Source organism: Cellulomonas sp. FA1 (genome assembly GCF_000986825.1).
Classification (GTDB): Bacteria; Actinomycetota; Actinomycetes; order Actinomycetales; family Cellulomonadaceae; genus Cellulomonas; species Cellulomonas iranensis.
Genome location: NZ_LBMY01000001.1, coordinates 1,611,093 through 2,533,838 on the forward strand (window position 1 = coordinate 1,611,093; position 922,746 = coordinate 2,533,838).

At 75.3% G+C, this 922,746-nt stretch carries 836 protein-coding genes, 12 tRNA genes, 1 other RNA gene, 9 pseudogenes and 5 riboswitches (1 of these 863 cut by a window edge); of the genes and pseudogenes, 331 read left to right on the plus strand and 527 right to left on the minus strand.

Features of this window, described 5'->3' with window-relative positions; genetic code table 11:
- Positions 1 to 67 precede the first annotated feature (67 nt).
- Both GY42_RS07185 and GY42_RS07190 read right to left on the minus strand, forming a co-directional pair.
- The gene (locus GY42_RS07185; protein WP_046530668.1) at positions 68 to 478 is read right to left on the minus strand and encodes a VOC family protein; all 411 of its coding nucleotides are present in this window, start codon (positions 476 to 478) and stop codon (positions 68 to 70) included.
- Positions 479 to 488: 10 nt separating this feature from the next.
- A complete protein-coding gene (locus tag GY42_RS07190; protein ID WP_046530669.1) occupies positions 489 to 938 on the minus strand; it encodes a helix-turn-helix transcriptional regulator in 450 nt (149 codons plus the stop codon).
- A gap of 118 nt (positions 939 to 1,056) precedes the next feature.
- Between GY42_RS07190 and GY42_RS07195 the strand changes: the two genes are divergently transcribed.
- The 3 genes from GY42_RS07195 to GY42_RS07205 all read left to right on the plus strand — a co-directional run bounded on the left by GY42_RS07195 (position 1,057) and on the right by GY42_RS07205 (position 5,283).
- Positions 1,057 to 2,634, plus strand: coding sequence for a bifunctional phosphatase PAP2/diacylglycerol kinase family protein (locus GY42_RS07195; RefSeq protein WP_152667236.1), 1,578 nt, complete (start codon positions 1,057 to 1,059; stop codon positions 2,632 to 2,634).
- A 211-nt stretch (positions 2,635 to 2,845) separates the two neighbouring features.
- A complete protein-coding gene (locus GY42_RS07200) occupies positions 2,846 to 4,264 on the plus strand; it encodes a hemolysin family protein (protein WP_046528815.1) in 1,419 nt (472 codons plus the stop codon).
- Entirely contained in the window at positions 4,261 to 5,283 is a 1,023-nt protein-coding gene (locus GY42_RS07205) for a hemolysin family protein (protein WP_046528816.1), read from the plus strand. The genes GY42_RS07200 and GY42_RS07205 overlap by 4 nt, the downstream gene beginning before the upstream one ends.
- Before the next feature lie 70 nt (positions 5,284 to 5,353).
- Here the strand turns inward: GY42_RS07205 and GY42_RS07210 are convergent, their stop codons facing one another.
- A complete protein-coding gene (locus GY42_RS07210) occupies positions 5,354 to 6,061 on the minus strand; it encodes a FadR/GntR family transcriptional regulator (RefSeq protein ID WP_052748254.1) in 708 nt (235 codons plus the stop codon).
- Positions 6,062 to 6,312: 251 nt separating this feature from the next.
- On the opposite strand from GY42_RS07210, the gene GY42_RS07215 reads away from it, so the two are divergent.
- From GY42_RS07215 to GY42_RS07230, 4 genes are read left to right on the plus strand one after another with little or no spacing between them, the layout of a single operon-like run.
- Positions 6,313 to 7,227 carry an ABC transporter substrate-binding protein gene (locus GY42_RS07215; RefSeq protein ID WP_046528817.1) on the plus strand — a complete coding sequence of 305 codons (915 nt, stop codon included), beginning with the start codon at positions 6,313 to 6,315 and terminating at the stop codon, positions 7,225 to 7,227.
- 17 nt (positions 7,228 to 7,244) lie between these two features.
- Positions 7,245 to 8,819, plus strand: a complete 1,575-nt coding sequence (locus tag GY42_RS07220; RefSeq protein WP_046528818.1) for an amino acid ABC transporter permease/ATP-binding protein — start codon at positions 7,245 to 7,247, stop codon at positions 8,817 to 8,819.
- Positions 8,820 to 8,821: 2 nt separating this feature from the next.
- Complete coding sequence (locus GY42_RS07225) at positions 8,822 to 9,304, plus strand: RidA family protein (RefSeq protein WP_046528819.1); 483 nt, start codon at positions 8,822 to 8,824, stop codon at positions 9,302 to 9,304.
- Complete coding sequence (locus GY42_RS07230) at positions 9,301 to 10,440, plus strand: acetamidase/formamidase family protein (RefSeq protein ID WP_046528820.1); 1,140 nt, start codon at positions 9,301 to 9,303, stop codon at positions 10,438 to 10,440. Before GY42_RS07225 ends, GY42_RS07230 begins: the two co-directional genes overlap by 4 nt.
- 69 nt (positions 10,441 to 10,509) lie before the next feature.
- On the opposite strand, the gene GY42_RS07235 is transcribed toward GY42_RS07230, so the two are convergent.
- Positions 10,510 to 12,003, minus strand: a complete 1,494-nt coding sequence (locus GY42_RS07235; RefSeq protein ID WP_046528821.1) for a glutamate synthase subunit beta — start codon at positions 12,001 to 12,003, stop codon at positions 10,510 to 10,512.
- Positions 12,004 to 12,323: 320 nt separating this feature from the next.
- Between GY42_RS07235 and GY42_RS07240 the strand changes: the two genes are divergently transcribed.
- From GY42_RS07240 to recD, 5 genes are all read left to right on the plus strand, one after another.
- On the plus strand, positions 12,324 to 13,070 hold the full coding sequence (locus tag GY42_RS07240; protein ID WP_046528822.1) for an SAM-dependent methyltransferase: 747 nt from the start codon (positions 12,324 to 12,326) through the stop codon (positions 13,068 to 13,070).
- Between the two features lie 196 nt (positions 13,071 to 13,266).
- Complete coding sequence (locus GY42_RS07245; RefSeq protein ID WP_046528823.1) at positions 13,267 to 14,082, plus strand: glycerophosphodiester phosphodiesterase family protein; 816 nt, start codon at positions 13,267 to 13,269, stop codon at positions 14,080 to 14,082.
- 86 nt (positions 14,083 to 14,168) lie between these two features.
- Positions 14,169 to 17,603, plus strand: a complete 3,435-nt coding sequence (recC, locus tag GY42_RS07250) for an exodeoxyribonuclease V subunit gamma (protein ID WP_046530672.1) — start codon at positions 14,169 to 14,171, stop codon at positions 17,601 to 17,603.
- A complete protein-coding gene (locus GY42_RS07255; RefSeq protein ID WP_330217831.1) occupies positions 17,600 to 20,977 on the plus strand; it encodes a UvrD-helicase domain-containing protein in 3,378 nt (1,125 codons plus the stop codon). Before recC ends, GY42_RS07255 begins: the two co-directional genes overlap by 4 nt.
- An 86-nt stretch (positions 20,978 to 21,063) precedes the next feature.
- The gene (gene recD / locus GY42_RS07260) at positions 21,064 to 23,118 is read left to right on the plus strand and encodes an exodeoxyribonuclease V subunit alpha (RefSeq protein ID WP_442856787.1); all 2,055 of its coding nucleotides are present in this window, start codon (positions 21,064 to 21,066) and stop codon (positions 23,116 to 23,118) included.
- A 60-nt stretch (positions 23,119 to 23,178) separates the two neighbouring features.
- Here the strand turns inward: recD and GY42_RS07265 are convergent, their stop codons facing one another.
- Together GY42_RS07265 and GY42_RS07270 are read right to left on the minus strand one after the other, a co-directional pair.
- On the minus strand, positions 23,179 to 24,732 hold the full coding sequence (locus GY42_RS07265) for a GAF domain-containing protein (protein WP_046528825.1): 1,554 nt from the start codon (positions 24,730 to 24,732) through the stop codon (positions 23,179 to 23,181).
- Between the two features lie 278 nt (positions 24,733 to 25,010).
- Positions 25,011 to 25,520 (minus strand): hypothetical protein, encoded by a 510-nt coding sequence (locus tag GY42_RS07270; RefSeq protein ID WP_160309401.1) that lies wholly within the window; start codon positions 25,518 to 25,520, stop codon positions 25,011 to 25,013.
- 290 nt (positions 25,521 to 25,810) lie between these two features.
- Here GY42_RS07270 and GY42_RS07275 point away from each other — a divergent pair, with 290 nt between their 5' ends.
- On the plus strand, positions 25,811 to 26,206 hold the full coding sequence (locus GY42_RS07275) for a Fur family transcriptional regulator (protein WP_046528827.1): 396 nt from the start codon (positions 25,811 to 25,813) through the stop codon (positions 26,204 to 26,206).
- Positions 26,207 to 26,415: 209 nt separating this feature from the next.
- Here the strand turns inward: GY42_RS07275 and GY42_RS07280 are convergent, their stop codons facing one another.
- Both GY42_RS07280 and GY42_RS07285 read right to left on the minus strand, forming a co-directional pair.
- Positions 26,416 to 28,152, minus strand: a complete 1,737-nt coding sequence (locus GY42_RS07280; RefSeq protein WP_160309402.1) for an AIPR family protein — start codon at positions 28,150 to 28,152, stop codon at positions 26,416 to 26,418.
- 338 nt (positions 28,153 to 28,490) lie between these two features.
- The gene (locus GY42_RS07285) at positions 28,491 to 29,384 is read right to left on the minus strand and encodes a LysR family transcriptional regulator (protein WP_046528829.1); all 894 of its coding nucleotides are present in this window, start codon (positions 29,382 to 29,384) and stop codon (positions 28,491 to 28,493) included.
- Between the two features lie 169 nt (positions 29,385 to 29,553).
- Between GY42_RS07285 and GY42_RS07290 the strand changes: the two genes are divergently transcribed.
- A complete protein-coding gene (locus GY42_RS07290) occupies positions 29,554 to 33,015 on the plus strand; it encodes a bifunctional proline dehydrogenase/L-glutamate gamma-semialdehyde dehydrogenase (RefSeq protein WP_046528830.1) in 3,462 nt (1,153 codons plus the stop codon).
- 30 nt (positions 33,016 to 33,045) lie between these two features.
- Here the strand turns inward: GY42_RS07290 and GY42_RS07295 are convergent, their stop codons facing one another.
- On the minus strand, positions 33,046 to 33,744 hold the full coding sequence (locus tag GY42_RS07295) for an NUDIX hydrolase (protein ID WP_046528831.1): 699 nt from the start codon (positions 33,742 to 33,744) through the stop codon (positions 33,046 to 33,048).
- Positions 33,745 to 33,824: 80 nt separating this feature from the next.
- Between GY42_RS07295 and GY42_RS07300 the strand changes: the two genes are divergently transcribed.
- The gene (locus GY42_RS07300; RefSeq protein WP_046528832.1) at positions 33,825 to 34,829 is read left to right on the plus strand and encodes an SPFH domain-containing protein; all 1,005 of its coding nucleotides are present in this window, start codon (positions 33,825 to 33,827) and stop codon (positions 34,827 to 34,829) included.
- A gap of 1 nt (position 34,830) precedes the next feature.
- Positions 34,831 to 35,724 carry an inorganic polyphosphate kinase gene (locus tag GY42_RS07305; RefSeq protein ID WP_046528833.1) on the plus strand — a complete coding sequence of 298 codons (894 nt, stop codon included), beginning with the start codon at positions 34,831 to 34,833 and terminating at the stop codon, positions 35,722 to 35,724.
- Positions 35,725 to 35,777: 53 nt separating this feature from the next.
- Here GY42_RS07305 and GY42_RS07310 read toward each other — a convergent pair whose 3' ends face one another.
- Positions 35,778 to 35,990 carry a hypothetical protein gene (locus GY42_RS07310; protein WP_046528834.1) on the minus strand — a complete coding sequence of 71 codons (213 nt, stop codon included), beginning with the start codon at positions 35,988 to 35,990 and terminating at the stop codon, positions 35,778 to 35,780.
- Between the two features lie 63 nt (positions 35,991 to 36,053).
- Here GY42_RS07310 and GY42_RS07315 point away from each other — a divergent pair, with 63 nt between their 5' ends.
- The 5 genes from GY42_RS07315 to yidC all read left to right on the plus strand — a co-directional run bounded on the left by GY42_RS07315 (position 36,054) and on the right by yidC (position 39,396).
- Complete coding sequence (locus tag GY42_RS07315) at positions 36,054 to 36,506, plus strand: MarR family winged helix-turn-helix transcriptional regulator (protein ID WP_236686741.1); 453 nt, start codon at positions 36,054 to 36,056, stop codon at positions 36,504 to 36,506.
- A gap of 42 nt (positions 36,507 to 36,548) precedes the next feature.
- The gene (locus GY42_RS07320; protein WP_046528836.1) at positions 36,549 to 37,196 is read left to right on the plus strand and encodes a sulfite oxidase-like oxidoreductase; all 648 of its coding nucleotides are present in this window, start codon (positions 36,549 to 36,551) and stop codon (positions 37,194 to 37,196) included.
- Positions 37,197 to 37,205: 9 nt separating this feature from the next.
- Entirely contained in the window at positions 37,206 to 37,988 is a 783-nt protein-coding gene (locus tag GY42_RS07325) for an FAD-binding oxidoreductase (protein WP_046528837.1), read from the plus strand.
- 79 nt (positions 37,989 to 38,067) lie between these two features.
- Positions 38,068 to 38,463, plus strand: coding sequence for a hypothetical protein (locus tag GY42_RS07330; RefSeq protein WP_152667237.1), 396 nt, complete (start codon positions 38,068 to 38,070; stop codon positions 38,461 to 38,463).
- A gap of 78 nt (positions 38,464 to 38,541) precedes the next feature.
- On the plus strand, positions 38,542 to 39,396 hold the full coding sequence (gene yidC / locus GY42_RS07335) for a membrane protein insertase YidC (protein ID WP_052748255.1): 855 nt from the start codon (positions 38,542 to 38,544) through the stop codon (positions 39,394 to 39,396).
- Positions 39,397 to 39,429: 33 nt separating this feature from the next.
- Here the strand turns inward: yidC and GY42_RS07340 are convergent, their stop codons facing one another.
- On the minus strand, positions 39,430 to 40,374 hold the full coding sequence (locus tag GY42_RS07340; protein WP_046528839.1) for a DUF808 domain-containing protein: 945 nt from the start codon (positions 40,372 to 40,374) through the stop codon (positions 39,430 to 39,432).
- 159 nt (positions 40,375 to 40,533) lie between these two features.
- Between GY42_RS07340 and GY42_RS07345 the strand changes: the two genes are divergently transcribed.
- Positions 40,534 to 41,103, plus strand: a complete 570-nt coding sequence (locus tag GY42_RS07345) for an MOSC domain-containing protein (protein WP_046528840.1) — start codon at positions 40,534 to 40,536, stop codon at positions 41,101 to 41,103.
- Between the two features lie 58 nt (positions 41,104 to 41,161).
- Here GY42_RS07345 and GY42_RS07350 read toward each other — a convergent pair whose 3' ends face one another.
- Positions 41,162 to 42,001: a hypothetical protein gene (locus tag GY42_RS07350; RefSeq protein WP_152667238.1), complete on the minus strand. Its 840-nt coding sequence runs from the start codon at positions 41,999 to 42,001 to the stop codon at positions 41,162 to 41,164.
- A 163-nt stretch (positions 42,002 to 42,164) separates the two neighbouring features.
- Between GY42_RS07350 and GY42_RS07355 the strand changes: the two genes are divergently transcribed.
- Positions 42,165 to 42,707, plus strand: a complete 543-nt coding sequence (locus GY42_RS07355) for a hypothetical protein (RefSeq protein WP_052748256.1) — start codon at positions 42,165 to 42,167, stop codon at positions 42,705 to 42,707.
- 57 nt (positions 42,708 to 42,764) lie between these two features.
- On the opposite strand, the gene GY42_RS07360 is transcribed toward GY42_RS07355, so the two are convergent.
- From GY42_RS07360 to GY42_RS07375, 4 genes are all read right to left on the minus strand, one after another.
- Entirely contained in the window at positions 42,765 to 43,307 is a 543-nt protein-coding gene (locus tag GY42_RS07360; RefSeq protein ID WP_046528842.1) for a hypothetical protein, read from the minus strand.
- 153 nt (positions 43,308 to 43,460) lie between these two features.
- Positions 43,461 to 44,156, minus strand: coding sequence for a PAQR family membrane homeostasis protein TrhA (trhA, locus tag GY42_RS07365; RefSeq protein ID WP_052748531.1), 696 nt, complete (start codon positions 44,154 to 44,156; stop codon positions 43,461 to 43,463).
- Positions 44,157 to 44,331: 175 nt separating this feature from the next.
- Positions 44,332 to 44,405: transfer RNA gene (locus tag GY42_RS07370), tRNA-Met, on the minus strand.
- 72 nt (positions 44,406 to 44,477) lie between these two features.
- Positions 44,478 to 45,422 carry a DMT family transporter gene (locus tag GY42_RS07375; protein WP_046528843.1) on the minus strand — a complete coding sequence of 315 codons (945 nt, stop codon included), beginning with the start codon at positions 45,420 to 45,422 and terminating at the stop codon, positions 44,478 to 44,480.
- A 70-nt stretch (positions 45,423 to 45,492) separates the two neighbouring features.
- On the opposite strand from GY42_RS07375, the gene GY42_RS07380 reads away from it, so the two are divergent.
- The gene (locus tag GY42_RS07380) at positions 45,493 to 46,368 is read left to right on the plus strand and encodes a LysR family transcriptional regulator (RefSeq protein WP_046528844.1); all 876 of its coding nucleotides are present in this window, start codon (positions 45,493 to 45,495) and stop codon (positions 46,366 to 46,368) included.
- Between the two features lie 130 nt (positions 46,369 to 46,498).
- Here the strand turns inward: GY42_RS07380 and GY42_RS07385 are convergent, their stop codons facing one another.
- Entirely contained in the window at positions 46,499 to 49,528 is a 3,030-nt protein-coding gene (locus GY42_RS07385) for a UPF0182 family membrane protein (protein ID WP_046528845.1), read from the minus strand.
- A 119-nt stretch (positions 49,529 to 49,647) separates the two neighbouring features.
- Between GY42_RS07385 and GY42_RS07390 the strand changes: the two genes are divergently transcribed.
- A complete protein-coding gene (locus GY42_RS07390; protein WP_046528846.1) occupies positions 49,648 to 50,226 on the plus strand; it encodes a PPA1309 family protein in 579 nt (192 codons plus the stop codon).
- Between the two features lie 35 nt (positions 50,227 to 50,261).
- Here the strand turns inward: GY42_RS07390 and GY42_RS07395 are convergent, their stop codons facing one another.
- Complete coding sequence (locus GY42_RS07395) at positions 50,262 to 51,431, minus strand: YlbL family protein (protein ID WP_236686742.1); 1,170 nt, start codon at positions 51,429 to 51,431, stop codon at positions 50,262 to 50,264.
- A gap of 149 nt (positions 51,432 to 51,580) precedes the next feature.
- On the opposite strand from GY42_RS07395, the gene GY42_RS07400 reads away from it, so the two are divergent.
- Positions 51,581 to 53,014, plus strand: coding sequence for a zinc-dependent metalloprotease (locus tag GY42_RS07400; protein ID WP_046528848.1), 1,434 nt, complete (start codon positions 51,581 to 51,583; stop codon positions 53,012 to 53,014).
- A 67-nt stretch (positions 53,015 to 53,081) separates the two neighbouring features.
- Here the strand turns inward: GY42_RS07400 and GY42_RS07405 are convergent, their stop codons facing one another.
- Complete coding sequence (locus tag GY42_RS07405; RefSeq protein ID WP_046528849.1) at positions 53,082 to 53,744, minus strand: M48 metallopeptidase family protein; 663 nt, start codon at positions 53,742 to 53,744, stop codon at positions 53,082 to 53,084.
- A gap of 194 nt (positions 53,745 to 53,938) precedes the next feature.
- Here GY42_RS07405 and GY42_RS19600 point away from each other — a divergent pair, with 194 nt between their 5' ends.
- Positions 53,939 to 54,097 carry a DUF5679 domain-containing protein gene (locus GY42_RS19600; protein ID WP_087509199.1) on the plus strand — a complete coding sequence of 53 codons (159 nt, stop codon included), beginning with the start codon at positions 53,939 to 53,941 and terminating at the stop codon, positions 54,095 to 54,097.
- 142 nt (positions 54,098 to 54,239) lie between these two features.
- On the plus strand, positions 54,240 to 55,286 hold the full coding sequence (locus GY42_RS07410) for a ThiF family adenylyltransferase (protein WP_046530677.1): 1,047 nt from the start codon (positions 54,240 to 54,242) through the stop codon (positions 55,284 to 55,286).
- A 72-nt stretch (positions 55,287 to 55,358) separates the two neighbouring features.
- Here the strand turns inward: GY42_RS07410 and GY42_RS07415 are convergent, their stop codons facing one another.
- The gene (locus GY42_RS07415; RefSeq protein WP_046528850.1) at positions 55,359 to 55,700 is read right to left on the minus strand and encodes a WhiB family transcriptional regulator; all 342 of its coding nucleotides are present in this window, start codon (positions 55,698 to 55,700) and stop codon (positions 55,359 to 55,361) included.
- 412 nt (positions 55,701 to 56,112) lie between these two features.
- Entirely contained in the window at positions 56,113 to 58,122 is a 2,010-nt protein-coding gene (locus GY42_RS07420; RefSeq protein WP_046528851.1) for an ATP-dependent helicase, read from the minus strand.
- A 121-nt stretch (positions 58,123 to 58,243) separates the two neighbouring features.
- Between GY42_RS07420 and GY42_RS07425 the strand changes: the two genes are divergently transcribed.
- Positions 58,244 to 58,504 (plus strand): mycoredoxin, encoded by a 261-nt coding sequence (locus GY42_RS07425; RefSeq protein WP_046528852.1) that lies wholly within the window; start codon positions 58,244 to 58,246, stop codon positions 58,502 to 58,504.
- A gap of 27 nt (positions 58,505 to 58,531) precedes the next feature.
- Here GY42_RS07425 and nudC read toward each other — a convergent pair whose 3' ends face one another.
- Positions 58,532 to 59,566, minus strand: a complete 1,035-nt coding sequence (nudC, locus tag GY42_RS07430) for an NAD(+) diphosphatase (RefSeq protein WP_082131709.1) — start codon at positions 59,564 to 59,566, stop codon at positions 58,532 to 58,534.
- Positions 59,567 to 59,904: 338 nt separating this feature from the next.
- On the opposite strand from nudC, the gene GY42_RS07435 reads away from it, so the two are divergent.
- Positions 59,905 to 60,840, plus strand: a complete 936-nt coding sequence (locus GY42_RS07435) for a phosphotransferase (RefSeq protein WP_046528853.1) — start codon at positions 59,905 to 59,907, stop codon at positions 60,838 to 60,840.
- Between the two features lie 148 nt (positions 60,841 to 60,988).
- On the opposite strand, the gene GY42_RS07440 is transcribed toward GY42_RS07435, so the two are convergent.
- Together GY42_RS07440 and GY42_RS07445 are read right to left on the minus strand one after the other, a co-directional pair.
- The gene (locus GY42_RS07440) at positions 60,989 to 64,399 is read right to left on the minus strand and encodes an ATP-dependent helicase (RefSeq protein ID WP_046530679.1); all 3,411 of its coding nucleotides are present in this window, start codon (positions 64,397 to 64,399) and stop codon (positions 60,989 to 60,991) included.
- The gene (locus GY42_RS07445; protein ID WP_046530680.1) at positions 64,396 to 67,626 is read right to left on the minus strand and encodes an ATP-dependent helicase; all 3,231 of its coding nucleotides are present in this window, start codon (positions 67,624 to 67,626) and stop codon (positions 64,396 to 64,398) included. Before GY42_RS07445 ends, GY42_RS07440 begins: the two co-directional genes overlap by 4 nt.
- An 85-nt stretch (positions 67,627 to 67,711) precedes the next feature.
- Between GY42_RS07445 and GY42_RS07450 the strand changes: the two genes are divergently transcribed.
- A complete protein-coding gene (locus tag GY42_RS07450; RefSeq protein ID WP_046528854.1) occupies positions 67,712 to 68,380 on the plus strand; it encodes a TetR/AcrR family transcriptional regulator in 669 nt (222 codons plus the stop codon).
- A gap of 62 nt (positions 68,381 to 68,442) precedes the next feature.
- Positions 68,443 to 68,670, plus strand: coding sequence for a DUF3107 domain-containing protein (locus GY42_RS07455; RefSeq protein WP_046530681.1), 228 nt, complete (start codon positions 68,443 to 68,445; stop codon positions 68,668 to 68,670).
- A 47-nt stretch (positions 68,671 to 68,717) separates the two neighbouring features.
- On the opposite strand, the gene GY42_RS07460 is transcribed toward GY42_RS07455, so the two are convergent.
- On the minus strand, positions 68,718 to 69,476 hold the full coding sequence (locus tag GY42_RS07460) for a ferritin-like fold-containing protein (protein ID WP_046528855.1): 759 nt from the start codon (positions 69,474 to 69,476) through the stop codon (positions 68,718 to 68,720).
- Positions 69,477 to 69,813: 337 nt separating this feature from the next.
- Between GY42_RS07460 and GY42_RS07465 the strand changes: the two genes are divergently transcribed.
- Entirely contained in the window at positions 69,814 to 71,601 is a 1,788-nt protein-coding gene (locus tag GY42_RS07465) for a DEAD/DEAH box helicase (RefSeq protein ID WP_046528856.1), read from the plus strand.
- Between the two features lie 78 nt (positions 71,602 to 71,679).
- Here the strand turns inward: GY42_RS07465 and GY42_RS07470 are convergent, their stop codons facing one another.
- The gene (locus GY42_RS07470) at positions 71,680 to 72,300 is read right to left on the minus strand and encodes a MarC family protein (RefSeq protein ID WP_046528857.1); all 621 of its coding nucleotides are present in this window, start codon (positions 72,298 to 72,300) and stop codon (positions 71,680 to 71,682) included.
- Positions 72,297 to 73,139, minus strand: a complete 843-nt coding sequence (locus tag GY42_RS07475; RefSeq protein WP_046530682.1) for a PHP domain-containing protein — start codon at positions 73,137 to 73,139, stop codon at positions 72,297 to 72,299. Before GY42_RS07475 ends, GY42_RS07470 begins: the two co-directional genes overlap by 4 nt.
- A 72-nt stretch (positions 73,140 to 73,211) precedes the next feature.
- On the opposite strand from GY42_RS07475, the gene GY42_RS07480 reads away from it, so the two are divergent.
- Positions 73,212 to 74,762 carry an aminopeptidase P N-terminal domain-containing protein gene (locus tag GY42_RS07480; RefSeq protein ID WP_046528858.1) on the plus strand — a complete coding sequence of 517 codons (1,551 nt, stop codon included), beginning with the start codon at positions 73,212 to 73,214 and terminating at the stop codon, positions 74,760 to 74,762.
- On the opposite strand, the gene GY42_RS19790 is transcribed toward GY42_RS07480, so the two are convergent.
- Positions 74,689 to 75,576: a general stress protein gene (locus GY42_RS19790; RefSeq protein ID WP_236686743.1), complete on the minus strand. Its 888-nt coding sequence runs from the start codon at positions 75,574 to 75,576 to the stop codon at positions 74,689 to 74,691. The two genes, GY42_RS07480 and GY42_RS19790, sit on opposite strands and share 74 nt — an antisense overlap.
- 147 nt (positions 75,577 to 75,723) lie before the next feature.
- On the opposite strand from GY42_RS19790, the gene GY42_RS07490 reads away from it, so the two are divergent.
- From GY42_RS07490 to GY42_RS07560, 15 genes are all read left to right on the plus strand, one after another.
- The gene (locus tag GY42_RS07490) at positions 75,724 to 76,539 is read left to right on the plus strand and encodes a siderophore-interacting protein (protein ID WP_046528859.1); all 816 of its coding nucleotides are present in this window, start codon (positions 75,724 to 75,726) and stop codon (positions 76,537 to 76,539) included.
- Between the two features lie 99 nt (positions 76,540 to 76,638).
- Complete coding sequence (locus tag GY42_RS07495) at positions 76,639 to 77,952, plus strand: magnesium transporter MgtE N-terminal domain-containing protein (protein ID WP_046528860.1); 1,314 nt, start codon at positions 76,639 to 76,641, stop codon at positions 77,950 to 77,952.
- On the plus strand, positions 77,945 to 78,493 hold the full coding sequence (locus tag GY42_RS07500) for a DUF1003 domain-containing protein (protein WP_046528861.1): 549 nt from the start codon (positions 77,945 to 77,947) through the stop codon (positions 78,491 to 78,493). Before GY42_RS07495 ends, GY42_RS07500 begins: the two co-directional genes overlap by 8 nt.
- A 51-nt stretch (positions 78,494 to 78,544) precedes the next feature.
- Positions 78,545 to 79,711, plus strand: coding sequence for an Mrp/NBP35 family ATP-binding protein (locus GY42_RS07505; RefSeq protein ID WP_046528862.1), 1,167 nt, complete (start codon positions 78,545 to 78,547; stop codon positions 79,709 to 79,711).
- A gap of 180 nt (positions 79,712 to 79,891) precedes the next feature.
- Positions 79,892 to 80,695 carry a DeoR/GlpR family DNA-binding transcription regulator gene (locus GY42_RS07510; protein ID WP_046528863.1) on the plus strand — a complete coding sequence of 268 codons (804 nt, stop codon included), beginning with the start codon at positions 79,892 to 79,894 and terminating at the stop codon, positions 80,693 to 80,695.
- Positions 80,692 to 81,915: a galactose-1-phosphate uridylyltransferase gene (galT, locus tag GY42_RS07515; RefSeq protein WP_046528864.1), complete on the plus strand. Its 1,224-nt coding sequence runs from the start codon at positions 80,692 to 80,694 to the stop codon at positions 81,913 to 81,915. Before GY42_RS07510 ends, galT begins: the two co-directional genes overlap by 4 nt.
- A 74-nt stretch (positions 81,916 to 81,989) precedes the next feature.
- Positions 81,990 to 83,231, plus strand: a complete 1,242-nt coding sequence (gene galK, locus GY42_RS07520) for a galactokinase (protein WP_046530684.1) — start codon at positions 81,990 to 81,992, stop codon at positions 83,229 to 83,231.
- Between the two features lie 267 nt (positions 83,232 to 83,498).
- On the plus strand, positions 83,499 to 84,179 hold the full coding sequence (locus GY42_RS07525) for a hypothetical protein (protein ID WP_152667239.1): 681 nt from the start codon (positions 83,499 to 83,501) through the stop codon (positions 84,177 to 84,179).
- A 168-nt stretch (positions 84,180 to 84,347) separates the two neighbouring features.
- On the plus strand, positions 84,348 to 85,376 hold the full coding sequence (locus tag GY42_RS07530; RefSeq protein ID WP_046528866.1) for a secretion protein HlyD: 1,029 nt from the start codon (positions 84,348 to 84,350) through the stop codon (positions 85,374 to 85,376).
- A complete protein-coding gene (locus GY42_RS07535; RefSeq protein ID WP_046530685.1) occupies positions 85,373 to 86,173 on the plus strand; it encodes an ABC transporter ATP-binding protein in 801 nt (266 codons plus the stop codon). The genes GY42_RS07530 and GY42_RS07535 overlap by 4 nt, the downstream gene beginning before the upstream one ends.
- A complete protein-coding gene (locus tag GY42_RS07540) occupies positions 86,170 to 87,378 on the plus strand; it encodes an ABC transporter permease (RefSeq protein ID WP_046528867.1) in 1,209 nt (402 codons plus the stop codon). Before GY42_RS07535 ends, GY42_RS07540 begins: the two co-directional genes overlap by 4 nt.
- Positions 87,379 to 87,550: 172 nt before the next feature.
- Positions 87,551 to 88,555, plus strand: a complete 1,005-nt coding sequence (locus tag GY42_RS07545; RefSeq protein ID WP_046528868.1) for a hypothetical protein — start codon at positions 87,551 to 87,553, stop codon at positions 88,553 to 88,555.
- 28 nt (positions 88,556 to 88,583) lie between these two features.
- Positions 88,584 to 90,230, plus strand: a complete 1,647-nt coding sequence (locus tag GY42_RS07550; protein WP_236686745.1) for a hypothetical protein — start codon at positions 88,584 to 88,586, stop codon at positions 90,228 to 90,230.
- Positions 90,227 to 90,952, plus strand: a complete 726-nt coding sequence (locus GY42_RS07555) for an ABC transporter ATP-binding protein (RefSeq protein ID WP_082131404.1) — start codon at positions 90,227 to 90,229, stop codon at positions 90,950 to 90,952. The genes GY42_RS07550 and GY42_RS07555 overlap by 4 nt, the downstream gene beginning before the upstream one ends.
- Entirely contained in the window at positions 90,949 to 92,196 is a 1,248-nt protein-coding gene (locus GY42_RS07560) for an ABC transporter permease (RefSeq protein WP_046528870.1), read from the plus strand. The genes GY42_RS07555 and GY42_RS07560 overlap by 4 nt, the downstream gene beginning before the upstream one ends.
- Before the next feature lie 66 nt (positions 92,197 to 92,262).
- Here the strand turns inward: GY42_RS07560 and GY42_RS07565 are convergent, their stop codons facing one another.
- The 6 genes from GY42_RS07565 to GY42_RS07590 all read right to left on the minus strand — a co-directional run bounded on the left by GY42_RS07565 (position 92,263) and on the right by GY42_RS07590 (position 97,408).
- A complete protein-coding gene (locus tag GY42_RS07565) occupies positions 92,263 to 93,075 on the minus strand; it encodes an exodeoxyribonuclease III (protein WP_046528871.1) in 813 nt (270 codons plus the stop codon).
- Between the two features lie 62 nt (positions 93,076 to 93,137).
- Entirely contained in the window at positions 93,138 to 93,617 is a 480-nt protein-coding gene (locus tag GY42_RS07570) for a VOC family protein (RefSeq protein WP_046528872.1), read from the minus strand.
- Between the two features lie 193 nt (positions 93,618 to 93,810).
- On the minus strand, positions 93,811 to 94,692 hold the full coding sequence (locus GY42_RS07575; protein WP_046528873.1) for a bifunctional methylenetetrahydrofolate dehydrogenase/methenyltetrahydrofolate cyclohydrolase: 882 nt from the start codon (positions 94,690 to 94,692) through the stop codon (positions 93,811 to 93,813).
- 12 nt (positions 94,693 to 94,704) lie between these two features.
- The gene (gene glyA, locus GY42_RS07580; RefSeq protein WP_046528874.1) at positions 94,705 to 95,988 is read right to left on the minus strand and encodes a serine hydroxymethyltransferase; all 1,284 of its coding nucleotides are present in this window, start codon (positions 95,986 to 95,988) and stop codon (positions 94,705 to 94,707) included.
- A gap of 75 nt (positions 95,989 to 96,063) precedes the next feature.
- Positions 96,064 to 96,154: riboswitch (ZMP/ZTP riboswitch) on the minus strand.
- A 56-nt stretch (positions 96,155 to 96,210) separates the two neighbouring features.
- Complete coding sequence (locus GY42_RS07585; protein ID WP_152667240.1) at positions 96,211 to 96,759, minus strand: hypothetical protein; 549 nt, start codon at positions 96,757 to 96,759, stop codon at positions 96,211 to 96,213.
- Between the two features lie 121 nt (positions 96,760 to 96,880).
- Complete coding sequence (locus tag GY42_RS07590) at positions 96,881 to 97,408, minus strand: MarR family winged helix-turn-helix transcriptional regulator (protein ID WP_046528876.1); 528 nt, start codon at positions 97,406 to 97,408, stop codon at positions 96,881 to 96,883.
- Positions 97,409 to 97,447: 39 nt separating this feature from the next.
- On the opposite strand from GY42_RS07590, the gene GY42_RS07595 reads away from it, so the two are divergent.
- Positions 97,448 to 98,395: a DMT family transporter gene (locus GY42_RS07595; RefSeq protein ID WP_046528877.1), complete on the plus strand. Its 948-nt coding sequence runs from the start codon at positions 97,448 to 97,450 to the stop codon at positions 98,393 to 98,395.
- Between the two features lie 148 nt (positions 98,396 to 98,543).
- On the opposite strand, the gene GY42_RS07600 is transcribed toward GY42_RS07595, so the two are convergent.
- Positions 98,544 to 99,035, minus strand: coding sequence for a GNAT family N-acetyltransferase (locus GY42_RS07600; protein ID WP_046528878.1), 492 nt, complete (start codon positions 99,033 to 99,035; stop codon positions 98,544 to 98,546).
- Between the two features lie 48 nt (positions 99,036 to 99,083).
- On the opposite strand from GY42_RS07600, the gene purU reads away from it, so the two are divergent.
- From purU to GY42_RS07615, 4 genes are all read left to right on the plus strand, one after another.
- Positions 99,084 to 99,950, plus strand: a complete 867-nt coding sequence (gene purU / locus GY42_RS07605; protein ID WP_046528879.1) for a formyltetrahydrofolate deformylase — start codon at positions 99,084 to 99,086, stop codon at positions 99,948 to 99,950.
- Positions 99,951 to 100,110: 160 nt separating this feature from the next.
- The gene (locus GY42_RS20015; protein WP_269082303.1) at positions 100,111 to 101,229 is read left to right on the plus strand and encodes an extracellular catalytic domain type 1 short-chain-length polyhydroxyalkanoate depolymerase; all 1,119 of its coding nucleotides are present in this window, start codon (positions 100,111 to 100,113) and stop codon (positions 101,227 to 101,229) included.
- The gene (locus tag GY42_RS19800; protein ID WP_236686746.1) at positions 101,226 to 101,531 is read left to right on the plus strand and encodes a cellulose binding domain-containing protein; all 306 of its coding nucleotides are present in this window, start codon (positions 101,226 to 101,228) and stop codon (positions 101,529 to 101,531) included. The genes GY42_RS20015 and GY42_RS19800 overlap by 4 nt, the downstream gene beginning before the upstream one ends.
- A 179-nt stretch (positions 101,532 to 101,710) precedes the next feature.
- Complete coding sequence (locus GY42_RS07615) at positions 101,711 to 102,175, plus strand: hypothetical protein (protein WP_046528880.1); 465 nt, start codon at positions 101,711 to 101,713, stop codon at positions 102,173 to 102,175.
- A 19-nt stretch (positions 102,176 to 102,194) separates the two neighbouring features.
- On the opposite strand, the gene GY42_RS07620 is transcribed toward GY42_RS07615, so the two are convergent.
- From GY42_RS07620 to GY42_RS07680, 13 genes are all read right to left on the minus strand, one after another.
- Positions 102,195 to 102,983 carry an ATP-binding cassette domain-containing protein gene (locus GY42_RS07620; protein ID WP_046528881.1) on the minus strand — a complete coding sequence of 263 codons (789 nt, stop codon included), beginning with the start codon at positions 102,981 to 102,983 and terminating at the stop codon, positions 102,195 to 102,197.
- A 61-nt stretch (positions 102,984 to 103,044) separates the two neighbouring features.
- Entirely contained in the window at positions 103,045 to 104,262 is a 1,218-nt protein-coding gene (locus GY42_RS07625) for an ROK family transcriptional regulator (protein ID WP_046528882.1), read from the minus strand.
- 124 nt (positions 104,263 to 104,386) lie between these two features.
- Entirely contained in the window at positions 104,387 to 105,565 is a 1,179-nt protein-coding gene (gene mmsB / locus GY42_RS07630; protein ID WP_046528883.1) for a multiple monosaccharide ABC transporter permease, read from the minus strand.
- Positions 105,562 to 107,118, minus strand: coding sequence for a multiple monosaccharide ABC transporter ATP-binding protein (mmsA, locus tag GY42_RS07635; protein WP_046528884.1), 1,557 nt, complete (start codon positions 107,116 to 107,118; stop codon positions 105,562 to 105,564). Before mmsA (GY42_RS07635) ends, mmsB (GY42_RS07630) begins: the two co-directional genes overlap by 4 nt.
- Before the next feature lie 85 nt (positions 107,119 to 107,203).
- Positions 107,204 to 108,361, minus strand: a complete 1,158-nt coding sequence (gene chvE / locus GY42_RS07640) for a multiple monosaccharide ABC transporter substrate-binding protein (RefSeq protein ID WP_046528885.1) — start codon at positions 108,359 to 108,361, stop codon at positions 107,204 to 107,206.
- A 409-nt stretch (positions 108,362 to 108,770) separates the two neighbouring features.
- Positions 108,771 to 109,550: an ATP-binding cassette domain-containing protein gene (locus GY42_RS07645; protein ID WP_046528886.1), complete on the minus strand. Its 780-nt coding sequence runs from the start codon at positions 109,548 to 109,550 to the stop codon at positions 108,771 to 108,773.
- 93 nt (positions 109,551 to 109,643) lie between these two features.
- Positions 109,644 to 110,918, minus strand: a complete 1,275-nt coding sequence (locus GY42_RS07650) for an ROK family transcriptional regulator (RefSeq protein ID WP_046528887.1) — start codon at positions 110,916 to 110,918, stop codon at positions 109,644 to 109,646.
- Between the two features lie 48 nt (positions 110,919 to 110,966).
- Positions 110,967 to 112,205, minus strand: coding sequence for a multiple monosaccharide ABC transporter permease (gene mmsB / locus GY42_RS07655; protein ID WP_046528888.1), 1,239 nt, complete (start codon positions 112,203 to 112,205; stop codon positions 110,967 to 110,969).
- Positions 112,202 to 113,749 (minus strand): multiple monosaccharide ABC transporter ATP-binding protein, encoded by a 1,548-nt coding sequence (mmsA, locus tag GY42_RS07660; protein WP_046528889.1) that lies wholly within the window; start codon positions 113,747 to 113,749, stop codon positions 112,202 to 112,204. Before mmsA (GY42_RS07660) ends, mmsB (GY42_RS07655) begins: the two co-directional genes overlap by 4 nt.
- Before the next feature lie 68 nt (positions 113,750 to 113,817).
- Positions 113,818 to 114,957: a multiple monosaccharide ABC transporter substrate-binding protein gene (gene chvE, locus GY42_RS07665; RefSeq protein WP_082131406.1), complete on the minus strand. Its 1,140-nt coding sequence runs from the start codon at positions 114,955 to 114,957 to the stop codon at positions 113,818 to 113,820.
- Between the two features lie 280 nt (positions 114,958 to 115,237).
- Complete coding sequence (gene pulA, locus GY42_RS07670) at positions 115,238 to 121,060, minus strand: pullulanase-type alpha-1,6-glucosidase (protein ID WP_046528890.1); 5,823 nt, start codon at positions 121,058 to 121,060, stop codon at positions 115,238 to 115,240.
- 223 nt (positions 121,061 to 121,283) lie between these two features.
- Positions 121,284 to 121,556: a DUF167 domain-containing protein gene (locus GY42_RS07675; protein WP_046528891.1), complete on the minus strand. Its 273-nt coding sequence runs from the start codon at positions 121,554 to 121,556 to the stop codon at positions 121,284 to 121,286.
- A 14-nt stretch (positions 121,557 to 121,570) separates the two neighbouring features.
- Entirely contained in the window at positions 121,571 to 122,563 is a 993-nt protein-coding gene (locus GY42_RS07680; RefSeq protein ID WP_046528892.1) for a malate dehydrogenase, read from the minus strand.
- A gap of 167 nt (positions 122,564 to 122,730) precedes the next feature.
- On the opposite strand from GY42_RS07680, the gene GY42_RS07685 reads away from it, so the two are divergent.
- Entirely contained in the window at positions 122,731 to 123,291 is a 561-nt protein-coding gene (locus GY42_RS07685; RefSeq protein ID WP_046530688.1) for a sigma-70 family RNA polymerase sigma factor, read from the plus strand.
- Positions 123,281 to 124,642 carry a hypothetical protein gene (locus tag GY42_RS07690; RefSeq protein ID WP_046528893.1) on the plus strand — a complete coding sequence of 454 codons (1,362 nt, stop codon included), beginning with the start codon at positions 123,281 to 123,283 and terminating at the stop codon, positions 124,640 to 124,642. The genes GY42_RS07685 and GY42_RS07690 overlap by 11 nt, the downstream gene beginning before the upstream one ends.
- A 96-nt stretch (positions 124,643 to 124,738) precedes the next feature.
- Here GY42_RS07690 and GY42_RS07695 read toward each other — a convergent pair whose 3' ends face one another.
- Entirely contained in the window at positions 124,739 to 125,956 is a 1,218-nt protein-coding gene (locus tag GY42_RS07695) for an NADP-dependent isocitrate dehydrogenase (RefSeq protein WP_046528894.1), read from the minus strand.
- Positions 125,957 to 126,164: 208 nt separating this feature from the next.
- On the opposite strand from GY42_RS07695, the gene GY42_RS07700 reads away from it, so the two are divergent.
- The gene (locus tag GY42_RS07700) at positions 126,165 to 127,196 is read left to right on the plus strand and encodes an aquaporin (protein ID WP_046528895.1); all 1,032 of its coding nucleotides are present in this window, start codon (positions 126,165 to 126,167) and stop codon (positions 127,194 to 127,196) included.
- Positions 127,197 to 127,304: 108 nt separating this feature from the next.
- On the opposite strand, the gene GY42_RS07705 is transcribed toward GY42_RS07700, so the two are convergent.
- On the minus strand, positions 127,305 to 127,703 hold the full coding sequence (locus GY42_RS07705; protein ID WP_236686747.1) for a DUF3017 domain-containing protein: 399 nt from the start codon (positions 127,701 to 127,703) through the stop codon (positions 127,305 to 127,307).
- Positions 127,704 to 127,957: 254 nt separating this feature from the next.
- Between GY42_RS07705 and GY42_RS07710 the strand changes: the two genes are divergently transcribed.
- Positions 127,958 to 129,226: an NAD(P)/FAD-dependent oxidoreductase gene (locus tag GY42_RS07710; protein WP_052748259.1), complete on the plus strand. Its 1,269-nt coding sequence runs from the start codon at positions 127,958 to 127,960 to the stop codon at positions 129,224 to 129,226.
- Between the two features lie 90 nt (positions 129,227 to 129,316).
- Here GY42_RS07710 and purH read toward each other — a convergent pair whose 3' ends face one another.
- Together purH and purN are read right to left on the minus strand one after the other, a co-directional pair.
- Positions 129,317 to 130,951, minus strand: coding sequence for a bifunctional phosphoribosylaminoimidazolecarboxamide formyltransferase/IMP cyclohydrolase (gene purH, locus GY42_RS07715; protein WP_046528896.1), 1,635 nt, complete (start codon positions 130,949 to 130,951; stop codon positions 129,317 to 129,319).
- 50 nt (positions 130,952 to 131,001) lie between these two features.
- Positions 131,002 to 131,091, minus strand: a riboswitch (ZMP/ZTP riboswitch).
- A gap of 29 nt (positions 131,092 to 131,120) precedes the next feature.
- Positions 131,121 to 131,789 (minus strand): phosphoribosylglycinamide formyltransferase, encoded by a 669-nt coding sequence (purN, locus tag GY42_RS07720; protein ID WP_046528897.1) that lies wholly within the window; start codon positions 131,787 to 131,789, stop codon positions 131,121 to 131,123.
- 381 nt (positions 131,790 to 132,170) lie between these two features.
- Between purN and GY42_RS18140 the strand changes: the two genes are divergently transcribed.
- A complete protein-coding gene (locus GY42_RS18140; protein ID WP_052748260.1) occupies positions 132,171 to 132,527 on the plus strand; it encodes a hypothetical protein in 357 nt (118 codons plus the stop codon).
- A gap of 58 nt (positions 132,528 to 132,585) precedes the next feature.
- Here GY42_RS18140 and GY42_RS07730 read toward each other — a convergent pair whose 3' ends face one another.
- The 8 genes from GY42_RS07730 to GY42_RS07765 all read right to left on the minus strand — a co-directional run bounded on the left by GY42_RS07730 (position 132,586) and on the right by GY42_RS07765 (position 141,686).
- A complete protein-coding gene (locus GY42_RS07730; RefSeq protein ID WP_046528898.1) occupies positions 132,586 to 133,908 on the minus strand; it encodes a cell division protein PerM in 1,323 nt (440 codons plus the stop codon).
- Positions 133,909 to 134,041: 133 nt separating this feature from the next.
- Entirely contained in the window at positions 134,042 to 134,932 is an 891-nt protein-coding gene (gene sucD / locus GY42_RS07735; protein ID WP_046528899.1) for a succinate--CoA ligase subunit alpha, read from the minus strand.
- A gap of 30 nt (positions 134,933 to 134,962) precedes the next feature.
- Positions 134,963 to 136,141: an ADP-forming succinate--CoA ligase subunit beta gene (gene sucC, locus GY42_RS07740; RefSeq protein ID WP_046528900.1), complete on the minus strand. Its 1,179-nt coding sequence runs from the start codon at positions 136,139 to 136,141 to the stop codon at positions 134,963 to 134,965.
- A gap of 90 nt (positions 136,142 to 136,231) precedes the next feature.
- Positions 136,232 to 136,639: a putative quinol monooxygenase gene (locus GY42_RS07745; RefSeq protein ID WP_082131409.1), complete on the minus strand. Its 408-nt coding sequence runs from the start codon at positions 136,637 to 136,639 to the stop codon at positions 136,232 to 136,234.
- Positions 136,640 to 136,688: 49 nt separating this feature from the next.
- Positions 136,689 to 139,226, minus strand: coding sequence for a DNA helicase PcrA (gene pcrA / locus GY42_RS07750; RefSeq protein ID WP_046528901.1), 2,538 nt, complete (start codon positions 139,224 to 139,226; stop codon positions 136,689 to 136,691).
- A 79-nt stretch (positions 139,227 to 139,305) separates the two neighbouring features.
- Complete coding sequence (locus tag GY42_RS07755; RefSeq protein ID WP_046528902.1) at positions 139,306 to 139,653, minus strand: hypothetical protein; 348 nt, start codon at positions 139,651 to 139,653, stop codon at positions 139,306 to 139,308.
- A 99-nt stretch (positions 139,654 to 139,752) separates the two neighbouring features.
- Entirely contained in the window at positions 139,753 to 140,406 is a 654-nt protein-coding gene (locus GY42_RS07760) for a LuxR C-terminal-related transcriptional regulator (RefSeq protein ID WP_046528903.1), read from the minus strand.
- On the minus strand, positions 140,403 to 141,686 hold the full coding sequence (locus GY42_RS07765; protein ID WP_052748261.1) for an ATP-binding protein: 1,284 nt from the start codon (positions 141,684 to 141,686) through the stop codon (positions 140,403 to 140,405). Before GY42_RS07765 ends, GY42_RS07760 begins: the two co-directional genes overlap by 4 nt.
- Positions 141,687 to 141,882: 196 nt before the next feature.
- Here GY42_RS07765 and GY42_RS07770 point away from each other — a divergent pair, with 196 nt between their 5' ends.
- Both GY42_RS07770 and GY42_RS07775 read left to right on the plus strand, forming a co-directional pair.
- Positions 141,883 to 143,355, plus strand: a complete 1,473-nt coding sequence (locus GY42_RS07770; protein ID WP_046528905.1) for a PspC domain-containing protein — start codon at positions 141,883 to 141,885, stop codon at positions 143,353 to 143,355.
- Entirely contained in the window at positions 143,352 to 143,660 is a 309-nt protein-coding gene (locus tag GY42_RS07775) for a hypothetical protein (RefSeq protein ID WP_046528906.1), read from the plus strand. The genes GY42_RS07770 and GY42_RS07775 overlap by 4 nt, the downstream gene beginning before the upstream one ends.
- A 149-nt stretch (positions 143,661 to 143,809) precedes the next feature.
- On the opposite strand, the gene GY42_RS07780 is transcribed toward GY42_RS07775, so the two are convergent.
- From GY42_RS07780 to GY42_RS07870, 19 genes are all read right to left on the minus strand, one after another.
- Positions 143,810 to 144,274 carry a hypothetical protein gene (locus tag GY42_RS07780; protein ID WP_046528907.1) on the minus strand — a complete coding sequence of 155 codons (465 nt, stop codon included), beginning with the start codon at positions 144,272 to 144,274 and terminating at the stop codon, positions 143,810 to 143,812.
- A gap of 350 nt (positions 144,275 to 144,624) precedes the next feature.
- Positions 144,625 to 145,755 carry a glycosyltransferase family 4 protein gene (locus GY42_RS07785; protein ID WP_046528908.1) on the minus strand — a complete coding sequence of 377 codons (1,131 nt, stop codon included), beginning with the start codon at positions 145,753 to 145,755 and terminating at the stop codon, positions 144,625 to 144,627.
- A gap of 5 nt (positions 145,756 to 145,760) precedes the next feature.
- Positions 145,761 to 146,132, minus strand: coding sequence for a DUF3817 domain-containing protein (locus GY42_RS07790; RefSeq protein ID WP_046528909.1), 372 nt, complete (start codon positions 146,130 to 146,132; stop codon positions 145,761 to 145,763).
- A 79-nt stretch (positions 146,133 to 146,211) separates the two neighbouring features.
- Positions 146,212 to 147,813 carry a glutamine-hydrolyzing GMP synthase gene (gene guaA / locus GY42_RS07795; RefSeq protein ID WP_046528910.1) on the minus strand — a complete coding sequence of 534 codons (1,602 nt, stop codon included), beginning with the start codon at positions 147,811 to 147,813 and terminating at the stop codon, positions 146,212 to 146,214.
- An 87-nt stretch (positions 147,814 to 147,900) separates the two neighbouring features.
- Complete coding sequence (locus GY42_RS07800; RefSeq protein WP_046528911.1) at positions 147,901 to 148,368, minus strand: DUF3592 domain-containing protein; 468 nt, start codon at positions 148,366 to 148,368, stop codon at positions 147,901 to 147,903.
- Positions 148,369 to 148,372: 4 nt separating this feature from the next.
- A complete protein-coding gene (locus GY42_RS07805) occupies positions 148,373 to 148,978 on the minus strand; it encodes a hypothetical protein (RefSeq protein WP_143320215.1) in 606 nt (201 codons plus the stop codon).
- Complete coding sequence (locus GY42_RS07810; protein WP_046528913.1) at positions 148,975 to 150,375, minus strand: hypothetical protein; 1,401 nt, start codon at positions 150,373 to 150,375, stop codon at positions 148,975 to 148,977. The genes GY42_RS07805 and GY42_RS07810 overlap by 4 nt, the downstream gene beginning before the upstream one ends.
- Before the next feature lie 118 nt (positions 150,376 to 150,493).
- Positions 150,494 to 151,624, minus strand: coding sequence for a hypothetical protein (locus GY42_RS07815; protein ID WP_046528914.1), 1,131 nt, complete (start codon positions 151,622 to 151,624; stop codon positions 150,494 to 150,496).
- 50 nt (positions 151,625 to 151,674) lie between these two features.
- Positions 151,675 to 153,189: an OmpA family protein gene (locus tag GY42_RS07820; RefSeq protein WP_046528915.1), complete on the minus strand. Its 1,515-nt coding sequence runs from the start codon at positions 153,187 to 153,189 to the stop codon at positions 151,675 to 151,677.
- 88 nt (positions 153,190 to 153,277) lie between these two features.
- Positions 153,278 to 153,496: a hypothetical protein gene (locus tag GY42_RS07825; RefSeq protein ID WP_046528916.1), complete on the minus strand. Its 219-nt coding sequence runs from the start codon at positions 153,494 to 153,496 to the stop codon at positions 153,278 to 153,280.
- 60 nt (positions 153,497 to 153,556) lie between these two features.
- On the minus strand, positions 153,557 to 154,249 hold the full coding sequence (locus tag GY42_RS07830) for a response regulator transcription factor (protein WP_046528917.1): 693 nt from the start codon (positions 154,247 to 154,249) through the stop codon (positions 153,557 to 153,559).
- Entirely contained in the window at positions 154,246 to 155,445 is a 1,200-nt protein-coding gene (locus GY42_RS07835; protein WP_152667242.1) for a sensor histidine kinase, read from the minus strand. The genes GY42_RS07830 and GY42_RS07835 overlap by 4 nt, the downstream gene beginning before the upstream one ends.
- A complete protein-coding gene (locus GY42_RS07840; RefSeq protein ID WP_052748262.1) occupies positions 155,432 to 156,313 on the minus strand; it encodes a type II secretion system F family protein in 882 nt (293 codons plus the stop codon). The genes GY42_RS07835 and GY42_RS07840 overlap by 14 nt, the downstream gene beginning before the upstream one ends.
- Positions 156,313 to 157,236: a type II secretion system F family protein gene (locus GY42_RS07845; RefSeq protein WP_046528919.1), complete on the minus strand. Its 924-nt coding sequence runs from the start codon at positions 157,234 to 157,236 to the stop codon at positions 156,313 to 156,315. The genes GY42_RS07840 and GY42_RS07845 overlap by 1 nt, the downstream gene beginning before the upstream one ends.
- Positions 157,233 to 158,525: a CpaF family protein gene (locus GY42_RS07850; protein ID WP_046528920.1), complete on the minus strand. Its 1,293-nt coding sequence runs from the start codon at positions 158,523 to 158,525 to the stop codon at positions 157,233 to 157,235. The genes GY42_RS07845 and GY42_RS07850 overlap by 4 nt, the downstream gene beginning before the upstream one ends.
- 2 nt (positions 158,526 to 158,527) lie before the next feature.
- Complete coding sequence (locus GY42_RS07855; RefSeq protein WP_046530694.1) at positions 158,528 to 158,896, minus strand: TadE/TadG family type IV pilus assembly protein; 369 nt, start codon at positions 158,894 to 158,896, stop codon at positions 158,528 to 158,530.
- Positions 158,896 to 160,452: an AAA family ATPase gene (locus GY42_RS07860; RefSeq protein WP_134850606.1), complete on the minus strand. Its 1,557-nt coding sequence runs from the start codon at positions 160,450 to 160,452 to the stop codon at positions 158,896 to 158,898. Before GY42_RS07860 ends, GY42_RS07855 begins: the two co-directional genes overlap by 1 nt.
- Positions 160,453 to 160,457: 5 nt before the next feature.
- Entirely contained in the window at positions 160,458 to 161,153 is a 696-nt protein-coding gene (cpaB, locus tag GY42_RS07865) for a Flp pilus assembly protein CpaB (protein WP_046528922.1), read from the minus strand.
- Positions 161,150 to 161,923 (minus strand): hypothetical protein, encoded by a 774-nt coding sequence (locus GY42_RS07870; RefSeq protein WP_046528923.1) that lies wholly within the window; start codon positions 161,921 to 161,923, stop codon positions 161,150 to 161,152. Before GY42_RS07870 ends, cpaB begins: the two co-directional genes overlap by 4 nt.
- Before the next feature lie 245 nt (positions 161,924 to 162,168).
- On the opposite strand from GY42_RS07870, the gene GY42_RS07875 reads away from it, so the two are divergent.
- The 3 genes from GY42_RS07875 to GY42_RS07885 all read left to right on the plus strand — a co-directional run bounded on the left by GY42_RS07875 (position 162,169) and on the right by GY42_RS07885 (position 166,331).
- The gene (locus GY42_RS07875) at positions 162,169 to 162,513 is read left to right on the plus strand and encodes a DUF192 domain-containing protein (RefSeq protein ID WP_046528924.1); all 345 of its coding nucleotides are present in this window, start codon (positions 162,169 to 162,171) and stop codon (positions 162,511 to 162,513) included.
- Positions 162,514 to 162,765: 252 nt separating this feature from the next.
- Positions 162,766 to 164,595, plus strand: a complete 1,830-nt coding sequence (locus GY42_RS07880) for an ABC transporter transmembrane domain-containing protein (RefSeq protein ID WP_046528925.1) — start codon at positions 162,766 to 162,768, stop codon at positions 164,593 to 164,595.
- Positions 164,592 to 166,331, plus strand: coding sequence for an ABC transporter ATP-binding protein (locus tag GY42_RS07885; protein ID WP_046528926.1), 1,740 nt, complete (start codon positions 164,592 to 164,594; stop codon positions 166,329 to 166,331). The genes GY42_RS07880 and GY42_RS07885 overlap by 4 nt, the downstream gene beginning before the upstream one ends.
- Before the next feature lie 152 nt (positions 166,332 to 166,483).
- Here GY42_RS07885 and GY42_RS07890 read toward each other — a convergent pair whose 3' ends face one another.
- The gene (locus tag GY42_RS07890; RefSeq protein ID WP_082131711.1) at positions 166,484 to 167,386 is read right to left on the minus strand and encodes an SURF1 family protein; all 903 of its coding nucleotides are present in this window, start codon (positions 167,384 to 167,386) and stop codon (positions 166,484 to 166,486) included.
- A gap of 257 nt (positions 167,387 to 167,643) precedes the next feature.
- Here GY42_RS07890 and GY42_RS07895 point away from each other — a divergent pair, with 257 nt between their 5' ends.
- The 6 genes from GY42_RS07895 (at position 167,644) to GY42_RS07920 (ending at position 177,810) form a co-directional block, all read left to right on the plus strand.
- Positions 167,644 to 170,178 (plus strand): phosphoketolase family protein, encoded by a 2,535-nt coding sequence (locus GY42_RS07895; RefSeq protein WP_226239010.1) that lies wholly within the window; start codon positions 167,644 to 167,646, stop codon positions 170,176 to 170,178.
- 100 nt (positions 170,179 to 170,278) lie between these two features.
- On the plus strand, positions 170,279 to 172,375 hold the full coding sequence (gene pta, locus GY42_RS07900; RefSeq protein WP_082131411.1) for a phosphate acetyltransferase: 2,097 nt from the start codon (positions 170,279 to 170,281) through the stop codon (positions 172,373 to 172,375).
- Positions 172,372 to 173,586, plus strand: coding sequence for an acetate kinase (locus GY42_RS07905; RefSeq protein ID WP_046528927.1), 1,215 nt, complete (start codon positions 172,372 to 172,374; stop codon positions 173,584 to 173,586). The genes pta and GY42_RS07905 overlap by 4 nt, the downstream gene beginning before the upstream one ends.
- Positions 173,587 to 173,752: 166 nt before the next feature.
- Positions 173,753 to 174,580, plus strand: a complete 828-nt coding sequence (locus GY42_RS07910) for an ABC transporter ATP-binding protein (RefSeq protein ID WP_046528928.1) — start codon at positions 173,753 to 173,755, stop codon at positions 174,578 to 174,580.
- A gap of 70 nt (positions 174,581 to 174,650) precedes the next feature.
- Positions 174,651 to 175,661: an ABC transporter substrate-binding protein gene (locus tag GY42_RS07915; RefSeq protein WP_046528929.1), complete on the plus strand. Its 1,011-nt coding sequence runs from the start codon at positions 174,651 to 174,653 to the stop codon at positions 175,659 to 175,661.
- Between the two features lie 4 nt (positions 175,662 to 175,665).
- Complete coding sequence (locus tag GY42_RS07920) at positions 175,666 to 177,810, plus strand: iron ABC transporter permease (RefSeq protein ID WP_236686748.1); 2,145 nt, start codon at positions 175,666 to 175,668, stop codon at positions 177,808 to 177,810.
- 45 nt (positions 177,811 to 177,855) lie between these two features.
- Here GY42_RS07920 and GY42_RS07925 read toward each other — a convergent pair whose 3' ends face one another.
- The 10 genes from GY42_RS07925 to GY42_RS07970 all read right to left on the minus strand — a co-directional run bounded on the left by GY42_RS07925 (position 177,856) and on the right by GY42_RS07970 (position 188,993).
- Complete coding sequence (locus GY42_RS07925; protein WP_046528930.1) at positions 177,856 to 179,469, minus strand: succinic semialdehyde dehydrogenase; 1,614 nt, start codon at positions 179,467 to 179,469, stop codon at positions 177,856 to 177,858.
- Between the two features lie 282 nt (positions 179,470 to 179,751).
- Positions 179,752 to 181,473 carry a phosphoenolpyruvate--protein phosphotransferase gene (gene ptsP / locus GY42_RS07930; protein ID WP_082131412.1) on the minus strand — a complete coding sequence of 574 codons (1,722 nt, stop codon included), beginning with the start codon at positions 181,471 to 181,473 and terminating at the stop codon, positions 179,752 to 179,754.
- Entirely contained in the window at positions 181,470 to 181,766 is a 297-nt protein-coding gene (locus GY42_RS07935; protein ID WP_046528931.1) for an HPr family phosphocarrier protein, read from the minus strand. Before GY42_RS07935 ends, ptsP begins: the two co-directional genes overlap by 4 nt.
- A gap of 56 nt (positions 181,767 to 181,822) precedes the next feature.
- The gene (locus GY42_RS07940) at positions 181,823 to 183,349 is read right to left on the minus strand and encodes a PTS fructose transporter subunit IIC (protein WP_046528932.1); all 1,527 of its coding nucleotides are present in this window, start codon (positions 183,347 to 183,349) and stop codon (positions 181,823 to 181,825) included.
- Positions 183,346 to 183,807, minus strand: coding sequence for a PTS sugar transporter subunit IIA (locus tag GY42_RS07945; RefSeq protein WP_082131413.1), 462 nt, complete (start codon positions 183,805 to 183,807; stop codon positions 183,346 to 183,348). The genes GY42_RS07940 and GY42_RS07945 overlap by 4 nt, the downstream gene beginning before the upstream one ends.
- Positions 183,808 to 183,812: 5 nt before the next feature.
- On the minus strand, positions 183,813 to 184,760 hold the full coding sequence (gene pfkB / locus GY42_RS07950; RefSeq protein WP_046528933.1) for a 1-phosphofructokinase: 948 nt from the start codon (positions 184,758 to 184,760) through the stop codon (positions 183,813 to 183,815).
- Positions 184,757 to 185,518, minus strand: a complete 762-nt coding sequence (locus GY42_RS07955) for a DeoR/GlpR family DNA-binding transcription regulator (protein WP_046528934.1) — start codon at positions 185,516 to 185,518, stop codon at positions 184,757 to 184,759. Before GY42_RS07955 ends, pfkB begins: the two co-directional genes overlap by 4 nt.
- Positions 185,519 to 185,766: 248 nt before the next feature.
- The gene (locus GY42_RS07960) at positions 185,767 to 186,216 is read right to left on the minus strand and encodes a PTS sugar transporter subunit IIA (RefSeq protein ID WP_082131414.1); all 450 of its coding nucleotides are present in this window, start codon (positions 186,214 to 186,216) and stop codon (positions 185,767 to 185,769) included.
- Positions 186,213 to 187,814, minus strand: coding sequence for a PTS mannitol transporter subunit IICB (locus GY42_RS07965; RefSeq protein ID WP_046528935.1), 1,602 nt, complete (start codon positions 187,812 to 187,814; stop codon positions 186,213 to 186,215). The genes GY42_RS07960 and GY42_RS07965 overlap by 4 nt, the downstream gene beginning before the upstream one ends.
- 138 nt (positions 187,815 to 187,952) lie before the next feature.
- The gene (locus GY42_RS07970; RefSeq protein WP_046528936.1) at positions 187,953 to 188,993 is read right to left on the minus strand and encodes a zinc-dependent dehydrogenase; all 1,041 of its coding nucleotides are present in this window, start codon (positions 188,991 to 188,993) and stop codon (positions 187,953 to 187,955) included.
- A 380-nt stretch (positions 188,994 to 189,373) separates the two neighbouring features.
- On the opposite strand from GY42_RS07970, the gene GY42_RS07975 reads away from it, so the two are divergent.
- From GY42_RS07975 to GY42_RS07990, 4 genes are read left to right on the plus strand one after another with little or no spacing between them, the layout of a single operon-like run.
- Positions 189,374 to 190,432: an iron-siderophore ABC transporter substrate-binding protein gene (locus tag GY42_RS07975; protein ID WP_046528937.1), complete on the plus strand. Its 1,059-nt coding sequence runs from the start codon at positions 189,374 to 189,376 to the stop codon at positions 190,430 to 190,432.
- Complete coding sequence (locus tag GY42_RS07980) at positions 190,429 to 191,484, plus strand: FecCD family ABC transporter permease (RefSeq protein ID WP_046528938.1); 1,056 nt, start codon at positions 190,429 to 190,431, stop codon at positions 191,482 to 191,484. Before GY42_RS07975 ends, GY42_RS07980 begins: the two co-directional genes overlap by 4 nt.
- 5 nt (positions 191,485 to 191,489) lie before the next feature.
- Positions 191,490 to 192,554, plus strand: a complete 1,065-nt coding sequence (locus GY42_RS07985) for a FecCD family ABC transporter permease (RefSeq protein WP_236686864.1) — start codon at positions 191,490 to 191,492, stop codon at positions 192,552 to 192,554.
- On the plus strand, positions 192,551 to 193,435 hold the full coding sequence (locus GY42_RS07990; RefSeq protein ID WP_046528939.1) for an ABC transporter ATP-binding protein: 885 nt from the start codon (positions 192,551 to 192,553) through the stop codon (positions 193,433 to 193,435). Before GY42_RS07985 ends, GY42_RS07990 begins: the two co-directional genes overlap by 4 nt.
- 193 nt (positions 193,436 to 193,628) lie before the next feature.
- Here the strand turns inward: GY42_RS07990 and GY42_RS07995 are convergent, their stop codons facing one another.
- The 4 genes from GY42_RS07995 to GY42_RS08010 all read right to left on the minus strand — a co-directional run bounded on the left by GY42_RS07995 (position 193,629) and on the right by GY42_RS08010 (position 198,296).
- Positions 193,629 to 194,753 carry a GuaB3 family IMP dehydrogenase-related protein gene (locus GY42_RS07995; RefSeq protein ID WP_046528940.1) on the minus strand — a complete coding sequence of 375 codons (1,125 nt, stop codon included), beginning with the start codon at positions 194,751 to 194,753 and terminating at the stop codon, positions 193,629 to 193,631.
- A 46-nt stretch (positions 194,754 to 194,799) separates the two neighbouring features.
- On the minus strand, positions 194,800 to 196,323 hold the full coding sequence (gene guaB, locus GY42_RS08000; RefSeq protein ID WP_046528941.1) for an IMP dehydrogenase: 1,524 nt from the start codon (positions 196,321 to 196,323) through the stop codon (positions 194,800 to 194,802).
- A gap of 84 nt (positions 196,324 to 196,407) precedes the next feature.
- On the minus strand, positions 196,408 to 197,079 hold the full coding sequence (locus GY42_RS08005; protein WP_046528942.1) for a response regulator transcription factor: 672 nt from the start codon (positions 197,077 to 197,079) through the stop codon (positions 196,408 to 196,410).
- Between the two features lie 197 nt (positions 197,080 to 197,276).
- The gene (locus GY42_RS08010) at positions 197,277 to 198,296 is read right to left on the minus strand and encodes a MerR family transcriptional regulator (RefSeq protein WP_046528943.1); all 1,020 of its coding nucleotides are present in this window, start codon (positions 198,294 to 198,296) and stop codon (positions 197,277 to 197,279) included.
- A gap of 289 nt (positions 198,297 to 198,585) precedes the next feature.
- On the opposite strand from GY42_RS08010, the gene GY42_RS08015 reads away from it, so the two are divergent.
- Entirely contained in the window at positions 198,586 to 198,882 is a 297-nt protein-coding gene (locus GY42_RS08015) for a WhiB family transcriptional regulator (RefSeq protein WP_046528944.1), read from the plus strand.
- Between the two features lie 232 nt (positions 198,883 to 199,114).
- Here the strand turns inward: GY42_RS08015 and groES are convergent, their stop codons facing one another.
- On the minus strand, positions 199,115 to 199,408 hold the full coding sequence (gene groES / locus GY42_RS08020) for a co-chaperone GroES (protein ID WP_046528945.1): 294 nt from the start codon (positions 199,406 to 199,408) through the stop codon (positions 199,115 to 199,117).
- Positions 199,409 to 199,681: 273 nt separating this feature from the next.
- Here groES and GY42_RS08025 point away from each other — a divergent pair, with 273 nt between their 5' ends.
- Together GY42_RS08025 and GY42_RS08030 are read left to right on the plus strand one after the other, a co-directional pair.
- Complete coding sequence (locus GY42_RS08025; RefSeq protein ID WP_046528946.1) at positions 199,682 to 200,884, plus strand: class I SAM-dependent methyltransferase; 1,203 nt, start codon at positions 199,682 to 199,684, stop codon at positions 200,882 to 200,884.
- The gene (locus tag GY42_RS08030) at positions 200,884 to 202,032 is read left to right on the plus strand and encodes a glutamate--cysteine ligase (RefSeq protein ID WP_046528947.1); all 1,149 of its coding nucleotides are present in this window, start codon (positions 200,884 to 200,886) and stop codon (positions 202,030 to 202,032) included. The genes GY42_RS08025 and GY42_RS08030 overlap by 1 nt, the downstream gene beginning before the upstream one ends.
- Before the next feature lie 36 nt (positions 202,033 to 202,068).
- Here GY42_RS08030 and GY42_RS08035 read toward each other — a convergent pair whose 3' ends face one another.
- Positions 202,069 to 203,301: a hypothetical protein gene (locus tag GY42_RS08035; protein WP_152667243.1), complete on the minus strand. Its 1,233-nt coding sequence runs from the start codon at positions 203,299 to 203,301 to the stop codon at positions 202,069 to 202,071.
- 117 nt (positions 203,302 to 203,418) lie between these two features.
- Here GY42_RS08035 and GY42_RS08040 point away from each other — a divergent pair, with 117 nt between their 5' ends.
- Complete coding sequence (locus GY42_RS08040) at positions 203,419 to 203,826, plus strand: PadR family transcriptional regulator (protein ID WP_152667244.1); 408 nt, start codon at positions 203,419 to 203,421, stop codon at positions 203,824 to 203,826.
- A complete protein-coding gene (locus tag GY42_RS18145) occupies positions 203,823 to 204,383 on the plus strand; it encodes a hypothetical protein (RefSeq protein ID WP_052748265.1) in 561 nt (186 codons plus the stop codon). Before GY42_RS08040 ends, GY42_RS18145 begins: the two co-directional genes overlap by 4 nt.
- Positions 204,384 to 204,385: 2 nt before the next feature.
- Here GY42_RS18145 and GY42_RS08050 read toward each other — a convergent pair whose 3' ends face one another.
- From GY42_RS08050 to tsaD, 4 genes are all read right to left on the minus strand, one after another.
- Complete coding sequence (locus GY42_RS08050; protein WP_046528949.1) at positions 204,386 to 205,009, minus strand: response regulator transcription factor; 624 nt, start codon at positions 205,007 to 205,009, stop codon at positions 204,386 to 204,388.
- A complete protein-coding gene (locus tag GY42_RS08055) occupies positions 205,006 to 206,235 on the minus strand; it encodes a sensor histidine kinase (RefSeq protein WP_046530705.1) in 1,230 nt (409 codons plus the stop codon). Before GY42_RS08055 ends, GY42_RS08050 begins: the two co-directional genes overlap by 4 nt.
- A 65-nt stretch (positions 206,236 to 206,300) precedes the next feature.
- Complete coding sequence (locus GY42_RS19360) at positions 206,301 to 206,789, minus strand: hypothetical protein (protein WP_046528950.1); 489 nt, start codon at positions 206,787 to 206,789, stop codon at positions 206,301 to 206,303.
- A gap of 170 nt (positions 206,790 to 206,959) precedes the next feature.
- A complete protein-coding gene (gene tsaD, locus GY42_RS08065) occupies positions 206,960 to 208,000 on the minus strand; it encodes a tRNA (adenosine(37)-N6)-threonylcarbamoyltransferase complex transferase subunit TsaD (RefSeq protein ID WP_046528951.1) in 1,041 nt (346 codons plus the stop codon).
- A gap of 87 nt (positions 208,001 to 208,087) precedes the next feature.
- On the opposite strand from tsaD, the gene GY42_RS08070 reads away from it, so the two are divergent.
- A complete protein-coding gene (locus GY42_RS08070; RefSeq protein ID WP_226238993.1) occupies positions 208,088 to 208,726 on the plus strand; it encodes a malonic semialdehyde reductase in 639 nt (212 codons plus the stop codon).
- A 120-nt stretch (positions 208,727 to 208,846) separates the two neighbouring features.
- On the opposite strand, the gene GY42_RS08075 is transcribed toward GY42_RS08070, so the two are convergent.
- The 7 genes from GY42_RS08075 to GY42_RS08105 form a co-directional block, all read right to left on the minus strand.
- Positions 208,847 to 209,707 carry a sulfurtransferase gene (locus GY42_RS08075; protein WP_082131417.1) on the minus strand — a complete coding sequence of 287 codons (861 nt, stop codon included), beginning with the start codon at positions 209,705 to 209,707 and terminating at the stop codon, positions 208,847 to 208,849.
- A gap of 37 nt (positions 209,708 to 209,744) precedes the next feature.
- A complete protein-coding gene (gene rimI / locus GY42_RS08080; RefSeq protein ID WP_046528952.1) occupies positions 209,745 to 210,236 on the minus strand; it encodes a ribosomal protein S18-alanine N-acetyltransferase in 492 nt (163 codons plus the stop codon).
- Positions 210,233 to 210,922, minus strand: a complete 690-nt coding sequence (gene tsaB / locus GY42_RS08085; RefSeq protein ID WP_046528953.1) for a tRNA (adenosine(37)-N6)-threonylcarbamoyltransferase complex dimerization subunit type 1 TsaB — start codon at positions 210,920 to 210,922, stop codon at positions 210,233 to 210,235. Before tsaB ends, rimI begins: the two co-directional genes overlap by 4 nt.
- Positions 210,922 to 211,503: a tRNA (adenosine(37)-N6)-threonylcarbamoyltransferase complex ATPase subunit type 1 TsaE gene (gene tsaE / locus GY42_RS08090; RefSeq protein WP_046528954.1), complete on the minus strand. Its 582-nt coding sequence runs from the start codon at positions 211,501 to 211,503 to the stop codon at positions 210,922 to 210,924. Before tsaE ends, tsaB begins: the two co-directional genes overlap by 1 nt.
- A complete protein-coding gene (gene alr, locus GY42_RS08095; protein ID WP_082131418.1) occupies positions 211,500 to 212,711 on the minus strand; it encodes an alanine racemase in 1,212 nt (403 codons plus the stop codon). The genes tsaE and alr (GY42_RS08095) overlap by 4 nt, the downstream gene beginning before the upstream one ends.
- A gap of 58 nt (positions 212,712 to 212,769) precedes the next feature.
- On the minus strand, positions 212,770 to 213,381 hold the full coding sequence (locus tag GY42_RS08100) for a nucleoside/nucleotide kinase family protein (RefSeq protein ID WP_046530709.1): 612 nt from the start codon (positions 213,379 to 213,381) through the stop codon (positions 212,770 to 212,772).
- 110 nt (positions 213,382 to 213,491) lie between these two features.
- Positions 213,492 to 214,982, minus strand: a complete 1,491-nt coding sequence (locus GY42_RS08105; RefSeq protein WP_046528955.1) for an NAD(P)H-hydrate epimerase — start codon at positions 214,980 to 214,982, stop codon at positions 213,492 to 213,494.
- 119 nt (positions 214,983 to 215,101) lie between these two features.
- Here GY42_RS08105 and GY42_RS08110 point away from each other — a divergent pair, with 119 nt between their 5' ends.
- Positions 215,102 to 216,088: an LLM class F420-dependent oxidoreductase gene (locus GY42_RS08110; protein ID WP_046528956.1), complete on the plus strand. Its 987-nt coding sequence runs from the start codon at positions 215,102 to 215,104 to the stop codon at positions 216,086 to 216,088.
- A gap of 23 nt (positions 216,089 to 216,111) precedes the next feature.
- Here GY42_RS08110 and GY42_RS08115 read toward each other — a convergent pair whose 3' ends face one another.
- Positions 216,112 to 216,468 carry a holo-ACP synthase gene (locus tag GY42_RS08115; RefSeq protein WP_046528957.1) on the minus strand — a complete coding sequence of 119 codons (357 nt, stop codon included), beginning with the start codon at positions 216,466 to 216,468 and terminating at the stop codon, positions 216,112 to 216,114.
- Between the two features lie 31 nt (positions 216,469 to 216,499).
- Entirely contained in the window at positions 216,500 to 218,356 is a 1,857-nt protein-coding gene (gene glmS, locus GY42_RS08120; protein WP_046528958.1) for a glutamine--fructose-6-phosphate transaminase (isomerizing), read from the minus strand.
- Between the two features lie 108 nt (positions 218,357 to 218,464).
- On the opposite strand from glmS, the gene coaA reads away from it, so the two are divergent.
- The gene (gene coaA / locus GY42_RS08125) at positions 218,465 to 219,424 is read left to right on the plus strand and encodes a type I pantothenate kinase (protein ID WP_046530710.1); all 960 of its coding nucleotides are present in this window, start codon (positions 218,465 to 218,467) and stop codon (positions 219,422 to 219,424) included.
- Between the two features lie 24 nt (positions 219,425 to 219,448).
- On the opposite strand, the gene GY42_RS08130 is transcribed toward coaA, so the two are convergent.
- The 7 genes from GY42_RS08130 to GY42_RS08160 form a co-directional block, all read right to left on the minus strand.
- The gene (locus GY42_RS08130) at positions 219,449 to 220,018 is read right to left on the minus strand and encodes a hypothetical protein (RefSeq protein WP_134850580.1); all 570 of its coding nucleotides are present in this window, start codon (positions 220,016 to 220,018) and stop codon (positions 219,449 to 219,451) included.
- A 220-nt stretch (positions 220,019 to 220,238) separates the two neighbouring features.
- The gene (locus GY42_RS08135) at positions 220,239 to 220,934 is read right to left on the minus strand and encodes a DedA family protein (protein WP_046528960.1); all 696 of its coding nucleotides are present in this window, start codon (positions 220,932 to 220,934) and stop codon (positions 220,239 to 220,241) included.
- Positions 220,935 to 221,128: 194 nt separating this feature from the next.
- Positions 221,129 to 221,821 (minus strand): peptide deformylase, encoded by a 693-nt coding sequence (locus GY42_RS08140; RefSeq protein ID WP_046528961.1) that lies wholly within the window; start codon positions 221,819 to 221,821, stop codon positions 221,129 to 221,131.
- Positions 221,822 to 221,850: 29 nt separating this feature from the next.
- Entirely contained in the window at positions 221,851 to 223,197 is a 1,347-nt protein-coding gene (glmM, locus tag GY42_RS08145; protein WP_046528962.1) for a phosphoglucosamine mutase, read from the minus strand.
- 154 nt (positions 223,198 to 223,351) lie between these two features.
- A complete protein-coding gene (gene rpsI, locus GY42_RS08150) occupies positions 223,352 to 223,840 on the minus strand; it encodes a 30S ribosomal protein S9 (RefSeq protein WP_046528963.1) in 489 nt (162 codons plus the stop codon).
- A 43-nt stretch (positions 223,841 to 223,883) separates the two neighbouring features.
- Positions 223,884 to 224,327: a 50S ribosomal protein L13 gene (gene rplM, locus GY42_RS08155; RefSeq protein ID WP_046528964.1), complete on the minus strand. Its 444-nt coding sequence runs from the start codon at positions 224,325 to 224,327 to the stop codon at positions 223,884 to 223,886.
- 249 nt (positions 224,328 to 224,576) lie between these two features.
- Positions 224,577 to 226,253, minus strand: coding sequence for an ABC-F family ATP-binding cassette domain-containing protein (locus GY42_RS08160; RefSeq protein WP_046528965.1), 1,677 nt, complete (start codon positions 226,251 to 226,253; stop codon positions 224,577 to 224,579).
- A gap of 112 nt (positions 226,254 to 226,365) precedes the next feature.
- On the opposite strand from GY42_RS08160, the gene GY42_RS08165 reads away from it, so the two are divergent.
- The 3 genes from GY42_RS08165 (at position 226,366) to GY42_RS08175 (ending at position 229,239) form a co-directional block, all read left to right on the plus strand.
- Positions 226,366 to 228,300, plus strand: a complete 1,935-nt coding sequence (locus tag GY42_RS08165; RefSeq protein ID WP_046528966.1) for a glycosyltransferase family 2 protein — start codon at positions 226,366 to 226,368, stop codon at positions 228,298 to 228,300.
- Complete coding sequence (locus GY42_RS08170) at positions 228,300 to 228,641, plus strand: STAS domain-containing protein (protein ID WP_046528967.1); 342 nt, start codon at positions 228,300 to 228,302, stop codon at positions 228,639 to 228,641. Before GY42_RS08165 ends, GY42_RS08170 begins: the two co-directional genes overlap by 1 nt.
- A gap of 115 nt (positions 228,642 to 228,756) precedes the next feature.
- Positions 228,757 to 229,239 carry a DUF5709 domain-containing protein gene (locus GY42_RS08175; RefSeq protein WP_046528968.1) on the plus strand — a complete coding sequence of 161 codons (483 nt, stop codon included), beginning with the start codon at positions 228,757 to 228,759 and terminating at the stop codon, positions 229,237 to 229,239.
- Positions 229,240 to 229,269: 30 nt separating this feature from the next.
- On the opposite strand, the gene truA is transcribed toward GY42_RS08175, so the two are convergent.
- Complete coding sequence (gene truA, locus GY42_RS08180) at positions 229,270 to 230,214, minus strand: tRNA pseudouridine(38-40) synthase TruA (protein ID WP_046528969.1); 945 nt, start codon at positions 230,212 to 230,214, stop codon at positions 229,270 to 229,272.
- Between the two features lie 34 nt (positions 230,215 to 230,248).
- On the opposite strand from truA, the gene GY42_RS08185 reads away from it, so the two are divergent.
- Complete coding sequence (locus tag GY42_RS08185) at positions 230,249 to 231,016, plus strand: ROK family protein (RefSeq protein ID WP_046528970.1); 768 nt, start codon at positions 230,249 to 230,251, stop codon at positions 231,014 to 231,016.
- On the opposite strand, the gene GY42_RS08190 is transcribed toward GY42_RS08185, so the two are convergent.
- From GY42_RS08190 to rpoB, 39 genes are all read right to left on the minus strand, one after another.
- Positions 230,897 to 231,742, minus strand: a complete 846-nt coding sequence (locus GY42_RS08190) for an alpha/beta fold hydrolase (RefSeq protein ID WP_082131420.1) — start codon at positions 231,740 to 231,742, stop codon at positions 230,897 to 230,899. The genes GY42_RS08185 and GY42_RS08190 overlap by 120 nt on opposite strands.
- Positions 231,743 to 231,894: 152 nt before the next feature.
- Positions 231,895 to 232,419 (minus strand): 50S ribosomal protein L17, encoded by a 525-nt coding sequence (gene rplQ, locus GY42_RS08195; protein ID WP_046528971.1) that lies wholly within the window; start codon positions 232,417 to 232,419, stop codon positions 231,895 to 231,897.
- An 80-nt stretch (positions 232,420 to 232,499) separates the two neighbouring features.
- Positions 232,500 to 233,513, minus strand: a complete 1,014-nt coding sequence (locus GY42_RS08200) for a DNA-directed RNA polymerase subunit alpha (protein WP_046528972.1) — start codon at positions 233,511 to 233,513, stop codon at positions 232,500 to 232,502.
- A 204-nt stretch (positions 233,514 to 233,717) separates the two neighbouring features.
- Entirely contained in the window at positions 233,718 to 234,119 is a 402-nt protein-coding gene (rpsK, locus tag GY42_RS08205; protein ID WP_046528973.1) for a 30S ribosomal protein S11, read from the minus strand.
- A 77-nt stretch (positions 234,120 to 234,196) separates the two neighbouring features.
- On the minus strand, positions 234,197 to 234,577 hold the full coding sequence (gene rpsM / locus GY42_RS08210; protein ID WP_046528974.1) for a 30S ribosomal protein S13: 381 nt from the start codon (positions 234,575 to 234,577) through the stop codon (positions 234,197 to 234,199).
- 174 nt (positions 234,578 to 234,751) lie between these two features.
- Positions 234,752 to 234,865, minus strand: coding sequence for a 50S ribosomal protein L36 (gene rpmJ, locus GY42_RS08215; protein WP_013117849.1), 114 nt, complete (start codon positions 234,863 to 234,865; stop codon positions 234,752 to 234,754).
- Between the two features lie 65 nt (positions 234,866 to 234,930).
- Entirely contained in the window at positions 234,931 to 235,152 is a 222-nt protein-coding gene (infA, locus tag GY42_RS08220; protein WP_012867920.1) for a translation initiation factor IF-1, read from the minus strand.
- Between the two features lie 269 nt (positions 235,153 to 235,421).
- Positions 235,422 to 236,243: a type I methionyl aminopeptidase gene (gene map / locus GY42_RS08225; protein WP_046528975.1), complete on the minus strand. Its 822-nt coding sequence runs from the start codon at positions 236,241 to 236,243 to the stop codon at positions 235,422 to 235,424.
- 10 nt (positions 236,244 to 236,253) lie between these two features.
- On the minus strand, positions 236,254 to 236,832 hold the full coding sequence (locus tag GY42_RS08230) for an adenylate kinase (protein ID WP_046528976.1): 579 nt from the start codon (positions 236,830 to 236,832) through the stop codon (positions 236,254 to 236,256).
- On the minus strand, positions 236,829 to 238,124 hold the full coding sequence (gene secY, locus GY42_RS08235) for a preprotein translocase subunit SecY (RefSeq protein ID WP_046528977.1): 1,296 nt from the start codon (positions 238,122 to 238,124) through the stop codon (positions 236,829 to 236,831). The genes GY42_RS08230 and secY overlap by 4 nt, the downstream gene beginning before the upstream one ends.
- Before the next feature lie 259 nt (positions 238,125 to 238,383).
- A complete protein-coding gene (gene rplO, locus GY42_RS18600; RefSeq protein WP_082131421.1) occupies positions 238,384 to 239,046 on the minus strand; it encodes a 50S ribosomal protein L15 in 663 nt (220 codons plus the stop codon).
- A gap of 2 nt (positions 239,047 to 239,048) precedes the next feature.
- Positions 239,049 to 239,231 carry a 50S ribosomal protein L30 gene (gene rpmD / locus GY42_RS08245; RefSeq protein WP_013117860.1) on the minus strand — a complete coding sequence of 61 codons (183 nt, stop codon included), beginning with the start codon at positions 239,229 to 239,231 and terminating at the stop codon, positions 239,049 to 239,051.
- Positions 239,231 to 239,875, minus strand: coding sequence for a 30S ribosomal protein S5 (gene rpsE, locus GY42_RS08250; RefSeq protein ID WP_046528978.1), 645 nt, complete (start codon positions 239,873 to 239,875; stop codon positions 239,231 to 239,233). The genes rpmD and rpsE overlap by 1 nt, the downstream gene beginning before the upstream one ends.
- A 34-nt stretch (positions 239,876 to 239,909) precedes the next feature.
- Positions 239,910 to 240,281, minus strand: coding sequence for a 50S ribosomal protein L18 (rplR, locus tag GY42_RS08255; protein ID WP_046528979.1), 372 nt, complete (start codon positions 240,279 to 240,281; stop codon positions 239,910 to 239,912).
- Positions 240,282 to 240,284: 3 nt separating this feature from the next.
- The gene (rplF, locus tag GY42_RS08260) at positions 240,285 to 240,824 is read right to left on the minus strand and encodes a 50S ribosomal protein L6 (protein ID WP_046528980.1); all 540 of its coding nucleotides are present in this window, start codon (positions 240,822 to 240,824) and stop codon (positions 240,285 to 240,287) included.
- A 25-nt stretch (positions 240,825 to 240,849) separates the two neighbouring features.
- Positions 240,850 to 241,248, minus strand: coding sequence for a 30S ribosomal protein S8 (gene rpsH, locus GY42_RS08265; protein ID WP_046528981.1), 399 nt, complete (start codon positions 241,246 to 241,248; stop codon positions 240,850 to 240,852).
- Between the two features lie 76 nt (positions 241,249 to 241,324).
- Positions 241,325 to 241,510, minus strand: a complete 186-nt coding sequence (locus tag GY42_RS08270; RefSeq protein WP_046528982.1) for a type Z 30S ribosomal protein S14 — start codon at positions 241,508 to 241,510, stop codon at positions 241,325 to 241,327.
- 2 nt (positions 241,511 to 241,512) lie between these two features.
- Positions 241,513 to 242,085 (minus strand): 50S ribosomal protein L5, encoded by a 573-nt coding sequence (gene rplE, locus GY42_RS08275; protein WP_046528983.1) that lies wholly within the window; start codon positions 242,083 to 242,085, stop codon positions 241,513 to 241,515.
- The gene (gene rplX, locus GY42_RS08280) at positions 242,085 to 242,426 is read right to left on the minus strand and encodes a 50S ribosomal protein L24 (RefSeq protein ID WP_046528984.1); all 342 of its coding nucleotides are present in this window, start codon (positions 242,424 to 242,426) and stop codon (positions 242,085 to 242,087) included. Before rplX ends, rplE begins: the two co-directional genes overlap by 1 nt.
- Positions 242,427 to 242,428: 2 nt before the next feature.
- Complete coding sequence (rplN, locus tag GY42_RS08285; RefSeq protein ID WP_013770175.1) at positions 242,429 to 242,797, minus strand: 50S ribosomal protein L14; 369 nt, start codon at positions 242,795 to 242,797, stop codon at positions 242,429 to 242,431.
- 175 nt (positions 242,798 to 242,972) lie between these two features.
- Positions 242,973 to 243,263 (minus strand): 30S ribosomal protein S17, encoded by a 291-nt coding sequence (gene rpsQ, locus GY42_RS08290; RefSeq protein ID WP_046528985.1) that lies wholly within the window; start codon positions 243,261 to 243,263, stop codon positions 242,973 to 242,975.
- Positions 243,264 to 243,270: 7 nt separating this feature from the next.
- Complete coding sequence (gene rpmC, locus GY42_RS08295) at positions 243,271 to 243,507, minus strand: 50S ribosomal protein L29 (protein ID WP_046528986.1); 237 nt, start codon at positions 243,505 to 243,507, stop codon at positions 243,271 to 243,273.
- Entirely contained in the window at positions 243,507 to 243,923 is a 417-nt protein-coding gene (gene rplP, locus GY42_RS08300) for a 50S ribosomal protein L16 (protein ID WP_046528987.1), read from the minus strand. The genes rpmC and rplP overlap by 1 nt, the downstream gene beginning before the upstream one ends.
- Positions 243,924 to 243,926: 3 nt before the next feature.
- Positions 243,927 to 244,748, minus strand: a complete 822-nt coding sequence (gene rpsC / locus GY42_RS08305) for a 30S ribosomal protein S3 (RefSeq protein ID WP_046528988.1) — start codon at positions 244,746 to 244,748, stop codon at positions 243,927 to 243,929.
- Complete coding sequence (gene rplV, locus GY42_RS08310) at positions 244,748 to 245,128, minus strand: 50S ribosomal protein L22 (RefSeq protein WP_046528989.1); 381 nt, start codon at positions 245,126 to 245,128, stop codon at positions 244,748 to 244,750. Before rplV ends, rpsC begins: the two co-directional genes overlap by 1 nt.
- A gap of 53 nt (positions 245,129 to 245,181) precedes the next feature.
- Positions 245,182 to 245,463, minus strand: a complete 282-nt coding sequence (gene rpsS, locus GY42_RS08315; RefSeq protein WP_013117874.1) for a 30S ribosomal protein S19 — start codon at positions 245,461 to 245,463, stop codon at positions 245,182 to 245,184.
- A 15-nt stretch (positions 245,464 to 245,478) separates the two neighbouring features.
- The gene (rplB, locus tag GY42_RS08320) at positions 245,479 to 246,315 is read right to left on the minus strand and encodes a 50S ribosomal protein L2 (protein WP_046528990.1); all 837 of its coding nucleotides are present in this window, start codon (positions 246,313 to 246,315) and stop codon (positions 245,479 to 245,481) included.
- A gap of 25 nt (positions 246,316 to 246,340) precedes the next feature.
- Entirely contained in the window at positions 246,341 to 246,643 is a 303-nt protein-coding gene (gene rplW / locus GY42_RS08325) for a 50S ribosomal protein L23 (protein ID WP_046528991.1), read from the minus strand.
- Positions 246,640 to 247,326 carry a 50S ribosomal protein L4 gene (gene rplD, locus GY42_RS08330; RefSeq protein ID WP_046530713.1) on the minus strand — a complete coding sequence of 229 codons (687 nt, stop codon included), beginning with the start codon at positions 247,324 to 247,326 and terminating at the stop codon, positions 246,640 to 246,642. Before rplD ends, rplW begins: the two co-directional genes overlap by 4 nt.
- Positions 247,327 to 247,331: 5 nt before the next feature.
- A complete protein-coding gene (rplC, locus tag GY42_RS08335; RefSeq protein WP_046528992.1) occupies positions 247,332 to 247,991 on the minus strand; it encodes a 50S ribosomal protein L3 in 660 nt (219 codons plus the stop codon).
- 24 nt (positions 247,992 to 248,015) lie between these two features.
- Positions 248,016 to 248,324 carry a 30S ribosomal protein S10 gene (gene rpsJ / locus GY42_RS08340; RefSeq protein ID WP_013117879.1) on the minus strand — a complete coding sequence of 103 codons (309 nt, stop codon included), beginning with the start codon at positions 248,322 to 248,324 and terminating at the stop codon, positions 248,016 to 248,018.
- Between the two features lie 354 nt (positions 248,325 to 248,678).
- A complete protein-coding gene (gene tuf, locus GY42_RS08345; protein WP_046528993.1) occupies positions 248,679 to 249,872 on the minus strand; it encodes an elongation factor Tu in 1,194 nt (397 codons plus the stop codon).
- 121 nt (positions 249,873 to 249,993) lie between these two features.
- Positions 249,994 to 252,096 (minus strand): elongation factor G, encoded by a 2,103-nt coding sequence (gene fusA, locus GY42_RS08350; protein ID WP_046528994.1) that lies wholly within the window; start codon positions 252,094 to 252,096, stop codon positions 249,994 to 249,996.
- Between the two features lie 93 nt (positions 252,097 to 252,189).
- Positions 252,190 to 252,660 (minus strand): 30S ribosomal protein S7, encoded by a 471-nt coding sequence (rpsG, locus tag GY42_RS08355; protein ID WP_046528995.1) that lies wholly within the window; start codon positions 252,658 to 252,660, stop codon positions 252,190 to 252,192.
- Positions 252,661 to 252,665: 5 nt separating this feature from the next.
- A complete protein-coding gene (gene rpsL, locus GY42_RS08360; RefSeq protein ID WP_013117883.1) occupies positions 252,666 to 253,034 on the minus strand; it encodes a 30S ribosomal protein S12 in 369 nt (122 codons plus the stop codon).
- Between the two features lie 421 nt (positions 253,035 to 253,455).
- On the minus strand, positions 253,456 to 253,806 hold the full coding sequence (locus GY42_RS08365) for a hypothetical protein (protein WP_046528996.1): 351 nt from the start codon (positions 253,804 to 253,806) through the stop codon (positions 253,456 to 253,458).
- Positions 253,806 to 255,260 (minus strand): C2 family cysteine protease, encoded by a 1,455-nt coding sequence (locus tag GY42_RS08370; RefSeq protein ID WP_046528997.1) that lies wholly within the window; start codon positions 255,258 to 255,260, stop codon positions 253,806 to 253,808. Before GY42_RS08370 ends, GY42_RS08365 begins: the two co-directional genes overlap by 1 nt.
- 157 nt (positions 255,261 to 255,417) lie before the next feature.
- Entirely contained in the window at positions 255,418 to 259,287 is a 3,870-nt protein-coding gene (locus GY42_RS08375) for a DNA-directed RNA polymerase subunit beta' (protein ID WP_046528998.1), read from the minus strand.
- Between the two features lie 127 nt (positions 259,288 to 259,414).
- Positions 259,415 to 262,921: a DNA-directed RNA polymerase subunit beta gene (gene rpoB, locus GY42_RS08380; RefSeq protein WP_046528999.1), complete on the minus strand. Its 3,507-nt coding sequence runs from the start codon at positions 262,919 to 262,921 to the stop codon at positions 259,415 to 259,417.
- A 375-nt stretch (positions 262,922 to 263,296) separates the two neighbouring features.
- Between rpoB and GY42_RS08385 the strand changes: the two genes are divergently transcribed.
- Together GY42_RS08385 and GY42_RS08390 are read left to right on the plus strand one after the other, a co-directional pair.
- A complete protein-coding gene (locus GY42_RS08385) occupies positions 263,297 to 263,704 on the plus strand; it encodes a DUF4383 domain-containing protein (protein ID WP_046529000.1) in 408 nt (135 codons plus the stop codon).
- The gene (locus GY42_RS08390) at positions 263,701 to 264,306 is read left to right on the plus strand and encodes a hypothetical protein (RefSeq protein ID WP_046529001.1); all 606 of its coding nucleotides are present in this window, start codon (positions 263,701 to 263,703) and stop codon (positions 264,304 to 264,306) included. The genes GY42_RS08385 and GY42_RS08390 overlap by 4 nt, the downstream gene beginning before the upstream one ends.
- A 141-nt stretch (positions 264,307 to 264,447) precedes the next feature.
- Here the strand turns inward: GY42_RS08390 and rplL are convergent, their stop codons facing one another.
- The 3 genes from rplL to GY42_RS08405 all read right to left on the minus strand — a co-directional run bounded on the left by rplL (position 264,448) and on the right by GY42_RS08405 (position 268,529).
- Positions 264,448 to 264,840, minus strand: a complete 393-nt coding sequence (rplL, locus tag GY42_RS08395; RefSeq protein WP_046529002.1) for a 50S ribosomal protein L7/L12 — start codon at positions 264,838 to 264,840, stop codon at positions 264,448 to 264,450.
- A gap of 94 nt (positions 264,841 to 264,934) precedes the next feature.
- Positions 264,935 to 265,462, minus strand: a complete 528-nt coding sequence (gene rplJ / locus GY42_RS08400) for a 50S ribosomal protein L10 (RefSeq protein WP_046529003.1) — start codon at positions 265,460 to 265,462, stop codon at positions 264,935 to 264,937.
- Positions 265,463 to 265,829: 367 nt separating this feature from the next.
- The gene (locus GY42_RS08405; RefSeq protein WP_052748267.1) at positions 265,830 to 268,529 is read right to left on the minus strand and encodes a CHAT domain-containing protein; all 2,700 of its coding nucleotides are present in this window, start codon (positions 268,527 to 268,529) and stop codon (positions 265,830 to 265,832) included.
- A gap of 45 nt (positions 268,530 to 268,574) precedes the next feature.
- On the opposite strand from GY42_RS08405, the gene GY42_RS18150 reads away from it, so the two are divergent.
- The 3 genes from GY42_RS18150 to GY42_RS08420 all read left to right on the plus strand — a co-directional run bounded on the left by GY42_RS18150 (position 268,575) and on the right by GY42_RS08420 (position 271,358).
- Positions 268,575 to 269,909, plus strand: coding sequence for a S8 family peptidase (locus tag GY42_RS18150; protein ID WP_052748268.1), 1,335 nt, complete (start codon positions 268,575 to 268,577; stop codon positions 269,907 to 269,909).
- A 305-nt stretch (positions 269,910 to 270,214) separates the two neighbouring features.
- Positions 270,215 to 270,856 carry an RNA polymerase sigma factor gene (locus GY42_RS08415; RefSeq protein WP_046529004.1) on the plus strand — a complete coding sequence of 214 codons (642 nt, stop codon included), beginning with the start codon at positions 270,215 to 270,217 and terminating at the stop codon, positions 270,854 to 270,856.
- Positions 270,837 to 271,358 carry a hypothetical protein gene (locus tag GY42_RS08420; protein WP_046529005.1) on the plus strand — a complete coding sequence of 174 codons (522 nt, stop codon included), beginning with the start codon at positions 270,837 to 270,839 and terminating at the stop codon, positions 271,356 to 271,358. Before GY42_RS08415 ends, GY42_RS08420 begins: the two co-directional genes overlap by 20 nt.
- A 142-nt stretch (positions 271,359 to 271,500) precedes the next feature.
- Here GY42_RS08420 and rplA read toward each other — a convergent pair whose 3' ends face one another.
- From rplA to GY42_RS08445, 5 genes are all read right to left on the minus strand, one after another.
- Positions 271,501 to 272,217 carry a 50S ribosomal protein L1 gene (gene rplA / locus GY42_RS08425; RefSeq protein WP_046529006.1) on the minus strand — a complete coding sequence of 239 codons (717 nt, stop codon included), beginning with the start codon at positions 272,215 to 272,217 and terminating at the stop codon, positions 271,501 to 271,503.
- A gap of 103 nt (positions 272,218 to 272,320) precedes the next feature.
- Positions 272,321 to 272,752, minus strand: a complete 432-nt coding sequence (gene rplK / locus GY42_RS08430) for a 50S ribosomal protein L11 (protein ID WP_046529007.1) — start codon at positions 272,750 to 272,752, stop codon at positions 272,321 to 272,323.
- 83 nt (positions 272,753 to 272,835) lie between these two features.
- Positions 272,836 to 273,648, minus strand: a complete 813-nt coding sequence (nusG, locus tag GY42_RS08435) for a transcription termination/antitermination protein NusG (protein WP_046529008.1) — start codon at positions 273,646 to 273,648, stop codon at positions 272,836 to 272,838.
- 97 nt (positions 273,649 to 273,745) lie between these two features.
- Positions 273,746 to 274,027 carry a preprotein translocase subunit SecE gene (secE, locus tag GY42_RS08440; protein ID WP_046529009.1) on the minus strand — a complete coding sequence of 94 codons (282 nt, stop codon included), beginning with the start codon at positions 274,025 to 274,027 and terminating at the stop codon, positions 273,746 to 273,748.
- A gap of 179 nt (positions 274,028 to 274,206) precedes the next feature.
- A tRNA-Trp gene (locus tag GY42_RS08445) sits at positions 274,207 to 274,279 on the minus strand.
- 196 nt (positions 274,280 to 274,475) lie between these two features.
- Between GY42_RS08445 and GY42_RS08450 the strand changes: the two genes are divergently transcribed.
- The 8 genes and pseudogenes from GY42_RS08450 to GY42_RS08485 all read left to right on the plus strand — a co-directional run bounded on the left by GY42_RS08450 (position 274,476) and on the right by GY42_RS08485 (position 282,912).
- Entirely contained in the window at positions 274,476 to 275,720 is a 1,245-nt protein-coding gene (locus GY42_RS08450; protein WP_046529010.1) for a pyridoxal phosphate-dependent aminotransferase, read from the plus strand.
- Between the two features lie 106 nt (positions 275,721 to 275,826).
- Positions 275,827 to 276,725: pseudogene (locus GY42_RS08455) on the plus strand (ABC transporter ATP-binding protein).
- Positions 276,722 to 277,594: an ABC transporter permease gene (locus GY42_RS08460; protein WP_046529011.1), complete on the plus strand. Its 873-nt coding sequence runs from the start codon at positions 276,722 to 276,724 to the stop codon at positions 277,592 to 277,594. Before GY42_RS08455 ends, GY42_RS08460 begins: the two are co-directional and overlap by 4 nt.
- Positions 277,595 to 277,621: 27 nt before the next feature.
- Positions 277,622 to 278,875, plus strand: a complete 1,254-nt coding sequence (locus tag GY42_RS08465) for a sensor histidine kinase (RefSeq protein ID WP_046529012.1) — start codon at positions 277,622 to 277,624, stop codon at positions 278,873 to 278,875.
- A complete protein-coding gene (locus GY42_RS08470) occupies positions 278,872 to 279,501 on the plus strand; it encodes a response regulator (protein ID WP_046529013.1) in 630 nt (209 codons plus the stop codon). The genes GY42_RS08465 and GY42_RS08470 overlap by 4 nt, the downstream gene beginning before the upstream one ends.
- 106 nt (positions 279,502 to 279,607) lie before the next feature.
- Positions 279,608 to 281,176 carry a sensor histidine kinase gene (locus tag GY42_RS08475; protein ID WP_046529014.1) on the plus strand — a complete coding sequence of 523 codons (1,569 nt, stop codon included), beginning with the start codon at positions 279,608 to 279,610 and terminating at the stop codon, positions 281,174 to 281,176.
- Positions 281,173 to 281,847 carry a response regulator transcription factor gene (locus tag GY42_RS08480; RefSeq protein ID WP_046529015.1) on the plus strand — a complete coding sequence of 225 codons (675 nt, stop codon included), beginning with the start codon at positions 281,173 to 281,175 and terminating at the stop codon, positions 281,845 to 281,847. Before GY42_RS08475 ends, GY42_RS08480 begins: the two co-directional genes overlap by 4 nt.
- A 30-nt stretch (positions 281,848 to 281,877) precedes the next feature.
- Positions 281,878 to 282,912, plus strand: coding sequence for an adenosine deaminase (locus tag GY42_RS08485; RefSeq protein WP_046529016.1), 1,035 nt, complete (start codon positions 281,878 to 281,880; stop codon positions 282,910 to 282,912).
- Between the two features lie 119 nt (positions 282,913 to 283,031).
- Here the strand turns inward: GY42_RS08485 and GY42_RS08490 are convergent, their stop codons facing one another.
- From GY42_RS08490 to GY42_RS08505, 4 genes are all read right to left on the minus strand, one after another.
- Positions 283,032 to 284,846 (minus strand): alpha/beta fold hydrolase, encoded by a 1,815-nt coding sequence (locus tag GY42_RS08490; protein WP_046529017.1) that lies wholly within the window; start codon positions 284,844 to 284,846, stop codon positions 283,032 to 283,034.
- A gap of 173 nt (positions 284,847 to 285,019) precedes the next feature.
- Positions 285,020 to 286,063 carry a UDP-N-acetylmuramate dehydrogenase gene (locus GY42_RS08495; protein WP_046530716.1) on the minus strand — a complete coding sequence of 348 codons (1,044 nt, stop codon included), beginning with the start codon at positions 286,061 to 286,063 and terminating at the stop codon, positions 285,020 to 285,022.
- A 110-nt stretch (positions 286,064 to 286,173) separates the two neighbouring features.
- Entirely contained in the window at positions 286,174 to 287,451 is a 1,278-nt protein-coding gene (locus GY42_RS08500; protein WP_046529018.1) for an MFS transporter, read from the minus strand.
- On the minus strand, positions 287,448 to 288,842 hold the full coding sequence (locus GY42_RS08505) for an MFS transporter (RefSeq protein WP_082131423.1): 1,395 nt from the start codon (positions 288,840 to 288,842) through the stop codon (positions 287,448 to 287,450). The genes GY42_RS08500 and GY42_RS08505 overlap by 4 nt, the downstream gene beginning before the upstream one ends.
- A gap of 182 nt (positions 288,843 to 289,024) precedes the next feature.
- On the opposite strand from GY42_RS08505, the gene GY42_RS08510 reads away from it, so the two are divergent.
- Positions 289,025 to 290,086, plus strand: coding sequence for a LacI family DNA-binding transcriptional regulator (locus GY42_RS08510; protein ID WP_046530718.1), 1,062 nt, complete (start codon positions 289,025 to 289,027; stop codon positions 290,084 to 290,086).
- Between the two features lie 121 nt (positions 290,087 to 290,207).
- On the opposite strand, the gene GY42_RS08515 is transcribed toward GY42_RS08510, so the two are convergent.
- From GY42_RS08515 to GY42_RS08535, 5 genes are all read right to left on the minus strand, one after another.
- Positions 290,208 to 290,633 carry a MaoC/PaaZ C-terminal domain-containing protein gene (locus GY42_RS08515; protein ID WP_046529019.1) on the minus strand — a complete coding sequence of 142 codons (426 nt, stop codon included), beginning with the start codon at positions 290,631 to 290,633 and terminating at the stop codon, positions 290,208 to 290,210.
- Positions 290,630 to 291,082, minus strand: coding sequence for a MaoC family dehydratase N-terminal domain-containing protein (locus GY42_RS08520; RefSeq protein WP_046529020.1), 453 nt, complete (start codon positions 291,080 to 291,082; stop codon positions 290,630 to 290,632). The genes GY42_RS08515 and GY42_RS08520 overlap by 4 nt, the downstream gene beginning before the upstream one ends.
- Before the next feature lie 29 nt (positions 291,083 to 291,111).
- A complete protein-coding gene (rpmG, locus tag GY42_RS08525; RefSeq protein ID WP_046529021.1) occupies positions 291,112 to 291,282 on the minus strand; it encodes a 50S ribosomal protein L33 in 171 nt (56 codons plus the stop codon).
- A 93-nt stretch (positions 291,283 to 291,375) separates the two neighbouring features.
- Positions 291,376 to 291,452 (minus strand) — tRNA-Met (locus tag GY42_RS08530).
- A 58-nt stretch (positions 291,453 to 291,510) separates the two neighbouring features.
- Positions 291,511 to 291,583 (minus strand) — tRNA-Thr (locus GY42_RS08535).
- A 210-nt stretch (positions 291,584 to 291,793) separates the two neighbouring features.
- Between GY42_RS08535 and GY42_RS08540 the strand changes: the two genes are divergently transcribed.
- On the plus strand, positions 291,794 to 292,282 hold the full coding sequence (locus GY42_RS08540; protein WP_160309403.1) for a hypothetical protein: 489 nt from the start codon (positions 291,794 to 291,796) through the stop codon (positions 292,280 to 292,282).
- Positions 292,283 to 292,362: 80 nt separating this feature from the next.
- Here the strand turns inward: GY42_RS08540 and GY42_RS08545 are convergent.
- Positions 292,363 to 292,444: transfer RNA gene (locus tag GY42_RS08545), tRNA-Tyr, on the minus strand.
- Positions 292,445 to 292,653: 209 nt separating this feature from the next.
- Here GY42_RS08545 and GY42_RS08550 point away from each other — a divergent pair.
- Positions 292,654 to 293,151, plus strand: coding sequence for a YajQ family cyclic di-GMP-binding protein (locus GY42_RS08550; RefSeq protein WP_046529023.1), 498 nt, complete (start codon positions 292,654 to 292,656; stop codon positions 293,149 to 293,151).
- Between the two features lie 68 nt (positions 293,152 to 293,219).
- On the opposite strand, the gene htpX is transcribed toward GY42_RS08550, so the two are convergent.
- Entirely contained in the window at positions 293,220 to 294,092 is an 873-nt protein-coding gene (gene htpX / locus GY42_RS08555) for a zinc metalloprotease HtpX (RefSeq protein WP_046529024.1), read from the minus strand.
- A 152-nt stretch (positions 294,093 to 294,244) separates the two neighbouring features.
- A complete protein-coding gene (locus GY42_RS08560; RefSeq protein WP_046529025.1) occupies positions 294,245 to 295,630 on the minus strand; it encodes an FAD-dependent oxidoreductase in 1,386 nt (461 codons plus the stop codon).
- A gap of 175 nt (positions 295,631 to 295,805) precedes the next feature.
- Between GY42_RS08560 and rarD the strand changes: the two are divergent.
- Positions 295,806 to 296,618 (plus strand): annotated as a pseudogene (gene rarD / locus GY42_RS20185) (EamA family transporter RarD); the annotation flags it as partial.
- 211 nt (positions 296,619 to 296,829) lie between these two features.
- On the opposite strand, the gene GY42_RS20190 reads toward rarD, so the two are convergent.
- From GY42_RS20190 to GY42_RS08670, 20 genes are all read right to left on the minus strand, one after another.
- A complete protein-coding gene (locus GY42_RS20190; RefSeq protein WP_442856793.1) occupies positions 296,830 to 297,069 on the minus strand; it encodes an FHA domain-containing protein in 240 nt (79 codons plus the stop codon).
- Positions 296,973 to 298,457, minus strand: coding sequence for an RDD family protein (locus GY42_RS20195; RefSeq protein ID WP_052748270.1), 1,485 nt, complete (start codon positions 298,455 to 298,457; stop codon positions 296,973 to 296,975). Before GY42_RS20195 ends, GY42_RS20190 begins: the two co-directional genes overlap by 97 nt.
- A gap of 70 nt (positions 298,458 to 298,527) precedes the next feature.
- Positions 298,528 to 299,295 carry a PP2C family protein-serine/threonine phosphatase gene (locus GY42_RS08585; protein WP_046530719.1) on the minus strand — a complete coding sequence of 256 codons (768 nt, stop codon included), beginning with the start codon at positions 299,293 to 299,295 and terminating at the stop codon, positions 298,528 to 298,530.
- A 13-nt stretch (positions 299,296 to 299,308) separates the two neighbouring features.
- The gene (locus GY42_RS08590) at positions 299,309 to 300,316 is read right to left on the minus strand and encodes a polyprenyl synthetase family protein (protein WP_046529030.1); all 1,008 of its coding nucleotides are present in this window, start codon (positions 300,314 to 300,316) and stop codon (positions 299,309 to 299,311) included.
- A 91-nt stretch (positions 300,317 to 300,407) separates the two neighbouring features.
- Complete coding sequence (nuoN, locus tag GY42_RS08595; RefSeq protein ID WP_442856794.1) at positions 300,408 to 302,072, minus strand: NADH-quinone oxidoreductase subunit NuoN; 1,665 nt, start codon at positions 302,070 to 302,072, stop codon at positions 300,408 to 300,410.
- A 35-nt stretch (positions 302,073 to 302,107) separates the two neighbouring features.
- Complete coding sequence (locus tag GY42_RS08600) at positions 302,108 to 303,661, minus strand: NADH-quinone oxidoreductase subunit M (protein ID WP_046529032.1); 1,554 nt, start codon at positions 303,659 to 303,661, stop codon at positions 302,108 to 302,110.
- 25 nt (positions 303,662 to 303,686) lie between these two features.
- Positions 303,687 to 305,663, minus strand: a complete 1,977-nt coding sequence (gene nuoL / locus GY42_RS08605) for an NADH-quinone oxidoreductase subunit L (RefSeq protein ID WP_082131425.1) — start codon at positions 305,661 to 305,663, stop codon at positions 303,687 to 303,689.
- An 11-nt stretch (positions 305,664 to 305,674) separates the two neighbouring features.
- Positions 305,675 to 305,974, minus strand: coding sequence for an NADH-quinone oxidoreductase subunit NuoK (nuoK, locus tag GY42_RS08610; protein ID WP_046529033.1), 300 nt, complete (start codon positions 305,972 to 305,974; stop codon positions 305,675 to 305,677).
- The gene (locus GY42_RS08615) at positions 305,971 to 306,903 is read right to left on the minus strand and encodes an NADH-quinone oxidoreductase subunit J (RefSeq protein ID WP_052748271.1); all 933 of its coding nucleotides are present in this window, start codon (positions 306,901 to 306,903) and stop codon (positions 305,971 to 305,973) included. Before GY42_RS08615 ends, nuoK begins: the two co-directional genes overlap by 4 nt.
- Complete coding sequence (nuoI, locus tag GY42_RS08620; protein ID WP_226239410.1) at positions 306,900 to 307,583, minus strand: NADH-quinone oxidoreductase subunit NuoI; 684 nt, start codon at positions 307,581 to 307,583, stop codon at positions 306,900 to 306,902. Before nuoI ends, GY42_RS08615 begins: the two co-directional genes overlap by 4 nt.
- 121 nt (positions 307,584 to 307,704) lie before the next feature.
- Positions 307,705 to 309,087, minus strand: coding sequence for an NADH-quinone oxidoreductase subunit NuoH (gene nuoH / locus GY42_RS08625; RefSeq protein ID WP_046529034.1), 1,383 nt, complete (start codon positions 309,085 to 309,087; stop codon positions 307,705 to 307,707).
- Positions 309,084 to 311,750, minus strand: coding sequence for an NADH-quinone oxidoreductase subunit G (locus GY42_RS08630; RefSeq protein ID WP_046529035.1), 2,667 nt, complete (start codon positions 311,748 to 311,750; stop codon positions 309,084 to 309,086). Before GY42_RS08630 ends, nuoH begins: the two co-directional genes overlap by 4 nt.
- On the minus strand, positions 311,747 to 313,081 hold the full coding sequence (nuoF, locus tag GY42_RS08635; protein WP_175578558.1) for an NADH-quinone oxidoreductase subunit NuoF: 1,335 nt from the start codon (positions 313,079 to 313,081) through the stop codon (positions 311,747 to 311,749). Before nuoF ends, GY42_RS08630 begins: the two co-directional genes overlap by 4 nt.
- Positions 313,081 to 313,968, minus strand: a complete 888-nt coding sequence (nuoE, locus tag GY42_RS08640; RefSeq protein WP_046529037.1) for an NADH-quinone oxidoreductase subunit NuoE — start codon at positions 313,966 to 313,968, stop codon at positions 313,081 to 313,083. Before nuoE ends, nuoF begins: the two co-directional genes overlap by 1 nt.
- Complete coding sequence (locus GY42_RS08645) at positions 313,968 to 315,320, minus strand: NADH-quinone oxidoreductase subunit D (RefSeq protein WP_046529038.1); 1,353 nt, start codon at positions 315,318 to 315,320, stop codon at positions 313,968 to 313,970. The genes nuoE and GY42_RS08645 overlap by 1 nt, the downstream gene beginning before the upstream one ends.
- Positions 315,320 to 316,141, minus strand: a complete 822-nt coding sequence (locus GY42_RS08650) for an NADH-quinone oxidoreductase subunit C (RefSeq protein WP_046529039.1) — start codon at positions 316,139 to 316,141, stop codon at positions 315,320 to 315,322. Before GY42_RS08650 ends, GY42_RS08645 begins: the two co-directional genes overlap by 1 nt.
- Positions 316,138 to 316,689, minus strand: coding sequence for a NuoB/complex I 20 kDa subunit family protein (locus tag GY42_RS08655; RefSeq protein ID WP_046529040.1), 552 nt, complete (start codon positions 316,687 to 316,689; stop codon positions 316,138 to 316,140). The genes GY42_RS08650 and GY42_RS08655 overlap by 4 nt, the downstream gene beginning before the upstream one ends.
- A gap of 30 nt (positions 316,690 to 316,719) precedes the next feature.
- Positions 316,720 to 317,082, minus strand: a complete 363-nt coding sequence (locus GY42_RS08660; protein ID WP_046529041.1) for an NADH-quinone oxidoreductase subunit A — start codon at positions 317,080 to 317,082, stop codon at positions 316,720 to 316,722.
- Positions 317,083 to 317,163: 81 nt separating this feature from the next.
- Positions 317,164 to 318,468: a geranylgeranyl reductase family protein gene (locus tag GY42_RS08665; protein ID WP_442856788.1), complete on the minus strand. Its 1,305-nt coding sequence runs from the start codon at positions 318,466 to 318,468 to the stop codon at positions 317,164 to 317,166.
- A 387-nt stretch (positions 318,469 to 318,855) separates the two neighbouring features.
- Positions 318,856 to 319,548, minus strand: coding sequence for a demethylmenaquinone methyltransferase (locus GY42_RS08670; RefSeq protein ID WP_046529042.1), 693 nt, complete (start codon positions 319,546 to 319,548; stop codon positions 318,856 to 318,858).
- 104 nt (positions 319,549 to 319,652) lie between these two features.
- Between GY42_RS08670 and GY42_RS08675 the strand changes: the two genes are divergently transcribed.
- Positions 319,653 to 320,984, plus strand: coding sequence for an isochorismate synthase (locus GY42_RS08675; protein ID WP_046529043.1), 1,332 nt, complete (start codon positions 319,653 to 319,655; stop codon positions 320,982 to 320,984).
- 198 nt (positions 320,985 to 321,182) lie between these two features.
- On the opposite strand, the gene GY42_RS08680 is transcribed toward GY42_RS08675, so the two are convergent.
- From GY42_RS08680 to GY42_RS08690, 3 genes are all read right to left on the minus strand, one after another.
- A complete protein-coding gene (locus tag GY42_RS08680) occupies positions 321,183 to 322,811 on the minus strand; it encodes a S1C family serine protease (protein ID WP_236686749.1) in 1,629 nt (542 codons plus the stop codon).
- 124 nt (positions 322,812 to 322,935) lie between these two features.
- Positions 322,936 to 324,600 carry a 2-succinyl-5-enolpyruvyl-6-hydroxy-3-cyclohexene-1-carboxylic-acid synthase gene (gene menD, locus GY42_RS08685; RefSeq protein WP_330217838.1) on the minus strand — a complete coding sequence of 555 codons (1,665 nt, stop codon included), beginning with the start codon at positions 324,598 to 324,600 and terminating at the stop codon, positions 322,936 to 322,938.
- Between the two features lie 208 nt (positions 324,601 to 324,808).
- Positions 324,809 to 325,756: an o-succinylbenzoate synthase gene (locus tag GY42_RS08690; RefSeq protein ID WP_046529045.1), complete on the minus strand. Its 948-nt coding sequence runs from the start codon at positions 325,754 to 325,756 to the stop codon at positions 324,809 to 324,811.
- Positions 325,757 to 325,861: 105 nt separating this feature from the next.
- Here GY42_RS08690 and GY42_RS08695 point away from each other — a divergent pair, with 105 nt between their 5' ends.
- On the plus strand, positions 325,862 to 326,845 hold the full coding sequence (locus tag GY42_RS08695) for a 1,4-dihydroxy-2-naphthoyl-CoA synthase (RefSeq protein WP_046529046.1): 984 nt from the start codon (positions 325,862 to 325,864) through the stop codon (positions 326,843 to 326,845).
- Between the two features lie 7 nt (positions 326,846 to 326,852).
- On the opposite strand, the gene GY42_RS08700 is transcribed toward GY42_RS08695, so the two are convergent.
- Together GY42_RS08700 and GY42_RS08705 are read right to left on the minus strand one after the other, a co-directional pair.
- Positions 326,853 to 327,041 carry a hypothetical protein gene (locus tag GY42_RS08700; protein WP_046529047.1) on the minus strand — a complete coding sequence of 63 codons (189 nt, stop codon included), beginning with the start codon at positions 327,039 to 327,041 and terminating at the stop codon, positions 326,853 to 326,855.
- Between the two features lie 170 nt (positions 327,042 to 327,211).
- A complete protein-coding gene (locus GY42_RS08705) occupies positions 327,212 to 328,285 on the minus strand; it encodes a DUF3048 domain-containing protein (RefSeq protein WP_046529048.1) in 1,074 nt (357 codons plus the stop codon).
- A gap of 161 nt (positions 328,286 to 328,446) precedes the next feature.
- Between GY42_RS08705 and menE the strand changes: the two genes are divergently transcribed.
- Together menE and GY42_RS08715 are read left to right on the plus strand one after the other, a co-directional pair.
- A complete protein-coding gene (menE, locus tag GY42_RS08710) occupies positions 328,447 to 329,604 on the plus strand; it encodes an o-succinylbenzoate--CoA ligase (protein WP_046529049.1) in 1,158 nt (385 codons plus the stop codon).
- Between the two features lie 75 nt (positions 329,605 to 329,679).
- A complete protein-coding gene (locus GY42_RS08715) occupies positions 329,680 to 330,549 on the plus strand; it encodes a 1,4-dihydroxy-2-naphthoate polyprenyltransferase (protein ID WP_046529050.1) in 870 nt (289 codons plus the stop codon).
- 53 nt (positions 330,550 to 330,602) lie between these two features.
- Here the strand turns inward: GY42_RS08715 and GY42_RS08720 are convergent, their stop codons facing one another.
- On the minus strand, positions 330,603 to 330,920 hold the full coding sequence (locus tag GY42_RS08720; RefSeq protein WP_046530724.1) for a DUF4229 domain-containing protein: 318 nt from the start codon (positions 330,918 to 330,920) through the stop codon (positions 330,603 to 330,605).
- 80 nt (positions 330,921 to 331,000) lie between these two features.
- Here GY42_RS08720 and GY42_RS08725 point away from each other — a divergent pair, with 80 nt between their 5' ends.
- Positions 331,001 to 331,318 (plus strand): PLDc N-terminal domain-containing protein, encoded by a 318-nt coding sequence (locus GY42_RS08725; RefSeq protein ID WP_046529051.1) that lies wholly within the window; start codon positions 331,001 to 331,003, stop codon positions 331,316 to 331,318.
- 15 nt (positions 331,319 to 331,333) lie between these two features.
- On the opposite strand, the gene ccsB is transcribed toward GY42_RS08725, so the two are convergent.
- Genes ccsB through GY42_RS08755 form a run of 6 tightly spaced genes read right to left on the minus strand, consistent with a single transcriptional unit; the run spans position 331,334 to position 337,075 of the window.
- The gene (gene ccsB, locus GY42_RS08730; protein ID WP_046529052.1) at positions 331,334 to 332,359 is read right to left on the minus strand and encodes a c-type cytochrome biogenesis protein CcsB; all 1,026 of its coding nucleotides are present in this window, start codon (positions 332,357 to 332,359) and stop codon (positions 331,334 to 331,336) included.
- Positions 332,356 to 334,116, minus strand: coding sequence for a cytochrome c biogenesis protein ResB (gene resB, locus GY42_RS08735; protein ID WP_046529053.1), 1,761 nt, complete (start codon positions 334,114 to 334,116; stop codon positions 332,356 to 332,358). Before resB ends, ccsB begins: the two co-directional genes overlap by 4 nt.
- A 58-nt stretch (positions 334,117 to 334,174) precedes the next feature.
- A complete protein-coding gene (locus tag GY42_RS08740; protein ID WP_046529054.1) occupies positions 334,175 to 335,107 on the minus strand; it encodes a cytochrome c biogenesis CcdA family protein in 933 nt (310 codons plus the stop codon).
- Positions 335,104 to 335,817 (minus strand): TlpA family protein disulfide reductase, encoded by a 714-nt coding sequence (locus GY42_RS08745; RefSeq protein ID WP_082131426.1) that lies wholly within the window; start codon positions 335,815 to 335,817, stop codon positions 335,104 to 335,106. Before GY42_RS08745 ends, GY42_RS08740 begins: the two co-directional genes overlap by 4 nt.
- 1 nt (position 335,818) lies before the next feature.
- Complete coding sequence (locus tag GY42_RS08750) at positions 335,819 to 336,475, minus strand: histidine phosphatase family protein (protein ID WP_046529055.1); 657 nt, start codon at positions 336,473 to 336,475, stop codon at positions 335,819 to 335,821.
- Between the two features lie 51 nt (positions 336,476 to 336,526).
- Entirely contained in the window at positions 336,527 to 337,075 is a 549-nt protein-coding gene (locus tag GY42_RS08755) for a MarR family winged helix-turn-helix transcriptional regulator (protein ID WP_052748272.1), read from the minus strand.
- Positions 337,076 to 337,186: 111 nt separating this feature from the next.
- Here GY42_RS08755 and GY42_RS08760 point away from each other — a divergent pair, with 111 nt between their 5' ends.
- Positions 337,187 to 337,732, plus strand: coding sequence for a YceI family protein (locus GY42_RS08760; RefSeq protein WP_046529057.1), 546 nt, complete (start codon positions 337,187 to 337,189; stop codon positions 337,730 to 337,732).
- Between the two features lie 74 nt (positions 337,733 to 337,806).
- Here GY42_RS08760 and GY42_RS08765 read toward each other — a convergent pair whose 3' ends face one another.
- Complete coding sequence (locus GY42_RS08765; RefSeq protein ID WP_052748273.1) at positions 337,807 to 338,538, minus strand: redox-sensing transcriptional repressor Rex; 732 nt, start codon at positions 338,536 to 338,538, stop codon at positions 337,807 to 337,809.
- A 49-nt stretch (positions 338,539 to 338,587) separates the two neighbouring features.
- Positions 338,588 to 338,908: a glutaredoxin family protein gene (locus tag GY42_RS08770; RefSeq protein ID WP_046529058.1), complete on the minus strand. Its 321-nt coding sequence runs from the start codon at positions 338,906 to 338,908 to the stop codon at positions 338,588 to 338,590.
- 64 nt (positions 338,909 to 338,972) lie between these two features.
- On the opposite strand from GY42_RS08770, the gene GY42_RS08775 reads away from it, so the two are divergent.
- Positions 338,973 to 339,839: an HAD family hydrolase gene (locus GY42_RS08775; RefSeq protein ID WP_082131427.1), complete on the plus strand. Its 867-nt coding sequence runs from the start codon at positions 338,973 to 338,975 to the stop codon at positions 339,837 to 339,839.
- A gap of 31 nt (positions 339,840 to 339,870) precedes the next feature.
- Here GY42_RS08775 and GY42_RS08780 read toward each other — a convergent pair whose 3' ends face one another.
- Together GY42_RS08780 and GY42_RS08785 are read right to left on the minus strand one after the other, a co-directional pair.
- On the minus strand, positions 339,871 to 340,992 hold the full coding sequence (locus GY42_RS08780) for an arabinan endo-1,5-alpha-L-arabinosidase (protein WP_236686750.1): 1,122 nt from the start codon (positions 340,990 to 340,992) through the stop codon (positions 339,871 to 339,873).
- Positions 340,989 to 342,329, minus strand: a complete 1,341-nt coding sequence (locus tag GY42_RS08785) for a TIM-barrel domain-containing protein (RefSeq protein WP_046529059.1) — start codon at positions 342,327 to 342,329, stop codon at positions 340,989 to 340,991. Before GY42_RS08785 ends, GY42_RS08780 begins: the two co-directional genes overlap by 4 nt.
- Positions 342,330 to 342,674: 345 nt before the next feature.
- Here GY42_RS08785 and GY42_RS08790 point away from each other — a divergent pair, with 345 nt between their 5' ends.
- The 5 genes from GY42_RS08790 (at position 342,675) to GY42_RS08810 (ending at position 348,003) form a co-directional block, all read left to right on the plus strand.
- Complete coding sequence (locus GY42_RS08790; protein ID WP_046529060.1) at positions 342,675 to 344,030, plus strand: ABC transporter substrate-binding protein; 1,356 nt, start codon at positions 342,675 to 342,677, stop codon at positions 344,028 to 344,030.
- A gap of 76 nt (positions 344,031 to 344,106) precedes the next feature.
- On the plus strand, positions 344,107 to 345,069 hold the full coding sequence (locus GY42_RS08795; RefSeq protein ID WP_082131428.1) for a carbohydrate ABC transporter permease: 963 nt from the start codon (positions 344,107 to 344,109) through the stop codon (positions 345,067 to 345,069).
- Positions 345,070 to 345,080: 11 nt separating this feature from the next.
- Positions 345,081 to 345,983 carry a carbohydrate ABC transporter permease gene (locus tag GY42_RS08800; RefSeq protein WP_082131429.1) on the plus strand — a complete coding sequence of 301 codons (903 nt, stop codon included), beginning with the start codon at positions 345,081 to 345,083 and terminating at the stop codon, positions 345,981 to 345,983.
- A gap of 4 nt (positions 345,984 to 345,987) precedes the next feature.
- Positions 345,988 to 347,337 carry an arabinan endo-1,5-alpha-L-arabinosidase gene (locus tag GY42_RS08805; protein ID WP_046529061.1) on the plus strand — a complete coding sequence of 450 codons (1,350 nt, stop codon included), beginning with the start codon at positions 345,988 to 345,990 and terminating at the stop codon, positions 347,335 to 347,337.
- 36 nt (positions 347,338 to 347,373) lie between these two features.
- Positions 347,374 to 348,003, plus strand: coding sequence for a YesL family protein (locus tag GY42_RS08810; protein WP_046529062.1), 630 nt, complete (start codon positions 347,374 to 347,376; stop codon positions 348,001 to 348,003).
- Between the two features lie 66 nt (positions 348,004 to 348,069).
- On the opposite strand, the gene GY42_RS08815 is transcribed toward GY42_RS08810, so the two are convergent.
- The 4 genes from GY42_RS08815 to GY42_RS08825 form a co-directional block, all read right to left on the minus strand.
- On the minus strand, positions 348,070 to 349,086 hold the full coding sequence (locus tag GY42_RS08815; protein WP_046530731.1) for a LacI family DNA-binding transcriptional regulator: 1,017 nt from the start codon (positions 349,084 to 349,086) through the stop codon (positions 348,070 to 348,072).
- A gap of 218 nt (positions 349,087 to 349,304) precedes the next feature.
- Positions 349,305 to 349,403: a 30S ribosomal protein bS22 gene (locus tag GY42_RS18610; RefSeq protein WP_003792170.1), complete on the minus strand. Its 99-nt coding sequence runs from the start codon at positions 349,401 to 349,403 to the stop codon at positions 349,305 to 349,307.
- Between the two features lie 201 nt (positions 349,404 to 349,604).
- The gene (locus GY42_RS08820; RefSeq protein ID WP_046529063.1) at positions 349,605 to 349,841 is read right to left on the minus strand and encodes a helix-turn-helix domain-containing protein; all 237 of its coding nucleotides are present in this window, start codon (positions 349,839 to 349,841) and stop codon (positions 349,605 to 349,607) included.
- A 231-nt stretch (positions 349,842 to 350,072) separates the two neighbouring features.
- Entirely contained in the window at positions 350,073 to 351,281 is a 1,209-nt protein-coding gene (locus GY42_RS08825; protein WP_046529064.1) for an acetoin utilization protein AcuC, read from the minus strand.
- Between the two features lie 192 nt (positions 351,282 to 351,473).
- Between GY42_RS08825 and GY42_RS08830 the strand changes: the two genes are divergently transcribed.
- The 3 genes from GY42_RS08830 to GY42_RS08840 are packed head-to-tail and all read left to right on the plus strand — an operon-like array spanning position 351,474 to position 354,647.
- Positions 351,474 to 352,847, plus strand: a complete 1,374-nt coding sequence (locus GY42_RS08830; RefSeq protein ID WP_046529065.1) for a TrkH family potassium uptake protein — start codon at positions 351,474 to 351,476, stop codon at positions 352,845 to 352,847.
- Complete coding sequence (locus GY42_RS08835) at positions 352,840 to 353,547, plus strand: potassium channel family protein (RefSeq protein ID WP_046529066.1); 708 nt, start codon at positions 352,840 to 352,842, stop codon at positions 353,545 to 353,547. The genes GY42_RS08830 and GY42_RS08835 overlap by 8 nt, the downstream gene beginning before the upstream one ends.
- A gap of 47 nt (positions 353,548 to 353,594) precedes the next feature.
- Positions 353,595 to 354,647 (plus strand): PPK2 family polyphosphate kinase, encoded by a 1,053-nt coding sequence (locus tag GY42_RS08840; protein WP_236686751.1) that lies wholly within the window; start codon positions 353,595 to 353,597, stop codon positions 354,645 to 354,647.
- Positions 354,648 to 354,737: 90 nt separating this feature from the next.
- Here GY42_RS08840 and GY42_RS19365 read toward each other — a convergent pair whose 3' ends face one another.
- Positions 354,738 to 356,318 carry a hypothetical protein gene (locus GY42_RS19365; RefSeq protein WP_052748274.1) on the minus strand — a complete coding sequence of 527 codons (1,581 nt, stop codon included), beginning with the start codon at positions 356,316 to 356,318 and terminating at the stop codon, positions 354,738 to 354,740.
- Between the two features lie 85 nt (positions 356,319 to 356,403).
- Positions 356,404 to 357,747 carry a hypothetical protein gene (locus GY42_RS19370; RefSeq protein WP_052748275.1) on the minus strand — a complete coding sequence of 448 codons (1,344 nt, stop codon included), beginning with the start codon at positions 357,745 to 357,747 and terminating at the stop codon, positions 356,404 to 356,406.
- A 298-nt stretch (positions 357,748 to 358,045) separates the two neighbouring features.
- Here GY42_RS19370 and GY42_RS08855 point away from each other — a divergent pair, with 298 nt between their 5' ends.
- Complete coding sequence (locus tag GY42_RS08855) at positions 358,046 to 358,936, plus strand: alpha/beta fold hydrolase (protein WP_046530735.1); 891 nt, start codon at positions 358,046 to 358,048, stop codon at positions 358,934 to 358,936.
- 89 nt (positions 358,937 to 359,025) lie between these two features.
- Here the strand turns inward: GY42_RS08855 and GY42_RS08860 are convergent, their stop codons facing one another.
- From GY42_RS08860 to GY42_RS08905, 10 genes are all read right to left on the minus strand, one after another.
- The gene (locus GY42_RS08860) at positions 359,026 to 359,757 is read right to left on the minus strand and encodes an ABC transporter permease (RefSeq protein WP_046529067.1); all 732 of its coding nucleotides are present in this window, start codon (positions 359,755 to 359,757) and stop codon (positions 359,026 to 359,028) included.
- Entirely contained in the window at positions 359,754 to 360,497 is a 744-nt protein-coding gene (locus tag GY42_RS08865) for an ABC transporter ATP-binding protein (protein ID WP_046529068.1), read from the minus strand. Before GY42_RS08865 ends, GY42_RS08860 begins: the two co-directional genes overlap by 4 nt.
- A 448-nt stretch (positions 360,498 to 360,945) precedes the next feature.
- Positions 360,946 to 361,539: a TetR/AcrR family transcriptional regulator gene (locus GY42_RS08870; protein WP_046529069.1), complete on the minus strand. Its 594-nt coding sequence runs from the start codon at positions 361,537 to 361,539 to the stop codon at positions 360,946 to 360,948.
- A gap of 136 nt (positions 361,540 to 361,675) precedes the next feature.
- Positions 361,676 to 363,184: an L-arabinose isomerase gene (gene araA, locus GY42_RS08875; RefSeq protein ID WP_046529070.1), complete on the minus strand. Its 1,509-nt coding sequence runs from the start codon at positions 363,182 to 363,184 to the stop codon at positions 361,676 to 361,678.
- Between the two features lie 25 nt (positions 363,185 to 363,209).
- A complete protein-coding gene (locus GY42_RS08880) occupies positions 363,210 to 363,920 on the minus strand; it encodes an L-ribulose-5-phosphate 4-epimerase (RefSeq protein WP_046530736.1) in 711 nt (236 codons plus the stop codon).
- 102 nt (positions 363,921 to 364,022) lie between these two features.
- A complete protein-coding gene (locus GY42_RS08885) occupies positions 364,023 to 365,618 on the minus strand; it encodes a xylulokinase (RefSeq protein ID WP_046529071.1) in 1,596 nt (531 codons plus the stop codon).
- Between the two features lie 114 nt (positions 365,619 to 365,732).
- Positions 365,733 to 366,725, minus strand: coding sequence for a LacI family DNA-binding transcriptional regulator (locus GY42_RS08890; RefSeq protein WP_046529072.1), 993 nt, complete (start codon positions 366,723 to 366,725; stop codon positions 365,733 to 365,735).
- A 169-nt stretch (positions 366,726 to 366,894) separates the two neighbouring features.
- Entirely contained in the window at positions 366,895 to 367,728 is an 834-nt protein-coding gene (gene proC / locus GY42_RS08895) for a pyrroline-5-carboxylate reductase (protein WP_046529073.1), read from the minus strand.
- A gap of 522 nt (positions 367,729 to 368,250) precedes the next feature.
- Positions 368,251 to 369,816: a DUF7059 domain-containing protein gene (locus GY42_RS08900; protein WP_046530737.1), complete on the minus strand. Its 1,566-nt coding sequence runs from the start codon at positions 369,814 to 369,816 to the stop codon at positions 368,251 to 368,253.
- Between the two features lie 156 nt (positions 369,817 to 369,972).
- Positions 369,973 to 370,734, minus strand: coding sequence for an endonuclease/exonuclease/phosphatase family protein (locus GY42_RS08905; RefSeq protein WP_082131430.1), 762 nt, complete (start codon positions 370,732 to 370,734; stop codon positions 369,973 to 369,975).
- Between the two features lie 123 nt (positions 370,735 to 370,857).
- Between GY42_RS08905 and GY42_RS08910 the strand changes: the two genes are divergently transcribed.
- Positions 370,858 to 371,553, plus strand: a complete 696-nt coding sequence (locus tag GY42_RS08910) for a lipocalin family protein (protein ID WP_152667248.1) — start codon at positions 370,858 to 370,860, stop codon at positions 371,551 to 371,553.
- A gap of 79 nt (positions 371,554 to 371,632) precedes the next feature.
- On the opposite strand, the gene GY42_RS08915 is transcribed toward GY42_RS08910, so the two are convergent.
- A complete protein-coding gene (locus GY42_RS08915) occupies positions 371,633 to 373,924 on the minus strand; it encodes a sodium-translocating pyrophosphatase (RefSeq protein WP_046529075.1) in 2,292 nt (763 codons plus the stop codon).
- A 218-nt stretch (positions 373,925 to 374,142) separates the two neighbouring features.
- Between GY42_RS08915 and GY42_RS08920 the strand changes: the two genes are divergently transcribed.
- Both GY42_RS08920 and GY42_RS19375 read left to right on the plus strand, forming a co-directional pair.
- On the plus strand, positions 374,143 to 374,685 hold the full coding sequence (locus GY42_RS08920) for an RNA polymerase sigma factor (protein WP_046530739.1): 543 nt from the start codon (positions 374,143 to 374,145) through the stop codon (positions 374,683 to 374,685).
- Positions 374,682 to 376,124, plus strand: a complete 1,443-nt coding sequence (locus tag GY42_RS19375; RefSeq protein ID WP_052748276.1) for a hypothetical protein — start codon at positions 374,682 to 374,684, stop codon at positions 376,122 to 376,124. The genes GY42_RS08920 and GY42_RS19375 overlap by 4 nt, the downstream gene beginning before the upstream one ends.
- Positions 376,125 to 376,179: 55 nt before the next feature.
- Here the strand turns inward: GY42_RS19375 and GY42_RS08930 are convergent, their stop codons facing one another.
- Entirely contained in the window at positions 376,180 to 376,503 is a 324-nt protein-coding gene (locus GY42_RS08930) for an STAS domain-containing protein (RefSeq protein WP_442856789.1), read from the minus strand.
- Between the two features lie 158 nt (positions 376,504 to 376,661).
- Between GY42_RS08930 and GY42_RS08935 the strand changes: the two genes are divergently transcribed.
- From GY42_RS08935 to GY42_RS08960, 6 genes are all read left to right on the plus strand, one after another.
- Positions 376,662 to 377,222 (plus strand): sigma-70 family RNA polymerase sigma factor, encoded by a 561-nt coding sequence (locus GY42_RS08935; RefSeq protein ID WP_046529077.1) that lies wholly within the window; start codon positions 376,662 to 376,664, stop codon positions 377,220 to 377,222.
- Positions 377,219 to 378,484: a hypothetical protein gene (locus tag GY42_RS08940; RefSeq protein WP_046529078.1), complete on the plus strand. Its 1,266-nt coding sequence runs from the start codon at positions 377,219 to 377,221 to the stop codon at positions 378,482 to 378,484. Before GY42_RS08935 ends, GY42_RS08940 begins: the two co-directional genes overlap by 4 nt.
- 114 nt (positions 378,485 to 378,598) lie before the next feature.
- On the plus strand, positions 378,599 to 379,171 hold the full coding sequence (locus tag GY42_RS08945; RefSeq protein ID WP_046529079.1) for a SigE family RNA polymerase sigma factor: 573 nt from the start codon (positions 378,599 to 378,601) through the stop codon (positions 379,169 to 379,171).
- Positions 379,168 to 380,241: a hypothetical protein gene (locus GY42_RS08950; RefSeq protein WP_046529080.1), complete on the plus strand. Its 1,074-nt coding sequence runs from the start codon at positions 379,168 to 379,170 to the stop codon at positions 380,239 to 380,241. The genes GY42_RS08945 and GY42_RS08950 overlap by 4 nt, the downstream gene beginning before the upstream one ends.
- Before the next feature lie 103 nt (positions 380,242 to 380,344).
- Complete coding sequence (locus tag GY42_RS08955; RefSeq protein WP_236686752.1) at positions 380,345 to 380,929, plus strand: sigma-70 family RNA polymerase sigma factor; 585 nt, start codon at positions 380,345 to 380,347, stop codon at positions 380,927 to 380,929.
- On the plus strand, positions 380,926 to 382,131 hold the full coding sequence (locus GY42_RS08960; protein ID WP_046529081.1) for a hypothetical protein: 1,206 nt from the start codon (positions 380,926 to 380,928) through the stop codon (positions 382,129 to 382,131). The genes GY42_RS08955 and GY42_RS08960 overlap by 4 nt, the downstream gene beginning before the upstream one ends.
- Positions 382,132 to 382,156: 25 nt before the next feature.
- Here GY42_RS08960 and GY42_RS08965 read toward each other — a convergent pair whose 3' ends face one another.
- The 3 genes from GY42_RS08965 to GY42_RS08975 form a co-directional block, all read right to left on the minus strand.
- Positions 382,157 to 382,849, minus strand: coding sequence for an anaerobic ribonucleoside-triphosphate reductase activating protein (locus GY42_RS08965; RefSeq protein ID WP_052748277.1), 693 nt, complete (start codon positions 382,847 to 382,849; stop codon positions 382,157 to 382,159).
- 262 nt (positions 382,850 to 383,111) lie between these two features.
- Positions 383,112 to 384,836 (minus strand): urea amidolyase family protein, encoded by a 1,725-nt coding sequence (locus GY42_RS08970; protein WP_046529083.1) that lies wholly within the window; start codon positions 384,834 to 384,836, stop codon positions 383,112 to 383,114.
- Positions 384,833 to 385,705 carry a LamB/YcsF family protein gene (locus GY42_RS08975; RefSeq protein WP_082131431.1) on the minus strand — a complete coding sequence of 291 codons (873 nt, stop codon included), beginning with the start codon at positions 385,703 to 385,705 and terminating at the stop codon, positions 384,833 to 384,835. The genes GY42_RS08970 and GY42_RS08975 overlap by 4 nt, the downstream gene beginning before the upstream one ends.
- A 90-nt stretch (positions 385,706 to 385,795) precedes the next feature.
- Between GY42_RS08975 and GY42_RS08980 the strand changes: the two genes are divergently transcribed.
- Complete coding sequence (locus tag GY42_RS08980) at positions 385,796 to 388,420, plus strand: DEAD/DEAH box helicase (RefSeq protein ID WP_046529084.1); 2,625 nt, start codon at positions 385,796 to 385,798, stop codon at positions 388,418 to 388,420.
- A gap of 55 nt (positions 388,421 to 388,475) precedes the next feature.
- On the plus strand, positions 388,476 to 389,303 hold the full coding sequence (locus tag GY42_RS08985; protein ID WP_152667249.1) for a hypothetical protein: 828 nt from the start codon (positions 388,476 to 388,478) through the stop codon (positions 389,301 to 389,303).
- Positions 389,304 to 389,501: 198 nt separating this feature from the next.
- Here GY42_RS08985 and GY42_RS20020 read toward each other — a convergent pair.
- From GY42_RS20020 to GY42_RS09015, 7 genes and pseudogenes are all read right to left on the minus strand, one after another.
- A pseudogene (locus GY42_RS20020) lies at positions 389,502 to 389,942 on the minus strand (Rv3654c family TadE-like protein); the annotation flags it as partial.
- The gene (locus GY42_RS08990; RefSeq protein WP_236686753.1) at positions 389,852 to 390,292 is read right to left on the minus strand and encodes a TadE family type IV pilus minor pilin; all 441 of its coding nucleotides are present in this window, start codon (positions 390,290 to 390,292) and stop codon (positions 389,852 to 389,854) included. The gene GY42_RS08990 and the pseudogene GY42_RS20020, both read right to left, overlap by 91 nt.
- Positions 390,289 to 390,468: a DUF4244 domain-containing protein gene (locus GY42_RS19815; protein ID WP_226238931.1), complete on the minus strand. Its 180-nt coding sequence runs from the start codon at positions 390,466 to 390,468 to the stop codon at positions 390,289 to 390,291. Before GY42_RS19815 ends, GY42_RS08990 begins: the two co-directional genes overlap by 4 nt.
- Before the next feature lie 434 nt (positions 390,469 to 390,902).
- Positions 390,903 to 391,571 (minus strand): type II secretion system F family protein, encoded by a 669-nt coding sequence (locus tag GY42_RS18180; RefSeq protein WP_160309404.1) that lies wholly within the window; start codon positions 391,569 to 391,571, stop codon positions 390,903 to 390,905.
- The gene (locus GY42_RS18625; RefSeq protein WP_236686754.1) at positions 391,568 to 392,098 is read right to left on the minus strand and encodes a type II secretion system F family protein; all 531 of its coding nucleotides are present in this window, start codon (positions 392,096 to 392,098) and stop codon (positions 391,568 to 391,570) included. The genes GY42_RS18180 and GY42_RS18625 overlap by 4 nt, the downstream gene beginning before the upstream one ends.
- A 251-nt stretch (positions 392,099 to 392,349) precedes the next feature.
- Complete coding sequence (locus GY42_RS09010; protein ID WP_046530746.1) at positions 392,350 to 393,579, minus strand: TadA family conjugal transfer-associated ATPase; 1,230 nt, start codon at positions 393,577 to 393,579, stop codon at positions 392,350 to 392,352.
- Between the two features lie 101 nt (positions 393,580 to 393,680).
- Complete coding sequence (locus GY42_RS09015) at positions 393,681 to 394,400, minus strand: pilus assembly protein FlpE (RefSeq protein ID WP_046529087.1); 720 nt, start codon at positions 394,398 to 394,400, stop codon at positions 393,681 to 393,683.
- Positions 394,401 to 394,684: 284 nt separating this feature from the next.
- On the opposite strand from GY42_RS09015, the gene GY42_RS09020 reads away from it, so the two are divergent.
- Entirely contained in the window at positions 394,685 to 395,551 is an 867-nt protein-coding gene (locus GY42_RS09020) for an HAD family hydrolase (RefSeq protein ID WP_082131435.1), read from the plus strand.
- Positions 395,552 to 395,837: 286 nt separating this feature from the next.
- Here the strand turns inward: GY42_RS09020 and GY42_RS09025 are convergent, their stop codons facing one another.
- Positions 395,838 to 396,701, minus strand: a complete 864-nt coding sequence (locus tag GY42_RS09025; protein WP_046529088.1) for a Fic family protein — start codon at positions 396,699 to 396,701, stop codon at positions 395,838 to 395,840.
- On the minus strand, positions 396,698 to 397,177 hold the full coding sequence (locus GY42_RS09030; protein WP_046529089.1) for an NUDIX hydrolase: 480 nt from the start codon (positions 397,175 to 397,177) through the stop codon (positions 396,698 to 396,700). The genes GY42_RS09025 and GY42_RS09030 overlap by 4 nt, the downstream gene beginning before the upstream one ends.
- A 107-nt stretch (positions 397,178 to 397,284) precedes the next feature.
- On the opposite strand from GY42_RS09030, the gene GY42_RS09035 reads away from it, so the two are divergent.
- From GY42_RS09035 to GY42_RS18190, 7 genes are all read left to right on the plus strand, one after another.
- The gene (locus GY42_RS09035) at positions 397,285 to 398,739 is read left to right on the plus strand and encodes an NAD-dependent malic enzyme (protein WP_046530748.1); all 1,455 of its coding nucleotides are present in this window, start codon (positions 397,285 to 397,287) and stop codon (positions 398,737 to 398,739) included.
- 74 nt (positions 398,740 to 398,813) lie between these two features.
- On the plus strand, positions 398,814 to 399,665 hold the full coding sequence (locus tag GY42_RS09040; protein ID WP_082131436.1) for a formate/nitrite transporter family protein: 852 nt from the start codon (positions 398,814 to 398,816) through the stop codon (positions 399,663 to 399,665).
- A gap of 215 nt (positions 399,666 to 399,880) precedes the next feature.
- Positions 399,881 to 400,747 (plus strand): hypothetical protein, encoded by an 867-nt coding sequence (locus GY42_RS09045; protein ID WP_046529090.1) that lies wholly within the window; start codon positions 399,881 to 399,883, stop codon positions 400,745 to 400,747.
- A 203-nt stretch (positions 400,748 to 400,950) separates the two neighbouring features.
- Positions 400,951 to 402,915, plus strand: coding sequence for an acetate--CoA ligase (gene acs, locus GY42_RS09050; RefSeq protein ID WP_046530750.1), 1,965 nt, complete (start codon positions 400,951 to 400,953; stop codon positions 402,913 to 402,915).
- A gap of 198 nt (positions 402,916 to 403,113) precedes the next feature.
- The gene (locus GY42_RS09055; RefSeq protein ID WP_152667250.1) at positions 403,114 to 404,280 is read left to right on the plus strand and encodes an alpha/beta hydrolase; all 1,167 of its coding nucleotides are present in this window, start codon (positions 403,114 to 403,116) and stop codon (positions 404,278 to 404,280) included.
- Between the two features lie 186 nt (positions 404,281 to 404,466).
- Positions 404,467 to 405,864 (plus strand): cellulase family glycosylhydrolase, encoded by a 1,398-nt coding sequence (locus tag GY42_RS09060; RefSeq protein WP_046529091.1) that lies wholly within the window; start codon positions 404,467 to 404,469, stop codon positions 405,862 to 405,864.
- A 207-nt stretch (positions 405,865 to 406,071) separates the two neighbouring features.
- The gene (locus tag GY42_RS18190) at positions 406,072 to 407,058 is read left to right on the plus strand and encodes a hypothetical protein (protein WP_052748281.1); all 987 of its coding nucleotides are present in this window, start codon (positions 406,072 to 406,074) and stop codon (positions 407,056 to 407,058) included.
- Positions 407,059 to 407,404: 346 nt separating this feature from the next.
- Here the strand turns inward: GY42_RS18190 and GY42_RS20200 are convergent.
- A pseudogene (locus tag GY42_RS20200) lies at positions 407,405 to 407,629 on the minus strand (NAD(P)-binding domain-containing protein); the annotation flags it as partial.
- Positions 407,630 to 408,190: 561 nt separating this feature from the next.
- Positions 408,191 to 408,973 (minus strand): annotated as a pseudogene (locus GY42_RS20205) (NAD(P)-binding domain-containing protein); the annotation flags it as partial.
- Between the two features lie 126 nt (positions 408,974 to 409,099).
- Here GY42_RS20205 and mshD point away from each other — a divergent pair.
- The 3 genes from mshD to GY42_RS09085 are packed head-to-tail and all read left to right on the plus strand — an operon-like array spanning position 409,100 to position 413,410.
- On the plus strand, positions 409,100 to 410,152 hold the full coding sequence (gene mshD / locus GY42_RS09075) for a mycothiol synthase (RefSeq protein WP_046529092.1): 1,053 nt from the start codon (positions 409,100 to 409,102) through the stop codon (positions 410,150 to 410,152).
- Between the two features lie 46 nt (positions 410,153 to 410,198).
- Positions 410,199 to 412,433: an RNA degradosome polyphosphate kinase gene (locus tag GY42_RS09080; protein WP_046529093.1), complete on the plus strand. Its 2,235-nt coding sequence runs from the start codon at positions 410,199 to 410,201 to the stop codon at positions 412,431 to 412,433.
- A complete protein-coding gene (locus tag GY42_RS09085) occupies positions 412,430 to 413,410 on the plus strand; it encodes an NUDIX hydrolase (protein WP_046529094.1) in 981 nt (326 codons plus the stop codon). Before GY42_RS09080 ends, GY42_RS09085 begins: the two co-directional genes overlap by 4 nt.
- Before the next feature lie 76 nt (positions 413,411 to 413,486).
- Here GY42_RS09085 and GY42_RS09090 read toward each other — a convergent pair whose 3' ends face one another.
- The 3 genes from GY42_RS09090 to GY42_RS09100 form a co-directional block, all read right to left on the minus strand.
- Positions 413,487 to 414,491, minus strand: coding sequence for an inorganic phosphate transporter (locus GY42_RS09090; RefSeq protein ID WP_046529095.1), 1,005 nt, complete (start codon positions 414,489 to 414,491; stop codon positions 413,487 to 413,489).
- Positions 414,492 to 414,497: 6 nt separating this feature from the next.
- A complete protein-coding gene (locus GY42_RS09095) occupies positions 414,498 to 415,118 on the minus strand; it encodes a DUF47 domain-containing protein (protein ID WP_046529096.1) in 621 nt (206 codons plus the stop codon).
- 277 nt (positions 415,119 to 415,395) lie between these two features.
- A complete protein-coding gene (locus GY42_RS09100; RefSeq protein ID WP_046530754.1) occupies positions 415,396 to 415,995 on the minus strand; it encodes a hypothetical protein in 600 nt (199 codons plus the stop codon).
- A 252-nt stretch (positions 415,996 to 416,247) separates the two neighbouring features.
- Between GY42_RS09100 and GY42_RS09105 the strand changes: the two genes are divergently transcribed.
- Together GY42_RS09105 and GY42_RS09110 are read left to right on the plus strand one after the other, a co-directional pair.
- Positions 416,248 to 417,720, plus strand: coding sequence for a sugar porter family MFS transporter (locus GY42_RS09105; RefSeq protein ID WP_046530755.1), 1,473 nt, complete (start codon positions 416,248 to 416,250; stop codon positions 417,718 to 417,720).
- A 221-nt stretch (positions 417,721 to 417,941) separates the two neighbouring features.
- Entirely contained in the window at positions 417,942 to 419,549 is a 1,608-nt protein-coding gene (locus GY42_RS09110; RefSeq protein WP_046529097.1) for an MFS transporter, read from the plus strand.
- Between the two features lie 48 nt (positions 419,550 to 419,597).
- On the opposite strand, the gene GY42_RS09115 is transcribed toward GY42_RS09110, so the two are convergent.
- The 3 genes from GY42_RS09115 to msrB form a co-directional block, all read right to left on the minus strand.
- Positions 419,598 to 420,068: a MarR family winged helix-turn-helix transcriptional regulator gene (locus GY42_RS09115; RefSeq protein WP_046529098.1), complete on the minus strand. Its 471-nt coding sequence runs from the start codon at positions 420,066 to 420,068 to the stop codon at positions 419,598 to 419,600.
- Positions 420,069 to 420,110: 42 nt separating this feature from the next.
- Entirely contained in the window at positions 420,111 to 420,887 is a 777-nt protein-coding gene (locus tag GY42_RS09120; RefSeq protein WP_046529099.1) for a hypothetical protein, read from the minus strand.
- A gap of 103 nt (positions 420,888 to 420,990) precedes the next feature.
- Positions 420,991 to 421,422 carry a peptide-methionine (R)-S-oxide reductase MsrB gene (msrB, locus tag GY42_RS09125; protein ID WP_046530756.1) on the minus strand — a complete coding sequence of 144 codons (432 nt, stop codon included), beginning with the start codon at positions 421,420 to 421,422 and terminating at the stop codon, positions 420,991 to 420,993.
- A gap of 203 nt (positions 421,423 to 421,625) precedes the next feature.
- On the opposite strand from msrB, the gene GY42_RS09130 reads away from it, so the two are divergent.
- From GY42_RS09130 to GY42_RS09155, 6 genes are all read left to right on the plus strand, one after another.
- Positions 421,626 to 423,764: a putative bifunctional diguanylate cyclase/phosphodiesterase gene (locus GY42_RS09130; RefSeq protein ID WP_236686756.1), complete on the plus strand. Its 2,139-nt coding sequence runs from the start codon at positions 421,626 to 421,628 to the stop codon at positions 423,762 to 423,764.
- A 104-nt stretch (positions 423,765 to 423,868) separates the two neighbouring features.
- Positions 423,869 to 424,576, plus strand: a complete 708-nt coding sequence (locus GY42_RS09135) for a hypothetical protein (RefSeq protein ID WP_046529100.1) — start codon at positions 423,869 to 423,871, stop codon at positions 424,574 to 424,576.
- Between the two features lie 11 nt (positions 424,577 to 424,587).
- The gene (locus GY42_RS09140; RefSeq protein ID WP_226238913.1) at positions 424,588 to 425,316 is read left to right on the plus strand and encodes a signal peptidase I; all 729 of its coding nucleotides are present in this window, start codon (positions 424,588 to 424,590) and stop codon (positions 425,314 to 425,316) included.
- Positions 425,317 to 425,341: 25 nt separating this feature from the next.
- Positions 425,342 to 425,563: a hypothetical protein gene (locus tag GY42_RS09145; RefSeq protein WP_152667251.1), complete on the plus strand. Its 222-nt coding sequence runs from the start codon at positions 425,342 to 425,344 to the stop codon at positions 425,561 to 425,563.
- A gap of 105 nt (positions 425,564 to 425,668) precedes the next feature.
- Positions 425,669 to 426,847: an LLM class flavin-dependent oxidoreductase gene (locus GY42_RS09150; RefSeq protein WP_046529102.1), complete on the plus strand. Its 1,179-nt coding sequence runs from the start codon at positions 425,669 to 425,671 to the stop codon at positions 426,845 to 426,847.
- A 175-nt stretch (positions 426,848 to 427,022) separates the two neighbouring features.
- Positions 427,023 to 427,643: an FMN reductase gene (locus GY42_RS09155; protein ID WP_046529103.1), complete on the plus strand. Its 621-nt coding sequence runs from the start codon at positions 427,023 to 427,025 to the stop codon at positions 427,641 to 427,643.
- A gap of 94 nt (positions 427,644 to 427,737) precedes the next feature.
- Here the strand turns inward: GY42_RS09155 and GY42_RS09160 are convergent, their stop codons facing one another.
- On the minus strand, positions 427,738 to 428,010 hold the full coding sequence (locus GY42_RS09160; protein WP_046529104.1) for an adhesin: 273 nt from the start codon (positions 428,008 to 428,010) through the stop codon (positions 427,738 to 427,740).
- A gap of 271 nt (positions 428,011 to 428,281) precedes the next feature.
- Positions 428,282 to 429,043, minus strand: a complete 762-nt coding sequence (locus GY42_RS09165; RefSeq protein ID WP_046529105.1) for an endonuclease/exonuclease/phosphatase family protein — start codon at positions 429,041 to 429,043, stop codon at positions 428,282 to 428,284.
- A 174-nt stretch (positions 429,044 to 429,217) separates the two neighbouring features.
- On the opposite strand from GY42_RS09165, the gene GY42_RS09170 reads away from it, so the two are divergent.
- Positions 429,218 to 429,898, plus strand: coding sequence for a nucleotidyltransferase family protein (locus GY42_RS09170; RefSeq protein ID WP_082131437.1), 681 nt, complete (start codon positions 429,218 to 429,220; stop codon positions 429,896 to 429,898).
- A 63-nt stretch (positions 429,899 to 429,961) separates the two neighbouring features.
- Here GY42_RS09170 and GY42_RS09175 read toward each other — a convergent pair whose 3' ends face one another.
- Positions 429,962 to 431,878 carry an ABC transporter ATP-binding protein gene (locus tag GY42_RS09175; protein WP_082131438.1) on the minus strand — a complete coding sequence of 639 codons (1,917 nt, stop codon included), beginning with the start codon at positions 431,876 to 431,878 and terminating at the stop codon, positions 429,962 to 429,964.
- A gap of 132 nt (positions 431,879 to 432,010) precedes the next feature.
- Between GY42_RS09175 and GY42_RS09180 the strand changes: the two genes are divergently transcribed.
- Positions 432,011 to 432,790, plus strand: coding sequence for an aldo/keto reductase (locus GY42_RS09180; protein WP_046529106.1), 780 nt, complete (start codon positions 432,011 to 432,013; stop codon positions 432,788 to 432,790).
- Between the two features lie 433 nt (positions 432,791 to 433,223).
- Here the strand turns inward: GY42_RS09180 and GY42_RS09185 are convergent, their stop codons facing one another.
- From GY42_RS09185 to GY42_RS09200, 4 genes are all read right to left on the minus strand, one after another.
- Positions 433,224 to 434,813: a glycosyl hydrolase family 18 protein gene (locus GY42_RS09185; RefSeq protein ID WP_046529107.1), complete on the minus strand. Its 1,590-nt coding sequence runs from the start codon at positions 434,811 to 434,813 to the stop codon at positions 433,224 to 433,226.
- A 343-nt stretch (positions 434,814 to 435,156) separates the two neighbouring features.
- Entirely contained in the window at positions 435,157 to 435,621 is a 465-nt protein-coding gene (locus GY42_RS09190) for a VOC family protein (protein ID WP_046529108.1), read from the minus strand.
- Positions 435,560 to 435,997 carry a MerR family transcriptional regulator gene (locus GY42_RS09195; RefSeq protein WP_052748282.1) on the minus strand — a complete coding sequence of 146 codons (438 nt, stop codon included), beginning with the start codon at positions 435,995 to 435,997 and terminating at the stop codon, positions 435,560 to 435,562. Before GY42_RS09195 ends, GY42_RS09190 begins: the two co-directional genes overlap by 62 nt.
- A 300-nt stretch (positions 435,998 to 436,297) precedes the next feature.
- Entirely contained in the window at positions 436,298 to 436,747 is a 450-nt protein-coding gene (locus GY42_RS09200) for a MarR family winged helix-turn-helix transcriptional regulator (RefSeq protein ID WP_046529109.1), read from the minus strand.
- A gap of 75 nt (positions 436,748 to 436,822) precedes the next feature.
- Here GY42_RS09200 and GY42_RS09205 point away from each other — a divergent pair, with 75 nt between their 5' ends.
- The 3 genes from GY42_RS09205 (at position 436,823) to GY42_RS09215 (ending at position 438,005) form a co-directional block, all read left to right on the plus strand.
- Positions 436,823 to 437,203, plus strand: a complete 381-nt coding sequence (locus tag GY42_RS09205) for a VOC family protein (protein WP_330217841.1) — start codon at positions 436,823 to 436,825, stop codon at positions 437,201 to 437,203.
- A 296-nt stretch (positions 437,204 to 437,499) separates the two neighbouring features.
- Complete coding sequence (locus GY42_RS09210) at positions 437,500 to 437,730, plus strand: hypothetical protein (protein ID WP_046529111.1); 231 nt, start codon at positions 437,500 to 437,502, stop codon at positions 437,728 to 437,730.
- A gap of 5 nt (positions 437,731 to 437,735) precedes the next feature.
- Positions 437,736 to 438,005, plus strand: coding sequence for a hypothetical protein (locus tag GY42_RS09215; RefSeq protein ID WP_082131718.1), 270 nt, complete (start codon positions 437,736 to 437,738; stop codon positions 438,003 to 438,005).
- Between the two features lie 169 nt (positions 438,006 to 438,174).
- On the opposite strand, the gene GY42_RS09220 is transcribed toward GY42_RS09215, so the two are convergent.
- The 6 genes from GY42_RS09220 to GY42_RS09245 all read right to left on the minus strand — a co-directional run bounded on the left by GY42_RS09220 (position 438,175) and on the right by GY42_RS09245 (position 443,857).
- A complete protein-coding gene (locus GY42_RS09220) occupies positions 438,175 to 439,218 on the minus strand; it encodes an alcohol dehydrogenase catalytic domain-containing protein (protein ID WP_046529113.1) in 1,044 nt (347 codons plus the stop codon).
- A gap of 90 nt (positions 439,219 to 439,308) precedes the next feature.
- Positions 439,309 to 440,139, minus strand: a complete 831-nt coding sequence (locus tag GY42_RS09225; RefSeq protein WP_046529114.1) for an alpha/beta fold hydrolase — start codon at positions 440,137 to 440,139, stop codon at positions 439,309 to 439,311.
- Between the two features lie 150 nt (positions 440,140 to 440,289).
- Complete coding sequence (locus GY42_RS09230) at positions 440,290 to 441,756, minus strand: DUF4232 domain-containing protein (RefSeq protein ID WP_046529115.1); 1,467 nt, start codon at positions 441,754 to 441,756, stop codon at positions 440,290 to 440,292.
- Positions 441,757 to 441,938: 182 nt separating this feature from the next.
- Complete coding sequence (locus tag GY42_RS09235) at positions 441,939 to 442,571, minus strand: class I SAM-dependent methyltransferase (RefSeq protein ID WP_046529116.1); 633 nt, start codon at positions 442,569 to 442,571, stop codon at positions 441,939 to 441,941.
- 111 nt (positions 442,572 to 442,682) lie between these two features.
- Positions 442,683 to 443,612 (minus strand): hypothetical protein, encoded by a 930-nt coding sequence (locus GY42_RS09240; RefSeq protein WP_046529117.1) that lies wholly within the window; start codon positions 443,610 to 443,612, stop codon positions 442,683 to 442,685.
- Positions 443,609 to 443,857 carry a hypothetical protein gene (locus tag GY42_RS09245; RefSeq protein ID WP_046529118.1) on the minus strand — a complete coding sequence of 83 codons (249 nt, stop codon included), beginning with the start codon at positions 443,855 to 443,857 and terminating at the stop codon, positions 443,609 to 443,611. The genes GY42_RS09240 and GY42_RS09245 overlap by 4 nt, the downstream gene beginning before the upstream one ends.
- Positions 443,858 to 443,944: 87 nt before the next feature.
- On the opposite strand from GY42_RS09245, the gene GY42_RS09250 reads away from it, so the two are divergent.
- The 3 genes from GY42_RS09250 (at position 443,945) to GY42_RS09260 (ending at position 446,420) form a co-directional block, all read left to right on the plus strand.
- Positions 443,945 to 444,532 (plus strand): TetR/AcrR family transcriptional regulator, encoded by a 588-nt coding sequence (locus GY42_RS09250; RefSeq protein ID WP_046529119.1) that lies wholly within the window; start codon positions 443,945 to 443,947, stop codon positions 444,530 to 444,532.
- A gap of 167 nt (positions 444,533 to 444,699) precedes the next feature.
- On the plus strand, positions 444,700 to 445,935 hold the full coding sequence (locus tag GY42_RS18195; protein WP_152667252.1) for a hypothetical protein: 1,236 nt from the start codon (positions 444,700 to 444,702) through the stop codon (positions 445,933 to 445,935).
- Between the two features lie 74 nt (positions 445,936 to 446,009).
- Entirely contained in the window at positions 446,010 to 446,420 is a 411-nt protein-coding gene (locus tag GY42_RS09260) for a TIGR03618 family F420-dependent PPOX class oxidoreductase (protein ID WP_046529120.1), read from the plus strand.
- Positions 446,421 to 446,507: 87 nt separating this feature from the next.
- Here the strand turns inward: GY42_RS09260 and GY42_RS09265 are convergent, their stop codons facing one another.
- Both GY42_RS09265 and GY42_RS09270 read right to left on the minus strand, forming a co-directional pair.
- On the minus strand, positions 446,508 to 447,137 hold the full coding sequence (locus tag GY42_RS09265; protein ID WP_082131442.1) for a hypothetical protein: 630 nt from the start codon (positions 447,135 to 447,137) through the stop codon (positions 446,508 to 446,510).
- Positions 447,134 to 448,441: an MFS transporter gene (locus GY42_RS09270; protein ID WP_082131443.1), complete on the minus strand. Its 1,308-nt coding sequence runs from the start codon at positions 448,439 to 448,441 to the stop codon at positions 447,134 to 447,136. The genes GY42_RS09265 and GY42_RS09270 overlap by 4 nt, the downstream gene beginning before the upstream one ends.
- Before the next feature lie 24 nt (positions 448,442 to 448,465).
- On the opposite strand from GY42_RS09270, the gene GY42_RS09275 reads away from it, so the two are divergent.
- Positions 448,466 to 449,302 (plus strand): TetR/AcrR family transcriptional regulator, encoded by an 837-nt coding sequence (locus GY42_RS09275; protein WP_082131444.1) that lies wholly within the window; start codon positions 448,466 to 448,468, stop codon positions 449,300 to 449,302.
- Here GY42_RS09275 and GY42_RS09280 read toward each other — a convergent pair.
- Positions 449,275 to 449,820, minus strand: coding sequence for a DUF488 domain-containing protein (locus GY42_RS09280; RefSeq protein WP_046530766.1), 546 nt, complete (start codon positions 449,818 to 449,820; stop codon positions 449,275 to 449,277). The two genes, GY42_RS09275 and GY42_RS09280, sit on opposite strands and share 28 nt — an antisense overlap.
- A gap of 298 nt (positions 449,821 to 450,118) precedes the next feature.
- Between GY42_RS09280 and GY42_RS09285 the strand changes: the two genes are divergently transcribed.
- Together GY42_RS09285 and GY42_RS09290 are read left to right on the plus strand one after the other, a co-directional pair.
- Positions 450,119 to 451,660: a non-reducing end alpha-L-arabinofuranosidase family hydrolase gene (locus GY42_RS09285; protein WP_046529121.1), complete on the plus strand. Its 1,542-nt coding sequence runs from the start codon at positions 450,119 to 450,121 to the stop codon at positions 451,658 to 451,660.
- 202 nt (positions 451,661 to 451,862) lie between these two features.
- Positions 451,863 to 452,075, plus strand: coding sequence for a DUF7455 domain-containing protein (locus tag GY42_RS09290; protein WP_046529122.1), 213 nt, complete (start codon positions 451,863 to 451,865; stop codon positions 452,073 to 452,075).
- Between the two features lie 211 nt (positions 452,076 to 452,286).
- On the opposite strand, the gene GY42_RS09295 is transcribed toward GY42_RS09290, so the two are convergent.
- On the minus strand, positions 452,287 to 452,967 hold the full coding sequence (locus GY42_RS09295) for a TetR/AcrR family transcriptional regulator (RefSeq protein WP_046530767.1): 681 nt from the start codon (positions 452,965 to 452,967) through the stop codon (positions 452,287 to 452,289).
- Between the two features lie 81 nt (positions 452,968 to 453,048).
- Here GY42_RS09295 and GY42_RS09300 point away from each other — a divergent pair, with 81 nt between their 5' ends.
- The 4 genes from GY42_RS09300 to GY42_RS09320 all read left to right on the plus strand — a co-directional run bounded on the left by GY42_RS09300 (position 453,049) and on the right by GY42_RS09320 (position 456,123).
- Positions 453,049 to 453,885: an SDR family oxidoreductase gene (locus GY42_RS09300; RefSeq protein WP_046529123.1), complete on the plus strand. Its 837-nt coding sequence runs from the start codon at positions 453,049 to 453,051 to the stop codon at positions 453,883 to 453,885.
- 109 nt (positions 453,886 to 453,994) lie between these two features.
- On the plus strand, positions 453,995 to 454,264 hold the full coding sequence (locus tag GY42_RS09305; protein WP_046529124.1) for a hypothetical protein: 270 nt from the start codon (positions 453,995 to 453,997) through the stop codon (positions 454,262 to 454,264).
- Positions 454,265 to 454,628: 364 nt separating this feature from the next.
- Positions 454,629 to 454,701 (plus strand) — tRNA-Lys (locus GY42_RS09310).
- 223 nt (positions 454,702 to 454,924) lie between these two features.
- Positions 454,925 to 456,123 (plus strand): IS3 family transposase gene (locus GY42_RS09320; RefSeq protein WP_152667253.1). Its coding sequence is split into 2 segments (ribosomal slippage): positions 454,925 to 455,203 and positions 455,206 to 456,123, totalling 1,197 coding nucleotides; the frame shifts between segments, so codons are not numbered across the junction.
- A 227-nt stretch (positions 456,124 to 456,350) separates the two neighbouring features.
- On the opposite strand, the gene GY42_RS09325 is transcribed toward GY42_RS09320, so the two are convergent.
- The 9 genes from GY42_RS09325 to GY42_RS09360 form a co-directional block, all read right to left on the minus strand.
- Complete coding sequence (locus tag GY42_RS09325; RefSeq protein WP_152667254.1) at positions 456,351 to 457,175, minus strand: DUF5677 domain-containing protein; 825 nt, start codon at positions 457,173 to 457,175, stop codon at positions 456,351 to 456,353.
- A gap of 369 nt (positions 457,176 to 457,544) precedes the next feature.
- Entirely contained in the window at positions 457,545 to 458,141 is a 597-nt protein-coding gene (locus tag GY42_RS18980; protein ID WP_152667255.1) for a hypothetical protein, read from the minus strand.
- Between the two features lie 76 nt (positions 458,142 to 458,217).
- A complete protein-coding gene (locus GY42_RS09330) occupies positions 458,218 to 458,679 on the minus strand; it encodes a hypothetical protein (protein ID WP_152667256.1) in 462 nt (153 codons plus the stop codon).
- Between the two features lie 323 nt (positions 458,680 to 459,002).
- Complete coding sequence (locus tag GY42_RS18985; protein ID WP_152667257.1) at positions 459,003 to 459,311, minus strand: hypothetical protein; 309 nt, start codon at positions 459,309 to 459,311, stop codon at positions 459,003 to 459,005.
- A 272-nt stretch (positions 459,312 to 459,583) separates the two neighbouring features.
- Entirely contained in the window at positions 459,584 to 460,495 is a 912-nt protein-coding gene (locus GY42_RS09340) for a hypothetical protein (RefSeq protein WP_152667258.1), read from the minus strand.
- A gap of 9 nt (positions 460,496 to 460,504) precedes the next feature.
- On the minus strand, positions 460,505 to 461,416 hold the full coding sequence (locus GY42_RS09345; protein ID WP_052748284.1) for a hypothetical protein: 912 nt from the start codon (positions 461,414 to 461,416) through the stop codon (positions 460,505 to 460,507).
- Positions 461,417 to 461,547: 131 nt separating this feature from the next.
- On the minus strand, positions 461,548 to 462,522 hold the full coding sequence (locus GY42_RS09350; RefSeq protein WP_046529132.1) for a phospholipase D-like domain-containing protein: 975 nt from the start codon (positions 462,520 to 462,522) through the stop codon (positions 461,548 to 461,550).
- A 171-nt stretch (positions 462,523 to 462,693) separates the two neighbouring features.
- Positions 462,694 to 463,764, minus strand: coding sequence for a hypothetical protein (locus tag GY42_RS09355; RefSeq protein ID WP_152667259.1), 1,071 nt, complete (start codon positions 463,762 to 463,764; stop codon positions 462,694 to 462,696).
- 725 nt (positions 463,765 to 464,489) lie between these two features.
- On the minus strand, positions 464,490 to 465,296 hold the full coding sequence (locus GY42_RS09360) for a hypothetical protein (protein ID WP_046529134.1): 807 nt from the start codon (positions 465,294 to 465,296) through the stop codon (positions 464,490 to 464,492).
- Positions 465,297 to 465,502: 206 nt separating this feature from the next.
- Between GY42_RS09360 and GY42_RS09365 the strand changes: the two genes are divergently transcribed.
- The 3 genes from GY42_RS09365 (at position 465,503) to GY42_RS09375 (ending at position 468,270) form a co-directional block, all read left to right on the plus strand.
- Entirely contained in the window at positions 465,503 to 466,594 is a 1,092-nt protein-coding gene (locus GY42_RS09365) for an NADH:flavin oxidoreductase/NADH oxidase (protein ID WP_046529135.1), read from the plus strand.
- Between the two features lie 78 nt (positions 466,595 to 466,672).
- Positions 466,673 to 467,218, plus strand: coding sequence for an MOSC domain-containing protein (locus tag GY42_RS09370; RefSeq protein WP_046529136.1), 546 nt, complete (start codon positions 466,673 to 466,675; stop codon positions 467,216 to 467,218).
- A 362-nt stretch (positions 467,219 to 467,580) separates the two neighbouring features.
- Positions 467,581 to 468,270: a YceI family protein gene (locus GY42_RS09375; RefSeq protein ID WP_046529137.1), complete on the plus strand. Its 690-nt coding sequence runs from the start codon at positions 467,581 to 467,583 to the stop codon at positions 468,268 to 468,270.
- A gap of 44 nt (positions 468,271 to 468,314) precedes the next feature.
- Here GY42_RS09375 and GY42_RS09380 read toward each other — a convergent pair whose 3' ends face one another.
- Positions 468,315 to 468,950, minus strand: a complete 636-nt coding sequence (locus tag GY42_RS09380; RefSeq protein ID WP_046529138.1) for a M15 family metallopeptidase — start codon at positions 468,948 to 468,950, stop codon at positions 468,315 to 468,317.
- Positions 468,951 to 469,098: 148 nt separating this feature from the next.
- Here GY42_RS09380 and GY42_RS09385 point away from each other — a divergent pair, with 148 nt between their 5' ends.
- A complete protein-coding gene (locus tag GY42_RS09385) occupies positions 469,099 to 469,767 on the plus strand; it encodes a response regulator transcription factor (RefSeq protein WP_046529139.1) in 669 nt (222 codons plus the stop codon).
- Entirely contained in the window at positions 469,764 to 470,873 is a 1,110-nt protein-coding gene (locus GY42_RS09390) for a sensor histidine kinase (RefSeq protein ID WP_046529140.1), read from the plus strand. Before GY42_RS09385 ends, GY42_RS09390 begins: the two co-directional genes overlap by 4 nt.
- 65 nt (positions 470,874 to 470,938) lie before the next feature.
- Here the strand turns inward: GY42_RS09390 and GY42_RS09395 are convergent, their stop codons facing one another.
- The 7 genes from GY42_RS09395 to GY42_RS09425 form a co-directional block, all read right to left on the minus strand.
- Entirely contained in the window at positions 470,939 to 472,048 is a 1,110-nt protein-coding gene (locus tag GY42_RS09395) for a VanZ family protein (protein ID WP_046529141.1), read from the minus strand.
- Positions 472,049 to 472,072: 24 nt separating this feature from the next.
- A complete protein-coding gene (locus GY42_RS09400) occupies positions 472,073 to 472,945 on the minus strand; it encodes a prenyltransferase (protein ID WP_046529142.1) in 873 nt (290 codons plus the stop codon).
- Positions 472,945 to 473,328 (minus strand): lycopene cyclase domain-containing protein, encoded by a 384-nt coding sequence (locus tag GY42_RS09405; protein ID WP_152667260.1) that lies wholly within the window; start codon positions 473,326 to 473,328, stop codon positions 472,945 to 472,947. The genes GY42_RS09400 and GY42_RS09405 overlap by 1 nt, the downstream gene beginning before the upstream one ends.
- A complete protein-coding gene (locus tag GY42_RS09410) occupies positions 473,325 to 473,720 on the minus strand; it encodes a lycopene cyclase domain-containing protein (protein ID WP_052748285.1) in 396 nt (131 codons plus the stop codon). Before GY42_RS09410 ends, GY42_RS09405 begins: the two co-directional genes overlap by 4 nt.
- On the minus strand, positions 473,717 to 475,402 hold the full coding sequence (crtI, locus tag GY42_RS09415; RefSeq protein WP_082131445.1) for a phytoene desaturase family protein: 1,686 nt from the start codon (positions 475,400 to 475,402) through the stop codon (positions 473,717 to 473,719). Before crtI ends, GY42_RS09410 begins: the two co-directional genes overlap by 4 nt.
- Entirely contained in the window at positions 475,399 to 476,331 is a 933-nt protein-coding gene (locus GY42_RS09420) for a phytoene/squalene synthase family protein (protein WP_046529143.1), read from the minus strand. Before GY42_RS09420 ends, crtI begins: the two co-directional genes overlap by 4 nt.
- A gap of 80 nt (positions 476,332 to 476,411) precedes the next feature.
- Complete coding sequence (locus GY42_RS09425) at positions 476,412 to 477,557, minus strand: polyprenyl synthetase family protein (protein ID WP_052748286.1); 1,146 nt, start codon at positions 477,555 to 477,557, stop codon at positions 476,412 to 476,414.
- 159 nt (positions 477,558 to 477,716) lie between these two features.
- Here GY42_RS09425 and galE point away from each other — a divergent pair, with 159 nt between their 5' ends.
- A complete protein-coding gene (gene galE / locus GY42_RS09430) occupies positions 477,717 to 478,703 on the plus strand; it encodes a UDP-glucose 4-epimerase GalE (protein ID WP_046529144.1) in 987 nt (328 codons plus the stop codon).
- Between the two features lie 18 nt (positions 478,704 to 478,721).
- Here the strand turns inward: galE and GY42_RS09435 are convergent, their stop codons facing one another.
- Positions 478,722 to 479,627: an LLM class flavin-dependent oxidoreductase gene (locus tag GY42_RS09435; RefSeq protein WP_046529145.1), complete on the minus strand. Its 906-nt coding sequence runs from the start codon at positions 479,625 to 479,627 to the stop codon at positions 478,722 to 478,724.
- Between the two features lie 108 nt (positions 479,628 to 479,735).
- Here GY42_RS09435 and GY42_RS09440 point away from each other — a divergent pair, with 108 nt between their 5' ends.
- Positions 479,736 to 480,689: a LysR family transcriptional regulator gene (locus GY42_RS09440; protein ID WP_052748287.1), complete on the plus strand. Its 954-nt coding sequence runs from the start codon at positions 479,736 to 479,738 to the stop codon at positions 480,687 to 480,689.
- A gap of 80 nt (positions 480,690 to 480,769) precedes the next feature.
- Positions 480,770 to 481,906, plus strand: coding sequence for a S1 family peptidase (locus GY42_RS09445; RefSeq protein WP_046529146.1), 1,137 nt, complete (start codon positions 480,770 to 480,772; stop codon positions 481,904 to 481,906).
- 66 nt (positions 481,907 to 481,972) lie between these two features.
- On the opposite strand, the gene GY42_RS09450 is transcribed toward GY42_RS09445, so the two are convergent.
- Positions 481,973 to 482,317: a metallopeptidase family protein gene (locus tag GY42_RS09450; protein WP_046530773.1), complete on the minus strand. Its 345-nt coding sequence runs from the start codon at positions 482,315 to 482,317 to the stop codon at positions 481,973 to 481,975.
- Between the two features lie 155 nt (positions 482,318 to 482,472).
- Here GY42_RS09450 and GY42_RS09455 point away from each other — a divergent pair.
- The 6 genes from GY42_RS09455 (at position 482,473) to GY42_RS09480 (ending at position 484,362) form a co-directional block, all read left to right on the plus strand.
- A tRNA-Glu gene (locus GY42_RS09455) sits at positions 482,473 to 482,545 on the plus strand.
- A 54-nt stretch (positions 482,546 to 482,599) separates the two neighbouring features.
- Positions 482,600 to 482,673, plus strand: a tRNA-Asp gene (locus tag GY42_RS09460).
- A 39-nt stretch (positions 482,674 to 482,712) separates the two neighbouring features.
- Positions 482,713 to 482,785: transfer RNA gene (locus GY42_RS09465), tRNA-Phe, on the plus strand.
- Between the two features lie 283 nt (positions 482,786 to 483,068).
- Positions 483,069 to 483,500, plus strand: coding sequence for a phage holin family protein (locus GY42_RS09470; RefSeq protein ID WP_046529147.1), 432 nt, complete (start codon positions 483,069 to 483,071; stop codon positions 483,498 to 483,500).
- Between the two features lie 143 nt (positions 483,501 to 483,643).
- Positions 483,644 to 484,078: a phage holin family protein gene (locus GY42_RS09475; protein ID WP_046529148.1), complete on the plus strand. Its 435-nt coding sequence runs from the start codon at positions 483,644 to 483,646 to the stop codon at positions 484,076 to 484,078.
- Positions 484,075 to 484,362, plus strand: a complete 288-nt coding sequence (locus GY42_RS09480) for a DUF3618 domain-containing protein (protein ID WP_046529149.1) — start codon at positions 484,075 to 484,077, stop codon at positions 484,360 to 484,362. The genes GY42_RS09475 and GY42_RS09480 overlap by 4 nt, the downstream gene beginning before the upstream one ends.
- A gap of 198 nt (positions 484,363 to 484,560) precedes the next feature.
- Here the strand turns inward: GY42_RS09480 and GY42_RS09485 are convergent, their stop codons facing one another.
- Complete coding sequence (locus GY42_RS09485; RefSeq protein WP_370297485.1) at positions 484,561 to 484,842, minus strand: BldC family transcriptional regulator; 282 nt, start codon at positions 484,840 to 484,842, stop codon at positions 484,561 to 484,563.
- A 645-nt stretch (positions 484,843 to 485,487) separates the two neighbouring features.
- Between GY42_RS09485 and GY42_RS09490 the strand changes: the two genes are divergently transcribed.
- Entirely contained in the window at positions 485,488 to 485,700 is a 213-nt protein-coding gene (locus GY42_RS09490; protein ID WP_046529151.1) for a DUF3073 domain-containing protein, read from the plus strand.
- 440 nt (positions 485,701 to 486,140) lie between these two features.
- Here the strand turns inward: GY42_RS09490 and purM are convergent, their stop codons facing one another.
- The 10 genes from purM to GY42_RS09545 form a co-directional block, all read right to left on the minus strand.
- Positions 486,141 to 487,262, minus strand: a complete 1,122-nt coding sequence (gene purM, locus GY42_RS09500) for a phosphoribosylformylglycinamidine cyclo-ligase (RefSeq protein ID WP_046529153.1) — start codon at positions 487,260 to 487,262, stop codon at positions 486,141 to 486,143.
- Positions 487,259 to 488,806: an amidophosphoribosyltransferase gene (gene purF / locus GY42_RS09505; RefSeq protein ID WP_046529154.1), complete on the minus strand. Its 1,548-nt coding sequence runs from the start codon at positions 488,804 to 488,806 to the stop codon at positions 487,259 to 487,261. Before purF ends, purM begins: the two co-directional genes overlap by 4 nt.
- Before the next feature lie 88 nt (positions 488,807 to 488,894).
- A complete protein-coding gene (locus GY42_RS09510) occupies positions 488,895 to 489,299 on the minus strand; it encodes a histidine kinase (protein ID WP_236686757.1) in 405 nt (134 codons plus the stop codon).
- A gap of 188 nt (positions 489,300 to 489,487) precedes the next feature.
- Complete coding sequence (locus GY42_RS09515; RefSeq protein ID WP_046529155.1) at positions 489,488 to 489,865, minus strand: sterol carrier family protein; 378 nt, start codon at positions 489,863 to 489,865, stop codon at positions 489,488 to 489,490.
- Positions 489,866 to 490,127: 262 nt separating this feature from the next.
- Complete coding sequence (gene gdhA / locus GY42_RS09520) at positions 490,128 to 491,465, minus strand: NADP-specific glutamate dehydrogenase (protein ID WP_046529156.1); 1,338 nt, start codon at positions 491,463 to 491,465, stop codon at positions 490,128 to 490,130.
- Between the two features lie 264 nt (positions 491,466 to 491,729).
- Positions 491,730 to 493,094, minus strand: coding sequence for a glycoside hydrolase family 6 protein (locus GY42_RS09525; RefSeq protein ID WP_046529157.1), 1,365 nt, complete (start codon positions 493,092 to 493,094; stop codon positions 491,730 to 491,732).
- Between the two features lie 258 nt (positions 493,095 to 493,352).
- The gene (gene rsgA / locus GY42_RS09530) at positions 493,353 to 494,459 is read right to left on the minus strand and encodes a ribosome small subunit-dependent GTPase A (RefSeq protein WP_082131447.1); all 1,107 of its coding nucleotides are present in this window, start codon (positions 494,457 to 494,459) and stop codon (positions 493,353 to 493,355) included.
- Between the two features lie 73 nt (positions 494,460 to 494,532).
- Complete coding sequence (locus GY42_RS09535) at positions 494,533 to 495,360, minus strand: M15 family metallopeptidase (RefSeq protein WP_046529158.1); 828 nt, start codon at positions 495,358 to 495,360, stop codon at positions 494,533 to 494,535.
- On the minus strand, positions 495,357 to 496,841 hold the full coding sequence (locus tag GY42_RS09540) for an RNB domain-containing ribonuclease (RefSeq protein ID WP_052748288.1): 1,485 nt from the start codon (positions 496,839 to 496,841) through the stop codon (positions 495,357 to 495,359). The genes GY42_RS09535 and GY42_RS09540 overlap by 4 nt, the downstream gene beginning before the upstream one ends.
- 85 nt (positions 496,842 to 496,926) lie before the next feature.
- Complete coding sequence (locus GY42_RS09545) at positions 496,927 to 497,667, minus strand: alpha/beta fold hydrolase (protein WP_046529159.1); 741 nt, start codon at positions 497,665 to 497,667, stop codon at positions 496,927 to 496,929.
- Positions 497,668 to 497,737: 70 nt separating this feature from the next.
- On the opposite strand from GY42_RS09545, the gene GY42_RS09550 reads away from it, so the two are divergent.
- The gene (locus GY42_RS09550; protein ID WP_046529160.1) at positions 497,738 to 498,466 is read left to right on the plus strand and encodes a helix-turn-helix transcriptional regulator; all 729 of its coding nucleotides are present in this window, start codon (positions 497,738 to 497,740) and stop codon (positions 498,464 to 498,466) included.
- A 71-nt stretch (positions 498,467 to 498,537) separates the two neighbouring features.
- Here the strand turns inward: GY42_RS09550 and cobA are convergent, their stop codons facing one another.
- The 6 genes from cobA to GY42_RS09580 form a co-directional block, all read right to left on the minus strand.
- A complete protein-coding gene (gene cobA / locus GY42_RS09555) occupies positions 498,538 to 499,764 on the minus strand; it encodes a uroporphyrinogen-III C-methyltransferase (RefSeq protein ID WP_046529161.1) in 1,227 nt (408 codons plus the stop codon).
- A complete protein-coding gene (nirD, locus tag GY42_RS09560; protein WP_046529162.1) occupies positions 499,761 to 500,102 on the minus strand; it encodes a nitrite reductase small subunit NirD in 342 nt (113 codons plus the stop codon). Before nirD ends, cobA begins: the two co-directional genes overlap by 4 nt.
- Positions 500,099 to 502,681, minus strand: coding sequence for a nitrite reductase large subunit NirB (gene nirB / locus GY42_RS09565; RefSeq protein WP_046529163.1), 2,583 nt, complete (start codon positions 502,679 to 502,681; stop codon positions 500,099 to 500,101). The genes nirD and nirB overlap by 4 nt, the downstream gene beginning before the upstream one ends.
- 121 nt (positions 502,682 to 502,802) lie before the next feature.
- Complete coding sequence (locus GY42_RS09570) at positions 502,803 to 504,140, minus strand: ABC transporter substrate-binding protein (protein ID WP_046529164.1); 1,338 nt, start codon at positions 504,138 to 504,140, stop codon at positions 502,803 to 502,805.
- A gap of 47 nt (positions 504,141 to 504,187) precedes the next feature.
- Positions 504,188 to 505,099: a carbohydrate ABC transporter permease gene (locus GY42_RS09575; protein WP_082131448.1), complete on the minus strand. Its 912-nt coding sequence runs from the start codon at positions 505,097 to 505,099 to the stop codon at positions 504,188 to 504,190.
- On the minus strand, positions 505,096 to 506,043 hold the full coding sequence (locus GY42_RS09580) for a carbohydrate ABC transporter permease (RefSeq protein WP_201775258.1): 948 nt from the start codon (positions 506,041 to 506,043) through the stop codon (positions 505,096 to 505,098). The genes GY42_RS09575 and GY42_RS09580 overlap by 4 nt, the downstream gene beginning before the upstream one ends.
- 272 nt (positions 506,044 to 506,315) lie before the next feature.
- Between GY42_RS09580 and GY42_RS09585 the strand changes: the two genes are divergently transcribed.
- The 4 genes from GY42_RS09585 (at position 506,316) to GY42_RS09600 (ending at position 509,780) form a co-directional block, all read left to right on the plus strand.
- Positions 506,316 to 507,383, plus strand: a complete 1,068-nt coding sequence (locus GY42_RS09585) for a LacI family DNA-binding transcriptional regulator (RefSeq protein ID WP_046530779.1) — start codon at positions 506,316 to 506,318, stop codon at positions 507,381 to 507,383.
- 234 nt (positions 507,384 to 507,617) lie between these two features.
- Positions 507,618 to 508,445, plus strand: a complete 828-nt coding sequence (locus GY42_RS09590; RefSeq protein WP_175578559.1) for an alpha/beta hydrolase — start codon at positions 507,618 to 507,620, stop codon at positions 508,443 to 508,445.
- 187 nt (positions 508,446 to 508,632) lie between these two features.
- Positions 508,633 to 509,244 carry an NADPH-dependent FMN reductase gene (locus GY42_RS09595; protein ID WP_082131450.1) on the plus strand — a complete coding sequence of 204 codons (612 nt, stop codon included), beginning with the start codon at positions 508,633 to 508,635 and terminating at the stop codon, positions 509,242 to 509,244.
- Positions 509,241 to 509,780, plus strand: a complete 540-nt coding sequence (locus GY42_RS09600; RefSeq protein WP_046529165.1) for a flavin reductase family protein — start codon at positions 509,241 to 509,243, stop codon at positions 509,778 to 509,780. The genes GY42_RS09595 and GY42_RS09600 overlap by 4 nt, the downstream gene beginning before the upstream one ends.
- 237 nt (positions 509,781 to 510,017) lie before the next feature.
- On the opposite strand, the gene GY42_RS09605 is transcribed toward GY42_RS09600, so the two are convergent.
- From GY42_RS09605 to purL, 16 genes are all read right to left on the minus strand, one after another.
- Positions 510,018 to 511,193: an LLM class flavin-dependent oxidoreductase gene (locus GY42_RS09605; protein ID WP_046529166.1), complete on the minus strand. Its 1,176-nt coding sequence runs from the start codon at positions 511,191 to 511,193 to the stop codon at positions 510,018 to 510,020.
- A gap of 99 nt (positions 511,194 to 511,292) precedes the next feature.
- On the minus strand, positions 511,293 to 512,405 hold the full coding sequence (locus GY42_RS09610; RefSeq protein WP_046529167.1) for an LLM class flavin-dependent oxidoreductase: 1,113 nt from the start codon (positions 512,403 to 512,405) through the stop codon (positions 511,293 to 511,295).
- A 139-nt stretch (positions 512,406 to 512,544) separates the two neighbouring features.
- Entirely contained in the window at positions 512,545 to 513,756 is a 1,212-nt protein-coding gene (locus GY42_RS09615) for an LLM class flavin-dependent oxidoreductase (protein ID WP_046529168.1), read from the minus strand.
- A 7-nt stretch (positions 513,757 to 513,763) separates the two neighbouring features.
- The gene (locus GY42_RS09620; RefSeq protein WP_046529169.1) at positions 513,764 to 514,996 is read right to left on the minus strand and encodes an FAD-dependent oxidoreductase; all 1,233 of its coding nucleotides are present in this window, start codon (positions 514,994 to 514,996) and stop codon (positions 513,764 to 513,766) included.
- A gap of 72 nt (positions 514,997 to 515,068) precedes the next feature.
- Positions 515,069 to 516,079, minus strand: coding sequence for an ABC transporter substrate-binding protein (locus GY42_RS09625; RefSeq protein WP_046529170.1), 1,011 nt, complete (start codon positions 516,077 to 516,079; stop codon positions 515,069 to 515,071).
- Positions 516,080 to 516,170: 91 nt separating this feature from the next.
- The gene (locus GY42_RS09630; RefSeq protein WP_046529171.1) at positions 516,171 to 516,974 is read right to left on the minus strand and encodes an amino acid ABC transporter ATP-binding protein; all 804 of its coding nucleotides are present in this window, start codon (positions 516,972 to 516,974) and stop codon (positions 516,171 to 516,173) included.
- Positions 516,971 to 518,104, minus strand: coding sequence for an amino acid ABC transporter permease (locus GY42_RS09635; RefSeq protein ID WP_052748289.1), 1,134 nt, complete (start codon positions 518,102 to 518,104; stop codon positions 516,971 to 516,973). Before GY42_RS09635 ends, GY42_RS09630 begins: the two co-directional genes overlap by 4 nt.
- Positions 518,101 to 518,697 carry a GNAT family N-acetyltransferase gene (locus GY42_RS09640; protein WP_201775259.1) on the minus strand — a complete coding sequence of 199 codons (597 nt, stop codon included), beginning with the start codon at positions 518,695 to 518,697 and terminating at the stop codon, positions 518,101 to 518,103. Before GY42_RS09640 ends, GY42_RS09635 begins: the two co-directional genes overlap by 4 nt.
- A complete protein-coding gene (locus GY42_RS09645; protein WP_082131452.1) occupies positions 518,694 to 519,539 on the minus strand; it encodes a DUF1684 domain-containing protein in 846 nt (281 codons plus the stop codon). Before GY42_RS09645 ends, GY42_RS09640 begins: the two co-directional genes overlap by 4 nt.
- A complete protein-coding gene (locus GY42_RS09650; RefSeq protein ID WP_046529172.1) occupies positions 519,536 to 521,311 on the minus strand; it encodes a dipeptide ABC transporter ATP-binding protein in 1,776 nt (591 codons plus the stop codon). The genes GY42_RS09645 and GY42_RS09650 overlap by 4 nt, the downstream gene beginning before the upstream one ends.
- Positions 521,308 to 522,231 (minus strand): ABC transporter permease, encoded by a 924-nt coding sequence (locus tag GY42_RS09655; RefSeq protein ID WP_046529173.1) that lies wholly within the window; start codon positions 522,229 to 522,231, stop codon positions 521,308 to 521,310. Before GY42_RS09655 ends, GY42_RS09650 begins: the two co-directional genes overlap by 4 nt.
- Entirely contained in the window at positions 522,228 to 523,175 is a 948-nt protein-coding gene (locus GY42_RS09660) for an ABC transporter permease (protein WP_046529174.1), read from the minus strand. The genes GY42_RS09655 and GY42_RS09660 overlap by 4 nt, the downstream gene beginning before the upstream one ends.
- Positions 523,172 to 524,833, minus strand: coding sequence for an ABC transporter substrate-binding protein (locus tag GY42_RS09665; RefSeq protein ID WP_046529175.1), 1,662 nt, complete (start codon positions 524,831 to 524,833; stop codon positions 523,172 to 523,174). The genes GY42_RS09660 and GY42_RS09665 overlap by 4 nt, the downstream gene beginning before the upstream one ends.
- A gap of 32 nt (positions 524,834 to 524,865) precedes the next feature.
- Positions 524,866 to 526,272 (minus strand): NtaA/DmoA family FMN-dependent monooxygenase, encoded by a 1,407-nt coding sequence (locus GY42_RS09670; protein WP_046529176.1) that lies wholly within the window; start codon positions 526,270 to 526,272, stop codon positions 524,866 to 524,868.
- Between the two features lie 12 nt (positions 526,273 to 526,284).
- Positions 526,285 to 527,427, minus strand: coding sequence for an LLM class flavin-dependent oxidoreductase (locus GY42_RS09675; RefSeq protein WP_046529177.1), 1,143 nt, complete (start codon positions 527,425 to 527,427; stop codon positions 526,285 to 526,287).
- Positions 527,428 to 527,866: 439 nt separating this feature from the next.
- Positions 527,867 to 527,972, minus strand: a riboswitch (SAM riboswitch).
- Between the two features lie 186 nt (positions 527,973 to 528,158).
- The gene (gene purL / locus GY42_RS09680) at positions 528,159 to 530,552 is read right to left on the minus strand and encodes a phosphoribosylformylglycinamidine synthase subunit PurL (protein ID WP_046529178.1); all 2,394 of its coding nucleotides are present in this window, start codon (positions 530,550 to 530,552) and stop codon (positions 528,159 to 528,161) included.
- A gap of 308 nt (positions 530,553 to 530,860) precedes the next feature.
- Between purL and GY42_RS19380 the strand changes: the two genes are divergently transcribed.
- Complete coding sequence (locus GY42_RS19380; RefSeq protein WP_046529179.1) at positions 530,861 to 531,670, plus strand: LPXTG cell wall anchor domain-containing protein; 810 nt, start codon at positions 530,861 to 530,863, stop codon at positions 531,668 to 531,670.
- Between the two features lie 188 nt (positions 531,671 to 531,858).
- On the opposite strand, the gene GY42_RS09690 is transcribed toward GY42_RS19380, so the two are convergent.
- From GY42_RS09690 to GY42_RS09715, 6 genes are all read right to left on the minus strand, one after another.
- Positions 531,859 to 533,265, minus strand: coding sequence for a glutamate decarboxylase (locus GY42_RS09690; RefSeq protein ID WP_152667264.1), 1,407 nt, complete (start codon positions 533,263 to 533,265; stop codon positions 531,859 to 531,861).
- A gap of 98 nt (positions 533,266 to 533,363) precedes the next feature.
- Positions 533,364 to 534,251 (minus strand): DUF2599 domain-containing protein, encoded by an 888-nt coding sequence (locus tag GY42_RS19655; RefSeq protein WP_201775260.1) that lies wholly within the window; start codon positions 534,249 to 534,251, stop codon positions 533,364 to 533,366.
- A gap of 127 nt (positions 534,252 to 534,378) precedes the next feature.
- A complete protein-coding gene (gene thiD, locus GY42_RS09700) occupies positions 534,379 to 535,170 on the minus strand; it encodes a bifunctional hydroxymethylpyrimidine kinase/phosphomethylpyrimidine kinase (protein WP_046529180.1) in 792 nt (263 codons plus the stop codon).
- 115 nt (positions 535,171 to 535,285) lie between these two features.
- Positions 535,286 to 535,747 (minus strand): hypothetical protein, encoded by a 462-nt coding sequence (locus GY42_RS09705; RefSeq protein ID WP_046529181.1) that lies wholly within the window; start codon positions 535,745 to 535,747, stop codon positions 535,286 to 535,288.
- Between the two features lie 34 nt (positions 535,748 to 535,781).
- Complete coding sequence (locus GY42_RS09710) at positions 535,782 to 537,851, minus strand: acyl-CoA dehydrogenase family protein (protein WP_046529182.1); 2,070 nt, start codon at positions 537,849 to 537,851, stop codon at positions 535,782 to 535,784.
- Positions 537,848 to 538,780 carry a TetR/AcrR family transcriptional regulator gene (locus GY42_RS09715; RefSeq protein WP_046529183.1) on the minus strand — a complete coding sequence of 311 codons (933 nt, stop codon included), beginning with the start codon at positions 538,778 to 538,780 and terminating at the stop codon, positions 537,848 to 537,850. Before GY42_RS09715 ends, GY42_RS09710 begins: the two co-directional genes overlap by 4 nt.
- A gap of 120 nt (positions 538,781 to 538,900) precedes the next feature.
- Here GY42_RS09715 and GY42_RS09720 point away from each other — a divergent pair, with 120 nt between their 5' ends.
- The 4 genes from GY42_RS09720 (at position 538,901) to GY42_RS09735 (ending at position 543,261) form a co-directional block, all read left to right on the plus strand.
- Entirely contained in the window at positions 538,901 to 540,247 is a 1,347-nt protein-coding gene (locus GY42_RS09720; RefSeq protein WP_046529184.1) for an acetyl-CoA C-acetyltransferase, read from the plus strand.
- A gap of 62 nt (positions 540,248 to 540,309) precedes the next feature.
- Positions 540,310 to 541,701, plus strand: coding sequence for a 3-oxoacyl-ACP reductase (locus tag GY42_RS09725; protein ID WP_046529185.1), 1,392 nt, complete (start codon positions 540,310 to 540,312; stop codon positions 541,699 to 541,701).
- Entirely contained in the window at positions 541,698 to 542,603 is a 906-nt protein-coding gene (locus GY42_RS09730) for a MaoC/PaaZ C-terminal domain-containing protein (protein ID WP_046529186.1), read from the plus strand. Before GY42_RS09725 ends, GY42_RS09730 begins: the two co-directional genes overlap by 4 nt.
- Positions 542,604 to 542,655: 52 nt before the next feature.
- A complete protein-coding gene (locus GY42_RS09735) occupies positions 542,656 to 543,261 on the plus strand; it encodes a pentapeptide repeat-containing protein (RefSeq protein ID WP_046529187.1) in 606 nt (201 codons plus the stop codon).
- Between the two features lie 143 nt (positions 543,262 to 543,404).
- Here the strand turns inward: GY42_RS09735 and GY42_RS20130 are convergent, their stop codons facing one another.
- From GY42_RS20130 to GY42_RS09755, 3 genes are all read right to left on the minus strand, one after another.
- Complete coding sequence (locus GY42_RS20130; RefSeq protein ID WP_082131725.1) at positions 543,405 to 544,490, minus strand: GNAT family N-acetyltransferase; 1,086 nt, start codon at positions 544,488 to 544,490, stop codon at positions 543,405 to 543,407.
- A gap of 223 nt (positions 544,491 to 544,713) precedes the next feature.
- Complete coding sequence (locus tag GY42_RS09750) at positions 544,714 to 546,156, minus strand: aminotransferase class V-fold PLP-dependent enzyme (protein WP_046529188.1); 1,443 nt, start codon at positions 546,154 to 546,156, stop codon at positions 544,714 to 544,716.
- Positions 546,157 to 546,192: 36 nt separating this feature from the next.
- Positions 546,193 to 546,307, minus strand: a riboswitch (SAM riboswitch).
- 138 nt (positions 546,308 to 546,445) lie between these two features.
- Entirely contained in the window at positions 546,446 to 546,970 is a 525-nt protein-coding gene (locus GY42_RS09755; RefSeq protein WP_046529189.1) for a GNAT family N-acetyltransferase, read from the minus strand.
- A 113-nt stretch (positions 546,971 to 547,083) separates the two neighbouring features.
- A riboswitch (SAM riboswitch) is annotated at positions 547,084 to 547,181 on the plus strand.
- Positions 547,182 to 547,185: 4 nt separating this feature from the next.
- On the opposite strand from GY42_RS09755, the gene GY42_RS09760 reads away from it, so the two are divergent.
- Positions 547,186 to 547,629, plus strand: a complete 444-nt coding sequence (locus GY42_RS09760; RefSeq protein WP_046529190.1) for a rhodanese-like domain-containing protein — start codon at positions 547,186 to 547,188, stop codon at positions 547,627 to 547,629.
- A 17-nt stretch (positions 547,630 to 547,646) separates the two neighbouring features.
- Positions 547,647 to 548,894 (plus strand): O-succinylhomoserine sulfhydrylase, encoded by a 1,248-nt coding sequence (locus GY42_RS09765; protein WP_046530789.1) that lies wholly within the window; start codon positions 547,647 to 547,649, stop codon positions 548,892 to 548,894.
- A gap of 57 nt (positions 548,895 to 548,951) precedes the next feature.
- Here GY42_RS09765 and GY42_RS09770 read toward each other — a convergent pair whose 3' ends face one another.
- Positions 548,952 to 549,449, minus strand: coding sequence for a hypothetical protein (locus GY42_RS09770; protein WP_152667266.1), 498 nt, complete (start codon positions 549,447 to 549,449; stop codon positions 548,952 to 548,954).
- A 114-nt stretch (positions 549,450 to 549,563) separates the two neighbouring features.
- Between GY42_RS09770 and GY42_RS09775 the strand changes: the two genes are divergently transcribed.
- Positions 549,564 to 550,574: an aldo/keto reductase family protein gene (locus tag GY42_RS09775; RefSeq protein WP_046529192.1), complete on the plus strand. Its 1,011-nt coding sequence runs from the start codon at positions 549,564 to 549,566 to the stop codon at positions 550,572 to 550,574.
- A 102-nt stretch (positions 550,575 to 550,676) separates the two neighbouring features.
- On the opposite strand, the gene GY42_RS09780 is transcribed toward GY42_RS09775, so the two are convergent.
- The 3 genes from GY42_RS09780 to GY42_RS18205 all read right to left on the minus strand — a co-directional run bounded on the left by GY42_RS09780 (position 550,677) and on the right by GY42_RS18205 (position 552,730).
- Entirely contained in the window at positions 550,677 to 551,195 is a 519-nt protein-coding gene (locus tag GY42_RS09780; protein WP_046530790.1) for a pyridoxamine 5'-phosphate oxidase family protein, read from the minus strand.
- A gap of 155 nt (positions 551,196 to 551,350) precedes the next feature.
- Positions 551,351 to 551,881: an LLM class flavin-dependent oxidoreductase gene (locus GY42_RS09785; protein WP_046529193.1), complete on the minus strand. Its 531-nt coding sequence runs from the start codon at positions 551,879 to 551,881 to the stop codon at positions 551,351 to 551,353.
- Between the two features lie 168 nt (positions 551,882 to 552,049).
- Positions 552,050 to 552,730, minus strand: a complete 681-nt coding sequence (locus GY42_RS18205) for a hypothetical protein (protein ID WP_052748291.1) — start codon at positions 552,728 to 552,730, stop codon at positions 552,050 to 552,052.
- Between the two features lie 199 nt (positions 552,731 to 552,929).
- Between GY42_RS18205 and GY42_RS09795 the strand changes: the two genes are divergently transcribed.
- On the plus strand, positions 552,930 to 553,577 hold the full coding sequence (locus GY42_RS09795; RefSeq protein ID WP_046529194.1) for a DUF1345 domain-containing protein: 648 nt from the start codon (positions 552,930 to 552,932) through the stop codon (positions 553,575 to 553,577).
- Positions 553,578 to 553,595: 18 nt separating this feature from the next.
- Here the strand turns inward: GY42_RS09795 and GY42_RS19825 are convergent, their stop codons facing one another.
- From GY42_RS19825 to GY42_RS09820, 5 genes are all read right to left on the minus strand, one after another.
- The gene (locus tag GY42_RS19825; protein WP_160309405.1) at positions 553,596 to 553,883 is read right to left on the minus strand and encodes a GNAT family N-acetyltransferase; all 288 of its coding nucleotides are present in this window, start codon (positions 553,881 to 553,883) and stop codon (positions 553,596 to 553,598) included.
- 32 nt (positions 553,884 to 553,915) lie between these two features.
- The gene (locus GY42_RS19660; protein WP_236686758.1) at positions 553,916 to 554,650 is read right to left on the minus strand and encodes a GNAT family N-acetyltransferase; all 735 of its coding nucleotides are present in this window, start codon (positions 554,648 to 554,650) and stop codon (positions 553,916 to 553,918) included.
- A gap of 19 nt (positions 554,651 to 554,669) precedes the next feature.
- Positions 554,670 to 555,365 carry a phosphoribosylformylglycinamidine synthase subunit PurQ gene (gene purQ / locus GY42_RS09810; protein WP_046529195.1) on the minus strand — a complete coding sequence of 232 codons (696 nt, stop codon included), beginning with the start codon at positions 555,363 to 555,365 and terminating at the stop codon, positions 554,670 to 554,672.
- Positions 555,365 to 555,652 carry a phosphoribosylformylglycinamidine synthase subunit PurS gene (gene purS, locus GY42_RS09815; protein ID WP_046529196.1) on the minus strand — a complete coding sequence of 96 codons (288 nt, stop codon included), beginning with the start codon at positions 555,650 to 555,652 and terminating at the stop codon, positions 555,365 to 555,367. The genes purQ and purS overlap by 1 nt, the downstream gene beginning before the upstream one ends.
- A 421-nt stretch (positions 555,653 to 556,073) precedes the next feature.
- Positions 556,074 to 557,576: an amidohydrolase gene (locus GY42_RS09820; protein ID WP_052748293.1), complete on the minus strand. Its 1,503-nt coding sequence runs from the start codon at positions 557,574 to 557,576 to the stop codon at positions 556,074 to 556,076.
- Between the two features lie 381 nt (positions 557,577 to 557,957).
- On the opposite strand from GY42_RS09820, the gene GY42_RS09825 reads away from it, so the two are divergent.
- On the plus strand, positions 557,958 to 558,776 hold the full coding sequence (locus tag GY42_RS09825) for a DNA/RNA non-specific endonuclease (RefSeq protein WP_046529197.1): 819 nt from the start codon (positions 557,958 to 557,960) through the stop codon (positions 558,774 to 558,776).
- Positions 558,777 to 558,778: 2 nt separating this feature from the next.
- Here GY42_RS09825 and GY42_RS09830 read toward each other — a convergent pair whose 3' ends face one another.
- The 4 genes from GY42_RS09830 to GY42_RS09845 all read right to left on the minus strand — a co-directional run bounded on the left by GY42_RS09830 (position 558,779) and on the right by GY42_RS09845 (position 564,223).
- Complete coding sequence (locus GY42_RS09830) at positions 558,779 to 559,720, minus strand: phosphoribosylaminoimidazolesuccinocarboxamide synthase (protein ID WP_046529198.1); 942 nt, start codon at positions 559,718 to 559,720, stop codon at positions 558,779 to 558,781.
- Between the two features lie 107 nt (positions 559,721 to 559,827).
- Positions 559,828 to 562,005, minus strand: coding sequence for a fibronectin type III domain-containing protein (locus tag GY42_RS09835; protein ID WP_046529199.1), 2,178 nt, complete (start codon positions 562,003 to 562,005; stop codon positions 559,828 to 559,830).
- Positions 562,006 to 562,254: 249 nt separating this feature from the next.
- Positions 562,255 to 563,547 (minus strand): phosphoribosylamine--glycine ligase, encoded by a 1,293-nt coding sequence (gene purD / locus GY42_RS09840; protein ID WP_046529200.1) that lies wholly within the window; start codon positions 563,545 to 563,547, stop codon positions 562,255 to 562,257.
- 82 nt (positions 563,548 to 563,629) lie between these two features.
- Positions 563,630 to 564,223: a winged helix-turn-helix domain-containing protein gene (locus GY42_RS09845; protein ID WP_046529201.1), complete on the minus strand. Its 594-nt coding sequence runs from the start codon at positions 564,221 to 564,223 to the stop codon at positions 563,630 to 563,632.
- Between the two features lie 80 nt (positions 564,224 to 564,303).
- On the opposite strand from GY42_RS09845, the gene GY42_RS09850 reads away from it, so the two are divergent.
- Positions 564,304 to 565,698: an MFS transporter gene (locus GY42_RS09850; RefSeq protein WP_052748294.1), complete on the plus strand. Its 1,395-nt coding sequence runs from the start codon at positions 564,304 to 564,306 to the stop codon at positions 565,696 to 565,698.
- A gap of 83 nt (positions 565,699 to 565,781) precedes the next feature.
- On the opposite strand, the gene GY42_RS09855 is transcribed toward GY42_RS09850, so the two are convergent.
- Together GY42_RS09855 and GY42_RS09860 are read right to left on the minus strand one after the other, a co-directional pair.
- The gene (locus GY42_RS09855) at positions 565,782 to 567,068 is read right to left on the minus strand and encodes an adenylosuccinate synthase (RefSeq protein WP_046529202.1); all 1,287 of its coding nucleotides are present in this window, start codon (positions 567,066 to 567,068) and stop codon (positions 565,782 to 565,784) included.
- 224 nt (positions 567,069 to 567,292) lie between these two features.
- The gene (locus GY42_RS09860; RefSeq protein WP_046529203.1) at positions 567,293 to 567,709 is read right to left on the minus strand and encodes a DUF3151 family protein; all 417 of its coding nucleotides are present in this window, start codon (positions 567,707 to 567,709) and stop codon (positions 567,293 to 567,295) included.
- Between the two features lie 120 nt (positions 567,710 to 567,829).
- Here GY42_RS09860 and GY42_RS09865 point away from each other — a divergent pair, with 120 nt between their 5' ends.
- Positions 567,830 to 568,198, plus strand: coding sequence for an STAS domain-containing protein (locus GY42_RS09865; RefSeq protein ID WP_046529204.1), 369 nt, complete (start codon positions 567,830 to 567,832; stop codon positions 568,196 to 568,198).
- A gap of 57 nt (positions 568,199 to 568,255) precedes the next feature.
- On the opposite strand, the gene GY42_RS09870 is transcribed toward GY42_RS09865, so the two are convergent.
- The gene (locus GY42_RS09870) at positions 568,256 to 570,412 is read right to left on the minus strand and encodes an ATP-binding SpoIIE family protein phosphatase (protein ID WP_046530796.1); all 2,157 of its coding nucleotides are present in this window, start codon (positions 570,410 to 570,412) and stop codon (positions 568,256 to 568,258) included.
- An 83-nt stretch (positions 570,413 to 570,495) separates the two neighbouring features.
- On the opposite strand from GY42_RS09870, the gene GY42_RS09875 reads away from it, so the two are divergent.
- Entirely contained in the window at positions 570,496 to 570,924 is a 429-nt protein-coding gene (locus tag GY42_RS09875; protein ID WP_046529205.1) for an STAS domain-containing protein, read from the plus strand.
- Between the two features lie 99 nt (positions 570,925 to 571,023).
- Here GY42_RS09875 and fbaA read toward each other — a convergent pair whose 3' ends face one another.
- From fbaA to GY42_RS09890, 3 genes are all read right to left on the minus strand, one after another.
- Positions 571,024 to 572,094: a class II fructose-bisphosphate aldolase gene (fbaA, locus tag GY42_RS09880; RefSeq protein ID WP_255430545.1), complete on the minus strand. Its 1,071-nt coding sequence runs from the start codon at positions 572,092 to 572,094 to the stop codon at positions 571,024 to 571,026.
- 94 nt (positions 572,095 to 572,188) lie between these two features.
- A complete protein-coding gene (locus GY42_RS09885) occupies positions 572,189 to 572,854 on the minus strand; it encodes a TrmH family RNA methyltransferase (protein WP_046530797.1) in 666 nt (221 codons plus the stop codon).
- A complete protein-coding gene (locus GY42_RS09890) occupies positions 572,851 to 573,840 on the minus strand; it encodes a DUF368 domain-containing protein (RefSeq protein WP_052748295.1) in 990 nt (329 codons plus the stop codon). Before GY42_RS09890 ends, GY42_RS09885 begins: the two co-directional genes overlap by 4 nt.
- Positions 573,841 to 573,906: 66 nt before the next feature.
- On the opposite strand from GY42_RS09890, the gene GY42_RS09895 reads away from it, so the two are divergent.
- From GY42_RS09895 to GY42_RS09905, 3 genes are all read left to right on the plus strand, one after another.
- Positions 573,907 to 574,764, plus strand: coding sequence for a VTT domain-containing protein (locus tag GY42_RS09895; protein WP_046529207.1), 858 nt, complete (start codon positions 573,907 to 573,909; stop codon positions 574,762 to 574,764).
- Positions 574,761 to 575,534 carry an HAD-IIA family hydrolase gene (locus GY42_RS09900; protein WP_046529208.1) on the plus strand — a complete coding sequence of 258 codons (774 nt, stop codon included), beginning with the start codon at positions 574,761 to 574,763 and terminating at the stop codon, positions 575,532 to 575,534. Before GY42_RS09895 ends, GY42_RS09900 begins: the two co-directional genes overlap by 4 nt.
- 75 nt (positions 575,535 to 575,609) lie before the next feature.
- Positions 575,610 to 576,635, plus strand: coding sequence for an AAA family ATPase (locus GY42_RS09905; protein WP_046529209.1), 1,026 nt, complete (start codon positions 575,610 to 575,612; stop codon positions 576,633 to 576,635).
- Positions 576,636 to 576,738: 103 nt separating this feature from the next.
- Here GY42_RS09905 and GY42_RS09910 read toward each other — a convergent pair whose 3' ends face one another.
- On the minus strand, positions 576,739 to 578,010 hold the full coding sequence (locus GY42_RS09910) for an MFS transporter (protein ID WP_052748296.1): 1,272 nt from the start codon (positions 578,008 to 578,010) through the stop codon (positions 576,739 to 576,741).
- Between the two features lie 62 nt (positions 578,011 to 578,072).
- Positions 578,073 to 580,229, minus strand: a complete 2,157-nt coding sequence (locus tag GY42_RS09915; protein ID WP_236686759.1) for a beta-glucosidase — start codon at positions 580,227 to 580,229, stop codon at positions 578,073 to 578,075.
- A 122-nt stretch (positions 580,230 to 580,351) separates the two neighbouring features.
- Here GY42_RS09915 and GY42_RS09920 point away from each other — a divergent pair, with 122 nt between their 5' ends.
- A complete protein-coding gene (locus GY42_RS09920) occupies positions 580,352 to 580,984 on the plus strand; it encodes a TetR/AcrR family transcriptional regulator (protein WP_201775261.1) in 633 nt (210 codons plus the stop codon).
- 40 nt (positions 580,985 to 581,024) lie between these two features.
- On the opposite strand, the gene GY42_RS09925 is transcribed toward GY42_RS09920, so the two are convergent.
- On the minus strand, positions 581,025 to 582,164 hold the full coding sequence (locus GY42_RS09925) for an AI-2E family transporter (RefSeq protein WP_052748297.1): 1,140 nt from the start codon (positions 582,162 to 582,164) through the stop codon (positions 581,025 to 581,027).
- A gap of 132 nt (positions 582,165 to 582,296) precedes the next feature.
- Here GY42_RS09925 and glsA point away from each other — a divergent pair, with 132 nt between their 5' ends.
- Both glsA and GY42_RS09935 read left to right on the plus strand, forming a co-directional pair.
- A complete protein-coding gene (glsA, locus tag GY42_RS09930) occupies positions 582,297 to 583,319 on the plus strand; it encodes a glutaminase A (RefSeq protein WP_442856795.1) in 1,023 nt (340 codons plus the stop codon).
- Entirely contained in the window at positions 583,316 to 584,968 is a 1,653-nt protein-coding gene (locus GY42_RS09935) for an MFS transporter (RefSeq protein ID WP_236686760.1), read from the plus strand. Before glsA ends, GY42_RS09935 begins: the two co-directional genes overlap by 4 nt.
- Positions 584,969 to 585,036: 68 nt before the next feature.
- Here GY42_RS09935 and GY42_RS09940 read toward each other — a convergent pair whose 3' ends face one another.
- The 4 genes from GY42_RS09940 to GY42_RS09955 form a co-directional block, all read right to left on the minus strand.
- Positions 585,037 to 585,606, minus strand: coding sequence for a LemA family protein (locus GY42_RS09940; RefSeq protein WP_046529212.1), 570 nt, complete (start codon positions 585,604 to 585,606; stop codon positions 585,037 to 585,039).
- A gap of 89 nt (positions 585,607 to 585,695) precedes the next feature.
- Complete coding sequence (locus tag GY42_RS18215; RefSeq protein ID WP_052748298.1) at positions 585,696 to 586,520, minus strand: hypothetical protein; 825 nt, start codon at positions 586,518 to 586,520, stop codon at positions 585,696 to 585,698.
- 12 nt (positions 586,521 to 586,532) lie between these two features.
- Complete coding sequence (gene pyrE / locus GY42_RS09950; protein WP_046529213.1) at positions 586,533 to 587,108, minus strand: orotate phosphoribosyltransferase; 576 nt, start codon at positions 587,106 to 587,108, stop codon at positions 586,533 to 586,535.
- Between the two features lie 49 nt (positions 587,109 to 587,157).
- Entirely contained in the window at positions 587,158 to 587,952 is a 795-nt protein-coding gene (locus GY42_RS09955) for an SDR family NAD(P)-dependent oxidoreductase (protein ID WP_046529214.1), read from the minus strand.
- 281 nt (positions 587,953 to 588,233) lie between these two features.
- Between GY42_RS09955 and recQ the strand changes: the two genes are divergently transcribed.
- Positions 588,234 to 590,177: a DNA helicase RecQ gene (gene recQ / locus GY42_RS09960; protein ID WP_082131459.1), complete on the plus strand. Its 1,944-nt coding sequence runs from the start codon at positions 588,234 to 588,236 to the stop codon at positions 590,175 to 590,177.
- Positions 590,178 to 590,316: 139 nt separating this feature from the next.
- On the plus strand, positions 590,317 to 591,342 hold the full coding sequence (locus GY42_RS09965) for a LacI family DNA-binding transcriptional regulator (protein WP_052748299.1): 1,026 nt from the start codon (positions 590,317 to 590,319) through the stop codon (positions 591,340 to 591,342).
- A gap of 32 nt (positions 591,343 to 591,374) precedes the next feature.
- On the opposite strand, the gene GY42_RS09970 is transcribed toward GY42_RS09965, so the two are convergent.
- The 6 genes from GY42_RS09970 to GY42_RS09995 all read right to left on the minus strand — a co-directional run bounded on the left by GY42_RS09970 (position 591,375) and on the right by GY42_RS09995 (position 599,011).
- The gene (locus tag GY42_RS09970) at positions 591,375 to 592,418 is read right to left on the minus strand and encodes an ABC transporter permease (protein WP_052748300.1); all 1,044 of its coding nucleotides are present in this window, start codon (positions 592,416 to 592,418) and stop codon (positions 591,375 to 591,377) included.
- Positions 592,419 to 592,428: 10 nt separating this feature from the next.
- Entirely contained in the window at positions 592,429 to 593,439 is a 1,011-nt protein-coding gene (locus GY42_RS09975; RefSeq protein WP_046529215.1) for an ABC transporter permease, read from the minus strand.
- The gene (locus tag GY42_RS09980; protein WP_046529216.1) at positions 593,439 to 594,986 is read right to left on the minus strand and encodes a sugar ABC transporter ATP-binding protein; all 1,548 of its coding nucleotides are present in this window, start codon (positions 594,984 to 594,986) and stop codon (positions 593,439 to 593,441) included. Before GY42_RS09980 ends, GY42_RS09975 begins: the two co-directional genes overlap by 1 nt.
- Before the next feature lie 77 nt (positions 594,987 to 595,063).
- On the minus strand, positions 595,064 to 596,062 hold the full coding sequence (locus tag GY42_RS09985) for an ABC transporter substrate-binding protein (RefSeq protein ID WP_046529217.1): 999 nt from the start codon (positions 596,060 to 596,062) through the stop codon (positions 595,064 to 595,066).
- Between the two features lie 46 nt (positions 596,063 to 596,108).
- On the minus strand, positions 596,109 to 597,617 hold the full coding sequence (locus GY42_RS09990; protein ID WP_046529218.1) for an alpha-N-arabinofuranosidase: 1,509 nt from the start codon (positions 597,615 to 597,617) through the stop codon (positions 596,109 to 596,111).
- A gap of 347 nt (positions 597,618 to 597,964) precedes the next feature.
- Positions 597,965 to 599,011 carry a LacI family DNA-binding transcriptional regulator gene (locus GY42_RS09995; protein WP_046529219.1) on the minus strand — a complete coding sequence of 349 codons (1,047 nt, stop codon included), beginning with the start codon at positions 599,009 to 599,011 and terminating at the stop codon, positions 597,965 to 597,967.
- Positions 599,012 to 599,156: 145 nt separating this feature from the next.
- Between GY42_RS09995 and manD the strand changes: the two genes are divergently transcribed.
- Both manD and GY42_RS10005 read left to right on the plus strand, forming a co-directional pair.
- Positions 599,157 to 600,392, plus strand: coding sequence for a D-mannonate dehydratase ManD (gene manD / locus GY42_RS10000; RefSeq protein WP_046529220.1), 1,236 nt, complete (start codon positions 599,157 to 599,159; stop codon positions 600,390 to 600,392).
- Positions 600,393 to 600,397: 5 nt separating this feature from the next.
- Positions 600,398 to 602,455, plus strand: a complete 2,058-nt coding sequence (locus GY42_RS10005; RefSeq protein ID WP_046530807.1) for an alpha-glucuronidase — start codon at positions 600,398 to 600,400, stop codon at positions 602,453 to 602,455.
- A 50-nt stretch (positions 602,456 to 602,505) separates the two neighbouring features.
- Here the strand turns inward: GY42_RS10005 and GY42_RS10010 are convergent, their stop codons facing one another.
- From GY42_RS10010 to GY42_RS10030, 5 genes are all read right to left on the minus strand, one after another.
- The gene (locus GY42_RS10010) at positions 602,506 to 603,807 is read right to left on the minus strand and encodes an MFS transporter (RefSeq protein ID WP_046529221.1); all 1,302 of its coding nucleotides are present in this window, start codon (positions 603,805 to 603,807) and stop codon (positions 602,506 to 602,508) included.
- Positions 603,808 to 603,896: 89 nt separating this feature from the next.
- Positions 603,897 to 604,538: a cysteine hydrolase family protein gene (locus GY42_RS10015; RefSeq protein WP_046529222.1), complete on the minus strand. Its 642-nt coding sequence runs from the start codon at positions 604,536 to 604,538 to the stop codon at positions 603,897 to 603,899.
- Positions 604,539 to 604,566: 28 nt separating this feature from the next.
- Complete coding sequence (locus tag GY42_RS10020) at positions 604,567 to 605,589, minus strand: ABC transporter substrate-binding protein (protein ID WP_046529223.1); 1,023 nt, start codon at positions 605,587 to 605,589, stop codon at positions 604,567 to 604,569.
- Between the two features lie 130 nt (positions 605,590 to 605,719).
- Entirely contained in the window at positions 605,720 to 606,628 is a 909-nt protein-coding gene (locus GY42_RS10025) for an ABC transporter permease (RefSeq protein WP_082131460.1), read from the minus strand.
- Positions 606,625 to 607,467, minus strand: coding sequence for an ABC transporter ATP-binding protein (locus GY42_RS10030; RefSeq protein WP_201775262.1), 843 nt, complete (start codon positions 607,465 to 607,467; stop codon positions 606,625 to 606,627). The genes GY42_RS10025 and GY42_RS10030 overlap by 4 nt, the downstream gene beginning before the upstream one ends.
- Positions 607,468 to 607,642: 175 nt before the next feature.
- Here GY42_RS10030 and GY42_RS10035 point away from each other — a divergent pair, with 175 nt between their 5' ends.
- Entirely contained in the window at positions 607,643 to 608,308 is a 666-nt protein-coding gene (locus GY42_RS10035; RefSeq protein ID WP_160309406.1) for a GntR family transcriptional regulator, read from the plus strand.
- Between the two features lie 52 nt (positions 608,309 to 608,360).
- On the opposite strand, the gene GY42_RS10040 is transcribed toward GY42_RS10035, so the two are convergent.
- From GY42_RS10040 to GY42_RS10115, 16 genes are all read right to left on the minus strand, one after another.
- Positions 608,361 to 609,401 carry an aldo/keto reductase gene (locus GY42_RS10040; RefSeq protein WP_046529224.1) on the minus strand — a complete coding sequence of 347 codons (1,041 nt, stop codon included), beginning with the start codon at positions 609,399 to 609,401 and terminating at the stop codon, positions 608,361 to 608,363.
- A gap of 106 nt (positions 609,402 to 609,507) precedes the next feature.
- The gene (locus GY42_RS20135; RefSeq protein WP_046530811.1) at positions 609,508 to 610,389 is read right to left on the minus strand and encodes a methyl-accepting chemotaxis protein; all 882 of its coding nucleotides are present in this window, start codon (positions 610,387 to 610,389) and stop codon (positions 609,508 to 609,510) included.
- Between the two features lie 35 nt (positions 610,390 to 610,424).
- Entirely contained in the window at positions 610,425 to 610,985 is a 561-nt protein-coding gene (locus GY42_RS10050; protein WP_046529225.1) for a PAS domain-containing protein, read from the minus strand.
- Between the two features lie 222 nt (positions 610,986 to 611,207).
- Positions 611,208 to 611,768: a hypothetical protein gene (locus GY42_RS10055; RefSeq protein WP_152667267.1), complete on the minus strand. Its 561-nt coding sequence runs from the start codon at positions 611,766 to 611,768 to the stop codon at positions 611,208 to 611,210.
- A gap of 362 nt (positions 611,769 to 612,130) precedes the next feature.
- Positions 612,131 to 612,706: a DUF6318 family protein gene (locus tag GY42_RS10060; protein ID WP_046529227.1), complete on the minus strand. Its 576-nt coding sequence runs from the start codon at positions 612,704 to 612,706 to the stop codon at positions 612,131 to 612,133.
- A 273-nt stretch (positions 612,707 to 612,979) separates the two neighbouring features.
- Complete coding sequence (locus GY42_RS10065; RefSeq protein ID WP_046529228.1) at positions 612,980 to 614,941, minus strand: hypothetical protein; 1,962 nt, start codon at positions 614,939 to 614,941, stop codon at positions 612,980 to 612,982.
- Positions 614,938 to 616,818, minus strand: coding sequence for an HSP90 family protein (locus tag GY42_RS10070; protein WP_046529229.1), 1,881 nt, complete (start codon positions 616,816 to 616,818; stop codon positions 614,938 to 614,940). The genes GY42_RS10065 and GY42_RS10070 overlap by 4 nt, the downstream gene beginning before the upstream one ends.
- A gap of 2 nt (positions 616,819 to 616,820) precedes the next feature.
- Entirely contained in the window at positions 616,821 to 617,309 is a 489-nt protein-coding gene (locus GY42_RS10075) for a YbjN domain-containing protein (RefSeq protein ID WP_046529230.1), read from the minus strand.
- Positions 617,310 to 617,476: 167 nt separating this feature from the next.
- The gene (locus GY42_RS10080) at positions 617,477 to 617,779 is read right to left on the minus strand and encodes a type II toxin-antitoxin system PemK/MazF family toxin (protein ID WP_046529231.1); all 303 of its coding nucleotides are present in this window, start codon (positions 617,777 to 617,779) and stop codon (positions 617,477 to 617,479) included.
- Positions 617,779 to 618,018 carry a ribbon-helix-helix domain-containing protein gene (locus tag GY42_RS10085; protein ID WP_052748303.1) on the minus strand — a complete coding sequence of 80 codons (240 nt, stop codon included), beginning with the start codon at positions 618,016 to 618,018 and terminating at the stop codon, positions 617,779 to 617,781. Before GY42_RS10085 ends, GY42_RS10080 begins: the two co-directional genes overlap by 1 nt.
- 55 nt (positions 618,019 to 618,073) lie before the next feature.
- Positions 618,074 to 620,110 (minus strand): beta-galactosidase, encoded by a 2,037-nt coding sequence (locus GY42_RS10090; RefSeq protein ID WP_046529233.1) that lies wholly within the window; start codon positions 620,108 to 620,110, stop codon positions 618,074 to 618,076.
- Between the two features lie 76 nt (positions 620,111 to 620,186).
- Positions 620,187 to 620,873 (minus strand): hypothetical protein, encoded by a 687-nt coding sequence (locus tag GY42_RS10095; RefSeq protein ID WP_046530812.1) that lies wholly within the window; start codon positions 620,871 to 620,873, stop codon positions 620,187 to 620,189.
- Positions 620,874 to 620,878: 5 nt separating this feature from the next.
- Positions 620,879 to 622,426: a GH39 family glycosyl hydrolase gene (locus GY42_RS10100; RefSeq protein ID WP_046529234.1), complete on the minus strand. Its 1,548-nt coding sequence runs from the start codon at positions 622,424 to 622,426 to the stop codon at positions 620,879 to 620,881.
- A gap of 120 nt (positions 622,427 to 622,546) precedes the next feature.
- Positions 622,547 to 624,208 (minus strand): ABC transporter substrate-binding protein, encoded by a 1,662-nt coding sequence (locus GY42_RS10105; RefSeq protein ID WP_046529235.1) that lies wholly within the window; start codon positions 624,206 to 624,208, stop codon positions 622,547 to 622,549.
- A gap of 84 nt (positions 624,209 to 624,292) precedes the next feature.
- Positions 624,293 to 625,222 carry a carbohydrate ABC transporter permease gene (locus GY42_RS10110; protein ID WP_201775263.1) on the minus strand — a complete coding sequence of 310 codons (930 nt, stop codon included), beginning with the start codon at positions 625,220 to 625,222 and terminating at the stop codon, positions 624,293 to 624,295.
- Positions 625,216 to 626,265: an ABC transporter permease gene (locus tag GY42_RS10115; RefSeq protein WP_236686761.1), complete on the minus strand. Its 1,050-nt coding sequence runs from the start codon at positions 626,263 to 626,265 to the stop codon at positions 625,216 to 625,218. Before GY42_RS10115 ends, GY42_RS10110 begins: the two co-directional genes overlap by 7 nt.
- 441 nt (positions 626,266 to 626,706) lie before the next feature.
- Between GY42_RS10115 and GY42_RS10120 the strand changes: the two genes are divergently transcribed.
- On the plus strand, positions 626,707 to 627,732 hold the full coding sequence (locus tag GY42_RS10120) for a LacI family DNA-binding transcriptional regulator (protein ID WP_046529236.1): 1,026 nt from the start codon (positions 626,707 to 626,709) through the stop codon (positions 627,730 to 627,732).
- A 27-nt stretch (positions 627,733 to 627,759) separates the two neighbouring features.
- On the opposite strand, the gene GY42_RS19010 is transcribed toward GY42_RS10120, so the two are convergent.
- Positions 627,760 to 629,628: a glycosyl hydrolase family 95 catalytic domain-containing protein gene (locus GY42_RS19010; protein ID WP_152667268.1), complete on the minus strand. Its 1,869-nt coding sequence runs from the start codon at positions 629,626 to 629,628 to the stop codon at positions 627,760 to 627,762.
- A complete protein-coding gene (locus GY42_RS18665) occupies positions 629,559 to 630,332 on the minus strand; it encodes a glycoside hydrolase N-terminal domain-containing protein (RefSeq protein WP_160309407.1) in 774 nt (257 codons plus the stop codon). Before GY42_RS18665 ends, GY42_RS19010 begins: the two co-directional genes overlap by 70 nt.
- A 63-nt stretch (positions 630,333 to 630,395) precedes the next feature.
- Between GY42_RS18665 and GY42_RS10135 the strand changes: the two genes are divergently transcribed.
- The 3 genes from GY42_RS10135 to GY42_RS10145 all read left to right on the plus strand — a co-directional run bounded on the left by GY42_RS10135 (position 630,396) and on the right by GY42_RS10145 (position 633,811).
- The gene (locus GY42_RS10135; RefSeq protein WP_046529237.1) at positions 630,396 to 630,857 is read left to right on the plus strand and encodes a tRNA (cytidine(34)-2'-O)-methyltransferase; all 462 of its coding nucleotides are present in this window, start codon (positions 630,396 to 630,398) and stop codon (positions 630,855 to 630,857) included.
- 74 nt (positions 630,858 to 630,931) lie between these two features.
- A complete protein-coding gene (locus GY42_RS10140; protein ID WP_082131729.1) occupies positions 630,932 to 632,728 on the plus strand; it encodes a gamma-glutamyltransferase family protein in 1,797 nt (598 codons plus the stop codon).
- 204 nt (positions 632,729 to 632,932) lie between these two features.
- Complete coding sequence (locus GY42_RS10145; RefSeq protein WP_046529239.1) at positions 632,933 to 633,811, plus strand: amidohydrolase family protein; 879 nt, start codon at positions 632,933 to 632,935, stop codon at positions 633,809 to 633,811.
- Between the two features lie 6 nt (positions 633,812 to 633,817).
- Here the strand turns inward: GY42_RS10145 and GY42_RS10150 are convergent, their stop codons facing one another.
- The 4 genes from GY42_RS10150 to uxaC form a co-directional block, all read right to left on the minus strand.
- On the minus strand, positions 633,818 to 634,846 hold the full coding sequence (locus GY42_RS10150; protein WP_046529240.1) for a LacI family DNA-binding transcriptional regulator: 1,029 nt from the start codon (positions 634,844 to 634,846) through the stop codon (positions 633,818 to 633,820).
- 104 nt (positions 634,847 to 634,950) lie between these two features.
- Positions 634,951 to 636,054 (minus strand): sugar kinase, encoded by a 1,104-nt coding sequence (locus GY42_RS10155; RefSeq protein WP_046529241.1) that lies wholly within the window; start codon positions 636,052 to 636,054, stop codon positions 634,951 to 634,953.
- Between the two features lie 179 nt (positions 636,055 to 636,233).
- A complete protein-coding gene (gene eda / locus GY42_RS10160) occupies positions 636,234 to 636,911 on the minus strand; it encodes a bifunctional 4-hydroxy-2-oxoglutarate aldolase/2-dehydro-3-deoxy-phosphogluconate aldolase (RefSeq protein WP_082131462.1) in 678 nt (225 codons plus the stop codon).
- Entirely contained in the window at positions 636,908 to 638,386 is a 1,479-nt protein-coding gene (gene uxaC / locus GY42_RS10165; protein WP_046529242.1) for a glucuronate isomerase, read from the minus strand. The genes eda and uxaC overlap by 4 nt, the downstream gene beginning before the upstream one ends.
- Before the next feature lie 239 nt (positions 638,387 to 638,625).
- On the opposite strand from uxaC, the gene GY42_RS10170 reads away from it, so the two are divergent.
- The 3 genes from GY42_RS10170 to GY42_RS10180 all read left to right on the plus strand — a co-directional run bounded on the left by GY42_RS10170 (position 638,626) and on the right by GY42_RS10180 (position 641,999).
- The gene (locus GY42_RS10170; protein ID WP_046529243.1) at positions 638,626 to 639,624 is read left to right on the plus strand and encodes a LacI family DNA-binding transcriptional regulator; all 999 of its coding nucleotides are present in this window, start codon (positions 638,626 to 638,628) and stop codon (positions 639,622 to 639,624) included.
- Positions 639,621 to 641,126 (plus strand): mannitol dehydrogenase family protein, encoded by a 1,506-nt coding sequence (locus GY42_RS10175; RefSeq protein ID WP_046529244.1) that lies wholly within the window; start codon positions 639,621 to 639,623, stop codon positions 641,124 to 641,126. The genes GY42_RS10170 and GY42_RS10175 overlap by 4 nt, the downstream gene beginning before the upstream one ends.
- A gap of 357 nt (positions 641,127 to 641,483) precedes the next feature.
- Positions 641,484 to 641,999 (plus strand): septum formation family protein, encoded by a 516-nt coding sequence (locus GY42_RS10180; protein ID WP_046529245.1) that lies wholly within the window; start codon positions 641,484 to 641,486, stop codon positions 641,997 to 641,999.
- A 100-nt stretch (positions 642,000 to 642,099) separates the two neighbouring features.
- Here GY42_RS10180 and GY42_RS10185 read toward each other — a convergent pair whose 3' ends face one another.
- Together GY42_RS10185 and GY42_RS19015 are read right to left on the minus strand one after the other, a co-directional pair.
- On the minus strand, positions 642,100 to 643,938 hold the full coding sequence (locus GY42_RS10185) for an amidase family protein (protein WP_236686762.1): 1,839 nt from the start codon (positions 643,936 to 643,938) through the stop codon (positions 642,100 to 642,102).
- Positions 643,939 to 644,015: 77 nt separating this feature from the next.
- Positions 644,016 to 644,777, minus strand: a complete 762-nt coding sequence (locus GY42_RS19015) for a cohesin domain-containing protein (protein WP_046529246.1) — start codon at positions 644,775 to 644,777, stop codon at positions 644,016 to 644,018.
- A gap of 331 nt (positions 644,778 to 645,108) precedes the next feature.
- Between GY42_RS19015 and GY42_RS20210 the strand changes: the two are divergent.
- Positions 645,109 to 645,810, plus strand: a pseudogene (locus GY42_RS20210) (AEC family transporter); the annotation flags it as partial.
- Entirely contained in the window at positions 645,717 to 646,097 is a 381-nt protein-coding gene (locus GY42_RS20025; protein WP_269082304.1) for an AEC family transporter, read from the plus strand. The pseudogene GY42_RS20210 and the gene GY42_RS20025, both read left to right, overlap by 94 nt.
- 148 nt (positions 646,098 to 646,245) lie before the next feature.
- Here the strand turns inward: GY42_RS20025 and GY42_RS10200 are convergent, their stop codons facing one another.
- Complete coding sequence (locus tag GY42_RS10200; RefSeq protein ID WP_046529247.1) at positions 646,246 to 646,848, minus strand: helix-turn-helix domain-containing protein; 603 nt, start codon at positions 646,846 to 646,848, stop codon at positions 646,246 to 646,248.
- A 50-nt stretch (positions 646,849 to 646,898) separates the two neighbouring features.
- Between GY42_RS10200 and GY42_RS10205 the strand changes: the two genes are divergently transcribed.
- Together GY42_RS10205 and GY42_RS10210 are read left to right on the plus strand one after the other, a co-directional pair.
- On the plus strand, positions 646,899 to 647,954 hold the full coding sequence (locus tag GY42_RS10205; protein WP_046529248.1) for an NAD(P)/FAD-dependent oxidoreductase: 1,056 nt from the start codon (positions 646,899 to 646,901) through the stop codon (positions 647,952 to 647,954).
- A 135-nt stretch (positions 647,955 to 648,089) separates the two neighbouring features.
- Positions 648,090 to 648,728, plus strand: coding sequence for a class I SAM-dependent methyltransferase (locus tag GY42_RS10210; RefSeq protein WP_046529249.1), 639 nt, complete (start codon positions 648,090 to 648,092; stop codon positions 648,726 to 648,728).
- A gap of 285 nt (positions 648,729 to 649,013) precedes the next feature.
- Here GY42_RS10210 and GY42_RS10215 read toward each other — a convergent pair whose 3' ends face one another.
- The 5 genes from GY42_RS10215 to GY42_RS10235 form a co-directional block, all read right to left on the minus strand.
- Entirely contained in the window at positions 649,014 to 650,771 is a 1,758-nt protein-coding gene (locus tag GY42_RS10215) for a glycoside hydrolase family 35 protein (RefSeq protein ID WP_046529250.1), read from the minus strand.
- Complete coding sequence (locus GY42_RS10220; protein WP_046529251.1) at positions 650,768 to 652,732, minus strand: beta-galactosidase; 1,965 nt, start codon at positions 652,730 to 652,732, stop codon at positions 650,768 to 650,770. The genes GY42_RS10215 and GY42_RS10220 overlap by 4 nt, the downstream gene beginning before the upstream one ends.
- A 117-nt stretch (positions 652,733 to 652,849) precedes the next feature.
- Complete coding sequence (locus tag GY42_RS10225) at positions 652,850 to 654,214, minus strand: ABC transporter substrate-binding protein (RefSeq protein ID WP_046529252.1); 1,365 nt, start codon at positions 654,212 to 654,214, stop codon at positions 652,850 to 652,852.
- A gap of 84 nt (positions 654,215 to 654,298) precedes the next feature.
- Positions 654,299 to 655,210 carry a carbohydrate ABC transporter permease gene (locus GY42_RS10230; RefSeq protein WP_046529253.1) on the minus strand — a complete coding sequence of 304 codons (912 nt, stop codon included), beginning with the start codon at positions 655,208 to 655,210 and terminating at the stop codon, positions 654,299 to 654,301.
- Entirely contained in the window at positions 655,207 to 656,130 is a 924-nt protein-coding gene (locus tag GY42_RS10235; protein ID WP_046529254.1) for a carbohydrate ABC transporter permease, read from the minus strand. The genes GY42_RS10230 and GY42_RS10235 overlap by 4 nt, the downstream gene beginning before the upstream one ends.
- 216 nt (positions 656,131 to 656,346) lie before the next feature.
- Here GY42_RS10235 and GY42_RS10240 point away from each other — a divergent pair, with 216 nt between their 5' ends.
- A complete protein-coding gene (locus GY42_RS10240) occupies positions 656,347 to 657,381 on the plus strand; it encodes a LacI family DNA-binding transcriptional regulator (protein WP_046529255.1) in 1,035 nt (344 codons plus the stop codon).
- 127 nt (positions 657,382 to 657,508) lie between these two features.
- Positions 657,509 to 658,288, plus strand: coding sequence for an ATP-binding cassette domain-containing protein (locus tag GY42_RS10245; RefSeq protein ID WP_046529256.1), 780 nt, complete (start codon positions 657,509 to 657,511; stop codon positions 658,286 to 658,288).
- A gap of 311 nt (positions 658,289 to 658,599) precedes the next feature.
- Here GY42_RS10245 and GY42_RS18235 read toward each other — a convergent pair whose 3' ends face one another.
- From GY42_RS18235 to GY42_RS10265, 4 genes are all read right to left on the minus strand, one after another.
- Positions 658,600 to 659,571: a GGDEF domain-containing protein gene (locus GY42_RS18235; RefSeq protein WP_052748308.1), complete on the minus strand. Its 972-nt coding sequence runs from the start codon at positions 659,569 to 659,571 to the stop codon at positions 658,600 to 658,602.
- Between the two features lie 474 nt (positions 659,572 to 660,045).
- Positions 660,046 to 660,369, minus strand: coding sequence for a transcriptional regulator (locus GY42_RS10255; RefSeq protein ID WP_046529257.1), 324 nt, complete (start codon positions 660,367 to 660,369; stop codon positions 660,046 to 660,048).
- Positions 660,359 to 660,814 carry a hypothetical protein gene (locus GY42_RS10260; RefSeq protein WP_046529258.1) on the minus strand — a complete coding sequence of 152 codons (456 nt, stop codon included), beginning with the start codon at positions 660,812 to 660,814 and terminating at the stop codon, positions 660,359 to 660,361. The genes GY42_RS10255 and GY42_RS10260 overlap by 11 nt, the downstream gene beginning before the upstream one ends.
- 105 nt (positions 660,815 to 660,919) lie before the next feature.
- Positions 660,920 to 663,217, minus strand: a complete 2,298-nt coding sequence (locus GY42_RS10265; protein ID WP_046529259.1) for a glycoside hydrolase family 3 N-terminal domain-containing protein — start codon at positions 663,215 to 663,217, stop codon at positions 660,920 to 660,922.
- 291 nt (positions 663,218 to 663,508) lie between these two features.
- Here GY42_RS10265 and GY42_RS19395 point away from each other — a divergent pair, with 291 nt between their 5' ends.
- From GY42_RS19395 to GY42_RS10280, 3 genes are all read left to right on the plus strand, one after another.
- Positions 663,509 to 663,835 carry a hypothetical protein gene (locus tag GY42_RS19395; protein WP_046529260.1) on the plus strand — a complete coding sequence of 109 codons (327 nt, stop codon included), beginning with the start codon at positions 663,509 to 663,511 and terminating at the stop codon, positions 663,833 to 663,835.
- A 52-nt stretch (positions 663,836 to 663,887) separates the two neighbouring features.
- Positions 663,888 to 665,642 carry a bifunctional 3'-5' exonuclease/DNA polymerase gene (locus GY42_RS10275; protein ID WP_046529261.1) on the plus strand — a complete coding sequence of 585 codons (1,755 nt, stop codon included), beginning with the start codon at positions 663,888 to 663,890 and terminating at the stop codon, positions 665,640 to 665,642.
- A gap of 117 nt (positions 665,643 to 665,759) precedes the next feature.
- Positions 665,760 to 667,205, plus strand: coding sequence for a P-loop ATPase, Sll1717 family (locus GY42_RS10280; protein ID WP_152667271.1), 1,446 nt, complete (start codon positions 665,760 to 665,762; stop codon positions 667,203 to 667,205).
- Positions 667,206 to 667,334: 129 nt separating this feature from the next.
- Here GY42_RS10280 and bsh read toward each other — a convergent pair whose 3' ends face one another.
- From bsh to GY42_RS10295, 3 genes are all read right to left on the minus strand, one after another.
- Positions 667,335 to 668,282: a choloylglycine hydrolase gene (gene bsh / locus GY42_RS10285; RefSeq protein ID WP_046529262.1), complete on the minus strand. Its 948-nt coding sequence runs from the start codon at positions 668,280 to 668,282 to the stop codon at positions 667,335 to 667,337.
- Positions 668,283 to 668,418: 136 nt separating this feature from the next.
- Positions 668,419 to 669,444, minus strand: a complete 1,026-nt coding sequence (locus GY42_RS10290) for an alpha/beta hydrolase (RefSeq protein ID WP_052748310.1) — start codon at positions 669,442 to 669,444, stop codon at positions 668,419 to 668,421.
- Positions 669,445 to 669,511: 67 nt separating this feature from the next.
- Complete coding sequence (locus GY42_RS10295) at positions 669,512 to 670,510, minus strand: LacI family DNA-binding transcriptional regulator (protein ID WP_046529263.1); 999 nt, start codon at positions 670,508 to 670,510, stop codon at positions 669,512 to 669,514.
- 491 nt (positions 670,511 to 671,001) lie between these two features.
- On the opposite strand from GY42_RS10295, the gene GY42_RS10300 reads away from it, so the two are divergent.
- Both GY42_RS10300 and GY42_RS10305 read left to right on the plus strand, forming a co-directional pair.
- Positions 671,002 to 674,409 (plus strand): glycoside hydrolase family 9 protein, encoded by a 3,408-nt coding sequence (locus GY42_RS10300; protein ID WP_046529264.1) that lies wholly within the window; start codon positions 671,002 to 671,004, stop codon positions 674,407 to 674,409.
- A gap of 184 nt (positions 674,410 to 674,593) precedes the next feature.
- A complete protein-coding gene (locus tag GY42_RS10305; protein ID WP_046529265.1) occupies positions 674,594 to 675,895 on the plus strand; it encodes a YihY/virulence factor BrkB family protein in 1,302 nt (433 codons plus the stop codon).
- On the opposite strand, the gene GY42_RS10310 is transcribed toward GY42_RS10305, so the two are convergent.
- On the minus strand, positions 675,868 to 676,491 hold the full coding sequence (locus GY42_RS10310) for a sugar O-acetyltransferase (RefSeq protein ID WP_046529266.1): 624 nt from the start codon (positions 676,489 to 676,491) through the stop codon (positions 675,868 to 675,870). The genes GY42_RS10305 and GY42_RS10310 overlap by 28 nt on opposite strands.
- A 127-nt stretch (positions 676,492 to 676,618) precedes the next feature.
- A complete protein-coding gene (locus tag GY42_RS10315; protein WP_046529267.1) occupies positions 676,619 to 677,941 on the minus strand; it encodes an aminotransferase class I/II-fold pyridoxal phosphate-dependent enzyme in 1,323 nt (440 codons plus the stop codon).
- 45 nt (positions 677,942 to 677,986) lie between these two features.
- On the opposite strand from GY42_RS10315, the gene GY42_RS10320 reads away from it, so the two are divergent.
- From GY42_RS10320 to GY42_RS10340, 5 genes are all read left to right on the plus strand, one after another.
- Complete coding sequence (locus GY42_RS10320) at positions 677,987 to 678,778, plus strand: YggS family pyridoxal phosphate-dependent enzyme (protein ID WP_046529268.1); 792 nt, start codon at positions 677,987 to 677,989, stop codon at positions 678,776 to 678,778.
- A complete protein-coding gene (gene alr / locus GY42_RS10325) occupies positions 678,765 to 679,985 on the plus strand; it encodes an alanine racemase (protein WP_082131467.1) in 1,221 nt (406 codons plus the stop codon). The genes GY42_RS10320 and alr (GY42_RS10325) overlap by 14 nt, the downstream gene beginning before the upstream one ends.
- Positions 679,986 to 680,068: 83 nt before the next feature.
- On the plus strand, positions 680,069 to 681,238 hold the full coding sequence (locus tag GY42_RS10330; protein WP_046530823.1) for a PrsW family intramembrane metalloprotease: 1,170 nt from the start codon (positions 680,069 to 680,071) through the stop codon (positions 681,236 to 681,238).
- A gap of 240 nt (positions 681,239 to 681,478) precedes the next feature.
- Positions 681,479 to 683,017: an arabinosylfuranosidase ArfA gene (gene arfA / locus GY42_RS10335; RefSeq protein WP_046529269.1), complete on the plus strand. Its 1,539-nt coding sequence runs from the start codon at positions 681,479 to 681,481 to the stop codon at positions 683,015 to 683,017.
- A 105-nt stretch (positions 683,018 to 683,122) separates the two neighbouring features.
- Positions 683,123 to 684,082: a glycoside hydrolase family 43 protein gene (locus GY42_RS10340; protein WP_046529270.1), complete on the plus strand. Its 960-nt coding sequence runs from the start codon at positions 683,123 to 683,125 to the stop codon at positions 684,080 to 684,082.
- A 70-nt stretch (positions 684,083 to 684,152) separates the two neighbouring features.
- On the opposite strand, the gene GY42_RS10345 is transcribed toward GY42_RS10340, so the two are convergent.
- Positions 684,153 to 684,821 (minus strand): TetR/AcrR family transcriptional regulator, encoded by a 669-nt coding sequence (locus GY42_RS10345; protein ID WP_052748311.1) that lies wholly within the window; start codon positions 684,819 to 684,821, stop codon positions 684,153 to 684,155.
- Between the two features lie 193 nt (positions 684,822 to 685,014).
- Between GY42_RS10345 and GY42_RS10350 the strand changes: the two genes are divergently transcribed.
- Positions 685,015 to 687,816, plus strand: a complete 2,802-nt coding sequence (locus GY42_RS10350) for an MMPL family transporter (protein ID WP_046529271.1) — start codon at positions 685,015 to 685,017, stop codon at positions 687,814 to 687,816.
- Between the two features lie 20 nt (positions 687,817 to 687,836).
- Positions 687,837 to 690,215 carry a YhgE/Pip domain-containing protein gene (locus GY42_RS10355; protein WP_046529272.1) on the plus strand — a complete coding sequence of 793 codons (2,379 nt, stop codon included), beginning with the start codon at positions 687,837 to 687,839 and terminating at the stop codon, positions 690,213 to 690,215.
- Positions 690,216 to 690,291: 76 nt separating this feature from the next.
- Here GY42_RS10355 and GY42_RS10360 read toward each other — a convergent pair whose 3' ends face one another.
- From GY42_RS10360 to GY42_RS10380, 5 genes are all read right to left on the minus strand, one after another.
- Positions 690,292 to 691,341 (minus strand): ABC transporter permease subunit, encoded by a 1,050-nt coding sequence (locus tag GY42_RS10360; RefSeq protein WP_175578560.1) that lies wholly within the window; start codon positions 691,339 to 691,341, stop codon positions 690,292 to 690,294.
- Positions 691,338 to 692,465, minus strand: coding sequence for an ABC transporter permease (locus GY42_RS10365; RefSeq protein WP_082131469.1), 1,128 nt, complete (start codon positions 692,463 to 692,465; stop codon positions 691,338 to 691,340). The genes GY42_RS10360 and GY42_RS10365 overlap by 4 nt, the downstream gene beginning before the upstream one ends.
- A complete protein-coding gene (locus GY42_RS10370; protein WP_046529273.1) occupies positions 692,462 to 694,000 on the minus strand; it encodes a sugar ABC transporter ATP-binding protein in 1,539 nt (512 codons plus the stop codon). Before GY42_RS10370 ends, GY42_RS10365 begins: the two co-directional genes overlap by 4 nt.
- Before the next feature lie 78 nt (positions 694,001 to 694,078).
- Entirely contained in the window at positions 694,079 to 695,071 is a 993-nt protein-coding gene (locus tag GY42_RS10375; RefSeq protein ID WP_082131470.1) for an ABC transporter substrate-binding protein, read from the minus strand.
- A gap of 220 nt (positions 695,072 to 695,291) precedes the next feature.
- Positions 695,292 to 696,401: a LacI family DNA-binding transcriptional regulator gene (locus GY42_RS10380; RefSeq protein ID WP_233421175.1), complete on the minus strand. Its 1,110-nt coding sequence runs from the start codon at positions 696,399 to 696,401 to the stop codon at positions 695,292 to 695,294.
- Positions 696,402 to 696,783: 382 nt separating this feature from the next.
- Here GY42_RS10380 and GY42_RS10385 point away from each other — a divergent pair, with 382 nt between their 5' ends.
- On the plus strand, positions 696,784 to 698,031 hold the full coding sequence (locus GY42_RS10385; protein ID WP_046529274.1) for a hypothetical protein: 1,248 nt from the start codon (positions 696,784 to 696,786) through the stop codon (positions 698,029 to 698,031).
- A 167-nt stretch (positions 698,032 to 698,198) separates the two neighbouring features.
- On the opposite strand, the gene idi is transcribed toward GY42_RS10385, so the two are convergent.
- From idi to lanKC, 10 genes are all read right to left on the minus strand, one after another.
- Positions 698,199 to 698,717 carry an isopentenyl-diphosphate Delta-isomerase gene (gene idi / locus GY42_RS10390; RefSeq protein ID WP_052748540.1) on the minus strand — a complete coding sequence of 173 codons (519 nt, stop codon included), beginning with the start codon at positions 698,715 to 698,717 and terminating at the stop codon, positions 698,199 to 698,201.
- A 100-nt stretch (positions 698,718 to 698,817) separates the two neighbouring features.
- Positions 698,818 to 699,537: a hypothetical protein gene (locus GY42_RS10395; protein ID WP_046529275.1), complete on the minus strand. Its 720-nt coding sequence runs from the start codon at positions 699,535 to 699,537 to the stop codon at positions 698,818 to 698,820.
- A complete protein-coding gene (locus GY42_RS10400) occupies positions 699,534 to 699,896 on the minus strand; it encodes an ArsR/SmtB family transcription factor (protein WP_046529276.1) in 363 nt (120 codons plus the stop codon). Before GY42_RS10400 ends, GY42_RS10395 begins: the two co-directional genes overlap by 4 nt.
- A gap of 14 nt (positions 699,897 to 699,910) precedes the next feature.
- Complete coding sequence (locus tag GY42_RS10405; protein WP_046529277.1) at positions 699,911 to 700,789, minus strand: hypothetical protein; 879 nt, start codon at positions 700,787 to 700,789, stop codon at positions 699,911 to 699,913.
- Positions 700,783 to 701,532, minus strand: a complete 750-nt coding sequence (locus GY42_RS10410) for an ABC transporter ATP-binding protein (RefSeq protein ID WP_236686764.1) — start codon at positions 701,530 to 701,532, stop codon at positions 700,783 to 700,785. Before GY42_RS10410 ends, GY42_RS10405 begins: the two co-directional genes overlap by 7 nt.
- Entirely contained in the window at positions 701,529 to 703,301 is a 1,773-nt protein-coding gene (locus GY42_RS10415) for an ABC transporter ATP-binding protein (protein WP_052748312.1), read from the minus strand. The genes GY42_RS10410 and GY42_RS10415 overlap by 4 nt, the downstream gene beginning before the upstream one ends.
- 85 nt (positions 703,302 to 703,386) lie before the next feature.
- Positions 703,387 to 703,521: a hypothetical protein gene (locus GY42_RS20030; protein ID WP_264158699.1), complete on the minus strand. Its 135-nt coding sequence runs from the start codon at positions 703,519 to 703,521 to the stop codon at positions 703,387 to 703,389.
- A 29-nt stretch (positions 703,522 to 703,550) separates the two neighbouring features.
- Positions 703,551 to 703,670 (minus strand): class III lanthipeptide, encoded by a 120-nt coding sequence (locus GY42_RS19665; protein WP_201775265.1) that lies wholly within the window; start codon positions 703,668 to 703,670, stop codon positions 703,551 to 703,553.
- A 306-nt stretch (positions 703,671 to 703,976) separates the two neighbouring features.
- Positions 703,977 to 704,087, minus strand: a complete 111-nt coding sequence (locus GY42_RS19670; protein ID WP_201775266.1) for a class III lanthipeptide — start codon at positions 704,085 to 704,087, stop codon at positions 703,977 to 703,979.
- 207 nt (positions 704,088 to 704,294) lie between these two features.
- On the minus strand, positions 704,295 to 706,931 hold the full coding sequence (gene lanKC / locus GY42_RS10420) for a class III lanthionine synthetase LanKC (RefSeq protein WP_052748313.1): 2,637 nt from the start codon (positions 706,929 to 706,931) through the stop codon (positions 704,295 to 704,297).
- Positions 706,932 to 707,252: 321 nt separating this feature from the next.
- Between lanKC and GY42_RS10425 the strand changes: the two genes are divergently transcribed.
- The 3 genes from GY42_RS10425 to GY42_RS10435 are packed head-to-tail and all read left to right on the plus strand — an operon-like array spanning position 707,253 to position 711,255.
- Positions 707,253 to 708,491 (plus strand): sensor histidine kinase, encoded by a 1,239-nt coding sequence (locus GY42_RS10425; protein WP_046529278.1) that lies wholly within the window; start codon positions 707,253 to 707,255, stop codon positions 708,489 to 708,491.
- Positions 708,488 to 709,165 carry a response regulator transcription factor gene (locus GY42_RS10430; protein ID WP_046529279.1) on the plus strand — a complete coding sequence of 226 codons (678 nt, stop codon included), beginning with the start codon at positions 708,488 to 708,490 and terminating at the stop codon, positions 709,163 to 709,165. The genes GY42_RS10425 and GY42_RS10430 overlap by 4 nt, the downstream gene beginning before the upstream one ends.
- A gap of 14 nt (positions 709,166 to 709,179) precedes the next feature.
- Positions 709,180 to 711,255 (plus strand): prolyl oligopeptidase family serine peptidase, encoded by a 2,076-nt coding sequence (locus GY42_RS10435; protein WP_269082313.1) that lies wholly within the window; start codon positions 709,180 to 709,182, stop codon positions 711,253 to 711,255.
- A gap of 91 nt (positions 711,256 to 711,346) precedes the next feature.
- On the opposite strand, the gene GY42_RS10440 is transcribed toward GY42_RS10435, so the two are convergent.
- Positions 711,347 to 713,926, minus strand: coding sequence for an ATP-dependent Clp protease ATP-binding subunit (locus GY42_RS10440; protein ID WP_046529281.1), 2,580 nt, complete (start codon positions 713,924 to 713,926; stop codon positions 711,347 to 711,349).
- Positions 713,927 to 714,227: 301 nt separating this feature from the next.
- Here GY42_RS10440 and GY42_RS10445 point away from each other — a divergent pair, with 301 nt between their 5' ends.
- The 12 genes from GY42_RS10445 (at position 714,228) to GY42_RS10500 (ending at position 728,664) form a co-directional block, all read left to right on the plus strand.
- Complete coding sequence (locus GY42_RS10445; protein WP_046529282.1) at positions 714,228 to 715,445, plus strand: toxic anion resistance protein; 1,218 nt, start codon at positions 714,228 to 714,230, stop codon at positions 715,443 to 715,445.
- Positions 715,446 to 715,545: 100 nt separating this feature from the next.
- Complete coding sequence (locus tag GY42_RS10450; RefSeq protein WP_046529283.1) at positions 715,546 to 716,058, plus strand: hypothetical protein; 513 nt, start codon at positions 715,546 to 715,548, stop codon at positions 716,056 to 716,058.
- Positions 716,055 to 717,683 carry an AAA family ATPase gene (locus GY42_RS10455; protein WP_236686765.1) on the plus strand — a complete coding sequence of 543 codons (1,629 nt, stop codon included), beginning with the start codon at positions 716,055 to 716,057 and terminating at the stop codon, positions 717,681 to 717,683. Before GY42_RS10450 ends, GY42_RS10455 begins: the two co-directional genes overlap by 4 nt.
- Positions 717,680 to 718,960 carry a hypothetical protein gene (locus tag GY42_RS10460; protein WP_046529284.1) on the plus strand — a complete coding sequence of 427 codons (1,281 nt, stop codon included), beginning with the start codon at positions 717,680 to 717,682 and terminating at the stop codon, positions 718,958 to 718,960. Before GY42_RS10455 ends, GY42_RS10460 begins: the two co-directional genes overlap by 4 nt.
- Positions 718,957 to 719,937, plus strand: coding sequence for a glutamate ABC transporter substrate-binding protein (locus tag GY42_RS10465; RefSeq protein WP_046529285.1), 981 nt, complete (start codon positions 718,957 to 718,959; stop codon positions 719,935 to 719,937). Before GY42_RS10460 ends, GY42_RS10465 begins: the two co-directional genes overlap by 4 nt.
- Before the next feature lie 5 nt (positions 719,938 to 719,942).
- Positions 719,943 to 721,055, plus strand: a complete 1,113-nt coding sequence (locus GY42_RS10470; RefSeq protein ID WP_046529286.1) for a hypothetical protein — start codon at positions 719,943 to 719,945, stop codon at positions 721,053 to 721,055.
- Positions 721,052 to 723,418, plus strand: a complete 2,367-nt coding sequence (locus GY42_RS10475) for a serine/threonine-protein kinase (protein WP_046529287.1) — start codon at positions 721,052 to 721,054, stop codon at positions 723,416 to 723,418. The genes GY42_RS10470 and GY42_RS10475 overlap by 4 nt, the downstream gene beginning before the upstream one ends.
- Positions 723,403 to 724,737: a PP2C family protein-serine/threonine phosphatase gene (locus tag GY42_RS10480; RefSeq protein ID WP_052748314.1), complete on the plus strand. Its 1,335-nt coding sequence runs from the start codon at positions 723,403 to 723,405 to the stop codon at positions 724,735 to 724,737. The genes GY42_RS10475 and GY42_RS10480 overlap by 16 nt, the downstream gene beginning before the upstream one ends.
- A gap of 52 nt (positions 724,738 to 724,789) precedes the next feature.
- Positions 724,790 to 726,067 carry a VWA domain-containing protein gene (locus GY42_RS10485; protein WP_046529288.1) on the plus strand — a complete coding sequence of 426 codons (1,278 nt, stop codon included), beginning with the start codon at positions 724,790 to 724,792 and terminating at the stop codon, positions 726,065 to 726,067.
- The gene (locus GY42_RS10490; RefSeq protein WP_046529289.1) at positions 726,064 to 726,969 is read left to right on the plus strand and encodes an FHA domain-containing protein; all 906 of its coding nucleotides are present in this window, start codon (positions 726,064 to 726,066) and stop codon (positions 726,967 to 726,969) included. The genes GY42_RS10485 and GY42_RS10490 overlap by 4 nt, the downstream gene beginning before the upstream one ends.
- A 163-nt stretch (positions 726,970 to 727,132) precedes the next feature.
- Positions 727,133 to 728,128 carry a hypothetical protein gene (locus GY42_RS10495; RefSeq protein ID WP_236686766.1) on the plus strand — a complete coding sequence of 332 codons (996 nt, stop codon included), beginning with the start codon at positions 727,133 to 727,135 and terminating at the stop codon, positions 728,126 to 728,128.
- Positions 728,129 to 728,181: 53 nt separating this feature from the next.
- Entirely contained in the window at positions 728,182 to 728,664 is a 483-nt protein-coding gene (locus tag GY42_RS10500) for a PPOX class F420-dependent oxidoreductase (RefSeq protein WP_046529290.1), read from the plus strand.
- Positions 728,665 to 728,730: 66 nt separating this feature from the next.
- Here GY42_RS10500 and GY42_RS10505 read toward each other — a convergent pair whose 3' ends face one another.
- Positions 728,731 to 729,387, minus strand: a complete 657-nt coding sequence (locus GY42_RS10505; RefSeq protein WP_046529291.1) for a hypothetical protein — start codon at positions 729,385 to 729,387, stop codon at positions 728,731 to 728,733.
- Positions 729,388 to 729,534: 147 nt separating this feature from the next.
- Between GY42_RS10505 and GY42_RS10510 the strand changes: the two genes are divergently transcribed.
- The gene (locus tag GY42_RS10510) at positions 729,535 to 731,967 is read left to right on the plus strand and encodes a tetratricopeptide repeat protein (protein ID WP_046529292.1); all 2,433 of its coding nucleotides are present in this window, start codon (positions 729,535 to 729,537) and stop codon (positions 731,965 to 731,967) included.
- A gap of 15 nt (positions 731,968 to 731,982) precedes the next feature.
- Here the strand turns inward: GY42_RS10510 and GY42_RS10515 are convergent, their stop codons facing one another.
- Together GY42_RS10515 and GY42_RS10520 are read right to left on the minus strand one after the other, a co-directional pair.
- Positions 731,983 to 733,929, minus strand: coding sequence for a S16 family serine protease (locus GY42_RS10515; RefSeq protein WP_052748315.1), 1,947 nt, complete (start codon positions 733,927 to 733,929; stop codon positions 731,983 to 731,985).
- Between the two features lie 196 nt (positions 733,930 to 734,125).
- Entirely contained in the window at positions 734,126 to 734,599 is a 474-nt protein-coding gene (locus GY42_RS10520; RefSeq protein WP_226238636.1) for an acyl-CoA thioesterase, read from the minus strand.
- Positions 734,600 to 734,767: 168 nt separating this feature from the next.
- On the opposite strand from GY42_RS10520, the gene GY42_RS10525 reads away from it, so the two are divergent.
- From GY42_RS10525 to GY42_RS10575, 12 genes are all read left to right on the plus strand, one after another.
- Entirely contained in the window at positions 734,768 to 735,847 is a 1,080-nt protein-coding gene (locus GY42_RS10525) for an aminotransferase class V-fold PLP-dependent enzyme (protein WP_052748316.1), read from the plus strand.
- A gap of 53 nt (positions 735,848 to 735,900) precedes the next feature.
- Positions 735,901 to 736,641: an SIR2 family NAD-dependent protein deacylase gene (locus GY42_RS10530; RefSeq protein ID WP_046529293.1), complete on the plus strand. Its 741-nt coding sequence runs from the start codon at positions 735,901 to 735,903 to the stop codon at positions 736,639 to 736,641.
- Between the two features lie 217 nt (positions 736,642 to 736,858).
- Complete coding sequence (locus tag GY42_RS10535; RefSeq protein WP_046529294.1) at positions 736,859 to 737,422, plus strand: alpha/beta hydrolase family protein; 564 nt, start codon at positions 736,859 to 736,861, stop codon at positions 737,420 to 737,422.
- 186 nt (positions 737,423 to 737,608) lie between these two features.
- The gene (locus GY42_RS10540; RefSeq protein ID WP_046529295.1) at positions 737,609 to 738,601 is read left to right on the plus strand and encodes an AAA family ATPase; all 993 of its coding nucleotides are present in this window, start codon (positions 737,609 to 737,611) and stop codon (positions 738,599 to 738,601) included.
- A gap of 5 nt (positions 738,602 to 738,606) precedes the next feature.
- On the plus strand, positions 738,607 to 739,572 hold the full coding sequence (locus GY42_RS10545) for a DUF58 domain-containing protein (protein WP_052748317.1): 966 nt from the start codon (positions 738,607 to 738,609) through the stop codon (positions 739,570 to 739,572).
- Positions 739,559 to 740,053, plus strand: a complete 495-nt coding sequence (locus tag GY42_RS10550; protein ID WP_046529296.1) for a hypothetical protein — start codon at positions 739,559 to 739,561, stop codon at positions 740,051 to 740,053. Before GY42_RS10545 ends, GY42_RS10550 begins: the two co-directional genes overlap by 14 nt.
- The gene (locus GY42_RS10555) at positions 740,047 to 741,039 is read left to right on the plus strand and encodes a VWA domain-containing protein (RefSeq protein ID WP_052748318.1); all 993 of its coding nucleotides are present in this window, start codon (positions 740,047 to 740,049) and stop codon (positions 741,037 to 741,039) included. Before GY42_RS10550 ends, GY42_RS10555 begins: the two co-directional genes overlap by 7 nt.
- Complete coding sequence (locus GY42_RS18240; protein WP_052748319.1) at positions 741,036 to 741,506, plus strand: hypothetical protein; 471 nt, start codon at positions 741,036 to 741,038, stop codon at positions 741,504 to 741,506. Before GY42_RS10555 ends, GY42_RS18240 begins: the two co-directional genes overlap by 4 nt.
- Complete coding sequence (locus GY42_RS18245) at positions 741,410 to 742,114, plus strand: vWA domain-containing protein (RefSeq protein ID WP_152667273.1); 705 nt, start codon at positions 741,410 to 741,412, stop codon at positions 742,112 to 742,114. Before GY42_RS18240 ends, GY42_RS18245 begins: the two co-directional genes overlap by 97 nt.
- Positions 742,111 to 743,328, plus strand: a complete 1,218-nt coding sequence (locus GY42_RS10565) for a hypothetical protein (protein ID WP_152667274.1) — start codon at positions 742,111 to 742,113, stop codon at positions 743,326 to 743,328. The genes GY42_RS18245 and GY42_RS10565 overlap by 4 nt, the downstream gene beginning before the upstream one ends.
- 34 nt (positions 743,329 to 743,362) lie before the next feature.
- Positions 743,363 to 744,190, plus strand: a complete 828-nt coding sequence (locus GY42_RS10570; protein ID WP_269082305.1) for a Cof-type HAD-IIB family hydrolase — start codon at positions 743,363 to 743,365, stop codon at positions 744,188 to 744,190.
- Between the two features lie 50 nt (positions 744,191 to 744,240).
- The gene (locus GY42_RS10575) at positions 744,241 to 745,107 is read left to right on the plus strand and encodes an aldo/keto reductase (protein ID WP_046529298.1); all 867 of its coding nucleotides are present in this window, start codon (positions 744,241 to 744,243) and stop codon (positions 745,105 to 745,107) included.
- 633 nt (positions 745,108 to 745,740) lie between these two features.
- On the opposite strand, the gene dtd is transcribed toward GY42_RS10575, so the two are convergent.
- The 9 genes and pseudogenes from dtd to GY42_RS10620 form a co-directional block, all read right to left on the minus strand.
- Positions 745,741 to 746,175 carry a D-aminoacyl-tRNA deacylase gene (gene dtd / locus GY42_RS10580; RefSeq protein ID WP_046529299.1) on the minus strand — a complete coding sequence of 145 codons (435 nt, stop codon included), beginning with the start codon at positions 746,173 to 746,175 and terminating at the stop codon, positions 745,741 to 745,743.
- The gene (locus GY42_RS10585) at positions 746,172 to 747,149 is read right to left on the minus strand and encodes an asparaginase (protein ID WP_046530842.1); all 978 of its coding nucleotides are present in this window, start codon (positions 747,147 to 747,149) and stop codon (positions 746,172 to 746,174) included. The genes dtd and GY42_RS10585 overlap by 4 nt, the downstream gene beginning before the upstream one ends.
- The gene (locus GY42_RS10590; protein WP_087508565.1) at positions 747,146 to 747,481 is read right to left on the minus strand and encodes a DUF2516 family protein; all 336 of its coding nucleotides are present in this window, start codon (positions 747,479 to 747,481) and stop codon (positions 747,146 to 747,148) included. The genes GY42_RS10585 and GY42_RS10590 overlap by 4 nt, the downstream gene beginning before the upstream one ends.
- 28 nt (positions 747,482 to 747,509) lie before the next feature.
- On the minus strand, positions 747,510 to 747,935 hold the full coding sequence (locus tag GY42_RS10595) for a type II toxin-antitoxin system VapC family toxin (RefSeq protein WP_046529300.1): 426 nt from the start codon (positions 747,933 to 747,935) through the stop codon (positions 747,510 to 747,512).
- Positions 747,936 to 747,937: 2 nt separating this feature from the next.
- Positions 747,938 to 748,198 (minus strand): type II toxin-antitoxin system Phd/YefM family antitoxin, encoded by a 261-nt coding sequence (locus GY42_RS10600; RefSeq protein WP_046529301.1) that lies wholly within the window; start codon positions 748,196 to 748,198, stop codon positions 747,938 to 747,940.
- Positions 748,199 to 748,259: 61 nt separating this feature from the next.
- On the minus strand, positions 748,260 to 749,366 hold the full coding sequence (locus GY42_RS10605; RefSeq protein WP_046529302.1) for an FUSC family protein: 1,107 nt from the start codon (positions 749,364 to 749,366) through the stop codon (positions 748,260 to 748,262).
- A 19-nt stretch (positions 749,367 to 749,385) separates the two neighbouring features.
- Positions 749,386 to 750,614, minus strand: a pseudogene (gene ygfZ, locus GY42_RS10610) (CAF17-like 4Fe-4S cluster assembly/insertion protein YgfZ).
- Position 750,615: 1 nt separating this feature from the next.
- A complete protein-coding gene (locus GY42_RS10615; RefSeq protein ID WP_046529303.1) occupies positions 750,616 to 751,227 on the minus strand; it encodes an FABP family protein in 612 nt (203 codons plus the stop codon).
- Positions 751,228 to 751,507: 280 nt separating this feature from the next.
- Positions 751,508 to 752,242, minus strand: a complete 735-nt coding sequence (locus GY42_RS10620; RefSeq protein ID WP_046529304.1) for a hypothetical protein — start codon at positions 752,240 to 752,242, stop codon at positions 751,508 to 751,510.
- 225 nt (positions 752,243 to 752,467) lie between these two features.
- Between GY42_RS10620 and GY42_RS10625 the strand changes: the two genes are divergently transcribed.
- The 3 genes and pseudogenes from GY42_RS10625 to GY42_RS10635 all read left to right on the plus strand — a co-directional run bounded on the left by GY42_RS10625 (position 752,468) and on the right by GY42_RS10635 (position 755,577).
- Entirely contained in the window at positions 752,468 to 753,193 is a 726-nt protein-coding gene (locus GY42_RS10625) for a winged helix-turn-helix transcriptional regulator (RefSeq protein ID WP_046529305.1), read from the plus strand.
- Between the two features lie 118 nt (positions 753,194 to 753,311).
- Positions 753,312 to 754,639: pseudogene (gene nhaA / locus GY42_RS10630) on the plus strand (Na+/H+ antiporter NhaA).
- Positions 754,640 to 754,650: 11 nt separating this feature from the next.
- On the plus strand, positions 754,651 to 755,577 hold the full coding sequence (locus GY42_RS10635) for an alpha/beta fold hydrolase (protein ID WP_046529306.1): 927 nt from the start codon (positions 754,651 to 754,653) through the stop codon (positions 755,575 to 755,577).
- 18 nt (positions 755,578 to 755,595) lie between these two features.
- On the opposite strand, the gene nth is transcribed toward GY42_RS10635, so the two are convergent.
- Positions 755,596 to 756,294, minus strand: a complete 699-nt coding sequence (gene nth, locus GY42_RS10640; RefSeq protein WP_046529307.1) for an endonuclease III — start codon at positions 756,292 to 756,294, stop codon at positions 755,596 to 755,598.
- 117 nt (positions 756,295 to 756,411) lie between these two features.
- On the opposite strand from nth, the gene GY42_RS10645 reads away from it, so the two are divergent.
- Together GY42_RS10645 and GY42_RS10650 are read left to right on the plus strand one after the other, a co-directional pair.
- On the plus strand, positions 756,412 to 756,828 hold the full coding sequence (locus GY42_RS10645; RefSeq protein ID WP_046529308.1) for a hypothetical protein: 417 nt from the start codon (positions 756,412 to 756,414) through the stop codon (positions 756,826 to 756,828).
- A 130-nt stretch (positions 756,829 to 756,958) separates the two neighbouring features.
- On the plus strand, positions 756,959 to 757,636 hold the full coding sequence (locus GY42_RS10650; protein ID WP_046529309.1) for a Crp/Fnr family transcriptional regulator: 678 nt from the start codon (positions 756,959 to 756,961) through the stop codon (positions 757,634 to 757,636).
- Between the two features lie 81 nt (positions 757,637 to 757,717).
- Here the strand turns inward: GY42_RS10650 and GY42_RS10655 are convergent, their stop codons facing one another.
- The 3 genes from GY42_RS10655 to GY42_RS10660 form a co-directional block, all read right to left on the minus strand.
- Entirely contained in the window at positions 757,718 to 758,212 is a 495-nt protein-coding gene (locus GY42_RS10655; RefSeq protein WP_046529310.1) for a RidA family protein, read from the minus strand.
- A complete protein-coding gene (locus tag GY42_RS19610; protein WP_163275479.1) occupies positions 758,212 to 758,370 on the minus strand; it encodes a hypothetical protein in 159 nt (52 codons plus the stop codon). Before GY42_RS19610 ends, GY42_RS10655 begins: the two co-directional genes overlap by 1 nt.
- A gap of 86 nt (positions 758,371 to 758,456) precedes the next feature.
- Positions 758,457 to 758,774 (minus strand): WhiB family transcriptional regulator, encoded by a 318-nt coding sequence (locus tag GY42_RS10660; RefSeq protein WP_276209593.1) that lies wholly within the window; start codon positions 758,772 to 758,774, stop codon positions 758,457 to 758,459.
- Positions 758,775 to 758,958: 184 nt separating this feature from the next.
- Between GY42_RS10660 and GY42_RS10665 the strand changes: the two genes are divergently transcribed.
- The 3 genes from GY42_RS10665 to GY42_RS10675 all read left to right on the plus strand — a co-directional run bounded on the left by GY42_RS10665 (position 758,959) and on the right by GY42_RS10675 (position 762,586).
- Entirely contained in the window at positions 758,959 to 761,496 is a 2,538-nt protein-coding gene (locus GY42_RS10665; RefSeq protein WP_046529311.1) for a transglycosylase domain-containing protein, read from the plus strand.
- Positions 761,493 to 762,464 (plus strand): metallophosphoesterase, encoded by a 972-nt coding sequence (locus tag GY42_RS10670; RefSeq protein WP_046529312.1) that lies wholly within the window; start codon positions 761,493 to 761,495, stop codon positions 762,462 to 762,464. The genes GY42_RS10665 and GY42_RS10670 overlap by 4 nt, the downstream gene beginning before the upstream one ends.
- A gap of 48 nt (positions 762,465 to 762,512) precedes the next feature.
- A tRNA-Pro gene (locus GY42_RS10675) sits at positions 762,513 to 762,586 on the plus strand.
- A gap of 78 nt (positions 762,587 to 762,664) precedes the next feature.
- On the opposite strand, the gene GY42_RS10680 is transcribed toward GY42_RS10675, so the two are convergent.
- The 13 genes from GY42_RS10680 to GY42_RS10740 all read right to left on the minus strand — a co-directional run bounded on the left by GY42_RS10680 (position 762,665) and on the right by GY42_RS10740 (position 776,616).
- Positions 762,665 to 763,672 (minus strand): hypothetical protein, encoded by a 1,008-nt coding sequence (locus tag GY42_RS10680; protein ID WP_046529313.1) that lies wholly within the window; start codon positions 763,670 to 763,672, stop codon positions 762,665 to 762,667.
- Between the two features lie 157 nt (positions 763,673 to 763,829).
- Positions 763,830 to 764,810: a DUF4097 family beta strand repeat-containing protein gene (locus GY42_RS10685; RefSeq protein ID WP_046529314.1), complete on the minus strand. Its 981-nt coding sequence runs from the start codon at positions 764,808 to 764,810 to the stop codon at positions 763,830 to 763,832.
- The gene (locus GY42_RS10690) at positions 764,807 to 765,478 is read right to left on the minus strand and encodes a response regulator transcription factor (RefSeq protein WP_046529315.1); all 672 of its coding nucleotides are present in this window, start codon (positions 765,476 to 765,478) and stop codon (positions 764,807 to 764,809) included. The genes GY42_RS10685 and GY42_RS10690 overlap by 4 nt, the downstream gene beginning before the upstream one ends.
- Positions 765,466 to 766,866, minus strand: a complete 1,401-nt coding sequence (locus GY42_RS10695) for a sensor histidine kinase (RefSeq protein WP_082131472.1) — start codon at positions 766,864 to 766,866, stop codon at positions 765,466 to 765,468. The genes GY42_RS10690 and GY42_RS10695 overlap by 13 nt, the downstream gene beginning before the upstream one ends.
- A 211-nt stretch (positions 766,867 to 767,077) precedes the next feature.
- Positions 767,078 to 769,594: a glycoside hydrolase family 48 protein gene (locus GY42_RS10700; RefSeq protein WP_046529316.1), complete on the minus strand. Its 2,517-nt coding sequence runs from the start codon at positions 769,592 to 769,594 to the stop codon at positions 767,078 to 767,080.
- A gap of 304 nt (positions 769,595 to 769,898) precedes the next feature.
- On the minus strand, positions 769,899 to 770,774 hold the full coding sequence (locus GY42_RS10705; RefSeq protein WP_082131473.1) for an ABC transporter permease: 876 nt from the start codon (positions 770,772 to 770,774) through the stop codon (positions 769,899 to 769,901).
- A gap of 1 nt (position 770,775) precedes the next feature.
- A complete protein-coding gene (locus GY42_RS10710) occupies positions 770,776 to 771,756 on the minus strand; it encodes an ABC transporter ATP-binding protein (RefSeq protein WP_046529317.1) in 981 nt (326 codons plus the stop codon).
- A gap of 115 nt (positions 771,757 to 771,871) precedes the next feature.
- Positions 771,872 to 772,609, minus strand: coding sequence for a hypothetical protein (locus tag GY42_RS10715; protein WP_046529318.1), 738 nt, complete (start codon positions 772,607 to 772,609; stop codon positions 771,872 to 771,874).
- Between the two features lie 25 nt (positions 772,610 to 772,634).
- Positions 772,635 to 773,393, minus strand: coding sequence for a hypothetical protein (locus GY42_RS10720; protein ID WP_046529319.1), 759 nt, complete (start codon positions 773,391 to 773,393; stop codon positions 772,635 to 772,637).
- Complete coding sequence (locus tag GY42_RS10725) at positions 773,390 to 774,301, minus strand: ABC transporter ATP-binding protein (RefSeq protein WP_046529320.1); 912 nt, start codon at positions 774,299 to 774,301, stop codon at positions 773,390 to 773,392. Before GY42_RS10725 ends, GY42_RS10720 begins: the two co-directional genes overlap by 4 nt.
- Positions 774,298 to 774,720: a GntR family transcriptional regulator gene (locus GY42_RS10730; protein WP_046529321.1), complete on the minus strand. Its 423-nt coding sequence runs from the start codon at positions 774,718 to 774,720 to the stop codon at positions 774,298 to 774,300. Before GY42_RS10730 ends, GY42_RS10725 begins: the two co-directional genes overlap by 4 nt.
- A 95-nt stretch (positions 774,721 to 774,815) precedes the next feature.
- Positions 774,816 to 775,580, minus strand: coding sequence for an SDR family NAD(P)-dependent oxidoreductase (locus GY42_RS10735; protein ID WP_046529322.1), 765 nt, complete (start codon positions 775,578 to 775,580; stop codon positions 774,816 to 774,818).
- Positions 775,581 to 776,139: 559 nt separating this feature from the next.
- On the minus strand, positions 776,140 to 776,616 hold the full coding sequence (locus GY42_RS10740) for a MarR family winged helix-turn-helix transcriptional regulator (protein WP_046529323.1): 477 nt from the start codon (positions 776,614 to 776,616) through the stop codon (positions 776,140 to 776,142).
- A gap of 81 nt (positions 776,617 to 776,697) precedes the next feature.
- On the opposite strand from GY42_RS10740, the gene GY42_RS10745 reads away from it, so the two are divergent.
- The 5 genes from GY42_RS10745 (at position 776,698) to GY42_RS10765 (ending at position 784,678) form a co-directional block, all read left to right on the plus strand.
- Positions 776,698 to 778,962, plus strand: a complete 2,265-nt coding sequence (locus GY42_RS10745) for an LLM class flavin-dependent oxidoreductase (protein WP_046529324.1) — start codon at positions 776,698 to 776,700, stop codon at positions 778,960 to 778,962.
- Between the two features lie 109 nt (positions 778,963 to 779,071).
- Positions 779,072 to 780,190 (plus strand): hypothetical protein, encoded by a 1,119-nt coding sequence (locus tag GY42_RS10750; protein ID WP_152667275.1) that lies wholly within the window; start codon positions 779,072 to 779,074, stop codon positions 780,188 to 780,190.
- 219 nt (positions 780,191 to 780,409) lie between these two features.
- A complete protein-coding gene (locus tag GY42_RS10755; protein WP_046529326.1) occupies positions 780,410 to 782,572 on the plus strand; it encodes a serine hydrolase domain-containing protein in 2,163 nt (720 codons plus the stop codon).
- 40 nt (positions 782,573 to 782,612) lie between these two features.
- Positions 782,613 to 784,022 carry a sensor histidine kinase gene (locus GY42_RS10760; protein WP_152667276.1) on the plus strand — a complete coding sequence of 470 codons (1,410 nt, stop codon included), beginning with the start codon at positions 782,613 to 782,615 and terminating at the stop codon, positions 784,020 to 784,022.
- Positions 784,019 to 784,678, plus strand: a complete 660-nt coding sequence (locus GY42_RS10765) for a response regulator transcription factor (protein ID WP_046529327.1) — start codon at positions 784,019 to 784,021, stop codon at positions 784,676 to 784,678. The genes GY42_RS10760 and GY42_RS10765 overlap by 4 nt, the downstream gene beginning before the upstream one ends.
- 332 nt (positions 784,679 to 785,010) lie before the next feature.
- Here the strand turns inward: GY42_RS10765 and GY42_RS10770 are convergent, their stop codons facing one another.
- From GY42_RS10770 to GY42_RS10785, 4 genes are all read right to left on the minus strand, one after another.
- Complete coding sequence (locus GY42_RS10770) at positions 785,011 to 786,072, minus strand: aspartate-semialdehyde dehydrogenase (RefSeq protein ID WP_046529328.1); 1,062 nt, start codon at positions 786,070 to 786,072, stop codon at positions 785,011 to 785,013.
- Position 786,073: 1 nt separating this feature from the next.
- Positions 786,074 to 787,339 (minus strand): aspartate kinase, encoded by a 1,266-nt coding sequence (locus GY42_RS10775; protein ID WP_046529329.1) that lies wholly within the window; start codon positions 787,337 to 787,339, stop codon positions 786,074 to 786,076.
- 128 nt (positions 787,340 to 787,467) lie between these two features.
- Positions 787,468 to 787,947 carry a DUF4395 domain-containing protein gene (locus GY42_RS10780; protein ID WP_046529330.1) on the minus strand — a complete coding sequence of 160 codons (480 nt, stop codon included), beginning with the start codon at positions 787,945 to 787,947 and terminating at the stop codon, positions 787,468 to 787,470.
- Between the two features lie 73 nt (positions 787,948 to 788,020).
- Positions 788,021 to 788,482, minus strand: a complete 462-nt coding sequence (locus GY42_RS10785) for a thioredoxin family protein (protein ID WP_046529331.1) — start codon at positions 788,480 to 788,482, stop codon at positions 788,021 to 788,023.
- A 175-nt stretch (positions 788,483 to 788,657) separates the two neighbouring features.
- Here GY42_RS10785 and GY42_RS10790 point away from each other — a divergent pair, with 175 nt between their 5' ends.
- Positions 788,658 to 789,635, plus strand: a complete 978-nt coding sequence (locus GY42_RS10790) for an ABC transporter ATP-binding protein (protein WP_046529332.1) — start codon at positions 788,658 to 788,660, stop codon at positions 789,633 to 789,635.
- Entirely contained in the window at positions 789,632 to 790,780 is a 1,149-nt protein-coding gene (locus GY42_RS10795) for an ABC transporter permease (RefSeq protein WP_046529333.1), read from the plus strand. The genes GY42_RS10790 and GY42_RS10795 overlap by 4 nt, the downstream gene beginning before the upstream one ends.
- Before the next feature lie 58 nt (positions 790,781 to 790,838).
- On the opposite strand, the gene GY42_RS10800 is transcribed toward GY42_RS10795, so the two are convergent.
- The 9 genes from GY42_RS10800 to GY42_RS10835 form a co-directional block, all read right to left on the minus strand.
- The gene (locus GY42_RS10800) at positions 790,839 to 791,417 is read right to left on the minus strand and encodes a DUF5063 domain-containing protein (protein ID WP_046529334.1); all 579 of its coding nucleotides are present in this window, start codon (positions 791,415 to 791,417) and stop codon (positions 790,839 to 790,841) included.
- 25 nt (positions 791,418 to 791,442) lie between these two features.
- Positions 791,443 to 792,042, minus strand: a complete 600-nt coding sequence (gene recR / locus GY42_RS10805; RefSeq protein ID WP_046529335.1) for a recombination mediator RecR — start codon at positions 792,040 to 792,042, stop codon at positions 791,443 to 791,445.
- Positions 792,043 to 792,449: 407 nt separating this feature from the next.
- Positions 792,450 to 793,193, minus strand: a complete 744-nt coding sequence (locus GY42_RS10810; RefSeq protein WP_052748322.1) for a sensor histidine kinase — start codon at positions 793,191 to 793,193, stop codon at positions 792,450 to 792,452.
- Complete coding sequence (locus GY42_RS19400; RefSeq protein ID WP_052748323.1) at positions 793,097 to 793,402, minus strand: hypothetical protein; 306 nt, start codon at positions 793,400 to 793,402, stop codon at positions 793,097 to 793,099. The genes GY42_RS10810 and GY42_RS19400 overlap by 97 nt, the downstream gene beginning before the upstream one ends.
- Positions 793,399 to 794,121, minus strand: coding sequence for a response regulator transcription factor (locus tag GY42_RS10815; RefSeq protein WP_082131476.1), 723 nt, complete (start codon positions 794,119 to 794,121; stop codon positions 793,399 to 793,401). Before GY42_RS10815 ends, GY42_RS19400 begins: the two co-directional genes overlap by 4 nt.
- On the minus strand, positions 794,121 to 794,483 hold the full coding sequence (locus GY42_RS10820; RefSeq protein ID WP_052748324.1) for a DUF4190 domain-containing protein: 363 nt from the start codon (positions 794,481 to 794,483) through the stop codon (positions 794,121 to 794,123). The genes GY42_RS10815 and GY42_RS10820 overlap by 1 nt, the downstream gene beginning before the upstream one ends.
- A gap of 62 nt (positions 794,484 to 794,545) precedes the next feature.
- A complete protein-coding gene (locus GY42_RS10825) occupies positions 794,546 to 795,169 on the minus strand; it encodes a hypothetical protein (protein WP_046529337.1) in 624 nt (207 codons plus the stop codon).
- Positions 795,166 to 796,362, minus strand: coding sequence for an OmpA family protein (locus tag GY42_RS10830; RefSeq protein ID WP_046529338.1), 1,197 nt, complete (start codon positions 796,360 to 796,362; stop codon positions 795,166 to 795,168). Before GY42_RS10830 ends, GY42_RS10825 begins: the two co-directional genes overlap by 4 nt.
- 201 nt (positions 796,363 to 796,563) lie before the next feature.
- Entirely contained in the window at positions 796,564 to 799,674 is a 3,111-nt protein-coding gene (locus GY42_RS10835; RefSeq protein ID WP_052748325.1) for a DNA polymerase III subunit gamma and tau, read from the minus strand.
- Between the two features lie 336 nt (positions 799,675 to 800,010).
- Between GY42_RS10835 and GY42_RS10840 the strand changes: the two genes are divergently transcribed.
- Positions 800,011 to 800,532 (plus strand): CDP-alcohol phosphatidyltransferase family protein, encoded by a 522-nt coding sequence (locus tag GY42_RS10840; protein ID WP_046529339.1) that lies wholly within the window; start codon positions 800,011 to 800,013, stop codon positions 800,530 to 800,532.
- Positions 800,533 to 800,613: 81 nt separating this feature from the next.
- Here the strand turns inward: GY42_RS10840 and GY42_RS10845 are convergent, their stop codons facing one another.
- The 4 genes from GY42_RS10845 to GY42_RS19405 form a co-directional block, all read right to left on the minus strand.
- Complete coding sequence (locus GY42_RS10845; RefSeq protein ID WP_236686768.1) at positions 800,614 to 801,978, minus strand: FtsX-like permease family protein; 1,365 nt, start codon at positions 801,976 to 801,978, stop codon at positions 800,614 to 800,616.
- Positions 801,975 to 802,850, minus strand: a complete 876-nt coding sequence (locus tag GY42_RS10850; protein ID WP_052748326.1) for an ABC transporter ATP-binding protein — start codon at positions 802,848 to 802,850, stop codon at positions 801,975 to 801,977. The genes GY42_RS10845 and GY42_RS10850 overlap by 4 nt, the downstream gene beginning before the upstream one ends.
- Positions 802,851 to 803,075: 225 nt before the next feature.
- Positions 803,076 to 803,172, minus strand: an RNA gene (ffs, locus tag GY42_RS18680) — signal recognition particle sRNA small type.
- Between the two features lie 58 nt (positions 803,173 to 803,230).
- On the minus strand, positions 803,231 to 804,196 hold the full coding sequence (locus tag GY42_RS19405) for a hypothetical protein (protein ID WP_160309410.1): 966 nt from the start codon (positions 804,194 to 804,196) through the stop codon (positions 803,231 to 803,233).
- A gap of 156 nt (positions 804,197 to 804,352) precedes the next feature.
- Between GY42_RS19405 and GY42_RS10860 the strand changes: the two are divergent.
- A pseudogene (locus tag GY42_RS10860) lies at positions 804,353 to 805,668 on the plus strand (amidohydrolase).
- Positions 805,669 to 805,675: 7 nt separating this feature from the next.
- Here the strand turns inward: GY42_RS10860 and GY42_RS10865 are convergent.
- Both GY42_RS10865 and GY42_RS10870 read right to left on the minus strand, forming a co-directional pair.
- The gene (locus tag GY42_RS10865) at positions 805,676 to 806,872 is read right to left on the minus strand and encodes a cytochrome P450 (RefSeq protein WP_082131478.1); all 1,197 of its coding nucleotides are present in this window, start codon (positions 806,870 to 806,872) and stop codon (positions 805,676 to 805,678) included.
- Between the two features lie 145 nt (positions 806,873 to 807,017).
- Positions 807,018 to 807,761, minus strand: a complete 744-nt coding sequence (locus tag GY42_RS10870) for an AAA family ATPase (RefSeq protein ID WP_046529341.1) — start codon at positions 807,759 to 807,761, stop codon at positions 807,018 to 807,020.
- 135 nt (positions 807,762 to 807,896) lie between these two features.
- On the opposite strand from GY42_RS10870, the gene GY42_RS10875 reads away from it, so the two are divergent.
- Positions 807,897 to 807,984: transfer RNA gene (locus GY42_RS10875), tRNA-Ser, on the plus strand.
- A 113-nt stretch (positions 807,985 to 808,097) separates the two neighbouring features.
- On the opposite strand, the gene GY42_RS10880 is transcribed toward GY42_RS10875, so the two are convergent.
- The 3 genes from GY42_RS10880 to GY42_RS10885 form a co-directional block, all read right to left on the minus strand.
- Positions 808,098 to 809,804 carry a hypothetical protein gene (locus tag GY42_RS10880; protein WP_152667277.1) on the minus strand — a complete coding sequence of 569 codons (1,707 nt, stop codon included), beginning with the start codon at positions 809,802 to 809,804 and terminating at the stop codon, positions 808,098 to 808,100.
- 261 nt (positions 809,805 to 810,065) lie between these two features.
- On the minus strand, positions 810,066 to 810,197 hold the full coding sequence (locus GY42_RS20140; protein WP_330217844.1) for a hypothetical protein: 132 nt from the start codon (positions 810,195 to 810,197) through the stop codon (positions 810,066 to 810,068).
- A 614-nt stretch (positions 810,198 to 810,811) separates the two neighbouring features.
- Entirely contained in the window at positions 810,812 to 812,803 is a 1,992-nt protein-coding gene (locus GY42_RS10885; RefSeq protein WP_046529343.1) for a hypothetical protein, read from the minus strand.
- A 232-nt stretch (positions 812,804 to 813,035) separates the two neighbouring features.
- Here GY42_RS10885 and GY42_RS10890 point away from each other — a divergent pair, with 232 nt between their 5' ends.
- The 6 genes from GY42_RS10890 to GY42_RS10915 all read left to right on the plus strand — a co-directional run bounded on the left by GY42_RS10890 (position 813,036) and on the right by GY42_RS10915 (position 818,772).
- Entirely contained in the window at positions 813,036 to 814,781 is a 1,746-nt protein-coding gene (locus GY42_RS10890; RefSeq protein WP_052748327.1) for a CotH kinase family protein, read from the plus strand.
- A gap of 79 nt (positions 814,782 to 814,860) precedes the next feature.
- Positions 814,861 to 815,148, plus strand: a complete 288-nt coding sequence (locus tag GY42_RS10895) for a DUF4287 domain-containing protein (RefSeq protein ID WP_046529344.1) — start codon at positions 814,861 to 814,863, stop codon at positions 815,146 to 815,148.
- 25 nt (positions 815,149 to 815,173) lie between these two features.
- Positions 815,174 to 816,487 carry an MFS transporter gene (locus tag GY42_RS10900; RefSeq protein WP_236686770.1) on the plus strand — a complete coding sequence of 438 codons (1,314 nt, stop codon included), beginning with the start codon at positions 815,174 to 815,176 and terminating at the stop codon, positions 816,485 to 816,487.
- Positions 816,488 to 816,574: 87 nt separating this feature from the next.
- Positions 816,575 to 817,555, plus strand: coding sequence for a S41 family peptidase (locus tag GY42_RS10905; protein WP_052748329.1), 981 nt, complete (start codon positions 816,575 to 816,577; stop codon positions 817,553 to 817,555).
- A 107-nt stretch (positions 817,556 to 817,662) separates the two neighbouring features.
- The gene (locus GY42_RS10910) at positions 817,663 to 818,421 is read left to right on the plus strand and encodes a phosphotransferase (protein WP_052748330.1); all 759 of its coding nucleotides are present in this window, start codon (positions 817,663 to 817,665) and stop codon (positions 818,419 to 818,421) included.
- Positions 818,422 to 818,481: 60 nt separating this feature from the next.
- Positions 818,482 to 818,772 carry a DUF1905 domain-containing protein gene (locus GY42_RS10915; RefSeq protein ID WP_046530857.1) on the plus strand — a complete coding sequence of 97 codons (291 nt, stop codon included), beginning with the start codon at positions 818,482 to 818,484 and terminating at the stop codon, positions 818,770 to 818,772.
- A 42-nt stretch (positions 818,773 to 818,814) separates the two neighbouring features.
- On the opposite strand, the gene GY42_RS10920 is transcribed toward GY42_RS10915, so the two are convergent.
- A complete protein-coding gene (locus GY42_RS10920) occupies positions 818,815 to 819,066 on the minus strand; it encodes a PLD nuclease N-terminal domain-containing protein (protein WP_223305110.1) in 252 nt (83 codons plus the stop codon).
- Positions 819,067 to 819,221: 155 nt separating this feature from the next.
- On the opposite strand from GY42_RS10920, the gene GY42_RS10925 reads away from it, so the two are divergent.
- The 3 genes from GY42_RS10925 (at position 819,222) to GY42_RS10935 (ending at position 821,241) form a co-directional block, all read left to right on the plus strand.
- A complete protein-coding gene (locus tag GY42_RS10925; RefSeq protein WP_046529345.1) occupies positions 819,222 to 819,707 on the plus strand; it encodes a hypothetical protein in 486 nt (161 codons plus the stop codon).
- A 121-nt stretch (positions 819,708 to 819,828) separates the two neighbouring features.
- The gene (locus GY42_RS10930) at positions 819,829 to 820,344 is read left to right on the plus strand and encodes a mycothiol transferase (RefSeq protein ID WP_046529346.1); all 516 of its coding nucleotides are present in this window, start codon (positions 819,829 to 819,831) and stop codon (positions 820,342 to 820,344) included.
- A gap of 45 nt (positions 820,345 to 820,389) precedes the next feature.
- Positions 820,390 to 821,241 (plus strand): SDR family NAD(P)-dependent oxidoreductase, encoded by an 852-nt coding sequence (locus GY42_RS10935; protein ID WP_046529347.1) that lies wholly within the window; start codon positions 820,390 to 820,392, stop codon positions 821,239 to 821,241.
- A gap of 78 nt (positions 821,242 to 821,319) precedes the next feature.
- Here the strand turns inward: GY42_RS10935 and GY42_RS10940 are convergent, their stop codons facing one another.
- Positions 821,320 to 822,351: a P1 family peptidase gene (locus tag GY42_RS10940; RefSeq protein ID WP_046529348.1), complete on the minus strand. Its 1,032-nt coding sequence runs from the start codon at positions 822,349 to 822,351 to the stop codon at positions 821,320 to 821,322.
- An 87-nt stretch (positions 822,352 to 822,438) separates the two neighbouring features.
- On the opposite strand from GY42_RS10940, the gene GY42_RS10945 reads away from it, so the two are divergent.
- The 4 genes from GY42_RS10945 to GY42_RS19410 all read left to right on the plus strand — a co-directional run bounded on the left by GY42_RS10945 (position 822,439) and on the right by GY42_RS19410 (position 824,796).
- Positions 822,439 to 823,116: an SRPBCC family protein gene (locus GY42_RS10945; RefSeq protein WP_236686772.1), complete on the plus strand. Its 678-nt coding sequence runs from the start codon at positions 822,439 to 822,441 to the stop codon at positions 823,114 to 823,116.
- Between the two features lie 184 nt (positions 823,117 to 823,300).
- Positions 823,301 to 823,504, plus strand: coding sequence for a cold-shock protein (locus GY42_RS10950; protein ID WP_046529349.1), 204 nt, complete (start codon positions 823,301 to 823,303; stop codon positions 823,502 to 823,504).
- A gap of 168 nt (positions 823,505 to 823,672) precedes the next feature.
- Complete coding sequence (locus GY42_RS10955; protein ID WP_046529350.1) at positions 823,673 to 824,056, plus strand: PadR family transcriptional regulator; 384 nt, start codon at positions 823,673 to 823,675, stop codon at positions 824,054 to 824,056.
- Positions 824,053 to 824,796: a hypothetical protein gene (locus GY42_RS19410; protein WP_052748331.1), complete on the plus strand. Its 744-nt coding sequence runs from the start codon at positions 824,053 to 824,055 to the stop codon at positions 824,794 to 824,796. Before GY42_RS10955 ends, GY42_RS19410 begins: the two co-directional genes overlap by 4 nt.
- Before the next feature lie 33 nt (positions 824,797 to 824,829).
- Here GY42_RS19410 and GY42_RS10965 read toward each other — a convergent pair whose 3' ends face one another.
- Genes GY42_RS10965 through GY42_RS10975 form a run of 3 tightly spaced genes read right to left on the minus strand, consistent with a single transcriptional unit; the run spans position 824,830 to position 827,743 of the window.
- Positions 824,830 to 826,182, minus strand: coding sequence for a lysophospholipid acyltransferase family protein (locus GY42_RS10965; protein ID WP_236686773.1), 1,353 nt, complete (start codon positions 826,180 to 826,182; stop codon positions 824,830 to 824,832).
- On the minus strand, positions 826,179 to 827,114 hold the full coding sequence (locus GY42_RS10970; protein WP_052748332.1) for a phosphatidate cytidylyltransferase: 936 nt from the start codon (positions 827,112 to 827,114) through the stop codon (positions 826,179 to 826,181). The genes GY42_RS10965 and GY42_RS10970 overlap by 4 nt, the downstream gene beginning before the upstream one ends.
- The gene (locus tag GY42_RS10975) at positions 827,111 to 827,743 is read right to left on the minus strand and encodes a CDP-alcohol phosphatidyltransferase family protein (protein ID WP_046529351.1); all 633 of its coding nucleotides are present in this window, start codon (positions 827,741 to 827,743) and stop codon (positions 827,111 to 827,113) included. Before GY42_RS10975 ends, GY42_RS10970 begins: the two co-directional genes overlap by 4 nt.
- A gap of 163 nt (positions 827,744 to 827,906) precedes the next feature.
- Here GY42_RS10975 and GY42_RS10980 point away from each other — a divergent pair, with 163 nt between their 5' ends.
- Complete coding sequence (locus GY42_RS10980; protein ID WP_046529352.1) at positions 827,907 to 828,203, plus strand: type II toxin-antitoxin system VapB family antitoxin; 297 nt, start codon at positions 827,907 to 827,909, stop codon at positions 828,201 to 828,203.
- Between the two features lie 40 nt (positions 828,204 to 828,243).
- A complete protein-coding gene (locus GY42_RS10985) occupies positions 828,244 to 828,954 on the plus strand; it encodes a LytR C-terminal domain-containing protein (RefSeq protein WP_046529353.1) in 711 nt (236 codons plus the stop codon).
- Between the two features lie 70 nt (positions 828,955 to 829,024).
- Here the strand turns inward: GY42_RS10985 and GY42_RS10990 are convergent, their stop codons facing one another.
- Positions 829,025 to 830,362, minus strand: a complete 1,338-nt coding sequence (locus tag GY42_RS10990) for a uracil-xanthine permease family protein (protein WP_046529354.1) — start codon at positions 830,360 to 830,362, stop codon at positions 829,025 to 829,027.
- A 161-nt stretch (positions 830,363 to 830,523) separates the two neighbouring features.
- Between GY42_RS10990 and GY42_RS10995 the strand changes: the two genes are divergently transcribed.
- Positions 830,524 to 830,742, plus strand: a complete 219-nt coding sequence (locus GY42_RS10995) for a hypothetical protein (protein WP_046529355.1) — start codon at positions 830,524 to 830,526, stop codon at positions 830,740 to 830,742.
- Between the two features lie 172 nt (positions 830,743 to 830,914).
- Positions 830,915 to 832,192: a glycosyltransferase 87 family protein gene (locus GY42_RS11000; RefSeq protein ID WP_052748333.1), complete on the plus strand. Its 1,278-nt coding sequence runs from the start codon at positions 830,915 to 830,917 to the stop codon at positions 832,190 to 832,192.
- Between the two features lie 15 nt (positions 832,193 to 832,207).
- Here the strand turns inward: GY42_RS11000 and GY42_RS11005 are convergent, their stop codons facing one another.
- Entirely contained in the window at positions 832,208 to 833,158 is a 951-nt protein-coding gene (locus GY42_RS11005) for an LLM class F420-dependent oxidoreductase (RefSeq protein ID WP_046529357.1), read from the minus strand.
- Between the two features lie 115 nt (positions 833,159 to 833,273).
- Here GY42_RS11005 and GY42_RS11010 point away from each other — a divergent pair, with 115 nt between their 5' ends.
- Positions 833,274 to 833,978 carry a DUF1684 domain-containing protein gene (locus GY42_RS11010; protein WP_236686774.1) on the plus strand — a complete coding sequence of 235 codons (705 nt, stop codon included), beginning with the start codon at positions 833,274 to 833,276 and terminating at the stop codon, positions 833,976 to 833,978.
- Positions 833,979 to 833,989: 11 nt separating this feature from the next.
- Here GY42_RS11010 and GY42_RS11015 read toward each other — a convergent pair whose 3' ends face one another.
- Positions 833,990 to 834,946 carry an Fpg/Nei family DNA glycosylase gene (locus tag GY42_RS11015; RefSeq protein ID WP_046530864.1) on the minus strand — a complete coding sequence of 319 codons (957 nt, stop codon included), beginning with the start codon at positions 834,944 to 834,946 and terminating at the stop codon, positions 833,990 to 833,992.
- Positions 834,947 to 835,085: 139 nt separating this feature from the next.
- Here GY42_RS11015 and GY42_RS18260 point away from each other — a divergent pair, with 139 nt between their 5' ends.
- From GY42_RS18260 to GY42_RS11045, 6 genes are all read left to right on the plus strand, one after another.
- Complete coding sequence (locus GY42_RS18260) at positions 835,086 to 835,751, plus strand: YqeB family protein (protein ID WP_152667279.1); 666 nt, start codon at positions 835,086 to 835,088, stop codon at positions 835,749 to 835,751.
- A 132-nt stretch (positions 835,752 to 835,883) separates the two neighbouring features.
- On the plus strand, positions 835,884 to 836,756 hold the full coding sequence (locus tag GY42_RS11025; protein WP_236686775.1) for a tyrosine-protein phosphatase: 873 nt from the start codon (positions 835,884 to 835,886) through the stop codon (positions 836,754 to 836,756).
- A 119-nt stretch (positions 836,757 to 836,875) separates the two neighbouring features.
- Complete coding sequence (locus GY42_RS11030) at positions 836,876 to 837,838, plus strand: NAD(P)-dependent oxidoreductase (RefSeq protein WP_236686776.1); 963 nt, start codon at positions 836,876 to 836,878, stop codon at positions 837,836 to 837,838.
- Positions 837,839 to 838,155: 317 nt separating this feature from the next.
- Complete coding sequence (locus GY42_RS11035) at positions 838,156 to 839,163, plus strand: methionine ABC transporter ATP-binding protein (RefSeq protein ID WP_046529358.1); 1,008 nt, start codon at positions 838,156 to 838,158, stop codon at positions 839,161 to 839,163.
- Positions 839,163 to 839,843, plus strand: a complete 681-nt coding sequence (locus GY42_RS11040) for a methionine ABC transporter permease (protein ID WP_046529359.1) — start codon at positions 839,163 to 839,165, stop codon at positions 839,841 to 839,843. Before GY42_RS11035 ends, GY42_RS11040 begins: the two co-directional genes overlap by 1 nt.
- A 74-nt stretch (positions 839,844 to 839,917) precedes the next feature.
- Positions 839,918 to 840,763 carry a MetQ/NlpA family ABC transporter substrate-binding protein gene (locus GY42_RS11045; protein WP_046529360.1) on the plus strand — a complete coding sequence of 282 codons (846 nt, stop codon included), beginning with the start codon at positions 839,918 to 839,920 and terminating at the stop codon, positions 840,761 to 840,763.
- A gap of 206 nt (positions 840,764 to 840,969) precedes the next feature.
- Here GY42_RS11045 and GY42_RS11050 read toward each other — a convergent pair whose 3' ends face one another.
- A complete protein-coding gene (locus GY42_RS11050) occupies positions 840,970 to 842,145 on the minus strand; it encodes a benzoate/H(+) symporter BenE family transporter (protein WP_052748335.1) in 1,176 nt (391 codons plus the stop codon).
- A gap of 56 nt (positions 842,146 to 842,201) precedes the next feature.
- Here GY42_RS11050 and GY42_RS11055 point away from each other — a divergent pair, with 56 nt between their 5' ends.
- A complete protein-coding gene (locus GY42_RS11055; RefSeq protein ID WP_152667280.1) occupies positions 842,202 to 842,756 on the plus strand; it encodes a helix-turn-helix domain-containing protein in 555 nt (184 codons plus the stop codon).
- Between the two features lie 7 nt (positions 842,757 to 842,763).
- Here GY42_RS11055 and GY42_RS11060 read toward each other — a convergent pair whose 3' ends face one another.
- The 12 genes from GY42_RS11060 to GY42_RS11115 all read right to left on the minus strand — a co-directional run bounded on the left by GY42_RS11060 (position 842,764) and on the right by GY42_RS11115 (position 856,288).
- Positions 842,764 to 843,753, minus strand: a complete 990-nt coding sequence (locus GY42_RS11060) for an alpha/beta fold hydrolase (RefSeq protein ID WP_052748336.1) — start codon at positions 843,751 to 843,753, stop codon at positions 842,764 to 842,766.
- A complete protein-coding gene (locus GY42_RS11065) occupies positions 843,750 to 845,153 on the minus strand; it encodes an MFS transporter (RefSeq protein WP_046529362.1) in 1,404 nt (467 codons plus the stop codon). Before GY42_RS11065 ends, GY42_RS11060 begins: the two co-directional genes overlap by 4 nt.
- 118 nt (positions 845,154 to 845,271) lie before the next feature.
- Positions 845,272 to 846,885, minus strand: coding sequence for a KAP family P-loop NTPase fold protein (locus tag GY42_RS11070; RefSeq protein WP_082131486.1), 1,614 nt, complete (start codon positions 846,883 to 846,885; stop codon positions 845,272 to 845,274).
- A 165-nt stretch (positions 846,886 to 847,050) separates the two neighbouring features.
- Positions 847,051 to 847,989 carry an alpha/beta hydrolase fold domain-containing protein gene (locus GY42_RS11075; protein ID WP_052748337.1) on the minus strand — a complete coding sequence of 313 codons (939 nt, stop codon included), beginning with the start codon at positions 847,987 to 847,989 and terminating at the stop codon, positions 847,051 to 847,053.
- Positions 847,990 to 848,070: 81 nt separating this feature from the next.
- Positions 848,071 to 848,163 (minus strand) — tRNA-Ser (locus tag GY42_RS11080).
- A 103-nt stretch (positions 848,164 to 848,266) separates the two neighbouring features.
- Positions 848,267 to 849,565, minus strand: a complete 1,299-nt coding sequence (locus GY42_RS11085) for a glycoside hydrolase family 32 protein (RefSeq protein WP_046530871.1) — start codon at positions 849,563 to 849,565, stop codon at positions 848,267 to 848,269.
- A 77-nt stretch (positions 849,566 to 849,642) separates the two neighbouring features.
- Positions 849,643 to 850,107 (minus strand): hypothetical protein, encoded by a 465-nt coding sequence (locus GY42_RS19040; protein ID WP_052748339.1) that lies wholly within the window; start codon positions 850,105 to 850,107, stop codon positions 849,643 to 849,645.
- A 71-nt stretch (positions 850,108 to 850,178) separates the two neighbouring features.
- Positions 850,179 to 850,790, minus strand: coding sequence for a GTP-binding protein (locus tag GY42_RS11095; RefSeq protein ID WP_046529364.1), 612 nt, complete (start codon positions 850,788 to 850,790; stop codon positions 850,179 to 850,181).
- Positions 850,771 to 851,148: a DUF742 domain-containing protein gene (locus tag GY42_RS11100; RefSeq protein WP_046529365.1), complete on the minus strand. Its 378-nt coding sequence runs from the start codon at positions 851,146 to 851,148 to the stop codon at positions 850,771 to 850,773. The genes GY42_RS11095 and GY42_RS11100 overlap by 20 nt, the downstream gene beginning before the upstream one ends.
- Positions 851,149 to 851,158: 10 nt before the next feature.
- Complete coding sequence (locus GY42_RS11105; protein ID WP_046529366.1) at positions 851,159 to 851,608, minus strand: roadblock/LC7 domain-containing protein; 450 nt, start codon at positions 851,606 to 851,608, stop codon at positions 851,159 to 851,161.
- A gap of 88 nt (positions 851,609 to 851,696) precedes the next feature.
- On the minus strand, positions 851,697 to 851,966 hold the full coding sequence (locus GY42_RS11110) for a hypothetical protein (RefSeq protein ID WP_160309411.1): 270 nt from the start codon (positions 851,964 to 851,966) through the stop codon (positions 851,697 to 851,699).
- Positions 851,918 to 856,288, minus strand: a complete 4,371-nt coding sequence (locus GY42_RS11115) for a sensor histidine kinase (RefSeq protein ID WP_046529368.1) — start codon at positions 856,286 to 856,288, stop codon at positions 851,918 to 851,920. Before GY42_RS11115 ends, GY42_RS11110 begins: the two co-directional genes overlap by 49 nt.
- Before the next feature lie 253 nt (positions 856,289 to 856,541).
- Between GY42_RS11115 and GY42_RS11120 the strand changes: the two genes are divergently transcribed.
- A complete protein-coding gene (locus GY42_RS11120) occupies positions 856,542 to 857,546 on the plus strand; it encodes an NAD(P)H-quinone oxidoreductase (protein WP_046529369.1) in 1,005 nt (334 codons plus the stop codon).
- Between the two features lie 21 nt (positions 857,547 to 857,567).
- On the opposite strand, the gene GY42_RS11125 is transcribed toward GY42_RS11120, so the two are convergent.
- Positions 857,568 to 858,797 carry an AGE family epimerase/isomerase gene (locus GY42_RS11125; RefSeq protein WP_046529370.1) on the minus strand — a complete coding sequence of 410 codons (1,230 nt, stop codon included), beginning with the start codon at positions 858,795 to 858,797 and terminating at the stop codon, positions 857,568 to 857,570.
- A 63-nt stretch (positions 858,798 to 858,860) separates the two neighbouring features.
- Between GY42_RS11125 and GY42_RS11130 the strand changes: the two genes are divergently transcribed.
- Entirely contained in the window at positions 858,861 to 859,478 is a 618-nt protein-coding gene (locus GY42_RS11130) for a bacterial proteasome activator family protein (RefSeq protein ID WP_046529371.1), read from the plus strand.
- Positions 859,479 to 859,507: 29 nt separating this feature from the next.
- Here GY42_RS11130 and GY42_RS11135 read toward each other — a convergent pair whose 3' ends face one another.
- The 6 genes from GY42_RS11135 to serS form a co-directional block, all read right to left on the minus strand.
- A complete protein-coding gene (locus GY42_RS11135; protein WP_046529372.1) occupies positions 859,508 to 860,392 on the minus strand; it encodes an EamA family transporter in 885 nt (294 codons plus the stop codon).
- A 44-nt stretch (positions 860,393 to 860,436) separates the two neighbouring features.
- Positions 860,437 to 861,375, minus strand: a complete 939-nt coding sequence (locus GY42_RS11140; RefSeq protein WP_082131488.1) for a carbohydrate ABC transporter permease — start codon at positions 861,373 to 861,375, stop codon at positions 860,437 to 860,439.
- A complete protein-coding gene (locus GY42_RS11145) occupies positions 861,372 to 862,349 on the minus strand; it encodes a carbohydrate ABC transporter permease (RefSeq protein ID WP_046529373.1) in 978 nt (325 codons plus the stop codon). The genes GY42_RS11140 and GY42_RS11145 overlap by 4 nt, the downstream gene beginning before the upstream one ends.
- Positions 862,350 to 862,499: 150 nt before the next feature.
- Entirely contained in the window at positions 862,500 to 863,870 is a 1,371-nt protein-coding gene (locus GY42_RS11150; RefSeq protein WP_330217847.1) for an ABC transporter substrate-binding protein, read from the minus strand.
- 228 nt (positions 863,871 to 864,098) lie between these two features.
- Positions 864,099 to 864,896 carry an HAD family hydrolase gene (locus GY42_RS11155; protein ID WP_046529375.1) on the minus strand — a complete coding sequence of 266 codons (798 nt, stop codon included), beginning with the start codon at positions 864,894 to 864,896 and terminating at the stop codon, positions 864,099 to 864,101.
- Entirely contained in the window at positions 864,893 to 866,173 is a 1,281-nt protein-coding gene (serS, locus tag GY42_RS11160; protein ID WP_046529376.1) for a serine--tRNA ligase, read from the minus strand. Before serS ends, GY42_RS11155 begins: the two co-directional genes overlap by 4 nt.
- A gap of 141 nt (positions 866,174 to 866,314) precedes the next feature.
- Here serS and GY42_RS11165 point away from each other — a divergent pair, with 141 nt between their 5' ends.
- Positions 866,315 to 867,454, plus strand: a complete 1,140-nt coding sequence (locus GY42_RS11165; protein WP_046529377.1) for a diacylglycerol/lipid kinase family protein — start codon at positions 866,315 to 866,317, stop codon at positions 867,452 to 867,454.
- A 28-nt stretch (positions 867,455 to 867,482) separates the two neighbouring features.
- On the opposite strand, the gene pheA is transcribed toward GY42_RS11165, so the two are convergent.
- Entirely contained in the window at positions 867,483 to 868,448 is a 966-nt protein-coding gene (gene pheA, locus GY42_RS11170; RefSeq protein WP_046530874.1) for a prephenate dehydratase, read from the minus strand.
- A gap of 141 nt (positions 868,449 to 868,589) precedes the next feature.
- On the opposite strand from pheA, the gene GY42_RS11175 reads away from it, so the two are divergent.
- On the plus strand, positions 868,590 to 870,929 hold the full coding sequence (locus GY42_RS11175) for a hypothetical protein (RefSeq protein ID WP_052748340.1): 2,340 nt from the start codon (positions 868,590 to 868,592) through the stop codon (positions 870,927 to 870,929).
- On the opposite strand, the gene GY42_RS11180 is transcribed toward GY42_RS11175, so the two are convergent.
- Together GY42_RS11180 and GY42_RS11185 are read right to left on the minus strand one after the other, a co-directional pair.
- Positions 870,886 to 871,620 (minus strand): glycosyltransferase family 2 protein, encoded by a 735-nt coding sequence (locus GY42_RS11180; protein WP_046529378.1) that lies wholly within the window; start codon positions 871,618 to 871,620, stop codon positions 870,886 to 870,888. The genes GY42_RS11175 and GY42_RS11180 overlap by 44 nt on opposite strands.
- A gap of 227 nt (positions 871,621 to 871,847) precedes the next feature.
- Entirely contained in the window at positions 871,848 to 872,672 is an 825-nt protein-coding gene (locus GY42_RS11185; protein WP_046529379.1) for a DUF5926 family protein, read from the minus strand.
- A gap of 211 nt (positions 872,673 to 872,883) precedes the next feature.
- On the opposite strand from GY42_RS11185, the gene pgm reads away from it, so the two are divergent.
- The gene (gene pgm, locus GY42_RS11190; RefSeq protein ID WP_046529380.1) at positions 872,884 to 874,569 is read left to right on the plus strand and encodes a phosphoglucomutase (alpha-D-glucose-1,6-bisphosphate-dependent); all 1,686 of its coding nucleotides are present in this window, start codon (positions 872,884 to 872,886) and stop codon (positions 874,567 to 874,569) included.
- A 145-nt stretch (positions 874,570 to 874,714) separates the two neighbouring features.
- Here the strand turns inward: pgm and GY42_RS11195 are convergent, their stop codons facing one another.
- Positions 874,715 to 875,005: a GNAT family N-acetyltransferase gene (locus tag GY42_RS11195; protein ID WP_046530876.1), complete on the minus strand. Its 291-nt coding sequence runs from the start codon at positions 875,003 to 875,005 to the stop codon at positions 874,715 to 874,717.
- Positions 875,006 to 875,082: 77 nt separating this feature from the next.
- Between GY42_RS11195 and GY42_RS11200 the strand changes: the two genes are divergently transcribed.
- The 3 genes from GY42_RS11200 to GY42_RS19415 all read left to right on the plus strand — a co-directional run bounded on the left by GY42_RS11200 (position 875,083) and on the right by GY42_RS19415 (position 878,616).
- Positions 875,083 to 876,474, plus strand: a complete 1,392-nt coding sequence (locus tag GY42_RS11200; RefSeq protein WP_046530877.1) for an MFS transporter — start codon at positions 875,083 to 875,085, stop codon at positions 876,472 to 876,474.
- A gap of 149 nt (positions 876,475 to 876,623) precedes the next feature.
- Positions 876,624 to 877,661: a phosphotransferase family protein gene (locus GY42_RS11205; protein WP_046530878.1), complete on the plus strand. Its 1,038-nt coding sequence runs from the start codon at positions 876,624 to 876,626 to the stop codon at positions 877,659 to 877,661.
- 85 nt (positions 877,662 to 877,746) lie between these two features.
- A complete protein-coding gene (locus tag GY42_RS19415; RefSeq protein ID WP_046529381.1) occupies positions 877,747 to 878,616 on the plus strand; it encodes a TetR/AcrR family transcriptional regulator in 870 nt (289 codons plus the stop codon).
- A 47-nt stretch (positions 878,617 to 878,663) separates the two neighbouring features.
- Here GY42_RS19415 and GY42_RS11215 read toward each other — a convergent pair whose 3' ends face one another.
- From GY42_RS11215 to GY42_RS11235, 5 genes are read right to left on the minus strand one after another with little or no spacing between them, the layout of a single operon-like run.
- On the minus strand, positions 878,664 to 878,954 hold the full coding sequence (locus tag GY42_RS11215; RefSeq protein ID WP_201775267.1) for a ferredoxin family protein: 291 nt from the start codon (positions 878,952 to 878,954) through the stop codon (positions 878,664 to 878,666).
- On the minus strand, positions 878,951 to 880,264 hold the full coding sequence (locus tag GY42_RS11220; RefSeq protein WP_046529383.1) for an FAD-dependent oxidoreductase: 1,314 nt from the start codon (positions 880,262 to 880,264) through the stop codon (positions 878,951 to 878,953). The genes GY42_RS11215 and GY42_RS11220 overlap by 4 nt, the downstream gene beginning before the upstream one ends.
- The gene (locus tag GY42_RS11225) at positions 880,261 to 881,181 is read right to left on the minus strand and encodes an electron transfer flavoprotein subunit alpha/FixB family protein (RefSeq protein ID WP_046529384.1); all 921 of its coding nucleotides are present in this window, start codon (positions 881,179 to 881,181) and stop codon (positions 880,261 to 880,263) included. The genes GY42_RS11220 and GY42_RS11225 overlap by 4 nt, the downstream gene beginning before the upstream one ends.
- A 23-nt stretch (positions 881,182 to 881,204) precedes the next feature.
- The gene (locus GY42_RS11230; RefSeq protein ID WP_046529385.1) at positions 881,205 to 881,972 is read right to left on the minus strand and encodes an electron transfer flavoprotein subunit beta/FixA family protein; all 768 of its coding nucleotides are present in this window, start codon (positions 881,970 to 881,972) and stop codon (positions 881,205 to 881,207) included.
- 32 nt (positions 881,973 to 882,004) lie between these two features.
- Positions 882,005 to 883,147, minus strand: coding sequence for an acyl-CoA dehydrogenase family protein (locus GY42_RS11235; protein WP_046529386.1), 1,143 nt, complete (start codon positions 883,145 to 883,147; stop codon positions 882,005 to 882,007).
- A gap of 215 nt (positions 883,148 to 883,362) precedes the next feature.
- Here GY42_RS11235 and GY42_RS11240 point away from each other — a divergent pair, with 215 nt between their 5' ends.
- The 4 genes from GY42_RS11240 (at position 883,363) to GY42_RS11255 (ending at position 889,729) form a co-directional block, all read left to right on the plus strand.
- A complete protein-coding gene (locus GY42_RS11240; protein WP_046530879.1) occupies positions 883,363 to 884,952 on the plus strand; it encodes an acyl CoA:acetate/3-ketoacid CoA transferase in 1,590 nt (529 codons plus the stop codon).
- A gap of 13 nt (positions 884,953 to 884,965) precedes the next feature.
- The gene (locus GY42_RS11245) at positions 884,966 to 886,204 is read left to right on the plus strand and encodes an L-lactate MFS transporter (protein WP_046529387.1); all 1,239 of its coding nucleotides are present in this window, start codon (positions 884,966 to 884,968) and stop codon (positions 886,202 to 886,204) included.
- A gap of 93 nt (positions 886,205 to 886,297) precedes the next feature.
- The gene (locus GY42_RS11250) at positions 886,298 to 887,830 is read left to right on the plus strand and encodes a class I adenylate-forming enzyme family protein (RefSeq protein WP_046529388.1); all 1,533 of its coding nucleotides are present in this window, start codon (positions 886,298 to 886,300) and stop codon (positions 887,828 to 887,830) included.
- 93 nt (positions 887,831 to 887,923) lie between these two features.
- Complete coding sequence (locus tag GY42_RS11255) at positions 887,924 to 889,729, plus strand: pyruvate dehydrogenase (RefSeq protein ID WP_201775268.1); 1,806 nt, start codon at positions 887,924 to 887,926, stop codon at positions 889,727 to 889,729.
- Between the two features lie 30 nt (positions 889,730 to 889,759).
- Here the strand turns inward: GY42_RS11255 and GY42_RS11260 are convergent, their stop codons facing one another.
- The 4 genes from GY42_RS11260 to GY42_RS11275 form a co-directional block, all read right to left on the minus strand.
- Positions 889,760 to 890,158 (minus strand): VOC family protein, encoded by a 399-nt coding sequence (locus GY42_RS11260; protein ID WP_046529390.1) that lies wholly within the window; start codon positions 890,156 to 890,158, stop codon positions 889,760 to 889,762.
- 57 nt (positions 890,159 to 890,215) lie between these two features.
- Complete coding sequence (locus GY42_RS11265; protein WP_046529391.1) at positions 890,216 to 891,499, minus strand: MFS transporter; 1,284 nt, start codon at positions 891,497 to 891,499, stop codon at positions 890,216 to 890,218.
- A gap of 81 nt (positions 891,500 to 891,580) precedes the next feature.
- Positions 891,581 to 892,096, minus strand: coding sequence for a gluconokinase (locus GY42_RS11270; protein ID WP_082131489.1), 516 nt, complete (start codon positions 892,094 to 892,096; stop codon positions 891,581 to 891,583).
- Positions 892,097 to 892,139: 43 nt separating this feature from the next.
- The gene (locus GY42_RS11275; RefSeq protein WP_046529392.1) at positions 892,140 to 892,475 is read right to left on the minus strand and encodes a YtxH domain-containing protein; all 336 of its coding nucleotides are present in this window, start codon (positions 892,473 to 892,475) and stop codon (positions 892,140 to 892,142) included.
- Between the two features lie 309 nt (positions 892,476 to 892,784).
- On the opposite strand from GY42_RS11275, the gene GY42_RS11280 reads away from it, so the two are divergent.
- A complete protein-coding gene (locus tag GY42_RS11280) occupies positions 892,785 to 894,119 on the plus strand; it encodes an APC family permease (RefSeq protein ID WP_046530881.1) in 1,335 nt (444 codons plus the stop codon).
- Positions 894,120 to 894,369: 250 nt separating this feature from the next.
- Entirely contained in the window at positions 894,370 to 896,148 is a 1,779-nt protein-coding gene (locus GY42_RS11285) for a cation:proton antiporter (protein WP_046529393.1), read from the plus strand.
- A 68-nt stretch (positions 896,149 to 896,216) separates the two neighbouring features.
- Here the strand turns inward: GY42_RS11285 and GY42_RS11290 are convergent, their stop codons facing one another.
- From GY42_RS11290 to GY42_RS11315, 6 genes are all read right to left on the minus strand, one after another.
- Entirely contained in the window at positions 896,217 to 897,071 is an 855-nt protein-coding gene (locus GY42_RS11290; RefSeq protein ID WP_046529394.1) for an ABC transporter ATP-binding protein, read from the minus strand.
- Positions 897,068 to 898,117 carry an iron chelate uptake ABC transporter family permease subunit gene (locus GY42_RS11295; protein WP_046530882.1) on the minus strand — a complete coding sequence of 350 codons (1,050 nt, stop codon included), beginning with the start codon at positions 898,115 to 898,117 and terminating at the stop codon, positions 897,068 to 897,070. The genes GY42_RS11290 and GY42_RS11295 overlap by 4 nt, the downstream gene beginning before the upstream one ends.
- 74 nt (positions 898,118 to 898,191) lie before the next feature.
- Positions 898,192 to 899,286 (minus strand): iron chelate uptake ABC transporter family permease subunit, encoded by a 1,095-nt coding sequence (locus GY42_RS11300; protein ID WP_082131490.1) that lies wholly within the window; start codon positions 899,284 to 899,286, stop codon positions 898,192 to 898,194.
- On the minus strand, positions 899,283 to 900,179 hold the full coding sequence (locus tag GY42_RS11305) for a siderophore-interacting protein (protein ID WP_046529395.1): 897 nt from the start codon (positions 900,177 to 900,179) through the stop codon (positions 899,283 to 899,285). The genes GY42_RS11300 and GY42_RS11305 overlap by 4 nt, the downstream gene beginning before the upstream one ends.
- 26 nt (positions 900,180 to 900,205) lie before the next feature.
- Complete coding sequence (locus tag GY42_RS11310; RefSeq protein ID WP_046529396.1) at positions 900,206 to 901,165, minus strand: ABC transporter substrate-binding protein; 960 nt, start codon at positions 901,163 to 901,165, stop codon at positions 900,206 to 900,208.
- A 102-nt stretch (positions 901,166 to 901,267) separates the two neighbouring features.
- The gene (locus GY42_RS11315; protein WP_052748341.1) at positions 901,268 to 902,149 is read right to left on the minus strand and encodes a helix-turn-helix domain-containing protein; all 882 of its coding nucleotides are present in this window, start codon (positions 902,147 to 902,149) and stop codon (positions 901,268 to 901,270) included.
- Between the two features lie 55 nt (positions 902,150 to 902,204).
- On the opposite strand from GY42_RS11315, the gene GY42_RS11320 reads away from it, so the two are divergent.
- The 3 genes from GY42_RS11320 (at position 902,205) to GY42_RS11330 (ending at position 907,002) form a co-directional block, all read left to right on the plus strand.
- The gene (locus tag GY42_RS11320; protein WP_046529397.1) at positions 902,205 to 903,980 is read left to right on the plus strand and encodes an ABC transporter transmembrane domain-containing protein; all 1,776 of its coding nucleotides are present in this window, start codon (positions 902,205 to 902,207) and stop codon (positions 903,978 to 903,980) included.
- Positions 903,977 to 905,809, plus strand: a complete 1,833-nt coding sequence (locus GY42_RS11325; protein WP_046529398.1) for an ABC transporter ATP-binding protein — start codon at positions 903,977 to 903,979, stop codon at positions 905,807 to 905,809. The genes GY42_RS11320 and GY42_RS11325 overlap by 4 nt, the downstream gene beginning before the upstream one ends.
- A gap of 269 nt (positions 905,810 to 906,078) precedes the next feature.
- Complete coding sequence (locus GY42_RS11330) at positions 906,079 to 907,002, plus strand: EamA family transporter (RefSeq protein ID WP_046529399.1); 924 nt, start codon at positions 906,079 to 906,081, stop codon at positions 907,000 to 907,002.
- 10 nt (positions 907,003 to 907,012) lie between these two features.
- Here GY42_RS11330 and GY42_RS11335 read toward each other — a convergent pair whose 3' ends face one another.
- Entirely contained in the window at positions 907,013 to 907,606 is a 594-nt protein-coding gene (locus tag GY42_RS11335; protein WP_046529400.1) for a TetR/AcrR family transcriptional regulator, read from the minus strand.
- 115 nt (positions 907,607 to 907,721) lie between these two features.
- Between GY42_RS11335 and GY42_RS11340 the strand changes: the two genes are divergently transcribed.
- Entirely contained in the window at positions 907,722 to 908,144 is a 423-nt protein-coding gene (locus GY42_RS11340) for an organic hydroperoxide resistance protein (RefSeq protein ID WP_046529401.1), read from the plus strand.
- Between the two features lie 214 nt (positions 908,145 to 908,358).
- Positions 908,359 to 908,775, plus strand: a complete 417-nt coding sequence (locus tag GY42_RS11345; protein WP_046530885.1) for an arsenate reductase ArsC — start codon at positions 908,359 to 908,361, stop codon at positions 908,773 to 908,775.
- Positions 908,776 to 908,815: 40 nt separating this feature from the next.
- Here the strand turns inward: GY42_RS11345 and arsM are convergent, their stop codons facing one another.
- Positions 908,816 to 909,577 carry an arsenite methyltransferase gene (arsM, locus tag GY42_RS11350; RefSeq protein WP_046530886.1) on the minus strand — a complete coding sequence of 254 codons (762 nt, stop codon included), beginning with the start codon at positions 909,575 to 909,577 and terminating at the stop codon, positions 908,816 to 908,818.
- Positions 909,578 to 909,683: 106 nt separating this feature from the next.
- On the opposite strand from arsM, the gene GY42_RS11355 reads away from it, so the two are divergent.
- Entirely contained in the window at positions 909,684 to 910,058 is a 375-nt protein-coding gene (locus GY42_RS11355; protein WP_046529402.1) for an ArsR/SmtB family transcription factor, read from the plus strand.
- Entirely contained in the window at positions 910,055 to 910,573 is a 519-nt protein-coding gene (locus tag GY42_RS11360) for a GNAT family N-acetyltransferase (RefSeq protein WP_046529403.1), read from the plus strand. The genes GY42_RS11355 and GY42_RS11360 overlap by 4 nt, the downstream gene beginning before the upstream one ends.
- Positions 910,574 to 910,579: 6 nt before the next feature.
- Here GY42_RS11360 and GY42_RS11365 read toward each other — a convergent pair whose 3' ends face one another.
- Positions 910,580 to 912,997 carry an ATP-binding cassette domain-containing protein gene (locus GY42_RS11365; RefSeq protein WP_082131493.1) on the minus strand — a complete coding sequence of 806 codons (2,418 nt, stop codon included), beginning with the start codon at positions 912,995 to 912,997 and terminating at the stop codon, positions 910,580 to 910,582.
- 193 nt (positions 912,998 to 913,190) lie between these two features.
- Between GY42_RS11365 and GY42_RS11370 the strand changes: the two genes are divergently transcribed.
- Complete coding sequence (locus GY42_RS11370) at positions 913,191 to 915,296, plus strand: SpoIIE family protein phosphatase (RefSeq protein WP_160309412.1); 2,106 nt, start codon at positions 913,191 to 913,193, stop codon at positions 915,294 to 915,296.
- Positions 915,297 to 915,337: 41 nt separating this feature from the next.
- Entirely contained in the window at positions 915,338 to 915,688 is a 351-nt protein-coding gene (locus GY42_RS11375; RefSeq protein WP_046529404.1) for an STAS domain-containing protein, read from the plus strand.
- Positions 915,689 to 915,719: 31 nt separating this feature from the next.
- Here GY42_RS11375 and GY42_RS11380 read toward each other — a convergent pair whose 3' ends face one another.
- The 4 genes from GY42_RS11380 to GY42_RS11395 form a co-directional block, all read right to left on the minus strand.
- The gene (locus GY42_RS11380) at positions 915,720 to 916,094 is read right to left on the minus strand and encodes an ATP-binding protein (protein ID WP_046529405.1); all 375 of its coding nucleotides are present in this window, start codon (positions 916,092 to 916,094) and stop codon (positions 915,720 to 915,722) included.
- A gap of 76 nt (positions 916,095 to 916,170) precedes the next feature.
- The gene (locus GY42_RS11385) at positions 916,171 to 916,734 is read right to left on the minus strand and encodes a TetR/AcrR family transcriptional regulator (RefSeq protein WP_046529406.1); all 564 of its coding nucleotides are present in this window, start codon (positions 916,732 to 916,734) and stop codon (positions 916,171 to 916,173) included.
- A gap of 32 nt (positions 916,735 to 916,766) precedes the next feature.
- Positions 916,767 to 919,085 (minus strand): YhgE/Pip domain-containing protein, encoded by a 2,319-nt coding sequence (locus GY42_RS11390; protein ID WP_046529407.1) that lies wholly within the window; start codon positions 919,083 to 919,085, stop codon positions 916,767 to 916,769.
- Positions 919,086 to 919,112: 27 nt separating this feature from the next.
- A complete protein-coding gene (locus tag GY42_RS11395; RefSeq protein ID WP_052748343.1) occupies positions 919,113 to 919,949 on the minus strand; it encodes an ATP-binding cassette domain-containing protein in 837 nt (278 codons plus the stop codon).
- Between the two features lie 151 nt (positions 919,950 to 920,100).
- On the opposite strand from GY42_RS11395, the gene GY42_RS11400 reads away from it, so the two are divergent.
- Both GY42_RS11400 and GY42_RS11405 read left to right on the plus strand, forming a co-directional pair.
- On the plus strand, positions 920,101 to 921,030 hold the full coding sequence (locus tag GY42_RS11400) for a VOC family protein (protein ID WP_046529408.1): 930 nt from the start codon (positions 920,101 to 920,103) through the stop codon (positions 921,028 to 921,030).
- The gene (locus GY42_RS11405; protein WP_046529409.1) at positions 921,027 to 921,653 is read left to right on the plus strand and encodes an alpha/beta hydrolase; all 627 of its coding nucleotides are present in this window, start codon (positions 921,027 to 921,029) and stop codon (positions 921,651 to 921,653) included. Before GY42_RS11400 ends, GY42_RS11405 begins: the two co-directional genes overlap by 4 nt.
- Positions 921,654 to 921,668: 15 nt before the next feature.
- Here the strand turns inward: GY42_RS11405 and GY42_RS11410 are convergent, their stop codons facing one another.
- Entirely contained in the window at positions 921,669 to 922,205 is a 537-nt protein-coding gene (locus tag GY42_RS11410; protein ID WP_046529410.1) for a GNAT family N-acetyltransferase, read from the minus strand.
- A gap of 139 nt (positions 922,206 to 922,344) precedes the next feature.
- On the opposite strand from GY42_RS11410, the gene GY42_RS11415 reads away from it, so the two are divergent.
- On the plus strand, positions 922,345 to 922,746 hold the 5' portion of the coding sequence (locus GY42_RS11415) for a CatA-like O-acetyltransferase (RefSeq protein WP_046529411.1). The gene runs 252 nt beyond the window's last position; only the first 402 of its 654 coding nucleotides appear in the window; the start codon lies at positions 922,345 to 922,347; its stop codon lies beyond the right edge, outside the window.

Consider the following 922,746-nt stretch of genomic DNA (forward strand, 5'->3'; position numbering starts at 1 on the left):
GTTCGACCGCATCCCGCTGGTGCGATCTTTCACCCGGACCGGACGGCGCGGCGCCCCGGGGGCGCCGTCACGCGACCTGGTGGATCCGCACCATGTTCCCGGCGGGGTCGCGGAACGCGCAGTCCCGCACGCCGTACGGCTGGTCGGCGGGCTCCTGCACGACCTCGGCGCCACCGGCCTGCACCTGCGCGAACACCGCGTCCACGTCGGACGTGCCGAGCACGACCGCGCCGTACGAGCCCTTCGCCATGAGCTCGGCGACCACGCGTCGCTCGTCGTCGGTGACGCCCGGGTCGGCCGCCGGCGGGTGCAGCACGACCGACGTGAGCGGCTGCGCGGGCGGGCCCACGGTGATCCAGCGCATCGCGCCGTGGCCGACGTCGTTGCGCACCTCGAACCCGAGCACGTCGCGGTAGAACACGAGCGACGCCTCGGGGTCGTCGGCCGGCAGGAACGCGAGATGGAGGAACAGGTCCATGCGGGCCACGCTAGGCCGACGCGCCCGCCGCGGACTTCTCGGATCCTGACGGGTCCCGACGCGGCCGCATGACCTGCTTGACGACGCACCCGGGGAGCCCCGCGCCCTGCCCGGCCGCGAGGCGCCGGTAACGCCCCGGCGAGACGCCGACGAGCTCGGTGAACCGCGTCGTGAACGTGCCGAGCGACCCGCACCCGACCGCGAAGCAGACCTCGGTGGCCGACAGGTCGCCGCGCCGCAGCAGGGCCATCGCGCGCTCGACGCGACGCGTCATGAGGTACGCGTACGGCGGCTCGCCGAACGCGGCGCGGAACCGCCGGCTGAGGTGCCCGGCGGACATGTGCACGCCCCGCGCGAGCGCCTCGACGTCGAGCGGCTGCGCGTAGTCCCGGTCGATGCGGTCACGCACCGTGCGCAGCAGCCGCAGCTCGCGCAGCCGCGCGTCCGCATCGGTCGTCATGGCACCAGCGTGCCCCTCCCGCGTGCGTGTGACCAGCGCCACGACGCACGACCGGCGCCCCCGGGAGCCGCGTGCGACGCTGGGCCGGACGTGCGCGCCGCGCACCAGGAGGGGTGCCATGCCGAGGGTTTACGAGGGCCGCGCGCGCGGTGTGCTCCAGCCCCACGTGCGGTCGACGCTCGTGCGGCGCCTGGACCGCGCGGCGCACGACCGCACCGCCGCGCGCCGCCTCGGCCCGCGCGCCGACGCCGCGCTGGTGCGGCTCTCGACCGCCGCGGACCGCTCGCGCCTGTGGTGGGCGGTCGGCGCGGGCCTGGCGCTGACGGGCGCGCGCGGGCGGCGTGCCGCGCTGCGCGGCCTGGGGTCGGTCGCGGTCGCGAGCGCCCTGGCGAACCTGCTCGGCAAGGTCGTGTTCGGCGGGGCACGCCCCGACGCGACGACGCTGCCGTGGGTGCGCCGGCTCGCGCGGCAGCCGACGTCGGGCTCGTTCCCGTCGGGGCACAGCGCGTCGGCCGCCGCGTTCGCGACCGGCGTCGCGCTCGAGTGGCCCGCCGCGGGCGCGGCCGTCGCACCCGTGGCCGGGGCCGTCGCGTACTCGCGCCTGCACGTCGCCGCGCACTGGACGTCCGACGTCGTCGCCGGCGCCGCGCTGGGGGCCGGGGTCGCGCTCGTCGGGCGACGGCTCGTGCCGTCCGGCGACCTGCCCGGCCCGGACGTCCCCGCGGGCCCGCCGGCCGTCGTGCCCGCGCTGCCGGAGGGCGAGGGCCTCACGGTCGTGGTCAACCCGCGCTCGGGCGCGTCGAGCGTGCGCCTGCGGCCCGTGACCGAGCAGGTGCGCGCGGCGCTCCCCCGCGCGCGCGTCGTCGAGCTCGCCGACGGCACGTCGGCCACCGACCTCGTGGCGCGGGCCGTCGCCACCGGCGCGCGTGCGGTCGGCGTCGCGGGCGGCGACGGCACGGTCGGCGCGGTCGCGCACGCGGCGCGCGCGCACGGCCTGCCGCTCGCGGTCTTCCCCACCGGCACGCTCAACCACTTCGCGCGCGCCGCCGACCTCACGTCGGTCGCCGCGACGGCCCGCGCGGTCGAGGCCGGCACCGCGGTGACGGTCGACGTCGGCGAGCTCACGGTCGGCGACGACGCCCCGGTGACGGTCCTCAACACGTTCTCGGTGGGCGTGTACCCCGAGCTCGTGACGACCCGCGACCGGCTCGCGCCGCGGCTGGGCAAGCCCGTCGCCGCGCTCGTGGCCGCCGCGCGGACGCTGCGCGCGGCCGAGCCCGTCGCGCTCGTCGTCGACGACGAGGACGGCCGCTGGTGGTCGGTCTTCGCGGGTGTCGACCGCTACCACCCCACGAGCCTGGCCCCCGTCGCGCGCCGTCGCCTCGACGACGGGCTGCTCGACGTCCGCGACGCGCGCGACGCGACGGCGCACAGCCGGCTGCGCACGTTCCTCGAGGCCGCGGGCGGCGACCTGGGTGCGCGCCTCGCGCACGCCGTGCCGCCCGTGCGGCGGCGGCTGGTCGTGCGGCAGCGCACCACGACCGCGCTGCACGTGCGGGCACGTGACGACGGGCAGCCGGTGGTGCTCGCGCACGACGGCGAGACGACCGACCTGCCCGCGGGTGCGACCGCGCACCTGCGGCTGCTGCCCGCGGCGCTCGTCGTCTACGCGCCGCACGACCCGCGCGACGGCTGACACCGCGACACCTGGGCGCGCAGGGCATGCACGGGCACGCACGGGCGCGTCCTCTACGATCGTCGACGCCGCGGGAACACGGCGATCCCCCGCCACGTTCCCCACGCGTCCCCCTTCACCGACCCGGAGATCCGATGGACCCCGACAGTCCCGGGCACAGTCCCGTGCCCCGCCCCTGCCACGCGACGACGCGACGGGGGGTGGGGCACCGATGTGGGTGATGACCCTGCTGCTCGGCGTGCTCGTCATCCTGGCGATCACCGCCGCGACCGCGTACTTCGTGGCGCAGGAGTTCGGCTACATGTCGGTCGACCGGTCGCGGCTCGCGGCCCGGGCCGAGGCCGGTGACGCCGGCGCGCGCAAGGCGCTCGACGTCACGCGCCGCACGTCCTTCATGCTGTCGGGCGCCCAGCTCGGCATCACCGTCACGGGCCTGCTCGTCGGGTACGTGGCCGAGCCGCTGGTCGGCGAGTCGATCGGCGAGGCCCTCGGCCTGGTGGACGTGCCGACGGGCGTCGGCATCGCGGTCGGCACCGTGCTCGCGCTGCTGTTCTCGACGTTCGTGCAGATGCTGTTCGGCGAGCTGTTCCCCAAGAACCTCGCGATCGCACGCCCCGAGCCGACGGCCGTGCGGCTCGCGACGTCGACCATCTGGTACCTGCGCGGGTTCGGCTGGCTCATCCGCGTGTTCGACGCGGCGTCCAACGCGCTGCTCAAGGTGCTGGGCATCGAGCCCGTGCACGACGTCGAGCACTCGGCGACCGCGCGCGACCTCGAGCACATCGTCGCGGACTCGACCGACCTGCCGCGCGAGCTGTCGGTGCTGCTGGACCGCATCATCGACTTCCCGCAGCGCGACGTCGAGCACGCCATGGTGCCGCGCTCGCGCGTCGACACGGTGACCCCCGACACGGGCGTCGCGCGCCTGCGCGAGCTCATGTCCGACGGGCACTCGCGCTACCCGGTGCTCGACGACGAGACCGTCACGGGCGTCGTGCACCTGCCCGACGTGCTGCGCTGCACCGACGCGTCGGCGACCGCGGCACGCCTGCAGCGCCCGGCCGCGCTCGTGCCCGAGTCCATGGCGCTGACCGACGCGGTGCGCCTGCTGGTCGGCTCGGACAACCAGCTCGCGGTCGTGATCGACGAGTACGGCGGCTTCGCGGGTGCGCTGTCGCTGGAGGACGTCGCCGAGGAGCTCGTGGGCGAGATCCACGACGAGCACGACCCGCTCGACGCGGCCGACGCGACCGAGCAGGACGACGGCTCGTGGCTCGTCGCGGGCGACGTGCACGTCGACGAGGTCGAGCGCGCGCTCGGCCGCGACCTGCCGCGCGACGACTACGAGACGATCGCGGGCCTCGCGATCGACGCGCACGGCGCGCTGCCCCCCGAGGGCACGGTCCTGGAGGTGCCGCTGCCGCCCGACCCGGCGCTGCTCGCCGAGGCGGGCGACCCGCCCGCCGAGGTGCTGCGCATCGAGGTCCTCGACGTCGACCGGCACGTGCCCTCGCGCGTGCGCCTGAGCGTCGAGCAGGCCGAGCCGGACGGGCAGGACGAGCGGGCCGAGCGGGCCGAGCAGCACGAGGACGAGCCCGCGGACGCCGCGGACCAGGAGGTCGAGCGATGAGCACGTGGGTCGTCGTCGTCGTGACGGTCGCGATCATCGCGCTGTCCGCGTTCTTCGTCGCCGTCGAGTTCGCGATGCTGGCGGCACGCCGCCACCGCCTCGAGGACGCCGCCGGCTCCAGCCGGTCGGCGCGCGCCGCGCTGCGCAGCTCGCACGAGCTGACGGTCCTGCTCGCGGGCGCGCAGCTCGGCATCACCGCGTGCACGCTCGCGCTCGGCGCGATCACCAAGCCCGCGGTGCACCACTGGCTCACGCCGCTGTTCGCGTCGTGGGGCCTGCCGGCCGTGCCGGCCGACGTGCTGGGGTTCGTCCTCGCGCTCGTCGTCGTGACGTTCCTGCACCTCGTGGTCGGCGAGATGGCGCCCAAGTCCTGGGCCATCGCGCACCCCGAGTCGTCGGCGCAGCTGCTCGCGCTGCCGATGCGCGCGTTCATGTGGGCCGTGCGGCCCGTGCTGCGCGCGCTCAACGAGACGGCGAACCGGATGCTGCGCCGCGTGGGCGTCGAGCCGGTGGACGAGATGGCCGCGGGCACCGACCCGGCCTCGCTGCGCCACCTGGTCGAGCACTCCGCGAACGTCGGCGCGCTCGACGCGGCGTTCTCGCGGCAGCTCTCGCAGGCGCTCGACCTGCAGCGCATGACGGTCGGGGACCTCGCCGACCCGAGCGCGGTGCCGGTCACGGTGCCGACGGGCGGGACGGTCGAGGACGTGCAGCGCGTGTCGCTCGAGAGCGGGCACCTGCGCATCCTCGTCGGCGACGGGGACGCGGTGTCGGGGGTCGTGCACGTGCGCGACACGCTCACGAGCGCACCCGACGCACCGCTCGCGCCGTTCGTGCGGCCGGTGTACGAGCTGCCGGCGGACACGCTGGTCGCGACCGCGTTCGCGGGCATGCGCGAGGGGCGCCACCACCTGGCGGTCGTCACGGGCGGCGAGCGCGCGCTCGTCGTGACGCTCGCCGACGTCGTGGAGCGGCTGCTGCCGCGCACGACCGCCGCACCGGCCCCCGCGGGGGTCTGACGCACGAGGTCCACGGGCCCGTCCCCTCGCCGGGGGCGGGCCCGTCGTCGTGCGCGGCCGGCGGGCGGCGTCAGTGCGTGCGGCGTGCGATGAGCCCGCGCACGGAGCCGAGGTGCTCGGCCATCGCGCGGCGCGCGGCCTCGGCGTCGTGCCGCTCGATCGCGTCGTAGACGGCGCGGTGCCCGTCGAGGGACGTGCGACGCCCCTCCTTGGTGGTGTGCGAGTGCCGGCGCACGCCCATGGTCCAGTCGGTCATGAGCGTGTGCAGCGTGCTGACCAGCGGGTTCCCGGCCGCACGTGCGACGAGCAGGTGGAACTCGATGTCGCACTCGAGCGACCCCTCGGCGCGGGTCTCGTCCGCCGTGCGGTCGAGCACCTCGCGGAGCTGGAGCAGGTTGGCGGCGGTCGCGCGCAGCGCCGCGAGCCCGGCCACGGCGGGCTCGACGATCTCGCGGAGCTCGGCCGCGTCGCGCTCCTCGCGCGACGGCGCGTCCGGGGCCGACAGGTCGAGCAGCTCGCGCTCGGCGCCGGTGCGCTCGACGACGACCGTGCCGCGCCCGGGACGGCGCTCGATGAGGTGCTTGTTCTCGAGCTCGTGCATGGCCTCGCGCAGCGTCGCGCGGGACACCTGGAGGGTCGCGGCGAGGTCGCGCTCGGCGGGCAGCCGGTCGCCCGGCGTGAGGCTGCCGGTCGCGATGAGGCGCTCGAGGTGGGCGGCGAGCACGACCGAGATGTTCTCGGTCCTGCGGGACAGGGGCGGGATCTCGACCGGGCTCACCTGGGTGCTCCTTCGCCACGGCGTCGGCGGACGGCCGGACGCTACCACGGTCGCGGCCTGTTGGTCTGACCATCCGACCGCCTGTTTCGGCGCTGTGAACTTGCCGTAACAGTCTCTCGACGTCGAGCGATCAGGCCTGGACGGGCGTCTAGCGTCAGCCGCACTTGGTCAGACCATCTGGCCGAGAGCCTCCCCCGGCGCCCGGCTCGCAGTCCCCCGGCGAGCCCCGCCGCACGACCGAGAGGACCCCCATGACCCCCTCCCGCCGCGCTGCCGCACCCGCCGCAGCCGCCACGCTCCTGCTGGCCCTCGCCGCGTGCACCAGCACGAGCGACGCCGCCGAGGCGCCCGCCTCGCAGTGGTCCGACCTCGCCGACTCCGCCGCCTGCGCCGACCTCCGCGAGGCGCACCCCGACCTCGTGGGCACCACCCAGACCAACGCGATCAACCCGCACACCCCCGGCTACGAGGTCATCGACCCCGAGAACCCCGACCGGTTCATGGGCTTCGACATCGACCTCGGCGAGGCCATCGGCGCGTGCCTCGGGTTCGACGTCGACTACGTCGCCGTCGGGTTCTCCGAGCTCATCCCCACGGTCGCGTCCGGCCAGGCCGACTGGATCGTCTCCAACCTGTACGCGACGCAGGAGCGCGCCGCGGGCGGCGTCGACTTCATCTCCTACTCCAAGGTCTTCGACGGCGTCCTGGTGGCCAAGGGCAACCCCGAGGGCATCACCGGCATCGACACGTCCCTGTGCGGCCTGACCGTCGCGCTCAACAAGGGCTACGTCGAGGTCCCGCTCGTCGAGGCCGTCGCCCCCGACTGCACCGCCGCGGGCCTGGCCGCGCCCGAGGTCGCGCTGTTCGACTCGAGCGCCGACTGCGTGCAGGCCATCCTCGCGGGCCGCGCCGACGCCTACATGAACGACATCAACACCGTGAACCGGTTCATCGCCGAGCACCCCGACGACCTCGACTCCGCCGAGACCGTCATGCTCGACTACGAGATCGGCATCGGCGTGCTGCAGGGCGAGCACGAGTTCCGCGACGCCGTGCAGGCCGCGCTCACGGTCGTGCAGGACACGGGCCTGCAGACCGAGCTCGCCGAGAAGTGGGAGCTCGACGCCAACGCCGTCGCCGAGCCGACCGTCCTGTCGGTCGGCTGACGGCGGGGGCCCACGACATGACGGACTTCCTGCACTACCTCACGCTGCCCTACCTGCTGCAGGGCATGGGGTTCACGCTCCGCCTGCTGGCCATGGGGTTCGTCGGCGGGCTCGCGCTCGGCCTGGTGCTCGCGTCGATGCTGCTGTCGCGGCACCGCGCGGTCGCCGCCGTCGCCCGCGCCTACACGACGCTCTACCGCGGCACGCCGCTGATCCTGCAGCTCGTGTTCGTGTTCACCGTGCTGCCGCACGCGGGGGTCACGCTCACCCCCGTGGTCGCGGGCGGTGTCGCGCTCGCGATGAACGAGGCGACGTTCTTCGCCGAGATCATCCGGTCGGCGGTGCGCGAGGTGCCCGCCGGCCAGCGGGCGGCGGGCCGGGCGCTCGGGCTCGGACCCGCCGGGCTGCTGCGTCACGTCGTGGGCCCCCAGGCCTTCCGCTCGATGGTCCCCGCGCTCGGCAACGAGGCGGTCGCGACCATGAAGAACTCGGCGCTCGCGTCGATCATCGCGGTCCCCGAGCTCACGCTGCGCACGCAGCAGCTCGCGTCGGCGACGTTCGACTACTTCGAGATCTACTTCGCCACCGCGGTCATGTACCTGCTGCTCACGGCCGCCATCACGGGCCTGCAGCTGCTGGTCGAGGCGCTGGTCGACCCCGACGGCGTGCGCCGCCGCGGCTGGCTCGCGCTGTGGCGCCGGCGGCCCGCGGCGGCCGCCCCCGCCACCCTGCCCCCGGTGCACGCGCCGGCGGCACCGGCGGACGCCCCCGTCCCCGACGAGCGGCGCACGCACGCCGACCCGCCGCCGCGCTCGTTCGGCGAGGCGATGGTCGAGGCACGCGGGCTGCGCCGCTCCTACGGCGACACCGAGGTGCTCGCGGGCATCGACCTCATGGTCCGCGAGGGCGAGGTCGTCGCGCTGCTCGGCCCGTCGGGCTCGGGCAAGAGCACGCTGCTGCGCACGCTCAACCACCTCGACGGCCTCGACGGCGGCTCGGTCCTCGTCAACGGCACGGCCATCGGCTACGACTGGCAGGGCCGCGAGCTGCCCGAGCGGCGCACCGCGCGGCAGCGCGTCACCGCGGGCGTCGGCATGGTGTTCCAGAGCTTCGACCTCTTCGAGCACCTCACGGTCCGCGAGAACGTCGCGGCGCCGCTGCGGTGGGTCCACGGCCTGGGCCGCGACGAGGCGTCGGCCCGCGCCGACGAGCTCCTCGCGTCGGTGGGCATGAGCCACCGCGCCGACGCGCTCCCCCGCCACCTGTCGGGCGGTCAGCAGCAGCGGGTCGGGATCGCGCGGGCGCTCGCGCCCCGCCCCAGCGTGCTCCTGCTCGACGAGCCGACCAGCGCGCTCGACCCCGAGAAGGTCGCCGAGGTGCTGCAGGTCATCCGCGACCTGGCCCGCACGTCGGGGCTGACGATGGTCATCGCCACGCACCAGCTCCGCTTCGCGCGCGAGGTCGCCGACCGGGTCGTCTTCATGGCCGGCGGCGTGGTCGTCGAGGAGGGCCCCGCGGACGACGTCCTGCTGCGCCCGCAGCACGCGCTCACGCGCTCCTTCGTGGGCGCGATGGACTCGGCGGAGGTGTGAGCGTGCACCAGGCAGCCACCCCCGCCCCACCCGAGCGCGAGGCGCTCGTCCTCACCGGTCACCCCGGCGTCCCGACGCAGGTCGGCCCGTTCGCGCACGCCGTGCGCTGGGGCGACACGCTGTGGGTCACCGGGCAGATGCCCACCGACCCGCGCACGGGCGACGTCGTCGGCGACGACGTCGTGACCCAGACCCGGCAGGTCATGCGCAACCTCGAGGCCGTGCTGCACGCCGCGGGCGCGCGGCTCGCGGACACCCTCATGGTCCGCGCGTACCTCACGGACTTCGACGAGTACGCGGCCTTCAACGCCGAGTACGCCACGTGGTTCCCCGCCGGGCTGCCGGCCCGCACGTGCGTCGGCGTCACCGGGCTCGCCGTCGGCGCCCGCGTCGAGGTCGATCTCGTCGTGGGCCTGCGGCCGTCCCGCAGCACCACCGAGTCCACCGAGCAGGACCCGTCCGCACCCGAGGGAGCCGCACGATGACCGCCACCACGACCGCCCCCGCCACGCCCCTCGTCCTGCAGCCCGGCGAGGGCCCCGTGCTCGGCGAGCACTACCTGCCCAGCCGCGCGCACGAGGTGCGGTGGGGCTGGCTGCCCGACCGCACGAGCACGCCCGTGCTCGCGGTGCCCGACGGCGCGACCGTCACGATCGACACCCTCAGCCACGAGGGTCTGCTGGCCGACCAGGGCCGCGACCCGCGGCGGTACCTCGCGCAGTTCGGGGTCGCCGACGTGCTCGCCGACGCGGTCGACGTGGCCGCGTCGCCGCTGGTCAACGGGCGCGACGACGGCCCCCACGTCGTCACCGGGCCGATCGAGGTGACCGGTGCGCGCGCGGGCGACGTGCTGCGCGTCGACGTCCTCGACCTCGCGCGGCGCGTGCCGTACGGGTTCGTGTCCAACCGCCACGGGTACGGCGCGCTGGCCGGCGAGTACCCCGAGGACCTCGACTCGACGCCCACGCGGCACGTCGACGCGATGGTCGGCGACGGCACCGTGAGCCACTTCGCGTGGGTCGGCGAGCACGAGGGGCGCGACGTCGGGTACATGGACGCCGGCGGCGGGCGCACCGTGCGCTTCGGGCTCGCGCCGTTCCTCGGGCTCATGGGCGTCGCGCCCGACACCGACGAGCCCGTGCCGTCGGTGCCGCCCGGCCCGCACGGCGGCAACATCGATGTCAAGCACACGACGGTCGGCTCGACGCTCTACCTGCCGGTCGCGGTCGACGGTGCGCTGTTCTGCGCGGGCGACCCGCACTTCGCGCAGGGCAACGGCGAGGTCGCGCTCACCGCGCTCGAGGCGTCGCTGCGCGCGACGCTGCGGCTGAGCGTGCTGCGGCCCGCCGACCGCACGGCCGTGCTCGGCGCGGCCGCCGGACCGGTCGTCGAGACCCCGACGCACTGGGTGCCGACGGGTCTGCACCCCGACCTCGACGAGGCGATGCGCGCGGCCGTGCGCAACGCGGTCGCGTTCCTGCACGGCCGGTTCGGCGTGCCGCGCGCGGTCGCGCTGGCCTACCTGTCGGCCGCGGGCGACTTCGAGGTCAGCCAGGTGGTCGACGCCGTCAAGGGCGTGCACTGCATGATCGCGAAGGCGGACTGGACCGCCTGGACGTGACGCGCAGGCCTCCCGGCGCCGGCTGGCGCGGCCGGGGCGGGGCGGTCGGGGCGGGGCGGGTGCGCGCGGTCAGCGCGTGCCCGCCCCGTCGCGCACGCCCATCGCGACCGTGCTCGCGCGCACGGGCGCGGGCAGCGCCGTGCTGCCGGACAGGAACCGGTCGACGGCCGCGGCGGCGGCCCGGCCCTCGGCGATCGCCCACACGACGAGCGACTGCCCGCGTCCGGCGTCGCCCGCGACGAACACGCCGGGCGTCGTCGTCGCGTAGTCGTCGTCACGCTCGATCGCGCCGCGAGGACCGCGCGCGACGCCCAGCTCGTCGAGCAGCGCGCCCGGCTCGGCGCCCGTGAAGCCCAGCGCGAGCAGCACGAGGTCCGCCGGCAGCTCGCGGCGCGTGCCCGCGACCGGCACGAACCGGCCGGCGACCTGCTCGACGTCCTCGACCTCGACGGCACGCACGGCGCCCGCGCCGTCGTCGAGGAAGCGCACCGTGCTCGTGGCCCACACGCGCTCGCCGCCCTCCTCGTGCGCGCTGGCCGTGCGCAGCACACGCGGGTACGTCGGCCACGGCTGGTCGGCGGGGCGCTCCGTCGGCGGCGTCGGCAGGATCTCGACCTGGGTCACCGACCGCGCGCCCTGGCGCAGCGCCGTGCCCAGGCAGTCGGCGCCGGTGTCGCCGCCGCCCACGACGACGACGTCGAGGCCGGTCGCGACGAGCTGGTCCGGGACCGTGCCGCCGACCGCCGCGCGGTTCGCCTGCGGCAGGTACGTCATGGCCTGCTCGACGCCGCGCAGGTCGCGCCCGTCGACCGGCAGGTCCCGCGGGACCGTCGAACCCGTGGCCAGCACGACCGCGTCGTACCGGGCGCGCAGCTGCGCGCCCGTGACGTCGACGCCGACGTCGACGCCCGTGCGGAACCGCGTGCCCTCGGCGGCCATCTGCGCCAGCCGCCGGTCGAGCACGCGCTTCTCGAGCTTGAACTCGGGGATGCCGTACCGCAGCAGGCCACCCGCGCGGTCCGCGCGCTCGTGGACCACCACGGTGTGACCGGCGCGCGTGAGCTGCTGCGCGCACGCGAGCCCCGCGGGCCCGGACCCGACCACGGCGACCGTGTGGCCCGAGAGCCGCTCGGGCACCTGCGGCGCCAGCAGCCCGCGGTCGAACGCCTCCTCGGCGACCGCCACCTCGACGTTCCGGATCGTCAGCGGCTCACCGTTGATCCCCAGCACGCACGCGGCCTCGCACGGCGCCGGGCAGATGCGGCCCGTGACCTCGGGGAAGTTGTTGGTCGCGTGCAGCCGGTCGCACGCGTCGGCCCACTGCCCGCGCCACGCGAGGTCGTTCCACGCGGGCATCTCGTTGCCCAGCGGGCACCCGGAGTGGCAGAACGGGATGCCGCAGTCCATGCAGCGCCCCGCCTGGCGGCGCACGAGCGCGACGTCGTCGGGGTGACCCGCGCGGTGCGCGTGCACCTCGCGCCAGTCGAGCAGGCGCACGGCCACGGGACGGTCGGCGGGCAGCTCGCGCCGCCGCGTCGTGAGGAAGCCGCGGGGGTCTGCCATGGTCGCTCCCGGGGTGGCACGGCGGTGGACGCACGCACGGGCGGCGGCGCGGCCGCACGCAGGCGCAGCGTGCACGCTAGGCCGCGCGCGGGCGGTCGCCGGGGGTCGGAGGTCCCGACCGGGCGGGACCTCCGCAAAGGCGTGGCCCGCAGGGCCGTGCCGTCCTAGCGTGCGACCGGGCTCGCACGGAGCCCCGCCGCGCGCGACGCGACGGCGCTCCCCCGGAGAGGCGTGACGACGGATGACGGTCCCGATGCGGGTGGACGGCCACGTCCACCACCGAGCAGCCCACCACTCCCACCGGAACCAGGAGCACCGTCGTGTTCGACCACCGTCTCTTCTCGATCCGTGAGTCCCGCCACCGCATCCACAACCCGCTGACCGCGCCGCAGCTCGCGACGCTCGGGGCCGCGCTCGACCTGCGCCCCGGCGCGACCGTGCTCGACCTCGCGTGCGGCTCGGGCGAGCTGCTCGCCACGTGGGCCCGCGACCACGGCGTCACCGGCCTCGGCGTCGACCTCAACCCCGACTTCCTCGCGCACGCCCGCGCGCGTGCCGACGCGCTCGGGGTCGGCGACCGCGTGCGGTTCGTCGAGGCCGACGCGAGCGGCTGGGTCGCCGACGCACCCGTCGACGTCGCGGCGTGCGTGGGCGCGACGTGGATCGGCGGCAGCGTGCCCGGCACGCTCGAGCTGCTGCGGCGCAGCCTGCGGCCCGGCGGGCTGCTGCTGGTCGGCGAGCCGTACTGGCGCGCCGTGCCGACGACGCCCGGCGAGCTCGCCGCGTGCGGCGTCCCGTCCGCCGACGCGTACCGCACGCTGCCCGGGCTCCTGGCCGGGTACGGGGACCTCGGGTACGACGTGGTCGAGATGGTGTGCGCGACCGAGGAGTCCTGGGACAGGTACCAGGCGTCCCAGTGGCTCACGATGCGCCGCTGGGCCGACGCCCACCCGCAGCACGACCTGCACGACGAGGTGCGCCGGCTGCTCGCGGAGGAACCCGCCCGGTACGCCGCGGGCACCCGTGCGTTCTTCGGCTGGGCCGTCGTCGCGCTGCTCGCGCGCTGACCGCGCGTCGGGGCGGCGGGTGCGCCCACCGCCCCGACGCGCAGCGTCTCGACTCGCCGCGCCTCGACTCGCAGGGCCCCGACGCGCCGGCACCCCGACGACGCGCACGTGACGGGCCGGCGACGCGGACGGGCGGCCGGGTGAACAGCCCGTGCCGCGGCCCGGTGCGGGGCCCGCGGCGCGCGAGGATAGGCGCGTGGACGAGCACCGGGAGGTCGAGGACGGTCCCGGGCGCGCCCGGGCGCGGCACGCGTACTTCGACGACCCCTCGGGCGTCGTCGCGCTCGCGCACCGCGGGTTCGCGCTCGACGGGCGCGAGAACTCGCTCACCGCGTTCGGCAACGCCGTCGACCTCGGCTTCCGGTACGTCGAGACCGACGCGCACGCGACGTCCGACGGCGTCGTGGTCGCGCTGCACGACGACACGCTGGACCGCACGACCGACGCCGAGGGCGTGGTGTCCGAGCTGCCGTGGTCGGTCGTGCGGCGCGCCCGCATCGGGGGCGTCGACCCCGTGCCGCGGCTCGACGACGTGCTCGGCACGTGGCCTCACCTGCGCGTCAACGTCGACGTCAAGAGCGAGCGCGCGGTGCTCCCGGTCGTCGCGGCGATCGAGCGCACGCGCGCGCACGACCGCGTGTGCGTCGCGTCGTTCTCGGCGGCGCGACGGCGCGCGACGGTCGAGCGGCTGAGCCGACCCGTCGCGACGTCGGCGGCGACGGGCGAGGTCGCGCGCTTCCTCGCCGCGCACCGCGCGCACCTGCCCCGCCTCGCGGCACGCGCCCTGCGCGAGGTGGACGCGCTGCAGGTGCCGGCCGCGCAGGGCCGGCTGCGGGTCGTCGACGCGGGCACGGTCGCCGCCGCGCACGCCGCGGGCCGCGGCGTGCACGTGTGGACCGTGAACGACCCCGCCGAGATGCACCGCCTGCTCGACCTGGGCGTCGACGGGATCGTCACCGACCGCGCGGACCTGCTGCGCGACGTGCTGCGCGCGCGGGGCACCTGGGTCTGAGCGGACGGTCCCGCGCGGCGAGCCCCGCCGACCCGGACCTGTGGACGGGCGGGTCGGCGTCGGCGGCGTGGGCTAGCGTGCAGCGCGTGACGGCGGGGTTCGACGGGGCGGGCGGGCGGGGCCGGCTGCGCGTGCACACCTCGCCGCGTGCCGACGTGCTGGTCGACGCGCTCGCCGACGTCCTGGCCGACGTGCCGCCCGGCACCGACCCGTTCGCGCGCGAGGTCGTCGCGGTGCCGACCCGGGGCGTCGAGCGGTGGGTCGCGCAGCGGCTGTCGCACCGCCTGGGCGCGGGCCCTGACGGCGAGGCCGGCGTGTGCGCGCGCATCGACTTCGACCCGCCTGCGCGGCTCGTGCGCGACGCGGTCGCCGCGGCCACGGGTACCGCGCGCGACGACGACCCGTGGGAGCCCGAGCGGCTCGTGTGGCACGTGCTGCGCGCGGTCGACGCGGCCGTCGCGGCGGGCGAGGCCTGGGCGCACCCGCTGGCCCGCCACGTCACCGACGAGCCGGGCGCGCGCGACGCCGTGCGGCGGGGCCGCCGGGTGCGGCTCGCGCAGCGTCTCGCGGGCGTGTTCACGGCGTGCGCCGCGCAGCGCCCGTCGCTCGTGACGGCGTGGGCGGCGGGCGACGACGAGGACGGTGCGGGCGCGCCGCTGCCGGCCGACCTGGCGTGGCAGGCGCCGCTGTGGCGCGCGGTGCGCGCCGACCTGGGCGTGGCGAGCCCGGCCGAACGGCTCGCGGACGCCGTGCGCGCGCTGACCGCCGACCCCGACGTCGTGGACCTGCCCCGGCGGCTGTCGGTGCTCGGGCCGACGCGGCTGTCGCGCGCGCACGTCGACGTGCTCGCGGCGCTCGCGGTGCACCGCGACGTGCACGTGTGGCTGCCGCACCCGTCGGACGCGCTGTGGCGCCGCGCGGCCCGCGGGGTCGAGCCCGCCGCACCCGCGGCGCCCGCGCCGCGGCGCCGCGACGTGCCCGCTGTCGCGGTGCACCCGCTGCTCGCGTCGACCGCGCGCGACGCGACCGAGCTCGGCGCGCGCCTGACCGCCGCGGGCGCCGACGTGACGCACCACGCCGCGCCCGCTCCCCCGCCGACCGTGCTCGGCGCGGTGCAGGCCGCGCTGCGCGCCGACGAGCGGCCGGCCGTGCCCGCCGCCGTGGCGCCGGGCGACCGGAGCGTGCAGGTGCACGCGTGCCACGGGCGCGGGCGGCAGGTCGAGGTGCTGCGCGAGGTCGTGCTCGGGCTGCTCGCGGACGACCCGACGCTGCAGCCGCGCGACGTCGTCGTGCTGTGCCCCGACGTCGAGGCGTTCGCGCCGCTGGTCGCGGCCGCGTTCGGCACCGCGGCGGGCGGCGACGCCCCGGACGTCGGCGGCGCGGACCACGGCACCCACCCGGGCCGCACGCTGCGCGTCCGGCTCGCCGACCGCGCGCCCGCGCGCACCAACCCGCTGCTGCGCGTGCTGTCCGACCTGCTCGCGCTCGCGGGCTCGCGCGTCACGGCCTCCGCGGTGGTCGACCTCGCGGGCCTGCCGGCGGTACGGCGACGGTTCGGGTTCGACGACGCCGCCGTCGAGCGGCTGCGCGCGTGGGCGCTCGAGTCCGGCGCCCGGTGGGGCGAGGACCAGGCGCGGCGCGCGCGGTACGGGCTGGGCGCGGTCGCGCAGGGCACGTGGCGCACCGCGACCGACCGGCTGCTGCTGGGGGTCGCGATGGCCGAGGAGGACCACCGGTTCGTCGGGTCGGCGCTGCCGCTCGACGACGTCGACTCGACCGACGTCGACCTCGCGGGCCGGTTCGCCGAGCTCGTCGACCGGGTCACCGGCCTGCTGGCCGGGCTCGACGGCGAGCGGCCCGCGAGCGCGTGGCTCGCGACGCTCGAGCGCGCGCTCGTGCTGCTGGCCGCCGCCGACCCCGACGACGCGTGGCAGGAGGTCGGCGCGCGGGCCGTGCTCGGCGACGTGCGCGCGTCGGCCGCGGGCACCGACGTGCCGCTGCGGCTCGCCGACGTCGTCGCGCTGCTCGAGCCGCGCCTCGCGGGCCGGCCCACGCGCGCCGGGTTCCGCACGGGTGCGCTCACGGTGTGCTCGCTCGAGCCGATGCGCGCGGTGCCGCACCGCGTGGTGTGCCTGCTGGGTCTCGACGACGGCGCGTTCCCGCGGGCGGGCACGCCCGACGGCGACGACGTCCTCGCGCGCGACCCGCTGGTCGGCGAGCGCGACCGCCGCACCGAGGACCGGCAGCTGTTCCTCGACGCGGTGACCGCCGCGGGCGAGCACCTCGTGGTCGTGCACAGCGGGGCCGACGAGCGCACCGGGGCGCCGCGCCCGCCGGCCGTGCCCGTGGGCGAGCTGCTCGACGCGGTCGACGAGACGGTCGACCTGCCCGGCGGGGCGCGGGCGGCGCTCGTCGTGCACCACCCGCTGCAGACCGTCGACGAGCGCAGCTTCACGCCCGGCGCGCTGGGCCGCCCGGGGCCGTTCAGCTTCGACGACGTCGACCGGCGCGCGGCGCTCGTCGCGCGCGGGCCGCGGCACGTGCGCCCGCCGCTGCTGACCGCACCGCTGCCGCCGCTCGACCAGCCCGTGGTCGAGCTCGACGACCTGGTCGCGGTGCTCGAGCACCCCGTCAAGGCGTTCGTGCGCCGCCGCCTCGGCGTCGTGGTCCCGGGCGAGGCCGACGACCTCGACGACCGGCTGCCGCTCACGCTGGGCCCGCTCGACGAGTGGGCGACGGGCGACCGGCTGCTCACGGCGGTGCTCGACGGCGTGGACCTCGCGCGCGCGGCCGCGGCCGAGCGTCGGCGCGGCCGCGTGCCGCCGGGCCAGCTGGGCGGTGCCGTGCTGCAGGACGTCGCGACGCGCGCGGGCGTGGTCGCCGAGGCCGTGGTGCCGCTGCTGGGCGCCCCGGCGACGGCGGTCCACGTGACCGTCCCGCTGCCGGGCGGCCGCACGCTCACGGGCACGGTGCCCGGCCTGCGCGGCGACGTCCTGGTGCGCGCGGTGTACTCGCGGCTCGGCGCGAAGCACCGGCTGCGCGCGTGGCTGCACCTGCTGGCCCTCGTGGCGTCGCCCGGCGCCCCGCCCGTGCGGGGTGCCGCGACCGTGGGCCGGGGCCCGGGCCGCCGCCCGTCGGCCGCGACGTCGTGGCTGCGCGCACCCGGCCCGGACGACGCACGACGCGTGCTGGGCGACCTGCTCGCGCTGCACGACCGCGCGCTGCGCGCGCCGCTGCCGCTGCCCGTGGCCGCCGGCGGCACGTACGCGCAGCGCCGCCACGGGCACGACGACCCGGCGGGTGCGCTCGCGGACGCCGAGCACACCCTGCGCGCGCGGTTCGAGCACACCGACGAGCACCACGTGCTCGCGTGGGGCGACGGGTTCACGCTGCTGCAGGTCGCGGGCGACCCGACGCCCGCGGACCGCGCCGCGTGGCCCGACGAGCCGACGCTGCTGGGTGCGCTCGCGCGCACGGCGTGGGACGCGCTGCTCGAGCACGAGGGGCAGGTGCCGTGGTGAGCGCACCCGTGTTCGACGTCTGCGGGCCACTGCCCACGGGGACGACCGTGCTCGAGGCCAGCGCCGGCACGGGCAAGACGTTCACGATCGCGGCGCTCGCCGCGCGGTACGTCGCCGAGGGCCACGCGCGGCTGCCCGAGCTGCTGCTCGTGACCTTCGGCCGCATGGCGACGGGCGAGCTGCGCGAACGCGTGCGCGCCCGGCTGGTCGCGACCGAGCGCGCGCTGCGCGACCCGGGCGCGCGGACCAGCGACGACCCCGTGGTCCGGCACCTCGCGGCGGTCGACGACGCCGAGCTGCACCGGCGCCGCGCGCGGCTCACCGTCGCGCTGTCCGAGGTCGACGCCGCCACGATCACCACCACGCACGGGTTCTGCCAGCAGATGCTGCGCACGCTCGGCACGGCCGCGGGCGGCGGGGTCGTCGAGCCCGGTGCGACGCTGCTGCCGGACGTCGCGGACCTCGAGGCCGAGGTGGTCGACGACCTGTACCTCGCGGCCTACGCGGGCACCGACGCGCCCGTGCTCGACGTCGACGACGCGCGGGCCGTGGCCCGGGCCGCCGTGAGCGACCACGCGGCCGTCCTCGCCCCGGACGAGGCGCCGCCCGGCACGCCGCCCGACCACCGCGTGCGGCTCGCGCGCGCCGTGCGCCGCGAGATGGTGCGGCGCCGGCGGGCCGCGCACGTCGTCGACTACGACGACCTGCTGACGCTGCTGCACGCGGCGCTCACCGACCCGGTGACGGGCCCGCCGGCCGCGCAGCGCGTGCGCGCGCGGTTCCGGGTCGTCATGGTCGACGAGTTCCAGGACACCGACCAGGTGCAGTGGCAGATCCTGCGCACCGCGTTCCACGGCCACCGCACGCTCGTGCTGGTGGGCGACCCCAAGCAGGCGATCTACGCGTTCCGCGGCGCCGACGTCCACACCTACCTCGAGGCGCGCGACGTCGCGACGACCGCGACGCTCCACCGCAGCTGGCGCACCGACGCCCCGGTGCTCGCGGGGCTCGGTCACCTGCTCGGGGGCGCGGCGCTGGGCGACCCCCGCATCGTCGTGCACCCCGTCGAGGCCGAGCACGCCGGCCACGGGCTCGACGGCGGCGCACCGGTCGTGCTGCGCCGCGTGACGCGGCGCGCGGTCGGCGCGGTGGGCGCCGTGCCGCCCGTCGCGGCGGTGCGCGCGCTGGTGGCGCGGGACGTGGCCGCGCAGACCGTCCGGACGCTGACCACGGCCCGCCTGCGCGACGGCGACGGCTGGCGCGCGGTGCTGCCGGGCGACGTCGCGGTGCTCGCGCGCCGCAACGCCGACGCGCTCGCGGTGCGCGACGCGCTCGCCGACGTCGGCGTCCCCGCGGTCGTCTCGGGCCTGTCGAGCGTCTTCACGACGCCGGCCGCGCGCGACTGGCTCGTGCTGCTGAGCGCACTGGCGGCGACCGGCGACCCCGCGCGCGTCGCGGCGGCCGCGCTGACGCCGTTCGTCGGGTGGGACGGCGCGACGCTCGCGGCGGCCGACGACGCCGCGCGCGAGGACCTCGCGGACCGGCTGCGCGCGTGGTCGCACGTGCTGGCCGCGCAGGGCGTGGCGGCGCTGCTGCAGGCCACGGCCGCCGCGGGCCTGCACGAGCGGCTCGCGGCGCGCGTCGACGGCGAGCGCACGCTGACGGACGTGCGCCACGTCGGCGAGGTGCTGCACGCGGCGGCGCGCGAGCACGGCCTCGGGGCCGCCGCGCTCACCGAGTGGCTGCGCGCACGGATCGACGAGGCGGGGGGCGACTACGCCGAGGAGCGGAGCCGACGCCTGGAGACCGACGCCGCCGCGGTGCAGGTCGTCACGGTGCACGCCGCCAAGGGCCTGGAGTTCCCGGTCGTCCTGGTGCCGTACGCGTGGGACCGGTGGGTCGACACGACGCCGGTGGTGCTGCGGTACCACGACGACGACGGCACGCGCCGGCTGCACGTGGGCGGGCGCGGCAGCCCGGGCTACGAGGCCGCCCGCACGCGCGACCAGGCCGAGCAGGCGGGCGAGGAGCTGCGGCTCGCGTACGTCGCGCTGACGCGCGCGGCGCACCAGGTGGTCGTCTGGTGGGCGCCGAGCAAGAACTCCGCGACGGGTGCGCTCTCGTGCCTCGTGCTGGGTGCGCGCGACGCGGCGGGTCGCCCGCCGGCCGCCGTGCCGGTGCCGCGCGACGACCAGGTCGCGGCGGCCTTCGACGCGCTCGCGGCACGCGCGGGCGGGACGGTCGTGCACGAGGTCGTCGACGGGCCGCCGTCGGCCGTCCGGTGGCAGCCCCCCGCCGGCACTGCTGGGCCGCTCGAGGTCGCCGCCTGGCGGCGCACGGTCGACGCCGCGTGGCGCCGCACCTCGTACTCCGGCCTCACGGCGGCCGCGCACGACGCGGCCCCGCACCGGGCCGGGGTCGCCGACGAGCCCGAGGACCCGGGCGTGCAGGACGAGGTGGACGGCCCGGTGGCGCCGGGCTCCCGCGTCGACGCCGACGGTGCGCTGCGCGACGTGCCGTCGCCGCTGGCCGACCTGCCGGGCGGGACGGCGTTCGGCACGCTCGTGCACCACGTGCTGGAGCACGTCGACACCGCCGCTCCCGACCTGGCCGCCGAGGTGCGTGCCCGCTGCGCCGAGGCCGCGGGTGCCGGTGCGGCGCTCGGCCTCGCGCCCGACGCGCTGGCCGCCGCGCTGCTGCCGTCGCTGCGCACGCCCTGCGGCCCCCTGCTGGGCGGGCGCGCGCTGGCGGACGTCGCACCGGGCGACCGGCTCGCCGAGCTCGACCTCGAGCTGCCGCTCGCGGGCGGCGACCTGGCCGCGCGGCGTGCCGCGACGCTCGACGACGTCGCGCACCTGCTGCGCACGCACCTGGCGGACGACGACCCGTACCGCGCGTACGCCGACCGGCTCGCGGCGCTGCACGCCGACGAGCGCACGCGGCCCGGCGCGCTGCGCGGGTACCTGACCGGCAGCATCGACGCCGTGCTGCGCGCCGAGGTCGACGGCACCACCCGGTACGTCGTCGTCGACTACAAGACCAACCGGCTCGCCCCGCCCGACGAGCCGCTGACCGCGTGGCACTACCGCCCGGCCGCGCTGCACGCCGCGATGCTCGACGCGCACTACCCGCTGCAGGCCCTGCTGTACCAGGTGGGGCTGCACCGGTTCCTGCGCTGGCGGCTGCGCGGGTACGACCCCGAGCGGCACCTCGGCGGCGCGGCGTACCTGTTCGTGCGCGGCATGGCGGGGCCGCGCACGCCCGTGGTGGACGGGTCGCCGTGCGGCGTGGCGTCGTGGCGCCCGCCCGCGGCGCTGGTCGTCGCGGTGTCGGCGCTGCTCGACGGCGCCCCGACGGCCGGGGCCGCGCGGTGACGGCGCGGCCGGGCGGCGGCGGGCTGCCTGAGCAGGGGGCGGGCGCGGCGGACGCGAGCGGGACCGGTGCGTCGACGGACGGCGCGGTGGTGAACGCGGCCACGGTGGACGGGGCGGCGCCGGACCGTACGGCGCCCGGCGCGACGACCGCCGCGGTGGTCGCCCCCGCACCCGATCCTGGCGACCCCCGGCGGCCGTGGCGCGCGGGCCCGCTGCTCGCGACGTTCGCCACGGCGGGCGTGCTGACGTCGGCCGACGTGCGGGTCGCGGAGCGGCTCGGCGCGCTGACCGGCGAGGACGACGCGACGGTGCTGCTCGCCGCGGCCCTCGCGGTCCGCGCGGTGCGGGCGGGGTCGGTGTGCGTCGACCTCGCCGACGCGCCGTCGCTCGTGGCCGAGGGCTCGCCCGACGCACCCGACGTACCGCCGCCCGACGTGCCGCTGCCGTGGCCCGCGCACGACGCCTGGACGGCCGCGGTGCGGCGCAGCCCGCTGGTCGCCGACGGCCCCGACGGGCCCGCGGACCGGCCGGTGCGCTGGGTCGACGGCCGCGTCTACCTCGACCGGTACTGGCGCGACGAGCAGGTGGTGCGCCGCGAGGTGGACGCCCGACTGGGCGGCGTGCTGCCCGTCGACGACGCCGCGCTGCGGGCCGCCGTGGCCGCGCGGTTCCCCGGCCCCCGGGACGCGCGCCAGCGGGTCGCGGCCGCGACGGCGGCGCTGTCCCGGCTCACGGTGCTCACGGGCGGTCCCGGCACGGGCAAGACGACGACGGTCGCGCGCCTGGTCGCGGTGCTGCGCGACGTGCACGGCCCCGGGCTGCGGGTCGCGCTCGCGGCGCCGACGGGGCGCGCGGCGGCCCGGCTGCAGGAGGCCGTGACGGCCGAGCTGGACCGGCTCGCGCGCGAGGACGAGGTGCGCGGCGGCGCGCAGGTGGACGAGGTCGCGGCGCCCGTCGCCGCGGCGACCGCGCGGCTCACCGCCTCGACCGTGCACCGTCTGCTGGGCTGGCGACCGTCGAGCACGCGGTTCGCGCACGACCGCACGCACCGGCTCCCGCACGACATGGTCGTGCTCGACGAGGCGTCGATGGTGTCGCTGCCGCTGCTGGCGCGCGTGCTCGACGCGCTGCGCCCCGACGCGCGGCTCGTGCTCGTCGGCGACCCCGACCAGCTCGCGTCGGTCGAGGTCGGCGCCGTGCTCGGCGACCTCGTGGCGCGGCCGGCGCCGCCCGGTCCGCTGCCCGCGAGGCTCGCGACGCTCCTGCCGGACGACGTCCCGACCGCACCGCCACCAGGTGGGCCCGCCGGGTCGCCGGCCCCCTCGGACGCCCCCGAGCCGCCGAACGACGGCGCGCGCGACGCGGCGGCGCTGCACGCGGGCGTCGTGCGGCTCGTCGTGCCGCACCGGTTCGGCCACGACCTGGGCGTCCTGGCCGACGCGGTGCGCCGCGGCGACGCGGACGCGGCGCTCGCGCTGCTGCGCACGCCCGGCGCGCACTGGTCGCTCGTCGAGCCCGCGGGCGACGTGCCGACCGACGCCGAGGTCGCGGCCGTGCGCGACGCCGTCGCGACCACGGGGGCGCGCGTCGTCGCGGCCGCGCGGGCCGGGGACGCGGCGGGCGCGCTCGCGGCGCTCGGCGAGCACCGCCTGCTGCTCGCGCACCGGCGCGGGCCCGCGGGCGTCGCGCGCTGGGCGGCGCTCGCGCAGCGGTGGGTCGAGGACGCGACGCACGACCCGGCCCCGGGGGCGTGGCCCGCGGGGCGGCCGCTGCTCGTCACGACCAACGACCGCACGACGGGCCTGTCGAACGGCGACACGGGCGTCGTGGTGGCCGACGGGCACGGCGGGGTCGTCGCGGCGTTCGGCGACCCGGCCGCGCCGCGGCTGGTGCGCCCGCACCGGCTGCCCGCGGTCGAGACCGTGCACGCGATGACGGTGCACCGCGCGCAGGGCAGCCAGCTCACGTCGGTCACGGTGGTGCTGCCCCCTGCGTCGTCGCCGCTGCTGACGCGCGAGCTGCTCTACACGGCGATCACGCGCGCGCGGGAGCACGTGCGGGTCGTCGGGTCGGGCGACGCCGTGCGCGCGGCCGTCGAGCGTCCCGTGCGCCGTGCGAGCGGGCTGCGGTTCGACCGCTGACGCGCGGCGGCCGCGGGGACGCCCGGTCCGCCGCGCGGGGACGCCGTCCGAGGCCCCCGGTCAGCCGAGGATCGAGCGCGTCACCGCGACCTGCTCGGTGAGCACCGCGCCGATGACCTGCTGCGTGCCGTTGATCTCCTCGACGATGCTGCGGATGCCCGCGAGCGCGGTGACGGTCGCGGCGACCTGGCGCTGGATCTCGGCGACCCGGCTGCCGACCTCGGTGGTCGCGCGCGCCGTCTGGTCGGCGAGCTCCTTGACCTCGTTGGCGACGACCGCGAACCCGCGCCCGGCGTCGCCGGCGCGCGCGGCCTCGATGGACGCGTTGAGCGCGAGCAGGTTGGTCTGCGCCGCGACCGTGCCGATGGTCCGCACGACCTGGCCGATCTCCTCGCTGGACCGGCCGAGCCCGGCGACGTCGTCGTCCGCGGCCTGCACGAGGCGCTGCCCCTCGCCCGCGACCGTGGTCGCGGCCAGGACGTTGCGCTCGACCTCCTCGATCGACGCGACGAGCTCGCGCCCCGCGGTCTGCAGCTGCTCGGCCGCGGTGAAGCGCGTGAGCGCCTGGCCGATGAGGTAGGCGGTGTCCTGCAGCGCGGCCCGCCGGCTGGGCGTGAGGTCGATCCGCTCGAGGACGAAGAAGTCCATGGTGCCGAGCACCTGGCCGTCGACCACTATCGGCAGGCACACGCCGGACTGCACGCCGGCGGCGCGCGCGACGGGCGCGCGGACGCAGTCGGTGACCTCGGCGAGGTCGGGCACGAACACGAGGTCGCGGGACCGCCAGGCGCGCCCCGCGAGCCCGACGCCCTCGGCGAACGTGGCCTCGCGCGTGACGCGCCGGAACTCGGCCCCCGCGTCGCCGGACTCCTGCACGAACCGCAGCACGCGGTCCTTCTCGTCGACGGCCCAGTACGAGCCGTAGGCCCAGCCGAAGCCGGTGCGGATCGTGTCGAGCGCGCCCGCGAGCGCGTCCTGGGCGGTGGACGCGCCCGAGACGGCGTGCAGCACGGCGGTGCTGGCGTTCGTGTCGGCCTCGGCCTCGGCCTGCCGGCGCGCCACGACGACGCGCTCGAGCGCCTGCGACGCGACGACCGCGACGGCCTCGAGGACGGCGCGCCGCTCGGCGGTGAGCTCGAGCACCTCGGTCGAGAAGAAGTCCATGGTGCCGATGACCTCGCCCTCGGCGAGCAGCGGCACGCACACGGCCGACCGGACGCCCGCGGCCCGCGCGACGGGTGCGCGCACGCAGTCGGTGAGCTCGGCGAGGTCGTCGACGGCGACGAGCCGGCGCTCGCGCCACGCGCGCCCGGCGAGCCCGACGCCCTCGGGGAACGTGGCGGTGCGCGTGACGCGGCGGAACTCCTCCCCGGCGTCGCCGGACTCGGCGACGAACCGCAGCGCGCTCACCTCGGCGTCGACGGTCCACGCCGACGCGTACGCCCAGCCGAGCTGCTCGCGCACCACGGTGACGGCGGCGGTGAGGCCCGCGGTCACGTCGCGGACGCCCGCGAGCGCGTCGACCAGCCGCGTGATCGCGCGGACGTCGGCGCGGGCGGCCTCGGCCTCGGCGGCGAGCCGGGCGGTGTGCGATCGGGTGGCGGAGCGGATCATGGCGAGTCCTTCGGGCGTCGGCCGGGCTGGGCGACAGGGGCTGAGGCGACCCGCGCGCGCCCGGTCGGGTGCTCGTGCGCGCTGGTGGCGGGTGCGCCACGGGTGGGGCGCCCGGTCAGGATGCGCTGTGCACACCGGGTCGGCCTTCCCACGCACGTCCCGGCCCGGAGGTTCCACCGCTCGGCCGAACGCAGGCAGATGCGCGACCGGGCGGAACCACCGCAAGCCGGCCGCGCCGCACACGGACGGGTCACACGGGTCACGCGGAACGAGACGTCTCAGGCCGCGCGGGGTCTCACCCGCCGGTACCGCACGTGACCCGGGCGTCGCGTCCCGGCCGCGGTGCCCGCCGCCGCGAGCGCACGCACCGCACCGGGCCCGAGGGGCGCCAAGGCGGCCGCGCGCCCCGGCAGGGGGCGTGCGACGCCGACCAGCAGGGACACCCGGGTCGCGCCGGCGCGCAGCACCACACGCGCGTACTCGGTCCCCGTCCGCCAGACGAGGTCGTCGACCTCGTCCCACGCGACCCGCAGCGTCCGGTCGCCGATCGCGACCACCAGCGCGTCCTCGCCGGCCGTGGCGGTGCACGGCACCGTGCGCCACCGGAACGGCAGCGTCACGGCGGCGACGAGGGGCAGGCAGAGCAGCAGCGCGCCGGCGACGACCACGAGGCGCCCCGCGGCGGAGTCGCGCCCGGCGAGGAGCACGGCCGCGGCGGTCAGCACCGCACCGCCGGCGAGGACGGCAGCGGCGACCGCGAGCGCGAGCGTGCGTAGGCGCGCCGGCACGGCTGCGAAGCGCAGGACCTCGCCGGTCGGCGTCGGTTCCCACCCGGAGGTCGCATCGTGGCCCACGTGCGGCGCGGCACCGCTGCGGCCCGGGCGCGGGGTCGGCACGTGGCGCTCCTCTCGTCGTCGCGCGCCACGGACGAGCCGGGCGACGGTCGGCCGCAGCCTACGGGCACGCCGTCCGGCACGAGCGGCTCGCGTCGGTCGCCCTGGAATTCTCAACTACGGTGTCTCGTTGAGAACGATTCCGGGCAACGGCAGGGTCCGGGCCACGATCGGGAGGTCCACGCATGATCGGCCAGCGGGTCACCAAGCAGCGCGTCGCGATCGGCGAGCTGCTGGAGGACGTCGAGGAGTTCCGCAGCGCGCAGCAGATCCACCAGCTGCTGCAGCAGCGCGGTCACGAGATCGGCCTGGCCACGGTGTACCGGACGCTCAACGCGATGGCCGAGCAGGGCGCGCTCGAGGTCATGCTGCAGCCCAACGGCGAGCACACGTACCTGCGGTGCGAGCCGCGCAGCGAGCACCACCACCACCTCGTGTGCCGGGTGTGCGGACGCACGGTCGACGTCGCGGCCCCCGAGCTCGAGCAGCTCGTCGAGGCGCTGGCGTCGACGCACGACTTCACAGACGTCGAGCACTCGATCGACTTCCTCGGGACGTGCCAGGAGTGCGCGCAGAATTAGCACCCTCGTTGCATTCCATCCTCGACGATCGGCACCAGACACCACAAAGCACCGATCACAAGCACCCTCAGACCCGATGCCCGCACCCAATTAACTAGGAGATGAGAACCCAATCCTTGGCGTGGCGCTCATCATTCGAGGAGTGTGCGAACAATGCAACATGGACGTCTCATGGGAGAACTCTCAAGCGCGAGCCGCCGAGCCGAGCGTCAGTGCTCCACCGCCGCGGCATACTCTACGCGAGATGCAAAATCCGCGAACGCGCCTTCGCTCAGGGAAATGAGCGCTGAAAGCTGGTTCGAGAACTCGTCAAGCGCCGACTCGATTCGCGGCCGCGTGCGGAAGTTCGGCACCACAGCTCCGCGCAGAGTGGAACTAAACGAAGCAAGCGAAGACACCACGGGCTGCCAGCGCAAAACGGCCTGTGCCGGCGATAGGTTCTCTCGAAATCGAAGTCCCCAAGGATTCGCGATGGCAATCTCAGCGATCGACTCCATGTTTGCGGCGATCGCGGAAGCCAGCATGAAGCCGCCGCCGCGGAGTCGAAGAAAGTCCAAGACCTGCTCGTCTCGAGACGTGCGGTCCTGCTTTTCTGTTAGAAGTGCTTTGTGCGACTCGATGGATTTCAAGAGTGAGTAGCAGAAAACGACGTGTCGTGCCGTCACCTTCGGATCAAAGGTGCGGAGATAGTAGTCATTGTCCGACCAGATTCTGCCAATCTCGTGGTACGCCGCTTCCGGGCTCCCATGAAAACACGCCAGCGCCTGCGCCGCCGTCTTGGTGGAGATCAGATTCGCCGGGCGCTCGATGACGTCACGCGCGCCGCCACGCCGACCACCGCGATAGTCTGCTTCTGGAATGCTCGAAAACTCCCGCCGCAACCTGTCCTGAGTTGCATCATTCGAACGAAAGTCGGCGGCCTCAACGCGGTTCTGACTATTATTGTATTCAATGATCTTCTCGAGAACAGCACGGTCGGCAGACTTAACAAATCGCACCAGAACGCGGACAGTATCCAGCGCGCCGGACTCGCTCTCTTGAATATTGCCAAGCACCCCAGTGGTTTGAGCACCATTTACGATCGAAGCGCCGTCAATCTTCAAAATGAAGTGTCGCCCGCTGCGTCGGACGCTCCACTCCCGGGTCAGAATTGTCAGCCCGTTGTTGTAGGCGAAGAAGCGATCCGGTTGCTCGACAGCCGAGGCGCGCATGTTGCTGTTAATATTCTTGTCGGACTTGATAAGCCCCAGGTAATCGCGCACATTTAAGGCGAAGAGCATTGACTTATGGTTCTGATAGAGATCGTGCAGCGTCCGTCCGGAGATCGTTGTGCACAAGGCATCCCAATCTTTACCATCCTCCGTGAAGTACCCGGGAATTCGGAATTCAAATGAGTCCTCGACAGCGATGTCGAGTTGCGTAGCGGCAAACATTTCGTCTAGAGACGTCGCACCTATCTCTCTGCCCGAAATCTCGAGGTCGATCTTTGGCCAGTGCTGCGCCGTCAAGGCCTTGGCTGAGTTGACAGTGGAGTCGATCTCATGCCTGACGTTGCTCGACTCTGGAAGGTTGTGGCAATACCATAGTTCGATCGACCGTATCTCACCTTCATCCATCGCGGCCCACAACTCGTCAGCAGCAGACTGGAGCTGATCGGGAACTCCGTCGCGCTTTCGCCCCAGTATCCATCCGACGGCCTGATGCAGAGACGCGGCCTTTGACGAAGGCGCCGAAGCACGGCTTCGCTGGCTCATATAACCCTGCGCAAGGATGGCACGTCCGGTGTCGCGGTCAACCCAGAGAAGATCACAGGACTTGTCGTTCGAACAGTCGGTTAGGGCCGTCGACGCCACTGAGTGAATGTCGTCAACCGCAACCGCCAACTCAAGAGCAAACAGCAGTACGGCATTATCTCCGTAATCGGCAAGATCGTCCCGCCCCGCCAAGACCTCGAGTGCACTAAGTCGCGCCATAGTCGTGGAGCGTACATCGACCCATCGGTCGCGCGTGGGTGTTTGACGGGTGAAGCGCACTCATCCGGGGTTGCGGCAGGCACGACCTGTCGACACTCGCGCCTTCGAGACCGATCGGGTACTCACGAGCCGCACCCAGTGTTAATGGCAACGCCGATGCAGCGTGTCCACCAGCGACGTGCCCTGAGTGCCGCCAGCGGCGCTAGAGAACACGACAGACGACACCGCCATCCGCGGGGCTGAACGCCCAGGATCGACGCAACACGTGCCCGGCCGAGGCTGGCGGCACTCCCAAGAGCCCTGGTCATCCATCAGCTCACTGCGACCGCCTCCAGCACGGCCCGGAACGCCTCGACCGCGGGCGCCCCGGCCGCCGCGTCGCGACGCGACGTGAACACCGTGCGGTGCGGGTCGCCCGGCAGCGGCACGAGCCGGCACGTCGTCGTCCGCTCGCGCCACACCAGCCCCGGCAGGATCGCGACGGCGTTGCCGGACTCGACGAGCCGGATCTGCGCCTGCAGGTCGGCGGTCTCGTACCGCACGTCGGGCTCGAACCCGGCCGCGCGGCACGTCTCCTCGGCGAAGTGCCGCGACGCGGTGCCGCGCGGCTCCATGACCCACGGCACGCGCGCGGCGTCGGCGAGGTCACGGACGCGCTCGCGCGTGACGCCGACGGGTGGCAGCGCGAGCCGCAGCGGGTCGGTGACGAGGTCGCGGCGGTCCAGGCCCGGCAGCCACGGCGCTGCGTGCGCGGGGTACTGCTCGGCGACGACGAGGTCGAAGTCGCGCGCCCACGTGTCGTGCAGCGCCTGCGCGGGCTCGCGCTGCACCATCTCGACCCGCACCTGCGGGTGCTCGTCCGCCGCGCGGCGCAGCGCGGCGGGCATGAGCGCGAGCGCGGCGGACTGGAACACCGCGACGCGCACGGTGCCGCGCACCTCGGTGAGCGACGCCGCGAGCGCGGCCTCGGTGCGCTCGACGGTGTCGAGCAGGGCCTCGGCGGCCTCGACGAGCACGAGCGCCTGCGGGGTCAGCCGCACGCCCCGGCCGACCTTGCGCAGCAGGGGCACGCCGGCCTCACGCTCGAGCTGCGTGAGCTGTTGCGACACGGCGGACGGGCTGTAGCTGAGCGCCTGCGCGGCGGCCGCCAGCGTGCCGCGCACGGCGACCTCGCGCAGGATGACGAGACGGCGCAGGTCCAGCACGGCGGCCTCCGGCGGTGACGCGGCCCGGCGCGGGACGCCCGGGCACCGTTCAGCAGATCTGACGAGTATCGGTGAGAAACGGTCGCTTCCCCTGACGACTCACCGCTCCCGATACTGACGCCACACCCGGCCGGCACCGGCGGGACGACGCAGCGGCAGCGAGGACACGATGACCGGCACGGCGACCCACCCCGACGGCACGACCGACCGCGACCCTGCCGCCGACCACGCCGACGAGGTCGTCGCGCTGGTGCGGCGCTGGCTGCGCGAGGCCGCGCGGCACCCCGTCGACCCCGCCGCGGCGCACCTCGCGGCGCTGCTGCGCGAGCCCGACGGCCTGGCGTTCGCGGTCGGCTTCGTCGACGGCGTCGTGCGACCCGAGGACACGCGCGTCGCCGCGCACCGGCTGCGCGAGCTGGCCGCACGCCCGCCGCGGTTCCTCGCGCCGCACCTGCGCGCCGCGGTCCGGCTCGGCGGCGCGCTCGCCCCCGCGCTGCCGGACGTCGTCGTGCCCGTCGCGCGACGCGTGCTGCGGCACCTGGTCGGCCACCTCGTGGTCGACGCGACCGACCGGCGCCTGGGCCCGGCTGTCGCGCGGTTGCGCCGTGACGGCGTGCGCCTCAACGTCAACCTGCTCGGCGAGGCCGTCCTGGGGCGCCGCGAGGCCGAGCGTCGCCTCGCGGGCACGCGGCGACTGCTCGCGCGCGACGACGTCGACTACGTGTCCGTCAAGGTGTCGTCGGTCGTCGCGCCGCACGCGCCGTGGGCGTTCGACGCAGCCGTCGAGGACGTGGTCGCCCACCTGACGCCGCTGTTCGAGCAGGCCGCGTCGGCCCCGACGCCCCGGTTCGTCAACCTCGACATGGAGGAGTACAAGGACCTCGACCTCACGGTCGAGGTGTTCACGCGCCTGCTCGACCGCCCGTCGCTGCGCACGCTCGAGGCGGGGATCGTGCTGCAGGCGTACCTGCCGGACGCGCTGCCGGCGATGCAGCGGCTGCAGGACTGGGCCGCACGGCGCCGGGCCGCGGGCGGCGCCGGCATCAAGGTCCGGCTCGTCAAGGGCGCGAACCTGCCGATGGAGCGCGTCGAGGCCGAGGTGCACGGCTGGCCGCTGGCCACGTGGGGCAGCAAGCGGGAGACCGACGCGCACTACAAGCGCGTGCTCGACTGGGCGCTCACCCCCGAGCGGATCGCGAACGTGCGCCTGGGCGTCGCGGGGCACAACCTGTTCGACGTCGCGCACGCGTGGCTGCTCGCGGGCGAGCGCGGCGTGCGGCACGGCGTCGAGGTCGAGATGCTGCTGGGCATGGCGCCCGGCCAGGCCGAGGCCGTGCGCCGCGACGTCGGCGGGCTGCTGCTCTACACCCCGGTGGTCGCGCCCCGGGAGTTCGACGTCGCGATCGCGTACCTCGTGCGGCGCCTCGAGGAGGGCGCGTCGAGCGAGAACTTCATGTCCGCGGTGTTCGACCTCGCCGACGACGACGCGCTGTTCGAGCGCGAGCGCGAGCGGTTCCTCGCGGCGCTGCGCGACGTCGACGCGCCCGCGCCCGAGCGCCACCGGGTCCCCGACCGGCACGCCGCGGTGCCGCCGTCGGCGCCCGGCGCGTTCACGAACACGCCCGACACGGACCCCGCGGTGCGCGAGCACCGCGCGTGGGTGCGCGACGTGCTCGCGCGCGTCCCCGGATCGACGCTCGGTGCCGCGGGGGCCGGCGCGGCACGCGTCGACGACGCCGGCGTGCTCGACGCGCTGGTCCGTGACGCGCGCCGGGCCGGCGAGGCGTGGGGCGCGCGCCCGGCGGCCGAGCGCGCGGCCGTGCTGGACCGCGCGGCGGACGCGCTCGAGGCCCGCCGCGGGGCGCTGCTCGAGGTCATGGCGGCCGAGGCCGGCAAGACCGTCGACCAGGGCGACCCCGAGGTCTCCGAGGCGGTCGACTTCGCGCACTGGTACGCCGAGCTCGCGCGCGGGCTCGACCGTGTCGACGGCGCGACGTTCGTGCCCGCGGCGCTCACGCTGGTCACGCCGCCGTGGAACTTCCCGGTCGCGATCCCGGCGGGGTCGACGCTCGCGGCGCTCGCCGCGGGCTCGGCGGTGCTGCTCAAGCCCCCCGGGCCGGCCGAGCGCTGCGGCGCGGTGCTCGCCGAGGCGCTGTGGGACGCGGGCGTCCCGCGCGACGTGCTGCGGCTGGTGCAGGTCGACGAGGACGCCCTGGGCCGCGCGCTCGTCGCGCACCCCGCCGTCGACCGCGTGGTGCTCACGGGCGCGTACGAGACCGCCGAGCTGTTCCGCTCGTTCCGCCCCGACCTGCCGCTGCTGGCCGAGACGAGCGGCAAGAACGCGATCGTCGTGACGCCGTCGGCGGACCTCGACCTCGCGGTGCGTGACGTCGTGGCCTCGGCGTTCGGGCACGCGGGGCAGAAGTGCTCGGCGGCGTCGCTCGTGGTGCTGGTGGGGTCGGTCGCGACGTCGCGCCGGTTCCGCTCGCAGCTGCTCGACGCGGTGTCGTCGCTGGCCGTCGGGCTGCCGCAGGACGCGCGCACGCAGGTCGGCCCCCTGATCGAGCCGGCCGCGGGCAAGCTGCTCACGGGCCTCACGACGCTCGAGCCGGGCCAGGCGTGGGCGCTCGCGCCGCGTCGCCTCGACGACGCGGGGCGGCTGTGGTCCCCGGGCGTCGTGACGGGGGTCGCACGCGGGTCGCGCACGCACCGGACCGAGTACTTCGGGCCCGTGCTGGGCGTCATGACCGCGGCGACGCTCGGCGAGGCGATCGACCTCGTGAACGACGTGGACTACGGGCTCACCTCGGGCCTGCACAGCCTGGACCCGGCCGAGATCGGCACGTGGCTCGCGCGCGTGCAGGCGGGCAACCTGTACGTGAACCGCGGCACCACGGGCGCGATCGTGCGCCGCCAGCCGTTCGGCGGGTGGAAGCGTTCGGCCGTCGGCCCCGGCACGAAGGCCGGCGGTCCCAGCTACCTCGCGGGCCTGGGCTCGTGGGCGTCGGCGCCCGCCGCGGCGGAGGCGACCGTCACGTCGCCTGCGGTGCGGCACCTGCTCGCGGCGGTGCGCGCCGACCTGCCGGCGTCCGACGCCGAGCGCGTCGAGCGGGCCGCGCGCAGCGACGCCGCCGCGTGGGCCGAGCTGTTCGCCGCGCGCGACGTGAGCGGCCTGGCGGCCGAGCGCAACGTGCTGCGGCACCTGCCCGTGCCTGCGCCCGTGCTGGTGCGGCGGTCCGACGGCGCACCGGTCGCGGACGTGGTCCGCGTCGTGGCCGCGGCCGCGGAGGCCGGTGCGCCGGTCGTGGTGTCGGTGCCCGCGGCCCTGCCCGCGCGGCTCGCTGCCGCGGTCGCGGCGCTCGGCGCCGTGCACGTCGAGGACGACGCCGCGTGGGCCGCCCGCGTCGCGCGCCTCGACGGCGGTCGCGTTCGCCTGGTCGGCGGTGCGGCGGCGGACGTCGCGGCGGCCACGGGCGGGCGTCCGGACGTCGCGGTGTGGGACCACCCGGTGACCGAGGCGGGGCGCGTCGAGCTGCTGCCGTTCCTGCGCGAGCAGGCGGTGAGCGTCACCGCGCACCGGTTCGGCACGCCGCACCCGCTGACGGACGACGTGCTGCCGGTCGTGCGCTGACGGGCCGCCCCGGCGCCTTCCCGCGAGGCCTCAGTCGCGGCTGAGCGGCGGGTGCAGGGTCGTGACGTCGCCGCGCCGGTACAGCACCGCGGGGCGGCCGCGTCCCTCGGCGCGCGTGCGGCCGGTGTCGACGAGCAGGCCGGGCACGCCGGTGACCTTGCGGTGGAAGTTGCGCGGGTCGAGGGGCCGGCCCCACACGGCCTCGTAGACGCGCCGCAGCTCGGCGACCGTGAACTCGTCGGCGCAGAACGCGGCGGCGAGCGGGCTGTACTCGAGCTTGGCGCGCGCCCGCTCGACGCCGTCGGCGAGCACGCGCGCGTGGTCGAACGCGAGCGGGCGCGCGAGCGCGTCGTCGACGCGGACCCACGCGGCGCCGGCGGCGTCGCTCCCGGCGCGGGGCTCGGGCAGGTCGGGCGCGAGCGCGAGGTAGGCGACGGACACGACGCGCATGCGCGGGTCCCGGTCGGGGTCGCCGTAGGACGCGAGCTGCTCGAGGTGCCCGGGGACGTCGCGCACGCCGGTCTCCTCGGCGAGCTCGCGCGCGGCGGCGGCGTCGAGGCCCTCGTCGGGGCGCACGAAGCCGCCGGGCAGGGCCCACCGGCCGCGCCACGGGTCGGCGCCGCGCTCGACGAGCAGCACGTGCAGCGCGTCGTCGCGCAACGTGAGGACGACGAGGTCGACGGTCACCGCGAACGGCGGGTGGTCGGCGGGGTCGTAGCGGGTCGCCATGACGACACCTTATCTCGTCACGTTGACGAGAAACCATCCTCGTGTTTATCGTCAGGGTGACGACAACACGAGGAGGAGACATGGCGACCATCACGCGCTACCCCGGGGTCCGGCACCTGCGCTCGACCCCCACGACCCACGTGCTCCAGCTGCGCCGCGGCCGCGTGCGCCGCTCGGGCGTCGGGCTCGCGTTCTGGTTCCGGCCGCTCACCGCGGCGCTCTCGGAGGTCCCCGTCGACGACCGCGAGCTGCCGCTCGTCGCGCACGCCCGCACCGCCGACCTGCAGGACGTCACGGCGCAGGTCACCGTGAGCTACCGCTTCGAGGAGCCCGACCTCGTCGCGCAGCGCCTCGACTTCAGCATCGACCCCGCGACCGGCCGGTGGACCGGCAACCCGCTCGACCAGGTCGGGCGGCTGCTGGGCGAGCTCGCCGCCGGGCACGTCATGGACGCGCTCGCCGGCGCGACCCTGCGCGAGGCCGTCACGTCGGGCGCCGGCCCGCTGGGGCGCCGCGTCACCGCGGCCCTCGTCGCCGACGAGCGCGTCGCCGCGACCGGGCTGCGCGTGCTGGGCGCCCGCGTCGGGTCGGTGCGCGCCGACGCCGACCTCGAGCGTGCGCTGCAGACCCCGGCGCGCGAGACCGCGCAGGCCGAGGCCGACCGCTCGACGTACGAGCGGCGCGCGCTGGCCGTCGAGCGCGAGCGCGCGATCGCCGAGAACGAGCTGAGCAACCGCATCGAGCTCGCGAGCCGTGAGCAGCAGCTCGTCGCGCAGGAGGGCACCAACGCCCGGGCGCGCGCCGACGAGGCCGCCGCGGCCGGGCTCATCGAGGCCCGCGGCCGTGCCGAGCGCCGCCACCTGCAGGCCACGTCGGACGCCGAGGCCACGCGTCTGCAGGGCGAGGCGGACGGCGCCGCCGAGCGCGCCCGCATGGCCGCGCTGGCCGAGGTGCCGCAGGACGTGCTGCTCGCGGCCGCGCTGCGCGAGCTCGCGACGCACCTGCCGGAGATCGGGCAGGTCACCGTCACGCCCGACCTGCTCACGGGCGCCCTGGCGGCGCTCACGACCCGGCGGGGCGAGTGACGTGACGCTCGCACCGCGCGCGGTGGTCGTGCACCGCCGCTCGGAGCTCGACGAGCTCGTCGACCGGCACGGCACGCGCGGCCAGGTCGAGTTCTTCCTGCGCACGCGCGGGCGGGACCTGGCCGACGTGCAGGCGCGGCACGACGCGCTCGCCGACGCGCTGCGCACCGTGCGCGCGGCCGTCCCCGCGGACTGGCGGCGCGGGGACGTCGAGCGGGGCGACCTGCACCGGTTCGCGTTCGACCCCGACGACGTGTGCCTCGTGGTGGGGCCCGACGGCCTGGTCGCCAACACCGCGAAGTACCTGCGCGACCAGCCGGTCGTGGGCGTCGACCCCGAGCCGGGGCGCAACGCGGGCGTCCTCGTGCGGCACCGCGCCGACCGGGTCGCGCACGTGCTGGGCGACGTCGTGCGCGGCACGGCCGTCGTCGAGGGGCGCGCGCTCGTGCGCGCGACCCTCGACGACGGCTCGGCGCTCGACGCGCTCAACGACGTCTACGTCGGGCACGTCGGCCACCAGTCGGCGCGCTACCGGCTCGCCGCGCCCGAGGGCGTCGAGCGGCAGTCGTCGTCGGGCGTCGTCGTGACCACCGGCACGGGCGCGACGGGCTGGGCGACGTCGCTCGCGCGCGGCCGCACCGACGCTCCCCCGCTGCCCGGGCCCGGCGACGACGCGCTCGCGTGGTTCGTGCGCGAGGCGTGGCCGTCGCCGGCGACCGGCGCCGACCGCACGGCGGGTCTGCTGGCCGCGCGGCAGGAGCTCGCGCTCGTCGTCGAGTCGGACGCGCTCGTGGTGTTCGGCGACGGGCTCGAGGCCGACCGGCTCACCGCGACGTGGGGCCAGACCGTGCGCGTGGGCGTGTCCGACCGGCGGCTGCGGCTCGTCGCCCCGTGACCGCGCAGTGACCGCGCCGTACCGTGCCTGCCGGGGCACGGCGGGCGCGCGCGTCAGCCCTGGTCGGCGTCGTCGCGCGCGACGAGGTACACGCGGCCCGACGCGTCGACGACGCGCTCGAACCCGCCGCGCAGCTCGCCCTCGCGCGCCCGCTCGTCCTCGGTCACCTCGCGGCCGGCCCGCCGCGGGTCGGTGACCTGCGCGGGGCCGAGCAGGTAGCGCGCGAGCCAGGCGGTCGCGTCGAACCGGGCCTTGCGCTGGGTCATGGCCGACTCCGTTCGTGCACTCATGTTCAGTGCACTCACTATCGCATGCCTAGGATGGGGCGCGTGACCACGCCCGCGCCCGCCGACCCGCTCGCGGTCGAGGCGCAGGTCTGCCTCGCGCTGTCGGCCGCCGCACGCAGCCTCGTCGGCTTCTACCGGCCGGTGCTCGAGCCGCTGGGCCTGACGCACCCCCAGTACCTCGCGATGCTCGCGCTCTGGCAGTACGCGCCGCTGTCCCTGCGCGACCTCGCCGACCACCTGCACCTCGAGCCCGCGACCACGTCCCCGCTGGTCCGCCGCCTCGAGGCCCTCGGCCTCGTGACGCGCACGCGCGCCGAGGACGACGAGCGCGCGCTGCGCATCGACCTCACCGACGCCGGCCGGGACCTGCGCGCCCGCGCCGAGCAGGTGCCCGCGACGATGGTCGAGCGGCTCGGTCTCACGGTCGAGCAGATCGACGAGGTGCGCCGCGCGTCGCAGCTCGTGATCGACGCCTGCGAGCGCGTGCGCGACTGACCTCGCCCACCCCCTGTCGGCGCACGCCCGATCGGGTGTTGCATGGCTCCCGTGACCCCGAGCGACGCACCGGGCACCGACCCGAGCGGCACCCCGGCCCTGACCCCCGGCTTCCACGGGCGCCCGCGCCCGTCGGGCGTCGCGCTGCCGCCGGGCCAGTACGAGGTCCACGACTTCCCGGTGCTGTCCGCCGGGCCGACGCCGAACGTCGACACCGCGCACTGGCAGCTCGAGGTGCGCACCGAGGACCACGCGACGTGGCGCTGGACGTGGGCCGAGCTCCTGGCGCTGCCGCAGGACGACGCGGTCGTCGACCTGCACTGCGTCACGCGGTGGTCGAAGTTCGGCACGCGCTGGCGCGGCGTGAGCCTCGACGTGCTGCTCGCGGACGTCCCGTCGGCCGCGCAGCACGCGCTGGTCGGCTGCTACGGCGGCTACACCACGAACCTGCCCGTGGCGGACCTGCTGGGCGGTCGCGCGTGGATCGCCCACACGTACGACGGGCGCCCGCTCGACCCGCTGCACGGCGGGCCCGCGCGGCTGCTGGTGCCGCACCTCTACCTGTGGAAGTCCGCCAAGTGGGTGCGGTCGATCACGCTGCTGCGCGACGACCAGCGCGGGTTCTGGGAGCGGTACGGCTACCACGACTACGGCGACCCGTGGCGCGAGCAGCGCTACCAGGGCGACTGAGCGCGCGAGATGACGACGTCCGACGTCCCCCGGCTCGGCGAGCGCTCCGCGGTCGCGCACGGCTGGCGCACCGCGACCCTGGTCGACGCGTCGCACGAGACCGCCACGGCACGCACGCTCGTGCTCGACGTGCCCGCCTGGCCGGGCCTGCGCGCCGGGCAGCACGTCGACCTGCGCCTGACGGCCGCCGACGGGTACACCGCCACGCGCGCCTACTCCGCGAGCGCGCCCACCGACCCCGCGCACCCGACGCACGTGCAGGTCACGGTGCAGCGCGTCGCGGGCGGCGAGGTGTCGCCCTACCTCGTCGACGACTTCCCCGTCGGCGCCGGGATCGAGGTCCGCGGGCCGGTCGGCGGGTGGTTCGTGTGGGAGCCCGGCGCCGCGGGCGGCGCACCCGTGCTCCTGCTCGCGGGCGGGTCGGGCGTCACGCCGCTCGTCGCGATGGTGCGCGCGCGGCGCGCCGCGGGCGACCGCACGCCGTTCCGGGTCCTGTACTCGGTGCGCATGCCGACCGACGCGATGTTCCTCGACGACCTCACGGGCGCGCGCCTCGACGGCGTCGAGTCCGACGTGTGGTTCACGCGTGCCGCTCCCCCGGACGCGCCGCGCGCCGTCGGGCGCATCGGGCTGCGGGACGTCGCGCAGCACGGCTGGCCCGCCGACCTCGCACCCGTCTGCTACGTGTGCGGGCCGACGGCGTTCGTCGAGGCGATGACGCGCCTGCTGCTCGTGCTGGGGCACGAGGCGCGCGCGATCCGCGCCGAGCGGTTCGGGCCGTCGACGGACTGACGCGTGCCGCCCCGCGCCGCCGGGGGCCCGTGACCCTCGCGTAGGCTGCGGTGCGACCGGACCGGGAGGGGTGACGCACGTGCCACGCACCGACGCCGCGCGCGCACGCCACGCCCCGCGCACGCCCCGGACCCCGCTGACGGCCGTCGCCTCGGTCCGCCTCGGCGTCCTCGTGCCTGTGCTCGCCGGGCTGCTGCTCGCGCTCGGCACGTCGCTCGGCGACCCCGTCGCCTCACCGCTGCAGCTCGTGCTCGTCGCCGCCGTCGGCGCGACCGGCCTGGCCGTCGCGGGTGCGCTGCTCGTCCCGGTCGCCGCGGTCCTGCTCGGGGCGCTGCCCCGCACCCGGCCCGCACCGGCGTCCCACCCACGCGCACCGCGCACGCCCGCGCGTCAGCAGGACCCCACCGCGGCAGGCCGGCCGCACCCCCGGGCACCGGGAGCGACGACGCTCCCGCGCGCCCTCCGGACCGTCTGACCGCTCCGGCACCGCCCCGACCGGGCGCGGCGCGCGGGACCTCGTCGTCCCGTCCCGTCGTCCTCGCTGGAGTCCGCCGTGCCCTTCGCCCTCCCCGTCGCCGCGCCCCTCGGCGCGCCCGTCGCCGTCCCCGTGGTGTCCACCCTCGTCCACCCGATCCGCGTCCTCGTCGAGCACGTGCTCGTGGCGTCCCACGACGTGCTCACCGCCCTCGGTCTCGACCCCGTGGGTGCGGCGTGGTCGCTCGCGGTCGTCGTGCTGGTGGTCCTCGTCCGCGTCGTGCTGCTGCCGCTCGTGGTGCGGCAGGTGCGCGGCGCCCACGCCATGGCGCTCGTGCAGCCGCGGCTGCAGCAGGTGCAGGCCCGCTACCGCGGGCGCACCGACCCCGCGTCGCGCCGGGCGCTCGTCGCCGAGCAGCAGGCGCTGCTCGGCGAGGCCGGAGCGAGCCCGCTCGCGGGCTGCCTGCCCGCGCTCGCGCAGGCGCCCGTGCTGTACGCGCTGTACCTCACGCTCGCGGGCCTCGGGCACGACGGCGGCGTCGGCCCCCTCACCGGTGCCCTCGCGCAGCAGGCCGGCGCCGCGACGCTGTGGGGCGCACCCCTGGCCGGCACGCTGGGTGCCGCGGCGTCGACCGGTGCGCTCGTCGTGGGCGTGGCACTCACGGTCGTGCTGTGCGGCGGGCAGGTGCTCGCGGGCTGGCTCGCGACGCGCAACCGCCCGCCGGTCGACCCGGGGGTGCCGATGGCCCGCCTGACCACGACGCTGCCCGTCGTGCTGCCGCTCGTCATGGCGGTCGCCGCGGTGCACGTGCCGCTGGGCGTGGTCCTGTACTGGGCGACGTCGGCGCTGTGGTCGGTCGGGCAGCAGCTCGTCGTCAACCGCGTGCTGCCGCACCCCGGGCGGGCGGGGCGGCGCGCGGGCCGGCGCGTCTGAGCGGGGTGCGCCGCGCGCCGGCCGGGACCCGGCTCAGTGCGCGGCGCGGCCCCGGCGCTTGTGCACCTGGTGCATGACGAGCACGACGACCGCGCCCACGACGAGCCCGATGATCGCCGACGCGACGGTCTCGACGAGCCACGCGAGCACCCCGCCGACGCCCGCGACGCCGTGCACGGCGTCCTCGAGGTGGTGGACCACGTCGTACAGGCCGTCCCACCCGAGCTCGTGCACGCCGACCAGCAGGATGTGCCCGCCGACCCACAGCATCGCCGCGATGCCCACGGTCGACAGCACGGCGAGGACCTTGGGCATCGCCGCGACCAGCCCGCGCCCGAACGCCGCGGTCGCGCCGTTGCGCGTCTGCGCGAGCCGCAGGCCGATGTCGTCCATCTTCACGATGAGCGCGACGACCCCGTAGACGAGGGCCGTGATCCCGAGCGCGACGATCACGAGGATGATCGCGCGGGACACGATCGGCTGGTCGGCGACCTCGTTGAGCGCGATGACCATGATCTCGGCCGACAGGATGAAGTCGGTGCGGATCGCGCTCGACACCATCCGCCCCTCGGCCTCGGGGCCCTGCTCGGCGGCCGTGACCTCGGGCTTGGCGGCGTGGTGCCCGCTCACGGCCTCCCAGAGCTTCTCGGCGCCCTCGAACGCGAGGTACGTGCCGCCGACCATGAGGATCGGCGTGAGCAGCCACGGCACGAACTGGCTGAGCAGCAGCGCGGCCGGGAGGATGAACAGCAGCTTGTTGCGCAGCGAGCCGCGCGCGATCTTGGCGATGATCGGCAGCTCGCGCTGCGCGGTGACGCCCTGCACGTAGCGCGGCGTGACGGCGGTGTCGTCGATGACGACACCGGCCGCCTTCGCGCTCGCGCGGCCGGCCGCCGCGCCCACGTCGTCGACCGACGCGGCCGCGAGCTTCGCGAGCGCCGCGATGTCGTCCAGGAGCGCCGCCAGACCACCAGCCATGTGCCACCTTCTCCGTGCCCGGTGCCGCGCCCGTCGCGCGCCGAAGCACAGGGTAGGGCCGCGCGGGGCCCGGCCCCACCCGGCGACCGCGGCGCGTGCGGGCGGCGGTCCGCGGCGCGCGACCGCGCGGCGGCGACGGACCTCGGGGACACTCGCCGGGTGAGCGACACGTACCGGTACGACGTGGAGATCCTCCACCTGCTCGTGTCACCCGCGCACGCGTACTTCGGCCGCCCGCGCGACGGCGCCGCGGACGTCCCGACCACCGACGCGGACCGTGTCGAGGTCGTCGCCGGCAAGGGCGTCGTCGGCGACCGGTTCTACGGCAAGGCGGTGCACCTCGACGCGTCGATCACGCTGATCGCCGCCGAGGCGCTGGACGCCGTCGCCGCCGAGCTGGGCGTGCCGGCGTTCGACCCGCTGCTCGCGCGCCGCAACGTCGTGCTGCGCGGTGCGCACCTCACGCCGCTCGTCGGCCGGGAGGTGGTGCTCGAGTCCGGGGGCGACGCCGTCGCGCTGCGCGTCGGGCGCTTCGCGAACCCGTGCGCGTGGATGGACCGCGTGCTCGCGCCCGGCGCGCACCCGGCGCTGCGGGGCGGGCGCGGCGGCGTGCGCTGCCGTCCGCTGACCACCGGGCTCCTGCACCGGGGACCGGCCGTGCTCGTCAGCCCCGTCCCGCTGGACCCGGCCCGCGCGGGCGACGCCCTCCCCCGTCCGCGGCTCCCCTAAGAGGTGCCGTACCGATGCGCACCACCGATCTCGCTCGACGACTGGACACCGCGCACCGTCAGGGCCAGTAACGGACGGGATTCTGCCCAGGGTCGTGGTACGCGCGACCGAGCAGCTCCGGCATGGGTGAGCCCAGCCGGAACTCGACCCGCCCCTCCTCGGTGCTGGGCTCGACGCCGTCGATCCGCCAGGCGCCCCTCACCGAGCGCTCGATCACGGCGACGAGCCCCACCGGCTTCTCCGCGCGCAGACGCTGCAACGACAGTCGCCACGCCTTCCGGGCCCGCTCACGAAGATCCTCAGGGCTGAGCTCGGCTGCCTGCGGAGGCAGCTTCACGACGATGAGCTTCTGATCGGCGGGCAGCGCCTCATCGGCGCCGGACGTCGGCGGCGAGGACGTATCGGCCTGGGCGGCGACAGGGATGGCACCGATCTCGACCGCCTCCGCGATCCGCGCCACCACCTGATCGCTCGACGCATCGGGGCCGCCGACAACCTCGACATACGCGCGCGCAGCGTCGACGAGCGACGCAGCGACGAGCACGCTGTCGCCCTGCACCCGTGATCGCCCGTCGTCCGAGACCCGCACGGAGAGTTCGTCGTCGGGGTCGAGCGCGGCGAGTCGCTGACGAACCTCCGGCGGACACACTTCCCGCACGTCAGCAAGGAGGACGGCCGCGATCTCGGTCGTCCTCTGGGCCTCCTTGGTCCGCGGACCACCGAGGTGCACGACGCGCGCACGACCGAGGGCGCGCTGGCGAGGGTCGCTGGACGCCAGCATCTCGATTGCTGCGGCGACGCGCCGGTTCCGCTCCTGATCCCGGCTGGCGCGGTACACGAGCACCGACCCGAAGCCAGCGCCGACGAACGCGAGCAACGGCGACAACCACTGGTCCACCAGAACACCCCTTCCGACCAGGTCACTCTGGCAGGTCACGCCGCCCGGTGGGTCGCGTTCGCCCGACTCCTTCTCCGTCGATCCGTGCGCCTGGGTGGTACCTCACGTCGCCACCGGGCCACCTCACTCTCGGCCCCGGGGTCGCCCGCGCTACTGTCCGCGCATGACCGATCAGCAGTCGCCCTACGCGTCGGGCCCGGCGGACCCGTCGGACCCGTCGCGCCAGCCGCCCGCGCAGGCGTACCCGCCGCCCGTGCCGGAGTACGGCTACGCCGAGCCCGTGGCCGGGCTGCCGGCCGCGCAGCCGGGCTACGCCGTGCCGCCGCCGGGTCAGCAGCCGTACGGGCAGCCGGGCTACGGGCAGCCGGGCTACCCGCCGCCGGGCTACGGCTACCCGGCGTACGGGCAGCCCGGGTACGGCGTCGACCCCGTGTCGGGGCAGCCGTGGTCGGAGAAGTCGCGCACCACGGCGGGGCTGCTGTCGCTGCTGCTGCCGCTCGTCGGCGTGTGCGGCGTCGGCCGGCTGTACGCGGGCAACATCGGGCTCGGCCTCGCGCAGCTCATCGGCCTGTACGTCGGGTTCGTGCTCACGTTCGTGGGCATCGGGTTCTTCATCGTCCCCGCGGTGTGGATCTGGTCGGTGGTCGACGGGATCGTCCTGCTCACCAACGGCGGCAAGGACGGCACGGGCCGCCCGTTGCGCTGAGGACGACGACGGGGCGGCCCGCCGCAGCGGACCGCCCCGTCATCGTGCCGGCGGACGTCAGGCCGCGGGCTGGCAGACGTACTCGTAGACCTGCTCGCCGGACGGCGTGGCGTAGGTGTACTTGACCTTCGGGTCGACCGTGACGCCGCCGGCCTCCATGACGGGGAAGACCTGCGACTCGCAGCCGCTCTGCAGCATCGACTCGATGCTCGACAGACCCTCGCGCATCTGGTCGACCGTGGCACCGGCGACCGCGTCCTCGGAGTACGTGTACGAGTAGACCAGCGTGCTGGGCCCCTCCGAGGAGATCGCGATCTCGGAGTACATGCCGGGGAACGCGTCGTACAGCGCCGGGATCGACGACTGCGACTGCGCGACCATGTCCTCGAGCTTCGCCTGCTGCTCCGCGAGGTCCCCGCCGGCCGACTCCTCCGCCGTCTCGGCCGGGGTCGGGTCGCTCTGCGCCGACGTCGCGGCGGGCGTCGGCGCCGCGTCGGCGCCGGCGTCGTCGTCCGACGGCGACGAGCACGCGGCGACGCCGAGCGTGAGCGCGACGGCCAGCGCGAGCGAGCCGGTGGCGCGACGGAACGATGCGGTCATGAAGGCCTTCTCTCCTGCGGGGGCGACGGCATCCTGTGGGACACCTGTGAGAGGCATCGTGCCTGGTCGCGGCCTTGCCGACCACGGCTGGGCGGGTGAGATGCGGCAGACGCGACGAAGGTCACACGTCGCTTCCGAGCCGTCTCGCGGTGGTCAGGCGGGCAGCACGTACCGGTACACGAGCAGGTAGTGCAGCACCGCGGCGAGCACCACCAGCACGTGCCAGATCTCGTGGAACCCCAGCACGCCGGGCACGGGGTTGGGCCGCTCGACGACGAAGATGACGAACCCGACGCTGTAGAGCAGGCCGCCCGCGGCCATGAGCACGTACGCGCCCGCGGGCAGGGACACCCCGGAGCCGACCAGCAGCACCGGCATCCACCCGAGCGCGATGTACAGCGTGTTGGTGACGTACTTGGGCAGGTCCCGCACGAGCGAGCGCAGCACGATCCCGGCCACGGCCACCGCCCACACCGCGCCGAGCACGGTCCAGCCGTAGGGGGTGCGGAACAGCACGAGGACCAGCGGGGTCATGGTGCCCGCGATCAGCAGGAACACCGAGTCGTAGTCGAGCGTGCGCAGCACCTCGTTGACGCGCGGGCCGCGGTCGATGCCGTGGTGCAGCGTGCTCGCGACGAACAGCGTCAGCACCGACGCCCCGTACACGGCGACGCCGACGATCTTCCACGGGTCGCCCCCGAGGCTCGCCTGCACGACCAGCAGAGCGGCCCCGACGAGCGCGAAGCAGCTCGCCACGAGGTGCGTGACGGTGTTGATGCGCTCGTCCGTGACGTGCACGCTGCCGTCCCTGCTGCGCAGGTCCGACGCCTGGTCCGAGCCCGTGTCCACCGCCACCTTCTCCTGCGACGCGCCCTCCGGCCGTCCTGTCGACCGTGAGCCTACCGAGCGCCGCCGGGACCGACGGCGCGTGCGTCGTCCGGGTCTCCCGCAGCACCGCAGCCGACGTGACCGCACCACGCACGACGAAGGCCCGGACCATACGGTCCGGGCCTTCGTCATCTTGTAGCGGGGGCAGGATTTGAACCTGCGACCTCTGGGTTATGAGCCCAGCGAGCTACCGAGCTGCTCCACCCCGCGTCGGCTCTGCAACTCTACGTCAGGGCCGCGGGGACTCCAAATCGGTGCGGCCCGGATCGGCCGTGACGGCCGTCACGGCCGATCCGCCGCCCCTTCGGCGGGCACCGCCGGCACCGCACCCGCCCGGGCCCGCGCGGCGCCCTGCGCGACGACCACGCCGAGCACCACGAGCACCCCGCCGACCGGCTCGTACCAGTGCAGCCGCTCCCCCAGCACGAGGATGCCGAGCAGCACCCCGACCACGGGCGTCAGGTACGTGACGGTCGACGCGCGCTGCGCGCCCCACGCGACCACCACCCGGGTGTTCCAGACGTACGCCATGCCGGTGCCGAGCGCGCCGAGCGTGATCATCGCCAGCACGATCGGCCACGTGAGCGCGACCGGACCGGTCGCGATCACGGGCGCGGCGAGCAGCATGACGGCCGCGGCGACGACGACCTGCCCGGCGGCGACCGACTCGGCGGGCAACCCGAGGGGCCGCACGAACCGGCGCAGGTACGTCATGCCCAGGCCGTAGCAGGCGGTCGCGCCGAGGCACGCGAGGACGGCGGGCAGCGGCGCCGCGAGCGCGCCGTCGCCGAGGTACGTCCACGGGCCGACGACGACCACCACACCGAGCGCGCCGACGGCCAGGCCCAGGCGCTGCCGAGCCGTGAGCCGCTCGGCCGGCAGCACCGCCGCGACCGCGAGCGACGTCATCAGGGGCGTCGTGGCGTTGAGGATGCTCGACAGCCCCGACGCGAGGTGCTGGCCCGCCCACGCGAACAGCTGGAACGGGATCACGCACAGCAGCACGCCCAGCACCCCTAGGTGCCACCACGCGCGGGGCCCGCGCGGCCACGGCCGACGCAGCACCAGCATCACGGCGACGAGCGTGACCGCGCCCAGCCACAGCCGCCCGGACGCGACCTGCGCGGGCGACATGCCGTCCAGGGCGACCTTCATGAACAGGAAGCTCGAGCCCCACACGAGGGCCGCTGCCCCGTACTGCGCCGCCACGCGGCCGTCCGTCGTCATGCCGTGAGGATCCCCCGTCGCACCCACATGAGTCGAACTCATCACCGTCATGTCCCGATAGGTTCTTCTCATGCCCACCCTCGCCCAGCTCCGCGTCCTGGTCGGCGTGTGCGACCACGCCTCCTTCACCGACGCCGCGGCGGCGCTGGGCGTGAGCCAGTCGGGCGTGTCGCACGCGATCGCGGCGCTCGAGAAGGAGGCCGGCGGGCGGCTCGTCGAGCGCGCCGCACCCGCGCGCCCCACGGGGCTCGGCGAGCGCCTGCTGCCGCACGCGCGCGCCGCGCTCGCGTCGGCCGACGCGTTCGTCGCCGAGAGCGCCGCGCGACGGCACGTCGGCACCGTGCGCCTCGCCGCGGTGCCCACGGTGTGCCAGGGCCTGCTGCCCGGGCTGCTGCAGCGCTGGTCGCGCGACCTGCCCGACGTGCGCGTCCAGGTCTTCGAGGGCGCCGACGACGAGCTGGTCCCGTGGCTCGAGCAGGGCACGGTCGACGCCGCGGTGCTCGTCGACCCCGCACCGGCACCACCCGGGTCGCGGCTCGTCGCGCGCGACGACTTCCGCGCGCTCGTGCGCGCCGACCACCCGCTCGCCGCCGAGCCCGCGATCGACCTCGCCGAGCTGCACGAGGACGGGCTGCTCGTCTCGGCGGGCGGGTGCGAGCCCCAGGTCCGCCAGATGCACGCCGACGCGGGCCTGGAGTTCCGCGTCGCGCAGCGCGTGCACGAGCTCGCGACGATGATCCGGATGGTGGCCGAGGGCATCGGCGTCTCGGTCATGCCCGCGCTCGGCGGCACGATGCTGCCGCCCGAGCTGACCATGCGCCCGCTGCGCCCCGGGCTCGTGCGCGAGCTCGTGCTCTCGGGCCCGCAGCACCGCCCGTGGCACCCGCTGGTGCACGCGCTCGTCGCCGCCACCGACGACCGGCCCGTCGACGCGACGCACCGCTGACCCGACCCTCCGCCCGCGACGCTCCCCCGGAGGTTCGCGTCGCGCGGCCCCGTCCCGCCCTGGACGCGACGGAGCCCGGGACCGTGGGGTCCCGGGCTCCGTCGCGCGACGTCAGCAGACGTCAGGGGCGTCAGCCGCCGAGGCCGCCCTCGGCGTCCACCGCGTCCTGGATGGCCTGGTCGAGCCGGGCCTGCGCCTCGCCGTAGGCGGCGAAGTCGCCGTCGGCCAGCGCGGCCTGGCTGTCGCGGATCGCCTGCTGCGCCCGGCTCAGCGCCTCGTCGAGCGCCGCGCGCGCGTCGGGGCTGGTCGTGCCGCCGCCGGCGGGCGGCGCGGGCGTCGCACCGTCGGTGGGCTCGGCCGTCGGCGTCGGCGTGGGCTGCACGGCCCCGTCCTCGCCGCTGTCCGGCGCCTCCGCGTCCACGCCCGTGCCCGGGTCCGGCGCGCCCGCGTCACCCGCGTCCGCGCCCGAGTCACCCCCGAACACCTGGTCGAGCGCGCCGTCGAGCGTCTCGGCGTAGCCGATCTCGTCGCCGAACGACACGAGCACGCGCTGCAGCAGCGGGTACGTCGTGCCCGCCGAGGCCTGCACGTACACCGGCTGGACGTACAGCAGACCACCGCCGACCGGCAGCGTCAGCAGGTTCCCGCGCCGCACGGTCGAGTCGCCGCGCGCCAGGATGTTCAGCTGCTCGGACACGGTCGGGTCGGCCGTGAAGTTCGCCGCCGCCTGGCCGGGACCGGGCACGGTCGAGTCGCGCGGCAGCTCGAGCAGCCGCATCTTGCCGTAGTCCTCCGCGACCTCGCCCGGGGTGTTGCCGGCCTCGGCGTCGACCGCGAGGTACCCGGTCAGCACGTTGCGGGCCGTCGAACCACCCGGGATGAACGTCGACATCAGCGAGAACCGCGCCTGGTCCTCGCCCGGCATCTGCAGCGTCAGGTAGTACGGCGGCTGCGGGACGTCCGAGTTGGTGACCGTCGGGTCGGCGGGGTTCTGCCAGAAGTCGTTGCCCGAGAAGAACTCGGCCGCGTTGGTCACGTGGTACTGCCCCAGCAGCGCGCGCTGCACCTTGAACAGGTCCTCGGGGTACCGGATGTGGCTCATCAGGTCGCCCGAGATCTCGGACATCGGCTTGAGCGTCGTCGGGAAGACCTCGGTCCAGGCCTGCAGGATCGGGTCCTCGGCGTCCCACGCGTACAGGTCGACCGACCCGTCGTAGGCGTCGACCGTCGCCTTCACCGAGTTGCGGATGTAGTTCACCTGCTTGGGCAGCAGCGCCTGCACGCTCGCGCTGCGCTCGGTGAGCGAGTCCGTCGTCGCGTCCTCGAGCGACCGGACGGCGGCGTACGGGTACTGGTCCGACGTCGTGTAGCCGTCGATGATCCACTTGACGCGGCCGTCGACCACCGCGGGGTACACGCGGCCGTCGAGGTCGAGGAACGGCGCGACCTTGGCCACGCGGTCGCGCGGGTTGCGGTCGTACAGGATCTGCGAGTGCTCGTTGACGCGCTCCGAGAACAGGATCTGCTCGTCACCGAACTTCAGCGCGTACAGCAGCTTCTGCCACAGGTTGCCGACCGACGGGCCGGCCGACACGTCCTGCGTCGGGAACCGGTACTGCACCGACCCCTGCCCGCCCTCGTCGTCCGGGTAGTCGAACTCCCAGCCGTTGCTGCTCTCGGGGCCGCCGACGATCGAGTACGTCGGCGACTGCTGGCCGAAGTAGATGCGCGGCTCGTACTCGCCGAGCTGGCCCTGCGAGGGGATGCCGCCCTCCCAGAACGCCGGTGCGCCGCGCGCGCCGCGCGTGTTGCCGTACGCGGCGACGACGCCGAAGCCGTGCGTGTACACCGTGGTGTCGTTGGTCCAGTTGCGCTGGCCCGCGTTGAGGCCGTTCTGGTCGAGCTCGCGCACGGCGATCACGGTGTCGCGGCTCTCGCCGTCGATCGTGTAGCGGTCCACCGCGAGCGAGTCCGGGAAGCTGTAGAAGCCACGGATCTGCTGCAGCTGCTTGAACGACGGCGACACGATGTTCGGGTCCAGCAGGCGGATCGACGCGGTCGTCTCGGCGTTCGCGCGCAGCGCGCCGGGCTCGGCCGTGACGTTCGCGTCGTACTCGCTGGTCTCGACGTCCTCCAGCCCGTACGCCGCGAGCGTCGCGTCGATGTTGCGCTGGATGTAGTCCGACTCGGCGTCCTGCTGGTTCGGCTGCACCTGGAACCGCTGGACGATCGCGGGGTACACGCCGCCGACGACGATCGCGGCGACCACCATGAGGCCCACGCCGATCGCGGGCAGGCGCCAGTTGCCGGAGAACGCGGTCGCGACGAACGCCGCGGCGACCACGATCGCGGCGACCGCGAGGATCGCGCGCGACGGGATCACGGCGTTGACGTCGGTGAAGCCCGCGCCCTGCCAGCGCTGCTCGCCCGTCTGCTGCTTGGTGAGGATCGAGTAGCGGTCCAGCCAGTAGTTCGCGGCGACGAGCAGCAGCACGAGCGCGCCGAGCACCGACAGGTGGACGCGCGCGGCCCGCGTCGTGCGCGGCGTGCCCTGACCGCCGCCGATGCGCAGGCCGCCGTACAGGTAGTGCGTCGCGAGCGCCGCGATCCCGGACAGCACCACGACGGCCATGAGGAACGACACGACGAAGCGCAGCCCGGGCAGCGTGAACAGGTAGAAGCCGAGGTCGATGCCCCACTGCGGGTCGACGGTGCCGACCTCGCCGCCGCGCATCCACAGCTGCACGGTGCTCCACTGCTGCGACGCCGCACCGCCCGCGAACAGTCCCAGCACGACCGGGCCGACGATCAGCACGAGCCGGCGCAGCGGCTCGATCGCCTCGCGGTACTGGTCGAGGTTCGCCTGCTCCTGCGTCGACGGCGCGTACACGGGGCGGGCGCGGTACGCGAAGCGCAGCGAGAACCCGACGCCGGCCGCCATGACGGCGAACCCGGCGACGAACAGCAGACCGCGCGTCACCCACTCGGTGCGCAGCACCTCGAGGAAGCCGAGCTGCGAGAACCACATGACCTCGGTCCACACCTGCGCGAGGACGAGCAGCACGACGACGAGCGCGGCGAGCGTGACGAGGGTCGGGACCAGCGGGCCGCGCCGGCGCGGCGTGGCGGGTCGGGGGCGGGGCGGGGAGGCGAAGGTCACGGCGTGGCGGTCCTCGTCGTCGGTCGGCGGTGCGGGTGGGCTCTCGGGCGGGCGTGAGCGCCCACCGTGGCAACGGGCCCGGCGCGTCCCAGGTTCCCACACGGTGCGACGATGGTCGCGTGAGCACGCCTTCGACTCCCCCCGAGCCCGCCAGCAGCCCCGAGGACCGCGCGACCCGCGCGCTCGCCGACGCGGTGCGCGAGATCGAGCACCACGTCGCGACCGCGGGCTGGGACGCCCCCGTGCGCGTGTTCGCGCTCGTGCGCACGCAGGCCGCGCTGGCCGCCGAGCCCGGGCTCGCCGAGCAGCTCGCCCCCGAGGTGCTCGAGGCCGCGCGGGCCGACGACCAGCACCTCACGTCGGTCGAGCAGGAGGGCGTGCCCGCGGCCGAGGACCTCGAGCGCCTGCTCGGGGGCCTGTCGTGGCCCGCGACGGTGGACGGCGCGGCCGTCACGGTCGAGCGCGTCGTGCTGCCCCCGGGCGCGGAGGAGGACCTGCCGTCCGACCCCGACGCGGCCCTCACGGCGCTCCTGGCGCACCCGCAGCGCCAGGACGTGCGCCTCGCGGTCGGCGTGCTCCGCGGCGGTCCCGCGTGGTGCGCGGTGCGCACGCGCGCGCACGACGCGGACGACGCCGTCGGTCAGGGACCCGACCTCGTCCCCGGGCTGGTCGAGGCCGTGCGCGCCACGCTGCTGTAGCGGGCGCTGCCGGCGGGCCCCGGCGGTCCGGGGCGTCAGCCCGCGGCGGCCGCGGTGCAGGTCGGGAGGTCGTCGGCCGTCCCCGCGCCGATCGCGACCACCGCCTCGCGCGCCTCGTGCAGCGTCGCGACCCGCACGACCCGCAGGCCGTCGGGCACGTGGCCGACGACCTCGTCGCAGTTGGCGGCGGGCGCGAGGAACCACGTCGCGCCGTCGCGCGCGGCCCCCGCGAGCTTCTGGCGGATGCCGCCGATCGGGCCGACCGCGCCCGTGACGTCCATGGTGCCGGTCCCGGCGATGTCCTGGCCGTTCGCCTCGTCCTCGGGCGTCAGCAGGTCGACGATCCCGAGCGCGAACATCGTGCCGGCGCTCGGGCCGCCGATCCCCTCGATGTTGATCTCGACGTCGACGGGCAGGTCGAACGACGGGTCGATGTAGACGCCGATCTGCGCTCCCCCGTCCTCGCGCTCGCCCGTGACGACCGGCACGTCCACGGCGGCGCCGTGCCGGGTGACCGTCAGCGTGACGGTCGTGCCCGGCTCGAGGTCGGCGAGCCGCTCGACGAGGGTCTGGTAGTCGGGCAGCGGCCGGCCGTCCAGCGCGGTGATGACGTCGCCCTCCTCGAGGCGCCCCTCGGCGTCGGTGCCCTCGACGGTGCCCGCGACCACGAGCGTGGCCGGGACCTCGTAGCCCAGCTCGGCGAGCGCCGCGACGGTCGCGTTCTCCTGCGACGAGACCATCGCCCCCGCGTTCGACTCGTCGATCTGCTCGCGCGTCGCGTCCTGCGGGTACACGGCCTCGACCGGCTGCACGACCGAGGACGGCGAGAACCAGCCCTGCAGCACGTTCGCGAGGTACGTCGGGAAGCCCGGGCCGCCCGTGCCCGAGATGGTCGTCAGGCGCAGCTCGCCGCTCGACGGGTAGGTCTCGGCGCCCGTGACCTGGATCAGCGGCTCGCCGTCGACCTCGCCCAGCACGTCGCGCGTCGGCCCCGGGCTGTTCACGGCGTAGGGCGCCGGGACGACCGCGAGCACGCCGGCGAGGACCGCGGACACCAGCATCCCGAACGACAGCACGAGCGCGCGCGGCGTCGTCGCGAGGCGCGCGACGGCGTCCGCGGCGTGGTCCGCGGTGCCGCCCGCCCCGGGGGCGACGGCGTCCTGCGACGCGCCGGAGGGGTCGGGCGTGGGCTCGTGGTCTCGCACGGGACCGATCATCCACCACCCCGCCGTGCGTGCCGCGCGGACGACGGGGCGGCGCGTGTGCGCCGTCAGCGAACCCGACCCCCCGACGGCGCCCTCGCACAGGCCACGCGGTTACCGTGAGATCTCCCCGGCAGCGCCAGGAGGCACGCATGAGCCCCGACGTCCCTTCCACCGACGGCCCCGACGGCGCCGGCCCCCAGCAGTGGGAGCAGATGCTCCGCGCGATGCTCGGACCCGCGGCCGACGACGCGATCCGCGAGATGCGCGAGCTCGGCGTCGACCCCGCCGCGATGGCCGCGGCCTCGGGCCTGCCCACCGACCCGGCCGCGCTGCAGCAGGCGATGGCCCAGGTCCAGCGCATGCTCGCCGCCTCGGGCGACCAGCCCGTGAACTGGCAGATGGCCCACGACCTGGCGCGTCAGCAGGCCGCGCTCGGCGGCGACCCGTCGCTGTCGCCCGGTCGCGTCAAGGACGTGCGCGACGCGCTGTCGGTGGCCGAGCTGTGGCTCGACGCCGCGACCGAGCTGCCGCCGTCGACCGGTGCCACGCACGCCTGGAGCCGCGCCGAGTGGGTCGAGGCGACCCTGCCGACGTGGCGCGTGCTGACCGAGCCGGTCGCGACGTCGCTGTCGACCGCGCTCGCCGGTGCGCTCGGCCCCGCGTTCGGCGAGCTCGGCGGCGCGCTCCCCGGCGGGCTGCCCGGCGGTGCGGCGGCCGACCCGTCGCAGCTGCTGCGCGGCATCGGCTCGGCCGTGTTCGGGCTGCAGGTCGGCCAGGCCGCCGGGACCCTCGCGCGCGAGGCGTTCGGCACGACCGACATCGGCCTGCCGCTGCTCGAGCGGCCCGCGCCCGCGCTCGTCGCGGCCAACGTCGACGCGTTCGCCGAGGGGCTGGACACCCCCCTGGAGGAGGTGCGCCTGTACCTGGCGCTGCGGGAGGCCGCCGCGAGCCGGCTGTTCGCGCACGTGCCGTGGCTGCGCGCGCACCTGCTGGACGCCGTCGCGGAGTACGCACGGGGCATCACGATCGACGTCGAGCAGCTCGAGGACGCCGTGCGGTCGATCGACCCGACCGACCCGAGCGCGCTGCAGGCGGCCCTCTCGGGCGGCGTGTTCGCACCGCAGACGACGCCCGCGCAGCAGGCCGCGCTGGCACGCCTCGAGACCGCGCTCGCGCTCGTCGAGGGCTGGGTCGACGAGGTCGCCACCGCGGCCGCGACGCCCCACCTGCCGCACGCCGTGCCGCTGCGGGAGATGGTGCGGCGGCGCCGGGCCGCCGGCGGTCCGGCGGAGCAGGCGTTCGCGAGCCTCGTCGGGCTCGAGCTGCGCCCGCGGCGCCTGCGCGACGCGGCGACGGTGTGGGCGCACCTCGCGGCGACGCGCGGGATCGACGGGCGCGACGCGGTCTGGGCGCACCCCGACCTGGTCCCGACGTCGGAGGACCTCGACGACCCGGCGGGCTACGACGCGCGCCGGCGGGCCGCCGTCGACGAGTCCGCCGACCTCGACCGTGCGCTCGCGCAGATCCTCGACGACGCGGACGGCGCGTCGGGCGACGCGCCGGAGGACCGCCCCGCGGGCTGACGGCCCACGGCGGCGGGCGCGGGCGGGTCGGCGACCCGCCGCCCGCCGCACGGGGCGGACGGCCTGGTCAGGCGTCGGGCACCGCGCCGACCTCGTCCGTCACGGCCGGGTCGTCGGACGGCTCGTCGTCCCCGTCGTCGCGCGGCCCCTCGGCGCCGTCGCGCGCGAACGCGCACCCCTCGAGGAAGCCCCGTGCGCGCTGCGTGTGCGGGTACGCCTCGAGCTCGGCCCAGAACGCCTCGCCGTGCCCCGGCTGCAGCAGGTGGGTGAGCTCGTGCAGCAGCACGTAGTCGAGCACCCACCGCGGCATGCCCCGCACGCGGTCGGAGATCCGGATGGTGCCCTCGGACGGCGTGCACGAGCCCCAGCGCCGGCCCTGGTTGGTCGACCACCGCACGCTCGTCGGCACCGCCCGCCCGCCCAGGTACCGGCGGGACAGCTCGGTCGCGCGCGCCGCGAGCTGCGCGTCGGACGGGCGGCGGCGGCGCTCCTGCGCCGCGAGCCGTTCGACCATCCGCCCGACCCACTCACGCTCCTGCGCGCGCGTGAAGCGCGCCGGGATGGCGACGACCGTGCGACCGTCCTCGCGCCACGCGCTCACCGTGCGCGAGCGGCGGCGCGACCGCCGGACCTCGACGAGCGGACCGCCCGTGGCGGCGTCGGGAGCCGCGGGCGGCGCGGCGTCACGGCGCGCTCGCGCGCGCGGCGTCGCCTCGCGCGAAGTCGGCACCCCCGCACGCTAGCGCGCCGCACCCCGCGACGGGGCCCGACTCCCCGGTTCACCCGCGCGCGGGTGCGCGGCGCACCCCGACGCGCACGTGCACGGCGGGGGCGACCACTACTGTGTGACCGCACGGCGGCCGATCACGGTCCCTGCCCCGGGCGCGATGCCACCGCCCGGTGACGAGCACGAGGAGGGACCACATGGCCGACACCTGGGCAGGCGAGTTCTACTGCGTGAAGTGCAAGGAGAAGCGCGAGACCGAGGGCGAGGTCGTCGTCTCGGAGTCGGGGCGCCGCATGGCCAAGGCCACGTGCCCCGTCTGCGGCACCAAGCTGAACCGGATCCTCGGCAAGGCCTGACGCACCGACGCACGCGCCGCGGCACGTCCGTGGCGGCACGAGGGCACCGTCGCACGGCGACGGTGCCCTCGTCGTTCCCGGGGGGGTGTCCCCTGTGGACGGGCGCCGACGGCCGACGTCGCGCACTGCCAGGGTGTCCGGCATGCGACGACCGGCACCCCTCCAGCTGCGTCCCGGCCTGCCCGTGCTGCCCCGCGGCGACCGCGAGGTGCAGGTCGGTCTCGACCCCCGGTGGGCCGTGCGGCTGGTCGACCTGCCGCCCGCCGAGGCGGCGCTGTGGTCGACGGTCGACGCCACCACGGACCTGACGGCGCTGCCCGCGCGGGCCGGGGACGCCGGCGCCGACCCCGCGTCGGTGGCCGCGACGGTCGACGACCTGCGACGCGCGGGCCTCACCCGGGTGCCCCCGCCGGGGCCCGGCACCGCGGGGCCCGCGGGCGCCGACGCACGCGCGTGGTCCCTGCTGGCGGTCGACGGCGGCGGTGACGCGGTGGTCGCGCGACGTGCCGACGCCGTCGTGGGTGTCGTGGGCCTGGGCCCCACCGGCCTGGGCGTCGCGCGGCACCTCGCCGTCGCGGGCGTCGGCACGCTGCTGCTCGACGACGACGCGCCCGTGTCCCCCGCCGACGTCGCGGGCACCCACCGCTGGTCGGACGTCGGCACGCCCCGCGCGCTCGCCGCCGCCCGCGCGCTGCGCGACGCCGTGCCCGGCGTCCGGGTCGACGGCGACGCCGAGCCGGACGTGGTCGTGGTGGTGGAGCACCACGCGGCCGACCCCGGGCGGGCGATGCTGCTCATGAGCGCGCAGGTGCCGCACGTGCCGGTCGTCGTGCGCGACGCCGACGCGATCGTCGGCCCCGTGGTCCGGCCCGGCCTGGACCCGTGCCTGCGGTGCCTCGACCTGCACCGCACGGACGTCGACCCCGCGTGGCCGACGGTCCTGCGGTCGCTCACCTCGGCCCGCGCCCCGGCGGTCACCGAGGTCGGCGTGCTCGCGGGCGCGGCGGCCGCGCTCGCCGCGGCACAGGTCCTCGCCCTGCTCGCGGGGACCGTCCCGGCGCTCTGCTCGGCGAGCGTCGAGCTCGCGCTGCCGGACCTGGTCGCGCGCGAGCGCCGCTGGGCCACGCACCCGGCGTGCGGGTGCGTGACGCCACCGGGGACGACGGACGCCGGGCCGCGCGAGGCGTGACCTCGTGCGGCCCGGCGTCATGGGCGGGTGCTGGTGGGTGCCGTGGGCGGGCACGTCCGTGGCCGTCCGGCCTCAGGCGGCGGTGGCGTCCTTGCGCGGCCGGCCGCGGCCGCGCTTGGTCGGGACGACCACACCACCGACGAAGACCTGACCGCCCCAGACGCCCCACGGCTCGGCCCGCTCGACGGCGCCGGCCAGGCAGCCCTCGATGAGCGGGCACTCGCGGCACAGCGCCTTGGCGCGCTCCACGTCGGCCTGGCGCTCGGCGAACCACAGCTCGGGGTCGCCCGAGCGGCACGGGATGAGCTCGGCGACCATCTGGTCGAACTGCGCATCGGTCGTCGCGGTGCTGCCGGTGGGCCAGGGGCCGGATCCGCCCTGGTTCACGGTGTCGAGCAGCGTCGTGAGCCGCACGATGTCCTCCTGGTGTCCTTGCGGGGTGAGCTGGGGGAACCGGATGCCGGGCCGCTCACCCCCGGCGACTGCCGGAGGACAAGAGAAAGGCCGCGGATCCGAAGGGGTCGGACTCCGCGGCCTGCACGCCGTGCGTGGCTGCTGCTACGGGGTCCTGTGTCGAAGATCGGTGCGGGACGTCGCGGGACGCTGACGGAACTTCTGCCCGACGATGGGCAGAGCGATCCCCTGGAAGCCGAAAGTGGGCGCAAGGGTCCGTGCGTACGCGTGCTGCGTCGCCGACATCACGATCGTCGTGGTCTTCATCTGTGCACCCACCTCCTCTCTGGGGAGGGGTCCCGCCTCTTCGGCAGCACCCCGCGAACAAGGACGGGACCACAGTAGGGGGGCCCGTCGAGACGTCACAAGCGAATTACCGCAACTTCGTCCGAGCACTTCTCGCGGCGTCCGGATCGTCCTCGTCCGCGACGACCCGCAGCAGCTCCTCGCCGTACTCGCGCAGCCGCGTCGCACCCAGCCCCTGGACGTGCCGCAGGTCCGCGGGCGTGGACGGCATCGCGGCCGCGACGGCCTCCAGGGCGACGTCGGGCAGCACGCGGAACGCCGCGACGCCCCGTTCGTCGGCGACGCGCGCACGCCAGCCGCGCAGCCGCTCGAGGACCTCGGGGTCCGCGACCGCGGTCGTGCGGCGCGCGCCCAGCCGCACGCGGTCGCCGGGCCACAGCCCCGCGAGGAACCGCGAGCGGCTGCGCGTCGAGCGCGACCCCGGCGTGCGCGACGCCGCGTACGAGACCTCGAGGTGCGTGCGCGCCCGGGTCACGCCGACGTACAGCAGCCGCCGCTCCTCGGACACGGCCGCCTCGGTCTGCGCGAGCGAGATCGGCAGCAGGCCGTCGGACATCCCGGCGAGGAACACCGCGTCCCACTCCAGCCCCTTGGCGGCGTGCAGCGACGCGAGCGTCACGCCGTCGACCGTCGGCGCGAGCTGCGACGCCGCGCGGTCGTCGAGCTCGGCGACCAGGTCGGCCAGCGTCACGTCGCCGCGTGCGGCCACCAGGTCGTCGGCGAGACCCACGAGCGCCTGCATCGCGTCCCACCGCTCCCGTGCGGCCCCGCGCGCGGCCGGCGCCTGCGCGGCCCAGCCGACCGAGGTCAGGATGTCGCGCACGGTCTGCCCGAGCGGCACGTCGGGATCCGCCGACCGGGCCCCGCCGCGCAGCAGCACGAGCGCGTCGCGCACGTCGCGCCGCGAGAAGAACCGCTCGCCGCCGCGCACCTGGTACCCCACGCCCGCGGCCGCGAGCGCCTGCTCGAACGCCTCGGACTGCACGTTGGTCCGGTACAGCACGGCGATCTCGCTGGCCGGCACGCCCGCCGCGATGAGGCGCGCGGCGCGCGCGGCGATCCCGGCGGCCTCCGCCTCGTCGTCCTCGTAGGCCGTGAAGCGCACGGGCGGGCCGTCGGGCTGCTGCGCCACGAGGTGCAGCGGCACGGGGTCCGACGGACGCCGGGTCGCGGTGAGCACGCGGTTGGCGAGGTCGACCACCTGGGGCGTCGACCGGTAGTCGCGCACGAGCCGCACGACCCGCGCACCGGGGTGGTGCCGGCCGAACGTCAGCAGGTGGTGCGGCGTCGCGCCCGCGAACGAGTAGATGGTCTGGCTCGGGTCGCCGACCACGCACACGTCGTGGCGCCCGCCGAGCCACTGGTCGAGCAGGTACTGCTGCAGCGGGCTGACGTCCTGGTACTCGTCGACCACGAAGTGCCGGTACTGCGCGCGCACCTCCTCCGCGACCTCGCCGCGCTGCGCGAGCATCGCCGCGAGCAGCAGCAGCACGTCCTCGAAGTCGATGACGCCGCGCTCGGTCTTGACGTCCTCGTACGCCGCCATGAGGCGCGCCACGGCCTGCGCGTCCTGACCCGCGGGCGTCGGCCGCCGCGCCGCCGCGGCCGCCCGCTCGTAGTCCTCCGCGGTGACGAGCGACACCTTGGCCCACTCGACCTCGGCGGACAGGTCGCGCACGGCGACGCGGTCGACGCCCACGCCCACCCGGCGCCCGGCCTCGGCGATCAGCGTGGCCTTCTGCTCGACCAGCCGCGGCGGCGCGCCGCCGACGACCTTGGGCCAGAAGTGCCCGAGCTGGCGCAGCGCCGCCGCGTGGAACGTGCGCGCCTGCACGCCGCTCGCCCCCAGGTCGCGCAGGCGGACGCGCATCTCGCCCGCGGCGCGTGCCGTGAACGTCACGGCGAGCACCGACGCGGGGCGGTAGACGCCCGTGCGGACGCCGTACGCGATGCGGTGCGTGATCGCACGGGTCTTGCCGGTGCCCGCGCCCGCGAGCACGCAGACGGGGCCCGTCAGGGCGGTGGCGACGGCACGCTGCTCGGGGTCGAGCGCGTCGAGGAGGGAGTCGGCGGACATCGTCGACCAGTCTCCCAGCACCCGCCGACACCCGGGGCCGCCGACTCCCGGCGCGCGTGCGAGGATCGAGGGACGACGACGCAGCACCGCCGTCGGCACCGTGAGCCACCTGCGAGGAACCATGACGACCAGCACCCCGGCACCCGGCACCGTGACGATGTACTCGACGACGTGGTGCGGGTACTGCCACCGGCTGCGCACGCAGCTCGACTCCGCCGGCATCGCCTACGACGTCGTCGACATCGAGCAGACGCCGGACGCCGCGCAGCTCGTCGAGTCGCTCAACGGCGGCAACCAGACCGTGCCGACCGTCGTGTTCCCCGACGGCTCCGCCGCGACCAACCCGTCGCTCGCCGAGGTCCGCGAGCGCCTCGGCCTCTGACCGTCCCACCGGGCCGAGCCACGGACGTCAGCCGGGCAGCGGGCCCCCGTACCACTGCTCGATCAGCGCGCGGGCGATCGACGCCCCGCCGGGCAGCACCACGTCGCCCGCGTCCACCGCGGCCGCGAGCCCGGCGCGCGTGAACCAGCGCGCGTCGGCCATCTCGACGCCGTCGACGCGGACGTCGGTCGTCGTCGCGCGCCCGCGGAACCCGAGCATGAGCGAGGCGGGGAACGGCCACGGCTGGCTGCCTGCGTACTCGACCTCGCCCACGACGACGCCGGTCTCCTCGTGCACCTCGCGGCGCACGGCCTGCTCGGCGGCCTCACCCGCCTCGACGAAGCCCGCGAGCGTCGACCACCGGCCCGCCGGCCACGCCGCCGCGTGGCCCAGCAGCAGGCGGTCGTCGGCGTCGACGACCGCCATGATCACGGCCGGGTCCGTGCGCGGGTAGTGCTCCGAGCCGTCGACGTCGCACACGCGCGACCAGCCCGCCTGCGCGGTGCGCGTCGGCGCGCCGCAGCGCGGGCACCGCGGGTGCCGGTCGTGCCACGCGTCGAGCGCGACCGCGGTCGTGGCGAGCCCCGCGTCGTGCGCGTCGAGCAGCGCGCCGACCACGCGCAGCGAGCGCCAGCCCGACCGCGCGACGGGCCCGTCGGGCAGGTGCACGAGCACGTCGGCGGGTTCGCCGCCCGCCGGCAGCGGGTGCGCGTCCGGCAGCCGGACCGCGAGCACGCGCGTGCCGTCGTCCTCGGCGCCGAGCAGCAGCCACGCGTCGTCGGGCTCGGGCGCCGGTGCCGCGCCGGCCGCGCCCTCGCGCCCGACCGCGAGCAGCGCGGCCGCACCCGCCGGGTCGAGCCAGCGCACGTGCGCGTCGTCGTCGAGCAGCAGCCCGCCGTCACGCACCGCGAGCACGCGCGTGCGCGGGTCGGCGCGCGCGTCGTCGAGCGCGCCGGGCAGCGCACGCAGCTCCGCGGCACGGTCGACGGACGCGCGTGCGAGGGGCAGGTCGACGAGGGCGGGCGGGGCGGGGGCGGACGGGACGGGGGCCGGACGGGTCACGTCCGTCACGCTACGCCGCGCACCGCGCGGCACGGGACGGGACGGGACGGGACGGGACCGCACGGTCCGAACGGCGCGGCGGCGCGGGGCCGGACCGGGCGGCACGGCGCAGCACGGGGCCGGGCGGCGCGGCACGGGACCGGACCGGACGGCACGGCGCGCTACGGGGCCGGATGGCACGGCACGGGACCGGACCGGACGGACCGAGCCGGTCCGTCCGGCACCGCGACGCCCCGCCGGGACGACGCGGTCGAGACGGGCGTCCCGGACGAACCGGGCGCCGACACGCGGGGGCGCGCCGCACGGGACACGCCGTACGGCGTCCTACCCTGACGCACGTGACCCGTTCGCCCCTCGCACTCGCGGCCCTCGCGACCGTCGCCCTGCCGGGCCTCGACGCGTACGACGTGCGCCGGCCCCTGCAGCCGGGCACGGACTTCGACGTGGCCGTCGTGATCGACGCGCAGCGGCAGCGGTGGGTCGTGCGCGCGCCGCAGCACGCCGTCGCGGGCGCCGCCCTCGAGGCGGAGGTCGCGCTGCTCGACGCCCTCGGGCCGTTCGCCGACGACGGCCGGCTGCCCTTCGCGGTGCCCCGCCCGGCGGGGTTCGCGCACCTGCCCGAGGGCGGTCGCGCGTGCGTCCACCGCGAGGTGCCGGGACGTCCGCTGCGGCTCGAGACCCTGCGCCCGGGCCCCGGTCTGGCGGCCGCGGTGGGGCGCGCGCTCGCGTCCGTCCACGAGCTGCCGACGTCGGTGGTCGAGAACGCGGGACTGCCGGTGTACGACGCCGCGGGCTACCGCGAGCGCCGCCAGGCGGAGGTCGACGAGGCCGCCCGCACGGGGCTCGTGCCCGCCTCGCTGCTGCGCCGGTGGGAGCAGATGCTCGAGGACGTCGCGATGTGGCGGTTCCGGCCGACGGTCGTGCACGGGGACCTGTCGAGCGACCACGTGCTCGTGCAGGACGGCGCGGTTGCGGGCGTGCTCGACTGGGGGTCGGCGATGGTGGCCGACCCGGCCGACGACCTGTCGTGGCTGCTCGTCGCGGCCCCGCAGGACGCGGTCGACGCGATCCTCGAGGCGTACCTGCTGCGTCGCACCGAGCTGACCGACCCGCACCTGGCCGACCGCGCGCTGCTGGCCGGCGAGCTCGCGCTCGCGCGGTGGCTGCTGCACGGCGTGCGCACGCACCAGCAGGACGTCGTCGACGACGCCGTGCAGATGCTGCACGACCTCGACGAGCACACGCGCGCGGAGGAGACCGCGGCCGCCCACTGACCCTCGCCCGGCCGACGACCGTCCGACGGTCGGCCCGGACCGACGCCCGGACCGTCAGCGGCGACGCGGACCGCGCTCGGGGCACGCCGTCGGCGAGGCCGCGCGCATCCGGCCGGTCGGTCCAGCGACGACGCACGGGCCGGTCGGTCTAGCGACGACGCACGGGCGGGGCGCCGCGTCGGGCTCGCGACCGTGCGGCTCGCCCCTGGCTCTCGGACGCCTCGCCCGACGCGGCGTCGGACGTGGGCGCGGCGGCGGCGAGCAGCCGCGCGAGCTCGTCGGGGCCGGGCAGGTCGTCGGGCACGACGGTGACGCCCGCACCGACGTAGCAGAACGCCGCACGGACGACGTCGGGTTCGACGCCCGTCCACCGGGCCCACGCGATCCGGTAGACCGCGAGCTGCAGCTCGCGCGACGCGCGTTCGACGGGATCGGACGGCGGCGATCCGGTCTTCCAGTCGACGACGACGACCGCGCCGGGCACGTCGGGGCGGTCGGGGTCCGGGAAGACCGCGTCGATGCGCGAGCGCAGCACGTACCCCCCGATCGTGGTCTCGACGTCGACCTCGACCGCGACCGGGGCGCGGTGCGCCCAGGGGGTCCGCAGGAACGCCGCACGGAGCTCGGTCTGGTCGGGGTCCCCCGGCAGCACGTCGTCGTCCGCGCCCGGCAGGTCGTCGACGTCGACGAGCGTCGCCTGCCCGAACCAGGCCTCGACCCACGCGTGGAAGGCGGTGCCGCGGCGGGCCTGCGGCGACGGCTCGCGCGGCACCGGGCGCCGCAGGTGGAGGGCGAACTGCTCGGGCTGCGCGTCGAGCCGCACGAGCGACGACGCCGACAGATGCGCGGGCAGCGCGACGCGGCCGTCGCCGCGGCGCCGTGCGGCCTGCTCGGCGAGCAGCCGGTCGGCGAGCGCGTCCCAGTCCTCGGCGCCCGGGGCCGGAGGCGGACCGGGCGCCGGCGCGCCGTCCTGCTCGGCACGCAGCCGGTCCGCGGCCGCGCGGACTGCGGCAGCCGCGGCGGTCACGGCGTCCCGGCGGGGCGCGGCACCGTCCACCGCGAACGGGTCCGCGGGCCACGTCGCGACCGCGACGCGCGCGGCACGGGGGTTCTCGGCGCCGGCCTCGGGCTCGTCGGCACGCGCGACCACGTCGACGAGCCCCGCGTCGACGAGCTCGGTGAGGAACGGCGAGACGCGGCGCGGCGCCTTCGGGTCGCCCCAGTACGCGGCCGAGAGCAGGAGGTCCTCGCGCGCGCGGGTCACGGCGACGTACGCGAGCCTCCGCTCCTCGGCCACCTCGTGGTCGCCTGCGTCGAGGCGGAACCGCTCGAGCCGGTCGGCCAGCTCCTTGGGCGACTCCGCACCGCCGCACGCGAGCTGCGGCAGGTCGTCGGCGTCGCCGCGCAGCGGGTACGGCAGCACGCCGAGCCCGGTGAGCCACGCGGAGTCCTTGGGCCCGTCCTTGCCGAGCATCGGCGTCGCGGGCAGCCCGCCGTCGACCAGGCCCGCCACGGCGACGGCGTCCCACTCCAGGCCCTTCGACGCGTGCACGGTCATGACCTGCACCGCGTCGGGGTCCGGCTCGGTGACGGGCAGCTCGAGGCCGTCCTCGCGCGCGTCGGCGGCCTCGAGCCACGCGAGGAACGCACCGAGGGTCGGGCGGTCGGCGCCGCGCGCGAACTCGCCGGCGACGTCGGCGAACGCGTCGAGGTGCGCGCGTGCGCGTGCCGGCGTCGTGTCGGCACGCGCCTGCACCTCGATGTCGAGGCCGAACAGCCGCTCGGCCTCGTTCACCAGCTCGGGCAGCGACAGGCCCTGCTGCGCGCGCACGGCCCGCAGCACGCCCGCGAGGTCGACGAGCCGACGGCGACCCTCGGGCGTGAGCGAGCGCCCCGCGGGGCTGCGCCACCCCGCGGGCGGCGGGTCGTCGAGCGCGTCGACGAGGCTGCGCTCGTCGACCACGTCGGCCTCGACGCCGTCGACCTGCGCGACCCGGCCGCCGACGCGCGCGCCCTGGCGCGCCCAGTCGCCGAGCGCGTGCAGGTCGGCGGCCCCCAGGCGCGTGCGCGCGCCCGTGAGCAGCCGGACCACGGCGTCGCCGCGCGTCGGGTCGTGCGCGGCCTGCAGCACCGCGACGAGGTCGACGACCTCGGGCGTCGCGAGCAGACCACCGAGCCCCACGACCTCGACCGGCAGCCCCGCGGCCCGCAGCGCGCGCCGCAGCGGCTCGAACTGCGAGCGCTTGCGGCACAGCACCGCGGCCGTCCGCCGCCCCGCGGGGTGGCTGCCGGGCCGCCACCGGGGCGCGAGCCACGCGGCCACCGCGTCGGCCTCGTCCTCGACCGTGGCCGCGACCACGGCCTGCACGCTGCCCGTGCCGGCACCCGGGCGCGCGGCCAGCCGGGGCACGTCGACGCGCGCGCCCGCGGCCCGCAGCGGTGCCGCGACGTGGTTCGCCGCGTCGAGGACCGCCGTGTCGTTGCGCCACGACGTCGACAGCTGCGCGACGTCCGCCGGGCGGCGGTCGGTCGGTCGCGCGGCGTCGCCGCCGACCACCGGGAACGCGGCCGGGAAGCGCGACAGCCCGCCGGGGCTCGCACCGCGCCAGCCGTAGATCGACTGGTGCGGGTCGCCGACCGCGGTCACCGGGTGCCCGCCCGAGAACAGCGCCTGCAGCAGCACGAGCTGCGCGTACGACGTGTCCTGGTACTCGTCGAGCAGCACCACGCGGTAGCGCTCGCGCTCACCGGCGCCGACCTCGGGCACGTCGCGGGCGATACGGGCCGCGAGCGCGACCTGGTCGCCGAAGTCGAGGGTGTCGGCCGCGCGCTTGCGCGCCCGGTAGTCGGCCACGAGGTCCAGCACGCGCGACCGCTCGCCGAGCGACGCGACGAGGTCCCGCACGCGCGCGTAGGGCGCGCGCGGCGGGGTCCCCGCCGGCGTCGCCTCGAGGTCGGCGACGATCGCGTCGATCCCTGCACGCGCCTGCGCGGGGTCGAGCAGGTGCTCGTCGAGCGCACCCGACAGCGCGAGCACGGCGTCGACGACGGTCGACGTGGCGGCCGACGTCTCGAGGTCCCCCGCCCAGGACTCGACGACCTGCGACGCGAGCTGCCACTGCGCGGCCTCCCCCAGCAGCCGCGCACCCGGCTCGACGCCGAGCCGCAGCGCGTGGTCCGACACGAGCGACGCCGCGTACGCGTGGTACGTCGACACGTGCGGCCGCGCGAGCTCGTCGAGGACCGCCGCGCCCGCCGGCAGCGTCACGCCCTCCGCGGCGGCCGCGCGCACGAGCGCGCGCAGCCGGCGCCGGACGCGCTCGGCGAGCTCGCCGGCGGCCTTGCGCGTGAACGTCAGGCCCAGCACCTGCTCGGGTGCGACGAGCCCGTTGCCGACGAGCCACACGACGCGCGCGGCCATGGTCTCGGTCTTGCCCGACCCCGCGCCGGCGACGACCAGCGACGGCCGCAGCGGGGCCTCGATCACGGCCCGCTGCTCGTCGGTCGGCGGGTGCTGCCCCACGAGCTGCGCGATCCGCGGCGCCGACAGCGTGCTCACGCGACCACCTGCCCGCCCTCGCCGCGCAGCGGGCACGAGCGGCGCACGGGGCAGCGGTCGCACAGCTCGTTGCCGCGAGCCTCGAAGCTCGCGGCGGCCATGCTCCCCGCGACCTCGTCGACGAGCGCACGCGCCCAGCTCGGGCCGTCGTCCTCGGGCCCCAGCCCGTCCTGGCGGCGCTGCGTGGGCCCGCCGGACCCTTGCGCGAGGTGCACGAGCCGCGCGGCGACGCTCCGTGCGCCGTCCGGCAGGCCCGGCACCGCACCCGCGTCGACCGCGAGCTGGTAGGCGCCGAGCTGCGCGTGCTCGGCGGCCTGCGCGAGCGTCGGCACGCGCGAGCCGGTCTTGAGGTCGACGACCTCGACCGCCTCGGCGCCGCCGTCGGCCTCGGCCACGGCCACGGCCCGCTCGACCCGGTCGATCGAGCCGCGCACGACCGCGCGGTCGGTCTCGAGCGTGAACGCGCCCTCGACGAGCAGCGGCTCGCCCGACGCGCGCAGGTACGCCGCGAGCCGCACGAGCATCGCGTCGGCCTTGCGGCGCGCCGCGACCGACGGCCAGCCCTCCCCCAGCGCCAGCTCGTGCCAGCGCCGGTCGAGCTCGGCGCGCAGCGTCGGCAGGTCGGCCGTGGGGTGCTCCTGCGCGATCGCGTGCACGAGCGTGCCGAGCGACTGCTGCGCGGACGACGCGGGCGTGCCGCCGGCCGCCTCGAGCGCCCACCGCAGCGCGCAGCGCTGCGCGGTCTCGAGCCGCGACGGCGACACGGGGACCTTCGCGCCCTCGGGCCACAGCGGCGCGTCGCTCGACGGGTCGGCGAGCCCGAACCACTGCGCGGGGTCGGCCCCGGGCACGCCGTGCGCCGCGAGGCGCGCGAGCGTGCGCGCGGCGGCCACGTCCTCGCGCCCCTCGGCCGCCGCACGCTCGAGCGTCGCGCGCAGCCGCGCCACCAGCCCTCGCAGGTCGAGCGGCGCCGGGGCGCTGGTCCGGCGCGGGTCGGGCGCACCGTCGTCCCCGCCCGGCTGCACGAGGTCGACGAACGGCGACGGGGTCGCGTCCTGGTCCTCGACGGCCGTCACCAGCAGCAGCTCGCGCGCACGCGAGCACGCGAGCGCGAACGCGCGCAGCTCGTCGGCGAGCACGGCCGCGCGCGCGGCACGCGCGCGCTCGTCGTCGGGACCGTCGGTCGCGCGGCCGTCGAGCACGTCGGCGAGCGTCTGCGCCCCGAGCATCGAGTCCCGCAGGCGCAGGTCGGGCCACGCACCGTCCTGCACGCCGACCACGGCGACCACGCGCCAGGACGCGCCGGCGGCGCCCGCGGGCGTCAGGACGCCGACGCCCGCGGCGCGCGACGCCGGTGCGAGCGAGTCGGCCGGGAGGTCCTGCGCGAGCACCCAGTCGACGAACGCCGCGGGCGTGGCCTGCGGCAGGCGCTCGACGAACGTCTCGGCCGCACGGAACAGCGCGAGGACCGCGTCGAGGTCGCGGTCGGCGCGCTCGCCCGCCGCACCGCCCGCGAGCGCGGTGCGCCGCCACGGCTCGGCGAGCCCCGCGCGGTCCCAGACGGCCCACAGCACGGCCTGCACGTCGGCACCGGGCGCCGCCGCGGCCTCCCGGCCGGCCTGCAGCAGCCCGGCGAGCCGCTCGACGGGGCGCCCGACGTGCGGCTCGAGGGTCGCGGCGCGGCCCGGCTCGGCCAGCGCCTCGACCAGCAGCGCGTCGCTCGACCGGCCGCCGCCGCCCGCGAGCTCCTCGGCCCGCAGCGCGCGTCGCACGCGGCGCAGCCCGACGGCGTCGAGCCCTCCCAGCGGCGAGCACGCGAGCCGCGTCGCGACGTCGGCGTCGAGCGCCGCCGCGTCGAGCACGACGCGCACCGCGTCGAGCAGCGGACGCACGGCGGGCTCGTCGCGCAGCGGCACGTCGCTGCCGACGACGCGGACGGGCACACCGGCCTGCGCGAGCGCACGGCGCACGGCGGTCGCGCGTGCGCCCGAGCGCGCGACGACCGCCATGTCGTCCCACGGCACGGCGTCCTGCAGGTGCGCCCGCCGCAGCCGGTGCGCGACCCACGCGGCCTCCTGCGCCGCGCTCGGCAGGATCGCGACGCGCGCCGCGGGGCCCGCGGCGCGGTCCGCGGGCACCTCGGCGCGGCGGTGCGCCACGGTCCCGGCGGCCGGCACGCGCTCGGCGACCCGGGCGGTCACCTCGCGCAGCGGCGCGGTCTGGCGCCACACCGTGCCGAGCACGACGTGCTCGGCACCCAGGCCGTCGGGGGCGGGCGCGAGCGCGCGCGCGACCAGCGTGGGCTGCGCGCCGCGGAACGTCTGCACCGCGACGTCGGGGTCGCCCAGCAGCAGCAGCCGCGCGCCGCGGTCGGCGAACGCCCCGAGCAGGCGCGCGGTCGCCGCCGTGCTCTCCTGGTGGTCGTCCACGACGACGAGGCGTCGGCTCGGGCACGGGACGCCGGGCACGTCGTCGTCCCAGCGGCGCAGCGCGGCGACGGCCGCGTCGACCACGACGGCCGGGTCGAGCCGCTCGCCCGCGTCGGGCGTCGCGGCGGCCAGCGCCATGACGTCGAGGTACTCCTCGTACACGCGCGCGGCGGCGACCCACGCCGGGCGGCCCTCGCGGCGCCCGAGGGCCGCGAGGTCGGACGGCGCGAGGCCACGCTCGGCCGCGCGCATGAGCAGGTCGCGCAGCTCGTCACGGAACGCGCGCGTGCCGAGCGCGACGTCGGGGACGCCCGGCGGCCACGCCGGTCCCGTGACGTCGCCGGCCGCGTGCCCGGCCAGCAGCTCGGCGAGCGCGAGGTCCTGCTCGGGGCCCGAGACGAGGACGGGCGAGGGCTCGCCCAGCGCGCCGGCCCGCGCGCGCAGCACCGCGAACGCGACCGCCGCGGGCGTCTGGACGAGAGGCCGCCCGGCGGTGCGGCCGAGCCGCACCGCGAGCCGGTCCCGCAGCTCGCCGGCGGCGCGACGGTTCGCGGCCAGCACCAGCACGTCGTCGGGGGCGAGCCCCGCCTCGACGGCCGAGGCGGCGGCCTCGAGCGCCACGGTCGTGCGCCCCGTGCCGGGCGCACCCGTGACGACCAGCGCCCGCGCCGCGCCTGTCGCGGCGTGGTCCACGGCCTCCTGCTGTCGCGCGTCGAGCACGGGCCGCGCCCCCCGGCCGAGCGCCTCGTGCTCGACCAGCGGCGCGGCCACCAGCCGGGTCGTCGGTGCGGTCGTCACGGTGCCGATCCCATCACGGCGCACCGACATCCCGGCGCACGGTCGCCGCCCGGTGGACGTCACCGGCCGTGGCTACCCTGTGCGGATGGTCGACGCCCACGACGCAGCCGCGGACCGCCCGCCCGCGCGGCGCATGGCGCGCGCCGAGCGTCGGTCGCAGCTGCTCGCCACGGCGCTGGAGCTGTTCGCGACCGAGGGCTTCCACCACGTGTCGATGGACGACATCGCGGTGCGGGCCGAGGTCAGCAAGCCCGTCCTGTACCGGCACTTCCCGTCCAAGCTCGACCTGTACCTCGCGGTCGTCGACGAGCAGGGCGCGGGCCTGCTCGCGGCGGTCGAGCACGCCGTCGCACCGCTGCAGGCCGGTCCGCTGGGCCGGGGCGAGGGCCGTGCCGTCGTGGCGGCCGTCGTCGAGGCGTACCTCGCGTTCGTGCAGGTCGCCGGCCAGTCGTCGTCGCTGCTGTTCGAGTCGGACGTCACGCGCGACGCGCAGGTGCGCGGCCGCGTCGAGCACGCCACCGCGGTGGTCACGCACCGCATCGCCGACGTGCTCGTCGACGTCACGGGGCGCGACCGCCCGGACGCCGACGTGCTGGCCGCCGCGCTCGTCGCGAGCGCGCAGGGCGCCGCGACGTACTGGCTGCGCCACGGCGGGGGTCGCGACGCGCACCGGGTCGTCGGGCTCGTCACCGACCTGCAGTGGCGCGGCGTGGCCGGGCTCGTCCGCCCGGACTACCCGTACGAGGGCGCCTAGGATCGACGACGAACCCGCCCGGCACCGCAGTGCCGGACGAACGTGTCGACGAGGGAGTGCCCGTGGAGATCACGATCGGCGTGCAGCACCAGGCGCGCGAGCTGACGCTCGAGTCCGACCTGACGGCGGACGAGGTCGCCGCAGTCGTGCAGGCCGCGCTGACCGACAAGACCCCGACGATCGAGCTGACGGACACGCGCGGTCGTCGCGTCATCGTCCCGACCGCGGCGCTCGGCTTCGTCGAGATCGGCGCCGAGACCAAGGGGCGCGTGGGCTTCGGCTCCATCTGACCCCCGGCCGGCGTCCGGCTCGCCCGGGCGCCGGCCCGCTCGTCGGCTCAGGCCGTCAGGTGCAGGCGCGACATGCGCCGCGTGTGCTCGGCCGTGAGCTCGTTGAAGACCGTGGCCGGCACCTGCTCGACGGGCGCCGCGGCCGTCGCCGCGTCGTCCGCGCCACCCGCGCGGCTCAGCACGCGCGCGACCTCGGGCCGCTGCGCCACGCGCTGCACGACCCCGAGCGCCTCGCCGACCAGGCGGCGCCCCCACAGCGCGAGCCGCGACGACAGCACGTCGTCGCCCGCGCACGCCTCGTCCAGCTCGCGCACCGCGAGCTCGCCGTGCGACGCGTCGTCGAGGACCTCGGCGACGAGGCGCGCCGACGCGTCGTCGAGGCCGCGTGCCACGACGCGGCAGAAGTCGTCCGCGACCCCGTAGCCGACGTACGCCTTGAGCAGCCGCTCGGCCCACGACGTCGGCGGCGTGCGGGCGTCGAAGTCGTCGAGCAGGCCGACGAAGCGCCCCAGCGCCGCCACGCCGTCGCCCCCGAGCTCGTCGATGCGGGCCAGGACCCGGTCGCGGCGCTCGGTGCACCGTGCCGCGAGGCGGCTCAGCACGAGGGCCTGCTCGAGCCCCGGCGCCTGCGCGCTGTCGGTCGCGAGCCGCGCGAACGCCTGGTGCTCGAGGCTCGCGACCAGCCCGAGGACCTCGATCGCGTCGGCCGCGCGGGCCGTCGACGCGTCCTTGCCGGGGTTGGCGGAGCGGTCCTCCGCCGCGCCCTCGGGGCGCAGGGAGCTGGCGTTGCCGGCGCTGGAGGTCATCCGGCGATCGTAGCGCCGGGCGGCGCGTCACCCGCCGGCTCCCGGCCGCGCGCGACCCCCGTCCGGTACGCTGGGCGTGTACAACCCGTACATCGGTTGCCCGGTCGTCTCGGTTCCCGGTCCGGCACACGCCCGGCCACACCTCGCACGACGCGCACCGCCGCCGCCCGCCGGTCACCGGCCGGGCGTGCCGGCCGGGTGCGCCGCGCGGGGCGACTTCTACGATCGGCTGCCGGCCGACCCGCGTGGCGCCCGTCGCCGCCCGGTCCGGACGCGCACCCCGCGCCGTCCGCCGGGCCCGCACGTGAGCCGCCACCCTGGCAGTGAAGAGCCACACGTGAGCACCGACCAGACCCTCGCGCAGGCGCCGCTCGACGACGCCTCCGCCGTCACCCCCGCCGCCGACGCCACCACCGACCAGCACCGCACAGCCGCCGACGCGGTCCCCACGCAGGTGACCGGCACGCGCCGCGCCGCCTCGGTGCAGGCCGTCGACGCGACCTTCGCGGACTTCGACGTCCGGCCCGAGATCGTCGCGGCCCTCGCCGCGGCCGGCATCGAGCGGCCGTTCCCGATCCAGGCCATGACGCTGCCCGTCGCGCTGTCGGGCCACGACATCATCGGCCAGGCCAAGACCGGCACCGGCAAGACCCTCGGCTTCGGCGTGCCGCTGCTGCACCGCGTGATCGCCCCCGGCGAGGAGGGCTACGAGCAGCTCGCCGCACCGGGCGAGCCGCAGGCCCTCGTCGTCGTGCCGACGCGCGAGCTGGCCGTGCAGGTCGCGGGCGACCTCGCGATGGCCTCGACGGGCCGCAAGGTCCGCATCGTGCAGGTGTACGGCGGGCGGGCCTACGAGCCGCAGGTCGAGGCGCTGCAGCGCGGCGCCGACGTGGTCGTCGGCACGCCGGGCCGCATGATCGACCTGCTGAACCAGCGCCACCTGCGGCTCAAGCACGCGACCGAGGTCGTGCTCGACGAGGCCGACGAGATGCTCGACCTGGGCTTCCTGCCCGACGTCGAGAAGCTGCTCGCGGCCACGCCGCCGAACCGCCACACGATGCTGTTCTCGGCGACCATGCCGGGCGCGGTCGTCGCGATGGCGCGCCGCTACATGTCGCAGCCCACGCACATCCGCGCCTCGGCGCCGGACGACGACGGCGCGACGGTCAAGAACATCAAGCAGGTCGCGTACCGTGCGCACGCGCTCGACAAGGTCGAGCTGCTCGCGCGCATCCTGCAGGCCCGGGGCCGCGGCCTGACCATCGTGTTCGCGCGCACCAAGCGCACGGCCGCCAAGGTCGCCGACGAGCTCGTGGACCGCGGGTTCGCGGCGGGCGCGCTGCACGGCGACCTCGGGCAGGGCGCGCGCGAGCAGGCGCTGCGCGCGTTCCGCCACGGCAAGGTCGACGTGCTCGTCGCGACCGACGTCGCGGCGCGCGGCATCGACGTCGAGGACGTCACGCACGTCGTCAACTACCAGTGCCCCGAGGACGAGAAGACGTACCTGCACCGCACGGGCCGCACGGGCCGCGCGGGCAACAAGGGCACGGCCGTGACGTTCGTCGACTGGGACGACCTGCCGCGCTGGGGCCTCATCGACAAGGCGCTGGGCCTGGGCATCCCCGACCCGGTCGAGACGTACTCGTCGTCCGACCACATCCACACCGACCTCGACATCCCGCAGGGCGTGACGGGCCGGCTGCCGAAGGCGCAGCAGACGCGCGCCGGCCTGGGCGCCGAGGTGCTCGAGGACCTCGGCGAGACCGGCAAGCGCGGCGGCGGGGCCCGCCCGACGCGCTCGGACGAGCGCGCCGGCGGCCGCCGCGAGGGTGGCCGGGACGGCGCGCGCGACCGTGACCGCGCCCCGCGCCAGGAGGGCGACGGCGACCGCGCCGAGGGTGCGGGCCGTCGCCGCAGCCGCGGCGGTCGTGGTCGCTCGGGCGGCGAGGGCGCGGCGCGCGCCGAGCAGCCCGTCGGTTCGTCGGCCGCCGTGAGCGCCCCCGCGACGGACGGCGCCGCGTCGACGGCCGGCGAGGCCGGTGACGCACCGCGTCGCCGCCGTCGTCGTCGCTCGCGCGGCGGCGCGTCGGGCGCCGGTGCGCCCGCGGCTCCTGCGGAGTCCTGACCGACGCCCCCGCGACGTGACGGAGGCCCTCCCACCGCCCGGTGGGAGGGCCTCCGTCGTCCCGGGTGGTCGCCCGCGTCAGACCTGGCGCGCGAACGTCAGCACGGCGTCGGCGAGGAGCTGCACCGCGATCGCGGCGAGCAGCAGACCGGCGATGCGGCTGACGAGCATCGTCCCGGAGTCCTTCAGGACGCGGTGGATCGCGTTGGCGAACCGCATGGACAGCCACAGGCACAGGTGGACGAGCACGACGCCGATCGCGATGGCGACCCAGTCGGTCGCCTCGCTGGCCTGCTGCACGAACACCATGGTCGCGACGATGGCGCCGGGCCCGGCGAGCAGCGGCGTGCCGAGCGGCACGAGCGCGACGTTGCCCTGCGTGCCCTCGAGGCCCTCGTTGCTGTCCATCTTGCCGGTGAGCAGCTCCATCGCGACGAGCAGCAGCAGCAGGCCGCCCGCGCCCTGCAGCGCCTCGACCGAGACGTGCAGGTAGTTGAGCAGCGACTGGCCGAACAGCGCGAAGCCGACGATGACGCCGAACGCGACGAGGATCGCCTGGCGCGCGGCGCGTGCGCGCTGCTGGCGCGTCATCGAGCCGGTGAGCGCGAGGAAGATCGGCACGGTCCCCGGGGGGTCCATGATGACGAACAGGGTGACGAACACCGAGATGAACAGCTGCACGTCGAGCACGGCGCTCACGCCGCCACCACCTCCGTCGTTCCCTGCCGGACGATCTCGTCCAGCACCTCGGGCCGGGTCAGATTCTCCCCCAGCCGGTTGGCCTTGCCGTCACCGTGGTAGTCGCTCGACCCCGTGACGAGCAGCCCGAGCCGGTCGGCGAGGCGCAGGAGCCGCTCGCGCTGCTCGGCCGAGTGGTCGCGGTGGAAGACCTCGAGCCCCGCGAGGCCGGCCTCGGCGAGCTCGTCGAACACGCGGTCGGGCACGATGCGCCCGCGCGCGTCGGCCGCGGGGTGCGCGAACACGGGGACGCCGCCGGACGCGCGGATCGCGGCGACGGCCGCGGGCGCGTCGGGCGCGTAGTGGTCGACGTGGTACGGCCCGGACGACGCGAGCAGGTGCGCGAACGCCGCGTCCCGGTCGGGGACGACGCCGAGCGCGACGAGCGCGTCGGCGATGTGCGGGCGGCCGACGACGACCGCGTCGCGGGCCTGCTCCTGCACGTCCTGCCACGTGATCGGCACGTCGCGCGCCATCCGCTCGACGATGCTGCGCGCGCGGTGCACGCGCGAGTCGCGGGCCCGTGCGAGCTCGCCCGCGAGCGCCGGGTGCGCGGGGTCCTGCAGGTAGGACAGCAGGTGCACGCTGACGCCGTGCGAGCGCGCGGACACCTCGGTGCCGCGCACGAGGGCGACGCCCGCGACGGGCGCGGCGGCGGCCGCCTCGTCCCAGCCGGCCATGGTGTCGTGGTCGGTGAGGGCGACGACGTCGAGGCCCGCGTCGCGGGCGGCGGTCACGAGCTCGGTGGGGGTCTGCGTGCCGTCCGACGCCCGCGAGTGCGTGTGGAGGTCGATGCGCACCGGCACACGCTAGCCGGTCGCGACCGGGACCCCGGACGGCCGTCGTGCGGCCCGCGGTGCCAGACTGGGGGCGTGAGCACCGAGAGCGCGGACGACCTCACGTCCGAGACCCCGACCCCCGCCCAGGACGAGCAGCCGCTGGAGTCGCGCGGCTCCAACCGCTCGCACCGCCCGCAGTCGCGACGGTTCGTCGAGTTCGTGACGTCGGGGTGGGGCGAGCGTCCGCCGTCGACGGCCGCGCGCGCCGAGGTCGCGGACTTCACGGCGGCGCGCCGCAGCGCGCTGTCGGCGCGGTTCCCCGGCCGGCGCCTGGTGGTCCCGGCGGGGCGGTTCAAGGTGCGTTCCAACGACACCGACTTCCGGTTCCGCCCGCACGCGGCGTTCGCGCACCTCACGGGCCTGGGCACCGAGCAGGAGCCCGACGCCGTGCTGGTGCTGCACCCGGTGGCCGACGGCACGGGCGACGACGGCAGCGCGCACCACGCGGTGCTGTACATGAACCCGCTCGCGGGCCGCGACACGCCCGAGTTCTTCTCCGACGCGCGGTACGGCGAGTTCTGGGTGGGCGCCCGCCCGACGCTCGACGAGGTCGCGACCGTCACGGGCGTCGAGACGGCGCACCTCGACGACCTGCGGGACGCGCTCGCCAAGGACGTCGGCGCCGGTGGCGTGCAGCTGCTCGTGGTCCCGGAGGCCGACGAGGCCGTCGACGAGGTGGTCGCGCAGATCCGCGGCGAGGAGTCCACAGGCGAGGCGGACGCGCTGCTCGCCGAGGCCGTGTCCGAGCTGCGCCTGCTCAAGGACGCGTACGAGGTCGCGCAGCTGCAGCTCGCGGTCGACGCGACGGTCGCGGGCTTCGAGAAGGTCGTGCGGTCGTTGCCGCGCGCGGTCGCGCACCGGCGCGGCGAGCGCGTCATCGAGGGCACGTTCCTGGGGCACGCGCGCGAGGAGGGCAACGACGTCGGCTACACGACGATCGCGGCCGCGGGCGAGCACGCGACGACGCTGCACTGGACCGACAACGACGGCCGGGTGCGCGCGGGCGAGCTCGTGCTGGTCGACGCGGGCGTCGAGGTCGACTCGCTGTACACGGCGGACGTGACGCGCACGCTGCCCGTCGACGGCACGTTCACGGACGTGCAGCGCCGCGTGTACCAGGCCGTGCTCGACGCGGCGGACGCGGGCTTCGCGGCGGCCGTGCCGGGGGCGCGGTTCCGTGACGTGCACGACGCCGCGATGCGCGTGCTCGCGGCGCGCCTCGAGGAGTGGGGGCTGCTGCCGGTGAGCGCCGAGGAGTCGCTCGACCCCGACAACCAGCACCACCGCCGGTGGATGGTGCACGGCACGAGCCACCACCTGGGCCTCGACGTGCACGACTGCGCGCAGGCGCGCGCCGAGCTGTACCTCGACGGCGTGCTGGAGCCCGGCATGGTGTTCACGATCGAGCCGGGCCTGTACTTCAAGTCCGACGACCTGCTGGTGCCCGCGGAGTACCGCGGGATCGGCGTGCGCATCGAGGACGACGTGCTGCTGACGGCCGACGGCAACGTCAACCTGTCGGCCGCGCTGCCGCGCGACCCCGACGCGGTCGAGGCGTGGATGGCGGCCCTGCGCGAGGGCTGACCGCCCGCACGGGCCGTGACGCGGACGCACGAGGGCCGCACCACCCGCGGGTGGTGCGGCCCTCGTCGTGCGTCGTGGTGCGCGCGGGGTCAGACGCTCCCCGGGCCCGGGCCCGGGGGCGGCGGCGGGGTGCCGGGCTGCGCGGGGTCCCGGCCTGGGGCGGCGCGGCCGGCGGGTACGGCGTGCCGGGCTGCGGCGGGACGGGCTGCGGCGGGGTGGGCGACCCGGCGGGCGCGTCGGCCACGGGCGGCGGGTACCCGGTGCCCGGGGCCGAGGGCGGCGGACCGACGGGCGGCGCGGGCGGTGCGACCGGCTCGGGCCACCCGGACACGACTCCCCCCGTCTCGGCGAGCAGGTTCCGGGCCTTGTGCGCGTGCTCGGCCTGGCACAGCACCGAGTACGAGGTCGCGACGATCTGGCTCGCGGACGCGAAGTCGCGCCGGCCGCGCGTGAACGAGTAGCCGATGACCGACAGCAGCAGGCCGAACGCACCGCCGAGCAGGATCGCGGGCAGCATGATGCCGGGCCCGCCGGTCGGCGAGAACAGCGTGAGGATCAGCCCCACGAACAGGCCGAACCACGCGCCGGAGAGGAAGCCGCCGAGCGCCGCGCTCGGGTAGGAGAGCCGCCGGATGACGCGCTCGACCATGCGCAGGTCGCTGCCGACGATCGTCACGGCGCGCACCGGGAACGACTTCTCGGCGAGCAGCTCGACGGCCTTCTGCGCCTCGAGGTAGGTGCCGTAGCGCGCGACGGTCTCGCCCGTCGGGAGCGTGGGCGTCGTCGGGATCCGCTGGGGCTGCGTGAACGCCATGGGGTGATCCTCCCGCACGTGCCTGGGAGTCGCCAGGGAGCGGGCCGAACGTCAGCCGCTCGATCCGGCGATTGACGGTGAGGTAAGGCTCACCTTACCGTTGCGCCGCCGGGCGTGAGGCCCGCGTCGCACGTCGCCGGAGGACCCGTGGCCAGTCGCAGCAAGCACGTCAAGCCCGAGAACCAGCGCATCCTGCGCGGCGAGGTGCTCGCCCGCGAGCGCGTGAGCCCCCACATGCTGCGCGTCACCGTGGGCGGCGGCGAGCTCGCGGACGAGTTCACGCCGCGCGGCTGGGACCAGTGGTTCCGGCTGTTCGTCCCGCGCCCCGGGCAGGACGTCCTGCACCTGCCGGGCTCCGTGACCCTGCGCGGGTACACCCGCTTCCTCGCCATGCCCGACTCGCGGCGGGCCCTGCTGCGCAACTACACGGTCCGCGCGGCGCGCCCGGGCGAGATCGACATCGACCTGGTGGCGCACGGCGACGTGACGGCCACCACCCCGAGCGCCGCGGGCTGGGCCGCGCGGTGCGAGGTCGGCAGCCCGGTCGCGCTGCTCGACGAGGGCGTCGGTTGGGCCGGTGACGGCACGCACGACTGGACGCTGGTCGTGGCCGACGAGTCGGGGCTGCCCGCCGCGCTGGGGGTCCTCGCGTCCCTGCCCGCCGACGCCCGCGGGCTGGCGCTGCTCGAGGTCCCGACCCCCGAGGACTCCCAGCCGGTCGTCGGGCCCGCGGGCGTCGAGGTGCGCTGGCTCGCACGCGACGACCACGACGCCGTGCCCGGCGTGCTCGCGCTGCGCACCGTCGTCGCCGCGACGCTGCCCGCCGGGCGCCCCTACGCGTTCGTCGTGGGTGAGCAGGCGCTCGCCGCGGGCGTGCGCCGTCACCTCGTCGCCCGGGGGGTCGACAAGCGCGACATCACCTTCTGCGGGTACTGGAGGCACGGCGCCCGACCCGCCCGCTGACGGGCCGGACGACCGGCCCCGGGCCGCAGCACGACGTTCACCGGCCGGCCACCGGCGCGCGACCGGCCGCTCACCGGTGCGGCGTCTAGGCTGACGGCCGTGAGCAGCGTCGGGACCCGGGTGTTCGTCGCGCGCCTCGCCGGGACCACCGTGTTCGACCCCATCGGGGACGAGGTGGGGCGGGTGCGCGACGTCGTCGTGCTCGTGCGCCTCACGGGTGCGCCGCGCGCCGTGGGGCTGGTCGTCGAGGTCCCGGGGCGCAGACGCGTGTTCCTGCCGCTCACGCGCGTGACGGCGGTCGACGCGGGCCAGGTCATCTCGACGGGCCTGCTGAACATGCGCCGGTTCGAGCAGCGCGCGTCCGAGACGGTCGTCATGGGCGAGCTGCTCGACCGCACGGTCGAGCTCGCGGACGGGTCGGGCCAGGCGCGCGTCGAGGACGTCGCGATCGAGCTGCAGCGCAACGGCGACTGGCTCGTGACCAAGGTGTTCGTGCGGCGCGTCGACCCGCGCGGCGGGCTGCTGCGCCGCCGCGGCGAGACGCTGCTCGTGCCGGTCGAGGACGTCGTGGGCCTCGGGCGGCCGTCGGCCGCGCAGGGCGCGCAGCTGCTGCTCGCGCAGTACGAGGACCTCAAGCCCGCGGACCTCGCCGACGTGCTGCACGAGATGGGCTCGACCCGGCGGCTGGAGGTCGCGTCCGCGCTGGACGACGAGCGCCTCGCCGACGTGCTCGAGGAGCTCCCGGAGGACGACCAGGTCGCGATCCTCGGCAACCTCGAGCGGGGCCGCGCGGCCGACGTGCTCGAGGCCATGGAGCCCGACGACGCGGCCGACCTGCTGGGCGAGCTGCCCGACGAGCAGGCCGCCGAGCTCCTCGCGCTCATGGAGCCCGAGGAGGCCAAGGACGTGCGCCGCCTGCTGGCGTACGAGGACAACACCGCCGGCGGCCTGATGACGACCGAGCCGGTGATCCTCGGGCCCGAGACGACGATCGCGGCGGCGCTCGCGCACGTGCGCCGCCAGGACCTCACGCCGGCGCTCGCGTCGCTCGTGTTCGTCGCGCGGCCGCCGCTCGAGACGCCCACGGGGCGCTACATCGGCGTCGTGCACCTGCAGCGCATGCTGCGCGAGCCGCCGCACGAGTCGATCGGGCAGATCGTCGACACCGACCTCGAGCCCGTCGCGGTCGACGCGCCGCTGCTGTCGGTGACGCGCCAGCTCGCGACGTACAACCTGCTCGCGCTGCCGGTGGTCGACGAGCAGCGCCGCCTGCTGGGCGCGGTGTCGGTCGACGACGTGCTGGACCACCTGCTGCCGGACGACTGGCGCGAGACCGACGACGTGCACGCGGGGCCGCCGACGCGTCCCACGCCCGTGGTGCGCAGCGCGCCGCCGGGGGTGACCCGTGCCTGAGCGCCTGGACCAGCCGCGCACGCGCGGCCTGTCGTTGCTGTCGCGGGGCGGCACGCGGGACGAGGACGCGTCGGGCCGGATCTCCGAGTCGATCGCCCGGTTCCTGGGCACGCCGCGGTTCATCGTGTGGCTCACGGTGTTCTGCGTCGTGTGGCTCGCGTGGAACACGTGGGGCCCGCGCGAGCTGCGGTTCGACCAGGCGTCGAACGGGTTCACGGCGCTCACGCTCATGCTGTCGCTGCAGGCGTCGTACGCGGCCCCGCTGATCCTGCTCGCGCAGAACCGGCAGGCGGACCGTGACCGCGTGCAGGCCGAGCAGGACCGGCAGCGCGCCGAGCGCAACCTCGCCGACACCGAGTTCCTGGCGCGTGAGATGGCGTCGCTGCGCATCGCGCTGTCGGAGGTCGCGACGCGCGACTTCGTGCGCTCGGAGCTGCGCAACCTGCTCGAGGACCTGCAGGCGGAGAACGCGGGGCACGAGGACGCGGGCGACGAGCACCGGGCGCCGGACCCGGGCCGGCGGGGCGCGCCCGAGCGCTGAGCGGGCCCCACGGCCCGCGGACCGCCCGCCCGCCCGACCTACGATGGTCGCGTGCCGCCCCTCGACGACTCCTCCCCCGCCGACCCGCTGCTCGACGCCGTGCGCACCGCGCTCGCCGGTGTGCAGGACCCGGAGATCCACCGCCCGGTCACCGAGCTGGGGATGATCCGGTCCGTCGACCTCGAGCCGCGCGACGGGGGCACGTTCGTCGTCGTCGGCCTGGACCTGACGACGCCCGGCTGCCCGCTCAAGGACACGCTGACGCGTGACGTCACGGCGGCGGTCGCGCCGCTCGACGGCGTGGTCGGTGTGCGGGTCGACCTGGGAGTCATGACCGCCGAGCAGCGCAGCGCGCTGCGCACGATGCTGCGCGGCACGGACGCCGAGCCGCAGATCCCGTTCGCGCAGCCGGGTTCGCTGACGAAGGTGATCGCCGTCGCGTCGGGCAAGGGCGGCGTCGGCAAGTCGTCGGTGACGGCGAACCTCGCGGTCGCGATGGCGGCGGACGGGTTGCGCGTGGGCGTGGTCGACGCCGACATCTACGGCTTCTCGATCCCGCGGATGCTGGGCGTGGACCGCCCGCCGACCAAGGTCGACGACATGCTGCTGCCGCCCGAGGCGCACGGCGTGAAGGTCGTGTCGATCGGCATGTTCGTGCCGGCCGGGCAGCCCGTGGTGTGGCGCGGTCCGATGCTGCACCGCGCGCTGCAGCAGTTCCTGGCCGACGTGTTCTGGGGCGACCTCGACGTGCTGCTGCTGGACCTGCCGCCGGGGACGGGCGACATCGCGATCTCGGTGGCGCAGCTGCTGCCGGGCTCGGAGATCGTCGTGGTGACGACGCCGCAGGTGGCGGCGGCCGAGGTCGCCGAGCGCGCGGGGTCGGTCGCGGTGCAGACCCGGCAGCGCGTCGTGGGCGTCGTCGAGAACATGGCGTGGCTCGAGCAGCCCGACGGCTCGCGCCTGGAGCTGTTCGGCGCGGGCGGCGGCGAGCGCGTGGCGGCCAACCTCACGCGGCTGATCGGCTCGGACGTGCCCGTGCTGGGGCAGGTGCCGATCGACGTGCGGCTGCGCGAGGCCGGTGACGGGGGCACGCCCGTGGTGCTGACGGCGCCCGACTCGCCGGGGGCCGTGGCGCTGCGTGAGGTGGCGCGCGGTCTCGCGGGACGCCCGCGCAACCTCGCGGGCCGTCCGTTGGGCCTGTCCCCCGTCGGCCGCTGACCGCCGGGGCGTCTCCCCCGTCCGGCCTCTCCCGGTCGTGCCCGTCAGTGCGGGGTTCGGCCGGTTCTCGACGCCGCGGACCGGCAGAACCCCGCACTCGGGCGTGGAGGGGTCTGCCGACGGTGGGTCACAGACCCCCGGGCTGTTGGTTTTTGTTCGGGCGTGATGGATACTGTTCGCATGCTCGCGACGCAGAGGCAGGAGCGCATCCTCGCCGAGGTCCGTGCGCACGGGGCCGTGCGCGTCGCCGACCTCGTCGCGGCCCTCGACGTCTCCGACATGACCGTCCGCCGCGACATCGCCGAGCTCGCGCGCGCCGGGCTCGTGCGCCGGGTGCACGGCGGCGCGGTCGCCCCCGAGACGCCCGCGCGCTCGACCGACGAGCCCGGCTTCGAGGCCAAGCGCACGTGGGCGTCCGCCGAGAAGGCCGGCGTCGCGCGGGCCGCGCTGGTCGACGTCGAGCCCGGTCAGGCGCTCGCGCTGTCCGCCGGGTCCACGACGTGGCTGCTCGCCTCGATGATCGCCGCCGACCCCGCGCTGCGGCCCCTGACCGTCGTCACCAACGGCCTGCGGGTCGCCGACGTCCTGCACGGCGCCGACGACGTCGAGGTCGTCCTGACCGGCGGGGCCCGCACGCCGTCCGACGCGCTGGTCGGGCCCGTCGCCGACGCGACCCTCGCGAGCCTGCGCGTCGACCGCGCGTTCCTCGGCGTGCACGGCCTGGACGCCGACGGGCCCACGACCCCCAACCTCGCCGAGGCCGCGACCGACCGTGCGCTCGTGCGCGGCGCGGCCGCGACGACCGTGCTCGCCGACCACACCAAGTGGGGCACCGTCGGCCTCGCCCGCATCTGCGGGTTCGACGAGATCGACACGCTCGTCGTCGACACCGGGCTGTCCGCCGACGCCCGCACGCACCTCGAGGCCGCCGTCGACCGGCTCGTCCTCGCCACCCCCGCACCCGTCACCGGAGACGCCCCGTGAGCACCCCCGACCACCGCACGGACAGCACCGCCCCCGACGTCGCCGCGCGCGTGCGCCGCACGTCCACCCGCCTCGCCGACGGTCGCGAGCTCCTCTACTTCGACGACTCCGAGCCGTACGTCTCGGGCGCCGCCACGCGACGCCTCGACGACCCGCGCCCGCTGCCCGACCGGTTCGCGCCGGTCGTCGACGCGGACGGCGTCGCGCACCCCGTCACCGGCCCCGAGCTGCGGCTCGACCCGCTCACGGGCGAGTGGATCCCCATGGCCGCGCACCGCATGAACCGCACGTTCCTGCCGCCGGCCGACGCGAACCCGCTCGCGCCCGCCAAGCCCGGCGCGACGTACCAGGACGGCGAGATCCCCGACACCGACTACGACGTCGTCGTGTTCGAGAATCGGTTCCCCTCGCTCATGGCCGTCCCCGGCGTCGACGACGCGACCGAGCTCGTCGACGGCCAGCCGCTGTGGCAGCGCCGGCCGGCGAACGGCCGCTGCGAGGTCATCTGCTTCTCGTCCGACCCGACCGCCTCGCTCGCCACCGTGAGCCCGCGCCGCATGCGCACGATCGTCGAGGCCTGGACCGACCGCACGCGCGAGCTGTCCGCGCTGCCGGGCGTCGAGCAGGTCTTCTGCTTCGAGAACCGCGGCAAGGAGATCGGCGTCACGCTGCACCACCCGCACGGGCAGATCTACGCGTTCCCCTACGTCACGCCGAAGACCCGCGCGATGCTGCGCCAGGCGCGCGCGCACCACGACGCGACGGGCCGCGTGCTGCTGCGCGACGTGCTCGACGCCGAGCTGCGGCACCGCGAGCGCGTCGTGCTGGAGTCCGAGCACTGGGTCGCGTACGTGCCGTACGCCGCGCGCTGGCCCGTCGAGGTGCACCTCGCGCCGCGCCGCGACGTGCCCGACCTGCCCGCGCTGACGGACGCCGAGAAGGCCGACCTCGCGACGACCTACCTCACGCTGCTGCGCCGGCTCGACCAGTTCTTCGTCGACGGCGACGGCGGGGCGATCCCGCTGCCGTACATCAGCGGCTGGCACCAGGCGCCCGTGCGCGAGGGCCGCGACGTGTCACGCCTGCACCTGCAGGTGTTCTCGGTGCTGCGCGCGCCGGGCAAGCTCAAGTACCTCGCGGGCGTCGAGTCGGCCATGGCGTCGTGGATCAGCGACACGACCCCCGAGCGCATCGCACGTCGCCTCCAGGAGCTCGCGTGAGCCCGGCGGGCGACGCCGCCCGGAACCCTGCCACGGCACCCGCCCCGACCGACGCGACGACCCCGGAGCACGACATGACGACGCCCGTCTGGACCCCCGCGTGGGACCGCGCCGAGGGCGCGCGGCGCGCCCGCGACCTGTTCGTCGCGACCTACGGCGCCGCGCCCGAGGGCGTGTGGTCGGCGCCGGGACGCGTCAACCTCATCGGTGAGCACACGGACTACAACGGCGGCCTCGCGCTGCCGATCGCGCTGCCGCACCGCACGTACGCCGCGGTCGCGCGGCGCGACGACGACGTCGTGCGGCTGGTCTCGGCGCAGGAGCCGTCGGGCGTGCGCGAGGTGCGCCTGGCCGACGCGGCGCCCGGCGCGGTGGGCGGCTGGGCCGCGTACGTCGTGGGCGTCGCGTGGGCGCTGCGCGAGGCGGGCCACGCCGTGGGCGGGTTCGACCTCGCGATCGACTCGTGCGTGCCGTTCGGCGCGGGCCTGTCCTCGTCGGCGGCGCTCGAGGCGTCGGTGGCCGTCGCGCTCGACGCGCTGCACGGCCTGGGCCTGGCCGGGACGGTGGACGCCGCCGGTGCGGCGACCGACGACGCGGGCCGCGCGACCCTCGCCGCGGTGTGCGTGCGCGCCGAGAACGAGATGGCCGGCGCCCCGACCGGCGGCATGGACCAGGCCGCGTCGCTGCGGGCGCGCGCGGGCCACGCGCTGCTGCTCGACTGCCGCGACGGCGCCGTGCGGCACGTGCCGTTCGACCTCGCGGCGCACGGGCTCGCCCTGCTCGTGGTGGACACGCGCGCCGAACACTCGCACGTCGACGGCGAGTACGCGCAGCGGCGGGCCGCGTGCGAGGAGGCCGCGCGCCGCCTCGGCGTCGGCTCGCTGCGGGACGTCGCGGACGACCCGCGCGGCGACGCGTGGGCGCTCGAGGCGCTCGCCGCGACGCCCGACGGTGAGGCGCTGGTGCCGCGCGTGCGGCACGTGGTCACCGAGATCGCGCGCGTGACGGCGTTCGTCGCGGCGCTCGACGCCGACGCCGTCGAGGCCGTGGGCCCGCTCATGGACGCGTCGCACGCGTCGCTGCGCGACGACTACGCGGTGTCGTGCCGCGAGCTCGACGTCGCGGTCGACGCGGCCCGGGCCGCGGGCGCACGGGGCGCGCGCATGACGGGCGGCGGGTTCGGCGGCTCGGCGATCGCGCTGGTCGGGGCGGACGACGTCGCCGGGGTCGCCGGCGCGGTGGCCGCGGCCTTCGCCGAGCGCGGCCTCGCCGCACCCGCGTTCGCGGTGGCCGTCGCGGCACCGCCGGCAGGCTGACCCGCCGAACCGGCCCCGCCGCACCGCCCGCCTGGCTAGTGTCCTGCTCGTGCAGGGGCGACGCGGGGCAGGGGTGCAGCGGGCCGTCCGGACCGTGCTGGCAGCCGTCGTGGTGGCGGCCGCGCCGGCGGCGTGCAGCGACGGCGGGGCCGCGACGGACGCACCGACCATGGCCGGCCCGCTGAACGAGTACACCGCCGAGTACCTCGCGCGCACCACGGCCGCGGCCGAGCGCGCGCGCGTCGCCGGCGCCGACGCCGTCGCGGCGTGCATGCACGCGCAGGCTTCGACCACGTGCCGTTCGGGGACACCTGGTCGTCCGGCGTCGTCTGGGCACCGGGCGGCGACTCCGCGTGGACGCGTGAGCACGGCTACGGCATGGTCGAGGGCCTCGGCACGTCCACCTCGGAGCAGACCGCCGAGGACCCCAACCAGGAGATGGTCGCGGCGATGAGCCCAGCCGAGCGCGAGGCGTACACGCTCGCCCTCGACGGCCCCGTCGGCGAGCCCGGCTGCGCGGCGCTGCAGCCCGACGGCGACGACGCCTGGTCCGACGAGACGTTCGTGCACTTCTTCCACGAGGCGTCGCGCCTGAACGCCGAGGCGAGGGACTCCCCCGCCGTGGCCGCCCTGGAGGAGGAGTGGCGGGTCTGCATGGACGACGCGGGGGTCCCGGGGTACGAGACCCCGGACGACGCGCGCGCCGACGTGCAGGGCAAGGTCGACGCCGCCCGCCCCGGCGGGGCGGGGCCGATCCCCGAGCCGCGGCGCAGCGAGCTGCGCGAGCTCGAGCTGCGCGTCGCGACCGCCGACGTCGGCTGCGACGAGCGGGTGGGGCTCGCGCGGACCGTCGACGACGCCGTCCGCGCGGCGCAGACGGCGTACGTCGAGCAGCACCGGGCGGAGCTGGACGCGTGGGTCCTCACGTGGCCGCCCGCCGGGGACTGACCCGCGGATCCGGGGGCTGCGGCGCCCCGTGCACGACCGCGGCAGATCCGGTCGCCGATTCGGGCCCGCTACTCCTCACCGCGTAGTAGCGTGCGACGCGCCAGGTGGCCGACGCACCCTCCCGTCGCCGCGGTCCGTCGTCGACCCCCGTGAGGAGCACCACGCACCGTGGTCCGCCGTTACGTCTTCCCCAGCCTGCGACTGCTCGTCTGGGCGGTGATCGCCGTCGCGCTCGTGAAGATCGCGTTCGCGGGCGCCGACGTCAGCACCCAGGCCACCGGCGAGCAGCCCACCGGGCGCGTCGTCGAGCCGACCGTCGAGGCGACCACGGGCAGCATCACCAACACCGTGAAGGTCACCGCCTCGGTCGCCGCGGACCCGCCGGTCGCCGTCCGCGCCACGCTCGCCGGCACGGTGTCGAAGCTGCTCGCGACGGACGGCCAGCACGTCGACGCCGGCACACCCGTCCTCGAGATCCGCCAGGAGACCCCGCGCGACCCGCTCACCAGGACCGACCCCGAGACGGGCGAGACCACGGTGACCGAGCGCGCCCCCAAGGTCGTCCTCGAGAAGGTCACGGCACCGGTCGCGGGCACGCTGTCCCTGCCGACCCTCAAGGACCAGGTCGTGTCGGTCGGCGACACGCTCGGCAACGTCGCCCCCGGGTCGCTGTCGGTCACCGGCACGCTCACGCCCGACCAGCAGTACCGCCTCGTCGGCGCGCCGACCGAGGCCCAGGTCACCCTCAAGGGCGGCCCCGCACCGTTCGTGTGCACGCAGCTGCGCGTCGGCGCCGCCGCGCCGCCGCCGGGCGCCGACCCCGCCGAGCCGGGCACGGACGGCGCGTCGGCGTCGGGCACCGTGACGTGCGCGGTGCCCGCGGACGTCACGGCGTTCCCCGGCCTCGGCGCCGACCTCGAGATCGTCAACGGCACCGCGGCGGACGCGGTCGTCGTCCCCGTCACGGCGGTCCAGGGCACCGTCCAGCGCGGGAACGTGTGGGTCGTCGCGTCGCCCGACGCCGAGCCCGAGCAGCGCAGCGTGGGCCTCGGCCTGACCGACGGCGAGGTCGTCCAGATCACCGAGGGCCTCGCCCTCGGTGACCAGGTGCTGCAGTTCGTGCCGGTCCCCGTGGGCGACGACGAGGTCGACTGCGGCGACCCGGCCCGGTACGACCCGGCGGTGTGCGGCGGATGAGCCTGCTCGAGCTCACCGGGGTGACCCGGTCCGTGCGGCTGCCCGACGACCGTCTGCTCGAGATCCTGCGGGGCGTCACGCTCACGGTCGGGGCGGGCGAGCACGTCGCCGTCGTCGGACGTTCGGGCACCGGCAAGTCGACCCTGCTCAACATCCTCGGCCTGCTCGACGCGCCCACGGACGGCGAGTACCGCCTCGAGGGCGTCCCGATCGGGCGGCTGTCCGGCAGGGAGCGCACGCGCCGCCGGGGGCGCGACTTCGGGTTCGTGTTCCAGCAGTTCAACCTGCTGCCCGGTCGTACCGCGCTGGAGAACGTCGCGGCACCGCTGATGTACGCGCCGGGACGGCAGTTCTGGCGGCGCCGGACGATCGCCGCGCAGATGCTCGAGCGCGTCGGGCTCGGCGACCGCCTGGACACCCTGCCCGAGAAGCTGTCGGGCGGCGAGCAGCAGCGCGTCGCCATCGCCCGCGCGCTCGTCCGCGGACCGCGCGTGATCCTCGCCGACGAGCCGACCGGCGCGCTGGACGTCGAGACGGGCCAGGAGGTCATGGCGCTGCTCGACGAGATCGCGTCGATCACCGGTGCGGCGCTCGTCACCATCACGCACGACCTGGCGGTGGCGGCCCGCGCGCAGCGCCACTACCGGCTCGCCGAGGGCGTCCTGGTGCCCGTCGACCTGCACGGCGCGGCGCACGAGTGGGTGGGCGACGTGCCGACCATGCCGGGGACGCGCCGGCTCCCCGGCGCCGCCGTGCCCGAGATCGGCCCCTCCGTCCCCGCGCAGGTGCAGCCGTGACCGGGGTCGTCGGCGCGATCGTCGAGGCCTGGGACGAGCTGCGGCTGCACAAGCTGCGGGTCCTGCTCGCACTCGTCGGCGTGGCCGTCGCGGTCGCCGCGATCACCGCCGTGACGGCGGCGGTCCAGATGCTCACGCAGGGCTACGCCGAGACCCTGGAACGCGACTCGGGCCGGCAGGTGACCCTCGGGGTCGACGCGTGGCCGCAGTCCGAGCAGGCGGCGGCGCCGACCGAGCTCGACGCCGCGTACGCGCGCGCCCTCGAGCGCTACGACATCACGTGGGCCTCGCGCGACTGGTACACCCAGGTCCCGTTCCGCTTCCCCGACGGCACCCGGCGCGTCGACGTGCGGGCCGTGGACCCCGACCTCGCGGTCATGCAGCGCATCTCGGTCGAGGACGGGCGGTGGTTCGCCGACGCCGACGCCGACGCGTTCGCCCCCGTACTCGTCGTCAACCCGGCGTTCCTCGCCGCGCTCGGCCTCGACGACCTCGCAGGCCACCCGACCGTCCTGCTCGGCGACGACCACCCCGTGCGCGCAGCGATCGTCGGGGTGACGCCGCAGCGCTGGCAGGGCGAGACGCCGCAGGCCATGGTGCTGTACGAGCAGCTCGTGCGCTGGTACGTGCCGGCCGGGACCACCGGCCCGGGCCAGCCCGCGCCGACCCTCAAGGTGTGGGTGCCGCCCGAGGTCGCCGGCGACCTGTCCGACCGGCTGGCGCGCGACGTCGCAGCCGTGCTCCCCGGGTGGCAGGTCAGCGTGTGGGACAACCGCGGGTCCGGGTACAGCGCGCTCGACGGCGCTGCGCGGTGGGTCGCGCTCGGGGTCGGGGGCATCGCCCTGCTGCTCGGCGGCCTGGGCCTCGTGAACATCGCCCTCGTGACCGTGCGCCACCGGATCCGTGAGATCGGGATCCGTCGGTCGTTCGGGGCGACGTCCGGGCGCATCTTCTTCGGCGTGCTCATGGAGTCGGTGGTCGCGACCCTCGTGGCCGGTCTCGTGGGCATCGTGCTCGCGGTCGCGATCATCAAGAACGTGCCCGTCGACGTGCTGTTCGGCGGGGGCGTCCAGGACCGTCCGCCGTTCCCCGTGTCGGCCGCGCTGATCGGCTTGGTGTGCGCGACGGGTGTCGGGGCGCTGGCCGGGCTCATCCCCGCCACGGTCGCCGTGCGCGTCAAGGTGATCGACGCGATCCGCTACTGACGGGGGCCCCGGACACCCGTCTCGGGGATGCCAACCCCGGCCTCGCTCTCATACCGCAGAATGACCACCCCGCAACCGGGGCTTCGCTAGGGTCGCCGTGACGCCCGTCGCGGGCGTCGGTGACCGAGTGCCCGATCCCCGCTCGTCGCGACCCCTTCCGAGAGGCCCACCGATGCGTCGTACCACCGTCCTGCCCGTCGCCGCCGCGATCGCGGCCCTCGTCCTCGCGGGCTGCACGAGCGGGGACTCGTCGCCGTCGGACGCCGAGACGGGCCCCCTGACCGCCTTCTTCGAGAAGATCGGGGGCTCCTACGACCAGGACGAGGCGACCGAGCAGCAGCGCCGGGCCGAGGAGATCGTCGCCGCGTGCATGAGCGAGCAGGGCTTCGAGTACGCCCCGAACGTCCCGCAGACCGGGTCGCAGGGCGTCATGGGCGGCGAGGACGCGCCCGACTGGGAGTCGCGCGAGTTCGCGGAGCAGTACGGCTACGGCGCGTCGACGAGCGACGAGCTGTTCGGCGGCGCCACGAGCGGCGAGGAGCAGGTCGACCCCAACGCCGACTACGTCGCCGGCATGTCCGAGGGCGAGCAGACCGCGTTCTACGAGGCGCTGTACGGCGCGGCCCCCGAGGTCGACCCCGACGCCGACCCCGAGGCGGAGGCCGAGTACGAGTACAACTGGGAGGAGGCCGGGTGCCAGGGCAAGGCCCAGCACGAGGTCTACGAGGAGAACCAGCTCTGGGACGACCCGGCGATGAAGCAGCTCAGCGACGAGATGAGCGCCGAGTACGAGAACATGGCCGACGACCCGAAGCTCCGTGAGGCGCAGGAGAAGTGGGCCTCGTGCCTCGCCGACGCCGGCTACGACTTCGCGACGCCCGACGAGGCACGGCAGAGCGTCTACGACGAGCTCAGCGGCCTGTACGACTCGGTCGCACCGCCGGAGGGTGCCACCGACGAGGAGCTCGCGAACTTCGACTACCAGCCCGACGCCACGAAGATGGCCGAGCTGAAGAAGAAGGAGATCGCGCTCGCGACCGCGGACTGGACGTGCAAGGACTCCGCCGGGTACGCCGACGCCCTGAAGGCGGCCAACCTCGCGCTGGAGAAGCGCATGTGGGACAAGTACGGCGCCCAGCTCCAGGCGATCGCCGACAAGCAGACCGCGTCGAAGTGACGCGCCGCGCCGAGCAGAAGAGTTCATCGTGAGCACGGTCTCGAGCCATGTCAGCGGCGGCCGCCGCACCATCGTCGCCATGGCCGTCGTCGCCGTGGTGTGCCTCGCGGCGGGCCTCGGGCTGTCCCGCCTGATCGTGTCGCCCGGGCAGGCGGCCGCCAACGCCGCCGCCCCCACGGCCGGGCCCATCACGGTCCCCGTCGAGAGCCGCGTCATCGGCAACGAGGTGGTCCTGCGCGGCGACGTCGGCTACGACGACCCGGTCGACCTCACGGTCGAGGTCGGCGACCTCGGCGGCCCGGCCGTCGTCACCGGTCAGGTCAAGGAGGTCGGCGCGACGGTCGACCCCGCCACGGTGGTGCTCGAGGTCGCGGGTCGCCCCGTGATCGCCCTGCCCGGCGACCTGCCCACGTACCGCACGCTGCGCGCAGGGGTCTCCGGGCCCGACGTGCAGCAGCTCAAGGCCGCGCTGCGCGCGGTCGGGATCGACGGCGGCGACCCGGGGGGTGCGACCTACGACTCGACCACCGCCGCCGGTGTGCGCGCCCTGTACCAGAAGGTCGGCTACGAGGCCCCCACCGGCGGCGAGGAGGTCACGGGCGCCGTGCGCGCCGCGCAGGAGGCGGTGACCAGCGCGGAGGCCGGCGTGCGCACGGCGCAGTCGGCGCTCGCGAGCGCGGGCAGGGGCGGCGCCGCGGGGCAGTCGGTCGCCCAGCTCGACGGCGCCGTGCGGGTGGCCGAGGCCGAGCTGACGTTCCTGCGCCAGGAGTGCGCGAAGCCTCCCGTGCCCGCGACGCCCGAAGGCGCCGAGCCCGGGCCGCAGTACCGGGACCCGTCGGTGGCGAGCTGCGCGGCCCCCGCGTTCGTCGCCGCCGAGTCCGCGCTCGGCACGGCGCGGGCCGAGCGCGCCGCGCTCGACGTCGCGCCGGACACCACCGCCGAGCGGGACGCGGTGCGGTCGGCGCAGGACCAGCTCAAGGCCGCGCGCGACGCGCTCGCCGAGGCGCAGACCGACGCGCTGACCCCGCTCCCGGCCAACGAGGTCGTGTACCTGCCGTCGCTGCCGCGGCGCGTCGACGCGGTCTCGGTCGAGCGCGGCGGGGTCGTCCAGGGCAAGTTCATGAGCGTGTCCGGCGCGACGGTGCAGGTCACGGCGAGCGCGTCGCGCGCCGACGCCGAGCTCCTCACGCCCGGCACGGTCGGCACCATGAGCGTCGACGGCACCGACGTCCCCGTGACGGTCGCCGAGGTCACGGAGCCCGACGCGAAGCCGGACGCCGCGTCGGGCGCCGGGTCCGACGACGGCGCGAAGGCCCCCGCGGGCGACCGCCGCCGGGTCGTCTTCACGGTCGGCGAGCTCACGCCCGAGCAGCTCACGTCGATCCAGGGCAGCAACGTGCGCGTGCGCGTGCCCGTCAGCTCGACCGACGGCGAGGTCCTCGCGGTCCCGCTCGCGGCGCTCACCGCGGGACCGGGCGGCGAGAGCCGGATCGAGGTCATGGCGGACGGCACGAGCACGCTCGTCGAGGTGACCACCGGCCTCGCGGCCTCGGGGTTCGTCGAGATCAGCGACGCGAAGCAGCCGCTGAAGGCGGGCGACCTCGTCGTCGTGGGCGTGAGCGCCGCGTCCGACGGCGACGGTGACGGGTCGGACGAGTCCGGGGAGGACGCGTGACGGTCCTGGACCTGCTCGGCGACGCGCCCCCGGAGTCGCCGTCCGAGGTCCCGCCGGTCGTCGAGCTGCGCGGCGTGACGCGCCAGTTCCCCGGCGACCCGCCCGTGCACGCCCTGCACCCGGCCGACCTGCGCGTCGGCGCCGGTGAGTACCTGTCGGTCGTGGGGCCCTCGGGGTCCGGGAAGTCGACGCTGCTCAACCTGCTGGGCCTGCTGGACCGGCCGTCGGACGGCGAGTACCTGCTCGACGGCATCCCGACGGCGCACGCGGGCGAACGCGAGCGGGCGGCGCTGCGGGCCGGGCACATCGGTTTCGTCTTCCAGGCGTTCCACCTGCTGCCGCACCGCTCGGTGCTGGAGAACGTGCTGCTCGCGACCATCTACAGCGGTGTGCCGCGCGCGGAGCGCCGCGACCGCGCCGTCGCCGCGCTCGAACGCGTCGGACTGTCCCACCGCCTCGACTTCCCGCCGACGGTGCTGTCGGGCGGCGAGCGCCAGCGCACCGCCGTCGCACGCGCCGTGGTGTCGCAGCCGCGCGTGCTCCTCGCGGACGAGCCGACCGGCAACCTTGACTCGGAGAGCTCGGAGGCGGTGCTCGAGCTGTTCGACGAGCTGCACGCCGGTGGCCTCACGCTGCTCGTCATCACGCACGAGGACGACGTGTCGGCACGTGCGCAGCGGCGCGTCCGCATCGCCGACGGGCACCTGCGGGAGATCGCATGACTGCCGTCGCGCAGCGCGTGCCCCGCACCGACCGGTTCGGCCCGCGCGACCTGCTCGCCGAGGCGGCGGCCGGCATCGGCGCCCGGCCGGGCCGTCTGGTCCTCACGATCCTCGGCACGGTGCTCGGCATCGCGTCGGTCGTCGTGACGGTCGGGCTCGCGCAGACCGCCGCCGGGCAGATCAACAAGCAGTTCGACGCCGTGGCCGCGACGCAGGCCGTCGCGAAGCCGGCCACGAACCGCGGGTTCGACGGCAACGCGCGCTCGCTCGCTCCGCTGCCGTGGGACGCACCCGACCGGGCCGAGCGGCTCAACGGCGTCGACGCCGCCGCGCTCGTCGCCGAGGTCGACGCCGGCGACCGGGACGTCACCGCCGTGCCCGTGCACGACCCCTCGGCGGCGCGGGTCACGAGCCCCACGCTGCTGGCGACGACCGCGCACGCGCTCGACGCCCTCGACGGGCGGGTCGTGCAGGGCCGCTTCTTCGACGAGGGCCACGACGCGCGCGGCGACCGCGTCGTCGTGCTCGGCGTCGACGCGGCGCAGCGCCTGGGGGTGAGCCGGGTCGACCGCCAGCCGTCGATCTTCATCGGCGACCGCGCCTACCAGGTGATCGGCGTGGTGGACGGCATGGTGCGCCGCACCGACATGCGGTCGGCCGTGGTCCTGCCGATGGGCACCGCACGCACCGACCTGGGTCTCACGTCGGCGCAGGAGCTGCACCTGCACATCGCGGTGGCCGCCGGCCCCGTGGTGGCGTCCCAGCTGCCGACCGCGCTGAACCCGAACTCTCCGGAGACGGTGACGGTCCAGGCGCCGCCGTCGACGTCGTCGGTCCGCCAGAGCGTCCAGGCGGACATCAACACGATCTTCCTGGCCCTGGGTGCCGTCGCCCTCCTCATCGGCGGGGTGGGCATCGCGAACGTCACGCTGCTGTCGGTGCTCGAACGGGTCGGCGAGATCGGCCTGCGCCGCGCGCTGGGGGCGACGCGGCGGCAGATCGCCGCGCAGTTCATGGTCGAGTCCGTGGTGGTCGGGCTGCTCGGCGGCATGGTCGGCGCGGCGCTCGGCGTCGCGGCCGTGACGACCGTGTCCGCCGTGCAGAGCTGGACCCCGATCCTCGACCTGCGCATGGTCGGCGTCGCCGCCCTCGCGGGCGGGTTCATCGGCCTGCTGGCGGGGCTCTACCCGTCGCTCAAGGCCGCGTCGATCGAGCCGATCTCGGCGCTGCGCGGCGGGGTCTGACGGACCCCTCCGCCTCGCGACGACGGCGGTCCGCGGACCTGGTCCGCGGGCCGCCGTCGCGTGCGGTCAGAGCGCGTACTCCGCGACGAGCGGGGCGTGGTCGGAGAACCGGGCGTCGTACGTCGCGGCACGGTCGACCGTCACCGTGCGTGCGAGCTCCGCGAGCGCCGGCGTCGCCAGCTGGTAGTCGATGCGCCAGCCCGCGTCGTTGTCGAACGCCTGCCCGCGCCACGACCACCACGTGAACGGCCCGGGGCCGTCGCCACCGTGCTCGCGACCGAGGTCGCGCCACCCGAGGTCGTCGAACCAGCGGTCGAGGTAGGCGCGCTCCTCGGGCAGGAAGCCCGCCTTCTTGACGTTGCCGCGCCAGTTCTTGATGTCGACCTCGCGGTGCGCGATGTTCACGTCGCCCGCAACCACCGCGAGCCGACCGTCGGCCGTCAGCTCGGCGAGCCGCGCGGTGACGTGCTCGAGGAACGCGAACTTCTCGTCCATCGACGGCGTCCCGACCGTCCCGGAGTGCAGGTACGCCGACACGACCGTCAGCGTCCGGGCGGGTGTCCCGTCCTCCCCCGCGACCTCGAGGTCGGCCTCGACCCACCGGCCGGCGTCCCCGGTGACACCCGTGCCGAGCCCGATCCGCACGGCGCTCATGGGCAGCCGGGTCGCGATCGCGACGCCCGCCCGCCCCTTGGCGTGGCCGGCCTCGTGCGCGAGGTGCCACTCGTCGGGCGAGAGGTGGTCGGCGAGGATCTCGTCGCTGCCGCGCACCTCCTGCAGCAGCAGCACGTCCGGCTTGCGGACGTCGAGCCATTCCCCCATGCCGCGCCGGAACGCGGCGCGGATCCCGTTGACGTTGACCGTGGCGACTGTCAGCACGCGGCCATCCTGCCCCACGCCACCGACACCGCCGGCGGCCCCCGGGGCGGTCGTGGCGGGTCTCACTCCCCCGCGTAGGCGGCCTCGAGCGCGGCGACGTCGAGCTTCGTCATCTGCAGCATCGCCTGCGTCGCGCGCTGCACGCCCGCGGCGTCGGGGCGACCCATGATGTCGTCGAGCGCGCGCGGGACGACCTGCCACGAGACGCCGAAGCGGTCCTTGAGCCAGCCGCACGGACCGTGCGACCCGCCGTCGGCGGCCAGCGCGTCCCAGTAGCGGTCGACCTCCTCCTGCGTGTCGACCGCGAGGACGAACGAGAACGCCTCGTCGAGCGTGAAGGACGGCCCCGCGGTCAGCACGGTGACGGCGTGCCCGTCGAGCTCGAGCTCGACGACGAACGGTGCGCCGGGCTCGACGTCGGGCACGCCCTGCGCCGCGTGGACGACGCGGGTGATGCGCGAGTTCGGGACGACGGACACCCAGAACTCGGCGGCCTCGGCCCCGCGCTCGGGGAACCACAGGTGGGTGCGGATCGCGGTCATGGTCGGCTCCTCGTCGCGTGCGGGTGGACGACGGGGCAGACCCGCGGCACGCGCCGAACTCATCGCCGCCCGAGCTCGTCACCGCCCGGCCGCGCCGCAGCACCGGCACCGCTCCCCCGGGCTCGCGCCGCACCGGCACCGGACGCGACGAGGCCCGGACGCTCGCGCGTCCGGGCCTCGTGCCGGCGGTCGTTCAGCCGGCCTGGCGCTCGGCGGTGTCGACGACGTTCTGCAGCAGCATCGCGCGCGTCATGGGCCCGACGCCCCCGGGGTTGGGGCTGACCCACGACGCGACGTCCCAGACGTCGGGCGCGACGTCACCGACGACGCGGCTCTTGCCGGTCTCCGGGTCGGTGGCGCGCGAGACGCCCACGTCGACGACCGCGGCACCGGGCTTCACCATGTCGGCCGTGACGATGCCGGGCACGCCCGCGGCCGCGACGACGACGTCCGCGTGGCGCGTGTGCGCCGCGAGGTCGGCCGTGCCGGTGTGCGTGAGCGTGACGGTCGCGTTGATCGCGCGACGCGTGAGCAGCAGCCCGATCGAGCGGCCGACGGTCACGCCGCGCCCGACGACGACCACGTCGGCCCCCGCGAGCGGGACGCCGTGCCGCTCGAGGAGCTCGACGATGCCGGCCGGCGTGCACGGCAGCGGCGAGTCGATCTCCTCGTTGACGCGCAGCACGAGCCGGCCCAGGTTCGTCGGGTGCAGGCCGTCGGCGTCCTTGGCCGGGTCCACGAGCTCGAGCACGCGGTGCGTGTCGATGCCCTTCGGCAGCGGCAGCTGCACGATGAACCCGGTGCACGCGGGGTCGTCGTTGAGGCGGCGCACGGCGGCCTCGATGTCGGCCTGCGTGGCGTCGGCGGGCAGGTCCTCGCGGATCGAGGCGATGCCGACCTCGGCGCAGTCCTTGTGCTTGCCGTTGACGTACCAGCGCGAGCCGGGGTCGTCGCCGACGAGCAGGGTGCCGAGCCCGGGCACCACGCCGCGCGCGGCGAGCGCCGCGACGCGCGTGGTGAGCTCGGCCTTGAGGGCGGCCGCGGTCGCGGTGCCGTCGAGCTTCTGAGCGGTCATCGGGGCCCCCGCTCAGTACTGCTTCAGGCCGGGGTACAGCGGGAACGCCTCGGTGAGCTTGCGCACGCGGGCGCGCAGCGCCTCGACGTCGGCCGCGGAGCCGCCGACGAGCGCCTCGGCGATGATGTCGGCGACCTCGGTGAACTCCTCGTCGCCGAAGCCGCGGGTCGCGAGCGCCGGGGTGCCGACGCGCAGGCCCGAGGTGGTCATCGGCGGGCGCGGGTCGTTCGGGACCGCGTTGCGGTTCACCGTGATGCCGACCTCGTGCAGGAGGTCCTCGGCCTGCTTGCCGTCCAGGGGCGACTCGCGCAGGTCGACCAGCACGAGGTGGACGTCGGTGCCGCCGGAGCGCACCGCGACGCCCGCGTCCTTCGCGTCCTGCCGGCCCAGGCGCTCGGCGATGATCCGCGCGCCGCGCAGCGTGCGCTCCTGCCGGTCGCGGAACTCCGGGGTGCCGGCGATCTTGAAGGCCGTCGCCTTCGCCGCGATGACGTGCATGAGCGGGCCGCCCTGCTGGCCGGGGAAGACCGCGGAGTTGATCTTCTTGGCCAGGTCGGGGTCGTTGGTGAGGATGAAGCCCGAGCGGGGGCCGCCGATCGTCTTGTGCACGGTCGAGGACACGACGTGCGCGTGCGGCACGGGGCTGGGGTGCACGCCCGCGGCCACGAGGCCCGCGAAGTGCGCCATGTCGACCCACAGGTAGGCGCCGACCTCGTCGGCGATCGCGCGGAACGCGGCGAAGTCGAGCTGGCGGGGGTACGCGGACCAGCCCGCGATGATGACCTTGGGCCGGTGCTCGAGTGCCAGGCGGCGGACCTCGTCCATGTCCACGAGGGACGTCTCGGGGTCCACGCCGTAGGCGACGATGTCGTACAGGCGGCCGGAGAAGTTGATCTTCATGCCGTGCGTGAGGTGGCCGCCCTGGTCGAGGGCCAGGCCGAGGATCGTGTCGCCGGGGCGTGCGATGGCGTGCAGCACCGCCGCGTTCGCGGTGGCGCCCGAGTGGGGCTGGACGTTCGCGAACTCCGCGCCGAACAGGGCCTTGGCCCGCTCGATCGCGATGGTCTCGGCGACGTCGACCTCCTCGCAGCCGCCGTAGTAGCGGCGGCCCGGGTAGCCCTCGGCGTACTTGTTGGTGAGCACCGAGCCCTGCGCCTGCAGGACCGCGAGCGGCACGAAGTTCTCGGACGCGATCATCTCGAGGGTGCCCTGCTGGCGGGCCAGCTCGCGGTCGAGGACGGCGGCGATCTCGGGGTCGAGGTCGGCGATGTTCTGGTCCAGCACGTTGTCGCTCATGCGCGGTGCTCTCCTGTCGCAGTCAACTGTGCGGGTCGCTCCCGGCGCACCCGCACACCGATGGGTGTGGGGTGACCGTGGGGCCCAGGCGTCCGACCCGTCGGTCCAGCTGCTGCGTCGCTCCCCGGTGGTGACCCACCCTGCTGCGCCAGTCGCGACCGGGACAGCGTAGCAACCGTGCGCGCCGCGGGGCACGGCCGTCCGGGCGTCGGTCGGCGGGGCTCAGCCGGTGCAGACCCGCACGGGGTGCTCCAGACGCGGCGTGCGGGTGACGCCGTCGGCTCCGGTGCGGGTGACCTCGACGACGAACGTGAGGTCGCCGCACCACTCGCCGTCGGCCCCCGTCCAGCCCGACGCGAGGTCGAGGTCGGGGGTCCCGATCTCGCCCCGCAGGTCGCCCTGGGCGGCGTCCTCCGCCCACCCGACGCCCCCGAGCGGAGGCACGAGAGTCCCGTCGTCGGGCCGGTCGGCGCGCCGCAGGTCGGCCCCGACCCAGCTCACGCGCTCGTCGGCCGCGCAGGCGGGGTCGACGTCGATGCGGATCGACGTCGTCGCGAGCGCGACGTCCGTCCAGCGCGCGACGACGGGCCCGCGGCGCACGGACCACGACATCTCGGCCGGGACCGTGACGGTCGCGCACGGGTCCTGGTCCCGCGGCTCGAGGACGACCGAGCGGTGCCCCGCGGTCGCCGGGGCGATCGGCGCGAGCAGCGCGACGCCCGCCACCACCACCACGGCGACGCCTGCCGCGACGACACGTCGACGCCTCATGCCCGCCCCCCTCGCGTCCGCCCCTCGTCGGGCGCGGACCACGCTAGCGGGCGGCGGCGTCACCCGGACGGCGCCGGCCCGCCGGTGCTGCGACGCACAACCGCACGCACCACGCGCACCGTCAGGCGGTGGCGGGCGGCTCCTCGAGCGCGGCGAGCCACGTGCGCAGGATCCGTTCGAGGGTGTCGGCGTCCTGCGGCGTGAGCGCGTCGAGCAGGCGGTGCTCGTTGGCCATGTGGTCGGTGAACGCGGCGTCGATGACCTCGCGGCCGCGGGGCGTGAGTTCGACGAGGCGTGCGCGGGCGTCGTCGTCGGCGACGCGGCGGGTCACGAGGCCGGCGCGCTCGAGGCGGTCGACGCGCTTGGTGACGCCGCCGCTGGTGACGAGCGTGTGCGCGGCGATGTCGCCGCACGACCGCGCGTAGGGGGCGCCCGCCCGGCGCAGGGTCGCGAGGACGTCGAAGTCCCCCTCGGACAGGCCGTGCCGCTCGTAGACCGCGACGAGCTCGGCCGTCAGGTGGTTGGCGACGCGGTGCAGGCGTCCGACGACCTGCTGGGGCCGGACGTCCAGGTCGGGACGCTCGGCGCGCCAGGCGGCGCCGACGAGGTCGAGCCGGTCGGGGGTGGGTGACGTGCGCGACGCGGGCATGGCTGGAATATATCTTCCTCGTCAGATATTTTGTCTTCCGTGGAAAGCACCTGGCGCTGGTCGCTCGTCGCCGCGATCGCCCCCGTCACCTGGGGAGCCGCCTACTACGTCACCGCCCACACGCTCCCCGCGAGCCACCCGCTGTGGGGGTCGGTGCTGCGCGCGCTGCCCGCCGGGCTCGTGCTGCTCGCGCTCGCGCGGCGCCGCCCGCGCGGCTCCTGGTGGTGGCGCTCCCTGGTGCTCGGCGCGATCAACATGAGCGCGTTCTTCGTGCTCGTCTACGTCGCCGCCCAGCGCCTGCCCACGTCGGTGGCGTCGACCGTCATGGCCGTCTCGCCGTTCGTGCTCGCGCTCGTCGCGTGGCCCCTGCTCGGGCAGCGCCCGCGGCTGGCCTCGACGCTCGGTGCCGCGCTCGGGCTCGCGGGCGTCGTCGCGATGCTCGTCACGGGAGCCGTCGCCGTCGACCCCGTCGGCGTCGCCGCCGGCGCGACCGCCATGGTCATGTCGTCGGTCGGCTTCGTCCTCGCGACCCGCTGGAAGGACGACGTCGACGTGCTCGCCACCACGTCCTGGCAGCTCGTCGCCGGCGGCCTGCTGCTCGTGCCCGTCGCGGCGCTCGCCGAGGGCGCTCCCCCGGCGCTCGACGGCCGCGGCTGGCTCGGGATCGTCTACGTGTCGCTCGTCGCCACGGCCCTGGCCTACGTCGCGTGGTTCGCCGCGCTGCGGCACCTGCCCGCCGGGTCGGTCGGCCTCGTCGGCCTGCTCAACCCCGTGACCGGCGTCGCCGTCGGGCTCGCGCTGGGCGGCGAGCGCCTCGGGCCGCTGCAGGTCGCGGGCGTCGTCGCCGTGCTCGCGGGCGTCGTCGTGGGGCAGCCCGCGGCGCACGCGCTGCTGCGCCGACGGCGGCGGCCCGCGGCGACCGCCGCCGTGCCGCCGCCGACCGGCGCCGCCGACCGTCAGGCCGAGCCCGCGAGCGCGGGCCGCTGACGCCTCGGTGGCCCATCTCCATCGCCGCGAGCCCTGGGGCGGCAGCGTCGGCTCGAGCGGTACGTCGCGCCGGGTCGCGCCCCGGCACGCCGCACACCCCGCGAAGGTTGCGTCGCGGGGCGTGCGGGATGTCGGGCGCGCAGGGGGGTCAGACCTGGACGGCCTCGCCGTCGCCGAGGAGCTTGCGCAGGTAGGCGTAGGTGAGGTCGCCGGCGGTCTGGTCGTGCTGGTGCTCGTAGCCGGCCTTGTTGTAGAGCGCGATGTTCTGCAGCGAGTCGCGGCCCGTGAACACCCAGACCTCCTCGATGCCGTCCGGGAGGGTCGGCAGGATCGCGGAGAGCAGCTCGGTGCCGATGCCCTTGCCCTGCAGGTCGGGCGCGACGGCGAACCGGCCGAGCGTCGCCTTGCCGCCCTCGACGAGGACGCGGATCGACCCGACCAGCCGGTGCCCCCACCACGCGCCGAGCGTGATGACGCCGTCGGCCGTGAGGTCGGCCTTGAGCTCCTTGAGCGTCTGCGTCAGCGGCGGGATGTTCGGGTCGCCGTACTGCTGCGCCTCGGTGACGAACGCGGCGCGCCGCAGCGTGAGCAGCTCACCGGCGTCGTCGACCGTGACCGGGCGGATGTCGAGGGCCGTCATGCGGTCATCGTCTCAGCCCGCGCGGCCCGCGCACTACTCTCGGGCCTCGTGTCCCACACCTCGGATGTCGACCCGACCCACCTCGTCCTGACCCTGTCGTGCCCCGACCGCCCGGGCATCGTCGCCGCCGTCGCGGGGCTGCTGGCCGAGCACGGCGGCAACATCACCGAGTCGCAGCAGTTCGGGGACCCGCTGTCGGGGCTGTTCTTCATGCGCGTGCAGGTGTCGACCGACGTGCCCGCCGAGCGGCTGCGCGCCGACCTTGCGGCGCTCGCCGAGCGCTTCGACATGACGTGGCGGCTCGACGTGGCCGGGCGCCCGGTGCGCACGCTCGTCATGGTGTCGACCGCGGCGCACTGCCTCAACGACCTCGCGTTCCGCCAGCAGGCCGAGAACCTGCCCGTCGACCTCGTGGCGGTCGTCTCGAACCACGACGCGCTGCGCCCCCTCGCGGACTTCTACGGCATCCCGTTCCACCACGTGCCCGTGACGTCCGCGACCAAGGCCGCCGCCGAGGCCCGCCTGCTCGAGCTCGTCGAGGAGCTCGACGTCGAGCTCGTCGTGCTCGCGCGGTACATGCAGATCCTGTCGGACGACCTGTGCCGCCGGCTCGAGGGCCGCGTCATCAACATCCACCACTCGTTCCTGCCGTCGTTCAAGGGCGCACGCCCCTACGCGCAGGCGCACCAGCGCGGCGTCAAGCTCATCGGTGCGACCGCGCACTACGTCACCGGCGACCTCGACGAGGGGCCGATCATCGAGCAGGACGTCGAGCGCGTCGACCACTCGCACGCCGTGGCCGACCTGGTCGCGCTCGGGCAGGACGTCGAGCGGCGCGCGCTCGCGCGCGCGGTGCGGTGGCACGCCGAGCACCGCGTGCTGCTCGACGGGCACCGCACGATCGTCTTCCGCTGAGACCACCGCGCGGCACCGGGGCGGCCACACCCCCGGTGCCGCGCGAAACGGTTCGGGCCCTGCCGGGCCGCGACCGCGGGGTCGATGCTCGGGCCGACGGCCCGCCGACGACGACGGGCCGCGCGACCAGCGCCGGCACGGCCGGCGGGGCGGAGGACCCATGCGCACGACCCGAACCGGCACCCGGCCACGACGCACCCGGCCGCCCGGCGCGCTGCGCGCGACGCTGGCCGCCGTCGTCCTCGCCCTCGCGGCCGCGGGCGGCGCGGGCGTGGCGACCGCTCCCCCGGCGCAGGCGGCCTCGCTCGTCGAGGTGACCGGGTTCGGCAGCAACCCCGGCGGGCTCAGGATGCACCTGTTCGTGCCCGACCGCGTCGCGCCCGACCCCGCGGTGCTCGTCGTCGTGCACTACTGCACGGGCAGCGCGCAGGCGATGTTCAACGGCTCGCAGTTCGACGAGCTCGCGTCGCAGCACGGCTTCATCGCGGTGTACCCGAGCACCAACCGGCCGGGGAACTGCTTCGACGTCTCGTCGGCCGCGGCGATGACGCGTGACGGCGGCAGCGACCCGCAGAGCATCGTGCAGATGGTGCGCTACGTGCAGCAGCGTTACCAGACGGACCCCTCGCGCGTGTTCGTCACGGGCGTGTCCTCGGGGGCCATGACGACGCAGCTGCTGCTCGCCGAGTACCCCGACGTGTTCGCGGCGGGATCGGCGTTCGCGGGCGTCCCGGCCACGTGCTTCGCGACGGGCGGGCCGAAGCCCGGCACGACCGCGCAGGCCGGCTGGAACAGCGACTGCGCACAGGGACGGCGCGTGCTGTCCGCGCAGCAGTGGGGCGACCTGGCCCGCGCCACCTACCCGGGGTACAGCGGCCCGCGGCCGCGCGTGCAGCTGTGGCACGGCACGAACGACGAGACGCTGAGCTTCCAGAACTTCACCGAGGCCACCAAGCAGTGGACCGACGTGCTCGGGATCAGCGCGACGCCCGCGTCGAGCGAGACCCTCGGCAACCGCACGCGCGCCCGGTACGGGGGCACGGGCACCCGGGCGCCGTTCGAGACGAACCGGCTGCAGGGCACGACGCACAACCTGCCGGTCGACGCCGCGGCCGCGATCGCGTTCTTCGGGCTCGACCAGCCGGCCCCGACGCCCACCCCGACGTCGACCCCCACGCCCACGCCCACGCCCACGCCGACCCCCACCCCGACCCCACGCCCACCCCGACGCCGACGCCCACGTCGACCCCGACGGCCCCCGCCGGCGCCTGCACGGTGACCTACACGGCGAACCAGTGGCCGACCGGCTTCACGGCGTCGGTGACGGTCCGCAACGACGGCGCGACCGCGGTCGACGGCTGGACGCTGCGGTTCGCGCTCTCGTCGGGTCAGCAGGTGACGCAGGCGTGGAGCGGGACCGCCACCCAGCAGGGCGCGCAGGTCACGGTGACGAACGCGGCCTGGAACGGCGTGATCCCGCCGGGCGGCTCGGTGCAGCTCGGGTTCAACGGCACGCACGGCGGGACCAACACCGCGCCGTCCGCGTTCACGCTCAACGGGGCCTCCTGCGCGGTCGCCTGAGACGTGACCGGCCCCGCACGGGCGAGTGCGGGGCCGGTCCACGTCCCGGACACCAGAGACGAAAGTCTGTGACCCGGGTCATATGAACCGTTTCACGGGGTGCGTCCTTGAGATTTCACCCACCACCGTGGTCGCCGGACGTCCACCAGGACGCGACCGGCCATCGGAAGGACACCCCCATGACCGCCGACCTCGCCCCCAGCACCGCCCCGCGCACCGACGACGCCGGCCGCCGCAACGCCAGGCGCGTCCGCCTGCTCGGCACGCTCCTCGTCGCGCTCGGCGCGCTCATGATCCTGGGCGGCGCCGGCGCCTGGGTCGCCGTCTCCCAGGGCCTCGCGTCCGAGCGCGCCATGGTCGCCGAGGACGCACCCGCCTTCGCCGGTCAGCAGATCTCGTCGCCGTGGACCGCGTTCGCGCAGACCGAGGCCATCAAGGGCCACATCTCCGCCATGGCCGACGGCGAGACCTACGCGACCATGGACCAGGACGACCCGATGCGCGACACCGTCGCGCAGGGCACGTTCGTGCGCGGCTCGCTGCTCACGTCCGTCATCGCGTTCGGGGTCGCGCTCGCCGTCGTCGGCACCGGCACCGGGTTCGTGCTCGGCGGGTTCGGCCTGCGCAGCGTCGCCGCGCGCTGACCCCCGCTCGACCGCCGGGCTACCGCAGCCCGACCGAGGTGGTCACGGGCGCGACCTGCGTCGCGCCCGTGATCGCCGCCAGCAGCTCCTCCTGCGACACGTGGCGTGCGTCGAACGAGCCGTTGTTGCGGCCGTGCCGCAGCACCTCGATGCGGTCCGACACGGCGCGCACGTCGTTGAGGTTGTGGCTGATGAGCACGACGCCGAGCCCCAGCTCCCGCAGCCGCTCGATGTGCGTGAGGATCTCCGCCGTGTGCGCGACCGACAGCGCCGCCGTGGGCTCGTCGAGGACGACGAGGCGCGGCGACCCGATGAGGGTCCGCGCGATCGCGACGGTCTGCCGCTGCCCGGCAGACAGGTGCGACACGGGGGTGCGGACGGCGGGGATCCGGCTCGACAGGTCGTGCAGGATGCGCCGCGCGACCCGCTCCATCTCGCCCTCGCGCATGAGCGTGCGCTCGCGCAGCTCGCGACCCAGGAAGAGGTTCGCGGTGACGTCGAGGTTCTCGCACAGCGCGTAGTCCTGGAACACCGTCGCGACGCCCGCCTGGTGCGCGTCGGACGGCGACGGCAGCGCGACGGGCTCGCCGCCGATCTCGAGCAGGCCCGCGTCGGGCTGCAGCACGCCCGAGATGATCTTCGCGAGCGTCGACTTGCCCGCGCCGTTGTCGCCGACCAGGGCCACGACCTCGTGCGGGTGGACGACGAGGTCGACCCCGACGAGCGCCTCGACCGCCCCGAACCGCTTGGACACCTGCTGCACCGACAGCACAGGGGTCCGCCTGCCGACACCCACGGCCTCGCCCACCTGCCCTTCGTCGCGCACGTACCGACCAGTGTTTCCCCCGCTCCCGGGGGCGTCAAACCTGTCAGCCACCTTGCTCCCCGGTGGCCGCCGTACCGTCCTCGCCGCCCGTGCCGTGCCCGGCGCCGACGTCCGCACCCATCTGATCGGTCGCCTCGAGCACCAGCGCGAGGGCGCCGAGCACCTTCGCCCGGACGCCGAGGTCCCCCGGGACGACGTCGAGCGTGACCATCTGGTTGAGCGGCACGCGCCGCGCGATGGCCTCGCGCATCGGCTGCACCAGCAGGTCGCCCGTCTCCGCGAGCTCGCCGCCGACGACGACGCACTGCGGGTTGACCACCATCGCCATGCCCGCGACGACGCCGCCGATCACCGCACCGGCGTCGGCGACCACCTGCCGGCACCCGGGGTCGCCGTCCACCGCGTGCTGCACGAGGTCGCGCAGCGTGAGCGTGCCGTGGCTGACCGTGAGCGGCTCGACCAGCGCCGGGTACCCGACGACCGTGTCGAGGCAGCCGCGGCTGCCGCACCGGCAGATGCGCCCCTGCGGGTCGACCTGCACGTGCCCGATCTCGCCGGCCGTGCCGCCGAACCCGCGGTGCAGGTGCCCCGACAGGATGATCCCGGCGCCCGTGCCCGCGCCCACCGACACGTACACCGCGTCCTGGTAGCCGCGCGCGGCGCCGAACCGGCTCTCGGCGAGGGCCCCGAGGTTCGCGTTGTTGTCGACCAGCACGGGCTTGGCCAGGCGCTTGGCCAGCACGTGCACGACCGGCACCTCGTCCCACCCCCGCAGCAGGCCGCGCACGGTCACGAGGCCCGTGCCGGGCTCGACGGGCGCCGGCAGCCCGACCCCGAGGCCGACGAGCTCGTCGACCGACGCGCCGACCCGCTCGAGCAGGTCGATCACGAGCAGCGCGACGCGGTCGAGCGTCGTGTCGGCCCGGTGGTCCGCGGGCAGCGGGAGCGTCTGCTCGGCGACGATCTCGCGCGTGACGTCGCCGAGGGCGACCCGCAGGTGCCGCGGGCCGACGTCGACCCCGGCGGCGAGGCCCGTGCGGCGCGCGATCGTGACGAGCTGCGCGCGCCGACCCGAGCGGATGGTGCCGTGGGTGTCGACGACGCCCCCGGCGAGCAGCTCCTTGACGATCGAGGAGACGGTCGCGGGCGAGAGCCCGGTGGCGGCGGTGAGCTCGACCTGCGTGAGGCCGCCGTAGCGCTTGACGGTCTCGACGACGAGCGCGCGGTTCGCGCCCCGCAGGGACGACTGCGATCCCGACATCGGTCCCCTCACGTCGGCCGAGCCTAGCGGTCGGAACCGGGCACCGACGCGTACGTCGGTCCCGGCCGGAGCCGCACGTCGCGCGCCCCGCACCGGGTGTCCGGCACGGGGCGCGCGGGTGGTGTCAGCGTGCCTCGGCGCGCCGCTTGTTCCAGACGTCGAACGCGACGGCCAGCAGGAGCACGAGGCCCTTGACCATCTGCTGGACGGACTGCGGGACGCCCATGAGCTGCATGCCGTTGCTCATGACGGCCATGATCAGGGCACCGGTCATGGCGCCCGTCACGCGGCCGACGCCGCCGGTCGTCGACGCGCCGCCGATGAACGCCGCGGCGATCGCGTCGAGCTCGAACATGTTGCCCGCGCCCGGCTGGGCGCCGTTCATGCGGGACGAGAACACGACGCCCGCGACACCGGCCAGCAGGCCCATGTTGACGAAGGTCCAGAACGTCACCTGGCGGACCTTGACGCCCGACAGCTGCGCGGCGTTGAGGTTGCCGCCGATCGCGTAGATGTGCCGGCCGAACACCGAGCGCTGCGTGATGACCGAGTAGGCCAGGATCAGCACCGCGAGCACGATGAGGATGTTCGGCAGGCCGCGGGACTGCGCGAGCTGGTAGCCGAACCACATGACGACCGCGGCGATCGCGACGAGCTTGAGCACGAACAGCGGCAGCGCCTCGACGACCTGCTGGTACGCGATGCGGCCCATGCGGGTGCGCCACTGGCTCACGGCGTACCCGACCACCGCGATGCCGAAGATCACGAGCGTGAACACGTCCACGCCGTAGCCGCCGAGCAGACCGTTGGTCGAGAAGCCGTTGGCGATGTCGTAGTACGTGCCGCCGAACGGCGACAGCGAGACGTTGTCGAGCACGCGCTGCGCGAGACCGCGGAACAGCAGCATGCCGGCGAGCGTGACGATGAAGCCGGGGATGCCCACGTAGGCGACCCAGAAGCCCTGCCACATGCCGACCAGGCCTCCGACGACGAGCGCCGCGAGCACGCCGACCCACCAGGGCTGGCCGTTGCGGATCACGAGGACCGCGGACACGGCCCCGGTGAGGGCCACGACCGACCCGACCGACAGATCGATCTGCCCCAGCACGATCACCATGACCATGCCGATCGCGAGGATCAGGATGTAGGAGTACTGCAGGACGATGTTCGTGAGGTTGCCAGGGCTCAGGAAGTTCGAGTTCAGGAACGAGAAGAGCGCGACGATCACGAGGAACGCGACGAAGATGCCGCTCTGGCGGAGGTTCCGCGTCACCATCTCGCGGAAGCCGGCGATGGCCGTCATGAGGCAAGGTCCTTTGCTGTCTCGCGCTCCATGGTCATGAGCTCCATGAGCCGCTCCTGGGTGGCCTCGGCGACGGGCAGCTCACCGGTGATCCGCCCGAACGCGAGGGTGTAGACGCGGTCGCAGATGCCGAGCAGCTCGGGCAGCTCGGAGGAGATGACGACGACCGCCTTCCCCGCTGCGACCATCTTGTTGATGATCGTGTAGATCTCGTACTTCGCGCCGACGTCGATGCCGCGCGTCGGCTCGTCGAGGATCAGCACGTCCGGCTCGGTGTAGAGCCACTTGGCCAGCACGACCTTCTGCTGGTTGCCGCCCGACAGCTTGCCGACGACCGCCATGACGGTCGGCGTCTTGATGTTCAGGCTCGCGCGGTACTCCTCGGCGACCCGGACCTCCTCGTTGCCGTTGACCCAGCCGCGGCGCGCGAGGCGGCGCAGGCCGGCCGCGGACACGTTCTGCCGGATGTCCTGGATGAGGTTGAGCCCGTACCGCTTGCGGTCCTCGGTGGCGTACGCGAGGCCGTGGTTGATCGCCTCGTCGACGCTGCGGACCTGGATCTCCTGGCCGTTCTTGTAGATCCGGCCCGTGATGCCGCGCCCGTAGGAGCGGCCGAAGATGCTCATCGCGAGCTCGGTGCGCCCGGCGCCCATGAGCCCCGCGATGCCGACGACCTCACCCGCGCGCACGGAGAACGACGCACGGTCGATGACGACGCGGTCGGCCTGCGTGGGGTGCCGGACGGTCCAGTCCTCGACCCGCAGGACCTCGTCGCCGATCTCCGGCGTGCGCTCGGGGTAGCGGTGCTCGAGGTCCCGCCCGACCATGCCGCGGATGATGCGGTCCTGGGTCGAGTCCGGGTCGGACATGTCGATCGTCTCGATGGTGCGGCCGTCACGGATGATCGTGGTGCGGTCGGCGATCTCGGCGATCTCGTTGAGCTTGTGGCTGATGATGATCGAGGTGATGCCCTGCTGCTGCAGGTGCCGCAGCAGCGCGAGCAGGTGCTCGGAGTCGTTGTCGTTGAGCGCGGCGGTCGGCTCGTCGAGGATGAGGAGCTTGACCTCCTTCGACAGCGCCTTCGCGATCTCGATGAGCTGCTGCTTGCCGACGCCGAGCTGCGACACGGGCGTCGTCGGGTTCTCGTCGAGCCCGACGCGCGCGAGGAGCTTGGCCGCCTCGGCGTTCGCCTTGTTCCAGTCGATCAGCGAGCCGGCGCCGCGCACCTCGTTGCCGAGGAAGATGTTCTCGGCGACCGACAGGTACGGCACCAGCGCGAGCTCCTGGTGGATGATGACGATCCCGCGGCCCTCGGAGTCGTTGATCGAGCCGAACTCGACCTCCTGCCCCTCGAAGACGATGGCACCGTCGTAGGTGCCGTGCGGGTAGACGCCGGACAGGACCTTCATGAGGGTCGACTTGCCGGCGCCGTTCTCGCCGCAGATGGCGTGGATCTCTCCGCGCCTCACGGTCAGGTTGACGTCCTGCAGCGCCTTGACGCCCGGGAAGGTCTTGGTGATGGACCGCATCTCGAGGATGGTGCTGTGGTCCATGACCCCTCCGTTCAGTGGTGGTCGGATGGCGGGCGGTGGGGGCGCGGCCCGGCCGGGGATCGCCCGGCCGGGCCGCGTCACCGGGTCAGGCGACGCCCGACTGGACCTGGGCCTCGGTCCAGTAGCCCGAGTCGACGAGCAGCGGGACGATGTCCTCCGCGAAGACGGTGTCGACCGTCAGCAGGTAGGACGGGACGACCTTCTTGCCGTTGTCGTACGTCTCGGTGTCGTTGGCCTCGGGCTTCTCGCCCTTGACGAACGCCTCGGCGACCTTGACGGACTGGTCGGCGAGCTTGCGCGTGTCCTTGAAGATCGTCGAGGACTGCACGCCGTCGTTGATGAGCTTGACCGACGCGATCTCGGCGTCCTGGCCGGTGACGATCGGCAGGCCGGCCTCGATGGTCGGGCCCTGGCCGACGCCCTGGAGCGCCGTGATGATGCCGCGCGAGATGCCGTCGAACGGCGACAGCACGCCCGAGAGCGTCGAGCCGTCGGAGTACGTGGAGGTGAGCAGGTCCTCCATGCGCTTCTGGGCGGCCTCCTGCGACCAGCGCAGCGTCGCGACGGTGTCGAAGTCCGTCTGGCCCGACTTCACGACGAGCGTGCCGTTGTCGATGTAGGGCTGCAGCACGGACATCGCGCCGTCGAAGAAGAACCCGGCGTTGTTGTCGTCGGGCGAGCCGGCGAACAGCTCGATGTTGAGCGGGCCCTGCACGCCCTGGACCGCGACGCCCGAGGCGTCGATGAGGCCCATGCCCTGCAGCAGCGCGGTGCCCTGCGCGACGCCGACCGCGAAGTTGTCGAACGTGACGTAGAAGTCGACGTTCTCGCTGTCGCGGATGAGGCGGTCGTACGCGATGACCGGGATGTTCTGCGCGGCGGCGCTCTCGAGCTGGCTCGTGAGGGCGGTGCCGTCGATCGACGCGATGATGAGGACGTCGGCGCCGCTCGTGATCATCTGGTCGATCTGCTGGGTCTGGGTCGGGATGTCGTCGCCCGCGTACTGCAAGTTGACCTTGTAGCCCAGGTCCTCGAGACCCTGCTTGACGGCCTTGCCGTCGGCGATCCAGCGCTCGGAGGTCTCGGTCGGCATCGCGACGCCGATCGTGATGTCGCTCGGGTCGGCGCCGCCGCCGGCGCCCTCGGTGCTGCCGCCGCCGGCGCCGGCACCGCCGCCGCCGCAGGCGGCGAGGCCGAGCGCGAGCGCTCCGGCCGCCGCCACCATGGTGAACTTGCGTCGCATCGTGTGCTCCTTCTCGTCGTCGAGAGGTTCCCGGTCCCGAAGCCCTTCGGGGACGGACGCGGCTGCTGTGCCGGCCCGACCGGATGTACCCGGCTGCCTCGGACGCGACGGGGGTCGTCCTCGTCCCGGTGCAGCGGGACAACCATGCTTAAGTTCGGAACCCGAAGTCAACCGCGAACGATGCCTTCTCGGTCACGAACTCATCACAACTTCCGGACGCTCGTCCGACCGGGCGATCTGGGAGCGCGACCACGCGCGAGGTCGCCGCACGGCCGACCCGCCCCCGCCCCGACGTACGGCGTCCGCGACCGTTCGGGTCCCGCACCCAGGCGTCTGGGCGGCCCGTGCGACGACGCACCGGCCGCGCGACGTGGCGCGTGGGCGCGCACGGCCCGCCGGCCCGGCCACCTCAGGAGGGCAGCGGCACCCGGCGCGCACCGGGTGCGCGCGACACCCCCGTGATGGCGGCGATGATCTGCTCGTACGCCGTCGACCGCGCGTCGAACGACCCGTTGTTGCGGCCGTGCCGCAGCACCTCGACACGGTCCGCGACCGACCGCACGTCGGTCATGTTGTGGCTGATGAGGACCACCGCGAGCCCCAGGTCGCGCAGCCCCTCGATGTGCACGAGGACCTCGGCCGTCTGCGCGACCGACAGCGACGCGGTCGGCTCGTCGAGCACGACGATGCGCGGCGAGCCGATGAGCGTACGCGCGATCGCGACCGCCTGGCGCTGCCCCGCGGACAGCTGCGCGAGCGGCACCCGCACCGTCGGGATACGGCTCGTCAGGTCCCGCAGGATCTGGCGCGCGACCTGCTCCATGCGCTCGTCGTCGCGCCGGCCCCGCGCGTCGCGCAGCTCCCGCCCCAGGAACAGGTTCGACGTCACGTCGAGGTTGTCGCACAGCGCGAGGTCCTGGAAGACGGTCGCGACGCCCAGCGCGTGCGCCGCCGCCGGCGTCGGGATCGTCACCGGCCGCCCGTCGACCTCGATGAGGCCCGTGTCGGGCGTCAGGACCCCGGCGACCATCTTGGCGAGCGTCGACTTGCCGGCCGCGTTGTCGCCGACCAGCGCCACGACCTCGCCGCGGTGCACGTCGAGGTCGACGCCGACGAGCGCCTCGACGCCGCCGAACCGCTTGCTGATCCCGCGCATCGCCAGCAGCGGGACCCCCGTCGTCTCGGTCATCGTCGACCCCGTCCGCTCTGCGTGCGCCCGCACCGCGTGCGTCCGCCGCGCACCACCGTGCCCCGTGCAGTGAAGCCCCCCGCCCCGCACCGGTCAACCCCGACCATCGACCCGCCCGTCCCGCGCCCCCGCGACCTCGTCGCCCGGCGCACCCGTGTCCTCGTCGTCCTGCGCGCCGCCCACCGGCGCGTCGTCGTCCGCGCGCACCGGCACGTCGGCCGAGCGCAGCGCCATCACCAGGGCACCCATCACCTCGGCGCGCTGACCCAGCGCCGCCGGCACGACCTCGAGCGGTGCGACCTGGTTGAGCAGCACGCGCCGCTGCACGGCCTCCCGCAGCGGGCCCAGCAGCACGTCGCCCGTCTCCGCCAGCTCGCCCCCGACCACGACGCACTGCGGGTTCATGCTCGTGCCCAGGCCCGCCAGCACCGCCCCGATCACGGCACCCGCGTCCGCCACGACGCGCGACGACCCCGGCTCGCCGGCGCGGGCCCGCGCGACGACGTCACGCAGCGCGAGCGACCCGTGCGACGCCCGCAGCGGCTCGACCAGCGCGGTCGCGCCCACCACGGTGTCGAGGCAGCCGCGCGCGCCGCACCGGCAGATGTGGCCCGTCGGGTCGACCTGCACGTGCCCGATCTCCCCCGCGGTGCCCGCGAACCCGCGGTGCACCTGGCCGCCCAGCACGATGCCCGCGCCGACGCCGTACGACGCACGCACGTACACCGCGTCGCGGTAGCCCCGGGCCGCCCCCAGCGTGGACTCCGCGAGCGCCCCGAGGTTCGCGTCGTTGTCGACCAGCACGGGGCGCCCGAGGCGCTCGGTGAGCACCTGCGCGAGGTGCTCCCCCTCCCACCCGCGCAGCAGGCCCGGCACCGAGACCATGCCCGTGCCGACGTCCACGGGCGCGGGCACGCCCAGGCCGACGGCGACGACGTCCTCGAGGTCCGAGCCGATGCGCTCGAGCAGGTCCATGACGAGCAGCGCGCCGCGGTCGAGCGTCGTGTCCGAGGGGTGCTCGAACGGCAGCGGCAGCGTCTGCTCGGCCACGACCTCGTGCGCGAAGTCCCCCAGCACGACGCGCAGGTGCCGGTGGCCCACCTGGATGCCGACCGCGAGCCCGACGCGCCGCGCGAGCGTGACGAGCTGCGCGCGGCGCCCGCTGCGCGTCGTGACGGCGGTGTCGACGATGCCCGCCGCGAGCAGCTCGCGGACGATCGTCGACACCGTCGCCTGCGACAGCCCGGTGGCGGCGGCGAGCTCGACCTGCGTGAGCCCGCCGTACCGCTGCACGGTGCCGACGACGAGCGCCTTGTTGGCCTCGCGCAGCGCGGTCTGCGAGCCCGCCGCACCCGCTCGCCTGCTCACGAGGGCAACCTACCGGCGCCCACGCCCGTCACGGACGCACGTCCGGTTCTACTGCGTGCCCGCGCGCCGCTTGTTGAGCAGGTCGAACGCGACCGCGAGCAGCAGCACGAAGCCCTTGATGGCCATCTGCCACGCGGGGTCGACGGAGAGGATCGACAGGCCCATGTTGAGCACGCCCATGATGAGCGCGCCGACGATCGCGCCGGACACGCGCCCGATGCCGCCCGTCACCGCCGCACCGCCGATGAAGCACGCGGCGATCGCGTCGAGCTCGAAGTTCTGCCCGGCCGCCGCGATGGCCGCGCCCGCCCGGGCCGTCGTGACGATCGCCGCGACGCCCGCGAGCAGGCCCATGTTGACGAAGATCCAGAAGTCCACGCGCCGCGTGCTGACGCCCGACAGCGCGGCCGCCGCCCGGTTGCCGCCGATCGCGTAGATGTGCCGGCCGAAGACCGTGCGCCCCATGAGGAACGAGTACGCGACGACGAGCACGCCGACGACGACGAGCACGATGGGCGTGCCGCCGGCCGAGAACGACAGGATCACCGTGAGGATCCCGATGCCGACCGCGATCGCGGCGATCTTCGCGAGGAACAGGCCGAACGCCTCGACGTGCAGGTCGTGCTTGCGCAGCGAGCGGCGCGCACGCACCTGGGTGAGCACGATCGCGGCGACCGCGAGCGCACCGATGACGAGCGTGACGACGTCCATGTTGGCGACGAACCCGAGCACGTTGGGCAGCGAGCCCTTCGAGATCCGGATGAACGCGGGCGGCAGGCCCGCGAGCGTCTCGCCGACGATCACGAGCGCGAGGCCCCGGAACACGAGCATGCCCGCGAGCGTGACGATGAACGCGGGGATCCCGACGTACGCGACCCAGAACCCCTGCCACGCGCCGACCAGCGCGCCGACTGCGAGGCCCACGAGCACGGCGGCGATCCACGGCAGGCCGATCGGGTCGCGCATGGTCACGGCCACCACGCCGCCGACGAACGCCACGACCGACCCGACCGACAGGTCGATGTGCCCGGCCACGATGACCATGACCATGCCGATCGCGAGGATCATGACGTACGCGTTCTGCTGGAACAGCGCCGCGACGTTGTTGGCGAGCAGCAGCTTGCCGTCGGTGAGCACCTGGAACAGCAGGACGATGACGACGAGCGCGCCGAAGATCCCGTACTGGCGCGCGTTGCCGCCCAGGCCCTGCAGCCGCTGCCCGAGCGACACGCGGGGCGCACCCGGCGGCGTCGGGGACGGAACGTTGACGTCGGTCGTGGTGCTCATCGGGCGATCCCGTCCTTGTCCATCGTCATGAAGTGCATGAGGTGCTCCTGGGTCGCGTCGGCGCGGGCCACCTCGCCCGTGACGCGACCCTGGCTGAGCGCGTAGATGCGGTCGCAGACGCCGAGGAGCTCGGGCAGCTCGGAGGAGATGACGAGCACGCCCTTGCCCGCGTCCGCGAGGCTGTTGATGATCGTGTAGATCTCGTACTTGGCGCCGACGTCGATGCCGCGCGTCGGCTCGTCGAGGATCAGCACGTCCGGGTCGGCGTAGAGCCACTTGGCGAGCACGACCTTCTGCTGGTTGCCGCCCGAGAGCTTGCCGACGACGGAGGCGACGGTCGGCGTCTTGATGTTGAGCTCCTTGCGGTAGCGCTCGGCGACGGTCGACTCGGCCTCGCGGTCGACGACGCCGCGGCGTGCGAGCTTGCCCAGCGCGGCGGCCGACACGTTGTGCTGCACGGTGTCGATGAGGTTGAGCCCGAACCGCTTGCGGTCCTCGGTCGCGTAGGCGATGCCGTGCGCGATGGCCTGCTGCACGGTCGCGAGCGTGATCTCGTGGCCGTCCTTGTAGACGCGCCCGGAGATCCGGGTGCCGTACGAGCGCCCGAACACGCTCATCGCGAGCTCGGTGCGCCCCGCGCCCATGAGCCCCGCGAGCCCGACGATCTCGCCCCGTCGCACGGTGAGGCTGGCCCGGTCGACGACCTTGCGGGCCTGGTCGACGGGGTGGTGCACGGTCCAGTCCTCGATCCGCAGGACCTCCTCGCCGATGCTCGGCGTGTGGTCGGGGAAGCGGTGGTCGAGCGGCCTGCCGACCATGCCGCGGATGATGCGCTCCTCGGTGACGGCGTCGGTGCCGTGCATGTCGAGCGACTCGATGGTGCGCCCGTCGCGGACGATCGTGGTGGTGTCGGCGATGGCCTCGATCTCGTTGAGCTTGTGGCTGATGATGATCGAGGTGATGCCCTCGTCGCGCAGGCCGCGGATGAGGCCGAGCAGGTGCGCCGAGTCCTCGTCGTTGAGCGCCGCGGTGGGCTCGTCGAGGATGAGCAGGCGCACCTCCTTCGACAGCGCCTTCGCGATCTCGACGAGCTGCTGCTTGCCGACGCCGATGTCGCTGACACGCGTGTCGGGACGCTCGGCCAGCCCGACGCGCGCGAGGAGCCTGGCTGCCTCGGCGTTCGTGCGGTTCCAGTCCACGACGCCGCGCTCGGCGCGCTCGTTGCCGAGGAAGATGTTCTCGGCGATCGACAGGAACGGCGACAGCGCGAGCTCCTGGTGGATGATGACGACGCCCTGGCGCTCGGAGTCGCGGATGCCGCGGAACTCCTGCACCTCGCCGTCGAGGACGATCTCGCCCTCGTACGTGCCGTGCGGGTAGATGCCCGACAGCACCTTCATGAGCGTCGACTTGCCCGCGCCGTTCTCGCCGCAGATCGCGTGGATCTCGCCGCGGCGGACGGACAGGGTGACGTCCGCGAGCGCCTTCACGCCGGGGAACGTCTTGGTGATGCCGCGCATCTCGAGGATGTGCTCGGTGTCCATGGGTCCTCGCTGGGTCGTCCGGGCGGTGCCGGCCGCGCGACCGGACGGGTCGCGCGGCCGGCGGTGGTTCACAGGCCGAGGTCGGCGGCCGTGTAGAAGCCCGAGTCGACGAGCACCTGGACGTTGTCCGGCGTGATGACCTGCGGCGGCAGGAGGTAGGTCGGGACGACCTTCTCGCCGTTGTCGTAGGTCTTCTCGTCGTTGACCTCGACGGTCTCGCCCTTGACGATCTGGTCGACCATCTTCGCGACCTGGTCGCCGAGGGCGCGGGTGTCCTTCCACACCGACATCGACTGCTTGCCGGCGATCATGTTGAGGACGTTGGCCTTGTCGGCGTCCTGACCCGTAAGGACCGGGTAGTCCGGACCGGGCGCGTAGCCGGCGCCCTCGAGCGCCTGCGCGATGCCCAGCGCGAGGGAGTCGTTGGGCGACAGGACGACGTTCACCTTGGTGCCGCCCGAGTAGAACGAGTTGAGGCGGTTCTCCATCTCGGACTGCGCGGTGTCCGAGCTCCAGCCCTGGACGCCGATCGAGGCCCAGTCGTCGTCGGACGCGGGCGCCTTGCCCGACGGCACGACGAGCTGGCCCTTGTCGACGTACGGCTTGAGGACGTCCCACGCACCCGCGAAGAAGAACTTCGCGTTGTTGTCGTCGGGCGACCCGGCGAAGGGCTCGAGGTTGAACGGCCCCGCACCCGTGTCGAGCTTGAGCGCGTCGACGATGAACTCGCCCTGCATCTTGCCGACGCCGTAGTTGTCGAACGTCGCGTAGTAGTCGACGTTCGGGGTGTCGTTGATGAGGCGGTCGTAGGCGATGACCTTGATGCCCTGGTCGGCCGCCTGCTGCAGCGTCGGCGCGAGCGCCGTGCCGTCGATGGACGCGATGACGAGGATGTCCGCGCCCTGGTTGATCATGTTCTCGATCTGGGTGATCTGCTGGTCGACCTTGTTGTCGGCGTACTGCAGGCTCGTCTCGTAGCCGGCGTCCTTGAGGAGCTCCTCGAGGTGGGCGCCGTCACGGTTCCAGCGCTCGAGGCTCTTGGTGGGCATCGCGATGCCGACCGTCGTGTCCTCGGTGCTGCCCGACGCGCCGTCGGTCGCCCCGCCGCCGGAGCCCGTGTCGCGCTCGGAGCTGCACGCGGCCAGGGACCCTGCGAGCAGGCCCGCGGCGAGCACCGCGACCGCCGTCTTCTTCCATGCCAGTGACATCGTCGTCGCTCCCTCGTGTGCGCCGCTGCTGCGGCCGGGACGTCCGTCGTCCGGGCCACCCGGGGTCGGCGTCGCTGCCGAGGAGCCGGGTGCGGCTTCGCGTTGCATTCAAGACCTGAAGGCTTGGAGCAGGCAAGAGCCGTGACCAATCCGTGTCCTGACGTCACCCGCGCGCTCGACACCGCACCGAGTCCGTTCGAAACGGGCATGACCCCCGACGACGACGCCCCGTGCCTTCGACCGCCGAAGGCACGAGGCGTCGCGCTCACGCACGCGCAGGTCAGCGGCACACCCCGGGGAACCACCGCCCCAGCAGTCCGCACACCAGGTCCCGCCACGGGTCGGGGCGCGGCGTCGCCGCCCGCTGCTCGACGAGCACCGCGACCGTCCGGGCCGGCACCGTGACCGTCCCCGTGCCGCGGTCGTACGCGGTCGTCCGCACCACCGGGTCGGCCCCCGCGGCCTGCACGGGCGACAGCACGTACCGCCTCCCGGCGAGCGCGTCGACCCGCTGCGTCGTCGGCTCGTCCGACGCGTTGACGACCACGAGCAGGCCGTCGAGCCGCGCGTCGACGTCGGTGCGCCAGCGGCGCGTCCCCGCGTCCCAGCCCGGCCGGTCGTCGACGTGCATGACCACGACGCCCGGGGTGGCGTCGGGGCCCGCGCCCGGGAACGTCACCTTGCGCTCGATCAGGTCGGGGTCGCCGAGCCGGAACAGCCGCGTGGACGCGCGCAGCTCGAGCAGCTCGGCCGACGCCGCGCGCGCCGCCGCGACGTCGGCGGGGGTCGGCACGAGCGCGGGGTCGGCCAGCAGCGGCCGCTGGAACGGCCACTTCGCCTCGTTGTCCGCCGCCGGCGGCAGCCCGCGCCCGAACCCGTTGGTGCGGCCCGACCAGTCCAGCACGTTGAACCAGTCCCCCGAGTCGTACGAGTTCCTGTCGAGCGACTTGCTGCGCAGCAGGTCCGCGCCGGCGTGCCAGAACGACGGGGTCTGCGCGAGCGTCGTCGTCGCGAGCGAGACCGTGTTCATGCGGACGCGGTCGGCCATCGGGGTGCCCTGCGGGAGCTTGAGGTAGAGGTTGTCGAACAGGGTCTCGTTGTCGTGCGCGTCGACGTACGTGACGACCTCCTCCGGGGAGTCGGCGTACCCGGCCGGCTGCCCGTTGTAGTCGACCTGGTCGCCGCGCCTGACGGTGCCGTCGCTCGTCAGCAGCTCGAACGACCGCAGGTTGCCGGCCATGCCCAGGCGCACGAGGTCCGCCTGGTGCCGCACGCGCGCGAGCTGCTCGGCCTCGGTGCCGTTCACGGGCGCCCCGTTGGGGTCGGTGAACGCACCGGAGCCGAAGCCCTGCACGCGCGGGTCCTCGTCGAACGGCCCGCCGCCGCGCACGGCGTCGCGCAGCCGGTCCGAGAACGTGCCGATGCCCGTGCCGCCCAGCTGACCCTGCGTGGCCTGCTCGAAGAGCCGGTCGTCGGCCACCTCGCCGAAGTTCCAGCCCTCGCCGTACAGGTAGACCTTGCGCCCGTCGACGCCGTCGGTGCGCGGGCGCAGCCGGTCGAGCGCGTCGCGCACGGCCTCCATGGTCTGCCGCGAGTGGTGGCCCATGAGGTCGAACCGGAAGCCGTCGACCTTGTAGTCCCGCGCCCAGGTGACGACCGAGTCGACCATCATCTTCTCGGCCATCGCGTGCTCGGTCGCGACGTTCTGGCAGCACGTCGAGGTCTCGACCTTCCCGGTCGCGTCGAGCCGGTGGTAGTACCCCGGCACGACGCGGTCGAGCACGCTCTTCGGGTCCTGCCCGCTCGCCGCGGTGTGGTTGAACACCTGGTCGAGCACGACCTGCAGCCCGTCGGCGTGCAGCGCCCCGACCATGGTGCGGAACTCGGCGACCCGCGCGCCGCCCACCGCGTCGACCGCGTAGGAGCCCTCCGGCACGGTCCAGTGCCACGGGTCGTAGCCCCAGTTGAACGCGTCCTGCCCCGCGACGGCGGTCACGCACGCCTGCTGCTCGGGCGAGTCCGGCGGGAGCGCGGCGAGGTCGCACGCGGGAGCCGCCTGCGCCGACCGGTCCTCCTCGATCGACGCGATGTCGAACGTCGGCAGCAGGTGGACCGTGGTCAGCCCCGCGTCGGCGAGCGCGCGCAGGTGGTCGCGGCCGTCGCTGCGGGGCACCGCGAACGCGCCGTACGTGCCACGCAGCGCCGCCGGCACCGTGGTGTCCGAGACGGAGAAGTCCCGCACGTGCAGCTCGTAGATCGTCTGGTCGACGGGACGCACGACCGGCTGGGGCGTGCGCTCCCACTGGCGCGGCCGGTAGCGGGCGTCGTCGAGGTCGACGAGCACGCCGTGCGTCGAGTTCAGCGTGAGCGCGACGGCGTACGGGTCGGTCACGCGGTTCACCTCGACCTTCCCCGTGGTGGGCGCGTAGACCGTGACCTCCCAGAGGTACGCCGCGCCGGCCCAGGCCTTCGCGCCGGCGACGGTCCAGCTGCCGTCGGGTTGCCGCTGCGCGGCGGTCCGCACGGGCTCGCGGGACGTGTCGAGCGCACCGCGCCGGTCGGCGGGCCACACCAGCACGGCGACGTCCTGCGCGGTGGGGGCCCAGAGCGCGAGGTGCGGCGCGTCCTTCACCCACGTCGCGCCGAACGTACGCTTGGCTGCCTTCGTGCTGTACAGGTCGTCGAGCACGCCCGGCACCTGCACGCCCGTGACCGCCTGTGCGACGTCGTCCGCGTCCGCCTGCCGCACCAGCAGCTCGCCGGTGAGCAGCCGCTCGACCGTGGCGCGGTCGGACGGCACGCGCAGCGCGACGTACCCGTCGAGGGCCGGGAACCGCTCGACCTGCGCCGCGGTGAGCCCACCGGCGACGACCTCGAGCGCGACCTCCTCACCGCCCGTCACCCGCCCGTCCACCACCTCGAGCGCCCCCTCGGGCGACCCGTGCAGCGTGAACCGCAGCGCCGACGCGTCGGTGCCGCTCGCGACCAGGCCCGCGGGCCACGCGAGCGTGCGGGCGTCGACCCAGTGCGCCTGCGCCTGCCCCGTACCGGGCAGCGGCGGGTCGGTGACCTGCACCGTCAGCACGTGCGTGGTGAGGTCGTAGACGAACGTCACGGGCCGGCCGCCGGGTGCCGCGAACGCGACGTTCGCGCCGTCGCGGACGCCGTCGGCGCCGTAGTTCTCGGCCCACGACAGGCCGTGCGCGACCTTGAGCTCGTACGTGCCCGCCGCCAGGTCGGGCAGCGTCAGCGCGGCGGTCCCGTCGCCGTCGCCGTCGACCAGGGCGGTCGCCAGGCACGCGGGGTCCCAGTCGGCCGCGCAGCCCGCCTCGCTCTGGTACGACCCCGGCAGCGTGAGCAGCGGACCCTGCGCCGAGGACGTCACCTGGTGCGTGGTCGCGTCGTACACGAACGTCACCTGCTGCGGCGCGTCGCCGGCCACGGTGTACGTGACGTTGGCGCCGCCGGGTGCGCCGCCCGCGCCGTAGTTCTCGTCCCACGTGCCACCCACGGCGACCTTGTACTCGTACGACCCCGGCGGGACCGTGAACGTCCCGGAGTAGACGACCCCGTTGGTCGACGTGAGGCGCGCCACCTCGCAGCCCGGCTGCCAGTCCCCCGGGCACCCCATCGCGGCGTTGTGGCTGCCGGGCACCGTGACGAGCGTGCCGCCCGGCGCCGGCGGCGGCTCGACGCCGTCGACGGCCACGCCGACGCTCGCGTACGTCGACGCGGCGCTGCGGTGGCCGGTCACGTCCTGGCGCACCGCGCGGTACTCGACGAGCGTGCCGGGCTCCAGGTCGCGCACGTCGTGGAACACCCGGGGCGTCGTGGTCTCGGCGGTGCCGAGCGGCGTCCACGCGTCGTCGCCGACCACGCGGTAGGCGAAGGACGTCGTGGCGAACGCGTCGTCGTCGACGTCCGCGACCACGGGGGCCAGCCCCTCGAGCGCCGCGCCCGCGCCCGGCGCCGCCAGCGTGAGGCCGTCGTCGCCCGCCGCCACCGGGCCGTCGGCCCGCAGCACGACCGCGCCGAACGCGGGCACCGTCACGGCGACGGTCCCGGTGGCGTCGGCGGTGGTGGCGGCGCCCGGCACCGTGCCGGCGCCCGAGGTCGCGAGCAGAGGAGTGAACGTCGCACCCGGCGTCAGGCTGTCGACAGCGACGTCGGCCGGCGTCGCCGCGTTGTTGAGCGCGACGAGGTGCTCGACGCCGTCGTCGCCGACGCGCGAGAACGCGTACACCGACCCGGCGGCGTACCGCTCGACCTGCGCGCCGGAGGTCAGCGCGGGCGTCCGCGCGCGCAGCTCCGCGAGCGTCGCGATCTGCCGGTACAACGGCGTGTCCGTCGCGTACCGGTCGACCGAGCCGGCGGGCGCGCCGTCGAGCAGCGCCTGGTCCGCGTACTCGTCCACCTGGGTCGCGAACAGCGACTGCCGCGCGTCCTTGTCCTTGCCCCCGAGCGTCCCGTCGCCGACGAACCCCTGCTCGTCGCCGTAGTAGACGACCGGCTGCCCGCGCGTCAGGTACATGAGGGCGTGCGCGAGGCCCGAGCGCGCCTGCGCGTCGCCCGCGTCCTTCACGGCGTACCCGATGCGACCCATGTCGTGGTTGCCGAGGAACGTCGGGAGCGCCTGCGCGCTGCTCGTCGGCGTCGTGTACAGGTCGTCGCCCGCGAACAGGCCCTGCAGGCCCGCCGCCGAGAAGCCCTTGGCGTAGCCCGCCGCTGCGGCCTGGAACGAGAAGTCGAGCACGGCGTCCATGTCGGTCTCGCGCACGTACGGCGCGGTGAGCGCCGGGTCCGCGTCGTACACCTCGCCGAACATGAAGAAGTCCGGGTTGCCGACCGCGGCCGCGTGCTGCGCGATCGCCGTGGTGAAGACGTCCCAGAACTCGCGGTTCACGTGCTTGACGGTGTCGATGCGGAACCCGTCGATCCCCAGGTCCACCCACGCCTCGTAGACGTCGACGAAGCCCTGCACGACGTCCGGGTGCTCGGTCATGAGGTCGTCGAGGCCGTCGAAGTCGCCGTACGTGACGGACTCCCCCGTCCACGTCGAGTTGCCGCGGTTGTGGTACAGCGTCGGGTCGTTGAGCCAGGCGGGCACCTTGGCCTGGGCGTCGGCCGGGTCGATCACCGGCGTGTACGGGAACGACGTCGCCGGGTCGAGCGCGGGGAAGTCGTCGGTGCCGGCGTACGTCGCGGGGTCGAACGACTCGCCCGCGGCGTCGCGGTAGGGCCGGGTCGCCTGGTCGACGTACCCGTACCCGCCCTCGGCGTAGTCGATGACGTCGGCCGTGTGGTTGGTGATGATGTCGAAGTAGACCTTGATGCCGCGCGCGTGCGCGTCGGCGATCAGCGCCTCGAGCTCGCCGTTGGTGCCCAGGTGCGGGTCGATGCGCGTGAAGTCGGTGACCCAGTAGCCGTGGTACCCCGCCGACGCGTCGGCGCCCGCGCCCTGGACGGGCTTGTTGAGGAACGACGGCGTGAGCCAGATCGCCGTGGTGCCGAGCCCCTCGACGTAGTCGAGCCGCTCGCGCAGGCCCGCGAGGTCGCCGCCGTGGTAGAAGCCCTTGTCGGTGGGGTCGAGGCCGGTGGTCAGCCGGTCGCCGTCGAGACCGCCGGTGTCGTTGCCGGGGTCGCCGTTGGCGAACCGGTCGGTGAGCACGAAGTAGAAGCTCTCCCCCGCACCCGGGTCGCGCACGGGGTCCGCCACGAGGTCGGCGTCGGCGTCCGCGTAGCCCCCCGCGAGGTCCGCGACGACGACGGACGTGCGGTGCGTCGCGTCGTCGTAGGTGAACGTGAGCCGCGCGGGCCCGGCGAGCACGAGCGGCGTGTTCGCGTCGCCGCCGTCGGCGCCGTACGCCGCGTCCCACGTGCCGTCGAGCGCGACCTTCCACTCGTGCGCGCCGCCCGGCACGTCGAACGTCGCCGAGAACCGGCCGGGGACGTCGGTCGGCGCGAGCGCGGTGCTCGCGCAGGCGGGGTCCCAGTCGGCGGCGCACCCGAGCTCGTCCTGCAGGCTGCCGACGAGCGTGACCGCGCCGGCCGCGGCGACGGCGGTCGGTGCGGGCAGCGCGACGACCGCGCCGGTCGCGGCCACGGCCCCGGCGGCGAGGAGGGCGAGCGCACGGCGTGCGGCGCGGGGGCGAGGGGGCGTGGCAGGGCGGCGCCGACCATCGGGACTCCTTCGTCAGGCACGTCGTCGTGCCGTCGGTGGGGGCTGTCCCGGTGACCGTAACCCGTTGCAACAACTTGCAGCAAGGGTTTCGGGCATGCCGCGCGATCCGGACGATCCGCCCGGCCCTGCGACCCGTCGGCCGCCCTCAGGCGTCGAGCAGCTCCGCCACCCGCGCCCCGGCGTCACCCCGCGTCGCGGTGTCGTCCACCTCGACGACCTTGTCCCGGCTGGTCGCGCCCGTCACCAGGGCGACGTGCCGACGCCGCACGCCCAGCGCGTCCGCGAGCGCCGCGAGCGCGGCCTCGGTCGCGGCGCCGTCCACCGCGCGCGCCTGCACCGCGACGACCAGCGCGTCGCCGTACCGACCACCGACGCGCGTGCGCGACGCCCCCGGACGCACCCGGATCGCGACGCGCACGCCCGTCCCGCCGGTCAGACCAGGCCGAGCGCGCGCACGGCCTCGCGCTCCTCCACCAGCTCGGCGACCGACGCGTCGACGCGCTCGCGCGAGAACGCGTCGAGCTCGAGCCCCGGCACGATCGTGTACGCGCCGCCCGCGGCGGTGACCGGGAACGACGAGATCAGCCCCTCGGGCACGCCGTACGAGCCGTCCGACACGACACCGGCGGACGTCCAGTCCCCCTCGGCGGTGCCGTGCACCCACGTGTGCACGTGGTCGATGGCCGCGTTCGCCGCCGACGCGGCCGACGACGCACCGCGCGCCTCGATGATCGCCGCGCCGCGCTTCGCGACGGTCGGGATGAACGTGTCCCGCACCCACGCGTCGTCGCCGACGACCTCGAGCGCGGGTCGCCCGCCGATCGTCGCGTGCGTCAGGTCGGGGTACTGCGTCGCCGAGTGGTTCCCCCAGATCGCGACGCGCCGCATGTCGTCGACCGCCGCACCCGTGCGGTGCCGCAGCTGCGCGAGCGCACGGTTGTGGTCGAGCCGCGTCATCGCCGTGAACCGCTCGGCCGGCACGTCGGGCGCGTGCGCCGCCGCGATGTACGCGTTCGTGTTCGCGGGGTTGCCCACGACCAGGACCCGCACGTCGTCCGCCGCGCCCGCGTTGATCGCGGCGCCCTGCGGCCCGAAGATGCCACCGTTGGCGCTCAGCAGGTCGCCGCGCTCCATGCCCGCGGTCCGCGGCCGCGCACCGACGAGCAGCGCGACGTTCACGCCGTCGAACGCGGCCGTCGCGTCGTCCGTGACGTCGATGCCGTCGAGCAGCGGGAACGCGCAGTCGTCGAGCTCCATCGCGACCCCCTCGGCGGCCTTCACCGCGGGCGGGATCTCCAGCATCCGCAGCCGGACCGGCGTGCCCGGGCCGAGCAGCTGGCCCGACGCGATCCGGAAGGCGAGGGCGTACCCGATCTGACCGGCGGCCCCGGTGACGGTGACGACGGCGGGCGTGGAGACGGACACGGGCGGGCTCCTTCGGTCGACCGACGGGCGGCGCGACGGCTCGACGTCGACGCCTACGACGAACCTACCCGAGCAGCGGGCCGGTCAGGGGTGCACGCCGCACCCAACCCCGCCGACCGCCCGGAGCGTTGACACGATGTGGACGGTCGAGACGCAGGAGGATGTCGGTGACAAGCAGATGGGACGCGCTGCTGGAAGAGGTCGCGCAGCGGCGATGGCCACGCCTGGTGGCGCACGCGGCGCTCGTGTCGGGGTCGCACGCCGACGCACCCGACCTGGTGCAGGACGCACTGGTCAGCACGTTCTCCGGCCGGGCGAGATTCGGCTCCGCCGACCAGGCCGAGGCGTACGTGCGCCGCGCGATCGCGTCACGCGCGGTCGACGCCTCCCGGAGGCGCGCCCGCGACCAGCGCCTGCTGACGCGGGTGTCCTCGTACTCGGAGACCACCACCACCGATGTCGACACGCTGCCGGGTGCGGACGTCGTCCGGGCGCTCGCCGCGCTCGGCGCCCGCGAGCGCGCGTGCATCGTGCTGCGACAGATGGAGGACCTCTCGGTCGCGGAGACCGCCGCGACCCTGGGCCTCAGCGAGGGAGCCGTCAAGCGGTACACGTCCGACGCCGTCCGACGGCTGGGCGCGTTGCTCGCCGCAGCCCCTCCCGACCAGACCCCCGAGACCGCGCACGTCACCCCGACCGCACGCAAGGAGGTGCACCGTGACCGGTGACCTGGGCGACCTCATGTCACGCGCTGCTCACGACATCGAGCACGCGACCCCTGCCCTCTCCGCCGAAGGGCTCGCCCGCGTGCGGTCGAGCGCGCACCGCCGCCGCGTGGCGCGACGGTCGGTGCAGGCCGTCGCGGCGGTCGCCCTCGTGGGCGCCGTCGGTGCAGCTCTGCTCGTCTCGCGCCCGCAGGCCCTCCCCGCGGACCCCACGCCGGCACCGTCCCCGACGGTGTCGGCCGACCCGTCCCCGACGCCCACGCCCACGCCGTCCCCCACGCCCACCGACGTGCCCGCCGGCCCTGCGGAACGTGCGGCCGAGATCGACGACGCGACGGCGCTGGCCCGCCTGGTCGCACCGCGCACGGGCGAGGTCTGGACCGCCGCGACCCGCGTCGACCCCGTCACCCCGCCGCAGGCGGACGCACCGGTCGACTGGTACCTCGTGGGCCACCGCGGCGACGTGCCGATCTACGCCGCGACGCGCGGGACGGACGACGGCGACGCCTTCAGCATCTGGTCGTCGGGTCTCACGGTGGCGCTGTACGAGAAGCAGGGCGACGTCCTGCGCCACATCGCCTGCCCGAGCGCACGGACCGGTGACGCGTGCGGGACGCCGCTCGACGGTGCACCCGCACAGCCGGACACCGAGACGTTCTACGACTCGCTGACCCCGCCGCGCACCGTCGTCCTGCCCGGCGGGTACCCGCTGCGCACCGGGGCGACCTGGGGGACGCCGGGTGCGGTCCCCGGCTCGATGGCCGCGGTCCACTACGGGACGGAGCTCCGCGTGCTCGACGAGCTCGGCGGGGGTCTGCAGGTCGTCGAGCAGGTCCTGAACACCACGCCCGCGGACCACCCCCTGGCCGGCGCCCGCAACGTGACCTTCGGTCTGCGGCTGCCGTACGGGGCGGTCGTCACCCTCCTCCCCGCGGACGTGCCCGGCGGCGACAGCGCCGCCGTCGTCTGGCAGGACGGAGAGCGGCGGGACGGCCCCGGGTCCGCGACGTACGCCCCCGCGGGGCTGCGGTGCAACGGGCCGTCGTTCACGGTGCTGCCCACCCCTCCCGACCGCAGCGCCTGGGTCCCGGGCGGGACCGTCGACGGCCTCACGGTCCACGTCCCCGCCCCGGGACGGCTCGAGCTGGCCGCGCGGGTGTTCGGCTGGCAGCGCGACAGCTCGTACGGCATGGACGAGAACGGGTTGTTCACCGAGGGTGCGGACGCCTACGGATTCGCCTCCGTCGAGGAGCTCCTCGCCAGCAACGCGCTGTTCGCGTTCGAGGGCCCGGGCGGCGCATGGGTCCTGGGTCTGCGGGGCGACGCGGCGAACACCGCCTACGAGTGCGCGTGACCTGAGCGTCACGCGGCACCCGTGCGGAGCCGCCGTCACACGGGCACGGGGCCCTCGTCCGCGACGGACGAGGGCCCCGTGACGTGGGTGCGACGCTCAGGCGAGGCGCGCCGCGAGGTTCTCGTCGAGCGCGGCGAGGAACTCCTCCGTGGTGAGCCACGGCTGGTCCTTGCCGATGAGCAGCGCGAGGTCCTTGGTCATCTTGCCGCTCTCGACGGTCGTGATGACGACGTCCTCGAGCGTCTCGGCGAACTGCGTGACCTCGGGCGTGCCGTCCAGCTTGCCACGGTGCTTGAGGCCACCGGTCCACGCGAAGATCGACGCGATCGGGTTGGTCGACGTCGGCTTGCCCTGCTGGTGCTGGCGGTAGTGACGCGTGACGGTGCCGTGCGCGGCCTCGGCCTCGACGGTCTTGCCGTCGGGGGTCATGAGGACCGACGTCATGAGCCCGAGCGAGCCGAAGCCCTGCGCGACGGTGTCGGACTGCACGTCGCCGTCGTAGTTCTTGCACGCCCAGACGTAGCCGCCCTCCCACTTCATCGCGGCGGCGACCATGTCGTCGATGAGGCGGTGCTCGTACGTGAGCCCGGCGGCCTCGAACTGGTCCTTGTACTCGGCCTCGAACACCTCGGCGAAGATGTCCTTGAAGGCACCGTCGTACGCCTTGAGGATCGTGTTCTTGGTCGACAGGTACACGGGGTAGCCGCGCTGCAGGCCGTACGCGAACGACGCGCGCGCGAAGTCGCGGATCGACTCGTTGAAGTTGTACATGCCCATCGCGACGCCGCCGGCCTCGGGCATCGTCACGACCTCGAAGCGCTGCGGCTCGGAGCCGTCGGCCGGCTCGAACGTCATCGTGATCTTGCCGGCGCCGGGCACCTTGAAGTTCGTCGACTTGTACTGGTCGCCGTGGGCGTGCCGGCCGATGATGATCGGCTTGTTCCAGCCCGGGACCAGCCGCGGGATGTTGCTGATGATGATCGGCTCGCGGAACACGACGCCGCCGAGGATGTTGCGGATCGTGCCGTTGGGCGAGACCCACATCTTCTTGAGGCCGAACTCCTCGACGCGCGCCTCGTCGGGCGTGATCGTCGCGCACTTGACGCCGACGCCGTGCTCCTTGATGGCGTGCGCCGCGTCGATCGTGACCTGGTCGTCGGTCGCGTCGCGGTTCTCGATCGACAGGTCGTAGTAGCGCAGGTCGATGTCGAGGTACGGGTGGATCAGGCGGTCCTTGATGAACTGCCAGATGATGCGCGTCATCTCGTCGCCGTCGAGCTCGACGACGGGGCCGACGACCTTGATCTTCGCCATGCGCGGGCCTGCCTCCTGTGCCGTGGGTGTGCCGCCCAGGTTACTCGACATCGAGAGATCTCGGTCCGGCGGACCACCTGCCGCCGCACAGGGTCGGCTGGCATGCTGGGCCCTGCGTCACCCGTCCGCGCCATCGACGCCCGCCGGCCGGCCGCTCCGCGGCCCGGCATCCGACGGTGACCCACACACACCGACCGACAGGACCGACATGTCGCAGCAGAAGCCCGAGCCCACCGAGGGCACCCCGGAGCCCGAGGACACCACGGCGGCCGCCGCCGGCACCACCGCGAGCAGCACGCCCGCGCCCCCGGCGCCGGCCGACCCGGCCGAGCCGGTCGTCGTCGTGGTCGAGGAGGACGACGACGCGACGGAGCTCGACGAGGGCGACGCCTACGTGCTGCCCGCCGGCTCCGTCGTGGCCGCCGGCCCCGGCCTGCTGGCGCGGCTCGGCGCCGAGGCCTTCGGCACGTTCCTGCTGGTCCTCGTCGGCCTCGGCGTCGCGCTGTACTCGGCGTTCAGCAACACCGGCGGCGGCCTGGGCGTCGCCCTCGGCTTCGGCATCGCCGCGCTCGCCGGCATCATCGCCGTCGGCCGCGTCTCGGGCGGGCACTTCAACCCGGCCGTGACGTTCGGCGCGTGCCTCGCGGGCCGCACGTCCTTCAAGGACCTGCTCCCCTACTGGCTCGCCCAGGTCGTCGGCGGTGCGCTCGCCGCGGCCGTGCTGTTCCTCACCGTGCCGGCCGCGCTGCCGGGCCTCGTCAGCCAGGGCGCGCAGACGTCGACGCGCACGTTCTTCAGCTCGGTCGCCAACGGCTACGGCGACCACTCGCCCCTCGCGACGCTCTCGGGCGGCCAGGCCGAGTTCGGCCTCGTCGTGGCGCTGCTCGTCGAGGCCGTCGCGACCGCCGTGTTCGTCGGCGTGATCCTCGGCGCGACCGACCGTCGCGCCAACAAGCAGCACGTCCCGTTCGCGGTCGGCCTGGCGCTCGCCGTCCTGCTGCTCGTCGCGACGCCCGTCACGAACGGCTCGCTCAACCCGGCGCGCTCGCTGGCCGCGGCGATCTTCTCCGACGGCTGGGCGCTGTCCCAGGTGTGGCTGTTCTGGGTCGCGCCGCTGCTCGGGGCCGCGATCGCCGCGCTCGTCTACCGCGCGTTCGCTGCCGAGCCGCCGGAGGACTCGCTGTTCGGCGAGGACGAGCTGTACGTCGCCGAGGAGGACGTGCTCGTCGTCGAGCGCTGAGAGCCACCACGCACGAGGGCCCCGGGACGTCCGTCGGACGACCCGGGGCCCTCGTCGTCCGTCCGACGTCCGTCACGCCCTCCACGTGGCGGGCGGCGGGGGCGCGCGTCAGGCGCCCGGCAGCACCGCTGCGAGCGCGACGAGGGCCGCGGCGCACCCGAGCAGGACCGTCACGTCGAGCGCCTTCGAGCGGACCACGACGGCGGCCGGGCCTGGCGACGTGCCCACGGCCCGGACGGCGCCGTAGACGACGAGCAGCGCGGCGAGCACGAGCACACCGACGACCGCGTCCCACGCGAACGCGGCACCCACCGCACCGGCGATGCCGCCGAGCGTCCACCACAACGACCGGTTGCGCCCCGCGGCGAGCGACGCCCGTGCGATCGACCGCGGATCGAGCGCCTGCTCCTCGGGCGGCACCGGGCGCACGTCGGGGTCCACCGGCGCCGCGGACGCGCCGGCTGCCGCGGCGGCCGGGCGCAGACCGGGGTGCTGGTCGACCGACACGCGGGGACGACCGTCTGCCGGCGTCTCGGGCGCGCCGTCGCGCTGCTCCGCACCGCCGGCGCCGGGCCGCGTCGTCCAGGTCGGTGTGCGGAGGTCCGCGCCGGGGATGCGCGCCGCGCTCGACATGCGGCCCCTTTCGTCGTCCACCACCGCGGCCGGCCGGGAGGCCCCGCCGGTCGGCCCCCTGAGCGGACCCGGCGGACGTGCGCGGTGCGGATCAGCGTACCGCTGCGACGCCTCGTTACGGTGACACCGTGACGACCGACGCACCTGCCGCACCGTCCCCCGTCCGCGACGTCCTGGTGGTGGGCGCGGGCCTCGCGGGGCTCCGCACCGTCGCGGCGCTGCGCGAGCACGGGTACGACGGCGTCGTGCGGGTGCTCGGCGCCGAGGGCGTCGCACCGTACGACCGGCCGCCGCTGTCGAAGCACCTGCTGGACCGGACGTCACCGGCCTGGCTCGCCGACGACCTGGGCCACGACCTGCACGCGCTCGCCGACGAGGTCCACCTGGGCAGAGCGGCGCGCGGCCTGCGCCCGCTGGCCGGCGGGGGCGCCGCGGTCGGCACCGACGACGGCGAGCTCGCGGCGTCCTGCGTCGTGCTGGCGACGGGCGCCGCGGCGGTGCGCGTCGCGGGCTGGGACGGCGCCCGCACGCTGCACACGGCCGCCGACGCCGACGCGCTGCGCACCGCGCTCGGCGTGTCGCCGCGCCGGCTCGTGGTGGTCGGCGCCGGGTGGATCGGCGCCGAGGTCGCGGGTGTCACGGCCGCGGCGGGCCACGACGTCACGGTCGTCGAGGCACGCGAGGCGCCGCTCGCGGCCGCGCTCGGTGTCGAGGTCGGCGCGCTCACGGCCCCCTGGTACGCCGCCGCCGGGGTCGACCTGCGCACGTCGGCCGCCGTCGCGTCGCTCGACGCCGCCGGCGTGCGGCTCGCCGACGGCAGCCACCTGCCGGCGGACGTCGTGCTCGTCGCCGTCGGGGCGCGGCCCGCGACCGCGTGGCTCGACGGGGCGCTGCCGCTGCGGGACGGGGCCGTCCCCGTCGACGAGGCGTACCGCGCGCTGGGTCCCGACGGCCCGCTGCCCGGCCTGCTCGCGGTGGGCGACGTCGCGGTGCGGCGCTCGGCGCGGCACGGCTGGGTGCCCGGCGGCCACTGGGACGAGGCGCTGCACGGCCCCGACGTGCTGGTCCGCCACCTGCTCGGCCTGCCGGTCGAGGGACCGGAGCCGGTGCCCTACGTGTTCTCGACCCAGCTGGGGCACGACCTCACGATGTTCGGCCTGCCGGGCCCGGGCGACCGGACGACCGTGCTGGGCGACCCCCGCGACGGTGCGGGCTGGACCGTGCTGTGGTCGCACGACGGCACCGTCACCGGCGCCCTCGTCGTGGACCGTCCGCGCGACGTCGGCGCGGCGCGCCGCCTGTTCGCCCGCGACGGGCTGCCCCACCTCCCGCTGGGGCACGACGCCGCGCCCGCGGCGGACCTGCGCACGCTCGTGCGCGCGACGCCCCCGGCCTGACGCGGGCGAGGCCCCCGCGGGCACGTCCCCCGTCGGCTCGACGCCGCACGGGCCCGACCGCCGTGCGGCCGGGCCCGTGCGGGACGCGGGTCAGTGCGCGAAGTGCCGCGTGCCCGTGAGGTAGAGCGTCACGCCCGCGGCCGCCGCCGCGGCGACGACCTCCTCGTCGCGCACCGAGCCGCCCGGCTGCACGACCGCGCGCACGCCCGCGTCGAGCAGCACCTGCAGCCCGTCGGCGAACGGGAAGAACGCGTCGGACGCCGCGACGGCGCCGCGCGCGCGCTCGACGTCCCCGGCGTTGGCGCGCTCGACGGCGAGCCGGCACGAGTCGACCCGGTTGACCTGCCCCATGCCGACGCCGACGGACGCGCCGTCGTGCGCGAGGAGGATCGCGTTCGACTTCACGGCCCGCACGGCGCGCCACGCGAACACGAGGTCGGCCAGCGTGGCCGCGTCCGCCGCGTCCCCCGCCGCGAGCGTCCACGTGGCCGGGTCGTCGCCGGGCGCGTCGATGCGGTCGACCGACTGCACGAGCAGACCGCCGGACACCGGGCGCAGCTCCACGTGGGTCGCGGGCGGCGCGTCGACCACCAGCAGGCGGATGTTCTTCTTCTGCGTGAGCAGCGCGAGAGCGTCGTCGTCGAACCCGGGGGCCACGACGACCTCGGTGAACACGGGCGCGATCTGCTCGGCGGCCGCGAGCGTGACCCGCCGGTTGGTCGCGATGACGCCCCCGAAGGCCGAGACGGGGTCGCACGCGTGGGCCTTGGCGTGCGCGTCGGCGACGTCCGCGCCCACGGCCACGCCGCACGGGTTGGCGTGCTTGACGACCGCGACCGTGGGCAGGTCGCCGTGGTCGTGCGCGGCCCGCCACGCGGCGTCCGCGTCGACGTAGTTGTTGTAGCTCATGGCCTTGCCGTGCAGCTGTCGCGCCTGCGCCAGCCCCCCGGTCCCCTGGTCCGCCGTGTAGAGGGCGGCCCGCTGGTGCGGGTTCTCGCCGTAGCGCAGCACGTCCGACCGCTCCCAGGTCGCGCCGACCCAGGCCGGGAACCCGGTCGCGACGCCGTCGACCTCGTCGGTGGTCGTCGCGACGTTGCCCATCCAGGACGCGACCGCGACGTCGTAGGTCGCGGTGTGCACGAACGCCTGCGCCGCGAGGCGCGTGCGCTCCGCGAGCGTGAACCCGCCGGCGGCGACGGCCGCGACCACGTCGTCGTAGCGCGCGGGGTCGACGACGACCGCGACGCTCGGGTGGTTCTTCGCGGCGGCGCGCACCATCGACGGCCCGCCGATGTCGATCTGCTCGACGCACGCGTCGACGCCCGCACCCGACGCGACGGTCTGCGTGAACGGGTACAGGTTGACCACGACCAGCTCGAACGCGGCGACGCCCAGCTCGTCGAGCTGCGCGAGGTGCTCGGGGCGACGCGTGTCGGCGAGGATCCCGGCGTGCACGCGCGGGTGCAGGGTCTTGACGCGTCCGTCCAGGCACTCGGGGAAGCCCGTGAGGTCCTCGACGCGCGTCACCGGGACGCCCGCGGCCGCGACGGTCGCGGCCGTCGACCCCGTGGACACGAGCTCGACGCCCGCGGCGTGCAGCGCCGTCGCGAGCTCGACCAGGCCCGTCTTGTCGTAGACGGACAGCAGCGCGCGCCGCAGCGGGCGGCGCGTGGCGTCGGCGGTCGGGTCCGCGACGGGGGCGACGGGGGGCAGGTCGTGCGGCATGGGTGGCACCTTCCTGGGTCGGGCGGCGGTCCGGCAGGACCTTCGACGAACCCCGGCACCCAGGCGGGCGGTGCACTCGGCAGGGTGGTGCTCGGTCGCTCCCCGGTGGTCCTCCACCCTCGCCAGTCACGACCGCGGACGAGTCTACCGGCGCACCGGCGCGTGCGCGTCAGCCGGCGGCCGGGCGGCCCAGGCGCGCGTGCCGGCCGTCCACCGTGAGGCCGTCGCGCGCGATGCGCCCGACGACGTCGACGAGCAGGCGACGCTCGACGACCTTGATGCGCTCGTGCAGCGACGCCTCGTCGTCGTCGTCCGCGACCGCGACGGCCTCCTGCGCGACGACGGGGCCGTCGTCGACGCCCGCGTCCACGACGATCACCGAGCAGCCCGTGACCTTGACGCCGTACGCGAGCGCGTCACGCACGCCGTGCGCACCGGGGAACGACGGCAGCAGCGCGGGGTGCGTGTTGACCGTCCGCCCGCCGAACCGTGCGAGGAACGGCGCGCCCACGAGCTTCATGAACCCGGCCAGCACCACGGTGTCGGGCGAGAACACCGCGACGGCCTCGGTGAGCGCACGGTCCCACGCGTCGCGGCCGGGGAAGTCGCGCAGCGCGACGACGGCGGTCGGGACCCCGGCCTCGCGTGCGCGGTCGAGCGCCGCGACGCCCGGCCGGTCGGACACGACGCCGACGACGCGCGCACCGAAGGCCGGGTCGTCGTGCGCGTCGAGCAGGGCCGCGAGGTTGGAGCCCGTGCCGGACACGAGCACGACGAGGCGGTGCGCGCGGGACACGGCGTGGGCGGGCGGGACGGGACCGGGGCCGGTGCGGGTCACGCGGGTGAACCTACCCCGCCCGCGGGCCGACCGGACCGCACGTCCGGCGCCGCGCGTGCGCGAGAATGACGCCATGGGCAACCCGTGGGCACCGCCGGACCAGTCGCAGCCGCGGGACCAGTCGCCGCCGCCGGCGCCCGGTGCGCCGGGAGGCGCGACGCCCCCGCCCGGCGCCGGGGGCGCGTGGCACCCGGGACACGGGGCACCGCCGCAGCAGCCCGGACCGCAGGGCCCGTACCCCGACCCGCCGGGAGCGCACCCGCAGCACGGCGGCCCCAGCACCCGGGGCAGCACGCCGGGCCGCCGGCCGGGCCGCACCCGGGGCAGCGACCGCCGACCCCGCCCGACCCCGCGGGCGTCGCGCGCGCGACCCGGGCCGCGGTGTGGAGCGCGTGCCTGCTGCTGGCCGGCGTGGTGCTGCTCAGCGCGCCGTACCCGGGCCTGCTGGTCGCCCCCGTCACGGCCGTCGCGAGCCTCGCGTTCGCGATCGTCGCGGTGACGCGCGCGGCCCGCGCGCGCGCACGCGGACCGGTCGTCGCGCTGTCCGTCGTGCTCGTCGTCGCGTCGCTCATGTGGACGTTCCTCAGCGCGCAGTCGCTGCTCTACGTCGACGCCGTGCGCGACCTGCAGCGGTGCAGCGGCGCCGCCCTCACGCAGCAGGCGCAGAGCGCGTGCCAGTCGCAGTTCGACCGGGACGTCCGCGAGCGCATCGGGTCCGTGTTCGGCCTCGGCGGCTGACGACCGCTGCCGCGGGCCGTCGCGGGTCGAGCGGTCGACGGCCCGGCCCACCCTGCTGTCACACGGCCGCGTCGGTGCCGGACGGCGCCGTGCCGCCACGAGAGTCCGTCTCCCCCGTCGCCGCGGCGCCCGCGCGTCGCCGCTCGCGCCCACGACGCACCGCGGCACGCACCTCGGGGTCGAAGGGGACGCTCGTGCACGCGGCCGCGACGCCCGTGCCGGCGGCGGCCAGCAGCGCGACGAGGCCGACGTGCGCCCCGACGTGGGCCATGCGCCCCGGGCCCGCGGCACCGCTCGCGGCCGCCACGAGCAGCGCGACGAGGAACCCGACCGTGACCGCGAGGACCGCGAGCGCGAGCGCGACGTCGCGCGGCCGCGTGGGCGTCGACCAGCGACGCACCGCCAGGCCCGCGAGCAGGCCGACCGCGAGCACGAGCGCGGGCGCGGCCAGCAGCGGCCCGCCGCCCGCGTCGGGCAGCGCCCCGAGCAGCGGCACGGCCGGCAACGGGCCCGCGACCACCTCGGCGGGCGCGAAGCTCGTCCCGGCGCCGACCGCGAACCCGGGGCCGACGACCCACGCGAGCGCCCACACCACGAGGTTCGGCAGGAACGCGAGCTCGCCCACCGCGAGCACGACCCCGCCGACGGCGTCGAGCGAGAGCCCGGCGACGACCTGCGCGACCGCGGCGTGCCCCGCGACGACCCACACGACGCAGACCACCGACGCGAGCAGCACGAGCCCGGCGGTCGCCAGCAGACCCGCGCGCAGGCCCACCGCGACGCCGCCCGGGAGCCGGTCGCGCACCGGTGCGACGAGCCGCGCCCACGGCGGCGCCTCGGGCCGCCGCAGCAGCCCGGCGCCCAGGCCGACGCCGCCGACGAGCACGCCGCCCAGCAGCGCGCGCAGCACACCCCCGCCGTCGGCGCCGGTCACGACCGCGACGAGCACGGCGAGGAGGGTGTACGCCGTGACGCCCGCGAGGGCCGCGCCCCGCGTCGCCTGCCCCGAGCGCCGCGCCGACGCGTAGCACGTGAACACCGCGAGCGCCGTGAGCCCCAGCGGCACGATCGACACGACGGCACCGCCCAGGGTCGCGGGCACGCCGTGCGCGAGCAGCCACAGGTTCGCGGCGACGACGACGGCCCGGGTCCACGCGACGTCGGCGTTGGCCGGGTCGGCCGAGGTCGCGACGAACACCGCGACGGCCGGCAGCGTGACCGCGAGCAGCGACAGAGCGGCACCTTGCAGCGCGGTCAGCGCCCCGACGGCCCAGCGCGGCGCACCGTCGATCGCCGACGTGAAGAACGACGGGCGCGGGTCGTCCTGCAGGACGCGGCGCACGCGTCCCGTGGTCGGGACGGGACCGGTGGAGGTGGGCACCCGACCATGGTCGCCGCTCCCCCGGTCCGGTCGCGGCACCCCGACCCGGCGCGTCGGCGTCCCACCGGCCGGGACGCACGAGACCGGCGAACCGGGGCCTTCCGGGCCCGGTCCGCCGGTCTCGTCGGACGCGTCAGGCGGAGAGGATCTCGCGCGCGAGCGCGGCCGTCTCCGACGGGGTCTTCCCGACCTTCACGCCGGCGGCCTCGAGGGCCTCCTTCTTGGCCTGCGCGGTGCCGGACGAGCCGGACACGATCGCACCGGCGTGGCCCATGGTCTTGCCCTCGGGGGCCGTGAAGCCCGCGACGTAGCCGACGACGGGCTTGGTGACGTTCGCCTGGATGTACGCCGCCGCGCGCTCCTCGGCGTCGCCGCCGATCTCGCCGATCATGACGATGAGGTCGGTGTCGGGGTCGGCCTCGAACGCGGCGAGCGCGTCGATGTGCGTCGTCCCGATGATCGGGTCGCCGCCGATGCCGACGGCCGACGAGAACCCGAAGTCCCGCAGCTCGTACATCATCTGGTAGGTCAGCGTGCCGGACTTCGACACCAGGCCGATGCGGCCGGGGCCGGTGATGTCGGCGGGGATGATGCCGACGTTCGACCTGCCGGGGCTGATGAGGCCCGGGCAGTTGGGGCCGACGAGGCGCACGCCCTTGTCCTGCGCGTACGCGAAGAACTCGGCGGTGTCGGCCACCGGCACGCCCTCGGTGATGATGACGACGAGCGGGACGCCCGCGTCGACGGCCTCGACGACCGCGGCCTTGGTGAAGGCCGGCGGCACGAAGATGACGGACACGTCGGCGCCGGTCTGCGCGACCGCGTCGGCGACGGTGCCGAAGACGGGCACGTCGACCGTGCCGTCGCCGTGCGGGAACGTCACCGACGTGCCGGCCTTGCGCGGGTTCACGCCACCGACCACCTGCGTGCCGGACGCGAGCATGCGGGTCGTGTGCTTCTGGCCCTCCGACCCCGTCATGCCCTGGACGATGACCTTGGACTCCTCGGTGAGGAAGATCGCCATGGTGTGTCTGCTTCTCTCTGGTCGGGGGTCTCAGGCGGTGTGGGCGAGCTCGGCGGCCTTGTCGGCCCCGCCGTCCATCGTGTCGGCGAGCGTCACGAGCGGGTGCGCGGCCTCCGCGAGGATCGCGCGGCCCTCCACCACGTTGTTGCCGTCGAGGCGCACGACGAGCGGCTTGGACGCCTCGTCGCCGAGGATCTCGAGCGCCGCGACGATGCCGTTCGCGACCGCGTCGCACGCCGTGATGCCGCCGAAGACGTTGACGAACACCGACTTCACCTGCGGGTCGGACAGGATGATGTCGAGGCCCGCGGCCATGACCTCCGCGGACGCGCCGCCGCCGATGTCGAGGAAGTTGGCGGGCTTGACCCCGCCGTGCGCCTCACCCGCGTACGCGACGACGTCGAGCGTGCTCATGACGAGCCCGGCGCCGTTGCCGATGATGCCGACCTCGCCGTCGAGCTTGACGTAGTTGAGGTCCTTCTCCTTGGCGCGCGCCTCGAGCGGGTCGGCCGCGGCCGCGTCCTCGAGCTCCGCGTGGTCCGCGTGCCGGAAGTCCGCGTTGGCGTCGAGCGTGACCTTGCCGTCGAGCGCGACGACGTCGCCCTCCTCGGTGAGCACGAGCGGGTTGACCTCGACGAGCGTCGCGTCCTCCTCGCGGTACACGGTCCACAGCTTCTGCAGCACGTCGGCGACCTTCGGCGCGAGCTCGGGGGCGAAGCCCGCGGCGGCGACGATCTCGTCGGCCTTGGCCCGGTCGATGCCCGTGCGCGGGTCGACCGCGACCTTGGCGAGCGCGTCGGGGCGCTCGACCGCGAGCTGCTCGATCTCCATGCCGCCCTCGACCGAGCACATCGCGAGGTAGCGACGCTCGGCGCGGTCGAGCAGCAGCGAGAAGTAGAACTCCTGGGCGATGCGCGCACCGGCCGCGACCATCACACGGTGCACGGTGTGGCCCTTGATGTCCATGCCGAGGATCTCGCCGGCCTTCTCGGCGGCCTCGTCGGCGGACCGGGCGATCTTGACGCCGCCCGCCTTGCCGCGACCGCCCGTCTTCACCTGGGCCTTGACGACGACCACGCCGCCCTCGGGCGGGAGCAGACGCTCCGCCGCCGCGCGGGCCTCGTCGGGCGTCGTGGCGACGATGCCGCCGAGCACGGGCACGCCGTGCTTCTCGAAGATGTCACGTGCCTGGTACTCGAACAGGTCCACCTGGTCCGGTTCCTCTCGTCACCACCGCGGCGGCCCGGTGCGGCCGCGTCGCCGCAGTGATCGTATCGCCGGGACCGAGGTCCCTCGACATCAAGAGACTGTGGGCGGGGTCACGTCGCGCGTGTCGGGGCCGGGTGCGGATCGCGGCGGTGCGGCGGGCACGTCGTCCCGCCGTCGCACGCCCTCGGCGCGTGGCTCCCGCGCCAGGTCCGGGAAGGCCTCCGCCATGAGGATGTCGGTGTCCTTGCCGCGCTGGAAGGCGTCGATCTGCGGCACGAGGCGGCGGAAGTGCTCGCTCGCGCAGTGCTCGTCGAGCGCCTCCTGGTCCGGCCAGGTCTCGACGAACACGAAGTGCCCCGGGTCGTCCCTGTCGACGTACAGGTCGTAGCTGATGTTCCGCGGCTCCTGGCGCGTCAGCACGACGAGCTCGCGGTACAGCGGCATCACCGTGTCGATCGCGGCGACCTCGATGAGGTCCTGGGCGATGACCTTCAGCACGTGGGCCTTCCTGGGGAGACGGAGCCACCGGCCCGTGCGACGCGCGGGGTCAGAGCTTCGTGACGGGTGAGTACCGGAGCAGCAGGCGCTTCGCGCCGTGCGTCCCGAAGTCGATCTTCGCGACGGCGTTCTGGCCGGCGCCCTCGATCGCGATCACGGTGCCGAGCCCGTACGAGTCGTGCGTGACCTTGTCGCCGACGTCGAGGTCGGGCACGTCCCCGCGGGGTGTCGCCGACCCGAACGAGGCACCGGTGCGCGGCAGCGGCTCGCGCCGCTCGGTGCGCACGGGCCCGCCGCCCGCGCCGGACGACCCCCGCTCCGACCACGACGACGACCCGCGACCTGCGGAGCCGAACCCGGAGCCCCAGCCGCCGCGCAGCCGCGACGTCGAGGACTCCCGGCGACGCCAGTCGACGAGCTCGTCGGGGATGTCGTCGAGGAAGCGGCTGGGCGGGAACTCGTTGGGCGTGCCCCACGCCGTCCGCAGCGCGGCGCGCGACACGTACAGCCGCTGCCGCGCGCGCGTCAGCCCGACGTACGCGAGGCGCCGCTCCTCGGCGAGCTGGTCGGGGTCGGCCAGCGACCGCATGTGCGGGAAGGTGCCGTCCTCCATGCCCGTGAGGAACACGACCGGGAACTCCAGCCCCTTGGCGGTGTGCAGCGTCATGAGCGTGACGACGCCCGCGGCCGCCGCGGCGGCCGCCTCCGCCTCGGCGTCGGCACCGTCGGGCGTCGGGATCTGGTCGGAGTCCGCGACGAGCGACACGCGCTCGAGGAAGTCGGTGAGGTCGCCCTCGGGGTCGGACTCCTCGAACTCGGAGGCGACCGCGTGCAGCTCGGCGAGGTTGTCGACGCGCGAGCCGTCCTGCGGGTCGTCGCTGCCGCGCAGGTTCGCGAGGTAGCCGCTGCGGTCGAGCACGGCGCCGAGCACCTGCGCCGGACCGGCGCCCGACGCGGCGAGGTCGCGCAGCCCGTCGAGCATCTCCTGGAACGCCCGCAGGCCGGTCACCGCGCGCGTGCCGAGCCCCGGCACCTCGTCGAGGCGCGCGAGCGCGGCGCCGAACGAGATCCGCTCCCGCTCGGCGAACGCCGCGACCATCGACTCCGAGCGCTCCCCGAGGCCGCGCTTGGGCTCGTTGAGGATGCGTCGCGTGCTGACGTCGTCGTCGGGGTTCGCGACCGCGCGCAGGTAGGCGATCGCGTCCTTGATCTCCTTGCGCTCGTAGAAGCGCGTGCCGCCGACGACCTTGTAGGGCAGGCCGACGCGCACGAGCACCTCCTCGAGCGCGCGGGACTGCGCGTTGGCGCGGTAGAAGATCGCGACGTCACCGGGGCGCACGCCGTCGGAGTCGCCGAGGCGGTCGATCTCCTCGGCCACGAACCGCGCCTCGGCGTGCTCGTCGTCGGCGACGTACGCGACGATCTGCGCGCCCGCGCCCGAGTCGGTCCACAGCCGCTTGGGCTGGCGCCCCGGCACCTTGGACACGACCGCGTTGGCGGCCGAGAGGATGGTCTGCGTCGAGCGGTAGTTCTGCTCGAGCAGGATCGTGGTGGCGTCCGGGTAGTCGGCCTCGAACTCGAGGATGTTGCGGATGGACGCACCACGGAACGCGTAGATCGACTGGTCGGCGTCGCCGACCACCGTGAGCTCGCCGCGCCCCAAGCCCTCCGGCGCGCCGGCGTCGTCCTGCGCGCCGACGTCGTCCTGCGCGCCGACGCCGACGAGCTCGCGGACCAGCACGTACTGCGCGTGGTTGGTGTCCTGGTACTCGTCGACCAGCACGTGCCGGAACCGTCGCCGGTAGTGCTCGGCGACCTGCGGGAACGCCTGCAGCAGGTGCACCGTCCGCATGATGAGGTCGTCGAAGTCGAGCGCGTTCGCCTGCTGCAGGCGCTGCTGGTACCGCGTGTAGACCTGCGCGAGCACGGTGTCGAACTCGTCGGCGCGGCCGCCGCCGTTGCTGGCCGCGAACGCGTCGGGGTCGACCAGCTCGTCCTTGAGCGCCGAGATCTTGTGCCCCAGCGACTTGGCCGGGTACTTCTTCGGGTCGAGCTCGAGCTCGCGCGCGACGAGCGTGAGCAGCCGCTGCGAGTCCGCCTGGTCGTAGATCGAGAAGCTCGTGCGCAGACCGAGCGTCGCGGCCTCGCGCCGCAGGATGCGCACGCACGCCGAGTGGAACGTCGAGACCCACATGCGCTGCGCCGACGGGCCGACGAGCTGCTCGACGCGCTCGCGCATCTCGGCCGCGGCCTTGTTGGTGAACGTGATCGCGAGGATCTCGCCCGCGCGCGCCCGCCGCGTCGCGAGGAGGTGCGCGATGCGGTGCGTGAGCACGCGGGTCTTGCCCGACCCGGCGCCGGCGACGATGAGCAGCGGGCCGCCCGCGTGCAGCACGGCCGCGCGCTGCTGCGGGTTGAGGCCGTCGAGCAGCGCGGCGGCGCGCGCCTCGTCGGCGGCGGTGCGCTCGTCGGCGGTCGCGTCGTCGCCGCGCGGGGGGACGACGAGCGGCAGCCCCGACGACTCGCCCGCGTGCGAGCGGGTGGTGGCGGGGCCGAACAGGGGCAGGGAGTCGAACAGCGACGTCATGGCAGCACCCAGCCTAGGCGCCGCCACCGACACGGCGGGACGGCGCCCGCCGTGCCGGTGCCGGGCACCCGCGCCGGCGTCAGCGCCAGAGCACGGCGATCGCGACGTTGAGCGCCGTCAGACCCGCGATCCCGCCGAGGTAGCCGCGCGTCACGACGTCGGGGCGTCGGCGCCCGACGACCACGAGCGCCGTCACGGCGAGCGCGACCACGAGCTTGACGGCGATCTTCACGTTGTTCGGCTCGTGCCCCGCGACGCCGGACGACGCGAGCCCGACCAGCACGATGCCGGTCACGAGCGCCGTCAGCACGCCGTGGAACGTGCCCGGGTTGAGGGTCACGCCCTTCAACCCGGCGAGCACGCCGCCGAACACCATCGCCCACCCGAGCAGGTGGAGCACCACGAGAGCTCCGTAGACCACGTCCATGCCGCCACCCTAGACGATCTGACACGGTGTCAGATCACCGCGCACGACGCGGTCACGTGAGACGCGCCACGTACCGCACCGGCGGAGCCGCGCGCCGGCTCAGAGCAGCCGGCGCGCCGCCGCCCACCGGGTCAGCTCGTTGCGGTTCGACAGCTGCAGCTTGCGCAGCACCGCCGACACGTGGGTCTCGACCGTCTTCACCGAGATGAACAGCTCCCCCGCGACCTCGCGGTACGTGTACCCGCGCGCGATGAGCCGCATGACCTCGCGCTCGCGCGCCGAGAGCCGGTCGAGCTCGTCGTCGCCCGTCGCGACGTCGCCCGCGGCCGTGCCGAACGCGTCGAGCACGAACCCCGCGAGGCGCGGCGAGAACACCGCGTCGCCGCCCGCGACCCGCAGCACGGCGTCCGACAGCGTCTGCGGGTCGATGTTCTTGGTGACGTACCCGCGCGCGCCGACGCGGATCACCGCGACCACGTCCTCGGACGCGTCGGACACCGACAGCGCGAGGAACCGCGTGCCGGGCACGTCGACGCACCGCCGCACGACCTCGGCGCCGCCACCGCCGTCGCCGCCCGGCAGGTGCACGTCGAGCAGCACCACCGGCGGCGCGAGCTCGTGCACCACCCGCACGGCCTCGTCGACGTCCGACGCCTCCCCCACGACCCGCACGCGCGCGTCGAGCGACGCGCGCACGCCCGCCCGGAACATGTGGTGGTCGTCGACCAGCACCACGTCGACCTGCTCGCTCACGCGCCCCGCTCCTCGTCCTCGTCCGTCCCGGAGCCGCCGCGACCGACCGGCATCGCGAGGTGCACCTCCGTGCCCCGCTCGGGGCTGCTGCTGACGCGCGCGGTCCCGCCGCGCCGCCGTACGCGCCCCATGATGGACTCCCGCACGCCGAACCTGTCGGGACCGACCGCGTCGAGGTCGAAGCCGTCGCCGCGGTCGCGCACGAACACCTCGACCAGCTCGGGCCCCACCTCGAGGTACAGCGACACGGGCGGGCGGCCGTGCACGACCGCGTTGACGAGCGCCTCGCGCGTCGCCTGCAGCAGCGCGAGCGTGTCGGGCTCGGGCACGCGGTCGCCGACGACGACGACGTCGACGGCCACCGCCTCGCCGCTCGGCCCCGACCGCGAGTCCTCGACCTCCGCGACGACCGCGCGCAGCGCCGCGACGAGCGACGTGCCCGGCTCGTGGCGGTCGTCGTACAGCCACTCGCGCAGCTCGCGCTCCTGGGCACGGGCCATGCGCGCGACCTCGACGGGCTCGTCGGCGCGCGCGCGGATCAGCGCGAGCGTCTGCAGCACCGAGTCGTGCAGGTGCGCCGCGATGTCCGCGCGCTCGGCCTCCCGCGCACGTGCCGCACGCTCGTCGCCGAGCTCGCGCACGAGCCGCACCCACCAGGGCGCGAGCACGAGGCCCACGCCCAGCAGCACCGCGAGACCCGCCACCGCCGACTGCACGAGCAGCGCGGGCTCGACGCCCCGCCCGCCCACCTGACCCGCGAGCAGCAGCACGCCGGCCCCCGCGAGCAGCCCGCCGCCGATGAGCCGCAGCACGCTGATGCGACGGCCGTCGCCCCGCGAGCGCTGCACGGCGTCCAGCTGGCTCCACGCCAGCGCCAGGCCCAGCAGCACGACGAGCACGGGCAGCGCCCACGCCGCGTCGATCTGCGCGCCGAGCCGCATCGCGACGAGCACGGCGGCCGCGAGCACGAGGAGCGCGCCGAGCGCGAGCTCGGCCCACGGCACGCGCCGTCCGTCCGCCCGCAGCGGCTGCCGGCGCGCGAGGCGCTGCAGCGTGCTGGGCCGCGCCGCGGCCGCGGCGGCCGCCGGGTCGCCCACGGGGACCGCGAGCCACCAGAACACGTACAGCGCGAGGCCGGTGCCCGCGAACGGCACCAGCAGCACGAGCGCCACGCGCACGACGGCCACGGGGAGCGCGAGGTGCGCGGAGAGCCCGGTCGCGACGCCGGCGAACCAGCGCCCCTGCTCGGGGCGGCGCAGCGGCAGCCGCACGCGCGGCACGGCGGCCGGGCGCGGGGCGCGCCGAACGGGGCGGGGGCGGTGGTCACGCCACGATCGTCACACGCGCGCACCCGCCGGGGCACGCACCGGGACGGAGGTTCAGGGGCCGGCGCCCGGGATCTGGGGGTGCGTCCCAGGGTGCCCTCAGGGGCGGTCCCCGATGTGCCCGGGGTGCCGCGACCGTCAGGATCGAGCCATGGACACGCAGACTCCCGCCGGTGCCGGCACCGGCTCGCCGGGCCCGACGCCCGGCACGGGCCCCCAGCCGGGCGCCACGCCCCCCGCGCCGCCCTCGACGTCGTCGTTCTGGTCGGGCATCCGCCGCTCGGGCCTGCACCGGTCCGACGACCGCTGGGTCGCCGGCGTCGCCGGCGGTCTCGCCGACCGGCTCGGCGTCGACCCCCTGGTCGTGCGTGGCGTCCTCGCGGTGTCGTTCCTGCTCGGCGGCTTCGGCCTCGTGCTGTACGGCGTCGCCTGGGCGCTGCTCCCGGACGCCCGCGACGGTCGCATCCTGTTCGAGCGGCTGCTGGCCGGGGAGACCGACGGCGCGCTGCTCGGGTCGCTGGTCGTGGTCGTGGTCGGGCTCGCGCGCGGCGACGGCTGGTGGTGGTTCTGGGACGGCGGCGGCGCGCTCGCCGGTCTGCTCTGGGCCGTGCTCCTGGTCGGGCTGCTCGTGCTGGTCGTGACGTCGATGCAGCGTCGCGGCCGGGCGCGCGGGCCGTGGCAGCCCACGCCCCCGCCGGGCGGCCCCGCCGCGTCGGGTCCGGCACCCGCGTACGGCACGCCGCCCGCGGCGACCGCCGCACCGACGGCCGGCGCGACGACGCCCGCGGCGGCGTGGTCCGCCCGCACGACGACCCCGCTGCCCCCGACCGGCGCGTACGGCGCCGCCACGCCGCCTGTGCCCCCGGGTCCGCCGGCACCGCCCTACGGCAGCGCCCCCGCGGGTGGCACCCCCGTGCCGCCGCCCGCGCCCCCGCGTCCGCCGCGGCAGCGCCGTCAGGGCCCCGACGCGACCACGGTCGCGACGGTCGTCGGGCTGAGCGTCGTCGCGCTGGGCGCGCTCATGCTGGCCGAGCGCACCGGCACGTTCGACGGCCCCGTGTGGCTCACCGCGGGGGGCGTCTTCCTGGTCCTCGCGGGCCTCGGCCGGATCTCGCTCGGGTTCCGGGGCCGCCGCAGCGGCCTCCTGGGCGTCGCGAGCGTCGTCGCCGCGCTGGTGTGGGTGCCGGGCGCGATCGCCCACCAGTCGGACGACTGGCGCGGCGACTTCCCCGTGGTGTGGCGCACCGACGCCCCCGCGGCGTCGGACGTCACGGTCACGAACCGCAAGGTCGCCGCGAACGGCGTCAGCCTCGGGTTCGGCCAGTCGCGCGTCGACCTCACGGGTCTGCCGATCACGCGGGACACGCTGCACGTGCCGATCTCGATCGGGGCCGGCGACCTCACCGTCGTCGTGCCGACCGACGCGGCGGTGCGCGCCGAGGTGTCGGCGGGCATCGGCAAGGTCTCGTGGCGGCTGGACGACGACTACCACGAGCGCAGCGGCATCGCGCTCGGCGAGGTGGTGTTCGAGGACGCCGCGGCCGAGGCGGGGACGCCCGACCTGGTGCTGGAGATCAGCTCGGGCGTCGGCGAGGTCAAGATCATCGAGGAGGACGCAGCATGAGCACCGACGAGACGCAGCCCCTGGCGGCACCCGCCGACCCCGAGCCGACCGCGCCGGACCCGACGACCGCCGGGTTCGCCCCCGGGGAGACGGCGGCACCGCGGCCGGGCGTGCGGGTCAGCACGGTCGTCGGAGGGCTCATCGGCGTCCTGCTCGGCGTGGGCGTGCTGCTCGTCGCCGCGGGGTACACGATCGACGTCGAGCTCGCGGCGATCGTGCTGCTGATCCTGGCGGGCGTCGGGCTCATCCTCGGCCCGCTCGTGCAGGGGATGCGCCGTGGCCGCGGGGCCCGGGTGCCGCGCTGAACCGCCGCCGGGGCGCACGGTGGAGGGACCGTGCGCCCCGGCGGGACGACCGAAGGCCGGTACCCGTGTCGGGTACCGGCCTTCGTGCGTCTGCCGTGCGGTCCGCTCACCGGACCGCGCGGGGCGCGACCCGTGGAGGGAGCGGGTGCTCAGACGTTCTGGACGACGGGCGCGGCGGTGGTCGCCTCGACCCGGGCGGCGATGCGACGCAGGGTCTCGCCGGTGATGATGAAGACGACGCCGAGGCCGAAGACCAGCAGGGCGACGCCGAACGCGACGACCGAGGTGAACAGCGAGGCCCGCAGGAACGAGCCGTTCATCATGGTCTCGCGGACCGGGTCCTCGCGGTCGAGCTGCGAGTAGGTCTTGCCGCCCGACGCGTCGAGCGCATGGTGGTTGATGATGTCGGCCTGCGCCCACGCCTCCCACGGCGTGTCGACGATCGCGCCGCCGAACGCCGCGGCGTCCTCGGACACGGTGATCTGCTCGGCGCGCAGGTTGCTGGACACGGCGATCCAGGTGCCGGTGCCGGCGACGGCGAAGAGCGCGCCGAACACCATGACGACGATCGCCAGGGCCTTGATGTGGGCGGGCTTGCTCTGCACTGCGGACATGGTCGTTCTCCCCGATCGGCTTGCGGTGTACCCCCACGGTCGGGACCGCATCGCTGCCGGTCCCGGTGAGCGGTCCTGCTCACGTAAGAAAGCGTCGTCGCAGGTCGAGCGGATCCCGTGGGACTCTGGTCCCTCGGGGTACCGCGACGTATCACCCGTGCGGGTGACCCGCCCCTCGACCCCGGACCAAAGGCCCGACGCCCCCCTGGACCTGCGACGATACACGGAAGCGCAGGTCAGCCCGATTTTCCCACCGACTCCGGCGATCGGCACGTCCACGATGCCCGTTCCGCCCGGTGTCCCGCGGACGGAGGACGCGTGCGTCCGCCCCGCTGCCGGGAGGCCCGGGCTCAGCGCGCGGCGAGCCCGGCAGCGCGCGCGTACTGCGCGTCGGCGGCCGCCAGCACGTGCTCCCAGTCGAACGGCGGCCGTGTCGTGCACGCGCGCGTGCGCATCGCGGCGAGCAGCTCGCGGTCGCGTGCGAGCAGCACGACCGCCTCGACCATCTCCGCGTCGTCCGCGACGAGGAAGCCGTCGAGCCCGTCGGTGACGAACTCCCCCACGCCGGTCCCGGCGTGCGCGAGCACCGCGAGCCCCGCCGTGCGCGCCTCGAGCGCGGCGATCCCGAACGCCTCGAGCCGCGCCGGCGCGAGGAAGACGTCGGCGTCGGCGTACGTCTCGCGGACCTGCGCACGCGGCAGGCGGCCGCGCAGGTCCACGACGTCCTGCAGCCCCGCGGCGGCCACGCGGGCGCGCACGGCGTCGCGCGCCGGCCCGTCGCCGACGAGCGTGAGCCGCAGCGCACCGGGCGGCAGCCGTCGCGCGGCCGCGGCGACCACGTCGACCAGCGGCACGGCCCGCTTGCGGGGCGCGAGGCGCATGGTCGCGACCAGGTGCACCGGGCCGTCGTGCACCACGGGCACGTCCGGCGCCGGCGCCCACGCCTCGAGGTCGATCCCGTTCGGCACGACGTCGACCCGCGCGCCGAACAGGGCGCGCACGCGCTCGGCGGCGGCGCCGCTGACGGCGCTCAGCGCCGCCGGGACGTCGCGCCAGCGCGTGCGGGGCACCACGTGGCGGCCGACGTCGGCGAGGCCGTCGAGCATGCAGTGCCACGTGATCGCGGTCGGCAGGCCCAGCGCCGTCGCGACGCGCACGCCGTCGAACGCGAACGGGGACACGACGCCCGCGTGCACGTGCACGGCGTCCGGCCGCAGGTCCCGCAGCGCCGCGCGCGTCAGCCGCGCACCGGTCAGCGGGTTGACGGGCAGGTCGAACGGCAGCCGGGCCCCCAGCCGGTGCACGTGCACGCCGTCCTCGACGTCGACGACGCCGCCGCGCTCACCGCCCTCGCCGAGCGTCGCCGTGAGCACGTGCACGTCGTGCCCCGCGCGGGCCTGGTGACGTGCGAGGTCCCCGACCTGCGTCTCGATGCCGCCCGTGCGCGGCGCGAAGCAGTCCGAGACGTGGACGACCCGCACGCCGGTCAGGCCTCCGCGGGGACGACGGCGTCGATGCGCGCCGCCGCGTCGCGGTGCACGCGGCGCTCGAGCACGAACGACATGACCGGCACGACGCCCGCGAGCGCCATCGTCACGAGCCGCCCGAGCCGCCAGCGCAGCGTCGACCACAGGTCGAAGACCGTGACGAGGTACACGACGTACACCCAGCCGTGCACCATCGCGATGATCCGCGCCGCCTCGGACCGCGGGTCGCCCTCGACGTTGAACCCAGGGACCTGCAGGACGTACTTGAGGACCATCTCGACGCACAGCAGCAGCAGCATCACGCCCGTGACCCACGCCATGACGCGGTAGCGCCGCAGCGAGCCGCGGGCCTTGCGGGCCCACGCGGCCACCTCGGGCGCGGGCGCCGCGGCGGGGGTCGGGACGGGCCGTTCGCCTCGGTGCTCACGCTGGTCCTCTCGTCGTCGCCGGTCACTCCCACTCGATCGTGCCCGGCGGCTTGCTCGTGACGTCGAGCACGACGCGGTTGACCTCGGGCACCTCGTTGGTGATGCGCGTGGAGATCGTCGCGAGCACGTCGTACGGCAGGCGGGTCCAGTCGGCCGTCATGGCGTCCTCCGACGACACGGGGCGCAGCACGATCGGGTGCCCGTAGGTGCGCCCGTCGCCCTGCACGCCGACGGACCGCACGTCGCCCAGCAGCACGACCGGGCACTGCCAGATCTCGCGGTCCAGGCCCGCGCGCGTCAGCTCCTCGCGCGCGATCGCGTCGGCCGCGCGCAGCGTCTCGAGGCGCTCGGCGGTGACCTCGCCGACGATGCGGATCCCCAGGCCGGGGCCGGGGAACGGCTGGCGCCACACGATCGACTCGGGCACGCCCAGCTCGAGGCCGACCGCGCGCACCTCGTCCTTGAACAGCGTGCGCAGCGGCTCGACGAGCGCGAACTGCAGGTCGTCGGGCAGGCCGCCCACGTTGTGGTGCGACTTGATGTTGGCCGCGCCCTCGCCGCCGCCGGACTCCACGACGTCGGGGTACAGCGTGCCCTGGACGAGGAACTTCACGTCCTCGCCGTGCGCGCCGGCGTCCTCGACGACCTCGCGCGCGGCGTCCTCGAAGACGCGGATGAACTCGCGCCCGATGATCTTGCGCTTCGTCTCCGGGTCCGACACGCCCGCGAGCGCCGTGAGGAACCGCTCGCGCGCGTCGACGACCTTGAGCTGCACGCCCGTCGCGGCGACGAAGTCCTGCTCGACCTGCTCGGCCTCGCCGGTGCGCAGCAGCCCGTGGTCGACGAACACGCACGTGAGCTGGTCGCCGACGGCGCGCTGCACGAGCGCGGCCGCCACGGACGAGTCCACGCCGCCCGAGAGCCCGCAGATGACGCGCGCGTCGCCGACCTGGGCGCGGATGCGCTCGACCTGCTCGGCGATGACGTTGCCGGGGTTCCAGTCGGGCGTCAGGCCCGCGCCCCGGTAGAGGAAGTTCTCGAGCGTGTCCTGGCCCAGCGGCGAGTGCTTGACCTCGGGGTGCCACTGCACGCCGTACAGGCGCCGCTCGCGGTCCTCGAACGCCGCGACGGGGCTGCCGGCGCTCGTCGCGAGCACCTCGAAGCCCGCGGGCGCGGCGTGCACCGCGTCGCCGTGGCTCATCCAGACCGTCTGCTGCTCGGGGCTCCCCTCGAGCACGGTCCCGGCGTCGGTGATCTCGACGGCGGTGCCGCCGTACTCGCGCTGGCCGGTCTGCGCGACCGTGCCGCCCAGGGCCTTGGCCATCGCCTGGAAGCCGTAGCAGATGCCCAGCACGGGCACGCCCGCCTGGAACAGCTCGGGCCCCACGAACGGCGCGCCGTCGGCGTAGACCGACGACGGTCCGCCCGACAGGATGATCGCCGCGGGGTCCTTGGCCAGCATCTGCTCGACCGTCGCCGTGTGCGGCACGATCTCGGAGTACACGTTCGCCTCGCGCACGCGGCGCGCGATCAGCTGCGCGTACTGCGCGCCGAAGTCGACGACGAGGACCGGGCGGTGGGCCGTGGACTGGGGGGGCGTCGCGGGCTCGGGGGTCTGCGTCACGCAGCCCAGCCTAGTCGCCCCGCGAGCGGGCTCCGGCGTCGCGTCCGGGACCCGGGCGACCCGGCGCGCGCCCCGGGAGACGCGACCTCAGCCGCCCGCGAGCACCAGCACGAGGCCGCGCACGAGCACGAGCGGGAAGATGACGAGACCCGTCGCCATGGCGCCGACCAGGAAGCCGGGCCGCTCCAGGTCGGGCCGGTCGACGTAGAGGCGGCGGGGGTCGCGCGGGTCCTGGACCACGGGCACCTCCTGCCCCGGCTGGTACTCCCCCGCAGGCAGCTTCTGGTCCGTCAGCACGCCCCCCGGGACGGCGGCCGTGGCGACCACGACCCGGACCGTCGGACGCTCCGTGACAGACCGTCGCTCCATGACGCGGGTCCCACGCACCTCGAGGACGCGCCCCGTGCCGCGCAGCCCGCGCCGGAACACCCGGTGGCGCCGGTACACGTACGAGAACGCGACCGCGAACACCACCAGGAAGAGCACGCCGCCGACGCCCACCAGGGCCGCCGTCGCGAGCGGGCTCAGGGGCTGCACCCCCGTGACCGGGTCCACCCGGTCAGCCGTCGACGCGCACGGTGCGCAGCACCTCGTACGCGACCGAGTCCGCGAGACCGCCGCGCGGGGCCTCGGCCCACACGCCGACGACGCGCGTGCCCGCGGGATCACGCGTGGTCACGTACTCGACGTCGAGCTCGGTGCCGTCGTCGAGCGTGAGCACGCCGCGCACGGCCACGGCGTGCCCGAAGCCCTCCCACGTCAGCGGGACCTGCTCGAGGTCGCTCGCGATGCCCGACGCGCCCAGCTGCGCGAACGCCGTCGCGGCGGCCGCGTCGACGCCGGCGTCGTCGACGTCCTCGTCACGCGTGACCGTGAGGTTCACCTCGGAGCGCGCCGCGCCCTCGCGCTGCAGCACGAGCTGCGTCGTGTCCTCGCCCGACGTGCGCTCGTCGGACGTGAAGTCCGCGGGCACGTCGATCCCGATGCCGTCGACCGTCGAGCGGGACGCGCCGTCGACGCCCTCGAGCGTCGTGATGTCCCACCCCCCGGTCGGTGCCGTGGGCGCCGTGGACGACGAGCCCCCCTCACCCTCGGCCGCGTCCTGCGAGCAGGCCGACAACGTCAGAGCCGCCACCACCGCGACCGCGGCACCCAGCACCCTCATGCAGCGCACCCGCTCCACTCCTTCCAGCCCGTCGGCGTCATGTAGTACGCGTCCGTCGTCTCCGACGACGACGTCGACGCCCCGAGGCTGAACCCTAGGCCACCGACGGCCGGCGCCTTGAGCGAGAGGGCCGCCGCCAGGAGGTCCTGCGAGCTGACGTCGACGAACTGCGCGGTGATGTCACCGCTGCGCCGCGCCTCGTCGAAGATCAGCGGGATCGCCGCCGAGGTCGCCATCGAGGGCTGGCCCGCGACGGCCACGGCGCCGAGGCCCGCGAGCGCCGCCGTCACCTGCGTGCGGTTCCGGTCGGTGACCGCGAAGTCGGCCGTGAGCGTCAGCCCCTTGCCGTAGCCGTCGCCGATCGGGTAGCCGGCGCCGTTGCTCAGCGCGTACGCGCCCTCGGAGGACGCCGCACCGTCGAGCGAGACGTGGTTCAGCTGGCCGTCCGGCCCGACCGTCGCCGCGACGACGAGCTGGACCTGGCCGCTGACCTCGCCGCCCTGGCCCCAGTTCGGGTCGCTGCTGGAGAAGCCCAGCTGGGCGGCCGCCTCGGCGGTCAGCTCGACCTTGGAGTACACGGTGATGTCGCCGGTCTTCGTGTCGATCTTGGTGCCGAGCGCGTTCGAGTAGTCGATCGACGCCGAGCCGCCGGCCACGCCGACCCCGACACCGGCGCCCGCGTTGGCGACCACGCCGCCCTCGGCGTACACCGCGCTCGGGACCGGCGGCACGTACGTGTTGCCGGTCACCCAGTCGATGAGCTGCGAGACGCCCTCGAGGCCGATGCCGACGAGCGGCGCGGCGGGCCCCGTAGCGGACGCGACGACGTTCTGCGCGAACTTGCGCTGCACCCAGCCGTTGAAGTCCTGGACGTCCTCGATCGAGTCGAACGTGAACTCGGCACCGCCGCCGGCGTGCAGGCCCGCGGCCGCCTCGGCGCTCAGCTCGACCGAGCCGCCGTAGCCCATGATCTCGAGACCGCCGTGCGCCTCGCCGGCGCTCGCGACGGCCTTGACCGCGACGTCGCCGTTCAGCGTCACGCGGTACGTGCCGTCGCTGAGCCGGTCGACCGACAGCTGCCCCTCGCTGCCGAGGTCGACGAACGCGATCGAGACGCCCGCCTGGACCGTCGTGGTGTCCGTGCCGAGCGTGCAGGCCCGCTCGGGCTCGCGGTCGACGTCGATCTGACCGGCGCCGCCGCAGTCCGCGTCGAACGCGTCGCACAGCTTCGCGACGATGGTGTCGCCCACGGGCAGCACCCACATCGCGATGCCCGCGATGAGCGCCACGACCACGGCGACCGCACCGACGTACTCGACCAGCCCGGCGCCCTCGTCGCCGCGGACGCGCGCGGCGCGCGCGTCCGACGGCCGGCACCCGTCGTGACCCTTGCTCATCGCCTGCCTCCTCGGTTCACGACGGACGTTACAGAGCGGGCCGCGGCCCGGTCGTGGGCCCGGGCTCCCCCACGGGGCCCAGGCCCGACCCGGGTCGCAGGGCCCAGCCGGCGCCGCGTCACGGGCCCGCCACCAGGCGCGTCTCCGCGAGGAACGCGCCGATGCCCGACGGCGGCGCGAACGGCGGCGGCGGGGGCGGCGGGGGCGGCGGCGTCCAGTCCGGGTCGTCCGGGTCGGGGGTGGGCGTCGGCGTCGGCGTCGGGGTGGGCGTCGGTGCCGGCGCCACCGTGCGGCACGTGCCGCGCACGAGGTAGCCGAGCGTGCGACCCGAACGGCACACGCCCGAGCTCAGGCGCAGCTCGGCGGTGGCGACCTGCTCGACGCGCTTGCCGGAGTGCGGGACCGCGTCGAGGCTGCGCACGCGCACGGTCACCCGTGCGCGGGGCACGTCGACGTCGAGCGACAGGAGCTCGGCGTCGTTGGCCTGCGCGAAGGACCGCGCCGACCCGACCATCGCGCCCCCCGTGAACGCGCCGAGGTCCGTCCCGGCGAAGTCCCAGAAGTCGTCGGCGTCGCTCGCCCACCGCGCGCGGTCGAACGCACCCCGCACGCCGTCGCGCCAGGTGTCGGCCGCGGCGAGGGCGGCCGCGTCGGCGGCCGTGCGCGACTCGCGTGCGTCCGAGGTCGCCGACCCGACGACCGCGACCACGAGCAGCGCGGCCGCGACGAGGCCGGCGACCGCCGGGATGATCAGCAGGTTCGTCGCGCCCCGGTCGTCGGCGAGCGACCTGCGGTAGCGCAGCGGGAGCCGCTCGGCCTCGCCGGGCGAGACGAACAGCACGGACAGCAGCGGGAAGGCCACCCACGTGAGGAGGTCCAGCGCCAGGCGCCACGACCACAGCGACGTCCCGCTCGCGAGGGCGCCGAGGACGCCGAGGACGAGCTGCAGCGACCACGCGACCGCCGCCGCGACGACGACGGTCGGCAGCACCTCGCGGCGCTCGTCGAAGCCGCGCCGGCTCCGGTAGGAGCGCACCGCGACGACGCCGACGCACGTGAGTCGCACGGCCGAGAGCACCCAGCCGATCGCGAGCGCGGTGGTCGGGTCGATCGCGAGGAGGAAGGTCGCGAACGCCGGCAGGAGCAGCCAGTACAGGAGCGCGAAGGTGAGCAGGTCCAGCACGACGAACAGCGCCACCGTGCGCCAGTCGACGCGTCGCGCGGACGCGCGCGGCGTGGTCCAGGACATGCGGTGCTCGCTCTCTGCTCGGGGCGGCGCCGGGGCGGGGAGCCGCGGCGTCAGCCCTCGACGGGGACGTCGGTGATGCGGAACCGGCCCTGCGCGTCGACGGTGACGGTGTCCTGGCCCGAGTCGGGCCACAGGACCGTGACTGTGACGGACTCGCCCTGCGACAGGGGGGCGTCGACGAACTGGTCCGCCAGGACCCCTCGCGCGTCGTCGCCGTCGGCGTCGCCGCGCAGGTAGTCGGCCGGGTACAGGTAGGACCCCTCGCCGAGCAGGGTCGCGCCGTAGGCGCCCGCGGTGAGGGTGGTCGACGACAGCCCGCGCGACAGCAGGCGGCCCTCGGCGAAGTCGCCGAACAGCCCGACGGGCGCGCCCGTGCCGGACGACACGCGCTCGATCTCGAGCGATCCGACGAGGAACGGTCCGCTGCGGCGCACCTCGGTCGCGCTCACGGCCCACGTGGCACCCGCGACGTCGACCTGCACCGGCGAGCCCGCCGTGCCGACGGCGCCCGTCGGCTCGGGCACCGCGACGTCGCCGGTCGTGACCTCGAGCGCCTGGCCGGCCTGCGCGACGGTGAAGCGGACCTCGACGCGGCGGTTGGCGGCGCGGGCCTCCGGGCTCGTGCCCGACGCGACGGGCTCCGTCTCGCCCTTGCCCTCGGTGCGGAGCGTGAAGCCGCCGCCGAGGGTCTGGCCGAGGCGTGCGGCCACGGACGCCGCACGGCGGTCGGACAGCGCCAGGTTGTAGTCGTCCGAGCCGACGTCGTCGGTGTGCCCGGTGACGACGACCTCGCCCTCCTGCGCGGCCGCCGCGATCTGCGCGGCCGCCGCGTCGACGGCCGCCCCGGCCTCGGGCGTGAGGTCGGAGACGTCGGTCGCGAAGAGCACGTCGGACGCGAGCGTGACGGTCGCGTCCTCCGCCTGCACCTGGGTGCTGGCGGCGCCGTCGTACGCGACCGAGAAGACCTCGACGCCACCCTCGGGGTAGACCGCCGCGGCGGTCGCGCCGAGGTCCTCGGGCGTCGTGCCGACGTCCTGCCCCGTCACGACCGGCACGTCCTCGACGAGCCCGAAGTACGGGAAGAGGACATCGACGCTCGTCGCGTCCGGCGCGGCGAAGAACGCCTCCGAGGTCACCGACCCGCCCGGCGCCAGGTTGAGCGCGTCGCCGCTGGTCGAGACCGACGTGCCGCCGTCCCGGCCGACCTCCCACGCGCGCATGCCCTCCGGGTCGACCAGCCGGAGCTTGCCGACGTTGAGGAAGGACCCCGCGTTGCGCAGCAGGGCCGCGATCGAGAGGTTCGTGCCCGCGGGTGCGTCGTCGCCCATCGTGTAGTCGACCGTGAGCAGCGCGTGCTCCCCGACGACCTGCACGGGGTGCACGGTCAGCTCGACCGGCGCCCCGAGGTGCTCGACCTCCACCACGACCGACCCGTCGTCCGCCGGGGCGGACGACGTGGGCTGCGCCCCCGTCGTCGTCGGACCGGGGTCCGGGTCCGACCCCGTGCAGGCGGTGGCCGAGAGCACGACGGCGAGGGCGACGGCGGTCAGACGGGCACGGCGCATGGAGGACCTTCCTGGAGGACGAGACCGGTCCGGCCGCCACGCGGGCGGCCGGACCGGTGTCCCGGCCACGTCCGGCCGGGTGGCTGGGTCAGCCGATGCTGTTGATGGCCTCGGTGAGCTTGCTGACGATCGTGCCGCCGAGGCCGGAGGCCGCCGCGATCACGATCCCGATGATCGCCACGACGACCAGGATGATACCGACGTACTCGACAGAGCCCTGGCCACGGTCGTCGCGGCGCAGCGCGCCCAGCACGAGGCCCGTGAAGGCGAGGCGGGCGGCGATGGCGCGGCGCGTGAGGTTCTCCATGGTGTTTCCTCCTGAGCGTGGGGCCAGCGCCCCGAGGTCGTTGTGCTGACGGTGAAGACGCTACGGTCGCGGCGCCCCGCCCACGAGCGGCCCAGGACCCATCCCGGTCCCATTCGCCCCTGGGTCCCCGGGCCCAGGGGCGGTGCCCAGCCAGACCGCCACCGCGTGCGCGCGGTTGGTCACGCCCAGCTTCGCGAAGATGCGGTTGATGTGGTTCTTCACCGTCTTCTCGGACAGGAAGAGGCGGCGTGCGATCTGCGTGTTCGTCAGCCCCTGCGCGACCACGTCCATGATCTCGGCCTCGCGCGCGGACAGGTCGTCGCGTGACGCGACGCCTGCCGCGGGCGGCGGCGGGTCGGCGGGCGACACCCACGGCTCGAGCCCCGACACCACGCGGCCGCCCGCGAGGCACGCGCGGATGGCCGCGCCGATCCCCGCCGGCTCGAGCGAGCCGTGGATCACGTACCCCGCCGCGCCCGCGCGCATCGCCTCGTTGACCGCGGCCATGTCGTCCGTGTTGGTCAGCATGACGACGGTCGTGCGCCCGACGAGCTCGGGCAGCACCGACAGGCCGTCACGGCCGGGCATGCGCACGTCCAGCAGCACGACGTCGACGTCGCCCTGCGCCACCCGGTCGACCGCAGCCTGACCGTCGCCGGCCTCGTCGACGCTCTCGACGTCGTCGAGCTCCTCGAGCGCCGCCCGCAGCCCGAGCCGGATCAGCGCGTTGTCGTCCACCACCAGGATCCTCATCGGACCTCCACCGTCTCGGGAGTGAGCGCGAGGGTCACACGCGTGCGCAGGCCCCCGCCCGGGGCCGGGCCGCGCTCGACGCTGCCGCGCCACGCGGCCGCCCTCTCGTCGATGCCCTGCAGGCCGTAGTGGCCCTCCGCCACCAGGTCGGGTGCGGGCGGCACCTGGTCCATGCCGCGGCCGTCGTCCGTGACCGTCAGCGTCAGACCGCCGCAGGACACCCGGACCTCGACGTCGACCCGGTTCGCCCCGGCGTGCCGCCGGACGTTCTCGAGCAGCTCGAGCACCATCGCCCGCACGTCGGCCGCGAGCTCGACGTCGACCTCCGCGTACGCCGGGTCGACGTCGAGCTCGACGGGCGTGCCGACGTCCCGCGTCCACCTCCGGCACGCGTCCACGAGGTCGTCGACCGGCATCGCACCCGCGCGCCGCAGCTCGCCGAGCGCCGTGCGCGTGTCGAGGTGCGCGGCGCGGCAGGCCTCGTCGAGCTGCCGGGCCAGCGCGATCGTGCGCTCGTCGGCGCCCTCGCGCTCGAGCCGCGCGAGCAGCGTGCCGCTGAGCATGGTCGCGCCCGCGAGGTCGCCGGCGGCGGTGTCGTGCAGGTCCCGCGCGATCCGCACGCGCTCGAGCGTGGCCGCACGGCGCACCTGCGCGAGCGCGGCCTCGCGCGCCGCGACGTCCTGCGCGCGCAGCCAGGAGCCGAGCGCGGAGCCCGCGCCGGCCATCGCGATGACGCCGAGCGAGCCGACGGCCACCACGAGCCAGGTCGTGCCCGTCGCGTCCAGCGCGTTCGCGTACACCAGCACCATCGCGATGGCGAGCGCCATGACGAGCGCGAGCCGCGCGCCGACCAGGACGCCCAGCAGCGCGACCGTGGCCGCGGCGTAGACCGTCATGATCTCGCCCGACAGGGCCAGCAGCACCAGCACCGTCGTCACCAGGTCGCAGGCCAGCAGGATCCCCGAGCGCGACAGGAGCGCACCCCGGGCGTCCCACGACAGCGCCGGGAAGACCGAGAACGGCACCGCGAGGAGCACGACCCACAGGTCGGCGCCGTCCGCCGTGCCCGCCACGAGCGCCGCGACGAGCGCGAGCGCGAGCGTCGCGAGGCGCACCTCGCTCAGGAGCCGCGTGACCCGCCCGATCGCCAGGTGCGCGGGGCGGTCCACGACCGCGGTGGCGTCAGAAGATGCCACTGAGGACCTCACGGTTCGCGAGCAGGATCGACGAGCCGATGAGGATGAGGGTGCCGGGGACGATCGTCATGGTGACGACGAGCGAGACCTTGGGCGCGGCCTTCGCGGCCGCCTGCCGCACGCGCTGCGCGTGCTCCTTGCGGACGTCCGAGGCGATGTCGTCGAGCGCGCTCGACAGGGGCACGCCCAGCTCCTCGGCCTGCAGCAGCGCCGTGACGAACGCCGCCACGCCGTCCGACCGCGTGCGGTCACGCATCGCGATGAACGCCTGCCGGCGGGAGATGCCGACGCTCATCTCCTGCAACACCGTGCGCATCTCCTCCGCGAGCGGTCCCGTGTGGAACTCGCACACGCGCTCGACGGCCTGCCGGAAGCCCAGGCCCGCGGTGACCGTGACGCCCAGGACGTCGAGGAAGTCGGGGAGCTCCATGTCGATCTGCTCCTGGCGCCGCCGCCCGGCCGACATCAGCCACAGCCGCATCCACCCGCACAGCAGCAGGAGCAGGAGCAGACCCGTCCACGGCTGCCCGACGAGCAGGAAGACGACGAGTCCGACCACGCCGATGACGACGAACGCCGCCTGGCGGCGCAGGTAGACCGTGAGGGTCAGGCCGTCGGGGCGCCCGGCGCGCCGGATCGTCTCCTCGAGGCGCCGCAGCCGCGCCGGGCCGTAGGCGCGCATGGTCGTGCCGAGGAACAACGAGCCGAGCCGGTCGAGGAACGCGCCGAAACCCCGCTCGCGCTGGGCGACGGGCGTCGTGCGCATGCCCTCCTCGACCTCCTCGAGGCCGGTCGTGCGCAGCATGCGCGCACCGCTGAACCCGAGGACGGTGACGAGTGCGGCGGCGAGGCCGATCAGCAGCGCCATCAGAACCTCACCTTCGTGATCCGCCGGATCACGACGAAGCCGATCAGGAACAACGACGCCGCCGCGACGAGCGCGATCTGCCCCGGCAGCGTGCCGAACATCGTGTCGAGCGCGCCCGGCGACAGCAGGTTCATGAACACGACCGAGAACGCGCCGATGAGCACGACCGCGTAGCCCGAGAACGTGGCACCGACGACGGCGGTCGTGATCTCGCGCCGGAGCTGGCGCCGCTCGTCGAGCGTGGCCGCGATGTTCTGCAGCGCCGTGACGAGCGCACCGCCGGCCTTGCCCTGGATGACGAGGGTCTGCACGAGCACGACGAGCTCGCGCGACGGCAGCCGCTCGGCCAGGTGCTCGAGCGCGACCCGCAGGCTCTGCCCGATCGCGAGCTCGGAGGCGACCTGCTGCAGCTCGCCGCTCGCGGGCTCGTCCATCTCCCGCGCGGCGAGCTCGATCGACCGACGCACGCCCAGACCGGCCTGCGCACCGTTGGCGAGCAGGCGCGCGAGCTCGGGCAGCTGCGAGATGAACTTCTCGATGCGGGCCTCGCGCCGGCGCTCGAGCCACTGCCGGAACGACACGACGACCACGACGCCCGCGACGATCGCCGCGATGCGCCCCGCGACCGCGTAGGTGAGGACCGCGGCGAGGACCGTGCTGCTGCCCACGAGCGCGATCACGAGCGACGGCGAGCGCGAGCCGAGGCCCGACCCCGCGAGCAGGGCCGTCAGCCGCTGACCCCACCGGGTGCGTCGCAGCGCGTCGTCCAGCCGGTCCGTCACCTGCGACCCGCGGTCGCGGTCGGCGTCGACCGCCGCGAGGAGCCGGCGGCGGTGCGCGCCGTCCTCCTGCAGCACCGCGACCGTGACGACCAGCAGGACGAGCGTCGCGAACAGCAGGAAGAGGATGACGACCGGCGTCACGGCTCGCTCCCCACGGGCGCGAGGGACTCCCCCGCCCGGCGCAGGCGGGCCGCCAGCAGGTCCGGCAGCGGGTACCGGCGGAAGGTCCCCGTGACCTTGTGGTCCGGGCCGAGCAGATCCTGCTCGAACGTCACGAGGGGCGCGAGCACGTAGTCGTCGCGCCGGCTGGAGACGAGCGCCGCGACCTCCGAGACGCGGCGCGTGCCGTCCACGCCGCGCTCGAGCTGCACGACCACGTCGATCGCCGAGTTGATCTGGTCCCGGATGGTCGCGACCGGGAGCTCCAGCTCGCTCATCGAGGCGAGCGTCTCGAGGCGTCCCATGGCGTCGAAGGCGCTGTTGGCGTGCACGGTGGCCAGCGAGCCCTCGTGACCGGTGTTCATCGCCTGGAGCATGTCGAGCGTCTCGCCGCCGCGGACCTCGCCGACGACGATGCGGTCGGGTCGCATGCGCAGCGAGTTGCGCACGAGGTCGCGGATCGTGACCTGGCCGCGGCCCTCGACGTTGGCGGGGCGCGACTCGAGCCGCACCACGTGCTCCTGCTGCAGGGAGAGCTCGGCCGCGTCCTCGATCGTGACGATCCGCTCGTGGTCGGGGATGAGGCCCGACAGCGCGTTGAGGAACGTCGTCTTCCCGGTGCCGGTACCGCCCGAGATCATGATGTTGAGCCGCGCCCGCACGCACGCCCCCAGCAGGTGGGCGGCGTGCACGTCGAGGCTGCCCTTCTCGACGAGCTCGCCGAGCCGGTAGGGCCGCGGGAACCGTCGGATCGTCAGCGACGGGCCGTCGAGCGCGAGCGGCGGGATGATGACGTTGACGCGCTCGCCCGTGGGCAGGCGCGCGTCGACCATCGGCGACGACTCGTCGACGCGCCGGTTCACCGTCGACACGATGCGGTCGATCGTCTGGAAGAGCTGCTCCTCGGACGCGAACGTCGTCGGGACGCGCTGCAGCCGGCCCATGCGCTCGACGAACACGTCCCGCGGGCCGTTGACCATGATCTCGGTGATCGACTCGTCCGCCAGCAGCGGCTCGAGCACGCCCAGGCCGAGGGCGTCGTCGACGACCCGCTGGATGAGCGCGGAACGGTCGCGCGACGCCAGCACGGGGCCGTCGGCCGACAGCAGCGTCGACAGGATCCGCTCGAGGCGCGCGCGCCGCTGGGTGGGCTTGAGCCGGGACAGCTCGTCGAGGTCGATCTCCTCGAGCAGCCGGTCCCGGTAGTGGCCGACGAGGTCGGGCTCGTCGGAGGTCCGCTCGGTCTGCTGGATGCGGTCGCGCAGCGCCATCGTCAGCTCCTCGGCATCGTCGCGTCGCGCGACACCACGATCTCGGAGGACGTCACGCCGCGCACCACGATCGGGACGCGCACGTCGACCTCGACGACGAAGGCGCCACCCACGGTGCGTGCGCGCACGTCCTGCAGCCGCGCCCACGACGGGACCTGCGCGCGGGCGGCGCCCACGACGTCCTGCCCGAGCGCCTGGGCGCGCGCGCCGTCCCGCGCGGCCTGCTGCGCCACGGCGCCCGCCTGCGAGACGTACACGCCCTGCAGGCAGAGCATGCCGGCGAGCACGACCATCGTGACGTACCCGACGAGCTCGACCGCGGCCGAGCCCCGGTCGTCCCGCGGGGAGAGCCGGGCGGCGATCCTGCGCATCACTGCTCCCTCTGCACCTGGGCGGAGACCGACGACGTGAGCCGGACGCCCGGCACGACCGTCGGCGCGACGATGTGGACGCTCACGTCGGACGGGCTCACGTCCACGGTGGCGCCCGAGCGCCACGGGCCCGTGAGCTCGTCGAGCGCGACCGTGCGCGCGGAGCCGGCGGTCGCGGGACCCCACGGCTGCAGGCCGACGGTCCGCGCGCCCTCGTGCGCGGCGTTGCGGGCCAGCAGGTAGCCGGTGCCCCAGGCGATGCCCTGCCCGCACAGCAGCAGCACGAGCAGCGCCACGGTGAACGCGACGGGCATCTCGACGGCCGACTGCCCGTCGTCGTTGCCGCGCGCGCGGCGGCGGCCGCGGCCCGCGGTCGCCTCGGCGTAGGCCTCGTCGACGGCGTCGGCGGGGTTCTCCTCGACCTCGCTGCCCGCGAGCGCCGCGGCGAACTTCGCCGCCGCGCTGTGCGCGGGCCCGGAGGCCGTCACGACCGACGCGGTGTTCATGGCGGACTCGAACGGCTGGCCGCCGTCGGGCACGGTCGCGGCGATCCGCGTCTCGACGATCTTGGCGGCGAGGCTCTCGGTCACCTCGTTGCGGCGGTTCTGCCGGTTGAGGAGCACCTGCACGCCGGCCTGCTGCCGGATGACGAGCCGCTCCCACATGGCCAGCGTCCGCCGCGCCGAGCGCAGCGCGGGCAGGTCGGGCGTGACGACCAGCACGGCGGCGTCGGCCTCCTCGAGGACGACGGCCGTCGCCTCGGTGAGGTGCGAACCGACGTCGATGATCGCGACCTCGTACTGGTACCGCAGCGCGTTGACGACGGAGCGCGCGGCGCGCGCCGTCATCTCCTCGCCGCGCTCGCCGTCGTTCGGCGCCGACAGCAGCCGCAGGCCGCCGGGCACGTCGTAGGACGTCTCGCGCAGGATGCGCCCCGTCATCTCGCCCGCGATGTCGACGAGGTCGACGACCGAGCGCCGGGTGTGCACCCCGAGGTAGGCCGCGAGGTCGCCGGACTGCAGGTCGAAGTCGACGAGACCGACGCTGCGCGTCGCGACGAGCGACTGCGCCAGCAGCAGGGCGACGGTCGACGTGCCGACGCCGCCCTTGGCCCCCGCGACCGCGATGACGCGGCCCGCGCGGCCGCCGCGCGCGTCGGCGGAGACCGCCGAGCGGGCCGCGGCGACCCACTGCGCCACGGACTCGAGGCGCGAGACGATCTCGGCGAGGCTGGACGTCCGGGACAGGACCGACCGCGCGCCGGAGTCCATCGCGGCGGCGAACTGCTCCGGACCGGCCTGGTCGAGCAGCATCACGACGCCGAGCAGCGGGTTCGCCGCGCCGACCGAGCGGGCGACCGCGAGCCCCCGGCCCGAGTCGACCTGCTCGTCGACCACGAGGACGTCGAGGTCGGGGTGGCGCACGAGCGCCTCGTCGACGCTCGACGCGTCGCGGACGACCTGCACCAGGGAGATCGCCTCGGCCTCGGCGAGCACCTGGCTCATGCGCTCGAGCGTGCGCTCGTCCGGTGAGGCGAGCAGGACCTTCGTCACCATCGTCGTCACCCCGCCTGGAACACGAGCTCGTCGTCGGGCAGGACCTGGCTGTCCCCGTCACCGCGCAGCGCGAGCCGCAGCTTGACCGAGAAGCTCTCCACGTAGGCGAGCCGCAGCGCGTCCTCCGAGGTGAGGGCGAACGTCACGGGCACCCCTTGCGTCGTCGTGAAGTTGCCGCCGACGTCGCTGTCCTCCATGTTCTGGGGGATGCCGACCTCGAGGACGAGCGCGTTGGAGACCCACACCTCGGCGCGCGGCGGGCGCAGCTCGTCGCCGTCGACCGTGGCGAGGATGTCGACGTGGTCGCCCGGGGCGACCTTGCCGGCGACACCCGTCTCGGCGTCGACGACGATCGCGACCTCGCGGAACCCGGGCTGGACGCCGGGTCGCGGCACGAGCATGCCCGTCTGCACGAGCGACCCCTCGGGCAGCGCGGTGGCGGCCACCAGGCCGCTCGTCTCGGACACGTCGCGCACGGCCGTGGCCGGCACCCACCGCTCGGGGACCTCGACGGCCTCCAGCATGTCGGGCTCGATGGGCTCGTAGGCGTCGACGGCACGGTTGAGCTGGTACGCCTGCGTCATCGGCCCCACGCGCGAGCTGACGTCGCCGACGTACACGACCACCGCGAGGAACACGGCGATCGCACCGAGAGCCGTGATGACGAGCAGGAGCGCCCCTCGCCGCTGGCGCGGGTTCATACGTGTCCTCCTGTGGGGACGGAGACCGTGCCGTCCGGCACGGGGATCTGGCAGAAGAGGCAGGACTGTCCGGTCACGAGGCGCGCGCAGCTCGCGCAGCGCGGGACGGCCGCGACGAACGACGGGCTGAGGCGCTCCTCGACGGTCTCCTCGAGCGCACGCACGACGACGGTCGCCTCGCACCAGCGCTTCGCGCCCCAGAACGCGCCGTCGGTCGCGAGGTCGACGTGGGGCTGCGCCCACCGCGGCAGCCCTGCGGCCACGACGGGCTTCTCGGAGGCCGTGGCGATCGTCGCGACACCGGCCGGGAGGTCGAGCGCCTGGTCGCGCGTGATCGTCTGCGCGGTCCAGTCGACGCGGAAGACGGAGCCCGGGAGCCGGCTCGCGAGGTCGAGGGCCACCGACGGACGCGGACGCTCGAGGGCCGCGACGGACGACACGAGCGCGACGGTGCGCACTCCCTCGGCGAGCCCCTCGAGCACCGAGGGTGCGAGCCCGAGCGCGATGTCGGGCAGCATCTGCAGCGCGGCGACCGCGACGAAGAACGCGGTGGGCGGCACCTCGTGCGTCAGGACCCCGACGCGCTCCTGCCCGAGCACGAGCCGCGCGGCACGCGCCGCGTCGCGGCCCGCCGCGGAGTCGGCGACCACGAGGACCGGGGTACCGGGGTCGAGAGCGAGGAGCGCGGCGACGACGGACTCGGCGTCCGGCTCGGCGACCACGGTGCCCGACGGCAGCCGGTGCGCCGGTGCGAGCGCCAGGATCGTCACGGGGCTCCTCCTCGGTCCGGTGGGGTGGTGGTGAGGTCGGCGACCCGGTTCACGAGGGTGCCGCAGCGTCGGTCGGGTCGCATGTCTGACGTGAGGTTTCACCCGTCCAGCCCTGGGCGCGCCCCGGTCGGGGGGCGGGGCCGTGACCACGGGCGAGGATACCTCCCGGTTCGTCCGCCCCCGCGCACGCGGCGGGGCCGGGCAGGCGTCGCACCGGGGCCCCCGCGGCACGGCAGACTGCCCCCGTGACCAGGCTCTGGGTGGACGGCCGGGACGTGGCCGAGGTGACGGTCGCGTCGACGTGGGGGGCGCGGGCGCGCGGCATGCTGTGGCGCCGGCGGCTGCCCGAGGCCATGTGGTTCGTGCGGGAGTCGTCCGTCCACGGCGTCGGCATGACCGTGCCGCTCGACGTCGCGCAGCTCGCCGCCGACGGCAGCGTGCTCGCGGTCCACGTGCTGCAACCGTTCGGCCTGGTGGCGCCGCGGCCGGGCGCGGTCGACGTGCTCGAGGCGCCCGCCGGCAGCTTCGCGCGCTGGGGCCTGGCCGTGGGCGGCGTGGCGCAGCGCGTGCCGGCGGGCACGGCGGGTTGACGGAGGGGTGGCACGAGCCGATCGTGCCGCGCGGCAGGGCCCACGCGCACGGGCCCGGCGGCCCCGTCCGGGCCCGGTCCCTGGGCCCGGCTTCCCGGGGGCAAGGGCCCGTGGTCCCAGGCCCCCCGTCCGGGTGAGCCCCGACCCCCGATTTCACCCGTCCGGCGTCGCCCGGTGCACGACGCGTGCGCGCCGCGACGGCGCGCAAAAGGCGTTCGCGGCTGTCGGTGGTCCCCCGTAACGTGCGTCGACGTGCGCCAGCTCCCTCTCGCCGACCCCGGCACCCCGCCGTTGCGCGGCCCCGCCGCCTACCTGTGGTGGATGGCCCGTCGCCAGTGGGGCATCCTCCTGACGGCCGTCGCGTGCGGCGTCGTGCAGTTCGCCTGCCAGGCGTTCCTGCCGTACCTCACCGGTCGCGCGATCGACGACGGGCTCGCCGACGGCTTCGGGCCCGCGCTCCTGCAGGCCGCGGGCCTGCTGCTCGCGCTCGGGCTCGTCAGCGCGGCGGCGTCGGCCGTGGGCCACCGGTACGACGTCGCGAACTGGCTGCGGGCCGCGTTCACGACGTCGCAGCTCGTCGGGCGCACCGCGGCGCGCTCGGGCGACGCGATCACCGCCGAGCTGCCCACGGGCGAGGTCGTGTCCGCGGTCGCGAACGACGCCCTGCGCGTGGGCGAGGTGTACGCGTCCCTCGCGCGCTTCGTCGGCTCGGTCGTGGCGTACGCGGCGGTCGCCGTGCTCATGCTCCAGGTCTCGGTGCAGCTCGGGCTCGTCGTGCTGCTCGGGCTCCCCGCCGTCGCGGGCGTGCTGGCGCTGCTCGTCCGCCCGCTGCAGCGGCGCCAGACCGCGCAGCGCGAGGCGTCGGGCCGCCTCACGACGCTCGGCGCGGACACCGTCTCGGGGCTGCGCGTGCTGCGCGGCATCGGCGGCGAGAACGTCTTCACCGGGCGGTACCGCGAGCAGTCGCAGCTCGTGCGGCGGCGCGGCGTCGAGGTCGCGGTCACGCAGTCGTGGCTCGACGCGCTCCAGGTGCTGCTGCCCGGCGTGTTCGTGGTCGCGCTCGTCTGGCTCGGCGCGCACATGGCGCTCGCCGGGACGATCACGCCCGGCCAGCTCGTGACGACCTACGGCTACGCGGCGTTCCTCGGCTGGCCCGTGCAGAACGCCACGCAGTTCCTGCAGGCCACGACCCGCGCGGTCGTCGGCACGCGCAAGGTGCTCACCGTGCTGCGGGTCGTGCCCGCGGCCGGGACGGCGCCGCGGGACGGCACCGTCATGCCGCCCGCGGGGTCGCCGCTCGTCGACGAGGCCAGCGGCGTCACGGTCGAGGCCGGCCGCGTCGTCGCCCTCGTGTCGGCCGACCCGGACGAGTCCGCACGCATCGCCACGCGTCTGGGCCGGTTCGACGACGCCGAGGAGTCCGCGACGCCCGTCACGCTCGGCGGCGTGCCGCTCGCGACGCTGCCGCTGGCCGAGCTGCGCCGCCGCGTCGTCGTCGCCGAGGCCATGCCGCAGCTGTTCTCGGGCCCGCTCGCCGAGGGGCTCGACGTCCGCGGCGGCGCCACGCGCGACGACCTCCTGACCGCCATCGGCCTGGCCGACGCGCAGGACGTGCTCGACTCGGTGCCCGACGGCCTGGACGGCGAGCTCACCGAGAAGGGCCGGTCGCTGTCGGGCGGCCAGCGCCAGCGCGTCGCGCTCGCGCGTGCGCTGCTCACGCAGGCGGAGGTGCTCGTGCTGGTCGAACCGACCAGCGCGGTCGACGCCCACACCGAGGCACGCATCGCGGCGCGGCTGGCCGACGCCCGCCGCGGCCGCGCCACGCTCGTCGTCACCGCGAGCCCGCTCGTGCTCGACCACGTCGACGAGGTGCAGCTCGTGCACGACGGCCGGCTGGTCGCCCGCGGGACGCACGCCGAGCTGCTCGACGGCGCCGCAGGCCCGCAGGTCGCGGCGACGTACCGGCGCGTGGTCGGGCGCAACCTCGACGACGACCTGCCGGTCGAGGAGACCTTCGAGGCGGCCGAGCCCGACGCCCGCACCCTGACCCAGCCCACGACGACCCCCGGAGGTGCCGCGTGAAGCTCCCCATCGCCGACGCGGCGACCGTCCGCGCCTACGCGGCCGACCTGCTGCGCCGCCACCGGCGACCGCTCGGCGGCATCGCCGTGCTGCACACGCTCGCCGCGATCGCGGGCCTCGCGGGCCCGCTGCTCCTGGGTCGCATCGTCGACGCCGTCACGCGGGGCACCGACGCGCGGTACATCAACACGCTCGTCGCCGTCGGCCTCGCGGCCGTCGTCACGCAGACCGGGCTCATCCGGTACGCGCAGCGTGCGTCCATGCGGTTCGGCGAGAAGGTCTTCGCCGAGCTGCGCGAGGAGTTCCTCGAGACGGTGACGTCGCTGCCGCTGTCGACCGTCGAGCGCGCGGGCACGGGCGACCTCGTCACCCGCACGACCAACGACGTCAACAAGCTGCAGCACGCGGTCCGGTTCGGCGTGCCGCGCGTGATCGTCGCGGTCGTGACGATCACGCTCACGGTCGCGGCGTGCCTCGTGATCGACCCGCTGGTGTCGGTCGCGCTGTTCGTGGGCGTGCCCACCATGGTCGTCATGGTGCGCTGGTACCTGCGGCGCGCGACCCCGGCGTACATCCGCGAGTCGGCCGCGTACGCGGTGCTCAACGGCACCATCACCGAGACGGTCGAGGGCGCGCGCACGGTCGACGCGCTCAGCCTGGCGGAGGCACGCGAGCGCCGCGTCCACGAGGACCTGCGCGAGGCGTTCGACGCCGAGCGCGCGACCCTGCGGCTGCGCACGATCCTGTTCCCGGGCGTCGACCTCGCGTTCGTGCTCGCGCCCGTCGCGGTCCTCGTGTGGGGCGGCTGGCTCGCGTCGCAGGGCCACGTCACGCTCGGCGCGGTCACGACGATCGTGCTGTACGCGTACCAGGTCACCGGACCCGTGTGGGAGCTGATCTTCTGGGTCGACGAGATCCAGGTGGCGGCGACCGCGCTCGCGCGCATCGTGGGCGTGCGCCTGGTCGAGTCCGACCGCGAGGCGTCGGGCGCCCGCCCGGTCGACGACCGCGTGTCGACGCGCGGCCTGCGGTACGCGTACCGCGAGGGTCACGACGTGCTGCACGGCATCGACCTCGACCTCGCGCCGGGCGAACGGCTCGCGGTCGTGGGGCCGTCGGGCGCCGGCAAGTCGACGCTGGGGCGGATGCTCGCGGGCATCCACCCGCCCACGGGCGGGTCGGCGACCGTCGGCGGCGTGCCGCTGGTCGACCTGCCGCTCGACGAGCTGCGCCGCCACGTCGCGCTCGTGACGCAGGAGCACCACGTGTTCGTCGGCACGCTCGCCGACAACCTGCGCCTGGCGAAGGTCGACGCCGACCACGACGAGATCGAGCGCGCGCTGCGCGCGGTCGACGCGTGGGACTGGGTCGAGGGTCTGCCCGACGGCCTGGACACCGAGGTCGGCTCGGGCGGCACGGCGCTGACCCCCGCGCAGGCGCAGCAGGTCGCGCTCGCGCGGCTCGTGCTGCTGGACCCGCACACGCTCGTGCTCGACGAGGCCACGTCGCTGCTGGACCCGCGTGCCGCGCGGCACCTCGAGCGGTCGCTGTCCGCGGTGCTCGCCGGGCGCACCGTCGTCGCGATCGCGCACCGCCTGCACACCGCGCACGACGCCGACCGCGTCGCCGTCGTCGACGCGGGCCGCATCAGCGAGATCGGCCCCCACGAGGAGCTCGTCGCCGCGGGCGGCGAGTACGCCGCGCTGTGGCGCTCGTGGCAGCACGAGTCCGCCTGACGTCGCCGCCCTGAACCCCGACGTGCCTCCGTGGACCGGTCCGCCGGGGGCACGTCGGGAGGGTCGGCGCGCACGGCCGCGGCGGGCGACCCCTGCCCCACCGACGGCGAGGCCCTGCCCCACCGCCCCGCCGACGGCACCGGGCGACGTGGTCAGGCGCCGCTGGTGACCCTGCGGTCGTCCGGCGCCGCAGCACCGCCGGACGTGCCGTCGCCCGTCCCGTCACCCACGCCGTCGCCCGTGCCCGTGCGGTCGTCCGCGGACGTGCCGGCGCCCGGTCCCGCGGGCGGGGCGTCGCCGTCGCCCGGGAGCGGCGGCCGGCCGGCGGCCTCGTCCCGCACGAGGCGCCACCACAGCCCGACGGCGAACAGGCCGAAGATCCACCACTGCGCGGCGTAGGCGAGGTTCTGCACGTTGAGCCCCGACCCCGCCCGTGTCGGCGGGTCGAGCGGCTCGAGCGCCGCGGGGTCCGCGGGGTCGCCGGTCTGCACCACGAGGTAGCCGGTGTACACGGGACCGCCCCACACCGTGAGGAGCTGCGGCGCGCTGATGGCGTCGGTGCGGCCGTCGACGGGCGTCGTGCCGGCCTCCTCCCCCGCCTGCAGCCACCCGACGACCTCGACCTCACCGGCGGGCGCGGGCGCGACGTCGGGCGTGGGCGACCAGCCGCGCACGACCGGCAGCACGGCCGTCCCGTCGGGCGTCGCGACGTGCAGCGGCGTGAGCACGAGGTAGCCGTCGGTGCGGCCCGCGTGCTCGCGGCCCGTGACGAGCAGCGTCCCGTCGTCGTCGTAGGTGCCGGTCACGAGGGCCTTGCGCGCCACCAGGTCGCCGACGAACGTCTGGCCGGGCGCGAGCAGGTCGGCCAGCGGTTCCGGGTCGGCCGTCACGACCCGTGCGGCCTCGCGCTCCGCGGCGGCGGCGCCGCGCACCTCGGCACGCTCGAGCTGCCACGCCCCGAGGCGCCCGCACACGGCCGCGGCGGCCAGCAGGAGCACGAGCAGGCCGAGCATCCGCGGGCGGACCGCGGCGCGCCACAGGGAGGTCTCGGCCACCACCTCACGGTACCCGCCCGGCACCCGGGTGCTGCCCGGTGGTCCGCCGCGGACGGGCGCCGACGACGCGGCGGGGGCACCCTGGAGGTGCGCCGTCGTGCCCTCCGCGCCCTCGTCGCGACCACGTGCCGCGTGGGGTTGGATGGCTGTGGTCAGGAGCACAGCCGCGGTGGGCCGGACGTCCCACCTCGCGCTGCGACCTCACGGAAGGCTGGGGAGCACCCCGGCCGACCACGGCAGACCCTCAAGGAGGGGACATGACTACCACCGCCTCGGACCCGCAGAACGCTGCGGACGCAGGCCCCATCGCCCCGGGACCGTTCGCGGCCGCCGAAGCCCGCACCGCCTGGCGCAAGGGATCCGGGCAGATCGACGACGCGACGCTGCAGCGCCTGTCCACGTGGTGGCGCGCCGCGAACTACATGTCGGTCGGCCAGATCTACCTGCTCGACAACCCGCTGCTGCGCCGCCCGCTGCACCGCGACGACGTCAAGCCGCGCCTGCTGGGCCACTGGGGCACGACGCCCGGCCTCAACTTCCTCTACGCGCACCTCAACCGCGCGATCGCGGAGCGCGAGCAGTCGACGATCTACGTGACGGGCCCCGGCCACGGCGGCCCCGGCCTGGTGGCGAGCGCGTACCTCGACGGCACGTACTCCGAGGTGTACTCCGACATCACGGAGGACGAGGAGGGCCTGCGCCGGCTGTTCCGGCAGTTCTCCTTCCCGGGCGGCATCCCGTCGCACGTCGCGCCCGAGACGCCGGGCTCGATCCACGAGGGCGGTGAGCTCGGCTACGCGCTGAGCCACGCGTACGGCGCCGCGTTCGACAACCCGAACCTGCTGGTCGCCGCGGTCGTCGGCGACGGCGAGGCCGAGACGGGCCCGCTCGCGACGAGCTGGCACTCGAACAAGTTCGTCAACCCGCGCCAGGACGGCATCGTCCTGCCGATCCTGCACCTCAACGGGTACAAGATCGCGAACCCGACGGTGCTCGCGCGCATCAGCGACGCCGAGCTGCACGACCTCATGGTCGGCTACGGCCACAAGCCGCACGTGTTCGTCGCGGGCTTCGACGACGAGGACGACCTCGAGATCCACCGCCGCTTCGCGGTGCTGCTCGACGAGGTGCTCGACGAGATCGCCGAGATCAAGGCGAACGCCGCCGCCGGCGACGTGAGCCGCCCGATGTACCCGATGATCGTGTTCCGCACCCCGAAGGGCTGGACGGGCCCGGACGAGATCGACGGCAAGAAGACGACGGGTTCGTGGCGTGCGCACCAGGTGCCGCTCGCGAACGCGCGGGACACCCCGGAGCACCTCGCGGTGCTCGAGCAGTGGCTGCAGTCGTACCGGCCGGCCGAGCTGTTCGACGCGACGGGCCGGGTCGACGCCGACATCACGGCGCTCGCGCCGCACGGCGACCTGCGCATGAGCGCGAACCCGCACGCGAACGGCGGCCTGCTGCTGCGCGACCTGCGGCTGCCGGACTTCCGGGACTTCGCGCAGGACGTGCCCGCACCCGGGGCGACGATCGCCGAGGCGCCGCGCGTGCTCGGCGAGTACCTCACCGAAGTCATCCGCCGGAACCCCGACACGTTCCGCATCTTCGGCCCCGACGAGACCGCGTCGAACCGCCTGCAGGCGGTGTACGAGGTCACCGCGAAGCAGTGGAACGCGGAGTTCGAGGGGCCCGAGGTCGACGACCACCTCGAGCGCGCGGGTCGCGTCATGGAGATGCTGTCGGAGCACCAGTGCCAGGGCTGGCTCGAGGGCTACCTGCTCACCGGGCGGCACGGCCTGTTCACGTCGTACGAGGCGTTCATCCACATCGTCGACTCGATGTTCAACCAGCACGCCAAGTGGCTCAAGGTCACCAACGACATCCCGTGGCGGCGGCCGATCGCGAGCCTCAACTACCTGCTGTCGAGCCACGTGTGGCGGCAGGACCACAACGGCTTCAGCCACCAGGACCCCGGCTTCATCGACCACGTGGTCAACAAGAAGGCCGAGGTCGTGCGGGTCTACCTGCCGCCGGACGCGAACACGCTGCTGAGCACGTACGACCACTGCCTGCGCAGCCGGCAGTACGTCAACGTCGTCGTGTCCGGCAAGCAGCCCGCGCCGAACTTCCTGTCGATGGAGCAGGCCGTCGCGCACTGCACGCGCGGCCTGGGCATCTGGGAGTGGGCCGGGTCGGAGGCGCAGGACGAGGAGCCGGACGTCGTGCTCGCGTGCGCGGGCGACGTCCCGACGCTCGAGGTCCTCGCGGCGGCGGACATCCTGCGGCGCGAGCTGCCGCAGCTCAAGGTGCGCGTCGTCAACGTCGTGGACCTCATGCGGCTGCAGGACGCGCGGGAGCACCCGCACGGCCTGTCCGACGCGGAGTTCGACACGATCTTCACGGCCGACCGGCCGATCGTGTTCGCCTACCACGGGTACCCGTGGCTCATCCACCGCCTCACGTACCGCCGCAACGGGCACGCGAACCTCCACGTGCGCGGGTACAAGGAGGAGGGCACCACGACGACGCCGTTCGACATGGTCATGCTCAACGACCTCGACCGGTACCACCTGGTGATCGACGTCATCGACCACGTGCACTGGCTGCGCGCGTCGCAGGCCGGCCTGCGCCAGCGCATGGTCGACGCGCGTCTGCGCGCGCGGCAGTACACGCGCGAGCACGGCGAGGACCTGCCGGAGGTGCGCGACTGGGTGTGGCCCGACGCGGGCGACGCCGCGTCGACCGAGGAGATCTCCGCCTCACTTTCGACCGGCGGGGACAACGAGTAGGCAGACTGTCACGGGTGCGTGCCCGGGCCCACCGGCCCGGGCACGCGTCCGTCGAGGACGAGCAGCCCCCACCCGGGGCGATGAGGAAGTGAGCTGAACGGTGGCCCGCACGATCTACGTCATGTCGGCCGAGGGGGACACGGGCAAGTCCGTCGTCGCGCTCGGCCTCGTCGACCTGCTGACCCGCACGGTGCAGCGCGTCGGTGTCTTCCGACCCGTCGCCCGGTCGACCGACGAGCGCGACTACGTGCTGGAGCTGCTGCTCGAGCACGACGGCGTCGACGTCGCCTACGAGGACGCGGTCGGCGCGACGTACGACGACGTCATCTCCGACCCGGACGCCGCGCTGTCGCGCATCGTGTCGCGGTTCCACGACGTCGAGCGTCGCTGCGACGCGGTCGTGGTGGTCGGCACCGACTACACGGACGTCGCGGGCCCCACCGAGCTCGCGTACAACGCGCGGATCGCCGCCAACCTGGGCGCACCCGTGCTGCTGGTCGTCAACGGCGCGCACCGCAGCGCCGAGGACGTCCACCACGCGGCCGAGGTCGCCGCCGCCGAGATCGACGCGAACCACGCGCAGGTCGTCGCGGTCGTCGCGAACCGCTGCGCGCCGAACTCGCTCGACCAGGTGCGCACCGCGCTGGGCGGCACGCGCCCGGTGTGGGCGCTGCCGGACTCGCCGCTGCTGTACGCGCCGACGCTGCGCCAGCTCATGGAGGCCGTCGGCGGCACGCTGAGCAGCGGCGACGAGGAGCTGCTGGGTCGCGAGGTGCTCGACGTGCTGGTCGGCGCGATGTCGATCGAGCACCTGCTCGACCGCCTGCAGGACGGCGCGGTCGTCATCACGCCCGGCGACCGGGCCGACGTGCTGCTGGGCCTGCTCATGGCGCACCAGGCCGACGGCTTCCCGTCGCTCGCGGGCCTCATCCTCAACGGCGGCCTCGAGCCCGCCCCGACGATCCAGCGCCTGGTCGAGGGGCTCGGGTCGCGCCTGCCGCTCATCACGACGTCGCTCGGCACGTTCCGCTCGGCGAGCGCCGCGGCCACGACCCGGGGCCGCGTCACGCACGACTCGCAGCGCAAGGTCGACACGGCGCTCGCGCTGTTCGAGCAGCACGTCGACGGCGAGGCCCTGCTGGCCGCGCTCGACGTCGAGCGCCCCGAGGTCGTCACGCCGCTCATGTTCGAGTACGCCCTGCTGGACCGTGCGCGCTCCGACCGCAAGCACGTCGTGCTGCCCGAGGGCAACGACGACCGCATCCTGCGGGCCGCGTCGACGCTGCTGCAGCGCCAGGTCGCGGACCTGACGATCCTCGGCGACGAGGCCGCGATCCGCGCCCGTGCCACCGAGCTCGGCCTCGACCTCGACGGCGCGCAGGTGCTGGACCCGAAGAACGGCGAGACGCTCGAGCGGTTCGCCGAGGTGTACACCGAGCTGCGCAAGCACAAGGGCATGACGGTCGAGCGTGCGCGCGAGATCGTGTCCTCGGTGTCGTACTTCGGCACGCTCATGGTGCAGCTCGGGCTCGCGGACGGCATGGTCTCGGGCGCGGCGCACACGACCGCGCACACCATCAAGCCGTCGTTCGAGATCATCAAGACGCGCCCCGACGTGGGCAGCGTGTCGAGCTGCTTCCTCATGTGCCTCGAGGACCGCGTGCTCGTGTACGCCGACTGCGCGGTCATCCCCGACCCGACGGCCGAGCAGCTCGCGGACATCGCGATCTCGTCGGCCGAGACGGCGACGCAGTTCGGCATCGAGCCGCGCATCGCGATGCTGTCGTACTCGACCGGCGAGTCCGGCTCGGGCGCGGACGTCGAGAAGGTCCGCGAGGCCACGCGCCTGGTGCGCGAGCGTCGCCCCGACCTGTCGGTCGAGGGCCCGATCCAGTACGACGCCGCGGTCGACGCGTCGGTCGCGCAGACCAAGATGCCGGACTCCGCGGTCGCGGGCCGGGCCACGGTCTTCGTCTTCCCCGACCTCAACACGGGCAACAACACCTACAAGGCCGTGCAGCGCTCGGCCGGCGCCGTGGCGATCGGCCCGGTGCTGCAGGGGCTGCGCAAGCCCGTGAACGACCTGTCGCGCGGTGCGCTGGTCCAGGACATCGTCAACACGGTCGCGATCACCGCGATCCAGGCGCAGGCGCAGGCCGACGCCACCACCCCGAGCACGGAGGCCTCCGCCCGATGAGCACGTCCACCCCCGCGAGCAGCACGAGCGTCCTCGTCGTCAACTCGGGCTCGTCGTCCGTCAAGTACCAGCTGGTCGACCCCGCGTCGGGCGACGCGATCGCGTCGGGCATCGTCGAGCGCATCGGTGACGCGCTGGGCTCGGTCAAGCACGTCGCGCACGGCGACACGACGCGCCGCGAGGTGCCGGTGCCGGACCACGCCGAGGCGCTGCGCCTCGTGCTGGGCCTGTTCGACGAGATCGGCCCCGACCTCGCGTCGGCCAACGTCGTGGCGGTCGGCCACCGCGTCGTGCAGGGCGGCGACCTGTTCGACGGCCCGACGCTCGTCACGCCCGAGGTCGAGCAGCAGATCGAGGAGCTGTCGCCGCTCGCGCCGCTGCACAACCCCGCGAACCTCACGGGCATCCGCGTCGCGCAGGCGCTGCTGCCGGACGTGCCGCACGTCGTGGTGTTCGACACGGCGTTCTTCCGCACGCTGCCCGACGCGGCCGCGACGTACGCGGTCGAGGCGTCGGTGGCGGCCGAGCACAAGGTGCGGCGGTACGGCGCGCACGGCACGTCGCACCAGTACGTGTCGCAGCAGGTCGCGCAGATCCTCGACCGCCCGCTGGAGGACCTCCACCAGATCGTGCTGCACCTGGGCAACGGCGCGTCGGCGTCGGCCGTGCGCGGCGGCGTCGCGGTCGAGACGTCGATGGGCCTGACCCCGCTCGAGGGTCTCGTCATGGGCACGCGCTCGGGCGACGTGGACCCGGCGGTCGTGTTCCACCTGCACCGCAACGCGGGCATGTCGATCGACGAGATCGACGACCTGCTGAACCGCCGCTCGGGCGTCAAGGGCCTGGCCGGCGAGAGCGACTTCCGCGCGCTGCACGACCTGGTGGCCGAGGGTCACGCGGGCGCGCGCCTGGCGCTCGACGTGTACCTGCACCGGCTGCGCAAGTACGTCGGCGCGTACCACGCGGTGCTGGGGCGGCTCGACGTCATCACGTTCACGGCCGGGATCGGCGAGAACGACGACATCGTGCGCCTCGGTGCGCTCACCGGGCTCGAGGCCCTGGGCATCGAGGTCGACCCTGCGCGCAACGAGGGCCGCAAGTCGGAGCCGACCGTCATCTCCCCCGACGGCGCCAAGGTCACGGTCCTCGTGGTGCCGACCAACGAGGAGCTCGCGATCGCGCGGCAGGCGCTGGACGTCATCGGCGCCTGAGCACCGGCACGACGTACGGCACGGCCCGGACCCGCGTGGTCCGGGCCGTGCCGCGTCCGGGGGCGGGTCGCGCCCGTCCGAGCACGTCCGGGCGCGGGCACGCTCGGAGGCCGACGTGGCGCACGCCACACCACGGTGAGGTAAGGCTTCGCTAACATCGTGTCCCGTGCCCTCCCCCACCGCGACCGGCGTGACGCTCGGCGCCCGTGACGTCACGATCCGGTACGACGCCGTCGTCGCCGTCGACGCCGTGCACGTCGACCTCGAGCCCGGGCGCGTCACCGCGCTCGTCGGCCCCAACGGCTCGGGCAAGTCCACGCTGCTGCGCGGCATGTCCCGCCTGCACCGCCTCGCCGGCGGCCACGTCGAGCTCGGCGACGTGCCGGACGTCGCCGCGCTGTCGCCGCGCGAGTTCGCGCGGCGCGTCACGCTGCTCGCGCAGTCGCGCCCCACGCCCGCGGGCATCAGCGTGCGCGACGCGGTCGAGCTGGGCCGCCACCCGCACCGCACCGCGTGGCGCGGCCGCGACGCCGCCGGGCCCGCCGCCGTGCAGCGCGCGCTCGAGCTCACCGGCACCGCCGACCTCGCGGACGTGCCCGTCGACACGCTGTCCGGCGGGCAGGTGCAGCGCGTGTGGTTCGCGAGCGCGCTCGCGCAGGACACCGGCGTGCTGCTGCTCGACGAGCCCACCAACCACCTCGACCTGCGCTACCAGGTCGAGGTCCTCGAGCTCGTGCGCGCGCTCGCCGACGACCACGGCGTGACCGTCGGCGTCGTCCTGCACGACCTCAACCACGCCGCCGCCGTCGCCGACCGCGTCGTCGTGCTCGCCGCGGGCCGCGTCGTCGCCGACGGGCCGGCCGCGAGCGCGCTCGACCCCGACCTGCTCACCGCGGTGTACGACATCGAGATCACCGTGGACGTCGACCCCGCCACCGGCGAGGTCGACGTGCGCACGCCCCGGCAACGCGTGCGCCGCACCGTGGCCCGCTGACGGGCCGACCGGCGACGGCGCAGGCGCCGGCACACCTTCCTGCGCGCCACGACTCCCCGAGGACACACCCATGCGCACCACCCGTCCCGCCCGCGCGGCCGTCGTCGCGCTCGCCCTGCCGCTGCTGCTCGCGGCGTGCGGCACGAGCGACGGCGCCGCCGCCGAGGCACCCACCTCGACCGGCGCCGCCGCGCAGGGCGAGCCGATCACGGTCACCGACGCGCGCGGCGAGGAGATCACGCTCGACGCACCCGCCGAGCGCGTCGTCGCGCTCGAGTGGGCCCAGGTCGAGATGGTCCAGACCCTCGGCGTCGACCCCGTCGGCGTCTCCGACCCCACCGGGTACACGAGCTGGGTCGGCACGGCCGCACCGCTCGCGTCCGAGACGGTCGACGTCGGCCTGCGCCGCGAGCCGAGCGTCGAGGCCATCGCGGACCTCGAGCCCGACCTCATCGTCGGCGTGCTCACGTCGGTCCCCGAGGGCGCGCTCGAGCAGCTCGAGCGCGTCGCGCCCGTGGTGCTCATGGCGGGTGCGGACGCGTCCGACCCGCTGGGCCGCGTCACCGAGGACTTCACGACCATCGCGACGGCCCTCGGCAAGGAGGACGTCGCGCAGGACGTGCTCGACGACCTCGACGCGCGGCTCGCCGACAACGCCGCGACCCTCGAGGCCGCGGGCCTCGCGGGCACGCCCGTCGTGCTGACGTCGCCGTACTCCGACGGCGCCAACCTCACGATCCGCATGCACGGGCCCCGCACCGCCGTGCAGGCCGTCGCCGAGCGCATGGGCCTGGCCGCCGCGTGGACCGACCCGGGCGACGACGCGTACGGCCTGGCGAACATCGACCTCGAGGGCCTCACGCAGCTGCCCGCCGACACGCGCTTCCTCTACTGGGGCAACGACGACGAGGACGACGTCGTCACGACGGCCCTCGCGGGCAACGCCGTGTGGGAGAGCCTGCCGTTCGTGCAGGCCGGGCACGTGCACCGCGCGGCCGTCGGCATCTGGGCGTACGGCGGCCCGGCGTCGATGATGGCGTGGAGCGACGACCTCGTCGCGCAGCTGACGGCGGAGGCCTGACCCGGTGAGCACGCTGCGGCAGCGGGACGACGCCCCGCCCCCGGCGGTCGCGCGTCCCGCTGCCGCGGCGGCCCGCCCGGACGCCCCGGGCGTCCCCCTCCCCCGGACGCCCCGCCGCGGGTCCCTGCGCGTGGGCGTCGTGCTCGCGCTCGTCGCGGCGTGGGTGCTCGCGGCGGTCGTGCTGCACCTCGTGCAGGGCACGGCCGACGTCGGCCTGCGCGACCTGCTCGCGCTCGTCACCGGTGACGCGGTCGACCAGGCGGCCGCGGTCGTCGTCGAGTCCCGCGTGCCCCGGCTGCTCGCCGCGGTGCTCGTCGGGACGGCGCTCGGCGCGTCCGGCACCGCGATGCAGGCGGTCGCGCGCAACCCGCTCGCGTCGCCCGACACCACGGCGGTCAACGCGGGCGCCTACCTCGCGCTGACGCTGGCCTCGGCGTTCGGCACGACGCTCGCGCCGCTGGCGGGCGTCGGCGTCGCGTTCGTCGGCGGCATCGCCGCGGCCGCGCTCGTGATCGGCCTGTCGAGCGGGCGCAGCGTGTCGGTGGTGCGGCTCGTCCTCGCGGGCTCGGTCGTCACGATGGGTCTCGCGTCGATCACGTCGGTCGTCATGCTGCTGCTGCCGTGGGAGGTGCAGGGCATGTTCGCGTGGGGCGCCGGGTCCCTGAGCCAGAACGGCTCCGCGACGGTCGTGCGCGTGCTGCCCGTGGTCGCCGCGGGCGTGGTCGCGCTGCTGCTGCTCGCGCGGCGGCTCGACGTGCTGCAGCTCGGCGACGACGCGGCGCGGTCGCTCGGCATGCGGGTCGGCGCCACGCGCGTCGTCGTGGTGGTCGTCGCGGTGCTGCTCGCGGCGTCCGCGGTGTCCGTCACCGGGCCCATCGGGTTCGTCGGGCTGTGCGCGCCACTGCTCGTGCGCCTCGCGGCGCGGCGCGTCCGGCAGCTCACGCGGCACCGCGTGCTGATCCTCGCGAGCGCCGCGACCGGCGTCGCGCTCGTGCTCACCGCCGACGTGCTGCTGCGCGCCGTGTTCGGGTCGGTCGCCGGCGTCACCGTGCCCACGGGCGTCGTGACGAGCGCGCTCGGCGCCGTGTTCCTGATCGTGCTCGCACGCCGGCTGCGCAGCGGCGACACCGGCGAGGCGCTCGCCGGCATGCGCGCCGGCACCGCTCTCGGGCGGCGCGCGCCCTGGCTCGTGCTGACCCTTGCCGGAGCGGCTCTGCTCGCCGCGCTCGTGGCGGCCGTGCTGCTCGGCGACCGCGCGCTGCTGCTCGGCGACGTCGACCTGTGGCTGCGCGGCGCGGCGTCGGTGCGGCTGGAGATCATCCTCGACTCGCGCGTGCCGCGCGTCCTCGCGGCGCTGCTCGCGGGCGCGTGCCTCGCGCTCGCCGGTGCGCTCGTGCAGGCCGTGACGCGCAACCCGCTCGCCGACCCCGGCGTGCTGGGCGTGTCGTCGGCGGCGGGGCTCGGCGCGGTCGTCACGATCGTCGCGGTGCCGGCCGCGGGCTTCGCGACGTTGTTCGGCGGCGCGCTGCTGGGCGCGGCCGTCGCGGCCGTGGTCCTGCTGGGCGGCACGCGCGGCGGCGACCAGGTGCGCACCGTGCTCGTCGGCGTCGGCATCGGCGCGTTCAGCAGCGCGCTGACGACGCTGCTGCTGGTGCGCTCCGACCCGTGGAACCAGAACAAGGCGATGACGTGGCTCGCGGGCTCGACCTACGGCGCGACGTGGGTCCAGCAGCTGCCGATGGTCGTCGTGCTGGTGCTCGCCGCGGCCGTCCTCGTGCGCACGTCGCGCGACCTCGACGTGCTGCAGCTCGACGACCTCACGCCGCGCGTGCTCGGCGTCGCGGTGCCGCGCGCGCGGCTCGTGCACGTCGCCCTGGCGATCGTGCTGACCGCCGCCGCGACCGCGTCGATCGGCGTCGTCGCGTTCGTCGGGCTCGTCGCGCCGCACGCCGCGCGCCTGCTGATCGGCAAGCGGCACGCGCTGCTGCTGCCGCTCACGGTGCTGCTGGGCGCGACGCTGGTCGTGGTCGCCGACCTCGTGGGCCGCGCCACGATCGCGCCCGCGCAGCTGCCCGCGGGGCTCGTGACGTCGCTCATCGGCACTCCGTACTTCCTGTGGCTGCTGTGGCGGATCCGCACCGACCGGTGACGTCGCGCGCGTGCGGCGGCAGGACGTGCGACGTGCGACCGTGCGTCAGGGCAGCCTCAGCGCCCGCTCGGCGCGCAGCAGCCGCGTGAGCACGCTCGCCCGGACCTCGGAGCCGAGCGCCTCGAGCTGCCGCATGCCGACGCCACGCCCGGTGTGCACACCGCGCTGCGCGACGACCGTCTGGGTCCACGTGGTCTCCCACAGGCCCTCGCGGCCGTGGCGCCGCCCGTACCCGGACGCCCCGACGCCGCCGACGGGCGCGCCGACGGTCCCCCAGATCAGCTGGTGCGTGTCGTTGACCGCCACCGCACCGGCGCGCACACGCGCCGCGAGCGCGGCCCCGCGCGCGGCCGACCGCGTCCAGACCGCGGCGACCAGGCCCAGGTCGGAGTCGTTCATCGCGGCGACGGCCTCGTCGTCGGACGCGACGGGGTACACCGCGACGACGGGCCCGAACGTCTCCTCGCGGTGCAGGCGCGCGACGTCGGGCACGTCGGCCAGCACGGTCGGCTCGTAGAAGTACGGGCCGAGGTCGGGGCGCTGCTCGGCCCCCACCAGGACGGTCGCGCCGTGGCCGACCGCGTCCTCGACGTGCTCGACGACGCGCGCGAGCTGCGCGGGGCCGACGAGCGACCCCATGTCGGCGCGGTAGTCGAGCCCGGCGCCCAGGCGCAGCCCGGCGGTGCGCCGGACGAACGCGTCGACGAACGCCTCGCGCACGTCCTCGTGGACGTAGATCCGCTCGACGCTCGCGCACAGCTGCCCGGCGGAGCCGAAGCACGCGCGCACGGCTCCCTCGGCGACGGCCTCGACGTCGACGTCCGCCGCGACGTACATCGCGTTCTTGCCGCCGAGCTCGAGCGTCACGGGCACGCCCAGCTCACCGGCCCGCGCGGCGACCACGCGCCCCGAGCGGGTCGACCCGGTGAACCCCGCGTGGTCGACGTGCTCGAGCAGGCCCATGCCGACGTCCGGGCCGCCGACCACGACCTGCAGCAGGTCGTCGGGCAGGCCCGCGTCGGCGAGCAGCTCGGCGGACCACAGCAGCGTGAGCGCGGTCTGCGGGTCGGCGCGCAGCAGCACGGCGTTGCCCGCGACGAGCGCCGGCAGCGCGTCCCCGAGGCCCAGCGACAGCGGGTAGTTCCACGGCGTGATCACCGCGACGACGCCCACGGGGTGACGCAGCACGCGCGCCGACGTGAACGGCGGGAACAGCCCCCGGACGGTGCGGGGCGCGAGCAGGCGACGCGCGCGCAACGCGTAGTACCGCGCCGCGTTCGCGACGTCGCCGACCTCGTCCCACGCGTGCGTGCGCGCCTTGCCCGTCTCGACCTGCAGCAGGTCGAGCACGTCGGACTGCCGCTCGAGCAGCAGGTCGTGCGCACGCAGCAGCACCGCGGCGCGCTCGGCGACGGGTCGCGCGGCCCACGTCCGCTGCGCGGCACGCGCCCGCCGGGCCGCCTCCGGCAGGTCGTCCACCGAGGTCAGCGGGACCGCCGCCACGGGGCTGCCCGTGAACGGCGCGATGGACGTGGCCGTCGCGTGCCCCGGGCCGGCGACGACGTGCTCCAGCAGGGGCCGCACGTCGTCGGGCTCGAGCACGTAGGTCGCGAGCGGGTCGGTCTCGGGGTCGTGCAGGTCGGCATGCTCGTGCGCCATCACGCCAATCTACGCCGGGGCCGGGCGACCCGACCGCGACCCGCCGCGACCCGCTGGCGCCGCCCGGACGGCCTGGATCCGGCCGATCGGCGCCCGCCCCGCGGGACGACGCACGGGCGAGACCGGGCGCAGGTCGCTCACCCCGGACGAGGAGCGACCTGCGCCCGGTCTCGCGCACCACGTGTCTCACGGCGGGGCCGTCTCGGAGCCCGAGCCGTCCGGGGCTCGGGCACGTCAGAGCACGCGCACGTCAGAGCACGCGCACGTCAGAGCACAGCCACGTCAGAGCGCGAGCGTCGCCGCGACGTCGGGGTCGACGAGCGCGAGCGCGGCGGCGCGCGCGTCGGCCGCGGTGCGGGCCCGCAGCACGGCGCCCGCGATCGCCTCGCACGTCGCGCGCGTGTGGTGCCGGACCGCGTACCGCACGGCGGGCAGCGCCCCGGCGGCCATCGACAGGCTCGTGACGCCGAGGCCCACGAGCACGAGCGCCATGAGCGGGTCGGCCGCGGACTCGCCGCACACGCCCACGGGCTTGCCGGCCTCGAGCCCGGCGCGCGCCGTCGTGGCGACCAGGTCGAGCACCGCGGGCTGCCACACGTCGAGCAGGTCGGCGAGCTCGCCGCGCAGGCGGTCGGTCGCCATCGTGTACTGCGCGAGGTCGTTGGTGCCGATCGACACGAAGTCGACCTCGGCGAGCAGGTCCCGGGCCCGCAGGGCCGCGGCCGGGACCTCCACCATGACGCCCACGGTCGCGACGCCCGCGGCGCGCGCCCGGGCGGCGAAGTCACGGGCCTCGTCGGGCGTCGCGATCATCGGCGCCATGACCCACGGCGTCGACCCCGTGGCCTCCTGCGCGCGGGCGAGCGCCGCGAGCTGCGTGTCGAGCAGCTCGGCGTGCGAGCGCACGAGCCGGTAGCCGCGCACGCCGAGGGCGGGGTTCTCCTCGTCGGGCTGCGTCGCGAACGCGAGCGGCTTGTCGGCGCCCGCGTCGAGCGTGCGCACGACGACCTTGCGCCCGTCGACCGCGCGCAGCGCCGCGGCGTACGCGTCGGTCTGCTCGTCGACGGTCGGGGCCTGCGTGCGCTCGAGGAAGAGCACCTCGGTGCGGAACAACCCGACGCCCTCGGCGCCCGCACCGACGCGCTGCGCGTCGGCGGCCGTGCCGATGTTCGCGAGCAGCGCGACGGCGTGCCCGTCGGCGGTCGCGCCGGGGCCGGTGTCCTGCGCGAGCGCGGCGTCGGCCGCGCGGCGGCGCTCGAACGCGTCGCGCACGGCGTCGTCGGGGTCGGGCGTCACGGTGCCGGCGGCGGCGTCGACCGCGACGACGGTCCCGTCCGCGAGCGCCGTGGCGCCGTCGACGCGCACGACGCACGGGAGCCCGAGCTGGCCCGCGATGATCGCGGTGTGCCCGGTCGGGCCGCCCAGCTCGGTGACGATCGCGAGCACCTGGGTGAGGTCGAGCGCGGCCGTGTCGGCGGGTGCGAGGTCGCGCGCGACGACGACCGACGGCTGCGCGAGGTGCGGCACGCCCGGCTCGGGCAGGCCGACGACGCGCGCGACGACCCGGTCCCGCACCGAGCGCAGGTCGGTGACGCGCTCCGCGAGGTACCCGCCGGCCTGCTCGAACATGGCCGCGAACGCGTCGACGACCGAGTCGATCGCGGCGACGGGCGGCTCCCCGCCGTCGACGCGCGTGAGCACCTGGCCACGCAGCGCGGCGTCGTCGGCCATCTGCGCGGTCGCGGCGAGCACGTCCCGCACGGTCCCCGCCGCCCCCTCGGCCTGCGCGCGCAGACCGGCGGCGACGTCGGCGAACGCGCGCTCGACGACCGCGCGCACGTGCGCGGGCGTGGCCGGCGCCCCGTCGACGAGGAGCGGCGCGTCGGGTGCGACGTCCGGCGCCGGCCGCACCTGGGCGACCGGGCCGACGACCGCGCGCCGCCCCACGCCGACGCCGCGCAGCCCGGTCCCGGCGGGGGTGTCGGCCGCGGACGTCGTCGTCACGACGCGCCCCCGGCGGCCTCGGTCTCGGGGGCGTCGAGGTCGGTCGACAGCAGCGTCACGAGCTCGTCGAGCACGCGGTCGGCGTCGGGGCCGTCGGCCGCGAGCGTGACCTCCTCGCCGTGCGGCACGCCGAGCGACATGACGAACAGGATGCTCGCGGCGTCGACGGGCGTGCCGCCCGCGCGGGCGATCGTGACGGGCACGCCGGACGCGGCGACGGCCTGGGTGAACAGCATCGCGGGGCGGGCGTGCAGGCCCACGCGGGACGCGACGGCGACGGTGCGCTCGGCCATGGTGGCTCTCCTTCGAGGTGGTGCGGGGGTGGGGGCGGGACGGTCGGGCGCCGGGCTCAGGCGGGCTGCCCGACGAGCGCCGCGTCGCGCTGCTCCTCGGCGGCCCGCTCGGCGGCGACGACAGGGTCGTGCGCGAGGGACTTGAGCAGCACGACCAGCGCGGTGCTGACGAGCGTGCCGACGACGACCGCCGCGACGAACCCGAGCGGGTTGCCGATGAGCGGCAGGACCCACACGCCGCCGTGCGGCGCGACGAGCGTCGAGCCGAACGCCATGGCGAGGGCCCCGGTGGCAGCCGAGCCGACCACCGAGGACACGATGACGCGCCACGGGTCGGCGGCGGCGAACGGGATCGCGCCCTCGGAGATGAAGGACGCGCCCAGCAGCCACGCGGCCTTGCCGTTCTCCTGCTCGGCGTGCGTGAACAGCCGCTTGCGGACCGTGGTGGCCAGGGCCATCGCGAGCGGTGCGACCATGCCGGCGGCCATGACGGCGGCCATGACGCGGTACTGCGTCGCGTCCGCGGCCAGACCCTCGGTGGCCAGGCCCGTGACCGCGAACGTGTAGGCGACCTTGTTGATCGGCCCGCCCAGGTCGAAGCCCATCATCGCGCCGAGCAGCAGCCCGAGCAGCACCGCGCTGGTGCCCGACAGGCCGTTGAGCCAGCCCGTCAGCCCGTCCATGGCGGCCGCGATGGGCCGCCCGATGAGCACGAGCATGACGACCCCGACCACGGCCGACGACAGCAGCGGGATGACGACGACCGGCATGACGCCGCGCACGCCCTTGGGGACGTTCCAGCGGCTGATCCACAGCGCGACGCCACCGGCGAGGAAGCCCGTGACGAGGCCGCCGAGGAACCCGGCGCCGACGAAACCGGCGGCCGCGCCGCCGAGGAACCCGGGCACGAGGCCGGGGCGGTCGGCGATCGCGTACGCGATGAAGCCGGAGAGCACGGGCACGAGGAACCCGAACGCGAGCTGCCCGGTCTTGAGCAGCACGACCGACCAGTCCTGCAGCGACGCGGGGTCGAACGCCGCGACGACCGTGGCCGCGTCGACCTTGGTGACCTCGATCGCGCCCTCGGCGCCGCCCCACGCGACCTGCGCGAGCATGAACGACAGCGCGATGAGGATGCCGCCCGCGGCGACGAACGGGATCATGTACGACACGCCCGTCATGAGCCACTGCCGCACCTTGGTGCCGGCACCGGCGTCGCGGTCGACCTTGGTCGCGGGCGCCGCGGCGGGAGCGGCGGCGGCGCCGGCGGGCACGCCCGCCTCGACCGCGGCGACCGCGGCGGCGATGACGCCGGGCGCGTCGTGCACGGCCTTCTTGACGCCGACGTCGACGAACGGCTTGCCGGCGAACCGCTGCTTGTCCTTGACCTCGAGGTCGGCGGCGTAGATGACGCCGTCCGCGGCGGCGATGAGCGCGGGGTCGAGCGGGGTCGATCCCGCGGCGCCCTGGGTCTCGACGTGCACCTCGTGGCCGGCGGCCTTGCCCGCCTGCTCGAGGGCCTCGGCGGCCATGTACGTGTGGGCGATCCCCGTGGGGCACGAGGACACGGCGACGAGCTTCACGACGGCACGACCTCTCGCGTGACGATCTGCGCGACGGTCGCGGCGTCGGGTGCCTCGAGCAGCGACGTCCGGAAGGACTCGTGCACGAGGCGACGCGCGAGGGCGGCGAGGATCTGCAGGTGGTCCGCGTCGCCGGAGGCGGGCGCGGCGATGAGGAAGACGAGGCGCGCGGGCCCGTCGGGGGCGCCCCAGTCGACGCCCTGCGCGAGCTTGCCGACCGCGAGGCTCGGGACGACGACGTGCTCGGAGCGCGCGTGCGGCAGCCCGACGCCGCCGGGCATGCCGGTGGCCATCTGGGTCTCGCGCGCCGCGACGTCGGCGGCGAACCCGTCGGCGTCGGTGACGCGGCCGGCGGCCGCGAGCAGGTCGATCAGCCGACGCGTGACGTCGGTCCGGTCGGTCGCGGCGAGGTCGACGGCGACCAGGTCCGCGGTGATCAGCGGGGTGGTGGTGCTCACGGGTCTCACAGCTCCTTCAGTGCGAGGTGGGGGTCGGGGGTCTCGACGACGCGGACGGCGTCGAGGTCGAGCTGGTCGGGGCCGGGCACCTCGGTGCCCGGGAGCAGGACGGCGGCGCGGCCCCACGCGACGGCGGTGCGCAGCCGGTCGGCGCACGAGCCGGTGCCCGCGAGGTAGCCCGCGAGCGTGGAGTCGCCCGCGCCGACGGTCGACAGGGGCACGAGCGGCGGGCCGCCGGCCCACCACGTGCCGTCCTCGCGCACGAGCAGCGCACCGTGCGCGCCGAGGCTCACGAGGACCGCGGTGGTGCCCTGCGCGATGACCTCGCGCGCGGCGGCGACGACGTCGCCCACGGTGACGAGGTCGCGGCCGACGAGCTCGGCGAGCTCGTCCTCGTTGGGCTTGACGAGGCTCAGGCCGCCGGCGCGCACGGCCCGCGTGAGCGGGGCGCCCGAGGTGTCGAGCACGAGCGGCACGCCGTGGCGCCCGGCGAGCCCGGCGAGCCGGACGAAGAACGCGTCGCCGGCGCCGGCGGGCAGCGACCCGGCGGCGACGACCGCGCGGGGCGCGGACGTCAGCTGGTCCTCGACGGCCGCGAGCAGCGCGTCGACCTCGGCGTCCGCCAGCCGCGGGCCGGGCGCGTTCACCTTGGTGGTGACGCCGTCGGCCTCGACGAGCGTGACGTTGGTGCGCGTGTCGCCCGCGACGGGCACGGGGACGGCGGGGACGCCGTGCTCGCCGAGCAGCGCGACGAGCCGCGCGCCGTCGGCGCCGCCCGCGGGCACGACCGCGACGGCGGCGAGGCCGTGCCGTGCGAGGGCCCGGGCCACGTTGATGCCCTTGCCGCCGGGGTGCACGTGCGCGGCGTGCGCGCGGTTGACCTCGCCGACCTCGAGCCGCTCGACGTCGAGCGCGCGGTCGAGGCTGGGGTTGGGCGTGACGGTGACGATCACGCGCGCACCACGCGCGTGCCCGCGGCCTCGATCTCGTCGGCGAGCTCGGGCTCGACCGCACCGTCGGTGACCAGGGTGTCGACGTCGGCGAGCGCCGCGACGTGCGCGAGGTCGACCCGACCGACCTTGGTGTGGTCGGCGAGGACGACCGTGCGGCGGGCGGCGGTCACCAGCGCGCGCTTGACGGCGGCCTCGGCGAGGTCGGGCGTCGTGACGCCGTGCTCGGCGGTGATGCCGTTGGCGCCGAGGAACGCGACGTCGACGTGGATCTCGGCGAGGTCGCGCAGCGCCCACGACCCGACGGCCGCGAGCGTGCGCCCGCGGACCGTGCCGCCGACGAGGTGCAGCGTGGTGCCGGGTCGCGTCGCGAGGACGGTCGCGACGGGCAGCGCGTGCGTCACGACCGTGAGCTCGCGGTCGGTGGGCAGCAGCTCGGCGAGCCGGACGGTCGTGGTGCCGGCGTCGAGGATGATCGCGCCGCCGTCGGGCAGCTCGTCGAGCGCGGCCTTGGCGATGCGCTCCTTCTCGCCCGAGAGCAGGCCCTCGCGGTCGGCGAGCCCGGGCTCGAACCCGAGCCGCTCGACCGGGATGGCCCCGCCGTGCACGCGCCGCACGAGCCCGTGCCGCTCGAGCGCGGTGAGGTCGCGGCGGATCGTCTCGGCCGTGACGTCGAGCTCGGCAGCGAGCCGCGTGACGTCGACGCGGCCGTCGGCCCGCGCGCGCGTGAGGATCTGCTGGTGTCGCTCCGGTGCGTACACATCGACTCCGTCGTCCCGTGCCGCCGAGGTGGCGGCTGCGTCCCAGGATCACCCCGTCCGGCACGTCTGTCAATGCCAAACGGGCATGTTCGGAAGTGAATCAACATCCGCTTCTGTGGTGACGGACATCGCTGCAGGTCAACCGGTGTCCGATCCGGGCGCGGTCCGTGCCCGGATGCGCCCGGGGCCCGGTGCGCGCGCACCGGACCCCGGAGTCCCGCGACCGCCGCAGCCCGCGGCCGCGGCCGTCAGGTCACGTTCACGCGCCCCACGAGCGCGTACAGCTCGTCCGCGGTCGTCGCGCGGGCGACCGCGTCGGCCTGGTCGGGGTCGGCGAACACGAGCGCGATGCGCGACAGCACCTCGAGGTGCTCGCCGCCCGCTCCCGCGATCCCGACCACGACGCGCACGGGTGACCCCTTCCAGTCGATCGGGTCGGCGTAGCGCACCACGCAGACGGCCGAGCGACGGATGTGGGGCGTCGCGTCGAGCGTGCCGTGGGGGATCGCCAGGCCGTTGCCCATGAACGTCGTCATGGTCCGCTCGCGCTCGAGCATTCCCTCGACGTACCCGGGCGCCACGGCGCCCGCACCCACCAGCAGCGCCCCGGCCTCGCGCACGGCCTCCTCGTACGTCGTCGCACGGCCGTCCGCGACGCACAGCTCGCGGGTCAGCACGTCGACCCCGCCGCCCGTCACCGCGCCGCCGTCCCGTCCCGCGCGGCGACGACCTCGGCGACCACCTGGTCGTACACCGGGCTGCTCATGAAGTTGTCCACCGACAGGTGCCGCGTGGTGGGCGCCTGGAGGCGGGCGCGCGCGGTCAGCTCGCGCTGGCTGATGACGAGGTCCGCCGAGTCGTCGAGCGTCGCGACGGCCTTGTTGACGACCGTGACCTCGTCGGCACCGGCCTTGCGGAGCTTGTCCCGCAGCACCGCCGCGCCCATGACCGACGACCCCATGCCCGCGTCGCACGCGAACACGATCACCCGCACGGGCGCGACGTCCGCGCCCTGCCCGGCCTCCCCGCCGATCTCGGGAGGCGCACCCGGCACCAGCGCACCGAGCGCCGCGCTGGACCGCCCCTTGTTGGCCTCGGTCTGCGCGACCGCCGCGGCCAGGTCGCCGCTCTCGCCCGCCGCGAGGTCACGCTTGCGCGTCGCGCGCAGGATCACGGCCGCGACGAGGAACGAGACCGCCGCCGAGAGCACGACCGACAGCGTCACGCCCAGGTAGCTGTCGCGCGCGGTCTGGGCGTACACCGCGAAGATGCTGCCCGGTGCCGCGGGCCCCACCAGCCCGCTGCCGAAGACGACGTTCGTCGCGATGCCGGTCGCGCCGCCCGCGATCGCGGCGAGGATCAGCGCGGGCTTCATGAGCACGAACGGGAAGTAGACCTCGTGGATGCCGCCGAGGAACTGCACGACGATCGCGCCCGGCGCGGTCGAGCGGGCCGCGCCCACGCCCAGCAGGGCGTACGCCAGCAGGATCCCCAGGCCCGGCCCGGGGTTCGCCTCGACGAGGAACAGCAGCGACTTGCCGTCGGCGACGACCTGCTGCGCACCGAGCGGCACGAGCACGCCGTTGCCGATCGCGTTGTTGAGGAACAGCACCTTGGCCGGCTCGACGACGAGCGCCATCGCGGGCAGCAGGTGGTTGTCGGCGAGCCACCCGACAAGGTCCCCGAGCCACGCGCTCAGCTGCGTCACGAGCGGCGCGATCCCGAAGAACGCGCCGACCGACAGCGCGCCGCCGACGATCGCGGCGGAGAACATGTTCACGAGCATCTCGAAGCCGGGCCGGATATGACCCTCCCACAGCCCGTCGACCAGCCGCATGACCCACGCCGCGAGCGGCCCGACGATCATCGCGCCGAGGAACATCGGCACGGTGCTGCCGACGATGATGCCGAGCGTCGCGATCGTCGCGACGACGCCGCCGCGCTCGCCGTGGACGAGGCGCCCGCCGGCGTTCGCGATGAGCAGCGGCAGCAGGTAGGTGACCATCGGGCCGACGAGCCCGAGGTACTGGTGGAAGGTCGTGCCGTCGTCGGCCTGGACGAGCTGCGTGGCCGCGCCCTGCCAGGCGCCGGGCAGGTCGGCGTTCCCGAACCCGCCGAGCACGCCGTTGGGCAACCAGCCCACGGCGATGAACAGCGCGGTGATGAGGCCCCAGGCCAGGAACGCCGGGAGGTTGGGCATGATCATGCCGGTGAGGAAGGCGCCGAAGCGCTGGAGGCGGACCTGGGCGGTCCGTCCGCGGCTGAGGGTCGGCGCGGCTGGTGCGGTGGTGGTCATGGCCGGGTCACGCTCCGCTTGGTCGGGCCGGGGCGCACGTCCGCCGGCCGGTGATCGTCGTTGATCCGTGGTGCGGTGCTGGGTGGTGCGGTGCCGGGCGGTGGGCCCGGGTGGTGACGGTGGTGACGTCGGCGGCCCCTAGGGCTCGATCGTCACCTTGATGCCGGCGCCCGAGCGCACGACGTCGATGCCCTCGGCGACGCGCTCGAGCGGCAGCCGGTGGGTGATGAGGTCGGCGACCGGCACCGAACCGTCGGCGATCATCGCGAGGGCCTTGCGGTTGTGCGCGGGGCTCGACCCGTTGGCGCCGACGATCGTCAGCTCCTTGTAGTGCACGAGGTTGGAGTCGAGCGTGATGGTCGGACGATCCTTGGGCAGGCCGCCGAAGAAGCTGATGCGTCCGCGCGGCGCGACCATGCGCAGCGCCTGCTCCTGCGCCGCGCCGGACGCGGCGGCGGTGATCACGACGTCGGCGCCGCGACCGTCCGTGAGCTCGAGGACGGCCTCGACGGGGTCCTGCTCGGACGCGCACACCGCGGCGTCGGGCTTGACCACGTCGGCGGCCATGTCGAGCCGCGCGCGGCTGAGTTCGACGAGGTAGACCGCCGACGCCCCGCGGGCGCGCGCGAGCCGCACGTGCAGGCAGCCGATGGGCCCGGAGCCGACGACCACGACCGTGTCGCCGTCGTGCACGTCGGCGATCTCCTGCGCGTTGATCGCGCACGCGAACGGCTCGGCGACCGAGGCCTCGGCGAACCCGACGCCGTCGGGGATGCGGTTGAGCCCGTCGACGGCCAGCACGGTCGGCGGCACGATCATGAACGGCGCGAACCCGCCGTCGTAGTCGTAGCCCATCGACACCTGGTGCGGGCAGATCGTCTCCAGGCCCCGCGTGCACCACGCGCACCGCCCGCACGGGATGGCGGCGATGACCTGCACGCGGTCGCCCGGCGCCCAGCCGTCGACGCCGTCGCCGACCTCGACCACCTCACCGGCGATCTCGTGCCCCATGACGCGCGGCGGCACGATGCGCTGGTGCCCGGACGTCGAGATCTTGACGTCGGTCCCGCACATCGAGCACGCGCGGACCCGGATCTTCACCTCCCCCGCGGCCACCTCGGGCTCGGGGGCGTCCTCGAGACGGACGTCGCCGGGTGCGTAGAACCGGAAGACCTTCATCGCTCTCCTCGCAGCATGCGCTCGAGGCCGCGGCGGGCGTCCCGGTGCGACGCCGCACCGGGCGGACGTCGTCGTCGGCCGTCCCTCGCGCGGGGGTGACGTGCCCCCGCGTCGTGTCCAGAATGACCGAGTCGACACGAGGATGTCAACAGATTCCCACACAAGCGGTGCCGAACGGGCGCCGCTCAATGTGGGAACGGGCCATCGGCACGAGGCGCGTCCGCGCGGCGCACCATGCGAACGCCGCCGCCGTCCCCACCCACGCCTCGCCCAGGCGGTCGGCGATGCCGTAAGGTAAGCCTCACCTAGCACCCGTACCGCGGGTCGCCCGGACGAGCCCGCACGGGCCCCGGCCCCGCGCCCCCTCCGCGAAGGACACCATGCGTTCTGCGCCCGCACGCCGCGCCCTGCGACCCCTCGTCGCCGCCGCCGCCGCGTCCCTCCTCCTCGCCGCCTGCTCGTCGGGCGACCCCGCCGGCACACCCACGGACGGCTCGTCGTCCGGCGCGTCCGGCGACTTCCCCGTGACCATCACCAGCACGTTCGGCGACACGACCATCGAGTCGCAGCCCGAGCGCGTCGCGACCGTCAACTGGGGCAACCACGACGTACCGATCGCGCTCGGCGTGGTCCCGGTCGGCTTCGCCGCGCAGACCTACGGCGACGACGACGGCGACGGCGTCCTGCCCTGGACGTACGAGGCGCTCGAGGGCCTCGGCGCGACGGGCGACGACCTGCCCACGCTCTTCGACGAGACCGACGGCATCCCCATGGAGGCCGTCAACAACGTCGAGCCCGACGTCATCCTCGGCGCCTACTCGGGCATGACCCGCGAGGACTTCGACACGCTCTCGCAGATCGCGCCGACCGTGTCGTACCCGAAGTTCGCGTGGGGCACGAGCTGGAAGGACATGGCCCTCATCGACGGCGAGGCCATCGGGAAGAAGGACGAGGCGCAGGCCCTCGTCGACGACGTGCTCGCCCAGATCGACGCCGCGCTCGCCGAGCGCCCCGACGTCGAGGGAAAGACCGTCGCCTACGCCTGGTTCGACCCGTCGAACCCCAGCACGATCGGGGTGTACACGCCGCTCGACGCGCGCGTGCAGCTGCTGGCCGACCTCGGGCTGGAGAACGCGCCGTCGGTCGTCGACCTCGCGGGCGACACCGACCAGTTCTTCGTCAACCTCGCGTCCGAGCAGGCCGACACGCTCGCCGACGCCGACATCCTCGTGACGTACGGCGACGACTCCATGCTCGCGACGCTGCAGGCGGACCCGCTGTTCAGCAAGATCCCGGCCGTCGCCCGCGGCTCGGTCGTCGTGCTGGGCAACACCGACCCGATCTCGGCCGCGACGTCCGGCCCGACCGTGCTGTCGCTGCCGTGGGCGCTCGACGACTACCTCGACCTCTTCCAGGCCGCCGCCGAGAAGGTCGGGTGACGCTCACCCCCACCGCCGCCACGCCGGCCGCGCCCGCCCGGGTGCGGCCGGCGTCGCTGCGCCGACGCCGCGCCGTCGGCCTCGTGGTCGGCGTCGTCGCGCTGCTGCTCGCGGTCCTCGCGTCGCTCGCGTTCGGCGCACGGGTCGTCGGCTGGCAGGACGTCGTCGCGGGCGTGCTGCACCCCGACACGTCGCAGATCGCGCAGGCCGCCGTGCAGTCGCGCGTCGCCCGCACCGTCCTCGGGCTCCTGGTGGGCGCCGCGCTCGGCGTCGGCGGGGCCGTCCTGCAGGGGCTCACGCGCAACCCGCTCGCCGACCCCGCGCTGCTCGGCATCAGCTCGGGCGCGTCACTCGCGGTCGTGCTCGGCATCATGCTGCTGGGCCTGTCGACGCTCACGCAGTACGTGTGGCTCGCCTTCGCGGGGGCCGCGCTCACGTCGCTGCTGGTGTACGCGATCGGCTCGCTCGGGCGCGAGGGCGCGACCCCCCTCAAGCTCGCGCTCGCCGGCGCCGCGACCACCGCCGCGCTGAGCTCGGCGATCTCGATGGTGCTGCTCAGCCGCACCGACGTGCTCGACACGTTCCGGTTCTGGCAGGTCGGGTCGCTCGGGCGCGCGTCGCTCGCCGAGATCGGCCAGCTCGCGCCGTTCCTGATCGTGGGCGCCGTCCTCGCGGTCGGCAGCGCACGCGGCATGGACGCGATCGCGCTCGGCGACGACGTCGCCGTCGGGCTCGGGCAGCGCGTCGGGCTCGTGCGCGCCGCCGGCGGCGTGGCGGCCGTGCTGCTGTGCGGCACGGCCGTCGCCGCCGCGGGCCCCATCGGGTTCGTGGGGCTCGTCGTCCCGCACCTCGCGCGCGTGCTCACCGGCCCCGGGCACCGGTGGCTGCTGCCGTACAGCGCCGTGCTCGGCGCGTCGCTGCTGCTCGCGGCCGACGTCGTGGGGCGCGTCGTCGCCCGCCCGCAGGAGGTCGAGGTCGGCATCGTCACGGCCGTGCTCGGCGCGCCCGTGTTCATCGCGATCATCCGCCGCCACAAGGTGCGCGAGCTGTGACCGCGCTGCTGGGCGCACGCGCGGCGGGCGGCGCACCGGGGGCGACGCCCGGTGCTCTGGTCGCGCGCGGCCGCCGCGCGCGCACGCGCCGGCACCGCACGGTCGTCGCGGTGCTGTCGCTGCTCGTCGCCGCGCTCGTCGTCGTCACGCTGTGCGTCGGCGAGCGGACGTACACGCCGCTCGAGGTGCTGCGCGTGCTCCTCGGCGAGCAGGTGCCGGGCGCGTCGTTCAACGTCGGGGTGCTGCGCACCCCGCGCGTGCTCACCGGCGCGCTGGTGGGTGTCGCGTTCGGCACGGCCGGCGCGGTCTTCCAGACCATGCTGCGCAACGCGCTCGCGAGCCCCGACATCATCGGCGTCAGCGCGGGGTCGAGCGCGGCCGCGGTCGTCGCGATCACGATGTTCGGCCTGTCGGGCCCCGCGCTGTCGGCCGTCGCGGTGGTCGTCGGGCTGGCCGTCGCGGTGGTGATCTACGCGCTGTCGTGGCGCGGGGGCGTGCACGGCGCACGGCTCGTGCTCATCGGCATCGCGGTCGGCGCCATGCTGCAGTCCGTCATCGCCTACGCCATGACCCGCGCCGGGATCTACGACGCGAACGAGGCCCTGCGGTGGCTGACGGGGTCGCTCAGCTCCGCCTTCTGGGCCACGGTCGGGCCGCTCGCCGGGTCGCTCGCGCTGCTCGTGCCGACGCTGCTCGTGCTCGCACGCCGCCTGCCCGCGCTGCAGCTCGGCGACGACGCGGCCGCCGGCCTCGGCGTCGCCCCGGACCGCTCGCGGCTCGCGCTGCTGGTCGTCGCGGTCGCGACGATCGCGGTCGCGACCGCCGCGACCGGACCGATCGCGTTCGTCGCGTTCCTGTCCGGGCCGATCGCGCACCGACTGCTGCGCGGCACGGGACGGCTCCTCGTGCCCGCCGGCCTCGTCGGTGCCGCGCTCGTGCTCGGCGCCGACCTCGTGGGGCAGCACCTGCTGCCCGCACGGTTCCCCGTCGGCGTCGTCACCGGCGTCCTCGGCGCGCCCTACCTGCTCTGGCTGCTGGCCAGGACCAACCGCTCCGGAGGCTCCCTGTGACGGACTCCCCCGCCGTGCACACGCTGGCCGTCGACGCCGTGACCGTCGGCTACGACGACCGCGTCGTCGTGCACGACATGACGCTGTCGGTCGCCCCCGGCGCCATCACGGCGATCGTCGGCGCCAACGGCTGCGGCAAGTCGACCCTGCTGCGGGCGATGGCCCGGCTGCTCAAGGCCCGCACGGGTCGCGTGCTGCTCGACGGCACGCCCATCGACACGATGCCCTCGCGCGACGTGGCGACCGTGCTCGGGCTGCTGCCCCAGACGCCCGTGAGCCCCGAGGGCATCGCCGTCGCCGACCTCGTCGGCCGCGGGCGGTACCCGCACCAGGGCTGGTTCCGCCGCTGGACCGCGCAGGACGACGCGGTCGTCGAGCAGGCGCTCGTCGCGACCGACACGCTCGACCTCGCGGACCGCCCGGTCGACGAGCTGTCGGGCGGGCAGCGTCAGCGCGTGTGGATCGCCATGGCGCTCGCGCAGCAGACCGACGTGCTGCTGCTCGACGAGCCGACCACGTTCCTCGACGTCGCGCACCAGGTCGAGGTGCTCGACCTGCTCACCGACCTCAACCGCGAGCGCGGCACGACGATCGTCATGGTGCTGCACGACCTCAACCTCGCCGCGCGCTACGCCGACGACCTCGTCGCGCTCACCGACGGCCGGCTGTACGCGCAGGGCGACCCGGCCGACGTCGTCACCGAGCGGATGGTGCGCGACGTGTTCGGCATGGCCGCACGCGTCGTCCCGGACCCGGTGAGCGGGTGCCCGCTCGTGCTGCCGGTCGGTCGGCACCACGCCCCCGCGCACCCGACCACGGACGGCGAGGACCGCCCGACCGCACCGGCGGCCGAGGCGCCCTCCGCGCAGCGGGTCCGCTGAACCGGCCCCCGGCTCGTCCTCGCGCGACCCCGTGATCGGTCGCGGTCGTGCGGGGCGCGCCGCGACCGACCACGGCGTCGTCGTCACGCGACGATCGTCGCCACCGTCGCTCCCCCACCCGCACCGGCGCGCCCGCGCACGGCAGCCGGGTACGCCGCAGGGCCGGGCGCGTGCCCGGCCCTGCGTGCGGGCGTCAGCGCGGCTGGTACGGCGAGACGACGACCTCGATGCGCTGGAACTCCTTGAGGTCGGAGTAGCCCGTGGTCGCCATCGCGCGGCGCAGCGCGCCCACGAGGTTGAGCGTGCCGTCGGCCGTGTGGCCGGGGCCGAAGAGGATCTGCTCGAGCGTGCCCACGGTGCCGACCTCGACCCGCTCGCCGCGCGGCAGCTGCGGGTGGTGCGCCTCGGAGCCCCAGTGGAAACCGCGCCCGGGGGCGTCGGTCGCACGCGCGAGCGCCGCGCCGAGCATGACGGCGTCGGCGCCGCACGCGACGGCCTTCACGAGGTCGCCCGAGCGCCCCACGCCGCCGTCGGCGATGACGTGCACGTACCGGCCGCCGGACTCGTCGAGGTAGTCGCGGCGCGCCGCGGCGACGTCCGCGACCGCGGTCGCCATGGGGGCGTGGATGCCCAGCGACACGCGCGTGGTGTGCGCGGCGCCGCCGCCGAAGCCGACGAGGACGCCCGCGGCGCCCGTGCGCATGAGGTGCAGCGCGGCCGTGTAGGTCGACGCGCCGCCGACGATCACGGGCACGTCGAGCTCGTAGATGAAGCGCTTGAGGTTGAGCGGCTCGGCGCGACCCGACACGTGCTCGGCGGACACCGTGGTGCCGCGGATGACGAACAGGTCGACGCCCGCGTCGACCACGGTGCGCCAGTGCTCCTGCGTGCGCTGCGGGCTGAGCGCACCCGCGACGACGACGCCGGCGTCCCGGATCTCCTGCAGCCGCGCGCGGATCAGCTCGGGGCGGATCGGCGCGGCGTAGATCTCCTGCATGCGCGCGGTCGCACGGGCGGGCGCGAGCGTGGCGATCTCAGCGAGCAGCGGGGTCGGGTCGTCGTACCGCGTCCACAGGCCCTCGAGGTCGAGGACGCCCACGCCGCCGGCCTGGCCGAGCGCGACGGCCGTCGCGGGGCTGACCACGGAGTCCATGGGCGCCGCGAGGATCGGCAGGTCGAAGTGGTACGCGTCGATCTGCCAGCCGACCGAGACCTCCTCCGGGTCGCGCGTGCGCCGCGAGGGCACCACCGCGATGTCGTCGAAGGAGAACGCCCGGCGTCCTCGCTTGCCCCGTCCGATCTCGATCTCGCTGCTCACCGGACGAGCCTACCGGCGGGCGGGCCGTCGCCGGCCCGCCGTCCGCTCAGCGGCCGGTGTAGTTGGGCGCCTCGACCGTCATCTGGATGTCGTGCGGGTGGGACTCCTTGAGGCCCGCCGGCGTGATCCGGATGAACTGGCCACGCTGCTGGAGCTCGGGGATCGTGTGCGCGCCGACGTAGAACATCGACTGGTGCAGGCCGCCGACCAGCTGGTGCGCGACCGCCGACAGCGGGCCGCGGTACGGCACCTGGCCCTCGATGCCCTCGGGCACGATCTTCTCGTCCGTCGTGACGTCGGCCTGGAAGTAGCGGTCCTTCGAGTAGGAGACCCGCCCGCGCGAGGCCATCGCCCCGAGCGACCCCATGCCGCGGTAGTGCTTGTACTGCTTGCCGTTGACGAACACGAGGTCGCCGGGCGACTCGTCGCAGCCCGCGAGCAGCGAGCCCAGCATGACCGTGTCGGCGCCCGCGACGAGCGCCTTGGCGATGTCGCCCGAGTACTGCAGGCCGCCGTCGCCGATGACCGGGACACCGGCCGGGCGGCACACCTGCGCGGCGTCGTGGATCGCCGTCACCTGGGGCACGCCGACGCCCGCGACGACACGGGTCGTGCAGATCGAGCCCGGCCCGACGCCGACCTTGACCGCGTCGACGCCCGCGTCGACGAGGGCCTGCGCGCCCGGCCGCGTCGCGACGTTGCCGCCGATGACCTGCACGTGCCGCGTCGCCGGGTCGGACTTCAGCCGGCGCACCATGTCGAGCATGAGCCGCGCGTGCCCGTTGGCGGTGTCGACCACGAGCACGTCGACGCCCGCCTCGACGAGGGCCGTCGCGCGCTCCCACGCGTCGCCGAAGAACCCGATGGCCGCACCGACCACGAGGCGACCGTCGGCGTCCTTGGTGGCGTGCGGGTACTGCTCGGACTTCACGAAGTCCTTGACGGTGATGAGGCCCGCGAGCTTGCCCTCGTCGTCGATCAGCGGGAGCTTCTCGACCTTGTGCTTCGCGAGCAGCGCGGCGGCGTCCTGGCGCGCGATGCCGACGGGCGCCGTCACCAGCGGCATGGGCGTCATCGCGTCCCGCACGAGGCGCGTCGCGAACTCGGCCGGCGGCACGAAGCGCAGGTCGCGGTTGGTGATGATGCCGAGCACGCGGTTCTCGCCGTCGACGACCGGCAGGCCCGAGACGCGGTACGTGCCGCACAGCGCGTCGAGCTCGGCGAGCGTCGCGTCGGGGCCGACGGTGACGGGGTCCGACACCATGCCGGACTCGGAGCGCTTGACGACGTCGACCTGGTGCGCCTGGTCGGCGATCGACAGGTTGCGGTGCAGGATCCCGACGCCGCCCTGGCGCGCCATCGCGACGGCCATGCGCGCCTCGGTGACGGTGTCCATGGCCGCCGAGACCAGGGGCACGCGCACGCTGATCTCGCGGGTCAGGCGCGACGAGGTGTCGACCTCGGACGGGATGACGTCCGTCTCGCCCGGGAGGAGCAGGACGTCGTCGTAGGTGAGACCGACCCGGGCGAACGGGTCCGTGGGAGCCGTGGGAGCGTCGTGCGCCGTCATCACGCCAGGATACGTGGCCGCGCGGGTGGGCAGGACGGCCCTGCCCGCCAGCCGGACGCCGGACGCCGGCGTCCGGCGCGGGCGTCAGTCGATGATGCCGCGCCGCAGCCCGATCGCGACCGCCTGCGCACGGTCGGACGCCCCGAGCTTGCGGAACAGCCGCCGCGCGTGGGTCTTGACCGTGTCCTCCGAGAGGAACAGCTCCTGGCCGATCTGCGCGTTGGAGCGGCCGTGGCTCATGCCCACGAGCACCTCGATCTCGCGCTTCGTCAGCACCGGGGTCGGCTCGACGGGGCGTGCGGCGACACCCGCGTCGGCGCGCGCCACGTGGCTCTCCTGCAGCGGCGTCGCCGGGTGCGGCACGGCCGGCACGGCCACGCCCGCGGTGACGGGGCTGGCCTGCACGTGCGCGGCGACGGCCGCGAGCTCGGCCCGGCCGACGTCGGGCGCGAGGAAGCCGCGCGCACCGAGCGCCAGGGCCCGGTCGAGCGCCTCGCCGTCGTCGGGCCCGGCGAGCAGCACGACGGCCGTCGACGGCGCGACCGCGCGCAGCCGGCGGATCGCCTCCGTGGGCCCGGCGCCGGGCAGGTGCGCGTCCAGCAGCACGACGGTGGGCGTGATGCGGCGCGCGAGCGCCAGCAGCTCGTCCGCGGTCGCCGCCGCCCGGACCGGCGCCAACGACGGCACTCCGATCGATGTCACGACGAGCCGCTCGCGGACGGTCGCCGAGCCGTGGCAGACCACGACTCCAGCCATGGGTATCCTCCTCGCGCCGATCCCGGCACCACAACGCGTGCACGGGTCCATGCCTGCATCGGCGTTACCGGTGCGTCACGTTAGCCCTCACGCCCGACCACCGGGAATCAACGCGCCGTTTCCTCACGGTTGACGGGTCCCTCGTGATATGCCGTCACGCTATCGGGTCAGCGCGTCGGCACCGGATGAGACGCCCGTCACAGGGGTGCGGCCTGCGCGACGACCGCCAGCACCTCGTGGACCAGCCCCGTCAGCGTGCGGGCGCGGTGGACCGACCGGTCGAGCGGGACGCGCTCGCCCGCGACCTCCGGCACCATGACGAACTGCGGGAGGTCGTCCCGCTCCCGGGCGAGCGCCGCGACCACGGACAGGTCCGGCGCGGGAGCCTCGGAGACGGTCACGACGGCGCGGGCCCGGGTCATGAGCGCGAGCTCGCCGGCGTGCCGGGTCGACACGGGGCCGGCGACGAGCCGCGCGTCGACGCCGCCGTCGACGAGCGCCGCGGCGAGCGCGTGCGCGACCACGGGACGCGTCTCCCCCGGCACCGGGAGCAGCAGCACGACCGCGGCGTCGGCCGCGGGGGGCGCGGCCGTGCGCGCGCGCAGCGCGGCGAGCACGCCCCCGACCAGCGTGGCGCGCGCGTCGACGCCGGGCCGCTCGACGACCGTGCGTCGCGCGAGCGCGGCGAACGCGGGCTGGACGAGCCCCGTCCACCAGGCGGCGAGGTCGTCGACCGCACCGAGGTCGAGCAGCGCCACGCAGCGGTCGCCACGCCCCGTCAGGGCGGCGTCGACGAGCTCGACGACGCCACGGGCGCCGGCCGCGCGCCCGGCCGGGGGCGCGTCCGTGGCGACGGCCGGGGTCGGCGCGCCGCTCGGCGTGGGCACGGTCGGGAGCCGCGCGGTGAGGTCGTCGCTGCGGGGCGGCGGGCCGGCGGCGACGTCCGCGGCGAGGGCGAGCCGGGCGGCCTCCGCGGGCGCGACGCCGTCGATCGTGAGGCGGCGCATGACGAGCAGCCGGTCGAGGTCGCTCGGGGCGTACCGGCGGTGGGCCCCGGCGTGATGCTCGGACGGGCCGAGGCCGTAGCGGCGGTCCCACGTCCGCAGCGTCGCGGGGGCGACGCCGAGCCGGCGCGCGACGGCCGCGACGGTCAGCGCGGGCCCGTCGCCCCCGGGCTCGGTGCGGTCGTGCGGGTCGTCGACGGGACCCGTCGACACGTCCGCACCGTCAAGCCCTTCCTCGGCTGCCGCGACCATGACGCGATTGTGCCAGCCACGGGCCGCGCCGCCCGCCTCGAGCGCGTCACGAGCTGGCGCGGTCCGCCGGCGAACCGCGCCGCACCGCGCCGCATCGCGCCACCGAATCGCGTCAGCGAAGAGGGTCTTGAACAACTTCTGGCGCGGTTGTACGGTTACGGCACGTCAACACGGGCAACCGTCGACGGCGACCGACTTTCGTCCCGGCCACGAGCCGCCGGACGTGCCGCACGAATCGAGGAGGACCCCCATGGCTGAGATCTCGCGTCTGCCCGGACCGGTGATGGACCTGTGGGAGTGGCAGTTCGAGGGCGCCTGCCGCGACGCCGACCAGGACCTGTTCTTCCACCCCGAGGGCGAGCGCGGCTCGGCCCGCCGCCGCCGCGCCGAGGCCGCCAAGGCCATCTGCGCCACCTGCCCCGTCCTCAACGAGTGCCGCGAGCAGTCGCTCGCCGTGCGCGAGCCCTACGGCGTCTGGGGCGGCCTCTCCGAGGACGAGCGCGCCGCCGTGCTCGCCGAGCGCGCCGGCCGTCGCGTCACCGCCTGACCCGCACCACCTGACCCCGCACCACCGACCGCGCCCCGGTCCGACGCCGCCGTCGGCCCGGGGCGTCTTCGTCCCCGGCGCCGTCGTCGGCCCCACGACCGGGGCGGCGCGCGCCGCCCCTCCCTCACGACGCGGCCCCGCCGTCACGCGTCGCCCCACGACGACGAAGGCCCCCTCCGGACGGAGGGGGCCTTCGTGCTGCCGGGGACGGGCCCCGGGTGCAGCGGAGTCGTCAGCCGACGATCGCGAGGATGTCGCGCGCCGAGAGGATCAGGTAGTCCTCACCGGCGTACTTGACCTCGGTGCCGCCGTACTTGGAGTAGATGACCTTGTCGCCGACGGCCACGTCGAGCGGCACACGGTTCCCCTTGTCATCGATCCGGCCCGGACCCACGGCCAGGACCTCGCCCTCCTGGGGCTTCTCCTTGGCGCTGTCCGGGATGACGAGACCCGACGCGGTCGTCGTCTCGGCCTCGAGGGTCTTGACGACGATCCGGTCCTCGAGGGGCTTGATGGAGACCGACACAGCGGACCTCCCCTTCGCATGTGAGTCGTTCTGAGGCAGTGTCTGCGCCGCACCGTCGCCGCCGTCGTCGCGGGTGCCGGGGCCACCTGTGCGGTTGGCGCCCCCTGACGGGACCGCCGGTTCCTCACTCTAGGAATGCGTTAGCACTCGGTCAACCCGAGTGCCAGCATCCGGGTCCCCGACCTGCACGGTGACGCGGCCGCGGCGCGGCGCCCGGACCGCCCCGTGACGTCCCGTGACGTCCCGGCGGCGTGGCCGTGGGAGGCTGGGCGCGTGGACGACGCCGGGCTGGTCAAGCTCCTGCAGCCGGAGGGGTGGGCCCTGCTGCAGGCCCTGCCGCCGTACGACGAGCGGCTCGCGATGCCGATCGCCGAACGCCTCCAGAAGGAGGGTCTCGACCCCGCGCTCGTCGCGGCCGCGCTCACCCAGTCCCGGCTGCGCGCCAAGGCGCACGCCAAGCTCGGCGAGTTCGCCGAGGGCATGCTCTTCACCGTCGCGGGCCTCGAGCAGGCGACGCGTCTCGAGGTCGCGGCCCACCACGCGCGGCGGTACCGCGACGCGGGCTGCACGTACGTCGCCGACCTCACGTGCGGGCTCGGCGCCGACGCGCTCGCGCTCGCGGGCGTCGGGCTGCGCGTCCTCGCGACCGACGTCGACGAGACGACCGCGGCGCTCGCGACCGTCAACCTGCGCGCGTTCCCCGAGGTGCAGGTGCGCATGGCGGACGGCACGGCGCTCGACCTGGCGGCCGAGGGCGTCGACGGCGTCTACGCCGACCCCGCACGCCGCACCGGCAGCGGCCGCCGCGTCTTCGACCCGAGCGCGTACAGCCCGCCGCTGGACGCGGTCCTCGCGACCCGCGACGTCGTCCCGGCGCTCGGCCTCAAGCTCGGCCCCGGCCTGGCCCACCGCGACCTGCCCGTGGACGCCGAGGCGCAGTGGGTGTCGTCGGACGGCGAGGTCGTCGAGCTCGGCCTGTGGTTCGGGCCGCTCGCTCCCGACGGCCCCGGCCGCACGGCCCTCGTGCTGCGCGACGGCGCCGCGCACACGCTGCGCGCGGACCCCGACGGCGACGACGACGCGCCCCCGGTCGGGCCGGTGGGCGGGTACCTGTACGAGCCGGACGGCGCCGTGATCCGCGCGGGGCTCGTGGGCACGGTCGCCCACCGCGTGCGCGGACGCCTGATCGACCCCACGATCGCCTACGTGACCTCCGACGCCCTGGCGGACCGCACCGCGTGGCACCCGCTCGCGACCGCGTACCGCGTGCTCGACGACCTGCCCTTCGGCCTCAAGCGGCTGCGCACCTACCTGCGCGAGCGCGGCGTGGGCCGCCTGACCATCAAGAAGCGCGGCACGGCCGTGGTGCCTGAGACGCTGCGCCGCCAGCTCGACCTGCGCGGCCCCGCCGAGGGCACGGTCGTGCTCACGCGCGTCGCGGGCCAGCAGCGCGTGCTCGTCGTGGAGCCGGTCTGATGGCGGCGCCCGTCGCGCTGCCGTTCGCGACGTCGGAGCGGTCGACCGTCGGCATCGAGTGGGAGGTCGGCCTGGTCGACGCCGACTCGGGCGACCTGCGGCAGGCCGCGCAGGCGATCTTCGAGGCCGTGCGCCCCGCCGACGGCACGGACCACCCGCACATCACGTCCGAGCTGCTGCTCAACACGGTCGAGGTGTCGTCGGGCAAGTGCCGCACGGTCGGCGAGGCGGGGGCGGACCTGCAGCGCGCGCTCGACGAGGTCGCGGCGGCCGCGCGCCCGCTGCGCATCGAGCTCATGGGCGCGGGCACCCACCCGTTCGCGAGCTGGGCGGCGCAGCGCGTCACCGACAAGGAGCGCTACGCGACGCTGATCGACCGCACGCAGTGGTGGGGCCGGCAGATGCTCATCTACGGCGTGCACGTGCACGTGGGCGTCGAGGACCGCGACAAGGTGCTGCCGCTGAGCCGCGCGATGCTCACGGTGTTCCCGCACCTGCAGTCGCTGTCCGCGTCGTCGCCGTTCTGGGGCGGCAAGGACACGGGGTACGCGTCGAACCGCGCGTTGCTGTTCCAGCAGCTGCCGACCGCGGGGCTGCCGCCGCAGCTCGAGCACTGGGAGCAGCTCGAGCAGTACGTGGGCGACATGATGCACACGGGCGTGATCGACCAGGTCGACGAGGTCCGGTGGGACATCCGCCCGTCGCCGCGGTTCGGCACGCTCGAGATGCGGATCGCCGACGGCGCCGCGAACCTCCTCGAGGTCACCGCGATCAGCGCGCTCACGCACTGCTTCGTCGAGCACTTCTCGACCCTGATCGACGCGGGCGAGCCGCTGCCGACCATGCCGCAGTGGTTCGTCCAGGAGAACAAGTGGCGCTCGGCGCGCTACGGCATGGACGCGATCGTCATCACGAACGCGGCGGGCGACGAGGAGCTCGTGACGGACTCGGTGAGCCGGTGGCTCGTCGAGCTCGCGCCCGTGGCCGAGCGGCTGGGGTGCGCGGCCGAGCTCGAGCAGGTGCGCACGATCCTGCGCCGCGGCGCGTCGTACCAGCGCCAGCGCGCGGTGGCGCGCCGGAACGCGGGCGAGCTCGAGCCGGTCGTGCGGTCGCTCGTCGCCGAGCTCGCGGCCGGCCGCCCGCTCTGACCCGGGCCGTCGACGTCCGCCGTCCGCCCTCCCCCGTCAGTCCTCCCACCGCCACGTCCGCAGCGCGTCCTCGAGCACCCCGAGCGCCGCGGTCTCGTCCGGCGCGTAGGTCAGCAGCCACCGCCACGTGCGCCCGCGGCGGTCGAGCCGGGCCTCGGTGCGCGCGAGCCCGGCGACCTGGAGGGTGCGCGTCGCGACGGTCCCCGCCGCGACGGCGCGCTCGCGCACGTCGCCCGTCGGTGTCACCCCCGGGCCCCAGGCGACGACCTCGGGGACCGCGAGCGCGTCGCGCGGCGGCACGCCCGGGTCGGCGGGGTGGACCGCGACGACCAGCGACGCGGTCGGTGAGAGCCGTACGTACGCAGCGGTCCACGTGCCCGGCGAGCCCGGGACCCCGGCCGCGGTCGGCGCGCAGGGCACACGGCACCGCGCTGCCGTGCTGCCGGTCTCGTCGGCGAGGACGACCTCGACCGGCGCGGCGGGCACCGCGCCGGCCTCGGCGGGACCCGGACGGCTGGGGCCCGCGGCGGAGGCGTCCGCGGCAGCCGGGTCCCCGGCGGGGGCGTCCGCGGGGATCCACTCCCAGGTGGCGAGGACCGCGTCGTCGAGGCCGTCGACGACGTGGTCGCCGTCGCGCCGCACGAGGCCGACGACGAAGGCCCAGCCGTCGCGGTCCACGTGGGTGTCGGTGACGACGGTCGACCCCGCGCCGAACGTGTGCCGCCATGCCGCACCGGCCGCCGTCGCCGCGCGCAGCACCTCGCCGACGGGGTGGGTGTGCACCCCCAGCGCCCGGCCGAGCGCGGGCCGGTCCGCGGCGGCCGCGAGCACCGTGCCGGTGTCGACGCGCCCCACACGCCCGAGCACGACGACCAGCAGCGCCCGGCCGCTGCCCAGGTGCACGGTGACCACCTGCCTGCTGCCGTCGGAGCCCGCGTCGGCGGGCGGCGACGAGTGCCACGGCAGCCAGACCCGGAACCCCGGGCAGCCGTCCGGCGTGGGCGGCACGGTGGCGCGGACGCGCAGCTCGGTCGGATCGGCCCGCGCCGGCAGCCGCTCGACGTCCGCACCGGCGACGCGTCCCCGCAGCGGGATCGCCCGACGGACGGCCTCGACGGCGCGCTCGCGCTCGAGCGGTGGCAGGCCCGGGTCGAGCATCCGGACCATCCGACGCCGCAGCCGCCAGCGGAACAGCGGCCCGGCGGGCAGGTACGCGAGGACGTACACCGCTCCGAGGACGAGGAGGACGACCGGCAGGGCTTCTCGCACCTCCCGTGCGTCGGCACGTCGGGGCGTCGCCTGAAGCGCGCGTCCGCACGGGGCGCACCGGTACGCGACCACACCCGCTAGTTTGCATCACCAGATAGCAGGCCTTACCGTGAAAGCGTGACCAGCGACCGCGACCCCCAGCTCCTCAAGGGCGTGCTGCCCATGCTCACGCTCGCCGCGCTCACGCACGACGAGTCCTACGGCTACGAGCTCGTCGCGGCCCTGCGCGCGGCCGGCCTCGCCGAGCTGTCGACCGGGACGCTCTACCCCGTGCTGACGCGCCTCGAGCGCGACGGCCTCGTGACGTCCCGGCTCGTGGCCTCGTCGTCCGGCCCGGCCCGCAAGTACTACCGACCCAGCGACGCGGGCCTCGCCGCGCTGCGCACGCAGCGCGCGTCGTGGGCCGCGCTCGTCGCGACCGCCGACCGCGTCCTGCGCGCCGCCGCCGCGACAGCAGCCGCCGGCACGGCGGCCACCGACACCGCGCCCACCGCGGCGCCGACCCACCCGGAGGGGATCCGATGACCACGCACCACGACACCGCACCCGACGCATCCGCCACCGACGACGCCGCGCACCGCCTCACCTGGCGCGACCGCCAGCGACTGTCCTGGTGGTTCCTGCGGTTCGAGCTCGCGATGCAGGACTACCCGGGCCGCGAGGCCCGCCGCATCCGCCGCGAGCTGCGCGCGTCCGTGCTCGACGACGCGTCGCGCATCGGCCTCGACGCCGCGCTGCGCGACCTCGGGTCGCCCCGCCGCCTCGCGGCCGGGTACTTCGCCGAGCTCGAGCACGAGCGCCCGCGCTGGACCGACGGCGCCGTGCTCGCCGCGGTCGTCGGCGTCGCGCTGCCGCTCTACTCGTGGCTCGGCTGGCAGATGGGCGCGCTCGACGCGGTCGACGCGATGGGCGGCGGCACGGTCGAGCTGAGCTGGTTCGGCTCGCCCGTGACGCTCACGCGCACCGCCGAGGAGATCTCCATGACGACGTCCGTGACCTGGGGCCCGCTCGCGCTGAGCGTGGGCCTCGCGCTGGTCGCGTTCGCGCTCGGTGCGCGCGTGTGGCGGCTGCGCCGCGGCTGAGCTCAGACCCACCCGTTGCGGCGCGCGAGCGCGACCGCCTCGTGCCGGTTCGTCACCCCGAGCTTGGCGACGGCCGACGACAGGTGGTTGCGCACCGTGCCCGGTGCGAGGTGCACGCGCGCGGCGATCTGCTCGACGGGCGACCCGTCCGCCGCGAGCTCGAGCACGTCGGCCTCGCGGGCCGTCAACGGGCTGCCACCCGTCGCGATCGCCTCGGCCGCGAGCTCGGGGTCGACGTACCGACCGCCCGCGTGCACCTGCCGCACCACGTCGGCCAGCACGCGCGACGGCACGGTCTTGGGCAGGAACCCGCGGACGCCCGCCTCGAGCGCGCGCTTGAGGTAGCCGGGCCGGCCGTGGCTCGTCACGACGACGGTCGCGACCCGCGGGTCCGCCGCGAGGATCCGCGTGGCCGCGTCGATGCCGTCGGGCGCGTCGGTGCGGCCCCGCACCGGCATCTGGAGGTCGAGCAGCGCGACGTCGGGCCGGTGCACGCGGGCCGCGTCGACCGCCTCGTCGGCCGACGCGGCCCGCGCGACGACCTCGACGTCGTCCTCGAGGTCGAGCAGCGACGCGAGCGCGTCGCGGATGAGCGCCTCGTCGTCGGCCAGCAGCAGGCGGATCACGCCACCACCTCGCTCGCGACCGCGGGGACCCGCACCTCGAGCACGAACCGGTCGCCGTCGGTCGCCGCGCTCACGGCACCGCCGAGCGGCGCGAGCCGCTCGGTCAGCCCCCGCAGCCCGGCACCACCCCCGGGTCCGGCCGGGCGGGCCCGGACGCCGTCGTTCGCGACGCGCAGCAGCACGTCGCCCCCGCCCTGCGCGACCAGCGCGAGCTCGCACGTGCGCGCGTCGGCGTGCCGCACGACGTTGGTCGTGCCCTCGCGCACGGCCCACGCGAGCGCCTCGGCGGCCACCGCGGGGAGGCCGCGAGCGACGTCCTCGCCCGTGACCCGCACCTCGACACCCGCCGAGCGCAGCACCGACCGCGCGCCGACGAGCTCGGCCGCGAGGTCGGCGGCGCGGTACCCCTCGACGACCGCGCGCACCTCGCGCAGCGTGTCGTGCGCGAGGTCGCGCACCTCCAGCATCTGACCGCCCGCGCCGTCACGTCCGCGGGACGCGAGCTCGGCCGCGAGCTCGCTCTTCACCGCGACGGCCGTCAGCGCGCGGCCGACGACGTCGTGCAGGTCGCGCGAGAACCGCAGCCGCTCCTCGGCGACCGCGAGCCGCGCGTGCGCGACGCGCGCCCGCTCGAGCTCCCAGACCACCGCGACCGTCCACGCCGACGCGCGGTACGACAGCACGACCGCGGCGGCGGACACGGACACCAGCAGCGTGCGGACGACCTCGTCCGAGGTCGCACCGGCGGCGGCCCGCACGCCCAGCACGGTCGCGACCGCGCCCAGCAGCAGCGCCAGCAGCGGCACCGTGCGCAGCAGCGGCGACAGCGCGCCGAGCGTCGCGACGACCACCACGAGGACCGCGCCGGTGCGCGGGTCGACGCGCAGCCCTTCGGACCCCCAGCCGCCGGTGCCCGCGAGCACCGCGACCGTCGCGACGCCCAGCGCGACGAGCGCGACGACCTGCCGCACCGACGGCCCGGTGCCGACCGACGCGCGCGCGAGCCCCGCGCGCAGGACGAGGACGCACGACACGGTGTGCGCGAGCGTCAGCACGACCGCCGGGACGACCCACGCCGCGACGGCGGGCCGCTGCGCGACGGCGAGCGCGACCAGCACCGGCTCGCTCGCCGACACCAGGTACAGCGAACCGCGCGTGTACGCGTCGAACTTCTGCGGCTCGCTCCAGCGGCCGAGCAGGCCACCGGGGCGCGTCGTGGTGCTCACGGCACCAGCCTGCCAGGCGTCACGGACCGCCCGGACGGGCCGGGCGCCGGCCACGACCGCGGCGCTCACCCCAGCGCCGCGAGCGCACCGGTGCCGATGAGCGCGAAGAGCGCGCCCCACGCGACCACCGCGACCGACTGCCAGACCAGCACCTGACGGCGGTCGAGCCCCGCGGTCACCATGATGAACGCGGTCAGCGAGATCGCGAGGACCAGCGGTGCGAGCAGGCTCGCGACCGGCACGCCGAACCGGTCGACGCGCTCGACGACCTTCTGGCGGCGCGCGCTCACGGGCCGCTCGGTGCGGTTCGCGCGCCAGCGCCGCCGGGCGGCGCCGCCCGCGACGACGGCGACGACCACCGCGACGAGGTTGCCGAGCACGGCGGCGCCGGTCGCGAGCACGACCGGCACGCCCGTGACCGTGCCGACGAGCGCGCCGACGTACGACTCGAGGAACGGCACGAGGCCGATCGCCATGATCGCGAGGAACTGCAGGACGGGGTCGAGGCCCGCGACGAGCTCGGAGAGCGTGGTGTGGATGCCGTTGTCGAACATGCCTCCAGCCTGCGGGCCGGTGCGGCGTCGACCCCGTGCGTCCGCTCACCGGTCCGCGGCCCGGCCGCACGGTCGAGGCATGACGTCCGTCACGGGTGCGCGGCGCGACCGGCGCGACCGGCTCCGACAGGGCCCGGTCGGGCCGTGTCCGGTCCAGGCCGTCGGTGCGGCTAGACCAGGACCTGCGTGAGCGGCATCGTCGAGTCGACGGGCAGGTCGAGCGGCGAGGGCGGCAGACCGCGGCGCACGACGGCGGAGCCGAGCGCGCCGATCATGGCGCCGTTGTCGGTGCAGTAGCGGATCGGCGGGATCCGCAGCTCGATCCCCGCCTCGGCGCAGCGGGCCGCGGCCATGTCGCGCAGCTGCGAGTTCGCGGAGAACCCGCCGCCGACCACGAGCGTCGAGACGCCCTCGCGCCGGCACGCGGCGATGGTCTTGGCCGTGAGCACGTCGGCGACGGCGGCCGCGAACGACGCCGCGACGTCGGGCAGCGGGACGTCCTCGCCGGCGTCGCGGCGCGCCTCGACCCACCGCGCGACGGCGGTCTTGAGACCCGAGAACGAGAAGTCGGTCGCGTGCTTCGCCTGGTCCTTGGGGGCCGTCAGGCCGCGCGGGAACCGGATGGCCTCGGGGTCGCCCTCGCGCGCGAGCCGGTCGATGTGGGGGCCGCCGGGGTACGGCAGCCCGAGCAGGCGGCCGACCTTGTCGAACGCCTCCCCCGCGGCGTCGTCGAGCGTCGAGCCGAGCTCGGTGACGTTGACGGTGTCGTCGATCATCAGCAGCGACGAGTGCCCGCCGGAGACGACGAGCGCCATGACGCGCTCGGGGAACGCACCGTCGACCAGCTCGTCGACGACCGCGTGCCCGATGACGTGGTTCACGCCGTACAGCGGCTTGCCGAGCCCGACCGCGAGCGCCTTCGCGGCGGACGCGCCGATCGTCAGCGGGCCCACGAGCCCGGGGCCGGCGGTGACGGCCACGGCGTCGACGTCGTCGAGCGTGACCTGCGCGGTCGCGAGCGCGCGCTCGATGGTCGGGACCATGGCCTCGAGGTGGGCGCGGGCGGCGATCTCGGGGATGATCCCGCCGAAGCGCGCGTGCTCGTCGACCGAGCTCGCGACCGCGTCGACGAGCAGCTCGTAGCCGCGCACGAGGCCGACGCCGGTCTCGTCGCAGGAGGTCTCGATCCCGAGGACGAGGGGTTCGCTCACGCGTCCAGGATAGGCGGCGCGCGACACGTGACACGCGTCACATCCTCGGACGGGCATCGGTGCGAACGCATCGATGTTGAGTGCGGCGTGACCACGAGCGACCTCATGGACGACATCCGGACGCTGCGCACCACGCGCGGCGTCGACGCCACGACCGCGGACCGCGTGTTCCGCGACGCGCGCACCGTCGGGAGCTTCCTCGACGTCCCCGTCCCCGACGAGCTGCTGCGCGAGGTGTACGACACCGTGCGCTGGGGCCCGACCGCCATGAACACGAGCCCGCTGCGGCTGCTCGTCGTGCGCAGCCGCGAGGGGCGCGAGCGCCTCGCGCCGCACGTCGCGGAGTTCAACCGCGACCGCGTGCTCGCCGCCCCCGTGACGCTCGTCGTCGCGACCGACGTCGACTTCCACGAGCACATGGCGACGCTCGTGCCGCACGCACCCACCTCGGGCGAGGGCTTCGCCGACAAGCACGACGCGCGCGTCGCCATGTCGCGCGACAACGCGTGGCTGCAGATGGGCTACCTCGTCGTGGGCCTGCGCGCCGCGGGCCTCGGCGTCGGCCCCATGACGGGCCTGGACGCGGCGGGCGTCGACGGCGAGTTCTTCGCGGGCTCGGCGTGGCGCACGCTCGCCGTGCTCAACGTCGGCTGGCCCGACGGCGAGGGCACCGACCGCCCGCGCGCACCGCGCCTCGAGTGGGACCAGGCCGCGCGCACGGTCTGACCGCTCCCCCCGCAGGAGCGCCGCACGCCCTCCCGCCGCCCCGTCGGGCGACGGGAGGGCGTCGCCGTCCCCGGGACCGGGCCGTGCCGGCCGGGTGGTGCCGGCCGGGCGGTGCGCCCGTCAGGCCGTCGCGACCGGACGCGCGGGGTCGTGCGCCCACTGCGACCACGACCCGGGGTACAGCGCGGCGTCGACGCCGATCGACGCGAGCGCCGCGACCTCGTGCGCCGCGGTGACGCCGGACCCGCAGTAGACGCCCACGCGCGCGGCCGTGGCACCCGGCGCGACGCCGAGCGCGGCGAACCGCGCGGCCAGCGCGTCGGCGGGCAGGAACCGCCCGTCGGCGTCGACGTTGTCGGCCGTCGGCGCGCTCACGGCACCCGGCACGTGCCCCGCGCGCGGGTCGACGGGCTCGACCCGCCCCGCGTACCGCTCGGCGGCCCGGGCGTCGAGCAGCACGCCGTCGCCCGCGAGCGCGGCGGCGCCGTCGGCGTCGAGCGTCGGCAGCGCACCGGCCACGAGCACGACGTCCCCGGGCTCGGGCGTGATCTCGAACGGCTCGACCGCGTAGCCGGCGGCCGTCCACGCGGCCAGCCCGCCGTCGAGGATCCGCACGTCGCGCACGCCCGCCCAGCGCAGCAGCCACCAGGCCCGCGCGGCGGACGTGCCCGCGACGTCGTCGTACACGACGACCGACCCGCCCTCGCGCACGCCCCAGCGCCGCGCGGCGCGCTCGAGGTCGGCCACGTCGGGCAGCGGGTGCCGCCCGGCCGCGGGCGACGGCGGTGCCGCGAGCTCGGTGTCGAGGTCGACGTACACGGCACCGGGCAGGTGCGCCTCGAGGTACCGGTCGTGGCCGTCCGTGCGCCCCAGCGCCCAGCGCACGTCGAGCACCACGGGCCCGTCGTCGTCGGCCAGCAGCCGGGCCAGGTCGTCCGGCTCCACCAGCACGGCACCCCGCACGTCGTCGTCGCTGCGCACCGCTCCCCCTCGTCCTCGGTCGGTCGGTCTCGATCGGTCAGGCGCCCGGCGCGTCGGCCGCGGCGGGTCCCAGCGGCAGGCGCATCGTCCAGGCGTCCACGTTCTCGGGCTGGTAGTAGCCCCGGCGGCGCCCCAGCCGCTCGAAGCCCAGCGCCTCGTACAGGTGCAGCGCGGGGGCGTTGTCGACGCGCACCTCGAGCAGCACCGACGCGGCACCGACCTCGCGCGCGCGGTCGACGAGCGCGCCCAGCATCGCGCGCCCCACGCCCCGGCCCTGGTGGGCGACGTCCGTGCCGACCGTCATGACCTGCGCGTCCCACCCGTCGAACCACAGGCCCGCGTACCCGACGAGCGTGCCGTCCGGCAGCGTCGCACCCACGTAGGTGCGTCCCGGGGCCGTGAGCTCCTCGGCGAGCGTCGCGGCCGACCAGGCGCCCGCACCGAACAGCTCGACCTCGAGGCGCTCGAGCACGGGCAGGTCCGCGGCCGTCAGGGGCCGCACGGCCACGTCGACGGCCGCCGCGCTCACGCCAGGACCCGCTTGGACCCCGCCGACGGGACGGCGTCCGGGCGACGCAGGTACAGCGGCTCGGTCGGCAGCGGCTCGCCCGCCGCGAGGCGGCGCTGCGCGATCCGTACCAGGTACCGGGGGTCGGGCTCCCGCAGGCCCGGCACGTCGGACGCGACGCGCGCGTCCGCGGCGCCGAACACGTCGGCGTACAGGTCGCGCCCGGCGCCCACGACGACCTCGTCCGCGACGCGCGGCACGTCCGCGGGCGCGGCCACGCCGGGCTCGGCGGTGCGCACCGGCACGCCGCCGCGGACCTCGTAGCGCGACCAGTAGACCTCCCGCCGCCGGGCGTCGGTGACGGCCAGCAGCGGCGTGCCGTCCACGAGTCCACCGACCTCGGCCGCGGCCTCGGCGAGCGCGTCGTGGCTCGGCACGCCGTGCACGGGCACGCCGACCGCGAGGCCCAGCACGCGCGCCGTCACGAGCCCGACGCGCAGCCCCGTGAACGGCGCCGGCCCGGTCCCGACGACGACCGAGCGCAGGTCCCGCACGGTCGCGCCGCGCCGCGCGAGCAGCTCGGTGACCTGCGGCATGAGCCGCTCGGCGTGCCGCCGAGGCTCGTCGTCCGTCAGCGTCTCGCCGTGCTCGGCGTCGACGACCAGCGCGGTCGCGACCGCGCCCGACGTGTCGATCCCCAGGTGCATCAGTGCCCACGCCCCTCGTGCTGCTCGTCCGTCAGGTCCGCCGCGTCCGTCAGACCCACCGCGTCGGCGCCCGGCAGCGCGACGCCGTCCCAGCGCGCGCCGACCGCGCGCACCGTGAGCACGCGCTCGCCCGCCGCGGCGTCCTCGACGTCGTCGGCCACACCGCCGTGCGGGCGCGCGAGCCGCAGCTCGAGCCGGTCGTCGGTCAGACCCTCGACCCAGCCCTCGCCCCACTCGACGACCGTGACGGCCTCGTCGAGCGCGGCATCCAGGTCGAGCGCCTCGACCTCGTCGAGCGAGCCCAGCCGGTACGCGTCGACGTGCACCAGCGCGGGACCGCGCGTGCCGTCGGGGCGCGGCAGCGGCGGGTGCTCGCGCGCGATGACGAACGTCGGCGACGCGACCTGCCCGCGCACGTGCAGGCCGGCGCCCAGCCCCTGCGTGAGCGTCGTCTTGCCCGCGCCGAGGTCGCCCGTGAGCACCACGAGGTCGCCCGCGCGCAGCACGTCGGCCAGCGCGCGGCCCCACGCGCGCGTCGCGTCGGCGTCGGGCAGGCGCACCTGCAGCCCGTCGGTCGTCACGCGGTCACCTCCACGTCCGCGGGGCGGGCCGTCGTCCCGGCCGCACCTGCGTCCTGCTCGCTGTCGACGTACGTGCGCGGCACGCGCGCCCCGAGCCGCGTCACGAGCTCGTACGAGATCGTCCCGGCGACGTCGGCCCAGTCCTGCGCGGTCGGGCCGCCGTCCCGCCCGTCGCCCCACAGCACGACGCGGTCGCCCGCGGCCTCGCGCGCGTCCGGGCCGAGGTCGAGCACGACCTGGTCCATGCAGACGCGGCCCGCGACGCCCAGGCGGCGGCCGCCGACCTGCACGGGACCGCCCCAGCGGTCGGCCGTGCCCGACGCGTGGCGCGGGATCCCGTCGCCGTACCCGAGCGGCACGACGCCCAGCACGGTGTCACCCGGCACGACGTACGCGTGCCCGTAGGACACGCCCGACCCGGCCGGGACGGGCTTGACCGTCGCGAGCTCGGCCTCGAGCGTCATCGCGGGCACGAGGCCGTAGCGCTCGGGACCGCCGAGCTGCGGCACGGGCGACAGCCCGTACACGGCGAGGCCGGGCCGCACGAGGTCCCAGTGCAGCGCGGGCGACGTGAGCGTCGCGGCCGAGTTGGCGAGGTGCCGCACCTCGAGGCGCGCACCCGCGCCCTCGACGAGCGCGACGGCCCGCGCGAACTCCTCGGCCTGCGCCGCGACCGTCGCGTGCCCCGGGTCGTCCGCGAGCGCGAGGTGCGAGAACAGGCCGACGACGCGCAGGGCGCCCTCGGCCTGCGCCGCGAGCGCCGCCGTGAGCACGTCGGGCAGCTGTGCCGGCGTGAGGCCGTTGCGCCCGAGGCCGGTGTCGACCTTGAGGTGCACGCGCGCCGTGCGGCCCGCCTCGCGCGCCGCGGCGACGACCTCGTCGAGCGCCCAGCGCGCCGCGACCGCGAGATCCACGTCGGCCTCGATCGCGGCGCGCAACGGCGCGCCCGGCGCGTACAGCCACGCGAGCACGCGCGCCCCGGTCACGCCGGCACGCCGCAGGTGGATCGCTTCGGAGACCTGGGCGGTGCCGAGCCACGTCGCGCCGCCGTCGACCGCGGCGAGCGCGCTCGGCACGAGACCGTGCCCGTACGCGTCGGCCTTGACGACGGCCATGACCTGCGCGGTCGGGGCGTGCGCGGCGAGGCTGCGGACGTTGCCACGCAGTGCCGCGAGGTCGACGACCGCGCGCGCGGGGAAGTCGTTCACGTGCGCCAGTGTCTCACCCGGGCGGGTGCGCGTCCGTGTCCGTGCCCGCGTGGCACGGTCAGCCGAGCAGCTCGGGCCCGACCACGAGGTCGGCGCGCCGGGCCGTCGGCGCGACGCGGCGCGCGTTCGTCTCGTCCGGGCCGGTCGACCACGCGCGCGCCGCGTCGGGGCTCTTGCCGAACCGCTCGTGCCGCGCCACGAGCCGGGCGAGCCGCAGGTCGTCCGGCGGGGCGACGAACCAGGCCTCGTCGAGCAGGTCGGCCACGGGCCCGAACCCGTCGTCGGCGAGCAGCAGGTAGTTGCCCTCGGTGACGACCAGCGGCACGTCCGCGGGGACGGCGATCGCGCCCGCCACGCCGTTGCGCAGGTCACGGCGGTACTCGGGCGCGTACACCACGCGGCCCGGCTCGGGGGCGCGCAGCCGCCGCAGCAGCGCGACGTACCCGTCGGCGTCGAACGTGTCGGGCGCGCCCTTGCGGTCGGCGCGGCCGGCCCGCTCGAGCTCGGTCTGCGCGAGGTGGAACCCGTCCATGGGCACGACGACGCTCACGCCGGGGAACGCGGCCGCGACCTGCGCCGCGAGCGTCGACTTGCCCGCCCCGGGAGCGCCCGCGACGCCGAGCACGACGCGCCCGCCGCGCGCGAGCAGCGCTCGCACCCGGTCCGCCAGGGGTGCCGCGAGCGGGGCGACCCGCTCGGCGACCGACCGGTCCCGCGCGCCGGCGGTGCCGCTCGGCGCGGGCGCCGCGGCGCCGCGCGGCCCGGGCGCGGCGGTCCCGCTCACGCCGTCACCAGGCCCGCGACGACACGCGGCACCGCGGCCGCGACGTCCGACGCCGTCACCGGGCCGCCCGGGTTCGCGGCGTGCGCGGCGCGCCCGTGCACCGCGGCCGCCGCGGCCGCGAGCGCGGCCGGCAGCGTCGGGTCGTCGACCGCGTCGGCCGCGTGCCCCGCGAGCAGCGCGCCGAGCACGCCCGCGAGCACGTCACCCGCCCCCGCGGTCGCGAGCCACGCGGGCGCGTCGGCCTGCGCGTACACCGCGCCGTGCGCACCGACGACCACGGTCGTCGCGCCCTTGAGCAGCACGGTCGCCCCCGTGAGCTCGTGCGCGCGACGCGCGTGCGCGAGCGGTGCCGCCTCGACGTCGGCCCGGTCGACGGCCGCGCCCCGCGCGGACAGCAGCGTCGCGAGCTCGCCCGCGTGCGGCGTCAGCACGACGTGCGGCGGCACGCGGCCCGGCAGCAGGTCGAGCGCGCCCGCGTCGACGACCGCCGGCTCGTCGTGCGCGAGCGCGTGCACCAGCGCGTCGCGGGCGCGGGCCCGCTGCGCGTCGTCGTCGGGCGCGACGCCCGGCCCGACGACCCACGCCTGCACGCGCCCCTCCCCCACCACGACCTCGGGGTGCGCCGCGAGCACCTGCGACCCGCCCGACCCGACGTACCGCACCATGCCGACGCCGGCCCGCAGCGCACCGCCGGACGCGAGGACCGCCGCGCCCGGGTACCGGTCCGAGCCGGCCACGACGCCCAGCACGCCGCGCGCGTACTTGTGGGACGTCCGCCCCGGCACCGGCCACAGCGCGGCGACGTCGGCGCCCGCGAGCCGTGCGACGGCCGGCGCACCCGCGAGGTCGAGGCCGAGGTCGACGACCTCGACGCGCCCCGCCGCGTCGGCCGCCGGCGGCAGCAGCAGCGCGGGCTTGCACGCGCCGAACGTCACCGTGACGTCGGCCTGCGCCACGGCACCGGTGCGCGTGCCGTCGTCGACGCCCACGCCCGACGGCACGTCGACCGCCACGACCACCGGCCTCACGGCGGCGGCCGCGAGCGCACCGACCAGGCGCGCACCCGGCCCGCGCACACCGCCCCGTCCACCGATGCCCAGCAGCCCGTCGAGCACCACGTCGGCCGCGAGCACCGTGCCCGCGAGCGCGTCCGCCGCCGCGTCGTCGTGCGCCGGGACGACCCGGCCGTGCGCGGCCCGGAGCGCCGCGAGACCGTCGCCGTGCACGCGCGGCGACGCGAGGACGGCCGTGACGCGCGCACCGCGGCGCGCGAGCCGCGCACCCGCGTGCAGCGTGTCGCCGCCGTTGTTGCCGGAGCCCACGAGCAGCACCACGTGCGCGCCGCCGACGCGCCCGCGCACGTCCCGCAGGACGCGCGCGACGTGCGTCGCGAGACCGAAGGCGGCGCGGTCCATGAGCGGCACGCCGGCCGCGAGCAGGGGTTCCTCGGCCGCGCGCACGGCGGCGGCGTCCCACGAGAGCAGCACCCGCCCATCCTGCCCGGGCCCGCGCGCGGGCGCGACGCGCGCGCACGTCGCGGGGGCCCGGTGCACGGGCTCGCCGCGCCACCCGGACGCGCGCCCGACCCGCGGGTAGCGTGCGAGGCATGCGCTTCGGACTCTTCATCCCCCAGGGCTGGCGGCAGGACCTCACGGGCATCGACGCCCGCGACCACTGGAAGGTCATGCACGGCCTCGCGTCGTGGGCCGACGACGGCGACGCCTTCGAGTCGATCTGGGTCTACGACCACTTCCACGCCGTGCCCGAGCCCAACGGCGAGGCCACGCACGAGGCCTGGAGCCTCATCAACGCGTTCGCGGCGTCGACGTCGCGCGTGCGGCTCGGCCAGATGTGCACGTGCATGGCCTACCGCAACCCCGCCTACCTCGCGAAGGTCGCCACCACCGCCGACGTCATCTCGGGCGGCCGCGTCGAGATGGGCATCGGCGCCGGCTGGTACGAGCACGAGTGGCGCGCCTACGGCTACGGGTTCCCGCGCGCCGGCGAGCGCATCGCGATGCTCGACGAGGGCGTGCAGATCTTCAAGCAGATGTGGACCAACGGCACCGCGACGCTCGACGGCACGCACTACCAGGTCGACGGCGCGCAGCTCTCGCCGCTGCCGCTGCAGGTCGACGGTCCGCCGCTGTGGATCGCGGGCGGCGGCGAGAAGAAGACGCTGCGCATCGCCGCCGAGCACGCGCAGTACACGAACTTCGACGGGTCGCCCGAGGGCTTCGCGCACAAGTCCGAGATCCTGCGCGGGCACTGCGAGGCCATCGGCCGCAACTTCGACGAGATCACGCGGTCCGCCAACTACAACGTCGTCATCGGCGCGACGCAGGCCGAGGTCGACGACCGCGTCGCGTGGGTCGAGGAGCACTACGCGAACACGGTGCCCGACAAGGCCCCCGAGGTCGCCGAGCAGTTCCGCAGCGGCCCGCTCGTCGGCACGCCCGAGCAGATCGTCGAGACGCTGCGCGAGCTGCAGGGCCTGGGCATGACGTACGCCATCACGTACTTCGCCGAGGCCGCGTACGACCGGTCGGGCATCGAGCTCTTCGCCCGCGAGGTCGTGCCGCACCTGCGCTGAGCGCGCGCCGGGCGCGACGTCGGTCAGACGTCGCGCTCGGCCACGACCATCGCCGACGCGATGCCCGCGTCGTGCGAGATCGACAGGTGGAACCGCGCGACGCCCAGCGCGTCGGCACGTGCCGCGACCGTGCCCGTGACCTCGACGACCGGCTGCGCGCCGATCACGCGCCGCACGGTCGCGTCCTGCCAGCTCATGCCCGGGGGCGCGCCCAGCGCCTTCGCGATCGCCTCCTTGGCCGCGAACCGCGCGGCCAGGGAGGCGTCCGGCAGGTCCCGCTCGGCGGGCGTGAAGAGCCGCTCGCGCAGCTGCGGCACGCGCGCGAGCGTCGCCATGAACCGCGCGACGTCGACGACGTCGATCCCGACGCCGACGATCACGACGCGCCCCGCGCGCCCCCGCGGGCGCGGCTCACTCGACCGTGACGGACTTGGCCAGGTTGCGCGGCTGGTCCACGTCCAGGCCCTTGGCGGTCGCCAGCTCGCACGCGAACACCTGCAGCGGGACGACCGTCAGCAGCGGCGCGAGCAGCGTCGGGCACTGCGGCACCGAGAACACCTCGTCGGCGTACGGGCGCACCGCCTCGTCGCCGTCCTCGGCGATGACGATCGTGCGGGCGCCGCGCGCGCGGATCTCCTGGATGTTCGAGACCACCTTGGAGTGCAGCGAGTGCCGGCCCCGCGGCGACGGCACCACGACGAACACGGGCTGCCCCGGCTCGATCAGCGCGATCGGACCGTGCTTGAGCTCGCCGGCCGCGAACCCCTCGGCGTGGATGTACGCGAGCTCCTTGAGCTTGAGCGCACCCTCGAGCGCGATCGGGTAGCCGACGTGCCGGCCGAGGAACAGGACCGACTGCGTGTCCGCCATCCACCGGGCGATCTCGCGCACGCGGCCCGAGCGGTCCAGGACCTCCTGGATCTTGTCGGGCATCGCGCGCAGCTCCTCGAGGGTCGACGCGATCTCGTCCGGGAACTTGTTGCCGCGCAGCTGCGCGAGGAACAGACCCAGCAGGTAGGCGGCGGTGATCTGCGACAGGAACGCCTTGGTCGAGGCGACGGCGATCTCCGGGCCGGCGTGCGTGTAGAGCACAGCGTCGGACTCGCGCGGGATCGTCGAGCCGTGCGTGTTGACGATCGCGAGCGTCGTCGCGCCCTGCTCGCGCGCGTGCCGCACGGCCATGAGCGTGTCCATCGTCTCGCCGGACTGCGAGATGGCGACCACGAGGGTGCGCTCGTCGACGACCGGGTCGCGGTAGCGGAACTCGTGCGCGAGCTCGACCTCCACGGGGATGCGGCACCAGTGCTCGATCGCGTACTTCGCGACGTGGCCGGCGTACGCCGCCGTCCCGCACGCGACGACCACGATCTTGTCGACGGCGCGCAGCACGGCCTCGTCGATCCGCAGCTCGTCGAGGACCAGGTGCCCGGCCGCGTCGGTGCGGCCCAGCAGCGTGTCCGCGACCGCGTGCGGCTGGTCGTGGATCTCCTTGTCCATGAAGGAGCCGTACCCGCCCTTCTCGGCGGCCTCGGTGTCCCAGTCGACCCGGAACGGCGTCGCCTCGACCGGGTTCCCGTCGAGGTCGGTCACGGTGACCGAGGTCGGCGTGATCGTCACGACCTGGTCCTGCCCGAGCTCCAGGGCGTCACGGGTCGAGCCGATGAAGGCCGCGACGTCCGAGCCGAGGAAGTTCTCGCCGTCGCCCAGCCCCACGACGAGCGGCGAGTCGTGCCGCGCACCGACCACCGTGTCCGGCGCGTCCGCGTGCACCGCGAGCAGCGTGAACGTCCCCTCGAGCCGACGCGACACCGTGGTCAGCGCGGCGGTCAGGTCCTGCGAGCGCGCGTGCTCGCGCGCCACGAGGTGCGCGACCACCTCGGTGTCGGTCTCCGACGCGAACTCGACGCCGTCCGCGACGAGCTCGGCCTTGAGCGTGGCGAAGTTCTCGACGATGCCGTTGTGGATGACCGCGACGTCGCCCGAGACGTGCGGGTGCGCGTTCGCGTCGGTCGGGCCGCCGTGCGTCGCCCAGCGCGTGTGCCCGATCGCCGCCGTCGCCGGCGGCAGCGGGTGCGCGTCCAGCTCGGCCACGAGGTTCGCGAGCTTGCCGGCCTTCTTCGCGGTCGCGAGGCGCCCCCCGGGCACCACGAGAGCGACACCGGCGGAGTCGTACCCGCGGTACTCCAGCCGCCGCAGCCCCTCGAGGACCACCTCGAGGGGGCGCTCGCTGGCCCCCGCTCCACCCACGTAACCGACGATTCCGCACATGCGCCCGATCCTAGTGGGCACCCCGGCGCACGCCCGGCCGGGTGAGGCGTGACACCCGTCGCGCCCGCACCGCACCGCGCCGTGCGCGGCACGGGCCCGCGATGCGCGATGATCGTCGTCGTGCCGTCCCTGGTCCCCGCCACGCCCTACGTCGACCTCGACCGCGACGCCTGGACCCGGTTGTCCGCCTCGACGCCCCTGCCGCTCACCGACGCCGACGTCGACCGGCTGCGCGGCCTCGGCGACCCGATCGACCTCGCGGAGGTCGACGCGACGTACCGGCCGCTGTCCCGCCTGCTCGACCTGTACATCCAGGCCACGCAGGGTCTGCACGGCGCGACCAGCACGTTCCTCCACGAGGACGTGGGCCGCACGCCGTACGTCATCGGCGTCGCGGGCTCCGTCGCGGTCGGCAAGTCCACGACCGCCCGCATCCTGCGCGAGCTCATCGCGCGCTGGCCCGCCACGCCGCGCGTCGAGCTCGTGACCACGGACGGCTTCCTGCACCCCAACGCCGAGCTCGAGCGCCGCGGTCTGCTGCAGCGCAAGGGCTTCCCCGAGTCGTACGACCGCCGCGCGCTGCTGCGTTTCGTGTCGAAGGTCAAGGCCGGACGCCCCGAGGTCGCGGTGCCCGTCTACGACCACCTCACGTACGACATCGTGCCCGGCGCCGAGGTCGTCGTGCGGCAGCCCGACGTGCTCATCGTCGAGGGGCTCAACGTGCTCCAGCCCGCGCGCCCGACGCTCGAGGGCACGTCGAACCTCGCCCTGAGCGACTTCTTCGACTTCTCGATCTACGTCGACGCCCGCACGTCGGACGTCAAGCAGTGGTACGTCGACCGGTTCCTCTCGCTGCGCCGCACCGCGTTCGCGCAGCCCGCGTCGTACTTCCACCGGTACGCGTCGCTCTCGGACGAGGAGGCGATCGACCGCGCCGAGAGCATCTGGGACTCGATCAACGCGCCCAACCTCGAGCAGAACATCCTGCCGACGCGCAGCCGGGCCACGCTCGTCCTCACCAAGGGGCCCGACCACACGGTGCAGCGCGTGCGGCTCCGCAAGATCTGACGCGCCGCGCGCGTCAGGCGCGCGTCACGGCGCCGAGGCCTGCGCCGTGACGGGCTGCGCGAGCGCCACGGGGTGCTCGGTGCGCTCCACGACCTCGAGGGTCCCGAGCGCGGCGGGGATGCCGTCGGCGCCGTCGCACGCCACGTCCGCCGGCAGCAGCACCGCGGCGCCCATCGCGTCGACGAGCCACACCTGCGGGACGACGGCGTCGTCCGGGCACTCGCGCGGGGTGCGCGTGCCGTCGACCTCCCCGAGCAGGTCGTCCAGGTCCCCCTCGAGACGCGTGGCGGTCACCGACCACCACGTGCCCGCGGAGTCGCGCAGGGGGTCGCCGCGGTCGCACACGAGCACGCTGTCGGCGACGAACCCGGCCGGGGGCAGGCCGCGCGTCGTGGCCTGCGGCGCCGTGGTCCGCAGGCTCGCGTCGAGCTCGAGACCGAGGGCGTCGAGCACGCCCGGGTCGAGGCACCCCGCGTCCGTGCGGACCTCGGCGGGCGGGCCCGCCGCGTCCTCGGCCGAGGGCGCGTCGGTCGCGCAGGCCGCGGCGGCGAGCAGCACGGCGACGGCCGTCACCGCACGTCGCGCTGCTCGCACCTGCCCACCCTCCGTCGTCCTGCCGGTCCCCGGGCACGACGGTCAGGACCCCGGCGGTGCCGGGGCCTCGCGGGAGCGGGGAGGACGACGTCGACGTCGTCCTGCGTTCGAGCGTAAGCCGCTTTGGGAGGCCGATCGCCGTCACCCGGTCGGCCGATACCGGATCGTTGTCACACGTCCCACATCGTGAGGTCATCGTGACCTCGACAACGGGCGAGGGTCAGGCCGCGGACCCCTCGGGCCGTGTCGCCGGCTCGGTGCCGGTGCCGAGCGTCGCCGGCCGCGGCGCCGCGGCGAGCGGCGTCACGGGTGCGCTCGGCGGCAGCGGGTCGTCGAGACGCAGCCACCGGCGCAACGCCCAGTCGACGGCGAGCCCGACCACGAACCCGCCCGCCACGCCGACCGCCACGCCCACGAGCGGCGAGTGCCCGAGCACCGCACCCGTGCCGATCCCGATGAGCGTCGAGTACCCCGCCCAGGTGACGGCCGCGATGGCCGTGAGCAGCACGAAGCGCCGACGACGCAGGCCCAGGGCCCCCGCCGTCATGTTGACGGCGACGCGCCCCACGGGGATGTAGCGCGCGGCGATGACGAACGACGCGGAGCGGGTCCGCAGCGCGCGCTCCGCCCAGTCCAGGACGGCCTGGCCGCGCCGCCCCCGGAACACGCGCAGCCGCCGGACGTGCACCGCGGTGCCGATCTGGTAGGCGACCTGGTCGCCGACGAACGCGCCGAGCGCGGCGACCGCGACCACGATCCACAGTGTCGGCGACCCCGTCGACACCGACAGGGACGCGAGCGCGATGACCACCGACTCGCTCGGGATCGGCGGGAAGAACCCGTCGACCACCGAGAACGCGAACAGCACGACGAAGATCCACGGCGAGGCCGCCAGCTCCAGCGCCCACTCCAGCACGTGATCTCCCCTCGCCCGCCCACCCCCCGGTGGGGCGACGTCACCACGCTAGGCCGGGGTCGGGTCCGGGCACATCGGGATAGCCCCCGAATCAGCCCTGAGCGACCCCGATCTCCTCCCCCGGGACTCACCCCCCGCCCCCGCGTCTCCGTCGCAGGGCGGAGGCGCGACGCCCTGCGCGGTGCCCGGCGCGGTCACCGCTGCGGCGCGGTGTCCTCCGGGGTCCCGTCCGGCAACCCGAACCCGAGGGCGCGCGCGGCGGCGCGCGGCACGGGCTCCGTCCCCCAGTGTGCACCCCAGGCGTCCGTCGCGGACAGCGAGCGCGGGTCCGCGCGGTCCAGGTACAGCGTGCCGTGCAGGTGGTCGGTCTCGTGCTGCGCGATGCGCGCGGGCCACCCCGTGAGCACCTCGTCGAGCGCCCGCCCCGTCTCGTCGGCGCCCGTGAGGCGGACGCGGCGGGGCCGGGCGACGACGGCCTGGTAGCCCTCGACGCTGAGGCAGCCCTCGTAGAACGCGACGACGTCGTCGCCCTCGGGCGCGTACCGCGGGTTCACCAGCACGCGGTACACGACCGCGGGACGCTCACGCACGCGCGCGATCTCGTCGTCCCCCGGCCCCGGGTCCTCGACCACCGCGAGGGCGACGGGGAGCCCGATCTGCGGGGCGGCGAGCCCGACACCGGGCGCGGCGCGCATCGTGCGGTGCATGACGCCGAGCAGCTCGTGCAGCTCGGCGTCGTCGACCTGCCCGTCGAACGGCACGGCCACCGACCGCAGGACGGGGTGCCCCGCCTGCACGATCGGCGCCACCGCGTCCGGCCCCGCCTCGCGGACGGCGTCGAGCAGCCGGCGCACGTGGTCCCGCACCCAGCGGTCGACGTCGCGCACCGCGCCTCCCCCGGTCGTCACGGCGCCCGCTACAGCGAGAGCCGCTCGCGCACGACCGCGGCGAGGTCGTGCGCCGTCTCGTCGGCCTCCTCCTGCGTCGCCGCCTCGACCATGACGCGGACGAGCGGCTCGGTGCCCGAGGCGCGCAGCAGCACGCGTCCCGTGTCGCCGAGCGACTTCTCGGCGGCGGACACCGCCTCGACGAGCACGACGTCGTCCGTGCGCGTGCGGTCGACGCCCGGCACGTTGACGAGCGTCTGCGGCAGCCGCTGCACGACCGACGCGAGGTCGGCGAGCGTCCGGCCGGTCTCGACCACACGGGCCGCGAGCTGCAGCGCCGTGAGCAGGCCGTCGCCGGTCGTCGCGTGGGCCGCGACGATGATGTGACCGGACTGCTCGCCGCCGAGCCCGAAGCCGCCCGCGCGCATCGCCTCGAGCACGTACCGGTCGCCGACCCCGGTGACGACGGTCGCGATGCCGGCGTCGCGCATCGCGAGCCGCAGGCCGAGGTTGCTCATCACCGTGGTGACGAGCGTGTCGTGCGGGAGTGCTCCCCGGTCGCGCAGCGCGATCGCGAGGATCCCCATGATCTGGTCGCCGTCGACCAGCACGCCCTCCGCGTCGACGGCCAGGCAGCGGTCCGCGTCGCCGTCGAACGCGACGCCCAGGTCGGCGTGCGCCGCCACGACCGCCGCCTGCAGCTGCTCGGGGTGCGTCGAGCCGCAGGCCTCGTTGATGTTGCGCCCGTCGGGCGACGCGTTGATGACGACGACGTCGGCGCCCGCCTCGCGCAGCGCCGCCGGGCCGACCTCGGAGGCCGCACCGTTGGCGCAGTCGACGACGATGCGCAGGCCGTCGAGCCGCACGCCGATCGTCGCGACGAGGTGGTCGACGTACTGCTGGCCGGCGAGGCTCTGGTCGGTGCGGATGCGACCGACCGCGGCGCCGAGCGGCCGCTCCCACGCCTCGCCGAGGCGCGCCTCGATGGCGGCCTCGACCTCGTCGTCGAGCTTGTGGCCGCCGCTCGCGAGGAACTTGATCCCGTTGTCGGGCATCGGGTTGTGCGAGGCCGACAGCACGACGCCCAGGTCGACGCCGCGCGCGGCCGTCAGGTAGGCGATCGCGGGCGTGGGCAGCACGCCGACGTTGTCGACGTCGACGCCCGCGGACGCCAGGCCGGCGGCGACGGCGGCGGACAGGAACTCGCCCGAGGCGCGCGGGTCACGGCCGATCACGGCGCGCGGGCGGTGCCCCTCGAACGCGCCCTGCGACCCGAGCACATGCGCCGCGGCGACAGACACGTCGAGCGCGACCTCCGCCGTGACGTCGCGGTTCGCGAGCCCTCGCACGCCGTCCGTGCCGAACAACCGACCCATCACCCGACTCCTTCGCCCGACGCGCCCGGTCCTGCCGCGCGGCGTCGTGTCATTCCTCCTGCGTCGCGGCCGGTGACGGCGGCGACCTGCCTTGACATGCCGATGGCCCCGGCGGTCTGTCGACCAGCCGGGGCCATCGGGCCGAGGCGCTGGATCAGCGCTTCGAGTACTGCGGCGCCTTGCGGGCCTTCTTGAGACCCGCCTTCTTGCGCTCGACCACACGCGCGTCACGCGTGAGGAAGCCGGCCTTCTTGAGGGCCGGGCGGTTGTTCTCGGCGTCGATCGCGTTGAGCGCACGGGCGATGCCCAGGCGCAGCGCGCCGGCCTGGCCGGAGACGCCGCCGCCGGTGATGCGCGCGATGACGTCGAAGCGACCCTCGACGTCCACGGTCTTCAGCGGCGAGTTGACGAGCTGCTGGTGCACCTTGTTCGGGAAGTAGTCCTCGAGGGTGCGGCCGTTGATCTTCCACTGGCCGGTGCCGGGCACCAGGCGGACGCGGGCGACGGCCTCCTTGCGGCGGCCGAGCGCCTGGCCCGGTGCCGTCAGGGACTGGCCACGACCCACGGGGGCAGCGGTCTCGGAGGTGTAGCTGGTGGGCGTGTCGTCGCCCTCGTACTCGGTCTCGACGGTGGTCTGAGCCACGGGATCCTCGCGTTCTGGTTTCTCTGCCGCAGCAGCCGGAGGCTTACTGCGCCACCTGGGTCAGCTCGAACGTCTTCGGCTGCTGGGCCGCGTGCGGGTGCTCGGGGCCGGCGTAGACCTTGAGCTTGCTCAGCTGCTGACGACCGAGGGTCGTGTGGGGCAGCATGCCGCGGACGGCCTTCTCGATCGCACGCTCGGGGTGCTTCTCGAGCAGGTCGACGTAGCGGGTCGCCCGCAGACCGCCCGGGTAGCCCGAGTGACGGTAGGCGAGCTTGGTCTCACGCTTGTTGCCGGTGAGCGCGATCTTCTCCGCGTTGATGACGATGACGAAGTCGCCGCCGTCGACGTGGGGGGCGAAGGTCGCCTTGTGCTTGCCGCGCAGGAGCGTGGCCACGTGGCTGGCCAGACGGCCGAGCACGACGTCGGTCGCGTCGATGACGTACCAGTTCCGCTCGACGTCGCCGGGCTTCGGGGTGTACGTGCGCACGGTGTGCCTCTGTCTCGTGATGCGTGTCGTTGGCAGGCCGCACGGGGCGACCGGCCGAGGATGGCTGCCGGAGCATCCCGCCCGGCGAGTGGGATCGCACCAGGACGGCCATCGGCACCCGGTGGTGAGAAGCCACCGGTGCGCGACAGGGGACGCACAACGACACAACAGACTACCGGCACGCCGCACCGACGGCAAAACCCGTGAGCAACGCCTCACCGCGGCCCGGGAAGGGCCCGCGTGCCCGGGTCAGCGCACGCGCTCGACGCGGCCGGCGTCCCACACCGGCTCGGGCGTCTCGACGACCGTGCCGTCCGCCGAGAACACGAGGAACCGGTCGAACGTGCGCGTGAACCAGCGGTCGTGCGTGACCGCCAGCACGGTGCCGTCGAACGCCGCGAGGCCGGCCTCGAGCGCCTCGGCCGAGTGCAGGTCGAGGTTGTCGGTCGGCTCGTCGAGGAGCAGCAGCGTCGCGCCCCCCAGCTCGAGCAGCAGGATCTGCAGACGCGCCTGCTGCCCGCCCGACAGCGTCTCGTAGGGCTGCTCGGCGGCCTCCACGAGCTCGTACCGGTCGAGCGCCCGGCTCGCGGCCTCCCGGCCGAGGCCCGCCCGGTGCCCGTCGCCGCGGTGCAGGATCTCCAGCAGCGTGCGTCCCACGAGCTCGGGGTGCGCGTGGTTCTGCGCGAACCACCCCGGGCGGACGCGCGCGCCCAGCACGACCGACCCGGTGTGCGCCACCGGCGCGACCGGCACGTCGCCGGCCGGCGCGCGCTCGGGGTCCGAGCCGCCCGCCGCCAGCAGCCGCAGGAAGTGGGACTTGCCCGAGCCGTTCGACCCGAGCACCGCGACGCGCTCGCCGTACCAGACCTCGAGGTCGAACGGCCGCATGAGCCCCGTCAGCTCGAGCCCCGTCGCGACGACCGCGCGCTTGGCGGTGCGCCCGCCCGTCAGCCGCACGCGCACGTGCTGCTCGCGTGCGACCACCTCCGGCGGCCCCGCCTCCTCGAACTTCCGCAGCCGCGTCTGCGCGGCCTGGTACCGCGACGCGAGCCCGTCGTTGAAGGCGGCCTTCGTCTTGAGCGTGAGCACGAGCTCCTTCAGCTTCGCGTGCTCCTCCTCCCAGCGGCGCAGCAGCTCCTCGAGCCGCGCCTGCCGGTCGGCGCGCGCCTGCGCGTACGACGCGAACCCGCCGCCGTGCACCCACACGCGCGCCCCCACGGCCGTCGGCTCGAGCGTCGCGACGTGCGTCGCGACGCGGGCCAGCAGCTCGCGGTCGTGGCTCACGAACAGCACGGTCTTGCCGCACCCGACCAGACGCTCCTCGAGCCAGCGCTTGGTCGGGACGTCGAGCGCGTTGTCGGGCTCGTCGAGCAGCAGCACCTCGTCGGGCCCGCGCAGCAGCGCCTCGAGCACGAGCCGCTTCTGCTCACCGCCCGACAGCGTCCGCACGTACCGGTGCTGCGCACGCTCGAACGGCACCGACAGCACGGCGTCGGTCACGCGGTCCCAACCGGCCTCGGCCTCGTAGCCGCCGACGTCCGCCCAGTCCGCGAGCGCCTGCGCGTAGCGCAGCTGCGTCGGCTCGTCGTCGACCTCCATCATCGCGAGCTCGGCCGCCGTCAGCTCGGCCGCGGCCGCACGCACCGCCGGTGCCGCGAGGTCCGCCAGCAGGTCGCGCACGCTGCGGTCGTCGTCGATGCGCCCGACGTCCTGGCGCATGACGCCCAGGCCGCCGCTGCGCTGCACCGACCCCTCGTGCGGCACCAGGTCGCCCGTGACGACGCGCAGCAGCGTCGACTTGCCGACGCCGTTGGGTCCCACCAGGGCCACCCGCGCGCCGTCGCCGACGCGGAACGTCACGTCCGACAGCAGGGGCCTGCCGTCCGGGAGCGTGTAACCGACACCGCCGACGTCCACATGACCCATGCGACCAGTGTCGCCCGGCCGCGGGGCCGCCCGCGACGAGATTCCGCCCGGCCGCCCGGTCCGGCGCGCCGCGTGGCCACGCGCTACCGTCGCCTCCAGGGGGTGCGTCGCCGTGCCACGTCGGGTCGTCGTCCGGGTGCTGGTCGTGCTGACGCTCGTCCTCGGCTGGACGTACGTCGCCTGGCGCTGGTCGTCGTCGCTCAACCTCGCGGCGTGGTGGATCGCGGTCCCGCTCGTGGTGGCCGAGACGTACTCCCTGATCGACGTGACGCTGTTCGGCCTCACGATGTGGCGCGCCCGCGAGCGGCCCGCACCGCCGCCACCCGCACCCGGTACGACCGTCGACGTGCTCGTCACCACCTACGACGAGCCCGTCGACCTCGTCATGCGCACGGCGCTCGCCGCGCAGCGGATCCGCCACCCGCACACCACGTGGGTCCTCGACGACGGTGCACGGCCCGCGCTGCGGGACGCCGCGCTGGCCGCCGGCGTCGGCTACGTCGTGCGCTCGCCGGACTGGGAGGGGCGCCCGCGGCACGCCAAGGCCGGCAACCTCAACAACGCGCTCCTGGTGACCGAGGGCGAGCTCGTGCTCGTGCTCGACGCGGACCAGGTGCCCGATCCCGCGATCCTTGACCGCACGGTCGGGTACTTCGACGACCCGCGCGTCGCGATCGTCCAGACGCCCCAGGTCTTCGACAACGTGCCGGTCGCCGACCCGCTGGGGAGCCAGGCGCCGCTCTTCTACGGCCCGATCATGCAGGGCAAGGACGGCTGGAACGCGGCCTTCTTCTGCGGCTCGAACGCCGTGCTGCGTCGCGACGCGCTCATGCAGCTCGGGCTCGTGGGGTACGTCGACGCGTCCCGGGCGACGGTGCGCCGGGCGCTGCGCACCGCGCGCGCCGTGCTCGCGCGTGCCGCGCGCGAGGCCCCCGACCCGACGGTCGCCGACGCCCTCACGACGGTGCGCGCCGCGGCGGCCCGAGCGCAGCGGCGCCTGGACGGCGGTGATCCCCTGGGGCCCGTCACCTACGAGTTCCAGCGCGCCGTCGACGCGGCCTCCGGCACGCTCGTCGACGCGGACGTCGCCCGGATGCGGGCGGACCTCGAGCAGATCGCCGAGCTGCACGACGCGCACGGCACGCTCACGCTCGACCAGTCCGCGCTGACCCGGCTCGCCGCTCGCGACTGGTCCCCCCTCGGCGCCCTCGAGGCGGTCCGCGACCTGCTGCGCGCCGTCGACGTCGACCGGCACGACGAGGCGCAGGCGGTGCAGCCCGTCGCGACGGTGTCCGTCACCGAGGACATGGCGACCGCCATGGCGCTGCACGCCCTGGGGTGGCGCACGGTCTACCACCACGAGACCCTCGCGCACGGCCTCGCCCCCGAGGACCTCCCGACGATGCTGACGCAGCGGCTGCGCTGGGCCCAGGGCACCGTCCAGACGATGCTGCGGCGCAACCCGTGGCGCGTGCCGGGCCTCACCGTGGGCCAGCGCCTCATGTACTCCGCGACGATGTGGAGCTACCTGTCGGGCTTCGCCGCCGTGGTCTACCTCGTGGCGCCCGTCCTCTTCCTGCTCTTCGGGGTCATGCCGGTCACCGCGTGGAGCGTCGACTTCTTCGCCCGGTTCGTGCCGTTCCTCGTCGCGAGCCAGCTGCTGTTCCTCGTCGTGGCGCGCGGCCTGACCACCTGGCGCGGCCAGCAGTACGCGCTCGCGCTCTTCCCGGTGTGGATCCGCGCCTGCGTGACCGCCGCCGCGAACGTGTGGTGGGGCCGGCCGCTGGAGTTCGCGGTGACGCGCAAGGACGGGCGGTCGAGCACCGTCGCGTGGCGGCGCGTGCTGCCGCAGCTCGTGGCGATGGTCGTGCTGGTCGCCGCGGTGCCCGTCGGGCTGGCCCGTGCGGCGCTGGGCCTGTCCGCGTGGAGCGGCACGCTCGTCAACGTCGCGTGGGTCGGCTACGACCTCGTCGTCCTGGGCGTCGTCGTCCAGGCGCTGCGGTACCGCGGGTACCGGGCCGCCGGGCGCACGGAAGGAGAACGGTGATGGGCCTCGACCTCGACCTCGAGCTGCGGGACGGTAGGACGGCCGTGCTGCGGCTCGTGGGACGCCTGACGATGCTCGGCGCCGGCGACGTGCGCGCCGCCGTGGACCGCGCCGTCGACGCGGGGCACCCGCTCGTCGTGGTGGACCTGGCGGGCGTGCCGTTCATGGACTCCTCGGGGCTCGGCGCGCTCGTCGGCGGGCTCCGCGCGACCCGCGTCGCGCAGGGAGACCTGCGGATCGCCGGGGTCGGCGAGCAGGTCCGCACGGTTCTCGAGCTCACCAGCATGGACCGCGTGCTGCGGCCGTACGCGCACGTGGACGACGCCCTGCGCGGCGACTAGGCCCCGCACCGTCCGGAGGCGGCGCCGCGACCCGCGGCCGGCCGGGCACGCCCCCTCTCCCCCGCGTCCCTGCCCTGCTGTGGCGGCCCGCGACCCGCGGTGCTTGGCTCGTGCCATGAGCGAGGACACCCCAGCCACCAGCACCGACCCCGCACTCGGCTCGGAGGGCGACAGCGACCAGCTGCCCGGCGAGGACACGCTCGTCGAGCGCGGCGTCGACGACCCGCTCGACGAGGGCGTCACCCCTCCCGAGCGTCCCCGGCCGCAGTCGACGCGGTTCGGCGAGACCGCCTGGGAGGAGTCGCGCGGCGAGACGCTCGACCAGCGCGTCGCGCAGGAGGAGCCCGAGGTCTGGGAGTCCGACGACGCACCGCCGCCGCCGCACCGCGACGAGCTGCGCGCGGGCCGCCTGGTCGAGGACGACGACGCCGTGGAGGCCGGCGGCACCGACGAGTTCGCGATCGACGCGGGCGTCTCGGGCGGCGCGGCGTCGGCCGAGGAGGCCGCCGTCCACCTGGTCGAGGAGGACTACGTCGGCGCCGCACCGACCGATGACGACGACGACCTCACGACCGACGACGAGGGCGCGCGGTACTGAGCGGGCGGTGAGGAGCGCACGCCGGGCCCGTCAGTCGCAGCAGCCGCGCGCTGGCGGGCCGTCGTCCGTCACGCCGTCGCGCGGACCGTCGACCTCGTGCGCACCCCGGCGGGCCCGGGTGCGCTCGGCGCGCTCCGCGAGCTCGGCGTCCGGCGGGTAGCCGACCTCCTCGAGCGTGAGCCCGTGCGCCGCGACGACGGTCGCACCGCCCTCGCGGCGCCGCGCGTCGAGCAGGTCGCGCGGCCACGTGACGGGCCGCCGCCCCTCCCCCACGGCGAGGCTCGCGCCGACGAGCGCCCGGACCATGGAGTGGCAGAACGCGTCGGCCTGCACGTGCGCGACGACGAGGCCCGCGTCGGCGCCGTCCGCGGGCCGCGCCCAGGCGAACTCCTCGAGCGTGCGGATCGTCGTCGCGTCAGGCCGGGGCTTGCAGTAGGCCGCGAAGTCGTGCCGCCCCACGAGCGTGCGCGCCGCGGCGTCCATGGCGTCGACGTCGAGCGGGCGCCGGTGCCACAGCACCGCGGCGCGGCGCAGCGGGTCGCGCGCCGCGGGCTCGTCGCACACGCGGTAGGCGTAGCGCCGTCGCAGCGCCGAGAAGCGCGCGTCGAAGCCGTCCGGCGCGCGCGTCACCGACCGCACCACGAGGTCCGACGGCAGCACGCCGGCCAGGCGCGCGGTCAGCGCCTCGACGTCCGCGCGGTCCGAGCGTCCGCGCACCGCGGCCAACGCCCCCGCGACGACGTCGACGTGCGCGACCTGACCGCGCGCGTGCACGCCCGCGTCGGTGCGGCCCGCGACCGTCACGCGCGGCGGCGCCTCCCCGCGAGGCCCCGCCCGCAGGACCGTCGCGAGCCCGTCCTCGAGCACGCCCTGCACGGTCCGCAGCCCCGGCTGCCGCGCCCACCCGGCGTAGTCCGTGCCGTCGTACGCGAGGTCCAGGCGCAGGCGGACGAGGTCGGCGGGCGTGCTGGTCACGGGCCCACGGTAGCGGTGGGGCTACCGTGGTGACGTGCCCGTCGAGCCCTACACGCTGGCCGTGGACTGCGGTGGCAGCGGCATCAAGGCGTCGGTGCTCGACGCCGCCGGCACGCTGCACGCACCCCCGGTGCGCGTCCCCACGCCCTACCCGCTGCCCCCGGAGCGCCTCGCCGAGACGATCGCGGGGATCGCAGCCGGGCTGCCGCCGGCGCAGCGCGCGACGGTCGGCGTGCCCGGGATGATCCGGCACGGCGTCGTCGTCGCGACCCCGCACTACGTGACCCGCTCCGGGCCGAGGACCGCCGTCGTGCCCGAGCTGCTCGCGGCGTGGCAGGGCTGCGACGTCCGGGCCCTGCTCGCCGAGCGCCTGGGGCTGCCCACGCTCGTGCTCAACGACGCCGAGGTGCACGGCGCGGGCGTCGTCTCGGGCACGGGGCTCGAGCTGGTCCTCACGCTCGGCACGGGCCTGGGGTCGGCGCTGTTCGACGGCGGCCGGATCGCGCCGCACCTCGAGCTGTCGCACGCCCCCGTGCGCTGGGGCACGACGTACGACGCGTACGTGGGCGAGCACGAGCGCGCCCGCCTCGGCGACGCGCTGTGGTCGCGCCGGGTCCGCAAGGTCGTCGACGGGTTCCGGCCCGTGTTCCGCTGGGACCGCCTCTACCTGGGCGGCGGCAACTCACGACGCATCACGGCGTCCACGCTCGACAGGCTCGGCGACGACGTCGTCGTCGTGCCGAACCAGGCGGGCATCGTCGGTGGCGTGCGTGCCTGGGGGCTCGCCGAACCGCACGGCTGACGCCTCGCGCGCGTCCACGTCGTCGAGGACGTCGAGCAGCACGCGCGTGAAGCGGACGGGCTGCACGAGGCTCACGAGGTGCGTCGCGTGCGGCACCACGACGAGGTGGCCGTCGCGGCACGCCGCCAGGAACCGTCGCTCGTCACCACGGAAGTGGTCCCAGCGCCCGTTGACGAGCCACACGGGAGCCGCGACGCGCGCGAGGTCCGCCAGCGGCGTCGCGTCCCCCATGGCCCGCATCGTGTCGCCCACGACGTCGAGGGCGAACCCACCCGCGGCGACGTCGGCGGCGGCCTGCGGCGGCAGCACGCGGTCGACCAGCGCCTGGTTGATCGCCGCGCCGCGGTCGGGCAGCCGGGCGAAGAACCCGTCCGCGGCCAGCCCCCAGGCGCGGACCACCGCGGCGCGCGGCACGGTGCAGCAGGCCGCCGCGACGAGCCCCGCGACCTGCTGCGGGTGCCTCGCGGCGTGCGCGATCGCGGTGTACCCGCCGAGCGACAGACCGACGACGACGGCGCGTCCTCCCACCGCCTCGACGCCGGCTGCGACCGCGTCGACCGCGCCGTCGAGCGTGAACGTCTCGTCGAGGCGGTGCCCGTGCCCGGGCAGGTCGACCGCGAGGGCCGTGCGACCGGTGGCGGTGAGCGCCTCCACCTGCGCGCGCCACATGGTGCGCGACGCCCGCAGCCCGTGCACCAGCACCACGGGCACCTGCCGCTCGTCCATGCGCACGACGCTAGCCCTCCCCGGCAGGCGTTCGCCTTTCGACGGGTGCCGCGCCCGGACGCCCGCCGGTCCAGCGGCGGCGACGCCTCACCCCGGGACGACGCAGGGCCCGGACACCGTGCGGTGTCCGGGCCCTGCGGGTGCGACGCGGCTCAGGCCTTGTCGTCGGCCTTCGCGTCCTCGACCGGGGCGTCCTCGACGGGGGCGTCCTCGACCTTGGCGTCCTCGACCGCGGCGTCCTCGACGGGCTTCTCCGCCTTGGGCGCGGCCTTCGCGGTGGCCTTCGTGGCCTCCTTGACGACGGCCTGCTTGGGCGACAGCGGCTCGAGCACGAGCTCGATGACGGCCATGGGGGCGTTGTCGCCCTTGCGCGGACCGATCTTGGTGATGCGCGTGTAGCCGCCCTGACGGTCGGCGACGGCGGGCGCGATCTCCGTGAACAGGGCGTGCACGACGCCCTTGTCCTTGACGACGGTGAGCACGCGACGGCGCGCGTGCAGGTCGCCGCGCTTGGCGAACGTGATGAGACGCTCGGCCAGCGGGCGCAGGCGCTTGGCCTTCGTCTCGGTCGTCGTGATCCGCTTGTGCTCGAACAGCTGCGTCGCGAGGTTCGCGAGGATCAGCCGCTCGTGCGCCGGGCTACCACCGAGCCGGGGACCCTTGGTGGGCGTGGGCATGGTCTCTACTCCTTGAGTTCTCAGTGAGGGCGACGCCCCGCAGCCGGCGCGTCAGCGCCTGGCTGCGGGCAACGGCTGCGTCAGTACTGCTCGTCCTCGACGAAGTCGGTCTCGTCGTCCCCGTAGTAGGCGCCGGCGGCCGTGGGGTCGAAGTCCAGCGGGCTGTCCTTGAGCGTGAGGCCCAGCTCGGCCAGCTTCTCCTTGACCTCGGTGATCGACTTCGCACCGAAGTTGCGGATGTCCAGCAGGTCCGCCTCGGACCGCGCCACGAGCTCGCCCACCGTGTGGATGCCCTCGCGCTTGAGGCAGTTGTACGACCGGATCGTCAGCTGCAGGTCCTCGATCGGCAGCGCGAGGTCGGCGGCGAGCGCGGCGTCCGTCGGCGACGGGCCGATCTCGATGCCCTCGGCCTCGACGTTGAGCTCGCGCGCCAGGCCGAACAGCTCGACGAGCGTCTTGCCGGCCGACGCCAGGGCGTCGCGCGGGCTGATCGCCGGCTTGGTCTCGACGTCGACGATGAGCTTGTCGAAGTCCGTGCGCTGCTCGACACGCGTCGCCTCGACCTTGTAGGTCACCTTGAGGACGGGCGAGTAGATCGAGTCGACCGGGATCCGGCCGATCTCGGCGTCGAACGACTTGTTCTGGTTCGCCGAGACGTAGCCGCGGCCGCGCTCGACGGTCAGCTCGATCTCGAGCTTGCCCTTCTCGTTGAGCGTCGCCAGGTGCAGCTCGGGGTTGTGGACCTCGACACCCGCGGGCGGGACGATGTCCGCACCGGTGACGTCACCCGCACCCTGCTTGCGCAGGTACATCACGACCGGCTCGTCGTTCTCCGAGGAGACGACGAGGTTCTTGATGTTGAGGATGATCTCGGTGACGTCCTCCTTGACGCCCGGGACCGTCGAGAACTCGTGCAGCACGCCGTCGATCCGGATGGAGGTGACGGCGGCCCCCGGGATGGACGACAGCAGCGTCCGGCGCAGGGAGTTGCCGAGCGTGTAGCCGAAGCCGGGCTCGAGAGGCTCGATGGAGAACCGCGAGCGGTGCTCCGAGATGACCTCTTCGGTCAGGGTGGGGCGCTGTGCGATCAGCACGGTGGGATTCCTCTCCGCGAGCGTCCGCCATATGACGCTTTCGCAGGTACTACGTGCCTGGACGTGCCTCGGTCCGCATGTCCGGGCGAAGGTGCGGTCGGGTCCGACGTACCGCCGCTCGGCGTCCCGTGCGGGACGCCGGACGCGGCGGACGCGCGAGGGCCGGGACCGGTGCGCGGACGCACGGTCCCGGCCTGCGGCGTGTCAGACGCGGCGACGCTTCGGCGGACGGCAGCCGTTGTGGGCCTGCGGCGTCACGTCCTGGATCGAGCCGACCTCGAGGCCGGCGGCGGTGAGCGAGCGGATCGCGGTCTCGCGACCCGAGCCCGGGCCCTTGACGAAGACGTCGACCTTGCGCATGCCGTGCTCCTGGGCACGACGCGCGGCGGCCTCGGCGGCGAGCTGCGCGGCGAACGGCGTCGACTTGCGCGAGCCCTTGAAGCCCACCTGGCCCGACGACGCCCAGGCGATCACGGCGCCCGACGGGTCGGTGATGGACACGATGGTGTTGTTGAACGTGCTCTTGATGTGCGCCTGGCCGTGGGAGACGTTCTTCTTCTCCTTGCGGCGCGGCTTGCGCACGGCGGTGCGGGACTTGGGAGGCATGTCTTCTTCTCTCGGGGTCTGCGGTTCGGTGGGCCGACGGGCGGGCGGTCAGCGACGGGCGCGACCGGCCCGCGACGTCACTTGCGCCCGGCCTTCTTCTTGCCGGCGACGGTGCGCTTGGGGCCCTTGCGGGTACGCGCGTTGGTCTTGGTGCGCTGACCGCGCACCGGGAGGCCGCGGCGGTGACGCAGACCCTCGTAGGAGCCGATCTCGACCTTGCGGCGGATGTCGGCCGCGATCTCGCGGCGCAGGTCGCCCTCGAGCTTGAAGCTGCCCTCGAGGAAGTCGCGGAGCGCGACGAGCTCGGTGTCGCCGAGGTCCTTGACCCGGACGTCGGGGCTGATGCCGGTGGCGGCGAGGGCCTGGTGCGCACGCGTGCGCCCGACCCCGAAGATGTAGGTGAGGGCGACCTCGACCCGCTTGTCGCGGGGAAGGTCGACGCCGATGAGACGTGCCATGTGCCTGGTGGCTCCTGTACTGCGTTCGGAGGTCTGCCGCACCGTCCCCCCGCGTCTTCTCGCGGGCCCCAGCCTCCGAGCTGGGGGTTCGCCGTGGTCACGACCCGGGGGTCGTCCTCACGGAGCGGCGGTGCGCTTGCTGCCCCGGTCAGGGGCGGTGGTGCAGGCGGCTGCTCAGCCCTGGCGCTGCTTGTGGCGCAGGTTCTCGCAGATCACCTGGACGCGACCGTGCCGGCGGATCACCTTGCACTTGTCGCAGATCTTCTTGACGCTCGGCTTGACCTTCATCGCTCGTTCCTCCGCCGCCGTGCACCGGGCCGAGGCCCGGGGAGACGGCGTGTCGATGGGGGTGGTTACTTGTAGCGGTAGACGATGCGCCCGCGGGACAGGTCGTACGGGCTGAGCTCGACGACCACCCGGTCCTCGGGGAGGATCCGGATGTAGTGCTGGCGCATCTTGCCCGAGATGTGGGCGAGCACCTTGTGGCCGTTCGCGAGCTCCACACGGAACATCGCGTTGGGCAGCGCTTCGACAACGCTGCCCTCGATCTCGATGACGCCGTCCTTCTTGGCCATGTCCTCCGCTAACTGTCGTACTGACGGGTGCTGCTGCAGGCTCGCCTCGCGACGGACCCATGACCCCCGCGCCACCGGCGGCTCCGGACGTGCCGGAACCCGCTGGACGGTCGTGGGGCGGCTGGGCACCGATCCCGCCACCGACAGGTGGGTATCACGGAACGCACAACCAACGAACCATCATACGCCATCGCGGGCCCGGTCCGGAACGGCCGGGAACCGGGTCGTGCGGACCCCGTCGCCGGGGCCCCGCCCCGGCGTGCGCGACGTCAGAGCGACGCGATCTCGACGCCGAGCGCGCGCAGCCGCGCCGCTCCCCCGTCGCGGGCCGTCAGCACGACGATGCCGTCCTCGAGGATCGCCACGGAGTGCTCCCAGTGCGCCGCGCGCGCACCGTCGTCGGTCACGACCGTCCAGTCGTCGGCGAGCACGTGGTTCGCCTCGGCGCCGCGCACGAGCATCGGCTCGACGGCGACGCACAGGCCGGCCCGCAGCTTGGTGCCGCGATCCTTCGTGCGGTAGTTCGGGACGTCGGGCGGCTGGTGCATCGCCGTCCCGATGCCGTGACCCACGTAGTCCTCGACGATGCCGTAGGGGGCGGCGGCGGCCTCGACCACGTCCTCGACGGCCTCGCCGACGGCGCCGAGCCGCCCGCCCGGCGTCGCGAGCGCGGCGATGCCCGCCCAGAGCGCGTCCTCGGTCGTCGTCACGAGCGCGACGTCGGCGGGGTCGGCCGGCTCGAGGACCGCGGAGAACGCCGAGTCGCCGTGCCAGCCGTCGACGATCGCGCCGCAGTCGACGGACACGACGTCGCCGGGCTGCAGGACCCGGCTCCCCGGGATCCCGTGGACGATCTCCTCGTTGACCGAGACGCACAGGCTCGCCGGGTACCCGTGGTAGCCGAGGAACGAGGGCGTCGCACCGGCGGAGCGGATGACGTCCTCCGCGACGGCGTCGAGCTCGGCCGTCGTCACGCCCGGCGCGAGCGCGCCGCGCACCGCGTCGAGCGCGTCGGCGACCACGAGACCCGCGCGGCGCATGATCGCCACCTGCTCGGGCGTCTTGTACTCGATCTTCTCGCGGCCGAACACGGGCTGCTCCTCAGGACAGGACGGGGGCCAGCGCGGCGACGAGGCGCTCGGTGACCTCGTCGACCTCGCCCAGCCCGTCGACCTGCGCGAGCACGCCGCGCGCGGCGTAGACCTGCGAGATGGGCGCGGTCTGCTCGGCGTAGACGTCGAGGCGGTGACGGATGACGTCCTCCGTGTCGTCCGCCCGCCCCTCGATCTCGGCGCGCCTGGTCAGCCGCTCGACCACGACCTGCGGGTCGACGGTCAGCTCGACCGCGAGGTCGAGCTGCTGGCCCGCCGCGGCGAGCATCTCGTCGAGCGCCGCGACCTGGGCGACGTTGCGCGGGTACCCGTCCAGCAGGAACCCGTCCACCGCGTCCGACTGCGCGAGGCGGTCGCGCACGAGCTCGTTCGTGAGCTCGTCCGGCACGAGCGCACCCGACGCGGTGATGTCCTGCACGCGACGACCCAGCTCGGTGCCGTTCTTGATGTTGGACCGGAAGATGTCGCCGGTCGAGATGGCCGGGACACCCAGCCGCTCGGCGAGACGGACGGCCTGCGTGCCCTTGCCCGCCCCCGGGGGGCCCAGGAGGACCAGACGTGCGCTCAACGGAGGAACCCTTCGTAGTGCCGCTGCTGCAGCTGCGACTCGATCTGCTTGACGGTCTCGAGCCCGACGCCGACGACGATGAGGATCGACGCGCCGCCGAACGGGATGTTGCTGCCGACGTCGAGCACGATGAAGGCGATCGTCGGGATGAGCGCGACGAGCGCGAGGTAGATCGACCCGGGCGCGGTGATCCGCGTGATCACGTAGTCGAGGTACTCGGCGGTGGGACGCCCGGCGCGGATGCCGGGGATGAACCCGCCGTACTTCTTCATGTTGTCGGCGACCTCGTCCGGGTTGAACGTGATGGCCGTGTAGAAGTAGCAGAAGAAGATGATCAGCAGCACGTAGATGCCGATGTGCAGCGGCGCCTCGGGGGCCGCGACGTAGCGCGTGATCCACTGCACCCAGCCGGCCGTCGGGTCGCCGAACTGCGCGATCAGCGTCGGCACCGCGAGCAGCGACGACGCGAAGATCACGGGGATGACGCCGGCCATGTTGATCTTGATCGGGATGTAGGTGCTCGACCCGCCGTACATGCGGCGCCCGACCATGCGCTTGGCGTACTGCACCGGCACGCGACGCTGCGACTGCTCGACGAACACCACGAGCGCGATCACCAGGACGATGATGCCCATCACGGCGAGGAACTTGCCGATGCCGCCGGCGCCGCCAGCGATCGACCACATGGCGCCGGGGAACGACGCGGCGATCGACGTGAAGATGAGCAGCGACATGCCGTTGCCGACGCCGCGCTCGGTGATGAGCTCGCCGAGCCACATGATGAGGCCGGTGCCCGCGGTCATGGTGATGACCATGATGAGCAGCGTGATCCACGAGTCGTCGGGGATGACGTCGACGGTGCAGCCCTGGAACAGGTTGCCGCTGCGCGCGAACGTGATGATCGTCGTCGACTGCAGGACGGCCAGGCCGATCGTGAGGTAGCGCGTGTACTGCGTGAGCTTGGCGGTGCCCGCCTGGCCCTCCTTGTGGAGCTCCTCGAACTTGGGGATCACCACGCGCAGCAGCTGGATGATGATGCTCGCCGTGATGTACGGCATGATCCCGAGCGAGAACACCGACAGCTGCAGCAGCGCACCGCCGCTGAACAGGTTCACCAGCCCGAGCAGGTCGTTGTCCGCGGTGCGGTCGATGCAGATCTGCACGTTCGGATAGCTCACCCCGGGGGTGGGCAGGAACGAGCCTGCGCGGAACACCACCATGATCCCGATGGTGAAGAGCAGCTTGCGCCGCAGGTCGGGCGTCCTGAACGCCCTCGCGAATGCACCGAGCACCTGTCGTCCTCCTGCTGTGTGGGCCGTCCACCGACCCCGTCGCCGTCGATGAGCGGGACGGACCGCCGGGAAAGCCTACCCTGCGGCTCGCGCCGCCCCGCACGACGTCCGTGCGCGGCGTGCGGGCCGCGCGTCTGAAACGTTCCGGATCACGCCGACGGCGCTCCGTGGCGCGCCCCGCACACCACAGCGGGCGGCCCCGGTGGAACCGGGACCGCCCGCTGTGTCACTGCTGTGCGCCACGGGCGCCGCGCGGACGTCAGTCCTGCGCGACGCTGCCGCCGGCCGCCACGATCTTGTCCTTCGCGGACGCGGAGTACGCGTCGACCGCGACGGACACCTTGACCGTGAGCTCGCCGGTGCCGAGCACCTTGACGGGACGGCCCTTGCGGACCGCGCCCTTGGCGACCAGGTCGGCGACCGTCACGTCGCCGCCGTCCGGGTACAGCGCCGAGAGCTTGTCCAGGTTGACGACCTGGTACTCGACACGGAACGGGTTCTTGAAGCCGCGGAGCTTGGGCAGCCGCATGTGCAGCGGCATCTGCCCACCCTCGAAGCGGTCCGGCACCTGGTAGCGCGCCTTGGTGCCCTTGGTACCACGACCCGCCGTCTTGCCCTTCGACGCCTCACCACGACCCACACGGGTCTTGGCGGTCTTGGCGCCGGGGGCCGGACGCAGGTGGTGCACCTTGAGCGTGCCGCCCGCACCGGGGGCCGCCGCGGCCTCGGCCGCCGCCTTCGCGGCAGCGGTCGGGGCCTTCTTCTTCGCCGGAGCCGTCTTCTCGGCCGCGGCCGAGGACTCCGTCGTGGCGGTCGCCTTGGCCGGAGCCTTCTTGGCGGGAGCCTTCTTCGCCGGAGCCTTCTTCTCGGCCGCAGCCGTGGTCTCCGTCGCCTTCTCGTCGGCCTTCTTGTCGTCGGCCATGGTCACTCGACCTCCTCGACCGCGACGAGGTGCGTCACCGTCTTGACCATGCCGCGGATCTCAGGACGGTCCTCCTTGACGACGACGTCGCCGATCCGCTTGAGGCCCAGGGTGCGCAGCGTGTCGCGCTGGTTCTGCTTGCCGCCGATGGCGGACCGGGTCTGGGTCACCTTGAGACGCGCCATCACGCACCCGCCTTCGCGGCCGCCGAGGCGGCACGGCCCTCGGCCTGCGCCCGCAGCAGCGGGGCCGGCGCGACGTGGTCGAGCGCCAGCCCACGACGGGCGGCGACAGCCTCGGGCTCCTCGAGGGCGCGCAGGGCCTCGACCGTGGCGTGCACGATGTTGATCGCGTTGGACGACCCGAGCGACTTGCTGAGCACGTCGTGGATGCCGGCGCACTCGAGCACCGCGCGCACCGGACCACCGGCGATCACACCGGTACCGGGGGACGCGGGACGCAGGAAGACGACGCCGGCGGCCTTCTCGCCCTGGACGGGGTGCGGGATGGTGCCCTGGATGCGGGGGACGCGGAAGAAGTTCTTCTTCGCCTCCTCGACACCCTTGGCGATCGCCGCGGGCACCTCCTTGGCCTTGCCGTAGCCGACGCCGACCGTGCCGTCGCCGTCACCCACCACGACGAGCGCGGTGAAGCTGAAGCGACGGCCGCCCTTGACGACCTTCGCGACACGGTTGATCGTCACGACGCGCTCGACGAACGCGCTCTTCTCGGCGGCGTCACCGCGCCGCCCGCCGTCACGACGGCCGCCGTCCCGGCGGTCGCCGCCGGTGCCGCCGGCACCGGTGTTGCTGCGCTGAGGAGCAGCCATCAGAAAGTCCTCTTCTTCGATGCGGAGTTCGTCGTCACAGGGCCAGACCACCCTCACGGGCGCCGTCGGCGACCGCGGCCACACGGCCGTGGTACTTGTTGCCGCCGCGGTCGAACACGACCGCCTCGACACCCGCAGCCTTGGCACGGGCCGCGACGAGCTCGCCGACCTTCTTCGCCTTGGCGGTCTTGTCGCCGTCGTGGCCGCGCAGGTCGGCCTCGAGGGTCGACGCCGACGCGACGGTCTTGCCGAGGCCGTCGTCGACGACCTGGGCCGTGATGTGACGCGCGGACCGCGTCACGACGAGGCGGGGACGCGCAGCCGTGCCGACGACCTTCTTGCGCAGGCGCAGGTGGCGGCGGCGACGGGCGATGGTCGTGCCCTTGCCCTTGATGCTGATCGCCATGGCTTACTTCCCAGCCTTTCCGACCTTGCGGCGCACGTTCTCGCCCGCGTACCGCACGCCCTTGCCCTTGTACGGCTCGGGCTTGCGGATCTTGCGGATGTTCGCGGCGACCTCGCCGACCTGCTGCTTGTCGATGCCCTCGACCGAGAACTTCGTCGGGGTCTCGACGGCGAACGTGATGCCCGCCGGCGGCTCGACGACGACGGGGTGGCTGAAGCCGAGCGCGAACTCGAGGTTGCTGCCCTTCGCCGTCACGCGGTAACCGGTGCCGACGATCTCGAGCTTCTTGGTGTAGCCCTCCGTGACGCCGGTGACCAGGTTGGCCAGCAGCGTGCGGGTCAGGCCGTGCAGCGAGCGCGAGGCGCGCTCGTCGTCGGGACGCGTCACCACGAGGGCGCCGGCGTCGTCGCGGTCCACCGCGATGGGGGCGGCGACCGTGTGGGTGAGCTCCCCCTTGGGGCCCTTCACCGTCACCACGCGGCCGTCGATCGTCACGTCGACACCCGAAGGCACCGGGACGGGGATCCTGCCGATTCGAGACATGGCTGTTCTCCTCTCCGTCTCGGGCTTACCAGACGTAGGCGAGGACTTCCCCGCCCACACCCTTCTTGGCTGCCTGCTTGTCGGTCAGCAGGCCGGAGGACGTGGACAGGATCGCCACGCCCAGGCCGCCGAGCACCTTCGGCAGGTTGGTCGACTTGGCGTACACGCGCAGGCCCGGCTTGGACACGCGCTTGACGCCGGCGAGCGCACGCTCGCGGTTGGGGCCGTACTTCAGGGTGATCGTGAGGTTCTTGCCCACGGGGGCGTCCTCGACGGTCCAGCCCGAGATGTAGCCCTCGGCCTGCAGGATCTCGGCGATGTGGCTCTTGAGCTTCGAGAACGGGATCGTCACCGTGTCGTGGTGCGCCGAGTTCGCGTTGCGCAGACGCGTCAGGAAGTCTGCGATCGGGTCGGTCATGGTCATCGGGCGTTCGCCCTTTCTCGCCGGGGTATCCGCGGCCCCGCCAGGGGGCCGCGGACCTACCGACGTCCGGTGGTTCTTACCAGCTGCTCTTGGTCACGCCGGGGAGCTCGCCACGGTGGGCCATCTCCCGCACGCAGATCCGGCACAGGCCGAACTTGCGGTACACCGAGTGCGGACGACCGCACTTCTGGCAGCGCGTGTACCCGCGGACCGCGAACTTCGGCTTCGCGGCCGCCTTGTTGATGAGGGCGGTCTTCGCCATGGTCAGTTCTCCTTGAACGGGAAGCCGAGGAGCTTGAGGAACGCGCGCCCCTCGTCGTCCGTCGTCGCGGTCGTGACGACCGTGATGTCCATGCCGCGGACCCGGTCGATCTTGTCCTGGTCGATCTCGTGGAACACCGACTGCTCGGTCAGACCGAACGTGTAGTTCCCGTTGCCGTCGAACTGCTGCGGCGACAGCCCGCGGAAGTCGCGGATGCGCGGCAGCGCGATGTTCAGCAGGCGGTCCAGGAACTCCCAGGCCCGGTCGCCGCGCAGCGTGACGTGCGCGCCGATCGGCATGCCCTCGCGCAGCTTGAACTGCGCGATCGACTTGCGGGCCTTGGTGACCTGCGGCTTCTGACCCGTGATCTGGGTCAGGTCGCGGATCGCGCCCTCGATGAGCTTGGAGTCCTTCGCGGCCTCGCCGACGCCCATGTTGACGACGACCTTGACCAGCCGCGCGACCTGGTTGATGTTCTCGTGGCCGAACTGCTCGAAGAGCGCCGGCTTGATCTCCTCGGCGTAGCGCGTCTTCAGACGCGGCAGGGCCGGGGCCTCGATGGTGGTCTCGGTCATCAGATGTCCTTACCGGAGCGCTTGGCGACGCGGACGCGCACGGTGCGCGTGCGGCCGTCCCGCTCGACCTGCTCGGTGCGGTAGCCGACCCGGGTGCCCTTCTTGGTCTCCGGGTCCACGAGCATCACGTTGCTGATGTGGATGGGGGCCTCGACGGTCTCGATGCCACCGGTGCGGGTGCCGCGGGCCGACTGGCCCGCCTTGACGTGCTTCTGCACGCGCTGCACGCCCTCGACCACGACGCGCTGCGTCTCGGGGAGCACCTCGAGCACGCGGCCCTGCTGCCCCTTGTCGCGGCCCGAGATGACGACGACCAGGTCGCCCTTCTTGATCTTCGCCATGGTCAGAGCACCTCCGGAGCCAGCGAGATGATCTTCATGAACTTCTTGTCGCGCAGCTCGCGGCCCACGGGGCCGAAGATGCGGGTGCCGCGCGGCTCGCCGTCGTTCTTGAGGATCACCGCGGCGTTCTCGTCGAACTTGATGTACGAGCCGTCGGGACGCCGGCGCTCCTTGCGGGTGCGCACGACGACCGCCTTGACGACGTCGCCCTTCTTGACGTTGCCGCCGGGGATCGCGTCCTTGACGGTGGCGACGATGACGTCGCCGATACCGGCGTAGCGACGGCCGGAGCCGCCGAGCACACGGATGCAGAGAATCTCCTTCGCACCCGTGTTGTCGGCGACACGCAGTCGCGACTCCTGCTGGATCATCTAGCTACTCCTGTCGTCTGGCGGGTTCTCGGTCAGCCGTGGCGCCGAGCCTGGCCATACGGATGGTTGCCGTGGTGCACACGCCGCGGGCGGGCGGGCCCGCCCGCGCCGTGGGCAACTGTCATGGTGCTGCTTGCAGGTGCCGGCGACCCCACGAGGGGGCCGCCGGCCCGTGTCACTTGGCCTTCTCGAGGATCTCGACGACGCGCCAGCGCTTGGTCGCCGACAGCGGCCGGGTCTCCATGATCTCGACCAGGTCGCCGATGCCGGCGCCGTTCAGCTCGTCGTGCGCCTTCACCTTGCTGGTACGGCGGATGACCTTGCCGTACAGCGGGTGCTTGACGCGGTCCTCGACCTCGACGACGACGGTCTTGTCCATCTTGTCGGAGACGACGTAGCCGCGACGGGTCTTGCGGTAGCCGCGGGGGTCCGTCGTCGCCGTGGTCTGCTCGTGCTTCGTGCTCATGAGTGCCTCACTCCGCGCTCGGGGCGGTCCGGATGCCGAGCTCGCGCTCGCGCAGGATCGTGTAGATGCGCGCGATGTCCTTGCGGACGGCCTTGAGGCGCCCGTGGCTCTCGAGCTGACCGGTCGCGGACTGGAAGCGGAGGTTGAACAGCTCCTCCTTGGCCTTCTTCAGCTCGGCGACCAGCTTCTCGTCGTCGAAGGTGTCCAGCTCGCTGGGAGCCAGATCCTTGGTTCCGATAGCCATCAGTTACCACCCTCGCGCACGATGAAACGTGTCTTCATCGGGAGCTTGTGCTGCGCGCGGCGCATGGCCTCACGCGCGAGCGGCTCCGGGACGCCGGCGAGCTCGAACATGACTCGGCCGGGCTTGACGTTGGCGATCCACCACTCGGGCGAGCCCTTACCGGAACCCATGCGGGTCTCGGCGGGCTTCTTCGTGAGGGGACGGTCCGGGTAGATGTTGATCCAGACCTTCCCACCACGCTTGATGTGGCGGGTCATGGCGATACGAGCAGCCTCGATCTGCCGGTTGGTGACGTAGGCGGGCTCGAGAGCCTGGATGCCGAACTCACCGAACGAGATCGTGGTGCCACCGGTCGAGGCGCCGGAGCGCTTCGGGTGGTGCTGCTTGCGGTGCTTCAGCCTGCGCGGGATCAGCACGGCTCAGGCCTCCGTTCCGGACTCGGTGGGCGCCTCCGCCGCGGGCGCCTGCTCGGCGGCCGGGGCGGGAGCGTCCTGACGCTCGGTACGACGACCGCCGCCGCGAGGACCGCGGTCGCCACGGTCACCACGCGGGCCACGCGAGGGGCGGGGAGCCTGCGAGGCCTGCTCGCGTGCCCACTCCTTCTCGGTGACGTCGCCCTTGTAGACCCAGACCTTCACGCCGATGCGGCCGAAAGTCGTGCGGGCCTCGAAGAAGCCGTAGTCGATGTTCGCGCGCAGCGTGTGCAGCGGCACACGACCCTCGCGGTAGAACTCCGTGCGGCTCATCTCCGCACCGCCGAGGCGGCCGGAGACCTGCACGCGGATGCCCTTGGCACCGGCGCGCTGGGCCGACTGGATGCCCTTGCGCATGGCGCGACGGAACGACACGCGGCTCGCGAGCTGCTCGGCGATGCCCTGGGCGACCAGCTGAGCCTCGATCTCGGCGTTCTTGACCTCGAGGATGTTCAGCTGGACCTGCTTGCCCGTGAGCTTCTCGAGCTCGCCACGGATGCGGTCGGCCTCCGCGCCACGACGCCCGATGACGATGCCCGGGCGGGCGGTGTGGATGTCGACGCGCACACGGTCACGCGTGCGCTCGATCTCGACCTTGGCGATGCCCGCGCGCTCGAGACCCGTGCTCATGAGCTTGCGGATCTGCACGTCCTCGCGCACGTAGTCGCGGTACCGCTGGCCCGGCTTCGTCGAGTCCGCGAACCACCGCGACCGGTGGTCGGTCGTGATGCCGAGGCGGTACCCGAGCGGGTTGACCTTCTGTCCCACTAGCGGGTCCCTCCCTTGGTGGAGGTCGCCTTCTCGCGCTGCGAGATGACGACCGTGATGTGGCTCGTGCGCTTCATGATCCGACCGGCGCGACCCTGCGCGCGCGGCCGGAAGCGCTTGAGCGTCGGGCCCTCGTCGACGAAGACCTCCGAGATGTAGAGGTCTGCCTCGTCGAGGCGCTCGCTGTTGCGCTTGGCCCCCTCGACCGCGTTCGCGACCGCGGACTGCACCGTCTTGAGGACGGGCTCCGCCGCGGCCTGCGGCGCGAACTTCAGCACCGCCACGGCCTCGGCCGCCTGCTTGCCACGGATGAGGTCCACGACGCGGCGGGCCTTCTGGGGCGTGACGCGGACGAACCGCGCCTTCGCCTTGGCTTCCATCGCTGTCCTGCTCTCTTGTCTCTGCCGTCAGGGCGTCACCAGGCTGACCGGGGTCAGCGGCGACGGCCCTTCCGGTCGTCCTTCTCGTGGCCGCGGAACGTCCGCGTCGGAGCGAACTCGCCGAGCTTGTGCCCGACCATCGACTCCGTCACGAAGACCGGGGTGTGCTTGCGGCCGTCGTGGACCGCGAAGGTGTGGCCGAGGAAGTCGGGCGTGATCATCGAGCGACGCGACCACGTCTTGATGACGTTCTTCGTGCCGGCCTCGTTCTGCGCGTCGACCTTCTTCTGCAGGTGGCCGTCGACGAACGGGCCCTTCTTGAGGCTGCGAGGCATTCTCTCGGGCTCCTATCAGCGCTTCTTGCCGGTGCGCCGACGGCGCACGATGAGCTTGTCGCTCGGCTTGTTCGGACGACGGGTGCGGCCCTCGGGCTGACCCCACGGGCTCACCGGGTGGCGGCCACCGGAGGTCTTGCCCTCACCACCACCGTGCGGGTGGTCGATCGGGTTCATGGCGACACCGCGGACGGTCGGGCGCTTGCCCTTCCAGCGCATGCGGCCGGCCTTGCCCCAGTTGATGTTCGACTGCTCGGCGTTGCCCACCTCGCCGACCGTCGCGCGGCAGCGCAGGTCGACGTTGCGGATCTCGCCGGACGGCATGCGCAGCTGCGCGTACGGCCCGTCCTTGGCGACGAGCTGCACCGACGCACCGGCCGAACGGGCGATCTTCGCGCCGCCACCGGGCTTGAGCTCGATGGCGTGGATGACCGTACCGGTCGGGATGTTGCGCAGCGGCAGGTTGTTGCCGGGCTTGATGTCGGCGCCGGGGCCGGCCTCGAGCACGTCACCCTGCTGCACCTTGTTGGGGGCGATGATGTAGCGCTTCTCGCCGTCCGCGTAGTGCAGGAGCGCGATGCGCGCCGTGCGGTTGGGGTCGTACTCGATGTGCGCGACCTTGGCCGGCACGCCGTCCTTGTCGTGACGACGGAAGTCGATCACGCGGTAGGCGCGCTTGTGCCCGCCACCCTGGTGACGCGTCGTGACGCGGCCGGTGGAGTTGCGGCCACCCGTCTTGTGCAGCGGGCGAACCAGCGACTTCTCGGGCGTCGAGCGCGTGATCTCCACGAAGTCGGCGACGCTCGAGCCGCGGCGGCCGGGCGTCGTCGGCTTGTACTTACGGATTCCCATGGGAGTTCGTCCTCTTCGCTCTCGGTCAGCCGACCGGTCCGCCGAAGATGTCGATCGAGCCCTCGCGGAGGGTGACGATCGCACGCTTCGTGTTCTTGCGGCGGCCGATGCCGAAGCGGGTCCGGCGGGCCTTGCCCTGACGGTTCGCGGTGTTGACCGACTCGACCTTGACGCCGAAGACCTGCTCGACGGCGATCTTGATCTCGGTCTTGTTGGCCCGCGGGTCCACGAGGAACGTGTACTTGCCCTCGTCGAGCAGGCCGTAGCTCTTCTCCGAGACGACCGGCGCGATCAGAATGTCGCGCGGGTCCTTACCGACGGCGGTCACTTCGTCTCCTCGTTGGCCTCGGCCTCGGTGGCGACGGCCTTCGCACCCTTGGCAGGGCCGGCGAGGAACGCGTCGAGCGCGCCCTGCGTGAAGACCACGTCGTCCGAGATGAGGACGTCGTAGGTGTTGAGCTGGTCGGCGACGAGCAGGTGCACCCGCTCGACGTTCCGCAGCGACTTCCAGGTGATCTCGTCCTGGCGCTCGACGACCACGAGGACGTGCTTGCGACCGGAGAGGTTGTCGAGCACCGCGAGGGCGGCCTTGGTCGACGGGACCTCGCCCGGGGCGAAGCCCGTGACGACGTGGACGCGGCCGGCACGCGCGCGGTCCGAGAGAGCACCGCGGAGCGCCGCGGCCTTCATCTTCTTCGGGGTCCGCTGCGAGTAGTCGCGGGGGGTCGGGCCGTGGACGGTGCCACCGCCGGCGAACTGCGGCGCACGGGTCGAGCCCTGACGGGCGCGGCCGGTGCCCTTCTGCTTGTACGGCTTCTTGCCACCACCGCGGACCTCGCCGCGGGTCTTGGTGTCGTGGGTGCCCTGGCGCGCGGCGGCGAGCTGGGCGACGACGACCTGGTGGATCAGCGGGACGTTCGTCTGCACGTCGAAGACGTCACCGGGCAGGTCGGCCGTGCCGGCCTTCTTGCCCTTCTCGTCGAGGACGTCGACGGTCAGCGTGTCGCTCATCGAGGTCACGCACCCTTCGCAGCGGTACGCACGACGACGACGCCGCCCTTGGGGCCGGGAACCGCGCCCTTGACGAGCAGCAGACCCTTCTCTGCGTCGACCGCGTGCACGGTCAGGTTCTGGGTGGTCTGACGGGCGACGCCCATCCGACCGGCCATGCGCAGGCCCTTGAAGACGCGCGACGGGGTCGAGGCCCCGCCGATCGAGCCGGGCTTGCGGTGGTTGCGGTGCGCACCGTGGGAGGCGCCGACGCCGGAGAAGCCGTGACGCTTCATGACACCGGCCGTGCCCTTGCCCTTGGTGGTGCCGATGACGTCGACCACCTGGCCGGCCTCGAAGGCCCCCGCGGTGATCTCCTGGCCGAGCGTGAACTCGGCGGCGTTCGGCGTACGGATCTCGGCCACGTGCCGACGGGGGGTGACCCCCGCCTTCTCGAAGTGACCCTTGAGCGGCTTGGTGACCTTGCGCGGGTCGATCTGGCCGTAGGCCAGCTGGACCGCGGCGTAGCCGTCGCTCTCAGCGGAGCGGACCTGCGTCACGACGTTGGTGCCGACGGCGATGACCGTGACCGGCACGAGGCGACCGGCCTCGTCCCACAGCTGCGTCATGCCGAGCTTGGTGCCGAGCAGCGCCGTGACGGGGCGCGCGTTCTGCTGGGTAGCCATGAAAGATCAGTCCCTTCCCAGCGATCAGAGCTTGATCTCGATGTTCACGTCCGCGGGCAGGTCGAGACGCATGAGCGAGTCGACGGCCTTCGGCGTGGGGTCGATGATGTCGATGAGCCGCTTGTGCGTGCGCATCTCGAAGTGCTCGCGGCTGTCCTTGTACTTGTGGGGCGACCGGATGACGCAGAAGACGTTCTTCTCCGTCGGCAGCGGCACCGGACCCACGACCGACGCACCAGCGCGAGTCACCGTGTCGACGATCTTGCGCGCCGAGCTGTCGATGACCTCGTGGTCGTAGGACTTGAGCCTGATGCGGATCTTCTGTCCCGCCATGGCGTCGTCTACTTCTCTCTCTCGAACCGGTCCTGTCCGACCCCCGCACTCGGGCGTGTCGCTGTTCGCGACGCGCCTCGGCGCTCACGCACCGTTCCCGGACGGGGGCCGTGGTTGTCGTCCGCCCCCCGTCGGGTGACCCCGAGGGTCTGGGCGTCCGCCACGTCTGTTCGCCCAGCGATGGGCGCGCGTGAACGCACACCCCAGCGGGCAACCCCGACAGTCTGCCAGACGCGGGCCGCAAAGCCAACTCCCCTGGTCCGGACCGCTGCCGTCGGCCGGCCGGGGACGGCGCAGGGCCCGGGAGCCGAAGCTCCCGGGCCCTGCGTGTGGATCAGCCCCGAGGGGCGGTGATCACTTGATGATCTTCGTGACCCGGCCCGAGCCGACTGTGCGGCCACCCTCGCGGATGGCGAAGCCGAGGCCCTCCTCCATCGCGATGGGCTGGATGAGCGTCACCGAGATCTCGGTGTTGTCGCCGGGCATGACCATCTCGGTGCCCTCGGGCAGCGTGATGACGCCGGTGACGTCGGTCGTCCGGAAGTAGAACTGCGGACGGTAGTTGCCGTAGAACGGGTTGTGACGGCCGCCCTCGTCCTTGGACAGGATGTAGACCTGGCCCTCGAACTCGGTGTGCGGCGTGATCGAACCCGGCTTGACGACGACCTGGCCGCGCTCGACCTCCTCGCGCTTCGTGCCGCGCAGGAGCAGGCCGACGTTCTCGCCCGCCTCGGCGTAGTCGAGGAGCTTGCGGAACATCTCGACACCGGTGACGGTGGTCTTGATCGCCTTCTCCTTGATGCCGACGATCTCCACCTCCTCGTTCACCTTGAGCTGACCGCGCTCGACACGACCGGTGACGACGGTGCCACGACCGGTGATCGTGAAGACGTCCTCGATCGGCATGAGGAACGGCTTGTCGATGTCGCGCACCGGGTCCGGCACGTTCTCGTCGACGGCGTCGAGCAGGTCCTCGACCGACTTGACCCACTGCGGGTCGCCCTCGAGCGCCTTGAGGCCCGAGACGCGGATGACCGGGGCGTTGTCGCCGTCGAACTCCTGCGACGACAGCAGCTCGCGGACCTCCATCTCGACGAGCTCGAGGATCTCCTCGTCGTCGACCATGTCGGACTTGTTGAGCGCGACGAGCAGGTACGGGACGCCGACCTGACGGGCGAGCAGGACGTGCTCACGCGTCTGGGCCATCGGGCCGTCGGTCGCCGCGACCACGAGGATGGCGCCGTCCATCTGCGCCGCACCCGTGATCATGTTCTTGATGTAGTCGGCGTGACCGGGGGCGTCGACGTGCGCGTAGTGACGCTTCTCGGTCTGGTACTCGACGTGCGCGATGTTGATCGTGATACCGCGCTGCTTCTCCTCGGGCGCCTTGTCGATCTCGTCGAACGGCGTGAAGGGGTTCAGCTCCGGGTACTTGTCGTGCAGCACCTTCGAGATCGCGGCGGTCAGCGTCGTCTTGCCGTGGTCGACGTGACCGATGGTCCCGATGTTGACGTGCGGCTTGGTCCGCTCGAACTTCGCCTTGCCCACTGGGTGTCCTCCTCAGGACTTGGTAGAGATTGCCCGACGGCAGCCACCTGACGGTACCTGCGCGGCGTGCGGTCCTACGGGTCGGATGTGTTGCTGGTACTGCGGGGGTCGACCTGTGGGACTACTCGCCCCGGGTCTTCTTGATGATCTCGTCGGCAACGTTCCGAGGAACCTCGGCGTAGCTGTCGAACTGCATCGAGTAGACGGCACGACCCTGGGTCTTCGACCGCAGGTCACCGACGTACCCGAACATCTCGGAGAGCGGCACCTGGGCGCGGATGACCTTCACGCCCGTCGCGTCCTCCATGGACTGGATCATGCCGCGTCGCGAGTTGATGTCGCCGATGACGTCGCCCATGTAGTCCTCGGGCGTGCGCACCTCGACGGCCATGATCGGCTCGAGGAGGGCCGGGTCCGCCTTGCGCACCGCCTCCTTGAGGATCATCGAGCCCGCGATCTTGAACGCCATCTCCGAGGAGTCGACGTCGTGCGCGGCGCCGTCGAGCAGGATCGCCTTGATGCCCACGAGCGGGTAGCCCGCGAGGACACCGAGCTGCATCGCGCTCTGGATGCCGGCGTCGACCGACGGGATGTACTCGCGCGGGACGCGGCCACCGGTGACCTTGTTCTCGAACTCGTACAGCTCGCCCTCGGCCGGGTCGAGCGGCTCGAAGGTCATCTGGACCTTGGCGTACTGGCCCGAGCCACCGGTCTGCTTCTTGTGCGTGTAGTCGATCTTCTCGACCGCACGGCGGATGGTCTCGCGGTACGCGACCTGCGGCTTGCCGACGTTGGCCTCGACCTTGAACTCGCGACGCATGCGGTCGACGAGGATGTCGAGGTGGAGCTCGCCCATGCCGCCGATGACGGTCTGGCCGGTCTCCTCGTCGAGCTTCACGCGGAAGGTCGGGTCCTCCTCGGCGAGCTTCTGGATTGCCGTGGAGAGCTTCTCCTGGTCGGCCTTCGTCTTCGGCTCGATCGCCACGTCGATGACGGGCTCCGGGAAGGTCATCGACTCGAGGATCACCGGCGCGGCCGGGTCGCACAGGGTGTCACCGGTGGTGACGTCCTTGAGACCGATGAACGCGTAGATGTGGCCGGCCTGCGCCTCGGGGACGGGGTTCTCCTTGTTGGAGTGCATCTGGAAGAGCTTCCCGATGCGCTCCTTCTTCCCCTTGGTCGAGTTGAGCACCGCGGCGCCCTGCTCGACCTTGCCCGAGTACACGCGGACGTAGGTCAGCTTGCCGAAGAACGGGTGCGCCGCGACCTTGAACGCGAGGGCCGAGAACGGCTCCGCGGCGTCGGGGTGACGCTCGACGACGATCTCGGGGTCCTTGACGTCGTGACCCTCGACCGCCGCGACGTCCAGGGGCGTCGGCAGGTAGTCGATGACGGCGTCGAGCATGGGCTGCACGCCCTTGTTCTTGAACGCCGAGCCGCACAGGACCGGGTAGGCGGACGACGTGACCGTGAGCTGGCGGATGCCGGCCTTGATCTCGGCGACCGTGAGCTCCTCGCCGCCGAGGAACTTCTCCAGCAGCTCGTCGCTCGTCTCGGCGACGGCCTCGAGGAGCTCGGCGCGGTACTGCTCCGCCTTCTCCTGCAGGTCGGCCGGGATGTCCTCGATCTCGTACTTCTCGCCGAGGGCGGTCTCGCCGCGCCACACCAGGGCGCGCATCTCGACCAGGTCCACGACGCCGATGAAGTCGTTCTCGGAGCCGATCGGCAGCTGGATGACCAGCGGCTTGGCCTTCAGGCGGTCGACGATCGTCTTGACCGTGAAGTAGAAGTCGGCGCCCAGCTTGTCCATCTTGTTGACGAAGCAGATGCGCGGGACGTCGTACTTGTCGGCCTGGCGCCAGACGGTCTCCGACTGGGGCTCGACGCCCTCCTTGCCGTCGAACACCGCGACCGCGCCGTCGAGGACGCGCAGCGAGCGCTCGACCTCGACCGTGAAGTCCACGTGACCGGGGGTGTCGATGATGTTGATCTGGTTGTTCTTCCAGTAGCAGGTCGTCGCGGCCGACGTGATCGTGATGCCGCGCTCCTGCTCCTGCTCCATCCAGTCCATCGTCGAGGCGCCGTCGTGCGTCTCACCGATCTTGTAGTTGACCCCCGTGTAGAACAGGATCCGCTCGGTGGTCGTCGTCTTGCCGGCATCGATGTGCGCCATGATGCCGATGTTGCGGACCTTCGTGAGGTCCGTCAGCACGTCCAGTGCCACGTGTTAGCCCCTTGTCGGTTGGCTTGCGGTCGGTGCCCGTCCGCGCCGCCGCGGGCCGGTCCTGCGAAGGACCGGCCCGCCGCGGCGGCGGGGTCACCAGCGGTAGTGCGCGAACGCCCGGTTGGACTCGGCCATCTTGTGCATGTCCTCACGGCGCTTCACCGCGGCACCGAGGCCGTTGGACGCGTCGAGGATCTCGTTCATGAGGCGCTCGGTCATGGTCTTCTCGCGGCGGGCCCGCGAGTAGTCCGTGAGCCAGCGCAGCGCGAGCGTCGTGGCACGCACGGGGCGGACCTCGATCGGCACCTGGTAGGTCGCACCACCGACGCGGCGGGACTTGACCTCGAGCGCGGGACGCACGTTGTCGAGCGCGCGCTTGAGCACGACGACCGGGTCGGACTGCGTCTTCTCGCGGACGCCCTCGAGGGCGCCGTAGACGATCGACTCGGCGACGGTCTTCTTGCCGTCGAGGAGGATCTTGTTGATGAGCTGCGTGACGACGGGCGATCCGTAGACCGGGTCGACGATCAGCGGCCGCTTCGGAGCGGGACCCTTGCGAGGCATCTGTCTCAGCCCTTCTTCGCGCCGTAGCGGCTGCGCGCCTGCTTGCGGTTCTTCACGCCCTGCGTGTCGAGCGCGCCGCGCACGATCTTGTAGCGGACACCCGGCAGGTCCTTCACACGACCGCCGCGCACGAGCACGATCGAGTGCTCCTGCAGGTTGTGGCCGACACCCGGGATGTACGCCGTGACCTCGATGCCCGAGGAGAGGCGGACGCGCGCGACCTTGCGGAGCGCCGAGTTCGGCTTCTTCGGGGTGGTCGTGTAGACGCGGGTGCACACACCGCGTCGCTGGGGGGAGCCCTTGAGGGCAGGCGTCTTCGACTTGTTCGTCTTCGCCTGCCGGCCCTTGCGGACCAGCTGCTGGATCGTAGGCACTACGTCTCCGTCTGTCGGTGTTCTCTGGTCTGACCGGCACCCGTCACCCAGGACGGCCGGCTCGTCCCGGATCGCCGCCCGTCGCACGGCTACCCCGGAGGTCTCGAGTCCCGCACCGACCCCCGCGCCCGGGCGTGTCGCTCGCTCCCCTCCCGCGCGGACGGTCCCGCAGGACGCGTTCCGTGGGAGGTGGGCCAGCCACCCGGTGCCGCTCGCCGCGACCCCACGGGTGGGGTCGGGCCGCGTGCACGCACAAGGGCCCGACGGCGCGGGCACGGTGTCCTACGCTACCGCGCACCACCAGGCCCGTCAAAGGAGCAGGCCACCCCCGCCGACACGCACCAGACGCGCACGTGGCGCCCGCCCACGCGGCGTCGAGCGCCGGTCCGGTGGCCGCGCCCCGGTCCCGACGCGGCCGACGTCACTCGACCGGGAGCACCCACGCGTAGCTGCCCGACCCGCCCGGCGCCGACGAGGAGGTGTCCTCGTGCACCGAGACCAGCTCGTAGGTGCGGCCCTTGAGCGTCGCACGCTCACCGACCGCGATCCCCGCGTCCTCGGCCGCGCCCTCGCCGTCGTCCGCCGTCAGCACGATCGAGTCGTCCCAGACGTTCGCGGCCACGAGCACGACGCCGTCGACCGTGGTCGGGACGTTCTCCCTCAGGCGCGCGGCGCCCTCGGGCGGCTCGGACGCCTGGTCCCCGCACGCGGAGAGCCCCACGACGACCGCGAGCAGCACCGCGACCGACGCGAGCCGTCGATGGAGGGACATCAGCGCACCTCGTTCATGTCGACCTGGCGGAACTGCTGCAGGTAGTCGGCGTAGGGCAGGGTCACGGGCGCGTAGCTCCGCAGCCCCCACGGGTTGACCAACGTCACGGTACCCGCCTCCACGTCGACCTCCTGCACGTAGTAGGCGTGGTTGGCGTACAGCCGCGTCGACGCGTCCGCCGCGTAGTACGGGCTCTTCTTCGCGCCGTCGGTGGTGAGCGACGCGACGCCGATCGCGCCGCCGTCGTCGAGCGTGTCCGCGAGCCGCTGGAGCGACACGTCACCCGGGTCGTGGCTCGTCGACGGCCGCCCCGTCAGGGTCTCCATGCCGACCGACGGCCACCCGCCCTCGATGGCCGCGTAGTCGCCGTAGTGCAGCGCGAGCGCCTTCTCCATGACCATCGGCCAGACCTCGTAGCCGAGCGTCCGGTCGTCGTCCAGCAGGTACTGCGGCGAGCGCGCGAGCGCGGGCGCGCCGTCGACCAGCACCATCTCCGGCGACACCGTGACGTCGACAGGCCTGCCGTCGTCGTACAGACGCACCGTGTACGACCCGTTCTCGTTCACCGTGATCGCGTCCCGGATGACGCCGGGGTCGGCCTGCGCGACGGCCCCCAGCGAGGCCATCCACCAGCAGTCGCCGATCGCCCCCTGCTGGATGTCCGCCGGGTCGACGCCACCGACGTACAGCTGGTGCGGCACCTCGCCGTACTCCGCGACGTTCCGCACGCTCTCGGGGTCGTCGCGCGCGCCGTCGCCGCCGAGGTCGGCGAAGCTGGGCTGCAGCTCGTCGGTCACGGCCGCGAACCGGTCGAGCGTCTCTTTCGACGCCCGTGAGGCGAGCAGCTCCCACAGCTCGCGCCGCTCCTCGCGCGACCACCCGCCGAACAGCCAGCCCTCCTCCATCTGCTCGACCCAGTGCTCGAGCTCCGCGTCGCTCATCGCCGCGACGAGCGCGTCGACCTCACGCCCGTTCAGCCCGGCGACCGCGGTCCTCGCGTCCTCGAGGTCGCCCCCGCGCACGCCCCAGAAGCCTCCCTCGAGCGCGTCCCGCACGTCGTCGAGCGCCGCGTCGACCCGGGCCGGGTCGGCCTCCTGCCGGTCGGTCGCGGCGTTGGCGTACTCGGCCGACCCCGCGCCGTCCGCCGGGTCGCCCGACCCGCCACCCGACGCGCCGTCCGCGGCCGGTGCCGGCGCCCGCACGCCGTCGTCGTCCGCGTCGTCGCCGTACCGGGTCGGCGCGTCGTCGCCGCCGCAGTCGCCGGCCTGCGTGCCGATCGACCGCACCGCGCATGTCACGCGCTCGGCGAGCGTCGTGCCCACCCCGGACGCGCGGACGGCCGCGAGGGCGCCCGCCACGACCAGGACGACGAGGACGATCACGCCGACGTACTCCACGGCGCCGGCGCCGGCGTCCCTCTGCTCCGCGTCGCGACGCGCGTCGTGCCTGGTCATGGCCGTATCCTCCGGGCCTCGAGGTGCGCCCGGCCAGTGACCACGGCACCAACCGCGTGGGCCCGCGGGCCCAACGCGAGGCGCGCGGGAACGCCCGAGGGGCCCGCCGGACGCATCCGACGGGCCCCTCGGGGTCGTGCTGGGGAGGTGGTCGACCTCAGCGGTAGTCGCCGAAGTCGATGTCCTCGAGCGGGATCGCCTCGCCGGTGCCCAGGCCGAGCGCCGGGAAGTCGATCTCGTCGTAGCCGAAGGCCGGGTACAGCTCGGCCTTCGCCTCCTCGGTCGCCTCCACCGCGATGTCCCGGTAGCGGGGCAGGCCCGTGCCGGCGGGGATCAGCTTGCCGAGGATGACGTTCTCCTTCAGGCCCAGCAGCGGGTCCGAACGGCTCGACATCGCGGCCTCGGTCAGCACCTTGGTCGTCTCCTGGAACGACGCGGCCGACAGCCACGAGTCCGTCGCGAGCGACGCCTTGGTGATGCCCATGAGCTCGGGACGGCCCGACGCGGGCTGGCCACCCTCGGACACGGCCTTGCGGTTCGCGTCCTCGAAGCGGCCGCGCTCGGCCAGCTCGCCGGGCAGCAGACCCGTCTCGCCGGAGTCGAGCACCGTCACGCGCCGCAGCATCTGCCGCACGATGACCTCGATGTGCTTGTCGTGGATGTCCACGCCCTGCGAGCGGTAGACCTCCTGGACCTCGTCCACCAGGTGCTTCTGCGTGGCGCGCGGGCCGAGGATGCGCAGGACCTTCTTCGGGTCCACCGCACCCTGGACGAGCTGCGTGCCCACCGACACGTGGTCCCCGTCGCCGACCAGCAGGCGCGAGCGCTTGGTGATCGGGTAGCGGATCTCCTCCGAGCCGTCGTCCGGCGTCAGGACGATCGCCCGCGAGCGGTCGCCCTCCTCGATCGTCACGCGGCCCGAGAACTCCGCGATCGGCGCCTCACCCTTGGGGGTACGGGCCTCGAAGAGCTCCTGGACACGGGGCAGACCCTGCGTGATGTCGTCGGCCGACGCCACACCACCGGTGTGGAAGGTACGCATCGTGAGCTGCGTGCCGGGCTCACCGATCGACTGGGCCGCGATGATGCCGACGGCCTCGCCGATGTCGACGAGCTTGCCGGTCGCGAGCGACCGGCCGTAGCACTTGGCGCACGTGCCGACGCGCGACTCGCAGGTGAGCACCGAGCGGATCTTGAGCTCGGTCACGCCCGCCTCGAGCAGCCGGTCCAGCAGGACGTCGCCGACGTCGTCGCCGGCACGGCCGACGACCTCGTCACCGACCGACACGTCGGTCGCGAGCGTCCGCGTGTACACGGACGTCTCGACCTTGTCGTGCCGGCGCAGCGTCCCGTCGGCTGCGGCCACGCCGATCGGCATGGTCAGGCCGCGCTCGGTGCCGCAGTCCTCCTCGCGGACGATGACGTCCTGCGAGACGTCCACCAGACGACGCGTGAGGTAGCCCGAGTCGGCGGTCCGCAGAGCGGTGTCCGCCAGACCCTTGCGGGCACCGTGCGTCGCGATGAAGTACTCGAGGACGGACAGGCCCTCGCGGTAGTTCGCCTTGATCGGGCGGGGGATGATCTCGCCCTTCGGGTTGGCGACCAGACCACGCATGCCCGCGATCTGGCGGACCTGCATCCAGTTGCCTCGCGCACCCGAGCCGACCATGCGGAAGACGGTGTTGCGGGCCGGGAAGTTGGCCTGCATCGCCTTCGCGACCTTGTCGGTGGCGTTCGTCCAGATCTCGATGAGCTCCTGACGACGCTCGTCGTCGGTGATGAGGCCCTTGTCGTACTGGCCCTGCACCTTCGCCGCGCGCGCCTCGTGCTCCTCGAGGATCTCCTGCTTGATCGCCGGGGTGGCGACGTCGGAGATCGCGATGGTCACGCCCGAGCGGGTGGCCCAGCGGAAGCCGGCCTCCTTCAGCGCGTCCAGCGACGCCGCGACCTCGACCTTCGGGTACCGCTCGGCCAGGTCGTTGACGATCGCCGAGAGGCGCTTCTTGTCGACCACGCCGTTCTCGTACGGGTAGTCGACCGGCAGCAGCTCGTTGAAGAGCGCACGGCCGAGCGTCGTCTCGAACAGCAGCGTCTGACCGGGCTCCCAGCCCTCGGGGGCGGTCTCCTCGTCGAGGACGAGGTCGTCGAACCGGATCTTCACGACCGCGTTGAGGTCGAGGCTCCCCTGGTCGAACGCCATGATCGCCTCGGACACCGAGCTGAAGGAGCGGCCCGCACCCAGCGGGTCCTCCTTGTCGGAGGTGAGGTGGAACAGGCCGATGATCATGTCCTGCGAGGGCATGGTCACCGGTCGGCCGTCCGACGGCTTGAGGATGTTGTTGCTCGAGAGCATGAGGATGCGGGCCTCGGCCTGCGCCTCGGCGCTCAGGGGCAGGTGGACGGCCATCTGGTCACCGTCGAAGTCCGCGTTGAACGCGGCGCAGACGAGTGGGTGCAGGTGGATCGCCTTGCCCTCGACGAGCTGCGGCTCGAACGCCTGGATGCCCAGACGGTGCAGCGTGGGCGCACGGTTCAGCAGCACCGGGTGCTCGGTGATGACCTCCTCGAGCACGTCCCACACCACGGGGCGGGCGCGCTCGACCATGCGCTTGGCCGACTTGATGTTCTGCGCGTGGTTGAGGTCCACCAGGCGCTTCATCACGAACGGCTTGAACAGCTCGAGCGCCATCTGCTTGGGCAGGCCGCACTGGTGCAGCTTGAGCTGCGGGCCGACGACGATGACCGAACGGCCCGAGTAGTCGACGCGCTTGCCGAGCAGGTTCTGGCGGAACCGGCCCTGCTTGCCCTTGAGCATGTCGGAGATCGACTTGAGCGGACGGTTGCCGGGGCCCGTCACCGGGCGACCGCGGCGGCCGTTGTCGAACAGCGAGTCCACGGCCTCCTGGAGCATCCGCTTCTCGTTGTTGACGATGATCTCCGGCGCGCCCAGGTCCAGGAGCCGCTTGAGGCGGTTGTTCCGGTTGATGACGCGGCGGTACAGGTCGTTGAGGTCCGACGTGGCGAAGCGGCCGCCGTCGAGCTGGACCATCGGGCGCAGGTCCGGCGGGATGACCGGGACCGCGTCCAGGACCATGCCCGTCGGCGAGTTGTTCGTCGTGAGGAACGCGTTGACGACCTTGAGGCGCTTGAGGGCGCGGGTCTTGCGCTGGCCCTTGCCGCTGCGGATGGTCTCGCGCAGCGACTCGGCCTCGGCGACCAGGTCGAACGCCTCGAGGCGCTTCTGGATCGCCGCGGCGCCCATCGAGCCCTCGAAGTAGTTGCCGTACCGGTCCTGCAGGGCGCGGTACAGCATCTCGTCGCCCTCGAGGTCCGCGACCTTGAGGTTCTTGAAGCGGTCCCAGACCTGCTCGAGGCGGTCGAGCTCGGCGTCGGCACGCTTGCGCAGCTGCGCCATCTCGCGCTCGGCCGAGTCGCGCACCTTGCGGCGCGCGTCGGCCTTGGCGCCCTCGGCCTCGAGCTCGGCCAGGTCGGCCTCGAGCTTCTGGGCGCGGGCGTTGATGTCGTTGTCGCGGCGGTCCGCGATCTCCTTCTTCTCCAGGTCGATCTCGTTCTGGAGGTTCGGGAGGTCCTCCTGGCGACCGTCCACGTCGACCCACGTGATCATGTAGGCCGCGAAGTAGATGACCTTCTCGAGGTCCTTCGGCGCCAGGTCGAGCAGGTAGCCCAGACGCGACGGCACACCCTTGAAGAACCAGATGTGCGTGACGGGGGCGGCCAGCTCGATGTGGCCCATGCGCTCACGGCGCACCTTCGAGCGCGTCACCTCGACGCCGCAGCGCTCGCAGATGATGCCCTTGAAGCGCACGCGCTTGTACTTGCCGCAGTAGCACTCCCAGTCCCGCGTGGGACCGAAGATCTTCTCGCAGAAGAGCCCGTCCTTCTCCGGCTTCAGGGTCCGGTAGTTGATGGTCTCGGGCTTCTTCACCTCACCGTGCGACCAGGCACGGATGTCGTCGGCCGTGGCCAGGCCGATGCGCAGCTCGTCGAAGACGTTGACGTCGAGCAAGGTTCCTACTTCCTTCGCGTTCCGGGGCCTGACGGCTCACCGGCGAATCTGCAACAGGGGTGTCGGCGCCCGGCCCGGACCCGCTGCCCCGCGCGTGCGGGGTGCGGTACCGGGCCGGGGCTCGGCCTCAGATCTCCTCGATGCTGCTGGCGTTCGGGCGCCGCGACAGGTCGATGCCGAGCTCCTCCGCGGCGCGGTAGACCTCGTCGTCGTTCTCCTTCATGTCGATGGACACGCCGTCGGACGACAGCACCTCGACGTTCAGGCAGAGCGACTGCATCTCCTTGAGCAGGACCTTGAACGACTCCGGGATGCCGGAGTCCGGGATGTTCTCGCCCTTGACGATCGCCTCGTAGACCTTCACGCGGCCCGGGACGTCGTCCGACTTGATGGTGAGCAGCTCCTGCAGCGTGTAGGCGGCGCCGTAGGCCTCGAGCGCCCACACCTCCATCTCGCCGAACCGCTGGCCACCGAACTGCGCCTTACCACCCAGCGGCTGCTGCGTGATCATCGAGTAGGGGCCCGTCGAGCGCGCGTGGATCTTGTCGTCCACGAGGTGGTGCAGCTTGAGGATGTACATGTAGCCGACCGACACCGGGTCCGGGAACGGCTCGCCGGAGCGGCCGTCGAAGAGCCGGGCCTTGCCGTCGCCCTTGACCATCCGCTCGCCGTCGCGGTTCGGCAGCGTCGAGTCGAGCAGACCCGTGAGGGTCCCCTCGGGCACGCCGTCGAACACGGGCGTCGCGACCGGGTTGCCGGGCTCGGAGCGGTGCGCCACCTCGGGCACGCCGTCACGCCACTGCACGTCGCCCTCGGCGAGCTGGATGTCCCAGCCCTGCTTGGCGATCCACCCGAGGTGGACCTCCAGCACCTGGCCGACGTTCATGCGCCCGGGGACACCCATCGGGTTGAGGATGATGTCGACCGGCGTGCCGTCCTCGAGGAAGGGCATGTCCTCCTGCGGGAGGATCGTCGAGATGACGCCCTTGTTGCCGTGACGACCGGCGAGCTTGTCGCCCGCGGTGATCTTGCGGCGCTGCGCGATGTACACGCGGACCAGCTCGTTGACGCCGGCGGGCAGCTCGTCGCCGTCGTCGCGGCTGAACGTGCGCACCTCGATGACCGTGCCGGACTCGCCGTGGGGCACCTTGAGCGACGTGTCGCGGACCTCGCGCGCCTTCTCGCCGAAGATCGCGCGGAGCAGGCGCTCCTCGGGGGTCAGCTCGGTCTCGCCCTTGGGCGTGACCTTGCCGACGAGGATGTCGCCCGCCGCGACCTCGGCACCGATGCGGATGATGCCGCGCTCGTCGAGGTCCGCGAGGACCTCCTCGGAGACGTTCGGGATGTCCCGCGTGATCTCCTCGGGGCCGAGCTTGGTGTCGCGCGCGTCGACCTCGTGCTCCTCGATGTGGATCGAGGAGAGCACGTCGTCCTGCACGAGGCGCTGCGACAGGATGATCGCGTCCTCGTAGTTGTGGCCCTCCCACGACATGAACGCGACCAGCAGGTTGCGGCCGAGCGCGAGCTCGCCCTCGTCCGTGGCCGGGCCGTCGGCGAGCACCGAGCCGACCTCGACGCGCGCGCCCTGGTCGACCAGCACGCGCTGGTTGTAGCTCGTGCCCTGGTTGGAGCGACGGAACTTCGCGACGCGGTAGGTCGACGTGGTCGCGTCGTCGTTGGCGACCGTGACCAGGTCGGCCGACACCTCGGTGACGACGCCCGGCTTGGTCGCGACGATGACGTCGCCCGCGTCGACGGCGGCGCGACGCTCCATGCCCGTGCCGACCAGCGGCGCCTCGGACCGCACGAGCGGCACGGCCTGGCGCTGCATGTTGGCGCCCATGAGCGCGCGGTTGGCGTCGTCGTGCTCGAGGAACGGGATGAGCGCGGTCGCGACCGACACCATCTGGCGCGGCGAGACGTCCATGTAGTCGACCGTCGCACCGGGCACCAGGTCGGGCTCGCCGCCCTTGGTGCGCACGAGCACGGCGTCCTCGACGAACGAGCCGTCGGCGTTCAGCGGCGCGTTGGCCTGCGCGATGATGTGCCGGTCCTCGTCGTCCGCGGTGAGGTAGTCCACCTCGTCCGTGACCTTGCCGTCGACGACGCGACGGTACGGGGTCTCGACGAACCCGAACGGGTTGATGCGCCCGTACGTGGCCAGCGAGCCGATGAGGCCGATGTTCGGGCCCTCGGGGGTCTCGATCGGGCACATGCGGCCGTAGTGCGAGGTGTGGACGTCACGGACCTCCATGCCGGCGCGGTCGCGCGACAGACCACCCGGGCCGAGGGCCGACAGACGCCGCTTGTGGGTCAGGCCCGCGAGCGGGTTGTTCTGGTCCATGAACTGCGACAGCTGGCTCGTCCCGAAGAACTCCTTGATGGAGGCCACGACGGGGCGGATGTTGATGAGCGTCTGCGGCGTGATCGCCTCGACGTCCTGCGTCGTCATGCGCTCGCGCACGACGCGCTCCATGCGCGACAGACCCGTGCGGACCTGGTTCTGGATCAGCTCGCCGACCGCGCGGATGCGACGGTTGCCGAAGTGGTCGATGTCGTCGGGCTCGACGCGGACCTCGATCGCCTCGCCGCCGCGCGTGCCGGGCAGGGAGGGGCGGTCGATGTGCAGCGCGGCGAGGTACTTGATGGTCGCGACGACGTCCGAGAGCGTCAGCACCGAGTCGGACAGCGGCGCGTCCTGGCCGAGCTTCTTGTTCAGCTTGTAGCGACCGACCTTGGCGAGGTCGTAGCGCTTGGGGTTGAAGTAGAAGTTCTCGAGCAGCGCGCGGCCGGCCTCGACGGTCGGCGGCTCGCCCGGGCGGATCTTGCGGTAGAGGTCGAGCAGCGCCTCGTCCTGCGTCTGGACGCTGTCCTTCTCGAGCGTGTCGATGACGGCCGGGTAGTCGGCGAACTCCTCGCGGATCTCGCCCTCGGTCATGCCGAGCGCCTTGAGCAGGACGGTCGCGTTCTGCTTGCGCTTGCGGTCGACGCGGACGCCGACGTTGTCGCGCTTGTCGATCTCGAACTCGAGCCACGCGCCACGGCTCGGGATGACCTTGGCCGTGAGGACGTCCTTGTCGGACGTCTTGTCGGCGACGCGCTCGAAGTAGACGCCGGGCGAGCGCACGAGCTGCGAGACGACGACGCGCTCGGTGCCGTTGATGATGAAGGTGCCGCGCTCGGTCATGAGGGGGAAGTCACCCATGAACACGGTCTGCGACTTGATCTCGCCGGTCGTGTAGTTGACGAACTCGGCCGTGACGAACAGCGGCGCGGCGAAGGTGAAGTCCTTCTCCTTGCACTCCTCGGCCGTGTACTTCGGCGGCTCGAAGCGGTGCTCGCGGAAGGAGAGCGACATGGTGCCGCCGAAGTCCTCGATGGGCGAGATCTCCTCGAAGATCTCCTCGAGGCCCGCGGTCTCCGGCACGTCGTTGCGTCCGAGCTCGAGCGCGGCGGCCACGCGGGCCTGCCAGCGCTCGTTGCCGAGCAGCCAGTCGAAGCTCTCGGTCTGCAGACCGAGCAGGTCGGGGACCTCGAGGGGCTCGTGGATCTTGGCGAAGGAGATGCGACGAGATGCGGTGCGGTTCGCGATGGCGTCGGCGGACGGTGCAGAAGGGATGCGCGAGGCAGCCAAGAGGGGTCCTTCCCTGCGGATCGTGGCACGCTGCGCGGCCAGGCGATGCGCGATCCCCCGCCTCGACCCACGGTGCGACGCGCACGTACGTCGTCATCGTGGTCGGGATATCTGAGATCGCGGGCACAGGCCAGCGCAAAGCGACAGCATACCCGTGCGGGCGCGCGAAGTAAACCCCGTGCGACGGCCGCAGCCTCGCGACCGTCCGTCGACGGACATGGTGGCACACCGCACGCGCACGCGGTAGCCGGGCCGCCGCGGCACGCCGCCCATCCGCCGGCCCCGCGGCTCCGAACCACCCCCGAGGGAGCCGCACCGCGCACCCTCCCGGCGCACGCCGGCCCGGGCACCCGCCCGCGACAGAAGGGCCCCGCCATGACCTCGTCCCCGAACCGGCTCGTCGCCACCGTCTTCGGCGCCGTCTACCTGCTCGTCGGCCTCGCCGGCTTCCTCGTCACGGGCGGCCTGCCCTTCGCCGGCCAGCAGGGCAACGCGCTCGTCGTCTTCGACGTCAACCCGCTGCACAACGTCGTCCACCTGGGGATCGGCCTCGCGCTGCTCCTCGCCTCCCGGTCGGTCGCCGGCGCCCGCGCGACCAACACGACGATCGGCGCGGTCTACCTGCTGGTCGGCGTCCTCGGCCTGTTCCTCATCGGCTCGGGCGCCAACATCCTGGCCCTCAACGGCGCGGACAACGTCCTGCACCTGGCCAGCGCCGTCCTGCTGCTCGCGGTCGGGCTGGGCGCGGACAAGGCGACCGCCCCCCGCACGGCGACGGCGTGACGACCACCGCGGGCCACGCCGCGGCGCCCGCGCTGCCCGCCGCGTCCGCGCACGTCGCCGGGCCGCGGGCCGCGTGGCCCGACGAGGGCGCGACGTCGTTCGGCGCGCGCACGGCGGGCGCTCTCGCGGTCGGCGGCGGCGCGCTCGTGACCATCGCTGTCGCGGCCCCCCACCTCGCGCACCACGCGCTGCTCGCCGGTGCGCTGCTGGCGCTCGCCGCGACCACGGCGGCCGGCGCCGTCGCCGCGCTGCGGGGCCCCGGCCGTGCCCCTCGCGCCGCCGCGGGGGCGGCGGCCGCGACGGGGGCGGCCGTGCTCGTCGTGGCCCCCACCTGGGGCCTCGTGGGCACCGCGGCCGTCACGGCGGGCGCGCTGACGCTGGGCGGGGCCGTCCTGCTCGGGGTCGCGGCGCGCACCCCCGTCGCACGCGCGGGCCGCGCGCCGGGGCCGTGGGCGCGACTCGGCGTCCTCGCCGTGGGCGCGCTGCTCGCGTCGGCCGCGACCGTGCACGGCCTGGCGGCCACCGAGGCGGGCGCGCACGCCGTGCCCCACGGCAGCCACGGCCTGCTGCTCGACCCCGGCACGCACGGCCACCACGGCTGACGAACCCGGTCCACCCGCACGCACCACCCCGCCGCCGGGACGCGCACCCCGCGGACGGCACGAAGCCCGGCCCCCGCGAGGGGACCGGGCTTCGTGCCGTGCTCGACCGGTGAGGGCGTCAGGCGCCCCGACCGGATCGGATCACTTGAGGCCGACGGTCGCGCCGGCGCCCTCGAGGGCAGCCTTCGCCTTGTCGGCGGTCTCCTTGTTGACGCCCTCCAGGACCGGCTTCGGCGCGCCGTCCACGAGGTCCTTGGCCTCCTTCAGGCCGAGGGACGTGAGCGTGCGCACCTCCTTGATGACCTGGATCTTCTTGTCACCGGCGGCCTCGAGGATGACGTCGAACGAGTCCTTCTCCTCCTCGGCCGGGGCGTCCGCGCCGCCACCGGCGGCGGGGGCGGCGACCGCGACGGCGGCCGGAGCGGCAGCGGTGACCTCGAAGGTCTCCTCGAACGCCTTCACGAACTCCGAGAGCTCGATGAGCGTGAGCTCCTTGAACGCGTCGATGAGCTCGTCGGTGGTGAGCTTCGCCATGGTGGCGCTTCCTTCCGTTCGGACCCGCCGTCCGGTCGTCGGCGGCGGGGGGGTGCTGGGCTTGCTACGAGAGCGTGCGGCCGGAGCGTCGGGCTCAGGCTGCGGCGTCGGACTCCTGCTTGGCACGCAGGGCCTCGACGGTGCGCACGGCCTGCGAGGCAGGAGCCGTGAACAGGTACGCGGCCTGGTAGAGCTTGGCCTTCATCGCGCCGGCCGCCTTGGCCAGCAGCACCTCGCGGGACTCGAGGTCCGCGAGCTTGGTGATGTCCGCAGCGGTCAGCGGGCGCCCGTCGAGCACACCCGCCTTGATGACCAGTGCGGGGTTCGCCTTGGCGAAGTCACGCAGTCCCTTGGCCGCCTCGACCGGGTCACCGGTGACGAAGGCGATCGCCGACGGGCCCGCGAGCGCGTCGTCGAGGCCCTCGAGGCCGGCTTCCTTGGCCGCGATCGCGGTCAGCGTGTTCTTCACCACGGCGTACTGCGCGTTGCCGCCGAGCGCCTTGCGCAGCGTCTTGAGCTGCGCGACGGTGAGCCCGCGGTACTCGGTCAGCACGGCCGCGTTCGCGCCGCGGAAGCGCTCCGCGAGCTCCGCGACAGCGGCAGCCTTGTCCGGCCTCGCCATGGCAATCCTTCCGATGGTGGTGCCACCGGGCGTCTGCGTCGCACCCCCAGAACGACAGAGAGCCCCGCGCAGGCGCGGGGCTCGGAGCAGGGCGGGACGCACTCGAACCGTGAGGCTCGGACGTGCGGACGTGCCGTGCGGTGAACTCTCGCCTGCGCTGGCCCCCGCGTTCTCGCGGAGCTTCGGCCTGTCCGACGAGCGGACCGACGACCGGCGGTCTTGGGCCCCACGAGACTACGGCACGTGCGCGGCAGGACCAAATGCGCCCGCTGCCGTTCGTCCTCCGCGCGTCCTCCGCGCGCCCTCCGCACGTCCGCCGCAGCTCCGTCGCGCGCCGCACCACCCCGGCGACCGCGCACCGGCCGCGTCACGCCGCGCCGTGCACCCCGAACGTGCACCAGTTGACGAACCCCGCCGGCGACGACGTGTCGACGCCCTCGCGCGCCGCGTGCAGCGCCCGCGCCATCGTCTCGCCGCGCGCGAGCCCCGCGTGCAGCCCGACCATGAGGTCCACCACCTCCACGTCCGGCACGGCCGCGATCGACGCGACCACGCCCCGCGTGCCGCGCGCCAGCATCGCCGACACGAAGCCCAGGACCTCGTCGCCGTCGTACGCGACGTCGGCCCCCGCGTGGCACGACGCGAGCACGAGCCGTCGGGGCGCGACCCCGGCGGCGTGCAGCTCCTGCACCGTGAGCGCGCGGTCCGCGAGCACCAGCGACGAGTACATCGGGTTGTCGCCGCGCGGCAGGCCGTGGCACGCGAGGTGCGCGAGCCCCGCGTCCCGGACCGCGAGCACGACGTCGCGCGCACGGCTCGCGTCGGGGCCCAGCACGTGCGCGTCCGCGTGCAGGCGCGCCAGCACCTCGACCTCCTCCCGCGCGCCGCGCAGCTCGGGGCCCGCGACCAGCACGACCGACGTCGACGGCCGCTGCGGCGCGACCGCCGTCGCCCACCACGCCGTCGCCGACGGCGCGAGCGCGAGCGGCGCGTCGTGCAGCGCGCCCCAGGGCACCTGGTGCAGCTCCCCCACGGGGACGACGACGAGCTCGGTCCCCGCGAGGCCCAACGGGTCGAGCAGCAACGCGCGCAGCCGCGCGAGCGAGAGCTCGGCGCTCGCGCGGGCCGCCGCACCCGCCGCCGCCGAACGCGGGTCGGCGAGGCGGCGCAGCGCGAACACCAGCGGCCGCAGCACGGACGTCACGTCGGCCGTCGCGGCCAGCGGGACCAGTCGCGTGCGACGCCGGTCCACCACGACCGCGACGTACCGCCCGTCGCACGCCCCCAGCTCCACCAGGACCCGCCCGTCGAGCGCGGCCCGCAGCGCGGCCGCGGCCGGCGGCGGGGTGCTCGTGACGTCGGCGGGCGCCTCCGCCGCCCCCGCGGGGAGCACCGGGCCCGTGGCGGTCGGCGCCGCACGGACGACCCCCCGCGCGACCGCGCGCAGCACGTCCTGCGCGGGTACGGGCGACGGACCCGCGGCACCCCCCTCCTCCTCCTGACGCGCCTCGCCGGCGCTCGCCTCGTCGGCGCCCGGCGGCACCACCGGCAGCCGGGCCGCCAGCGCCGCCGCCCGCGTGCGCTCCATCCACCGCAGGACGCGCACCGGGTCCCCGGTGCGCAGCAGCACGCGCAGCCCGGCCTCCCCGAGCTCGCCGCCGTGGCCCGAGGCGAGGGCCCGCAGCTCCATCGTCGGCAGCGCCGAGCGGTGCGACGCGAGGTCCCGCAGGCCCGCCCGCGCCTCGCGCAGCGCCCGCGCGTCGTCGCCGCGCACGTGCGCCGCGGTCGCTGCGGCCAGACGACCGCGGACGCGCAGCAGCAGCGGCCCGCGGACCGCGGCGGCCGCCGCCGCGTCGAGGTCCGCGCACGCCCGCACCGGACGCGGGCCCGTCAGCGCCGCCCGCCCCGCCGCCAGGTAGGCGTCGACCGCGGCCGCCAGGTCGCCGTGCCGGCGCAGGCCGGCCGCCGCACGCCGCAGCGCCGCGACGTCGCCCGCGACGTCCTCGCCGAGGGCCGCGCGCGCCCGCGAGTCGACCACGCGGGCACGGGCGAGCCACGCGCCCCGCCGCTGCGTGCGGCTGCGCGTCAGCAGCGCGGCGGCCAGCTCACGCGCACGCACGGCGTCGCCGCGCGCGAGGTGCAGCTGCGCGAGGCGCGTCTGCGCCTCGACCCACATCAGCCACGTCCCGGCACGCGCGTGCTCGTCCGCGGCGTCCTGGGCCGCCGCGATCGCCTCGGGGAGCAGCCGCAGGTCGGCCATCGCGTCCGCCACCTCGACGTGGTGCTCGCCCAGCGGCAGCCCGGCGGCGCGGTACGCGTCGGCGACCTGCGCGAACTCCCGCAGGCCGTCGGCGAGGCGCCCCTGGTGCACGGTCACCCAGGCGTGCGTCTGCCGCGTGACCACGTGCGGCACCGGTCCGAGGCCCGCCGCGACCGCCACGGCGCGGGACGACCAGGCGAGCGCCTCCGCGTGCCGGCCACGGGCCGCCAGCACGAGCGCGAGGTTGTTGGCCACGCGGACCGTCACGTCGTCCGACGCCCGGCCCGAGGAGAGGATGCGCCGGTACCGGGCCTCCGCGTCACGCAGGCGACCCGCGTTGTGGTCGAGCGCCGCGCGCTGGAGCTCGAGGTACGCCCCGAGCCGCTCGCGCTCCCCCGCGGCGGCGTCGCGCGCCTCCGCGAGGGCCCGCAGCGCCGCGTCGACGTCCCGCACGGCACCCGTCACGCGGCCCTGCCCGTGCCTCACCGCGGCACGCGCCGCGAGCAGCTCGGCGTCGACGAGCCGGTCGCCGTGCCGCGGCCCCAGGCGGAGGGCCCTGCCGAGCAGGCGGGCCGCCTCGGCGTGCTCCCACCGCGCGCGGTGCACCGCGGCCAGGGCACGCAGGCCGACCGCGTGCGCGGCGTGCGCGGACGCGTGCCGCGCCGCCAGCACCAGCGCGTGCGCGTCCTCCTCGACGGCGCGCGGGTCGGACGCGGCCCGGTCCGCGAGCGCACGGGCACGTATCAGCAGCGCGTCGCGGCGCTCCTGCTCCGTGGACCCGTCCGCGAGCGGCGACGTCCGCGTCATGTCCCTCCCGCCCCAGGCAGCACGAGGCCCCCAAGGAGCCCGACGATGAGCACCACCGACGCTACCGGTCACCCCCACCCCGACCCCGCGGGGTCCGCCGCGCGGACCAAGGTCCGGCGGCAGGTGACCGAGCTGGTCCGCACCGCGCAGGACCCCGCGCTGCGCCGGCAGGCGGCGCGGTCCATCTCGCGCCGGTACCACGCCCGCACGGACCAGCGCATCGGCACCGTCACGGACGACGGCGGGCCGCACGTGCTGGCGGTCGAGGGCGAGCTGGTCGTCACCGCGGCGACGTGGTCGGACCGGGGAGCACGCGCCTACCTCGAGACGCGCGGGCTGCGCCGCGCGCGCGTCGACCTCGACGGCATCGCCGAGCGCGTCGTGCTGCTGCGCGCCGAGGACGTCACGCTCGACGACCTCGACGACACCGTGGCCGAGCTGCGCCTGCGCGGCTTCGCGGCGTCGCAGAACCAGGTGCTGCCGTGCGACCCCGTCATGAAGAACCTCGGCGGCCCGGCGCTCGCCGACCCGCTGCCCCCCGTGACGGACGGTCCGGCCGACGACGCACCCCACGTCGCGGTGGTCGACACGGGCATCGACGCCCGCGTGCGCGCCGACGGCTGGCTCGCGGCGGTGCCGCGCCACCGCCGCGGGCGGGACCGCAACATCGACCCGCTCGACATCGAGCCCGACGACGGCTACCTCGACCTGTGCGCGGGCCACGGCACGTTCGTCGCGGGCGTGGTGGCACGCGTCGCGCCGCACGCGCGCCTCACCGTCCACCGCGCGCTGCTGGGCGGTGGCGTCGGCAGCGAGGTCGACGTGGCCACGGCCATGGTGCGGGCGGCGCGCGCGGGAGCCGACGTCATCAACCTGTCGCTGGGGTCGAGCACGCGGTTCGACCAGCCGTCGCTGGCCGTCGAGGCCGCGCTCGAGGCGATCGAGGCGATCGAGGACGAGACCGGACGCGAGATCCTCGTGGTCGCGGCCGCCGGCAACTCCGGCAGCACGCGACCCGTGTGGCCGGCCGCGTTCCGGCAGGTCGTCGCGGTCGCGGGGCTCACGCCGGACGGTCGGCCCGCACCGTGGTCGAGCCACGGGTTCTGGGTCGACTGCTCGGCCGTGGCCGAGGGCATCCGCGCACCGTTCGTCGAGGGTCGCGAGTCGTACGAGTTCACGGCCGACCCCGACGACTTCCCCGCCGACGCATTCGCGTGGTGGAGCGGGACGTCGTTCGCCGCGCCGCAGGTCGCCGGCGCCGTCGCGAACCTCATGCGGGAGCACGGCGTCGGCGCGCGGCGCGCCTACGCGCGGCTGCGCGCCACCGGTCGCCCGCTGCCGGACTACGGCCGCGCGCTGCACGTGCTGGGCGGGTTGTGACGCCGCGCCGGCGCGCACGGACGCGCGCGAGGTATCAGGGCGGCACGCCACCGCCTCTCACCGGGGGGAGGCGCCGGACCGTCGCCGACCCCGCCGCCACCACCGCATGCCCCACCGAGGAGGAACCGTGCGACGTCGCCCCGCACCCGGCCCGGCGAGGCTGCCCGACGCGGCAGCGCGGTCGGGCCGCGCGCCGCACCGCGGCGTGCGCGCACCCAGGTCGGAGGGCTGACGTGCTGGGCACGTGCCTCGCGGCGCGCCATGATGGCCTGCGGGACGAGCCCGACGGTCGGAGGAGGCGCGCGGTGAGCAGCCAGGAGCAGCGAGGCGGTCCGTACCACGAGCGCACGACCTCGCAGCTCGTCTCGGGTGCCCTCGCGGGCGACGAGGGGTCCTGGTCGGAGATCGTGCACCGCCACACGGCGCTCGTCATGTCCCGCGTGCGGCAGTTCCGCCTCACGCCGCAGCAGGCCGAGGACGTCGCCCAGACCGTCTGGCTGAACCTCCTCGAGCACCTGGCGGACCTCCGCGAGCCCGAGGCCCTGCCCGGGTGGATCGCGACCGCGACCCGGCACGAGTGCATCCGTGTCACCCAGCAGGCGCGCCGCTCGGTGCCCGTCGACCCCGCCACCGGGCGTCTCGACGCGCCCGACCACGCCGACCTCGACGCCGAGCTGCTGCGTGCCGAGCGGCACGCCGCGCTGCGGGCCGCGCTCGCCGAGCTGCCCGATCACCAGCGCGAGCTGCTGCTCCTGCTGTCGACCGACCCCGCACCGAGCTACCAGGAGGTGTCGGCGCTGCTCGGCATCCCGATCGGGTCCATCGGGCCGACACGGCAGCGGGGGCTCGCGCGGCTGCGTCGGACCGCCGCGATCCGCACCTACCTCGCGGCCCCGACCGGGACCACCACGCGTGAAGGAGGCCACGATGCCCTGGCCCTCGGATGAGCCGTCCGCACCGGCCTGGTCGCCCGAGACCTGGCAGGACGACGACGCGCTCGCGGCCGACCTCGCCGCCGCGGTCGCCGACGACGACCTGCGCCGGCGCGTCGAGCGCGCCGCGTCGTCCGCGTTCCACGCGCACCGCGGCATGCTCGCGCTCCGCGACGAGCTCGCGGTCGACCTGCTCCTGCTGGAGCTCGTCCACGACTCGAGCACGGCGGACGGCCCCGTGGCCGTCCGGGACCGGAGCGGGCAGCCGTCACGGACCCTCGTGTTCGAGGGGGACGGCGTCGGCGTCGAGGTCGAGGTGGGCGACTCCGGCGTCGAGGGCCAGCTGATCCCCGCACGTCCGGGGCGCGTCGTGCTCCGGACGCCGGACCGCGACGTCGCCGAGGTCACGACCGACGAGGTCGGCTACTTCCGGCTGGGGATCACGCCCGAGGGGCCCGTCCGGCTCGTCTGCGAGACACCCGACGGCACGTGCGTGACGCCGTGGCTGCCGTGGTGACGCGTCGCTGAGCCCGCCGGCGCGCCGGGCGCGGTCCGCAGGGGGGACCACGCACGGCGCGGGGCGGGTGCGCGCCACCCGGGACGCAGGACGGCCCGGCACCCTCGAGGGTGCCGGGCCGTCCTGCGTGGTGGACCTGCCGTCAGGCAGCGTCCTCCTCGGTGAGGTTGCGCGTCTTGCTCTGGTCCAGCGGGATGCCGGGGCCGTTGGTCGTCGAGAGCGTCGCCTTGGTGATGTAGCGGCCCTTCGACGCGGCCGGCTTGAGACGCAGGATCTCCTCGAGCGCCGCGGCGTAGTTCTCCACGAGCTGGACGTCGGAGAACGACGTCTTGCCGATGATGAAGTGGAGGTTCGCGTGCCGGTCGACGCGGAACTCGATCTTGCCGCCCTTGATGTCGGACACGGCCTTGGCCACGTCCATCGTCACGGTGCCGGTCTTCGGGTTCGGCATGAGACCACGCGGGCCGAGGACCTTGCCGAGGCGGCCGACCTTGCCCATGAGGTCCGGCGTCGCGACGGCGGCGTCGAAGTCGGTCCAGCCGTCGGCGACCTTGGCGATGAGCTCGTCGCCGCCGACCTCGTCGGCGCCCGCGGCGCGGGCCTGCTCGGCGCGCTCGCCGTTCGCGAAGACGATGACGCGGGCGGTCTTGCCGGTGCCGTGGGGCAGGTTGACCGTGCCACGGACCATCTGGTCGGCCTTGCGGGGGTCGACACCGAGGCGGAACGCGACCTCGACGGTCGCGTCGTACTTGGTGGTCGACGTCTCCTGCGCGAGGCGCACGGCCTCGAGCGGCGCGTAGACGCGGCCGGCCTCGATCTTCTCGACGGCGGCGCGGTACGCCTTGCTGTGCTTGGGCATCTGCCTGTCTCCTTCTCAGCAGTCGTGGTCGAACGGGCCGCACGCGGGCCCTGCCACAGGGGTGGTGCGGGGCGGCGCCCGGCGGGCGCCGCCCCGGGGGGTCTCAGTCCTGGACCGTGATCCCCATGGAACGCGCGGTGCCGGCGATGATCTTCTCGGCGGCCGCGAGGTCGTTCGCGTTGAGGTCCTCGAGCTTGGTGGACGCGATCTCGCGCACCTGCTCGCGGGTGAGGCTCGCGACCTTGGTGGTGTGCGGCGTGGGCGAGCCCTTGGCGACGCCCGCCGCCTTCTTGATGAGCTCGGCGGCCGGCGGCGTCTTCGTGATGAAGGTGAACGAGCGGTCCTCGTACACCGTGATCTCGACGGGGATGACGTTGCCGCGCTGCGACTCGGTCGCCGCGTTGTACGCCTTGCAGAACTCCATGATGTTGACGCCGTGCTGACCGAGCGCGGGGCCGATCGGCGGCGCGGGGGTGGCCGCGCCGGCGTTGATCTGGAGCTTGATGAGGCCGGTGACCTTCTTCTTCGGGGGCATGACGCCTCCCTCTCTTCCTCGTGGGCCGACGCCGTGGGCGATGACCCGGTTGCAGGGCCCCGCGGCGCGGGGCGGTCAGCAGGTCAGATCTTCGAGACCTGGCTGAAGGACAGCTCGACCGGGGTCTCCCGGCCGAAGAGCGACACGAGCACCTTGAGCTTCTGGCTCTCGGCGTTGATCTCGGAGATCGTGGCGGGCAGCGTGTCGAAGGGGCCGCCGTCGGTGACGGTGACCGACTCGCCGACCGTGAAGTCGACCTCGACGGGCTTCGCGGCCGCCTTGGTGGCGGCCTGCGTGGGCGCCTTGGCCTCGATGACGGGCGCGAGCATCGAGAAGACCTCGTCGAGCGTCAGCGGGACCGGCTGGTGGGTGTGGCCGACGAAGCCCGTGACGCCGGGCGTGTGACGCACCGCGCCCCACGACTCGTCGGTGAGGTCCATGCGGACGAGGACGTAGCCGGGGATCCGCACGCGCTTGACGACCTTGCGCTGCGCGTTCTTGATCTCGACGACCTCTTCCATGGGCACCTCGACCTGGAAGATGTAGTCCTCCATGTTGAGGCTCTGCGTGCGCGACTCGAGGTTCGCCTTCACGCGGTTCTCGTAGCCGGCGTACGAGTGGATGACGTACCAGTCGCCGGGCTGGCGGCGCAGCGCGGTCTTGAACGCCTCGACCGGGTCCTCGTCGTCCTCGTCCTCGTCCTCGTCGGCGGCGTCCGCCACGGGCTCGTCGGCGTCGACCTCGTCGTCGCCGGCCACGTCGTCGACCTCGGTCGCCTCGACGTCCTCGCCGTCGACCTCGTCACCCGCGGTCGCCTCGACCGACTCGACCGACGCGATGGCGTCCGCGAGCTCGTCCTCGGCGCCCGGCGTGGGCTCCTGCGACTCCTGCGACACGTGCAACCTGCTTTCTCCGGTGGTCGGCCCGTGGGCCGGCGGTGCGCGGCCCGGGGCCGCGCGGGTGGGGTGGGTGCCGGCGCCGGGCCGGCGCGCGTCACCCGAAGACGAGGAACGTCAGCTGGCCGAGGCCCAGGTCGATGACCGTCACGAAGGCCATGACGACCGCGACGAAGACGAGCACGACGCCCGTGTAGGTCACGAGCTCCTGACGCGTGGGCCGGACGACCTTCTTGAGCTCGGCCACGACCTGGCGCACGAAGAGCGCGATGCGCGCGAACAGCCCGCGCTTCTCCTCGCCACGACGCGGTGCGTGCTCGCCCTTGCGGGCGGCCGAGCCCTCGGCGTCGGACGCCGCGGCCGCTGCGGTATCGCTCACGTCTGGCCCCTGTCTCGTGACTCGTCGTCGTGCGACTCCCGGGTGGGTGCCGCGGGTCGAGGACGTGCCGACAGGCCGACGCGTCGCGCCGGACCGTCCGGCGGTCCTGCTCACGGCGGGCGACCCGCGACCGGCGGCCGACCCCGAGGGGCGGCCGGGCCGAGGTCGTTCCGCGTGCGCAGGGCAGACAGGACTCGAACCTGCAACCTGCGGTTTTGGAGACCGCTGCGCTACCAATTGCGCCACTGCCCTACGACGGCCTGGTCCACCACGAGTCCGCCGACCCTCGCGCGAGGGCGTGCTTCATCATGGCGGGCGTCAACCGCCGGGGGATCACTGTACGCGACCCGCGGCGCGTGGTCGAACCCGGTCGTCCGGCGCTGCGGCGACGGGCACGTGCGTACCACGTCGTGACACCCGCGACGCGCGCGGCGACGGCTCTGCTTGGATGGGAGTCGTGAGCGAGCACAGCGCAGCGACGTCGACGTCCCCCCGCGCGCGGGTCTCCACCCGCGTCGCCGCCATCGCGGAGTCCGCGACGCTCGCGGTCGACGCCAAGGCGAAGGCCCTCAAGGCCGCCGGCAGGCCCGTCATCGGGTTCGGCGCCGGCGAGCCCGACTTCCCGACGCCCGACTACATCGTCGACGCCGCGGTGCGCGCCGCGCAGGACCCGGCGAACCACCGCTACTCCCCCGCCGCCGGCCTGCCCGCGCTGCGCGAGGCGATCGCCGCCAAGACGCTGCGCGACTCCGGGTACGAGGTGCGCCCGTCCGACGTGCTCGTGACGAACGGCGGCAAGCAGGCCGTCTACCAGGCGTTCGCGGCGATCCTCGACCCGGGCGACGAGGTGCTGCTGCCCGCGCCCTACTGGACGACCTACCCCGAGGCGATCCGCCTCACCGGCGCGTCGCCGGTCGAGGTGTTCGCCGGCGTCGACCAGGGCTACCTCGTCACCGTCGAGCAGCTCGAGGCCGCGCGCACGCCGCGCACCAAGGCGCTGCTGTTCAACTCGCCGTCCAACCCCACGGGCGCCGTGTACTCGCCCGAGCAGACCGCCGAGATCGGGCGCTGGGCGCTCGAGCACGGCATCTGGGTGATCACCGACGAGATCTACGAGCACCTCACGTACGACCACGCGGTGTTCACGCCCGTCGTGCGCGTGGTCCCCGAGCTCGCGGACACCACGATCGTCCTCAACGGCGTCGCCAAGACGTACGCGATGACCGGCTGGCGCGTGGGCTGGATGATCGGGCCGTCGGACGTCGTCAAGGCCGCGACCAACCTGCAGTCGCACCTCACGTCGAACGTCGCGAACGTGTCGCAGCGCGCGGCCGCCGCCGCGCTCACGGGCGACCTGTCGGCCGTCGAGACGATGCGCGCGGCGTTCGACCGGCGTCGCCGCACCATGGTCGAGATGCTCGAGGCGATCGACGGCGTGCGGTGCCCCGCGCCGCAGGGCGCGTTCTACGCGTACCCGTCGGTCGAGGGCGTGCTGGGCCGGACGATCCGCGGCGTCACGCCGACGACGTCGGCCGAGCTGGCCGCGCTGATCCTCGACGAGGCCGAGGTGGCGGTGGTCCCCGGCGAGGCGTTCGGCCCGAGCGGGTACCTGCGGCTGTCGTACGCGCTCGGCGACGACGACCTCGTCGAGGGCGTGCGCCGCATCCAGGCACTGCTGGGCGAGGCCGTCTGACGTCGGTCGCCGCGTCGCGCTGAGCCGGGGGTCCACCGATCGGTGGACCCCCGGACCCGTCTCCCGGTCGTCCCGCGACGGCCGCCCCGGCGGCCACGCTGGGCGCATGACGACGACGAGTGCCCCGGCCGTCCTGGTCGAGGGCCTGCACAAGAGGTACGGCGACAAGCGCGCCGTCGACGGGCTCGACCTGCGTGTCGAGCACGGCGAGATCGTGGCGGTGCTCGGGCCGAACGGCGCGGGCAAGACGACGACCGTCGAGACGCTCGAGGGGTTCCGCCGTGCGGACGCGGGCCACGTGCGCGTGCTCGGCGAGGACCCGGCGCACGGCGACCGGCGGTGGCGGTCCCGGCTCGGCGTCGTGCTGCAGGACAACCACGACATGGCCGAGGCGACGGTGCGCGAGATCGTGCACCACGTCGCGGGCTTCTACCCCGCGCCGCGCGACCCCGAGGCCGTGATCGACGCGGTCGGGCTGCGCGAGAAGAGGTCGGCGCGCACGCGCGCCCTGTCGGGCGGGCAGCGGCGCCGCCTCGACGTCGCGCTCGGCGTGGTCGGCGACCCCGAGCTGCTGTTCCTCGACGAGCCGACGACCGGCTTCGACCCGCAGGCGCGCCACGAGTTCTGGGGCCTGGTGAAGGGCCTGCGCGACGAGGGCACGACGATCCTGCTGACGACGCACTACCTCGAGGAGGCCGAGCACCTGGCCGACCGGGTGGTCGTCGTCGCGGACGGGCGCGTGGTCGCGCAGGGGCGCCCGACACCCTGGGAGGGCGCCGCGCGCGGCGCGCGCGCGTGCGGTGGACCGAGGACGGCACCCCGCGCGAGGAGGCCACCGACACGCCCACCGCGCTCGTCGCACGGATCACGAGCCGGCTCGCGGGCCCGGACGGCGAGGTCGCCGGGCTGCAGGTGCTGCGCCCGACGCTCGAGGACGTCTACCTCGGGCTCATCGACGCCGCGCACGACGCCGCCGGCACGACGCACGAGGAGACGCCCCGATGACCACGACCACCCCCGCCCCGACGCGCGGCACGGGCCGCGGCGCCCCGCGCACCGCGGGCCGTCTGCCGGGCACCGCCCGCCTCGCGTGGTCGCGCACCGCGTTCGAGGTCCGCACGTTCTTCCGCGAGCGCGACGCCGTCGTGTTCGTGTTCGCCTACCCGATCCTCATGCTCGCGATCTTCGCGACGGTCTTCGGCACCGACGACGAGGTCGTCGCCGGGTCGGGCGTGCACTTCCCGCAGTACTTCCTGCCCGGGATGGTCGCGACGGGCGTCATGCTCTCGAGCTTCCAGAACCTCGCGATCTCGATCGCGGGCGAGCGCGACGACGGCACGCTCAAGCGGCTGCGCTCGACGCCGCTGCCCCCGGCCGCGTACTTCCTCGGCAAGACCGGGCAGGTGCTCGTGACCGCCGGCGTGCAGACCGCGCTGCTGCTCGCGGTCGCGGCGCTCGTGTTCGACGTGCCGCTGCCCGACGACGCGGCCCGCTGGGGCACGTTCGCGTGGGTGTTCGTGCTCGGCACGGCCGCGGGGGCCGTGTGCGGCGTCGCCTACTCGTCCGTGCCGCGCACCGGGCGCTCCGCGAGCCCGGTCGTCATCCCCGTGGTGCTGGTCCTGCAGTTCGTGTCGGGCGTGTTCTTCCGGTTCGACCAGCTGCCGACCTGGATGCAGCAGGTGGCGTCGGTGTTCCCGCTCAAGTGGATGGCCCAGGGCATGCGCTCGGTGTTCCTGCCGGACGCCGCGGTCGTGGTCGAGCCGTCGGGGTCGTGGCAGCACGGCGCCACGGCGGCGGTGCTCGCGGCGTGGCTCGTGGTCGGGCTCGTGGTCGGCGTGCGCACGTTCCGCTGGCGGCGGCGTGACGACGGCTGACGCCCCGCGCGTGGCAGAGTCCGGGGCATGAGCGCGTCGTCGGCACCGGAGCGGGAGGTCGTGGGCCGGCACGACTTCTGGCTCCGCACGCTGCGGCTGTGGGACCTGGGGTTCGTCGCGATGGTCGTGCTGTCGGCCGGCGCGATCGCGCTCGACTCGATGCCGACGCAGCGCAAGGTCGTCGCGGTCGCGCTGCTGGTCCTGCTGGCGGTCGCGTACGGCGTGCTCGGCCACGTCGCCGCGGTGCGCGGCGCCCCCCGCCGCGCCGACGCGTACCTCGCCGTGCTGACGGCCGTGAGCACGGCGCAGGTGGTGCTGGGCGGCATCGGGACGGTCCTGCTGTTCCTCGCGTACTCGCAGATCTGGTTCTTCGCGCGGACGCGGCGGGCCGGCGTCCTGTGGTGCGCCGCCCTCACGGTGGGCGTCACGGCGGCGTCGGTGTGGCGCGAGGGCGCCGACAGTGGGGTCGCCGCGCAGATCGCCGGGCAGTTCGGCATCGCGCTGCTGTTCGCGGTCGTGCTCGGGCTGTGGATCACGCACGTCGCCGAGCAGAGCGAGGAGCGTGCGTACCTGCTGGAAGAGCTGCGCGCGACGCAGGACGCGCTCGCGGCGTCGCACCACGCGGCGGGCGTCGTCGCCGAGCGCGAGCGCCTCGCCGGCGAGATCCACGACACGCTCGCGCAGGGGTTCACGTCGGTCGTGATGCTCGCGCAGACCGCCGCCGCCGAGCTCGCCGGCGGGCACGTCGAGCGCGTCGCCGAGCGCCTCGGCCACATCGAGGACGTCGCGCGCGACAACCTCGCGGAGGCGCGCGCGCTCGTCGGCGCGTTCTCGCCCCCCGGCCTGGGCGACGGCTCGCTCGCCGACGCGCTGCGCCGCCTCGCGCAGCGGTTCGGCGCCGAGACCGGCGTGCGCGTCGTCGTCGTCGACGACGCACCCGACGGCGTGCCGGGCCGCGAGGCGCAGGTCGTGCTGCTGCGCGCCGCGCAGGAGTCGCTCGCGAACGTGCGACGCCACGCGGGAGCGTCGCACGTGACGCTGCGGCTCGCCCGCGCGGGCGACGACGTCGTGCTCGAGGTCGTCGACGACGGCAGGGGCCTGACCGCCGGCGCCGCCGAGGGCGTCGGGCTGCGGGGCATGCGCGCACGCGCCGACGCGGCCGGCGGCGGCGTCGACGTCGCCGGCTCCCCCGGCGACGGCACGCGCGTGCGGGTCCGCGTGCCCGCGGGCGCCCCGCAGGACGGCACGACCGACGACGCCCACCCCGAGGAGGAGCGGTGAGCGTGCGCGTCGTCGTCGCCGACGACCACCCGGTGCTGCGCTCGGGGCTCGTCGCGCTGCTCGCGCTCGAACCGGACCTCGAGGTCGTGGGCGAGGCCGACGACGGCGCGCAGGCGGTCGAGCTCGCGCGCGCGCTGCGCCCGGACCTCGTGCTCATGGACCTGCGGATGCCCGGCACCGACGGCGCCGAGGCCACGCGGCGGATCGTCGCCGAGCTGCCCGGGGTCCACGTGCTCGTGCTCACGACCTACGAGACGGACACCGACATCCTGCGCGCGGTCGAGGCCGGTGCGACGGGCTACCTGCTCAAGGACACGCCGCGGGCGCAGCTCGTCGCGGGCGTGCGGGCGGCGGCGCGCGGCGAGTCCGCGCTGTCGCCGTCGGTCGCGCTGCGGCTCGTGCAGCAGGTCCGGGGCGACGGCGGCGAACGGCTCACGCCCCGCGAGCGCCAGGTGCTCGCGGGGGTCGCGCGCGGGCTGTCGAACGCCGCCGTCGGACGCGAGCTGTTCATCACCGAGGCGACCGTCAAGACGCACCTGCTGCGCGCGTTCGCCAAGCTCGGCGTCGACGACCGGACCCGCGCGGTCACGGTCGCGATCGAGCGCGGGATCCTGCCCGGGGCCTGAGCCCGGCCCGCGCACCACCCGGTCGCCGCGGCGCGGTGTCCACGTCCGGGGCACCGGGCGTGGACGTCCCTTCTGCGGGGGTTCGGCCGCCCCCATACTGAGCGCCATGCGCAACGGTCCGGCGTCGGCGGGAGCCCCCGCCACCCCGTCGGACCCGCCGCGCGCCGCGGGCCGCCGCGCGACCGTGCGGGGGCGGCTCATGACCGCCGTGGTCGCGCTCACGGCGACCGCGATGACGGTCGCGGGCGTCACCGGGCTGGCGCTGCAGCTGCGCGCCGGCGACGCCCGCACCGACCACGCGCTGCGCCGCTCGGTGCAGGCGTTCGAGTCGTTCGCATCGGCCGGGCTCGTGGACGCCGACCGCACGTCGACGACCCCCCGAGACCCGACGGCACCCGTGCAGCGCTGGACGTCGGTGTCGCTGCTCCTGCAGAAGGCCGTCGAGAACCGGGTGCCCGGCGAGCACGAGGGCATCGTGTCGCTCGTCGGGGGCGACCTCGCGTGGCGGCCCGCGGACGAGACCGGTGCGGTCCGCGTCGACCTCGACGAGGAGCTCATGGCCTGGCTGCGCGAGCTGCCCGCCGACGACCCCCTCGCCGGCGAGCCGCGCACCGTGCGCACGGACGTCACCGAGTACCGCCTCGCGACCGTGCCGGTGCACCTCGAGGTCGACGCGGACGCCGACGGGCTCATGGTGTTCGCGTTCGACCGGACCGCCCAGAACGCCGCGGTGTGGCGCATCTTCTCGACCTACTCGGCGGTGGGCGTGGCCGCGCTGGCCGTGACGTCGGCCGTCGCGTGGTTCGTCGTCGGCGGCATGCTGCGGCCCGTGCGCGTGCTGCGCGACACCGTGCGCCGCGTCACCGAGTCCGACCTGTCCGAGCGCATCGCGGTCGGGGGCCGTGACGACCTCGCCGACCTGGCGGCGTCGGTGAACTCCATGCTCGAGCGCCTCGAGCGCGCGTTCGGCTCGCAGCGCGAGCTCCTCGACGACGTCGGGCACGAGCTGCGGACGCCCCTGACCATCGTGCGCGGCCACCTCGAGCTGCTCGACCCCGCCGACGAGGCCGACGTGCGCGCGACGCAGGCGCTCGCGCTCGACGAGCTCGACCGCATGCAGCGTCTCGTGGACGACCTCGTGACGCTCGCGACCGCCGACCGGCCGGACTTCGTGCGGCCCGCGCCCGTCGACGTCGGGCGCCTCACCGACGACGTGCTCGAGAAGGCCCGCGGTCTGGGCGACCGCCGCTTCGTCGTCGTGTCCCGCGCCGACGTCGTCGCGCACGTCGACGCGCAGCGCGTGACGCAGGCGTGGCTGCAGCTGCTCGCGAACGCCGTGCGGTTCTCGGCACCGGGCTCGACCGTGCGGCTGGGCAGCGAGGTCGCCGCGGGGCGCCTGCTGCTGTGGGTCCGTGACGAGGGGCCGGGGGTGCCACCCGCCGAGGAGGCGCGGATCTTCGAGCGCTTCCACCGCGGCCAGGCGGACCGCGTGCAGCACGGCGCGGGCCTCGGGCTGCCCATCGTCGCCGCGATCGCGGCCGCGCACGACGGCCGCGTGTTCCTCGAGCACCCGCCGCCCGCGTCGGGCCCGGGCGTGGTGTTCGTCCTCGACCTGCCCGCCGTCGGACTCGTCGACGGGTCCGAGTCCCCCGAGCTCGTGGAGCCGCACCGATGACGCACATCCTGATCGCCGAGGACGAGGAGCGGATCGCGGCGTTCGTCGCCAAGGGTCTGCGCGCGCACGGCTACGAGACGACGGCGGTGCCGACCGGCACGGCCGCGCTGCGGCGCATCGGCGGCGGCGGCGTCGACCTGCTGGTGCTCGACCTGGGGCTCGCCGACATGGACGGGTTCGAGGTGCTGCGCGCGCTGCGCACGTCCGGCTACGACCTGCCGGTCGTCGTGCTCACGGCACGCTCGTCCGTGACCGACACCGTCACCGGGCTGGAGTCCGGCGCCGACGACTACATGGCCAAGCCGTTCCGCTTCGAGGAGCTGCTCGCGCGCGTCCGGCTGCGGCTGCGCGGCCAGCCCGGCGCCCAGCAGCGCGGGAACGTGCTGGTGCACGGGCGGCTGCAGCTCGACCTGCGCACGCGGCGGATGCGGGTCGACGACACCGAGGTCGACCTGTCCGCGCGCGAGTTCGCGCTCGCCGAGACGTTCATGCGCAACCCCGGCGACGTGCTCACGCGCGAGCGCCTGCTCTCCGAGGTGTGGGGCTTCGACTTCGACCCCGGGTCGAACGTGGTCGACGTGTACGTCCGCTACCTGCGGCGCAAGCTCGGCGCCGAGCACTTCGACACCGTCCGCGGGGTCGGGTACCGGCTGGTCGACACGAGCGCGTGACGCGCCGCGACGGCTGGCAGACTGGCGCGCGTGCGTGACCTGACCCTGCTGCCCAAGGCGCACCTGCACCTGCACTTCACGGGGTCGATGCGGGTCGCGACGCTGGCGGACCTCGCGCAGCGGCACGGCATCCGGCTGCCGCACGTGCTGCTGGACGCCGACCCGCTGCGGGTCCCGGCGGGCGAGCGCGGCTGGTTCCGCTTCCAGCGCCTGTACGACGCGGCGCGCGCGTGCGTGCGCTCCGAGGCGGACATGCGCCGCATCGTCGCCGAGGCCGCGGCCGACGACGCCGCCGAGGGCTCGGGCCGCCTGGAGATCCAGGTCGACCCGACGTCGTACGCGCCGTTCGTCGGCGGGATCACGCCCGCGCTCGAGATCGTGCTCGACGAGGCACGCGCCGCGCAGGAGGCGACGGGCGTCGAGGTCGGCGTGGTCGTCGCGGCGTCCCGCATGCGCCACCCGCTCGAGGCGCGCACGCTGGCGCGGCTCGCGGCCCGGTACGCCGGGGACGGCCCCGGCGAGGTCGTGGGCTTCGGCCTGTCGAACGACGAGCGGCGCGGCAGCACCGCGGAGTTCGGGCGCGCGTTCGCGATCGCCCGGCGCGCGGGCCTGCGGGCCGTGCCGCACGGCGGTGAGCTGCTGGGCCCGGCGCACGTCGACGAGGTCCTCGACCACCTGCACCCCGACCGGCTGGGGCACGGCGTGCGCAGCGCCGAGGACCCGCGGGTCCTCGAGCGGGTCGTCGAGCGTGACGTCGCGCTCGAGGTCTGCCCGGCGTCGAACGTGTCGCTCGGGGTGTACGCGTCGGACGGCGACGTGCCGCTGCGCACGCTCGTCGCGGCCGGGGCACGGGTCGCGCTCGGCGCGGACGACCCGCTGCTGTTCGGCTCGCGCCTGGTCGAGCAGTACCGGGTCGCGCGCGACGTCCACGGCTTCACGGACGACGAGCTGGCCGCGCTCGCGCGGTCGTCCGTGCTCGCGAGCACCGCGTCGCCCGGCGCGCGGGCGCGGCTGCTCGCCGGCGTCGACGCGTGGCTCGCGGCCCCGGGCGGCGACGCGCGCTGAGGGACGCGGCGCCGCGCCCGGACGCGTGACTCCCGGGGCACGGCACGAGCGCCGGTCCCCGCCGCGACGACGTGCGGGGCCCGACCGCCCGGGCCCCGCACGTCCTCATGGTCGGCGCGTCACGGCACGCGCGGCGGCGCGCCCGGCACCGGCGGCACGACCGGCGGCAGCGCGCGCGGCGCCTGGGCCGAGCGCTGCTCGGGCACCGGCACGAACGGCTGCACGTCCCCCACGCACCGCGTGCCCTCGGCGGGCAGCTCGACCGCGACGAGGTACCGGTCGATCGCCCCGGTCGCGCACTGCGACGTGCCGTACGCCGTGTGCCCCCAGCTGTCGGACGACAGCAGGCGGCTGCGCGGCAGGACCGCGGCCGCCGCGACGGCCCCCTCGTACGCGGTCGCCGGGTCCCACAGGTTGCCGACGACCAGGACGGGCGCGGAGGTGCGGGCGTCGAACCGCCCGGCCCACGCGTCGTCGTCGCGCGCGGTCCACGCCCGCGACGCGCACTGCGGCGACGACCACGTCCAGGACGGCCCGAACCCGGGCGCGACCGCGTCCTGGCGCGCCGACGCGGCGACCCAGTCCTCGGGGCGGCGCGGGTTGAGCGAGTCGGTGCACAGGACGGCCGAGAACGCCTCGAGCCCGTTGCCGTACGGGAAGCCGAGACCGAACGCGTCGGCGCGTGCGGCACGCGCCGCGTCCCGCTCGGCGGCGGCGTCCTGAAGGGTCCGCTCGAAGCCGAACAGCGCCGCGAGCGCCTCCGCGCGCTGCTGCGCGTTCTCGGGCGTCTCGGGCTGCAGCAGCCACCACAGCGCCCACACCACGGTGTCGACCGCGTCGTACCCGCTCGGGGCGTACAGCAGGGACAGCACGGCGCCGACCGTGTCGTCCCAGTCGAACGTGCCGAGCGACTCGCCGGTCGCGGGGTCGGTGAGCTCGACGCCACCCGCGCGCATGCCGGCCTCGACGTCCGCCCACACCGTCCGCGGGTCACCCAGGCCCGCCGTCCGGCACAGCGCCGGCCCCGCCTGCGCGCAACGGTCGAGGATCTCCTGGGCCGCGCGCCAGGCCGCCTGGCCGGACGCGAGGCGCTCCGTCACGGGCACGTCCGCCGTGCGTCGTGTCCCCGCCCACGCGACGGGGTCGAGCACGCCATCGATCGCGACCGCGCGCACCCGGTCCGGGAACATGTTGACGTAGACCTGGCCGAGGTAGCTGCCGTACGAGAACCCGAGGAACGTCAGCCGGTCGTCGCCGAGCGCGCGCCGCACGACGTCCATGTCGCGCGCGACCTGCGCGGTCGACATCGACGCGCTCAGCGGGGCGCCGGTCGTCGAGCACGCCTCGCCGAGCGCACGCGCCGACGCGACGAACGCCGCGGTCTGCGCGTCCCCCTGCGGGAAGCGGACGTCCATGCCCGCGAGCGCGGCCCCCTGCTCGCCGACGTCCCGGAAGCAGCGCACGTTGGCCGAGTAGTTGGTGCCGCGCGGGTCGATGCCGACGACGTCGAAGCGCGCCAGCAGCTCGGGCGAGAGGAACGCCGACGCCACGGCGGCCATCTCGACGCCCGAGCCCCCGGGGCCGCCGGGGTTGACGAAGAGCGTCCCGATGCGCTGCGCCGGGTCGGTGGCCCGCACGCGCAGCATCGCGACCTCGGTCGTGCCGCGGCGGGGCTGGTCGTAGTCGAGCGGCAGCTCGACCGTGCCACACTCGGTGCCGGCGCCGAACAGCGACGTGCAGTCGAACCAGCCCGGGTCGGGTGCCGGCACGCGGTCGACGCGTGCCGCCTCGGCCCGGCTCGTGCGGTCGTGCCCCGGCGCGTGCCCCGGTCCGCCGGGGCCGTGCGCGGCCGCCGACGTCGCGGTGAGCGTCGCGGCGAGGCTCGCGGCGACGGCCGTCGCGAGGACGGCGCGGCTCAGGTGTGGTCGTCTCATGGTGCTCCCCTGGACGGCGCCCGCCGGAGCCCCTGCGCCCCGGCCGTCGGCGCACGTCCACCCTCGCGGGCGCGCGAGGGCCGCCGCATCGGCCCGGGGGACGGACCCGGAACCCGTCGCGAGGGGGACGCGCGGCCGCCCCGTGACGTCCTAGGGTCGCGCCCGTCGACCGCTCAGAGCGTCGCGCCGACCAGGACCGGCTCGGCCTCGAGCGTCACGCCGAACCGCTCACGGACGCCGTCGCGGACCTCGCGCGCGAGCGCGAGCAGGTCGGCGGCCCGCGCGTCACCGCGGTTCGTGAGCGCGAGTGTGTGCTTGGTCGACAGCGACGCGGGCCCGGGGGCGCCGTGCCCGCGCGCGAAGCCCGCCCGCTCGATGAGCCACGCCGCGCTGCTCTTGACCGTGCCGTCGTCGAGCGGCCAGCGCGGGGCGTCGTCGGGCAGCGCGGCGGCGCGGTCGGCGGGCAGCACGGGGTTCGTGAAGAACGAGCCGGCGCTCCACGTGTCGTGGTCGGCGGCGTCGAGGACCATGCCCTTGCGGGCGCGCAGCGCGAGCACCGCGGCGCGCACGTCGGCGAGCGGGGCACGCTCCCCCACGGCGACGTCGAGCGTGCGCGCGAGCTCGGGGTACGTCACCGGCGCGGACATCGACCCCTCCTTGACCTGGAACGTCACGTCCAGCACGACGTAGCGCGGGGTCGGGCCCCACGGCGCTCCCGGGTCGGACGGGTCGGCGCGCAGCGACCGCTTGAGCAGCGACGACCGGTAGCCGAACCCCAGCGTCACGTACGGCAGGGTGCGCACGCGCCCGCGCCCGCGGTCCCAGACCCGGACCTGCGAGACGGTCTGCGCGACCTCCTGCCCGTACGCACCGACGTTCTGCACGGGCGTCGCGCCGGTCGACCCGGGGATCCCGGAGAGCGCCTCGACGCCCACGAGCTCGTGCGCGACCGCGTACGCGACGACGTCGTCCCACACGGTGCCGGCCGGGACGGTGAGCGTGACGCCCGCGCACGCGGTCGCGTCGGGCACGCTCACGCCGCCGCGCACGTCGCGCACGACCACGCCGGGGAAGCCCGCGTCGGCGGCCAGCACGTTGGACCCCCCGCCGAGCACGAGGACGGGCTCGCCCGCGGCGTCGGCCTCGCGGACGGCGGCGACGAGGTCGGCCTCGGTCGAGGTCTCGACGTACCGCCCGACGGGCCCGCCGACGCGCAGCGTCGTGAGGTCCGCGAGGGTCGGCGTGCCGCCGTGCGTCGGGACGCCGGTGCGGGCCGGCTCGGGGCCGGGCCGGGCAGGGCGCAGGTGTCGAGCTCCACGGTCCCAGGCTAGACGCCGGGCGGGGGTGCGTCCTCGCGGCCGCCCGGCGTCGCGGGCGGCGGCGTCGCGGGCAGCGGACGCGCGGCACCCGTGACGAGCAGCCCGAGCGCGACGGGCGCGAGGATCACGAGGAGCGCGTCGCGGTAGCCGACGTGCTCGGCCAGCAGGCCCAGCAGCGGCGGGCCGGCGAGGAACGCCGAGTAGCCGATCGTCGAGACGACGGCGACGCGCTGCGCGGCGCGGCGCGGGTCGTCGGAGGCCGCGCTCATGCCCACCGGGAACCCGAGGGCGGCGCCCATGCCCCACACGACGACGCCGGCCAGCGCGAGCCAGAGCTGGTCGGCGAGGCCGAACAGCAGCAGGCCGACGGCCGCGAGCGCGGCGCACAGCCGCAGCACGACGACGCGCCCGTACCGGTCGAGCAGCGCGGTGCCGAACAGCCGCATCGCGGTCATCGCGGTGACGAACAGCCCGAAGCCGACGGCCCCGGTCGCGTGGGCGGTGCCGAACCCGTCGACCACGGCGAGGCTGACCCAGTCGTTGGCCGAGCCCTCGGTGAGCGCGGCCGCGAGGACGACGAGCCCGACGAGCAGGGTGCGGGGCTCGAGCCACGCGCCGAGCGCGGCGCGCGCGCCGCGGGGGGCGTCGTCGGTGGTGCCGCCCGCCGCGTGCGCCTCCGGCTCGGCGGGCGTGCGGGTGAGGAACGCGCGCACGGCCAGGGCGACCACGACCGACGACGCCGCGACGACCGCGGGCAGGTGCACCTGGACGGGGACGTGGGCCCAGGCGGCGAGCGCGGCGACGCCGGCGGCGGCCATGGTCCCGAACGAGAAGCCCGCGTGGTAGCGCGGCATGACCGTGCGACCGAGCCGCTGCTCGACGAGCGCGCCCTCGAGGTTCATCGCGGCGTCCCACACGCCGGTCCCCACACCCGTGAGGACGAGGCCCACGCCGACGACCGCGACGTGCCCGAGCGCCACGCCGATCGACGCGACGACGTACCCGGCGGCGTTGAGCAGCGCGAACCCGAGCACCGTGCGTCGCGCCCCGAGCCGCTCGACGACGAGCCCGGACAGCGGCAGCGCGAGCAGCGACCCGAACGCCCCGACGAGCAGCAGGACGCCCATGCGCTCGGGCGTGAGGTCGAGCGCGTCGCGCACCGCGGGCAGGCGTGACGCCCACGAGGCGAAGTTGACGCCGGCGAGCACGAAGACCGTGAAGACCGCTGCCGACGCGACGCGTACGTCGCGCGGCGCGACCGCGCGCGCGGGCCGCTCGCCGCTCACCGCGGGCCCCGGGCGGCGGCGACCTCGGCGGCGTCGTGCGTCGCGCGGTCGGGTGCCGACGCGTCGGCCCGGTCCGCGGACGGCGCCCCGTCGTGCGAGGGTCCCGCGTCGGCCGCGTCGTCGCCGGGCGTGCGCGGGGACGGGACACGCGTCTGCGGCGCGACCGTGCGCGACACCGAGACACTCGTGAGCATCGCGACGACGATGAGCACGAGCGCGTGGCGCGCGCCGACGTGCTCGGCCGCGAGCCCCAGCACGGGGGGTGCCACGAGCGAGGCCATGGACGCGAACGCCGACACGACGGCGACGCGTGCGGCGGCCCGGGTGGGGTCGTCAGAGGCCGCGGCGATGCCGATGGGCACGGCCAGCGCGGCGCCGACGCCCCACAGCGCGACGCCGCCGGCGGCGAGCGGCAGCGAGGGCGCGAACCCGAACGTGAGCAGGCCGACGGCCGACGTGAGGCCCGAGGCCCGCAGCACCGCGACGCGGCCGTACCGGTCGAGCAGGCGTGTGCCGAGCAGCCGCACGGCCGTCATCGAGGCCACGAACAGGCCGAGCACGGCACCGCCGACGGACTCGCTCGTGGTGAACCCGTCGACGACCGCGAGCGACAGCCAGTTGTTGGCCGCGCCCTCGGAGAAGGCGGCCGCGAGGACGACGACGCCGACGAGCAGCGTGCGGGGCTCGCGCCACGCGCCGAGCGCGGCGCCCAGGCGCGCGACGCCCCGGCGCGTGCGCGACGCGGCGACCGGTGCGACGGCCGCGTCGGCCGCGCCCGCCTCGGCGCTCCGCCCGGCCCGCTCGGCGGCGGTCGGCGGCAGGACGACGCCGCGCACGGACGCGAGCCGCCACACGAGCACGAGGGCGCCGGTCAGGGGCAGCTGGACCGCGACGGGCACCCCGGCGGCGGACGCGAGCGCGCTCGTGCCGGACCCGAGCACCGCGCCGACCGAGAACGCCGCGTGGAACTGCGGGATGATCGTGCGTCCGACCGCGCGCTCGATGCGCGCGGACTCGACGTTGATCGCGACGTTGCCGAGCGCGACGGCGACGCCGTTGAGGAAGATGCCCGCGGCCAGGAGCACGCGCGAGCCCACGGTCGGGCCGGTGCCGAGCAGGGCCAGCGCGGTCGCGAGGACGAACGCGGAGAGCACCAGGACGCGTCGGGTCCCGAGCCGCTGCAGCACGACGCCCGACGCCGTCACGGTGAGGAGCGAGCCCACGGAGCCGACCAGGAGCAGCACGCCGAGGTCGGACGTGCCGAGGTCGAGCAGGTCGCGCACGGTGGGGATGCGTGCGAGCCAGCTCGCGAACGCGAAGCCGGCGAGGCAGAACAGTCCGACGAGCAGGATCCGCGCGCGAGCGACGCTCGGCGGGGAGTGGCGGGTCACAGGGGCGCTCCGTGGTGCGGTGTCGACGGGCGGCGAGGTCGACGCCCGGACGGCTCGAATCGATTCGATCGCACGTCGCACCGGGTCGAATCGATATGAGGGGTCCCGGACATTCTGCGGGTACGCTGACGCGGACGTCAACGACCGCGACGCACGTCACCCCGCCCCCGGAGGTACCCGCCCTGTCCGCGCAGCGCACGACCCTGGCCGACGTGGCGGCGGCCGCGGGCGTCTCGGTCTCCACGGCCTCGCTCGCGTTCTCCGGATCGGGCCCCATCGCCGACGCGACCCGCGCGCGCGTCCTCGAGGCGGCCCGCACGCTCGCCTACGCGGGCCCCAACCCGCTCGGGCGCCAGCTGCGCCGCGGACGCTCGGGCATCGTCGGCGTCATCATGGGCGACGCCCTGCGCCGCGCGTTCCGCGACCCCGTCTCGTCGCAGGTGCTCGACGGGCTGGCCGCGACCCTCGGCCCGCTCGGACTCGGCGTGCTGCTGGTCCCCGGCCCGCACGACGCGTCGCAGCCCGCCGTCGACCCGCTGCTGGAGTCCGCCGCGATGGACGTCGCGGTGCAGATGTGGGGCGGCACGACCGACGACCCCGTCCTCGAGACCCTGCGCCGCCGCGGCACGCCGACCGTGCTGGTCGAGGGCACGCCCCAGCCCGACGTCGCGGCCGTCGGCATCGACGACCGCGGCGGCATGGCCGAGCTCACGCGCCACCTGCTCGACCTCGGCCACACGCGCATCGCGACGGTCACGCTGCCGTTCGACCGCGGCCGCTCGGAGGGACCCGCGGACGCCGAGCGACTGACGCACCTCGCCTGGGAGATCACGCGCCGTCGCCTCGCCGGCGTCACGGACGCGGGCGTCACGCCGACCACCGTCTACGAGACCCCCGCGTCGCTCGTCGAGAACGGCGCCGCGGCGGGCCGCGCCCTGCTCGCGGCGCCGGACCGGCCCACGGCCGTGATCTGCCAGTCGGACCTGCTCGCGTCGGGCGTCGTGCTCGCGGCGCGTGAGCTGGGGCTGCGCGTCCCGCAGGACGTGTCCGTCGCGGGGTTCGACGGGCTCGACCTCGCCTGGCTCGCACCCGACGTGCTCACGTCGGTGGCGCAGCCGCTCGCCGAGAAGGGCGCCGCGATCGGCACCGCCGTGTCCGCGCTGCTCGAGGGCCGCATGCCCGAGCCGCAGGTGCTGCCGGTCGCGCTGCGCGTCGGGACGACGACGGGCCCCGCGCCGCGCTGACCAGGCCACGCTGATCACGACGTCCAGGGCACGACGTCCGGCGCACGGCGCACGCGGCGGGCGTGCGACGCCGCGCACCGGCGGGACGCCGCGAGCGACGGCGGCGAGGGTCCGGGACGGCTCAGCCGAGCCGGACGACCGCCTGGGCCTTGCCGAGCACGCGCGCACCCTCGACGGTCACCGTGAGGTCGACGCGCACCGTGCCGGCCTCGAGGTCGAGCGCACCGACCGTCGCGACGACGTCGACGTGGGCCTCGCCCGGGTCGGGCACGGGCACGGGGCGCGTGAAGCGCGTCTGGTAGTCGACGACCGCACCGGGGTCGCCCACCCAGTCCACGACGACCGCGACAGCGGCGCCCATGGTCCACATGCCGTGCGCGATGACGCCCGGCAGCCCGACCGACGTCGCGACGCGCTCGTTCCAGTGGATCGGGTTGAAGTCGCCGGACGCGCCGGCGTAGCGCACGAGCCGCGCGCGGTCGACCGCGACGGTGCGGCGTGCGACCTCCTGGCCGACCTCGAGGTCGGCGAGCACGGGGGCGGTCATGCGGCGTCCTCGGGTCGCACGGCGAGCGTCGAGACGACGGTCGCGACGGGTGCGCCCGACTCGTCGGCGATCTCGCAGCGGGTGGTGACCATCGACAGGCCCGCGCGCTGCGTCACGGCGTCGACGTGCAGCGTGGTGAGCAGCCGGTCCCCCGCGTGGATCGGGCGGTGGTGCGTGAAGCGCTCGTCGGCGTGCACGACGCGGCTGAAGTCGACACCGGCGGCCGGGTCGTCGACGTACTGCGCCTCGGTCCGCTGCGCGATGACCACGGCGAACGTGGGGGGCGCGACGACGTCGGGGTGGCCCAGCGCGCGGGCGGCGGCGACGTCGGTGTGGGCGGGGTGCGTGGCACCCGTCGCCTCGGCGAACTCGCGCAGCTTCTCGCGCGCGACCACATACACGTCGCCGGGCGGGTAGGCCCGCCCGGCGAAGGAGGTGTCGACCTGCACGTCAGCGTGGCTGCCGGCGTGGACCCGCGTCAGCGGGTCTCGCGGTGCACCGTGTGCTTGTTGTCACGCGGGCAGAACTTCTTCATCTCGAGACGGTCGGGCGTGTTCCGACGGTTCTTCTTCGTGATGTAGTTCCGCTCCTTGCACTCCGTGCAGGCGAGCGTGATCTTGGGGCGGACGTCCGCGCTCTTGCTGGCCATGTTCGTGTCACCTCTCGCGCCCCGCGGGGGCTGCGTTCTTCTCCTGGCGCGCGCCGGCCGACGCGCGCTGCTGCGACGGATGTTCGCCGGACGTGGTAGCGGGAGCGGGATTCGAACCCGCGACACCACGATTATGAGCCGTGTGCTCTAACCACCTGAGCTATCCCGCCACAGCGGTCATGTCCCGGGCGGCCGCCGCGAGGACGGCCGACCCGTGACACACCACAGAGCCCCGAAAGGGAATCGAACCCTTGACCTTCTCCTTACCATGGAGACGCTCTGCCGACTGAGCTATCGGGGCAGCGCGGATCAGAGTACACGGGCCACGGGGCACCTGCGAAATCGGGGTCTTGCGCGGCGCCCCGGACGCCGGCGACGCCCCGCGGACGCGGGCCCGCGACCCTCGGCGCGGGGCGCACCCACCGGCGCCGTCGCCCCCGGCCCCCCGGTCGTCCGCCTAAGCGTTTCGGCTCGTCGCGGCCGGCGCGGACCGCGTGCCACGATCCCGCGCATGCCACCCCTTCGCCGTCGTCCTGACGCCCGGCCCGCCACCCCCTCCCCGGGTGCCGCACGGCCCCGTCCCGTCGCGCACCGCGCGGCCCTGCCCACCGTGCTCGCCGCCGTCACGCTCCTCGTGTCGGCGGCCTGCGCGTCCGACGCGGACGCCGGGGTCGACCCGTCGGCGGCGGACTGGCCCGCCGCCGTCTCCCCCGCCGAGGCCGACGGCGACGTGTGGGCCGTCTGGACGGCCGTCGACGCGAGCGCCGACGCCGAGGCCCTCACGGCCGAGGTCGCGCGCCTCGACCAGCAGGGCTACGACGTCGAGCCCACCGACCCGGCGTGCCAGGAGGGCGCCCACGAGCAGCTCGCGGCGCTCACCGGCATCGCGGAGCCCGTGGCCGTCGGCGTCCTGTTCGCCTCCGAGGAGGACGCCGGCGTGTTCGACACGCGCGACGAGGGGACCACCGTCTCCGTCACGTCCGGCGCCTGGACCTGCTGACGCACGCACGAACCCCGGACCGGCAACGGCACGGGGACGACGAAGGGGACGTCCTCGTGGAGGACGTCCCCTTCGGGGCGTGGCGGGTGAGGGATTCGAACCCCCGTAGGCGTTGCCAGCTGATTTACAGTCAGCCCCCTTTGGCCACTCGGGTAACCCGCCAAGGGGCGCGGGCCCGGTACGACCACCCCGGGGCGCCGTACGAGTACGACGATCCGGTGCGTCCGCGTGAGCCGCGTGCGGATGGAAGGATAGCAAGTCCAGGAGGGGGCTCGCGCCACCCCGGCCCGCAGCGGCCGGCGCGACGCACCGCACGCCCCCGCCCGACGGACGATCAAGGCCCCCGCACGGGGCGCCGGGAGGAGCAGGACATGGCGAGCGAGTCGTCGTTCGACGTCGTGAGCAAGGTCGACCGCCAGGAGGTCGACAACGCGCTGAACCAGGCCGTCAAGGAGATCGCGCAGCGCTACGACTTCAAGGGCGTCGGCGCGTCGATCGCGTGGAGCGGCGACACGATCCTCATGGTCGCCAACTCCGCCGAGCGCGTGCTCGCGGTGCTCGACGTCTTCCAGTCGAAGCTCATCAAGCGCAACATCTCGCTCAAGGCCCTCGACACGGGTGACGGCGAGCCCAAGCCCTCGGGCAAGGAGTACCGCCTGCCGGCCACCATCAAGGAGGGCCTGAGCAGCGAGGTCGCCAAGAAGCTCGCGAAGATCGTGCGCGACGAGGGCCCCAAGGGCGTCAAGACGCAGATCCAGGGCGACGAGCTGCGCGTCTCGGCCAAGAGCCGCGACGACCTGCAGGCCGTGATCGCGCTGCTCAAGGGCGCCGACGTCGACGCGGCGCTGCAGTTCACGAACTACCGCTGACCCCACGCTCGGTCGCCCGGGCGCACCGACGACGCCGGGCGCGGCGCACCACGCCCGGCGTCGTCGCGTCAGTAGCGCGTGACGCCGCCGCCCGCCATGGCCTCGAGGCGCGCGATGCGATCGACCATCGGCGGGTGGGTCGCGAACAGCCGCCCGAGGCCGCCGCCGCGGAACGGGTTGGCGATCATCAGGTGCGACACGTCGACCAGGTCACGGTCCTGGGGCAGGGGGCGGGCGTTCGTGCCGGCCTCGAGCTTGCGCAGCGCCGACGCGAGGGCCAGCGGGTCGCCGGTCAGGCGTGCCCCGTCCTCGTCGGCGTCGTACTCGCGCGTGCGGGAGATCGCGAGCTGCACGGTCGTCGCCGCGAGCGGCGCGAGGACCACCATGAGCAGGCCCGCCAGCGGGTTGCCGCCGCCGTCACGACGGTCGCCGCCGCCGAAGAACAGCGCGAACTGCGCGAGCGACGTGATGACGCCCGCGACCGCCGCGGCGACCGACGACGTGAGGATGTCGCGGTTGTAGACGTGCATGAGCTCGTGCCCCAGGACGCCGCGCAGCTCGCGCTCGTCGAGGATCGCGAGGATGCCGTCCGTGCAGCACACCGCCGCGTTCTGCGGGTTGCGGCCCGTCGCGAACGCGTTCGGCGCCATCGTGGGCGACACGTACAGCCGCGGCATCGGCTGCCGGGCGGCCGTCGAGAGCTCGCGCACGATCCGGTACATCGCGGGCTGCTCGAGCTCGCTCACGGGCCGCGCACGCATGGCGCGGATCGCGATCTTGTCGGAGTTCCAGTAGCTGTACGCCGTCATCGCCAGGCCCGCGAGCGTGAACAGCCACAGGTAGCGCGGCCCGCCCACGAGCCAGCCGATGCCGAGCAGGACCGCCCACAGCGCGCCGAACAGCGCCGCCGTCTTCAGGCCGTTGTAGTGCCGGTGACCCATCGCAGTCTCGTCCTCCCCGCGGCCGGCGACCCTCCGCCGCCCGCACCCGTGACAACGCGAGGCGCGGGGGCGACGTTCCCGACCACCCGGACGCGCACGCACGAGGGCCCGGACGGCGTGCCGTCCGGGCCCTCGTGGCGCGTCGCGGGACGTCAGCCCTGCGGCAGCTCGCGGCCGAGCGAGATCGCCACCATGTGGTCCCGCGGCACGAGCTTGACCCGCTCGCGCCCGTGCGGCTCGCCGAGCGACCGCTCGTACGCGTCGAGCAGCTCCCAGCCGGACCAGTCGATGGGCTCGGCGCCCCGCTGCGTGAGGAAGTCGAGCACGGCCTGGGGGTCGCGCTCGGTGGCGGTGTAGAACGCCTCGCCGGCCTCGGCGACGTCCTCGCCGAGGTGACGGATCGTCTCCGACGCGTCGGACTTCGTGTGGCCGATGAGGCCCACGGGGCCGCGCTTGATCCACCCGGTCGCGTACACGCCCGGCAGGTGCTCGCCGTCGACGTCGATCACGCGGCCCTCGCGGTTGGGGATGACGCCCGCGACGTCGTCGAACGGGATGTCGACGAGCGGCGATCCGAAGTAGCCGACCGCGCGGTAGACGGCCTGCACGGGCCAGTCGTGGAGCTGCCCCGTGCCCGTGACGTTGCCGTCGCCGTTGAGCGCCGTGCGCTCGGTGCGCAGGCCCACGACCTTGCCGTCCTCGCCCAGCACCTCGACGGGCTGGTGCAGGAAGTGCAGGTGGATGCGCCGCGAGGCCGTGAGCTCCTCGGGCTCCTTGAGCGTCCAGTCCGTGAGGGTCTTGACGACCTGCTTGGTCTGGTTGCTCGAGTGGATCGCCGCCATCGAGCCCTCGTCGAACTCGAAGTCCTCGGGGTAGACGATCGTGTCGACGTCCGGGACGTGCCCGAGCTCGCGCAGCTCGAGCGGCGAGAACTTGGCCTGCGCGGGCCCGCGGCGCGCGAACACGTGCACGTCCGTCACCGGGCTGGTCTTGAGGATGTCGTAGACGTTGGCCGGGACCTCGGTCGGCAGCAGGTCGTCGGCGTGCTTGGCGAGGATCCGCGCGACGTCGAGCGCGACGTTGCCCGCGCCGAGGACCGCGACGTGCTGCGCCTCGAGCGGCCACGTGCGGGGCACGTCGGGGTGCCCGTCGTACCAGGACACGAAGTCGGCGGCGCCGTACGAGCCCTCGAGGTCGATGCCGGGGATGGGCAGCGCGGCGTCGCGGATCGAGCCGGTCGAGAAGATCACGGCGTCGTAGTAGGTGCGCAGGTCGTCGAGCTTGAGGTCGGTGCCGTAGTCGACGTTCGCGACGAGGCGGATGTCGCCGCGCTCGAGCACCTTGTGCAGCGCGACGATGATCTGCTTGATGCGCGGGTGGTCGGGCGCGACGCCGTAGCGCACGAGCCCGAACGGCGCGGGCAGGCGCTCGAACAGGTCGATGCTCACGTCGAGGTCCGTCTTGGACAGGATGTCCGCCGCGTAGATGCCGGCCGGACCGGCGCCGACGATCGCGACGCGCAGGGTCGGGGTGCTCACGGGACCAGGTTGCCTTCCGCTGTGGGGAGCCCTCGCACGACGGGGCGCCCTCCAGGGCCCCGGCGGCCGTGCGCCTCGCCGTCGGCGCGAGAGCGATGCCCCGCAAGTCTAGGACGTGAGGGCACCCTTGCTCGACGTCCACTCCACGATACGGACATCCCGCGATGCGGACGTGATGAGAACGACCGCTCGACGGCCCGCGTCGTACAGTCGCGACGTGGACGCACCCTCCCCCGGCCGCCGCGGCGGGCTCGCCGCCGGCGTCGGCGCGTACCTGCTGTGGGGCGCGCTGCCGCTGTACTTCCCGCTGCTCACCCCGTCCGGGCCGGTCGAGATCATCGCGCACCGCGTCGTGTGGTCGCTGCTGCTGTGCCTCGTGCTGCTGCGCGTCACCGGCACGTGGGCGGCGTTCGTCGCGATCCTCCGCGACCGGGGACTGGTCCTGCGCCTCACGCTCGCCGCCGTGCTGCTCGCCGTCAACTGGCTCGTGTTCGTGCACGGCGTGACCACCGGGCACGTCGTCGACGCCGCGCTCGGCTACTTCATCAACCCGCTCGTGACCATCGCGCTCGCCGTGCTCGTGCTCGGCGAACGGCTCCGGCCCGTGCAGTGGGCCGCCGTCGCGTGCGGCACGGCCGCCGTCGTCGTGCTCACGGTCGCCTACGGCCGCCTGCCGTGGATCGCGCTCGTGCTCGCCGGCAGCTTCGGCACCTACGGCCTCATCAAGTCCCGCGTGGGCCCGCGCGTCGCGGCCCTGCCGGGCCTCGCCGCCGAGACCGCCGTGCTGGCCCCCGTGGCCGTCGGCTACCTCGTCGTCCTGCACGTCGCCGGGCTCGGCACGGCCGCGCTCGACTGGCACGGTCTCGCCCTCGTCGGCACGGGCGTGCTCACCGCCGTCCCCCTGCTGCTGTTCAACTCCGCGGCGCGGCAGCTGCCGCTCGCCACCGTGGGGCTGCTGCAGTACCTCGCCCCGGTGCTCCAGCTCGCGATCGGCGTGCTCGTCGCGGGCGAGCGCATGCCACCCGCCCGCTGGTGGGGCTTCGGCCTCGTCTGGGTCGCGCTCGTGGTGCTCACGGTCGACGGGCTGCGCCACGCGCGCCGCCCCGCGGCCCGCGACACCCCCTCGGCCCGACGGCCTGACACCGCTCCCGACGCACCGCTCCCGACGCACGGCGGCCGCGGGCCGCGGCGCTGCCGCGTCAGTCGTCCTCGACCCGCACCTCGCGGTCGCCCAGGCGCACCGTCCACCCCGCGCGCACCACCGCCGGGGTGCCCGCCGGCAGCACGCGCGCGACGCCCGCGGGGTCGACCACGACGGTGCCGTTGGTCGACCCCCGGTCCGTCACCCAGAGCGCCGCACCGTCGCCCGCGTCCTCGTGCGGACCGAACTCGGCGTGCACGCGCGACAACGACCGCGCGGCGTCCTGCAGCGCGACCACGTGCAGGATGTCCTCGCCGTCCTCGGCGCGCGGCCCACGGCCCACGAGCCCGCGCCCCACGACCCGCACACGTTCCCCGGTGTCGAAGCTGAGCGCGAGCGTGCCCGTGCGACGTCGCAACGACTCCGGGTGCCGCACGCGCGTGTGCTCGAGCTCGGCCAGGTCCTCGTCGGTCGGTGCGACGACGGGCTCCCGCGGCGAGCGCGCCGCTGCGTCCCGCGCACCGTCGGTCCCGCCCGGCGTGGGCGGCGGCGGCAGCAGGTCGGCAGCGGACCGCTCCGCGCGCGGTGCGTGCGGCGCCACCTGCGGCGGCTCGACCAGGTCCGGCGCCGGCGCGGGCGGGCGCAGCGCCGGCGGCCCCACGGGGGCGGGGGCACCGGACCGCGGACGTCGCGCGGGGGCGGGGCGTACAGCGCGTCACCGGGCGGGACGACGGCCCGGCCGGGGACCTGCGCGGGAGCGCCCGCCGGGGCCGTCCGCACCGCGGCGGCGGCGCCGGCCGTGGCCGTCGCGCGCACGACGCGCGTGCCCGACGCCTTGTCGTGCCACCCCCGGCTCTGCGGGCCCTTGTCCCACGCCGCCGACGCCGCGACCACCCAGTTGCCGACGAGGCACACCGGCGTGCCGAGCGCCACGACGAGCTGCCGCACGAACGCGCGCGGCACGCCCGGGGCCGCGCCCGTCCGCTCGTCGACCGTGCGGACGCCGAGCAGCCGGGCGCCGAGCGTGGTGCCCCGCAGACCCTCGGCGACGATCTGGGCGACGCCGACCACGAGGCCGAGCGCCCACGCGAGCAGCGTGCCGTCGACGCCCGTGGCCAGCCCCAGCAGCACGCCCACGAGGCCCGCCACGAACGCGAGCGCGAGGTCGATCGCGTACGCACCGACGCGGCGCCCCACGGACGGCGGCACGTCGGCCGGGCGCGCGCCCCCCGAGGCGCGCGCGGCCGACCGCAGGTCGCGCGCCGCCGCCGCCTCGAGACGCGGCGAGGACGGCGCGGCAGCAGGGGCGCCGGGCCCCGGCGCGGCGGGGGTCGGCGGCGCGACGGGCGACGACGTCACGCGTGAGGCCGGCACGCCGGGTACCGACGGCGACGCGTCCGCGGCCGGCCCGGCGATCGGGTGCCCGGCGGACGACGCGGCCGCCCGGTCGTCGCCCGCGCGCGGGGCCGGCCACGCGGACGGCCGCGGAGCGTCCGCCGAGAGCGGGTCCGAGGAGACGGGGTCCGCGCCGCCGCGGGCGGCGGCACGGCGCCCCGAGAGCCCACCCACGGGGCGGGACGGGGTCTCCGGCGCGGCCTGCGCGTCCTCCTCGCCGGACGTGCGGGCGATGAGCGGCACGCGCGCGCCGCACACGGCGCACGCCGTCGCGTCGGGCGCGAGCGGCATGCCGCAGGACGCACAGCGGGGGGCCGAGGCGCGGGTGCTCACGGACGATCCTCCGGGGTCGGGTGAGGCGTCATCGTCCCACGTCAGGGCGGGTACGCGCGTCGGACGGGCGGGTGACGGCCACCGCGTCGACCACGACCACGGTCACGTTGTCCTGCGCGCCGGCGGCCAGCGCCTCGCGCACCAGCCGGTCGGCCGCCGCCTGCGGGTGACGCTCGGCACGCAGCACCGCCTGCACGCGCGCGTCCGGCAGCGCGTCGGTCAGCCCGTCCGAGCACACGACCATGCGGTCGCCCGGGCTGACGGGGAACATCCGCAGGTCCGGCTCGACGCGCGACGCACCGCCGCCCAGCACGCGCGTCACGACGTGCCGTCGCGGGTGGTGCGGCGCGTCCTCGACCGCGACCAGACCCTGGGCGACGAGCTCGGCGACCTCCGAGTGGTCGTGCGTGAGCTGCTCGAGGACGCCGCCGACCATGCGGTAGGTGCGCGAGTCGCCGACGTTGACCACGAGCCAGCACGGCACGCCCGCGTGCTCGGTGAGCACCACGCCGGACAGGGTCGTCCCCGGCCGCCGCTCCCCCTCGGCACGCAGCGCGCGCACCCGGCGGTGCGCCTCGCGCACGACACGCACCGCGTCGTCGAGGGACGGGTTCGTGCCGCCGAGCGAGCGCACGACGTCCACGGCGACGCTCGACGCGACCTCACCGGCCTCGTGCCCACCCATGCCGTCGGCGACGACGAACACCCCGTCGGAGGCCCACGCGGTGTCCTCGTTGCTGTCGCGCGCGGCCTGGTCGGTGGCGAGGGCGGACCGTAGCCGGACCCGGGTACCCATCACCACCGCCGCGTCACGACGCGCGGTCGACGAGCGCGTCCGCGAAGGCGACCAGCGCGTCCTTGACCGGCCCGGCCGGCAGCGGCGCGAGCTCGGTGACCGCCTGCCGCGCGAGCTCCACGGCCCGTCGACGCGTCTGCGCGACGACGTCGTGGTCGCGCAGCGCCGCGACCGCCGTGGCGAGGTCCGCGTCGTCCGTCAGGTCGCCGTCCAGCAGCGCGAGGACGTCGCGGTCCGCCGCGCCGGCCGACGCCGCCGCGACCCGCGACCGCAGCAGCAGCGCGGGCATCGTCGGGACCCGCTCGCGCAGGTCCGTGCCGGGGGTCTTGCCCGTCACGGTGCCGTCGGACGTGAGGTCGATGACGTCGTCGGCGAGCTGGAACGCCACGCCGATGGTCTCGCCGAACTGCGTGACCGTGCGCACCACCTCGGCGCTGCAGCCCCCGAACATCGCCCCGAAGCGGGCGGACGTGGCGATGAGCGACGCGGTCTTGTCGGAGAGCACCTGCAGGTAGTGCGCCACGGGGTCCTCGTCCGCACCGGGGCCCACGGTCTCGTGGAGCTGGCCGAGGCACAGCCGCTCGAAGGTCTGCGCCTGGATGCGCACGGCCTCCGGGCCCAGCCCGGACACGAGCGAGGACGCGCGGGCGAAGAGCAGGTCGCCGGTGAGGATCGCGACCGAGTTGCCCCAGACCTCGTGCGCGGCGGGTGCGCCGCGACGGACCGGGGCCGAGTCCATGACGTCGTCGTGGTACAGCGTCGCGAGGTGCGTCAGCTCGACCACGGCGGCGGCGTCGACCACCTCGCGGCGTGCGCCGTCGCCGAGCTCCGCGGTCAGCAGCGTGAGCAGCGGGCGCAGGCGCTTGCCGCCCGCGTTGACGAGGTGGCTCGACGCGTCGTGCGCGATCGGGTCGGCGTACGTGACGGCGCTGCGCAGCAGCTCCTCGACGAGACCGAGGCGCCCCGTCAGGCGCTCGGCGAGCGCGGCGTCGTGCAACGGGAGGGCGAGAGCGGTCGTCACGGGACGAACCTATCCGCACCCTGGCGCGGTCGCGGAACCGGGAGCGCTCGGTGTCCGATCGCTCCCGGTTCGCGCAGCCACGACACGGACGTCACGGCAGCAGGACCGCCACCGAGGCGATGGCGTCCAGGACCGGCGACGGGGCGACGCCGAGCAGCACCGTGAGGACGGCGCACACCGCGACGGCGACGACCGTGAGTCCCTCGCCGGCCGCGACCGTCGTGGTCGCGCGCTCGGGCGCAGACGTGGCCACGGCGACGCCGGTCGCGGCGGCCTGGGTCCCCCCGTCCGCGACGTCGTCGGACGCGACCGCACCGACCGCGGGGGTCGGACCGGCCGGCGCGTCGTCGGCCGCGTCGTGCGGCGAGGTGAAGAACATCAGCACGATGATGCGGACGTAGAAGAACGCCGCGGCGGCCGAGGCCAGCACGCCGACGAGCGCGAGCTGCCAGGCGCCGCCCTCGACGGCCGCCGAGAAGACGGCGAACTTGCCGACGAACCCGGCCGTGAGCGGGATCCCCGCGAACGACAGCAGGAAGAGCGTGAACGTCACGGCCACGACGGGGTGCGTGCGGCCGAGCCCCGCCCACTGCGGCAGGCGCGTGGCCTCGCCCAGCAGCGTGGTCGTGCCGTCCTCCCCCGGTCCCTGCTCGCGCACGAGCGACACGAGCCCGAAGGCGCCGACGGTCGCCGCGCCGTAGGCCAGCAGGTAGAACAGCACGGCCGTCAGACCGGCGTCGTCGAGCGCGACGACGCCCGTGAGCACGAAACCGGCGTGCGCGATCGACGAGTACGCGAGCAGCCGCTTGACGTCGGTCTGGACGAGGGCGGCGACCGTGCCGACGACCATCGTGAGGATCGCGACGACCCACAGCACGACGCCGAGGTCCCACGCCATGCCCGGGAGCATGCCGTACACGACGCGCAGCAGCGCGCCGAACGCGGCGACCTTGGTGCACGCGGCCATGAAGCCCGTGACGGGGGTCGGGGCGCCCTGGTAGACGTCGGGCGTCCACATGTGGAACGGCACGGCGCCGACCTTGAAGAACAGGCCCGCGAGCAGCATGAGCGCGCCGACGACCAGCAGCCCCTCCATGCCGTTGGGCGTGGCCGTCGCGGCGGCGATGTCCGCGAACCGCAGCGAGCCGGAGTACCCGTACAGCAGGCCGATGCCGAACAGCATGATCGCCGAGACGAACGCGCCGAGCAGGAAGTACTTCATCGACGCCTCCTGCGACAGCAGGCGCCGGCGGCGGGCCATGCCCGACAGCAGGTACAGCGGCAGCGAGAGCACCTCGAGCGCCACGAACAGCGTCAGCAGGTCGGTCGTCGCGGGGAAGACCATCATGCCGCCGGTCGCGAACAGCAGGAGCGGGAAGACCTCCGTCTGGCGCAGCCCGCGGCGGCGCGCGAGCTCCTCGTAGTCCGAGCCGGGCACGGCAGCGGCCGCGGGGGCGAACGCGTCCTCGCCGCCCGTGACGCGGTCGGCGACGACGAGCGTGGACAGCAGCGCGAGCAGCGCGATCGTCGCCTGCAGCACCAGCGTGGGCCCGTCGACCACGAGCGAGCCGCCGAGCACGTCGGTGCCGCCCGTCCGCTCGGTGTCGGACCACAGCGCGGCGATCGCGACGATCGACCCTGCCAGCGCCGCGAGCGTGAGCGTGAGCTGCACGGCGCGGCGGTGCGCGGCGGGCACGAACGCCTCGACGAGCACGCCGACCACGGCAGTCAGCAGCACGACCATCACGGGGACCATCGGTCCCCACGCGATCTCGGGGACGGTGAAGCCGCTCACTGGTCGCTCCCTTCGGCACCGGCGGTGGCGATCGACACGGTCGGCGCGACGTCGTCGACGCCGACCTGCTCGAGGCTCACGTGCGCGGGTGGCCGCACGAGGTCGAGCGCGGGGCCGGGCAGGAACCCGAGCACGAGCATGAGCGCGACGAGCGGGCCGATCACCCAGCGCTCGCGCGCGCCGAGGTCGGGCGTGCTCGCGAGCTCGGGGCGGACGGGGCCCGTGAACACGCGCTGGTACAGCCACAGCACGTACAGCGCGGCGAGCACGACGCCGAAGGTCGCGGCCACCGCGACGCCCGGGTGCCGCGCGAACGTGCCGACGATCACGAGGAACTCGCTCACGAACGTCGACAGGCCGGGCAGCGACAGCGCGGAGAGGCCGACCACGAGGAACAGGCCGGCCATCACGGGCACGACCTTCTGCAGCCCGCCGAAGTCGCCGATCTGCTGCGACCCGCGGCGCGCCGCGAGGAAGCCCACGAGGAGGAACAGCCCACCGGTCGAGAGCCCGTGGTTGACCATGTAGAACGACGAGCCGGCGATCGACGTCGACGTGAACGCGAAGATCCCCAGGACGATGAACCCGAAGTGCGACACCGACGTGTACGCCACGAGCCGCATCATGTCCTTCTGCCCGATGGCGAGCAGCGCCCCGTAGAGCACCGAGACCACCGCGAGCACGACGATCACGGGCGCGGCCCAGCGCGACGCGTTCGGGAACAGCGGCAGGCAGAGCGTCAGCATCCCGAACGTGCCGACCTTGTCGAGCACGCCGACCAGCAGCGTCGAGGTGCCGGCCGGCGCCTGCTGCGCCGCGTCGGGCAGCCACGTGTGCACCGGGAACATCGGCGCCTTGATGGCGAACGCCAGGAAGAACGACAGGAACAGCCACTTCTCGACCGTGGGGTCGAGCGCCGTGCCGACGAGGTTCTCGGTGAGGAAGCCCTCCGGCCCGCCCGGTCCCTGCAGGTACAGCGCGATGACGCCGACCAGCATGACGAGGCCGCCGGCGAGCGAGTACAGCAGGAACTTCACCGCCGCGTAGCGCCGCTGGGCGCCGCCGAACGCGCCGATCATGAAGTAGACCGGGATGAGCATCGCCTCGAAGACGACGTAGAACAGGAACACGTCGCGCGCCGCGAACACCAGGACGATGAACGCCTCGAGCAGCAGCACGAGCGCCAGGTAGTGGCGCAGCCGGTCCGTGGGCCCGTCGACCGAGCCCTGCTCGCGCCAGGCGGCGAGCACGACCAGCGGCACCAGGACCACCGACATCGCGATGAGCGCGAGCCCCACGCCGTCGACGCCGAGCGCCCACGAGACCCCGAGCGCCGGGATCCACGGGTACGTCTCGACGAGCTGGTGGGTCGCGGCGTCCGCGACGTCGAACGCCGAGAACGCGGCGACGACCAGCGCGACCTGCGCGAGGGCGAACCCGAGCGCGACGGCGCGGGTGTGGCGACGGGCGCCGGTGGGCAGGACCCACAGCGCGACCGCGCCGAGCAGCGGCAGCACCACCAGGGCGCTGAGCCAGGGGAAGTCCGACATCAGTTCTCGCTCTCCTCCGACTCGATCAGCCGCGTACGGCCAGGACGACGACCGCGAGCACGACCACGCCGACGACCATCACCGCGGCGTACGAACGGGCGAAGCCGTTCTGCGCGCGGCGCACGAGGTCGCCGATCCCGACGGTCACGCGCGCCAGACCGGTGACGGCGCCGTCGACGACGGCCTTGTCCCCGTAGACCAGCGACCGCGTGAGGTACTGCCCGGGCTCGACCAGCACCGCGTCGTTGACCGCGTCCTGGTAGAGGTCGACGCGCGCGGCGCGCGTGAGCACCGTGCCGACGGGCGGCACGACCGGGACGGTGGACACCGCGTACCGGCGCCACGCGAGGCCGAGGCCCAGGGCGACGGCGATGAGCGTGAGGCCGATGAGCACGGGCACGCCCAGCACGGGCTCCGCGTGCTCGGCGTGGCCCACCGACGGCTCGAGCCACGTGACGAACCCGACGGCCTGCAGCAGCCAGCCGAGCGCGACGGAGCCGACCGCGAGCACGGCCATGGGCACCCACATGAGGGCGGGCGACTCGTGCGGGTGCTGCTCCTTGCCCTCGCGCGTGGTGCTCCAGCGCTTCTGCCCCTCGAACGTCATGAAGAACAGGCGGGACATGTAGAAGGCCGTGATGCCGGCGCCCAGCAGCGCGACGGTGCCGAACACCCACGCGCGCCACGGCTGGCCGTCGACGGGCACGAACGCGGCCTCGATGATCTTGTCCTTGCTGAAGAACCCGGCGAACGGCGGGATGCCGAGGATCGCGAGCCAGCCGGCCATGAACGTGAAGTACGTGATCTTCATGTACCGGCCCAGCCCGCCGAAGCGGCGCATGTCGACCTGGTCGTCCATGCCGTGCATGACCGACCCGGCGCCGAGGAACATGCCGGCCTTGAAGAAGCCGTGCGTGACCAGGTGGAAGATCGCGAACGCGTACCCGATGGGCCCCAGGCCCGCGGCCAGCACCATGTAGCCGATCTGGGACATGGTCGACGCGGCCAGCGCCTTCTTGATGTCGTCCTTCGCGCAGCCGACGACCGCCCCGAACAGCAGCGTGATCGCCCCGATGATCGCGACGACGAGCTGCGCGGTGGGCGCACCGGCGTAGATCACGCCCGAGCGCACGATGAGGTAGACGCCCGCGGTGACCATGGTCGCGGCGTGGATGAGCGCGGAGACCGGCGTCGGGCCCGCCATCGCGTCGCCCAGCCAGGACTGCAGCGGGAACTGCGCCGACTTGCCGCACGCCGCGACGAGCAGCGCGATGCCGATCAGCGTGAGCGTCGACTCCGAGGTCTGCGCGACGTTCGCGTGCACGGTCGAGAAGTCCAGGCTGCCGAAGGTCGCGAACATCAGGCCCATGGCGACCAGCAGCCCGACGTCGCCGACGCGGTTGGCGACGAAGGCCTTCTTGGCGGCGACCGCGTAGGGCGTGTGATGGTTCCAGAAGCCGATGAGCAGGTAGGACGCGAGGCCCACGCCCTCCCAGCCGACGAACAGCAGCACGTACGAGTCCGCGAGGACCAGCAGCAGCATCGCCGCGACGAACAGGTTGAGGTACGCGAAGAACCGGCGCCGCGCGGCGTCGTGCTCCATGTACGCCACGGAGTAGACGTGGATGAGCGTGCCGACGAACGTCACGAGCAGCACGAACGTGAGCGACAGCGGGTCGACCCGCAGCCCGGCGTCGATGCTCAGGGCGCCCGCGTCGAGCCACGTGCCGAGGTGCACGTCGTGCACGCGCTGCTCGGCCGGCAGGCCGAGCATGCCCAGCAGCAGCACGAGGCCCACGACGAACGACCCGGCCGAGGCCAGCACGCCGAGCCAGTGGCCCCAGCGGTCGGAGCGGCGCCCGAGCAGCAGCAGGACCGCGGCCGAGAGCAGCGGCAGCGCGACCAGCAGCACGGCGGCGTCGGCGCCGGGCCAGTCGGCGGCCACGACGGGCTCGACGGCCGGCACGACGGCAGGGGCCGTCAAGGAGATCAGGGTGTGCACGTCGGAGCCCCTCAGCTCTTCAGCAGGTTGACGTCGTCGACCGACGCCGAGCGTCTGGTCCGGAAGATGGTGACGATGATCGCCAGCCCGACGACCACCTCGGCGGCCGCGACGACCATGACGAAGAACGCGAGCACCTGGCCGGACAGGTTGCCGTGCATGCGCGAGAACGTCACGAGGAGCAGGTTCGTCGAGTTGAGCATGAGCTCGACGCCCATGAACACGATGATCGCGTTGCGCCGCAGCAGGACCGTCGTGGCGCCGATCGCGAACAGGATCGCGGCCAGCACCAGGTAGTGGGTGAGGCTCACCGGGCCCCCTCCTCGTCGTCGGTCTCGGTGGCGTCGGTGCCGGGGGTGCCCGGGGTCGGTGCGGTCCGGCCGTGCGGGTCGTCGACGTCGCGGTTGGACGTGAACGTCCCGGCGCCGGACGCCCAGCCGCCCGCGAGCACGCGGTCGATCCGCGCGGCGTACTCGCGCGCGTCGGCCTCCTGGCCGCGCACGCGCAGCACGCGCGGCACCGAGGCCTCGATCGGGCGGCCCTCGGGGTCGAGCGCGGGCACGTCGAGCGCGTTGTGCCGCGCGTACACGCCGGGGGCGGGCAGCGACACGGGGTAGCCGCCCTCGCGCAGGCGACGCTCGGCGCGCTCGCGCTGGCCGACCTTGCGCGTCAGCCGCTGGCGGTGCGTCAGCACCAGGGCGCCGAGCGCCGCGGTGACGAGCAGCGCGCCGACGACCTCCATCGCGAACACGTGCTGGCCGAAGATCACGTGCGCGATCGCCGTCGGGTTGGAGCCGTCGTTGACCTCGGTGATGCCGACCGGCGCGCCGTAGGTGGCGCGCCCCACGACGCCCGCGAGCACGACCGCGAGCCCGAGCCCGGCGAGTGCGCCGATCCAGCGCTGGCCGCGGATCGTCTCGACGAGCGAGTCGGAGCGGTCGACGCCCACGAGCATGAGCACGAAGAGGAACAGCATCATGACGGCGCCGGTGTAGACGACGACCTGCACGACGCCCAGGAACTCGGCGCCCTGCGCGACGTACAGGAACGCGAGCGAGATCATGACCAGCACGATCGCGAGGGCCGCGTGCACGGCCTTGCGGGCGAACAGCAGGCCGAGCGCCGCGAGCACCATGATCGGGCCGAGCACCCAGAACAGGACGGCCTCGGCCGTGCTGGTCTGACCGGACTCGGTCAGGGCGCCGGCGGCCGCCGGCAGCACCGTGAGGACGTGGCTCACCGGGCACCCCCCTGGCGGTGCGCGCCCGCCGTGATCTCCCGCTGCGCGAGGCGCGTGGCCCCGAGGTCCGGCACGACCGCGCCCTTGGCACGGTTCTCCGGCAGCGTGGGGTCGTCGGGGCGGTGCTCGGCGACCCACGCGACCTGCTCGTCGGTGGTGCCGGTGACCTCGCCCCGGTAGTACTCGGTGTCGGTCGTGCCCTCGACCATGGGGTGCGGCGTGGACAGCTGCCCCTCGCGCAGGGGCGCGAGCAGGTCCTGCTTCTCCCAGATCATGCCCGGCCGGGTGGGGCCCGCGAGCTCGTACTCGTTGGTCATCGTGAGCGCCCGCGTGGGGCACGCCTCGATGCACAGGCCGCAGAAGATGCAGCGCAGGTAGTTGATCTGGTAGACGCGGCCGTACCGCTCGCCGGGCGAGAACTGCTGCTCGGGCGTGTTGTCGGCGCCCTCGACGTAGATCGCGTCCGCGGGGCACGCCCACGCGCACAGCTCGCAGCCGATGCACTTCTCGAGGCCGTCGGCGTACCGGTTGAGCTGGTGCCGGCCGTGGTAGCGCGGCTTGGTGGGGACGCGCTCGCGCGGGTACTGCTCCGTGACCGTGGGCCGGAACATGTTGGAGAACGTCACGCCGAACCCGGCGACGGGCGCCAGCAGCTCGCCGAGGCCCGACCGCTTCTCGATGAGCGAGCGGTACCCCTCGGCGGCCGGGCGGTCGACCTCGCCGCCCGTGCGTCCGGTGCGCTGCACCTGGCCGCCCGACGACGCGGGCGTCGCGCCCGGGCGGGCCTTCTTCTTGCGCTGCTCAGCCACCGCGCACCTCCAGCGGGGTCTCGGGTCCGGACGGGTCGCCCGCGTCGGTCGCGGTCGCGGCGAGGCGACGCTGCGCGCGCGGCGAGGGCGGGAGCACCTGCCCCGGCAGGGGCGGGACGGGGTAGCCGTCCGCGAAGGGGTCGATCTCCTGCGGTCCGGTCGGGCCGGGCTCGGGCGCGGGCTTCTTCTCCGGCACCAGGAACGACACGACGAGGCCGACGAGCACGAGGCCCGCGAGCACGAACAGCAGCGTGCGCAGGTCGACGTCCCACAGCTGGCGCGCGGCCTGCACGAGCGAGACGCACACGACCCACGCGAGCGCGGCCGGGATGAGGACCTTCCAGCCGATCTTCATGAACTGGTCGTAGCGGAACCGCAGGACCGACCCGCGGATCCACACGAACAGGAACATGAACATCCAGACCTTGGCGACGAACCACAGGACCGGCCACCAGCCGGTGTTGAACATGCCGTCGTTGATCGCCGAGAGCGGCCACGGGGCGCGCCAGCCGCCGAAGAACAGCGTGGTCGCGACCGCCGAGACGTTGAGCATGTTGATGTACTCGGCGAGGAAGAACCACGCGAACTTCATCGACGAGTACTCGGTGGTGTAGCCGCCGACGAGCTCGCCCTCGGCCTCGGGGAGGTCGAACGGCAGACGGTTCGTCTCGCCGACCATCGAGATGACGTAGATGACGAACGCGGGCAGCAGCGGCAGGAACCACCACACCGAGGTCTGGGAGTCGACGATCTGCGACGTCGACATCGAGCCCGCCATGATGAAGACCGACACGAGGGACAGGCCCATCGCGAGCTCGTAGCTGATGACCTGCGCGGTCGAGCGCACGCCGCCGAGCAGCGGGTACGTCGAGTTGGAGGACCAGCCGCCGAGCACGATGCCGTACACGCCGACCGACGCGCACGCGAGGATGTACAGCACCGCGACCGGGAAGTCGGTGAGCTGCAGCGGCGTCACGACGCCGAAGATGCTCACCTCGGGCCCGAACGGGATGACCGCGTACACGAGCAGCGAGCACAGCACCGCGATCATCGGCGCGAGGATGTAGACGAGCTTGTCGGCCGCCTTGACGGTGATGTCCTCCTTGACCAGGAGCTTCATCGCGTCGGCGAGCGACTGCAGCAGGCCGAACGGGCCGTGCACGTTCGGGCCGGGCCGCAGCTGCATGATGCCGACCACGCGCCGCTCGAACCAGATCGCGATGAGCACGCTGGTCAGCAGGAACACGATGATCGCGACGGCCTTGAGCAGCCACACCCAGAAGACGTCGTTGCTGAAGTCGGCGACGACGGGCGCGACGGCGCCGTCCCCGACCGCGCTCGGCAGCGCGGTCAGCGCCGCGGGCAGCACGCTCATGCCTGCTCCTCCTCGTCCGCGCGGACGCCGGCGACCGCGTCGGCGGCGTCGCCGCTCACCGGGCCCGTCGCGCCGTCCACGACCAGGGGTGCGTCCGACGCCCCCGCGCGCTCGAGGCGCACGACCGTGCCGGCGACCGCGCCGAGCACGTCGCGGACCGCCGCGCCGCGCGGGTTGGTCGGCAGCCACACCACGTGGTCCGCCATGTCGGTGACCTGCACGGGCACGGTGACGGTGCCGCGGTCGGTCGAGACGGCGACGTCGTCGCCGTCCGCGAGGCCCGCGGCCTGCGCGGTCGCGGGCGACACGCGCGCGACGGTCCGCTTGGCGGTGCCGGCGAGGTACTGCTCGCCGTCCTGCAGGCGGCCCGCGTCGAGCAGCTGGTGCCACGTCGCGAGCACGGCATGACCCGGCGGCACCGCGGGAGGCTCGGCCGGGGCCGTCGCGGGCGCGTCGCCGCGCGCGCCGGCCCAGCCGCCGAGGCGGTCGAGCTCGTCGTGCACGGCCGTGAGCGTCTGCAGCCCGAGGTCGACGCCGAGCGCGTCGGCCAGGCGGTCGAGCACCCGGTGGTCGGCGAGCTGCGTCGTCGTGAGCGCCTGCGGGAAGGGTCGCGGGCGGCCCTCCCACGTGACGAACGTGCCGGGCTTCTCGACCGGCGGTGCGACGGGCAGCACGACGTCGGCGCGGTCGGTGACCTCGCTGCGCCGCACCTCGAGCGACACGACGAACGGCACCGTGTCGAGCGCGGCGCGCGCGAGCACGGGGTCCGCGTGGTCGGCCGGGTCGACGCCGCCCACGACGAGCGCGCCCAGGCGCCCCTCGGCGGCGGCGGCGAGGATCTCGTCCGCGCTGCGGCCGGGCGCGGCGGGCAGCTCGTCGACGCCCCACGTCGCGGCGATGTCGGCGCGTGCGGCCGCGTCGGCGACCGGGCGGCCGCCGGGCAGCAGGGTCGGCAGCGTGCCGGCCTCGATCGCGCCGCGCTCGCCCGCGCGGCGCGGGACCCAGGCGACGCGCGCACCGGTGCGCTCGGCGAGCCGCAGCACCGCCGTGAGCGTGCCGGGGACGGTCGCGGCGCGCTCGCCGACGACGATCACGGCGCCCTCGGCGGCCAGCGCGTCGGCGGTCGCGCCGAGCACGTCGTCCGCACCCGTCGCGATCGCGTCGAGCACCTCGGGCTCGGTGCCGGGCGCGGCCGCGAGGAGCGTGCCGTCCAGCCGCTCGAGGCCGCGGCTCGCGAGGGCCGCGACCGAGAACACGCGCGTGCGGCCCGCGACCACGGAGCCGCGCAGCCGCAGGAAGACGATGCCGCCCTCCTCCTCGGGCTCGTACGCGACGCACAGCACGGCGGGCGCGGCGACGAGGTCGCCGAACGTCACCTGCAGCGTGCGCCCCGCGACGTGGTGCGCGAGGAACGCGGTCTCCTCGGCCGAGTGCGGCCGGGCGCGGTGGTCGACGTCGTTGGTGCCGAGCGCGACGCGCGCGAGCTTGCCGTACGCGTACGCGTCCTCGAGCGTGAGCCGGCCGCCGGGCAGCACGCCCACGCCCGCTCCCGCGATCGCGGCCCGCAGGCCCTCGGCCGCCGTGTCGAGCGCCTCGACCCACGAGCACGGCTCGAGCTCGCCACGCGTGCCGTCCGCGTCGCGGCGCCGCACCATCGGGGTGGTGACGCGGTCGGGCGCCGACTGCCAGTGGAAGCCGAAGCGGTCCTTGTCGGTGATCCACTCCTGGTTGACGACCGGGTCGTCGCCCGCGAGGCGGCGCAGCACGACGCCGCGCCGGTGGTCGACGCGGATGGCCGAGCCGTTCGCGTCGTGCTCGGCGACGCCCGGCGTCGAGACCAGGTCGAACGGGCGCGCGCGGAACCGGTACGCGGCCGACGTGAGCGCGCCCACGGGGCAGATCTGCACGGTGTTGCCGGAGAAGTACGACGCGAACGGGCGCCCGCTGGTGTCGACCGTCGACGCGCCGACCGGCGCGTCGCCCGCGAACCCGAGCACCTGCGTGTCGAACGTGCCGATCTGCTGCTGCGCGCCGCGCTTCTGCAGGTCGATCCACACGTCGCCCGCGATCTCCTCGGAGAACCGCGTGCAGCGCTGGCACAGCACGCACCGCTCACGGTCGAGCAGGATCTGCGTCGACACCGCGATCGGCTTGGGGAACGTGCGCTTGACGTCGACGAACCGCGTCGCCGCCCGGCCGTTGCTCATGGCCTGGTTCTGCAGCGGGCACTCGCCGCCCTTGTCGCAGACCGGGCAGTCGAGCGGGTGGTTGATGAGCAGCAGCTCCATGACGCCGTGCTGGGCCTTGTCGGCCTCGGGCGACGTGTGCTGCGTCTTGACCTGCATGCCGGGCGTCGCCTCGAGCGTGCAGGACGCCTGCGGCTTGGGCATCTTCGCGACGTTGCCGTCGCGGCCGGGCGCCCACACCTCGACGAGGCACTGCCGGCACGCGCCCGCGGGTGCGAGCAGCGGGTGGTCGCAGAACCGCGGGATCTGGATGCCGAGCTGCTCGGCGGCGCGGATGACGAGCGTGCCCTTGGGCACGGTCGTCTCGATGCCGTCGACCGTGAACGTCACGGTCGCCTCCGGCTCGGGCGCGGTGACCGGCGGCGCGGCCGGCACGAGCGGCGTGCCCGAGGTGTTCCTCGGGGTCGTGATCGTCATGCGTGCACCCCCGCGAGCTGCGTGCGACGACGCGGCGTGTAGTCGAAGAGCGCGCTGCGCTCGGGCGGGAACAGGACGTCGGCGGGCGTGTGCGTGCCCGCCTCGAACTCCTCCCGGAAGTACTTGATCGCGCTCGTCACGGGGCTCGTCGCCCCGTCGCCGAGCGCGCAGAACGCGCGGCCCAGGATGTTGTCGCACAGGTCGAGCAGCAGGTCGATGTCGGCGCTCGTGCCCTGACCGGCCTCGAGGCGCGCCATGATCTGCGCGAGCCAGAACGTGCCCTCGCGGCAGGGCGTGCACTTGCCGCACGACTCGTGCTTGTAGAACTGGATCCAGCGCGACACCGCGCGGACCACCGACGTCGTCTCGTCGAAGATCTGCAGCGCGCGCGTGCCGAGCATCGACCCCGCCTTGCCGACCGACTCGTAGTCGAGCGGCACGTCGAGGTGCTCGGCGGTGAAGATCGGCGTCGACGACCCGCCGGGCGTCCAGAACTTCAGCTCGTGGCCCTCGCGGACCCCGCCGGCCATGTCGAGCAGCTCGCGCAGCGTGATGCCCAGCGGCGCCTCGTACTGGCCGGGGCGCGTCACGTGCCCCGACAGCGAGAAGATGCCGTGGCCCGCCGAGCGCTCGGTGCCCATCGACGTGAACCACTCGGCACCGCCGCGCAGGATGCCCGGCACCGACGCGATCGACTCGACGTTGTTCACGACCGTGGGGCGCGCGTACAGGCCCGCGACCGCGGGGAACGGCGGCTTGAGCCGCGGCTGGCCGCGCAGGCCCTCGAGCGAGTCGAGCAGCGCCGTCTCCTCGCCGCAGATGTACGCGCCGGCGCCCGCGTGCACCGTGATCTCGAGGTCGAAGCCCGACCCGAGGATGTCGGTGCCGACGTACCCGGCCTCGCGCGCCTCGCGCACGGCCTCCAGGAGGCGGCGGTAGACGTGCACGACCTCGCCGCGCAGGTAGATGAACGCGTGGTGGCAGCCGATCGCGTAGGACGTGATGATCACGCCCTCGATGAGCTCCTGCGGGCTCGCCATCATGAGCGGGATGTCCTTGCAGGTGCCCGGCTCGGACTCGTCGGCGTTGACGACGAGGTAGCGGGGGCCGCCGTCGGGCGCGGGCAGGAAGCCCCACTTCATGCCCGTCGGGAAGCCGGCGCCGCCACGACCGCGCAGGCCCGAGTCCTTGACCGTCGTCACGACGTCGGCCGCGGGCATGCCGAGCGCGCGCCGCAGGCCGCGGTAGCCGCCGTCGGCCTCGTAGCGCGCGAGCTTCCACGACCGGTCCGCGTCCCAGTGCGCGGACAGCACGGGGGTCAGGGTCGTCATCACGACTCCTTCGCGTCGTCGGACTTCTGCTTGCGCTGCTCGCCCGTGGGCGAGGTGTCGGCCGGGGTCGTCGGCGCGTGCTGCGCGCTCGACTGCTCCTCGCCGACCTCGGGCGCGCCGTCGTCGACCTGCGCGGCCGTCGCGGCGGCCCGCTCGTCGGCGTCGAACGACGGGGCCGTCCAGCCGCGCTCCTTGGCGAGCGCCGTGCCGCGCAGCGTGGCCTCCCCCGCGCCCACGCCCTCGTCGGCGCGGCCGTCGGGGAACCCCGCGAGCACGCGGCTGATCTCCTTGAACGTGCCGACCTGCGACGCTCCGCGCGTGGGCGCCACCGCCTCGCCCGCGACCAGCCTGTCGACGACCTCGACCGCCGAGGCGGGCGTCTGCTCGTCGAAGAACTCCCAGTTGACCATCATGACCGGCGCGTAGTCGCAGGCCGCGTTGCACTCGATGCGCTCGAGCGTGATCGCGCCGTCGGGGGTCGTCTCGTCGTGCCCGACCCCGAGGTGCTCGCTGAGCTCCTCCCAGATCGCGTCGCCGCCCATGACCCCGCACAGCGTGTTGGTGCACACGCCCACCGTGTACGTGCCGTTGGGGTGCCGCTTGTACTGCGTGTAGAACGTCGCGACGGCCGACACCTCGGCGGTCGTCAGGCCCAGGTGCGCCGCGCAGAACGCGATGCCGCGCGGGCTGACGTAGCCGTCCTCGGACTGCACCAGGTGCAGCATCGGCAGCAGGGCCGAGCGGGCCTGCGGGTACCGCGCGACGATCTCGTCGGCGTCGCGCGTCAGGCGCGCGCGCGTCTCGTCGTCGTAGCCGGTGGCGTGCCGCTCGCCGGGCACGCGACCGTGCCCGTGCGGCGCGGCCGCGTCTGCGTGCTCGACGGACATCAGCGGTCCACCCCTCCCAGCACCGGGTCGATCGACGCCACGGCGACGACCACGTCGGCGATCTGCCCGCCCTCGCACATCATGGAGACGGCCTGCAGGTTGTTGAACGACGGGTCGCGGAAGTGCGCCCGGTACGGCTTGGTGCCGCCGTCGGACACCAGGTGCACGCCCAGCTCGCCGCGCGGGTGCTCGACGGTCTGGAACACCTGGCCCGCGGGGACGCGGAAGCCCTCGGTGACCAGCTTGAAGTGGTGGATCAGGGACTCCATGGAGGTGCCCATGATCTCCTTGATGTGGTCGAGCGAGTTGCCCATGCCGTCGGTGCCGATCGCGAGCTGCGCGGGCCACGCGACCTTCTTGTCGGCCACCATGACCGGGCCGGGCTTCGCGAGCCGCTCGAGGCACTGCTCGACGATCCGCATCGACTGGTAGCACTCCTCGACGCGCAGCAGCAGCCGGCTCCACGCGTCGGCGCCGTCGTTGACGGGCACGTCGAAGTCGTACGTCTCGTAGCCGCTGTACGGGTTCGCCTTGCGCACGTCGTACGGCAGGCCGGTCGAGCGCAGGATCGGACCCGTGACGCCCAGGGCCATGCAGCCCGCGAGGCTCAGCGTGCCGACGTCCTTCATGCGCGCGTGCAGGATCGGGTTGGCCAGCATGAGGTCCTCGAGCTGGCGCAGGTAGCCCCGCACCTTGCCGAGCGCCTCGCGGACCGCGTCGATCGAGCCAGGGGGCACGTCCTGCGCGACGCCGCCGGGGCGGATGTACGCGTGGTTCATGCGCAGGCCGGAGATCATCTCGAAGATCTTGAGGATCTCCTCGCGGGCCGTGAAGCCGATGATCATGATCGTCGTGGCGCCGAGCTCGTTGCCGCCCGTGGCCAGGAAGACCAGGTGCGACGAGATGCGGTTGAGCTCCATCATCAGCACGCGGATGACGTTCGCGCGCTCGGGCACGTCGTCGGTGATGCCGAGGAGCTTCTCGACCGCGAGGCAGTACGCGGCCTCCTGGAACAGCGGCGCGACGTAGTCCATGCGGGTGCAGAACGTCACGCCCTGGGTCCAGGTGCGGAACTCCATGTTCTTCTCGATGCCCGTGTGGAGGTAGCCGATGCCGGCCCGGGCCTCGGTGACGGTCTCGCCGTCGATCTCGAGCATGAGGCGCAGCACGCCGTGCGTCGACGGGTGCTGGGGACCCATGTTGACGACGATGCGCTCCTCGCCGAGGCGAGCGGCCTCCTCGGCGATCTGCGACCAGTCGCCGCCGGACGCCTCGAACGAGGGCACGCCCTCGGTCTGGTCCTGCGGGACGCTGCGGGTCGCGTGGGGGGTGTGCGACGTGGGGGCGGTCATCAGCTGTACGACCTCCGCTGGTCCGGGGGCGGCACGGTCGCGCCCTTGTACTCGACCGGGATGCCCCCGAGGGGGTAGTCCTTGCGCTGCGGGTGGCCCGGCCAGTCGTCGGGCATCTGGATGCGCGCGAGGCCGGGGTGCCCGTCGAACACGATCCCGAAGAAGTCCCAGGTCTCGCGCTCGTGCCAGTCGTTGGCGGGGTAGACCCCCGTGGTCGACGGGATGTGCGGGTCGGCCTCGGGCGCCGCGACCTCGAGCCGCAGCCGGCGCCCGTGCGTCACCGAGACGACGTGGTAGACGGCGTGCAGCTCGCGGCCCGCGTCGTGCGGGAAGTGCACGCCCGAGACCCCGAGCGACAGCTCGAAGCGCAGGTCGGGGTCGTCGCGCAGCGCGCGTGCGACCTCGACGAGGTGCGCGCGGGCCACGACGAGCGTGAGCTCGCCGCGGTCGACGACCACGGCCTCGACCGCGTTGGCGTACCCCGTGCCGGACTCGTCGAGCAGCTCGGTCAGGACGTCGACGACCTCGTCGAACCAGCCGCCGTAGGGGCGCTCGCTCGGACCGGGCATCGCGACCGTGCGCACGAGGCCGCCGTAGCCGGACGTGTCGCCCGTGCCGTGCGCGCCGAACATGCCGGTGCGCACGTCGACCACCTCGAGCGGCGTGCGTGCGCCGGCGTCCGCCGGCAGGTTCTGCGACCCGGCCTCGAGGGCCGCCGCGCTCGTGCGCTGCGCACCCACGGGTGCGCTCTCGCCCGGCTTCACGGCGGCCGACGCGTCGGCCTTCTCGCCCGCGGGCGTCGTCCTCTTCTCGTCGGTCATCGCAGCAGCCCCGTCATGTGCGACGTCGGCGTGGCGGCCATCGCGGCCTCCTGCGCCTTGCGCGCGGCCTCGGCCCGGTTGACGCCCAGCGGCTGGTCCTGGATCTGCTGGTGCAGCGCGAGGATCGCGTGCAGCAGCATCTCGGGCCGCGGCGGGCAGCCGGGCAGGTAGATGTCGACCGGCACGACGTGGTCGACGCCCTGCACGATCGCGTAGTTGTTGAACATGCCGCCGGACGACGCGCACACGCCCATCGACAGGACCCACTTGGGCCCCGGCATCTGGTCGTAGACCTGCCGCACGATCGGCGCCATCTTCTGGCTCACGCGCCCGGCCACGATCATGAGGTCCGCCTGGCGCGGCGACGCGCGGAAGACCTCCATGCCGATGCGCGAGATGTCGTAGCGGCTCGTGCCCGCGGCCATCATCTCGATCGCGCAGCACGCGAGCCCGAAGGTCACGGGCCACAGCGACGCCTTGCGGAAGTAGCCGACGAGGTCCTCGACCGTCGTCAGCAGGAAGCCCGAGGGCGCTTCCTCGATGCCCATGTCAGACCCTCCTCGTCCCCGTCGTCACCGTCAGTCCCACTCCAGGCCGCCGCGCTTCCACTCGTAGACGAAGGGCACCGTGATCAGCAGCAGGAACGCGAGCATCGCGACCAGGCCGAACGTGGCGAGCTCCGCGAAGCTCACCGCCCAGGGGTAGAGGAACACCACCTCGATGTCGAACACGATGAACGTCATCGCGACGAGGTAGTACTTGATCGGGAACCGCCCGCCGCCGATCGCGTGCGGGGTCGGCTCGATGCCGCACTCGTAGGCCTCGAGCTTGGCGCGGTTGTAGCGCTTGGGTCCGAGGATCGCGCTCGCACCGACGCCGCCGAGGGCCAGGACCGCGGCGATCCCGATCATCACCAGGAGCGGGACGTACGGGTTGCTCATCGGGCTGTCCTCCTCGTCGTCGAGGCCGGTCCGCTGCGGGGCCGGCGGTGGGGGTCGGGTGCGTGCGTCACGGTGCGGGGCTCATGCGTCCGGCGCCAGCCGGGCGAGCCCGGCGATCACGCGGTCGACCACGTCCCCGCCGCGTGGCTCGTAGCAGTCGGACAGCAGCTTGAGCACGAACTTCATGAGCAGCGGCCGCGGCAGGCCGTAGCGCGTGCACAGCTGCATGATGCGCGGGTGCTCGATGAGCCGCACGAAGACGCGCCCGAGCGTGTAGTAGCCGCCCAGGTCGTCCTTCATGCGGTGCTGATACGTCGCGAACGCGCGCTCGCGGCCCGCCGCGGACCCGCGCGCCAGGCCCTGCGCGAGCGCGTCGGCGGCGACGCGCCCGGCCTGCAGGCCGTACGCGATGCCCTCGCCGTTGAACGGGCTGACCATGCCGGCCGCGTCGCCCGCGAGCAGCAGGCCGTTCGCGTACAGCGGGCCGCGGTTGAACCCCATCGGCAGCGCGGCGCCGCGCACCGGCTGGACCTGGTTGTCGGGCGTGAACTCCCACTCGGCGGGGGCGTTCGCCATCCACCGCGCGAAGAGGTCCTTGTAGTCGACCTTGGTCGCCGCGGCCGTCGAGGACACCGAGCCGAGCCCGACGTTCGCGGTGCCGTCCCCGAGCGAGAAGATCCAGCCGTAGCCGGGCATGAGGTTCGAGCGCCCGGGGGCGCCGTCCCACAGCTCAAGGTGCGACTCCATCCACGGGTCGTCGTGCCGCGGCGTGCGGAAGTAGGTGCGCACGGCGACCCCCATCGGGCGGTCGTCGCGCTTGGTGCGGCCCACCGCGGTCGCGAGCCGCGCGGACACGCCGTCCGCGGCGACCACGACGGGCGCGCGGTACTCCACCTGGTCACCCGCGTCGACCGTGCGGCGGCCGTCGGACGCCACGGCCCGCGCACGCACGCCGACGACGCGGCCGGTGCGCTCGTCGCGCACGGGGCTCGTGACCGACGTGCCCTCGAGCAGCTTGGCGCCCGCGGCGCGCGCGTGCTCGGCGAGGGTCTGGTCGAACGACGTGCGCGCCCGCGCGAGCCCGTAGGACGGGTAGCTCGACAGCTCGGGCCAGGGCAGCTCGAGGCGGTGGCCGCCGCCGATGACGCGCAGGCCGCGGTTGCGGATCCAGCCGTCCTCCTCGCGGATCGGCACGCCCATGCGCACGAGCTCCGAGACCGCGCGCGGCGTCAGGCCGTCGCCGCAGATCTTGTCGCGCGGGAACGTCGCCTTCTCGAGGAGCAGCACGTCGAGCCCGGCGGCCGCGCAGTGGTAGGCCGTCGAGGCGCCTGCGGGACCTGCGCCGACGACGATGACGTCGGCGTCATCCGTCGGTACGCGCACCACGCTGGGACCCCACTTGTGACGATGTTCACGTGCAACTCCGGCGAGTGTAACCACGCCCCCAGGGCCTGTCTGCGAAGGTTTGGCTTACCTTGGTAGACCCCCGGGACGATGGTCCCGGGACGCGTGCCGAGCAGGGGTGACGCCCCCTCCGGGGCGCCGCGGACCGCACCGTCGACGCCCGGTCCGTCCCCATCGTCCCGCGCGGCGGCCGCGTCCGCACCGCGGGTGCGGCCGTCCGGGCGGTCCGAACGGCCGGCCACCGGGCCGCGCGGCGCGACGATCGTCACACCCGAGACGTCCGGGGACGCCGCGAGCCCGCCCCGCCGGGCGGCGGGACGGGCTCGTCGACAGAGGTCAGGACAGCCCCCGGGAGAGGCCGTCGCGACGTCAGGGACGCACGGCGCGGTGCAGCGCGACGATGCCGCCCGACAGGTTGCGGTAGGCCACCTGGTCCCACCCCGCGCGACGCACCTGACGCCCCAGCGCGCGCTGGTCCGGCCACTCGCGGATCGACTCGGCGAGGTACACGTACGCCTCGGGCGACGTGGACACCGCACGCGCCACCGGCGGCAGCGCCCGCATGAGGTAGTTCGTGTAGACGACGCGGAACGGCGCGAACGTCGGGCGCGAGAACTCGCACACCACGAGGCGGCCGCCCGGGCGCGTGACGCGCAGCAGCTCGGCGAGCGCGGCGTCGACGTCCGACACGTTGCGCAGCCCGAAGGACATCGTGACCGCGTCGAACGACGCGTCCGCGAACGGCAGGTGCAGCGCGTCGCCCGCGACGAACGGCAGGTCGGGCCGCCGCCGGCGCCCCTCGCGCAGCATGCCCGTCGACAGGTCGCACGGCACGACGTGCACGCCCGCGTCCGCGAGCGGCTCGCTCGACGTGCCGGTGCCCGCCGCGAGGTCCAGCACGGTCTCGCCCGGCTGCGCGTCGAGCGCGGCGAGCGTCGCGCGGCGCCACGCCCGGTCCTGGCCGAGCGAGAGGACGTCGTTGGTCAGGTCGTACCGTCGCGCGACCGCGTCGAACATCGACGCGACGTCGCGGGGGTCCTTCTCGAGCGTGGCACGGGACATGCGTCCCATCGTCTCAGGTCCACGGGCCCGGACGTGCCGCACGTCACCGACCGCGGCGCCCCGCCGGTCCGCCGCGGCGCCCCGCGCGTCCTACGCTGACGACGATGAGCACGCCGAACCGGGCCGCCGCGGGCGCCCACGTCCCGCAGCACCTCGTGGTGCGCACCGTCGAGATCCACGACCTGCCGACCGGTGACCACCCCGACCCCGCGGACCTGCTCGACCTGCTGCCGCCCGACGCACCGCTCGCCTGGGTGCGCCGCGGCGACGGCCTGGTCGGCTGGGGCGAGGCCGTGCGCATCGAGGTCGGCGGCCCCGACCGGTTCGCCGACGCCGAGCGCGCGTGGCAGGACGTGCTCGCGCACGCGGTCGTCCGCGACGAGGTGCGGCTGCCCGGCACGGGACCCGTCGCGTTCGGCTCGTTCGCGTTCGACGACGCCTCGGCCGCGGGCGGCGTGGTCGTCGTGCCCCGTGTGGTCGTGGGGCGGCGCGACGGCCGCACGTGGCTGACGACGCTCAGCACGGGCGCCGCGCTCGGCCCCCTGCCGCGGCTCGCCGAGCTCGCACCCGCGCGCACGCCCGCGGCCTGCCCCGGCGAGGTCGCGTACACCGACGGCGCGGTCACGGCCGACGCGTGGCTCGACGTCGTCGCCGACGGCGTGGCCGCGATCCGGGCCGGTGAGGTCGACAAGGTCGTGCTCGCGCGCGACGTGCACGCGCGCACCGAGCACCCGCTCGACGTGCGCTGGGCGCTGGGCCGGCTCGCCGAGCGGTACCGCTCGTGCTGGACGTTCAGCGTCGACGGCATGATCGGCGCGACCCCCGAGCTGCTCGTGCGCTCCGAGCGCGGGCTGGTCACCTCGCGCGTGCTCGCCGGGACGATCCGCCGCACGGGCGACGACGACGCCGACGTCGCCCGCGCCGGGATCCTCGCGCACTCCTCGAAGGACCTCGAGGAGCACGAGTACGCGGTCGCGTCCGTCGCGCGCGCGCTCGCGCCGTACTGCTCGTCGACCAACGTCCCCGACGTGCCGTTCGTGCTGTCGCTGCCGAACGTGCTGCACCTCGCGTCCGACGTCACGGGCGTGCTCGCGTCGCCGCAGGGCGACGACGCGCACCCGTCGTCGCTCGCGCTGGCCGCCGCGCTGCACCCCACGGCCGCCGTGTGCGGCACGCCGACCGCCGCGGCGCGCGACCTCATCGCGCGCATCGAGGGCATGGACCGCGCGCGCTACGCGGGCCCGGTCGGGTGGTTCGGCGCCGACGGCGACGGCGAGTGGGGCATCGCGCTGCGCTCCGCCGAGGTGGACCGCACCGACCCGCACCGCGTGCGCCTCTTCGCGGGCTGCGGCGTCGTCGCCGCGTCCGACCCCGCCGCGGAGCTCGCGGAGTCGCAGGCCAAGCTCGTGCCGATGCGGTTCGCGCTGTCGTCCTGACGCCGGGCCGCGCGCCGTCCGTCCGGCGGGCCCGCCGGACGCGGACGTGCCGCAGGCCCGCCGCGGGAGGGGACTGCCCGCGACGGGCCTGCGGTGCGGACCGGCCCCAGGGGGTGGGCCGGCGCGCCGGGCAGGGTCCTCACGGACCCGCCCCGGTGCGGGGGCGGGGCCCGGCGTGCCGCCGGCCCCGCCGTAACGTCAGCCCTGGCCCTGCTGGCCCTGCTGCTCCTGCTGCTGACGCTGCTGGAACCACTGCCAGAGCTGCTCGGGGGTCATGCCGCCCGGCAGCTGGCCCTGCTGGTCCTGACCGCCCTGCTGGCCCTGGCCGCCCTGCTGGCCCTGGCCCTGCTGGTTCTGGTCGGTCGTGTCGGGACGCGTGGCGAGCGTGACGTCGAGCTCGATGGTCTTCCCGTCGCGCACGACCGTGAGGGTCGCGTCGTCGCCCGACGACATGCCCCGCACGAACGCGGTGAGCGACTCCGCACCACCGACCGGGTCCTTGCCGATCGCGACGATGACGTCGCCCTGCTGCACGCCGGCCGCCGCGGCCGGCGAGCCGTCGCTCACGGTCTGCACGACCGCGCCGCGGCGCGTCACGCCGTCGGCCGTGGCCGTCCCGTCCGCGAGCGTCACGCCGAGGTAGGCGTGCTCGGCCTGGCCGTCCTGGATCAGCTGACCCGCGATGTTCTTGGTGACGTTCACCGGGATCGCGAAGCCGAGGCCGATCGAGCCCGACTGCTGGCTGAGCGTCGCGATCGACGACGTGATGCCGATGACCCGGCCCGTCGCGTCGAACAGCGGCCCGCCCGAGTTGCCGGGGTTGATGGCCGCGTCGATCTGGATCGCGTTGGTCACGGCCGCCTCGCCGCCGTTCTCCTGCGTGGAGACCGGACGGTCGACCGCGGACACGATGCCGGTGGTCACCGTGTTGGCCAGGCCGAGCGGGTTGCCGACCGCCATCACCGGGTCGCCGACCGCGACCTCGTCGGAGTCGCCGAGCGCCGCGGCCTTGAGGTCGGAGGGCGCGTCGACGAGCTTGACGACCGCCAGGTCGGTGCTCGCGTCGGTGCCGACCACCTGGGCCTCGAACATGCGCCCGTCGGTCAGCGTGACCTGCACGTTGCCCTCGGCGCCCGCGACCACGTGGTTGTTCGTGAGCACGTGGCCCGCGTCGTCGATGATGACGCCCGAGCCCTGCGCCTCGCCCGAGGACGTCTTGACGTCGATGGCCACGACGGACGCCTGCACGGCGGCGGCGACGGCCTGCCAGTCCGGGTTCTCGTTCGACGAGCCGGAGACCGGCACGTTCTCGGCGGTCGAGCGGCCGACGTCGGCGAGCGACGCCGAGCGCTGCGACGACCCGGGAGCGGCGTCGCCGACCAGACCGCCGACGCCGGCGACCGCGCCGCCGCCCACGAGCACGCCGATCACCGCGGCCGACGCGACCCAGGCCCACGCCCGCGAGCGCTTGCGGGCCGGGGGCTCACCCGGGGCTGCCCAGGGGTCCGCGCCGGGCGGCACCGCGCCGGGGCCGCCCGGGGCGCCGACGCCGAACGCGGCACCGGGGGCGTGGTGCCCCTCGGCGCCGACCGCGGCGGGCTGCGGCGCGGGCTGCTGGGGCGCCGGCTGCTGCGCCGCGCGCTGCGCGGCCTCGTAGCGGGCCCACTGCTGCGCGGGCGTCAGCCGCGCCGGGGCCTCCTGGTGCGCGGCCGGCGCGGCCGGCGCGTGCGGAGTCGGCAGCGGCTGGGTCGCGTCGGGTGCGGGCAGCGGCTGCGTCGGGTGGTCCTGGGGGTGGTGGCCGTGCTGCGGCTCGGGTGTGGTCGTCATGGCTGCCTCCTTGTCGACACCCATGACACCGCGCCGGGCTGGGACGGCACTTCAGAGGACCTGGAGGTTTCCTGTGAGTCCGCCAGGTGCGGTCCACCCGCGCGTGCGACGCGCGGCCGACGCGTCAGTCCCGCGCCGCGAGCGCCGCGTCGACGGCCGCCGCGACGTCGGCCGCGAGCCGCTCCCCCAGCGCGCGCCGGTGGGCGCGGTCGACGCGCACCTCGACGACGCTCGTGCCGGTGCCCGGCGCCGCGAGCGCGGGCAGCAGCCCGTCGGTGTCGACGACCCGCGTGTGCCGCACGCCGTACGCCGCGCACAGCGCCGCGACGTCGACGCCGTGCGGCGTGCCGAACACCCGCTCGAACACGTCGGCACGGCCCGGCTCGCCGTGCTCGAGCGTCGTGAACACCGAGCCGCCGTCGTCGTTCGCGACGACGAGCTGCAGGTCCGCCGCGACCTCCCCCGCGCCGCGCAGCAGACCGCCGACGTCGTGCAGGAACGTCAGGTCGCCCAGGTAGGCGCGCACGCGCCGGTGCGGCAGCGCGAGCGCGACACCCGTCGCGGTCGCGATCGTGCCGTCGATGCCCGCGAGCCCGCGGTTCGCCAGGACGAGCGGGGCCGCGTCCCACCGCGCGACCAGGTCGAGGTCACGGACCGGGTTGGACGAGCCGACCACCAGGACGTCGTCCGGGGCGGAGGCGCGCGCGACGGCCCGCGCGAGCGCCCACCCGCTGACGCGCGGGCCGCTGCGCGAGCGGCGCGCGTCGTCGGGCGCGTCGAGCAGCCGGGCGAGCACGTCCTGCGCCGCGGCGTCCGCGGCACGCCACGCGTCGAGCCACCCGGCGGGCGCACCCACGCGGCCCTGCCGCATGCGCGCCGGCACGTCGAGCAGCACCTGCGAGGCGTTGCGGGCGGCGTCGGGCCAGTCGGTGCCGCGCGGCGCGACCACGAGCACCTCGACGTCGGGGCGCGCGAGCAGCGCCTGGACGGGACGCGTCAGCGTGGGCCGACCCAGCACGACGACGCGCCCCACGCGCCCGCCCAGGCGCGGGTCGGCCAGCAGCAGCCGGTACGCGCCGATCGCGTGCGCCCCCTGCCGCGCGCCGGACGACGGCTCGGCGAGCAGCGGCCAGCCGTTGGCCGCGGCGAGCCGCGCCGCGGCGGGCCCCGCACCGTCGCCCGCCACGACGACCGTCGGCACCGCGCCGCGCGCACGTCGCGAGGGCCGCGCGCCGTCGCCCGCCGGCTCGCCGACGACCACGGGGAGGGCGCCCGTCGCGGGCGACGCCTCGGCCGGCTGGCCGCGACCGACGACGTGGGTCAGCCCCGCCTCCGACGGACGCGGCCACGGCGTCCGCCCGGGTGCGAGCGGGTCGCGGTACGCGAGGTCGAGGTGGACGGGCCCGGGGTCGCCCGTGCGCGCACCGGTCGCGGCCGCGAGCGCGCGCGACGCCGTGCGTCGCAGGTCGCGGTCCTCGCCGGGGCGCCCCGTGGGCGCGGGCACGTCGACCGCGAGCCGCACCGCGCCGCCGAAGATCCCGGCCTGCTCGGTGGTCTGGTTGGCGCCCGTGCCGCGCAGCTCGTGCGGACGGTCGGCCGTCAGCAGCACGAGGGGCAGGCCGCTGTGGTGCGCCTCGAGCACGGCCGGGTGCAGGTTCGCCACGGCCGTGCCGGACGTCGTGACGACCGCGACCGGCCGCGGCGGCCCCGGCGTGCGCTCGCCCGCGTGCGCCGAGCCCTTCGCGAGCCCGAGCGCGAGGAACCCCGCGTCCCGCTCGTCGATGCGCACGTGCAGCCGCAGCGCGGGGGCCCCGCGGGGCGCTCGCCGTCGGGCCGCGCGGCGTCGGCCACCGCGTACGCGAGCGGTGCGCTGCGGGACCCCGGCGCGAGCACGACGTCGCGGACGCCGAGCGCCGCGAGCGCCTGCACCAGCACGCGCGCCGCGGTGACCGAGGGGGCGTCGTCCGGGGCGTCGGGGGCGGGGGTCACGGGCGCCATCATGCCCGAGCCCGCACGGCCGCGAGACGCCCGCCCCAGCGCGCGGCGACGTCCTCGGGGGCGGTGGCCGCGGCCAGCAGCGCGGGCGCGGGCTCGGGGCGCCGCACCGCGATCGCGCCGTCGCGCGGGAGCAGCGGGTCCTCGACGAGGTCGGCCGCGAGCAGCGCGGCGGTCGCGAGGCCGCACGCGTGCGGCAGCTCGGGCAGCGCCGCGGCGAGCGCGAGCCCGGCGGCCAGCCCGACCGAGGACTCGAGCGCCGAGGACACGACCACGGGCAGGTCCAGCTGCTCGGCCAGGCGCAGGCACGCGCGCACGCCGCCGAGCGGCTGCACCTTGAGCACGACCACGTCGGCCGCGTGCCGGCGCGCGACCGCGAGCGGGTCGTCCGAGCGACGCACGGCCTCGTCGGCCGCGAGCGGCACGTGCGTGCGGCGGCGCAGCGCGGCGAGGTCCTCGACGCCCGGCACGGGCTGCTCGGCGTACTCGAGGCCGCCCGCGGCGCGGTCGAGCGACGCGAGCACGCGCACCGCGGTGTCGACGTCCCACGCCGCGTTCGCGTCGACGCGGATCGCGCCGTCCGGGCCCAGCGCGTCGCGCACCGCCTCGAGCCGCGCCTCGTCCGCGCCGGCCGGCTGACCGGGCTCGGCGACCTTGACCTTCGCGGTGCGGCACCCCCCCGAGGCCGTGACGATGCGGTGCGCGTGCTCCGGGTCGACCGCCGGCACGGTGACGTTGACCGGCACGTGCGTGCGCACCGGCGCGGGCCAGCCCTCGTCGGCGGCCTCGCGCGCGGCACGCCACCAGCGCACGGCCGCCGCGTCGTCGTAGTCCCAGAACGGGCTGAACTCGCCCCACCCCGCGTCGCCGCGCAGCAGCACGCCGTCACGGCGCGTCAGCCCCCGGAACCGGGTGCGCAGCGGCACGTCCCACACCACGAGGTCCGGCATCGCGCTCACCACGCACCCAGGCTATGCCGCACGCACCGGCCGGCCGGGCCCGCGCGGCGCACCACCGCGCGTCCCGGCGCCGACGCGCGTCGCTAGGGTGGCCGCGTGAGCGAGAGCGGTGCCCCTGCCCCCCTGCCCGAGCGTGTCTCCGAGACCTTCGACCCCGCGCGGTGGCGTGACGTCGAGGGGTTCACGGACCTGACGGACGTCACCTACCACCGCGGGTACGCGCGCCCCACGCGCGAGCAGGCGGCCGCCGGCGCCGTCGCGCACGACCTGCCGGTCGTGCGCGTCGCGTTCGCCCGCCCCGAGGTCCGCAACGCCTTCCGGCCGCACACCGTCGACGAGCTCTACGCCGTGCTCGACCACGCACGCACCACCTCCGACGTCGGCACCGTGCTGCTCACCGGCAACGGACCGTCCCCCAAGGACGGCGGCTGGGCGTTCTGCTCGGGCGGCGACCAGCGCATCCGCGGCCGCGACGGCTACCGGTACGCCGAGGGCGAGACCGCGGAGGCCGTCGACCCGGCCCGCGCGGGGCGGCTGCACGTCCTGGAGGTGCAGCGGCTGATCCGGACCATGCCCAAGGTCGTCGTCGCGCTCGTCAACGGCTGGGCGGCCGGCGGCGGGCACTCGCTGCACGTCGTCGCGGACCTGACGATCGCGAGCCGCGAGCACGCGCGGTTCATGCAGACCGACGCGAACGTCGGCTCGTTCGACGGCGGCTACGGCTCGGCGCTGCTCGCCCGCCAGGTGGGGCAGAAGCGCGCGCGGGAGATCTTCTTCCTCGCGCGCGAGTACTCGGCGGACGACGCGTACCTCTGGGGCGCCGTCAACGACGTCGTGCCGCACGCGGAGCTCGAGGAGGCCGGGCTCGAGTACGCGCGCGTGGTCGCGACGAAGTCGCCGCAGGCGATCCGCATGCTCAAGTTCGCGTTCAACCTCGCCGACGACGGGCTGGCCGGTCAGCAGGTGTTCGCGGGCGAGGCGACGCGGCTGGCGTACATGACGGACGAGGCCGTCGAGGGGCGCGACGCGTTCCTGCAGCGGCGCGACCCGGACTGGTCCGGGTTCCCGTACGCGTACTGACGCCGCGTCAGCCCTGGCTCATCCAGGTCATCATCTCGACGAGCGTCGCGACGACCGCGCCGCCGCCCACGAGGAGCGCGACGAGCACGAGACCGGCGGCGACGACGGCGACCGCCGAGCGGACCGAGTGGTCCTCGGGATCGCGACGCGTGCGGGCGGGACGGACGGAGGCGGGGAACGTGGTGTGTGCGGCCATGCCCTCAGCCTCGCCGCCGGCACCCCGCGCGCGCGTCGCACCGCGGGTGGGTCGTGGCGGGCGCGGCCCCGGCCGGAGGGTGGAGCCGGCTCCCCCGCGGGGACGACGGACCGGACCCGGTCGTCGTCCTGAGGTATCGACCCGGGCACCGCGGCGCCCGGGTCGGGCCGTCAGGAGACGGTGAGCGTGCCGCTGCCGGCGGGCACGAGCTCGACCCACGTGTTGCCCGGCGCCAGCGTGGCCTCGGAGCCGTCGGGCAGGAGCAGCCGCAGCGGCTGGTCCTGGGCGTCCTTCTGCCAGCGCACCGGGAGCGCCTTGCCCCCGGTCGCGAGCACCGCGTCGCCCGACCCGACGAGCTCGTAGGTCGGCACGGGCGCGCCGCCCTGCGCACCGAACTCGGTGTTGGGGTGCCCGGCCGTGATCGCGACGACGTTCACGGCGGACAGCCGCGCGCCGCTCGCGGCGGTCGCCGGGCTCCCGCCCTCCGACCGCAGCCACGTGCCGCTCGCGGCGTCCCACGACCACACCGGGTGCGACTGCCCCGACAGGCGGAGGTCGAGCGTGGTGGCGGGCGTGCCGCCGACCGTCGCGGACGCCTGCTCGGCCGACCGCGCGAACGCGAACTGCTGCGCGGGTGCGGTGCGGCCCGCCTCGGCGGCGGCCCACCACTGCGCGGGGTCGCCGTACACGTTGTGCGGCGCCTTGCGCGCCTTCGACCGGTACATGCCGGGCGCACCCGCGTCGTGCGACACGATCTGCACGCCCGCCTGCTGGGCGAGCGCGAGGATGCCGGGCTGCCCCCCCGAGTAGACGAGCAGGCCGCCGAGCGGCGCGACGATGAGCGGGTCCATCGGGCGTACCGAGCGGATGGGCCCGACCTCCTCGGGCACCTGCGACTGGAAGACCGCGACGAAGCGCGACACCTCGAACTCGACGATGGTCTCCCACACGACGTCCGCCTGCTCGAGGCCCGTCTGCGGGCGCGCGGCCGCGGTGTTCTCGATCTTGACGGCGATCGCCGGGCGGGGGTCGGGCTGCCCCGCGACACCCGTGAGGGGCCAGACCGGCGCGACCTCCGGGGTCGGGACGGCGCCCTTGTCGACCGCGACGTCGGCGCGCTGGGTGACCGTCGGCGCCGGCTCCGCGGGCTGCGAGCCGCAGGCCGCGAGCGCGAGCGCGCCCACGACCAGCAGGGCTGCACCCCGTCCGCGGGCCGCCGCGTCCCTGCGTGCCGTCGCCGCCATCGTGTCTCCCGTCCCCCGCTCACGCGGTTCTCGTCGTGCGTGACGGGGCGTCGTGCCCCCTCCCGCTCCCGGACCGCGGGCCACTCTACGACCACGTCGGGGCGCCTCTGCCCGGGACGCGCCCCGCGGACCCCGGCGGCGCGACCACCTAGGCTGTCCGGGTGGAACGGCCGCTGCGTGACGTGCCTGCCGGTGCGGCGGACCTCGTCGGCGCGCTGTCCGCCGCGCTCGACGGCACCGGGCCCGCGGTGCGCTGCCTCGATACGACCCCCCGCGAGGGGCTCGCGCACGTGCCCTCCGACGTGGCGGTCGTCGTGCGGACCTCGGGCTCCACGGGTCGCCCGCGGGACGTGATGCTGACGGCCGCCGCGCTGCGGGCGTCGGCCGACGCGACCGCCGAGCGGCTGCACGGCCCGGGGTCCTGGCTGCTCGCGCTGCCCGTGCACCACGTCGCGGGCCTCCAGGTCGTCGTGCGGGCCCTGCTCGCGGGGGCACCGCCGCGGGTGCTGGCCGACGGGCCGTTCCGGGCCGCGACGTTCGCCGCGGCGGCCCGGGCCGCGACCGCGGGCCCCGGCCCGCACTACACGTCGCTCGTGCCGACCCAGCTGGTGCGCGTGCTCGACGACCCGGGCGCGACCGCGGCGGCGCGCGCGTTCGACGCGATCCTCGTGGGCGGTGCCGCGTGCCCGCCGCCGCTGCTCGCACGCGCCCGTGCCGCGGGCCTGCGGGTCGTCACGACCTACGGCATGACCGAGACGTGCGGCGGCTGCGTGTACGACGGCCGGCCGCTCGCGGGCGTGCGGGTCGCGGTCGACGCCGAGCAGCGGATCAGCCTGAGCGGGCCCGTGCTCGCCGCCGGGTACCTGCACCGGCCGGACCTCGACGCCGCGACGTTCACGACCTCCGGCGACGAGCGCTGGCTGCGCACCGCCGACCGCGGACGCGTCGACGACGGCGTGCTGCACGTGCTCGGCCGCCTGGACGACGTCCTGGTCACGGGCGGCGTGAAGGTCGACCCGCACGCGGTCGAGGACGTGGTCGCTGCGCTGCCCGGCGTGCGCGAGGTCTGCGTGGTCGGCGTGCCCGACCAGCACTGGGGGCAGGCCGTGGTCGCGCTCGTCGTCACGCAGGACGGCACGCCGCCGCCGCTGACCACGCTGCGCACCGCCGTGGCCGCGGCGCTCGGTCCCGCGAGCGCACCCCGTCAGGTCGTCGTCGTCGACGCGCTGCCGCTGCGCGGTCCCGGCAAGCCCGACCGGCGCGCCGCCGCACGCGTGGCGCTCGAGCGCACCGCGGTGCACCCGCCCGGCTCGCCGTGAGCCCGGCCCCGACCCGCCCCGTCCCCTCCCAGCCGCCGCACCGCGGCCGCCCCGACGTCCTCGAACAGGAGCACCATGGCCTCCGCCTCCGACTGGGTCGCCGGTGCGCGACCGCGCACGCTGCCCGCCGCGGTCGCGCCCGTGCTCGTGGGCACCGGTGCCGCGGCGCAGGCCGACGGCGCGCTGACGGGCCGCGCGCTGCTCGCGGCGGGCGTCGCGCTCGCGCTGCAGGTGGGCGTCAACTACGCGAACGACTACTCCGACGGCGTGCGGGGCACGGACGTCAACCGCGTGGGACCCATGCGGCTGACCGCGTCGGGCGCCGCCCCCGCGACGCACGTGCGCGGTGCCGCGTTCGCGGCGTTCGGCGTCGCTGCGCTCCTGGGCCTGTGGCTCGTGGCGCTGTCCGGCGCGTGGTGGCTGCTGGGCGTCGGTGCGCTGGCTGTCGTCGCGGCGTGGACCTACACCGGCGGCCGGCGGCCGTACGGGTACCGCGGGCTCGGCGAGGTCGGCGTGTTCGTGTTCTTCGGCCTGGTGGCGGTGCTCGGCACGACGTACACGCAGCTCGGCTCCGTCACGTGGCCGGCCGTCGTCGGCGCGGTCGCGGTCGGGCTGCTCGCGTGCGCGCTGCTCATGGCGAACAACCTGCGCGACGTGCCGACCGACGCGGTGGTCGGCAAGCGCACGCTCGCCGTGCGGCTCGGCGAGCACCGCGCGCGCCGCGTGTACGCGGTGATGGTGGTGCTGCCGGTGCTGCTGGGTGCGGTGTGCGCGCTCGCCGCGCCGTGGTCGCTGCTGGTGCTGCTGCTGCTCGCACCCGCGGTGGTGCTGGCGGTCGTGGTGCTGCTGGGCGCCCGCGGGATCGCGCTCGTGCCGGTGCTCGCGGGCACGGGCGCGCTCGAGCTCGGGTTCGGCGTCGCGCTGGGGCTCGGCCTGGCGCTCTGACCGAGGGGTCGCGGACCCCTCGGCCCGACCGGTCGCGGACCGGTCGCCGACCGTCAGGTCCCGGCAGGCCGTCGGCCTTCGGGCCACTCCCGCACGGCACCGCTCGACCCCTCGGCCTCGGCGTCCTCCGCGTCGGCGTCGGCCGCCTCGCGCGCCGTGCGGCCGCCCCGCGCGCGACGCTGCTCGGCGCGCTCCGCGAGCCAGAGGGCCGCGCGGTCCCGCTGCCGACCCAGGAGCACGTAGGACAGACCCCACGCGAGGAACGCGGCCAGGAGCGGCGCGAGCCACGAGCGCATGCCGGCCCACCACAGCAGACCGGTCGCGGCGGCGAACAGCACGAGACGCAGCGCGGAGTAGACGACGACGGGCACCCGCCCAGCGTAGGTCAGGACGACGCCCGTCCGGACCGCGGCGGACCCCACCCTGACGGGTCGCCGTCTAGGGTGGACAGGTGCTCAGGTACCTGCCGTTCGTGCTGATCGCCGCCTTCGCGCTGTACTGCGCGTTCGACGTGCTGGGCAGCGACGCCCGTCGGCGGCGGGGCGTGCCGACGCTCGTGTGGGTCCTCGTGGTGCTGCTGCCGGTGCTGGGGGGCGTCGTGTGGCTGCTCGTGAGCCGCAGCGCGCCGGCCCCGGGCCAGTCGCGTGCTGCGCGCGGGCCGGTGGCACCCGACGACGACCCCGAGTTCCTGCGCCGGCTCGACCTCGAGCGGCGTCGCCGCGAGCAGCAGGCGCGCGGCGACGACACCGACGACGCCGCGTCCGCCTGACGCGCCCGGCGGGCCTCACAGCCCCGAGTACGAGTGCTTCCCCGTGATGAACAGGTTGACGACGGTGAAGTTCGCGAGGACGACGGCGTAGCCGACGAACACGATGTAGGCGGCGCGACGCCCGGCCCAGCCGCGCGTGGTCCGGGCGTGCAGGTACGCGGCGTAGACGACCCACGCGACGAACGTGCCGACCTCCTTGGGGTCCCAGCCCCAGTAGCGGCCCCAGGCCTCCTCGGCCCAGATCGCGCCGCCGATGAGCGTGAAGGTCCACAGCACGAAGCCGACCGCGTGCAGGCGGAACGACAGCGCCTCGAGCCGCCGGGCGTCCGGCACCTGCTCGAGCCACGCGAACGCGGTGCCGGTCACGCGCGCGCCGTGGAACGCCTGGCGCAGGCCGTCGGCGCGGCGCCACGGGCGCTCGAGGCGCGAGCGACCCTCGGCGCGCGCGTCCTGCAGGACCTGCAGGACGGACGTCGCGAACGCGACCGTGAAGACGCCCGTCGCGAGGATCGCGACGCCCACGTGGATGACGAGCCAGTAGCGCTGCAGCGCGGGCTGCACCGCGTCCGCCTGCACGTGCAGCGTGTTGAGCGCGAGCACGAGCGCGAGCACCGCGATGCCCGTCACCAGCACGCCGAGGAACGCGATCGCGCGGCGGCGCTGCACGACCACGAGCACGGCCGTCGCGCAGAACGTGCCGACGATCGTGAACTCGTACATGTTGGCGGTCGGCCAGCGCCCCGCGGCCACGCCGCGCAGCACGATCGCGACGAGCAGCAGCGCCGTGCCGAGCACGAGCGTCGCACCGGCGATGCCGGCGGCGCGGCGCCGCGGGGCGGGCGCGGCGGGCGGCGCGTCGGCCGTGAGGACCGCGCCACCGGACGCGGCCGCGGCACCCACCGCGGCGGGCCGGCGCGCGGCGCGCACGGCCTGCGCGGCCTCGGTCGCGCGCGCGAGGTCGATCGCGTACGCGACGAGGGCGACGGTCAGCGCGGTCGCGGCCGACCAGACGAACAGGTCGCTCAGCTCGGCGACGTTCATGTCCTGTCCTCCTGCGGATCGGGCCCGGGGTCGCCGTGAGGCGCCGCGGGCTGCGCACCGAGCACGGCGGTGAGGACACGGTCCAGCTCGGGCTGCAGACCGACGTCGTCACCGCGGGCGAGGCCGGCGGCGGTCACCACTGTAGCCGCGCCCCCGGGACCTTCGTCCTGCGGGGCGCCGGCTCGGGGCGCGGCGCGCAGCCAGAGCCGCCGACGCGGCGCGAACAGCGACGCCATGAGCCCCGCGAGCGCGAGGAGAGCGAACGTCAGCACCCACGCGAGCGACGGGTCGTGCCGCAGGTCGAGCGCGACGAACCGCGGCATGTCGTCGAAGGTCAGCGTGCCGAGCCCGTCCGGCAGGTCGACCGTCTCCCCCGGGCGCACGTACAGCGTGACGACGTCGCCGGCGTCGTCGACGGCCTGCCGCATGCGCGACTCGTCGAGCCGGTAGACGTTCTGCGGGACACCCGTGTCGAGGCCGAGGTTGCCGCGCCACACCGACAGCACGAGCAGCGGGTCGGCCGGCTGCGGGTCGACCGAGCGCCACAGGCCCGGGGCCGCCTCGACGGCGGTGGGCAGCAGGAACCCGACGAGACCGACCTGGTCCTGCCCGCCCGAGACGTCGGGCACCTTGACGACGCCGCGCGACGTGTACACCTCGTCCTGCGGCAGGAAGGGCACGGCGTCCGAGAACGCGACCTCGCCCGCGGCGTCGTGCACCGTGAGGTGCGGCGCGTAGCCGTTCCCCATGAGGTACACCTTGGCGCCGCCGGCGACGATGGGGTGGTTGACCTTGATCTGCTCGGGCGTGGGGTCGCCGCCGGGCTCGGTGACGGTGACGTGCGCCGTGAAGTCGCGCGACTGCAGCGTGCGCGGGTCGAACCGCGACTCGAAGTCGTCGAGGCGCAGCGTGAACGGCTCGAGGTCGGCGGGGTCGAACGCGCTGCCGCGCTCGAACGAGTCGTACCCGGCCTGCACGTTCGCGAAGCCCGTGCCCTGCACGACGATCGCCTGCCCGCGGTAGTGCAGCAGCTGCCCGGTCGCGACCGAGACCAGCAGGCCGAGCAGCGCGAGGTGGAACACGAGGTTGCCGGTCTCGCGCAGGTAGCCGCGCTCGGCGGACACCGACCACGTGCCGCGGCCCTCGTCGTGCACGTCGACGCGGAACGCGGGGACGCCGAGACGACGCCGGCGCAGCACGGCCGCCGCACGCTCGACGACCGCGCGCGGCGCGTCGTCGGACGTGCCGGCCCCCTGCGCGGGGAAGCGCCCGAGGCGGCGCGGCGTGCGGGGCGGGCGACCGTGCAGCGCGGCCAGGTGCACGCGCGTGCGCGGCAGGATGCAGCCGATGAGCGAGACGAACAGCAGCAGGTAGACGGCCGAGAACCACACCGACGCGTACACGTCGAAGAACCCGAGCCGGTCGAGCCACGGACCGACGTCGGGGTGCTCGGTGAGGTACTCGGCGACGCGCGCGGGGTCCTGCGGCCGCTGCGGGAACACCGAGCCCGGCACGGCGGCGACCGCGAGCAGCACGAGCAGCAGCAGCGCGACGCGCATGCTCGTGAGCTGGCGCCACGCCCACCGCAGCCAGCCGACGGGGCCCAGCGCGGGCAGCGGGGCGGGCGCGGGGCGCTCGCCCGCACCGGCCGTCGCGCCGTCGGCCGTCGTCGCTCGTGCCGCGTCGTCGCTGAAGGCGTCGTCGAGGCCCTCGGGGCGGTAGCCGGGACGCGAGGCCCCGCGGGGTCGGTCGGTCACGTCGTCCGCCTCGCCGCCACCTGGGCACCCACCTGGACAGCCATCTGCGCACCCACCTTCACAGCACCGGGACGAACGGGTCGGCGCCGGTCAGCAGGCCCTGGAGCCAGGCGGCCCACGTGCCCCACGCACCCGTGACGAGCGCGACGCCGAGCACCACGAGGACCGCGCCACCCGTGCGCTGCACCGCGAGCCGGTGCCGCCCGAGCCACGCGACGGCGCGCCGCGAGCGCTGCAGGCCGACCGCGACGAGCGCGAACGGCAGGCCGAGGCCCACGCAGAACGCGACGGCGAGGAGCGCGCCGCGCCCGGCCGACCCGCCCGTGAGCGACAGCGTGAGGATCGCCGCGAGCGTCGGTCCGATGCAGGGCGTCCAGCCGAGCCCGAACGCGACGCCGAGCAGCGGCGCACCCCACAGACCGGTGCGCGGTGCGACGTGCGCGCGGCGCTCGCGCTGCAGGAACGGCACGGCGCCGAGGAACGCGAGCCCCATGACGACCGTGACGGCGCCGAGCACGCGGCTCACCGGGTCCTGCCACTGCCACAGCACCGCGCCGAGCGAGCCCGCGAGGGCGCCGAACGCGACGAACACGGCCGAGAACCCGGCGACGAACAGCGTCACGCCGAGCACGAGCACGCGGCGTCCGCCGGAGGCGTCGGACGGGTCGGGCGCGGTCCGGACGCGCGCTCCCGTCGCGGGAGCGGGGCCGGTCACGGGGACGGCCGCGGCGGCGTCGCCGCTGGGCGTGCCGTCGCCGACGCGCACGACGTCGGTCGCGTCGACCAGCCCGAGCGCGGCGCCCGGCGTGCGGCGGGGGCCGCCGGCGGCGAGCCCGCCGAGCAGACCCGCGTAGCCGGGCAGCAGGGGCAGCACGCACGGCGACGCGAACGACACGAGGCCGGCGAGCAGCGCGACCGGGACCGCGAGCAGCAGCGAGCCCCCGGCGACGGTCGAGCCGACGTCGAGCGCGAGCGCGCCGCCCCCGGTCACCGCGGTGCGTCCGCGGTGCCGACGGGGTCGACGGCCGCCGGGTCGGCGGCGGCACCACCGGTCGCGCCCGGGGCGGGCGCGGGCGTCGCGTCCGGGCCGGCGTCGCCCTCGGCGAGCAGCTCCTCCACGAGCGAGCGGAGCACCGAGCCGTCGGCGAGGCCGAGCACGCGCGCGGCGACGCGACCCTGCCGGTCGAGCAGGACGGTCGTGGGGACCGCGCTGACGGGCACGACGCCCTGGAGCGCGGCGACCGCGGCGCCGCTGGTGTCGTCGAGCGACGGGTACGGCACGGCGAGCTCGCGCTGGAAGGCCTGCGCGGTGCCGGCCGCGTCGCGGCTGTTGATGCCGAGCACGTGCAGGCCCTGGTCGGCGTAGTCGGTCGCGACGGCCGCGAGGTCGGGCGCCTCGGCGCGGCACGGCGGGCACGCGGCGTACCAGGTGTTGAGGAGCACGACGTCGCCGCGCAGCTGTGCGAGGTCGTGGGCGCCGCCCTCGTAGTCGGTCCCGGCGATGTCGACGGGCCCGACGCGGTCGGCGGGCGCCCACGTCGTGGTCGACCCGTCGCCGGACTGGTAGCCCTGGTCGACGACGTCGTCGGGCGTGCCGGACCCGTCGCCGGCGGCGCAGCCGGCGAGCACGACGGCGAGCGCGGCCGCCGCGGCGAGCACGCGCGCGGCCCGGCCGGTGCGGGAGGTGCGGGAGGTGCGCACGTCAGGCCCCGGGGACCTGCGACGCGCCGGGCAGCAGCGCCGCGGCGGGCTCGCCGTAGCCGACGCCCACGAGCGTGTCGTCCTCGAAGCGCAGGCTCGTGAGGGACGCGAGCGAGCACTGCCGCTTGCGCGGGTCGTGCCACAGGCGGCGGTTCTCGAGCGCGAGGCGCGTGACCCAGATGGGGAGCTGGTGGCTGACGAGCACGGCCTCGTGGCCGCGGGCCGCGACGCGGGCGGCGTCGACGGCCGCGAGCATGCGGTCGACCTGCTCGACGTACGGCTCGCCCCACGACGGCCGGAACGGGTTGCGCAGGTGGGGCCAGTGCGCGGGGTGGCGCAGCGAGCCGTCGCCGACGCCGAACCGCAGGCCCTGGAAGTGGTTCTCGGCCTCGATGAGGCGCTCGTCGGTGCCGAGCGCGACGCCGAACGCCTCGGCGATGGGGGTCCCGGTCTCCTGCGCGCGCTGCAGCGGCGAGGCGGTGACGACCACGACGTCGCGGCGCGGGGCTCCCTCGTCGCCCGCGAGCGTGCGCGCGACGTGCTCGGCCATCTGCTGCCCGCGCTCGGAGAGCCGGTAGCCGGGCAGGCGGCCGTAGAGCAGGCCCGTGGGGTTGTGGACCTCACCGTGGCGGAGCAGGTGGACCGTCGTGGTGACCATGCGCACAGTCTCGCAAAGTCTCCTGTGTGCCCGGCGCCGGGACGTGGGCCCTCAGGCGCTCGCGGCGGTGACGTCGCTCACGTCGGCCTGGTCGCGGGCGCGCTCGCACGCGGGCGTGCGCAGGTGGTCGACGACGACCTGCATCGCCGTGCCGAGCGCCGCGAGCTGCGCGTCGTCGAGGACGTCGACGAGGTGCCGGCGCACGGACTCGACGTGACCGGGCGCGGCGGCGACGAGCACGCGCCAGCCGTGGTCGGTGAGGACGCACGCGACGCCGCGCGCGTCGCCCGGGACGGGCTCCCGGCGCACGAGGCCCGCGCGCTCCATGCGCGCGACGGTGTGCGTGAGGCGGCTGCGGGAGTGCGCGAGGTCGTCGGCGAGCTCGGACATGCGCAGCGCGCGCCCCGGGGCCTCGGAGAGCCGCACGAGGACCTCGTACTCCCCCAGCGACAGGCCGCTGCCGCAGTCGAGCTCGCGCGCGAGCACGTCGAGCAGGAGCGCGGTGCCGTCGCGGAACGCACGCCAGTGCTCCTGCTGGTCCGCGGTGAGCCAGCGCACGTCGTCGGTCGGCGCGGCGTCGGTCGGCGCGGCGTCGGTCACGGCGGGCTCCTCACGGTCGGGGGTTGCGGCTCGCATCCCACTGTAGTAGAAATATCAACCACCGCATACTTGTTGTGTCAACGATTCTCGTCGATCCCCTCGGAGGAACCCATGTCCGCTCTGCCCGCCGGCCTCACCACCGGTACCTGGAACATCGACCCCTCGCACACCGAGGCGTCCTTCACGGTCCGCCACGCCGGCATCTCGAAGGTCCGCGGCACCGTCGCGGTCACCGGCGGCGCCCTCACCGTCGGCGAGGACCTCGAGTCGTCCGCCGTCTCGGTGACGCTCGACCCGTCGACCGTCACGACCGGTGACGCCAACCGCGACGGCCACCTCAAGGGCAACGACTTCTTCGACGTCGAGGTCTTCGGCGAGTGGACCTTCGTGTCGAAGGCCGTCCGCGAGGCCGGCTCGTCGTACGTGGTCGTCGGCGACCTGACGATCCACGGCGTGACCCGCGAGGTCGAGCTCGAGACCGAGTTCAACGGCACCGCCGTCGACCCGTTCGGCAACACCCGCGCCGGGTTCGAGGCCACCACGACGATCTCCCGCAAGGAGTTCGGCCTCACGTGGAACGCCGCGCTCGAGGCCGGCGGCGTGCTCGTCGCCGACAAGGTCCGCATCGACCTCGACGTCTCGGCCATCAAGGCCTGACGCACCGCAGCACCGTCCCGCGAGGGCGCGACCGCACCGGTCGCGCCCTCGCGGCGTCTCACCCGCAGGCGGGGCTACGACGCCCCGCCGCCCGCACCGCGCGCACGGTCGTGGAACGCCAGGATCTGCAGCTCGGACGCGACGTCCACCGCCCGCACGTCGACGTGCGGCGGCACGCGCAACGTGCCCGGCGCGAACGTCAGGACCCCCACGACCCCCGCGGCCACGAGCTCGTCGCACACGCGCTGCGCGACCGCGGCCGGCGTCGTCAGCACCGCGATCGTCGCGCCCGTGCGCGCCACCACCCCCGCGAGGTCGTCGGCGGGCTCGACGACGAGCCCCGCGACCGTCGTGCCCACGACCGCCGGGTCGGCGTCGACCAGCGCGACGAGCGAGAACCCGCGCTCCGCGATGCCCGCGTAGTTCGCGAGCGCGTGCCCCAGGTTGCCGACGCCGACGAGCACCACGCGGCGCACGTCGGACAGCCCCAGCGCCACCGTGACCTGCTCGCGCAGGTGCTCGACGTCGTACCCCACGCCGCGGCGGCCGTACGACCCCAGGTGCGACAGGTCCTTGCGCAGCTGCGCGGGCGTCACCCCGGCCCGGTGCGCGAGCTCCTCCGAGGACGTCAGCACGGCACCGCTCGCGGCCGTCGCCTCGAGCGCGCGCAGGTAGCCCGGCAGCCGCGCGACCGTCGCCGGCGGCACGGCCTCGCCGCGGCGCGTCCCCCGACCGCCGTCGCGGCCCGCACCCCGGCCCGCACCCCGGGCGGTGCCGCCGCGTGCGGCGGTGCGCCGAGCGTCCACGTCGACCCCCCGAGCCTCAGCGCCGGGAGCACCCGGCGACGACGTCACGCTAGAGCCTGCCGCCGCCCGCCGCGAGGGCCCTGCGCAGCCGGCCCTCGTCGATGCGCCAGTAGCCGCGGCGCACGCCGTCGACGTCGACCACCGGGACCATCTCGCCGAGCTCGTCCGCGGGCGGCACGCCGTCGGGGCCGGGCACGTCGACGTCCACCTCGACCCACGTCGCCCCGACCTCCGCGCACACCCGCGCGACGAGCGCCCGTGCGTCGTCGCACAGGTGGCACCCGGCGCGCCCGTACAGCACGACCCGCGCCGGTGTCCCGCCCGCCGCGGCGGTCGCCGCCGACCCCTGCCCGTCACCCGTCCGCGTCACGGCGCCACGCTAGCGCGCGCGGACGCGCCGACCGCCGCCCCGCGCGGGTCGTTACAGTGGCCGGGTGCACGCGGGCCAGGGGAACGACGAGCCGGCCGTCGTCGCCGCCACCGTCGAGACGCCGCGGGCCGACCTCGTGCCGGACGGGACGCGCGTCGCGGCCTTCTTCGACGTCGACAACACGATCATCCGCGGCGCCAGCGCGTTCCACCTCGCGGTGGGCCTGTACCGCCGCGGGTTCTTCCGCAACCTCGACCTCGTGACGTTCGCGTTCCAGCAGGCCCGGTACCGCGCCTTCGGCGAGAACCGCCGCCAGATCGACGAGGTCCGCGCCCGCGCGCTCGACATCATGCGGGGCCGCTCGGTCGCCGAGGTCACCGCGATCGCCGAGGACGTCTACGACGAGGTCCTCAGCCTGCGCATCTACCCCGGGACGCAGGCGCTGCTCGACGCGCACCTCGCGGCGGGGCACGCGGTGTGGCTCGTGACCGCCACCCCCGTCGAGATCGGCGAGCTCATCGCGCGGCGCCTCGGCGCGACCGGCGCGCTCGGCACGGTCGCGGAGCACGACGAGGGCTTCTACACCGGACGGCTCGTCGGCGACCTGCTGCACGGCGAGGCCAAGGCCAGCGCCGTGCGCGCCCTCGCGGAGCGCGAGGGCTACGACCTGGACCGGTGCCACGCGTACGGCGACTCGACCAACGACGTGCCGATCCTGTCGACCGTCGGCCACCCGTGCGCGATCAACCCCGACCGGCGCCTGCGCCGCCACGCGGCGGAGGTCGGGTGGCCCGTGCGCGAGTTCCGCCACCGGCGCACGCAGGCGCGCCGCGGGGTCAACGCCGCGAGCCTCGCGGGCCTCGTGTGGGCCGGCGCGGTCGTCGTGCGGGCGGTGCGACGCTCGCTGCGACGGCGCGTGGGCGGCCTGTGACGGCACGGGCACCCGCCCCGTCGCCCGCGCGTCAGCCCGCGCCCTGCGCCTGCTCCTCGCGCGTCGTCGCGACCGGCCAGCCCTCGTCGTCCCACGCGAGCTCGCGGATGCCGAGCCGGAAGTCGCCGCCCTCGGCGGCGTCGTACCAGTGGAACGCCAGGTAGCCCTTCGAGTACGACTGACCGCCCGGGCCGACCATGTCGCCGCGCGTCGCGAGCAGCGGCTCGCCGCCGCCCGCGGCGAGGTCCCGGCCCTCACGGTCGACGTACGGCCCGGTGACGTCGCGGGACCGGCCGACGGCCATGTTGTAGGTCGAGTCGGAGCCCTGGCAGCACGAGTCGCGCGAGACGAAGAGGTAGTACCAGCCGTCGCGCTCGGCGAGGTACGGGGCCTCGATCGCGTTGGGCGAGCCGATGCGGCTCGCGATCGTCACGGGCTCCGCGTCGGGGTCGGCGAGCGTGCCGTCGGGCCACGCGAGCTCGACGAGCTGGATGCCGCCCCAGAACGAGCCGAACGCCATCCACGGCGTGCCGTCGACGTCGACCACGCCCGCGTCGATCGCGTTCCAGTTGTCCTCGCCCGGCGTCGAGGAGATCACCTCGCCCCGGTCGACCCACGCGTAGGCGGGGTCGTCGGGGTCGAGCGTCGTGTTCGTCATGAGCCCGATCACCGACCGGTTCGAGCCGAACGTCGACGCCGCGTAGTAGAGGTACCAGGTGCCGTCGTGCTCGACGACCTCGGGCGCCCAGAAGTTCTCGACCCCCGGCACGGCGTCGTACACCCAGCGCGGGCGCGTGCCGGCCTCCCAGACTGTGCCGACCTCCTCCCACGTGCGGCCGCCGTCGGTCGAGCGCCGGATCTGCGGCGCGCCGAGCCCGACGCGCACGTCCCCGGTCGAGAACACGTACCAGGGCTCGCCCTCGTCGCCGACGACGAGCGCCGGGTCGTGCGTGCGCAGGTCGCCGGCCAGCTCGAGCGCGGTCGCCGCGGGCGCGGCGGGACGCGTGAGCAGGACCGCACCGCCGCCGACGAGCAGCGCGGCCACGACCCCGACCGCCGCGAGGGCCCACGCCCGGCCGCGGCGCCGCGGCCGGGCGTCCGGCACGGGCCCGGCGAGGACGTCCGGCGCCGGTCCGTCGGGGGCGTCGGTCACGCGGCGTCCTCGCGACGAGCCGGCTCGAGCGCGACCCACCGCACGCCGTGCTCGGGCACGTCGAGCGTCAGCACGCCGTCGTGCTCGGCGGCGGTCGCGCGCGGGTCGGGCAGCGGCGCACCGTCCCACAGGTCGCGGGCCGTCCAGCGGTGCGCGCTCGCGGCGGAGTCCCCGACCAGCGCGGACAGCGGCAGGTGCTCGGTGCGCACGCCGGTCCCGGTCCAGAACACCGCGACGTAGCGCGTGGCCTCGCTGCCGGACCGCGCACCCCACACGACGACCTCGCCGTCGCCCGCGGGCTCGCGCTGCAGCTCGCGGCCGTCGACGCCGGTGCGCAGCACGTGGCCGACCGCGGGCGTCGTGAGCAGCGCGATCGTCGCGTCGTCGGACGTCGGCAGGTCGCCGCCCATCATGAGCGGCGAGCGGGCCATGACCCACAGCGTGAGGAGCGTGCGCTGCTCGTCGGGCGTGAGGCGCGACGCGCGGTCGTCGCCGCGCTCGGCGCGGATCCCGATGCGCCCCAGGGGCAGCATGTCGGCGTCGGCCCAGCCGCCGGGCTGCTGGAACGGCGCCCACCGCGCGAGCCGCGCGAAGTTGGCGTGCACGTCCTCCCAGCGGTCCCAGAGGTCGTCGCACACGCGCCACATCTGCGCGTGCTCGCGCAGCACGGGCAGGTGCGCGGTGGACAGTCGCGTGCCGGGCGACAGCGACAGCACGATGTCGCGCCCCGAGCGCGCGATGGCGCGCGACCACGCGGTGATCGCGTCGGCGTGGAACGGCGCGAGCATGTCGTCGACCTTGACGAAGTCGACGCCCCACGACGCGAGCTGTGCGACGAGCCCGTCGAGCCAGGCCTGCGCGGCCGGGTGGGTGTGGTCGAGCCCGTACATGTGGCCGTTCCACGTGCAGACGGACGACGTGTCGGCGACGTCTGCGGTCGTGACGACCGCCCCGTCGGGGCTCACGACGGGCAGCGCGGCCGCGACCGCGGTGCGCGGGATGCCGCGCAGCACGTGGACGCCGAGCCTGAGCCCGAGCGCGTGGACCTGCGCGGCGAGCTCGGTGAAGCCGCGGCCGCCGGCGGCCGAGGGGAAGCGGGCGGGGTCGGGCTGGGGGTAGCCGTGCTCGTCGAGGACCAGGCCGCTGCCGTCGGTGTAGCCGTGCGCGCGGGCGGCGGGGTCCGACCAGTCGATGTCGACGACGACCGTGTCCCACCCGTGCGGGAGCAGGTGCTCGGCCATGAAACGGGCGTTGGCCAGGACCTCGGCCTCGGTGACGGTCGTGCCGTAGCAGTCCCAGCTGTTCCACCCCATGGGCGGGGTCAGGGCCAGCGTCATCGTCGACTCCTTCTACATCGTTGTAGAGTCGACTCTGCCGCACCGCGCGGCACGGCGTCAAACGCCTGCGCGGCGCACGGCACGCACGAGCGTACGTCGCGGGGGCCGACGGCCCCGACGGCCGGCCGTTACCCGATCGTGGCTTGACCGGGGACCGGTGCCCGTGTCAGTTTGTGCAACGTTGTAGATCAACGTTGTAGAGACGTTGCAGCATCGGAGAGGTCAATGACGACCAGCAGGAGCGACGGGCGACGCGCAGGGGCGCCGCAGCGCCCCCGGGCCACCGGGACCGCGGCTCCGCACGGACGTGGACCTGACCGACCCACCACCACGGGAGGCAGGCAGATGAAGAAGAGCAGGCTGGTCGTCGGCGCGACCTGTGCCGCGCTGGTCGGCGCGCTCGCGCTCACCGCGTGCAGCAGCGACGGCGGCGGCGGCGGTGACGACGGGAGCAAGAAGATCACCTTCATGTTCCGCGGCGGCCCCGACGAGAAGAAGGCCTACGAGGCCGCGATCGACAAGTACACCGAGGCCACGGGCGTCGACGTCGAGATGATCGTCACCGACGCCGACCAGTACGCCACCAAGCTCCAGGCCGCGGTCGCCGGCAACAACGTGCCCGACGTGTTCTACATCGAGCAGGCGTCGCTGCAGTCCTACGTCGCGTCGGGCGTGCTGCTCGACATCACCGACCAGGTCGAGGCGTCCGACGTGGACCTCGACAACCTCTGGGAGTACGGCGTCGACTCGTACCGCTTCGACGGCACGCTGCAGGGCACCCCCGAGGGCCGCCTCTACGGCCTGCCCAAGGACATCGGCCCGTTCTCGTTCGGCTACAACAAGACCATGCTCGAGGCCGCGGGCATCCCGCTGCCCGACAAGGACACGCCGCTCACGTGGGAGCAGTTCGTCGAGATCTGCAAGCAGCTGACGACGGACACCGACGGCGACGGCGCCGTCGACCAGTGGGGCACCGGGCTCAACGTCCAGTGGAACCTGCAGTCGATGGTGTGGAGCAACGGCGCGGACTTCATCGACGCCGACCGCACCACGGTCACGGTCGACACCCCCGAGTTCGCCGACGCGCTGCAGAAGTTCGCCGACCTCACCAACGTCGACGCCGTCACGCCGTCGGCCTCCGACGCGGCGACGCTCGACACGTACCAGCGCTGGATGGCCGGCGAGATCGGCTTCTTCCCCGTCGGCCCGTGGGACGTCAGCGTCTACAACGACCTCGACTTCGACTACGACCTCATCCCCTGGCCCACCGTCGGCGACGGCGGGACGGCCACGTGGGTCGGGTCGCTCGGCATCGGCGTCTCCGCGACGTCGAAGCACCCCGACGAGGCCGTCGAGCTCGTGACGTACCTGTCGGCCGACGCCGAGGCGCAGCAGACGCTCGTCGACGCGAACATCCAGGTCCCCAACCTCATCGACGTCGCGACGGACTGGGCGCAGGCCGCCGACGCCGAGCCGGCCAACCGCCAGGAGTTCCTGGACATCGCGCAGGACTACGGGCGCGCGATGCCCGCGGCCTTCACGTACGGCGCCGCCTGGTACGACGAGCTCTGGACCAACATCCAGCCGGTCCTCGACGGCAAGCAGACCGCCGCCGACTACCTGGCCGACGTGCAGCCGCGCATGCAGGCGCTGCTCGACGAGTCCATCGCCAACGCCGAGCAGGCGTTCGCCGGACGCTGACGCACCGCGGTCCCCGACCCGCCCGCCCGGGCGGGTCGGGGACCGCCGCGGACCCGCACCAGAGAGGACCCACCCGATGTCGCGTCCCGAGGCCGTCACGGCCCCACCGGCGACCGTCGCCGCCGACGGCCGGCCCCCGCTGCGCACCCGGCGCGAGCGCAACCGCCTGCACCGCACCGAGGCCCTGTGGGCGCTCGCGTTCGTCGCCCCGCCCGTGCTCGGGTACCTGCTGTTCACGCTCTACCCGCTCGGGTTCGCCGCGTACGCGTCGCTCACGAGCTGGAACGGCCTGGGGCCGATGCGCTTCATCGGCATCGACAACTACACGCGCCTGCTGAACGACGACTACTTCCGGCAGACGCTGTTCAACACGTTCTTCTACATGATCGGCATCCCGATCGGCCTGACGCTGTCGCTGCTGCTGGCCCTCGCGCTCAACCGGCGCATCGTCGGGCGCACCGCGTTCCGCACCATCTACTACGTGCCGGTCATCTCGTCGCTCGCGGCCATCGCGATCGTCTGGCAGTTCGCCTACAACGGCGACTTCGGTCTCGTGAACCAGGTCCTCGCGTGGTTCGGGATCGACGGCCCCAACTGGCTGCAGAACACCGCGACCGTCAAGCCCGCGATCATCCTCATGATGATCTGGAAGGGCCTCGGCTACTCGATGCTGCTCTACCTGGCGGCCATCCAGTCGGTGCCGGCCTCGCTCTACGAGGCCGCGTCGCTCGACGGCGCGAGCTGGTGGCAGCAGCTGCGCGCGATCACCATGCCGATGGTCCGCCCGGTGACGTTCTTCCTGGTCGTCACGAACATCATCGCGGGCGCGCAGATCTTCACCGAGATCAACATCATGACGCCCACGGGCGGCCCCGAGTTCAGCTCGGCGTCGCTGGTCTGGTACATCTGGCGCCAGGCCTTCCGCTACCAGCAGATGGGGTACGCGACGGCCATGGCGGTCGTGCTCGGCATCCTCGTCTTCGTCATCACCCTGATCCAGTTCCGCCTCAACCGGCGCAACAGCTTCAGCATCGACTGAGGGACGCAGCCATGACCACCATCCCCGCCCTCCCGCGCGCCGGCCGGCCCGCGCGGACCGCCGCCCCCGCGCGCGGCGCACGGCGCGAGTCGCGCGCCGTCAACGTGATCCTCTTCGTCGTGCTCGCGGTCTTCGCGATCGCGATGGTCGCACCGCTCGTGTGGATGTTCACGACCGCGATCAAGACCAAGGCCGAGGTGTTCGCGCTGCCGCCCGTGCTGTGGCCCGCCCAGCCGCAGTGGGACACGTTCGTGCGCATGTGGAACGAGGCACCGATCCTGTCGGGCTTCCGCAACTCGTTCATCGTCGCGTCGACCGTGACGATCGCCGGCTCGGCGACGTCCGCGATCGCGGCGTTCGCGCTCGCGAAGCTGCGGCTGCCCGGCAAGAACGCGATCTTCCTCGGCCTGCTGACCGGCCTCATGGTCCCCTACCCGACGATCATGATCCCGCAGTTCGTGATGTTCTCGCGGCTGCACTGGGTCGACACCCTGCTGCCGCTGATCGTGCCGCTGCTGTTCGGCAACATCATCATGATCTTCTTCATCCGGCAGTACCTCGAGACCGTCCCGGACTCGCTCATCGAGGCCGCGAAGATCGACGGCGCATCGTACCTGACGATCTTCGGCCGCATGATCGTGCCGATGATCCGGCCCGCCATCGCGGCGCAGTTCATCCTGTGGTTCATGACGATCTGGAACGACTACCTCGCGCCGATCCTCTACCTGAACTCGCCCGGCAAGCAGACGCTGCAGGTCGTCATCGCGAACCTCAACGTCGAGTACGCCACGCAGCGCGACTACCCGCTGATCATGGCGGCGTCGTTCGTCGCGCTGCTGCCGATCCTCGTGGTGTTCCTCGTCTTCCAGCGGCAGATCATCGAGTCCGTCGCGCTCACCGGCACGAAGGGGTAGCGCCGTGACGACCCTCGACCCGGCCGCGGACGTCCTGGACACCACCGGCTGGGGGGCGGAGCACGCCCACGACCCGACCGCGGTGCGCGACGACGACGGCACCTACTGGCTGTTCTCCACGGACGCGTGCTCCGACGGGCCGGTGCGCGGCGGCGTGCAGGTGCGCCGCTCCGACGACCTCGTCACGTGGACCTTCCACGGGTGGGCGCTGCCCGGCGTGCCGCGCGACGCGGTCGACGTGGGTGCCGCCGGCCTGTGGGCGCCCGAGGTGGTGCGCGTGGGCGGGCAGTGGCGCATGTACTGGTCCGCGTCGTCCTTCGGCTCGCGCCGCTCGGCGATCGGCCTGGCGGTCGCCGACCACCCCGCGGGGCCGTGGCACGAGCGCGGCCTCGTGGTGACGAGCCCCGCGGTGCCCGCGGACGCGACGGGCACGCCGCACGGCGACGGCCCGCCCAACGCGATCGACGCCGCGTACGCGGTCGACACGAGCGACGGCCGCGAGCGGCACTGGCTCGCGTACGGCTCGTTCTTCGGGGGCGTCCACGCGGTCGAGCTCGACCCCGCCACGGGGCTCGCGCTCGACGCCGGCCCGGACGGTGCGGCCGCCGCGCCCGGCGCGCTGCTGGCCCGGCGCGCCCCCGAGGTCGAGGGCGCGGTCGAGGGCGCCTACCTGCTCCCCCGGCCCGGCGGCGGGTGGGCGATGCTCGCGTCCTGGGACTCGCTGTTCTCGACGTACCACGTGCGCGCGGCCGTCGCCGAGCACGTCACGGGCCCCTACCGCGACCGCCTCGGCCGCGACCTGCGCGAGCCCGCCGCCGACTCCGGCACCGTGGTGCTCGCGGGCCACCGCCTCGACGGCGGGCCGGGGCTGCGCGCACCGGGGCACGGTGCGGTGCTCACCGAGCCCGCGACGCCGGGGCGCCCCGGCCGGCAGACGTTCGTGCACCACGTGCGCGACGAGGACGCCCCGACGCGGCACCGCGTGCAGGTGCGCCGCCTGGTGTGGACGCACGACGGCTGGCCGCTGGTGTCGCCGCAGCCGTGGGCGGGCCCGGGACGCGAGGTCGACGACGAGTCGACCTGGCCCGCCGACCCGGCCGTGCTCGACGGCGCGTGGGAGGTGCTCGACGTCGGCGCCGACCCGGCCGCGGTGCAGCGCACGCGGACCGCGGAGCTGGACCTGACGGACGTGCGCGCGCTCGGCGCGGGCCGCTTCACGGCCCGCCGGTCCGACGCCGCCGCGGTGTCGCTCGTGGCGTTCCCGGGCTGGGACGCCGTGCGCGACGTCGCCGCGACGGTCGTCGTGGCCCTCGACGACCGCGGCCGCGTGACCGCCGCGACGCGCCCCGCGTAGGCCGGACCAGGACGAGCGGGCTGGGAGGATCGGGGCGTGGACGCGCACGGGTGGGCCGCCGGGGTCATGACGGCCCTGCGGTGGGTCGCGCACGTGCTGGCCGTGCAGGCGCTGCTCGTGCTCGGCACGCTCGCGGGCGGTGTGGTGCTGGGGCTCGCGCCCGCGCTCGACGCGGGCGGCCGCGTGCTGGCGCGGCTGCCCGCGGGCGACCCGTCGCCGCACGTGTGGGCGGAGTTCTGGCGCGCGTGGCGCGCCGGGTGGCGGCGCGCGAACGTGGTCGCGGCGCCGCTGGCGGCCGTCGGCGCGCTGCTCGCGGTCGACGCGTGGGTCGTGACGGCCGCGGACGGGCCGGTGCGCGCCGCGCTCGGGCTGGGCCTCGGGATCGTCGGCGCGTGGACGCTCGTCGTCCTCGCGTACCTGCCGGCGGTGCTGCGGCGGTACTGCGACCCCGCGCCCGCCGCGTGGCGGTTCCTCGCGCTCGCGCCGGCGCTCGGACCCGGGACGGCGCTCGCCGTGCTGCTGGCGGCCGTCGTGTGGGCCGCGACGTGCTGGGTCGCTCCCCCGGTCGCGGTGCTCGGCGGCCTCGCGGTGCCGCTGCTGGCCACCGGCTGGCTCGTCGACGTGCGGCTGGACCGGCTCGACGCGCGCGTGGCCGCGGCAACCTGAGGCGACACCCGACGACGCCCGGAGGGGCGCGCCGGTCCGCGAGCCGGCGGACGGCCCGCGAGGGCGTCAGCCGGCGGCGTGCTCGCCGAGCGTCGACGCGCGCGCGACGACGGAGAAGTCCGCGACGACCTGCTGGTAGGGACGGTCGGCGTCGGGCGCCTCGATGCGCGCGAGCAGCAGGTCCACGGCGGTGGTCGCGATCTCCTCGCGCCCCGGGTGCACGGTCGACAGCGTGGGCGAGGAGTACGCGGTCTCCTCGATGTCGTCGAAGCCGATGACGGCGACCTGCCCCGGCACGTCGACGCGCCGCAGGTGCAGCGTGTGCAGCGCACCGAGCGCGAGCGCGTCGTTGAGCCCGAAGACCGCGTCGATGCCGAGGTCGGCGTCGAGCAGGCGCGCCATGGTCTCGGCGCCCGTCGCGCGGTGCCAGAGGCCCGCCTCGCCGACCAGCGCCGGGTCGAACGGCAGGCCGTTCTCCTCGAGCGCGGCCGCGTAGCCCTGCACGCGCAGCGCGGCCGACCCGACGGTCTCCCCCGCGTGCGCGCCGACGACCGCGATGCGGCGCCGGCCCTGGTCGATCAGGTGCTGCGTCGCGGCCTTGGCGGCCTCGACGTTGCTCATGGTGACGTGGTCGGCGGGGCCGCCGAAGATCCGCTCGCCGAGCAGCACCAGCGGGTAGTCGACGCCGTCGAGCTCGTGCACGTCGTCGGGCCCCAGGCCCAGCGGCGAGTAGATGAGGCCGTCGGTGAACTGGCGGCGCGCGCCGCGCAGCACCTCGATCTCGCGCTCGCGCACCGCGCCGGTCTGCTCGATGAGCACGGTGAGGCCGCGCGCCTCGGCCGCGCGGATGACGGAGTCGGCGAGCTCGGCGAAGTACGGCAGCGACAGCTCGGGGACCGCGAGCCCGACGAGACCCGTGCGCCCGCGCCGCAGGTTCCGGGCCGTGACGTTGACCTGGTAGCCGAGGTCGGCGATGGCCTGCTCGACCTTCTCGCGCGTCGAGTCGCGGATGTACGGGTAGCCGTTGACGACGTTGGAGACGGTCTTGATGGACACACCGGCCCGTGCGGCCACCTCGTGCATCGTCACAGCACCGCTGCGTCGTCCGTTCACGTGCGTCCTCGTCCTCGTCGCGACCTCGTCGTGCGTCGGGCTGCCGGCCCGCGCACAGCGTGGCAGACGACCGCCACCCTACATCGTTGTAGAGATCGCGGGGAAGCCTTCCGTGCCCGGACACACGTCGGGCCCGGTCGTCCGACCGGGCCCGGGGTGCACTGCGCGCCGCCGGAGCGGCGCGCGGCTCACTTCTTGTTGCGACGCTGGTGACGCGTCTTGCGCAGCAGCTTGCGGTGCTTCTTCTTCGCCATGCGCTTGCGACGCTTCTTGATGACGGAGCCCATGTGCGGTCCTCACTCGTGTCCGGTCACGGCCCCGGGAGCCGTGAGTGGTGGTCGATCGACGCGGTGCGCGTTGCTGATCGCCCACGCACGCAGAAGTCCGGGGCCCCACCTTACGCGATCGGGCCCCGCGTCCGCGAACGGCGGTCGCCGTCCGCACGACGCGCGCCCGTCCGGGGCGGCGCGGGCGCCCGCGCCGCGGGGTCAGGACGAGCGACGCTCCTCGTCGACCGCGTGCGTCTCGACCGTCGCCGACGAGCGCAGGTAGGCGTCGAGCGCGTCCTGCGGGACCCGGAACGACCGTCCCACACGGACCGCGGGCAGCTCGCCCGCGTGCACCAGGCGGTACACCGTCATGCGCGAGACCCGCATGAGGTCCGCGACCTCGACGACGGTGAGGAACCGCACGCGTCCCTGCGGCCCGCCCTGCGCGTCGCTCATGTCCCGGCCCTCCTGGTGGCCGGGCCCTGCGCCGGCGTCGCGCACCCGAGAACCGGGTGCCGTGTCAACGATAGTGGCGCGTGTGACGCATGGGAAAGCCGGGACACCCGCACGGCGCACGACGGCACCCGAGCGGCCCAGCCACCGACGCCACCCATCCGCGCCACGGACCGGCACGCCACCGCCGGACCGGCCGCCGGCTCGCCCCGCGCGCCCCCCACGGATGTCCGCTCAGTCGAGCTCGGGGTCCAGCCCCAGCGACGGGAACACCGCCGTGCGCGTCGCGCGCACCGCGCGGTCGACGTCGTCCGCCGGGTCGTACCCCGCCGACCACGGCCGGAACGACGCGCTCGCGTGGTCCGTCATCACCGGCACCGCGTCGCGGCCGTACCGCTGGCGCACCACGTCCAGCCAGACCTGCGGCACGCGCGTCGCCGGGTCGACCGGCCGGTGCGCCGCCACGCCCACCAGGTGGGTCCACGTGCGCGGCACGACGTCGAGGATCGCGTACCCGCCGCCGCCCAGCGCGACCCACCGGCCGTCGCTCACGTCGTGCGCGAGGTCGTGCAGCAGCATCGCCGCCACGCGCTGCGCGTCGACCGACACCCGCAGCGTCGCGAGCGGGTCCATGCGGTGCGTGTCGCAGCCGTGCTGCGTGACCAGCACGTCCGGCGCGAACTCGCGCACCACCGCGGGCACCACGGCGTCGATCGCCCGCAGCCAGCCCGCGTCGTCGGTGTGCGACGGCAGCGCGACGTTCACGGCCGTGCCCTCCGCGCCCGGGCCGCCGGTCTCGCCCGGGTACCCCGTGCCCGGGAACAGCGCGAAGCCCGTCTCGTGCACCGACACCGTCAGCACGCGCGGGTCGTCCCAGAACACCGCCTGCACGCCGTCGCCGTGGTGCGCGTCCACGTCGACGTACGCGACGCGCCGCGCACCGGCCGCCAGCAGCGCCCGGATCGCGACCGCCGCGTCGTTGTAGACGCAGAACCCCGACGCCGCACCGGGCATCGCGTGGTGCAGCCCGCCGCCGACGTTCACCGCGTGGTCCGCCTCGCCGCGCCACACCGCGAGCGCCGCGTCGACCGTGCCCTGCACGACCCGCGCCGCGGCGTCGTGCATCTGCGGGAACACCGGGTCGTCGCGCGTGCCCAGCCCGCGCACCAGGTCCGGCACGCCGCGCTCGGCCGCCGCGTGCACCGCCGCCACGTAGGCGGGGTCGTGCACGGTCGCCAGCAGCGCGTCCGACGCGGGCTCCGCGCCGACCACCTCGACCCCGGGCGCGTCGAGCAGCCCGAGCTGGGCCGCGAGCGCGACGGTCAGGTCGATGCGGTCCGAGGTCATGGGGTGCCCGAACCCGAAGTCGTACGCGAGGAGCTCGGTCGCCCACACGACGCGCAGGGTCGAGGACGCGGCGCGCGTCGCGTCCGGGGCCGTCATGCGCCCACGCTCCCACCGCCGCCGGGCGGGTGTCGACCCGACGGGCCGTGCCGCCACCCGTCCGGACGGACGAGGCACGCCCGTCCCCGGCGTCGCGCGTCACGTACCGTCGGTGCGTGCGCGCCCCCGGCACGTGCCAGAGTGTGCCTGAGGGCACGTGAGTCACACGCGCGAGGCACAGCGGGAGGCGGGATGGCGGCGGGGCCCGGCCTGCTCTGGCGCGCGCGCGAGTACGTCGACCGGTCCGCCCGGCAGTCCCCCGCCCGCCTCGCGCTCGGCGTGTTCGCGCTCGTCATCGCGATCATCACCGTGCTGCTGTCGGCGCCCTGGGCCACCGCGCACGGCGGCCGCGCGCCCCTCATCGACGCGCTGTTCACGGCGACGTCCGCAACCACCGTCACCGGGCTGGTCGTCGTGCCCACGGGCGCGTACTGGTCCACGTGGGGCCTGGTCGTCATCCTCGTCGCCATCAAGATCGGCGGGCTCGGGGTCATGACGCTCGCGTCGCTGCTCGGCATGGCCGTGTCACGGCGCATCGGGCTCACGCAGCGCCTCCTCGTCTCGTCGGAGACCAAGGTGACGCGGCTCGGCGAGGTCGGGTCGCTCGTGCGGACCGTCATCGTCACGTCCACCGTGCTCGAGGTCGCGATCGCGCTCGTGCTGTTCCCGCGGCTCGTCGTCCACAACGAGGCCGTCGGCGAGGCCGCCTGGCACGCGCTGTTCTACGCCGTGTCGGCGTTCAACAACGCGGGCTTCGTGCCGACGCCCGAGGGCCTCGCGCCGTTCGTGTCGGACTGGTGGATGCTCCTGCCGATCATCGTCGGCGTGTTCATCGGCTCGCTCGGCTTCCCCGTCATCCTCAACGTCGCCAACCACCTGCGCGAGCCGCGCCGCTGGAGCCTGCACTCCAAGCTCACCATCACCACGAGCATCGGGCTCGTCGTGTTCGGCTCGGTCGTCGTCGCCGCCTTCGAGTGGACCAACCCCGGCACGTTCCGGCCGCTCGACCCCGGCGGCACGGCGCTCGCGTCCCTGTTCGCGGGCGTCATGCCGCGCTCGGGCGGGTTCTCGACGGTGGACGTCGACCAGATGCACGAGGGCACGTGGCTGCTGCTCGACGCGCTCATGTTCGTCGGCGGCGGGTCCGCGTCCACCGCGGGCGGCATCAAGGTCACGACGCTCGCGGTCATGCTGCTCGCGATCGTCGCCGAGGGCCGGGGCGACCGCGACGTCGAGGCGTTCGGCCGCCGGATCCCGCGCGAGTCGCTGCAGGTCGCCATCGCCGTCGGGTTCGTCTCCGCGACCATCGTGCTCGTGTCGTCGCTGCTGCTGCTGGCGATGACGGGGCTGACGCTCGACCGCGTGCTGTTCGAGGTGATCTCGGCGTTCGCGACGTGCGGGCTGTCGACCGGCATCACGGCCGACCTGCCGACGCCCGCCAAGTACGTGCTCGTCGTGCTCATGTTCATCGGCCGGACCGGCACCATGACGCTTGCGGCGGCGCTCGCGCTGCGCAACCGTCGTCGTGTCATCCGCTACCCGGAGGAGAGACCCATCATTGGCTGACAGCCTGCGCGCGGGCGGCGGCGAGCCCCGCACGGCACCGCGCACCCCCAAGAAGGACTCCGGCGTCCTCGTCATCGGCCTCGGGCGGTTCGGGTCGGCGATCGCCGCGACCCTCGACCGGCTCGGCCAGGACGTGCTCGCGGTCGAGCGCAACCCCGACCTGGTGGCGCAGTGGTCGGGCCGGATCCCGCTCGTCGAGGCCGACGCGGTCAACCCCGACGCGCTCGAGCAGCTCGGCGCACGCGAGTTCCCCGTGGCCGTCGTCGGTGTCGGGTCGTACCTCGAGGCGTCGGTGCTCATCACGGGCAACCTCGTCGACATCGGCGTGCCGCAGATCTGGGCCAAGGCGATCTCGGGCGAGCACGCGCGCATCCTGCAGCGCATCGGCGCGCACCACGTCGTGCTGCCCGAGGCCGACGCCGGCTCGCGCGTCGCGCACCTGGTCAGCGGCAAGATGCTCGACTACATCGAGGTCGAGGACGGCTTCACCGTCGTGAAGATGCGCCCGCCGAAGGAGACGCAGGGCTTCACGCTCGCGCAGTCCAAGGTGCGCGAGCGCTACGGCGTGACCATCATCGGCGTGAAGTCCCCCGGGATCGACTTCCAGTACGCGACGCCCGAGACCCGCATCTCGGCCAACGACCTGGTGATCGTCGGCGGCCACGCGGACCTGCTCGAGCGGTTCGCCGCGCGGCCCTGAGCGACGGCGTCGACCCGGCGACCGCACCAGCAGGGAGGGGCACGCGCATGGCGAAGGCGTCGGGCACGAAGTCGGGCAAGAAGTCGGACAAGACGTCGGGCAAGAAGTCGAGCACGACGACGCGCGAGAAGGCGAGCAAGAAGGCGAGCAAGGCGTCCGGCACGAAGGCGGGCACGACGACGTCGGAGACGACGGCGGGGAGGAAGCACGCCCCCGACCTGGCGTCCGTCCCGACCGCGGCGGCCGACGACCTGACCACGCACCGCGACGCCGCGGTCGAGCTGCTGCGCGTCCGGCCCGGGACGCGCGTGGCCGAGGTCGACGCACGGGCCACGCCCGGGTTCGACGGCTCGCGCAGCGCCGGTGAGCGCGCGCTCGCGGCGATCGGGCAGGACCTGTCCGACCTGCAGGAACGCCTGTACGCGCACGGACGCACCGGCGGAGACCGGTCCGTGCTGCTGGTCCTGCAGGGCCTCGACACCGCCGGCAAGGGCGGCATCGTGCGGCACGTGCTCGGCCTCGTCGACCCGCAGGGCGTCGCGCTGCGGTCCTTCGGCGTGCCGACGCCCGAGGAGCGCCGCCACCACTACCTGTGGCGCGTGCGACGCGCGCTGCCGCCCGCGGGCCGCATCGGCGTCTTCGACCGCTCGCACTACGAGGACGTGCTGGTCGCGCGCGTCGACGAGCTCGTGCCGCCCGACGTGTGGCAGGCCCGCTACGACGAGATCAACCGGTTCGAGGCACGCGTCGCCGCGGCGGGCACCACGATCGTCAAGGTCCTGCTGTGGGTGTCCCCCGACGAGCAGTACGCGCGCCTGCACGAGCGGCTCGAGCGCCCCGAGAAGCACTGGAAGTACGACCCGTCCGACGTCGACGCGCGCCTGCGCCGGCCCGCCTACGAGGCGGCGTACCAGGACGTGCTCGACCGCACCAGCACCGACGTCGCACCCTGGTACGTCGTGCCGGCCGACCGCAAGTGGTACGCCCGCCTGGCCGTGAGCGCCCTGCTGCACCGCGCCCTGTCCGACCTCGACCTGGGCTGGCCCACGGCCGGCTACGACGTGGCCGCCGAGCGCGCGCGGCTCGAGGCGACGCGCTGACACGCGGTCGTGCGTCGCCGCCCGACGGACGGCGACGCACGACCGGTGGCCGGCCGGCGGGGTGGTCGCCCGCCCCGCCGACCGGACCGCTCAGGACGCGTCCGTCGCGCCCCGCTGGTGCGGCACCGCGAGGACCGTGCTGCACCGCACGGCGCGCACCACGTGGTGCGCGCGCGCCCGGGCGGCGTGGCGCCGCAGCGCGACGCCCGCCGTCAACAGGAGCAGCGCGAGCGGGGCGAGCCACAGCTCGGCCCCCGTGCGTGCGAGCGACGCGCGCTCCGCCGGCGCGGCGACGGCCGGGAACGCCCGGGCGGTCGACGCGGCCGGGAGCGTGAGGGTCCGGCCGACGAGGGTCGTCGTGCCGGTGCCGTCAGCCGCCGGGCCGCCGGGTCCCTGCGGACCCTGAGGACCGGTCGGGTCCGAGGGGCCGCTCGGACCGGTCGGGTCCGTCGGGTCCGTGGGATCCGTCGGGTCCGTCGGGTCCGTGGGATCCGTCGGGTCCGTCGGGTCCGTGGGATCCGTCGGGTCCGTCGGGTCCACCGCACCCGGCACGGCCCGGGTCACGGTCGCGTCCCCGAGGACGCCGAGCGCGACGCCCGAGACGTCGACGGGCACGGTCACGGGCAGCGCGACGAGACCGCCGCCCGAGCCCGGCGCCGGGGCCCCGGGCTCCACGGAGCCGGCACCGGGCGTGACCACCTGGGTCACGGTGCCGTCACCCAGCACGCCCAGCGCGACGCCGTCGACGGTGACGGGGGCCACGACGGGCGCGGCCACAGCGGCGTCGTCGTGGGACGCGCCGCCCGGCGCAGGCGAGCCCGGCGCGCCGGCACCGGTGACCTCGGCGTCGCCGAGCGCACCGACGGCCACGCCGTCGACCCGCACGGGCGCCGTCACCGGCACGCTCACGAGCGCACCGTCCGAGCCCTCACCCGAGGCCCCAGCTGGGACGGGCCCCGGTGCGGGCGACGGTGCGGGTGCAGGGCCCGTCACGACCGCGTCGCCGAGGACGCCGACCGCGAGGCCGGAGACGTCCACGGGCACGGTGACCGGGGCCGACACGAGCCCGCCGTCCGGCTCCGCCGACGCACCGGGCCCCTGCGTGGCAGGGCCGGCGGGCGCGGTGCCCGCCCCGGTGCTCGTGGCGTCACCACCGACCGCGACCGCGACGCCGGAGACGTCGACGGGCACGGTCACGGGCACCTGCACCGCCGCGTCGTCGCCCGACCCGGCAGCGGGTGCGGGCTGCGGCTCGGCAGGGGCCGGCGCGGGGGCCGGCTGCGGCGCGGTCCCGGTGACGGTCCCGTCACCGAGCACGCCCACCGCGACGGACGACACGTCGACAGGCACCGTGACCGGCACCTCAACGACGGCGGGCGCGGCGGGGGCAGGCTCCTGCGGTGCGGGCGCCGGAGCCGCGGGCGCCGGGGCGGGCTGCGTGACGTCGGCGTCGCCGAGGGCGCCGACGGCGACCCCCGTGACGTCGACGGGGACGGACACGGGGACGTCGAGCAGCGCGCCCTCCCCGGTCACGGACTCGGCGCCCAGCGTGATGCCGACGTCGAGGACGGCGCCGTCCGAGGGGGCGGCGTGGGCCGCGACGGCCCCGGCGGCCACGAGGCCGCCTGCGAGGAGCGCCGTGTGCAGCGCTCGACGGACGTAGGTGTGCATGGTCGTGCTCCTTGCCTGAGAACCGGAGCGCCCGCTCGGGGCGCGGATGGGCGTGTGCCGCACGCTCGGGTGCGGCGCGGTCCGGTCAGGCCGGGCTGTGCGGGACCTCGGGCGAGAGCCCCGCGGGGCACGCGTCGTGCTGGGCCACGAGGGTGGTGATCAGGTGGAGGGTCGCCGCGCCCACGACGCCCGCGAGGGTCGCGTCGGTCGTGGAGCGGGAGGTCGGGGCGGCGGCACCGGAAGCACCGACCGGCGCGGCGGGCGGGACCGCCGGGGCGTCGGACGTGCCGGGCGTCGGCGTCGCGGGAGCCGAGGTCCTCGCCCCGTCGGCCCCCACCCCCGACGCGGCGAGGACGGGCGGCACGGCGCCGGACGCGGACCGGGCGGCGGGGCCGGTGACGCGAGCACCGGGCGTGCGCGCCGTCGCGGCGTCGTCGCGGGCAGCGGCGCCGGTGACCACCGCGCCGGGCGCGGGCGACGCGGCGCGCGGTCCGACCGAGGGCGGCGCGTCCGGGTCGGACGGTCGCACCGCGGGCGGGTCGACCGCGGGCGGCGACCACGGCGGCAGCGGGACCACCGGTCCGAGCACGGGCGCGAGCGGCTCGAGCACGGGCGCGAGCGGCGTCAGGACGGGAGCCAGCGGCGTCAGCACCGGAGACAGGACGGGCGCGAGCGGGCGCGTCACGGGGACGAGCAGGTCGCCCACGGGCGCCAGCAGGTCGCCCACCGGGGCCAGCGGTGCACCGAAGGGTGCGAGCGCGTCACCGACCGGGGCGAGCGCGTCCGCGAGCGGGGTGAGCGCGTCCCCCACCGGGGCGAGCGCGTCGCCCACCGGGCCGGTCACGGCAGCCGCGGGCGCGAGCGCGTCCGACACGGGCGCGAGCTCCTCGGTCACGGGTGCGAGCCCCGCGGTCACGGGTGCGGCCACGTCGCCGACGGCCGACGTCACGCCCGCGAGGGCGTCGGCGACCGGCTCGGCCACGGGCGCCGCGGCGTCGGGCGCGGTGCTCGCCGGAGCGTCCGGGAGCGGGCCGGTCGCGGGCGCATCGGGCGACGCCGGAGCGGCGGGTGCCGGAGCGGGCGGCGGCGCGGGCGCCGGAACCGGCGCCACGGGCGAAGCGGGAGCGGGCGCCACGGGCGGAGCGGGAGCGGGCGCCGGTGCCGCCGGAGCGGGCGCGGGCGCGACCGCCTCGACGACCGGGGCGACGACGCCGCTGGTCACCGGGGCCACCACGGTGTCGACCACGGGGGTCACCACGCCGTCGGCCGCGTCGGCGACCGCGCCGAGCACGGAGCCGAGGCCCCCGGCGTCGGACGAGGCGGCCCGCGGCGCCGCCGCGTGCGCGTCGGCCGACGCGAGGACCGCGCCGGTCAGCACGAGGAGCGCGGCCCCGAGCACGGTCAGCAGCGCACGGGAGAGCCACGTCACGGCTCGTGATCCCTGCCCCTGGACCTGCACGTCCCCTGCACCCCCTGGCACGGCTCCGTCGCCGTGTCATCACGACGGTAGGTCGCAGTCACGGGAGCGGCAAGGCGGGTCTAGACCCTCGTCCAGGTGCCGGACCGGTCACCTGGGACGACGCGTGCACACTTCACCCGCGCCGCCGGAGCCCCGGCACGCGTGCTCACGACGCCCGCCGCGCACCACCCGATGACTCCCGGCCGCGCGCGTGGTCCACTCCTCGCACGCGCTCGACGCGCACCCGACCGCACCCGCAGGAGCCGCCATGCCCACCGGACAGCCCACCGGCACCACCCCCACGACGCGCTCGCTCGACGTGCCCGGCGCCGTGCTCGCGTACGACCTCCGCGAGGCCACCGGGACGGCGGTCGCGCGGCCGCTGCTGCTCATCGGCTCGCCGATGGGCGCCACCGGGTTCGGCACGCTGGCCTCGTGGTTCACCGACCGCACCGTCGTGACGTACGACCCGCGCGGCGTCGAGCGCAGCACGTCGGCACCCGGTGCGGAGCCCGCGACGCCCCGGACGCACGCGGACGACCTGCACCGGCTGGTCGCGGCGCTCGACGCGGGCCCGGTCGACGTGTTCGCGTCGAGCGGCGGGGCGGTCAACGCGCTCGCGTGGGTGGCCGCGCACCCGGCGGACGTCGCGACGCTCGTCGCGCACGAGCCGCCGCTGCCGTCGGTGCTGCCGGACGCGGCGGCCGCCACCGCCGCGATGCGCGCGGTGCACGAGACGTACCTGCGGGCCGGCTGGGGGCACGCGATGGCGGCGTTCGTGGCGCTGGTCTCGTACCAGGGCCCGGTGCCGGAGGACTGGGCGGACCGTCCGGCGCCGGACCCCGCCGCGTTCGGCATGCCGACGGACGACGACGGGTCGCGCGACGACCCGCTGCTGGGCGTGAACATGCGCACGCTCCCGCCGTACGAGATCGAGGTCGACGCGCTGCGCGCGGCCCCGACGCGCGTGGTCGTCGCCGTGGGCGAGGAGTCGGGCGAGAACCTCGCGGCGCGCGGCGCGCGCGCCGTCGCGGCGGCGCTGGGCGGCGACGTCGCCGTGCTGCCCGGCGACCACGGCGGGTTCCTGGGCGGCGAGTACGGGCAGACGGGTGCGCCGGACCGGTTCGGCCCGGCGCTGCGCACCCTGCTCGCCGGGTGACGCGGCGACGCGGGACGGGCCGGGCACGACGGGCCGGACCGGCGGGGCCGCGCCGGGCAGGGCGCGCGTCCGGCGGCGCCCCCGGCGGCTCAGTCCGTGCGCCGCCGCAGCGTCGCGACGCCCAGCACGAGCGCACCGACCGTGAACAGCGCCATCGCGCCCACCGCGCCGCGCACGTCGGCCCACGCCGCGCCGCGTGCGATGTGCTGCATCGCGTCGACCGCGTACGTCAGCGGCAGCCCGCGCGAGACCCGCTCGAGCACCACGGGCATGGCCTCGCGCGGCATGAGCAGGCCGCACGTGACGAGCTGCGGCAGGATCACCGCGGGCATGAGCTGCACGGCCTGGAACTCGGTGCGGGCCAGCGCGGAGGCGGCCAGGCCGAGCGCGGAGCCCAGCACCGCGTTGAGCACGGCCACGGCGACCATGAGCGCGACGGGCCCCTCGACGTGCATGCCGCAGACCCACGTCGCGAACGCGACCACCACGAGCGCCTGCACGGTCGCCAGCACGGCGAACGCGAGCGCGTAGCCGAGCACGAGGTCGGCACGCCCGAGCGGCATCGTCATGAGCCGCTCGAGCGTGCCGCTCGTGCGTTCGCGCAGCGTGGCGACGCTCGTGACCAGGAACATCACGAGCAGCGGGAAGAACCCGACGAGCACGGGCCCGAACCGGTCGAGCACGTCGGTGCCGTCGAACATCCACGCGACGAGCCCCAGCAGCACGCACGGCATGACCAGCACGAGCGCGACGGTGCGGCGGTCGTGCCGGAGCTGCGCGAGCACGCGCCGCGCGGTCGCGAGCGTGCGGGCGGTGCTCACGCCGCACCCGCCGCGTCGGCCGCGTCGACGAGCGCGAGGAACGCCCCCTCGGCGTCGTCGGCGCCGGTGCGGGCGCGCAGCTCGGCGAGCGTGCCGTCGGCGAGGACCGCGCCGTCGCGCATCAGCACGAGCCGGTCGCAGCGGGCCGCCTCGTCCATGACGTGGCTCGAGACGAGCAGGCTGCGGCCGTCGTCCCGCAGCCGCGCGAACAGGTCCCACAGCGAGCGCCGCAGCACGGGGTCGAGGCCCACGGTGGGCTCGTCGAGCACGAGCAGGTCCGGCGAGCCGAGCAGCGCGACCGCGAGCGACACGCGCGACCGCTCACCCCCGGAGAGCGTCGCGACGAGGTCGCGGGCGTGCGGGGCGAGGTCGACCTCGGTGAGCACGCGCTCGACGGAGCCACGCGGCGCGTCCTGCAGCGTGGCGGCGTAGCGCAGGTTCTCGGTGACGGTGAGGTCGGCGTAGACGCTCGGCGCCTGCGTCATGTACCCCAGTCGGCGGCGCAGGTCCGGGCTGCCGGCGGGGAGCCCGAGGACGTCGAGCTCGCCGGTCACGTGGGTCTGGACGCCGACGACGGCTCGCATGAGCGTCGTCTTCCCGCTGCCGCTGGGGCCGAGCAGGCCGACGACCTGGCCGGCGGGCAGCGTCAGGTCGAGGCCGTCGACGACCACGCGCCCGCCCCGCACGACGCGCAGCCCGCGCGCCCGCACGGCGGGTGCCGCACCCTCGTTTTTCCCCATGTGAGGAATAGTGCACCCGGCGGCACGCCGCCGCAAGGGTCACCGGGACCCGGGACGAGGTCAGGCTCGTGCGGGGACGCGACGGCGAGGTGCGTCAGGGGACCGGATGGCTGAGCACGGCGTCGACGACGACGATCAGCAGCGACCCCGTCACCGACAGCAGGGCTCGTACCGTCCAGACCAGGGCCCGCGGTTGCGCACGCACGACGCCGCTCCTTCCGGGCACGTCTCCGTCGACGCGCCGTCAGGCAGAGACTAGGCCGACAGCGGGCGACCGGCACGTGAACCCCGGGTGAACCGGCACGTCACAGCCCCGCTCGCGCCGTCGGCCCACACCCACGCACCCGCCCCGCAGGCCCTCGGTCCCGCCCGCACGCGCCCGGCGCGCCCCGCACTCCGCGCGGTACCGGCCCGCCGTCGTCGGACGGCTCGACGCGCGTCCGCCGGCTCAGTCCGTGAGGTAGCGCTGCAGCGTCGGGCCCACGAGCGCGACGACGTCCGCGGCCGGCAGCGACGCGAGCGGCTCGACGCGCAGCAGGTGCCGCGCGACGAGCACGCCGACGGTCTGCGACGCGACGAGCGACACGCGCAGCGCCGCGTCCGGCCCGTCCAGCGCGCCCGCGACGCGCGCGAACACCTCGCGCGAGAGGAACCCGGCGACGTCCCGCGGGCCCGCGTCGTCGGCCGTCAGACCGCTGAACGCGGCCCGGAACGGCGCCCCGCCGTCCTGGTCCCACACGCGCAGCGCCGCGGCCAGCAGGCGCTCCCCCAGGCCGTCGACGCCCGGCGTGACGACCCGCTCCACGAAGACCGCCGGCTCCACCCCCTGCGGCAGCACGCTCGCGACGAACAGCTCGCCCTTGTCCGTGAACCAGTGCCGCACCGAGCCGGGGTCGACGTCCGCCCGCCGGGCGATCGCGCGCACGCTCGTGCCCGCGTACCCGCGGGCGGCGAACTCGGTACGCGCGGCCGCGAGGATCGCACCGCGCGTGTCCTCCCCCGCGGGCCGCCGCCCGCGGGCCCGCGTCCGCGTCTCGTCCACGGGCCCACCCTAGGCAGCCGCGCGCGCAGGCGGCGCACGCGCGCCCGGGCACGACGGAGGGCGGGCACCCGGCCGCAGCCGGGCACCCGCCCTCCGTCGCCGTCGGCGCGTCAGCGCCTCAGGAGCCCTGCGTCGCTCAGAACCCCTGCGCCACGCGGTAGTACACCTGGTTCCACCGGACCTGGTCGGCGAACCCGCGGCGCGTGGTCGCCTCGTCGATGACGAGCAGCTCGGTGCGCGCGAGCTCGGCGAAGATCTCCCACGCCTCGATGCCCACGGCCGTCGACAGCACCGTGTGGTGCGCGCCGCCCGCGGTCAGCCAGCACTCGGAGGACGTCGTGAAGTCCGGGCGGGGCTCCCACACGGCCCGCGCGACGGGCAGGTGCGGCAGGTCCGCCGTCGGGGGCACGATGTCGACGACGTTGGCCGTGAGGCGGAACCGCTCGCGCATGTCGGCGAGCGACACGACGACACCGACACCGGGGTCGGTGTCGAACACCATGCGGACCGGGTCCTCCTTGCCGCCGATGCCCAGCGGGTGGATCTCCACGCGCGGCTTCGACGTCGTGAGCGACGGGCAGATCTCGAGCATGTGCGCACCCAGGATCTTCTCGGCGCCCGGCGTCAGGTCGTAGGTGTAGTCCTCCATGAGCGACGCGCCGCCGGGCAGCCCGGCGCCCATCACCTTGGCGACGCGCACCAGCACGGCCGTCTTCCAGTCGCCCTCGGCGCCGAACCCGTAGCCCTTGCCCATGAGCCGCTGCACGGCCAGGCCGGGCAGCTGGCGCAGCTCGCCCAGGTCCTCGAAGTTCGTCGTGAACGCCTTGGCGCCACGCTCGGTGAGGAACGCCTCGAGCGCGGCCTCCTGGCGCGCCGCGTAGCGCAGCGACTCGTGGCGCTCGCCGCCGGCCCGCAGCTCGGGGACGACGTCGTACAGCTCCTCGTACTCGGCCACGAGCGCGTCGACCGTCGCGTCGTCGACAGCCTCGACCGCGGCGACGAGGTCGTTGACGCCCCACGTGTTGACCGACACGCCCAGGCGGATCTCCGCCTCGGTCTTGTCGCCCTCGGTGACCGCGACGTTGCGCATGTTGTCGCCGAACCGCACGAGCACCAGGTCCTGCGCGGCCTGCCAGCCCGCGGCGGCGCGGACCCACGTGCCGATGCGCGCGGTCACGGCCGGGTTCGACACGTGACCCGAGACCGTGGTGCGCGCCAGGCCCAGGCGCGTCGCGATGTACGCGTACTCGCGGTCGCCGTGCGCGGCCTGGTTGAGGTTCATGAAGTCGAAGTCGATGGTGTCCCACGGCAGCTCGACGTTCGCCTGCGTGTGCAGGTGCAGCAGCGGCTTGCGCAGCAGGTCCAGGCCCGTGATCCACATCTTCGCGGGGCTGAACGTGTGCATCCACGTGACGACGCCGAGCACCTTGTCGTCGGCGTTCGCGTCGAGCATCGCGCGGCGGATCGCCTCGGAGTCCTTGAGGACGGGCTTCCAGACGACCTTCGCGGGCACGTCGCCCGACGCGTCCAGCGCCGCCGCGACCTCCTGCGACTGCTCGGCGACCTGGCGCAGCGTCTCCTCGCCGTACAGGTCCTGCGAGCCGGTGAAGAACCAGATCTCCTGGTCCGGGTAGGCCTTGCTCATCGGTGCATCTCCCTCGATCGCCAGGTCAGTGCTGGCCGTAGACGTTCTGGTAACGGGCGTACAGCGAGTCGATGTCGCTCTGCGCGATCGGCAGCGGCTCGCCGAGCTGCCGGCTGATGTGGACGGTCCGGGCGACCTCCTCGACCATGACCGCGGCCTTCACGGCGGCCTTGGCGTCCGTGCCGATCGTGAACGGGCCGTGGTTGCGCATGAGCACCGCGGGGCTGCGGGACTCGCGCAGCGTCTCGACGATGCCGCGGCCGATCGAGTCGTCGCCGATGAGCGCGAACGGGCCGATCGGGATGTCGCCGCCGAACTCGTCGGCCATCATCGTCAGCACGCACGGCACGGGCTCGGCGCGCGCCGCCCACGCCGTCGCGTACGTCGAGTGCGTGTGCACGACGCCGCCCACGTGGGGCATGTGCGTGTACACGTACGCGTGCGCGGCGGTGTCGGACGACGGCGCACGGTCGCCCTCGACGAGGTTCGCGTCGAGGTCGCACACGACCATCGACTCGGGGGTCAGCTCGTCGTACGTCACGCCCGACGGCTTGATGACGAGCAGGTCGCGCTCGCTCGGGCCGGCGGGGTCGACGACGACGCGCTGCGACACGTTGCCGGCGGTCCACACGACCAGGCCCCAGCGGGGCAGCTCGGCGTGCAGCGCGCTGACCTTCTCGCGCGCCGCGGCGACCTGCTCGCGGACGTCGGACGGGTAGGCGTCCAGGGAAGACATCGGGCCTCCAGCGTCGGTGCCCGGGGCGGGCACGGGTGGGTCCGGCGCGGTCGGCGCCGGTGCGGCGGCCCGCGTCGACGGGCCGCCGCTCGGTCGGGTCGGTCAGATCGCCTCGGTCGCGGCGCGCTCGATCGCGAGCCCGGCCGTGTAGCGGTCGAGGTAGGTGGTGTAGCCCGCGACGTCGGCGGGGTCGGGCTCGACGACGTCGAGCTCGGCGTCCGCGAACACGCGCTGCGCGAGGTACGTGCCGAGGTCGACGCCGCCGCCGTGCACGAGGTACGCGGCGAGCACCGCGATGCCCCACGCGCCGCCCTCGCCGGCGGTCCGCCCGACGGCCACGGGCGCGCCGACGGCCGCGGCGAGCAGCCGCTGCGCGACGCCCGCGGTCCGGAACATGCCGCCGTGCGCGAACATCGCGTCGACGCCCACGCCCTCGGCCGCGAGGATCCGCATGCCCAGGCTCAGCGTGGCGAACGCGCCGTACACCTGCGTGCGCATGAGGTTCGCGAGCGACAGGTCGCTGCCGGGCGTCCGGACGATCAGCGGCCGCCCCTCCTCCAGGCCCGTGATCGGCTCGCCCGACAGGTAGTTGTACGACAGCAGGCCGCCGCCGTCGGCGGCGCCCTCGAGCGCCTCGCGCAGCAGCACGCCGAACACCTCGTCGGGCGTGGCCTGCGCGCCGAGCGCGGTCGCGAACCGGCCGAACACGCCGGCCCACTCGCCGAGCTCGCTCGCACCGTTGTTGCAGTGCACCATCGCGACGAGGTCGCCCGCGGGCGTCGTCACGAGGTCGATCTCGTGGTGCACGGTCGCGAGCGGCTTCTCGAGCACGACCATCGCGAAGATCGACGTGCCGACGGACGTGTTGGCGGTGCGCCGCGCGACCGAGTTGGTCGCGACCATGCCGGTGCCCGCGTCACCCTCGGGCGGGCACAGCGGGATCCCGGCCTGCAGCGTGCCCGTCGGGTCGAGCAGCGCGGCGCCCTCGGGCGTGAGCGCACCGGCGTCCTGGCCGGCGACGAGCACCTGCGGGAACAGGTCGCGCAGGCCGCCGGGGAGCCGGTCGCCCACGTGCGCGTCGAAGCGCGCGACGAGGTCGGCGTCGTAGTCGTGCGTCGCGGGGTCGACCGGGAACATGCCGGACGCGTCGCCGACGCCGAGCACCTTGCGGCCCGTCAGGCGCCAGTGCACGTAGCCCGCGAGGGTCGTGACGAAGCGGACGTCGGGCACGTGCGGCTCGGCGTCGAGGACGGCCTGGTGCAGGTGCGCGACCGACCACCGCAGCGGGATGTTGTAGCCCAGCAGCTCGGTGAGCTCGGCGGACGCGGCGCCCGTGGACGTGTTGCGCCACGTGCGGAACGGCACGAGCAGCTCGTCGGCGGCGTCGAACGCGAGGTAGCCGTGCATCATCGCGGAGACCCCGATCGCGCCGACCGTCGCGGGCCGCACGCCGTGCTGCCGCTCGGCGTCGTCGAGCAGCTCCGCGACCGCGGCGCGCAGGCCCTCCCACACGGCGTCGAGCGAGTACGTCCACGTGCGGTCGACGTACTGGTTCTCCCACGCGTGCCCGCCGGACGCGAGCGGCACGTGGTCCTCGCCGACCAGGACGGCCTTGATGCGCGTCGAGCCGAGCTCGATGCCGAGGGCCGTGCGGCCCTGCTCGATCGCGGTGCGCGCGTCCGTTCGCTGCTGCCCCATCGCGTGCTGCTCCCTCCCCGGTCGTCGTCGCCCGGGTGTCGTGGTCGGGTCGGCCGGCGTGCGTTCGGCCGACGTCATGTTAACGCTCACATAGCGGTGGTGCCAGCACCCGGGTCAGACGTCCCGCCCGGACCCGGACGACGCGCGGACCACGAGCTCGGGTGCGATCGACGCGACCTCGGGCACGCGCCCGCCCATCGCCTCGACCAGCGCCGCGACGGCCCGCCGGCCCAGCTCCGCGAAGTCCTGCCGCACCGTCGTCAGCGGCGGCGCGTAGAACTCCGCACCCGGCTCGTCGTCGAACCCCACCACCGCGACGTCCTCCGGCACACGGACGCCCGCCTCGGCGAACGCCGCGAGCAGACCCAGCGCGAGCTGGTCGTTCGCCGCGAACACCGCGTCCGGCAGCCCGTCACGCACCAGCGCGCGACCCACCGCGAACCCGTCCGCCGCGCGCCACCCGCCCACGCGGTGCTGCGGGACCGCGAGCCCCGCCGCCTCGTGCGCCTCCTGCCAGCCCCGCAGCCGGTCCCGCGCGTCGTACCACTCGAGCGGCCCCGCGACGTGCACCACCGTCCGCCGGCCCGACGCCAGCAGGTGCTCGGTCGCGAGCCGCCCGCCCGCGACCTGGTCCACCGCGACCGTCGGCACCGCGACGCCCTCGCGCCCCGACGTCACGAGCACCACCGGCACGGGCGCCCGCACGTCCGCGACCGCGACCGCGTCGATCGTGCCCGTGCTCGGCGCGACGACGACGACGCCGTCGACACCCTGCGCGAGGAAGTGCTCGACCGCGTCGCCGACCTCGCGGCCGCTGAAGTCCCGCAGCGTCGCGACCGACACGTAGTGCCCCACGTCGCGCGCCGCACGCTCGATCGCGACCAGGGTGCTCGTCGGGCCGAACAGCACGGTCGCAGGCGTGATGACGCCGATCGTGCCGGTGCGCCGCGTCACGAGCGCGCGCGCCGCGAGGTTGGGCCGGTACCCGAGCGTCGCGATCGCGTCGAGCACGCGCTCACGCGTCGCCGGGCGCACGCTCGGGTGGTCGTTGAGCACGCGCGACACCGTCTGGTGGCTCACGCCCGCGAGCGCCGCGACGTCGTTCATCGCGGGCGGGCGACCCTCGCGGGACGCGCGGCCCGCGACCCCGGGGCCGCGCCGCGGGCCGGGCCCGTGGACGCACCGGCCGGGCGCGGCACCGGCACCGCGCGCTCCCCGGCGGTGCGTGCGGGGTCGGCGCGGCCCTCGGTGACGGGCGACGCGTCGTCGGCCACGGTCAGCCCGCGCCCAGCTCGCGCGAGCGGTCGGCCGCCGCACGCACCGCCGCGACCAGCCCCGCCCGGACCGCGTGCGCGTCGAGCGCCGCGACGCCCGCGACGGTCGTGCCGCCCGGCGACGACACGCGCTCGCGCAGCACCGCCGGGTGGTCGCCCGTCTGCGCGACCATCGCGGCCGCACCCTCGACGGTCGCGACCGCGAGCCGCGTCGCCAGGTCGCGCGACAGCCCCAGCAGCACGCCCGCCTCGGCGAGCGCGTCGACCACGTAGAACGCGTACGCGGGGCCCGACCCGGACAGCGCCGTGACCGCGTCGAGGTGCTTCTCGGCGACCCGCTCGACCAGCCCCGTCGCCGCGAGCACGCGCTCGACGAGCACGAGGTGCCCCTCCTCCACGGCGCGCCCGGGCGCGATCGCGCTCGCACCCTTGCCGATGAGCGCCGGGGTGTTCGGCATGACCCGGACCACGGGCGTCCCGGCGGGCAGCGCGTCCTCGTAGACGCGCAGCGGCACGCCCGCCGCGACGCTCGTGACGAGCGCACCGCCGCGCAGCACGGGTGCGACCTGCTCGAGCACCGCGGGCACCACGTCGGGCTTGACGGCAACCAGCACGACGTCGGCGGCCGCGACGGCGTCCGGCAGCGTCGCGGTCCGCACGCCGTGCTCGTCGGCGAGCGCCGCGGCCTTCGCCGCGTCCTGGTCGACGACCGTCACGCGGTCGCCCGGCCAGCCGCCCTGCCGCAGCGCCGCGACGAGCGTCCCGCCCATCACGCCGCCGCCGAGCACCGCCACCGCGGGCGTCGCACCGGGGTCCTGCGTGGCCTGCGTCGTCATCGCGCCTCCGTCACCGCTCACGGCCGCTCCGCCACGGCCCTGGGTGAGCCTACGACCACACCCTGCGCGGCTCCCGGGGTTCCGCGGAGCGGTACGGGCGACCTCGCGCCGTCACGGGTCGCCGCGGCCACGGCGGGGGCGGCGTCCTGCTCCGTCGGCACCCCGGCGCCGTGCGGCGTCCCGCGTCCCGCACCCGTCGGCACCCCGACGCTGTGCGGCGATCCGCGTCCCGCACCCGTCGGCACCCCGACGCCGTGCGGCGATCCGGCGTTCCGGCCGCCGCAATGCCGCACGGCCCGCCGCGACGCCCGCACGTCGGCATCATGGCGGTCTCGACGCGCACCGCACGCCGTGCGGCGTTCCGGCCGCCCGGCAGCCGCAGTGCCGCACGGCCCGCCGCGACGGGGGCGGGGACGGCTCGCGCCGCCGGCGTCGCACGTCCGGGGTCACGCGTCACGCGTGAGGGGTCACGGTGAGGCGTGAGGCGTCAGGCGTCAGGCGTCAGGCGTCAGACGTCAGACGTCAGACGAGCGTGAGCAGGCCGTCGGCCAGCAGGCCGCGGACGCTCGGCAGGACGTCGGCGGCCACGTCGGCCGCGGGTACGTCGAGCAGCGCACCGAGCGCGCCGACGATCTGCCCGGCCGTGAGCTCGCCGTCGCACGCACCGACGAACGCCGCGAGCGCGGTCCCGGCCTGCACGGTCCGCCCGAACCCGCCGCCCTGCCGCAGCAGCACGACCCGCGGGTCCACGGCGCCCGGCTCGAGGTAGCGCTCCTCGGTGACGTCGGGTGCGACCGTGAGGTGCCGCGCCGCGAGGTCGTCGTCGGACAGCGCGGTGACGGCGTCGTGCGCCGCGAGCCCGGCCGCGAGCACCGGGCCGAGCGGCTGCCGCAGCGACCCGGTCTGCGACTCGAGCCGACGCAGCGTCGGACGGCCCGTGGCCGGGCGGCGGAGCGTGACGATGCCGAAGCCGACCGACGCGACGTCGCGCGACGCGAGGTCGTCGAGCCACGCGCCGTACCGTGCCGTCCACGCGGCCCGGTCGGCGGGCGTCGTGCCGCCGTCGCGGATCCACGTCTCGGCGTACTGCGCGGGGTCCTGCTCGTCGCGCTGCACGACCCACGCGTCCAGCCCGGACGCGTCGACCCACGCGCCGATCCGCTCGTGCCACTCCTCGCCGTCGCGGATCTCCCAGTTGGCGAGCATCTGCGCGACGCCACCGGGGGCGAGCACGGCACCGACGCCCGTGACGAGGTCGCGCACGAGGTCGTCGCCCGCGCGTCCGCCGTCCCGGTAGTCGTAGGCCGGCACGTCGGCACGCCGCGGCGTGATGACGAACGGCGGGTTGCTGACGACCAGGTCGAACGTGTCGTCGGCGACGGGCTCGAGCATCGACCCGGCGCGCAGCTCGACCCGGTCGGGCCCGAGGCCCGCGAGCGCCGTCGTGAACGCCGCGAACGCGAGCGCGCGCGTCGACAGGTCGGTCGCGACGACGTGCTCGGCGTGCCGGCTCGCGTGCAGCGCCTGCACGCCGCAGCCCGTGCCGAGGTCCAGCACGCGGCGGCGCGGGTCGCGCACGGTCGCCTGCGCGAGCGTGACCGACGCGCCGCCGACGCCCAGCACGTGGTCGGTGCGCAGCGCACCGCCGGTCGCGAGCTCGCCGAGGTCGGACACGACCCACCAGGCGGCCTCGCCCGCGCCGTCGCTGGCGGCGTAGGGGCGCAGGTCGACGCGCGCGCGGACCTCGTCGTCGGGTCCGCGCCCGGCGGCGTCGACGAGCCCGAGCAGCGCGGCGCCCTCGACGCCCACCCCGGGCAGGGCCGCGCCGAGCGCGCGCACCGGCACCGGGACGCCGAGCACGAAGCACCGCGTGAGCACCGCCGCGGGGTCGCCGCCCGTCGGGGCCGCCGGCTCGGTCGCGCGCAGCGCGGGCAGCGCCTCGCCGCGGTCGAGGGCTCCCGCCGCGACGGGGCCGAGCAGGTCCTCGACGTGCTCGACGGTGTACGCCGCCGCCGTGATGTCGGCGCGCAGCGCGGCGACGAGCTCGGGGACGACGACCGGGGCGGGCGGTGTGCTCACGCCCCCCATCGTCGCAGCCGCGCTCGCGCCGCCGAGCACCCGTGCACCGAGCGCGGTACTCGTGCGCCGAGCGCGGTACCCATCTGTACCGCACTCGACGGACGACTACCGCGCTCGGGGACGCGCGCGTCCCGGGCGCGCGCTCGCGCGCTCGCGTGGCGCCGCTCAGCGCGCGGGTGCCTGCAGGTCGACGACGAGGGGACGGTGGTCGCTCGCGACACCCACGGCCGGGTCGTCGGGCACGCGCGCGCCCAGCACGGAGATCCGGTGGTCGACGAGGACGACGTCGATGCGCACGCGGGGCGCCGCGGCCGGGTAGGTCGCGTGCTCGGCCGACGCGACGACGGCCGCGTCGTGCAGCCCGCCGCGCGCGGCCCCGAGCGTCACCCACGACGGCCCGCCCGGCCGCTCGTTGAGGTCCCCCGCCACGACGACCGGCGCGTCGTCGCCGCCGACGACGCGCCGCAGCACGAGCGCGACGTGGCGCGCGCGCTCGTCGGCGCGCAGGCCGAGGTGCACGACCACCACGCGGACCCCGTCGACGCGCGCGGTCGACGAGCCGCGGCGCGTGAGCCCGGGACGCCACGGCAGGCGCACCGCCGCGGCGTCGCGCACGGACCGGTGCGGCGCCACGAGCAGCGCGGTCGTCCGCGCCCCGCCCCCGCCGACCGCGACCCGCAGCCCGGTGCGCGCCGCGAACCGGCGCAGCCGCCACCGTCCGGTGAGCCCGCGCGGCGGCTCCTGCACGGCGAGCACGTCGGGGCGCGCGGAGCGGACCACGTCGACGAGCGCGTCCACCTGCTCGCGCAGGCCGCGCAGGTTGTACGTCATGACGCGCAGGGCGGCGGCCGGGGCGTCGGTCGCGGGCCCGGCCCGTCGGGTGTCGCGCTGCGCGCCGTCGTCGCGCGTCGTGCCGTGGGCGTCCACCGCGTCCTCCGTCCGTCCCCCCGGGCGTGCGGCGAGGGTACCCGAGCCCGTCGCCGCGGCCCCGCGCCCTGCACGCGGCACCGAGCCCGACGTAGGTTGGGCCGATCCACCGACCCGCCGCGCGTGAGCGCACGACGAGAGGACGACGCCGTGCGACGTACGCCCGCCCTGGCCGTCACGGCCGCCGCCGCCCTGCTGCTGACCGCCTGCACGGGCGGTGCGGACGACCCGACGTCGCCCGGCCCGACCGGACCGTCGGGCGGGTCCGCGGGCGAGGCCTCGAGCGCCCCCGAAGCCGTCCCCGCCGAGCCGCTGCCGCCGGCCACCGCCGAGTGCCTCGCGGGCACGTGGCGCCTCGACCTGGCCGCGATGCAGGACGACCTCGCGCAGCTGTTCGCCGCCGCGGACGACGACGCCGTGGAGGTCACGGTGTCGGGCACGTCGACCTACGAGTTCGAGGCCGACGGGTCCTTCGCGGCGACGGTCGACTCGACGTCGGGCATGACGATGCGGTCCGACGAGACCGAGCTGACGTCACGGTCGGAGTCGAGCGGCGACCTCACGGGTGCGTGGTCGCTCGACGGCGACCGGCTGACGATCTCGGACGTCGACAGCAGCGGGCTCGACGTGACGACGACGGCGGAGATGGACGGCGAGACCCTCGACGTGCCGCCGGGCGCGCCCGAGGACGCGATCGAGGCGCTGCCGCCGACGCTGTCGACGGCGACGTGCTCGGACGACACCCTGGTGCTCGCGGCGGACCTCACGCAGGACGAGGGCGGCGACCCCGTGACGATCAGCTACACGCTGCGCCGCTGACCGCCCGGACCGACGCGACCGGACGATGCCGGGCCGCCCCCCCTCGTGCGGGGGCGGGCCCGGACCGTCGCGACGAGGTTCAGCCGACGAGCTGCGTCTCGTGCTCGAGCCGGCCCTCGCGGTCCACCCGGGCGGCGCGCACGCGCGAGGCGATGACCGCGCCGAACGCGATGGCCGTCGCGACGACCGCGATGGAGAGCCGCACGACGTGGTTGGCGTCGTCGCCGACGGAGACGACGACCACGGCGGGCGCGATGAGCACCGACACGAGGTTCATGACCTTGATGAGCGGGTTGATCGCGGGTCCGGCGGTGTCCTTGAACGGGTCGCCGACGGTGTCGCCGATGACGGCCGCGGCGTGCGCGGGCGAGCCCTTCCCGCCGTAGTTCCCGTCCTCGATGATCTTCTTGGCGTTGTCCCACGTGCCGCCCGAGTTCGCGAGGAACACGGCCATGAGCACGCCGCACCCGATCGCGCCGGCGAGGAACCCGGCGAGCGGCCCCACGCCGAGCCCGAACCCGACGGCGATCGGCGCGAACGCGGCCAGCAGGCCGGGGGTCGCGAGCTCGCGCAGCGAGTCGCGCGTGCAGATGTCGACGACGCGGCCGTACTCGGGCCGCACCTCGCCGGTCATGATGCCGGGGTGCTCGCGGAACTGGCGCCGCACCTCGAACACGATCGCGCCCGCCGCGCGGGTCACTGCGTCGACCGCGAGGCCCGAGAACAGGAAGACGGTCGCGCCGCCGAGGATCACGCCGACGAGCGTGACGGGGCTGATGATGTCGTACGACAGCATGGCCGCCACGAGGTCGTCGCCGACCTCGCCGCGGATGTCGGCGAGCGCGTGCGTGACCGCGTCGGCGTACGACCCGAACAGCGCGGTCGCCGCGAGCACGGCCGTGGCGATCGCGATGCCCTTGGTGACGGCCTTGGTGGTGTTGCCGACCGCGTCGAGGTCGGTGAGGATCTGCGCGCCCTCGTCGCTGACGTCGCCCGACATCTCGGCGATGCCCTGCGCGTTGTCGCTCACGGGCCCGAACGTGTCCATCGCGACGATCACGCCGACCGTCGTCAGCAGGCCGCAGCCCGCGAGCGCGATGAGGAAGAGCGCGAGCGGCACGGACCCGCCCGCCAGCAGGAAGACGCCGCAGATCGCGGCCGCGATGATGCCCGCGGTGTAGACGGCGGACTCGAACCCGACGCCGATGCCCGACAGCACGACGGTGGCCGGCCCGGTGAGCGTGGTGCGCGCGACGTGCAGCGTCGGCTTGCTCGTGGTGCCGGTGAAGTAGCCGGTGACCCACAGGATGACGCCCGCGAGGACGACGCCGACGAGCACGGCGGCGGACGCGACGAGCCGCGGGTCGCCGCCGTGGGTCTCGAGCCCCGCGGTGCCGCCCGTGAGCGCCGCGAACGACGACGGCAGGTACGCGTAGGCGGCGACGGCGGCGAGCAGCACGCCGACGAGCGCCGAGACGTAGAACCCGCGGTTGATGGCCGTGAGCCCGGACTCCTCGCCGCGCACGCGCGTGATCGCGACGCCGAGCGCCGCGACGAGCGCGCCGACCGCGGTGACGACGAGCGGGAAGACCATGCCCTGCTCGCCGAACGCGGCGCGGCCCAGGATGAGCGCGGCGACGAGCGTCACGGCGTAGGACTCGAACAGGTCGGCCGCCATGCCCGCGCAGTCGCCGACGTTGTCGCCCACGTTGTCGGCGATCGTCGCGGCGTTGCGCGGGTCGTCCTCGGGGATGTTCTGCTCGACCTTGCCGACGAGGTCGGCGCCGACGTCGGCGGCCTTGGTGAAGATGCCGCCGCCGACGCGCATGAACATGGCGAGCAGCGCGGCGCCGAACCCGAAGCCCTCGAGGACGGCAGGCGCCTCGCCGCCGTACAGCAGCACGACGCCGGCGGCCCCGAGCAGGCCCAGCCCCACGACGGCCATGCCGACGACGCCGCCGGTGCGGAACGCGATGCGCGCCCCCTCGGCCCGGCCGCCCGGCCGGGACGCGGCCGCGGCGACGCGCAGGTTCGCGCGCGTCGCGAGCCACATGCCGAGGAACCCGATCGCGGCCGAGAACCCGGCACCGACGAGGAAGAACAGGGACCGGCCGACCTTCACCCCGCTGTCGCCCGGCAGCAGGAACAGCAGCGCGCACACGATCGCGGCGAACAGCGCGAGGGTGCGGAACTGCCGGCTGAGGTACGCCGACGCCCCTTCCTGGACCGCCTGCGCGATCTGCTGCATCGAGACCGTGCCCTCGCCCGCGGCGAGCACCTGACGTCGGAGCACCGCGGCGACCACGAGGGCCGCCAGCGCGATCACGGCGATGACCGCGACGATCGTGATGCTCGTGGCACCGAGCTGCATGCATCCTCCTCGGACGACGAGGTGCGACACCCCCTGCACGCACCCGCCCCGCGGCCCCGTTGCCGCCGGACCCGGCGAGTCTAACCACGCGTGTGACGCACATCTCACCACGATCGCGACGCGTCGCACGGGCACGCCCCAACGTTCGGGCACCGTGGCGACGTCGACAGGGAGAGAGCGCCGACGCGACGGTGCGACGACGAGGAACGAGGGTGTCGATGAGCACGGACGACGTGCTGGCGGAGCTGGCGCGGACGCGGGGGCCAGCGCTCGTGGGTTACGCCCACCTGCTGACGGGGGACCGCGCCGCGGCCGAGGACCTCGTGCAGGAGGCGTTCGTGCGGGTGTTCTCCCGGCGGCGCACGGGACCGGTCGAGCGGTGGGAGCCCTACGTGCGGCGCGTCGTGCTGTCGGCCTTCCTCGACGAGCACCGCCGGAACGCGCGACGCCGGGACCGCGAGCACCTCGTGCCCGTCGCCACGACAGCGCCCGACCCGAGCGAGCACGTCCACGCCGACGTCGACATCGAGCGCGCGCTGGCTGCGCTGCCGCGGCGCGAGCGGGCGTGCGTCGTCCTGCGCTTCCACGACGACCTCACGGTCCCGGAGATCGCCGCGACGCTCGGGCTCGCGCCCGGTTCCGTCAAGCGCTACCTGCACGACGCCGCCGCACGGCTCGCCCCGATCCTCGGGCCCGACGCGCTCGGCGAGCCCGAGGACCTGACCACCACCACGACGCCCGACCGAGGAGGACGGCGATGAACGACGTCTCCGCACGACTGCACGCGCTCGCGCAGGACGTCGCCGCGCAGCACGAGGCCGGTCCGGGGCTGCCCGTCGACCGCATGCGCGCCGAGGCGCGACGCCGCCGCACGGCACGGGCCGCCTGGAGCACCGGCGCCGCGGCAGCCGTCGTCGTGGCCGTCGCGATCGGCGCCGCGGCGCTGCCGTGGCGCGACGCCCGGCCCGCGCCGGCCGTGACGCCCACGACGTCCCCGTCGCCGACCGCTGCCCCGACCCCCACGCCGTCGCCCACCCCGTCGCCCACCCCCACCCCCGCGGTGGTCCTCCCGGCCGGCGACCCGTCCCTGCCGTTCGGCGTGTGCGGGTCGCTCGTCGGCGCGGCGCCGGCGTTCCCGGTCGACCCCGAGCTCGTGCTCGACGTCGACGACCTCACCGGCACGATCACCGAGGGCGGGACGCTCCCGTTCGAGGCCGCGCTGACCGTCGACGGCGGGGGGACGGTGGTGCGCCGCACGGCGGGTCCACGCCTGCTCGTGACCCACGACGGCGTCGTCGTCGCCGTGGCCGACGGGTACGACGGCGCACGCACCGACTGGGTCGCCCAGCCCTCGTGGGGCGCGCCCCGCGTGTACCGCTCCGCCGTGCGTCCGCAGGTCTGCGTACCCGGCGCGGCGGGTCCCGCGTCCACGGACGTCCCGCTCCCCCCGGGCACGTACGAGGTCTGGGCCCTGGACGAGGGCGCGTCCTTCGCGGGGACCACCGAGTTCGACGAGATCGACGCGGACGCCTTCGCGGATCCCGCTGCCGGGCACCGCCGCACCGCCCTCGCCGGGCCGTGGGCGCTCACGGTCGCACCGGGTGACGGCACGTCGCCGAGCCCGGCGGCGCCGGTCCTCGAGACGGACGCGCCGCCGTACCCGACCCCGGGCGGCACGCTGCCTCCGGCACCGACGACGGCGGGCCCGTGGCGGTTCGAGAACAGCACCGAGCCGCTCGACCTGCGGGTCGTCGACGTGACCGGTCCGGAGGTGGAGCTCGCCCCGTCCGTCCTGACCGTCACCGGGAGCCTCACGTACGTCGGACCGGGGCGGACGTGGCTGCACGCCGAGCTCACGACGTTCTCGTGGCTGGTGCAGGACGGGCGCGTCGTCGCCTCGGACTACGTGCCCACGGACATGCACACGGGGAGCATCGACCTGGCCCACGGCACGCCGCTCCCGCTCGGCGCCGCGCGGATGCCCGTCGCGTCGTGCGAGCCGTCACCCTCGAACGACACGATCTGCACCGGCGAGGGTGACGGGGTGCGGCCCGGGCAGTACCTGCTGGTGCCCGGTGTCGTCATCCACAGCGGCACCCGCTGGACGCCGCAGGACGGCGAGCAGGCCTGGGACGCCGTGGTCGGCGCGCAGGGGCCCTACGTCGTGCTCGGCACGCCCGTCCCGCTCACGCTGCGGTGACGATCGGTCGGCCGGGCCCGTCCGCGGGCCCGGCCGACCCGGACCGTCCTCGTCGTCACGACGCGAGCGCCTCCGCGAGCGTCTCGCGGATCGTGAACACCTGCACGAGCCCGGTGATGCGGAACACCTTGAGCAGCCGCTCGGAGTCGACGACGAGCACGAGCCGGCCCCCCGCGGTCCGGACGCGCTTGAGCGTGCCGACGAGCAGCCCCAGACCCGTCGAGTCCATGAACGTGACCTCGGTCAGGTCGATCACCAGGTCGGTGCGCTGCTCCGCCACGAGCGCGGCCACGCGCTCGCGCAGACGATCGGCCGACGACACGTCGATCTCGCCCGCCACGTGCACGACCGTGCGGGCGCCCACGTCCTCGGCCGTCACCCGTACGTCCATCGACGTCCCCTCCCCGGTGACCCCTGCACGCAATTCAAGCATCCCGGACCCCGGCGGGGCGCCGCACCCGCTGCAACGTTCCGGGCCCCGAGTTCGTCTCACTGCACAGGGGGCCGCACTCCGACGGCCCGGGACCGAGGAGCGACGTGCGCGACGCCGACGCCGTGCTGACCGAGCTGGTGAGGAGCAGGGGGCCCGCTCTCGTCGGGTACGCGCACCTGCTGACCGGGGGGAGGGCGGCCGCGCAGGACCTGGTCCAGGAGGCGTTGGTCCGCACGTTCGGACGCCTGCGCAGCGGGGTGCGCCCGGACTCCGCCGAGGCGTACGTGCGTCGCACGATCCTGCACGTCTACCTCGACGAGGGCCGTCGCCGCAGGCTCTTCGACCGGGCACGTCCCGTCCTGGCCCGGCCCGAGAGCGACGCGAGCGACACGGCGTCCGACGTCGCGACACGCCAGGACGTGCGCGCCGCGCTCGGCCGCCTCGGGCGGCAGCACCGTGCCGCCGTCGTGCTCCGGTACGTCGACGACCTCACGGTCCCGGAGGTCGCGCGCCGCATGGGTGTGGCCGAGGGCACCGTCAAGCGCTACCTGGCCGACGCGCTCGCGCGGCTGGGCTCCGAGCTCGGTCCGCTCGAGACGCAGGAGGAGACACCCGTGCTGCCGCGCACCGCGTCGGCACGCCGCACCCTGGAGGACCAGCGATGACCGACCTGCGACGGGTCCTGCAGGACCTCGTGGACGACCCGGCCGTGCAGCACCCCGTCGAGGACGCGCCCGGGGTCCTGGCGCGTGCGCGCCGCCGTCGGCGCACGCACGCCGCGAGCGCCGCGGCGGTGAGCCTCGTGACCGTCGGCGCGCTCGCCGTCGGCGGTGCCGCGCTCGCCCGGACGTGGCAGCCGCCGCTGCCGGCGGACACGCCGACGCCCGTGCCGACGACGACCACGGCCGTGACCTCGCCGCCGCCGACCTCCGTGCCCGCGCCGACGACGACGGCCGCGGCGCTCCCGACAGGGGACCCGACCGCAGCACCGGGCTCGTGCGGCTGGGAGGCGACGGCGCCCGACGGCGACGGCGACCTCCGCGTCGCGCCGCTCGTCGACACCGTCGGCGAGGGCGATCCCGTCCCCGTGTGGGTCCATCTCGTCGCCTCCGTCGTCGAGGACGCACCGTCGTTGCCGACGAGCCTCGCGCTCGTGCTGGACGGCGTCGCCGTCGCTGTCGCACCCGTGGCCTGGCCGGACGACGGCGCGTGGACCGATCTCAACGCGGGGACCCGGCTGCCCGCGGTCGTCTGCGACGACGGCTCCGGCGCGGTCGATGCGGGCGCACCGGTGCCGGGCGGCACCTACGGCCTCCTGGCGGTCGGCACGGGCGAGGACGGGCGCGTCGTCGTCGCGGACGGCGGCCCGGTGGTCGTCGCCGGTCCCGCGACCGCGCGCCCCGCCCCGACCGTCGACCGCGCACCCGACCTGCCGACGATCGACGGGATGCCGTACCTGTGCGACGACCCGTGGCCCCCCGTCCCGCGGGGCGACCTCTCGCTGCGCCTCACCTCCGAGCCCGTCGGCGACAGCACGCAGGTCCCGGAGATCGAGGGCGTCGTGGAGTACACGGGTCCGGGCACGCTCCGGGCGACCACCACACCCTTCCTCGAGGTCGCCCTGCTCCGCGACGGCGTCGTCGTCGGGGCCACCTTGTCGGGCGGCAGCGACGCCGGGCTCCAGCGCGTCCTGCAACCGCCGGGGCTGCCGTGGCGCGTCGCGACGGGCCTGGGGAACCCACCCTGGTCGACGACGACCTGCGACGGCGGCGCCCCGGCGCCCGGGACCTACGAGATCGTCGCCTACACGGTCGTCGTACGGCCCGAGGTGTCGACCCCCGGCGGCGAGATCGTCGCGCCCGGCAGCGACCTCTCCGTCCCCCTCGTCCTGCTGTCCACGGATCCTGTCGAGGTGCGGATCGGCTGACGCCCCAACCTTTCGCCGACGCCGTTCGTCTAGTTCAGTGAGGCGGCGTGCAGGGGGCGTCGCCTCGACCAACGTGACAGAGGTCCGGCGAGCGCCTCGGACGACGGGAGACGAGTGACGGGCTGGCAGGACGCGCTGGACGAGCTGGTCAGGACGCGCGGACGCGCGCTCGCCGGCTACGCGTACCTGCTCACCGGCGACGTGCGCGAGGCGGAGGACCTCGTGCAGGACGCCCTCGTCCGGACCTTCACGCGCGGGCGCCCCGTGCGTGAGGTCGCGTCGGCCGAGGCCTACGTGCGCAGGACGATCCTCACGACGTACGTCGACGACTTCCGGCGTCGACGGCACTGGGCGACGATCCGGCACCTCGCGGTCGTCCCCGAGACGAGCCCCACCGACGGGCCGAACGCCGGACCGGAACCCGTCGTCACGACCCGCCTCGCGGTGCAGCAGGCCCTCGGGCTGCTGCCGCCGCGCGAGCGCGCGTGCATCGTCCTGCGGCACTTCGAGGACATGACCGTCGCGCAGGTCGCCGACGCTTTGTCCCTCTCGGTCGGCACCGTCAAGCGGTACCTGTCCGACGCCACGCGCACGCTCGAGGAACGGCTCGGCCCCCTGGCCGGGCGCGACGACGACCCCGAGCACAGCGCCGACGACGTCCTCGTCACGCCCCGGAGGCCCCGATGAGCACACGACTGGACCTGGCGCTCCACGAGATCGCGGACGCCGCAGGCGACGCGACCGCGTTCGGCGACGACACCGCGGCCGGCACCGTCGCGACCGTGCGGCGCCTCACGGGCCGCGTGCGACGACGTCGTGCCGTGCGGGGCGCCGGGACGGCGGCGGTCGCCGCGAGCGCGGCGGGCGCGGTCGTCCTCGTCGGCCCGCAGCTGACGGTCGACCCGACGCCGGCCGTGGCACCGGGAGCGTGCGGCACCCCGTTCACCGGCACGGGCGACGACGCCGGGGACGCCGGCTTCACGATCGGCGTGGACGCCGGCACCGTCCCCGTCCCGGCGGGCTCGACGTCGTTCGGGACGTGGCAGAGCAGGACGCTCGCGGTCGCCGTGGAGGTCGAGGTGCCGCTGCCCGAGGGCGCGACGCCGGACGGCACCGGCACGGTGCCGGTGGAGCAGCCCGCGTCGCCGGACCTCGTGCTGACGCGGGACGACGTCGTCGTCGCCGAGACCGTGCTCGACCCGTCCCGCGCGGCCGCGGCGGGATCGGCGTGGGAGGCGTCGGGCGACGACGTCCCCGGGCTGCTGGTGTCCCAGGTGGTCGAGGACGGCGAGGTCTCGCTGCTCTGGACGAGCACCGTGGACGTCGTCGCGTGCGACACCGGCGGCGCGCTGCCGTCGGGCGACTACGAGGTGTGGGCCACGCACGCCGGGACCGACGGCGTCGAACGGGTCGTGGGGCCGTACGACCTCACGCTCGCTGCCGAGCAGCCCTCGGTGGCCTCGTCGCTGCCCGCCGACTTCCCCCCGGGCGTGCCGCTCGTCGGCGGGCGCCTGGTGTCCGCGACGCGCGACGGCGACCGGTGGACCGTCGAGGTCGCGACACCCGCGACCGACCGCGAGGTCGCCGCACTGAGGATGCTGTCCGCCGCCGCGCTGCGCACGGGTGGCGCGGCCGGCGAGGTGCTGACCGGGCCCGACGGCGGGACCGTCCTCGACGGCTGGTCGGTCCGCGTGACCCCGACGTCCACGTCGGACGGCGAGCCGTCCGTCGTGTACGTCCTGACGCCCACGGACTGACCCGGCGAGGTCCGCGGCGCGACGGGTACAACGATCCGGCCCGCCCGGGCGTCTCTTGCTGGTGACGGGCGCTACGGTCCCGTCACCACGACGGGAGGTCCGGGTGCCGGCGACGCAGGAGGCGACACGCGCGCCGGACGACGTCCCGCGCGAGGTGCCCGACGACGTGCTCGACAGGCTCGCCCGCGAGCGCGGTCGTGCGCTGTTCGGCTACGCCTACCTGCTGTGCGGCGACGCGCGCACCGCCGAGGACCTCGTGCAGGACGCGCTGGTCCGCACGTTCGCGCGGCTGCGCGGCGGGACCGACGTGGTCGCCGCCGAGCACTACGTGCGCACCGCCGTGCTGCGCGGGCACCTCGACGCCGTGCGGCGGCGCGCCCGCTGGGCCGCCGTGCGGCACCTGCTGCACGTCCCCGGCGACGACGAGTCGCGCGACCACGCCGACGCGGTCGGCACGGGATCGGCCGTGCACGCCGCGCTCGCGGCGCTGGCCCCGCAGGAGCGGGTCGCGGTGGTGCTGCGGCACGTCGAGGACCTCACGGTCCCCGAGGTCGCGCACCGCATGGGACTCGCCGACGGCACGGTCAAGCGGTACCTGTCGACGGCCTCCGCGAAGCTCGCCGACCGGTTGGGGCGGGACGTCGACGAGGACGACGACGTGTCGGTCCGGACGAGGGGGGCACGATGAGCGGGCACGACGACCTGTGGGACGCGGCGCGGGACGAGGCCGAGCGGCGCGGCGCGGCGTACGAGGTGCCGGTCGAGCGCGTGCGGGCGCGCGTGCGGCGACGCCGGGCCGCACGTGCGGGCGCGACGGGGACCCTCGCGCTGGCGACCGTCGGCGCGGTCGTCGTCGCCGTGCCGCAGCTGCTGGGCGCGCCGGGCGGCACGGCCGTGGGGTCGTCGGGCGACTGGCCCGCGGCGTTCGCGCGGTGCGGGCAGCCGGTGGACGACGTCGTCGCACCCCCGGGGCGCGTCGAGCAGACGCTGCTGCAGGCCCGCGACGTGGTCGGCCCGGACCGCACGTGGCTGGCGACGACGTCGACGCGTGTCGACGGTGCGGCGGCCCTCCCCGACGCCTTCGACGACGTCGAGGTCGTGCTCGTGCGCGACGGGGTCGTCGTCGGGGTGGACGGCGGGGAGGGTCGCGTCGTGGTCGGCGCCCACGAGGTGACTTTCGAGCCGGGCTCGGGGACCGTCACCGCCGTCACGGCGTCCTGGGGCTACGGCGCACGGCTCGTGTCGTGCGACCAGTACCCCGACGGCGAGGGCGACCCCGAGGTCGTCGCCGGCGACTACGAGGTCGTCATGACGCAGACCGTGACCTGGACCGAGCCCGACGGGAGCACCGCGACGGGCCGCGCGTCGGTCACGGCCCCCGTGCGCGTGTCGGACGACGCCGCGCACGGGCAGGACTCCCCCGAGACGTGCGGCGCCCCGGCGTCCGACCTGGCGGCGACCGCCGGCCCGGAGGCCAACCCGTTCGCGGTCACGCTCGACGCGGACGTCCCGTCGACGTCCGCGCCCGGGTCGCCGCTGCGCTTCACGGTGACGGCGACCAACGAGGGCACGGCGGCCGTGACGGGTACGACCGGGCACCTCGGCGTGCTGCTCACCCGCGACGGCCGCGTCGTCGGGACGCCGGCCCCGCGCGAGGACGTCGCGCTGGACGCGAGCCTGCCGGCCGGGGCGTCCCGCACGTTCGAGGCCGCGAGCGACCTGCGCGGGTGCGCGGCGTCCGACGCCGGCGCGGACGCCGGGCCGCTGCCGCCCGGCGAGTACGAGGTGTGGGTCACGGCCGACCTGGTGCTCACCACGCCCGGCGGAGCCGACGGCGGTGCGACGCGCGAGCACCTCGTCTACGGCCCGTGGCCGCTGCGGCTGGGGTGACGTCGGCGCGCCGGGGCAGTCAGGTTCAGCCGCGGTGCAGACGTGCCCGCGGGACGCGGGCGAGCGCGGCCGCGTACGGGTCGACGACGGGGCCGGGCCGGGCGTCGCGCAGCACGTGGTCCCGCACGCCGAGGTCCGCGAGGACGGCGACGAGCTCGGCGACGTCGTCCGGCGTGAGCACCGCCGGGTCGACGGTCGTGCGCACCTGCAGGTCGACGCCGCTGTCGAGCACCAGGCGCAGCGACGCGAACGCCTTGTCCGCGGCGGCCGCGCCCGCACCCGCGCGGGTGATCGCGCCGTACAGGTAGGCGGGCGCCTTGACGTCGAGCACCACGCGGTCGACGTGCGGCAGCAGGTCGGGCAGGCGCGCCGGGTACGCGCCGGAGGTGTGCACCGCGACGAGCAGCCCGAGCGCGCGCACCTCGCGCGCGGCGGCCACGACCCCCGGCTGCCGGGTCGGCTCGCCACCCGTGAGGACCAGCCCGTCGAGCAGGCCGCGGCGACGGCGCAGCAGGTCGATGACGTGCGACCACGGGACCGTGCCCGGGAGGGTCGGGTCGAGCAGCGCACCGCCGTGGCAGTACGTGCACCGCCACGGGCAGCCCTGCAGGTACGCCGTCGCGACGAGGCGGCCCGGCCAGTCGTCGGCCGACAGCGCCACGAGGTCCGCGACCTGCACGGAGGTCGCCCGGCTCTCCCACCCGGCCGGCGAGGTCACGCGCAGGGCTCCCCCGGCGCGCGGCGCGCGGCGACCGGGTCGGTGCGTCGCCGCATCGCTGCTCCTCGCTCGTCGGGTGCTCGTCGGGTGCTCGTCGGGTGCTCGTCGGGTGCTCGTCGGGTGGGGGTCGAGCACAGCACCTCGCGGCGGCCCGGCGCCACGTCGCCGACGCGCGCGGCGGCCGGCGGGAGCCTCCCGCGCCCGGGAGTCGTACCCGCCGGTCGGTGCGGCAGGGGCGAACGTCCCGGACGTGGTCCGCGCGTCAGGCCGACGCACCGCCGGGAGCACGCACGAGCCGCACCCGGTCACCCGGACGCAGCTGCGCGGCCCGGGCCCGGCCGTCGGGCGTCAGCACCGCGACGACCGGGTAGCCGCCCGTCACCGGGTGGTCGGGGCCGAACAGCACGGGACGGCCGTCGTGCGGGACCTGCACGGCGCCCGCGACGAGCCCCTCCGAGGGCAGCTCGCCCGCCGCCGCGCGCGTGAGCGCCGGGCCCGTGAGCCGGACGGCCACGCGGTTGCTGTCGGGCGAGACCTCCCAGACGGTCGACCACAGCCGGACCCGGCCCGCGGCGTCGAGGTGCGTGAGGCGCGGGCCCTCGACGGCGGGCAGGTGGACCACGGCCGGCGGTGCGGGGTGCACCGCGTCGCGCGCGTGCGCGGCACCGCCCCGGGGGCCGGGGGGCACGGGGAGGTCGGGCGGCGCCGGGAGCTCCGGCAGGCCGTCGTACGCCGTGCCGTACGCGAGGACGTCGCCGGCGCGCAGCGGCGCCGGGCCGAGGCCCGACAGCACGTCCCGCGAGCGGGAGCCGAGCACGCCCGGCACGTCGACGCCGCCCCGCACGGCGAGCCACGACCGCAGGCCGCGCGCGGGCGCGTGCAGCGTGAGCGTCGCACCCCCCGGCGCCCGCACCGCGACCCCGACCGGCACGGGCGCACCGTCGAGGTCGGCGTCGTCGACCGCACCCACCAGGGCGAACGCCGTCGCGGCACCGAACCGCACGACGAGCCCGCCGAGCACCGTCTCGAGCACGGCCGCGTCCCGCGCGTTGCCGACGAGGCGGTTCGCACGAGCGAGCGCGGCGGGGTCGGCGGCGCCCGAACGCGGCACCCCCACGGCCGCCAGGCCCGGTCGGCCCGCGTCCTGCACGAGCGTGAGCGGCCCCGCCGCGACGACCGTGAGCGCGAGGGGCAGCGGCGGCACGTCGCGGACGGGGTCGTCGTCGCGGTCGGGGTCGCACGCCGGTCGCCCGGTCGCGGCGGCGGCCGGCGGGGCGGACGGGGACGGGGCGGGCGGGTCCGCGGCCGCAGGCGCGCCGGCCGGCGGGCGCGGCGCCGCCGTGAGCGCCGCCGGGGCGGTGCGGACGAACCGCACGCGGTCGCCGGCGCGCAGCAGGGCGGCGTCCGCGGCGCCCCGGGACGCGTCGAAGAGGGCGAGGTCGGTGCGGCCGAGCAGCCGCCAGCCACCGGGCGTCGGCGCCGGGTAGACGGCCGTGAGGTCGCCCGCGACGGCCACCGAGCCCGCCGGGACGCGCGTGCGCGGGCGCGCGAGGCGCGGCACGTGCAGCACCGGGTCGAGGCCGGTGACGTACGCGAACCCCGGCATGAACCCGCCGAACGCGACCCGGTACCCGCCGGTGCCGCCCGCGAGGTGCCGTGCGACCACCTCGTCGACCGTCAGCCCGAGCGTGCGCGCGACGTCGTCGAGGTCCGCGCCGTCGTACACGGTGGGCACCTCGACGGTGCGCGCAGGTGCACGCCCCGGGCCGGCGTCCTGCGCGTCGCGGGCGAGCGCCGCGACCTCGGCCGCCCACCGCGCACGGCTGCGCGGCTCGCCGCGGACCAGCACCGTGCGCGCCGCGGGCACCACGTCGACGACGGCGCGCGGCGGGTCCGCGCGCAGCCGGGCGTCGAGCGCGTGCACGGCGGCGAGGTCGGCGACCTCGACGAGCACGGCGTCGTCGCCGTAGGGCTGGACGGTCGTCACGGGGTGGGCCCGTGCCGTGGTGGTCCGGGTGCGCGCCGACCGGCCGCGCGCGCCGCAGCCGTGCGTGCTCCGCCCGCGGAGGGGCCGCCCGGCTCCGGAGCGCCCGGGGCGAACGGCCGGACGTCCACGCCCGCGTCGGCGAGCGCCGCGCGCACGGCCGTCGCGAGCCCCACGGCGCCCCGGGTGTCGGAGTGCAGGCACAGCGAGTCGGGGCGCAGGCGCACGGGTGTGCCGTCGACGGCCGTCACGACGCCGTCGACCGCGAGCCGGACGGCGCGCGCGGCGGCGACCCGCGGGTCGGTGACGAGCGCACCGGGCTCGGTGCGCGGCACGAGCGTGCCGTCGGCGCGGTACCCGCGGTCGACGAACGCCTCGACGACGGTCCGCAGGCCCGCGTCGGCCGCGAGCGCGAGCACGCGTGAGCCCGGCAGGCCGAGCAGGGCCAGGTCGGGGTCAACCGCGAGGACCGCGTCCACGACAGCGCGCGCCTGGACCGCGTCGTGCACGACCGCGTTGTACAGCGCGCCGTGCGGCTTGACGTGCGTGACGCGCGCGCCGACGCTCGCGGCCACCGCGACCAGCGCCCCGAGCTGCGCGGTCACCTGCGCCCGCAGCACGTCGGGCGCGACGTCGACGTGGCGACGGCCGAACCCGGCGCGGTCGTCGTACGACGGGTGCGCGCCGACGGCCACGCCGCGCGCGAGCGCACCCGCGCACGTCGCCGCCATGGTCGCGGCGTCGCCACCGTGGTAGCCGGCGGCCACGTTCGCGCTGGTCACGAGGTCGAGGAGCGCCTCGTCGGCCGGGGGCTCGACGCGCCACGGCCCGTCCCCCTCGCCGAGGTCCGCGTTGAGGTCGATCACCGCCATGACCCGATCCTCCCGCACGCGCACCCGACCACGGGCGCCTCGGGGTCGGGTGCCCGCCGGCGCCCGACGAGCCGGTGGGAGGATGGGGGCGTGGGTCCCGGCGAGCTGCTCGACGTGCTGCTCGCCGGCGGCCGGCGGGCGGACCGGGCGACCCACGTGCGGGACCTGCCGGCACGGCCGGGTGCGCGCGCGGACTGGCCGGCGTGGGCCGACGCGGACGTGGTGCGGGGGTACCGCGCACTGGGCGTCGAGCGGCCGTGGGAGCACCAGGCGGACGCGGCCGACGCCGCGTGGTCGGGGCGTCACACGGTCCTCGCGACGTCGACCGGGTCGGGCAAGTCGCTCGCGTTCTGGCTGCCCGCGCTGTCCGCCGTGCGCCGGGGTGCCGCGGGAGCGCTGCTCGACCCGGGCCGCATCGAGTCGGTGCAGCGCCGCCCGACCGTGCTGTACCTCAGCCCGACGAAGGCGCTCGCGGCGGACCAGCTCGCGGCGCTCGAGCGGCTGCTCGCGGCGGCGGGCACGCGCGACGTGCGCGTCGCGACGTGCGACGGCGACACGTCGCGCGACGAGCGCCGCTGGGTGCGCGAGCACGCGGACGTGGTGCTGACGAACCCCGACTTCCTGCACTTCGCCCTGCTGCCCGCGCACGCGTCGTGGTCGCGCGTGCTGTCGTCGCTCGCGTTCGTGGTGGTCGACGAGTGCCACGCGTTCCGGGGCGTCTTCGGCGCGCACGTCGCGCTGGTGCTGCGGCGGCTGCGGCGGCTCGCGGCCGCGTACGGCGCGTCCCCCGTGGTCGTGATGGCCTCGGCGACGACGTCGGACCCCGCCGCGAGCGCGGCGCGGCTGCTGGGCGTCGACGCCGACGACGTGCACGCGGTCACCGCCGACGCGTCGCCCGCCGGCCGCAAGACGCTCGTGCTGTGGCAGCCGCCCGAGCTGCCGGGGGGCGACGGGCCGTGGGCGTCGCTGCTGCCGGACGAGGACCCGTGGGCGACCGTCGTGGTGGCTCCTCCCCCGCCCGACGTGCCCGAGGGACCGGGCGGCGCGGACGGGGCCGGCTCCGCCGACGGCCCGGCGGACCCGGGCGACCCGGACGGCCTCGCGGCTCGCGGCTCGGGCGTCGACGGTCCCGCTCCGCAGCCCGCCCCGCCGACCGAGGGATCGGGTCCCGTGGGCACGGGCGAGCGCCTCGTGGCCGTGCCGCAGGACCGCCCGCGACGCACGGCGACGGCCGAGGTCGCCGACCTGCTGGCCGACCTGGTGTCGGCCGGTGCGCGCGTGCTGGCGTTCACGCGGTCGCGCCGCGGCGCGGAGTCGGTGGCCGCCACGACGCGGGACCACCTGCGCGCGGTCGACCCGACGCTGCCGGCCCTCGTGTCGTCGTACCGGGGCGGCTACCTGCCGGAGGAGCGGCGCGCGCTGGAGGAGGCGATCCGCGCGGGTCACCTGCGGGCGCTCGCGACGACGAACGCGCTCGAGCTGGGTGTCGACATCTCGGGCCTGGACGCGGTGCTCATCGCGGGGTGGCCGGGCACGCGCGTGTCGCTGTGGCAGCAGGCGGGGCGCGCCGGACGCGCCGGCGCGGAGGGGCTCGTGGTGCTCGTCGCGCGCGAGGACCCGCTCGACACGTTCCTCGTGCACCACCCCGAGGCCGCGCTCGACGCACCCGTCGAGGCGACGGTGTTCGACCCCGGCAACCCGTACGTGCTCGCGCCGCACCTGTGCGCGGCGGCGGCGGAGCGGCCGCTGCGCCGCGAGGAGCTGGACCTGTTCGGGCCGCGGGCGCTCGCGGTGCTGGGTCAGCTCACCGAGCGCGGTGTCCTGCGGCGCCGCTCGTCGGGCTGGTACTGGACGCACGCCGAGCCCGCGAGCCGGCTCACGGACCTGCGCGGTGCCGGCGGCCAGCCGGTGCGCGTGGTCGAGGGCGTGACGGGTCGGCTGCTCGGCACGGTGGACGCCGCGTCGGCGGACGCGACCGTGCACCCGGGCGCCGTGTACGTGCACCTGGGCGTCACGTACGTGGTCGACGAGCTGCACCTCGAGGACGGGGTCGCGCTCGCGACGCGGCGCGACGTCGACCACGGCACGTGGGCGCGGTGGGTCACGTCGACCAACGTCGTCGAGGTCGAGCGCGAGGTCGCGTGGGGTCCCGTCACGTGGTCGTTCGGGCAGGTCGACGTGACGACGCAGGTGGTCGGCTACCAGCGTCGCCGGATCCCCGACCTGCAGGTGCTGTCGACGCACGACCTGGACCTGCCGGAGCGCACGCTGCGCACCGCCGCCGTGTGGTGGACGGCCCCGCCGGAGGTGCTGGAGCGGGCGGGGGTCACGCTCGAGGTCGCACCGGGTGCGCTGCACGCCGCCGAGCACGCGTCGATCGGGCTGCTGCCGCTGCTCGCGACGTGCGACCGGTGGGACCTGGGGGGTCTGTCGACGCTCGTGCACCCGGACACGGGGCACGCGACGGTCTTCGTGCACGACGGCCACCCGGGCGGGGCGGGGTTCGCCGAGCGCGGCTTCGACCTGGGGCCGGTGTGGCTGCGTGCGACGCGCGACGCGATCGCCGCGTGCCCGTGCGCGACGGGCTGCCCGGCCTGCGTGCAGTCGCCCAAGTGCGGCAACGGCAACGACCCGCTCGACAAGGCCGGGGCGCTGCGCCTGCTGTCCACCGTGCTCGCGCACGTTGCGACGAGCGGGACGACGTCGTCCGTCTGACCTTCCCCGGCTGCGCCGCGGGCGGGGAGGACCGCGTTGGTAGCCTGGCGCGATCATGGCTCTGGTTCATCCTGACGCGCGGTCCTGGGCCGAGGCCCACTCGGCCGCCGGGTCCGTGCGGCTCGGCATGCTCGAGGCGATGGCCTGCCAGTCGTACCCCGAGGTCGTCGCGACGTTCGGCGACGACGGCGCCACGATCGCCGAGCTGATCGAGGACCGCGCGCCCAGCACCGCGCGGCGCGCGCTCACCGGCCTCGGTGTCGTCCTCGTGATCGCCGCGTTGATCGCGCCCGTCGCCGGGGTCGCCGTGCTCGGGGCGGAGTCCGACCTCGTCCAGCGCATGCCGGCGGACCGGTCGGTGCCGATCGCCGCCGTGTGCTTCGCCCTCGCCGTCGTGGTGCTCCTCGTCACGGGCGTCGCCTGGGTGCGTGGCGGCGCCCGGTGGTCGGGCATGGTCTGCGGCGTCGGAGCGGTGTTCGCCGTGTGCGGGGTCTTCGCGTCGATCAGCATGCCGACCGTCGCGGGGCGCGACGGCTACGACCTCCCGACGACCATGCAGGCCCCGGTGTGGACCACGCTGGCCCTCGGGCTCCTGCTCACCGCCGTGACGGTGCTGCGCTTCCGGGTGCGCGACCCCGAGCCGCCGGTCACCCCCGACGCACCGACGACGACCGGCGATCGCCACGTCGCCGAGCTGGCCGCGCGCGGCATCCCCGACGCGGAACGCGTCGCGATCCTGGCCGATCGCGACGCGGCGCTGCGCGTCCTCGCGGAGCGCGGCCTCCTCGACGAGACGACCCTGGGCCGTGCGCTCGCGGCGCCGCTGGGCACCCTCTTCGCTCTCGAGGTCCCGACGGACGCCGGACCGGACAGCACCCGCTGACGTCGGCCGGGCGCGGCGGGGCCGTTGGAGCGGCCCTCCTCCAGCGACACCCGCGACCGCGGGCCGCCGGGCCGTGCGCACGCTCCCGCCGGGACCGACGCACGCGGACGAGGGACCGGTCCGCCCATCCAGGCGCCGAGGTCCGCCACGCGCGCCCGACCGGCGCGTGCGACGACCGGCGGCACGTGGCCCGGCGCGGGCGACGCCGCCGACCGCACCGACGGGTGCGTCGACCCGGACGTGCACGGTCACGTCACCGCGCGCGCCCCGCGCGCAGGACGTCACCGACGCGCCGTTGCGGCCCGCGGCCTGCGCGGCGTGGCCGCACGGGTCGGCGCCGCCGTCGACGACGTGCTGCGCACCGGCGAGCGCGGCCAGGTCGGCGGCCGCCGCGGCACGGGCACGCGCCGCGTGCGCGCCGCCGACCAGCCCGGTCGCCGCGACGAGCACGAGCGCGACCGCGACGACCCCGAGGACCAGCACGGCGCCCGACCCGCGGTCGTGAGCCGCCGCGCCGGGCGCCCGCCCGCGGCCGCCGCCCGGAAATCTCACGGCTCGGTCCAGGCGGTCGCCGAGGCCGCGGCGCGCAGGCCGGTCCCCCAGGTGCTGAACGGTGCGCTGACCGCGACGGTGACCCACCTGCCCTCGCGCTCCACGCGGACCTCGCCGCCGCGCGGGCCGAGCACGTGACGGGCCGCGGCGACGACCTCGCCGTCGGTCTCCCCCAGCGCCGCGACGCGTGCGGCGGTCCGCGCCGCGTCGAGGCACGTGAGCCGCACGACGGTCGCGGCGCCGACCGCGAGGACCGCGACGAGCACGGCCGCGACGGCCACCATGCCCACCGCGAGCTCGGCGGTGACGGCACCGCGGTCGCCGGCGCCCGCGCCGGTCGCGAGCTGCGCGGAGGCGCCGCGGTCGGGGACGCCGCGCCTCGCGACCGCGGCAGCACCGCCGGGACGGCCCCCACGACCGCGACGCCCCGCGCTCATCCGCCCAGCGCCTGCGCGATCAGACCGGTGAGCAACGCCTTGACCTGACCGCCCTTGAGCACCACCAGCAGCACGCCCGCGAACGCCACGGCCGCAAGCGTCGCGATCGCGTACTCCGCGGTCGCCATGCCCTCGTCCGTCGCGCGGCGCGCGCGGGCGACCACACGGGCCCCCACGCGTGCTCCCCGTGTTCCGCCGCACGCGCCGTGCACGCTCGGTCGGCGGACGCGTCGGCCCAGCCCTCGCCCCCACCCTCGTCCCAGCGTTCGTCCCATCGGTCGGCTCCTTCTCGTCGCCCTCGTCGGACGCCCCGTCGGCGCCCGGCACGAGAGTCGCGGGACGCGCGTCACCCGCGGGGGGCGGCCACGCGGACCTGCCCGGCGCCGAGTCGACGCAGGGACTGGGGGCGGGTGGGCGCCGCTCCCGGGACGTCGCCGACCCCGCCCGCTCACCAGGTCACCGGGCTGACGGGCCTTCGAGCCGACGGCCCGACGAGCCACCCCGGCCGCCGGGTGGGCTGGCCGACGGCCCGACGGGCCACCCGGCCGCCGGGCCGACGGCCCCGACGGCCCCGACGGCCCGACGGGCTACCGAGCCGACAAGCCGCACCTCACCGGCCGAGGAGGTCCCCCGCCAGCCCCAGCACGACCGGCACGAGACCGAGCAGCACGAACGCCGGGAGGAAGCACGCGCCGAGCGGCAGCGTCAGCCGCACGCCGAGCGCACCCGCGGCAGCGCGGGCCGCGGCGCGACGGTCGCGCCGCCGCCGGTCGGCCGCCGCGCGCAGCAGCGGCCCCGGGGACGACCCCGCGTCCCACCCGACGCGCAGGGCCGCGCCGACGGCGGCGACCGCCGCGGGCGCACCGGCCCACGCGACGTCCCACGGCGCGCCCATCCCGAGGGCCGTGCCGGCCCGGACGAGCGCGTCGCCGTCGGCGCCGCCCAGGTGGCGGCCCGTGCCGACGAGCGCGGCGGGCACTGCGGCTCCGCCGCGGACGGCGGCGGCGCACAGGTCGAGCACGAACGCGGGGTCGAGCGGCGCGGTCGTCAGGTCGTGCACAAGACGGTCGGCACGGCGACGCGCCCTGCGACGCCACGCACGAAGGCTCCCGCCCCCGGCGCCGGTGCGTCCCCCGGTCTCCCCGGAGCCCGGGGCACGGGGTGCCCGCACGGCGCGCCACGGCAGCGACCCCAGCAGCACCGCGAGCGCGACCACGACGCCGGCCGCCGCGGCCGGGCCCACGTCACCGGCCGTCGGTGCGACGAGCCCGGCCGTCACGGCACCACCGCGCGCCGCAGCAGCGCCCGCACCCACGCCTGCCCGGCTGCGGCGAGAACGAGGCCCGCGGCGCCGAGTGCGCTGCCGACGCCGCCGCCCGTCAGCACCTCCCACGGTCGCGCGCCGATCGCGGCCCCCACGAGCAGCCCCAGCACGGGCAGGAGGACCAGCACACGGGCCGTGGCGCGCGGACCCGCGAGCGCGGCCACGAGGTCGGCGGACTGCTCGGCGTCGGCGGCGACGGCGTCCGCGAGGTCCGCGAGGACGTCGGCCAGCGGGGCACCGGTCTCGGCGGCGACGCGCGTGCCCGCGAGCACGGCACGGACGCGGGCACGGTGCGCGGCGTCGTCCGGCACCGCGGCACGGCGCGCACCGACGCGTCGCCCGTCGCGGCGCGCGCGGCCCACGGCCAGCAGGGCGGCTGCCGGTGGCGTGCCGTCGTCGGCCCCGGGGACGCCCAGCACGGAGCGCCACGCGTCGGTCGGCGGCACGCCCGCACGCAGCTGCGCCGCGACGGCGTGCAGCACCGTCGCGAGGTCACCGCCGGCGCCGCGCGGCGACCCCGCGGGCCCGGCGTGCCCCTCGCCGGGACGTCCGCCCGTGGCTCCGATCCGCCCCTCGCGGGGACGTCCGCCCGCGGACGACCACGTCGGCCCCGCGGTTCCCGACCGCCGCGGACCGCCGGACCCGGGACGCCCCGCGGCGCGCGGCGGCCGCCGCACCGGTGGCCCGCACGCCGCGACCACGGCCAGCGCGACGAGCGCCGCGACGAGCGGTGTCACGGGCCGTCCCGCGGGACGTGGCCGAGCCGCGCCGCGAGCCGCGACCACCCGTCGCCACGACGGACCCGCCCCGCCGCGTCGACGTCGAGCGCGGTGCGCACCTCGAGGCCGCCGTCGGTGTCGCGCCGCACGACGACGCCCACCTCGGCGAGGTAGCGACGCCCGGAGTCGGCGCCGTGCCGGACGCGGCGCACGTGCAGCACGGCGTCGACCGCGCTCGCGGCCTGGGCGGCGACGGCGGCGCGGTCGAGGCCCGCGAGCGCGGCGAGGGCCTCGAGCCGCGCGGGGACGTCGGCGGCGGTGTTGGCGTGCAGCGTCGCGCACCCGCCCTCGTGGCCCGTGTTGAGCGCCGCGAGCACCTCGCGGACCTCGGCGCCGCGGCACTCGCCGAGGACGATCCGGTCCGGTCGCATGCGCAGCGCCTGGCGCACGAGGTCGGCGAGGTCGACCCCGCCGGCGCCGTCGACGTTGGGGGCGCGCGCGGTGAGGCGCACCACGTGCGGGTGGTCGGCGACGAGCTCGCCCGCCTCCTCGACCAGCACGACGCGCTCGTCGTGCGGGACCGTGGACAGCAGCGCGGCGAGCAGCGTCGTCTTGCCGGCGCCCGTGGCGCCCGAGACCAGCAGGTTGGCGCGCGCGTCGACGAGGGCCCGCAGCAGCGGGACGAGCGGCGCCGCGACCGTGCCGGACGCGGCGAGGTCCGTGAGCGTGAACGCGCGCGGCCGCACGACCCGCAGGCTGAGCGTGGTGCACGCGTCGGTGAGTGGCGGCAGCACGGCGTGCAGCCGCGTGCCGTCGGGCAGGCGGGCGTCGACGGTGGGGGCGGCGTCGTCGAGGCGGCGTCCGGCGGCCGCCGCGAGCCGCACCGCGAGCGCCCGGACGTCGGCGGGCGCGCCGAGGTCGACGTCGACGCGGAGCAGGCGCCCCGCGCGCTCGACCCACACGTCGCGCGGGCCGTTGACGAGGACGTCGGTGACGGCGGGGTCGTCGAGCCAGCGCTGCAGCGGGCCCGCGCCGAGCAGCTCGTCGGCGACGGCGCGCACGCTCTCGGCGAGCGCGACGGGGCCGAGCAGCGTGCCACCCGCACGCAGCGCCGCGTCGACGAGGCGGGTCATGCCGTCGCCCACGGGTCCGCCGACGGCGGGCGCCCCCTCGCGCAGCGCGTCGCGCACCCGGGCGACGACCGCGGGCGGGACCGGACGCCGCGCGGGGGCGTCGCAGGGCACGGCCACGGCGCCCTGAGCCGCAACCGACGTGGCCGACGTGGCGCCGTGCTGTGGACCGGACCGCCGCACGGCGGGGACCACGGCGCCCCGCTCGTCCGGGCTCACCACCCGGCCCCGCCGCTGGTCAGCCGTCGCGCGACGGCCTCCGCGGCGCGCGTGGCGGGTCCGCGTCCGCCGAGCCCGACCCGTTCGGCGCGCGCCGCCAGGGCGCGGTCGTCGCGGCCCGCGTGCCACACGTCGAGACCGGTCGCGTCGGCGAGGTCGGCGGCGGCCAGCCCCGCGGGGCCCCCGCCGCGGACCACGAGCCCGTGCGGCGCGCCGGACGCGGCGAGCCGGGGGCGCAGCGCGAGCGTGCCGGCGACGCACCGCAGGTCGGGGCGGGCGACCACGACGACCGCGTCGCACGCGGGCAGCGGCGCGTCGCCCTCGACGACGGAGCCGCGGCCGAGGTCCAGCACGAGGGCCCCGACCGTGCGTGCGAGCGCATGCAGCACGTCGACCCGGACGCCGGCGTCGACGGGCTCGGGGCGCGTCCGGTCGGCCGACAGCACGGCGCACGCGCCCCAGCGGGGCAGCAGCGCGAGGACGTCGGCGCCGGGGACGTCGCCGCCGGCGCCGCGCAGGTCGGACCACCGCGCGCCGTCGACGTCCTCGAGGCCGAGCACGACGTCGACGCCCGCGGCGGCGGGGTCGAGGTCGACGAGCGCCGTGGCGGTGCCGCGGGACAGGCGGCGCGCGAGCAGCGCCGCGAACGTCGAGGCGCCGACGCCGCCGCCGGCGCCGACGACCCCGACCACGGTGGCGCTGCGGGCGTGCTCCATGCGTGCTCCTGCCGGTCCGGGCGGCCGCCGTGGGGCGGGTGGCCGTGCGATCGTCGCGCGCCGCGCCCACCGCCGTCGGCCCGCGGCCGCCATCTGGGGAGTCCTCGACCGCGACAGGGACTGTGGTCGGTTCGACGCCCGGGGTCCCGCGGTTCGCGCGCGATCACGCGGGACGGGCCCGCCACCTGCCGAGGGCGGAGGGCGGGCCCGCGGCGGGGAGGGCCGTGCGTCGGCGGCTCCCGCTACGCTCGCGCACGTCCGGTCCCCGAGCGTCGCGGAGCGTCATGGCCGTCCCCGTCGACCCCGTCCCCGTCGACCCCGTCGACCCGCTGCCCGTCGACCCCGTCGCGCGCGGCGGGCCGGCGCCGCGCGGGCGCGTCGCCGCGTTCTTCGACCTCGACAAGACGATCATCGCCACGTCGTCGGCGACCGCGTTCTCCAAGGGCTTCCTCGCGCAGGGCCTGCTGACGCGCCGCTCGGTCGTCGCGTCCGCGTACGCGCAGCTCGCGTACCTGCTGGGGGGCGCCGACGAGACGTCGACCGAGCGGCTGCGCGCGGCGCTCGCGCGCACCGTCGCGGGCTGGGACGTCGCGCAGGTGTCGACGATCGTCCGCGAGACGCTGCACGAGTCGATCGACCCGACGGTGTACGCCGAGGCGCTCGACCTCATCGCGCGGCACCGGGCGGCGGGCCACGACGTCGTGGTCGTCTCGGCGTCGGGCGCCGAGGTGGTCGAGCCGATCGCGGCGCTGGTCGGTGCCGACACGGCGATCGCGACGCGCATGACCGTCGAGGACGGGCGGTACACCGGGGAGATCGAGTTCTACGCATACGGCGAGCACAAGGCGACCGCGATCCGTGACCTCGCCGCCGCGCGCGGCTACGACCTCGCCGCGTGCTTCGCCTACTCGGACTCCGTGACCGACGCCCCCATGCTCGCCGCGGTCGGCCACGGCGCGGTCGTCAACCCCGACCGCGCGCTGCGGCGCCTCGCGCTCGCCGAGGGCTGGGCCGTGCTGACGTTCCGACGGCCCGTGCCGCTGCGCCGGCTCGACCGCCGCGTGGGCGTCACGTCGGGCGCCGTCCTCGCGGCGGGCGTCGCCGTGGTGCTCGCGGCGTGGTGGTGGCACCGGCGGCGCCGTCCCGCCTGACGGGCGTCGCGTCCCACGATCCGGGCCGCGGGCGCGGGGGTCCTGCACCGACGCGCGGGACCGTTGCCCCGCCGCGCGGACGGGGTGTAGGACGGGGGTCACAACTGAACGACCGCGAGAGCACCCACGCGCAGGATGGCCCCCCTCTGGGCCGGTCGACCGGGCTCGTCCCGGAGCGACCGCGACGTTGCACGCATGATCACTCTCCGGTCGTCGGTACGGCGACGGCGCTCCCTGGGGGCGCCGTCGTCGTGCCGGGGCGTGCACGACGACGCACGACCGGCCGTCAGCGGCCCCGCCCCGCACCCGCGTGCCGCCCCGCGAGCACCTCGTCCGCGACGCCGCGCGCGAGCAGCGCGCCACGGCGGACCGCGTCGGCGTGCGCGACGAGCCACGCCGCGACCCCCGCGACGTCGCCCGCCGCGTAGCGCGCCGCCGCGGCGACGTACGCGGGCGGCGCGTCGCGCCACACCTCCTCGGGCAGCACGGTGCCCGTCGGGTCGAGGCCCGAGCGCGTCGCCAGCAGCCGCGCGAGGGCCCGCGCGACCACGCCGTTGGCAGCAGCGAACGGCCGCACCGCGAGCAGCTCGGCGTGCACGACCGCCGACACCACGAGGCCCGGCGCGCGCGAGGCGTCGGCGTCCCGCAGGACCGCGGCGACCCGGTCGCTCGCGACGGCCGGCGGCGGCGCCTCCCCCAGGCCGCGCAGGTCGCCCGGCGCCCCCGTCCGCGGCCGCCCGAGGTCGGCGTCGGGCACGACGCCCGCGCCCGCGGCCGCGTGCAGCCGCGCGACCAGCTGCGGCAGCGGCACCACAGCGCCGCCGGGGCGCGCGCCCAGGTCGGGCAGGTGCCGCTCGACGAGCGCCTGCGCGCGCAGCGCCCCCGCCGCGACCGCCTCGACCCCGCCGCCGGGTGCGGACGTCCCGGTCGCCCACGCACGCAGCGCCTCGACCCCGACGGGCGCGCCGTCCAGCGCCGCCGACGCCGCGGCGGCCCGCAGCCCGGCCTCGGCGCGCACCTCGCGCCAGCGCCGCCGGAACGCCTCGTGCCAGCGCAGCTCCTCGCACGCGGCGCGCGCGGCGTCGACCGCGTCACGCACGCCGGGGAGCGCGGCCAGGTCGGCGAGCGGGTCGGGCGCGGCGCCGCTCACGCCGTGAACGTCGCCTCGCCGCGCTCGGGCAGCGCGGCGTCCAGGCGCGCGCGCACCGACGCGGACATCGGGGGCAGGTCGTCGAGGTCGTACCAGGCGGCGTCGGTGTTCTCGCCGTCGGCCGGTGCGGGCACGCCCGACTCCCACCGGCACCGGAACGTCAGGTCGAGGTACACCGACCGGTCGCCGTTGTCGTACACGACGGGCCCGACGACGCCCACGTGCGCGAGCCGCTGCGCGGTCGCCACGACGTCGGCCTCCTCGAGGACCTCGCGCACCGCCGCGACCGCGGGCTCCTCGGCCGGGTCGACGATGCCCGTGACGGGCGTCCACTCGCCGGTGTCGGCGCGGCGCACCAGCAGCACCTGCGTGCGTGCGTCGTGCTCGCGCAGCACGACGGCGGTGACGCCGGGCAGCCACAGCTGGTCGTGCCCCACGCGCTCGCGCAGGGCCAGGACGAAGGGCGGGGTGGGCACGCGCCGATGCTACGGCCCCCGCCGCCGGGCACGACGGGCCGGCGGTGCGGGGCGACGCGCGCACCGGCCCCCGGGCGCGCCACGGCGCGCGCGTCCACAATGTCGGCATGGTCTCCGCGCCCTCCGTGTCGTCGTCCATCACCGCCCGCCTCGAGGTGCAGGCCCGTCCCACGGCGGTGTCGGACCTCACGACCGCGATCGAGCGTGCGGGCGGCATCGTCACGGCGCTCGACGTCACCGCGTCGTTCACCGAGACCATGACGGTCGACGTCACGTGCGCGACCCGTGACGCCGACCACGCGGCCGACGTCGTGCGCGCGCTGGAGGGTCTCGACGGCGTCACGGTGCAGCGCGTGTCCGACCGCACGTTCCTCATGCACCTGGGCGGCAAGCTGTCGATCGAGTCGAAGGTGCCGCTGCGCAACCGCGACGACCTGTCGATGGCGTACACGCCCGGGGTCGCACGCGTGTGCCAGGCCATCGCCGAGCACCCCGAGGACGCGCGCCGCCTCACGATCAAGCGCAACACCATCGCGGTGGTCACCGACGGCACGGCCGTGCTGGGCCTCGGTGACATCGGCCCGCTCGCGGCGCTGCCCGTCATGGAGGGCAAGGCCGTGCTGTTCAAGCGGTTCGCCGACATCGACGCGTTCCCGATCTGCCTCGACACGACCGACGTCGACCGCATCGTCGACACGGTCGTCGCGATCGCGCCCGCGTTCGCCGGCATCAACCTCGAGGACATCTCGGCGCCGCGCTGCTTCGAGGTCGAGCGCCGGCTGCGCGAGCGGCTCGACGTCCCGGTGTTCCACGACGACCAGCACGGCACGGCGATCGTCGTGGTCGCGGCGCTGCGCAACGCGCTGCGCGTGGTCGGCAAGCGGCTCGCGGACGTACGCGTCGTGATGTCCGGGGCCGGTGCGGCCGGCACGGCGGTGCTCAAGCTGCTGCTCGCCGCGGGCGCGCGGGACGTGGTCGTCGCGGACGTCGACGGCGTGATCCACCGCGACCGGCCCGGACTGAGCCCGTCGCTGCGGTGGACCGCCGAGGCCACGAACCACCGGGGCGTCACGGGCACGTTGCGCGACGCGGTCGTCGGGGCCGACGTGTTCGTCGGGCTGTCGGCCCCCGACGTGCTGACCGGGGACGACGTCGCGCGCATGGCGCCCGACGCGATCGTGTTCGCGCTCGCCAACCCGCGGCCCGAGGTCGACCCCGACGACGCCGCGCAGCACGCCGCCGTCGTGGGGACCGGGCGGTCGGACTTCGCCAACCAGATCAACAACGTGCTCGCGTTCCCGGGCGTGTTCCGTGGCCTGCTCGACGCGCAGTCGCACCGCATCACCGACGCGATGCTGCTGGCGGCGGCGGAGGCGCTCGCGTCGACCGTGCGGCCCGAGGAGCTGAACCCGACGTACATCGTGCCGAGCGTGTTCCACCCCGACGTGACGTCGGTGGTCGCGGCGGCCGTGCGCCGCGCGGCCGAGGCCGACGGCGCGGGCCGCGAGCCGCGCGCCGCGACCGGGGAGATCGCGGCGGTGCGCCTGCGCGAGCACGACTGACCCCCGCGCGTCCACCCGGACCGCCGGAACTTTCGTCCCACGTCCGGGCTCCGACCACGCACGACGATGGACGCGTGCTGAGCATCCCCGAGGCCGTCGCCGCGCACGGCGACGGCGCCGTCCACAAGGTCGAGCTGACCCGCACCCCCGGGCTCTTCCTCGTCCGCACCATGCTCGCCGGCGCCTACATCGGCATCGGCGTGCTCATCATGGTGACCGCCGGCGGTCCGCTGACGGTCGCCGGGTCGCCGTGGGCGCCGCTCGTCAACGGGGCGGTGTTCGGCATCGCGCTCATGGTCGTGCTGGTGGCTGGCGGCGAGCTCGCCACGAGCGCCATGATGATCCTCACGCAGGGCGCGATGCTCGGCCGGGTCGGCTGGGGGCGCGCGGGGCTCACGCTGCTCGCGTGCCTGGCCGGCAACCTGCTGGGTGCGATGGCGTTCGCGGGGCTGCTGCACGTGTCGGGCGTGCTGGCACCGGGCACCGCCGGCGGCGAGGCGATCGCGCGGATGATCGCGCACAAGGCCGAGGCCTCGACGCTGCAGCTCGTGGTCCGCGGCGTGCTGTGCAACGTCATGGTGTGCCTCGCGGTGTGGTGCTGGGCCCGCCTGACCAGCGAGATCGCGCGGATCGCGGCCGTGTTCGCGTGCGTGCTGGTGTTCATCACGTCCGGCTTCGAGCACGTCGTGGCCAACATGACGACGTTCTCGCTCGGGCTGTACGGCGGCCTGCCGCACGCGACCGTCGCCGAGTTCGCCCGGAACGTGCTCGCGGTCGGGCTGGGCAACACGATCGGCGGCGGGCTGCTCGTGGGCGCCGCGTACGCGTACGGCGTCCGGCGCGTGGTCGCCACCGAGACGCTCGTCGTGCCGGACGACGCCGCGCACACGCCGCGGCCCGAGGCCGCGGGGGCCGCAGCCCGCTGACCGTCCGCGCCGGCCGACCATCGGGGCCGGCCGACCATCGGCTCCGGCCGACCGTCGGGTCCGCTGCCGTCGGGTCCGGCCGACCCGTCGATCGCGGAGCGGGCCCGGCGCGTGTCGCCGACGCGCCGCGCGCGACGGGCGGCGTGGCGCGCACGCGCGCAATAGCGTGGCCGCAGGCGCCGCGCGTCACGCGGCCGCGACCCGAGGAGCACGCCGTGAGCACCTCCGACCCGAAGCGCCCGGACGACGACGCCGACACCGACACGGGGCGGCACGCGGTCGCCCGACCCACCCCCGCACCGCCCGAGCCCGCCGCCGACGCACCCGACCCCGTGGTCGCGCCCGGCACCTCGCGCCCGGCCGCCGCGGACCCGTCAGCCACGCCCGCGCCGGCAGCCGCGCCGCCGAGCGCTCCGCCGTCCGGCCCCGCCCCCGCGCGCACGTCGGTCGGGGACCGCACGGCGCCCACGCAGGTGGAGGCCGGGTCGTCACCGGCCGGCGACGACCCGGGCACCGGCACGGCACCCCCCACGGGCGCGCCCGTCCCGTCCCCGCCCCCGGCCGAGCGTGACGACGACGAGCTGTTCCCGGACCCGAACGCGCCGCGCACGCCGCACGCGGGCACCCACGTGCTCGGGGTGCTCGTGGGCCTCGTGCTCGCCCCGCTCGCGCTCGCGCTGACCCTGGTCGGGCAGAGCCGGATCCTCGTCGTCCAGGCCGACCGCTGGGACGCGTCCCTCGAGCTGCTGGGCATCGCGCTCGTGACGGCCGGCGTGCTGCTGCTCGCCGCCCTGCTCGTGCTCGGGCTGTGGACGGCCGCGGTGCCGCTCACGGCCGGCGTCGTGCTCGGCGTCCTGGGCGGCGTCTACCTGTACGCACCGGGGGTCGCGCGCACGGCGTCGCTCGACGTCGTCGGCGCCGACACGTGGCGCCTCACGGTCACGCAGGTGACCGTCGCCGGCACCTCGGGCACCGCGATCGTGGCCGGGGCGCTGCTGCTCACGGCGGGCGTGGTCGTCGCGCTCGCCCGGCGCCACGGGGTCCGGCTCGGCGTGTTCCGCGAGCGCAACCGCGCGCACTGAGACGTCCCCCGCGGGGGCCTCCGGACGCGTTCCGGTGCGGACCTGTCCGGACCGGGGCTAATGTCCCTTCACGAGGACCACCCAGGTCAGCACCACCGCCGCACCGACGCCGCTGCGCAGGAGACACCGTGACCGAACAGTCTGACGCCCCGACGACACCCGAGGCCCCCGAGGCGCCGCACGATCCGCAGGCCACGCAGGGCCTGGAGAACCTGCTCACCGAGGACCGCCGGTTCCCGCCGTCGAGCGAGTTCGCCGCGCAGGCCAACGCGGGCGCCGACCTCTACGCGTGGGCCAACGCGGACCGTCCGGGCTTCTGGGCCGACCAGGCGCGGGACCTGCTGACGTGGTCGACGCCGTTCACGCAGACCCTCGACTGGTCCGACGCGCCGTTCGCGCGCTGGTTCGCCGACGGGCGCCTGAACGCCGCGTACAACGCGGTGGACCGCCACGTCGAGGCGGGCCGCGGGGACCGCGTCGCGCTGCACTTCGAGGGCGAGGGCGGCGACACCCGCACGCTCACGTACGCCGACCTGCAGCGCGAGGTCTCCAAGGCCGCGAACGCCATGGCGGCGCTCGGGGTCGGCACGGGCGACCGCGTCGCGATCTACCTGCCGCTGATCCCCGAGGCCGTGGTGACGATGCTCGCGTGCGCGCGCCTCGGCGCACCGCACTCGGTGGTGTTCGGCGGGTTCTCGGCCGAGGCGCTGAGCAGCCGCATCCTCGACGCCGAGGCGACGCTCGTCGTCACGGCCGACGGCGGCTTCCGGCGCGGCAACCCGTCGGCGCTCAAGCCCGCGGTCGACGAGGCGCTCGCGAAGGGTGCGCCGAGCGTGCGGCACGTGCTCGTCGTGCGACGCACGGGCCAGCCCGTCGAGTGGACGCCGGGCCGCGACGTCTGGTGGCACGAGGCGGTCGACGTCGCGTCGCCGCAGCACGAGCCCGTCGAGGTCGACGCCGAGCACCCGCTGTTCATCCTCTACACGTCGGGCACCACCGGGAAGCCCAAGGGCATCTTCCACACCACGGGCGGCTACCTCACGCAGGCCGCGTACACGCACCTCAACGTCTTCGACCTCAAGCCCGAGACCGACGTGTACTGGTGCACGGCCGACGTCGGCTGGATCACCGGGCACACGTACGTCGTCTACGGGCCGCTGGTGAACGGCGCGACCCAGGTGATCTACGAGGGCACGCCCGACACCCCGCACCGCGGCCGCTGGTGGGAGATCGTCCAGAAGTACGGCGTGACGATCCTGTACACCGCGCCCACCGCGATCCGTACGTGCATGAAGTGGGGCGAGGACATCCCCGCCGGGTTCGACCTGTCGAGCCTGCGCGTGCTCGGCTCGGTGGGCGAGCCCATCAACCCCGAGGCGTGGATGTGGTACCGCCGCGTCATCGGCGGCGACCGCACGCCGATCGTCGACACGTGGTGGCAGACCGAGACGGGCGCGATCATGATCAGCCCGCTGCCGGGGGTCACGGCCACGAAGCCCGGCTCGGCGCAGGTCGCGCTGCCCGGCATCGCGGCGGACGTGGTCGACGACGACGCGAAGCCCGTCCCGAACGGCGCCGGCGGCTACCTCGTCGTCACCGAGCCGTGGCCGTCGATGCTGCGCGGCATCTGGGGCGACCCGGAGCGGTACCGCGACACCTACTGGTCCCGGTTCCGCGACCTGTACTTCGCGGGCGACGGCGCCAAGAAGGACGCCGACGGGGACATCTGGCTGCTCGGCCGCGTGGACGACGTCATGAACGTGTCGGGCCACCGGCTGTCGACCACCGAGATCGAGTCGGCGCTCGTCGCGCACCCGTGGGTCGCCGAGGCGGCCGTGGTCGGCGCGACCGACGAGACCACGGGGCAGGCGGTCGTCGCGTTCGTCATCCTGCGGGGCGACGCCGCCGAGGCCGCGTCGTCCGACGCCGCGACCGTGCAGGAGACGCTCCGCACGCACGTCGCCAAGGAGATCGGGCCGATCGCCAAGCCGCGCCAGATCCTCGTGGTCCCCGAGCTGCCGAAGACGCGGTCCGGCAAGATCATGCGGCGCCTGCTGCGCGACGTCGCCGAGCACCGGCAGGTCGGCGACGCGACGACGCTCGCGGACTCGTCGGTCATGGATCTCATCTCGGCGGGGCTCGCCCGCCCGACGGCGTCGGCGGACTGACCCCTCCGCCCCGCGCGGGCCCGGCCACGACCGCGCACGGCTGACACGGCACGTGACCCGCGGCGCTCCGGCGCCGCGGGTCACGGCACGTCTGCAGGGCACGACCCGCGGGCCTGCGCACCCCGCGCACGGGTCGCTCACAGGACCCGCCCAGGCGGAGTGCAGGCGCCCCGCAGCGGGGTGCGCGAGGCTGGTGGGGTGAGCACTCTCCCCACGACCCCGATCGACGTCTCGTCGTTGCCCCGCCCCGACGTCATCCCCCGCGGGGTCATGCGGCAGCTCCTGGGCGGCGGCGACTGGCTGTCGTCGTGGTGGAGCGTCGTGGGCGCGGGCGTGCTGGTCGTCGCGCTCGTGGTGCTCGCGGTCGTGCGACGCCGCCGCCGTCGCCGCGGGTGGCCGTGGGTCGCGGTCTCCGCGTTCGTCACCGTGCTGGGGCTGGGCCTCACCGCCAACGTCATCGCGGGGTACGTGCCCAACGTGCTCGCGCTGCGCGTCTCGCTCGCGTCGTGGGGCTTCGGCGAGGCGCCCGGGCTCAAGCACGGCACCGCGCAGGAACGCGGCGGCGGCTCCGGGCAGGGCGCGTCGACGGCGACGCACGTGCCCGCGCCGGCCGACCTGCGCATGCCGACCGACTCGCTCACCTGGGTCTACACCCCGCCGGGCTACGACCCCGCCGCCGCCACGCGCTACCCGGTGGTCTACCTCGTGCACGGCAGCCCGGGCGCGTCGGGCGACTGGTTCGCGGCGGGCAACGTCGCGCAGGCGATGGACGTGCTCATCCGCGCCGGCCGGGTGCAGCCCATGATCGTCGTCGCGCCGGACGTCAACGGCACGGGCCCGTCGCCCCGCGACACCGAGTGCCTCGACTCCACGACGGGCGGCTCGCAGGTCGACACCTACCTCACGGACGTGCTCGTCCCGTGGGTCGACGCGCACTACCGGACGGTCGCCGACCGGTCGGGGCGCGCGTTCGGCGGGTTCTCGTCGGGCGGGTACTGCGCGCTCGACCACGGCCTGCGGCACGCCGACCAGTTCGCCGCGATCCTCGCGATGGGCCCCTACGCCGACCCGGGCGAGGGCGGGCACGCCATGCTCGCGACGCAGGCCGAGTGGGACGCGCACGACGTCATGAAGTACGCCCCGACGATCGCGCTGCCGTCGCCGCTGACGCTGTTCCTCTCGGTGCCCGCGGACGAGAACAGCATGAGCGTGCGGCACGCGGCCCAGGTCGCGACGACCCTCGCGGGCCGCGGCGTGGACGTCGTGTGGCGCGAGGAGCCCGGCCAGACGCACACCTGGACGATGGCGCGCGCGACCCTGCCGTACGCGCTCGTGACGGCGTCGGAGCACCTCGCGGCGTCCTGACGGGGCAGCCTCGCCGCTGCGCTCGGACCGGCCGGTCGAAGCGCTTGCTTCCGCGGGGTCGACGAAACGCTTCACCGATGGAGGGCTCCCGAGCGCGCTGGTTGTCTGACGGCGCACCCCGCACCGTGCGGCCCCCGGGCCCGCGGCCGGGTGCTCCCTGACACCCTTCGCGGAACGAGGACGTCCATGAAGAGCACCTCCCTGCGTGCGGCCGCCGCGTGCGGCGCCGCGCTGCTGGCCGTCGGCGGGCTCACGGCCGCCGCCACGACCGCCTCCGCCGCCGACCCGGTCGGCCTGCACGTCTCCGGCACGCAGCTCGTCGAGCGCGACGGCACGCCGTTCGTCGCGCGCGGCGTCAGCCACGCCCACACCTGGTACACGTCGCAGACACCCACGGCGATCCCCGCGATCCGCGCCGCCGGCGCGAACGCGCTGCGCGTCGTGCTGTCCGGCGGACGCTGGACGGCGAACAGCGCCGCCGACGTCGCGGACGTCATCGAGCTGTGCCGCGACAACCAGCTCGTGTGCATGCTCGAGAACCACGACACCACCGGGTACGGCGAGCAGGCCGGCGCCGTGAGCCTCGACGCGGCCGCCGACTACTTCGTGTCGCTCAAGCCCGTGCTGCAGGGCACCGAGGACTTCGTCCAGATCAACATCGGCAACGAACCCACGGGCAACAACGAGCCCCAGGTCACGGGCTGGACCACCGCCACGTCGGCCGCGATCGCGAAGGTCCGCGCCGCTGGCCTGCGGCACAACATCGTGGTCGACGCACCCAACTGGGGGCAGGACTGGAAGGGCGTCATGCGGGACACGGCCGCGACCGTCGCCGCGGCCGACCCCGAGGGCAACACGCTGTTCTCGGTCCACATGTACGGCGTGTACGCGCAGGCGTCGACCATCACCGCCTACCTCGACGCGTTCGAGGACGCCGGCCTGCCCCTGGTGATCGGCGAGTTCGGCCACGACCACTCGGACGGCGACCCGGACGAGGCGACGATCATGCGCGAGGCCGTCGAGCGCGGCATCGGCTACTACGGCTGGTCGTGGTCCGGCAACAGCGGCGGCGTCGAGTACCTCGACATGGTGCGGAACTTCGACCCCGCGCAGAAGACCGACTGGGGCCGGCTGATCTTCGACGGGCCGAACGGCATCCGCTCGACCGCCCGCACCGCGACGTTCTTCTCGGGAGCGACGCCCACGCCGACCCCGACACCCACGCCCACGCCGACGCCCACCCCCACCGCGACACCCACCCCGACGCCGACGCCGACCGCCACGCCGGGCGGTGCGTGCAGCGCGGTGCTCACGGTCGGCAGCGCGTGGCCCGGTGGCTTCCAGGGCTCGGTCACGGTCACGGCCGGCACGCGTGCGCTGACCGGCTGGACCACGTCGTTCACGCTGCCGGGCGGCGCGGCCGTCGCGCAGGGCTGGAGCGGCACGTTCAGCAGCACGGGCGGCCTGCAGACCGTCGCGAACGCCGCGTGGAACGGCGCGCTCGGCGCCGGCCAGTCGACGACCTACGGGTTCATCGGCTCGGGCACCGCCCCCACCGGCACGATCCCGGTCACCTGCCGCTGACCCCTGCTCCCGCCGGCCCCGCCCGACGCCCGGGCGGGGCCGGCGGGGCGTAACCACCCCCGGCCGGCGTGCGCCTAGGTCCGGGGTCCGGGGTCCGGGGGTGCCGGAGTGAGCCGAGCCGACCACAGGACCGGTCATCGAGCTCGCTCGGTCCACGGGCGACGACGGTGCCGGTCACCGCGGCAGGTCGGCGGGCAGCCTGACGTCATGACCGACGTCAGCGCGCACGACGGCGCCGCGGCTCCGGCCGACGGCGCACGACGGGGGCGCCGCCCGGGTCGCGGCTGGCAACGCGTGACGTGGGGCCTGCACCGCCCTTCGGGTCTCGACCCCCTGCTGGCGTGGAAGGTCGTGCTGCCGTCGACGGCGGTCGTCTCTCACCTGACGGCCGCCGCCCTCCACGGCTGGTGGACGCCGACGGTGGCGCCGCAGCTGCCGCTCCTCGTGGACCAACCGGCCACCACCCACCGCACGCGTCGGCCCGGCGTCCGGGTCACCCGCACCCATGGTCCGGTGCCTGCGACGGACGTCCGGGGCGTGCGGGTCGCCGACCCTGCCCACACCCTGCTGGCGTGCGCGCGCGACCTGGCGCTGCTCGACCTCGTCGTCCTGGTCGACTCGGCGCTGCGCTCGAGCTGCACGGTCGAGGACGTCCGCGCCGTCTGCACTCCGCGACGGCGCGGCGTCGTCGCGCTCCGCGAGGCCCTCACGTTGGCCGATCCGCGCGCCGAGTCACCCTGGGAGAGCGTGCTTCGCCTCATGCACGTGGCGTTCGACGTCCAGGTCGTGCCCCAGCACACGGTCCACGACGACGCCGGTCGGTTCGTCGCGCGTGCAGACCTGTGGCTCGAGGGCACGACGACGATCCACGAGTACGACGGCGCGGTGCACCGCACGGCTGACCAGCACCGCGCAGACCTGCGCCGCGACCGCGCCCTCGTCGGCGCCGGCTGGACCCGTCGGGGGTTCACGGCGTCCGACCTGTGCGACCGACCCGCCGAGGTGCTGCACGACCTCGACCGGGCACTCGGACGACCTCACGTCCCCGAACGGCTCCGGCGGTGGGCGACCCTGCTGGACCAGTCGACCTTCACCGCACGCGGGCGCGCTCGGCTCCTACGCCGCCTGGCCCCGCCCCAGCCGGCGCGGGTCAGGGCCCTCGCGGCCCGCCCGACCCCCGACGACGCCGTCTGACGGACGCGCACCCACCGACAGACGCACGTCGCCCGACGGGCGCGCACCCCTTCCGGGCACCCTCCCACGGACGAGCACCCCCTTCGGACACCCACCCACGGACGAGCACCCACCCACGCAACGCTCGCTCGCGCACAGATCACCCCCGCACCGACGCCCACTGGTCACTTCGGGGACACGGTCACGCCTCTCCCATCACCGATCTGACCAGTGGTCGACGATCGACCGCCTCCGGTGACCACTGGTCACTTCGAGGGCACCGCAGCATCGGAACCTCCTCCGAGGTGACCAGTGGTCGGCCGGGCCGACGACAAGGTGACCAGTGGTCAGGGGGTGGAGTGCGTGCTCACCAGCGCAGGTGACGACGCAGGCGGCGGGCCGCCTCGCGGCCCGCGCGGTTCGCGCCCACCGTCGACGCGCTCGGCCCGTAGCCGACGAGCTGCACGCGCGGCTCCGCGACGACCTCGGTGCCGTCCATCGCGATGCCCCCGCCCGGGCCGCGCAGCCCGAGCGGTGCGAGGTGGTCGAGCGAGGCACGGAAGCCGGTGGCCCAGAGCACCGTGCGGGCCGGGACGAACGACGGGCCGTCCACCCAGGCCCCGAGATCGGGGTCCACGGCGGGGTGGGGCACCACAAGCGCACGACGACGCTCGCGGCCGGGCTCACCGTCGCGACGCGACCCGCCGTCGCCGTCGCTGTCGCTGTCGCCACCACGCGACCCCGGGTCGCCGTCGCCACGCGCGCCCCGGTCACCGTCACCACGCGCCCCTGCGTCGCCGTCGCCACGCGCCCCCGGGTCGCCGTCGCCACGCGCGCCCCGGTAGACGTCGCCACGCGCGCCCCGGTCGCCGTCGCCACGCGCCCCCGGGTCGTCGTCGCCACGCACCCCCCGGTCGCCGTCGACCCGACCGTCCGGACCCTCGTCACCGTCGGGCGTGGCCGCCGCACGCCACGCACCGGTCGCGGCACCCTCGTCCCACACGACGCCGTCGGCGACCATCCGCGAGAACGCCGGGCGCGCGCGCAGCACCCCGGACGCGATGCCCGCGCGGTAGGCGGGGGTCAGCGGCAGGTCCGTCACGGACACGACCGACTCGGGGGGCAGCCCGGCCCGCACGCGCTCCTCGACGCGCGCGACGGCCTCGCGCCCCAGCTCGGGCGTGAACTCGGCGTCCACCCACCGCGGCGGGCGGCGCGTCACCCACGTGGTCGTGGTGACCTCGGCGACCTGCAGCAGCAGCTGCACGGCCGACGTCCCGCCGCCCACCACGACGACGTGCCCGTCGGCGAGCTCCTGCGCCGTGCGGAAGTCGCGTGCGTGCAGCTGCCGGCCGCGGAAGTCGGCGCGGCCGGGGTAGCTCGGCCAGAACGGGCGGTTCCACGTGCCCGACGCGTTGACGACGCCGCGCGCGGACCAGACGACCCGCGCGTCGGGGTGGTCGACGTGCTGCGTCTCGACCGCGTAGCGCGGCTCGCCGTCCACGTCGTCGCCGCGGGTCACGCGCGTCACGCGCACGGGGCGCTGCACGTTGAGGCCGAACGCCTCCTCGTACTGCGCGAAGTAGTACGGCACGGCGTCGGCGGCGGGCTCGGCGGCGTCGACGACCGCGAGCGGCATGCCCGGCAGGTCGTGCACGTGGTGCGCGTCGGCCATGGTCAGCGAGCGCCACCGGTGCTGCCACGCACCACCGGCGCGCGGGTTCTCGTCGAGCACGACGAACGTGCCGCGCGCCCGCTCCCAGCCGCGCGTGCCGACCGGCACGAGCCCCGTGCGGTGCAGGTGGTACGCGGCCGACAGCCCGGCCTGCCCGGCGCCGACGACGACCACGTCGACGTCGACCGTGCGGGGCCCGTCGGCCCGCCGCCGTGCACGGCGGCCCCCCGGGGCTGCGGTGGCGACGGCGGGGCTGCTCATGGCGCGTCCACGCTACCCGGTGCACCTGGACGCCCGCTCGGGTGCACGGCCCGCGGGACCGCGCGGCCCGCACCTGTCACCCCGACGGGCCACCGCGCGCGCACCCGTCCGTGATGGGATGGGCGCATGGCGTCCGACGGCACCGAGGTCCCGACGTTGGTCACGGCCGTCTCCGGCCCGCTCACGCCGGCGCAGGCCGACGAGGTGCGCGCGCTCGCGCAGGCGGCGGCCCACCACGACGCGGTGCCCCCGCTGTCCGAGCAGCCGCTGCTGTGGCTCACCGAGGACGAGGCGCGCGTCGTGCACCTGCTGGCCCGGCGGGCGCCGGGCGCGGGCGACGACGCGCCGGGGCCGCTGCTGGGCTACGCGCAGCTCGACGTGGGCAGCTCGACGACGGTGCGCGCCGAGCTCGTGGTGCACCCGGCGCACCGCCGGCGCGGCGTCGCACGCGCGCTGCTGGCCCGCGCGACCGCCGAGGCCGCCGCCGTGCCGGATCGGCGGCTGCACGTGTGGGCGCACGGCGACCTGCCGGCCGCGCGTGCGACCGCCGCGCGCGCGGGGCTCGTGGTGGTGCGCGAGCTGTGGCGCATGGCGACGGACCTGCGGGCGCACCCGCCGACGACGCCGACGCTGCCCGCGGGCGTCGACGTGCGGACGTTCGTGCCGGGGCAGGACGAGGAGGCGTGGCGGCGGGTGAACGCGCGCGCGTTCGCGCACCACCCCGAGCAGGGCCGCATGACGTCGGCGGACCTGCGGGCGCGCGAGGCGGAGCCGTGGTTCGACCCCGCGGGGTTCCTGCTCGCCGAGCGCGACGGTCAGCTGCTGGGCTCGGTGTGGACCAAGGTGCACCCCGCGGGCGAGGCGCCGGACGGTGCGCCCGACGAGGAGGTCGGCGAGATCTACGTCGTCGGCGTCGACCCCGACGCGCAGGGCCTGGGCATGGGGCGCGCGCTGACGGCGCTCGGGCTCGCGCACCTCGCGGACCGCGGGCTGCGGACGGTGATCCTCTACACGGGTGCGGAGAACACCGTCGCGATCCACACCTACCGGCGTGCGGGCTTCGAGCGCACCGCCGTCGACGTGATGTTCGGACCCGACCCCGGCAGCCCGCCGCGGGGCGTCCCCGCGGTCGCCGAGGAGGCCGCCGCGCAGCGCGACGGGCGGGCGACGACGAGGTGAACGGCGAGCAGACGCCGAGTTCACCGGACGGTGCCACGATGAGCACATGACCGACGCCCCCGCGATGGACCCCGCGCTGGCAGAGCGCATCGCCGAGCACGTGGAGACCCCCGACGAGGCGCCGCAGCCCGTCGACGAGGCCCTGCCGGACGACCGGTTCCTCGACCGCGAGCTGTCGTGGCTCGCGTTCAACCAGCGCGTGCTCGAGCTCGCGGAGGACGCGGACCTGCCGCTGCTGGAGCGCGTGCGGTTCCTGGCGATCTTCGCGTCGAACCTCGACGAGTTCTTCATGGTGCGCGTCGCGGGCCTCAAGCGGCGCATCGCGACGGGCATCGCGGTCACGGCCGCGTCGGGGCTGTCGCCGCGGCAGGTGCTCGAGGCGATCAGCGAGCGCGCGCACGAGCTCATGGAGCGGCACGCGCGGGTCTTCGCGCAGGACGTGCAGCCGGCGCTCGCGGCCGAGGGCATCACGATCGTGCGCTGGGACGACCTGGGCGACGGCGAGCAGGACCGTCTGCACAAGTTCTTCCGCCGGCAGATCTTCCCGGTCCTGACGCCGCTCGCGGTGGACCCCGCGCACCCGTTCCCGTACATCTCGGGGCTGTCGCTCAACCTCGCGGTGAGCGTCGTCAACCCAGCCAGCGGCAAGGAGCACTTCGCGCGCGTCAAGGTGCCGCCGCTGCTGCCGCGGTACATCGCGGTCGACGCGGCGGGCCGCCCCTCGGCCCCGGACCACGCGACGGCGGCGCCCGAGCGCGGGCCCATGTCGTTCGTGCCGGTCGAGGACGTCATCGCCCAGCACCTCGACGCGCTGTTCCCCGGCATGGAGGTCCGCGAGTTCCACACGTTCCGCGTCACGCGCAACGAGGACGTGGAGGTCGAGGAGGACGACGCCGAGAACCTGCTCAAGGCCATGGAGAAGGAGCTGCTGCGGCGCCGGTTCGGGCCGCCCGTGCGGCTCGAGCTCGCCGAGGGCATCAGCCCGCGCGTGCGCAAGCTCCTGGTCCGCGAGCTCGGCATGTCCGAGGACGACGTGTACGAGCTGCCCGCACCGCTCGACCACACGGGCCTCAACCTCGTGGCCGACCTCGACCGGCCCGAGCTGCAGTTCCCGAAGTTCGTCCCGGCGACGCACCGGCACCTCGCCGAGGTGGAGTCGGCCACGCCGACCGACGTGTTCGCGGCGATCCGGGCGCGTGACATCCTGCTGCACCACCCGTACGACTCGTTCTCGACGTCGGTGCAGACGTTCCTCGAGCAGGCGGCGGCGGACCCGCACGTGCTCGCGATCAAGCAGACGCTGTACCGGACGTCGGGAGACTCGCCGATCGTCGACGCGCTCATCGATGCGGCGCAGGCCGGCAAGCAGGTGCTCGCGCTCGTCGAGATCAAGGCGCGGTTCGACGAGCAGAACAACATCTCGTGGGCCCGCAAGCTCGAGCAGGCGGGCGTGCACGTCGTGTACGGGATCGTCGGGCTGAAGACGCACTGCAAGCTGTCGCTCGTGGTGCGGCAGGAGTCCGACGGGCTGCGCCGCTACAGCCACGTCGGCACGGGCAACTACCACCCGAAGACCGCGCGGCTGTACACCGACCTGGGGCTGCTGACGGCCGACCCGGACGTGGGCCAGGACCTCACGCGGCTGTTCAACCAGCTGTCGGGCTACGCGCCGAAGTCGCGGTTCCACCGCCTGCTCGTCGCGCCGCGCTCGGTGCGCACGGGGCTGCTGGAGCGCATCGAGCGCGAGGCCGAGGCGGCGCGCCGCGGCGAGCCCGCGTGGATCAAGATCAAGGTCAACTCGATGGTCGACGAGGCGACGATCGACGCGCTGTACCGCGCGTCGCAGGCGGGCGTGCCGGTCGACATCAACGTGCGTGGCATCTGCGCGCTGCGCCCGGGCGTGCCGGGCCTGTCGGAGACGATCCGGGTGCGGTCGATCCTCGGCCGGTTCCTCGAGCACTCGCGCGTCTTCGCGTTCGCGCACGCGACGCCCGCCGACGGTGACGGGTTCGAGGGGCCCGAGGTGTTCATCGGCTCGGCGGACCTCATGCACCGCAACCTGGACCGCCGCGTCGAGGCGCTCGTGCGGGTCGCGGAGCCCGCGCAGGTGACCGAGCTCGTGGAGTACCTCGACGAGACGATGGACGACGGCACGTCGTCGTGGCACCTGGGCCCGGACGGCGTCTGGGTGCGGCACCACCGCGGGCCCGACGGCCCGCTGGTCGACCTGCAGGAGGTGCTCGTCCAGCGCCAGAAGCGCCGGCCGGGCGCCCCCCGGTGAGGGCCGGGGCACCGGACCCCGTCGAGGCGGCGGGCGCGCTCGTGTGGCGCGTGCGCGCCGGGCGGCTGCAGGTCGCGCTCGTGCACCGCCCGCGGTACCGCGACTGGTCGTGGCCCAAGGGCAAGCTCGACCCGGGCGAGATCCCGCCCGTCGCGGCCGTGCGCGAGGTCGAGGAAGAGACGGGCATGGCGGTCGTGCTGGGTCTGCCGCTGCCGGGTCTGCGGTACGCGTTGTCCGACGGACGGCGCAAGGTCGTGCACTACTGGGCCGCGCGCGTCGCGGGCCGCGGGGACGACGTGCCGCTGCGCGCGCGCCCGCCCGTGCCGCACGCCGACCGCTCGGAGATCGACCACTGGGAGTGGTTCGACACCGCGCAGGCCGCGCGCCGGCTCACGCGCCGCGACGACCGTCGCCCGCTCGACGCGCTCGTGGAGGCGTACGCGAAGGACCGGCTGGACACGCGCGCGCTGGTGGTGGCGCGGCACGGGCAGGCCCGCAAGCGGGCCCTGTGGGGTGGCACGGAGGACGACCGCCCGCTCACGGGGCTGGGCCTGCGGCAGGCCGCGACGCTGACGCCCCTGCTCGCGGCGTTCGGCGTCGAGCGGGTCGTGACGAGCCGCTGGGAGCGGTGCGCGACGACGGTGGCGCCCTACGCCCAGGCCGCGGGCGTGACCCCCGAGGTGGCCGACGGCCTGACGGAGGCCCGTCACGACGAGTCCCCCGCGCGGGTCGCGGCGATCGTGGCGGACGGGCTCGAGGCGCGGCGCGACACCGTGCTGTGCACGCACCGGCCGGTGCTGCCGACCGTGCTCGACGTGCTGGAGGTGCAGAGCCGCCGGGCGGTGGCCGACGCGCTGCCGCGCGAGAACCCGTTCCTCGCCCCCGGCGAGGTGCTCGTCGCGCACGCCGCACGGACCCGCCGGGGCACGCGCGTGGTGGGGGTCGAGCGGCACCGGTCCCCCGCCGGGGCGGACTGACTCGGCCGCGTCGGGCCGACCGCGAGCACGACGACGCCCCGGTGCCGTGCGGCACCGGGGCGTCGGGCGTGCGGGCTCAGCCCAGGATCGGGTGGATGATCCAGAACACGACGGCCGCGACGAGCGCGGCGGCCGGGATCGTGAGGATCCACGCGCCGGCGATGTTCTTGGCGACGCCCCAGCGCACGGCCGAGAGCCGCTTGGTGGCGCCGACGCCCATGATCGCGGACGTGATCGTGTGGGTGGTCGACACGGGCGCGTGCAGCGCGAACGCGTTGACGTAGAGGACCACCGCGGAGACCGACTCGGCGACGAACCCGCGCGCGGGGTCGAGCTCGATGATCTTGCGGCCGAGCGTGCGCATGATGCGCCACCCGCCCGCGTAGGTGCCGAGCGAGATCGCGGCGGCCGCGGCGAGCTTGACCCACAGCGGGATGCCCGCCTCCGGGTCCGCCCAGTTGGCGGTGAGGAGCGCGAGGTAGATGACGCCCATGGTCTTCTGCGCATCCTGCAGGCCGTGCCCGAGCGCCATGGCGGCGGCCGAGACGGTCTGCGCGAACCGGAAGCGCCGGTTGACGCGGGTCGGCGGGCGGTTGCGGATCAGCCACAGCAGGCCGGCCATCGCGAGGAACGCGAGACCGAACCCGATGATCGGCGAGAAGACCATCGGCAGGACGACCTTGTCGACGATCGCCGAGCCGTAGATCCCGAACCCGGCGGCGAGGCCCGCGCCGACGAGACCGCCGATGAGGGCGTGCGTCGACGACGAGGGCAGGCCGAACCACCAGGTCACGAGGTTCCACGCGATCGCGCCGACCAGCGCGCACACGATGACGACGAGCGCCGAGTGCGACGGTGCGTCCTGCAGGTCGACGATGGAGGTCGCGATGGTCTCGGCGACCTCGGTGCCCAGCAGCGCGCCGGTGAAGTTCATGACCGCGGCCATGAGGAGCGCCGCGCGCGGCGTCAGCGCCCGCGTCGAGACCGACGTGGCGATGGCGTTGGCGGCGTCGTGGAAGCCGTTCGTGTAGTCGAACCCGAGGGCGAGCGCGACGACGAAGACGACGAGCACAGGTTCCACGGGGGCTCAGGACTCCTTGAGCGCGATCGTCTCGACCGTGTTCGCGACCTTCTCGAACGCGTCGGCGGCGTCCTCGAGCTTCTCCACGATCTCCTTGAGCTTCATCAGCAGGATCGGGTCGGAGATCTCGTCGAACATCTGCGCGAGCAGCTTGCGGTGCGACTTGTCGGCCTGGTTCTCGAGGCGGTTCACCTCGACCCAGTACTCCTGCAGCGAGTCCATCGAGCGCAGGCGGGGCATGGCCTCGGCCGTGAGCTCGGCGGCGCGCTGGAGCACCTGGACCTGGTCGGAGACGCGCGCGGGCAGCTCCTCGACCTTGTACAGGACGATGAGGTCGGACGCCTCGTCCATGTAGTCCATGCAGTCGTCGAGGCTCGACGCGAGGTCGTAGATGTCGTCGCGGTCGAACGGCGTCACGAACGTCTGGTTGAGGCGACGCATGATCGTGTGGGTCGCGTCGTCGGCGGCGTGCTCGGCCTCCGCCATCCGCTTGTTGATCTCTTTGCGGGTCGCGCGGTCGGCTCCGAGCATCTCGGCCAGCAGGTTCGCGCCCGTCACGAGGTGGGACGCGGAAGCGGCGAAGAGGTCGAAGTACTGGGTGTCGCGCGGTGTGATGCGCAGGCGCACGGAGGGCTCCGGGTCGTTCGACGGTGTGTCCCCCGGGAACCGGGGCGCCAACAGCCTAACGGGCGGTGAACGGCAGGTGCGCCGGACCGAGGTCGCACGCCCCTGTGCGCTCGGTGTGAGGTGAACGACGCCGGGCCGGGAGCGCCTCTCGGCGCGTGGCCGCTCGTAGCGGCTGATGATGGAGCCCGGGGCTACCGCGACCCGGCGTCGCCCGTCCAGTCTACGCGGCGTCGCGCACGACGCACGGGCTCGGCGCGGCCCCGCGGCGAGCGGCGCGTCACTCGAGCCGGTCGGCCCGCCACAGCTGCGCGGCGTGCGCGAGCTCCTCGGCGGTGCGCACGAGCGACGCGGCGCCGCGGGTCTGGCGGTGCGCGGCGGCGGGGTCGACGACGTCGAGGTGGTCGGCGTCGAACGCCGCGCCCGTGGCCAGGACCTGGCAGAACGCGGCCGCACGCTCGAGCGCGACCGCGAGGTCGCCCGTGTAGACGCCCGAGAGCACGGCGTCGGCGACCGTGCGGACGTCCTGCGGTCCGGGCTGGTCGACGACGCCCGCGACGGCGTCGTGCACGGGTGCGGCAGCGACGCCCTGGCGGTACCGGTCGGCGACCGTGCCCGGGTCGCGACGCACCCACTCGCGCAGCACGTACAGCCGCCACAGCGCGCCGGGCAGCGTGTCGGCCGGGCAGTCGGACCACATCGCCGCGACGACGTCGAGCCCCTCGGTCTCGACGAGCGCGACGAGCCGCTCGACGACCTGCGGGTCCTGCGTCGCGCGCCCGTGCCGGACCAGCGCGGCGGCCGTGGTGTGCGCGATCTCGTCGCGCAGCGCGGGGTCGAGCGGGCCCGGCAGCTCGTCCGCGAGCGCGGGGTCGACCACGATCGGGCGGTGGTGGCGTCGCCCGCCGCCCGTGCCGCCGCCGCTGCCGCCGCTCGTGCCGCCGGTGCCTGCCGTGCCGTCCGTGCTCATCGCGGCATGATCCCCCGCCCGCGGCCCGCCCACCACCCGCCGCCCCGTCCCGGCGGGCACGTGACGTCCGTCGCACCGCCGCGCTCCGGGTGCGACGCGTGCACGGCGGGTTCACAGTGAGAACGACCGGGACGGCCCCGGACGGAACGGAGCGTGCTGGTCATGACGGACTCGTCGGCGGCGCAGGGGCCGGGCGGCACGCCCGGGGCGTCGAGGCACAAGGGCAAGGCGGTCGCGCTCGCGGTCGCCGCCGCGGTGGGCGGCTTCCTGTTCGGCTTCGACAGCTCGGTCATCAACGGTGCGGTCGAGGCGGTGCAGGGGCAGTTCGAGCTGTCGGGCGTCGTCACGGGCCTGGTGGTCGCGGTGGCGCTGCTCGGGTCGGCGGCGGGCGCGTGGCTGGGCGGGCGGCTCTCGGACCGGTGGGGCCGCACGCGCGTCATGGTGCTGGGCGCCGTGCTGTTCTTCGTGTCGTCGGTGCTCTCGGCGTTCGCGTTCGCGGCGTGGGACCTGGCGATCTGGCGCGTCATGGCGGGTGTCGGCATCGGCATCGCGTCGGTGATCGCGCCCGCGTACATCGCGGAGATCGCGCCGGCGTCGATGCGCGGGCGGCTCGGGTCGCTGCAGCAGCTCGCGATCACGCTCGGCATCTTCGCGGCGCTGCTGTCGGACCAGCTGCTCGCGACGTCGGCGGGCGGCGCGGCGAACGAGCTGTGGCTGGGTCTCGAGGCCTGGCGCTGGATGTTCCTGGTGTGCGTCGTGCCCGCGGTGGTCTACGGCGTGCTCGCGCTGCGCATCCCCGAGTCGCCGCGGTACCTCGTGGCGCAGGGCCGCCGCGACGAGGCGCGCGCGGTGCTGGCGGACGTGCTGGGCGCCGAGGAGGACCCGGAGCAGCGCGTCGAGCAGATCGAGCAGACGATCCGCAAGGACGAGGCGCTCGCGCAGCAGGCGAGCCTGCGCGGCCCGGCGCTGGGCCTGCTGCCGGTCGTGTGGGTCGGGATCCTGCTGTCGGTGTTCCAGCAGTTCGTCGGGATCAACGTGATCTTCTACTACTCGACGACGCTGTGGCAGGCGGTCGGGTTCGCCGAGAGCCAGTCGTTCCTCATCTCGACGATCACGGCCGTGACGAACGTCGTGGTGACGTTCATCGCGATCGCGCTCATCGACAAGGTGGGGCGGCGCCCGCTGCTGCTGATCGGCTCGGCGGGCATGACGCTCGCGCTCGGCACCATGGCGGTCGCGTTCACGCAGGCGACGGGCACGGGCGAGAACGTCAGCCTGGACGGCTCGTGGGGCGTGATCGCGCTGGTCGCGGCGAACGCGTTCGTGGTGTTCTTCGGTGCGACGTGGGGCCCGCTGGTGTGGGTGCTGCTGGGCGAGATGTTCCCGAACCGGATCCGCGCGGCGGCCCTGGGCGTCGCGGCGTCCGCGCAGTGGATCGCGAACTTCGTCATCACGCTGTCGTTCCCCGAGCTGCTGGACCGGTTCGGCGCGTCGGTGCCGTACGCGATGTACGCGGCGTTCGCGCTGCTGTCGTTCGTCTTCGTGCTCACCAAGGTCCCGGAGACCAAGGGGGTCGAGCTCGAGGACATGGAGGGCCTGCAGGTCGAGCGGCGGTCGCGCCGCGCGTCGGCCTGACGACGGCACGTCCGGCCCTGCTCCCGCCGCCCCGGGTGCGACGCACGTCGCACCCGGGGCGGAACACGTCACCCCCCTGAACTGTTGCCCGAGGTAACGACCCGTCGTAGAGTTGCCCCGAGCAACAGTCGCGCCCGGCTCCAGCACCGCCCGCGACGGCTCCCGACCGCCGACGACGCCCGGTCACCCCTGTCCCCGCGCCCGGAAGCGAGCACCCCCACGTGAGCAGCACCAGCAGCACCGTCGACGGCACCGCCGCCGACTCCCCCAGCGGCGCCATGACGCACCGCGAGGTCCTCGAGGCCCTGTCCGGGATCCTCCTGGGCATGTTCGTCTCGATCCTCGCGACGAGCGTCGTGTCCACGTCCCTGCCCCGCATCATCACCGACCTCGGCGGCAGCCAGTCCGCCTTCACCTGGGTCGTCACCGCGACCCTCCTCACCACGACCGTCTCGACGCCCATCTGGGGCAAGCTCGCCGACCTCGTCGACCGCAAGCTGCTCGTGCAGATCGCGCTCGTCGTGTCCGTCGTGTCCTCGGCGCTCGCCGGGTTCTCGCACACCACCGAGATGCTCATCGGCATGCGCGCCCTGCAGGGCATCGGCGCCGGCGGCCTCACCGCCCTGGGCACCGTCCTCATCGCCGACATCATCAGCCCCCGCGAGCGCGGCCGGTACATGGGCCTCATGGGCGCCGTCATGGCCGTCGGCATGGTCGGCGGCCCGCTGCTCGGCGGCGTCATCACCGACGCAGCCGGGTGGCGCTGGAACTTCTTCGTCGGCCTGCCGTTCGCGATCGCCGCGATCGTCGTGCTGCAGCGCACGCTGCACCTGCCCGCCACCGCGCGGCGCCGCGTGCGCATCGACTGGGCCGGCGCCGTCCTGCTGTCCGCGTCCGTCGCGACGCTCCTGCTGTGGGTCACGTTCGCCGGGCAGTCGTTCGACTGGCTGTCCTGGCAGACGGCCGTCATGGTCGGCGGGGCCCTGCTGGGCGTCGTCGGCGTGATCCTGGTCGAGCAGCGCGCCGCCGAGCCGATCATCCCGCTGCACCTGTTCCGCAACCGCACGGTCGTGCTCACGGTCCTCGCGTCCGTCGCCGTCGGCATCGCGCTCTTCGGCACGCAGGTCTTCCTGTCGCAGTACATGCAGCTCGCGCGCGGCAAGACCCCCACGCAGTCCGGCCTGCTGACCATCCCCATGGTGCTCGGCGTGTTCCTGTCCTCGACGCTGTCCGGCCGCCGCATCACGCGCACCGGCCGCTACAAGGCGATCATGGTGGCCGGCGCCGTGCTCCTCACGGGCGGCCTGGGCCTCATGGGCACGATCGACGAGACCACGAGCTTCGTGCTCGTCGGCGGCTACATGCTCGTCGTCGGCGTGGGCGTCGGCATGCTCATGCAGAACCTCGTCCTCGCGACGCAGAACACGCTGCCCATCACCGAGATGGGCGCCGGCACCGCGACCGTCGCGTTCTTCCGCACGCTCGGCGGCGCGATCGGCGTCTCGGCGCTCGGGGCGCTGCTGTCCAACCGCGTGCAGCACCTCATGGTCGACGGCCTCACGGGCATCGGCATCGACCCCGCCGCGATGGGCTCGAGCGGCACCAGCACGCTGCCCGACCTCGCGACGCTCCCCGGCCCGGTGCGCCAGGTCGTCGAGCACGCGTTCGGCATCGGCGTCTCCGAGCTGTTCCTCGTCGGCGCGCCGATCGCGCTGCTCGCGCTCGTCGCCGTGCTCGCGCTGCGCGAGGTGCCGCTCGGCCACGCGTCGGGCGTCGAGCAGCGGCTCGCGGCCCAGGCCGCGCAGCAGGAGCCGGCCGCGGCGTCCTGAGCCCACGGGCCGCGGCACCACCGCGCGCGACGCCCGTCCCGACGTCCCTCAGGGGCCGTCCGGGGCGGGCGTCTGCCGTTCGCCGTGCCGCACGAGGTCGTCGTTGAGCCGCGCCATGAGGTCCGCGAGCTGCGCGAGCTCGTCCGCCCGCCAGGCGTCGAGCGAGCGACGCATGTACTCCTGCCGTCCCGCGCGCGCGTGCTCCAGCCGGCGCTCACCCTCGTCGGTCAGCACGAGCGGGTGGCTGCGCGAGTCGTGCGGGTCCGCCGCGCGCGTGACGAGCCCGAGCCGCTCGAGCCGCGCGACCTGCCGCGACATGGTGCCGCGCCCCACGCCCAGCAGGTCCGCGAGGTCGCTCGCGCGCGTGCCCGGCGTGCGGGCGACCGTCGCGAGCAGCTGGTACGCCGACGGGTCGAGGTCGGGGTGCACGCTGCGCGCGACGCCCGCCGACGCGGCCCGCGCCCGCCGCATGAACAGGCCGAGCTCACGCTCGACGCGCAGCACCGGGTCGTCGCTCATCGCCCCATCCTCGCGCAGCACGGCACGCCCACGGACCAGCGGTCAGCGGGCCCACGTCGTGCGCCGCCGCGCGAGCCCGGCGATGGCCTTCACGCGCGCGGCGTCGACGTGCGGGTGCATGCGCCGGAACACGTTCGGCACCTCGTGCCGCGCGACCACGAGCGCGTCCTGCGGCGGGTGGTGCGCGTCGCGCTCGAGGTCACCCGTGACGACGAGCGCGGCCCGCACGTGCACCCCGGCGCACCCCACCGACTGCAGCAGGCCCTGCACGCGCGCCGCCTCGAGCCGTGCGTCCCGCAGGTAGGTCACCGCCCGCCCGTCGACGTGCATCGTGCGCGCCGCGACCCGCACCCGGCTCCCCGGGTGCCGCCGCTCCGAGACCGTCCAGATGCCGCCCGGGCCCACCAGCAGGTGCTCGATCACCGAGCCCTGCCGGCCCAGCGGCACGTCGTGCACGGTCTCCCAGCCGTCGTCGGCCAGGCGCTCGAGCCGCACCCCCAGCGGGCTGCCGCGCAGGCCGTGGTCGGAGCGCGCACCGTCGCGCACGTCGCCCAGCCACGCCTCGAGGCCCGTGCCGAGCCCCTCGAGCGCGTCGAGCGACGCGAGCTCGGAGGTCACCGGCAGCACGAGCTCGGGGACGTCGGACCGCAGGTAGGCCTGCGCGGCACGGCGCACGCGGGCCTCGAGCACGGGGTCGTCGGCGACCACCTCGCCCGACTGCAGGTCGACGGAGCCCACCCGCGCACCGGTCTCGTGCGTGACGTAGAGACGGTCGGCACCGTACCTCCGCCACCGTCGAACGGTCAGGACCTCGTCCACGTCCGCATTATCGGCACTGCGGCTCGTGGACTTCAGTCCCGCCTCCGGGCGACTTCACCCCGGACCGGCGTGTCGGGCGTGTGTCGTCACCCGACCGGTCCCTTCACGGACGGGCGTCCGTCGTGCCCTCGGCCGCGGGCTCGAACGTCAGGCTCACCGAGTTCATGCAGAACCGGTCGCCCGTGGGCGTCTGCGGCGCGTCGTCGAAGACGTGCCCCAGGTGCGAGCCGCAGCGCGCGCACCGCACCTCGGTGCGGACCATGCCGTGCGACGTGTCGGTCAGCAGCTCGACGCGGTCGCCCGCGAGCGGCGAGAAGAAGCTCGGCCAGCCGCAGTGCGAGTCGAACTTGGTGTCGGAGCGGAACAGCTCGTTGCCGCACGCGCGGCAGCGGTAGACGCCCTCGCGGTGCTCGTCGAGCAGCGCGCCGGTCCACGCGCGCTCGGTGCCCGCGCGCCGCAGGACCGCGAACTCCTGCGGCTCGAGCTCGAGACGCCACTGGTCGTCGGACTTGGTCACGGGGTACCGGTCGGTCACCACAGCTCCCTGGGGTCGTGGGGCGCGTCCCGCGGGTGCGGTCGCACCACGCACAACACCCGGGCGCGCCCGCGCGTTCCCGGGCCGCCGCGACACGACACGCGGACGCCGCGCGGCGGGTCGGACCGAATCAGGTCGGACGTCCTACTCTGTCCGGGACGTCCCCGGCCGGGGGCGTCGCGCCGACGCGCCGGGGAGGGGCCGTGTCGCAACGCTCACGGCGCCGTGGCAGCCTCACGCGCTCGTTCGCGCTGGTCAGCCTCGTCGGCATGGTCGCGCTCGGCGTCGCCCTCGTGACCCTCACGGCGCAGCAGATGCGCGCGCAGGCCGTCGGCGACGGCACCTCGATGGCCGCCGTGGTGGCGCGCTACGCGGCCGGCGGCGTCGCGGCCGGCTCGTTCGTCACGGGCGTCGCGTCGCCCGACGAGACCGCGGCCATCGCGGCGCGCACGAGCGCGTTCGACGAGCGCCTGGTCGAGCTGCGGCTGTGGGGCCTCGACGGCCGTCTCATGTACTCGTCCGACCCGGGGACCACGAGCGGCCTGCCGCACTCCGAGCGCTTCGCGGCCGCGATGTCGACCGGCGCGCCGGACCCCGTCGTGCAGGAGGACGTGCGCCGCGGCACGGGCACCGAGCCCCAGCGGCTCACGGTCCTCGACGTGTACGTGCCCGTGCTGCCCGACGACACCGCGGACGACGCGGTGCCCACGGGCGGCTCGGCGGGGCAGCCCGTCGGGGTCGCCGAGGTCGTGCTGGACCACACCGAGACGCAGGCGACGCTCGCGCGCACGTCGCGCACCGTGACGCTGGCGGTGGCGGGCGGTCTCGTGGTGCTGTGGCTCCTGCTGTTCCGGATCGTGGGGACCACGTCGCGGCGGCTGCGCAGCACGGCGCTGGAGAACGCGCGGCTCGCGATGCTCGACTCGCTCACGGGGCTGCCGAACCGCCGCCTGCTGGGCGACCAGATGCGCCGCGCGATCCTGCGCGCGGAGGAGGACGGCGGGCGCGTCGGGCTGATCCTGCTCGACATCGACCGGTTCAAGGACATCAACGACACGCTGGGCCACGACCACGGCGACACGCTGCTCGAGCAGGTCGCGCAGCGGCTGCGGGAGTCGCTGCGCGAGGAGGACGTGGTCGCGCGCCTCGGCGGCGACGAGTTCGCCGTCCTGCTGCCGGACGTGCGGTCCGTGGCGAACGCCGAGCGCCTCGCGGGCCGCGTGCGGCAGCTGTTCGCGCGGCCGTTCGAGATCGGCGACATGACGCTGCACATCGACACCTCGATCGGTGTCGCGTGCCTGCCGGACCACGCCGACGACGCGTCGTCGCTCATGCGGACGGCCGACGTCGCGATGTACGCCGCGAAGCACCACCGCACGGGCGTCGCGGTGTACTCCCCGGACACCGACGACTCGTCGCCGACGCGCCTGGTGCTGCTGGGCGAGCTGCACCAGGCCCTCGCGGCGTCGCGCGCGGCGCGGCGCACCGAGCAGCAGCTGCTCGCGGCGGGTCGCGCCTCGGGCCCGGACGGCCGCGGCGACGCACCCGCCGGGCGCCCCGCCGCGACCCAGCTCGTCATGCACTACCAGCCGAAGCTCGACCTCGGCACCGACCGGGTCGTCGGGTACGAGGCGCTGATCCGCTGGTCGCACCCGACGCGCGGCGTGCTCGCGCCGTCGGCGTTCGTGCCGATCGCCGAGCAGTCCGGCCTGATCCACGACGTGACGCGGTTCGCGCTCGAGGCGACGGTCGTGCAGCTCGCGCGGTGGGAGGCCGAGGGGCGTGACCTGCCGGTGGCGGTCAACCTGTCGGCGCACGACGTCACGACGCCCGACGTGGTCGCCACCATCGAGCACCTGCTGGCCGAGCACGCCGTCCCCGCGCGGCTGCTCGAGGTCGAGATCACCGAGACCGCGCTGGTGGCGGACACCTCACGCGTCGTGCCGGTGCTGCAGCGGCTGCACGCGCTGGGCGTGCGGGTCGCGATCGACGACTTCGGCACCGGCACCACGTCGATCTCGCAGCTGCGCGACCTGCCCGTGGACACGCTGAAGATCGACCGCGTGTTCATCTCCGACCTCGGAGAGCAGGGTCGCGACGGGTCCGAGGTGGTCGTGCAGGCGATGGTCGACCTCGCGCACTCCTTCGGGCTCGACGTGGTGGCCGAGGGCGTCGAGGACGCGGGCACGGCGCGCGTGCTGACGCGGCTCGGCGTGGACCAGGCGCAGGGGTTCCTGTGGGCGCGACCCGCGCCGGCCGAGGCCATCGCGCAGGTCGGTGTGGCCGACACGCACGGCCCGCACCCGGACGGAGTCACCCGACCGGGTGAACTCACGGCATGATGCCTCAGGTCGGCCGCGCCGCTGCCGATGACTGCCGAGGAGCACGCGTGCTCCCTCACGCACCCGACGCCGGATTCGCCCCCGCTCGACCGGAAGGCCCGCTCATGATGGACGAGATCCTCGAGGAGATGATCGACCCCGCTCCCGCGCGCGAGGACGTCCTGCGGCGTCGTCGGCTGTGGGCGACGGGCGCGATCCTCGTCCTCGCCGGGGTCGGCGTCACGTCCCTCACGACCGCCGCGGTCTTCACCGACCAGGACACCGTGAGCAGCGGCATCACGACCGGCTCGGTCGTGCTGACGGCCCCGGGCGAGCCGGTGGAGTTCACGGTGCCCGACGAGCTGCTCGCGCCCGGCGGGTGGGCCGTGGCGCCCGTGACGGTCCGCAACGACGGGTCCCTCAACCTGCGCTACGCGGTCTCGCTCGCGGCGGAGGTCGCGACGCCGTCCGGCGGCGCGCTGGGCGACGGCGACCTGCGCGAGGCGCTGCGGCTGCGCGTGTACGAGGCGCCCGCGGCGGGCTGCTCGGCGCTGAGCGTGCCGACCGCGCCCGAGGGTGCGCTGGGCGACACGGGCCAGGGTCTGCCCGCGACGACGACGGCGATCGTGGGCAGCCCCGAGCGCGGGGCGCAGCCGGGCGACCGGCAGGTCGGGCCCGGTGCGACCGGCGTCGACGCGCTGTGCGTGCGGCTCGACATGGCCGACGGCGACCCCGCGAGCGGCGTGCCGTCCGGCACCGACGACCGGTACCAGCAGACGGCCGTCGCGATCTCGCTGCAGTTCGACTCCGAGCAGACGGTGAACAACTCCTGACCTCGCCCACCATGACGCCGCGCACACGGCCGCAGCCGTTCGTCGAGCGCCGGGCGCCGCGCGTGGCGGCGCCCGCGCACCGGCGTCCGCGGGCGCCGTGGGCGCGACGCGCGGTCACGGCGCTGCTGTGGACGGTCGTCGTGCTGGGCGTGACGGGGTTCGTCGCGGCGACGGTCGTGCCGCTGTGGTTCCAGGCGCGCGACCAGCGCCTGCTGATCGTGACGTCGGGGTCGATGGAGCCGCGGTTCTCGGCGGGTGACGTCGTGGTGCTGCGCGCGGTCGGTGACGCCTCGGAGCTGCGGCCCGGGCTCGTCGTGACGTTCCAGCCGATCGGCTCGTCCGAGCTGGTGACGCACCGGATCGTCGAGGTCGTGCGCCTGCCCGTGATGCGCGAGGTGCCCGGGACGGACGGCCGGCAGGCGCCGGTGCTGGACGCCGCGGGCGAGCCGGAGACGCGCGCGTACATCCGCACGCAGGGCGACGCGAACAGCGCCCCCGACCCGGACGCGACGCCGGTCGAGCGCGTGCGCGGCGTGCTGCTGTCGGTGCACGAGGGCTGGGGGCGCGCGCTCGCCTGGGCCACGTCGGCGGCCGGACGTGCGATGCTGCTCGGACCCCCGCTGCTCGCGCTCGCGACGCTCGAGGTCCTGTCGGTGCTGGACGACCGCCGGCGGCGGGAGGACCGACGACGACGGCAGGCGCCGCAGGACGGGAAGCTCGATGCGCTCCTCCTCGAGTGAGGACCACCGCGACCGCGGTGCCCGCGTGCGACTCGTGCTGGTCGTGGCGCTGCTGGTCGCCGCGGCCGCGGCGCCGGTGGTCGGGCGGACGTCGGCGGTGCTGACGGACCACGACGCGGTCGAGCTGCGCGTGACGGTCGTGACGGCCACGCCGTCGGCGGCGCCCGACGGCCCGTCGGAGCCCGCGCCCGACCCGTCGCCGACGGTGCCGGGCACCGCGGGCCCGGCGTCCGCGACGGACGGCTGAGGGCCGCGGAATACGTGCGGAAGGTGCCGTGTTGTGGCGAGCGGTCGATGCAAATGCATAGAACTCCCGGGCGGCAGGGCCGCCCGGCGGACAGCGAGGTGGACCATGCAGTTCGGGATCTTCTCCGTCGGTGACGTCACGACCGACCCGACGACGGGCCGGACGCCCGACGACACCGAGCGCGTGCGCGCGATGCTCACGATCGCCGAGCACGCCGACGCCGCGGGCCTCGACGTGTTCGCGACCGGTGAGCACCACAACCCGCCGTTCGTGCCGTCGTCGCCGACGACCATGCTGGGCTACCTCGCGGGCCGCACGAAGAACATCGTGCTCTCGACCGCGACCACGCTCATCACCACGAACGACCCGGTGCGGCTGGCCGAGGAGTACGCGATGCTCCAGGTCATCTCCGACGGCCGCATGGACCTCATGATGGGCCGCGGCAACACCGGGCCCGTCTACCCGTGGTTCGGCAAGGACATCCGCCAGGGCCTGCCGCTCGCGATCGAGAACTACGCGCTGCTGCGCCGCCTGTGGGAGGAGGACGTCGTCGACTGGAGCGGCAAGTTCCGCACGCCGCTGCAGGGCTTCACGTCCACCCCGCGCCCGCTCGACGGCGTCGCGCCGTTCGTGTGGCACGGCTCGATCCGCTCCCCCGAGATCGCCGAGCAGGCCGCGTACTACGGCGACGGGTTCCTGCACAACGCGATCTTCTGGCCCATGGAGCACACCGCGCAGATGGTGAACTTCTACCGCCAGCGGTTCGAGCACTACGGCCACGGCCGCGCCGACCAGGCGATCGTCGGCCTGGGCGGCCAGGTGTTCATGCGCAAGAACAGCCAGGACGCGTGGAACGAGTTCAAGCCCTACTTCGACGTCGCGCCGGTCTACGGGCACGGGCCGTCGATGGAGGACTTCACGCGCGAGACGCCGCTCACGGTCGGCAGCCCGCAGCAGGTCATCGACCGCTACGGCGCCTTCTGGGAGCAGGTCGGCCACTACCAGCGCCAGCTGTTCCTCATCGACCACGCGGGCCTGCCGCTCAAGACCGTCCTCGAGCAGATCGACATGCTCGCCGAGGACGTCGTGCCGGTGCTGCGCGCCGAGGCCGAGTCCCGCCGCCCGGCCGACGTGCCGTCGGACCCGCCGTCGCACGCCGAGCGCGTCGCCGCCGCGCGCGCCGCGGGCAAGGTGCACCAGCAGCAGGCCGCGGCCGCCGACCACTGGACCGGCCGCACGGCCGAGGACGACACCGACGCCGCCGACGCGGTCACGGTCTCCTGACGGCACCGGATCGCCCTCCCGCGCGTCACCGGACGAGCCCCGCTCGCCCACCCCGCGCGCGAGAGGGCGATCCAGCCCCAACCCCACCACCCCCGCGAGAGGGCGATCCAGCCCGCCGCGCGCACCGGCACCGCCGGTGGCAGCGTGGACGCACCACCGTCCTGCAGGAGGACCCATGACGTCCCGATCGATCGTCGTCGTCTCGGGCGGCGTGTCCCAGCCGTCGTCGACGCGGCTGCTGGCCGACCGCCTCGCCGAGGCGACCGTCGCCGACCTCACGGCGCGCGGCATCGACACGACCCTCGAGGTCGTCGAGCTGCGCGGCCTCGCGCACGACGTCGTCGACATGACGCTCACCGGCTACGCGCGCCCCGACCTCGCGGCCGCGCAGGCCGCGGTCGCGGGCGCCGACGGCGTCATCGCGGTCTCGCCCGTGTTCACCGCGTCCTACGCGGGCCTGTTCAAGTCGTTCCTCGACGTGCTGGACACCGACGCGCTGCAGGGCACGCCCGTGCTGCTCGGCGCGACGGGCGGCACGTCGCGGCACTCGCTCGTGCTCGAGCACGCGATGCGCCCGGTGTTCGCGTACCTGCGCGCCGACGTCGTGCCGACCACGGTGTTCGCGGCGACGGACGACTGGGCCGAGGCCGGCGACGACGACGTGAAGCCGCTGCCCGAGCGCGTGCGCCGCGCGGCCGCCGAGCTCGCCGAGCGCGTCGCGGGCCGGCAGCGCGCCGCGCGCGGCGGGCTGTACGACGCCGTGCCGTCGTTCGAGGACCTGCTCGGCGGGGCCTGAGGCGGGCCCACTCGCCACGACGACGAGGGGCGGACCACCCGTGGGTGGTCCGCCCCTCGTGCGTGGGGGCCGGCGCGGGGCGCCGGCGCGACGCCTACTGGCGCGTGAGCGTGAACGCGGTGCCGGTGCCCGAGGGCTCGACGTCCAGCTGCTGGTCGGTGAGCGACTGCGACGTGCGCTGGTCGACGTAGACGCGCGCGGCGCCCTGCGCCACCACGTCGTCGCCCGGTGCGGGCTCGGCGACGAGCGCGAGCTCGAAGCCGCCCGAGTCCTGCTCGGCGATGCGCAGTCCGCCCTCCTCGGGCAGTCCGGCGCGGGTCGTGAGGGTCTCGACGGCGGTCTGGGCGTTCTCGGTCAGGGTGAGCACGTGGCGCTCCTCTCCGGTGGCCTGGGTGACGTCGGCCGGGCCACCACGCCCCGCCCGCGACGGCACGGGGGGAGGTGCCGGGGGCGGGACGACGAGCCCCGGTCCGACGCCGTCGGACGTCGTCCACCGTGACCCGACGCGGCGCGGGGACGCAAACGCTGGTCCGCGTCGCGAGACCGGACCGGACACACCGGGCACGCGTGCTGCGGCGCCGCGGCGGACCCCCTACGCTCCGCGGTCACGGCCCCGACGCGCCCGTGCACGAGGGTCGTCAGCGCACGACGTCGACGACCAGCGCGCGGTGGTCCGACAGGCCCGTGTCGACCGACTCCCCCGCCGCGGCGGCACGCACGCCGGGGCCGCCGAGCACGTGGTCGAGCTGCCGCACGGGCGCGTCGACCGGGAACGTCGCGGCCCGCACGAGCGGGCGCAGGCCCGTGAGCCGCGCGGGCTGCTCGCCCGCGAGGTTGAGGTCGCCCATCACCACGTGCGACCCGGGCAGGGCGCGCACCGTGCGCACGAGGTGCCGCAGCTGGCGCACGTTCCAGCCGGGGATGAACGTGAGGTGCGTGCCGACGACGGTGAGCGGCCGGCCGTCGTCGTCGAGCACGGCCGCGAGCGCGGTCCGCGGCTCGTCGCGCACGAGCGCGGGCCACCGCGCGCCCGGGAACCGCACGGGCGCGCGCCGGCGCAGCGTGGGCAGCGTGAGGACGTGCCACTCGAGCACGGGCACGCGCGAGAGCAGCGCGACGCCGTACGCGGCCGACGCGGGCTGCTCCTCGCCCGTGCCCGCGACCCACAGCCCGGGCTCGCCGTGCAGCGTCGCGACGAACCGGTGGTGCGCCGCGCCCATCGCCTCGGCCGCGACGGCCGTGAGGTCGGCGCCGTGCGAGCGCGGCTGCGCGCGGTCGACCTCCTGCAGCGCGAGCACGTCCGCGTCGAGGTGCCGGACCGCCGCCGCGAACCGGTCGAGGTCCACGCGGCCGTCGACGGGCGAGCGCCCGTGCAGGATGTTGAACGTCGCGAGCCGCACGCCGCGATTGTGGCCCGGGGCGTCGGCGCCCGCACGGCGGCCCCGGGGTCCGGCGGCGCGCCGGTCCGGCCGGCGCGGTGCGGGTCCGGCCCGGGTCCGGTCAGCACGGTGCGACCGCGCCCGGCGCCCGCGCCTCGGCGCGCGCGCCGCACGGGCCCGGTGTAGACACCGTGCATGCCCTCCACCCCGACGCCCCTGCCCCTGACGGGCGCGGCCCCGCCGCCGCTGCCGGTGCCGACCGGCGCCGCCACGCCCGACGACCGCGCGGCCCTGCAGGACGGGCTGCGCCGCACGGCCGTCGCGCTGCTCGAGGCGCAGGTCCCGTTCGCGCTGGTCGGCGGGTACGCCGCGTGGGCGCGCGGCGCGCCCGAGCCGAGCCACGACGCGGACTTCGCGGTCGCCGAGCAGGACGTGGACGCCGCGCGCGCGGCGCTGGCGGCCGCGGGCCTCGACGTGCAGGACCCCGCCGAGAACTGGCTGTTCAAGGCGTACCACCACGGGCAGCTCGTCGACGTGATCTTCCGCATGGTCGGCGAGCCCGTGACGCACGAGGACCTCGCGCGGGCCGACGAGCTCGAGGTGCTCGCGGTCCGCATGCCGGTGCTGCCCGCGACGGACATCATCTCGGCGAAGATGCGCGTGCTCGGCGAGCACTACTGCGACTTCACGTGGCTGCTGCCGATGGCGCGTGCGCTGCGCGAGCAGATCGACTGGGAGCGGGTGCGCACCGAGGTCGAGGGCCAGCCGTACGCACGGGCGTTCCTGTTCCTCGCCGACGAGCTCGGGCTGACCGGCCGCACCGGCGAGCGCCTCGCGGCGGGCCCCGGGCGGACGGACCCCGGCTCGGAGGTCTGAGCTCGGACGCCTGAGCTCGGAGGTCTGAGCGCGGACGCCTGAGCTCGGACGCCTGCGCGCGCGTCAGGCGGGGCCGGCGGCAGTCTCGACCGTCGTGTCGGCCGGCGTGCCGCCCGCGGCGCCGTCCGGCGCGTCGACGGCGCCCTCGAGCGCGTCCGCCGGCGCGTCCGCGATCCGCAGCGCCTCGACGAGCTCGCGGTAGAGCGCGTCGGACGCGAGCAGCTGCGCGTGCGTGCCGCTCGCGCGGACGCGGCCGTGCTCGAGCACGACGATCGTGTCGGCGTCGACGACCGTCGACAGCCGGTGCGCGACGGTGACGACCGCGCCCGTGGTCGCGAGCGCGCGGATCGCGTCGTGCACGGCCGCCTCGGTGAGGCCGTCGACCTGCGCGGTGGCCTCGTCGAGCAGCATGACCTGCGGGCGGCACAGCAGCGCGCGGGCCAGCGCGATGCGCTGCCGCTGCCCGCCCGAGACCGACGTCTCCGACAGCCGCGTGTCGAGTCCCTCGGGCAGCGCGTCGAACGCGCCGTCGAGCCGCACGGCCGCGAGCGCGCGCGCCAGCTCGTCGTCGCTCGCGTCGGGGTTGCTGAACAGGAGGTTGTCGCGGATGGTGCCGGGCACGACCGGGGTCTCCTGCTCGACGTACGCGAACCGCGCGCGCACGTCGGCGTGGCTCCACGCCGCGTACGGGCGGCCGTCGAGCAGCAGCTGCCCGGCGGTGGGCTCGAGGAACCGCAGGAGCAGCGAGAACACGGTGGTCTTGCCCGCGCCGGACGGCCCGACCAGGGCCGTGTGCCCGCGGCGCGGCACGCGCAGCGAGAGCCCGTCCACGGCCGGCGGCAGGCCCGGGCCGTAGCGCGCGGTGACGTCGCGCAGCTCGACGACGGGCGTCGCGTCGTCGGGCGCGGCACCCGGTCCCTCGCCCGACGGCGCGGGGTCGTCGACCCGGGCGGCCGCGCGCGTGGGCACGTCGGACGCGTCGGGCTCGACCTCCATCGTCGCCACCTCATTGATGCGGGCCGCCGCGGCGACGCCCGACTGCAGCTGCGTCAGCGACTGCGTGAGCTCGCTGATGGGGCCGACGATGTTGAACGCGTACAGCAGGAACGCGACGAGGCTCGACACCGCGAGGTCGCCCTGCCCGACGCGCCACGCGCCGAACCCGAGCACCACGATGATGGCGAGCTGGATGCCGCCGCCCGAGACGGTCCACGCGAGCGCGGACGTCCGCACGGCGCGCACGGCGTGGTCGCGCGCGTCCCGCGCGGCCGCGAGCACCGCCGCGCCCTGCCGGGCCTCGGCCCGGCTGGACTTGACCGTGCGGACCGCGCGCAACGACCCCTCGAGCGTGCCGCCGAGGCGCCCGAGCGCCTCCTGGGACGCCTTCTCGGCTGCGCCGATCCCGGGCAGCAGCAGCGCCATGCACACGCCCACGACGACGATCGCGGCGACCGTGGTGCCGAGCAGCACGCGGTCGAGCACGCCCATGAGGACGAGCGTGCCGACGAGCGCGACCACGCCGTTGACGAGCCCGACGAGGCTCGACGACGTCGCCTCGCGCAGCAGCACGGTGTCGGACGTGACGCGCGTGACGAGCTCGCCGGGAGGGCGGCCCGTGATCGCCTGCACCGTCGCGCGCAGGTACCGGCGCACGAGCGACTCGCGCGCGTCGAGCACGATGCGCTCGGCGAGCGCGCCCATGACGACGGCCTGCACGTACCCGATCGCGGCACCGACGACGCACAGCACGAGCAGCCACGCGACCGGCCGCGCGAGCGACTGCCCCGTGCCGAGGGTGTCGAGCACCCACTTGGTGACCATGGGCGTCGCGAGACCCAGACCGGTGGCCGCCAGGCCCAGCAGCAGGCCGAGGCCGAGCGTCCCGCGGTGCGGGCGCACCAGCGCGAGCAGGACGCGGAACCGCTCGCGCGTGCCCCCGCCCGTGGGCGTCTCGACCGGAGGGGCGGGTGCGGCGGCCATGCGTCCAGTCCAGCAGCGGGGTGCGGTGCGGTCGATCCGTCGCGCGACCGACATCGCGCCACGGGCTCCGTCCCGCGGACGAGATCCGCCCCCGACCTGCGGCGTCCCGCGGCCTCGGTGACGATGAGGGGCATGGCCGACATCACCACCCCCACCCTGACCATCCCCGGCGGCGCGATCCCCGTGCTCGGGTTCGGCACGTGGCAGGCGGAGGGCTCCGACGCGGAGCTCGCCGTCTCGGCCGCGCTGCAGCTCGGGTTCCGGCACGTCGACACCGCGACGGGCTACGGCAACGAGGCGCAGGTCGGGCGCGCGCTCGCGACCGTGGGCATCGACCGCGACGACGTCTTCGTCACCACCAAGCTGCCGCCGGACCACGCGGGCCGCGAGCGGCAGACGATCACCGAGTCGCTGGCCGCGCTCGGCACCGACCACGTCGACCTGTGGCTCATCCACTGGCCGCCGCACAAGCAGGCCAGCCCCGAGGTCTGGCAGGAGCTGCGCCGCGCGCGCGACGAGGGCCTGACCCGCTCGATCGGCGTCTCGAACTACTCGATCGCGCAGATCGACGAGCTCATCGCGGCGACGGGCGAGGCGCCCGCGGTCAACCAGATCCCGTACTCGCCGGTCGACCACGACCCGGACCTGCTGGCGGCGCACCGCGAGCGCGGCGTCGTGGTGGAGGGGTACAGCCCGCTCAAGCGCACCGACCTCGCCGCCGCGCCGATCGTCGCGGCGGCGCGCGCGCACGGCGTGACGCCCGCGCAGGTGGTGCTGCGCTGGCACGTCGAGCACGACGTGGTCGTGATCCCGAAGTCGGTGCGTCGCGAGCGCATCGAGGAGAACCTCGGCACGCTCGGGTTCTCGCTGACGGCCGACGAGGTCGCGGCGATCGACGCGCTGGGTCGCTGAGCGCAGGTCGCTGAGAGCGGGTCGCTGAGCGCTGCCTCGCTGCGCGCGGCGCCGGCACGCGGGCGACGGGGTCCGGGCGGCGACGCCCGGGCCCCGTCGTGCTGTCACGGCGCGGTCGCGCTGCTGCGGAGGCCGCGCTGCTGCAGCGGACGGGTTCGGGGGCGGGAAGGGCCGCATCCGGGGAGGTGGTCGCGCTCCCACCTCGCACGTGCTCGCCGTCGTCGCTCTGCGCGACCGACGAGCACGTCGGGCGTCCGGCCTACCGAGGGACCGGGCCCGTACTGCGGTCGGCGTCACGCCGTTGTGGCACCGGACGCAGGTCTACCGGAACCGGACACGTGACGTCAACCACACGTCCGGGGACGTTCCGCCCCGCGCCTGCCCCCGGCCTCGACCGGCCGGGGGCAGGCGCGTCACGCGGGTCGGGTGCGCGTCACCAGCCGCCTGCGACGGCGCGGATCAGCTCGCCGTCGGGGGTGTCGCCCGACAGTTCCCAGAAGAAGGCGCCGCCCAGGCCCTTGCCGCGGGCCCACGTCATCTTGGACGCCATGGTCTGGGGGGTGTCGTAGCTCCACCACTCGCTGCCGCACCTCGCGTACGCGGTGCCGCCGACCGTGCCGGTCGCCGGGCACCGCGTCTTGAGCACCTCGTAGTCCTCGATGCCCGGCTCGTACGTGCCGGGGGCCGCACCGGTCGCGGTGCCGCCGGGCGCGGACTGCGTCACGCCCGTCCACCCGCGCCCGTAGAACCCGACACCCAGCAGGATCTTCCTGGCGGGGACGCCCTTGGCGATCAGCTTGTTCACGGCCGCCTCGGAGGTGAAGCCCTGCTGCGGGATGCCGGTGTACGACGTCAGCGGCGAGTGCGGGGCCGTCGGCCCCTGCGGGGTGAACGCACCGAAGTAGTCGTACGTCATCGGCATGATCCAGTCGAGCTTGGTCGCCGCGGTCGCGTAGTCGGTCGCGTCGATCTTGCCGCCGTTCGAGCCGTCGGCCGTGATGGCCGCGGTGACCAGCGCCGACGGGCCGAACTTCGCGCGCAGCGCCGTGACGACCCGGTCGAACGCCTGCGGGCCCGACGCGTCGCACGTGAGGCCGCACGCGTTGGGGTACTCCCAGTCGACGTCGATGCCGTCGAAGACGTCCGCCCAGCGCGGGTCCTCGACGAGGTCGTAGCAGGACTGCGCGAACGCCTCGGGGTTCGCGGCGGCCTGCGTGAAGCCGCCCGACCACGTCCAGCCGCCGAACGACCAGATGACCTTGAGGTTCGGGTGCATGGCCTTGAGCTTGCGCAGCTGGTTGAACGACCCGCGCAGCGGCTGGTCCCACGTGTCGGCCTTGCCGTCGACGGACTGCTCCGCGGTGTAGGCCTTCTCGTAGTCGGCGTAGGAGTCGCCGATCGAGCAGCGGCCGCCGGTGGTGTTGCCGAACGCGTAGAGGATGTGGGTCAGCCGGTCGGCCGAGCCCGAGGTCTGGACGTCCTTGACGTGGTAGTTGCGGCCGTAGACGCCCCACTCGGCGAAGTAGCCGACGACCTTCGACCCGCCCGGGGGCGGCGTCGTGGGCGTGGGCGTGGGGCTGGTCGTGGGCGTCGGCGTGGGTGTCGCCGTGGGCTTCGGGGTCGACGTGGGCGTGGGGGTGGGCGTCGCGCCGCCGCCGGTGCACGAGCCGCCGTTGACGGTGCAGGACGTCGGCGCGCCCCACGCGCCCGAGGCGACGTAGCCCCAGGTCTGCGACGCCCCGGGTGCGAGCGGGCCGGCCCAGCTCTTCTTGCTCGCGCGGTACGACTGGCCGTCGCGCGTGACGTCGGCGTCCCACGAGCTCGTGATCGCCCGACCGTCCGGCAGGCGGAAGTCCACGGACCACGTCGCGACGCTCGTGGTCCCCGTGTTGGTCACCGTCACGGCGACCTCGTGCCCGGTGGTCCACGAGTCGCGCGCCGTGAACGTCACCGTGACGCCGCCCGCGGCGTTGGCGGCCGGGGCTGCCGCGAGCCCGGCGACGAGGAGCGCGAGCGACGCCACGACCGCGCCGACCGCACGCCGCCGGGTGCCACGCGACCGCCCCGGACCTCGCCCTCCCCCGCGACGCCCGGCTCCCCCTGGTCCCCCGCCGATCTCCCCTGCGTCCTGCTGCGAGACATCTCGACTCCCGTCGTCGAATATGTAAGGACTGCGTACTAATCGGACGAGTACGACGCTAGCGGCGGGCGAAGCGGGCGGTCAATGATGTGATGACTTCCCGAAGGGTGTCGGGTGACTGCGTGGGAACGCGACCGCAGGGGTTCCCGTGCAGGTCAGCGCGGGCCCGCCACACGTTCTGATGAACCGTGCGTCGGGGACGTGGTGACGCGTCGCGCTCCCCCCGCTACCGCGGACGGGCGTCGTCCGTCGCGAAGCCGTCCCGTGACCGCCGCTCGTCGAGCGGCTCGAGCTCCTGGAAGAACGTCACTTGCCAGCCGGCGGGGCCCTCGACGCGAGCGTTGACGGTGCGGAACGGCGTCGGGATCGGTGGTGCCAGCACCCGCGCACCCACCGCCGTCACGGCCTCGACGGCCTGCACGGTGTCCGCCACCTCGAGCGCGAGCCGCAGCGTCGGGCCGTCCGCGGCGGGCGCACCCTCGACCGCGTCGACCGCTCGCGCGTGCGCGGGCGTCGCGAGCTCGATCGTCGCCGTCGCGACGGTCAGGATCGACACGCGGTCGTCGCCCGCGGTCGCGAAGGCCGGCTGCTCGGGCAGTCCGAGCACGTCGCGGTAGAACCGCACGGCCTCATCGAAGTCGGCGGTCTCGATGATCAGTCGGAGCTGGCGGGGCGGCTGCGGGAGCGTCATGCGGACCACCGTGCACCCTCACACGCGTGTCAGGTGCAACCCCCAGCCGCGCCGCGAGCGACCGCAGCGCCGCGATCTCGGCGTCGACCGCCGCGCGTTCGCCCTCGAGCCGCGCGACGGCCGCCCCGAAGGCCGCGCGCAGGCGTGCGGGGTCCTGCTCCGGCGCACCGAGCGCGGGCAGCAGATCGCGGACCACGGAGCTGCAGAAGCCGGCGGCGAAGAGCTCCTGGATGCGTGCGACGACGACCACGTCCTGCGCGACGAAGACCCGCTGGCCGGCCGCCGTCCGGCCGGGCGCGAGCAGGCGCTGCTCCTCGTAGTAGCGCAGCGAGCGGACGCTCACGCCCGTCGCGGCGGCCAGCTCGCCGATCCTCACGGCGCGCCCCTCGTCGCTCGCCGGCCATCACCGGGGTACGCACCGGCGCGGACCCTCGTCGCCACAGATGTCATCACCATCGCCCGCACTTCCACCCTTCGCCGCGATCGCCGGGATGCTGCCAGACCTCACCCTGCGCACCCTCCTTCAGGCCGGTGGCGGTGCCGGCAGCACTGGTCACCGCCGTGCCACCACGAGCACCTCCGGTCGAGGATCCACACCTGCGCGGCCGGTCCTGCCCCAGCACGCGGCACGCGTCGGCCACTTTGCCCCGCCGCCTCCGAGACGAGCGGCCTCCGATCAATCACGCCGGTCCCGACCCACGGTCTCCGCGAGGGCGTCGACGAGCCTGAGCATCGCGGGCCCGGCCCGCCCCAGGGCGTCCCTGTCATCGGGGCTCAACCGGTCGAGCGCCACGTCGATCGTCGCTATCCGCGCGGACGCCGCGCGCCGCAACAGCTGATCTCCGTCGGCAGTGGCACTCACGAGCACTGCCCGCGCGTCGTCGGGGTGAGCGTCCCGTCGAGCCAGACCCAGGGCCTCCAGCCCGTCGACGATCCGCGTCATCGTCGGGCCGGCCACGTCCTCCGAGGCCGCGAGCCGGCCCAGGGTGGTCGGACCGCCGAACACGAGCACGGACAACGCGCTGAGGCGCGCGGGCGTCAGACCTGCGCGACGGTCGACGACGCCGAGCCACCGCAGGATCCGGGTCGCACTCGAGTTCAACTGCCCGGCAGTGGTCTCGAGCATCCCTGCTCTTGTGCCTCCCATACCTTGTATATAGCATCCCTATGGACAATTACGTAGCATCACTACTGAACCGAAGTGGCAGTGAAGATCGCACAGGTGGCACAGCACGCCGGCGACCTCGACCGCGCGCAGACGTTCTACACGGAGCTCCTCGGGACGCAGCCGGTAGGCCGGGTCGATCCCGCCGGGTTGCTGTTCTACGCCGTCGGGGACACTCGACTGATGCTGGACCTCGCGGCGCCGTCGTCCGTCCTCTACCTGGAGGTCACCGACCTCCCAGGGAGAGTCGAGCAGCTCCGTGCACACGGCGTGGTCGTCGAGAACGAACCCCACGTGCTCTTCGAGCACCAGGACGACAGCCTCGGCCCCGCAGGCTCGGCAGAGTGGCAGGCCTTCGTCCGCGACAGCGAAGGCAACCTGGTCGGGCTCGTCGAGCACGTGACGACCGCGACGTGACCACCCCGGTCGCGTCGCGCATGGGTCATCGGCGGGCCGGCCCACGTCGAGGCCACCGCCGGCGCACCGACCGGCAGCCCGGTCGTCGACGAAGGGGTGCGCGGGCGCGCGGCGTTCTCGATGTGGATCAGCACCACGCCGCACGGTCGACCCGCCGGGCACGCGACAGCCGATCGCCCGGAGACCCGTGGTCAGAACACCCACGCACCTCCCGACGCGACCAGCTGTCGAGACACCCGGCGCCGGCATCGACGCACCGCTTGCCCGGACGTCGGCCGGCAAGGTAACTTGTCGCCGTGGACAGCGACCCGATCGTTCTTCACAGCGCCTACCGGCACGGCGTGTCAGAGGACTCGATCAGGCACGCGCTACGCAACCACGTCGACCTGTTCGACGTGGGAGACGGGATGACGATGGTCATCGGTCCGGACCGCAGCGGCGGTCTCGTCGAGGTCGGCGTCGTCGAGCGCTACGACGACCTGTACGTCGCACACGCCATGCCCGCACGACCGAAGTTCCTGAGGTGATGCCGATGCCCCGCTCGCTGGACGAGATGATGGCCCAGGCGGACGACCTGGCCGACCGCTTCGAGGCGTACGAGCCCGAGCCCGGTGACCGTGACACCGTCGCTCCTCTCACGCAGCTGCGGCTCGCTGCCCTCAAGCGAGCCGAGGCCGAACGTGAGATCGCCGAGGCCGTCGCGAACGCCCGTCGCGCGGACACGTCGTGGAAGGTGATCGGCGCTGCTGTCGGGACGAGCGGCGAGGCGGCGCGTCAGCGGTACGGCAAGCGCGCGTCCTGAGAGACAGGCACTCCCGCCGAGCCCTTCAGGAAGCGCCCACCGCCCTTCGAACCGCTCGAGGTAGCCGCGCCCGGCCCGGCGCACGGCGTCGGCCGGGGTCCGACGTCGCCGGTGCGCGGGTCTCCTGCTCGACGCCCGCCCTCACCGCCGAGCCCGTGCGGCACGCGGCTCACGGGACGACGACCGTCATGCCCCCGGCGCCGGGCCGCGCGAGGCCCGCGAGCGCGTCCGCCGCGTCGTCGAGCCCGACGGTCCGCCCCACGAGGGACGACGGCGCGAGCCGGCCGTCGGCGATCGCCGCCAGCATCGCCGGGTACTCGTGCGCGGCCATGCCGTGCGAGCCGTGCACCGACAGCTCCCACGCGACCACGCGGTCCATGGGCAGCGCCGTCCACGCGTCGTCGCGCAGCAGCAGCCCGACCTGCACGTGGCGGCCGCGGCGGCGCAGCGCGAGCACGCCGGCCTGCGCGGTCGCGGGGCTGCCGAGCGCGTCGAGCGCCGCGTGCGCGCCACCCGCGGTCGCGTCGACGACGCGCGCGGCCAGAGCCGCCGGGTCGTCGTCGCCCGGGTCGAGCACGACGTGCGCGCCGGCATCCGTCGCGGCGGCGCGCGCGGCGGGCGACGGGTCGACCGCGACGACGTGCGCACCCGCCGCCGCGGCGACCATGACGGCCGACAGCCCGACGCCGCCGCAGCCGAGCACCGCGACCTCGTGCCCCGTGCGCACCGCGGCGTGCACCGTGACGGCGCGGTACGCGGTCGCGAACCGGCAGCCCAGGGCAGCCGCGGCCACGGGCGACAGGCCGTCCGGCACGCGCACGAGGTTCGTGTCGGCGTGGTCGAGCGCGACGAGCTCGGCGAACGAGCCCCACCGCGTGAACCCCGGCTGCGTCTGGTGCGGGCACACCTGCTGGTCCCCCGTGCGGCACGTCGCGCACGCGCCGCACGCCATCACGAACGGCACGGTCACGACGTCTCCCGCGCGCCAGTCGCGCACGTCGGGCCCGACCTCGACGACCGTGCCCGCGAGCTCGTGCCCCGGCACGTGCGGCAGCCGCACGTCGTCGTCGTGACCCTGCCACGCGTGCCAGTCGGACCGGCACACACCCGTCGCGGCGACGCGGACCACCACGCCGTCGGGCGGGCACGCCGGGTCCGGGACGTCACGGACCTGCGGGAGCACCCCGAACTCGTCGACCACCAGCGCGCGCACGGGCCCATCCTGCCCCGCGCGCCGGCGGACGCGCCGAGGCCGGGCCGACGCACGGTGCGTCGACCCGGCCCCGGCTCACGACCTCGGCCCTCAGGACGCGAGGAACTCCAGCAGCGCGGCCGTGACCTCCTGCGCGTGCGTCCACAGCAGACCGTGCGGCGCGCCCTCGACCTCGACGTACGTGGCCTGCGGCAGCAGCGCGTGGAACGGCCGGCCGGTGGCGTCGATCGGCAGGATCCGGTCCCCCGTGCCGTGCAGGATCAGGGTCGGCACGTCGATCGCGGCGATGTCGGCGCGCAGGTCGGTGTGCCACGTCGGCACGACCTCCCACGCGGCCCACGGCGCGGCGCCCGCGGCGACCTGCCACGAGCCGCGCACCGCGGCCTCGCTGATGCGCGAGCCGAGGTTCTCGTCGAGGTTGTAGAAGTTCTGGAAGAACTCGTCGTACCAGGCGAACCGGTCGCGCTGCGCGTTCGCCGCGATCTCGTCGAACGCGCTCTGCGGCAGACCGTGCGGGGTCTCGTCGGTCTGCAGCAGGAACGGCTCGATCGACGCGAGGAACGCGGCCTTCGCGACGCGGCCCGAGCCGCGCGTGCCCAGGTAGCGGCCGACCTCGCCCGTGCCCATCGAGAACCCGACGAGCACGACGTCGCGCAGGTCGAGGGTCGTCAGCACCGCGTCGAGGTCCGCGGTGAACGTGTCGTAGTCGTAGCCCTGCGTGGCCTTGGTGGACCGGCCGAACCCGCGGCGGTCGTAGGTGACGACGCGGTACCCGGCGTCGAGCAGCGCGACGGTCTGCTTCTCCCACGAGTGCCCGTCGAGCGGGTAGCCGTGGATGAGCACCACGGGCTGCCCGCTGCCGTGGTCCTCGTAGTAGAGCTCGACGGTCTGGTCGGTGGCGGTGCTGGTGACGTACGGCATGCCCCTTGCCTTCCTTCGTCGCGGCGCCCGACGGTCGCGGGCGCTGAGGGCCCGGCGTGCACCGGGCGCCGAGTGCATCGTGCAGCACCCGCGGCGCGGCCGCCCGGCGTCCGTCCGTCCCCCGGCGCCCGGTGCGACGCCGGCGCGACCTCAGGGCGCGGCGGCCGGGTCCTGCGCGGGCCGCCACGGGCCCACCCGCACGGTCGCCCCGGCGAGCACGTCGAGCGACGTCGGCAGCGCCAGGTCGACGTCGGGGCCGCCCGGGACCGGACGGACCGTGACCCGCACCGCGACGTCCGGGTCGTTCGTCGTCGACATCGCACCCCACCGCACCTGCGCGTCCGCCGCGTCGCCCGGTGCGAGGACCGTGGTCGGCGGCGCGTCGGGCGCGACCACGTCGACGAGCTGCGTGAGGTCCGGCACGGGCGTGCCGGACGCGCGCGTGAACGCGAGCGCCGGGACGCCCGCGAGCGCGCACGGCGTCGCGCCCGCGTTCGTCGCGCGCAGGAACAGGAAGCGCGACCCGGCCGCCGCGTCGGTGCCCGTGACCTCGACGGCCAGCGCGTCGCCCGGGCAGACCGCGACGCCGTCGACCGTCGCGCCCGGCGTGGGCGCGGGGGCGGGCGCGACGCCGCCCGACCCGACCGCGCCGGGCACGCCCACGTCGCCCGCGCGCACGTCGTAGGTGACGGGCTCGCCCGGCTGCACGAGGGCGTCGAGGCGGCGCGCGACCTCGCTGCGGTACGCGTCCGCCTCGGTCTCGACCGTGAGCGACGCCGACGCGGGCGCCCCGCCCGTGAGCACGACGCGGTACACGCCCTCCCAGCCGGCGACGTCGACCGCCAGCCCGACCGCGTCGTCGCCGGGCCACGCACCCGCGTGCACCTGCCGCACCTCGACCCACGGGTGGTCGGCGCCCACGGTCGTGGGCGGCAGGTCCACCGCGTCGACCGCGCGCACCGCGCCGGCCACCTGGTCGCCGGAGGTGACCAGGACGTGCGCGGACTCGGGGCCCACCCAGACCGACGTCGCGCCGGACGCGGCGAGCACCGCGGCCGCGGCGGTCGCCGGTGCCGCGTCGCCGCCGGGCGTGAGCACGACCTCGAGCGTGCGCTGCGTGCCGTGCACGCCGAGCCACCACGTCCACGGCGCGCCGGGGTCGGCCGCCGCGAGCACGGCGGACGCGAGGTCCGGCACGGCGGACGCCTGCGCGACCCCCGCGTCGACGGCCAGCTGCCACCGGGCGGGGTCCGCGCCGGGGTCCGTGCCGTCGGCGTCGTCCGGGCCCGTGAAGCGGCACGTGACCGCGAGCTCGTCCGTCGCGCCCGCGAGCGCGCCCCGCACCTCCCGCGCGGCGGCGCGCAGCGCGGCGGGCGGCCGCGGGTCGCCGGCCACCGTCGCGCAGCCCACCGCACCCGGGAGCCGGTCGGCCACGCCCGGGACGCGCAGCAGCAGCGCCGCGACCACCGCGAGCACGAGCACGGCGACCGCGACGGCGAGCGAGCGGCGCCGGTGCGTCGTGTCGGGTGCGCCGGCAGCGGGCGCCCCCGGTGCACGGTCGGCGCGGTGCGGCCCGTCGCCCGGCGCGGCGGGCGGGGTCGGCGGTGCGACGCTCACGCCTCGGGACCCTACCCGCGCCGCACCGCCGCGGTCGGGCGTCCCGGGAGGACCGAGGTCAGACCGCGCAGCCTCGCCGACGCACCCGTGGCGGCCATGGTGGCCGACGCGTCGCAGGTCGTCGCCGCCGGTGGTGCCGGCGCGCGACGCGCGCTGACGGCGTCGCCCCGGCAGGGCCGCGGTCAGCGCGCGCCGCGCGCCAGCTCGGCGAGCAGCAGCACGTCGTGGCCGTCGGTCCACGTGCCGTGCCGCACGACCGTGAGCCCCGCGTCCGCGACCTGCGCGTCGAGCGCCTCGACGGTCGCGAACTCGGCGTGCCGCTGCGGGTACGGCGGCTGCGACCCGGGCTGCTCGCGGTGGTGCTGCGCGGGGTCGTAGCTCGCGAACGTCGCCGTGACCACGCGGCCCGCGGGCCGCAGCACGCGCGCCCACTGCGCGACGACCGCGGGCGTGCCGGGGATGAGGTGCAGGCCCGTCACGCACGTCACGAGGTCGACGCACGCGTCCGGCAGCGGCAGGTCCCGCGCGTCGGCCTCCCGCAGGTCGGCCTGGGGCAGGTGCTCGCGCGCGACGGCCAGCATGCCCGCCGACACGTCGACGCCGACGAGCCGCAGGTCCGCCCCGCCGGGCCGCTCGCGCAGCGCCCGGAGCACCAGACCGGTCCCGGTCGCGACGTCCAGCACGTCCGCGACGCCGTCGAGGTCGACGAACGCGGCGACCGCGGCCGCCAGGTCGCGGTGCATGGCGCTACCGTCGTACGACGGCGCACGGTGGTCGAAGCGGTCCCGGACGGCCTGCACGACGTCGTCGCTCACGCCGCGAGCCTAGGACCGGCAGGGCGCGCGGCACCGGGACCGTCGGCCCGCGCGCCCGGCGCCGCTCGTCCGCTCCCCCGCGCGGACGTGGCACGGGCGCGACGGCGCACGTCAGCCGAGCCGCACGCCCGGGACGCGGGCGACGTCGTCGAGCGTGAGCAGGTCGGCGCTCGTGACGACCCCGCGCCCGCGCGCGGCGGCCGCGGCCTCGACCGCGCGCGCCGCGAGCAGCCCGGTGGCGGCCGACTGCCCGCGACCGTGCGCGGCGACGCGCTCGCCCGTGCGCCGGTTGACGGCCCCGACCTCCCAGCGGTCGTCCCCGACGTGCGGCATGCGCGCGACGAGCGCGCGCAGCGCGGAGAACCGGCCGACCAGCGCGAGCGCGGCGGTCGTGGCGGTGCCGCCGGCAGCGAGGTAGCTGCGGACGGTGACGCCGCGCGCCCGGCCGACGAGCACGTGGTCGGGGAAGTCGGCCCGCAGCAGGCGCCGCGTGCCCGACCGCGTCGGCAGCACGCGCGCCGAGCGCAGGTTGATGACGGTGCCGCCCTCGGGCGGGTCGTGCAGCGCCGCGCCCGCGAGCCCGGCGGTCCACGCGACCGCCGCGTCGCCGTGCGTCTCGCCGGTGCCGAGCAGCACGGCGACGTCGATCTCGTCGCCCGGCCGGGCGTCGAGCGACGCGACCAGCACGGTGCTGAGGCCCGGCACGAGGCCGGCCCCGAGCACGAGCGTGCCGCCGGGTGCCACGGCCGCCGCGAGCCCGTCGAGGTAGCGGCCGGTCGCGGACGCGTCGACCAGCGGGGTGCGGCCGACGGCGCGCGCGAGCGCGGGGTCCTCGACGGCGGACGCGTGCAGGACGACGTCGTGCTCGGCGGCGGCCTCGCGCACGCGGGCCAGGCCGTCGGGGGCGCGCAGGTCGACGCGCAGGTCCACGCCGGGCCCGGGCGTGCGGCCGGCGCCGGCGACGTGGTGCCCGGCGGCGCGCAGCGCGTCGGCCGCGACCGCGCCCACGGCGCCGCGCGCGCCGAGCACGAGGGCCCTCATCGGGGCGTCCCGGGCTGCGCGGCGCGCGGCGCGCGCGACCCCCGCAGCGCGGTGTACGCGCGGGTGAGGGCGGGGACCGCGACGAGCACGGCGACGGGCACGACGACGGCCATGAGCAGCGCGGTCGCGGCGACGTCGGGCCAGCCGTCGACCACGGGCCGCAGGAGCGCCCGGGCCACGACGACGAGCGGGAAGATCGCGAGCCAGGTGACGGCGATGCGGGGCAGGAGCGGGAGGGGACGCACGAGAACTCCAAGCGATCGGTTGGAGAGACGGTAGCCGCGCCCGCCGCGATAACCAAACGATCGGTTGGAGTCGCGTAGGGTGGCGCCGTGGCATGGGACACCGCAGGCACCCGACGTCGGCTGCTCGACGCCGGCGCACGGCAGTTCGCCGCGCGCGGCTTCGCCGGCACGACCATGGACGCGCTCAGCCGCGACGCGGGCGTCAACAAGGAACGCGTGTACGCGTACTTCGGCGACAAGCGCGGACTGTTCGGCGCCGTCCTCGCCGACCGCCTCGGCGGCCTCCTCGACGGCGCGCAGGTCGAGGGCACCGGCCCCGCGGCGGTCGGCGCCTGGGCCGGCCAGCTGTTCGACCGCTACCGCCGCACGCCCGACCTCGCCCGCCTGCTGGCCTGGGAGAGCCTCGAGCTCGACGAGGCCGCGTCGGCCGACCACCGGGCGGCCACGTGCCGCGACCGCGCGACGCACCTGCGCGCCGCGCTGCCCGGCCTGGACGCCGCGCGCGCCCAGCACCTGCTGCTCAGCGTCGTCACGCTCGTCACCGGGTGGTGGACGCTCGCGCGGCTCGGCGACGTCGTGCTGACCGCCGGCGCGGGCGCCGACCCCGACGCCGCCGCGGACGCACGACGCGCGGCGCTGGTCGCGCACGTCGAGGCGCTCGCCGGCGCCGCCTGACCGCCCGCGGGCTCGCCGGCGGCCGTCCGACCCGCAGCCCCGCCGCGCCCTGCGGGCGACGCGCCGCGCCCTCCCCGCGAGAGGACGCAGCCGCCCACCCGACGCGCTGCGCCCCGGATCCCGTCGCGCGGCTTGCCGCACCCACCGGCCCGGGATCGACTGGCCGGATGCCCCGCCCACCCGTCCGGACCCTCGTGCGCCACCCGCGCCTCGGCCTCGCGGTGCGCGCCGCCGCCGCGGCGACCGCGGCGTGGCTGCTCGCCCTCCAGCTCCCCGACGTCCGCGAGTACGCCTTCTACGCACCGTTCGGCGCCGCCGTCACGACGTACTCCGCGGTCGCGCAGTCCGTGTCGGCGACGGTCCGCACGCTCGCCGCGATCGCGCTCGGCGCGCTGCTCGGCATCGGCGTCGACGCCGCGCTCGGCACGGGCGTGGCCGCGATCGCCGTGGTCGTGGGGGTCGGCACGCTGCTCGCGGGCCTGCCGCGGCTCGGCGACGCACGGTCGTACGTCCCCGTCGCGGGGATGTTCGTGCTGCTGCTCGGGGCCGGGGACGAGGTCGGCTACGCCCTCACGTACGGCGGGCTGTTCCTGCTGGGTGCGGCGTGCGCGGTTCTCGCGAGCGCGATCCGCCCGGGCCTGCCGCTCGAGCGCACCGACGCCGCGCTCGCGACCCTGCGCGAGGCGTGCGTGCAGCAGCTCACGGCGCTGGCCACCGCGCTCGTCGCGACCGAGGACGACGCCGCCGACGACGCGACCGACGAGCGCGCACGGCTCACCGAGGCGCTGGGGCGGGCCCGCCTGACCGTCGACGAGCTGCACGCCGCCACGCGCGGCAACCGCGCGGCGCGCCGGCAGCGGAGCGCCGTCGCGTACCGGTCCGAGGAGTTCCGCGCGCTGCAGCGCGTCGCCGGCCTGGTCGACGACCTGCAGTCGCTGTCGGAGGACGCCCCGTGGGGCACGACCGTGCGGGGTCTGCCGGACGCGTTGCGCCGCCCGACCGCGGACGCGCTGCGTGCGCTCGCGACGACCACGGCCGAGCCCGACCCGACGGCCCGCAGCCGCCGCGCGGCCGACCGCGCGGTCGCGGGGCTCGCCGACGAGCTGCGCCGTCACGAGGCGTCCGCCGACGCCGACGACGCCGTGGGGCTCGTCGTCGCGGCGGTCGTCACGACGCTGCGGCGGTCCCTCGCCGCACTGACGCCCGAGTCGGTCGCCCCGCTGTCGACCGGGCCGCTGCCGCGGCTCGAGGCGAACGACAGCGACAGCGGTGTCGAGGGTGGAAGCGACGGCGACAGCGAGGGCGAGGACGGAAGCGACAGCGCGCGTGACGGCGGCGAGCATGTCGGTGGCGAGCATGGCGGCGGCGGCGCGCCCTCCGGGCCGCACGACGCCCGCGCGTGAACGGAGAGGGGCCCCGCGGGCGAGGTCGGCGCACGCCCGCGCGACACTGGACGCACCCGTCGAGAGGACCCGCCGTGCCCACGCCTCCCCTGCCCGCCGACGTCGCCGCGCTGCTCGCGCAGCCCAACCCCGCGGTGATGGCGACGATCCACCCCGACGGCCACCCGGTGACGGTCGCGACCTGGTACCTGCTGGAGGACGACGGCCGCGTGCTGCTCAACCTCGACGCGTCGCGCGCGCGGCTGCGTCACCTGCGGCACGACCCGCGGGTCTCGCTCACGGCGCTGTCGCAGGAGAGCTGGTACACGCACGTGAGCGTCCAAGGTCGCGTCGTGGAGTGGCGCGACGACGTCGACCTCGTCGACATCGACCGCCTGTCGGTGCACTACGGCGGCAAGCCGTACCCGGTGCGGGACCGCGCGCGCGTGAGCGTGCTGGTCGAGGTCGAGCACTGGCACGGCTGGGGCGCCGCGAAGCAGGACTGAGACCCTCCGGGCCGTCGCGCGACGGCGCGCGGGCGCACCGGGACCGCCGCGCGTCGGGCCCGTGCGGTGCCGCGGGCCCGACGCCGGTCAGGTGCCGCGCCGACCCGGCGACACGAGCCACAGCCCGGCGGCGACCGACCCGACGCCGCCCGCCACGAGGTCGCCGATCGTGTCGGCGTACGTCACGAAGATCGCGTCGTCGACGTAGGTGTGGCCGACGTACTCGCCGACCTCCCACAGCGCGCTGAGCGCGAGCCCGAGCGCGACCGTGACGACCACGGCGCCCGCGCGCGCGGCGCGGCCGTGCACGGCGGTCGGGTCGGGCACGGCGGTCGGGTGAAGCGCGGCGGTCGGGTCGGGCACGGCGCCCGTGGTGCGCGCGAGCGCGAGGTGCGCGACCGCCGCGACGAGTCCGGTGACGCCGACGTGCGCGACCACGTCGAGCCACGGCACCGCCTGGTAGAGCTCGAGGACCGCGCACCACGCCGCGACCAGCAGCGACGCGCCGTACGCGGCGTCGAGCGCGGCGGGGGCGCGCACGACGACGGGCACGACGAGCCCGCCGAGCACGAGGACGAGCAGCACGGCGTCGACGGGTCCGCGCGCGACGAGGGCGACGAGCACGCTGACCGCACCCGCGGCCCGCACGACACCGCCCGGGCCCGCGAGCAGCAGGCGCGGCACGGGGGCCGGCAGGCCGGTGCGCGTCGTCGTCATCGCACCCCTCCCCCCGCGCCCGGGTCGGCCCGGCGCGCGGCGACCGTACGACGAGGGCGTGCGGTGCGCACGCCCGGCGGGCGACCCCGCGCGACGGCGTCGGGCGTGCGCTCCGACGGCTCGACGCCCGGGGCCGGCCCGCCGCGGACGCCGGCGGCCTGCGGCGTCCGGCGGGGTGCCGGGACGGCGGCGGCGAGCAGGAGCACGGCACCGAGCAGGAACGCGGGGACGGGGCCGACGGCGTCGGCGACGGCGCCCGTCACCGTGGCGCCGACGGCCTGGCCCGCCGTGAGCGCGACGAAGAGCACGGCGGTCGTGGGGCCCGGCGCGGCGGGTCGCAGGTGTGCCGCCCTCGCGATGAGGACCCCGCTCAGGGCGGTGTACGCACCACCGAACAGCGCGGCGGCGAGCCCCGCGAGCACGGGACGGTCGGGGGCGAGCGCGAGGCCGAGCGTGCCGACCGCGCTCGCGACGGCGGTGAGCCACCACGCGCCGCGCAGCCCCAGCACGCGCACCGCGTCGCCGCTGACCGCACCGAGCACGGCGGCGACCCCGAGCAGGCACCACAGCACCGCCGACGTGCGCGCGGGCAGCCCGCCGGTCGTCGTCAGGAGGTCGCGACCGAACGTCCAGACCGCCGCGCTGCCGACGCCCGCGAGCACGGCGGCGAGCGCGGGTCGCCGCAGCGACCGCCCGTCCGCGCCGCCCGGGGGACGGGACCGCCCCACGCCCGTCGGGGCGGGCCAGGACGTGGCGCGGTCGACGACGGCGGCGACGAGCAGCGCCGCGACGGCGGCCCCGGCCCACACGGGCCGCCACGCGTGCGGCGCGACGAGCGCCACCGCGCCCGCGACCGCCACGCCCGCCCCCGTCCCGGCGTTGACGACGGCCTGCGCACGGTCCACCCGCGCGGGCGCCGCGCGCGCCGCGACGGCGACGACGAGCGCGGGCGACGCGGCACCGGCGGCGCCACCGGCGACGAGCACGCCGACCGCGAGCACCGCGGCGGACGGCGCGAGCGCGACGACGACGCCGCCCGCCGCGGCGAGGACCGCCGCGACCCACAGGACGACGCGCGCGCCGCGGCGCGGCACGAGCCGGCGAGCCAGCAGCGCGGTCGCGCTGTAGGCGGCGAAGCTGCCCGCGGCCACGAGCCCGGCGGTGCCCGGGGTGAGGCCGAGCTCGGCCGTGATCGCCGGGAGCTGCAGGCCGTACCCGTACCGGACGACGCCGTACGTCACCGCGACGAGGCCCGCTCCCCCGGCGACGACACCCGCGGCGCCCGGCCGTAACGATCGTTTCACTGTCACGATCGTTGCGGTAGGCACATGACCAGCGGCACGGCACCCCCGGAGGCACGCGAGCGCCTGCTCGCGGCGGCCGAGGAGCTGTTCACCGAGCACGGCATCGCCGCGACCGGCGTCGACGCCGTGCTGCGCCGCGCGCAGGTGGCACCCGCGACGCTGTACGCGCACTTCGGCGGCAAGGACCACCTCGTCGCGTCCTACCTCGAGCGCCGGCACGCGCGGTGGCGCGCCGCGCGGGACGACGCGCTCGCGCGCTGCGGCGACGACCCCGACGCCCGCGTGCTCGCGGTCTTCGACGCGCTCGACGCGTTCCCGGGCCCGACACCGACGCGGCGGGGCTGCGCGTTCCTCGCCGCGGCCGTCGAGGTCACCGACCCGGGTCACCCCGCGCACGCGTGGCTCGTGGCCGACACGCACCTGCTGCGCGAGCGCCTGCACGACCTCGCCGCGGCGACCGGCGCGGCCGACCCCGCCGCGCTCGCCGCCGAGCTGCTGCTGCTCTACGACGGCGCGCTCGCCGCGCGCGCCCGCGACGGCGTGACCGGCACCGCGGGCGCGCCCGCCGACGTGCGGGGGCTCGCCGCCGCCGCGGTCGCGCGTCACCGCGACCCGCGCCGGACGACGGCGGGCGCCGCACCGCCGCCCGGGTCGCCCGACGGCGGCACACGCGAGGCCGGATCGCCCGAGAGCACACGCGAGGCGGGGTCGCCCGAGGGCACACGCGAGGCGGGAGCGCGCGACCACACACCGGCGGCACCCCCGCGCGGCGAGGCTCGTCAGGCGGATTCGCGGCGCGAGGCTCGTCAGGCAGGCTCGCGCGACGAGGCTCGTCAGGCGGGCTCGCGCGGCGCGTCGTAGACGAGGCCACGGGGCGTGACGCGCGCACCGGCCGCGGGCGGGTGCGGCGCGAGGCGGCCGTCGTGGCCCAGGTGCCGGACATCGACGCCGTGCAGCAGGACGGCGGCGTCGGCGACGACGCGGCGGTGGCACCGCCACCAGACCGCCTCGCTGCACATCACCGCGACCTCGCCGTCGACCGTCCGCACCTGGCCGAGCAGGTCCGCGAGCGCGGCACCGAAGACGTCCGTCCGCGCGTAGGCGGCGTAGGCCCGGAACGCGTCGACCTGCCACCAGGTGTCGAGGTCGTCGTCGGCGGCGCGGCGGCGACGTCCGCCGAGCCGCTCCTCCCAGCGGTAGCCGACGCCCGCCGCGGGGAGCCACGCGGCGAGCGCCTCGCGTGCGACGTGGGGGTGGCGGCGGCTGCCGGGGAAGCGTCGGACGTCCACGACGTGCCGCACGTCGGCGCCGCGCAGCACGTGCGCGATCTCCTCCTGCGCGAGCGTGCCGTGCCCGAACGTGACCAGTCGTGCCGCCATCGCCCCGACCCTGCCGACGCCGACCGAGGGTCGCACGCCGGGGGCCGGGCACCCGGCACCTCCGGGTCCCCGCTGCGCCCGGTCCGGACCACCGGAAAGCGCACCCCCCGCGAGTGAGTAAACGTTTAACTCCACGACGGACCCCTTCAAACCGGCGTAGGGGCCGTGGCAATGTGAAGGTTCACATCGCGGTCCGCCCCGGCTGCGCCGACCCAGCAACGTCGCGGGTCCGCGCAGGTCGCACGCGGAGCAACCGCTTCGACCCACCCCGTCCACGGACGACTCGAAGGAGAGCACCATGAGACCAGCACGCGCGCTCGGGGCCGCCGCCCCGGTGCGGGGGACCCGACGCCGCTGGACGTCGGCCGTCGTGGCGGCCGCGACCGCCGTGACCGCCGGCGGGCTCGCGCTCGCCACGGCCCCCGCCGCGACGGCCGCGACCGTCGACACGAACGCGTCGTACGTGCTCATCAACCGCCAGAGCGGCAAGGCGCTCGACGTCTACAACCTGGCCATGAACGACGGCGCCCGCATCACGCAGTGGACCCGCAACGACGGCCAGCAGCAGCAGTGGCAGTTCGTCGACTCCGGCAACGGCGACTACCGCATCAAGTCCCGCCTGTCCGGCAAGGTGCTCGACGTCTACAACTGGTCGACCGCCGACGGCGCCGCGATCAACCAGTACACCGACCACAACCAGGCCAACCAGCGGTTCCGGCTGCAGGACGCGGGCGACGGGTACGTCATCCTCATCAACCGGCAGTCCAACAAGGCCGTCGAGGTGCAGGGCGCCTCGACCGCCGACGGCGCGAACGTCGTGCAGTACACCAACTGGGGCGGCGCCAACCAGCAGTGGCAGCTCGTGCGCCTGGGCGGCGGCACCAACCCGACGCCCACCCCGACGCCGACGCCGACGCCCGGCAACCCCGGCGGCACGTGCCAGCTCCCCACGAGCTACCGGTGGACGTCGACCGGTGCGCTCGCGCAGCCGCAGAACGGCTGGGTCTCGCTCAAGGACTTCACGGTCGCGCCCTACAACGGCCAGCAGCTCGTCTACGCCACGACGAACGACGGCCGCAACTGGGGCTCGATGAACTTCGGGCTGTTCACGAACTACTCCCAGATGGGCTCCGTCGCGCAGAACCGCATGCCGTTCAGCGCGGTCGCGCCGTCGCTGTTCTACTTCGCGCCGAAGAACGTGTGGGTGCTCGCCTACCAGTGGGGTGGCGCGGCGTTCACGTACCGCACGTCCACCAACCCGGCCGACGTGAACTCCTGGTCGGCGCCGCAGAACCTGTTCACCGGCTCGATCAGCAACTCCGGCACCGGGCCGATCGACCAGGCGCTCATCGGCGACGACCGGAACATGTACCTGTTCTTCGCGGGTGACAACGGCCGGATCTACCGGGCGTCGATGCCGATCGGGAACTTCCCGGGCAACTTCGGCTCGTCGTACCAGACGATCATGACCGACACGACCGAGAACCTGTTCGAGGCCGTGCAGGTCTACAAGCTCCAGGGCCAGCAGAAGTACCTCATGATCGTCGAGGCGCAGAACGGTCAGGGTCGCTACTTCCGGTCCTTCACGGCCACGAGCCTGGACGGCACGTGGACGCCCAACGCCACGACGTTCAACAACCCGTTCGCGGGCCGCACGAACACGGGCGTGACCTGGACCAACGACATCAGCCACGGTGAGCTGCTGCGCACCAACGCCGACCAGACCATGACGATCGACCCGTGCAACCTGCAGATGCTGTACCAGGGTCGCGCGCCGGGCTCGGGCGGCGAGTACCACACGTGGCCGTACCGCCCGGGGCTGCTGACGCTCCAGCGGTAGCCGTCCCGTCGGTCGCCGTGCACGGGGCCGGGGTGGGGTCCTCCCGAGGGCCGCACCCCGGCCCCGTCCGCGTGCCAGGTTCCCCGCTGAGCGAACACGCTCGCGGAAGACCCGCGGATGGACGATGGTTCAGGTGAGCAGAACGCGGTAGGACGTCGCCCCGACACCCGCCGCGGGCCCCGAGGAGACGAGGAGTCCGGCCATGTCCGTCATCACCACCGACGCCCCCACCGCCCAGCTCACCCGCCAGGACCGCTGCGACCGCTGCGGCGCGCAGGCGTACGTCCGCGCGACGCTCGCCACCGCGGGTGGCGCCGAGCTGCTGTTCTGCGGCCACCACTTCCGTGCGCACGAGTCCAAGCTGCTCTCCGCGGGTGCCGTCGTCCTCGACGAGCGCCACCTCATCGACGCGTGACCGTGCGGGCGCCCTCGGGTGCCCTCCGGCCGCACGACGACGGCCCGGGACGTCACCGACGTCCCGGGCCGCTGTCGCACGAGGCCGTCATGGCATCGGGCAGTCGTGGCATCGCGCAGTCGCGGTGCCGGCTCGCAACGCCCAGGCCGTAGTCGTCACCGGCCGGGCGTCGTCCTCGACCGGGCGTCGTCGTCGGCGCACGCTGCCCGCGTCAGGGGGTCGCCGTCGCGCCGAGCCCCGCGAGGATCACGTCGATCGCGAAGTCCCGGCGTGCACGTCCGTCGGGTCCGGTGAGCGCGCCCGCGAGCCGGTGCACGTGCGGGAAGCGGTCGGGGTCGACGTCCGCGTAGACGTCGTGCGCGTGCCGGGGGTCCGCGCCGCGCCCGCCCGGCCCGCCGCGGGCGGTGCGCTCGACGGCCGTCGCGGCGGCGAACTGCGCGATGAGGTCGATGGCCAGGGCCGCCCGGTCGTCCGGGACGCCGCCGCGGCGCAGCAGGTCGAGCTCGTGCTCGGCGAGGCGCAGGGCGCCGGGGAGGGTCGGGATGGTGCCGAGCGCGACGGTCGCGAGGCCGGGGTGCCGTTCGAGCGCCTCGACGGTGCCGACGACGGTGCCCGCGAGCGCGGCCCGCCAGCCGTGCGGCTCGGGGTCGACGAGCTCGACCGTGCCGTAGACGTGGTCGAGCGCGTGCTCGAGCAGCGTCTCGCGGCTGTCGAAGTAGGCGTACAGCGACGCGGGCCCGGTCGCGACGGCTCGCGCGACGTCGCGCAGCGAGACCCGCTCGACGCCCCGCTCGCGGACGAGCGCGAGCGTGGCGTCGAGGATCGCCTGCCGCGACAGCGCGGGCTTGGCCGGGCGCTCGCGCCGCGACGCGGGCTCGGGTGGCGTCGGCATGGCGCGAGCGTAGTTGACACGAACGCAGTTCGCGACGAACACTGTTCGCGAACACTGTTCGTGTCGACGGAGGGAGACGTCATGGTGGTCCTGGTGGTGGGCGCGAGCGGTGCCGTGGGCGGCGCGGTGGTCGCGGGTCTGCTGGAGCGCGGTGTGGAGGTGCGCGCGACGAGCCGCACGCCCGAGCGACTGAGCCTGCCGCCGCAGGTGCGCACGTCCGCGGCCGATCTCGACGACCCCGCGTCGTTCGACCCGGCCCTCGAGGGCGTGGAGCGGGTCTTCCTCTACGCGGACGTGACGCACCCGGAGCCGCTGCTGGCGCGGGTCACCGCGGCCGGCGTGCGGCACGTCGTGCTGCTGTCGTCGTCCGCGGTGACGGCACCGGGCGCGGCGGACGACTTCAACGGCGCGCGCTTCCTGCGGGTCGAGCGCGCGGTCGAGGACTCCGGCGTGGCGCACACCTTCCTGCGGCCCGGCGGGTTCGCGAGCAACGCCGCACGGTGGAGCTGGAGCATCCGCACCGACGGCACGGTGCCGCTGCCGCACCCCGACGCGGTGCAGGTGCCCGTGCACGAGGCCGACGTGGCCGACGTCGCGGTCGTCGCGCTCACCGGCGACGCGCTGCTCGGCGCCGCCCCCGTGCTCACGGGCCCGGAGGTGCTCACGCTCCGCGAGCAGGTCGCGACCATCGGCGACGTCCTCGGGCGCGAGGTGCGGATCGTCGAGCAGACCGAGGCCGAGTCGGCGGCGCTGCTCGCGCGGCACGTCCCCGAGGTGTGGGTGCGGCAGATCATCGGCGACTGGCGCGCAGCCGTCGGCGCGACGCCCGCGGTGTCGCTCGAGCACGAGCGCCTCACCGGGCGCCCCGCGCGCACGTTCCGCACCTGGGTCGAGGACCACGTCGACCTGTTCCGCTGACGTGCGCCGCGTGGCGCCCTGCACGACGCCGCGCGCGACGACGGTTGCGGGCTGTCACACCGCCGCTGACACTGGTCGCGTCCGATTCCGACACGCAGGGGGAACCGCCATGCCGCGCATCACCAGGAAGCTCGGAGCCACGCTCGCCGCCGCGGGCCTGCTCACGGCGGGCAGCATCGCCGCCGCCGTCCCGGCGCAGGCCGCGACCGTCACCAGCTACGTCATCGCGTCCACCACGTCGAGCGGCTGCAACTCCGCGCTCCAGGGCGACATCCACGACCTCAAGGCGCAGGGGATCTACAAGAACCACACCCCGTGCACCAACACCGGCGCTGCGTCGTACCCGTGGCGCGCGCAGGTCTGGTACTACGCCGTCTGAGCGTCACGGCCGGCCGGGGCGCCCCGGCCGGCCACGACCTCGGCGAGTGCGGCGTCCCGACGGTGGGCAGCCGCCGGACCTGGAGCGGGCCGCTCGCTCATCCGGTCGAGCTCTACGCGATGTCGTTCCACCTGATCTCCACGTCCACGACCGGTCGACCTGCGGCAACCGCTCGACGTCGACGTAACACGTCCCGTCGGTCAGCACGGTCCGGGAGCCGGTGACGAGCGTCGCCCCCGGGCACCCAGCACCGCCCGCTCCGCCCAGCCTGTACCGTCGGTCCGTCAGCCGCAGCGGCCCTCCCGCCGCGCGCGGACGACACGGGTGCTGTCCCGCGTCTCCACGAGCGGGCCCCTCATCACCCGGGCCTCTAGCTCAACTGGCAGAGCAGCGGACTTTTAATCCGCGGGTTGTGGGTTCGATCCCCACGGGGCCCACCTGACCTGGGGTTTTATTTGGCGATCACCGCAGGGTCACTCTCAGAGTCACTCTCTTGGTTCACGACGAGCGCGAGCCGCGGAGCGCGATCGCGGAGGTCCGCCGCGATGGTCGACGCCGGCACGCGAGCAATGTAGCGGTCCTGGAGCACTTGGGGGCCTGATGCACGAGTAGGTGACACCCACCTGTGGCGCCGTAGGCGCCGCTGGAAGGATGTGCACCGTGCCCAGGCCCTATCCCAAGGAGTTCCGTGACGATGTCGTGGCCGTGGCTCGCCGCGGGGATGCTCCGATCAAGCAGGTCGCAGCCGACTTCGGGATCGCCGAGTCGTGCCTGCGCAACTGGCTGCGTGATGCCGACGTCGAGGACGGGACCCGCTCGGGCGTGACCCGCGCCGAGTCGACCGAGCTGCGTGAGGCCCACCGGCGGATCCGGCTGCTGGAGCAGGAGAACGAGGTGCTGCGTCGGGCGGCGGCGTACTTGTCGCAGGCTCATCTGCCGGGAAGAGGCTCTACCCGCTCGTGAGCGAGCTCGCCGCTGACGGGATCCCCGTGGCGGTGACGTGCCGGGTCCTCAAGCTCGCCAGACAGCCCTACTACCGCTGGCTCGCTGCTCCGGTTGGTGCCCGTGAACTCGACGAGGCGCACCTCGCGAACGCGTTGTTCGACGCCCACCGGGACGACCCGGAGTTCGGCTACCGGCTGCTGGCCGACGAGGCTGCCCGCGCCGGGCGCCGGGCGTGCGACCGGCGGGTGTGGCGGATCTGCGCCGCCAACGGCTGGTGGTCGGCATTCGGGAAGCCACGGGCCAGGGGCGCCAAGAAGGCCGGCCCGCCAGCCCACGACGACCTCGTGCTGCGCCAGTTCCGGGCTGAGGCGCCCAACCGGCTATGGCTGTGGGACATCACCGAGCACCCCACCGCGGAGGGCAAGGTCTACCTCTGCGCGATCAAGGACGTGTTCTCCAACCGGATCGTCGGCTACTCGATCAGCGACCGCATGACCTCCCAGATCGCGGTGAACGCGCTGGTCAGCGCAGTGCAGAGACGTCGGGCGGTCGCTGGGTGCGTGGTGCATTCGGACAGGGGCAGCCAGTTCCGCAGCCGCAAGGTGGCCCGCGTCCTGGCCCGCCATGCCCTGGTCGGCTCGATGGGCCAGGTCGCCTCCGCCGGCGACAACGCCGCCATGGAGAGCTTCTTCTCCCTACTGCAGAACAACGTCCTGAACCGGCGGCGCTGGGCCACCCGCGAGGACCTGCGGATCGCGATCATCACCTGGATCGAGAGGACCTATCACCGCCGTCGACGCCAGCACCGACTCGGACGGCTGACACCGATCGAGTTCGAGACCATCATGGCCACTCAGGTCGCACTCGCCGCCCGAGACCAGCTGTCACCTACTCGTGCATCAGGCCCGACCTGACCGCCGCAGGTTGCGTGCCAGCGCCGGCATCTCAGGCAACAGTGACTCTCGCCGTGGTGGAAGACCCACGGGCGTTACCTGGTCTGACGCTAGACAAGATGAACGTGGTGGATCCGTGGCGGGTCTGGGTGAGCCTCCGCATCGAAGGGCGCACGCAAGCAGCCGATCACCTGCGAGCGAAGCTCACCGCCACGAGTTCGAGCGCTGGAGGCTAGGCCGCGCCGGACCTAATCTCTCCGCCCGGCCTTCCGGGCGCGCCGTCGGCGCGTCTCGGCACGATTCGCGGCTTGAAAGCCGCTCCCAGTCATGCCCGGCCGGGCTCGCTCCACGCCGAACTCCTCTGCCCAAGGGCGCAAGTCGGCGCGATAACGACGCCCAAGTTCCGCGCGGTCCCACGCGCACGCCGCGACGAGAGCGTGCTGCGCGGTGATGCCGAGCCAGGCGTCAGCGGCCCCGAGTTCGGGGTCCGGCACAAAGCCGATCCCGCTACCCGCTGCGTCGCTCGTGCCGAGGTAGTGCTCGATGAGGTCGTTGCCGGGATGGGTCAGGGCGGACGCGAATCGGTACAGGGCGTACTCGCGGTCGCCTCCGTCTATCTCCGCACAGATCCGTTCGAAGTTGCGTCCGGACGTCGCCTGATCGTCCTCGAGTCTCCGGTCGGCGTTCCGTACAACGTCGTCGGACTCATCGAGCCATGCCGCCTTCACGGCACTCGTGAGCAGGTTTCTGCGTTGTCGAAGGCCCTCGCGCAGGACTGCTTGGACGTTGCCTCGGTACTGCTCGAGCCACACAGCGCGGATCGAACACTCAATCACCTGTCGGACCAGCGGCATCATGACGAGGCCCTGCCCGACCTTCTGCAGTTCAGAGACCGCGGCCGCGAGCTGCAGAGTGTGCGCGACGTGAGCGAACAGCACTGGCGCGAAGGCCCGATCAACTGCCGCCGGGAATCGGGCGTTCTCCCGACTGAGGTTCCATGTCCCGACGAGAGCCTCGATCAGCTCATGGCATCGTTCTGCCGTAGGCGCCGCTTGCTCGTCCCGTTCCGCCATGTTGCGATCATGGCAGCCGAGCGCCTGAGAACACTGCCACCTCGCCTCCCCGTAGGGACGGGCGCCGCGAGCCTCAACCGCTCCTCGCGTGTCGATGTGCCTCTGATCCGCTCGGCTTCATCACCCTCAAGCGGAGTGCGCAGCACGTCCGCAAGCTAGCGCGGGTTGCGCGCGAGCTCACAGTTCGGGTCCCTTGAGGGTCTCCTGAGGTGTTCTCTTAGGGTTGTGGGTGACACCGGGAGGTGACACCCATGACACCCCCCTCCCTGCCTCGCCGCCACCGTTCCCATCCGAGAACTGACGATCGCCGCAACGGTCTACAGCCTGTCTGGAACGCTCTGGCTGACGCCGGCAAGAGCATCATCCCGACTAACGCCCCTCAACGAGGAGAGTGATGAGTACGCGTGCCGATGCCTTCGATAAGCGCGTGATCAGCGCGGACGTCTTCTCACCCGGTTGGCGCTGTTCGGTTGCCGTCTTCGCCGTGGCGACTGCATAGAGCTCGTCGAAACGCTCCCGACTGATCTTTGTGGCCAAGGAATTCAGGTAGCGACCCTGGGCTTCGGTAACCGGCTCGCCTGCTACACCCTTACGCCGGCGGTCGAGTCGTTCCGGGCTGCGGGCAGCGCGCCGTCGGGTGCTCTTCTGCGCTAGTTCCTCCTCGCTCCGTTCGAAGATCTGGACCCGCTCGAACCAGCCCTGCGGTCCGGGTGCTCCGACAACCGCTCGCCAGAGCGCGTTGGTAGTCAGCCGCTCCTCGTCGACGCCTTCAGTGAGACCTGGGCCGACGAGCGCAACGAACCCAGGTCGGCGTCGAACTACACGGAACCCGGCCGGAATCGCATGCGCATCGACCCAGTCCTCCCCGCACCCGCAGTGCTGGTGGTACCGCCGCCACTTGCCCTGGAGCGCCTCGTAGACCAACGCATCGCCGTAGTGGAGCGGGTCGCGAGTGAAGCCAGACATCCGGCGTTCCCTTTCGGACGGTGTGACTCAGGCGAGACCGGCTGAGCCGTTGCTGCGCCGCGGCCTACATCGACGCCTATGCGGGCTCGTCCTCGTAGGGCGCTGGGGTCCGTTCGCCCGCGAGTCTCTCTCGCAGTCTGCGGGCCGCTGGTTTCACTCGCTGCTCCCAGACGGGCTTGCCATACCGAATGACTAAGAACCCGCTCACCGCGACGACCGCGACCACGGCCGTGGTTGGCAGGCGGAAGTTGCTGGTGACGCGCGCCGTCTCGTCTGCGTCGTCCGCGCTCGACCACTCGTCAACCGGGTCGAGCAGGTCTGGGTGATCCTCGACGTCACTCGCTTCGATGTCGGCGGCAAGCGCTGCTGCCGTCTCGTCGCTCCAAGTCCGCGTCTCCCAGTGGCGGTTGTAGTGCGCGTATCCACCCGTTCCGCGCGAGTGAGACACCTCCTCGGCGTACCGCTCGCCCTTCTCGGTGAGCCCGTACGCGCCTGGCTCGCCGTGGAGGTACCCGTGCGTCCTCAGCAGACGGTTCATCTCCCGAGCTGACCGCCCGAACTCCTCGCCCAGCACCCGAGCCGACTTGCCCACCGCCCGACCCCCTCGATCACGACCACCGTACGTAGATCATCCTCAGCGGACTCTAGCGAGAGGCCGACGAGCGAGAGCCGCTATCACCAGGTCGCCGCACCGGCACACCGCGAGTGACCAAACCCCCGCACTCACGGCTCGCTAGACCTGCGTTGTGACGCTCCTGGCAGTGCACCTGCCGTACCCGACTTCAATACCGGCCGCGAGGCACCGATTAGCGCCCAAGACGCGCCCGAGTGGCAGCACTGACGCGGCGCTGACGCAGGAGGTCAGCCGACGTCGCCTTGCGTCGATGGCGAGGAAGCCGGCGCGTTCGCGAGCGAGTACCAGCGGCGAAAGTCCCCGTCGGCGAGCGCTACTAGCTCGGTCACCACAGACTGGAGCTCATCCATCGTCGTGGTGACCAGACGCCACTCAGCTACCGGACCGTCCGCGGTCCGATGATCGCGAGGAACCGATCGCAGCCGGTGCCCGAAGAGGATCCGTCCGCCCGGTTGAACCGGCCAGAGGCTGTGCACGAGGTCATTCCGATAGGTCACGCACCGTCGCACCCGGGCGAGGTACTCGCCGAAATCCACCCACGCGGTGATCTCGGCTCGGGCACGGTACTCGGCCCCTAGTTGGCTCAGGAGGGAGCCCAACCCCGGGGGTGGAGCAGCGTCGAAAGCCTGTCTGCGGAGAGACGCCAAGAGTGCAATGAGTCGGTCTTCGAGGAGCGCCGACAAAGTCGCGACACGACCCATCCCACCCCAGAACGCCTCAGAGTGCGGTCCGAAGAACATCGTCGGGACACCCCACTCGTCAACGATGGGCCCCGTGTCCCCCGTTCCGAGACGTTCCTTGCCGATTTTCATGGGGCCTCCGAACCGCTGTCCGCTTCCTGGGCGTCGATATCAGTGACGGGCAGCGCGGGAGTTGCTGACTCATCCGGGCGCCGCGCGGAACTTGCGCGGCGAACCGCCCGCGGCCTTCGGATCAGTGTCTGCGATTTCATGGTCGACGACAGATCAGCCGTCGCGAGCACGTCCGGCTGCGGCGCTTCAGGCTCGCTCTTTGGCTTCGCGCGGGCCGCCCGCCACGCTTCGTACTCGGCGCGTTCGGCTGCGTCCCGCGCATCGCCGTCGCGGGCGACGACGCTGAGGCGTCCCGCCGGGGTCTCACTCCATGACTTGACCGTGGAGCGGATGTCGCGCACCGCATCGGCGATGTCATGGAGTCCGTAGATCGTGGCTGTCGAGAATCCGTAGAAGATGTCGAAGTCCATCACGTACTGCTCGGTCAGCCGACGGGGCGGTCGCCCGAACCGCCGCGGCTTCCCGTCGCAACTCACTGTCACCGTGTAGGAGTGCGGGAGGTCCGAGTCGAACCTGTCCGGGAACGTGTCCGCGAAGATCGCGATCTCCTGACCCGGTGCGAGGTTCGGGATCCCGTCGCGCCAAAGCTTCGCTTCGCGGATCTCGGTCCTCTTCGGGTCGGTCGACTCCCACAGCGGGTCGAGAGTAAACTTCACGTTCCGGGCCATTGTGGCGCCCTCGTTGCGGATCACGATGTTCGCGACGATCCCGTGGCTCGGGCGCAGCATCACGGTCACGAACGGTCGGTTGCGGTCCTCCCGATCGAGGCGAGCAAGCCGCACCTGCCGGGCGGCGTACACGGCGGCGATCGCTGCCACGATCAAGGTCAGCACCGCAGCCGAAGCCTCTACGAGCGCAGCTGTGCGCTGCCAGTTCTCAGCCCATAGTTCGAGCGCATCCGCATCCACCACGAGCTCCTACTCGTCCCAGGGGTACTTCAGCTCTGGTGGCACAATCCGACGGCTCGCCGTGAGCAGCAGCGTGATGAGCGCCCCCATCCGCGCGAACAGGTAGTCGGCGGCGCCGTCCTCCGGCACAGGCGTGGTACGGGTCTCGTGGTGCCGGATCGAGTATTGGTTCCCGATGTCGGTCAGCGACTTCATCTCTGCCTGAACGGTGTCGCGCCAGCCGCCATCGAGATTACCCAGAAGCGCCTTCACGGACTGCCGCTTGTCGCCGCCGGGCAGGTCGATCGTCTTCAGCCGCTCGAAGGCATCCCAGAGCCGTTCGAGCGCTACGGCACGCTCACCCGGTCGATGCGACGTGTAGAGCGATCGGGCCTCGACGATCAGCTCGTCGAGACGCTCATCACCGGACGTCGGGTTCAAGCCAGCGAGCACGGTCTGAACCTCCGGCGTGCCACGCCGATGGATCTCGCCGTTGTCGCGGAGCTCGTAGGTCGTCCGTCCTCGCTGGAGGATGGTGTTGACCTCCGACCGGAACACTGCGCGGCCCTCGTCCTCCTTGAAGCCGAGCTCGTAGTGCCCGAAGAAGCTGTGGTACTGGCGGTCCACGGGTTCCGCGACCCGAGCGGCGGCGTACTCGACGAGGTCGAACACGACCTCGTCGGTCGCGTAGGCATCCGGGTGCAGGAGCGGCCATGGCGCCCCTGGGACGAGCGCCTGCAGGTTCGCCGACAGCGCGCCGAGATCTGTATCGCAGATCCCCTGGCCGTCCGGACAACGCTCCGGGAAGACCCTCGCAAACCAGTTCGCGGTGATCCTGGTGTCGAGCAGTCCCAGCAGCCCGCGCGAAGTCGCGACGGGCAGTGCGTCGTTGATCGCTGTCTGCGGACCGTTCACTCGGTCGCTGTAGAGGGTGTCGGCCACGAAGCCATCGTGCCAGGCAGTGACCATTACCGTTCCGGGAATGACCGAAAGTGGGACAGCCGCTCGGCTCGTCGGAGTGCTGGTCCGGGGCGCGCCGTCTTATCTGCCGGAACTCGTGTCCGCGACGCGACCTACTGGATGCTCTCGCCGGCGAAGTGTCGGACGGCTGCCGCGAACTCCGCGAGGTCCAGTCGCCGGTGTCCGCCCTGCAGTCCCTGTGGTGTGAACCCAAGGTCGGCCGGCGTGATGCCGTTGGCGCTGGCGACCCAGAGGCGTCCGCTCACCCAGTTGAGCCAGGGCCACCGGTCGGCGTCCTCCTGAGGTCGGTCCTCGGCAATGATGTCCGGTGCCCAGATAGCTTCGGCTGTGATCTCGACGATCGCGTCGCACACGTGCAGGTCCTTGGCATAGATCAAGACCAAGTCACCGGGTGCGAACGTCGGCTGCCCGCGCTTGCTACTGGCGATCCAGAGGTCGTCGCCCTCCCAGTCCGCTTCCTCGTCGCCGTAGACCGCCTTGGCCCACAGGTTCACGTGGCGGGCCTCGGCGAGCAGCTCAGCCGCGACCTGTGCGACCTCGGTCTCAACTCCCACGGGCGGTGACGACGGGACGATGACACCGGGGACCTCGCGCGCGCGGTCTTCCACATCGCGCAGCGCTGCCCCATTGACCTCGGCGGACTGGGCCCACCAGCCGTCGAACGCGACCTGTGCTGCTTTCGCCTGGTCGGCGTAGAGCACCACGGACATCTCGAGGTTCGGATTGGTGCCTGCGCCGAGGCCGGCGTGCGTCAGGTTCCCCGAACCCGCGATGCCACGGCCGCCAGCGAGGTAGACCTTCGCGTGCAGCGACCTGTGCGAGCGCACGGCAACGCCCGCGTCCATGAGTCTGCGCAGACCCTCCGGGCTGAGGTAGCCATTCGCGACCGCCGCCGGGTCCAGGTTCGTCAGCAGGGACCAGCGAGCAGCGCTGCCCTTTGCGCGGATCGCCAGCGCCGTCGCTACCGGCAGGCTTACAAACGGCGAAGCGAGCCGCACCTCGCCAGTCGCGCTCGTCACGAGCTCCAGCAGTGCGTCGTAGCCAGCCGTCAACACCGTGTCAGTCACGGACCGACCGTCCCGAGCCAGGGACCTGCCGCTCGACGCCCAAACGAGTTCGTAGCCCTCGTGAATGCCTCTTTACGCAAGTTCCTATGGTTCAACCTCGCCTGTGTGGCGCCAGGCCGGCGCGCCGTTCGGCATGGCGGCGCACTTGAAGCTTCGCGAGGCTTGAGCATTTTAGCGCACCCGACCGGACTCGATCCGGCGACGCAGTCGGATCCAGAAAATCTCTGGATCAGACTCGAACTCACTCACTTGGCTCTGCGTCATCACGATCGTGGTCACGGAACTGCGACCCCGAGACAGTGACTCAACATCCGCGAGAGCCTCATGACTCACCGCGTCAGGGCAGACGACGATTGCAATTGGAGTCACTTCCCGACCTGGCTGCGATCGCTCAAGGCGCTCCGCCAACCGCGCGGCGCGATCAGTAGCGTCACGAGCACGATTTCGCAAATTCTTTACATTCGGCGCATACTTGTACTCAAACACCAGGTCCGGGTACTGCTCCTTCGTAGAAACCGCCACGAAGTCAGCGACCTCGGAACGCCCCCGCCCTTCGGTGGCGACCAATACATCACTTCTGACGAGATAGAATGGCTGCAGCGCGCGTGAGAGCACGCCCGACAGCCGCGCCTCGACATCCTGATACTCCGCTAGAAGAACCTCTCGCCTCCGTCGAGCCTCGCGCTCGAGGTCGCCCGGCGCCAGACCATCCGTCGTTACGGGGTCTGCCGGATCATTCCTCGATTTGAAAGCCTCAGACGATCGTTCCGCCGACGTCGCGGGATCGGGCGAGCTCGTCGACTCAGCATCCTGGGTTCGCAGCAAGCCTGTCGTGGGCGACGCGATCTCATCCGCCTCTGCAGCCAGCTTTTCCACCCGGGCCTCATCGCTCGCTCGCTCGAGATCCTCAACGCGCTTCCGAGCTTCTGCGGCAGTTAGGTCGTCAGCCTGACGTTGCTGCGGCCGCCACTTCCAGAGGCCGTAGCCCACGCATGCCACCCCACACAGGACGAGCATGGCACAAAAGAACTGATACCAGTCGGTAACTGTGGCGAGCTGACCCTGCTGCTGCATTATCGTTTCGCGAGCGATCGGTGTGAGTTCTCGAAGATCTTTTCGAGGTATGGTTAGGACTGACGCTTCACGCAGCACTGCCCAATTTACCGCCCCCGCCGACCCGATGAGCACGAGCCCGATAGAGACGACGAACTTGTGAAGGTGGCCATACTCGACCTGCGGCATAACCTCCCCTGCTCTCACCCATCGGCAATATTTTGGTGGAACTACTGCCCGAGCTCGCGGGCGGCGAAACAGAGCCTATCCACCATGTGCGTCGCGGATCGTCGGATCGGCGCCGTGTCGGCGAGGAACGTGCGATGGCCCAACGCGCTGCCGCACCGGGCTTGAGAACCGGCCATCAGGCGCCGATTGACACCCCGAGACGTGCACCGAGCGGCAGCGCTGCCCGGAACTACTCCTGGGTCAGCCGATGTCGTCGTGCTCCGACGGCGAGGAGACCGGCTTGTTCGCGAGCGAGAACCAGCGACGAAAGTCGCTCTCAGTCAGCACCACCAGCTCGGTCACCACAAGCTGAAGCTCATCCATCGTCGTGGTGACGAGACGCCGCTCAGCCCCCCGTCCGTTCGGCGCCCGATGGTCACGAGGGAGCGCTCGCAGCTGGTGCCGAGCACGTCAAGCGGTGGCGTCCCGGCTGGCCGGTCGTTTCGACCCGCCACTGGCTACAACACGCTGTGCTGGCAACCACCTTCCCGGCACTGGGTCACTCTTAGATCACTCTCACCGCCCATGGGGGTCTCTGAGGCAGGATGCGCCCGAATGTGGCGTCTATGCAGGTCAGACCTGAATCGATGGCCTCGGGTGATCCCAGATGAGGAGCCCACCACTAATCCGCGGTTGTGGGTTCGATCCCCACGGGGCCCACCCACGGCGTGACCACCGACCACGACCTACAGGTCGTCCCCCGGCAACGGCACGCGCACCCGCAGGGCCCGTTCCCGCGTCTGCCGGGCCGCTGCCATGAGCGGCTGCACGGGCAGCCCGACCCGCACCCGAGCCGCGTCGTCCGGCCGCGCCGGGTCGTAGAGCGCCTGCGCGGGCACGGCGAACGCCTGCCGGGGCACGACGGTCCGCACCGTGTGCCGCACGCCGTGGGCGTCGTCGAAGTGCAGGGTGCCGAGCACGCGGCCCAGCTCGTCGGTGTCGTAGTCGGTGACCCGCGCCCACGCGGCGCGACGTCCCGCGAGCCGCGCGAGGGTGCCCACGCGACGCACGTGCCTCACCAGAGCGACGACGGTCGCGGCGACCGCGAGCGCGAGCAGCACCCCGGTGACGACCATCGGCACGCGCACGGCCCCGGCGGTGACCAGCCCCTCATCGACGGCGCCTCGCCACCCGACCAGCAGCGCCGACGTCGCGACGACCGCGGCGACCGCGGACGCGACCCACCGCACCACGCCGGCACCGAGCAGGGCCCCGAGCACGACCGCCAGGCCGCCGAGCGACGGCGCCGCCCCGGCGAAGTCGTTCGTCGCGCACGACCCGCCGCCGCAGTCCCACCGCACGAGGCTCGCCTCGTGCGCGCCGAGCCGCAGCATCCACCAGCCGAGCGTGAGCAGCGCGACCGCCGCGAGAGCCAGTGCGGCGCGGCGCTCGGGGCGCGGTGCGAGGGCTCGCGCGAGCGCGGCGTCCTCGGCGTCGAGGCCGGTGGGCTGCTGGCGGGGGTGCCCGGCGGACCGGGCGGGCGTGCTCGTCACACCCCCATCCTGCCAACCGCGCGCGACGTCGGGCGCACGCGGGCGCGCCCGGTCCCCCGCGCGCCGAGCGGGTGGCGCCCGCGCAGCCGCACGTCGCTCGGTCCCGTCCGGCGCACCTTCATCACCGGACGTACGCTCGCTCCCGGACCGCCCCGACCCTCGGGCCCGACGGCCCCGACCCCGCCCCTCCCCCGGAAGGCACCCGCATGTCCGCGCTGTTCTCCCCGCTGTCGATCCGTGGCACGACGTTCGCGCACCGCGTGTGGATGGCGCCGATGTGCCAGTACTCGGCGGCCGCCGACGGGCCGGACGCGGGTGCGCCGAACGCGTGGCACGTGCAGCACTACGGCTCGCGCGCGGTGGGCGGGGTCGCGCACGTGATCGTCGAGGCGACGGCCGTGACGGCGGACGGCCGCATCAGCCCGTTCGACCTGGGCCTGTGGGACGACGCGCAGGTCGCGGCGCACCGCACGGTGACCGACCTGGTGCACGCGCAGGGCGTGGTCGCGGGCGTGCAGCTCGCGCACGCGGGCCGCAAGGCCAGCACCGACGCGCCGTGGCGCGGCGGCAGCCCGCTCGCGGACGGTGCGGGCGGCTGGCCCGTCGTCGGGCCGAGCGCGGTGGCGTTCAGCGACACGCACCCGGCGCCGCACGCGCTGACGGTCGAGGAGATCGGGGACGTCGTGGCGGCCTTCGCGGACGCCGCACGCCGGGCGGTCGCCGCGGGGTACGACGTGGTCGAGGTGCACGCCGCTCACGGGTACCTGCTGCACCAGTTCTGCTCGCCGGACTCGAACGTGCGCGACGACGCGTACGGCGGCTCGTTCGAGAACCGCACGCGCCTGGTGCGCGAGGTCGTCACGGCGGTGCGCGCCGCGGTGCCGGACATGATGCCCGTGCTCGTACGGGTGTCCGCGACGGACTGGGTCGAGCCGGCCGGCTGGACGGGCGACGACACGGTGCGCCTCGCACGGGACCTCGCACCGCTGGGCGTCGACATGGTGCACGTGTCGTCGGGCGGCAACCTGCCGCACGTGCGCATCCCCACGGGCCCGGCGTACCAGGTGCCGCTCGCGGCGCGCGTGCGCGCCGAGGCGGGCGTGCCGACGGTCGCGGTGGGGCTCATCACGGACCCGCAGGACGCCGAGCGGGTCGTGGCCGACGGGTCCGCCGACGCGGTCGCGCTGGGTCGCCCGCTGCTCGCGGACCCGGCGTGGCCGCACCGCGCCGCCGCCGCCCTGGGCGCCGACCTCGCGCTCGCCCCGCAGTACGAGCGCGCCCGCTCCTTCCTTGCCTGAGCACGCGCCTGAGTCCTCGCCCGACCCGTGACGGGCCCCGGCTGCGGGCCACCCGCTGTCGCCGCCTACCCTGGCTCCGTGGCCTCGATCCTCGCCGTGTGCGTCGTGCACGCCCTCCGTCCTGACTCCGGCCCGGTGGGCGTCACCGCGATCGACAAGCGCCCGGTCGACGGCCCGGTGAAGGTGGGTCCGCTGGGGCTGTACGCGGACGTGCAGGCGGACCGCAAGCACCACGGCGGCGAGGCGCAGGCCGTGTACGCGTACGGGCAGGACGACGCCGACCACTGGGCGGCCGCGCTGGGCCGCGACCTGCCTGCGGGCTGGTTCGGCGAGAACCTGCGCGTCGCGGGGCTCGACCCGAACGCGGCGCGCGTCGGCGAGCGGTGGCACGTCGGCGACCGCGTCGTGCTCGAGGTGACGGGACCGCGGACGCCGTGCTCGACGTTCGCGCGCTGGGTCGGCGGCGACGACGAGCGCGGCTGGGTCAAGCGGTTCGCGCAGGAGCGCCGCGTGGGCGCGTACCTGCGGGTGGTGCAGCGGGGGCAGGTGCGCGCGGGCGACGCGGTGGTCGTCGAGCCCGGCCCCGCCGACGCGCCGACCGTGCGGGACCTCCTGCACGTCTGACGGCCTGCCCGCGTCACCCGTCCACGGTCGCCCACCCCGCGGACCGTGCGCGCATCCGCGCGCGCCGTCTCACGCCTCGACCGGTGACGCCTCCGCCACCCACCCGTCCGCGCCGACACTCCGTGCGACACACCGCCGTTCCCACCCTCCCGTGCGGGTGAAACGTTCCGGATGTCCTGGTACGCCCCCGCCGAATGGTTGAATCTTCTCTCATCGCCGTGCGTACCGAGCGCACGTCTCCCCCGGTGGAGAGGCCGGCGGCACGCCCGCCGGCGAGCGCAGCAGCCGACGACGCCCGCCCCTCGCGTCGCGCGCCCGCGCGGCCCCCGGGGCCGGGCCGGACGACGTGGGGACGAGGACGCATGAGCGACACGACGCAGGCCACGCAGCGACCCGTGCGCGCGTGGCAGGGCCTGGAGATCCCCGCCCCGGGCGCGTACGAGCTCGACGAGGCGCACAAGCGCGTCGGGTTCGTCGCGCAGCACATGATGGTCAGCCCGGTGCGCGGCGAGTTCGCGCGCGCGGCGGCCACCGTCGTGGTCGGCGACGACCCGCTCACGTCGTCGGTGCGCGCGATCATCGCGACCGAGAGCCTGACCACGCACCACGACGACCGCGACGCGCACCTCAAGGGCGAGGACTTCCTCGACGTCACGCGCTTCCCCACGATCGAGTTCCGCAGCACGGGCGTCACGTGGCAGGGCCAGCAGGACGCGATCCTGCAGTGGGCGCGGCTGCGCAACCGCAACGCCGACCGGCAGCGCGTCTCGGCCGACACGATCGAGCGGGCCGACCGGCACCGCTCGCGGTTCGACGTCACGGGCGACCTGCGGATCCGCGACGTGATGCGCCCCGTGACGCTGCGCATGGACTTCGGCGGGGCGCGGCGCGACCCGTACGGGCGCGACATCTTCGGGTTCCACGCGACCACGGAGATCGACCGCGAGGACTTCGGCCTCGTGTGGAACGTCGCGCTCGAGACGGGCGGCTGGCTCGTGGGCCGCACGGTCCGCATCGAGATCGCGGGCGAGGCGATCCGCCAGACCACCTGACGCCGGCGCGAGCCGGGACGCCGCGCCGCCCACGAGCCCCCCGCTCAGCTCGACCCGTCCGCCTTCGCCGGCGGGCACTCGCCCCCGGGCTCGGTGACGAGCTCGAAGTGCCACATCTCGTTGGCGTACGTCGTGCACAGGCCGTAGCGCGTGCCGTGCTGGGCGAGCCAGCTGTCGGCGTCGGTGTAACCGATGTCCACGGCGTCGCCCGTGACGTGGCGCGACAGCTCGGGCGTGCTGACCCACTTGCGGGCCTCCTCGAGGCTGCCGCGGGTCCGCACCGCCTCGTCCAGCAGGTGCTGCTGGTAGTGCGCGCTGCGCCAGCCCGACGTCACGACCATCTCGACGCCGCGCGCCCCGGCGTCGGTCGTCGCCTGCTCGACCGCGGCGCGCAGCGCGGGGTCGAGGTTCGCGATCGCGGGCAGGTGCGTGTCGAAGATCGTCACGCCGTCGCCGCGGTCGATGACGCCGTCCTCGACGCCGGGCTCCCGGTCGGGGTCGAGGTCGAGGTCGGGCTGCGGTGCGTCCCCCGCGGCGGACGGCACGCCGCCTCCAGGGGCTCCCGACGCGGCCGAGCCCAGCAGGCCCGCGCCCGTGAGGGCCCACGTGACCGCCACGACCACGACGACCACGGTCCCGACGAGCACGAGCGCGCGACGCCGACGAGTGGGGTTGTGCATGCGTTCCTCTCCGCACCGCCCTGGTCCGGGGGTGCGCACCGACTCCACCAGCGAGGACGTTGCGCGGGCGTGACGCGCGCAGCTCACGTTTCCGCAACACGGCCCGGCCTACGCTCGAGGTCCGGACGACGACCACGAGGGGGACGCGATGCGGGTGCTGGTCGTCGAGGACGAGCCGTTCCTCGCCGAGGCGCTGCAGGCGGGGCTGCGGCTCGAGGCGATCGCGGCGGACGTCGCGCTCGACGGCGACGACGCGCTCGAGCGGATCGCGGTGAACGACTACGACGTCGTGGTCCTGGACCGCGACCTGCCCGGCACGCACGGCGACGACGTGTGCCGCGTCGTGGCGCGCGACCACCCCGGCACGCGCGTGCTCATGCTCACGGCGGCCACCCGCCTGCAGGACAAGGTCGGCGGCTTCCGGCTGGGCGCCGACGACTACCTGACCAAGCCGTTCGAGCTCGCCGAGCTCGTGGTGCGGCTGCACGCGCTGTCGCGTCGGCCCGTGGCCGCGGCGCCGCCCGTGCTCGAGCACGCGGACCTGCGGCTCGACCCGTTCCGCCGCGAGGTGTACCGCGCGGGCCGGTACGTGCGGCTCACGCGCAAGCAGTTCGCGGTCCTGCACCTGCTCATGCAGGCCGACGGGGGCGTGGTCAGCGCCGAGACGTTGCTGGAGAAGGCGTGGGACGAGCACGCCGACCCCCTGACGACGGCGCCGCGCGTGACCGTCTCGACGCTGCGCAAGGCCCTGGGCGAGCCCGACCTCATCACGACCGTGCCCGGCGCCGGGTACCGCCTGGGCGGGGCGGACGCGTGACCGGCGCGCCCCCGCCCGTGCGCGTCAGCGCGCGGCTGCGGCTCGCGCTGAGCTACGCGCTGTTCCTCGTCGCGGCGGGCGCGATCCTGCTGCTCGGCGTGTACGTCGTGCTGCGCTACGTGCCGGACTACCCGCTCACGGCCGCGAACCCGCGCGACTCGGGCGGCACGGTGGTCGCGACCCGCGGCGAGATCCTGCAGGCCGTCGTCGGCGTGTCGGGCTTCGCGCTGGCAGCGCTCGCGATCGTCGGGATGGTGGGCGGCTGGCTGCTCGCGGGGTGGGTGCTGCGACCGCTGCAGCGCATCACCGAGGCCGTCCGCGTCGCCGCCGGCGACCGCGGCCACCGGGTCGCGCTGGGCGGCCGCAACGACGAGTTCCGGCAGGTCGCCGACGCGGTCGACCACATGCTCGACGAGCTGCACGCGGCCTACGAGGTGCAGGAGCGCTTCGCGGCGAACGCGTCGCACGAGCTGCGCACGCCGCTGGCCGTGACGGCGACGATGTTGGAGGTCGCCGCACGCGACCCCGAGGGCCAGGACTACCCGGTGCTGGTCGAGCGGCTGCGCGTGACGAACGCGCGCGCGATCACGCTCACCGAGGCGCTGCTGCGGCTCGCGGACGCGCAGGCCGTGGGCGCGGGTGCCGACGTCGTGGACCTCGCCGCGCTGGTCCGCGCGTCGCTCGCGGAGAACGCCGACGAGGCCGCGCGGCGCGGCGTCGCGGTGACGACGGCGCTCGCGCCGGCGCGGGTGGTGGGCGACCCGAGCCTGCTGGCGCAGCTCGTGACCAACCTCGTCCAGAACGCGCTGCGGCACAGCGGGACCGACGGGCGCGCGCACCTGACGACGACGACCGACCCGACCGACCGCACCGCCGTGCTCGCCGTCGGGACGACCGGCGCGGTGTTCACCCCCGAGGCCGCGGCGCGCCTCGTCGAGCCGTTCCTGCGCGGCGCGGGGCGTCTGGCGCGCGGCGCGGGCGGCCACGGGCTCGGGCTGGCGCTCGTGGACCGCATCGTCACGACGCACGACGGCACTCTCGACATCACGCCGCGCGCGGCCGGCGGGCTCGACGTCCGGGTCGCGCTCCCCGCCGCGCGGCCCTGAGTCGCGGAGGGGCGGCACGGAGGGACGCCGCGACGTGTCTCACCGACCCCGCCCGGCCCGTCGCGTCAGCCGCGCACGTCCACGACGTCGGCACCCGTCAGCGTCCCCGACAGCCCGCGCCGCCCGCGCGTGAACGGCACCGCGAGCACGGCGGCGACCACGAGCAGCGTCGCGAGCAGCCCGGCGAGCGAGCCGACGGGCCCGGGGACGCCGGGCACGTCGGCGAGCCCGTCGAGCACCCACCACGCCCCGCCGACGACGCCGGCGCGCGCGACCCGCTGCGCGACGCCGCCGACGCGCCCCGACCACCGTGGTCCCAGCCACACGACGCGCTGCCCCCACGACGCGCCGTCGCCCACGAACGGCGGCACCACGAACACCACGACCCACGGCACGGCGAGCCCGAGCACGGCCTCGACCCCGGGGTGCGTCCCGGGCTCCTGCCCGACGACGGCCTCGCCGACGCGCCACAGCGTCAGCAGCACCGTGGCCAGCGTCGTGGCGAGCGCCCAGTCGAGCAGCATGCCCGTCCAGCGCCGCCACACCGTGACGGGCCGGGGCTCGCGGCGCGCGGCCTCGAGCGCCTGCGCGCTGGGCACGACACGCAGCACGAGCGGCGCGACGAGCGCGCCGAGCAGCGCGCCGAGGGTGTTCATGAGCACGTCGTCGACGTCCGCGACGCGGTACGAGCACGGGATGATCCCGAAGATCCCCGTGTACTGCGTGGTCTCGATCAGCACCGACGCCGCGAGCCCGCTGAGGGTCGCGACGAGCACGCCGCGGCGCAGCAGCGCGCGCACGGCCACTCCCCACGGCACGAACAGCACGACGTTGAGCACGACCTGCAGCACCGCGGCCGACAGCAGCGTCGCGCGCACGCCGAGGCCGGCGGTGTCGGTGCGGATGTCGGCGAGGAACCCGAGGGGTCGCAGGTTGTGTCCCGCCGCGTGCTGCGCGCACCACTGCGCGAGGTCGCCCGTGGGCAGCGGCAGCAGCGTGTACGCGGCGAGCCCGACGGCGTACGTCGTGACCGCGGCGACCAGCAGCACGCGCCGCCCGGACAGCCGCCCGTAGCGGCGGTACTGCCACGCGACGACGGGCAGGAAGATCGCCGCGAACAGCAGCGTCCCGCCGATGACCCCCACGTACGCCGGCCACGTCCACGCCTCGCGCACGCGGTCCTCCGTCCCGTCCGGCGGCTACGCGCCGAGCGCGACCGCGATGAGCAGCATCGTCACGAGGAACCCCGTGAGCAGGTTGAGCCACAGGAAGGTACGCCAGCCCGCGTTGGCCCGCTCGCACGTCTCGTCGGTCACCCGCCGGAACCGCCACGTGCTCACGGCGTACGGCAGCGGCAGCAGCGCGGCGAGCACGCCGGGCCACGGCAGCGCGAGCAGCAGCAGCGCCGCGAGGACGTACGCGCCGGTCGCGGCGAGCACCGTGGGGCGCGCACCGAGCACGGTCGCGACCGACCCGATGCCGCCCGCGCGGTCGGCCTGCACGTCCTGCACGGCGCCGAACGCGTGCGAGGCCATGCCCCACAGCAGGAACGCGACGAGCACGGGCCACGTGGTGCGCGCCGTCAGGTCGGCGCCGGCGAGCACCAGCGCGTACAGCAGCGGCCCCACGAAGTGCACGGACGACGACAGCGAGTCCAGGACGGGCCGCTCCTTGAACCGCAGCCGCGGCGCCGAGTACGCGACGACGTCGAGCAGCACGACGAGCAGCACGACGCCCGCGAGCGGCGACCCGAGCGCGAGCAGCCACACCACGAACGGCACGGTCGTCAGCAGGCAGGCCCACAGGATCCGGCGGTGCACGGCACGCGCCCGCTCGGGTGCGACCAGACCGCCCTCGATGCCACCCTTGCGGGGGTTGGCCAGGTCCGACGCGTAGTCGAACACGTCGTTGATCCCGTACATCAACAGGTTGTACGGGATCAGGAAGAACAGCGTCCCGACGACGAGCCGGACGTCGACCAGTCCGTCGGTGACCATGAGCCACCCGGCGGCGAACGGGTAGGCGGTGTTCACCCAGGAGAACGGCCGCGAGGCCGCGAGCACCTCGCGCATCAGCCGGCGACCTCGTCGTCACGCCCCGCGGGCGGTGGAACGGCGGGCGTCGTCGTGGCCGGCGCCGTCGTGGCGCCACGGGCGCGCGACGACGTGCGCGGCGAGCGCCCGAGCAGCACCCACAGCACGGGCACGAACACCGCGGCCGCGATCGCGTACGCGAAGTCCTCGAGCGGCGCGCCCCACACGTACACGCCGAGGATCTTGTCGGTCGCGTACTCGTACAGGCCGACGTCGATCATGATCGTGTCGAACACCATCGTCAGCAGGCACACGTGCACGCTCGCCCACAGCAGCGGCCACCCGCGCATCCGCCGCAGCACGGGCCACGACACGGCCGTGAGCGCCACGAGCACCAGCACGTTCATGACGATGTTGGTCACGCGGCGCCTCCCACGTCGTCGGGACGCCTGGAGCGGCCCGCGTCGTCGGCCTCCGCGAGCGCGCGCCGCCCGGCCGCCCGCTGCGCGGCCGACACGTCGAACCACCGCCACAGCAGCAGGCCCACGTAGCACAGCAGCGTGAGGAAGAACGCCTCCTCGAGCGGGAGCTCGGGCGCGAGCAGCACGCCGGTCATGTGCGGCGAGTCCCCGCGCGCGAAGATGCCGAGCGCGAGCCCCGCGAGGTCCCACAGCAGGAACCCGACCACGCCCAGCCCGACGGTCCACGCCGAGCGCCGGGCGTCGTACCAGAACGCGAGCCGGAACCGCCGGTCGAGCAGCGCGAGCCCGCCCAGCGAGACCGCGAGCGCGCCGAGGTAGGCGAACCCGATCACGCGCGCACCCCGCCCCGGCGGACGTCGTCACGGCCCGCGGCGACGCGCGACCAGAGGCCGCGCGGCAGGCCCGCACCCAGGTAGCCGGGGCGCAGCGGTGCGGGCAGCGGGCGGCCGGACGTCTCGCCCAGCAGTCGCTTGGCGACGAGCTCGGCGCCGATGAGCACCATCGGCAGCCCGACGCCGGGCACGGTGCCGCCGCCGACGTGCAGCACGTTCGGCACGCGGTGCGACGCGACGCCGGGCCGGAACATCGCCGACTGGCGCAGCGTGTGCTCCATGCCGAGCGCGGTGCCGCGCCACGCGGACATGTCGCGCGCGAAGTCCGCGGGCCCGACGACCCGGCGCAGCACGGTGCGCTCGCGCAGGTCACGGATCCCCGCCCACGACGCGAGCTGGTCGAGGTACCGGTCGGCGTGCGCGTCGAGCTCGCCGGGACGCGTGCCGATCGCCGGGTCGGCGGGGAACGGCACGAGCACGAAGAGGTTCTCGTGGCCCGCGGGGGCGGCGGTCGGGTCGGACGCGGTCGTGCGCGACACGTACAGCGACGCGACGTCGGGCACGTGCAGCCCCGACGGCGGCGTCGAGCGCCCCGGCCCGAGGATCGCGTCGAAGTTGCCCGGCCAGTCGCGCGTGAAGAACAGCGAGTGGTGCGCGAGCTCGGGCAGCTCGCCGCGCACGCCCGCCATGACGAGCAGCGCCGAGATCCCGGGGCCGCGGCGGTCCCACACGTCGGCGGGCAGGTCGGCGTGGGCGGGGTCGAGCAGCGCGGTCTCGGTGTGGTGCCGGTCGGCCGCGGACACGACGACGTCGGCCGCCAGCCGGGTGCCGTCGGCCAGCAGCACGGCGCGCGCGGTGCCCCGGCGGCGCGGCTCGCGCGGCGTGCGGGGCGCGTCCTCGACCTCGATGCCGACGACGTCGGCACCCGTGCGCACGACGACGCCCTCCTCGACCGCGACCTTCTCGAGCGCCTCGACGAGCGTGTACATGCCGCCGCGCGGGTAGTAGACGCCCTCGCCGAGGTCGAGGTGGCTCATGAGGGAGTACAGCGCGGGGACCCGGTAGGGCGAGGACCCGAGGAAGACGGCGTGGTAGCCGAGCACCTGCCGCAGCACGGGGTGCTCGACCGTGCGCGCGATCCGGGCGGCGAGCGGCTCGGTCAGCAGGCGCGCGAGCGTGCCCGTGCGGCGCAGCACGACGGTGGACAGCGCGCGGTCGGGACGCTCGAAGGTCGTGTACAGGAAGTGGTCGAGCGCGGTGCGGTAGGCCTCTCCCGCGTCGTCGACGTAGCGTCGGATCGCGGCGCCCGCACCCGGCTCGAGCGCGTCGAACGTCGCGGCGTTCGCCTCGGGGTCCGCGACCACCTCGAACGGGTCGACGCCCTGCCCGGGCTCGGGGAACAGCCGGTACGCGGGGTCGAGCCGCTGCAGCTCGACGTGGTCCGCGAGGTCGCGGCCGAGCAGCGCGAACGTGTGCTCGAACACCTCGGGCATGAACCACCAGGACGGCCCGGTGTCGAACCGGAACCCGTCCTGCTCCCACGTGCCGGCGCGGCCGCCGAGCCGGTCGTGGCGCTCCAGCAGCGTGACCTGCGCGCCGCCCCGGGCCAGCAGCGCGGCGGTCGCGAGTCCGCCGACGCCCCCGCCGACCACGACGACGTGCACGGGCGCGTGCGCGCTCACCGGGCCACCGCCCGTCGCACGCGCCGCACGGGGCCCGCCTGCCGCACGCGGTCGCCCGCCTCGTCGGCCAGCACTCCCCCGACGGCCCGCGCGACGACGAGCGCCTTGACCGGGCCGGGCACGCGCACGCGCCGCTCGCGCAGCACCTCGACCGGCGTGGCGGCGAGGTCGGCCAGCAGCCGGTCGTACAGGCCGGTGGTCGCGGCCACGGCGCACCGGGCGCGGGTCGGCAGCAGCGGCAGCGCGGCGCGCGCACGCGCGAGGTCCCCCGCGATCTCGTCGAGCACGGCCCGCACGTCGTCCTCCGTCAGGTGCGCCGGGTCGACGCCCGGCAGGTAGGCGCGGCCCAGGTCGCCGGAGTCGGCGGCGAGGTCCCGCAGGAAGTTGATCTTCTGGAACGCGGCGCCGAGCGCGCGCGCACCGGCCACCGCCTCGGGCGCGGGGTCGACGCGCGGGTCGCCGGGGCGGCGCTCCGCGTCGAGGAACACGCGCAGGCACATGACGCCGACCACCTCGGCGGACCCGTAGACGTACCGCTCGTAGCTCTCGCGGTCGTGCGTGCGGACCGTGAGGTCGGCGCGCATCGACGCGAAGAACGGGTCGATCTCGGCGTGGCCGATGCCGGTGCGGCGCGCGGTGCGCGCGAACGCGTGCACGACGACGTTCGTCGAGTAGCCGGTGCGCAGCGCGCGGGCGACCTGCTCCTCGAGCTCGTCGAGCTCGGCGCCGGCGTCGGGGCCGCGGTAGGTGTCGACGACCTCGTCCGCGAGGCGCACGAGCGCGTAGACCGCCTCGATGTCGCGCCGCGCGCGGCCGCCGAGCAGCCGCGTGCCCAGCCCGAAGGATGTGGAGTAGGCGCGCAGCACCACGGCGCTCGCCCGTGTCGCGGTCGTGTCGTACAGGACCTGGCCGGTGGGGGCCGTGCGCATGTCGTGCGTCCTCGTCTCGGGGCGGGTCGTGCGGGTGGTGCGGTCCTGCTGCGGCGGGCCGGTCGGCTCGGCGGCCGGGCTCAGCGCTCGCGCCCGGCCAGGTCGTCGACCACGCCGTGCAGGTACGTGGCCAGCGGTTCCGGCAGGGTCGTGGCGAGCGTACGCGCGATGTCGGCGTGGCGGGCGGCCGACGTGCGGACGGCCTCGACGGCACCGGTCGCGTGCAGCACGTCGCGCACCGCGTCGGCGCCGTCGTCGTCGAGGTCCGGGCGTCCGACGTGCGCGTCGAGCACCGCGGTCTGGGCGGTGTCGGCGCGCCGGTACGCGATCCGCAGGAGCTCGGTGCGCTTGCCCTCGCGCAGGTCGGAGAGCACGGACTTGCCGGTGACCTCCGGGTCGCCGACCGCGCCGAGCTCGTCGTCGACGAGCTGGTAGGCGACGCCGAGCGCGGTGCCGACGTCGGCGAGCACGGCCCGCGCACCGGGCGCGGCGCCGGCCAGCACGGCGCCGGACTCGAGCGGCACGCGGAACGAGTACACCGCGGTCTTGAGCTCGGCGACGAGCAGCGCGTCGACGTCGGCGGGTGCCGCGAGCGCGCCGCGCACGTCGAGGAGCTCGCCGCCGACGGTCGTGCCGACGCCGTCGGCCAGCAGGCGCAGCAGCTCGGGCAGGGCGCCGGGCGCGGCGGGTGCGGCACCCGCGAGCAGGCCGAACGCGTGCGCGAGCGCGGCGTCCCCGGCGAGCAGCGCACCGGCCACGGCCTGCTGACCGGCCGCGGCGGGGCCGTGGCCCTGCGCCGCGACGCGTGCGCGCGTGCGCCCGGCGACGTTCGCGCGGCCGCGGCGCACCTCGTCGTGGTCGAGCAGGTCGTCGTGCACGAGCATCGCGGTGTGCAGCAGCTCGTGCGCGGCCGCGAGGTGCGCGGCGGCGCCGAGGTCGGTGCCGCCGAGTCCGAGGTAGGCGGCGGCCGCGAGCCGGGGGCGCATGAGCTTGCCGCCGAGCACGGCGTCGAGGTCGCCCCAGAGCTCGCCGCACGCGGGGTCCTCGGCGGCGGCGCGCGTGCGCTGGGACGCGAGGACGTCGCGCAGCAGGTGCTCGGCCGCGACGGTCACGTGCTCGACGCCGTGGGCGAGGAGCGCACCGTGCGCTCCCCCCTGGGCAGCGGCGTCGTCGTCGGGGAGGATCGGGTGACCGGCGCTGCACCGGTGGACGTCGCCCTGGCTCACGTGCTCCCCTCCCTGCCGTCCCGCCTGCGGAATCCTCAGCGTACTGAGCATCTTCCGCGCCGCCACCGGAAGCGCGGGTGGATCCCGCCCCTCGACGCCGATGTCGGAAGTTGTTCGAATCTGTTGCCTTGTGTTCGATCACGTCGCTATGCTCGCCGCATGACATGGCTGGTGACAGGTGGGGCCGGGTACATCGGGGCGCACGTGGTGCGCGCGTTCCAGGACGCGGCGAGCGGCACGGGGGACGCCACACTGGCCCCCGTCGTGCTCGACGACCTCTCGAGCGGGCACGCCGAGTTCGTGCCCGCGGGCGTGCCGCTCGTGCGCGCGTCCGTCGTCGACACCGCGGCCGTGCGCGCGGCGCTCGTCGAGCACGCCGTCACGGGCGTCGTGCACCTCGCAGGCTTCAAGTACGCGGGCGTCTCCGTGCAGCGACCGCTGCACACGTACGAGCAGAACGTCACCGGCACCGCGCACCTGCTGGCCGCGATGGCCGACGCGGGCGTCGGGCAGATCGTGTTCTCGTCGTCGGCGGCGGTCTACGGCACGCCCGACGTCGACGTCGTCACCGAGACGACCGCCACCGCCCCCGAGTCCCCCTACGGCGAGTCCAAGCTGATCGGCGAGTGGCTGCTGCGCGACCAGGGCGTCGCCACCGGGCTGCGCCACACCTCGCTGCGGTACTTCAACGTCGTCGGCTCGGGCTCCCCCGACCTCTACGACTCGTCCCCGCACAACCTCTTCCCGCTCGTGCTCGACGCGATCACCGCCGGCCGCACGCCCCGCGTCAACGGCGACGACTACCCGACGCCCGACGGCACGTGCGTGCGCGACTACGTGCACGTCGCCGACCTCGCCGTCTCGCACGTCGCGGCCGCCCGTGCGCTCGCCGCCGACCGGCCGCTCGAGCGCGTCTACAACCTCGGCTCGGGCGACGGCCTGTCGGTCGCCCAGATCATGACGACCGTCGCGCGGGTCACCGGCGTCGACTTCACGCCCGAGGTCGGGCCGCGCCGGCCCGGCGACCCCGCGCGCATCGTCGCGTCGGGCGAGGCGGCGGCGCGCGACCTCGACTGGGTCATGCGCCACACGCCCGAGCAGATGGTCGCGAGCGCCTGGGACGCGCACCGCCGCGCCCGGGGCTGAGCGGCCCCGACACCCCGGTCAGCGCGGCGCGGGCTCGAGCGCCTGCAGGCGCGGCAGCTCGGCCGCGAGCCGCTCGAGCTCGCGCTCGTCGCCCGCGTAGACGCCCGACGGCCGCGGCCAGTGCAGCACGACGTCGCCGAACCCGAGGGCCGCCGCACGCTCGACGCCCTCGACCGCGAGCGCGGCCGACGTCAACGAGAACCGCGGCGCGCCGTCGAGGCTCAGCCAGCGACCCACGGGGCGCCCGTCCGCGACCTCGTCGAACGCGTCGACCATGCGCGCGAGGCCGCCCCACCAGGACTCCTGCGCGGCCGCCTCGTCGACACCGTCCCCGACGCCCGTGCCCGGCCCGTACGTCGCCCAGCCCTGCCCGTACCGGGCCGCGAGCCCCATGGTCCGCGGGCCGTTGGCGGCGACGACGAACGGTGTGCGCGGCCGCGCGATCGTGCCCGGCACCATGCGCGCCGCGTGCGCCTCGTAGAACGCGCCGACGTGCTCGGTCACGGGCTGCGTGAGGAGCGCGTCGAGGACCTCGAGGAACTCGGCGAAGCGGCGCGTGCGCTCGCCGCGGGTCGGCGCAGGGCCGAGCACGCCGGCGTCCCAGCCCTCGCCGCCCGCGCCGACGCCCAGCACGAACCTCCCGCCCGACACGTCGTCGAGCCCCATGACGTCCTTGGCGAAGGGCACGGGGTGGCGGAAGTTCGGCGACGCGACCCACGTGCCGAGCCCGATCCGCTCGGTGACGGCCGCGGCCGCGGCGAGCAGCGGGACCGTCGCGAACCACGGCTCGTCGGCGAGGTCGCGCCACGCGAGGTGGTCGTACGTCCACGCGTGGTCGAAGCCCATCTGCTCGACGCGCTGCCAGCGCTCGCGCTGCACGGACCACCGCTCCTGCGGCAGCAGGACCACCCCGACTCGCACCATGCGGCCACGCTAGCCGGGCCGCAGCACGCGCCGTGGCGTCACGGTCACCGGCCCCGGCATGACAGCCGCCCGTGACAGACGTCGTCACGCGCCCGTAGGCTCGGGCGCATGGACCTCGAGGTCCGGCACCTGCGCACCGTCGCCACGGTCGCCTCCCTCGGCAGCATCACGAAGGCCGCCGCGGCGCTCGGGATCGCGCAGCCGGCACTGAGCGCTCAGCTCTCCCGCATCGACCGCGCGCTCGGCGGACCCGTCTTCGTGCGGGACCACCGCGGCGTGCGCCCGACCCCCCTCGGCATGCTCGTGCTCGACCGCGCGAGCACGCTGCTGCCGGCGGTCGACGCGCTCCTGCAGGACGCACGGCGCGTCGCGTCGGGCGACCCGGCGCCGACGCTGCGCGTGACGTCCGCGGGCTCGGCGCTCGCGGGCCGGTTCGTCGCGCGGCTCGCGCGCGGGGGTGCGACGCCGCCGACGCTGCGCGCGGCAGGAGAGTGCTGCCGCGCCGCCGACGAGCTCTCCGCCGGCGCGCACGACGTGGTGCTGGCCGGGATGTGCGGGGACGCGCTGCCGCCGGGGACGCCCGGCGTGCACTGGCGGCTGGTCGGGACGGACGCGGTGCACGTGCTCGTGCGCGACGACCACGCGTGCGGCGACGAGGCGGACCTCGCCGAGCTCGCGGGCGAGCGCTGGGTCAAGGGCGCCGGTGACAGCTGCTTCGCGGCGTGCTTCCTGCGGGCGTGCGCACGGGCGGGCTTCGCGCCGCCGACGCCGAGCGAGTGCGACCGTGCGACGGGTCTCGAGCTCGTGCGCGCCGGGGCCGCGGTGGCCCTCGCGCAGCCCTTCGGCGCCCTGCCGCCGGGGGTCCGCCCGGTCGCGCTGCGGGGCGCGCCGTTGACGTGGTCGACGTGGCTGGGCGTGCACGACGACGCCCCCGAGGGTCTGCGCACGCGTCTGCTGGCGGCGGCACGGGACGCCCGTCGCGACGAGCTGGCGGGCCTCGCCGCGCGTCGTCGCGACGGCTCCGAGACGGCTGCCGGGCGCGACGCACGCCCGGCGGTATGACCCAAGAGTGATGTCTGCCTCGACGGGAGTCACTGCTTAGTGTGACTGTCACGGTCACCACCGACTCGAGAGGCAGCCCCATGAGCACACCCGCACGCACCCGCCGCGCCGCGGCGGTCGGCGCCGCCGCGCTGGCACTCCTCCTCGCCCCGCTGGTCGCCCCCGCGACGGCCGCGCCGCAACCGGCCGCGGCCCCCTCCGCCGACCTGCCCGCGGGCATGGTCGACGCGCTCGAGCGGGACCTCGGCGTCCCGCGGGCCGAGGCGTCGCAGCGCCTGTCGTTCCAGGCCGACGCCGCCACCAAGGTCCGCACGCTCACGCAGGCGCTCGGCACGTCGTACGCCGGCTCGTGGGTCGACCCCGCCGCCGGCACCGTGCACGTCGCCACGACCACGCCCGACAAGGTGCGCGGCCCCATGGCGTCCGGCGTCACCACCGTCGCCGTGGACCGCACGCTCGCCGACCTCGAGGGGCTCGGCGCACGCCTCGACGCCGCCGGACTGCCCGCCGACGTCGCGACCTGGTACGTCGACGTCACCACCAACAAGGTCGTCGTCGAGGCCGTGGGCGCGTCCACCGACGCGGCGGCCGGGCTCGTCGCCGCGGCGGGCGTCCCCGCCGACGCCGTCACCCTCACCACCTCGCCCGACGCGCCGTCGACGTTCGCCGACGTCATCGGCGGCAACGCGTACTACATCAACCAGACGTCGCGCTGCTCGGTCGGGTTCGCCGTGCAGGGCGGGTTCGTCACCGCGGGGCACTGCGGACGCACGGGCGCGACGACCACGTCGCCCAGCGGCACGTTCCGCGGCTCGTCGTTCCCGGGCAACGACTACGCGTGGGTCCAGGTCGGGTCGGGCGACACCCCCCGCGGCCTGGTCAACAACTACGCGGGCGGCACCGTGCGGGTCACCGGGTCGCAGCAGGCCGCGGTCGGCGCGTACGTCTGCCGGTCGGGCAGCACGACGGGCTGGCGCTGCGGCACCGTGCAGGCCTACAACGCGTCGGTCCGCTACGCCGAGGGCACCGTCTCGGGCCTCATCCGCACCAACGTCTGCGCCGAGCGCGGCGACTCGGGCGGCTCGCTCGTCGCGGGCACGCAGGCCCAGGGCGTCACGTCGGGCGGGTCGGGCAGCTGCAGCACCGGCGGGACGACGTATTTCCAGCCGGTCAACGAGATCCTCCAGGCGTACGGCCTGCGGCTGCTCACCAGCTGACGGACGCGTGCGGGCGGGGGCGGTCGTGGAGGGCGACCGCCCCCGCCCCCTCACGTGCGGCGCGGCTCAGCCCCAGCCGAGCGCGTGCAGCCGGTCGTCGTCGATCCCGAAGTGGTGCGCGACCTCGTGCACCACCGTGATCGCGACCTCCTCGACGACCTCGTCACGGTCCTCGCAGATCGCGAGCGTCGGGTTGCGGTAGACGAAGATCCGGTCCGGCAGCGACCCCGCGGCCCAGAACTCGCCGCGCTCGGTGAGCGGGGTGCCCTCGTACAGACCGAGCAGGTCGGGGTCGTCGGCGGGGGCGTCGTCCTCGACGAGCACGACGACGTTGTCCATCATCGCGGCGAGCTCCTCCGGGATCTCGTCCAGCGCGTCGCGCACCGCGTCCTCGAACTCCTCGCGCGTCATCTCGACCACGGGCTCATCCTGCCTGGTCACGCGCGCGCCGGCAGGGCGCGAGCACGTCCGCGACGGGCGGCGCGAGGATCGTTTTGGCGATCGGCCGCAGACCCCGTATGGTTATCACCGGTCTTCCGACGCCTCGACGTCCGGGGCGGACACCCGCCCTCATCGTCTAGCGGCCTAGGACCCCGCCCTTTCACGGCGGTAGCACGGGTTCGAATCCCGTTGGGGGTACGAGCAGTGCAGCAGGATCAGCAGGAAGCTTCACGACGGCCTCGGTCGTCACGAGGCCCCGTAGCGCAGTTGGTTAGCGCGCCGCCCTGTCACGGCGGAGGTCGCGGGTTCAAGTCCCGTCGGGGTCGCTGCGAGGGCCGACCGAGAGGTCGGCTCCCTCGTATCGAGGCTCTGTAGCTCAGTTGGTAGAGCGTTCGACTGAAAATCGAAAGGTCACCGGATCGACGCCGGTCGGAGCCACACCACACCGAAGACCCCCGGGCGGACGCCCGGGGGTCTTCGCGTCTCTCCGCGCACCGCGCCGCCGGGAGTCGACGCCGCGCCGCGGGTCCGCCGCCCGCCCCGCTCGACACCCGAGCTCCCCCGCCGCGCCGCCCCGCCGCACGGGACGCCGCCCTGAGCGGCAGCACGCACCACCCGGCACCTCACCCGCCCGCCGCCACGCTCGGGCCCATCGTCCCGACCGCGCGCGCCACCTGCGCGCCTAGCGTGGGATCACAGGCCCACCGACCGAGGACACCCCGTGACCGCCACGAGCGAGCGACCCCGCACACGACTCTTCGACCGCATCACCGACCCGTTCTCCGAGCGCACGCGCGACAGGATCGTCCGCGCCGAGGACAAGGTCCGCGCCGCCGTCCAGCACGAGCTCGACGCCGTGAGCCGCAGCATGCGGACGCGCGCCGTGCAGATCCGCCCGTCGGCCATCGCGTTCGCGGCGGCCGCCCTGCTGACGGCGCTGGGGGTCGCGCTGCTCGCGTTCGCGGGCGTCGTCGCGCTGGCCCAGGTGGTGCCGCTGTGGCTGTCCGCGCTGCTGGTCGGGGCCGCGCTCGTGCTGCTCGCGGCCGGCGCCGCCGCGTGGGGCCGTGCGATGCTGCCCGCCGGCCCCAGCCTCATCCCCGTGCCGCCGAGCACCCACCCGGCCGAGGAGCAGGTGCACCCCTGGGCCGACTGAGCCCCGCCCGACGCCCCACGTGCGCCCCGCCCGCGGGCCGCACGGCACGCCGGCACGCGGGCTGGCCTCGCGCGAAGCCGGGCGGACCAGCAGACTGAAGACCTTCGGCAGCACCCGTCCCCGCAGGTGAGGAAGGTCCTCGAATGGCAACGCACTCCGGATGGGCGACCGACGCCCGCCCCGACGAGCCCCAGGACCCCCGGTCGCTGGGTCAGCTCGTCGCCGACCTCGGCGAGCAGGCGGCACGCCTGGTGCGGGCCGAGATCGACCTCGCCAAGGCGGAGCTCGCGTCGAAGGCCAAGCAGGTCGGCATCGGCGCGGGCCTGCTCGTGGGCGCGGGCGTGCTCGGCCTGTACACGCTGTCGGCGTTCATCGCGACGGCCATCATCGGCCTCGCGAACGCCGTCCCGGCGTGGCTCGCCGCGCTCATCGTGTCGGTCGTGCTGCTCCTGGTCACGGCCGTGCTCGCGCTGCTCGGCGTGCGCCACCTCAAGCAGGGCACGCCGCCCGTGCCGGACCGTGCGCTCGAGAACGTCCAGCAGGACGTCGAGGCCGTCAAGAAGGGGTTCCAGCAGTGAGCACCGAGGACACGACGCCCACCCCGCACATCGCCGCGCTCGAGGCCGAGGTCACGCTGTCGCGCGAGCAGCTGGCCGCGACGGTCGACGCGCTGGTCGACCGCGTCCACCCTGCACGGCAGGCCGAGCGCGCCAAGGCCCGCGGCCGCCGTCTGTGGTTCGACGCCACCGATCCCGCGGCGCTCCCCGAGGACCGGGACCACGCACGGAAGGTGCTCGTGGTCGCCGGCGTCGTGGTCGCGCTCGTGGTGGTCGGGGTCGTGCGCAAGGTCGTCCGCGACTGACGCACGCTCGACGACGGGCGCCCGCCGGCACGACGACGGCCGCGTCCCGGCCCTCGGTGGATCCGCGGGTCGGGACGCGGCCGTCGCGCTGCCTGCTGTCCCGGCGGGCGCCTCCGGCGTCCGCAGGACGCCCGCCGTCCGCACGCACTCCCCCACGGTGCGCGTCGGCCCGGACGGGCGTCTGGTGGTGCTGCGCCCTCAGGCGTCGGTGCCGCGAGGCTGCGGCACGCCGTTGAGCAGGTCCCGCACCTCGGACTCGCGGTAGCGGCGGTGGCCGCCGAGGGTGCGGATGGACGACAGCTTGCCGGACTTGGCCCAGCGCGTGACCGTCTTGGGGTCGACTCGGAAGAGCGTCGCGACCTCGGACGGTGTCAAGAGGGCCTCGGTCTCTGACGAGTGGGTGGACACGGTTCTACCTCCTTGCTCGTGACCCGGCGATGGAGCTTCAGGCCGGATCCGGGACTGCCCGGTGGGGCACATCGGTCGTCACACGAATCTGACACATCGGGCACTCCAGGACACCTCGGCTTCGTCCGGGAGGCCGGTGAGACGAGCTCCTCGACCGCCCCGGGCGTCGCCACGTCCCTGGAGCGCCGTCCGTGGCACGACCCTAAACCCCCGCGAACCCGGACACATCTGGGCGACCTCCGCCACCCGAATCCCCCGTTCGTGTGACGTCCGTCTCGGCGACGAGGGCGCCTGCGGAGCACCAGGCACGAGCCGCAGCGTGCTGACCAGCGTGAACATCACCCTCCCACGACCCAACCATGAGTTCGGAGAGCGAACGCGGCCGTCACGGGCCACACGAGGGGCGCAATGAGGGTCGCGATGTGACGTACCTCACAGTCATGACGTCCGCATTGTGGTATCTGAGGGGTCGAAGTCCGGACCCGCCGGGTGAGATCACGACCCCGCGAGTCACAGCGGGCGACGCACCGGCGTCACGGCGGTCCTGAACGCCCGACCAGCACGAGGTGCGATCGTGGCCGACCCCACCCGCGCGCAGGTGGTCGGAATGGATCACGACCATGTACCGTTGCCACACGAAGAGACTGATACAGCACCCCGGGGCCGCACGTGTGAGCACGGAGCCGCCCCGCTTCCACGTTAGAGGGGGTCGATGCCATGGGGCGCGGCCGTCAGAAGGCAAAGCAGACGAAGGTCGCTCGGGAGCTGAAGTACTTCAGCCCCGACACGAACTACCGGGCTCTCGAGCAGGAGCTCTCGTCTCGCCGCCACAACGACGTCGTCACGGACAGCCGCCGCAGCGCGGTGGACACGGACGACAGCGAGCCCGCCGGCTGGGACCGCTGGCCCTCGGAGGACGACGAGCGCTGACCGCGCTCGGGTCGTACGGGTGCGGTTCCCCTCGGCACCCGTCGGCTTCTCTCGTCCGACACTGACGTGTGAGCACACCGTCGACGTCGTCGTGCCTCGAGCACGCACCGCGTCGACGACGGAGGTGCTGTCGTCGTGCGCTCGTCGGCGCCGCCTCGTCGAGGCGGCGCCGACCTGCACCCGGCGTCCGTCGTCGACCGTTCGCACGTCCCGCCCCGGCCGCCGGCTCGTCGCGCGGGTGCGTCCCGCGCCGCCGGCTCGTCGTGCACGGCGTGCGGCGCGCGTCCGACCGTGCCGCGACGTCGGGGCGCTCCGCCGACCCCGCTCGCGGAGGCTGCCGTCACCGGCCCGGCGAGCGCCCGCGTCGCGGCGCCAGCGAGGTCGGACGCGGAGCGCGAGCCGACGGCGACGCGGAGCCCGAGCCGGGGCGCCGTGCAGGGTCAGACGGTGCGGTAGGTGCCGTGCATCCGCACCGCACCGCCCTGCACACCCTTGGTGCCGGCGACCACGTCGACGGCGGTCGCGTCCTCGTCGCGCCACGCACGGACCGAGCCGAGCACCCACGCGGGCATGCCGAGCTCGCGCGCCGTGCGCTGCACGTCGTCCGCGACGTCGGCCGCGACGACCGCCACCATGCCGACGCCCAGGTTCAGGGTGCCCTCGAGGTCGCCCCACGGCACCTGCCCGAGCCCCTGCACCAGCGAGAACACCGGCGGCAGCACCCACGAGGCGCGGTCCACGTCCGCGACGAGACCCGCCGGGAGGACGCGCGCGACGTTCGCCGCGAGCCCACCGCCGGTGACGTGCGAGAACACGTGCACGCCCGCCACGCCGAACCGCTCGACGAGCGCGAGGCAGTCGGACGCGTAGACGCGCGTCGGCTCGAGCAGCTCGGCGCCCAGCGTGCGCCCGAGCTCGTCCACGTGCCGGTCCAGGCCCCAGCCCGCCACCTGCACGACGCGGCGCACCAGCGAGTAGCCGTTGGAGTGCAGGCCCGACGACCCGAGCGCGACCAGCACGTCACCCTCGCGCACGCGCTCCGGCCCCAGCAGCTCGTCGGCCTCGACCGCGCCCGTCGCGGCGCCCGCGACGTCGTACTCGTCGGGGCCGAGCAGCCCGGGGTGCTCGGCGGTCTCGCCGCCGACCAGCGCGGTGCCCGCGACCGAGCAGGCGGCCGCGATGCCGCGCACGACGTCGGCGATGCGCTCCGGCACGACCTTGCCGCACGCGATGTAGTCGGTCATGAACAGCGGCCGTGCGCCCACCACGACGATGTCGTCCACGACCATGCCGACCAGGTCGAACCCGATCGTGTCGTGCACGTCCATGGCCTGCGCGATCGCGACCTTCGTGCCCACGCCGTCGGTGGACGTCGCGAGCAGCGGCCTGCGGAACGCCGTCAGCGCGGACGCGTCGTACAGCCCGGCGAACCCGCCGACGCCGCCCAGCACCTGCGGGCCGTGCGTCGCGCGCACCGCGTCCTTCATGAGCTCGACAGCCTTGTCACCGGCCTCCGTGTCGACACCGGCCGACGCGTACGTCACCGGCTGCGGGGCGCTCACGGGTGCTCCAGCGCGGACGCGCCACCGGACGTCGGGACGATCGACAGCAGGCCGTCCTCGGGCTGGCCGAGCGGCAGCTCGTTCTGCTCGAGCAGGTGCTTGCCGAGCTGCTCGCTCGGCGGCAGCTCGATGGGGTACACGCCGCTGAAGCACGCCGTGCACAGCTGCGACGCGGGCTGCTCGGTCGCAGCGATCATGCCGTCCTCCGACAGGTATCCGAGCGAGTCGGCGCCGAGGGACTGCGCGATCTCGCGCACCCCCAGACCGTTCGCGATGAGCTCGGCGCGCGACGCGAAGTCGATGCCGTAGAAGCACGGCCACTTCACCGGCGGCGCCGTGATGCGGATGTGGACCTCGGCCGCACCGGCCTCCCGCAGCATCCGCACGAGCGCGCGCTGCGTGTTGCCGCGCACGATCGTGTCGTCGACGACCACGAGGCGCTTGCCGCGGATGACGTCCTTCAGCGGGTTGAGCTTGAGGCGGATCCCCAGCTGGCGCAGCGTCTGCGACGGCTGGATGAACGTCCGGCCGACGTACGCGTTCTTCGTCAGGCCCTGCCCGAACGTGATGCCGGACTCCGCGGCGTACCCGACGGCGGCGGGCGTGCCGGACTCGGGCACGGGGATCACGAGGTCGGCCTCGACCGGGTGCTCGACGGCCAGGCGGCGCCCCATCGCGACGCGCGCCGCGTGCACCGACCGCCCCTTGATCGCGGTGTCGGGGCGCGCGAGGTACACGTACTCGAACACGCAGCCCGCGCGGTCGACGGGCGCGAACCGCGTCGAGCGCAGACCGTCGGAGTCGATCGCGATGAACTCGCCGGGCTCGACCTCGCGCACGTACGACGCACCGACGATGTCGAGCGCGGGCGTCTCGGAGGCGACCACCCAGCCGCGCTCGGTCCGGCCGAGGACCAGCGGCCGCACGCCCTGCGGGTCGCGCGCCGCGTAGAGCGTGCGCTCGTCCATGAACACGAGGCAGAACGCGCCGCGCAGGCGCGGCAGCACCTCGAGCGCCGTGGCCTCGAGCGTGTGGTCCGGGTCGCCGGCGAGCAGCGCCGTGATGAGCGCCGTGTCGGTCGTGTTGCCGCGCGCGAGCTCGCCGCGTCGCTGGCTGCCGTACCGCTCGGCGACGAGGTCGACGAGCTCGGCGGTGTTGGTGAGGTTGCCGTTGTGGCCGAGCGCCACCGTGCCGGCGGCCGTCGGGCCGAGCGTCGGCTGCGCGTTCTCCCACGTCGACCCGCCGGTCGTCGAGTAGCGCGTGTGCCCGATCGCGATGTGCCCCTGCAGGGCGTTCAGCGCGGTCTCGTCGAACACCTGGGAGACCAGTCCCATGTCCTTGTAGACGAGGAGCTGGGAACCGTTCGACGTCGCGATGCCAGCCGACTCCTGACCCCGGTGCTGGAGCGCGTAGAGCCCGAAGTAGGTGAGCTTCGCGACCTCCTCACCGGGAGCCCAGACGCCGAAGACCCCGCAGGCGTCCTGCGGGCCTTTCTCGCCGGGTAGAAGGTCGTGGTTGAGACGTCCGTCTGCGCGGGGGGCCACGGGACCATGGTCGCACACCCCGCAGGGGGCGGGTCCACCCGGTCCGCGAGGCGTCGCACCCACCGCGCTCGGGGTGCGTCCTCGCAGGTCAGGGTCGCACGGAACCCCGCGCGCGGCGCGCGCTGCGACGGTCGACGAACGCCGCGACGCCACCGCCGGCGAAGCTGCCGACGACCGCGCCGGTCAGCGCGAGCAGCCAGCGCACGCCGTTCTGGCCGCCGAGGAACGGCAGCACGCCGCCGTCGTCGGACGCGACGCCGCTGCTGCCCGCGGTCGCGAACGCGACGACCAGCGCGACGACGACGCCCACGAGCGCACCGGTCACCATGAACGCGCGGTACCGCGGGGCACGCCGCACGGTCGCGGGCGTCGCGATGCGCTCGAGCTCGGCCTCGGACGGCACGTCACCGGGCACGTCGGGGCGCGCGACGTCACCGGGCACGCCGTCGGTCTCGTCGGGGCGCGCGTCGTCGGGGCGGGGGGCGTCGGGCACCCACCGATCCTAGGTCAGCCCCTCCGACGGCCCCGCCTCACCGCCGACGGACACCGTCCCGACGCGACGGACACGTGCACGCCCCTGTCCGTCGGTCCGCGAGCCTGTCCGTCGGCGGGGAGCGGGCGAGGAGGTGGCACGCGGGCGGCGGTGGGCCGGGGCGGTAGAGCGGGTGCGGGGGCGGACGGTCAGCGGGGGCGAGCGGCCTGCAGCGGCAGGAGCCCGGCGAGGTCGGCGCGCTCGCCCGACGCCTGCACGCGACCCGAGGCCAGAGCGTCGTCCCAGGTGAGGTCGCCGGTGACGAGCCGCAGCCACGTGACGGGGTCGGTCTCGACGACGTTGGGCGGCGTGCCGCGCGTGTGCCGGGGGCCCTCGACGGCCTGCACGGCGCCGTCGGGCGGCACGCGCACCTCGACGGAGTTGCCGGGTGCGACGTCGGCGAGCTCCTCGAGCGCGAACCGCACGGCCGTGCGGCGCGTCGCGAGCGGCACGCCGTCGGGGTCGGCGCGCCACGCCTGCAGCGCGGCGCGGCCGTCGGCGGGGTCGGTACGTCGGCGGGGCGGCACGGCCCCATCCTCCCCCACACGGCACGGCGGATGCTGCGCGCTGCGACACGGCGCTCGGTCGCCCCGCGGCACCTCCGCGACGACCGATGACGGGCTCACCCGCCGGAGCCCGCCACCCCCGCGCCCACGCCGCGATCCGTCGCGCAGACGCGCGCCGAGCGACGACGACCCCGTGAACGGTCGCGTGCCGGAGCCGGCGGGCGCGACCGATCACGGGGTCGTCGGGCAGACGGGCCGGCCGGGGCCGGACGGGTCAGACGCGTCAGACGACGCCGAGGGCGAGCATCGCGTCGGCGACCTTGGTGAAGCCCGCGATGTTGGCGCCGAGCACGTAGTTGCCGGGGTGGCCGTACTCCTCGGCGGTCTCGGCGCAGCGGTCGTGGATGCGCGCCATGATCCCGGCGAGCCGCTCCTCGGTGTGCTCGAACGACCACGAGTCGCGCGTCGCGTTCTGCTGCATCTCGAGCGCGGACGTCGCGACGCCGCCGGCGTTGGCCGCCTTGCCGGGCGCGTAGAGCACGCCCGCGTCCTGCAGGAGCGCGACGGCCTCGGGCGTCGTGGGCATGTTGGCGCCCTCGGCGACCGCGAGCAGACCCGCGTCGACCATGCGCTTGGCGTCCCGCTCGTCGAGCTCGTTCTGCGTCGCGCACGGCAGCGCGACCTGCGCGTCGACCTGCCACACGCGCGCGTCGGCGACGTAGTGCGCACCGGGTCGGCTGTCGACGTACGCCGAGACCGGCTTGCGCTCGACGTCGCGCACCTGGCGCAGGACGTCGAGGTCGATGCCCTTCTCGTCGACGACGTAGCCGCGCGAGTCGGAGCACGCGACGACGTGCGCGCCGAGCGCCTGCGCCTTCTCGATCGCGTGGATCGCGACGTTGCCCGACCCGGAGACGACCACGCGCATGCCGTCGAACGACAGGCCGCGCGTCGCGAGCATGCGCTCGGCGAACAGCACGGTGCCGTACCCGGTGGCCTCGGTGCGGACGAGCGAGCCGCCCCACGTGACGCCCTTGCCGGTGATGACGCCCGACTCGTAGCGGTTGGTGATGCGCTTGTACTGGCCGAACAGGTAGCCGATCTCGCGGCCGCCGACGCCGATGTCGCCCGCGGGCACGTCGGTGTGCTCGCCGATGTGCCGGTACAGCTCGGTCATGAACGACTGGCAGAACCGCATGACCTCGCCGTTGGACCGGCCGCGCGGGTCGAAGTCGGACCCGCCCTTGCCACCGCCGATGGGCATGTCGGTGAGCGAGTTCTTGAAGACCTGCTCGAAGCCCAGGAACTTGACGATGCCGAGGTACACCGACGGGTGGAACCGCAGGCCGCCCTTGTACGGGCCGAGCGCGGAGTTGAACTCGACGCGGAAGCCGCGGTTGATGCGCACGTGCCCCGAGTCGTCGACCCACGGCACGCGGAAGATGATCTGCCGCTCGGGCTCGCACAGGCGCTCGAGCACCGCGGCGTCGACGTAGTGCGGGTTCCGGTCCAGCACGGGGCCCAGGCTCTCGAACACCTCGGTGACCGCCTGGTGGAACTCGCGCTCGCCGGGGTTCCGGGCGAGCACCTGCTCGAGGGCGTGCTGCAGCTGCAGCTTCATGTCGACTCCGCTCTGCTCAGCGAGGATCGGGAAACTGGTCGAGCCTAGAGCCGCGCGTCCGTGTCCTGGACAGGACGTCCGGTCCGTGGTCGTCCGGGTTTCGCGCGAGCGTACGCCGGGGGTGCTCTCGCAGGTCCGTGCGCCGACGCGACGAGGCCGCGGGCACCCGGTGCGGGGTGCCCGCGGCCTCGTCCCGCCGCACGGCGGGCGGTGCTGCGCCGGTGCGGGTGGTGCGGCGACGCGAGCGTCACCGCACCACCGCGGTCACCACGTCGCGTTGCGCGCGAGCTCGAGCGCGATCTCCTGCCACCAGGCACCGGCCGACGGGCCGCCGTTGCACGTGCCGTCGGACTCGCCGGGGCGCTTGATCCACAGCAGCGCGTCGAGGCCGGAGCCGTCGTTCACCGCGACGGGCTTGTCGCCCAGCGCGCGGCCGCGCGGGTTGCACCACTCGCTGCCGCTCGCGCCGTTGCCGTTGCGCGAGGTGTCGATGACGAACCGCTTGCCGCCCGTGAGCCGCGAGATCTCCTGGCCGTAGGCCTTGGCCTCGGCGGTGGTGCGGTAGTTGGAGACGTTGAGCGAGAACCCGACGGCGTCGGTGAAGCCGACGCGGTTGAGGCGGTTGGCGGCCTCCGACGCCGAGAGCCACGCCGAGTTGCCGGCGTCGATGTACACGCGGGCACCCTTGGCGGTCAGGGACTTCGCGGCGTACTGCAGGAAGCCGACACGGTCGCCCTGGCCGGCGCAGTCGCCGAGCTGCGCGAGCGCGTCGGGCTCGAGGACGACCCACGGGTTGCCCTGGATGCCGGCCGCGACGGTGTCGACCCAGCGCGCGTACTCGGAGGTCGCGACGCCGCCGCCGGAGTACGAGCCGCAGTCGCGCCCGGGGATCGCGTAGACGACGATCTGCGCGGTCTTGCCGGCCGTGCGGGCGCGGCCGGTGTAGTCGCGGACCGTCGCCTGCGTCTCGGCGGCGCTCGCCCAGTCGCCGATCCACAGCGCCTGCGGCGTGAGGGCGATCTTGGCGAGCAGGTTCTTGTCGTTGCCGGACGCGGCCTGCCACGCGGCGTAGGCGGCGGTCTCGGGGTCGACGTAGAACTGGCTGCTCGACACCGGCGGCGTGGTCGGCTGGGTCGTCGGCTGCGTGGTGGGCTGGGTCGTGGGCTGCGTCGTGGGCTGCGTGGTCGGCTGCGTGACGCCACCGGTGCACGTCGTGCCGTTGAGCGTGAACGACGCGGGCACGCCGTTGCTGCCGCTCCACGAGCCGTTGAAGCCGAACTGCGCCGAGGCGCCGGTGCCGAGGCTGCCGTTCCACCCGACGTTCTTGGCGGAGACCTGCGAGCCGGTGGTCGAGACGGTGGCGTTCCACGCCTGCTGGACGCTCTGGCCGTTCGGGAAGGTCCAGCGCAGGTCCCACGACGACACGGGGTCGCCGAGGTTGGTGACGGTGACGGTGGCGCCGAACCCGCCGGACCACTGGCTCGACACGGCGTAGTCGACGCGGCAGCCGGCCGCGGCCTGCGCGGCGGTCGCCGTGAGCGCGCTGAGGCCGGCGGTCGCGACCGCCGCGGCGGCGGTGGCCGCGACGACCGTGCGCCGCAGGCGCGACACGTTCGATCGGGGGGACATGGGCTCTCCTCGGGTGGGTCGACGTGGGGTGCGCACCGGTGCGGCACGGCCGCGGCCGGCACCCCCGGGACGGGCGTCGTCGTCGACGCGCCTGCCCGGGCGACCTGTCGATCACACCCGAGGCGGGTGAGGGATGGCGAGCGCTGCGGGGTCTCCTAATCGTTTCGGCATCGTGACTCGGTGCCGTCGAACCGGTTCGCCGACCGGCAGCGCTCCCAGCGCCCCGACCTGCGCCTCCACGTCCGTCAGGGCCCGACGTCAGCCGCGCGCTCCCCGCGGCCCGCGCACGTGCCGGTGGTACTCGCGCGTGGCCTGCTTGCGCCGCTCGCGCTCCTGCGCCGCGAGTCGCGCGTCCGCCCGGCGGGCCTGGTGCGCCGCCTCCGCGAGCAGGTGGCGCCAGCTCGTCAGCCGACGCTCGCTCAGCTCGCCGTCGGCCACCGCGGCGCGCACCGCGCAGCCCGGCTCCGTCTCGTGCGCGCAGTCGCGGAACCGGCACGCCGCCGCGAGCGCGGCGACGTCGGCGAACGCCGCGTCGATCGCGTCGGGCTCGGCCACCAGACCGACGCCACGGACGCCGGGCGTGTCGATGAGGACGGCGCCGCCGGGCAGCGGCACGAGCTCGCGGTGCGTCGTGGTGTGCCGCCCACGGCCGTCCGCACGCGCCTCGCCCGTCGCCATCACGTCACGACCCACGACCGCGTTGACCAGCGTCGACTTGCCCGCGCCCGACGGCCCCACCACCACGAGCGCGACCCCCGGCTCGAGCAGGTCGCGCACCGCGTCGAGCCCGCGCCCGGTCACGACGCTCACGACGTGCACGTCGACGCCCACCGCCAGCTCGGCGACCTGCGCGGCCATGCCGTCCGGGTCCGGCACGAGGTCCGCCTTGGTGAGGACCACGACCGGGCGAGCGCCCGAGCGCCACGCGAGCGTCAGCAGCCGCTCGACGCGCCCCGGCGCCGGGTCGGGGTCGAGGTGCTCGACGACCAGCACGACGTCGACGTTCGCCGCCACGACCTGCTCGAGCGACGTGCGTCCCGCGGAGTCCCGCACGAGCGCCGTGCGCCGCTCGTGCAGCGCGACGACGCGCGGCTCCCCTCCCGTGACGTCGACCTCCTCGACGTCGACCACGTCGCCCACCGCGGGCGGCACGGGCGTGCCGTCGGGCAGCGGCACGAGACCGTCACGGGGCAGGGCCGCGCGCCGCGGCTCGGCCGTGAGGTCGTCGGCGGGCACGACCCGCACCGCACCCCGGTCCACCCGCACGACGCGGGCGCGCGACGGCCCGCCGTCGGCGGCGGCCGACGGCGCGACGGACGGTGCGTGCTCGGACGCGGCGGCGTCGGACGCGGTGGGGTCGGGCATGGCCGCGACGGTAGGCCGCTCGCCCCGCGCCCGGCACGCGGATTTCCGCGGGTCCGCGGCCCGCGCTCGCGGGTCAGCCGCCGGCGTAGACCGGCCCGCCGGGCACCCCGAACGCCTCCTCGAGGGAGCCGACGCCCGCGCCGTGCAGGTACGCGGCCAGGTCGCGGCCGACCCACCGCAGGTGCCAGCCCTCGGGCGCGTAGCCCGTGACCTCGGTGTTCGCCTCGGTGTAGCGCACGACGAACCCGAACTCCCAGGCGTGCTCGGCGAGCCACGCGCCCTCGGCGGTCTGCGCGAAGCAGGACTGCAGGTCGCAGCCCGGCTGCGTGCCCGAGCCGAGGTCGACCGCGAGCCCGGTCTGGTGCTCGGAGAACCCCGGCCGGGCCGAGTACCGCTCGGCGTGCTCGAACCCGCGACGGGCCTCGATGGCCGCACGGGTCACCGCCTGGTCCCGGTACGACCGGTACCCCGAGAGGACCCCGAGGCGCGCACCGGCGGGTGCGGCGGCCTCGACCATCGCCGCGAGGTCGGGCGCGACGTCGGCGCGCAGCTGCACGCCGGGCGCGACGTCGACCAGGTCGGGCGGCACGTGCTCGGCGGGGACCGGGTGCTGCTTGTTGACGACGACCCAGGGGCTGGTCGGGTCGGTCGTGGAGTGGCGCTCGAGGTCGAACGCCGGTGCGGGCGGCTCGGGCGCAGGGGCGGGCGGCTCGGGCGTCGGGTCGGCCGGCGTCGGGGCCGTCGTGGGCGCGGTGAGCACGCCCTCCCAGGACACGGTCGCGACAGCGGGCGGCGGCTCGGGGTCCGCACCCCACAGCCCCGCGGCCGCACCGACCCCCGCGACGAGCGCCGCGACGCCGAGCGGCACGCCCACGGCCCGCAGGACGGTCCGGCGCGTCACGGCGTCACGAACCGCACGCGCCGCTGCGGCACCGAGACCTCGTCGAGCCGCGCGTCGAGCGCGCCGCCCAGCGGGAGCGGGCCGTCGTGCGAGGTCACGCGCGCGACGACCGCGGGCTCGCGCAGCTGCAGCGCACCGCGTGCGCGGCCCTCGCGGGGCTCGTCCGCGTCGACGACGACGCCGGAGAACGTCGCGCCGACGTGCGGCGCGAGCACGACCGCCTCGACGAGGTCGAGCACGCCGCGGTCGAAGGCGCCCAGGCGGCGGCCGGTCGCGGACATCGTGGCCGGCAGGCCCGGCAGCGCGGCGGCCGCCCAGTCGGGGACGTCGCGGCCCGCGACCGCCGCGAGGCAGACCTCGGTGCCGTAGCGGTCGACCAGCCGCCGCAGCGGGGCGGTGACGTGCGCGTAGGGCGCGCGGATCGCGGCGTGCTCGGCCGCGTCGCCCGTGGGCGCGGCCACGTCGCCGCCGAACGCCGTGTACCCGGCGCCGCGGAACAGGGTCGTGGCCTCGTTGAGGAACGCGGCGTGCGGGCCGCGCCGCGAGTCGAGGGTCGGCAGCAGCTCGGCGTAGGGCACGGACTCGGGCCAGTCGATGCCGAGCGCGACGGCCGTGCGGCGCAGCCGGGCGACGTCGCGCGGGTCCGCGGGCGGCAGCGTCCGCAGCACGCCGACGCCCGTGTCGAGCATGATCCGCGCGGCGACGACGCCCGTGAGCAGCGAGACCTGCGCGTTCCAGCCCTCGACGGGCAGGGTCGCGCGGAACCGCAGGCCGTACGTGCCGTCGTCGGCGCGCACGACCTCCTGCTCGGGCACGTCGAGGGACGCGCCGCCCCGCGCGCGCTCGCGCTCCTCGCGCAGCCGGCCGACCGCGGCGACGCCCTGCAGCACGTCGTCGGCGGTGCCCGCGTCGAGGTCGCGCTGCACCTGGTCGTACGCGAGCTGGGCGCGGCTGCGCACGAGCGCGCGCTCGACGTGCACGTCGGTGGGCTCGCCGTCGGCGTCGAGGTCGACGCGCCACAGCACGGCCGGGCGGTCCTGGTCGGCGAGCAGGCTCGCGGCACCCTCCGACAGCACGGTCGGGTGCAGCGGCACGCGCCCGTCGGGGCTGTAGCAGGTCAGGCCGCGGCGGTGCGTCTCGGCGTCGAGCGGGCCGCCGGGTACGACGAACGCCGCGACGTCCGCGATCGCGTAGTGCACGCGCCAGCCCGCGCCGTGGCGCGCGACGTGCACGGCCTGGTCGAGGTCGGTCGAGCCCGCGGGGTCGATCGTGACGAGAGGCAGGTCGGTGCGGTCGGCGCGGTCGCCGGGCGCGTGGCCGCCGGCCGGCAGCGCACGCGCGGCGTCCGCGGCCTCGGCGAGCGCGGCCGGCGGGTAGGTCACGGGCAGCTCGACCTCGGCGCGCAGGGCCGCGAGCCCCGCGGCGACGGTGGTCGTGTCGTCGACGACGGGGGCGGGCAGACGGACGGGGCGGCCAGGCACGGGGACGACTGTAGGCGCCCCCGGCGGCGGTCCGCCCGGCGGGGGCGGGGCGCGCGACGGCCCCGCCCTCGCCGGGGAGCGAGCCTCAGCCGGCCGCCCGCCGGGCGACCGCGGCGACGACGTCGGCGAGGTCCGCCGGGCGGCTCCACATCGGCCAGTGGCCCGTGGGCAGGTCGACGACGTCGACGTGCCGCAGCCCGGCGACCTCGGCGAACATCGGGTGCCCGGCGTCCGCGAGCTCGCGGACATGGGCGCCGGTGATCGAGCAGCACACGAGGGTCGTGGGCACGTCGAGGCGGCGCGGGTCCGCCAGCTCGACGGCCTGCGTCAGGACGGGCCCGGGCTCGGGGACGGCGCGGTCGCGGAACCGCGCGAGCGCGTCGGCGTCCAGCCCGTCGAGGCTGGCCTGCGCGCCGAGCGCGTCGAGGTCGGGCAGCGGCAGCTCGACGAGGTCGGCGGGGGCGCCGGGCGCGAAGACCGTGCCGGGTGCGACCGGTCCGCTGTCGACCCACACGACGTGCGTCACGAGGTCGGGGTGACGGTCGAGCAGCAGGCTGACGGGCGCGTTGGCGCCGCTGTGCGCGACCAGCACGACGGGGCGCCCCGCCTCGGCGGCGGCGCGCACGGCGTCCTCGACGGCGGCGGTCTGGTCGTCGAGCGTGCGGGTCGCGCGGTCGGGGTCGTGCGGGTCGAGGCCGGGCAGCGTGAGGGCGACGGTCGCGAGACCGGCGGCGTGCAGGTGGGCGACGACGTCGTCCCAGGCCCACGCGCCCAGCCAGTGGCCGGGGACGAGGACGACGGTCGGGGTGGTGTCGGGGGTGCTCATGCCTCGATCGTCGACCCGGGCCCGGACACCGGGGTGTCACCGTCTCTGGCACGATCTGTACCGTGGCCGGGTGAAGCGAGCCGAGCGTCTGCACGCGCTGTCCGAGATGCTGCGGCGCAGCGGCGCGCGCGGCTGCACCGCCGAGCGCCTGGCCGACGAGTTCGGGGTCTCGGTGCGCACCGTCAAGCGCGACGTCGCCGCGCTCGAGCGCAGCGGCGCGCCCGTGTGGTCGCGCCCCGGTCCCGGCGGCGGCTACGGGCTGGCCGCTCGCGCGTCGCTGCCACCCGTCAACCTCAGCCCCGCGCAGGCCGTCGCGCTGCTCGCGGCGGTGTCGGCGGCCCCCGACGCGCCCTACGCGGACCTGGCCGGGGCGGCCGTGCAGAAGGTGCTCGACGTGCTCGACCCGCGCACGCGGGACCGCGCGATGCAGCTCGCCGAGCGCGTGTGGGTCGACGCGCCGCCGGCCCCGAGCCGTGCGGTCCGCTCGGCGGTCGAGCAGGCGATGGCCGACCAGCGCGTCGTGCGCATCGGCTACGCCGCGGCCGACGGCACGGTGTCCACGCGCGACGTCGAGCCCGTGCTGTTCGCGGCCGCGAACGGCTGGTGGTACCTCATCGGCTGGTGCCGCCTGCGCGACGCGATGCGCTGGTTCCGTCTGGACCGCGTGCACCGCGCGACCGTCACGACCGCCGCGTGCAGCGGGCACACCGTCGCCGAGGTCGGGGCACCGCCGCCGCACGCGCGGCCCGTGCACGGGCGGGCGCCGTCGCCGGGGCGCGGCGGCTCGTCGCCCGGGTGAGGACGAGCCCTCCTTCCGGGCACGTCGAGCCGCCGCGGGATCGGCACGGCGAGCGGGTCCCGCGACCGGGGTCAGGCGGGCCGACGCTCCAGCAGCCCCTCGGCCGTCACGTCCCCCACCACCACGACGCTCGGCGACCCGAGCCCCTCGTCGGCGGCCCGCTGCGCGAGGGCGGCGAGCGGTGCCCGCACGACGCGCTGCCCGGGCAGGGTCGCGCGGGACACGACGGCGGCGGGCTGCGCGGGGTCGACGCCCGCCGCGAGGGCCTGCGCCGTGAGCCTGGACAGGCCGGCCAGGCCCATGAGGATGACGACCGTGACGTCGGGCGCGCGCAGCGCGGCGAGGTCGACGTCGGTGAGCGCGCCGTGACCGTTGACGACGTGCAGGCGCGCGCTCGTGCCGCGGTGCGTCACGGGGATGCCGGCGGCCTCGGCGGCGGCGACCGCGGACGTCACGCCGGGCACGACGCGCACGGGGACGCCCGCGGCGCGGCACGCGGCGACCTCCTCGCCGCCGCGTCCGAACAGGAACGGGTCGCCGCCCTTGAGCCGCACCACGCGGTGCCCGGCGAGCGCGTGCTCGACCAGCAGCGCGTCGATCTGCTCCTGCGGCACGGTGTGCCGCCCGGGGGCCTTGCCGACGTGCACGACCGTGACGTCGTCGGCGAGCTCGTCGAGCACCGACGTCGGGCCGAGCCGGTCGGTGACGACCACGTCGGCCTGCGCGAGCAGCGCCCGCGCGCGGACCGTCATGAGCGCGGGGTCGCCGGGCCCGCCGCCGACCAGCGCGACCTCGCCGGCGCGCAGCACGTCGTCGCCGCCGCTGCCGGGGCGCACCTCCCCCACGACGACGCCGCCCGCGGCGACGTGCGCGACGAGGCGGTCGCGCACCGCGACCGCGCGCCCGGGGTCGGGCGGACCGTCGGTGAGGACCCCCACGTGCAGGCCGGAGACGCGCGCCGTGGCCACCGTGCGGGCCGTGCCGCGCGCCGCGTCGGACGCGACCACGCAGAACACCCGCCGCTCGTGCGCCCACGCCGCGAGCGCGGCGTCGACGTCGGCCACGCCCGTGCACGCGTGCACGAACCACACGTCGTCGAGGTCCGCGGCGCGCACCGCGCGGCGGTGCACCTCGACGGCGTCGCCGAGGTCGTCGACGCCCGCGCCCACGTCGGGGGCCACGAGCCGCACGTGCGCGCCCTCGGCGACGGCCGCGCGGGCGCGTCGCACGCCGACGGGCCCGGCCCCCGCGACGAGCACCGTGCGGCCCGTCAGGTCGAGCCCCGCGAGCAGGGTCACGGCAGGACCCGGACGTCCTCGCCGTCGACGACCACGCGGTAGACCCGCAGGTCGACGGGGTCCTTGCCGACCGGGTCGAGGCACGCGCCCGTGCGCAGGTCCCACACCTGCTTGAGCAGGGGCGACGTGATGGTCGGGGCACCGGCGACGTCGCCGACGATGCCGCGGCTCAGCACGTTGGCCCCCGAGTAGGGGTCGCGCTGCTGGACGGCCAGCACCTCGTCGGACGCGAGCCGGAACAGCGCGACCCGGTCCTCGCCCACGAGGGCGCCGGTGCCGCACTCGGGCAGCAGGTCGTCGACCGCGCACACGCGGACGCCCTCGGGAACGGTGCTCATCGCTCCTCCTCCGTGCCGGCGGCACGCGCGGACAGCAGGTCGGGGTAGCCCTGCTCGTCGGGTCGGGCCGGGCGTGCCTGCCCGCGCACGGGCACGTACGACAGGTCGGTGTCGGTCGCGTCGGGCGCGTTGACGTACGGCGTGAAGCGCCGCAGCATCTCGGGGTCCTCGAGGGTCGCGCGCCACTCGTCGACGTACGCGCCGACGTGCCGCGCGACCTCGGCCTCGAGATCGGCGCCGATGCCGTCGGCGTCGTCGACCAGGACGCGCCGCAGCGCGTCGATGCCGCCCGGGTAGGACGCGACCCACGGCGCGGTGCGCTGCAGGCGGTCGGCGCTGCGCACGTACAGCGCGAGGAACCGGTCGATCACCTGGATCAGGCGGTCGTCGTCGAGGTCCTCCGCGAGCAGGTCGGCGTGCCGGGGCGTGAAGCCGCCGTTGCCGCCGACGTACACGTTCCAGCCCTTCTCGGTCGCGATCACGCCGACGTCCTTGCCGCGGGCCTCGGCGCACTCGCGCGCGCAGCCCGAGACGCCGACCTTGAACTTGTGCGGCGCGCGCAGGCCGCGGTACCGCAGCTCGAGGCGCACGGCCATGGTCGAGGAGTCCTGCACGCCGAACCGGCACCACGTCGACCCGACGCACGTCTTCACGGCGCGCAGCGACTTGCCGTACGCCTGCCCGGACTCGAACCCCGCGTCGACCAGGCGCCGCCAGATCTCCGGGAGCTGGTCCTGCCGCGCACCGAACATGCCGAGGCGCTGCGCGCCCGTGACGCGCGTGAACAGCCCGAAGTCGTGCGCGATCTGCGCGAACGCGAGCAGCTTCTCGGGCGTGACCTCGCCGCCGGGCATGCGCGGGACCACCGAGTAGGTGCCGTCCTTCTGCATGTTGCCCAGCAGGCGGTCGTTGGTGTCCTGCAGCGTGACCTGGTCGGGCTGCAGCACGTGCCCGATGCCCAGCGAGGACAGGATCGACGCGACGACCGGCTTGCAGACCGCGCAGCCGCGGCCCTGCCCGTGCCGCGCGACGATCTCGGAGAACGTCCGCAGCCCCTCGGCCCGCACGAGCGCGTACAGCTCGGCGCGCGGCATGCCGAAGTGCTCGCACATCGCGTTCGAGACCGTGAACCCGGCCTTCTCGAGCGTGCCGTTGACGACCTTCGTGAGCAGCGGCACGCACGACCCGCAGACCGTGCCGGCGCGCGTGCAGGTCTTGACCTCGCCGACGCTGCGGCAGCCGTGCTCGGTGACGGCGGCGCGCACGGTGCCGACCGACACGTTGGAGCACGAGCACAGCACGACGTCGTCGGGCAGGTCGGTCTGCACGGGCGCGGCGCCGCCCGCGGGTGCGAGGAACGCCGACGGGTCGGCGCCCAGCGGCCGGCCCAGCAGCGGGCGCAGCTGCGCGTACAGCTCGATGTCGCCGACGAACACGCCGCCGAGCAGCACGCGCGCGTCGTCGGACACCACGAGCTTGCGGTAGGTGCGCGCGACCGGGTCGGCGAACGTCACCTCGAGCGCGCCGGGCGTCAGGCCGAGCACGTCGCCGAACGCCGCGGCGTCGACCCCGACGCCCTTGAGCTTGGTGCCGTCGGCGGCCTTGGAGTAGACAGCGTCGCCGCCGAAGAGCCGGTCCACGACGACGTCGGCCATCGCGTTGCCGGGGGCCACCAGCCCCGCGCACTCGCCGTCGTGGCTCGCGACCTCGCCGATCGCCCAGACCGCCGGGTCCTCGGTGCGGCACGTGGGGCCGACCACGACGCCGCCGCGCTCGGCGACGGGCAGACCGCCTTCGCGCGCGAGGCGGTCGCGCGGGCGGATGCCCGTGGAGTAGACGACGACGTCGGCCGGCAGCACCTCGCCGTCGGACAGCTCGAGGCCCGCGACCGTGCCCTCGTCGCCCGCGAGCACGCGGCTCGCGGCGGTCGACGTGCGGATCTCCATGCCGAGCTCGGTGACCAGGACGCGCAGCGCCTCGCCGCCGCCCGCGTCGAGCTGGACGGCCATGAGCCGGTCGGCGAACTCGACGACGGTCGGCGCGACGCCGAGCGTGCCGAGCGCGGCCGCGGCCTCCAGGCCCAGCACGCCGCCGCCGACGACGACGCCCCGCAGCGGGCGCCCGAGCGCGGCGGCCCGGCCCTCGACCCACGTGCGCAGGTCGACCAGGTCGGCGAGCGTGCGGTAGCGCAGCACGCCGGGCAGGTCGGTGCCCTCGGCGCGCGGCACCCACGCCCACGAGCCCGTGGCCAGCACGAGCTGGTCGTACGCCTCGACGCGGCCCGACGCGGTGGTGACGGTCTGCGCGGCGCGGTCGAGCGTGACGACGCGGTCGCCCGTGACGAGCGTCGCGCGCGGGTCGTCCCACACGCTCGTGTCGAGCACGAGGTCCTCGGGGGTCCGACCGGCGAACACCTCGGACAGGTGCACGCGGTCGTAGGGGGCGTGCGGCTCGTCGCCGATCACCGTGAGGGTCCAGTCGCCGTCGCGGCGGCAGAGCTGCTCCGCGAACCGGTGCGCGACCATGCCCGCACCGACGACGACCACGCGGCCGGGGGCTGCCGCCAGGTCTGCTGTCATGCCCCGAGTTTTCAACGGTCCCGCCGTGGGTAAGTGGGCCGAACGGCCCACGGGACGGGCCGGGGGCGCGGGTGGACGGCGGGCCCGGGCGCCGGGGGTACCGACGCCCGGGCACCCGCGACTACTGGCCGAGCTGGTTCTGCAGGTCCTTCTGCGCCTGGTCGAGGGCCTGCTGCGGCGCGACGCCGTTCTCGTAGACCTCGGTCAGGGTGGTGGTCGTGAAGAGGTTGTTCAGCGTCGGCAGGTTCGGGTTGGCGAAGCCGTCGAAGTGGCCGATGCCGTCCTTGACCTCGTTGAGCACGTCGAACAGGTTCGTGCGGAAGTACTTGTTGAACTTGTTCTCCGGGTCCTTGGTGACCGCCTCGTCCTCCCACACCGACATGTTGACGGGGTCGAAGCCGAGGACCTCCCACACGGCGACGTTCGCCTCGGGCGACAGCTTGGCGAACGCGAGCCACTCCGCCGCGAAGTCCTTCTTCGGCGACGACTCGATGACGGCCGTCCCGGTGCCGCCGCCACCGATCGTGGCGACCTCGCTGCCCTCGACGACGGGCGCCGGGGCGATCGCGACGTCACCGGCGAGGTCGGGCATGTAGTCGACGAAGCGTGACGTGTACCAGGCGGGGTACACGACGGCGGCGTAGTCGCCGCTGTTGATGACGCCGAACGCCTGCTCGTCGTCGGGGCTGCCGCCGGGGATGGTGGAGATGGCGCCCGCGTCGAGCATGGCCTTCTGCATCTCGAACGCCTTGACGACGTCGGGGTTGGCGACGTCGACGTCGCCGTCCTCGTCGAAGAAGTTGCCCCCGAGCTGAGCGACGATGAGCGGCTCGACGAAGTTGACGGTCGTGCTGGCGACGCCGAACGCCTTGCCGGTCGTCTGGTGGTACGTCGCGCCGGCCTCCGAGAAGTCGTCCCAGGTCTCGATGGTCGTGTAGTCGATCCCGGCCTCCTCGAGGAGGGCGGCGTTGTAGAACGTCACGAACGCCCCGACGTGCATGGGGAAGCCGAGGATCTTGTCCGCGCGGGTGTAGAGGTCGAGGCGCGCCTGGACGATGTCGTCTTGGTAGGGCTTGGCGGCCTCGGACAGGTCCATGAGCGGGGTGCGGCCGTCCGCGGACACGAAGTTGCCGAACTTGTTGACCTCGATGTCGACGACGTCCGGCAGTCCGGAGCCCGAGTTGACCGCGAGCTGCAGCTTGTTGTGCATGTCCTGGTACGGGTAGACGGTCACGTCGAGGTCGACGGGACGGTCGGGGTTCTGCTCGTTCCACTCCTCGGCCATCTGCTCGTAGTAGTCCGCGTGGAGCTCGGCGAACACCCACATGCTGAGCGCGGTGGCCTCGCCGTCGGCCGGGGCCGCCGCGGGCTCGTCCGAGCCGCCGCTGCAGGCCGAGAGCATGAGCGCGCCTGCCAGGCCGGCCGCGACGAGCGCCGGGTACCTGCGTGGTCCTGCCATGGTGGTGACTCCGTTTCGTTGTGTGGTGCGGGTGGCGGGGTGGGCGATCAGCCCTTGAGCGCCCCCGCCGTCATCCCGGCGACGAAGAATCGCTGGAAGCAGAGGAAGAGCACGAGGACGGGCAGGAGGGAGAAGAAGGACCCGATGATCAGCAGGTCGTAGTTGTTCCCGTACGGCGTGAGCAGGGTGTTCAGACCGATGGGCAGCGTGAACTTCTCCGCGGAGCGCAGCACCAGCAGGGGCCACAGGAAGTTGTTCCACGTGACCATGCCGTTGAGGATCCCCATGGCGGCCAGCGCCGGCCGGGAGATGGGCAGGACGACCTTGAAGAAGATGCCGAACTCGGTGACGCCGTCGACGCGGCCCGCCTCGAGCAGCTCCTTGGGGATCCCCGTGAAGTACTGCCGGAAGAAGAAGATCGTCACGGACGCCGCGAGGAACGGGAGGACGATGACGGCGTACGAGTCCGCGAGCCCGAGATCGTTCACCATGACGTACAGCGGCAGCATCATGATCTCGAACGGCACGGTCATCAGGAGCAGCACCGCGACGAACGCGGCGGTCTTGCCCTTGAAGTCGTACATCGCGAAGCCGTAGGCGACGAACGAGCTGACGAGCAGCGTGCCGGCCACCTGGACGAGCGTGAGTCCCACCGAGTTGGCGAACCACCGGAAGTACAGGCCGGAGTCGGTGAGGAGCATGACGTAGTTGTCGAGCCGGAGCGACGAGACGTCGACGTCGAGCCGCAGGCCGCTGCGCATGATCTCGCCGCCGTCCTGGAACGTGCCGACGAAGATCACCGCGAGGGGCACCAGGACGATGAGCCCGATGACGGCGAGGAAGACGCTCTGGATCGTCACGAACATCGCGCGCGGCAGCGGGTACCGGCGACGGCCGGGGTCGCTCGTGACGCGCTCCCCCGAAGGGGTCGGCACGGTCGTGGTGGTCGGCGCGCTCATCGGGACTCCTTCTTGAACGTGCCGGTGAGGGTGAGGTAGGTGAGGTTGATCGCCATGATCACGACGAGCAGGACCACCCCCACGGCGGACGCGTAGCCGAGGTCGTTCTCCTCGATGCCGCGGCGGTACAGGTAGCCGACGACCGTCAGGCCCTGGTTGTTCGGGGAGCTGTTGCCGGCGTAGAGCATGAAGCTCTCGAGGAACATCGCCAGGCCGCCGTAGATGCTGATGGTCGTGACGTAGACCATGGTCGGCTTGATGTTCGGCAGGGTGATGGACACGAACTGCCGGAGCTTGCCGGCACCGTCGATCGACGCCGCCTCGTAGTACTCGTCGGGGATCGACTGCAGGCCGGACAGGAAGTACAGGATGTTGACGCCGGTGTAGCGCCAGGTCGCCAGCGCCAGCAGCGCGACGAGACCACCGACGTCGGTGCGCAGCCACCGCACGGGGTCCGCCCCGAACCACGCGATCACCTGGTTGACCAGGCCCGTGCTCGTCTCGGCGAACATGAGCCGGAAGATGATGCCGGCCACGACCACGGACGTCAGGGCCGGGATGAACATCGACGCCTTGAAGAGGTTCTTCAGGCGGGGCGACCCGAGCCGCGAGTTGATCACGACGGCGAGCAGCAGCGGGACGGGGATGAGGATGACGAGCGTGAGGACCATGTAGCGGGCGCTGTTGTACATCGCCTGCCAGAAGATCCGGTCCCGCCACAGCCGCTCGAAGTTGTCCGTGCCGACGAACGCGGCCTCGCCGAACATCACGTTCTGCGTGCTCATGACGAACGTGCGCACGAGCGGCACCGCCCAGAACGCGAGCAGCGTGATGACGAACGGCGCGATGAAGAAGTACGGGGCGAGGCGCTGCGAGTACAGCAGGTCCTTCCACCGGCCGGCGGCCGGTGCTCGGGACGCGAGGCGTCCTGGGGGCTGAGCCACTTCTTCTCCTCCTGCCTCGAGGGAGGCACCCGGGGTCGCGCGTCGTCGATGACGGGCTGAGCAGCACCAGAGCACTGCCCCGAGAGGCGCGGTGTGGCGTCTTCTCTGACGTTGAACACCGCTGACCTGGCCGTTTACGACGTCGTAATGGCTCGGCCACTATTGCTTCCCCGCGACGGACCTGTCAACCTCATGCCCATGACGAGAAGTCGGGCGCTCCGCCGGGCGCACCTCCCGGCACACCGGACGGCGGCTCCGGCGTGAGGGTGACGATGCACGACGTCGCGCAGCTGGCGGGCGTCTCCAACAAGACGGTCTCCAACGTCGTCAACGACCACCCGCACGTGAGCCCCGAGACCCGGGCGCGCGTGCAGCGCGCCATCGACGAGCTCGGCTACCGGCCCAACCTCTCCGCACGCGGGCTCCGGTCCGGGCGCACGGGCGTCATCGGGCTGGCCGTCCCCCAGCTGCGCCAGCCCTACTTCGCCGAGCTCGCCGACGCCGTGATCGCGGCCGCCGAGCGTCGCGGCCTCAGCGTGATCATCGGCCAGGCCGGCGCCGACCGCGCGCACGAGACGGCCGTCCTGGCCAACGGCCTGCGGCAGACCGACGGTCTGCTCTTCAGCCCCGAGCACCTCGGCACCGAGGACCGCGGTCTCCTCGACGACGTGACCTACCCGCTCGTCCTGCTCGGCGAGCGCATCTTCGGCGGGCCGAACGACCACGTCACCATGCACAACGTCGAGGGCGCGCGGGCCGCGGTCGAGCACCTGCTGTCGCTCGGCCGGCGGCGCATCGCCGTCGTCGGGGCGCACCCCGACCGCCGCACCGGGCAGATGCGCCCCTCCGACCTGCGCGTCCGCGGCTACCGCGAGGCGCTCACGGTCGCGGGCGTGCCGGAGGACCCGCGCCTCGAGGTCGTCGTCGCGCCGTGGCTGCCCGTCAACGGCGTCGAGGCCACGCGCGAGCTCATCGCGTCGGGCGTCGAGTTCGACGCGGTCCTCGCGCTCAACGACAGCCTCGCCATCGGTGTGCTGCGCGCCCTCGCGGAGGCCGGCCGCCGCGTGCCTGACGACGTCGCGGTCATCGGGTTCGACGCGATCGCGGACGGCCGCTTCACCACGCCCTCGCTGTCCACCGTCGACCCCGGCCGCGAGGAGATCGCCGAGACGGCCGTCGCGATGCTCGTCGAGCGGATCGAGGACGGCGACCGCGCGCTGCGCCCCCGGCGCTTCCACAAGGCCGCGTTCCGCATCGTGGCCCGGGAGTCCACGGGCGCGAGCACCGACGTCGTGGGGCCGTGGCTGCCGCACCCGCCCGCGACGGACGGGCGCGACTGAGCTTCGCCCAGGGGGCGAGGCAGGAGACGGCCCGGTCGACCGCGCCCCGGTCGACCGGACGTCCGCACCGGGGTCCGTCGGCGCCTCGACCCGCTGCGGCCCCGAGGCCGACGCCGTCGGCAGGACGCGCGCGACGTCTCACGTCGCGAGAAACCCGACCAAATTCATCTCCTTTTATCTGGAACATGCCTACGCTGCGAGGAACCCGCTCGACCGCCCCGACAGGAGCCCGCCGTGACGACCGCCGCACACCGGGCAGCGACGCTGCGCACCTCCGCCCTGCGCACCTGGACCGAGCCGGTCGGCGGCCCCGACGCACGCGGCACCGTCGTCGTGCTGGTCGGCCGCGGCGAGACCCCCGAGGTCTACGAGCGGTTCGGTCGCCGCCTCGCCGCCGACGCCTATCGCGTCGTCGCCGTCGGCGAGCCCGACCCCGCACCGCAGGCCGTCGCCGCGCTGCTCACGACGCTCCCCGCCCCGCACGTCCTCGTCGGCACGGACGCGGGCGCGCTCGCCGCCGCCCACCTCGCGCGCGTGCTCGACGTCGCCGGCGTCGTGCTCGCCGGCCTGCCGACCGCCGCGGGCGTCCGCTCGCTCACGTGGGACGCCGAGCTCGACGCACGGTCCGCGTGCCCCGCCCACCAGCGCGTGCTCGCGCAGGCCACGCGCACGAGCCTGTTCGCCGACGTCACCGCGATCGTCGCCGCCGACCTCACCGACCCGCGCGACGCACCGCTGCCGGTGCCCGTGCTCGCGCTGCACGGCGAGGACGACCGCATCAGCCCCGCCGAGCACGCGGTCGCCGCCTACCGCACGCTGGGCGCGCGCCACGTGCTGCTCGTCACCGACGGCCGGCACGACGTGCTCAACGACGCGGCGCACCGCACGGTCGCCGGCGCCGTCGTGCAGTTCCTCGAGCGCGTCCGGCTCGGCGGCGACCTGCCGACGCTCGTGCGCGACGTCGCCCGGGACGCCGCGCGCGACGACGCGACCCCCGACCCGCTGCACGGCACCGGCGCGCCCGCCGCCGCCCGCGCACGCGCCCCGCGGGCGGTCGCGTGACCGCCCACGGCGCCGCCGCGCGCCGATGTCGACGTGCCCGGCCCACCTCGCCCGGCCGCGTGCCCCGCAGCCCGCTCACGCAGCGGCGCCCGCACGCGGCGCCCCCTCCCGTCCGCTCCTCCCCGCGCCGTCGCGTCGTCACGCCGACGACGCCCGCACGCGGGCCCCCTGCTCCCGGAGACCCCTCATGACCCGACCCCACCCCGCCGTCGTCGCGCTCGTCGGCAACCCCCGCCCCGGCTCGCGCACGCTCGGCGCCGCGACCGCCCTCGCCCGCACGCTCGCCGGCCACCTCGGCGCGGGCGCCGACCCCGCCGTCGTCGACCTCGCCGCGCACGCGCCCGGGCTGCACGCGCAGCCCCGCCCGGCCGACGTCGACGCCGCGCTCGCGACCGTCGCCGGTGCCGACGTGCTCGTCGTCGCGACCCCCGTCTACAAGGCGTCGTTCACGGGGCTGCTCAAGTCGTTCCTCGACCTCTACGGGCCCGACGCGCTCGCCGGCGTCGTCGCCGTGCCGCTCGTCGTCTCGGCCACGCCCGCGCACACGCTCGTCGGCGAGGTGCACCTGCGGCCCGTGCTCGTCGAGCTCGGCGCGACCGTCCCGACACGCACGCTCAGCATCCTGGACGCCGACCTCGCGGACCTGGGCCCCGCGGTCGCACGCTGGTGGGAACGGGCCGAGCGGCCGCTGCGCCGGGCGCTCGGCGCACCCGGTGCGTCCGAGGCGCCGACGCCGGCCTCGCCGACCGCCTCGCAGGCCACCCGCCAGGCCACCCCCGCGCTGGAGGTCGTGCGATGAGCACCAGCACGCCGGACCTGCGCCACCTCGAGCGCGCGCTGGCCGACCACGACGAGCCCGCGCTCACGCCCGACGAGTACAAGCAGGTGTTCCGTCGGCACGCCGCGGGCGTCGCCGTCGTGACGCTCCGCGACGGCGACGCGCACGTCGGCTTCACCGCGACGTCCGTCATCTCGGTGTCGGCCGCTCCCCCGCTGCTCGCGTTCTCGCTCGCGTCCGGGTCGTCGTCCTGGCCCGCCCTGTCACGTGCGTCGACGGTCGCGGTGTCGTTCCTCGCCGAGGGCCAGGAGGACGTGTCGACGCGGTTCGCGACGTCGGGCGTCGACCGGTTCGCCGACGGCGGCTGGACCGCGCTGCCCACGGGCGAGGCCGTGGTCGACGGCGCGCTCGCGTGGGTGCGGGCGCGGGTGGTCCAGCGCACGCCCGTCGGCGACAGCTACCTGGTGTCGCTGCGCGCGCTCGCGCACGGCGTGACCGACGCGCAGCCCCTCGTCTACCGCGACCGCACCTACCACCGGCTCGTCCCCCCGACCTGACCCCACCCCCCACCCCGGCGACAGGTCGATCCAGTCCCCACCCCACCCCGCGAGAGGTCGATCCAGTCCCGCCGGAAGGAGACTGGATCGACCTCTCGCGCACGTCACGGGCACCGGATCGCGCACGTCACGGGCGCCCGGGCGCGCACGTCACGAGCGCCGGGTCGCGCACGTCACGAGCGCCCGGGCGCAGCGGAGCCCGCCGCCGCGGGTCGACGGACGGCCCGACGCGGGCGGTCAGCGCGCGATCGAGGCGAGCCCCCCGGTCCCGTCCACGGACCGGCGCTCGAAGCCCGCGTCGGCGGGCACCGGGCCCGTGCCGGCCGTGAAGCCCGCGGCACGGCCCGCGTCGTCCGGCCCCCACAGCCGTGTCGGGGCCGCGGCGCGGACCACCGGCACGACCTCCTCGACGAACCGACGCAGGACGTCCTCCTGGTGCGCGGGGTCGAGCAGGTGGTTCACCGACACCGACTGCAGGTCGTGCCCGAACGACACGTGGTAGTCGAGGATCTTCGCCGCGACCCGCTCGGGCGTGCCGACGAGCGCCGGGCCGCGCTCGACCGCGTCCTCGACCGTCGCGAACGCCGGCGCCCTGCCGACCGCGTCGGGGCCGTACCCGCGGCGCGCGGCCGCCGCGACCTGCCCCTCGTAGATCGGGCGGTACTGCGCGACCGCCTCGGCGTCGGTGTCCGCGAGGTACAGCCCGCCCGACCCGGCGCCGACGAACGCGCGCGCCGGGTCGTGCCCGTGCGCGGCGTACCGCTCGCGGTAGTGGTCGACGAGCACGCGGTACGCCTCGCGCGGCTGCAGCGCGTTGGCGCTGACGATCGGCTCGCCGTGCCGCGCGGCCAGCTCGACCGCGAACCGGGACGTCGCCGAGCCGTGCCAGACGCGGAACGGCCCCGCGAACGGCCGCGGGAGCGTCGTCGCGTGCTCCAGCGGCGCGCGGTGCCGCCCCGACCACGTGACGTCCTCCCGCGCGAGCAGCAGGCGCAGCAGGCCGTGGTTCTCCTCGAGGTACTCGTACTGCTTGTCGAGGTCGAGGCCCAGCAACGGGTACTGCAGCACCTCGTTGCCCTTGCCGATGACGATCTCCAGCCGCCCGCGGCTCAGCTGGTCGACCGTCGCGAGGTCCTCCGCGGCGCGCACCGGGTCGAGCAGCGAGAGCACCGTGACGCCCGTCGACAGCAGGATCCGCGACGTGCGCGCGGCGATCGCGCCGAGGATCACGGTGGGCGCCGACGACAGCACGTCGCCGGCGTGCCGCTCGCCGACCGCGAACGAGTCGAAGCCCAGCTCCTCGGCCAGCACGGCGTGCTCGACGACGCGCGCGAGCCGGTCGGCGGGCGGCACCGCGGCCCCCGTCACCGGGTGCGGCGGGTTGAACACGATGTCGAGGAGCTGGAAGCGCACGAGGGGGTCCTTCGCGGTCGGCGGGCGGTGCGGGCGGCGGGTCGGGCGGGCAGCGGGTCGGGCGGGCAGAGGGTCGGGCGGGCGTCGGCGGGGCGGGCGTCAGGCGACGCGGGCCGCGGCGGCGTCGCGCTCGGCGACCCCCTCCCGGACCAGCGGGATGACGTATCGGCCGAAGTCGACCGCGTCGTCCAGCAGGTCGTACCCGCGGGCGGAGATCACGCGGACACCCAGGTCGTAGTACGCGAGCAGGGCCTGCGCGACCTGCTCGGGCGTCCCGACGAGCGCGTTGGAGTTGCCGGCCCCGCCCGTCGCCCGGGCGGTCGCCGTCCACAGCACCTCGTCGTGCCGGTCCCCTTCGGCCGCGATCTGCAGCAGCCGCTGCGAGCCCGCGTTCTCGGGTGCGTCGATCGGGTGCCGGCGGCTGAGCGTGCCGCCGAGCGCGGCCTTGCGCGCCTCGATGCGGTCGAGCACGCGGTGGGCCTTCTCCCACGCGAGGGCCTCGGTCGGCGCGACGATCGGCCGGAACGCGGCGTGGATGCGCGGCGGCGTCGCACGCCCGGCCGCCGCGGCCTCGGCGTGCACGCGCTCGATCTGCTCGCGCGTGCGCGCCCGCGGCTCGCCCCACACGGCGAACACGTCCGCCTCGGCCGCGCCGACGCGGTAGGCCGCGTCCGACGAGCCGCCGAACGAGATGGTCGGCGTGCGGCCGCCGAACGGCTTGACGTCGAGCACGAAGTCCTCGAGGTCGTAGTACGTGCCGTGGTGGTCGAACGGGGTCACGCTCGCCCACGCCTGCTTGACGACCCGGATGTACTCACCTGTGCGGTCGTACCGCTCGTCCTTGGTGAGGGTGTCGCCCTCGCGGCGCTGCTCGTGGTCGTTGCCGCCGGTGATGAAATGCACCGACAGCCGCCCGCCCGACACCTGGTCGAGCGTCGCGAACGTCTTGGCCGCGTACGTCGGCGCCGACACGTTGGGGCGGTGCGCGAGCAGCAGCTCGATGTCCGGCACGCGCGCCGCGACGTACGCCGCGAGCGCGGCCGGGTCGGCGCCGGACGAGCCGTAGGCGAACAGCACGCGCGTCCAGCCGTGGTCGGCGTGCGCGCGCACGAGGCGCTCGAGGTAGGCGAGGTCGAGCGGGCCGGACGTCGTGCGGGCGGACGTCTCGGACGCGTCGGACGGGGCGGCGATGCCGAGGAACTCGACGGGCACGGTGCTCTCCTGGGGTCGGGTCGGGTCGGGTCGAACTGGATCGACCTCTCGCGCCGAGAAGGCGATCCGGTCTCGCTCCACGTGGGGCTGGATCGCCCTCTCGCGGGGAGGTGGCAGGGGTGCGGGCCGGGCGGGTGGGTCAGGGGGTGGCGAGGGCCGGGGCGGGGTGCCGCTCGGGCGCGGCGGCGGGTGCGGGCGCACCCTCGGCGGGCAGCCCCCACGCGTGCGCGAGCAGCGCGAACGAGCGCGCGGTGTCGGCAGGGTCGTGGGTCGACGTCGTGACGACGAGCTCGTCGGCCCCCGTGACGCGCTGCAGCGTCTGCAGGCCGGCGACGACGGCGGTCGGGTCGCCGACGAACCGCGTGTCGACGCGGTCGCGCAGCACCGCGCGCTCGTCGTCGGGGCGGTCCTGCCAGGCGACGGACGCGTGCCGCGGGTAGGTGCGGGCGCCGCCCGCGGTGCGGCGGATCGACAGCACCCAGTCGGCGTGCGGCGCGGCGAGGTCGTGGGCGCGCTCGTCGGTGTCGGCCACGAGCACGTCGGCCGAGACCGCGACGTACGGCGCCGCGAGCACGCCGGGCCGGAAGGCCGCGCGGTACGCGGCCACCGTGTCGAGCGTCGTCGCCGGGCTCACGTGGTAGTTCGCGGTGAGCGGCAGGCCCAGCTCGCCCGCGACGCGGGCGCTCTCGCCGGCGCTCGACGCGAGGACCCACAGCTGCCAGTCGGCGCCCTGCACGGGCGGGCTGACGTACGGGCGGCCGTCCTCGTCGCGGTACGTGCCGGCGTGCAGCGCGAGCACCAGCTCGAGCTCGGCGCGGAAGCTCGCGGCCGTGCGCGAGGCGCCGACGACCCGTTGCTGCGCGAGCAGCCGCTCGCGCAGCGCCGAGTCGCCGAGGTCGAGCGGCGGCGCGGCGGGCACGTGCAGCCCGTCGACGTCCCGCGCGGGTGCGGGCGCCGGTGCGGGCTGGTCGGGGCGCCGTCCGCCGACGTCGCGCGGCGCGAGCGCGCGCCCCAGCCCGAGGTCGACGCGCCCGGGGTGCAGCGCCGCGATCGTCCCGAACTGCTCGGCCGCGACCAGCGGGCTCGTCGTGCTCAGCAGCACCGCCCCGCTGCCCACGCGGATGCGCGACGTGCGAGCGGCCACGGCCGCAGCGAGCACCGCCGGCGCCGCCGACGCGACGCCCGCGCCGAGGTGGTGCTCGGCGTACCAGACGCGCCGGTAGCCGAGCCGGTCGAGCAGGACGGCGCGGTCGACGGCGGTGCGCAGCGCAGCGGCGCCGGTCGACCCCTCGGGGACGACGGCGAGGTCGAGGACGGACAGCGGCACGCGGGCCGCGCGGGGGTGGGTCATGGGTCGGTCAGCCTCTCGGGGTGGGGACGGCGGCGCGCGCGGGCCGGGCCGGGACGGGCCAGGACCGCGCGAACCGGGCGAGCGCGAACGGGGCGGGGCCGGGCGCGTCGCCCGTGGCCAGGTCGGCGAGCACGCGCCCGACGGCGGGCGCGAACTTGAAGCCGTGGCCCGAGAACCCCGCGCCGACGACGAGCGGTCCGCGCCGGTCGAGCACGAAGTCGTGGTCGGGCGTGGTCGTGTACGTGCAGCTCACGGGCGCGAGGTCGTCAGGGTCGAGCCCCGGCAGCCACGTGCGCACGTACTCGCGCAGGGCCGCGAGCTGCGCGGGTTCGGGCCGGTACGTGCGACGGTCGGGGTCGGTGACGGGCCCGACGCCGTGGAACCCGACCTTGACGCCCTCGCCCGGCGTCACCAGCCCGTACACGCCGCTGGGCCAGCCCGCGGCGGGGCCGGGGTCGTGCGTGAAGCTCGGCCACGTGGCGAGCAGCGCGGGGTCGCGCGCGGCGAGGTGCGCGGGCTGCTCCTGCGTGACGACGAGCGGCAGGACGTCCTCGGGCCCCACGTGCGGGCCGGTGCGCGAGCCGGCCGGCGGCGCGGCGAGCAGCGGCCCGACGAGCCCCGCGCTCCACGCCCCGACCGTGACGACGACGCGCCGCGCGACGAGGTCGCCGTGCCGCGTGACGACCCGCACGCCTCCGGGCACGGGCTCGAGGTGCCGCACGGGCGCCTCGTGCCGCACGTCGGCGCCGTGCGTGGCCGCGGCGCGCTGCAGCGCGGTGACGGCACGGTCGGCGTGCAGCCGGCCGGCGGTCGCGGTCTCGTGCAGCACGCGGCCCTCGAACCGCAGGCCGGGCCACCGCTCGCCGGCCGCGTCGGGCGTGAGCCACGTGTGCGCGATCCCGCGCGCGGCGAACGCGGCGGCCACGGCCTCGGCGCGCGCGGCCGACGCTGTGCCCGGGTGCGCGTGGCTCACGCCACCGGTGATCTCGAGCAGCGCGACGCCCGCGGCGGCCTCGAGCTCGCGCCACCACCGGAGCGCCTCCTGCGCGAGGTCGAGGTAGACCGGCTCGGGGTACGTGGTGCGGTAGATGCGCGACGCGCCGTGGGACGCGCCGTGCACGTGCCCGGGCGCGAACCGCTCCAGCAGGACGACGTCGCGCCCGCGCCGGGCGAGGTGCCAGGCCGCGGCCGACCCCATGACGCCGCCGCCGACGACGACGTGGTCGACGTGCTCGGTCATGCGTGCTCCTCTCCCGTCGCGGGCGCGACGCGTACGTGGGTGGGTGGGTGGGCGAGCGGGTGCGGGACGCCGTCAGGACGTCTTCGGCAGCCCGGGCGGGTTGGTCTGCGACTCCGCGACGGCCTCGGACGTCAGGCCCCAGCGCTCGAGGACCCGCGCGTAGCTGCCGTCGGCGATCGCGTGGTTGATCGCGGCGGTCACGGCGCCGGCCGCGTCGGCGCCCTTGCGGGTCGCGACGGCGATCTGCGCGGTGTCGGGCCAGCCGCCGTTGAGCGTGCCGACGACCTTGAAGTCCTGCGGGCTGACCGCCGCCTGGTACGCGAGCGACGCGTTGGGCCCGACGTAGGCGTCGAGCCGCCCGGACTGCAGCGCGAGCAGGACGTCGGAGAACTGCTCGTAGTACTCGGGTCCCTGCACCGGGTCGAGCCCGGCGGCGGTGTTCTGCCGGTCCCACTCGAGCAGGATCTTCTCCTGGTTGGTGCCCGACCCGACGCCCACGACGAGGCCCGCGACGTCGGCCGGCTCGGCGATGCGCTCGACGTCGGAGTCGGCCGCGACGAGCCAGCCGAGCTCGTCGTTGCGGTACGTCGAGAAGTCGATGGTCTCCTTGCGCTCCTCGGTCACGGTGACGTTGGAGATGACGGCGTCGACGTCGCCCGAGCCGAGCGCGAGCGGCCAGTCGGCCCACGCCTTGACCTCGAGGCGCAGCTCCTTGCCGAGCGCGTCGGCCACGAGCTGGGCGATGTCGGTCTCGTTGCCGATGGGTGTCTTGTCGTCGTCCGCGAGGAACCCCAGGGGCGGTGCGGCACCGGCGCTGACCGCGACGACGAGCTCGTCCTTGGCGGCCCACGCGGCGGGCAGCAGCGCGATCGCCTCGGGCGACTCGGTGGTGCGCACGCGGTCCTGGTCGGGGCTCGTGCTCACGGCGAGCCCGGCGGGTGCCGCGGCGGTCGAGGTGCCCGCGTCGTCGGGCGCCGCGGCGGCGGGCGCCTGCGTGCTGACGCCGGAGCACGCGGTGAGCGCGAGCAGCGGCAGCAGGGCGAGCGCGGCGAGCGCGCGGGAGGTGCGGGCGGTCGGTGTCACGGGAGACCTCTCGGGGTGGGGAGGACGGCGCGCGGTACGGCGCGCCGCGGGACCGGCGGGTGGCAGGAGGGGACGTGCGGGCGGGTCGGGGTCAGAGGACCTTCTGCAGGAAGGCGCGCGTGCGTTCGTGGCGCGGCGCGTCGAGCACCTGGGAGGGCGGGCCCTGCTCGACGACGACGCCGCGGTCGAGCAGCACGACGGTGTCGGCGACCTCGCGCGCGAACCCGATCTCGTGCGTGACGACGAGCAGCGTCGTGCCGGTGCGCGCGACGTCCTTCATGACGTCGAGCACCTCCCCGACGAGCTCGGGGTCGAGCGCCGACGTCGGCTCGTCGAACAGCAGCACCGACGGCCGCAGCGCGAGCGCCCGGGCGATCGCGACGCGCTGCTGCTGACCGCCCGAGAGCTGGCGCGGGCGTGCGTCGGCCTTGTCGGCGAGCCCGACGCGCGCGAGCAGCTCGCGCGCCTCCGCCTCGACCTCGGCGCGCGGCCTGCCCTGCGCCGCGACGGGCGCCTCGACGACGTTCTCCACGGCGGTGAGGTGCGGGAACAGGTTGAACGACTGGAACACGAAGCCGATGCGCGTGCGCTGCCGCAGCACGTCGCGCTCGGTGAGCTCGCGCAGCGTGCGCCCGCGCCGGCGGTACCCGACGAGCTCGCCGTCGACCGCGACGAACCCGCGGTCGACCTTCTCGAGGTGGTTGACGACGCGCAGCAGCGTCGACTTGCCCGACCCCGACGGCCCGAGCACGACCGTGACCGACCCGGGCTCGAGCGTGAGCGACACGCCGCGCAGCACCTCGAGCGTGCCGTACGCCTTGTGCACGTCGTGCAGCTCGACGCGGCCCGTCGCGTCCGCGAGCCGGTCGACGGTCGCGGACGTCGCGGCGCTCACGCCCGCTCCCCCGCGGTCGGCGCGACCGTGCGCGACGTGCGCGTCAGCACCCCGACGCGCGCCCGCGCGGCGTACGCCGGTGGCACGCCCGGTGGCACGTCACGCCCGGTGAGCCGCGCGACCGCGACCTGGACGGTCCACCGCGCGCGCTGCAGCGGCGTGGGCGGCAGGGTGCGCAGCGCACCCTTCGCGTAGTGCCGCTCGACGTAGTACTGCACGACCGTGATGAGCGTGGTCAGCACGAGGTACCAGAGCGACGCGACCAGCAGCAGCGGCACGACGCGCCCGTTGCGGCCGTAGATGACGCTGACGATGTAGAACAGCTCGCCGTACGCGAGCACGTAGACGATCGACGTGCCCTTGAGCAGCCCGATGACCTCGTTGACGGCCGTCGGCACGATCGTGCGCATGGCCTGCGGCAGGATGATGCGGCTCACCTGGCGGCGACGCGGCAGCCCGAGCGACGCGGCCGCCTCGTGCTGGCCCTGGTCGACCGACAGGATTCCGGCGCGCACGATCTCGGCGGAGTACGCGGCCTGCGAGAGCCCGAGCCCGAGGATCGCGGCCCAGAACTTGTCGACGACCGACAGCGTGTCGAACCACAGGTACTCGGGGCCGAACGGGACGCCGAGGCTGAGGTGCGGGTACAGGTAGGCGAGGTTGTACCAGAGCAGCAGCTGCAGCAGCAGCGGCACCGACCGGAACACCCACGTGTACGCCCAGGACACCGACCGCAGCAGCGGCGAGCGCGACAGCCGCATGAGCGCGAGCACCGTGCCGAGCGCGAACCCGACGACCGCCGCGACGGCGGTGAGCCGCACGGTCGCCCACGCGCCCTCCACGACCGACGGCCACGTGAGGAACTGCGCGACGACGCCCCACTCCCAGCGGTCGTTGGTGACCAGCGAGCTGACGACCATCGCGAGCAGGACCGCGACCGCGGCCGTCGCGACCCAGCGCCCGGGGTGCCGTGCCGGGACGATCCGCAGGTCGTCGAGCCGGTCGTCGCGGCCGCTGCGTCCGTCGGCGGCCCCGGCGTCGGGTCCGGCGCCGGCCGCCGGGTCGGCCGGGTGCCGCGCGGGCGGCGGGACCAGCAGGCGCGACTCGTCCTGCGCGAGGTGCGTGCTCACGTCGTGACCTCCAGCCACTTCTCGAACGGCAGCGGACCGGCGGGGGCGACCGTCGGGTCGAACAGCGGGCGGTAGCCCGTGGTCAGGTAGAGGCCGGCGGCCTCCGGCTGCCGCGGACCGGTCGTGAGGTAGAGCCGCCGGTAGCCGCGGGCCGCGGCGCGCCGCTCGAGCTCGGCGAGCACGCGGCGCGCGAGCCCGCGGCGGCGGTGGGCCGAGTGGGTCCAGATGCGCTTGAGCTCGGCCGTGCGGACCGCGGGCGTCCCGTCGCGGCGCCGGGTGCCGGCCCGCTCCAGGCGCGCCGCGTCCCCCAGCTCGGCCTCGGTGCGACGCCGGAACGCTCCGCCCGCGAGCGGGGCGCCGTCGGCGAGCAGGAGCAGCAGCTCGCCGTCCGGGGGTGCGAACTCCTCCGCCGGGTAGTGCTCCATCTCGTCGCGCAGCTGCTCGGCGGTCAGCAGGCGCCGGTACCGCGACCAGTACTCGTGCGCGAGCTCGTCGATCAGGGGCCGCACGAGCGGGTCGTGCAGGTGCACGCTGCGCACCTCGAGCGCGTCGCCGGGCACGGGGCCGGCCCCCACGGGCGCGGTCGTGGTCACCGCGGCACCCGCTCACCCGCGGTCACCGCGAACGGCAGGTGGTTGCCGGGCACGGGTGCGGGGCACGTGCCGTGCTCCGAGAACGCGTACGGCAGGTTGACGGCGCGGTTGAGGTCGAGCCGCAGCGTCGTCGCACCGGGGCCGGGGACCCCGGCCTGCACGACGCGCCACGGCGCGACGTCGTCGGCCTCGTCGCTGAACAGCAGCGTCACCGCGCCGCCGGGCGCGCCGGTCAGCGCGAGGGTCGCGCGCCGCCCGTCCCGCGCGACGTCGACCTCGCCCACGACCTGCACGCGGTGCACGAGACCGGGCCGAGCCGCTCCCACGACGACCTCGCGCGGCTCGGCGTACCACCGGACGGGCACGTCGAGCACCCACGACGCGTCGTGCGGGGACGCGGGGACACCCGTGAAGGCCACCCTCGTGGGCGCCTGGGGGTCGCGCAGCCGCAGCGCGTACCGGCCCGTGCGCCGCACGAGCTCGACCGCGACCTCGGAGGGATCGGCGTCGCCCGCCGAGGCGCGCCCGGCGGGCAGGTAGGTCGTCACGACCTGCGAGCCGCCCTCGGCGACCGCGTGCGTCGTGACGTCGGCACCGACCGCGTGGTGCACCTGGTCGGCGTCGACCCACCAGCGGCCGGGCACGTCGCCCAGCACGGTCGGGGCGTGCGGGACGGCGAGGTACGCGACGGGCGAGAGCCAGCCGTGCGGTGCGCGCAGCTCGTCCTCGCGCGCGGCGCGCCACGCGGCGTGCGCGGCGGCGGTCGCGGCCCGGTCCGACGCGGACGGGGCGTCGGTCGGGGTGTCGGCGGCCGGTCGGGTGGCGGTGTCCTGCAGGGTCATGGCTGGTCCTCTCGTGCGTGCGTGCCGGGGATCGCGCCGACGAGCTCGGCGGTGTAGGGGTCGCGCGGGTCGTCGAGGACGTCCGCGGTGCGCCCCGTCTCGACCAGGCGGCCGGCCCGCATGACGCCGACGTGCTCGGCGACGCGGCGGACGACGGCGAGGTCGTGCGAGACGAACAGGTAGGTCAGGCCGCGGCGCTCGCGCAGGTCCGCGAGCAGGTCGAGCACACGGGCCTGCACGGACACGTCGAGCGCGCTGGTCGGCTCGTCGAGCACCAGCAGCTCGGGGTCGAGCGCGAGGGCGCGCGCGATCGCGACGCGCTGGCGCTGCCCGCCCGAGAGCTCGGCGGGTCGGCGACGCGCGAGGTCGGGCGACAGGTGCACCTGGGCCAGCAGGTCGGCGACGCGCTCGCGCCGCTCGGCGGGCGTGCCGACCCGGTGCGCGCGCAGCGGCTCGTCGACGGCGCGTGCGACCGTGAAGCGCGGGTCGAGCGCGGTCGACGGGTCCTGGTGGACCAGCTGGGTGCGGCGGCGCAGGTCGCGCAGGGCGACGCCGCGGGCCGCGGCGACGGTGACGCCGTCGAACCGGACCGCCCCCGCGTCGGGCCGGTCGAGGCCGAGCACGAGCCGCGCCGTCGTCGACTTGCCGGACCCCGACTCCCCCACGAGCGCGAACGCCGAGCCGCGCGGCACCGCGAAGGTCACGCCGTCCACCGCCCGCAGCACGTCGCCCGACCGCCGCGGGCCGAGGCGGAACGTGCGGGTGAGCCCGTCGACCTCCACGAGCGCGCGCGCCCCGCTCGCCGCGACGTCCACCCGTGGGGTCGCGCGCGGCGCCGTCCTCGCGGCAGGGCCCACGGCCGGGGGCGCGGCGGCACCGCCCGCCGTCGCCGCGCCGCCCGGGCCCCGGAGCGCGAGCCCCGGCGCCGCCGCGACGAGCTCCCGCGTGTACGCGTGGCGCGGGGTGCGCAGCACCTGCGCGGTCGCCCCGTGCTCGACCACGCGCCCGTCCTTCATGACGACGACGCGGTCGGCCCGGTCGGCGGCGACGGCCAGGTCGTGCGTGATGAGGAGCACCGCGGTGCCGGTGCGTGCCGTGAGGTCGGCGAGCAGGTCGAGCACGCGCCGCTGCACCGTGACGTCGAGCGCGCTGGTCGGCTCGTCGGCGACCAGCAGCTCGGGCTCGCACGCGAGCGCGATGCCGATGAGCACGCGCTGCCGCATGCCGCCCGACAGCTGGTGCGGGTACTGCCGGGCCCGGGCGGCGGGCGCGTCGAGGCCGACGGCGTCGAGGATCTCGACCGCGCGGGCGTGCGCCGCGCGGCGCGTCGTGCGGTGGTGGATGCGCAGCACCTCGGCGACCTGGTCGCCCACGCGCTGCACGGGGTTGAGCGCGACGCCCGGGTCCTGGGGCACGAGCCCGAGGCGCGCGCCGCGCACGCGCGACCACGCGCGCTCGGGCAGCGTCGCGAGGTCGAGGGCCGTGCGCGGGTCGTCGCCGAGCGTGAGCGCACCGCCGGTGACGGCGCCGTTCGCGGGCAGCAGGCCGACCACGGCGTGCGCGGTGCTGGACTTGCCCGAGCCGGACTCGCCGACCAGCGCCACGACCTCGCCCGCGTGGACGTCGAGGTCGACGCCGCGCACGGCCGGCACGTCGCCGTCGGTGCCGCGGTAGGTGACGTGCAGGTCGCGCACGGCCAGCACGGGCCGAGCGTCTCCCCCGGGCCGGGACGGGTGGCCGGCGGTGCGGGCCGTCAGGACGTCGGCGGTCATCGGGCGGTCCTCCCGGGTCGTCCGACCGCGCGCCCGAGGCGCCCGACGGCGAGCACGACCACCGCGATCACGGCGCCGGGCAGCGTCGAATACCACCACGCCGACGCGAGGTAGTTGCGCCCCTCGGCGACGAGCGAGCCCCACTCGGGCGTGGGGGGCGTCGCGCCGTAGCCGAGGAAGCTGAGCGCCGACACGGCGAGCACGACGCCGCCCAGCTCGACGGTCGTGAGCGCGAGCACGGGGCCGGCCGCGTTGGGCAGCACGTGCCGCACGACGACCGACGCTCGCCCCGCGCCGGCGAGGTGCGCGGCCTCGACGTACGTCGCGCGTCGCACGCGCAGCACCTCGCCGCGCATGAGCCGCGCGAACGTCGCGACCGAGGCGACGCCCACGGCGAGCGCGACCTCGAGCGTGCCGAACCCCAGCACCGTGACGACCGCGAGGGACAGCAGCAGGTTCGGGACGGCGAGCAGGACGTCGGTGCCGCGCATGAGCACGTCGTCGACGCGCCCGCCGACGAACCCGGCGACCACCCCGATCGCGGACCCGGCCACGGCGGCGACCGCGACCGCGACGAGCGCGGCGCGCACCGACAGCGCCGTGCCGTGCACGGTGCGGGCGTACAGGTCGCGGCCGAGGTGGTCGGTGCCGAACCAGTGCGCGGCGCCGGGTGGTGCGAGCGCGTCGGCCGGGACGCCGGTGACCGGGTCGTGGGACGTGAACGCGCCGGGCACGAGCGCCCACGCGAGCACCACGACGACGACCGCGAGCGCGAGCAGCGCGCCGGGCCGGGTCAGCGGGTGGTGCCGCAGGCGCGCGGGCAGCGCGTGCCGCACGCGGGCGGCGCGGGTGGTCGCGGCGGCGGCGCCGCGCACGGGCACGGCGGTGCGGTCCGGCCGAGCGGTGCCGATGAGCGTCATGCGGCAGCCCTCCCCCGGGTCAGTCGCGGGTCCAGCAGGGGGTACGCGAGGTCGACCAGCAGGTTGACGACGACGAACACCGCGGCGGCCACGACGACGAGACCCAGCACGACGGGGATGTCCTGCGTCGTGACGGCCGACTGCACGAGCCGCCCGAACCCCTGCCGCGAGAACACGGTCTCGACGACCACGGACCCCGCGAGCACGTTGCCGACCAGCACGCCGAGCAGCGTGAGCGCGGGCAGCACGGCGTTGCGCGTGACGTGGTGCAGCTGCACGCGCGTGCGGGTCGCGCCCTTGGCGAGCGCGGTCTCGACGTACGGCGCGCGCCACGCGGCGCCCATGCCGTGCGCGAGGACCTGCGCGACGGTCGCGCCGAGCGGGATCGCGAGCGTGACGGCCGGGAGCACGAGGCTCGCGACGCCCCGGTTGCCGACGGCCGGGAACAGCGGGTACCGGAACGACAGCACCTGCAGCAGCACGAGCCCGACCCAGAACGTCGGGACCGCGACGCCGAGCGGCGGCAGCGCGAGCAGGAACCCGCGCAGGCGCGTCGAGCGCGTCCACGTCGCGGCGGTCGCGAGCGCACCGCCGCCGACCACCGCGAGGCCCAGGGCCAGGGCGGCCAGCCGCGCGGTCTCGGGCAGCGCGGCCGCGATCAGGCCGACCACGGGTGCGCCCGACGCGACGGACGTGCCGAGGTCGCCGCGCAGGGTGCGCCCCAGCGCGCCGAGGTACTGCTGGAGCGGGCCCTGGTCGAGCCCGTACCTGGCCCGCAGCGCGTCGACCTGCGCGGGGTCGACGTACCCGCCGGTCGAGCTCTGGTCGAGCATGATGCTCACCGGGTCGCTCGGCAGCAGGTAGAGGACCGCGAAGGCCGCGGTGAACGCGGCGAGCAGCACGGCCGCGGCGCCGACGACGCGGTGCAGGACGTACCGGGTCACGGCGTCGGCTCGATCCACGCGTCGTGGAACAGCAGCCGCGAGGACGCGTCGAACGCCACGCCGTGCACGCCGCCGGCCACGCCGATGGACTGCGCGAGCTCGAACAGCGGGATCGCGAGCCCCTGGTCGAGCACCTCGCGCTGCGCCTGCGCGACGAGGTCGGCACGCGCGGCGGGGTCGGCGGCGGCGAGCTGCGCGTCGAGCAGCGGGTCGAGCACGTCGTCGGCCGGGCGCTGGTTGATGTTGCGCAGCGTCGACGAGAACTGCGTGCGCAGGATGTCGCCGTCGGCGCGCGTGACGTTGTAGTAGTACGTGCCGAACGTGCCCGCCGTCAGCGACTGCTGCTGCTCGGCGGGGGTCTGCTGGCGGATCTGCAGGTCGACGCCCGCGGCGCGCAGCTGCTGCTGCACGAGCTCGAGCACGGCCTGCGAGCCGGTGAACAGGGGCGCGTAGACGACGTCGAACGTGAGCCGCTGCCCGTCCTTCTGCCGGATGCCGTCGTCGCCCGGCTCCCAGCCGGCGTCGTCGAGCAGGTCGGACGCGGCGGCGGCGTCGGGAGCGAGCTCGTCCGACAGGTCGACGTACCCGGGCGTGGTCGACGCGAGCACGCTCGTGGCGGGCCGGAACGCGTCGGACAGCACGGTGTCGACGATCTGCTGCCGGTCGATCGCGAGGTTGACCGCGCGGCGCACGTCGGGGTCGTCGAGCGGCGCGGCCGTGACGTTGGGCTGCAGCACGAACACGACGCCGGGGTTGGTGCGCGTGAGCACGGCGCCGTCGGTCGCCTCGACCTGCGCGACGTCCTGCGGCAGCACGTCGCCGATCGCGTCGAACTGGTCGGACGCGAGCCCGCCGGCGCGCACGCCGGACTCGGGGACGACCGTGAACTCGATCCGGTCGAGGTACGCCTCGCCGGCGTGGTCGGAGACGCCCGACGCCCACGCGTACCCGTCGCGTCGCGTGAGCACGGCGCCCTGGTCCTGCGTGTAGCTCTCGAGCACGAACGGGCCGGACCCGACGACGTCACCCTGCAGCCTCTCCTCGGGCGCGGCCTGCGTGGTCGCGTCGGAGAGGATCGCGAGCGACACCGTCGACGTGGCCTGCAGGAACTGCGCGTTGGGCGCCTCGAAGACGACCGTCGCGGTGCGCTCGTCGTCGACGCGCGTCTCGACGTACCCGGTGAGGTAGCTCGTCGCGAGCGCCGACCCGGCGCCGAGCCCGCGGGCCAGCACGTCGAGGTTCGCCTTCACGGTCGCCGCCGTCAGGGGCGTGCCGTCGGAGAACGTGACGCCGTCGCGCAGGTGGAACGTGAACCGCGTGAGGTCGTCGCCCACGTCCCAGCTCGTCGCGAGCCACGGCACGATCTCGCCGGTCTCGGGGTCCTGGTCGGTGAGCGAGTCGGCGAGCTGGCGGGCCACGTAGATGCTGACGTTCGAGCCGACCTGCTGGGGGTCGACGCCGCTGGGCGACGCGCCGAGCGCGAAGCGCAGCGTGCCGCCGGGCACGGGGTCGGCGCTCGCCGCAGCCGCGTCCGACGGGCCGACGGCGGGGGCCGCGGCCGTCGAGCACGCGGCGAGCAGCAGGGCCGGGACGAGCGCGGCGACCGCCCGGAGGCGTGCGCGGGGGCGCCGTGCGGGGGCGTGCGGTGCGGTGGTCATGACGTCCTTCCGGGGGACAGGGGTGGCGGGGCTCAGCGGCCGACGGCGGCGAGCGGGCGGGGGGTCGACGCGGCGGCGTGCGCGGCGTGGTCGCGGCGCGCGGGGCGCGGCAGCCCGAGGTGGTCGCGCAGCGTCTCGCCCGTGTACCCGGCGCGGAACGAGCCGCGCTCGACGAGCAGCGGGACGACCCGGTCGAGCACGTCGTCGAGGCCGTGCGGCGTGAGGTGCGGCACGAGGATGAAACCGTCGGACGCGTCCTGCTGGACGTGGCGGTCGATGTCGTCGGCCACCTGCTGCGCCGTGCCGACGAACCCGCCGCGCGTCGTCGCGTGGATGACGAGGTCGCGGATCGACCAGCGGTTCGCCTCGGCCTGCTCGCGCCACTGCCGGGCGACCGCGAGCGGGTCCTTCGCGTGCCGCACGCGACCGCGCGTGATCGACGCGTTCTCGACGTCGGGGTCGACGTCGGGCAGCGGGCCGTCGGGGTCGTACGCCTCGAGGTCGCGCCCCCACACCTGCTCGAGGAACGCGATCGCGGTGGGACCGGACACCTGCTGGCGGCGGACGTGCCGGGCGCGTTCGTGCGCCTCGGCCTCGGTGTCGCCGATCACGGCGGTGACCGCCGGGAGGATCAGCAGCTCGTCGGGCGTGCGTCCGTGCGCGGCGAGCCGCGACTTCACGTCGGTGTAGAACGCCTGCCCGGCGTCGAACGTCGAGTGCATGGAGAACACGACGTCCGCCGTGGCGGCCGCGAAGTCGCGTCCGTCGGCGGAGTCGCCGGCCTGGAACAGCACGGGGTGGCCCTGCGGGCCGCGCGGTGCGGGGAACGTGCCGACGACGTCCGCGTGCGGGCCGTGGTGCGCGACGGGGCGCACGGCCCCGTCGCGCAGGAACCTGCCCGCGGCGGGGTCGGCGAGCACCGCGTCGTCGTCCCACGAGTCCCACAGCGCGCGCGCCGCGTCGACGACCTCGCGGGCCCGCTCGTAGCGCAGCGGGTACGGCAGGTACCCGCCGCGACGGAAGTTCGCGCCCGTGAACGCGTCGGGGCTGGTCACGAGGTTCCACGCGGCGCGTCCGCGCGACAGCACGTCGAGCGTCGCGAACTGCCGCGCGACCTCCCACGGCTCGTTGAAGGTCGTGCTGATGGTGCCCGCCAGGCCGAGGCGGTCGGTCACCGCGGCGAGGGCCGCGAGCACGGGCAGCGTGTCGGGTCGCCCGACGACGTCGAGGTCGTGGATGCGGCCCTTGTGCTCGCGCAGCCGCAGGCCCTCGGCGAGGAAGAAGAAGTCCAGGTGCGCGGCCTCGGCGCGCGTGGCGAGGTGCTCGAACGACGAGAAGTCGACCTGGCTGCCCGCCGTGGGGTCGCTCCAGACCGTCGTGCTGTTGACGCCCGGGAAGTGCACCCCGAGCCGGACCTGCTTGCGCGGACGCGTGGTCATGGCGGACCCCTCTCAGGCCGTCGCGGCGAGGACGTTGGCGGGGCGCGCGAGCCCGAGGGTGTCGCGCAGCGTCGTGCCCGGGTAGGAGGTGCGGAACAGACCCGCGTCCTGCAGCAGCGGCACCAGCCCGTCGACCACCGCGTCGAGGTCCGTGGGCAGCACCGCCGGCAGCAGGTGGAACCCGTCGACCACCTCGCGCCACGCGTCGAGCACGGCCGCGAGGTCCGCCGGCGTGCCGACGTGCGTGAGCGACGCCGGGCGCCACGGCTCGCCCGCCAGGTCGTCGAGGACCGCGAGCCGGGCCGCCGCCGACGACCGGTCGTCGGCCAGCAGCAGGGAGGTGTCGACGAGCACGCGCAGGTCGCGCGGGTCCCGCCCCGCCGCGACGGCCTGCTCGTGCAGGCGGTCGCGCTGCGCGCGGGCCGCGCTCACGTCGGTCGCGCGCAGCCGCACGACGTCGGCGTGGCGCGCCGCGAGCGCGAGCGTCGCGTCGGACGTGACCGGCACGACGACCGGCGGGCGACCCTGCGGCGGACGGGGCGTGATCGACGGCCCGGCGACCGAGAACCGCGGGCCCGCGTGGTCGACCCGGTGCAGCTTGTCGCGGTCGACGTAGCGGCCGGTCGCGACGTCACGGATCACGGCGTCGTCCTCCCACGAGTCCCACAGCAGCCCGACGACGTGCGCGACCTCGGCGGCCTCGTCGACCGCGTCGTCGTGGTCCTGCGGGTCCTTGCGCCCGAACGCCGCGGCCTGCGCGGGGCCCGTGGACCAGCCGACCTGCCACCCCGCGCGCCCGCGGCTGACGTGGTCGACCGTGGCGATCGCCTTGGAGACGTGGAACGGCTCGGTGTGCGTCGTGTCGGTGCGCGCGACCAGGCCGATGCCGGCGCTGCGCGGTGCGAGGTGCGCCGCGAGCAGCACCGCGTCGAGCCGGCCCTGCAGGCCACCGGCGGGTGCCTCCTGCAGCACGTGGTCGTCGTCGAGGACCGCGAGGTCGAGCAGGCCGCGCTGCGCGGTCGCCAGCAGCTCGGCGGTGCGGCGGGGGTCGAACCAGCCGTGCGCGGCGGCCGGGACGGTGCGCCACGCGGCGGGGTGGGCGCCGGCGTCGGTGAGGTCGACGCCGAGGTGCAGGGACGGGCGGGTGTCGGGCACGGATGCTCCAGGGGTGCGCGGGACCGCGCCCGCGTCGGTCGACGGGGCGTGCGGGTCCCCGGGGTGGGGAGGTGGGGGTTCCGAGGTGCGGCGAGGCGACGCCGCGGCGTCCGCGTGATGGGGGACGCGGCCGGTCCGCCGAGGGCACGACGGCTCACGTCCACGGCGGGCGCCGCGGGTGCGGTCACCGCCCCGGCGGGGTCGCCACCGGGTCAGCGGTGCCGGCGTCGAGCGCGGCGTGCGCGTCGCGACGGGGTCAGCGGTGCCGGTGTCGAGCACGACGGGCTCGTCGCCGACGACGCGGGCGGCGGCACGACGGCGCCGCGGGAGGTCGGGTCAGCGACAGTCGCGCAGGGCCCGGCACGGCGCCGGACAGGTCGCGTGCTCGCGCCGCGCGGCCGTCTGCCTGCTCACCTGTCGCTCCATGTCGGTCCGTCCCTCGCGGTCGTTGCGCACGGCGTGCGCCTGGTCCTCACCCGGGGCACCCCGCCGCGCGGGTGGGTTGCCGTCCGACCAGCCGGGGCTTCGCGTCGGAGCTCGTGACCTGTGTCGTCGACATAAAGCCGACTTGATTGATCGGAAATTTATGCCCGCCCACGGGCCGTGTCAACGCCCGCGGACACCGCGTCCACGATCCGGGACGCACGCAGGCCCGACACCCCTCCGGGCACGACGACGCCCGCCGCCGCGCACGGGGCGCGAGGGCGGGCGTCGGGGTCGAGCAGGCGCCGTCAGCCGAACAGGCGCGGCAGCGTCGCCTCCCACTCGGCACGGGCCTCCGCGAGCGGCAGCGTGAACAGCCCCCGCACCTCGACGGCGGCCGCGTGCGCGTGGTCCGCGTCGTCGACGGGCGTCCCGGCCCCCGGCGAGCACGCCTCGGCCGTCTCCCCCAGCCGCAGCGCGAGCACGCCGCGCGCGGTGCACAGGTCCTGCAGGCGCACCTCCTCCGAGCGCGGCACGGCGACGAGCACGCGCGCCTGCGACTCGGAGAACAGCGCCTCGAACGGCGTCACGCCGTCGCGCGCGCACAACGCGTCGAGGTCGACCTGCACGCCCACGCCGTAGCGCAGGCTCGACTCGACGAGCGCGAGCGCGAGCCCGCCCTCCGACAGGTCGTGCGCCGCGTCGACCAGGTCGTCGCGCGCCGCGGCGACGAGCACCTGCGCGAGGCGGCGCTCGGCGTCGAGGTCGACGCGCGGCGGCACGCCGCCCAGGTGCCCGTGCACGACGTCGGCCCACGCCGACCCGTCGAGCTCGGCGCGCGTCGTGCCCAGCAGGTAGACGGCCTGGCCCGGCTGCGTCCACCCCGAGGGCACGGCGTCCGCGACGTCGTCGAGCACGCCCAGCACGCCGACCACGGGCGTCGGGTGGATCGACGAGTCGATCTGCCCGGGCTCGCCCGTGCCGTTGTACAGCGACACGTTGCCGCCGGTCACCGGCACCTCGAGCGTCTGGCACGCGTCGGCCAGGCCGCGGATCGCCTCGACGAGCTGCCACATCGAGTCGGGGTGCTCGGGGCTGCCGAAGTTGAGGCAGTCGGTGACGGCCATGGGCCGCGCGCCGACCGTCGCGACGTTGCGGTACGCCTCGGCGAGCGCGAGCTGCGCGCCCGTGTACGGGTCGAGCTTGGCATAGCGCCCGTTCGCGTCGGTCGCGAGCGCGACGCCCAGGCCCGTCGTCTCGTCGACGCGCACGACGCCCGAGTCGTCGGGCTGCGCGAGCGCGGTGTTGCCCTGCACGAACCGGTCGTACTGGTCGGTGACCCACGCGGGCGACGCGAGGTTCGGCGACGCGAGCAGCCGCAGCAGCGTCGCGCGCAGCTCGTCGGCGGACTCCGGGCGCGCGTACCGCCGCGCGCCCTCGGGCGTGCTCACCGAGTCGGCGACGAGCCCGTCCTGCCACGCGGGGCGCGCGTACGGGCGGTCGTAGACCGGCCCCTCGTGCGCGACGGTCTTCGGGTCGACGTCGACGATGCGGTCGCCGTGGTGGTCGATGGTCAGGCGCCCGGTGCCCGTGACCTCGCCGATCACGGCCGTCTCGACGTCCCAGCGCGCGGTGATCGCGAGGAACTCGTCGAGCTTCTCGGGGCTGACGACCGCCATCATGCGCTCCTGCGACTCCGACATGAGGATCTCGCCGGCCGTCAGGGTGGGGTCACGCAGCAGCACGTTCTCGAGGTCGACGTGCATGCCGCCGTCACCGTTGGACGCGAGCTCGCTCGTCGCGCACGAGATGCCCGCGGCCCCCAGGTCCTGGATGCCCTCGACGACGCGCGCGGCGTACAGCTCGAGGCAGCACTCGATGAGCACCTTCTCCATGAACGGGTCGCCGACCTGCACCGACGGGCGCTTCGACGGCTTCTCGTCGTCGAACGTCTCGGACGCGAGGATCGACGCGCCGCCGATGCCGTCGCCGCCCGTGCGCGCGCCGAACAGCACGACCTTGTTGCCGACGCCCGAGGCGTTGGCCAGGTGGATGTCCTCGTGCCGGAGCACGCCCAGGCACAGCGCGTTGACCAGCGGGTTGCCCTGGTAGCAGGCGTCGAACACGAGCTCGCCGCCGATGTTCGGCAGGCCCAGGCTGTTGCCGTACCCGCCGACGCCCGACACGACGCCGTGCACGACGCGCGCGGTGTCGGGGTGCTCGGGTGCGCCGAACCGCAGCTGGTCCATGACCGCCACGGGCCGCGCACCCATCGAGATGATGTCGCGCACGATCCCGCCGACACCCGTCGCGGCGCCCTGGTACGGCTCGACGTACGACGGGTGGTTGTGCGACTCGACCTTGAACGTCACGGCCCAGCCGTCGCCGATGTCCACCACGCCGGCGTTCTCGCCGATGCCGACGAGCAGGTGCTCGCGCATCGCCGGGGTCGTCTTGTCGCCGAACTGCCGCAGGTGCGTCTTCGACGACTTGTAGGAGCAGTGCTCCGACCACATGACGGAGTACATCGCGAGCTCGGCCGCGGTGGGGCGCCGGCCCAGGATGTCGCGGATCCGCTGGTACTCGTCGGGCTTGAGGCCGAGCTCGGCGAACGGCTGCTCGAGGTCGGGCGTCGCGGCGGCGTGCTCGACGGTGTCGGACGTGTGCTGGGGGACGTCGGGGCGCGCAGGTGCGGTGGTCATCGGTTCCCTCGGTGGGGGCCGGGTCCGTGGGGGGCGCTCGCCCGCGCAGGTACCCGCGCCGCAAGGTCGGCAGACGGCCCCAGGGTACCGGCGCGCGAGGGCGCGACGGCGGCGCGTCCACGGCCGACGCACGCCGGGGAGCAGGCGTCGGCGAGACGTCCCGTTGCTCCGCCCGTGCGACGTACGTCCACTTCTCACACGGTTCTCATACTTTTCGTCCGTTCTGCCCGATAGCCTGCGCGTGCCCGCCGCCCCGTGCGTCACCCGAACGCACCACGGGCGGCACCTCCCCCGGACACGAGGACCCGATGTCGCGCCGTCGCACCGCCCTGCTCACCGCCCCCGCCGCCGCCGCGGCCGCCGCGCTCACGCTCGTCGGGGCCGCGACGTCCGCGAGCGCGGGCTCCGACTCCCCGACGCCGTACCGCGTCACGCCGACCGGCCTCGAGCTGCCCGCGGGCGACGTCTTCGAGGTCCACGGGCACGTCAACGTCGTCTACACCACGGCCGCCGGTCGCGCGTCGCGCAACGTGCACGTCGAGGGTCCGGGCACGCCCTACGCCGACCTCGCGGGCACGTCGACGCTCACGTGGGACCGCGCGGGTCTGCCCGCCGACGCGTGCGTGACGTGGGTGCAGGTCGCCGGGTACGACGAGCACCACGGCGAGGGCGGCCAGGCGCCGGTGTGCCGCACGGCGGCCACGCCGCCCCCGGTGGTGCCGCCCGTCGCGCCGCCCGTGACCCCGCCGCCCGCGCCGCCGGCGGCGCCGCCCGCACCGGAGGTCACGCCGCCCACGACCCCGGCACCCCCCGCGGCCCCGACGCCGGCACCCGCGGGCGAGGTCCCGGGGCCCTCTCCCGCCGCCGAGGTCGGGAACGAGCCCGTCGGTGCCCCGAGCCCGGCGCCGTCGCCCACCGAGCGCTCCGAGGTCCTCGCGGCCTCCGACGACGCGACGCCGGCGGCCCGCGCGCAGGTGCGCGCCTCGGCGCAGGAGCGCTCCGAGGTGCTCGCGGCGACCGGTGCGCGCACGGGTGTGCTGCTCGCCGCGGGCGCGCTCGCGCTCGGGCTCGGCGCCGGGCTCGTGACGTGGCGGCGCCGTCGCGCCGCCGGGGCCTGACGTGGCCGCCGACGTGCGGCGGCCGCGGCCGGGTGAGCCGTGCCGGCCCGAGCGACGACGACCGGCGGGCCGCCGGGGCTGACGTCGGGCGACCCGCCGCGTCGAGGACCCGTCGGCACCCGCCCGCGACGGCCGTCGGCGGCGAGGCGGCCGGGACGCGCCGCGCGAGCGCAGCGCAACGCGGTCGCTCAGTGGTGGAAGCCGGAGCTGCGGCCCTCGGTCGGCAGCGGTCCCGTCAGCGCGTCGAGGTACCGGACCTCGGCGCGCAGGTCCGCGAGGAACGCCGCAGCGAGGTCGTGGCTGAAGCCGTTGCGCACGACGACGCGCTGCACCGTGACGTGCTCGAGGTCGGCCGGCATCGGGTACGCGGGCACCAGCCACCCGCGCGTACGCAGCCGTTCCGAGAGGTGGTGCAGGTCCCAGCGCGTCGTGTGCCCCTCGCGCAGCCGCCACGCGAACACCGGGATGTCCGACCCGTCGTTCCACAGCTCGAACGCCGGCACGCGTGCGATCTCGCGGGCCAGCCAGGTCGCGACGTCGCGCGACGTGCGCTGCACGGCGGCGTACCCGGCACGCCCGAGGCGCACGAACAGGTAGAACTGCAGCAGCACCTGGGCCCCGGGCCGGGAGAAGTTGAGCGCGAACGTGGGCATGTCACCGCCCAGGTACGACACGCGGAAGACCAGGTCCTCCGGCAGCGCCGCGGCGTCGCGCCACACGACCCACCCCAGGCCCGGGTACACCAGCCCGTACTTGTGCCCCGACGTGTTGATCGACACGACGCGGGGGACGCGGAAGTCCCACGCGAGGTCGGGCTGCACGAACGGCGCCACCATGGCCCCCGACGCGCCGTCGACGTGGATCGGCACGTCGAGCCCCGTCGCCTCCTGCACGCGGTCGAGCGCGTCGGCGACCTGCGCGACCGGCTCGTAGGCGCCCGTGTAGGTGACGCCCATGATGACGACGACGCCGATCGTGTTCTCGTCGACGTACGCCGCCAGGTCGTGCCCGTCGAGCACGCGGTGCTCGAGCGAGAGCGGGACGTAGCGCGGCTCGACCTCGAAGTAGTTGCAGAACTTCTCCCAGCACACCTGCACCGCGCTGGACATCACGAGGTTGGGCCGGTCCGTGGGCCGGCCGGCCGCGCGACGCGCGTGCTGCCAGCGGCGCTTGAGCGCGAGACCGCCGAGCATGGCCGCCTCGGACGACCCGATGGTCGACGTGCCGACCGCCCGGCGCGGCGCGGGCGCGTGCCACAGGTCGGCGAGCATGGTCCAGCAGCGCTGCTCGATCGCGGCCGTCTGCGGGTACTCGTCCTTGTCGATCATGTTCTTGTCGGCGGACTCGGCGTACAGCCGCGTCGCGTGGTCGTCCATCCACGTGCCGACGAACGTCGCGAGGTTGAGCCGCGCGTTGCCGTCGAGCATCGCCTCGTCGTGCACCAGCTGGTACGCCGTCTCGGGCAGCGCCTCGTGCGGCGGGAAGCGGAACTTGGGGACGCTCGTGGCCTCGCCCGGCCGGCTGAAGACCGGGTTCACCTCGATGACGTCCGGCTCGTCGTCGTCTCGCCCTGCTCGCCGCGTGGTCGTCACCATCTGCCTGCCCCCTCGCCGGGCCGGCCCCGCGGACGCGAGGCCCTGGGACCGACCGTAGGGACCCCGGCCGTGCGGCGCCTCCCGGCGGGTGCGCGGGGTCAGGCGTCGGCGTCGGTGGGGTTGCAGCGCGTCGCGATCAACGTTCCCGTGCCGACCTCGGGCCGCCACGGCTCGAGGTTCCACGACGCCTTGTCGGGTGCGCCGAGCACGTGGCACCACAGCTGCGCGCGCATGCTCGGCGTCGCCGCCTCGGGCTCGGCGGCCTCGAGCTGCGACGCGAGCGCCTCCTGCGCCGCGAGGCTGCCGCCGCGCACCCACGGCGCGGGGACGACCGCGAGCGAGCGCCCGCCCTCGGCTTCGCCCCACGTCGCCGACTCCAGCGCGGCGGCGCCCACCTCGAACGACACCGGACCACCCGCGGCGGCTCCGACGTGCAGGACCAGCAGGTCGCCCTCGACCCGCCACGCGGCGGCCGCACCGTCGGCGCCCGTCGCACGCCCGAGCGCGGTCACGACGGCGCCGCCGGCGTCGCGCAGGACCGCCGAGGCGTCCGCGAGCAGTTCGACGGCGCCCCCGTCGGGCGGTGCGACCCGCGCGCGCACGCCCTCCGCGCCGTCGGGCGCCGCGGCGTCGGAGCCCGCGCCTGCGCGGCCTGCGCCGTCGGGACCCACGTCGCGGCCGCCCGGGGCGGCGGACCCCGCGGCGCCCGGCTCCGCCACGGTGATCGTGTAGGTCGCGGCCCCGTCCTCGCGCTGCTCGACGCCGACGTCCGCGCCCTCCGGCGCCGGCAGCAGGCTGCCGCGCGCGGGCGGGCCGCCCAGGGGCAGCCCTGCCGCACGGACGGCTGCCGCGTCGGGCGCTGCGGAGGGCGAGGGCGACGCGGGCCCGGCGGCACTGGTCGACGCGCTCGCGCCCGGCCCGGCGGCGTCCGGCGCGCCGGTCGTGCACGCGGCGACGAGCAGCAGCACGGCGACCGTCGTCGCCACCCGCCACCGCCGCACGCCCACGGCACGGGAGGCTACGTGCCCGCGCCCGGTCCGTGCACGGTCGAGGCGTGCGGCGTCCCGGCCGCCAGACGGCCGGGACGCCGCACACCCGGTGCCACGAGGCGCGTCAGGCGCCCTGGCGGACCACCTCGAACGGCGCGCGACCGCCGATGCGGCCCTCGATGCCCGCGGTGACGAACGCCTTGGCCGCGGTCACGGCGTCCTCGACGTCGGCGCCCTTGGCGAGCTCGGCGGTGATCGCGGCGGCGAGCGTGCAGCCCGCGCCGGCGACGCGCTCGCGCCCCACCTTCGGCGTCCGCAGCACGGTGACCTCGTCGCCGTCGACCAGCACGTCGACCGCGTCGTCGCCGGGCAGGTCGACCCCGCCCTTCGCGACGACGACGCGCGGGCCCAGCTCCTGGATCCGGCGCGCGGCCTCGGTGAGCTGCTCGACCGTCTCGATGGACGCCATGCCGGACAGCGCGTGCGTCTCGAACAGGTTGGGCGTCACGACCGTCGCGAGCGGCACGACCTGCTCGCGCAGCGCGTTGTCGGTGTCGAGCGCGGCGCCGGGCTCCTGCCCCTTGCAGATGAGCACCGGGTCGAGCACGACGTGCCGCCACGGCTGACGACGCAGGCCCTCGGCGACGACGTCGATCGTCGCGGGCGTGCCGAGCATGCCGATCTTGACGACGTCGAGGTCGTAGGCGGCCGTCGCGGCCTCCATCTGCTGCGCGATGACCTCGGCGGGCACCGGGAAGAACCGGTGGTTCCAGTCGTGCGCGGGGTCGAACGACACGAGGCAGGTCACGGTGCCGAGCCCGAACGTGCCGAGCTGCTGGAACGTGCGCAGGTCCGCCTGGATGCCGGCGCCGCCGGTGGCTTCCGAACCGGCGATGACGTAGGCGAGGTCGACCACGAGGGGCTCCAGTCGGGTGCGGCGAGGGGTGGGTGCGTGGTCCAGCCTCGCACGTCGCGACGCGCGCGCGGGACGGTCGTCCGACGACTCGACGACTCGACGGCGCGGCGGCGCGTCAGGCCGGGTCGTCGCCGACCAGGGGCCACCAGTGCCGCTCGCGCAGCACGCACGCGGGGTCGCGGACGTCGACCCACGTCCCCGCGTCGCGGGGGTCCCCGTCGGCCCGCCACACCGTGAAGTGCGCGAGCGGCACCGGCCACGGGTACCCGGCGTCGGGCGCGGTCACGACGTTGCGCACGTGCCCCACGGGCACGGGCCGCGCACCCGGGCCCAGGACGTCCCGCGCGAGCGCCGCGGCCGCCGCGGACCCGTCGGGGTCGTCCGCGGCGACGGCGCGCGTCGGCAGGTCGGCGCGGCCGTCGTCGCGCGGCACGCACAGCACCGCGTCGCCGCGTCGCACGAGCAGCCGGACCAGCCCCGCGGGCACGGGCGCGACCGCCGACCGCACCACCTCGGCGCGGCCGCCGGGCGGCAGCCAGGGCGCGTCGGGCGTCGACCGCAGGACCGTCTCGGGCACGCGGCACGGTAGCGCGCCGCGTGCCCGACGCGGGTCAGCCCTTCAGGTGCTTCTCCGGCACGGGCGCGTCACCGCTCGCGCGCTGCGCCCGCAGGTACGCGCGCGCCTCGTCCTGCCGCTGCGCCTCGGCGCCCGACGCGATCGGTGCGCGCAGGTGCTCGGGCCCGTACCCGAACGCGTCGACGAGGTCCTGCGCGTGCGGGCGCAGCCGCTCGAGCAGCCGGTCGATGTACGACGTGACGGTGCGCGCACGGCCCGCGGAGAGCCGCCCGTGGATGAGGTACCAGGCGAGGTTCCGCTCGACGAGCGTCAGCCCGAACAGGTCGCGCACCCACGTGAGCACCTGCCGGGTTCCCGGGTCCTCGACCCGCGCGAGGCCGCGCGTGAACGCCTCCCACTGCACACGCTCGGCGTGCGCGCGCGCCGCCTCGATGAGCTCGTGCTGGTGGGCGTCGAACAGCGCGGCCGCCTTCCCGGGGCTCATCCGCCGCGCGGGCGCGAGCGCCTGCGCGAGCTGCGCGACCATCGCCTCGACGCGGTCGGTCAGCAGCTCGCGCTGCGTCGCCTCGTCCCGCAGCTGACCGACCGAGCGCCGCGCGTCGCCCCGGTCCCCGAGGGTCTGCACGGCGCGCACGAGCGGCGTGCGGTGCAGCGCGGCGTCGGCGACCTTGTCGACGACGAACCGTGCGAGGTCGCCGCGGTCGGACTGCAGGGCCTTGAGCGAGGCCGCGTAGTCGCCGAGCAGGCGCTTGGCGACGAGCTGGTAGAGCACGGTGTTGTCGCCCTCGAACGTCACGTACACGTCGAGGTCGGCGTGCAGGCCCGTGAGCCGGTTCTCGGCGAGGAAGCCCTGCCCGCCGCACGCCTCGCGCGCGGTCTGGACCGTGCGCAGCGCCGCCCACGTCGACGTCGGCTTGAGCGCCGCCGCGAGCGTCTCGAGGTCCTCGCGCTTCTCGGGCGTGTCCCCGCGGCCCGAGAAGACCTCGTCGAACGCCGCGAGCAGCTCCTCGTGCGCGAACGTCGCGGCGTACGCCTCCGCCACCAGCGGCAGCAGGCGGCGGCGGTGCTGCCCGTAGTCGAGCAGCACGACCTCGTCGGCGGTCCCCCCTGCGAACTGCCGGCGCTGGTTGGCGTACGTCACGGCGATCGCGAGCGCGATCTTGCTCGCGTTGGCGGCGGCGCCGTCGAGCGAGACGCGCCCCTGCACGAGCGTCCCGAGCATCGTGAAGAACCGCCGCCCCGGGCTCGCGATGGGCGACGAGTACGTGCCGTCGGGGGCGACGTCGCCGTACCGGTTGAGCAGGTGGGTGCGCGGGACCCGGACGTGGTCGAAGTGCAGGCGGCCGTTGTCGATGCCGTTGAGCCCGCCCTTGACGCCGTCGTCCTCGCCGCCGACACCGGGCAGGAACTCGCCGGTCCGGGGGTCGCGGATCGGGACGTAGAACGCGTGGACGCCGTGGTCGACGCGCGGCTGCCCCGGTGCGGCGGTGATCAGCTTCGCGAAGACGACCGCTGCGGTGCCGTGCAGCGCGGCGTTGCCGAGGTAGTCCTTCCACGCGCCGCGGAACGGCGTGTGGATGACGAACTCCTGCGTCTGCGCGTCGTACTCGGCGGTCGTGCCGATCGACGCGACGTCCGACCCGTGGCCCGTCTCGGTCATCGCGAACGCGCCCGGCACCTGCAGGTGCATCGCGTCGGGCAGCAGCGTGTCGTGGTGCTGCTCGGTGCCCAGGTGCAGGATCGCCGAGGCGAACAGGCCCCACTGCACGCCGGCCTTGATCTGCAGCGACGGGTCGGCCGCGACGAGCTCCTCGAACCGCGCGAGCGAGCCGCCGTGGTCGTCGGAGCCCCCGTGCCGGGCCGGGAAGGCGCGCAGCACGTCGTGCTCCGACTCGAGCCGCCGCAGCTGCGCGAGCACGCGCTCACGGTGCTCGGCCACCGGCTGGCCCTCGATCTTCTGGAAGTCCGGGTCGGCGACGATCGCGCGCGCCGAGCGGCGCAGGTCCGCGTACCGCCCGAGCAGGAGCTCCTCGAGCGCGGCGACGTCGACGCGCGGGTCGGTGGCGGCCGGGCGGGCGGTGGGGCGGTCGGTCGTCGTCGTCATCGCTGCTCCCTGGGGGTGGTGCCGGCGTCGTCGCCGGCCGTGGGGTGGTGCGCCGCCGGGTGGGCGGGACGAGGGTCGGGGGCCGCGGGTCCGGGGTCGCCGGCGCGCGGGTGGTCGCGCGCGAGGAGGCCGACGGGCCCGGCCCAGAGCCACGCGGCGAGCTGGGCCGTGAGCGCCTCGCGGTCGGGCACGCCCGGCTCGCCGCGGTGCGCGAGCCACCACTCCCCCGCGCCGCGCACGAACCCGACCGCGCCCGCGGCCCAGGGGTCGGCGAGGGTGGCCGCGGCACCGGGCGTCGCGGGGTCGTGGGAGGAGGGCCGGCGCGCCACGCGCCGCCCGTCGCGGTCGTCGGTGAGCCCGCGCGCGAACGGCGCGGCGACGAGCGCGGTGACGGACTCGAGGAAGTGGCCGAGCGGACCGTCGGACTCGACGGACCCGTGGCGCGTGACGAACGCGTAGACGTGCGGCGAGGACTCGATCATCTCGAGGTACACCGCGACCATCGCGCGCAGGCCCTCGCGCGGCGTCGGCGCGACGCGCAGCACGCCCTCGAGCGCGCCCTGCATCTGCAGCACGACGGCCTCGGCGACCGCGATCTGCAGGCCGGTCTTGTCGCTGAAGTACCGGTAGACGATCGACTTGGACGTGCCCGCCGCGGCCGCGATCTCCTCCATCGAGACGTCGGGGCCGTGGTGGTGCACGGTGCGGCGCGCGACGCGCACGAGCTCGGCGCGGCGCGCCTCGCGGTGGTCGGCCCACCGCGTCGAGCGGCCGTCCTCGGGGGCGTCGTGGTCGCCGTCGAGGGGCGTCTCGACGGGGGCGCCGGCGAGGGCGACCGGGAGCGTCCGGGCGGCGGACGGTCCGGGCGCGTCGTCGCGGCGGCGGCGGGGGGACGTCGTCGTCGACGGTCCCTGTGTGACAGAACTCACGAAACCGAAGGTATCAGGTACTGTGGGTTTCGGACACAGGTCCGGGACCAACGGCCCTCGCGCAGAGCCGCCCGGCGCCGCTCGCGACCCACCGTCATCGACGCCGAGAGGGACCGCCCCATGGCCACCCGCACGAGCACCGCAGCCTCCGACACGCTCCCCCGCCCCGCGTACGTCCTCGGCGGCAACCGGATCCCGTTCGCGCGCGCCGGCGGGAGGTACGCGCAGGCGTCCAACCAGGACATGCTCACCGCCGCGCTCGACGGCCTCGTGGCGCGGTTCGGGCTGCAGGGCGAGACGATCGGCGAGGTCGCCGCGGGTGCCGTGCTCAAGCACAGCCGCGACTTCAACCTCACGCGCGAGGCGGTGCTCGGCTCGGCCCTCGCCCCGACCACCCCCGCGTACGACGTCCAGCAGGCCTGCGCGACCGGCCTCGAGACGGTCGTGTCCCTGTCCAACAAGATCCGCCTCGGCCAGCTCGAGTCCGCGGTCGCGGGCGGCGTCGACACGACGTCGGACGCGCCCGTCGCCGTGAGCGACCGCCTGCGCCGGGTGCTGCTCGACCTGTCGCACGCGAAGACCCCGCAGCAGCGCCTGAAGGCCCTCGCGCGTCTGCGGCCGAAGGACCTCGCACCCGCGACGCCGCGCACGTCCGAGCCCCGCACGCACCTGTCGATGGGCGAGCACCAGGCCCTCACGACCGCGCAGTGGGGCATCACGCGCGAGGCGCAGGACGAGCTCGCGCTGCGCAGCCACCAGCGCCTGGCAGCCGCGTACGACGCGGGCTTCTTCGACGACCTCGTCACGCCGTACCGCGGCCTGACGCGCGACGCGAACCTGCGCGCCGACTCCTCGCTCGAGAAGCTCGTCGCGCTGCGGCCCACGTTCGGCCTGGGCCTCGACACGCCCGCGACCATGACCGCCGGCAACTCGACGCCGCTCACCGACGGCGCGTCGACCGTCCTGCTCGGGTCGGCGGACTGGGCCGCGGCGCACGACCTCACGCCGCTCGCCGCGGTCGTCGACGCCGAGGCCGGCGCGGTCGACTTCGTGCACGGCGTCGACGGGCTCCTCATGGCGCCCGTGTTCGCCGTGCCGCGGCTGCTCGCACGGCACGGCCTGCGGCTCGAGGACCTCGACTACGTGGAGATCCACGAGGCGTTCGCGTCGACGGTCCTCACGACCCTCGCCGCCTGGGGGTCCGACGAGTTCGGCCGTGAGCGCCTCGGACTCGACGGCGCGTTCGGCACGGTCGACCCCGCACGGCTCAACGTGCACGGCTCGTCGCTCGCCGCCGGGCACCCGTTCGCCGCGACCGGCGGCCGGATCGTCGCGACGATCGCCAAGGAGCTGCACGCCCGCCGGGCCGCGCAGGTCGCGGCCGGCGACGAGTCCCCCGTGCGCGCGCTCGTGTCGATCTGCGCCGCGGGCGGCCTGGGCCTGACCGCGCTGCTCGAGGCCGCCTGACCGCGCACCGCACCCGCACCCGCTCGGGTGCGCCCCGCCCCACCGACGACGCAGGAGTCGTGATGACCGACCGGTACCTCGAGCTCGTCAACAGCGGGCTGACCAAGAAGCTCGCCGCCCAGCTGGGCCTGCCCCGCCCCGCGGTGCTGCGCCGCCACCGGCCCGGGCAGCCGCTGCTCGACGGCCCCGCGCTCGTGCTCGGCACGGGCGCCGACGCCGACGCGGTCGCGACCCTGCTCTCGTCACCCGCGGGCGGCGTGGCGCCGACGGGTGACGCCCCCGCGGTCCTCGACGGCTGGGACCTCGAGGTGCACCGGCACGCGACCCCCGACGTGCGGTACGCGGCCGTGGTGCTCGTGCTCACCGACGTCACGCACCCGGACGACCTGCAGGGGCCGGTGCTCGCCGCGGGCTCGGTGCTCAAGGGCCTGCGGGCGGGCGGGCGGGTCGTCACGGTGTCGCGCCCCGCGGGCGCCGACGACGCGCCCGCGGTCGCGGCCGCACGGCAGGGCGTCGACGGGCTGCTGCGCTCGCTCGCCAAGGAGCTGCGGGGCGGTGCGACGGGCAACGGCGTGGTCGTCGCCGACGGCGTGCCGGTGACGGCCCCGAGCGTCGTGGGCGCGCTGCGGTTCTTCCTGTCGACGCGCTCGGCGTTCGTCGACGGGCAGCTGCTCGAGGTCGACTCCGACGCGGGCGAGCTCCCGACCGACTGGGACCGCCCGCTGGCCGGCAAGGTCGCGGTCGTCACCGGTGCGGCGCGCGGCATCGGTGCCGCGATCGCCGACGTGCTGGCGCGCGACGGCGCGACGGTCGTCGCGGTGGACGTCCCGGCCGCGGGCGAGCAGCTCGCGCAGGTCGCCAACCGCGTGCGCGGCACGGCGCTGCAGCTCGACGTCACCGCGCCCGACGCGGGCGAGCGGATCCTCGCGCACGCCACGGCGCGGCACGGGCGGCTCGACGTCGTCGTGCACAACGCGGGCATCACGCGCGACAAGCTGCTCGCCAACATGGGTGAGGACCGGTGGGCGTCGGTGCTCGCGGTGAACGTCGCGTCGCAGCTGCGCATCAACGAGGCGCTGCTGACGTCGGGCGACTTCACGGACGCGCCGCGCATCGTGTCGCTCGCGTCGACGTCGGGCATCGCGGGCAACCGCGGGCAGACCAACTACGCGGCGTCCAAGGGCGGTGTCATCGGCATGGTCCGCGCGACCGCGCCGCTGCTCGTGCCGTTCGGCGGCACCGCGAACGCGGTCGCGCCGGGGTTCATCGAGACCGAGATGACCGCGCGCATCCCGGCGCTCACGCGGCAGGTCGCACGGCGCCTGAACTCGCTGCAGCAGGGCGGCCAGCCGGTCGACGTCGCCGAGGCGATCGCGTTCCTCGCGTCGCCCGCGGTCGGCGGGGTCGTGGGCCGCACGCTGCGGGTCTGCGGGCAGAACCTGGTGGGCCGGTGACGCGCGGCGCGCCGGACGCGCTGGTCGCGCTGCCGCGGGTGCCCGGGCTCGGCAGGCTGTACGCGCGGGGGCTCGTCGCGTCGGCACGGCGGCGTAGCGGCGGTGGCGGCTGGTCGCTGCCCGACGTGACGTACGGCGTCGACGACGTGCGCGCCGACGTCGACCACCTCACCGCGTACCAGCACCTGCTGGGCGAGCCGGCGACGGACGCGCTGCCCGCGGGGTTCGTGCACGTGCTCGCGTTCCCCGTGGCCACCGCGGTCATGGTGCGCGACGACTTCCCGCTCCCGCTGCTGGGCATGGTGCACCTGGCGAACCGCGTCGAGCAGCGTCGGCCGCTCCTCCTGGGCGACCGCCTGGGCGTCCGTGCGTGGGCGCGCGACCTGCGGCCGCACCGGTCGGGCACGCAGGTGGACCTCGTCACCGAGGTCGCCGCCGACGGCGACGTCGCGTGGCGAGGCGTCTCGACGTACCTCGCCAAGGGCGTGCGGCTGCCGGACGCCCGGGACGGCGGCGGGGGCGACGGCGGGGCCGAGCGTGCCGCCTTCACGCCACCGGTGCGCACGGGCCGCTGGGAGCTGCCCGCCGACACGGGCCGGCGGTACGCGGCGGTCTCGGGCGACCGGAACCCGATCCACCTGTCCCCGCTCACCGCGCGCGCGTTCGGGTTCCCCCGGGCCATCGCGCACGGCATGTTCACGGCGTCGCGCGCGCTGGCCGACGTCGGCGCGGCGCGCGGCGACGCGTTCGCGTGGGACGTCGAGTTCGCGGCCCCCGTGCTGCTGCCCGCGACGCCCGACGTGCGCGTAGCGCGCGACGGCGACGGCCACGCGTTCGCTGTGTGGCACGCACGGTCGGGGAAGCCGCACCTCACGGGCACGGTCACGCCGCTGACCGCCTGACGTCGGGCGGGGTCCCGCCTCCGGTGTCCGACACGCGTGGGAGGGTCGGGACATGCTCACCGGTGACGCGTACGACCTCGAGCCCGACGCCGACCTCGACGGGCTGGCGTTCCGCGGCCTCGACCTGCGCGGCCGCGACGCCACGGGCGCGCGCTTCCTCGAGTGCGAGGTCGAGGACTGCGACCTCGACGACGTCGACCTGGACCGCGCCCGCGTGCTCGACTCGACGTGGCGGGCCGTGCGCGCGGGCACGCTGCGCGCACCGTCGTCGACGTGGCGCGACACGACGCTCGCCGACGTGCGGATCGGTGCGCTGAGCGCGTTCGGGTCGAGCTGGACCCGGGTGCGCGTGACCGGCGGCAAGGTCGACTACCTCGACCTGCGCGAGTCCACGGTCGACGAGCTGCACCTCGAGGGCGTGACGCTCGGGGACCTCGACCTCAGCCACGCCCGGGTCGGCAGGCTCGTCGTGGTCGACTGCGACGTGCGGCGCCTCGACGCCTCGCAGTCGCGGCTCACGGCGTGCGACCTGCGCGGTGCGCGGCTGCGCGCGGTCGACGGCGTGGGCGGGCTGGGCGGGGCACGGGTCAGCACCGACCAGCTGTACGACCTCGCGCCGCTGCTCGCGCACCACGTCGGGCTGGTCGTCGAGGACTGACTGCGCCGGCCCTGCTTGGGGGGAGCCAGCCGCGGGTCGCGGCCCCCGGGCCCCGGTCGACGGGTCCCGGGCGCGGATCCCGGTACCCCGGTCCCCCGGTCCGCGGATGCCGGCCCGCGGTCAGCGCCCGGTCGTCGTCGTGCTCACCAGCCCGCGAGCGCGACCAGGTCTGCCGCGACCTCGGCGGGCGTGCGGCCGTCGGTGGGCACGCGGTGCACGTGCGGCCCAGCGGCCTGCTCGAGCCGAGCCGCCGCGGCGTCGGAGCGCGCCACGTGGGCGTCGTACGACGCGCCCTGCTCGCGGCGCGCGAGGCGCTCGCGCGCTGTCGCGTCGGACGACGTGAGCAGCACGGACGTGACGTGCGGGCGGTCCCCGACGGCGTCCGCGAGCGTCTCGGTCTCGAGCACGCTGACCGTGTTGGTGTAGACGAGGCGGCGGTGCCCGAGCGCGCGGTAGCGCCGCCAGACGTCGGCGAGGTTCGCGGCCGCGACGCCGTGCTCCCACGGCGCGGGGTGCGCGAGGTCGAGCGCGTCGCCCTCGACGAGCGCGTGGGGCACGTCGCGCGCGACGAGCAGGTCGTGCACCGCGTTCGCGGCGGTCGACTTGCCGACTCCCGACCGGCCGCCGATCAGCAGCACCGACGTGCGGCCGTCGGCGACGTCGTGCCCCGCGAGCCGGTCCACGAGCCGTGCGCGGACGTCGGGCCACTCGTCGGCGAGCACAGAGAAGTAGAGCGAGTCCTGGCGCGTGCCGTCGGCCGCGACGCGGTGGCCGCGCAACCGACCCTCGGGCCGTGCGCCGAGCTTGGTCACCGCGGCGATCGACCGCGCGTTGCGCGCCTCGACCCGGTACGCGCAGCGCGCGACCTCCCACGCCTCGAACGCGTGGGTCATGAGCAGGAGCTTGCACGCCGGGTTGACGTGCGTGCCCCACACGCGCGGGTCGTAGAACGTGTGCCCGACCTCGAGGCGCCCCATGCGCAGGTCGACGTCGTAGAACGACGTGGACCCGACGACCTCGCCGTCGACGAGCACCGCGAACGCGTACCGCGCGGGTGTCGCGAGCGCGGTCTCGACGACGCCCAGCAGGTCGTCGACGCCCCGCGGCGTGGGCGTCGTCATGCCGCGCCAGACGCGCTCGTCGACGAACGCCGCGAGCGCCGCGGCGTGCTCGCGCGTGAGCGGGACGAGTCGGACGCCGTGGCCCTCGAGGGTCAGATCGTGCTGCACGCGGCCCATCCTGGCGGGCGTCCCCGTCAGGCGTGGCGTCGTCTCGCCGCGGAGCCCGCCGGAGGTGGACCCGATCGACCTCTCGCCGCTCGGAGGTGGGGCTGGATCGACCTCTCGCCGCTCGGAGGTGGGGCTGGATCGACCTCTCGCCGCTCGGAGGGCTGGATCGACCTCTCACCACCCCCGGGGTGGGCTGGATCGACCTCTCGCGGGCCGGGGCAGGTCAGTCGTCGAGCGCGGGGCCGCAGGCGGCGGCCGCAGTGGCGGCCAGGTGGTCGAGGCCGCGGACCTCGACCAGGGGGCGCGTGTCGTCGGCGACGGTCCAGCAGCCGTCGACGACCTCGTACGACGCGGCCGGGCCGCGCGTCAGCAGCGTCGTGAGCGCCACGACGAGCCGGTCGACGTGCTCGGCGGTCGTGCCGACGCCCACCGACGCGCGCACCGCGCCGTGCGACGCGCCGAGGCGCGCGAGCAGCGGGTGCGCGCAGAACCGGCCGTCGCGCACGCCGATGCCGTGCTCGGCCGACAGGTACGCGGCGACGAGCCCCGGGTTGAGGTCGCCGACCGTGAACGTCACGACACCGACGGGGTCGACCGCGTCGGGCCAGATGCGCGCGACACGCACGCCGTCGATCGCCTCGAGGCCGGCCACGAGCCGCTCGCGCAGCGCCTGCTCGTGCGCCTCGAGCGCACCGGCGGGCAGCGCCGCGAGCGTGTCGCAGGCCTGCGCGAGCGCGATCGCGCCGAGCACGTTGGGCGAACCGGCCTCGTGCCGCGCGGGTGCGGGCTGCCAGACCGTGCGGTCGGTGCGGACGTCGCGCACGGCGCCGCCGCCGGCGAGGTAGGGCGTGCCGGTGTCGAGCCAGTCACGGCGCCCGACGAGCGCGCCGGCGCCGAACGGCGCGTACGTCTTGTGGCCCGAGAACGCGACGTAGTCGACGTCCGAGGCCGCGAGCGAGAACCCGCGGTGCGGCACGAGCTGGGCGCCGTCCACGGCGACGCGGGTGCCGGCCGCGTGCGCGAGCGCGACGACGCGGTCCAGCGGCAGCGACTCGCCCGTGACGTTCGACGCGCCGGTGAGCGTGAGCAGGGCGTACGGGCGGCGTGCGAGCTCGTCGCGCAGCGCGTCGAGCGTCGCGGCGACCGTCTCCGCGATCGGCAGGACCGTCGCGACCCGGCCGGTGCCGGCGCGCGCGCCCGTGCTGCGCTGCACCCACGGCAGCAGGTTGGCGTGGTGCTCGACGTCGAGCACGAGCACGGCCCCACCCTCGGGCACGACGCCCGCGAGCAGGTTGAGCGAGTCGGTCGTGTTGCGCGTGACGATCGCGACGTCGTCCTCGCGCGCGCCGACGAACCGGGCGATCGACTGCCGCGACGCCTCGTACAGCGCGGTCGACACCTGCGACAGGTAGCCGGCGCCGCGGTGCACCGACGCGTAGAGCGGCAGCACCTCGGCGACGCGCGCCGCGACGGACGCGAGCGCGGGCGCGCTCGCGGCGCAGTCGAGGTTGGCGTAGGTGCGGCTCGTGCCGTCGACGAGCGGCACGGTCGTGGACGCGCCGGTGACGGCCAGCAGCGGGCCGCGGTCGAAGGCGGCGCGGCCCGTCGGCACGGCGGCGCCGGACGCCTCGTCGGCACACGCGAACAGCTCGGTGACGGTGGTCATGGTGGTCCTCCGGTACGGGTCCCTCGGGACCGGCCGGTCCCGCGCTTGCCGGCGCCGGACGGCGCGCGACCAGGTCGTCACCCGGGGCACCCCACCGCGGTTGGAGGGTTGCCGGCCAGCGAGCCGGGGCTTCGCGCTGACACTCTTGACCTGGGTCGAGGATCGGGGCCGCGTCCGGCGCGTGTCAACGCCGACGCGCCGTCGTTCTCGGCATGCGAGACGCGACGTCTCGCGACGAGGGACGGGGCCAGGACGCGGCGCGTGACGGGACGGCGAGCCCGTACCGACGTCAGGGCAGGTCGCGCACCATCACGACGCTGCGGTACGCCTTGCCCCGCCACTGGATCACGTCGCCCTCGACGAACCCCCAGCGCGCGTACATCCGCCGCAGCCCCTGCGCCGGGACGGCCGTGTCGAGGCCGATCGACCGCGCACCGCCGTCGACCGCCCACGTGCGCAGCGCACCCCACAACGCCGACGCCAGGCCGCGGCCGCGCAGGTCCGGGCGGACGGCGAGCTGGTTCAGCCACACCCGGCCGGGCTCGCGCGCCGCGGGCGTCAGCGCCAGCAGCCCACCGCCCGGAGGGCTGCTGCACGTGACGGTCCCCGCGAGCGCACCGGCGGCGTCGACGACGACCCAGGACGCGCCGACGCCGAGCGTGCGGGCCGCCGTCACGTCGTCGCTCTGCGTCGCGCCCGTGAAGTTCAGTCCGGCGGCGGCGAGGTCGGCGTAGGCCGCGTGCAGCAGGCGCGTGAGCGCGGGCACGTCGGAGACGGTCGTGGGGCGGAGCACGAAACCCTCGGGGACGTCCATCGGCGCCCAGCCTGGCACGGCGTCGCGGCCGTCCGCACGGCCCGTCGCCCGCCGTGAGACGCCCGCCGTGAGACGCCCGCGACGACGCCGCCCGCGCGGGCGTAGCATCGCCGCGACCATCCAGAGCGGCCGAGAGATCTGGCTCGACGACGCCGCAGCAACCCGCACGGGCGACCGTGGCGCAGGGTGCTACCGCCAGAGACGATGGGAGGACCATGACCGTGCAGCCGCGTCCCGCCCCCGGTTACGCCGGGGACGTCACCGCCACCGAGGCCTGGCAGATCCTGCAGGAGCGCGACGACGCCGTGCTCGTCGACGTGCGCACCGACGCCGAGTGGCGCTACGTCGGCGTGCCCGACCTGCGGCCCGTCGGCCGGCAGGCCGCGCTCGTCGAGTGGGTGCAGTACCCGTCCGGGCAGCCCAACCCGCGGTTCCTCGAGCAGCTCGCCGCGACCGGCGTCACGCCGGGCGACGGCCGGCCCGTGGTGTTCCTGTGCCGCTCGGGCCAGCGCTCGATCGGCGCGGCGCAGGCCGCGACCGCGGCCGGCTACGGGCCCGCGTACAACGTGCTCGAGGGCTTCGAGGGTCCGACGGGCCCCGACGGCCACCGCGGCCACGTCGGCTGGCGCGCCGACGGCCTGCCGTGGGTCCAGCCGTGAGCGGCGCGACCCCCGACCTGCCCCCGGGCCCGGGCGACTGGGACGACCACCGCCTCGACCGGACCACGCTGCGTCCCGACACGCTCGCGGTGCGCGGCGGGCTCGTGCGCACCGAGTTCGGCGAGATGTCCGAGGCCGTGTTCCTCACGCAGGGGTACACGTACGCGACGGCCGCGCAGGCCGAGGCCGGGTTCGCCGGCGACGTCGACCGCTTCCTGTACTCGCGCTACGGCAACCCCACCGTGACGACGTTCGAGGAGCGGCTGCGGCTGCTCGAGGGCGCCGAGGCGTGCTACGCGACCGCGTCGGGCATGTCCGCGGTGTTCACCGCGCTGGCCGCGCTCGTGCGGTCCGGCTCGCGCATCGTCGCGGCGCGCGCGCTGTTCGGGTCGTCGGTCGTGATCTTCGACGAGATCCTCGCCAAGTGGGGCGTGCGCACCGACTACGTCGACGGGCACGTGCCCGCGCAGTGGGAGGCCGCGCTCGCGACACCCGCCGACGTCGTGTTCTTCGAGACCCCGTCGAACCCGATGCAGGACCTCGTCGACATCGCGACCGTGAGCCGGCTCGCGCACGCGGCCGGCGCGACCGTCGTCGTCGACAACGTCTTCGCGACGCCCGTGTTCTCGCGCCCGCTCGAGCACGGTGCCGACGTCGTCGTGTACTCCGCCACCAAGCACGTCGACGGGCAGGGGCGCGTGCTCGGCGGCGCGATCCTCGGGTCCGCCGACTACGTGCGCGGACCCGTGCAGACGCTGCTGCGCAACACCGGGCCGTCGCTCTCGCCGTTCAACGCGTGGGTGCTGCTCAAGGGCCTGGAGACCATGAGCGTGCGCGTGCGCCACCAGGCGGCGTCGGCGCTCACGCTCGCGCGGTGGCTCGAGGAGCAGCCCGGCGTCGCGCGCGTCCGGTACCCGTTCCTGGAGTCGCACCCGCAGCACGACCTGGCGCGCGCGCAGCAGACCGGCGGCGGCACGGTCGTCACGTTCGACCTCGCGGTCCCGCCCGACGCACCCGCCGACGTCGCGAAGAAGGCCACGTTCGGCGTGCTCGACGCGCTGCGCGTCGTCGACATCTCGAACAACCTCGGCGACGCGAAGTCGATCGTCACGCACCCCGCGACGACGACGCACCGCAAGCTCGGCCCCGCGGGCCGCGCCGCGGTCGGCATCGGCGAGGCCACCGTGCGGCTGTCGGTGGGGCTCGAGGACGTCGAGGACCTGCGCGACGACCTCGCGCAGGCGCTCGCGACGCTCACGGGCTGACGGCGGGTCGCGGTCGGGGCCGGCGGTGGTCGGGACGGGCCGCGGTCGGGGCGGAGGTCAGCCCGCAGCGACCAGCCCGACCGCGACCACGGCGTCGGTCGCGGCGGTCACCGTCACGTCGACCGCCCCGCCGGGCAGGTCGAACGACGGGCCGTCGGCCATGGTGGCGCCGCCCTCGACGAGGGGCACGCACGGCGCCTCGGACGACGCGACCTCGGCGCCGTCGGCGACGACCGTGACCGTGACGGGCGCGCCGTCGTCCGACGTGCACACGACGCGCGGCGCGTACGACCCGGCGGTCACGTCGGCGAGCGTCGCGCGCTGCGTCCCGCCGCCGGCGACGGCGCCCGCGAACGCCTCGGTCGCGTCGCCCGTCTGCGCGAGCACGGCACGCTGGTCGTCCGGGGACGGCGGCTCGGACGCCCCCGCCCCGGCCCTCGGCGCAACGGGCGACGTCGGGCCCGGGGCGGGGGCTTCGCCGTCGGAGCACGCGGCGAGCACCAGGGCCGCCGCCGGGGCGAGCAGGAGGGCTGCGAGGCGTCGTCGGGGTCGCATGGCGGGGACGCTAGCGCAGGGCCGGGGCCCGACCAGGGCCGGGCCCGTCCCCCGTCACCGGCCACGGGGACGCACGGGCGGGCCCGTGTCGGGCGCGGGTGAGAGGCTGGGCGCATGCATTTCCGATTCCTCGGCAACTCCGGCCTCAAGATCTCCGAGCTCACCTACGGCAACTGGCTGACCCACGGGTCCCAGGTCGAGAACGACACCGCGACGGCGTGCGTGCGCGCCGCGCTCGACGTCGGCATCACGACGTTCGACACGGCCGACGTGTACGCCAACACGGTCGCCGAGTCCGTGCTGGGCGACGCCCTGGCCGGCGAGCGGCGCGAGTCGCTCGAGATCTTCACGAAGGTCTACTGGCCGACCGGCCCCGGCGGCCCGAACGACACGGGCCTGTCGCGCAAGCACATCCGCGAGTCGATCGACGGGTCGCTGCGTCGCCTGCGCACCGACTACGTCGACCTCTACCAGGCGCACCGCTACGACCACGAGACGCCGCTCGAGGAGACGATGCAGGCGTTCGCCGACGTCGTCCGCCAGGGCAAGGCGCTGTACATCGGCGTGAGCGAGTGGACCGCCGACCAGATCCGCGCGGGTCACGCGCTCGCGAAGGACCTGGGCGTGCAGCTGGTGTCGAACCAGCCGCAGTACTCGGCGCTGTGGCGCGTCATCGAGCCCGAGGTCGTGCCGACCTCGCGCGAGCTCGGCGTCTCGCAGGTCGTGTGGTCCCCCATCGCGCAGGGCGTGCTCACCGGCAAGTACAAGCCGGGTGCGCCGCTGCCCGAGGGCTCGCGCGCGACCGACGACAAGGGCGGCGCGAAGATGATCGCGCGGTTCATGCGCGACGAGGTGCTCGAGCGCGTGCAGGGCCTGCAGCCGATCGCCGACGAGCTGGGCCTGACGATGGCGCAGCTGTCGATCGCGTGGGTGCTGTCGAACGACAACGTCGCCGCCGCGATCATCGGTGCGTCGCGCCCCGAGCAGGTGCACGACAACGCCAAGGCCGCGGGCGTCACGCTGCCGGCCGAGGTGCTGACCCGCATCGACGAGGTGCTCGGCGACGTGGTCGTGTCCGACCCGTCCGAGACGGCGAAGGCCTCGCCCGCCCAGCGCCTGGTCTGACCCGCCGGGCCGCGGCCCGCGGACCGACCGCAGACGCACGACGCCCCGTCCCGGGTCACCGGGGCGGGGCGTCGTGCGTGCGGACGTGCCGGCGAGTCGCGGTCAGAGGTCGACGGTGGCGTTCTCACCGCCGTCGTACGCCTCGCCCGTGACCTTCGCCTTGACGAGGCTGATGACCGTCGCCAGACGACCGCCGGGGCTGTCCCAGTACTCGGCGGTGTCCGCGTGCAGCTTGATCAGCCCGAGGTTCGGGGTCTCCGGGCCGTCGGGGAACCACGCCTCGGCCACCGGCCCCCACAGCTCGCGCGCCTTCGCGGTGTCCTTCAGCACCTCGGCCGTCCCCGACACCGACAGCCACGACGACGACCCCGCGAACGCCGCGTTCGCCGGGCTGCCCGCGCGGATCTCCGCGACCTTGTGGCTGTCGAGCGCCGTGAAGAACCACAGGTCGCCGTCGAACTCGACGTCCTGCACACCCATCGGGCGGCTCACGAGCGCGCCGTCGGCGTCGACGGTGGTGAGCATCGCGAGGTGGTGGTCGCGCAGCAGCTCGCCGACCTTGGCGACCGCCTCCTCGTGCGTCGGGGCGTCGTCCTGCTCGTTCCAGGTCGTGCCGGCCATGGTGCCCTCCGTCCGTCGGGCGGACCCGGTGGCCCGCCCGGCCACGCTAGGCACGTGCGCGCCACGCCGCACCCGCGGGCGCCACGTCGCGGCGGGCACGCGCGGGACGGCCCGGGGCGGGCGCCCGCGGGTCAGCGGCTCAGCCGGTCAGCGGGTCAGCGGGCGAGCGAGCCGGCGTGCCGCGCGGACGACCCGACGAGCGCGAGCGCGACCGTGTCGACACCCGTGCGCGCCGCCAGGTCGGCGGCGTCGCGCAGCACGCGGTCGCGCGGCGCGACGAGCCACGTCGCGGACGGCGACCACGTGACGCCCGAGAACGCCTCGGCGTACGCGACGGCCGTGCGACGCCGGGCCGCGTCGGCCTCGTCGGCGGCGACCACGGTCTCGACCTCGAGCACCACGCGGACCTCCGCGCGGTCGCGCCCGACCGCGCGGATCTCGTCCTCGAGCACGCTCACGAGCGCGCGCACGGCCGCGGGCGTGGGCAGCGCGGCCGAGTGCACGAGCCGCACGACGTCGGCGCGCGCGGCGGCCAGGGCGATCGTGGTCGGGTCGAGCGCGGCGGCGTCGAGCAGGAACTCCACGCCGCGCGGAGCGGGTCGCGCGACCTCGACGCGGGGCACGTCGGGACGGGTGGACGACGGACCACGGGTCGCGCGCGTGGGCGCGAGGACGGGCTGAGCCACGGGGAGTTCCCTCGGGTCGAACGGGGTGCGTCGCGTGGGCCGTGCCGCACGCGCGCGGGGTCGTCAGCTCAGCGACAACACACCCGGACCGAGAACATGGAGGCACCCTAGCCCGCGCGCACGCGCCAGGACCACCCCTGGTCACACCTCGGGCGTCCCGGGGCCTCGCTACAGCACGAACGCGGCGGCGACGAGCGCGTACGTCGGGCCGAGGCGACCGCGCACCGCGCGGTGCAGCACGCCGTACAGCACCGCGGCCCCCATCGCGTACGCCCCGCCCGCGGGGCCCTGCAGCAGCACGTGCACGAGCCCCCACGTGGTGGCGAGCACGAACCCGCCCCACGGCACGTCGGGCCGCCCCCGGGAGGCCTCGCCCCAGCGCTGCCCGTAGCCCAGCAGCGTCACGATCACCAGCACCTCGACGAGGTAGTACACGACGAGCGCCGCGAGGCTGGGCGCGAACGCGGAGCCGACGTCGTCGCGCAGCCGCGTCGCCTCGGCGAGCGGCTTCCACTCATGCGTGAGTGCCGCGCGCGACCCGACCGCGAGCACGAGGGCCGCGGCGGCGTACGCGGCACGACGCGCGCCCCCGGCGGGCGTCGCCACCGGGTCGTCGGCACGCCACGGCGCGTGCCGCAGGAGCAGCAGCGCCCCGGCGAGCCACCCGGCGGCAGTGACGAGCCAGTGCACGGCGGGCGCCCACCGCTCGCCGACGGCGCCCCGGATCGCACCGTCGAGCGCGAGGCCGACCACGAGCTCCCACCCGAAGACCGCGAACGCGTACAGCGCCAGGTTCCGCCACCGGGGGGCCGTGCCGAGGACGGGCGCAGGGCGGGTGCTCGTCGACATGGCCCGACACTGGCAGCGGCCGGGCCCCGCGGCCCGGGACCTCCGTCCGCCCCGCACTCGCCGGGGCCGCCCAGGTGAGGCGCCGCCCGCCACCCGGGCGGTGGACGCACCTGCCCGGTCGCCCCGGCACCGCACCGCTCCGGACCGCGCACCGCGCCGGTCCCGTGCGGGCACGGCCGGGGCGCTGTTGGATGGGGCCGTGGCCAGGGACGTCGCACGCGGGGACGTGACACCGGCGACGCGGCTCGTGGTCGCCGCCGTCGCGGGTGTCGCCGTGTCACTCGTCGTCCAGACGGCCGTCCCGTGGTCGTCCGTCGTCGCCGCGGTGCTGGGCGGCTGGGCCACGACCGGCCTCGTCTACGCGGTGTGGACGTGGGCGTTCTGCTGGCCGCTCGACGCCGAGCAGACGCGCACGCACGCGACCCGCGAGGAGCCGACCCGGTTCGCGACGCACGCGATCGTGCTGGTCGCCGGGGTCATGAGCCTCGCCGGCGTGGGCGTCGTGCTCGCGACGCACGACCGGGGGCGCGTCGTCGCGCTCGCCGCCGCGCTCGTCGCCGTCGTGGCGTCCTGGACCTCGCTGCACACGGTCTACGCGATGCGGTACGCCCGCATGTGGTTCACGCCGCCCGCGGGCGGCATCGACTTCCACCAGGACGCCCCGCCGCGGTACTCCGACTTCGCGTACGTGGCGTTCACGGTCGCGATGAGCTTCGCGATGTCCGACCCCGACGTCCGGTCGTCCGACCTGCGCCGCACGCTGCTCGCGCACGCGCTGCTGTCCTACACGTTCGGCACGGTGATCGTCGCGCTGCTGGTCAACGTGGTCGCGGGCCTCACGCCGTAGCGCGGCCCGCCCGGCGCGTCACAGGTCGCGCGCGAACCACAGGCAGAACGGCAGCGCCTCCCACCCCGCGACGGGGCGGACCGGCCGGTACCCGAGCGACCGGTACAGCGCGATCGCGGCGGGCTGCCGGATGCCGGTGTCGAGCACGACGCGCGTCAGGCCCCGCTCGCGCGCCGCCTCCTCGACGAGCCGCACGAGGTGCCGCGCGAGCTCCGCACCGCGCGCCGCGGGCGCGACGTAGAGGCGCTTGAGCTCACCCGTGCGCGCACCCCACGAGGGTGCGGCCCGCAGCGTCGCGCACGCCACCGCGACGCCGTCGCGACGCAGCAGGACGGTCGTCAGCGCGGTGCCGTCGGGCGCCCCTCGGCCAGCGGGGACGCCGCGGGCCCGCCCGGCGCGTGCTCGGGGTACAGCGGCGCGAGCTCGTCGAGCATGGCGCGCCGCAACGTGACCGCGTCGGGGTGCCGCCACGCGACGTGCTCGACGGCGTGGTCCTGAATGGGGTCCTCGGTGTGCTCGACGGCGCGCTCGGCGACCTGGTCGACGGCGTCCCGGCGCCCGGCGGCCCCGCGTGAGCCGCGAGGGGGCGGGGCCGCCACGGCGAGGTCGCGTTCGAAGCAGCGCGAGTCGACGACACCCACGTACTCGCCGTAGTTCTCGACCGGCCGGTAGCCGGCGGCGAGGTACAACCCGATCGCCTCGGGCTGCAGCACACCGGTCTCGAGCACGAGCCGCGTGCAGCCGTGCGCACGGGCCGCGTCCTCGAGCTCGGCGAGCACGCGCCGCGAGAGCCCGCGCCCGCGCGCGTCGGGGCGCACGTACATGCGCTTGACCTCGCCCGTGCCTGCGCCCAGCCCGGCGGACACGTCGCGCAGCACCCCGCACGCGACGGGTGCGTCGTCGAGCCGCACCAGCACCGTCGCGACGATCCCGTCACCCGTCATGGCGTGCCCGACGTCGTCGTCGCCGTAGCGTGCGCGCAGCTCGGCCTGCTGCTCGTCGCGCAGCACGCGCGCGTCGGCGTCGTCCCACGCGACGCGCTCGACCCGCACGTCGCCCGTCGTCCCCGGCACGCCCGTCGTCAGCGCGCGGTCAGGAGACGAGGGCCTGCAGGACCGACGTGAAGAACCGCAGCCCGTCGGTGCCGCGGCGCGGACCGTCCGGGCCGTCAGGCCCGAAACCGGCCTCGACCGCGTGCTCGGGGTGCGGCATGAGGCCCACGACGTTGCCCGCGGCGTTGCTGACGCCCGCGATGTCACGACGCGAGCCGTTGGGGTTGCCGCCCTGGTAGCGGAACACCACGCGACCCTCGCCCTCGAGCTCGTCGAGCGTGCGCTCGTCGGCGACGTACTGGCCGTCCTGGTTCTTCAGCGGGATCGTGATCCGCTCGCCCGGCGCGTACGCGCGCGTCCACGCGGTGTCGGCGTTCTCGACGCTGAGGACCTGCTCGCGGCACACGAAGTGCAGGTGGTCGTTCTTGATCATCGAGCCCGGCAGCAGGTGCGCCTCGGTGAGGACCTGGAAGCCGTTGCAGATGCCCAGCACCGGCAGCCCCTTGCCCGCGGCGTCGACGATCTCGCCCATGACGGGCGCGAACCGGCTGATGGCGCCGGCGCGCAGGTAGTCGCCGTAGGAGAACCCGCCCGGCAGCACGACCGCGTCGACGCCCTTGAGGTCGGCGTCCGCGTGCCACAGCGCGACCGGCTCGCCGCCGGCCAGGCGCACGGCCCGCGCCGCGTCGCGGTCGTCGAGCGTGCCGGGGAACGTGACGACCCCGATGCGTCCCATCAGGCCAGGCCCTGCGACGAGACGGTCGCGGCCGCGTCGGCCTCGATGTCCGCGACGCGCACGACGTCCTCGATGACGGGGTTCGACAGCACCTGCTCGGCGGCGGCCGCGGCGGCCTCGAGGACCTCGGGCGTCACGGGCCCGTCGACCTCGAGCTCGAACCGCTTGCCCTGGCGCACGGACGTGAACTGCCCGAACCCGAGCCGCGGCAGCGCACCGGCCACGGCCTTGCCCTGCGGGTCGAGGATCTCGGGCTTCGGCATGACGTCGACGACGACTCGTCCCACGGGTGTGCTCCCTGGTTCGCGACGGTGGGGGGTCGGTGCTGATCCTACGGCCCGGGCCGGTCCCGTCCGGTGCCCGTCCACGCCCGCGCCCCCGGTGCCCGACCACCGCACCCCGCCGAAGCCCGAGCCTCCCACCTCCCCTCCGCCCCCCTCGCCCCACCCCGCCGAACGCGGGGTTCTGCCGGTCATGAGCCAGCCGAACCGGCAGAACCCCGCACTCGCGTCACGGTGAGCCCACCACGGCGACCGACACCGCCGAACGCGGGGTTCTGCCGGTCATGAGCCACCGGAACCGGCAGAAGGCCGCACTCGGCGAGTCTTGGAGCCGACGGGGGGGACCTCGGGACCGGCAGAAGGCCGCACTCGGCGAGCGGTGGGCCCGGCGGGACGGGGCGACGACCCGGCGGTGCCGGTGCCGGCGTCAGAGGGTCGTGTGCGACCAGGTGCCCGCGACCAGGGTCGCGGCGACGCGGACGCCGCGGATCCCGCCGGGCGCGGCCGCGAGCGCGAGCGGGTCGTCGTCGAGCACCGCGAGGTCCGCCGGGTCCCCGACGCGCAGACCGAGCGGCCGCCCGTCGGTCGACGCGGCGAGGGCGGTGACCGCGTCAAGCGCCTGCTCGGGGTGCCACGACGGGCGGTCGTCGCCCGTGCGCCAGACCGCCGCGTCGACCGCCAGCCACGGGTCCAGCGGGGCGACGGGCGCGTCGGAGCCGAGCACGAGCGTCGCGCCGGCGGCGTGCAGGTCGGCCAGCGGGAACGCCCGGTGGGTGCGGCCGGCCCAGTGCCGGTCGGCGACGTCGCGGTCGTCGGGCGCGTGCGCGGGCTGCACGCTCGCGGTCACGCCGAGCGCGGCGAACCGGGGCACGTCGGCCGGGTCGAGGAGCTGCGCGTGCTCGACCGACCCGTGTGCGCCGGTCGCGGCGAACGCGTCGAGCACGAGCGTGTTGGCGGCGTCGCCGATCGCGTGCACCGCGCACGCCAGGCCGTGCGCGTGCGCGTGCCGCAGCAGCGGCACCAGCTCGTCGGCCGGCACGGTGAGCACGCCGTGCGCGAGCGCGCCCTCGACGCCCGGGTACGGGTCGTGGCACCACGCGGTGCGCGTGTTGAGCGAGCCGTCGACGATGACCTTGAGCGGACCCTGCGTGACGCGGTCCCCCGCGACGCGGTCGCCCGTGTGGAGGGCCTCGCGCACGACGCGGTCGAGGTACGGCTGCCACACGCCCGCCCGCACCCGCACGGGCGGGTCGCCGGCCACGACGCGGCGACGCCAGGCGGCCAGGTTGTCGGCGATCTCGAGGTCCACCACGCCGACGACGCCCCGCGCGGCCGCGACGCGCAGCGCGTCCGCCACCAGCGCGTCCTGCTCGTCGGGCGTCACGTGGTCGAGCGCGCCCATGAGCGGCATCCACTCGGCCTCGCGCAGCACGCCCGTGGGGTGCGCCGTCACGCCGAACATGCGCAGGCCCGCGGTCGACACCCACGCGCAGTGCAGGTCCCCCGACACGAGCACCACGGGCACGTCGCCCGCGACCGCGTCGAGCAGCGCCGCCGACGGCAGGTCGGGCCACGTGCCGTCGCGGAACCCGATGCCGACCAGCGGGCGCCCCGGTGCGGGCGGCTGCGCGCGCAGCCGCCCGGCCACGAGGGCCACGGCCTCGGCGGCGGACCCGGCCGTCGACACGTCGAGCCGCCCGCGCGCGAGCGCCCACTGCGTGAGGTGCGTGTGCTGGTCCCACAGGCCCGGCACGACCCACCGCCCGTCGAGGTCGACGACCTCGGCGCCGTCGGCGCCGGCGGCGACGTCCAGGGCCTCGCCGACCGGGCGCACGGCCGCGAGCCGACCGTCACGGACGACGACGTCGACGGGCGCGTCGGCGCCGAGCAGACGGGCGCGGTGCAGGACGAGCGGACGGGGCGGGACCACCGGACCTCCGGGACGTGCGACGGGACGTCTCGCAGGCTACGCCGCGGCCGGCCACGTCCCGACCTGCGGGACGCGACGGTCACGACACCGGGCTCGGGGTCGTCCACGAGCCGCGTGGACGACCTGCGCCCGGTCTCGCGCGGTTCCCGTCTCACGGCTCGGACACCGCGTAGGCGGGGCGGCCGCGGAGGCGTCACCGACCCGGCGGGGCGGCGGCGGTCCAGCCAGGAGGTCCCACCAGGGGCCCGCCCGCCGGTCCGCCGGGCAGGCGGCCGCGGTGGGCACCCTCGCACCGGATCGTGGATCGCGGACGCGGCGCGCCCGCGCCGACGTGGGTAGCGTGGAGACGTCCGTCCGACCGCTCGTGGGCAGCGGTGGCACGTGGAGGGGTACGACCCGACGTTCCTGGGACCGGTGGTGCCGCTGCCGGTCCCCGCGCAGCGCGTGCGCACGCTGCCGTCGACGCACTTCACGGTGCTGCTCGACCCCGTGCGACGGCTCGCGGCGGCCACGGCCGTCACCGTCGACGGGACCGCGCTGCGCGACGTGCCGCGCGGCGACGACTGGCACCTCGACCCGCGCGTGCCCGCCGACGAGCAGGCGGGACCCGAGCTGTACGCGCGCAACGACCTCGACCGCGGGCACCTCGTGCGGCGGCGCGACCCCGTGTGGGGCGAGCCCGGCGTCGCGGCGCGCGCGAACCGCGAGACGTTCGCGTACCCGAACGCGGCGCCCCAGGCGTCGGGGTTCAACCAGGGGCGCGACCTGTGGCTCGGGCTCGAGGACCACGTGCTCGAGCACGCGCAGGCGCAGCGGCTGCGGCTCGCGGTGCTCACGGGCCCGGTGCTCGCGGGCGACGACCCCGTCTACCGCGGCGTCGGGATCCCGCGGCGGTTCTGGAAGGTCGTCGCGTGGGCGCTCGACGCGGGCCGCCGGCTCGCGGCCGCCGGGTTCGTGCTCGACCAGACGCCGCAGCTGCGGGCCGACGAGCTCGCGGCCCGCACGCACGCGGCGGCGGCCGTCGACGACCCGCCGCCGCTGGGGCCGTTCCGCACGTTCCAGGTGCCCGTCGCGGACGTCGCCGACCTCACGGGCCTCGACCTCGGGCCGCTGCCGGCCGCCGACGTGCTCGCGGTGACGGCGCCGCAGGCGCTCGCGTGGCGCGAGCTGCACGACCTCGCCGAGGTCACGCTGCGCTGAGGTCAGAGCGCGAGCGGTGCGCCCGTGAGCCGCTCGTAGGCCTCGAGGTAGCGCGCGCGCGTGCGCTCGACGACGTCGGCGGGCAGCGCGGGCGGCGGCGCGTCCGACGCGCGGTCCCAGCCCGACGCGTCCGACGTCAGCCAGTCCCGCACGAACTGCTTGTCGAAGCTCGGCTGCGCGCGCCCCGGCTGCCACGCGTCGGCGGGCCAGAAGCGCGACGAGTCGGGCGTGAGGACCTCGTCGCCGAGCGTGACCGCACCCGTCGTCGGGTCGGTGCCGAACTCGAGCTTGGTGTCCGCGAGGACCACGCCGCGCTCGCGCGCGATCGCCTCGGCGCGCGCGTAGACCGCGAGCGTGAGGTCGCGCAGCGTCTCGGCGGCCTGCGGCCCGACGGTGTCGACGACGACCGAGAACCGCACGTTCTCGTCGTGCTCGCCGAGCTCGGCCTTGGTCGCGGGCGTGAAGATCGGCTCGGGCAGCCGCGAGCCGTCGACCAGCCCGGCGGGCAGCGGGATGCCGGTGACCTCGCCGTTCGTGCGGTACTCGGCCAGGCCCGACCCCGTGAGGTAGCCGCGCGCGACGCACTCGACCGGGAACATGTCGAGCCGCCGGCAGACCATGGCCCGGCCCTCGACCGCGGCGGGCACGTCGGTGCCGACGACGTGGTTCGGCACGAGGTCCGCGAGCTGGTCGAACCACCACAGGCTCAGCTGCGTGAGCACGACGCCCTTGTCGGGGATGCCGGGGCTCAGCACCTGGTCGTACGCGGACACGCGGTCGGACGCGACGACGAGCACGACGTCGCCGTGCCGGTCGCGCAGCGCGACCCCCGCGGCCGAGGAGTCCGGCTCGTAGAGGTCGCGGACCTTGCCGGAGTAGACGTGGCGCCAGCCGGGCAGGTCGCCGTGGCCCGAGGGGGTGGGGTGCGCGTCGCTCACGCGCACAGTCTGGCGTGCCCGACGGCCCGGCGGGAGCAGTGACCAGGGACCGGGCGCGCCGCGCCCGGTCGCCCCGGGGTGCGGGCGGCGTCCGCCCGCACCCCGGGGTCGTGTCAGCGCGCGGCGGCCGCGCGGCGGCGCGCCACCACGACGAGCCCCGCACCGAGCACGAGCCACAGGGCCGCGACACCGGCGGTCGACGCGGCGTCCCCGCCCGTGGTCGCCAGCGCGGCGACGCGCCGGTCGCCGATCTGCACGAACGTGCCGTCGTCGGCGAGCACGAACGTCGTCTCGGTGGTCACGGCGCGGCCGTCGAAGCCGGTGCCGCTGACGACGAGCCGGTGCGTGCCGGGCTCGAGGTCGGTGGGCAGGACGCCCGTGAGCTCGACCGTGCCGTCCGCCGCGACGAGGCCGGTCGCGACCGTGCGCGGCGTCGAGTGGACGACGAGCGTCGCCTCGGTGCCGGGACGCAGGCCCTCGCCGCGCCCGGAGACCGGCGCGCCGGCGGCGGTCGAGCCGAGGCGCGCGTCGAGGACGAGCGTGACGGTCGCGTCGGGGCCGCTGACGACCACCGTCGTCGACGCGCTGCCGGGCAGCGTGCGGGCGTCGCCCGCCTGCTGCGCGGTGACGACGCACTCGCCGGTGCTGACGGCCACGAGCGCGCCGTCGACCACGGTGCACGCGCCCGTCGCGGTGAGCGTCACGGGCAGGCCCAGGTCGGAGGTCGCGACGACCGTCGGCACGGGCCGGCCGAGCGTCGGCGCGGCGAACGCGCCGATCGTGACGGTCTGCGGGCGGCGTGCGACGTCACCCGTGCGCACCACGGCCTGCGCCGGGCTCGTGCGCTCGTCGCCGTCCTGGACGGCGGTCACGGTGCACGGGCCGACGTCGGTGACGACGAGGAGCCCGTCCTCGACGCGGCACGCGCCCTGCGCGTCCACCTGCACGGGCAGGCCCACGCTCGACGCGGCGAACAGCTCGGCGGGCGCCTGCCCGTACACGAGCGCGGGGAGCGGCGCCAGGGCCACGGACTGCGAGCGGCGGCCGATCTCGGCCGTCACCGTGGCCGACGCGGGCTCGGTCTCGCTGTCGCCGGCGTGCGCGGCCGTGACTGTGCAGGTGCCGACGTCGACGAGGTCGAGGACGTCGCCGCGCACGGCGCACGCACCGTCCGCCGAGTAGGTCACGGGCAGGCCCTGGTCGGACGAACCGTGCAGGCGCACGGGCGCGCCCGCGTAGACGAGGTCGGCGGGCAGCGCGTCGAGCGTGACCTGCTGCGCGCGCCGCACCACGGTCGTGTCGTGCGTGGCCGCCGAGCCGGCGAGCGACGTGGTGCCGGCGTAGGCCGCGCTCACGCGCAGCGGCCCGGCCGATCGGACGAGGCCCTCGAGGACGGCTGCGCCGTCGACGAGCGGGACGCCGGTGCGCACCTCGTCGCCGATCGTGACGTCGACGGTCCCCGTCACCGCGGCCGACGAGGTGACGGCGACACGCACCGTGAACGGCTGCCCGCTCACGGGTACCTCGGGCTGGGTCGTCACCGTGGTGGCGGACGTGGCCTGCGGGACGACCGTGACGGGTGCGGAGCCCTCGGAGTCGCCGATGACGTTGGTGGCCACGACGCGCACCGCGTAGCGCGTGCCGTTGGTCAGGCCGACGACCGTCGTCGAGGTCGGCGGCGGCGTGCCGGTGACGCTGCCGCACTCGACCTCCTGCCCGCCCTCGGGCGTGCAGAGCACGCGGTACCCGGTGACGCCGCCGGCGAGGTCGGACGGGGCCGCCCACGTGACGGTCGCACCGCCCGGCGCGGCCGTCACGGACGGCTCGCGCGGCGCGGTCGGCGTGCGGGTCGCGAACTGCAGCGTGACCTCGCCCCGGGAGCCCTGGTGGTAGCCGCCGAGGCCGATCCGGTAGGACGTCCCGGCACGCAGGTCGAGCCGCAGCGCGGCGTCGAGGGCGTAGGAGTCGTCGTTCTGCGCGAGCATCGTGGAGCCCGACCAGACCTCGAGCGTGTTGTCCCAGCCCACGGGGTTGGTGGACGTGGCGCGCATGTAGACGCGCACGTCCGCCGGGGGCGTCCACGAGTACCACGTGACGTTGTACCAGGCCTGGCCGTCCTGGCCCCGCGCGGTGCTCATGTGGGCGTTGGTCGCGGTGAAGCTCGAGTCGAGGTCGGCCACGGGCAGCGGGACCGCCGCGGGGCGGCTGGTGCCGCCGGGCACCGCGACGGCAGCGTGGGCCGCGCCGGGCACGGCGACGAGCGCACCGACGGCGAGGGCGAGGGTCGCCACCGCGCTCAGGGCGCGGCGGGCGCGCGCCCTCGGCGGGCGGGTGGAGGGCGCGTGCGACGGCGTCGGGCGCATGGGTGTGCTCCTGTCTGTGGGTCGTTCGTCCCATCGACAGCGCGTCACCCGGATCTGAAGGCACGGCAGGAGATCCGGCGAAAGTGAGGTGGTAGCACCCAGCACGTGCGGGGGTGGTAGCACCCCGACGCCACCCGGGCGGGTGGCTGCGGGTCGGTGCGGCGCGCGCCGGGCGCGTCAGGCCTCGGCGGCTGCCAGCGCGATGTCCGTGCGGTGGTGCGACCCGGCGAGCGCGACCTGGTCGACCGCGACGTAAGCGGCGCGGCGCGCGTCGGCGATGGTCTCGCCGACGCCGACGACGGTGAGCACGCGCCCGCCCGCCGACACCAGGAGGGGGTCGTTGAGCGGGTTCTCGGGGTCGTCGTCGGTCGTGCGGACCGCGGTCCCGGCGTGCAGCACGTGGACGCCGGGCACGGTGTCGGCGCCGTCGAGGCCCGTGATGGGGTCGCCCGTGCGCACGTCGCCCGGGTAGCCGTGCGACGCGACCACGACGGTGACCGCGGCGTCGGCGCGCCAGTGCAACGGGTCGAGGTCCGCCAGGCGGCCCTCGGCGGCGGCGAGCAGCACGCCCGCGAGGGGCGTGCCGAGCCGCGCGAGCACGACCTGCGTCTCGGGGTCGCCGAACCGCGCGTTGAACTCGACGACGCGCACGCCGCGGCTCGTGAGCGCGAGCCCGCAGTACAGGACGCCGACGAACGGCGTGCCGCGCCGGGCCATCTCGGCGACGGTCGGGCGCGCGACGGTCTCGACGACCTCGTCGACCAGGCCCGCGGGTGCCCACGGCAGCGGCGTGTAGGCACCCATGCCCCCGGTGTTGGGGCCCTCGTCGCCGTCGTACGCGCGCTTGAAGTCCTGCGCGGGCACGAGCGGCACGACGTCGGTGCCGTCGCACAGCACGAACAGCGAGACCTCGGGCCCGTCGAGGTACTCCTCGACGACGATCCGCCCGCCGTCCTTCGCGAGGCACGCGGCGGCGTGCTCGAGGGCCGCGTCGCGGTCCTCGGTGACGACGACGCCCTTGCCGGCGGCGAGCCCGTCGTCCTTGACGACGTAGGGCGCACCGAACTCGTCGAGCGCGGCGGCGACCTCGTCGAGCGTCGTCGCGACGCGCGCCGCTGCGGTCGGGACGCCCGCGGCGGCCATGACGTCCTTCGCGAACGCCTTGGAGCCCTCGAGCTGCGCGGCCTGCGCGGACGGCCCGAAGACCGGGACACCGGCGGCGCGCACGGCGTCGGCGACGCCCGCGACGAGCGGCGCCTCGGGCCCGACGACGACGAGGTCGACGCCGAGGCCGGTCGCGAGCGCGGCGACGGCGGCGCCGTCGAGCGGGTCGACCGCGTGCAGGGTCGCCTGGCGCGCCATGCCCGGGTTGCCGGGGGCCGCGTGCACCGCGCTCACGGCGGGGTCGAGCGACAGCGTGCGGACGAGGGCGTGCTCACGGGCACCGGTGCCGACGACGAGGATCTCCACGGGCCCCGACCCTACCGGCCGCGCCCGCGACGGCAGCCGGGGCGTCCGCACGCGTCGTCGACGGGGCGCGCACCCCGCCCGGTCAGGTGCCGCGCGTCTCGGGCAGGGGCAGGACGTCGAGGTAGAGCCGCACGCGGCGCCGCCCGTCGGTGCGCCCCTCCTCCTTGGCGACGCGGCCGCGCTCGGTGATCTCCTCGACGACGGCGGTGAGCCGCTCGACGAGCTCGGCGGCCTCGTCCTGCGTGAGGTCGGCGGTGATGTTGGAGAACACCTGGACGTCCCAGTCCTGCCGGACCTCGTCGAGCGACGCGGCCCACGCGGTGAGGGTCTGGGCGCGCTCGGCGATCATGCTCTGCAGCACCGCGCGCACGGCCTGCGCGGACCCCGGGTCGTCGAGCGCGTCGAGGTCGTCCATGCGGAACCCGACGGCGCGCCACCAGCGCTCGCGCCCGGCCGGGTGGTCGGGGTCGTCCTCGACGAAGCCGTGCTTCTCGAGCTGGCGCAGGTGGTAGCTCGTCTGCCCGCTGGACTCCCCGAGGCGCCGGCCGAGCATCGTCGCGGTGGCTGGCCCGCCGTTGCGCAGCTCGGCGTACATCGACATGCGCAGGGGGTGCGCGAAGGCCTTGAGGGCCTCGGGCCCGAGGGTGCGCTCGTCCGCGCTCTTGTCATCCGTCATGTGCAGAGATACCTTTGCAGAGCTTCTTTGCAGAGATCCTCTGCAAAGCTTCCTCCCACCCTAGCCGCCGCGAGGACACCGTGACCGCCACCGCCCCGCCCGCCTCCCCGGCCCCTCCGCCGGCCGCCCCCGAGCCCGCGACCGACGCCACCCCCGACGCACCCCGCCCGCTCGGCCGGCGCTTCGCTGCGCTGCTCACCGCGACCGGCGCCGCCAACCTCGGCGACGGGATCGTCGCGGTCGGCGTGCCGCTCGTCGCGCTCGGCCTCACGCGCTCCCCCGACAAGATCGCGCTGCTGTCCGCCGCGACCTGGCTGCCCTGGCTCGTGCTCGGTCTCACCGCCGGGGTCCTCGTCGACCGCGGCGACCGCCGCCGCCTGCAGATCGCCGGCCTCGCCGCGCGCGCCGCGCTCCTCGCGGTCGGCGGCTGGCTCGCCGCGAGCGACGCGCTCACGCTGCCGCTGCTCGTCGGCCTCGTGCTCGCGTACGGCGTCACCGAGGTCGTCGTCGACCTCGCCGCCGGCGCGATCGTCCCCGACCTCGTCCCGCGTGAGCGCCTGGCCGCCGCCAACGGTCGCGTCATGGCCGTGCAGCAGGTCGCCAACGCGTTCCTCGGCGCACCCGTCGCCGGCGCGCTGCTCACGCTCGGCGCCGGCTGGGTGCTCGGCGTGCCCGCCGCGCTCGCCGTCGCCGGCGCGCTCGTGCTGTGGCGCCACGTCCCCGGCCGCTACCGCCGCACCGCGCCGACCACCGCCGCACCCGCCACCGCCGCGACGGGCACCCTCGACGACCCCGCGACCCCGGACGCCGAGGCCCCGGCGCGCCGCACGAGCGCCTGGTCCGACGTCCGCGAGGGCCTGCGGTTCGTCACGCGCCACCGCGTGCTGCGCGTCGTCGTGCTCACCGGGGCGGTGCTCAACATGTGCAGCGCCGCCTACTTCGCGGTCTTCGTGCTGTGGGTCGTCGGCCCCGGCTCGGCCGTCGGCATGACCGAGCGGACCTACCCCCTGCTCACGCTCGGCATCGCCGTCGGCGCGGTCGCCGGCTCGGTGCTCGGCGAGCCCCTCGTGCGGCGCGTCGGCGAGGTGCGCCTCATGGTCACGTGCTGGGCGCTGGCGTTCTCGCTGCTCGCGGTGCCCGTGCTCGTGCCGCGCGTCGCGCCGCTCGCCGCGGTGCTCGTGCTGCTCGGCCTGCTCAGCACGGTCGGCAACGTCATCAGCGAGACCGTCCGCCAGCGCCTCGTGCCGGCCCACCTGCTGGGCCGCGTCGCGGGCGCCGCGCGCACGCTCGGCTACGGCCTCATGCCCGCCGGTGCGCTCGTCGCGGGCGTGCTCGCGACGAGCCACGGGCTCGCCCCGGTGCTGCTCGGCGCGACCGCGCTCAGCGTGGTCGCGGTGGCCGCCGCGGCGGCCGTGCTGCGGCAGCGCGACGTCGACGCGCACGAGCTGCCCGCCCCGGCGCCCGTCGAGGGTTGAACGCGCACCGCCCCGGGAGTCGCGGTCGCGCGGCTCCCGGGGCGGTCACGGGGGTCTGGGCCCCGACGGGTCGGGCCGGCAGGTCAGCCCAGCAGCTCGTGCCGGACGATGATCGCCTCGCGGCCCGGGCCCACGCCGATCGACGAGACGCGCGTGCCCGACACGTCCTCGAGGAACTGCAGGTACCGCTGGGCGGCCGCCGGCAGGTCGTCGACGTGCCGCGCCTGCGAGATGTCCTCGGTCCAGCCGTCGAGGTACTCGTAGACGGGCTTCGCGTGGTGGAAGTCGGTCTGGTCGATCGGCATGTCCTCGACGCGGCGGCCGTCGACGTCGTACGCGACGCAGACCGGGATGCGGTCGCGCCCCGTGAGCGTGTCGAGCTTGGTGACCACGAGGTCGGTCAGGCCGTTGACGAGCGACGCGTACCGCACCACGACCGCGTCGTACCAGCCCGTGCGGCGCGGGCGCCCCGTGGTCGTGCCGTACTCGCCGCCGGTCTGGCGCAGCCACTCGCCGTCGGCGTCGAGCAGCTCGGTCGGGAACGGCCCCTCGCCGACGCGCGTCGTGTACGCCTTGGCGACCGCGACGACCCGGTCGATGCGCGTGGGCCCGACGCCCGAGCCCGTGCAGGCGCCGCCCGCGGTGCACGCCGACGACGTGACGAACGGGTACGTGCCGTGGTCGACGTCGAGCATGGTCGCCTGGCCGGCCTCGAACACGAGGGTCTTGCCCTCGTCGAGCGCGTGGTTGAGGAACTGCGGCGTGTCCGCGACGTACGGGCGCAGGCGCTCGGCGTGGCGCAGCAGGTCCTCGACGGTCTCGTCGACCGTGATCGCGCGGCGGTTGTAGATCTTCACCAGCAGGTGGTTCTTCTGGTCGAGGGCGCCCTCGACCTTCTGCCGCAGGATGCCCTCGTCGAACAGGTCCTGCACGCGGATGCCGATGCGGTTGATCTTGTCGGCGTACGTCGGACCGATGCCGCGGCCCGTCGTGCCGATGCGGCGCTTGCCGAGGAACCGCTCGGTGACCTTGTCCATCGTGCGGTTGTACGGCGCGATGACGTGCGCGGCGGACGACACCAGCAGGCGCGAGGTGTCGACGCCGCGCGCCTCGAGCGCGTCGATCTCCTCGAACAGCACCTCGACGTCGACGACGACGCCGTTGCCGATCACCGGGACGACGCCCGGCGTGAGGATGCCCGACGGCAGGAGGTGCAGCGCGTACTTCTCCCCCTCGATGACGACCGTGTGCCCGGCGTTGTTGCCGCCGTTGAACTTCACGACGACGTCGGTGCGCCCACCGAGCTGGTCGGTCGCCTTGCCCTTGCCCTCGTCGCCCCACTGGGCACCGAGCACCACGACGGCCGGCATGTGCGATCACCACTTCCCGCTGCCCAGCGATGCGGCTCCGCCCCGCAGACGGGCGCGAGCGGGCTCGCGGCGCGGGTGACCCGAGCACGCGCGGCAGGTGACGCGTACCACCCGGAAGGGTACCGGAGCGCGGGGGCACGACTGCGGGGCGTCCCGCCGCCCGGCCCCGCGACGCACCGCACCGTCCCGCTCCGCGCGGCCGGGCACCGGCACGCGTCACGGCGTCAGCGCAGCGCGGCGACCTCGCCGGCGGACGTGCCACAGTCCGCGAGGAACTGCCGGCAGCGCGCGGCCTCGTCGTCCTCGCCGATCGCGGCGGCGGCCTCGGCGAGCGCGAGCAGCGCGCGCAGGAAGCCCTGGTTCGGCTCGTGCGCGACCGGCACCGGGCCCTGCCCGCGCCAGCCCGCGCGGCGCAGCGCGTCGAGCCCCCGGTGGTAGCCGGTCCGGGCGTACGCGTACGCCGCCACGGCGTCGTCCGACTGCTCCGCGAGCAGCGCCCACAGCAGCGACGACGCAGGCGCGGCGGGCACCGCGGCGCGCGCGTCGACGCCCGTCGAGAGGGTCGCGCGGGCCGTCGCGTCGGCGCCGTCGGCGGGCAGCAGCGTGGGCGCGGGACCGCCCAGGAGGTTCTCGTGGCTCATGGCGCCAGTCTCGCACCGCGGGCCCCACCCCGGTCGCGGGGGCCGTTGCCCGCGGCTACAGTCGAACGACCGACCAGCAGCCCGCCCGCCGCCGCGCGGCCCCCCAGCCCAGGGACGTTCATGATCGAGATCGCGACGTCGTCCACCACCACGACGCTGGTGGTCGCCGGCGACCTCGACCTCGCCGAGCGCGAGCAGTTCCCCGAGGTGACGGCCCGCGTGGTCGGGCTGCGACGCCAGCTCCTGGTCATCGACATGTGCCGCGTGACGTTCATGGACTCCACGGGCGCGGCGTTCCTCATCTCGCTCGCCGACGCGGGCCGCCGCCGGGGCGGCGCGACCGTGCTGCGCGGCGCCGCGGACCGCGACCTGTTCGTGCTCGAGATCTGCGGTGCGCTCGAGCTGTTCCGCATCGACCCCGACCACCGCTGCGAGCTCGACGCCGGCGCGCAGGCCGGCAGCCCCGCGGGCGCCCCCGCCCCCGCCTGACGTCCCGCCCCGCGGGACGCGTCTGCGGACCGCCCGCTCTGACCGTGCCCCGCGGCGTCAGACGTCGCGACGCGGCGCCTCGGACGCCGACGCGGGCAGCGCGCCCGGGCGGATCTTGGCCCACACGACCTTGCCGCCGCGCGACTGCCGCCAGCCCCAGTCGGCCAGCCGCTCGACGATCTGCATGCCGTACCCGCCCACGCGGCCCGGGTGGCCGTCGGTCGTCACGGGCGGCGTCGGGTTGGCGTCCTCGACCTCGATGCGCAGGCCGTCGCCCGTGTCGTGCAGCTGCAGCGCGACGTGGCCCCAGCCGTGCAGGACCGCGTTCGCGACCAGCTCGGACACCACGAGCTCGGCGTTGGAGGCGTCGTCGATCTCCCACGCCTCGCACGTGCGCACCACGGCGTGCCGCGCACGGCCGATCGACGCGGGCTCGCCGGGCAGCGCCCAGCGGCGGCGGCGCGGGCTGACGGCGCCGCCGAGGTGCTCGTCGAGCGCCGGGACGCGCACCACCACGACCGCGACGTCGTCCTCGGGGTGGTCCGCGAGGCGCGACAGCAGGTCCTCGCCGATGCCCGCGGCGTCGCGCGCCGTCACGGCGGCCGCGACCGACTCGAGGACCGTCAGGCCGTCGCGCAGGCTGCGGTCGCGGCGCTCGACGAGGCCGTCGGTGTAGAACACGACGACGTCGCCGGGCGCGAGCGCGACCTCGTCCGTCGCGCGCGGTCCGCCGCCGAACCCGACGAGCGGGCCGCCGCGGCCCAGCAGGTGCTGCGCGTGCCCGTCGCGCACGTGCAGCAGCGGCAGGTGCCCGGCGCGCGAGAACTGCAGCGTCCAGGCGCCCGCGTCGGCGCGGCGCAGCGTCGCGAGCACGAGGCTCGCGGCACGCGGGATCCGCATGCCGGCGAAGAGCTGGTCGACCCGCTCGAGCACCGGACCGGGCGTCGTGTTGTCGAACGCGTACGAGCGCACCACCGAGCGCAGCTGGCCCATGGTCGCGGCCGCCTCGACGTCGTGGCCCACGACGTCGCCGATGACGACCCCCACCGTGGTCGGGTCGACCTGCAGGACGTCGTACCAGTCGCCCCCGACCTGCGCGTCGTCGGCGTTGGGCGAGTAGTACGTCCACACGTCGAGGCCCTCGACCTCGGCCTGCTCGGGGAGCATCGCGCGCTGCAGGGTCTCGGCGAGCCGGTGCTCGCGGTCGTAGAGGCGCACGTTGTCGATCGACAGGCCGACGCGGCGCGCGACGAGCTCGACGACGGTCCGGTCGGCGCCGTCGAGGCCCGCGAGCCCGGACCCGGTGCGCGGCCGCACGACGAGCAGGCCGACCGTGCGTCGCCGCCCCGGCACGGGCTGCACGACCACGCGCGGGTCGAGCCCCTCGCCGCGGAGCCGCTCGGCGAGCCAGCGCGCGTACGAGCCCTCGGCGTGCTCGGCGGACAGGTCGAGCTCGACGGGCTCGTCGCCGCCGCCCGCGAGCAGCGTCGCGACCGGGTCGTGCGGGCAGCGCGAGGGCGGCCGCCCGGGCAGCGCCGGGTGCCGGGGGCTCGCGTGGTACTGCTCCAGCCCGTCGGCCGCCCACAGGCCCTTCTCGGACAGGAAGAACGCCGCGGTCGCGACCACCTGCGACTCCAGCAGCGCCGCGATCTCGCGCAGCCCCTGCGGCTCGTCGACGTCCATGAGCAGGTCGGAGACGCGCGCGATGAGCGCGAGGCTGCGGCGCTCGCGGCGCTCGTGCGCGACGATCGCCTGCTGCTCGGCGTGCGCGGTGAGCTCCGCCGTGAGGTCCTGCACGGCGGCGACGAGCGTGCCGTCGGGCACGTCGGCGCCGTCCACGGGCGCCAGGTGGGCGACGCAGTGCACGTGCACGCCGTCGGCGCGGCGCAGCACGACGTCGTACGACGACGCGCCCGCCGCGGCCACGGCGCGGGCCGCCGCGCGGTCCGCGGGGCGCACGCGCGGGTCGGTCAGCACGTCGACGCCGACGACGTCGTCCGCGGCGTAGCCGACGGCACGTGCGAGCGCGTCGTTGACCCACGCGACGCGCAGCGCGTCGTCCGCGGCGTGCAGCAGCGCGAGCGGCACGGGGGTCGCGGCCGCCGCCGCGCCGAGCGCACCGGGGCCCACCTGCGGCGCCGGGTGCGCGACGCGCCGCCGACGCGCCGACGACGTACGCTCGACCGCCGGCCCGATGGCGTGGGAGTTGACCATCACCACCTCCGATCGTCTAGCGTGCCGAACGGACGAACCGCTCGGCCACCTCGGCGAGCCCCCCGGCGCTCGGAAGGAGCATCGTGCGAGACGGTAACAGCCCTTCCGCAGGCGAGGACGCCGCCACGACGGAGGCGACGGCCCCGGAGGCCGCCCCCGCGACGGCCGGCGAGCCCGGCGCGGTGCAGGTCATCGTCGGCACGGACCGCACGCGCATCGTGCTCTCGGGCGAGGTCGACGCCGACCTGGGCCCGGAGCTGCAGGAGGCCACGGCCGAGGCCGAGCAGCGCGGCCTGCCCATCGAGGTGGACGCGCACCACGTGACGTTCATGGACTCGTCGGGCGTCGCGTTCCTCGCGCGGCTGTCGATCCGCAGCGAGCACCGCGTGCGGCTGCTGCGCGTGCCGCCCACCGTGCGGTTCCTGCTCGAGGTCACGCGGATCGGCGAGCTGCTCGACGTCGTCGACGAGGACGACGCCGCGCCGTTCGAGCCGGTCGACCCGCCGGCCTGACGCCGACCCCCTTCGCACCACGGGCGCGGCCGCACCCGCGACGCAGGACGGCCCCGACCCCCGGCAGGAGGTCGGGGCCGTTCGCGTGGCGGCTCCGGGTCAGGAGATCCGGGTGCCCGCCGAGCGCAGCTGCTGGCACGCCTCGACGATGCGCGCGGCCATGCCGGCCTCGGCCAGCTTGCCCCAGGCGCGCGGGTCGTAGGCCTTCTTGTTGCCGACCTCGCCGTCGACCTTGAGGACGCCGTCGTAGTTGGTGAACATGTGCGCGACGACGGGACGCGTGAACGCGTACTGCGTGTCGGTGTCGATGTTCATCTTGATGACGCCGTTGTCGACCGCCTCGGCGATCTCCGCGGCCGTCGAGCCCGACCCGCCGTGGAAGACGAGGTCGAACGGCGACTCCTTGCCGATCTTCGCGCCGACCTCGCGCTGGATGTCCGCGAGGATCGACGGGCGCAGCTTGACCGCACCCGGCTTGTACACGCCGTGCACGTTGCCGAACGTGAGGGCCGTCAGGTAGCGGCCCTTCTCGCCCGCGCCGAGCGCCTCGACGGTCTTCAGGCCGTCCTCGGCCGTCGTGTAGAGCTTCTCGTTGATCTCGGCCTCGTGGCCGTCCTCCTCGCCACCGACGACGCCGACCTCGATCTCGAGGATCGTGCGGGCCGCCTGCGAGAGCTCGAGGAGCTCGGCCGCGATGACGAGGTTCTCGTCGAGCGGGATGTCCGAGCCGTCGAACATGTGCGACTGGAACGTCGGGTTCTCGCCGCGCTTGACCTGCTCGGCCTCGAGCGCCAGCAGCGGGCGGACCCACGAGTCGAGGTTCTTCTTGACGCAGTGGTCGGTGTGCAGCGCGATCGTGACGCCGTAGTGCTTGGCGACCTCGGTCGCGTACGCCGCGAGCGCGAGCGTGCCGGACACACGGTTCTTGATCGTCGAGCCCGACGCGTACTCGGCGCCGCCGACCGACACCTGGATGATGCCGTCCGACTCGGCCTCCGCGAAGCCCTGGATGGCGGCGGTGACGGTCTGGGACGACGTGATGTTGACGGCGGGGTAGGCGAACTTGCCGGCCTTCGCCCGGTCGATCATCTCGGCGTAGACCTCGGGGGTGGCGATGGGCATCGCTGTTCTCCTGAAGAGTCGGGGAGCGGTACGACCTGAGTCTGCCACCACCGGGGCACCCGCCGTCCGGGACGTCCACCGGGACCCTCGTCCCGGTGCCGCCCGGTGCCGCCCGGGGCAGCCCCGTGCCGCCCGGGGCCGCTCAGCGGGGCACGTGCTGCACGGCCCACGCGTGCATGACGATCGCGGCGGCGGCCCCGGCGTTGAGCGAGCGCGTGCTGCCGTGCTGCGTGACGTGCACGACGACGTCGCACGCGTCCTGCGCCTCCCGGGTCAGGCCGGTCGACTCCTGCCCCAGCACGAGCACGCACGCGCGCGGCAGCGCGAACCCCTCGAGCGGCACCGACCCCGGGACGTTGTCGACGCCGACGAGCGGCAGCCGCGTCCCGCCGGGCCCGGCGCCCGCGGCCCAGGACACGAGCGCGGCCGCGTCGGGGTGGTGGTGCACGTGCAGGTACCGGTCGGTGACCATCGCGCCGCGCCGGTTCCAGCGCCGTCGCCCGACCACGTGCACGCCCGCGGCGTTGAACGCGTTGGCGGTGCGGACCACGGACCCGATGTTGAGGTCGTGCGCCCAGTTCTCGATCGCGACGTGGAACGCGTGGCGGCGCGTGTCGAGGTCGGCGACGATCGCCTCGACGGTCCAGTACCGGTAGCGGTCGACGACGTTGCGGCGGTCGCCGTGCGCGAGCAGCTCGGGGTCGTAGCGCGGGTCGTCGGGCCACGCGCCGGGCCCGCCGGGCCACGGCCCGACGCCCACCTCGGCGGCCGGCGGCACCCCGTCGGGCGCTGCCGGGTCGTGCGTCACGACACCGCGGTCGCCGCGTCGGCGACGACCCGCACCCGGGCGGCACGTCGCCGCTCCCACGCGACGAGCCCGCCGACGACGACGGCGCCGGCGACGACCAGCGCCACGACCTGGCCGACGTCGCCCTGCGGCGCGAGCAGCCCGCGGTCGTCGTCCTGCCACGGCCACAGCGCGCGCAGCGACCCGACCATGAGACCGGTGACCACGGCCATGGTGACCTGGCGGCGCTCGTGCAGCAGCCACTGCAGCGTGCGCACGAACGCCGCGAACCCGAGCACGGCCCCGAGCGCGAACGCGCCGACGAACGCGGCGTCGCGGCCGTCGAGCGCGGCCTGCACGGGCACGTACAGCCCGAGCACCACGAGCAGCGCCGAGCCCGACAGACCCGGCACGACGAGTGCGTTGATCGCGATCGCGGCGCCCAGCACGACGTACCAGAGCGACGGCTCCTCGATCGCGACGGGCGGCAGACCCGTGAGCAGGAACGCGGCGACGGCCGCGACCAGCGCGTAGGCGCCGTCCCGCACGCGCGGCCGCGCCGGCATCATGCCGAGCGGCACGGCGACCGACGCCGCGATCATCCCCGCGAACACGGCGCGCGTCGGCACGGGGTGGCTCTCCAGGAGCGGCGCGAGCGTGCGCAACGACAGCACGAGCACGACCGCCATGCCCGCGAGCACGGGCAGCACGAGGCGCCAGTCGACGCGGCGCAGCGCGGCGGCGGCCTCGGCGGTGCCGCGGCGGCGCACGACCCCGACGACGAACGCGCGGCCCGCGTGCACGACGTGCGCGGCCGCGGCGATCAGCTCGTCGTACAGGCCGACGACGAGCGCGACGGTGCCGCCCGAGATGCCGGGCACGGACTCGGCGGCGCCGATGAGCCCGCCGCGGGCGACGTGCAGGGGGGCACGGGACCACGTCGTGCGCGGTGCCGCGAGGGTCGAGGTGGTGGGGGCGTCGGCCGGGGAGGTCGCGTCATGAGCCACCGCTCCACCCTAACCAGGCGCTCCGGGGCGCCGTCCGGCGACGTCCCGCGCCGTAGGCTGAGGACCATGTTGACGACGTCGGCGCTCGCCGCCGCACTGACCACCGACGTGGCGCCGCTGCTGGCCGGCGGCCCGCTGCCGGCGCTCGGTCCGGACTTCCTGCAGGCCGACCACCTCATCGCGTCGTTCGGCACGGCGGCGCTGATCGGCATCACGGCCGTCGTGTTCATCGAGACCGGGCTGCTGTTCCCGTTCCTGCCCGGCGACTCGCTGCTGTTCACGGCGGGCGCGCTGGTCGCGCAGGACTCGCTCCAGCTCAACATCTGGGTGCTGTGCCTGATGCTGTTCCTCGCGGCGTTCGCGGGCGACCAGGTCGCGTACGCGATCGGCCGCAAGCTGGGCCCGCGCGTGTTCAGCCGCCCCGACTCGCGGTTCTTCAAGCAGAAGTACATCGACCAGACGTACGCGTACTTCGACAGGTACGGCGGCCGGACGATCATCGTGGCGCGCTTCGTGCCGTTCGTGCGCACGTACGCCCCGGTCGCGGCCGGCGTCGGCAAGATGAGCTACCGGCACTTCGTGTCGTTCAACGTGGTCGGTGCCCTGCTGTGGGGCGTCGGCGTGACGCTCCTGGGCTACCTGCTGGGCAACGTCACGTTCATCAAGGACAACATCGAGGCGCTGCTCGTCGTCATCGTGCTCGCGTCGCTGCTGCCCGTGGCGTTCGAGCTGTGGCGCGCGCGCCGCAAGGAGAAGGCCGGCGAGACGGTCGAGGGCCGCGACACGGCGTACGACGAGCCGGTCGAGCGCGCCGCGGTCGAGCGCGAGGTCTTCGGCCACGCGGCCACCGAGCCCGTCGCCGGGCAGGCGGGCACCGAGGTCGTCGACCTGCCGGGCGACGACGCCGGGCGGGGTGCGCGATGACGCGCGAGATCCGCTCGTGGCTGTCCGACATGGACGGCGTGCTCGTGCACGAGAACCACGCGCTGCCGGGCGCCGCCGAGTTCGTGGGCGCGCTGCAGGCCGCGGAGCGCCCGTTCCTCATCCTCACGAACAACTCGATCTACACGCCGCGCGACCTGCGGGCGCGACTCGCCGCGACGGGGATCGACGTGCCGGAGCAGGCCATCTGGACGTCGGCGCTCGCGACCGCGCAGTTCCTCACCGACCAGATGCCCGGCGGCTCGGCGTACGTCATCGGCGAGGCGGGCCTCACGACCGCGCTGTACGAGGCCGGCTACACGCTCACCGCCGCGCGCCCGGACTTCGTCGTGCTGGGCGAGACACGCACGTACTCGTTCGAGGCGATCACGCAGGCCATCCGCCTCATCCAGGGCGGCGCGCGCTTCATCGCGACGAACCCCGACGTCACGGGCCCGAGCGCCGAGGGCGACCTGCCCGCGACCGGCGCCGTCGCCGCGATGATCTCGGCGGCCACCGGGCGCAAGCCGTACTTCGTGGGCAAGCCGAACCCGATGATGATCCGCTCGGCGCTCAACCGGATCGACGCGCACTCCGAGACGACCGTCATGGTGGGCGACCGCATGGACACCGACGTGATCGCGGGCATCGAGGCCGGGCTGCGCACCTACCTCGTGCTCACGGGCTCGACGCGCGCGACCGACGTCGAGCGGTTCCCGTTCCGCCCCACCCAGGTCCTGGACTCCGTCCAGGACCTGCTCGAGATGGTCTGACGCGCACGCCCGTACCACGGCCCGGCGAGGCCGTTCGTCCCTCGTCGGGGCTCTGACGAGGGCGCACGCTGAGGTGTGCGCAACAACGAGCTCGCCCAGGTGCTGCGCGCGACCAACCCCTGGTGGTCGCGCCGCCGCCGCGCGTCCTGGGTGCTCGACGACCCCGAGCTGACGACGCGCGACGCGCACGAGTGGCCGCTCGCGACCGCGACGGCCCGCGCGGTGCTCGCGGACCTCGCGGCCGGGCCGCGCCCGGGCACCGTGACGCTCGTGGTCGGGCCGCGCGGCGTCGGCAAGACGACGGCCGTCAAGGACGTCGTCGCGCACCTCGTGGCCGACCCGGCCGTCGACCCGCGCCGCGTCGTGCTCGTGCCGGTCGAGCACCTCGACGAGGACGACCGGCCGCGCCGCATGGGCGGCGTCGACGTCGCCGCCGTGCTCCGGCTGCCGACCCGCACGGGCGCGCCGGCGTGCGACGGCGCCCGGGTGCTCGTGGTCGACGAGGTCGGCACGGTGCCCCGTTGGCCGGCTGCGGTCGCCGAGGCGTGCCGCCGCGGGCACCAGGTCCTCGCGACCACGTCGGTGCTCGACCCCGCGGACCTCGCGGCGCTGCGCGCCGCGACGCCGTGCGGAGCCGTGCAGGTGCTCCACCTGCGCCCCGCGACGTTCGCCGAGCTCGTCACCGCGGACCCCGCGGCGGACGCCGCGCAGGTGCGCGCCGCCTTCCTGCGCCACGGCGGCCTGCCGCGCGCGATCGCCGAGCACCGCGACCTGGGCGACGTCGGCCCGGCGTTCGTCGAGCGGGTCGCGGCCGGTCTGCACCACGACGTGTGCCGCGGCGAGGAGCGCTGCCCGCTCGACCGGCTGCTCGCGGCGGTCTGCGCGACGACCGACCGGTTCGTCGAGCCCGCGGCGCTCGCCACGACCCTGGGGCTCACGACGTGCGAGGTGGGCGTGCTGCTCGAGCGGCTCGAGCACGCGCACGCGCTCGACCCGCGGCGCGGGCTCGTCGACCCCCTGCTGCACCGGCTGCCGTCGCTGCTGGCGCCGGACCGGCACACCGCGCCGTCCGACGCGCACATCGCGGCCTTCTCGTCCTGACGCCCGGCCCCGCCGACGCGGCGCCGCGGTGCGGCACGCACCGCACCCGCGCAGCACGACGCCCGCGCGGCACCGTCACGGTGCGGCGCGGGCGTCGTCGGGCTCAGCGCGCCGAACGGATCCGCAGGATGAGCACGGCACCGACGAGGGCCACGACCGCGGCGACCGGGAAGCCCGCGCCGTAGCCGCCGGTCACGCCGACGACCGCCCCCATGAGCACGGGACCGAGGATCTGGCCGCCGGTGTTGGCCATGTTGAGGATGCCGAGGTCCTTGGCGGCCGCCTCGGGGTTCGGCAGCACGTCGTAGTTGAGCGCCTGGTCGACCGAGTTGAAGACGCCCGACGCGACCCCGAGGCTGATGGCGGCGAACACGACCATCGCGGCGGGCACGGGCCACACGAACGGCACCAGCAGGCCGACGGCCATGAGGACCGTCGCGCCGACGACGAGGACCTTGCGCCGACCGAGCCGGTCGGACACGGGACCCGCGACCGCCCCGCACACGAGGGACAGCACGAGCTGCACGAGCGCCATCGTCGCGATCATGCCGCCCGCGCCCGCGGCGTCCATGCCGAGGTGGTCGGTGAAGATGTACAGCTGGTAGCCCGTGATCGAGAACATCGCGAGGACGAACAGCAGCTTGCCGGACATCGCGAGGTAGAAGTCGCGCGCGCCGCGCCGCGGGAACGAGAAGTTGTCGAGCAGCATCGCGCGCGAGAACGCGGGCCGCGGCTCACCGGCGTTCGACCGGTCGGGCGCGAGCAGCGCGAGCACGGGACCGGCCAGCAGGATCGCGAACCCCATGAGCCGGAACCCGGTCGCGGGGTCGGTGACGAACCGGGACGCGACGACGTTGGCGCCGGCCATCCCGACCATCATGCCGACGCCGTACACGGCGGAGTACGTGCCGCGCAGCCGCTCGGGCACGCGGTCGGGGATCACCGCGACCAGGGGTGCGACGATCGCGTTGAGGAACAGCTGGAACACGCACCACGTCACGACGAGCGCGGTGACCGACTCGGCCCGCGACAGCAGCATGAGCAGCAGGCACGTCGTGACCGAGCCGAGCACCATCCACGGCGTGCGCTTGCCGAAGCGCGACCGGGTGAGGTCGGACAGCGCGCCGAACAGGATGTTGGCGAGCAGCGCGACGACCGACCCGACGATCGACAGCGTCGCGACGACCTGGACCTTGCTGTCGGGGGCGATCTGCTCGAGGCGCGCGGGCAGCAGCACCGTGATGCCCGCGACGTACGGGCCGATCCAGAGCACGGCGCCGAGCACGAGCGCCGTGCCGAGCCGTGCGTGGCCGCCGCGCGTGAACGGTGCGTGCGACGGCGCGGTCGCGTCGTCGGCGGGGAGGGTGGTGGACATCGTCGTCCGGCTTTCTCGAGGGCCCGACGCCCCGGGCCCACCCGGGGCGTCGGGCGGGTGGGTCAGGCGAGGGCGAGGGTCGTGGTGGTGGCGTCGGGGTCGCCCGCGTGCGCGGCGACCTCGAGGTGCACGACACCGACGGGCGTCGTGAAGGTACGGGTCGCGGCGTCCCAGCGCTGCAGGGGGCGCAGCGACAGCGGCACCGTGACGCGCCGCGCGCCGCCGGCGAGGACCTCGACGGCGGCGAAGCCGACGAGCGCGCGCACGGGGTCCCCCGCGTGCGTCGCGTAGACCTGCACCACGTGCCGCCCGTCGCGCGCACCGGTGTTGGTGACCGTGACGTCGACCTGCGCGCTCTCGACGCCCGTGAGGCGCGCGACCGGGTCGCCGAGCGCGAACGTCGTGTACGACAGGCCGAACCCGAGCGGGTACGCGGCGGGCACGCCGTCGCGGTCGAGCAGGCGCTGGCCGTGCCAGGCGTCGTAGGTGACGGCGGTGGCGTCGCGGTCGAACGGCGGCAGGTGGTCCTGCGAGGTCGGCATGCTGAAGGGCAGCCGCCCGGCGGCGTCGACGCGTCCCAGCAGGACGTCGGCGAGGGCGTGCCCGCCCTCCATGCCCGCGTACCAGGACATGACGAGCCCGGGCGCGTGGTGCCGCCAGGACTCGGTGAGCACGGCGCCCGCGGCGACCACCGCGACGACGGTGCGCGGCGTGGCCGCGGCGACGGCGCGCACGATCTCCTCGTCGACGGGGCGCAGCGTGAGCCGCTCGCGGTCGCCGCCCGCGCCGAGCGAGGACTCCCCCGCGGCGGCGACGTGCGTCGCCGTCGTGCCGTCGGGCAGCGGCGGGTACAGGGCCGTGATCTCGGGGCGCGCCATGGCGGACGCGTCGGTGAACTCGCCCTCGTCGTCGGCGGTATAGCCGACCACGACGACCGCGGCGTCGCACGTCGCGGCGACCGCGGCGGCGGCCCGCGGGTCGTCCTCGGGCACGTGCACGACCTCGGTCCCGGGCAGCGCGGCGCGCAGGCCGGCGAGGGCCGTGACGACCTCGGGGGCGCGCACGTCGGACGACCCGTGGTCGCCGGTGTTGGGCAGGTCGGCGAGGCGTCCGACGACCGCGAGGCGGCGCAGCGACCCGGGTGCGAACGGCAGGACGGGCACGCCGTCGACGGGCTCGTTGCGCAGCAGGACGACGGCGCGGGCCGCGGCCTCGCGCGCCAGGGCGCGGTGCTCGGGGCTCGCGACGACGTCGAGCGGCGGGCGCGGCGCGTCGTGCTCGGCGTCGAACCGCAGCTGCGTCGCGATCACGCGCTCGCCCGAGCGGCGCACGGCGTCCCAGGACGTCGCGCCGTCGGCGATCTGCCGCGGCAGGTGCTGCGCGCGCTGCTGCCGGAACGGCTCCTCGACGTCGAGCCCGGCCTCGAGGGACGCGGCGGCGTCGCGCAGGCCGAAGATGAAGTCGGAGACGGTGACGCCCTCGAAGCCCCAGTCGCCGCGCAGCACGTCGGTGAGCAGCTCGGGGTGCTGCCCCGCCCACTCGCCGTTGACCGAGTTGTAGGCCGACATGATGCCGTCGACGCCCTCCTCGACGACGCGGCGGAAGTGCGGCAGGTAGACCTCGTGCAGCACGTCCTGCGCGCACGTGACGTCGACCGTGAAGCGCGCGTTCTCCATCGAGTTGAGCGCGTAGTGCTTGGCGCAGGCCATGACGTGGCGACGCACGCCGCGCGTGAGCGCGGCGCCGAGCTCGCCGAGCAGCAGCGGGTCCTCGCCGTAGGTCTCCTGCGCGCGGCCCCACGCGGGGTGGCGCGGCAGGTTGATGCAGACGCCCGCGAAGAAGTTGCCGTCCTGCGCGGCGACCTCGGCGCCGATCGCGGCGCCGACGCGCTCCTCGAGCTCGGGGTCCCACGTGGCGCCGCGCGCCATCGAGACGGGGAACGCGGTCGAGCGGCCCATGACGACGCCGCGCGGCCCGTCGCTGAACCGCAGGCCGGGGATGCCGAGTCGCGGGACCTCGCCGTGCACGAGCGGCCGGGTGTTGTAGCCGACCTGCATCATCTCGGCCATGCCGGGCCAGAACTCCTGGTCGCCGTCGAGCAGGCCGAGGCGCTCGTCGTCGGTGAGCAGGTCGTAGAGCGCGCGGGCGGCGTCGGGCGCGGGGGTGCCGGCGCGCACGGCGGCGACGGCCTCGGGGTAGCTCGTGATGACGGGTGACACCGGTGTCTCCTCACTCGCGGCGACGTCGCCGCTAACTAGTACCTAGTAGGTACTAGTTAAACAGTCGCGGGACGACCCCGGAAGCACCCTCGCCCGAACGGGTGGCGTGAGAGCATCGGGACGTGCCCGCCGCCCGCACCCGCCCGCGCGTCCGCATGGACGGCCCCCGCCGGCGCGACCAGATCCTCGCCGCCGCCACCGCGCTCATCGCCGAGCGCGGCTACTGGGGCCTGTCCACGCAGGACGTGGCCGACGCGTGCGACATGACCGTGCCCGGGCTCCTGCACCACGTCGGCTCCAAGACCGGGCTCCTCGTGGCGGTGCTCGAGCGCCGCGACGCGCTCGACGCGCTCGCGATCGCCGACCGCCTCGGCGTCCCCCACGGCCCCGGGCGCGGCATCTGGGGCACCGACCTGTTCACCGCCGCGGGCGTCACGCTCGACGTGCTGTGCGACCACCTCGTCCAGCACAACGCGACCCAGCCCGAGGTCGTGCGCCTCTACGCGGTGCTCGAGGCCGAGTCCCTCACGCCCGACCACCCCGCGCACGCGTACTTCGCCGACCGGCAGCGCACCGCGCTCGCCGCGCTCGCCGCCGTCGTGCCCCCGCCGCACGACCCCGACCACCTCGCGAGCGTCGCGCTCGGCCTCATGGACGGCCTGCAGCTGCAGTGGCTGCGCGACCCGACCACGTCTCTCGTCGACCGGTGGCGCGCGGCCGTCGCCGACGTCCCCGGGCTGCGCGCCCCGGCCTGACGCCACCGGGCGGGCACCACCGGGCAGCGGCGCCCCGCGGTCAGCCCTCGGGCGAGCCCGGCTCGTCCGCCGTGGGGCCCGGCTCCCCCGGCACCGCGACCTCGCCGGGAAGCCCCTCCGGGCGCGGCGCGGGCCGCAGGGCCGTCCACACCGACCACGACACGGCGATCAGCGGCACCGCGACCACGGCACCGAACAGGCCGCCGAGCACCGTCCCCGCACTCACCCCCACGCCGACCACGAACGGGTGCAGCCGCGCGTGGCGCCCCATGACGAGCGGCTGCACGACGTGCCCCTCGAGCTGCCCGACCAGCGCGATGCCGACGCCGACGAGCACCGCGTTCCACAGGCCGTTCGACGCCAGCGCGACCAGCATCGCGACGAGCATCGCGGCCGGCGCGCCGACCAGCGGGACGAACGACCCCACGAACACCAGCACGCCCAGCGGGAGCGCGAGCGGCACCCCGAGCACCAGCAGCACGAGGTAGCCGAGGACGCCGACGCACAGCGCCGTCAGCACCGCACCTCGCGTGAAGTCCCCGAACGCCCGCCAGGCCGCGTCGCCCGCGGTCCGCCACGCGGCCCGGGCGCGCACGGGCACCTGCCCGACGAGCCACGCCCACATCCCCTCCCCGCCCACCAGGAAGCACACGGCGCAGAACACGCCCAGCGCCGTGACCATGAGCGCCACCAGCACGCCGCCCACCTGCGTCGCCGTCGCACCCGCGAGCGACGTCCCGTTGTCGGCGAGCCAGGACACCACGCCGGCACCCCAGCGCTCCAGGTCCGCGTCGGTCACCGTCACCGGCAGGCCGCCCGAGCGCAGCGCGTCCAGCAGCTCCCCGACACCCGCCCCGACTCGCGCGACGACCTCCGGCCACTGCCGGGCGATCCCCGTGACCGCCAGCCCCACCACGGCCACCACCACGACGAGCCCCGTGAGGACCGCGAGGGCGGCCGCGAGCGCCGGGTGCGCGAACGTGCGGTAGCGCAGCGTGACGGGCCGCAGGACGGCGGTGAGCACGAGGCCGAGGAACAGCGCGACGACGACGAGCCGCAGCTGCACCAGGACCCACAGCAGCACTCCCAGCACGGCGCACACGAGCAGCAGCCGCCCGGACCACGCCCCGAGGCGTCGCAGCCAGAGCGGGGCGAGGGGAGTCGCGTCGAGGTCGCTCACGCCGCGATGCTCCCACGGCCCGCACCGGCCCCGCCCCGCCGCCCAGGGTGCGACACGCCCTGGTCAGCGCGTCGCCGCACGTGGGAGCATCGCGCCGTCGGGGCCCGTCGAGGGAGGTCGCACGTGCAGACGCTGGCTGCGGAGGTCCGGCAGGAGGTGGCGACCGGGTCGCTGCCGGGGTGGGACCGGGTCGAGGAGCTCGCGAGAGCCGCGCACACGCGGTACCGCGACCTGGACGACGGCGCCGTCGCCGACTACATCCCGGCGCTCGCCGCCGCTGACCCGGCGCTGTTCGCGGTCTGCGTCGCGGAGACGGACGGCAGCGTGCACGCCGTGGGGGACGCGAGCGTCGAGTTCTCCGTGCAGTCGATCTCCAAGGCGTTCGTCTACGCGCTGGTGTGCGAGGAGCTCGGTCACGAGGCGGTCCGCGAACGCGTCGGCGTGAACAACACGGGGCTGCCGTTCAACTCGGTCGTCGCGGTCGAGCTCCAGCGGGGTCACCCGATGAACCCCATGGTCAACGCCGGTGCGCTCGCGACGACCGCGCTCGTGCCCGGCGCCGACCCGCAGGAGCGGTGGGAGCACGTCCGCGCGGGGCTGTCTCGGTTCGCCGGCCGCGAGCTCGTGCTCGACGAGGAGGTGCACCGCTCCGAGAGCGCGACGAACGCCCGGAACCAGGCCATCGCGCGCCTGCTCCAGAGCTACGGGCGCATCGACCCCGACCCCGCGGGCGTCGTGGACGTGTACACGCGGCAGTGCGCGCTGCTCGTCGACGCGCGCGACGTCGCGGTCATGGGCGCGACGCTCGCGGACGGGGGCGTCAACCCCGTCACGCGGGAGCGCGTCGTGTCGGAGGAGGTGTGCCGCGACACGCTCGCCGTCCTCGCGTCGACCGGGATGTACGAGCGCTCGGGCGACTGGCTGTTCGAGATCGGTCTGCCCGCGAAGTCGGGCGTCGCGGGCGGCGTCGTCGCCGTCGCCCCCGGCAAGGGCGCGATCGGCACGTTCTCGCCGCGGCTCGACGCCGCGGGCAACAGCGTCCGCGGCCAGCGTGCCACGGCGTACCTGTCGCGCGCGCTCGGTCTCAACCTCTTCGCCTCCGCGCCGCACGTCGCGCCGCGGCGCCCCCACCAGGACCCGGAGGTCGCACCGTGAGCACGACGCCCCACCCGCCCGCCGTCGGACGCGCCACGCCTCCGACCGAGGAGCGTCGGTCCTGGCTGCCGATGGTCGGGCTGTTCCTCGCGCAGGTCCTCATGTCGTTCAACGTCGCCGCGCTGCCGGTGTCGCTCGGCGGCATGGTCGAGGACTTCGGCGTCCCGCCGACGGTCGCGAGCACGACCATCGTCATCTACGGCGTGGTGGTCGCCGCGCTCGTGATGACGGGTGCCAAGCTCGGCCAGCGCGTCGGGTGGGTCACGATGTTCCGCGTCGTCGTCACGACGTTCGCGGGGTCGGCGCTGCTCATGATCCTGTCGCCGTCGATCGGCTGGGCCGTCGCCGGCCAGGCGATCGCCGGTGCGTCGGCCGCGATCATCGTGCCGGCGCTCGTCGCGCTCATCGCCGAGAACTACCGCGGCGCGCAGCAGGCGACCGCGGTCGGCTCGCTGGGCTCGGCGCGCGCGATCTCGGGCGTCACCGCGTTCTTCCTCGGGGGTGCGCTCGGCACGCTCGTCGGGTGGCGGCCCGTGTTCGGCGTCGTCCTCGCGCTGGCCGTCGCCGTGCTCGCCTTCAGCTTCACGCTGCGCTCCGACCGAGGCGACCCGGACGTGCGCATCGACGTCGTCGCCTCCGTGACCATCGGTGCGGCCGTCGTCCTGCTCACGCTGGGGTTCAACAACCTGCGGGCGTGGGGCGCGCTGCGGGCGTCGGCCGCGGCACCGTTCGACCTCGGCGGGCTCTCGCCCGCACCCGTCATGGTGGTGCTGGGCGTCGTGCTCGGCCAGGTGTTCTTCTGGTGGACGCGCCGCCGGACCGCCGCCGGTCGCGTCCCGCTCGTGTCCCTGAGCGTCCTCGCCCGTCCGAGCGAGCGCGCCGCGGTCTACGCGATGTTCGTGGTCGTCGCGCTCGAGGCGGCGCTGAACTTCACGGTGCCGCTGTACATCCAGATCGTGCAGGGCCGCACGCCGTTCGACACCGCGCTCGCGATGATGCCGTTCAACCTCACGGTGTTCGTCACGGCGACGCTCGTCGTGCGGCTGTACGGCCGGTACCCGCCGCGGACGATCGGCGTCGTCGGGTTCGCCCTCACCACCGTCGCGCTCGTGTGGCTGTCGTTCGTCGTCACCAACAACTGGGAGACGGTCCCGACGGTGCTGGGCCTCGTCGTCTTCGGGGTCGGCCAGGGCGCGTTGGTGACGCTCGTGTTCAACGTGCTGGTCAGCGCGGCGCCGCGCACGCTCGCCGGCGACGTGGGGTCGGTCCGTGGCACGACGCAGAACCTCGCGTCGGCCGTCGGGACCGCGCTCGCCGGCGCGCTCCTGGTGACGGTCCTGTCGGTCAACGTGGGACGCGCGGTCGCCGAGCACGTCGAGCTCCCGCCGTCCCTGGTCGCACAGGTCGACCTCGACGACGTCAACTTCGTCAGCAACGACGACCTGCGCGCGGCGCTCGCGCGCACCGACGCCACACCGGGCCAGGTCGAGGCAGCGGTCGCGGTCAACGAGCAGGCGCGGCTCGACACGCTGCGACTGGGGCTGCTGGTCCTGGCCGGGGTCAGTGCGACGGCGGTCCTGCCGGCCAGCCGGCTACCGCGCTACCGTCCGGACGAGATCCCCGACCCCAGCCCGGCGGGCGGCCGCTGACGGCACGCGATCGACGCGAGAGGCCCCGGTGACGCGCGCGTCACCGGGGCCCCGTCGAGCGGCGTGCGTCAGAAGCTGACCGACGGCGCCTGCCGGATCTGCGGGTCGTCGACCTCGAAGTACTCGGCGCGAGTGAACCCGAACATGTTCGCGATCACGTTGGCCGGGAACGTCTCGACCTTGGTGTTGAGCTCGCGGACGTTCGCGTTGTAGAACCGGCGGCCCGCCGCGATGCGGTCCTCGGTGTTGGCGAGCTCGGCCTGCAGCTGCTGGAAGTTCTCGCTCGCGCGCAGCACCGGGTAGTTCTCGGCGACCGCGAGCAGCCGGCCCAGCGCGGCGTTCAGCGCGTTCTCCTGCGCGGCCTGCTCGGCGGGCCCGGCACCGGGTCCGGCCGCTGCCGCGCGGGCGCGCGTCACCTCGTCGAACACGCCGCGCTCGTGCGCCGCGTAGCCCTTGACGCTCTCGACGAGGTTGGGGATCAGGTCGTGCCGGCGGTGCAGCTCGACGTCGATCTGCCGCCACGACTCCTGCACGAGGTTCCGCAGGCGGACGAACCCGTTGTACTGGGCGACCGCCCACAGCAGGACGACCACCACCAGGGCGACTACGACGAGCACGGCGATCAGGCCACCGGTCACGGGGGATCCTCCAGGGGGTCGGGACGTCGTCCGATCGTAGCGACACCGTCGGTCCCGCCGCGCGGGCGGTGCCCCGCCCCCGGCGCACGTCACACGGTCGGCGCACCCCACGGCGCCCACCGCCGCGCACGGTCCCCCGGCGGGCCGTCGGTCGCCGGGTCGTAGCCGTGGTCCTGCCACACGTGCCGCGGCACGCCGCGCACGACCGCCGAGAGCACGCCGAGCCGCGGCGCGATCCGCGTCGTGTCGGTCGTGCCCGTCTCCCACGACAGCAGCCACGTGCCCTCGATCCGCCACGACGTGCCGAGCGCGTCCGCCTGCAGGAGCCGCTCGAGCGTGCGCGGGTGCAGGATCGCGTGCGCGGTGCGCGCGTCGGGGGCGTCGACGCGGTACGCGTCGTTGAACGCCGCCGACTCGAGCTGCAGGTCGCGCGCACCGAACGCCTTCGCGACCCGCGCACCGAACCCCTCGGGCGTGACGTCGAGCGTCGGCAGGAACGCGGGCAGCGCGAGCCCCACGACGTGCACCTGGTAGGTGCGCTTCTCGTCACCGGAGCCCGTGGTCCACTCGTACGTGAACGACACCGCGGGCAGCCCGTCGTACGTGCCCGTCAGGACGTCCGACGTCGTGCGGCTGTGCCCCTGGCCGAACGGGCGGGCGGTGTGCAGCTGAGCGAGCCCCAGCCCGGGGTCGCGCGGCGCGTACGCCCAGCCGGTCGCGAGCGCCCACGCGGCGAGCTGCTCCTGCCGCTTCCGCCGGAACCACCAGCCGGCCGCCGCGATGCCGCCGCCGACCAGCAGGCCCACGACCAGCACCCCGCCGCCCGGGTGGTCGGCCGACAGCTGGCTGCCGACGACGAGGAACCCGACGAGGCCCAGCACGACGACCGCGCCGACCCGCACCCCCCGCTGCACGGCGCGCGTCGCTCAGGCCAGGCCGAGGTCGGCCAGGCCGAACAGGTGGTGGTACGGCACGCCCAGCGCCTCGATCGCCTCGCGCGCACCCGTGCCGCGGTCGACGATCGTCGCGACGCCCACGACCTCGCCGCCGGCCTCGCGCACGGCCTGCACCGCCGCGATGGGCGAGCCACCCGTGGTCGACGTGTCCTCGACGACCACGACGCGCCGGCCCGCGACGTCGGGACCCTCGATGCGGCGCTGCATGCCGTGCGCCTTGGCCTCCTTGCGCACGACGAACGCGTCGAGGTCCTGGCCGCGCGACGCGGCCGCGTGCAGCAGCGACGTCGCGACCGGGTCGGCGCCGAGCGTCAGGCCGCCGACCGCGTCGATCTCGGCCGTGCCGAGCCCCGCCTCCTCGAGCAGGTCGAGCAGCAGGTGCCCGATCAGCGGGGCCGCGCGGTGGTGCAGCGTCGCGCGGCGCAGGTCGACGTAGTAGTCGGCCTCCTTGCCGGACGACAGCGTCACGCGGCCGTGCACGACGGCCAGCTCGACGATGAGGTCCCGCAGCTGCTCGCGCGGGGTGGACGTCAGGTCGCTGCTCACGGCCGACAGACTAGCGACGGCCGCGCCCCGTGCGGGCCGCCGGCACGGCTCAGGCGCCGTCGCGACCCTCGATCGCCTCGTCGAGAAGCGCGCGCCGGTACCCGCCGAACGCGCGCACGGCCGAGCGGGGCGCGATCCGCAGCAGCGCGGACGCGGCCTTGTAGCGCAGGCTCGGCGTCGAGATGACGACGCCGCGGCGCACGTCGGCGAGCGCGGTGGCCACGACGTCCTCGGCCTGCAGCCAGCCGATCTCCGGGTAGTGGGCGGTGTCGATGCGACCCCGCTCGTGGAACTCGGTGTGCGTGAAGCCCGGGCAGACGACCGTCGCGGTCACGCCCGTGTCCTTGAGCTCGACCGCGAGCGCCTCGGTGAACGTGCGGACCCACGCCTTGTGCGCCGAGTAGGTGCCGGACGCGATGAGGCCGGCGACCGAGCCGACGTTGAGGATCGCGCCGCGCCCGCGCGCGACCATCGCGCCGGCAGCGGCGTGCGACAGCACCATGACGCTGCGGACCATGAGGTCGAGGGCGCGCAGCTCGGCGTCGAGGTCGCCCTCCACGAAGTGCTGGTTGAGGCCGAGGCCCGCGTTGTTGACGAGCAGGCCGACCGGTCGCTCGTCCGTGCGCAGCCGCTCGGCGACGCGCTCGACGTCCTCGGGCACGGTGAGGTCGGCGGGCAGCACCTCGGCGCGCACGCCCGCGGCCGCCTCGAGCTGCCGCGCCAGGCGGGTCAGCCGCTCCTCGTCGCGCGCGACGAGGACGACGTCGTGCCGCGCCGTGGCGAGCTGCCAGGCGAACTCCAGACCGAGGCCGGCGCTCGCGCCGGTGACCAGTGCGGTTCCCATGGCGTCAGCCTACGGATCGCGCGGGCGCCGCGTCTCGCCGTGCGCGTGACCGCACCCGGACCCGCACCGTCCGTCCACAGGGGCGGCGGGCACGGGCCGGACGTCGGCGTCGGCTCGTAGGGTGGGCGGGTGCTGCCGGACCCCTCGCCCCGCCCCCTGCGCCGCGACCGCGCGGACCGGACCGCCGACGCGCCCGCCGCCCCGCCGAGGCGCCGCCCGACGCCGCGTGGGACGACGCGCCCGTCGAGCCGTGGTGGGACGAGGCGCCCCCGCCGGACGACGTGCCGCCCGACGACGCCCCCTGGGGCGAGGACCCGTGGGCGGCCGCGCCGCCCGACGCGGGCGCCGCGCGACCCCGCACGACGCGACCGCGCAGCACCGCGGCCGGCCGGCCCGCACCGTCGCACGGCACGCCGGCCGAGGTGCTGCACCGCGTGTGGGGGTACGACGCGTTCCGCGGCGACCAGGCCGCGGTCGTCGACACCGTGGTCGCAGGCGGGGACGCGGTGGTCCTCATGCCCACCGGCGGCGGCAAGTCGCTGTGCTACCAGGTGCCCGCGCTCGTGCGCGAGGGCACGGGCGTCGTCGTGTCGCCGCTCATCGCGCTCATGCAGGACCAGGTGGACGCGCTGTCGGCGCTCGGCGTGCGCGCGGGGTTCCTCAACTCGACGCAGGAGCGCGACCAGCGCCGCGCGGTCGAGGACGCGTTCCTCGCGGGCGAGCTCGACCTGCTGTACCTCGCGCCCGAGCGGCTGCGCGTGCCCGAGACGCTCGACCTGCTGGACCGCGGCCACGTCGCGCTGTTCGCGATCGACGAGGCGCACTGCGTGTCGCAGTGGGGGCACGACTTCCGGCCCGACTACCTCGCGCTGTCGCTGCTGCACGAGCGGTGGCCCGGCGTGCCGCGCGTCGCGCTCACCGCGACCGCGACGCGCGCGACGCACCGCGAGATCTGCGAGCGCCTGCAGCTCACCGACGCGGCGCAGTTCGTCGCGAGCTTCGACCGGCCCAACATCCGCTACCGGATCGTGCCGAAGGACAACCCGCGCGCGCAGCTGCTGCACCTGCTGCGCACCGAGCACGAGGGCGACTCGGGCATCGTCTACTGCCTGTCGCGCGCGTCGGTCGAGCAGACCGCGGCCGCGCTGGTCGACGCGGGCGTGCACGCGCTGCCGTACCACGCGGGCCTCGACCGCCGCGTGCGCGCCGAGAACCAGTCGCGGTTCCTGCGCGACGACGGCGTCGTGATGGTCGCGACCATCGCGTTCGGCATGGGCATCGACAAGCCCGACGTGCGGTTCGTCGCGCACCTCGACCTGCCCAAGTCGGTCGAGGGCTACTACCAGGAGACGGGGCGTGCGGGGCGCGACGGCCTGCCGTCGACCGCGTGGCTCGCGTACGGGCTCGCGGACGTCGTGCAGCAGCGCCGCATGATCGACACGTCCGAGGGCGACGCGGCCCACCGACGACGCCTGACGCAGCACCTCGACGCGATGCTCGCGCTGTGCGAGACGGTCGACTGCCGCCGCGTGCAGCTGCTCGCGTACTTCGGGCAGGAGTCCGACGGGCCGTGCGGCAACTGCGACACCTGCCTCGAGCCGCCGCAGTCGTGGGACGGCACGGTGCCCGCGCAGAAGCTGCTGTCGACGGTCGTGCGGCTCGACCAGCGGGGGCAGCGCTACGGCGTCGGGCACCTCGTGGACATCCTGCGCGGCAAGGCGACGCCGCGCGTGCAGCAGCTCGGGCACGACGCGCTGTCGACCTTCGGCATCGGGCAGGACCTGTCGGACGGCGAGTGGCGGGGCGTCGTGCGTCAGCTGCTCGCGGCCGAGCTGCTCGCGGTCGACACCGACGGCTACGGCACGATCCGGCTCACCGAGGCGTCCGGCGCGGTGCTGCGCGGCGAGCGCGAGGTCCGGCTGCGCCGCGAGCCCGAGCGCACGGGCCGCACGTCACGCGGCTCGCGCGGGGGACGCCCGGCGGCCGCCGCCGACCTCGACGCGGACGCCGCGGCCCTGTTCGAGGCGCTGCGCGCGTGGCGCGCCGCCGCCGCGAAGGAGCAGGGCGTGCCCGCGTACGTCGTGTTCCACGACGCGACGCTGCGCGAGATCGCGACGCGGCGGCCGGCGAGCCGTGACGAGCTCGGCTCGATCAGCGGCGTCGGTGCGGCCAAGCTCGACCGGTACGCCGAGGGGGTGCTGGCGGCGCTCGCGGGGACGGCCTGACCCCGCGCCGCCCGCGGTCGCCCAGGACGCACCGCCCCGCGCGTCCGCGTCCACCACCCCCTAGACTCGTGCCCTTGTCGGGCGTATACCAACGCCCTGACCGGCACGTTCGTGCCGACGTCCCGCAACGAGGAGCGACGTGCCGTCCGACCACGCCCGGCCCCGCAAGCCGTCGATGCAGGACGTCGCGCAGCTGGCGGACGTGTCCGTGCAGACCGTGTCACGCGTCCTCAACGACAAGCCGAACGTGTCCGAGCAGACGCGCGAACGCGTGCAGCGCGCGATCCAGGAGCTCGACTACCACCGGAACACGGCCGCGGTCGCGCTCGTCACGCAGTTCTCCAAGGTGCTGGGCGTCGTCGACTGCGGCATGGACCGCACCGGCCCGTACGAGACGATCCGCGCGGTGCACCGCGCGGCCCACGAGGCCGGCTACTTCGTGTCGTTCGCGCACTCGCCGAGCCTCACGGCCGCGAGCGTCCGCAGCGTGCTGGACTCGCTGCTCGAGCAGGCGGTCGACGGCATCGTGTTCGTCGCGCCGCACTACGAGGCGCTGTCGGTGATCCACGACCTCAAGGTGTCGGTGCCGACCGTCGTCGTCGCACCCTCGACGAGGTTCCCGCACCACACGGTCGAGCTCGACAACCAGGCGACGGCGCGGCTCGCGGTCGACCACCTCGTCTCGCTCAGCCACCGCCGGCTCGTGCACCTCGCGGGGCCGCTCGACTGGGTCGACGCGAACGTCCGCATGGAAGCCTGGTACCACCGCGTGCAGCGCGCGTCGCTGCCGGTGCTGCCGACGTTCGTCGGCGACTGGACCGCGCGTTCGGGGTACGAGCGCGGGCGGCAGATCATGCGCGAGGTCGCGCCGACCGCGATCTTCGCCGCCAACGACCAGATGGCGCTCGGCGTGCTGCGCGCCCTGGCGGTCGACGGGTACCGGGTGCCGCAGGACGTGTCGGTCATCGGGTTCGGGGACGTCGACGACGCCGAGTTCTACTCGCCGCCGCTCACGACGATCCGCGAGGACTTCGACGAGGTGGGCCGGCAGTCCATCGCGATGCTGCTCGACCTCGTGCGCGGCGACGAGCGGACGAGCGTGCTCGTCGAGCCCGAGCTGGTGGTGCGGCGCAGCACCGGACCCGCGCCGATGCCCGGCGCGTGACCCCGCGGGGCGGCACCGGGCACCGGTGGACGTCAGGCCGCGCGGACCCGTGGGGCGGACGACCGACGCCGCAGCGCGACCGCCTGGATCACCACGACCGCGAGGATGAACAGTCCGCGGATCACGTTCTGCAGGTACGTGTTGATCTCCAGGCCCATGCCGTTGACGTAGTTGAGGATCTGGAAGACGATCGCCAGCAGCGCGACGCCCGAGATGGTCGCGCTGACCGATCCCCGCCCGCCGCTCAGCAGCGTGCCGCCCAGGACGACCGCCGCGATCGCGGTGAGCTCCCAGCCCTGCGCCTCGAGCGGGTTGCCGGTCGTCGTCTTGGCCAGCAGGAACGCGCCCGCGAGACCCGACAGCGCGCCCGAGACCACGAACACGGCGATCTGGATGCGCCCGGAACGCAGGCCCATCATCTCGGCGGACCGCCGGTCGCCGCCGACCGCCAGCACGTGCGTGCCGAACGACGTGCGCGTGTACGCGAGGCTCGCGAGCACGGCGATGAGCGCGAACACCACGAACACGAGCGGCACGAGGCCGACGCGCGTGTTGTAGAAGGTCACGAGCCCGAACCCGCGGTCGACGGGCACGCGCCCGTTGCCCGCCATGATGAGCGACAGGCCGCGCAGCGCCATCAGCATCGCGAGCGTCACGATGAACGACGGCAGCCCGAGCCGGCCGACGAGCAGCCCGTTGACGAGCCCCGCGACGAGGCCGAGCCCGACCGCGCCCGCGACCGCGACGAGACCGCCCTGCGGGGCCAGCAGGCCCGCGACGATGCTCGACGCGACGCACACGCCCGCCAGCGAGAGGTCCATCTCCCCCGCCGAGATGACGAAGGTCGCACCGATGGCCATGAGGCCGATGCACACGAGGTCCTGCGAGCCGAGCATCGCGACGACGTTGTACGGGTTGTAGAACTGCGGCATCGCGACCGCGACGAGCGCGAGGACACCCGCGAGGATCGCGGTGGTGGGCCGCGACGTGACCGCGCGCCACGCGCGGCGGGCCGGTCCGCCTGCACCCGCGGGTGCGGGGGCGGCAGGTGCCGGGAGGGTCTGTGAGGTGCTCATGTGCGTCTCCCTACCGACGTCGCCGGAGCTGGGTGGTGACCGCCGCGACGATGACCGCCGCCTGGACGAGGGACGCGACCTCCTTGGCCACGTCGTGGCTGGCCAGCGTGAAGCCGAGCAGCTGCAGCAGCGCGACCCCCGCGATGCTCCCCCAGATGCGGGGGCGCCCGCCGGTCAGCGCGGTGCCGCCGACGACGACCGCGCTGATGACCGTGAACTCGTACCCGAGCCCGAGGTTCGCCGTGTCGACCGTGCCGTTGACGCCCACGCTGAGCAGCGCCGCGAGGCCCGCGAGCGCGGCAGCCACGACGTAGACGGTGGTGATCGTGCGCCGCACGGGGATGCCCGCGAGCGCCGCGGCGGTCTCGTTGCCGCCGACGGCGACGATGCGCCGCCCCAGGACGGTGCGCCGGGCGACCCAGCTCGCGACCACGACGACGACGAGCATGACCCACGCCATGACGGGCAGGCCCAGGATCGAACCCCGCCCGAGCCACACCACGGAGTCGTTCTCGACGGTGTAGAGACGCCCGCTGGTGACCATCTGCGCGATGCCGCGCGCGGTGATCATGACGACGAGCGTCGCGACGATCGGCTGGATCCGCAGGTGACCCACGAGGTACCCGTTCACCGCGCCGAGCACCGCCGCGGCGGCCATGCCGGTGAGGACCACGAGCACGAGGCCGAGCACGGGGACGTCGAGCACCGCGGGCGCCGCGAGCACGAGCACGCCCGCGGAGGCCCCCGCGACGGCCATGAGCGAGCCGACCGACAGGTCGATACCACCGGTGGCCATGACGAGGGTGAGGCCCACGGCGCAGATGCCGACGGTGGCCATCTGGCCGAGGTTGGTCTGCAGGGTCTGCACCGACACGAAGCCGCGGGTCGCGACCACGTTGAACAGCACGAGGCCGATCAGCGCGACCCACACGCCGTTGGTCGCGAGCAGGTCGCGCCGGCGGATCCAGGACTGGCGGCGCAGGTTGTCGACGGACGCCTGCGATGCGAGGGTGGTGGCCATCACGCGACCTCCGCCGACTCGCGCGCGCCGCCCGAGGCCATGTACATCATGAGCTGGCCGTTGGTGACGGACCCGGCGTCGAGGAACGCGACGGTCACGCCGTCGCGCATCACCATGATCCGGTTCGAGCCCTCGATGATCTCCTCCATCTCCGACGAGATCATGAGGACCCCGACGTCCTTCTTCTCCGCGACCAGCTCGGACACGAGCCGCTGGATCTCCTGCTTGGCCCCGACGTCCACGCCGCGCGTCGGCTCGTCGAGGATGAGGACGCGCGGCGTCGACGCGAGCGACCGCGCCAGCAGCACCTTCTGCTGGTTGCCTCCGGACAGCTGGTCCACCGGCTGGTCCTGCCCCGACGCCTTGATGCCGAGCCGCTTGACGTAGCGCCCGACCAGCTCGGCCTCGGCCTTCTCGTCGACGACGCCCCAGCGGCTCACCCGGTCGAGGATCGACAGGGTGACGTTCTCGGCGATGCTCATCTGACCGACGAGGCCCGTGACCTTGCGGTCCTCGGGCGTGAGCGCGAGCCCCGCACGCAGGCCGTCGCGCGCCGAGCGCGGCGTGTGCTCGGCGCCGTCGAGCTCGACGTCACCGGCCGTCCGCGGCTGCGCGCCGTAGACGGCGCCCGCGAGCTCGCTGCGACCCGAGCCGAGCAGCCCGGCGACGCCGACCACCTCGCCCGCGTGCAGCGTGAACGACGCGTCGCGGCACAGGTCGCCCGAGGCGACGTTGCGCACGTCGAGCAGCACCGGTGCGGACGCGTCGGGGTTGCCGGCGCGCACGAACGCGGTCTGCCCGGCGGTCTCGATGGTCTCGGGCGCGCGTCCCAGCATCGTCGAGACGAGCTCGATGCGGCTGATCTCCCGCAGCGACCCGGAGCGGACCGTCCGGCCGTCGCGCAGGATCGTCACGGCGTCGCAGATCCGGTAGAGCTCGTCGAGCTTGTGGCTGACGAACACGACGGACACGCCGTCGTCGCGCAGGCCCGAGATGACCTCGAACAGCGTGTCGACCTCGCGGTCGTGCAGCGACGACGTCGGCTCGTCCATGATCAGCAGCCGCGACTCGAACGACAGCGCGCGGGCGATCGCGACCATCTGCTGGGTCGCGGTGCTGACGGCGTCGAGCGGCAGCCGCGGGTCGGCGTCGACGCCGACCCGCCGCAGCAGCTCGGCGGCCTGCTCCTCCATGGCCCGACGGGCAAGGAAGGGGCCGCGCCGCAGCTCCTTGCCGAGGAACACGTTCTCGGCGATGGTGCGCAGCCCCACCAGGTTGATCTCCTGGTAGATGGGGCTGACGCCACCGCGCTGGGCGTCGTGCGGCGAGCGGAACGCGACGGGCACCCCGTCGAGCTCGATCGTGCCGGCGTCGGGTGCGACGACGCCGGTGAGGGCCTTGATGAGCGTCGACTTGCCCGCTCCGTTCTGGCCCATGAGGGCGTGCACCTCACCGCGCTGCACGGTGAGGTCGCCCTGGCTCAGGGCGATCGTGCCCGCGAAGGCCTTCTTCACCCCTGCCATGCGCAGCAGTGGCGCGTTCTCCATGGTGGTGACCGATCTGTGAGTGCCGACGCCCGGCCCGCACCGCTCGTGGCGGGCGGGCCGGGGCGCCGGCCGGTGGGTCAGAAGGCGTTCGGCAGCTCGGCCGCGGCGTTCGACGCGTCGTAGAACGCGTCGGTGTTGACCTGCTCGGGCGTGACCTTCTCGCCCTTGCCGTAGGCCTCGATGGCGTCGAGCACGGCGGGGCCGAAGCGCGGGTTGCACTCCGCGGTCGCGCCGAGCGTGCCGTCGACGATCGCCTGCAGGGCCTCCTTCTGGCCGTCGACGGAGACGGTCGCGATGTCGGTGCCCGGCTTCTTGCTGGCGGCGGTCATGGCCGTGATGGCGCCGAGCATCATCTCGTCGTTGTGCGCGAAGACGCCGTCGACGTCGGGGTACTGCTGGATGAGCGTCTCCATGAGCTGACGCCCGTTGTCCCGCACGAAGTCGCCGTCCTGCGACGCGACGATCTCGATGCTCGAGCCCTCGAGCGCCTCCATGAAGCCCTTGTGCCGGTCGTCGGCGGCCGACGACCCCGTCGTGCCCGTGAGCTCGATGATCTTGCCCGTCCCGTCGAGTCGCTTGACGAGCCACTCGCCGGCGGCGCGACCCTCGGCGACGAAGTCGGAGCCGATGTAGGCGACGTAGTCCTTGCCGGGCTCGGCGACCGACGTGTCGACCTTCCGGTCGACGATGAACACCGGGATGCCCGCGTCGCGCGCCTTGATGGTCGCCTCGGCGAGCGGCTTCTCCTCGCGCGGGCTGATGACGATCACGTCGACCTGCTGGGCGATGAGCGACTCGACGTCCGACACCTGCTTGGCGGTCGAGCCCTGCGCGTCGGTCGTGACGACCTTGTGGCCGCGCTTCTCGGCCTCCGACTTGATCGACTCGTTGAGCGCGATCGTCCACGGGTGGTCGGACTGCTGGGCCGAGAACCCGATCGTGTAGGTGTCCTTCTGCTCGAGCGTGGGCAGCGAGCCGGGCTCGGCGTTCCCCCCCGACGCCGAGGGGCTCCCCGTCGTGCAGGCCGATGCGAGCAGCGCGACGGCCACCGCGAGCGCTGCGATGCGCTTCTTCATGTCCTCAGAACCTCTCTGTTCCTGTGGTGCGTTCGGATCCGCGCGCTCAGACGAGCGCGAGGGGGATGCGCAGCACGGTCGTGCTGTGCGGGGCGAAGCGGTACGTGGCGTCACCACGCAGGTCGACCTGGTCCTCGACGACGTGCACGGTCTCGGGGTGGTCGAAGTCGTTGGTCGCGTAGGGCTCGGGGCCGACCACGGTCGAGACCTGCGCCAGGCCGGTGACCTGCGCGGCCACGAGGTCGAGGCGCGCGTCGACCGCGTTCTCGCGGTCCCGGTTGACGACCGTCACGGTGACCGTCGTGCCGTCCTCGTCACGGGTCGCGCTGGCGTCGAGCATCTGGAACGGGTTCATGTCGGACACCGGGGCCCGCCAGATCCAGTGCTCCCACTCGGGACGCTCCTCGAGCACGTGCGTGGGGCCGTCGACGAACGTGTCGACCGACAGCGCCTGCGTGTGCTCGGAGTACAGCCGGAACGGGTGGTAGATCGTCTGCAGGAACAGGCTGTCGGTGCGCGTGAAGATCGGCGCGATGACGTTGACCATCTGCGCGAGGTTGGCCATGCCGATGAGGTCGCAGTGCCGCAGGAAGATGTTGAGGTAGGTGGACACCGCGAGCGCGTCGCCGAGGTCGTACCGCTCCTCGAGCGGCGGCTGGTCCGACGGCGCGAAGATGCCCTCGGTGTAGCGGTACCAGACGTTCCACTCGTCGTACGAGATGCGGACCTTCTTGTCGAGGCCCTTGCGGTAGGCGACGTCGTCGATGAGTGCGCGCATGCGCGTGAGCGCGCGCTCGGCCTGGTAGGGCGCGAACTGGTTGACCCAGTAGTTCGGCGACCCGGTGTACGTGTGGATGGAGTGCATGTCGACGATGTCGGCGAGACCCTCGAGGACGATGCGGTCCCACTCGTCGAGGCCGTCCTTGCCGCACGCGATGAGCTGGATCGAGGGGTCGGTGCGCTTCATGACGGCGGCGAACTGCCGCGCCTTGACCACGTACTGCTCGGCCGGCAGCGAGCCGACCTGGTAGGAGCCGTACATCTCGTTGCCGAGAGCCCAGAGCTTCACGCCGTACGGCTCGGGGTGCCCGTTGGCGGCGCGCAGGTCCGCCCAGTAGGTGCCGACGGGCGCGTTGCAGTACTCGACCCAGGACTGCGCCTCGTCGAGCGACCCGGAGCCCATGTTCACGCACAGGAACGGCTCGATGCCCTCGCGCTCGCACCAGCGCAGGAACTCGTCGGTGCCGACGTGGTTGCTCTCGGTGAGGTGCCAGGCCAGCTCCATGCGGGTGGGGCGGTCCTCGAACGGGCCGATGCCGTCGGTCCAGTGGTAGTTGCTGACGAAGTTGCCGCCCGGCCAGCGCAGCACCGGGACCCGCAGGTCCTTGAGGGCCGCGACGACGTCGGACCGGAACCCGTGCTCGTCGGCGTGCGGCGAACCGGGCTCGTAGAGCCCGCCGTAGATGCTGCGGCCGAGGTGCTCGACGAACCCGCCGAACAGCCGTCGGTCGACGCGTCCGAGCACGCGTGTGGCGTCCACCCGGATGACGCTCATTGCTCATCTCCTTCGATGACGTGTCGGCGAGCGCCCCCGGTTTCGCCTGTGCTGCCGCCGTCGCTGGCGGTTGTCGTACGCTAACACGCAGTTGTCGTACGTACGACAGTCGTTTCTGAACCGTGATCTGGACGCCGGAGCACCCCACCCCGGCGAGCGAGGACGGATCGGCGCCGGGACGAGTCCGAGCGGGGCGCCGCGCAGCCCGCTCGCGCCGACCACCTCGCACGTCGACGTACATCGGCGCATCCGTGCGATGTACACCTCTGCCTCGGGGGTCCGTGAACCTCGGGCATGACGACGAACGCCCCGACGCCGGGCGGCGTCGGGGCGTTCGTTCGGGGCGGTCAGACGGTCGGGCGGCCCGTCGACGCGCGCTGCACGAGGTCCGTCGGCATGAGCACGGGCTCGGCGGTCACGGCGCCCTCGGCGTCGTCCTGCGCGTCGCCGTCCGCGTCGTCGGCGCCGTTCCCGTCGCCGTCGAGGCGCGCGAGGAGCAGGTCGGCGGCCATGCGTCCGGCGCGCTCGACGGGCGAGCGCACGGTGGTCAGCGCGGGGCGGACGAGGTCGGAGCCGAAGATGTCGTCGCAGCCCGTGACGCTCATGCGCCCGGGGACGTCGACGCCGAGCGCGTCGAGCCGTTCGAGGATGCCGAACGCGAGCAGGTCGTTGAACGCCATGACGGCGGTGACCCCGGCCGCGAGCGCGGCGTCCGCCGCGGCGGGCCCGGAGTCGCGCACCGGCGAGTACGGGCCGTGCACGACGAGCTCGACGCCGAGCCGCTCGGCCGCGGGGACGAGCGCCTCGCGGCGGCGCCGGTCGGACCACGACGTCGCGGGGCCGCCCGCGTAGGCGATGCGCGTGTGACCGAGCGCGGCGAGGTGCTCGATGGCCTGCACCATGCCGCCCGCGGTGTCGAGCAGCACGCCCGGCGTCCCGGGGATCGTGCGGTTGACGACGACGAGCGCGAGGTCGGCCGCGGCGGCCGCGATCTGCTCGTCGGTGAGACGCGAGGCGGCGAGCACGGCGCCGTCGACCTGGCCCCGCAGCTTGCGCAGCGTGTCGGCCTCGACCTCCACCGACTCCTCCGTGTCCGCGAGCACCTGCACGTACCCGGACTCCCGCAGTCGCGCCGACGTGCCGCGCACGAGGCCGAAGAACACGGGGTTGGTGACGTCGGGGAGCACGAGCGCGACGGTGGCGGTCCGCCCGGACAGCAGCGCACGGGCCGACGCGCTCGGGATGTAGCCGAGCTCCTTGGCCACGGCCATGACGCGTTCGGCGGTGTCGGCGTTGACGCGACCGGGGCGCGTGAGGGCGCGCGAGGCGGTCGAGACGGCGACCCCCGCGGCCGCGGCGATGTCACGCAACGTGGGCTGGCGCCGGACGGCCATGCACCCTCCCGGTGTGCTCGTCGGACCCCGTGCGACGGTGCGCGGGGCCGCTGTTGCTGGCAAACGATTGCCAGCCTACCGTGTCGAGGCCTAGTCTCACCAGTGCCCGCCGCGACGTCGCGGACGGGCGGAAGGAGCCATCCCGATGTCCGGCACCGCCATCCGCACCGCCGAGGTGCTGGTGTCCAGCCCAGGCCGCAACTTCGTCACCCTTCGCGTCGTCACCGAGGACGGCGTGGTCGGCCTGGGGGACGCGACGCTCAACGGACGCGAGCTGTCCGTCGCGAGCTACCTCACCGACCACGTGGTCCCCCTCCTCATCGGCAGGGACGCGCACAAGATCGAGGACACCTGGCAGTTCCTCTACCGCTCGGCGTACTGGCGCCGGGGTCCCGTGACGATGGCCGCGATCGCCGCGGTCGACGTCGCGCTGTGGGACATCAAGGCCAAGATCGCCGGGCTGCCGCTGTACCAGCTGCTCGGTGGCGCGTCGCGCAACGGTCTCATGGCGTACGGGCACGCGTCCGGCCGTGACCTTCCCGAGCTGTTCGACTCGATCCGCGAGCACCTCGACGCGGGCTTCCGCTCGATCCGCGTGCAGACGTCCGTGCCCGGCATCGACGCCGTGTACGGCGTCGCCGCGCAGCCGTCGTCGTCGGGCCGGTACGACTACGAGCCCGCGCAGCGCGCGCCGCTGCCCGCCGAGGAGGACTGGGACACGCGCGCCTACCTGCGGCACATCCCGCAGGTCTTCGAGGCCGTGCGCAACGAGTTCGGCCCCGAGCTGCCGCTGCTGCACGACGGCCACCACCGCATGACGCCCATCCAGGCCGCGCGCCTCGGCAAGGACCTCGAGCCGTACGACCTGTTCTGGCTCGAGGACTGCACGCCCGCCGAGAACCAGGACGCGCTGCGACTGGTGCGCCACCACACGACGACGCCGCTCGCGATCGGCGAGGTCTTCAACACCGTGTGGGACTACCAGACGCTGATCCGCGAGCAGCTCATCGACTACGTGCGCTCGGCCGTCACGCACACCGGCGGCATCAGCGCGCTGCGCCGCATCTTCGACTACGCCGCGCAGTACCAGATCAAGTCCGGCATCCACGGGCCCACCGACATCTCGCCCGTCGGCATGGCCGCGGCGCTGCACCTGGACCTCGCGATCCACAACTTCGGGATCCAGGAGTACATGCAGCACTCGGCGACGACGCACGAGGTGTTCCGCACGTCGTTCACGTTCGAGGACGGCTACCTGCACCCCGGTGACGCGCCCGGTCTGGGCGTCGAGCACGACGACGAGGCGGCCGCGCGCCACCCGTACCAGGCGGCGTACCTGCCGTTCAACCGACTCAAGGACGGGACGGTGCACGACTGGTGACCGCCATGACCGACCGCACCACCGGCCCCCCGCCCGTCCACCCCGCGTGGCTGCCCGACGCGGCGTTCGCACCCGTCGGCTCGCGACGCGTGCTCGTCGCCGTCGGGCCCGACGCGGGCCCCGTCGGCGAGACCGTCGTCGCCGAGCTGCGGCGCGCGACCGCCGCGCACGGCGGCGCGCTCACCGTGGTCGACGCGGGCGACGCCGCGGACGATCGGCACCACGACCTCGTGCTCGGCGTCGTGGCCGACGGGACCCAGCACCCCGAGGGGTTCACCCGCCGGCGCTCCGGAGGTGTCACGACCGTCGTCGCCGGCGGCGCCGCGGGCCTGCTCTACGGCCTGCACGACGTCGTCCGCCTCGGCGAGCGCGCGTTCGGCGACGACCACGCGCCCGTCGTCGAGGCGCCCGGCGCGCCCGTGCGGATGCTCGACCACTGGGACAACATCGACGTGCACCCCGTGATGGGGCAGGTCGAGCGCGGGTACGCGGGCGGGTCGATCTTCTACGCCGACGGCCGGGTGCGCGACGACCTGTCCCGCGTGGCCGACTACGCGCGGCTGCTCGGGTCGATCGGCATCAACGCCGTCGCGATCAACAACGTCAACGTGCACGCCACCGAGGCGCGGCTGCTGACGGACGGGCTCGCGGACGTCGCGCGCGTCGCCGACGTGTTCCGCCCGCACGGCGTGCGCACGTACCTGTCGGTGTCGTTCGGGTCGCCCATGCGCCTGGGCGGGCTCGCGACCAACGACCCGCTGGACCCCGACGTGCAGGCGTGGTGGGCCGCGACGGCCGACCGCGTGTGGGCGGCGATCCCCGACTTCGGCGGGTTCGTCGTCAAGGCGGACTCCGAGGGGCAGCCGGGGCCGTTCGCGTACGGGCGGGACCACGCCGACGGCGCGAACCTGCTGGCCCGCGCGGTCGCGCCGCACGGCGGCACGGTGTTCTGGCGTGCGTTCGTGTACAACCACGAGCAGGACTGGCGCGACCGGCGCACCGACCGCGCGCGCGCGGCCTACGACCACTTCGCGCCGCTCGACGGCCGGTTCGACGACAACGTCGTGCTGCAGGTGAAGTACGGGCCGCTGGACTTCCAGGTGCGCGAGGCCGTGTCCCCCGTGATCGCGGCCATGCCGCGCACGCGGGTCGCGGTCGAGCTGCAGGTGACCCAGGAGTACACGGGCCACCAGAAGCACGTGTGCTACCTGGGGCCGCTGTGGTCGGAGGTGCTCAACTTCCCGCTCGCGGAGAACGCGACGCGCACCGTCGCGAGCATCGCGTCGGGCGTCCCCGGCCCCGGCACCCCCGAGGGCGCCGACCTGCGGGCCGGCGGCATCACGGCCGTGTCCAACGTCGGCGACGACGAGTTCTGGACCGGGCACCCGCTCGCGCAGGCCAACCTGTACGCGTACGGCCGGCTCACGTGGGACCCGTCGGCGGACCCGGTCGCGCTGCTCGACGAGTGGCTGGACCTCACGTTCCCCGGCGCGGACCCGCGCGTGCGCGAGACCCTGCACGCGTTCATGGACGACTCGTGGCTCACCTACGAGAAGTACACCGCGCCGCTCGGCGTGTGCTTCATGGTCGACCCGCTGCGCGGCCACTACGGGCCCAACGTCGACGGGTACGAGTACTCCAAGTGGGGCACGTACCACTTCGCCGACCGCGACGGCCTCGGCGTGGACCGCACGGTCGCGACCGGCACCGGGTTCACGGGCCAGTACCCGGCGCCGTGGGACGCGGTGTACGAGGACCTCGCGACGTGCCCGGACGAGCTGCTGCTGTTCTTCCACCACGTGCCCTACCAGCACGTGCTGAAGAGCGGCACGACCGTCATCCAGCACATCTACGACACGCGCGCCGACGCGGTCGACGTCGTCGAGTCGTGGGTGCCGCGCTGGGAGGCCCTGCGCGGGCTCGTCGACGACCGCCTGCACGCGCGCGTCGCCGAGCGGCTCGCCGAGCAGGTGCGCTCGGCGACCGAGTGGCGCGACCAGGTGCGGACGTACTTCTTCCGCAAGTCCGGCGTGCCCGACGCGAGCGGTCGCCCGATCTACTGACCGCCGCCGACCACGCGTGAGGGGTGCCGTCGTCCGCCGACGGCACCCCCTCACGCCGTGTCGGGGACCGCGACCGGCGCCGGGGCTGCGGCCGCCCGGCCGGGTTCCGGGCGCGCGACGGCCGGGGGCGCGACCTCGGCCGGGGACGACGGCGCCGTCGTCGGCCGCGCCGCGCGCCGCAGCGCCCACGTGCTCGCGACCGACGTCACCAGCAGCGCACCCCCCACCACGCCGAACGCCCCGACGAGCGGCACGACCCCGCTGAGCAGGCCGAACGCCGCGGGGTTGGCGAGCTGCGCACCCCGGTTGGCGGTCGAGCGCAGCCCCGACGCGAGGCCCCGCCGGTCGGCGGGCGTGTGGTCGGCCATGAGCGCGAGCGTGAGCGGCTGCGCGAACCCGAGCGCGAACCCGTTGACCGCGGCCAGCGCGGCCAGCAGCCACGGCGCGGGCGGCACGAACGCGACGGCGACGACCGACACCGACGACACCACGAGCACGAGCCCGACCGTCGTCGACTCGCGCAGCCGCGCCATCGCGAGCGGGAAGAACGGGCGCGACACGAACGCCGCCGCCGCGGCGACCGACAGCAGCAGGCCCACCTGCCACTGCGGCACGCCCGCCTGGCCCAGCACGAGCGGGTGGTAGGCGGTGCGGATGTCGAGCACGACGAGCGCCGTGAAGCTCACGACGAGCGTCGTCGCGACCGCGGGCACGCGCACCATCGCCGCCGCGTCGCGGAACGAGCGCAGCACGGGCACGGGCGCGGCTCCGCGGGTGGGCCGCTCGACGCGCACCGCGAGCCCCAGCCCGACCAGCACGAGCGAGAGCGCCGTGTACACCACGAAGCTCGCGGCGTACCCGCCGACCTCGGCGACGCCCGTGCCCAGCGCGGGACCGACCGCCTGCCCGGCAGCGAGGAACAGCGAGAACGTCGCGAGCCGCGCGTTGCGCGCACGCGGCGCCTCGTCGGCCGACTGCGGCAGGGTCGCCACGGTCTGCAGGCTCACCCACACCGCGAGCGTCCCGACACCGATCACCGCCTGGCTCGCGACGACGCCCGGCAGCCCGAGAGGCAGGACCAGGACGCCGCCGCCGACCGCCATGGTCGCGCCGCCCACGACGAGCAGCGTGCGCACGCCCCAGCGGTCGGTCAGCGCGCCCAGCGGGATCGCGAGCAGCGTCGGCAGGATCGCGAACGACGCGAGCGCGAGGCTCGCCTGCTGCTCGCTGCCGCCGCCGGCCAGCACGTACGGGCCGATCAGCGGGCGGAGCATGGTGTGCGCCGCCCAGTAGGTCACGCCGAGCACCGCGAGCAGCGCGGAGGCCGACCGGCCGGCGCGCGCGGGGCGCACCGGCCGGTCCGTGCCCGCGCGTCGGCCGCCCGCGCGAGCCGTGCCTGAGCGAACCGTGCCTGGGCGAGCCGTGCCGGGGCGTCCCGTGCTCACGCGGCGCGGGAGAGCGCCGACCACGTCGCGCCGATCTCCTCGCTCGTGGCGACGACGCCGAAGTACTGCTCGACGTTCGCGACCGTGGCCGCGTGCGCCTCGGGCTCGAAGCTCGCGGCGCAGTCCTCGACGAGCGTCACGCGGTACTCCGCGAACAGCCCGTCGCGCAGCGTGGACTCGACGCACACGTTGGTCGAGACGCCCGTGAGCAGGAGCGAGTCGACGCCCGCGCTGCGCAGGACGACGTCGAGGTTCGTGCCCGCGAACGCCGAGTACCGGTGCTTGACCACGACCGGCTCGCCGGGCTGCGGCGCGACGCGGTAGAACTCGGCGCCCCACGTGCCGGTCGCGCACGTCGCGACCGGCGTCGGCGCACCGGGCACCGGGTCGCCGCGGCGCGCGAGCCACGCCGGGGAGTTCGTCGTCGCGTCGTGCGTCGTCTGGATGAACACGACGAGCACGCCGGCCGCGCGGGCCGCGTCGAGGAACCGCTCGAGCCGCGGCACCATCGCGACCGCGCCGGCCACGTCGCTGCCGCGCTGCGCGCACGCACCGGCGGGGTCGCAGAAGTCGTTCTGCACGTCGACCACGACGACGGCGGCCGTGCCGGGCGCGAAGCGGGAGGTGGGGTACGTCATGGGGGGTCCTTCCGGGTGGTGGTGGGGGTCAGTCCTGGACGAACCGGGTGTCGGCGATGACGTCGAACGTCTGGGGGACGGCGGAGTCGTCGAGGATCTGGCCGCTGCGGGCGACCTCGAGCGCGGTCTCGACGGCCTCCTCGGTGAGCACGCTGCCGCCCCACAGGCCGTCGGCGTACGCGCGGTCCAGGGTCGCGGCGAGCACCGCGGGCTCCATGGTCGGGAACTGCGCGGCGGCGAGCTCCTCGGCGTACGCGCGGTCCTCCTCGATGCGCTCCTGCCCCCGCGCGAGCGCGTCGACGAACGCCTGCACGAGCTCGGGGTCGTCGTCGACGGTCGCGCGCGGCACGACGATCGACGAGTAGGCGTACGGGCCGAGCAGCTGCAGCGGGTTGATGATCGGCTCGCCCCACAGTCCCTGCTGGATGCCGAGGCCCAGCTGCGGCTCGGCGACGACGGCGACCTGCGCCTGCCCGGCCTGCACGGCCGACGGGATCGCGCTGGAGTCCTCGATCTCGAGCAGCGTCACGTCGGTCTCGGGGTCCAGCCCCAGGCCGATGAGGACGTGCCGCAGGATCGCGTTGGGGGTGCCGCCGTAGCGGCCGCCGGCGATCGTCTTGCCCCGCAGGTACTCCCCCAGGTCGGCGCCCGGGGCGGGTTCCTCGCCGGTGGCGGCGACGAAGTACACGTTCCCGCGGTTGACGACGTTGGCGACGGTCACGAGGTCGGCGCCCTTGACGTTGGCGACCGCGCCGGACTCGGGGCCGCCGATGAACCCGAAGACCTCGCCCGCGAGCGTCGCGTTGACGTGCCCGCCGCCGGTCAGGGTCGTGACCTCGACGTCCAGGCCCTCGTCGGCGAAGTACCCGAGGTCCTGCGCGGCGTAGAGCGGCAGGTAGCCGACGCCGTGCACGGGCTCGGCGAGCGTGAGCGACGTCGGCGCGTCGGCGGCCGCGGCGGTGGTGGTGCCGGAGCCGGGGCTGCACGCCGCGAGGGCGAGCGCGAGGGCCGCGGCGACCGGGACGAGGGCAGCACGGGAGAGGGTCTTCACGACGGGTCCTCCGAGGGTGGGGTGACGCGGGGGGACGGGGCCGGCGGGGTCCGGGCCCGGGTTCGGGGGTGCGCGGTCGACGCGCGGGGGCGGCGCGTGCGGGCGGAGGCCGCGCGTGCCGGCGGAGGGCTCAGCGGGTGTGCGCGAGGCCCTTGAGCAGGCGCCGCTCGAGCCCGGAGACGACGACGTAGAGCAGCATCGACAGGATCGCGAGCGTGAACACGCCGACCCAGATGAGCGCGATGTCGTACGTCGAGCCGGCGTAGTGGATCATCCGGCCGAGGCCCGCGTTGGAGCCGATGTACTCGCCGACGATCGCGCCGGTGAGCGCGAGGCCGATGCCCACGCGCAGGCTGGACGCGATCCACGGCAGGGTCGAGGGGACGACGACCTTGCGGAACACCTGCCAGCGCGACGCGCCCAGCGAGTACAGGAGCGTCGTGAGGTCCTTGTCGACCGACCGCACGGCGGCGTACGTGTTGAGCGTCTGGATGACGATGACCAGAGCCGTCGCCATCGCGACCTTCGACCCCATGCCGAGGCCGAGCACCAGCACGACGATCGGCGCGAGCGCGAGCTTGGGCATCGCCTCGAACGCGATGACGAGCGGTTCGGCGACCAGCGCGTAGCGCCGCGACCACCAGAACGACAGCCCGAGGACCACGCCGCCCGTGACGCCGATGACGAAGCCGAGCACGGTCGACGTGAACGTGAACCGCACGTCGGCGAGGATCCCGCCCTGCGTGAACGCGACGACCGCGGTGTCCCAGATGCGCGAGGGCTGGCTCCAGAAGAACGCGTCGATCCAGCCGGCCCGCACGCCGAGCTCCCAGCCCGCGAGCACCGCGACGACCACCCCGACGCGCAGCAGGTTGACGCTCCAGGAGCTGGGCTCGCTCGCGCCGCGGCGGCGCCGGACGACCGGGAGCACGCTGCTGCGCAGGCGGCCGAGCTCGCGCAGCGAGTCCTGCGCGGTGACGGGCGCGGCCGCGGAGCCGGCCGGCGGGGTCGTGGCGGGTGTGGTGGCCGTGGCGGTCATCGGGTCTCCTGGGCGTCGTGGGTCCGGTGGGCGCCGTTGAGCAGCTCGCGCGCGTCGGCCTTGAGGCGGACGAACTCGGCGCTCGTGACGACCGACGGCTTGCGGGGCCGGTCGAGGGGGACGTCGAAGCTCGCGACGATCCGCCCGGGTCGGGCGGACATCACGACGACGCGGTCGGACAGGTAGATGGCCTCGTCGATGTCGTGCGTGACGAACAGGACGGTCTTCTGGAAGTCGTCCCACAGGTCGAGGAGCCACTCCTGCATGTGCTCGCGGGTCTGCGCGTCGAGCGCGCCGAACGGCTCGTCGAGCAGGATCACGTCGCGGTTGAACAGGATCGTGCGCAGCAGCGCGACGCGCTGGCGCATGCCGCCCGAGAGCTGCGCGGGGTACCGGCCTTCGAAGCCGCCGAGGCCGTACGTGGTGAGCAGCGGCTTGGCGATGGCCTGCGCGGCCTTGCGGCGCACGCCGCCGATCTCGAGTCCGAGGACCACGTTCTCCAGGACGGTGCGCCACGGCAGCAGCAGGTCCTTCTGGAGCATGTAGCCGACGAGGCCCTGCTGCCCGGACCGGTCGACGCCGTCGATGAGGATGCGCCCCTCGGTGGGGGTGTCGAGCCCGGCGATGAGGTTGAACAGCGTGCTCTTGCCGCAGCCGCTGGGGCCGATGAGCGAGATGAACTCGCCGGGGCGGACTGTGAGGTCGGCGTCGACGAGCGCGTCGACCGTGCCGCCCTCGGGGCTGGGGAACCGGCGGTGCACGTGCTCGACGACGAGCTGCGCGTCGCTCGTCGTGCCGGTGGCGGACCCGCTCGGGGCCGGTGCCAGGGTCGTGGTCACGGGGGCTCCTTCTCGTCGGTTCTATAATCTATAGATGTTCTACGGCGGGCTCGTTTCGCCGGCGTACGTCCCACGTAAAGGCGCTGTAACGGAGGCCCCGATGACGCTCGCCCCGGCCGGACCCCGACCCGCGGGGCCCGCCCGCGACCGTGCGACGCGTGCGAGCATGTCCGCCGTGAGCCCCACCGACGCGACGCGAGCCGACGCCCCGGTCACCGCGCACGTCTGGGTCCGCGAGCGCATCCGCGAGGCGATCTTCTCGGGCGTCTACGCGCCCGGCGCGCGCCTCGTGCAGGGCGAGATCGCCGAGCGCTTCGGCACGAGCGTCACGCCCGTGCGGGAGGCCATGCGCGACCTCGCCAACGACGGGCTCATCGAGGTGCACCCGCAGCGCGCCGCGACCGTGCGGGACGTCGACCTCGACGAGGCCGTCGAGATCAACGAGATGCGGCTGCTGCTCGAGCCGCTCGCGGCCCGCCGCGCGGCCGAGCGCATCACCGACGCCGAGCTCGCGGCGCTGCGCCGGTCGGAGCAGGACATGGAGGCGGCGCCCGACCACGCGACGTGGCTCGAGCTCAACCGCCGGTTCCACCTCGAGGTCATCACCTACGCGCGCTCGCCGCGGCTCGGCGAGGTGCTGCGCAACCTGCGGCAGATCAGCAGCTTCTACCTCGCGGCGCTCGTGCGCGCGCAGGGCGGCGACCGCGAGAAGAGCGCGCGCGAGCACCGCGAGCTGCTCGACGCGTTCGCGCAGCGCGACGGCGACCGCGCCGCCGCGATCATGCTGCGGCACCTCGCCGACGCGCACCGGCTGCGCGAGCGCCTAGGCGCGCCGGACTGACCGCGGCGCGTCTCGCCGCGGCCGGTCACGGGCCTGCGTCAGGTACCGGGCGTCAGCGTCCCGTGCCGTCGACGGCGTGCTCGTCGATCGCCGCGAGCTCGGCGTCGGTCAGGGGCGGTGCGCTCAGCGCGGCGACGTTGTCCTCGAGCTGCGCGACCGAGCTCGCGCCGATGAGCGCGGACGTCACGCGGTCGTCGCGCAGCACCCACGACAGCGCGAGCTGCGCGAGGCTCTGCCCGCGCGACGCGGCGACCTCGTTCAGCGCGCGGGCCCGCGCGAGGTACGTCTGCGACAGCGAGCGGTCGGACAGAAACGGGCTGGCGCCGGCCGCGCGCGACCCGGCGGGCGCGTCACCGCCCAGGTACTTGCCCGTGAGCAGACCCTGCGCGAGCGGCGAGAACACGATCATGCCGACGCCGAGGTCGCCCACGGCGTCGAGCAGCGACTCGCGCTGCCCCTCCCCCACGTTCTCGACGTGCCGGTTGAACATCGAGTAGCTGGGCTGGTGGATCAGCAGCCGCACGCCCATCTCGGCGAGCACGGCGTGCGCCTCGCGGGTCTGCGCCGGCGAGTAGTTGGACACCCCGACGTACAGGGCCTTGCCGCTGCTCACGGCGTGCGCGAGCGCCCCCATGGTCTCCTCGATCGGCGTCGAGGGGTCCGGGCGGTGGTGGTAGAAGACGTCGACGTGGTCCAGGCCCATGCGCGTGAGCGACGCGTCGAGCGACTGCAGCAGGTACTTGCGGGACCCGCCGTCCTGGTACGGGCCCGACCACATGTCGTAGCCGGCCTTGGTCGAGATCACGAGCTCGTCGCGGTAGGGCCGCAGGTCGGCGGCGAGGTGCCGGCCGAAGTTCTCCTCGGCCGCGCCGGGCCGGGGTCCGTAGTTGTTGGCGAGGTCGATGTGCGTGACGCCCAGGTCGAACGCGCGCCGCAGGATGTCGCGCTGCGTGCCGAACGGCGTCGTGTCGCCGAAGTTGTGCCACAGCCCCAGCGAGAGCGCGGGCAGGTCGAGGCCCGACCGCCCGGTGCGGCGGTAGGTCATCGTGGCGTACCGGTCGTCGGCGGCACGGTACGGGTCCAGGCTGGGCATCGTCGCTCCTCGCGGGTGGGGGTGGCACCAGGCTAGGCCGCGCGGCCGCCCGGACGGCGACCGCACTGCGCGCGGCCCGCGTCCGTCCGCGCGACCCGACGCACGGTCATCCCCGCGAGAAGCGCAGGACCTCCTGCTCGAGGGTCCCGGCGAGGCTGCCCAGCCCGTCGTCGCCCGCGGCGCGCGTGATGCGGTCGACCTCGCCGGTCATGTCGTCGATGACGACGCCGATGCGTTCCATCGCCGCGACGGCGGCCGTCGAGGCGGCCTGCGCGGCCGCGACCTCGTCGGCGATCTGCGCGGAGTTGCCGGTGACCTCGTCGGCCAGCGTCCGGACCTCCGAGGCGACGACGGCGAACCCGCGGCCCGCGTCGCCGGCGCGCGCCGCCTCGATGGTCGCGTTGAGCGCGAGCAGCCGCGTGCGCGACGCGACCGTGCGGATCAGCGCGGCGGCCGCGTCGATCTGCGCCGACGTGCGCTCGAGCTCGGCCATGATCGTGCGCGCGTGGTCGACCTCGGTGGCGCCCGCGCGGGCCGACGCCGCGACGGCGTGCGCCGAGGACGCGAGCTCGCCCGACGCCTGCGCCACGAGCCCGGACACCCGGCCGGTCTCGGAGACGAGCCGCGCCTCCTGCGCGGCTCGGTCGGCGTGCGCGGTCGCGAGCATGTCGCGCCCCGCGTCGATGCGGCTCGCGGCGTCGCGGTACGCGCCCTGCAGGCCGCGCTGCAGCAGCCGGCGGTGGTAGCGGCCCTCGGCGGCCGCGCCGAGCGTCGCGGCGGCCTCGCGGACGAACGTGTCGACGACGTCCAGCAGGTCGTTGAGGGACTCGCGCACCGGGCCGAGCGTCGTGCCGGGCAGCTCGGGGACGCGGCGCTCGAGGTCGCCACGGCTCGCGGCGCGCAGCGTGTCGACGACGGCGGCGAGCGCCTCGGCCTGCGGGTCCGGGCCGGCGGCCCGGTCGTCCGGCGCCGCGGACGGTGCGGGCACGGTCCCGGTCGGCGCGGGACGGCGGCGGGGGCGCGTCACGCGGCACGCCCCTGGCCGGCGACGACCTGCCAGACCAGCTCGTCGTACGTGCAGCCGCGTGCGGCGAGCTCGTGGTCGAGCAGCGTCGACGACGCCTCGAGCGCGGCACGGGGCGTGGGCTGCGTGGACTCGGCGGCGCGCAGCCGCGCGTAGAGCGCCTCGATCTCGGCGACCGCGGCGGGCTCCGGCAGCCGGCGGCTCGAGTGGTACCCGACGACGCCGCCGTCGGCGCCGCGCGACGGCGTCACGTGCGCGAGCACCCAGTACGACGCGCCGTCCTTGGCGAGGTTGTTGATGTAGGCGAACATCTCGCGGCCGGCGCGCAGCTCGTCCCACAGCAGCCGGAACACCGCGCGGGGCGTGTCGGGGTGCCGGATGACGTTGTGCGGGCGGCCCAGCAGCTCGCTCTCGTCGTAGCCGGACACGCGGCGGAACGTGCCGTTGACGTAGGTGATGCGGCCCTGCAGGTCGGTCTTCGACACGATCAGCTCGTCGGGGGCGAAGGTCCTGACCTCGCCCGTGGGCACCACCGTCCGCGTCCCTGTGGACGTCCGCATGCGCTCGCTCCCCCTCGCGTCGGTGCCTCGACGCGTCGTCGCCGTCCCCGCACCTATCGACGGTCGCGGCCCGGACGTGAGGAAGCGCGACCGCGGCATCGGGACCTCGGGCTCTTCCGCACTGCACGTGGTCCCCGTCGGACGCCGCGCTGCGCGGGGTCGGCGTCGGGCGCCGACGCAGGTAACGCCACGGGTCGGCGCCCGGTGCGCCCACGGGCGGGGCTACCCGCCGGCGGTGCCGGCGCAGCCCGGGGCGTCGGGCTGCTGCCGGCACGTGCCGGACACCAGGCGCGACGTGCGCTCCTCGACGTCGAGCTCGGGCCCGGTCACCGAGGTCTGCGCGGTGCCCGTGACGTCGCGCCACTGCGGGTCGCCCGCGACCCGGTACCGGCCCGACCACTGCGTCGTCAGCGTGATCGCGACGCGCCCCGGCCGCTCGTAGCGGTGCACGACGTCGAGCGCCGGGTACGGCCGGCCGGCGTCGCGCGTGGTGGTGCTGTGCCCGTCGCCCCAGTCGTACGTGAACTCCCGCGGGGTCGCCTCGACCGTCACCTCGTGCCCCAGCAGGTCGGTCGTCAGCGTCACCGGGCTCGGGTCGGTGTAGACGATGGTCTCGACGTTGACGAGCACCCAGTCCCCGTCGGGCTGCACGTGCAGCGTCGGGGCGGGCAGCGGCAGCCGCCGGAAGTCCTCGGCCGTCAGCACGGGGACCGCGGCGTCCGGCCCGACGCACGCGCCGTAGTCCTGCAGGCTCCACTCGCTCCACGCACCCGACGGGAGCACCCGCGACCGGGTCCACCGCGGCGCGCGCGGGGTCTCGCCCTCCTCGCACACGGGCGCGCCGAAGCCGAAGCAGGTCGCGTCGCCCGGGGTCAGCCGTTCGCTGTCCGGGCCAGCGCACGCACGCGCGAACCGTTCCTCGTGCTCGACGTTCGGTCCCGTTCCAGCTCCGCCCGACGCAGGACGTGAGGTCTGATTCCCGGACCAGCCGCCGACGAGATTCACCGCGTGACGCTCTGACGACACCTCCGCCTTCCTCACGAGACCGCCGAGGTCGGGCACGTCTGCAGCCGCCGCCACGGCACCGGTGGCGAGGTGAACGACGACGAACACAGCACAGGCGGCGGCGACGCCGCTCCTCAGCCTCATCCCTCGGGCTGCACGACGTCGGCCTGCTCGACGCGCCAGCGATCGCCGAGCCATGACATCGCGAAGATCAGGTCGACCGTTCCACCGTCCGACGTCTGATGCCGCGACCCGTCAGACGCGATCGTGAAGAGCGGCCCCTGCTCCACACGGAGATGGACGCGGAACCACTCGTCCTCGCGGATCTCGGCACTGTCGGACCAGACGACGGACGCGGGCTCGCGGAGGCTGGCATAGCCGTCCTCCACCATCGCTCGCACTTCGTCGCGAGTCGACGTACAGAAGACGCACCCCTCCGCCGACATCTCCAGCAGCGGCGCGGCGTCACCCGTCGAGTACGCGTAGTCGTACAGCGCGAGGAACTGCGTGCCCGCGGCGATCGCTCCCTCGGGGGTGGGCTCGGCGATGGCGGGGTCGGGCGTCGGGAACCGCATCGGCGTCGGGGTCGGGGCAGCCGTCGGCGAGGTCGTCGCCGTGGGCGTCGTGGACGGCGTCGGTGTCGCGGCCCCCTGCCCACCGCCCGGCGTGCAGCCGGCGACCAGCACCAGCGCGCCGAGCAGCGCGCTCGCCGCCACCCGAACCCTCTGTCCTCGCCGATCCGCCCGCACCCGCGGCGTCCTCGTCCCCTGCCGACCCATGGCGCAAGAACCTACCGATTCCGGACACTGCGCGGGCGCGGTCCGGCGCCCCTGTGGACGACACCGCGCCACCGGGCCCGTGTGAGGGCGTCCCCCGCAGGGGCCACCACCGCAGCGGCCATCACCGCACGCACGGACGCCGCACGCACGGAGGCGGCACGCACGGACACCGCGGGCCGGGACACCTCGGCGTCCCGGCCCGCGGTGCGCTCAGCGCGTGAGCGAGGCGACGACCTCGTCGGCGCGGTCGTCACGACCGGCGGCGCGCAGCATGTCGACGAGCATCGACGCGGCCGCGCCGCGCGGCTCGGTGGCGCGGGCGATGCCGAAGCCCTCGACGGCGGACTCGAGGTTCCAGATCGCGTCGTCGACGCCGCCCATCGCGTGGTGCAGGCGCCCGGCCAGCCAGAACGCGTGCGAGGCGTCGGCGACCGCGTCGACGGCCGCGTACGTCTCGGCGGCCCGCGACGCACGCGCCGCGGCGTCGGCCGCGTGCTCGGGCCCCATGGACGCGAGCACGCGCGCCGCGGTGTCGTCGAGGTCGGCGCGGGCACGCCGGCGGGCGCGGGCGACCCGCTCGTCGAGCTCGGCGCCCGCGGCGTGCGCGGCGGCGTCGGCCGGGGCGGGCGCGTCGGCGTCGGGCGTCGGCTCGGCCAGGCCGTCCAGCAGGCCGTCGACGGCCTCGAGCAGCGCGGGCCCCGTGCCGGTGGTGACCGCGACGGGGCCCCACGCGACGACCACCGGCACGACGTCGACCGGCGGCACGCCGCCGGCCCGCATGCGCGCGACCGCGCCGGGGTACGTCGCGGCGGCGCCGTCCTCGTCGCCGGCCTCCTGCGCGCAGCGCGCGGCCTCGGCCGTCGCGAACCCCGACTCGGCGAGCCGGCCCGCGGCCTCCGCCTCGGCGGCCGCGTCGAGCCACGCGGCGGCGGCGGACACGAGGTCCCCGGCGGCGACGAGGCGCTCGGCGCGCTGGACCGCGGACTCGGGCGCCCCGGCGTCGTCGGAACCGGGTGCGGGTGCGGCGGCGACCGGTGCGGCCGCCACCGGGGCGCCGTCGGGCCCCCCCGCGCGGATCACGTCGAGGTCGAGGCGCACGTCCGCCGGGCGGGTCGCGCGCGCCCGGGCGAGCAGCGTGGCGTACCGGTCGGTGCCGTTGCGCGCGTCGAACGCGCGCGCGAGCGTCTCGGCCTCCGCGTCCGCCCACGTGCGCAGCGACGCGACGTCCGTCGCGGGCACGCCGTCGAGCGTGACGGGCACGTCGGCGTGCTCGGGGAGCAGCGCGGACGTGCCGGCGACCACGTGCAGCAGGAAGATCAGGCGGTCCCGCGGCGTGTCGGCCTGCACGAGCAGGCGCTGGTCGACCACGAGCGCGCGCAGCGCGCGCGTCGGCTGACCGCCGCGCGCGAGCAGCTCGAACCGCTCGCCGCGCGCACCCGCCATGTCGGACTCGGCCTCGGCCAGCGCGGCGACCGCGCGGCGGTGCGCCGACGCGGCCTCCGGCGCGCGGCCCGCGTCGAGGTGGATCAGCGCGAGCGTCGACAGCATGTCGGCCGGCTCGGTCGCGCACGTCTGCCCCGTCGCGAGGGTCTGCTCGATGAGGCGGCGCGCCTCCTCGGCGTCACCGCGCTCGACGAGGTACGTCGCACGGTCGCCCGGGTCGCAGACCTCGCACTGCGAGTACTCGTCGCGTGGCGTGCGCACCCACTCCTCGTAGAGCGCGTCGACGTCGGCCGAGCCGCGCGTGCGGGCCAGCGAGAACCGCTCGAACGCGACCGCGTCGCGTCCCAGACCGGCCAGCGCGTAGCGCCGCTCCATGTCCTCGAGCGTCGCCTCGATCTGCGAGGCCGGGACGTTCGGGAAGTCCGACAGGTGCCCGACCATCCACTTGAACGTCCAGAACATGCCCTGGACGTCCATGTCGTCGAAGTGCTCGGGGTGCTGGTCGTACCAGCGCACGAGCTGCGTGAACGGCAGGTACGCCTTGTCGACCTCGCCGTTCCACACGAGCGACTCGACGAGCACCGACAGCGCGAACGCGCGCGCCTTGTCGGGCCCCTCGGCCTCGATGAGCCGCACCTGCTGCTCGGCCGCCTGCGTGCGCGCGGCGCCGTACGGCAGCGACCGCACCCTCGAGATCTCGCGGTTGGCCTCGTCGAGCGAGCGGGTCACACGTCCTCCTGGGTCTCGTCGGGCACGCGCGGCTCGGGGCGGGGCGTCAGCCCCGCGTCGAGCAGCACGCCCATCGCGTCGTTCATGAGCTCGGCCTCGCGCACGCGCAGCGGCTCGCCGGCCAGCAGCACCGCTGTGACGTAGAGCGACCGCACGCCGGCCGCGAGCACGGGCGCGTCGGGTGCGGCGGTGAGCAGCCGCCGCACGGTGGGGTTCGCGTCGTTGAGCACGAGCCGGCGCGCGGGCGCGTCGTCGGTCGCGTCGGTGAGACCCGCGAGGACGCCGCCCCACAGGTCGTCCGCCTCGGCGACCGTGCGGCGCACGTCGCTGCGGTGCCGCCCCTCCCGGTCCTCCAGCAGGACAGCGGGCACCTCCTCGGGCTCGAAGCGGCGCACCACGAGGTCGCAGTCCAGCGGGCGCACGACCGCGTCGGCCGCGCGCACCTGGTCGAGGACCTCGAGCTCGCGGAGCGGCTCGAGCGGCTCGAGCACCTGCGCGACGTCCTGCGCGTTCAGCTCGCGCACGCGCCAGCCGGGCCGGCGCGCGAGACGTGCCAGCAGGTCGGCGTCGTACACGTAGCCCGCGTTGACGACCGTCATGCCCTGCGCGCGGGCGACGGGCGCGACCCGGCGGAAGTCCTCGACCCGGGTCGTGTGCAGCACGTCGCCGTGGGACTCGCGGACCGCCGCCAAGGTCTGCGTGCCGTCCGTGGTCTCGAACGGCAGGACCTGCGCGGCGAGGTCGAGCACCTCGTCGTCGACGACCGCGAGCGAGCGCAGCGCCAGGTGGTGGGTCGAGACGACCTTGCGGCTCGTCGAGGACGGCGAGGTGAGCGTGGCGACGGTCCACGCGCGCACCTGGGCCGCGAGCGCCTCCTGCGCGGCCAGCAGCGTGTCGTCGGTGTAGAGCTGCTCGCGCGACGCCGTGGGCCGCAGCACGCCGGTGTCGACGACGCAGCGCACGAAGAACGCCCAGTCGGGCAGCAGGTCCTCGACCTGCGTGCCGAGCAGCATGCGCTTGAGGTACACGCGGTGCCGCGACCCGGCACCCGGCGGCACCGCCGTGGGCAGCACGAACGCCACGCCCGACAGGCCCGCGAGCGGGACCTCGAGGTCGATGTGCGCGAGCGGCGTGAACCCGAGCGTGCGCTCGCAGTACGCCGCGAGCGCCGCGGTGCGCTCGGCGTCGTCGCGGTACTGCGCGCGCCACGGCAGGACGGGCTCGCTCGTGCGGCGCCACGCGGTGCCCTGCGCGCCGGGCAGCGGCACCTCGACCGCGACGTCGACGGGCAGCAGCGCGCCGAACTCCTCGGCGAGCGCGACGACCGTCTCGGCCGCGAGCCAGTGGTCGGTGTCGCGGCGCGCGCGCAGGCGCACCGTGCTCCCGGGCTCGACGGGCGCGTCGGAGGGCAGGACCGTCAGGTCGTACCGGCCGTCGGCGTAGCCGACCCAGCGCACGGGCGGCGCCTGCGGGTCGGTGGCCGAGCGCGACACGAGCTCGATCTCGTCCGCGACCATGAACGCGGACAGCAGACCGATGCCGAACTGCCCGAGGAACTCCTCGCGGCCGAGCCCGAGGTCGAGGTCGCGCTTGGACGAGCGCCCGACGGTCGCGAGCAGCTCCTCGGCCTGCGCGGGCGTGAGCCCGACGCCGGTGTCGGTGACCTCGAGGGTGCCGTCGGGGCCCGGACGCAGCCGCACGGTGGCGGGTGCGTCCGGGTCGACGGCGCGGCGGGCCGTGATCGCGTCGACGCCGTTCTGCAGCAGCTCGCGCACGTAGACGCGGGGCCCCGAGTACAGGTGCCGTGCCAGCAGGTCGACGACGCCGCGCAGGTCGACCTGGAAGGCCCGGCCCGCCGCGGTGGACTGGTTCTCCACGGTCAGTTCTCGTCCATCTCCGCCCGGGCGGCCGCCGCCTCGGCGGGGTACTTCTCGTCCAGGTGCTCGAAGAGCTGCAGCCCGGTCGAGATCCCGCACGCGAGCTGCAGGTCGACCTGCGCGTCGCTCACGCCGTGCTCGTAGTCGACCGTGTGCTCGGCGTACACGCCGACCACGCCGTCCTCGGCCCGCACGTAGCCCTTGGGCCACAGCTTCGAGGCGTTCCACTCGTTGACGATCTCGGTGATCGCCTGGAGCTGGTCGAGGCCGACCTTGCGGTTCCAGCGGCCACGGGTCTGCAGGTACTCGCCGTTCTGACCCATGATGAAGAAGTAGAAGAGGTGGCCGTCCCAGTAGCCGCCGACGTCGCCGTCGTCGTCGATGCCGTAGCGCATGTCGCGCGCGTCGAGCGCGGCGGTCACGCGGTCGCGGCTGAGCGGGCCGAGCGCCGGCGGCGGCGGTGCGGACGTGTCCTTGGTGAAGAAGCCCATGATCTCCCCGGTCGGGTGGTGGTGGAACGGCAGGGCGGACCGGGACCCGTGGGCACCGGCTCGACCCGAGGGTCGAGCCTAGCCACCGCGTCCGACATGTCCGTTCGGCCGTCCGGGCGAATCCCCTGTGACTGACGGCCATGACGCGGTGAGCGGTGTGGTCGACCTCACGCGTCGAGGTCGAACGCGAGCACGAGCGCACGCGCCAGGTCGCGCTCCTGGTCGGGAAGCAGGTACCCGACGACACGGCCGAGCGCGCTCGCGGGCACCGTCTGGACGTTGTCGCAGCTCACCACGCACGCGTGGTCGAGCCCGTTGGCGGGACCGAGCGGCACCTCTGTCGAGAGGCCGCGCACCGTCGAGGTGATCGGCGCGACCGTGACGCTCGCCAGGTGCGGCCGCACCAGCTCCCGCGTGAGCACCAGCACGGGCCGCGCCTTGTCGAGCTGCGCGACGTGGATCGGGCGCATCAGTCGATCGAGGGCAACGACTGCCGACGTGCCCACGCCGCGAGCGCGTCGAGGTCGTGAGCACCGGCCGCGTCGCCCGTCAGCAGCGCGGCGTCGCGCGCGGCGAGCTCGCGCCGCAGGTGCCGCTCGAGCGCGTCCTCGACCACGGACGCGCGGCTCCGGGCTCGACCCGCGGCGACGAGGGAGTCGAGGGCCTCGACGAGCCCGTCGTCGAGGCGCACGGTGATCTGGATGGTCATCCCGCGATGGTATCGACTTCGGGATTTGTGACGCATCCCGGACCGGGTCCGGGCGTCAGCCGCGCAGCACCAGCACCTGCCGCGGCGGCAGCACGAGCGCCTCCCCCGCCGCGACCGTCCGCCCGGTCAGCAGGTCGACGCCCGCGACCTCGGACGTCACGGTGCGCGGCTCGTCGCCGTGGTGCAGCACGAACGTGAAGCGCGTCCCGTCGGGTGCCACGCGGTGCGTGACCTCGACGCCCCGGTCGTCGGCGTGCGGGCCGAGCAGCCCGTGCCCGGCCACGACGTGCCGCAGCACGCGCGCGAGGCCCGCGTCGTCCAGCCCGGTCGCGACGTGCCACGAGGACCCCGCGCCGCGCCGCGCGCGCGTCACGGCCGCGCGGCCCGCGTAGAAGTCGGCGCCGTAGGTGCCGACCACCTCGGTGCCCTCGTCCGGCACGAGCAGCTCGAACACGAGCGTCGCGTCGTGCGTCGTCGTCGCACCGTCGAGCGTGAGCGTCACGGGGTTCGCGGCGCCGGGCACGCCCGAGTCGGTCTCCTCGACGCGCGCGCCCACGAGCGCGTCGAGCGGCGGCGACCCGAGGAAGGCATTGGTGGACGCGTCGACCCGCCCGCCGTAGAACGTCGTCACGAGCGAGCCGCCGCGCTCGACGAACGCCGTCAGCCGCTGCGCCACGTCGCCCTTCAGCACGTGGAGCAGGGGTGCGACGACCACGTCGTACGCCGCGAGGTCGGCCGTGACCGGGACGACGTCGACGTCGACGTTCGCGTCCCACAGCGCGCGGTGGTGCGCCAGCAGCGTCTGCAGGTAGGACACGTGCCGGTTGTAGCCGTCGGTCATCTCGACCGCCCACCACGAGTCCCAGTCGAGCAGCAGCGCGACGCGGGCGGGCGTGCGCGCGCCGAGCAGCGTCGACCCCGTCGTCGCGAGCGCCGCGCCGAGGTCCGCGGCCTCGCGGAACACGCGCGTGTCGGTGCGGCCCGAGTGGTCGAGCAGCGCCCCGTGGTACTTCTCGCACGCGCCCCGCGACTGGCGCATCTGGAAGTACAGGGTCGCGTCGGCGCCGTGCGCGACCGACTGCCACGTCCACAGCGCGAGCACGCCGGGCCGCTTGACGGGGTTGACGTCGCGCGACGCCGTGATCGACGGCGTCTGCTCCATGACCCAGAACGGCTGACCGCCCTTGAGGCCGCGCATCGCGGCGTGCGTCGCGGCCATGCGCGCGGCCGTGCGCAGCGGGTCGTCGGGCAGCGGCGGGTAGTTGTCCCACGACACGAAGTCGAGGTCGTCGGCCCAGCGGTGGTAGTCGACCGGCTGGTAGAAGCCCATGAGGTTGGTCGTCACGGGCGTCGTCGCGTCGTGCGCGCGGATCGCGGCCTTCTCGGCGGCGAACCCCTCGCGCAGGCGGTCGGACATGTAGCGCCGGTAGTCGAGCGTGATGCCCTGGAACGCCGTGTGGTTCGGCCCGCGCCAGTGCTCCGACAGCATCGACGGCGGCACGACCTCGTCCCAGTCCCCGAAGACGTGCGACCAGAACAGCGTGCTCCACGCGTCGTTGAGCCGCTCGAGCGTGCCGTAGCGCGCGCGCAGCCACTCGCGGAAGCCCGCCGCGCACAGGTCGCAGTAGCACGCGCCGCCGTACTCGTTGCCGACGTGCCACGCGACGACCGCCGGGTGGTCGCCGTACCGCCCGGCGAGGCGCTCGGCCATCGCGACCGACAGCCGCCGGAACGCGGGCGACGACGGGCAGTGGTTGTGCCGCTGGCCGTAGACGTGGCGGCGACCCTCGAGGTCGACGCGGCACGCGTCGGGGTACGCACGCGCGAGCCACGGCGGCATCGCGCCGCTCGGCGTCGCGAGCACGACCTGCCGCCCCTCGGCGTGCACGCGCTCGACGATCGCGTCGAGCCGCGTGAAGTCGTAGCGGTCCTCGGCGGGCTGCGTGTGCGCCCACGCGAACACGCCGACCGTGAGGGTCGTGACGTGCGCGAGGTCGAACGCGGCGTGGTCCTCGTCCCACACGGGCGCGGGCCACTGCTCGGGGTTGTAGTCGCCGCCGTAGCGGACGTGGTCGCCTGCGGGCAGGGTCACGGGACACCTCGCGGTGGGGTGGGGACGGACGGGGACGGCCGGGCCGTCGGGGCGCGGGCCGTGGGAGAGGGGTCGGTCAGGCCGTGAAGCGCGCGGTCGCGTCGCGGACCACGGGCTCGGTGGTGGTCGTCGCGGCCAGCGCGAGCAGACCCGCGAGCAGCACGAGCACCCAGTCGGACGTGTACAGCACGACCCCGGTGCACAGCACGAGCAGCGACAGCACGCCGAGCGTGACCAGCGGCCGGGCCGCGAGGTAGTACGACGCGAGGCGCGCGACGTCGCGCGTGCGCAGGCTCAGGTGCGACGACAGCGCGAGCGCGAGCACGGCCCACAGCAGCGTCGCGACGGCCAGGACCACGAGCGCGACGCCGTACGCACCGGGCACGCCGGCCGCCTCACGGTTCGCGAGCGAGAAGCCGATCACCGCCTGCACGGCCACGAACGGCACCCACCAGCGCAGCACGTCGACCGCGTTGACGCGGTACCCGCGCCAGAAGTGCCGCCCGGGGTGCAGGTCGCGCTCGGCGAGGAACCGCCGCCACGCGAACATCGCGGCGGCGAGCGCGGGCCCGAGCGGCAGGGCGAGCAGCGCGACGATCCACACGTTGGCGGCGTCGGCGGCGAGGAACGGCACGAGCGCGAGCGGCACACCGCCCGTGAGCGCCACGAGCACGCTGATCGTCAGGACCCAGAGCACGACGGCGGCACCCCGCGAGAGCGGGCCGGAGCCGACCTCGTCGAGCGGGTCGCTGCGCTGCGTCATCGTCGTCATGCTCGCACGCGCTCGTGCGCCGCGACGAGCCGGTCGTCGTCGACGCCCAGGATGCGGCGGTCGTCGAGCCCCTCGTGGTGCGTGGGCGTCACGGGCGTCAGCTCGACGAACGTCACCTCGTGGCGCGCCAGCGCGAGGTCGAGGTCGACGCGGCCGTCGTGCGCGCGCAGCACGTCGTGCTCGACGGCGGGCGCCGCACACGTGCGCAGCAGGTCGAGCTCGCGCGACGTCGGCGACATCGGACGCCCGAGCTCGCGCCACGTGGCGAACGCGTTGCCGTCGTGCTCGTTGACGCGCTCGCGCAGCGCGAACGCGACGTCGCCGCGCACCGGCAGGGACAACGAGACGCGGTGCTCGGCCGCGGCGTCGGGCGCGTCGGTGCCGCCGACCGGCTGCCACGCGAGCACCGTGACGCGGCCGTCGGGGTCGGCGCACACCAGGTGGTCGTCGCCGCGGGCCAGCACGTCGCGGCCCATGCGCGCCATGAACGCGTACAGGTGGTACGTCGGCTTGGGCACCTGCCGGTGCGTGAGCATGCCGAACCCGCCGTGGAAGAACGACGTCGGCACGTTCGTCTCCTCGAAGACGTCGCAGAACGTCCAGTACGAGAACGAGTCGACCAGGTCGCCGCCGCCCGCGAGCACGGGTGCCAGGTAGGCCGCGTTGTACGCGGTGTCGTGGATCGGGTTGTCGGGCCGGTACGAGGTGTTGAACTCGGTGATGTGCACCGGCAGGCCCGCGAGCGCCGTGCCCTCGAGGTAGCGGCGCGGCACGTCGAACTCGCCGAGCAGCCACGCCGGCGGCTGCAGCGTCTGGTAGGTGCCGAACGGGATCTCCTGCGTCGGGCCGGTCGCGTACGCGTGCCGGCTGACGAAGTCGATCGGCACGTCGCGGCTCGTCACGAAGTCCGCGAACGGCGCCCACCACGCGTCGTCCGAGCCGCCACAGATGGCGGGGCCGCCGACCTGCAGCTCGGCGTCGACGTCCTTGACCGCACGGGCGGTCTCCTCGAACAGCCGGAAGTAGGCCGCCTGGTCGGCATCTTTCCAGAAGCCCGCGAGGTTCGGCTCGTTCCAGACCTCGACCGGCCAGCGCCGGACCTCCTCGATCCCGTACCGCTCGATCTGGTGCCGCAGCAGCGCCTGCACGAGCGCGACCCACTCGGCGTGGTCGCGCGGCGGCGTCACGTTGCCCTTCCACCAGAAGACGGTCTGGTCGCCCGAGGCGAGCTGCGAGGGCATGAACCCGAGCTCGAGGAACGGCCGGATCCCGACCTCCAGGAAGAAGTCGTGCACCTGGTCGACGTACGTGAACGCGTACCGCGTGTGCGTGCGCCCGTCGACCTCGTCGGTGCGCAGCAGCCCCATGTCGTCCGACAGCAGGCCGTGCCCGCGGATGTGCCGGAAGCCGATGTCGCGCTGCACCTGCGCGAGCGAGTCGCGGTAGTCCGCGCGCAGCGCGAGGTTCATGCGCCCGGTGCCGACGCACTCGCGCCAGGACGTGGGCAGGGGGCCGGACGGCTGGGACGGGACGACGGTGCGCACGGTGCTCCAAGGACGGGTCGGGGCGTGTCGGGGTGATGCGGGGGTGCGGGACCCTGCCGGGCCCCGATGAGCGACGGCCGGGTCGCCCTCCGCTGCGGAGGGCGACCCGGCCGTCACCGGTCAGCCGTTCTTCTCGGCGAAGCGCTCCTGCGCGCCGTTGACGACGTCGAGGTACTGCTGCATGTTCTTGCCCTCGAGCTCCTTGACGTAGGCGTCCCAGTCGTCCAGCGAGCGCTGGCCCAGGATGAACGCGGCCGTGTTCTGCCAGACGTGGTCCTTGAGGGCCGTCTGCCACAGCGAGACCTGCTCGCGCTCGAGCTCGTTCAGCGGGGCCGGCGGCGAGACCGGAGCGAGCTCCTTGTCGGACATCGACTCCACGAACTCGACGACCTCGGGCCGCAGCATCGACTGGTCGAGCTCGTCGGACGAGCCGTGCTCGAGCATCCAGACGCCGTTGTGGTAGCCGTAGTCGACGTTGAGCTTCTTGGGCGCGCCCGGGTTGAGGTCGTTCTGGTCGATCTCCGGCATGAGGGTGCGCTTGCCGTCGGCGTCCTTGGTGTACGTCTCGCCCTCGACGCCCCACTTGGAGAACTCGAGGCCCTCGTCGGAGTAGAACAGCCAGTCGAGGTACTGGAGCATCGCCTTGAGGTGGTCGGAGTCCTTGACCTTCGACGACAGCATCGCGCCGCTCACGAGGCGGCCGCCGGCGACGTAGTCACCCGCGGGACCGGCCGGCACGCGGATCATCGTGACCTCGCCGGGCGTGCCCAGCTCGGCGAACGCGGTGCGGACCTTGAGGATCTCCTGGTCGTTGGTGAGCTGCGCGAACGTCTGGCCCGACGCGATCTTCTGCTGCGCCTGGTCGTCGTCCTGCGTGAGGCTCTCGGGGTCGAGCAGGCCGTCCTCGACGAGCCCGTGGAAGTACTCGAGCAGGTCGCGGTACTCGTCCATCGCACCGGCGTAGACGAACTCCTTCGCGTCGGCGTCCCAGTAGGTGCCCTCGCCGAAGCCCCAGCCGGCCGCGGTGCCGAAGTTCGGGGCCGCGATGTTGAGCGTCGCCTCGAGCGGGCCGTTGGCCGACCAGCGGTCGGACATCGGGAACTTGTCGGGGTACGCCTCCTTGACCTTCGCGAGGTCGGCCGCGAAGTCGTCGAACGTCTCGGGCTCCAGGCTCAGGCCGAGCTGCTCCCAGACGTCCTTGCGCACGGCGAACGTGTACATCGGGCGGACCGACTCACGCAGGCCGGGCAGCAGGTAGAACTTGCCGTCCTCCTGGCGCATCCGGTCGACGTCGTCCTGCAGGTCCCACTTCTCGACCTTGTCCTTGAAGTTCGGCATGTAGTCGATGTAGTCGCTGACCGGCAGGATCGCGCCGCCGGCGACGAACTGCACCTCCTGGCCGGGGTGCGTCACCGAGATGATGTCGGGCGCGTTGCCGGCGCCGATGGCGACCGACTTGGCCTGGTCCCAGTCCGACAGCGGACGCGACGTGATGTCGAAGGAGACGTTCTGGTTCTCCTTGAACTTCGTGAGGATGTCCCAGTCGTCCTTGAGCGGGTAGTTCGGGTGGTCGCGGTACATCAGGCCGAACGTCACCGGCTCCGTCGCCTTGAACGTCGTCCCGACCGCGAAGTCCTCCATCGCGCCGACCGAGCCGATGTCCTCGGCGGACGGCTTGTCGCCGTCCCCGCCGTCGCCACCGCTGCCGCAGGCCGCCAGCGCCAGCGCGAGGGTCGCGGCGGTCGCGGCGTACGCCACCGACCGCTTCTTGGTGGTCCTCATGGTTCTCCTTCCGGGGGAACGTCGTCGTCCGGATCCGTGGAAGTGGCACCGCGACCCCGGCGGGGCGCGGGTGGGGCGATCAGGTCACTGCTTGACCGAGCCGAGCATCACGCCCGACACGAAGTACCTCTGGATGAAGGGGTACAGGCACACGATCGGCAGGACGGTGAGGAGCATCGTCACCGCCTTGACGTTGGCGGCGATCTGCGTCGCCTCGGAGGACCCGGCCGCGCCGTCGACGCTCGTGGCGCCCGCGATGAGGTTCCGCAGGTAGACGGTCACCGGGTACAGCTCGCGGTGGTCCATGTAGAGGAACGCGGCGAACCACGAGTTCCAGAACGCGACCGCGTAGAACAGCACCATCGTCGCGATGACCGCCTTGCTCAGCGGCAGGACGATGCGCCAGAGCTTGCCGTACGTGCTCAGGCCGTCGATCTCGGCGGCCTCCTCGAGCTCGGTCGAGAAGTTCTCGAAGAACGACTTCATGACCAGGAGGTTGAACACGCTGATCGCGTTGGGCAGCGCGATGGCCCACACGGTGTTGCGCAGGCCCAGCTCGTTGACGAGCACGTAGTTGGGGATCAGGCCGCCGTTGAAGAACATGGTGAACACGGCGATGCCGATGAACACCTTGCGCCCCTTGAGGCGGTACTTGGAGATCGCGTACGCGTACGTGGTGGTGAGGACCATCGCGACGAGCGTCGCGACGACCGTGTAGTAGACCGTGTTCTGGTAGTTGCGCCAGAACATCGAGTCGCTCATGACGAGGTCGAACGTCGTGAGGTTGAAGCCGCGCGGCCAGATCGTGACCTGCCCCGAGTTGATGTACGACTCGGAGCTGAACGCCTGCGCGGCCAGGTTCGCGAACGGGTAGAGCGTGATCGCCGCGATGAGGACGAGGAGCGTCGCGTTGACGACGCGGAACGCGGTGTAGGCCCGCGTCTCCTTGACCGCCCGGACGGTCGGCTTCGACAGCTTCTTGTCGAGGCGCGTGACGTTGTCGACGGTCACCACAGGGAGGCTCCCACCACTCGGCGCGAGATCGCGTTGGCCGACAGGACGAGGGTGAGGCCGATGAGCGCCTCGAACAGGCCGATGGCCGTGGCGTAGGAGAACTGGCTGGACCCGATGCCGACGCGGTACAGGTACGTCGCGATGACGTCCGCGGTCGGGTAGAGCAGGGGGTTGTACAGCAGCAGGATCTTCTCGAACCCGACGGCCATGAACGTGCCGATGTTGAGGATCAGCAGGACGACCATGGTGGGCCGGATGCCGGGCAGCGTGACGTGCCACGTCTGGCGCCACCGGTTGGCGCCGTCGATGCGCGCGGCCTCGTAGAGCTGCGGGTCGATGGTCGACAGCGCGGCGAGGTAGAGGATCGTGCCCCAGCCGACGGTCTGCCAGATCTCGGAGCTGATGTAGATGGTCCGGAACCACTCGGGCAGCTGCATGAACCCGATCGCGTCGCCGCCGATCGCGGTGATGACCTGGTTGACCGTGCCGCGCATGGCCGTGAGCTGGAACACCAGGCCGGCGACGATGACGATCGACATGAAGTGCGGCAGGTACGAGATCGTCTGGATGATCCGCTTGAACCGCTGCGAGCGGAGCTCGTTGAGCATGAGCGCCAGCACGATCGGCAGCGGGAAGATGATGACGAGGCTGAGGACGCCCAGCACCAGGGTGTTCTGGAAGACGTTCCAGAACGTGGGATCGTTGATGAACATCCGCACGTAGTGCAGACCGACCCACTCCTCGCCGAAGATCGAGCCGCCCGGCCGGAACCGGCGGAACGCGATCACGTTGCCGAGCATCGGCACGTAGCGGAAGACCAGGAAGAACACGAGCGGGAGGACCAGCAGCGAGTACAGCTGCCAGTCCCGGCGCAGCGCGCGCCCCCACGTGACGTGACCCTCGCGGCGCCTGCGGGCCGCGCGGTCGCGCGGGCCGGACGGGCCGGCGCCCTGCGCGACCGGTGCGGCGGCGCGCTGCGTGCGGTCCACCGTCGTCTGCGCGGCGACCGTGCCGTCGACGGTCACTCCGTCCTGCGTGGACATGGCTTCACCACCCTTCGCGGGTGAGGAGCACCCCGGGGGTGGTGGTGCTCGTCAGGTGCGGGACGTGGTCGTGCGGCGGCGTCCCGGCGTCCGCCGGCCCCGTCTCGTGCTGCTCCGCCTGCATCGGTTCTCCACGCCCTCGTGGTCGAAACGTGTCGGCGGCCCATTCCGCCGAACGTGAGGGCTGCCACGTTAGGCAAACGTTTGCGGTGCCGTCAACCTCCGTGGCCGAACCGAGACCGGACGGGTGTCCGGGACAGCCTCCGGCGGCGCCCCGGACGTCCCACGACGGCCGCGCACCGGCGCCGAGCGGCCCTGCCGGACGCTCCCCCGCGCACCCTCCCGGGTGCTACCGTGCCCTCGAAACTTGCGGACACATCACGGGCACCCGACGACGACGTCACCACCCGCAGTCAGGCGAGCCCGGCCGGAGGAGGCCCCGTGACCACGTCGACCGACGGACGACGCACCGTCACCATCGCCGAGATCGCGGCGCTCGCGGGGGTCTCCGTGCCGACGGTCTCCAAGGTGCTCAACGGCCGCGCGGACGTGGCCGCGGCCACGCGGGCCCGCGTCGAGGCGATCCTCGAGGAGCACAGCTACCGCCGGCGCCGCGGGCGCGGCTCGGGCGACCCGAGCCTCATCGACCTGGTGTTCCACCACATCGACAACGCGTGGGCCCAGGAGGTCATCAAGGGCGTCGAGGACGCCGCGGCGGCGCGCCGCGTGGGCGTCGTGCTGTCCGAGCTCGGCGGTGCGCACCGCCCGCCGCAGGACCTCATCGACGACATCCTCGCGCGCCGCCCGCTCGGCGTGCTGCTCGTGCTCTCGACGCTCGACGCGACGCAGCGCCACCAGCTCGAGTCGCGCTCGATCCCGTTCGTGGTCGTCGACACGTTCGGCGAGCCGCCGGCCGGCGTGCCCACCGTGGGGTCCAACAACTGGAACGGCGGTCTCATCGCGACCCGCCACCTGCTCGCGCTCGGGCACCGGCGCATCGGCGTCATCGCCGGGCCTCCGGACGTGCTGTGCTCGCGCGCCCGTGTCGACGGCTACCGCAGCGCGCTCGCGGAGGCGGGCGTCGAGGCGGACCCCGACCTCGTGCGCTGGGGAGACTTCCACGTCACCGGCGGGTACGAGCACGGCCTGCGGCTGCTGCAGCGCGCCGACCGCCCCACGGCGATCTTCGCGGGGTCCGACTACCAGTGCCTCGGCGTCATGCGCGCCGTGCGCGAGCTGGGCCTGTCGATCCCCGAGGACGTCTCGGTCGTGGGCTACGACGACATCCCGCTCGCGCAGTGGCTCGGGCCGTCGCTCACGACCGTGCGGCAGCCGCTGCGCGAGATGGCCGGCACCGCGACGCAGATGGTGCTGAGCCTGGCCGCCGGCGAGCGCCCGGCGAACCTGCGGATCGACCTGGCCACCGAGCTCGTCGTCCGGGAGTCCACGGCCCCGGCCCCCGCCTGACGGCCCTCCCCGCACCGCCGCGGAGGGTCAGCCCACCGCGACCGTCGGCTCGCCCGGGCGCACCACGACCTGCCGGCGCTCGGCGCCCTCGCGCACGTCCACGACGACGCGGCGCTCCGCCGCGAGCACGGCCCGCACGACGCGCCCGTCCCGCCACGCGAGGTCCACGAGCCGCAGCCCGCCGCGCAGCCGCAGCCCGCGGACGCGTCCGGACGGCCACGCGGCGGGCAGCGCGGGCAGCAGGTGCACCTCGCGCACGCCGTCCGGACCGCGGCGGTGCGCCTGCACGAGCGCCTCGGCGAGGCCCGCCGTGAACCCGAGGTTCCCGTCGATCTGGAACGGCGGGTGCGCGCACAGCAGCGAGCGGTAGACCCCGCCGCGCTCCGCCGCGGGCGCGGCGGCCGGCGGCAGGTCGGCCGGGTCCGCGTCGACCGGGTGCAGGAACGCCGTGACCAGCGCGGTCACCCCGTCGGGGTCGCGCAGGCGGGCGCGCAGCGCGAGCCGCCACGCGAGCGACCAGCCGGTCGAGTCGGGCCCGCGCGCGTCGAGCGTGCGCCGCGCGGCCGTGGCCAGCGCGGGCGCCGCGTCCGGGTCGATCGACGTGCCGGGGAACACGCGGTACAGGTGCGACTGGTGGCGGTGCGCGGGCTCCGCGTCCGGCACGTCGGCCGACCACTCGGCGAGCCGCCCGTCCGGTGCGACGCGCTCCGTGGGCAGGCGGTCGAGCGCGCCGTCGACGGCGGCCAGCAGGTCCTCGTCGCGCTCGCCCACGACGGGCGCCAGACGGCGCACGTGGTCGAGCAGGTCACGGGCCATCGCGAGGTCGGACGTGGTCGACACGCCCGCGGCCGCGGGGCGACCGTCGGGCAGCAGGTAGTGGTGCTCGGGGCTCGTGGCCGGTGCCGTGCCGAGCGAGTCGTCGGGCAGCTCGACGAGCGTGTCGAGCACGAACAGCGCCGCGCCGCGCACGACGGACCAGTGCCGGCGCAGCGCGTCGTCGTCGCCCGTCCAGTCGTGGTGGTCCACGACGTGCCGCGCGAGCCACACCCCGCCGAAGGGCCACCACGACCAGCTCACGGAGTCGCGCCCGCGCCCCGTGGGGCCCGTGAAGCACCAGGCGTCGCTGTTGTGGTGCGCGACCCACCCCCGTGCGCCGTGCAGCGTGCGCGCGGTGGCCTCGCCCGCGGCCGCGAGCCGGTCGAGCCACGCGAGCAGCGGCTCGTGGCACTCGGCGAGGTCCCCCACGAGCGTCGGCCAGTAGTTCATCTCGGTGTTGATGTTGACCGTGTAGTTCGCGTTCCACGGCGGCTGCACGTGCGGGTTCCAGATGCCCTGCAGGTTCAGCGGCAGCGTGCCCGGCCGCGACCCGCTGACCGTGAGGTGCCGCCCGTACTGGAACGCGAGCACCGCGAGGTGCGGGTCGGGCGCGCCGTGGGCGTGGCGCAGGAGGCGCGCGTCGAGCGGCAGGTCGGGCACGGGACCGGGGCCGTCCGCCCCCGCGGTCGGCGGGTCCTCGCCGGGCGCGCGCAGGTCGAGCTCGACGCGCCCCATGAGCGCGCCGTGGTCGGCCTCCTGCCGGGCGGGCAGGCCGTCGAGGTCCGCGAGCGCGGCGTCGAGCGCGGCGCGGGCCTCGGCCGCGACGCGCGACCGGTCCCCGTGCAGCGTCCCGGCCGCGACGTCGTGGTCGGTCGCAGTCGTCAGCACGACGCGCACGCGGCCGGCGCCGCGCACGCGCACCTCGCCGTCCGCGACGTCGACGGTCGCACCCGGCCCGTCGGCGAGCACCGCGACCGCGACGCCCGCGTGCACGGCGCGGCCGCCGTAGGTCACGAGGTCGGGCTCGCCGGAGTAGTCCGGCAGGACGTCCGACGGCAGGTCGACGGCCGCGCGCAGCACGACGCGGGCACGCCCGCGGGCGGGGTCGTCCGCGGACCCGCGGTGCGCGGACGTCGGGGCGACGGCCCACGGGTGCCGCGACGCGAGGCGCACGCGCACGTCGTGCGGTGCGGCGCCCGCCCCCGCGGGCACGGGCCCGGGCGACGCGGCGCCCCCGCCCCCCGGCGCCGCGGCCCCGGCGACGCGACCACCGGCAGCGACGCACGTTCCAGCAGCAGCGCGCGGTCGGGGTGGCTCACGCGCACGTCCTGCCGCCACGGCGTGCCGTCGGCCGCCCGCCACGTCGTGGTCACGACCCCGCGGCCCAGGTCGAGCACGCGCCGGTAGCCGTCGTCGCCCGCGGCCGCGGGGTGGTCGAGCTCGACGTCGACGAGCGGCTGGTACGCCTGCGACCAGCCGGTCTGCAGCCGCTGCACCTCGCGCTCGGCGCCGAGCGGGTCGCCGGCCGCGAGCCGGGCCCGCGCCCGCTCGACGACCGCGGGCGGGTCGTCGTCGCCCAGCGGGCCGACCGGCCGCGGCGGCCCGTCGAGCGGTGCGCCCGACCAGCACGTGTCGTCGTTGACCTGCACGAGCTCGTGCGCCGTGCCGCCGTGCACCATCGCACCGAGGCGCCCGTTCCCCACCGGGAACGCGTCCGTCCAGCGCTCCGCGGGTGCGTCGAGCCGCAGCTGCAGGCGCGTCGTCGCGCCGACCTCGTCGTCCACGCCCCCACCCAACCACCCGCCGCCGGCGCGGGGCACCCGCGTCCCGGGTGGCAGGATCGGCCCGTGCACGTCGTGTTCTACGAGCCCCGCATCCCCGGCAACACCGGCAACGCGATCCGCATGTGCGCCGGCACCGGCGCGACGCTGCACCTCGTGGAGCCGCTCGGCTTCGACCTGAGCGAGGCCCGCCTGCGCCGCGCGGGCCTGGACTACCACGACCTCGCGCACGTCGTGGTGCACGCCGACCTCGAGGCCCTGCTGGCCGCGCTGCCGACGTCGCGCGTGCTGGCGTTCACGACCCAGGCGACCCGCCGGTACACCGACGTCGACTGGCGCGCGGACGACGCGCTGCTGCTCGGCCCCGAGCCGAGCGGGCTGCCGCCGCACGTGCTGGTGCACCCGCGCGTGACCGACCAGGTGCGGATCCCGATGCTGCCGGGCCGCCGGTCCATGAACCTGTCGAACGCGGCGGCGGTCGCGACGTACGAGGCGTGGCGCGCGCTGGGGTTCCCGGGCGGCGTCTGAGGTCTCGCGTCGGCGCACCGTGTGAGGATCGTGCGGTGTTCGCCACCCGCCCCCTGCTCACCGGCACGTTCGGCATGGTCGCCTCGACGCACTGGCTCGCGAGCGCGGTCGGCATGCGCACGCTCGAGGCGGGCGGCAACGCGTTCGACGCGGCCGCCGCGGCCGGGTTCGCGCTGACCGTCGTCGAGCCGCACCTCAACGGCCCCGGGGGCGACGCGCCGCTGATCGGGCACCGCGCGTCGGACGCGCGCACGTTCGTGATCTGCGGGCAGGGCGTCGCCCCGGCGCGCGCGACGACCGCCGCGTACCGCGCGCTCGGCGTCGACGAGGTGCCCGGCACGGGCCACCTCGCGGCGGTCGTGCCGGGCGCGTTCGGCGCGTGGCTCGACCTGCTGGCGCGGTACGGGACGCTCCCGCTGGCGGACGTGCTGGGACCCGCGATCGGGTACGCGCGCGACGGGTACCCGCTCGTGGCCGCCGCCGCGAGCACGGTCGCGACCGTCGCGGACATGTTCCGCGCGCACTGGCCGACGAGCGCCGCGGTGTACCTGCCGGGCGGTGCGCTCCCGGCACCGGGCGCGCGGTTCACCAACCCGGACCTCGCGACGACGTTCGAGCGGCTGCTCGCCGAGGCCGCGGCCGCCGGACCGGACCGCGAGGCGCAGGTCGAGGCTGCGCGCCGCGCGTTCTACGAGGGCTTCGTGGCCGACGCGGTCGACGCATTCGTGTCCGGCACGCCCGTGCACGACGCGACGGGTCGCGCGCACACGGGGTTCCTGCGGGGCGACGACCTCGCGGCCTGGCGCGCGACCGAGGAGCCGACCGTCGCGGTGCCGTTCGCGGGCGTCGAGGTGCACAAGACGGCCGCGTGGGGCCAGGGCCCCGTGCTGCTGCAGCAGCTGCGCCTGCTCGACGCGCTGGGGGTCGACGACCTGGTGCGCGCGGCGACCGCCCCCGGTGCGGGCGACGCGCCGGACGGCCCGCTCACCGACCTCGTGCACGTGGTCACGGAGGTCGCCAAGCTCGCCGCGGCCGACCGTGACGCCTGGTACGGCGACGACGGCGAGGTCCCGCTCGACGCGCTGCTGTCCCCCGCGTACGCCGCGCAGCGCGCGCGACTGGTCGGTGCTGAGGCCGACGGCGGGTACCGGCCCGGGTCGCCGGACGGCCGCACGCCGCGGCTGGCCCGGGCGCTCGTCGCCGCCCGCGCCGCGGCGGACGCGGGCGACGCGCGCGGGCCGGGCGTCGCGGGGCTGGGCGAGCCGACCGTGTCCCCGGTCGGCCTGAGCCCGGGCGACACGTGCCACGTCGACGTCGTGGACCGGTGGGGCAACCGCGTGTCCGCGACGCCGTCGGGCGGGTGGCTGCAGTCGAGCCCGGTGGTGCCGGGGCTGGGGTTCGCGCTGCCGACGCGCGCGCAGATGTTCTGGGTCGAGGACGGCCTGCCCGCGAGCCTCGCGCCCGGTCGACGGCCCCGCACGACGCTGAGCCCCGCGCTCGCGCTGGGCGACGGGCACGGGTTCGCGTTCGGCACGCCGGGCGGCGACCAGCAGGACCAGTGGACCGTGCCGTTCCTGCTGCGGCACCTGCTGGGCGGGCTGGACCTGCAGGAGGCGATCGACGCGCCGGCGTGGCACTCGTCGCACGTGCACGGGTCGTTCCACCCGCGCACGCACGTGCCGCGCGGTCTGGTCGCGGAGTCGCGGCTGGGGCCCGCGGTGCTCACGGGGCTGGCCGCGCGCGGGCACGCGGTGGCGGACGCGGGGCCCTGGACGCTCGGCCGCATCAGCGCGGCCGGCGTGCGGGCCGACGGCCTGCTGCAGGCGGCGGCGAACCCGCGCGGGAGGCAGGGCTACGCGGTGGGTCGATGACCCGTCCCGTGACTGGGTCGTGACTCACCCGCCGACAGGCTCGTGACCTGCCGCTCAACCGTGTTGACCTGCATGGACGCTCGTCCGACTCGCACGCGTGGACGGACGTGACGCGCTTCCAGTCACAGCCCTTTCTATGAGGGTTCTATGAGGATCTGACCGGTGACACGTTTCGGACGAGCCGGTCGGGCTACCGTCGCTGACATGCCCTACGACGTCGTGGACGCGCACCTCCAGGCGTGGGACCCCGAGACGGTCCACTACCCCTGGATGTCGCACGACCCGGCGCTGCTGCGGCGGACCTACCGGGTCGACGAGGTCGGCGGAGCGTTGCACGAGCACCACGTGGACGGCGTGGTGCTCGTGCAGTCCGCGGACAACCGCGCCGACAGCGAGCACCTGCTGTTCCAGGCGCTCTGCTCGCCGCACGTGCTCGGCGTCGTCGCGTGGGTGCCGCTCGACCAGCCCGACGACGCCGCCGCCCAGCTCGACCACTGGCGGACCGAGCCCGTGGTCGGCGTGAGCCACCACGTGGACCGCGAGAGCGACCCGCAGTGGCTGCTGCGCGACGCGGTCGACGACGGGCTCGCGCTGCTCTGCGAGCGGCGGCTCGTCCTCGACGTCCCCGCGACCACGCCCGCGCTGCTCGCGCACGTCGCGGCCGTCGCGGACCGGCACCCCAAGCTCACGGTCGTCGTGGACCACCTGGGGGCGCCCCCGCTGGCGGCGCTCCGCGCGGGCGACCACGCCACGTGGCGGACCTGGGCGGACGCGCTGCGCCGCGCCGCCGAGCTGCCGAACGTCGTCGCGAAGCTCGCCGGGCTCGGGCGCGCGGCCGGGCCCGGGTGGACGGTCGACGACGTGCGCCCCGCGGTCGACCACGCGGTGGACGTCTTCGGCGCCGACCGGCTCATGGCCGGCAGCGACTGGCCGACCGCGCTCGACGCGCACGCGTCCTGGCCCGAGGTGTGGGACGGCCTGCGCGCGACGCTCGCGGGCCTCGACACGCACGCCGTCGCCCGCGTCCTCGGACGCACCGCCGTCGAGGTGTACGGCATCCCGCCGCTCGTCGCCGAGCGCTGAGGGGCCTCAGGCCCTGCGGTCGGGCGTGGAGGCGCGCAGCACGACCTCGGTCGGCACGGTGCGCACGCGGGGACCCTCGGCGTGCGCGTCGAGCGCGAGCCCGGTCGCGAGCCGACCGACCTCGACGAGCGGGACCCGCACGCTCGTCAGCCCCGGGACGACGTCACGCAGCGTGAGGATGTCGTCGAAACCCGCGAGCGCGACGTCCTCGGGCACGCGCACGCCCAGGTCGCGCGCGGCCGCGAGCGCCCCGAGCGCCATGACGTCGTTGACGGCGAACACCACGTCGACGTCCGCCCCGACCGCGAGCAGCTCGCGCATCGCCGCCTCGCCGCCCTCGTGCGTGAACGCGCTCGGGACCACGTGCGCGGGGTCCACGGGCGTCCCGAGCGCCGCGAACGCGCGCGTGAAGCCGTCGCGGCGCTCGCGCGCCGTGAGGTGCGTGTCGGGACCGCCGAGCACCGCGGGCCGTCGGTACCCGCGCGCGTGCAGCGCCCGCGCGAGCGCGCCGGCGCCCGCGACGTTCTCGAGCACGACCGTGTCGACGTCGAGCACCGGCTGCCCGACCAGCGCGACCGACCCGCCCGAGGCCGCGTAGTCCGCGAGGGTGCGCCGCATGACGTCGTTGCCGGCCTCGTCGTCGTGCCGGCCGCCGACCACGACGATCGCACGGGCCCGCTGCCGCTGCAGCAGGCGCACGAGCTCGACCTCGCGCTCGGGGTCGTGCCGCGTGTCGGTGAGCGTGACCTGGAGGCCCGCGGCGTCGGCGGCGGCCGTGACGCCCGCGGCGATCGAGGAGAAGTAGGGGTCGGTGATGTCGTGCACCACGAGGCCGACGGACGTCGTGCGGCCGCGCGCCATGGCCTGCGCGTTGGCGTCGGGCGTGTAGCGCAGCCGCTGCGCCGCCTCGAGGACGCGCTCCCTCAGGTCGGGCCGGACCGTGCGGGTCGCGCTGCCGTTGATCGCGCGCGAGGCGGTCGCGAGCGACACGCCCGCCTCGCGGGCGACGTCGCTCAGCGTGACGCTCGTGGCCATGCTCGAAGGCTAGGGCACGGCCCGGTCGGGCCGTGGAGGCTCCGGCCCTCGATCTGCGGCCGGCGTCGACGCGCCGCGGCCGGGCCCGGACGCCAGGGCACGTCTCAGCGGTCGACGCGCGCGCCCCCGCCGCCCGCGAGCCGGACCACCTCGGCCTTCGACGCCATGGACGTGTCGCCCGGGGTCGTCATGGCGAGCGCGCCGTGCGCGGCGCCGTACTCGACGGCCGTCGCGAGCGGCTGCCCGTCGAGGAGGCCGAACGCGAGGCCCGACGCGAACGAGTCGCCCCCGCCGACGCGGTCGAGGATCTCCAGGCCCGGCCGGTGGGTCGCCTGCACGAGACCGGAGGCCCGGGACCAGGCCAGCGCACCCCAGTCGTTGACGGTCGCGGAGCGGACGGTCCGCAGGGTCGTCGCGACGACCTGGAAGTTCGGGTACCGCGCGGCGACGCGCTCGATCATGGCGGCGAACGCGTCGACCTCGAGGTCGGCGAGCTGCTCGTCGACGCCCTCGACCTCGAACCCGAGCGAGGCCGTGAAGTCCTCCTCGTTGCCGATCATGACGTCGACGTGCGGGGCGATGCCGCGGTTCACCTCCTGCGCCCGCGCGCGGCCGCCGACCGCCTTCCACAGCGACGGGCGGTAGTTGAGGTCGTACGAGACGACCGTCCCGTGGCGGCGCGCGGCCGTGACGGCCTCGAGCACGGTCGCCGCGGCGGTGTCGGAGAGGGCCGCGAAGATGCCACCCGTGTGGAACCACCGCACGCCGAGCTCGCCGAACAGGTGCTCCCAGTCGACGTCGCCCGGGGCGAGCTGCGACGCGGCGGTGTGGCCGCGGTCGGACACGCCGACCGCGCCGCGCACGCCGAACCCGCGCTCGGTGAAGTTCAGCCCGTTGCGGACCTCGCGCCCGGTCCCGTCGTAGGGCACCCACCGCACGAGCGACGTGTCGACGCCGCCCTGCAGCATGAGGTCCTCGACGAGCCGACCCACCTCGTTGTCGGCGAGCGCGGTGACGACCGCGGCACGCAGGCCGAACGCGCGTCGCAGGCCGCGCGCGACGTTGTACTCGCCGCCGCCCTCCCACGCGCGGAACTGCCGGGCGGTGCGGATCCGCCCCTCGCCGGGGTCGAGCCGCAGCATCACCTCGCCCAGCGAGACGGCGTCGTAGCGGCACTCGGACGCGGGACGGAGACGCAGGTCGGACATCGTCGGCTCCTGACGGCGGGACTGGATTGCCCTCTCACCGAGAGGGCGGGGACTGGATCGCGCTCTCACCGAGAGGGCGGGGACTGGATCGCGCTCTCACCGAGAGGGCGGGGACTGGATCGCGCTCTCACCGAGAGGGCGGGGACTGGATCGCGCTCTCGCGGAGAGGGTGGGGCGGGTCAGGCGGGGCGCAGGGACGCGGCGAGGGCGACCGCGTCGGCGACGAGCGCGCGGACGCCCGTGACGTCGCCGGCGCGCACGAGGTCGCGCGGGACCATCCACGAGCCGCCGACCGCGGCGACGGCCGGCAGCGCGAGGTACTCCGCGAGGTTCGCGGGCCCGACGCCGCCGGTGGGGACGAAGCGCACGCCGCCGAACGGCGCGACGAGCGCCGCGATCGCGGCCGCACCGCCGGACGTGCCCGCGGGGAAGAACTTCACCGTGGTGACGCCGAGCTCGAGCGCGGCCTGGACCTCGCTCGCGGTGACCGCGCCGGGCAGCGCGAGCACGCCGTGCTCGGCGCACCGCTCGACGACGGCGCGCGACGTGCCGGGCGACACGACGTAGTCGGCGCCGGCCGCGACGGCCTGGTCGACCTGCGCGGCCGTCAGCACGGTGCCGGCGCCGACGAGCACGTCGCCGCGGGCGCGCAGCGCGCGGATCGCGTCGGGTGCGGCGGCGGTGCGGAACGTCACCTCGGCGACGGGCAGCCCGCCGCCGACGAGCGCGGAGCCCAGCGCGTCGGCGTCGTGCGCGTCGTCGACGACGACGACCGGGACGAGCCGGTGCGCGGCGAGCCGCGCGAGCACGTCCGCGGGTGCGGCGACCGCGGCGGCCCGGGCCGGCGAGCCGGTCACGACCGGGCCCCCTGCGGGACCGCGGCGGCCGGGCCGGGCTCGGCGGCGCCCGGGCGTGCGTACGCGCGACGCGGCAGGCCGTACGCGAGGTCGACCGCGGTCTCGAGCGCCTCGTCGAGGTCGAGCCGGTGCTCGACGACGAGGCGCGCGAGGAAGCCGGCGTCCACGCGCCGCGACAGGTCGTGCCGCGCCGGGATCGACAGGAAGGCCCGCGTGTCGTCGACGAACCCGGTGGTGTTGGCGAAGCCCGCGGTGTCGGTCACGGCCTCGCGGAACCGGCGCATGCCGTCGGGCGTGTCGAGGAACCACCACGGCGCGCCGAGCCGCACCGCCGGGTACACGCCCGCGAGCGGAGCGAGCTCGCGGCTGAACGTGTCCTCGTCGAGCGTGAACAGCACGAGCCGCAGGTTCGGGTGGTGCCCGAACGCGGTGAGCAGCGGGCGCAGCGCGCGCACGTACTCGGTCGCGACGGGGATGTCGTAGCCCACGTCGGGCCCGCGCTCGGCGAGCACGCGCGGGTCGTGGTCGCGCAGCGACCCGGGGTGCAGCTGCATGACCAGGCCGTCCTGCGTCGACATGCGGGCCATCTCGAAGAGCATGTGCGCGCTGAACGCCTGCGCCGCCGCCGCGTCGACGTCGCCGCGCAGCGCCGCCGCGAACACCGCGGCCGCGTCGACCTCGTCCATCGGCGTGGTGTCGGCGCGCACGTGGCCGTGGTCGGTCGCGCGGGCGCCGGCCTCGACGAACGCCCAGCGGCGCGCCTCGAGCGCCGCGACGAACTCGCGGTACGAGCCGATCGACGCGCCGGCACGCTCGGCCAGCAGCGCGACGTCCTGCGCCCAGCCGGGCCGGTCGGGGTGCAGCACCGCGTCGGGGCGGAACGTCGGGACGACCCGCTCGCCCCAGCCGCGCGCCGCGAGATCCGCGTGGTCCGTCAGGGACGCCCACGCGGGGTCGGTCGTCGCGATGATCTCGATGTCGTAGCGGTCGAGCAGGGCGAGCGGGCGGAAGCCCGGCTCGGCGAGGCGCGCCGCGATCGTGTCGTAGGCGGCGTCGGCCGTCGTGGCGGACAGCCGCTCCTCGACGCCGAGGATGTCGACCAGCACGTGCTCGAGCCAGAACCGCGTGGGCGTGCCGCGGAACAGGTGCCAGTGCGCCGCGAACGCGCGCCAGATCTCGCGCGGGTCGGTCTCGACCGGGCGGCCGTCGCGCCGCGGCACGCCGAGCGCGTCGTGCGGGACGCCCTGCGAGACCAGCATGCGCACGAGGTAGTGGTCGGGGACGACCAGCAGCGACGCGGGGTCGCCGAACGGCTCGTCGCGCGCGAGCAGGCCCGCGTCGACGTGGCCGTGCATCGAGACGATCGGCAGGTGCTGCGTGGCGTCGAGGATCTGCCGGGCCACGGGGCGCGTGACGGGGTCGGCCGGCAGGGCGCGGTCGGGGTGGAGCGCCCAGCGGGCGGTGGGATCGGTCATGCGGTCCTCCGGCGGTGGGCCGCGGCGGCGCAGCGGTGCGCAGCCGCGGTGCGGGCGTCCTCGCCCACCACGATGAATACGTTTGCAGGACGACCCTGCCAGGCGATCACCGGACAACGCAAGGCCGATGCGCGATCGCTTGCACGCGCCGAGAGCCGCATGGTGAAATCGCATTCATCGCGTCGGCGCACCGGGACCGGCGCCCGCGGGCCGTCCGGCCCCGACGCGGAGGAGCACCCATGGCCGTCACGCTGCGCGACGTCGCACGCGCCGCCGGCGTCTCCCCCGCGACCGCGTCGCGCGCCCTCAGCGCGCCCGACCTCGTGGCCCCCGAGCGGCGCGAGCTCGTGCAGCGCGTCGCGCGCGAGCTCGGCTACCGCCCCAACCGCGCCGCACGCGAGCTCATCACCGGACGCAGCGGCCACCTGTGCCTCGTCGTGCCCGACCTCGAGAACCCGTTCTTCTCGGCCGTCGCCAAGGCCGTGCAGGCCCGCGCCCGCGGCGCCGGGCACGCGGTCGTCGTCGCCGACGCCGAGGAGGACCCGCTGCTCGAGGCCGAGCTCGTCGCGCAGCTCGGCGCGCAGGCCGACGGCGTGCTGCTGTGTTCGCCGCGCATGTCCGCCGAGGACCTCGCCGACGTCGCCGCGGGCGACCGGCCCGTGCTGCTCGTCAACCGCGAGGGCGCGGGCCTGCCGTCCGTGGTCGTCGACAACGGCGACGGCGTGCGGCAGGCCGTGCGGCACCTGCGCGCGCTCGGCCACCGCCGCGTCGCGTACGCGGGCGGCCCCGCCGGCTCGTGGTCCGACGCGCGTCGTCGCGACTGCCTCGCGACCGCCGGGGTCGACGTCGAGGTCGTCGACCTCGGCGCGCACGCCCCCGTGTTCGCGGGCGGCGTCGCCGCGGCCGACCTCGCGCTCGCGAGCGGCGCGACCGCCGTGCTCGCGCACAACGACCTCGTGGCGCTCGGCGTCCTGGACCGGCTGCGCACGCGCGGCGTCCGGGTGCCGGACGACGTGTCCGTCGTCGGGTTCGACGACGCGCCCGTCGCGACGCTCGTGACGCCCGCGCTCACGACCGTCGCGGTGCCGCTCGCACGTCTCGGCCGCACCGCCGTCGACCTGCTGCTGGCACCGCGCGACGACGCCGCGCCGCGCACCGTGCTGCCCGTCGAGCTCGTGGTGCGCGGGTCGACCGCACCGCCGCCCGACCGCCGACCCGACCCCGTGGAGCCCCGATGACGCCGCCCCGCCTGTCCGCGACCACCTGGGCGCAGCGCGCCGCACGTGGCCTGCCCGACGCCGTGCGCGGCCCCGCGGTCGACCCGCGCGAGCTCACGGTCGGGCAGGTCCACCTGGGGATCGGCGCGTTCCACCGCGCGCACCAGGCCGTGTGCACCGAGGACGCGGCGGCCGCGACGGGCGAGACCGGCTGGGGGCTGCTGGGCGTCACGCAGCGCAGCCCGCGCGTCGCGGAGCAGCTCGGCCCGCAGGACGGCCTGTACGGCGTGCTGACCACGGGGGCGGACGCGTCGAGCGTGCGGCTCGTCGGCTCGGTGCGCGAGGTCGCGTACCCGGGGCGCGACACGGCGCGCGTGCTGGACGCGCTCGCGGCGCCGACGACGCATGTCGTGACCCTCACCGTGACGGAGAAGGGCTACCGCCGCCGCGCCGACGGGGCGCTCGACACCACGGCGCCCGACGTCGCGGCCGACCTCGCCGCGGCGGCCGCCGAGCTGCGCACCGACGACGACGTGGCCGCGGGCACCCCCATCGGCACGCTCGTGCGCGGCCTCGTGCGGCGGCACCGCACGTCGGGCGCGCCGCTGACCGTCGTGTGCTGCGACAACCTCACCGAGAACGGCGGCGTGCTCGCGGGGCTCGTCGGGCAGGCGCTCGCGGCGGTGCCGGGGTCCGACGACGTCGCGGCGTGGGTCGCGTCGTCGGTGCGCTTCCCGTCGACCATGGTCGACCGGATCGTGCCGGCGACGACCGACGCGCACCGTGCCGAGGCCGCGGCGCTGCTGGGCCTGCACGACGAGGCGCTCGTGGTCGGCGAGCCGTTCTTCCAGTGGGTCGTCGAGGACGCGTTCGCCGCGCCCCGCCCCGCGTGGGAGCGCGCCGGTGCGACGTTCACGCACGACGTCGCCCCGTTCGAGCGCGCCAAGCTGCGCGTGCTCAACGCGTCGCACTCGACCCTGGCGTACCTCGGGGCGCTGCGCGGCCACGCGACGATCGCCGAGGCCGTGGCCGACCCGGAGCTCGCGGCGGTCGTCCGCGAGCTGCTCGACGAGGACGTGCTGCCCACCCTGGTGGCGCCCGAGGGCACCGACCTGCGGGCGTACCGCGACGAGGTGCTGCACCGGTTCGCGAACCCGCGCACGGGGCACACGACCGTGCAGGTCGCGATGGACGGGTCGCAGAAGCTGCCCGTCCGCCTGCTCGGCACCGTGGCCGACCGGCTGGCCGCCGGCGCGGTGCCGCACGCGGCCGCGCACGCGGTCGCCGGGTGGGTCGCGTACGTGCGCGCGGCCGCGGCCGGCGACCTCGTGGTCGGCGGCCGGGCGGTCGCGCTCGACGACCCGGTGGCGGACCGGCTGGCGGCCGCGGCGACGGGCCCGGACCCGGTCGAGGGGCTGCTCGCGCTGCGCGACGTGTTCCCGGCCGAGGTCGCCGGGTCGACCGCGTTCCGCGCCGCCGTCCGGTCGGCGCTGCGCGACCTGCAGCCGGCTCTGACGCGCTGACCCCGGGTGACCACTGGTCACCTCGGAGCCCGACACCACCCCTCCCGGGTGACCACTGGTCACTTCGGGGCCCGAAACGCCGTGACGCGGCGCTCGATCTGACCAGTGGTCGGTGCGGGTGTGCGGGGGTGCGGGGTGCGGGGGTGCGGTGCGGCACCGATGTGACCAGTGGGCGGCGGTGACGAGGTCGCGCTCATGGCGGGGCGTCACGCGCGTCATGGGGCCCCCGCCCGTGACCTGCGCGAACACCCGTCCGGGTGAGACGTGACGCGACCCACAGCCGTCTCACAGGGATTCACCCGGACGCGTGCCCAATTCGGTATCCACCGGACGAACGTCCTGGTTGGATCGCTGGACGTGACCTCTCGTACCTTCCGCTCCGCCCTCGCCCCGCTCGCCGTCGTCGCGCTCGCCGTGACCCTGACGGGCTGCGGCTCCATCCTCGACGCCGTCACGGGCGACTCCGCCCCGGAGGCGCAGCGCGACCAGCCCGGCGGCGAGATCACCGCGTCCGCCGAGGCCGACGTGTTCTCGCTCCAGGTCGGCGACTGCCTCAACTACCTCGACTCGTCGGACGCGACCGAGTTCTCGTCGCTGCCCGCGACGCCGTGCTCCGAGCAGCACGACGCGGAGATCTACGCCGAGACGAAGCTCACCGACGAGCAGTACGAGGCCGGTGACGAGTTCTACACGCAGTACTGCGAGGGCGAGTTCGCCGGCTTCGTCGGCACCGAGTACCTCGACTCCGCGCTGGACTACACGCTGCTGTACCCGACCTCGGAGAGCTGGGCGGCCGGCGACGACGTCCTGCAGTGCATCGTCGTGCACCTCGACGGCGGCCTCACCGGCACCATGCGCGACTCGGGCCTCTGACCCCTGCCGCACCCACGACGGCCCCCGCCCGGAGCACCGGGCGGGGGTCGTCGTCGTCCCGCGTGGTCCCGCCCCGGGGGACGGGACCACGCGTCGCCGCTCAGCCGAGCGGCCCGTACAGCGCGGGCGTCGTGCGCGCCCGCGTCGTCTGCTCGAAGTCGTACGCGAGGCCCAGCAGCGTGCCCTCGTCGAACGCGCGACCCACGAGCTCGAGGTTGACCCCGGCGCCCGGGACGGTCGCGTCCTCCGCCGTGGCCTGCCCCATCGGCACCGTCACGGCCGGCAGGCCCGTGTTGGGGCTCAGCCGCATGTTGGTGCCCTGCGTGCCGTAGGGCACGCCACCGGGGTAGGCGATCGCGTCGAGGTCGAGGTCGTCCATGAGCTGCGTGACGTACGCGCGGCCGGTGGCGAGCGCGACCGTGTGGCTGCCCGTGGGGCCCGCCCACGCGTCGTACTGCGCGTCGGTGACCGCGGCCCGCTGCTCGTACACGCCGCGGCGCGACGTCACGAAGTGGTCGGTCGCGAGGATGTCCTCGATGGTGCGGGCCTGCACCTGCGGCGCGAGGTGCCGCTCGACGTACGCGGCGAGGTCGCGGCGGAACTCGTTGGTGCTGCCGCTCGGCTCGTTGAGGACCGCAGAGAGCTCGGGCGACGAGGGGATCTCGACCAGGGTCGCGCCCCGCGCCTCGAGCGCCGCACGGGCCTGCGCCCACAGCCGCACGGTCGTGCGGTTGGTCCCGACCATCGACGCGACGTAGCCGATGCGCGTGCCGTCGAGCGCCTCGGGGTCGAGCGCCGCCGTGTACGACTCGGGCACGTGGCCCGTCTGCGCGGCCGTCGCCGGGTCGGCCTCGTCGACGCCGACGACCGCGTCGAGCGCGACCGCCGCGTCGAGCACCGAGCGCGTCATGGGGCCGCCCGTGTCCTGGCTCAGCGCGAGCGGGATGATCCCGTCGCGGCTCGCCAGGCCGACGGTCGGCCGGACCCCCACGAGCTGGTTGTACGACGACGGCACGCGGATCGAGCCGCCCGTGTCGGTGCCGAACCCGATGCCCGCGAGGTTCGCGGCGATCGCCGCGCCCGTGCCGCCCGACGAGCCACCCGCGCTGCGCGAGGTCGCGTACGGGCTGGCGACGCGCACGGTCGACCCGACGGGCTGCCCGGTCGAGAACTCGGACACGAACCCGTACGCGAACTCGTCGAGGCTCGCCTTCGCGAGGATCACGGCGCCCGCGTCCCGCAGGCCGGCGACCATCGTCGCGTCGGTCGCGGTCTGGTTGTCCGTCCAGCAGCCGCAGCCGCCGGTGGTGGGCATGTCGAGCGTGTCGTAGTTGTCCTTGACGGCGACCGGGACGCCGAGCAGCGCGCTCGTCATGCCGTGGGCGGCCCGCTCGGCGTCGGCGGCGGCGGCCGCCGCGAGCGCGACGTCGCTCACCGCGATGACCGAGCTCAGGGGGCGCCCGCCGGTACCCGTGTCGACGAGGGTCCGGTCGTAGGCCGCGATCCGGTCGAGGTACGCCTGCGTGAGCGCCACGGACGTCGTGACGCCCGCGTTCATGGCCGCCTGCATGTCGAGCACGCTCGCCTCGACGAGCTCGAACGGGCCGTCGTCGTAGACCATGCGCTGCGCGACGGCGGCGAGGTCGGCGACCGTGAGCGTCCCGTCGCCGTCGACGTCGGCCACGGCGACGTCCGCCCAGCCGGGCGACGCGGGGGTCGCGCCGAGGTGCGCGGCGACGACGTCGAGGTCGGCGGCGGTGACCTGCCGGTCGCCCGTGACGTCGAGCTCGGTGAGGTACGGCGTGAGGAACGCCGCGCCCGCCTGCCCCGCGGACGGGACGGGCTCGGCGACCGCGGGGGTCGCGAGGGCGGCGGCGAGCACGAGGCCCCCCGCCACGGTGACGGCCGCGACGCCGCGGCGCTGGTGCTGTCGGTGCACGGGTCGGCTCCTGCGGGTCGGGGAGGTGGGGGTCTGCAGGTCCGGGCGTGCGGACGAGGTCGGGTGGGTCGGTCGGGTCATCGGGACGCCACCGCCCGCCGGCGGACGAGCACGGCACCGAGGCCGAGCGCGGCGAGCGCGACCACGAGGACACCCGCGACCTGCGCACCGGTCGCGCTCAGCGCGCCCGCGCCGGTGCCGGTGCCGGTGCCGGTGCCCGTGCCTGCGGCCGCGCCGGCGGGGGTCGTCGCCGAGGGGGACGGCGCCGCGGCGCCGCCGTCGGAGGGCGACGGCGCGGGTGCGGTCGGGGCGGGCGGGGTCGGCGTCGGCGTCGGGGCGGGCGTCACGACGACGTCGAGCGACGCGACGTCCGCCCGGGTGTCGGTGGCGGCGTCCGAGCCGACGAGCGTCAGGTCGGCGAGCCGGACCGTCGCGGTGCCGCCGGCGAGGGCAGTGAGACGCACGGTCGTCGTGACGTCGCCCGTGAGCGACGGCGACGTGCCGAGACGCGTGTGCCGCACGGTGACGCTGCCCGGGGCCGTCGTGACGTCGTCGAAACCGCCGGCGGGGACGTCGGTGACCTGGTCGTACGCGAGCAGGGCGGGGTCGAACGCGAGCGTCGCCTCGTAGGCGTACACGTCGGCGGCCGCTCGCAGGTCGAGCCGCACGTCGACCGACGCGCCCGCGGGGACGGCGGCGGTCGGGCCGGTGAGGGCGACCTCGTCGACGGCGGGCGCGGCGGCGGCGGGGGCCGCGGCGACGAGGAGCAGGCCGAGGGCGGCGACGGTCGCGTGCAGCGCACGGCGTCGCGCCCTCGTGCGGGGTGAGCGGTCGCGCATGGGCGGGTCCTTCCGGGGACGGACGGCCGACGCCGGAGATCCGGCGTGACCGAGGCGGCGCCCCCTGCGCCCGGGAAGGCTCGCAGCCGGACGTGTCGCGGGCGTTGCGTGCGCGTTGCCGCCGTCGCACCGCCGCGCGCGCGGCATCACACGCGCGTGACGTGGTCGGACATCCCGGACGAGGTCGGCACCGGGGCGGGCCGCGCCGTGCGGGGAGCCGTGCGCGCGACCCGACGGCTAGCGCTTTCCAAGGCGCGGGCGCCCCGTGCGAGGATCGACGCGTGACCCGGGACCCGCGTCGATGACCGCCGTGCTCACCGCGCTGGGCACCATGGCGGCCGTGGTCGCGCTCGGCTGGGCGCTCGGGCGGTGGCACGTGCTCGGCGAGCGCGCGGCGCCCGTGCTCGCGCGCGTCGTGTTCGCGGTCGCGACGCCCGCGCTGCTGCTGTCGACCGTCGCGCACGCCGACCTGCACCTGCTGGTGTCCCGCACGGCGGCCGCCACGTGGGCGAGCACGGCCCTCCTCGCGGCGACGGCCGCGCTGGTCCTGCGCGTGGTCTGGCGGCGCCCGGCCGCCGACGTCACGGTCGGCACGCTCGCGTCGTCCTACGTCAACGCCGGCAACATCGGGCTGCCGCTCGCCGTGTACCTGCTCGACGACCCGGTCGCGGTCGTCCCGACGCTGCTGTTCCAGCTGCTCGTGCTGGCACCCGTCGCGTTCACGGTGCTCGACGCGCACGCGGCGCGCGCACGGTCCGGTCAGGACGACGCGGCGCGGGACGGCGCCGTCGACGCACCCGACCGCGGGACGACGGGCACCGGGGCCGTCCCGGCCGATCCGGTGCCCGCGCGGCTCCGCGTCGCCGCCGTCGCGCGTCGCACGCTGACCAACCCGATCATCCTCGCGACGCTCGCCGGCCTCGCACTCGCGGCCCTGCCGTGGTCGGCGCCCGAGGTGCTGTACGAGCCGTTCCGGCTGGTCGGCGCCGCGGCGGCGCCGCTCGCGCTCGTGACGTTCGGCCTGTCGCTCGCGGCCCCGCGCGGCACGGGGGCCGCGCGCCCCGGCGCGACCTCGCGCTCGCCGTCGCGCTGCGGGCGGCGGTGCACCCGCTCGTGGCGTGGGGAGTCGGCACCGCGCTGGGGCTGCCGGCGCCCGCGCTGCTCGCGGTCGTCGCGATGGCGGCGCTGCCGACCGCGCAGAACGTGCTGGTGTACGCGATGCGCTACCGCCACGGCGAGGCGCTCGCGCGCGACGCCGGGCTCGTCTCGACGGTGCTGTGCGTGCCGGTGCTGCTGGTGGTGGCCGCGACGCTCGGCTGAGCCGGGTGACGGCGCCACGGACGCCCCGGTGATCCACGATCCGGGCGGCGGCCACCGCGAGACCGGGCTCGGTCCGCCGGGCCAGCCCTGCACCGGTCGCGAGCCCGGGCTCGCCCGCCGGCCGTCCCACGGACCGGACGGTGACCGGTCAGTCGCGACGCCGCGGACGCGCGCGCACGTGCATGCGCTCGCCCTGCGGCCCGTACACCGCGAGCACCTCGGTGGCGCCGTCGGACACGTTGCCGAGCCAGTGCGGCACGCGTGTGTCGAACTCGGCGGCCTCGCCCGCGGCCAGGTCGAGCTCGCGCCCGGCGAGCACGAGCCGCAGCGAGCCGGAGAGCACGTACAGCCACTCGTAGCCGTCGTGCACGCGGGGCTCGCGGTCGGCGTCGGCGTGCACGCGCGGCGGGTAGACCATCCGGAACGCGCGGGGGCCCTCGGTGCGGCGGCTCAGCGGCACGTACGTCACGCCGTGGCGGACCGTGGGGTGCGCGGGCACCCGCGGGTCGTCGCCCGCGGGGACGTCGACGAGCTCGTCGATCGTCACGTCGTGGAAGCGCGCGAGCGGCAGCAGCAGCTCGAGCGTGGGGCGCCGCAGGCCCGACTCGAGGCGCGACAGCGTGCTGACGGAGACGCCGGTGACGCCCGCGACGTCGGCGAGCGTCGCGCCGCGCTGCTCACGGAGCGCGCGCAGCCGGGGGCCGACGGTGTCGAGCACGGCGTCGAGGTCGTCCACGGCTCCATTTGCCATGATGGCAACGGCTCTTGTCAAGACGGCACGACGCCGCGCAGGCTCGTGCCATGCCTGACGCACCCCTGACCCCGGTCGACGTCCTCGTGCTCGGCGGCGGCGCCGCGGGCCTGTCCGCCGCGCTGAGCCTCGGTCGCTCGCGCCGCACCGTGCGCGTCCTCGACGCCGGCGAGCCGCGCAACGCGACCTCGCCGCACGCCCACAACCTGCTCACGCACGACGGCACGCCGCCGTCCGCGCTGCTCGCCGCGGGCCGCGACGAGGTCGCCCGCTACGGCGTCGAGGTCGTCACGGCGCGGGCGGTCGCGGCGCAGGCGGTCGACGTCCCGAGCGACGCGGGGAGGGACGGTGCAGGGTCGGACGGTGCCGGGTGGGCGGGCGCCGGGTCGAGCGGTGCCACGCACGAGCCCACGTTCGCGGTCCGCACCGCCGACGGCCGCACCCACCACGCGCGCCGGCTCGTCGTGGCGACGGGGATGCGCGACGTCCTGCCCGACGTCCCGGGCCTGCGCGAGCGCTGGGGGCGCGACGTGCTGCACTGCCCCTACTGCCACGGCTGGGAGGTCCGCGACCGGCGCCTCGCGGTGCTCGCGACCGGCCCGCGCGCCGTGCACGCGGCGCTGCTGGTCCGCCAGCTCAGCGCCGACGTCACGCTGCTCACGCACGACGCGTTCGCGCCCGACGCCGAGCAGCGCGCCGACCTGGCCGCGCGCGGCGTGCGCGTCGTGCCCGGCCGCGTGACGGCCGTGCGGGTCGAGGAGGACGCGCTCACCGGGATCGTGCCGGCCGACGGCGACGTCGTGCCGTGCGACGCGGTGTTCGTCGGGACGCGCGCGGTGCTCGACGACGCCGTGGTCGACGGCCTCGGCCTGCAGACCACCGCGCTGGACTTCCTGGGCGAGGACGTCGGTCGCGCCGTGGCGGTGGACGCGACCGGCGCGACGTCCGTGCCGGGCGTCTGGGCCGCGGGCAACGTCACCGGCCCGCAGCACGCGCTCGCGGCAAGCATCGCGGCGGGCTCGCTCGCGGGCGCGCACGTCAACGCGTCGCTCGTGACCGCCGACGTCGCCGCCGCCCGCGCTGCCCGCGTCACGACCCGCCCCTGACCCCGGACCGCACCACCGGCGCCGCCCCCACGTCGCGAGAGCGCGATCCAGCCCACCCCGGGAGCACGACACCCCCGCGAGAGCGCGATCCAGCCCACCCCACCGACGGACCAGCTCCACGACCGAGGAGAGACCATGCACCACGACCAGCGCCACGACGACCTCGACGACCCCGCGGTGACGCTCGACCCCGCGTGGTGGGAGGAGCGGTACCGCACGCGCGGCACGCTGTGGAGCGGGCGGGTCAACGCGTCGCTCGCGCAGGTCGCGTGCGACCTGACCCCCGGCACCGCGCTCGACGCGGGTGCGGGCGAGGGCGGTGACGCGGTGTGGCTCGCGGCGCGCGGCTGGCGCGTGACCGCCGTCGACGCGTCCCGCACGGCGCTCGACCGCGGCGCGGCCGAGGCCGCCCGGCGCGGGCTCGACGTCACGTGGGTCGAGGCGGACCTGCGCACGTGGACGCCGCCGACGACGTACGACCTCGTGACGTCGCACTACCTGCACGCCGAGGGCGGTCGGGGCTGGGGGTGGCTGGCCGACGCGGTCGCGCCGCGCGGCACGCTCCTCGTCGTCGGGCACGACCTGTCGGACGTCGACGGGCCCGTGCCGCGCCCGCACCTCGCGCGCCTCGGGCACACGGCCGAGCAGGTGGCGGCCGACCTCGACCCGGCGCAGTGGGACTCGATCGAGCCGCAGGTGCTCGAGCGGACGATCGAGCACGACGGGGTCGAGGTGGCCGTGCGGGACGCGGTGCTGGTCGCCCGGCGGCGCTGAGCACCGCACGGACCGGCTCCCGTCGGCACCGACCGGCGTCGACCCGCCCTCGCCCGGCCCGCGACCGGTCCCGCCCGGCGCGACCGGTCCGCCCGGGTCCGACGGCCCCTCACCGAGCCGCCCGTACCGCGAGACGCACGGTCGACGAGACCGGGCTGACGTCACCCTCACGGCGGATGAGCGATGTCAGCCCGGTCTCGTCACGGCCACGTCCCACGGACCGGGACGGCGGCGGGTCGTCTCTGGCGACGGTCGCCCGACGGACCTCGTCGACCGGCGGTCCCGTCAGACGTCGACCGGCCCGAGCACGGGCTCCGCGACGCACCGCACGACCGCGTCGACCGCGCCGCCGAGCTCGAGGACCACGACCTCGTTGCGCTCGCGCACCAGCGGGCCCGGCACGTAGAGCGTGCGCGTCGGCATGGCCGACCAGTAGCGCCCGAGCAGCGTGCCGTTGACCCACACCAGACCCTTGCCCCACCCGTCGGTCGACCAGAAGTGGTCGACCCCGGGCTCGGCGTCGAACGCTCCCGCGAGCAGCGCGGGGCCCGCGACAGGCTCGTCGGCGGGCACGGGCGCGAGCCGGTCGGTCGCGGCCGCGGGCAGCGGGTCCACGAGCAGCGCGGACGTCGTCCACGCGGTGAGCTCGCGCACCGCGGTGCGCACGGGGCCGACGAGCCCCTTGGGCTCGCCGATGCGCGGGCCGTAGTTGACGCGCCCCTGGTCCTCGACGAGCACCGTGAGCTCGCCCGCACGTGCCGGCAGCGGCAGCACGTGCTCGTGCGCGGTGCGGGACAGCACGCCGACCGGCTCGCCGTCGAGCAGCACGACGGCGCGGTCGCGCACCTCGCCGACCACGAGCACGCGGTCGTCGGCGCGCACGCGCGTGCGGTACACGACGAACCCGTTCCAGTGGCCGGCCTCGTCGGCCGTCGGCACGTGGTCCCACGCGCGCGGCACGCCCGCCACGACGTCGAGGAGCGCGGCCAGCGGCGCGCGGTGCGTCAGGGCGACCGCCCGCACCGGCGCGGGCGGGAGGGTGTCCGGCAGCTCGTCGGGCACGGGCACGTGCCGCGCGAGCACGGCGCGCATCGCGTGGTACTTGGCCGTCGCCGCGCCGTGCTCGGCGATCGGGGCGTCGTAGTCGTACGACGTCGTGATGGGCAGGTAGGTGCCCTTGTGGTTGGCGCCGTTCGTCAGCCCCAGGTTCGTGCCGCCGTGCACCATGTAGAGGTTGACCGACGCGCCCGCGGCGAGCAGGTCGTCGAGGTCCTGCGCGTTCGCCTCGGCGGGCGCGACGTGGTGCGGCAGACCCCACGAGTCGAACCAGCCGTTCCAGAACTCCATGCACATGAGCGGGCCCGTCGGCTGGTGCCGCCGCAGGATCGCGAGCCGCTCGGCCGCGCGCGACCCGAACGTCGCGGTGCGCAGCAGCCCGGGCAGCCCGCCGCGCTCGAGCATCGCGTCGTCGGCCTGGTCGCACGTGAACAGCGGCACCGTGATGCCGCCCGCGCGCGTGAGGTCGACGAGCGCCTGCAGGTAGCCCTTGTCGTCGCCGTACGCGCCGTACTCGTTCTCGACCTGCACCGCGACCACGGGCCCGCCGCGGTCCACCTGGCGCGCCGCGACCACGGGCAGGACCGCGTCGAGGTACTCGCCGATCGCCGCCATGAACCCGGGCTCGTGGCGCCGCACGCCGATGCTCGGGTCGGCCAGCAGCCACGCGGGCAGGCCGCCGTTGTCCCACTCGGCGCAGATGTACGGGCCGGGGCGCACGATCGCGTGCATGCCCTCGGCGGCCACGAGGTCGAGGAACCGGCCCAGGTCGCGCGGGCCCGTGAGGTCGAACTCGCCGCGGCGCGGCGCGTGGAAGTTCCACGCGACGTAGGTCTCGATCGTGTTGAGCCCCAGCAGGCGCGCCGAGCGGATGCGGTCGGCCCACAGGTCGGGGTGCACGCGGAAGTAGTGCAGCGCCCCGGACACGACGCGGTGCGGGCGCCCGTCGAGCAGGAAGTCGCGCTCGCCGATCTCGAACGTGCTCACGCGCCCGCCCCCGCGTCCAGCACGTGCGCGTCGTGCGCGTCGAGGTCCACGCGCCGCCCGGCGACGTCGAGCGACACGGGCGCGGCGGTGTGGTTGACGACGACGAGGCGGTCGCCGCGGCGCACGGCCTCGACCCCGGCCACGGGCGCGGCGAGCAGCGCGAGCACGCCGGCCTCGCGCAGCCACCGGTCCGCGAGCGCGTCGAGCACGTCCCCGGCCGGCTGCGTCGCGACGTACCAGGCGGCGCCGTCGCCGTGCGCGCGGCGCGTGACGGCCGCTCCCCCGGCGGCGTGCCCGTCGGCGAACGTCGCGACGACCTGCGCGTCGTCGACCACCAGGACGTCCTGCCAGAGCGCCGCGTCGCCCGCGACCTCGCCCGCGAGGCGCAGCCCCGGGCCGGGCGTGCCGTCGGGCCCGGCCGTCGGCGCGACCTCCTCGACGCGCACGCCGAGCGTCGCGCGCAGCGGCCCGAGGTACCCGCCGAGGTACACGTGCAGGTCCTGGTCGACCAGCGCGGTCGCGTAGGTGACGACCAGGTGCCCGCCGCCGCGCACGTACGCGTCGTAGGCCTCGAGGTGCTCGCGGCGTGCCGCGTGCAGCAGCGGCACGACGACCAGGTCGTACCCGGTGACGTCGGCGCCCGCGGCGACGACGTCGACGGTCACGCCGCGCCGCAGGAACGGCGCGTACCAGTCGAGGAACCGGTCGACGTAGTCGAGCCGCGCGGGCGTCGCGGGCTGGTCGAGCGCCCACCACGCGTCCCAGTCGAGGACGATCGCGACGCGCGCGTCGACGCCCTGCCCCACGAGGTCGGACAGGCCCGCGAGCTCCTCGCCGAGCGCGACGACGTCGCGGAACAGCCGCGTGTCCTCGCCCGCGTGCGGCAGCATCGCCGAGTGGAACCGCTCGGCCCCGGCCGCGGACTGCCGCCACTGGAAGTGCAGGACCCCGTCGGCGCCGCGCGCGACGGCCTGCAGCGAGTGCGCGCGGTGCTGCCCGCGCGGGCGGGGCGCGTTGCGCTCGCGCCAGTTGACGGCGCTCGTCGCCTGCTCCATGAGCAGCCACGGCCGCCCCTGGCCCAGGCCGCGCATGAGGTCGCGCTGCGCGGCGAGCCGCACGTGCGCGGCCGGGTCGGCCGGGTCCGGGTAGGAGTCGTCGCTGACGACGTCGACGTGCCGCGCCCACGCCCAGTAGTCGGTGTGCGGGAAGAAGCCCATGAAGTTGGTCGTGATCGGCACGTCCGGGCTGTGGCGGCGGATCACCTCGACCTCGGCGCGGTGCAGCGCGAGCATCGCGTCGGAGCTGAAGCGCCGGAAGTCCAGGAGCTGGCCCGGGTTGCGGAACGACGGCGCCGCCGACGGCACGCCCACCTGGTCGAACGCCGTGTAGCGCTGCGACCAGAAGTCGGTGCCCCACGCGCGGTTGAGCTCGTCGACCGTGCCGTAGCGGTCCTGCAGCCACGCCCGGAACGCGGTGACCGTGTGCGCGTCGTACGACAGCGCCGCGTGGCAGCCGTACTCGTTGTTGACGTGCCACATCTCGAGCGCCGGGTGGTCGGCGTACCGCCGCACCACCTGCTCGACGAGCGCGAGCGCGTGCCGCCGGTAGTCCGGCGACGACGGCGAGTAGTGCTGCCGCGACCCGAAGGCGAGCCGCACGCCGTCCTCGGTGACCGGCAGCGAGTCCGGGTACCGCTGCGCGAACCACGCGGGCGGCGACGCGGTCGCCGTCGCGAGGTCGACGCGCACGCCCCCGGCGTGCAGGCGGTCGAGCACGTCGTCGAGCCACGCGAAGTCGTACTCGCCCGGGCGGGGCTCGAGGCGCGACCACGAGAACACCCCGACCGTCGCGGTCGTCACGTGCGCGCGGCGCATCAGCCGCACGTCCTCGTCCCACACCTCCTGCGGCCACTGCTCGGGGTTGTAGTCGCCGCCGTAGCGGATGCGGGGCTGTGCGGGCACGGGTGCGTCCTTCCGGGCGGTGCGGTGGTGCTCGGGTGGTGCGGGCGGGGCGCGCGAGGGCGTGGGGCGGGTGCGCCCGGCCGGCCGAGGGGGTGCCGGCCGGGCGCACCCGGCGGGTCAGCCCTCCTCGACCGTGTAGCCCTGCTCCTGGCCGTACGTGACGTTCTGCTCCTGCCACGCCTTGAGGCCGTCGTTGATGTCGGCGCGGTTGAGGTACGACTGGCCGACCGTGTCGGAGTAGATGCTGTTGGCGTAGGCCTGCCACGGCAGGTACTGCCAGCCCTTGCCGACCGAGTTCGCGGCGTCGACCAGCACCTTGTTGATCTGCTGCCCGCCGAAGTACTCCGACTCCTGGTTGAGGAAGTCGTCGGACTCGAGGTCCGCGACCGTGGCGGGGAAGCCGCCGGACTCCAGGAAGACGTCGATCGAGTCCTGCGACGAGTTCAGCCAGCGCAGGAACCCGGCCGCGAGCGCCTTGTTCTTCGACTGCTCGATCACGACCTGCGCCGAGCCGCCGTTCTCCGCCGTGACGGCCTCACCGCCGTCGTACGTCGGCATGGGCGCGACGGCCCAGTCGCCCGACCCGCCCGCCGCGCCGGACTCCAGCACGCCCGGCATCCAGGCGCCGATGGGCAGCGACGCGATCGAGCCGTCGGCCAGCGCGGCGAACCACTCGTCGCTCCAGCCGGAGATCTCCGAGACGAGCTCCTCCTGCACGAGCGTGTTCCACGTGTCGGCCCAGCGCTGCGCGCCCTCGTCCTGCAGGTCGATCGTCACCGTCTCGCCGTCGACCTGGAACGGCCGGCCGCCGGCCTGCCAGATCATCGACGTGCCGAAGCCCGCGTCGCCGCCCGCGTCGTTGGTGATGTACTTCGTCGGGTCCGCGGCGTGCAGCTTGCGGCCCGCCTCGACGTACTCGTCCCACGTCGTCGGGACCGTGATGCCGTTCTCGTCGAAGACGCGCTTGTTGTAGAACAGCGCCATCGGGCCGGAGTCCTGCGGCAGGCCCCAGATGCCGTCCTGGATGGTCACCGAGCCCCACGTCGAGGCTGTGTACTTGTCCTCCAGGTCCGCGAACCCGTACTCGGTGAGGTCGACGAGGCTGCCGGGCAGCACGAACTGCGGCAGCGACTGGTACTCGAGCTGCGCGACGTCGGGCGCGCCGCTGCCGGCGGTGATCGCGTTCTGCAGGCGCAGGTTGTGGTCGGCGGCCGCCGCGGTGTCGACGAGCTTGACCTTGACGTTCGGGTACGCGTCCTCGAACGCGGCGACCTGCGCCTCGGCGGACGGCGTCCACGTCCAGTACGTGATCTCGCCACCCTTCTCGAGAGCCGCGTCGACCGCGTCGGCCGAGGCGTCGCCGCCCCCGCCGCCCCCGCTGCCGCCGTCGTCGCCGCCCGAGCAGGCCGTCAGACCGAGCGTCGCGACGAGCGCGACCGCGGCGAGCACCGCGCGAGGCCGCCGGTGGGTCCGTGCATCCATGGGGTGTCCTTCCACTTCATCGTGTGGGCCCGACGGGCCGGGGGGGTGGGGTGCCCGGGCGCACTCCCGCGCCCGGGACGCTCGTCACGCCTTGACGCTCCCGGCGGTGAGGCCGGACTGCCAGTAGCGCTGCAGGAGGAGGAAGGCGACGACGATCGGCAGGATCGTCAGCACCGACCCGGTGATGACCAGGTGGAAGATCGGCGTCGAGCCGACCCCGACCGCCTGCGCGTTCCAGTTCTGCAGACCGATGGTCAGCGGGAACAGCGCGGGGTCGTTGAGCATGATCAGCGGCAGGAAGTAGTTGTTCCACGTCGCGACGACCGCGAACAGCAGCACGGTGACGATGCCCGGCACCATCATGCGCAGCGCGATCGTGAGGAACGTGCGCAGCTCGCTCGCGCCGTCGACGCGGGCCGCCTCGAGCACCTCGGTGGGCACGGAGTCCTGCGCGAAGATCCACACGAGGTACAGCCCGAACGGCGAGATGAGCGACGGGATGATGATCGCCCAGATGGTGTTGGTCAGGCCCAGCTCGGAGAACATGAGGAACGTCGGGACCGCGAGCGCGGTGCCGGGGATCGCGATGGACCCGAGCACGACCGCGAACACCGCGCGCTTGCCGGGGAAGTCGAACTTGGCCAGGCCGTAGCCGGCGAAGGTCGCGAGGACCGTCGCTCCCCCGGCGCCCACCACGACGTACAGCAGCGTGTTGGCGAACCAGCGCACGAAGATGCCGTCGTTGTAGGTCAGCACCTGCCGGACGTTGTCGACCAGCGCGAAGTCGTCGGCGAACCACAGCCCGAACGAGTCGAGCAGGCCGGGCTGCGTCTTGGTCGCGTTGATGACGAGCCACGCGAGCGGCACGAGCGAGTAGACGAGGAACAGCGTCATCGCGATCGTCAGGCCCGGCGAGCGGCGCACGGGACGGTCGGCGCGGGTGTCGAGCCGCGGGGCCGCGGCGCGGCGCAGACGCGGGGTCGTGGCGGCGGTCATCGCGTGGCCTCCCGCTGCCCGCGCAGCTGCACGACGTAGGCGATCACGCCCGTGATCACGCCCATGACGATCGCGACGGTCGCGGCGTAGGTGACCTGCTGCCCGACGAACGACAGGTTGTAGGCGTACATGTTGGGCGTGTAGAAGGTCGAGATCACGTTCGGGACGATCGTGCGCAGGATGTTCGGCTCGTTGAAGAGCTGCATCGAGCCGATGATCGAGAAGATCGTGGCGATGACGATCGCGCCCCGCAGGGCGGGGATCTTGATGGCCCGGACGATGCGCAGGGGGCCCGCGCCGTCGATCGCGGCGGCCTCGTACAGCTCGCTCGGGATCGTCTTGAGCGACGAGTAGAAGATCAGCATGTTGTAGCCCACGAACTGCCAGGTCACGATGTTGCCGATCGCGACGAGGATCCACTGCGGCGTGAGCGGTGCGAGCACCTGGCTGCCGAGCAGGTCGTTGATGTTGCCGGCGAGGCCGAAGCGGTCGCCGTACATGAAGCCCCACATGAGGACGGCGACGACGCCGGGCACGGCGTACGGCAGGAAGATCGCGATGCGGAAGAAGCCGGTGCCGTACAGCCGTGCGCTGTCGATCGCGAGGGCCGCGACGAGCGCGAGCGCGAGCATGACCGGCACCTGGACGGCGAGGAACAGCCCGACGCGTCCGGCGCCCTCCCAGAACTTCGCGTCGCCGAAGACCTGGACGTAGTTCTCGACGCCCACGAAGGAGCGCCCGCCCACGAGCCGGTCGCGGAAGAAGCTGAGGTAGAGCGCGTAGAGGACCGGCGTGACGAACACGAACGCGAACACCGCGAGGAACGGCGCGGTGAAGAACAGGCCCGTGAACGAGCGCTGGGTCCGGCGGCGCGGGGCTGTCTCCGCGAGCGCCGGGGGCGGTGCTGCCGCCACGGACATCGTCGTCTCCCTTCGGCTGCCGACTCCTGTGTCGGCCACCCGTCGACGGTGTTAACGTCGACATCGGATGTGTTGACGTTAACATGGCCTCATCGAGCCGCGTCAACCGACGTGATCGAACCGTGATCGGACCGCGATCCGGACCCCCGGCACAGCTGCCGACCGGCGTCGCGGTACGGTCCCCCACGACGCCAGCAGCGACCGGAGACCCCCACGATGACGACCGAGCCACCCGCCGCGGACGGCCGGGGCGTGTCCCTCATCGACGTCGCACGCCTCGCAGGCGTGTCGACCCAGACGGTGTCCCGCGTGACCAACGGCAGCCCGAAGGTCGCCCCCCGCACGCGCGACGCCGTGCTCGCCGCGATGGACAGCCTGGGGTACCGCCCCAACAGCGCCGCCCGCGCGCTGCGCCGCGGGTCGTTCCGCACCATCGGCGTCATCGTCTACGACCTCGCGTCGTACGGGAACACGCGGTCGATCGACGCGCTCGCCGAGGCCGCCGCGCACCGCGGCTACTCGATCGTCCTCAACCCCGTGCGCTCGACCAGCGAGTCCGACATCAGCACGGCCTTCACGCACCTCGACGAGAAGTCGGTCGACGGCATCCTCGTCATCCGCGACGAGCACATCCACCTCGAGAACTCGACGCAGATCCCGTCCGCGACGCCCGTCGTCATCCTCGACTCCGCCGCGCCGGGCGACCGGCCCGCGGTCGACGCCGACCAGCGCGGCGGCGCGCGCCAGGCCGTCGAGCACCTGCTCGACCTCGGCCACCCCACCGTCCACATGGTCGGCGGCCCGACCACGTCGCACTCCGCGGCCGAGCGCGAGGCCGAGTGGGAGCGGCTGCTGCGCGCCGCGGGCCGCGACGTGCCGCCCGTCGTGCGCGGCGACTGGAGCGCGGCGTCCGGGTACGAGGCCGGTCGCACGCTCGCGGCCGCCCCCGCCGTCAGCGCGGTGTTCAGCGCCAACGACCAGATGGCCGTCGGGCTGCTGCGCGCGCTGCACGAGGCCGGACGACGCGTGCCCGACGACGTGTCGGTCGTCGGGTTCGACGACATCGACGAGTCCGGGTGGCTGTGGCCCCCGCTCACGACCGTCCGCCAGCGGTTCGACGAATCCGGCCGCGTGGCCGTGCTCAAGCTGTTCGAGGCCATCGAGTCCGGGCGCCGCGAGGGCAGCTTCGAGTCCGTGCCCACCGAGCTCGTGGTGCGCGGCAGCACCGGCCCGTACCGGCCGCGCGGCTGACGCGGGCCGCCCGCGACCCGCGCCGGACCCGCGCGCGGATCATGGGATCTCCCGGCGCGGCCCGTACGTTGGGACCAGCAGGGCGACCCGGCCGGGCGCCGACGACGAGACGAGACGAGCAGCACGCATGAGCAGCACCCGCGCAGTCCTCGAGGCCACCGACGTCCGGGCCGGCTACGGCGGGCCGCCCGTCCTCGCGGGCGTCGACCTCACGCTGCGCCCCGGTGACGCGGTCGGGCTGCTGGGCCGCTCGGGCGTCGGCAAGTCCACGCTCGTCGAGATCCTCGGCGGCGGCATGCGCCCCGCGCAGGGCCAGGTGACGCTCGACGGCATCCCGGTCGGCAAGACCCCGATGCGCCGCCGCAAGGAGGTCAAGGCGCGCCTGCGCACCGTGCACCAGAACGGGCTCGCGGGCATCGACGTGCAGCGCACGGTCGAGCAGACCGTCCAGGACGCGTTCACCGAGGCCCGCAAGGCCGGCCGCACCACGAGCAACGACGTCGAGGCCGCGCTGGCCGTCGTCGGCATGCCCATCCGGTTCGTCACGCGCCGTGTCGGCACGCTCTCGGGCGGCGAGCGGCAGCGCGTCGCGATCGCCCGCGCGCTGGCCGCGCGCCCCGACCTGCTGCTGCTCGACGAGCCGCTGACCGCCGTCGACCCCGCGATGCGCGAGGAGATCGCGGGCGACATCCGCGCGCTCGTGCGTGCCGACGGCATCGGCCTGCTCGTCGCGTCGCACGACGTGCGCCTGCTCGACCGCCTGACGTCGCACGTGCTCGTGCTCGCCGAGGGCACGATCGTGGAGTCCGGACCGCTGCGCGACGTGCTGCGCGACCCGCAGCACCCCGAGACGCGCGCGCTCGCCGAGGCCGTGCCCGAGGCGTTCGGGGCGCGCCCGACCCGCTGACGGACGGCCACCCGCCCCGCTCACGCACCGTCACCGCCCGACCGCTGACGCACTCCGCCACCCACCGCCCGCGCCCGCGCCCGCGCACCCACCCCTCTCCGCGAGAGCACAATCGAGTCACGTCCACCGCCGCCGGCAGGGCGTCCCCACGCCCCGCACGCACGACTGGATCGCCCTCTCACGTGCAGAAGGATCATCCACGGCCACCACCCACCCCCTGCCGCGAGAGCGCGATCGAGTCACGTCCACCGCAGCCGGCCGGGCGGTCCACACCCCGCGCGCACGACTGGATCGCCCTCTCGCGAGCAGGGTCAGTGGCGCGTGGGGAGCGTGGCGCTCAGCGGGGCCGACGGGGTCGGAGCGCCGTGGGTGCGGGTCGAGCGCAGCTCGCGCTCGACCTCCAGGAGCAGCAGCCCCGGGTCGGCCCACCCCGCGACCGACGCGGTGACCGCGACGCGCACGTCGACGCCGAGGCCCGCGCACGCGCCGTGCAGCCGCTGCCGCAGCGACGCGCCGACCTCGCGCGCACGGTCCTCGTGGACCGCGGGCAGCAGCACGAGCGCCGCGAACGCGTCGCCGTCGAGACGAGCCACGACGCCGCCCTCGGGCACCACCGCGGTGACCCGGTCAGCCAGCGCCCGCAGCAGCGCGTCCCCGGCGGCGAGGCCGTGCGTCGCGTTGACGTCGTCCATGCGGACCACGTCGACCGCCGCGAGCAGGAGGCGGCGCTGCGTGCCGGGCAGCGCGTCGGACGCCCAGCGCGCGGTCGTCGCCACGAGGTGCGCGCGGCTCAGCGTGCCGGTGAGCGGGTCGCGGGCTGAGCGGTCGGCGACGGCCGCCGTGAGGGCCTGCACGAGGTCGGCCGTGCTCGCGGCGGACCACGACGGGCCGGGCACGAGCACGTCGTCGTGCCGGACCGCGGCGTCGCGGGCCATCGCGGCGCGCGCGGCGTCGACGACGCTCGTCGACGCGTCGAGCACGAGCGGCGTCCAGTCGGCGACCTCCCCCACGACGCGGCGCGCGAGCACCGCACGCCCGTAGCCCAGGCGCCCGGTCATGACCTCGGTGAAGCGGTGACGCGTCAGCAGCCCCACTCGACCCGCGCCGTCGCCGTCGCGCACGACGACGCCCTGGCACGCCGGTGCGCGGAACAGGATCTCGACGTCGGCAACCCGGTCGACCGCCCGCACGGCCCGCACCGGGACCGCGACCTGGCCGATGTGCCGGGGCACGACGCCAACGACCTGCGCGGTCGGTGCCGCGACCTCGGCGGCGGCCGTCATCGAAGGCCCCGCAGCACCTGCGCGCCGACGGCGGACGGCACGGACGGCACGCTGGGCGGACGGACGTGGTGGACGGGCGGGGCGGACGGGACGGTCACCGGGTCATCGTGATGCTCCCGCCGGTCGGACGCGGTCCGGGTCGTCCGGTCGTCCGGCAAGGTTCGACCGATCGTCACCGAGCGGTCGACGGCTCGTCACCGGCCGTCGCGGCGACGCCCCGGAGCGGACCCCGGTACGGGGCGTGATCGCCCGCTCCCGGCGGACGGGTGCGCTGCCGGCGTCTCACGCGAGCGGGGTGGACTGAATCGACCTCTCACGCCAGCAGGTGTGGACTGGATCGACGTCTCACGCAGGCGGGGTGGACTGGATCGACATCTCACGCCAGCAGGGGTGGACTGGATCGACGTCTCACGCCAGCAGGGGTGGACTGGATCGACCTCTCACGACAGAGGGGGTGGGGGCTGGGGCGCGGGGTCAGGGAGCGAGGCCCTGGGCGATCGCGCGCAGCGCGGCGACGTGCGCCGAGAAAGCGCGCCGGCCGGCAGGCGTCAGTCGGAGCCACGTGAGCAGGCGCGCGTCGGTCCGGACGGACGACGGCGCCTTGCGCACGGCCGCGTAGCCGGCGTCCACGAGGACCTTCACGTGCTTGGACAGCGTCGCGTCGGACACGTCGACCGCGTCGCGCACCACCGAGAACTCGACCTCCTCGGCCGCGGCGAGCAGCCCGCAGACCCGCAGCCGGACGGGCGCGTGGATGAGCTCGTCGAAGTGCACGTCGCCCTGCGTCTCAGCGGACACGGGCGACCTGCCGCCGGACCTGCGCGTCGATGCGGCGGCCGACGGCGAACGTCGCACCGCCGGCGGCGAGCGCGGGGATCGCGACCCACGGGGCGAGCCCGCCCGCGACGAGTCCGAACGAGACGCTGAGCAGCAGCAGCACGACCGCGAGGAGCAGCAGGACCCACCCCCAGGCGACGCCGCCGACCTTGGGCGGGCGCACGCGACGCCGGCGGTCGCGCACGGCGGCAAGCACGATCGGGCCCAACGCGAGCATCGCGAACAGTCCGGACCGGTCGCCGCCGAGGGCCGGGCCTGCGATGAACACCGCGACGAGGGCAGAGATCCCGGTCAGGTACCAGCCTGGCGACGTGACGCGAGCAGCGATGCTCGCGCGGTCGGCCTCGAGCGCCTCGAGCGCGGCGGACGCGTGGCGAGGGTCGGCGAGATCCGAATCGTTTTCCATGATGGAAAGACTATGCCTCACTTTCCATCATGGCAAGAGACCCGTCGCCGCACGCACGAAGGGCCGGGGCGGCACCCGCCGCCCCGGCCCCTCGACGACCCGCGGTCAGGCCGTGACCGTGAACCCCGCGCGCAGCAGGTCGCGGTCGCGCGACGACCGGCCCACCAGCAGCTCGAAGTCGCCCGGCTCCACGACCCGCGCCCCCTCGGCGTCGACGATCGTGCAGTCCGCGACCGGCAGCTCGACGTCGACCACGACCGACTCGCCCGGTGCGACGTCGACGTGGCGGTACGCCTTGAGCTCCTTGTCCGCCCACGTCAGCGACGTCACGAGGTCGCTCACGTACACCTGCACGACCTCGTGCGACGGGCGCGTGCCCGTGTTCGTCACCGTGACCCGGGCGCGCACCACGTCGTCCCGGCCCAGCACCGGCTCGGCGACCGTGAGGTCGGAGTACTCGACCGTCGAGTACGACAGCCCCTCGCCGAACGCGAACGCCGGGTCCTGCGTGAGGTCGGCGTACCGGTTGCCGTGCTGACCGCGCAGCTGGTTGTAGTACACCGGCTGCTGGCCGACGTGCCGCGGGAACGTCACCGGCAGGCGGCCGGCCGGGTCGATCGTGCCGAGCAGCAGCTCGGCGATCGCGCGCCCGCCGCGCATGCCGGGGTTCGCGGCCCACACGATCGCGTCGGCGGCCAGCGCCGAGTCCGGCAGCACGAGCGGCTTGGACGCGATGACGACGACGGTCATGGGCGTGCCGGTGGCCGCGAGCGCGTCGAGCAGCGCGACCTGCCCGCCCACGAGGTCGAGCGTCGCGGTCGAGCGCGTCTCCCCCATGAGGCCGATCGTGTCGCCGACGACGGCCACGACGTGGTCGGCCGCCTGCGCGGCGGCCACCGCCTCGGCGATCATCGCCGCGTCCGGCTCGGCCGCGTGCATGATCGGCATGCGCGGCTGGCCGTCGGGGTGGAACTCGCCCTCGGGGTCCGGGCCGAGCCAGCCGATCTCGGCGCCCTTGGCGTACGTGAGCTCCCACGTCTCGGGCAGCAGGCCCCGCAGGCCGTCGAGGACCGTCTCGGTCATCTCGCGCGGGTGACCCTCCTCGCGCATCCAGTCGACCTGCCCCGAGCGGCCGGCCCAGTCCCCGAGCTGCGCGTCGACGTCGTCGGCGTTGGGGCCGACCAGCGCGAGCCGCAGCGGCGCGGGCGCCGACCCGTCGGGCGCCGTCGCGCGGCCGTCGAGGTCGGAGACGAGCCCGCCGCCCAGCGGCAGCACGCCCGAGTTCTGCAGCAGCACGAGCGACTTGCGCGTGACGTGCAGGTTGATGTCCTGGTGCTCGTCGGACCCGATGACCTCGGCCTGGCGGACCGGGTCGGGGCGGCGCGGGTCCTCGAACAGGCCGAGCTCGAACTTCACCGTGAGGATGCGCGCGACGGCGGCGTCGAGCTGCTCCTCCGACACGCGCCCGTTGGCGACTGCCTTCTGCACGCCCTCGAAGAACGACGGCGTCGTCATCACCATGTCGTTGCCCGCGGCGACGGCCTTGGCGGCGGCGTCCTCGGGGTCGACAGCGATCTTCTGCTCCCAGACCATGCGCCCGACGTTGTCCCAGTCGGTGATGAGCGTGCCCGTGTAGCCCCACTCGCCGCGCAGCACGTCCTGCAGCAGCCACCGGTTGACGACGATCGGCACGCCGTCGGTCGACTGGTAGCCGATCATGAACGTGCGCGCGCCCTCGCGCGCGACCCGCTCGAACGGCGGCAGGAACCACGAGCGCAGCTTGCGGCGCGAGATGTCCGCCTCGGACGCGTCGCGCCCGCCCTGCGTCTCGGAGTACCCGGCGAAGTGCTTGGCGCACGCGAGGACCGCCGTCGGGTCGGTCAGGCCGTCGCCCTGGTAGCCGCGCACCATCGCGGACGCGAGCTCGCCCAGCAGGAACGGGTCCTCGCCGAACGTCTCGTTGACGCGGCCCCAGCGCAGGTCGCGCGTGAGGCAGACGACCGGCGAGAACGTCCAGTGCAGCCCCGTGGCGGACACCTCGACGGCCGTCACGCGCGCCATCGCCTCGACCGCGGCCGGGTCGAACGACGCCGCCGCGCCGAGCTGCGTCGGGAAGATCGTCGCGCCGCGCCAGAACGAGTAGCCGTGGATCGCGTCGTCGGCGATGAGCAGCGGGATCCGCAGGCGCGAGCGGTCGACCGCGTCGAGCGCCTCGAGCACGCGCTGCGGCGACGCGTGCAGGATCGAGCCCACGTGCTTCTCGAGCACGAGGTCCTCGACGCCCGGCTGCGCGTCGAGCTGCAGCATCTGACCCGCCTTCTCGGGCAGGGTCATGCGGCTGATCAGGTCGGCGACCCGCTGCGGGATGGGCAGCGACGGGTCCTGGTAGGGGAGCGTGTCCACGGGGTCCTCTTCGACGTTCGGATCGATACGACCTGGCTGCTCCCGACGCTAACGCAGGAGACCTACCGTGCGGAAACCGTCGGATCCGCCGCACGGCGGCACCCGTGCGCGCACCGTTCGTGGGCCGCACGGGTCACGCGCCGCCGCACGTCACCCGATCGCGACGGATCTCACCCGCCCCGCCACCCCCCTGTGTCGGCGGGGCCGGATAGCGTCCCTCGCGACCCGGCCACCGCCGCGGTCGGGCAGGGGCAGGGCCACCACGACGGCGACCACCGAGGGACGGCAACCATGCGCGAGTCCGGGGCGACACCCGTGCTGACGTCGGCGGAGTGCGTGCTCGTGCACACCGCGGCCACCGTCGCGACGACCGTGCACCGCGACGGCGAGCACCTGGTGGTCCACTTCCTGCAGGACGTCGGCGTCACCCGGCGGCAGTGGCCGTGCCACCTCGTCACCGCGGCGCTGCGGACACCCGGCGTCGTGCGCGGCGACGACGACGTGCAGCTCCTCATCGACCCCGACACGACCGACCTCGTCGCGACGCTCGACGGGCACGACGGCGGGACCTTGCTCGCGGTGCCCGGCGCCGCGGTCCGGGCGGCGCTCGCGCGCTGAGCCCCCGCTGGCACCGGGCGCCCGGTGTCGGTGGTCCGCGCGAGGATGAGCCGTGCCTGCGTCCGTCCTGCTCACCCGTGACGCGTCCGCGCGCACCGTCACGCTGACGTCGCTCGACGCGGACGCCCGGCCGACCGGCGCCCGGACGGTCGGCGTCGACGCGTGGGTCGACGCCGTCGTCGCCGCCGAGGCCGAGTCCCGTCCACGCTGGGTGTGGGACGACACGCGCCGCTGGGCGCCGGACCTGCTGCGCGCGGGCGTGCGCGTCGAGCGCTGCCACGACCTACGGCTGTGCCACGCGATCCTGCGCCACGCGAGCGCCGCCGCCGGGTCGTCGCTGCAGGCCGCACCGCCCGGCCCGTTCGACGCGCCACCGCCCGACGAGCCGCCGCCCCACGAGCCCGACCTGCTCGACGCGCTGCGCGAGCTCGACGAGCAGGACGACGCGCGCGCCGCGACGCCCCCGCGCGCGTCGGCGCCCACGACCGGCGCCGCCGGGACGCCCGACGAGGCGTCCGCGGAGGCGTCCGCGGCCGTGCTGCTCGCCGAGCTGCACGCGCAGCTGGCCGCCGTCGCGGGGTCGAGCGCTCCCGGGCGGCTGCGGCTGCTGCTCGCGGCCGAGTCGAGCGGCGCGCTCGTCGCGGCCGAGATGCAGCACGACGGCCTGCCGTGGGACCCGGTGCGGCACGACGCGCTGCTCACCGCGCTCGTCGGGCCGCGGCCCGTGGGCGGCGGCCGGCCGCGGCGGCTCGAGGAGCTCGTCGCGACGGTCCGCACGCTGCTCGACGACCCGCGCCTCAACCCGGACTCGCAGCCCCACCTGCTCGCGTCGCTGCGCCGCCAGGGGTTCTCGCTCGCGTCGACCAGCAAGTGGGAGGTGCGCGAGCTCGACCACCCCGTGGTCGAGCCGCTGCTGGAGTACAAGCGGCTGTCACGGCTGCTGAGCGCGAACGGCTGGGCGTGGCTCGACGCGTGGGTGCACGACGGCCGGTTCCGGCCCACGTACGTGGTCGGGGGCGTGGTCACCGGGCGCTGGGCGACCGACGGCGGCGGTGCGCTGCAGCTGCCGGTGTCGCTGCGGGCGGCCGCGCACGCCGACCCCGGGTGGCGGCTCGTCGTCGCGGACGCCGCGCAGCTCGAGCCGCGCGTGCTGGCCGCGATGTCGGGCGACCGCGCGATGTCCGACGCCGCGCGTGCGAGCGACCTGTACCAGGGCATCGCCGACGCGGGGATCGTCGCGACCCGCACGGACGCGAAGTACGCGCTGCTCGGGGCGATCTACGGCGCGACGACGGGTGCGAGCGCGATGCTCATGCCGCGCCTGACGCGCGCGTACCCGCAGGCGGTCGCGCTGGTCGAGGGCGCGGCGCGCGCGGGCGAGCGCGGCGAGGTGGTCTCGACGTGGCTGGGCCGCACGTCGCCGCCCGCGAGCGCGGGGTTCCTCGACCGGCTGGGTGCGGCTGGCGCCGAGGGCGCGGACGCCGACGACGTGCGGGACGTGCGGCGCCGGGCCCGTGACCGCGGGCGGTTCACGCGCAACTTCGTCGTGCAGGGCACGGCCGCCGAGTGGGCGCTGTGCTGGCTCGCGTCGCTGCGCCGCCGCCTGCGCGGCATCGGCGACGGGCGCGCCCACCTGGCGTACTTCCTGCACGACGAGGTCGTGGTGCACTCCCCCGCGCAGGACGCCGCGCAGGTGGCGGACGCCGTGCGGGCGGCCGCCGACGAGGCGGGACGGCTGCTGTTCGGCGACTACCCGGTGGAGTTCGCGCTCGACCTGTCCGTCGTGGAGTCGTACGCCGACGCGTGAGCGGCGGGCCGCCGCGCATGGGCAGAGGCACTATCACCCTCAGAAGAGGCCCGAACGCGAGGCATCAGGCGTAGGTTCCGTCACATCGGAGCCACCCACGACCTAGACGAGGGCCAGATGGATTTCAGTCGACTGCAATTTGGAAAGCCCTCGGCGGAACGAGACATTGACGGCCTGCGTACATACTTTATTGAAAGCGGCGCCTTTGGGCGCATTTCAAGCGGCGAAAAACGCTTCCTCCTTGGAAACCGCGGCGCCGGAAAGAGTGCGATCTTTCGCATGGTTGCGATGCGCGAAAAGATGGCCGGGAATCTGGTTCTTGAGCTCGCCCCGGAGGACTACTCGTATCAAATGTTGAACGAAGTCCTTGCTAAGGAATCTGACGGCTCATGGGCAAAATCTGGCGCCTACGCTGCCGCGTGGAAATACCTTATTCTTGTGCTGGTTATGAAGAAGGTGGCCAAACTCCCAAAGCACAAGGAGCGCTGGGGGTCCGATGAGAAAAAGATGTTCCGGTACCTCGCGGCTAATCACTCCAACGTCGCCGAACGCCCCCTAGACATACTCATCTCCTACGTGCGACGGCTGGAGGGCGTCAAAATCGGGCCATACGAGGCTGGGGTGAAGTCGAGGGAGCTTATTCGACTCTACAAGCTTGAAGAGATTGAGCCGTTCATACCTGCTCTTATCAACCTTTGCCGCCGCACCCAAGTGAGCGTCTTTGTGGACGAACTAGACCTGGGATGGGACGCCTCTGAGGACGCTAAGGCTTTCGTGGCGGGCCTCTTTCAGGCGTGCACTTCACTGAACACCTTGAGCCCTAAGTTCCGGGTATTCGTCTCCTTGCGACAAGAGTTGTACGACAACATACCAGCCCTGTACGACGACACACAGAAATACCGTGACCTTTTTGAGACAATCTCCTGGAGTTCTGCGGATCTCTTGACGATGTTGCTCTCTAGGATTCGGTACTACGTGCCTGAATTGCGCAGTGTCGATGACAACCGAACCTGGTCAGCAGTGTTTGAGCGGCGCGACAGTTACCGCTACATGCTAGAACGATCGCTTTACCGCCCCCGCGAACTCATAATCTACGCCACCGAAGCCCTCACGCTCGCTCGCACCTCAAAGCGGCGAATACCGATATCTGGCGACACTGTCAGCGATGTCGAGGCTGCATTCTCAACTGAGCGAGCTCGTGATCTTGCCGCCGAATACAGGTGGCAATATCCAGAGCTCGGACTAGTCTTCTCGACCTTTAGGGGAAAGCGTTCCAACTGGAACAGGGATTCCATCCTCGAGCACCTCCTGGAGCTCTCGGTTGGATCTGCGATCGACTCCGCGAATCGCCCATTCTGGCTCGACGGGATGGACCCCGAGAGAATTCTCGAAGTCCTATGGCGCGTGGGTTTCGTTCAAGTCCTCCACAAGGAGCAGACTATGAGCGGCGCACGCCCGGGATCACCAGACGACCCCCGCGTAGACATAAGGACTGCCGAATCCGTCCGAATCAGTCCGCTTTTCTACAAGGCGCTCAACATTCGGCAGATATACACCACGTAGCCTGGCGGCCGGGGGTTGGATTGGCTGTTCGCCTTTTCAATTGATAGGTACTTTCCTCGGCGAAGTGTGGCTGCGGGGAGCTTTCGGCGGGAGAAGTGGCGGCACCTAGTCGCGGCCAACGACACGACCTCACACCACGACGAGCTCGCCGCCGTCGGGCGCGTGGTCGGCGAGCGCGACGCTGCGGATCGTCAGGTCGTCGTACGTGTACCAGTAGTAGGTCGACGTCCGGGACGAGAACAGGCCCGTGTAGATCGTGGTCTCGAACTCGCCGGACTCCATCGCGGCGCTGCCGTCGAGCATCTGGACCTGCTGCAGCGTGCGGAACGCGCGCACGACGTTCTCCTCCTCGGTGGCGCGCACCGGGTGGTGGGCGTGCGCGTACGCGACGCGCACGAACCGCGACGGCGAGGAGTAGTCGCCGGGGATGCCGCGCATGTGCGCACCGGACCCGAAGGGGTGCAGCCGCGCGCGCGTGAGCACGACCTCCTCGGGGAACGCGGGCGACGCGTTGAGGTAGTTGCGCAGGTTCTCGTGGTGCCACCCGAAGCCGGGCTGGTTGGTCAGCACGTCGACGTCGTCGTCGTGCACGTGCAGGCCGTCGGCGGTCTGCTCGAGGACGATCGCGCGGTCGGCGTCGCCGACGATCCAGTGCAGCATCGAGCTGGGGAACCGGTCGTTGATCGGCTTGTCCACGATCACCAGGTCCTGCGCCGCCGCGGCGACCTCGTCGACGCTGGAGAACTGCGAGCACACCCACAGCGGCAGCTCGTACGCGGCGACGTTGGTCGCGCCGTCGCGCGGCCCGGGCGCGTAGTCCGCGTAGCCGGGGAAGTTGAGGCCCGCGACGGCGAGCCCGGCGTCGTTGCCGCAGTCGAAGTACAGGGGCACGCCCTCCTCGACGATGCCCATGCCGATGACGGCGTGGCGCACGTCCGGCACCGCGCCGAACGGCGACCTCGGCGCGTAGCCGGTGGGCGTGACCACGACGCGCTGGCCGTAGCCCGTGGTCCAGTCGAGGTTGCGGGCGAGGTAGCCGTGCCCTTCGGCGTCGGTGAAGCGGATGCCTGTGCACATGACGAGCCCCCGTCGTCGTCGGCCGTGGGGCGGCGCGGCGGCACGCCTCGTCGTCGCGCCCTGCCCCCTTGCCCCCTTGCCCCCCAGCATCGACCCGGTGCGGGGACACGGCACGTCGGGGGCGTCGCCGCGCTGGTCAGCCGCGGTCCACCACGACGAGCAGGTCGAGGCTCGCGCGGACGATCGCGGCCTGCGCCTGCGCGCGCGGGACGCCGGGCTCGCCGTCGCCCGGCTGCGGCCCGTAGTCGGCGAAGGACGCGTGGACGGCGCCGTCGACCTGCGTGAACGTGGTGCCGGCCGGCAGGTGGGCGCGTGACGCGTCGACGTCGGCGGGGGTCGTGAGCCCGTCGCGCGACCCGGAGACGGACGCGACCACGAGGTCGGCCCCGCTCATGTCGCCGAGGGGGTACGACGCGTGCAGCAGCAGGCCGTCGACGTCGTCGTGCGTGGCGGCGAAGGACGCCGCGGCGACGCCGCCGAGCGAGTGCCCGCCGACCGCCCAGCGCGCGACGTCGGGGAACGCGGCGATCGCGCCGGCGGACTGCTGCGGCGAGGTCAGGGCGATACCGAGGGGCTCCTTGAGCGCGACGACGAGGTAGCCCTGCTCGGCGAGGGGGCGCAGCACGGCGGCGGTCGCGCGCACGTCGACGCGCGCACCGGGCGAGTACACGAGGCCGGTCGTGGGCGACGTGCCGCGCGGGACGAACGCGTACCAGCCGGCGTGCTCCTGCACGTCGACGGTCGCGTCGGGCCGCAGTGCGGCGAGCGCGGCGTCGGTGGCGCCGAACGGGCGCAGCCACGCGGCGGCGACCGCGAGCACCGCGAGCACGAGGTACCCGAGGCCCGCGCCGAGGCCGACGACCACGCGGCGGGCGCCGCGGCGCCCCGGCCGCGCCGGGCGGCGCGCGAGCACGACGACCCGCAGCAGCACGCACACGCCCGCGACGGCGGACGACACGAGGAGGACGCCGAGGCTCGCGTGCTGGTGGACGACGACTCCCCCGGCGGTCGCCGCGACCCACGCGGGTGCGGCGACGAGCGCGAGGCCGACGAGCGCGCGGACGGCGAGCCCCGCGCGGTGGCCGGAGGGGTGGGCGGCCGGGCGCGCGGGGCGGTCCTGCGCGGGCCGGGCCGGCGGGGCGTCGGGATGGTCGGACGTCATGGCGCCCAGGCTACGGCCGAATTTCTCAGCATGCTGAGCATTGACGACGCGGTGGACGCCGCGCGCGTCACGCCCCGTGCGCGGGCACGGCGGCGGGCGCCGAGTCGCGCACCACCAGGCGCGTCGGCAGCAGCAGCGAGCTCGGCTCCTCGCCCGCCACGACCGCGAGCAGCAGGCGCGCCATCTCGTACCCGAGCGCGCGGATCGGCTGCTGCACGGTGGTGAGCGCGGGCTGGGCCAGCTGCGCGACCGGGAGGTCGTCGTACCCGACGACGGCCACGTCCTGCGGGACGCGGCGCCCGCCGCGCCGGAGCACCTGGACGGCGCCGACCGCCATGTTGTCGGACGCGACCGCGACCGCGTCGAGGTCGGGGGCCCGCTCGAGGAGCCGCTCCATGGCGCGCGCACCGCCGTCGCGCGTGAAGTCGGCGTGCTCGACGAGCGTCGGGTCGAGGCGCGCCGCCGACAGCGCGTCGGCCACGCCGTCCTGCCGCGCGACGGCCGCGTGCGAGTCGGTGGGCCCCGCGATCGACGCGACCCGCCGTCGCCCCAGGCCCACGAGGTGCTCGGCGGCGCTCCGGCCGCCCCCGCGGTTGTCGACGTCGACGTACCACGCGGGCTGCCCGTGCAGCGGACGCCCGCCGTACACGGCCGGCAGCCCGGACTCCTCGACCATGCGCTGCAGCGGGTCGTCACCCCGCAGCGCCATGACCATGACGCCGTCCGCGCGCGGCCGCCGCAGCATGCGACGCACGCGGTCGTGGCCCCGCTCCGAGTGGCACAGCAGGAGCTTGAGGTCGAGGTCGGTGTTCTCGAGCGCGGACGTCACGCCGACGATGACCTGACCGAAGAACGGGTCGCCGAACAGCTCGGCGTTGTCGTGCGACGCGGCGAGGACGACGGCGCCGACGCGCTGCCGCGCGAGCGCCTGCGCCGTCACGTTGGGCACGTACCCCAGGTCACGCACGGCCCGCTCGACGGCGCGCCGGGTGGCGGGGCTGACGTGGTTCGCGTTGTTGATGACGCGCGACGCCGCCGACCGCGAGACGCCGGCCCGCTCGGCCACCTCGTCGAGGGTCGGAGCCCGTCCGGTCCGCCCTGTCATCGGTGCCCCCTCGCGGCGTGGTGGTCGGCGCGAGGCTACCACCGGACGCGTCGCGCACCCGTCACGACGGGCAGCGCTCCCTGTCACGGCGTGCGCGCGCACCACCGCCCGTCAGGGTGATGAGCAGCGCGACGACCTTGACACGCCGACGGCCGGCGTCAGACCATCGGGAACCGGACTGGAAGCGCGTCCAGTCCGACCGGCTCGACGCCCGCACCGCTGCGACGCCGCCGCCGGCCCGCGACGAGGGGGTCCCGATGCCACCCGGCACCGCACGCCCCGCTCGCCGCGACCGCGAAGCACCACCCCCGACCGCCCCCTGACCCACCGCCCGGCGACCAGGTCGCCCCGTCCGCCGGAGCGTGGAAGCGCTTCCAGTCCGCAGTTCGCAGTCCGCCCGCCCGACCAGCCCGCGCGCCGCCCGCCGGAGCGCACGTCCCCCCGGAGACACCGTGGTTCCCTCTCACGCCCCGCGCCGACGGCGGCGCACCCGATGGCTCGCCGGCGCCACGTCGGCCGCCCTGCTCCTGCTGCCCGCGCTCGCGTCGACCGCGACCGGAGCCCCCGTCTCCGGCGTGCACGACTTCGCCGACGGCGACGCGCAGGGCTGGATCTCGTACGCGAACGCCGGGACGGTCACCTCCGGCGTCACGGACGGCGAGCTGTGCGCGACCGCCGAGGGCGGCGTCAACCCGTGGGACAGCGCGCTCCAGCACGACGACGTGACGTACGACCGCGCCACCACGTACACGGTCTCGTTCGACGCGCGCGCGTCGGCGCCCGTCACGATCCCGATGCAGGGCGGCCTCGGGTACCCCGCGGCGTTCGGCCACCAGGTCGTGCTCGACGGCACCGACGCGCCGCAGCGCGTCGAGTTCACGTTCACGCCCGCCGACTGGCCCACGCGGCCCGGCAACCCGGACTCGCCGGTCGCCGACGACTGGACCACGGGCACCGGGCAGATCTCGTTCCAGCTGGGCGGCCAGGCGGCGCCCTACACGTTCTGCGTCGACAACTTCTCGATGACGTCGGGCACGCGCATCGTCCACTCGTTCGCGGGCGGCGACACCGGCGACTTCGACCTCTACGACGCCCCCGGCGCCGGTGCGGGCACGGCCCGCGCGAGCGCCGACGGCCAGGGCGCCTGCATCGACCTGCGCGGCGGCTACGCGGCCGCCTACGAGGCCGGCCTCGAGCGCAAGTACGTCGAGGTCACCGAGGGCCGCAACTACGTGCTCGAGCTCACGGCGTACGTGCCCGGCGCGGGCGACGCGTCGACCGACGTCAACGTGCTCGTCGGCCAGTACGGCGACCCGTGGCACCGCGTGCTCGACGCGAGCGCGTCGCTCACGTCCGAGCCGCGCACCTTCACGTTCCCGTTCACGGCCAACGCGTCCTTCAGCGCCGACCCCGCCGCGGCGTTCGGCCGGATCCAGGTCGAGCTCGGCCGCCGCGCGACGCCGTACACGTTCTGCGTCAACGACGTGTCGTTCGTCGAGACCACCGAGGCGCCGCCCGCCTACGAGCCCGAGACCGGGCCCCGCGTGCGCGTCAACCAGGTCGGCTACCTGCCCGCGGGCCCCAAGCGCGCGACGCTCGTCACCGAGGCGACCGACCCCGTCGAGTGGCGGCTGACCTCCGGGTCGACCGTCGTGGCGTCCGGCACGACGACGCCCCGCGGCGTCGACCCGACCGCCGGCGTCAACGTGCACGAGATCGAGTTCGACGACGTCACGACCCCGGGCACCTACACGCTCACGGCCGACGACGACACGAGCCACCCGTTCACGATCGGCGCGGACCTCTACCAGGACCTGCGCCACGACGCGCTGAACTACTTCTACCCGGCCCGCAGCGGCATCGCGATCGACGGGTCGATCATGGGCGACGAGGCGTACAGCCGCGAGGCCGGCCACGTCGGCCGCCCGGGCGACGCGACGCCCAACCAGGGCGACTACGCGGTCCCCTGCATCACGCCCGAGGAGGCGCAGGGCCTCTACGGCGACTGGACGTGCGACTACACGCTCGACGTGGTCGGCGGCTGGTACGACGCCGGCGACCACGGCAAGTACGTCGTCAACGGCGGCATCGCGGTCGCGCAGGTGCTCAGCACGTACGAGCGCGCGCTGACCTCACCCACGGGTGACGCCGCGCCGCTCGGCGACGGCAGCCTCGACATCCCGCGCGACGAGCAGACCAACGGCGTCCCGGACCCGCTGGACGAGGCCCGCTGGGAGCTCGAGTGGATGATGCGCATGCAGGTGCCGGCCGGGCAGCCGCTCGCCGGCATGGTCCACCACAAGGTGCACGACGTGGACTGGACGGGCCTGCCGCTGCTGCCCGCCGACGACCCGCAGCCCCGCCGGCTGCACCGCCCGTCGACCGCGGCGACGCTCAACTTCGCGGCCGTCGCGGCGCAGGGCGCTCGCCTGTGGGAGCAGTACGACCCCGAGTTCGCCGCCGACCTGCTCGCCGCGGGCCGCGTGGCGTACGACGCGGCCGTCGCGCACCCCGACCTGCTGCAGCCGGCGCCCAACGCCGACCCCAGCCCGGGCGGCGGCCCGTACGACGACGACGAGGTCCAGGACGAGTTCTACTGGGCCGCCGCCGAGCTCTACCTGACCACGGGTGAGCAGGTCTACCAGGACGCGGTGCTCGCGAACGAGTACCACACGGCCGACCTGTTCACGAAGGGCGGCTTCTTCTGGGGCGACGTCGCGGCGCTGGGCCGCATGGACCTCGCCACGGTCGAGTCCGCGATCCCCGGCCGCACCGCGATCCGGCAGTCCGTCGTCGACGGCGCCGAGCTGTACCTGTCGCGGCAGGCCGCCGAGCCGTTCGGCACGGCCTACTCGGGCAACGTCGACGGCGTGTACGAGTGGGGCTCGAACTCCGCGGTCCTCAACAACCAGGTGGTGCTCGGCACGGCGTTCGACCTCACGAGCGACCAGCGGTTCGCCGACGCGGTGGTCGAGTCCATGGACTACCTCATGGGCCGCAACGCGCTCAACCAGTCGTACGTCACGGGCTACGGCACGGTGTTCTCGAAGAACCAGCACAGCCGGTGGTTCTCGCACTCCCTGACGGAGTCGCTGCCCAACCCGCCCCGCGGGTCGGTGGCCGGCGGCCCCAACTCGGACTTCGGCACGTGGGACCCGATCATCCAGGGTCTGTACAACCCGGAGCACATGTGCGCGCCGCAGCTCTGCTACGTCGACAACATCCAGTCCTGGTCGACCAACGAGATCACGGTCAACTGGAACTCGGCGCTGTCGTGGGTCGCGTCGTTCGTCGCCGACCAGCAGGCCGGCGACCGCTCCGACGCGGGGGCTGTCGCGTGGGTCACGACCGACCCGGCCGACACCACGGCCGTCGACGGCACCGACGCGACGTTCACCGTCGCGGTCACGGGGTCCCCGGCGCCGTCGGTGACGTGGCAGCAGCTCGTGGACGGCACGTGGACCGACGTCGCCGACGCGAGCGGTGACGCGCGCACGGTGAGCACGGCGCGCGCCGCGGCGCTCGCCGACGGCACCACGCTCACCGTGCCGGCCCGTCTGGCCGACTCGGGCGCGCAGTTCCGCGTCTACGCGGCCAACGAGTTCGGCGGCGCGTACTCGGCGCCGGCCACGCTCACGGTCACCGCGGCGGGCGGGACGGACGGCGGCTCGACCGGTGGGGGGTCCGCCGGCGGGTCGACGGACGGCGGCGCGACCGGCACGACCACGCCGACGAGCGCCTCGCGGCCGCTCGCGACGACCGGCGCGAACGTCGGCGTCGCGCTCGGGGTCGGGCTCGCGCTCGTCCTCGGCGGCGCGGCGGCCGTGGCCCTGCGACGTCGGGCCCGCCTGCGGGGCTGACGGGCTCCGCACCGCGCGGCCCGCGCCGCGCACCCACCGCCCCGGTGACCACCCCTCTGGTCACCGGGGCGGTGCGCGTCCGGCCCCGGGCGCCCGTCCGACGCGGCACGGCGCACGCCGCGCACGCCCACGTACCCCGCCGCGCCTACGATGCCGGGACGCCCCCGACCCTCCCGGAGACCCCGTGCTGCTCGTCGCCGTCGCCGCGCTCGCGGTGCTGGGGGCGGCCGCGTGCCGGCGCGCGTCGGCCGCGGCGTCGGCGCTCGCGGTGGCCACGACGACGCTCGTGGCGCTCGCGGCGGGCCTGGCCGCGTGGGGTGCGGTCGCGGCGGCCACGGCGGAGCGCGCACCCGCGTGGCTCGTGCTCGTCGCCGTCGCGGTGGTCGCCCCGTCCGCGGTGCTGGGCGTCGCGCACGCCGTCCCGCACGTGCGCGCGCGGCTGCCCGCGCGTGACCCGCGCACCGCGCTGGACCGCGTGGAGGCGTGGGCCCACCGGCACCCCGTGCGGGTCGGTCGGCTCGACGTGCTGCCGTTCGTCGTGCGGTGCGTGCGCCGCGTCGTGGACGTGCGCATCACGGGCCTGGCCGCCGAGATGACGTACTTCGCGCTGATCTCGGCCGTGCCGCTCGTCACCGCGCTGGGCGCGTCGCTCGGGTACCTCGAGCGGCTCACCGACCCGGGGCGCGTCGCGCAGGTCGAGGACGCCGTGGTCGGGGCCGTGTCGCACGTGCTGGCCGACGACGTCGCGCAGGAGGCGCTCGTCCCGCTGGTGCGCGGACTGCTGCGCGAGGAGCGCACCGGGTTCGCGATCGGGTCGGTGCTGCTGACGCTGTGGCTCGCGAGCCGCATGTTCCGTGCCGCGATCCGCGCGCTCGACGACGCGTACACGGTGCCCGAGCGGCGCGGCGTCGTCGCGCAGGTCGTGCTGGGGCTCGCGCTCGCGCTCGGGGGGCTCGTCACCCTGGTGACGGTGCTCGTGCTCGTCGTCGTCGGGCCGCTGCTGGGCGGTGGCGACGAGATCGCGCAGCGCCTCGGGCTGGGCGACGCGTTCGGCACGGTGTGGGCGCTCGCGCGCTGGCCCGTCGTCGTGCTCGTCGCGGGCGCCTACCTGACGCTGCTGTACCGCTACGGGCCGAACCTGCCGCGCGGCACCACGTGGCGCCGGGCCGTGCCCGGTGCGCTCGTCGGCACGGTCGGCCTGGTGCTCGTGGCCGCCGCGTTCGCGGTCTACCTGCAGGTCGCGGGGCCGTCCGGGCCCGACGTCGACGGCGGGCGGCTCGTGCAGGTCGCCGCGCAGGTGCTGGGCGCGCTGCTCGCGGCGGTGCTGTGGCTCTGGGTGTCGGCGATCGTCATCCTCACCGGCGGCGTCGTCAACGCCGAGCTCGACCGGCGCGCCGCCCCGGGGACCGCGGCGCGGACGCCCGGCCCGGGGCCGGACGTCCGCGCGGGCGACCCTCGTCAGGCCAGCGTGCCCGGCGCGCGGTAGGCGAACTCGCGGTCCGCGTCGGTGATCGGGCGCAGCACGCGCGCGGGCACGCCGCCCACGACGACGCCCGCCGGCACGTTCTTCGTCACGACGCTGCCCGCCGCGACGATCGAGCCCGCGCCGATCGTCACGCCCGGCAGCACGACGACGTGCGCGCCGAGCCACACGTCGTCCTCGATGACGACGGGCGCCGAGAACTGCTCCATCTCGGCGCGCAGCTCGGGGTGCACGGGGTGGCCCGTGACGGTGATCGTCACGTTCGGCGCGATCATCACGCGCGAGCCGATCGTCACCTCGATGTCGTCGACCAGCGTGAAGCCCACGTTGACGAACACGTCGTCGCCGAACGACACGTTGTACCCGTACGACACCTGCAGCGGCGCCTCGATCCACACGCGCTCGCCCATGGGCCCGAACAGCTCGCGCGCGAGCGCCTGGCGGCCCGCGACGTCCGTCGGGTTCATCATGTTGAAGCGCCACGTGAGCTCCTTGGCGCGCTGCCGCTCCTCGACCAGCGCCTCGAGCCCCGGGCCCTCGTCGTTGTACAGCCCCTGGGCGCGCATCCGTGCCCGGACCTCGCGCTCGACCTCGTTCATGCCACCACCCCGTCGTCGTGGCCCGGCGACCTGAGCACGGGCCGCGGTCACCCTACGACGCCGGGCGCGGGCGTCGGCGAGACCTGGGTCCTCCCCGGCGGGCACGCCGGGACGCGGGAGGCCCCGCTCAGCGGGAGGGACGGCCCGCGGGTCGGGTCGCGGCGGCGAGGTCGTCGGCGAGCCGGACCGCGTCGTCGTCGTCGAGGTCGTGGACGGTCAGCCGCAGGTGGGGCGCACGCGGGACGCGGCGCTCGAGCGCGAAGTCCGCGCCGTCGCGCGCGAGCCACCCGCGGCGCATGAGCCGCGCGGTCACGTCGGACGACGGGGCGGGCAGCGCGACCCACACGTTGAGGCCGTCCGGCGCCGTCGCGGCGAGGCCGCGGGAGGCGAGCAGGTCGACGAAGGCCGCGTTGCGGTGCGCGTAGCGGTCGCGCGCCGTGGCGAGCAGGTCGTGCGTCGCGGGGTCCGTGAGCAGCGCCGCGGCCGTGCGCTGCAGCAGGTGGCTGACCCACGTGGTGCCGGGGCCGAGCCGCGCGGCGAGGCGGTCGGCGGTCTCGGGGTCCGACGCGACGTAGGCGAGCCGCAGGTCGGGCCCGAGGAACTTCGAGACCGAGCGCACGACCGCCCACCGGGCGTGCCGCGGGCCGACGACGCTGCGGTACGGCGAGCGGGACAGCAGCGAGAAGTGGTCGTCCTCGACGACGAGGACGTTCGGGTGCGGCGCGAGGACGCGGCGCAACGCGGCGGCCCGCCGCTCGCTCAGGCTCACGCCCGTGGGGTTGTGGGCGCGCGGCGTGCAGACGACCGCGCGGGCCCCGGCCGTCAGCGCGGCGCGCAGCCCGTCGACGGTCATGCCCTCCGCGTCGACGGTCACGGGGACGGGCAGGTAGCCGGCCCGGCGGACCGTGCTGATGCTCGTGAGGTAGCACGGGTCCTCGAGCGCGACGAGGTCCCCCGGCGCGAGGGTCGTGGCGAGCAGCCGCTCGACGCCGTCGACGGCGCCGCCGGTCACCGAGACGCGCAGCTCGCGCGGGCAGTCCGCCGTGACGTGGTCGGTGGCCCAGGTGGCGAGAGCGGGGTCGAGCGCCGACTGCCCGTAGAGGACGGGCGCCGCGGGTGGCACGCGCACGGCGGCCGGGTCGGGGAGCAGCCGCGGGTCGGGGTTGCCGCTGCCGACGTCGCGCAGCACGGTGTCGCGCGCGAACCCCTCCTCGGGCAGCTCCTCGGCGCCGGCGACCCGGGTGCCGGCCCTCCCGCGCGTGACGACCGCGCCCGCCTGGGCGAGCTGCCGGTAGGCGGCGACCACGGTGTTGCGGTTGACGCCGAGCTGCGCGGCGAGCGTCCGCACGGGGGGCAGCGGGTCGCCGGGCGCAAGCGTGCCGCCGTCGACGAGCGCGCGCACGCTCGCGGCGATGTCGCCCGCCGTCCGGCCGTCGATCGTCACGCCCATGCGGCACCTCCAGGTTCAGCCTGAGCCTATGTTAGCGTTTGACCTATGCCAAACGTCGTTCCGGTGACCGCCGCCGAGCGTTACCCCACGGCGCACGACGTCGGCGACTTCGTCCGCGCCGTCGCCCACGTGCGGTCCCGGATCACCGCCGCCGCCGAGCGCGCCGGGCGGTCCCCCGACGAGGTCCGGCTGCTGCCCGTCAGCAAGACCGTCCCCGAGGACCGCCTCCGACTCGCCGTGCAGGCGGGGTGCCGCGAGCTCGGCGAGAACAAGGTCCAGGAGGCCGCGCGCAAGCGCCACGCCCTCGCGGACCTCGACGTCCGCTGGTCCGTGATCGGCCACCTGCAGACCAACAAGGCGCGCGAGGTCGCCGCCTGGGCGTCCGAGCTCCAGGCCCTCGACCGGCTGCGCGTCGCCGAGGCCCTCGACCGGCGGCTCGCGGCCGCCGACCGCACGCTCGACGTCCACGTCCAGGTCAACACGTCGGCCGAGGACTCGAAGTTCGGCTTGCCGCCCGAGGAGCTGCCCGCGTTCCTCGCCGCGCTGCCCGCCTACCCGCGCCTGCGGGTGCGTGGCCTCATGACGCTGGCCGTCCTGAGCGACGACCCCGCGCGGGTCCGCGAGTGCTTCGCGCTGCTGCGGACCCTGCGGGACCGCGCACGGGACACCGACCCCGACCTGATCGGCCCGGGCGAGCTGTCCATGGGCATGTCGGGCGACTACGAGATCGCCGTCGAGGAGGGTGCCACGTGCGTGCGCGTGGGGCAGGCGATCTTCGGCGCCCGGGCCGTCCCCGACAGCGTGTACTGGCCGGAGGCGACACGTGACCGCCGCTGACGTCGCGACCACGACCCGGACCCCGAGCACGACCCCGCCGACCGGCGACGACGAGCCGGAGTCGGCAGCCGTCGTCGACCTCGCAGCGATCCGCCACAACCTGCGCGTCCTGGGTACCGCGGCCGGCCGAGCCCAGGTCATGGCAGTCCTCAAGGCCGACGCCTACGGGCACGGCCTGCTCCCCGTCGCCCGCGCCGCGCTCGCCGCGGGCACCACGTGGTTCGGCGTCGCCCGGGCGTCCGACGCGTTGCTCCTGCGCACCGAGCTGCGCCCCGCCGACGCCCACGTCCTGACCTGGCTGCACACCCCCGGCGCCCCCTTCGCGCGCCTGCTCGCCGCCGAGGTCGACGTGTCCGTGGGCGCACCGTGGGCGCTCGAGGAGGTCGCCGCCGCCGCGCGGGACACCGGCAGGGTCGCGCGCGTCCACCTCAAGGTCGACACGGGCATGGGCCGCAACGGCGTCGGCGCGGACCAGCTCGCGTCGCTCGCCCGCCGCGCCGCGTCCCTGGCCGCAGCCGGTCACGTCGAGGTCGTCGGCCTGTGGACGCACCTCGCGTGCGCGGACACCCCAGGGCACCCCGCGACCCACGACCAGGTCGCGCGGTTCGAGGACGCGACCGACGTGCTGCGAGGCGTGGGGATCGAGGTCCCGCTGCGGCACGTCGCCGCGTCGGCGGGCACGCTCACGGACCCGCGCCTGCACTACGACCTCGTGCGCCCGGGCCTCGCCGTCTACGGCCTGTCGCCGCTGCCGCCCGGCGACCCGCGCGCGAGCATGCTGACGCCCGCCATGACGCTGCGCAGCCGCCTCGCGGCGGTGCGCCCGGTGCCGGCCGGGACCCCGGTGTCGTACGGCAGCGAGCACCGGACCACGCGCCGCACGGTGCTGGGGCTCGTGCCGCTCGGCTACGCCGACGGCGTGCCGCGCCACGCGTCCACCGACGGTCGCGGGCCGGCCCGCGTGCACGTCGGCGGCCGCGCGGCCCCGGTCGTCGGGCGGATCTGCATGGACCAGCTCGTCGTCGACCTCGGGCCCGGGGCCGGCGACGCCCCCGGGGACGTCGTGACGCTCTTCGGCCCGCCCGGGGCGGGCGGCGTCCCCACGGCCGCGCACTGGGCCGCGAGCGCCGGGACCATCCCCTACGAGGTCGTGAGTCGTGTCGCCGCCGCGGTCCCGCGCACCTACCGGGACGACGACGCGCCGTGAGCGCATCGTCGGCAGCGTCGCCACGGGCGGCGGGCCCCGCACACGCCGAGCCGCGCGCACCGCGCCGCCCCTAGGGTGTGCGCGTGAGCCTCGACGACCCCGCGCGCCCGGCCGCACCGCCCGGGGCGGTCCCGCCGCAGTGGGTGCCCCCGCGGCGCAGCACCACGACCCGTGACGTGCTGGCCCTGCTGGCCGGCGCGCTGCTCGCGGTCGCGGCGCTGGCCGCGCTCGGGCTCGTGCTCGTGGAGGTCGGCGTCGCGGCGGGGGTCGTCGGGACCGTGCTCGCGCTCGTGCCGCTCGCGGTGGTGCTGGCCGGCATCCGGTGGCTCGACCGCTGGGAGCCCGAGCCGCTCGGCGCGCTCGCGTTCGGGCTGCTGTGGGGCGCGGGCGTCGCGGTGCTCGTGTCGCTCGTCGTCAACGACCTGACGCTGTGGACGGTCGCGAGCGCGACGGGCGACCTGCAGGCCGGCGCCGGTGCGGCCGCGCTGGTGTCGGCGCCGATCGTCGAGGAGGCCGCCAAGGGCGCGGGCGTGCTCGTGCTGTTCCTGGCGCGGCGGCGCTACTTCGACGGCGTCGTGGACGGGATCGTGTACGCGGGCGTCGTCGCGGCGGGCTTCGCGTTCACCGAGAACGTCCTCTACTTCGGCAGCGCGGGCGAGGCGCTCGCGGGCACGTTCGTCATGCGCGGCCTCGCCACGCCGTTCGCGCACCTGCTGTTCACGGCGTGCACGGGTGCGGCCCTGGGGATGGCGGCACGCTCGCGGCACCGGGGGGCCGCGTGGTGGCTGTTCCCGCTCGGCCTGCTCGGCGCGATGGTGGGTCACGGGCTGTGGAACGCGACGAACCTCGCCGCGGGCGACGCGTACCTCGTGGTGTTCGCCGTGGTGCAGGTGCCCCTGTTCGCGGGAGTCGTGGGGATCGCGGTGTGGCTGCGCCGCCAGGAGTCCGAGGTGATCCGGCGGCGACTGACGGAGTACGGCTACGCCGGGTGGTTCGCGCCGCACGAGGTCGAGATGCTCGCGTCCCTGCCGCGGCGCGGCACGGCCGTCGGCTGGGCGTCCCGCACGGGTGGTCCGGCCGCGGCGGACGCGATGCGCCGGTTCCAGCGCGACGCGACGTCGCTCGCGTTCCTGCGGCAACAGGCCCTGTCCGGCCGCGCCGACCTGCGCCGGCACGCCGAGTCGGAACGGGACCTCCTCGCGGCGGTCACGACCGACCGCCACCGGGTCCTCACGGCGTCGACCCGCCCCTGACCCGGCCCGTCTCCGTCGCGCAGGCGCCGCGGAACTGGTCACGTCTTGGCGGCGACCCGCCGGTACTGGTCACCTCTCTGACCAGTTCCGACGCATTGGTCCGACGCGCCGGCCGTGGCCGCGAGGGTCCCGGCAGACGCGGGTTCGCGGCGGGTATGCTGAGCGGGTTTACAACGTTGTGAAATCCCGCGCGCCCCGAGCACCCGTGCGTCGGCGCCGCGGACCGACCCCGGAGCACCGATGACCGCGCACGCCACCGTCCTGCTGCACCCCGACTTCCGCACCGGCACGCTCGACCGCCGCCTCTTCGGCTCGTTCGTCGAGCACCTCGGCCGCGCGGTCTACACGGGCATCTACGAGCCCGACCACGCGACCGCCGACGAGCACGGCTTCCGTCGCGACGTCGCCGACCTCACGCGCGAGCTCGGCGTCACCGTGGTGCGCTACCCGGGCGGCAACTTCGTCTCCAACTACGTGTGGGAGGACGGCGTCGGGCCCGTCGAGCAGCGCAAGCCGTTCATCGACCTCGCGTGGCGCACGGTCGAGCCCAACCTGATCGGCACCGACGAGTTCCTGCAGTGGGCCGAGCGCGAGGGCATCGAGCCCATGATGGCCGTCAACCTGGGCACGCGCGGCGTCGCCGAGGCCGCGGCGCTCGTCGAGTACTGCAACGGCGTCGCCGGCTCGCGCTGGGCCGACCTGCGCATCGCGAACGGCCGCACCGAGCCGTACGGCGTCAAGCTGTGGTGCCTCGGCAACGAGATGGACGGCCCGTGGCAGATCGGCCACAAGGACGCGCACGAGTACGGCAAGCTCGCCGCCGAGGCCGGCAAGGCCATGAAGCTCGTCGACCCGACCATCGAGCTCGTCGCGTGCGGGTCGTCGTCCATGACCATGGACACGTTCGGCGAGTGGGAGCAGACCGTCCTGTCGTACACGTACGACCTGGTCGACCACATCTCGATGCACGCGTACTACGAGGAGCACGACGGCGACCGCGCGTCGTTCCTCGGCTCCGGGACCAGCATGGACCGCTTCATCCGCCGCGTCGTCGCGTCGGCCGACGCGGTGGGCGCGCGCAAGCGCTCGGACAAGCAGATCACCATCTCGTTCGACGAGTGGAACGTCTGGTACCTCGAGACGCGGTTCCCGGGCGAGTCGAACCTGCCGCTGCAGCACCAGCCCGCGCGCATCATCGAGGACGTCTACTCGGGCCTCGACGCCGTGGTCCTGGGCGACCTCATGGTCACGCTGCTCAACCACGCCGACCGCGTGCCCGTCGCGTGCCTCGCGCAGCTCGTCAACGTCATCGCGCCGATCATGACCGAGCCGGGCGGCGAGGCGTGGAAGCAGCCCACCTACCACCCGTTCGCGGCCACGACGCGCCTCGCGCAGGGCGACGTGCTCGACGTGCGCGTGCAGGCCCCGACGTACACGACGGCGCGCCACGGCGACGTCCCGACGGTCACCGCCGCGGTCACGTGGGCGGGCGAGCCCGACGCCGGCGAGCTGGGCGTGTTCCTCGTCAACCGCACCGCCGAGGCCGTCGAGGTCGAGCTGCGCCACCCCGGCGTCGCGCTCACGCTGGGCGGCGGCACGCAGGTCACGGCCGACCACGAGCCGGCCGTGCACGGCCCCGCGCACGCCGCGAAGGTCGCCGCCGAGCACGTGACGACGCTCGACGCGGCCCCCGTGACCGCGAGCGCGACCGGCACCACGACCGTGCGCCTGGCGCCGGAGTCCTGGACCGCGCTGTCGGGCACCGCGACGGTCGTCTGACCACGGTCGTCCGACGACGATCCGGCCGCCCTCCCCGACCCCGGGGAGGGCGGCCCGCCCCCTCTTGAACCGCGAGAGCGCGATCCAGTCACCCCGGAGGCCCTGGTGGACGAGCCGTACGGCTACCTGCTGGTGCACCACGTCGAGGACCCCGACGGGTACGGCGAGCGCATCTACTTCTCGCTCTCGGCGGGCGACGACCCGCTGCGCTGGTACCGCGCCAACGGCGGCCGCCCCGTCCTGACGTCGACGCTGGGCACCACGGGCGTGCGCGACCCGCACCTCGTCGCGGGCGACGGCGAGTGGTTCCTGCTCGCGACGGACCTGCGCATCTACGGCGGCGACGACGCGGGGTGGGACGCGTGGACCCGGCACGGCAGCCGCAGCCTCGTGGTGTGGCGCTCGACCGACCTCGTGCGCTGGTCGGAGCCGTGGCTGCTCGAGGTCGCGCCGCCCGAGGCGGGCATGGCGTGGGCGCCCGAGGCGACGTACGACCCGGCGACGCGCGAGTTCGCGGTGACGTTCTCGTCGTCGCTGTACCCGCCGGACGACGTGCACCACGCCGCGGCGTCGTACCCGCGCGTGCTCGTGGCCCGCACGCACGACTTCCGGACCGTCACCCCCGCGCGCGTGCTCATCGACCACGGCACGGGCGTCATCGACACGACCGTGGTGCCCGCCGCGCTCGCGCCCGACGGGCGCGTGCACCGCTTCTCCAAGCAGGACGCCGACGCGCCCGGGTCGCTCAGGCTGTTCCACGAGGCGGGCTCGGCGCTCGACGCCGACGACTTCGAGGTCGTCGCCGCGCGGCTCGCCGACGACCGGTACGCGCACGTCGAGGCGCCGCTGGTCTTCCGCGACCACCGCGACGGCACGTGGTACCTGTGGGTCGACCAGTACTCGGTGCGGCCGCAGGGCTACCTCGCGCTGCGCACCGACGACCTCGCGTCGGGCGACTGGCGCGAGGTGCCGGGGTTCTGCCTGCCGCCCGACACCAAGCACGGCGTCGTGGTCCCGCTCACGCGCGCACGGCACGCGGCGCTGGCGGCGGCCTACCCGCCCTGACGCCCGGCGGCGCGCCCCTCGGCCCGCGCAGGGCACGCCGAGCCTGGAAGACGACGGACGGCCCGCGGGGTCAGAGGGGCTCGGTCAGCCGGTCCGCGACGATCGGCAGCCACGCGGCCGCGTCGGCGCGCGCGCGGGCCGCGGGCTCGGGGTCGGCCGACAGGTCGGCGGCCTCGAGGTCCGCCATGTAGCCGGCCGCGAGCAGCCGCAGCAGCTGGCGGGCGGGCAGCACGAGGCGACGGCCGAGGCGTGGCATGAGCAGCTCGATCTCGTCGGCGACCTCGTCCGACATCTGCCGGTCGAGGTCGTGGTGCCGGCGCGCGATCTCGGGGTGCCGCATCGCGAGCAGCGTGAGCTCGGCGTTGATGACGCGCCACCGGCGGTCGTGCGAGATGCGCTCTAGCAGGATCTCGAGGAACGACGAGATGTCCTGCAGGTCGAGCTCGGCACCCGCGGCGCACGTGGCCTGCGCGACCGCGAGCGCGTCGCGCAGCTCGGCGATGCGGCGGCGGTGCTCGCGGGCCGCGAGCGCGAGCAGCAGCTCGTGCTTGCTCTCGAAGTTGGAGTAGAACGCGCCGCGCGTGAAGCCCGCGCGCTCGCACACGGCCTCGATGGACGTCGCGTCGACGCCCTCCTCCGCGAACAGGCCGAACGCGGCGTCGAGCAGGCGCTCGCGGGTGTGCTGACGGCGGCGCGACACGGCCGGGTCGGCGGCGACGTCGACGGGTGCGTCGGTCATGGGCCACCTCCCGGGGCGTCGTGGGGTCGTCGGGCTCTCACAGGTCCGGCGTCGATCCTAGCGCTTGGATACAGCCGTGTATCGCATACGGCCCCGTATCGCATACAGTCTCGTATCGAAGCGCGTCGCATCTCGTGCGCCGCGTCGCCGGACGCCGCCGTCCTCCCCCGCACCCACCGACCCTGGAGCAGCCGTGTCCTCTGCGCTCTACCGCCTCGGCCGCGCCGCGTACGCGCGCCGCCGTGCCGTCATCGGCGCCTGGCTGGCCGTGCTGGTCCTGCTCGGCGCAGGCGCCGTGCTGCTCGGCGGCAAGCTCGACAACTCCGTGACGATCCCCGGCACCGAGTCGCAGGCCGCGCTCGACCGGCTCGCCGCGACGTTCCCCGAGGCGGCGGGCACCACCGCGCAGGTCCTCGTGGTGGGCACCGACGGCGGCCAGGTCGACGACCCCGCGGTGGTCGCCGCCGTCGACGACGCCGCGCAGCGGTTCGCCGACGTCCAGGGCGTCACGTCCGCCGTCTCGCCGTTCGACACGACGACGCCCGGGGCGTCCGAGACGAGCGACGACGGCGAGGCCGCGATCATGGTCCTGTCGCTGCGCGGCGAGGGCGTCGCGATCGGCGCCGACGTCAAGGACGAGCTGCGGGCGCTCACCGACGACCTCGCGGCCGCCCTGCCCGACGGGTACGACGCGACCATCGGCGGGCAGCTGTTCTCGCAGGAGTTCCCCGGCCTGAGCATCACCGAGGCGCTCGGCGTCGTCGTCGCGTTCGTCGTGCTCCTGCTCACGCTCGGCTCGTTCGCCGCCGCCGGCATGCCGCTGCTCAACGCGCTGCTCGGTGTCGGCATCTCGACGATCCTCGTGCTGGTCGCGGCGGCGTTCACGTCGGTCACGAGCACGACGCCGCTGCTGTCGCTCATGCTCGGGCTCGCGGTCGGCATCGACTACGCGCTGTTCATCGTGTCGCGCCACCGCGAGCTGCTCGCGACCGGCCTGCCACCGGACGAGGCCGCGGCACGCTCCAACGCCACCGCCGGCTCCGCCGTCATCTTCGCGGGCCTCACGGTCATGATCGCGCTGGTCGGCCTGTCGGTCGCGGGCATCCCCTTCCTCGGCGTCATGGGCGTCGCCGGGGCGATGGCCGTCGGCGTCGCGGTGCTCATCTCCATCACGCTCGTGCCCGCGATGCTCGGCGTCGCCGGCACGCGCCTCGTGCCGCGGCCGTCGCGCCGCGCGCGCCGCCACGCGGCCGCGCAGCCTGCCGCCGCGCAGCCCGCAGCCGGGCGCGACGCGGCACCCGCTGCCACCCCCGCCGACGCCTCCGACCCCGCCCCGCACGGCGACGACGAGTGGGACCTGCCCGCGCAGCACAACCGGTTCTTCGCCGGCTGGGTGCGGCTCGCGACCGCCAAGCCGTGGATCACCGTCGTCGTGACCGTCGGCGCCATGGCCGCGCTGGCGTTCCCCGCGCTCGACCTGCGCCTCGCGCTCCCCGACGCGGGCGTGCAGCCCACCGGGTCCTCGCAGCGCGTCACGTACGACCGCATCTCGGAGCACTTCGGCCCCGGCGCCAACGGCCCGCTCGTCGTCACCGGCAGCATCGTCACGAGCGACGACCCGCTGCAGCTCATGCAGGACGTCGCCGACGAGCTGCGCGCGCTCCCCGGCGTGCAGGGCGTGCCGCTCGCGACGCCCAACGCGTCGATCGACACCGGCATCGTGCAGGTCGTCCCCACCACGGGCCCGACGGACCCGAAGACCGCCGACCTGGTCAACGCGATCCGCGACCTGCGGCCCGAGATCCAGGAGAAGTACGGGTTCGACCTCGCGGTCACCGGCTTCACGGCCGTCGGCATCGACGTCTCGGCCAAGCTCGGCGCGGCCCTGCTGCCGTTCGCGGTCTTCGTGGTCGGGCTGTCGCTCGTGCTGCTGACGATGGTGTTCCGCTCGGTCGCGGTGCCCCTCAAGGCCACGGTCGGCTACCTGCTGTCCGTCGCGGTCGCGTTCGGCGTCGTCACGAGCGTGTTCGAGCACGGCGTCGGCGCCGACCTGCTGCACGTGTCGCGGCTCGGCCCCGTCATCTCGTTCATGCCGATCGTGCTCATGGGCGTGCTGTTCGGCCTCGCGATGGACTACGAGGTCTTCCTCGTGTCCCGCATCCGCGAGGACTACGTGCACTCCGGCAAGGCGCGCGCGTCGATCGCGACGGGCTTCGTCAGCTCGGCCAAGGTCGTCACCGCGGCCGCCGTCATCATGGTCGCCGTCTTCTTCGCGTTCGTCCCCGAGGGCGACATCAACATCAAGCCCATCGCGCTCGGGCTCGCGGTCGGCGTGGCGGTCGACGCGTTCGTCGTCCGCATGACCCTCGTGCCCGCCGTGCTGCAGCTGCTCGGCGACAAGGCCTGGTGGATGCCGAAGAGCCTCGAGCGCGCGCTGCCGTCGTTCGACGTCGAGGGCGAGTCGCTGCACCGCGAGATCACCATGCGCGGGTGGCCCGGGTCGGACGACGTGGTCGTCGCGGCGCGCGACCTGCGCCTGGCCGTGGCCGACGGCGCCGACCTCGTGCAGCTCGACGTGCGGCGCGGCGACGCGCTCGTCGTGCACGCCGAGGACCCGGCGCGCCTGGCCGCGCTGCTGCTCACCGTCACCGGGCGGCTCGAGCCCGCGGCGGGCGACCTCAAGGTCGCGGGCTACCTGCTGCCGGTCCGCGCCGCGGCGGTCCGCCGCCGCGCGGGGTACGTCGACCTGCGCACCGAGGGCGTCGACGCGCTCGCCGCCGCTGTCGCCGAGGGACCGACGGTGCTCGCGGTCGACCGCACCGACGTCGTCACCGACGTGCGCGAACGACGCCGCGTCGCCGCGCTGCTCGCCGACGCGGCGACCGGCGGCACGACCCTCGTGCTCGGCACGGTCGGCCCGCAGCCCGCCGACGACCTGCTGCCCGACGGCACCCCCGTGACCACGCTCGCGCCCTCCGCCGGCGCCCTCGCATGAGCGCGCAGGAAGGACCTGTCATGACCCGCACCTCCCCCGCCCGCCGCTGGCCGGCCGTGGTCGTCGCGATCGCCGCGCCGCTCGCGCTCGTCGTGCTGCTGCTCGCGGCCGCGTGGGCCCCGGCCGACGCGCTGCCGCGCGTCAAGGCCGCCGTCGTCAACCTCGACCAGCCGGTCACGGTCCAGGGGCAGTACACGCCGCTGGGTCGTCAGCTCGCGAGCGCCCTCACCTCGGGCGACGACGTGAGCGCGAACTTCGACTGGGTCGTCACCGACGAGGACGACGCGACCGCCGGCCTGGCCGACGGCACGTACGCCGCGGCCGTGACGATCCCCGAGAACTTCTCGTCCGCGGCGACGTCGTTCACCGCGGCCGTGGGCGGCGGGTCGGCCGAGGCCGGTACGGACGACGCCACGGCCGGTGCCACGGGCACGGACGCGCAGGGCGAGGCACCGCAGGCCGCGGCGGCCGGCATCGAGACGGGCACGCCCGCGTCGACGCCGCAGCAGGCGACGGTCCAGGTCACGACGCCCGACTCGGCGACCGCCGTCGACCAGGTCGTCGCCAACGCGGTCGCGACCGCCGCGACGCGCGTGCTCGGCGAGCAGCTCACCACGACGTACGTCGAGAACGTGCTCGTCGGGTTCTCGACGCTCAAGGACCAGCTCGGCCAGGCCGCGGACGGCGCGACGCAGCTCGCGGACGGCACGCGGCAGCTCGCCGACGGCACGGGGCAGCTCGCCACGGGCGCCGACGGTCTCGCGGGCGGCGCGACGCAGCTCGCCGACGGCGTGCACCAGCTCGGCGGCGGTGCGAACCAGCTGGTCGGCGGGACCGCCCAGCTCGCGGGCGGCGCACGCCAGCTCGCGGGCGGCGCGGCGCAGCTCGCCGACGGCGCCGGGCAGTCGGCGGCCGGGGCGCGACAGCTCGCCCAGGGTGCGCAGGACCTCACGACCGGGACCGGGCAGCTCGCCGCGGGGCTCGCGCAGACCTCGGCGGGCGCCGGCGACCCCGCTCAGGGGCTCCCCGCGCTGGCCGCGGGCACGCGCGGTGTCGCCGACGGCACGGCCGCGCTCGTGGCGGGGCTCGAGAAGAACCTCGCCGACGCCCGGGCGGGCCTGCCGCGGCTCCAGGCGGGGCTCGACCAGGTCGACGGGCTCATCGCCGACCTCGGGTGCGCGCCCGACGCGACGACGCCTCCGTGCTCGGACCTCCTCGCGCAGCGGGCGCAGCTCGAGCAGCAGCTGGTCGCCGCGCAGGGCGCGGTCGCGGTCATCCCCTCGCTCCTGCCGGAGCTGGCCCCGCTCGTCGCGGGCGCCGACCAGGTGGCCGACGGGGCACAGCTCGCGGTCCAGGGTGACGGCACGCCGCAGAACCCCGGCCTGGTCGCGGGCCTGCGCCAGCTCGCCGACGGCGCCGCGCAGCTCGACGGCGGGGCACGCCGGCTCGCCACCGGCGCCGACCAGCTCGCGGGCGGCCTGGACCAGCTCGCGACCGGCACGTCCGGCCTCGCGTCCGGCGCGTCCGGTCTCGCGTCGGGGGCGTCGCAGCTGCAGGGCGGCACGTCGCAGCTCGCGGCGGGTGTCGCTCAGCTCGGCGGCGGCGCCGACCAGCTCGCCGACGGCAGCGCGCAGCTCGCCGACGGCGTACGGCAGACCGACGCGGGTGCGGGGCAGCTCGCCGACGGCTCGGCGACGCTCGGCTCGGGCCTCACGCAGGCGGTCGACCAGCTGCCGACGACACCCGAGGACGAGCGCGCGACCCTCGCGCAGGTCGTGACGGCGCCCGTCGCGGCGCCGTCCTCGACGGTCACGGCACCGCTGGGCCGCGTGTCGACCCTCGTCGCGGTCGCGCTGTGGGTCGGTGCGCTCGTGCTGTTCCTCGCGTTCCGGCCGCTGCCGGCGCGCGCCGCCGGCTCGACGCGTCCCGCGCTCGCGCTCGCGCTGAGCGCGCTCGGCGTCCCGGCCGCGGTCGCGCTGGTCGCGGGCGTCGCGACCGGTGCGCTGGCGGGGGCGATCACGGGTCAGGGGGTCGGGCGGACGCTCGCGCTCGCCGGGCTCGGCGGCCTCGCCGCCGTCACGCTCGCGGCGTTCCACCAGGCGCTCGCCGCGTGGTTCGGCACGGTGGGGCGTGGCATCGCGCTGGTGGCCGGGTTCGGGTTCCTCGTCGCGGGTCTCGCGGCGACCGTCCCGTCCTGGGTCGCGACGTCGGTGGGCTGGCTGCCGGTCGGTGCGGTCGCCGACGCGCTGGGCGGCGCGCTCGGCGAGTCGAGCGCGTCGGTCGCCGGTGCGGTCGTGGCGCTCGCGCTGTGGGCGGTCGGCAGCGTGCTGGCGAGCACGGCCGCGGTGGCCCGCGCCCGCAGCGCGTCGGGCGCCCGGGTGGTCGCGGCCTACGCCTGACCCGCGAACCCCGCACGGCACGACGCGCCGGCACCCCTCGCGGGTGCCGGCGCGTCGCACGTCCGGGCGCGGCCCCTCAGCGGCGCCGGACCGCCAGCACGCGCTGCAGCACGACGAACGCGAGCAGCACGACGCCGATGAACACGCGGGTCCACCACGAGTCGAGGCCCTCGCGCGCGATGAGCACCTGGATGAGCCCGTAGACGAGCACGCCCGCTCCCGTGCCGAGCACGAACCCGACGCCGCCCGACAGCAGCGTCCCGCCGATGACGACGGCCGCGATCGCGTCGAGCTCCATGCCGATGCCCGTGAGGTTGAACCCGGACTTCGTGTAGAGCGCGAACAGGACGCCGGCGATGCCGGCGCACGTGCCGGAGATGACGTAGACCCACACGCGCGTGCGCGCGGGGCGCAGGCCCATGAGGTTGACCGCCGCGCCCCCGTCGCCCGCGCCCAGGCCGTACACCGACCGGCCGAACCGCGTGTAGTGCAGCACGAGGAACGCGATGAACAGCACCGCGAGCGCCACGAGGATGCTCGCGTTGATGCGCCACAGCTCGCGCCCCTCGCCGAACTTCAGGCTCCACGCGGCCAGGCCGGAGAACTCGGCGTCGTCGATCTTGAGGGAGTTGACGCTGATGACGTTCGCGAGGCCGCGCGCGAGGAACATGACCGCGAGCGACGCGATGAACGGTTGGATGTCGAACACCTGCACCATGACGCCGATGAGCACGCCGCACGCCGTGCCGATGAGCACGGCCACGGGCAGCACGACCACGAGCGGCAGCCCCGCGGTGAACATCTCCGCGATCGACAGGCCGACGAGCGCGACGACCGCACCGACGGACAGGTCGATGCCGCCGGTGAGGATCACGAACGTCATGCCGACGGCGAGCACCAGCAGGTAGGAGTTGTCGACGAGCAGGTTCGACAGCAGCTTCATGCTGATGAAGTCGACGCGCTCGGTGGAGTACCGCTCCTGCCCCACGCCCAGCATGATCGCGAGCGTGAGGACCGTGCCGAGCACGGGCAGGAACCGGCGGTCGAACCCGCTCAGCGCGCGGCGCGCGCGGTGCACGACCGTGCCGGCGGGCCGGTCGGTGCGGACCATCTCGTCGGTGCTCATGCCGTCACCTCCTGGGCGGGCGTCGTCTCGACGGGGGCGGCCGGGGCGTCCGACCGGTCGGCGCGTCGTCGCCCGCGCAGCGTCGCGCGCAGCGTCGGCGACGCCGCGACGCAGACCGCGATGAGCACGATCGCCTTGAACAGCGGCGTGGTCTGCGACGGCAGCTGGAAGATGATGACGGCCCGCTCGAGCGTGCTGAGCAGCATCGCGCCGACCAGCAGCCCGCCGAGGTAGAACCGGCCGCCGTCGAGCTTGGTGCCGCCGAGCACGACGACCATGATCGCGTCGAGCTCCTTCATGAGGCCGATGTTGTTGGCGTCGGCCGCCATGGTCGGTGCGCCGTACACGAGGCCCGCGAGCCCCGCGAGGACGCCCGCGATGACGTAGACGGTCCACGTGGTGCGTCGCGACCGGACGCCCGCGAGGCGGCTCGCCTCGCGGTTGATGCCGATCGACTCGAGGAACATCCCGAGGGCGGTGCGCCGCACCAGCAGCACGACGAGCCCGAACGTGACGACCGCGATGACGACGGGCGTCGGGATTCCGAGCACGAACCCGGAGCCGATCGACTTGAACGGCGGGCTCGTGACGGTCGTGATCTGCCCCTGCGTGATGAGCATCGCGATGCCGCGCCCGGCGACCATGAGGATCATCGTCGCGATGAACGGCTGGATGCCGAGCCCGGCGACCATCGCGCCGTTGAACATCCCGCCCAGCCCGCCGACCGCGAGCCCCAGCAGCACCGCGGTCAGCACGGTGCCGGGCGCCGACGGGTCGGCGGCGTTGTCGAGGTAGGTGAGCGACACCGCGAGCGCGATCGCCATGACCGCGCCGACGGACAGGTCGATGCCGCCCGTCGCGATGACGAGGCACATGCCGAGCGCGAGCAGCAGCGGCGTCGCGCTGTTGCGCATGAGGTCGACGAGCTGCCCGAACAGGTGCCCGTCGCGGACCGTGACGTCGAGGAAGCCGGGGCTCGCGACGCCGCACGCCAGGATCAGCAGCACGAGCGCGAGCAGCGGCCAGAACAGGCCGTGGTGGGTGACCTCGCGCCAGACGTCGGCGCCGCGCGACCCGCGGGCGGGTCCGGCGGCGCGCTGGCCGGGGGCCGTGGTCGGGCTCATGCGCGTGCTCCGCTCTCGGCGATCGTCTCGAGGATGGTGGCGGTCGTGACGTCGTCGGTGTTGACGAGCTCGTCGACCTTCTGACGGTCCCGCATGACGACGAGCCGCTGGCTGAGCCGCAGCACCTCCTCGAGCTCGGAGGAGATGAAGACGACGGACATGCCGTCCTGCGCGAGCTCGGTGACGAGCTTCTGGATCTCGGCCTTGGCGCCGACGTCGATGCCGCGCGTCGGCTCGTCGAGGATCAGCAGGCGCGGCGCCGTGGCGAGCCACCGCGCGAGCAGCACCTTCTGCTGGTTGCCGCCCGACAGGTTGCGGATCAGCGCGTTCGGGTGGGGCGGGCTGATCTGCAGCGCGGTGATGTACCGCGCGACGACGTCGTCGAGCTGGCGCCGCGGGATGCGCCGCCACGTGCCGCGGCGGGCCTGCATCGCCAGCGCGATGTTCTCGCGGACCGTGAGGTCCCCGACGATGCCCTCCTTCTTGCGGTCCTCGGTCGAGTACGCGATGCCGCGCGCGAGCGCCGCGAGCGGCGACGTCAGTCGGGTCAGGGCGCTCTGCACGCGCACGTCGCCCGTGTCGGGGCGGTCGGCGCCGGACAGCAGCCGCGCGAGCTCGGTGCGGCCGGACCCGAGCAGGCCCGCGACGCCGAGGATCTCGCCCGCGTACAGGTCGACGTCGAACGGCTGCACCGAGCCGTTCTTGCCCAGGCCGACGGCCGTGAGGAACGGCGTCTCGCGGTCGGAGTGGATCGTGATGGTCGAGCGCGCCTTCTCCTCGATGCCGGCGAGCGCGTCGCCCGACTTGCCGATCATCGCGGCGATGAGGTCGCGGCGCGGCAGGTCGGCCACCCTGTGCTCGCCGACGAGGCGCCCGTTGCGCAGCACCGTGATGCGGTCGGAGATCTCGTAGATCTGGTCGAGGAAGTGCGAGACGAACAGCACCGCGACGCCGTCGTCCTTGAGGCTGCGCACGACGCGGAACAGCTCGGCGACCTCGGCGTTGTCGAGGCTCGACGTGGGCTCGTCGAGCACGAGCACCTTGGCGTCGACGACGAGCGCGCGCGCGATCGCGCACAGCTGCTGCACCGCGATGGTGTGCGACGACAGCATCGAGCGCGGGTCGACGTCGAGGTGCAGGCGGCGCAGGTACTCGGCAGCCTTGCGGCGCGTCGCGCGCCAGTCGATGAACGGCCCGTGGCGCACCTCGTGGCCGAGCATGACGTTCTCGGCCACCGTGAGGTTCGCGCAGAGGTTGACCTCCTGGTAGACCGTGGAGATCCCGGCGGCCTGCGCCTGGCTCGGGCCGTCGAGGCGGACCTCGTGGCCGTCGACCTCGATGCGCCCGGAGTCGATCTGGTAGACGCCCGTGAGCGCCTTGATGAGCGTCGACTTGCCGGCGCCGTTCTCGCCCATGAGGGCGTGGACCTCGCCCGGGAAAAGCCGGAACGCGACGTCGTCGAGCGCCTTGACGCCGGGGAACGCGATCGAGATCCCGGTCATCTGCACGACGGGTGCGGGGGGTGCTGCGGACATCGGTGTCCTTCCTGCGCGGGCCTGCACGGGCCCGGCCCGGGCGGGTGGTGTCCCCCGCCCGGGCCGGTGCTGCGGGCGTCAGTAGGCGCGGGCGTCCACGTCGGCCTGCGTGATCGTCTGGTCGAACGCCTTGTCGATCACGATGGTCTCCTTCGGCACGTCCTCGCCGTCGGCGACCTTCTTGATGAGGTCGGCGAGCTGGTCCCCGAACACGGGGTTGCACTCGACCACGTAGTTGAACTTCTTGTCCACGAGGGCCTGCAGGCCGTCCCGGACGCCGTCGACGGACACGATCTGGATGTCCTTGCCGGGGACCTTGCCCGCGGCCTCGATCGCCTCGATGGCGCCGAGGCCCATGTCGTCGTTGTGCGTGAAGATCATCGTCATGTCGGGGTAGGCCTGCAGGGCCGCCTCGACGGCCGTCTTGCCCTCGGCGCGCGTGAAGTTGCCGGACGCCTTGCCGATGATCTGGTCGCCGACGACCTCGCCGAAGCCGGCCTCGCGGTCGACCTGCGCGCCCGAGCCGAGCGTGCCCTGGAGCTCGAAGATCTTGGCGTCGGGCGCGTTCTCCTTGACCCACTCGCCGGCGGTGGTGCCCTCCTGCTTGAAGTCGGCGCCGATCCACGTGACGTACGGGTCGTCGACGGTCGTGTCGACCGTGCGGTCGACGAGCACGACCGGGATGCCGGAGTCCTTGATCTCCTGCAGGACCTCGTCCCAGCCGGTCTCGATGACCGGGGAGAACGCGATGACGTCGACGTCCTGCGCGACGAAGTCGCGCAGCGCCTTGATCTGGTTCTCCTGCTTCTGCTGCGCGTCGACGAACGTGAGGTCGAAGCCCGCGTCCTTCGTGAGGCTGGCCTTGACCGACTCGGTGTTGGCGGTGCGCCAGCCCGACTCGGCGCCGAGCTGCGAGAAGCCGACGCGGATGGTGTCGCCCGAGCTGCCGCCCGAGCTGCCGGAGTCGCCGCCGGCGTCGGTGTCGCCGCCGCCGCAGGCGGCGAGGGCCAGGATCGTGATCGCCGAGACGGCACCGGCGATCGCGGTGCGCGTACGCGTGTTGCCCTTCATGCAGCTCCTCCTCGAGCAGCGTGGCCGTCGTCCTCGACGGCCCGTCCGGGTGTGTGACGGGACGAGTGTGAACGTTCTCAACAGGTTCCGTCAACGCGTTCGTGTTGCGTTTCGGTCACGGGTGTCGTCGCAGGCCACGGCGCTGGACGCCCGCACGGGTCATGGGATGTGAGCGATCACATGCGGGGTCGGGTCGGACGACCGTCCTGACCTGCGCCGATCAGCCGTCGGCACCGCGCTGCGCCGGCTCGGGCGCCGTGACGGCCACCGCGCCGCGCACGGGCGGCAGCACCACGCGCGCGGGGTCGCGCGGCGGGGCCGTGCTCTCGCGCACCAGCAGCCGCGGCGACACCGCGACCGCCGTCGACGTCGCCACGCCGTCGCGCGCCGCGAGCAGCAGCTCGACGCACCGGTACCCCAGCTCGTCGAGCTCCTGCGCGACCGTCGTCAACGGCGGCACGAAGTGCGCCGACCCGTCGCCGTCGTCGTACCCGACCACCGACACGTCGTCCGGCACGCGCACGCGCGCGTCGGCCAGCGCGTGGATCATGCCCAGCGCGAGCAGGTCGTTCGCGGCGAACACCGCCGTCGGCAGCGTCGTGCGCAGCCGCCGCACGCGGTCCACGAGCTCGCGCCCGGCGAGGTACCCGACCTCGGCGCTCCAGTCGTCGGCCCACAGCGTGCGCGGCGCGAGCCCGGCCGCGGCCATGGTCTCGCGGAACCCCACCGCACGGGCGCGCGCGTCGACCCACGGCGCCGGGCCCGCCAGGTGCAGCACGTCGCGGTGCCCCAGGTCCAGCAGGTGCTGCGTCGCGACCTTCGCCCCCGCCTCCTGGTCGATCGCGACCGCGAGCGTGTGCTCGGGCCCCACGCGCCCCGCGACGACGACCGGCACGTCGGCGCGCGCCTCGAGCACCGCGGCCGCCGCCTGGTCGTGCGACGCGACGACGACGATGCCGTCGACACCCTGGTCCAGCAGGTGCTCGATCGCGGCGGCGACCTCGTCCTTGTGCTGCAGGTCGACGGTCGCGAGCGACACGAAGAGGCCCTTCGACCGCGCCGCCTGCTCGATCGCGAGCAACGTGCGCGTCGGCCCGAACAGGTGCGAGCCCGACGACACGACGCCGAACACGCCCGAGCGCCGGGTCTTGAGCGACCGCGCGGCGATGTTGCGGCGGTAGCCGAGCCGCTGCATCGCGTCGAGCACGCGCTCGCGCGTCTCGGTCGCGACGTTCGGGTGGTCGTTGATGACGCGCGAGACGGTCTGGTACGACACCCCCGCCGCGGTCGCGACGTCGGTGATGGCAGGGGGCCGGGGGCGCGCGCTCACGCCGCACCTCCGGGGAGCGCACGAGCACCGCGCACCGGGCCACCTCCGAAACCAGGCAGACGCGCACGCCGGGTGTACGCGTCAGTGCACAGTAGACCGCGCGGCGCCCGTCGGGCTCGCGCGGCCGTCGCGACGACCCCGCTTCACCCGCCGCCACCGCGGGGTGCGACCGTCGACGACGGCCGCACGAGCGGCACGTCGACGGCACGCGAGGCCCGCATCCGGGCCCGGGCGCCGCGGAGGGGTCGTCGACGCATCCACCGGCCCCCCGCGACCGGCCCGACCGTCGCCCGTCGGCGCGCGGGCGCACCCGGCCCCGGGCCGTCGCGCCGCCACCCGTCCCCGGTGGCAGGGTGGGCGGGTGCGGTCGGGAGGTGACGACGTGGTCGAGGGGTACGCGTTCGCCAACGGGTTCGTCAACGTGCTCGCGACGCTGCCGACCGGCACGCGGGTCGCGACGGCGGGGCGCTGCGGCGGCATGGCGTACTCGGTGCTCGACCACGCGCTCGCCGGGCGCGACGTGCCCGCGTGGGACCCCCACCTGTTCGCGCCGGACCGGGTCCCGCCGGACGGTCACGTGGTCGCGGACCACCTCGCGCGGCGGCAGCTCGACTCGTTCCGCACGCCGTCGGCGCTGCGCTTCCTCACGTGGTCGGTGCTGCCCGACGCGGACCTCGGCCCGCTCGCGGGCGTCCGCACGCGCACGCGGCGCGAGCTGCCCGGCGTGCTGCGCGCCCTCGCGCAGGGGCGGCCGGTCGTGCTGGGCATGGTCGTGGCGCGGTCGCTGCTGCGCGCGGGCGACAACCACCAGGTCGTCGCGACGGGCTTCACGCGCGACGGCGACGCGGTCACGCTGACCCTCCACGACCCGAACTCGCCGGGGCGCGCCGTGACGCTCGTCGAGGCCTCCGACGGGTGGCGCGCGAGCAACGGCCGGCTGTGGCGCGGGTTCTTCCGGCACGCGTACGCACCGCGCACGCCGCCGCCGCTGCCGAGCGCCTCGCGCCGTCCGCGTGCGGCCGTGCGGGCGGGGGCGCCGGTCGGGCTCGTGCACGTCGCGACGGGGCTGCTGCTCGTCGTCGACGGCGACCGGCCCGCCCTCGCGACGGCCGCCTCGACCGGCTCGCCGTGGGTGCCCACGCTCGCGGACGGCACGGCGCGGGCGCTCACCGACGGCGACGCGGTGCACCTCCGCGTGGCCCCGCCCGTCGACGGTGCCGCCGGGCACCTGCTCACGGCCCCGCCGGTCTCCGCGGCGTCGCGGGCCGGTGCGGCCACGGCCGAGGACGGCCAGCGCCTGACCGTCGTCGACGCGGAGCCCGCGCTCACGGGCGAGGACGACGACGCGGACGCACGACGGGGAGACGACGACGTGGACGCGCTCGGCGGGCACGACCAGCGCACAGGCATGCCCCACGACGAGGCTGCCGCCCACGCCGACCGCGGCGAGGGCGCGATCGCGCGCTGGACCGTCGTCGTCGACGGCGGTGGCGCGTGGCGCGAGGGCTCCCGCGTCCGGCTGGTCCACGCGGCGACGGGCGCCCTGCTCGCCGGCACCCGCGAAGGCCCGACGACGACGTTCACCCCCGACGCGTCGACGTGGTGGACGGTCGCCGCCCCGCCCGCCTGACGCCCGACCGCCCCGCGGCCCCGCTACTGCCGGGCACGGCCCTCACCGTCGAGCGCGGTACTTCGCCACCGAGCGCGGGTGGAACGAGTGGCGCACTCGGCGGGGATCTACCGCACTCGGCGCGGCGATCCGTGCGGACGGGCCGTGCGGATGACGACGACGCGTGGTCAGGACGCCGCGGCGGCGACCCGCAGGACGTCGGCGAACCACGGCGTGACCTCACCCGCGGCGACCAGGGCCCGCGCCTGTGCGGGTGTGACCCACGCGGTCTCGACGACCTCGTCGGGGTCGGGCGCCAGCTCGCCCTCGACGCGCCCGACCACCACGTGGTCGTGCTCCCACTCGACGTGGCCCGACCCGGCGTCGGGTGCGCGGTACACGAACGTGCCGACCTCGTGCGCGTCGACCAGGGCGACGCCCAGCTCGTCGCGGACGCGCGTGGTCGCGCTGGTCAGCAGGTCGGAGCCGGGCGCGGGGTGCCCGCAGCAGGAGTTGGTCCACAGCCCGCCGAACCGCACCTTGGCGTGCGCTCGACGCTGCAGCAGCAGCGCGCCGTCGGGTCGCGTCACGAGCACCGAGAACGCGCGGTGCAGCCGACCCGGCGCGGCGTGCGCGTCCGCGACCGTCGTGCGCCCGCCGGCCGTGCCGTGCTCGTCGACCAGCTCGACCAGGTCCGTCTCCGCCACCGGCACCACCTTCGTCCACCCGCCGCGGCGGGTCGCCGCGCGCTGCGGCCCGGCGCCACCGTCCCCGTTCCGCGGGAGAGGTGCAAGTCGGACCGGCGGGTCAGGCGCCCGTGCGGCCGCCGGGAGAGCGCACCGCGGCGAGCGCGGCGCGGACCGCGACGAGGCCGAACCCGAACAGGACACCCCCGACCGCGACCACGACGGCCGCGGCGGGTGCCGCGAACGCGCACACCACCGTGGCCACCCCGGTGATCGCGACGACGACGCCCGCGTCGCGGTAGGCCGGGCCCTGCGCGGCCCGGAACGCCTCCGCACGGCGCGAGGAGAAGCGGCCGCCGGGGGCGGCGAGCGGCAGCACGCCGCCCAGCACGACGAGCAGGACGCCGACGGCGGCGCCGACGGCCTGCTCCCAGCGGAAGTCGTGCCCCGTGTAGAGGGACAGCACGCCGAGGTGCACGACGAGCAGGACGACGGAGAGCCCTGCGGACGTCCACCCGAGCACGCGACGCACCCGCTCGGGCGACCGCTCCTGCAGCGCCGGCGTGAGCGAGCCGAGGTGGTGCTCGACCCACGGCCCGAGCGCGAACAGGGCGGCGAGCAGCGAAGCGGTCGCGGGCAGCAGGACCGCACTGACCCCGCGCGGGACGACGCTCGCGCCGTGCCGGCCCGCGGCCTCGCGCGTGACGACCTCGGCCGCCATGTCGGGCCACGCGAGGATCGACGCGACGACCATCGCGAGGACGGCCGCGGCCGTGATGGCGGCGCCCGGACCGTGCCACGACCAGACGGGTGGTGCGGGCTCACCTGACGTGCTGGTCATGGCGCCTCCTCGGGCGGTGCGGTGGGTGCGGCGTCGGTGGGTGCGGCATCGGCGGCCGGGCCTGCCGGGTCGTGGGTGCCGGACCGAAGACCCTGCAGCAGGAGGATCGCCTCGTCGAGCAGCGTGAGCTGCACGCGGTACTGGATCTCGGTGCCGCGACGCCGGGACTCGACGAGTCCGGCGTCGCGCAGCACCCGCAGGTGCCCGGAGAGCGTCGACGGCACGACGCCGAGCGCGTCGCCGAGCGCCCCGGCCCGCACATAGTCGCGCGTGCGCAGGTAGCGCAGGATCTCGCGACGCGTCGGGTGCGCGAGCGCGTCGAACACGCCACCCGCCCGTCCTTCGTTATTTCGCGTCACACCGAAATAGTACCTCAGGTCCGCGCCGACACGTCCGAACGGCTCCACCGCCACCAGCCGAGCCCCAGCGCCCCCACGGTCCAGGCGCCGAGCACGCCGAGCGCGAGGACCGGGGAGAGCCCCCCGTCAGCGCCGCCCACCGTCAGACCGCCCGGGGCCGGGAGCGCCACCGCCTGCCCGACCAACCCGTAGGGCAGCAGGTCCGCGAGGGTGGGGCCGTCCACCAGGAACGACAGAAGTGGCCGCAGGCTCGACTCCAGGACCGCGACACCCGCGAGGACCGCGACCGCGACACCCGCCGAGCGCACCGCCATCGCCACCCCCACGCCCACGACCGCGAGCATCACGACCGCGAGCACGCCCCGGGCCGTGACCCCGAGCGCCGCGGGCACCGCGAACCGGACCGTCGCCCCCTGCCACGCGACACCGAGCGCCAGGAGGCCCGCACGGACCACCGCGAGCGCGACCATCGCCGTCGCCACGGGCAGCACCCACGCCGCCACCTTCGCCGCCAGGACCCGCTCCCGTCGCGGCTCGAGCAGCGCCGACGCGACGATCGAGCCGCGACGGAACTCGTTGCCCACCACGAGGGCCGCGGCCACGGCCGCCAGCACCCCCGCGATCGCGAGACCACCGCCCGCCGACCCCGTGACGTCCAGCGTCGCGAGCTGCATCGGCGGGTTGTCCAGCCCCAGCGCCGCGAGCTGGGCCGGATCCATCCGATCCGCCTGCGTCGCGTTCGGGACCACGTCGTTCAGTCCGACCAGCGCGTCCACGAGCGGCCGCAGCGCCACGAGGAACGCCGCCTGCCCCACGAGGACGACCCCCGCGACCCACGCCGCCGCGCGCGCCGCGCGCGACGCCCGGACCCGTCGCCACTCCGACCTCAGCACCCGTCCGCCCCCTCGTCGCCGACCGTCACCGCGGCCCGCCGCCGCACGTCGAGGTAGAAGTCCTCGAGCGTGCCGTCCCCGACGAGCTCCGTGAGCGTCCCGGCCGCCGCGACCCTGCCCCGCTCGAGGACCACGAGCGCGTCGACGACGCGCTCGAGCTCGGCCAGCTGGTGGCTCGTCACCAGCACCGAGCCGCCGCGCGCGACGAACGCGCGCAGCAGTCCCCGCAGCCAGACGACACCCTCCGGGTCGAGACCGTTCGCCGGCTCGTCGAGCAGCAGGACGCGCGGCTCCCCGAGCAGCGCACCGGCGATCCCGAGCCGCTGGCGCATGCCCAGCGAGTAGGTGCCCAGCCGACGGCGCCCCACACCTGCCAGGCCGACCTGCTCCAGCACGGCGTCGCACCGCACGTCGGGCACGCGCAGCCCCGCCGCGAGGATCGCCAGATGCTCGTGCGCGGTGTGCCGCGGGTGCAGGCCGAGCTCCTCCCCCGTCGCACCCACGACGCGCCCCGGTGCGGCAAGACGGCGGTACGGCCGGCCCTGCACCGTCGCCGTCCCCTCGTCCGCACGGGCCAGGCCGAGCAGGATCCGCACGGTCGTCGACTTGCCGGAGCCGTTCGGGCCGAGCAGCCCGACCACCGATCCCTCGGGCACCACGAACGTCACGCCGTCGAGCACGCGCGTCCGGCCGTACGACTTCACGAGACCCCGCACCGCGAGCGCCTCCGCACCCACGTTCACGCCGCCGCTCCCGAGCGCGTGTCGACGAGCCCGACGAGTCCCGGGTGCGCCGCCCGGGCGGCCTCCGCCGAGGGGTGCACGTGCACGTGCCCGTCGTCGACGACGAGCACGAGATCCGCCGATCGCGCGACGTCGGGCCGGTGGGTGATCGTGATGACGGTCCGCCCGCGCCCGTGCTCCTCGAGGAGGTCGACCATGAGGGCCTCGGTCCCCAGGTCGAGGTTCGACGTGGGCTCGTCGAGCAGCACGAGGTCGGCGTCGGACAGCAGGACCCGCGCCCACGCGAGTCGTTGCCGCTGGCCGCCCGACAGGGCGATGCCCGCCTGGCCGAGGTCGACGTCGAGCCCCGCGTCCGAACGCCGGGCGAGCTCCTCCAGCCCGACCCGAGCCAACGTGTCCAGGAGGTCGGCGTCCGGCACGTCGCCCCGGCCGAGGACGAGGTTCTCGCGCAGCGTCCCCGTGAGGACCGCCGGGTCCTGCGGCACGTGCACCATGCGCGAGCGCGCCGCGGCGCGGCCGTGCTCGTCGAGCGGCGCGCCGTCCACGAGCACGACGCCCGCATCAGGCTCGTAGAATCCCTCCACGAGCTCGACGAGCGACGACTTGCCCGCGCCCGACCGGCCGACGACCGCAACCTTCTGACCGCGCCCGACCGCGAACCACACGTCGCGCAGCACCTCGCGACCTGGCTCGTAGGCGAGGCTGACGCCGCGCATCTCGAGCCGAGGCACGTCGGACGCGGCGACGGCGCTCGCGCGGCCGTCACGCAGGGCGGGTTCCGTCTCCATCCGGTCGATCTCGTCGAGCCGCGCGAGCGCGCCCCGGCCGACCTGCAGCTGCGTGAAGGCCTGGCTGAGCTGCGAGACCGGCATCACCATGAGGACCATGTACATCGTGTAGGCGAGCAGCCCGCCCAAGCTGAGGTGGCCGCCCGCCACGCGGGCCGCGCCGGCGACCACCACGACCACGAGCGCGGCCTGCATGCACAGGTTCACGGTGGGCTGGACCAGCGCGACGAGCCGCGCGAGACGCATGCTGGCGGCCCAGATCCGGCGCGAGTGGCCGCGCACCGCCGCCGCCTCCACCTCCTCGGCGTTGAACGCCTTGACCGTGCGGATCCCCGCGAGCGCACGCTCGGTCGCCGCCGCGAACGCGCCCGTGCGGTCCTGCATCTCGATCGACGTCTCGCGTGCCGTGCGGCCCACGAGCACGACCAGCACGCACGCGACCACGACGACGGCGAGGGTGATCCCGACGAGCATCGGGTCGAGCACGACCATGAACACGACGATGCCGACGAGGGTGACTCCCGCGCCCAGCACGGGCAGCAGCCCACCCGAGATCGACGTCTTGACGAGTGCGGTGTCCGACACGGCCCTCGACAGCAGGTCCGCGGAGTTCGCGCGGTCGTGCGCCTCGACCGTCACCCGCATGAGCCGGTCGACGACCCGCTCGCGCAGGTCGCGCGCACACCCCTCGGCGGCCCGCTGGGTCATGTACACCTGGAAGCCCGACGCGATCGCGGCGAGCAGCGTGACGCCCGCGAGCCAGACGAGCGCGCCGGACGCCGGCACGCCCTGCACGAGGGACTCGACGGCGCGCTGGACGTAACGGGGCTGCACGACCGTGAGGACGGCCACGAGCAGCGAGAGGACGAGCGCGACCGCGAAGTCGGCGCGACGCGGACGGACGACGCGCCACAGCAGCGCGTACGGGACGTCGGCGCGGCCCTGCGCGGGCACGTCGGACGGGGCCTGGACGTTGGTCATGTGCCACCTCTGAACGGGAACTAGGATCGTTGGCCCGGTCGCACCGTCCGCATTCCGGGCGGACGGTGCGACCGTCCTCAGCGCGTCAGCCGAGGCAGAGCGCGACGCTCGCGACGCTCAACGAGCACACGAAGCAGCTCGCGAAGCTCAGGAGGCTGCAGCGGTCCGCGTCGGTCGGCTCCGCCGGGGCCGCCTCCTGCAGGTTCAGCACGAAGTTCATCTCTTGTCCTCTCTCGGTGGTCCAGGGGGTCAGCACCAGAAGGCGCTGATGGTGCTGCCGCACAGCGCGATGCTGATGGTGCTGCCGATGGTGCGGGCTCCCTCGTCGGGGCCGTCACCGAACTTCTGCAGCTCGAGCACGTAGCTCATGTCTCACCTCCTCGTCGTCTCGCGCCTCGGCCGTCCCGCCGCGCGGCGTCAGCAGAAGAGGAGGCTCAGCGTGCTCGCGCACATGCTGTGGCTGAGCACGCTGGGGATCCTGGCGTCCTCCCGCTCTGTGGTCCGGCTCTGGAGGCCGAGGACGAAGCCCATCGTCAGCAGGCGCCGACGCTGAGGGTGCTGGCGCAGCCGATGAGGCTCCAGCTGCTGATCCACCGCGCCTCGGCGCGGTCGGTGCCCTGCTGCTGCAGGTCGAGGATGTAGCTCACCGTGACTCCCTGGTTCTCGTCGGTCCGGTCAGCAGCCGAAGATGCTGCCGGTGCTGAAGCAGAAGACCCAGCTGTTGGCGCTGGGGGCGCGCGTCGTGCCCTCGTCGGAGGACAGCGTCTGCAGGTCGAGCACGTACATGTCTCGTCTCCCTCGTGGTCGCACGGCCGGGGCCGCGTCGTCGGTCGGTCAGCACAGGAACCAGCTGGTCGTGCTGTAGCAGAGCCAGTTCGACGTCGTGCTGAGCCCACGCGTCGACGCGCGCTCGACGGACGACGCCTGCAGCTCGAGGACGAATCCGTTCATGTCTCTCACCCCCTCCCCTGGTCCGGTCCCGGCGACGCCGCGTCACCGGTAGAGGTCGTCGAGGCCGAGCAGGGGCACCGAACCGGGCGCCCACCCGCCTTCCTCGAGGTGGCTCGCGTAGCCGTCGAGGACGTCGCGCACCCCCGCCGATCCCGTCGCCCAGTCGGTCGAGAGCCGCATCACCTGCTCGCCGGGGAAGTGCACGCCCGTGCCGTGGACGATCGCGTAGAGCCCGAGCTGGTGGACGAGCCGACCGAGCAGCCCGGGCGCGTCCGGCCCGGCCACGCCCTCGGCCACCGTGCGCCCGAGGTACGTCACGAACCCGGCCCGGCCGTTCAGCATGTTCGACTGCACGACGAACTCGGGGCGCACGGCCCGCTCGACGCCCGCCAGCACGTCGCGCCACCCGGGTCGCTCGACGTGCCGCAGCGCGCGGGCGAGCACGAGTCCGACGCCCGCGGACCCCGACCCCAGGTACGGCAGGGTGCGCCATCCCTCGTTGAGCTGGAGGCTGCCGTCGACGCACGTCACGAGCAGGTCCACGTCCTGCTGGAGCGTGACGGTCGCGCGCTCGAGGTCGAGCGGGTCCTGCGAGCGCTCGTAGCTGCGCAGCCAGAACAGGGCCTGCCCGGTCAGCCCCCACATCAGGCCGCCTCGACCGGTCTCGACCGTGCTCACGCCGTTCACCGCGTGGATGTGCGACGGCGGCACCAGGAGCCGCGCGGCCAGCTCGGAGCGGACCCGCTCGAGCGCCTCGGCCGTGCGGACGTCGGGGTGCTCCTCGAGCTCGGCCAGCAGGAAGCAGCCGATGCCCGCGAGCCCGCCGTAGAGGTCGGACGTCAGCCCCTCGAGCCGCGACTCGGCGACGCGCCGGACGAGTGCGTCCGCGACGTCGTGCCGCCCGAGCTTGCGCGCGGTGTAGGCGACCCCGGTGACCCCGTCGTAGAAGCCGGGTGCGACCTGCGGCCCGTCCACGCCGTCGAGGACCCACTCCAGGACCTCGTCCTGCAGCGCGGGTTCGGCGGGCGACGCGAGGAGGACGCCGCACGCGCCGTGCGCGATCCCGAGCGCGCTCTCGCTGAACTGCCGGATGTCCCCCGGGAACGCCCTGTCGCGCCGCTCCAGCGTGCGCTGCTCCCAGATCCCCCGCCCGATCATCGCCGACACGTCGCGGGCGCCCTGCGGCGTCGCGACGTCCCACCGCCGGACGACGTCCCGCGCACGCGCCACCCACCGGCTCTCGGGGCGGCCGGGGAGGTCGGTCGCGGCGTCCCGCACGATCGCGCGGCAGTAGTCGTCGTCGAGCTCGAACATCTCCTGCACGCGGGACACGAGGTGCTCGAGCTTGTGCTCGTCGAGCGGCACCAGGACGGTGAGCGGCAGCAGCATGCCGAGGCGCAGGCACGCCAGCGAGTAGCGGTCCGCGCGGACCCCGGTTCGGCCGTCCGGCGGCATGTACCCGGGCGCGCCGGCGGGCGCGACCCCCGTCTCCCCGACCTCGTAGGCCATCTCGAAGTCGATGAACCGGACCCGCCCGTCGGGCTGCAGGACGAGGTTGTTGGGGTGCAGGTCGCCGAACACCACGCCGCGCGCGTGCAGCACGTCGAGCGTCTCCTCGACCTGGTCGACGACCCCGACGACCCAGTCGCGGTAGGCGAGCCGGTCGGCGCGGGTCTCGTCGCCACGCACGAGCGGCGTGCGCATGACCATCTCCTTGTTCAGGGTCTGCCCCTGGACCAGCTCCTCGACGAGGAAGTGGTGTCCGCCCTCCACGACGTGCTCGACCGCGTCGACGACCGCCGGGACGTCCGCGAAGCGGCGGAGCATCGCCAGCTCGCGCTCGAGCCGCACGACGGCGTCGCGGCCGTCGGGCGTCAGGCCGGCATGCGGGCGCGCCTCCTTGAGCACGACCTCGCGGCCGTCGTCGAGCGAGCGGGCCCGGTAGATGCCGCCACCGTTCGAGAAGTGCAGCGCCTCGAGCACCTCGTACCGGAACGACTCCGGTCGCTGCGCCCCACCCATCAGCTCCTGCTGCTCACGCACGAACGCCGGCAGCTCGACCCACGACGGCGGGCGGAACACGGGTGAGCGGTCGTCGGGCACGAGCGAGCCGTCGGGCGCCTGGATCGCCGGGACGAGCTCGTCCCCCTCGCTGCGCACGAGGTCGAACGCGAACCCGCCGTACCGCAGGTACAGGGGACCTTCGCGCCAGCGCAGGTCGCTGAGGATGTACGGTCCGTCCGCCCCGCCGACCAGCGCGTCGAGGTCCTCGAGCACGCGGTGGCACTCGTCGTCGTCGCGCGGGTAGATGGTGACGAACTTGCCGCTGCCACCGCGTCCCGCGTACTTGAGGTTGCTGCGCACCAGCTCGGACGACGTCGGCAGGTGCTTGAACGCGACGCGGTGCGCGTGGCAGTAGGCCGAGATCTGCAGCAGCAGGTCCTGGGCGTTGCCGGTCGTGGCCGAGCAGTGCACCTTCCAGCCCTGGCGCGGCAGCGTGGGCTCACCCGCCGGGACGACGTGCAGCCAGCCGCCGGTGACCTCGCGGCGCCACGCGTCCCAGTCGAGGTCGGGGTGCAGGCGGTACGGCGTGACCCCGTTGCCGGGCGCGGGCCGCGACAGCGGCAGGTCGTAGAACTTCGGGTCGGCGTAGCAGTACTCGAGGTACTTCGTGTCCACCGGGTCTCCTCAGGTCCTCGTCGTCGCCGGGCGGCGAGCGAAGACCACCAGCGCGTCCACGTCGCGGTCAACGCCTCTCCCGGAGCCCGTGACGAGGCCCCACCTGCGCGCGGATCCGTCGTCACGGCACGACGCCGCAGGTCAGCGGCGCGCATCGCAGCAGGGCGCGTGTCGGCGGGAGGACGGTGCGCTCCGACCAAAGGACGAGCGGACGATCCGTCGGAGGTCGGGGTGCACCGTGCGGTGCGTGACGCACCCCGGCACCGGCTGCCACACTGGGCGCGCTCGGTCAGGGGGCCGCGCAGGCAGCGGGGAGCACGGATGCTCGAACGGCAGGAGAGGCGCGCCGTCGAGCCTGCCCGGGCGGCGTCAGCCGCCCGCAGGCACGCGCTGCCGCTCGCCGTCGGCGCCGCGAGCCTCGTGTACGCGACGCTCGTCGTGACTGTCGCGTCCCGCAGCGCGGGGGCGGACACGGGTGCTGATCTGTGGCTCCAGCTGACGGTGGTCGTCCTGGTGTGCGCCGCCCAGACCGTCGCTCTCACGGCGCGCGCACGCCGCCCCGCCTGGTGCTTCCTCCCGACGCTCGCCGGCACGTGCGTGCTCATGGTCGTGACCTCCAGCAGGACGGGTTCCGTGACGCCCGCCTACCTCGCCGCGATCGTCGCCCTGGGCCTGCACGCCCAGCCCGCGCTGCGCACGACGCTCGCGGTCACGGGCGTGCTGGTCGAGGCGGCCGTGCAGTTCGGCCTCCTGCTGCAGCACGACCTCATCACGGTGCAGGACACCTACGCGTTCGCGGGACCGCTGCTCAACATCGTGCTCACGTACGTCGTGTGCATGTCCGTCGGGCAGCTGGTCGCGCAGCACCGGCTGCGGCAGCGGCAGATGCTCGACGAGCTCGCCCGGTCGCGCCACGAGCAGGAACGCGCGACCGTCGACGCGGTCGAGGCCGAGCGCCATCGCATGGCCCGCGAGCTCCACGACGTGGCTGCCCACCACCTGACCACCGTCGTCGTCCAGGGTCGCCTGGCCCTCTCGCACGACGACCCCACCCTGCGCGACGCCGCGCTCGAGGCGGTCGTCTCGCACGGTCGGCGCGCCCTCACGAGCCTGCGCCACACGGTCACGATCCTGCGTACCGACGCCTCGGAGACGCCACCCGTGCACAGCCTCGACACCGTCGGCGAGCTCCTGAAGGGGCTCGAGCACGCGCTCGGGGCGGCGCGCCTGGCCACCGAGGGCGACCTGCGGTCGCTGCCGGACGCCGTCCAGCTCGCGGGGTACCGGATCGTCCAGGAGTCCGTGAGCAACGTGGCCCGCCACGCGCCCCTCAGCGACGTCGAGGTGGTGGTGCGTCGGACCGTGGACGCGCTGACCCTCGAGATCACCAACGGACCGCCGCGGCACCCCGGCACGGGCGGCGGCCAACGTCTCGGGCTGACCGGGATGCACGAGCGCGTCGCGCTGGTCGGCGGGTCGCTCGAGGCCGGACCGACCGTCGCAGGAGGGTGGCGCGTCCGCGCACACCTGCCCGCACCGCCCGAGATGGAGAGCCCATGATCCGCGTCCTCGTCGCCGACGACCAACCGCTCATCAGGTACGGGCTGTCGACGTTCCTCGACGCCGCGGACGGCATCCAGGTCGTCGGCCAGGCCGAGTCGGGGCGCGACGCCGTGGTCCAGGCGCAGCGGCTGCGCCCCGACGTGGTCCTCATGGACGTGCGCATGCCCGAGGGCGGTGGCCTGCAGGCCACGCGCGTGCTGCGCACCTCCGAGCAGCACCGTCCGAAGGTCGTGGTCATGACGACGTTCGACGTCGACGACTACCTGTTCACCGCGCTCGACCTCGGTGCGTCCGGGTTCTTCCTCAAGGACGCCGACCCGGACGAGCTCGCGGAGGCGGTGCGCGTCGTCGCTCGCGGCGGCTGCGCGGTCGCGAGGGACCTGACGCCCCGGCTGGTGGCCGAGTTCGCCCGCCGTCGTGCGCGCGAACGTCCCGTCCCGGACCACCCGTTGTCGGCGCGCGAGCTGGAGGTCGTCCGCGAGCTCGCCAAGGGGTCGTGCAACCGGGAGGTCGCGACGGCCCTCGGCCTCGAGGTGTCCACCGTGAAGGCGCACGTCAGCAACATCGGCAGCAAGCTCGGGCTGCAGGGCCGCCTGCAGATCGTGGTCTGGGCGTTCACGACCGGCCTCGCGTCCCGGGCCGACCAGCAGCGCACGGAGGCGGCGCGGTGACGGCGTCGCCGCCCGTGTGCGAGCGTCACGACGACGTGCGGACGGTCCTCGGCGTGAGCTGGTCGGACCCTTACGAGTGGTTGCGCAGCGCCCCGGGACTCGCGGACGTCCTCGACGCGGAGACACGGCACGCGGCCGCGGCGCTCGCTCCGCTCGCCGCCGAGGCCGAGGCGCTCGCGGCGGGCCACGGGCGGGACGCCGTGCGCGCCGAGCTCGGCCTCCCCCAGCGGCGCGGCGACCTGTGGCTCGCGCCGGCCGTCGGCCACGGCGGGCGGTACCCCCGGATCGTCGCGATGCCACGTGACGCTGTCGACGGCGACCACGTGCCGTCCGTGGGGGAGGTCGAGTCCCGCGGCCGGACCCTCACGGACCTCGGGCACCTGCTCGCGGGCGAGGACGTCACCCTCGGCACGGTGCAGATCAGCGCGTGCGGCCGGTGGGTCGCGTGGACGCAGGACGCCACGGGTGCCGAGGCGTACACCGTGCGGGCCGCGCCGACCGGCACGGCCGACCCTGAACGGGTCCGCACGCTGGTGGAGAGGACGAGCGCGGGTGTCGTGATCGACGGCGCCGGGCACGTGGTGGCGGTCCGGCTGGACGGGGCGCACCGCCCCGCCACCGCGGTCCGCGTGCCCCTCGAGGGCGGCGCCGGCTCCACGCTGCACGACGAGCACGACCCGGCCCGGCGCGTGCGGGTGGAGCTGACGACGTCGGGCGGCTGGCTCGTCGTCACGAGCGCGACGCGTGACGACGCCCGGCACACCGTCGTCGACGCGCGCGACGCGCAGGCGGTCGCCCGTGCCGTGCCGACGCCGCCCGGGCGCGGGTCCGTGGCCCACGTCGTCGTCGACGGTGCCGACCACCTCATCGTGACGACCGTGGGCGCGGCGGGGACGGTGTGCCGTGTCGGGGCGCTGCGCGGTGGCCGGCCCGCACCTGCCGACGCGTGGCACGAGGTCGCCCGCTGGGGGCCGGAGGTGACGGTGTCCACGCCGCTCGCGCTGCGCGACCACGTGCTCGTGTCGAGCAGGCGGGACGGCCGTGACGTCCTGCTCGCGGGGCGGTGGACGGCCGGCGATCCCCCTCGGCTCGATCTCGCGCCCCTCGACCTGGTCGGGGCGGGCACCGGTCTGACGCTCGCGGTCCAGCCGCAGTGGGACGACGACGACCTCATCGCGTCACCCGCCTCGTACGTGCAGCCGCCTGCCGCCCGTCGCGTGCCGCTGCGGGCACCCGCCCCACGCCGCCGGGGTGGTGCCCCACGGCCCGCGGTGGAGTACGTCGAGGAGGTGCTCGAGGCGTCCGCCGACGACGGCACGCGCGTGCCCGTGACGGTCGTGCGCCACCGCGCGACGACCGGGCCGGCCCCCCTCCTCCTGAGCGGCTACGGCGCGTACGGCACGTCCGTCCCTGCGCGGTACAACCCGATGCTGCGCCACCTGCTGGATCGCGGCGGCGTGTACGCCGTGGCGCACGTGCGCGGTGGCGGCGAGCGCGGCCGCGCGTGGCACGACGCGGCCCGTGGCACCCGCAAGCGGCGCAGCGTCGACGACCTCCTGGCCTGCCTCGACCACCTCGTGGCGTGCGGCGTGGCGGACGCCGACCGGGTCGTGCTGAGCGGGGCGAGCGCCGGCGGGCTCCTCATGGGGGCGGCGCTCACGTCCGCTCCGCACCGGTTCGCCGGTGCGGTGCTGGACGTGCCGTTCCTCGACCCGGTCACGTCGATGCTCGACCCCGAGCAGGCGCTGACGGTGAGCGACCGCCATGAGTGGGGCGACCCTGGGACGGACCCGGCGGTGCTCGCCGCGATGCGCGCCTACTCCCCCTACGAGAACCTGCGGCCGGGCGTGCGCCTGCCACCGGTGCTGGTGACGTGCCGTCGTGCGGACAGCCGGGTCGCGGCCGTCGAGTGCCTCAAGTGGGTGCAGCGCGCGCGGCACGACACGGACGGTGGGCCGGTCCTGCTGCTGGCGCTGCCCGGCGGACACACGGGTGCCGGTGCGTGGCAGGACAACGTCGCGAAGGCGGCGACCGAGCTGGTCTGGGTCACCCGCGTGCTGAAGCTCGGGGGGTCGACCGACGGGCGGTGAGCCGGCCGGCGGTGTGAGCCTCCCGTCGGCACGACGACGGCCCCGGTCCCCTCGCGCGAGGGGACCGGGGCCGTCGGTGGTGCGGGGTGGGTCAGGCGGGGGCGAGACCCGTGCCGGCGTCGCCGCGGCTGGCCGCGGGCGGTGCGGGCGGGACGTCGGTGCCGGAGCCCGGCGTGCCGGACGACGCACCCACGGCGACCGGCTCCTTGTCCTGCGTGCCGCGCGGCACGCCACGGAACGTGAACTCCCCGAGCAGGCCCTCGCCCTCGGCGTCGACGACCACCAGCTCGCCGCCCTTGAGCTCGCCGAACAGGATCTTCTCGGACAGCGTGTCCTCGATCTCCCGCTGGATCGCGCGGCGCAGCGGCCGGGCGCCGAGCACCGGGTCGTAGCCCTTCTCCGACAGCAGCTTCTTCGCGGCGGGCGTGAGCTCGATGCCCATGTCCTTGTCGCGCAGACGCTTGTCGAGCTTGGCGATCATCAGGTCGACGATCGCGAAGATCTCCGGCTGCGAGAGCTGCGGGAAGACCACCACGTCGTCGACGCGGTTGAGGAACTCGGGACGGAAGTGCGTCTTGAGCTCGTCGTTGACCTTGGCCTTCATGCGCTCGTACGACGTCGACAGGTCGCCGCCGGCCTGGAAGCCGGTCATGACGCCCTTGGCGATGTCCCGCGTGCCGAGGTTCGTGGTCATGATGATGACGGTGTTCTTGAAGTCGACCACGCGGCCCTGCGAGTCGGTCAGTCGACCGTCCTCGAGGATCTGCAGCAGCGAGTTGAAGATGTCCGCGTGGGCCTTCTCGACCTCGTCGAACAGCACGACGGAGAACGGCCGGCGGCGCACCTTCTCGGTGAGCTGACCGCCCTCGTCGTACCCGACGTACCCGGGGGGCGAGCCGAAGAGCCGCGAGACGGTGTGCTTCTCGGAGAACTCCGACATGTCGAGCTGGATCAGCGCGTCCTCGTCCCCGAAGAGGAACTCGGCGAGCGCCTTGGCCAGCTCGGTCTTCCCGACGCCCGTGGGGCCCGCGAAGATGAACGACCCACCGGGGCGCTTGGGGTCCTTGAGGCCCGCGCGCGTGCGGCGGATGGCCTGCGACAGCGCCTTGATGGCGGCGTCCTGGCCGACGACCCGCTTGTGCAGGTTCTCCTCCATGTGGAGCAGCCGGCTGGACTCCTCCTCGGTGAGCTTGAACACCGGGATGCCCGTGGCGTTGGCCAGCACCTCGGCGATGAGCTCCTCGTCGACCTCGGCGACGGCGTCCAGGTCGCCGTTCTTCCAGGCCTTCTCCTTCTCGGCGCGCTTGAGCCCGAGCTGCTTCTCCTCGTCGCGCAGGCGCGCGGCCTTCTCGAAGTCCTGCTCGTCGATCGCGGACTCCTTGTCGCGACGAGTCTCGGCGATCTGCTCGTCGAGCTCGCGCAGCTCCGGCGGGGCCGTCATGCGGCGGATCCGCAGACGCGCACCGGCCTCGTCGACCAGGTCGATCGCCTTGTCCGGCAGGAACCGGTCGTTGACGTACCGGTCGGCGAGCGTGGCCGCGGCGACGAGCGCGGAGTCCGTGATGGACACGCGGTGGTGCGCCTCGTAGCGGTCGCGCAGCCCCTTGAGGATCTCGATCGCGTGCTGCAGGTTCGGCTCGGAGACCTGGATCGGCTGGAAGCGCCGCTCCAGGGCCGGGTCCTTCTCGACGTACTTGCGGTACTCGTCGAGCGTGGTCGCGCCGATGGTCTGCAGCTCGCCGCGCGCGAGCATGGGCTTGAGGATCGACGCGGCGTCGATCGCGCCCTCGGCGGCGCCCGCACCGACGAGCGTGTGGATCTCGTCGATGAACAGGATGATGTCGCCGCGCGTGCGGATCTCCTTGAGGACCTTCTTCAGGCGCTCCTCGAAGTCGCCGCGGTAGCGCGAGCCGGCGACCAGCGCGCCGAGGTCGAGCGTGTAGAGCTGCTTGTCCTTGAGCGTCTCGGGGACGTCGCCGCGGACGATGTCCTGCGCGAGGCCCTCGACGACGGCGGTCTTGCCGACGCCGGGCTCACCGATCAGCACCGGGTTGTTCTTGGTGCGGCGGGACAGCACCTGCATGACCCGCTCGATCTCCTTCTCGCGCCCGATGACCGGGTCGAGCTTGCCGTCGCGGGCCGCCTGCGTGAGGTTGCGGCCGAACTGGTCGAGCACGGCCGAGCCGGACGGCTGGCCCTCCGCCGGGCCGCCCGAGGCGACCGGCTCCTTGCCCTGGTAGCCCGAGACGAGCTGGATGACCTGCTGGCGCACGCGGTTGAGGTCGGCGCCGAGCTTGTTGAGGACCTGGGCGGCGACGCCCTCGCCCTCGCGGATGAGCCCGAGCAGGATGTGCTCGGTGCCGATGTAGTTGTGGCCGAGCTGCAGCGCCTCGCGCAGCGACAGCTCCAGCACCTTCTTCGCGCGCGGCGTGAACGGGATGTGCCCGCTCGGCGCCTGCTGGCCCTCGCCGATGATCTCCTGCACCTGGGCGCGGACCGCCTCCAGGGAGATGCCGAGCGACTCCAGGGCCTTGGCCGCGACACCCTCACCCTCGTGGATCAGGCCCAGGAGGATGTGCTCGGTGCCGATGTAGTTGTGGTTGAGCATCCGCGCCTCTTCCTGGGCGAGGACGACCACGCGACGGGCTCGGTCCGTGAATCTCTCGAACATGTGCACTCCTCACGAGCGGCGTGCCCCGGCGGCGCCGTGCGTCGGTGGTGCGCACGGAGCCGGCAGAGCGGCGTGTTTCGATGCTAACGGCGGGGTACCTCCCGGACGTCCCGTGTTCGCCGCAGGCGGAGAGGCCCGCCAGGGACGCTCCCGGCGCGCCCGGGCGCGCGGTGGCGAGGCCGCCGGGGGAACCGTGCCCGCACGCCGGACGTTCCCGTTCTCGCCGGACCCCCGTCCGGTACGTTGACCTGGACCGTCACGTCAGGCGGCGCCGCGCAGCCCGCGCTCCCGGAGGACCAGCATGAGCGAGCCCAGCCCCCTGCAGCCGCCCGCGCCCAGCGCCGCGTTCGCGCTCGAGGCGCCCGCGCCCGTCGCGCCCGTCGCGGCGACCGACGCGCCCGCGATGGCGCCGCGCGTCGACCCGGCCGCGCTGCCGGGCCTGGACGCGAAGGTCGCGGCGTACCTCGCGGGCCTGGACGCCGTGCAGGCGGGCTCGCCGGAGTTCGCGGCCAAGGGCGACGACGTGCGCCTCATGGGCGACACCGACATCCGCCAGGCGGCGGACACGTCGAACCGGCTGCTGCAGGTGCCGGTGCGTGAGCTGCGCGAGGGCGGCGTGTCGGGCACGTCGCAGGTCGGCAAGTCGCTCATGGACCTGCGCCGCACGGTCGAGGACCTCGACCCGTCGGAGAAGACGGTCGGGCGCAAGCTGCTCGGGTTCCTGCCGTTCGGCGAATCGTTGACCGACTACTTCCGCCGCTACGAGAGCTCGCAGAAGCAGATCGACGCGATCGTCAAGGCGCTGTACCGGGGGCAGGACGAGCTGCGCAAGGACAACGCGGCGCTCAACCTCGAGAAGCAGCACCTGTGGGACACCATGGGCCGGCTCAACCAGTACATCTACGTCGCGAGCGCGCTCGACGCGCAGCTCTCCGCGAAGATCGCGCAGGCCGAGGCGACCGACCCCGAGCGTGCGCGGGCGCTGCGCGAGGACGTGCTGTTCTACGTGCGGCAGAAGCACCAGGACCTGCTCACGCAGCTCGCGGTGTCGATCCAGGGCTACCTCGCGATCGACATCATCATCAAGAACAACGTCGAGCTCATCAAGGGCGTCGACCGCGCGACGACCACGACCGTCGCGGCCCTGCGCACCGCGGTGCTGGTCGCGCAGGCCCTCAACAACCAGAAGCTCGTGCTCGACCAGATCTCGGCGCTCAACACCACGACGTCGAACATGATCGCGTCGACGTCGAAGATGCTGCGCGAGCAGTCGGTGACGATCCAGCAGCAGGCCGCGAGCGCGACGATCGGGCTGCCGCAGCTGCAGCAGTCGTTCGCCGACGTGTTCGCCGCGATGGACTCGATCGACACGTTCAAGGTGCAGGCGCTGGACTCGATGGCGCAGACCGTCGGCGTGCTCGAGACCGAGACCGCGAAGGCCAAGCAGTACCTGGACCGCGTGTCGCGGTCGGACGGCACGGACGCGTCGAGCGGCTCGCTCGACCTGGGCCTGCGCTGACGCGGCCGACGCGCACGGGGGCGAGCCCGGCGACGGTCACGGCAGCGGTCACGGCGGCGGGCGGACGGATGAGCACGACGAGCGGGACGGGGGTCGGGCGATGAGCGCGCTGGGCGACCTCGTGGCGCGCCTGCTCGGGCGCGCGCGCCCGGCCGTCGTCGTCGAGGAGGACCCGGTGCCCACGGCCGAGCAGATCGCGACGGCCGTGCGCGACGTCGAGGCGCGCATCGAGGGCCGCGTGCCCGCCGCGGTCACCGCGCGCGTGCACCGCATCACGGGCACGGTCGAGGACATGGTGCCGCGGCTCGACCGGTTCGGCGTCGGGGACCGGCAGGCGTACACGGTCGTCGCGACCGCGACGAGCTACCTGCCCGAGGCCGTCGACGGGTACCTGCGGCTGCCGCGCGACTTCGCGGACCGACGCGTGGTCTCGCGCGGGCGGACGTCGCTCATGGTGCTGTGCGACCAGCTCGACCTGCTCGCGGTCACGCTCGAGAAGATCTCCGACGCGGTGTACCGCGCCGACGCGCAGGCGCTGGTCGCGCACGGCGAGTTCCTCGCCGAGAAGTTCGGGCAGTCGTCGCTCGACGTGCCCGGGGCGGGGGCGCCGTGACCGAGCCGGTGACGGCCACCCTGGCCGAGGCCCTGGACGCGCTCGTCGCGGCCGGCACCGCGGCGGGCCTCGGCGCGGGTGCGGTGCACGACGAGGGCGAGCGGCTGGCCGCCGCGGTCGCCGAGTCCGCGCCCGGCGCCGCGTCGGCGTGGCTCGCCGCGACGGCCCGCGACCCGGACGACCTCACGGCGTTCTTCACGGCGGCCGGGTCGGCGCGCCGGTGGCGGCACGCACCGACCGACCTGCTGACGTCGCTGACCACGGCACGGTCGCCGCACGCCGGGGCGTACGCCGACGCGCTCGCGCACGTCACGTCGGCCGCGTGCGACCTCGGCACGCCCGCGCTCGGCGTCGTCGCGGCCGCCTCGGTGACCGCCGCGGTGCAGCGTGCGGCCGCGGGCGTCGCGGTGGCCGACCCGGTGATCACGAGTCCCGGCGCGGGTGCTGGATCGACCTCTCACGCCCCGGGGGGCGGGGCGGGCGTGCCCGGCGAGGGTGCTGGATCGACCTCTCACGCCCAGGGGGGTGGGGGGACCGCACCCGGCGGGGGTGCTGGATCGACCTCTCACGCCCACGGGGGTGGGGCAGGCCAGGTGGGCGCGGCGGCGAGGACCGGGGTCACGGTCGGCGAGGCGACCAGGCCTGACGACGCGGGCGGCGCACCGCCCGAGAAGACCTACGACGAGCTGCTCGCGGAGCTCGACGCGCTCGTCGGCCTGGACCGCGTCAAGCGCGAGATCCGGCAGCAGGCGCAGCTGCTGCGCGTCGAGCGGCTGCGCGCCGACGCGGGCCTGGCCCGTCCCTCGCTGACGCGGCACCTCGTGTTCGTCGGCAACCCGGGCACCGGCAAGACGACCGTCGCGCGCCTGGTCGCCGGGCTGTACCGCGCGCTCGGGCTGCTCGCGCAGGGGCACCTCGTCGAGGTCGACCGCTCCGAGCTCGTCGCCGGGTACCTCGGCCAGACCGCCGCGAAGACCACCGAGGTCGTGCAGCGCGCGATCGGCGGCGTGCTGTTCATCGACGAGGCGTACGCGCTGGCCGACGACCAGTACGGCACCGAGGCCGTCAACACGCTGGTCAAGGACATGGAGGACCACCGCGACGAGCTCGTCGTCATCGTCGCGGGCTACCCGCTGCCGATGGCGCGGTTCCTCGCGACGAACCCGGGCCTGGAGTCGCGGTTCGCGACGACCATCACGTTCGACGACTACACCGACGGCCAGCTGCGCGAGATCTTCGCGCTCGCCGCGCGCCGCGCCGACTTCGAGCCGTCGCCCGCGTGCCTCGACCTGCTCGAGGAGATCGTCGCCGCGCAGCCGCGGCACGAGGGCTTCGGCAACGGCCGGTACGCGCGCAACCTGCTCGACCGCGCGGTGCTGCGGCACGCGTGGCGGCTGCGGGACGTCGCCGAGCCGACCGTCGAGCAGCTGCGCACGCTCCTGCCCGAGGACCTCGCGACGGACGTCGAGGACGTCGCGCCCGACCTGCCCGTCCCGGGCGCCGACGCCGCGCCCGCCGACCCGCCCGACGAGGACGGCCCCGCCGCGCCGGGCGCCGACCCGGGCCGATCCACCCTCGGCACCACCCCCCGCACCGACTCCGAGCCCACCGAGGAGCCCGCGTGACCACGACCGCGTCCCCCGCGGCGCCACCCGCCCCGACCGCGCCCGCCACCGCACCGCCCCCGCACCCCACGAGCGGCTGGGGCTCGACGCCCCGCGGCCTGCGCACGTGGGGTGCGCTCGCGGCGGTCGTCACCGCCCTGACCGGGCTGTTCGGCGTGCTCGCGGTGTCCTCGCAGTCGCTCGCGGTCGACGACGCGCGCGACGCGGCCGCACAGCTCGTCGGCCTGCAGGACGCGCGCAACCAGCTCGTCGCCGCGGACGCCGCCGCGACGACCGCGTTCCTCGTCGGCGGCCTCGAGCCGGTCGAGCTGCGCACGCGGTACGACGCGGCCGTCGACGCGGGCGCGCAGGCGCTGACGTCGCTCGCCGCGACGGGCCCCGACGGCGCCGACGGCCTCGCCGCGGTGAGCGCGGACCTCACGCGGTACACCGGGCTGGTCGAGCAGGCGCGCGCGAACAACCGGCAGGGCTTCCCGGTCGCGTCGGCGTACCTCGAGGAGGCGTCGGCCGTGCTGCGCGACGACGTCGTGCCGGCGCTCGACGCGCTCGTCGCCGCCGAGCAGCAGCAGGTGGACGACGAGATCGCGACGGCCCGGTTCGCGGCGCCGATGGTCGTCGCGGTGGCCGTGCTCGCGCTCGTCGTGCTGGCGCTCGTGCAGGTGTGGGTCGCGCGCCGCACGCGCCGCACGTTCAACGTCGGGCTCGTCGCGGCGACCGTCGCGGTCGTGCTGGTCGGCGCGGTCGGCGGCGCCGTCCTCGGTGGGGCGGGGGCACGGGCCGCGCAGGTGCGGGACGACGCGTACCGCGCGACCGTGCAGACGTCGCAGGCGTTCGCGCTGGTCAACGACGCCCGCTCGCAGGAGGCGTTCACGCTGATCCGCCGCGGCTCGGGCGCGTCGTACGAGGAGACGTTCCGCGCGAACGTCGCCGACGCGCGCACCGCGCTCGCGCGCGACGGCGTGCGCCTGGACGGCTCGCTCGTGGACCGGCTCGACGCGTGGGTCGCGGCGCACGACGAGGTCCGGCAGCGCGACGACGACGGCGACTGGGACGGCGCGGTCGCGTTCGTCACGAGCGACGACCCGAGCGCACCGCCCGCGCTGTTCGACGCGCTGTCGGGCGCGCTCGCGGCCGCGGTCGACGCGGGCGGGCAGCAGGTCGCCGACGGGCTGCGGCCCGCGGGCGCGTGGCTCGGCTGGGCGCTCCTGGCCGTCGGAGGTGCGGGCGCGGTGCTCGCGTGGACCGGGCTGCGGCCCCGACGGGAGGAGTACCGGTGAGCGCACGCACCACGCAGCACGCGGCGGTCGCGCGCCGCCGACCCCGGCTCGCGCGCGCCGCGGCGGTCGTCGCGGTGCTCGCGGTGCTCGCGGGCTGCGCGCCCACGACCAGCGCGACGGTGTCCGCGTCCGGCACGGCGTCCGCGCCGCCGCCCGCGTCGCCCGCGCCGCAGGCCGTGACGTGCGACGACGCGACGACCTCGTACGCCCCGGGCGACGGCTCGGTCCCGGACGGGTCGACCATGGCCGCGATCCGCGACCGCGGCTACCTCCTGGTCGGCGTGTCCGCCGACACGCTGCGCATGGGCGCCCGCAACCCGTTCACCGGCACGATCGAGGGCTTCGACGTCGACGTCGCGCGGCAGGTGGCCGCGGCGCTGCTGGGCGACCCCGACGCCGTGCGGTTCCGCGTCATCACCGCGGGCGACCGCATCGGCGTGCTCGAGGACCACGAGGTCGACCTCGTGGCGCGCGCGTTCACCATGAACTGCGACCGCTGGCAGCAGATCGCGTTCTCGGCGGAGTACCTGCAGGCCGGGCAGAAGGTGCTCGTCAGCACCGAGTCCGACGCGACCGGCATCACCGACCTGTCGGGTCAGCGGGTGTGCGCGCCCGAGGGCACGACGACGCTCGACCGGCTGGCCGACTACGACGTCGAGGCCGTCGGCGCCCGCACGCACTCGGCGTGCCTGGCGCTGTTCCAGCAGGGCCGGGTCGACGCGATCACGGGCGACGACACGGTGCTCGCGGGGTTCGTCGCGCAGGACCCGTACGCCAAGGTCGTCGGCGACGCGTTCAGCGCCGAGCCGTACGGCCTGGGCGTCGCGGCCGACCAGGTCGACCTCGTGCGGTACGTCAACGGCGTGCTCGACGCGATGAAGGCCGACGGCCGCTGGGCCGCGCTGTACGAGCGGTGGCTCGGTGAGGCGCTCGGCCCCGCGCCGGCGCCGCCCGCGTCCGTCTACGGGCGCTCGTGAGCGTGATGGCCAGCGGGGACGTCGTCGCGCCGGTCGCGCCCGGGCGCCTGGGCGAGGCGATCCCGGCGCGCGACCTCATGACGTACCTCGACGGGCTGCTCACGTGGCTCGACGACCGCCGGTCGCGCCTCGACGCGCTCGACGCCGCGGCGCAGGCCACGGCCGACGCGCAGCGGTACACGCCCGACGTGGTGCTCGCGCTCACGGTGTGGCAGTCGGTGCGCACGCGCGCCGACGAGCTGCTGGCCGTGTGGGACTCGGGGCGCGTCACCGAGGTCGAGCGCGAACGCATGTCGCAGCTCGTGTGGGGGCGCGTCGACACGCGCGCCGGGGCCGCGCCGGTGTCGCTGCCGGAGGCGTTGACGCTGTGCGACGCGATGGTCTCGGCGCTGCGCACGCGCCTCGCGTTCGACCCCGACACGGCGGACGTGGTCGCGCGGCTGCGCGGCGTGCGGGCGTCGCTCGTGCGCGCCGAGGACCTCGCGGGGACGGACGCCGCCGCGCACGAGCGGGTCGCGGGCCTGCGGACGCGCGAGCAGCGGCTGTCGGAGCAGGCCGCGCGCGGCGGCGACGTCACCGGGCCGCTCGCGGAGCTCGAGACGCAGGCGGCGCGCGCCGAGCGCGACCTCATGGTCGCGGTGTCGCAGCGCCGCTCGCTGGCCCGCGCGCGCGTCGACGCGCACACCACCGCCGCGGCGCTCGAGGCGCGCGAGCCCGCGCTGCACGAGCTCGCCGAGCGGTGCCGCCGCGAGGTCGTCGACCCGCCGCGCAACGCCGTGCCCGACGTCTCGCGCCTGGGCCCGGTCCCCGAGGACCGCGCAGGGCTCGACGCGTACGTCGCGCGCCTCGACGCCGTGCGTCGCGCGCTCGACGCCGCGCAGGACGCGTACAGCGAGCCGCTGCGCGAGCGCGCCGAGCTGCGCTACCGCGTCGGCCAGGCCACGACGCTCGCCGCCGGCAACGGCCGCGACGCGTCCCCGACCGTGCGGGCCGCGCACGACGAGGCGCGCGCCGCGGTCGACGCGACGCCGTGCGACGTCGACCTCGCCCGCGCCCTCGTCGAGCAGTACGAGCACCTGGCCCGGCCGCTGCCGGGCGGACAGGGAGGACCCCGATGACCAGCGCCACCGCGTGCCGCGAACCCGGGTGCACCGGCAGCTACGAGGACGGCTGGTGCGACGTGTGCGGCTCGCCCGCGCCCGCGGGCGCCGCGTCGACGAGCACCGGCACGACCACGCCCCCGCCCGCGGCCGTCCCCGCCTCCCCCGCCGGGGCGACCGGTCGCACCGCGGCCGCGCGCACGCCCTCGGCCATGCTCGGCACGGGCATCGCGGGCGGCGTCCCCACGCCCGGTGCGGGCGGCGACCCGGACGCCGAGCGCTCGACCCGCACGGGCCGCACCAGCTCGACGCGCCTCGCGTCGGCCGCGCTCGGCTCGGCGCGCACCGCGGCGACCGGCTCGCGCACGACGCGTCGGCTCGGCACGTCGTCGACCCGCCTGCGGCGCGCGCGCCTCGGCGCGGGGCTGACGAGCGTGCCGCCCACACCCGTGGCCGACCCGCTGCAGGCGGTGATGGCGGACCCGCAGGTGCCCGAGCGCAAGCGGTTCTGCGCGTCGTGCGGCGAGCCCGTGGGCCGCGGCCGCGAGGGCGTGCCCGCGCGCACGCAGGGCTTCTGCCCCAAGTGCGGCGCGCGTTTCGACTTCGACCCGCGGCTGACGCCCGGCACGCTCGTCGGGGGGCAGTACGAGGTCGTCGGGTGCCTCGCGCACGGCGGCATGGGGTGGATCTACCTCGCGCGCGACCGCAACGTGTCGGGCCGGTGGGTCGTGCTCAAGGGCCTGCTCAACACGGGCGACGAGGACGCCGTCGCCGCGGCCATCGCCGAGCGGCAGTTCCTCGCGCGGGTCGAGCACCCGCTGATCGTCGAGATCTACAACTTCGTCGAGCACGACGGCGACGGGTACACCGTCATGGAGTACGTCGGCGGGCGGTCGCTCAAGCAGCTGCTCACCGACCGGCGGGACGCGGCCGGCACGGTCGACCCGCTGCCCGTCGACCAGGCGCTCGCGTTCGTCCTCGAGGTGCTGCCCGCGTTCGGGTACCTGCACGACGTGGGCCTGCTGTACTGCGACTTCAAGCCCGACAACGTCATCCAGGCGGGCGACGCGCTCAAGCTCATCGACCTCGGCGGCGTGCGCCGCGTCGACGACGACGAGTCCGCGATCTACGGCACGGTCGGCTACCAGGCGCCCGAGGTCGCGCAGGACGGCCCGTCGGTCGCGTCCGACGTCTACACGATCGGCCGCACGCTCGCGACGCTCGTGCTCGACTTCCGCGGCAACACCACGACGTACGTCGCGGCGCTGCCGCCCGTCGAGCAGACGCCGGTGTTCCAGCGGTACGACTCGTTCTACCGGCTGCTCGCCAAGGCGTGCGCACCGGACCCGTCGGACCGGTTCGGCACGGTCGACGAGATGCGCGCGCAGGTGCTCGGCGTGCTGCGCGAGGTCGTCGCCGCGGACCGCGGCGCGGGCGACCCGCCGCTGACCAGCGCGGCGTCGGTGCTGTTCGAGCCGCCCACGACCGACCAGGTCGAGCGGCCGCTCGCGTGGCACGAGCTGCCCGCGCTGCGGGTCGACCCCGACGACCCGATGGCCGGGTGGCTCGCGGGCGTCAACGTGGCCGACCCCGAGCAGCGGCTCGTCGCGCTCGCGTCGGCCCCCGACGAGAGCGTCGAGGTGCGGCTGCTGCGCGCCACGACCGCGATCGAGGCCGGGCGGCCCGAGGTCGCGGCGTCCGCGGTGGACGCGATCCTCGCGGACGACCCGTGGGAGTGGCGCGCGGTGTGGACGCAGGGCCTCGCGCAGCTCGCGGCGGGCGACGCGGTCGCGGCCCGTGCGTCGTTCAACGCGGTGTACGGGCAGGTGCCGGGCGAGCTCGCGCCCAAGCTCGCGCTCGCGGCGGCGTGCGAGCTGTCCGACGAGCCGTTCGTCGCCGAGCAGCTCTACGCGACGTGCGCGTACGCCGACGCGAACTACACGGCACCGGCGGCGTTCGGGCTCGCGCGCCTGCGCCGCGCCGCGGACGACGTGGACGGCGCGCTCGCCGCGCTCGACCTCGTGACGCCGACGCGCTCGTCGTACCCGCAGGCGCGGCTGCTGCGCGCGCGGGTGCTCGCGCGCTCGCGCCAGGACCTGCGCGCGCTGTCGGCGGCGCTCGACTCGGTGCGGTCGGTCACGCTCGCGCCGGCGGACCGCGCGGCGCTGCGCGTCGACGTGCTGAGCACCGCGCTCGAGCTCGTCACGACCGGGCGCACGACGCGCGGCGCGACGTTCGACGGTGCCGAGGCCACCGAGCCGCACCTGCGCACGGCGCTCGAGGGCGCGTACCGCGAGCAGGCCGCGCTCACCGCGGACCGGGCGGAGCGCGTCGCGCTCGTGGACCGCGCGAACCGGGTGCGGCGGTGGACGGCGTGGTGACGGCCGAGGCTCCCGACGCCGCCGCGTGCCCGGCGTGCGGCGAGGCCGCAGGCCCGGGGGCGCGGTTCTGCGAGGCGTGCGGCGCGGTGCTCGCACCCGCGAGCGGGAGCACGACGCCCGACGGGACGGCCGCGCCGTCGACGGGCCCGGCGGACGCAGCCGCCGGCGTCGCCAGGCCCGCCGCCCCTGCCACCCCGGGCGAGCAGGGCGACCCGGGCGACCTGGGCGACCTGGGCGACCCGGACGCGACCGCGGCCGGCGCCGCGGCGCCGCAGGGAGCACGCGACGGCGCCCCCGACGCGGCGGACGCCGAACCCGCCCCGTGCCCCGCGTGCGGCGGCGAGATCGCCCCCGACGGGTACTGCCTCGAGTGCGGCGCCCGCGCACCGCGCGAGCGCGACCACGTCGAGCGGCGTGCGTCCGAGCACGTCGGCGGCGTGAGCGACGTCGGCGTGCGACGCCGCCGCAACGAGGACGCGCTCGCGCTCGGCACGGCGGGCGACGTCGCGGTGCTCGTGGTGTGCGACGGCGTCGCGTCCGCCCCGGACTCCGACCGCGCGAGCCGCGCGGCCGCGCAGGCCGCGCGCGACCTGCTCGTGGGCGGCGTCGGCGCGGTCGCCCCGCCGGTCGAGGACGCCGCGGCGTGGTCCCGGCTGCTCGTCGCGGCGGGGCACGCGGCGGACGTCGCGGTGCGCGCCGCGGTCGACGACGCGGCGTCCCGCGAGGACCCGCCGTCGTGCACGTTCGCCGCCGCGCTGGTCGGGCCGGCGCTCGTGGCGGCCGGGTGGCTGGGCGACTCGCGCGTGTACTGGCTGCCCGACGCGGGCCCGGCCGAGCAGCTCACCGAGGACGACTCCCTCGCGGCCGAGCTCGTGGCCGGCGGCATGACGCGCGAGCAGGCCGAGCGCTCGCGCGACGCGCACGCGATCACGCGCTGGCTCGGGGCGGACGCCGAGGACGCGACGGCCCGGACCGTCGCGACCCGGCCCGCCGGGCCGGGCTGGGTGCTCGCGTGCTCCGACGGCCTGTGGAACTACGGGTCGGCTCCCGACGTCGTCGCCGGGCTGGTCCGGGACGCCGTCGACCGGCTCGGGCCCGACCCCGTGGCCGTCGCGCGCGACCTCGTCGGCTGGGCCAACGCGCGCGGCGGGCACGACAACGTCACCGTCGCGCTCGCGCGCGTCACCGGCCCCGCGGGCACCGACGTCGCGCCCGGCACGACGGCCGAGGACGACCCCGGCACCGTCCCGACCGTGCGCCGTCGACCGGCCGGTAGCCTCGCGGGAGGACCCCGCACCGCCGCCCCGCCGACCGCCTGACCAGCCGCCGACCCCGTCCCGCCCGCTTCGCCACCCCCGAGGAGCCAGCACCGTGGCCACGTTCCGCGCCGAGGTCTTCCAGAACGAGTTCCTGCCCGACGGCGGCACGGACGTGCACGCGATCGTCACCGTCACCGCCGAGGGCGTGGGCCGGGCGGTCACCGCCGACGGCGGCGTCGCCGAGGTCGTCATGATCGACACGTCGGGTTCCATGACGGGTCCGACCCTCGAGGCCGCGAAGCACGCCGCGCAGGTCGCGCTCGACCACATCCCCGACGGGACGTGGTTCGCGATCGTCAGCGGCAGCCACGTCGCGCAGCGCGTGTTCCCGTACCCGAACGCGCGCGTCGCGATCGTGCAGATGGAGCCCGGCGCGCGCGCCGAGGCCAAGCGCGCCGTGGCGGCGCTCAAGGCGACCGGCGGCACCGCGATGAGCACGTGGCTGCGCCTCGCGGACCAGATCTTCGCGACCCAGCCGGCGGCCACCCAGCGGCACGCGATCCTGCTGACCGACGGCAAGAACGAGTCCGAGCCGCGCGAGCAGCTCACGGCCGCGATCCGCGACGTCACGGGCCGGTTCCAGTGCGACGCGCGCGGCGTCGGCCAGCACTGGCAGGTCGACGAGCTGCGCGAGATCTCCACCGCGCTGCTCGGCACGGTCGAGCTCATCGCCGACCCGGCGGACATCGCCGACGACTTCCGGGCGCTGCTCGCGGCGTCGCTCGCGCGCGGCGTGGCCGACGCGCAGCTGCGGGTGTGGACGCCGCAGGGCGGGCAGGTGTTGTTCGTGCGGCAGGTCGCGCCGACCGTCGAGGACCTCACGGCGCGGCGCACCGACGTCACGCCGCTGGTCGGCGCCTACCCGACCGGCGCGTGGGCGGACGAGTCCCGCGACTACCACGTGGCGGTGCGCGTGCCCTCGCGCACGGTCGGCAACGAGCAGCTCGCGGCACGCGTGCAGATCGCGGTCGGCGACGAGGTGCTCGCGTCCGGCCTCGTCAAGGCCGCGTGGTCGGACGACGCGTCGCTCACCGCGCGCATCAGCCCCGAGGTCGCGCACTACACGGGGCAGGCCGAGCTGGCCGACGCGATCCAGGAGGGCCTGGCCGCCAAGGCCGCGGGCGACGAGGCGACCGCGACCGTCAAGCTCGGGCGCGCGGTGCAGCTCGCGGCCGAGACCGGCAACGAGGAGGCCACGAGCAAGCTGCGGCGCGTGGTCGACGTCGAGGACGAGGAGCACGGCACCGTGAGGCTCAAGCGGGGCGCGTCGCGCCTGGACGAGATGGCCCTGGACACCGCCTCGACGAAGACCACGCGGGTGCGGCGGTGAGCGCCGTGACCTGCCCGCAGGGGCACGCGAGCGAGGCCACCGACTACTGCGACGTGTGCGGCACGCCGATCGCGTCGGCGGCCCCCGCGGCGGCGACGCCCGCACCGGCCGCGGCGGGCCCGTCGACGTGCCCGCACTGCGGCTCTCCCGCGGCGTCGGGTGCGCTGTTCTGCGAGAACTGCGGCTACGACTTCACGACCGGCGCGACGCCCGTGGCCCCGGCGGCCGCGGCGCCGACGTCGTCGCTGGACCTCGGCGCACCGGCCCCCGCCCCGGCCCCCGCGGCCGGCACCGGGACCGGCCCGACCCCGCTGACCCCGCCGCCCGGCGTCACGCCGCCGGCCGCTCCCCCGGCCGTACCCGGCGTCGACGCGGCGGACCCGGCCGGCGAGCCCGCAGCATCGCCGGCCGCGACGGCCGCGCCCGGTGCGCCGGGAGCGCCCGGTGCGCAGCAGCCCGCACCCGCCGACCCGCCGCTCGCGCCGCCGACCCCGGGCGACGACGCGTGGGTCGCCGAGCTGTGGGTCGACCCCGACTGGTACGCCGCGCAGCAGGCCGAGGACCCCATGCCGTCGGTCGGGCTGCCCGTGCTCGTGCCGCTGCGCGAGCGCAGCGTGCTCGTGGGGCGGCCGTCGGCGTCGCGGAACATCCGGCCGCAGGTCGACGCGGGCGCCGACTCGGGCGTCTCGCGGCGGCACTGCCAGCTCAACACCGACGGGCAGCGCTGGTGGGTCGAGGACCTGCAGTCGTCGAACGGCACGTACGTCGCGCGCGTCGGCGAGCCGCTCCCCGAGGTGCCCATCCCCGCAGGTCAGCGCCACGAGCTGCAGGACGGCGACCGGCTGTACCTCGGGTCGTGGACCCGTCTGGTCGTACGCCGCGCACTCCCGGGCGAGGCCTGACCGCGGGGTTGGCCCGGAACGTCCCGGCCCGTCCGCGGCCGTCCGGGGGAACCTGCTCCGCTCCCCTCGCGCGGGTCGCCCCGGCAGGTGACGATCGGGGTCGCACAGCGATCCGTGACGCACGCCACTCACGGGTCGCGACCGACCTCCGGGGGGACGTCGCATGGCCGCAGCACGCACGACCGCACGCACCGCCGCGGAGACCGCCGCGGGAGCCCCCGCGCGCACGGCGCGCGACCACCTGCGGCGCGCGGCCGTGGTCGTGGCGCTGACGACGCTGCCGCTCGCGGGGCTGTCGCTCGCGTTCGCGCAGGACGTCGCGACCGCCACCCCGCCCCCGCCGTCCGTGACCAGCGCGATGTGGGTGTGGGACAACCCCGTGGACCGCGCGGTCGACCCCCGGGGCACCGGCTACGCGCCCGCCGAGCCCGCGCAGCTCGCGGCGTTCGTCCGCGAGCACGGCCTGACGACCGTGCACCTGTCGGCGCCGTGGGCGTCCGACGAGGGCCCCGTCGCGCCGTGGCTCACGGCCGCGGTCGACGCCGTGCGCGCCGAGGGCGCGTCGGTGGGCGTGCTCGGTGGCGACCCGCCGTGGCTCGACCAGCCGCAGCTCGCGGTGCAGTGGATGCACGCGGCGACGCACGACCGCGCGGTGACGCACGTGCAGCTCAACGTCGAGCCCTGGACGCTGCCCGCGTGGGGCACCGACCGCGCCGGGTCCGTGACGCGCTGGCTCGCGCTGCTCGACGCGGTGCGCGCCGAGCTGCCGCCCGGCGTGGGCCTGGGCGTCGACGTGCCCTACTGGCTCGCGTGGGAGCCGTGGGGCGACGGGTCGGTGGCGGACGCCGCGATGGCGCGCGCCGACCGCGTCGACGTCGTCGCGTTCGTCGACCACGCGCAGGGCGACGACGGGATCCTCGCGCTGTCCGCCGACGCCGTGGCCGCGGCCGTGCGCGCGGGGCTGCCGTTCACGGTGGGCGTCGAGACGGACACGCCGGCCGTCGCGGGCGGCGCGCAGTGGACGTTCGGCGACGACGGCGCGCAGGCGCTCGCGCGCGAGACGGCGCTGGCCGCGCAGGCGCTGCGGGGCACGCCCGGCTTCGAGGGCATCGCGGTGCAGCACTACCGCACGTGGCGCGGGCTGCTGGGCCTGGGCTGAGCGGCCCGCACGGCGGCCGGGTGGCGACGGCGCGCGCGACGTAGGGTCGCGGCATGCCCCGCACCGTCGCGACCGCCACGCCCGTCGACCTCACCACGCTGCTCGACTTCGTCCGTCCCCGGCACCGCATGCTGCTGGTGACGACCCGCGCCGACGGGCGCCCGCAGGTCTCCCCCGTGAGCGGCGGCGTCGACGACGCCGGGCGGCTCGTCGTCTCGACGTACCCGGGCCGCGCCAAGACCCGCAACGCCGAGCGCGACCCCCGCGTGTCGGTGTGCGTGCTGTCGGACGAGTGGGACGGCCCGTGGGTGCAGGTCGACGGCAGCGCGGAGGTGCTGCACATGCCGGAGGCGGAGGACGCGCTGGTCGACTACTACCGGTGCATCGCGGGCGAGCACCCCGACTGGGACGAGTACCGCGCCGCGATGCGCCTGCAGGGCAAGAGCCTGCTGCGGATCACGCCCGAGCGGTGGGGCCCGCTGGCGACCGGCGGCTTCCCGGCGGACGTCGCCGCCCGGCTCGACGCCGCGGACTGAGCGGACACGTCCCGACTCGGCGTCGTGCGCGGCCGGACGCCGCGCGGCCCGACGCCGTCCGGCGCGTCAGCGGACCACGAGCGCGACGCCCACGAGCAGCGCCGGCCAGCCGACGAGCCACGACCACCACACCGCGCGCGGCAGCAGCCCCGCGCGCGCGTCGAGGGCGCCCGCGGCGGCCGCCACGCCGAGCACCAGGCCGATGAGACCGGTGAACGCGCCGCACGTCGCCCCGACCCACACGTCGTACGCGGGCAGGTGCGCGGGCAGCAGCAGCGCGACCTGCGCGACCGACTCCTCGGGCGACGTCCCGCGGGGCCCGAGCGTCGCGAGCGCCAGCACGACGTGCGCGGCCGCGACGGGCACGAGCACGAGCGGCACACCGGCGCGCGCCCACCCGCGCGAGCCCCGCCACCGCGGCGTGCGGCCGTCGCGCGCGACGAGGAGCGTCGCGACCCACGGCAGCAGCGCACCCCACGCGAGCGCCCAGAACGCGAGCGCACGCGCCTGCGGGCCGTCGGCGGCGACGCGCCCGACGACGCCCGGGACGAGCCCGCCCAGGTGCGTCAGGCCGACCCACGCGGCCACGACCGCGGCGAGCGCGAGTGCCGCGACGGCGACGCCGGCCGGTCCGGCGGAGGCGTGGTCGGCGTCCTCGGGCACGACGGCGACGGCGCCGGACGCGGGGGTGACGGTGGGCACGGCCGGGGGCTGCTCGGGCACGGGGAGGAACCTACCCAGATCACCCACCCGGGGGACACCCCCGCGGCCGTTCCGGTGCGTCCCGCGCGGTCCCGGGTGGACCCGCCCGCGCCGGCGCGCGGTCCGTCGCTAGGGTCGAGGGCCTGGTCGCACGGCGGGAGGGGCGGCATGGCGCAGGACGCGGGGCTCGACGACGTCGCCGCACGCCTGGTCGCGCTGCGCGCGCAGGCGGGGTCGCCGTCGTACGCCGCGATCGCGGCGCGCGTCGGGCAGGTGCGGGCCGCGCGCGGCGAACCCGACGCGGCCCCCGCCCGCAGCACCGTGTACGACTGCTTCCGACCGGGACGCGCCCGCGTCGACGTCGCACTGGTCCGCGACGTGCTCGCGGCGCTCGGGCTGGGCGCCGAGGAGACGTCCGCGTGGCTCGCCGCGGCCGGGCTCGCGGGCGCACCGGCGCGCTGGACGGAGGCCGCGCACGGCGAAGGGCTCGCGACCGGCGACCCGGGGCTCCTCGTGGGGCGGGCGCGCGAGCGCGAGGTCGCGCGGCGCGCGGTCGTCGAGCGCGACGTGCCGGTCGTGCTGGTCGAGGGCATGGCCGGCGTGGGCAAGTCGACGCTCGCGCGCGCCGTCGCGCACGACCTGGTGGCGGCCGGCGTCGCCGAGCGCGCGCTGCACCTCGACGTGCACGGGTCGTCGCCGTCGCGCCGCCCGGCCGGGCCGACGGCGGTGGTCGCGGCCGTCGCGCGGCACCTCGACGTGCGGCTGCCCGCGGCGGCCGGAGTCGCCGCGGCGCGCACCGCGCTCGCGGGGCACCTCGCGGGGCGGACCGTGCTGCTCGTGCTCGACGACGTGCCCGCGGCGGAGCACGTCACGTCGCTCGCGCAGGTCCCGGGCCTGCGCGTGGTGGTGACGTCGCGGCGCCGGCTGCGCCTGCCCGCGACGCTGCCGCACGAGCGCGTCACGGTGCGGCCGCTCGCCGCCGACGCGGCGCTCGACCTGCTGCGCGCCGTCGTCGGCCCGCAGCGGGTCGACGCGGAGCCGGCCGCCGCGGGGCGTCTCGTCGACGCGCTGGGCGGGCTGCCGCTGGCGCTCGAGCTGACGGCCCGGCACGTCGCGGGGACGCCGTCGTGGTCGCTGGCCGACCACGCCGACCGGGTCACGGAACGTCTCGGCACGGCGCGCGTCGAGGACGCCGTGCAAGCGGCGTTCCACCTCAGCTACCTCGACCTCGAGCCGCGCACCGCGCGCACGCTGCGCCTGCTGGCCGCGCAGCCGTGCCGCACGCTGTCGGCGCGCGAGGTCGCGGTGCTCACGGGCACGACGACGGGCGGCGCCGAGCGCGACGTCGCACGCCTCGAGGCCGTGCACCTGGTCCACCGCGACGCGGACGGCGTCGCGCTGCACGACCTCGTGCGCGCGTACGCGTCGGGTGTCGGCGCCGACGAGGACCCGCCGTCGGAGCGCGTCGAGGCGCTCGCGCGGCTGCGCGAGCTGTGGGTGCAGCGCGCGTGGGCCGTGCACCACGCGCTCGGCGGCGAGCGCGTGCGCCTCACGAGCCGCACCCGGTCCGGCTGGCCCGAGGTCGGCGCGCGCGAGGCCCGCGCGTGGCTCGACCGGCTCACGGCCGACGTGCTGCTGCTCGTCGACCCCGCGACCCGGCCGGACGCCGAGCAGGTCGTCGAGCTGTCGGAGGCGCTCGGGTGGGCGCTCAACCAGTACTCGCGGTGGGACACCGCGCGCCTCCTGCACACCCGGGCACGGGACGTCGCGCGTGCGGCGGGCGACGAGGTCGGCGTGCTGCGCGCGACGCTCGCGCTCGGGCGGCTCAGCGTGTGGCGCGCGGAGTGGGACGACGCGACGGCGCTCCTCACGGCCGCGCGCCGCGGGTTCGAGCGGCACGGCGTGCGGGAGCAGGCCGAGGAGTGCACGCAGGCGCTCGCGATCGTCGCGGCGCAGACCGGGCGGTACGACGAGGCCGCGGCGCTGCTGCGCGAGCTGCTCGACGGTCTCGTGGCCGGCGGGCGGGTCCGCGACGCCGGGCGTGCGCGCGACAACCTGGCGATCGTGCTGCGCCGCCTCGACCGGCTCGACGAGGCCGCGGCCGAGCACCGCCGCGCCGCCGCCGAGAGCGCGTCGGCGGGCGACCGCGAGGGCCAGGGCAACGCGCTGGTCAACCTGTCGGACGTGCTGCTCGCGCTCGGGCACGCCGTCGACGGCCTGGCCACCGCGCGGGAGGCCCTGGCGATCGGCCGTGCGTGCGGCGACGACCGGGTCGTCGCGTACGCGCTGACCAACGTCGGCATCGCGCTCGACGCGACGGGCGACCACGACGCGGCCGCGGACCACCACCGGGAGGCGCTCGCGCAGGGCCGCCGCATCGGCGACCCGCACCTCGAGGTGTCCGTGCTCAACAACCTCGCGGACACGCACCGCGCGCTGGGGCGCGCGGACCTCGCGGCGGCCGGCTACCGGACGGCCGCCGACCTGGCCGCCACGCTGCGGTACGCGCACGAGGCCACGCGTGCGGCCGCCGGGCTCGCCGCCCTGGGCCTGCCGGCCGGGCCCGCGCACGACGGCTCGCTCGCGGCGGACCCGGCCTGAACGTCGGCCCCCGGCTCAGCCGGCGGCCTCGGCGAGGTCGCGGCCGGTGAGGTAGGAGATCATCCGCGCCGTCACGAAGCCCGAGGCGTACTGGTTCACGGCGCTGAACCGCTCGGAGTCCGTGCCGTTGCGCATGACCCCGGCAGCCTCGTACGACCCGACGCCGAGCACCGGGTCGACGTCGTGCGCCCGCAGCGCGTCGACCTCGGCGCCGAGCTGCTGCCGGCCCAGGTCGAGCGCGCGGTTGAGCGCCGCCTGCCACCGCACCCCCGTGATCTCGAAGCCCGGGCCCAGGTCGGCGTTGTTGTAGTACTTGTCGATGAGGCCCGCGTTGCGCACGTAGTTGGTGACGCCGTAGGCCAGGGCCGCGTAGTCGGCGTTCGGCTTGCCCTCGCCGATGTAGTCGGTGATCACCGGCAGCAGGCTGCGCTCGACGGTCGCGTACGCGACCGCCATGTCGGCGCCGCTCAGCCGCGCGAGCACGTCCTCCTCGCTCAGGCCGTGCTGCTGCGCGAGCGGCGCGACGACGATCTCGCGGAAGGCCGTGTGGTTGGCGTCGGCGCCGCGGCGGAAGAAGTCGCCGACCGCCCCCAGGTCGACGTCCTCGTGCACGGGCGTGCCCGGGTTGTCGCGGCCGAGCTCGAACGTGGCCTGCGTCGACGTCAGCATCGCCTCGCTGAGCCGCGCGTACAGCAGCGGCCCGGACAGGTCGGTGAAGAGCTGCTCGAGCGACGCGTAGCCGCCCGCGTCGGACCGTGCCTTGATGCTCGCGATCATCTGGTGGGCGAACACCATGAGCGAGTACGCGTCGAACGTGCCCGCGTACCCCTGCACGAGGCCCTCGACGTCGGCGACGGTGCGCGGCGAGTACGTCGAGAGCTGGTCGAGGAACGACGTCACGCGTGCGCTCGTCGGGCCCAGGTCGAGCGCGTCGCGGAACAGCAGCTCGAGCCCCGGCAGGCCCTGCGTGAACAGCGGGTTCATCCACTCCCCGGCGCCGACGAGCGTCTCGACGAGCATCGCGGCCTGCTGCGCCTCGAGGAACGCCCCGGCCTGCTGGCCCTGCTGCGCGAGGTCCCTCGCGTCGACCGACGCGGTCGCGGCCGCGTCGAGCAGGCCGGACGACGCGAGCGTCGTGCGGATCTCCGCGGGCAGCGCCTCGAACCGGCGGAACGCGGTGTCGTAGCGCGCGAGCGTCGCCTCGACCTGCGCCGAGACCTTGTCGTACGACTGGTTCGACAGCCGCGGGTCGCCGCCCAGGCGCGGCGCCTCGAGCGGCTCGCCGGTGAGGTGCCCGTACGCCTCGTAGACGTCGCCGACCTCGATGACCTCGACGCCCTCGCGGTCGCCGAGCCGGACGACGTCGACGACCTCGCCGGCCTGGTTCGGCGAGTTGCGCTGCCCCAGCGGCACGAGGACGGTCGTGAAGCCCTCGTCGGCCGCGGCCTGCACCTTCTCGGGGATGCCGCCGACCGGACCGATCGTGCCGGTCGGGTTGATCGTGCCGGTCATCGTGACGTCGTCGAGGAACGTGTCGCCGCGCTGCAGCGCGATGAGCCCGGCCGTCGTCAGGGCGCCCGCGCTCGGGCCGTCGACGCGCCCGCTCGTCTCGAACCGGAACTCGCCGCTCAGCGGCAGCCCCAGCAGCAGCGTCGAGACGATCGCCGCGTTCCACGCGCCGGCCTGCGCGGCGGGCCCGATGCCGCCGACCTCGTTCTCGGAGAACTCGACGCGGAAGTCGCCGTCGTCGTGCGGGCGGCGCGTCAGCTCGGTCTCGCCGACCGCCCCCTCGCCCGACCCGGTGTACGCGAGCCAGCGGATGGTCAGCGAGCCGGGGCCCGGCTCGGGCGTCGCCGCGTCGGTGATGGTCGTGTCCGTGTCCGGCTCGTCGGCCGCCGTGCAGCCGGCGGCGAGCAGCGCCAGCACCGCCGCCGCGCCCGCCACGCGCGTGATGCGTCCCATGGGTCCTCCCGGTCTCCGGCGCGCGCGGGGGTCGCGCGTCGTCCGCGGGGCCGCGGGCACGCCGCTCGCCCCGTCGGCGATGCTCGCCGCGGCACGGGCGGCGGCGCACCCGACCGGCGCGGGTCCGGACGATCCCGGACAACCGCGACGGGTGTCCGGCCGTCACCGGGTCGGAGCGGTCACCCGGTGGGAGCGGTCACCAGCCGCGCAGCTCCGGGGAGGGCCCGGGGAACGCGGCGAACGTCGCGCGCTCCTCGTCGGTGAAGGGACGCGGCGTGTGCGTCGCGCGGTCGAGCTGCACCATCCGCGAGCGCGCGCGCAGCGCGACGCCCGCGTCGGGGCCGTCGCCGTCGAGCACCTCGTACGCGAAGTCGACCGACGACCGACCCAGGCGCGGCACCCACACCTCGACGACGACGGGCGCGAGCCGGAACCGGATGGGTGCGACGTAGTCGATCTCGTGCTTGACGACCACCAGCAGCGACGCGGTCATGGCACCGGCCTCGTCGACGCCCATGCGCGGGAAGAGCGTGAACCGCGCGTCGTCGAGGTACCGCAGGAACGCCGCGTTGTTGACGTGCCCGAACAGGTCGACGTCCGACCACCGCACCTGCATGACGACGCGGCCGCGCGCGCCGTCCTCCGCCCCGGCTCGTCCGCTCACGTCCACGCCCCCACGCTACCCACCGCCGGGGCGCCGGCCCTCGGGCGCCGGCCCCGTCGTCCGTCGCGTGGCCGACGCCCGGGTGCCGACCGGTCACGGGGTCGGCGGCCCGTCCCGGCCGGACGACGGTCCGGCGTCGTTGTGCGACGACCGGTGCACCGCGAGGCTGGGTGCATGACGACGTCCGCTCCCCCGCCCCTCGGCCTCGCCGACCTGCGCGCGATGGTCGCGCGCGTGCCCGGTCACCTCGACGCCGCGACGGGCGGGCTGCCGCTCACCGCGACGAGCGACGCGCTGCGGGCCGCGCTCGACGCGTGGGCCGCCGGCGAGGCGACCCCCGCGGGCTACGACGTCGCGGTCGCGGCGTCGCGTGCGGCGTACGCCCGGATCGTGGGGGTCGACGTGAGCCGCGTGGCGATCGGCGCGCAGACGTCCCCGCTGGTGGGGCTCGTCGCGGCGGCGGTGCCGGACCGTGGTCGGGTCGTCGTCGCGGAGGACGACTTCACGTCGGTCACGTACCCGTTCCTCGCGCACGCCGACCGCGGGGTGACCGTGCGGGCGGTGCCGGTCGGGCACCTGGCCGAGGCGGCCGCCGACGGCTGCGACGTCGTCGCGACGTCGCTCGTGCAGTCGCGCGACGGGCGCGTCGCCGACGTCGGGGCCGTGCGCGCCGCGGCCGCGCAGGTCGGTGCGGTCAGCCTCGTCGACGTCACGCAGGCGGCCGGCTGGCTGCCGCTCGTCCCCGCACCGGCGGACCACGCGGACGTCACGGTGTGCTCGGCGTACAAGTGGCTGTGCGCGCCGCGCGGCACGGCGTTCGCGACGACGACGCCCGCCGCGGCCGCGCGGCTGCGCCCGCTCGCGGCCAACTGGTACGCGGGCGACGACCCGTGGGCGTCCGTCTACGGCACGGACATGCGGCTCGCGGTGGACGGCCGCCGGTTCGACACGTCCCCCGCGTGGCTGAGCTGGGTCGGCGCGGCGCCCGCGCTGGACGCGTTCGCGCGCGTCGACGTGGCCGCGGTGCACGCGCACGACGTGGGGCTCGCCGACGCGCTGCGCACGCGGCTGGGCCTGGAGCCCGCCGGGTCGGCGATCGTGTCGCTGCCCGACCCCGACGGCACGGTGCGCGCGCGGCTCGACGCGGCCGGGCTGCGCGTCGCGGGCCGCGGCGGCGGCGTGCGGCTCGCGTTCCACGTCTGGAACGACGCCGACGACGTCGACCGTGTGGTCGCCGCGCTCGACGCGGCGTGACCGCGCGCCGACGGCGCCTACGCTCGACGGCAGACGCCGACCCCGGGAGAACCGTGCCGCACCACCACCACGCCCCGACCGTCACCGTGCTGACCGGCGCGGGGATCTCGACGTCGTCGGGCGTGCCCGACTTCCGCGGGCCGCAGGGCGTGTGGACGCGGGACCCGGCCGCGGCCGAGCTGCTCGAGATCGACCGGTACGTGCGCGACGCGGGCGTCCGCGCACGCGGCTGGCGCACGTGGGCCGGGCACCCGGTGTGGCACGCGCGACCCACTCCGGCGCACCGTGCGCTCGTCGAGCTCGAGCGCGCGGGGGTGCTGATCGCGACGCTCACGCAGAACTTCGACGGCCTGCACCAGGCCGCGGGCGCCGACCCCGCGTCGGTCGTCGAGCTGCACGGGTCGCTCGCGACGACGTCGTGCCTGCGCTGCGGCGCGAGCGTCCCGACGCGCGACGTGCTCGACCGGCTGGCCGCGGAGCCGGACCCGGCGTGCGCGGCGTGCGGCGGCGTGCTCAAGCCCGACGTCGTGTACTTCGGCGAGCTGCTGCCCGACGACGCCCTGGCGCGCGCCGTGGCGGCGGCGACCGACGCGCACACGTTCGTCGCGATCGGCACGACGCTGACGGTGCACCCCGTCGCGGGCCTCGCGCCGCTCGCGGTCGACGCGGGTGCGCGCCTCGTGGTCGTCAACGCCGAGCCGACGCCGTACGACCACCTCGCCGACGAGGTCGTGCGCGCACCGATCGACGAGGCCGTCCCCGCGCTCGTCCGCGACCTCCTCACCGCCCCCTGACCCACCCGCCGCACCACCACCCGCCCGCGAGAGAGCGATCCAGCACCTCCTACCGGCGTGCGGGCGGACCTGAGCACCCGCGCGAGAGAGCGATCGAGCACCACCGGCGCACCGCGCGGTCCGTCCGTGCACGTCCGACCTCGTCGCGCGTGCACGGGAGCGCGACGGCGACGCCCGTGCCACGGTGTTGTGCGCGAGGATGCGCGAGGATGCAGGGATGGCGGACGTGCGGGTGCTGCGGGACGGACCGGGGCCGACCGACGTCGCGGGCGTGCTCCTGACGCCCGGGGCGAGCGCGACGCGGGACCACGCGACGCTCGTCGCGCTCGACGCGGCCCTCACCGCCGTGGGGGTCCCGGTGCGGCGCGTCGACGTGCCGCGCGGCGCGAAGGCCGCCCCGGCCCGGATCGTCGAGGAGACCACGGCGTTCGCGGCCGACCTGGGCGTCGGCACCGACCGGCTCGTGGTCGGCGGTCGTTCGTTCGGGGGGCGCATGTGCTCGGTCGCGGTCGCCGACGGGCTGCCGGTCGCGGGCCTGCTGCTGCTGTCGTACCCGCTGCACCCGCCGGCGAAGCCCGAGACGCTGCGCGTCGCGCACCTGCCGCGCGTCACCGTCCCCGTGCTCGCGGTGAGCGGCGCGAGCGACCCCTACGGCAGCCCCGCCGAGCTGACCGAGCACCTCGCGGCGCTCGCCGGGCCGGTCACGCTCGTCACGGTCCCCGGCGGGCACGCCCCCGCCGACCCGCCCGTCGTCGACGCGGTCCGCACCTGGCTCACCTGACCGACCACCGGACCCACCGCCGTCACCCCCGTCGAACGCGGAGCTCTGCCGCTACCCGGTGCCGAGAACCGGCCGAACCCCGCACTCGACTGCGGGTGGTGGTGGCGGCGGGGCACGGCGACACGCGGTGCCCGCCCGACACGCCCGAGCGCGCGGGCGGGCGTTGTCACAGGTAACCTGCCCGCCGTGACTCGCGACACCGTCTCCCCGTCCGACCGCTCGCGTGCGATCGCGCTGTGCGAGCGCATCGACGCGGTCTTCGACCAGCGCGTCGTCGGGCAGCGGCAGCTGCGCACGTCGCTCGTCGTCGCGCTGATGTGCGGCGGGCACGTGCTGCTCGAGTCCGTGCCGGGCCTCGCCAAGACGACGGCCGCGCAGACGCTCGCGCACGCGGTGTCGGGGTCGTTCCACCGCATCCAGTGCACGCCCGACCTCATGCCGTCGGACATCGTGGGCACGCAGGTCTTCAACTACGGCACGTCGCAGTTCACGACGCAGCTGGGCCCCGTGCACGCCAACGTCGTGCTGCTCGACGAGATCAACCGCTCGTCGGCCAAGACGCAGTCGGCGATGCTCGAGGCGATGCAGGAGCGCCAGACCACGATCGCGGGCGAGATCCACGCGGTGCCGTCGCCGTTCATGGTGCTGGCCACGCAGAACCCGGTCGAGGAGGAGGGCACGCACGTGCTCCCCGAGGCGCAGATGGACCGGTTCCTGCTCAAGGAGGTCCTGGACTACCCGGACCCCGCGGAGGAGGTCGAGATCCTCGACCGCATCTCCGACGGTCGCATGGTCCGCCCGCTCGACGCGGACCGGCTGGGGCTCGACGAGGTGGCGTGGCTGCAGCGCCTGGTCGACCAGGTGTACGTCGACGCGTCGATCCGCCGGTACGTCGTCGACCTCGTCGCGACGACGCGCGGCCGCGGCCCCGTGCAGGTCCCGGGCCTGGACCGGCTCGTGCGGATGGGCGCGAGCCCCCGCGGGTCGATCTCGCTCATGCGGGTCGCGCAGGCCGTCGCGCTGCGCGCGGGTCGCGGGCACGTCGTCCCGGACGACGTCCACACGCTGCGCAACGCCGTGCTGCGCCACCGCATCGTGCGCACGTTCGACGCGATCGCCGACGACGTGTCGACCGAGTCGATCATCACGTCGGTGTTCGACGCCGTCCCGGTGCCCTGAGCCCCGTGCCCGCCCGGTCCCGCCTCGCGCTCGTCCGCGCGCGCCTCGAGCTGCCCACGCTCCGGCGCGCCACGGGCCTGCTCGACGGACGGCACCGCGCGGTGTGGAAGGGCCACGGCGACGAGGTCGACGACCTGCACGTCTACACGCCGGGCGACGACGTGGGCGACATCGACTGGCGGGCGTCGGCGCGCTCGGCGCAGCCCGTGGTCAAGCGGTACGTCGAGACGTCGAACGTCACGCTCGTGCTGGTCGTCGACACCGGGCGGCACATGACCGCGACGTCGGCCGGCGGCGAGCCCAAGCACGAGGTCGCGCAGCTCGTGGCCGACGTGGTCGCGCACCTCGCGCACCAGCGCGGCGACCGCGTGTCCCTCGTGGCGGGCGACGCGGGCCGTGTGGTCGAGGTGCCGTCGGGCGCGGGGACGACGCACCTGGAGGTGCTGCTGCGGCGCGTGCAGCGCACGTTCGACCCCGACGCGCCCGAGGGCGACCTGGCGCGCCTGCTGGACCGCGTGCTGCGCGGCACGCCGCGCCGGTCCCTGGTGGTCGTCGTGACCGACGAGGCGCGCCCGGGCGAGGCCGACGAGCGCGCGCTCGCGCGGCTGCGCACGCGGCACGAGGTGATGGTCGTGCAGGTCGTCGACGCGGATCTGTTCGCGGCCGGTCTGGGCGCCGCGCCGGGGTCGCTCGCGGGCGGCTCGGCGGCGACCGAGCGCGGCCGGCCCGTGGTCGCGCCGCCGCGCGGGCGCCGCGTGCGGGACGTCGTGACGGGCTGGTCGCTGCCCGCCTACCTGCGGGGCCGCCGCGCCGTGCGCGACGCCGTGGCCGCGGCGCGCACCGAGCGGCACGCGCAGGTCGAGGGCAGGCTGCGGCGGCTGGGCGTGCGGTCGGTGAGCGTCGAGAGCACGCACGACGTGCTCGACGAGATGGTCGCGCTGCTGGGGAGGTCGCGCCGTGCCGGCCGCTGAGCTCGTCGACCCGATGCCGTTCTCGTGGTGGTGGCCGTGGGTCGCCGGCGCGATCGTCGTGCTGGTCGCCGCGTGGTTCGTGGGCGTGCTGCTGTGGACGCGCCGCCCCGCCGGCGCACCGCCCGAGCCCACCCCGGCCCCCGCCGCGCGCCCCGCGGCGAAGGCGAGCACCGACCCGTGGGCGATGCTGCGCGCCACGACGCTCGCGCGCCTCGACGAGGTCGAGCGGCGCTACCGCGCGGGTGACGTCGACGCGCGCGGCGCGCACCTCGAGCTGCGCGCCGCGGTCCGCGAGTTCGCGACCGTCCGCACGGGCGTCGACACCACGACCATGACGGCCTCGCAGGCGCGCGAGCGCCGCGAGACGCGCCCCCTCGCACCGCTGCTCGAGCAGTCGTCGGTGCCCGCGTTCGCCCGGTCGTCCCGCACGCGCGTCACGCGCTCGCTGGACCAGGCCCGGGCACGGGTGCGCTCGTGGTGACGCGCGCGGGCCTCGAGGTGCCGTGGCTGGTGCCGGTCGTGCTGGGCGTCGTGGCCGCGGCCGTGCTCGTGGGGCTGCTGCTGCGCGACCGCCGCGCGACCACCGGCGTCGCCAACACCGAGGACCTGCGGCGCGTGCCGGCGCTGCGCGCGTGGCGCGTGCGGTACCGCGCGCTGCGCGTGGGGCTCGCGCTCGCGGTCGCCGCGTCCGCCGTCGGTGCGGGCGTGCTCGCGGCGCGGCCCGTCACGGTCGAGGAGCGCACGCGCGAGCTCGCGAACCGCGACATCGTGCTGTGCCTCGACGTGTCGGGGTCGATGGTCGACTACGACGAACGGGTCGTCGCGACGTTCGAGCGGCTCGTCGAGGGGTTCACGGGCGAGCGCGTGGCCCTCGCGGTGTTCGACTCGACGTCGTCGACCGTGTTCCCGCTGACCGACGACTACACGCTGGTGTCCGAGCAGCTGCGCGCGGCGCGCGAGGCGTTCGCCGACCCCCGCTCTCCCGAGGCGGAGGCCATCTACCGCGGCACGTCCGGGCTCGAGGGACAGGCGTCGCTGGTCGGCGACGGGCTCGCGTCGTGCACGCTGCTGTTCGACCAGTTCGACGCCGACCGGTCGCGCTCGGTCGTGCTCGCGACCGACAACGAGGTGTGGGGGTCCCCGATCTACACGCTGCCCGAGGCGGCCGCGCTCGCGGCGTCGCGCGGCGTCGTGCTGCACGCGCTGCACGCCGCCGGGCGTGAGACGTTCGCGGCGTCGACGGCCACCGAGATGCGCCTCGCGGCGGAGTCGACGGACGGCACGTTCTCGACGGCCGACGACGCGGGCGCCGTGCCCGCGATCCTCGCGCGCGTGCAGGCCAGCCAGCTCGCCGCGATGGACGCCGACCCCGAGCGCGTCGTCACCGACGACTCCGACGGCTGGCTCGTGCTGCTGTACGCCGCGGGGCTCGCGGCGGTCGTGCTGGCCTGGCGGGTGCGCGCATGAGCGCCCGCACGGTCGTGCCCGTCGCCGTCGTGCTGCTCACGGCGGTGCCGGTGCTGCTGCTGTGCGTCGGGCAGGCGCTGGGGCTGCGGGTCGAGCGCGCGGGCGGACGGCTGCGCGTGCGGCGGTCCGACGCGCCGCGCGCGGGCGGGTGGACGTGGTGGCGGCGGGCCGCGCTCGTGGTCGTGCTAGGCGTCGTGGGCCTCACGCCGACGACCGCGGCGACGCAGGCCGGCGGTGCGCGCGTCGGCGTGCAGGTGTGGTTCGTGGTGGACCGCACGGGCTCGATGGCCGCCGAGGACTGGGCCCGGGCGACGCCGTGGTCCGCGGCCCGGGCCTGCCGCCCGAGCCGGCCGTGCAGCGTCTCGACGGCGTGCGCCACGACGTGGTCTCGCTCGCGGGCGACCTGCCCGGCGGCTCGTACGCGGTGGTGGGCTTCGCCGACGAGGCGGGCACGCAGCTGCCCCTGACGGACGACGTGAACGCCGTGCGCGCGTGGGCGCAGACCGTGACGCAGGAGGTCACGGCTGGGTCGGCGGGCACGAGCCGCGACCGCGCGCTCGAGGTGCTGACGCGGTCGTTGCAGGACGCGCGCGACCGCGACCCCGCCATGGTGCGCCTGGTGTTCTACCTGTCCGACGGCGAGCAGACCGCCGACGCCGAGCCGGGCTCGTTCGCGGAGGTCGCCGAGCTCGTCGACGGCGGCGCCGTGCTCGGGTACGGCACGGCGGCCGGTGCGCCGATGCGTGAGTTCGACGGCGTGGCCCGCCCCGACGCGCCCTACATCCCCGACCCGGACGACCCGTCGCGCCCTGCGCTGTCGCGCGCCGACGAGGCCGCGCTGCGCGAGGTCGCCGCCGAGCTCGGCGTGCCGTACGTGCACCGCGACGGCCCCACCCCGACGGCCGACCTCGTGGCCGACGTCGACGTCGCGGCGATCGCCGCCGACGGCCGCGCGGACCTGTCGACGCAGCGCGACCTGGTGTGGCCGTTCGCGCTGCTCGCGGGCGCGCTGCTCGCCGCCGAGGCGTGGACGTGGGCGCGTGCGTCGAGCCGTCGCCGCAGGAGGACCTCATGAGCAACGACGACCGCCGGGACCGGCGTCGCCGCGGGGCCGAGCAGCAGCGCCGCCGCCGCGAGGCCGAGGAGCAGCGCCGCGCCGCGCGCCGCGCGGCCGTCGAGCTGAGCCAGCGCACCGCGCAGGCGCGGGCGGCCGCGCGCGGCGCGGGCCGTCCGGCCACCCGCAAGGAGCGCCGCGCCGCGAAGCGCGCCCGCATCGCCGCGATGCCGCTGCACCGACGGCGGCGCCGGCGGCTGCTGCTCTGGAGCTGGCTGCCCGCGCTCCTGCTGCTCGCGTTCGCGCTGAACGTCTCCCGCATGGCGCCCGGCTACGCCGCGGCGCGCGACGTCTACGACCACGACGACGCGTGGCGTGCGCTCGACGCGTTCGAGCAGGTCAAGGAGCGCACGATCGTCGAGCGGTGGAAGGCCGCGTTCAACGCGGGCACCGCGGCCTACCGCGCGGGCCGGTACACGCGCGCCGTGCAGCACCTCGACGAGGCGCTCGCCGGGGTGCCCGAGCAGCACCGGTGCGACGTGCAGACCAACCGCGCGCTCGCGCTGCAGGCCGCCGAGGCCTCGGCGGTGAAGAGCGCGGACGAGCAGCTCGAGTACGCGAGGAAGCTCGCCGACGCGCTCGCGGCGCAGGCCGCGGGCGAGCCGTACGACCCCGCGGACCTCGAACCCCGGTACGGCGACGAGCCGCCCGTCCTGGCCGACGAGATGTCGTACGCCTCGTTCCTGCTCCGCATCGCCGCCGACCACGCGGCCCTGGCGGCCGAGGCGCTCGGCGACCCGGCGTGCACGCCGCCGCCCTCGCAGGGTGGCGGAGGCGAGGACGACCAGGAGGACCAGGGCGGCGGGGGCGGCGGCCAGGACGAGCAGGAGGGCGGCGGCGAGGACGACGCGTCGTCCTCGCCGCAGGCCGCCGCCGAGCAGCGCATGCAGGACCTGCTGGACCTCGCGACGGGCGTCGACCAGCTCGCTCGCGCGGCCGAGGACGGCACCGTCGACGACGTCCCGGCGCCCGGCGCAGGCCCGGGCGACCAGGGCGCACCCGACCCCGCGCAGGCGGAGGCCGAGCGCCAGCAGCAGCTCGCCGAGCGCAACGGCCAGGCGGGCGGTGGCGGTGGTGACGGCGCCGAGGGCGAGGGCGAGGGCGGCTCGGGCGGGCGCGGCGGCGGCGACCAGCCGGGCACCGGCGGCGGCGGGCGCGGCGGCCGGAACTGGTGAGGCGACGACGGGTGCGAGGATCGAGCACGTGCGCGTGACCGATCCCCCCGCCTTCGACGTCGTGCCCGACGTGCGCCTCGTCGCCGTCGACATGGACGGCTCGCTGCTCGACGACGCCAAGCGCGTCGACCCGTCGTTCTGGCCGCTGCTCGACGCGCTCGTGGCGCGCGGCGTCGCGGTGTGCCCCGCGAGCGGCCGGCAGTACGCGACGCTGCGGCGGCAGCTCGGGCGCGACGACCTGGTGTACGTCGCGGAGAACGGGGCGCTCGTGGTGCGCGACGGCGACGTGCTCGCGGTCGACGGCCTGGACCCGGCGACCGCGCGGGACGTCGTGCGGACGGTGCGGTCGCACGCCGCGGGCGGCGCCGACGTGGGCGTCGTGCTGTGCGGGCGCGCGTCGGCGTACGTCGAGCGCACCGACGCCGCGTTCCTCGCGCAGTGCGAGCCGTACTACGCGCTGCTCGAGCACGTGCCGGACCTCACGGCCGTCGAGGACACCGTGCTCAAGGTCGCGGTCTTCGACTTCGGCGCCGCGGAGACGGGCGTGGCACCGGCCCTCGCGGCGTTCTCGGACGCGGCGCGCGTCCTCGTCAGCGGCGAGCACTGGGTGGACGTCATGAGCCCGACGGCCGACAAGGGGCACGCGCTGCGCGACGTGCAGGCCGCGCTGGGCGTCACGCCCGCGCAGACCGTCGCGTTCGGCGACTACCTCAACGACCTGGGCATGCTCGACGCGGCGCACTGGTCGTTCGCGATGGACAACGCGCACCCCGACGTCCGGGCGCACGCGCGGTACGTGGCACCGTCCAACGCGGACAACGGCGTGGTCCGCACGCTGCGCGCGCTGCTGCGACTGCCCTGACCGACGCGCGACGGCGTGCGGCACGGGCCCGCGCGGGGTGGGATGGACGCATGAAGACACGCAACCTCGCCGGAGTCCCCGTCAGCGCCGTCGGCCTGGGCGGCATGCCCATGAGCATCGAGGGCCGCCCCGACCGGGAGCGCTCGGTCGCCACGATCCACGCCGCGCTCGACGCGGGCGTCACGCTCATCGACACCGCGGACGCGTACCACCTGCACGCGGACGAGGTCGGCCACAACGAGGAGCTCATCGCGCAGGCGCTGCGCTCGTGGGGCGGCGACACGTCGGGCGTCGTGGTCGCGACCAAGGGCGGGCACCTGCGCCCGGGCGACGGCTCCTGGACGCTCGACGGCTCGCCCGAGCACCTGCGCGCCGCGGCGCAGGCGTCGGCCCGCCGCCTGGGCGTCGAGCAGATCGGCCTCTACCAGTTCCACCGCCCCGACCCGCAGGTGCCGTACGCCGAGTCGCTCGGCGCGATCGTCGAGCTGCTCGACTCGGGGCTGATCCGCATGGCCGGCATCTCGAACGCCGACCCGGACCAGATCCGCCTCGCGCAGGAGCTGCTGGGCGGCCGGCTCGCGTCGGTGCAGAACCAGTACTCGCCGTCGTTCCGCTCGTCGCAGCCCGAGCTCGAGCTGTGCGCCGAGCTGGGCGTCGCGTTCCTCCCGTGGAGCCCGCTGGGCGGCATCCGCAGCGCGCGCGACCTGGGCACGCGCTACGCCGCGTTCCAGGAGGTCGCCGACGCGCACGGCGTGAGCCCGCAGCAGGTGACGCTCGCGTGGGAGCTCGCGCAGGCCGACGTCGTCATCCCGATCCCGGGTGCGTCGCGCCCCGCGTCGATCCAGGACTCGGTGCGCGCCGCGGACCTCGAGCTGACGGCCGACGAGGTCGCCGCGCTGGACGCCGCGGTGACGTGAGCCCGCCCGGGACACGGCGAGGCCCCTCGGACGCTTACTCCGAGGGGCCTCGTACCGGGGTCCAGGTTACCGAGCGCGGTGGGCCGTCGGGTGACCGGCAGGTGGCGTGTCCACAGATTCTGTCCACACCCCTGTGTCTGACGGGTGGATTCCCAGGTATCCCTGTGGAGAGCGTTGTGGACGGAGCGGTGGACGAAATCGCCCCGCGCCACCCTCTTGTGGCGCTCGCCGCACAGGACTAGACATGGGTCATCGGCCTCGACCGACCGCCCGCCACCTGCGGAAACACTCCTCCGGGAGTGCCCGTGGAGGGCGTGCGACCGGCGGGGACGGACCGAGCGGAGAACGTGTGGACGCCTCGGCGGGGAGACCCGTCGACCTGTGGATGATGACGCAGGGGACGCACCGGTACCGCGAGGTCGATCGTGGTCGTCCCGCCCGCGGCGGACCGGTGCGCCGGACCCGTCGGGTGCCGGGACGGAGCCGCACCGTCAACAGCGGCGCCGGCCACCGGGCGACCGGTGGCGCGTGGGCACGCGGTCACGGGAGGGCCCCTCGGACGCTTACTCCGAGGGGCCCTCCTCGCGTCCCGGCGCGCGCTCCCCCGCCGGGCTCGGCGCGAGCGCGGCGACGTCACGCGGGCGCGGACTCCACGAGGATCGTCACGGGCCCGTCGTTGACCAGCTCGACGGCCATGTCGGCGCCGAACCGGCCCGTCGCGACCTCGAGCCCGCGCGCCCGCAGCGCCGCGACCACGGCGTCGACCAGCGGCTCGGCGACCGGCCCCGGCGCCGCCGCGTTCCACGTCGGCCGGCGGCCCTTGCGCACGTCGGCGTAGAGCGTGAACTGGCTGACGACGAGCACGGGCGCACCCGCGTCGACGGCCGACCGCTCGTCGCGCAGGATGCGCAGCTCGGCGATCTTGCGCGCGACGACTTCGACCTGCGCGGGCCCGTCGCCGGGGGTCACGCCGACCAGCGCGAGCAGACCCGGGCGGTCGATCCGCCCCACGACCTCGCCGTCGACGCGCACGGCCGCGCGCGTGACCCGCTGGACGACCGCCCTCACGCGGCGCCGCCGAACGTCGCGCGCACCTCGCCGACCGGCTGCCCGTGGCCCAGCACGGGTGTCGCGCCCACGGGCGCGACGAGGACAGGGTCGACCCCCGCGACCGCGAGCGCCGCGGCCAGCACGGCGGCGCGCGGGCGCGCCGACCCGTCGAGCACCTTGAGCGCCACCGCGCCGCCGTCCGGCAGACCCGCCGCGTACACGCCGTCGGCGCCGTCCTTGGCGACCAGCCCCGGCACGGCCCGCATGACGTCCGTGACGTCACGACCGGTGCCGCCGACGTGCCACGGGTGCGACGTCATCGCGCGCGCGACCCGCGCGAGCGGCGACGCCGGGTCGCCCTCGGACGCGATCGCGCCGAACGCGCGCGCGAGGCCGACCAGGGTCGTCGACAGCAGCGGCGCGCCGCACCCGTCGACCGTCACGTGGTCCACCGGCGCGCCCGTCAGCTCGGCCGTCGTCGCCACCACGGCCCGCTGCAGCGGGTGCGCCGGGTCGCGATACCCCGCGACGTCCCAGCCCGCCGCGCGGCACGTCGCGAGCATCGCGGCGTGCTTGCCCGAGCAGTTCTGCGTGAGCGGCGCGGGCGCGTACCCGTCGGTGCGCCGCTGCCACGCGGCGTCGGCCGACAGCGGCCAGTCGGGCGTGTTCTGCAGGTCGCCCTCCCCCAGCCCGGCGCCCGCGAGCACGCGCCGCACGACGTCGAGGTGCCCGGGCTCGCCCGAGTGGCTCGCGCACGCGAGCGCGAGCTCCTCGCCGTCCACGTCGAGGCCCGCGCGGAGCATCGCGACGGCCTGCACCGGCTTGAGCGACGACCGCGGCCACACCACGACCTCGGGGTCGCCGAGCGCGAGCCGCACCGCACCGTCGGGCGCGAGCACGACGACGTGCCCCAGGTGCACCGACTCCACGAGGTCGCCGCGCACGACGTCCGCGAGCGGGACCGCCGCCGCCGCGACGGCGCGCCCGCTCACCACCCGCCCCGCGAGCCGCCGCCCCGGCGTCCCGAGTACGGCCCGACCGCGGGCCGCACGTCGACCAGGTAGACGATCGCGGCCGCCGCGCTGCCGAGCGCGAGGAAGCTCAGGCCGAACGACGGGAACCCGGGGATCGGCACCGAGATGAACGCGACGACCGCCGCGGCCACGAGCACCCACGTCCAGAACTGCTTGGTGCGCTTGCCCGCCGCCGTGAACGCCCCCGCCGGGCGCCGCAGGCAGTCGACCAGCGCCCACGCGCTCAGCACGAAGATCGTCAGGTAGAAGACGAAGAACAGCAGCGCCTGCACCGACCAGATGAAGTTCACGCCCCGACCCTACGAGACGGCGTGACGGTCAGCCGCGCGGCAGCACCGTCAGACCCTCGGCGCGCGCCGCGGCGGCGAGGTGCTCGTCCCACGCGAGCACGAGCAGGTCGGGCGAGCGCAGCGCGAGGGCTGACGCGAGGTGCACCGCGTCGGCCGCCCGCAGCGGGTGCCGGTCGACGAGCCGCGCCGCCGCGTCGAGCACCGCGGGCGTCGTCTCGACGAGTCGCAGGCCGGGCCGCAGCCGGTGCCACGCCGCCGCCGCGGTGCGCGCCGCGTCGTCGTCGAGCGCGCCCGCGCGCCGCCCCGACGCGAGCACCGCCCGCACCTCGGCGTCGGCCAGCCGCGACGTCGCGACGAGGTCCGCACCGTCCCACACGGCCGCGACCAGCGCGGTGCCCGGCTCGGCGACGCACAGCTTCACCAGCGCGCTGGTGTCCAGGTACGCGAGCGCCACGGTCAGCGCCGCAGCCGTCGCACGAGGCCCGAGACCGCGCGCGCGGCGCCCGCGGCACGCTCGGGCTCGGCGGCGGGCCGGTCGCCCTCGGCGGCCGTGAGCAGGCCGTCGCGCTCGAGCCGCGCGACGAGGTCGGCGGACTCGATCCCGACCAGGCGCGCGACGGGCACGCCGCGCTCGGTCACGACGACGTCCTGCCCCGACCGCGCCGTCTCGATCCACTGCCTGAGCTCCGCGCGCAACGCGCTGACCGCGACCTCCATGCCCCCGGACGCTACCGGGCGCGGCGGGTCGACCGGCGCGGGGCGCGCCCGGGCGGTGCCGTCAGAGCTCGGGCAGGGCCGCGCGCGCGTCCTGCGGCGACGCCCCCGCGGCCTCGAGCAGGTCCACGACGAGCGAGCGCAGCAGCAGCACGAGCGACTGCGCCTGCCAGTCCTCGGGCACCAGCGTGTGCGGGTCGAGCGTCGCCGCGAGGTCGAGCAGCCGCTCGCGCGCCGCCCGGGCGTCGTGCCCCGACCCGACGGCGGCCGCGAGGTCGTCGGTCGAGCGTGCCGCCGACGCGACCGCGTCCGCGAGCCCGGGCGCGACGTGCCCGTCCTCGACCGCGGCGATCGCGCGCCGCGCGAGCACGCGCGCGTTCCGCATCGCGCGGTCGAGCAGCACGGACTCGTCGACGAGCCGGTGCAGCTCGCCGCGGTGCCGACGGTGCGCGGGCGCGAGCCGCACGAGGTCGGCCGCCGAGCGCGCCGCCTCGCGCCACTCGTCGAGCGCGGGCTGCGAGGCCCGCCCCGTGAGCAGCGCCGACTCGACGTCGTCGACCGCGCGGGCCCGCAGGCCGCGCGACAGCAGGTGCAGCACGGCCGCGAGCTCCTGCACGGCGGCCTGCGCGAGCGTGCGCGGGTGCCGCCGCGGGTCGGTGGGCGTGAGCAGCGCGACCGCGAGCGCGACGCCGCCGCCGATGAGCGCGTCGACCCAGCGCCCGAACGGCGAGCCCGTGGTCTGCGGCAGCCCGACGATGACGATCGCCTGGACGCCGGCCTGCGTCGTGAGCATCAGGCCGCGGTCGAGGAACCGGCCCAGCAGCGCCGCGACCAGCAGCACGAGCGCCATCTGCCACACGCCGGAGCCGATGACGTGCACCACCAGGTCACCCGCGCCGACGCCGATCGCCACCCCGACGGCGAGCTCGGCCACGCGCCGCACGTTGCGGTTGCGCGAGAACCCGAGCGCGATCCACGCGCTCACGGGCGCGAAGAACGCGGCGGGGTGCCCGGCGACGTACCGCGCGATGCCGTACGCGACACCCGCCGCGAGCGACGCCTGGAGGATCAGCAGCCACGACGCGCGCACGCGCGCCCAGCCCGCGCGGAGCCGGGACTCGACCTGCAGCCGCAGCGTCGCGGACGACGCGAGCGAGGACGCCGCGCTCACGACGCGCCCGCCGCGCGCGTCACGGGCCGAGCATCGGGTGCTGCCCGAGCCCCCGGGTCAGCGGACCGCGCGGCGCGGGCCGGTCGGCCGTGACGCCCTCGCCGCGGACGACGACCTCCTGGCCGGCGGACACGGCACCGCCGTCGCAGTCGACCAGCAGGACCGCGTCCTCGGGCACCGAGCGCTTGACGACCGCGAGCGCGACCGGGCCAAGCTCGTGGTGACGCGCGACCGTGGTGACGCGCCCGACGGCGCGACCCGGCTCGGCGGCCTCGCCGCCCCGGCCGTGGGCGCCGCGGCGCCCGGCAGGCGCACGGCCGCGCCGACCTCGGGCACGAGGTGCCCCGAGCCGTCGAGGTGCAGCATGACGAGCCGGCGCGGCGGGCGGCCCAGGTTGTGCACGCGCGCGACGGTCTCCTGGCCGCGGTAGCAGCCCTTGTGCAGGTGCACGGCCGTGCGCAGCCAGTCGACCTCGTGCGGGATCGTGCGGTCGTCGACCTCGTGGGTCGCGCGCGGGCGCCACGCCTCGACCCGCAGCGCCTCGGACGCCCACGTGCCGACGAGCGGCCAGCCCGCGGCCTCGCGGGCCCGGACCTCGTCGGCGAGCCGCTCGCGCGGTACGAGCACGAGCCGCCAGGGCCGGTCGACCCCGGGGTGCGCGGCGTCCTCGGCGCCGTAGCGCGTCCCGCCCAGGGCCGTGCGGGGCCACGGGTCGCGCCACGTCACGGGCTCGCCCTCGGCGCCCTCGGCGTCGACGGGCTCGCCGATCGCTGCCCACGCGTCGGTGACGTCGGCGACCTCGACGCGCAGCATGAACCGCATGCGGTCGAGCCACGCCGCGAGCGTGGGCGCCGTCTCGGTGAGCAGCCACGTGGTCGCACCGTCGTCGACGACGCCGACGGCGTGCTCGACGTGGCCGTGCGGGTCGAGCACCAGCAGCTCGGTGGACGTGCGGGGTGCGAGCGTCGCGACGTCCTGCGACGTCAGGGAGTGCAGCCACGTGAGCCGGTCCGGCCCGGTGACGGTGACGACCCCGAGGTGCGACTGGTCGACGACCGCGCCGCCGCGCGCGAGCGCGCGCTGCTCGGCGGTCGGGTCGCCGTAGTGCCAGGCCACGCCCGCGTCGGGCCCGGCGCCGGCGACGGCGCCGCGCCGCGCGAGCAGCGGGCTGCGGTGCCGCGGCTCGCCCGGTGCGACGTCCGCGTCGGTCGGCGTGGCGGCGGGCTCGGTGCCGGGCTGCGTGGTCACGTCAGTCGTCCACCCTGCTGAGGCGTGCCGACGCGTACGACTGCAGCGGCTGCCCGAACGCGGCGAGGTCGTGCGCCCACATGAGGTCGCCCTCGACGAGCCCGTACAGACGCTTGCCCGCGTTGACGGCCGCACCCGACGCGGTGTGCGCGATCAGGTCCGACGCGAGGTCGATGCGGCCCTTGCCGACGGCCCCGACGTAGACCGACACGTTCCCGGAGGGGTCGGCGAGCAGCAGCTCGACGGGGTGCTGGTCCTCGGGCAGGTCGGACGGGCGCTCGGGCGGCACGCGCCAGTACCCGGACTCCGTGGACCACACGGGGCCGTCGTGCGCGTCGGCGGTCGCGCCGCCGCGGGCGGCGTCCGGGTCGCCGTCGGGCGCGGGGGCGTCGTCGCCCGTCAGCGCGGCCGCGTCGTCGGGTGCGACCACCAGGCGGATCGTCGTGCGGTACGCGAGGTACGGCCCGCCGTCGTGCGTGACCTCGAGCTCCTGCGTGAAGGCGCTCTCCTCGATGCCGGGGTACCCGACGACGCCCTCGCCGCGCCAGCGGCCGACCAGCCAGGCGAGCGGGTAGACCTCGGGCGCGAGGCCCTCGGGCAGCACGAACGGCACAGTGCCTCCTCGGCTCGGGCGCGCACCGGCGGTGGCCGGCGACGTGCACGGGACGCGCACCGCCGGGTCGGCGGCACGCGGGCGCGGTCAGCGCCGAGGGCTCAGCGCTGGCCCTTGTAGAGGCGGTACACGACGAAGGTCGCGAACCACCCGATCGTCAGCGTGGCGGCCACGAGCAGGCCGATGAAGAAGCCCTCGAGCGCAGTCATGCACCGATCCTAACGACGCACGGCGCTCGGATCGTCCCGAGCGGCCGGCACCGCGTGGTCCCGGGCCCCGCTCAGCCGGCGAGCACGCGCCCCGCGACGTACACGAGCACGCCCGACACGGTCACCGGCAGCACGACCACCGCGAGCGCGGGCACGCGCCGCACGAGCGCCGGCAGCCGGTCGAACAGCGCGTGCATCGCCGCGACCAGCACGCCCACGCCCACGCCGAGCGCGACGCCCGCCGTCAGGTGCACGGTCGGCAGCAGCCACCCCACGAGCGTGCCGCCGGCCGTCGCCGCGGCCACGGTCACGAGGTACACGACCCACGGGCGGCCGCGCAGCGCGACCGCGGCCGAGCCCAGCGCGAGCGCGATCGCACCCGCGACGACCAGCTCGTCGCCGCCCGTCAGGCGGGCCGTCGCGACCCAGCCCGTGACGCACACCGCGAGCACCGTGCCGGTGACGGTGCCCGAGACCGACTCGACCATGCGCACGCGCCCGTCGCGGCGCAGCAGCTCGTTGACGAACGCCAGGACGACGGCGCCCGCGAGCACGAGCGCCATGTGCTGCAGGAACGGGTCCTCGGGCGTGATCGTCACGGCCGCGACGGCGCCCAGGCCGCCGAGCCCGACGACGGCACCCGCCCCGGGCGTGAACGGCAGCCCCGCGAGCGCGGGCCAGCCGACCGCGAGCGCGACCACCAGCACGGCGCTGACCACCGCGAGCGGCAGCATGCCGAAGTAGCCCGCGACCGCGACGACCGCGGCCAGCACCGCCGTGACGACCGACCGGGTCTCGACGCTCATCGCGCACCTCGCGGGCCGCCGTGCGGCGTCGTCACGGGTCGCTCCGGGGCGCGTCGGGTCCAGCGGGGGTCGGCAGGCACGCGGGCGATTCTCGCAGACCGCGCGTCCCGCCCGGGCGGGACGCAGGGCGCGGACGGGTGGTGCGGAGGGTCGTACCGCGAGACCGTGCCCGTGCGCGGGGCGGCACGTTGTAGCGTGTCCCCACTCGCAGCCAGGAGGTGACCGGTGGCGGATCTGCTGCTCCTCACGCCTGCGTCCGGGGGTTCGGCACAGGTGCTGCCCGCGTTGGGGCTCCTGTCCCACCGGGTCCGTGTGCTTCCCGTCGAGCCGTCCGCCCTGGTGGACGCGCCGGACGCGGACATCGTCGTGCTCGACGCGCGGCGCGACCTGGTCACCGCGCGCACCACGTGCCGCCTGCTGCGCGCCACCGGTCTGACCGTGCCGCTCGTGCTGGTCCTCACCGAGGGCGGCCTGACGGTCGTCACCGCCGAGTGGGGCGCCGACGACCTCGTGCTCGAGCACGCGACCCCCGCCGAGGTCGAGACGCGGTTCCGCCTCGTCATGGAGCGCGCGGCGACCGCCGCCTACGACGACGCGCCGCAGGAGATCTCGTCGGGCGAGCTGACGATCGACGCGGGCGGCTACACCGCCCGCCTGCGCGGCCGGCCCCTCGACCTCACGTACAAGGAGTTCGAGCTCCTCAAGTACCTCGTGCAGCACCCGGGCCGCGTGTTCACGCGCGCGCAGCTGCTGCAGGAGGTCTGGGGCTACGACTACTACGGGGGCACGCGCACGGTCGACGTCCACGTGCGGCGCCTGCGCGCCAAGCTGGGGCCCGAGCACGAGCAGCTCATCGGCACGGTCCGCAACGTCGGCTACCGGTTCGACCCGCCGAAGGACCGCCGCCCGGTCGACGACCGCGCCGACGTGCCGGAGCCCGCGGACGCCTGACGCCCCCGCCGGGGCGGGTGGACGCGGTGCGCACGCGCGCCGACCGGGCCGTACGCTGGGGGCAGGGAGCGCCGGGAAGCCTGGTCGGCAGCCGCTGCGTCGACCCCTCGGAGGCCCCGTGCCGATCTCACCCCGCCCTCGCCCGCGCCTGCTCACGCGCCCGTCCGTCGGTGCCGAGCGCAACCTCCGCGACACGCTGCGCGACGAGCGCACCGGGGGTGTCCTGCTGCTCGTCGGTGCGCTCGCCGCGCTCGTGTGGGCCAACGCGTCGCCCGGCACGTACCGCGCGGTCTCCGACACGGTCGTGGGGCCGGCCGCGCTGCACCTCGACCTGAGCCTGGCGCACTGGGCGTCCGACGGGCTGCTCGCGATCTTCTTCTTCGTCGTCGGGCTCGAGCTCAAGCGCGAGATGGTCGTCGGCGAGCTGCGCCACGTGCGCACGGCCGTGCTGCCGGCCGTCGCGGCGGTCGGGGCATGCTCGTGCCCGCCGGGATCTACCTCGCGGTCAACCTCGCGCGCCCCGACGGCGCACCCGTCGGGTGGGCGGTGCCGACGGCCACCGACATCGCGTTCGCGGTCGGCGTGCTGGCGCTCGTCGGTCGCGGGCTGCCGGTCGCGCTGCGCGCGTTCCTCCTCACGCTCGCGGTCGTGGACGACCTGCTCGCGATCGTCGTCATCGCCGTCGCGTACACGGACCACGTCGCGATCGGCCTGCTCGCCGGGGCGCTGGTCGCGGTGGCGGCGTTCGGCGTCGCGCTGGCACGCGGCCTGCGCAGCCCGTGGCTCCTGGTGCCGCTCGCGCTGGCGGCGTGGGGCCTGCTCCACGCGTCGGGCGTGCACGCGACGATCGCGGGGGTGCTGCTCGGCTTCGCCGTGCCGGCCTCCCCCGGCTCCGCGCGCCACCCCCGCGCGCCCACCGCCGCCACGGTCGAGGACGCCGACCCCGGCCAGCCGGACGGCTCGCTCGCGGAACGCTACGAGCACGTGTGGCGTCCCGTGTCCGCCGGCCTCGCGGTACCGGTCTTCGCGTTGTTCGCCGCGGGTGTGACGATCGCCCCCGAGACCCTCGGGGCGGCCCTGGGCGACCCCGTCGCGCAGGGTGTCGCGCTGGGCCTCGTGCTCGGCAAGCCCCTCGGCATCCTCGGCGCCACGTGGCTGCTGGCGCGCTTCACCCGCGCGCGGCTGGCGCCCGGGCTCTCGTGGGCGGACGTGCTCGCGGTCGGCGCGCTCGCCGGCATCGGGTTCACGGTGTCGCTGCTCGTGGGCGTGCTCGCGTTCGGCGAGGGCTCCGCGCACGACGAGCACGTCGTCGTGGCCGTGCTCGCGGCGTCCGTGGTCGCGGCGGCGATCGGCTCCGTGCTGCTGGCCTGGAGGTCCCGCGTCCACATCGCCCGCGCCGCGGACGTCACGGCCGACGACCGCCCCGACGGCACGGCGAACCGGTAGGTTCGCACCCGATGACCACCGTAGACTCCGCGTCGCTCCTCCTCGACGGCCCGTGGGAGCACCGCTTCGTCACCGCGAACGGTGCGCGGTTCCACGTGGCGCTGTCCGGGTCGCAGGACGCGCCGCTCGTGCTGCTGCTGCACGGCGTCCCCCAGCTGTGGTGGGCGTGGCGGCACCAGCTGCCCGTGCTCGCCGCCGCCGGCTACCGCGTCGCGGCCATGGACCTGCGCGGCACGGGCTGCTCCGACAAGCCGCCGCAGGGCTACGACGTCCCGACGCTCGCCGCCGACGCGGCCGGCGTCGTGCGGTCGCTCGGCGCCGACGACGCGGTCGTGGTCGGCGCCGGCACGGGCGGCGACGTCGCGTGGGCGACCGCCGCCTACCACCCCGACGTGGTCCGCGCGGTCGCGGTGCTGGGCGCGCCGCACCCGCTCGACGCGCTCGCGCTGCCCCGCACGCCCCCGAGGCCCGCGGCGACGTCGCTGCTCGCGTTCGCGCAGCTCCCGTCGTTCCCCGAGCGGGCCATGACCCGTGGCGACCTGGTGGACCGCATGCTCGCGCACTGGGGCGGGGTCGCGGGCCGGCCGGACGCCGAGGCCGTCGAGACGTACCGGCGCGCGGCGCGGGTGCCGTTCGCCGCGCACAGCCAGCTCGAGCAGGTGCGTTGGCTCGTGCGCTCGACGCCGCGCCCGGACGGCGGGCGGTACCGGGCGGTGCTGCGCGACGCGCGCCCCGTACCCGTGCTGCAGGTGCACGGGCGGCGCGACGGCCTGCGGCCCGCCACGTCCGCGGCGCTGCGCCCCGGGACCGCGCACGTGGCGACCACGTACCGGTTCGAGCTGCTGCGCGACGCCGGCCACTACCTCACCGACCAGGCGCCCGAGATCGTGGGCGAGCTGCTGGTCGACTGGCTCGCGCAGGTCGACCCGCCGCGCTGAGCGACGTGCGGGCTCCGGTCAGCCCTTGAGCATCGCCTCGGCCCGCACGGGGTCGGTCTCGCCGATGCCTGCCGACGGGCACAGCGACGCGACCGGGCACGCACCGCACGCGGGTCGCCGCGCGAAGCACGTGCGCCGACCGTGGAAGATCAGCCGGTGCGACGCCATGGTCCAGTCGCGGCGCTCCAGCAGCGCCCCCAGCTCGGCCTCGATCACCACCGGGTCGTCGCTCGTCGTGTACCCCAGACGGTGCGAGAGCCGCTGCACGTGCGTGTCGACCGTGAGGCCCGGCACGCCGAACGCGTTGCCCAGCACGACGTTCGCGGTCTTGCGGCCCACGCCGGGCAGCGTCACGAGGTCCTCGAGGCGCGCGGGCACCTCGCCGCCGAACCGCTCGGCGAGCGCGCGCCCGATGCCGGTGAGCGAGCGGGCCTTGGCGCGGAAGAACCCGGTGGGGCGCAGGACCTCCTCGAGCTCGCTCGGGTCGGCGCCGGCCATCGCCTGCGCGTCGGGCCACCGCGCGAACAGCTCGGGGGTCGTGAGGTTGACCCGCACGTCGGTGGTCTGGGCGGACAGCACGGTCGCGACGAGCAGCTCGAAGGGGTTCCGGAAGTCGAGCTCGCAGCGTGCGTCGGGGTAGCGCTCGGCCAGCACCCGGTCGATCCGTCGCGCGCGGCGCGTGCGCGCGAGCGCGGTCTCTGCACGGGTGGGCGCCATGCCTCGAGAGTAAAGCCGGTCACAGGCAAGCGTTCCCGTTGCTCCCAGCGGGTGAAGAGATCGGGTGATCCGTCGCGGAACGGTCAAGGCGGGGCCGTCGCCCGCCGAACCAGGGTCATGCCGTCCCGCGTCGAGCGACCGCTCCACGACCTGCGCCTGGAGCGTCGGGCGCTGCGCGCAGAGCGCGACCTCGTGGCCTGGTGGCGGCGCCTGGTGCGTGCCCGGATCGACCTCGCGGTCGCGGGGGCGGCGACGCCCGGGCCGCTCGGCGAGCACGTCGCGTTCGCGCTGCCGCTCGAGGTCGCGCTCGAGGTGCCGCGGCCCGACGAGCTGCGCGCGACGCTCGGCGAGGGGACGACGGGGCACGACGTGGGAGCGCTTCCGCAGCTGCGGTCGCTCGACGCGCAGCTCGCGCGCTACGAGGCGGGCGTGCTGGAGGCGCTCGCCCGCACGACCTCGCGCCTGGTGGCGCACGTGGCCGCCGACCCCACCGCCGCGGCGCGGCGGCGCACACGCTCCGTCGAGGGCCGCTGACCGACGCCCGGTGCGCCCGCGGGCGCGCGGCGGGCCCCGGATGGGGCACACTGGCGGACGGGGCGTCCGGCCGTGAGCGTCGGACGCGATGCACGCCCGCGGTTCCGCGGGAAGAGGAGAAGGGACCGCCGTGGCGGAGGACATCGTGCTGACGGCACCGCTGTTCGCGGGCATGGACGAGGGGTCGTCGACCGCGCTGATCGCGTCGATGAAGGTCCTCGACGTCACGCGCGGCGAGGTGCTGTTCCACGAGGGCGAGCCGGGCGACCGGCTGTACCTCGTGCGGGACGGGAAGATCAAGCTCGGACGCCGGTCGAACGACGGCCGCGAGAACCTGCTCGCCGTGCTCGGCCCGGGCGAGATGTTCGGCGAGCTGTCGCTGTTCGACCCGGGGCCGCGCACCGCGACCGCGACGGTGGTCGCCGACGCGGTCGTGCTCGAGCTCGGGCACCACGACCTCGTGGCGTGGCTCGCGGACAAGCCGACGGTCGCCGAGCACCTGCTGCAGGCGCTCGCGCGCCGGCTGCGTCGCACCAACGAGGCGCTCGCCGACCTCGTGTTCTCCGACGTGCCCGGTCGCGTCGCCAAGGCGCTGCTGGACCTGTCGACGCGGTTCGGCCAGCCCGTCGACGAGGGCATCCGCGTCGCGCACGACCTCACGCAGGAGGAGCTCGCGCAGCTCGTCGGCGCGTCGCGCGAGACGGTGAACAAGGCGCTCGCGGACTTCGCCGCCCGCGGCTGGGTGCGCCGCGAGGGCCGCGCGGTCGTGCTGCTCGACGTCGACCGTCTCGAGCGCCGCGCGCGCTGAGGCCACGCCCGACGACGACGGGGCCCGGATCCGCGCAGGCGGACCGGGCCCCTCGTCGTCCGGCGCCGACGCCGGAGGCGGTCAGGCCGTCTCGACGACCAGCTCGACCTCGACCGGGGAGTCCAGCGGCAGCACCGCGACGCCGACCGCCGAGCGCGCGTGCACGCCCACGTCCCCGAGGACGTCGTGCAGCAGGTGGCTCGCCCCGTTGACCACGGCGGGCTGCGCGGTGAAGCCCGCGTCGCTCGCGACGAACCCGACGACCTTGACGACGCGCGTGACGCGGTCGAGCGCGGCGACGGGGTCGCCCCCCTCCTCCGCCGCGAGCAGCGCACCGACCGCCGCGAGCGCGTTGAGCGCCGCCGTGCGCGCGAGGTCCGTCGCCGTCTCGACGTCGACGGCCGCGCCGACCTTGCCCGTGGCCGCGAGCGTGCCGGCGACGAACGGCAGCTGCCCCGAGGTCCACACGTGCGCACCGGAGCGCACGGCGGGGACGTAGGCGGCGACGGGTGCCGCGACGTCGGGCAGCGTCAGGCCGAGCTCCGCGAGGCGGGCCGCGACGCGCGACGTCGCCATCAGGCGCCCTTGGGCCGCTTGAGGTACGCCACGAGCCCCGCGTCGGGACCCTGGATCACCGTGACGAGCTCCCACCCGTCGGAGCCCCACTGGTCGAGGATCGCCTTGGTGGCGTGGATGATGAGCGGAACGGTCGCGTACTCCCACTGGGTCGCCATGCGCCCACCCTAGCCGCGGGCGACATCGCGCCGGCACCCCGCCCCGAGGCCTCGACGCACCTGCCCCGCGGGCGTCGTGGTAGCGCTCACACGCCGAGGACCGCCATGTCGTCGGCGTCGACCAGCTCGGCCCGCCACGAGACCACCTCGGGGCGGCGGCGCAGCAGCGCGCGACGCTCACGCTCGGTCATGCCGCCCCACACGCCGAAGTCGGCGCGGCTGTCGAGCGCGTCGGCGAGGCACTCGAGCCGCACCGGGCACCGGTGGCACACCTCCCGCGCGTCCCGCTGCGCCGCCCCCTCGACGAACAGCGCGTCCGGGGCCACCTTGCCCTGACCGCACTGCGCCCGAGCCGTCCAGTGCCCGTCGTGCACCTGCACCCCCTGCGCCCCCTGCCCTGCCACCGTGAACCTCCGCGTGTCGTCCCAGCGTGTCGCCGAAGGTACTGGCCCGCAGGCGCCCCTGACGAGCCCCCGGAAGTGTCTTTCCGCCGGACGGCCCCGTCCGGGTGTGCAGGTCCGGTGGAGGTGAGGCGCCGAGCAAGGAGCCGAGGGCCCGGGGTCAGGCGCCGCCGGTACCCTCACGGGTATGCCGAACCCTGCCCGCTCGCGTGGACGCCAGGTCAACGCCGTCCAGGCGCTGGCGCTGCTCCTGTCCTTCGTCCTCGTCGCCGGGATCGGCGGCCTGCTCACGGCGGGCCTCGTGCTGCCCGGCGTCGCGGCCGCCAACGGCGTGGCGACCATGTCCGCCACGGCGTTCGACGAGGTGCCCAGCGAGCTCGAGCAGCGGACGCTGCCGCAGAAGTCGGAGATCCTCGCGGCCGACGGCACGCTGCTCGCGACGTTCTTCTACCAGAACCGCGTGGTGGTGCCGCTCAGCGAGATCGCCCCGATCATGCAGAAGGCGGTCGTCGCGGTCGAGGACCGCCGGTTCTACGAGCACGCGGGCGTCGACCCGCAGGGCATGCTGCGCGCGGCGATCGCCACGCTCGCCGGCGGCGACGGCGGCGGCGCGTCGACGCTGACGCAGCAGTACGTCAAGAACGTCTTCGTCGACGCCGCGCTCCGGGCCGAGACCAAGGAGGAGCGCGACCGGCTCACGCGCGAGGCGCAGGAGAGCGAGGGCCTGCCGGGCATCGCGCGCAAGCTCCGCGAGGCGAAGATCGCCATCACGCTCGAGAAGAACATGTCCAAGGACGAGATCCTCGAGAAGTACCTCAACATCGCGGCGTTCGGCTCGTCGGTGTACGGGGTCGAGTCCGCGGCGCAGTACTACTTCGGGATCCCCGCGAGCCAGCTCAACTACCTGCAGTCCGCGACCATCGCCGGCATCACGCAGTCGCCCGCGAAGTGGGACCCGGTCGGCGCGGCCTCGCAGACCGAGGAGGAGCACCAGGCGCGCTACAAGACGTCGCAGACCCGCCGCGACCGCGTCCTGCGCGACATGCACCGCGAGGGCTTCATCACGCAGGAGGAGCTCGACACCGGGCTCGCGACCCCCGTGCAGGACACCCTCAACGTGCAGCCGCTGCGGCAGGGCTGCATGACGGCCGGCGACGCCGTGCCCGGGTCCGGGTTCTTCTGCGACTACGTCACCAAGGTCATCGGGAACGACCCCGTCTTCGGCGAGACCGCGGCCGAGCGCACGAACAGGCTCTACCGCGGCGGCCTCACCATCACGACCACGCTCGTCCCCGGCGAGCAGGCCGTCGCCGACGCCGAGGTGAAGAACGGCGTGCCGGTCGACGACCCGTCCGGGGTCGCCTCCGCGATCGTCTCGGTCGAGCCCCGCACCGGCAAGATCACCGCGATGGCGCAGAACCGCACCTACTCGGCGCTGCAGAACCAGGGCGAGCGCGAGACGTCGGTCAACTACAACACGAGCTACCGGTACGGCGGATCGGGCGGCTTCGCCCCGGGGTCGACGTTCAAGGTGTTCACGCTGCTCGAGTGGCTCAAGCAGGGGCACGCGCTGCAGGAGACGGTCAACGGCACGCGCCTGAAGTACAACAACAGCGAGTTCACGGCGTCGTGCAGCGGACGCCTCACGGGTGAGTACCCGTTCCGGAACTCCGAGGGCGGCAGAGCCATCAACCAGACCGTCATCGACGCGACGAAGAACTCGGTCAACTCCGCGTACATCGCGATGGCCCAGCAGCTCGACCTGTGCAACATCATGCAGGGCGCCGCCGACCTCGGGGTGACCCGCGCCGGCAACCCGAACGCGAACGACCTCGAGGGCCGCCCGATGGGCGACGTGCCGTTCAGCCCGTACCCGTCGTCGGTCCTCGGCACCAACTCGACGTCGCCGCTGCAGATGGCGGCCGCCTACGCGACGTTCGCGGCTAACGGCACCTACTGCAAGCCGGTCGCGATCACGAGCATCGTCGACTCGACCGGCGCCGAGCTGCCCGTGCCCAGCGCGGACTGCCGCGACGGGGCCATCGACCCCAAGTACGCGTCGGCCATCAACTTCGCGCTGAGCAACGTCTGGACCGGCACCGGCAAGGACATCGCGAAGCCGCCGTTCCCCGCCGCGGGCAAGACCGGCACCACCTCGAGCAACGAGTACAACTGGTTCGTCGGCTACACGCCGCTGCGCGCCACCGCCGTCTGGGTCGGGTTCCCGGGCGAGATGCGCTCGATGAACCGTCAGACGATCAACGGCCGCACCTACTACCGCGGCCCGTACGGCTCGTCCATCGCCGGGCCCACGTGGAGCCGGTTCATGACGCAGGTGCTCGCAGGCGCCGAGAACCCCGGGTTCAGCAACGCCGGCGACCGCGAGGTCTTCGGCGAGCGCGTGTCCGTGCCGTCCGTCGTCGGACGGTCCGAGTCCGACGCGCGCAGCGCGCTCGAGCGCGCGGGCTTCCGGGTGTCGGTCTCGGGCGAGCAGGTCCAGTCGCCGTACCCGGCGGGGACGGTCGCGCAGCAGTCCGCGTCGAGCGCGACGCGCGGGGCGACGATCACGCTGACGCTGTCGAACGGTCAGCCCCCGGCGCCCGACCCGGCCGCGCCGGGCGGTGGCCAGCCCGGCGGAGGAGGCGGCCAGCCCGGCGGGCCCGGTAACGGGCGCGGCCCCGGCGGCAACAACGGTCAGGGCAACCCCGGGAACCAGAACCCGTGACGGCGCGCACCGCGCACCCCGGCGCGGGTGCGCTGCGCGCGGCCGGCGGGCTCGCGCTCGCCGGCGCCGCCGCGCTCGCGTGGGCCTCGCTCGTCGAGGTGCGCTGGTACGCGCTGCGCGAGGTGACCGTGCCGGTCCTGCCGGCGGGGCAGGACCCGCTGCGGATCCTGCACGTGTCGGACCTGCACCTGACGCCCGGGCAGCACCGCAAGGTCGACTGGGTGCGCGACCTGGCGTCGCTCGACCCGCACCTCGTGGTCGACACGGGTGACAACTGGGCGCACCTCGAGGCGATGCCTGCGCTGCTGCGCGCGTTCGAGCCGCTGCTGCAGCTGCCGGGCGCGTTCGTGCTCGGTTCCAACGACTACGTCGCGCCGTCGTTCAAGAACCCGGCGCGCTACCTGCTGCCCGACGCGCGCCGCACACCGGCCGGGCCGCCCGTCGCGCTGCCGTGGCGCGAGCTCGTCGCGCGGCTGACGGGCGCGGGCTGGATCGACCTGTCGAACCGCCGCGACGTGCTCGAGGTCGACGGCCGCACGCTGTCGTTCGTGGGGACGGACGACGCGCACCTCGACCGTGACCGCATGCCGCCCGCGGGCGGCCCGGACGACGCGCGGACGTCCGACGGCAGGTCCCCCGCGGTCGACCTGCACCTGGGCGTGACGCACGCGCCGTACCGCCGTGTGCTCGACGCGATGCACGCCGACGGCGTCGACCTGACGATCGCCGGGCACACGCACGGCGGCCAGCTCGCGGTGCCGTTCCTCGGCGCGCTCACCACCAACTGCGACCTCGACCTGCGGCGCGCCAAGGGTCTGCACGGCTGGCCGGGTGCGCGGCCCGACCGCCCGGCCGGCGCGGGGTCATCGTGGCTGCACGTGTCGGCGGGCCTCGGCACGTCGCCGTACGCGCCCGTGCGGTTCGCGTGCCGGCCCGAGGCGACGCTCCTCACACTCACGTCGCCCTGACGCATTTCGTGTCCGGGCCGCTCGTCGGCTATCCTTACCAGGCTCCACCGGGGTGTGGCGCAGCTTGGTAGCGCGCTTCGTTCGGGACGAAGAGGTCGTGGGTTCAAATCCCGCCACCCCGACAGACGGTGTCCACGGGCACCGACGCAAGAGGCCGGACCCTCAGGGTCCGGCCTCTTCGCGTTCCCGGGCCCCGCGGGTCAGAGCGGCCAGCGCCCCGGTTCGAGCAGCAGCAGGTCGGTGAGGTAGCCGCGACGGGCCGGGTCGGCCCACTCCGCGTCGTCGGTGCCCGCGGTGAGCATCCACGTGCCCCACTCGAGGCGCATGTACACCAGCGCGTCCTCCCACCGCGCGCGCTCGGCGGGCGTCAGCGGCGGCGCGACCGCGAGGTACGCGTCGCGCAGCACCGCCCACTCGCGTGCGTCAGGCAGCGCCGCCGGGCCCGCCTCGTGACCCGCGAAGAGCGCCGTGTACGCGAGGTCGAGCAGACGCGGCGCGACCTCGCCGTTCTCGAGGTCCACCATGACCGGGCCGTCGTCGCCCACGACGACGTTGACCGCGCGCACGTCGAGCGCGACCGGCCAGGCGGGCAGCGCCGCGTCCCGCACGCGCGTCAGCTGCGCGTCCCAGAACCCCTCGAGCTCGTCGGCCCAGCGGGCCGCGACCTCGTCGGGCAGCCCCAGCCGGGCGACCACGCCGGCGATCGCGTCGACGTCCTCGGCGACCGACGCGGCGTCGTGCTCGGGCCACGCGAAGCGCGGCAGGTCCGCGAGCGCCGGGTCGTCGGCGAGCGGCGCGGACGCGGCGTGCAGGCGCCCGAGCAGGTCACCGAGCAGCGCGAGGTCGTCGGGCAGGCGCACCGGACGTCCGTCGACGAAGGGGTACGCGACACGGTGCTCGACGCCCTCCGGGCCGGGCACCGCGATCGGCACCGGCAGGCCGTCGACCGGGGCCACGGCGCCGACGCCCGCGGCGACCAGGGCACGCGCCCACGCCGTGAGCGCACGCTGCCCGGGGCCGTCGTCGAGCGCGGGCTTGACGACCACGCGCGTGCCGTCGCCCAACCGGGCGGCGTGCACGGGCGACGAGTCGTGCAGGGGCGCGGGGTCGACGTCCGCGTCCGGGCCGGTGCGCTCGCGCAGCACGGCCCGCAGCGCGGCGACGGACGACGGGGCGGGGTCGGACGACGGGGCAGGGTCGGACGGCATGCGGGGCCTCTCGTCGGCGGGACGCCGGCGGGGTCGTCGGCGGGGCGTCGGCTGGGACGCGCGGACGACCCGTGGGGGCCGTGCGCACGCACGGCCCCCACGCTCACCCGGGCGTCGTGCGGTGCGCACACGAGTTGCGCACCGCACGACGCGCCGCTCAGCCGCGCGGCCCCAGGTAGGACACGTCGCCGTCGGACGACCGGATCGTCACGGAGCGCGACGCACCCGGGTCGGTCGGTGCGTCGACGGTCTGGCGACCGCTGCTCGTGCTCATGTCCAGCGCGACCGGGACACCCGTGCCGTGCACGGTGACGCGCCCGCTGCTCGTCACGGCGCTCACGTCGCCGTCGACGCCCGCGACGAGCACCGCACCGTCCGACGACCGCGCCGACGTCGCACCGCCCGCGCCGTCGACCTCGACGCGCCCCGAGGACGTGCGCGCCTCGACGCCGCCGCCCGCGTCGCGGACCATGACGTCGCCGTCCGACGAACGGGCCGCGACCGTACCGCTCGCCCCGATGATCTCGACGCGACCCGACGAGGTCCGCGCCTGCACGGCGCCACCGACGTCGGACACCGTCACCGAGCCGTCCGACGAGCGCGCCGTGACCGCACCGCGCGCCCCGACGACGGTGACGTGCCCGGACGACGTCCGCACGGTCGCCGCCGCGAGCGCGCCCTCCGCGTCGACGTCGCCGTCGCTCGTGCGCACCACGAGGTCGGTGCCCTCGGGCAGGCGCACCGAGGTGCTCGTGCGGCACGTGCCGATGAAGCGCCACCCGCACGTGTGGCGCACCACCACGCGGTCGTCGCCCTGCTCGGTGGACGAGTCCGGGGTGCGCCACAGGGCGCGCGTCCGACGCTCGACCTCGACCGTGTCGCCGGTGGTCGCGAGCACCGTGACGGACCCGTCGGCGACGATCTCGACGACCTTCGCGGCGGGCACCGACTCGGTCGTCGTCTCGGTCGTCGCGGTGAGCTCGGCGAGGCCCTGCTGCGCGAGCTGCGCGACGCAGATGCCGGCGAGCACGGCACCGACGATGGTGAGGACGCGCCCCCGGCGGGACGGGCGGCCGACGGGCGGCGGGGCGTCGGCGGCAGCCGGTGCGGGTGCGGCGGGCGTGGTGGGCGTGGTCATCGCGGGGTTCCGTTCGTGGGGGCGTCCTCGAGCCAGCGCAGCACCGCGAGCACACGGCGGTGGTCGGACGCGTCGGGCGGGAGGTCGAGCTTGGTGAGGATGGACGTGACGTGCTTCTCGACGGCCGGCAGGCCGATGACGAGGCGCTCGGCGATGGCCGCGTTGGACCGCCCCTCGGCCATCAGGCCGATGACGTCACGCTCGCGGGGGGTCAGCGCGTCGAGCGTGCTGCGCCGCGACCGGGCGAACACCTGCGCGACGACCTCGGGGTCGACGACCGTGCCGCCGGCCGCGACCCGCGCGAGCGCGTCGAGGAAGTCGTCGACGTCGGCCACGCGGTCCTTGAGGACGTACCCGAGGCCGCGGGCGTCGGCCGCGAGCAGCTCCCGCGCGTAGCGGGCCTCGACGTACTGCGAGAGCACCAGCACCGGCAGCCCGCGGTGCAGGCCGCGCAGGTGGACGGCGGCCCGCAGGCCCTCGTCGGTGTGCGTGGGCGGCATCCGGACGTCGGTCAGCAGCAGGTCCGGGAGGTCCGCGTCGGGGTCGCCCAGCACCGCGACGAGCTCGTCGGCCGTGCGGTACCCGGTGACGTCGTGGCCCTCGGCGGTCAGCAGCCGCGTGAGCCCGTCGAGCAGGAGGACCGAGTCCTCGGCGATCACGATGCGCACGGCACCTCCACGGTGAGCACGGTGCCGCCCGTCGCCGGGCTGAGCAGCAGGAACGCGCCGTCGAGCGCCTCGACGCGGCGACGCAGGCCGTCGAGCCCGCCGCCGGGTGCGGCGGTGGCCCCGCCGCGGCCGTCGTCGGCGACCTCGACGCGCAACCGGTCGCCCGCCACGGTCGCCCGCACCACCACCTGGGCGGCGTGCGCGTGCTTGGCGACGTTGGTGAGCGCCTCGGCGACCACGAAGTACGCGGCGGCCTGGGCCTGCACGCACATGCCGGGCTCGAGGCCGCGCGTCTCGACGTCGACCGGCACCGGGCTGCGCGCCGCGAGCGCCGAGAGCGCCGCGTCGAGGCCGCGGTCCGTGAGCACCGCCGGGTGCACGCCGCGCACGAGGTCGCGCAGCTCGGCGAGCACCTCCTTGATCTCGCCGTGCGCGGCGTCGACCGCCGCGACCGCGGCCTGCGGGTCGTGCGCGGCGGCGCGGCGCGCGACCCCGAGCTCGACGCCCAGCGCGACCAGGCGCTGCTGCGCGCCGTCGTGCAGGTCGCGCTCGATGCGGCGGCGCTCGTCGTCGGCCGCGTCCACGGCCGCGCTGCGGGTCTCGCGCAGGTGCTCGGCACGCCCCTCGGCCGCGTTCGCGCGGGTCTCGGCCTCGCGGGCGGCGCGCTCGACGTCGGCACGCGACCGGCCGCCCAGCAGCGCACGACCCAGCCGCACCTGCGCGAGCGTCGTGAGCTGCACGACGAGCGCGGACACCCAGGGCAGCACGACCGCGACCGGCACCGCCACGTACGCCGGCACGCGGATCACGTCGAACGGCTGCCGCGAGGCGTCGACGAACGGCGTCGCCAGCAGCACCCACGGCACCGCCGCGAACGACGCGGCCAGCGGGACCGCGACCGAGGTCAGGACGCTCGTGACCGCGGCGTGCGCGACGGCGAGCCACGCGCGGTCGTCGCGGGCACGGGGCCACCACGACCGCCGGCCCCACCCGGCGGGCGCGGGCGACGGCGGCGGCACGACCACGCCGAGCTGTGCGGCGAGCCGCGTGCGCTCGACGCGGCCGTAGACGCGGGCCAGCGCCAGCGTGCCCAGCAGGACCGGGACGCCGACCACGACGAGCGCGGTGCCCACGCCCACCGCGACACCGGTGATCAGCAGGATCGCGCCGAGCACCGTGAAGAGCGTGGAGACCGCGAGCTGACCCGCGCCGCTCCACGTGGCGGCGGAGACGGGGGCCAGCAGGAGCGCGCGGCCGCCGCGCAGCGCGGGTGCGACGTGCTGCACGTCGACGGCGGCCGGGACGTGGTCGGACGGGTCGCGCAGGGCCGTGGAGGACGGGGTGGACCGGCCCGCGCGGGGCGGGGCGGTGACGGGGCCGGAGGTCATGACCACGAACCTAGGGCGCGGGGCGCGGCGCCCGCGCCCGTGCTCGCCCACGGACCGGGGGTAGGGCTGCCCCCACCCCCGGCACCGCTGCCGTCACGACGGCGGCGGGCACGACCGAGGGGCCGGCCCCGGGGATCGTCCCGGGACCGGCCCCTCCCCTGCCGTGCATGGGGTCACGGTCAGGTCCGCCGGCGCAGGGCCGGCGGGTGCGTCAGCCGACGGCGCAGGTCGCGCCGTTCAGCGTGAAGGACGTCGGCGCGGTGTTGGTCCCCGAGTGGGAGCCGTTGAAGCCGATGTCCACCGACGCGCCCGGTGCGAGCGCGCCGTTCCACGCGGCGTTGGTGGCCGTCACGCTCGTGCCGGACTGCGACCAGGTCGCGCTCCAGCCCTGCTGGACGGTCTGCCCGTTCGCGAACGTGAACCGCAGGCTCCACCCGTTCAGCGCGGTGGTGCCGTTGTTGGTCACGCGCACCGAGGCCGTGAAGCCGGAGTTCCAGCTGCTGGCCGTGTACCTCACGGTGCACGCACCGGTCGACGTCGGGGTCGGGGTCGGGGTGGGCGTGACCGTGGGCGTGGGCGTGACGGTCGGCGTCGGGGTGGGCGTCGGCGTCACGGTCGGCGTCGGGGTCGGGGTGACCGTCGGCGTCGGGGTCGGCGTGGGCGTCGTGCCGTCGCTCTCGAACAGGCGGTGGTAGTCCGACAGCGCGCCCGCGATGGCCGTCTGCGCCCAGAACCGGTGGTACGTGAACTGCGGGTCGGCCCCGCCGTTCAGCGCCGCCTGGACCTTCGACCACTGCGGGTCCTGCTTGTAGAACGACCGGATGTCGAGGAACGACACGCCCGGCTTGATCTGGTCGCCGTTGGGCATGGTGCCCGACCAGCCGTTCGGCACGAACACGCCGTTGCCGCCCGCGGTGTAGACGTCGTCGAACCGCTGGTAGTCGCCGCGCGTCTCGACCGAGGTGACGCCCAGGCCGTCCTGGTTGTGCTCCCAGATCGCGTCGAGCAGGTCCTTGGCGGTGTCGCGCGCCGCGGTGTCGCCCGAGCGGGCGGCGTAGAAGAGCAGGGCGCGCGCCGTGTCGCCGGCGACGCCGACGTCCTGGCCCGAGCTCTTGACTGTGACCGTGAGACCGGCGTTCGACCCCGGGTTGGTCGGGTTCCACGTGTCGGGCTTGCCCGACCACGTCAGCTCGGACGGCACCGACCAGTCCGCACCGTCGGTCTCGACGTGGTCGACGACCCAGTCGGCCCACTTGTCGAGGATCTTCTTGGCCTTCGCGTTGCCGGTCTCGTAGTAGAGCTCGGCGACGCGCTGGACGCCCCACGCCTGCATGCCGAACCACTGGTTCGACGGCGGGTCGGCGTACACGGGCGCCTCGGTGTAGGCCATGCCGTAGAACGTCGGCGTGCCGGCCGGGGGCTGCGCGTAGGCGCCGTCCCAGCTGTTCGTCGCGCCGCCGGCGATCGGACCGTTGCTCGACTGCAGCCACGTGTAGAACTCGAGCTGCCGGTCGAGCGCCTTCGTCCAGTCGGACTTGGCGGTCGGCGACTTCGGCGTCAGGGCCGGGTCGTTGGCCAGGGCCCACGCGGCGAACGGGTTCTGGTAGCCGAAGTGCGCGTGCGACGAGCTGATGCGCCACGACCACGGCGACGACGTGTCGAGCGCACCGCCCCACGCCATGTACCAGGACAGCAGGTAGTGCGCGGACTCGCGGTTGCTGCCGGCCGGGCAGGACGGCGACGTGCAGCCGATCTGCTTGAAGTACTTGTCGAACAGCGTGTACCGCAGGTAGTCGCCCATCTTGGACGCCTTGGCGACGGTCTCGGCGACCTGCGCCTGCTTGCCCTGCTCGGTGGCCCACTTGTTGGCCCAGTACACGGCCTCGATCGCGCGCGCGTCGGCGTCGGACGCCGACGTGTACTTCCACTGCTTCGCGTACGACGCGTCACCCGTGAAGATGTCGAGGAACCCGTTGCGCCCGCCCGACGTGAAGTCGTCGCACGTGGGCTGCGGGATGGTCTCCCACACCGACTCCTGCGGGCCGCGCTGGAACGTGTTGATGAGCGACATGCCCTGGTGCGACGGGCCGAGCTGGCAGCCCGGGCCGGGTGCGGCGCCGAAGCCGTAGACGTTGTCGACGTCGCCCAGCCAGTGCATCTGGTAGATGTCCGGCGAGCCGTACGCCGAGCGCAGCTCGGCGGCGAGCGGGTCGCGGCCGACCGAGACGCCGCTGCTCAGCTGCGACGGGTAGTTGCTCGGGTGGTTGTACTCGGCGGCGTACGTGGCCGGCTTGCTCGCGTCGTACGACGCGTTGGTCGGCTGGTCCTCCTTCTGCGGGATCATGTACGTCTCGAGGTTCTTCCACGCGGCGTTGAGCGGTGCCCACTCGCCGGTGGCCTGCCCGTAGAGGGCCTCGAGCCAGATCCAGTAGGAGTATGTCTCCGACGTCGTCTCGTGCCCGTAGTCGGGCGCCTCGACCATGAGGGTCTCGACCGCGTGGTACGGGATGCCCTGCGCGCTGAAGTACCCGTTGGCCGGGTCCTTGATCTTCTCGTACTGCTCGAGGAACCGCGTCTTGTACTCGTCGCTGACGATGGCGGCGGCCGGGGCCGGCCCGCCGCCGGACAGCGCGGAGGCGGCCTGCGCGCCGCCCGCGGCCACGAGCGTCACGCTCGTCAGGACGGCCCAGGCCGCTCTGACGGCGCGCCGTCGGGTGGGTGAGGTCATGGTGCGAACCTTTCCTGGCGTCGACCACGCGCGGCCTCGGTGCCGGCGTGGGCCCGGGCGGCGGCCTCGGTGCCGCCGCCCGGTCCTGCACGAAGGAACGGACCGCGGGGGTCGCGACGACGGGCGTCGCGCCCGGGCGCGGCCTGGACGCGCTCACTCTGTGGGGGCGCACAGGTGCCGTCCAGGTCGCGAAACGCTTAGGGAAGCCGGTTGGTGGGAGCGCGACCAGACCACCCGCCGCGCGACGCGCGACGGCGCCGCCCGGACCCGCCGGACGGCGCCGCACCACCGCGTCGCACGGACGTCAGGTCCAGCGGAACAGCCGCACCGCGAGCGGCAGCCCCAGCAGGGCCCACGCGCCCATGACCAGCAGCTCCGTGCCCGGGAACGGCTGCCCGACCCACGCCGCCGTCATGGCCTGCGTCGCGGCGCCCAGCGGCGTCCACCGCGCGAGCGCCTGCACGACGTCCGGCATGAGCGGCAGCGGCAGCCACACGCCCGCGAAGAACAGCGACACGAAGTACAGCGTCATGCCCCAGCCGTTCGCCGCGGCGGCCGTCGGCGCGAGCGCCGCGACCACCGACCCCAGCGCGAACGTCGACAGCACGGCCAGCAGGAACGCGAGCAGCACCGTCCCCACGTGCGCGGGCGTCGCGATGCCCAGCACGACGACGCCCGCCCCGACCGCGAGCAGCGCGGCGGCCACGAGCGCGACGAGGTGGACCGTGACCTGCGCGACCAGCAGCCGCCCCGGGCCGACCGGGGTCGTCGAGAGCCGGCGCAGCACGCCGCGCTGCCGGTACGTCGCGACGACCGCGGGGAACGTGGACAGCGCGACCGTGCCGACCGCGAGGCTCAGGACCGTCGGGGTGTACCCGGTGATCGCCGAGATCCCCGCGAGCGCGGGGTCGCCGTCGTCGTACGGCTGGTCGGCCCACGGCATCACCAGGCCCAGCACCGTGAGCAGCAGGGCCGGGAACAGCAACGAGAAGAACAGCACCGACGGGTCCCGCAGGAACAGCCGCGCCTCGACGAGGGTCATGCGCAGCAGCGCGCCGCCGCGGGCCGCGCGCCGGCGCGCGTCGTGCGGGGCCGGTGCGAGCGTGCCGTGTGCTCGCACCGGGGCGGGCGCGCGCGGGGGGACGGGCGCACCCGCCGGGACAGGGGTCGTGGGGCTCATGTCACACCTCCGCAGCGGTCGTGGCGGGTCGGGCGTCGGCGTCGGTCGGCGCGGACGGGTCGGCGTCGGCGCCCGTGAGGGAGACGAACGCGTCCTCGAGCGACGCGCGCTCGAGGTGGACGTCGGTGGTGCGCACCCCGGCGCGCGCGAGCGCGACGAGCGCGTCCTGCACGAGCGCGCCGCCGCCGCGCACGACGAGCGCGCCGTCGGCGACGCGCGCGTCGCGCACGTCGGGGACGTCCGCGAGCGCCGCGAGCAGCGCGGCGTCCGGCACGGCGACCTCGGGGCGCACGTGCAGCACCTGCTCGCCGTGCGCGAGCCGCACGATCTCGGCGGGCGTGCCGACCGCCGCGACCCGACCGGACGCGATGAGCGCGATGCGGTCGCACAGCCGCTCGGCCTCCTCCATGAGGTGCGTGACCAGCACGATCGTGACGCCCGCGTCGCGGATCGCCTCGACCACGGCCCACGTCTCGCGGCGCGCGTGCGGGTCGAGCCCGGTGGTGAGCTCGTCGAGGATCGCGAGCTGCGGCCGCCCGACGAGCGCGAGCGCGACCGACAGCCGCTGCTTCTGGCCGCCCGAGAGGTCCTTGAACGCGGCGTCGCGCTTGGCGGCCAGGCCCAGCAGGTCGAGCAGGTCCGCCGGGTCGGCGGGGTCGGCGTAGAACGACGCGTACAGGTCGAGCGCCTCGGCGACGCGCAGCCGGTCCGGCAGCGCGGACTCCTGCAGCTGCAGGCCGACCTGCTCGTGCAGCGCCGCGGCGTCGCGGGTCGGGTCGAGCCCGAGCACCTCGACCGTGCCACCGTCGGGGCGGCGCAGGCCGGCGATCATCTCGACGGTCGTGGTCTTGCCGGCGCCGTTGCGGCCGAGCACGCCGTAGATCTCGCCGCGCTCGACGGTCAGGGAGACGTCCTGCACGGCGAGCGTGCTGCCGTAGGCCTTGCGCAGGTGCTCGGCCCGGACGACGGGTGCGGTGGTCATCGTGACCTCCAGGGGTGGACGGACGTGGGGAGGCGGGGTGCGCGCGGGTGCGCGGTGCCGCGGGGCCGGCGGACGGTCCCGTGGTGACGTCGTGCTCGTGCGGGCGAGGGCGCGGCTAGGTGGTGCGCTGACGGATCTCGACGGTGCGGGTGACCGCGGCGTACGCCACGGCCATGACGACGACCAGTGCGACCCCGCCGAGCAGCGGCGGCGCGGCGGCGGACCACGTGCGGGCCACGTGCGCGTCCCCGCCGGTGCCGTCGAGCAGCGCGGCGACGCCCAGCAGCGGCCCGACCGTGAGCGGCAGCGCGAGCGTCCCCCACCAGCCGGGCGCCCGCTGGTAGACCACGCCCACCAGCAGGCCCGACACCTGCGCGGCGACGAGGAAGACGACGAGCTCGGCCAGCAGCACGCCGGCCGGCGAGGACTCGTCGGCGAGCATCGGGTCCGCGATCCGCCAGCCCCACCCGGCGGCGTCGTGCACGGCGCGCTCCGCGAGCACCAGCAGCTGCAGCACCACCGCGTACGCGACCCCTGCGCCGACCGCGACCGCCAGCGACGCGCGGACGAACGTGCGCCGGGTCCGCCCGGCGGCGACGTGCACGCGCAGCTGCGCGGCGACCACGAGCACGGCGAGCGAGAACGGGAACCACACGACGCCCTGCCGGGCGTACAGCGACACCGCGGTGCCCACCTCCCCGTCGACGCGCCAGAGCACGACGACGCCGAGGACGACGGCGGTCACGACGACCACCCAGAACCACGCGAACAGCCGGAGGTGGAGCCGCGCCATCCGCGCGGCCGCGCGCAGCACCGGGCCGCGGGGCCGGGCCGGTGCGGTGGTGGTGGTCATCGTGGGTCTCCCGGGCTCGTCGCCGTCAGGCCTGCGCGGACAGGGGCAGCCGCCGCGCGATCACCGCGAACGCGGCGGCGACGACGAGGACGCCGAGGGCACCGACGCCGCCGGCGAGGCCGACCAGCGCGCGCGGCGCGACGTCCCCCAGCCCGGGCACGTCGCCCGTCGGGGCGATGCCGAGGAACAGCAGCGCGAGCAGCGGCCCGACGGTCAGCGGCAGCGTGAGCGTGGCCCAGGCACCCCAGCGCTGGTAGGTGATGCCGACGAGCAGCCCCGTGGTGATCGCGAGCAGCGTGAGGACGACCGTGTCGATGGGCAGCGCCCACAGCGGAGCGCGCTCGCCGGCGAGCTGCACCTCGCGGAGTGCGGAGCCCCAGCCCGCGAGGCCGTGCAGCCACCGCTCGACCAGCACGACGCCGGTGAGCACGAGCGCGTACGCGAGGCCCGTGGCACCCGACGCCAGCAGCGTGCCGCGCACGAGGCTGCGCCGGGTCATGCCGGCCGCGACGTGGACGCGCGGGTACGTCGCGGCGACCTGGATGGCCTGCGAGAACAGGAACCAGACGAGCGCCTGCCGGCCGTGCACGGCGATCGACACGTCGACCCGCCCCTCGGCCACCCACACGGCGACCGTCGCGGCCGCGAGCGCGAGCAGCGCGATGGGCCAGAACCACGCGGCGAGCCGCAGCGCGGCGACGCCCTGGCGGCGCGCGACGTGCAGCGCGGGGGACGTGCGGGCCTGCCTCCCGGTGGGGAGCGCCGTTGCGGTCGTGGCGGTCACCGAGCACCCCCGACGTGCGTGGCGCGCTGCGGGTCGGTGAGGTGCACGAACAGGTCCTGCAGCGGCACGGGCCCGAGCTCGAGCCCGTCCTGCCGTGCGCGGCGCACGTCGCCCTCCGCGACGCCGCCGCGCACGGTGGCCTGGGTGGTGCCGCCGAGCCGCTGGGTCGCGAGGACCTCGCGCCCGACGACGAACGCGTCGACCGCGGCGGCGGGGCCGGTGACGGACACGCCCTCGGCGCGCAGCGTCTCGGCGTCCTGCGCGACGAGCACGCGCCCGCGGTCGAGCACCACGACGTCCTCGACCAGGCGCTCGATCTCGCCGATGAGGTGGCTCGACAGCACGATCGTGCGGGGGTGCGCGGCGTAGTCGGCGAGCAGCGCGTCGTAGAACGCGTAGCGGCTGGGCGCGTCGAGACCGAGGTGGACCTCGTCGAGCACGGTGAGCGGCGCGCGCGACGCGAGGCCCAGGACGATGCCGAACGCGGACTTCTTGCCGCGCGAGAGCTTGCCGGGCTTGCGCTTGGGGTCGAGCTCGAACAGGTCGAGCAGCTCCCCCGCGAGGTCGTGCGAGAACGTCGGGCGGGCGCCGGAGACGTACGCGAGGTTGTCCTTGATCGAGAAGTCGTCCAGCACGTCGCCGGACTCCCGCACGAAGCACACGCCGGGGACCACGCGCTCGTTCTCCCACGGCTCCTCGCCGTCGACGAGCACGCGCCCCGCCGTGGGGCGGCGGAACGCGGCCAGCAGCGAGCCGAGCGTGGACTTGCCCGAGCCGTTGCGGCCCAGCAGACCGGTGATGGTGCCGGGGCGGACGGTCAGGCTGACGTCGTCGAGCGCGACGACGTCGCCGAAGCGCTGCGTGACGCCCTGCAGGTCGACGCCCCAGCCGGCGGTGGTCGCGGTCATCGGGAGCCCTCCTCGGGTGCGACGGGGGTGGCGGGCGGGGCCGCGACGGGTGCGGCGGGCTCGCTCGCGGCGCGGGCGCGCAGCCGGGCGACGACGTCCTCGACGTCGACGCCGAGCACGCGCGCGGCGTCGGCGACGGGGTCGACCGTGTCGGCGAAGAACGACTCGCGGGCGTCGGCGACGAGGCGCTCGCGGGCACCGGGGGCGACGAACATGCCGACGCCGCGCCGCTTGTAGAGCACGCCCTCGTCGACGAGCTGCGCGAACGCCTTGGCGGCCGTCGCAGGGTTGATGCGGAACGTCGTCGCGTACTGCGTGGTCGACATGACCTGCTCCTCCGCGGCCAGCGCGCCGGAGAGCACGTCCTGGCGGATCTGGTCGGCGATCTGCAGGTACACGGGGTCACGGCCGTCGAACACGGTGCCCCTCCCTGCCGGTTCTGTGGTTCATTACTCGACTAATGAACCACAGAACCGGCGGGCGCACAAGGGGCGGGCACGCGACGCCCGCGACGTCACAGCCGCGTGCCGCCCGAGGCCTCGATCCGCTGCCCGGTGACCCAGCCCAGGGCCGGCGACGCGACCGCCGCGACCACGGGCCCGATGTCCGCGGCCTCCCCGACGCGCCCGAGCGCCGCCTGCGCGCCGAGCGCGTCCCGCAGGCCCGCCGCGTCGCGCACCGCCCCGCCGCCGAAGTCGGTCGCCACCGGCCCGGGCGCGACGACGTTCACGGTGACCCCGCGGCCGTCCAGCTCGACGGCCCAGTACCGCGTGAGCGCCTCGACCGCGGCCTTCATCGCGCCGTACGCCGAGTGGTCGCCGGGCTGCACGAACCGCGCGAGCCCGCTCGAGACGTTGACCACGCGGCCGCCGTCGGCCAGCAGCGGCGCGAGGGCCTGCGTCAGCAGGAAGACCCCGCGCACGTGCACGTCGAACAGCTGCTGCAGGTCGTCCGCGGTCGTGCCGCCCAGGGGTGTGGGCACCGCGTGGCCCGCGTTGTTGACCAGCACGTCGAACGTCGTGCGCGACCACGTGCCGCGCAGCGCGTCGGCGAGGCGGGCCGCGAACCCGTCGACGTCGGCGAGGTCCGCCGTGTCGAGGCGCAGCGCGACCGCACGCCGCCCCAGCGCCGCGACCTGCGCGACGACCTCGGCGGCCTCGTCCTCGTGCCGCCGGTAGGTCAGCACGACGTCGAGGCCGTCGGCCGCGAGCGCGACGACCGCCGCGCGCCCCAGCCCGCGGTTGCCGCCCGTGACGAGGGCGATGCGGATGTCGGTCATGAGGTCTCCTCGGGCTCCCGCACCACCCGGTCGGTGGCGCCGTCCCGTCAGCGTGCGCGCGACCATCGACCCGCAGAAGGCCACGACCGTCCAGGGACCCCCGATCCCCCGATCCCACCGCTCCCCGCGCCCCCACCGCCCCACACCCCGTCGCCGAACGCACCCCGGCCGCCGAACGCGGAGTTCCGCCGCCCATGAGGCCCGACCACCGGCAGAACCTCGCACTCGACACCACCCGGGTCGACGACCCCCGCCACCGAGACCGCCCACGCCGCCGAACGCGGGGTTCCGCCGGCCATGAGCCCTCGTCAACCGCAGAACCCCGCACTCGACACCGGTCCGCGGCGATGCACTCCCACCCACGGCGACCCTCTTCGCGGCCGGCGAACGCGGAGTTCCGCCGGTCACGGGCCCTCAGGAACGGCAGAACCCCGCGCTCGGGCGGGGAGGGCAAGGATGGAGCGGCGGGTCAGGTGGTCCGGCGGCCGGCCCGAGGTGGTGGCCGACCGGCCAGCCGGTGACGGTCGGTCGTGGGCCGACTGCCGGGCCGGGGTGGGGGTCAGGCGGGGGTGACGACCGCGCAGAGGTCCTGGCCGTCGGGGGCCGGGCCCGTGGCGCGCGCGAGCAGCCCGCGCAGCGCGGCGCGGTCGGCGGGGGTCAGCGCGCGGAGCACGTCGTCCTCGGCGGCGGCGATGCGACCCTCGACGTCGGCGAGCGCGGCGTGGCCGGCGTCGGTGGCGGCGATGCGGCGCACGCGCCGGTCCGCGGGGTCGGGGCAGCGCTCGACCAGGCCCGCGTCGCACAGGTCGTCGAGCAGGTACGTCATGACGGTGCGGTCGATGCCGAGGTGGGACGCGAGCGCGGCCTGCGTCGGCGGCACGTCGGCCGCGACGGCCACGCGCAGCAGGTGGTAGCCGCGGGGACCGGCGGGGATGCCGTCGAGCACGGCGCCGACGGCCGACCGCCAGCGGGTCAGCAGCGCGCCGAGCTGCCAGCCGAGGTCGTCGGCCGCGCGGGCGGGCGTCTGCGTGCTCACGTCCGCAGCATACGCGCGGCGCACAAGATCGTCTGTCATGCATATGATCTGCGCAGAACACGACCACGGGAGACAGCCACCATGACCGACTACGGGCACGAGCTGCGGTTCGGCACGTTCCTCACGCCGCAGAACGCCGACCCGCAGACCCCGGTCGCGCTCGCGGTGCTCACCGAGGAGGTCGGCCTCGACCTCGTGACGTTCCAGGACCACCCGTACCAGCCGTCGTTCCTCGACACCTGGACCCTGCTGTCCTGGGTCGCCGCGCGCACCGAGCGCGTGCACCTGTCGGGCAACGTCCTCAACGTGCCGATGCGCCCGCCGGCCGTGCTCGCGCGCGCCGCCGCGAGCCTCGACCTGCTCTCGGGCGGGCGCGTCGAGCTCGGCCTCGGTGCGGGCGCGTTCTGGGACGCGATCGAGGCCATGGGCACGCCGCGCCTCACGCCCGGCCAGGCCGTCGACGCGCTCGACGAGGCCATCGACGTCATCCGCGCGCTGTGGGACGCCGACGGCCGCGGCGCGCTGCGCGTCGGCGGGGAGCACCACCGTCTCGCGGGCGCCAAGCGCGGCCCCGCGCCCGCGCACGACATCGGCATCTGGGTCGGTGCGTACAAGCCGCGCATGCTGCGACTCGTCGGCCGCAAGGCCGACGGCTGGCTGCCGTCCCTCGGCTACCTGCAGCCCGGCGACCTCGCGCGCGGCAACGCGACGGTCGACGAGGCCGCGACGGCCGCGGGCCGCGACCCGCGCGAGATCCGGCGCCTGCTCAACGTCAACGGGCGCTTCTCCCCCGCGCCCGGCGACGGCCTGGACGGCCCGCCCGAGCAGTGGGTCGACACGCTCGTGCGGTACGCGCTCGAGGACGGCATCGGCACGTTCGTGCTCGGCACCGACGACCCGCGCACCCTCCAGACGTTCGCCGAGCGGGTCGTGCCCGCGGTCCGCGACCAGGTCGACGCCGCGCGCGCGACGTCCGGCACCGTGACGGGCGCGGTCCGCCCCGCGGCGGCGCTCGCGAAGCGCGTCGACGGCATCGCGTACGACACGGTCCCGTCCGACGTGCGCGCGGTCGAGCCGGGCGACCGGGGCTACGGCGCGCTGCGCTCGACGTACATGCGCCGCGGCGCGCCCGGCGTCGTGCTGCTGCCCCGCACCACAGCGCAGGTCGTCGACGCGTTGGGCTGGGCCCGGCAGCAGCGCGGGCCGCTCGCGGTCCGCTCGGGCGGGCACGGCATCTCGGGCCGCTCGACCAACGACGGCGGCGTGCTGCTCGACGTCGCCGCGCTCGACGAGGTCACGGTCGTCGACGAGGCGTCGCGACGCGTCCGGCTGGGCGCGGGCGCGACCTGGGGCAAGGTCGCCGCGACGCTCGCGCCGCGCGGCTGGGCGATCTCCTCGGGCGACTACGGCGGCGTCGGCGTCGGCGGGCTCGCGACGACCGGCGGCATCGGGCTGCTGGGCCGGTCGTTCGGCCTGACGGTCGACCACGTGGTCGCGGCCGAGGTCGTCACGGCCGACGGCACGGTGCACGTCGTGGACGCCGAGCACGAGCCCGAGCTGCTGTGGGGCCTGCGCGGCGCGGGCGGCAACCTGGGCGTCGTCACGTGGGTCGAGATCGAGGCGCGCGAGTACCCCGACGTGGTCTTCGCGACCATGACGTTCGACGCGTCGGACCCGGCCGCGCTGCTCGACCGCTGGGGCCGCACCGTGCAGGACGCGCCGCGGCAGCTCACGAGCTTCCTGCACGTGCAGGCGGGCGGGGGCGGGCGGCCGCCCATGGCGCAGGCCATGACCGTGTGGGCCGACGACGACACGACCGCGGCCGTCGCGGCGCTCGAGGAGCTGCTGGGTGCGGGGCCGGTGCTCGACCAGCGCGCGACGCTCACGCCGTACGCGGGCGTGGTCGGGCCGGTCGCGCGGCACCACGACGGCGGCGCGCCGCCCGTCACGCGCTCGGGGCTGCTGCCCGCGATGACCGACGTCGCGGCGGCGGACCTCACGCGCCTGCTGGCCTCGGGCGAGACGATGCTCGTGCAGCTGCGCGCGACGGGCGGCGCCGGCAACGACGTCGCGCCCGACGCGACCGCGTACGCGCACCGGCACCAGCAGTTCTCGGTCACGGCGTTCGCCGGCCGGTCGGCGCGCACGGGCCTGGACGACGCGTGGGACCGCCTCGCGCACCCGCACATGGACGGCCTGTACCTGTCGTTCGAGACCGACCCGCGGCCCGAGCGGCTGCTCGACGCGTTCCCGCCGCTCACGCTCGACCGGCTGCGCGCGCTCAAGCGCACGTACGACCCGGACCACGTGTTCGACCAGAACTTCCCCATCGACCCGCGGGGCTGAGGCCCGGGGCCTCGTGCGGCGTTCCGGCGGGCAGTCCGCCGGGACGCCGCACGTCACGTGTCGTCCCCATCACAGCAGGTCAGCGGCGCCGCTTGTTACCGTGCGGTACGTGATCCGTCTCCTCATCGCGTTCGTCGCCGGCGCCGGCATCGGCGCGTCGCTCCTGCACTGGTCCACCGGCGACGACCGGTACTCGTGGGTCTGGATGGCCGCGCTGCCGATCACGATCATCGGCCTGGTGCTCGTGAACGTCGCGCGCTCGTTCGCGAGCATGGCGCCGCCGGACCCCGAGGCGGTGGAGGCGGCCCGCGCCGCGGGTCGCCTCGCGGGCGCGAAGGTCCTCGACGTGCGCCGCACCGGCACCGTCATCAACGACGTCCCGCAGTACGACGTCGAGCTGCTCGTCGACCCCCGCGACCGCGGCCCGTACCGCACGGTCGTGCGCGAGCTCATCGACGCGGCGCAGATGCCGGGGCGCCTGCTTGGGACGGTGCTGGCGGTCGTCCGCGTGGGCGAGGACGCGCCCGACGTCGCGATCGTCGACGAGCCCGCGCCGCCCGTGCGGATCCACGCCACGCCCGACGCGCCCCTGTGGGAGCGGGACCCGGACAAGCCCGTGCCGGGCCGCAGGCGCCCGATCCTGCCGGTCGGCCGCAAGGGCCGCGGCGTGCGGTTCCTCGTGTACCTGCTGATCGCCGCCGTCGGCGTCGCGGTGCCCACGTGGCAGCAGCGCGACGACGTGCTGCTGGGCGTGCGCTCGGGCGGCGTCGGCCACGGCGACGCGTCGTACCTCAGCGGGCCCGGCCGGGTCGCCGAGGCGGTGCAGCGGTTCGCCGACGCCGCCGGCACGACCACGGTCACCGAGGTCCTCGCGTACGACGACCAGGTGTGGGTCACCGCACCGGTCGCGCCCGGCCGCGCCGCGTACGACACGTGGTGGGCGGTCGCGAGCAACGCGACCCGCGAGCGTCCCGCGACGATCCAGCCGGACCCGAGCGAGGAGTTCGACCTCTCCGCGGTGGACTGGTCGGCGCTGCCCGGGCTGTACGACCAGGCCGTCGAGGCGTCGGGCATCCCGGCCGACGAGATCTCGAGCGGGCACATCGGTGTCGGCTGGATCGGGTCCGACGAGGACCGCGCCGTGACCGTCCGCGTGTACCTGAGCGGGCCCTACGGCTCGTACACGCTCGAGGCCGACGCGCAGGGCACACCGATCGGCGCGTTCTGACGCGGCACCGGGCCCGCACCCGGCGCCGTCACCCGCCCGTCGACGCACGGCCGGTTCCCGCTCCCGGCGGGGGCCGACCGTCGTCGTCTCCCCCGAAGGTCGCAAGCGAGGTTCCCCGCTGCGCCCGAAGACCCGGGCACCCCGCGGCGACCAGCCTGGACGCAGGCCACGAGGTCACGTCCCGGGACACGTCCGGGCCCTCGCGGCGCAGGAGGAGCCATGCCCGTCACCCCGCCGGGACCGCGCACCGACCGCGCGCTGCCCCACCCGCCCCACGCCCCCGCGGCGCCCGAGACGCCGCACGCCACGACCCGTCGGCGGCTCGCGCGCCGCGTCGCCCCCGCCCTCGCGCTCGTCGCGGGCCTCGGCCTGCTCACGGCGTGCGGCGCCGCGCCCGAGGTCCCCGAGCCGCGCACCCCGCAGCCCGCGTCGACCGCGGGCCTCACGACCGCCGACGTCGACGCGTGGCTCGACGCCACCGTGCCCGACGCGCTCGCCGAGGGCCGCATCGCGGGTGCGACCGTCGCCGTGGTGCACGACGGCGAGGTCGTCACGGCCCGCGGCTTCGGCGAGGCCGACGTCGCCGCCGGCACGCCCGTCGACCCCGACCGCACGCTGTTCCGCCCCGGCTCGGTGTCGAAGATGGTCACCGCGACGGCCGTCATGCAGCTCGTCGAGGACGGCCGCGTCGACCTCGACACCGACGTCGAGCAGTACACGGGGCTCGACCTCGGGTACGAGCGGCCGGTCACGCTGCGTGACCTGCTGACCCACACGGGCGGGTTCGAGGAGCGGCTCACGGGCCTCATCGGCGGCGAGGGCACGGTGCCCGACCTGCGGGCGTCGCTCGTCACCGACCCGCCCCAGCAGGTGTACGCGCCGGGCACGACGCCCGCCTACTCGAACTACGGCAACGCCCTGGCCGGGTACGTCGTCGAGGCCGTGAGCGGGCAGCCGTTCGAGGACTACGTCGCCGAGCACGTGCTCGCACCGGCGGGCATGACGTCCTCGACGTTCGCGCAGCCGCTGCCCGCGGACCTCGCGGACCGCGTGTCGCAGGGCTACGCGACGTCCGACGACGCACCCGTGGGCTTCGAGGTCGTCGGCCAGCCGCCCGCGGGCGGCCTCAGCGCGCCCGCGACCGACATGGCGCGGTTCATGCTCGCGCACCTGGGCCACCCGACGACGGGCGAGCCGCTGCTGTCCGACGCGACGCGCGCGCTCATGCAGGAGCCCGCGCTCGGCGCGGACACGCTCGGCGCACTGGCCGAGGGCGAGCGCATGGGCCTCGGCTGGTTCGACGAGTCGCGCCACGGCCACCGGGTCGTGGGGCACGGCGGCGACACGACCGCGTTCCACTCGCACCTGCAGCTGTGGCCCGACGACGACACCGGCCTGTACCTGTCGCTCAACAGCACGGGCGCCGGCGGTGCCGCGTACCAGGTGCGCGAGGACCTGCTCGCGGGCTTCGCGGACCGGTACTTCCCCGCCGACGAGGCACCGGCCGCGAGCACGGTCGACGACGCGACGCGCGCCGCGCACGCGCAGGCGCTGGCCGGGCGGTACGAGCCGGGCCGCGCGTTCGTCTCGACGTTCCTCACGGCCACGGGCGTGCTGCAGCCGACGGCCGCGCAGGTCGTCGACGGCGACCGCGTGCTGTTCACGCCCGGCCCCGGGCAGCTCACGCCCGCGGTGTACGAGGAGGTCGAGCCGTGGGTGTTCCGCCAGGTCGACTCCGACCGGCGGCTGGCCGTGCGGCTCGACGACGCGGGCCGCGTCCAGGTGATCGGGCACGACTCCGCCATGACGCTGCTGCCGCTGACGCCCGCGCGCGCCGCCGTCGTGCCCGTCCTGGCCGTCGGAGCCCTCGTGCTGCTGCTCACGGTGCTCGCGTGGCCCGTCGGCGCGGTCGTGCGCCGGGTGCGCCGACGCCGGGCGGCGCGCCCGTCCGCAGTGCCGGCCGGGTCGGTGACGGCCACGGGCGCGGTGCCCGCGACGACGTCCGGCGCGCAGCCCGTCGGGGCGTCGGCCACGCCGCCGGTCGGGGCGTCGGCCACGCCGCCGACGGACGTCCGCCGCGCACGCCTCACGACGCGGCTCGCGGCGCTCGCGACGCTCGTCGCGCTGGCCGGCTGGGTGCTGGTCGTGCTCACGCTCGTGGGCCTGCAGCCCGTGCCGGACGCGGTGCTGCGCGTGCTGCAGGCGCTCACCGCGCTGGGCGTGCTGGGCGTGCTCGCGGCCGCGTGGCGCGTGGTCGCCGAGGCCCGGGCCCGCACCGGGTGGTGGCGCACGGTCACCGCGACCGTCGTGCTGGCCGCGCTGGTCGGGACGTCGTGGGCCGCGCTGCAGGTGCACCTGCTCTCGCCGGACCTGACGTACTGACGACCTGCCGTCGACCGACCCGCACGAGAGGATGACGACCATGGCGACCACGCACCTCACGGCGCCCGGCGCGCGCTGGGACGCGTTCCTGGACCGCTGCGGGGTGCGTGGTCCCGTGGCGCGCGACGCGCTGCTGGCCGCCACGTGCACGGTCGTGGCGGTGCTGCTGAGCGTGGCGAGCGTCGGGCTGCTGCCCGACGAGCTCGCGGTCTCCCCCGCGCGGCGGCTCGCGCTGCTGCTGCTGATCGCGGCGCAGTCCGCGGCCCTCGTGCTGCGGCGCGTGCGGCTCGCGGCGTGCGTCGCGCTCGTCGTCGCCACGCAGGTGGCGCTGGTCGCGGTGGCGCCCGACCTGTCGGTGCGCTCGTTCGCGCCGTTCGTCGCCGCCGCAACGGTCGGCACGCTGCTCCCGGCGGCGCGGGCCCTGCGCCTGGCCGCCGGGGCCGGCGTCGCCGAGGCCGCGCTCGCGACGGTCGCCGTGCTCGTGCGCGGCGGCACCGCGCTCGACGTCGCGACGCACGTGTCGACGTCGCTGGCGGTGTGGCTCGCGTCGGCGCTGGTCGGCGTGTACGTCGCGACGCGGCGCGCGCACCTCGTGCTGCTGCGCGAGCGCGCCGAGCAGGCCGAGCGGGACCGTGACACGCGCGTGCACGCGGCCGTGGCGGCCGAGCGCGCGCGGCTCGCGCGCGAGCTGCACGACGTCGCGGCGCACCACCTGTCGGGCATGGTCGTGCAGGCCGCGGCCGTCGAGCGGCTCGTCGGCCGCGACCCCGACGCGGCGCGCGAGGGCGCCCGCTGGCTGCGCGACCAGGGCCGCGCGACGCTCGACAACCTGCGGCAGGTGGTCGGGCTGCTGCGCGGCGACGACGCTCCCGACGGCACCGCGCCGCTGCCGGGGCTCGCGGCGCTGCCGGACCTCGTCGCGCAGGCCCGCGACCTGGGTGACGACGTCGAGCTCGTCGTCGCCGGCGACGCGGCGCCGCTCGCACCGCTCGGCGACGTGTCGCTCTACCGGATCGCGCAGCAGGCGGTGACGAACGCGCGCCAGCACGCACCCGGCGCCCGCGTGCGGGTGCGGGTCGAGCACGCGCCGGGCGCCGTCGTGGTGGACGTGACGAACGGACCCGCGAGCCGTGGCGTGCGCGGCACGCGCGGCGACCACGGCGGCGCGGGGCTCGCGGTCATGCGCGAGCGCGCCGCGCTCGTCGGGGGCACGCTCGACGCCGGGCCGACGCCCGACGGCGGCTGGCGCGTGCACGCGCGCGTCCCGGTCGAGGCCGACGCGCACGGGGACGACGCGCGAGAGACCGACGCGCGCGGTGTCGCGTCGGCCGGGGACGACGCCCGCGAGCGCGACACGCACGCTCAGGACGCGCCCGCGCCCCGCGCGCACGAGGACCTGCCGGGCGGCCGACCGGCCGCACCGCACGACGGGACGGAGGTGACGGCGTGATCCGCGTCGTGCTGGTGGACGACCAGGCGGTGGTCCGCGCGGGGTTCCGCGTGCTGCTCGAGGACGCCGGGGACATCGAGGTGGTCGGGCAGGCGGCGAGCGGCCCCGAGGCCGTCGACGTCGTGGCCCGCACGCGCCCCGACGTCGTGTGCATGGACGTGCGCATGCCCGGCGGCGACGGGCTGACCGCGACGCGGCGGATCGTCGCCGACCGCACGGGCGACCTGCCCGCGGTGCTCGTCGTGACGACGTTCGACCTCGACGAGTACGTGTTCGGCGCGCTCGAGGCCGGCGCCGACGGGTTCGTGCTCAAGGACGCCGACCCCGCCGACCTCGCGGACGCGATCCGCCGCCTCGCACGCGGCGACGGCATGCTCGACCAGACCGTCACCCGGCGCGTCATCGCCGAGTTCGCCCGCCGCCGCCCCGCACCCCCTCCGGGCGCCGAGGCGGACCTCCTGACGCCGCGCGAGACGGACATCGTGCGGCTGCTCGCGCAGGGCATGTCGAACGCCGAGATCGCCGACGCGCTGTTCGTCGAGCAGTCGACCGTGAAGTCCCACCTGGGCCGCGCGATGACCAAGCTCGGCACGCGCGACCGCCTGCAGACCGTCGTGTGGGCCTACCGCACGGGCCTGGCCACCCCGACGCGCTGAGCCGCGGACGCGGCACCGGACGCCCGGCTCGCGGCCCTCTCTCCCGCACCTCCCCCTCCCCGCTCTCCCCTCCCCGCCCGCGAGAGTGCAATCGAGCACGGGCCGAGGGGCTGGATCGCACTCTCACGCACCGCAGGCGCGACTAGATCGCACTCTCACGCACCACGGGCGCGACTAGATCGCACTCTCACGCACCACGGGCGCGACTGGATCGCACTCTCACGGCTATCGGGGGGGCGGGGGCGCCACGCGGGGGCGGCGCACGCACGAGAGGGCGATCCGGCACCGGTCGTGGTGCTGGATCGCCCTCTCACGCCAGGGGATGCGCGGCGTCAGGCGCGCGTGATCCCGAAGCGGCGCTCCGCGAGGACCTCGGCGATCTGGACCGCGTTGAGCGCGGCGCCCTTGCGCAGGTTGTCGTTGCTGATGAACAGCGCGAGGCCGCGGCCCTCGGGCGCGCCCTCGTCCTGACGGATGCGGCCGACGAACGACGGGTCCTGGCCGGCCGCGACGAGCGGCGTCGGGACGTCCGCGAGCTGCACGCCCGGGGCCGTCGACAGCAGCTCGGTCGCGCGCTCGACCGTGATCTCGCGCTCGAACTCGGCGTTGACGCTCAGCGAGTGGCCCGTGAAGACCGGCACGCGCACGCACGTGCCCGAGACCAGCAGGTCGGGGACGTCGAGGATCTTGCGCGACTCGTGGCGGAGCTTCTGCTCCTCGTCGGTCTCGTGCAGGCCGTCGTCGACGATCGATCCCGCGAGCGGGATGACGTCGAACGCGATCGGCGCGACGTACTTCTCCGGGGAGGGGAACGCGACGGCGCCGCCGTCGTGCACGAGCGCGAGCGTGTCCTGCTCGACCGCGGCACGCACCTGCGAGTCGAGCTCCTGCGCGCCCGCGAGGCCGGAGCCGGACACGGCCTGGTACGTCGACACGATCAGCCGGCGCAGGCCGGCCTCCTCGTGCAGCACCTTGAGCACGGGCATCGCGGCCATGGTCGTGCAGTTGGGGTTCGCGACGATCCCGATCTCGATCTCGTCGAGCGCGTCGGGGTTCACCTCGGACACGACGAGGGGCACGCGCGGGTCGCGGCGCCACGCCGAGGAGTTGTCGACGACGATCGCACCCGCCGCGGCGAACCGCGGCGCGTGCTCCTTGGACGTGCCGCCACCGGCGGAGAACAGCGCGAGGTCGATGCCGGACAGGTCGGCGGTCGCGACGTCCTCGACGACGACGTCGTCACCGCGCCACGGCAGCGTCGTGCCCGCCGAGCGCGCGGAGGCGAAGTAGCGCACCGACGCGACCGGGAAGTCGCGCTCGTCCAGCAGGCGGCGCATGACCGCGCCGACCTGGCCCGTCGCCCCGACGACGGCGATCCTCAGTCCCTCGGCCACGTCAGCGCCCCGTCCCGCCGTACACGACGGCCTCGGTCTCGGTGTCGTCCAGGTCGAACGCCGTGTGGACGGCGCGCACCGCGTCGTCCAGCTGGTCGGCGCGCGTGACGACGGAGATGCGGATCTCCGACGTCGAGATCATCTCGATGTTGACGTTCGCCTCGGAGAGCGCGGCGAACAGCTTGGCGGACACGCCCGGGTGCGAGCGCATGCCCGCGCCGACGAGCGAGAGCTTGCCGATCGTGTCGTCGTACTGCAGCGACTCGAAGCCGATCGACGGCTGGTCGGCCGTCAGGGCGGCCGTGGCCGTGGCGCCGTCCGTGGCGGGCAGCGTGAACGAGATGTCCGTCAGGCCCGTCGCGGCCGCGGACACGTTCTGCACGATCATGTCGATGTTGACGCCGGCCTCGGCGACGATCTCGAAGAGCCGCGCGGCCTTGCCGGGCACGTCCGGGACGCCGACGACCGTGATCTTGGCCTCGCTGCGGTCGTGCGCGACGCCCGAGATGATCGGCTGCTCCATGCTGGGGTCCTCCTGGTCGGTGACGAGCGTGCCGGTGTGCGTCGAGAACGAGGACCGCACGTGGACGGGCACCTCGTAGCGGCGGGCGTACTCCACGCAGCGCAGACCGAGCACCTTGGCGCCGCTGGCGGCCATCTCGAGCATCGCGTCGTACCCGATGCGGCCGATCTTGCGCGCGGTCGGGACGATGCGGGGGTCGGCGGTGAACACGCCGTCGACGTCGGTGAAGATCTCGCAGACGTCGGCCTTGAGCGACGCCGCGAGCGCGACCGCCGTGGTGTCCGAGCCGCCGCGGCCCAGCGTCGTCACGTCGTTGGTCGACGGGTTGACGCCCTGGAAGCCCGCGACGATCGCGACCTCGCCGCGCGCGATCGTGTCCTTGATGCGGCTGGGCGACACGTCGATGATGCGCGCCTTGCCGTAGACCTCGTCGGTGATGACGCCGGCCTGCTGGCCGGTGAAGGACTTGGCCTCGACGCCGAGCGTGTTGATCGCCATCGCGAGCAGCGACATCGAGATGCGCTCGCCCGCGGTCAGCAGGATGTCCATCTCCCGCACCGGCGGCAGCGGCGTGACCTCCTGCGCGAGGTCGATGAGCTCGTCGGTGGTGTCGCCCATGGCCGAGACGACGACGACGACGTCGTGCCCGGCCTTCTTCGTCTCGACGACCCGCTTCGCGACGCGCTTGATGCTGGCGGCGTCGGCGACGGACGAGCCGCCGAACTTCTGCACGATGAGGGCCACGGGTCTGGACGCTTCCGGGAGACGGGCAGGACCCCGCGAGTGTAGGCCGGGCCCAGGATGCGGACGGGCACGGTTTCGCATGCCGGACGATGGGCGACCGCGCGCCCCCGCAGGCCCGAGCGGACGACTCAGGTGCGCGCGCGCAGGCGCGCACCGAGCAGGTAGAGCTCGCAGCCGAGGCACAGCCCGAACGCCGCGTTGAGGAACGCGGCCACCAGCGCCAGCGCGGCGGCCACCGGCACGGCCGCGGCCACCCCGAGCAGCGCGAGCAGCACCCCGAGGCCCGTGATGACCAGGCCGACGAGCTGCGCGAACCGCGGCGGGCGCGGGTCCTCCAGCTCCGTCGGCGGCACCAGCCGAGGGCGCACGACGTGCGCGAACACCCACGCCTGCCACGTGCCGCCGACGCCGCGCGCGGCGCCGGTCGCGAAGCCCGCGGCGACGACCGCGAGCAGCAGGGTCGCGGGCAGGCCGCCGCCCAGCAGCAGGACGACGACCAGCAGCACGGCGGTGAGGGCGGCCCCCACGCGCGGACCTCGCGGGTCGATCCCACCGGGCGCGGGAGCGGGAGCGGTGGGGACGGACGGCGTGGGACGGGACGAGGTCATCGGTGCTCCTGGTGCGTCGCGGGACGGTGTGCGGCAGGGCCCCGGCGGGGCCGCGGCCGACGTCCGGGCGACGTCAGCGGGCAGCGGCGTCCCGGCGGGGCCGCGGACAGGACGCGAGCGCGGCGAGCACCTGCGCGCGGTCGGTCGCACCGGACATGCGCCCGACGACGGCGCCGTCCGGCCCCAGGACGAGGGTCGTCGGCGTCCGCAGGACGCCGAACCGCTCGACGAGGTCGAGCCGCTGCGCCGCGTCGAGCTCGACGTGGACGACGCCCGGCTCGGTCGCCGCCACGGCGCTGAGCACGCGGTGCGTGCTGCGGCACGCGGCGCACACCTCGCTGGAGAGCTGCACGAACGTCGCGCGCTCCCCCGGCGCGACGCCCAGGTCCTCGGCGCCCAGGCGCGCGTCCCGGGCGTCGTCGGCCGCGGACCCCGACCCACCCGACGCGCGGAACCGACCGTTGCGAGCCCGCCACACCAGGCCGATCACGGACGCGAGCGCCAGGACGGCGAGCACGAGGACGGGACCGCGCACGGCGTCCTCCTCACCCCGCCGACGGCACGGACGCCATCGGACCCGGGCACGATAACCCGACCGAACCGGTCTGCTCAACGCCCGTCCGCGGCACCACCCTCGACGGACCCGCGCCCTGCACCCGTCCGCCTCCGGGTGGACGCCCGCGCCACCCGGGGCGTCCTAGCGTGACGTCATGCCTGGTGAGACGCCTCCCACCCCCGCGCCGTCGGTCGGCATCGAGGTCAGCGGACTGCGCCGCGCGTTCGGTGCCGTCAAGGCCCTCGACGGCGTCGACCTGGTCGCCCGTGCCGGTGCCGTGACCGCGCTGGTCGGGCCCAACGGCTCGGGCAAGACCACCCTCCTGCTGGTCCTCGCCGGCCTGCTCGTCCCGGACGCCGGGCACGTGCGGGTCGCGGGCCACGACCCCGTGACCCAGAGCGCCGCGGCCCGCGCCCGCACGGGGTGGATGCCCGACGCGTTCGGCACGTGGGACTCCCTCACGGCGCGCGAGGTGCTGACGACGTTCGCCGCGGCGTACCGCGTCGACCGGGCCGTCGCCGGCGCGCGCGTCGACGAGCTGCTCGCGACCGTGCACCTCACCGAGTACGCCGACCAGCCCGCCGCCGTGCTCTCGCGCGGGCAGAAGCAGCGCCTCGGCCTGGCGCGCGCGCTCGTGCACGACCCGCAGGTGCTGCTGCTCGACGAGCCCGCCAGCGGCCTCGACCCGCGCTCGCGCGTCGACCTGCGCCTGCTGCTGCGCCGCCTCGCCGACGAGGGCCGCACGGTGCTCGTGTCGTCGCACGTGCTGTCCGAGCTCGACGAGATGGCCGACGACGCCGTGTTCCTGTCGCGCGGCCGCACGGTCGTGGGACGCCCCGGCGGCGACGCCGCGACCGGCCTGCGCACGTGGCACGTGCGCGCGCTGGACCTGGGCGCGCTCACGACGTGGCTCGAGTCGGCGGACGTGCCCTGGCGGCCCGACGAGCGCGCGCTCGGCGCGGCACCCGGCGGCACCGTCACGGGCGGCGTGCTCGTCGACGTCGCGGGCGAGACCGCCGCCGCGGCGCTGCTGCGGGACGCGGTGACCGCGGGCGTGCCCGTCGTGTCGTCGGCGCCCGCCGGCAGCGCGCTCGAGCAGGCGTACCTGGCCCTCGAGGAGGAGCGGCGATGACCGTGCAGACCCCGGCCCCCGCGGCCGCGACCCCGCCCGCCGCCCCGCCCGCCGTGGGCACCTGGACGCTCACGTGGCACGGCGTGCGCACCGTGGCCGCGCTCGAGCTGCGCCAGCGCGTGCGGTCCTCGCGGTGGAAGGTCGCGCTCCTCGTGTGGTTCGCGGTCGTCGCCGCGATCACGCTGCTCGCGGGCGGCGTGCTGCTGTTCGTCGACGAGGGCGCGCCCGACGCGCAGAGCCGCGGCGTCGCGCTCGGCGCGGTCGTCACCGTGCTCGTGCTCGGGCTCGGCCTGCTGGTCACGCCGACGCTCACGTCGACGGCCGTCAACGGCGACCGCGGCGCGGGCACGCTCGCGACGCTGCAGGTCACGCTGCTGTCCCCGGTCGAGATCGCGCTCGGCAAGCTGCTCGCCGCGTGGGCGTCGGCGTGCGCGTTCCTCGTCGTGAGCCTGCCGTTCTACGTGATCGCGCTGCTCATGGGCGGCGTGCCCGTCTGGACGCTGCCGCGCGTGCTGCTGCTGACGGCGCTGCTGCTCGCGGCCGTGTGCGGCATCGGCCTGGGCTGGTCGGCGCGTGCCGCGCGGCCCGCCGGGTCGACCGTGCTGACGTTCGTCACCGTGGCCGCCCTCACGGTGTTCTCGCCCGTGTTCTTCGGGCTCACCTATCCGTTCCTGTCGAGCACGCAGGAGGTCCAGGTCTACGGCGTGCCCGACGAGTACTGGGCGTCGCTCGACGACGAGGACCTCGCGTCGTCCACGCCGCCCGATCCGACGTGCGAGCTGTTCACCGCCCAGCGGACCGTCGCCCACACCGAGGCCACGTGGTGGCTGCTCGCGATCAACCCGTTCGTGATCGTCGCCGACGGTGCGCTGCCCGGCACGTCGGACGGCACCGCCTCGGTGGTCGACGAGGTGCGCGAGACGACGCAGGGCCTGCGCGCCACGCGTCTGGGCGCCCCCGCCGTGCTCGACGAGTGCTGGACCGAGGACCGCGACGGGGCACCCGCCGAGCGCGACGCCGCTGGCCCGATCTGGCCCTACGGCCTGGCCGCGAACCTGCTGCTGGGCGCGCTCGGGTTCGTCACCGCGGTGCGGCGGCTGCGCATCCCGCAGCGCACGCTGCCGCGCGGCACGCGCGTGGCCTGACGCCGTCGGCCCGGCCGGGTGTCCCCGGTCGGGCCGACGCGCCCGTGTCAGGCGCGGGTCAGGGCTGCAGCGCGTCGTACTCCGCCTCGGCCGCGACGTCGTCCGCGACGTCGAGCCGCACGTGGGCCAGGATCGTCTGGATCGCGCGCAGCGTCGACGCCGCGCGCTCGCCCCAGTCGGACAGGTAGCTGAACTGCCACCACCACAGGGCCTCGAGCACGTGGCCGCGCTCGTGGTGCGCGAGCCCCTGCGTGAGGGCGCCGACGATGGCCACGAGGTCGCCCGAGATCGTCGACTCCTCGACCTCCGGGCCGAGCAGCGGGTCGACGACCTCGACGTACTCGTCGATGCCGTCGAGCAGGTTCGCGAGGTTGGTGCGCAGCGGCTCGAGGTCCGCCTCGGGGCCGACGTCGGGCTCGAACCGGGACGTCGGGACGACGTCGGTCGTCGCACCCAGCCGCGCACCGGCCGCGAGCAGGTCGGACAGCGCGAGCAGCAGCAGCGGCAGCGACGCCTCGGGCGCCGAGCCCGCCGCGACCTCCGTCACGGTCGTGAGGAAGCCCCGGGACTCGCCCGCGACGGCCTCGCCGATCTCACGCAGGTCCGCGTCCGCCACGGGTCGCTCGTCGGTCGTCATGGTGTCCCCTCCGTCGTCGTCGACGTCACGCGCTGAGCCGGCGACGGCCCTCGAACGCGCGGCCGAGCGTCACCTCGTCCGCGTACTCCAGGTCGCCGCCCACGGGCAGGCCGGACGCGAGCCGGCTGACCGTGAGACCCATCGGCACGAGCAGCCGCGCCAGGTAGGTCGCGGTGGCCTCGCCCTCGACGTTCGGGTCGGTGGCGAGGATGACCTCGGTGACCGTGCCGTCGGCCAGGCGCGTCATCAGCTGCGCGATACGAAGGTCGTCCGGGCCGACGCCCGCGATCGGGTTGATGGCGCCGCCGAGCACGTGGTACCTGCCGCGGAACTCCCGCGTGCGCTCGATCGCGACGACGTCCTTGGCCTCCTCGACCACGCAGATCGTGGTGGGCAGCCGGCGCGGGTCGCGGCAGATGCGGCACTGCGGCTCCTGCGCGACGTTGCCGCAGATCTCGCAGAACTGCACGCGCGCCTTCACCTCGGTCAGCGCGTCCGCGAGCCGGCGCACGTCGGCCGGGTCGGCCGCCAGGATGTGGAACGCGATGCGCTGGGCGCTCTTGGGGCCGACCCCGGGCAGCCGCCCGAGCTCGTCGACCAGGTCCTGGATCGCGCCCTCGTACACCCCGCCAGCGTAGTTCCCCCGCCGCGGGACGCCCGCCACCCCTCCCGACCCGCCCGCCGCACTCTTCTGCCCCAGCCGCGCGAACTGGTCACACGAGTGACCGTCTGCCGACCTCCGATCGGAAGACGTGACCAGGTGCCACCGCCGGGGCCACACCCCCACAGGGCCCCACCGGCCGCGCGACCGGGCCGACCGGCCAGGTCGCCGGGTGAGTCCGGCGTCCGAGGCGAGTACCGGATCCGCTCGACGGCGCGAACTGGTCAGAGAAGCGACCAGTTCAAGCGCACCCGCGGGGATCCCTGACCAGTTCACGGCGGGAGGGGCCTCAGGACCCAGCATCCGGGTCAGAGACCACCAGGGGGTGCACCAGCCAGATCCGCGACCACCAGCAGACGCACCAGCCGGCGTCAGGGGCGGTCGGCGGGCAGGTGCAGGCGGACGACCGTGCCGTGGCCGACGCGTGAGCGGAGCGTCGCGCGGCCGCCGTGCCGCTCGGCGATGACGCGCACGAGCGCGAGGCCCAGCCCCGAGCCGGGCGTGCCGCGCGCGTCGCGGCCGCGCGCGAGCTCGTCGAACACGACGCCCACCTCGTCGTCCGGCACGCCCGGGCCGGAGTCCGCGACCTCGACGACGACGGTCCCGCCCTCGTCCGACCCGCGGACCTCCACCGGCGTGCCCGGCGGCGAGAACTTCACGGCGTTGCCCAGCAGGTTGTAGACCGCCAGGTACAGCAGGTCGACGTCGCCGCGGACGTGCGGCAGCGGCCACGGCACGGTCGGCAGCGACACCGTCACCGCGGGGCGTGGGCGGCCCGCCGCCTGCGCCTGCGCGAGCACGTCGTCCACCGCGTCGCGCACGACCTGCGCGACGTCGACGTCCTCCTGCTCGATCGGCTGCGTCTCGAGCTCGGCGAGCTTGCGGAGGTCAGCGACCAGGTGCGCGAGGCGGCCCGCCTGCGCGTCGAGCGTCGCGTGCGCGCGCGCCGCGCCGTCGTCCGACGCGGCCGCCGGGCCCAGGCCGGCGACGGCGGCACGGATGGCCGTCACCGGGTTCTTCAGCTCGTGGTCGAGCCGCTGCAGGAACCGCCGATGCCGCGCGCGCTCGTCCGCGCGAGCCGCGGCCTCGGCGTCCGCGACCGTCGCGGCGCGCACGCGCACCCGCCGACCCCGCGCGGCCCCACGGCCACGACCGCACCCGCGACGACCACCCCGCCGACGGCGAGCGCGAGCGGCAGCCGCGTCGTCACGACCAGCACCCACGCGCGGCCGCTCAGCGCGAGCGCACCGCCTGCCACCAGGCCCAGCAGCGCGACCGCACCGGCCGCGACGATCCACGGCCGCAGGCCGCGCGGCACGCTCACGCGCGCACCCCGCGCGTCACCGAGCCGCAGAACCGGTACCCCGCCTGCGGGACGGTCTCGACGAACCGCGGCGCACCCGCGTCGTCCCCGAGCACGCGCCGGATCTCCGCGACCCGGTGGTCGACCGCACGCGTCGTCACCATCGACTCGAACCCCCACAGCGCCGACAGCAGCCGCTCGCGCGTGAGCAGCTCGCCCGGGTGCGTCACGAGGTAGTCGAGCAGCAGCGACGCCTTGGGCGTCAGCGCGACGGGAGCGCCCGCGAGCGTCACGCGCCGTGCCGCGCGGTCGACGCGCAGGTCCCCGCTGACCAGCACCTCGGCCGTCGCGAGCGGTGGCTGCCCGGGCACCGCGCGGCGCAGCACGGCCCGCACGCGCGCGAGCAGCTCCTGCGGGTCGAACGGCTTGTTGAGGTAGTCGTCGGCGCCCTCCTCGAGGGCGGCCGAGCGCTCGTAGGACTCCCCCACCTGCGTCAGCAGCACGACGGGCGTCCAGTCGCCGCCCGCGCGCAGCCGCCGCACCAGGCTGCGGCCGTCGAGCCGCGGCATGAGGACGTCGCACACCAGGATGTCCGCGGGCGTGGCCGCGTGGACGTCGAGCGCCTGCTGCCCGTCGCCCGCCGTGCTGACGCGCAGCCCCGACCGCTCGAGGAACGGCGCGAGGCCGTCGAGGATGGCGCGCTCGTCGTCGACGAGCAGCACGTGGGGCGCGTCGTCCACTAGCGGGTCCCCCACCACAGGCTGCCGCCGACGAGCAGCACCATCGCCGCGTACACGAGGCACATGCCGTACCCGAGCACGAGGCCGATGACGGCCATCCAGCCACCGCCGTCACCGGTGCGCCGGATCTGCGCGAGCCCCATGTGGCCGAGCACCACGGGGATGAGCGCGAAGCCCAGCAGGCCCGTGACGAACGCCGCGATGGCGAAGGGGTTGGTGCGGCGCGCGACGTACGGCTGACCGTAGGGGCCCGCACCGGAGGGGGAACCGCCGTAGGGCGCGGCGGCGGGCGGGGTGCCGTAGGGCGGCGGCGTGCCGGGGCCGGGCGGGGTGCCGTACGGCGGCGGGGTCGGGGTACTCATCGGGGTCCTCCTGTCGGGGCGGGTGCGTGGGGTGGTCGTCCGGGACGACGGGTGCGGGGCCGTCAGCCGTCGACGTCGAGGCGGACGACGCCCACGGGGCCGTAGCCGACGTCGGCGCCGGACGCCTCGACGCGGGGTGTGCCGTCCTCCCACGCGACGCGGACGCCCGCGCCGTCGACCGTGACGGTGCCGACGTCCGCGACGACGGCCCACACGCCCGCGGCCTCGACGACGAGGTGCTCGACGCGGCCCGCGACGACGCGCGTGTCGGCGCTCTGCACCGACAGCGTCGCGCAGTCGTCCGTGACCTCGACGGTCGCACCGACCTCGACGACGGTGAGGTCGCCGCCGCCGCACGTCGCGGTCTGCGTGACGGACTCCTGGAGCCCGGCACGCTCGAGCAGCGGCGGCAGACCCGAGCCGCGCGGGGCGCCGGCCGTGGCCGCCGGGGTGCCGCCGAGGCCCGGGCGGTCGCCCGACCGCGTGGGTGCCGGGACCGGCTGCACCCCGCCGTCGTCCGCACCGGTCTCGGCGTGGACCGCGAGCTCGTCCGTCAGCGCCGGCGTCGCGTCGGCGTCGACGACCCGGACCGAGCACGCGCCGGCCAGCACGGCGACCGCCGCCGCGACCACGACCGGGGCGACGACGGCGCGGGCGCCGACCACCGCACGCGGACGCCGCGTCACGACGGCACCACGATCTCGACGCGCCGGTTGAGCTGGCGACCCGCCGGGTTGTCCTGGCCGTCGAGCTCGTTGGGCGCGACGGGGCGGGACTCGCCGAACCCGACGGCCTCGAGGTCGCCGCCCATGCCGCGCTGCGCGAGCGCCGCGACCACGGCCGTGGCGCGCTTCTCCGACAGCGTCTGGTTGTACGCGTCGTCGGAGACCGAGTCGGTGTGGCCCTCGACCCGCGCCGCCGGGACGTCGGCGAGCACGGCCGCGACCGCGTCGAGCGTGGCCGCCGCGTCGGGGCGCACCTGCGCGCTGTCGAAGTCGAACAGCACCGACGAGTCCAGGACGAGGCGCGTGCCGCACGACGGCACCGGCGCGATGACGCCCATCGACGGGAAGCTCCCCAGCGGGGGCACCGGCGGCAGCGGCTCCACCTCGACCGGCGTGCCGTTCACCAGGCCCGTGCCGTCGCCGTAGTTGTTGATCGTCAGGTCCGCCGACGCGTACAGGCCCGAGCCGTCGCCGTAGTTCGTGATCGACACGTCGCCGTCCGACGCCGTGCCCGACCCGTCGCCGTAGTTGGTGATGGAGCGGTCGCCGCGGGACCACGTGCCCGACCCGTCGCCGTACAGCGTCACCGCCGTCGTGCCGTCGGCGTAGCTGCCGGACCCGTCGCCGTAGCTCACGACCGAGGTCGCGCCGTCGCTGTACGTGCCCGAGCCGTCGCCGTACACCGTGACCGCGACGCCGTTGAGGGAGTACGAGCCCGAGCCGTCGCCGTAGTTGACGACCGACCCGTCGGGGCCGGTGAACGTGCCCGACCCGTCGCCGTACGCGAGCAGCTCGCCCACGTCCGTGCCCTCGGCCTCGCAGCGCTGCGTCTCGACGCGCACGCCCGGCAGGTCGCCGACCGCGTCGTCGACCTGGATCGCGAAGCCCGCGAGCGACGCGTCGAGCATGCTGAGGTCCGGCAGCAGGAACATCGGCACGGGCGGGATCTCGCCGGGCCCGTAGCCGTGCACGGTCGGGACCGCGGGGCCCGTGGGCGTCGGCGACGGCGTCGTGCGCTCGGGACGCGTCGGGGCGGGGCTGGCCGGGGCGGCGTCCTCGACGGACGCGCCGCAGGCGGTGAGCAGCGTGCCGGTGAGCAGGACGGCGAGGGCGGTGGCGGTGCGGCGGACGGGCCGGGCCGTGACGTCGGACATGGCACACAACGTAGGGCGAAGCGCCCATGCGACGATCGTCGGGACGTCGCAGGGGTGTCGCAGTCCTGCGACAGGGCGTCGCAGGTTCACCCAGGCGGACGAGCACGCACTCACCGGAGTCACGGCGGCGAGGGCGCCGCGGGCCGTCGCCGCCGCGCGGGCGCCGACGGGTGCCGCGTCAGATGTCGGTCTGCTCGTCGATCACGCGGCCGCCGAGCACCTGCGCCACGAGCTGGACGCCCACGAGGTTCGACTGGCCGATGGTCGGGTCGTCGGGCGACGGCTCGTCGGGCTCCTGCACGCGGCTGCGGGACTGCGCGGCGGCCGCGCGCGCGGCGGCGACGCCCCGCTCGCGCGCGGTCGCGCCGGGGCCGAGGGGCGGCGGCGCCGCGGGCGCCTGCCCGGCGACCGGTGCGGACGCCTGACCCGCGGCCGGCGCGGACGCGCGCTGGGCGGGACGGCCCGTGGGCGCGGGTGCCGCCGCACCCCGGGCGGGCTGCGACGCGGGCTGCGACGTCGGGGCCGCGGCGCGCGGCGCGCTCGCACGCGGGGGGCCGTCGCGCCACGGGTCGTCGGGCTCGTCACCCGGCGGGATGTCGTCGTCGTGCGGGTGCGCCACGACGGGCGGCGCCCCCGGGGCGGGTGCCGCCGGGGTCGCGGCCCCCGCCGGACGCCCGTCGGACGTCTGCGGGGTCGCGGAACCCGGGGCCGTCGCGGTCTCGGCCGCCGGGGCGCCGGCGGCCTCGGCGGCCGGGTCCGGCTCCCACGGCGGGGTCGGCCGGGTGGCGCCGGCGGCGGGGCGGGCCTCGTCGGTGGGGCGGGCCTCGTCGGTGGGGACGGGCGCGGCGGCGGGACCCGACGCGGCGGCGGGGCGGTCGCCCGGTCCGTCGTCGGCGCGACCGGCAGGGCGGTCCGGCTCCCCCGTAGCTCGGTGGGCGTGGGCGGCGGCGGCTCCGACGGGCGCCGGGCGGGCGTCGTCGTGGCCGGTGGCCGGTGCGGCGCCACGCGCTGCGTCAGCGGCGGGGGCGCGTCCGACCCGGCGGGGGCCGGGGCGGCAGGCGCGGGGTCGCCCCAGGACGCCGCGGCACGCTCGGGCGAGATCACGTCGGGGACCTGCGGCGTCGGCGCCGCGGGTCCCGCCGGACCGGCCTGCCCGCGGCCGCCGCCCGGCTCGTCGAGCACCGCCTCGACGCGCGCGGTGACGCCGAGCGTCTCGGCGAGCGCACGCGCGACGACGTCGGCGTGGTTGCTGTTGCGGAACGTCGTCACGAGGCCGGGCTGCGCGAAGCCGAGGCGCAACGTGGTCGCGTCCAGCTCGAGGATCTGCGCGTGCTGGTTCACCAGCGCCCACGACGGCAGCCGCAGGCGGCGCAGCGTGGTCAGCACGTCGGGCCAGCGCCGGCGCAGCATCTCGGTGTCGGCGGCCGCAGCGGCGACCCCGGGCACGGCGGCCGCGGTGGCAGCGGGCGCGGTGGCGGGCGCGGCCGGCTCCGGAGCGGCGACGGGCGCGGGGGCCGGTCGTGCGGGCGGAGTCGCGGCGTCGGTCGAGGCGGTGCCCGTCGAGGCAGCGTCGGTCGAGGCAGCGCCGGTCGAGGCGGCGTCCCACGACGCGGCCGCGTCGCGCACCCGCTCGTCGCGGGCGGCCGTCTGCTGCGCGTCGTGCTGCGCGGCGTCCTGGTGCGGCGTCGTCCCGCCGGGCGCACCCGTGGTCGACGCGGTCGGCTCCGCACCCGCGTCCCGCGGACCCGCGGGGGGCTCGGTGGCGTCCGGTCGCCGGCTCGCCGCAGCGGCGTCGGCGGCCGGGTGCTGCGCCGGTCCGCGACCGCCGGGCGCGGGGTCGGCCGCGGGCACGCGGTCTGCCGCGGTCAGCGGGTCGGCGCCCGGCGCGGGGTCGGCAGCGGTGCGCGGGTCGGCGGGGCCGTCGGGGGTCGGGGCGGGCGGTGCCGCGGCCGGACCACTCGCCGACGCGGCACCCGGACGCACCGGCGCCTCGGCAGGTGCGGGCGCAGAGCTGGCGGGCGCAAGACCGGCGACGGGGCCGGCAGGGGCATGGCCGGCGGGGGCGGGGGCCGCCACCGACGGGTGCGGCTGCACGGGGACGGCGGTCGCGGGAGCGGAGACCGACGCGGACGACCCCGCACCGGTCGGGACCGCCGGCAGCCCGCGCTCGAGCCGGTCGACGCGCGCACCGAGGCCCGTGGTGGAGTCGTCGGCGCTCGGCAGCAGCAGGCGGGCCATGAGCAGCTCGAGGTGCAGGCGCGGCGACGTCGCGCCGACCATCTCGGTGAGGGCGGCGTTGGCGAGGTCGGCCGAGCGGGACAGCTCGGACGGCCCGAGGTGCGTGGCCTGGCGACGCATGCGGTCGAGCTGGTCGGCGGGCACGTCGCGCAGCACGGCGGCGGCCGCCTCGCCCGAGGCGGCGATGACGATGAGGTCGCGCAGCCGCTCGAGCAGGTCCTCGACGAACCGGCGCGGCTCGTGGCCCGTCGCGACGACGCGCTCGACGACGCGGAAGGCCGAGGCGCCGTCGCGTGCGGCGATCGCGTCGACGAGGTCGTCGAGCAGCGACGTGTGCGTGTAGCCGAGCAGCGCGACCGCGCCCTCGTACTCCAGGCCGTCCGGGCCGGCGCCGGCCACGAGCTGGTCGAGCACCGAGAGCGTGTCACGCACCGAGCCGGCGCCCGCGCGCACGACGAGCGACAGCACGCCCGCGCCGACGGGCACGCCCTCGGTGGTGCAGAGCTGCTCGAGGTACGGCACGAGCACGTCGGGCGGCACGAGCCGGAACGGGTAGTGGTGCGTGCGCGACCGGATGGTGCCGATGACCTTGTCGGGCTCGGTCGTCGCGAAGATGAACTTCACGTGCGGCGGCGGCTCCTCGACGATCTTGAGGAGCGCGTTGAAGCCCTGCGGCGAGACCATGTGCGCCTCGTCGAGGATGAAGACCTTGTACCGGTCGCGGGCGGGCGCGAACGTGGCGCGCTCGCGCAGCTCACGCGCGTCGTCGACGCCGCCGTGGCTGGCCGCGTCGATCTCGACGACGTCGAGCGACCCCGGGCCGCCGCGCGCGAGCTCGACGCACGACGGGCAGACGCCGCACGGGGTGTCGGTGGGCCCTTCGGCGCAGTTGAGGCAGCGCGCGAGGATCCGGGCGCTCGTCGTCTTGCCGCACCCGCGGGGGCCGGAGAAGAGGTACGCGTGGTTGGTCTGCCCGGAGCGCAGCGCCTGCCGCAGGGGGGCGGTCACGTGGTCCTGGCCGATCACCTCGGCGAAGGACTCGGGCCGGTACCGGCGGTACAGCGCAGTCGTCACCCGACGAGCCTACGTGCCGCCGCAGACACGTGGTCCTCGTCGTCCACCGCACCTCCTCACGCCGGTCGGCCCGTGGCCACCTCCCGGACCGCCGGCCGGCCCGACGCGGACCCGCACCGCTCCTGGGACCCGAGACCGGCGCGCCCCGCGGTCGACGAGGCGACTCGTCCAGCCCGCCCGATGCCGCCGAGCAGCACCGACGAACGCGGGGTTCCGCCGCTCACGGGCCCCGTAGACCGGCAGAACCCCGCGGTCGGCGGCGGGGCGGTGGGGCCGGGTGGCGGCAGGGCGGAGGTCCGGGGCGCTGCGGACCGGAGGCGCGTAGCGTGCGGGCGCGTGGGGCGGTGGCTGCCGGACGCGCTGTCGGCCGCGCGGGGCGTGCTCGCGCTCGCGCTGCCGCTCACCGTCGACCGGCCGGCGCTGCTCGTGACGCTGTACGTGACCGCGGGGCTCACCGACGCGCTCGACGGGCCGCTCGCGCGGCGCCTGGGCACGGCGGGGCCGCGCGGCGCACGGATCGACTCGGCCGCCGACGTGCTGCTGTTCGCCGCGGCGACGTGGCTGGTCGCGCGGCTGCTGGGCGACGCGGCCGTGCCGCTGCTGGCCGCCGCCGCGGGCGTGGCCGTGATCAAGGTCGCGGCCGTCGCGGTCGGGGTGCGGCGGTTCCGGCGGGTCGTCCCGCGGCACACGGCCGCGAACCGGGTCGCCGGGCTCGCGGTGTTCACGGCGCCGCTGCTCGCGCTCGCCGGGTGGACCGGTGCGCTGTGGTGCGTCGCCGCGGTCGCGGGGGCGGCGGCCGTCGACGAGCTCGTGGTGCAGTCGCGCGCCGCGACGCCCGACCCGGACCGCCGCACCTGACACGGGCCGAGCCGCCACGACGCACGCCGGGCCCGCCCCGGCGGAGGGGCGGGCCCGGCGGTCCGGCGCGGTGCGTGCGGCTCAGTCGGCGCGGACGACCGTCTCGGCGAGCGTGCGGCGCAGCAGCGGGCGCGACGCCTCGGTGGCCAGCAGCACGAGCGTGATGCCGACGGCCAGGCTGCCGACGAGCAGCAGCAGCCCCGACGGCGCGGACAGGATGATCTGCCCGAACAGCGGGAAGAACATGACGAACGACGCGAGCGCCGAACCCACCGACGTGAACAGCAGCGGTGCGAGCACCTCGCGCCGGCGCACCTGGTGGAACAGGTCGTCCGGCACGCCCGCGAGCCGCGCGAGCGACAGCTCGCGGCGCCGGTCGAGCACGGCGGCGGCCTGCGCGATCCCGGCCGACACGGCCGACAGCAGGAACGTGATGGCGAGCGTGAGGATCGCCCCGGTGCGGATGTCGGACATCTGCATGACCGCGTCCGGGTCGCTGTCCCCCGCGAGCGACACGAGCGCCGGCACGGCCGTGAGGCACCCGGCGACGAACGACGCGAGACCCAGCCCGCCGACGATCCGCCACATGGCCTTCGGGTCGTCGAGCAGGCGACGCGCGGCCAGCAGCTGCGCGGGCGTGCGGGCGCGGCGCATCCGCACGCGTCCCATGACGCCGAGCACCCACGGCCCGATCGCGTTCATCGCGAGGAACGCGACCGCGAGCATGCCCAGCAGCATCGTCACGAGGATCGCGGCGAACATCTGCCCGTTCATCGACACGAACATGAACGCGGCGACCGCGGCGAGCGCGACGACGACGCGGACGGCGGTGAGCCCCGGCTTCGTCTCGCGCCGCGCGACGCCCAGCGGCGAGACGACGACGCGGCGCAGCGTGACCGCGCCGCTGACGGCGGCGAGCACGGGGACGACGAGCCACGCGAGCAGCACGACCGGCACACCCACCCACAGGTCGCCGACCGTGAAGGGACGCCCCTGGAACGGGATCTGCGTCCACACGCCCAGCAGCAGGCCGTACAGGCCCGTGCCGAGCACGGCGCCGACGAACCCCTGCAGCGCGGTCTCCAGGAGGGTCAGCCCGACGACCTCGCCGGGCGTCGCGCCGATGAGCCGCAGCGCCGCGAGGCGCGCGTCCCGGCGCGCGACGCCGAGGCGGGCCGCGGCGCCGCCGAGCGTCAGCAGCGGGACGACCAGCAGGATCGTCGCGGTGACGGCGAGCGTCACGTAGAAGCCGCCCATGTCGCGGTCGAACTGCGTGACGGGGTTCTCGGCGCGGTCGACGAAGCCGAGCAGCGCCGCGACGACCGACAGCGTGAGCGCGGTCGTGACGGTGAACGCCGTGACGGCCAGGACGGTGGTGGTGCGCGAGTCGCGGCCGCCGGCGCGCTGCAGCCGGGGCGCGAGCGCCAGGACGGGGCTGATGCTCACCGCGCACCGCCGAAGACGTCGGAGACGCGCGCGGAGCCCAGGTCGTCGGGCAGCGCGCGGCCGGGCTTCTCGCCCGGGCGCGGGCCGACGCCCTCGCCCGTCGTCGAACCGGGCGGCACCACCAGGCCGTCGCGCATGTCGATGCGGCGGTCGCACCAGGCCGCGACGTCCGCGTCGTGCGTGACGACGACGAGCGACGAGCCGACGGCCCGCGTGGAGTCCACGAGGACCTTCATGACGTCGTGACCGGTCTGCTGGTCGAGCGCACCCGTGGGCTCGTCGGCGAAGACGACCTCGGGCCGCGTGATGAGCGCGCGCGCGACCGCGACGCGCTGCGCCTGCCCGCCGGAGAGCTCGCCTGGCCGGCGCCCCTCCGCGCCGGCCAGGCCGAGCGCCGCGAGCCACTGGCCCGCGGCGGCCTGCGCGTCGGACCGGGACGCCCCGGTGAGCATCGCCGGCAGCGCCACGTTCTCGAGCGCCGACAGCTCCGACAGCAGCTGGCCGAACTGGAAGACGAACCCGTAGCGCGTGCGCCGCAGCAGCGAGCGCTTCTTCTCCGACAGCGCCTGCACGGGCTCGCCGCGCAGCGTCACGGTGCCGCCGGACGGCACGATGATGCCCGCGAGCACGTGCAGCAGCGTCGACTTGCCGGACCCCGAGGGGCCCATGACGGCGAGCGACTCGCCGTCGGCGAGGTCGACGTCGACACCCGCGAGCGCGGTGGTCGTGCCGAAGCGGTGCACGAGCCCGCGCCCGGCGAGGCGGGGGGCCGCGCCGGTCCACGCGGACGTCACGGGCCGGGCCGCGTCGGGAGCCGTCCCGGTGGCGGGCGGCACGAGGTTTCCGGGGGCGGGGATGGTCGGGTCGGTCATGGCACCCATCGTCCGGCGGGGGCGCGTGCCGCCGCGTCCGGCGTGGGTGTCGTCCGTGCGGGGGTGCCGTCCGCCCGCGGGGGGACGGCCTGCCGGGCGCGGCCCGCCCCCGGTCGCACGTCGCCGTGCGGGGTGTCGGGGAGGTCCCGGAGGGGGCGCTGCGCTCGTCGCCGTGCCCGCGACGGCGCCCGCTGCCGCGCTCGTGGCCGTGGCCGTGCGCGGGCATGCAAGGACCCCCCGCACACCCGCCAGAGCTCACCTGCCCTTGCTGCCTTCCGGCCCTGGGGGGGTTCAGCGAGATGACGCCGCACGAGGGGTCTGCGCACCACCTTAACGCAGGCGACGCCGCCACCGGGACCCGGTGGCGGCGTCGCGCGTGGTCACGGCGTGACGGGGGGCAGTCGCTGCGTGGGCGGCCCGCCGTCGCCGTCCTCGGGGACGATGCGCTCGGTCGCCGGGCCGCCGCCCGCCGGGCCGGTGCGGCGCGGCGCGCCCGCGCCGCCGGAGGTCACGCTGCGGCGCGGCGGCCGCGAGGGCGCCGGGGTCGCGTCCGGCGCCGCGGGGCGCACGGGGCGTGACGACGCCGAGCGGGCGGGTCGCGCGGGCTCGGCGGGGCGCGTGGGCGGCACGGGCGGCGCGGCGGGCTCGACGACCTCGGGCTCGACGACCTCGGCGTCGACGACCTCCTCGACCACGACCTCCTCGACCGCGGGGGCGGGCGCGTCGTCGCCGCCCCACGCGGGCCAGTCCGCGAGCTCGGCGTCGCCGGCAGCGGGCGGCGCGGCGGCGTCGCGCGCCGGTGTCGGGGCGGAGACGGGGGCGGGGTCGTCCGCGTCGTCGGCGGGCGGGTCGGCGGGCGCGGGGGCGGCGGGGGCCGGCATGACGCGCGAGGCGCCCCACAGCGCGAGCGCCAGCACGAGCGTGTAGGTGCCGCCGAGCACGAGCAGGACGGCCACCCCGACGCGGTCGGGCAGGTCGGACGCGAGCGCGAGCGCGACCGCCGCGACGACGACGGCGCCGCCCCACGCGCCCGCGAGCAGCGCGACCCGGTGCACGACGCCGCGGTGACCGCGCCGCAGCGCGATCGCCGCACCCAGCCCGCCGAGCACCGAGGTGACGAGCGCGGCACCCGCCACGAGCAGCCAGGCGGCCTCGCCGCGGGCGGCCAGCACGAGCAGCGCGACCAGCACCGTCGTGACCGCCGGGAGCGTGAGGACGCCCAGGGCGACGCCGAGCAGCGGGCCGCGCCACGCGTCGCCGGGCCAGCGGTCGGCGAGGCGGTCGTGGGTGACGCCGGGTGCGTACGGGGGGCTGTCGTCGGGGGTGCGCGGTCGCTCCTGGGTCATGGCGGCCACGCTAACCGGGTCGGACGATCCGGACATCCGCCCGGCGGGGGTCCCGCGGCGACCTCCACGCACCCCACACACCACGTCGCGGCCGGCGCCGCACAGGCCGTGCCCGGTCCGCACGCGTCGGCCACCACCGGGGCCATGATGGGCGTCATGCCCGAGCAGACCAGCAACGCCGCCACGCCCACGTCGTCCACCTCCCGCGCCGCCGCGCCGGGCCGGCTGCCGATCGGCACGGCCCGCGGGTCGGTCGCGGTCGTCGGCGGGTACGTCGTGCCGGTCGCGTCGGAGCCGATCGCGGACGCGACCGTGCTGGTCGAGGACGGCGTCGTGACGGCCGTCGGCACGGACGTCGTGGTGCCGGACGGCGTGCGCGTGGTCGACGCGCGCGGTCGCTGGGTGCTGCCGGGGTTCGTCGAGGCGCACGCGCACATGGGCGTCTGGGAGGAGGCCCAGGGCTGGGCCGGCGAGGACGCGAACGAGATGACGTCGCCCGACGGGTCGGCGCTGCGCGCGATCGACGCGGTCAACGTCGAGGACGAGGGCTTCCGCGACGCGCTCGTGGGCGGTGTGACGTCGGCCGTGGTCAAGCCCGGCTCGGGCAACCCGATCGGCGGGCGGACGGTCGCGATCAAGACGTGGGGCGGGCGCACGGTCGACGAGCAGGTGATCCGGCACGACGTGTCGGTGAAGTCCGCGCTGGGCGAGAACCCCAAGCGCGTGTACGGCGAGCGCAAGCAGCTCCCGTCGACCCGCCTCGGTGTCGCCGCGGTGATCCGGCGCGCGTTCGTCGAGGCGCAGACCTACGCGGCCCGGCGCGACGCGGCAGCGGCGACGGGCGAGCCGTTCGAGCGTGACCTCGGCAAGGAGACGCTCGCGGCGGTGCTCGCGGGCGAGCTCGCGTGGGACCAGCACACGCACCGCGCCGACGACATCGCGACCGCGCTGCGGCTGGCCGACGAGTTCGGGTACCGGCTCGTGGTCAACCACGGCACCGACGCGGCGTCGATCGCGGACGTCCTGGCGGAGCGCGACGTGCCGGTGATCTTCGGCCCGATGTTCACGGCGCGGTCCAAGGTCGAGCTGCGCGACCGCGCGATCGAGAACTCGGCGTGCTGGCGCGGGCGGGTGTGCGGGTCGCGATCACGACCGACCACCCCGTGGTGCCCATCAACTTCCTGGTGCACCAGGCGTCGCTCGCCGTGAAGGAGGGCCTGGACCGCGACACCGCGCTGCGCGCGCTCACCGTGAACCCCGCGTCGTTCCTGGGGCTCGACGACCGCGTCGGCGCGCTGACACCCGGGCTCGACGGCGACGTGGTCGTGTGGTCGGGCGACCCGCTCGACGTGACGTCGCGCGCCGAGCAGGTGTTCGTCACGGGCACCGAGGTCTACACGTGGGACCCCGACGCGCGCGGCGGGCTCGGGGCCGGGAGGGTCCGCGAGCGCGGCGAGCGGTTCACGGTCTGACGGGCGCTCAGCGCAGCAGCACCGGCGCGACCGCGTAGCCGCCGACGGGCGGCTGCTCGCGCTCGCGCGCCCGGTCGGGGTCGGGCTCGACCGCCGTCGTCGCCGCGAGCAGCGCGCGGGTCAGCGCCCGCAGCTCGAGCGTCGCGAGCGGCCGCCCCGGGCACACGTGCGCACCGATCCCCCAGACCAGGTTGTCGCGCGCGTGCCCGGCGGGGTCGAACGCGTCGGGGTCCCCGAAGACCGCCTCGTCACGGTTGGCGGCCGTCCAGTGGAGCACCACGCGGTCGCCCGCGGCGATGCGCTGACCGTCGAGCTCCACGTCGCGGGTCGCAACGCGACGGTTGGAGACGAACGGGTCGTCGATGCGCAGGATCTCGTCGAGCACCGCGTCGAGCTCGCGGTCGCTCACGCCTCCGCGCAGGTGCGTCTGCAGGTCGGGGTGGTCGGCGAGGTACGTGACGACGACGCCCGCGCACAGCGCCATCGACCCGAGGTCGCCGCCGGTCCAGTTGCGCAGCACCGACACGATCTCGTCGTCGGTGAGCGGGCGGCCGTCGACGTGCGCGTGCACCAGCTCGGTGGTCACGTCGTCGGGCGCCGCCTTGCCCGCGGCGCGGCGCGGGTCGGTGAGCGTGCGGATGATCGCGTCGAACCGGCGCGCGACGTCGGCGGTGCGGGTGTGGTCGCCCGAGCGGGTCGCGGCGTGGTTGTCGGCCATCCACGCGAGCAGCGCGTCCTCGAGGTCCGCGGGCCAGCCGAGCCACGCGCTCTGCGCGCGCACCGCGAACCGCGCACCCAGCTCGACGGCGTCGACGGCGCCGGGCACGTCGAGGGTCGCGACGAGCGCCGCGGCGACCTCCTCGACCGCGGGCGCGACCGCCGCGACCCGCTCGGGCGTGAAGAACCTGTCCACCAGCGCGCGGAACCGCGCGTGCTCGGCACCGTCCAACCCGTTGGGGACCTGCAGGTGCCGCGACACCGCGTTGGAGAACGTGGCCGGGTCGAGGGCCGCCGCCGTGACCGCGGCGTGCGACGTGAGCGTCCACGTGCCGTCCGACCCGTGCGCCACCGGGCACCGGCCGCGCAGCTCGTCACCCGTGGTGCGGGCGTCCGCAGCGGAGGCGGCCGCCGCGGGGGCGTCGGTGACGCGGGCATCGGCGGCGTGGGTCGCGGCGGTCTCGGGAGCGGGCCGGTGCTCGGTCATGCCAGCCATCCTGACCCCACCCGTGGGCCGTGACATTTCCACGTGCAGGACGTCACGGGCCCGTGCGGCCGTGACGTCCACGCACGGTGCCCGCGCCACGACGACAGCGCGGCGATGTCAGCACCGCGACCTCAGCACCGCGACGTCAGTCCGCGAGGACGTGCCGCAGGTAGCGCTCGGGGGCGTCGAGGAACCCGCGCCACGACGTCACGAGGTCGAGCTCGTCCCACGCGCACTCGCGCAGGCCCCACTCACCGACCTCGTAGATCGTCGCGCCGGGCAGCGCCGCGAGCAGCGGCGAGTGCGTCGACAGGATCACCTGGGAGTCGTTGCGGACCAGGTCGTGCAGGTGCTGCAGCAGCGCGAGGCTGCCGGTGAACGACAGCGCGGACTCGGGCTCGTCGAGCACGTACAGGCCCGGGTGCATCATCCGGGAGCCGATGAGCTCGAGGAACGACTCGCCGTGCGACAACGCGTGGAACTCGGGGTCGCGGGCGCTGGGGTGCTCGTCGAGGTACGTGTAGAAGCCGTGCATCGTCTCGGCGCGCAGGAAGAACCCGCGCCGCGGCGCGCCCGCCCCGCGGACCAGCTGGATGTCGTGCGCGAACCCCGACTCGGTGGGCCGCGTGCGGTGCATCGACCCCGTCGACCCGCCCTCACCGGCCATGCCGAACGTCGTCGCGATCCCCTCGACCAGCGTCGACTTGCCCGCGCCGTTCTCGCCGACCAGCACCGTCGCCGGGCCCAGGTCCCACCCGTGCTCCAGCACCTGCCGCACCGCCGGCACGCTCAGGTGCCAGTCCCCGCCTCGCTCGCCGTCGAGCTGGGGGTCCCCCGCCTGGACGCGACGCACCGGCAGCGTGCTCCACGGACCCGTGCGCGCGACCATGCGCCCACCCCACCACGACCCGCCCACACGGCGCGCGTCCCTGTCCCCGGTGCGCCGGGACGCGTCCGACGGCACCGTCGTCCTCGGCTAGACTCCTACCCGCAGCGCGCCCGCCCGGCGGGAGCGCCGCAGCCTGGAGGATTCGCCTAGTGGCCTATGGCGCACGCTTGGAAAGCGTGTTGGGTTCACGCCCTCGGGGGTTCGAATCCCCCATCCTCCGCCAGAAGAGGGGCCCGTGACCTGCGGCGACGCGGGTGGCGGGCCCTTCGTCGTGAGCGGGCGGCGGGGCGGCGGCAGCAGTTCTAGTAGCAGTTCGTGCCGCGAACGACGCGACCGTCAGGGCAAGTCCACGGCCCCGAGGGCGAGCCACGCTTGCCACTCGGGCCGGCGCACGACCTCTGCGACGCGTCCCTCCCGCAGCGCGCGGATCGCTGCGACCGAAAGTTCGGCGGCTGCTGCGTCGCCCATCCGCATGGCGATGCCCCTAAGCCAGCGGAGCCGCGGGACCCGGTCCAACCGGTTCCCAAGGAGCGCCTCGACCCCGGTAGCGGCGATCGCGCATCTTAAGGCGTCTCCGGAGAGCATCGCTGCACCGCCGACGTCACATCGCGCCAGGCCGACGATCGTTCGCCATGTCGACTCGGCCTCGTCAATCGCAAGGAACTCCGCAATGACACGGCGGTCGATTTGGAGCGTGCGCTCCTGACCGTCGACGCGGTTCACAATCACGAACCGCTGAACAGAATCGGGAGCATGGGGATCCAGGCCGACCGCAATCGCGAAGAGTGGCGGCGGCTGATTCCGGAGGCGGAGTTCCCACGCCTGCCCCGAGAGCTCTAGCCGTTCGACGAAAATCCCCTGGTCTTCTAGCAGAAACTCGACAACTTGCACGGGCGATGGCTGAAAATAACCTAGATCTGCTGGCTGATGATCCTCGTAGCCAAGCGCCGAGACGGCGTTCGTTATGGCTAACTGAAGCGCGAGCAGAGACTCCACCAGAGCAAAGCTGTCATCGATCAACGTGTCGACAGGAACTCTGCCAGAGAAAGACCTCAGCTCGAACGCTACGTCGCCCCCCTCCAGCCTGTACGTCTTGGCCCCATGCCCCTCAGCGTTTCGGTAACCCGGCTCAGCACCGGCCAGGAGAGGCCCGACAACCGGCGACGCAGCCGCACGGCGCGCGATCTCGGTCGCATCCTCGGCTATGAGTCTTGCGTAGGGCTTGGTCACTTCACCGGACGCGAGGAGCATCACTGACACTAATGGCGCCATGACATCCTCGAATAGGTTCTTGTACAACTTCATTACCTGCCGAAGCGCCGCATCCTCGCTTGGCGCAATTGGAATCAGTAATGCCATTTGCGCGTATGCCTCGAGCCCGTGCGCTCCGGCACGTCCGACATCACGCCTCACAACCTCGTCGGCCACCGCTTCGGCGAACCGCGAGCCAGCGTCGTGCGCGAGTGATACGGCGGCGGACAACACGCTCCGAAACCGCATCGCGTCGAGGTGAACGGTGGCGACCATCTCGGCGGCGAGAACGCCCGCCCCGGTGCCGACTACCGCATCAACGCGAGTGATCTCCTTGAACCGGCCGCGTCCAAGTTCGTCTAGCTCGGTCACTCTCAGGCCTGGATGAAGCGCCTTGAGGGCGGCAAACAGCCGGCTCGTTACGGAGCCTAGGTCACCCTCTTCCTCAAGGAGCTCCGCCGCCGCCAAGACGCGATTGTGCTCGGCAAGGCCGCTGGCTATCTGATCGATGCACGCTTGGGCGGATTCGGCGCACCGCTGCGCCTCGACGGGCGAAGGCGCCTCGAGGGCAAGCAGGTACGCTCCGCACATTTCTTCGGTCAGACGGCCCGTCTCTCGAAGGAGCACAAGTTGCGAGAGGTGCGGCCGGAGCGGATTGGCCACGCTGAGCCTCTGACGCGTGAGTACAACGGCACGCACTGCTTTGGCGAGAAGTGTGCCATCGGCGAAGGGATTCGACTGCGACGAGCTCTGTTTGAGTGCCGCCAGCAGGCCATCGAAGTCGCTCGCCACCAACGTGCTTAGCTCCGCGAGCGAGCACCATTCCTTGTCGTTATCGACCGCAGGCACGGATTCGAGTTCTGTGCGCAAGGCGGACACAAGGCGACGTCGACGCTGCACCTGGTGGTTCACTTCGGACGGCCCGGGAGAGTCTCCACAGGTAGCACATGGGATGCCCAAGACACGCTCGCGATCGCCGCACCGGTCGCAGCGAACCTTGTCGTAGCCGAGCCGAATCGCGGTCATACACACACCTCGGGCGTAGAGATGGCCTCACGGTACCAATCCGGTGGCGTCGCCCCAGAGCAGTTCGCCCATCCGTCGGTTCGCCTCCTCGACGAGCTCCGGCACGACGTGCTGGTAGCGCGTCGCCATCCCTGGCGACGTGCAGCCGAACATGCTCATCACCACCCGCTGGTCGACGCCCTGGACCAGCCGCAGCGTCGCGGCCGTGTGACGCGCTTCGTGCAGCCGGGCCGGGCGGATGCCGAGCCCATCGAGGAACGCCGTGCCGTGCAGGGAATGGTCCCGCGGCGCGACGGGGCCGACCGGTCACCTTGGTGAACACGAGCCCACAGTCGCGCCACAGCGTCCCGCCGGGGATGGGCGCCTCCCGCTGGCGGCGCCTGTGCTGTCGCAGCGCGACGAGCAGTAGCTCCGGCAAGGGCCGCGTCCGGCGTGACTGCTTCGACCCCGCCGCTCGGCCGCGAGCTCGCCGCCTACCACCGGGTGCGCAGGGCACGGAACGCCGGTGACCACGGTGAGAGCACGAGGCAGCCGCCGGCGACGTCCACGCCGACTGCCGGAAGATCGTCGACATCGCCAAGCGCGTCACCGGCCAAATGCCGCGCTTCTGACCGAGCCGCCCGAGAGCGTCACGACGACCGGGCCCCGCGTCGCGGGACCACCGCAGAGCGAGATCAGCGAGACGACCCGCCGCGGCCACGCACGACGACGGCCCCGCCCCGCTCGCGCGGGGTCGGGGCCGTCGGTCGTGCAGGGCCTCGCGGCCGGGCAGGTCAGCGCCGGGCAGCCACCCGCACCGCGGCGGCGCCGCCGACGAGCAGCAGCGCGACGACGGCGAGCAGCGCGGACGCGTCGCCCGCACCGGTCGTGGCGAGCGCGGCTGCGGCCGGGGCGGCCACGGCAGGAGCCGCCGCCACCGGAGCGGCCGGGGTGGCGGGCGCGACACCGGGCGCGGTGACCGTGACCCCCACGCGAGCGACCTCGGCGCCGTCGAGCAGCACGACGACCGAGTGCGCCCCGAGGGTCGCGCCGGCGGGCAGCGCGACCGTGGCGCGCAGGACGCCCTGCGACGACGAGCGGAACGTGCCGAGCGCGACGGGCGTGGAGTGCAGCTCGAGCGCGTAGTCGGTGTCGGGCAGCAGGCCCCAGACCTCGACGGTCACGGTGGAGCCGGTGACGACGACGGGCTGCGAGACAGCCGCGGTGGCCGCGGCGATCGTGCCGCTCGGGGCCGACGCGATGACGTAGGGCTGGTACCCCTCGGCGTGCGCGGTGACCTCGACGTACACGCTCTCGCCGACGAGGGCGGCCGTCGGCCGCAGCGTCGCGCCGGTCTCGCCGGCGACGGGCGTGCCGTCGGCGAGGAACCACCGGTACGTGAGCGACTGCGGGCGCGGCGTCCACGCGGACGTGTCGAGCGTCGCGGTGAGCGTGCCCGTGAGGACGTGGTGACCCGTCAGCACGGGCGCGGCACCGGGCGCGAACGACGCGAGCGAGACGGTGCGCGTGTAGTCGGATCCGAGGGTCACGTAGTCGTGGTGGCCGGGTGCGCGCAGCGTCGCGACGACGTAGAGCGGCTGCCCGACCAGGTCGAGCCCGGGCGTGAACGCCGCGGACGTCGCACCGGCGACGGGCGTGCCGTCGGTGCGGTACCACTGGAAGTCCACCGACGCGGGCGCGGGCGTCGTGCCCGCGACGTCGAGCGTCGCCGTGAACGACGTGCCGAGGACGCCCGAGCCCGTCACGACGGGGCGGCCGACTCCCTCGAAGGACGAGGGGCTCACGGTCGCGGAGTAGTCGGAGCCGAGCGTGACGAAGTCCTGGTGACCCGGTGCGCGCAGCGTCGCGACGACGTACAGCGGCTCGCCGAGCAGGTCGAGCCCGGGCGTGAACGTCGCGGACGTCGCACCGGCGACGGGCGTGCCGTCGGTGCGGTACCACTGGAAGTCCACCGACGCGGGCGCGGGCGTCGTGCCCGTGACGTCGAGCGTCGCCGTGAACGGCGAGCCGACGACGCCCGTCCCCGTGACCGTCGGTCGCTCGACGCCCGCGAACGAGCCGAGGTGGACCGTCGTGGACGCGGTCGAGGTCTGCGTGTTGTCGGCGTAGCCGGGGCGCGACGCGGTGGCGACGACGTAGAACGTCGAGCCGATGTCGTCGACCGTGGGGACGTAGGTGGCGGCGGCGGGCCCGGTGCCGGACGCGACGACGGCGTCGACCGGGTACCGGTGCCACACGTACTCGACGTCCTGCGGAGTCGGCCACCAGTCACCCGTGCCGCCAACTGTGAGCGGCTCGCCGACGACGCCCGACCCGGTGACGGCGAGCTCCGGGACCTCGTCGAAGCCGCGCAGCGCGACCGCGCCGGTGAGGTTCGTGCCGATCGCGTAGAGCTCGCCGTTCGCGCCGCGCAGCAGCACGTCGGCGTACAGCGAGCGGCCGAGGTCGGCGGCGGTCGGCGTGTAGTCCGTGTCCGGCGACTCGAGCACCGCGCGCGGGGTGCCGTCCGACCAGTGCCACGAGACCCGGTAGGAGTCGACGGCCGGAGAGATGTCCATGCCGGCCAACGACACCGACAGCGGCGTCCCGACCCACGTGGACGACGCAATGGACGGCGACCCGACCACCGAGAAGCCGGCGGCGGTGGCCGGGGCCGCGGCGAGCAGCAGGGCGGGGACCGCGAGCGCGGCGGCGAGGACGCCGCTCAGGACGCGTCGCAGGCGGCGGGTGCGCCCCGTGGGCGGGCGGTGGGGGCGAGCGTGCACGAGGTCTCCCGGGCTGGGGCGGGTGCGGGTCGGCCACACGCTAGGTGGCGCCCGGTGCGCCACCCCGACGCCCGCACCACTTCACCCGTCCGGCCCGACCGGCTCGCCCGGGCACGGACCATTCCTCCCGGTCTGGCAGCGGGTGAAATCCGCCCGGGCCGAGGCGGCGTCTCACGGCCGCGACCCGTGCGCACCACAGCGAGGCCACAGCGCCGCCGGGCACGGTCGACGCATGGACCACCACGACGACCTCCCGACCCCCACCCACCGACGACGCCGGGCGCTGCGCGCGACGGTCGCGGCGGTGCTCGCGGCGACGCTCGCGGCGTGCTCCGTCCCCGCGACCGACGCCGCGTCCGGCGCGTCCGGCACGAGCGCCGCGGCGAGCGCCACCGCGGGCGCGGACCTGTTCGACACGACGACGGTGCACTCGATCGCCGTGACGTACGACGAGGACGACTACCAGGCGATGCTCGACGCGTACGCCGCGACCGGGGACAAGGAGTGGATCCGCGCGACGGTCGTGATCGACGGCCAGGAGCTCCAGGACGTCGGGCTGCGCCTCAAGGGCAACTCAAGCCTGCGCGGGCTCGCGTCGCGCCCGGGGTCCGACGACGCGGGAGGCGCGGCGGGGGCGACCGACGACGCGGACGCGACCACCGACGGCGCCGGCACGTCCGAGGCCCCCGCGGACGCCCCCGCGCGCGACGACCTGGGCGAGGGCTCCGTCTCCGCCGACGACCCCGCGGGCCTGCCGTGGCTGATCCGGCTCGACAAGTACGTCGACGGCCAGCAGTACGCGGGCCGCACCGACCTGGTGGTGCGCGGCAGCAGCACGGAGTCGTCGCTCAACGAGGCCGTCGCGCTGCAGGTGCTCGCGCTCGCGGACGTCCCCGCCGAGCAGGCGACGTACGTGCGGCTGAGCGTCAACGGCGACGACGAGCGGCTGCGGCTGGTGCTGGACCTGCCCGACGACGACCTGTGGAACGCCGACACCTTCGAGAACCCCGGCATCACCTACAAGGCCGACAGCGACGGCGACTGGTCGTACCGCGGCGACGACGCGAGCGCGTACGCCGACGCGTTCGAGGTGAAGAGCAGCACGAGCTCGCTGCCGGAGGACGAGCAGTACGCGCCCCTGATCGAGCTGCTCGCGCTCGTGAACGACGCGAGCGACGAGGACTTCGCGGCGCAGCTGGGCGACTACCTGGACGTCGACGCGTTCGCGCGGTACCTCGCCGCACAGGACGTCGTGCAGAACTGGGACGACATCGACGGCCCCGGCAACAACTCCTACCTGCGCTGGGACGAGACGACGGGCCTGTTCACGGTGGTCGCGTGGGACCAGAACCTGTCGTTCTCCGGCGGCATGGGCGGCGGCATGGGCGGCGGGACGGGCGGTGGGATGCCCGGCGGCGAGCCCGGGGCCGACGGCGGCGAGCGACCGACGCCCCCGCAGGGCGCGCTGCCGGACCTCCCGGACGGCGAGCTCCCGCAGGGCTGGCCGCCGCAGGGCGCGGCCCCGCAGGACGGTGAGCGTCCCGCGCGTCCGGACGGGGAGGACGCCGCGAACGGTGCACCGGGCATGCCCGGTGGCGGACCGGGCGGCGCCGGGAACGCGCTCGTGACGCGGTTCCTCGCGACCGACACGTTCGCGGCGGCCTACGACGAGGCGCTCGCCGACCTCACCGCGAGCGCGGTGACGAACGGCGCTGCTCAGGACCACCTGGATGCGCTGGTCGCGCTGCTCACCGACCAGGCGGCGGACCTCGTCGACCCCGACACGGTGACGCAGGAGGCCGCGACGATCTCGCAGGCGCTGGCCGCGGGCCCCACGGCGCGCAGCACCACCGGGAGCCCCACGAACGGTGCGGCAGGTGACACGGCCGACAGCGGTGCGGCGGACACCACGACCGGCAACGGCGCGGCGGGCAGCGGTCCGGCGAGCACCGACACCACCGGGACGTCGAGCACCTGACGTCGCCGCCCCCGACGAGTTCGCGGCCCGGGCGGGGTCAGCACCCCTGACCCCGCCCACCGCACCCCGCAGGAGCGCCATGTCCTTCCAGGCCTACCTCGACGCCGTCGAAGAGAAGACCGGCCTCACGCCGCGCCGCCTCGTCGAGCTCGCGCACGAGCGCGGCTTCGACGCGTCGACCAAGGCCGGGCCGATCCTCGCGTGGCTGGCCGACGACTACGGTCTGGGCCGCGGGCACGGCATGGCGATGGTGCACGTCATCACGAAGGGCCCGCGGATCGCGACGACGCACGTCGGGACCGCGGGCACGCACCGCGACGCGTCGGACACGCTGTGGCTGGACGGTCGGGCCACGCGCCCTGAGTGACGTGGCTGCTGGTTACGCTCCCGACGTGACCGCCGACCCGACCCCACCGCCCCCGGCCGATGCGGTCCCGGTGGCCCCGCTGCCGCCCTCCCCGGCACCGCCCGCCCCGACGGCCGCACCCGCGGGCCTGCGCCGCCGCACGGTCGGGCTGCTCGCGCTCGCGCAGGTGCTCAGCGGCGTCGCGGCGGGCTCGGTCGTGTCGGTCGGGTCGCTCATCGCGGTGGAGCTGTCGGGGTCCGACGCGTGGGCCGGGTCGGTGACGACCGCCGCGACGCTCGGCGCTGCCCTGTCGGCGCTGTGGCTCGCACGCCTCGCGCTGGCCCGCGGGCGGCGCGCGTCGCTGTCGGCCGGGCTCGCGCTCGCGTCGGTCGGCGCGGTCGTGGTGGTCGTCGCCGCGGTCGTGCAGGTGTTCGCGCTGCTGCTGGTCGGGGCGGCGCTCATGGGCGTCGGCAGCGCGGTGAACCTGCAGGCGCGGTTCGCGGCCACCGACCTGTCGACCGCCGGCACGCGGGCGCGCGACCTGTCGCTCGTCGTGTGGACGTCGACCGTCGGTGCCGTCACGGGACCGAACCTCGTGCGGCTCGGCGAGCCGACGTCGCGCCTCACGGGTCTGCCCGAGCTCGCGGCCGTGTTCGTGTTCTCGGCCGTCGGCATGGTCGCCGCGATGCTCGTGCTGTGGGTCGGGCTGCGTCCCGACCCGTTGCTCACGGCCCGTGCGCTCGGCGGCGGTGCCGCCGGGCCGCGCCCGCACGTGCCGCTGCGCGCGGCGCTCGCGACGCTCGGGCGGTACCCGCGCGCCGTGGCCGCGCTGGTCGGGATCCTCGTGGCGCACGCCGTGATGGTCGCGGTCATGTCGATGACGCCCGTCCACATGGCCGGGCACGGGGCGTCGATCGAGCTCGTGGGCCTGACCGTGAGCCTGCACATCGCGGGGATGTACGCGTTGTCGCCGGTCATGGGCGCGCTGGCGGACCGGCTGGGGGCGACGGCCGTGCTGGTCGGCGGGCTCGCGGTGCTGGTCGTCGCGTCCGTGGTCTCGGGGGTCGGCGGCGGCAGCCACGGCGCGGTGACCGTGGGGCTCGTGCTGCTGGGCGTGGGGTGGTCGGCCGCGAACGTCGCCGGCTCGGCGGTCATGGCGGGCGCGATCCCCGGCGACGAGCGCGTCACGGTCCAGGGCGTGTCCGACGCGCTGATGTCGCTGGCCGGTGCGGGCGGTGGTGCGCTCGCGGGCGTCGCGCTCGCGCAGGTCGGGTACGGCGGGCTCACCGCGGTCGCGGGCGGGCTCGCCGTCGCGGGCGCGGTCGCAGTCGTCGCCGTCGCCCGTCGTGCGAGGGGCTGACGCGGCGCCCGCGCAGGTCAGACCCCCGGGGGAAGCGCTCGCCCCGCCGCACCGACGACGCTGGGAGCAGCCCCCGGAAGGAACACCGTGCCCCGCCCCCGTCGTGCCCGCCGTCTGCTCGTCGCGCTCCTGAGCGCCTTCCTCCTGCTCGTCGTCGCCGGCGTCGGCCTCGTGTGGTTCGTCGGGCCCCGCTTCAACGTCTGGCTCGTGCCGCCCACGCCGCAGCGCTACGGCGACACCGTCCTGACGATGCTCGACGGCGGGCTGCACGCGTCGTCGCCGCAGTGGCACGACGAGCGCGAGCGCGCGCAGGGCGCGATCGCGACGGCCGCGACGCTCGAGGACGTCGACGCGATCCTCGCCGAGGCCGTGCAGGTCGCCGGCGGCCCGCACTCGACCCTCGTCCCGGCGCGCACCGGCGACGCCGCTCCTGCACCGCAGCAGCCCGCGTCCGTCGAGCGCGACGGCGGCGTCGCGACGCTCGTCGTGCCCGAGTTCACGGGCGACCTCGCGGCCGCGCAGGCGTACACCGACACGCTCGCGACGGGTCTCGCGGAGCCGGGCGTGTGCGGCGTCGTGGTGGACCTGCGGGGCAACTCCGGCGGCGACATGGGCCCGATGGTCGCGGGCGTAGCCAAGCTCCTGCCCGACGGCGTGCTCCAGACGTTCGTGACCGGCGAGCGGCGCAGCGAGGTGCGGCTCACGCGCGGTCGCGTCACGGGCGGCGGCACGTCGATCACGGCGCCCCGCGCGTCGCCCCGCCTGGACGTGCCCGTCGCGGTGCTGGTCGACGAGCGCACCGCGAGCTCGGGCGAGCAGACGCTCGTCGCGCTGCGCGGCCGCGAGGACGTCCACGTGTTCGGCGTGCCGACCGCGGGCTACGCGAGCGTGAACCAGCAGATCCCCCTCTACACGGGCGCGACGCTGCAGCTCACGGTCGGCGTCACCGAGTCGCACACCGGCGAGCTGCTGGGCGAGGAGCCGATCCCGCCGGACACCGACACGGGCAGCGGAGCCGCCGCGGCGGACGCCGCGCGCGCGTGGCTCACCGAGCGAGGCTGCGCCTGACGCCTCGGCGGCGCGCGCCGCGCGAACCGCCCGCACCGGACTCCGACCAGGCCCTACGCTCGCGTCGTGACCGCCGCCGCCCCGCACCGCCGCCCGGGACGTGCGTCGTGACGTCCGCCGAGCACCCCGCTCCCGACGCCGCACTCTCCGGGGAGTCTGACGGCACGGTCGTCGCGCGCGGCCGCGAGGCGGTGGTCCTCGACGCCGGCCCGGGCCTCGTGCGCCGCCGCTACCTCGACGGCCGCGACACCACCACCGAGGTCGCGCTGCACCGGCACGTCGCCGCGCACGGCTACCCCGTGCCCGCGCTGCACGAGCAGGAGCCGGGCGGCATGGTCATGGAGCGCGTCGACGGGCCGACGCTGCTGGAGGCGTACGTCGCCGGCACGCTCGACGCCGACGCGGTCGCCGCGGTGCTGGCCGACCTGCACGCGCGCCTGCACGCGCTGCCCCCGCCGCTCGGCACGGCCGGGGGCGACCGCGTGCTGCACCTCGACCTGCACCCCGCCAACGTGCTGCTCGCCGCCGACGGGCCCGTGGTCGTGGACTGGGCGTCGGGACGCACGGGCGACCCGGCGCTCGACCTCGGGCACACGGCGATCGTGCTCGCGGAGGCCGCGGTCGCGGGCGTCGACGGCGCCGCGGGGGACGTCGCGGCCGTCGCGGTGACGCGCCCGCACCTGCGCGCGCTGCTCGTCGCGTTCCTCGCGGCCGTCGCGGAGCGGGACCCGCTCGCGCGGCTCGACGACGTCGTCGCGCGCCGTCTGCGCGACGGCATGCCGCCGGACACCGTGCAGGCCGGGGCGCGGCTGCTGCGCGACCTGGCGTCGGGCGCGGTCGACGCGGCGCCCGGCACCGTCGGCTGACCCGACCTCGACGCACCGTCGCGGGACCCGCGTGTGGGCGCCCCCGGGTACGGTCGCGGCGTGCCGCAGTACGACGTCGAGACCACCCTCTGGCAGGCCGGGTCCTGGGTGTTCGTCGACCTGCCGTTCGACGTCGCGGACGAGGTCGACGACCTGACGCGCGGCCGGCAGGGCGGGTTCGGGTCGGTGCGCGTCGAGGTGACGCTCGGCCCGACGACGTGGCGCACGTCGCTGTTCCCCGACAAGCGCCGCGAGACGTTCGTGCTGCCGGTCAAGCGCGCCGTGCGCGAGGCCGCAGGCGCGGCGGTCGGCGACGCCGTGCGGGTCCGGCTCCGGCTCGTCGACGTGTGACGGTCGCGGCCTCGCCGGTCGGGACCGTGTCAGGGCCCGGCGTCAGGACCGCACGCGCCCCTTCGCGAAGTACGTGAGCGGTCCGACCCAGTTCACGAGGATCGCGAGCGCCCACGCCGCCTTGGGGCCGTTGACCTCGTCGGCGTCACGGCGCGCGAGGTCCCGGTACGCCGCGGCCGTGAGCGCGAGCTGCGCGGCCGAGACGACCACCACGCCGACGCGCCGCCGCGCGCTCAGGTCGCTCCACCTCTGGTGCTGCAGGTGCATGCCGCCCTCCTCGGTCGGTGCCGTCACGCACGGCGTCGCCCCCATCGTCCCGCGTCCCGGCGCGCGCCGCAGGGCCGGACGTCCCGCCGCCGTGCCGGCCGACGCCACGCACCCGACGCGGCCCGGCGCAGCGGTGCGCCCGCCGGCCCGCGCGGGCCGCCGCCCGCTCGTAGCCTGGGCGCATGGAGCTCACCCTCACGCTCGACGAGGCCCTCGCGCTGGCCCGTGCGGCCGACGCGCTGCCGCCCGCGGTCACCGACGTCCGCGGCGACGACCGCGCGGTGCACGCCCGGGTCCGGGTGCACGAGCTGCCCGGCGTCCCGGGGGCCGTGCGCCTCGCGACGCGGATGGCCGGCCCGGTCGACGTGCGCGTCGAAGACCGCGGCGTCGAGGGGCGACGGTGGCGCGTGGCCCTGGTCGCGTCGCACCCGAAGGTGCGCCTGGACCTCTCCGGGTTCGTCACCGACGGCGTCCGAGACCAGCTCGGGAAGCTGCCGGCCGGTGTCGCGACCGCGTCCACGCAGGACGGCGCGACCGTCGTCGAGGTCGACCTCGACCGGCTCGGCCCGCTCGTCGGGGACGCGTTCCCGGCCGCGCGCGGGCTCCGCGTGCGCGTCGAGGACGTCGCGCTCGGGACGCGGCTGCGCGTCACCGGCACCGTCGGCTGACCCGCGTCACGACGCACGCCGGCACCCGCCGCCCGGCACCCGCGCCCGGCACCCACGCAGCGGGACCCCGGCACGCGAGGCCGCCGTGCGGCGCACAGCCGCGCGTCGTAGCGTCGGGCCCGTGACGGGAACAGGTGCACGCACGGTGCTGGCCGACGGGTTCGAGCGGGTGCCGCCCGCCCTGCGACGCGCGCTCGAGGGCGTGGACGCCGCGGGCCGCACGTGGCGCCCCGGCCCGCGCGCCAACACGCTCGCGTGGCTCGTGTGGCACACCGCGCGCGTGCAGGACGCGCAGGTCGCGCCGCTCGCGGGCGTCGAGCAGGTGTGGACGGCCGACGGCTGGGCGGCGCGCCTCGCGCTGCCGTTCGCCGCCGACGCGACCGGCTACGGCCAGTCCCCCGCCGACGTCGCGCGCGTCGACGCGGACCCGGCGCTGCTGCTCGGCTACCTCGACGCGACGACCGCGCAGACCCTGGCGTACCTCGAGCGGATCGACGACGACGACCTCGGCACGGTCGTCGACGAGGAGTGGGACCCGCCGGTGACGCTCGGCGTGCGGCTCGTCAGCGTGCTGGCCGACTGCCTCGAGCACACCGGGCAGGCCGCGTACCTGCGCGGGCTGCTCGACGCCCGCTGACCCACCGACGCCCGTCCGACGATCCCGCACCCCGAGGAGCCCCGCGTGACCCACCACCCCCGCACGGTCGTCGTCACGGGAGCGAGCGACGGGATCGGCGCCGCCGCGGCGCGCGCGCTCGCCGCGGCGGGCCACGAGGTCGTCGTCGTCGGCCGGAACGCCGAGCGCACGCGGCGCGTCGCGGACGAGGCCGGGGCGACCGCGCACCTCGCGGACTTCACGGACCTGGCGCAGGTGCGCGCGCTCGCCGACGAGCTGCTCACGGCGCACCCGCGCATCGACGCGCTGGTGAACAACGCGGGCGGCCTGTTCCCCGAGCTGGCGTGGACGCAGGACGGCCTCGAGACGACGTTCCAGGTGGACCACCTCGCGCCGTTCCTGCTGACGCACCTGCTGCTGGACCGCCTGCTCGCGTCGGACGGCCCGGCGGTGGTGACGACGTCGAGCGCGGCGCACCGCGTGTCGCGCCTCACGACGGCCGACGCCCTGGTGCTGGGCGGCCGGCAGGACGAGCGGCGCTACGTGCCGTTCCGCGCGTACGCCGACGCGAAGCTCGCGAACCTGCTGTTCACGCGCGAGCTGCACCGCCGGTACCACCGCGCCGGCCTGGCGTCGGCGGCCGTGCACCCGGGCGGCGTCGCGACGAGCTTCGCGGGCACGTCGCACGACCTGTTCGGCTGGTTCTACCGGTCGCCGCTGGGCCAGCGCGTGCTGCGCACACCCGAGCAGGGCGCCGCGGACCTCGTGCGCCTGGCCGGCGAGCGGCCCGACGTCGACTGGCCGTCCGGCCAGTACTGGGCCGACGGCCGGATCGCGCGCGTCAACCACCGCGGCGACGACCCGACGCTCGCGCGCGTGCTGTGGGAGCGCAGCGAGGAGCTGCTGGGCCTGGCCTGAGGGGCCCCGCGGGCGGCGCCCCGACCGGCGTCGCCCGGTCGCGTGACGTCGGTCCGGGCGTCACCGCTCGACGCGGTGTCAGTCCGTCCAGCCCGGCAGCTCGACCGCGGGCGTGCGCACGCCGCGCGCCGACCGCACGGCGTCGACGACCGCGCGCTCGACCGCGGTGGCGGCGGCCGCCTGCACCGCGACGAGCGCCGCGACGCGGTCGGGCCGCGCGGCGGGCAGCGCGACCGCCTGGGTCGCGAGCGCGAAGGCCGTGTCGCCGTCGGCGAGCGTGTGCACGGGGTCGAGCGCGCGCGCCAGCCCGTCGTGCGCGGTGGTCGCGGTGCGTGAGGTCTCGGCGGGGTCGAGCGCGGCGTCGGTCGCGACGACGACGAGCGTGGTGTTGAGCGGCGGGTCGGCGGGGGCGTCGACGACGCGCGCGCCGTCGACGTCGAGCGCACCGCCCGGTGCGGCGGAGGGGGCGCCGAGGCCCGTCGGCGCGCCCGCCGCGTTGACGACGACGAGCGCGCCGACGACGACGCCCGCGGCCGGCCCGTCGGGCAGGCGCACCGACGCCGTGCCGACGCCGCCGCGGTAGGACGCGCCCGCGAGCGCCGCACCCGTGCCGGCGCCGACCCCGCCCCGCGCGACGGGTGCGCCGTCGCCCGACGCGTGCGCGGCGGCCGCGGCGTCGTGGCCCATCTGCTCGGTGGGGCGCGCCGCGAAGTCGCCGCCGCGTCCCAGGTCGAACACGGCCGCTGCCGGCACGATCGGTACGACGCGGCCCGGCACGGGCGACACGGGGAACCCCCGCCCCTGCTCGGCGCACCACCGCTGCGCGCCGTGCGCGGCGACGAGGCCGAACGCGCTGCCGCCCGTGAGCACGACCGCGTCGACCGTCGGCACGAGCGTGCGCGGGTCGAGCGCGTCGGTCTCGTGCGTGCCGGGTCCGCCGCCGCGCACGTCGACGCCGCCGACCGTGCCGGGTGGCGGGAGGACGACGGTCACGCCGGTGAGCCACCCGTCGCCGGAGCGCTGCACGTGCCCGACGCGCACGCCGCGCACGTCGGTGAGGGCGCCGGTCGGGGGCGCGGCGGTGCCGGCGGGGTCGGGCTGGCTGCTCATCGACCCAGCGTGGCACGCCCGGGCCCGGCGCCGCGGACGGGACGTTCGGCTCAACCGCCCGCGGGCACCGCGTGGTGCGGTGGACGCGTGGACCGCCGACACCTGACCCTGCGCCTGCCGCTGCCGCGCCCGCGCGAGGTGCTGGGGACGACGCTCGCGCTGGGCGTCGCGGGCCTGCCCGTGGCGCGCGCGTGGGGCCTGCAGTGGGGCGCGCGGGAGGACGAGCTGGACGCGACGCTGCCGGGCGACGACCTGACGCCGGGCGCGGACCTCGTGGCGACACGCGCGATCGGTGTCGCGGCACGTCCGCAGGACGTGTGGCCGTGGCTCGTGCAGATCGGGCAGGGGCGCGGCGGCTTCTACTCGTACGACGCGCTCGAGAACCTGGTCGGCTGCGACATCCGCTCGGCCGACCGGGTGGAGCCCGCGTGGCAGGACCTCGCGGTGGGTGACGTGGTGCGGCTGCACCCCGCGAAGGGGCTGGACGTCGCGGTCGTCGACCCGGGCCGGGCGCTCGTGCTTTGCGGACCGGACGCGCCCGCGGGGGCCGCGCCGCCGCCGTACGGGTTCTCGTGGGCGTTCGTGCTGCGGCCGGACCCCCGCGGGGGCACGCGGGTCGTGGTGCGCGAGCGGTACGTGTACACGTCGGCGGCGTCGCGGCTCGTGGCGGAGCCGTCGTGCCTGCTGAGCACGGTGATGACGCGGGGCATGCTGCGCGGGCTGCGCGCACGCGTGCTCGCGGGTGCCGAGGGGTCCACGGGCTGAGCGTCCGCCGTCCGGGCCGGGACGACTTGGGGTGAAGGCCTCGCTTCGCACGCCCGTGTCCGGCTACTGTGTACCCGTAGTCGCAGTGCTGTGCTTGTCCACCTTCTCCGGAGCGGACGACGGCCACCGTGATTCACCCGGTCCCGGTCGTCGGGGTCGTAGTACACGCATGAGGAGAATGACAGTGCCTACTGGCATCGTGAAGTGGTTCAACGCCGAGAAGGGCTTCGGCTTCATCGCCCCCGAGGACGGCGGCCCGGACGTCTTCGTCCACTACTCGGCCATCCAGACGCAGGGCTACCGCTCGCTCGAGGAGAACCAGCGCGTGCAGTTCGACGTGCAGGCCGGCCCCAAGGGCCCCCAGGCCTCGAACGTCGAGCCCGCCTGAGCCTCCGCTCAGCGAGCCTGACAGCTCTCGCGAAGGGCGCTCCGACCTCCGGGTCGGGGCGCCCTTCGCCGTTTCCGGGGTCGGGGTTCGACGACGTACCGAGGTGCGGGTCGGACCCGGCGGAGCACCTAGGTTGTGTTCCTATCTAGTCAGTCGTACTGTCTAGCCATGCCCACCCGATCCCGCGCCGAGGACACCCCCGGCACCGCCGCACCGGCCGACTGGCCGAGCGACTGGCTGCGCGGCGTCCTCACGCTGTGCGTGCTGCGCGTGCTCACCGCCGGCGCCACGTACGGCTACGAGATCGCGCAGCGGCTCGCCGCCGCCGGCCTCGGGGAGATCAAGGGCGGCACGCTCTACCCCCTGCTCGCGCGCCTGCACGCCGCGGGCCTCGTGGAGGAGGAGTGGCGGCCCGGCGACGGCGGCCCCGGGCGCAAGTACTACGCGCTCACCGCCGCGGGCCGCACGCACCTGCACGACGAGGGCGCGCGCTGGTCGCGCTTCGCCGCCCTCACCCAGACGTTCGTCACGACACCGGAGGTGGCCCCGTGAGCCTCGACCCCGCGACCCTCGCACCGCACGTCGACCCCGACTGGACCGAGGCGCTCGTCCTTGAGCTGCGCCTGCGGGACGTCCCCGGCGACGTGATCGGCGACGTCCTCACCGAGATCGAGACCCACGTGCTCGACTCCGGCACGACCGCGCAGGACGCGTTCGGCGACGCGACCCGGTACGCCGAGCAGGTCGCCGAGACCGCGGCGCGCCCCACGCCCGACGACCCCCGCGACATGGTGCCCTACGCGCTCGGCGCCGCCGGGTTCGTCGCCGCGCTCAACGGCCTCGGCGCCTGGGTGAAGTCAGGTGCCCTGACCCTGACCGTGGGGATCCTCGCGGTCGTCGTGGTCGTGGTCGTCACGCCGTTCGTGCTGCAGCGCTACGGCACGCCCCTGCTGCGGTTCCTCGTCACCGGCTCCCCGCTGCGCGCGTCGCTCGTCGTGATGGCGCCCATGGTGCCGACCGTCGTGCTGGTGCTGCTGGGACGTGCGTGGGAGGTCGCCACGCTCCCCGCCGCGCCCGTCACGCTCGGCGGCGCGGCCGTCGCGCTCGCGGCCGTCGTCCTGGCGCGCCGCCGCCCGACCCTCGAGGACCCGGTCGTCGCCCCCGGCGGCGACCGCGAGGCCGCGCTCGCCGCCGCCCGCCGCGAGACCGGCCGGCTCACGCTCGTGACGACGGGCGTGCAGGCAGCGATCGCGGTGCTCGCGGTCGTCGGCGTGGTCCTGCTGTCGCGCTGAGGGGGCCGGCGCCCGCGTGCGGGCTCGCGGCGGTCAGCGGCTCCAGCGCCGCACGACCGCCGCGAGCCCCACGCCGAACGTGACGCCCGCAGCCGCGAGGTACGGGCCGTAGAACCGGCGGAGCACCGGCGCCGCGACGCCCGCCGCCGCCCCGACGACCGCACCGACCGCGAGCGCACGCGCACCCCGCGCGCCGAGCGCGTGCGCGGCCAGCGGCACCGCGGGCACGCCCGCGGCACCCGCCTCGGCCGCGTACACCTTCACCGGGACGCCGTTGAGGGCCTGCCGCCAGATGCCGCGCGCCCCGACCGCCAGGTCGGCCGCGGCGCGGGCCCGCATCGCGGGCGTCGTCAGCGGCGCGGGCGGGCGCTCGCCGCGCGCCGTGAGCGCGCGCGTCACGAGCACGCCCGCGACCGACCCGACCGCGAGGCACGCGGCGGCCGGCACGACGCGCCGCGGGTGGGACGCCGCGACCAGCACGAGGTACATCTCGGACGTCACGGGCAGGCTCACGGCCTCGGCGAAGCCCCAGGCCACCGCGCCGACCATGCCCGCGGGGCCGGACATCACGCCCCGCAGCACGCGCCACGTGCGCGACCGGGACGGCACGGGCGGGCCGGCCGCGAGCATGCCCTCGATCTGCGCGACGAGCGGCGCCATGTCGGTCAGGCCGTGCGGGTCGACGGGGTGACCGACCCGCACCTCGACGGGCCCCGGCGTCAGGCGGCCCTTCTTCGCGAGCAGCTCGTGCGTGCCCACGACCGCCACGGGCAGGATCGGCACGTCGAACTCCTGCGCGATGCGCAGCGCGCCGCTGCGGAACCGCCCGAGCCGCCCGTCGGTCGACCGCGTGCCCTCGGGGAACACCAGGAGGCTCGACCCGCTGCCCAGCACCTGCGTCGCGCCGTCGAGCAGCGACTCGTACCCGCCGCCGCCCTGCCGCCGCACCGGGACCGCGCCGATCGCGAGCCGGAGCGCGCGGGCCTTCCACGGGTTGTCGAACCAGTAGTCGTCGGCCGCGACGACCACCGGCTTGTACGGCGCGGGGAACGCCGCGATGAGCGCGGGGGTGTCGGCGTGCGACGAGTGGTTCGCGACCACGACCATCGCCTCGTACGGCGCCGAGCCCACGACGCGGAACCCACCGACCAGGTGGAACACGTTGCGCCAGACGGTGTGCCGCACGGCACCGGCGAGGTTGAAGCCCGGCGGCAGGCCCACCCGGCGGCGCAGGCGCCGCAGCGCGTCGCCCGAGGCCGCGAGCACGTCGCCCGCGTGACCGCCGTGGTGACCGTGCGCGGGGGGCGAGCCCGCAGCGCCCGGGGCGTCCGCCGCCGGGGAGGACGCGGCGTCGTCGGCGGCCGTCGTGCGGTCGTCGGCGCTCACGCCAGCACCCACGCGAGCGGCAGCACCAGCAGCAGCGAGTCCACGCGGTCCAGCAGGCCGCCGAACCCGGGCAACCACGTGCCCGCGTCCTTGACGCCCGCGCGCCGCTTCACCATCGACTCCACCAGGTCACCTCCCACACCGCCGAGCACGACCGCGACGACCAGTCCCGGCGACACCGCGCCGAGCACCACGAGGACGAGCGTGCCACCGATCGCCGCCCCGACGAGCCCGCCGACGGTCTTGTTGGGGCTCAGCGGCGACAGCGGTCGACGCGCCCACGCGAACCGCTTGAGCCCCTGCCCGCCGCACCACGCGGCGACGTCGGCCGCGGCGGCCGCGAAGCACAACAGGAACGCGTCCGAGCCGACGAGCACGAGGTGCGCGAGCGACCAGCACAACCAGATCGACCCGAACGCGGCACCGGTCGCACGCTCGACGCCGCGGTCCACGTCGCCCGCGAGCACCGCCGGCACGGCGCACAGCAGCGCCACGAGCGGCACGAGCCCGAGCAGCGCCGGGTCGAGCCACGCCGCGAGCGGGTAGGCGACCGCGAGGACCAGCAGGATCGCGGTCTCGGGGCGCGGCAGCCGCGTCATCGCGGCGTACTCGCGCACCGCCTGCAGCGCGAGCAGCGCCGCGAGCACGGCCGTGGGCCCCGGGCCGAGCCACATCGGGACGCCGATGACCGGCAGGATCAGCGCCCATGTCGTCCAGCGGCGCCGCAGCTCGGGCCGGCGCGACGCGAGCACGGGCACGGCCGCGACCGCGAGGATCCCCGCGGTGAGGGCGAGCAGGAACACGGCCCGGCCGTCGAGGTCGACGTGCCAGCCGCCGAGCCGCAGGTCGAGCGCGTACGCCGTGCGGTCCAGCCCGGTCCACGCGGCGAGCGGGTCGAGCACACCCGGGCGCTGCGTGGGGTCGACGCTCACGCGACCGTCCCCGGGGAGCCGACCGGCCCGCGCGTGAGCGAGCGGTGGACCCGGCGCGCGCGCAGCACGGCGGTCAGCACCGAGCCGACGACGACCACGAGCGCGACCCACGCGAGGAGACCGGGCAGCGCGGCGCCGAGGACCGCGAGCGCGCACCGCTCGGTCTTGCCGAGCGGCCCGCCGTTGAGCCGTGGCGCCCCCGCGCCCGCGCCGGACACCGACACGACCGTCGGCAGCGTCGCCGCCACGGCCGCCACGAGCACCCACGTCAGGGGCGACAGCCCGACGAGCGGCTCGCCGCCCGTGCGGACGGCGAGCACCGCGAGACCCGCAAACATCAGCAGGTCGGAGGTGCGGTCGCCCAGCTCGTTGAGCACGAAGCCCCACGGCCGCGACACGCCGCGGGCGCGCGCGACCGCGCCGTCGAGGTTGGCGCCCGCGAGCCGCGCCGCCAGCAGCAGGAACGCGAGCGGCCACCACGCGAACGCGAGCGCGACGCCCGCGAGCGCGGCCGCGACGACGCCCACGGCCGTGAACAGGTCGGGCGACGTCCCGCGCGCGACGGCACCCGCGACGAACCGATGCAGCCGCCGGGTGTACCAGGGCTTGAGCGCGTACAGCGACGGCATGCCCGCGACTGTAGCGACGGCACGCCGACAGGGCCCGACGGCGTCCGCCGCTCACCCGTCCGGACCACGCTCGCACCGACGGGCCGCCCGCGCCGCAGGTGAGGCCCGGGACGCGAGGTGGACGCTCCCGGGCACGCCGCCACCGACCCCCTAGACTCGGCCCGTGATCTTCAAGGCCGTGGGCGACGGGCGCCCGTACCCGGACCACGGGCTGACGACCCCGGCGCAGTGGGCGGACGTCGCCCCGCGGCAGGTGCGGCTCGACGAGCTCGTCACCACCAAGCGCACGCTCGACCTGGACGCGCTGCTGGCCGAGGACTCGACCTTCTACGGCGACCTGTTCGCGCACGTCGTCGAGTACAAGGGCGTCCTCTACCTCGAGGACGGGCTGCACCGCGCGGTGCGCGCGGCGCTGCACCAGCGGGCCCTGCTGCACGCGCGGGTGCTGGTGCTGACGTGACGCACGGCGACCGGGTCGAGCGAAGGACGGGGGGCGCAGCATGAGCGACCAGGACCGGGCGCGCGCGCTGCGCCGCCGGCACGTGCACGAGCGGCAGGCCGTCGTGTTCGGCGTGCTCATCGCCGGGCTGGGCGTGGCCGGGCTCGGCGCGGCGGCGATGTACACCGACAACCTGTCGCTGCCGTTCTTCGAGCGCGGCTTCTCCGCGAAGCCGACCGCCGCGGCGGAGAGCGTCGCGGTCTACTGCCCGCCCGAGGGCGCGCTGCCCGTGCCGAACGACCAGATCACGGTGGACGTGTACAACGGCGCCGGCACGGCGGGGCTCGCGCGGCAGACGGCCCAGTCGCTGACCGGGCTCGGGTTCGTCGTCGGCGCCACCGACAACGCGCCGTCCGTGTCCGGGGTCGGCCGCATCGTCTACGGACCGGCGGGCAGCGCGGCCGCGTACACGCTGCTCGCGTACCTGCCGGACGCCGTGCTGCAGCTCGCCGACCGTGCGGACGCGCGCATCGACCTCACCGTCGGGTCCGGGTTCGAGGGCCTGCTGCCGCCCGAGCAGGTCGTGCTCGACCCGGCGACCCCGCTCGTGGGGCCGAGCGGCTGCACGCCGTTCTCCGAGCTCACCGCCGCGACCCAGGACGGCGAGCAGGCGGGCGAGGGCGAGCAGCCCGCGGACGGCGAGCAGCCGGCGGAGGGCGAGCAGCCCGCCGAGGGCGACCAGCCCGCCGAGGGCGACCAGCCCGCAGGCTGAGCAGCCCGCCGGCCGAGCGGCCGACGGAGGGGCCGGTGCGCGGCGGACGTGCACCGCGCACCGGCGCCCGTCAGTGCGTGATCTCGTCGCCGCCGGGCACCGAGGCCGGCGTCGCGGGCTCCTGGCTCGTCCCCCGCCACCGGGCCACGAGCCGCATGAGGTGGTAGAGCCCGATCGCGGCGGCCGTGCCGAGCGCGATGCCCTCGAACCGCAGGTCACCCGCGGTCCACACGAAGTTCGCGATGCCGATGATGAGCGCGACGGCCGCGGGCATGAGGTTCACGGGCGCGGAGAAGTCGACGCGGTGCTGCACCCAGATGCGGGCGCCGAGCAGGCCGATCATGCCGTACAGCACGGTCGCCGCACCGCCGAGCACGCCCGCGGGGATGGTCGCGACCAACGCACCGAACTTGGGCGACAGCGACAGCACGAGCGCCGTGGCCGCCGCGACCCAGTAGGCGGCGGTCGAGTACACGCGGGACGCCGCCATGACGCCGATGTTCTCGGCGTACGTCGTCGTGCCCGACCCGCCGCCGGTGCCCGCGAGCGTCGTCGCGAGGCCGTCCGCCATGAGCGCACGGCCCACGTACGGGTCGAGGTCGCGGTTCGTCATGGCCGCGACGGACTTCACGTGCCCGACGTTCTCGGCGACGAGCACCAGCACGACCGGCAGGAACAGGCCCAGCACCGCGACGTCGAACGTCGGGGTGACGAACGGCGGCAGGCCGATCCACGCCGCGTCCCGCACGGGGTCGAGGTCGACCTCGTGCCGCACGAGCGCGACCGCGTAGCCCGCGAGCACCCCGACGAGGATCGAGAGCCGCCCGAGGATCCCGCGGAACAGCACGGTCGCGAGGATGATCGACAGCAGCGTCACCGTCGCCGTCACGGGTGCGGCCCGGAACCCCGAGCACGACCCGTCGTCCTGGCAGCTGCCCCACGCGGCCGGTGCGAGGTTGAAGCCGATGAGCGCGACGATCGTGCCCGTCACGACGGGGGGCATGAGCGCGTCGATCCACCGCGTGCCGGCGACGTGCGCGACCACGCCGACCAGCACGAGCGCGAGCCCGGTGACGAGGATCCCGCCCACCGCGACCGACTGGCCACCGGCCGCCGTGGCCGCGCCGACCGGCGCGATGAAGGCGAAGCTCGAGCCCAGGTAGCTGGGCAGCTTGTTGCGTGTGAGCAGCAGGAACACCGCCGTGCCGAGCGCCGAGAAGAACAGCGTCGTCTGCGGCGAGAAGCCCGTGAGCAGCGGCACGAGGAACGTCGCGCCGAACATCGCGACGACGTGCTGCATGCCGATGCCGATCGTGCGACCCCACGCCAGGCGCTCGTCGGGCGCCACCACCTCGCCCGGTGCGACGGTGCGCCCGTCGCCGTGCGTCGTCCAGCCCCAGCTGCTCATGCCTCCGCCTCTCGCCGTCACCGCCGACGTGAGGGTAGCGACCCCGCGGACCCGGCGTCCGGGACGACCGTCGCGGCGCGCGGGCGCACGTCGCCGCGCGGCGCGCGACCCCCCGTGGGACGGTGGAGGTCCCGCTGCCGGACCACGGAAGGAGACCGACCATGTCCGTCCCCACGAGCCCCGACGAGCCGCTCGACGACGAGGCCGCGGCGCGCACCGACGGCACGCCGGACCCGGTCGTCGCGACCGCACCGACCGCCGACCCGGCCCCCGACGAGCGCGAGGACGCCGACCCCGCCGATGCCGCCCCGGGCTTCCCGCCCGCACCCGGCGGCATGCACGGCGCACCGACCACGGTCCCGCCGCACCGCACGGTCTGAGGCCGCACCCCGGCGCGCCGCGCTGCGGCGCGCCGGGCCGCCGTCGCACCCGGTCCCACCGGGCCGGCGCGCACACGCGCGTCCCGTACCCTGACGCCGCCTCACCCGCCGTCGACCCCGGAGGCCCGCCCTGAGCGCACCCGTCGTCCCGACGCGTCTCCGCACACCCCTGGTGTGGCTGGCCTTCGTGCTCGCCCACCTGTGGCTGACGTACCTGGGCACGACGCTGCTCGCGCGCGCGTCGTTCGGCGACGTGGACCTCTACCGGCGCTGGGTCGCGACCGGTCTGACCACCGGGACGTGGCCCGTGCTCGACGGCCCGTGGGTCTACCCGGCGGCCGCCCTGCTGCCGATGCTGGCCGCCGGCGTCGCAGGCGTGACGCCGGACGCGCCCTACGCGCTCGCCTGGTGCGGGCTCGTCACGGCGCTCGACGCGGCCGCCGTCGCGCTGCTGCTCCGGCGGCGCAACGGCCACGTCGCGGCCGTGTGGTGGCTCGCGTTCCTCGTGCTGCTCGGCCCTGTCGCCATCGGCCGGCTCGACGCGGTCGCCGCACCCGTGACCCTCGTCGCGCTGCTGGTCGCGCTGACGCACCCGCGCACCTCGACCGCGCTGCTCACGCTGGGCGCGTGGGTCAAGGTCGCCCCCGGCGCGGCGGTGCTGCCGCTGCTGCTCGCGACCCGACGCCCCTGGCGGCGGGTCGTGCTGCCGGGCGCCGCGGTGTGCGCGCTCGTGGTGGGCACGGTCGCCCTGCTCGGCGGCGGCGACGAGGTCGCGTCGTTCGTGCTCGAGCAGGACGCGCGCGGCCTGCAGCTCGAGGCCGTCGCGGCCACGCCCTGGCTCGTCGCAGGGCTGTTCACGACGCGCGTCGAGCACGTCTTCAACCGCGGCCTGGTCACGTGGGAGATCGACGGCCCCGGCACGCAGGCCACGGCCGACGCGCTCGGCGCGGTGCTCGTGGCGGGCGTGCTGGCCGTGACCGCGCTGCTGTGGTGGTGCCGGCGCCGCGACGGTGCCCGGTTCTGGTCGGACGACGTCCTGCGGGGCGACTTCGTGCTGCGCGGCGCGTTCGTCCTGGCGCTCACGCTGATCGTCGCGAACAAGGTCGGCAGCCCGCAGTTCCAGTCGTGGCTCGCGCCGCCGGTGGCCGTCGCGCTCGCGCTCGGGCGCCCGTGGTGGCGGCGCACCGCGGTGACGCTGCTGGGCGTCGCCGCCGCGACCCAGTGGGTCTACCCGTGGTGGTACGGCGACGTGGTGTCCGGGTGGCCGCTCGCGACGCTCGTGCTCGCGGCGCGCAACGTGACGCTCGTCGTGCTGCTCGTGGTCGCGGTCGCGCACCTGCTCCGTCCGCCGGGCCACGACCCCCGCGCGTCGGTCCGCGCCGACGCCGCGGCCGCGACGCGCGGCGGCCCGGACGACGCCGTCGTCGCCCGGACCGCCGCCGCGGACTGACGTCCGCGCGCGAGGTCAGCGCGGCAGGTGCGGCGCGACCTCGTCGGCCACGAGCTGCAGGTGCTCGAGGTCGGCGAGGTCCAGGACCTGCAGGTACACGCGCTGCACGCCCTGCTCGGCGAGCCACGTGAGCCGCTCGACGGCCTCGCCCGGGGTTCCTGCGATGCCGTGCTCGCGCAGCTCGGGCACCTCGCGCCCGATCGCCGCGGCGCGCCGCGCGAGCTCGGCCTCGTCCCGCCCGACGCACATCACGAGCGCGACGGACTGCACGAGCGTGCCCGGGTCGCGACCGATCTCGACGCACGCCTCGTTGATCCGGGCGATGCGCGCCGGGACGCTCGCGACCTCGGGGAACGACTGGTTGTACTCGGCGGCGAACCGCGCGGCCAGGCGCGGCGTGCGCGTGGGACCGCCGCCGCCGACGATGATCGGCACACCCGCGCGCGACGCGTCGAGCGGCGAGCGCTGCACGGGCTTCGGCAGCGCCGGCGAGTCCGTCAGCGTGTAGTGCTCGCCCGCGTGGCTGAACGTCTCCCCCACGGGCGTGCCCCACAGGCCCGAGACGATCTCGAGCTGCTCGGTGAGCAGGCCGAACCGCTTCTCGGGGAACGGGATGCCGTACGCGGCGTGCTCGGCCGCGAACCAGCCCGCCCCCAGGCCGAGCTCGACGCGCCCGCCGGACATCTGGTCGACCTGCGCGACCTGGATCGCGAGCACGCCCGGGTACCGGAACGTGGCGGCCGAGACCAGCGTGCCGAGCCGGATGCGGCTCGTCTCGCGCGCGAGGCCCGCGAGCGTGGTCCACGCGTCGGTGGGGCCGGGGAGGCCGTCGCCGTCACCCATCACCAGGTAGTGGTCGGAGCGGAAGAAGGCGTCGAAGCCGAGGTCCTCGGTGGCACGCGCGACCGCGAGGAGGTCGTCGTAGCTGGCGCCCTGCTGGGGCTCGGTGAAGATGCGCAGATCCATGCCGTCAGCCTCGCACGCCCCGCCGTCGGGGGCTGCCGTGGCGCGGGCGGGTGAACGGCGTCGGCGCGCGCGCGTTCGAGGTGCGCGAGCGGCCCGCGCTTGCGACGGTGGACACGTGCACGACGCCACGCCCCTGACCGCAGCCCTCGACGTCGCCGACTGGCGTCGTCGCACGTCGCAGACGTACGCGCAGGTCCGCGCGCTCGCGGTCGACGACCCCGCCGGTGCGCACGCGGTGTGGGTGCAGCAGCGCGACGAGCTGTTCGCCTACCACCCGGCGTCGCCGCTGACGGCCGACGCACGAGCCGTCTTCGACGGGCTGGACGTCGCGCCGTACGACCCGGCGTACCGGTTCGAGGTCGAGGTGGAGCGCGCGGGCCAGCAGCGGCTCGACGTCGCGACGGGCACCGACGGCGTCGTCGGGTTCGACCGCATCGGCGTGGTCGAGCTGGGGAACCTCGGTCGTCTGACGCTCTGGTCGTTGCGCGGGTACGGCGGCGGGCTGTTCCTGCCCGTGCGCGACGCGCTCGCCGGCACGGTCACGTACGGCGGGGGCCGCTACGTGCTCGACACCATCAAGGGTGCGGACCTCGGCACCGACCACGTGGGCCGCCTGGTGGTGGACCTGAACTTCGCGTACGCGCCGTCGTGCGCGTACGACCCGGCGTGGGCGTGCCCGCTCGCGACCCGGGCCAACACGCTCGCGGCCGAGGTGCCGGTGGGTGAGCGCACGGCGCCGCACCCCGTGGCGGACGGCCCCGCGGACGACCCCGCCGACGGCGGGACAGGCGACGACGCCGCGGCGCGCGCCGACGCCTGACGGCGCCGGGCTCAGACCTGGCAGGCGGGGCAGCGGTACAGCTTGCGCGCGGCCATCTCCTCGACGACCACGGGCGTGCCGCACACGCGGCACGGCAGACCGCCGCGCCCGTACACCCAGTGCCGCACGGTGGGGTCGTGCCGGGCCCGCGCACGGCCGGCCGCGTCGAGGTCCTCGCGCGTGAGCATGACGCCGTCGCGGATGCCGTCGGCGAGCAGCACGGCCCAGTCCCGCCACAGCGCGCGGACGGTGTCGGGCGGCACGCGCCGGCCCGGCGTCCACGGGTCGAGCCGTGCCCGGAACAGCAGCTCGGCGCGGTAGATGTTGCCGATGCCCGCGACGACCGCCTGGTCCATGAGCAGCTGACCGACCGGGACGTTCCGGCGGGTCACGCGCTCGACGACCACGTCACCGGCGGCGTCGAGGTCCTCGACCTCCTGCGGGTCGGGGCCGAGCCGGGCGCGCACGAGCGCGGCCTCGTCGGCGGTGAGCACCTCGCACGCGGACGGCCCGCGCAGGTCCGCGACGACCGACCCCGAGTCGAGCCGCACGCGCACCTGACCCAGCGGGGGCGGCGGCCACTCCAGGCCGTCGTCGGCGGCGTGCTCGGTCTCGTCCTCGCCCATGCGCAGGCGGCGGGTCGAGGGCTGGGCGTCCATCGCGGCGCCGGGGCGCACGCGCGGCGCGCCCAGGCTGCCGCGCACGCGCTCGCCGTCGCCGAGCGGGCTGACGTCGCCGTAGAGGTCCCACGCGCCGTACAGGCCGAGGTGGACGCGCAGCACGTCGTCGTCGCCGAACGCGCAGAACAGCTGCTTGCCGACGGCCGACGCGCGCGTCATGGTGCGGCCGTCGAGCCGGGCCGCGCCGGCGGCGAAGCGGCCCTGGGGGGACGAGACGGCGAGCGGCCGCCCGACGAGGTCGAGCGTGAGCTGGCGGGCGACGCGGTGGACGGTATGACCCTCGGGCACGGCGTCCACCCTACGAGGGGTCGCCGACACGGGCGCCCGTCGTCCCTTCGTTCCGTGGCGTCGTGACCGATGGGGAGGCGTGTCGTCGCACCGCACCCCGGTCGCGGCGGCCCACGGGTCGACGGACGACGCCGGCGCCGTGACGGCCGTCGCCCTGGGCGGGCGCGCCCTGACGGTGCTCACGGGCGTGGGGCTGGTGCTCGGCGCGGGCGTCGGCGGCGTCCTCGAGCCCCTGGTGGTGTGGGCCGACGCCGTGCTGGTCCCCCTGCCGTGGCTGCGCGACCTGCTGCTGGGTGCGCCGGCCGCGCCCGAGGTGGGGGTCGTCGCGGTGCTCGGCGGCGCCGCCGGGGTGTGGTGCTGGGAGCGCTGGCGGCAGGACGTCGGGGTCGTCGAGGTGTCGGCCGACGGCATCGGCGTGGCGCGGCACGGCCACGAGCGGTTCGTGCCGCGTGCCGCGGTCGAGCACGTGCACGCCGACGGCGACGACCTCGTGGTGCTGGGGTGCGGCGGCCGGCAGCTGCTGCGCTGCCCCGCCGACGCGCTGCTGCGCCGCACGGGTGCCGTGCTGCGCGCCGCGGGGTACCCGTGGTCCGACGACGGCGACCCGTACGCCGGCGAGTGGCGGCGCTGGGTGCAGGGCCGTCCCGGCACGCCGCACGGCGCCGACGCGCTGCTCGTGCGGCGCCGCACGGCCCTCGGCGACGAGGACCCCGCGACGGCCGACGCGCTCGCGTCCGAGCTCGGCACGCTGGGCGTCGCGGTGCGGGACCGACGCGACCGCCAGGAGGTCCGCCGCACGGGCTGACGCCCCCGGCCGCCTCCCCCGAGACCGACCACCGGTCACCTCGCCCCCCGTGGTGACCGGTGGTCCTCGTGCGTCGTCGGCGGTCGGCGGTTCCGCGGGTCGCCCCGGGACGACGTGTGCCAGGCTCGGGGCGTGGACGACGACGCGACGCTGCCCCCGCACCCGCCCGCGACGCCGACCTGCGAGCCCGCGCCCGCACCGGGCGCCCGCACCGCGGCCGACCCGCACGTCGTCGCGTCGGACGTGCTCGCGAACCTGCGCGACGTGGGCGGCCGGCGCACCGCCGACGGCCGCACCGTGCGCCGCGGCGTCATGCTGCGCTCGGCCGAGCTCCGCGCACCGGCCATCGCGGCCGACCCCGCGATCGCGGCGCTGGGCGTGCGGACCGTCGTCGACCTGCGCACCGCCGCCGAGCGCGCGGCCGCGCCCGACGTGCTGCCGGCCGGGGCGCGCGGCGTCCACGCCGACGTGCTCACGCAGGACCCGCAGGCACCGGCGGCCGACCTCACGGAGGTCATGGCGCACCCGGAGCGGCTCGAGCAGGCCCTCGCGGCGCTCGACCCGGCGGCGCGCATGCGCGAGACCTACGTGGACCTGGTCGTCGGCGACGCCGCCCGCGCGGGCTGGGCGACGCTGCTGCGCCACGTGCTCGACCCGGCGGCGGGCCCGGTGCTGTACCACTGCACGGCCGGCAAGGACCGCACGGGTTGGGCGACGACCGTGCTGCTGCTCGCCGCGGGCGTCGACCTCGACGGCGTGCGCGCGGAGTACCTGGCGGTGAACCCGACGGTCCGGGCGATGTACGGGCCGCTGCTGCACCGGTTCGCCGACGCGGGCGGCGACCCCGCGCTGCTGGTGCCGCTGCTGGAGGTCCGCGCCGAGTACCTCGACACCGCGCTCGACGCGATGGCGGACCGGTTCGGGTCGTTCGACGGGTACCTGACCCACGGGCTCGGGCTGGCCGACGACGAGGTCACGGCGCTGCGCGCGGCGCTCGTCGACTGACGTCGCGGGGTCGTCCACGGGGTCTTCCGCACGCCGTCCGCGCAGCACCACCCGCGCGGGTGACGCACGGGACGGCGGACGGACATACGCGGACGACCCGGACACGGTTGGATGTGTCCGTGCTGACCTGGACGTTCCCCACCACCGAGCTGCGCCTGATGTTCGGCGCCCCGCCGCGCGGCGCGCGCACGGGCCTGTGGGACCCGACCGCCGACGACGACCCGGCGGGCCTCGCGCTCGACGACGTGCACGCGGCGCTCGTGCCGGGCACGCCCGACCCCCGCGCGCTCGAGCGGGTCGCGCGCGCGCCGCACCTGCGGTTCGTGCAGCTCGCGGGTGCGTGGCACGGCGGGCTCGCGGGCGTCCTGCCGGCGGGCGTGACGGTGGCCGACGCGCGAGGCGTCCACGCCGACGGCGCGGCGGAGCTCGCGGTCGGGCTCGCGCTCGCGCAGCTGCGCGGCATCGACGACGCGGCGCGCCGGATGACCGTGCAGCACTGGTCGCCCGCACCGGGCCGGGTCGGGTCGCTCACGGGCGGCCGGGTGCTCGTGGTCGGCGCCGGCGCGGTCGGCACGGAGGTCGTCGCGCGGCTGCGCGCGTTCCGCGCGTCGGTGACGGTCGTGGCGCGCACGGCGCGCGAGACGCTCGACGGCCGCGTGCACGGGGTCGACGAGCTGCCGCACCTGCTGCCGCGCGCGGACGTCGTGGTGCTCGCGGTGCCGCTCACCGACGCGACGACGCACCTGGTCGACGAGGACTTCCTCGCGGCGATGCACGACGGCGCGCTGCTCGTGAACGTCGCGCACGGGCGCGTGGTCGACACCGACGCGCTGGTCGACGAGCTCGGGTCGGGCCGGCTGCGGGCCGCGCTCGACGTCACGGACCCGTCGCCGCTGCCGCCCGACCACCTGCTGTGGCGGGCGCCGAACGCGCTGGTCACGCCGGAGGTGGGGCGGCGCACGCCGCTGACGGCGGCGCGGCTGACGGAGCTCGCGCGGCGCCAGCTCACCGCGCTCCTGGCGGAGCGCCCGCTGGAGAACGTCGTCGCCGGTCCGCCGGTGATCCCGCTGCTGGACCTGTGAGACCGCCGTCGCAGACGTCCGACGGGATCTGACACGCCGTCTCGACATGTGGTCCCACATGTCGAGACAGCGCACGGGCGCGTCCGCGCCGCGTGCTTGCATGACCGGCATGGCACACATCGACACGCACGCGTCGCGACCGGCCCACGCCGTCGCCGCCTGCATGTGCCGTGCCCGAATGTGTCGCTGACGGCGACCCCGCGCGCCCCTCGCGCGCTCCCCTGACCCGCTGCCGCTCGTCCGCGCCCGGGTCGTCCCCCGCCCGCCGCACCGGCACCCTGCGTGCCCCGCCCGCGGCACCACCTCGAAGGACCCCCGTGATCGAGCTGACCGGTCTCCGCAAGGTCTACGCGTCGCCCGACGGTGACGTCGTCGCCCTCGACGGCATCGACCTGCACGTCGAGCGCGGCACCGTGCACGGCATCGTCGGCCGTTCGGGCGCCGGCAAGTCGACGCTCATCCGCTGCCTCACGGGCCTTGAGCGCCCCACGTCCGGCACGGTCCGGGTCGACGGCGTGACGATCTCCGACCTCGCCGAGAACAAGCTGCGCGCGGCGCGGCGCCGCACAGGCATGGTCTTCCAGCACGTCAACCTGCTCGACTCGCGCACCATCGCCGCGAACGTCGCCTACCCGCTCGAGGTCGCCGGCGTCCGCCGCCACGAGCGCGCCGCCCGGGTCGCCGAGCTGCTCGACCTCGTCGGCCTCGGCGACCGCGCCGGCGCCTACCCCGCGCAGCTGTCCGGCGGGCAGAAGCAGCGCGTCGGCATCGCCCGCGCGCTGGCCACCGAGCCGGGCGTGCTGCTGTGCGACGAGCCCACGTCGGCCCTCGACGGCGAGACCACGCGCCAGATCCTCGGCCTCGTGCGCGACCTGCGCGACCGGCTCGGCATCACGGTCGTCGTCATCACGCACGAGCCCGCCGTGGTCCGCGACGTGTGCGACCACGTGACGCTGCTCGAGCACGGCCGCGTCGTGCAGACCGGCGCGCTCGCGCAGGTCGTCACGGCCGTCGGCTCGCCGCTGTCCCGCGCGCTGGTGCCCGTGCCCGACCTGCCGCCCGGCGACCGGCGCGCGCTCGTCGAGGCCGTGTTCTCGACCGACGCCGTGCCGACCAGCGTCGCGTTCGCCGCGGTCGCCGCGCTCGGCGACGACGTCGAGGTCGCGTCCGCCACGGTCGAGCCGCTCGGCGGCGTCCGGGTCGGCCGGCTCATCGTCGACGCCCCGACCGGGCGCGTGCCGGAGGTCGTCGAGCGGCTGCGCGCCGCCGGGCTCGACCCGCTCGCCGTGCCGACCACCACCGACGCCGGGCGGGAGGTGGCGTGATGGGCGACCTGTGGATCGAGCTCACGACCAACCGCGTCATCCAGCAGAAGCTCCCCGAGGCGACCGTCGAGACCCTCCAGATGGTGGGGCTGTCGGCGCTCGTCGTGCTCGCCGTCGGGCTGCCGCTGGGGCTGCTGCTGCGCTCGCTCGCGTCCGACGGGCTCACGCCGAACCGCACGGCGTCGGCCGTGCTCGGGTTCGTCGTCAACACGCTGCGCGCGCTGCCGTTCATCATCCTGGCCGTCGCCGTGATCCCCGTGACCCGGGCGATCGTCGGCACGAGCCTCGGGTGGGAGGCCGCGGTCGTGCCGCTCAGCCTCGGGACCATCCCGTTCTTCGCGCGGCTCGTCGAGACCGCGGTGCGCGACGTCGCCCCCGGCAAGGTCGAGGCCGCCCGCGTCATGGGCTCGACGACGCCGAAGATCCTCGGCGCGGTGCTGGTGCGCGAGGCGCTGCCCGCGATCGTCTCCGGTTTCACCGTCACCGTGATCGCGCTCATCGGGTACTCCGCGATGGTCGGCGCGATCGGCGCCGGCGGCCTCGGGTTCCTCGCGATCACCTACGGGTTCCAGCGGTTCGACCCGACCGTCCTGTACACGTCCGTCGTCGTCATCGTCGTGCTGGTCACCGTGGTCCAGCTCGTCGGCGACGCCGTCGCCCGCCGCCTGGACCACAGGTGAGCACGCCCCGCCGCGACCGCGGCCCCCGCACGTCGTCCCCGACCGGGGGACGGACCCTGAGAGGAACACCCGCGATGAAGAGAATCGTCCGCACCGCAGCCGTCCTGTCCGCAGCGGCCCTGGTGATGACGGGCTGCGCGGGTGGCGACGACCCGGACGCCGGCGCGTCCGCGGGCTCGACCGACGCGTCGGGCACCACGACCCTCGTGGTCGGCGCGAGCCCCGTGCCGCACGCCGAGATCCTGCAGTTCGTGCAGGACGAGCTCGCTGCCGACGCGGGTCTCGACCTCGACATCCGCGAGTTCACGGACTACGTGCTGCCGAACACGGCGCTCGCCGAGGGCGAGCTCGACGCCAACTACTTCCAGCACCTGCCGTACTTCACGGCGCAGGTCGAGGAGAACGGCTTCGACTTCGACCACTTCGACGGCGTGCACATCGAGCCGTACGGCGTGTACTCGAAGAAGGTCGAGTCGGTCGACGACATCCCCGACGGCGGCGTCGTCGGCATCACGAACGACCCGGGCAACCAGTCGCGCGCGCTCGACCTGCTGGTCGAGGGCGGGCTCATCACGCTCGAGGAGACCGACGGCGACGCGACCCTGCTCGACATCAAGGACAACCCGAAGAACCTCGAGTTCGTCGAGACCGCGCCCGAGCAGCTCGTGGTCTCGCTGCAGGACGTGGACGCCGCGATCATCAACGGCAACTACGCGCTCGAGGCGGGCCTGAACCCCGCGAAGGACTCGATCCTGCTGGAGTCCGGCGAGGGCAACCCGTACGCGAACTTCCTCGCGGTGCGCTCGGAGGACAAGTCGAACCCCGCGCTCGTGAAGCTCGACGGCCTGCTGCACTCCGACGAGGTCCGTGCGTTCATCGAGAAGCGCTGGCCGGACGGCGAGGTCGTCGCGGCGTTCTGACGCACGGCACCCGACGGGCCGGGCACCCTCACCGAGGGCGCCCGGCCCGTCGTCGTCCGCGGCCCGCGGACGCCCTCACCCACCCGTCACCCACTCACCCGTCGAACGCGGGCTTGTGCCGGTTCTGGGCGGCCATCACCGGCGCAGGTCCGCACTCGACGGGTGAGGCGGGTGGTGGGGCGGCGGGTGGGCGACGGCAGGCGGGGTCAGGTGCGGGACGGCACCGGCGCCGCGACGCGCGGACGCAGCCACCGCCACGCGACCAGGCCCGCGACGAGGCCCCAGAACGCCGAGCCGACCCCCGCGATCGTCACCGAGCTGGCCGCGAGCAGGAACGTCACCAGCGCGGGCACCCGCCGGTCGGCGTCCGCCGCGGCGACCGCGAGCGCCGAGCCCAGCGCGGGCAGCAGCGCGAGGCCCGCGACGGCCTCGACGAGCCCGGCCGGGGCGGCGGCGACGAGCGCCGTGAGGGTCGGGGCGAGCGCCGCGAGCACCAGGTAGCACACGCCCGCCGTGCGGGACGCGACCCACCGCCGCGCGGGGTCGGGGTGCGCGTCGGGCGAGGCGGGCAGCGCCGCCGTGATGGCCGCGAGGTTCACGGCGTGCCCGCCGGCCGCGGCACCCGCGACGGTCCCGGCACCCGTGACCAGCAGCGACGCGCGCCACGGCACGGCGTACCCCGCGGACGCGACGACGGCCGCACCGGGCACGTTCTGCGAGGCCATCGTCACGAGGTAGAGGGGCACGGCGATCCCGACGAGCGCGCCCGGCGTGAAGGCGGGCGCCGTGAGCTCGAGGAGCGGTACCACGAGCGCGGGCGGGTGGCCGGCGCGCGTCGTGACGACGACGGCCACGACGAGCGCCGCCGCGAACGCCGCGGGCGCCGCCCAGCGGGGCGCGACGCGCAGCAGCACGAGCCACAGCAGCACGACGGGCGCCACCAGCAGGGGCGCCGCGACGAGCCCTCGCACGGGTGCGAGGCACAGCGTGAGCAGGACGCCCGCGAGCATGGCCTGCGCGAGCGGTGCGGGGACGGCGGCGACGAGCCGCCCGAGCGGCCGCCACAGCGCCGTGAGCACCAGAAGCCCGCCGCACACGACGAACGCGCCGACCGCGGCGGGCCACCCGCCGGCCACGCTGCCGGTCGCGACGAGCAGCGCGGCGCCGGGCGTGGACCAGGCGGCCGTGAGCGGGGTGCGGTACCGCTGCGACAGCACGACGGTCGCGAGGCCCTGCACGGCGCACAGCGCGACGAGCCCCGACGTGGCCTGGCGCGGGTCGGCGCCGACGGCGCGCAGCCCGGCGAGGACGACGGCGAACGAGCTCGTGAACCCGACGAGGGCGGTGACGAGGCCGACGAGGTGCGGCTGCAGGCGTTCCACGAACAGAACGGTAGCCGAGGTGTTCCGTCGACGGAACACTCGCCTATCCTCGTCGCGTGCCCGCCGACGCGTCCCCCGCCCCGACCACGCCGGCCGACGCCCTGCCCGCGCTCGTCGGCGAGCGGCTGCGCCGCGCCCGCACCGAGCGCGGCCTGTCCCTGGGCGCGCTCGCGGCGGCCGCGGGCGTCGGCAAGGGGTCGCTCTCCGAGATCGAGCACGGCGCGCGCAACCCGACGCTCGGCACGCTCTACGCGCTGTCCGGCGCGCTCGGGCTGCCGCTGTCGTGGCTGCTGGCCGAGCGGGTCGGCACGCAGGTCGCGTCGCCCGGGATCACCGCCCGGCTGCTCGACGCGCACGCCGACGACGCCGGCACGGTCGAGGTCTACGCGCTGCGGCTCGAGCCCGGGCGGGTGCACACGTCGGCCGCGCACGGGCCGGGCGTCGTCGAGCACCTCGTGGTGACCCGCGGCCGCGCGCGCGTGGGAGCCGCGGGCGCGCAGGTCACGCTGGGCACGGGCGACGCGACGACGTGGACGAGCGACACCGACCACAGCTACGAGGCGCTCGACGCCCCGGCCGACGCCGTGCTGGTGGTCCGCACGCCCGCCTGACCCGCGGTCAGAGCTGGTCGAGGAAGTCCGTCACCGCGTCGAGGTAGACCTGGCGCGGACCCTCGGCCGAGAGCGTGAGGTCGTGCACGCCGTCCTCGACGACCAGCTCGTGCACGTCGCGCCCGAGGCGCGGCCCGAGGGCGGCGATGGTCGTGACGTCGAGCACGGTGTCGGCGGTGTCGAGGCCGGGCCCGTCGACGTCGGCGGCCGAGCGGGCCGCTCGCGCGACGAGCACCGGCACGTCGATCTCGAGCCCGCGGGCGACGCGCAGGTGGCCCGCGCGGACGGCCGCGAGCCACCCGGCGCGCGCGGGCACGCCGCCGGGAGACTTCAGCGACGTGTCGAAGTCCCAGCGCTCGGCGAGCCGCGCGGCATACCGGGACGGCGCCGCCGCGATGACGCGCAGCGGCGCGCGCCGGGCCAGCGGGCGCAGCGCGCCGTCCTGCAACGGCCGCACCCACGAGCGCTCGAACGACAGGAACGGGCTGTCCAGCACGACCGCGTCGGCGCCGGCACCCCCACGGTGCGCGTGCGCCCACAGCGCGGTCACGAGCCCGCCGCACGAGTGCCCGTGCACGACGACCGGCAGCCCGGGCCACGTGCGCCGCGCGACCGTGACCGCGCGCGTGAGGTCCGACGCCTGCTCGCGCAGGTCGCCCTGGTAGTGCGGCACGTCGCCCGGGCGCCACGAGCGACCGGCGCGGCGCGCGTCGAGGCCCAGCGCGGCCCAGCCGGCCGCCGCGAGCGCGTCGACCACGTGCGTCTGGAAGACGTAGTCGTTGTAGCCGTGCAGCAGGACCACGACGCCGCGCGGGCGCGCGGGCCGCTCGACGGGACGCACGAGCGTCAGCACGGGGTCCGGGCCGCCGGCGGCGACCTGCCGCGCGAGCGGGCCGACGGGGGGCGCGACCCACCCGGGCAGGGTCCAGGCCTCGTAGCCGGGCAGCAGCCGGTCGGGCACCCACGCCTCGGCGTCGGGGCCGGGCAGCACGCTCACGCGCCGGGCTCCGTGACGTCGCGGCGACCGTCGACCCCCAGCCCGCGCGGGAACCGCACGGGCACGAACAGCACGAGCCCGACCAGCAGCACCGCGACGATCCCGAGCACGCCCCAGTACTGCTCCTGCCCGCCGCCGAGGGCGATCGCGAGCGCGAACGCCGCGGGTGCGAGGAACGTCGCGGCGCGGCCCGTGGTGGCGTAGAGGCCGAACAGCTCGGTCTCGCGGCCCGGCTCGGCGAGGCGCGCGAGCAGCCCGCGGGACGCCGACTGCGCGGGCCCGACGCACGCGGACAGCACGAGCCCCGCGACCCAGAACGCGTTCTTGCCCGCGTCGTGCAGGAAGAACACCGCCGACCCGGACAGCACGAGCACGACGAGCGCGACGGTGACGAGGCGTCGGGGCCCGTACCGGTCGTCGAGCCAGCCCGACGCGATGGTCGAGGCGCCGGCGACGACGTTCGCGGCGATCGCGAACACGATGACGTCCCCCGGGGAGAAGCCGAACGTGCCGGCGGCGAGCACGCCGCCGAACGTGAAGACGCCCGTCAGCCCGTCACGGAACACCGCAGACGCGACGAGGAACCGCAGCGTCGAGCGGCGCTCGCGCCACAGCTGCGCGACGTGCGCGCCGACCGCGCGGTACGCCCCCGCGACGCCGACCCGCGCGGGCGGTGCGCCGGGGCGGCGGTGGTCGGGCACGAACAGCAGCACCGGCACCGCGAAGACGAGGAACCACGCACCCGCGACGAGCATCGAGACGCGCACGTCGAGCCCACCCTCGGACGTCACGCCGAACCAGCCGACGTCGGGCTGGATGAACCCCACGTACAGCACGAGCAGCAGCACGATCCCGCCGACGTACCCGGCACCCCACCCGATGCCGCTGATGCGGCCGATGGTCCGCGGCCCGCTGATCTGCAGCAGCAGCGCGTTGTACGCGACCGACGCGATCTCGAACGCGATGGTCCCGACGGCGAGCAGCACGATGCCCAGCAGCACGGCCTGCGTCATGCCGCCCTCGACAGGCTCGACGAACCACAGCGCGAGCACCGACGCCCCGACGACGCCCGACGTCACCGCGAGCAGCGGCCGCCGCCGCCCGCCCGCGTCGGCGAGCGTGCCCAGCGCGGGCGCCGTGAGCGCGACGAGCAGGCCCGCGGCCGCGAGCCCCCAACCGAGCCACTGGCTGTGCAGGGCCTTGGTCGCAGCCTCGTCGGCACCCGGCTCGACGAACGCCCCGCTCGTGAGGAAGACGGTGAAGACGAACGTCGTGACGACCGCGTTGAACGCGGCCGACCCCCAGTCCCAGGCCGCCCACGCGGCGACCTGCCCGCGGGCGGGAGCAGGGACGGGGTCGACGACGTCGTCGACGGTGGCCTCGGTGCCGGGGTGACCCATGCGCGCAGCGTAGGCCGTCGCCCCGACCGCCGGGAGACGCCCGGGTGAACGGCGCGGCGGGACGAGCCGGTCCGTGCCGCACGGCAGCGAGCACCGCCCGGGAGGTCGACTCCGCTGATCAGCTCGTCTCGAGCGCGTAGCCCTTTCCCGCCACGGTGGCCATGGCGCGATCGAGGTAGCGCTGGACGAGCTCGTCGTCGGAGTCCGCGAGGAGGGTCCGTGAGAAGTTCGTCGCCCGGGCACCGGTGGCGAGTGCGAACCTCGGAGCGTCGTCGGGGTCCACGGGCATCGAGTCGGGGAAGAAGAGCCGGACGCCGATCTGGGGGCCTGCGTCCACACGGAGGAACGCCTTGCCGCCCAGCTTGAACGCGACGTACTGCTGCCGCGAGACCACGGTCGCGCCCCGGGCCTCGAGGGACCTCCGGATCCGGGTGAAGGCCTCGTCTCGCGGGCTGCCCTCGATCTGCGCCAGCAGGCCGTCCCCGCTGTCCTCCACGGTTTCGAGATCGCTCTGCGCGCTCGCCGACGCCGTGGTCTGCGAGTACCGCATCGCCGCGAGCATGTACGCAGGCGGGAGGTCGGGAGGCAGCACCTTGGACAGATAGGTGGTCAGATCGGTGTTCGCTTCCTGCTCGTCGCCCAGGTAGTCACCGATGCGGTCATGATCCAGGCCGCCGGCCAGGGCGACGTGCAGCGCCTTGAAGTCCTCGGGCCACCGCAGCTGCAGCCCGATCATCGCGAGGAGGAGCGAGTTGTCGACCTGCGTGCTCGTCTCCTCACCGAGGATCCGCTGGGCGATCATCATCGAGTTGACGAGGCGTTTGACCTGGCGCGGGTTGGTTCGCAGCGCCAGGTGGACGACGTCCTGCAGGACCTTCTTGGCCGGCTCGTCGAGACCGAGGCTCTCGTCCCAGTTCGGGACGATGTCGCTGATGACCCGTTCGCTGCGGTCCACCTCGGGGATCCAGAACGGTATCTGGACGATCTTCTCGACGAAGAGCGGGGCGTCGGTGGTCGCGTACCTCTCCTTCACCGCCTTGATGAGCACCGCGTAGTCGAGCGCCATGACGAAGACGAAACCCTGGACGTCGGTGAGGACGTGCACCGCCTCGAGGACCTGGACGATCGCATCGGGAGGGCACCGGTCCAGGTCGTCGATGAGCACGACGATCCGCTTGCCGGCATCCTCGAGCTCACGCCCGATCTCGACCAGACGGCCGTGCGGAGCCTCGGCTCCCGGCCGGCCCAGCGGCTGCTGGAAGGCGTCGATGGCGCTGCCCAGGGCGTTGCCCGAGACGCTCACCGGCCCGAGATTGAGGCTCACCTCGGCCACGACGGCACGGAGCGCCCGACCGATGGAGGTCCACAGCTTCTTGTCGCTGCGGGACTTCTCGTCATCGTGCGGCTCCGTGTCCTCGCGGCGGGCCAGCGTGCCCTCGACCTCGCGCAGGAGCGGCACGATCACCTGGGGGTTGCGCGCGTAGCGCCACGCGTCGAAGGTCACGACCGGCATGTCGTAGCCGCGAAGCCTCGTCTCGACGGCACGCAGGATCGACGACTTCCCGACGCCCCAGGCTCCGTAGATCCCGATCGTGAAACGCGCTGGAGAACCACCGGTGATGACCGCCGACAACGCGTCCACGTACTTCTCGTACCCGAGTCCCAGGCTCGCGGTGGGTTCGTCGACCACCACGCGGAGCGGCACCAGATCATTCGTCGTCGACGTCGGCATCCACCGAACGTAGCGGCCGGGTGGAGCGCCGCGCTGGGCTTTCGGCGAGTGAACCCGTGCGTATCCGGAAGGTGTCGGCAGACCGAGCGGCGCGTCACGCGCAGTCCGGACGGGGGTCGTGACTCGCGGGTGCAGCCCCTGGCCGTGCCGTGAGCAGATGCCGTGTCAGCGCGCCTCGCGCACCCCGTGCCCGACGGCCGCGAACGCGGCGACGGCGAGACGCCGCGCGACCGGCGAGCGCCACGTCTGGTCGAGGAACCCGTGCGGCATGCCGTTGGCGGTGAGCACCGACAACGGCGCACCGGCGGCCCGTGCGCGCTCGGCGAACGCCTCCTCGCCGTCGCGGAACGCGTCGAGCTCGGCGATGAGCAGCAGCGTCGGCGGCAGGTCGGCGAGCACCTCGGGCGCCGCGAGCACCGGCGAGACCAGCGGGTCCGTGCGCGCGGCGTCGTCGGGCAGGTACGACCGCTCGAACAGCAGCCCGATCTGGTTGCCGGCGGCGGCGCGCACGTCGACGTGGTCGACGTCGGGGTACGCCGCGAGCGCGAACGCCGGGCGCGGGCACTCGCCGCGCGTCGCGAGCTGGCACAGCGCGAGCGACACCGACGCACCCGCCGAGTCCCCGGCGACCGCGAACGGGCCCGTGACGCCGACCGCCGCGCCGTCGGGGCCGGTGAGCCACCGCACGGCGTCCTGCGCGTCCTCGATCGCCGCGGGGTACGGGTGCTCGGGCGCACGCCGGTAGTGCAGGCTCACGACCGGCAGCCCCGCGGTCCGCGCGAGCTCGGCCGCCGTGTGCTCGGACGTGTCGAGGTCGCCCAGCACGAACCCGCCGCCGTGCACCCACACCACGAACCCGGGCCCGTCGACCCCGGCCTGCGGGTGGTAGACCCGCACCCGGATCGACCCGGCGCGCGTCGGGATCTCGGTCTCCTGCCGGTCGACGCCCGGCGCGGGCACGGGGCCGAACTGCCCCGTGTCGGCGCCGCGCATGCGCCGCGCGGTGTCGAGCCGCTCCTGGGGCGTGGCGCTCGGGAAGTCCTCGGGCGGGGCGGACGGGTCGCGACGCGGCGGTGCGTCGACGAAGTCGGGGTCGAGCCTCATGACCCGCCATCGTAGGGGCGCACCCCTGGGACCACACCGGCCACCCGCGCCGCGGTGTGCGGGCGGCGCCGGGCGTCGGAGTGGCGGAGGGCAAGGGATTCGAACCCTTGAGCACGGGGTCACCGCACCAACGGTTTTCAAGACCGTCGCTTTCGGCCGCTCAGCCAGCCCTCCCGGTGCCGTGCGGACGAGCCGACGGCGGCGACGATCTTCCCACACCGAGCCGCGCCCGAGGCGGGTGTCGGTGAACCAGCCGCACCGTGCGCGACCGCGCGGGTCAGTCGACGGCGGACGCGTCCTCCCCCGGCACCCGCAGCACGTGCGCCTCGGCGTCGCCCGACGCCCGCACGCGCCACCGCTGCGCACCGCGCGGGTAGACGCGCAGCGTGGTGCTGCGCGCGGGCTCGAACGCCTCGACCAGCGAGCCGTCGACCAGCACCTCGGCGGGCCCGTCCGACGCCCAGACCCGCACCTCGTCCGCGCCGTCGACCAGCGACACGACGACCGGCCCGGACGCCGCGACCCGGAACGCCGGCTCGTCGGTGCCGAGCCTGCCGTCGACGAGCGGCAGCGGCGCGCCCCGCAGCCCGGCGAGCTCGGCCACGGGTCGCGTCACGGCCGTCCCGTCCGGCGTCAGCACCAGCTCGCGCGGGCACGTCAGCACACCCGCCCAGCCCGCGGCCGCGACCTCGTGCGCGGGCCGCTCGGCGTGCGCGGCGCCACGCCCCTCCCACGACCAGCCCCACACCAGCACGCGCCCGTCGTCGGCCACGTACGCCTGCGGCGCGTACAGGTCCGGCCCCGCGTCCAGGGGAGCCGCGCGCTCGACGACGAACCGCGGCGCCTCCCCCGACACGTCGAGCAGACCCGTGAACGCCGTGACCCCGAACCGCTCGGGGCCGTGCGCGCGCTCGAACCACGAGACCAGCAGCACCCACGCGTCGCCGACGCGCACGAGCTGCGGGCACTCCCACACCTCGCCGGGCTGCTCCCCGCCCGCCCGGTCCCCCGCCTCGTCGGCCGTGAGCAGCGTGCCGAGCGGCCGCCAGTCGTCGAGGTCCTCGACGTCGTACACGAGCACCGCACCCCGTCCGTCGACCCCGGCGCCCTGCACGCCCAGCCGCCGCCCGTCGACCGTCAGGACGAACGGGTCCCGCACGTCCACCACGCCCGGCGCGTCCGGGTGCGGCGCCGCGAGCCGGTCCGGCTGCACCCACGTGCCGTCGGGCCCACGCCGCGCCACCGCGACGCCCGCGCTCGGCTCACGGTCGCGCACCGCGCTGTACAGCAGCGCGACGTCGCCGTCGTCGTGCACCGCGACGCCGCTCCACGCCCCGCCCGCGTCGATCGTGCCGGGGCGCGGCGCCAGCGCGGTCGGCTCGTGGTCCCAGCGCAGCAGGTCCGGCGAGCTCGCGTGCCCCCAGTGGATGTCCCCCCACACCGGCGCGTGCGGGTTCCACTGGTACATCACGTGCCAGCGGCCGCCCCACCGGCCGACGCCGTTGGGGTCGTTGAGCCAGCCGTGCGGCGCGCGCACGTGCCAGCGCGGGGCGTGGCGGTCGAGGTCGGCGGTCACGGCACCATCCTCACCCGCCGTCGCGGGGCCCGACGACGGCACGCGGTCCCGGGCCGCGGCACGCCGACGACCGATGCTCAGCGCCACCACCCGGTCGGCCGGCCCGGCGTCACCACCGCGAGCCCGACCGCGTCGGCTGCGCGCGCCGTCGGCGCGTCGTACGTCGCGACCGCGCGCACGTCGAGGTGCGCCTGCGCCGCGCCCACGTGGAGCGCCACGAACGGGCCCAGCCCCGCCGGCAGCAGCACGGCGCGCCGCAGCGCCTGGTCCGAGAGCCGCAGCCGCGGCAGCCGCACGAGCGCGTCCAGCACGGCCAGCGCCGCGTCGACGCCCACGAGACCCGCCACGACGCGTGCCTCCAGCACCGACACCGACGACACGACCGCGGTGGCCTCGTGCTCCGCGGCCCACGCGGACCACGCGGACGACTCGGGCGCCTGCGGCACGTAACGGCTCAGCGCCGATCCGTCGACGTACACCTCGGCCGCCGGGTCACGCGGGCGCAGCACCTCCGCGGCCGGGACGGGACGGGGCGCGGGCACGCCCCCATCCTGGCCCCGGACGCGCGGACGGCCGGCCCCCGTGGGGGTCCGGCCGTCCGTGGGTGACGTGCTCACCGCTGACGCAGGCGCTCCATGGCGAGCTGCACCAGCGCGATGAGGGCCTGCTTGGTCGCGGCGCGCGACCGCGCGTCCGTGTACAGGACCGGGACGTGCGCCGGGATGGCGAGCGCCTCGCGGACGTCGTCGAGCTGGTGCTTGGCGATCCCGTCGAAGCAGTTGACGCCCACGACGAACGGGATGCCGCGCGACTCGAAGTAGTCGACGGCCGGGAAGCACTGGTCGAGCCGGTCGGTGTCGACCAGGACGACCGCACCGATCGCACCGCGCACCAGGTCGTCCCACATGAAGAGGAAGCGGTCCTGGCCCGGGGTGCCGAACAGGTAGAGCCACAGCGAGCCCGGCAGCGCGATGCGACCGAAGTCCATCGCGACCGTCGTGGTCGTCTTGCGGTCGGTCACGCCGCCGGCGTCGTCGACGCCCACGGAGTGCTCGGTCATCGCGGCCTCGGTGTTGAGCGGCTCGATGTCGGAGATCGAGCCGATGAACGTCGTCTTGCCGACGGCGAAGCCGCCCGCGACGACGATCTTGACGACGGTGGGGGCGACGGCGCCCGCAGCCCCGGCCGGAGCGGCGACAGCGGCGTCAGAGGGCGGAAATGCCATTGAGAACACTCTCCAGCACGCTCAGGGACAGGGCGGGGGACTCACCGGTGTTGACCTCGACCGGCTGAGAGGTGTGCACGCGCACGTAGTTGGCATCGGCGAGGTCGGACACGATGATCCGGACGACACCGAGCGGGAGGTGGAGGAGCGCCGACAGCTCGGCGACCGAGATGTACCCGGCCGACGCGTGCTGGATGATCGCGCGCTTCTCGGGGGTCAGGCCCGTGCTCGCCACGGCGCCCGGCATGACCTCGACCAGAGCCTCGAGAGGCAGGTCGGAGCGGGCCGAGCGCACGCGACCGCCGGTCACGGCGTAGGGCCGGACCGTTCTGGCCTCGTACTCGACGTGTTCGCTCATCCGCGTGCCCTCAGGCCACCGGGGCCCGGGTCGCGCCGTCGACGGGCAGCTGGCCGCGCATCTCGGAGATGAGCTGCGGGGTCAGCGTCGCCTCGGTGCGGGAGACGAGCATCGCCATCTCGTAGCCGATGAGGCCGACGTCGCACGTCGACTCGGCGACGACGGCGAGGACCGAGCCGTTCGACACGCTCATGAGGAAGAGGAACAGGTGGTCCATCTCGATGATGGCCTGCCGCACCTCCCCCGCACGGAGCTGGCGCGACGCGCCACGGGTCAGGCTCGACATGCCCGAGACGATCGCCGCGAGCTGGTCGCCGCTGGTGCGGTCGAGCTGCTCGGACATCGCCATGAGCAGACCGTCGGCCGACACCACGAGCGTGTGGCGAGTGCCGGGCACGGTCCGGACGAAGTTGTCCAGGAGCCAGCCGAAGTTGGCTGCCTCGGTGCTGAGCGCGGTCACACTTCCTCCTTCATGGTGCAGTCTGGGCCGACTGCGGGCGGGGTGTCGCCGGTGACACGCAGGTCACCGGAGATCTGGGGCTGTCGGATCACTGGTGGTCACCGTTCTCTGGTCCGGTGGAGGCACGCCGTCCGCGCGACGTGCCCGACTGGAAGCTCGACAGCCGGGACCGCAGCTGGTCGGCGTCGCGCTGGACGGGGCGCTCCTCCATCGGTGCGGGCGCGGCGGGGACCGCGCTCGGCACACGCTTGGTGAGACGCTCCGAACCGCCTGCACCGACCGCGCTGGGCCGGTACGCGGACAGCTGGCTCAGCTCCGAGAGAGCCTGCTCCTGGATGTCCGAGCGCAGGGCGAGCATCGCCGCGACCTCGTCGTCGAGCGTGCCCACGCGGGGCGCGGTCGACGGCGGGACGGACGGGTGGGGGACGGTCGCCGTGGGAGCGGCCGGCTGGCGCGCGGCCCACTCCGGGGGCGACCAGGACGGCGCGGGGCGCGCCTCCGGCGGGGCCGCGGCCGCCGCCGGGGCCGGCGCGGGGCCGGCTGCGGGGGCACGGCGGGAGCCGACCACGACGGGGCCTGCCAGCCGGTGGCCTCGGGCGCGGGCTGCGCGGGCGCAGCCGGCGCCGAGTCCGGGCCCCAGGCCGACGAGCGGACGGGCGTGCGCGTGACCTCGGGGGTCGGCGCGGCCGGCTGCTGCGGCGCGGGCGCGGGCTCGTCACGCTTGCGGCTGAAGAAGTTCCCCCACCGGCGTCGAGGCTTGTCCTCCTCGGGCGCGACGAGGTCGCTGAACGCGGGCTGCGCAGCCGGCGACGCGGGGGCCGCGGGGGCGGCCGGCCAGGCCGGTGCCGACGCCGGTGCGGCGGCGACGGGAGCCTGGGGCGCGGGTGCGGCCGGCGGGTCGAAGGGCGCGACGGCGTCCGCCGACTCGACGGGCGAGAACATCTGCGTGGGCTGCTCGGCGGCGACCGGCCGGGCCCACAGGGGCGCGGCCGGACGTGCCGGGTCGACCGCGGGCGGTGCCGCCGGCGCGGCGTCCGCCGCGGGCGACGCCTGCTGCCACGACGGCGTGCGCCAGGCCTCGGTGACCGGCTGCGGGGCGGGCTCGGGGCCGACCGGCGGCGCCGGGACGGGGGCGGCGGTCGTCGGCGGCGTCGCGGCCACGGGCGCCCAGGGTGCGGCGACCTCCTCCTCGACGTCGGGTTCGAGCTCGAACGTCGGGACGGCCGGCTGCGGCTCGGCGGACCACGCGGGCTGCGGCTCGGCGGCCGCCCAGACGGGCTGCTGCTCCGCCGCCGGCTCGGCGACGGGCCACACCGGCTGCTGCTGCTCGGCAGCGGCCCAGTCGGGCTGCTGCTGCTCGGCAGCGGCCCAGTCCGGCTGCTGCTCGCCAGCGGCCCGGTCGGACGCCTGCGTGCTGGGCAGGCCCCAGTCGGGGTGCGCGTCCTCGGCGGACGCCCACGCGGGCTGCTGCTCGGCGGCGGGCGCCGACCAGCCGGGAGCCTCCTCGGCGGAGGCCTCGGGCACGACCGGGATCGCACCCGTGTGCCACGCGCGCGCCTCGTCGAGCGAACGCCCGAACGGCGCGTAGGGCTCGGTGTACTCCAGGGCGGGGCGCTCGGCGCCGCCGCCCGCCCATCCCGAGTAGCCGCTGTAGGCCGTGAAGGCCGGCTCAGCCTCGGTCTCGGTCTCGGTCTCGGGCTGCGCCTCGACCGCAGCGGCGTCCGGCGTCGCCCGGTCGGGCTCCGCCTCCGGGTGCCGCTCGGTCGCACCGGCGTCCCAGGAGGGTGCCCACGCGGGCTGCTCCTGCTGCGTCGACGGCGCGTCGTGGGCCGTCTGCTCGTCCTGCGGCGCGTCCCAGGAGGGCGCGTCCGCCATGGACCACGCCTGCTCGTCCGCGCGCGACGCCTCCAGCGGCTGCGACTCGGCCTGCACCGGCGCCCACGGCTGCTCGTCCTGCGGCGCCTCCCAGGAAGGTGCCGCCGGGGAGGACCACGCCTGCTCGTCCGCGCGCGACGCCTCCAGCGGCTGCGACTCGGCCTGCACGGGCGCCCACGGCTGCTCGTCCTGCGGCGCCTGCCAGGCAGGGGTCGTGTCGTCCTGCGGCTGGCGCTGCGCGAGGTCGGACGCACCGCCGCGCGACGGCAGCGAGGAGGCCTCGCCCTGCCAGGTCGGGGCGGACCAGGCGTCGGCCTGCGGCGCGGGAGCGGGGTCGGGCTCGAGCGCCGGCACCTCGACCGCGGGGGCGGCCTCGGACGTCGGCGCCTCGGGCGCGGGAGCGGGGTCCGGCGCGGGCACGGCCGCCTCGCGTCCGCGGAACCCGGAGAACAGGCCCGCACGCGCGGCGGGGTCGGCGAGGGCCGCCTGCCGCCCGGCGTCGGGCTCGGGCTCGGCGACGGGAGCGGGCGCGGCGGAGCGCGACCGCGTGGGCAGCCCGGTGGCGCGCGGCGCAGCCAGGACGGCCGGCGACCACTCGCCCGTGTCGACCGAGAGCTCGGGCGACAGCGTCGTCTCGGGCGCGACGGGCAGGACGATGTTGTCCTCGTCGAACGTCTTGCGCGAGCGCGTCGGCAGCTCGCCGGGCGTCCCGACCAGGCCGGCGGGAGCCCCGGCCTCCGTGATGGGCGCACGCGCCGCGGCGGGCGCGGTCGGCAGCGGCGCGGCACCCGTCTCGTCGCCCCGGCGCCGCCGCGGCAGGCCCAGGTCGGTCTGGCCGTCGGTGAGCTGCGCGAGGTCCACCTCGCGGACCGCGGGCGCCTCGATCTGCTGCGCCGCCGGGGCCGGGACCTGCGCCGCGGGCGGCGCGCCGTAGGCGTTGACCTCGTTGGCGGAGAACAGCGTGTTCGGGAACCGGACGAACGCCTCGGTACCGGTGCCCCCGACCCGCTTGCGCAGCGTGACCTCGGCGCCCAGGCGCTGCGCGAGGCGGCCGACGACGAACAGGCCCAGGCGCTGCGCGCCGAGCGCGTCACCGGCGGAGACGGACACGATCTTGGTGTTGGCGGCCTCGATCTCGGCGTCCGTCATGCCCAGGCCCTGGTCGGTGATCCGGACGATCACCGAACCGCCGGTGATGCCGGTGGTGACGACGACGGGCGTCTCGGGCTCCGAGAACACGGTGGCGTTCTCGAGGAGCTCGGCGATGAGGTGGGCGGCCGAGAGGGCGTTGAACCCGAGCATGTGCGGGTCGACCTGCAGGTCGAGCTCGACGCGGTCGTACTGCTCGATCTCGGAGGAGGCGGTCCGGATGACGTCGGACAGCGGCATGGCGTCGCGCAGGCGACGGCCCGAGTCGATGCCGGCGAGCACCAGCAGGGACTCGGCGTTGCGGCGCATCCGGGTCGCGAGGTGGTCCAGGCGGAAGAGGTTCGCCAGCGTGCCCGGGTCCTCCTCGGCGCGCTCGAGCGAGTCGATGAACGACAGCTGACGGTTGAGGAGCACCTGGTCGCGACGCGCGACGTTGACGAACATCTCGGCGATCGAGCCGCGCAGCGCGGCCTGCTCCTGCGCGACCTGCACGGTCGTGGCGTTCACGGCGTTGAACGCCTGCGCGAGGCGGCCGACCTCGTCGTTGGAGCGGACCGGGATGGGGGCGAGCGTGATCTCGGGGCCCTCACCGGGCGTCGAGACCTGCTCGACGAGGCGGGGCAGCTGCTCGCGGACGTCCGCGGCGGCGCCGGTGAGGCGCCGCAGCGGGACGACGATCGACCGGGCGACGGTGATCGCGAGGAGGAAGGACGCGGCGAGGGCCGCGATCGCGATGCCGACGGTCACGACGGCGGTGTCACGCGCGGACGACGCGGCGGCCGCGGCGGTGTCGGTCGCCTTCTCGATGATCGACTGGTTGATCGACGCGAGAGCGGTGAACTGGGTCGTGGTCTCCTGCGACCACTGCTCGAGGTCGACCGAGCCGAACGCGGCGAGCGTGCCCTGCGTGAGGAGCGCACGCATCGAGCGGACGGCCGCGTTCGGGTCACCGGTGCTGATCGCGACGCCGTCGAGGCGCAGGTCGCCGACCGCGGTGCGGGCGCGCTCGCGGGCGAGCTCGGTGGCGGTCACCTGGTCGGCGAACGTCCGCGCCGCGACGGGGCTGTCGATCGGGGCGGTCTTGAGCTCGACACCGGTGATGTACTCGTTGACCAGCGCGTCGACGAGGAGGGCGACCTCGCGGTTGGCGCGGATGTAGGTCGCGAGGTCGCGGTCGCGCAGCGAGTTCGCGACGCCCTCGACGACGTGGTCCTGACCGTCGACGATGTCCTGGAAGCCGTTGCGGAGGATCGCGCGCTGCGTCTGGTTGTCGACGCGGTCGCGGACCTGCTGCAGACCGCTCGAGTACGTCTTCTGCTGGTCCTGGAAGTCGCGCACCACCGACGCCGGGAACTGCGACAGGTCGATGTCCTGCGTGACCTCGCGGGCCGCGGACAGCGCCTGGTCGGTGGCCTGGCGGGCGGCGGCGATCTGCTCCGCCGAGGCGCCCGTGAGCGAGAGGATCCGCTCCTGCTGGAGCGCGGCCGACACCGGGGACATGACGTCGAGCGTGCGGACGACGTTCTGCGTGGCCTGGGCGTAGCGCAGGTCCTGGATCGCGCCGAGGGAGATGTAGGTGCCTGCGAGGAGCAGGACGATCATGGGCACGGCGAGGACCGCCAGGACCTTGGCACGGATTCCGAGCCGTCGCAGCATGTCGATCCTTCCCTTTCGCCCGACGTCGGACGCTCACGCGGGATACCGCTCGCGCCCGCAACGCGGTCACCGCAGGTGACTGCCGTCTGCGCTTCATCGGTACCTGAACACCGGACCATTAGCCCGCCGCCAGAGTTTGCCACGGACGTCACCCGTACCGATACGCCACGTTCGTCGCGAATCGGGCACCCCCGGGCTGCGCGCCCGGCGCGCCTCCGGGCACCCACCCACCCGGTCGGCCTACCGTGCCGCGGTGCGTGCCGTCGTGGTCGACTCCCCCGGGGGCCCGCAGGCGTTGCGCGTCGCGCAGGTGCCGGAGCCCGAGCCGGGCCCGGGTCAGCTCCTGCTCGACGTGGCCGCCGCGGGCGTGAACCGTGCTGACCTGCTGCAGCGGGCGGGGCACTACCCGTCGCCGCCCGGCGCCCCGCCGTGGCCGGGCCTCGAGGTCGCGGGCACGGTCGCCGCGGTGGGACCGCCCGCGACGACGCACGACGGCGCACCGCTCGCCGGCGCCTCCCCGCAGGTCGGGGACCGGGTCGCGGCGCTGCTCGCGGGCGGCGGCTACGCCGACCGGGTGGTCGTGGACGCGACGCACGTGCTGCCCGTGCCGGCGCACGTGTCCCTCGTCGACGCGGCCGGGCTGCCCGAGGCCGTCGCGACGCTGTGGTCGAACATGCGGGCCGCGCACCTCGCGCCGGGCGAGACGGTGCTCGTGCACGGCGGGTCGGGGGGCGTGGGCTCGGTCGCGGTGCAGGTGCTGCACGCGCTCGGGCACCGGGTGGTCGCGACCGCGGGCGGCGCCGAGCGGTGCGCACGCGTGGCCGCGCTGGGGGCGGACGTCGTGGTGGACCACCGCGCGCAGGACGTGCGTGAGGTGGTGCAGGGCGCGACGGAAGGGCGGGGCGTGGACGTCGTGCTCGACGTGCTGGGCGGTCGCGCGCTCGGCGACAACGTCCGGCTGCTCGCCGAGGGCGGGCGCCTCGTCGTCATCGGGCTGCAGCAGGGGGCGCGCGGCGAGCTCGACCTGCCGGCGCTCATGGCACGGCGCGGGTCGGTGATCGCGACGACGCTGCGGGACCGCCCGGCCGCGCAGAAGACGCGGATCGTGCAGGACGTGCGCGAGCACGTGTGGCCGCTCGTGCTCGACGGCCGGGTGCGGCCGGTGGTCCAGGAGCGCCTGCCGCTGGCCGACGCGGCCCGCGCGCACGAGCTGCTCGAGCGGGGGGACGTGTTCGGCAAGCTCCTGCTGCTGCCCTGACGGCCCGCCGCCGCGGTCCGCTCAGTCCAGCAGGCCGGCCGCGAGCGCGGGTGCGAGCACGGGCGTCAGCGGAAGCCGCGGGACCAGCGTCGCCTGCACCGCGTGGTAGAGGTCGGCCTTGCCGGCCCACACCGTGCGCGTCACGCGGTTGTCGGTGCCGAGCTCGTGCCACCACGACCCGCCGTCGCGGTCGATCACGTGCTCGCCGACGTACTCCCACCACTGCGTGTAGAGGTCGTCCCAGCGCGGGTCGCCGGTCGCGGCGTGCAGCGCCGCGGCCGCCGCGACCGCCTCGGCCACGACCCAGTGCATGCGCTCGCGCACCACGGGTCGCCCCTGCCAGTCGACCGTGTAGACGAATCCCGGTGCGCCGTCGACGTGCCAGCCCTCGCGCACGCCCGCGTCGGCCAGCGCGACCGCGTCGTCCAGCATCCAGGCGGGGGCGACGTCCCCGCGGGCCGTCAGCGCCGCGCGCGTGTGCAGCGCGAGCCGCGCCCACTCGAACCAGTGCCCGACGGTCGCGCCGTACGGGCGGAACGGGTGGGCCGGGGTGTCGGCGTTGTACTCGAGGTCGGGCGCCCAGGTGGCGTCGAAGTGCTCGGGGATGCGCCACGCGTTCTCGCGCGCGAAGCCGTGCACGACCCGCTCGACGATCCGCGCGGCCCGGTCGAGCCAGACGCGGTCGCCCGTGACGTCGGCGGCCGCGAGGTACGCCTCGACCGTGTGCATGTTGGCGTTGACGCCCCGGTACGCGTCGAGCTCGGTGAACGTGCGGTCCCACTCCTCGACGACCATGCCCGCGGCGTCGTCCCAGAACCGCTGCTCCTGCACCGCGAGCGCGGCGTCGAGCAGGGCGCGCGCGCCGGGGCGGCCGGCGACGGTCGCGCTCGCGGCGGCGAGCACGACGAACGCGTGCGGGTACGCGGCCTTGGTCGTGTCGCGGGGCGTGCCGTCGGCGTCGACCTCGGCGAACCAGCCGCCGTGCTCGTCGTCGTGGAACGGGCCCGAGATCGCGGCGACCCCGTGGTCGACGAGCGCGGCCGACCCGGGCCGGCCCGCGAGGTGCGCGAGCGCGTAGACGTGCGTCATGCGGCACGCGATCCACAGCTCGGCGGGGCCGGGCAGCGGCCGCCCGACGTCGTCGAGCCGCGCGAACCCCGTGCGGGCGCGCGCGGCGCGCCCGAAGTCCCACAGCCGGTCGGTCTCGCCCTCGAGCCAGCGCGCGTGCGCCGGTGTGCTGAGCCACGCCATGGCCGCCAGCGTAGTTGCGGGGCTCGCCGCGCGGGGCTGCGCCGCGCGGCCCGCTCGACCATGATGGGCGGGGTGAGCGACGGCGAGCGGCACGACGGCACCTCCCCCGACCCCGCACGCGCGGAGCACGCGCCCGACGGGCCGCGGCTCGTGGTCGTGCCCGCGGCCGGCGGGGGCGACAACGGCCGGGGCGCGCAGCCCGACGAGACGCGCGACGAGGACGTCACGGGCATGGTCGAGCAGCCCGCGAAGGTCATGCGCATCGGCACGATGATCAAGCAGCTGCTCGACGAGGTGCGCTCGGCGCCGCTCGACGACGCGGCCCGCGCGCGGCTCGCCGAGATCCACGAGCGGTCGCTGCACGAGCTCGAGGAGGGGCTGTCCCCCGAGCTCGTCGCCGAGCTGCACCGCATCACGCTCCCGCTGGCGGAGGACGCGGCGCCGTCCGACGCCGAGCTGCGGATCGCGCAGGCGCAGCTGGTGGGGTGGCTCGAGGGGCTGTTCCACGGCATCCAGACCGCGCTCGTGGCGCAGCAGATGGCCGCGCAGGCGCAGCTCACGCAGATGCGACGCGCGCTCCCGCCGGGCCACCCGTCGGTGCCCGGCGGCGGGTTCGGCGTGCCGACCGGGCGCCAGGACGGGCCCGACGACATGCGCCCGTCGACCGGGCAGTACCTCTAGCCCCGACGACCTGCGACGCCGGGTGCCCGTCAGCCCGGCGCGGGCGGCTGCCCGTCGCCCGGGCCCGGGCCCGACGGGTCGCTCCCGCCGCGCGCGGTCAGGGCGATCGCGCCGGACACGAGCACGAGGCCCACGAGCTCGAGGCCGTGCGGCAGCTGCCGCAGCACGACCGCGCCGACGACCGCGGCGGTCGCGGGCAGCAGCGCGAGCAGCACCGCGAACGTCGCGGCGCTCACGCGTCGCAGCACGACCTGCTCGAGCGCGTACGGCACGACCGACGAGCACACCGCGATGACGACGACGAGCAGCGCGAGCCGGGCGTCGTGCAGCACGGGCCCGGCGCCGCCCGCGAGGAACGGCGCGAGCACGAGCCCGCCCGCGGCCATCGCGACCGCGAGGCCGCTCGCGCCGGGCGTGCCGGCGCGGGCCACGCGCCGCCCGAGCACGATGTAGCCGGCCCAGCACGCCGCGGCCACGCCGATCGCGACGAGCCCCGCGACGGCGCCCGGGCCGGTGTCGAGGCTGACGCCCGCGAGCAGCACGACCCCGACGGCGGCCACGCCGATCGCGGCGCGCTCGCGCCAGCCCGAGCCCGTGACGGCGGCGACGGCCACCGGGCCGAGGAACTCGAGCGCGACGGCCGTGCCGAGCGGCAGGTGCTCGATCGCGACGTAGAACGCGACGTTCATGGTCGCCAGGACCACGCCGAACAGGACCGTGACCGCCAGTCTCCGCGGCTCCCACAGCGCGCGCACGCGCCACGGGCGGCGCCACGCGAGCAGCAGCACGCCCGCGACGGCGACGCGCAGCCACGCGACCGTGCCCGCGGGGAGCACCGCGAACAGCCCGACCGCGACCGCCGCGCCGAGGTACTGCGTCAGCCCGGAGACGACGAACAGCGCGGGGGCGGGCACGGCGCCAGGCTACGCGGCGCCGTGCCCGCCCCCGGGCGTGCGGCTCACCCCTTGACGGACCCCGCGAGCAGGCCGCGGACGAAGTACCGCTGGAGCGACAGGAACACGAGCGCCGGCACGATGATCGAGACGAACGCACCCGCCGACAGCAGGAACCACTGCGACCCGCGGGTCCCCGTGAGGTTGAACAGCGCGACGGTCATGGGCGCGACCGTGTTGGACGACCCGGCGAACGTCAGCGCCACGAGCAGGTCGTTCCACACCCACAGGAACTGGTAGATGCCGAACGCCGCGAGCGCGGGCTTGAGCAGCGGCAGCATGAGCCGGAAGAACACCGTGACGTGCGCGGCGCCGTCGACGCGCGCGGCCTCGATCAGCTCGCCCGGGATCTCCCGCATGAAGTTGTGCAGCAGGAAGACCGCGAGCGGCAGGCCGAACATCGTGTGCGAGATCCACACGGCCCAGAACGTGCCCGCCACGCCGATGTCGGCGTACAGCGTCAGCAGCGGGATGAGCGTGACCTGGATCGGGACGACCTGCAGCGCGAACACGGCGACGAACAGGGCGTCCCGGCCCGGGAACCGCATCCACGCGAACGAGTACGCCGCGAGCGTCGCGAGGAAGATCGGCAGCACGACCGACGGGATCGTGATGACGACCGAGTTGATGATGAACGGCAGCAGCGACTGCGACGAGTCGACCGCCATGACCGTCTGGTAGTTCTCGAGCGTGAAGTTCGGGTTCGTCAGGACGGTCCACCAGCCGGTCGCGTTGATGTCGGCCGCGGGCCGGAACGACGTGACGAGCAGCCCGAACGTCGGGATGGTCCAGATCACCGCGAGCACGACGGCGGCGAACGTCGCCCAGGGCGACGTCAGGCGCTTCTTCGTGGCCCGCAGCGTGGCGCCGACGTCGCCGCGCACGGTGCCGGCGTCGCTGCCGGCGGGTGCGACGACCTGCGGCGGGGGCGGGGTCGTGGTCATCGTGCCTCCGCTCGTCGCAGCTGCCGGACGTTGTAGACGATGATCGGGATCACCAGGATGAACAGCAGGACCGCGAGCGCGGCGCCGAGCCCCTGGTTACCGGCCGTGAAGGACTGCGTGTAGAACTCGTTCGCGACGACCGAGGTGCCGTAGAGACCACCGGTCATGGTGCGGACGATGTCGAACACCTTGAGGCACCCGATGGCGATGGTCGTGAGGACCACGACCAGGGTCGGGCGGATCGCGGGCACGGTGACGAACCGGAACATCTCCGTGGCGGTGACGCCGTCGAGGCGCGCGGCCTCGACGATCTCGGCGGGGATCGCCTTGATCGCGGCCGACAGGATCGTCATCGCGAAGCCCGCCTGGATCCAGATCATCACGACGATGAGGAACAGGTTGTTCCACGGCTGGTTCAGCAGGAACTGCTGCGGCGGCAGGCCGACCCACACGAGCAGCTGGTTGAGCAGCCCGATCTGGTCGGGGTTGTTGGCGACGGTCGGGTCGTAGAACCGGTACTCGTAGACGAACTTCCAGATGATCGACGCGCCGACGAACGAGATCGCCATCGGCAGGAAGATCAGCGCCTTCGCGGCGGCCTCGCCGCGTGCGCCGTTGACCCAGATCGCGTACAGCAGGCCGACGACGGTCGCGACGACGGGTGTGACGAGCACCCACAGCACGGTGTTGCGCAGGACCACGAGCTGGTCGGGCGAGCTGAACACCGCGGTGTAGTTGCTCAGGCCGACGAACGACGAGCCCGCCGCGTCGTACAGCGAGCGCACGACCGTGCGGCCCGCGGGGTACACGAGCCCGACGAGCAGCAGCAGCACGGTCGGGCCGACGAAGAACCACGCGACGCGGCGGGCGCCGCGCCGTTCCAGCAACGAGACGACGAGCAGGACCAGGCCGATCACCGCGGCGAACGCCACGAGCGCCAGCACCATCGCGACGAGCTTGTCGGCGATGTTCATCGAGCCTCCCAGGGCAGGGGACCGTGGACGGGGGCGGGGCGCACGCGCGCACCGGGGATGACGGCCGGACCGTCCCACCACGCGGGGCGGGACGGTCCGGCCGCGGACCGGACGTGCGGGCCCGTCAGGACCCGCGCGTCACGTCACCCGTCACGGCCAGGCGGCCTCGATCTTGTCGAGCGTCTCCTGGGTGGACTGCCCCGTGATCCACGCGGTCGCCTCGCGCCAGAACGCGCCGTTGCCGACGGCGGCGGGCATCTGGTCGGAGCCGTCGAACCGGAACTCGGAGGCCGGGTCGAGCAGGATCTCGGCCGAGAGCTTGTCGATCGGGTTCACGAGGTTCGCGGTGTCGAGACCCTTGTTGGCGGAGATCCAGCCGCCGTTGGTCTCGTCGGACGAGGCCTTGGCCTTGAGGTTGGCCCACGTGTCGGTGGACCAGAACTCGAGGAGAGCCTGCACCTCGGGGCGGTCGGAGAACGCGGTGACGAACTCACCGGCGCCGAGGACCGGCTTGGTCGAGGCGTCCTTGGCGGGCAGGTAGAACGCGAACACGTCGCCGTCCTCGGCGATGTTCGTGCCCTCCGGGAAGTTCGCCGCGTAGAACGACGCCTGGCGGTGCAGCGAGCACTGGTCCTGCAGGATCGGCAGGCCCGCGTCCTGGAACGCGGTGGTGGCGATCGTCGAGACGTCGCCGAAGCCGCCGTTCACGTTGGCGGGGTCCTTGAGGTACTCGCCGACCATGTCGAGGGCCTCGGTCGGCACCTCGGAGTTGAACGCGATCTCGTGCTTGACCCACTGGTCGTACACGTCGCCGCCGCCGACGCGCAGGACGAAGTCCTCCATCCAGTCCGTGAGCGGCCAGCCCGTGGCCTCGCCGGACGCGATGCCCGCGCACCACGGCTTGTTGTTGCCGTCCGCGACGATCTTCTCGGTGAGGCTCTTGAGCTCGTCGAGCGTCTGCGGGACCTCGTAGCCGTTGTCCTTGAACTGCTTCGGCGAGTACCAGACGAGCGACTTCACGCTCGCGCCCGACGGTGCGGCGTAGAACGTGCCGTCGACGGACCCGAGCTCCTTCCAGGACGGGTCCCAGAACTCCTCGACGTTCTTGGCGACGCCCTCCGGTGCCGCCTTGACCGTGCCGGTCGCGACCAGCTGGGCCAGCAGGCCGGGCTGCGGGACGATCGCGATGTCGGGCGTGTTGCCCGCCTGCGCGCGGACCAGGATCTGCTGCTCGAACTGCTTGTCGGCCTGGTAGTCGACCTTCGCGCCCGTGCACTCCTCGAACGGCTTGAAGGACGTGATGTAGGGCGTGTCCTCGGGCGCGACGATCCCGGCGTAGACCGTGATCGTCTTGCCGCTGAGGTCGCCGTACTGGTCGTAGTCGGCGCAGTCGACCGACCCGCCGGCGGTGCCGCCGGACGTCCCGGTGCCGCCCGGCGTCCCGCCCTCACCCGTGCTGCAGGCCGCGAGCGCGAGCGCCGCGACCGTCCCGGCGACCAGTGCGCCGGCACGCCTGTGCATGTGCCTCATCGATCCCCCAAAACGTCGTTGTCCTCCGATAACCGGCGCAACGACACAACGCCGTCCGGCGCGTCGTCGCAAGCAGGGCAGCGCTCGATTCGGTCACGATTCGGTCACGTCGCCCCTGAGGCACGTCGGAATGCGCTCACCTGGGACCTCGTGCCCACGGCCCCACGCACGCGGCGTGCTGGCCTGCGGCGGCGTCGCCGCGGGGTCGTGCAGGGCGCGTCAGCGCAGCACGCGCCGCAGCACCTCGACCGCGCCGTCGTCCTCGATCGTGCCGGTCACCTCGTCCGCCGCGGACCGCACGACGTCGCTCGCGTGGCCCATCGCGACGCCGCACGCGGCCCACCGCAGCATCTCGACGTCGTTCTCGCCGTCGCCCAGCGCGAGCGTCTCGTACGGCTCGACGCCGAGCTCGCGACGCACGTCCTCGAGCGCGCTCGCCTTGGTCACGCCGCCCGGCGTGAGGTCGAGCCACGCCGACCAGCCGACCGCGTACGTCACCTCGCGCAGACCGACGCGCTCGACCAGCGCGTGGAACTCCTCGGGGGTGCTGTCCGGCGCCCGCACCACGACACGCGTCGCCGGTGCCGCCGCGAGCTCGTCGAGCGTCGCGACCGTCTGCTCGCCCGTCAGCTCGTTCGGCGGGAACGGCTGCGACACCAGGAACCCCACGCCGAGGTCCTCGACCGCGAAGAGCGCGTCCGGCAGCTCCAGCGCGAGCGTCCGCAGCGCCGGTCCGGGGTCGAACGTCACGGTGCGCACGAGCGCGTACCCGCCCGGCTCGTCGGGGTCGAGCCGCGCCGTCACGGCGCCGTTGGACGCGACCACGTAACCCGTCGTCAGGCCCAGGTCGGCCGCCACGCGCGTCGCCGAGTGCACCGCGCGCCCCGTCGCGACGACCACGTGCACGCCCGCCTCGACGAGCGCCGCGACCCCAGCGCGGACCTCCGCGGAGATCACGCCGTCGTACGACATGAGGGTCCCGTCGACGTCGAGCGCGACGAGGCGCGTGCGGCTCACCGCACCGGCTCCAGCACCTCGAGGCCGCCCAGGTACGGGCGCAGGCCCTCGGGGACCCGCACCGAGCCGTCGGCCTGCTGGTGGTTCTCCAGCAGCGCGACGATCCAGCGCGTCGTGGCGAGCGTGCCGTTGAGCGTCGCGACCGTGCGCGTGCCGTCCTCGGTGCGCTCGCGCACCCCCAGGCGGCGGGCCTGGAACGTCGTGCAGTTCGACGTCGACGTGAGCTCGAGCCAGCGCTGCTGGCTCGGCAGCCACGCCTCGCAGTCGAACTTGCGCGCCGCGCTGCTGCCCAGGTCGCCCGCCGCGGTGTCGATCACGCGGTACGGCAGCTCGGCGAGCGCGAGCATCTCCTTCTCCCACGCGAGGATCCGCCGGTGCTCGTCCGCCGCGTCCTCCGGGCGCGCCCACACGAACGCCTCGACCTTGTGGAACTGGTGCACGCGGATGATGCCGCGCGTGTCCTTGCCGTACGACCCGGCCTCGCGGCGGTAGCACGCGCTCCACCCGGCGTACCGCAGCGGACCGTCCGACAGGTCGACGATCTCGCCCGCGTGGAAGCCCGCGAGCGCGACCTCGCTCGTGCCGACCAGGTACAGGTCGTCGGCCTCGAGGCGGTAGATCTCGTCGGCGTGCGCGCCGAGGAACCCGGTGCCCGCCATGATCTCCGGCTTCACGAGCGTCGGCGTGATCGTCAGCGTGAAGCCGTTGCGCGTCGCGAGGTCCACGGCCGCGTTGAGCAGCGCGAGCTCGAGGCGCGCGCCGACGCCGGTGAGGAAGTAGAACCGCGACCCGGAGACCTTCGCACCGCGCTCGGTGTCGATCGCGCGCAGCCCCTCCCCGAGGTCGAGGTGGTCCTTCACGACGAAGTCGGGCCCGTACTCGGCCGCGAGGTCGCGCGGCGTGCCGACCTGCTCGAGCACGACGTAGTCGTCCTCGCCGCCCGCGGGCACGCCCTCCTCCACGACGTTGCCGATGCGGCGCGCGAGCTCGGTCGCGCGCTCCTCGGCCGCGGCCGCGTCGGCCTGCAGCGCCTTGACCCGCGCCGCGAGGTCCTTGGTGTGCGCCAGCAGCGCCTGCTTCTCGTCGCCCGACGCCTGCGCGACCCGCTTGCCGAGGGACTTCTGCTCGGCCCGCAGCGTCTCGAACTCGGTGAGCGCGGAGCGCCGGCGCGCGTCCGCGTCGAGCACCTCGTCGACGAGGTGCGGGTCCTCGCCGCGCGCCACCTGGCTGGCACGCACGACGTCCGGGTCCTGGCGCAGGAGCTGCAGATCGATCACCCCCCGACCCTACCGACCCGGCCCCGGCGACTGCCCCCGGGCGCCCCCGGCGGCGCGCCTGGCGCCGCCGCGGGCACCGCCGCGGGCACCCGTGGCGCGTCCCGGCCTGCGCCCGGGCCTGCACGGCCGTAGATTCCGGGCATGTCGTGGGTCGGGTGGGTGGCGGTCTCCGCCGGTGTGCTGGCGCTCGTGGCGGTCGCGCTGGGGCTGTGGGTCTACCGCCAGCAGGGCCGCCTGCGCGCGCAGGTGGCGGCCGTCGCGCCCGCCGGCACGGACGCCGGGCAGGCGCCGCGCGGCCAGCTCGTCGCGTTCGTCGCCAACCCCTCGAAGCCCGACGTGACGTCGCTGCGCGCGGCCGTCCGCAAGGCCGCGAGCGAGCAGTACCTGCCGGAGCCCCTGTGGTTCGAGACGACCGTCGAGGACCCCGGCGTCGGGCAGGCGCGCGAGGCCGTGGCGGCCGGCGCCGACCTCGTCGTCGCGGTCGGCGGCGACGGCACCGTGCGCGCGGTCGCCGAGGCGCTCGCGGGCACCGGCGTGCCGATGGGCCTCATGCCGCTGGGCACCGGCAACCTCCTGGCCCGCAACCTCGACGTGCCGCTCAACGACCCGATCGGCGCGATGCAGCTCGCGGTCGACGGCCAGGACAAGCGCATCGACGTCGGCTGGCTGCGCGTCCTGCGGCACGAGTCCGAGATGGACGACGACATCGCCGAGGCCGCGGACGACGAGCCCGCCGACACCGACGAGCCGCGCGACCACATCTTCCTCGTCATCGCCGGCCTGGGGTTCGACGCCGCGATGGTCGCCGACGCCGACGACCAGCTCAAGGCCCGCATGGGCTGGATCGCCTACTTCGTGGCGGGCGTCAAGCACCTGCACGGACGCCGCCTGCGGGTGCGCGTCACGCTCGACGACCGTCCGGCGCAGCAGGTCCGGCTGCGCAGCCTGCTCATCGGCAACTGCGGCCGCCTGCCCGGCGGCATCACGCTGCTGCCCGACGCCGTGATCGACGACGGCGTGCTCGACGTCGCCGTCATCGACACGCGCGGCGGCATCGCCGGCTGGGCTCAGCTGCTCGGCGAGGTCGTGCTGCAGGGCGTCGGCGTGCGCAACGAGCTGCCCAACAAGATCGGCCGCATCGACCACGCCCGCGCGCGCGAGCTGCACATCGAGGTCGCGGGCGGCGAGCACGTGCAGGTCGACGGCGACATCGTGGGCCGCGCGCGCGAGCTCACGGCGCGCGTCGACCCCGGCGCGCTCGTCGTGCGCGTCGCGCGCTGACGCGTCCGGCACGTCGCGCGCCGACGCGTCAGGTCACGTCGCCCGCGCGCAGCCGCGCGAGCCAGCTCCGCGCCTCGACGAAGTCCGCGTCCGCCGTGCCCACGTGCACGAGCGGCGCGACCGCGTCCGCGCGCGGGTAGGAGCCGAGGAAGCGCACGTACGGGCAGCGCCGGTGCAGCCCCATGAGCGCCTCGCCCACGCGCTCGTCCGTCACGTGCCCCTCCGCGTCGATCGAGAACGAGTACCGGCCCAGCGCGTCGCCGATCGGACGCGACTCGATGCGCGAGAGGTTCACGCCCCGCGCGGCGAACTGCTCGAGCATCGCGAGCAGCGCACCCGCCTCGTTGTCGGGCAGGTGCACCACGAGCGTCGTCTTGTCGGCCCCCGTCGGCGCGGGCACCTCCCCCGGCGGGCCCACGACGACGAACCGCGTGAGCGCCGACGGGTTGTCCGCGACGCGCTCGGCGAGCGGCACGAGCCCGTACGTCGCGACGGCCGCGGGTGGCACGAGCGCCGCGTCGAACGCGAGCCCCCGGGCCGCGTCCGGGTCCCCCGACGCGAGCGCGTCCGACAGCAGCGCCGCCGGCGCCGTGTTGCTCGTCGCCGGCACGTGCACCGCACCCGGCACGTGCGCCGCGAGCCACCGCCGGCACTGCACCCACGCGTGCGGGTGCGCCGACACGCGCCGCACGTCGGCCAGCCGCGCACCCGGCGCGGCGACGAGCGTGAACTGCACCGGCACCAGCACCTCGCGCAGCAGCACGAGCGGCTCACCCGTCGCCAGGGAGTCGAGGGTCGCGGTCACGCCGCCCTCCGCGGTCGACTCGATCGCGACCACCGCACGGTCGGCGTCGCCCGAGCGCACGGCCGCGAGCGCCGAACCCACGTCCGTCTGCGGCAGGTAGACCGCGTCGTCGCTCGACGCGACCTGCCGCAGCGCCTCCTCCGTGAACGTCCCCGCCGGCCCGAGGTACGCGTAGCGCAGCACCGTCATGCCCACTCCCTCCGCACGTCGTCGCCGTCGAGGCCCGCGTGCGGCGGACCTGTGCACGCGCCGCGAGGGCTTCGCGTCCGCTCGGTGCGCGGCCGCGCCCGCGGCGCCGCCGAGCCTAGTGCCCGCACGTACGCTGGGTCGGTGCCCCGGACCCTCCGCGCGCTGACCGCTGCCCTCGTCACCGGCCTCGCCCTCCTCGTCGCGGCGCCCGCGCACGCCGCCGAGCCGGACGCCGCGCCCGGGCCCGTCGTGCTGGTCGGCGTCGCCGGGCTGCGCTGGGACGACATCGGGTCGCTCACGACGCCCGCGCTGTGGGGCCTGTCCCGCGCGGGCTCCGTCGGCGACGTCACGACCCGCTCGGTGCGCTCGCGCGCGTGCCCCGCCGACGGCTGGCTCGCCGTCTCCGCCGGCAACCGCGCCGCCGACCTGCCCGCCGAGGACGGCACGTGCCGCACGCTGCGCGACCCCGGCGAGTCCGGTCAGGTCCCCGGCTGGGAGGACTACCGCGCGGCCGCCGCGGGCGAGTCCTACCGCGCGCGCCTCGGCCTGCTCGGCGGCGAGCTCGAGCGGTCCGGCACCACCGCCACCGGCATCGGCCCGGGCGCCGCGATCGCGCTCGCCGACGCCGACGGCGTCCCGGTCGGCACGCACCTGCGCATGCCCGCGCAGCAGCGCGACCTGCAGCGCGCGGTGCGCGAGGCCGCCGCGACCTCGCAGCTCGTCGTCGTCGACGCGGGTGTCGTCCGCGACCCCGGCTGGGCGACCGCGGCCCGCCCCAGCACCCCCACCCCGACCGTCGCGCCGGGCGAGGAGGAGGACCCCGGGCTCGGCCTCGGCGGCACGCAGGAGCTGCCCGGGTCCGAGTCGATCGTCGAGCCGACGCGCGCGCAGCAGGCCGTGACGATCGACGCGCACGTCGACGCCGTGCTCGACGGCCTGCGCGGCACGGACGCGACCGTGCTCGTGGTGTCGTTGGCCGACTCGGGACGCGTCGCGCTGCAGCTCGCCGCCGCGACCGGACCGCGCCCGGGCGGTGACGCCTACGGCGCGAGCCTGCTCACGTCGGGGTCCACGCGGCAGCAGGGGCTCGTGCAGACCGTCGACGTCACGCCGACCCTCCTGGCGCTGCTGGGCCTGCCCGACGTGCCCACGATCCCCGGTGCGCAGATCGTCCCGACGCCCGGGCCCGCGACCGGCGGCGCACGCGTCGCGCGCGTGCTCGACATCCAGGAGGAGGCCAGCGCGATCACGCGCGTGCACGGCGCCTTCTCGGCGCGCATGGTGCTGAGCCAGGCCGCGCTGTTCCTCGTCGCGGCCGTGGTGCTGCTGCTGCGCGGACGCACCGACCGCGCGCCGCTGCGTCCCGCGCTGAGGGCCCTGCAGGTCGCCGCGCTCGCGCTCGGCGCCGCCCCCGTCGCGTCGTTCCTCGCCGGGACCGTGCCGTGGTGGCGCGCCGACCGGCCCGCGACCGCGTTCTGGGCGGTTGTGGTCGGCTGGGTCGCCGTCGTCACGGCGGTCGCCCTCGCCGGGCCGTGGCGGCGGTACGTGCTCGGGCCGGCGGGCGTGGTCGCGGGGGTCACGGTGGGCGTGATCCTGGTCGACGCCGTCACGGGCTCGAACCTGCTCGTCGACTCGCCGCTCGGTGCGCACCGCATCCTCGCGGCACGGTTCTACGGCATGAGCAACCAGGCGTTCGCCCTGGTCCTGGCCGCGGGCGTCCTCGTCGCGGTGGTCGTGGCCGACGCGCTGCTGCGGCGCGGGCACCGCCGGGCCGCGGTCGCGGCGGTCGCCGGGATCGGGCTGGCGATCGTCGTGGTCAACGGCTCGCCGTCGTGGGGCGCCGACTTCGGCGGGCCGCCCGCGCTGCTCGTCGCGTTCGCGATGCTCGCGGTGGCCGTGAGCGGCCGTCGCGTGTCGTGGCGGACCGTGCTGATCGTGTGCGCCGTGGGCGGCGCCGTCGTGCTGGGCTTCGCCTACCTCGACTGGCTGCGCCCCGCCGCGGACCGCACGCACGTCGGCCGGTTCCTCGACACCGTCATCGACGGCGGCCTGTGGGACGTGGTCTGGCGCAAGCTCTCGGTGAACCTGCGCGTCCTGACGTCGTGGCGCTACCTGGTGCTGGCGATCGGCGGCGTCGCTCTCGTGCTGCTCGTGCTCGTGGGCCCGCGCCCGCGGCGCGGCGCGCTCATGGGTGAGGGGTCGCCCCTGGCCGGCCTGCAGCGCGCGGTCCCGCTGCTGCGGCCCGCGGTCGCGGCCACGGGTGTCGCGCTCACGGTCGGGTTCCTCATGAACGACTCGGGCATCATCGTCCCGGCCATGGGCATCGCCGTCGCGGTGCCGTGCCTCGTGGCCGCCGCCGCGCAGTGGCGGCTCGACGCGGGCGCGGACGACGTCGACGCGACCGGGCCCGGCGCGACGCCCGACGGCACCGCCGAGGTCAGCGCTCGGCCGGACGCTCCCGCGGGGTCGTCGCCCGCTTGAGCCCGCCGACCGCGGCGCGTGCGCGGCGCGCGTTGACGGCGATCTGCACGTCCCGGTACTGCGCCGCACGGTGCAGCTGACCCTTGAGGTCGGAGCCCGACGGGCGGTGCCGCAGCTCGCACGGCACCTCGAGGACGCGGAAGCCCTGCCGCAGCAGGTCGATCGTCATGCCCGTCTCGACGCCCCAGCCGCGCGCGAGCGGCGTGGCCGCCTCGAACGCCTCCCGCGTGAGGCAGCGCATGCCCGACAGCGGCTGCGTGGGGGTCCAGCCGGTCATCGACGCGATCGCACGCCGTGCGGCGCCGACGACGATGCCGCGACCGCCCGCGCCGGGCTGCGGCGGCAGCAGCGCGATCGTCAGGTCGGCGACGCCCTCGAGCACGGGCGGCACGAGCGGCGCGGTGTTGACGGCCGTCTCGGCGAGGTCGCCGTCGATGAACAGCAGGTGCCGCGGCGCCCGGTCCGGCGCGTCGCGCATCGCGACGACCGCGGCCCCCGTCTCCATCGCGGCGGCCTTGCCGCGGTTGTGCGAGTGCCGCACGACGACCGCTCCGGCCTCGCGCGCGACGTGCTGCGTGTTGTCCTCGGAGCCGTCGTCGACCACGAGCACGAGGTCGACGTACGGGATGGCGCGGGCCGCACGGACGGTCGCCGCGATGCGACGCGACTCGTCCTTGGCCGGGATGATCACGGCGACCCGCTGCCGGGGGGCGCGCGCGGCGCGCGGTGCGGGCGCGCGGCGCTCCGCCGTCGGGGGGTCGCGGTCGCGTCGTCGGTCGCGTCGGCCCCCGGTCGGACGCCCTCGCTCCCCGTGCCAGTCACGGTGACCACCCTATCGACCGCGGGAGGGTGGTCGCCTCACGAGCGACGGGCCCGGGCGCGCACCGCGCGCCCGGGCCCGTCCTGGTGAGCGGCAGGTCAGCGCAGCGTGACCTGGCGGGCCACGAGGCCCGCGCGGGCGCGGCGCGCGTCCGCGTCGAGCGGGGCGTCGTCCGCGAGCGCCGCGGCGAGCGCGGGCGCGAACGCCTTCACGCCGTCCTCGACGTCGTCGGCCTCCGATCCGCGCGCGAGCTCCCACACCGGGACGACGATGCCCGCGGCGCGGAAGTAGCCGATGAACTTGTGGCCGTCGAACCCGGACTCGCGGCGGCCGTGCAGCCGCGCGAGGCCGTCGAGCACGACCTGCTCGTCGTCGGCCTGCGCCCAGCGCAGGTACTCGCGCGCGCCCATGCGGCACCAGTACGCCGACTCGACCGACGTCAGCCGGCGCGTGTCGACGATGCCGGCGTCGGCGTCCTCCATCGCGGCCTGCAGGTCGGGGGTGATCTCGGTGCTCGGGTCGAGCCAGTACGCGAAGCTCTCCTGGACCGTGACCTCGAACGGGACGGTCGGGTCGAGGACGTCCTGCAGGCGGGGGCCGGGGGTCGGCAGGCCGATGGTCTCGATCGCGGTGCCCGGCTCGGCGTCGAGCGCGAGCAGCAGGGCCGTCGCGACGTCGCGCGACGCGTCGCCCGAGCTCGTGCCGGTCTGCAGCGCGACGAGCACGACGCCGTCGGCGCGGTGCAGCGCCGCCCACGAGTTCGGCAGGATCGTCGTGACGAGGACGTCACGCGCGCCGTGCTCGGCGGTCGTGCGGACCGTCGCGGTCGCGGCGGGCACGAGCTCGCGCATCGCGACCCAGTCGGGCTCACCCGGGAGCCCCTCGAACGGGCGCAGCACGAACTCGGTCGTCTTCTTGGCCATGCGCGCCAGCCTAGCGACTCACCACGCGCCCCCCTGCGCCGCCGCCTCCCCGCCACCACCCCCGACGTCGACGCCGAAGCAGGCCGGAGAGGGCGGGGCGAGCGGGCGACCCGGGGCCGGGCGGCCCGCTCCGGCGGGGTGTCGGGCCGAGGGCGGAGGTGAGCGGTCCGAGCGGGTGCGCGGCAGGCCTCGGCTGCGGGAGGATCGGGGCATGCACCCGCGCGCCGGCACCCCCGCCCAGCCCTCCGACCTCGTCGACGTCGACGCCCTGCTGACCGCGTACCACGACCGCGAGCCCGACCTCGACGACCCCGCGCAGCGGGTCGTGTTCGGCACGTCGGGCCACCGCGGGTCCGCGCTCGACGGCGCGTTCAACGAGGCGCACATCGTCGCGATCACCCAGGCCATCGTCGAGTACCGCCGCGCGCAGGGCACCGACGGCCCCCTGTTCATCGGGCGCGACACGCACGCGCTGTCCGAGCCCGCGTGGACGACCGCGCTCGAGGTGCTCGCGGCGGCCGAGGTCGAGGTGCACGTCGACGCGCGCGACTCGTGGACCCCGACGCCCGCGGTCTCGCTCGCGATCCTGCGCCACAACGGCGCGGGCACCGCCGCGGGCGTGCGCACGCAGGGCCCGGGCCTGGCCGACGGCATCGTCGTCACCCCGTCGCACAACCCGCCGCGCGACGGCGGCTTCAAGTACAACCCGCCGCACGGCGGCCCCGCCGGCTCCGACGCGACCGGGTGGATCGCGGACCGCGCCAACGAGATCCTGCGCAGCGGGTGGCGGAACGTGCCGCGCGTGGGTGTCGTGCAGGCGCTCGCGGCGCCGACGACCCGCAAGCACGACTACCTCACGTCGTACGTCGACGACCTCGCGAACGTCGTCGACCTCGACGCGATCCGCGCGGCCGGCGTGCGCATCGGCGCCGACCCGCTCGGCGGCGCATCCGTCGAGTACTGGGGCGCGATCGGCGAGCGCTACGGGCTCGACCTCACGGTCGTCAACCCCGAGGTCGACCCGCGGTGGGCGTTCATGACGCTCGACTGGGACGGCAAGATCCGCATGGACTGCTCGTCGCCGTACGCGATGGCGTCGCTGCTCGAGCGCATGCAGCCCGGACCGGACGGGCGCACCCCGTTCGACATCGCGACGGGCAACGACGCCGACTCCGACCGGCACGGCATCGTCACGCCCGACGCGGGGCTCATGAACCCCAACCACTACCTCGCCGTCGCGATCGCGTACCTCTACGGCGGCGCACGCCCGGGCTGGCCCGCGGGCACCGCGATCGGCAAGACGCTCGTGTCGTCCTCGCTGATCGACCGCGTCGCGGCGTCGCTGGACCGCCGCCTGCTCGAGGTGCCGGTCGGCTTCAAGTGGTTCGTGCCCGGTCTCATCGACGGGTCCGTCGGGTTCGGCGGCGAGGAGTCCGCGGGCGCGTCGTTCCTGCGCACCGACGGCACGGTGTGGACCACGGACAAGGACGGGATCCTGCCCGCGCTGCTCGCCTCCGAGATCCTCGCGACGACCGGCAGGAGCCCGTCGCAGCACCACGCCGAGCTCGTCGACCGGTTCGGCGAGTCCTTCTACGCGCGCGTCGACGCCGCGGCCACGCGCGAGCAGAAGGCGACGCTCGCGGCGCTCTCGCCCGAGCAGGTCACGGCCACCGAGCTCGCGGGCGAGCCGATCACGGCCAAGCTCACGCGCGCGCCGGGCAACGACGCCGCGATCGGCGGCCTCAAGGTCACCACCGAGAACGCGTGGTTCGCGGCCCGCCCGTCCGGCACCGAGGACGTCTACAAGATCTACGCCGAGTCGTTCGTGTCCCCCGAGCACCTCGCGCAGGTGCAGGAGGCCGCGAAGGACGTCGTCGCGCAGGCCCTGCAGGCCTGACGCCCCCGGGGAGGGTGACCCGATCGCACTCTCACGCCCCACGGGAGAGGTGACCCGATCGCACTCTCACGCCCCACGGGAGAGGTGACCCGATCGCACTCTCACGCTCTGCAGGAGGGGGTGGGAGTGCGATCCGGTCACCGGGTCAGCGGTGGTCCAGCAGGTCCTGGTACTCGGCGTGCCGCGCGACGTACGCCTTGACGAACGGGCACAGCGCGACCACGCGTCGGCCCGACGCGCGCACGTCGTCGAGCGCGCCGCGCACGAGCGCCGAGCCGACGCCCTGCCCCTCGGCCTCCGGCTCGACCTCGGTGTGCGTGAACACCACGCGCCCGTCGTCGACCACGTACGCCGCGAGGCCCAGCAGCTCGCCGCCGGGCGTGCGCGCCTCGAACCGGCCCTCGGCGGGCACGTCGGTCACCACCACGTCGCTCATGGCGTCGATCATGGGCGACCGTCGCGGCCCGCGCACGCGTGGCGGAGGGTGTCGGCGACGGGTGCGAGCATGAGCGCATGCTCCAGACCTACCGGGACGTCCTCGCGCGCCCCGGCGCACTCGCGTTCTCCGCCACCGGTGTCGTCGCCCGCCTGCCCATGTCGATGGTCGGCATCGGCATCGTCCTCATGGTCTCGTCGCTGTACGGCTCGTACGGGCTGGCCGGGCGGGTGTCCGCCGCGATGGTCGTCGCGCAGGCCGCGGGCGGCCCGCAGATTGCACGCCTCGTGGACCGGTACGGGCAGGCGCGCGTCATGCGCCCCGCGATCGTGGTCTCGGCGACGAGCATCGTGGGCCTGATCGTGGCGGCGTCGGTGCACGCGCCGTCCGCGTGGCTGTACGTCACCGCGGTGCTCGCGGGCGCGACGATCGGGTCGTTCGGCTCGCTCGTGCGCGCGCGCTGGACGCACGTGCTGGGCGACGACCCGCGGCGCATCCACACCGCCTACTCGCTCGAGTCCGCGCTCGACGAGCTCGTGTTCGTGGTCGGCCCCGTCGCCGCGACCGCGCTCGCCACGAGCGTCGCGCCGACCGCCGGGCTGATCGTGCCCGTCGTCGCGATGCTCGTCGGGGGCCTGGCGTTCCTGTCGCTGCGCCGCACCGAGCCCGCCGTCGCCGCGGCGCACGAGCCCCGCCCGCGCGGCAGCGTGCTCGCGCGGCCCGGCATGCTCGTGATCATCCTGGTGTTCGTCGCGATCGGCGGGATCTTCGGCGCGACCGACGTCGCCACCGTCGCGTTCGCCGAGGAGCAGGGCAGCAAGGGCGCGGCGGGCCTGATCCTCGCGGTGTTCGCGCTCGGCTCGCTCATCTCCGGGCTGCTGTACGGCGCGCGGCACTGGGTGTCGCCGCTGCACCGGCGGTTCGCGATCGGCGTGGTCGCGCTCGCGATCGGCGTGTGCGCGTTCTTCCTCACGCAGTCGCTGTGGGCGCTCGCGGGCGTCATGTTCGTGGTCGGGTTCGCGATCGCGCCGTCGATCATCAACGGCAACGCCCTGGTCGCGGAGCTCGTGCCGGCGGGGCGGCTCACCGAGGGCCTGACCTGGGTCGGCACGGGCCTGAGCGTCGGGGTGTCGGTCGGGTCGTCCCTCGCCGGCACGCAGATCGACGCGGGCGGCTCGCACGCGGGCTTCCTCGTCGTCGTGGCCTCGGGCGCGGCCGCGCTGGTCGCGACGCTGGTCGCGCTGCCCTCGCTGCGGCGGCAGGCGGCGGCGCGTGCGGGCGCGGACGCCGCGGACGACGCACCGGGTGACGTGCCGCCGACCCCCACGGACGCCGGTCCGGCCGCGGACGCGGACGCGCTCGCCGACGCGACGTGCGTCGAGGACCAGCCGACGAGCCCCACCGCGGGCGCGGCCGTCGCGGCTGCCGAGCTGGCCACCGACCGGACGGGCGACACCCCCGGGCGCTGACGGCCCTCGGCTCCGCACCTCGCGCGTCGTGCGGCGTCCGGCAGGTCCGGTCGTGCGGAGCACACCCCACCCGGGCGCGGGCCGCGACACCCGGGCGACCCTGCGCAAAGTCCTGGGCCGGGGCCGGTCGCACCCCTAGGGTGACGGCCGTGAGCAGCGCTGCCCTCGCCCCGACCGTCGACGACGCGACGATCGCCGCCCTGACCCGCGTGGTCGCCCCCGTCGGGGAGCTGACCGGCGCGACCCCGCTGACCGGCGGCTACTTCGCCACGACGTACGCGGTCGACCTCGCGGACGGCACACGCGTGGTCGTGAAGACCGCGCCGACCGCGACCGAGCGGCTCATGACGTACGAGCTGGACCTCGTGCGCTCCGAGGCGCTGGTCTACGAGCTCGCGGCGGACCGGCCGGAGCTGCGCATGCCGCGGCTGCTGCGGTTCGACGGCTCGCGCACGGACCTGCCGGGCGACGTCGTCGTCGCGTCGTTCCTGCCCGGCACGCCCTGGCAGGAGTCGGGCTTCGGGAAGGTCGACGAGGACCCGCGCGCGGCACGCACGCAGCACGAGCTCGGCGTGCTCATGGCGCGACTGCACGCCGTGACCGGTGAGCGCTTCGGGTACGTGCGCTCGGTCGCCGAGCCCGCGGGCTCCGACGGCCCCGCCGGGGCGCGGCTGCACGGCGACACGTGGCCCGAGGCGTTCGGGCGCATGGTCGAGGCGATCCTCGGCGACGGCGTGCGGTGGGGCGTCGACCTGCGGCCCGACGACGTCCGCACCGTGCTCGCGCGCCACCAGGGCGTGCTCGCCCGGGTCACGACGCCCGTGCTGGTGCACGGCGACCTGTGGGAGGGCAACGTCTTCGTCACCGACGAGGGCGAGCTCGTCGGCGTCATCGACCCCGAGCGCGCGCTGTGGGCGGACCCGCTGATGGACCTGATCGGCGCCGACCAGTTCGGGCGCGACACGCCCGCGCCGCGCCTGCTCGCGGGGCTGCGCGAGGGCGGCGCGCCGCTGAGCCTCGACGACGGGGACGCCTACGTACGCTTCATGCTCTACCGCATGTACATGAGCATGATCCTGCACGTCGAGGCCGAGCCCCGCGGGTACGACGGCGAGGGCGGCGCGTGGTACCGCCGCACGTCGGGCGAGCTCCTGAGCTGGGCGCTGGACGAGCTGCTGCGCCGCTGAGCGCGGCCGGCGGCGTCCCGCCCGCGGTCCATCCGGACCCTGGTCACGGCCGCGGACGACCGGGCGCACGCACTACCCTGACCAGGTGACGGCGACCCCGACGGCAGAGACCTCCGGGTCCCCGACCCCCGCCGCACGCAGCCCCCGCGGCCGCCCGCGGGACCCCGACCTCGCGCGCCGGGCGCACCGCGCCGCGCTCGGGCTGTTCGCCGAGAAGGGCTGGGCCGGCTTCACGCTCGACGGCGTCGCGGCCCGCGCGCGCATCGGCAAGTCGGCGATCTACCTGCGGTGGTCCGACCGCGCCGAGCTGCTGGTCGAGGCGCTGCGCAGGCTCCAGGACGAGGACGAGGCCCGCCCGTCGCCGCCGCCCACCGACGACGAGGGCCCCTCCGCGCTCGGGACGACGGAGCCGAGCGCAGCAGAGCCGAGCACCCCGGGGCCGAGCACCCCGGATCCGAGCACCGCGGGCGCCGCGACCACGACCGGCGCGGACGCCGCACCCGCCCCGCGGACGCTGCGCGACTACCTCGTGCAGCACGCGCGCCGTCGCGCGGAGCAGTACCTGGGCGAGCACGGCATGGCCATGATCCGCCTGTACGCCGAGGCGCAGACGCACCCCGAGCTGCTGTCCGAGGTGCGCCGCCAGGCGCTGACGAGCTACGTGCTCGCCGAGCGCGAGCGCGTCGCCGAGGCGGTCCGCCAGGGCGAGCTCGCACCCGACGCCTCCCCCATGCGCATCCTCGACGCGGTCGAGGGCGCGGTGCTCATGCACGTCATCGTGACGCCGCCGCACCTGCGCGACCGGGTGCGTGCGACCATCGACGAGTACGTCGAGCTCATGGTCGACGACCAGCTCCGGGCCGCGGGCTACGCGTTCCCGCCCGCCGGGACGCGGACGCCGGCACCCGCCGCGCACGACACCGCCACGACGGACGACGGCACCGGCACGCGCTGACGCGTCCCGGTGCCGTCGAGGCTCCCTCGGGGAGAGAGGAGCCGTCCTCAGCCCTCGCGGAAGGCCACGCCGAAGCCCCCGCGCGGGTAGTGCCACCGCAGCGCCCCCGGCGCCGCGACCGCCAGGCACGTGCCGCACTCCAGGCAGGCCGCGTACTCGGCGTCGATCGTGCCGTCCTCGCGCTCGGTGTAGACCCCGGCGGGGCACACCGCCACGAGGCGCTTGCCGGTCCCGGTGCTGCGGCACAGCGCCTGGTCGATCTCGATGTGCGACTCCTCCTCGTCGAGGAGGAACCGGTTGCGTGCCAGCCGGACCGTGACCGTCTGCGACGTGCTCACAGCGCCCTCACCCCTGCCCATCCGTCGGAGACCAGCTGACGCACGGTCACGGGTGACCGCTTGAACGCCCCGAGCGCGACCTTGGCGAGGTGGCGCCGCGGCGTGGTGTCGAGGCTGAACACGTCGCGGAACAGGTCCGCGGCGAGCTCGCCGTACGCGCCGTACATGCCGGTGCGCTCGAGGAACGCGGGCGCCTTGGCGTACGTGCGCATGTCCGCCATGACGAAGGACTCGTCGAGGTGGCGGCGGTAGGCCGCGAGGCCGTCGCGGCTGACGTCGCCGGCGGCGATCGCCTCGGCGACGCCCGTGGCGGCCGCGAGCGCGGAGCCGACGGCGAGGTCCATGCCACGCACGGTGAGGCCCGAGTTGATCGTGAGGCCCGCCGCCTCGCCGACGACCACGAGGCCGTCGGTGTGCACGTCCCCGACCATCGCGAGGCCGCCCTCGGCGACCAGGTGCGAGCCGTACTCGGCGATCTCGCCGCCGCGCAGGTAGGGCGCGAGCCCGGGGTGGTCGAGGTAGTCCTCGAACACCTCGATCGCGGTGCGTCCCGAGCGCAGCAGGTCGTCGAGCCGCAGCACGACGCCCACCGAGAGCGAGTCGGTGTTGGTGTAGAGGAACCCGCCGCCGCCGATGCCGTGCGTGCAGTCCCCGACGATGGCGTGCGCGGCTCCGTCGTCACCGCTGACGCCGAACCGGTCCTCGACCGCCTCGCGCGGGAGCCGCACGACGGCCTTCACACCGACCGCGAGGTGGTGCTCGGGCGGCTGCGGGCGCAGGCCGATGCTCCGGGCGAGGAACGAGTTGACGCCGTCGGCGGCGACCACCACGCGGGCGCGCAGCTCGTCGTCGCCGGCGCGCACGCCCACGACCTGCGGGCGGCCGTGCGGGCCGGGCTCGCGCAGCAGCTCGTCGACGCGGACGCCGGGCATGACGAACGCCCCGGCCTCCTCGGCGCGCTCGACGAGCCACGGGTCGAGCTTGGCCCGCAGCACCGTCACGGCGTTGACGGGGTCGGCCAGCGGGCCGCCGCGGTAGTCGAGCGACACCGCGGAGTCGGGCGTGAGGAACGTCGTGACGTGCCGGGTGATGCGGCGCTCGACGGGTGCCTCCTGCGCGAACCCGGGGAAGACCTGCTCGAGCACGCGCCCGTACAGCACGCCGCCGGACAGGTTCTTCGAGCCCGGGGTCTCGCCGCGCTCGATGAGCACGACCGACAGGCCCGCGGTCGCGAGCTGGTGCGCCGCGACCGCGCCGGCGGGGCCGCCGCCGACGACGATCACGTCGAAGTCGGGCTCCGGGCTGGTCATGCCCCGCCCCCGAGCGCGGCGGTCAGCGCCGGGACGACGTCGTACAGGTCACCGACGATGCCGTAGTCGCACTGCGCGAACACGGGCGCGTCCTTGTCGCTGTTGATCGCGACGACCGTACCGGCGCCGCGCACGCCGACCATGTGCTGCAGCTGGCCGGAGATGCCGATGGCCAGGTACAGGTCGGGCGAGAGGCGCTGGCCCGAGATGCCGATGTAGCGGTCCTTGGAGACCCAGTCGACGCCCTCGGCGAGCGGGCGGGAGCACGCGAGCTCGCCGCCGAGCGCGTCGGTCAGCGCCGTGACGATCGCGAGGTCGGCCTCGGCGCGCAGGCCGCGACCGATCGCGACGACCGTGCGGGCCGAGCCGAGGTCGCCACCCGTGCGCTCGCGCGGGCGGACCTGCGTGATCGTGACGCCGCCGAGCGGGGTCGCCGGGGACTCCTCGACGGGGACCGCGGGGCCGTCGGCGGGCACGGCGCCCGCGTCGACCGCGAGCACCGGGACGCCCGCGACGCCCGTGCGGTGCTCGACGAGCCCGCCGAGCACGGCGTGCGTGACGACCGCGCCGTCGGCCGCGGCCTCGACGTGCTGCACGTTGCTGAGGACCGGCGCGCCGAGACGGGCCGCGACGGCGCCGAGCAGCGCACGCGCGGCGGGGCTCGTCGTGCCGACCACGGCCGCGGGGGCGGCCGCGGCGACGACGTCCGCGACGGCGGTCGCGTACGCCTCGACGGGGACCTGGCCGGGCTCGCCCAGCCAGACCACCCGGTCGGCCACGCGCGCGGCGGCGTCGGCGGTCGCACGCGACCCGACGACGACGGCCACGACCTGCGACGCGAGCTCACGTGCGGTGGTGACGAGGCCCGTGAGGGCGGGCTCGTCGGCGACGACGACCCACGACTGGTTGCTGTTCATGACGTCTCCTTGGGTGCCGGGCGTCAGCGCGCGCCGGCGAGGTCGAGTGCGGCGACGAGGTCGGTGACGGCCGTCGGGCCCTCGAGGACGACCCCGCGGCGCTCGCCCTGCGCGGGGCGTGCGGTCGCGAGCGTGGTGAGTGCGGTGCCGGGCGCCGGCACGTCGAGCGCCGCGAGGGCGAGCGCCTCGACGGGCTTCTTGGCCGCGGCGAGGATGTCCTTCATGCCCGCGACGCGCGGGACGACGGCGTCGGCGGTCGCGGCGAGCACGACCGGTCCGGCGACGTGCAGGACGCTGACGCCCGCGGGCAGGTCGCGCTCGACGACGAGCCCGCCGTCGGTGGCCTCGACCGCGGCGACCCGGGCGAGCCCGAGCCAGCCGAGGTGCCCGGCGAGCGTGAGCGGCACCTGGCCCTCGGCGACGTCGATCGACGAGTCGCCGGCGAGGACGACGTCGACGTCGCCGATGCTGCGGACCGCGGCGGCGAGCACGGCCGCGAGGCGCGTGGAGTCGGCGCCGGCGAGCGCGTCGTCGGCGACGAGCACGAGCCGGTCGAGGCCGCGCGACAGGGCTGCCTTGCGGGCGAGCGGCGTGTCGATCGCGGCGGGCCCGACCGTGAGGCCGACGACCTCACCGCCGGTCGCGTCGGCGAGCCGGCGCGCCAGCTCGAAGGCGACGGGGTCGTACTCGCTGACGGCGGGCTTGGCGCGGCCGGCGTCGACCGTGCCGTCGGGACGGACCTCGAGGTCCTGCGGGTTGGGCGCCCACTTGTAGGCGACGACGATCTTCATGTGCGGGCTCCTTCGTGGTGCCGAGCCGGGGCTCAGGCGTGGTCCTTGACGATCTGGCGGCCCGCGATGTGGACCATGATCTCGTCGGTGCCGCCGCCGAAGCGGTGGCCCCGCAGGTCGCGCCACAGGCGCGAGACGCGCGTGCCGACGGTGACGCCGACGCCGCCGAAGATCTGCATGGCCTCGTCGGCGACCTCGAACGCGGCCATCGCGGCGTACCGCTTGCACAGCGCGCCCTGGCTGCGCAGCGGCAGGTCCTGGTCGAGCAGCCACGCGGTGCGGTAGACGAAGTTGCGGATGTTCTCGAGCTTGATGGCCATGTCGGTGAGCTTGAGCTGGATGAGCTGGAAGTCGCCGATGGGCCGGCCGAACTGCACGCGCTGCGCGGCGTAGGACGCGGCGTCGTCGAACGCGCACTGCGCCAGGCCCAGGCAGGTCGCGGAGATGACGAGGCGCTCGAACTCGAAGTTGCGCATGAGCTGCTTGAAGCCGTTGCCCTTGACCCCGACCAGGCAGCTCTCGGGCAGCGTGACGTCGTCGAGGAAGATCTCGCAGCTGTCGGAGATGTGCCACAGGATCTTGTCGAGCTGGTTGGTGGTCAGGCCCGGCGCGTCCATCGGCACGAGGTACATCGAGATCGCGTGGCGCTTGTCCTCGACCTCGGGGTTGCGCGCCATGAGCAGCAGGTACTTGGACTGCAGCGCGTTGGTGATGAGCGTCTTGGTGCCCTTGAACGTCACCATGCCGTCGTGGTGCACGGCGGTGGTGGCCATCGCGGAGTTGTCGGAGCCGGCGCCGGGCTCGGTGAAGCCGAGCGCGAAGGGCACCTCGCCGTTCGACAGCAGGCCGAGGATCTCGTCCTTCTGCTCGGTCGAGCCGAACTCGAGGATGTCCATCGCCTGCAGGAGCTCGAGGCCGAACCCGTTGTTGAGGCCCTGGCGGCAGACGCGCTCGGCGAGCAGGACGAGCGTGACGGCGTCGGTCGGCATGCCGCCGTACTCCTCGGGGAAGCCGAGGGACATGAAGCCCGCCTCGTGCATCGCCTTGCGGAAGCTCGTCGGCGGCTGGTGGTGCAGGTCGAGGTCGGCGACGTAGGACTCGGGGCACTCCCGCTCCAGCAGCTCGTCGAGGCTCGAGAGCAGCAGCTCCTGCTCGTCCGTCAGTCCGAAGTCCATGGTCCGCCCCTTCGCGTGTCCGGTGGTCGTTCAACGGACGATCTTCGTCCGCAACACCTGTCAACCATCGTGGCCCGCCCGCCGCGGGGGCCGCGCAGGACGATGGTCCTCGTTTCGGACGCACCTGGTCCGGAAGGTCAGGACGATGGTCCTCATTGCGGACGCGCACGGTCCGGAACTGTGAGCACGGGTCACCAGACGAAGGAGTGTGGACCGTGGCACGTGTCATCACCGCCCAGGAGGCGGCCGCCCTGATCGGCGACGGAGCGACCGTCGGCCTCTCGGGCTTCGGGCTCGCGTGCGTCAACGAGGAGACGATCGCGGCCGTCGAGCAGCGCTTCCTCGCCGACGCGTCGCCGCGCGACCTCACCGTCGTGCACGCCTCCGCCGTGGGGAACCGGCGCGACAAGGGCATGAGCCACTGGGGCCACCCCGGGCTCATCAAGCGCTGGATCGGCGGCATCGCGATCGCCTCCCCCGCGCTCGCGAAGCTCATCGAGGCCGACGGCTGCCAGGCGTACAACCTGCCCCAGGGCGTCATCACCCAGCTCTACCGCGAGATCGCCGGCGCCCGCCCGGGCGTCATCACCAAGGTCGGCCTCGGCACGTTCGTCGACCCGCGCGTCGAGGGCGCCCGCATGTCGCCCTCGTCCACCGACGACGTCGTGCAGGTGCTCGAGCTCGCGGGCGAGGAGTGGCTCTTCTACCCCGCGTTCCCGATCGACGTCGCGCTGATCCGCGGCACCGTCGCCGACGAGAACGGCAACCTCACGCTCGACCACGAAGGCCTCAAGATGGAGGTCCTGCCGCTCGCGCAGGCCGCGCACAACTCCGGCGGCATCGTGATCGCGCAGGTCGAGTCCGTCGCCGCCGCCGGCACGCTCGACCCCAACCTCGTCAAGGTCCCCGGCGTGCTCGTCGACTACGTCGTCGTCTCGCAGCCCGAGAACCACTTCCAGACCGAGAACACGCACTACAACCCGTCGTTCTCCGGCCAGCTGCGCGTCCCGCTGTCGTCCGTCGCACCCATCGCGCTGTCCGAGCGCAAGATCATCGCGCGCCGCTGCGCGATGGAGCTGCGCCCCGGCGACGTGCTCAACCTCGGCGTCGGCATCCCGTGCGACGTCGGCACCGTGGCCGCCGAGGAGGGCTTCGCCGACCAGGTCGTGCTCACCACCGAGGCCGGCGCCGTCGGCGGCGTCCCCGCGGGGCTGCGCGACTTCGGCCACGCGTACAACCCCGAGGCCCTCGTCGACATGCACGCGCAGTTCGACTTCTACGACGGCGGCGGCCTCGACGTCGCGGTGCTCGGGCTCGCGCAGAGCGACGCGCACGGCAACGTCAACGTCTCGAAGTTCGGGTCACGGGTCGCCGGGTGCGGCGGGTTCATCAACATCTGCCAGTCCGCGACGACCCTCGTCTTCGCCGGCACCTTCACGGCCGGCGGGCTCGAGGTCGCGGTCGAGGACGGCGAGCTGCGGATCCTCACCGAGGGCCGCGCCCGCAAGCTCCTCGCCGACGTCGAGCAGATCACGTTCTCCGGCCCGTACGCCGCCCGCCGCGGGCAGCGCGTGCTCTACGTGACCGAGCGCGCCGTCCTCGAGCTCGTCGACGGCGTCATGACGCTGATCGAGATCGCGCCCGGGGTCGACCTGCAGCGCGACGTGCTCGACCTCATGGACTTCGCCCCGGCGATCTCCCCCGACCTGCGTCCCATGCCCGCGGGGATCTTCCGCGAGACCTGGGGCGAGCTGTGCACCGTCACGTCCACCGAGCGTCCGGCCCCCGCCGGCGCGACGCTGTAAGAGAGGCACCGAGATGCCCACCGTCAACCGCTGGCGGGTCCTGTCCGGGTCCGTCCTGATCCTGCTCTGCACGGGCGCGATCTACGCGTTCTCCGTGTTCGCGGTGCCGCTCACGCAGGCCCACGGCTGGACCATGCCGCAGGTCATGCTCGCGTTCACCATCAACGGCGCCGTCGCACCGCTGCCCATGATCTTCGGCGGCTTCCTCATCGACCGCGGCGGCGCGCGCTGGGTCATCACGATCGGCGCCGTGCTGTTCGCGGCCGGGTTCGTGCTCACCGGCACCGCGACCACCCTCACGCAGCTCTACCTCTTCTACGGCGTGATCGCGGGCCTCGGGCAGGGCTTCGCGTACGCCGGGTGCCTCAACAACACGATCAAGCTGTTCCCGGACCGGCGCGGCATGGCCGCCGGCATCATCACCGCCGGGATGGGCGCCGGGTCCGTCATCGCGGCACCGGTCGCGCAGCAGATCATCCGCACGTCGGGCACCGACGCCGCGTTCCTGCGCATGGGCGCGGTCTACGCGGTCGTCGTGGTCCTCGGGTCGCTGCTCGTGCGGCCCGCCCCGGTCGGCTACGCGCCCGAGGGCTGGACCCCGCCCGCGGGCGCCGCGGCACCGGTCAACATGACGTGGTCGCAGATGCTGCGCACCCCCAGCGCCTACCTCATCTTCGTGATGCTCGGCGCCGGCGCGTTCTCCGGGCTCATGATCGCCTCGCAGCTCTCGCCCATCGCGCAGACCGCGTCCTTCGGCATCTCGGCCGCCACCGCGGCCGTGCTGGTGTCGGTCTACTCGGTGTGCAACGCCACCGGGCGGTTCGTGTGGGGCGCGGTGTCCGACCGGCTCGGATACACCAACGCGATCGTCTGCATCTACGCCGTCGTCGCGCTGTCGATGGTCGTGCTGCTGACGATGCACTCGACGCTCGGGTTCGTGCTCGGGATCGTCGGCCTCGGCCTGTGCTTCGGCGGCGTCATGGGCGTGTTCCCCGCGCTCACGATGAAGACCTACGGCCCCCGGTTCCAGGGCGTCAACTACGGGATCATGTTCAGCGCCTACTCGATCGCCGCGTACTTCGGGCCGAAGGTCGGCGCGACCCTCGGCGGCGGCGCGGCGGGCGACTACACGCGCCCGTTCGTCATCGCCGTGGTCGTGGCGCTCGTCGGGCTCGCGCTCACGGTCGTGCTCGCGCGCGTCGGGCGCACCGCCGCACCGGCGCCCGCGGCGCCGGCCCGCGCGGCGGCCTGACCCCCGCCACCGCCTGACACCGCCCGGGCGCGGCCGGCCCTCCACCGGCCGCGCCCGGCACCCCCACCACGCAGGACCGACGGGAGACGACACATGGCGCACGAGCGGTCGCTGCTGGCGGCGATCGACCGCCGCGCGACCACGGCGCCCGCCGCGCTCGCGCTCGTCGACGACGACGGCACGACGCTGACCGCCGCGCAGCTGCGCGACGCGGCGGCGACCCTCGCCGGGCGCCTGCACGCGGCCGGGACGCGCGCGGGCGACCGCGTCGCGTGGCACGGCCGCAACCACCGCGGCACGGTCGTCACGCTGCTCGCCGCGCAGCACCTCGGCGCGGTCTTCGCGCCCCTCAGCTTCCGCGCCGCGCCGCGCGAGCTCGCCGACGCGTTCGCGCTGCTCGAGCCGCGCGTCGTCGTGACCACGCCCGACGTCGTCACCGCCCCGTGGGGCGACGCCGGCCCGCGGCACCTGCCCTGGGCGGACGACGACGCCGCCCCGGAGGCGCCGCGCGCACCCCTGGACGACGACGACCTGGCCGTGCTGCTGTGCACGTCGGGCTCGTCCGGCCGCCCCAAGGCGGTCATGCTCAGCCACACCAACCTGTGGTGGAGCACCCACAACCTCGAGGACACGCTCGACCTGCGCGCCGACGACGTCGCGCTCGCCGCCGCCCCGCTGTTCCACGTCGGCGGCCTCAACGGCGTGGTGCTCGGCACGCTCGCGCGCGGCGGCGCGGTGCTGCTGCGCGCCGGGTTCGACCCCGCCCGCACGCTCGTCGACCTGCGGGACCACGGGGTCACGACGATGTTCGGCGTGCCCGCGATGTTCGGCGCGGTCGCGCTCGAGCCCGGGTTCGACGACGCCGACCTGTCGGGCCTGCGCGCCGGGATCGTCGGCGGCGCACCCGTGCCGACCGCGCTGCTGCGCGCCTGGACCGCCCGTGGCGCGCGCCTGCACGCGTCGTGGGGCATGACGGAGACGGCACCGGCCGGCACGCTCGTGCGCGACCCGTGGTCGGTGCCGCGGCCGTGCGGGATCGGCACGCCGCTGCCCCACCTCGAGGCCCGCCTGGTCGAGGTCGAGACGGGCGCCGAGGTCACCGGGCCCGGCCGGGTCGGCGAGCTGACGGTCCGTGGGCCGCAGGTCATGCTCGGCTACTGGCGCGACCCGGCCGCGACGGACGCGGCGCTGCGTGACGGCTGGCTGCGCACGGGCGACCTCGCCACGTGGGACACCGACGGCGCGCTGCGGATCTCCGGGCGGCTCACCGAGGTGGTCAACACCGGTGGCGAGAAGGTCCCCCCGGTCGAGGTCGAGGCGGCGCTGGCCGACCTCGACGTCGAGGAGGTCGTGGTCGTCGGCGTGCCCGACCCCGCATGGGGCGAGGTCGTCGTCGCGGTGGTCGTTCCGCACACCGGACGGCCCGTCGACCTCGCGACCGCGCGCGAGCTCGCCGGGCGGTCGATCGCGCGCTACAAGCTGCCCAAGCACCTGGTCGAGCTCGCGGACCTGCCGCGCACCGCGAGCGGCAAGGTCGACCGGCGCGCGGTGCGCGAGCTCGCCGCGTACCTGCTGGGCCGCCGGGTGGCGGCGCCGTGCGTGGTGGAGCGGCCGCCGACGCGCTGAGCCGCCTCGGTGCGCCGCCGCTGCCGGACGACGGCGTCGACGTCTCGCGCCTCACACCCCGTGCGGGTGCGGGCACCCGGTGACGGGCCGACGATGAGGAGGAACCCCACCACCCCTCGGAGGTCCCCCGTGGCACGTCGCACCGTCGCCGACCAGCTCGTCTCGCAGATCATCGCCGCGGGTGCGCGGCACGTGTACGGGATCGTCGGGGACAGCCTCAACCCCGTGGTCGACGCGGTGCGGCGCGCGCGGGAGGACGGCGCGGACATCGAGTGGGTGCACGTGCGGCACGAGGAGGCGGGCGCGTTCGCGGCGGCCGCCGAGGCCGAGCTCACGGGCCGGCTCGCGGTGTGCGCCGGGTCCTGCGGGCCCGGCAACCTGCACCTCATCAACGGCCTGTACGACGCGAACCGCACACGCGTGCCCGTGCTCGCGATCGCGTCGCACATCCCGTCCGCGCAGATCGGCACGCAGTACTTCCAGGAGACGCACCCCGACCGGCTGTTCCTCGAGTGCTCGGTGTACTCCGAGCTCGTGTCGACCGCCGAGCAGGCGCCGCGCGTGATCCGCTCGGCGATCCACCACGCGTACGGTGCGCCCGGCGTCGCGGTGCTGAGCCTGCCGGGCGACGTCGCCGACCAGGCCGCGCACGACGACGGCGTCGACGTGCTGACGCCGCCGCCCGCACCGCGCGTCGTGCCCGACGCGGACGCCGTGCAGGCGCTGGCCGACGCGATCGACGCCGCGGGCAAGGTGACGATCTTCGCGGGCGCCGGCGTCGCGGGCGCCCGGCCCGACGTGCTCGCGCTGGCCGACCGGATCGCCGCGCCCGTGGGGCACTCGCTGCGCGGCAAGGAGCACGTGCAGGTCGACAACCCGTTCGACGTCGGCATGTCCGGGCTGCTCGGGTACGGCGCGTGCCAGGCCGCCATGGAGGGCGCCGACCTGCTGCTGCTCCTGGGCACCGACTTCCCCTACGACCAGTTCCTGCCGTCCGACGTGCGCACCGCGCAGGTCGACGTCGACCCCACGCGGCTGGGCCGGCGCACGCGCAACGACCTCGTGGTGCTCGGCGACGTCGGCGAGACGCTGCGTGCGCTGCTGCCGCTCGTGCAGCGCAAGCGCAGCCGTCGGTTCCTCGACAAGATGGTCGACAAGCACCGCCGCGCCATGGAGGGCGTCGTCGGGGCGTACACCAAGGACGTCGAGCACCACACGCCCATCCACCCCGAGTACGCGGCCGTGCTGCTCGACGAGGAGGCCGCCGACGACGCCGTGTTCACCGTCGACACCGGCATGTGCAACGTGTGGGCGGCGCGGTACATCACCCCGAACGGGCGGCGCCGCGTCATCGGGTCGTTCCTGCACGGGTCGATGGCCAACGCGGTGCCGCACGCGATCGGCGCCGCCCTCGCGGCACGCGACGACGGCGGCCCGCAGCGGCACGTCGTCGCGATGGCCGGCGACGGCGGCCTGTCGATGCTGCTGGGCGAGCTGATCACGCTCAAGCACTACGACCTGCCGGTCAAGGTGGTCCTGTTCGACAACGCGACGCTCGGCATGGTGCGCCTCGAGATGCTCGTCGACGGCCTGCCGTCGTACGCGACCGACTCGCCGCACGTCGACTACGCGGCGGTCGCGCAGGCCGTCGGCATCCCGTCGGTGCGCGTCGAGGACCCCACGCAGATCCGGGCGGCGCTGCGGCAGGCGTTCTCGCACGACGGGCCCGCGCTCGTCGACCTCGTCACCGACCCGCGCGCGCTGTCGATCCCGCCGAAGATCACGCGCAAGCAGGTCGCCGGGTTCACCGCCGCGATGAGCAAGGAGGTGCTCGGCGGCGGGCTCGGCGAGGTCATGGCGATGGCCCGCTCGAACCTGCGGAACGTGCCTCGCCCCTGACGCGACCGCGCGACCCGGGCCGCGCCGTCCTCAGCCCGCGTCGAGCGCCGCGTACAGGTCGATCGCGTTGCCGTCGGGGTCGAGCAGCACCGCGTACCGCTGGCCCCAGAACGCGTCCCACGGCGCGCGGTGCCCCGTGTGCCCGGCGGCGACCATCGCGGCGTACGTCGCGTCGACCCCGGCCGGCGACCCCGCGTCGAACGCGAACGCGACGTGGTGCCCGCCGGTCGGCGGCACGTAGCCCGGGTCGAACGAGCGGATCGTCTCGACCGTGTCCCACGCGAGCAGCGTGCCGTCGTCGAGCCGCGCCTCGACGTGCGGGGCGTCGTCCTGCCCGTCGTCGATCGGGACCCCGAGGGCCCGGTAGAACCGGAGGGACGCGGCCATGTCACGCGTGACGATGCCGAGCAGACCGAGCGAGAGCGCCATGCGAGGAACCGTACGGCGTGGCACCGACACGCGGCCCCGCGCCCCGCCACGCGCGCGTCAGGGCGTCGGGTGCAGCGCGTCGTACCGCCAGAACGTGCGCTGCGCGCGCACCAGGACCCACAGCAGCACGACGCACGCGGCACCGCCCAGCACCGCGGCCCAGCCCTCGCCCACGCGGGTCGCGAGCGCGCCGAGCACGAGCTCGCCCAGGCGCGGGCCGCCCGCGACGACCACGACGAACACGCCCTGCAGGCGGCCGCGCATGTCGTCGGGCGTCGCGGTCTGCAGGATCGTCTGGCGGAACACCGCCGACACGGTGTCCGACGCACCCGCGAGCGCGAGCGTCACGACCGCGAGCGCCAGCGCGACGGGCAGCACGTGGTCGGGCGTCGTGCGGCCCGCGGTCACGAGCACGACGCCGAACGCGACGATCGACAGCCCCCACGCGGTGATCGCGACGGCGATGATGCGGCCCTGCCAGCGCACGCGCGCGAGCCCGCCCGAGAACAGCCCGGCCACGACCCCGCCCACGGCGATGGCCGCGACGAGCACGCCCGTCGTCGTCTCGCCGCCGCCCAGGTACAGCACGCCGACCGCGGGGAACAGCACGCGCGGCATCGCCGTGATCATCGCGACCAGGTCGACGAGGAACGTCATGCGCACGTTGCGCTGCGTGCCCAGGTACCGCAGGCCGTCGACCACCGACCCGAGGCCGAGCCGCTCGCGCCGGTGCGCCGACGGCTCGGGCGGCACGGGCGGCAGCCGCAGCAGCGCGGTCAGCGCGAACGTGAACAGCACCGCGTCGACCGCGTACGCCCACGCGTACCCGACGCCCGCGACGAGCAGCGCTCCCGCGAGCGGCCCGACCGTGAGCGCGGTGTTCCAGCCGATGGTCTGCAGCGCGTTCGCCGCGGGCATGAGCCGCGGCTCGAGCAGCCGCGGGATGATCGCCGACCGCGCCGGGGAGTTCACGGCACCGGCCGCGGACTGCACCGCGACCAGCCCGTACAGCAGCCCGACGTGCTCGTTGCCGAGCGCGGCCTGCGTGACCAGGCCCAGCACCGCGACCCACGACACGACCGACGCGACGAGCGCGACGGTCCGGCGGTCGTAGTGGTCGACGAGCGCGCCGCCGTACAGGCCGAAGACGACGAGCGGCACGAGCGCGCAGACCCCGAGCACGCCGACCGCGAGCGTCGACGACGTCAGCGCGTAGACCTGCAGGCCGACCGCGACGACCGTGAGCTGCGCGCCCAGGTTCGCGACCGAGAGGCCGAGCCACAGGCGCCGGAACGCCGGGCTGACGCGGACGGGGGTCAGGTCGACGAGCACGGAAGGCACTCGCCGCAGCCTACGGGCGGCGCGACGCCCCCGGCCGCGCCGATCTCCGGCCCGCCCGGCGCGACGGCCGCAGGAGCGCCGTCAGGCCGGGCGCCACGCCTCGAGCGCCGCGAGCGCGTCCGCCACCACGACGTCGGGTGCGCCCGCGACGGGCACGGTCACGCCGTCCTCGTCGACCTGCAGCGGCTCGAGCGTCGCGAGCTGCGACTCCAGCAGGCTGGGCGGCATCCAGTGCCCCGAGCGGTGCAGCATGCGGTCGCGCAGCACGTCGGCCGGCACGTCGACCAGCACGAACCGCACGCGGCCCTGCGCCTCGCGCAGCACCGCGCGGTACACGCGCCGCAGCGACGAGCACGCGACGACCGTCGACGTGCCCGCTGCCGCGTGCTCGCTCATCGCGTCACGCAGGGTCCGCAGCCACGGCCAGCGGTCGTCGTCGGTGAGCGGCACGCCGTCGCGCATCTTGACGACGTTGGCCTCGGGGTGGAACGCGTCCCCCTCGAGGAACGGCCGGCCGAGCCGGTCCGCGAGCGCCTGCCCGACGGTCGACTTGCCGGTCCCGGAGACGCCCATGACCACGATGTGCTCGACACCCACGGCCCTACCCTGCCATCGAGCGGGCCGTGGGTGCCGGGACGTGTCAGGGACGCGTCGCGTCCGGGTTGGCGTCGTCGGCGTCCACGAGCGGGCCGTCCGACGGCTCCCACGTGCCGGCCGCCGTCTCCGGCGCGTCGTCGTCCGACCCCGAGAACCGGGCCTTCGCGGTCGACACGGCCTTGTCCTTGAGCGCGGCGCCCTGCGTGCGCGCGAACTCGGTCGCGGTCTTCTCGGCGTCCTGCACGTAGCCCTGGACGCGCGGGTCGTGCCACGTGTCCGACGCCCACGTCTTGATCTTCTCGAACTGCTGGCGTCCGGCACGGGTGCCCAGCAGGTAGCCGACACCGGCGCCGACGACGAACGCGGCCTTGCCCTTCATGGGTCCTCCTTCGCGCCGGCCCGGGGACCGACGGGTCGTTGACGGGCGGCGGGCGACCCGGGTCACCGGCACGCGCAGCCGGGTCGCCGGGCCACGTCGCCGCGAGGTTGCGAGCGTAGGTCGGGCGTGCGGCGCCCGCTCGCCGAGCGGGCCGACCGGCCCGGCGCGACACTGGCGGCACCGACGGCCGCCGGCCGTCCGACCCCGGGAGGTCGCCGTGGCCACCGACCCCGCCGCAGCGGAGCCCGCCCCCGCGGGGACGACGACAGCACCGCCGAGCCCGCGCTGCGCCGCACGGTCGGCCGCCGGATGCTCCTGGTGTTCGTCGTGGGCGACATCCTCGGGGCGGGGATCTACGCGCTGACCGGCAAGGTCGCCGCCGAGGTGGGCGGCGCGATCTGGATCCCGTTCGTCGTGGCGTTCGCGCTCGCGGCGCTCACCGCGACGGCGTACGCCGAGCTCGTGGGCCGGTACCCGCGCGCGGCGGGCGCGGCCGTGTACGCGCAGCGCGCGTTCGGGCGGCCGTTCGTCACGTTCCTCGTCGCGTTCGCGGTGCTCATGAGCGGCATCACGAGCGCGAGCGCCGCGGCGCGCGCGTTCGGCGGCGACTACCTCGCCGAGCTCGTGACGGTGCCGACGCTCGTCGCGGCGTGGGCGTTCGTGCTGCTGGTCGCGGTGGTCAACGCGATCGGCATCAGCGAGTCGGTGCGCGTCAACCTCGTGCTGACGGCCGTCGAGGTCACGGGGCTTCTCGTCGTCCTCGCGATCGGGGTGCGCGCGTTCCTCGCGGGCGAGGGCGACCCGTCGCGTGCGATGACCCTGACGACCGACGGGCCCGCGTGGGTGGCCGTGCTCGGCGGGACCGCGCTCGCGTTCTACGCGCTGCTGGGGTTCGAGGACTCCGTCAACCTCGCCGAGGAGTGCCGCGCGCCGCGGCGCGACTTCCCGCGCGCGCTGTTCGGGGGCATCGCCATCACGGGCGTCATCTACCTGGCGGTCGCGTTCACGACGTCGATGCTCGTGGACACGGCGACGCTGCGGGAGTCCAGCGGGCCGCTGCTCGAGGTCGTACGGGTCGCGGGCCTGGCGTTCCCGCCGTGGCTGTTCGCGCTCATCGCGCTCGTCGCGGTGTCCAACACCGCGCTCATCAACATGATCATGGCGTCGCGCGTCGTCTACGGGATGTCGCGCGAGGGCATCGTGCCCGCGTGGCTGGGCCGCGTGGACCGGCGCCGCCGCACGCCGTGGGTCGCGATCGCGTTCACGACGGTCGTAGCGCTCACGCTCGTGAGCACGGGCGACCTGTCGGGTCTCGCGGACACGACCGTGCTGCTCCTGCTGCTCGTGTTCGCGGTGGTCAACGTGTCGGTGCTGGTGCTGCGGCGGCGTCCCGACGACGCGGACGCACCCGTCGACGGCGACGAGCGCGGCGGGTTCCGGGCACCGACGTGGGCACCCGTGCTGGGCGCGGTCGTGTCGCTCGTGCTCGCGTCGCCGCTGTCGGGGCGCTCGGCCGACGTGTACGCGCGTGCCGGCGTGCTGCTCGCGGTCGGCGTCGTGCTGTACGTCGTCAACCGGCTGCTCGTCGGCCCCGCGCGCCAGGCGGACGCGGTCGCCGCGACCGCGCACCACGACCCCCGCTGACCTCGCGCCGCGGCGGCCGCCCGCTCGCCCACGGACAGCGGTACGGGTCGACGGACGGCAGCGCGCGGCTGTCCGTCGACCGCGGCGCTGTCCGTCGGCAGGACGAGGGCGACGCGGGGGACGGGGCGGGGCGGGGCGGGTGGGGTGGATGCGCGGGGGGGTGGGCGGGTGGGGTGGATGCCGCGGGGATGGACGCTCTCGGGGGCGTAGGTTCGGCTACGACCCTGCCGCGCCGACCGTGAGGTGACGCATGGACCTGGTGGCCGCCGGTGTGCTCGCCGTGCTCGTGATCGTGCTGGTGACGACGTTCGCCCCCCGGGTGGGCGTCGCCGCTCCCCTGCTGCTCGTGCTGGTGGGCGTGGCGGTGAGCTTCCTGCCGTTCGTGCCCGAGATCGAGATCCAGCCCGAGTGGGTGCTCGGGGTCGTGCTGCCACCGCTGCTGTACTCGTCGGCCACCAACGTGCCGACCATGGACTTCCGGCGGGACCTGCGCACGATCTCCGCGTTCTCGGTCGTGCTCGTGCTGGTCTCGACCGTCGCGGTCGGGTTCACGCTCGACGCGCTGCTGCCCGACCTCGGGCTCGCGACGGCCGTCGCGGTCGGTGCGATCGTCAGCCCCACCGACGCGGTGGCCACGTCGATCGTCCGCAAGGCGGGGGTGTCGCCGCGCATCGTCACGGTCCTCGAGGGCGAGTCGCTCCTCAACGACGCGTCCGCCCTGGTGCTGCTGCGCTCGGCGATCGTCGCGACCGCGGGCACGGTGTCGCTGTGGGGCGTCGCGGGCGACTTCGTGTTCGCGGTCGTCGTGGCCGTCGTCGTCGGGTACGTCGTGGGGCGCCTGCACGTGTGGGCGCGCGGGCACGTCACGCAGACCACGTCGAACGTCGCGATCTCGTTCGTCGTGCCGTTCGTCGCGTACCTGCCCGCCGAGCACCTGGGCGCGTCCGGCCTGGTCGCGGCCGTGACCGCGGGGCTCGTCACGGGGCACGCCGCGCCCCGCGCGCTGCGGGCGCGCGACCGCGTCACCGAGAACGCGGTGTGGCGCACCATCGAGCTGCTGCTCGAGGGCGCGGTGTTCCTCGTCATGGGGCTCGAGGTGTTCGGGCTCGTGCTCGACGTCCGCCAGGCGCACGGCAGCCTGTGGACGGCGCTGCTGCTCGGCGTCCTCACCGCGACCATCGTCATCGCGGTGCGCTCGCTGTTCGTCGCGTGGTCGGTGTGGGAGCTCGCGCGCCGCGCCCGGCGGACGCCCGCGCTGCGGGACTGGCTCGAGTCCGCCCAGGAACGCCTCGACGAGGGCCGCATGCCGCAGGCGCCCCGCTCGACCGGCCGTCGTCGCCGACGGTTCCGCGCCGGCTTCCGCGCGGGCGGACGCGTCGCGGCGGCCGCCCTGCCCGACCCGGCCGACCGCGCCGAGGCCGTGGGCCGGCGCGTGCGCCGCAAGATCGCCGACATCGACTACCTCACGGCCGAGCGGTTCGGTCCGCGCGAGGGTGTCGTGCTCGTGTGGGCCGGCATGCGCGGCGCCGTGACGCTGGCGGCCGCGCAGTCGCTGCCGTCCGACACGCCGCAGCGCTCGCTGCTCGTGCTCGTCGCGTTCGTCGTGGCCGCCGGGACGCTGCTGGTCCAGGGCGGCACCCTGCCGTGGCTCACGCGGCGCCTCGGCCTCACGGCCCGGGACGACGACGACGCCGAGCAGCTCACCGCGCTGCGCACCGAGCTGCGGCGGGCCGCCGTGCAGCGGCTCGACGACCCGGGGCTCGCGCAGCCCGACGGCACGCCGTACCCGAGCGCGACCGTCGAGCGCGCGCGCCGCAGGCTCGCGGCCATCGACGCGGCGGTCGAGGCGGACGACGAGCAGCACGCCGCGCAGCGCGCGTCCGACCAGCGGCTCATGGTCACGCTGCTGGGTGCGCAGCGCGCCGAGCTGCTGCACCTGCGCGACCTCGGCACGTACCCGTCCTCGACGCTCGACCGCGCGCTCGCCGAGCTGGACGCCGTGCAGATCGGCGTCGAGCTGCGGGGCTGAGCCCAGGCCGACCTCGCCGCGAAGGCCGCCGTCGTCGCCGAGCCGCGGCGTGCCGCGCGCCGCGCCGTTCAGCCCCCGACGACCGTGACCGGCTCGCGTGGGGGCACCGGCCCGGGCGCGGGCGCCGGCCAGGCCCGCCCGCGCGGCACGACCAGCGGCCCGCCCGACACGGGGTCCTCGACGACCACGCAGTCGAGCCCGAAGACGTCGCGCACGAGGTCGGCCGTGACGACGTCCCCGGGCGCACCCTGCGCGACGACCCGGCCGCCGCGCATCGCGACGAGGTGGGTCGCGTAGCGCGCGGCCTGGTTGAGGTCGTGCAGCACCGCGACCACCGTGCGGCCGGACGCGTGCAGCGCCGCGAACAGGTCCATGAGCTCGACCTGGTGCGCGACGTCGAGGAACGTCGTCGGCTCGTCGAGCAGCAGCAGGTCGGTCTGCTGCGCGAGCACCATCGCCACCCAGACCCGCTGCCGCTGACCGCCGGACAGCTCGTCGACCAGACGCCCCGACAGGTCGGTGGTGCCGGTCGCCGCGAGCGCGGCGCGCACCGCGCGCTCGTCGTCCGCGGACCACTGCGACAGCAGCCCCTGGTGCGGGAACCGGCCGCGGCCCACGAGGTCGGCGACCGTGATCCCGTCGGGCGCCTGCGACGTCTGCGGCAGCAGCCCGACGCGACGCGCGACCTCCTTGGTGCGGTACCGCGCGATGTCGCGCCCGTCGAGCAGGACCTGCCCCGCGGCGGGTGCCAGGAGGCGGGACAGCGCGCGCAGCAGCGTGGACTTGCCGCACGCGTTGGGTCCGACCACCACCGTGAACGACCCGGGAGCCACGTCCACGGACAGGTCGGTCGCGACCGTGCGACGGTCGTACGCGAGCGTCAGCCCGCGCGCGCTGAGGGGTGCCGGGGGGTGCTGCGTCATCGTGACCTCGCTTCGTGGACCAGGAGCCACACCAGGTAGGCCCCGCCGAGGCTGACCGTGACGACCCCCACGGGCAGCTGCTGCGGCGCGAACGCGCGCTGCGCGACCAGGTCGCACGCGACCAGCAGGAACGCGCCCATGGCGGCCGACCCGACGAGCGTCGTGCCGGGGGCGCGCAGCACGCGGCGCGCGAGCTGGGGCGCCGCGAGCGCGACGAACGCGATCGGGCCGGTCAGCGCGGTCGCGACCGCGGTGAGCGCGACGCCGACGACGACGACCGCGAGCCGCGTGCGTTCGACGCCGACGCCCAGCGCGGCGCCCGCGTCGTCGCCGAGCTCGAGCGCGTGCATGCCGCGGGACACGGCGACGACGCCGAGCAGCAGGACGGCGCCGAGGCCCGCGGCGGGCCGGACCTGGTCCCACCCGACGCCGTTGAGCGTGCCGGCGCCCCACACGGTCGCCGCGACCGCGAGCCGCACCTCGGCCTGCAGCACCAGCCACGTCGTGACGGACGAGATGACGGCGCTGACGCCGATGCCCACGACGATGAGACGGAACCCCTGCACGCCGCGCCGCCACGCGAGCAGGTACACGACGAGCGCCGTGACGAGACCGCCGCCGACGGCGCCGGCCGCGATCGCCAGGTAGCCGGTGCCCCCGGAGAGCAGCACGAGGACCGCACCGGCGTAGGCGCCGTTGCTGAAGCCGATGATGTCGGGGCTGCCGAGCGGGTTGCGGCTGAGCGACTGGAACATCGCCCCGGCGACGCCGAGCGCCGCACCGAGCACGACCCCGAGGACCACGCGGGGCAGGCGCCACCCGAGCACGACCGTCGCGGTCCTGCCCTCGGCCCGCCCGGTCAGGGCGCGCAGCACGTCGGCCGGGGCGACGGGGAAGTCACCCGTGGCCAGCGTGAGCACCGCGACCACCAGCGTGAGGACGACGAGCACGGTGACGGCGACGACGCTGCGGCGCGCGACGACGACGCTCACGCGGCCGCGGCGCAGCACGAGCTCGCGCCGCCCACGGTCGAGCGGACCGGCCAGGTCGAGCGGTGCGCCGAGGCCGACCGGGCCGGGAGCGGCCGGTGCGGGCGGCACTGCCCGGACGTGCGCCGCGCTCACAGCCCGCTCGCCCGGTGCCGGCGCACGAGCGCCACCAGTACGGGCGCCCCGACGAACGCCGTGACGATGCCGACCGGCAGCTCCGCGGGTCGCATGACGAGCCGTCCGGTCACGTCGGACACGAGCACGAGGACGGGCGCGAGCAGCATCGTCAGCGTCAGCACCCAGCGCTGGTCGGGCCCGGTGAGCCACCGCGCGACGTGCGGCACCATGAGCCCGACGAAGCCGACGGGCCCGGCGGCGGCGGTCGCGGCGCCCGCGAGCAGCGTGACGGCGACGACCACGGCGACACGGGTCGCCCCGAGCCGCGCGCCGAGCGTCGCGGCGGTGTCGTCGCCGAGCGCGACCGCGTTGAGCGGGCGCGCCACGGCGAGCGCGACGAGCACGCCCACGGCCACGAACGGCGCGATCGTCGCGGCCACCCCCAGGTCGCGTGCGGCGAGCGACCCGACGCCCCAGACCCGCATCGTGTCGTAGGTCCGTTCGGACACCAGCGTGAGCCCGGACGTGACGCCGCCCAGCGCGGCGCCCAGCGCGACGCCCGCGAGCGTGAGGCGCAACGGGCTGGGGCGGCCACGGCCCGCCGCACCGATCGCGTACACCGCGAGGGTCGCGGCCGCGGCGCCGACGAACGCGAGCCACAGCTGCCCGCGCAGCGTCACGACCCCCGCGGTGGCGCCGAGCACGACCGCGAGCTGGGCGCCGGCGTTGACGCCGAGGATGCCCGGGTCGGCGAGCGGGTTACGGGTGAGCGCCTGGATCAGCGCGCCGGACAGGCCGAGGCTCACGCCGACGAGCAGCCCGAGGACGGTGCGCGGCAGGCGCAGGTCGAGGACGACCGACTGCGCGTCGGACCCGTCGGGCCGCACGAACGCGTCGACGACCGTGCCCAGGGCGACCGGCCGGGCGCCGAGCGCGAGGCTCGCCCCGACCGCGACCACGAGCAGGACGACGGCCGCCACCAGCCACCGGCCGCGGTGCGCGCCGGGCGGCCGCGCCTCGGCCTGGTCGGGCGGGGTCGAGGCCCCCGCGGCGGCCGAGGTGCCCGAGCCGCCCGGCGGGGCGTCGGCCGCGTCGACGGTCGTGCTCACAGGCCGAGCCGTTCCAGCTGGTCGTCGTACTCGTCCTCGATCTCCTCGGGGTCGCGCCCGGCGTCGTCCCACAGGGAGGCGAGGCGGCTCCGCACGGGCGCGGGCAGCGCGTCGTACCGCTCGCGCCACAGCTCGGCCTGCGCGGTCCAGTAGCCGACGATCTTGTAGTCGGTGCCGGGCAGCGCCCGCTCGTGCCGCAGGTGCCTGCGCACCGCACGCAGCACGCGGGTCTCGCCGGCCACCCACACGTAGCCGGGGCCGTCGGGCAGGGTCACGTCCGGCAGCAGGTCGGCCAGCGCGCTGGGCCCGTGGCCGTTGCCGCCGTGCACCCACGTGACGTCGGCGTGCGCACCGGGCGCGACGTCCTGGTGGTGCGTGGCGTCCGGCACCTCGAGCACCGCGCGCGTGCGGACCCCCGGCGGGGCCTGCTCGAGCAGCCGCAGCGCGGCGGGCAGCCCGGTGGCGTCGGCGAGCAGCAGCTGCCACGTCGTGCCGTCCGGGGGGTCGTACAGGCCGATCGGCGTGGTGAGCCCGACGACGTCGCCGGGCCGCGCGCGCAGCGCCCACGCGGCCGCGACGCCGCCGTCGTGCACGACGAAGTCGACGTCGACCTCGCCGGGCCGCCACGCGCGCACGGTGTACGTGCGCATGGGCGCGGCCGTGTCGGGGTCGTCGAACTCCCAGGATCGTCCCGCCACCCGCGGCATCACGGGTTCGTCCTGCCCGGCGTGCGGGAAGAACACCCGGACGTACTCGTCCCCCACCCCGGTGGTGCCGTACTCCGTCATGCCCGGACCGCCGAGCGTCACGCGCACCATGCCCGGCGTGAGCCGGCGCACGTGCGTCACCTCGGCCCGCCAGATGCGGGGCGTCAGACCGCCGTCGAGCGCCATCGTCGTCCTCGTCCCGGGTGCCGGCGTCAGCCGAGCAGGCTGTCGGCGAGGAACTCGAGGAACGCCGCGTGGCCGCTGGGCGACCCGTAGTCCATCTCGAGGTCGTAGCGGAAGTAGCGGTCCTCGGCGACGAACGGCAGCGACGACCAGACCTGGCTGGTCGCGAGCGTCCGCAGCGTCTCGGCGTCGGCGGCCTCGCCGGCGGGGCCGGGCTCGTAGCTGCGGACGGCGACGTCGACGTCGGCGAGCTGGTCGACCTGCTCGAGGCTGAGCGCGGCGTCCTCCTGCAGCGCCAGCGGCGCGACGTCGAGCCCGAGGTCGGCGAACACGAGGCACGGCACGCCGTAGCAGGAGAGCTGCAGCTGGTCGTTCCACCAGCCGATGGCCGCGACGCGCGGGTGGATGCCGCGCGCGTCGAGCTGCTCGCGGACCTCGGCGACGCGCGCGTCGTAGCGCGCGAACCACGCGTCGGCCTGCTCGGTGCGCCCGAGCGCGGCGGCGGTGGTCCGGAACTTGTCGCGCCAGTCGGCGCCGTCGAACGCGTTGACGGAGTAGGTGGGTGCGATCTCGGCGAGGCGGTGCACGGCCTCCTCGTCGTAGCCCAGCCCGTTGAGGATCAGGTCGGGCGCGGCGGCCATGACGGCCTCGTAGCTGTACTCGGGGAAGTTGACGAACGTGTCGACGTCCGCGAGCGCGTCCTGCGGGAAGAAGGACGGGAAGCCGGCGTAGCCGTCGCGCACGGGCTGGGAGGACGCGAGGGGGATGCCGAGCGTGGCGAGGATGTCGACGTCGGTGGTGTAGAAGCCGAGCGCGGCCTGCGGGTCGGTGGGCAGCTCGACCTGGCCGAACTCGGAGTCGACGGTGCGCGTGGCGGCCTCGGCCCTGCCGGGCGCGCCGTCGGCGGTGGCCGAGCAGGCCGCGAGCGCGAGGCCGGCGACGAGGGCGAGGGCGAGCGCCGCGGGGCGGCGCCGGGACGTGGTGGTCATGAGGTCTCCTCGGGTGCGGCGCGGGGCGCCGCGCGTGCCCGGGGGCCACTGCCGCCGGGTCGAAGTCAGGTGAGGCTCACCTTAGTTCGACGTCGATGCCCGTCAGCGGCCGCCGCTGTCGCCGATCACCCGTTCCGTGTCGGCGATCGGCCACGCCTCGTCGTCATCCGCCCACGGGGACACCGCGACCGGCCGCACGGTCACGGCCCGCAGGTAGGCACCGGGCGTGCACCCCGTCACCTCGCCGAACGCGTGCACGAACGCGCTCGGCGAGCGGTAGCCCACCCGGCGGGCGACCGCCGCCACCGGCAGGCCCTGCGGCAGCAGCGCCGTCGCCGCCCGCACCCGCGCGTGCACGCGCCACCGGGCGAACGTCATCCCCGTCTCGCGGCGGAACACCCGCGACATGTGCCGCACGCTCGACCCCACCTGCCCGCACCACTGCGCGAGCGTGCGGTCGTCGGCCGGGTCGGCCACGAGCGCCCGCGCGATGCGCCGCGCCCGCGGGTCGTCCGGCAGGGGCAGCAGCACGGGCGGCACCTCCGCCTCGTCGAGCAGCGCGAGCGCGAGCGTCTCGGCCTGCTCGCGCACGTCCTGCGGCATGAGGCGGTTGTGCAGGTAGAGCAGCACCTCGCGCAGCAGCGGCGTGACCGCCACCGCACGTGCACCTCCCCGCAGGCCGGGCACGACCGGCCGGGCCACGTGCGTCGTCCAGAAGCGCGCACCCGCCGTGGCCGCGACCTCGTGCGCCACGCCCGCCGGGATCCACAGGCCCGCGCTCGGCGGCACGGTCCGGTGCTCGTCGCCCGTGCGCACCGTGACGACGCCCCGCACGCCCCAGATCAGCTCGTGGTCCTCGTGGTCGTGCGCCGCCCACGCGCGCGGCGACGCCGACGCGTGCAGCGTCGTGAGCAGCCGCGCCCGCGTCCCGGCCACCAGGTCGGTCAGGTCGACGTCCGCGACGTCCTGGCCGATCGTCGACATGGTCGGTCACCCTCCGAGGCTCGAGCAGTGCTGAGGTTCGCCTTACCTTAGGCCCGTGCCCGCCCCCGTCTCCGCTCCCCCGACCCGCGCACGCGACACGGCCCCGGCCGCCACCGCGTCCGCGACGCCGTGGACCGTCCGCCGCGTCGCCGCCCACGCGCTGCTCGCCGCCGGGCGACGCGTGCGGCTCGCCGTGTCGACCACCGGCCTCGTGCTGCACGAGGTCGCCGAGGCCCTCGTGCCCGTGCTCGTCGGCGCCGTGATCGACCACGCCGTCCTCCCGCGCGACGGCCGCGCGCTCGGTCTGCTGCTCGGCGCGCTGGTCGCGTTGTTCGTCGTGCTGTCCTGGTCGTGGCGGTTCGGCGCGCTCGCCGCGACGCACGTCACGGCGCACGGCGAGCACGACCTGCGCGTGCTGGGCGTGCGCCGCGTCCTCGCGCACCACGGCACCGCGCGTCCCCGCGCCGCGGGCGAGGTCGACGCCGTCCTCACCTCCGACACCGGGCAGGTCTCCGGCACCTCGTGGGCGGTCGGCGAGCTCGTCGCCGCGCTCGCCGCGCTCGCGGTGTCCGCCGTCGCGATGGTCCACGCCTCGCCCGCCCTGGGCGTCGGCGTGCTCGTCGTCACGCCCGCGCTGCTCGTCGCGCTGCACCACCTGTCGCGGCCGCTCGACGCCCGCACCGGCGCCGCGCAGCAGTCCGCCGCACGCACCGTCGGCGCGGCCGCCGACATGCTCACGGGCCTGCGCGTGCTCACCGGCGTCGGCGCCCGACCCGCCGCCGCCGCGCGCTACCGCGCGCTCTCGCGCGACGCGCTCGCCGCCGCGCTGCACGCCGCCCGCGCGCGCGTCGCGTTCACGGGCGTCTCGTCGCTGCTGTCCGGGCTCGTGCTCGCGGGCGTCGCGCTCGCCGCGGGGCTCGTCGCGCTCGACGGCGGCATGACGCTCGGCCAGATGGTCACGGTCGTGGGGCTCGCGCAGTACGTGCAGCGCCCCATGGACGCGGTCGGCTGGGTGCTCGTGGACCTCGCGGCCCGGCGCGCGTCGGCCCGGCGGGTCGCGGCGCTGCTCGAGGACGCCCCGCTGCACCCCGCACCCGGCGCGGCAGCGGGAGCGGCACCGGACCCGTCGCACCCGGTCGCGGTCGAGGTCACGCCGGGCGCCACGACCGCCGACGGCACGCCGCTGCCCGCGCTGCGCGTCGCACGGCGCGAGGTCGTCGGCATCGCCGGCGACGCGGTCCGCACGCGCGCGCTCGTCGAGGCGCTCGCGGGCCGCACCCGCGTCGCGCCCGGCGTGCGCGTGCTCGGCGCCGACGTCGCCGCGCTCGACCCGCGGACGCTGCGCGACGTCGTGCACGCACCCCCGCACGACGTCGCTCTCGTGACCGCGCCGCTCGCCGACGTGCTCACCGCCGGCGCCCCCGGCACGACCCCTGACCCGGACGTGCTGCACGCGACCACGGTCGGCGAGGTCCTCGAGCACCTCCCGGACGGCCTCGCGACCGTGCTCGACGGCGCCGGGGCACGGCTCTCGGGCGGGCAGCGGCAGCGCGTCGCGCTCGCACGCGCCTGGGCGACCCCGCACGCCGTCCTCGTGCTGCACGAGCCGACGACCGCGCTCGACGCGGTCACCGAGCAGCACGTCGCGCGCGAGCTGACCGCGCTGCACGCGCGCCGCGGCGACGACCGCGCCGTCGTGCTCGTGACGTCGTCGGCGACGCTGCTCGCGGCGTGCGACCGCGTCGTCGTCGTGCACGCGGACGGCACCGACACGGGACGGCACGCCGACCTCCTGGCGCGCGTGCCCTCCTACCGGGAGCTGGTCGCGTGAGCGCCGCCACCGCGACCCCCGCGCGCACGGCGCCGGGTGCGACCACGCTGCCGGTCGCCGACCCCGCCGCCACGCGGCGCCACGCGTGGCAGGTCCTGCGCGCGCACCGCGGCGGGGTGGCCGCCGCCGCGGTCGTCCTCCTCGCGGGCGCGTTCGCCGGGCTCGTGCCCGTGTGGCTCGTCGGCCGCATGGTCGACGCCGTCGCGTCCGACGCCGCCCCCTCCCGCCTGTGGTGGTCCGCGGCGGCGCTCGTGGCCGCGCTCGTCGGGGCGACCGCGCTCGCCGCCGTGGCCCGGCTGCTCGTCGCCCGGACGTTCGAGCGCGCGCTCGCCGACCTGCGCGAGCGCACCGTGCACGCGGCGCTGCACGCGCCGGCCGCGCACGTGGACGGCGCCGGCACGGGCGACCTCGTGGCGCGCGTCTCCGGTGACGTGGACGTGCTGCGCACCACGGTGTCGCGGGTGCTGCCCGCGGTCTGCGGCGCGGGCGCGACGATCCTGCTGACGGTCGGCGGCCTGGCGGGGCTGGACTGGCGGTTCGCCGTCGCCGTGCTCGCCGCCGTGCCGCTGCAGGTGTGGGGCGTGCGGACGTTCGAGCGCCGGGCAGGGCCGGTGTTCCGCGCCGAGCGCGCGGCGGCCGCCGAGCGCACGTCCCGGGTGCTCGAGGCCGTCGCCGCGGCCGACACGATCCGCGCGCTCGGGACCGCCGAGACCCACGTGCACGGCGTCGAGGAGGTGTCGCACCGCGCGATCGACCGGACGGTCGCGGGCATGCGGGTCTCGCTCGTGCTGACGCACCGGCTCCACGCGGCCGAGCTGGTCGCCCTCGGGGCGGTGCTCGTGGCGGGGTACGGGCTGGTCGGCGCCGAGGCCGTGACCGTGGGGGCGGCGACCACCGCGGCGCTGCTCGTGCACCGGCTGTTCGACCCCGTGGGGATCCTGCTCTCGCAGGTCGACGACCTGCAGCGTGCGCAGGCGGCGCTCGCGCGCGTCGTCGGGGTGCTGTCCGTGCCCGCGCCGGCGGACGCGGACGCGGACGGCGCCGGCGCCGAGGGCGCGGGGTCGCCCGCCGGGCACGCGACGACCGTCCCGGACGACCGCGCGGCGGCCACGATCGACGTGCGTGGCGTGTCCTTCGCGTACGACCCGGACCGGCCCGTGCTGCACGACGTGGACCTGCGCGTCGAGGCCGGCGAGGTCGTCGCGCTGGTCGGCGCGTCGGGCGCGGGCAAGTCCACGCTCGCGCGGCTCGTGACCGGCACCGTGACCCCCACGGCGGGCACGGTCCTGGTCGAGGGCGCGCCGGCGGGCGGCCCGCGAGCCTCCGCCGCGGTCGCGGCCGTCACGCAGGAGGTCCACGTGTTCGCGGGGACGCTCGCCGACGACCTGCGACTGGCACGCCCGGACGCGGACGACGCACGGCTGCGCGACGCGCTGACCCTGGTCGGCGCCGACTGGGTCGACGACCTGCCCGAGGGCCTGCGGACGGCCGTGGGCGCGGGCGGCCTGCCGCTCGCACCGGACCGCGCGCAGCAGGTCGCGCTCGCGCGGCTCGCGCTGACCGACGCGCGCGTCGTCGTGCTCGACGAGGCGACCGCCGAGGCGGGATCGGACGCGGCACGCACGCTCGACGCCGCCGCGCGGCGGGTGCTGGCCGGGCGCACCGCCCTGGTGGTCGTGCACCGGCTCGACCAGGCGGCGCGGGCCGACCGGATCGTGCTGCTCGACGCGGGACGCGTGGTGGCCACCGGGACGCACGACGAGCTGCTCGCGGGCTGCGAGCCGTACGCGCGGCTGTGGTCCGCCTGGCACCGGGGCCGCACCTCGTGACGCCGGCGGTCCGGCACCGGGGGCGGGTGCACCCCTCGCGCCTAGCGGTCCCGACCGCCGCCGTGGGACGGGGACGCCGCGAGGCCCGCGCAGGGGTTATGGTCCGGCACATGGATCCCATGAGCAGCCTCGGGTGCGCGGCACGCCGCGGCCCCTGCGCCCGGTAGCGGGCCCTCCCCCGGCGGACGCGCGGCGTCCGCGGCTCGACGGCCCGCGCTGATCGACACCACCCCGCCGGCGACGTCCGGCTCGATCACCCGGGACCTCTCATGACCTTCCTGTCCTCCTTCCGTGCTGCCCACCCGCGCTCGGGCCCGCTGCTGGCGCTGGGCCTCGTGCTCGTCGGCTCGTCGAGCATCCAGGTGTCGGCGGCGCTGTCGTCGTCGTTGTTCGCGACCGTCGGGACGCTCGGCGTCAGCGGCCTGCGCATGGCGGTCGCAGCGGTCGTGCTGCTCGCGCTGACGCGGCCGTCGCTGCGCGGCCGCTCGCCGCGTGCGTGGCGCGGCGTCGTGCTGTACGGCGTCGCGATGGCCGCGATGAACGTCCTGTTCTACGCCGCGGTGCAGCGGCTGCCGCTGGGCCTGGCGGTGACGCTCGAGTTCCTGGGGCCGCTCACGGTGGCCGCGGCGGGGGTCGCGCGGCGGCGCGAGCTCGCGCTGCCCGCCGCCGCGCTCGTGGGCGTGCTGCTGGTCGCCGGCCCGGTGGGTGGCGTCGACGCGCTCGGGGTCGGGTTCGGGCTGGGCGCGGCCGTCGCGTTCGGCGCGTACACGTTCCTCGCGGGGCGTGTCGGCGACGACACCGCGGGCCTCGACGGGCTCGCGCTGTCGGTCGCGGTGGGGGCGCTCGCGCTGCTGCCGGTCTCGGTGCCGGCCGTGCCGCGGGTCGCGCCGGGCGGCTGGGGCGTGCTGGTGGTGTCGGGCCTGCTGGGCGTCGCGCTCGCGTTCTCGCTGGACTTCCTGGCGGTGCGGGTGAGCTCGACGCGCGTGGTGGGCACGCTGTTCGCGATGGACCCGGTGACGGGTGCGCTCGTGGGGGCCGCGCTGCTGGGCGACCCGCTGGGCGTGCGGGCCGTCGTCGGGATCCTGCTGGTGTCGGCGGCGGGCGCCGCGACGATCTGGGTCGCGGGGCGAGCCGCAGCCGCGGCGCCCGCGGACGCCCCGGAGCCCGACGTCGCCCCGGTGCCGCTGGCCTGAGCCGCGCCGCTCAGCGACCCGTGAGCAGGTCGTCGACGCCGGCGCGCAGGGCCGCGCGCGCGTCGTCGACGTCGCCGAGGTACGCGCCGACCATCGCGCCGTCGCGCAGCGCCATCCAGCGGCTGCCGGCGGCGCGAGGGTCGGGGTGGCCCGTGCGCGCGAGCGCGCGCGTGGCGGCGTCCTGCAGCCACTCCCGGTGGCGCCGGACGGCGACGCGGACGGGGCTCGCGGCGTCGGGGTACTCGGCGGCGGCGTTGATGAAGGCGCAGCCGCGGAACCCGGGGCGGCACAGCTCGTCGCCGATCTCCGCGGTGAGCCGCCGCAGCCACGCGGCGACGTCGTCCGGGGCGTCCGGCAGCTCCCCGGCGCGCTCGCGGACGCCCGCGTCGACCGCGTCGAGGTAGGCGACGACCAGGGCCTCCTTGCCGGTGAAGTGCCGGTAGAAGGTCGCGCGGGTCACGGCGGCCTCGGTGACGACGCGGTCGACGCCGACGGCGCGCACGCCCTCGGCGTAGAACAGCGCGGACGCGGTGCCGAGCAGTCGCTCGCGCGCGGCCGAGCGGGTGCCGGGCCGCGCGGGCGGGCGTGCGGCGTCGGCGGTCATGGTCGAACCGTAGGCGGCGTCGTGCGTGCTTGACATCCCGACCTCCTCAGGGTGGAGTGTACGCCGTAGGTAGAACGACCGTTCTTTCTTTCGCTGTTCCTCAGGAGGTCCCGCCATGTCCGTCGTCTACACCGCCGTCGCCACCGCCACCGGTGAGGGGCGCGAGGGCCGCACCCGCTCGTCGGACGGCCTCCTCGACCTCGACCTCGCCGTCCCGCGCGAGATGGGCGGCGCGGGCGGCGCGACCAACCCCGAGCAGCTCTTCGCCGCCGGCTACTCCGCGTGCTTCCACAGCGCGCTCAAGAGCGTCGCGCGCCGCGACAAGGTCTCCTTCACCGACTCGGCCGTCACGGCCGAGGTCGGCATCGGCCCGAACGGCGAGGGCGGGTTCGGCCTCGAGGTGACCCTGCACGTCGAGCTCGGCGGGATCGACCATGACGCCGCCGAGCGCCTCGTCGAGGCCGCGCACCAGGTCTGCCCCTACTCGAACGCGACGCGGGGCAACGTCCCCGTCACGCTCGAGGTCGTCACGGCCTGACGCGCCAACGCCCCCCGTGAGAGGTCGATCCGGCTCCGTGCCGGATCGACCTCTCACGTACCAGGCAGGGCATCCGGGCGACCCCCTGGGACCGGCGGCTCATGGCGATGCTCGCGACCCTGACGTCGGTCGCGGCCGGCACGGGTGGCCGCCAACCATCGACACATGTCAATATGAACGGCGTCGCACCCCGAGCCGAGGAGCACCCGTGACCGTGACCCCCACCCCGAGCGTGCTGTTCGTGTGCGTGCACAACGCAGGCCGCTCGCAGATGGCCGCCGGCTGGCTGCGACACCTGTCCGGCGGCGCGGTCGAGGTGCGCTCCGCGGGGTCGATGCCGGCCGACCAGATCAACCCCGTCGCCGTCGACGCGATGCTCGAGGTGGGGATCGACATCCGCGCCGAGCACCCCAAGGTACTCACGCCCGAGGCCGTGCAGGCCTCGGACGTCGTGGTCACGATGGGCTGCGGCGACGCGTGCCCGTTCTACCCGGGCAAGCGCTACGAGGACTGGGTGCTCGAGGACCCCGCCGGCCAGGGCATCGACGCGGTGCGCCCGATCCGGGACGAGATCCGCACGCGCGTCCTCGCGCTGCTCGCGGAGCTCGACGTGGCGCCGGCCGCCGGCTGACGCGGAGCGAGTCGGGCGCGCTGCGGCGCACACCCCACCCTCAGACCACCGGACGACGCGCCCGCACGATCGCCCCGTGCATGCTGTCGGCGACGCGGTGGGTGAACAGGACCTCGGCGTCGACGAAACCCGCGGCGGCCAGGCCCGCGAGGTACTCGCCACGCGAGAGCGCGCCGGCGATGCACCCGACGTAGGACCCGCGCTCGGCGCGCTGCTCGGGCGTGACGTGGTCCTCGGCGACGACGTCGGAGATGCCGAGCCGGCCGCCGGGCACGAGCACGCGGAACGCCTCGGCGAGGACGGCGGGCTTGTCGGGCGAGAGGTTGACGACGCAGTTGGAGATGACGACGTCGACCGTGGCGTCGGGCAGCGGCAGGTCCTCGATCGTGCCGCGGCGGAACTCGACGTTGGTGGCACCGGCGCGCGCGGCGTTGGCGCGCGCGAGCTCGAGCATCTCGTCCGTCATGTCGACGCCGTACGCGAACCCCGTGGGGCCGACGCGCCGCGCCGACAGCAGGACGTCGATGCCACCGCCCGAGCCGAGGTCGAGCACGCGTTCGCCCGCGCGCAGCTCGGCGACCGCGAGCGGGTTGCCGCAGCCGAGCGAGGCCGCGAGCGCCTCCGGCGGGACCGCGACGGCGTCCTGCGCGTCGTAGAGCGCCGAGCCGAACCGCTCGTCCACCACCACGCCCGTGGGGCCGCAGCCCCCGACCGCGTCGCCCCCGCAGCAGCCGGCGTCGCCGCCGCCCTGCAGCGCCGCCACCGCGTACCGCGCCCGGACCTGCTCCCGGATGTCGTCCACGCCGACCACCCCTTCACATTGATGTCGATCGATGCGATGACGATGGACCCGCAGGCAGCCACGTGTCAATATCGACATCCGTCGATGCCTCGGTCATGATGACCCCGTGCCCCTCGACCTGATCCCGCAGCCCACGACCGCGTCCGCCGCGTGCTGCAGCCCGGCACCCGGCCCGACCATGGACGCCACCGACGCCGAGCGCACCGCCCGCACGCTCAAGGCGCTCGCCGACCCCGCACGGCTGCGGCTGCTGTCGATCATCGCCGCGCACGACGGCGGCGAGGCCTGCGTGTGCGACCTCACCGAACCGGTCGGGCTCACGCAGCCCACGGTGTCGCACCACCTCAAGGTGCTCACCGAGGCCGGGTTCGTCACGCGCGAGAAGCGCGGCGTCTGGGCGTACTACACACTCGTCCCCGACGCCGTGCGTGCGCTCACCGCGCACCTCGGCGCGCACCTGCTCGACGGGCCCGGCGCATGACGGCCGCCACGACCCGCCCGCCCGGCGTGACCGTGACGCCGATGCGCGACGAGCACGCCCCGGGGGTCCTCGACGTGTACGCGGCCGGCATCGCCACCGGCGTCGCGACGTTCCAGGCGCAGCCACCCACCTGGGAGGAGTTCGACGCCGACCACCTCCCCGACCACCGGTACGTCGCGCTCGACGACGACGAGGTCCTGGGCTGGGTCGCGGCCTCGCCGGTCTCCGGGCGGTGCGTCTACGCGGGGGTCGTCGAGCACTCGGTGTACGTCGCACCCGCTGCGCGCGGCCGAGGCGTCGGACGCCTCCTGCTCGACCGGCTGCTCGACTCGGCGAGCGCGGGCGGCGTGTGGACCGTGCAGGCCGGCGTCTTCCCGCAGAACGCCGCCAGCCTCGCGCTGCACGCCGCCGCGGGCTTCCGCGTGGTCGGCAGGCGCGAACGCCTCGGGCTCATGACGCACGGCCCGCACGCGGGCAGCTGGCTCGACGTCGTGCTGCTCGAGAAGCGGCTCTGACGGCCGTCAGGCCGGCGCGCCCACGTAGTCCGCGAGGTGCTGACCCGTGAGGGTCGAGCGAGCCGCGACGAGGTCGGCGGGCGTGCCCTCGAACACGACGCGCCCGCCGTCGTGCCCCGCACCCGGCCCGAGGTCGACGATCCAGTCGGCGTGCGCCATGACGGCCTGGTGGTGCTCGATCACGATCACCGAACGGCCCGCGTCGACCAGCCGGTCGAGCAGGCCCAGCAGGTTCGCGACGTCCGCCAGGTGCAGGCCCGTCGTGGGCTCGTCGAGCACGTAGACGCCGCCCTTCTCCCCGAGGTGCGTCGCGAGGCGCAGGCGCTGCCGCTCGCCGCCCGAGAGCGTCGTGAGCGGCTGCCCGAGCGTCACGTACCCGAGGCCCACGTCGACCAGCCGCTGCGCGATCGCGAGGGCCGCCGGTACCCGTGACTCGCCCTCGGCGAAGTACGTGGCCGCGTCCGCCGCGGGCATCGCGAGCACCTCGGCGACGTCCTTGCCGCCCAGGTGGTACTCCAGCACCGACGCCTGGAAGCGGCGCCCCTCGCACACCTCGCACGTGGTCGCGACGCCCGCCATCATCGCGAGGTCGGTGTAGATGACGCCCGCGCCGTTGCACACCGGGCACGCGCCCTCGGAGTTCGCGCTGAACAGCGCGGGCTTGACCCCGTTGGCCTTGGCGAACGCCTTGCGCACGGGCTCGAGCAGACCCGTGTACGTCGCCGGGTTGGAGCGCCGCGAGCCGCGGATCGCCGTCTGGTCGATCGTGACGACGCCCTCGCGCTTCGCCAGGGCGCCGTGGATGAGCGAGCTCTTGCCCGACCCGGCGACCCCGGTGACGACCACGAGCACACCCGTGGGCACGTCGACGTCGACGTCCCGCAGGTTGTGCGTCGACGCGCCGCGGATCTCCAGCGCACCCGTGGGCGTGCGCACCTTGGGCTTGAGCGTCGCGCGGTAGCCCAGGTGCCGGCCGGTGAGCGTGTCCGCCGTGCGCAGCCCCTCGACCGTGCCCTCGTAGACCACGCGCCCGCCCGCCGTGCCGGCACCGGGGCCAAGGTCGACGACGTGGTCGGCGATCGCGATCGCCTCGGGCTTGTGCTCGACGACGAGCACGGTGTTGCCCTTGTCCCGCAGGCGCAGCAGCAGGTCGTTCATGCGCGCGACGTCGTGCGGGTGCAGCCCGACCGTCGGCTCGTCGAACACGTACGTGACGTCGGTGAGCGCCGAGCCCAGGTGCCGGACCATCTTGGTGCGCTGCGCCTCGCCGCCCGACAGCGTGCCCGACGGCCGGTCGAGCGACAGGTAGCCCAGGCCGATCTCGACGAACGCGTCGAGCGCGTCCCGCAGCGCCGTGAGCAGCGGCGCGACACCGGGCTCGTCGAGCCCGCGCACCCACTGCGCGAGGTCGGTGATCTGCATCGCGCACACGTCGGCGATGTTCTTGCCCGCGATCCGCGAGGACCGCGCGCCCTCGTTGAGGCGCGTGCCGTCGCAGTCGGGGCAGGTCGTGAACGTGACGGCCCGCTCGACGAACGCGCGCACGTGCGGCTGCATCGCGTCGACGTCCTTGGCCAGGAACGACTTCTGGATCTTGGGGATCAGGCCCTCGTAGGTGACGTTGATGCCCTCGACCTTGATGCGCACGGGCTCGTGGTGCAGCAGCGCGTGCAGCTGCTTGGCGGTGAAGTCCCGGATCGGCCTGTCGGCCGGGAAGAACCCCGCGCCGCGGAAGATCCGCCCGTACCAGCCGTCCATCGTGTAGCCGGGGACGGTCAGCGCGCCCTCCTCGAGCGACTTGCTGTCGTCGTAGAGCGCCGTGAGGTCGAAGTCCGTGACCGACCCCATGCCCTCGCACCGCGGGCACATGCCGCCGATCTGCTCGAACGACACCTTCTCGGCACGCTTCGCGCCGCGCTCGACAGCGATCGCGCCGCTCGCGCGGACCGTCGGGGTGTTGAACGAGAACGCCTGCGCCGACCCGACGTGCGGCTGACCGAGCCGGCTGAACAGGATGCGCAGCATCGCGTGCACGTCGGTCACGGTGCCGAGCGTCGACCGCGGGTTCGCACCGATGCGCTCCTGGTCGACGATGATCGCCGTGGTCAGGCCGTCGAGCAGGTCGACGTCGGGCCTCGCGAGCGTCGGCATGAACCCCTGCACGAACGCGCTGTACGTCTCGTTGATGAGGCGCTGCGACTCGGCGGCGACCGTGCCGAACACGAGCGAGCTCTTGCCCGAGCCCGAGACGCCCGTGAAGACCGTGAGCCGCCGCTTGGGCAGCTCGACGCTCACGTCCTGCAGGTTGTTCTCGCGCGCGCCGTGCACGCGGATGACGTCGTGGCTGTCGGCGCGGGCGGGCACGGGGCCGGACGCAGGGCTGGCGGCGGGGCCGGGGGCGGGGGCTGCGGACGGCGTGCTCATCGGTCCTCCGGGGACGTGGGCGGGCGCGAGCAGGACGGGCGGGCGGCTCAGCGTAGGGCCGGGCACCGACACCCGGCCCCGGACCGATCGTGCCGTGCGCGGCCGCTCCCGCGCGAGGTCCGCGTCGTGTCGACGCGGCGCCCCGGGCGTGGCACGCTCCACCGAGGGCATGCGTCGGCGGCGGGGAGAGCACGTGCGGGGATCGGCGCAGGGCGCTGGCGGGGCGGACGGCCCCGTCGACGCGCACGCGGCACGGCTCGCCCTGCTCGACTCCGCGGCGCAGGCCGCGGGCCTCGGCACGTTCGAGTGGGACCTCACGACCGGCCGCCTCGTGTGGGACGCCACGCTGCTCGAGGTCTTCGGGTACGACGAGCGCACGTTCGGCGGGACCATCGAGTCCTTCGAGGCGCGCCTGCACCCGGACGACCTGGCACCGGTGACGGCCGCGCTCGACCGCGCGATCGCGACGTGCGGCATCTACGAGGCCGAGTTCCGGGTGCGGCACCCCGCCGGCACCACGCGCTGGCTCACGGCGCGCGGCCGGGCGCTGGCCGGGCCGGACGGCACGGCGACGCACGTCGTCGGCGTCACGACCGACACGACGGCGCTGCGCGAGGGCGAGCTGCGGGTCACCGAGATCCTCGAGCAGATGTCCGTCGGGTACTACTGGCTCGACGCGGACTGGCGGTTCGGGTACGTCAACGCCGAGGCCGAGCTCATCCTCGGCACGACGCGCGACACGCTGCTGGGCGGCGAGGTGTGGGAGCTGTTCCCGGCGACCGTCGGCAGCGAGTTCGAGGACGCGTACCGCGCCGTCGCGCGCACGGGTGAGCCGCGCGCGTTCGACGCGTACTACCCGGCGCCGCTCGACGGCTGGTACGAGGTCCGCGCGGTGGCCGAGCGCGGCGGCGTCGCGGCGTACTTCACCGAGATCACCGAGCGGCGGCGCGCGCTCGCGCTCGCCGAGGAGGGCCGCGCGCGCTCCGACCTGCTCGCTGCGGTCGCGGCCGAGCTCGCCGAGGCGGCCGACCCCGTGCGGGCCCTCGAGGCCGTGCTGCCGCACCTCGTGCCCGACCTCGCGGACTTCGCGATCGCGAGCCTGCTGGACGAGGGCGCCGGGTCGTGGCGCACGCGCCTGCACGACGTCGCCGCGCTGCACGCCGACCCCGACCTGCAGCCGGTGCTGGACGCGTACCGCGCGCTGCGCGTGCCCGCGCTGACCGGCACGTCCGTGATCGCCGAGGTGCTCGCGACGTCGCGGCCCGTGCTGCGCGTGGGCTCACCGGCCCCCGAGGTGATCGTGCACCCGGGCCAGGCGCAGGACCTGCTGCGCCGCCTCGCGCCCGAGACGCTCGTGGTGCTGCCGCTGCGCGGGCGCGGCCACACGCGCGGGGTCATCACGCTCGCGCGGTGCGCCGAGCGCGGCGAGTTCGTCGAGGCCGACGTCACGACGCTGCGCGACGTCACGGCGCAGATCGGCCTCGCGCTCGACAACGCGCACCTGCAGGCCGTGCGCCGCGACCTCGCCGAGGAGCTGCAGCGCAGCCTGCTCACCGCGCTGCCGCAGCCCGACCACCTGCAGCTCGTGGCGCGCTACGTGCCGGCGACCACGGGCTCGCAGATCGGCGGCGACTGGTACGACGCGTTCCTCGTGCGCGACGGCAGCACGTGCCTCGTCGTCGGCGACGTCACGGGCCACGACCTGCACGCCGCGGTGGCGATGGCGCAGACCCGCAACGTGCTCCGCGGCGGCGCGCACGCCATCGCGCGGCCACCCGCCGGCGTGCTCGCTGCGCTCGACTGGGCGATGCACGACCTGGGGATCACGACCATGAGCACCGCGGTCGTCGCGCGCGTCGAGCAGACCCCCGAGCAGGCGGAGCGCGGCGTGCGCACGCTGCGCTGGTCGAACGCGGGTCACCTGCCGCCGCTGCTCCTGCACCCCGACGGCCGGGCCGAGCTGCTGCGTCGACGCAACGACGTGCTGCTGGGCCTGCGTCCGCACAACCCGCGCCACGACCACACCGTGGCGCTCGCGCCCGGGTCGACCGTGCTGCTGTACACCGACGGTCTGGTCGAGCGGCGCACCGAGCGCCTCGAGGTGGGGCTCGAGCGGCTGCGCGCGCTGGCCGAGGAGCTGGCGGACCTGCCGCTCGACGAGTTCTGCGACCGGCTCGTCGCGACGCTCGCGGCGTCGAGCGGCGACGACGTCGCGCTGCTCGCGGTCCGCGCGTTCCCGCAGGACCGCCCGCGCCCTCCCGAGGCAGGCCCCGAGCTCGTGCCGGGCCGCCGCGCCTGATCTCGCCGTGCGGCGGCGCGCACGCCCGGCATACTGAGGCCGTGACTGCGCACGACGAGACCCTGGACGACTCCCCGGGCGGCCAGCTGCTCGTCGACGACGCGGAACCCACGACGCTCGTCGCGACGGGCGAGATCGACGTCTTCGTGGTCGAGGGCCTCGCCGAGCACGTCGGCGCTCCCCGCACCGAGACGGGCCGGCGGCTCGCCGCCGAGGGCGTCCGCACGGTCGACGTCTCGGGCGCCGGGTACATCGACTCGGGCTTCATCGGCCTGGTCGCCTCGCTCGCCGCCGCGGCGGCGCCCGACCGCGTGCGGGTGCGCGGCGCGAGCGGTCAGGTGAGCGACGTGCTCACGCTCACGGGCCTGGACTCGCTGGTCGAGCTGGTCTGACCGGCCGCGTCGCGGGCGTCGCCGTCGCGCGTCAGCCCTCGAGCGGCACCGTGAACCACACGGTCTTGCCGCCGCCGCGCTCGGGGCGCACGCCCCAGCGCGCCGCGAGCCGCTCCACCAGGCGCATGCCGTGCCCGCCCGGCACGTGCGGCCCGCTCGACCGGACCACGGGCAGCGAGTCGCCCGCGTCCGTCACCGCGACCGTGCACGTCGTGCGCGTCGACTCGACCCGCACGCTGATCGCCTGGGCCGACCCGTGCCGCACCGCGTTGGTGACGAGCTCGCTCGTCAGCAGCTCGACGGTCGCCGCACTGCCGGGCGACATGCCCAGGGCCCGGGTCCGCTCGTTGACCCAGTGACGGGCCTTCGGGATCGACCCGCGACGGGACTCGATCCGCAGCAGCACCGACCCATTGCACCAGACCTGCCCCGGGCGCGCGTCCCGCGACCGCGATCCGGTGCGGCGAGCGCCGCGCGGGCGCTCACGCCCCGACGGTGACCAGCACCTCGTCGACCGCCACCTGCACGTCCAGGTCGGGGTGGAAGAGCAACCAGTCGAGGCTCGCGACGGCGAGCGCACCCAGCAACGCGGCGCCCGAGATCCCGGTGACCGTCGTCGGGTCCGCGCCCTGCTCGGCGCGGACCTCGCGCAGCACGTCGCGGAAGTGCACCGCGACGTCCGACCGGATCGGTGCGAGCGCGTCGCCCCACGTGCGGTCGGTGCGGAACAGCTCGGCCGCCATGAGCTTGGCCAGCTCGGGGTTGGTCTGCAGCAGGGTCATGGTCGCGACCGCGACGGACCGCAGCGCGGCCCGGCCGGTGAGGCCGGTCCGCGCCGCGGACACCGTGTCGACGAGCCGCGTGAACCCGGTGCGCAGCACCTCGGAGAACAACGCGTCCTTGGAGTCGAAGTTGTAGTAGAGGCTGCCCTTGGCGACCTGCGCCTCCTCCGCGACCTCGTCCATCGACGCGCCGGTGATGCCGCGGCGGGCCGCCACGGTGATCGCCGCGTCCAGGATCGCCTGCCGGGTCGGTCGGCGTGCCACGGTGCCTCCTCGTCTCCGTCGTCCGTCGTCCGCTACACGCTCAGCTCGGGGTGGAGCCGGGCGATCGTCCACACCTTCTGCCGGCGCGCGGACCACGCGCTCACCGCGAGCGAGCCGATCAGCAATGCTGACATGACCAGCACCGCGGCCCACAGCCGCTGGTCGACGCCGCCGCCGACGAGCTCGCGCAGGCCGTCGACCACGTACGTGGCCGGCATGAACGGGTGCAGCGCCTGGAAGAACCCGGGCGTGGTCTCGACGGGGTACGTGCCGCCCGAGGACGACAGCTGCAGCATGAGCAGCACGAGCGCCACGACGCGGCCGGCGGCCGTGCCGAGCAGCACCACGAACATCTGCTGCAGCGCGAGGAACGCCAAGGTCGTGAGCAGCACGAACGCCGCCATGCCGATCAGGTGGACGGGCTGCATGCCGATGCCGAGCACCAGCACGAGCATCATGACGACGACCTGCACGACGCCGACCGCGGCGGCCGGCAGGTACCCGGTCAGCACGGTCCGCAGGCCCGAGACGCCGGACGCGAGCGGGCGACGCGGCAGCGGCCGCAGGATCAGCCACGTGATGAGCGCGCCGACGAACGTCGCGAGGGCGATGAAGAACGGTGCGAAGCCCTCGCCGAAGCCCTGCACCTCGTGCTGCGTGGTCTCGGAGAGCGTGACGGGCGTCGCGACGGCGTCGGCCGTGCGCTCGACCCGGTCGGGCGTGAACGACGGGGCCTTCGCCGCCCCGTCCTGCAGGGTCGAGGCGAACGTGCCCGCACCGTCGGCGAGGGTCTGCGTGCCGTCGGCGAGGGTCGTGGACCCCGCAGCCGCCGTGGAGGCGCCCGTGCGGAGCGTCGCGGCGCCGTCGGCGACCTGCGCGGCGCCGTCGGCGAGCTGACCGGCCTTGCCCGCGGCCGTGCCGAGGCCCGACGCGAGGGTCTGCGTGCCGTCGGCGAGCGTGTGCGCACCGGTGTCGAGCTGCGCGACGCCCGACGCGAGGCTCTGCGCCCCGGTCGCGAGGTCGTGCGCGCCGGAGGCGGCGGACGCGGCGCCCTGGTCGAGCCGCGCCAGGCCGGTGTGGAGGGTGGTGGCACCGGTGGCTGCGTCGCCGAGGCCCGACGCGAGCCGGTCGGCCCCCGCGTGCAGCTGGGAGACGCCGCTCGCGAGCGGGGTCGCGGACGCCGAGAGCTGGCCCGCGCCGGTGCTGACCGCACCGGCACCGGCCGCGAGCGCGTCGATGCTCGAGCCCTTCGACTGCAGTGCCGCGTCGAGCTGCGCGAGCGTCATGTCGGGGTTGGCGGCACGCAGCTGCTGCAGCGCGGTGACGCCGCCGGCGACGCGCTTCGCGCCGTCGGCGAGCGCGGTCGTCGACGCGGGCAGCGCCTTCGCCTTCTCGTCGAGGGACGCGAGCCCGTCGCGCAGGGTGCCCGCGCCGGGTGCGAGCTGCTGCAGGCCGCCGTCGAGGGTCGCGGCGCCCGTCGCGGCGTCGTGCGCGCCGGTCGCCAGGTCGCCGAGGCCGGCCGAGAGCGTGCCGGCTCCGCCACTGAGCTGCTGCGCGCCCGCGTCGGCGGACGCGAGACCGTCGGCGAGGGTGGCGCTGCCGTCGACGAGCCGCCCGGCGCCGTCGCGCGCGGTCTGCAGCCCGGACGCGAGCTGGGCCGTGCCGCTGCTGACCTGCGCGGTGCCGTCGCCGAGCCGTGCGGAGCCGTCGGCGAGCTGGCCGAGGCCGACCACGAGGGCGCCCGCGCCGCCGTTGAGCTGCTGCGCGCCGTCGTCGAGGCGCGTCGCGGCGTCGGCGGCGTCGCGCACGCCGTCCGCGAGCGTCGAGACGCCCACGAGCATGGTGTCGGCGGCGTCGCGCGTGACGGACTCCGCGACGGCGTCGCGGACCCGGACCATCGCGGTCTTGCCGAGCGTGTCGGCGAGGAAGCTGTTCGCGTCGTCGTAGACGACGTCGATCGTGCCGGGCTGCGGGTCGTCCTCGGACAAGGTCGCGAGGCTCGCGGAGAAGCCCGCGGGGATCGTCACGGAGAAGTAGTAGCGGCCGTCGGCGACGCCGTCGGCGGCCGCCTTCGCGTCGACGAGGTCCCAGCCGAGGTCGCCGCCGTCGAGCAGCCGCTGCGTGACGTCGGCGCCGGCGTGCAGGGTCGTGCCGTCGGTGCGGGTGACCGCGACGTCCTCGTCGACGAGCGCGACGGGCAGCCGGTCGAGGTGGTCGGTGGGCGCCCAGAACGCCCAGAGGTACAGCGCGCCGTAGATGAGGGGGATGACGAAGAGCACGGCGAGCGCGATCTTCGGCAGCACGCCGCGGCGGAAGCGCCGCAGCTCGGTGCCGGTGGACAGGACGGACATGGGTCTCTCGTTCTCGCGGGTCGGCGCTCAGCGCGTGAGCGTGACGACGGCGGTGCGGTCGGGGGTGAGCAGGTGGACGTCGCGCGGGTCGGCGCTGCCGAGGACGACCGCGCGCACGTGCTGCGGGTGCGCGGGGTCGGTGAGGGCCTCGAGGCAGCGCGCGACGACGGCGCGCTCGTGGGGGTTCTTGACGGCGTCGAGGTCGTCGACGACGAGCACCTCGGGTCGCGAGAGCAGCGCGAGGGCGACGCGCACGAGCAGGTCCTGCGCCTCGGAGAGGTCGCGCACGAGGAGGCCGGGGTCGGGGACGGGCACGTCGCCGAGCACCGGGCCGAGCAGCGCGGCGAGGCGGGCGGCGGTGACGCGCGGCGTGCGGCGGTACCAGGGGCTCTCCCAGGACAGCCGCTCGCGCACGACGGCGCCGACGGGCACGACCGGCTCGAGGTCGTCGATGCCGTCGAAGCCCGCGATGCCGGCGCGGCGGCGGACGCCCGCGGAGGCCCGGGACGTGTCGCGGCCCAGCACGGTGAGGCGGCCGGACGTCAGGCGCATGCGGCCGGCCGTCGCGAGCAGGAACGACGTGCGGCCCGACCCGCGGTCGCCCAGCACGACGGTGACGGGCTGCGCGGAGGTCGCGTCGAGCGGGCCGAAGACGGCGCCGCGCGCGCCGCGGACGTGCGCGGCGCGGGCGTCGAGGACGGCGGGCGGCGGGGGTGCCCCAGGGGCGGTGCCGGCGCCCTCGCGGGGCGCGTCGGCGGGGGTCGCGGCGACCGGCGCGCCGGCGGTGGCGGGCGTGGCGGGGTCGGCGGCGTGGCGGGGGGCGTCGGACGCGGCGTCCGGTGCGGTGAGGCTGGTGGTGGTCACGGGTGCACCCTCGGATCATTTGAACTGACTAGTCAGTCTAAACACGAGAGTGCGCGCACCGCCCTCACAGGGAGCCGTGACGCTCGCCACTTGAAGCATCAACCTTTCCGGCGTACTCTGCACTTGTATCGACAACTATTCGGAGGTCACGATGAGCACCACGACGTCCGCCGGACCCGCCGACGAGCGCGTCCTGGCCCCCACCACCTCGATGGACGCCGTGACGCTGCACGTCGGTGACCTCGAGGCCATGACCACGTACTACGCCGACGCGATCGCGATGGAGCCGCTCGAGGAGCGCGTGCGCGGGCAGCAGGTGCACCGCGTCCTGGGCCGCGGCACGACTCCGATGGTCCGGCTCGTGCACACCCCGGGCCTGCCCGCCGTCGACCCGCACCAGGCCGGCCTGTTCCACACCGCGTTCCTGTTCGACGACGCCGCGAGCCTCGCCGCGACCGTCTACCGCGCCGCGCAGGACCCGCGCAGCCGGTTCGTCGGCTCGTCCGACCACCTCGTCTCCGAGGCGTTCTACTTCACGGACCCCGAGGGCAACGGCATCGAGCTCTACACCGACCGTGACCGCAGCCTGTGGCTGCACCGCGACGGCGAGCTCGTCATGTCCACCGAGTTCCTCGACCCCAACGGGTACCTGCGCGAGCACCTCACGCAGGAGGCCCTCGACGCGGGGCCCGAGCTGGCGGGCAAGGTCGGGCACGTGCACCTGCAGGTCGGCGACATCGCGACCGCCGAGGCCTTCTACCTCGACGCCCTGGGCTTCGAGGCCACCACGCGCGGCTACCCCGGTGCGCTGTTCGCGTCGGCCGGCGGGTACCACCACCACGTCGCCATGAACACGTGGAACAGCCGCGGCGCCGGGCCGCGCGCCTCGACGCTCGGCCTGGGCGACGTCGCCGTGACGGTGCCCGGTCGCGCGGACCTCGACGCGCTCGTCGGGCGTCTGCGCGCGGCGGGCCTGGCGTTCGCCGACGACGGCCGCGCGGTGCAGCTGCGCGACCCCTGGGGCACGCAGGTCACGGTGTCCGTCCCGGGCACGACGACCGACGAGCTGCTGGCCCGGTGAGCGCGCTGCGCACCGTCCGCTCCCCCGGCCCGGGCGCAGACCCGACCGCCCCGACCGTGCTGCTGCTGCACGGGTTCGGCTCGGACGAGCACGACCTCGCGGGCCTCGCGCCGCATCTGCCGTCGGGCCTGCCGTGGGCGGCGCTGCGCGCACCGCTCGACCTGCCGCACGGCGGTGCCGCCTGGTTCCCGATCACGACGCCCGGCACGCCCGACCCGGCACCGGTCGCGGCGGCCGCCGACGCGATCTGGGCGTGGGTCGACGCCGAGCTCGGACCGGACGCGACGGTCGCGCCGCTCGGGTTCTCGCAGGGCGGGCTCATGGCGTCCGAGCTGCTGCGCACCCGGCCCGGGCGGGTCGTCGCGACCGTCGTGCTGGGCGGTTTCGTCGCGGGCGGGGACCGGCCCGGGGACGCGACGCTGGCCGAGACGCGCCCCCCGGTCTTCTGGGGCCGCGGCGAGCTCGACACCGTCATCGCGCCGCACGCGATCGAGCGCACCGCCGCGTGGCTGCCCGCGCACAGCACCCTGACGGCCCGCACCTACCCGGGCCTCGCGCACGGCATCGACGCGGCCGAGCTGGCCGACGTCCGCGCGTTCCTGACGACGCACGTGGCGGGCTGAGCGGCCGCGGCGCCGTCAGGCCACCCGCTTCTCGAAGCGGAACATCAGGTCGTCGTCGTGCCCCTGCCCCGCGTCCCCGCCCGGCGCGTGCGGGTCGGGGTGACCCGGGTGGAAGAACTCGACGGCGTGGAAGCCGCACACGTTGACGTAGAAGTGGATGTTGCGCACCTCGAAGTGCGGCGTCATGGTCTCCCACACGCGCGTGCGCGGGTAGCGACGCTCGATCGCGCGCCACGCCTCCCGCCCGATCCCCCGCCCGTGGTGCTCGGGGTCGACGAAGAAGAAGTCCAGGCTGTTGCGCCCCGTCTCGGCGTCGATGCTCACGACCGCACCGCCCACACGCTCACCGGCGAGGACGACCTGCAGCACCTCGGCGCCGGGCGCGGCGAACGACTCCCGCAGGTCCTCGTCCGGCGGGATCGGCTCGGCCATGCCGGGCGCCGCTCCCGCCGGGACCGCGAGCGCGAACGCCGCCTGCACGCGGCGCGCGAACTCGTCGAGGTCCACCGGGAGCGCCGGGACGAGCTCGACCGCACCTGCTGCTGACACCATGCCCGACTCCCACCGATCGACCCACCTGCGTCCGTGGGCGATCGTCCCCCACGTCCCTGTGCGACGCGACGCCCCCGCGACCCGCGACGACGGACCGCCCGCACGGCGCACCGCGCCGGCCGGCTGGGACGATTGCTCGATGGACGCACCGGCCCCCATCGACGTCGACTCCTGGCCCCGGCGGCAGCACTTCGCCCACTACCTGCGAGCCGTGCCGTGCACGTACGCGATGACGGTCGAGGTCGACGTCACCGCGTTCGTCGCCGCGGTCCGCGCGGCGGGGCGCCGCACGTACCTCACGCAGGTGTGGGCGATCGCGTCGGTCGTGAACCGGCACGACGAGTTCCGCATGACGCTCACGACCGACGGCGCACCGGCCGTCTGGCCCGTGGTGCACCCGTCGTTCACGGTGATGCACCCCGGCAGCGAGACGTTCGCGAGCCTGTGGGTGCCGTTCGACCCGGACTTCGACGCGTTCCACGACGCGGCGGCGGCCGTCGTCGCCGAGCACGCGGGGTCGGGCGAGCTGTTCCCGCAGGGC

Coding starts and splice junctions, on each gene's coding strand:
- GY42_RS07185 (WP_046530668.1), bottom strand. CDS start 478: ATGGACCTGTTCCTCCATCTCGCGTTCCTGCCGGCCGACGACCCCGAG.
- GY42_RS07190 (WP_046530669.1), bottom strand. CDS start 938: ATGACGACCGATGCGGACGCGCGGCTGCGCGAGCTGCGGCTGCTGCGC.
- GY42_RS07195 (WP_152667236.1), top strand. CDS start 1,057: ATGCCGAGGGTTTACGAGGGCCGCGCGCGCGGTGTGCTCCAGCCCCAC.
- GY42_RS07200 (WP_046528815.1), top strand. CDS start 2,846: ATGTGGGTGATGACCCTGCTGCTCGGCGTGCTCGTCATCCTGGCGATC.
- GY42_RS07205 (WP_046528816.1), top strand. CDS start 4,261: ATGAGCACGTGGGTCGTCGTCGTCGTGACGGTCGCGATCATCGCGCTG.
- GY42_RS07215 (WP_046528817.1), top strand. CDS start 6,313: ATGACCCCCTCCCGCCGCGCTGCCGCACCCGCCGCAGCCGCCACGCTC.
- GY42_RS07220 (WP_046528818.1), top strand. CDS start 7,245: ATGACGGACTTCCTGCACTACCTCACGCTGCCCTACCTGCTGCAGGGC.
- GY42_RS07230 (WP_046528820.1), top strand. CDS start 9,301: ATGACCGCCACCACGACCGCCCCCGCCACGCCCCTCGTCCTGCAGCCC.
- GY42_RS07235 (WP_046528821.1), bottom strand. CDS start 12,003: ATGGCAGACCCCCGCGGCTTCCTCACGACGCGGCGGCGCGAGCTGCCC.
- GY42_RS07265 (WP_046528825.1), bottom strand. CDS start 24,732: ATGATCCGCTCCGCCACCCGATCGCACACCGCCCGGCTCGCCGCCGAG.
- GY42_RS07275 (WP_046528827.1), top strand. CDS start 25,811: ATGATCGGCCAGCGGGTCACCAAGCAGCGCGTCGCGATCGGCGAGCTG.
- GY42_RS07290 (WP_046528830.1), top strand. CDS start 29,554: ATGACCGGCACGGCGACCCACCCCGACGGCACGACCGACCGCGACCCT.
- GY42_RS07295 (WP_046528831.1), bottom strand. CDS start 33,744: ATGGCGACCCGCTACGACCCCGCCGACCACCCGCCGTTCGCGGTGACC.
- GY42_RS07300 (WP_046528832.1), top strand. CDS start 33,825: ATGGCGACCATCACGCGCTACCCCGGGGTCCGGCACCTGCGCTCGACC.
- GY42_RS07310 (WP_046528834.1), bottom strand. CDS start 35,990: ATGACCCAGCGCAAGGCCCGGTTCGACGCGACCGCCTGGCTCGCGCGC.
- GY42_RS07320 (WP_046528836.1), top strand. CDS start 36,549: ATGGCTCCCGTGACCCCGAGCGACGCACCGGGCACCGACCCGAGCGGC.
- GY42_RS07325 (WP_046528837.1), top strand. CDS start 37,206: ATGACGACGTCCGACGTCCCCCGGCTCGGCGAGCGCTCCGCGGTCGCG.
- GY42_RS07340 (WP_046528839.1), bottom strand. CDS start 40,374: ATGGCTGGTGGTCTGGCGGCGCTCCTGGACGACATCGCGGCGCTCGCG.
- GY42_RS07355 (WP_052748256.1), top strand. CDS start 42,165: ATGACCGATCAGCAGTCGCCCTACGCGTCGGGCCCGGCGGACCCGTCG.
- GY42_RS07360 (WP_046528842.1), bottom strand. CDS start 43,307: ATGACCGCATCGTTCCGTCGCGCCACCGGCTCGCTCGCGCTGGCCGTC.
- GY42_RS07375 (WP_046528843.1), bottom strand. CDS start 45,422: ATGACGACGGACGGCCGCGTGGCGGCGCAGTACGGGGCAGCGGCCCTC.
- GY42_RS07380 (WP_046528844.1), top strand. CDS start 45,493: ATGCCCACCCTCGCCCAGCTCCGCGTCCTGGTCGGCGTGTGCGACCAC.
- GY42_RS07400 (WP_046528848.1), top strand. CDS start 51,581: ATGAGCCCCGACGTCCCTTCCACCGACGGCCCCGACGGCGCCGGCCCC.
- GY42_RS19600 (WP_087509199.1), top strand. CDS start 53,939: ATGGCCGACACCTGGGCAGGCGAGTTCTACTGCGTGAAGTGCAAGGAG.
- GY42_RS07410 (WP_046530677.1), top strand. CDS start 54,240: ATGCGACGACCGGCACCCCTCCAGCTGCGTCCCGGCCTGCCCGTGCTG.
- GY42_RS07420 (WP_046528851.1), bottom strand. CDS start 58,122: ATGTCCGCCGACTCCCTCCTCGACGCGCTCGACCCCGAGCAGCGTGCC.
- GY42_RS07425 (WP_046528852.1), top strand. CDS start 58,244: ATGACGACCAGCACCCCGGCACCCGGCACCGTGACGATGTACTCGACG.
- GY42_RS07450 (WP_046528854.1), top strand. CDS start 67,712: ATGGTCGACGCCCACGACGCAGCCGCGGACCGCCCGCCCGCGCGGCGC.
- GY42_RS07460 (WP_046528855.1), bottom strand. CDS start 69,476: ATGACCTCCAGCGCCGGCAACGCCAGCTCCCTGCGCCCCGAGGGCGCG.
- GY42_RS19790 (WP_236686743.1), bottom strand. CDS start 75,576: ATGGCGTTCACGCAGCCCCAGCGGATCCCGACGACGCCCACGCTCCCG.
- GY42_RS07510 (WP_046528863.1), top strand. CDS start 79,892: ATGCTCGCGACGCAGAGGCAGGAGCGCATCCTCGCCGAGGTCCGTGCG.
- galK (WP_046530684.1), top strand. CDS start 81,990: ATGACGACGCCCGTCTGGACCCCCGCGTGGGACCGCGCCGAGGGCGCG.
- GY42_RS07535 (WP_046530685.1), top strand. CDS start 85,373: ATGAGCCTGCTCGAGCTCACCGGGGTGACCCGGTCCGTGCGGCTGCCC.
- GY42_RS07545 (WP_046528868.1), top strand. CDS start 87,551: ATGCGTCGTACCACCGTCCTGCCCGTCGCCGCCGCGATCGCGGCCCTC.
- GY42_RS07560 (WP_046528870.1), top strand. CDS start 90,949: ATGACTGCCGTCGCGCAGCGCGTGCCCCGCACCGACCGGTTCGGCCCG.
- GY42_RS07570 (WP_046528872.1), bottom strand. CDS start 93,617: ATGACCGCGATCCGCACCCACCTGTGGTTCCCCGAGCGCGGGGCCGAG.
- GY42_RS07575 (WP_046528873.1), bottom strand. CDS start 94,692: ATGACCGCTCAGAAGCTCGACGGCACCGCGACCGCGGCCGCCCTCAAG.
- glyA (WP_046528874.1), bottom strand. CDS start 95,988: ATGAGCGACAACGTGCTGGACCAGAACATCGCCGACCTCGACCCCGAG.
- GY42_RS07585 (WP_152667240.1), bottom strand. CDS start 96,759: ATGAGGCGTCGACGTGTCGTCGCGGCAGGCGTCGCCGTGGTGGTGGTG.
- GY42_RS07590 (WP_046528876.1), bottom strand. CDS start 97,408: ATGCCCGCGTCGCGCACGTCACCCACCCCCGACCGGCTCGACCTCGTC.
- GY42_RS07600 (WP_046528878.1), bottom strand. CDS start 99,035: ATGACGGCCCTCGACATCCGCCCGGTCACGGTCGACGACGCCGGTGAG.
- GY42_RS20015 (WP_269082303.1), top strand. CDS start 100,111: ATGCGCACGACCCGAACCGGCACCCGGCCACGACGCACCCGGCCGCCC.
- GY42_RS07615 (WP_046528880.1), top strand. CDS start 101,711: ATGACCGCCGACCTCGCCCCCAGCACCGCCCCGCGCACCGACGACGCC.
- GY42_RS07625 (WP_046528882.1), bottom strand. CDS start 104,262: ATGTCGGGATCGCAGTCGTCCCTGCGGGGCGCGAACCGCGCGCTCGTC.
- mmsB (WP_046528883.1), bottom strand. CDS start 105,565: ATGACGGCCATCGCCGGCTTCCGCGAGATGGTGACGCGGAACCTCCGC.
- mmsA (WP_046528884.1), bottom strand. CDS start 107,118: ATGGACCACAGCACCATCCTCGAGATGCGGTCCATCACCAAGACCTTC.
- chvE (WP_046528885.1), bottom strand. CDS start 108,361: ATGCGACGCAAGTTCACCATGGTGGCGGCGGCCGGAGCGCTCGCGCTC.
- GY42_RS07645 (WP_046528886.1), bottom strand. CDS start 109,550: ATGACCGAGACGACGGGGGTCCCGCTGCTGGCGATGCGCGGGATCAGC.
- mmsB (WP_046528888.1), bottom strand. CDS start 112,205: ATGAGCACCACGACCGACGTCAACGTTCCGTCCCCGACGCCGCCGGGT.
- mmsA (WP_046528889.1), bottom strand. CDS start 113,749: ATGGACACCGAGCACATCCTCGAGATGCGCGGCATCACCAAGACGTTC.
- chvE (WP_082131406.1), bottom strand. CDS start 114,957: ATGTCACTGGCATGGAAGAAGACGGCGGTCGCGGTGCTCGCCGCGGGC.
- GY42_RS07695 (WP_046528894.1), bottom strand. CDS start 125,956: ATGGCGAAGATCAAGGTCGTCGGCCCCGTCGTCGAGCTCGACGGCGAC.
- GY42_RS07700 (WP_046528895.1), top strand. CDS start 126,165: ATGTCGCAGCAGAAGCCCGAGCCCACCGAGGGCACCCCGGAGCCCGAG.
- purH (WP_046528896.1), bottom strand. CDS start 130,951: ATGCCGCACGACCTGCCCCCCGTCGCCCCCGTCGCGGACCCGACCGCC.
- sucD (WP_046528899.1), bottom strand. CDS start 134,932: ATGGCGATCTTCCTCACCGAGGAGTCCAAGGTCATCGTCCAGGGCATG.
- pcrA (WP_046528901.1), bottom strand. CDS start 139,226: ATGACGTCGCTGTTCGACTCCCTGCCCCTGTTCGGCCCCGCCACCACC.
- GY42_RS07755 (WP_046528902.1), bottom strand. CDS start 139,653: ATGGACGTGGTCTACGGAGCTCTCGTGGTGCTCCACCTGCTCGGGTGG.
- GY42_RS07770 (WP_046528905.1), top strand. CDS start 141,883: ATGGACACGCAGACTCCCGCCGGTGCCGGCACCGGCTCGCCGGGCCCG.
- GY42_RS07775 (WP_046528906.1), top strand. CDS start 143,352: ATGAGCACCGACGAGACGCAGCCCCTGGCGGCACCCGCCGACCCCGAG.
- GY42_RS07780 (WP_046528907.1), bottom strand. CDS start 144,274: ATGTCCGCAGTGCAGAGCAAGCCCGCCCACATCAAGGCCCTGGCGATC.
- GY42_RS07805 (WP_143320215.1), bottom strand. CDS start 148,978: ATGAGGGTGCTGGGTGCCGCGGTCGCGGTGGTGGCGGCTCTGACGTTG.
- GY42_RS07810 (WP_046528913.1), bottom strand. CDS start 150,375: ATGAGCAAGGGTCACGACGGGTGCCGGCCGTCGGACGCGCGCGCCGCG.
- GY42_RS07815 (WP_046528914.1), bottom strand. CDS start 151,624: ATGTCCTGGACCACGCCGCGCGCGTCCGCGCGACGCGTCGACTGGCGC.
- GY42_RS07820 (WP_046528915.1), bottom strand. CDS start 153,189: ATGCGCCGTGCCCGTCTGACCGCCGTCGCCCTCGCCGTCGTGCTCTCG.
- GY42_RS07825 (WP_046528916.1), bottom strand. CDS start 153,496: ATGGAGAACCTCACGCGCCGCGCCATCGCCGCCCGCCTCGCCTTCACG.
- GY42_RS07830 (WP_046528917.1), bottom strand. CDS start 154,249: ATGAGGATCCTGGTGGTGGACGACAACGCGCTGATCCGGCTCGGGCTG.
- GY42_RS07840 (WP_052748262.1), bottom strand. CDS start 156,313: ATGGCGCTGCTGATCGGCCTCGCCGCCGCACTCGTCACCGTCCTCGGG.
- GY42_RS07850 (WP_046528920.1), bottom strand. CDS start 158,525: ATGGCGCTGCGCGACCGCATCCAGCAGACCGAGCGGACCTCCGACGAG.
- GY42_RS07855 (WP_046530694.1), bottom strand. CDS start 158,896: ATGCGCAGGATCGCCGCCCGGCTCTCCCCGCGGGACGACCGGGGCTCG.
- GY42_RS07860 (WP_134850606.1), bottom strand. CDS start 160,452: ATGGTGACGAAGGTCCTGCTCGCCTCACCGGACGAGCGCACGCTCGAG.
- cpaB (WP_046528922.1), bottom strand. CDS start 161,153: ATGAACCCGCGCCAGCGGCGAGGGGCGCTCCTGCTCGTCATCACGGCT.
- GY42_RS07895 (WP_226239010.1), top strand. CDS start 167,644: ATGACTACCACCGCCTCGGACCCGCAGAACGCTGCGGACGCAGGCCCC.
- GY42_RS07905 (WP_046528927.1), top strand. CDS start 172,372: ATGAGCACGTCCACCCCCGCGAGCAGCACGAGCGTCCTCGTCGTCAAC.
- GY42_RS07915 (WP_046528929.1), top strand. CDS start 174,651: ATGCGCACCACCCGTCCCGCCCGCGCGGCCGTCGTCGCGCTCGCCCTG.
- GY42_RS07925 (WP_046528930.1), bottom strand. CDS start 179,469: ATGGCGCACGAGCATGCCGACCTGCACGACCCCGAGACCGACCCGCTC.
- GY42_RS07935 (WP_046528931.1), bottom strand. CDS start 181,766: ATGGCCGAGCGCACCGTCGCCGTCGCGTCCCGCGTGGGCCTGCACGCC.
- GY42_RS07965 (WP_046528935.1), bottom strand. CDS start 187,814: ATGACCACCACCGCACCAGCCGCGCCGACCCTCAGCCGCGGACGGACC.
- GY42_RS07970 (WP_046528936.1), bottom strand. CDS start 188,993: ATGAAGGTCTTCCGGTTCTACGCACCCGGCGACGTCCGTCTCGAGGAC.
- GY42_RS07975 (WP_046528937.1), top strand. CDS start 189,374: ATGCGTTCTGCGCCCGCACGCCGCGCCCTGCGACCCCTCGTCGCCGCC.
- guaB (WP_046528941.1), bottom strand. CDS start 196,323: ATGACGGCGCACGACGCTCCCACGGCTCCCACGGACCCGTTCGCCCGG.
- GY42_RS08005 (WP_046528942.1), bottom strand. CDS start 197,079: ATGGCTGGAGTCGTGGTCTGCCACGGCTCGGCGACCGTCCGCGAGCGG.
- GY42_RS08015 (WP_046528944.1), top strand. CDS start 198,586: ATGGCTGAGATCTCGCGTCTGCCCGGACCGGTGATGGACCTGTGGGAG.
- GY42_RS08030 (WP_046528947.1), top strand. CDS start 200,884: ATGGCGGCGCCCGTCGCGCTGCCGTTCGCGACGTCGGAGCGGTCGACC.
- GY42_RS18145 (WP_052748265.1), top strand. CDS start 203,823: ATGACCACGCACCACGACACCGCACCCGACGCATCCGCCACCGACGAC.
- GY42_RS19360 (WP_046528950.1), bottom strand. CDS start 206,789: ATGTTCGACAACGGCATCCACACCACGCTCTCCGAGCTCGTCGCGGGC.
- tsaB (WP_046528953.1), bottom strand. CDS start 210,922: ATGCACCTGGGGATCGACACGTCGGGCGCGGTCGCGACCGCGCTGGTC.
- GY42_RS08110 (WP_046528956.1), top strand. CDS start 215,102: ATGCGCTTCGGACTCTTCATCCCCCAGGGCTGGCGGCAGGACCTCACG.
- glmS (WP_046528958.1), bottom strand. CDS start 218,356: ATGTGCGGAATCGTCGGTTACGTGGGTGGAGCGGGGGCCAGCGAGCGC.
- coaA (WP_046530710.1), top strand. CDS start 218,465: ATGATCGTCGTCGTGCCGTCCCTGGTCCCCGCCACGCCCTACGTCGAC.
- glmM (WP_046528962.1), bottom strand. CDS start 223,197: ATGGGTCGGTTGTTCGGCACGGACGGCGTGCGAGGGCTCGCGAACCGC.
- GY42_RS08160 (WP_046528965.1), bottom strand. CDS start 226,253: ATGGGTCATGTGGACGTCGGCGGTGTCGGTTACACGCTCCCGGACGGC.
- GY42_RS08170 (WP_046528967.1), top strand. CDS start 228,300: ATGGGCCTCGACCTCGACCTCGAGCTGCGGGACGGTAGGACGGCCGTG.
- GY42_RS08175 (WP_046528968.1), top strand. CDS start 228,757: ATGAGCGAGGACACCCCAGCCACCAGCACCGACCCCGCACTCGGCTCG.
- GY42_RS08190 (WP_082131420.1), bottom strand. CDS start 231,742: ATGGACGAGCGGCAGGTGCCCGTGGTGCTGGTGCACGGGCTGCGGGCG.
- rplQ (WP_046528971.1), bottom strand. CDS start 232,419: ATGCCCACGCCCACCAAGGGTCCCCGGCTCGGTGGTAGCCCGGCGCAC.
- rpsK (WP_046528973.1), bottom strand. CDS start 234,119: ATGCCTCCCAAGTCCCGCACCGCCGTGCGCAAGCCGCGCCGCAAGGAG.
- rpsM (WP_046528974.1), bottom strand. CDS start 234,577: ATGGCACGTCTCATCGGCGTCGACCTTCCCCGCGACAAGCGGGTCGAG.
- rpmJ (WP_013117849.1), bottom strand. CDS start 234,865: ATGAAGGTCAAGCCGAGCGTCAAGAAGATCTGCGACAAGTGCAAGGTG.
- infA (WP_012867920.1), bottom strand. CDS start 235,152: ATGGCCAAGAAGGACGGCGTCATCGAGATCGAGGGCAGCGTTGTCGAA.
- rplO (WP_082131421.1), bottom strand. CDS start 239,046: ATGGCCGACGACAAGAAGGCCGACGAGAAGGCGACGGAGACCACGGCT.
- rpmD (WP_013117860.1), bottom strand. CDS start 239,231: ATGGCGCGTCTCAAGGTGACCCAGACCCGGTCCGCCATCGGCGGCAAG.
- rpsE (WP_046528978.1), bottom strand. CDS start 239,875: ATGGCTGCTCCTCAGCGCAGCAACACCGGTGCCGGCGGCACCGGCGGC.
- rplR (WP_046528979.1), bottom strand. CDS start 240,281: ATGGCGATCAGCATCAAGGGCAAGGGCACGACCATCGCCCGTCGCCGC.
- rplF (WP_046528980.1), bottom strand. CDS start 240,824: ATGTCTCGAATCGGCAGGATCCCCGTCCCGGTGCCTTCGGGTGTCGAC.
- rpsH (WP_046528981.1), bottom strand. CDS start 241,248: ATGACCATGACCGACCCGATCGCAGACTTCCTGACGCGTCTGCGCAAC.
- GY42_RS08270 (WP_046528982.1), bottom strand. CDS start 241,510: ATGGCGAAGACCGCCCTCATCAACAAGGCGGCCGCGAAGCCGAAGTTC.
- rplE (WP_046528983.1), bottom strand. CDS start 242,085: ATGACCGAGACCACCATCGAGGCCCCGGCCCTGCCGCGTCTGAAGACG.
- rplX (WP_046528984.1), bottom strand. CDS start 242,426: ATGGCGAAGATCAAGAAGGGCGACCTGGTCGTCGTCATCTCGGGCCGC.
- rplN (WP_013770175.1), bottom strand. CDS start 242,797: ATGATCCAGCAGGAGTCGCGACTGCGTGTCGCCGACAACACGGGTGCG.
- rpsQ (WP_046528985.1), bottom strand. CDS start 243,263: ATGAGCACGAAGCACGAGCAGACCACGGCGACGACGGACCCCCGCGGC.
- rpmC (WP_046528986.1), bottom strand. CDS start 243,507: ATGGCTATCGGAACCAAGGATCTGGCTCCCAGCGAGCTGGACACCTTC.
- rplV (WP_046528989.1), bottom strand. CDS start 245,128: ATGGAAGCCAAGGCGAAGGCGCGGTTCGTCCGCGTCACGCCCCAGAAG.
- rpsS (WP_013117874.1), bottom strand. CDS start 245,463: ATGCCTCGCAGCCTCAAGAAGGGCCCGTTCGTCGACGGCCACCTGCAG.
- rplB (WP_046528990.1), bottom strand. CDS start 246,315: ATGGGAATCCGTAAGTACAAGCCGACGACGCCCGGCCGCCGCGGCTCG.
- rplD (WP_046530713.1), bottom strand. CDS start 247,326: ATGAGCGACACGCTGACCGTCGACGTCCTCGACGAGAAGGGCAAGAAG.
- rplC (WP_046528992.1), bottom strand. CDS start 247,991: ATGGCTACCCAGCAGAACGCGCGCCCCGTCACGGCGCTGCTCGGCACC.
- rpsJ (WP_013117879.1), bottom strand. CDS start 248,324: ATGGCGGGACAGAAGATCCGCATCAGGCTCAAGTCCTACGACCACGAG.
- rpsG (WP_046528995.1), bottom strand. CDS start 252,660: ATGCCTCGCAAGGGTCCCGCTCCGAAGCGGCCGCTGATCGTCGACCCG.
- GY42_RS08365 (WP_046528996.1), bottom strand. CDS start 253,806: ATGTCCCTCCATCGACGGCTCGCGTCGGTCGCGGTGCTGCTCGCGGTC.
- GY42_RS08370 (WP_046528997.1), bottom strand. CDS start 255,260: ATGACCAGGCACGACGCGCGTCGCGACGCGGAGCAGAGGGACGCCGGC.
- GY42_RS08385 (WP_046529000.1), top strand. CDS start 263,297: ATGACCTCGTCCCCGAACCGGCTCGTCGCCACCGTCTTCGGCGCCGTC.
- rplL (WP_046529002.1), bottom strand. CDS start 264,840: ATGGCGAAGCTCACCACCGACGAGCTCATCGACGCGTTCAAGGAGCTC.
- rplJ (WP_046529003.1), bottom strand. CDS start 265,462: ATGGCGAGGCCGGACAAGGCTGCCGCTGTCGCGGAGCTCGCGGAGCGC.
- GY42_RS08405 (WP_052748267.1), bottom strand. CDS start 268,529: ATGACGCGGACGTCGCCGCTCGCGGACGGGTCCACGGAGCAGGAGCGC.
- GY42_RS18150 (WP_052748268.1), top strand. CDS start 268,575: ATGAGCACCACCGACGCTACCGGTCACCCCCACCCCGACCCCGCGGGG.
- GY42_RS08420 (WP_046529005.1), top strand. CDS start 270,837: ATGCCCTGGCCCTCGGATGAGCCGTCCGCACCGGCCTGGTCGCCCGAG.
- rplA (WP_046529006.1), bottom strand. CDS start 272,217: ATGCCCAAGCACAGCAAGGCGTACCGCGCCGCCGTCGAGAAGATCGAG.
- rplK (WP_046529007.1), bottom strand. CDS start 272,752: ATGCCCCCGAAGAAGAAGGTCACCGGCCTCATCAAGCTCCAGATCAAC.
- GY42_RS08450 (WP_046529010.1), top strand. CDS start 274,476: ATGGGAGTCGTGAGCGAGCACAGCGCAGCGACGTCGACGTCCCCCCGC.
- GY42_RS08460 (WP_046529011.1), top strand. CDS start 276,722: ATGACCACGACCACCCCCGCCCCGACGCGCGGCACGGGCCGCGGCGCC.
- GY42_RS08465 (WP_046529012.1), top strand. CDS start 277,622: ATGAGCGCGTCGTCGGCACCGGAGCGGGAGGTCGTGGGCCGGCACGAC.
- GY42_RS08475 (WP_046529014.1), top strand. CDS start 279,608: ATGCGCAACGGTCCGGCGTCGGCGGGAGCCCCCGCCACCCCGTCGGAC.
- GY42_RS08480 (WP_046529015.1), top strand. CDS start 281,173: ATGACGCACATCCTGATCGCCGAGGACGAGGAGCGGATCGCGGCGTTC.
- GY42_RS08490 (WP_046529017.1), bottom strand. CDS start 284,846: ATGAGACGACCACACCTGAGCCGCGCCGTCCTCGCGACGGCCGTCGCC.
- GY42_RS08515 (WP_046529019.1), bottom strand. CDS start 290,633: ATGACCGCCCCCGTGCTCGCCGACCTCGAGGTCGGCCAGGAGGTCGCA.
- rpmG (WP_046529021.1), bottom strand. CDS start 291,282: ATGGCCAGCAAGAGCGCGGACGTCCGCCCCAAGATCACGCTCGCCTGC.
- GY42_RS08540 (WP_160309403.1), top strand. CDS start 291,794: ATGCCACCCCTTCGCCGTCGTCCTGACGCCCGGCCCGCCACCCCCTCC.
- GY42_RS08550 (WP_046529023.1), top strand. CDS start 292,654: ATGGCGAGCGAGTCGTCGTTCGACGTCGTGAGCAAGGTCGACCGCCAG.
- htpX (WP_046529024.1), bottom strand. CDS start 294,092: ATGGGTCACCGGCACTACAACGGCCTGAAGACGGCGGCGCTGTTCGGC.
- GY42_RS20195 (WP_052748270.1), bottom strand. CDS start 298,457: ATGCCGCTCGCGCCCGACGCGACGGCGTGCGCCGTGTGCGGCGCGCGC.
- GY42_RS08585 (WP_046530719.1), bottom strand. CDS start 299,295: ATGGGTACCCGGGTCCGGCTACGGTCCGCCCTCGCCACCGACCAGGCC.
- nuoN (WP_442856794.1), bottom strand. CDS start 302,072: ATGGTCCCCGTGATGGTCGTGCTGCTGACTGCCGTGGTCGGCGTGCTC.
- GY42_RS08600 (WP_046529032.1), bottom strand. CDS start 303,661: ATGTCGGACTTCCCCTGGCTCAGCGCCCTGGTGGTGCTGCCGCTGCTC.
- nuoH (WP_046529034.1), bottom strand. CDS start 309,087: ATGAGCGTGCTGCCCGCGGCGCTGACCGCGCTGCCGAGCGCGGTCGGG.
- GY42_RS08630 (WP_046529035.1), bottom strand. CDS start 311,750: ATGACGATCACGACCCCGAGGAACACCTCGGGCACGCCGCTCGTGCCG.
- nuoF (WP_175578558.1), bottom strand. CDS start 313,081: ATGACGACCCTGACCCCCGTGCTGTCCGCGCACTGGGACGCGGACCGG.
- nuoE (WP_046529037.1), bottom strand. CDS start 313,968: ATGTCCGTCGAGCACGCAGACGCGGCCGCGCCGCACGGGCACGGTCGC.
- GY42_RS08645 (WP_046529038.1), bottom strand. CDS start 315,320: ATGACCGCCCCCACGTCGCACACCCCCCACGCGACCCGCAGCGTCCCG.
- GY42_RS08650 (WP_046529039.1), bottom strand. CDS start 316,141: ATGACCGACGAGAAGAGGACGACGCCCGCGGGCGAGAAGGCCGACGCG.
- GY42_RS08655 (WP_046529040.1), bottom strand. CDS start 316,689: ATGGGCATCGAGGAAGCGCCCTCGGGCTTCCTGCTGACGACGGTCGAG.
- GY42_RS08660 (WP_046529041.1), bottom strand. CDS start 317,082: ATGAGCAACCCGTACGTCCCGCTCCTGGTGATGATCGGGATCGCCGCG.
- GY42_RS08670 (WP_046529042.1), bottom strand. CDS start 319,548: ATGTCCCGTGCCACGCTCGAGAAGGACCCCCGCGACGTCGCGTCGATG.
- GY42_RS08675 (WP_046529043.1), top strand. CDS start 319,653: ATGAGCACGCCGAACCGGGCCGCCGCGGGCGCCCACGTCCCGCAGCAC.
- GY42_RS08680 (WP_236686749.1), bottom strand. CDS start 322,811: ATGACGACCACACCCGAGCCGCAGCACGGCCACCACCCCCAGGACCAC.
- GY42_RS08690 (WP_046529045.1), bottom strand. CDS start 325,756: ATGCCGGACCTCGTGGTGTGGGACGTGCCGCTGCGCACCCGGTTCCGG.
- GY42_RS08700 (WP_046529047.1), bottom strand. CDS start 327,041: ATGGCCGCACACACCACGTTCCCCGCCTCCGTCCGTCCCGCCCGCACG.
- GY42_RS08705 (WP_046529048.1), bottom strand. CDS start 328,285: ATGGCGGCGACGGCACGCAGGGACGCGGCGGCCCGCGGACGGGGTGCA.
- GY42_RS08715 (WP_046529050.1), top strand. CDS start 329,680: ATGGCCTCCGCCTCCGACTGGGTCGCCGGTGCGCGACCGCGCACGCTG.
- ccsB (WP_046529052.1), bottom strand. CDS start 332,359: ATGAACGTCGCCGAGCTGAGCGACCTGTTCGTCTGGTCGGCCGCGACC.
- GY42_RS08750 (WP_046529055.1), bottom strand. CDS start 336,475: ATGGTCACCACGACGGTCCACCTGCTCCGCCACGGTGAGGTCCACAAC.
- GY42_RS08760 (WP_046529057.1), top strand. CDS start 337,187: ATGTCCGCTCTGCCCGCCGGCCTCACCACCGGTACCTGGAACATCGAC.
- GY42_RS08785 (WP_046529059.1), bottom strand. CDS start 342,329: ATGACGCTGGCCCTGACCCCGCCCATGGGGTGGAACAGCTGGGACTGC.
- GY42_RS08790 (WP_046529060.1), top strand. CDS start 342,675: ATGAAGAAGAGCAGGCTGGTCGTCGGCGCGACCTGTGCCGCGCTGGTC.
- GY42_RS08795 (WP_082131428.1), top strand. CDS start 344,107: ATGTCGCGTCCCGAGGCCGTCACGGCCCCACCGGCGACCGTCGCCGCC.
- GY42_RS08800 (WP_082131429.1), top strand. CDS start 345,081: ATGACCACCATCCCCGCCCTCCCGCGCGCCGGCCGGCCCGCGCGGACC.
- GY42_RS08815 (WP_046530731.1), bottom strand. CDS start 349,086: ATGCACGAGGTGGCCGCACGGGCCGGTGTGTCCATCAAGACCGTCTCC.
- GY42_RS18610 (WP_003792170.1), bottom strand. CDS start 349,403: ATGGGCTCCGTCATCAAGAAGCGTCGCAAGCGCATGGCGAAGAAGAAG.
- GY42_RS08820 (WP_046529063.1), bottom strand. CDS start 349,841: ATGAGCGACGCGCAGGGCGGGCCGCAGGGACGCGTGCGGTTCCTCACC.
- GY42_RS08825 (WP_046529064.1), bottom strand. CDS start 351,281: ATGACGGCCCCGGACGCGACGCGCGCCGCGTCCTCGACCCTGCGCGTC.
- GY42_RS08830 (WP_046529065.1), top strand. CDS start 351,474: ATGGCGGCGGGGCCCGGCCTGCTCTGGCGCGCGCGCGAGTACGTCGAC.
- GY42_RS08840 (WP_236686751.1), top strand. CDS start 353,595: ATGGCGAAGGCGTCGGGCACGAAGTCGGGCAAGAAGTCGGACAAGACG.
- GY42_RS19365 (WP_052748274.1), bottom strand. CDS start 356,318: ATGCACACCTACGTCCGTCGAGCGCTGCACACGGCGCTCCTCGCAGGC.
- GY42_RS08855 (WP_046530735.1), top strand. CDS start 358,046: ATGCCCACCGGACAGCCCACCGGCACCACCCCCACGACGCGCTCGCTC.
- GY42_RS08865 (WP_046529068.1), bottom strand. CDS start 360,497: ATGGGGAAAAACGAGGGTGCGGCACCCGCCGTGCGGGCGCGCGGGCTG.
- araA (WP_046529070.1), bottom strand. CDS start 363,184: ATGAGCAAGGCCTACCCGGACCAGGAGATCTGGTTCTTCACCGGCTCG.
- GY42_RS08880 (WP_046530736.1), bottom strand. CDS start 363,920: ATGTCTTCCCTGGACGCCTACCCGTCCGACGTCCGCGAGCAGGTCGCC.
- GY42_RS08885 (WP_046529071.1), bottom strand. CDS start 365,618: ATGGGGCAGCAGCGAACGGACGCGCGCACCGCGATCGAGCAGGGCCGC.
- GY42_RS08890 (WP_046529072.1), bottom strand. CDS start 366,725: ATGAACGACGTCGCGGCGCTCGCGGGCGTGAGCCACCAGACGGTGTCG.
- proC (WP_046529073.1), bottom strand. CDS start 367,728: ATGACGACGCAGGCCACGCAGGACCCCGGTGCGACGCCCGCGGTGGCG.
- GY42_RS08900 (WP_046530737.1), bottom strand. CDS start 369,816: ATGGGGGGCGTGAGCACACCGCCCGCCCCGGTCGTCGTCCCCGAGCTC.
- GY42_RS08915 (WP_046529075.1), bottom strand. CDS start 373,924: ATGCAGCTCGGTGCCACGAGCATCACGATCGTCGCGGTCATCGCCGTG.
- GY42_RS08920 (WP_046530739.1), top strand. CDS start 374,143: ATGAGCACGGACGACGTGCTGGCGGAGCTGGCGCGGACGCGGGGGCCA.
- GY42_RS19375 (WP_052748276.1), top strand. CDS start 374,682: ATGAACGACGTCTCCGCACGACTGCACGCGCTCGCGCAGGACGTCGCC.
- GY42_RS08940 (WP_046529078.1), top strand. CDS start 377,219: ATGACCGACCTGCGACGGGTCCTGCAGGACCTCGTGGACGACCCGGCC.
- GY42_RS08950 (WP_046529080.1), top strand. CDS start 379,168: ATGAGCACACGACTGGACCTGGCGCTCCACGAGATCGCGGACGCCGCA.
- GY42_RS08960 (WP_046529081.1), top strand. CDS start 380,926: ATGAGCGGGCACGACGACCTGTGGGACGCGGCGCGGGACGAGGCCGAG.
- GY42_RS08975 (WP_082131431.1), bottom strand. CDS start 385,705: ATGGCGGTGATCGACCTCAACGCGGACCTCGGCGAGGGGGACGGGCCG.
- GY42_RS08985 (WP_152667249.1), top strand. CDS start 388,476: ATGGCTCTGGTTCATCCTGACGCGCGGTCCTGGGCCGAGGCCCACTCG.
- GY42_RS08990 (WP_236686753.1), bottom strand. CDS start 390,292: ATGAGCGCGGGGCGTCGCGGTCGTGGGGGCCGTCCCGGCGGTGCTGCC.
- GY42_RS09015 (WP_046529087.1), bottom strand. CDS start 394,400: ATGGAGCACGCCCGCAGCGCCACCGTGGTCGGGGTCGTCGGCGCCGGC.
- GY42_RS09020 (WP_082131435.1), top strand. CDS start 394,685: ATGGCCGTCCCCGTCGACCCCGTCCCCGTCGACCCCGTCGACCCGCTG.
- GY42_RS09035 (WP_046530748.1), top strand. CDS start 397,285: ATGGTCTCCGCGCCCTCCGTGTCGTCGTCCATCACCGCCCGCCTCGAG.
- GY42_RS09060 (WP_046529091.1), top strand. CDS start 404,467: ATGAAGAGCACCTCCCTGCGTGCGGCCGCCGCGTGCGGCGCCGCGCTG.
- GY42_RS18190 (WP_052748281.1), top strand. CDS start 406,072: ATGACCGACGTCAGCGCGCACGACGGCGCCGCGGCTCCGGCCGACGGC.
- mshD (WP_046529092.1), top strand. CDS start 409,100: ATGGCGTCCGACGGCACCGAGGTCCCGACGTTGGTCACGGCCGTCTCC.
- GY42_RS09080 (WP_046529093.1), top strand. CDS start 410,199: ATGACCGACGCCCCCGCGATGGACCCCGCGCTGGCAGAGCGCATCGCC.
- GY42_RS09105 (WP_046530755.1), top strand. CDS start 416,248: ATGACGGACTCGTCGGCGGCGCAGGGGCCGGGCGGCACGCCCGGGGCG.
- GY42_RS09115 (WP_046529098.1), bottom strand. CDS start 420,068: ATGAGCGACGACCCGGTGCTGCGCGTCGAGCGTGAGCTCGGCCTGTTC.
- GY42_RS09135 (WP_046529100.1), top strand. CDS start 423,869: ATGATGGACGAGATCCTCGAGGAGATGATCGACCCCGCTCCCGCGCGC.
- GY42_RS09140 (WP_226238913.1), top strand. CDS start 424,588: ATGACGCCGCGCACACGGCCGCAGCCGTTCGTCGAGCGCCGGGCGCCG.
- GY42_RS09150 (WP_046529102.1), top strand. CDS start 425,669: ATGCAGTTCGGGATCTTCTCCGTCGGTGACGTCACGACCGACCCGACG.
- GY42_RS09155 (WP_046529103.1), top strand. CDS start 427,023: ATGACGTCCCGATCGATCGTCGTCGTCTCGGGCGGCGTGTCCCAGCCG.
- GY42_RS09170 (WP_082131437.1), top strand. CDS start 429,218: ATGCCCTCCACCCCGACGCCCCTGCCCCTGACGGGCGCGGCCCCGCCG.
- GY42_RS09175 (WP_082131438.1), bottom strand. CDS start 431,878: ATGGCCGCCGCACCCGCCCCTCCGGTCGAGACGCCCACGGGCGGGGGC.
- GY42_RS09180 (WP_046529106.1), top strand. CDS start 432,011: ATGGCCGACATCACCACCCCCACCCTGACCATCCCCGGCGGCGCGATC.
- GY42_RS09190 (WP_046529108.1), bottom strand. CDS start 435,621: ATGACGCTCCCGCAGCCGCCCCGCCAGCTCCGACTGATCATCGAGACC.
- GY42_RS09200 (WP_046529109.1), bottom strand. CDS start 436,747: ATGCTCGAGACCACTGCCGGGCAGTTGAACTCGAGTGCGACCCGGATC.
- GY42_RS09215 (WP_082131718.1), top strand. CDS start 437,736: ATGCCCCGCTCGCTGGACGAGATGATGGCCCAGGCGGACGACCTGGCC.
- GY42_RS09225 (WP_046529114.1), bottom strand. CDS start 440,139: ATGCCGTACGTCACCAGCACCGCCACCGACCAGACCGTCGAGCTCTAC.
- GY42_RS09240 (WP_046529117.1), bottom strand. CDS start 443,612: ATGAGGGCCCTCGTGCTCGGCGCGCGCGGCGCCGTGGGCGCGGTCGCG.
- GY42_RS18195 (WP_152667252.1), top strand. CDS start 444,700: ATGCCCCGCCCACCCGTCCGGACCCTCGTGCGCCACCCGCGCCTCGGC.
- GY42_RS09265 (WP_082131442.1), bottom strand. CDS start 447,137: ATGACGACGACGCGCACCGGCCTGCCGGCCCCCGTGCCGCGCCTGCTG.
- GY42_RS09275 (WP_082131444.1), top strand. CDS start 448,466: ATGACCAGCGGCACGGCACCCCCGGAGGCACGCGAGCGCCTGCTCGCG.
- GY42_RS09280 (WP_046530766.1), bottom strand. CDS start 449,820: ATGGCGGCACGACTGGTCACGTTCGGGCACGGCACGCTCGCGCAGGAG.
- GY42_RS09285 (WP_046529121.1), top strand. CDS start 450,119: ATGAGACCAGCACGCGCGCTCGGGGCCGCCGCCCCGGTGCGGGGGACC.
- GY42_RS09290 (WP_046529122.1), top strand. CDS start 451,863: ATGTCCGTCATCACCACCGACGCCCCCACCGCCCAGCTCACCCGCCAG.
- GY42_RS09295 (WP_046530767.1), bottom strand. CDS start 452,967: ATGCCGACGCCACCCGAGCCCGCGTCGCGGCGCGAGCGCCCGGCCAAG.
- GY42_RS09300 (WP_046529123.1), top strand. CDS start 453,049: ATGGTGGTCCTGGTGGTGGGCGCGAGCGGTGCCGTGGGCGGCGCGGTG.
- GY42_RS09305 (WP_046529124.1), top strand. CDS start 453,995: ATGCCGCGCATCACCAGGAAGCTCGGAGCCACGCTCGCCGCCGCGGGC.
- GY42_RS09325 (WP_152667254.1), bottom strand. CDS start 457,175: ATGGCGGAACGGGACGAGCAAGCGGCGCCTACGGCAGAACGATGCCAT.
- GY42_RS18980 (WP_152667255.1), bottom strand. CDS start 458,141: ATGTCTGGCTTCACTCGCGACCCGCTCCACTACGGCGATGCGTTGGTC.
- GY42_RS09330 (WP_152667256.1), bottom strand. CDS start 458,679: ATGAACCGTCTGCTGAGGACGCACGGGTACCTCCACGGCGAGCCAGGC.
- GY42_RS09355 (WP_152667259.1), bottom strand. CDS start 463,764: ATGCCGCAGGTCGAGTATGGCCACCTTCACAAGTTCGTCGTCTCTATC.
- GY42_RS09365 (WP_046529135.1), top strand. CDS start 465,503: ATGTCCGCGCTGTTCTCCCCGCTGTCGATCCGTGGCACGACGTTCGCG.
- GY42_RS09375 (WP_046529137.1), top strand. CDS start 467,581: ATGAGCGACACGACGCAGGCCACGCAGCGACCCGTGCGCGCGTGGCAG.
- GY42_RS09380 (WP_046529138.1), bottom strand. CDS start 468,950: ATGCACAACCCCACTCGTCGGCGTCGCGCGCTCGTGCTCGTCGGGACC.
- GY42_RS09385 (WP_046529139.1), top strand. CDS start 469,099: ATGCGGGTGCTGGTCGTCGAGGACGAGCCGTTCCTCGCCGAGGCGCTG.
- GY42_RS09400 (WP_046529142.1), bottom strand. CDS start 472,945: ATGCGCGAGGTGCTCGCGGCCTCGCGGCCGTTCTCCTGGGTGAACACC.
- GY42_RS09420 (WP_046529143.1), bottom strand. CDS start 476,331: ATGCGCACGGCCCCCACCGGCCAGGTCCTGTACGACACGACCGCGACA.
- galE (WP_046529144.1), top strand. CDS start 477,717: ATGACATGGCTGGTGACAGGTGGGGCCGGGTACATCGGGGCGCACGTG.
- GY42_RS09435 (WP_046529145.1), bottom strand. CDS start 479,627: ATGGTGCGAGTCGGGGTGGTCCTGCTGCCGCAGGAGCGGTGGTCCGTG.
- GY42_RS09440 (WP_052748287.1), top strand. CDS start 479,736: ATGGACCTCGAGGTCCGGCACCTGCGCACCGTCGCCACGGTCGCCTCC.
- GY42_RS09445 (WP_046529146.1), top strand. CDS start 480,770: ATGAGCACACCCGCACGCACCCGCCGCGCCGCGGCGGTCGGCGCCGCC.
- GY42_RS09450 (WP_046530773.1), bottom strand. CDS start 482,317: ATGACGCGCGAGGAGTTCGAGGACGCGGTGCGCGACGCGCTGGACGAG.
- GY42_RS09475 (WP_046529148.1), top strand. CDS start 483,644: ATGGCAACGCACTCCGGATGGGCGACCGACGCCCGCCCCGACGAGCCC.
- GY42_RS09485 (WP_370297485.1), bottom strand. CDS start 484,842: ATGTGCCCCACCGGGCAGTCCCGGATCCGGCCTGAAGCTCCATCGCCG.
- GY42_RS09490 (WP_046529151.1), top strand. CDS start 485,488: ATGGGGCGCGGCCGTCAGAAGGCAAAGCAGACGAAGGTCGCTCGGGAG.
- gdhA (WP_046529156.1), bottom strand. CDS start 491,465: ATGAAGCTGCAGCTGCAGCACGCCCTCGAGCAGGTGCTCGCCCGGAAC.
- GY42_RS09525 (WP_046529157.1), bottom strand. CDS start 493,094: ATGTCCCCCCGATCGAACGTGTCGCGCCTGCGGCGCACGGTCGTCGCG.
- rsgA (WP_082131447.1), bottom strand. CDS start 494,459: ATGCCCGACCCCACCGCGTCCGACGCCGCCGCGTCCGAGCACGCACCG.
- GY42_RS09545 (WP_046529159.1), bottom strand. CDS start 497,667: ATGAGCACCCCCGACACCACCCCGACCGTCGTCCTCGTCCCCGGCCAC.
- nirD (WP_046529162.1), bottom strand. CDS start 500,102: ATGAGCACCGTTCCCGAGGGCGTCCGCGTGTGCGCGGTCGACGACCTG.
- nirB (WP_046529163.1), bottom strand. CDS start 502,681: ATGACAGCAGACCTGGCGGCAGCCCCCGGCCGCGTGGTCGTCGTCGGT.
- GY42_RS09570 (WP_046529164.1), bottom strand. CDS start 504,140: ATGGCAGGACCACGCAGGTACCCGGCGCTCGTCGCGGCCGGCCTGGCA.
- GY42_RS09575 (WP_082131448.1), bottom strand. CDS start 505,099: ATGAGCGCGCCGACCACCACGACCGTGCCGACCCCTTCGGGGGAGCGC.
- GY42_RS09585 (WP_046530779.1), top strand. CDS start 506,316: ATGCACGACGTCGCGCAGCTGGCGGGCGTCTCCAACAAGACGGTCTCC.
- GY42_RS09595 (WP_082131450.1), top strand. CDS start 508,633: ATGACCCGACCCCACCCCGCCGTCGTCGCGCTCGTCGGCAACCCCCGC.
- GY42_RS09600 (WP_046529165.1), top strand. CDS start 509,241: ATGAGCACCAGCACGCCGGACCTGCGCCACCTCGAGCGCGCGCTGGCC.
- GY42_RS09615 (WP_046529168.1), bottom strand. CDS start 513,756: ATGACCCACCCCCGCGCGGCCCGCGTGCCGCTGTCCGTCCTCGACCTC.
- GY42_RS09620 (WP_046529169.1), bottom strand. CDS start 514,996: ATGACCGAGCACGTCGACCACGTCGTCGTCGGCGGCGGCGTCATGGGG.
- GY42_RS09645 (WP_082131452.1), bottom strand. CDS start 519,539: ATGACCCTGCAGGACACCGCCACCCGACCGGCCGCCGACACCCCGACC.
- GY42_RS09650 (WP_046529172.1), bottom strand. CDS start 521,311: ATGACCGCCGACGTCCTGACGGCCCGCACCGCCGGCCACCCGTCCCGG.
- GY42_RS09655 (WP_046529173.1), bottom strand. CDS start 522,231: ATGACGCTCATCGGCACCGCTCGGCCGGACCGCACCGCCGTGCCCGTG.
- GY42_RS09665 (WP_046529175.1), bottom strand. CDS start 524,833: ATGACCACCGCACCGCACGCCCCCGCACGGCGCCCCCGCGCACGCCTC.
- GY42_RS09670 (WP_046529176.1), bottom strand. CDS start 526,272: ATGACCACGCGTCCGCGCAAGCAGGTCCGGCTCGGGGTGCACTTCCCG.
- purL (WP_046529178.1), bottom strand. CDS start 530,552: ATGACCACCGCACCTGCGCGCCCCGACGTCCCCCAGCACACGTCCGAC.
- GY42_RS19380 (WP_046529179.1), top strand. CDS start 530,861: ATGTCGCGCCGTCGCACCGCCCTGCTCACCGCCCCCGCCGCCGCCGCG.
- GY42_RS09690 (WP_152667264.1), bottom strand. CDS start 533,265: ATGGTGACGACCACGCGGCGAGCAGGGCGAGACGACGACGAGCCGGAC.
- GY42_RS09710 (WP_046529182.1), bottom strand. CDS start 537,851: ATGACGACGACGACCGACCGCCCCACCGCCCGCCCGGCCGCCACCGAC.
- GY42_RS09720 (WP_046529184.1), top strand. CDS start 538,901: ATGGCCACCCGCACGAGCACCGCAGCCTCCGACACGCTCCCCCGCCCC.
- GY42_RS09725 (WP_046529185.1), top strand. CDS start 540,310: ATGACCGACCGGTACCTCGAGCTCGTCAACAGCGGGCTGACCAAGAAG.
- GY42_RS09735 (WP_046529187.1), top strand. CDS start 542,656: ATGCTCACCGGTGACGCGTACGACCTCGAGCCCGACGCCGACCTCGAC.
- GY42_RS09750 (WP_046529188.1), bottom strand. CDS start 546,156: ATGACCACCGTCACCGAGCTGTTCGCGTGTGCCGACGAGGCGTCCGGC.
- GY42_RS09755 (WP_046529189.1), bottom strand. CDS start 546,970: ATGGACGTCCCCGAGGGTTTCGTGCTCCGCCCCACGACCGTCTCCGAC.
- GY42_RS09760 (WP_046529190.1), top strand. CDS start 547,186: ATGACCGTGCAGCCGCGTCCCGCCCCCGGTTACGCCGGGGACGTCACC.
- GY42_RS09770 (WP_152667266.1), bottom strand. CDS start 549,449: ATGCGACCCCGACGACGCCTCGCAGCCCTCCTGCTCGCCCCGGCGGCG.
- GY42_RS09775 (WP_046529192.1), top strand. CDS start 549,564: ATGCATTTCCGATTCCTCGGCAACTCCGGCCTCAAGATCTCCGAGCTC.
- GY42_RS09780 (WP_046530790.1), bottom strand. CDS start 551,195: ATGGCCGGCACGACCTGGAACGAGCAGGACGACGCCCCGACGCACGAG.
- GY42_RS18205 (WP_052748291.1), bottom strand. CDS start 552,730: ATGTCGACGAGCACCCGCCCTGCGCCCGTCCTCGGCACGGCCCCCCGG.
- purQ (WP_046529195.1), bottom strand. CDS start 555,365: ATGGGACGCATCGGGGTCGTCACGTTCCCCGGCACGCTCGACGACCGC.
- GY42_RS09845 (WP_046529201.1), bottom strand. CDS start 564,223: ATGACGGATGACAAGAGCGCGGACGAGCGCACCCTCGGGCCCGAGGCC.
- GY42_RS09855 (WP_046529202.1), bottom strand. CDS start 567,068: ATGCCGGCCGTCGTGGTGCTCGGTGCCCAGTGGGGCGACGAGGGCAAG.
- GY42_RS09860 (WP_046529203.1), bottom strand. CDS start 567,709: ATGAGCCACGAGAACCTCCTGGGCGGTCCCGCGCCCACGCTGCTGCCC.
- GY42_RS09865 (WP_046529204.1), top strand. CDS start 567,830: ATGATCGAGATCGCGACGTCGTCCACCACCACGACGCTGGTGGTCGCC.
- GY42_RS09870 (WP_046530796.1), bottom strand. CDS start 570,412: ATGGTCAACTCCCACGCCATCGGGCCGGCGGTCGAGCGTACGTCGTCG.
- GY42_RS09895 (WP_046529207.1), top strand. CDS start 573,907: ATGTTGACGACGTCGGCGCTCGCCGCCGCACTGACCACCGACGTGGCG.
- GY42_RS09900 (WP_046529208.1), top strand. CDS start 574,761: ATGACGCGCGAGATCCGCTCGTGGCTGTCCGACATGGACGGCGTGCTC.
- GY42_RS09910 (WP_052748296.1), bottom strand. CDS start 578,010: ATGTCCACCACCCTCCCCGCCGACGACGCGACCGCGCCGTCGCACGCA.
- GY42_RS09955 (WP_046529214.1), bottom strand. CDS start 587,952: ATGGGAACCGCACTGGTCACCGGCGCGAGCGCCGGCCTCGGTCTGGAG.
- GY42_RS09970 (WP_052748300.1), bottom strand. CDS start 592,418: ATGAGCACCTCACAGACCCTCCCGGCACCTGCCGCCCCCGCACCCGCG.
- GY42_RS09975 (WP_046529215.1), bottom strand. CDS start 593,439: ATGGCCACCACCCTCGCATCGCAGGCGTCCGTCGACAACCTGCGCCGC.
- GY42_RS09980 (WP_046529216.1), bottom strand. CDS start 594,986: ATGGAGAACGCGCCACTGCTGCGCATGGCAGGGGTGAAGAAGGCCTTC.
- GY42_RS09985 (WP_046529217.1), bottom strand. CDS start 596,062: ATGAAGAAGCGCATCGCAGCGCTCGCGGTGGCCGTCGCGCTGCTCGCA.
- GY42_RS09990 (WP_046529218.1), bottom strand. CDS start 597,617: ATGAGCGTCATCCGGGTGGACGCCACACGCGTGCTCGGACGCGTCGAC.
- GY42_RS09995 (WP_046529219.1), bottom strand. CDS start 599,011: ATGGCCGTCCGGCGCCAGCCCACGTTGCGTGACATCGCCGCGGCCGCG.
- manD (WP_046529220.1), top strand. CDS start 599,157: ATGTCCGGCACCGCCATCCGCACCGCCGAGGTGCTGGTGTCCAGCCCA.
- GY42_RS10005 (WP_046530807.1), top strand. CDS start 600,398: ATGACCGACCGCACCACCGGCCCCCCGCCCGTCCACCCCGCGTGGCTG.
- GY42_RS10015 (WP_046529222.1), bottom strand. CDS start 604,538: ATGACGTACCCCACCTCCCGCTTCGCGCCCGGCACGGCCGCCGTCGTC.
- GY42_RS10025 (WP_082131460.1), bottom strand. CDS start 606,628: ATGACCGCCACGGCCACCACACCCGCCACGACCCCGCCGGCCGGCTCC.
- GY42_RS10040 (WP_046529224.1), bottom strand. CDS start 609,401: ATGCCCAGCCTGGACCCGTACCGTGCCGCCGACGACCGGTACGCCACG.
- GY42_RS10050 (WP_046529225.1), bottom strand. CDS start 610,985: ATGCGGACGTCCACAGGGACGCGGACGGTGGTGCCCACGGGCGAGGTC.
- GY42_RS10075 (WP_046529230.1), bottom strand. CDS start 617,309: ATGGGCTTCTTCACCAAGGACACGTCCGCACCGCCGCCGCCGGCGCTC.
- GY42_RS10080 (WP_046529231.1), bottom strand. CDS start 617,779: ATGCGCCCGATCCACGTCGCGCAGCTCGACAAGGCGCGGCCCGTGCTG.
- GY42_RS10085 (WP_052748303.1), bottom strand. CDS start 618,018: ATGACCATCCAGATCACCGTGCGCCTCGACGACGGGCTCGTCGAGGCC.
- GY42_RS10095 (WP_046530812.1), bottom strand. CDS start 620,873: ATGACGCAGCGCAGCGACCCGCTCGACGAGGTCGGCTCCGGCCCGCTC.
- GY42_RS10105 (WP_046529235.1), bottom strand. CDS start 624,208: ATGAGGACCACCAAGAAGCGGTCGGTGGCGTACGCCGCGACCGCCGCG.
- GY42_RS10115 (WP_236686761.1), bottom strand. CDS start 626,265: ATGTCCACGCAGGACGGAGTGACCGTCGACGGCACGGTCGCCGCGCAG.
- GY42_RS10140 (WP_082131729.1), top strand. CDS start 630,932: ATGGTCGCCTCGACGCACTGGCTCGCGAGCGCGGTCGGCATGCGCACG.
- GY42_RS10145 (WP_046529239.1), top strand. CDS start 632,933: ATGCCCTACGACGTCGTGGACGCGCACCTCCAGGCGTGGGACCCCGAG.
- GY42_RS10150 (WP_046529240.1), bottom strand. CDS start 634,846: ATGGCCACGAGCGTCACGCTGAGCGACGTCGCCCGCGAGGCGGGCGTG.
- GY42_RS10155 (WP_046529241.1), bottom strand. CDS start 636,054: ATGTCCGACCTGCGTCTCCGTCCCGCGTCCGAGTGCCGCTACGACGCC.
- uxaC (WP_046529242.1), bottom strand. CDS start 638,386: ATGACCGATCCCACCGCCCGCTGGGCGCTCCACCCCGACCGCGCCCTG.
- GY42_RS10170 (WP_046529243.1), top strand. CDS start 638,626: ATGGCCGTCACGCTGCGCGACGTCGCACGCGCCGCCGGCGTCTCCCCC.
- GY42_RS10175 (WP_046529244.1), top strand. CDS start 639,621: ATGACGCCGCCCCGCCTGTCCGCGACCACCTGGGCGCAGCGCGCCGCA.
- GY42_RS19015 (WP_046529246.1), bottom strand. CDS start 644,777: ATGCGCGACCGCTCACCCCGCACGAGGGCGCGACGCCGTGCGCTGCAC.
- GY42_RS10200 (WP_046529247.1), bottom strand. CDS start 646,848: ATGGCAAATGGAGCCGTGGACGACCTCGACGCCGTGCTCGACACCGTC.
- GY42_RS10205 (WP_046529248.1), top strand. CDS start 646,899: ATGCCTGACGCACCCCTGACCCCGGTCGACGTCCTCGTGCTCGGCGGC.
- GY42_RS10210 (WP_046529249.1), top strand. CDS start 648,090: ATGCACCACGACCAGCGCCACGACGACCTCGACGACCCCGCGGTGACG.
- GY42_RS10225 (WP_046529252.1), bottom strand. CDS start 654,214: ATGGATGCACGGACCCACCGGCGGCCTCGCGCGGTGCTCGCCGCGGTC.
- GY42_RS10230 (WP_046529253.1), bottom strand. CDS start 655,210: ATGACCGCCGCCACGACCCCGCGTCTGCGCCGCGCCGCGGCCCCGCGG.
- GY42_RS10235 (WP_046529254.1), bottom strand. CDS start 656,130: ATGTCCGTGGCGGCAGCACCGCCCCCGGCGCTCGCGGAGACAGCCCCG.
- GY42_RS10240 (WP_046529255.1), top strand. CDS start 656,347: ATGACGACCGAGCCACCCGCCGCGGACGGCCGGGGCGTGTCCCTCATC.
- GY42_RS10245 (WP_046529256.1), top strand. CDS start 657,509: ATGAGCAGCACCCGCGCAGTCCTCGAGGCCACCGACGTCCGGGCCGGC.
- GY42_RS18235 (WP_052748308.1), bottom strand. CDS start 659,571: ATGACGGCCGCCGCCGAGGTCGCGGCACCGACCGCGCAGGTCGTTGGC.
- GY42_RS10260 (WP_046529258.1), bottom strand. CDS start 660,814: ATGGAAAACGATTCGGATCTCGCCGACCCTCGCCACGCGTCCGCCGCG.
- GY42_RS19395 (WP_046529260.1), top strand. CDS start 663,509: ATGCGCGAGTCCGGGGCGACACCCGTGCTGACGTCGGCGGAGTGCGTG.
- GY42_RS10280 (WP_152667271.1), top strand. CDS start 665,760: ATGGATTTCAGTCGACTGCAATTTGGAAAGCCCTCGGCGGAACGAGAC.
- bsh (WP_046529262.1), bottom strand. CDS start 668,282: ATGTGCACAGGCATCCGCTTCACCGACGCCGAAGGGCACGGCTACCTC.
- GY42_RS10290 (WP_052748310.1), bottom strand. CDS start 669,444: ATGACGTCCGACCATCCCGACGCCCCGCCGGCCCGGCCCGCGCAGGAC.
- GY42_RS10310 (WP_046529266.1), bottom strand. CDS start 676,491: ATGAACGAGGTCGAGCGCGAGGTCCGGGCACGGATGCGCGCCCAGGGG.
- GY42_RS10315 (WP_046529267.1), bottom strand. CDS start 677,941: ATGGGCGTGACGATCGACGGCCGGACGGCGGGCGACATCGCCGCGAGC.
- GY42_RS10320 (WP_046529268.1), top strand. CDS start 677,987: ATGCCAAACGTCGTTCCGGTGACCGCCGCCGAGCGTTACCCCACGGCG.
- arfA (WP_046529269.1), top strand. CDS start 681,479: ATGACCGCGCACGCCACCGTCCTGCTGCACCCCGACTTCCGCACCGGC.
- GY42_RS10345 (WP_052748311.1), bottom strand. CDS start 684,821: ATGACCGACGCACCCGTCGACGTCGCCGCCGACCCGGCCGTGTCGCGC.
- GY42_RS10355 (WP_046529272.1), top strand. CDS start 687,837: ATGACCCGCACCTCCCCCGCCCGCCGCTGGCCGGCCGTGGTCGTCGCG.
- GY42_RS10360 (WP_175578560.1), bottom strand. CDS start 691,341: ATGAGCACCGACGAGATGGTCCGCACCGACCGGCCCGCCGGCACGGTC.
- GY42_RS10365 (WP_082131469.1), bottom strand. CDS start 692,465: ATGAGCCCGACCACGGCCCCCGGCCAGCGCGCCGCCGGACCCGCCCGC.
- GY42_RS10370 (WP_046529273.1), bottom strand. CDS start 694,000: ATGTCCGCAGCACCCCCCGCACCCGTCGTGCAGATGACCGGGATCTCG.
- GY42_RS10375 (WP_082131470.1), bottom strand. CDS start 695,071: ATGAAGGGCAACACGCGTACGCGCACCGCGATCGCCGGTGCCGTCTCG.
- GY42_RS10395 (WP_046529275.1), bottom strand. CDS start 699,537: ATGACCAGCACGTCAGGTGAGCCCGCACCACCCGTCTGGTCGTGGCAC.
- GY42_RS10415 (WP_052748312.1), bottom strand. CDS start 703,301: ATGACCAACGTCCAGGCCCCGTCCGACGTGCCCGCGCAGGGCCGCGCC.
- GY42_RS20030 (WP_264158699.1), bottom strand. CDS start 703,521: ATGAACTTCGTGCTGAACCTGCAGGAGGCGGCCCCGGCGGAGCCGACC.
- GY42_RS19665 (WP_201775265.1), bottom strand. CDS start 703,670: ATGAGCTACGTGCTCGAGCTGCAGAAGTTCGGTGACGGCCCCGACGAG.
- GY42_RS19670 (WP_201775266.1), bottom strand. CDS start 704,087: ATGTACGTGCTCGACCTGCAGACGCTGTCCTCCGACGAGGGCACGACG.
- GY42_RS10425 (WP_046529278.1), top strand. CDS start 707,253: ATGCTCGAACGGCAGGAGAGGCGCGCCGTCGAGCCTGCCCGGGCGGCG.
- GY42_RS10430 (WP_046529279.1), top strand. CDS start 708,488: ATGATCCGCGTCCTCGTCGCCGACGACCAACCGCTCATCAGGTACGGG.
- GY42_RS10440 (WP_046529281.1), bottom strand. CDS start 713,926: ATGTTCGAGAGATTCACGGACCGAGCCCGTCGCGTGGTCGTCCTCGCC.
- GY42_RS10445 (WP_046529282.1), top strand. CDS start 714,228: ATGAGCGAGCCCAGCCCCCTGCAGCCGCCCGCGCCCAGCGCCGCGTTC.
- GY42_RS10450 (WP_046529283.1), top strand. CDS start 715,546: ATGAGCGCGCTGGGCGACCTCGTGGCGCGCCTGCTCGGGCGCGCGCGC.
- GY42_RS10470 (WP_046529286.1), top strand. CDS start 719,943: ATGGCCAGCGGGGACGTCGTCGCGCCGGTCGCGCCCGGGCGCCTGGGC.
- GY42_RS10475 (WP_046529287.1), top strand. CDS start 721,052: ATGACCAGCGCCACCGCGTGCCGCGAACCCGGGTGCACCGGCAGCTAC.
- GY42_RS10495 (WP_236686766.1), top strand. CDS start 727,133: ATGGCCGCAGCACGCACGACCGCACGCACCGCCGCGGAGACCGCCGCG.
- GY42_RS10500 (WP_046529290.1), top strand. CDS start 728,182: ATGCCCCGCACCGTCGCGACCGCCACGCCCGTCGACCTCACCACGCTG.
- GY42_RS10510 (WP_046529292.1), top strand. CDS start 729,535: ATGGCGCAGGACGCGGGGCTCGACGACGTCGCCGCACGCCTGGTCGCG.
- GY42_RS10515 (WP_052748315.1), bottom strand. CDS start 733,929: ATGGGACGCATCACGCGCGTGGCGGGCGCGGCGGCGGTGCTGGCGCTG.
- GY42_RS10525 (WP_052748316.1), top strand. CDS start 734,768: ATGACGACGTCCGCTCCCCCGCCCCTCGGCCTCGCCGACCTGCGCGCG.
- GY42_RS10535 (WP_046529294.1), top strand. CDS start 736,859: ATGGCGGACGTGCGGGTGCTGCGGGACGGACCGGGGCCGACCGACGTC.
- GY42_RS18240 (WP_052748319.1), top strand. CDS start 741,036: ATGAGCGCCCGCACGGTCGTGCCCGTCGCCGTCGTGCTGCTCACGGCG.
- GY42_RS10565 (WP_152667274.1), top strand. CDS start 742,111: ATGAGCAACGACGACCGCCGGGACCGGCGTCGCCGCGGGGCCGAGCAG.
- GY42_RS10575 (WP_046529298.1), top strand. CDS start 744,241: ATGAAGACACGCAACCTCGCCGGAGTCCCCGTCAGCGCCGTCGGCCTG.
- GY42_RS10600 (WP_046529301.1), bottom strand. CDS start 748,198: ATGGAGGTCGCGGTCAGCGCGTTGCGCGCGGAGCTCAGGCAGTGGATC.
- GY42_RS10620 (WP_046529304.1), bottom strand. CDS start 752,242: ATGAGCGTCGAGACCCGGTCGGTCGTCACGGCGGTGCTGGCCGCGGTC.
- GY42_RS10635 (WP_046529306.1), top strand. CDS start 754,651: ATGACCACCGTAGACTCCGCGTCGCTCCTCCTCGACGGCCCGTGGGAG.
- nth (WP_046529307.1), bottom strand. CDS start 756,294: ATGGCGCCCACCCGTGCAGAGACCGCGCTCGCGCGCACGCGCCGCGCG.
- GY42_RS10645 (WP_046529308.1), top strand. CDS start 756,412: ATGCCGTCCCGCGTCGAGCGACCGCTCCACGACCTGCGCCTGGAGCGT.
- GY42_RS10655 (WP_046529310.1), bottom strand. CDS start 758,212: ATGGCGACGTCGCGCGTCGCGGCCCGCCTCGCGGAGCTCGGCCTGACG.
- GY42_RS19610 (WP_163275479.1), bottom strand. CDS start 758,370: ATGGCGACCCAGTGGGAGTACGCGACCGTTCCGCTCATCATCCACGCC.
- GY42_RS10665 (WP_046529311.1), top strand. CDS start 758,959: ATGCCGAACCCTGCCCGCTCGCGTGGACGCCAGGTCAACGCCGTCCAG.
- GY42_RS10680 (WP_046529313.1), bottom strand. CDS start 763,672: ATGCCGTCCGACCCTGCCCCGTCGTCCGACCCCGCCCCGTCGTCCGTC.
- GY42_RS10685 (WP_046529314.1), bottom strand. CDS start 764,810: ATGACCACGCCCACCACGCCCGCCGCACCCGCACCGGCTGCCGCCGAC.
- GY42_RS10695 (WP_082131472.1), bottom strand. CDS start 766,866: ATGACCTCCGGCCCCGTCACCGCCCCGCCCCGCGCGGGCCGGTCCACC.
- GY42_RS10700 (WP_046529316.1), bottom strand. CDS start 769,594: ATGACCTCACCCACCCGACGGCGCGCCGTCAGAGCGGCCTGGGCCGTC.
- GY42_RS10705 (WP_082131473.1), bottom strand. CDS start 770,774: ATGAGCCCCACGACCCCTGTCCCGGCGGGTGCGCCCGTCCCCCCGCGC.
- GY42_RS10710 (WP_046529317.1), bottom strand. CDS start 771,756: ATGACCACCGCACCCGTCGTCCGGGCCGAGCACCTGCGCAAGGCCTAC.
- GY42_RS10715 (WP_046529318.1), bottom strand. CDS start 772,609: ATGACCACCACCACCGCACCGGCCCGGCCCCGCGGCCCGGTGCTGCGC.
- GY42_RS10725 (WP_046529320.1), bottom strand. CDS start 774,301: ATGACCGCGACCACCGCCGGCTGGGGCGTCGACCTGCAGGGCGTCACG.
- GY42_RS10735 (WP_046529322.1), bottom strand. CDS start 775,580: ATGACCGACATCCGCATCGCCCTCGTCACGGGCGGCAACCGCGGGCTG.
- GY42_RS10745 (WP_046529324.1), top strand. CDS start 776,698: ATGACCGACTACGGGCACGAGCTGCGGTTCGGCACGTTCCTCACGCCG.
- GY42_RS10755 (WP_046529326.1), top strand. CDS start 780,410: ATGCCCGTCACCCCGCCGGGACCGCGCACCGACCGCGCGCTGCCCCAC.
- GY42_RS10760 (WP_152667276.1), top strand. CDS start 782,613: ATGGCGACCACGCACCTCACGGCGCCCGGCGCGCGCTGGGACGCGTTC.
- GY42_RS10780 (WP_046529330.1), bottom strand. CDS start 787,947: ATGACCTCGTCCCGTCCCACGCCGTCCGTCCCCACCGCTCCCGCTCCC.
- GY42_RS10790 (WP_046529332.1), top strand. CDS start 788,658: ATGCCTGGTGAGACGCCTCCCACCCCCGCGCCGTCGGTCGGCATCGAG.
- GY42_RS10795 (WP_046529333.1), top strand. CDS start 789,632: ATGACCGTGCAGACCCCGGCCCCCGCGGCCGCGACCCCGCCCGCCGCC.
- GY42_RS10800 (WP_046529334.1), bottom strand. CDS start 791,417: ATGACGACCGACGAGCGACCCGTGGCGGACGCGGACCTGCGTGAGATC.
- GY42_RS10820 (WP_052748324.1), bottom strand. CDS start 794,483: ATGAGTACCCCGACCCCGCCGCCGTACGGCACCCCGCCCGGCCCCGGC.
- GY42_RS10830 (WP_046529338.1), bottom strand. CDS start 796,362: ATGTCCGACGTCACGGCCCGGCCCGTCCGCCGCACCGCCACCGCCCTC.
- GY42_RS10850 (WP_052748326.1), bottom strand. CDS start 802,850: ATGACCGACCCGACCATCCCCGCCCCCGGAAACCTCGTGCCGCCCGCC.
- GY42_RS19405 (WP_160309410.1), bottom strand. CDS start 804,196: ATGACCCAGGAGCGACCGCGCACCCCCGACGACAGCCCCCCGTACGCA.
- GY42_RS10865 (WP_082131478.1), bottom strand. CDS start 806,872: ATGACCGAGCACCGGCCCGCTCCCGAGACCGCCGCGACCCACGCCGCC.
- GY42_RS10870 (WP_046529341.1), bottom strand. CDS start 807,761: ATGGTCGCGCGCACGGGTCCGTGGAGCACGCTGCCGGTGCGTCGCGTC.
- GY42_RS20140 (WP_330217844.1), bottom strand. CDS start 810,197: ATGAGCATGTTCGGCTGCACGTCGCCAGGGATGGCGACGCGCTACCAG.
- GY42_RS10890 (WP_052748327.1), top strand. CDS start 813,036: ATGGACCACCACGACGACCTCCCGACCCCCACCCACCGACGACGCCGG.
- GY42_RS10895 (WP_046529344.1), top strand. CDS start 814,861: ATGTCCTTCCAGGCCTACCTCGACGCCGTCGAAGAGAAGACCGGCCTC.
- GY42_RS10925 (WP_046529345.1), top strand. CDS start 819,222: ATGGAGCTCACCCTCACGCTCGACGAGGCCCTCGCGCTGGCCCGTGCG.
- GY42_RS10940 (WP_046529348.1), bottom strand. CDS start 822,351: ATGAGCAGCCAGCCCGACCCCGCCGGCACCGCCGCGCCCCCGACCGGC.
- GY42_RS10955 (WP_046529350.1), top strand. CDS start 823,673: ATGCCCACCCGATCCCGCGCCGAGGACACCCCCGGCACCGCCGCACCG.
- GY42_RS10975 (WP_046529351.1), bottom strand. CDS start 827,743: ATGCCGTCGCTGTACGCGCTCAAGCCCTGGTACACCCGGCGGCTGCAT.
- GY42_RS10985 (WP_046529353.1), top strand. CDS start 828,244: ATGAGCGACCAGGACCGGGCGCGCGCGCTGCGCCGCCGGCACGTGCAC.
- GY42_RS10990 (WP_046529354.1), bottom strand. CDS start 830,362: ATGAGCAGCTGGGGCTGGACGACGCACGGCGACGGGCGCACCGTCGCA.
- GY42_RS10995 (WP_046529355.1), top strand. CDS start 830,524: ATGTCCGTCCCCACGAGCCCCGACGAGCCGCTCGACGACGAGGCCGCG.
- GY42_RS11005 (WP_046529357.1), bottom strand. CDS start 833,158: ATGGATCTGCGCATCTTCACCGAGCCCCAGCAGGGCGCCAGCTACGAC.
- GY42_RS11040 (WP_046529359.1), top strand. CDS start 839,163: ATGGGCGACCTGTGGATCGAGCTCACGACCAACCGCGTCATCCAGCAG.
- GY42_RS11045 (WP_046529360.1), top strand. CDS start 839,918: ATGAAGAGAATCGTCCGCACCGCAGCCGTCCTGTCCGCAGCGGCCCTG.
- GY42_RS11065 (WP_046529362.1), bottom strand. CDS start 845,153: ATGGGTCACCCCGGCACCGAGGCCACCGTCGACGACGTCGTCGACCCC.
- GY42_RS11070 (WP_082131486.1), bottom strand. CDS start 846,885: ATGCCGACGTCGACGACGAATGATCTGGTGCCGCTCCGCGTGGTGGTC.
- GY42_RS11075 (WP_052748337.1), bottom strand. CDS start 847,989: ATGAGGCTCGACCCCGACTTCGTCGACGCACCGCCGCGTCGCGACCCG.
- GY42_RS11095 (WP_046529364.1), bottom strand. CDS start 850,790: ATGGCATTTCCGCCCTCTGACGCCGCTGTCGCCGCTCCGGCCGGGGCT.
- GY42_RS11100 (WP_046529365.1), bottom strand. CDS start 851,148: ATGAGCGAACACGTCGAGTACGAGGCCAGAACGGTCCGGCCCTACGCC.
- GY42_RS11110 (WP_160309411.1), bottom strand. CDS start 851,966: ATGCTCGCCCTGCGCTCGGACATCCAGGAGCAGGCTCTCTCGGAGCTG.
- GY42_RS11115 (WP_046529368.1), bottom strand. CDS start 856,288: ATGCTGCGACGGCTCGGAATCCGTGCCAAGGTCCTGGCGGTCCTCGCC.
- GY42_RS11125 (WP_046529370.1), bottom strand. CDS start 858,797: ATGGCGTGGCTCAGCACACCGGCGCACGCGCGCTGGCTCGAGGGCGAG.
- GY42_RS11130 (WP_046529371.1), top strand. CDS start 858,861: ATGGGCGGGGTGAGCGACGGCGAGCGGCACGACGGCACCTCCCCCGAC.
- GY42_RS11140 (WP_082131488.1), bottom strand. CDS start 861,375: ATGACCACGACCCCGCCCCCGCCGCAGGTCGTCGCACCCGCCGGCAGC.
- GY42_RS11145 (WP_046529373.1), bottom strand. CDS start 862,349: ATGAACATCGCCGACAAGCTCGTCGCGATGGTGCTGGCGCTCGTGGCG.
- GY42_RS11150 (WP_330217847.1), bottom strand. CDS start 863,870: ATGCACAGGCGTGCCGGCGCACTGGTCGCCGGGACGGTCGCGGCGCTC.
- GY42_RS11165 (WP_046529377.1), top strand. CDS start 866,315: ATGTCGTGGGTCGGGTGGGTGGCGGTCTCCGCCGGTGTGCTGGCGCTC.
- pheA (WP_046530874.1), bottom strand. CDS start 868,448: ATGACGGTGCTGCGCTACGCGTACCTCGGGCCGGCGGGGACGTTCACG.
- GY42_RS11185 (WP_046529379.1), bottom strand. CDS start 872,672: ATGGCCAAGAAGACGACCGAGTTCGTGCTGCGCCCGTTCGAGGGGCTC.
- pgm (WP_046529380.1), top strand. CDS start 872,884: ATGCACCCGCGCGCCGGCACCCCCGCCCAGCCCTCCGACCTCGTCGAC.
- GY42_RS11195 (WP_046530876.1), bottom strand. CDS start 875,005: ATGAGCGACGTGGTGGTGACCGACGTGCCCGCCGAGGGCCGGTTCGAG.
- GY42_RS11200 (WP_046530877.1), top strand. CDS start 875,083: ATGCTCCAGACCTACCGGGACGTCCTCGCGCGCCCCGGCGCACTCGCG.
- GY42_RS11220 (WP_046529383.1), bottom strand. CDS start 880,264: ATGACCAGCCCGGAGCCCGACTTCGACGTGATCGTCGTCGGCGGCGGC.
- GY42_RS11225 (WP_046529384.1), bottom strand. CDS start 881,181: ATGAACAGCAACCAGTCGTGGGTCGTCGTCGCCGACGAGCCCGCCCTC.
- GY42_RS11230 (WP_046529385.1), bottom strand. CDS start 881,972: ATGAAGATCGTCGTCGCCTACAAGTGGGCGCCCAACCCGCAGGACCTC.
- GY42_RS11235 (WP_046529386.1), bottom strand. CDS start 883,147: ATGGACTTCGGACTGACGGACGAGCAGGAGCTGCTGCTCTCGAGCCTC.
- GY42_RS11245 (WP_046529387.1), top strand. CDS start 884,966: ATGCCCACCGTCAACCGCTGGCGGGTCCTGTCCGGGTCCGTCCTGATC.
- GY42_RS11250 (WP_046529388.1), top strand. CDS start 886,298: ATGGCGCACGAGCGGTCGCTGCTGGCGGCGATCGACCGCCGCGCGACC.
- GY42_RS11255 (WP_201775268.1), top strand. CDS start 887,924: ATGAGGAGGAACCCCACCACCCCTCGGAGGTCCCCCGTGGCACGTCGC.
- GY42_RS11260 (WP_046529390.1), bottom strand. CDS start 890,158: ATGGCGCTCTCGCTCGGTCTGCTCGGCATCGTCACGCGTGACATGGCC.
- GY42_RS11275 (WP_046529392.1), bottom strand. CDS start 892,475: ATGAAGGGCAAGGCCGCGTTCGTCGTCGGCGCCGGTGTCGGCTACCTG.
- GY42_RS11280 (WP_046530881.1), top strand. CDS start 892,785: ATGCTCCTGGTGTTCGTCGTGGGCGACATCCTCGGGGCGGGGATCTAC.
- GY42_RS11285 (WP_046529393.1), top strand. CDS start 894,370: ATGGACCTGGTGGCCGCCGGTGTGCTCGCCGTGCTCGTGATCGTGCTG.
- GY42_RS11290 (WP_046529394.1), bottom strand. CDS start 897,071: ATGACGCAGCACCCCCCGGCACCCCTCAGCGCGCGCGGGCTGACGCTC.
- GY42_RS11305 (WP_046529395.1), bottom strand. CDS start 900,179: ATGGCGCTCGACGGCGGTCTGACGCCCCGCATCTGGCGGGCCGAGGTG.
- GY42_RS11310 (WP_046529396.1), bottom strand. CDS start 901,165: ATGACCACCACGTCCCGGCGCCGCCCCGCGGCGCTCGCCCTCGCCCTC.
- GY42_RS11315 (WP_052748341.1), bottom strand. CDS start 902,149: ATGTCGACGATCGGCCAGGACGTCGCGGACGTCGACCTGACCGACCTG.
- GY42_RS11330 (WP_046529399.1), top strand. CDS start 906,079: ATGACCTTCCTGTCCTCCTTCCGTGCTGCCCACCCGCGCTCGGGCCCG.
- GY42_RS11335 (WP_046529400.1), bottom strand. CDS start 907,606: ATGACCGCCGACGCCGCACGCCCGCCCGCGCGGCCCGGCACCCGCTCG.
- GY42_RS11340 (WP_046529401.1), top strand. CDS start 907,722: ATGTCCGTCGTCTACACCGCCGTCGCCACCGCCACCGGTGAGGGGCGC.
- GY42_RS11360 (WP_046529403.1), top strand. CDS start 910,055: ATGACGGCCGCCACGACCCGCCCGCCCGGCGTGACCGTGACGCCGATG.
- GY42_RS11365 (WP_082131493.1), bottom strand. CDS start 912,997: ATGAGCACGCCGTCCGCAGCCCCCGCCCCCGGCCCCGCCGCCAGCCCT.
- GY42_RS11390 (WP_046529407.1), bottom strand. CDS start 919,085: ATGTCCGTCCTGTCCACCGGCACCGAGCTGCGGCGCTTCCGCCGCGGC.
- GY42_RS11400 (WP_046529408.1), top strand. CDS start 920,101: ATGAGCACCACGACGTCCGCCGGACCCGCCGACGAGCGCGTCCTGGCC.
- GY42_RS11410 (WP_046529410.1), bottom strand. CDS start 922,205: ATGGTGTCAGCAGCAGGTGCGGTCGAGCTCGTCCCGGCGCTCCCGGTG.